Here is a 723,834-nt window from a genome sequence, read left to right as displayed (position 1 = left end):
GGGGCAGGCTCCGGCGGGGCTGAGCGCTTGCTGGTGCTGCGCACCAGTTCCCTTGTCCTGAGATTGCTACGGGCGGGGCCTGAACTCGCCAGGTACTTGGTCCCCCGGACCAAGTACAAGCGCCTGGCTCAAACAGCAGGCCCCTTGCATCCCTACGCAATCTCAGGCCCGCGGCAAGCACTCTGATCCGCCCCGCCGGAGCCTGCCCCGACCCGAACAGCATGGTGGCAGTGCTCTTGAGTGGGCCTGCTTTCAACGGTTGTTGGCGGGGGCGGTTGGCACGCTGGAGCTGCTCGATCTAGTTCACAGACTCGACGGAATTAAGAGGTAGCTGATAGGAGGCTACCTGCACTGAGCAGGTCTAATCTGATGCTGACCTGACCTGACCTGACCTGACCTGATTCGATCCGATTTGACCTGACTGAGTCTGTCTTCATTGAGTCGCATTTACGATGTTTCGGTTCGTTCGTATTCTTCCTTGACTTGGCAATAGGTGGTCAGTCCTTATCGGCACTGTCACTAGTAGGGATGTTCGTATGCTTTTGTCCGGCCTCGTTCCGATGGGCAATAAAAAAGGGCGGAGATTCCGCCCTTTTTTGCGTCTGGCTGTTTAGCCTTGGTCCAGTGTGGCACCGCCGTCTACTCGCAGGTCGGACAGGGTGATGTGGCTGGCGCGGTCCGAGAGCAGGAACAGGACGGCTTCGGCGATTTCTTCGGGGTTGGCGATTTTTTGCAGGGGGATGCCCAGACGGTAGTTTTCGCCGGAACCCGCGATGACGGTTTCGCGCGAGCTGCCTTGTGCCCACATGGCTTGTTGCATGGGGGTGTCGGTGGAGCCGGGGGAGATGATGTTCACCCGGATGCCGTGTGGGGCCAGTTCTAGGCCCAGGCAGCGGCTCAGTTGGGTGACGGCGGCTTTGGAGGCGGCGTAGGCTCCCATGGCGATGCGTGGTGTGGCGGCGGAGTTGGAGCTGACGTTGACGATGGCGCCTTGCTTGCGCTCGATCATGCCTTTGGCCACGTTGCGGCAGACGTTGAAGACGCCGGTGGTGTTGATGGCAAAGGTGCGATCCCATTGTTCGTTGCTCAGCTCGGTGATGCGGCCCATTTGCAGGACGCCCGCGACACAGGCTAAACGATGAATGGGGCCCAGTTTTTCCTGCCCTTGGGCCAGCGCTGCATCAACGGCATCGGCTTGGCTGATGTCGACCAGGTGGCAGGAAACCCGATCACTGTATTCGGATTGACTCAGTTGGGTCAGTCCTTCTACGTCCAGGTCCAGAGCGATGACGCTGGCGCCTCGTTCCAGCAGTAGTTGGGTGACGGCAGCGCCAATGCCACGGGCCGCGCCCGTGACGGCTACGCATTCACCTGCAAATTCTTGTGTGCTCATGTGTGCTTCCTGTTTAGCTTTGCAGGCTGTCCTGGATTTCGGCGCAGGTCAGGCTGACGCCGCAGCGTTGCGAGACGTGGCGGATCGCCATGTGGTGTTCTTCCAGCGAGAAGTCGGCAACGCCGTCGATGGCCAGGAAGGGCTGCACGTCTTGCATGAAGGCTTCCAGGGCGGTGGTCATGCAGCCGATGTGGGCGTAAACGCCGGTGATGATCAGTTGATCGCGGCCCAGATTGCGCAGTTGCTCACGCAGGTCGGAGCGCTGGAAGGCGCTGTAGCGCCACTTGGTCAGCATGATGTCGTTTTCGGCCGGTGTCAGCTCGGGCACGACGGCTTGCTGGCTGTGAAATTCGCTGGCGGTCAGGCCGGGGCCCCAGAAGTCGTTCAGCAAGGCGCGGTCTTTTTCGGGCTGCTCGGTAGGCTGGGCGGTGTAGAACACGGGTATTCCCAGCTTGTGGCAAACCTCGCGCAGGGCGGCAATGCGTTCGATCAACATGGGGATAGGAGCCTGGCTCATATCGTATTTCTGCAGAAAGTAGGTCTGCATATCGTGAATGAGCAGGGCGGCACGATTGGCCTGTGGGCGCCAATTGACGCGGTTGGCTACGGGGGTTTGAGGCAGCTCGTAGCTGGGCAAGGCGTGAATGGTCATGAATCGTGTCTCCCTTAGATGGTTATGTTCTGGGCCAGACCCAATGAGTTGATCAGGGTCATGAGTTTATTGCCGGTTTCCTGACGTTCCAGGGCAGGGACGGAGCCGTCCACAATGCCGGCGCCAGCCGATAAGGTCAGCCCTTGCTGGGTGTAATGGCCGCAACGAATGGCGACTGCCCATTCGCCGTTGCCTTCGTGGTCGTTCCAGCCTATGGCGCCTGCAAAGTAGCCGCGATCAAAGGCTTCAGTGGCTTCGATGGCCTGCATGGCGGGCTGGGTAGGCAGGCCGCAAACGGCCGGCGTGGGGTGCATGGCCAGTGCCAGTTCCAAAGAGGTGACGGACGGGTCACGCAAACGGCCGCTGATACGGGTGGACAGGTGCCACAGGTTGGCGGTGCTGGTCAGGCTGGGGCCATCAGGCACGTCCAGGGAGTCGCAGAACTGGGACAGGATACGCACCACGTCTTCAATGACGTAGGCGTGCTCGCGCAGGTCTTTGCTGGAGGCCATCAAGCTGTCGGCGCTGGCCTGGTCGCGCTGTGGGTCGGCAAAGCGGGGGGCGGTGCCTGCCAGCGGGTTGACGGTAACCAGATCGCCCTGGCGACGCACCAGCAACTCGGGGCTGGCCCCAAAAAACAGATCCGGGTCTTGAGCCTTGCCGCCCGGCAAGGGCAGGGCGTAGGTGTAACCGGCAGGATTGCTGTGGAGCATATTGCTCAACACAGTCTGACGGTCCAGGGCTTCGTTCAGGGTGATGGTGACAGTGCGGGCCATCACGGTTTTGGCAATGTTCTGTTCGCGCATCGTGGCCAGGATGCGGCTGACGCTGTCTTCGTAGCCTTCGCCATCAGGCAGCAGGCTTTGGCTGGCAATGCTGTTGCTGGATTTGGCCAACGGCGGGCGCTGTACCGGGCGCAGCAGGACGGGATCGCGCTGATATTCTTTGGGAACGCGCAGGTAAGCCTGGCGAGTCGGGTTAAAGGGGATCACTCCCATCAACAGGGGGGCGTCCAGACCTTGCTGAGCGGCTTGCGCCAGCAAGGCTTGGGCATCAGAGAGCAGTTGCCCTTGGGCATTGTTGGTATGCCGCTCCAGTGCCGTGCCGTGTGCCATCAAACTGACGGTGGGAGAGGCAAATACGCTGCTGTCGGCCTGGTAATGACCTAACCATTCTTCAATGGTGGCATGGCGGACTTGGTCGGCTATACGGCTATTCATAGGAGTCCTTTTTGGGGCAAGGGTTTTGCCTTGGCGCCCCTTCTCATGGAAGGGGCGCATTCGGGCGGTTTACTTCAGGTGCAGGCGTGTGATGCGGTCAGCCGTCTGGTCATCCTTACCTTTGGATTTGTTGACCAGATAGGCATTGCCTTCGCCATCCAGGGAGACGTGGTTGGGGAAGCTGCCACCGTCCAGGTTGGCAACGATTTCACCCTTACCGTTCACGGCCGTCACGGTGCCCGCACCGCGGGAGGCCACGTAAGCCAGGGATGTCTTGGGATCGAAGACCACGTTCAGGGCACCGGCACCGATCTTGATGTCGTGCTGAACGGCACCGTCTTTGGCATTGATGATCAGCAGGTTGTCGCTGCCTTGGGCGGCGACGTAGACCTGGTCATTCTTGCTGTCTACCGACACACCAGCCAGACCACGTGCACCGGGCACGGGGAATACGGTTTGAGCATTGCCGTTTTTCAGGTCAATAATGATCAGCTCGTTGGTGCTGGCGCTGACGGTGTACAGACGGTCTTTTTCAGCGTCCAGAATCAGGCTCATGCTGCCGGGCTTGTTGCGGGTCTTCGATTGCAGCTCGATCGGGTCCAGCTGAGTCAGCTTCTTGGTGTCGAATACAGCTACGGTGTTGGCGCCGGGCGAGGACACGTAGGCACGGTCTGTTTTCTCGTCTACAACCACGTCGCGTGGGTGGCTGACGACGCCGTCTTCAAACTGTTTGACCAGTTTCAGGTCTTTCTGGCTGTAGACAGCAATGGAGCTGCTGCGGGTGTTGGTGACCCAGACATTGCCTTGCTTGTCGTCCACGTCCACACCGTAAACGGCTTGAACCTGACCATCGTCACGGCCTTTTTGGGCGGCAGGTGTCACGCTGGCTTCAACCGCCAGGGTCTTGGGGTTCACTTTGACCAATTGCGACTGCTTGACGGGTGGGCGGCCCACGGCGGAAGTCACGAACAGCACTTTGTTCTTGGGGCTGTAGGCGCTTTGGTACAAGCCGGGCACCAGGTGCTGGGATTGCAGTTCGAATTTGTCCTGACCGCTCAGCTCAACTTTTGGGGACACCTTCAGATTGAAGATGTCGGCCGTCGAGGGCTTGCTGACTTGCATGACCACAGGGTGCACGCCCACAGCGGCGTCAGCGGGGATGGCGATCTTGGTGCTCAGATTGCCTTCTTTGTCGGCAACCAGGGCTTGAGGGGTCAGAGTGTGACCGTTTTGCAGCAGGATCACTTCCTGGCCGGGGGTGAAACCACGGCCTGCCAGTTGGGCTTCGGAGCCTGCATAGACCACGCCAGCAGCATTCAGGGAACCGCGAAAGTCAGCATCAGGCTGGTCAAAAGCGGGGGCCGCAAAGGCATTGGCCAGGGACAGGGACAGGACGGCTGCGCTCAGGCCGGCCTTGCGCAGCAATGCGGCAGGGGTACGGCGAATGCAATTGACATTGATTAGCATCTTTTAATCCTAAATAAAGGTTCGGTCGACAAGACGGTCCATGTAGGAGATCTTTCTACAGGCGTGCAGCAGGCGTGGGTAGAACAAAATCGAGATGTCAGGCATTGGGTGGGCCATCCTGTTTGCTGGCCGAACGCAGGCCTTGGTTGAACACGCCGAAACCGCAAGCGACAGCGGCACAGGCCAAACCACCCACGGCCACGGCGACTGCCGGGCCCAGCAGACGGGACAGATAACCCATTTGCATATTGCCCAGGGCCTGGCCCAGGGAATATTGCGTCATCCACAAGCTGGAGACACGGCCCAACAGGTAATCGGGGGTGTGGTGCTGAACCAGCGCCATACGCATGATTTTGGAGATGGTGTCGGCAGCACCCATGATGGCCAGGCAAACCAGTGCCCACCACAGGGTCGCTTGCAGGGACAGGGCCGCTACCGCCAGGCCCCAGATCAGTACGGCAATCACAATGGCAGCACCTGGACGGGACACTTGGCGGCACCAGCCGCTGGATAAGGCAGCTAGCGTGGCACCGACGGCCGGAGCGGCGTAGAGATAGCCGGTGGCGGTGGCACCCATTTTCAGAATGGTGTCGCCCCACTCGGGCATCAGGGCCAAGGGAGTGGCCAGAATCAGGGCAGCCAGATCAATCAGCAACAGGGCGCGCAGCAAGGGGTGGCTGGCCACAAAACCAAGGCCATCACGCAGGGATTGGAAGGCGTTTTTCTGAGGCTGCTTGCCCGCTTGCGGAGGCAAGGGCGGCAGAGCACGCAAGAGCAAAGGGGTGATGATGACACCGCAGAGCACGATCACGTAGCAGAAAATCAGGCCGGGACCGGAGATCAACACGCCAGCCAGTGCGGGGCCGATAATACCGCCCAACTGCATGGCCAGACCGGACAGGGCGGCCGCAGCGGCCAGCTTGTCTCGACCGACCAGTGCCGGGGTAGCGGACATCATGGCCGGGACGCTGATCCCGCCTGCCGCACCACCAATGGCAGCGGCCACATAGATCAACCAGACCTGCGGGTTGGGCAGCAGCGTATTGAGCAGGAACAGCACCACGCTGATGATGTAGACACTGCGCGACCAGACCATCAGGCTGCGCCTGTCCATGCGGTCCGACAAGACACCGCCGGCAATCAGTGCCAGCACCATGGGGGTGGCCATGGATACATTCAGGAAAGCAACGGCCACACTGGATTTGGTCAGCTCATAAAGCTGCACGCTGGCAGCCACCATCAACATGCCGGTGACCAGCACCGTGGCGGCCCGAGCGAAGTAGGCAAAGCGGAATGCTCGACTTTCGATTAGTGGCGAGATATCCAGAAAGAAACGTCTTACAGACATGGCTTATACATCGAGTTCAGGTTGGGCTTGTGCCTGTTCGGCAAAAGCCATGGCCGAGTCCATCAGCGGGGCCATGATGGCCACGGCTTCAGTACCGGTCAAATGCGCGTGCAAGGAGGCAATGTCATGCACGTCCAGTTGCCCTGCATAGGGCTTCCACAAATCGGGATGCAATTGTGTGCCGGCGTGATCCAGCGCCGCGCGGAAATAAAGCATGGGGCCGTCATAGACGTGATGTTCGTACAGGCGCACCAGGCGGTTATTGTTCTCCACCACCTGAAATACGCTGTCCAGACGCGTGTCGGGCAGCTCGGCCAGCGGGTGACCGCTGCGCTTGAGGAAGTCCACCACACCCTGACGGGTCAGGGAAACGTCGGGCAAGCTATCTGGGTCGTGGCCCGCAATATGCAGCAGCGCCTTGTAGATGGCATTGGGCTCGGGGGCCGGTTCGTTGCGCCACGCGTCGCTGGGATAGGCGTCCAGCAAGGACAACATGCCTACCAGTTGACCGCGACGACGCAGCTCCACGGCCATGGCCTGAGCAATAATGCCGCCCACGGACCAGCCTGCCAGATGGTAGGGGCCTTGTGCTTGAACTTGCTCGATACGATCCACATACACCTTGGCCATGGCATCCAGGCTGCCATCCAGACCCAGCGAGGCGTCAGACAGCACACTGGCTTGCAAGCCATAAACAGCGCGGCCGGCAGGCAGGTGACGTGCCAGTGCCCCATAGCACCAGGACAAACCACCGGCCGGGTGAACCACAAACAGCGCGGGCTGATCGTTCAGCCCCGGACGCAAGGCGATGATGGGACCAAAACCATCGGCTGCTGCGCTGCCAGACTGATCCAGATGTTTGGCCAGACGGGCAATAGTGGGGTATTCAAAAATAGTGCCAATTGATACGGCCTGACCGCGTGCTTCGCGCAGTATCAAGGCCAGTTTGGCAGCTAGCAGCGAGTGTCCGCCCAGGGCGAAGAAGTCGTCGTCGGCGTAAAACGCTTCGCTGCTTTCCAGCACGGTGGCGAAAGCGGCGGCGATTTGGTGCTGAGTGGCACCGTCCAGCGGCAAGCCTGCCGAGCGGGCCTGCAAGGCAGGAACGGGCAGCGCCTTGCGGTCCAGCTTGCCGTTGGCTGTCACCGGCAGGGCATCCAGGCTGATCCAGGCGCTGGGCACCATGTAGGACGGCAAGTGCTCGCCTACATAAGCGGCCAGCGTGTTGTCCGTGCACTGGCTGCCTGCTTGCGGTACCCAGTAAGCCACAATCGCCATTTGACCGGGTATGTCTTCACGGGCAATCACGGCTACGTGGGCCACATCGGGGTGACGCGCCAGCAAGGCTTCAATTTCACCCAGCTCGATACGTTGACCGCGCAGTTTGATCTGGTGATCGGAGCGGCCCAGGAAAATAACCGCGCCATCTTCACGCCAGCGGGCCACATCGCCAGTGGCGTACATGCGGTGGCCATGCAGGGCGTAAGGGTCGGGCACAAAGCGTTCTTCAGTCAGGTCCGGGCGGCCCCAGTAGCCTTGCGCCAACTGTCGGCCAGCCAGGTAAAGATGACCGGCCACGCCGGGCGGTACAGGTTGCAACTGCTCGTCCAGAATGTACAGGGCGGTGTTCCATACGGGGAAACCGATGGGCACAGGCTGGGATTGGTCATCCCGCGACGCAGGCCAGTAGGACACGTCCACGGCGGCTTCGGTTGGGCCGTACAGATTGTGCAGCTCGGCGTTCAGCAGAGAATGGAAGCGGTCGCGGGTAGCGGCCGACAGTTCTTCACCACTGCAAAACACCAGACGCGGAGCCAGTCCACGAGCGGCAGGCTCATCCAGGAAGGCGCTGAGCATGGAGGGCACAAAGTGCAGCACTGTGATGCTTTGTTCGCGCATCAGGCGGGCAATATGAGCCGGATCGCGGTGTGCTTGTGGTGGGGCGACGACCAAGGTTGCACCTGACAGGAAGGGCAGGAAGAACTCCCACACCGACACGTCAAACGTGGCCGGGGTTTTCTGCAAAATTCGATCACCGGCACCAATGCTGTAGTGCGTCTGCATCCATACCAGACGATTGACGATGGCGTCGTGGTTAACCAGCACGCCTTTGGGTGTGCCGGTAGAGCCGGAGGTGTAGATCAGGTAGGAAGGATCGTGCGGACCGGCGGCGGCCCAGTCTGGGGCACTGCAGGTTTGTTCAGGCTGCGGGACCAGCAAAGAGGCATTGAGCGTGCAACCGGGCTGGCCGACCAGCAGTCGCGGTTGAGCGGCCTGCAAGATGGTGTTCAGGCGATCGGCAGGCTGGTCCAGATCCAGCGGCAAGTAGGCAGCACCAGCACGGTGAATAGCCAGCAAGGACAGCACCAGCTCCAGCGAACGAGGCAGGGCCACGGCGACAATATCGCCGGTCTGCACACCGGCCAGACGCAGTTGCGCGGCCAGATTGGCGGTTTGTTCGTTGATCTGGGCGTAGCTGAGCTTCTTGCCCTCAAATTCCAGGCCACTTTGTTCCGGGTGAGCCTGCAACTGGGCGTGGATCAGTGCCCATAGCGTTGTTTCAGGGACCGGGTGAGCAGTCTGGTTGACGGTCTCAATCCAGTGGTGGTGTTCGGCATCCGTCAAGGTCGGCACGGCAGACAGGGTTTCAGCCTGCAAAGCGCGCAGCAGGAACTGCTCCAGACGGACCAGATGGGTTTGAATCTGTGCGTCGGTGTACAGACGCGGGTTGGCTTCCACTTCCAGACGCAAGCCACTGGCATCGGGTTGGGCGCGGAAGGTGAAGTTCAAGTCTTCCACGGGGCCAGCGCACAGCACGGTCTGGCTGGCGGTCAGGCCCGCTTGTTCGTAGGGCGCATCGAACGGCAGCACGTTGATGATGGGGCCGTGCAGGCGGCGCATGCCACCCAGCAAACCCAGATCACGGCGCAGTTGTTCACTACGGTAGCGGCCATGACGACGTGCCTGACGCAGAGCCTTGGAAACTTGGATCAGGTACTGATTCAACGGCTGGGATTCGTCGATCTGCAAACGCAGCGGAGCCACGTTCATGACGGTGGAGACGATACGGGCACTGATATGGCCCAGACGGCCCATCCAGGGCACGCCCACCGTGCATTCGTCCTGGCGGGTGTGACGGCGCACATAGGCGGCGGTCAGGCCCGTCAGAATGTCTGGCCAGCTGATGTCGCTGCTTTGTGCCAATGCTTGCAGGCTGGCTGTCAGTTCGGGCTTGACGGCGCTGCGTGCCAGCAGGAAATGATGATCGCTCAAAGCCTGGGATTCGCTCAGGCTTTGGGCGGGTTCTGCATCGCTTAATGTGTCCAGCCAGAACTGTCTGTCCTTGCTGCGGCGCTCGCTATTCCGATAGCTTTGATCGTCATCCTGCAAAAGGGTGAACGATTCCAGCTTATGCCCATGATCTTCACGGCCACTGAGCAGCGCCTTGTAGAGCTTGACCACTCGCGTCTCGATCAGCGCCATGCCATAGCCGTCAGCGGCCAGGTGATGGATACGCTGATACCAAAGATGGTGCTTGGGCCCCAGTACAAACAGGATGTGTCGTGCCAGTGGCGCAACGGTTGGGTCCAGCGGTGTGCGCAGGTCTGCCATCAGCTGGGCTTGGGCTTGTTCGGCCCCGTCTGCGTGGGCAGACAGGTCCACAATTTCCAGTTGAATGGGCTCTTGCGGGCGCAGGTACTGGGCCGGGCCGTCTGGCGTGTCCACCATGCGCAAGGTCAAGGCATCGGCTTCGGTCAGCGTCAGATTGATGGCTTGCGCAAACAGCGCGGTGTCCAGCGCCGAATGGATATGCGTGCAGTGCCCGGTATTGAAAATCGGGTTGAGCGGGTCCAAACGCTGGGCGTACCACAGACCTTCTTGTGCTTCGGTCAGGGGGCGCAATGGCAGTTCGGAAGGGGAGCTAAACATAAGCGTGTTGCAGTAAGAAAATCAACGGCCGTTTTGTTGGGCGCGTTCGATCAGGGACCACCACTGGCCCAAGGTGACCACCGAGGCCATCTCGGAAAACTCGATAGGAGCGCCAGCTTCGCGCCAGCGGGTGGCCAGGGTCATGACGCGCATGGAGTCCAGACCCAGGTCGATCAGATTGTCATCATCCAGAATGTCCTGGGGGTCTTCATGCAACATGGCGGCAATATCTGCGCGCATGCGTTCCAGGGTAAGTGCAGTACTCATGATTATTCTTGCGTTGTGTTTTCGAGTTGTTCGCGCAGTTGGGCGCGCAATTCCTTGCGGCTGATCTTCAGGGCCGCAGTTTCCATGAAACGGTCCACAAACACGATTTGATCCGGCACTTTGAAGTCGGCCAAACCGCGGCTGCGTATCCATTTCTTCAGTTCAATCGCGCGGGGCTTGTCATCCTTGGGGATGATGAAAGCGCAGCTGCGCTCGCCCAGAAACTCGTCGGGCACCGATACCACGGCAGCATCAAAGACCTGCGGGTGAGCCAGCAGATGATCTTCAATTTCCTCGGCGGAGATTTTCTCGCCAGCGCGGTTGATGTGGTCAGTGGCACGGCCCTGAACCATCAAGTAGCCTTCGGGCGTCATGCGTACCACGTCGCCTGTGCGATAGAAGCCGTCCTCGGTAAAGGAGCGGGCATTGGCCGCGGGGTTGTTGTGGTAGGCACGGATCGTGTAAGGACCCCGTGTCAGCAGATAGCCGGTTTCCCCAGGGACGACCGGATTGCCGTTGTCGTCCACGATCAGGATTTCATCGTCCGGGCTGATGGGACGGCCCTGTGTGTTGATGATGGTGTCCTCGGGATCGTCCAGGCGGGTGTAGTTCACCAGACCTTCGGCCATGCCGAACACCTGCTGCAAGGTCACACCCAGAGTGGGACGCACACGCTTGGCCGCTTCGGCGTTCAATTTGGCACCACCCACCTGGATTACTTTCAACGAATCCAGCTTGGCATCGGTCTTGGTGGCTGCATCCATCCACAGCATCAGCAGCGGGGGGACCAGACTGGTGTCGGTTACGCCTTCGCGCTCGATCAGTTCAAAGCAAACGTCCGGGCTGGGGGCGGGGCTCAGCACCACTTTGGCTCCGGCGTACAGTGCACCCAGAAAACCGGGTGAACTCATGGGAAAGTTGTGGGCAATGGGCAAAGCGCCCAGAAACACACTGTTCTCGTCCAGTCCGGCAATCTTGGCGCTCTCGCGCAAGGTGTAGATGTAGTCGTCGTGCGTGCGGGGGATCAGCTTGGACAAGCCGGTGCTGCCCCCCGAGATTTGCAGGAACGCCACTTCGGAAGGCTGGGCCGCCGATACGGGTACGTCTACATTGGCAGCGCTGCTTTGCAACTGGGCCAGGGACGTAAATTCTTGTGCGTCGCCCACGATGTAAACCTGCTCGACCTGCGGGCAGCGTTCACGCAGTTCGCGCACCAAAGGCAGGTAGTCAAAACCGGCATGAGCGTCCACACCAATATAGGCGCGCGCTTGAGCAGTATTGGCAAAGTGTTCGACTTCGGTGATGCGGTGCGCAGGCAGGACGTACACGGGCAAAAGACCGGCACGGAACAGACCAAAGATCACACTGACAAACTCAGGGATGTTGGGCAGGTGCACCAGGACGCGGTCGCCCTTGCGCAGACCGGCTTGCAGCAGGCCCGCCGCGATCTGACTGGCGTACTGGTCCAGCGCGCCATAGGTCCAGCGCTGGGAGCCGCCAACAATGGCTTCGCGTTCCGGGTGGTTTTGCGCGCGCGTGCGCAGCAAAGCGCCAAAAGTTTCCCCTTGCCAGTGTCCAGCATCGCGGTATCGCTGGGCAAAAGCGTCAGGCCAAATTTGTTCAACAGGAATAGATTTCATCATGGTAATGAGAACTATTACATAAATAAGTAGGCTTGTCAGATTTACTCGTGCTCAGTCAGCTTGGTGTCAGGCAGTTGAGCGCTGTCCAAAAAGCTGACTGTCCACGGAGCAAAGGGGGTGTTCAGGCAGATGGCGGCGGCATAGTTTTCCACCGGCCGGTGACTGTGCACCACCAAACCTTGCAAGATGGGATGGGGGGATTGTACGGTGCATCCATGATCTGGGTGACCGTCCAAGGATAATTCTTGAGGCTGAATATGAAAACCCGTGCCTGCATGTTTCAGGGCGGCCTCTTTGCCACACCAAAGCGCGTAGAAGTCCAGATCGCTCTTTAGCCAGAAACGCTCGGACGGCACACTGCAATGTTCGACCAGCCCTGGTTTGACGGGCAGGCGCATGGCCTCGATGTCTACGCCTATAGTTCGGTTGGCAATTCCAATCAGCACACGCTCGCCGCTGTGTGACAGGCTAAAGTGCAGATCGGCATCGTCCAGATCCAGCACGGGCTTGCCATGCTCCAGATGGGTGATGGGAACGGCGCGCGGCGTGCAGCCCAGCAAGGGCGCCAGAAAATGGCGCAGCGCACCGTGGGCTAGCAGGCTTAAATGCTGGTCCGACTGCTGTCTGCGACGGGCAATCACCGCCAAGGTATGGTCGGGAACCTGGTTTCGTAACCAGGATTCCATACCAGCGGGCAAGGGAAGCGACAAACTGTATACAGACAGCATGTCAAAGTCCCAAATGGCGTTGCAAAAGGGCGGCGTCCTGGCGCAGTTGCTCGGCAGGGCCGTCATACACCAGTTGACCATTACCCAATAACAAAGCGCGTTCGGCCAACTGCAGAGCCAGACTTAAATTCTGTTCGGCGATCAGTACGGTAATACCTTGCTCGTTCAGCGTTTGCAGCTGCGGCAGCAAGGTGTCCTGAATCGTCATGGGAGCCAGGCCTTCGCTGGGTTCGTCCAGAACAATAATGGAGGACTGCGTCAGCAGCGCACGGGCCAGTGCCAGCAATTGTCGTTCGCCACCGCTCAAGGCGGAGCAGGAGGACTGGCGGCGTTCATACAGACGCGGCATGGCTTCGTAGATGCTGTTCAGCGTCCAACGATCATCCGAGCGCGGACGTCGTGCCAGCCCGGCCAAACGCAGGCTTTCCTGCACGGTCAGCGTTGGGAAACGGCCCCGGCCTTGTGGCACCAAAGCCATGCCCAGCAGGGCGATTTTGTGCGTGGGCCAACCTGCAATGTTTTTCCCGTGCACATTGATTTGTCCGCTCCACTGCGGGCCCATATTGAACAGGCAGTGCAGCAGGCTGGTTTTTCCGGCGCCGTTGCGGCCCAGCAGGGCCACACTTTGCCCGGCGGGGATATCCAGCGAAATTTCTTGCAGAATGTCGGCACGGTCGTAGCGTGCATGCAGGCCGGAGATGTTCAGCGCTGTGCTCATGCCGCCTCCAAAGCCAGTTCGCCCAGATAGGCCTGACGCGCGCCTTCGTGCTGGCGCACGGCGTCCGGGGTGTCGCAGGTCAACAAGGTGCCCGATGACAGCACGGCAATCCGGTCACATTCCTGGAAAACAATATCAATGTCATGGCTGATCAGCAGCACGGCACATTGGCTGCGCATGGCGTGGACTAATGCCATGACTTCACGCGATTCGGACTCGGACAGACCAGCGGTAGGCTCGTCCAGCAAGAGCACGCGGGGTTGCTGCGCCAGGGCGATAAGCAAATCCAGAATGCGTTGCTCGCCGTAGGACAGGGATCGACCCAGCACATGGCCGCGGCCGGCCAGGGCGCTATGTTCCAGCAATGCTTCAGCTGCTTTCTGGCTGGCGGCGCGGGCGGCCTTGCGCCCCCACCAGTGGTAGCCGCAATCTTTTTTGATGCGCACGGCCAGAGCCAGGTTTTGCAGCAGGGTCAGTTCAGGAAAAATACGGCTGGTCTGAAAGCTGCGCACCATGCCTTGTTTGGCGCGTTCAATCGGGCCCAGACTGCGCAGGTCCTTGCCTTCCAGGAAGACCTGACCGCTGGAAGGGGAGGCCAGACCACTGATGATGTTGAACAGCGTGGTTTTACCTGCGCCATTGGGGCCAATCAGCCCCAGGGTTTCGCCCGCACGCAGCTCCAGGCTGACGTCCGTCAGGATATCCAGACCGCCTATATGCAAGGCCAGTTCGCGAGTGCTTAATAAAACGCTCATGCAGACCTCTTGCGTCGTTCTGCCAGACCATTGGGCATGAACAGAACTGTCAGCACAAAGATCAAACCTACCAGTAACTGCCAACGATCCGTGTAGGAGCTCAGGTAGGTCTGGGCAAACAGATAGAAGGTGGCCCCAATAAATGCGCCGCGCCAGGTGCGTATGCCACCGATCACACCCATGATGATGAGCGTGGCCGAGAAGCTCCAATGCACTTGTTGCGGGCTGACGTACTGATTCGCAAAGGGATACAGGCCGCCAGCAGCACCTGCTACCGCACCTGCAATCATGAAGGTGTAAAGGCGGATACGCCATGCCTGATAACCCAGGGCGGCCATGCGCAAGGGCTGATCGCGCAGACCGGTCAAGGCCAGCCCGATTGGGGCGCGGCTGAAAGAACGCAGCAGCAACCAGCAGATGACCGCCAGCGCCAGGGCCAGAATCATCAGGGTGTAAGGGGCGCTCAAGGGCAGATCGCCCAGGCTCAGACGCGGGAAACCGCGCAGGCCATCGGCACCGCCCGTGACATCACGCCAGCGAAATGCAACTTCCCAGATCAATTGCCCGGCGACCAGCGTAGCCACCATGAAAAACAGCTCGGAACTGCGCAGGCTGATCAGCGCCATCAATATGGACAACAGGGTGCCCGCCCCAATGCCCACCAACAGCATCAGCGGCAGGGACGCGCCCCAATACTGGCTGCTGACGGCGGTGGCGTAGGCGGCAAAGCCGAAAACCGCACCGTGGCCCAGGGTGACCAGGCCGCCGTAACCAATCAGTAGGTTGATGCTAAGGACAGCGCAACCGATCAGTAGAGCTTCGGTGCCAAAGCGCCACAAGAAGGCGTCGCCCCAGAAATAGCTGCTAAGCAAGACCAGGCAGGCCAAAGCAGGCCAAAGTCCAGTGCGCAGCAGGCAGGTGTTGAGCTTGTTCATTTAAACCTGACGCGTAGCGGATTTGCTCAAGCCATTGGGCCAGCAAAGCAGAAGGCCCAGCATGACGGCCAGGGTGGCGGCATTGGCAAAGGCCGGGACCCAGACGCGGGCAAAGGTGGTGACGAAACCCAGAATCAGCGCGCACAACAAGGTGCCGCGTACCGAGTTCAAGCCGCCAATGACCACCACCAGCAAGGCCAGCAAGAGGATTTCTTCATCCAGACCGGGGTAAACCGACAGCATGCCTGCGCCTAAGGCTCCACCCAAACCGGCCAGGCCGGCGGCCAGCGCCATGCCGATGGCAAACAGGCGACGCGAGTTCAAGCCCAGGGTTTCGACAATCTGGGCGTCCTGCACGCAAGCGCGAATGGCCGCGCCCCACAGGGTGCGATCCAGCAGGAACCAGAACAGCAAGGCCAGCGTCAGGCCGGTGACGATCAGGAACAGACGATAGGTGGGGAAGGGCAGGCCCATGATCCACACCCCGCCACGCAGCACTTGCGGCAGCATGGGCGAAAGCGTGTCGGCGCTGAAGCCCCAGCGCATCAAATCCGCCAGAATGACGGACAGGCCGTAGGTCAGCAGCACCTGCATCAAGTGGGTGCGCTGGTAGAACTGGCGAAAGGGGAAACGGTCCAGCAACAGGCCCATCAGCCCGCACAGTGCGAAAGCGGCGGGAAAGGCCAGCCACCAGGGCGCGCCGGATGCCAGCCACTGGACGCTGATATAGCCGCCCAGCAGGAAAAAAGAGCCGTGTGTCAGGTTGATGAAGTTCATCAGGCTGAGCACTAAAGACAGCCCCAGCCCCGCCAACATCAGCAGTGCTGAGAAGGACAGGGCATTGAGGATTTGAAGCAGAAAATAAGACAAGGTGGAGCTCAAGAACGCGGGCCGGGGTCCTGGATACGCTGGTAAGTGTGGACCACCGTGTTAAAGGGGCGACCTTGCGCGTCTTTTTCCACCCGGTTGACGTAAATATCCAGAATGGACTGGTTATTGCGCGGGTCAAAAGCCATGGGGCCAAAGGCGGTGTTGATAGGCTTGTCCAGCAGGGCCTGTTTGAAGGCCGCCTTGTTGGACAGATCACCCTTGACCGCATCCAGACCGGCCTTGATGACCTGGCCGGTCACGTAACCGGAGGTGCTGGCTTCGCCGGGCAAACGGCCACGGCTGGCCTGGTAAGCAGCCACAAAGTCCTGGGCAGCCGGAGCGCCGGGCGATTGGTGGAAGGTACTGACGCCACCTAAAGCAGCTTCGCCCACAGCGGTAATCACGTCTTCCTGATCGAACAGGGCACCGGGGCCCACGATCTGGATCTTGCCGTGCAGTTGGTAGTCCTGCATTTGCTGGTGGAAACGCACAGCGTCGGCACCGGCCAGGAAGGTGTAGACAAACTTGGGGTTGCTGGCAGCCAGATTCATCAGGATGGGCGCGAAGTCGGGCGTACCCAGGGGTGTCCAGATGCGCTCGCCCAGCGTGCCGCCTTGTTCCTGATAAGTATTGGCGAAGTCTTCAATGTATTCGCGGCCAGCGGTGTAGTCCGAACCCAGCGTGATGCCGCCGGATTTTTCAATGTGCTCGAAGGCCCACAAGGCGCCGGTGTGGCCCAGCATCCAGCTGGTTTTGGTGGGGCGGAATACGTAGGGGCTGGCTGCTTCACGAGCCAGGCCATTGGCAGCGGCATTGGAAATGAAGGTAGGCAGTTGCGCATCGTGCACGATGTCACGAATGGCCAGTGCGATATTGGCGCTGATGACACCGCCCAGAACGTCGATCTTGTCGCGCTCGATCAGCTTGCGCACTTTACGGATGGCTTCGTCCGGTTTGCCGTGGTCGTCTTCTACCAGCAACTGCACCTTGCGCCCGCCCATCTCGTAATTGCACTGTTGCAGCATCAACTCCAGACCGGCGCGCATGCTTTCGCCCAGGGAGGCGAAGGGGCCGGACAAAGATGTCAGCAGGGCAATTTTCAGGGGACCGTCTTGGGCGCGAAGCAGGCGGGGAACGCCAAACAGCAAAGGGCTGGCTGCGGCAGCCAGCAAAAGCTGGCGACGTCCAGCACGGGTAGGGGAGAGAGTCACGAGATCTTATTTTCCGTAAGAAAGCCAAGCTTGCCTGGCAGGACATCTCAGGCAGGAGGCTGCGCTACTAAATGTTAATCATTATCATTTTATGGTCTTTCCTGACGTAAATAAAGGCTCACACCCTTGAATGTCCATTTCGTGCGTGGGTCTTTAAAAGCAACGCGCCCCGATTGGGGGCGGATTCAGGGTGACAACGGCATGAAAACGGCCACGCGGACGCTTTATAAAAACGCACAGGGGCGGGCTATTTAGCGCGCATCTCCATTGATATTGGCGCGAATGCGGTTCAGGAACTGGCGCAACTGGGTCAGTTCTTCCGCCGAAAAGCCCTGGATGGCGCGGTGATGAATGTCCAGAGCCGCGGGCAGAACACGCAGAAAGTGCTGGCGACCTTGCTCATGCAGATGGATCAGTACACGGCGCTGGTCCAGCGGGTCGGGCTGGCGGGACAGGTGGCCCGCGTTTTCCATTACCACCAGGGCGCGCGACAAGGTGGTTTGATCCACATCGGTATATTGCGCCAGGGTACTGACGCCCAGGCCATCGGTTTCGTTCAGAAAAGCCAGCACACGCCAGTGCAGCAGGGTCAGTTCATGGCTGCGCAGCAAGGTTTGAAAGTCAGCATTTAAGGCCGAGGTGCTGCGATTGAGCAGATAGGGGATAAACGTATCGTGCCCGGTATAGGCGTCAGTCAGAGTACGGCTGGCCATAGTGAAGCGGCTTCCTTGATGCAAAAAAAAGCAGGCTACTCGTTCAGAGTGATTGAGTGAGCCTGCGAAAGCCCGGCCAGCGCTGCCATTGGCCGGGCAAGTGGTTGGTTCAGTGTCAGTTCGTATGATCCACTTTGCGCTGCAAAGCGGCAATCGTCAGGTTCAGTGCGAAGCCCAGCACACAGATCCAGACCAAGGGTACAAACATATCAATCGTGCGGTAGCTGCGTGCGGCGGCGGTCAGCATATGGCCCAGACCGTCGGTGGAGGCAATCATCTCGGCCAGAAAGACCACCACGCAGGCAATGACGCCTGCCACCCGTACACCAGCCAGCACGGTCGGGCTGATGGCGGGCAAAATGATTTTCCACAGGCAGGCGCTGCGAGATGTCCCGGCGGCACGCGCCGACCAGATCAGCTTGCGGTCCACCGTTTGCGCAGCCACCCAACTGGCCATCAGCACAGGGAAAATCGCATCCGAGACCACCAGAGCGATTTTCGATGAGCTTTCAAACCCCATGATCAGGATTAGTGCCGGGTAAAGGGCGATCTTGGGGATAGGGGCCAGCAGACGGATCAGGGCATCCAGCAGAAACGAGCTCCAGCGCGTCAGCTGTGCAATCAGCGCCAGGGCCCCACCGGCCACACAGGCAATCAGCAAACCACTGATCAGGCGGTAGACGGTGATGCCCAGGTTCTGCCAGAAGTCCGCCTGACCGGCCAGTTCCAATACACGCATCAGAATGGAAGAGGGGGTAGGCAATAACTGCGGGCTGACCCAGCCCGAGCGGGTGCACAGCTCCCAGACAATCAGCATCAGGGCCGGACTGATGCATAAAGAAAGTCCCGACAAATCCCGGCGTTTGGCCGGGCGGGTTTGAGTAGAACGCATAGCTTGTCCCGGTGAGGCTAAGGTTTTGGTGGTCATAGCGTCATCCTTTGTCCATCAGGCTCTGGGTCGAGTCATGCCAGTGTGTGCAGCGTTTGCGGACAAACTCGAACAGCGCATCGCAGGCAATGCCCAGCACGGCCAGCAGCATGATGACGGCATACACCGTGGAGTACTGCGCCATATCCATGGAGGTGAACAGCAGATTGCCTATACCTTCCTGACGCGCAATCATCTCGGAGGACACCATCACGATCAGGGCCATGACCACCCCGACCCGGCAGCCAATCATGACTTCCGGCAAGGAGGCGGGCAGAACAATCTTGCCCAGACGGGCAATGGGCCCCATGCCCATGGACTGGGCGACCCAGATCAGCTTGGGCTCGATGCGGGTTGCGCCGTGATAGCTGTGATAGAGCAAAGGCAGGGACACGCCCAGCGCAATAACCAGGATCTTGGAGAAATCCCCCAGACCGAACCACAGCATCAAGATCGGCATCAAGGCCGCTTTGGGCATGGGATAGGCCAGGGCCACCAGAGGATAGAAAGCGGTATAGACCAGGCGGCTGCGGCCCATGGCCAAACCCAGGGGGACGGCCACGACCAGTGCCAGGGCATAACCGGCAAACATGCGGCCAACCGACTGCAGGATTGCCGACCAGGCCATCGGGTCGCTGATCAGGGCAGGCAGTTCGCCCAAGGCCGCCCAAGGGCTGGGGAAGGAATCCAGCCCTACCCAACGGGCCAGCCCTGCCCAGGCCAGCAGCACCAGAATGGCCGCCATGACCAAGGAGGCCCAGCGATGTTCATACCAGTGCTGTGGCGTCATGGGTGGGCCTCCGCCATCAAGGATTGCTCCAGACGAATAATGGTTTCCTGATAGACCGGATTGCGCAGCAGCTCGCTACGGACGCGGGGGCGGGGCAGATCAATCTCCACTACCTCCTTGATGCGGCCGGGCGAGCCAGTCATGACAATCACGGTATCGGACAGGAAGACGGCCTCGTCCACGCCGTGCGTCACAAAGACCACGGTGTTGCGTAACTGCTCCCACAAGCTGAGCAGTTCCGTTTGCAGGGTGACGCGCGTGTGGGCATCCAGCGCCCCGAAGGGCTCGTCCATCAGCAGGATGTCCGGCTCATAGGCCAGGGTGCGGGCGATGGCCGCACGCTGACGCATACCGCCGGACAGTTCACGTGGATAGAAGGAGGCGTAAGGCCCCAGCTTGACCTTGTCCAGCCATTCGCTGGCGCGCTGTTCGGCCTGGTCCTTGGGCATGCCTTGTTCGCGCATGCCGTAGGCCACGTTTCCCAGCACGGTTTTCCAGGGGAACAGGGCGTACTCCTGAAACACCGGGCCCCGGTCTGGACCTGGGCCGGTAATGGGCTTGCCCTTGACGCGGATCTGGCCGCTGGAGCAGGACTCAAAGCCCCCTAACATATAGAGCAGGGTGCTTTTGCCGCAACCGCTGGGTCCCAGAATAGACACGAATCGCCCTGCCGGAATGCTCAGGGCGATGTCTTGCAGGGCCGTATGGCTGCGGCCCTGCCGGGTGTTAAAGGTTTTACCGACACCATCCAGTTCAATCATGGTGTTGCCTCGCGTAAATCAGCCCGATAAAAGTCCTGCACGTTCAAGGCTTTCTTCAGGAAACCCGCCTTGTGATAGCGGTCGTAGGTGCCCTGGATGGATTCCAGATTGGGCTGCATGTCCGGGACGCGGGCAAAGTCCTTGTCGGTGAACAGGTACTGGGCCAGCAAGTCCTTGGGCGCACGGGTAATTTGTGCCGTGACTTCTACGGCCAGTGCAGGATCTTTGCTGAGCATGCCCATGGCTGTTTTCAAGTCCTGCACATAGGCGCGCACCACTTCGGGATTGGCGTCGCTATAGGATTTGCTGCAGGCTTCGAAAATCTGTACGGATGGGCTGGCCACTTCGGACAGGGAGAACAGTTTGCGCAAACCGCCTTTCTTCTCGTTCAGCAGGGCAAAGGGCTGGGCCATGGGACCGGCATCAATGCGGCCACTACGAATGGCGTCGGCCGCAGGGGGAAAGCCGGTTTCGACGATTTTCACGTCCTTGTCCGGGTCGATACCGTTTTGGCGCAGCCACAGCAGCATGTCGAAGTACACACCGGCTCCATAAGCATTGGTGCCAATGACCTTGCCTTTCAGGTCCGCCGCGGTCTTGATCGGGCTGTCTTCCTTCACGGCCCAATAGACGGAGAAGTGATCATCGTCCGAATGCACGTGCTGGGCCACGATATAGGCTTCCAGACCGCTTTCAATAGCGCCATTGGCCAGCGACATGGGGGCCATGGTGGAGCATTCCAGAACGCCAGCGCGCATGGCCTGCACCATGGGCGAGGTGCCCTGGAACTGAGTCCACTGGATTTGATATTTCTTGCCCAGTTGCGGGAACAGCTCGGGGCGCTTGGCCATCAGGTATTTGGCTTCCTCGCCCGGAATGGTCCAGCCTACCCGCAAGGTGGGGACTTCCTGAGCCTGGCTCAGACCGTGACAGCTCATCAGGGCAAACAGCAACGCAGCGGTTTTCTTCATCGCAGGGCCGTCCCAAGATGAAGAGCGCCCTCTTGGAGGGCAGCAAGACGAAGGCGCAGCGTGGGAGTCTTTTTTCATTCCTGTGTCTCCTTGGCAAGGTGTTCGGCGCGGGCAGGGGCCAGGCCGATGTGATCCAGCATTCCCAGTACGCGGGCCAGCACGTCGCGTCGATACGCTTGTTGCTGGTCCACCGGGTATTCGTGAAAGCCTTGTCCGCTGCGCAGACCGTTGCGTCCACTTTCCATATAACGGGTGATGATGTCGGGTACGGCGTAGCGTTCCGGGTCCAGGTTCTGCGACAGGTATTGCCCGGCGTGATACAGAATGTCGTTGCCGCCGTAGTCGATGAACTCCAGCACGCCGATGCTGGCAAAGCGGAAACCCAGGCCGTAGCGGGTGGCCTTATCAATATCGGCTGCGCTGGCTACGCCTTCCTCAACCATGCGAGCGGCCTCGTTCATGATCAGGGTTTGCAGGCGTGGAACGATGAAACCGGGGTGGCAACCACAGACCACAGGCACTTTGCCGATGGATTCCAGATTGCTTTGCAGACGGCTCAAGGTCTGCTCGCTGGTGCCGGGGTGGGCACTGATTTCGACCAGTGGAATCAGGAATGCCGGGTTAAGCCAATGTGCGTTCAGGAAACGCTCCGGATGGCTCAACATGGGGGCCAGATCCGAGGCCAGCATGGTGGAAGTGGTGGAGGCGATCAGCGCATCGGGCCGGGCCAGTTCGCCGATACGTCCCAGGGCGTCGGTCTTGGCTTCTTGTGTTTCGGGCACGCCTTCATAAATCAGATCGGCCTGGCCCAGCACTTGCGCCGCTGCGCTCAAGGGGGCGACGCTGATGCAGGCCAGATGGCCGTCGATCTGTTCGGTGGCGAACATGCCCAGGTCGGCCAGTTGTTCCAGCGTGGCACGCAATTCCTGGCGTATTTCGGCTTCCAGACGGGCACTATCAGCAGGCTGACGGGGTTTGAAATCCAGTAAGGTCACGGCTTGGCCGCGCAGCGCATAGGCCAGGGCGATGCCCCGCCCCATGCGACCTGCGCCCACCGCAACGATACGTTTGATCGGGGCGGGCGCGTTCATCAGGCTCTCCCGGCTTGCAACATCTCTTGCAGTTGCTCGCGGCTCATCGTGTCCAGACCCAGGCTGGCCAGTGTGCGTTGGCCTTGGCGCAAATCTTCACCCACGATGGCACCGGCAATCGCCAGCAAGCCTTTGGTGACGGGAGCATCTACACCGGCCCAGTCGGCTACCGAGGCAAAGAAGGCCAGCCCCAGCATGGTGTCTTCACGCATGTAGCGGTGTTCGTGCAGGTCGATCTTCTCGCGCCAGTCGCCGCTTTTCACCAGCTTGGAGTGCGAGGAACGGTCGCCATACATCCACTGATCGTTTTCATAATGGTCGGACAGCGGGAAGTGCGGGGCACCGTAGCCCAGCGCTTCACGAATGCGCATGCGCTCATTGTCCAGTTGCGTGGTCACGGCACGGACCGAAGGCTGAGTGCCTTCGTTATGAATGTCCCAGGCCGGGAAGTGCTCCAGCGGACCTGCGTTCATCATGATCAGCGGTGGGTGGATGATGGGGCCGGCGTTCATCAAGGCACCGGACAGGGCATCTTCGCAGCGCTCCACGCTGGGGAACACTTTGCCAATCACCTCCAGGGCGTGGTCGGTATTGCGCGCGGGGTACACGCCGGTAGGCAGGCGGGTGGCGCGGGTGGTGATGTTGATGACGGTATCGCCATGTTTGCGGGCCAGCCAGGGCAGGGTGCCGGTTTCGGCCCAGCTGACATCGGCCTTGTTGCCGGTGCCGCGCACGATCTCGCTCATGATGAAGGAGCCAAAGGTGCCTGGGGGCAGAAATACGACCTGGCCGTCTGTCAGGTGCGGAGCCATGACGCGGGCAATATCGGTTTGGGCAATGGCGGGCGAAGGAATCAGGACCAGATCGGCACCGGCGATGGCCTCGCCAATATCGGCGCAGACTTTGGCAATGGGGATTTCGCGCTCGCCTGCTTCGTCTTTCAAGGTCATGACTGGACGGTCCAGCAAGGGCTGCAACTGGGCCGTATCACGACGCCATAAACGGACCTCGTGGCCCTGTTCGCTCAAGTCTGCCGCTGCTGCGTAACAACCGTGCCCGCCACCTAATACCGCTACCTTCATGTTTGTCTCCAATCTCTTTTTTTGATTTCTATGCACTTGCATATAAATACAGACTAAAAGAAGTTGAGGCCTAAAACAAGAGGATGAATGGGGGGAGTTACCCTAGGGCGGGAAAACTTGGATATGAAATGAAAAGGCGCGTCATGCGCGCCGGGAGAACACGGCTAAGCCGCGCCACAAGCCAGTTCCAGGGCACGCAAGGTGGCTTGAGCCAGAACGTGGCCGTGGCCGGCTCCGGGCAGAACATGCAGATTCGCCTGCATGCCTTGGGCTTGCAAGTGCGCTTGGAGTTTTTGCATGGTGGGCAGGGTAGGCACACCATTTTTGCGTCCTTCCGGGCCCGCTGCCTGAGCGCTAAGCGGATACCAGGCCTCGGAGGCGCCGGCCAGAATATCTACCAGCACCGGCTTGTCTACCCGCTCCAGCAAGGTCCAGATCAGGGGATCACGCCACCACAAGGAAGGGCTGGCGCACAGGTAGTGCTGAATGGGCAGGCTTTGCCGGCTAAGGGCATACAGCACGAACAGGCCAGCGTAGGAGTGGCCGTACAGGCTGATGCGCGAACGGGTCAGCGCAGGCTCCATGCTTTGGGCCAAGACTAGTGCCATACGCACTTGTTCGATCATGGCAGGAGCGCCACCCGCCTGCCATTGGGGGACGCGTGGGTCTTCCCATAGAGTGCTGTCCGGGCTGGGCGGGGTGTAATCCAGGGCGCGATAACGTGTGATCTGATCGCGCTCGCCTTGGTAACCCAGCGACAGAATCGCGCAGTGCTGCAAGGCGGGGTGGCCGCTTTCTTCCAGCAAGGGCAAGGTCCACTGACCATCGAGCAGGCACAGCAAAGGCAGGGGGCCGTGTTCTGGCTTGCTGTCTGGCAGGCGTAGCAAGACGTGATGGGGATGGCCGCCCGCAGGCGGCAGTTCCAGTGGAATCAGGCGTGACATGAAGGCTTAGGGGGCGGGCTTCAAATCAATCATGTAGGTGCCTTCCATCGGCACGGTCAGGAAGCGCTGGTTCACTTCTTCCAATGTCTTCAAGGCCGATACGCCCTGAAAACGGTCGGGGTGAATCCAGGCCGCCAGAGCTTCGATAAAGATCATGTGCAAAGGTGAATCGTTGAAGGCATGCCAGATGCCGTGGCTATTGCCGCTGCGCACGGCTGGCAGGGCTTGCAGACGATTGCCGTCAATAATGGCTTGCAGGCTTTTACGAGCCTGGTCTTCGCTGACGCCTGTGCCAATAGCCAATCCACCGGAGGTGGTGCGCTTGCCTGCGCCTGTGCCCGTAGCCACATAGACCACAGGCGCGCGGGAATTGATGTATTCAAAATTCAGCTTGCCGGTGGAGCTTTTCAGGACATCCGCGCCAATATTGTGGCCGCCTGCATAGCTGATCATGTCGTTAAAGGTGCCTGCGCCGGGCGAGTTGCAGCAGTCCGTGCTGCCTGCATGGGCATGCACAAAAACGGGCGGATGATCCGCCTTGGGCAGATCGGCCAGTCGCTGGGCAACGCCCTGCATGTGTTCTTCGTAGAACTGGATGAACTCGTCGGTGCGTTCTTTCTCACCCACGGCGTAGCCCAATGCGCGCAGGCTGGGTACGGTGTTCTCCAGCGGGTTCACAAAGAAGTCGATCACAATGACGGGCACTTTGGCGGCAGTCAGGCGCTGGATCAGGGCCGAGTCGCGTGTGTCCTGACCGGGAGTCAGGCCCGCAAAGGCAGCCGTCAGCACGACCAGATCCGGACGTAGGGCCAGGGCCTGTTCGATCGAGAAGGTATCTGCCGTATGGCGACCCACAATAGGGATATTGGCCAGTTGCGGGTAGCGCTTCAGATAGGTCTCGTACTCGTTGGAGAAGGAGGTTTTGAACTCGTCCGACCAGCCTGCAATCAGGTTTGCAGGCTCGGGGTGGACCAAAGCCAGTACCGGGAAGTGACGTGCCTGAGTCAGCACAATGCGTTTGGCGGGGCCAGGCAGGGTAACGGTACGACCCATGGCATCAGTAACTTCGATGGGCTGGGCCTGCACGCCCAAAGGCAAGAGCAAGGTCAGCGACAGCAGCAGGTGGCGCAGGATGTTCATGGGTTCTCCGAAGGTCACAGCACAGGCTCTTGCAGCCCGTCGATAATGATTTGCAAGGTGCCTTGCGAGCAGCTCTCCACGCGGGCGCGTACGCCATAAGCCTGGGCCAGCGAGTTGGGAGTAATCACCTTGGCAGGCTCGCCTTGCGCCAGCAGACCACCGCCTTCAATCATCAGCGCATAGTCACTATGGCGCAGAGCTACGTTCAGGTCATGCAGCACGATCAGAGTGATCAGATTGTTGTCGTGGGTTTCCTGGGCCAGCAAGTCCATCACGTGGAATTGATAGTTCAGGTCCAGAGCCGACAAGGGTTCGTCCAGCAGCAGCAGGGTAGGCTTGCGTATCAGGGCTTGCGCCAGGCCCACCAGCTGTTTCTGACCGCCCGAAAGCTGGTCCAGATAGTGCATGGACAAGTGCGCAATGCCCAGGCGTTGCAGGATGTGCATGATGTGCTCATGATCCACATCGCGGGCGTGGCCACCAGGGGCCGAGGCATTGGCCGCCACCAGTACGGATTCAAACACACGCAGGTGGACCGAGGCGGGCAGGGATTGGGGCAGGTACACCACTTTTTGGGCGCGCTGCTCGAAGCTGACGCCGCTCAGCTCCTGACCGTCCAGCAGGATCTCGCCGGTGGTGGGCTTGAGCAGCCCCGCCAGGGACTTGAGCAGAGTGGATTTGCCGCTACCATTGGGGCCCAGCAAAGCCACCAGCTGACCGGGCTGCAAAGGCTCGATGGTCAACTTGGACAGAATTTCGCGTTTGCCGTAAGACAGGCTCAGATCGTGGACTTCAAGCATGGTTCACTTTATTTGGCGTCGCAGCACAACGCCCAGGAAGAAGGGCACACCCACCAGCGAGGTGACAATGCCGACCGGAATAATGATGCCGGGCACAATGTTTTTCGAGGCAATCGAGGCCAGCGACAGAATCACCCCACCGACCAGCGCACTGCCGGGCAGGTAGAAACGGTGATCTTCACCAAACAGGCGGCGGGCAATATGCGGCGCAATCAGGCCCACAAAGCCGATGGTGCCCACAAAGGATACGGCCAGTGCGGCCAGCAAGCTGATACGCAGCAAGGACACCAGGCGCAGGCGTGAGACATTGATACCAAAGCTGGTGGCGCGGTCTTCACCCAGACGCAGGGCGGTCAGTTTCCAGGTATCACGCAGCGACAGCGGCAGAATCAATGCAAACACCGCCAGCATGATGCCGACCTTGCCCCAGGAGGAGCGCGACAGACTGCCCATGGTCCAGAACACCAGCCCTTGCAGGGCTTCGGCGCTGGCCACAAATTGCACCAGCGAAACCAGTGCATTGAAGGAGAACACCAGCGCGATACCAAACAGCACCAGGTTGGCGGTACTCATGGCGCCCCAGCGGGCCACCGCGTCCAAAAGCATGGCGGATAGCAGGGCAAAAATAAAGGCATTGGCGGCAATGGTCCAGGCTTGCGGAATGCCGGGAATCGACAGGTCCAGCACAATGGCCAGGGAAGCGCCAAAGGCCGCCGCCGAGGAAATCCCCAAGGTAAAGGGGCTGGCCAGCGGGTTATTCAAAATGGTCTGCATTTCCGCACCGGACAGGCCGAGTGCCAAACCAATGGCCATGGCCATCAAGGCATAAGGCAGGCGGATTTCCCAGACGATGACGCGGGTGGTCGGGTCGGACTGTTCCGGGTTGAACAGCGCGTGGCTCAGTTCTCCCAGGCTAAGACCCGAGGGCCCCAACATGAAATCGGCCACAATCGAGGCCAGAATCACAAGAACCAGGGCCCCAACAAGGAGCCAGCGACGTCTGAGGATGTGTTGATAGTCGGCCAGCGCAGGGGCCGGAACAGCAGATGTGGACATTAAGTGTCTGAATGATAACCGTTTACATAGAAAGAAAGTATAGTTCATCAGCCGGGCTTTGGCGCCCTTACCGCGATTCTTTTATGCAGCTTGAACATTTGGATTTTCTTTCCCCATTGGGCCGACAGTATCGTCTGACTTTGGCCTGGCCGGACACGCCAGCGCCTGCGGATGGCTGGCCATTGCTGTGCGTGCTTGATCTACCGCAATTTGAAGCGGTGCTGGCCACCTGTGAGAAGCAGGCTACACAAGCCTGTGCCGTGCTGGGGATAGGTTATGGCGGGGAGGTCTGGCGCGATCAGGACTTCACGCCCGCGCTGAATGGAGAAGCAGGTCACGCGCCGGATTTTCTGGCCATGATGCAGGACGTTTTCTTGCCCTGGGCCTACGCACAGGCTCCTTTGAATGCGCAGCGGCGTCTGCTCTGCGGCCATTCCCTGGGTGGCCTGTTTGCCTTGCAACTGCTGTATCAACAGCCAGAATTATTCGATGCACTGGTGGTGTCCAGCCCCTCGGTCTGGTGGGGGGAGGGCTATCTGGCTCGACTGCTGGCCCAACCCTTGCCCAAAGCCGCTATGACGATGCCCGTACAGTTCTCCGTTGGCGAGTTCGAGCAAAGCCTGGGCCCGGCAGAGGAAGCCATGCCCGAGGACAAGCGCGAGCTGCGTCGTTTGCGTTTGCAGGAGCGCCGCATGGTGGACGGGACCCGGGAGTTGGCACAGGCTTTGGCGCAGCAACAAGGTGGCGAGCCGCGTTTTCGCATCGTGCCGGGCTGTAATCACAGTCAGTCCGGTTTGGCAGCCTTGCCGCAAGGCTGTCTGGAATGGCTGGCTGAGTAGCCCTGTATTTTCTTGCCCACAAAGACGTTCAGCACGGTGATTGCCTGTATCCTCTGAACGTCTCCGAGCAGACCCGTATAATGCTGCTCATGCTTGCTTGAACCGGCTTTTCTGCCCTTCTCGTTCTCTTCTTCCCGTATTTTCAGGTCCCCGCCCTATGGCTGCGCGTCGCGCTTCGTCTGTTTCCGATTCTCCCGTTCCCACTCAAGCGGGCTTGCTGCTCCATCCTCAATGGCTGGATTACCCTCGTCTGGAAGGTGTGGCTCGTCAGGTCGCCAAGAAAGCGCGTTTTCAGGACCGGGCAGGCATACGGCGCGTGTGGCTGAAAGCCTGGCGCTTGCCGCAGGACGCCGCCTTTTTCAATCAGATCATCGCTGCCGAACTGGGTTTGAAGGATGCGGACCAGCGTTTACAGTCCCAAGGTGTGCCCGAGGTCGTGATTCGTACCCTGCGCCTGCTGTATCAAATGAGCGTGGACAAGCTGGAGGCGGATGTTTATGAAGCCCTGCGTGAGCAACTGCTTGAACAGCGCGCTCAATTGGCCGGAGCGATAGCCTCCCAGTCTTTGCCTTTAAGCGAGAACTGGCCCGAAGCCGAGCGCGGCGCGCGCTTGCAGGCTTTGGTGCAGGCCTGGCAGTCCATGCCTTTGGCGCAGACCTATTTGTGGCAGTTACAGGCCGAACAGCGCGATCGCGAGCAACGCAGTCAGCGCTGGGAGCAGGCCCAAAAAGAACGTGAACAAGCGCGTCAAAAAGAACAAAACGACAAACAGCGCAAGTTCAATCAGGCCCAGGAGCGTTTGACAGCCTGGCTGAAAGAGCAAGGTTGCGAGCCGCAACGCATCACCCTGGAGGCCTTCGAGGGCCTGCAAGCCGGGGAACCTGCCCACTGGTTCATGACGGTGTATGGCCGCAATGCCAGTGCCGCTGTCCTGACCCAGGAGTTCAAGCTGGATGCCGAGCAGCAGGAGTTTCTGCTGCAGGCTCAAGCACAACGTCAGGAACGTCAGCGCGAGCAACGCCAGCAGCGTTGGGCCTGGGAGCAGGAGTGCATAGGCTCGGAAGAGACCATGGCCTTGCTGGGTATTACCCGGCAGGAGTACGAGCTGTGGCTGGCCGATCGCCGTTTGCCCAGTACCAAGCTGGAAGTGCGTGGCGGAGCCGCTGGCGGCCGTGACCGTGTTGCCCATCACCCGGATTTGCTGGTGGCCATTGACCAGAACCAGATTGAGCAATGGCGCGAGCAGCACGCCAGCACCCTGAGCAATCGTGAGCGTGCGCAGTACCAGCGAGCGGCTGACCGTGCGCGCACACAATGGCGTCAGCAACAAGTGCTGAACCAGATCAAGAAGCAAGAAGCGTGCGATTACGAAATTGACCCGGAAGATCCCTTGCGCCTGTGGTGGCATAAGGACTTGTGGCTGGCGGTGAATGTGCCCGTAGCGGGCGAGCGTCAGCACTGGCGCGCCAATGTTCGTATGCAGGCCGCCGTGCCTTTGCCACGTACCGGCTCGGAGCTGGATCGATTGCCCGCTCGTGTTTCGGTCTTGTTCAACACGGCAGCTCAAAACCGTCTGTCCCAGCGTCTGGAAGATTCGCTGGATGCGTTTTTGCAAACCCAGCGCCCCCTGATTGATGGCTCGTCCTTTCTGGAACTGGCCAAAGCCTTGCGCATGGCTCTGGAAGAGGGCATCGAGCAAAAGGAAATCGAGGCCGGGGATTTTGAAAAGCGTCTGCTCAATGGCCCGGTGCGCCGCATCCTGGAAAGTGTGGAGCAGCAGCGCGCTCAAGATTTGATGCGCCTGGGCGACTTCCCGGAAATGTTCAGCCTGGCCCGAGGCATCCGCCGCCATCTGGTGTTCCGCTTGGGCCCGACCAACTCGGGCAAGACGCATGAGGCCCTGGAAGCTTTGATGGAAGCCCGATCCGGCGTGTATCTGGCCCCGCTGCGACTGCTGGCCATGGAAGTGCGCGATCGCCTGATGAATGCTGGTATCCCCTGCAATCTGGTGACGGGCGAAGAGCGCGTGATGGTGCCCGGTGCCCAGCACACTGCCTGCACGGTCGAGATGATGGACCCCACGATGGAAGTGCGCGTGGCCGTCCTGGACGAGATTCAAATGTTGCAAGACGAGCAGCGCGGCTGGGCCTGGACGGCAGCCCTGGTCGGTGTTCCGGCCCGTACCCTGTTTGTCTGTGGTGATGCTTCCGTCCTGCGTCCGTGCGAGCGTCTGGTGCGTTCCATGGAAGAGACCATGGAGCTGGAATTTACCGAACGCAAAACCCCGCTGGAGGTCATGCCTTATCCGGTAGACCCGCCGCGAGCCACAGGCAAGCAAGGGCGTCAGGAAGCGCCGTGGCGGGGGCGCAAAGATCGTCAGCGTGAAGCTCAGGGCGTGTCCAAAGGTGATGCGGTGGTGGCCTTCACCCGTAAGGATGTCCTAACGCTAAGTGCTCGTTACCGCGCCCAAGGCTGGAAAGTCGCCACCATTTACGGCGCGCTGGCTCCGGAAGTGCGCCGCACCGAGTCCGAGCGCTTTTCCCAAGGCGAGGCCGATGTGCTGGTGGCCACCGATGCGATTGGTATGGGCCTGAACCTGCCGATTCGCCGCGTTTTGTTCTCTACGGTGCACAAGTTTGACGGCCGCTCCATGCGAGCCTTGAACGCAACCGAAGTGCGCCAGATTGCCGGACGGGCAGGCCGCTATGGCTTGTACCCCAAAGGCTATGTGGGGGCGATGGACAAGCAGGATCTGAACCATATTCGTACCCAATTGCAAAGCGACGCCCCCAGCGTGGATTTGCGCTTGCCCATTGCACCCAGCCCCGAGCACGTGCAGGCGCTGGCCTCTTTACTGGATAACAACAATATCGGCGCTGTGCTGCAGTACTTTGCGCAGAAAGTGGCTTCCGATAGCCCCTTGTTTCAGACAGCGGGTTTGAAAGACGCCATCGAGCTGGGCTTTTGTGTAGACCGCCTGGCTCCCAAGCTGGATTTGCGCGAGAAGTTCACCTTTGCCTGCGCGCCGGTGTCCGTGGATAAGGATACGGAGCTGGATTACTTCAAGCGTTGCCTGTCTGCCTATGTGGCACAACGCCCCATGGCCTTGCCACCGGCGCCGTCCTGGCTGAAATCCGCCAGCCCCTCCCGCCTGGAAGACGCCGAATTGCTCAGCAAGCAGATCAGCCTTTATGCCTGGTTCAGCATGAAGTTCCCGCAAGTGTTTGACCAAGGCCCGTGGTTGCCGGAAGTGCGCTCCCAGGTCAGCCGCTTTATTGAGCGCAGCCTGCTGCATCAAAGCGGTTTCGGACAGACTAGCCGCGAGGCTTTTGGTACGCCGTCGCCGGGCAGACGCTGATCTTTTTTTCAGACAAGTGGCTACCGGGCCAGCTAGCATCAAAGCGGCTTGGCTCGATCCGCTTTATATCGTTTGATACACTATGCCCCGTGCGGACGTGTCCGTACGGTCCGGTTAAGGGGTACCATGCCCCTATCCCTGCGCTGATTCTGGCGCCCTCCCTGTTTTCCAAAGCTATCTATGAATTACCGCAAGCTGACCTTGGTGTTGGCGGCGTTGGCGATGCTGGGGCCTTTTGCTACCGATGCCTATCTGCCGTCATTTCACCGTATCGGTGTTGAATTTTCCGTTGACCAGTCAATGGTTCAGCAGACCTTAAGTCTGTATCTGTTTGGTTTTGCCTTCATGAGCCTGTTCTGGGGTATGTTGTCCGACAGCTTCGGGCGGCGTCCCGTGATTCTGACCTCCCTGATCCTGTTCCTGATCGGGTCCGTGGGCTCGGCGCTGGCCCCCAGCTTTTCCTGGCTGTTGTTCTTCCGTTTGATCCAGGGCTGTTCGGCAGGTGCCGGACGTGTCGTCGGTCAGGCCCTGGCGCGCGACTGTGTACAAGGGGTGCAAGCCCAGCGCTTGTTTGCCCACATCACGATGGTCTTCAGTCTGGCCCCGGCGCTTGCACCGGTCATGGGCGGCTATTTAAGTAGTTATTCGGGCTGGCGCTCGGTGTTCTGGATGCTGACGGTGCTCAGTATTGCCCTGATTGCGCTGTGCTGGCGGCAACTGCCTGAAACCTTGCCCGTGGCCTCGCGCCAGCCCTTGAAGCTGTGGGTAATTCTGGCCAATTATGCACGCGCCCTGAGCAATGGCCGCTTCGTGCTGGCGATCTCCGCCATTGCCTGTGCGTTTGGCGGCTTTGCCTTGTACATTTCGTCGGCGGCCAGCTTTGTGATTGGTGTGCTGGGCCTGACAGAAACCGCCTTTGCCTGGCTGTTCCTGCCCTTTATTGGCGGTATGTTGGGTGGCTCTATTCTGAATGCCCGCTTTGCCGAGAAGCTGGCTCCGGCACGCATGATTCGTCTGGGCCTGTCCCTTATGCTGGCTGGCGCGGCGTTCAACACCGTGTACAACCTCCTGTTCCAGGCAGAAGTGCCGTGGGCCGTGATGCCGATTTTTGTGTACGCCTTTGGCATGTCCATGGCCTTGCCGGGCATGACGGTGGTGACCTTGGGCACCTTCCCCACCATGCGCGGCCTGGCTTCCTCGGTACAAAGTGCCTGGCAAATGCTTTTGTTCGCCACCGTTTCCGGTGTGGTGGCTCCGCTGCTGTTCGATAGCGGCTTGTTGTTGGCCTTGGGCATGTTGTCGGCGGCTGCCTTGTCGGCCGGATTCTGGTGGTGCAGCCAGTTCCGTTCCAAATCGACCGAGGCTTCCGCCTAAGCCCTATCAGGATCGGGTGCTGCTGTCAGCGCCAGCGCGTTGAGCCAGGCTTGGATTGTTTTCCTGAGCGCCACTGTGATCTGCAGTGGCGCTTTTGCTTTCAGCCGCCGCAGGCACGGAAGGCGTAAACCATTGCACCAAGCCCATACCAGCCAAAATCAGCAGCACGCCTAGAATGCGTCCCATATGTACCGGGCGTGGGGTCAGGCCCATCAAACCGTAGTGGTCGATCAGCATGGAGCTGAGCATTTGCCCGGCCACCACACAGACAATAAAGCTGGCGGCGCCCATGCGTGGCGTCAGAATCAGGGCGGCGCTGATGTAAATGACCCCGCCAACGCCACCCGTCCATACCCACCAGGGGGCATGCGCCAGTTGCGCGGTCAGGGGAGCGGGGGCGCGCATCAGCCAGATTGTGGGCAGCACCAGAGCCGCACTGATACAGAGCGACACCAGTGTGGCCCAGAGCGGATGCCCCAGGACCTTACCCAGAACGGCATTGCTGGCAGCTTGAAACGGCACGGCCGAACCGGCAAAGACAGCCACCAACATACTGAACAAAGCGGTACCGGGCATGAGCGTATCTCCATAAGAATCAAAGCTCTATCTTCCACTATTCGCGATTCTTATTGAAATTAATAGTGTGCACAGTCATTATTCGTTCTATGGATGAACTGCGCCGTATAGACCTGAATTTGATGCTGAGCCTGCATGCCTTGTTGACCGAGCAGCATGTGACGCGGGCTGCCCAGCGTCTGCATAAAAGCCAGCCTGCCGTAAGCCACGCCTTGGCGCATTTGCGCCAGGTGTTCAACGATCCCTTGCTGATACGCCGCGGTTCCCGCTTGGAGCTGACCGCGCTGGCCTTGCAGTTGCAGCGTCCTCTGGAGCAGGCTTTGCAGCAGCTCAATGGCCTGCTGGATGCGGGTGGCTTTGATCCAGCCAGTGAACAACGTGAATTTCGCTTGGCCATGTCGGATTACGGCGCGCAAATTGTCTTGCCACCGTTGATGCGCCGCCTGCGTCGTGACGCACCCGGTATTCGGTTGGCGGTCAGCCAGGCCAGCCGGGAAGCCATGCAGGGTCAGCTGCGGGATGGCGAGATTGATCTGGCCTTGAGCGTGTTCTCGGAAATTCCAGCCGGCTTGCAGGCGCAGACCTTGTTTGAGGAACACCTGATCTGCATTGCGGATCGGGCCAGTCTGAGCGGCGGGCAAGCCCCTGCTTTGGAAGAGTGGTTGCAGCGCCCGCATGTGTTGCTGGCCATGCGTCCGGGAGGGGAAAGTGAGGTCGACAACGTCCTGAATCGGCTCGGTCTTAAACGGCAGATTGCCTTGTCCTTGCCGCATTGGAGTGCGGCAGCCCAAGTCCTGGCGGGCACGGACCTGATTTTGACGGTGTCCAGCCGCAGTGCCGAGCACTTGCGCGAACAGGCTGAACTGGTGTTTTTCCAGCCTCCCCTGCCCATTCCCTCGGTCTTGTTTCAGCAAGTCTGGCATAGCCGTCGCCACGCGGACCCGGCTCATGCCTGGCTGCGCCAGCAGTTGATGCAGTGCTGTTAAAGCCAGTCTTTACTCTTTATGACGGGCTATGGCTTGACGATAGGGCCTGCAGTTTCCGACAATTTATGTTTACTTTTGAGTTCTCGTTTTTATCCGTTTAAACGGATGGATAAAACGTTTTGGATTGCGTTTGGCAGTCCCTGTGTAGTGCTTTTTGAATTGATTGTTGATGAACCCTGCTAATGCCTTGAATCTGGATGAAGACACCTTGCACAAGGAGGCACGAGCCTGGGTCAGCCGCCTGAAAACGTCCTCGCTGACCTCTCGTCAGGCTCGGGAGCTGCGCCGCTGGTGTGGGCGCAGTCCTTCTCATGCATCCGCTTTTGCGCACGCGCGCGAAATGTGGGATGCCATGCCCCAAGATCGTGAAGATTGGCTGCGCGAAGCCAAGTTGATGAAAAAACGTGGCCACCAGCCTTTGCGTCGCGCCCTGCTGGGCGGTTTGCTGCTGGGTGGTGGCCTGTATCTGGTCGCCAAGCCTCCTATGCAGTTGTGGCCTTCCTTGGCTGATTTGCGTGCTGACTATCGCACGGGTGCGGGCGAGCAGCGGCGCGTGCAGTTGCTGGACCATGTCTGGCTGGATATGAATACGCGCAGTCGCCTGAACGTCGGTGACGACCCGCATCTGGGTCGAATTGTGGCTTTGCTGGATGGGGAAGTGGAAGTGCGACAGTCCGAGCGCTCGGCCTCGGTGTGTACGGTGTTTGCGGGTGCTGGCTCCATTCAGACCTTTAATGGCCGTACCAATATCCGCTATCTGGATGGCAAAACCGAAGTCACCTGTTTGTCCGGCAGTGCGCAGGTGGATTTTGGTGGACAGGGATATCGGCTGGCTGCCGGTGAGCAACTTGTTTACGGTCGCCATGCGATCAGCTCGGTGCAGACAGTTGCGGCGGAGGATTTCCCGTCCTGGCGTCAGGGCCGTCTGACTTTTCATGAGCAGCCTTTGTCGCAGGTGCTGGCCGAGCTGAACCGCTATTGGTCAGGACATCTGATTTTGCGAGACGCCACGTTAGGCCCTGTCTTGGTCAGCTTTGCCGTCAGTCTGGATAACTTGCCTGAGGCGCTGGACATTTTGCAGCAGTTATATGGCGTGGCGGTGACGCGCTTGCCTGGCGGAATCGCGCTTTTGAGTCGTGCTTGATTGAAAAAAGCCCGCTTTGCAGCGGGCTTTTTCTTACTCCTGTGTCTGCTCGGGTTCCTGCAAGCGGCTGACGTGCACCGTTGCAATACGACGCTGGCTGACTTCGGTAATCTCGAAGCGCAAGCCGTCTGCTTCAACGACCGTCCCTACCGTGGGCAGGGAGTCCAGACGCTCCAGCAGGAAACCGGCCACGGAATTGAAGCTGCTGTCTTTCAAAAGCAGGTCGTCCGCTTCCACGGCTTGGGCCAGCAAGAGCAGGTCTATGCTGCCATCCACTTGCCACAGGTTGGGGCCAATCTGCTGAATGGCGGGTTGTTCGTCCTCGTCGGGGAACTCGCCGGCAATGGCCTCCAGAATGTCGATGGGGGTCAGCAGGCCTTCAATCGCGCCGTACTCGTCCGTTACCAGCACGAACTGGCCATTGGACTGCTTCAACATGGCAATTGCGCTGAGTACATCGGTGTGTTCGTGAACGATGATGGGTTCACGCAGATCCGGCCACAGTTTGACTTGCGGGTAGTCGTCCAGATCGGCCAGCAAATCCTTGGCGCGAGCCACACCCACCACCTGGTCCAGATCGCCCTGGCACACCGGCAAGAAGCTGTGTGGGGTGGAGCGCAGTTGCTGGCGCAAGGTATCGGCGGAGTCCTCGATATTGAGCCAGGTAATTTCCTGACGAGGCGTCATCAAGGAGCGAATCGGGCGTTCGGCCAGGCTGAGCACACCGCTGACCATATTGCGTTCTTCGGTGCGGAAAGCCTGCTTGTCCAGTTCCAGCTGACCATCGTTGCCGTTGTCGTCCTTGTCTTCATTCTTGCGGTTGCTCAGCATGCGCAGTACGGCTTCCGCGGTACGGTCACGCAAAGGACGGCGTGACTGCGAGCGCTGCAGGCTGCGGCGGGCAATCTGGTTGAAGAACTCGATCAGGATGGAGAAACCAATAGCCGCGTACAGATAGCCCTTGGGGATCTTGAAGCCCAGGCCTTCGGCGGTCAGCGTCAGACCAATCATCAGCAAGAAGCTCAAGCACAGCACCACCACGGTGGGGTGGTTGTTCACGAAAGTGGTCAGTGGCTTGGAAGCCCAGATCATCAGCGCAATCGAGATAATGACGGCTGCCATCATGACGGGCAGTTGATCCACCATCCCCACGGCAGTAATCACCGCGTCCAGCGAGAACACGGCATCCAGCACCACAATTTGGGCTACCACGACACCAAAGCTGGCATAGGCCTTGTTGGTGCTGGAGTGATGATCGCCACCTTCCAGACGCTCATGCAGTTCGCTGGTGGCCTTGAACAGCAGGAACAGACCGCCCAGCAGCAGGATCAGGTCGCGCCCGGAGAAGCTGAGCGGGCCAATGGAGAACAGTGGCGTGGTCAGGGTGACCAGCCAGGAGACGATAGTAAGCAGACCCAGGCGCATGATCAGCGCCAGCGACAGGCCGATCAGGCGAGCACGGTCGCGCTGATGCGGGGGCAGTTTATCGGCCAGAATCGCGATAAAGATCAGATTGTCGATGCCGAGAACAATCTCCAGCACCACCAGAGTTAATAAGCCGACCCAGATGCTGGGATCGAGTAGCCATTCCATGATGTTGTCCTGTTAGACAGATAAATAAGTGCAAAAAAGCAAAGAAGCAGGGCGCCGCGGCGCGTCAGGCGTCAGACGCGGGGCGGGCGGTGCTCCGGGGCAAATTCGCAGCAAATTGCTGGCAGGGAATAGGTCGGACAAGCCGATGGCCAGGCATGCAGCCAGAAAGACTGAACCGGGCAGGGCAAGGGGGTATCCGCGTGATCGGCGTACTGTTGCATGGGCGTGTGCGCCAAAATGGCGCTGAGCTGATGCAAAGGATGATTGGCGGATGAGACACGGCGTTCCGCAGACTCGGCTGCATCGGATTCGTGTTGAGCGAATAAAGCCGATTGACCACCTTGCACGGTTGCGTGGTAGTGGGAGCTGTAAGCCTGCAGGGGAAGAATAAGAAGCAAGACGACGACGAACCAGCGTCTCATAGTGTCTAAGGGAAGTCGATGACGGTTCAGTATATCGTATGCGGGCTGGCTCAATGCAAGTGTGCTGTGATGATGGTTGGTCAGGTTGGGGTGGCAGGGGCCGCCATCGGGGCGCGTGGCAGCTTGGAAATAGGAGAGGGAAAGCTCAGCCCAGGCAGCCAAACCGGCCCTGATCAAAGTCGGCAATTGCCTGGGTAATTTCCTGTTGTGTATTCATCACAAAAGAGCCGTAGGTCAAAACGGGCTCATCAATGGGCTCGCCGCCCAGCAACAGTAGCTGGGTGTCGCTTTGGGCGTTCAGCCGGACAGTCCGGCCTTCCAGGCTTAGCAGCACGACCTGAGCGGGGCGCACTCGCGTTTGCTGGTTCACTTGTACTTCGCCGTTTCGCACCAGCAAGCTGGTGTTCCAGCCCTCGGGCACCTGAAAACAGGCTTGATGCCCGGCCTTGATCTGTATGTCCCACAACAGGAGCGGGCTGTGATGCCGGGCCGCGCCGGGCTGCTCCCGGTATTGCCCGGCAATCACTCGTATCTGTCCGGCCTGATCGGGCAGGGCCAGAGCGGGAATGTCTGCGCTGGGCAGAGACTGCTGGCTGGGTGGCAGAGTTTTCGCACAAGCAGGCAGGTTGATCCATAGCTGCACCATTTCCCAGGTACCACCCTGACGGGCGAACGGCTCGGAGTGGCTGGCCTGATACAGCAGGCCGGAGGCCGCACTTAGCCATTGCACATCGCCCGGACCCAGAATGCCGCTATGACCGCTGGAGTCGCGATGCTCCAGCTCGCCCTGATACACCAGCGTGACGGTTTCAAAGCCGCGCTGCGGGGAGCCATGTACCTTGTGGCGACGGCTACGGGCCGGGTAGGGGGTGGGGACGGCGTAATTCAAGCGCAGAAAGGGGCTGTGCCGGTCCGCGTGGTCCTGATGGCTGAACAAGGTACGCGCCGCCAGGCCATCGTCACCCGCCAAAGAGGGGCATGGACTGAGGATGCTGGCGACCTTTTTCATGGCATGGGTTCCGATTGAAAGCGCATGCCTTCAAGGATAGGGGCGAAACCCCGCTATGATTAGCCCCCGCTATTGCAAAACTGTATTGCTTGGGCGGGCTGGACGAATGTGAGCAATTAGTAACCAAATTAACAAACGTAATCTTCCTGACCGCGCTAGCATTAGCGCACTTTGTTACGTAGAGAGTGGAATGGGGCAGGCTTTTCAGGCCTTGAGCGTCTGGCAGGTAATGGGCGTGGGCTTATTGTTCTTCGGCGGCATTTACGTGCTGTTTGCACTGGGCACCTTGGCGCTGACACATTGGCTTTTACCTGCCTTGGGTTGGGGACGCCCCCTGGACACGCGCCCTTTGCGTCCTGGCCAACTGCGCCGGGAACTGAAGCAATCCGGCACGGCCATTCTGATTTTTGGCACCGGCATGATTTTTCCCTGGGGCTTTTTGCAGCTGGACTGGGCGCATTTGACGCCTGATGCCAGCGCGACCCGCATTGTTCTGGAAATTCTGGCTCTGGTGATCTGGAACGACGTGCACTTCTGGATCAATCACCGTCTCTTGCATACCCGCTGGTTGCGCCGTTATCACGGCCCGCACCATTCTTCCGTTGTGGTGACGCCGTTCTCCACCTACAGTTTCCACCCGCTGGAGTCGATCATGCTGGGCAATGTGATTTTGCTGCCCATGGTCGTGCATGACTTCAGTTTCTGGTCGCTTTTGTCCGTGCCCTTGTTCAGCCTGTTTTTCAACAGTATCGGCCACTCCAATTACGACTTTTTCCCCAATGTTTCCAGCCGCCATTGGCTGGCGGCCAGCCGTCGTCACCAGCGCCATCACGCGCAGTACAACGGCAATTACGGTTTTCAATTCAGCTTTATGGATCGCCTGTTTGGCACACGCTTGCCCGATCGCCCCGAGGAGGCGCGGGGATGAGCGCTGCGTGGCGTTTGCGTCAGCCGCGCGATTGGCAAAGCCTGCTGTACCTGACGGCCTATCCTGTGCTGGTGGTCGTGCTGTGGCGGGGCGGCTTCTCCTGGATTCTGTACGGCTTGCTGCTGTTCCTGACGCTGGGCGTTGGCGTCATCAACCATAACCATCATCATCTGCGCATGTGGCGGGGGCGTATCCCCAACCGCTTGACGGATTTCTGGCTGACCTTGGTACAGGGCCACCCCGCTTGCGTGTTCTGGCCTGCGCATGGGCGCAATCATCACCGCTATAAACATGGTGAAAAAGATGTGGCCCGCACCTACCGTTTCTGGCGGGGCGATACCAACGACACGCTGGGCTGGCTGATGCACCCCTTTGAGGCCGTGCCTGCGCTGTACCCCACGATTTTTGGCTGGCTGGGCAGCTTGCGCCGTCATTGGCCGGGCGTCTGGGCCTATTGCATGGCGCAGTACGGCGTGTGGCTGGGAAGCTGGGCGCTGGCCCTGGCGCTGGACCCGGTAAAAGGCTTTTTGTACGTGATCCTGCCGCAGCTGCACGGTTTGCACTGGCTGCTGACCACGAATTATCTGCAACATGCCCATGCTGATGGCAGTCATGAGGGCCGTCATGGCGAGCAGCTAGCCTATGCCCGCAATTTCGAGGGCCTGGTCAATCCCTTGCTCTTTAATATCGGCCTGCATGTGGCCCACCATGAGCATTCTCGTGCGCACTGGTCCGAGCTGACCCGGCTGCACGACACCGAATACCGAGCCCGCACCCCGGACGCCTTGAACGAAGGGGGGCTGGTGCCTTATATGCTGCGTGTTTTTGTGCTGGGCCTGTTCATGCCCCGCTACCGCAGTCAATCCTTGAACGCCGTGGGCCAGACGGAGCGTCGGCGTGATTCCGTGTAATCAGGAGTATTTCTATGCCCGTGGCCTTTGAGCACGTTGTTATCCATCAGGCCCAGTGGTTTATGCCCGGAGAGCCGGTCGATAACACCGCAATGGATAACTTTATTGCCCCCTTGAATCGTATTTCGGGGCGCATCAAGCAGCGCATTCTGGCCGAGAACGGTATTCAGCAGCGCTACTACGCCATTGGTGAAGATGGCAGCACGCGCTGGAGCAATACGGCCATGGCCGCCAATGCCGTGCGTGCGTGCCTGGAGCAGGCGGGTTTGAGCATGGCGGATGTGAGCTTGCTGGCCAGCGGCTCCTCGGGCGGGGATTTGTTGATGCCCGGCTTTGCCAATGCCATTCAAGGTGAGTTGGCCGCTCCTCCCCTGGAGGTGCATTCGGTCCACGGAATTTGCGCCGCTGGCGTGACCGCCTTGCAGGCCGTTGCCCAGGGGATCGAGCTGGGGGCGCACCGTCACGGTATGGCCGTGGCCAGTGAAATGCCATCGCGCTTGTTCCGCCGATCGCGCTTTGCCTCGCAAGGCTATCAGGCGGACTTTGACTCACACTTCCTGCGCTGGATGTTGTCCGATGGTGCGGGCGCGGCCTTGTTAAGTCATCAAGATCAGGTTCTGCCCACAACGCAGCCCGGCGTCCGCCTGCGCCTGCGCTGGATTCATCAAAAATCCTTCTCGGGTGATTACCCGGTTTGCATGCAGCTGGGAGCAACGCGTGATTCCACCCGCAGCCATCTGGATTACGACTCCTGGGCCGAGGCCGAGCAAGACGGTGCCTTGTCCCTGCGCCAGGACATTCGCCTGCTGCCGCATCTGTTCGACATCGGCATACACGAATACGTAAAACTGGTGCGTGATGGCTGGGTAGACCCCGAGCGCATCAGCCATTTCCTGTGCCATTACTCCTCCGAAAAATTCATCCCCGTGGTGGCAGATTTGCTGGAACAGGCTGGCCTGGGCATTCCTGCCGAGCGCTGGTACAGCAATTTGCGCTGGCGCGGCAATACGGGCGCAGCGTCCATTCTGATCATGCTGGCCGAGTTCATGCGCGACCGGACCTTGACGCCCGGCGAGCAAATCCTGTGCTACGTGCCCGAGTCTGGCCGCTTCATGACGGCCTACATGCTGCTGGAAGTGGAAGCCTGCGATGCCCCCGCGGCGGCTGTGTCTTACCCGTCTGCCAAACAGTCGGCTCCGGCCTCGGTGGATCAGGTGGATATTGCCCCTCCGCATGACCCGGCCACAGCCCCGCAGGGTTTGCGCGATCTGCTGACGCAATTGGCGCCCATCTGGCACGACTATCGCTCCCAAGTGTGGCGTACGCCCTTGCTGCGCAGCCTGCACGACGGTTCGATCCGCATGCAAGATTATCAAAAGTGGATGGCAGACTGGATTCCCCAGGTACGTGAAGGCGCCAAGTGGATGCGCGAAGCGTGCGATTCCCTGTCGCCCACCTATGCCCCGCTGGCCGAGCTGATTCGCTTACACGCCGGCGAAGAGCAGGATGACTTCAAGATCCTGTTCGAGGACTATCAGCACGCTGGTGGCACCGCGACCGAGATCGAGCAACTGAGCCGTAACCCCGGCGGTCAGGCGCTGAACGCTTACTTGCATGCCCTGGCGGCCAGCCAGGACCCGATTGGTTTGCTGGGTGCGATTTACATTATTGAGGGCACCGGCCAGCGCATTGTTCCTGCCTTGTTACCGCTACTGAAATCCTCGCTGTCGCTCGAACCGAATATGTACCGTTTCCTGCACTACCATGGCATGAACGACGAGCATCATCTGGCCCGTTGGCTGGTGGCGGTGGAGCTGGCTCTGGATTGCGATGAAACAGGCCGCGCCGAGCAGATTATTATTGAAACCGCGCGTCGTACCGCCGCCCTGTACCTGATGCAGTTCCAATACGCGAAAGAGTTTTAAGTCATGGATCAAATCCCGGATTTTTTAAGCAAGCCGCATGACCCGCAGGACCCCAATCCTTGGCGGGCCTTGTATCTGGATCGCAGCACGCCCCTGCCTGATGAAGTGAAGCAGGCTTGGCTGGCCGACTCCAGCTCGTCGTCACGCCAGTACCTGCTGCCATTCCTGCGGCCATTGGCGCGCCTGATGATTATCGTGATTCAGGTCGTTAAAACCTTTTTGCCGCGTAAATGGTCGCATTCGGGGCTGTTGCATCGCATTCTGGTCTGGGGCTTGAAGCGCTTTGTCTCGCCACAGGCCAACTGGTTGATTCTGCGTCACTTCCATTTGGGATCACAGGTGCTGGCTTTTATCGCGGCCAATTCGCCCACCAAGGTGCCGACCACGCCGCTCACCCCCATGAACATCGACGAATTGCGCGATCACACCTTTGTGAAGCACGATTTGAATCTGTTCAATTTCGTGATCCGGCTCAATCAGACCTTGCGGGACAATAATCAGGAAATCGGCCCGCCGAAACGCGTGGATTTCTCCATGATCCAGCCCGTGCCTTTGGCGCTGGACGATATGCCGCAAGGCCCGCTGAACAAGATGGATCTGCAAAGCGCCATCGAACTGTTCACGCCCCTGTACCAGTTGCTGCTGACTGATAACGACTTCTGGCGTGCGGCCAATTCCCTGCAGCTGGACGAGACCATCGGGATTTACGCGGCCAAGATTTTGCAGGCACCCGAGCATTTGATTCTGGTGAACAATGGTCACCCCTTGGTGCCCATGTCGACCTTGCGGGCGGGTTACCGTTTGGTGCTGCACGGTCTGTCTACAGAGATGCTGCATAGCTTGCTCAATCAGATGAAGCAGGCGCAAGCGCAGGCAGAGAGAGCTCAAACACCGGATTTGGGGCAGGGCGATAGTTCGGTTTCTGCCGAGATGTAAAAACAAAAACGGCTCAATAGTGAGCCGTTTTTCTATTGGGCACATGGCCCATTTCCAACCATGCTGTTGGCTACTTTCTGAGACTTAGTTGCGCTTGGTATAGGCCATGTACAGCTCGTGAGCACGGGTTTCAATCGGGCCGCGGGCGTAGTGGCGATCGTCAATGCGATTGCAGTGCAGGACCTTGCCGTTATTGCCGGTGCTAAATACTTCATCGGCATCCAGTACGTCTTGTGGTGTCAGGCTGGCTTCACGTACCTCAATTCCGTCGTCGCGCAGCAGCTGCATGACACGCTGGCGGGTAATGCCGTTCAGGAAGGTGCCGTTCAGCGCCGGGGTCAGGGCGACGCCGTCACGCACAATCCATAGATTGGCAACAGCAAACTCGGCCACCTTGCCCTTGGAGTCCAGCACGATGGCGTTGTCAAAACCGCGTGCGCTGGCATCACGCAAAATACGCTGGGTGTTGGGATACAGGCAGGAGGCTTTGGCATCGGTAGGAGCCATGGACGGATCAGGGCGCAGGAATTCGCTGAAGGTCGCGCTAAAGCCGCTGTCAGCAGGCAGTGGGGATTCAAAAATATGAATGGCCAGTTGGGTGGTGGCCGGGTCGGGCAACAAGAAGCCGCCGGGTGCGAAATACAGTAGCTTGATGTAGTAGTCCGTAGTGTGAGACAGTTTTTTCAGGCCCTCGTGCACCAGGTCCACGGTTTGCTGCGGCGTTATCACGGGCTCCATGCCCAGGGTGAGGGCAGAACGGTTCAAGCGCTCGCAGTGCAGGTCCAGATCCGGAGTATGGCCTTGAATAGAACGGGCACCGTCAAAGACCGTGGTGGCCATCCAGAACGCATGGTCGGTCGCGCCAATCAAAGGTGCGCTGGTGCTATTCCATTGACCGTTGGACCACGTGATTTCATTTTTACTCATGGGGCTTTCCTCCTGGTTTTGTTGGGACGTAGTGGCAATTTATCTTGTCGTTGTACTATTTCCAACATACATAATAGAGAGCAAAAAACGACTTGAGGTGGTGTCAGCGTGCTATCTGATATTTACAAAACATATAATTGGACGCTGGCCGAGCTGCATGCTTTCTGCCTGATCTGTGAATGTCAGAACCTGAGTCAGGCCGCGCTGCGTATCGGGATCAGCCAGTCGGCTATTTCCCTGATGGTGCAACGTTGGCGACAGGCGCTGGGTGATCCTTTGTTTGTACGGGCGCGCTATGGTGTGGCACCCACGCAGATCGCCATTGCACTGCGCGAAAAACTGCAACCGTTGCTGGAAGAAGTGGGCATTGCCTTGACGCAAACCCAAGGCTTCAATCCTGCTCAGTCTACGCGTGTTTTCAAGGTCCATATGACGGATATTGGCCAGCTGGTTTTTTTGCCGGGGCTGAACAATTTTGTCGCCAAACACGCGCCAGGTATTCGCCTGGTCATCAAGAATCTGGGCTGGGAATCGCTGGAAAGTGGTTTGAGTTCGGGCGAGATTGATCTGGCGATTGGCTCTTTGCCCATGATTAAAGGGCGAGTGCATTCGCGCGTGTTCCGCCACGAGCGTTATGTGACGGCCATGCGCAAAGGCCATCCCCTGGCCAGAAATGAGCTGGATCTGGAAGCCTTTGTGGCGGCTGATCATCTGGCTATTGATGCCACCAGCAGCGGGCATTCTCTGGTGGAAAACGCCCTGCGCTCCCTGGACATGCGGCGCAATATCAGCCTGACGATTCCCCACTATCTGGCTGCGGAGCAGATTCTGGTCAACAGTAATTATTTGCTGACCGTGCCCAATGTGGCCGTCCTGTCTTTCCAGAACCCTGCCGCCTTGTGCATTGTGCCTACGCCGCTGGCTCTGCCCAGCTTTGATGTGCGCGTACATTGGCATGAGCGCAGTCGACAGGACGAAGGCGTGCGCTGGTTGCGCACGGCCATTTCGGATTTGTTCGGGCAGCGCTAAGCCTATTTGGTGATTAGGATGCGGTTTGCACAAGGGCTGCACACGGTTTGCGAAGGCCGTCGTTCAGCACCTTGCCCATTTGGCTATCAAGCAAATTTCAGCACGGCTTCCAGCTCGTGCTCCCCATAGGTGCCGCCTGTCAGCTCAAAGCCCAGTTTCGAGTAGAACGCTTCCGGGCTGCCTTCCCCCCGGCTATAGCCTAGCCTAATTTCCTTGTAGCCCTGGTACTTCAGATCATGGATCAGCAGTGCAATTGCTTTGCGCCCGAAACCCAGGTTTTGGAAGGGGGCTGCAATCATGAAACGCCATAAAAAGGCACCAGGATACAGAATGCCTTCGTCGTGGTCGGCACCGATATGCAGCATGATAAAGCCCACCAGGGTGTCATCGGCGTAGATGGCACGGAACCAGGCATTCTCGGAAAAGTGCGCCTCTGCAATGGAGGTGCCATTGTCGGCAATCATGCTTCGCTGTGCGGGAGACAGGGTCTCGCTTAGCTCACACACCTCGTAGACGGTTTGCGAGTTGATGCGACGAAAAGAGACGTTGGCGTCTTTGGAAACGGTTTGTTCACTCATATGAATTCAAGGTTTTATGTTCAGATAAAAGGCGGGCGGTTCAGGCGTGTTTGGACCCGTAGGTGATGCGTCGTAGCACCGCCTCCAAGGGGCCGCGCCCCCAGCGCTGGGCGATCAGACCTGTCAGGCTCATGGCCAGCAGAGCCAGGCCAATGGCGATCAATAACAGTGCGGCATTCCCAAAGGAATCAAACAGATCCAGGCCATAGCTGCTGAAAACAAGACCCGCCAAAATGCCTTGGCTGACATAGGCGCTCAGTGAATTGCGGCCCGCCTCAATCAGTACATTGGGCAGGCTGAGCCATTGTCCGCAACGCAGCAGCAGGTACAGATACACCGTGGCTAGCAAGGGCGCGCCGATGGCGATGCTGAACAGACCCGTCAGCCCCATCAAGTTTTCTTCGTTGGTCACGGAGGCGCTAAAGAAGTTGATCGCCAAAGCCAGTGGCAGGAGCCAGGGCAGGGCGCGCCCCAACTTTTGTTGGCCGGCGCTATGGGCTTCAAAGAAGTTGCTCTTGGCCGCGGCCAAGCCCATCAGCATGGCTCCAAAGGCCAATGGACCCTGGTACAGAAACAGGAAGGCAAAGGACTCCGGCCATTCGCTGATGCGTGCCAGCGTTGCCTCGGAGAAGGCACCGCCCAAGGAGTACACCGGGGCCATGTCTTCGCTACCGGCCAGCAGATAAGCGATCAGTGCCAGGCTGGCAATTTCTACCAGCACCATCAACAACGCCACCTTGATCAACCCGCGCGGGGAGAGCTTGCGTAGCGGCCAGATCAGCACACCCAGCACTGAGTAAAGCAGCAGGATATCGCCGGTAAAAACCAGCGTCGCGTGCAAGCAACCCAGCACGGCCAGGCCGAACATGCGGCGGAAGTAGCGGCTGCTGAGGGGGACGCCAGCACGTTCGGCAGAGCGTGCCTGGATTTCTATACCCCAGCCAAAAATCAGCGAGAACAGCAGGAAGAATTTGCCCTGAAACAGAAATTCGATCAGGAAGGCAGCCATGTGGTCATAGGAGGAGGATGTGGCTGTCGGGCCACTGTCGCTCAGTGCCAGATAGGGCAGGTTCACCACACAAATACCGATCAGGGCAGCGGTGCGAATCAGGTCGATGGAGGAGTTTCGAGAAGCCGTAGACATGGATGTTTATTGATTGAGCGCTTGTTCAATGCCATAATATTGAGCGCTTGCTCAATGTGTCAATAGGGAGGGAAGGTGATGAGTGAAAAAGAAGACAGTGCCACACGAATTCGACAGGCCGCGGTTGAGGTCCTGATGGAAGTTGGTGTTCGCGCCGCCACCACTCGCATGGTGACCGAACGGGCTGGAGTGGGCCGTGGACTGTTGAACCATTACTTTCGCTGGTCCGAATTGCGGGCCGAGGCTTGGGGCGAGATCTTCGATCAGCTCATGGAATGGGAGGCTGCGCAATCTGCAGACCCTCGGGTTCTGATGGAGGATTACCTGAAGACGGCCTTTGAAGAGCGCAATCGCATCTATTGGTTTTTGTGGATTGATGCCACTGATCTGGCCAAAACCGATGCAGCCCTGGCCGTGGTGACCACCCGCGTGCATAAAAGAATGCTGGAACAACTGGCCTCTTATCTGAGTCGGGGCACGGAGCAAGGTTTTTGGCAGGTACCCGATGCCCTGGGCACGGCACTGCGCTTATCTGCGATGTATGACGGCTTGGCCAATATGCTGTTGACCGATTTTACGGATCTGAGCCCTGCCCAGGCCGAACAGCATTTGCGACATTTATTTTTTCTGGAAACCCGGCCGACTTAGCCTGAATCCGTCGGCCTGCCTTAAGTAGTTTGATGATGGAAATCGATACTGATTACAAAACGCTATCCTCCCGCCATACCTCCGTGGGCCGGATTTTGGGTTTGTTCAAACCCTGGCGCATGCGCTTGTTTATGGTGGCCCTGCTGATTGCCTTTGGTGCAGTGATTGGCGTGGTGTCTCCTTTTTTGCTGCGCGAGATTATCGACACAGCTTTGCCGGACCAGGACTTTGGACTGCTGGTTTGGCTGGTGCTGGGCCTGCTGGGTATCAGTGCCTTGGGTGCCAGCATCAGTGTGTTGCAAACCATTTTGTCCACCAAGATCGGGCAGGCCATCATGCACGATTTGCGGGTCGGTTTGTATCGTCATCTGCAAAGCCTGTCGTTGGGCTTTTTCATTCGTACTCGTACAGGTGAAATTCAGTCCCGTATCGCCAATGATATTGGTGGCTTGCAGGCTGTGGTCAGCAACACAGCCACTGATTTGGCGCGTAACTTGAGCGTGGTGGTCACCACGGCCATTGCCATGTTGCTGTTGGACTGGCGCTTGGCTCTGTTCTCCTTTGCTGTCTTGCCGCCCTTGATCTGGCTGAGTAATAAGGTAGGGGAACTGCGCGAGCGTTTGACGCATGATCAGCAGGCTGGTCACGCGAATATGTCGGCGACAGTGCAAGAAACCTTGTCAGCTCCGGGCATCATTTTGTCCCGTACCTTGGCACAAGGCGGTTTTTTGACGCGGCGCTTTGCACAGGTCTCCTCGGAGGTAGCCCGACTGGAAGTGCGTGCGCACACGGCTGGTGAATGGCAATGGTCGCTGATCTATCTGTTTTTAAGTGCCTTGCCCGCTTTGACGCTGTTGCTGGGTGGCTGGCTGATCGGCCAGGGGATGGTGGTCACCATCGGAACCCTGGTTGCCCTGATTGCCTTGCAGGAGCAGTTGATGTGGCCGTTGGAAGAACTGCTGCAAAGCGGGGTGCGTCTGCGCACTACCCGAGCGCTGTTCACCCGGATTTTTGAGTACATGGATACGCCGCCCGAGTTGACAGAGCCTGCCCAGCCCCGTCCTTTCCCGGCTACGGGACCGCGAGGTCATGTGCGGCTCAAAGGAGTGAGCTACCGCTATCAATCCGAGACCGCTACCTTGTCCGACATCAATATGGATATTCCTGCGGGCAGTCATGTGGCGATTGTGGGACCGACAGGCGCTGGTAAAACTACCCTGGGTTACTTGTTGGCGCGTCTGGCCGACCCGAATCAAGGCAGCATCACGATTGATGGTATTGATCTGCGCCAGATGAGTTTCGAGCAGTTGGCCAGTGTGCTGGGCGTGGTGAATCAGGAGCCCTTTTTGTTGAATGCCAGCATTGCGGAGAATTTGCGTTTTGCACGGCCTGAGGCAAGTGATGAGGAGCTGCTGGCCGCAGCCAAAACCGCGCAGATTCATGACTTCATCATGTCCTTGCCGCAGGCGTATGAAACTACGGTGGGCGAGCGAGGGTATCGTTTTTCCGGGGGCGAAAAACAGCGCTTGGCTCTGGCTCGTACCATTCTGCGCAACCCGCCCGTTCTCTTGCTGGATGAGGCCACTAGTGCGCTGGATAACACCACGGAAAATGCCATGTCAGCCGCCTTGGCCAAAATGGCGGAAACTCGTACCGTTATTTCGATTGCGCACCGCCTGTCTACCGTCCGTCATGCCGACCGCATTTTTGTGCTCAAGGCGGGCAGGCTGGTTGAGCAGGGTAGCCATCAGGAACTGGCTGCGCTGGACGGTGTGTATGCCCAACTTTTGAAAGCCGGTCAGTCCATGTGAGGTGGACGTGGAAAAGTTGAAAGTCGTATCAAGGAGAATTTGTGTGAATCGCGAGAACAGGACCGTGTCTGCATCGGCACTAAGCAAAATCACCACCTTCGAGGATGGCGACCCCAATGAGAACCCCTGGGTGGCAGGCGAGCCTAAAGCAGAGCTGATCGAGGTTCAGGACTACGACGCGAACTGGCCGGTGCTGTATCAGCGCTTGAGTCAGGAAATTCAGGCGGCCCTGGGCAATAAGGCCCTGACTATTGCGCATGTGGGCTCGACCGCGGTGCTCGGCCTGCCTGCCAAGCCTGTGATTGATATTGATGTGCTGGTGGCCGACCCGGAGCAGGAAGAGGACTATGTTCCTGCGTTGAATGCCTTGGGTTATGAGTTGAGCATACGTGAGCGCTCCTGGTATCAGCACCGCATGCTGCGTCAGGAAGAGCCGCGTGTGAATCTGCATGTGTTCGGCCCGGATTGCCCTGAGCATATTCGCCATATCCTGTTTCGGGACTGGCTGGGTACGCATCCCGAGGATTTGCAGCGCTATGCCCAGGCCAAAATGCAGGCTAAAGAAGGGGCTGGCAGTGTGCGGGATTACAACCAGCGAAAGCAGGCAGTAGTGCGGAATATTTATCAAAAGATTTTTGCATCGCAGGGACTGTCGTCTTGAGCCTGGCCGGTGTTCTTGCCCCGGCTGCAGCCTTGACGTACCTACCGCTGACATCAGTGTCTTGCTTGCCAGCTAACACTTTACAAACAGGATGAGCCCCATGAGGATTCGTCATTCGCGCCCGGAGGACGGGCAACGTGCGGTTGAAATCTGGCGCAAGGCCGTGGATGCCACGCACGATTTTTTATCCGTTCAGGATCGTCAGGAAATTGATGTCATGGTCTGCGGGTTTCTGCCCCAGGTCAGTTTATGGCTGGCGGTGGATGAGACGGATTACCCGCTGGCCTTCATGCTGCTTGAGCAGGGCCATATGCAGGCCTTGTTTGTGGACCCGGACAGCCGGGGTATGGGTGTGGGCAAGGCCTTGGTGCTGCACGGCTTGAGCCTGCATCCCAGCATGACCACTGATGTGAATGAACAGAATGAGCAGGCTGTAGGCTTTTACGAAAAAATGGGCTTCAAGCGTATTGGACGCTCGCCCGTGGATGATCAGGGCAAGCCTTACCCGCTGATTCACCTGCAGTATCAGGTCTGATGGGCATCACGGTTTGATTCGTTTGGCTTGATCCCTCCCTCCGTTTTTATCGACTGTTTTCAGCAAGGTTTTTAAGTATGAGTTTTCCTCTTGCCTGGCAAACCCGACTGGCTGCCGCCAAGGTACAACGTCAAACCATTGGGGAGTCCGGGGCTGATGTCTGGCGTCTGGACTGGCCGGATGGCTCCTGCCAGTTTGTGAAGGCGGAGGACGATCTGCCTTTGGCCGAGCTGCCCGATGAAATTGAGCGCTTGCGCTGGATGCATACGCAAGGTCTGCCTTGCCCAGAGGTGCTGGATACCTTGTTGGCGCAAAGCCGCCATTGGCTGCTGATGAGTGCTGTTCCTGGGCGCGATCTGGCCTGCACTGAAGGCCTGTCTCCCCAGCAAACCGTGGAGTTACTGGCTTCGTCCTTGCAAAGCCTGCATCGCTTGCCACTGGAGTCCTGCCCCTTCGATCATCGCCTGGAGCATCGGTTGGCCGATGCACGTGCCAGGGCGGAAGCGGGCCTGATTGATGAAGAAGATTTTGACGATGAGCGTCAGGGCATGCCGGTTCAAAACCTATTGGACGAACTGTATGCCAGCCGCCCAGGACAAGAAGATCTAGTGGTCACCCATGGCGATGCCTGCTTGCCCAACTTCATGGTGCATCAAGGGCAGTTCAGCGGTTTTATCGACTGCGGACGTTTGGGCGTGGCGGATCGTTATCAGGATCTGGCGCTGACGGCGCGCAGCATAGAACGCAATTTGGGCAAGGAGTGGCTAGCGCCTTTCTTTGCCTTGTACGGCGTGGAAATGGATGCCGAGCGCATCGCTTTCTTCTGCCTGTTGGATGAGTTTTTTTGAACCCGACTGGTCGTTGTCTCCCAAGGTCAGCCACTATTGGCAAATCGGCTTTGCACGCTGCATTTCTTGGAGCAGCAGTGCAGAGCTTGTGCTGCCTGATGAGAAGTTCTGTCGGGCAAAACCAGCGCCGTTTCGGACGCTGGCAATGTGATCTTAGGCGCAGATAAAATTCAGCTCGCCGATCCCTTGAATGGCCGCCTGAATTCGGTCGCCGGGGGCGGCATACAGCATGGGTAAACAGGTGCCCGTAATGATGACCTGCCCTTTTTGCAGCCCGCCAAGGTGGTGGCTGCCCTGATTAGCCAGCCAGATGAGCAGTCGTGTCAGCTCACCCGCCGGATTCTGGTTCGGCCCTTGCAGCAAGGGTTGCTGCCCCACTTGCAGGCGTGCCCATGCAGGTTGTAGCAATGTCATATCCTGCGCGGCGACGCCTTGCGGCTGATAGACCAGCGCACCGTGGCTAGCCAGATCGGCCAGGGTGGATAGACGGCCTACGGTGTCACGCTGCGCAAAGCGGGATTCCACAATTTCGACGGCTACACAGATCTGGCTGACCGCCTGCCAGATTTGTTCCATGGAATACGGTGCCTGGCCGGGCGGTAAGTCCTGACCCAGAACCAGGCCGATTTCCACTTCTATGCCGCGCAAGGACAGCTCCTTGCTGGATGGTACATCCGGGCTGGCGTAACGAGAACGCTGGGGCAGGGGGGCGCAGGTGGGCGGGGCCACGCTATTGGCCGCGCCGACTTTCCAGCCTCCTATGGGGCCCAGGGTTTTCATTTGCACGGCCTGGACGCGATAGGCCTGATCAAAAGACACAGGTCGCAGCGCGTCGGGCCAGTCTTCGATGGGACGGTGTTCTTGGCGGGCCTGGAGCAGACGTTGTGCCGTCGCCAGGCAGTCGGTTTGCAGTGTGGTGCTCATCAAGGCTTACCAGCCTAATAAGCAACGGCCCAAGGCTACCGCAACGGTGGCCTGCGTGGGCTCCACGACGGCAATGCCCAAAGCCTGTTCCAGCGCCTCGCGCTGATTGGCCATGCCAGCACAACCCAGCACCACCACATCAGCACCGTGCTCATCGCGCAGGCGCTGGCCGACTTCTGTCAGACGTTGCAGGGCTTTTTTCTCGTCAGCCAGCTCCGACACGCCCATATTGATAGCCAGGTCGGCGGCCAGGCGATCAGTCACCCCCATTGCACCAAAGTAGCGCAGGTGACGCGGGATAGAGGCCTGCAAAATGGACAGCACCCCAAAACGCTGGCCCAGTGACAAGGCAGTCAGCACGCCGGTTTCGGCAATGCCCAATACAGGCACATCCACTGCTTCGCGCAAGGTGTACAGGCCGGGGTCGCTAAAGCAGGCCACCACATAAGCAGCGGCGTCTTCTTTGACGCTCAGGGCCTGGGCGCGCAAGTGAGGGATCAGGGTGTCAATATCGGTCTGGCTTTGTACACCCGCCGGGCCTTGGGGCAGGCGCAGGCAGGAGATGGCCGGGCCATCGGCCAGACGCAGAGGCTGGACAGCACGGTCCAGGCCATCCGTTACGATCTGGCTGGAATTGGGGTTCAGAACGTAGATATGAGGGCGACGGTTCATGATGTTTTTATGTTTGGGTGGGCGGTAGCCCGTTTTGGTGGCTTAGTTTTTCTGACTGAAAGCGGCCTTGCAGGCCGACATACCAGTCAGAACCGTGCATGCGCCCAATAGGGTCGTAAGCGTCTATATCAATGCGCCCTTCAGGCGTCAGGATGGCGTCGTCGCAGTGCAAATGCAGGATTTCGCCAATGACGATATGGCGTAGCGGGCCCAGGTCCAGCGCGGTGTGCAAGCGGCATTCAAACTGCACTGGGCATTGGGCGATACGGGGCGGCTGCACTTGCACGCTGGGGGCCAGATCCAGGCCCGCCTGCAGGTGCTCGGCCTGACCGGTCGGGTAAGCAATGCCGCAGATGTTCATGGCGCGTGCCATCTTGGCGCTGATCAGGTTCACCACAAACTGGCCGGTGGCCAGGATATTGCGGGTGGTGTCTTTCAGACCATCGGCAGAGTGCGCATCGTTTTCCAGGCCCAGTGCCAGTACGGCAGGCTCCGAGCCCATTACATTGAAAAAACTGAACGGGGCCGTGTTCACGCGCCCCTGCTGGTCACAGGTCGTGACCAGGGCGATGGGGCGCGGCAACACAGTGTTGACCAACAAGCGGTAGCGTTCGCGTTCGCCAAGCTGATCACAGGACCAGTCCATGTCAGCTCTCCAGGCTCTGGTCCAACATGACAACGGTCTGATACAGAACCCGCGTACCGTCCAGAAGCTGCTCGGACGTAATGGATTCTTCAGGGCAATGGCTGCGACCATTCAGGCAGGGAATGAAGATCATGCCCATGGGGCCGCTGGGTGCCATGTAAACCGCATCATGACCGGCGCCGCTAGGCATGACCATGCTCGGGTATCCCAAAGCGCTGGCAGCCTGCCCGATGATGCTCATCACCTCGGGCGTGCAGTCCGTGGGCTTGGCCAGGCTGACTTGCGCCGCGTCCAGACCCAGGCCCATGGCCTCGATTTCCGGGCGCAACTGGGCCAGCAGTTCCTCAGTGAAGTTCTGCATCAGCTCCTGACGGTCGCTGCGTACTTCCACCATCATTTCTACGCGTCCGGGAACGGCATTGGAGGCGTTGGGTGTCAGGTTCAGGTTGCCAATGGTGGCGACCAGATAGTCTGGTCCCCCCAGAGCCCGGCGGGCCTTGCGGTCCACTTCACTGATGATCAGGCTGGCACCGACCAGGGCATCACGACGTATGTCCATGGGTGTGGTGCCTGCATGGTCCGGGCGACCTGTGATGATGATGCGGTGGCGGCAAATACCCACGATATTGCTGACCACGCCGATAGGCAGATTGCGCGATTCCAGTACCGGGCCTTGTTCGATATGCAACTCGACAAAGGCGGCGGTATCACCGGGCGCACGACGGGCCTGGGCCAGCTCCTGGGGGCGGCCACCGATGCGAGCAATGCCTTGCGCCAGCGTTTCGCCCTGAGGATTGCGTTCGGCCAGCATGGCGTCGGACAAGACCCCGCCCATGGCGCGACTGCCTACGCAGGACACGCCATAGTCGCTGGGCTCCTCAGACAGAAAATCCACCACTTCAAAAGGATGGTCCAGCTGGATGTTCTGCTCGTTCAGGCAACGGGCCACTTCCAGCCCGGCCAGCACGCCGATGATGCCGTCGTAGCGTCCGCCATACATCACGGTGTCGCAGTGCGAGCCAGTCGTAATCGGTGCCAGGCCGGGCTTGCGCCCTTCGCGGCGTCCGATCAGATTGCCTGCGGCGTCCATGCGTACGGTCAGGCCCGCTTCCTCGAACTGTTGTAGCAACCACTGACGCGATTGCAGAAACAGATCGGAGAAGGCGCGGCGTGTCCAGGGCTGGTCAGGCAGCGTGAACGCGGCCAGCTCCTGGGTGCTGCGCCACAGGCGCTCCTGATTCAACAAGGGCATGGCCAGACTCATGACAGTTCGCCTGCTTTGTGCGGACGGATGAACTGACCGTCGCCCGCCGCGTTACGCACGGTTTTGCCGTCCCAGGCCAGTTGGCCGCGCACATAGGTGGCTTCCACGCGAACCTGGAATTCACGGTCCTCGAAGGAGCTCCAGGTCACGGCGGACAGGCTGTTGGACGGATCAAAGCGATAGGTTTCGGGTTTGACGATCACGATGTCGGCGTCTGCGCCCACATTCAGCGAACCCTTGCGGTGTTCCAGCAGGAAGTGTTGGGCAGGGCCCCAGCACAATTGCTTGACGACCATAGTGGGGGAAATGCCGTGTTCGGCGCAGCCTGTCCAGAAGGCGGGCAGCAGCGTTTCCAGACCAGGACCACCAGAGGAGTTCTGGAACACATTGTCAAACTGCTTGCGCTCCAGGCCCCAGCTGACGTGGTCGGAGGACACGAAGGTACATTCGTCGTTGGCGATGTGGGTCCAGAGCAGATCCATTTCCGCCTTGGGGCGAATGGGAGGGTAGTGCTTGGTCTTGGCACCGAAGCGGCGGGTGTGTTCTTCGTGGTTCAGCATCAGGTACTGCACGCAGGTCTCGATGGACGCCTTGTGGCCTGCCTGACGGTACATATTGCAGATCTCAAAACCGCGCGACAGGGACACGTGCACAGCGTGGGCACGGGCACCGGTCTGGGCACCGATTTCATAAATGGCGCTGGTGGCCAGGTTTTCGATCAGCGGAGTATGAGCGCGCAGGAACGCGTCCCAACCCGTATCACCGGCTTCGACCATGCGCTTGATGTTCTTGCGTGTCAGTTCCTGGTCCTGGTTGTGCACACCGCAGGCCAGGCCGGAGGGGGCAATCAGGCGGAAGGCTTCCATCAGGATGTCTTCTTCCACGCGCGGAAAGCGGTTGGGGCTGGCTTCAAAGGTAGAGAATTTGAAACCGCAAACGCCGCCTTCAATCAGGCCAGCGGCTGCTTCCAGACCGTGCTGGTCGTTCAATGTGCCGTAGCAGGCCACGTCCACGTGGCAATCGCTTTCAATGCGGGCAATCTTGTCTTCCAGCTGCGGGCGGGAGGCAACGGGTTCGGGATCGTCGTAGGGCATTTCCACCATGGTGGTCACGCCACCGGCGGCCGCCGCACGCGAGGCCCAGCCCAGACCTTCCTGATTGGCCTGGCTGCCGGAATGCACCTGACCGTCCAGCACGCCGGGCATGACCCACATGCCACGCGCATCCACATGTTCACGGGCCGAAGGAGCCGCGCCAACACCGCGGGCTGCTACTCGGCCTTCACGCACGGCCACCCAGCCGTCTGTGATGATGCGGTCGCGTTCAACAATATTTCCTCGTACTACCAGATCAAAGTCGCTCATTATCTTCCTCCTTGGATGGCTCGGACCCGCGCATCTCGCGTGCCCGCAATCGTGTTCGTTTCCATGATTGAAGCAAATCCAGTCATGAATGTCGTATGCCTATTTATCGGTAAAACATAACGTCATGTTAAGTCTTGCTTAGAGTGCGCCCAGCGCTGTACGTGATAGCGGTCGTGGCCCAGGCACAGGCAGAACGAACCTACGGCTTTGGCCAGTTTTTCCGTGATGTGGCGCTTGTCGTAGGTATTGCGTGTGATGCGTTCCTGGGCCTGCTCCACTTGTTGGCGCAGGCGAGGCATATTCACTTGTGTTAACTGTCGGTCGCGCACGGCAAACTGGCCGTCGACCATGACATGGCGCAGCGCCAGCCCGTCTTCCAGATGCACCAGCTGATTGACCGTGTTGTTATGCGGAATCCAGTTGATATGAGCCAGATCCAGAAACACGATGTCGGCCTTGCGACCCGGTTCCAGACGTCCCAACTGCTCGCCCATGCCCAGGCAGCGGGCGCTGCCTTCGGTGGCGGCGTACAGCGCTTGTGCGGTTGTGACCCAGCGTTCTGTATCCGGGCCGCGCACCTTGGACGAGAAGGAGGCCAGACGCATGGCCTCGTACATATTCTGGTTATCGCCACTATTGGAGCCGTCCGTGCCCAGGCCCACGGTAATGCCGCGTTCCAGCATGGAGTTCACATCGGCAATCCCATTACCTAAACGCATATTGCTGCCGGGGTTGTGGGCCACCATGGCACCGCGTTCGGCCAGAATGTCCAGGTCGCGCTCGTCCAGCCAGATGGCGTGCGCCAGGGTGAAACGGGGCGAGATCAGGCCCAGCTTGTCCAGATGCTGAACAATGGTGGTGCCATAGCGTTTCATGCCGGTCAGGGCTTGCACATAGGACTCGCCAACGTGGCTGTGCAGGCCGATATTGCGCTCCGCGCTGATTTCACCGCAGGTTTGCAGGAACTCGTCCGAGCACAGCATGGGAATGGTCGGGGCCAAGGCCACGCGAATGCGGTCGGGGTTGCGCTGCTGATCTAGAAAGTCCGTCAGGCCCGAGAGCGTAGCCCGGAACGACTGGGGGGCCAGTTGGGCCACAAACCGTTGCAGCTCTTCCGGTAGGGCTTCGATCAGGCCGGGGACGGACTGGTAAAAGGACAGGTCCGCCATCATGGGCGCTACCGTGGCTCGCATACCGGCATCCACATAGGCCTGGGCAACCGCGTTCATGCCTTCCGCCGTCGGAACCGGGACTTCGGAGTACAGGTCGTAGCTGGCGGTACAGCCTTTGAGCAGCATTTCTGCCGCGTTCAACTGAGTGCTCAGGTATTTGTCTTCCAGATGGCGGTCGCCATTGATCCAGGGGCCAGCTGTCAATAAAAGCTCCAGCGACCAGCGATCCCCCATGGCCTTGGCGTAGGTGCCGTGGCCGTGGGTGTGGGCGTTGATCAGGCCGGGGTGCAGCAGTTGGTCATCCGCTTGCACCACCGTGGCTTCAGACGGCGCGGGCAGGCCGGGCGGGCCCATGGCTTCGATCTCGCCGTTCTTGATCAGAATGTCCAGAGGTTCGGCCTTGGCTTGGGCGTGGGCCAGCACCAGGCCCCCACGGATGACGGTATAACTTGATGTCATGATCAGCTCCGATTGTCCTTGATTGCCCAAGGGAACAGGATGCGTTCGGCGGCAGAAATTACCTGAAAGAACACAATGCCCAGCACGGACAAGATCGCCATGGCGCCAAAGGCAACCGGTGTCTTGAAGAAGGCCGTAGAGGTGGTGATCAAGTAGCCCAGACCTTGGTCAGCGGCTACAAATTCACCGACTACTGCACCCACCACGGATAAGGTGATGGCCACTTTCAGACCCGAGAAAATAAAGGGCACGGCAAAGGGCAGGCGAATGCGGAAAAACTCTTGCAAGCGGGTGGCGCGGCAGGCACGGACCAGCTCGATCAGCTCGGGTGGGGCCGCCAGCAGGCCGGAGGTCATGGAGATCACCAGCGGGAAGAAGGCCACCAGAAAAGTCACCACGACGCGTGGCAGCTCAGTGGGTCCAAAGATAATGACCAGAATCGGAGCCAGGGCCACCTTGGGGATGGACTGGGTCAGGATCAGCAGCGGGTAGATGGCCTGCTCGAAAAAGCGCGAGTAGGTAATCAGCACGGCCAGCGGAAAGCTGATCACAATCGACAGCAAAAAGCCCAGCATGATGGTGCGCGTGGACACCAGCGTGTGCATCAGCATGGCCTCTTTCATTTGCATGGAATCGGCCCAGATGCGCGAGGGGGCAGGCACCAGATATTCAGGGATATCAAACAGGCGGCTGGCCAGCTCCCACAGGATGACCACGGCAATCAGGGTGATGGCCGGGACGGTAATTTCATTGAAATCGCGCAGGCGCAGTCGTCGCTTGCGCACGGGCGCGGCGCCCAGGGTTTGAGTTTGCTCGCTCATCAAGCCACCTCGTGTTGGAAAATGAGTTCACGGACGGCAGCGGCACAGCGCGTAAATTCGGGCGTGCCCACCAGGGAAAAGTCGCGTTCGCGGGGCAGGTTCACGTCCAGAATTTCGGTAATCTGGCCGGGGCGCGGCGACATGACCACGATGCGGTGGCCCAGCATGACGGCTTCGGAAATTGAGTGCGTCACAAAGACAATTGTTTTGGGGTCTTCGTACCAAAGGCGCAGCAGCTCCAGCGTCATGGTTTCACGTGTCAGCGCGTCCAGGGCGCCGAAGGGTTCATCCATCAGCACGACTTTGGGGTTGTGGACCAGGGCGCGGCAAATGGCTACGCGTTGTTGCATCCCACCGGACAATTGCTTGGGGTGGTGGTGCAGAAAATTGCCCAGCCCGGCGGTAGTGAGCAGGCGCGTGGCGCGGCTGCGGGCCTGATCGTCCAGACGACCCATGATGCTCGATGGCAAGAGGGTGTTGTCCAGAATATTGGCCCACGGCACCAGCGTCGGGGCCTGGAACACGATGCCGGTGTCCTGGCGGGGGTGGGCAACGATTTCATCATCAATGCTGACGGTGCCGGTGGTGGGCATCAGCAAGCCGGCGATCAGGCGTAGCAGCGTGGATTTCCCACAGCCCGAAGCGCCGACAATGGCAATGATTTCGTTGTCCTGGATGTCCAGATTGATTTGTTTCAGCGCCTGAGTCTCTCGCTCGGTATTACGACCGTAGATCAGGTTGACGTCTTGAATGCGTATCACAATGCGCTCCTAGGCGCGCGCCGGCCCGCCTGGGCCAAGCCGGAGCACGCGCGAAAATCAGTTCAGCTCAGGGCTTGGCCGTGCCGTTGGCCTTGACGATGAACTGGGTGTCGTAGGCTTGGTGATAGTCCCAGGCGGGATCCAGGCTTTGGGCTTCTGCAACGGCCTCGTAGGTGTTTTTCATGCGGCCTTCTTCCAGGCTGCCTACTCCGTGCTCGGCACTGAAATCGGTGTAGATGTAGCCCAGCACCGCGTTCAGGTTGCCCATGCAGTCATCAAGGTCGATTTCCGGATTGGCCTTTACGTGGGCCTGACAAGCCGTGTCCGGGTCCTTGCGGGCGGCTTCCCAGGCTTCGATGGTGGCGTCCAGGAAGTTCTGCACCATTTGTGGACGCTCGGTCAGTGTCTTGTCGGTGGCGAATACGGACAGGGCGTAGATGTTGAAACCCTGATCGCTAAAGGGCAGCACCACGATTTCCTTGCCAAAACGCTTGGCCTGCTTGTTCTGGTAGTAGTAGTTGGTGGCCAGGAAAGGAGCGGCGTCCACTTTGCCGTTGATCAGCAGCGGTGCCATGGAGGAGCCGTCAACGGTCACCCACTGAATCTTGTCGGGATCGGTGTTGGCCTTGCGCGCCACCATGGGGAAGTAAAGCTTGTGGCTGTTACCGGGCGAGACGGCAATTTTCTTGCCTTCCAGGCCGGAGAAATCGGTAATGCCCGAGTCTTTGCGCACAAACAGGGAATGGGCCGAGTGCGAGAAGGTGGAAGCAATGGCCTTGATGGGAGTCTGGCTGTTCTGACGCGAGGTCAGAATGGCGGAAATATCGGCCAAGCCAATATCGGCCGCGCCGCCAGCCACTTTCAGAACTGTGTCACCCGAACCGGTGCCACGGGTAATCTTCAGGTTAATGCCGTGTTTTTCGTAAATCCCGTTGGCAATGCCCGAGTAATACGGGGCATAGTCGCCGGTGGGGATGAAGTCCAGCATGAGATGAACGTTGTCAGCGGCGTGGGCGGCGGGCGCAGCGGCGGCCATTCCCAAGCCCAGCACCGCCAGGGTGCGAGCAAGCAGGGTTTGCATGATTTTGTCTCCGTGTCGTAGTTATGAAGCCGCTCTGTAAGCCCGTTGCGATCAAGGCGCGCCGGGATGGCAGCTTGAAAAAATTGAAACATAGGCAAATCAAAATGTCTTATGCTTATTTGTGCTCGAAACATAAGGCTACGTTAAGGGATGCTGCTCAATCTTCGTCAAATCGAGGTTTTTCGCGCGATCATGCTGACCGGTTCCATCAGCAAGGCGGCGCAATTGCTGAACGTGTCGCAACCGGCCATCAGCCGCCTGCTGTCCTATACCGAATCGCGTATTGGTCTGGTGCTGTTCGAGCGCATCAAGGGGCGTCTGTACCCCACGCCCGAGGCGCGTCGGCTCTATCAGGAGGTGGAGCAGGTTCATAACAGCGTGCAGCGGGTAAACGAGGTGGCCACCGACCTGATCGAAAAGCGCCACGGCAGCTTGCACATTGCCGTCAGCCCCAGTCTGGGCCAGACCTTGATCCCCATGGCGGTGACGCGTTTTCGCCAGGCCTTTCCAGATGTGAAGGTGTACGTACGCACGCTGATCTCCAGTGATCTGGTGCAGGCTTTGGTCACGCAACAGGCGGAAGTGGGTGTCGCGATTGTGCCGCTGACACATCCCAGCTTGCATGCCCAATCCATTTACGAAAACCATCTGGTGGCGGTGTTGCCAGCCAGCCATCCGCTGGCCGACAAGCAGGAGCTGGACGCCAGCGATCTGGAAGGGCTGGACCTGATTGGTTATGGCAATGACACTCCTTATGGCCAGATGGTGCAGCAGTTATTTGGTAACCGTCCGGGTGTGCCGCAACTGGCGGTAGAAGTGCGTTTGACGCATATTGCCTGTGCCATGGTGCAGGCTGGAGCCGGGATTGCAATTGTGGACGAGCTGGCCGTGGCAGGCCGGGTCTGGCCGGATGTGGTGGTACGCCCCATTAATCCGCGCACCACCATGCCTTTGCACATGCTGCATTCCAATGTGGTGCCGGTGTCGCAATTGGCGCACGACTTCATGGAAGTGGTGATTTCCACAGCCTCCCGAGGCATGCGGGCAGGCTGGGCCTGAGTGATTCATCCATAAATACATCGTCCCCCCACGCGCTTTTGCTTGGCGGCCTCTCCAGGGGGGGACTTACCCTTATCAAGGGCGACTGTCGGGAAATGTGCGTGTTCGCGTATTGCGCCGCGTATAAGGGGTACGGGTATTTGCTTAACCCTGTGTTATGAAGGGTTAATAAAAAAGCATATGACATCAAGGTTTTGCCAATCCTAGAATTAAAGCACTACAAACAGAAAATGGATGGCAAGGAGACCTTATGCAAGGCGTATACACAATCGCCCCGTTGGCTGCGGCTGTATCCCGCAAAAACACCCTGTCCCGCTGGGGACGTGTCAGCAGCAAAGCTGGCTTGATGCTGGCCACATTGGCTGCCGGCGTGGCCTTGAGCCTGCCCGCTCATGCGGTCAACCCCAATCAGGGCAAGATGTTCAAGGTGGCTGCAGACGTGGGCCTGGTTCCGTTTTTCATGCGCGGCACCGATGGCAAGCTGGATGGCTTTTCCAATGATCTGACCCAGGAAGTGGCCCGACGCATGGGTTACGAGGGGGCGGAGGTCATCGACACCCCGTTTTCCGCTATTTTTGCGGGCTTGTTTTCCAGTCGTTACGACATGGTGGCGGCTCCCACCAACACCACACGTGAACGTGCGGAGCAAATGCTGTTTGCCGAGCCGTATATGGCGGGCGGCCTGAGCTTTCTGGCTAAAAAGGGCGCGACCGTCAATGCGCTGGAAGACCTGAAAGGCAAGACCATTGCCGTCAATAACGGCAGCTTCTCGGACCGTTGGTTGCAGGACAACCAGGAAAAATACGGCTACAAGATCCAGCGCTTCAACAAGAACACGGATGCTGTGCAGGCCGTAGCTATTGGTCGCGCCTTTGCCAATATGTCCGAGACTCCTTTGGCACGCTATATCGCCACCCAGACCCCCGCACTGGCCCCGGTCTACGACATGACCACCGAGGCTAACTATGCCTTTGCCTTCCGCAAGGACGACACGGCCCTGCGTAATCGCGTGGATGAAGTGCTGGAATGCATGAAGCAGGACGGCTCCCTGTCCAAGCTGCATGTGAAGTGGTTCGGTACGGAACCCAATGCTGGTACGGCCATGACGGTGATTTTCCCCGGCTATGGCGTGCCCGACTTCCCTGGCTACGAGCCCACCGAGCACACCCCCGACTGCTCCCGTCCTTAAAAGCGCCTTCGCGCTGTTTCTCTAGCTATATGGCCCTGCAGGGGCCGGTCCCCGCCTGCCCGACTGGCAGGCGGTCAAGGAGCGACCATGAGTGAAATTGTCCGCATCCAGGGCTTGCGCAAATCGTTTGGGCAGGCCGAAATTCTTAAAGGCATAGACCTGAGCGTCAACACCGGCGAAGTTGTCGTGATGATTGGCGGCTCGGGCTCGGGCAAAAGTACCTGTCTGCGCTGCATCAACCGTCTGGAAACCCCGACCAGCGGCACGATTGTGGTGGCTGGCAGTGATGTGACCTGTCCGCGCACCGACCTGAACCAGGTGCGCCAGAACATAGGCATGGTGTTTCAGGGCATACACCTGTACCCGCATATGACGGCGCTAGGCAATGTGATGCTGGCGCTGCGCAAGGTGAAAAAAGTGCCCAAGGCGCAGGCCGAAGAGCAGGCCCGCCATCATCTGGAACAGGTGGGTCTGGCCCAGCGTATCGAACACTATCCCAGCCAGTTGTCCGGCGGCCAGCAGCAGCGGGTGGGCATTGCCCGCGCGCTGGCGCTGGAGCCCAAAGTCATGCTGTTTGACGAGCCTACCTCGGGTCTGGACCCGGAGCTGGTCGGTGAAGTGCTGAACGTGATGAAACGCACCCGCGATGCGGGCATGACCATGGTGATTGTTACGCACGAAATGCAGTTTGCCCGCGAAGTAGGGGACCGCATTGTGTTCATGGACCAGGGCGTGATTCTGGACCAGGGCAGTCCCGATGAAATTCTGTGTAAGCCGCGTCACAAGCGTATTCAGGATTTTCTGAGCCGCATGAACTGAGGCCGGCCATGGATCAGATAATTTATTACTTCTTTAACTGGACGCTGATCAGCCCCTATTTGCCCGAGATCATGCAGGGCTTTTGGGTCACGCTGCAAATGGCCGTGATGACCGTGGTTCTGGGCACTGTCCTGGGCCTGGGTCTGGCCGTGTTGCGTTGCTACGGCTGGCGTCCCGTCAATATCTTGATGACCTTGTATGTGGACGTGTTCCGTGCGATTCCGCAGCTGGTCATTATTGTGCTGGTGTTCTTCGCTTTGCCGTCTCTGGGGATTGTGATTGAACCCGTTCCCGCCACCGTTCTGGCCTTGAGCCTGGTGCTGTCTGCCTTTGCTGAAGAAATCTTCTGGTCTGGCATTGCTGCGGTGCCCACGGGTCAGTGGGAAGCGGGCCGCTCCACCGGCATGGGTTTCAGTCAGACGCTGTTTGCCATCATCCTGCCGCAAGCCGTGCGCCTGGCGATTCCACCACTGACCAATCGCGCTATCGGGATTACCAAAGGCACCACCTTGGGTTCGGTGATTGCCGTGCCTGAGCTGCTTAATGTGTCCAGCAATATCCAGTCCAACATTGCCAACCCCACCGCCTTTACGGCCGGGGCCATTTTGTTCTGCCTGATTTTCTTCCCCTTCGTTCATCTGACGAGGGTGCTGGAACGGCGCTATGCGATCAAGTCGTAGGAGTGACGCGCTATGGAACTGATCGATACTTTTCTGAACCCGAAGATTCTTGCCGCCAGTTGGCCCTTGCTGCTTCAGGGCTTGTGGCTGACCGTCAAGCTCTCGGTGATCATCGTGCCGCTGGCAGCCTTGCTGGGTCTGGTGATTGCCTGCCTGCATTATCAGCAGCATCGCTGGCTGAACAGGCTGATCCTGCTGTACGTGGATTTCTTCCGTGCCTTCCCACCTTTGGTGCTGCTGATCTTCATTTACTACGGTCTGCCGTTCCTGGGCCTGCCCTTGAATGAGTTTTCCGCCACGGTGCTGGCGCTGGTTTTGAACAGCAGTGGTTACTTCGCGGAGATTTTCCGTGCCGGGTTGGAGTCGGTGTCCCCCGGACAGAACGAGGCGGCGCGCTCCACGGGTTTGAACGCCCGTCAGGCCATGGCCTATGTGGTTGTGCCCCAAGGTGTGCGCAATGTAATTCCGGATCTGGCCAGTAACACGCTGGAAGCCATCAAGCAGACCTCGATTGCTTCGGCCGTGGCCTTGCCTGAACTGCTGCGTTCGGCCCAGATCGTGCAGGGCGAGACCTATAGCCAGACGCCTCTGGTGGCCGCTGCGCTGATTTACTTCATTCTTCTCTGGCCCTTGGTACGCATGATTTCGCGTATGCAAAAGCCATTTGTTATTCCACGTTGAGCCTAAGCGTAATTATGAAAAATAAAGGTGTCTTTTCCATTTGCCCCACTCCCTTCAAACCGGGTGGTGAGTTGGATTTGCAAAGCCTGGTCAGTCTGGTGAATTTCCAGCTGGAAGCCGGTATTCACGGCTTGGCGATTTTGGGAGTGATGGGTGAACTGCACAAGCTCAGTACCTTTGAGCGTCGGCGTGTCATTGAAACCGTCGTGGCGGCAGTGCGCGGTGCGGTGCCGGTCTGGGTGGGGGTGCGGGCCATGGGAACGGCAGCGGCGGTGGAGCAGGCTCGCAGCGCTGAAGATCTGGGGGCCGATGCGATTTTTGTCGCTCCCTTGGCGGGGGCGGATGACGATATGCAGGTGTCCTTTTACCGCCAGATTGTGCAGGCTATTCGTTTGCCGGTGGTCATTCACGACTTCCCGGAACTGTTCGCCGCCCGCATCAGTCCGGCCTTGGCTGTGCGTTTGAAGGCAGAGGCGGGTGTGTCCATTCTGAATTCCGAAGACCCTCCCGTCGGACAGAAGATTACCGCTGTGCGGGGTCTGTCGGGTGATGCCTTGCCGATCTTGAGTGGCTTGGGTGGCATGCATTTTCTGGAAGAGCTGCAACGGGGGGCCGATGGCGTGGTCACCGGCTTCTCCTTCCCGGAGATTCTGCTCAAGGTCTATGCCTTGCACCGTCAGGGCGAACAGGAGGAAGCCGCCCGTGTGTTTGACCGTTATTGCTCGCTGATCCGTTACGAGTTTCAGCCTTTGGTGGCGCTGGCCCTGCGCAAGTATTCCTATATGCGCCGTGGCATCATCGCCTGCGATGCGACGCGTGATCCGGCGACGGCTCTGGACCATATCAGCCGGGACGAGTTTGAGGCTGTGGTGCGCCGTGTGGGTCTGGACTTGTCTGCCAAGGGTGTGCAAACCGTTTAAACCTTGCTGTTCTTGAGTAACTGCTGCATTTGTTGGATTTGCCGGGTAAATAACGTCTGGGGGGGCCCCGGCGTTATTTACCCGGTTTTTTTGCTTGCGCTTCTTCTTCTTTTTTCTTTGGCCCTTGTAGAGCGGAGCTGTGTCCGAAGCAGGAGGCTGGCGAGATAAGGAAATAAGAAGCGTAAACGAGGCTGCATGTTTAGATCGTGTCTCGTGAAAACGCCGGTCTGGGCCGGGGGCCGTCCTCCGGGCTTGGCTCCTTGCCGGTGCTGCGCACCGGTGCCCTGGTCAGGCTTGCTATTCGGGCGCGCCCTGAACTCGCGAAAGTGCCTTGTCCCCCGGACAAGGCACAAGCATTTCGCTCAAACAGCAGGGCGCTTGTACCCCGAATAGCAAGCCTGCCTGCGGCAAGAAGCCTGAATCGCCCAGAGGACGGCCCCCGGCCCAGACCGGCTCACAATGACTATCAATATGAGCCCTTCCTCCTTTTGGAGTCTGGCGGTATGTGGCTCTTTGGGTTGCTGTCGCGGTGTGAGGGACTTGAGGAGGGAGAGGTTTGCGTGTGGATCGTCGCTCTCAATAGTTAGCGGTGGGTGTGGGGGGACGCAAAAATAGGAGCCAAGCACTAACTATTGAGTGCCAGGCACTTCATGGGAGCATGAACCTTGCTCAGGATATCCCGCTCAACACAATGTTGTGCGTAATCGGGAGCTTGTCATGCGTCTTTGACGCCAGAGCCAATGCGCTTGTCACGGTGATTGTTGTTGTCTCAGTCTCTTGTTCTTTTAGGTTTTCTTGCTCACTCAGGCGCTTTTATAGGCGCATAAGGAGTTGGTACAAGGACGAGAGGTGCTGCGGCCAGGCGGCTTTGGGTTGAAAAGCCTTTGACCAGGAGCTGGCCTCTAGCCTGCCTGGGTGTTGCCAGAGTTTTTGAAGTGGCTGGAGCCGCGCAGTATGATCAGACATTCTGCCCTTGGATCGGGATTGCCATGTTTGCCTATGTCGGGCTGCGTACTGCCTGCTTTGATACGCCTTTAGGGGCGATGCGTCTGCTGGTGGACGCTCAAGGAGCCTTGCTGCGTCTGGACTTCGAGGAAGAGACCGTACATGGTCTGACACCCGAGCAACTGGCCGGGCTGATCCCGGAATCTGCTTTGGCCGAGCCCGTGCAGACTCAACTGGACGCGTATTTTGCCGGCAAGCTGCAGCAGTTTGATCTGCCTTTCAGCCTGCAAGGGACAGAGTTTCAGCAACAGGTCTGGCAGGCCTTGCTGACTATTCCCTATGGTCAGACCTGGACCTATGGCCAGATGGCCGAACATCTGGGCCGTCCCAAGGCGGTCCGTGCTGTGGGCCAGGCCTGCGGCCTCAATCCCATCAGCATTATCGTGCCGTGTCACCGCGTGCAAGGCGCCAATGGCATGTTGACCGGCTTTAGCTCCGGCTTGCATCGCAAGGCCAGCCTGCTGGACTTTGAACGCCGTGTGCATTTGACGGGCACGGGCGACATCCAGGCCAGTATGCCCGCCCAGCTGGATTTGTTCTAAAGCAGGACAGGGCTCACTCCGTACCCAAATCAACAAGCCTCCGTGCACAGAATAACAAGTCCCGGCTTGTCCTCGTCCCTATACTGGATTCGTTAAGAATCAACTATTCCGTGTGGAGACAGACTATGGGGCAGGACGTACAAGCCGAGCGCAAGGCGATTCGCGAACACATGATTATTGACGGCAAACCCGTCACTGAATCTCAAGGGCCCACGATTCCCGTCTACGATCCCGCAACGGGACAAGTGATTGCGCACCAGCCCGAGGCCGGTGCTCAAGGCGTGGATCTGGCCGTGCGTGCTGCGCGCCAGGCTCTGGAGCAGGGCGAATGGGCTCAGATGTTGCCCGCTCAGCGCGAGCGCCTCTTGTTGCGTTTGGCTGATTTGATTGAATCCCACGCGGATGAGCTGGCTCGTCTGGAAACCCTGAACAACGGCAAGCTGCTGTTCTTCTCCTACGGCCTGGAAGTGGCGGCCAGCGCACAATGGCTGCGCTACATGGCTGGCTGGGCCACCAAGATGAATGGCGAATTGCTCTCGCCTTCCATCGGCTTTCCTCCCGGCGTGAAATACCACGCTTACACCCGCCAGGAACCGGTTGGTGTGGTGGGCGCTATCGTGCCCTGGAACTTCCCGTTGCTGATGGCGGTGTGGAAGATTGCGCCTGCCATGGCCGCCGGTTGTACCGTGGTTCTGAAGCCTGCTGAAGAGACACCGCTGACTGCCATTCGTCTGGCCGAGCTGGCTCTGGAAGCTGGTTTCCCCGCCGGTGTGATCAACGTGATCACGGGTCGTGGCGAAAGCACAGGTGCGGCTTTGACGGCTCACCCTGGCGTGAACAAGATCTCCTTTACCGGCTCCACGGAAGTGGGCAAGTTGATCGGTCATCAGGCCGTCAATGACATGAAGCGCATGTCTCTGGAGCTGGGCGGCAAATCCCCCGTGGTCATCATGGACGATTGCGATGTGGACATGGCCATTCAAGGTGCGGCCAACGCCATCTTCTTTAACCAGGGCCAGGTATGTACTGCCGGCTCGCGTCTGTTCGTGCAAAAAGGCATTTACGAGCGCGTGGTGCAGGGCGTAGCCGATCTGGCTTCTTCCATGACGCTGGGATCGGGCTTTGAGCAGTCCACCCAGATTGCTCCGCTGATTTCCGCCCGTCATCAGCAGCGCGTGCAGAACTATATCGATGTGGGTCGCCAGCAAGGCGGTCGCATGTTGGCAGGTGAGGGTGCTCGCCCCGAGCAGGGCTACTTTGTACGCCCCACCGTGTTTGCCGATGTGGCTCCTGATGCTCGCATCATGCGTGAAGAAATCTTTGGTCCCGTGGTGGTCGCGACCCCGTTTGATACCGAGGCGCAGGCACTGCAGTTGGCCAACGATACAGACTTTGGCCTGGGTGCCAGCGTCTGGAGTCAGGATCTGGCCCGCGTCCAGCGTTTGACTGCTGGCATCAAGGCCGGAACTGTGTGGGTCAACACCCACAACATGCTGGACCCCAGCATGCCCTTTGGTGGCTACAAGCAGTCCGGCCTGGGTCGGGAGCACGGGCGCGCTGCGGTAGAGGCTTACCTGGAGACCAAATCGGTCTGCATGGCTTACCCGGCAGCCTAGCTAGGGATAAAGGCGCGAACACAATAACGATACCGTTCGCGCCTCTTTGAGGAGACAACAATAATGTATGCAATTTTGCAGCGGACCGCTCTGGCCTTGGCCTTGAGCGGCGTCAGTGCCGGTGCCGCCCTTGCGGGCGACCCCAGTGCGCGGGACTGGATTCCTGCTCCGGTAGGGACCAACATCCTGGCGGTCTACATGATGGGCCTGAAGTCTCACGGTTTTTATGATCAGGGTTCACGAATTGGCGATAGCCCCAAGCTGAATGTGCAAGGCATGATTTACCGCCAGATGCACTTTCGCGAACTGGCCGGCAAGACGGTGCAGTACGAGCTGATCGTGCCCGGTTTTCGCAACACGCTGGATGTTCCAGGACAAGACCGCGATCGCATGACCGGTATTGGTGATGTGACCGCCGGTGCCGCCGTGTGGCTGCACAACGATCCGGAAAACCGTTTCTGGTTTGCGTGGGAGCCCTTCATTACCTTGCCCACTGGTCGTTACCACGGCTCGCAGGCTGATGTGTCCTCCGGCAAGAATCGCTGGAGCACGATCCAGGACTTTGCGATTGTGAAAGGCTTTGGGGAGTCCTCCTTTGTGGAAGGCGTGGCGGAGTTCGAGTTCTTTGGCAACAACAAGAACTACTACGGCCAGACCCTGAAAAAAGACACCGCTATCCGTCTGATGGCTCTGGTCTCGACCAACCTGACTGAAAAGACCTACGTGGGTATGCGTTACCGCTACGAGACGGGTGGGCGTGAACGGGTCAATGGACAAACTACGGTGACCCGTGCGCGCAACCATCAACTGGCCGCCGAGATCACCCACCAGTTGACTGACGCTCACCAGGTGCAATTGCAGTACATCCATGATTTGAAAGTCGAGAATGGCCCGCGCATGCGCGGCCTGCAATTCCGTTATGCCTATGCGTTCTGACAGCGTGGACGCCCATGAGGAGAGACATCCAATGAAGTCTAAATTTAAATTAACGACCGCCGCCGCCATGTTGGGGCTGATGGTACTGGCCGGTGGCGCGCAGGCCCAGGACAAGCCGCGCGAAGTCCTGACAGGTGGTCACAGTGTGTCTGCCCCGCAGGAAAACCGTATCTATGTCATGGACTCGGTGTTCATGCACCTGACCGAAAGCCGTGTGCATGTTTATGACTACACCAACGGCAAGTTCCTAGGCATGGTACCCACCGCCTTCAACGGCCACGTGCAGGTGTCCAACGACGGCAAGAAAATCTACACCATGACCACCTATCACGAGCGCATTACGCGTGGAAAGCGCTCGGATGTGGTGGAAGTGTGGGATGCCGACAAGCTGACCTTCGAGAAGGAAATTTCCCTGCCACCCAAGCGTGTGCAAGGTCTGAACTATGACGGTCTGTTCCGTCAGACGACGGACGGCAAGTTCATCGTGCTGCAAAACGCCTCGCCAGCGACCTCGATCGGGATCGTGGACGTGGCCAAGGGTGATTATGTGGAAGACGTCACAGCTGCCGCCGGTTGCTGGAGCGTAATCCCCCAGCCCAACCGCCCACGCAGCTTCATGACTATTTGTGGCGATGGTGGCCTGTTGACCATCAATCTGGGCGAGGATGGCAAAGTTGCCAGCCAGTCGCGCAGCAAGCAGATGTTCTCCGTGAAGGATGATCCGATCTTTATCGCTCCTGCCCTGGACAAGGACAAGGCTCACTTCGTGTCCTACTACGGCAATGTCTACAGTGCTGATTTCAGCGGTGACGAGGTCAAGGTAGATGGCCCCTGGTCCTTGCTGAACGACCAGGACAAGGCCAAGAACTGGGTGCCCGGTGGCTACAACCTGGTGGGTCTGCATCGCGCCAGCGGTCGCATGTATGTGTTCATGCATCCCGATGGCAAAGAGGGCACTCACAAGTTCCCCGCAGCCGAGATCTGGGTCATGGACACCAAGACCAAGCAGCGTGTAGCCCGCATTCCAGGGCGTGATGCCTTGTCCATGACCATTGATCAGCAACGCAATCTGATGCTGACCCTGGACGGTGGCAATGTGAACGTCTATGACATCAGCCAGCCTGAACCCAAGTTGCTGCGCACCATTGAAGGCGCCGCAGAAGCATCCTTGCAAGTTCAGTTCCACCCAGTTGGGGGTGTCTGATATGGACCCGGTCCTGACCTACGCCAGCCTGGCTTGCTTGGCCGTGCTGATGGGACTGGGGGCGCTGGATAAACTGCGTCACTTCAGCCTGTTCGAGGCAGCCGTTGGCGGTTATCGATTGTTGCCGGAAGTGTTGTTACGACCGTTCAGTGTGCTGTTTGTCGCTGCCGAGGCCTTGAGTGCGCCTTTGCTGCTGTGGCCAGCCAGCCGTTCGCTGGGGGCGGTTCTGGCCCTGTGCGTCCTGCTGGTCGCCACCAGTGGCATTGTGATGAACCTGCTGCGTGGCCGCCGCGATGTGGATTGCGGCTGCTCCGGGCTGGGGGAATCCTCCGGTGGTCTGTCCTGGTGGCTGGTGGCTCGCAATGCCTTGCTGGCTGCGCTGGCCGTGGCCAGCGGTGACTGGGCCATCAGCAGCGCCCGTGAACTGGTCTGGGTGGACGGTTTGACCTTCTTTGGTGCCACCTTGGCCTTGCTGGGCCTGTACTATGCGGCCAACCAACTGATCGAATCCCATCTGAAATTCCAGAAAATGCAGAATTCTTAGGAGACCTAAATGACCGCTTTAATGATTTCCAACGTCATTTTATGGGTAATCGTACTGGCCCTGGTGCTGGTTGTACTTGCCCTGTCGCGCCAGATTGGCGTGTTGTATGAACGGGTTGCCCCCATGGGCGCCCTGACTATGGATAAAGGCCCGCAGGTGGGTGATGCCGCTCCCGTCATGGAATTGCAGGACTTGCGCGGTCGTGCCGTTACCGTGGGCGTGGCTGGCCCGCGTAGCCAGTTGATTTTCTTCATGTCGCCTACCTGCCCGGTGTGCAAGAAGCTCTTGCCGATTCTGAAGTCCATTCAGGGCTCGGAAGGTCAGTGGGTAGATATTGTGCTGGCCAGTGATGGCGAGATGCCCGAGCATCTGGCTTTCTACCAGAAAGCACAACTGGACGCCTTCCCTTACGTCCTGTCCACACAGCTGGGCATGGGCTTTCAGATCAGCAAACTGCCTTACGCCGTCCTGATCGACGAGAACGGTGTGGTGCGCGGCAAGGGTCTGGTCAATTCGCGTGAACAGCTGGAAAGCCTGTTTACCGCCAAAGACCTGGGCGTGGCCTCGGCGCAAGAATACTTGGCCGGTGACTCGGGCATGAAGCAAGTGCAGGTATCACGAAAGGAGAACGTCAATGCGTTGGCTGGATAAATTTGGGGAGAACCTCTCCCGTTCTGTGGCCCACAAGACTTCGCGTCGCAGCGTGCTGCGCTCGGTGGGCAAATTAATGGTCGGTTCGGCCTTTGTGTTGCCTGTATTGCCGGTGGCTCGCGCCGCCGGTGGTGGTGGCAGCAGCAGTGGTGCCGATCACATCAGTCTGAATCCCGATCTGGCGAATGAAGACGAAGTGAACTCCTGCGACTACTGGCGTCATTGTGCGGTGGACGGGTTCCTGTGCTCTTGCTGCGGTGGCACGACCACCACCTGCCCTCCGGGCTCGACGCCTTCGCCCATCTCGTGGATTGGCACTTGCCACAACCCGCATGATGGCAAGGACTACCTGATCAGCTACCACGACTGCTGCGGCAAGACCGCTTGCGGCCGCTGCCAGTGCAACACGCAGACCCGTGAGCGTCCTGGTTACGAGTTCTTCCTGCACAATGACGTGAACTGGTGCATGGCGAACGAGAACAGCACCTTCCATTGCACGACATCGGTACTGGTTGGCTTGGCTAAAAACTAAAAAAGGGCCCGTCGGGCTGCCAGTCATGCGGGAAGAACGGTCCTTGGGACGCCAGTTCTTTCCTGCATAGGCAGCCCCAGGGTTTGAACAAGGTGCCGGGCGGCCAGGATGGCGTTCGGTCACTTAAGGAGGCATCACTGTGTGGACATCTTTGCGCCTGGCCTGTTTGGGCGCCGTACTCCTGGCGTTTACGCCTTGGGCCCATGCCCAAGAAGAGATGGCCGGAACGGGCGATTACCTGCAAAGTTCGCAGGCTTTCAAAGACTATATGCTGCAATGCGCAGGTTGCCATCGCTACGATGGCCAGGGCCTGACGCATCGGGGCATCCCCAATTTCAACCAGTCCATTGGCTTGTTTACACGCCTGCCAGCTGGACGGGACTATATGATTCGAGTGCCCGGTGCCTCGCAGTCGCAACTGGATAATGCCGATCTGGCTCGTGTGCTGAACTGGATTGTGGCCAAGTTCAGCCCGGAAGAAATGACACCCGATTACCGACCCTTTACCTCGGCCGAGGTAGGGGCATCGCGCCGGCATCGTTTTGATGATGTACTCAAGGCGCGTACGGAGCTAACCGTCAAGATGAACAGTATGGGTCTGGAGCCTGCGCCCTACCTGTACGGCTCCATGGATCGCTGATACAGCGGGTTAACGACCGTAGACGCTTGAATTTTTTAGGGCTATAAGAAAGGGGGCATATTCTGCCCCTTACCCCGATCAATTGCGTTGGCCGAAAGGGCACTCAGGCAATGTCTATGTTATTGCGCACTCCCTCTGCTTCTTTCAAGAGCCTGGCTGCTTGGCAGGAAGTGGTGTGCGCGTACTTTGTGCCCTTGGAAGTTCAGCCGGATTCTCGCCGTGGTTTCTCCAACCGGGCGGCAACCGATCGCATGGGTTCGGTCGATGTCATGGAACTGTGTACCAGCGCGCAGCGCGTGCGTCGTACCCAGGCCTTGGCCAGCCGATCCGAGCAGGCGCTGTACAAGGTCACCTTGCAGATCAGTGGCAGTAGTCAGATTCAGCAGGATAATCGCAGTGGCATCTTGCACGCCGGGGAGTGGGGCATTTATGACACCACCCGCCCTTACGAAGTGGCCGTGCAGGATCAATCCCATTTTCTGGTCTTGCAGTTCGAGGAAGAGCGTTTGCTGCCTTGGTTGCCCTGGCTAAGCGATGCGGTGGCCCGCTCGTTCTCCGCCACGACAGGTCCGGCCCGAATTGCCATGGATATGCTGCGTTTGGGTTTGCAGGAGCGCGGGCACTTGTCGCCCTCGGCCTTGAGCGAACTGTCCCAGACCGTGATTCGCATGATGGCTCTGAGCCTGGCCGATGGTCGCCCGGTGACGACCGAGTCCGCCCTGGACGAAGTGCGGCGCGGGCAGCTGCTGCAAATTCAGCAATACGTGCAGGATCATCTGGGTGATACCGGTTTGAATGCCCAGTCCCTGGCGCTGCAGTTTCGCATTTCACGCCGTTATCTCTACAAGCTGTTCGAGCTGTGCGGGCAAGCGCCTGCCGATTACATCATGGCCGCCCGCCTGGAGCGCGCCTGTCAATTGTTGGTGGACGGCAAACCCGGTCGGCAGATCAGTGAGCTGGCCTGGCAAATGGGCTTTTCCGACGCGGCCGTGTTCAGCCACGCCTTCCGGCGACGCTATGGCGTATCGCCCAGCGAATGGCGTCGCAGCCGTATTTGCGGCGATTAAGTACAGCTACGTAGACGCAACTCCGACTTATCGCAGACGGGTCGGATTTCTATCCTAGAGGCTCATGATTATGGGGCGGCCGGTGTGGTTCGCCCGGCTTCTCAAGGACAGTCTTATGCGTCTACACCTCGATTGTGCGTTGCTGCACACCCAGCCATCGTGGGCTCAGAATCTACTGGCCATCATCCCGCCTTGCGAGCGTTTGCAGCTGCATGTTCTGCAGGCGCCACCACCGCCCCATCCCGATCAGGAGTATTTGTTTTTGCGCAGCGCATCGGCCTTGCTGCTGCGTTTTGATGCCTGTCTGATTCCCATCGAAGCGGCCACCCTGATTCACGTGCGCCGAGCCTTGTCGGTGGCCCAAGGTCATTTGCCAGTGCCGGTCTTTGGTTTGCTGCGGGGTGCTATCAAGGCCGCGGCCCTGACAGACCTGCTGGAACTGGGTCTGGCAGACTACGTGCGCGAGCCTTTATGCCTGGACGATTTGCGCGCCCGCATCAATCGTCAGCGTTTACAGACCTCTTCCCACGCTTTGAATGAACCGGGGCTGTCGGGTCGGATACACTATAGGGTGCAGGAAAACCAGGATCTGGTCCTGCACCCCGGCCCAACGGAGCAGCGCCTGTCGCAAACGATCTTGCAACAGGAGGGGACAACGCTGGAAGCCTATGCCGCTGCGGTAGCCTCGCGCTATGCCAGCAGCCAGGAATCTTTCAAAGTTGCCAAGGGACGGATAGTGGCCCGCTTCGAGCAGGCTTATATCCACGCCGCCCTTGATCGCCATAGCGGCAATATCGCCATGGCGGCCCGCTCCGCGCAAAAGCACCGGCGTGCTTTCTGGGCACTGATGCGCAAACACCATATCGATGCAGCACGCTTTCGATCCGCGTCAAACCCAGACGACGAACACGATGGTTAAAATTAACAGGCATTTTTCAATAGGGATTGCCGTGTCTTTACCTCAATTAAAAAACGATGTTTTCCTGCGCTCGCTGTTGCGCGAACCTGTGCCTTACACCCCCATCTGGCTGATGCGTCAGGCCGGGCGTTATTTGCCTGAATACAATGCCACCCGTGCCCAGGCTGGCTCCTTCATGCAATTGGCTCAGAATCCCGAATTTGCGTGCGAAGTAACCTTGCAGCCCCTGCGTCGTTTCGATCTGGATGCCGCCATTCTGTTCTCGGACATCCTGACCGTGCCACACGCCATGGGCCTGGGTCTGGATTTCGTCGCTGGTGAAGGCCCGCGTTTTGCCCGTCCTGTACGCAACGAAGCCGACGTCATGGCGCTGGAAGCGCCGGACATGTCCAAGCTGCAATACGTGTTTGATGCCGTTTCGCTGATCCGCAAGGAACTGGACGGCAAAGTACCGCTGATCGGCTTTGCCGGCAGTCCCTGGACCATTGCCTGCTACATGGTGGAAGGCCAGGGCTCGGACGACTACCGTCTGGTGAAAAGCATGATGTATCAGCGTCCGGACCTGATGCACCGTATGCTGGAAATCAATGCTCAAACCACCTGCGAATACCTGAACAATCAAATCCGTGCTGGTGCACAGGCGGTGATGCTGTTCGACAGCTGGGGTGGTGTGTTGTCCGACTCCCTGTTCCAGGAATTCTCCCTGGCCTACACCCGTAAAGTGGTTGATGGCCTGATTCGCGAGCATGACGGCAAGCGCGTCCCTGTCATCGTCTTTACCAAGGGCGGCGGCATGTGGCTGGAAGATATTGCTGGCTGTGGCGCTGATGCCATGGGTGTGGACTGGACGGTGAACCTGTCCCGTGCGCGCGCTCGTATTGGTGACAAACTAGCCTTGCAAGGCAATCTGGACCCCATGACCATGTTCGGTGGCGAAGAAGCCATCCGCCGTGAAGCCCGTCGCGTTATTGACGACTTTGGCCCTGTGGGTCAGGGCGGTCACGTGTTCAACTTCGGTCACGGTATTTCGCGTTTCACAGACCCGGAAGCCGTGGGCATTCTGGTCGACGAAGTGCATTCCTACAGCCGTCGTCACCACAGCGTTTGATAGCCTTTGCGCACGAGCTGTCGCAGCTTGTGCGCAAAGTTATGCACACAGACAGAGCTGGGTTTGAGGTCTTTATATTTAAGGTTTAATTTCAATACCCAGTTTTAATTAGTTGATTTCTCTGTGTTTTATCCTTATTTCAGAGATATTGAAAATTAAATTGTATCTGTGCTTGCATCTTTGTATTTTTTGTTCATGTCATTTTCCCCAAAGTTATCCACAGGCCGCTAAGCTCTTGACTTATCAGGCTTTCAGCCAGGCCAGCCCTTTTTTGAACCACCATCCATGATCGCCACTCCTGACGCTATTTCTGCATCGGCAAGCACCGGACCTTTCTGGCTGCATGTGGCTTTGGACGTTCCTCTGGATGGGGTGTTTGATTATCAGCACCACGAGCCCGTCCTGATCGGACAGCGGGTCATTGTGCATTTTGGGCGGCGGCAGATGATAGGCGTGGTGGTGGCTTTGCCGGAGCAACCTTCCTACCCGCCCGAGCAGGTCAAAGCGATTGATCAACTGTTGGATGACTTGCCTCCTTTCCCGGAGGACTGGTTGCGGATGGCGCGCTTTGCGTCTACCTATTACCACCGTCCGCTGGGCGAGGTCATGATGCCGTCCTTGCCAGGGCCTTTGCGCAAACCCTCTGCCTATCTGGGCAAGCGTTCCGCTGGTGGTCCGGTATTGCGCATGGCCAAGCGCAAGGAAAAGAAGGTGGAGCCGGTGGACAGCGATGTCCTGCCCGTGCTCAATGCCGAACAGCAGGCTGCAGTAGATGGCATTGTGGCGGCTAAACCCGGTAGCTGCTTATTGCTGCATGGTGTAACGGGTAGCGGGAAAACCGAAGTCTATATGCGGGTGCTGGAGCAAGTGCTGGCTGCCGGTCGGCAAGTCTTGTTCATGGTGCCCGAAATCAACCTGACACCTCAGTTCGAGCAGGTCTTGCGTGCCCGTTTGGCGCGCGTCTTGCCCGGCGATGTGCTGGCTGTCTTGCATAGCGGTCTGTCCGAAGGTGAGCGGCTGCGCTCCTGGTTGCGCGTCAACAGTGGTCAGGCGCGCATTTTGTTGGGAACACGGCTGTCCATTTTCACGCCCATGCCCGAGCTGGGCCTGATTATTGTGGACGAGGAGCACGACGCTTCTTACAAGCAACAGGATGGCTTGCGCTACTCCGCTCGGGATCTGGCCGTGTGGCGTGGCTACGATCTGAAAGTGCCGGTGGTGCTGGGTTCAGCCACCCCTTCGCTGGAAAGCTGGAATCATGCCCGACAAGGGCGCTATAGCTTGTTGAGTCTGCCCAAGCGCGCACGAGAGGTTTCCTTACCGCGAGTGCGTCTGGTCGATACCCGCCATTTGCGCCTGGAGTCGGGCTTTTCTCCCCAACTGCTGGATGCGCTGGAAGCGTGTCTGGAGCGCGGCGAGCAGTCTCTGGTTTTCATTAACCGGCGTGGCTATGCACCTGTGCTGCATTGCGCCTCTTGCGGCTGGCTATCCCAATGCCCGCGTTGTACGGTTTACACCGTGCTGCACCGGCAAAATGGCTTCAAGCACAATTTGCAGTGCCACCATTGTGGTTACCAGGCTCCTGTCCCGCGTGCTTGCCCGGATTGCGGCGATCAGGACTTGCAGCCTATGGGTCGTGGCACCCAACGTATTGAAGAGTTTCTGGGCGAGCGGTTTCCGAATGCTCGACTGGTGCGTATCGACGCGGACAGCACCCGTTTGAAGGGCAGCGCGCAGCAATTGTTTGAGCAGGTGCATGCGGGCGAAGTGGACATCATGGTGGGGACGCAAATGGTCGCCAAGGGCCATGACTTCACTCGCCTGAGCGTGGTGGGCGTGCTCAATGCCGATGCCACCTTGTTCGCCCATGACTTCCGGGCGCCCGAGCGTCTGTTTGCCCAGTTGATGCAGGTGGCTGGTCGGGCTGGTCGCCATACCGAAGGGGCGGATGTCATCATCCAGACGGGCTACCCGGAGCAGGCGGTTTATCAAAGTCTGATCAAGCACGATTACATAGGCTTTGCTCAAAGTGCCTTGAACGAGCGCGAGTCCGTGGGCTTGCCGCCTTTTGCCTATCAGGTGCTCCTGTCTGCCGAAGCGCCGCAATTGGCAGATGCGATTCGATTGCTGACCCAGGCACGTCGTTTGCCTGAAGAATATCCGAATGAATTTCCCGGCGCGGATCAGGTTTTCCTGTACGATCCCGTGCCCTTACGTGTTTTGCGCGTTGCCAAAGTCGAGCGTGCCCAGTTGCTGTTGGAAAGCGCCCATCGCCCAGCCTTGCAAGCCTTCGTGCGCTATTGGGCGCCCCAGGTCGCCCAGTTGGCCAAGCAGCATAAAGTGCGTATTACGATTGAGGTCGATCCTCTCGAAATTTAAGATTCTCCAGGCTCATGTGCATGCAGGGGACGATAGGAGCATCTCGGGTACAGCAGAGTGTATCCTTGTGCGCTATTTAGTTTTGCACGCTGTTTGGCTTTGAACCTCGTTTTCTTGCCTCGTATTCACTGATTTCACCATGTCCACCTCCGTCACTACACCAGGCCATACCGTCCCCACCGACCTGAACGCCATGCAGCGTCAGGCCGTGTTGTATATGGATGGGCCTTGCCTGGTGCTGGCCGGAGCGGGCAGTGGCAAGACACGGGTGATCACACAGAAAATCGCTTATCTGCTGCGTGAGTGTGGGTACACGGGCCGGCAAGTGGTCGCGCTGACTTTTACCAATAAAGCGGCGCGTGAAATGAACGAGCGGATTCGCGCCTTGGTGGATCCCAAGCTGTTGCGAGGGCTGACTGTCAGCACCTTTCACTCTCTGGGCTTGCGCATGTTGCGTGAGGAAGCCCAGCACGTGGGTTTGAAGCCACGCTTCTCCATTCTGGATTCCAACGATGCGCTGGCAATTATTCAGGAGCTGCTGGCCACCACGGATAAAGGTCGCCTGAAGTCCGTTCAGCAGGAAATTTCCTTATGGAAAAACGCCTTGATGGGGCCGGACGATGCGGAGCGCGCTGCAAACTCGCCTAGCCAGATCGAGGCGGCTCGTATTTACCGCGACTACGCCGCCACCTTGATTGCCTATCAGTCGGTAGACTTTGATGATCTGATCCGCCTGCCTGCGCAGTTGATGGAAGAAAATCAGGAAGTGTGCGAGCGCTGGCAGCGTCGGGTGCAGTATCTGCTGGTGGACGAGTATCAGGACACTAACCTCTGTCAGTATCGGCTGGTGCGCTCTCTAACCGGTCAGCGCAATATGTTTACCGTGGTGGGGGACGACGATCAGGCCATTTACGCCTGGCGTGGCGCTACCGTGGAGAATCTGGCGCAGCTTCCCAAGGATTACCCGGACTTGAAAGTCGTGAAGCTGGAGCAGAACTATCGCTCGGTGCAGCGCATCTTGCAGGCCGCCAATAATGTCATTGGCAATAATCCTGTCGTGTTCGGTAAGAAGCTTTGGTCTGATCTGGGCTTTGGTGAGCCTATCCAGGTCCACGTGACAGACGACGAACAGAACGAGGCCGATTCAGTTGCCATGCGTATCTCGGCAGAGCGCTTCGAGCGTCAGGCCGAGTGGCGAGATTTTGCGGTGCTGTACCGTGGCAACCATCAAGCTCGGATCTTTGAGCAGGCGCTGCGTAATTTGCGCATTCCCTACACCATCTCGGGTGGGCAGAGTTTCTTTGACAAGGCCGAGATTCGCGACATCCTGTCTTACTTGCGAGTCGTTGCGAACGACGATGATGACCCGGCATTCATCCGCGCGGCGACGACACCCAGACGCGGGATTGGGCAGGCTACCTTGCAGGTGCTGGGTCAGTTTGCGGCGGAACAAAAGCTGTCTTTATATTCCGCCGTCTCGCAAATCGCTCTGACGGATCGCTTACCGGAAAGGCAGTTGGAGCCTTTAAGTGTCTTTGCGCAATTTATTGGCCGTATCCAGCAAAGAGCGGACCGGGTAGAGAGCGATCAGGAAGGACACGAGACGGCCGTCAGCGAATTGCTTGACGAGCTGCTGCGGGCGATTGATTACGAGCGCTATCTCTACGATATGTTCGACGAGCGCCCTGCGCAGACCCGTTGGGAAAACGTGTTGGAGTTGATTACCTGGCTAAAGTCCAAAGCGGCAGACGATCAGCTGAGCCTGAATGACTTGGTGCAGCGAGTTGCCCTGATCACCATGTTGGAACGAGGCGAGGACGAAGACCCGGATGCGGTTAAGTTGTCCACGCTCCATGCTTCCAAAGGTCTGGAGTATCCACATGTGTTCTTGGTGGGGGTGGAAGAGGGGCTGCTGCCGCACATCGGGCGCGATGATGAAGATATAGACCCGGATAAAGAAGCCGATATTCTGGCCCAGCGTATTCAGGAAGAACGGCGTTTGATGTACGTGGGTATTACGCGTGCGCAACGCAGCTTGCGCTTGAGCTGGTGCAAGAAGCGCAGACGCGCACGTGAGAATCTGGTGCGTGAGCGGTCGCGCTTTATTGATGAGATGAAGATTGAAGACCCTGGTGCCCAGGAAGATCCGGCGCAGGCGGCTTTAAGTCCCAAGCAGCGGCTGGATATGCTGAAGAACTTGTTGAGCAAGTCTTGAGTAGTTCTTCTTGATCAAGGGCGATTTCGTGTTGGGCCTATGTTTTGTGAGGCACCGTAGTTCTGCTGGCCAGCTTTTGCTGGCCTTTTTCATGTTTTGTGGCGCTGGAAGAAACGCTCTCCGTGCCAGGACTTGTCTTGAGCTTGGGGCAGGGGAGACGCGTTGTGAGGTGCTTGCGCCAAATGAGTCAAGATCCTGGGCGGTGCATGAAGGTGTGCCCTTGGAATGGCTGCATTGGCAAACGCAGAAAAAACAAAAGCCTGCTAAATCAGCAGGCTTTTCAACATCAAGCGGTGTTTTGCTTGAGCGTTACGACGGTGATGCGTGGCTTACCAGTAGCTGGCCGACATGCGGGAATCGCGGATGCGGGCTTCGTTCAAGGCACGGGTCAGTTCGACCATGTACTTGAACACCACGTTTGCGGCTTTGGAAACTTGTTTGGCCGCTGCTTTGGTCAGTGCAGTTAAAGACACGGATTCACCATTTTCCAGGGCATGCTGCATTACCCCACGCTCAACAGCATCACTCCAGTGAATGTAGTGCGAGTAAGTGGTCATGGTAGACATTTGCTTTCCCTTTAAGGTGAAGGTCTAAGTTACGAGTCCTCATTATAGGGTTTTCCCTAGTCTAAAAGCAAGGGTAAACCCTAGGGATTGGATTAGCCTGTGGTTTTTAGGGGAAAACCCTAGGGTTATTTGGAAAGGGAAATTAAATCAAAGGCTTATGGGGGGGTGTAGGGTTTTGCGGGTTTTAGGTGGGGAGTGGAGTCCTTGCGGCAGCCCTTGCTGGCTTGAGGTTGGGTCGGAGCGGAAGCTTGCCGGTGCTGCGCACCGGTGCCCTTGTCTGGGGCTGTTGTAGGGCGCACCTTGAACTCGTTCAGTGGTTTGTCCCCCGGACAAACCACAAGCGTTGAACTCAAACAGCAAGGTGCTTGCATCCCTACAACAGCCCCAGACGGCGGCAAGCCCCCTGAATGCTCCAACCCAGCCTCAAGCCAGCAAGGGCTTCAGAATGATGGCAACCAACAGCCAACAGCCAACAGCCAACAGCCAACAGCCAACAGCCAACAGCCAACAGCCAACAGCCGACAACCCACAACTAATCGCTCTGGCTGCTTCTTGCTGCAATCCGTTGCCAGGCAAATAAAGCTGGCAGATATGGATGACAGGCTCGTAGGCTAGTTGTAGGCAGCAGGCAGCAGGCAGCAGGCAGCAGGCAGCGAGCCGCAAACAACAAATAAGAACCCGCGAAGTCAGGGGGCCTGGAAGTGATCTCGTTCGCTTGAAGACAAACAGCCAGCCGTTTATCGCGGCTGGCTGTTTGTGTACTGGTACTACCAAGAAGGCTTAGCGGGGAAGTGTCGAACTCCCCATCAGGAACTCGTCTACGGAACGGGCACATTGGCGGCCTTCACGGATGGCCCAGACGATCAGGGACTGGCCGCGTCGCATGTCTCCGGCGGCGAAGACTTTGGCTCGGCTGGTTTGGTAGTCATCCGTGTTGGCGGCGACGTTGCCGCGCTGGTCGGCTTCTACGGCAAAGGCGTCCAGCACTTGGCGTACGGGGGCGGTGAAGCCCATGGCCAGCAGGACCAGGTCGGCGGGGAAGGTCATTTCGGAACCGGCAATGGGCGTCATGTTCATGCGGCCTGTCGCGGGATCGGTTTTCCATTCCACCCGCACGGCGCGCAGTTCTTTGACTTGGCCGTTCTTGCCTTCCAGCTCTACGGTGTTGATTGCCCAGTCACGCTCGCAGCCTTCTTCGTGCGAGGACGAGGTGCGCAGCTTCATGGGCCAGTAGGGCCAGGTCAGCTCTGTGTTTTCCTGCTCGGGCGGGCGGGGCATCAGTTCGAATTGGGTGACTGATTTTGCGCCTTGGCGTGTGCTGGTGCCCACGCAGTCCGAGCCGGTATCACCACCACCAATCACCACGACATGTTTGCCTTGGGCGCTGATGGCGGGGGTGCCACGTGAACCGGCAACTTGTTGGTTCTGGATACGCAGGAAGTCCATGGCGGGATGTACGCCTTGCAGCTGGCTACCGGGGGCGTCCAGCAGGCGTGGGGTTTCGGAGCCGCCGGCCAGGATGATGGCGTCGAACTGTTGCTCAAGATCGGTAGGGGACAGCACGGTCAGCCCCGGTTCCTGGGCGGCTTGATCTTGTGCCTGACCAATATAGGTAGAAGGGCAAAACTGCACGCCCTCGGCCTGCATTTGGGCGATGCGACGATCTAGCAAGTGTTTGTCCAGCTTGAAGTCGGGGATGCCGTAGCGCATCAGGCCACCAATGCGGTCGCTTTTCTCGTACACGGTGACGTCGTGGCCGACGCGTGCCAATTGCTGAGCACTGGCCAAGCCAGCAGGGCCGGAGCCGATGACGGCCACGCGTTTGCCGGTTTTGTGGGTAGGCACTTGTGGCACAACCCAGCCCTCTGCCCAGCCCTTGTCGATGATGGCGTGCTCGATGGATTTGATCCCCACGGGCGCACGGTCGATGTTCAAGGTACAGGCTGCCTCGCAAGGAGCGGGGCAGATGCGGCCGGTAATTTCCGGAAAGTTATTGGTGGAGTGCAGCACGTCCAGCGCTTCTTTCCACTGCTGGCGGTAAACCAGATCATTCCAGTCGGGGATGATGTTGTTGACCGGGCAGCCGTTGTGGCAGAAGGGGATGCCGCAATCCATGCAGCGGGCGGCCTGCTGGCCAGCCTGCTCGTCGTTCAATACCTGGACAAACTCTTTCCAGTGCTTGACCCGCTTTAAAGGAGCTTCTACGGCTTCTTGCAGACGTTGAAACTCAAGAAATCCAGTCGTCTTTCCCATGATGTGTCGTTTCCTGATGGTGATGGGAAGGGTTCAGGCCGAAGCCGAACGGCGGGTTTTACTGCTTTTGGGGGCGGCTTTGCTCGCTTGCGGGCCTTGCCACAATTCGCTCAATGCACGGCGGTACTCGCGTGGAATGACTTTGACGAATTGTGCGCGGGCGCTGTCCCAGTCTTTCAAGAGCTCGCGGGCCTGGAAGCTGCCCGTGGCCTTGAAATGTTCCTGAACCAGAGTTTGCAAGATGGCATCGTCGGTCTGACGTTCACCCTGGGCGTTACGGCTGTGCCATTGCGCCATGCTGCTGTTCATCTCTTGCTCGGCCTTGCTCAGGACAGGTTCCAGATCCACCATGCCGGGGTTGCAGCGCAGTTGCAGGCGACGTTGCGGGTCCCACACGTAGGCCACGCCACCGGACATGCCGGCTGCAAAGTTGCGGCCCACTTCGCCCAGGACAACCACGGTGCCGCCCGTCATGTATTCGCAACCATGATCGCCTACGCCTTCCACAACCGCGCTGGCACCGGAGTTACGCACGGCAAAGCGTTCACCGGCCACGCCGTTGAAGTAAGCCGCACCGGACAGGGCACCGTAAAGCACGGTATTGCCCACGATGATGTGGTCCGGGCCGTAGCCACGGAAGTCGTTGGGCGAGCGCACGATAATGCGTCCACCGGACAAGCCTTTACCCACGTAGTCATTGGCTTCACCCACTAGATCCAGGGTGATGCCCTGCGCCAGGAAAGCGCCAAAGCTCTGGCCCGCCGTGCCTTTGCATTGAATGTGCAGGCTGTCGTCAGGCAAACCTTGATGGCCGTATTTCTTGGTGAATACGCCCGAGAGCATGGCACCGACGCTGCGGTTGCGGTTACGTACGGGAGTGATGAAAGACAACGGCGTGCCCTGATTCAAGGTCACGGCGCTGCGCTCGATCAGTTGGCGATCCAGCGTGTGTTCCAGGTCATGATCCTGGGTCGCGATCTGGCGTGGCGACTCTTCGTTATCCACTTTGTGCAGCAGACGGGAGAAGTCCAGGCCCTGGGCTTTCCAGTGTTCGATACCGCTGCGCATATCCAGCCAGTCGCTGCGACCGATCAGATCGTCAAAGTGGCGTACACCCAGCTTGGCCATCAGTTCACGCACTTCTTCTGCAACGAAGAAGAAGTAGTTCACCACGTGCTCGGGCTTGCCCTTGAACTTGCGGCGCAGCACGGGGTCCTGGGTGGCGACACCAACGGGACAGGTGTTCAGATGGCATTTGCGCATCATGATGCAGCCTTCCACGACCAGCGGAGCGGTGGCAAAGCCAAATTCATCCGCACCCAGCAAGGCACCGATCACCACATCGCGGCCGGTTTTCATCTGACCGTCGGCCTGCACGCGGATGCGGCTGCGCAAGCGGTTCAGCAACAGGGTTTGCTGGGTTTCAGCCAGACCCAGTTCCCACGGGGTACCGGCATGCTTGATGGAGGACAGGGGCGAAGCACCCGTACCACCGTCGTGACCGGCAATCACGATGTGATCGGCCTTGGCTTTGGCAACACCAGCAGCCACGGTGCCCACACCGACCTTGGACACCAGCTTCACGGAGATATCTGCTTGTGGGTTCACGTTCTTCAAATCGTGAATCAGCTGGGCCAAATCTTCGATGGAGTAAATGTCGTGATGGGGGGGAGGAGAAATCAGGCCCACACCGGGAACGGAGTAACGCAGTTTGGCGATGTACTCGGACACTTTATGGCCGGGCAACTGGCCGCCTTCACCGGGTTTGGCTCCTTGTGCCATCTTGATCTGAATTTGATCGGCACTGCACAGGTATTGGGCGGATACGCCAAAGCGGCCGGACGCAACCTGCTTGATGCGCGAGCGCAGCGAATCGTTCTCTTGCAGCTCAATGTCGGCAAATACGCGATCCTGTCCCAGGACGCTGGCCAAGGTGTCACCCTGGCGAATGCCGCTTTTACCGTGCTGCATTTCGTGCTGGTAGCGCAACTCGTCCTCGCCACCTTCACCAGTATTGGACTTGCCGCCAATCCGGTTCATGGCCACGGCCAGTACGGCGTGGGCTTCGGTTGAAATCGAACCCAGCGACATGGCGCCGGTTGCAAAGCGTTTGACGATCTCGCTAGCCGGTTCCACCTCTTCCAAAGGAATCGCTTGAGCCGGGTCCAGACGTAGTTCGAACAAACCACGCAGTGTCATGTGACGGCGGCTTTGCTCGTTGATGAGCTGGGCGTATTCCTTGTAGGTGCTGTAGTTCTGGCTGCGGGTGGCGTGCTGCAGTTTGGCGATGGAGTCGGCGGTCCACATATGGGCTTCGCCGCGCACGCGTACTGCGTATTCGCCACCGGCTTCCAGATGGTTTTCCAGCACGGGGTCTTTGCTGTAGGCGGCGCGGTGCTGACGCAGCGCTTCTTCAGCCACGGTGAAGATATCAATCCCTTCTACCGGACAGGAGGTGCCCACAAAGTACTTGTCCACCAGCGAGCGCGACAGGCCGATGGTCTCGAAAATCTGCGCGCCGGTGTAGGACATGTAGGTGGAGATGCCCATTTTGGACATGACCTTGTACAAGCCCTTGTTGATGGCCTTGATGTAGTAGCCCTCGGCCTGGGAGGCGTCGATCTGGTTGATCGGGTCCTGGGCCAGATGTTGCAGGCTTTCAAAAGCCAGCCAGGGGTGCATGGCTTCGGCACCATACGCACCCAGCAGGGCGAAGTGATGCACTTCACGGGCCGAGCCGGTTTCCACAACCAGACCCGTGCGGGTACGCAGACCGATGCGGATCAGGTGCTGGTGAATGGCCGAGGTTGCCAGCAGGGCGGGGATGGCCACATGCTCGGCGTCACATCGGCGATCTGTCAGGATCAGGATGTTGTAGCCATCGCGCACGGCATCGGCCGCACGGGCGCACAGTGCGGCCACGCTGGCCTCAATGCCTTCCGGGCCCCAGGCGCTGGGGTAGATGATGTCCAGTTCCTGGCTGCGGAACTTGCCATTGCTGGCCGCTTCAATGCGTCGGATCTGGTTCATGTCAGCCGGGCTCAGCACGGGCTGGGACACTTCCAGGCGCAGCGGCGGGTTGACGTTGTTGATGTCCAGCAGATTGGGCTTGGGGCCAATAAAGGACACCAGCGACATCACCATCTGTTCGCGAATCGGGTCGATAGGCGGGTTGGTAACCTGAGCAAACAGCTGGCGGAAGTAGTTGTAGAAGGGCTTGGACTTGTCGGACAGCACGGCCAACGGCGCGTCGTTGCCCATGGAGCCGGTGGCCTCTTCGCCCTTGCTGGCCATGGGCTGCAGGACGACTTTGATGTCTTCCTGAGTCCAGCCAAAAGCTTGTTGCTGATCCAGCAGGTCGCGTGTGGCCAATTGGGGGCGCACGCTGGGCACGCTGGGCAGGGAGTCCAGGCGCAAGCGTAGGCGTTCAATCCACTGCTTGTAGGGGTGGGTGTTGGCCAGTTGGGACTTGATCTCGGCATCGTCAATGATGCGGCCCTGTTCCAGATCGATCAGCAGCATCTTGCCCGGTTGCAGACGCCATTTCTTGACGATGCGGTGCTCAGGAATAGGCAGGGTACCGGCTTCAGAGGCCAGCACAATCATGTCGTCGTCGGTAATGACGTAGCGGGCGGGACGCAGGCCGTTACGGTCCAGCAGCGCACCAATTTGCAGGCCATCAGTAAAGGCGATGGCAGCAGGGCCATCCCATGGTTCCATCTGGGCTGCGTAGTACTCGTAGAAAGCGCGACGGCTTTCGTCCATCTCGGCGTGTTGCTCCCAGGCCTCCGGCATCATGATCATCATGGCGTGCGGCAGCGAGTAGCCGGCCATCACCAGCAGTTCCAGACAGTTATCGAAAGTGGCCGTGTCGGACTGGCCTTCGTACACGATGGGGTAAAGCTTTTGCAGATCCGAACCCAGCACGGCCGATTCCATGGCGCCTTCACGGGCACGCAGCCAGTTGAAGTTGCCCTGTACCGTGTTGATCTCGCCATTGTGGGCGATCAGGCGGTAGGGGTGGGCCAGAGGCCAGGCGGGGAAGGTATTGGTGGAAAAGCGCTGGTGCACCAGGGCCAGGGCGGAACAGGCGCGAGGGTCGGCCAGATCGCGGTAGTAGCGGCCAACCTGGTCAGCCAGCAGCAGGCCTTTGTAGACGATGGTACGCACCGAGGCCGAGGTCACAAAGTATTCCTGGCCGTGGGCCAATGCCATGCGGTAGATGGCGTGGCTGGCGGTCTTGCGGATCACGTACAGCTTGCGCTCCAGCGCATCGGGCACCATCACATCCGGGCCGCGGCCAATGAACAGCTGGCGAATCACCGGTTCGTTGGCCTTGACGGTGGGCGACATGGGCATGGTGCTGTCCACCGGCACATCGCGCCAGCCCAGCATGTGCTGGCCTTCGGCACGTACCGCACGTTCCAGCTCCTGTTCACAGGCCAGGCGGGAAGCGGTTTCCTTGGGCAGGAACACCATGGCTACGCCGTACTCGCCGGGGGGCGGCAGGGTCACGCCCTGAGCGGCCATTTCTTCGCGGTAAAGCTGGTCGGGGATCTGGATCAGAATGCCTGCACCGTCGCCCATCAAGGGATCTGCGCCTACAGCGCCGCGGTGATCAAGGTTTTCCAGGATTTTAAGGCCTTGGGTGATGATGGCGTGGCTCGCCTGGCCTTTGATGTGTGCGATAAATCCGACGCCGCAGGCGTCGTGTTCGTTAGCGGGAAGGTACAAGCCTTGGGCTTGGGGGGGACAGGAGTGTGTCATGGGCGTATCCGCAAAGAACGTGTTAAAGCGGTGCATTTGTTGCAGCGCAAAAAATAAAATACAGCGATTTTTTTTTTGCACGCAAGATTTTTTTGCGAATACGGTAAAAAAAATTAGGGACCTGCTCTCACAGGCCCCTTATCACCCGTCTGAACCGGGTGCAGTGTGGCAAGATCGCTGCACATGCGGGTTTGCGCAGAAATCAGGTCCACACAAGCGCTATTTGCCGCTGCGGTTCTGGCTCATTTGCCCCAGAATTTGCAGAGCTTCTTCGCCTTCCAGCAGTTTGGAAAACAGCTTGCGCTCGCGTTCCAGAACCTCCAGCAAAACTTCGCGCTGGGGTTCTCGTAGCAGACGCTTGCTGGTGCGCAAGGCAATGGGAGGCTGCTCGGACAACGCGTGGGCGCAGGCACGGGCGGCTTCCAGGCTATTGCCGTGGTCGGTCAGTTCAGTGAGCAGGCCGTCTTCCATGGCTTGCTCGGCACTGAAGGCTTGTGACAGCAGCAGCCATTCGTTGGCACGGCGTGGCCCCACGTACTGCGCCAGCAGGTGGCTGGAGGCGCCTTCCGGGCACAGGCCCAGTGCGGTGAAGGGCATGCGCAAACGCGCGTCACGGGCCGCGTACACAAAGTCCGCATGCAGCAGCAAGGTTACGCCAATACCCACCGCGTGACCTTCTACGGCCACGATCAGTGGGATGTCGGCCTGGACCAGACTGCGCAGGAATTTGATCGGTGGCGGCATGTCGCTATTGCGCACATTGGACAGCTCCGAGATGTCGTTGCCGGCACAGAAATGCTCGCCCGCGCCGGTCAGAATCAGGGCACGATATTTCTGGTTCTGATTGGCCTGGTCGATGATGTCGGCCAGCTCTTCGTACATGGGGCCAGTCAAGGCATTGCGTCGTTCCGGGCGGTCCAGAATGACTTCCAGCCAATGGCCTGCGTCATGAGTCCGTATCATGGCGTGCTCCTGTTCAGGCGAAGGGGGAGGCCAGCAGTGCAGCCTTGGCTTCCTGGTATTCGCGATGCAAACGGGCCACGATGTCGGCAGTAGATTCCACCGAGTCAATGCCACCAATGCCTTGACCAGCGCCCCAGATGTCGCGCCAGGCTTTGCTCATGCCCGAACCGAAGGCGGTGTCGGCATTTTTTTCGCTGTCCAGCTTGTCCGGGTCCAGGCCTGCCGCGCGGATGCTGTCCTTCAGGTAGTTGCCGGGAATGCCGGTAAACAGTGGGGTGTAGACGATATCGGCGGCACGACCCTTGACGATCATATTTTTGTAATCGTCCGAGGCATTGGCTTCGGTACTGGCAATGAAGCGCGTGCCGATGTAGGCCATGTCGGCCCCCATGGCTTGGGCCGCCAGAATGTCGCGACCCCGGCTCATGGCGCCGGACAGGGCAATCGGGCCATCAAAAATCTGACGGATTTCGTTAACCAGCACAAAGGGGCTCAAGGTACCGGCGTGACCGCCTGCACCGGCAGCCACCACGATCAGCCCATCCACACCGGCTTCCAGGGCTTTTTCAGCATGACGCAAGGTGGTCACGTCGTGAAAGACTTTGCCACCCCAGGCGTGCACATGCGGCACGATGTCTTGCGGGGCGCGCAGGCTGGTAATCACCAGTGGCACCTTGTGGTCGGCGCACACACGTAAATCCTGCTCCAGGCGGTCGTTGGATTGGTGGATGATGTGGTTGATGGCGTAGGGGGCGATGCGGCGCTCGGGATGGCGCTCGCGTAGTTCGGCCAGGGTGTCGTCGATTTCGTCCAGCCAATCCTTGAGCTTTTCCTGGGGGCGGGCGTTCAAGGCGGGGACGGAACCGATGATGCCGCTGGCGCATTGTGCAATCACCAGAGCGGGGTTCGAAACAATGAACATGGGCGCTGCCATTACAGGCAGGGTCATAGATTGATAAAGCTGCTGCGTTAATGCCGATGGCATAAGGTCGGTCTCCTGTTATCGAAAGAAGTGCCCTGCCTCTTGAAGGGGCGGGGTCCTGCAAGGAAGATCTGCCGCTGATAATCTATCGTCACCTATTCTAGGACGGTTTATCGTCGCCCGGCTTGGTGCGCTGCACAAATTCCTCCGGCCTCGAAAATGACCATGGTTTGAGCACTTTTTTCTGTCCGTAGACCGGACTAAGAAGACGTAGTGCACAATAAGCGACTTGAAGGATTTTTGTTTGCTATGACCACGACTGAACGAAAAGCGCCCTTGGCGGGATTGCGTGTTCTGGACTTGACGCGCGTGCTGGCCGGGCCCTGGTGTACTCAAAACCTGGCTGATCTGGGTGCGGAAGTCATCAAGGTCGAACGTCCCGGTGCCGGGGACGACACCCGAGGCTGGGGGCCGCCGTATCTGCAGGATGGTCACAGGGCGGACACGGAAGATGCGGCCTATTTTGGGGCTGCCAACCGTAATAAAGAGTCCATCATCCTGGATATAGGCACTGCACAAGGTGCTGAGGTGGTGCGTCAGCTGGTCAGTCGCTGCGATATTCTGGTGGAAAACTTCAAGGTCGGTGGCCTGAAAAAGTACGGACTGGACTATGAAAGCCTGCAAGCCATCAACCCGGCCCTGATTTATTGTTCGATTACCGGATTTGGGCAGACTGGCCCCTATGCAAGTCGTCCAGGATATGACTTCATGATCCAGGGGCTGGGTGGTTTGATGTCCCTGACAGGTGAGCCAGGTGGTGAACCGCAAAAAGCGGGTGTGGCTGTGGCCGATGTCATGACAGGCATGTACGCCACCGTGGCTGTGCTGGCAGCCGTGGTGGAGCGCCACCGTAGTGGCCTGGGTCAGCATCTGGATATTGCTCTGCTGGATTGTCAGGTGGCCATGATGGCCAACCAGAACATGAATTACTTGTGTACCGGACAGGCGCCACAGCGCCCCGGCAATGCACATCAGAATTTGGTGCCCTATCAGGTCTTTGAGGCCAGTGACGGGCATTTGATTGTGGCGGTGGGCAACGATGCCCAGTTTCGCAGTTTTGCGCGGGAGCTGGGTCACCCCGAGTGGGCGGATGATCCCCGTTTTGCGCGCAATGCCGGACGAGTCATGCATAGGGACGAGTTGGTGCCCATGCTGGCGCAGATCATGCGAAGCCGCAGGCGCGATAGCTGGTTGCAGACGCTGGAAGCCGTGGGTATTCCAGCCGGGCCCATCAATACGATGGAACAGGTTTATCAGGACCCGCAGGTGCTGGCGCGCGGCTTGCGCCTGGACTTGCCGACCGGGCAGGGGGGGAGCGTGCCTTCGGTAGCCAGTCCTTTACGTTTGTCGGCCACGCCGGTGCAGTATCGCAGTGCGCCCCCGCGTCTGGGAGAACATACCCGCGAGGTCCTGGCACGAGTGCTGGAGCTGTCGCCCGACGAAGTCGAGGCCTTGGTGTCCGGCTCCGCAGCACAGGCTTAATTTTTATTGCTTTTCGATCAGGTTGTGAATCATGAAACAGATACAAACCATCGCTATTGTTGGCGCAGGTGCTATGGGAAGGGGCATTGCCCAGATCGCTGCCCAGGCTGGCAAGCAGGTCTTGCTGTATGACCTGAATGCGGACTCGGTCAAGGCTGCTTTGGCGGATGTACACGCCGTCTGGAGTCGTTTGCAAGAAAAAGGCCGCATGACCGCTGAACAGGTGGACGCGGCCAAAGCGTGTCTGCAAACCGCCAGCGATCTGCAAGCTCTTGCCCCTGCCGATCTGGTTGTGGAAGCCATTGTGGAGCGTCTGGACGTCAAGCAAGGCTTGCTGCAACAGCTGGAAGAGATTGTGTCGGCCGACTGTGTGCTGGCCTCCAATACCTCTTCGCTGTCCATTACCGCCATTGCCCAAGCTTGCCGCCACCCCGAACGCGTGGCTGGCTATCACTTCTTCAACCCCGTACCGCTGATGAAAGTGGTCGAGGTTATCGACGGCCTGCGCACCTCGCCGGAAGTGGGCGATGCCTTGATGCAAGTGTCGCGCGATATGGGCCACACGCCGGTGCGCGCCAAGGATATGCCCGGCTTTATCGTGAACCACGCCGGTCGTGGCATGAACATCGAGGGCCTGAAAATCGCCCAGGAATGCGTGGCGCCTTTCTACCAGATCGACGTCATCATGCGCGAGCAGGCCGGTTTCCGCATGGGGCCCTTTGAACTGCTGGATCTGACCGCGCTGGATGTGTCCCATCCGGTCATGGAGTCCATTTACCGTCAGTTCTACGACGAGCCGCGCTTCCGTCCTTCGCCCATTACCGCCGTGCGTCACGCCGGTAAATTGTTTGGTCGCAAGAACGGAGAAGGCTTCTACAAGTATGAAGATGGCAAGAAACAGGTTCCTCAAGAGCCTGCTGTTCCCGCTGTCACCTCCTTTGCTCCTGTGTGGGTCTCGCCTTACCATGAGCAAGGTCAGGCTCGCGCGCTGCAATTGCTGAGCGAACTGGGCGTGAAAGTGGTGGAAGGCGACCAGCCACCTGCTGATGCGCTGATTCTGTTGACGCCTTACGGTGAAGACGTGGCGACTTTGGTGTCCTTGCATGGCCTGGACCCAGCTCGCACCGTCGCGCTGGATACCTTGTTCGGCTTGGAAAAAGGCCGCCGCCGCGTGCTGATGTGCTCGGCTGCGACCACACCAGAATGGCGCGATCAAGCCTGGGCCATGCTGGCCAGCGATGGTACGGCGGTTAGCGTGATCGAAGACTCTGCCGGTTTTGTGGCCCAGCGTTTAGTGGCGACCATCGTGAACATCGCTAGCGATATCGCTCAGCAGCAGATTGCTACCCCATCAGATATCGACGCCGCTGTGCGTCTGGGCCTGGGTTATCCGCACAATGGCCCGCTGTCCATGGGTGATGCCGTCGGCTCGCGTGATTTGCTGGATGTATTGAACACCCTGCAAGCTGTCACGGGCGATATGCGCTACCGCGCCAGCCCCTGGCTGCAACGCCGTGTCCAACTGGGTATGTCCTTGACGGCATTGGCTCAGTGCAAGGCGCAGTAAGGCCTGAGATTGCTCTCTTGGGCGCTTTATAGCGTGTTTTAGAGGTAGATCAGCCTACAAGCTTATGAGTCGGCCTAAGTCCGGGATGACACCGGACTCAGGCTTTTTTATTGGCAGCCTGAACCAGGTGCTCAATAAACGGATGCTTAGGCCGGGCTCAGGGCTCCAGGAGAGCAGACTATTACTTCTGTGTTTTGGTCGCGGGTATTTTCACCGAAGCCAGATCGGGATACAGCTCGATCAGTTCGGGCAGCAGCGCATCCTCGCTGAGCGGGATGATGAAAATCGTCTTGCCATCTACGCTGGCTAAAGTGGGGTAACTAAGCTCAAAGGTCTTGCCGTCCTTTTTGAAAGTACGACTGTAGTTCAGTACGGCGTAGTCGCGTCCTGTGCTGGTTCTGCCGAACTGTGCAGTATCCACGTCGTAGTGGCCAGACAGAATCTGTACGGGTTGATGTTCATCCATAGAGCGGCCTACCCGGATCAGTTCGGCAATGGTCTCCGCATGGTCCTTGCCCATTGCTTTTGCAATTTTCTGAATTTTGCGCGGCGACTGAAATTGCAGAATTGTTTCCAGGTCTCTGGCCATGGTGGCTTGTAGCAGCGTGTGCATAGCCTGCTCCAGGCTATCTCGATTCAGGATGCTAGTAGCCTGCGCTGTGCTCGGTGTGGCTGCCGTTGTCGACGCATTGGCGAAGGCCTGAGCCGAAGGAAAAATTAAAGCGGCAAGGGCTGACAAGACGCCCGTCACGGCCAGACGGGCAGCGGAAGTAATACGTGTCATGGTAAGTATCCGCAGCTGTTTGATAGCTGCAGGGTGCAGTGATCCGAGGGCTAGATTGTAGGGGGCAGCTTCTGCATCAGTCACCTGCAAACCGTTTCAGGCAATAAAAAAGCCCGATGAATATTCATCGGGCTTTTTGTATTCGCAGGCTCTGTTCGGTGCCAGAACCTTGTCGCAGTCTTACTTGGCGGCGTTAACCATGTGCTGGATGGCAGCACGGATTTCGTCGTCGGAGGCTTGCGAGCCACCGCGTGGAGGCATGGCGCCTACACCGTGAATGGCTTTTTGAACCATAGTGTCCATACCGGATTCGATATATGGCTTCCAGGCCGCTTGATCGCCGAACTTGGGCGCGCCAGCAACACCGGCTGCGTGACAGGCAAAACAGATGGTGTCGTACAGCTTGATACCGGCCGGGTCGACCTTGTTGTCATCAGCAGCAGCGGTTTGAGTTGCTTTGGGGGCTTCTGCAGCAGGAGCTTCTTCAGCAGGCTTGGTATCGGCAGCTGCGGTAGCTTCAGGCTTGGCGTCAGCTTCTTCACCTTCTGGTGCGGGAGCGTCGGGTTCCTTGAAGTCAGCGCCAGCAGCGTTAGCCATGTAAGCAACGGCACGAGCCACTTCGATGTCGTCCAGCGAAGGGTTACCACCCTTGGCAGGCATGGCGCGGATACCGTGAATAGCGTTCTTGACCAGTTCGTCCTGACCCAGCTTGATCAGCTCGCCCCAGGCGCCCTTGTCGCCAAATTTAGGCGCACCGGCTACACCGGCGCCGTGACAGGCGGTACAGGTGGTTTCGTAGACTTGCTGACCAGTCTTCAGTTCTTTGACGGCATTGGCGTCAACCAGTTTGAAACCGGCAACAGGCTGAATGCGGGCTGCAATGGCTTCAGGGGAAAGGGCGGCGGAGCCAGCACCTGCACCCATGGTGGAGGTAACCAGGCTGACCAGCATGACAATAATCGCGATGGGCACCAAGAAAGCCAGAGCCACGGTCACAAGCAATTGTTTAGGGGTTTTGATCATGGCTGAGTGACCCTCGTTGTGTTCTTCGGGTTTTTGTTCCGTGTTGCTCATTATCGGATCCTGCGAGTTCGTACAAGAAATGACGGGAGGGCCTTTAAAGGCCACCAATAAAGGCTTGCGCCTACCTAATGGGTGTGCGCAAGGACGTGTCTACCAAGCCACCGACCCAGATCGCGCAACCATGGATTATAGCGGAGTGTGTCGCTCTTGTATCTGACTCTTGATTTAGCGCACTCATAATTGCCGGATAGATGCTGAAAAAAACTCCAAACTCGCGCTACAATAGCGAGCTTGGCGTCCGTAGTTCAATGGATAGAATTAGGGTTTCCGAAGCCCTCGATACAGGTTCGATTCCTGTCGGACGCGCCAGAACTTCTTGTTTATACGGCTCTTTAGGGCTGCTTTTCAAGATCTGGTTTGAATTTCCAGTTATAAAGTGTCGCGATGCAAGCAGCCAAAGGCTGCTTTTTTTGTGTCTGTTGTTTGTCAAAACACGGCCTCATGCGCGGCTCAGGTGAAGTGGGCTAATTATTGATCCTGATCATTTGGCCTGGGACGAAATTGCGTATTTGCCTGCGTTGACAGGCGAGCTTGCGCTTGGGAGTTTGGCCGGGACGACGATCAGGCGTATAGGCGATGTCTGGACAGGCAGTGCCTGGAGTCTTGAACTTGTGGCCGTCGCTACAACCAGATGTGCTGCCATCGCAGTCTATGCAAGACAAAAGGGGCCGAAGCCCCTTTTGCTTTTTCCTGAGCAGCTTTCTGGTTTTTAAATAGCTTCGGCACAAATCACATAGTCGTGGCCATGACGCAGACCACCCAAGGTCTGGCTCAAGGCCAGAGCTTGCTTGCGCAAGGCTTGGACATGCTCGGACAAGGCCATGGCCAGGTTGCGGTCCTTCAGACGGCGCAAGCGCCCGTCACACATATCCAGTTGACCGTGGATAAAGCTATCGCCGTAACGAATGCCAAAGCGCTGCGCATCCACACAGCGATAGCCGGACTGTCGCAGGTGGCGCAGGACCCAGTCCATCGGGTACTCGCGATACGGGCGCTCGCCTGCCAGTAGCAGGCAGGCATCACGCAAACGGCCTATTTCCACAATCAATTTGCCCGCCGGGTCCGTGCTGCTATAGGGCACGTAGGGCTCCAGACCAATAATGTAGAGACGCTGGCCGGTAAGCGGCCGCAGGCGGCTGAACAACTGGTCCTGGGTGTAGGGGGCAAAGCCGTCTATGGCACCCAGTAGATAATCGGCCAGAACCGTATCAAAGCGTTCGCCCTGCAAAAATTCAGGGTCACTCCAGTTGCCCACCAGCAGACGGTCCTCGGGGCGTTTTTGATCGCCCAGCTCACGGGTGACTTGTTCAGCCATGCTGGGAGAGGCGGTAATGGCCGTCCAGCGTTCTGTGTCCAGCGTCAGCAACCAGCGCAGCGAACCCTTGCCGGTGCCCGCATCCAGAAAGTTGCCCCAAGGGCGCTCGCCCTGCATGTCGGCCACGATCTGGTAGAGGCGGCTACCCGTGTGTATGGCGGTCTTGCTCAAAATTCCACCTGTATCCCGGCCAGGATGTTGCGTCCCATCAGCGGGGCCTGACGGGCAATAAAGGAGGTATGGCGGTAAGCCAACTTGTTCAGCAAGTTGTTTCCTCTCAGGTACAGGGTGTAGGTGTTCTGATCCATATGCAGGCGGTAGCTTAAACCCATGCTGAGCAAACCGTAAGACGGCGAACGCTCTTCATGTTCAGCCAGTCGGTCCTGGGCAAAGGTGTGGGTGTAGCCGACAAAGCCGGACCAGTTCTGCCAGTTCAGATCCGTGCGAATACCCAGGCGGGCAGCGGGCATGCGGGGCAGGTTGCGGCCAGGATCTTGCAGTTTACCGCGCACCAGATCGCCGTACACGCTGACCGAGGCCCAGGATGTGACGGGGTAAGAGGCTTCTGCTTCCAGGCCCCAGAATTGAGCCTTGTCCTGGCTGTATTGGATCAGCTGAAAGTCTTCGTGACGGTCCAGGCTGCGGCCATAAATGTAGTTCGAGCTACGGGTGTAGAAGGTACGTAGATCAAAGCGCAGATCGCCCAGGTGTTTTTGTAGCCCCAGGTCCACCGTATGGCTGGTCTCACGATCCAGGTTCGGATCGCCACGCTCATAGCTCAGCGTGGCAAAGTGCACGCCTTTGGCAAACAGTTCCTGAGCCGTGGGCAGACGCTGAGAGCGGGACACGGACAGGCTGGCGGCGTATTCGGGTGCGAAGTCCCAGACCGTACCTAAAGAGAAGGAGGTCGCCGTGCCTTTGCGGCGTTCCAGGGTTTGCGAGTCGGGCGTGACGGTTTGCCATTCCTGACGTGCGCCCAGTTCCAGACGCCAGTCGTCCCAGTTCACGCTTTCCAGAAGGAACAGGCCCTGGCTGCGAGTACGGGTGGGCGGAATGAAGTTTTCAGCACCGTCGCGGGACGCAAAATCAGACTGGCTGGTTTGCAGGCCGATGACCCCTTCAAACGGCCCCCAAGGGTTGTGTTCCAGCTCCAGGCGCGTGTCGTAACCGCGATTGGTGAAGCGGGTGCCATCAATATCGCCATCTTTTTCAACGTGCTGGTAGTTGGTCGCACCAGCGCGCAGGCGAGCCCGTTTGAAGCCGGGCAGAGGGTCTCGCAGTTCGCCACGGATATCGAAACGCTGAGTACGCAGGTGAGCGGTGGCCGAGTGTTCGTGCTCATGACCGTGGTCGTGGCTGTGCCCATGATCGTGGTCATGGCCGTGATCGTGACTGTGGCCGCCACAATGCAGAGTGGCACCGTGCGGGTGGCAGTCCTCGTATTCGTGGCTGTGACCGGGCAGACCGTAGCTGCCTTCACGGTAGGAGTAGGCCGCGCCTATATAGCCACGGTCCCCAATAAAGGAGAGGCCAACGCTGCCTGTGTCCGTGCTGGAGTCGGAGTCCTTGACGCGTCCATCGGTCCAATTGGGGACGCGATAGTCGCGGCTGCGGTGCGAGGCACCTTCTACGTGCAAGGCGATGTTGCCTTCACCGGCTGTCATTTCCACTGCACCGATCCTGCCACGATCAGCCGTGGAACCCTGGGCGCGTACCGAGCCTTCAAAACCCTTTTCGGGAATGGCCGTGGGGATTTTGCGATCCAGCACGTTGACCACGCCACCAATGGCGCCGCCCCCGTAAAGCAGGGCCGAGGGGCCGCGCAGCACTTCAATGCGATCCGCTTGCCAGGTGTCGACTGTGATGGTGTGGTCGGGCGAGATGGCCGACGCGTCCATGACCTCTGCGCCATCGCTCAGAACTTTGACGCGAGGTGCGGTTTGGCCGCGAATGACGGGGCGGCTGGCACCGCTACCAAAGCTGTCTACATGGATGCCGACTTCACCGTCCAGCAATTCACCCAAGGTGCTGCTGCGGCGCAAATCCAGTTTGGGGCCTTGCAGGACCGTGCTGGCGGTGGCCAGCTCGGTTTGTCGCAAGGCCAGGGGGCTGGCAGAGATTCGGATAGGGGCCAGTTCAGGGACAGCTTCTTCAATTTCATTGGCTTGGGCAGAGGCGCACAAAAGCAGAGCCAGGGCTAGTGGCAGGGGGCGGGGTTGGAAACGCATCTCATCTTCCGGTTCGTTAATTTTCGAGATGTTATAACATAACAATAATTTTCTGGTTTAGTAAAAAAACTATGTCAGCTCCAGGGGTCTTGACCACGCTGGCACAGCGGCCTGCCCATCAAAAAATTGAGAATCTTGAAATAGACGCCTGAAAATCGTCTGTCTGTTTTGGTGTTTCGGAGTAAAAATCCGACATGCTATTTGATCTTCCCGACTTCCAGACCCTGTACACAGCCTTGCTGACCCGAGATGAACGCTATGACGGTCAAGCCTTCGTCTGCGTGTCTTCCACGGGGGTGTTTTGTCGTCTGACTTGTCCGGCCAGAAAGCCCAAGGCCGAAAATTGCATCTTTCATGCCACTATTGGCGAATGCATCCAGGCCGGTTTTCGACCTTGCAAGCGATGCCATCCGCTGCAAGCTGCGGCTTTGGAAGACCCCACAATCACCGCTTTGCTGCGAGAGCTGGACGCCAAGCCGGGCCTGAGATGGTCGGAAGGACATCTGGAGCGTATGGGTTATGACCTGTCTACGGTGCGCCGCAGCTTCAAACGGCACTTTGGCATGACCTTTCTGGAAATGGCCAGGCAGCGTCGTCTGCGCGAGGGTTTCGAGACTTTGGCTATGGGTGGCAATGTGATTGCCGCGCAGCATCAAGCCAGCTTTGAGTCTGCCAGTGCGTTTCGGGCTGCCTTTGCCCGCTTGCTCGGCTGTGCGCCTGCTGCCTTGCGGACGGGTGGCTTGCTTCGGGCTAGCTGGATACCCACGCCTTTGGGAGATATGGTTGTGGTCAGTAGCCAAAGCCATTTGCATCTGCTGGAGTTCGTAGATCGAAAAGGCTTGCCCGTTGAACTCAAACGTTTGCAGGCTTCGATCAAGGATGGCATTGGTATTGGCGTGATGCCGCCTTCAGAGCAGGCGGCTGCCGAGTTGGCGGATTATTTTGCCGCACGATCGGATTGCTTTAAGACGCCCCTGGCTTTGACCAGTGGCAGTGCCTTTACGCAAGAGGTCTGGCGCATATTGCAAAGCATCCCGGCTGGAGAAACACGCAGCTATTCCGATATTGCTCGCCAGATAGGGCGGCCAAGTGCTGTGCGTGCGGTGGCGCGGGCGAATGGGGCGAATCAGATTGCCTTGATGATTCCGTGCCATCGTGTGATCGGCGCTGATGGTTCCTTGACCGGCTATGGGGGCGGACTGTGGCGTAAACAGCGTTTGATCGAGATTGAGCGGGAACTCAAGAGAGTAAAGCAGTAACAGCCCAACAGAGCAGAGGCAAAAATGGGGTGTTCAGATCAAACAGGCTGTTCTTGTGTGTTGGTACAGGATGCCAAGCCAGGATCCATAAATAACAAAGGCCCAATGAACAAGCCCCAAAAATCCGGATTTTATCCAGATGTTTGGGGAGGCTCAGAACAGCGGGTTGCTTAAGCTACGTTAGCTGTTTTCCACTTCAGGCGGAATCAGATTGCGTTCGTAGCGATGGACGTAGTCCTCAAAGGACTCCTGATCCTGCGCTTCGATATCAATCTGGGCTTGCAGAGAATCTTTGGCCTGTTGCTCGAAAGCGGCTTGCTTGTCGGCAGGTAATGGATGGGCCAGCAAGGTCTGGTGATGCTCGCGGCTGCGTTGCAAGGCGTAGTCGTGAAAGCTTAAACCGGTTTCGCGCAAACGGCTTAGCAGTTGAGCCGACGGTGTCAGTTCCGGGTTTTCCAGTTTGCGGATTTGGGCTTGCACAGCTTCTGTGTGACCTTGGGTATCCAGGGCCTGATCCAGCATTTGCGCGTAAGGCAGCAGCGATTCCAGAATTTCGTGGCCCCAGTCTTGCAGGCTGACGCTCTCTTTTTGCTGATTGGTCAGCATCAAGCCGGGGCGACGGCCTTCGCGCACGACGGTTGCAAAATTGTTCTTGCTGTCCTGACAGTAGCCGCCGTCCGGGAAGAAGGGGCTGTCTTGCACGGCACAGAACAGCAGGAACGTATCCAGGAAGCGGCAGGTTTGCTCGGAAATTCCAGTAGGCGATTCAGGGTCTATATCCAGACAACGAACTTCGATGTATTCCACACCGCGCTGGGCCAGGGCTGTAGCCGGGCGCTCGCTGCGCTGGGTGGTGCGCTTGGGACGAATGCTGGAGTAGTACTCGTTTTCAATCTGCAGGATATGGGTGTTGAGTTGAATCCACTCGCCATCGCGGTGGGTACCCAGTTTTTCGTAATCCGGCCAAGGAGTTACGGCAGCGTGATACATGCGCATCACAAAGGTGTCCAGGTCGTTGTAGCAAAGCTGGAGCTCGGCCTGGGCTTCCTTGTTGTGATAGCCCAGATCGCTCATGCGCAAGCTGGTTGCCCAGGGCATGGTCAAGGTGTTGTCGTCGATCTTGTCCAGATTGTTGCGGCGACCTTGCAGGAAGTTCGCATCCAGCACGGGCGAGGCACCAAACAAGTACATCAGCAGCCAGGAATAGCGCGTGAAGTTGCGGATCAGCGCCAAATACCCATTGGAGCGCTGATCTTGCAGATTGTCGCCACAGACATTCAACAAGGGCCAGATGCCATCAGGCAGGGAAAAGTTGTAATGCACGCCGGCTATGCATTGCATGGGCTTGCCATAACGTTCGGCCAGACCACGGCGGTATACATGCTTGAGCATGCCCGTGTTGGACTTGCCGTACCAGGCAATGGCAATGTCTTTTTCGGCGGGCAGCAATGCGGGCATGGACTGGTTCCAGATAATCTCCTGGTCCAGCTTGCCAGCCACAAAGGTGTGGATGTCGGTCAGCTCCTGCAGCACGTCCTCGACCCGGGCTTGCGGCTCGGTAATCAGCTCCAGCAGGGCCTCGGCGTAGTCGGTCGTGATATGGCCGTTGGTCAGGGCCGACCCAATGGCTTGCGGGTGGGGGGTGTTTGCCAATTGGCCCAGCGCATCGACGCGCAGTCCTTCTTTTTCGATGCCGCGCAAGATTCCCGTCAAAATCTCGGGATTCTGTTGCAGGGCAAGGCGGCGTTCGTGGCTGGTGTTCATGGTGGTGTTTCCCACTTTCGAAATCGGGTGCAAGATACGGGACTGTTCAAGGGGGCCTGGCCCCGTCTATAAATAGTAGTCCGACCAGACTTGCTTTGTTAAGTTGCGCCAAAAGGCGTATCGGGCAGGGCGAGTATAAGACGGCTGTTTAGCCAGCCGATGAAAAGCATGAAACGGGATATGGGATTAGCACCATGATGATCAGGCGCATTACCGCGGTACTGGCGGCTTTCTTGATGTTGGCAGCCTGCAGCCCAGAGTTTAACTGGCGCAAGGTTCAGCTTGAACAAACGGGCCTGTCGGCCATGCTGCCCGGCAAGCCCACGACCAGTCACCGATTGTTGGATTTCGAGCAGCATCAACTGGATTTTTACCTGACCACCGCCACGGCGGGCGGGCAAAGCTATACCGTGGGCCATGTGATTTTGCCCAAGGAACTGCAGCAGGACCAGGCCGCTCGCCAACGCTTGTACGAGGCACTGCACGATTCCCTGCGCGAGAAATTCATACCCGATGGGCAAGTCAGCGAGAAAAACCAGATACAGTTGCCACCACCCGGACAGATTTTCTTCATGACGCGCGATGTGGGCGGTGTGGCCTTGCGCCTGGAAGCGATGATACGCATGGAGCCGGGCTGGCTGGTGCAGGGCTTTGTTATGACGGATTCCGGGAAGGCCCCGGACGCGGCTCAGGCAAAGGTTTTCTTTGACGGCTTAGCTCGCTAGCCGGGTCGCCGCTGATCAGGTGCTGCTGCAAGGCCAGGGTAATGGCAGCTTGGCGGCTATAGACTCCAAGCTTGGCGTAGGCGTTCTGGAAGTGGAAGTTGATCGTGCGTTCAGTAATGCCCAGGATGATGCTGATTTCCCAGCTGGTCTTGCCATGGGCAGCCCAGTTCAGGCAGGACTGCTCGCGTGAAGTTAAGTGCGTCACGGTAAAGCCATTCCTCATGCATTCGTGGTAGACGTCGGGCCAATGTACTCAAATTTAGCTTAGCTGGCAGACAAATGTGCATGAAAATAATGATGTAAATCAAAGCATTGTCTTTTCTATGACGTTACCGTTGCCCAGAGTTCTGAATCGATCCTGGCTGGTCGATTTGGACGCCGCGCCGCAGCGATGCTAGAATTTTGTCTTATACGTTTTGCGCCGATTTGCCTGATCCGCTTGCGGGCGCTCCATAAATCCAGCTAAAGAGGTCCTGATGGCCACTGATTCCGTCCCTAGCGCCGACACTGGCGCCCTTAGCCCATCCTGCGGTTTGATCCCCGAAGGTTCTGTGGGCCCTGTACATGCCGAACTAATCGCCTTTGACGAACCCCTGCATCTGCGCAGCGGGCAAGTGCTGCCCAGCTACGAGCTGGCGGTCGAAACCTACGGCACCCTGAACGAAGAGCGCAACAATGCGGTATTGGTGTGTCATGCACTCAATGCCTCGCATCACGTTGCCGGTTATTACGACGACGATCCTAAAAGCACTGGCTGGTGGGACAATATGGTCGGCCCCGGCAAAGCCGTTGATACGGATCGTTTTTTTGTCATCGGGGTCAACAATATCGGCTCCTGCTTTGGTTCTACCGGCCCGTCCAGCATCAATCCGGCTACTGGCAAACCTTGGGGCTCCGAGTTTCCCGTTTTGACGGTAGAAGACTGGGTGCGTGCCCAAGCCCGTCTGGCCGACTACTTTGGCATTCGCAAGTTTGCGGCCGTTATGGGTGGCTCCCTGGGTGGCATGCAGGCCCTGAGCTGGGCCATCAGCTGCCCGGAGCGCGTGGAAAACTGCGTGGTCATTGCCAGTACCCCGCGCCTGTCGGCCCAGAACATCGCTTTTAACGAAGTGGCCCGCAGCGCCATTTTGTCCGACCCGCAGTTTCACGGTGGTAATTACTACGAACATGGGGTGGTGCCCAAGGCTGGCCTGGGTGTTGCTCGCATGGTAGGCCACATCACCTACCTGTCCGACACCGTCATGGCCGAGAAGTTTGGCCGCAACCAGCGTGCCCCGGCCCAAGGCGGTGAGTACCACTACAACTACGGCGTGGAATTCGAGGTCGAGTCCTATCTGCGTTATCAGGGCGAAAAGTTCTCGCGTTACTTTGACGCCAATACCTATCTGATCATCACCCGTGCGCTGGATTACTTTGATCCTTCGCGCCAGCACCAGGGGGACCTGGTCAAGGCGCTTGAAAAGGTGCAGGCCAAATTCCTGCTGGTGTCTTTCACCACGGATTGGCGTTTCTCGCCCGAGCGCTCGCGCGAAATCGTGCAGGCTTTGTTGCGCAACCAGCGCGAGGTCACTTACGCCGAAATTGATGCTCCACACGGGCACGACGCTTTCTTGTTGGAAGACCCCCGTTACCATGCCGTTGTGCAGGGATACTATGACCAGATTGCCGCTAATTTGGGCTTGCCTGCGCGCACCCGTACTACAGGGGTGTTGGCAGAATGACTAAGCCGCAAACTCAGGTGGATGCCGCCATGTTAAGACCGGACTTGCTGCGCATTGCGCAGTGGATTGAGCCAGGTTCGCGTGTGCTGGATCTGGGCTGTAACGATGGCACCTTGTTGGCGCATCTGCGTGACACGCGCCAGGTTGTCGGAACGGGGGTGGAGCTGAACGATCAGTTTGTGATTGCTTCGGTACGCCGTGGCGTCAATGTCATTCAGCAGGACTTGGAAAAAGGCCTGGCGCTGTTCAGCGACCAGCAGTTCGATACCGTTGTCCTGTCCAAGACACTGCAATCCATGCACCATACCGAGCACATCCTGCGCGAGATGGCGCGGGTGGCACGGTATGGTATCGTCTCGTTTCCTAACTTCGGTTATTGGCCGCATGGCTGGAGCATTTTGCGCGGGCGCATGCCAGTCACGGGCGAAATGCCTTACCAGTGGTACAACACGCCCAACATCCATTTGTGCACCATGAAAGACTTTCAGGATCTGGCCCAGGCGGTGGGCGTACGTATTCTTGATCGTGCTGCCTTCAATGGTCGCGACACGGTGCGTTTTTTGCCGGGCTGGCGCAGTACCCTGGCCATGTATCGTTTCGAGTCCCCCCATTTTCTTGCTGCTTAGCGCTAATAAGGCCTGACGTGTCACGTGTCTATACCAGTCCCCGAGTCTTGCCTTTGCTGATTCTGGGGTTCGCCAGCGGCCTGCCTCTGGCCCTGGTTTCAGGCACCTTGCAGGCCTGGGCAACCGTTGAAAATGTTTCACTGACCGAGATTGGTTTTCTGACCCTGGTCGGCTCGGCCTACACGCTGAAGTTTCTCTGGGCTCCCCTGATTGATCGCTACGCGCCGCCGTTCATGGGGCGCAGGCGCGGCTGGATCCTGGTCACTCAACTGCTGCTGGCCGCCTCCATTGCGGCCATGGGCCTGTTTTCTCCCTCGGTGAATTTGACCGCACTGGCCTTGCTGGCCGTGTGGGTGGCCTTCTTGTCGGCCACGCAGGACATAGCCTTCGATGCTTATTGCACGGACGTGCTGCAAGCACATGAGCGAGCGGCGGGGGCGGCGGTCAAAGTCATGGGCTATCGCATTGCCATGATTGTGTCCGGCGGCCTGGCCCTGATTCTGGCGGACCGCTGGCTGGGCTGGTCCAACACGTATTTTCTGATGGGTGCCTTCATGGCGCTGTGCGCGCTGGTGACCCTGATTTCACCCGACCCACAGGAACAAAGCCGTCCACCACGCAGTTTGTCAGAAGCCGTGATCGCGCCTTTGGCCGATTTTTTCTCGCGTCCAGGTGCCTGGAGTGTTCTGGCGCTGATTGTGCTCTACAAGCTGGGTGATGCTTTTGCAGGTGCCTTGTCCACCACTTTTCTGATTCGTGCAGCCGGCTTTACCTTGTCCGAGGTCGGCACTATCAATAAGGTGTTTGGTCTGGCTGCTACGGTCGTCGGAGCCTTGATGGGTGGGGCGATCATGGCCCGTCTGGGGCTATACCGGGCCTTGATGATTTTTGGTATTTTGCAGGCCGTCTCCAACCTGGGCTATTGGCTGATCGCGATTGAAACCGCGCCATCCATGTGGCTGATGGGGATTGTGGTCGGTCTGGAAAACCTGTGTGGTGGCCTGGGCACAGCGGCTTTTGTCGCTTTGCTGATGGCTTTGTGTAATCGGACCTATTCCGCCACTCAATTTGCGCTGCTGTCGGCCCTGTCGGCAGTGGGGCGTACCTATCTGGCCGGGCCTCTGACGCCTGTGCTGGTCGAATCCCTGGGTTGGCCAGGCTTTTTTATTTGTACCGTCTTTATTGCTGTGCCTGGCTTGCTGATGCTGCGTTGTTATCGGGGTCTTATTCAACAGCTTGATGCGTAAAAAATATCATGCTCTTACTTGTTCTCTACATTATCGCCATCACTGCAGAGGCCATGACCGCAGCGCTGGCCGCGGGCCGTCGTGACATGGATTGGGTGGGGGTCTGTACCATCGCCTGTGTCACCGCTCTGGGCGGTGGCTCGGTGCGGGATGTGCTTTTAGGGCATTACCCGCTGACTTGGGTACAGCATCCTGAATACCTCTGGATCACGGCAGGGGCGGCCATTCTTACGGCTTTGATCGCTCCGATCATGCGGCGTTTGCACAGCCTGTTCCTGCTGCTCGATGCCATGGGACTGGTGGTCTTTACCGTGATTGGCTGTCAGATCGCGCTGGAAATGAAGCTGCCCATTACGGTGGTGCTGCTAAGCGGCATGATTACCGGTTGTGCCGGTGGCGTCTTGCGCGACATCTTGTGTAATGACATCCCCTTGCTGCTACGCAAGGAGATGTATGCCAGCGTATCCATGCTGACCGGCGCTTTGTATCTGGGTGCCCAGCATCTGGACTGGCACCCGTATGTGACCCTGCTGGGTCCCATGATTATCGGCTTGAGTTTCCGTATGCTGGCTCTGCACCGCAATTGGCAGATGCCCCGCTTCGTCTATCGAGACGAGTGGCGCTAGAGCCAGCCTGTCTTGCCGGGTCAGGCCACGCCTAACCAGCGCAGGACTATAGGAACAAAAGGAACCAGCACGGCAGTCATGATCCCGTTCAGGCTCAGGCCAATGGCGGAAAATGCCCCAATCGTTTCGTGAACCTGCAAGGCACGTGCCGTACCAATGGCATGTGCCGTTACACCCACCGCAAAGCCCCGAGCCTCGGGGCGATCAATGCGCAGCAAGTTCAACAGCGGGCGCGCCATGATCGTGCCCGCAATCCCGGTAATGGCAACCGCTACAGCAGCCAAGGAAGGCTGACCGTCAAATTGTTCTGCCAAGGCCATGGCAATCGGCATGGTGGCCGAGCGTGGGGCAACCGACATGATGGTTTCAATTGATCCGCCCAAAGCCCAGGCAATCAGGACCGTGCTGAAAATAGCGGTAACCGAGCCAATGATCAGGGCAATGGTCAGCGGCTTCCAGATCTTGCGCAGCTGACGCAGTTGACTGTAGAGCGGTACAGCCAGGGCGACGGTTGCTGGTCCAATCAGGAAGTGAATGAACTTGGCCCCTTCAAAGTAAACGGGGTAAGGCGTGCGGGTCAGCAAGAGCAGGGCTACAATCACAACGACCGAGACCAGAATCGGCAACAAAAAGGGGCTACTTCCCGACTGGCGGTACATCCAGACCGAGCCTGCGTAGACCGAGCAGGTCAAGGTCAGCCACAGCAGGGGCGAGCTGGATAAAAAGACCCAGATTTGAAAAAGTCCGTCCGTCATTATTCTTCTTCCTGACGATTCTTAAGCAGACGATTGAGCACCAGGGCTGTGACCACCATGGTGATGACGGTGCCGCCCAGGGTGGCGATCAAAAAGGGCTGCCATTCCTCGGCTACCCGATCAAAATACAACATCACGCCCGTGACAGCGGGGATGAACAGCAGCATCAGGTTCTGCAGCATGACACTGGCCGTGCTCTCCAAAGAGCTGGGCACGCCGCCTCGAATCAGCAAGGCGGCAGTCAGAAGCAGCATGCCGGCCAAAGGGCCTGGCAATGGCAAGGACAAGGTCTGCACCAGGATCTCGCCTAATAGCTGAAAGGCGAATAGGGCAGTAATCGCGTAGATCATGAGAGTTTCCGTAAAGGCACGAAAACGCCAGGCGGCAAGCCTGGCGTGGGTAAAGGGTCTGGCTAAGGGTGTTAGTGTGCCATACAAGATAGCCAGGCTGTAAGCGGGCTGCTTATATCGAATTACCTATAGTAAGTGGCCTGCATCAATGCTTGGCGGGGCTGTTTTGCGCACCCATCCAGGCCTGAACCTCGATTTCCACATCTACACCACCCGCCAGTTTGGCTTGTACCAGAGAGCGGGCCGGGAAGTTGCTGCCCAGGCGTTCTTTATAGATTTTGTTGAATTGCTCGTACAAGGCAATATCGGATAAATAGACCGTGGCTTTGACGACATGGCTGAAGTCGGCACCTGCCAGCTTCAGGGTCTCTTCAATCCGGTCCAGCGTGGCATTGGTTTGATCTTCAATGCTGCCGCGTATGATTTCGCCTTTTTCATTCAGCGGGATTTGTCCCGACAGGAATAGAAAGTCCCCGGCCTGCACGGCGCGGGAAAAAGGCATGTCCGAGTCGCCCAGATAGCGTTTGATCGCAGTCGGTTCTGCGGTTTTGCCCGTGTTGGCGGCATAGGCGAGGTTGCTGGCGCCAAGACCTAAGGCAGAACAAGCCAGCAAAATGTGACGGGCCGAAGCAAAAAAACGCATCAGGATTCTCCTTGGACTAGGGGAATTCAGTGTGCCATAGCCAGGGCCAGGCAGCGTTAATTTGTGTGACGGCCCGTCGGCCTTAAGGCTGCTTAGGCGCGATCGCCCAGCCAGGCCTGCACTTCGATTTCTACGTCTACGTTTTTGGCCAGCTTGGCTTCAACCAGCGAGCGAGTAGGCAGGGTGTCGCCAAAGCGCTCGGCGTAGACTTTGTTGAAGTCGGCAAACAAGGCCATATCGGACAACCAGACAGTGGCTTTGACCACATCAGCCAAGGTGGCGTCAGCCAGAGCCAGGCCTTCGATCAGGCGATCAAATACGGCGTGGGTCTGGTCCTGGATGGAACCGCGCACCACTTCACCTTGGGCGTCGTAAGGAATCTGGCCGGACAAGAACAGAAAGCCGCCAGCCATGGTGGCACGCGAGAAGGGCAGTGGCAGTGGGCTGGCAATACGGCGGATACCGGACATGGAGTACTCCTGATAGGGATGGTGGAAAATTCGCACTAGGCTGCAATGCGCGTTTATTCGCGTCTCTTGCCTACAATAAGGCGTCACTATACAACTTCAGATGAGGAGCGAGACGACGTGAGCAAGGAAATTTTGCAACGCCTGGACCAACTAAGCCAGGCTGCGCTGGCCAGCGGTGATTTGTTGCCCGTGCAAGCTCAGGAAGAGCTGATGCACGATCAGGGGCTGACATTTTTTGTGCGTTGGGTATCCACTCTGGCGGCCAAGGATGCCGCCAGCGTCTCGATTCCAGGTGGGCCACGTGACCCCAACTTCAATCCCTTTTTGCCACCTGCCCCGGCACTGACAGTGGATGACGCCAGTAGTACGCACAATATCGTGCTGAACAAGTTTGCCGTCTGTGATCTGCATCTGGTGCTGGCCGACAAGGTGTTTTCCGAACAGCTCAGCCCGCTGCGCGAGATTGATTTCCGAATTCTGGCGGATTTCCTGGCCGTGCAAGGCGGTCTGGGCTTTTATAACGGCGGTGGCCCGGCTGGGGCCAGTCAGCGTCATAAACATACACAATGGATTCCACAGGCGGCTAGCAACGGCTCGCTGGCCCTGTATCTGGACAAGCTCCCCACCCAGGCTGCGGCAGGCAGTGCGCATCAACATCCCGCGCTGGCTTTTGAACACTGTTTTGTGCGTTTGCAGGATGCGCAGGAGCCGGAAGCCTTGGCAGCCAGTCTTTTGAGTTCGTACCGAACTGCCTGCAATGAGTTGGGATTGGAACCGGCAGAAGATGGCTTGCTGCCGCCACATAATATGTTGGCAGGCCAGGGGTGGATGCTGGTGGTGCCCCGCAGCGTGGAGTTAGTTGACGGTATTTCGGTCAATGCACTGTCGTATGCAGGCTGCATTTATGTGCGCACCCCCGAGCAAATAGATCTGGTCCGCCAAATTGGCCCACTGGGTGTGTTGGCTCGTGCAGGCTATGCCCGCCGTGCCTGACCCTTGAGTCTGCTGGACATGATGAACCCCGCTACGGCGGGGTTTTTATTTGTGTGTTTGTGTATTGTTTGGATGCTTCATTTACTAATCTGAAACAAAAGACAAATATTTGAATGTAATGAGTCCTCCTTTTTGCATTTTTTCGATTTGAGGCGGCGTTTAATGGGTTTAAAAAGAAATGAACTGAAATAATGTAACTTTTGTTGTGGGGCTAAATAGAAATATAGCGTGTTTGAGACGCAGAGTGTTAATGTATGCGCGGTTTTAATTATTAGAATTACATCAGCTTGAGTGAAAGTAAATTTTTGTGTCTCAAGAGGTGAATTGCTTAAGTATGTTTCGTCTGAAGCTCATGTTTTTCTTATTGCTCCAGAATTTGCTGGTTTTATTACGTATTGGTTTTGCCTTGGGCGCGCAGCAGGGGCTGGCACGGTGTTGGTCTTTGTAGCTGGGTTTTGTGCTGAGTGAATACTATCTGCCCTGCTTGTGGGGCGATACATTTATGCGCACGGTGGTGTGCCTGTTAGCTGTTTCGTTCGTTGATAGTGAAATGGTACTGAAATTTAAAACAAAATTAAAATAGGGAATTTATTTTATATTTTTTGTTTTGGAAGGGCGTAATGGGTCTCGATGGGAATAGAAAACATCAAATTATAGAATAATGGAGAGAATTTAATTGAGGTTTCCATGAATGGGGATTTAGGTTTGTCGTCAAGGTCTGTTGAGGAGGGGAAGTGGTCTTTGTGGTTGTCAAATCAATGATTTCACGGCTAAGGGCAGTTTGAGCCTATCAGCGCCAGTGTTTAGCGAACTTTCAAATTAATTTATTGGCCACGCATAGACTGGCTGACGTTGGCTTTGCTAATGTGGGAGCCTCGCGGATTTTAGGCATGGAAGATCGGATAGCCCAGGTTGCCCGAATTGATGAGTCCCTGAAACAGGGAATGCTTTACCTATCCATGCCTGATGCTGCTCAGCGTCTGTTAAGGCAGGTCCAAGGTTAGAAGAAATACAGGTGCCTTAGAGGGCCTGCAAGGATGAGGACTATGACGGTTGAACAGACTTTCCTGTTGCATGACGACAATGCCAGTTTGCGGCAGATCGTTTTGGAGTCGGAGCAGTGGGGGGTGAGAGTTCAGACAGTTGAAACCATGGAGAAATGCTTGTCGCTGGCGCACATCGCCGCAGGCGAAATGGTATTGGCCTTGCTGTGTCATGCTGACAACGTTTTCCTGCACATTAATCGCTTGCGTATGGATTTTCCGGCTGCGGGGGTGATTGTTGTGCGGCGCGACAAAATGGCTGGTCTGGAACGGGGTCATCTGCTGCTGGTGGGAGCTGATGCCTGCTTCGATCAAGATGCCTTGCCGGTAGAGGTGGTGGCCTGCGTACAAGCCTTGCGTCGTCGTGGTTTTGCCTTGCAACAGAGTCTGCGCGGTGCGCAAGACGGTTTGCCTCCAGCCATCACCTTCATGCGAAAACAGGATGTGAAACCGCAGTCCCAGTTATGGGATTTGACCGAAAACGGCTGGACCATGATGACGCCTAAAGGCCATTCTGTCATGTTGACCCGCGGTGAGCGTCGGATTGTTCAGGTTCTGTTTTCCGTCTGTCCAGAAACCGTAGAACGCGATCGCCTTTTTCCGCTGGAAGAGGGGCGGGAGGCAACTGCCCGTTCTGTGGACGTTTTGATCAGTCGCTTGAAACGTAAATTAACCGCGATGGGAGAGGAGCTGCCCATTCGTTCGGTGCGCGGGGAAGGCTACGCTTTTGTGGGCAAAGTACCCGCTGCATGTCAGGAGCTGACACGCGTGAGCCTTAGCAATGATGAGGTCTACGAATGATTAGTAAAGGGCTGGAACGCCCTTTCTCGATGCTGAAACAGCATGATATAGACCCTTAAATTTTAAATATGTATAATTGATCGCTCTGGTTCATTGAATCAGCTTCTCGAACAGGCCGTTCAGGTGCGACAAAATTGCATAACAAAATGGCGGCTCGTTCTTCAACAGGTTGTTGCACAACAACCCGGCTTTAGCCCGAAACACCTTGCCCGGCCCTTGGGTCGCGGAACAACCAGCCGACTGTCTCACACGACATCGGCCTGCAACAGAGCGGCTTGTCTCTGGCCCTATTTATTTGCTGTAAGGCCCGCAGACTCGCCGCAATGTGAGGCACTTTGCGCTGTGTCTTGCTTTTTTCTCGCTTTGGCTTGTGCCAAGGGCGGGGGCGTTTGTGCGCGCGTTCGGTTCAAGTGTTTCGGTTCTGGTCCTGGGATGGGTGTCGCCCAGCGCGTTAATGCGGAATCGGCATGCATGCGAGTGAGCCAGGTGGTGCAAGTGGCTCTCGCGCAGAAGAGAAAAGGAAAGACATGCAAGAGGCGGAGTTTTTTACGCTTTCAACCACGACGGCCATATTGTTATTGGTCGGCTTTTATGGCGCGACGTTCCTGATGTCGCTCATGATTGGTCAAAAGAAAGAAAACGTGGACGGATACATGGTATCCAACAGTGCGGTGGGGTTTGGCCTGTCGGCGGCCAGCATGATTGCCACCTGGGTATGGGCGGCGTCGTTTTATGCCAGCGCGACCTCGGGCTTCAAGTACGGGCTATCCGGCCCTCTGCATTACGGGCTATGGGGAGCCTTGATGATCTTGTTCATCTACCCCTTCGGGCGACGTTTTCGCCAGTTGGCCCCGCAGGCGCACACCCTGGCCGAGGTGCTGCATGCACGGCACGGCTCGTCCAGCCAGATGATTATGGCGATTTCCAACGTGGTAGGCAGTGGTATCAGCCTGATGGTGAACTTCACCGCGGCAGGTGCGTTGGTCTCGATCCTTAGCCCTCTGACATTTATTCAAGGTGTGCTGATTGCGGGTCTGGGCGTCTTGTCCTATACCCTGTGGTCGGGGTTCCGCGCCTCGGTGATGACGGACTTTGCCCAGCTGGTTGCCATGATTTTGTCGGCCGTGGTCATTATCCCGCTGATCTTCTTTAATGCCGGTGGCCCGGAGATGGTGCAGGCCAACTGGTGGCGTCTGGATTCCGAGCAAGCCAACTTCTATTCCACCAAGGCAATTCTGGAGCAGGGGGCGCCGTATTTTGTGGCGGTGCTGGCTTACGCGATTGGTAACCAAACCATTGCCCAGCGCCTGTTCGCCGTACGCGAGGACCTGATCAAACCCACTTTCCTGACGGCCACCATTGGTTATGGTGCCGTGGTGATTGGTCTGGGCATGTTGGGTTTGCTGGCTCTGTTCACCGGCTTGCAGCCTGTGGATGGAAACATGAACAACATCATCCCGCAGATGGCGTCCACCTACTTGCCGCCATTTGGCATTGCCTTGTTCTTCATCCTGGTGGTGGGCTCCTTGTCCTCCACGGCGGACTCGGACCTGGCTGCATTGTCGGCTATCGTGATGACCGACATCTACGCCAAAAACATTGCTCGTGGTCGTCCAAAACCAGCCCGCATGTTGTGGTGGGGCCGTATCACCATGGTGGTTGCCACGATGGTGGGTGTGATCTTCGCCAGCCTGAAGCTGGATATTCTGGTCATGCTGGTGTTTGTGGGTGCCTTGTGGGGCGCGATTGTGTTCCCGGTCATTGTCAGCTTTTACTGGGATCGTGTTACCAACAAAGCCTTTAGCTGGTCGGTTTTGTGTGCCGTCGTGCTGTTTACGATCGTGCGTTTTGAGTTGATTCCTATCGAAGGTGCGGTAGCCGTGTTCTATGAGATTACCGCTTCGATTGGTGGCGGTGTGGTTGCCGGTTTGATGGCTTTTGCCTTCTTCCGCAGCCGTATTGCGATTGCGGTGGGGGTGATTGCCACTGCGATTCTTTTGCCCAACTTCATTGGCTTTTTGCGTGAGTACCTTGTTTTGATGGGTTCCCTGACCGCCTACGGCGTTAGCGCTGTGGTGTGTGTGGCCATCAGCTTGCGTAGTCAGGAACGTTTTGATTTCTCTGTGCTTGCCGAGCGTGTGCAGTCGTTTCACTACGATGACACACCTGCACCGAGCAAGCAGAAAGTTCGGGAGTCGAAACAAGGTGAGCCAGCCTCGGCTCGTGCTTGAGGGTATGAGACAAGACGTTAAAAGGAGAACACTATGCTTATGACGATTTACTTTCTGGTCTGGCCAGTCATGTCAGCCATCATTCTGGTTCTGCTGGTCGGTAACCTGGTCCGTGACTGGCGCAACGCCCGCAAGACGGGTGAGTCCATGGTCTAAGGAGTAAAAATCCCCGCCCTGTGTTCAGGGCGGGGATTTTTTTATGGTGTGCAGAGCCCAAGCCAAGACCATAGCGCCGCATAGGTGCCAGACGGTGCTCAGGCCAAGATGGTGAGTACAGGCATGAAGTCAAACCTGTGTGCTGTTTAGCGTCTGATGGTTCTGCTGCGCAGACCTTATCACTCGTAGCCTTGGGCTCCATGGCTTGTCGGCGGGCTTAAAGCAGGATGCGCTGACCGGCATGGATCAGCAGGCGCAGCGAAAACCCCAGCAGTAGAACCCCTGTCACGCGCTCAAACCAGGTCCCCATACGCAGGAATCGCTGACGTACGCGAGGATTGGTAAAGATCAGGCTGACCACAATAAACCAGCCCGCATTAACCAGGCACATCCAGACGCCGTAGAGCATCTGGGTCGTCAAAGGCGTGCTGGCGCTGACCACGGTAGTAAACACGGCCAGAAAGAACAGCGTCGCCTTAGGGTTGGTGGCATTGGTCATGAAGCCCAGCGTCAAGGACTGGCGTACGCTGACAGCAGCGGGTTTGCCATTGTCGGACTCGGCCAGGCTCACTTCCATCGGTGTGCTGGCCTGGCGCAGGAATCCCCAGCCTATATAGAGAAGGTAAGCACCTCCCAATACCTCGGCCACACTCATCAGCCAGGGGGTGGAGTGCAGCAGGGCTCCCACGCCCATCAAGGTATAGATCACATGCACGGAGATTCCGGCGCCAATACCAATGGCAGTGGCAATACCGGCCTGGCGGCCTAGCCGCACACTTTGGCGGATGGTGACAGCAAAATCTGGTCCAGGGGCAATAACGGCCAAAAAATGAATCAAAGCCAGAGTAGCGAACTCTGGCCAATAGGTTTGCAACACATTAACTCCAGAAGGTCAGCGGCATGGCCGGGCCGCGATAGCCCACAAAGCAAGACAGGCTCAGGCGCAAATCGCCCTTGCCGGGGGTGACGGCATGCATTTTGCGAGAATTGAAAATAATCAGATCGCCCGGACCGGGGCGTATCTGTACTTCGGGGGTGCCCAACAAATCAGGATGGATGCCATAGCTGTCGCCACGCATTTCATCAAATTCATCCGGGCTCAGTTCGGTTTGCCAGATTTGCAGTTCACCTCCTTGTTCGGGCATTTTCAAATAGACATTGGCGGCCAACTGGCCTTGTAGACTGATGGCCTGGTAATTCCCGGGGGCGTCCTTGGCCAAAATGTCGTGATGCGCCAGAAAGCGCACATCGGGTTGCACCACGCGCGACAAGCCCACATACATTTTCTTTCCGTACAAGGTCTCCAGTGTGGCTCCGGCAGGCCAGACTTCATCCAGCGTGCAACGCAGCACGTCAATCGGGGACAGGTAGGGGGCGCAGCGGCGGCGCAGTTCGTCGATATTGTCAAAAACCCCCTCGAAATAGGAGGCCATGCGTTCGGGCTGGTTTTCGGCTTCGTAAAAAGCCATGCCAATGCGGCCGATGCTCGGAGCGTTCACATAGCGATCAAAGCCTTTGTCTATGATTTGCTCGCCCAGCTTTTGTGAGGTGGGCGCATCAATGAAGCCGGAGAGGCGGATAGCCAGGAGTTCGCCATTTAGCAGGGACTGCATATGCTCAGTCCGCAATCGTTCGGTCTCTAAATACATATCTCACTTCCCTTGGGGGTTCTAAAAGAATTGTTTTTCTTTTCCGATAATAGCCAGAGCTAATAAACTGCCATGATTTTTATTATTTATTAATTCTTCATTTCATAATGAATGCTCAATTCATCTTTTTTGTTTTTTATACGGATTATTTTCAGTCCATTTAATTCGGATGTGTTTCCAACATGTGTGCCGCCGCAGGGGTAGCACCCCAGGCTACCAATCGCAACCTCGCGGCGCCCTTCCTGAAAACTGATGGAAATTGGCTGAGCCAATTGAATCTGTTCAGCACAACGATTGGACAAATCATCCAGGAAGGGGGGCAGAGCATCCTTGGGGTTGCGAAAGACCACCCGTGACTCGCCCCGCCAGTGATGCGCCTTTACGGCCTGCCAGCCTATGCGTTCAACCAGATGGCCGATAAGGTGGCCGGCCGTATGCAGGCGGGCGTGCTCCAGTCGGTGAGCGCGATCAATATGTAGTTCTACGGGCCCCAGCGGCAGGCGCACATGCAGGTAGTGCAGTACGTGACCGTCGCGGTTTTGAGCTACATGCAGGACCTCGTGCCCATTTATCGTGCCTTTGTCGCAAGGCTGACCCCCGCCTTGGGGATGAAATAAGGTTTTATCCAGCCTGACAGCATAACGCTCATTTTCGGAGTGATAACACTCCAGGATTTCCGCTATGCAGGTAAGGCTATTGCTAGTCAAATATAATTTATCTTGCATTTTATTACCTGTAGGTTGGTTTTAAGGCATTGTAGGCATAGTGGGCAGTCCTGATAATTGCAATTCATTGAAATAATTTATTCCCTATGAGCACAAGTAATCTCACTTCCCTGATGAGCGATATGGTGGTTTTTGTCAAAGTGGTGGAGACAGGCAGCTTTTCCGAAGCCTCTCGCCAACTGGGCTATACCCCGTCGGCAGTCAGCCGTTCCATTGCGCGTCTGGAGAAAGGTTTGGGAACGCGGGTATTGCAGCGCACGACGCGTAAATTACGGCTAAGCGACAGTGGCCAGGCAATTTACGAGCATGCCCGTGACATGCTGTCCTGCGCCCAGGCCGCGATGGAGATCTCGGGGCAGTTCCAGACCGAGCCGGAGGGGCAGATACGCTTGAGTGTTCCCAAAGCCGTGGGGCATTTTCTGATTCATCCGCATATGCCGGATTTTCTGGCGGCGCACCCCAAAGTGAATGTGCTGATGAATCTGGATGATCGCTATGCAGACCTGATCGACGATCAGTTGGATCTGACGATACGCATCACGGATCAGCCGCCGCCCGGTTTGATGGGGCGTCATCTGACGGATATTCGGCATGGCTTGTACGCCAGTCCGGAGTATCTGGCCGAACACAGCCTGCCCGTACATCCCCAGCAGTTGCGCGAACATAGCTGCATCTACCTGGGCGAGGCACCCAGCGATTCACGTTGGCGTTTCAATAAAGGCGGGCGTGTGCTGAATGTGTCGGTCAGCGGGCGTTATGCGGCCAACCATACGGGTGTGCGTCTGGATGCGGTGGAGCGCGGCTTGGGGATAGGCAGTTTGCCCTGCTTTGTGGCCAAGGAGCCGGAGCAGGAAGGGCGTATTGTGCGGGTGCTGGCCGATTGGGAGTTCCGTACTCAGTATTGCGGGGCCTTGTGGGCCTTGTATCCTCCCACCCGCCATTTGCCTCCAAAACTGCGTTTGTTTGTGGAGTTTTTAGCGGGGCGCCTGGGAGGCGGCCGGACGGATGTGCTCAGGGTGCCGTTTTAACGCGAGTCGTCGGAATGAATATGCAGGGCTTCCAGAAAGCGCGACACCATATTGTAGGTAGCGATGGTGGCGGTCAGCTCAACCGTCAGTTTTTCATCAAAATACTGGCGTACCTCCTGAAAAACAGCGGACTCCACTTGCACATTCAGAGTCATGGCATCGGTGTAAGCCAGCACAGCGCGCTGAATGGGCGTGAAGGCCTCGGAGTCTTGCCAGTCGGGCAGAGCATCCAGTTGGGCTCGACTTAGCCCCTCTGCCAGCGCGATAGGGGCATGTTGATCGGCCTCGTAAGGGGCGCGGTTCAATAGGGCTACGCGCATGATGACCAGTTCGCGCAGATCGCCCGGCAGGCTGCTGTTGTGGCGTATGCCGGTCAGGTGATTCAGCCAGCCTTTGGCAATGGGTGGGCTGTGCAGCAGCATCTGGTACAGGTGCAAGACGCTGCCGCGCTCTGCAATGATCTGCTCTACCAGTGGGGCGGCGTCGGGGGCTTTCAGGTCAGCATAGGGTAGGCGGGCCATGGTTCTCCTTTATGTATAACTAGCGGTGCCTCTTGCGGCTGGCTTGCCGCAGCGCAGTCAGCAGAGCGTTCTGACTGTTTGTTCGACGCTCTGCTCGACGGGTTTATCGGGGCAGGATGTGTTCGATGGTTTGGGTCAGACGTGTCACGATTTCGTGAATGTCGGCCTCGGTGCAGATAAAGGGCGGTGCCAGCAAGATATGGTCGCCGTGAACTCCATCTATCGTGCCACCCATAGGGTAGAGCATTAAACCTTGGGAAAACGCATGCTGCTTGATCTTGGCGTGGGTTTTCAAGCCAGGGTCCAGCGCTTGCTTGCTGGCCTTGTCTTGTACCAGTTCGACTCCGACAAACAGGCCACGACCACGTATATCACCCACATTGGGGTGGCTGTCCAACGCCTGATGCAGCTCCCGGCGCAATTGTTCGCCGCGCTGACGGACGTTTTCCAGCAACTGGTCTTGCTCAATGACTTGTTGCACGGCTAAAGCACCAGCGCAGGCTGTGGCGTGACCCATATAAGTATGGCCGTGCTGAAAAAAGCCCGAGCCATTCAGGATGGCTTGGTAAATCCGGTCACTGGCCAGCATCGCACCAATAGGCTGATAGCCCGCACCCAGACCCTTGGCAATGGCCATGATGTCCGGCACGACTCCGTCCTCTTCGCAGGCGAACAGATAGCCGGTCCGCCCCATGCCCGACATGACTTCATCCAGAATCAGCAGCACGCCGTGCTTGTCGCAGACCCGACGGATCTTTTTCCAGTAATCGCCTACTGGCGCCAAGGCACCAGCGGTCGCGCCCACTACAGTCTCGCCGACAAAGGCCGCGACGTTCTGGGGACCCAGGCTTTGAATCATGTCGTCCAGTTCCTGAGCCAGACGGTCGGCATATTGCTCGGCACTTTCATCACTGCCTTGGTCGCGGTAGGGGTAGCAGGGCGAGACATGCTGGGCCGGAGCCAGTAGAGGCAGGAATGGCTTGCGACGCCATTCATTGCCGCCAATGGCCAAAGCCCCCAGCGTATTGCCGTGATAGCTCTGACGGCGTGCGATGAAAATATGACGCTCGGGCTGGTCAATCTCCACGAAATACTGCCGTGCCAGCTTCAGGCTGGCTTCTACGGCCTCCGAGCCTCCGGACAGAAAGTACACATGGTCCAGATCACCGGGGGATCGGCTGGTCAAAAAATCTGCCAGGTCCTCGGCGGCCTGGCTGCTGAAAAAGGAGGTGTGGGCGTAGGCAATCTGGTCCAGCTGTTGCTTGATGGCAGCGATCACAACAGGGTGGCTATGGCCCAGGCAGGATACGGCCGCGCCACCGCTGGCGTCTATATAAGTGTTGCCATTGCTGTCCACGATGCGGATACCATCGCCTTTGACGGCGCAGGGCAAGGTTTGTTTGGGGTTGCGATGAAAGACATGTGTCATGGCGCAGATCCAGAAAGTAGGCCCGGAAGGATTTTCAACGTATGTTGAATATATAATAATACTTTCAACAAATAAATCATCATTGATTTGTCGGGACAGGTGGATAAAGGCCTCACTGTTGCGCCCAGACTGCATTTGCGCCCGATATATACTTGATGTCCCCTTTTTAAGCGTGTTGGCCCATGAACTCCTTGAGCAATCTGACCGAGCGTATTCAGGCAGCGTTTGCCACCATGTCGCCGCAGTTCCAGCAAAGCGCGCGCTATGTGCTGGATCACGCCGAACAGGTGCCCTTGATGTCCATGCGTCAGTTGGCCGCGCAGGCACAGGTGCAGCCTGCTACCTTGCTGCGCTTTGCCCAGTCTTTGGGCTTTGGCGGTTGGGCAGAGTTCAAGGCTGTGTTCACCCAGGCGCTGCATGGACAGGGTGCAAGGCGCTATGCCGATCAGGCCCGGGCGGTGGTACGCAATCGAAATAAAGAAGATCGCCTGGCGCAGACGCTGACAGCACAAATGGATACTCTGGCGCTGCTGCGCGAGGTGAATGAAGCACGCTTGCCACAGGCTGTGGAATTGCTGAACAAGGCCAAGCGGGTTTTTGTGGCCGGGTTCAGAGCCTCTTTTGCACCCGCTTTTTCCTTCCATTATCAGTACCGTCTGTTCCGGCCCTCGATTGGCTTGTTGCGTGGCGAGTCCGGCACTCTGGATATGGATCTGCGGGCGCTGCAAAAAGGGGATGTGCTGGTCTTGTTCGGTTTTGCACCGTATTCCCAGGAAGCCGTGCTGGCCCATGCAGCGGCCCGACAGGCAGATGCACAAATTCTGGCGATTTGCGACAGCTTGCTTGCCCCTATTGCGCAGCAGGCAGATGCCACATTATTGTTTGGAACCGACAGTCCGTCTTTTTTTCCTTCTCTGGTTGCTGCACAGGCACTGGTGGAGGTCTTGCTGGAACAGGTTCTGGCCAAGGCGGGCAGTCGTGCTGTCAGCGGTATTGAGTTGGTTGAAAATCAATTGCACCAGTCCGGTGCTTACTGGAAATAGACGCAATGGCTAAGTTGTCCTATCTGGAGTTAAGTGGTGGTCCCAAAGAAATTGGCCATTCTTTGGGACGTTTCGGAGCCCCCGCCGTGCATGCCTACTTGCTGAACTCAGCAGCGTGGCAAGGCATCATGCAATCGAAGGGGACGGCTGTAGCCGGTCAGCTGGCTCAGTACACCGAGCGTTATTTCCCCCGAATATGGACCGAGCTCCAGGGCCTGGCATTGGGTCTGGAGCTCCCCTTTGAAGACGTTTTCTTGTGGAATTGCCGGGGCGACTTGTGGGCCATGGCTCCCGATGGTTGCACCACCGTGCAAATGCCCGCCCAGGGCGAGCCTCGTCTGGTGCATAACGAAGATGGTGATCCAGGTTTTGCCGGTTACTGCGGGGTGGCCAAATTCATCCCCGACAGCGGCATGTCCTTTGTCTCTTTTCTTTACCCTGCTTCCTTGCCGGGCCACAGCTTTGCAGTGACCCAGGCCGGTTTGGCCATGACGGTGAATAATGTGCGGGCTCGGCATGTGGCCCCAGGGGTGCCGCGCATGGTCCTGACCCGCGCCATGCTGGATCAGCCTGATCTGGATCAGGCAGTAGGGATCTTGCAGGATCACCCGCGTTCCGGCGCTTTCCATTTGAGTCTGGCGCAGCGTGGCGATCCACGCTTGCTGAGCGTGGAGTTCAGTGCCGAGGCCGTTTCTGTGCAGACCATTGAGCAAAACCATCTGCACGCCAACCATGCGGTACATCCGTCCATGAAAGGCTTTGAACAGCGTATTACCCGGTCGTCCGAACTGCGGCAGGAGCGTGGGGATCAATTGTTGGCACAAGCCGGTGCTGCGCTTGATCCTTTGATCGTCCTGGCGGATCAGCACCATGCGGAATTTCCGATCTGGCGCTGTGACCCGGCGGACAGTGACGCGGAAAACACCCTGGCTACCGTGGATATTCAGGTAGGCAGCCAGTCCTTGAAGTGGCAGGTCTACGAAGACCCCACGGACGAGCCTGTGCTGAAGTTTGCGGATACCACTCGCATTGATCTAGCCTGAAAAGGAATAGGGCCCTGCTAAAGCAGGGCCCTATTTTTATAGTTGCAGTCGCGATGGGGCGATCAGCCCTTGCCAGGCTCGTTGCGCTTGGGCTCCCACAGCACGTCGGAGCGGCCTGCATGGCGGTTCAAGGTACGCGCCAGCACAAACAACAAATCCGACAGGCGGTTCAGATACAGGCGCGGGCCTTCTTGTGGCAAGGATTCTGAGGGCACCGCCACGACGCTACGTTCTGCACGACGCGCCACACAACGCAGTACATGTGCTTGTGCGGCTGCCGGGCTGCCACCGGGCAAAATGAACTCTTTGAGTATGCCCAAGGGCTCGTTGTAGTGACGAATCGCTTGGTCCAGACGTTCCACATGGACGCTGCCTATGACCTGATGGCCAGGGATGCACAGCTCGGCCCCCATATCGAACAAGTCGTGCTGAATGTCGGACAGCAGGGCATCAACATCCTCGGGCAGTGCCATGCTGCGCAAGACGCCGATATGGCTGTTCAGTTCATCCACGTCACCCAGGGCATGAATCAGGGGGGCAGTCTTGGGCAGGCGGCTGCCATCGCCCAGGCCCGTTGTGCCATCGTCGCCGGTGCGGGTGCTGATAATGGAAAGTCGTGTGGACATGAAGAAGCCTTATGTTTCGGCAGGAGTAGGGGTGCCTTGAGCCAAATTGATCAGGGCATCGCCAGTGACGCGTACCACGCGCCAGTCTTCCAGCACTTGAGCGCCCTGATACTTGTAGAAGTCGATGGCGTTCTGGTTCCAGTCCAGTACTACCCACTCCAGGCGGCCACAGCCTTGGGCCACGGCCATTTGAGCCAGATGGCGCAGGGCCGCAGCGCCCAGACCGTGCTTGCGGTGGGCCGGGTCTATATACAAATCCTCCAGATAGATGCCGCGGCGATCCAGGAAACTGGAGTAGTTGTAAAACCACATAATGTAAGAAATTGGTGCGTCGGGCTGATCTTCGGGAGTAATGACCAGGCAGTAGGCACTGGGCTCGTCGGAGAAGAAACTGTTGCGCAGAGACTCAACGCTGGCCTTGAAAATATGCTCCAGTTTCTCAAAGGCGGCCATATCGCGCATCAGGCCCAAAATGGCCGGAAGGTCTGCGGGGGTGGCTGGACGCAGCACATACCCTTTAATAAATTCGCTCATGCTTTTGCAAAGGTTTAGCGTTATGCTTGATCGGAAACAGACGCATCAGGCGTCCGAAAGTAGGCATTATGAGCTAATTGTCTGGCTCTGCCCAATTTGCAGGAGTGAAAAATGACGTGGACGAAACGAAGCGCAGCCTTGGCGTTGGGAACTTTGGGTGTGGTAGCTGGCTCGGCATATGTCGTGGTCGCCCAGGCTCAGGAAGCCAGTGCCTCGGGTGAAGTGCGCCGACTGGATGCCGAGGCCGGCAAAATTACCATCAAGCATGGTGAGATCAGCGACCTGGAACTGCCCGCCATGACATTGGTGTACAAAATTGATCCCGCCTTGCTGGCCAACATCAAACCGGGTGACAAGGTAAAGTTCACTGCCAAACGTGACGGTGGTGATTACGTGGTCACCAAGATCAGCAAGTAAGCTTGCTTGAGTGGGTTGATAAAAGCCGGGTTCGCCCGGTTTTTTTCATCTCCGACGCAGGCGAAACACGGGCGTGGGCTCGTGGTCGAGATGACAAGGTAGAGTCTGTTGCCGTGCTGGCTAATCCGCCGCTTACCGCCGTGTTGGGTGTGGTCTGCAAGCGGAATGTGAAAAAAGGGGCAGAGAAATCTGCCCCTTTTTCATGTCCGACCGAAGTCAGGCTTACAGCACGTAGCGCGCCAGATCCTGGCTGGCTGCGGTTTCCTGCAGCTGCTTGTTCACGTAGTCTGCATCAATGACCACGTTTTGCTCACCGTGGCTGCCAGCGCTGTAGGACAGCTCTTCCAGCAGTTTTTCCATGACGGTGTACAGGCGACGGGCACCAATGTTTTCGGTACGCTCGTTGACCTCAAAGGCCAGCTCGGCCAGACGCTGGATACCGTCGGGACGGAAGTCCAGCTGTACGTCTTCGGTGCCCAGCAAGGCTGCGTATTGCTTGGTCAGCGAAGCGTCGGTCGTGGACAGAATCTGTACAAAATCCTGGGCGCTCAGCGATTCCAGTTCCACACGGATGGGGAAGCGGCCTTGCAGTTCAGGAATCAGATCCGATGGGCGGGACAGGTGGAATGCACCCGAGGCAATAAACAGGATGTGGTCGGTACGTACCACCCCGTATTTGGTGGTGACGGTGGTGCCTTCTACCAAAGGCAGCAGGTCGCGCTGCACACCTTGGCGGGACACATCGCCGCCGCTGCCCTGGCTCTCGCCTCGCGCCGTGATCTTGTCGATCTCGTCCAGGAACACGATGCCGTTCTGCTCGGCGTTGGCCACTGCAGCAGTGCGCAAATCGTCTTCATTGACGCGACGGGCTGCTTCTTCCTCGGTCAGTTGCTTGAAGGCTTCCTTGACCGTCAGCTTGCGAGCCTTGGTCTTTTCCTGACCCAGACCGGAGAACATGCCGCGCAACTGCTCGGTCATCTCTTCCATGCCGGGAGGGGCCATGATTTCCATGCGAGGCATGGCCTGGGCCATCTCGATTTCAATCTCGGTATCGTCCAGCTTGCCTTCACGCAGGCGCTTGCGGAACACCTGGCGTGCCGAGTTGTCCTCGCGTTGGGGTTGACCGTGGGCATCGCGCGAAGGGGGCACCAGCACGTCCAGAATACGGTCTTCAGCGGCTTCCTCGGCCTGGGTGCGGACACGGCGCATTTCGATTTCGCGGGTTTGCTTGACCGAAATATCCACCAGATCGCGAATGATGGTTTCAACGTCGCGGCCTACATAGCCCACTTCCGTGAACTTGGTGGCTTCGACCTTGATGAAAGGCGCGTTGGCCAGCTTGGCCAGACGACGGGCGATTTCGGTTTTACCCACGCCGGTGGGTCCGATCATCAGAATGTTCTTGGGGACGATCTCGCTACGCAGGGGCTCGGCAACCTGCTGGCGGCGCCAACGATTGCGCAGGGCCACGGCCACGGAGCGCTTGGCCTTGCCCTGGCCAACGATATGCTTGTCCAGTTCGGAGACGATCTCTCCGGGAGTCATATTAGGTGTAGACATGGTGGTGTATCCGGCTGTCAGAGTGTTTCGACGATATGGTTCTGGTTGGTGTAGATGCACAGATCACCTGCGATCTCCAACGATTTCTTGACGATGTCGGCAGGAGCCATATCGGTGTTTTGCAGCAAGGCCATGGCGGCAGATTGGGCATAGGAGCCGCCCGAGCCGATGGCGGCCAGGCCATGTTCGGGTTCGAGCACGTCGCCATTGCCGGTCAGCACCAGCGTGTGCTCCTTGTCCGCCACCAACAGCATGGCTTCCAGACGGCGCAGAACGCGGTCGGTGCGCCAGTCGCGCGTCAGTTCGACGGCGGCGCGCAGCAGGTTGCCCTGGTGCTTTTCCAGCTTGGCTTCAAAGCGCTCTTGCAAGGTGAAGGCGTCAGCCGTCGCACCGGCAAAACCGGCCAGGATGCTGTCGTTGTACAAACGGCGAATTTTGCGGGCCGTGCCCTTGATGACGATATTGCCCAGGGTGACCTGACCATCGCCGCCAATGGCGACCTGATCTCCGCGGCGTACACAGACAATAGTAGTGGCGTGAAATTGTTCCATGATTTCCTTCCTTTAAGGTTCCCATCTGGGGGCCGGGCAGGAAATTTCAAGCGCATGACAGCAGGAAGTTTTTGCCGACTGAGGGTCGTGCCTGGAAACCGGGCTGAAACAGGGTGGCTTCCCTTGGCAGGGGCTGCTGCAGGGGTTCTCGTATGTCGCCTGGCTTCTTGGCGTGCAAGCAGCCTGTTGGCCTGCTAGCGGTAGACGCAGCCGGCTTTTTTGAGCCTGCTTATTTTCAGCAGCGTACACAAGTGGGTTGGATCGAGTTGGGTGACCCACAAAAAAGCCCGCCAGAATGATCGGGCGGGCTTTTTATCAGGGTGATGGGCCTTGCCGCCTATCAATCCCCAAACATCTTTTGACGCTTCTCGCGACGCTCCTGGGCTTCCAGAGACAGGTTAGCCGTTGGGCGTGCCAGCAAACGTGGCAGGCCGATGGGCTCGCCAGTTTCCTCACACCAGCCGTATTCGCCCGAATCGATCAGGGCGATGGACTGTTGCACTTTCTTGAGCAGTTTGCGTTCGCGGTCGCGGGTACGCAGCTCCAGAGCGTGTTCTTCTTCGATCGTGGCACGGTCAGCCGGGTCAGGAACGAACTGGGTTTCACGCAGGTTTTCCGTTGTAGCACCCGCGTTGGCCAGAATGTCTTGCTCCAGCTGGCGCAAGCGATGCTTGAAAAACTCCAGCTGGGCGGCGTTCATGTAGTCTGACTCAGGCATCGCCAAAAGCTCCTGCTCGGTCAGCAGGGTTGTAGTACTGTCATGTGACTTAGTTGCCATGATGCTTACCTCTTGTTGACGTCTGGGAGCCTGTAACTGTCGTCACGCGCAATCGCTCCGCATTTACTGAATAATTATTAATTCAAACCAGGCAATTCTCCAGGCCCTGGGTGAATATGTCTTGTGGCAATTTGCGGCCAATAAAGACCAGCTTGGTGCCCTTTTTATCTTTGGCCAGCCAGGCATTGCCAGGCTCGGCGCTCATCATCATGTGTACGCCCTGAAACAGCATACGGCGATTGATGCCCTTCAGATACAGGATGCCCTTGTAGCGCATCAGATCTGGTCCAAATACCTGGACAATGCCCGACAGGAAATCTTCCAGACGCTCGGGGTCGAAAGGACGGTCCGAACGGAACACGAAAGCCCCGATCTCGTCATTGTGAGCTGCGTGCTCGTGGTGGTGATGATGGTGATCGTGTCCGCAGCCCGGACCGCACTCGCCTTCGTCGCCGTGGGCATGATCGTGGTGGTGATCATGGCCGTCCGCCGCATCGGGGTGTTGCTCTGCCAGGAATTGAGGATCAATGTCCAAAATGGAATTCAGGTTGAAACCGCTGACTTCCAGCAAATCCTTGATGTCGGTTTCACCGAAGTGAACCGGCGTAATCGTGGCTCGCGGGTTGATGCGGATCAGACGGGCACGCAGGGCCTCGTAATCCACATCGTTGACCAGATCTTTTTTGGAGATCAGCAGGCGGTCCGCAAAACCAACTTGTTTTTGAGCTTCTTCTTGCTGGTCCAGTGTGGCCATGCCGTGTTTGGCATCCACAACCGTGATGACCGCGTCCAGCCGATAGTAGTCGGCAATATCATCGTCCATGAAGAAGGTCTGGCAGACCGGGCCGGGGTTAGCCATGCCGGTGGTCTCGATGATGACGCGCTCGAACTTCAGTTCGCCTGCCTGGCGGCGAACGCGCAAATCATTCAGGGTGCGCATCAGGTCACCACGCACGGTGCAACATACGCAACCATTGCTCAGTTCAACGATTTCTTCTTCGGAGTCCTGCACCAACAGTTCGTTGTCGATACCTTCGGGCCCGAATTCGTTTTCGATGACGGCAATGCGTCGACCGTGATATTCGCTCAGGATGCGCTTGAGCAGCGTGGTTTTACCAGCGCCCAAAAAACCAGTCAGAACAGTGACTGGAACCATGTTGTTCAGATCTGATGCCGCGTTCATAAACATGCCTCGCAGTGGCGGGCGAAAGGTACAAGGCACGGCACCAACCGCGGCTTCCTGCACCCATCTGCTCCGCACGAAAACAACGTGCGATTACATCACAGCCTTGCCTGTTGGGCAAACGGTGATCTGTAAAAATTCACAGAGGTTTGCCAATAGATCGGGGAATATATACCGATTGGCGGCAAAATACCACGTTTTAGGGGGCAGATAAGGGTTTTCGCTCGTTTTTAGCTGCAACGCAACGTTGGCACAGGCCGCGCAGTTCAGTTTCGTGGCCGGACAGGGCAAAGCCCGCTCCGCGCACACAGTCGGCCAGCCTTTGACTCAGGTCCGGAGCGCACAGCTCCACCACGGTGCCGCACTGGGTGCAGACAATCAGCAAGTCGTGCGGGTGGCCGCCGGCATCCACACAGGCCGTCCAGGCATTGACGGCATCCAGGCGGTGGATCAGGCCTTCTTCAGTCAGAAAGTCCAGGGCGCGGTAAACGGTAGGGGGTTTGGCGCCGGGCTGGAACTCGCGAACCAGATCCAGCAGTTCGTAGGCGCGCAAACTGCGCTGGGCCTGAATCAGGATTTCCAGCACCTGGCGGCGAATTGAAGTCAGCCGTTTACCGCGTTCCAGACAAAGCTGTTCAGCGGTAGCGAGCTGATCTTCAATGGCGTTGGGCGTAAGAATATGTACAGGCATGGCGCTTGATGGGTTGTTTGTTATGTTATAACATCTTTGGAAAATTAAATTATTCCCAATCTAGCCGCATTATCCCTGTTTCATGTCCTGTCCTCAATTTCCCTCGACTTTCCGCAGTCCGGCACCTCGTCGTTCGCTCTTGCTGGCCTCGGCCGGACAGCGCGTACTGGGCGCTTTGTGCGTGGCAGGAGCCCTGTGGCTACTGACCGCCTGGGCATTGGGCGCGTGGTAAGGGCATGAGTTCACATCAAACCTTGATCGAACTCGAGCATGTCGCGCTGGGCTGGAAAGACAAAATCGCTCTGCGTGATATCAGCGGCTGTTTTAACCGAGGCTCTTTGACGGCTATCGTCGGGCCTAACGGTGCTGGTAAATCCACCTTGCTCAAAGGGCTGACCGGGCAGATCAATCCCCTGAAAGGGCGCATTGCTGTCGATAGCGGTTTTCTGAATCAGCTGGCCTTGTTGCCGCAGATGGGCGATCTGGACAAAAGTTTTCCGGTGACGGTGCATGATCTGGTGGCCATGGGAGCCTGGAAGCGTGTGGGCGCCTGGGGTGGTTTCCCCAAAGCCGAGCACGAACGCATTGGTCATGCGCTGGAGCAGGTGGGGCTGGCCGACTTTGCGCGTCGCTCCATTGGCACTTTGTCGGGTGGGCAATTACAGCGAGCCCTGTTTGCCCGCATGATCATGCAGGACGCCCAGATCTTGTTGCTGGACGAGCCGTTTGCTGCGGTGGACCGCGCAACCTCGGATGAATTGATGAACCTGATTCTGGACTGGCACAAACAGGGCCGTACCGTGATGGCCGTGCTGCATGATCTGGATATGGTGCGTAGCTGTTTTCCGCAAACCGTGCTGCTTGCCGGTCAGGTAGTGGGTTGGGGGGAAACTGAAGCGGTACTAACTCCCGAGAACCTGCATCTGGCTCGCCATTTGTGTGCGGGGGACTACCTATGATGGCGCTGATTGATGTGCTGTTTGGCCCCTTCATGGACTTTGGTTTCATGAAGCGCGCACTGGCTGGTTCTTTCGCCCTGGCTGCAGCGGCCGGACCTTTGGGGGTATTCCTGGTGTTGCGCCGCATGAGCCTGATGGGTGATGCCATGGCACATGCCATCCTGCCCGGTGTGGCGGTTGGATTTCTGACGGCGGGCCTGTCTTTAAGCGCGATGGCCATAGGCGGCATGATTACCGGCCTGGTTGTCGCCTTGCTGGCCGGACTGGTGGCCCGCCTGACACCACAACGGGAGGACGCCAGTTTTGCGGCCTTCTACCTGGTATCCCTGGGGCTGGGGGTGCTGCTGGTGTCCTTGCGCGGCTCCAATATGGATTTGATCCATGTGCTGTTTGGCACGGTGCTGGGCCTGGATGATGCCTCCTTGCTGCTGGTGACCAGCAGCACGACGGTTACGCTGATTATTCTGGCTTTGGTGTTCCGGCCTCTGGTGCTGGAGTGCATGGACCCGATCTTTTTGCGCACGCAAGGCGGGCGCGGTTCCGTCGTCCATATGTTGTTCTTGTTCATGCTGGTCATCACGCTGGTGGCTGGCTTCCAGGTGCTGGGAACCTTGATGGTGGTGGGGATCATGATGCTGCCCGCTGCCTCGGCCCGATTCTGGGTGTATTCCGTTGGTCGTCAGATGCTGGTGGCGGCCTTGCTGGGCATGATCAGCGCCTATCTGGGCCTGCTGTTCTCGTACTACTACAACGTGCCTGCTTCGCCCGCGATTATTTTGGCAGCCGGCGCCTTCTATTTTCTTTCTATCACCTTTGGCCCCCAAGGCGGTTTGCTGCGTGCTTATTCCCAATGGCGTGCACGGCGTCGGCGCATGGCCTCTCTCTTGGAGCACGATTGATGAAAATGCGAGACATTTACTCAGGCCGCACGGTGCTGGCCCTGGGCTTGCTGGCGGCCAGCCTGTCGGTGCAGGCGGAGCCTTTGCGTGTGGTCAGCAGCTTCTCGATTTTGAACGATATGGTCAAGGAGATAGGCGGCGACAAGGTCATGGCCAGCACGATTGTGCCCGCCAATGGGGATGCCCATTCGTTTGAGCCGCGTCCCAGTGATGCAAAGACCTTGGCTAACGCGCAACTGCTGGTGATCAATGGTCTGGAGTTCGAGACCTGGCTGCCACGCTTGCAGCAGGCAGCAGGCTATAAAGGGCCGCAAGTCGTGGCGACAGAAGGTATTACGCCTTTGGCATTTGAAGGTGGCGGACACGAGGATCATGCTGGTCATGACCATGACCATGACCACGGTCACGACTCCGAACCTGAGCATGCCCACGACCATGAGCAGACCCACGCCAAAGAGGATACACAGTCCCACGGCGGGCATGACCATAGTCATCAGCACGGCAGCCAGGACCCCCACGCCTGGCAAAGCCTGGGCCTGGCACAGATCTATGTTCGTAATATCAGCAAAGGTCTGGAGCAGGCTGATCCGGCCAATGCCGAGTACTACCAGCGTCGCGCCAAGGATTACGCACAGCGCATTCAGGAGCTGGACGATTCCATCAAAACCCGCCTGCAGGCGGTGCCGGTAGAAAAGCGCAAGGTCATTACCTCGCACGATGCTTTCTCTTATATGGGCAAGGCTTACAACATCCGTTTCATTCCCTTGGTGGGGGTATCCAGCCAGGCGGAGCCTTCAGCCCGTGATATTGCGCAGATCATCCAGCAAGCGCGTAGCGAGCAGATTCAGGCCATTTTTGTGGAAAACACGGTCAGCGCAAAACTGGTCGAGCAAGTGGCACGGGAGACTGGCGCCAAAGTCGGTGGCACCTTGTATTCCGATGCTTTGGGAGCCCCAGGCTCGGGCGTGGATACCTACCTGGGCATGATGCGCTCGAATACAGACCAGTTGGTCAAGGCCTTGCAGCCCTGATTCACTCCTCCGGCTTGTCACTGGCCCGGTTTTTGCGTTGTGCCCGAGGGTGGGCCTGATCGTAAGCCTGGGCCAGATGCTGGAAGTCCAGACGGGTATAAATCTGAGTCGTGGAAATATTGGTATGACCCAATAGTTCCTGCACCGCCCGCAAGTCTTGTGCTGATTGCAGCAAATGGCTGGCAAAGCTGTGACGCAAGCTGTGCGGGTGGACATGCACCGGCAGGCCGCTAGCGCGGGCATAGCTTTCCAGTTCTTGCTGCACCACGCGTGGGTGAATGCGGGCTCCACGGGCACCCAGAAACAGGGCCGCACTGGCATCTGCGCTGGTCGCCAGTGATGCCAAAGCCGGGCGCTTTCCCAGCCACTGCTGCAAGGCATGCAGCGCTTTTTCCCCGACAGGCAGGCGGCGCGTCTTGCCGCCTTTGCCACTGACCACCAGCTCACGATCATCCAGCAGTAACCAGCTCTTGGACTGGTAGTGCGCGTCCTGGTGATAGTGCGTGTCCAGGCTGACCAGCTCGGACAAACGTAGTCCGCTGGAATAAAACAATTCAAACATGGCCTGATTGCGCCAGCTGACCGGGTCGTCCTGAATGGGGGCGGTGGGGCGGTCCAATAGCTGCTGGGTCTGGTCTACGGACAAGGCCTTGGGCAGAGGGCGGCCTATCTTGGGTGCCTTCAGGCTGGCTGCAGGGTTCAAGGGCCAACCCAGTTCTTTAGTGCGCGCTTGATAGTAGCCACGCCAGGCTGCCAGAATGCGGGCCAGGCTGCGTGGTGCCAGGCCCTGCGCATGCAAGCGGGCGGCAGCCTGTCGCAACTGGCTTTGAGTCAGTGTGTCGGGGTCTGTACCTGGGTACTGCGCCAGCAAGTGGCGCAAATCATTACGGTACGCACTAAGGGTGTGTTCCGAATAGCGTTTTTCGTGGCTTAGTTGAAGCAGCCAGATTTGCATGGCCGGGCTGAGGGCCTGGGGGGCGGCTGGCTGCTTTCGAGGCGTGTCCCCGGGCGGGGAGTGATCTTGTTTTTTCAGGCCGGACATTCGCTTTGATCAACACTGCTGGGCTTGTACAAACGCTGCAGGGCGGCGCTGCACAATTCGCCAATGCCTTCCAGAAAGTCCGTACCCATATCGGCCGTAAAACGCGTGGCTTCAGGCGAGCCCAGAACCAGCAGACCAAACAGGGTGTTCGACTCCGGAAACGTCAAGGGCACAATGGCCACCGATTGCGCGTCTTGCTGCAAATCGGCCAGAAACTCCTGTTCGCGTCGAGCGCCGCAATAGGGGTTGATCAAGGTGTAGGCCCAGCTGACCAGGGCGTCGTCAGCCAGCACTTCGTCCGGATTCCAGCAGTGCAGACGGACAACGGGCATTTCAAAGATGCGCTCCAGACTGCTGCAGATCAGTGCGGGCAGGGCTGCCGGGTCGGACTCGGCCAGCATCTGGCAGTTCCATTGGTGCAGTTGGCGCGAAATTTTTTCATTGCCACGAGCATTAGCGACCAGTGTGGCCAGTTGGCGCTCGGTTTTCTTGCCGCGCTCGCGCAGTAGCATGATCTGGCGCTCGCCCAGTGAAATAGCGCGGCTTTGATGGGGGTGCGGCACCATCAGTTTGGAAAAAACATCGGCATGCGCGTCGAAGAAATCAGGGTTGGCTTTCAAAAACTGGGCCACTTCCACGGCGCTAAGGCTGTTGGGGGTATCCATGTCTAGAAGGTTTCCTTTCTGGCTAGGGATGCACACAGTGCATCTATATCGACTTGTCCGGTAAAGGCGGTTTGGGCCGGGCCGCTCATGCGTAGCGCCTGTCCGTCCCATTCAATGCGCAGACTGCCTCCACGAGTATCAACGACAACCGGGCTTTGGAGCAATCCCCGCCGTATGCCTGCCACCACAGCCGCACAAGCGCCTGTACCGCAGGCCAGGGTCTCACCGGCGCCGCGCTCGTAGACGCGCAGCTTGATGTGATGGGCGTCCAGAACCTGCATGAAACCGGCGTTGACCTTCTGAGCAAAACGCGGGTGAGATTCGATGAAGGGGCCGACGCTGGCAACCGGCGCCTGCAGCACATCGTCTACCACCTGCACGGCGTGCGGATTGGAGATGGACACCAGCGACAGGGCGACAGGTTCGGCTTGATCGGGTACGGGCAGAAGCCACAGCGTATCTTCGCCCTGAGTTTTCTGTTCCAGCCCGCTAGGGTCAAAAGCGACATCGGCCGGGGCAAATCGGGTGGTGCCCATCATGACATCCACGCCAAGCTCCGGATCGTCATTCAAACTGATGATGCCGGTACGAATTTGTGCTCGTAAAGGGTTGGCCGAGGACAGGCCTTGTTCGTGTACGAAGCGGACAAAGCAGCGAGCGCCGTTGCCGCAATGTTCGACCTCGCCACCGTCAGCGTTGAATATGCGGTATCGGAAATCCGCGCCGGGTTCGGTCGCGGCTTCAACCAGCAAGATCTGGTCCGCCCCAATGCCAAAGTGACGATCCGCCAGCGCGCGGGCGCGTTCGGGAGTCATTTCAATGCTTTGCCTGACACCATCCAGCATGACAAAGTCATTGCCCGCGCCGTGCATTTTGCTGAAACGCCAAAGCGAGGAGGCGGGCTGGAGTGTGGTGGGGCTGTGCATGATGGGGGCCTAGTAGATGCCGGGTTGACCTTCAGGACGGGTTTTGAAGCGTCGATGTACCCAATAATACTGCGGCGGGTCTTCGCGCACATATTTTTCGATCAGGGCATTCATGCGTTCCGTAGCTTCTTCCAGGCTGCCTTCACCCGGAAAGTCGGACATGGGTTCCAGCACCTGAATATGGTAGTGACCAGTCTCGGCGTCCACGCGGGAAATAACCGGAATCACCAGCGCGTCCTGGTTGCGTGCGATCTGGGCGGTGGACAAGAGCGTGGCCGCCGGGACATTGAAAAAGGGCACAAAGGCCGAGCCCTTGGTGCCGAAGTCCATATCAGGCAGGTAATAAATCGGCTGGCCCTTTTGCAGCGCACGCATCAGACCGCGAATGCCGTCTTTGCGAGAAATCAGCGGGACGGAGGAGAAGCGGCTACGGCCTTCGTACATCAGGCGATCCACATGGGGGTCGCGTTGGGGAGTGTAAAAGGCAACCAACGGCGAGATGGACATGGACAGGCGTGTGCCCGCCGCATCCATACCCAGAAAGTGAGGCACCAGCAGCATGACCTTGCGACCCTGTTCCAGAGCCTGGGTGATGTGTTCTTCGCCCGTCAGGTGCAGAGTGTTCAGAATAGTGCTCGGCAAACCAAACCAGAGCAGGCCCCGGTCCAGATAGGATTGGGCCAGCAGGCGAAAGTGCTGCTTTTCCCACTCGCGACGGGTGCTCTCGGGCGTGTCTGGAAAGCATAGATCCAGATTGGTACGCACGATATGACGGCGGCGGGAGGCAAAGCGATGCACCAGCCCGCCCAGCACAGCACCCCAACGCTGGCGCGTGCGTACCGAGGCACGGCCAAAGTAGGTGAAAACGGATTTGAGCAGCGGGTAAGAATTAAAACTCATGGGGTGGTATCGCCAGGCAAAGGGGGCGCATCGTGGGGAATCTTGTAGCGGTTATAGCCCCACAGATACTGGGTGGGGAAACGGCGTATCAAGCTTTCCATGGATTCGTTGATCAGGGTGGCCAGTTCCGTCGGGTCTTCGGGCAACGGCTCGGGCAGGCGCAAGGTGTGAATATGCCAGCCGCGCCCTTTAGGCAGGCGCTCGGCAGCGGTCACAATCACAGGCACATTGGACTGACGGGCAAGCTTGCCAGCCAGTGTCATGGTCAGGGCAGGGCGGCCAAAAAAGGGTGCCCATACGCCATCGCCACCGCTGGGAACCTGGTCGGGCAACATGCCTACCGATTCACCTTTGCGAAACGCGCGGACAAATTCGCGCACGCCTTTCATATTGGCGGGGACGGCATGCAGGCCGGGCAGTTCACGTGACTCCACCATCAGGGGTTCCAGTACGGCCTGGCGTGGTGGGCGAAACATCACGGTCAGTGGGCCTAAACCCACCAGATAACGTGCCGTAATCTCAAAGCAACCCAAGTGCGGGGTCAGATACAGCACGCCGCGTCCTTCGGCATGGGTGGCTTCCAGCAAGGCCACATCATCGACGGTGCAGCGGGCCAGACAGGCTTGCGGGTGCAGCCAGACGCGCGGTGTTTCCAGAATCATGGCGCCGGTTTGTCCGGCCGCTTGCCGGAAAAAGGCAGGGGAGTCGTAACCCGCTTGTCGGCAGTGGCTTTGCAGACGGCGGCGGTAGCGTCCGGGAAAAGCGTAAATCAGGCGTCCGATTCCTTTGCCCAGCCCATGAAGAACGGGTAAAGGCAGATGAGCCATCAGACGTAAAAGTGCCGCGAGCATGGGCCAGGCAATCCTTTAGTGTGAAGTTTTGCTGAAATAAATACGTATTTTCGCTTAAAATGGATTGTATCGCTGAGTTAAACGACAACTTGCGGAGCGATCGGGCAGCAAACTGCCCACTATAAACCGCTAAAGCGTCGCGCCCCGTCTATCGTATCCACATCGCTGGCTTCGAGGTGCAACGCAGTTTGTTCAACCTCGTGCTGATTATCAGCCCTTATTCAAGGAAGCTACGCTGTGAACAACAACGACTTTCTCTTTACATCCGAATCCGTTTCTGAAGGCCACCCCGACAAGGTAGCTGACCAGATCTCCGACGCTATCCTGGACGCTATTTTCGAGCAAGATCCTCAGGCACGTGTTGCTGCCGAGACCTTGTGCAATACCGGTCTGGTGGTGCTGGCTGGCGAGATCACCACGCACGCCAACGTGGATTACATCCAGGTTGCCCGTGACACCATCAAGCGCATTGGCTATGACAATGGCGATTACGGCATTGATTACAAGTCCTGCGCCGTTCTGGTGGCCTATGACAAGCAGTCGCCCGATATCGCCCAAGGTGTGGATCGCAGCCCAGAAGAGTTGCTGAACCAGGGCGCTGGCGACCAGGGGCTGATGTTTGGCTACGCGTGCGACGAAACCCCTGATCTGATGCCTGCTCCTATCTGGTACGCACACCGTCTGGTGCAGCGCCAGAGCGAGCTGCGCAAAGATGGCCGTCTGCCCTGGTTGCGCCCTGACGCCAAATCCCAGGTGACCTTCCGCTACGTGGATGGCCGTCCTACCGAAGTGGACACTGTGGTGCTGTCCACTCAGCACGCGCCTGAAATGTCCCAGAAAGACATTCACGAAGCTGTGATCGAACACATCATTCGTCCATGCTTCCCTTCGGACCTGCTGACCGAGAAAACCCGCTTCCTGGTGAACCCCACCGGCAAGTTCGTGATTGGTGGCCCTCAAGGCGATTGCGGTCTGACTGGTCGCAAGATCATTGTGGATACCTACGGTGGCGCATGCCCTCACGGCGGTGGTGCTTTCTCCGGCAAGGACCCCTCCAAAGTGGACCGTTCCGCTGCCTACGCCGCTCGTTACGTGGCCAAGAACATTGTGGCGGCCGGTCTGGCCCGCCAGTGTCAGGTGCAACTGAGCTACGCCATTGGTGTGGCCGAGCCTATCAATATCACCATCTACACCGAAGGCACAGGCGTGATCCCGGACACCGAGATCGCCAAGCTGGTTCGTCAACATTTCGACCTGCGCCCACGCGGCATCATCGAAATGCTGGATCTGCAGCGTCCCATCTACACCAAGACTGCTGCCTACGGTCACTTTGGCCGCAGCGAACCCGAGTTCAGCTGGGAAGCCACGGACAAGGCCCAGGCTTTGCGTCAGGCTATCTAAGCGATGTGCGGATAGGCAAAGGCCGCTTGCGGGCGGCGCTTTGCTGCAGTTTGACAGCGTTGTCGGGGCCGGGAAACCAGTCAGCCAGCAACGCTGGGTGGGACGGGCAAGTGCCAGTCTCATGAGAAGAAATTATGATTTTTACCCGTGGAGCTGTCTTCCCAAGACGATCCAAACGAGTACAATCACCCACATTCATTTGCCATCCTCGAGGGGCGTTGCGACAAGACTCACGGTCTTGCCAGGCTCGGGGCATGGATAGGTGGTATCCACCTTGGAGAACGACGCTCACCACGACCTGCATGGCGGGCTGCTGGTGAGAATTCATTTGCTCTCCCTGCAGTCTGCGTGCCGTATAACGGAGCCCGACTGTGACTTTTACCGATTACAAAATTGCCGATATTTCCTTGGCTGAATGGGGCCGCCGCGAGCTGACCATTGCCGAGACCGAAATGCCTGGCCTGATGGCCACCCGCGAGGAATTTGCTGCCTCCCAGCCCCTGAAGGGCGCGCGCATTGCCGGCAGTTTGCACATGACAATCCAAACTGGGGTTCTGATTGAAACCCTGACTGCCCTGGGCGCTGAAGTGCGCTGGGCATCGTGCAATATCTTCTCCACTCAAGATCACGCTGCCGCTGCCATTGCCGCATCTGGCGTGCCTGTGTTCGCCGTCAAGGGCGAAACCCTGGAAGAATACTGGCAATACGCCCACGACATTTTCGATTGGCCCGGTGAACAGGCCAACATGATTCTGGATGACGGTGGCGACGCTACCTTGTTGCTGCACCTGGGTGCCCGTGCAGAAAAAGACCTGTCCGTTCTGGACAAACCCGGCAGCGAAGAAGAGCGCGTCATGTTCGCCTCCATTCGTGCCCGTCTGCAAAACGACAAAACCTGGTACTCCACCCGTCTGGCCCAAATCAAGGGTGTGACCGAAGAGACCACCACAGGCGTGCACCGTCTGTACCAGATGGCCAAGAAAGGCGAACTGGCTTTCCCTGCCATCAACGTGAACGACTCGGTGACCAAGTCCAAGTTCGACAACCTGTACGGCTGCCGCGAGTCCCTGGTAGACGGTATCAAGCGTGCTACCGACGTGATGGTTGCCGGCAAGATCGCCGTGGTTTGCGGTTTTGGTGACGTGGGTAAAGGTTGTGCTCAAGCACTGGCCGCCTTGCGCGCTCAGGTTTGGGTTACCGAAATTGACCCTATTTGCGCCCTGCAAGCCTCGATGGAAGGCTACCGCGTTGTGACCATGGAAGAAGCCGCTGACAAGGCTGACATCTTCGTGACTGCCACCGGTAACTACCACGTGATCGACCGCTCGCACATGGAACGCATGAAAGATCAGGCCATCGTGTGCAATATCGGTCACTTCGACAATGAAATTGACGTGGCCTCGGTGGAAGATCTGGAGTGGGAAGAGATCAAGCCTCAGGTTGATCACATCATTTTCCCTGATGGCAAGCGCATCATTCTGCTGGCCAAGGGCCGTCTGGTGAACCTGGGTTGTGCTACTGGCCACCCCTCTTTTGTGATGTCGGCTTCGTTCACGAACCAGACCATTGCACAAATTGAACTGTTCACTCGTGGCGAGAACTACGAAACGGGTAAAGTATATGTACTGCCCAAGCATCTGGACGAAAAAGTCGCTCGTTTGCACTTGAAGAAATTGGGTGTGAACTTGTCGACCTTGTCTCAGGCGCAGGCGGATTACATCAACGTACCTGTGCAAGGGCCTTTCAAGGCTGAGCACTACCGCTACTAAAACGCACCGGCGTCTTCGGACGCCTATTCTTGGAGCCCTATCATGACTTTGCTACTTGTCTGGATCCTGAATGCTGTTGCCCTGCTGGTTGTCGCCTACATCCTGCCTGGTATTACGGTTGCCTCGTTTGGCTCGGCACTGATCGCTGCGCTGGTACTGGGCCTGCTCAATACCTTGGTCAAACCTTTGCTGATTGTGCTGACCTTGCCCATCACTATTGTGACTTTGGGCTTGTTCCTTCTGGTGCTCAACGCCTTGGTGTTCTGGTTTGCGGGCTCCATCCTCAAAGGCTTCCAGGTTGAAGGCTTCTGGTGGGCCGTGATTGGGGCGATCGTCTACAGTCTGGTTTCCGGGCTGCTGTCGGGATTGTTAATGAAATGAGCAACAAGCAAACCTTGAGCCTGGAGTTTTTCCCGCCGCGAGATATCGCGGCGCAGGAAAAACTGGTGCGCACCGCCAAGTCCTTGATGGGCTTGAACCCCGCCTATGTCAGCATGACGTTTGGAGCCGGTGGCTCCACCCGTGCTGGCACGGTCGATGCGGTGGCACTGCTGCAAAAACTGGGCTTTGATGTCGCACCGCACTTGTCGTGCATTGGTACGGCACCCGCGCAGCTTGGCGAGATGCTGGACAATTACCGCGATCAGGGCATACGACGTATCGTGGCCCTGCGCGGTGACTTGCCTTCGGGTATGGGTGGTGACGCGGGCGAACTGCGCTATGCCAGCGATCTGGTGTCATTCATTCGTGAAAACTATGGCGAACACTTTCATATCGAAGTGGCCGCTTATCCCGAGATGCACCCTCAGGCCACAGGCTTTAGCGACGACCTGGGTCACTTTGTGAACAAGGTCAAGGCTGGTGCGGACGGTGCGATCACGCAGTACTTCTTCAACCCGGACTCGTATTTCAGCTTTGTTGAGCGAGCCCAGGCGCAAGGAGTCACGATTCCGATCACACCGGGCATCATGCCCATTACCAACTCGTCCCAGTTGCTGCGGTTCTCGACCATGTGCGGTGCAGAAGTGCCGCGCTGGATTCGCCTGCGACTGGCCGATTTTGGTGATGATCGTGCATCGATTCGTGCTTTCGGTATCGATGTGGTGGCACGCTTGTGTCAGGACCTGCTCGATGGCGGCGCTCCTGGCATTCACATGTACACCCTGAACGGGGCAGATGCGAGCATGGCTATTTTGCCGAATCTGACCTGGCGCTAAGCACTTCGCGTCGCGATAAGAAACCCGCCACATTCATTTGGCGGGTTTTTTCATGGGGAACAGACTAGCCTGCATCTGCCCCGGTTTTATCAACTGCTTGGTAAACAGAGTTCTGGATTAAACAGTTTGTGGTAGCGGGTTACTTATAGTTCCGGAGCGGGCACAGCCCAGCCTTTATCAGTCAGAATACTGTCCAGGCGTTGGTCGTGCGGGGCGGGCTGGTAGGCCTGGCCGGATAAATCGCCCACTGCCCAGGCAATACCAATGCTGGTAAAAGCGTGGTTTTGTTCTTTCAGCGCCGCCAAGGTCCGGTCGTAGTAACCCTTGCCATACCCCAGACGATCACCCTGTCTGGTGTAGCCCAGGGTGGGGACCAGGACAATATCCGGTTGCATGGTTTTAGTGGAAATGGGGATTTCGATGCCGTAGCGACCCTTTTCCATTTCGGTCTCGGGTGTCCACTCGACAAAGCTCAAAGGGGCATCGGCCTCTTTGACAACGGGCAAACAGACATTGATGCCTTCCTCTTCCACCCATTGAAGCAGCAGTGGGCGCAAGTCCGGCTCCTGGGCCATAGGCCAGAAAGCGGCAATGGTGGTGGGTTCGGCACGGCCCTGTTCACGCAGGCGGCTGCGGTTGGTAGCCAGCCAGGTAAACAGACGGCCCCGGATCAGCAAAGCGCCCCGGTTGGTGTCGATGGAGGGCTGCCCGGCTCGCAGGTCTTTTAGTCGCGTGCGCAGCGCGGCTGCGTTATGCTCTACGTTCTGAATCATGGGTGATTTTCTAAAGGCCGTCACTATGGGTATCAACCAGCTAAAGTACCAGAAAACACCAGCTTGGGGCATGGCATCCATGCTTCCTCGCCCGCCCTTGAGCGCTTTGGTGGTGTTTGCTCTGGGTTTGGTCGGCTGTGCGGGGTCGCAGTCGCCGCAAGCCCAGACCCATTCCCCGGATCCTGCCGTTGCCAAGCAAGCTGTCGTGTTGCAGCCTGCCAAAGAAGCCGTGCGCCGCTGGGATCGAGTCCCGCCTGTGCCGCCAACGGCCCGTCAGGCTTTGATTGACGCCCGTGATGCCATGCAGGCCAAGCGCTGGACGGCGCTCGATGCTCTGGCTCCGGTTGCCGCGAATGATCCTGTTCTGGGTTCTTACGCCGAATACTGGCGCTTGCGTCGGATTTTGCAGGATACGACCACGCCCGTGCCCGATGAGCAAATTCGTTTGTTCCTGAGCGGCAATCAAGACGAATATCTGGAAAATCGCCTGAAGTCCGACTGGATTGTGGCGGCCGCGCGTACCGGCAACTATGCTTTGGTGCGTGAGCTGGCCCCCGTTCACGCCCCTACCTCGGCTGTGAAGTGTGCAGTAGCGTCGGCACAGAATGTGGCCGGTCAGCCTGTGGATGTGCAGGACTTGCTGGCGTCGTTCTCTCCAAGCCAGGCCTGCTGGTCGGCACTGGACCAGTTGTACGCCCGTAAAGTGATCAGCAAGAATCAGGTCCGTGATCTGATGCGTGATGCTCTGGAAAATAACCGCACATCCCAGGCCCGCCGCCTGGCTGCGATTATCTTCACTGCGCCGCAAATGAAGGATTACACCGCCTTGATGGCTTCGCCGCAGAAGTGGCTGGATCGTAATGTGAACAACAGTTCGGTCAATCCGGAGCTGGTGTCCTTGGCCTTGTCCCGTCTGGGTCGTGGTCAGCGTGATGCTGCAGCGGCCTATATCGACCGTACCTGGGCCGGCAAGATCCCCCAGGAAAACCTGAATTGGGTGTGGGGCCAGTTTGGTCTGATCAGTGCCTTGCGGGTAGAGGACGATGCGGCCAAATGGTATCGCCGCTCCGGTCGTACCCCCATGACGGATTACAACAATGCCTGGCAAGTGCGCGCCGAGTTGCGTCAGGGCACCATCGAGTGGAAGCATGTCTCTGCCGCCATCGACAAGATGAACGATGCGCAAAAGGCCGAGCCGGTTTGGGTGTACTGGTCGGGGCGTGCCCATGAAGCCTTGGGTCATAAAGATCAGGCTCGTGCCAAGTTCCAGTCCATTGTGGGTGATCTGAACTTCTACGGTCAGCTGGCCACAGAAGAGTTGGGTCTGACACCTTCCTTGCCTCCTCAGCCACAGCCTTTGACGCCGTTGGACATGCAGGATGCGCGTACCAATGCGGGCTTGCTGCGTGCGGTGGAGCTGTTCAAGCTGGGTTGGCGTCCGGAAGCGGTACCCGAGTGGAACTTTGCCTTGCGTGGCATGAACGACAGACAGTTGCGTGCCGCAGCCGAGTTCGCGCGCGAGCAGCATATCTATGATCGCGTGGTGAATACCTCCCTGTTGACCAAGAACGAGATCGACTTCAGCCAGCGCTTTATCGCGCCCTTTGAAGGCCGCGTAACCGAGCAGGCCAAGTCCATCAATCTGGACCCGGCCTGGGTGTATGGCCTGATCCGTCAGGAATCGCGCTTCATTACCGATGCACGCTCGGGAGTCGGGGCGTCGGGCTTGATGCAGCTGATGCCTGCCACCGCCAAATGGGTGGCCAACAAGATCGATATGCGCGACTTCTCTCCCTCCCGTGTGAACGAGTTCGAGGTGAACACGGTGCTGGGTACCAATTACCTGAACATGGTTCTGGGGCAGCTGGATGGCTCGCAGGTCTTGGCATCGGCAGGCTATAACGCAGGGCCAGGTCGTCCCCGCCAGTGGCGCTCGCGCTTGAACACTCCGGTAGAAGGGGCCATTTTTGCAGAAACCATTCCTTTTACTGAAACGCGCTTGTACGTGAAAAACGTGCTCTCCAACGCGACCTATTACGCCATGATGTTCAGCGGTCAGCCGCAGTCCCTCAAAGGGCGTTTGGGTACGATTTCGCCTTGATGAGCCCGTCCATGCTTGATGACAGACAGCAAGCAGCTCTGGCGGCCCTGATGGGGCCGCCAGATCCTGTTCTGGAAGGTTTGCAGGTCTATGTGGTGGGTGGCGCGGTTCGCGATGCCTTGCTGGGGCTGCCAGCGGGTGACAAGGATTGGGTCGTAGTCGGTGCCCGGCCCGAAGACCTGGCCGCGCGCGGCTTTGTTCCCGTAGGTGGCGACTTTCCCGTCTTTCTGAATCCCCATAGCAAAGAAGAGTTCGCGTTGGCCCGGACTGAGCGCAAGTCGGGCCGGGGCTACAAGGGCTTTACCTTTTACACCGGCACAGACGTGAGCCTGGCGGACGATTTGCGTCGCCGTGATCTGACCATCAATGCCATGGCCGTGGATGCGGCGGGGAATCTGCACGATCCCTTGAATGGTTTGGCGGATTTGCAGGCCCGTCTATTCCGGCATGTCGGCACCGCGTTTAGCGAAGACCCGGTACGCTTGCTGCGTCTGGCACGTTTTGCGGCCCGCTTTTCCGAGTTCACCGTGGCCGACGATACCTGGGCTCTGGCACGTGATCTGGTCGAGCAGGGTGAAGTGGACGAGCTGGTGCCTGAGCGCATCTATCTGGAAATAGTGAAAGGTTTATCTGCCCAGCAGCCCGCTCGCATGTTCGAGGTACTGCGGGAGGTCGGCGCGTTAGAGCGTGTCATGCCCGGCTTGAACTACAACGATCAGGTGGGTCAGCAGGTGCAGATCGCCAAAGACAGGCGTCTGGATCTGGCAAGCTGCTTTGCCGTTCTGTGCCATATTTCGGAAGCCCCAGGACAGGTGGCCGAGCAGATTCGTGCTCCTTCTGAATGGCGCGACCAGGCCCGTCTGTTGCCAGTGCTGTTAGCCAGCCCTGCCTTGTTGCAGCCTCGTGCAGACGTGGAGTCTGCCTTGCAAGTCATGGAGTCGTTGGATGCCTTGCGCAAACCAGAGCGCTTTACTCAGCTGATCAGTGCGGCGGCCTGTCTGCAAGACGTTCCAGAGCTGGAATGGGACTCTTTGCGAAAGGTGATGGCCAGTGTGGATGCCGGTGCAGTTGCTGCTCGATACAAGGCCGAGCCAGGCAAAATCCGTGAAGCGGTGCGCGCAGCTCGATTGGCAGCTTTGGAGCAGTCTGTTTAGTCTATGTGTGAGCAGCCTGGAGTGCACACTCAGAAAATAAGCGGCTAATAGGCCGCTTATTTTTTTCTGCTGAGTGCGTGTTCGTCTAGGGGGCGATGTCTCGGGGGAGTGTTCTGGCGCGGTTGCTTCACGTAAAAACGGCAAGGTATATACCCTGCCGTTTGCTGATCTCTGCTTATGACTCTTGAGGGAAATGTCCTCAGGAAGTTCCCCAAGGCCGCTTTACAGACGCTCGCGTCGATCTCCGCTCATTGTGCCCAGCACTGGGGCTGAAATATCGCGCCCAATAATCAGCACCTTGAATAGCTCCCCCATTTCCGCTTCAGACAGCAGTTTGTTGGCGGCACTCATGGTCTGTGCCCATTGCTGTTGCACGGCGGGCGATGGGTCTTCCGGCGGAGAAGCCAGGAAGTTGGTGATGCCGCAATTCATCAGGAAGCGCGCCTGGCTGGTATAGCCCAGCACATCCAAACCGGCCTCCAGGGCGGCATCCGCCATGGCGGTGAAGTCCACGTGGGCGGTAATGTCCTGCAAGCCAGCCAGCACCAGGGGCTCGGCATGAGCAAAGTGGCGGAAGTGGCACATCAAGGTGCCTTTGTCACGTTGCGGGTGATAGTACTCGCGCTGCGGAAAACCGTAGTCGATCAAAATGGCCGCGCCTTGCTTTAACCAAGTACCCATGCTGCGCACCCAGGCTTCGGCTTGCAGGTTGATCTCGGATAGGTAGAAGGGCTGCGCTTCCACGCGCTCGGCCACCAGCGAAGCCAGATGGTCGGGAGCCGGGCGGGTAGCCAGGTAGAAAGGCGCTGGCAGGCCTTGGGCCGTGCTGTCGTCTGCGGCAATGACACCTACTTCCAGCACCTTGCCAGCCACATCAAAGGTGAACAGGCTGGCAGGCATGGCATCCAGAACCTCATTAGCTACCACGCAACCCTTGAAGCTGTGCGGTGTGCTGTCCAGCCACTGCACTTGTGCTTGCAGGGGGGCCAGACGCTCTTGCTGACGCGCACGCAAATCAGGCGATACTTCCAGAATTGAATACTGCGGCTCGATACCTTGCTTGCGCAGCTCCGTAATCAGCGCTTGGGCCAACGCGCCGCTACCCGCGCCGAACTCCAGAACGGACAGGGATTGGCTGCCTTCCAGTACTTCCATGACCTGACGGCTCAAGGTCTGAGCAAACAGGGGAGAGAGTTCGGGAGCCGTCGTAAAGTCGCCTGTGGGCTGATTGCTGCCAAACTTGGTGCTGCCACCGGTGTAGTAGCCCAGATGGGGGGCGTACAGCGCATGGTGCATCCATTGGTCGAATGGCAGGAAACCGCCTTCATCGGCAATGCGGTCCAGCAAGTAATCGTTAACCTGTGCAACGTGTTTTTTCAGTTCCTCGGACAGGGGAGGCAAACCGTGTGGCAGGGCAGGGGCGGACAGTACGTTCATGGCGTCAGTTGGGCTTGTCGTTAGGTGTCTCGGAAGAAGCCGGGGCGGCGCTCTTGGCGCTGGCTTTCTTGGCCTGGGTCACTTGGTGCAGGGTGCGGATCATGCCCACCAGCATCCCGATCAGGATGGAGGTGGCAGCGGCCAGGATGAAGTTGCCGTAGACAAACCATAAAGGCAGGCACAGAACGGCCATCAGCAATATGGGTTTTTGCAGCAGAACTTTCATACACCCTCAAAAAATAGCGTGGAATCGGGGCCAATTGTAGCCCAGGCCAGTGCCATGCTTGAGCTTGCCCACTGCTGCGTTACCATGGGCGTTTTGTCTGCTTAGCAAAGGGGTAAGGATGAACGACAGGGGACAGGCCAGTGCCTGGTTACAGGCATGGGCCCATTTGATTCCGAATCCGGGCACAGTCCTGGATGTGGCCTGTGGTCGGGGGCGCAATGCCCGCTGGTTGGCCGAGCGTGGCAATACCGTGATCGGTGTAGACCGGGACCCGGAAGCGGTGGCAGCGACTTCGCCTTACGGGGAAATTATCCAGGCTGATATCGAAAACGGTCCCTGGCCTTTCGCGGGGCGCAAGTTCAATGCCCTGGTGGTGACCAAGTATCTGTGGCGTCCCTTGATGCCGACTTTGCTGGAGAGTCTGGAGCCAGGTGGGGTACTGGTTTACGAAACCTTTGGGGTGGGCAACGAGCAATACAACACGCCACGTAATCCGGATTTCCTGTTGCAGCCGGGGGAGCTGCTGCGCTGGTGCGCGGACCTGGATATCGTGGCGTATGAGCATGGTTTCCGGGCCGATCCGGACCATATTGTTCAGCGCATTGTCGCCGTGCGTCCGCGTGAGGGCGGCTCTTTCAGCGATTACCGTCTGAATCCGCAAGACGGTGGTGGCAGTATCTGCGAGTAAAGTATGTGCAGTTTTGAGCCAAGCGCAGCGCTTGGCTCAAAGCCATGTATCCGGTGTTGCTTGAGCGCGTGTACAGAATCGCGGCTTAAAACAGATAGGTACGTGCCAGCATGGACAGGGCCACAACAGCAGTCAGGATGCTGAATCCTTGCTGCAAGCGCACAGAAGGAATATGAGGGGCCAGTTGTCGGCCTATCACCATGCCACCCATGGCCGAGGCCACAAAAACCCAGCCGCTAAGGGGAATCTCCGCCCCGTGTGCCAGACTCATGGCCGACGCGCTCAGGGAGATCAGGGCGATCAGCATCAAGGATGTAGCCACAATGCTGTGCATGGACAGGTCGCTGAAACGTTTCAGGGCAGGCACGATCAGAAAGCCGCCGCCCACGCCCAACATGCCTGAAAACAAACCCGCTACCGCACCAATGGAAGCCAAGGTGGCCGTGCCTGCTGGTGTCCAGCGCAGGCGGCCGGTTTCCGGGTTCAGACAACAGGGTGTATGAGCATGGGCCGTTGCCGCCGGACGACGCAGCATTTTGGTGGCAATCCACAGCATGATGGCGACAAACAGCGTTACCAGCACTTTTTCCGGCAAGGCATGGCTGATGCGTACGCCCAAAGACGTGACCAAAGCGCCTGTAACGGCCATGAACATGGCAGCTCTATAGCGCACGATATGTTTGTACAAACCATCTAGTGCGCCGACCAGGGCGGCGGCGCCCACAGCCAGCAAGGCTACCGGTGTTGCCGCTGTCATGCTGTAGCCCATGCCCAGCACCAGAGCGGGCACGGCCAAAATACCGCCACCCGCGCCAGTCAGGCCCAGCGACAGGCCAGTCAGAATTCCCAGGATGATTGCAAGCGCCATAAGCCAGATGGCGTGACCCCGGTAGGGATCACGCCTTTTTCAGAAAGCGTAGTAATGGCTTATTGTACGCCTTAACTTCTTTTGGAAATTAGCTTATTTATAAAAGTAATTAATAGAGCCAATTTCCATGGTTTCGCTTTAGCCCGAGTTACGCAGGCCAGCCGCAATACCGTTGATCGTCAGGTGAATGACGTGTTGCTTGTTCACACCGCTGCGTGTGGGCTTGTTGGCCTTTTCACCTTGACGGCGATGGCGGCGCAGCAGTTCCACCTGCAAGTGGTTCAGTGGGTCAATGTAGGCGAAGCGTTCGGCCAGGGCATCTTGCAAAGCCTGATCGTGCGCCAGCAGTTCATGGCCGGTGATTTCACGGAACAGTCGGTGTGTCAGCTCGAACTCGTCACGGATTTGCGTGAAGATGGTCTCGCGCAGTTCCTCGTCCTCGACCAGACCGGCGTATTTCAGGCCGATATCCAGGTCAGTCTTGGCCAGCACCTGCTCCATATTGGACAGTAGCGTGCGGAAGAAGGCCCAGTCGCGCGCCATGGTTTGCAGTTGGGCCAAACGTTTGGCGCGGTTCAGGCCATCATTGGGCAGCCCCGATTCCAGATAGCGGTTCAAGGCTGTGCCCATGCCGTACCAGCCAGGAATAGGCAGACGGCATTGTGCCCAGGAGAAACTCCAGGGGATGGCGCGCAGGTCTTCAATGCTTTGCGTGGCCTTGCGCGAGGAAGGACGCGAGCCGATATTCAGGCCAGCAATTTCCTTGATAGGCGTGGACTGGAAGAAGTACTGATCAAAGTTCGGCGTGCCGTAGACCAGTTGGCGATAGCTTTGATGAGCCTGCTCGGACATCCAGGCCATGGCGTCACCATACGCAGCCAGATGTTCGTCGTCATTGGACGAGCCCTTGCGTGACCCCAGGCTGGCTTCCAGCGTGGCAGCGACAAACAGCTCCAGATGCCAGCGGCCCACGTCCGCATCCTTGTAGCGGCCTTGAATCATCTCGCCTTGCTCGGTCAGACGAATCTGACCATTCACGGTGCCTGGAGGTTGAGCCAAAATAGCGTCGAAACTGGAACCACCGCCTCGGCCTACCGAACCGCCACGACCGTGGAACAGGCGCAAACGCACTTTGCGGCGCGAGAAAACCTGCGCAAATTCACGTTCGGCACGGTATAGCGTCCAGTTGGAGGTCAGGTAGCCACCGTCTTTATTACTGTCCGAATAACCCAGCATCACTTCCTGCACGCTGTCCTGAGCGTGACGCACGCGCTGGCGGATTTCAGGCATATCCAGCCATTCCTGCATGATTTGCGGGCCACGCTCCAAGTCAGGAATGGTCTCGAACAGCGGTACAACCATCAGACCTTGATGCTCTGGCTCGTTGGAATTGGGCACGATCAGGCCAGTTTCCTGTTGCAGCACCAGCACTTCCAGCAAGTCGCTGAGGGTTTCGGTGTGCGACACAATGGTTTGTTCCAATGCGCGCGCTCCAAAGCGGCGGCGGCATTCGGCGGCTTTGCGCAGAATGGACAGTTCTTTCTCGGTTTCTTCCGAGTAGCGATACCAGGGCGAAACCAGGGGGCGATGGTGGCGCAACTCCGAGCGCAGCAAAGTGATGCGGTCTTCTTCGGACAGTTGGCGGTAATTGACGGGTTCGTCCTTGTACAGCGTGCCTGCCACGCGGAACAGTTCGTCCAGTACGCGCTCGTGCACGTCCGAGCTTTGGCGCAGGTCTAAAGTGGCCAGATGGAAGCCAAAAACCTCCACAGCTTGAATCAATTCGTTCAAACGCAGGCCGGCAATGGCGCCGCCTTTGTTTTCAGCCAGAGAGTCGGCAATGATTTGCAGATCAGCCTTGAATTCTTGCGGGTTTGCGTAGGGTGGGGCGGCGTAAGTGGGGCGATCGGCCAGGTCGCGGCCCAGCAGGTTCTGCGCTGTGGCCGCCATACGGGCGTACAGATGAATAAAGCTGCGGCGATAAGGTTCGTCTACACGGTGTGGCGACGGGTCCTGGCTGCTGGCCGACAAGGCCGCCAGGTCTTTGCTGACACGGTTCAGTGCGTCGGATACGGAGATTTCCGTACCCAGTAAACGAATCTGCTCCAGATAGTGTTGCAGCGCGCGTGTCGACTGGCGCAGCACCGCTTGTTCAACCGTTTCAGGGCCCACATTGGGGTTGCCGTCGCGATCGCCGCCAATCCAGCTGCCCATGCGCAAAAAGGCGGGCAGGGAACGGGTTTTCTGATCCAGCAGGCTTTTTTTGCCCGGTTCCAGCAAACGGTCCAGATCGTGGTACAGCTGCGGAATGGTGGGCAGGAAGGTGGAGCCGTAATAGGCCAGGGCGTTGTCGATCTCGTCCATCACCGTCAGTTTGTGGTCGCGCAGCATGCGGGTTTGCCACAGCAGGGACACCAGACCGGTCAGCTTCTCCTGGGTACGGGCCGATTGTGTGGCGCTGGCCTTGTGATCCAGGCCGTTCAATTCATCGGCAATGGCCATATGCACAGCGAGCGTACTTTGGCGCTGAACTTCGGTAGGGTGAGCCGTCAGCACCGGCATCACACAGGCTTCTTGCAGATAGCGGCGAATTTTCTTGGCGCTCAAACCCTGGTCCATCAAGGTTTGAATGGCATGTTGCAGGCTGCCCAGCAGCTTTTCGGGATCTTGCTCTTCGCGGCGACGGTTCTGGTCGCGGTCCTCGGCAATATTGGACAGGTGCAAAAAGTAGGCAAAGGCACGGGCCACGGAACGGGCCTGCGCGTCGTTCAGCTTGGGAATGTCTTTTTCCAGAATCCGTGCTTGCTGCGGATCGTGTTCACGTCTGAAACTGACAGCCGCCCGGCGCAGGGCTTCAATCAGCGTGAAGGTCGCCTTTCCTTCGCTATCACGAATCACCTCTCCCAGGGCCTTGCCCAGAAAGCGGATGTCCTGTCGAAGCAGGTTGGAAAGGTCAGGCACGGCCTGCGGCATAATATATCTCCTGTTAAATAAGGGGTTTTGCTGCAAAGGATTCTGGGTGCCAGATCGGTAGCCGCCCTACGGTAAGACGCCTTCCCGACCTTGACGCGCACAAAGCGCCTTGGGACGTTTATGATAGGTATCTTTACATAATTTTCCTGTTCAGAGAGTAGTCATGCCCCAATATCGCTCCCGTACCTCGACCCACGGTCGGAATATGGCCGGCGCGCGTGCCCTGTGGCGCGCCACCGGTATGAAAGACGAGGATTTCTCCAAACCGATCATTGCGGTGGTGAACTCCTTTACGCAATTCGTACCGGGTCACGTACACCTGAAAGACATGGGCCAGCTGGTTGCCCGTCAAATTGAAGCGGTCGGCGGTGTGGCAAAAGAGTTCAACACCATTGCGGTGGACGACGGTATTGCGATGGGCCACGGCGGCATGTTGTATTCCCTGCCTTCGCGCGAACTGATCGCCGACTCGGTGGAATACATGGTCAACGCCCACTGTGCTGACGCCATGGTGTGTATCTCCAACTGCGACAAGATCACCCCCGGCATGTTGATGGCCGCCATGCGCCTGAACATTCCTGTGGTTTTTGTGTCGGGCGGACCGATGGAAGCGGGCAAGGTCTACTCGCCAGATGGCAAGACCGTGGTACAGAAGCTGGATCTGGTGGACGCCATGATTCAAGCCGCTGACCCTAACGTGACTGATGAGCAGGCTGAAGCCGTTGAGCGCAGCGCTTGTCCGACCTGTGGTTCCTGTTCGGGCATGTTTACCGCCAACTCCATGAACTGTCTGACCGAGGCGCTGGGCCTGTCCTTGCCCGGTAACGGCACCATTGTTGCCACCCACGCTCGTCGCCAAGGTTTGTTCGAGCGCGCTGGCAGCCTGATCGTGGATCTGGCCAAGCGCTACTACGAGCAAGACGACGAATCCGTCCTGCCACGTAACATCGCCACCTATCAGGCTTTTGAAAACGCCATGACCCTGGACGTGGCCATGGGCGGCTCCACCAACACCGTGCTGCACTTGCTGGCCGCAGCCCAGGAAGCCGGTGTGGAATTTACGATGGCCGATATCGACAAGATCTCGCGTCGCGTCCCTTGCCTGTGTAAAGTGGCTCCCGCCACCCCCGAATTCCACATGGAAGACGTGCACCGCGCGGGCGGCATCATGGCTATTCTGGCCGAACTGGCCCGGGCCGACTTGCTGAACCTGGATGTGGGCAACGTACACAGTGGCACCTTGCGTGAAGCCATCAAGCGTTGGGACGTCAAGGGCGACAACGTCAAAGCCATCAGCGACTTCTTCCGTGCTTCCCCCGGCGGCATTCCGACCCAAGTGGCTTTCAGCCAGGATCGTTACTACCAGGAATTGGACACAGACCGCGTCAAGGGCTGTATCCGCGACAAGGCCAACGCTTATTCTCAAGACGGTGGCTTGGCTGTGCTGTACGGCAACCTGGCCATCAACGGTTGTATCGTCAAGACCGCTGGCGTGGATGACAGCATTCTGACCTTCACCGGCACGGCGCGTGTTTATGAAAGCCAGGATGATTCCGTTGCTGCCATTCTGGATGGCGTGGTCAAAGCAGGCGATGTGGTCATCATTCGCTACGAAGGCCCCAAAGGTGGCCCTGGTATGCAGGAAATGCTGTACCCCACCTCCTATCTGAAATCCATGGGCCTGGGCAAAAGCTCGGCCTTGTTCACCGATGGTCGCTTCTCCGGTGGCTCGTCCGGTCTGGTGATTGGTCATGCGTCGCCTGAAGCGGCTGAGGGTGGCAACATTGCCCTGGTGCAAGATGGCGACACCATCGAGATCGACATCCCCAACCGTCGTATTCACCTGGCTATCAGCGATGAAGAAATGGCCGCACGCCGTGCCGAAATGGAATCGCGTGGCTCCAAGGCCTGGAAGCCAGTGAACCGCGAGCGCGTTGTGTCGCAAGCACTGAAAGCCTATGCCGCGCTGGCAACATCGGCTGACCGTGGTGCCGTGCGTGATGTGTCGCAACTGGACCGCTAAGCACTAGTTCTGCTTGTAAAAACCCCACCTGCCTTGAAGCAGGTGGGGTTTTTTTATGCCTGGTAGAAACGTACCGGGTAAATACGAATATTCCAGTGCCATCGTCCTGATAGAATCCATTTCATTCAAAAAGGGATCCCATTTTGTTAATTTGGTTTTTAAGGAGGAAGTGATGAGTGAAATAGATCCAATTACCTTGGCTCCGATTCTGAATCCGGGTGGCATTGGTGGCCCGCTGACGGCAGCTCACCGGGAAATGGCGGTCAAGCATCGGGATGATCTGGAGTGGGACAACCTGCGCTACGAAGGGCAGTTCACCAAGATGATGTTCCACCCCACGCAAGACGACCCCACCATTCCTAATGCCGGGGTCGTGAAGTATCTGAAGGGCTCTGGCCATCCTTTGCACAGCCATTACTTTGCCCAGATCTGGTACATCCTGGCGGGCAAGTTCGAGATCAATGGTGTGGTGTACGGCGAAGGCACCATGGTGTTTCACCCGGACCCGCATTACGAGCACGCACTGACGACCCTGGAAGATGGCGAAATTCTGTACGTGCAGTACATGGGTCCGACCACCCGCCAGCCTGCGATTTATGAAGGCCGCTTCAATATGAAAACCCGCCGTTCCCTAGAGGAAGAGTCCAGAGCGGTGTAAGCAGTCCCGCTTTAACAGCGAGCTACAGGAAAGCTGCCCATGCCTTTGCGTATGGGCAGCATCAACAAGCAAAAAAAGCCCGATCAGGGCTGGCTTGAAACACAAATAAAACTGAACAGAAATTCAATACCACAGGATGCAGGGGGACGATCATGAAACGAATGACACGAGTGGGAATCGCGGTTCTGGCGATGCTGGGCGCACTGAGCGCATGTGGCAAGGGCGGTTCGGGCGATACGGCAAAGCATGAAAGCAAAGGCCCGCGAACATTACAGCTTGCCCACGTTTCGGTAGAGCAGAACGAAGATATGTACCACCACCTGGCAACGAATTTTGCCAAGCGAGTGGAGGATCAAACCAAGGGGGCAATCAAGGTCCAGGTGTTGGGCGGAGCTCAACTGGGTGGCGAGCGCGATGTGGCCGAAGGCATGCAGTTGGGCACGGTGGACATGAGCCTGCTGGCCAGCTTCACCTTGGGCACCTTCGAGAAAAAAGCGATGGTGTTTGACCTGCCTTACCTGTTCAAGGACTACCAGACCGCCTTCAAAACCCTGGACTCCAGTTTCACGGATCCGATTGAAGCAGATCTGGAAAAATCCGGCCTGAAAATTTTGGGCTGGGGGCATGGCGGTTTCCGGAATCTGTATAACTCCAAGCACGCAATCCGCAGTTTGTCGGACCTGAGCGGCATGAAAGTGCGTACGCCGGAAAGTCCTATTTATGTGGATACCTGGCAGGCGCTGGGCGTGAATGTCACCTCCATGGCGTATCCGGAACTGTTTACCGGCCTGCAGCAAAAAACCATTGATGGTGCAGAGAACCCCACGGCCTTGTTCTATACCAGTCGCTTTTACGAAGCGGCCCCTTATCTGTCCCGAACCGAGCACGTGTATGTGGCGATTCCTTTGGTGATTTCCGGGCGGGTCTGGGACACCTTATCGGCTGATGAAAAAGCCATCTTCCAGAAAGCGGCTAGTGAGGCGGTGCAGGAGCAACGTCAGTTCCTGATCCAGAGCGAAGCGCAGATCGAGAAGAAACTGATGGAGGCAGGCGTGTCCATTAATGCCGATGTGGATAAAGCGCAGTTCCGCAAAGCCGTCATTCCGATTTACGAAAAATACAAGACGGTGATTGATCCTGATCTGGTCACCCGTGCTGCGGCGCTTGCTCAATAATCCTGGCGGATAACCATTATGAAACACTCTTTGCTCGATTGGGCCGATAGAGTCAGTACCCGCCTGGATAGCTTATGCAGAACCTTGGGGGCGGCATTTCTGGGGCTGATTGTGCTGGCCGCATCAATACAGGTGGCCGGGCGCTATTTTATGGGTTACTCCCCACCGTGGATTGAGGAAATCACACGCTACAGCTTTATCTGGATGATCATGCTGGGCACGGCTGTGCTGGTTAAAAGCAATGGTCATGCCGTGATTGACCTGCTGGTGATGCGACTGAAAGGCAAAGCCCGCCAAGTGCATAGCGGCTTGGTTCAGATTGCGATTTTGACCTGCGCACTGGTCCTGCTGGTGCAGGGTTTGCAATTGATTGCCATCGTTTACCAACAGCTTAGTCCTGCCATGCGCATCTCCATGGCCTATGTGTACGCGGCCTTGCCGGTAGGCGGCGCCATCATCGCCGTGCAGTGTGTGAATGCCTTGCTGGACGGGTATCGGGATCAGCCCAGCCCAGCGGCGCAGGGGGTGTAAATGCAAGAAGCTCTCTTACTTTTTAGCTTGATGTTCACGCTGTTCATCGCGGGCATTCCTATCGCTTTTTCCTTATTGCTGTGCAGTGCGCTGTTTTTGCTGTTTACCGGCATGCGGCCACTGATTGTTGTGCCGCAGCGTGTGATGGCGGGGCTGGACTCCTTCCCCTTGCTGGCGGTGCCGCTGTTTATCCTGATGGGAAACCTGATGGAAAAGGCGGGCCTGTCCAGGCGCCTGATTGATCTGATCGACATGCTGGTTGGGCGCGTCCATGGCGCACTGGGCTATGTGACGGTGATTGCTTGTGCCATGTTTGGTGCCTTGACTGGCTCGGCTCCGGCAACGGTGGCGGCTATTGGTGCCATCATGATGCCCGCGATGATCGCGCAGAAATATCCGGCTTCTTTGGCGACAGGGATTACGGCTTCGTCCGGTGCCTTGGGCAATATCATTCCGCCCAGCATTGCCTTGATTCTGTATGGCGCAACCGTCAACGTTTCTATCCCCAAGCTGTTTGTAGCCAATATCCTGCCCGGTTTGTTGATGGCTCTGGCTTTCATGCTGACCCATATGCTGCTGACCAGAAAGCTGAAAGTGCCTAAAAGCGCAACGCGTTCCTATACCTCGCAAGAGATGGTCATGGTGGCTTTGAAGGCGATTCCGTCCTTGTTGATGCCTGTTGTGATTCTGGGCGGCATCTATGGTGGTGTGTTCACGCCTACCGAAGCCGCCGCCGTGGGTGTGGTATTCAGCCTGGTGTTGGGTGTGTGCTACCGCCAGTTCACCGTAGGTACCCTGTGGCAGGTCATGAAAAGCTCGGTAGAAACCTCTTCCATGGTGGGCATTATTCTGGGCGCAGCCGGTATTTTTGGCTGGATTCTGGCCTCGGCGCGTATCCCCATGCTGATGGTGACGGAACTGACGCCTTTGCTTGATACACAGTTCCTGTACCTGGCTTTGTTGGTGGTGTTTTTGCTGCTGGTTGGTTGCGTGATGGATGCTGCCGCCAGCATTGTGATCCTGGCACCGATTCTGGTTCCTATCGGCATTGCCTTGGGCGTGGATCCTATTCATTTGGGTGTGGTGTTCTGCGTCAATCTGGTGGTGGGCTTCTTTACCCCTCCCTTTGGCTTGAATCTGTTCACGACAGTTTCTGTTTCTGGACAGCCTTACGAGGTGGTGGTGAGAGGGGTCATGCCCTTTGTCATTGCAGCCATCATCGTTCTGTTCATCCTGGCTTATGTGCCTGAGATCTCCCTGGTGCTGGTTCGTTTGATGGAGGCGTCAGCATGATGCGTAGTTCCTACAAGGATGAGCCAATCGCCAAATCTGAGAGCGCCGTGGACATGAAGTCTCCCACTTCTATGGATCTGATTTATGCCAGTGCGGATGAACTGCAGCGCTTGTATCAAAGCAAAGCGGTGTCTCCTGTAGATGTGGCGCGGGCTACGCTGGATGCGGTAGATCGCTGGAACCCCATTGTGAATGCCTACTGTTATCTGGACCGTGCCTTGACCTTGCAAGAGGCTGCCGAATCAGAAGCACGCTGGATGGCAGGCGCTGAACGCGGCCCTTTGGATGGCATTCCGTACGGAGTTAAAGATTTGCTTCTGGTTCGTGGCTTACCGACTGGCTATGGTTCAAGTGCAGCAAAGATGGCGGACGCTGCCCAGGATGACGCGCCTGCGGTGGCGCGGATGCGTGAGGCCGGGGCGGTACTGATCGGCAAAACGACGACCTCGGAGTTTGGCTGGAAAGGCACGGCGGACAGTCCTTTAACGGGAGTCACACGCAATATCTGGGACTTCAGTCTGACCAGCGGGGGCAGCAGTGGCGGTGCGGCTACGGCGCTGGCAGCGGGCATGGGAACGCTGCAAATCGGTACGGATGGCGGTGGGTCCACCCGGATTCCCGCCAGCTTTTGCGGTGTCACCGGCATGAAAGCTAGCTTTGGGGGCGTACCGGCCTGGCCTGCTGGCCCGATGCTGACTTTATCCAATGTCGGTCCCATGGCCCGATCCGTGGCGGACCTGAAAGGCTTGCTGAACGTCATGATGCAGGCCGACCCACGTGACTGGAACTCGGTGCCCTTGCCGCGTCATGTGCGAGCTCCCGCTCGTGCCTTGCAGGGCCTGCGCATCGGTTTGCATCTGGATGAGCAGTGCAGCCCCGAGGTCAGGGGCATTATCCAGACGGCGGCGGACAAGTTGCAAGAGCAGGGTGCGCATATCATGCCTACCGAGCTACCCTTGGCTGGCGCAAAAGAGCTGATTACGGCGCATTGGGAAGCTGGTACGGCCTGGTTGGTAAGTCAGGTCTCTACTGGGCAACGTGCTTTAATTGACGAGGGCCTGCGCCGGGTTGCCAGCAAGGGCGAGCAAAACAGCTTGTCAGATTATTACCAAGCCCTGATTGGCCGCCAAAAGCTGGGTGAAGCCATGCTTAGACACTTTGCGCAGTTTGATCTGGTCCTGACGCCTACCGTTCCGATATTGCCGTTTGAGGCGGGCCGGGAAGCGCCGTCTGACGCCGCTTCGCAGAATTGGCTGGATTGGAATCCCTATACCTATCCCTTCAATTTGACGCGGCAGCCCGCCATTTCCTTGCCAGCCGGTATCAGCGCCTCCGGTTTGCCCGTGGGGCTGCAACTGGTGGCGGGTTTATATCAGGATGAATGGCTCGTGGATGTTGCCCAACTGGTAGAGGATTGCCTGCAGGTGCGCAGGCCGCGGTTTTAACAGTCGGGTGGTTTGTCCCGGGGATCGCAAACCACCTTGACTGTGCGGTGCCACCTCTCCTTGCGGGTGGCACTGTTTTTTTGCTTAGCGCTCTGGCAACCAGTCCAGGACCAGGTTCATGGTCTTGGCAACGTGCTCGGTCATGGCTTCGCGTGCTGCTGTCCCATTGCGTTCGGCCAGTGCAGAGATAATTGCTTCGTGCTCCAGAATATTTTCTTCCATCAAACGCGGCGGCATTTTGGAGGCAAAGCTCAAGGCGCTGGAGACACTGTCGTTCTGCAACTGCTGAATCAGCTCGTGCAGGCGCTCGTTGTGACTGGTGATCGTGATCAAGTCGTGGAAAGCGCGGTTGTGTTGCAACCATTCTGACCCCTCCTCGCTGCGCACACGCGTTCGCAAGGTGCGGGCATAGTCGGACTGATGCTGCATCAGGACCTCCAGATCTGAGTCCTTGATCCAGTCCACCGCCAGTTGCGCTGCCAAGCCTTCCAGTTCGGCCCGAATCTGAAATGCCTCGCGGATTGATTTGGCAGAAGGAATAGCCACAATCGTGCGCCCGGTCTTGGTCAACGAGGTCACGCGGCGTGCCTCCAGAAAACGCAGGGCTTCCCGAACAGGGGTGCGGCTGGTCTGAAACTCCTCCGCAAGCTCGTATTGACTTAGCGAGTCGCCGGGCCGGTAGTGGCCGGACTGAATACGTCTCAGGATTTCGTCTGCGATTTCAGTTGAGGATCTCATGGGATACGTCTGGTGAGCTTGCTGCCAGCCGGGCGCGTAGGCACGCTCAATGTCGCGCAAGACACCGGATGGCATGGGCTGGTTTTATTGTGCCCGAGCTATAGCAAAGGAGCTTGTCTCAGTAAGGGCGATTTGCTTTTCTTGACTGAAGATTATATACAGAATCCATTTTTAATGAATAAGGATCCCAATTTTTTAAAAGCCCTTGATAAGGCGGTATGGCACAGCTCTCCCAGTCCTTTACAATCGAACTATTGTTCACTTTGTGTAGAGAGCCTGCGCCATGACTGATGATCAACGCGCTTTGCAAGCCAGTATCCGTGCGGAATTGGGGATCACGGATCATTTCGATGCTCAGGAAGAAATCGAACGTCGCGTCCGCTTTCTAAGTGACTATCTGCTGCGTACCGGCTGCCGCAGCCTGGTCCTGGGGATCAGCGGGGGCGTGGACTCCCTGGCGGCTGGGTGTCTGTCTCAGCGAGCCGTAGAGCAGGCACGTCAGCAAGGCCATCAAGCGCAATTCATCGCCGTGCGTTTGCCTTACGGTGAGCAGGCTGACGAGAAAGACGCCCAAGGTGGTTTGAAGGTTATCAATCCCGATCAGACCTTGGTCGTGAACGTGAAGCCCGCATCGGATGCCATGCTGGAGCAATTGCTGGCCTCCGGCCTGAAGTTCCGCGATGCCGCTCAACAAGATTTTCTGATGGGCAACATCAAAGCCCGTCAGCGTATGGTGGCGCAGTACGCGATTGCTGGTGCGAACGGTGGCTTGGTGGTGGGTACAGACCACGCCGCTGAAGCCTTGATGGGTTTTTTCACTAAATTCGGTGACGGCGCTGCTGACATTACGCCTCTGGCAGGCTTGAACAAACGCCGTGTGCGCGCTTTGGCTAGTGCGATGGGCGCTGCTGATGCCTTGGTGTTCAAAGTTCCCACCGCCGATCTGGAAAGCCTTAGCCCCTTGAAACCGGACGAAGACGCCTTCGGTGTCAGCTATGACCAGATTGATGATTTTCTGGAAGGCAAGGTGATTGATGATGAAGCCACGCAGATCATCATCAAAACCTTCCGTGCTTCGGCGCATAAACGTGCATTGCCGGTGGCGCCCTGAGCATGACTTGAGGGGATAAAAACAGCCACAGCCGGCAGGGCTTTGTCTAAAGAAGCCCCCGAATATAGAGAAACGCCCTGAGGCATCCAGCCTAAGGGCGTTTTTTATTGCCCACAAAAAAAGAAGTCGGGAGCTCTGCAAGAGCAGACTGAAGGCACCAGCACCAGCACCAGCACCAGCACTCGCACGTGATGCCTGTTGCAGCTCTCAGGCGACTGAGGATCACAAGACTTGAACCTCTGTTGTAGATTTCAAGCTTTCGTGTGCAGCATTTAAGCTGCTTCACAGCAGCAGGAGTAGACTTGGCAAGACGCGGTGTGAGGTGCAGTTCATTAAGAGTCAGATTCGAGTCAGTCCAATCGAACCGACCGAGTCCTGATGCTGCTATCCAGCCCGCAATGATGAGTCTTGACCCTATGCAGATCGCGGGTGCCGCTTAGAGCCTGCTTCCACCTTAAAAAGTGTTATCAGCTTGTTGTAAGAAACGGGTATTCCTCGGGCTGTGATCATGCTATCGTCAAAAAACTTTCGGGCACCGACCCATGCCCAGACCAATAGACAAGAGGGTCTCCACCGTTTATGCAACCCGTCTTACCCGCATTCCTCATCGCTCGCTGGCTATTGCTGCTATTGCTGGCTGCAGGCGTCTACTTTTTAAAGGGATTTTTGGTCCCTGTTCTGGCCGCGCTGATCATAGGCCTGGCCGGTTGGCCCTTATATAAACGGCTGGTTGTACGCTGCAATGGCCGCACCGCACTGGCGGCCACACTGGCCTTGCTGGTCGTCATCGTGGTCCTGGTCGTGCCTTTGTCCTTGGCATTGTCCTTTGCGATCCAGGAAGCCAGCAGCTTTATCACTTGGGCGCTGGCCGCCAACCGCTACGGCACGCCGACCCCTGAATGGATCAAAGCCATGCCCCTGATGGGCGAGCGCTTGACCGAATACTGGCAAGTCTATTTAGGCGAACCCCACGCGTTGGGCGAGCTGGTCGAGATGGTCAGCGGCCAGCATCTGGGCAATATCTATCGCATGGTACTGTCCGCTACAGGCAACGTATTCCACCTGCTGCTGACCGTGCTGTTCATGCTGATCACGCTGTTCTTCATCTTTAAAGATGGTGACAGGCTGCTGGTGCAATTGGATATTGTTGGTGAGCGCATCCTGCCAGGCCGCTGGCAGCGCTTTTCTCGGGTTGTGCCTGCTACCGTTAACTCCACCGTCACTGGGATGGGCTTGATCGCCTTGGGTGAGGGTGTGGTTTTGGGTATTGCCTATTGGATTGCAGGGGTGCCTTCACCCGTGCTGCTGGGTGTTATCACCGGCTTTATGGCGTTGATCCCTGGCGGTGCCCCCCTGTCATTCACAATGGTGTCCTTGTATTTAATAGGCTCTGGTCACCTGGTAGCTGGTGTGAGCTTGTTCCTGTGGGGCGCGATCGAGCTGTTCATTGTTGATAAAACCCTCCGGCCACGTTTGGTCGGTGGCCCGGTGAAACTGCCGTTCTTGCCGACCTTCTTTGGCCTGGTTGGCGGTGTGCAAACAATGGGCATCGTGGGCTTGTTCATCGGCCCGGTCCTGATGGCTCTGTTGGTGGCGATCTGGAGAGAGTGGATTCGTAACGGACAGGCTGTGGCAGGGGACTAGGGAGCCCAAACTCAGAACAAAAAGATTGAGCAGGCCAGGACGGTGTATCTGGCCTGTTTTTTATTTGGAGTTCAGGTTTGAGTATGGCCAAAAGTGGTGCAGGTACCTGCCCGCTGAGAACCATCCGTTAAGGCTTAAGCAGTTGTGACAAAGCAGGCGGAAAACGGGGCTTCAGACGGACTTTAGGCGGGAATGTTTTCAGTGCCAGGCTAAATTTAAAAAAATTGCTGTAGCACTTGCCAAAACCCCGAGGAATCTGCGTATAATAACAATCTTTCCTTCCAAGCCTGGATTCCCAGGTTGCCATACCTAGCCCGGGTGGTGAAATTGGTAGACGCAGGGGACTCAAAATCCCCCGCCGCAAGGCGTGCCGGTTCGATTCCGGCCCCGGGCACCATCCCTAAATCTTCCGCTAATTCAAGTCATTAGAAGATTTCGCAGTACAAGCCCCGCACCGGGGGATTTTCCTAAAATTGTGGTCAGGTACAGTGATGCGGCGCTAGCCCCATACGGAGTACTCATGGCTACGATCGTTAAGACTTCCTCGGGCATTTGGAAAGCCCTCATTCGCAAGACAGGCTAGCCGGCCACGGCCAAGACATTCCGCACCAAACGGGCCTCGACCTAGTCCCCGGGTATTCGCTAGATGGGCGCAGTTATTGCCTTAGAGCGAAGATTGAAAACTGCGGTGATGCAGCCACACCGGCCAACAAGAGCGATCGGGTTTCGATCTATCGTTGCGCGAATGACCGCCGGTCGTCTGCACGGAACTGCCTCGGCTGCTCGCCGTTGTAGCGCTTGAACGCGATCGAGAACGCCGCTTCAGATTGGTAGCCTACCTGCCAGGCAATCCGGCCCACCGACATCGAAGTGTTCACAAGCAGGCGCGCGGCTTCCTGCATTCGGATGCGAGTCATGTAATTGAAAATGCCCGCGCCCAGCTCTCGCTGCGCCGCGGCGATTAGCCGCGAGCGCGAGGTTCCGGCAGCGCTGGCCAGCATTTCCAACGTCCAAGGTCGGGAAATGTCGCGGTGGAACTCGCGCAGCGCAAGCGCCACCTTTGAATCGTCGGGCAGCGCTATCCATGCCGGCAGTAGCGCCGTGTGTGCAGCGATGTAGTGCCGAATCAAGTGGATCACGACGAGCTCGGCCTGGCGCAACGCCACGGCGCGAAAACCCGGGCGTTGCGAAGTCAGTTCGTCACGGATGGATTCGGTCGCACGGCACAGCCACAGCGGCAGTTCGTCGAAGTCCAGTTGCAGCACGTCGGGTAACGCGTCGAACAGCGCCGTGCTCGTGCCCTTGGCTGGCGCCATGCCGGCGTAGAACGTCGATGTGACGCCTGTATCAGGCGACTCGCCGAACGTGAGCGTACGGAAGCGGTCGGCATTGGCGGGGTTGCGCAGATCAACGGGTTGGTTGGGGGAGGTGTGCAACGCATCTTGGACGATATGTTCCTGGGCGCGCAGGATTAGGCATACGGTCTTGTCGCGCACCGCATTCTTTTGCCCCGAACGAGTCATGAGCAGGTTGCAGCCCGCGCCGGTGAACACATATAGCGACATCGGCCAGACGCCGCCGGGCATGTGCACGGCCCATGGGCTGTTTGATTCCGCCTGGCCCGCTTCGATCTCGGCGAGGCGGCAAGCGTCAAGCGCGGCGCTTATCGGGTCCATCTGTGTCTTCCATCCCTTTCGACCCTCCGTGGAGGGGACATTTGGCACCAATTTTTACTCGAGGGGCTATGCCGGAAGGTAAACACTGTCGGACGGGCGCGCAATCCGTGAATCCCCGAGCATCCGGGCAGCCCTCCGCTGGTGGTGCTTTCGCAAAAGGAAACGGGTCCCTTGCACGGCGGTGCAAAACTATATTCCCACCAGACCAACGCGCAGACGTTCTGAGCACAGGAGACATTAGGCTGGACTCAAGACGCGCGGCGGATCGTTCACCTATTTTTAAGAAGAATGTGATGCGCTCTACCGACCTCCCCGATCTCAAGTCCGCGGCTTTCCTCGCCGACCGATATCCGACCTATCGCCGCCTGCAAAGCGATTTTCCTCATTTCGAGATGAACATCAATGGCGAAGAGTGCATCGTACTGACGCGCTACAGCGATGTGGATGAAGTGCTGCGCAATCCGCTGGCGACCGTGCAGCAGGCGCCCGGCGTGTTTCCCGAGCGCATAGGCCAGGGCGCGGGGGCACGCTTCTATCGCGAGTCGCTGCCGAACATTGACGCGCCCGATCATACCCGCATCCGCCGCATCGTCACCCCTGCGTTCAATCCCAAGACCGTCGCCAATATGCGCGGTTGGGTGGAAAAGGTAATTGTCGAGCATTTGGACAGGCTCGAAGGCCTGGACGAAATCGACTTCGTGTCTTCCTTCGCCGATCCGGTGCCCGCGGAAATTGCCTGTCGGTTGCTGCATGTGCCGGTGTCCGACGCCCCAGAGTTGTTCGCGCGCCAGCACGGCCTGAATGCGGTATTGAGCGTGTCGGATATCACGCCGGAACGGCTGGCCGAGGCTGATGCCTCGGCAGCCTTCTACTACGAGTACATGGATGACGTGTTGAACACGCTCAAGGGCAAACTGCCCGAGGACGACTTCGTCGGTGCGCTGATGGCTGCCGAGGCCAGGGACAGCGGCCTGACGCGCTCCGAGCTGGTGACTACGCTGATCGGTTTCCTGGTGGCCAGCTACCACACCACTAAGGTAGCAATGACTAACACGGTACTGGCCCTGCTGAACCACGACGGCGAACGGGCGCGGCTGGTGGCTCAGCCCGACCTAGCTCGCAACGCCTGGGAAGAGTCGCTGCGCTATGACTCGCCGGTGCATTTCGTGCACCGCTACGCGTCCGAGCCGCTCACGATTGGCGGTCAGCCCGTCGCGCAGGGCAAGCGGCTATTGCTGGGGTTGCATGCGGCGAGTCGGGACGAGAACCGCTTTGCGCAGGCCGATCACTACCTTATCGATCGTCCTGATAACCGCCATCTGGCGTTCGCGGGCGGCGGACATTTCTGCTTGGGGTCGCAGTTGTCCCGGCTGGAGGGCGACGTGCTGCTGCGCACGATCTTCCAGCGATTTCCCGCCATGCGGCTGACGGAAACACGCTTCGAGCGCGTGCCGGACCTGACCTTCCCGATGCTCCTGCGTATGACTGTCTCGCTCCGCGCCGAGCAAGGTTGAACGGCCATGAGTCAAATCACTGTTCAAATCCTGAACGGCATGTGTTGCGGCTTCGGCAATTGTGCGGCGCTGTGCCCCCAGGTCTTCGAGCTCGACTACGACACGAACCGGACGCGAATTCTGCCTGACGCGCAGCTGGCCAACTATGTGGCGGCGATCTCGAAGGCTGCCAGCGAGTGTCCGACACAGGCCATTCTCTTTTGCACATCCGGCGACCAAGCCCGGGCTTCGCATGGTTGAGCACGCTCCGAGCCGCGAGACGGCGGATTGGCGTCCGATGCAGCTGGCGCGGCGCCAGCAGATCGCTGACAACATCTATGCGATGACGCTGGTCTGCGAACAGGGCGCGCCGTTGCCCGACATCGCGCCGGGTGATCACATAGAAGTGCGGGTACCGGGCGGTACGCGTGCCTACTCGCTGTGCAATCCACCCGACGCAATGGATGGCTTCCACGTGGCCATCCATTGCGCGTCCGCGCACGGTGTAGCGCATTATCTGTGCGAGACGCACGCCATTGGCGCACCCTTGCTGGTGCGAGGGCCGCACAATCATTTCGCGCTGTCACCCCGGCATCGGCGGGTTGTGCTGATCGCGGGGGGCATCGGCATCACGCCCATCATCACCATGGCGGAATTCCTGGCGCGGCGCGGCATGGACTTCGCCATGCACTACTGCGCGCGCCGCCGCGCTGCCGCCGCGTTCCTGGATCGGCTCGATGCTGGCTCTTGCCGGCACCAGGTGCGATATCACTTCGATGACGACCTCAAGGAGGGCCGGTTGGATCTGGACAGGCTGTTTGCTGGCCTGGACGCGGACCAGCACGTGTATCTATGCGGTCCGAACGCGATGTTGGCCGACGCCGTGGCCTCGGCCGAACGGCATGGCCTGGCCGGCCACCTGCATTACGAGCGCTTCGGCGCGAGCCGACCGCCAGCGGCACAGGCGGCGGCAGAAGGAACGTTCGCGGTGGTGGCGGCGCGCAGTGGCCAGCGCGTCGATGTGCCGCCGGACTGCTCGATCGCCACCGCGTTGGCCCGCGCCGGCGTGGAGGTACCGCTGTCCTGCGAGCAGGGCGTGTGCGGTATGTGCATGACGCGGGTCCTCGACGGCATCCCCGACCATCGTGATGACGTGCTGTCGGTGGCCGAGCGCGCCTCGAACGACCTCATCCTGCCCTGTGTTTCGCGCGCAAAGTCGGCGTCGCTCACGCTGGACCTTTGAGGCGGTGCGCTGGGCAATCGAATATCACTTGCACCCGTCATCCAGTTCGCTGGCGGTCGGGCGCCACAACATGTCTAGGAGAGAAGATGAAACTTGCCATGTTCCACGAGGGCGGCCGAGACCGCTTGGGCGTCGTCGAGGCGGACGCGATCATCGACGTGACCGCGGACCTGCCGGCGCTGTCGCCCGATCTTGTCGACTGGCTGCCAGGGCAGGGCACATCGTGGCGGCTGCTTGCAATGCTGGCGCGCGAGTCAGCGGCACGCTTGCCGCTGTCCGCCGTGCGGCTGCTGCCGCCGCTGCGGCGGCCGTCAGCGTTCCTGGCCATTGGCGGCAACTATGCCTCGCATCTGCGGGAGATTGCCCGTCTGAACGTCAGCGTGGGAGAGCACCAGATCTGGTTTAACAAACAGGCCTCCTGCATCACCGGGCCGTTCGATGACCTGATTATTCCCCCGGGTATGTCGACGTTGGACTACGAAGTGGAACTGGCTGTGGTTATTGGCCGGCGTTGCCGCAACGTGCGAGCCCGAGACGCCATCCATTACATCGCCGGATATACCGTTTGCAACGATGCCAGCATCCGCGAGCGCCATCACCGTAGTCCGACAATCACGCTGGCCAAGTCATTTGATTCGCTGGGTCCGCTGGGTCCGTGGCTGGTCACAGCCGACGAGATCGCCGACCCGCACGCGCTCCAGGTTCGCACCTGGGTCAATGACGAACTGCGGCAAGACGGCAACACGGCGGAGATGCGTTTCAACATCTTCGATCAGATCGAGGAGCTGAGCAGCGCCATGACACTGGAGCCTGGTGATGTGCTGGCCACAGGCACGCCAGCTGGCATCGGCGCTGCGCGCCAACCACCGTTGTTCCTCGCGCCCGGCGACGTCGTGCGCATGCATATCCAAGGCATCGGCGACATCAGAAACCGCGTCGTGGCCGCGCCGCCCGCGCAGACCTGAACGGCGATGTCCTCACCTTCCAATAAGGACTTCCGATCATGCTATGTATCACGTTTGACAACTTCGGTAGCGCGGCCGGCGACGCGTTGCCCTGGCCTTGCCCCGCCAGCATCCCCGTTGCTGAATGGGCTGCCTACAACCAAATCGGGCTGGAGCTGGGCCACCCGCGCATCCTCCAATTGTTGGATGAATTGCAGATCCGCTGCACCTATTTCGCCGAGGGCTATGCGGCCCTGCGGTACCCGAATGAGCTGCTGGCTTGGCATGCGGCCGGGCATGAAATTGCCATGCACGGCTGGAAACATGAAATGTGGACGGGCATCGCCTCGCGCGAAGAAGAAGACCGCCTGATTCAGCTCGCCGTGTCGAGCATCCGCGGGTTGACGGGGCTGGCGCCGGTGGGCTTCCGGCCGCCGGGGCTGGCCATCAATCCCTGGACGGACGAGTTGCTGGCGACGCACGGCATCCGCTACGTATCGCTGTCACTGGTTGGCGGGTCCAACGCGGCGCGCACACCAGTACCCGGCGCTACGGCGACGATGCTGACGAGGGTGCTGCCTACCGATCCGGCGCTGATCGACGGCGCGGTCATCCATCCACGATTCGGCGGTATTTTCGGAACACTTGACGCAACGGCAGCCTATGAGCAGTTGTATTTGTCTGCACTTGCCCACGAGACGGCGCGTCCCGACGAACCTTGGGTGCTGGTCGTGCATCCGTTCACCTCCGGCAACCGGGCCTGGTTCGGCTTCGAGGACTTCATGCGGCGCCTGGCGTCGGTATTCGGACCTGCACGCTTTGCGCTGGCGAAGGACGCGGTGCTATCAACAAAGTACGCCCGCACGCCTCTGGATTGATATCAGATCGTTCGTCTGTGCATCGGCGCTGGGCGGCAAGCCGTGCGGGCCCACGCTATTTAAGCAGCAGTCACAAACTAAAGAACTATAAGGGGGACAAATCATGAGGTATTTCGTTTTCATCGGCATCCTGCTTTGGACCTGCTCTCGCGACGCACAGGCGGCGCAAGGCGTGACCTATGGTGGTCCGGTCGGAGGTACCGACATACAGAGCGCCTACCTGCCGCCGTATCCGGGCGTATATGGTTCGGCCATCGCCGTGGGCGCGTTGGCGGAAAAGCTCTATGACAACGTCGGGCAGAGTTCCACGACTTCTGGAAGGCTGCCAGGAGGAATTGCGCAGTTCGGTCTTCTTTATGTCTATCCGCATAAGCTGTTTGGCGGCACGCTGGGCAGTTCCGTCTCCACTGGCTACGGCTGGGGCAGTATCACCGTCAATGAACAGCATCAGAACTTCAAGGGTATGAACGACATCTACACCGACGTATTCATGTGGAGCAAGCATCTTGGCACTGTCGAAGAGGGCCGACAGCGCGGCCTGACGATGAAGCTGGGGTATTCGATGGTACTGCCCACTGGCAAGTATGACGAGAAAGAGCTGTACACGACGGGACGCAATACGCTTTATTACATTCCGAACGGTGCATTCACCTATCTGACCGGGCCGAACTTTTTGGGCGACGGCACCGAGTTCAGCATGAGCTATTTCCTGGACATAGCTCGCAAGAATTCTGCGACCGGCTACCGGAACGGGATGGTGGTAGATGTGGACATGGCGATCAGTGAGGTCATCGGTCGATGGCAGCTGGGTGTGGCGGGGTACTACGCGCGCCAGATCGCCGACGACAGGCTGAACGGGCAACGTGTTTCGGGTAAGCGCTTCGCCAGCGCGGCGGTCGGGCCGGTCATCGCGTACAACATGCCGGACTGTAAATGCAGCGTCAAGTTCAAGGCACAGTTCTCCGTGTTCACGCGAAATACACTGGCGCCTAACGCCGCCTATCTATTCTTCAACAAAGCATTCAACTAGAGCGAACTATGAGTATGGCGTGGTCTTTCGCCGATCCAGCGATCACTTGCTGCGTGGGGTCGGTGAGCTGTTTGTCTTAGGGGGACAGTGGACGAAGGTCTCTTAATGGCCGAGCTTGGCTATATGCCTTCCTGAGCGAGTCGTCCCCACCTACGCGGCGGCCGAGTGGCGCGCAAGATCATTAGATCCTCGCGCAGGGTATTGGCAACGTGGTGAACCCTAAGACGACTCGCCGCGATATGGAGAGTCCAGAGAGGTAAAGCCTCTTTGGAAACTACGGCTAGTACGCAGCCGATATTAGGGTCCATAGCAGGTAAAACAAGACAATTTCAGCGCACCACCTCTGTGGCTGCGCGTACCTAAACCAAATTACCCATACTTCTTGTAAGATCGAGTTACCTACGGCAAGGAGGCACCATGGCAGGCACGGGTAAATGCAGGCAACAGCCCCACAAAACCATATCGGATACCGAACGCAGCCGCCGGCAATCGGCAGTTAACTATGCTCTGGCCCCCGTCGGTCTAGAAGGTTTCTCGCTCAGTGAAGCAGATGAGGCCCACGCTCAGCGTTTCGTCGATGGTCAGATAAGCCTGCAAGAGTTTGTGCAGCCGCGCGCTGACGCATTAGCACTCCCAAAGTCTTCGTCATGACGAAGAAATCTAGGATTTGGGGACTAGTGCAGGATAGGCTATCGCCGGTATTTGCATTACAAAATTGATTCCGCAGATCGATCTAACAGCCTTCTCTTTGAAAAATTAAGTCTGCTCAGGGCTAGTTTCTTCACCGGCAACAAATCACTCAACAAAGGCTGAACCACGGACAGAGACGGAGGCATGTGTGGCGAAAGGAAATGGAGCAAAAAGAGTCGCAATTAACTTGTATCTGCTCAGGAAAAATCCAGACCCCACCTCAAAGGGGATCTGGTCACAAAAGGAGCTCTTAGCTAGCCCTGTAGGCCGCACTGGCAAACCTGTGCCAATAAAAGCTGACCGCTATCAGCTCGGCGACAATGGAGAGCTTGGAACTCTCTATATCAGGAAGCCTATTACAGAGACAGCGCCTGAGTGGCTTGATTTTGTTCAACAGGGTCTTGCAGACGCCTCCCCACTCGCCAAGCTAAAGAACAAGAGCATCTCGGCTCTCCTCGTGATTGGGCAGAAGGGGCGGCAGTTTGCTATTGCGTTCGGACATGGGCGATTCATGATAGAACCGAGATTGATCGAAGACCGCTTCGGCATCCGGGTAGTCTTGAATAGCATCATGCCCGATAAAGTTGCATCCATTGATCGCCAGACCTTTGACGCTTCGCCCAAAATAAGTAGGGTTCAAACGATCAAGGCGTCTTCCGTCTCTGACTTCATGATAAGCCCGGAACAAGACCTTCTGCGAGGACTTGTAGGCTTTACCAAGCCGGAATATAAAAAAGCACTTGGAGGCCTGATCGCCGGCATTGACTCGTTTAAAACTTCGGTACCTATCAAACTATCTGAGCTGTCGGAACTTCTCGAGGTCGCACTTGAGCGTTCCGACTCAAAAGATTATTTGGCTCGCGACTCCCAAGGCAACAACAGCCAATTTGCATGGGTTGAAAATCTTTTACCGGTTAAGGACGAAACACTCATCGCCGAACTGAATGGAGCGTTATGGGATCGCCTGAATTCGGACGATTTGCATAATATTTGGCTCGCGATCCCAGATATTATTGACTGGAGCCAAGTAACTGGCTTCAGTTACATCTCAACATCGACCACAGAGCAGCTAGACGAAAGTCTCGACTTAGCAAGATTTCTTGGAACGTTGCGTAAAGACGCCACGCTCGAAACAGTCAAGAGAAGGGAGATTTTTATGCATTTATCCACTGGAGTGCCAGCTCAGCGCTTTAATGCCTTCAAATGCATCTATGCGGAGATAAAGCGAAATTCAGATTTATTCATCTTGCACGTGGGAACATGGTTCAGAGTCGAAGGGACATTTCAGAGCATGGTAGAAACATATTTCTCCACCTTGCCACGCAAACCGTTTTCACCTCCCTTTATGGAATACGATCACGCCGGAGAGGGCTCATACAACGAGGCAGTGTGCACCGCAAGTCCCCGCACTCACGGAATGCTGGACCGCCGGCTAATCCAGTTTGGTGGCACCTATGACAAAATCGAAGTCTGTGACATCTTCAAAGACTCGACTGGAAACGCTTCAAGGAATAGGGAGTTCATACATGTAAAACGCGGCCGCAGTTCTGCAAATTTGAGTCACCTGTTCTCACAGGGCTTAGTGGCGGCGACCCTGCTTGTAAGGGAGCAAAGTTTCGTGAACGAAGTCAATAAACAACTAACAACGCAAGGGCTAAAGACCTTGCCGGATAAATTCACGGCGAGCGGAAACGAAGTTGTATACGCAATAGTTGACGGCCCCAGTGGTGCCTCCCTTGATATTCCATTTTTTAGCAAAGTTACGTTGCAAAATTGTGGAAAATCGATCGCAGCGTTTGGATATACGGTTAGCCTAATGCACATACCTGAATCCACTGCCTATCTAGCAAAATTAGAGGCAAAAAAATTAGAGAAAAAATCGAAGAAAAATGCTGACCAGCAGTCGGCTAAGTGACTTCATTCTCTGTAGAAACACTGCAAATCACCGACTCAAATAGCAGAGCCGAACAGCGCCCGACGCCGCTGAAGATATTGGGGTTGAGGGGCTCCCTTTTTGGGTAGCGCTAGCTTCTTTCCATCATACGGCTCTAACTGACTTCTAAGCATCACATCATCACCGATTTTGGCCCAATCAATTCGGATCGTGTAGTCGTCCTCGATCACCAGGTGCCCTTTTTCAAAAGCGCGGTCCATAAGTACTGATAGACAAATCCCGTTGCAAGGATCTAAACGAATGCTCTGATCTTCGCTCCAAGGCACTATATGCGAAGCGATAAGGAAGTCTTTTGTCTCAATCCCAGTAATTGCGCATCTGTAGTCATAATTGGATTTTACCCGCTTAGCGAACGCCTTCTGCGCGCTGCCGCGTGTTTTGCTCGTAACACTCGAATCGGGAACGCTATAGTCTCCTTCCTCAATTTTTTCACGAAAAGCTGCGACCTCGCTGGGATCTGGGTCAGCAGATTCCGCAGCGGCATCCCCTTGCTCCGTTGCGGGATACTGTATGTCCAGCACCTCTAGTAAGGCATGGGCTGAGCTTGCCAGTTTTTCCGATAGAGGTTCTGGCGACACCCAGGATCTATGATTCAGCGACGGATCAAAAAATAATCCGTATCCAGGACGACGTAAATAAGCCGCAAGTCCACGCCCCAAGTCTCCATCCAAGCCGTCAAGTTCATTAAGCGGAATATCGGAAATCTCTAGCTGGGATAAAACGTGTTTGACCTCAACAGTTGGCACAAACCCCCCGCTCGCGAAGGTTTGCCAAGCAAGAGCCGAATTCTGTGACGTCCTCCTTGCCAATTCCTGAATCGCGTCAGGCAGAATGCCCAGGTCTGCCCAAGCATATGCATCACTCGGCCCCGCCAGGTAAGCGCGCAAATGCAGCGTCGTAGGCTCGTTGTGCAGCTTGATTGCGATCAGGTAGGGCTGGCCAGCGCCTCGATCTGCAAGCATTGCCAATTCGTTCTCAGCGGCATCAAACTCAGTATGTGCTGGATCACCAGGAATTGTCTCTGCCGTGGCGTCACTTGGCGAAAGAGACATCTTCCACGCTGCTGGAGCACCTAAGCTAGTTTCCCATTTCAAGTGCGGGCGATCCGCAGAATTGAAAACCAAAGTGCCAGGCGTTGTTCCTTTTGGCCACTTGTATGTAAGTGGAACAGATCCCTCTTCACCCACCGTGACAGGAAAGAGACGAGTCACGGTTTCAAGGAAGCTAGCCTTCCTTGAAAGTTGAATGTAGTCCTTCGTGTATTTTGTGTTCCCCAATCGACCATAGGTCGCCCGATGCGCTGAGGGACCATAATAAATAACAAGCACCCATTCGACAGGCTGAACAGCCATTAGGCCCTCCCGATTATGATCGCTTCCGGTGACTGATGCGCCTCAACCTCTCGCCGACTCTGTGCCGCTAGCGCGCGGTGCGTCGTGAAACGGACGATGTCAGCGTCAGGAAAGAGAGAACGTACTGACGGCGTGTCCCGATTGGACATCACCCATTGAACCCCTCGCCGAGACAACGCAGCGCAAATATCTGCCAGCTCAATAAGATCTGTCATTTCAAACGTCTTAGCCGTGTATTTGTTGAACTTTGCAGTTGGCTCTTTTTCAATGTCTGGGCGGCTATATACAGGCAAATAAGGTGGATCTAGATAGACAAAATCTCCTTTTTTCGCATTATCAAGTACAGCTCGGAAATCCGCCGCAACTATTTCCGCGTTAATTAGCAGAGCGCCGACGGATCTCATAGTCTTGTCGTCGAGGCCTTTAAAACGCCGGTCGCCCCACGGCACATTCATAGCCCCAGTGCGAGAATTCTCCCGCCACAGATGATTCCAGGAGACACCATTTAAATAGAGAAAGCGCGCAGCCTTTTCTACGAGGTTAGACGGGGCAGGAGTTGAGCGCACTTCATAATAGAAATCTTTAGAGTCATTCTTCATGTACCAATCTAACAACGGCTGCAGTTCGGACTGCTGATCTCTCATAGCAATCCACGCCGCAACAAGGTGCTCGTTTAGGTCTGCGAGATAAGAACGTCCAGACACACGCGTAGCACATGCCAGAAAGACGGCCCCCCCCCCAAGGAACGGCTCGTAGTAGTTCTTGATCTTGAAGGGTACGTGGGGAAGTATGCGGGGAAGCAACCTAGTTTTGCCTCCAACCCACCGGATGAAGGGCTTGATAGGCTTCGGGTCCGCGCTAAACGCAAGCTGTTCGCCGGCAAGCGAATCCATAGCGGACAGCGTCATGATTTTTTACTCTTTCAGTCAACAGACAAGGGTGTATAATACAATGTTGTCCGCCATTTTCCCAGCCTAGGGGTTCATATGTCTAACATCCAACTCATCTGGCCGAACAAAGATCTGCTATTGAAGGCCTCGGGAGAGGAAGGCTACGAGTGGTTAAATTTGGATGACTCCCGCCTTTTGAAGCCGCTCAGATTCGAGCCGCTTACTGTAGCTCCGCTAACCCCCGTTACAAATGTTCTTGCGATCGGCGACGGCCTAGACGTGCTTGAGGCACTCACGATTCACACTACGGTGCTCAACGGTGGGATTCGTTTGGTATACATTGATCCGCCGTTTAACACTCAGGTTAACTTTCGTCAGTATAACGACACCATGCAGCGGTCAATGTGGCTAAGCATGTTGCGTGACCGCCTCGCGGCGATACGTCCTCTCCTCGCCGAGAATGCAAGCATTTGGGTACATCTTGACGACAGTGAAGTACACCGCGCTCGCGCCGTGATGGACGAGGTTTTCGGTGAGGCCGCATTTGTCGCTTCAGTTGTCTGGCAAAAAAAAATGACGCGCGATTCCCGTGCAGCCTTTTCGTCAAATCACGATACCATTCTGGTATATGCCCCGAGTGGCCCCAAGAGGTGGAAAACTTCGCGGAATCTGTTAGTCAAAGACGAAGCGCAATTACAAAATCGCGACGATGATCCTCGTGGCCCTTGGTCCGATGCACCCTTCACTGCACCTGGATATCGTAAAGCGCAGCAATACGACATCGTTACGCCGACAGGACAAGTGCTTCGGCCTCCGCGTGGCCGGTCTTGGTATGCCACAGAACAAACCTATTTCGACTTGCTCGCCGATGACCGAATCTGGTTCCCTAAAGGCGGCGATGGTTCGCCTCGTTTAAAGCTGTTCGCACACCAACTAAGAGGGCTCGTGCCGTTTACCGTATGGGGATCTGCGGATACCGGAACGAATGATGACGCAAAGCGGCACCTCATGGCACTGTTCCCCGACTCTGAAGTGTTTGACACACCAAAGCCTGAGTCACTTCTGGAACGGATTATTCACATTGCTACCAATCCTGGTGAACTGGTAGTCGATATATTTGGCGGAAGCGGTACCACAGCAGCGGTCGCACATAAGATGCGGCGCCGCTGGGTTGTTGCCGAGCGCAACACCCAGACAGTCCTCGATTTTTTATATCCGAGATTACAACGGGTGGTGGACGGAAAGGACCCGGATGGCGTCACAGATGCCATGAACTGGACCGGAGGAGGGCACTTTGAAGTTGTCCATGTGTCTCCACGCCTAGGAACGATAACGAAGAAATTTCGGCCTGATGGTGTAAGACAGCGCCTGACAACGCAGGAGGATATTCGCTATGGGTTACTGCCTAAAGGGAGGCGCTCGACCGCTGCTTGACTCATCAGAAAACAGACACGCAAGGTTAAAAACGCCGGCATTCTTCGTGGCGATAAACGGCAGCTTTCGCAAGAAAAGCAAACGGCATTCGTTTCTCCGCTTAGGAGGTTATCAGTCGTAATACTAAATCTGCTTGCGACTGGAACTGTGCCAAGATTTCGGTACAGTACGGGTACAGTGATCAGCTTTTATCAATTCAGCCAGAATACGCTAATCTACTGATTTGAAACTGGTTTTACCTATTTCAACCTACGCTCGATTTCCCTGTAGCAACACTGTAAATCACCGACTCAAAATCCCCTGCCTCAAGGCGTGCCGGTTCGATTCAGGCCTAGGTACTATCAACAGTCTTCTGCCAGCTCGATCACCTAGAAGCTGCCGTACAGCAAATCCCGTATCGGGAACCTCTACAAGACTCTATTCAAGCTTAGCCACGCTAGCGACTTGGCGTCTATTGTATTCACCGTCTCTACGACTGTGCTTATTTAGTGTCCTTAGCCCTTCTTGCAAGCCTTCATGTAAGAACTGCCGCTTACTTAAGCACACAACACCACAGAAGAAAAACCCAAGCCGTTCTTAAAGGCAACGAGCATACAAGCTTGAATAACCGTTATCACCCGCATCTTTCCAAACCACTTGTAAGTGACAGTAAAAATTAAAAGCCCCTAGAAAAATTGGGGTTGTTCGCTTTGCCTGTTTGTACTGCCGAAGTGGATGACACCCAGTCAGGGCTCCCCCTTAGAAAAAGGGAAGGGGGATCACCACAATACTGAAAACGATAACGGAGACACAATGGTTCTAAAGATGCCAATATTGGCAGGCGGGCTGCTGGCCGCTTTGCTGGGAATAGGGTCAACTGCCCACGCTCAATCCAATGTGCAGCTGTACGGTCTGGTTGATGCCTGGGCAGGTATACATAAGCCTGTAGGAGGCAACAAGCGGGAAGGGACGGTAGGCGGGGGAGGGATGACAACCTCTTACTGGGGCTTGAAAGGCCAGGAGGAGTTGTCCAACGGTGTTCGCGCCGTGTTTGCCATGGAAGGGTTCTTCCGGCCAGAGACAGGTCAGGCGGGGCGGTTCAATGGCGATCCCATGTTTTCGCGTAGTGCTTATGTGGGTTTGCAAAGTGATGATGCAGGCACTTTGACGCTGGGGCGGCTGACTACGCCTTATTTCGTCTCCACCATCTTGTTTAACCCGTTTGGCGATTCCTACACGTTCTCCCCGTCGGTGTTTCACACGTATCTGGGGATGGAGGGCCAAGGTGTGCTGGGCGATTCGGGCTGGAGCAATGCAGTTAAGTACACCACGCCAGACTTCAATGGACTGACGGCAAACTTGATTTACGGGTTCAGTAACGAGCCTAACAAGTCTGGCTCCAATAAATGGGGTGGCAATGCGCTGTATTTCAATGGTGCTTTCTCGGCGACCTTAGCCTATCAGCAGATCAAGTTCGACAATCAGGCGGATGATCTGGAAAACATTATTGTGGGCTTTCGTCACCAGCGAGCAAGCCAGTTAGGCATGGCTTATGACTTTGATTTCGCCAAGGTTTTTGCTCAGTTTCAGTACGTGAAGAACACCATCACTAGTGGTGACATCACGATGAAGGGCGGGCAGTTTGGTGTGTCTGTCCCTATGGGCGGCGGCAAGGTGCTGGCTTCGTATGGTCACACGCGTAGTAGTGGGGCCAGTGACGTCAAGCGCAACAGCTGGGCCTTGGGTTACGACTACGAGCTTTCCAAGCGCACGGATGTCTATGCTGCGTATTACAGCGACAAACTGACTGGTTTGTCGCGTGGCGATACGTTTGGTGTGGGTATACGCACACACTTCTAAACGGTTCACTGCAGTAGAAGGCAAGCAGACGACATGCCCGTAGACGTGTCGTCTGCTTTTAGGCTTATTGAATCCTTGGCCTCAATCCCAAACCGGCGCCAAACCCTCCGGATCAACCAAACGCTCCCCGCGATCCAACTCCGCAATCCTCTGTAAATCCTCCGCATCCAGCTTCAGCTCGCCAGCCTTCAGGTTGCTTTCCAGATTCGCCCGTTTGGTCGACGAAGGAATCACCGAAAACCCTTGATGCATCGCCCAGGCCAGTGCCACTTGGGCCGCAGTCGCTCCATGTTTAGCTGCGATCTCCTGCAACACTGTATCTTGCGTTGCTTTGCCGTAAGCCAAAGTCATGTAGGACGTCAGATGCACGCCCTTCTCCCGTGCAAAGGCAGCCAGCTTGGCGTTTTGCAGGTAGGGGCTGATTTCTACCTGGTTGGTGGCGATGTTTTCTGCGCCAATGGCGTTGATGGCTTCGTCCAGCAGGGCGATGGTGAAGTTGGACACGCCAATCTGGCGGGTCAGGCCTTGTTCGCGTGCTTGCTGTAAGGCTTGGAGCGACTCTTTTAAAGGCACAGCGCCTTGTGGCGACGGCCAGTGGATCAAGGTCAGGTCTACGTGGTCGGTGCGCAGTTTCTCCAGGCTGGCTTTCAGGCTAGGGATCAGTTTGTCGGCAGACAGCTCGTCGATCCAGATCTTGGTGGTGATGAACAGTTGGTCCCGAGGCACTCCGGATTCGGCAATGGCTTGGCCAACCTCAGCTTCGTTCTCGTAGATCTGGGCGGTATCGACGGCGCGGTAGCCAACGTCCAGGGCGGTGCGTACTGAGTCAATGGCAGCTTGTTCTTTCAGGCGGAAGGTGCCGACGCCGATTTGTGGGATAGACATAGTGGTAACTCCATTTGAGTAAATTTGTACGGGTAGCAAGAGCAGCCCGTTGATGCGTATGGGGGAACGCTTCCAGTGCTGATTGCGGGAGCGTTCTCGGTGCTTTGGTGCAGCAGTATTGCTGGGTTGTTGCGTTGTTGGGGCTTGATGCTTAGCAAACCGCCAGGGGTCTTGCCTTTACGTCCAGTTGATCTTCTTGATCTCGCTGATCCAGTTTGCCTGCCCAGACGGTCAGGCCCAGGGCCAGCAGGACGACGATGGCACCGATCCAGGCGGTATGAATCAGGCCGACGTTGGCGACGATCAGGCCACCACCCCAGGCTCCGATTGCAATTCCGATATTGAAGGCGGCGATGTTCAGGCCGGAGGCCACATCGACTGCTTCAGGGACAAAGCGTTGGGCCTGGTTAACAACATAGATCTGCAGTCCGGGTACGTTGCCAAATGCCACACCACCCCAGGCCAGTACGGTTGCCAGCATCAACCAAGGGTTGCCGGCGGTAAAGGTCAGGGCCAGCAGGACGATGGCCAGCAGCAGGAAAATCAGTTTCAGGGCGGGGATGGGGCCGCGTTGATCGGCCAGCTTGCCACCCCACAGATTACCGATGGCAACTGACACCCCGTAAGCCAGCATGACGCCGCCCACGGCGTGAATGGAAAAGCCCGTAATCTGTTCCAGCATGGGCGCCAGAAAGGTGAAGGCAATGAAAGAGCCGCCGTAGCCCACCGCTGTCATTGCGTACACCAGCAACAGTCGTGGTTGGGCGAAGACGCGGATTTGTTGACGCAGAGTGGCCGGTTTGCTGTGTACTACGTTCTTGGGCACAAAGAGCAGGCTACCCAGGAAGGCGATCACACCCAGGGCCGAGACAGCCAGGAAGGTGGTGCGCCAGCCGAACTGCTGGCCGATAAAGGTGCCCAGCGGTACGCCCGTCACCAGGGCAACGGTCAGGCCGGTGAACATGATGGCAATGGCGCTGGCGGCTTTTTCTTTGGGGACCAGGCTGGCCGCAATGGTGGAGCCAATGGAAAAGAACACGCCATGAGCCAGGCCGGTCAGAATACGGGCCACGATCAGGGATTCATAACCTGGTGCTTGCCAGGCCACCAGGTTGCCGAGGGTGAACAGGGCCATCAAGCCCAGCATCAAGGCTTTGCGGGGGACCTTGCCGGTCAGGGCGGTCAGGACGGGGGCACCTACGGCAACGCCCAGGGCGTACAAGCTGACCAGCAGCCCGGCGGAGGGCAGGCTCACGGCCAGGTCCGCCGCGATGGTAGGGAGAAGGCCAACGATCACGAACTCTGTCGTTCCGATGGCAAAGGCACTGATGGTCAGCGCCAGTAGAGCTATAGGCATGATGGCATCCTTGCGTGGAGCATTGCAGAAGATGCCATTGTGTTCTTGATGATTTAGTCGAAAAAGTCCATATTGGTCGAAATACATTTGATTTAAAGTCAACAATGAAAACAACTCTGGATGAAATGCAGGCATTTATAGCCGTGGTGGATGCCGGTGCCATCTCGCGGGCGGCCGAGCATCTGGGGCTGACGGTGTCGGCGGTCAGCCGCACATTGAACAGGCTGGAGGAGAAGCTCAACACCACCTTGCTACGGCGTACCACACGGCGCTTGGAACTGACGGAGGAGGGGGCGGTTTTTCTGGAGCGAGCCCGATCCATTGTGGCCCATGTGGAGGAGGCGGAGGAGGATCTGGCCATACGCCGGCAGCAGCCAGTAGGGCGCTTGCGGGTGGATGCTGCCTCGCCTTTTATTCTGCATTGCGTGGTGCCGATTGTGCGCGGCTATAAGGAGCGTTATCCGCAGGTCAGCCTGGAGCTGACCAGTAATGAAGGATGGATTGATCTGCTGGAGCATCGCACGGATGTGGCTATTCGGATTGGTCGGCTCAAGGACTCTACCTTGCATGCGCGACCTATTGGCAACACGCGTCTACGCGTGATGGCTTCACCTGCTTATCTGGAAAAGCACGGTCATCCGCGTGACGTGGCCGACCTGGATAATCATGTTTTGCTGGGCTTTACCCAGCCGCTATCCCTGAATGAATGGCCCTTGCCTGCGCAGGACGGAATGCCGGTGCATATCAAGCCAAGTATTGCCGCTTCCAGTGGGGAAACTTTGCGGCAATTGGCGCTGGATGGCGTGGGGATTGTGTCGTTGTCGGACTTCATGACGCACCGGGATCGCGAGGCAGGACGTTTGGTGCAGTTGTTCCCGAAACGCACGCTGGAGATGTGTCAGCCTATCAATGCGGTGTACTACCGCAATACGGCTTTATCGGCGCGGATTTCCACGTTTGTAAGCTATCTGAGCGAGTGCTGGGAGGCAGGGCTGGGTGGGTCGAAATAGCGCGTGATGAGGACAGTTCTGACGTTCTACATCACAGTATTCATATGTTGCCAGGCTAAGGTGTCTGTAGCTTGTCTATCGGCGGTAAGCAGAAAACTAATCAGCAGTAAAAACAGGTGGTGCAGATGACGTGTGCCGGATGTTGATCAAGGGGGGAACAGGCAGCAATGAATAATTCGAACGAACCTGTGCAGACACAGACACAGACACAGACACAGACACAGACACAGACACAGACACCTACATCAGTACCGGCAGAAGTGCAGAGGCAGGCGTCGGATAGGCCAGGCAGCCCGCTGGAGGTCTTCTGGGCCTTCCTGAAACTCGGGCTGACTTCGTTTGGCGGCCCGATCGCGCACCTGGGTTATTTCCGTACCGAGTTCGTAGAGCGCCGTCGCTGGCTGGATGATCGCAGCTACTCCGATCTGCTTGCCCTGTGTCAGTTCTTGCCGGGTCCGGCCAGCAGCCAGGTCGGGATGGCGCTGGGGCTGGGGCGTGCCGGGTGGATGGGTTTGCTGGCAGCCTGGACGGGTTTTACCTTGCCATCGGCCATTGCATTGATTTTGTTTGCCATGGGATTGGCGGGACAGCAGGGGATTGCAGAGTCTGCGTGGGTACATGGACTCAAGATTGTGGCGGTAGCAATTGTGGCCCAGGCGGTGTTGGGAATGGCCCGGTCTCTATGTCCTGATCGATCTCGTGCTGCATTGGCGATGGTGGCTGCTTTGTTAAGTCTGGCCTTGCCCTCGGCCTTTGGGCAGGTTCTGGCCATTGCGGTGACAGGTTTGATCGCATGGTGGAAATTGGACTTTGCTCAAGCAGGAGTGGCTCAGGCTCATTCGTATCCGGTGTCTCGCAGGGTAGGGATGGCTGCCCTAGTGGCTTTTGTCGGGCTCTTGCTTGCTTTGCCTGTGTGGGCTGCGGCAACAGGCTCATCGATTGTTCAGTTACTGGAGGGGGTGTACCGATCCGGGGCACTGGTCTTTGGTGGGGGGCATGTTGTGTTGCCGCTCTTGCAGGCCTCTGTCGTACCGACAGGAATGGTCAGCAATGCGGACTTGATGGTGGGTTATGGGGCGGCGCAAGCAGTGCCGGGCCCCCTGTTTACCTTCGCGGCTTATATCGGGGCGATGGCTCAATGGCCTTTGCAGGGATGGCTGGGCGGCTTGGCTCTGCTGGCGCTTATTTTTATCCCAGCGTTTTTGATTCTGATTGGCGTCTTGCCTTTCTGGGAAGGGCTGCGACATCGGGCTGGCGTGCGCACGGCGATGGCAGGGATTAATGCAGGGGTGGTCGGTATCCTGGGGGCCGCGCTGTATGACCCGGTATGGACCAGTGCCATTCATGACAAGGCGGATTTTGGCTTGGCCTTGCTCTTGTTTGGCTTGTTGACGGTGGGGCGTGTGCCGCCGGCGTTGGTTGTACTTTTGGCGGGGCTGGGCGCCTTTCTAATGTCGATTATTTAAGTGTTTTGCTTGCCGTGCGTGATTGCCTGGCTTCATTTTTTCGGTCCGGGATGTGTGGGGGCTGATTCAAGAGGAAGCAGGTAGCTGTTTGGTGTTTTTCAAGGTGTGCGCGGGGCGCTGGCACCTTGGGAACGCCATATGCTGGGTATCAGTTGCTTGTCGCAGTTGCGGCAAGGCAAACCGACAGGAGAATGTCATGGATACCAATAAATCACGCGCGGATAAACACTTGATGGACTGGCTTCGAGACGCACATGCAATGGAAGAACAGGCTGAGACGATGCTCAACAGCATGCTCTCGTGGGTGGAGAACTACCCGGAGTTGCATCAGCGTATTCAGCAACATATCAAGGAAACTCAGACACAGCAGGGGCTGGTGCGCGAATGCATAGAGCGGCGCGGTGGGGATACGTCCTTGCTCAAAGACCTGGGCGGGAAAGTTATGGCAGCGTTTCAAGGCTTTTCCGGGATCTTTGCCTCTGATGAAGTGGTGAAAGGCACGATGTTCAGCTTTGCCTTCGAAAACCTGGAAATTGCGGCTTACAGCCAGCTCAAGGAGGCCGCTGATTTTGTGGGCGATACGGAGACGGCGATGGTGTGCCATCAAATCCTGGAGCAAGAGCGCGCGATGGCTCGTTGGCTGGAAGAGCACTCACCGGAGTTGATACGGATTTTTCTGGCTCGTGCCAATGAAGGTCACAGTCAGGCCAAGCCTTAGTCCACATCCGTCCAAGGCTGTTGATTGACGGCCTTGCTTGGCAGGTTTTCAGCTTTGGGGCAGCCATGAAGGCTACCAGGCACACTGTTTGCTGGAGCCTGTCTGTGAAACCTGATCTTTGGAGAGTCCGCATGAGTCCCACACGCAAAGGCAACACCGAAGGCTCGAATCAAGCCAAAGCACCGGAGCCCAGCAGCGAATCCCAAGTGGATATTGCCGGGCGGGTGCAGGAAGACCTGAAGGAAGTAAATGAACGCGGCAAAGACAAGAAGCGAAGGCGGCCGGTAGACCATAAAGCCACGCAGTTTGATGGCTCTCCGAATCCGGAACCCGATAAGAGTCCGTATTTGTTCAAGCCACATGACGATACGCCCGCCATCTTGCCCAAGCGCCGCGGTCCGAAGAACCCGGACTAGGAAGGGGGCAAGCGCTTGATGCTACACGCTTGCCCTTTCTGCTCCTGGGCTTACCACTGCCCGAAAAATACCCCTGCTTTTTTATACGCATTGGTACCGCGCTCTACTTCTTCGTCCGTCACGGTCGTTCGGCGTTTCAGGCTTGTGAACCACTGCAGCAAGCGCTCCCGACATTCAACCCGTACGTCTTCGTGGTCTGGAGATTGGCCCAGGTCGTTGAACTGCTCAGGATCGGCATGCAGGTCATAGAGCTGCTCAGGCTCGTCCAGCCAATACACATAGCGCCAGCGGTCACTGCGCAGGGACCAGGCTCTGGCATTGGATGGTGATTTATCGCGTATCACGCGGGCCAGGCGATAGCTGTAATCCAGTTCGGAAAACACGCAGTCGCGCCAAGGTGGCTGGGTGCCATGTAGCAGGGGCAGCAAGTCTCGTCCCTCAAGGCGGTGGGAAGCCAGCGGCAGGCCCAGCCACGAGAGCATGGTGGGTAGCACATCCACGGCTTCGACCATTCTGTTATCGACTGTTCCCCGCGTAGCATTCGCCTCCGGTGACGGGTCGTAGACGATGAAAGGTACACGCTGCACGGTGTCGTAGAACAGCTCTTTCTCGCCCAGCCAATGATCGCCCAGGAAATCCCCATGGTCGGCCGTGAAGATGATCAGGGTGTTGTCCATCAGGCCATTGCGGGACATGAAGTCGAACAAGCGGCCCAGGTGGTCGTCCAATTGGGTAATAAGACCCTGGTAGGCGGGTCTGACCGTGTTGATGCAGGTTTCGCTGGCGAAACTGACGCATTCCTCTTGCTGGCGGTAGGCCTCTACGACCGGATGCGCATTGCTTAATTCGGCCTCATTGCGCACTACGGGCAGGCATTGCTCGGCGCTGTACATATCGTGGTAGGGCGCAGGAGCGATATAGGGCCAGTGTGGTTTGACGTAGCTCAGGTGCATCACCCAAGGTTCATCCCCCATGCGCTCCATGAAGGACAGGGCCTGGTCCGTCATATAGGCCGTTTCCGAGTGCTTTTCCTCTACCAGGGACGGGTAGCAAGCATTGCGCATGTGCCAGCCACTGACTGGCTGCCCATCGGGCCCGTGCGCAGAGATGACAAAGTCTGTCCATGGGTCGTCGGATTCATAACCATGACTTCGCAGGTAAGCCGGGTAGCCGCTTTCTTCTCCCGGTTCGTGGTGGCCGTCGTAACGGTCTATCTCTTCAAACCCCCCTGTTTTAAGCAGGCGGGCCAGTTCGCTGCCACCATCCAGTGCCAGCCGTTCCAGCCCTTTGTGGTCGACCATGATGTGGGTTTTGCCCGCCAGCACCAGTTTGTGTCCACCGGCGCGCAAATACTCGCCCATGGTGACTTCGCCTACCGACAAGGGCACGCGATTCCAGGTGGCTCCGTGCGTCGATGGGTAGCGGCCTGTGTAGTAGCTCATGCGGGACGGGCCGCAGACGCCGGAATTGACGAAAGCGCGATCAAAGCGCACCCCCTTGGCCGCCAAAGCATCCAGATGGGGGGTACGAATATGAGGGTGGCCGTAGCAGGCCAGGTGATCAGCCCGCAGCTGATCGGCCATGATGAACAGGACGTTCTTGCGTTGTGTCATGTTGTCTGTGTTGCTGGTTTATTGCGTGACTTTGAAGCCGGAAGCCTGAATAACCGGAGCCCATTGCTGGCGGAATTGTTCAATGCGGATGCGGGTTTCTTCTGCATCGGCAGATACGGGAATCAATTCATTTTTCAGCAGTGTTTCTTGCAGGGCCGGGTCGCTGGTGACTTCTTTAATGGCCGTGCCCAGGAAGGCGACTTTATCGGCTGGCATGGAGGCCGGGGCAAAGAAGGCGTTCCAGCCTGAGGCTTCCAGGTCCACACCGGACTGTTTCAAGGTAGGTACATCTGGCAGGGTGGTCTCTCGTTCGCTGCCCGAGGTGGCCAGAATGCGGATGCGCTTGCCCTGGTGCTGAGACGTCAGTACATCCAGCGTATCGATAGCCAAGGGCAGTACGCCGCCGATCAAGTCCGTAATGACCGGTGCCGATCCGCGATAGCCGATGATCTCGCCCTTGGAGCCAATTTGCTGGGATAGCATCAGGCCGAAAAAGTGCGGCAGGCTGCCAGTGGCCGGGACGCCAATATTGAAGGCACCGGGATGTTCTTTGGCCCAGGCAATCAGTTGGTCCATGGTTTGAATGTCGCTGTCTGCCGACACCGCTACCCCAAAACCGTATTCAGTCACCATGGAAACGGCCTGAAAGTCGGTGTCGGGTTTGTAGGGGATGTCATTGAAAACCAGGGGGGCGACGACCATGACGGCGGGGTTGGCCAGGATCAGCACATTTTTGTCTGCCGCCGTACTTTTGACATACTGGGCGGCAATCCGCCCCCCGGCGCCGGTCTTGTTCTCGACCACAATGGGAATACCCAGTTTCTTGTGCAGACCGTCCGACACAATGCGTGCGGCCCGGTCAGACGCGCCTCCGGGCGCATAGGGCACAACGACAGTCAGGGTTTCAACGGGGCTTGCTGCGTGGGATAAACCAGTGAACAGCAGTCCTGACAGCAGACAGCTTGTTACCGTGGCGCGAAGGCGGTTCAGGGCCATGATTTGTCTCCTTTTTTTTGATTTCCATCAGTTTTTACCGCAGCTTACCAAGGGGGCTGATAGTTGTTCTAATCAAGTATCTTCAAGGTTAAAGGTCATCCCATGGTCAGCTCCCCCAAGCCTTCCCCTGCCTTGGCAAGCACTGCAGGCAGTGCGACGCCCCTTACGCTGCCGGCCATGATGATGTTCCAGCTGTATCGAGCCTGGTCTGCCAGTAATCCGATTTTCATTCGCTTGTGCGAGGGGCGATTCAATATCACCCGTCGTGAGTGGCGTATCTTGGCTATCGCCTGTATGCATCCGGCCCTGACAGGGTCTGCACTGGCGCAGGCGGTTGCGCTGGATGGGGCTCGCTGTTCGCGAGCTGTCAGTTCTTTGTGTGAAAAAGGCTTGTTGAAGCGGACTCGAGACACGCTGGATACGCGCGTGGTTCATATTTCTGTCACCGAGTTGGGCCGGCAGCGCTACGGAGAAATGATGCCCATCATCGTGTCCTTGAATGCAGAGATTTTTCAGGATCTTAGCCAGGCAGAGATGGTGGCGCTAAGTAGCATGCTCGATAGAATTACAAGCCGGGCCGCTGCCATGCTGGAGAGCAATGTGGTGCAGGAGCGGGCCCGTCGTAATCGGTAATTCATCTGGGGTTGAGGACTTACGGTTGCGCTTGTATGGGGACAAGCGCAGTTCAACCCTCCACATACGGTGTTTCAGGCACCTGTGTATGAAAGCTGGCGTTGAGCATGTTCCAGGCGCGAATCGTTCCAACGACAAAGGTCAGCTCGACGATGGCTTCATCACTGAAATGCTGCCGAGCCAGTTCAAAGTCTTCGTCGCTGGGGCTGCGTTGGGGCAGCGCGTTGACGGCTTCTGCCCAGTTAAGCGCGGCGCGTTCGGGCTCGCTAAAGAAGCGGGTGGCTTCGCGCCATCCCGAAAGCGCATTAATGTGCCTTGGGTCTGCACCTTGCCTGATCAAGTCGGCCCAGTGCATGTCGATACAAAAGGCGCAGCCATTGATCTGGCTGATGCGCAGGTTCACCAACTCTTTCAAGCGTTTGTCCAGGGTGCAGCCTGCCGTAAATGAAGCTCGGCCCAGAGCCTTGGCCGATTGTGGGGCCAGTGTGTAGTAGTCAAGTCGGGGAGTCGACATCGTTATGTCCTTTCTGAAGAATGAGTGGGGCAATCGTGTAGTGCTTGTCGCGGAGAGATCAGGCTTGTTACGGGTGTTGTGACCGTCTGGCTAAGCCCTCAGCGCCAGGTGCTTGCTGTGCCATCCGACGATGAAGGCCATTGCTGTCGCCCAGGCGACAACCAGCACTGCGGCGGCGGGCCAGCCGTGCCCATCGACGGCGCGGCCCACCAGTAACGGTCCGAGCGCCACTCCCATATTGCTGCCTTGCATTAGCAGTCCCACTGCCAGGGCGGCCTGAGTTGGATTCCTTGTCACTAGTGGAACTGCAGACAGCAGGCTGGCTGGAATCAGGCCGCCCACTGCGGAGAACAGGAGGCATAGCGCCAGTGTTGGTATGGACCCGAACACGGGCAAGAATATGCCCGGGGCACACGCCCCCATCACGAGGGCGACCCATAGGCAAAGTACACGTCGGGACACTCGCCTTAGAATCCGATCGGCGCAGAGGTTTCCCAGCACATTGGCAAGACAGGCTAACGCCGCCAGCATGCCTGCGGTAGTAGGGCTTGCCTGCATGCGCTGTTGCAGTAGCACCGGCAAGAATGAAAAGAGCGCAAAGAACATCAAGCTATAGAGCAGGAAAGTGATAGCCAAAGGGGCTGAGCTAAGAACATGACCCAGACGGGCGCAAGGCGCTGGCGCCAGTTGGCGTGTTGGAAGCGCTGGGGTTAGCCGCATGACCAGCACGGTGATCATGGCCGTTAACACAGCCGTAAAGAGCCAAATATCGCGCCAGTTGCTAAACCAGGGCCCGGTAAGCAGGGCTAAAGCCATACCGCCTGGCATGAAACAACTCCACAGAGCAAGGGCTTTGCCTTGGTCCTGTTTATGTGTAATCCGCGCTATTAGCGTCGGTCCAGATACGGTGATGAGCAGGAAACCCAGGCCTTCCACTGTTCGCGCGACCATGAGCATAACGATGCTGTTCGTTGGCACGGCGGCAACTGCGCCTGTTGTCATGGTCAGAAGTCCTATGATCAACATGCGTCTATCCCCCGCTCGTGCCACTGCCGAACCGGCTGCTATGCTGCCCAATGCACCTAATACCGCGAAGGTGGCGCCCAGGCTTCCTACTTCCGCCAGGCTCAAACCCAGCTCAGACTGCAAGTGCGCTGCGGCAGTCGCCACCTTCCCGAGGTTGTAGGCGCAGGCTACCCCGGTTATGAAGACTACCCAGACCGCTCGCCAGTCAGTGTGTGTCTGGTGGGAAGGCATGTTATTTACGCCACTATCGCAGGTTTTATTGATGCCAGTGCCTGAGCCACTCGGCCTACATAAGCTCCCTGATAGCGTGCTGCCTCCAGCTCGTTAGAGGTGGGTTGCCGGTCACCTCCCTTGCCATCATCAGCCAGTGTTGAGGCACCATAAGGAGATCCCCCTGTGATTTCGTCCATGCGCAACTGCCCCTTGAAACTGTAGGGCAGACCTGTCACCACCATGCCCAGGTGCAGGAGAACGGTATGCGTAGAAAGAATGGTGGATTCTTGGCCACCGTGCTGGCTGCCAGTAGAGGTAAAAACACTGCCAACCTTGCCGACCAGGGCATCCCGTGCCCACAGGCTGCCGGCCTGGTCCAGGAAGTTCTTGAGCTGGGCAGCCATGTTTCCGAATCGGGTCGGCGTGCCCAGGATGATGCCATCGTAGTGCGCAAGTTCATCGACGGTTGCTACTGGAGCATTCTGAGGGAGTTTGTAGCCTGCCTTTCTGGCAATGGCATCAGGCACCAGCTCCGGCACACGTTTCAGCACGGCTTGGGCACCACTGCTGTGTACCCCTTCGGCGACCGCCTTGGCCATGGTTTCAATATGGCCGTAGGACGAGTAATAAAGAATAAGGATTTTAGTCATTTCGCACAGTCCTTTTGTGTTTAAGGGTTAACAGAACGCCTTAATGACAGTCAGTATCGGCGCGTTGAATGATCTACGGAAGACCTATAATATTGAACATCTTGATTCAAAAAATAGATCAATGCTGGACGCCCTTACCCTCGATCAGATCCGTATGTTTGTCACCGTCGCTGACGCAGGCAGTTTTCGTCAGGGTGCGGCGCGTCTGCGTCGTGCGCAGTCCGCGGTAAGCCACGCCATTGCTAATCTCGAACGCCATCTGGGAGTAAGTCTCTTTGATCGAAGTGCTCATCGGCCCAGGCTGACGCAAGCTGGTCAGGCCTTGCTCGAAGATGCCCGGGCGATATTGCTGAAAGTAGACTTCATGCGTGCCCACGCCAGCGGATTGGTCCAGGGGGTGGAGACCGAGCTGTCCTTGATGGTCGATACGCTTTATCCGCTGCCTGTTGTTGCGGCAGCGTTAAAAGCCTTGCGTCATGCTTTGCCATCTGTCCGTCTGCGCCTGGCTGTTGAGCCTCTGGGTGCGCCACTACAGGCGCTGCGGGACAAGCGCTGTGACCTTGCCATCATGGCGGGCGAGGATTTCATGGATCAGCGCATTCAGATCGAGGCTTTGCATTGGGTGCCGATTGTGGCTGTAGCTGAGGCGAGCCATCCTCTGGCTTTGGTCCGTCATGCGTTGACGAACACGGAATTGGCAGATCATACGCAGATCGTTCTGGAGGACCCTTCGGCCTTGTCCGAAGGGCGCGATTTTGGGGTGTTATCACCGCAGACGTTGCGAGTAGGGACTCAGGATGCAAAGCGCGCGCTGATTTTAGGCGGGGTGGGCTGGGGGCGTTTGCCCTTGTGGACGATTGAGCAGGAGTTGGAGCAGAAGCAACTTGTGCCCTTGGCGGCTGCGGCGCTCGGCCCCATGGGGGTGTCCTACACGCGCGCGTATCTGGCTCATCGCACCGATCACGCGCTTGGTGTCGCCGCTACAATGCTGCGGCAGCAGTTGCTTAAGTGTGCCGTTCCGTCTGAGGATGCTATGCAAGTCTGGCCAGGAACGGCGCCGTGAAGAGGTAACCGGGTACAGGCTTTAGGGTGGATAAAACCGTGCTTGTCCTTGCTGGGCACATTTCCTTGGCATGCTATATAACATTTGCAAGGCAGCCAGATCTGTACCGGTTCGGAAACACGGGTTTGATGCGTTGAAATCCTGGTAGGGCACCGGCTCGTACCTTAGGGGGAGGCTGACATGAGCAGCAAAACCATTTTTATCCGTCAGACAGGCAAACGGATAGCAGCTCAGAACGGGCAAACCATTCTGCAGGCCTCACTGGAGAACAGTATGGTCTACCCGCATGGTTGCCGTATGGGGCGCTGCGGTGGCTGTAAAACGAGATTGGTCGACGGGCAGGTGGAGATGATGGAGTATTCGCCTTTTGCCTTGACGGCCGCGCAACGGGCCCGAAACCTGATCCTGGCCTGTAGAGCCATTCCGACCGACGATGTCACGGTAGAGTGGCTGGGAACGGACGATATACGTGGGCGGCCTCCTTTATGCACTATGACGGGGACCGTATCTGCCATTGCGGATTTGACGCAGGATATACGCCTTGTCCGAATTCGTCTTGATGAAGCCGAGCCCCTGATGTTTTATGCCGGGCAATATGCGGATATCCGGTTCGGGCAAGCGCCGGTACGCAGCTACGCCATGGCCAATCCCCCCGGTGCGTCAGAGCTGGAGTTTTATATACGTCGTGTCCCGGGCGGGGTGACCTCAGGCTACGTGCACACGGTGCTGCAGCCGGGAGAGCAGGTAGTGCTGGAGGCACCGCGTGGCTCTTCTTATCTGCGTGATGCTCACGATGGCCCCATCTTGTGTATTGCTGACGGGGCAGGCCTGGCACCGATCAGGTCAATGATTGAATCGGCTTTGGCCTGCGGCATGACGCAAGCCATACATGTGTATTTCGGATTGCAGGAAATTCGGGACTTATATGCGCTTGATATTTTTCAGGCCTTGGAACGTCAATACGCTAATTTGAGCTTCAAGCCCGTCATTTCGGGCATACCGGTGATGCCCTATCGACGCGGTGCGCTGACAGAGGTGATTGCTCAGGAACAGGAAAACCTGAGTGGCTGGAAAGTGTATGCAGCGGGGTCTCCGAGCTTGGTGGATGCGGCCACCGGCCTGGTATTGAAGCGCGGTTTGAAAATTCAGGATCTGCATGCGCAGGTGTTTGTTACCCCGTAAGATTGCTGAGGCCTGCGGCTAGCTCGAGTGGCGTGCGCCTATAATCGGACGTATTCAGACAAGGGGTGAGACTGGCGTTCAGTAATGAGCCTACTGATCTTTTTGTTTGAGTGCCAAGCCTGGCTCAGCCCTCGTAACATGTCACAGTGAATTTGATGTCCTCTTTACCCTCTGGTTTGTCGTTACGCCCTCTACTGGAAACCGAACTGAATCTGCTGTGGTCTATAGACCGTAGCGAACGGATTGACGGCTTGTACGAGCTGCGCGATGGTGTGCTGCACAAGCAAGCGGCTGATATTGATTTGCGCGGTTGGCCGGAAGGGGACCCGGAGAAATATCACCCTGAACATGAAGACGCTTTTCATCGCGGTTCCTGGTTCATGGGCGTATTCCAGGGCGATCATTTGCTGGCCGCTGTGGGTTTGGACAGCTTGCCTTTGGGGCCACAAGGCGACTGGCGTCAGCTTTTCTTTTTGCACGTTAGCCAGTCCTTGCGCGGGCAGGGTATGGGCACATGGCTGCTGGATCAGGCCAAGAAGCAGGCTGTGGAGTGGGGCGCGAAGGCGGTCTATGCCTCGGCCACGCCTTCGGTGAATACGGTGGATTTTTATCTGGCGCATGGCTTTGAAATCGCGCCAGAGCCTGATGCTCGTTTATTTGCGCTGGACCCGGAAGATATCCATCTGCTGTGTTTATTGGATTAGGGGCTTAGTCTTTAACACGCTGGATCAGCCAGTTTCCTTTAGCGTTGTCATTCTTGTTATTGTTGCGGTGACCGTCGCTGCGTATGGTGTCGGGTACGACACCAAGGGTAGCTCTCCGTAAGCCCAAAAGCTTGGTTGCTTCTTGTGCCCGGTGCCAGGATGCCAAGTACTCTTGTGCCTGAAAATGTCGCCAAAGTATCAGGAAGGCTTGGCCTCTTCTTCTGGAAAGAATAAGGCCTTGCCTGCGCTTTTATCGCGCTACAAGGCCCTTTCATCAAATTCAGCTCTTCAGCTTAGAAATCCATCGTTGCTGACAACATGAAAGTCCGTGGTGCGCCCACACCCAGGCTGGTGAAGTGCGGCTTGGCCCAGTAAGCTTTGTTCGCTACGTTATTCACCGTCGCTCGCAAGGTCAGCGGACGGCCGGAGATCTTGGTGCGATAGCGTGCGCCCAGATCAAACACGGTATGGCCGGGGATGGACAGGGAGTTGTCCGCGCTCAGGTATTGCTTGGATGAGGTGGTGGCGTTGGCCATCACGGTCAGACCTTGCAAGTTGGGTACATCCCATTCCACGCCCAGCTTGGCTTGCCACTTGGGCAGGCCCGTGGCCTGGCGGCCCTCTTCAGCCGGGTTGGCGGCTTTGGTGATTTCCGGATCGGAGTAAGCCACGCCACCCATCAAGCGAACACCTTCCATGGGGGAGCCGAAAAAGCCCCATTCAATGCCCCGGTTGCGTTGCTCGCCACCAAAGGAGAACACGTTGGTAAATGGGTCGGTATAGCTGCTGGGGCGCTTGATTTCGTACAGGGCCAGGGTATGGGCAAAGTCACCCAGATCCAGCTTCAGGCCCACTTCCTTCTGCTTGGTTTTGAAGGGGGCAAAAACCTGACCTGCATTGGCGGCGGTGTTGGGAGCAATCGCGCCTTGGGACAAGCCTTCGATGTAGTTGGCGTAGACCGAGACTTGATCAGTGGCTTTCACCAGGAAAGCGACGGCGGGAGTGGTTGCGCTTTCCTTGTAGCGCTTGCCTGTACGCTGGCCGGTGGTGCCGTTAAAGCTCTCGTTGATCACTTGCTGACGGCGTGCGCCCAGTGTCACTTGTACGCGGTCCTCGGCAAAGGACAGGGTGTCAGCAAAACCGATGCTCTTCAAGCGAGTTTTAGTGGTGCTGATCAGCGGAATATTGTTCGGCAAGGAAGGCTCTGGACCCCAGACGGGATCGTAGATATTGGTTTCCCATGCGGTGGGCAGCAAGTTGCGAAAGCCGCTCAGGTCGTAGTCTTCGTTGTACTGCGTGGCGTTGATCGCGAATTGATGGCTGACCGGGCCGGTTTGCAGCTTACCCATCAGACCCACTTCAGCGGTTTTGCGCCGCATCTCGTCGGCCACGCCGCTGAAGTTGATCCTGAAATCGCCTGCGTTATTGATCACCTGACCAGCTCCCATATTGGATCTGAATTTGGTACGGCTGATACCGGCGGCAGCGTAAGCGGTGAATTGATCGTTCAGATCGAACTCGCCACGGATCATGGCGCCTTTATCGGTGGTGTCGTAAAAAGCCCAAGGCGGGTTCCACGACACATCGGGTTTGGGTGGTTTGGGCAGTTCTACGCCGGGATTCAAGGTCAGGCCGCGCGTCAGGCCGTAGGCGCGGTCTTTGCTGTGAAACAGGTCGGCAGACAAGCGGACACGCTCACCGCGCCAGTCCAGGCCCAAAGAGGTCTGGGTAATTTTCTTGTCCTGGTCTTTGACGGCAATTTCACCATCGCGGTAGGCTGTGTTCAGGCGTACACCAAACTGCTTGTCCTCGCCAAATCGACGGCCCAGATCCACGTGGCCACCAAAGTGCGAGTCGGACATATAGCTGCCTGTGACGCGAAACAGGGGATCGTCGCCTGCACGTTTGGTGACCAGGTTGACGGCGCCGCCTGCCGAGCCTTTGGGCGGCATGCCGTTAAGCAGGGCCGAGGGGCCTTTCAGGACCTCGACGCGCTCGTAGGCTTCGGGCGAGTTGCGGTAGTAGCCGCCCATCCCGGCCAGACCGTTGACGGTGACATCACCCACATCGGAACGGAAGCCGCGGATGGAGTAGCTTTCGTTGCTCTCGCCTGCGATGCCGCTCATGAATACGCTGGGGTCGGTTTTGGCGATCACTTCGCTGATGTCACGCGCCTGTTGATCGGCTATGTATTGCTCGGTATAGCTGATGGTGTTGAAGGGCGTTTCCATGAAGTCTTTGGTGCCCAGCAAACCGACACGTCCGCCGGTGGCAACTTGTCCACCGGCGTAGCTCTCGACGGTCTTGTCGCGCTGGCCTTTGACGGTAACGGATGGCAGGGTGACGACTTCATCAGCCTGGGCAGCCGTACTGTTTTGTGCCTGCGCAGGCGAGGCCATCAAGGCCAGCGCGCTGGCTCCCAAACCCAGTATTAATGCCATTTGCACGGCGCTGAACGTGCGGTCCAGGGCAAAGCCGGAGCGGCTGGAACTGCCGATTTTACGTATCGAGGGCACAAACGTCCCATTGTGGCGTGGTGTGTACATGCCAGTTTCCTTTATGTAGCGGGGTGTGTTTCTTTGCTTTGATTAAGGCAAATAGAAATTGGATTGAGTCGCGTTACTGTCTATTTGCCCGTGTAAAAACCGTTAGATCATGGTTGTTGGTAGGCTTTGATCACGTCATCAATAATCAATTTCAGCGAGGTGACACTGGCGGCAGTTACGTACCAAGCTTCGGCATTGGCAAATACCACACGGCCGTTTTGCCAGGCTTTGGTTTCACGCAGCAGCGGGTTGCTCAGGCTGTGGGCGTTCAGGGCAGGGCGACGTTCCATGACGGCGGTACGGTCGATGATGTAAATGATGTCCGGATTGGCTTGCTGGATGAACTCGCTGGAAACAGGCTGTCCGTGCAGGCCGGTTTCTACCGTCGGGCTGGCAGGCTGTACGCCCAGCGCATTGAATACAAAACCGTAGCGGGACTGCACCCCGAAGGAGCTGAACGAGCCGTTGTTATGCAGAACAATCAGGGCTTTTTCAGGACGATCCTGGGTGATTTCTTTGGCCTGGGCGACTTTGGCATCCAGCTCGGCCACTTTTTGTTGGGCCAACTCTTCTTTCTTGAAAATCGAGCCCAGAGTCAGCAGGTGATTCTTGATGACTTCAATGTGGTTGACCTGACTATCGCGGTAATCCACGTCAAAGTGAATGGTGGGGGCGATCTGGCTCAGTTCCTTGTAGTGATTGGCTTGCAAGGAGGTGATCAGAATCAGGTCCGGTTTGGCGGCGTACACCTGTTCCACATTGGGTTGCACAATTGCGCCGGTGTCCTGGATTTCAGGGGCGTTTTTATACTTGTGCAGGAATGCCGGGATGAAGTCTTTGGGCATGCCCACCACCGGGACATCCAAGGCATCCAGAAAATCCACTTCGTTCATGTCCAGTGCCACGATGCGTTGCGGCAATTTTTCGATGCGTGTCGAACCCAGCTTGTGTTCGACCACAATCGGTTCATAGCGGGCACTGGCCTGCGGGCTGACGGCGGCTTGCGGTGCCGGGGTTTCCGCCGCTGCCTGGGTCTTTTTCTCGCAGCCTTGCAAGGCAAAGCTGGCGGCCACAAACAGGGCTATCAGCCCGTATCTGTGTTTGGCGATCATGCTAGTTCTCCTGATGGGGTGAAGTAATTGCACAGGCGGCCACGCTCGCTGTGCGTAATCTCGAAATCCAGGCCATAAAGTTCGGTCAGCCGTGCTTGCGTGATGACCTCTGACACCGGTCCTGCGCAGTACAGCGCACCGTTTTTCATGGCCACAATGTGATCGGAATAGTTGGCGGCAAAGTTGATGTCATGCACCACCAGAATCACGGTGCGGCCGTACTCGTCACAGAGCCGTCGCAAGGCGCGCATGATCTGAACGGCGTGCTTGATGTCCAGATTGTTCAGCGGCTCATCCAGCAGCAAATAATCCGTTTGCTGGGCAATGGTCATGGCCAGAAAAGCCATCTGTCGCTGACCGCCGCTCAACTCGTCCAGATAGGACTGGCGCAAGGGTTCCAGCGATAGAAACTGAATAGCGTCGGAGATGGCTTGTTGATCTTCATCCGTCAGCACGCCGCGGCTATAGGGGAAGCGGCCAAAGGCGACCAGTTCTTCCACGGTCAGGCGCAGATTGAAATCAGGAGATTGGCGCAAGGTGGCCACCCGGCGCGCATAGTCGGCAATACGTATATCCGCAATGTTGCGGCCGTCCAGCTGGATCTGGCCTTCGTCGGCCTCCAGCAAGCGGGCAATGCTCATCAGCAAGGTGGTTTTACCGGCACCATTGGGGCCGATCAGGGAGCTGAGCTGTCCGGCGGGGAACTGTGTGCTGACCTTGGAAAGCACGGTCTTGTTCTTGTAGTGTTTGGAGAGCTGATTGATCGTAATCATGCTGTGCCTCGGGTACGAACCATCAGTCCCAGAAAGTACGCGCCACACACCAGGTTGACGAGTATCCCGACGGTCGTGCGGTAATTGAAAATGTGTTCCACCGCTATCTGTGCCAGCAAAAACATGACGATGGCGATGGCGCAGCCTAGCGGCAGCGTGATTCGGTGTCGGAAGCTGCGGGCCAGCGCATAGCTGGTGTTGGCTACAAAAATCCCCATGAAGGCAGTGGGCCCGAGCAGGCTGGTCGAAATAGCCACCAGGGCAGCAATCAGTGCCAGCTGGATGCGCACGGTACCGCGATAGTCGACACCTAAAGAAATGGCTTGCTCACGGCCCAAAGACAGCACGTCCAGCGTGGGCAAGCTGCGCAGGCTGCCCAGGCAAATGCCCCCCACCAGAAGGGCGGAAATCAGCAGTTGTAGGGGCTCGGCCCGGTTAAAGGACGCCTGGCTAAAACCCAGCAAAATGGAGAACTCGCCGGGGCTGATCTTTAGCTGCACAAACTGGGTGAAGGTGCTGATGATCATGGTCAACACCAGCCCCATCAGCAGCAGGAAATACACATTGTTCTTGCCCTGGCGAAACAGCCAGTGATGGATTGCCAGCGAGTAGGCCAGCATCAGCACAATGGACAGCACCACATTGCCATTGGCGCCCAGCATCACCAGGCTTTGTGTGCCCAGCAGCAAAATCAGCAGGGACTGGAATAGCAGGTAAACCGCTTCGTATCCCATGATGGCGGGCGTCAGAATCCGGTTGCCGGTAATGGTCTGAAAAATAATCGAGGACCAGGCAATGCAGATGCCGCCAATCACCATAGCCGCCAAGCGGTTCAGTCGTTTGGGGATGATGTAGTCGAAGTCCAGGCCGGAGCGATAGAACACAAAGCTCAGTGCCAGTACCAGCAACAGGATCCAGACCAGATGTTGCCGTTTCATCGGTTCCTCCAGAAGATCAGGAACAGAAACAGCAGGCCACCCACGCCGCCTGCGGTCAGGCCAATAGGGACTTCAAAAGGGTAGATGATGAGGCGGCCCAGAATGTCGCAAGCCAGCAGCAGGCTGGCACCACCCAGCGCCACAATGGGCAAGGTGCGAGCCAGATTGTCGCCATAGCGCAGCGCCACCAGATTGGGGATGACCAGGCCGATAAAGGGAATGGCCCCTACGGTAATAACAGTGGCCGAGACGGTAACCGCGACCAGTATCAAACCCAGGGCCACGGTGGCGGAATAGTTCAGGCCCAGGCTGGTGGCCATGCCTTCGCCCATGCCCAGCACTGTGAAGCGATGCGCATACAGATAGGTGAGCAACACAATGGGCAGGATCAAATAAATGATTTCGTAGTTGCCCTGCACGATCTTGGAAAAGTCGCCCAGCATCCAGCCCTGCATGCTTTGCAGAATTTGATGGTGGTAGGCATAGAACTCGGCAATGGCGCTAAGCACACCTCCATACATCAGCCCAATCACCGGCACCAGCACGGTGTTCTTGAAGCGGATGCGGCGTACCACAGCGATGAAGATCAGGCTGGAGGCAAAGCAGAACAAGAGGGCAAACAGCAGCTTGCCCAATGTGCCGCTGGTGGGGGCCAGAGTCAGGGCGATCAGAATACCCAGCTTGGCGGCATCCAGCCCACCCGAGGTGGCTGGCTCCACAAATTTATTGCGCACAATGTGCTGCAAGATCACCCCGCAGACAGACAGGCCTATGCCACTCAAGACCAGCGCCGCCAGACGGGGCAGGCGGCTGGCGCTCAGTGTCAGCCAGGCATCGCCTGAAAAACTCCATAATTGTGCCCAACTGATTTGCCGTGCACCTATCAGCAAAGACAGGCTGCAGAGCATCAGAAATAACAGCACAAAAGATCTAGCTCGCATCACACACCGTTATTCTGGGCTGTGGTGGCAATACGCCATCCTTTGGCGGCATGACGCTGGTTCAGGAAGTGGGTATAACGGCCTTGGGTTTCGCGCAGTTGGGCCGGCGGGCCTTGTTCGATAATTTGGCCGTTCTCCAGCACCACGATTTGATCGGCCATGGCTACCGTAGAGAGCTGGTGGGCAATCACGATCAGGGTGCGCTTGCCACGCAGACGGGCCAAGGCCTGGGCAATGGCTGCCTGGTTTTCGGCATCCAGTGCGGCAGTGGCTTCGTCCACCAGCAAAATGGGGGCGTTCTTGATCAGAGCGCGCGCAATGGCGATGCGTTGACGCTCGCCCCCGGACAGGCGGGCCCCGCCTTCGCCCACCGTTGTGTTCAGACCTTCTGGCAAGCGCGCGATGATTTCGCTGACACCGGCTTGTTCTACCGCTTCCATCAGTTCGGACTCGGTTGCATCCGGTTTTCCCAGGCGTATGTTCTCGGCAATGCTGCCTGCGAACAGATAGTCGTCCTGGAAAATCTGGCTGATTTGTGTGGCCAGTACGGGGCTGCCGATCTGGCGTACATCCACGCCTCCTATGGAGACACTGCCCTGGCTGACATCAAAGAAGCGGGCAATCAGACGAGCCAGTGTGGTTTTGCCCGAGCCGGATTCCCCGATCAAGGCCATCATGCTGCCAGGTGCAATGTTCAGGCTGACGTCATTCAGTACATCGGGCTTGTCGGCGGCATAGCGGAAATGCACATTGTTCAGCACAATCGAGCCGTCGCTTGGAGTTTGGGGTGAAGCGGGCTCGGGCAGGGGCTGAACGGCAAACAGTTCTTGAATCGCATCAAGTTGGCCGCGTGCACCGCGCAGCACTTCACCGTAGCTGGCCACTTCCAGCAAGGAGTCGATATAGCGTGCGCTCAGCAGCAAGGACACGATGACGGCGATGACTTCTGCACTGCTCAGGCCCAGACCCGTATGGCTGTTTAGAAAAAGCGTGGCGGCAATCAGCAAGGCCGCGAAGGCTGCTTGCACGGCCCAGGCATTGAGTACCGCCGAGGCCGTGGATTGCCAGATCAGTTTCTTGCCCGCCTGGTGTTGGCGTTCAATCGCGTCCTCCAGCAGACGGGTGCCACCGCCTTCGCCATTGAAGGCACGCAGCACGGATTGGGCTTGGGCAAACTCCACCACGCGCTCGCTGGCATGGGCGAAGTGGGCCTGGAAGGCATCATCAGCCTTGCGTCCCAAATGGGCGGTCAGTGCCAGAACACCCGCCAGCAAAGGCAACGCGATCAGGGCAATCAAACCCAGCGGCCAATGCAGGGTGAACAGCGCCACGACCAGCACAAGCGGCGTCACAACTCCGGCGATCAGCGGGGTGAAGACGTGTGCAGGCAATTGGGCCACCGACATCATGCCTTGAGTGACGATGTGCCCCAGCCGTGCGGTGTTTTGAGCGGAGAACCAGCCTACGGGCAGTTGGGCGATATGTTCGCCCAGACGATGCCGGCCACCTTGCAGGATGGCGGCCCCAACATTTACACCTGCTTGCTCCACATGGCGGCGCCAAGCCCAGCAGACAGCCACGCCTAGCAGCAGGACCAGCAACCAGCCGCCTGCTTGTTTGGGTTCGCCATTGAGCAGATGAGTGAAAACGGGGACCAAGGTAGTCATGGTCAGGCCGCACAGCAGGCCGTATAAGACAGCCATCCAGCTATAGCGGCGGAAAATGGGGGCATCCGTACCCAGCAACTGAATCAGGGTCTTTAGCATGATGTGTCCTTGGAACGGTTGTCGTAGCCACCCAGGGTCCAGAGTCGTGCGTAACGGCCTTGTTCAGCCAGCAGGCTGGTGTGATTGCCTTGCTCCACAATCGCGCCGTCTTCCAGCACCAGAATGTGATCCGCGTGCATGATGGTGTCCAGGCGGTGAGCAATGACCAGCAAGGTGCGACCTTGGGCAAAGCGTGACAGAGCATCTTGAATAGCCACTTCATTGCTGGCATCGGCAGCGGCGGTGGCTTCGTCCAGCACCAGAATGGGTGGGTCCAGCAGGACAGCGCGCGCAATGCTGACGCGCTGACGCTCGCCGCCCGAGAGTTGGGCGTCTTCACCCACGACAGAGTCGTAGCCACGAGGCAGGGTCAAGATACGGTCGTGAATATTGGCGGCGCGAGCGGCATCTTCAATCTCTTGCTGACTGGCCGAGGGGCGGCCCAGCGCAATGTTTTCGCGCACGCTGGCATTGATCAGGCGCACCTCTTGCAGCACAAAGCCAATGCGGCGGTAAAGTTCGGTGGATTCAATCAGGCGTAGATCGGCTCCGCCCAGGGTAATGCGGCCTTCGCTGGGGTCAAAAAAGCGCAGCAGCAGGCGGGCGATGGTGGATTTTCCAGAACCGGAAGAGCCCACAATCGCGGTGACTGTGCCCGGTTCCAGGGTGAAGCTGATATTGCTGAGTGCCTGATGGCCTTCGCCGTAGGCATAGCTGACGTTTTCGACCCGCACTTCGTGACTTGCCGGGATTTGTTGCTGATCAGTGCTCAGCGGTTCCAGTACGGGGGTTTGCATCAAAGCTTGTACGCGCTGTGCCGCACCCGTTGCGCCACCCAGATCGTGTAGCAGGGTATGCAGCAAAAGCAGGGGGGCGCAAATGCCGGGAGCCACCAGGGCGAAGGGCAGAATGTCTACCGGGGCAATCCAGTTCAAATAGCTGAAGAGGGCACCGAAGATCAGCACGACACCTAGAACCGTGACTGGAGCGATCATGGCATGGGCGTGAGCCATGCGGGCCACCAAAGGGCGGGCAAAGTTCAGAAAGGCGTTGGCAAAGCCATCCACGGCCTTGCTATAGCCGCCATGTGCCTGCCCATTGGAACCAAAGGCCTTGACCACGGGAATGCCGCTGACAAATTCCACGGTGGCACTATTCAAGCGGCCCAGCTTTTCGACAAAGCCCTGCATGTTCGCGCTGCTGGCTTTCATGGCGTGGCGCAGGAACAGGAAAAAACCGGGGAAAGGCAGCAAAGCCACGATGGCCATACGCCAGTCCATGACGAACAGGTACAGCACCGAGATCGCAATAGCACCGACGGCGCGGCCGACCGAGGTATAAAAGTGTGCGGTCAGGCTGTGCAGGGTGGCGATGTCATCCTGCATGGCTTGTTTCACTTCACCTGAAGCCTGACCGGTAAACCAGCCTAGCGGCACCTTGGCTAACCTCTGGGCGGCACTCAGACGCAGACCGCGTGTCAGCTGATTGTCGGCCAGGTGGGCTAGCAGCTCGCCTGCCGAGATCAGGGCCAGGCCTGCAAACATGCTGATGATGCTCAATAGCACCGCCCAGCCTATATCGCCTTGCAGCTCGCCAGACAGGGTATTGCCCAAAGCCAGCTTGGCGATATGGGCGATTCCGGCCAAAGGCACCAGGGTCAGCATTGAACCCAAGGCCGCCAGAACGGCGGCAACAATCAGACGTGAGCGTATGGAGCTGAGGATCTGGCTGATGGGGCCAGGCTCTTTACGCACGTCCGTAGCAGTTTCACGAGTGGTCATGAGCGGTGGTAAGTATCTAAAAAGCCGGAGAATTCGGCTCTTCAATATAAGGTATTGAGAATCATTATCGATAATGTAATCTAAATTTTGAATTAGTGGAACCTATTAAACTAAATAGGGAAGGCGGCAGAATATTTTTGTGTTCTGTTTGTCACAGTGCACAAAAAAACAGGCCCACCAAGTCGAGCTTGGGGGCCTGCTGGTTTGCATGAAGGACGGTTTATTGAAGGGGCGGACCGCGCTGCAAGCAAGGGAATGGCTTGCAGCCCGTGAGTACCTTCAAGAAAAGGGGGGCTAGTCGTGTTTGCCGCCGCAGCACACACTCCACCATTTGCGGCGCGAGGTGTGGCCGATGCCAGGGTTGAAGGTGTTGGTCGGGTCCAGCTCGCGGTAGAAGCCGGCCAGGGCAGGTTTGGCGATGTAGAGGTGGCCGACATTGTGCTCGGCCGGGTATTCGGCACGGCGTTCATCCAGCAACTTCCACATGCGGTGTTCCATATCCAGAGGAACCACGCCTTTTTTGACGATGTAGTCCTGGTGGAATACGTGGCACAGGAAGTGGCCGTAATAGAGCTTGTGGACGATGTCTTTTTCCATATCGTCCGGCAGTTGCTCCACCCATTCCTTGTCATTACGGCGCAAGGCAATGTCCAGCGCCACAATATCTTCCACGCTGTCGGGGTGCGCCTCGCGGTAGCGGATGGCAGCACCGGCAATGGCAAAACGGTGCAGAAAGGCTTTGCGACCTTCTTCGGCATCGCACTCGAAATAGGCACCTTGCTGACTGCCTTCAAATTGCTGGCTCAGAAATTCGCGCGTGGCCTGCGCGGTGTCGTTGGAGACGCGCAGCAACAGGTGATGCTCGAAACGGTCGCGCCATTCACGCATGCGCGGCGGCAGGTGGCTGGGCAGGCGGTTCATGATGGCCTGGATTACGCGATCAGTGACGCCGCGCCAGCCAAAGCGCTCAAAAAAGCCATCCACACGGCTTTTCATGGCAAAGGCGGATGGTACTTTGGCGGTACCAAAACGGTCGATCAGCAAGAAGGTGTCTTTGCCGTATTGCTCGCCAATATCGTAGGCGGTGCGATGGATGTACTCGCCCGCAATGGGCAGGCGGGGCAGTTCCGTCAGCAGGTGACGGCGCACGGCAGTGAGCTCGTCCGGGTCATTGGTGCCAATGTAGAAAACAGTACTGGCTTCTTTGGGAAAGGTATCCAGACGCACGGCAAAAATGCACAGCTTGCCGGCCGAGCCGGAGGCTTCATACAGGCGCGAAGGGTCGGCATTGAAACGAGCCGGGGTCTGGGCATCCACATCGCGCACATCGTCGGCGTAGCGTGGGTCGCTGGCCCTGCGTTCCGGGTCGTTGATGATATCCGCAACACTGTATTTGCCTTGCTCCAGGCGGCTCAGAATTTCTTCCGGGGTATCTCCCAGATTGATGCCCAGGTGATTGACCAGTTGCAGGGTGCCATCGTCCAGCACTTGCGCGTACAGCGTCAATTCCGTGTAGGCCGGGCCGCGTCGTACCAGCGCACCGCCGGAGTTATTGCAAACACCGCCCAGCACAGAGGCGCCGATACACGAGGAGCCAATTACCGAGTGGGGTTCACGCTCCAGCGGGGCCAGGGTCTGTTCCAGACGGTCCAGCGTGGCACCGGGCAGGCAGACAACTTGCTGGCCATCGTTGATGACTTGTATGCCTTGCAGACGCATGGTGTTCATCAGCACGATGTCGCGGTCGTAGTCGTCTCCGTCGGGGGTGGAGCCGCCTGTCAGGCCGGTGTTGGCCGCCTGCATGATCACGATGCAATCGGCAGCGACAGCGGCTTGCAGGCTGCGCCATTGTTCCAGCAGCGTTCCGGGCCGCACAACGGCCAATACCTTGCCTTCACCCGTGCGATGGCCCTTGCGGTAACGACGCGTGCTGCGGTCGTCCGTCAGGACGTGAGGGTTGCCGACAATAGAGCGCAGTTGCTGCAACAAATCCGCAGCGCTGGTGGAAACTGACATGGTCAAGACTCCTGTACAAGCAGGTCAGAGGTGATCTGGGAAATGCTGCTGACACTGGTCAGTGTCATGGCGACCCGAATTTCTTTTTCAATCAGGCCCAGCAGGTGGTCCACGCCGGATTGCCCGGCGGCGGCCAAGGCATAGATGTAGGCGCGGCCCAGCATGGCAGCGTCGGCACCCAGGGCAATCATGCGCACCACGTCCAGGCCACTGCGGATACCCGAATCTGCCAGAATCTTGATCTGGCCTTTGACGGCATCGGCAATGGCAGGCAGCGCGCGTGCCGAGGACAAGACGCCGTCAAGCTGACGGCCGCCGTGATTCGAGACGATGATGCCATCGGCACCAAAGCGCACGGCATCGCGGGCGTCATCGGGGTCCAGAATGCCTTTGATCAGCATGGGGCCTTTCCAGAATTCGCGTATCCACTCCAGATCCTTCCAGGAAATCGAGGGGTCAAAGTTCGCGCCCAGATAACCCATATAGTCTTCCAGACCCGTAGGCTTGCCCAGGTAGCGCGAGATATTGCCCAGATCGTGCGGGCGACCCAGCAGACCGACATCCCAGGCCCAGCGCGGGTGCATGACAGCCTGTGCATAGCGACGCAGAGCGGCATTCGGGCCGCTCATGCCCGAATGCGCATCGCGGTAACGAGCGCCGGGTACGGGCATGTCTACGGTAAAGACCAGGGTGCTGCAGCCTGCAGCTTGCGCGCGTTCCAGTGCATTGCGCATGAAGCCACGGTCCTTCAGCACATACAGCTGAAACCACATGGGCCGCTTCAGGCGCGGGGCAACTTCCTCGATCGGGCAGACTGACACGCTCGACATGGTGAAGGGAATGCCATGTGCATCGGCTGCCTGGGCAGCCTGGACTTCCCCTCGACGCGCGTACATGCCTGTCAGACCTACCGGGGACAGGGCCACCGGAATAGACAGTTTTTCACCAAACAGCTCAATGCTGGTATCGAGCTGGCTCATGTCCTTCAGGACACGCTGGCGCAGGGCGACATTGGCCAGATCGTCCACATTGCGGCGCAGCGTGTGCTCGGCGTAGGCACCGCCGTCAATGTAGTGGAACAGGAAAGGAGGCAGTCGTTTTTGGGCGGCACGCCGGTAGTCGGTCGAGGAGGAAATAATCATGGCAGAGTCGGGTCGGATAAGACGGAAGGAGGGGTTTGCAGGCGCGCGGCACGTTCGCGGCGTGCAAGGTCTTCGTCAGCCTGAAGAAGGGTGTTGCGTACGTAGCCCAGGTGTTCGTTCACAACGTGGCGTGCTTGAGCGGGATCGCCATCAACAATGGCTTTGACCAGGGCTTCGTGTTGCGCCGTCAGATTGACAATGGTCTCGGGGGAGTCATGCACGAACATGATGATGTCCCGGTTTTGCGTCACGCTGCTGAGCACCAGATCAAACAGGCCCCGCATGACCTGAACCAGCACCAGATTGTGCGAGGCTTCGGCCACGGCCAGGTGAAACTGGGCATCAGCGCGGGCGGACTGCACGGTATCGCCGCTTTGCTGGTAGCGAATCATTTGCTCGAAGCATTGCAGGATCTTGTCCTTGTCTTCGGGCGAGGCACGCAGGGCGGCGTGCCAGGTGGTACTGCTCTCCAGAGCAATGCGCGCTTCCAGCACGTCGTAACGGTACTGGGGATCGGACAGCATCAGGGCGGCCAGCGGGTCTACCGAGCGCTGGGTCCATTGGGGCGTTTGGGAGGCCAGGTAAGTGCCTGAACCTACCTGACTGCGCAAAATGCCCTGGCTGTTCAGTTGCTGAATAGCCTCGCGCAGCGATGCACGCGACACATTCAATTGAGCTGCCAACGTACGCTCGGCAGGCAGTCTTTGCCCGGCCTTGAAATCGCTGGATTGAATCAGCGCCAGCAATTGTTGGGCAACGTGATCAGAGAGGCGCATAGTTCTTGAGATACCGGAAAAATAAATCTGCAAGGCACGCGTATACGCGCCTTGCAGATGAAGGATGAGGGCGGGCCCTTAGGGAATCATCCAAGGTAACACATAGGCTTGCAGGGTAGTCAGCAGGCCAATCAGAACCGCAAAGATCAAGCTGTGTTTCACGGTAAAGCGGAACAGATCGGATTCTTTACCGGCCAGACCCACTGCCGCGCAGGCAATGGCGATCGACTGGGGCGAGATCATCTTGCCGGTCACACCACCTGTGGTGTTGGCGGCCACCATCAGCACTTCAGGCAGACCCAGCTGCTGTGCCGTGGTTGCCTGCAAGGCACCAAACAAGGCGTTGGCTGACGTGTCGGAACCAGTCAGGAACACACCGATCCAGCCCAGGAAGGGCGAGAAGAAGGTGAAGGCTTTGCCGGTGTGAGCCAGGGCCAGCGCCAAAGTTGCGGACAGGCCGGAGTAGTTGGCGATAAAGGCAAAGGCCAGCACCATGCCAATCGAGTAGATCGGTACAGCCAGTTCCTTGAAGGTTTCGCCCAAGGTTTCCACCGCTTTTGCCGGTTTCATGCGCAAAAAGAGGATAGTCAGCAAGGCGGCAATCAGAATGGCGGTGCCGGTGGCAGAGAGCCAGTTAAAGGAGTAGACCGCGCCATACGGAGTGGCCGAGGCCACGACGGGTGGAGCCTTGTCGACCAGATTGTGCAGGAAGGGCACAGGAATATTCACGATGGTCGACGCCAGCGGGCCATTGGCAGCAAACAAAGCTTTGAAGGGCTGCACACTCCAGATCGTGACCATGGCGGTCAGGATGATGAAGGGCGACCAGGCTTTGATAATGCGGCCAGTGCTCAGCACGGTAGGGGCTTGATCGGCCAGATTGTCCTGGGCAGGCGAGCCTTCTTGTGTTTCAAAACGGAAGATACGCTTGGGTTGCCACACTTTCAGGAACAGGGTCAGCACAACCAGGGAAACCAGAGCCGAGGTAATGTCCGGCAGCTCGGGGCCAATGTAGTTGGCGGTCAGGAACTGCACCAGTGCGAAGGAGCCGCCACCGACCAGCACGGCAGGCCAGGTTTCCTTGATACCGCGCCAGCCGTCCATGATGGCCATCAGCCAGAACAGCACGATCACCGTCATGAAAGGCAGTTGGCGACCAGCCATCTGGCCGATTTCAAAGGGATCAATACCCGATACCTGACCGGCCACGATGATAGGAATACCCATGGCACCGAACGCCACCGGGGCGGTATTGGCAATCAGGCACAGACCGGCCGCGTACAAGGGGCGGAAACCCAGGCCAGCCAGCAAGGCGGCAGTAATGGCAACGGGCGCACCAAAACCGGCTGCCCCTTCCAGGAAGGCGCCAAAGCAAAAGCCCACCAGAATCAGCTGCAGGCGCTGGTCAGGCGTGACGGACAGGATGGAGGCGCGAATGATGTCGAACTGACCGGTCTTGACCGAAATCTTGTACAGAAAAACGGCGGCCACAATGATCCAGGCGATCGGCCACAGCCCATAGAAAAAGCCATACACCACCGAGGCCAGCGCAGTGGAAACCGGCATGCGATAGAAAAACAGGGCAACGCCCAGGGCCAGCAAGACGGTAATCGTCCCTGCCAGATACCCCTTCATGCGCAACTTGGTCAGGGCCAGGAAAAAAAAGATGATCGGAATAAGGGCGATCAGTGCCGACAGCCAGATATTGCCGGTGGGATCGTATTGCTGCAGCCACGCTTGTTGCATGTTGTTCTATCTCCGCAGGAGCAAATGGGAGGCGCTTGTATCGCAAGCGAGCCTGAAGGTCGTTAAATTGGTCTGACCATTTCTTGAGATCGTCAAGAACAGAGCGCATTGTATAGAAAGGATTATTTTATTGAATCTAAGTGTTTACCCTAACAATTCAAGAATAAACAATTTTTTATTCAATTAATTGGTCTGACCAATTTAGGTGAAAAACCAGAAATGAGAGGTGGAACGGGCAGGGGCTGTCACACGGTTTTCAGGCGTGAAAAGTCTCTTTTCCTGACTATTTTTGCCAGGATAGGGCGGGAGGAATCGGGTTACGCTGTTGCTCGTTCAGGTCGATGTCTTGCGACTTCATCAGCAGGAACACTCGCTTTGCAAAAAATGATATTGAGAATCATTATCGTGGATGTAAACTAGGCTTCTAATTAGTAGAGTTTCATAAATTAAATAAGAGGCAGTGGCAGGTACTACCGCGCTGCTGTCATCAAAAGGGTCAACATAGATATGCCAACCCCTCAGGCGCCCGCGCCACGCGGACGTCCTCCCACCATCACCCGAGCACGGATTGCCGACGCTGGTATTCAGATTGGCCTGCCCAACATCACCTTTGTGGGGGTAGCGGCCGCTTTGGGTGTCAGCCAGATGGCGCTGTACAAGCATGTGGGCAATCTGGAAGGGCTTAAACAACTGGTGGCCGAAGAAATTTTCAGCCGCTGGCAAGTACCTCGGGCCACGATTCCGGTTCAAGGCAGCCTGGAAGACTATTTGCAGCTGTTCAGTGCGGCGACACAGGCTTTTGTGAAAGCCAATCCGGGCATCACGCCCTATGTGATACGCAGGCTGGTGGCGACTCCTTCCATGCTGGACAAGATCCGGGAGCATCAAGAGCACATTGCTCAGGCTTATGGCGTGTCCTTCGAGCGCTCGCGTTACTTGATGGGAACGGTGGCCTTTCATTGCCTGGCGGTTGCCGATACGGTCTATGCCGTGGCTGGTCGGGAGCCACGTGCAGCCGTGGAACGGGTCGTGGAGGAGGTCGAGATGGAGGGCATATTGCAATTGGGCATGACAGCCCTGATTCAAGGAGCTTTAGCAATGAGTGAGCAAGACATTTCTCCTGACTTTTCCACCCAGTTTCTGGATACATCCGCTTTGCCGATAGCAAGGGTGCGCGAGTTTCCCTTGACCCTGGAGCTGGCCACGCAATGGCTGGACGATATGGAAACCCTGATCAAGGCCGAAAAAGAGTTCGTTCTGGTCTACGAAAGCCTGCCCGATCCTTCCACTCCCGGCGACCCGGAAGGGCGCAAGAAAGCGGTGTTGTGGTTAAAGGCACATCGTGAAGGCTTCGGTCGTTATTGCCGCGGGATTGTGATGATGTGCGATGACCCTGCCAATCTGCCTGCCCTGCAGGAGATGGTGGGGCCTTTGGAAAAGGTCTATCGCGTACCCGGGGGTGTGGCCTCCAGCCCCGACGAGCTGCGCGCTTTCATCCAGCAGTGGGTGACAGCAAGTTAGGACATAACAGACAGTAGTCCATCGCCTGATAGCGCTTTGCTTCAGGTTTCAAAGCCGCTGCGTCTCCGGGTTGAGAGGCAGCGGCTTTGTTATGGACAATCTTTCGCTGAACTGTACGTGTTTTCCCGTCTAGTATCGGTTTTTCTTTGGTATGACAATAAAAACATTGTCATAACAATAAGTATTGGTCACAGGAGCAAGTACGTGAAAGATCCACATTGTCATTCCAGTAGCATCCTGGTGGAGCGCCCGGCTAAGGTCGCTTTTGAGATCATGTCCGATGGCATCTTGCAAGGTCAGTGGGCCTGGGGCAGTGCGAATCGCAGCGAAGTGGAACCGGGTCTGTTCATGGGGACCTCGGTCTTTAGCGGCCAGGAAACCTATGTGCGCCTGAATGTGGACGCAGACCGCTTTCAGGTGGATTACGAGGTGGGCGCCAGCAAGGAGGCGATGCAGTTTCGTAATATGTCGCGCGTTATCCCAGGTGAGGTGCTCAAGCTGGGCGCAGACAAATGTGTAGTGAGTTTGCTGACCTGGCGTTTGGCTACACAAAGCGATGCGGCATGGGAGCAAATTTCCTGTGTCCATGAGGCCGAGATGTTTCTGATCAAGGGCCTGCTGGAACGCGAATAAGAAGATGGCTTACTGGCAGGGGAACCAACGATTTTCTGTTGATACCGCAGGTGGAACACAGCACGTAGGGAGAGCCAGCAGCAGAGCGTCATCAACAGGGATGAGATAAAAAAGTGAGTACAAAACCACTATATGAGCAGCTTGCCGATAAGCTGACCCGCTATATCCAGGACGGTCGCTTGAAGCCCGGCGACCGCTTGCCTACGGAGGCCGAGCTAGGGGGGATGTTCGGCGTCAGCCGCATCACCGTGCGTCAGGGTCTGGCGATCTTGACGCGCAATGGCTTGATCGAGCGTTTTCCCAGCCGAGGCTCCTTTGTGCTGGAACGCAAGAACACCGGCTCCTGGGAGCTGAGCTCCATCAATGATCTGGTGCAGTTGGGCAAAGACACCACCACCCAGATTGCCAGCTGGGGGCTGGTCGCCCCGCCAGCAGACATTGCTGAGTTTTTCGCTTCCGATGAGCCGGTTTATAAGCTGCAAGCGGTGCGCTACAGGTCAGCGGTGCCCCTTTATTTTGCTGAGAACTACTTGCTACGCTCGATAGGAGAACGTATCGAGCAACAGGCTCTGGAAACACACACCATAGTAGAGATGCTGACTGGCATGCTGAACGTGCCCATCAAGCATGCGCAAGAAGAGATCAGCATGGCCAACGCGTCGGCAGACATGGCCAAGCAGCTCTGGATCAAGGAGAACCAGGCCGTGATTGTGCAGCGTATTGATCTGTTCAATACCGATAACAAACCGGTGCAAAGCGGCAAGGGCTGGTGGCGCAGCGAGCATTTCAAGCGACGCTTCAAACTGAACTACGACTAAGCCCGCGGCCTGGCACCTGGCCAGACCTTGCCGGCAGCCGGTTTACACAGGCAAGCGTTGCCCCTTGGCCTTGATGCAAGACAGCACGATCTGCGAATGGATCTTGGTGACGCCGCGCAGCGTGTTGAGCTTGTGAATGACAAAATTGGAAAAAGTCTCGAAGTTGCGCGTGCGTATGTGCAGCATGTAGTTCGCCTGCCCGGTCACGATGTAGGCATGGAGCACTTCATCCATGGTGGCCAGTGCCTTGCTCAGGTACTGATGCTCGCTCTCGTTGAGCTGCCCGATATTCACTTCCACAAAGGCTTCAATGGCAAAGCCCAGTTTGCCTGCGCTCAAGTTGGCGCTGTAGTTTTCGATGAAGCCTTCCTGCTCCAGAATCTTTACGCGCCGGTGGCAGGAGGAGGGCGAAAGGGCTACCAGGTCAGCTAGTTCCTGGTTGCTGAGCCTGCCGTTGTCCTGTAAAAGACGCAGGATTTTCAGGTCTGTCTCATCTAGTCTCATATTTTAGAATTTTCTATGAAAAAGGTTTTTAAAAACCGAATTTTCTTCCAGTATTAATCATAATCTTCATCGCTTTGGAATAATTTACCAGAGGCTCGGTGCTAGACTAAATAGCTTAAAAAGCAGAATCGAGGAGCATGAATATGATTACCTTGCAGCAATGCGAGCAGTGGGATCAGGCCGATGAACTGGCTGCCTTCAAAGCCAAGTTCGACCTGCCACCCAACACGATTTATCTGGACGGGAATTCGCTGGGCGCCATGCCCCGACACGCCATGGAGCGCGCCCAGGAAGTTATTGCTCAGGAATGGCGTACCGACCTGATCAATAGCTGGAACAAGGCAGGCTGGTGGACCTTGCCCGTGCGTCTGGGCGACCAGATGTCGCCCCTGATCGGTGCCGGTCAAGGTGAAACCATCGTCAGCGACAGCACCTCGGTCAATCTGTTCAAGGTGCTGGCTGCCGCCGTCAATTTGCAAAAAGAGCGCCATCCGGAAAAGAAAGTGATCCTGGCCGAGCGTGATTCCTTCCCTACGGATCTTTACATCATTGAAGGGTTTAACGCCTTCTTTGGCAAAGACTATAGGCTTGAATTGATTGATGACCCGGCAGACCTGCAAACAGCCGTCAATGATGAAACCGCTGTGGTGGTGCTGTCCCATGTGAATTACCGCACGGGTTACTTGCACGATATGCAGGCGACCAACCGCCTGGTGCATGAACACAATGGTCTGTTGATCTGGGATTTGTGCCACTCCGTGGGTGCCTTGCCTATCGAGCTGAAAGACAGCGAGTCCGACTTTGCCATTGGCTGCACCTACAAGTACCTGAACGCCGGTCCGGGTGCTCCGGCCCTGCTGTGGGTGAACCCCAAGCTGATGGGCCAGATCAGCCAGCCCTTGTCCGGCTGGTGGGGCCACAAGCACCCTTTTGCCATGAGCCCGTCATATGAAGCCGCCAACGGTATCGAGCGTTTCTTGTGCGGTACTCAGCCCATTGTTTCCTTGAGCCTGGTGGCTTGTGGTGTGGACGTGTTCCTGCAAACCGACCTGCAGGCGGTGCGCCGTAAATCCCTGGCGCTGACGGACTTGTTCATCGCTTTGGTGGAACAGGAATGTGCGGAATTTGGCCTGCGTCTGGTGACTCCACGCGATCACCACTACCGTGGCAGCCATGTCAGTTTTGCCCATGAGCAAGGCTATGCCGTGGTGCAGGCCCTGATCGCCCGTGGTGTGATTGGGGACTACCGCGAGCCTGAAGTGATGCGCTTTGGCGTTACGCCCTTGTATCTGTCTTTTGTGGATATTTGGCAGGCTGTGCAGCATATCAAGGCGGTACTGACCGATAAGGAATGGGACAAGCCCGCCTATAAAACACGCTCCAAGGTGACCTGATCAGGCTGATATAAAAAATAAGCATAAAGGAGGAGACATGAGCCGATTTGAGCAAATTCAATCGCGCGAAGCCGGGCTGCATAAAAAACTGAGCGCCCGCCAAATGAGCATGATTGCGATCGGGGGCGCCATCGGTACCGGCTTGTTCCTGGGCAGCAAATTTGCCATTGGCTTTGCTGGTCCCGGCGTTGTACTGAGTTATGTGATTGGCGGCTTCATTGCTCTGGTCCTGATGGGCTGCCTGGCCGAGATGACGGTGGAACACCCCACATCGGGCTCTTTTGGAGCCTATGCGGAGTTCTATATTCATCCGCTGGCCGGGTTCCTGGTGCGCTACAGCTATTGGGCCTGCATTGTTCTGGCCGTGGGCACCGAGGTGACGGCGGTGGCGGACTATATGAAGTTCTGGTTCCCGGACGTCTCACCCTGGATCTGGATCGCCTTTTTCTCGGCCGTGCTGATTGCCGTCAATGCCTACAGCGTCAAGGCTTTTGGCTCGGTGGAGTATTGGTTTGCCCTGATCAAGGTGTTTGCCATTATTGCGTTCATCGTGCTGGCCATTGGCATGTTGACGGGCTATTACAAGCCCGCACAGGTACAGGAAAACCTGTTTGGCCAGGGTGGCTTCATGCCCAATGGCTGGTATGGGGTGTGGGTAGGGGTGATCATTTCCATCTTCAGCTATCTGAGTATCGAGATGATTGCCGTGGCGGCGGGCGAGGCAGAAAACCCCGAGCAAGCCGTGCGCCAGGCCTTCAAGGCCACCATCTGGCGCTTGATCATTTTCTACCTGCTGTCCTTGTCGCTTATCGTGATGCTGGTGCCTTGGCAGGTGCTGGTAGCGGAAGGCACAACCAGTCCTTTCATTACAGTGATGCAGTCCGTCGGCATTCCCTATGCAGACAGCATCCTGAACTTCATTGTGATTATTGCGGCCTTGTCGGCCATGAACAGCATGCTCTATATCTCGACCCGCATGATGTTCAGCCTGTCGCGTGCCGGTGATGCGCCCGCTGCGCTGGGCAAGGTGGCGCGCAATGGTGTGCCCTTGAATGCCCTGGCTTTATCGGCCAGCGGTGTGGCCGTGGCCGCAGTGGTGTATGCCAACAATCCGGAAACCGCCTTTCCGGTGATGATCGCCCTGTCCATGTTTGGCGCCTTGTTCACATGGGGCATGATCTTCCTGACTCATTTGTTCTTCCGCCGCCGCGTGGCCCAGGACGGTGTGCAGCTACGTTTCCGTATGCCGGCCTATCCCATCGGCACCTTGCTGGGCTTGATTGGCATTGTGGCGATTTTGGTGACTACCTGGTTCATCAATATCTTTCACTACACCTTGCTGTTTGGTGTGCCGTTCCTGCTTGCCTTGGTCGTGATTTACTTTGTACGAGGCGCTCGTAAGGCTGCCTGAGTGATCTGACTTTCTGGCTCTGTTTGAACAAGCCCCTGCCTTGGCAGGGGCTTTTTTTTGCAGCGTGCGTTTCAAGAAGCTCGTCCTGTCGGATAACAGCGGGAGCGTAGTGATGTTGAGGCGTGTGTGTCTGAACAGGCAAGGATGCGGTGTGGGGCCGGTTTGATCTTTGTCAGCCTTGCGGATTGCGGAGAATCGATTCAATAAAAATGTGTATTATTTGAGACTATTATGTATCATTTGGTATTGTGATTGCTCAAGAAGGCCACTGTCAGTCGTTCTGGGCCGCTGTTCTTTGTTGGGGGCGGCCAGGGCTGCGAGTGCTTGGGAGGAAAACTGTGAACCGTCATGGAAAGCGCATGACTCAACCGCGTGAGTTGCGTCAATCGAATCGCAAAGCCTTGCTGGGCCCCGGCGCGGATGCCGCTTTTAGCAGCTTGGCGGCGCCCGAGATTCGGCAGCGCGTGCTGCTGGCCCATTGGGTGGCCCATAGCCGGGACAAGACCCAGCAGTACTTGGGCTTCCCCTTGGGCCGCATCATGCTGCAGCGCTGGATGCACAGCAAAGCCGGCAGCCGTCGGATCGAGGCGTTTGGCCTGCCGCGTCACATCGTCCATGAAACCTTGGGGGAGCAGGCTTTAACCCTGCATGTGAACCCGCGTGAGCTGATCCGCATGGCCATTCAGGCGCCTCGCAAGGAGGAAAAACGGCCGTCCTCCCTGGCCTTTATCTGGGAGGGAAGCTGGGACCAGCGGCGTGAGGATTTGCGCGTCGGAACGCGTTACTCCCTGATCAGCGATCTGGATGAAAACCGGCATCAGCTGGAACAAACGGCGCGTTTCAAAAAGCTGATGAAGCGTATTGAACAGGGCAATCCTTGGGAGTCGTATCAGCAAGGTGTATTTCTGGATACGCCGGAAAAGATTATTGAGTACCTGCGCATTTACCTGGGTTTTCTGGACGATATGGCTCGTGATGGCTTTGATCCCAGGCGCGGCAAAGATGCCTTGGGTGTGGTGATCTCCCGTGATGGCCGTATTCTGAAAATTAATCGTGGTCTGCACAGATTGGCCATGGCCCAGAGGCTGGGCCTGCCTAGCGTACCCGTGCAGGTACGCCATGTGCATCGCTTCTGGTGGGATCGGGTCACTGCCGGGGCCACGGGCGAGCTGGCCTTGCACCGGATGCAGCAAGCCTTGCGCCGCTGCGTGCCGGAAACCCGGCCCGGCCCTTTGGATCTGGATCCGGATACCTTGCTGACAGATGCTTTCTGGCCGGCTCCGCGTGCCGGTCTGAGCGTTTAAAAAAATCACCCGCATAGTCATTATTCCATGGGTGAAATACGGTTTCTCAATGAATGACGTTACACTAGCGCACGCTCCACCCAGGTAGCGTGCCTGTTCGTTTTCCTGATCTCCAGTGGTGCCAAACAAGAAGACCGATTCGCAGCGATCTGGCAATAGCCCGTGCCCGATCCAGTCCTGTATTACCTAGGGGAAGAATTATGACTGCAGCAAAGCCTCGGCCTCGCGAGGAATTGCTATTGCGCCTTGTAAGCGCTTTGGCTGACCAGCCGCGGGCGTCCATGGGGCAATTGGCCGGTCTGGTGGGCTTGAGTCGCGCAACCCTGTGCCGCTACTTCCCGTCTCGCGAAGCCATGATGATGGAGATCTTCCAGGAAGGGGTAAATAGTGCGGAGCAGGCTATTGAGCGCGCCCGTCTGTGCGACGGGAGGGCACAAGAAGCCATTCAACGACTAATCCAGGAACTGCTGCCTATTGTGGATCTGTACATGTACGTTGAGCTGCAGTTGCAGGTAGAGGAGTATTCCACGGCCCGCAGTGAAGCGGTACGAGAGGCGTTGATTGAGCAGTTTCAACAGTGGCAGGAAAGCGGGGACTTGCGGCGCGATCTGGCGGCCAGTTGGTTATGCGAGTCCTTGTTTGCCTTGCTGGGCAAGGCTGCCCGGCTGATTCGAGCTGGCCGTCTGGCCCGCCATGATGCACCCCATAATGTGTTTGTCCTGCTGTGGAGCGGCATCGTTCATCCCTGATCGGGACCGGAAAACCAGGCCTTGTGCTTTCATATCTGTGCGGATTACGCTGCTTGCTGGTGCAGCGCACACATACGGAGGCAATGGCATGAAACAGGCAATAGCAGCTTTCTCTTTGGGTTTGTCCCTGCTGGCGGGGGCAGGTGGCGCACAGGCCGCTTTGGACGTGGGCACACCCGCGCCGGACTTTACCGTGCAGGCCGCTCTAGCCGGCAAAACCTTTGAATTCAAGTTGGATGAGGCCTTAAAAAAAGGGCCAGTCGTCCTGTATTTTTATCCGGCAGCATTCACCCAGGGTTGTACTGTCGAAGCGCATACTTTTGCGCAAGCCATTGACGAATACAGCCACTTTGGCGCCACTGTAATTGGCTTGTCTTCGGACAATATCGATACCCTGAAGGATTTTTCCACCGGACCTTGCGGCAGCAAGTTCGCGGTGGGTGCGGACACCACAGGCCAGGTCATCAAGGCTTATGACGCGGGCCTGGGGACGCACACCGAGCGTGCTTCCCGCATTTCTTACGTCATTTCGCCTGAGCGAAAAATCATTTTTGAATATACGGCAATGGAGCCGGACGAACACGTGAACAAGACCCTGGGTGCCGTACGCGACTGGTCCGCACAACAGGGGGTCAAGTAAAAACCGGGATAGCAGCTTGTTGTTCCGCACAGCATGGCGAGGGGCACAGTAAACGAGTCGGCAACTTTTTTCTGAATAGAAAGGGGAGCATATGTCGTTCAAAAGCACACTGAAAGTGTTTGTGCTGGCTAGCAGCATGGTGATGGCTGGCTCTGCCTGGACGGCAGAAATAGCCGATCAGATCTGGATGGGAGGACCCGTGCTGACGATGAATGACAGCCAGCCTGCAGCCCAGGCGGTTGCGGTCAAGAATGGTCTGATTCTGGATGTGGGTACCCTGCAGGCGATGCAAGCCTACAAAGGTCAGGACGCTACCGTGATCGATTTGCAGGGCAAGGCCTTGCTGCCGGGTTTTGTGGACGCACACAGCCACGCTTTCATGATCGGTCTGCAGGCCATGTCCGCCAATCTGCTATCGCCTCCGGATGGCGCGGTGACAGATATCCACAGTCTGCAGGAGACGCTCAGGCAATGGCTGGGTGAGCAAAGTAAAACCAGGGAGGTGGGTCTGATCCTGGGGTTTGGTTATGACGATGCCCAGCTGGCGGAACAGCGACATCCCAATCGACATGAGCTGGATGCGGTGTCCGAGTCAGTGCCGATTATCATCATTCATCAGTCCAGCCACATTGGAGTGCTCAACAGCAAGGCGTTGGAGATGGCGGGCATTTCCGCCCAGACCCCAGATCCTGCAGGCGGTGTCATTCGGCGGGAAGAGGGCGGGACTCAACCTGATGGGGTGCTGGAGGAGATGGCTTTTTTCTCCAGCTTGACCAGTCAGATGGGCAAACTTACGTCCGAACAGGTTCAGGCTCTGTTTGTTGCCGGCACCGATCTGCTAAAGCGTTATGGCTACACGACCGGGCAGGAGGGGCGCGCGACGTCCGATACGGTGCCTTTAATGCAGGCAGCAGCGACGGCGGGCAAGATCGATATTGATGTCGCCGTCTACGTTGATGTGCTGCAGGACCGGGACTTTATCGCGCGTCATGTCTCGCGGCATTACACCGACGGTTTCCGGGTGGCCGGTGCCAAGCTTACGATTGACGGCTCTCCTCAGGGGTTTACGGCCTATCGCGACCGCCCCTATTACAGACCGCCAGAAGGCTACCGCGCCGATTACCGGGGTTATGCGGCGGTTACGCCAGATCAGGTGTTTGAGTCGGTGGACTGGGCCTTCAAGAACGATATACAGCTACTGACTCACGCTAATGGTGAGGCCGCCTCGGACCTTTTGCTGGCTGCGATTAAAACAGCCCGTGACAAGTATGGCCCCCGGGATCGGCGAGCCGTATTGATTCATGGGCAGTTTTTGCGCCGGGACCAGGTGGCGACCATAGCGGAGCTGGATGTTTTTCCTTCCCTGTTCCCCATGCACACCTTTTATTGGGGGGATTGGCACCGTGACCGCACAGTGGGGCCGGTCAATGCCGACAATATTTCTCCCACTGGCTGGGTGCGTGAACACGGTTTGATGTTTTCCACCCACCACGATGCGCCGGTTGCCTTTCCTGATTCCATGAGGGTGCTGTCGGCGACCGTGACTCGTCGCACTCGATCGGGCGATATTCTGGGGCCGGATCAGAGAGTGGATGTCATGACGGCCCTTAAGGCGATGACCATCTGGCCGGCTTTTCAGCATTTTGAGGAGAAGGAGAAAGGCTCGATTGAGCCGGGCAAGCTGGCGGACTTTGTCGTCCTGTCGCAAGACCCGACCTCGGTCGCCCCTGAGCAATTGACCAGCTTGCAAGTGGTTCAGACCATCAAGCGGGGTAAGCTGATTTATGAACAGGATGGGGCAGTGGAGACAAAGCAGCTTGTCCGTCATTAACACCAGACAGACCGTGCGAATGCTGTCTGAATTGAGCGCCCAAATGTTCATATGAACATTTATGCGTCATAAAACTTTCATCTGAGCGTCACCGACTCGTAACTTCGCGTTCCTACACTGCCGGGTATTCAAACGAAACCCATACGCCGTGTTATGAACCTATCTGTCAGGCAAAGCATTATTGTGGATCTGCTGGCCGCCCAAGGGGCGGTGTCAGTGGATGGCTTGGCCGCGCATTTCGGGGTGACGCCGCAGACTATCCGGCGCGACCTGAACCACTTGTATGAAGCCGATCTGGTGCGCCGCCGCCATGGTGGTGCCGAGCTGAACGTGGTCGAGCGCAATGTGCCTTTCCAAACGCGCCGCATTACCCATTTGCAAGCCAAGGCCCGTATCGGGCGAGCCGTTGCCACATTGATTCCTCCCGGTGCCAGCCTGCTGCTGGGTTTTGGCACCACCCCCGAGCAAGTGGCCCTGGCGCTGGCCGACCATCGCGATCTGACCGTGGTCACCAACAACATCAGTGCCGCTCTGGCCCTGTCCCACAATATGAGCCACCGCGTGGTACTGACGGGTGGTGAACTGCGTCAACCCAACCCCGAAATTCTGGGCCCCGGCGCCGAACGCCTGTTCAACAGCTTCAAGGCGGACTTTGGCGTGTCCGGGGTAGGGGGCTTTGACTCGGACGGTGCCTTGTTGGATTTTGATATGGCCGAGTCCGATTGCCACAAAGCCCTGCGCGGCAATTGCCGTGTGCGGATTCTGGTGCTGGATCACACCAAGTTTGGCCGTCGTGCTCCTGTGCGCAGTGGCTCTTTGGATGATGTGGATATTCTGGTCAGCGACCAGCCTATTCCCGAACCTTACCGCGAGCAAATTCCTGCGCGTGTTCAGATCGTGATCGCTGACGAGGTGCAGGCATGAATCGCGCCGCTATCGAGTTGCAAGGCATAGGCAAAGCCTGGGGCGAACAGGCCGTGCTCAAGCAAATGGACCTGTCCATTCAGGAAGGTAAATTTACGGCCTTGCTGGGGCCTTCGGGCTGCGGTAAGTCCACCTTGCTGCGCATTATTGCCGGGCTGGAAACCCCCGATCAGGGTCGTCTTTTTATTAATGGGCAGGACGCCACCTATCTGGAGCCCGCCAAGCGTGGTTTGAGCATGGTGTTCCAATCCTACGCCCTGTTCCCGCATCTGAATGTGGCCGACAACATCTTGTTCGGCCTGCAAGTACGCCGTGCCGATCGTCAGCAGCAAAAAGAGCGTTTGCGTGAAGCCCTGGCGCTGACCAATCTGGAAGGTCTGGAAGAGCGCAAGCCCGGCCAGTTGTCGGGCGGGCAGCGGCAGCGTGTAGCCCTGGCGCGCAGCATTGTGTCGGGCCATCGTATCTGCCTGATGGACGAGCCGCTGTCGAACCTGGATGCCAAGCTGCGTCACACCGTGCGCCATGAAATCCGTGCTCTACAGCAACGCCTGGGTTTGACCGTGGTGTACGTCACCCACGATCAGACCGAAGCCATGGGCATGGCCGATCACGTGGTGCTGCTTAATGCCGGACATATCGAACAGCAGGGCAGTGCCCAGGATTTGTACGGCCAGCCTAATAGCGTTTTTACTGCCGGTTTTATCGGCAGCCCTCCCATGATGATGATACACAGCGACCATGTCCCCGTGGAGCTGTGGCCGTCGCGCCGTCAGTACGACCAGCCGCATCGTGTGCTGGTGGGCGTGCGCCCGGAGAACCTGAACTTGCACGAAGCGGGCGAGCAGCATGTAGCCGCCACCGTGGTGCATCAGGAGTTTCAGGGGGCTGATGCCTATGTGTATGTGCAGCTTGATGATGGCCACACCCTGATCGTGCGCGCGCCGCACAGCCGCAGCGTCGAGGCGGGTGCTCGCTGTGGCTTGAGCTGGGACCCTGTTCACGCTTTTTACTTTAACCAGGACAGCGGGGCTCGCCTGCCGTCTGCGGATGCTCTGACTGCTGCTCCTTTCGCTGTTCCTCCTGCTGTTCTTCCCTAAACGTACTGCGAGTCTACCCATGTTGAAGAATTGTCTGCTTGCCACCTCCAGCGCCCTGTTGATGGGCCTGGGCGCCAATGCCCATAGCGCGGTGGAATTGACCATGTATTACCCCATTGCCGTAGGGGGTCCGCTGACCGATGTGGTCGATGGAATGATCAAGGACTATCAGGCCCAAAACCCGGAAGTCACCGTTAAAGCCGTCTACTCCGGTAACTACGATGAAACCCGTGTACGTGCCTTGTCGGCCCTGCGTGCGGGCGAGCCGGTGCAGCTTTCTGTGCTGGGCGCACTGGATACGCATGATCTGGTGGAACAAGGCCTGGTTGAAGCCTTTAGCGATGTGGCTCAGGACGCCACCAGCCAGGATTGGCTGAAAAGCTTTTATCCCGCCTTGATGGCTAACGGCACCTTGGAAGGTAAGGTCTGGGGCATTCCGTTCCAGCGCTCCACCATCGTCATGTTCTACAACAAGGACATGTTTCGCGCTGCAGGCCTGAATCCGGATCAAGCTCCCAAGACCTGGGACGAGTTGGTGCAAACCGCCCAGAAACTGACTAATGACCAGCATCACGGCTTGATGATTCCGTCGACGGGCTACCCCTACTGGATGTTCCAGGCCATGGCCTTGCAAAATGGCCGTCAGCTGATGAATGAAGAAGGCACGCAGGTTTACTTCAATGACCCCAAGTCGGTGGAGGCGCTGCAGTTCTTCCACGACCTGGCCTACAAGCACAAAGTCAGCCCCACTGGCACCATTGAATGGGGCACGCTGCGCCAGGCTTTTGTCCAAGGCAAGACCGCCATGATGTGGCACACCACGGGCAACCTGACTGCGGTGAAGAATGAAGCCAAGTTCGACTTTGGTGTTGCCATGCTGCCCGCCAAGGAAAAAGCGGCTTCGCCTACCGGCGGTGGCAACTTCTACCTGTTCAAGGGCGCGAACGAGGAACAGAAGAAAGCGGCTCTGGATTTTGTGCGCTGGATGACGGCCCCTGAGCGTGCCGCCAAGTGGTCCATGGCTACGGGCTATGTCGGTGTCAGCCCTGCCGCCTACGAAACGCCTGCTCTGGTCGAGTACGCCAAAACGTTCCCGCAAGCTGTGGTTGCCCGCGATCAGTTGGCCGTAGCTTCGCCCGAGTTTGCCACTTACGAGACAGCACGTGTACGCGAGCTGCTGTCCAACGCCGTGCAAGCCGTGCTGACCAATGCCAAGACGCCCAAGGCCGCTTTGGATGAAGCCCAGGCTGCTGCAGATCGTCTGCTGCGTCCTTTCAACTAAGCAGGTGCAGGAATGGCTGAACCATTGCGTGTGCTGCGTAAAGAGTGGGTATTTGCGTACCTCTTGTTGACGCCGCTGTTTGTGCTGCTAAGCGTGTTTGCCTTTATCCCGGCGCTGCACACGTTCTGGTCCAGCTTGTTGAGTAAAGGCACGGCGCGTCGTCCGGCCCAGTTTGTGGGCATGGACAACTACGATGCCATGCTGGCTGACCCGACGTTCTGGCTGGTTCTGAAGAACAATCTTTGGTATGCCGCCATTGTGATTCCGGTGTCCATGGCCCTGGCTTTGTTGATGGCTTTGTGGGCCAACCGGGCCATGAGTATGCGGGCCTGGGTGCGTTGTGCTTACTTCACGCCCACCATGCTGCCCATGATTGCCGCCGCCAATCTATGGCTGTTTTTCTACACACCGGATCTGGGTTTACTGGATCAGATTGCCAAGCTGTTTGGCGCCGGGGCCACCAACTGGCTGGGCCAGCCGCAAACCGCCCTGGGCGCGGTCATGGTGGTGACGATCTGGAAAGAAGCCGGTTTTTTCATGATCTTTTATCTGGCGGCCTTGCAAACCATTCCGCCCGAGCTGCGCGATGCCGCTCGTCTGGAAGGCGCGACCCGCTGGCAGTATGGCCGCCGTGTGCTCTTGCCCTTGCTGGCACCCACGACCCTGTTCATTTTGATCAACGCGCTGATCAACTCGGTCAAGCTGGTTGATCACCTGTTTATCTTGACCAAGGGCGGCCCCAATAATGCCTCCAAGCTGATGCTGTACTGGATCTGGGAAACCGCCTTTGCCTATATGGATACGCCTAGTGCCGCCGTGCTGACGGTTGTGCTCCTGTTGGGGCTGGGTGCTGTCGCCATCTTTCAATTTCGCTACGCTGAACGACGCGTGCACTACCAGTGATGAACATGGACACTGTTTTGACTGCTCCGGGCCGCAGCTTGCGTTTGCCATCCCTGGATACGGTGGGGGCACATGCGCTGGCCCTGCTGTGGATTGCCCCTTTGCTATACGCCTGCTGGGCTGCATTTCGCGACCCGTCCGCCGCCTTGAGTTTTGACTGGAGCGCAGGCTGGACCGTTAGCAATTTTGCAGCCGCCTGGGACCGTGCGCCCTGGTTGCGCTACATCTTCAACACCACCGTGCTGGTGCTGACCATTCTGCTCGGACAGTTTGTGCTGTGCACCCTGGCCGCTTATGCCTTTGCCCGCTTTCGTTTCTTTGGCAGCCAGTTTCTGTTCATGCTGCTGCTTTTGCAGTTGTTCATCCTGCCCGAAGTGCTGATTGTGGAGAACTACCGCATGGTGGCCTTGCTGGGCTGGACGGACACGGTCTGGGGCATGGGTGTGCCCTATATGGCCAGTGCCTTTGGTGTGTTCTTGTTGCGTCAGGCTTTCAAGCAAGTGCCGCGTGAACTGGAGGATGCGGCGCGACTGGAAGGATGCAGCCGCCTGGGTGTGCTCTGGCGTGTGTACGTGCCGTTGGTCAAGCCTGTGTATCTGGCTTATGCCCTGGTGTCGGTGTCGACGCACTGGAACAATTTTCTATGGCCCTTGGTGATCAGCAGCTCTGACCATACCCGTCCTTTGACCGTAGGTTTATCCCTGTTTGGCGCACCGGAAAGCGGGGTCAGTATCTCCCTGATCAGTGCCGCCACATTAATGACTATCTTGCCGCTTTTGTTGGGCTTTTTGCTGTTTCAAAAGCAGTTCATGCAGGCCTTTTTACGCGCCGGCATTCGTTAAGGAATTCTGATGAAGATCATCCAGTTTTCGGACCTGCACATTACCCCGCCCGATGGCCTGTTGTTTGGCTCGGACCCTCTGGATCGCTTGCGTAGCTGTGTACAGCACGTCAATCGTCATCATGCCGATGCAGACTTGTGCGTGCTGACGGGCGACCTGACCCATGCCGGTCATCCACGCGCATACGAGCGCCTGCGTGAAGGCTTGCAGGATTTGATTCCGCCTGTACGTTTGATGATGGGCAACCACGACAGCCGCAGCGCTTTTCACAGTGTATTTCCGCAGATCTCGACCGATTTACCCGGCTTTGTACAGCATGCCGAGACCCTGGGCGACTGGCGCCTGATCTACCTGGATACCTTGGAGGACGGCTATACCAACGGCTATTTGTGTACGCGGCGTCTGCAATGGTTGCAGCAGGAGCTGGCGGCGCATCGCGGGCCGGTGATGCTGTTTTCGCACCATCCTTTACCTGCCTTGCAGTATCCGTCCATGGATTGGCTGCGTATGAGTAATGCGTCGGATTTATTGCCTTTGCTCAAGGCTCATCCCGCGCCCGTGCATTTGTTCTCCGGCCACGTGCATCGCTGCGCCAGCGGCGTGTGGAACGGCCTGCATTTTGTGACGGTCAATGGCACCAACCATCAGCACGAACTGGATCTGGAGCGCGAGGGGGCCGCAACATCGACTTTCGAGCCTGCCAGTTACGCGCTTATCTTGCCCAACGCAGATGGTTTGACGGTGCATTTTCAGCCCTTTGGCTACGAGGAATTGCGCTTTCCGTATACGGGGGACTTGAGTGCCCTGAAGTGCGTGTAAGCCTTCCGGGTTCAGCAACGCTGGCACAAGGCGGTAGCGATCAGCAAACCCGCAGTGGCCCCCGCGGCCTGGATTATTTTCCAGGTTACGGGGGCTGTTTGCCTGCTAGCCGCTTTCACGTGATTAGAAGGAATAGCGCAGGTTCAGCATGGCATTACGCGGTGCGCCGTAATAGCCGGTGTAGAAGGTCTGATCCAGCGCGCTCAGGTACTTGCGGTTGAATAGATTGTTGACGTTCAAGGTGGCCGTCAATTGCTTGCTGAAGTCGTAGCGGCCCATCAGGTTGACGACGGCGTAGCTGCTTTGTTCTCCGGTGACAGTCTTGCCCAAATCCCACGGTGTGGCGGTGAAATGGATCTGGCTTTGCCAGTTCACACCACCCCCAATCGTCAGGCGATTCCAGCTGCCGGGCAGTCGATACGTGGTCCACAGCTTGGCCATATGGCGTGGCACCAGGGTTTTGATGCGCTCGCCCTGGGCGTCTTTGGTCTGGCTGTAGGTGTAGCTAAAGGCCATGTTCCAGCCATCGAGCAGCTCGCCCGTCACTTCCATATCCAGGCCCTGGGTCTTGGCGCCTTTGACCGCCGTGTAGGCCGCTTCGCGCTCGGTACCCGGCACGATAAAGCCACTGTCGGCCACGGCCAGATTGTCCTGGCGGATTTCGTACAGCGCAATGCTGCTGTTCACGCGGCCGTCCAGCATTTCGCTTTTCAGACCGATCTCATAGTTATTACCTTTGCGCGGGTCCAGAAAGTTGCCGCTACGGTCGCGATAGCTTTGTGGCTTGAAGATGCTGGTGTAGCTGGCGTAGATCGAATGCTCTTCATTCAGGTCGTACACAATGCCGGCATAGGGAGTGAAGACATTGTCTTCGTGCATGGTTTTCAGGCTGTTAAAGCGCTGCATACCAGGGTCAGGATAGCTTTGGGAAAGACTGTAGCGGTAGTTGCTAAGGCGACCACCCAAAATGACAGCCAGCTTGTCGCTGGGTTTCAGGCGTAGCGCCGAATACCCACCGTACTGTTTGACGGTCAGATCATAGTCAAACAGCTTTTCTCCAGTCGTATTGGGTAGGGCCGGGTTGTTGTTCCAGTTGTGGAGATTGATGGAGGCGCCTTCGATATCGTCGTCCATGGTGTCATGGCGATTCTTGTAGCGCGACGAATTAAAGCCGACGATCAGTTCGTGGTCCTGTCCAAATAGTTGAAAAGGGCCTTTTGCGTGAATATCAAAACTGGTTTGATACTGTGTGGCATCTGAAACACCTCCGTAAAGCTGCACGCCGTCGCCCGTTTCACGGTTGGGATAGCCCCAGGAAGCATCCGCGCTTTTCCCGCTTCGGCGGGCCTTCAGGTAATTCAGGGACATGGCCAGTGACCAGTCTGCCCCCAGTTGCTGGTCCAGTTTCACAAAGGTGTTGTGAGACTCCAGTGTATTGGTGTTCCAACGAGCCCCTGCATTGGTGGAAATATCAAAATCGGTCTGTTCGCCGGTGTCGTAGAACAAAGGAAAGCCGGAGCCAGAGGAGCCGCGCGGATCATTTTTTTGATAATCCATCCCCAAGGTGACAAGCGTGGTGTCCGTAATGTCGGCCTCAAGTATGCCGTAGACCACATCTTTTTTTGTTGTGAAGTAGTCCATATAGCTGTTGCCTTCCTGATGGGCTCCAACCAGACGGCCGCGCAGGCTGCCGTTCTCGTTAATCGGGCCGCCCAGGTCTACTTGAGCGCGCATCTGATCCCATGACCCGTAGCTCACTTCAGCATGGCCCTGAAAATCGGCTGTCGGACGTTTACGGACCATATTGACGACGCCAGATGGGTCGCCTGCACCAGCCAGCAAACCAGAGGCACCACGCAGCACTTCCACGCGGTCATAAATCGCCATATCCGCCAGCCCCTGTGGGATGTTCTGGCTGACGATATCGGACAGCGTGGACAGGCCGTCCAGCTGATAGTTGTCGATAGCATAGCCACGCGAGTAGATGGTGTAGCGGTCGCTGCCTATGTGCTGGATGGAAATACCGGGCGCTTGTTGCAGCACGCTGCCGATATTGTCCAGTGACTGGTCCTCAATACGCTGGCGCGTCATGACACTGACAGTTTGTGGTGTTTCGCGTAGCGTCATGTTCAGCCTGGTGGCCGTGGTGGTCGCGCCGTGGCTGGCATAGGTCTGGCTGCCTTCCGTCACGGGCAGGCGACGGCCCACGACGCGCACCGGGTCCAGCATCGTGGCGTCCGTATTGGGGCGTGAGAGAGTAATGGTGTTGTTCTCGCGCCGGTATTCCAGGCCAGAGCCTTGCAGCAGGCTGCGTAGCGCGTCTTCCGGGCGCATGCGGCCCTGAATCGGTGTCGTACTCAGACCTTGCACTAGCGAGGGAGAGAAAAACACCTGCAGCTGGGTCTGTTCGGCCAGTTTCAGCAGCGCTTCAGACAAGGGCTGGGCCGGAATGTGAATAGGGACAGGATTGTCTTGGGCCAGGGCAGGGGTGCTGGCACTGGCCAGCATCAAAGCGAGCAGGACGGGGCGCAGGCGGGGTAGGAAAGCGGTTCGGTTCACGGAGCAGATTCAGGGTAGGGGCGGGCAGGGCGACGCCCGGATTCAGAGATGTTCGTCAAACGCGATGTTGAGGAACGCTGAATCTAAATACGAGTCAGTCTTACTAAACCCCTCAGCTTGAATCGATTTATTTGAAACTAATTGTAATTACGAGACGCTGCTCAGCAAGACACTGCCATCGTCTTGTGTCTTGGCCTGCAGTGGCAGGATCTGTTGCAGGGCTTGAAGCACGGCATTTTGTTCGTCCAGCAGGAAGGACGCGGTGACACGCTGCTGGCCGATTCTGCCGTCAGCGATGCGGATGGGATGCTCGCGATAGCGGTTGATTTCAGCAACGACTTCGGACAAGGACAGGTCCCGCACAATCAGGCGTCCTTGCCGCCAGGCGGTGGCAGCGGCCACATCAACCTCGGGCTGAATACTGAGCCCATCCTGAACGGAAACGGTGGCGCCAGAGCCAGCGGCCAGATACCGGGTCTGGCGGTTCCACCAGCGACCGCTGGACACTTCCACACTACCGCTTTCGACCAGCACTTTGACTTGCTCGGCATCGCGGCGAACCGTAAAGCTGGTGCCGGTAACGCGCACCACCGTATTGCCTGCTTTGACGATGAAAGGGCGCTGCGGGCTGGAGGCTACCGCGCACATCACTTCGCCCTGAATCAGGTCCAGATGACGGCTGTCTTCATAAAATCGCAGCTCGGCTTGGGTGGCGGTATTCAGCTCCAGGCTGGAGCCGTCCGGCAGAGGAACCCAGCGGCGCTCGCCCACACGTGTTTTCAGGCTAGCGGCGTAAACAGCCTGGGGGCTGAGTAGTAGGCCTGCCACACCGGCAGAGCCCGCGACAGCGACCAGGGCGCCGGTATTACGGATCAGTTTGCGGCGGCGCAGATCGGGCCGCTGGGGCACTTTGCCGCCATACAGCAGCTTGACCAAATCCTTGTCCAGCGTGCTGGCCAGGGAGCTTAACTGCTCCACCGCCATAAATTCGCGCTCATTTTCCGGGTCAGCCTGCAACCACTCCTCCAGCGCTTGCTCGTCAGCCGGGCTGAAGCGGCCCGAATGCAGGCGGGCCGACCATTGGGCGGCGGCTTCGGCGGGGGAGGTGGCATCACTGGGGTAGAAAGGGGATTCAGAACTCATCGCGCAGGCGCTCGCGGATAAACTGGCTGGCCAGCGCAATATAACGCTCCACGCTGGCGATGGACAGTTTCAGATGACGGGCAATTTCAGGCTGGGTCCAGCCTTCGATGCGATTCAAGACAAAAGCCCGTCGGTGATTCAAAGGCAAGGCTTCCAGGGCCGCAACCAGGGCGTGGCGCACTTGCTCCGCACTGGCCTGGGCATCGGCACCGTCGGTGATGGGGTGAGCGTCTTCATGCAGCTCGTCCCAGGCCAGGTGCTGGAAGCGGCTGTTGCGACGCCACAGATCAATGGCCCGATGGCGCGCGGACTTGTACAGAAAGTTGCGTGCATGGACCGCTGTCAGTGTTTTCTGATCTTTTCGAAGCAGGGCCTCTACCGCATCATGGGCGACGTCTTCCGCGTCCGCGGCACCGCCAAAGCGGCGCAGGCAGGACTGCATGAACTCGCCATAATAGGCCAGCCAGCTTTTGCGGGAGAGGTCCGAATTGGACATGGGGGCAGGGAGCTTGAATGACAAAAAGCAAATTATTGCAAATAGTTCTCATTAACTCAATGGCGCTTTATTCAGGCCCTATCAGGGCGTGAGGCCAGCTTGCAACGTCGATCCGGAACTTGCACCGAAAAATCGCCATGTCCGGTGAAAAGCTTTGTTGTTTCATACAAGATCGTTATACTTGCGAACTATCAGGGGGAGTAGCTTACTTTCCGGCGCATCGTCATCACGGCAATCTGTGTTTTTTGCACATGTTCCCGGTGCCCGGGCAACCTTAGGGTTGCAAGCAAGACCTTGCCATTAAAGGGCAAGGTGTATCCTCTAAAAACGATATGGCCTGCGTCCTTAATGGATCAGGCCATTTTTGTTTTGTACACGAGTCGTCATTTTCTCGTTGTACAGTCATGCAAGATGGTCGTCAGCTTTCAATCAAACAATATGAAAAGGCGGTCTTACACATGATGGAGTTTTTGCAAACAATGAGTTGGGCGGCAGTATTTCAGATCATCTTGATCGATATATTGCTGGGGGGCGATAACGCCGTGGTTATCGCATTGGCTTGCCGTAACTTGCCTGCCAAACAACGTGTCAAAGGTATTTTGTGGGGTACGGCCGGTGCCATTGGCCTGCGCGTCGTCCTGATTGCCTTTGCCCTGACCTTGCTGGCCGTGCCTTACCTGAAAGTGGTCGGTGCCCTGTTGCTGGTCTGGATTGGTGTGAAACTGCTGATCCCTGAAGATGATGGCCACGGTAATGTGGAAGGCAGTGCCACCCTGTGGAAAGCCGTTAAAACCATCATCATTGCCGACTTTGTGATGAGCTTGGACAACGTGATCGCCATTGCCGGCGCGGCTCAAACCGCCGATCCGGATCATCAGATCGGTCTGGTTGTCTTTGGTCTGGTCGTAAGTGTGCCTATCATTATCTGGGGCAGCACCCTGGTTCTGAAGCTGATCGATCGCTTCCCTATCGTGGTGACCTTCGGCGCCGCGCTGCTGGGCTGGATTGCCGGTGGCATGATCGTGACCGACGTGAAGTTCATCGAGTTCTTTGGTGAAGCCTCCACCAGCACCAAGCTGATTGCTGAAGTGGTGGGTGCCTTGCTGATCGTTGCCCTGGGTCATGGCATTGCCGCGGCCAAGCGCAAGAAAGCTGCCCAGGCCTGAAATTGAAACAGCAGGTGTAGAACCGGCGCCGGGGGCTTCGCTTCCGGCATGGTTCTGGGTTAAGCTCAAACGATTTTCTAAAAAAAGGAGTACACCATGGCACAAGCCTCCGCACGCCACATTCTGGTCAGCACCGAAGAGAAAGCGAACGAACTGAAAGCCGCTATCGAAGGTGGTTCTGACTTTGCTCAGGTGGCCAAGGAAAATTCCAGCTGCCCATCGGCCCGCATGGGCGGTGAGCTGGGAACATTTGGCCGTGGCCAAATGGTGCCCGAGTTCGATCAGGTTGTGTTCAGCGCCCCCGTTGGCGTTGTGCAAGGCCCCGTCAAGACTCAGTTCGGCTACCACCTGGTAGAAGTGACTGCACGTCAGGACTGATACGATCAGGCCAATAAAAAACCCGCTACGGCGGGTTTTTTTGCGCATGCTGATCTGGTGACTGGTGGTTGGGTGTAGGGCCGGGCGGTGGCTGCTTACAGAAACTAAAGCTTTGATTATCAGGGCTTATACATAAAAAGCCTGGACATTTTCCTGCAAGCTGCGCAGTATGCCAGCCATACCGGCTAACGGCCTTGTCGCCGTGTTGTTCGCTTACCGTGAGCGAACCAGCCCATTCTTATAAAGAAATCCGATGAAACGCACCGATATGGAAAAACTCAGCGCCGTCAAACTGCTGAGCAATGTAAAAAAAGCGGGTACGCCACAACGCTTTGCAGGTGACTCCGCCGTGGCTGATCGGCGCGAACAACGTCGTCTGGATCAGGCTGCTGGCCTGGTGTCCTTTCCCGTCAAGCTGACCCAGCCCGTTATTGATGCCGTGCGCGCTCGTGCTACCGAGCAAGGCGTCTCGACCAATGAGGTCATTGATCGCCTGTTGGCTCAAGCTCTGGGCCTGTAACCCATGCAGATTTGGGTCGATGCGGACGCTTGTCCCGTAGTCATCAAAGAAATTCTGTACCGCGCCGGGCAGCGTTGGAGTCGCCATGTGATCCTGGTGGCGAATCAGATGCTGCGCACCCCGCCATCGCCCTGGTTGAGGGCGGTGCAGGTGGCGCGGGGCTTTGACGTGGCGGATGACTACATCGTCCAGCACGCCAGCGTGGGAGATCTGGTGATTACCGCCGATATCCCTCTGGCTGCCCAGGTGCTGGAGCGTAAAGCTCTGGTCCTGACCCCCAGGGGCGAACGCCTGGACGCCAACAGCATAGGCGAGCGCCTGGCCATGCGCGACATGATGGAAGAACTGCGTAGCACTGGCGTGGATATCGGAGGCCCAGCCCCCTTCAGCCAGGCCGACCGGCGTGAGTTTGCCAACGCACTGGACCGCCTGATGATGAGCCTGCAAACGGCTGCGAGATCGTAAACAGACTTGCCATCCCCCCGGTGCTTGTGTGAGTCTGTCGCTGGATTGAAATTTTTAGAGTGAAGTACGTAATGACAGACCCAAAACGCCCCTTGATGAATTTGACTGGCCTGAACGAGGCCGTCGCCCAGTTCGCCCGCGAGCGTGAGTGGGACCAGTTCCATAGCCCCAAAAATCTGGCCATGGCCCTGACCAACGAAGTGGGCGAGCTGATCGAAATCTTCCAATGGCTGACAGAAGACCAGTCCCGCGAAGCAGGCAAAGACCCGAAAACTGCTGAAGCCGTGCGCGATGAACTGGCTGACGTGCAAATCTACCTGAGCCGTCTGGCCTTCGTTCTGGGTGTGGATATGAATGAGGCTGTTACCAACAAGCTGGTAAAAAACGCCCGGAAATACCCCGCTGACAAAGTGCGGGGGACGAACAAGAAATATACGGAGTTGTAAAAGGGGCTAGGGATTACAGCTCCCCCAGCATTTCCTCTACAAACCGTTCCATCCGCGCGTGTCGCTCACGCGCGATTGCTTGCCCCCGTTCAGTCTGAAAACCCTCGGCCAATTTGAATAATTTGGCCGGGAAGTGATCCAGCGCGTAGCGCTTGTCATCCAGAGGACGAGTCTCTGCTTTTGGATCTTCCGGCTCATACAAGCTGGAGCCCATTCGCCCCGCTGTATAGAAGCAGCGAGCTATCCCTAAAGCGCCAATGGCATCCAGGCGGTCTGCATCCTGCAAGATGCGGGCCTCCAGACTGACGGGCGGGATGTTTGCTGAAAAGCTGTGGCTTTGAATTGCTTGGCCCACGGCTTCACAGTCCTGCTCTGACCATCCCAGCCTGGTCAGAATGTGTTGTGCCTGCTCCGCCGACAGGGTGGAAGCACGAGAGCGCAATGGCGAATTCTTCTCTACCGCCACGCAGTCGTGCAGCACCGTTGCTGCCAGCAAAATCCGCAGATCCCCACCTTCTTTTTCCTGAATCGCACAGACGTTCTTCCAGACGCGCTGCAAGTGCGATTGGTCGTGGGAGCCGTCGTTGTGACTGGTGCTGCTATGGGGCAGGAGTTGGGCGGCAAGCTTTTCAAAGGGGTGGAACAGGCTGGACATGGCTATGGTTTGCTGTAACGGGTGCCACAGCATAACGCGAAGCAGCAGGGGCAGGACAGGCTCAAGAAAAAGGGCTGCCAGTGGCAGCCCTGAAGGTGAATTGCAGTTTTTAAAGTTAGAAGTTGCTCAGCCCCAGATCACTGACCGAGTCGGCCCAATAGTTCAACTGCTGATCCACATAGACCGTGAACTCGGCTGGGCTGTTGGTGACCAGGGTCGCGCCGTTCCCTTCCCAGATTTCCTTGATCTTGTCGGTATTCAAGGCACGGTGAATGCTGTCTGCCACGCTTTGCACGGTGGCATCCGGTACATCGCCTTGCATGAAAATCCCGTACCAGGTCTGGGCACTGATCTCATCCATGCCCAGTTCTTTCAGCGTGGGAACATCCGGCAAGGCAGGAGCGCGTTCCGGGCTGGATACGGCCAGGGCGCGCAAGCGGCCATTGCGTATCTGCGCCACGGCCGACGGCATAGTCTCGAACATGAAGTCCACTTGATCGCCACTGATCAGCGCCATCACAGCCGGGCCGCTGCCTTTGTAGTGCACGGCGGTCATGGTGGTGCCGGATTTCTTTTCCAGCTTGCCGGCCATCAGATGCAGCATGGTAGCGACGCCACTGGTGCCATAGTTCACGCCAGCCCCTTGCTTGGCGGCGGCCAGCAGGTCGTCCACGCTGTGATAGGGCGAATTGGCATTCACCACCAGCACATTGGGCATGGCGGCAATCAGGGTGACGGCTTTCAGGTCCTTGCGTGTGTCGTAGGGGAAGTTCTTCAATACGGCAGGCGCAATCATGTGATGCACGGCACCAAACAAGAGCTGATTGTCTGCGGGGCTGGAGTTGGCCACCATGCTGGCACCCAGCACGCCGCCTACACCTCCTTTATTTTCTACAACAACGGTTTGACCTATTTCACTGCCCAGAGCTTCGGCCAGAGGACGAGCCAGGGTGTCGCCCGAACCACCCGCGGCAGAAGGGACGATCAGCCGCACCGGGCGTTCGGCCCAGGCGGGGGGAGCTGCCCAGCTTTGGGGTGCGGCAGCAAAGATAAAACTGAGGGCAAGTACAACACGGGACCAGGGTTTCATGTTTTTTTACCTCCTCGGTAGTCGTCGGTTTCAGCCTTTGCCGGAGCCCAGGCTGCCGGGGTTGCTGCGCAGCTTGTCGATTTGATCTTGTCGTGGTGTCAGCCCCAGGCCGGGGGCGTCGGGCATGCGCAGCCAGCCTTGTTCGGGCTGGGGCAGGCCGGTATAGATCTCGGCCATCATGGCGCTGGCGGCCAGGTGCCATTCCACATCGCCGCCATTTAACAAACCGCAGTGCAGGTGACCGTTGTGGGAGGGGAACGCCCCGCCATTGGCGACGGACGCGTTAAAGCTTTCCGCCAGAGCGAAGATCTTGCGGGACTGGGTGAAACCTCCAGAAATCAGCACGTTGGGCTGCAGAATGTCGACAGCCTGCTGCATCAACAGATCCCGAAAGCGGTAGGACTGGCCTTCGTTTTGACCAGCGGCAATGGTGATCCCAGTGCTTTGACGCAATTCGCGCAAGCGGCCCGTGTCGTTCTGGGTAATGGGTTCTTCAAAAAAGCCGACGTCCAGATCACGGGCGTGGCGGGCGATGGCTTTGGCGTGCACATAGTCCAGGCTGCAATTGCCGTCGATGTACAGTGGAATGTCGGCGGGGATGGCCTCGCGTACCAGGCTCATGCGGCGCATGTCCTGGCGGATCAGTTCGGACAGGGGGCGCGGTTCGTCGCGACGTTGCAAGCCATGATGGCCTACCACCATCTTCAAGCCCTTGAAGCCTTGATCCACGCAGTCGCGCGCAACTTTAACCAACTCTTCTTCGCCCAGGAAAGCAAAGCCGAAGGTCGCGTAGGCCGGTACTTTTTCACGAGCACCACCCAGCAGTTTCCATACGGGCAGACCCAGGGCTTTACCCTTGATGTCCCACAAGGCAATGTCCAACGCAGAGATGGCGTGCATGGCATAGCCCGTCTGACCACGAGGGCACACGTTCCAGTACATGCGATCCCACAGGCGCTCGGTGTTCAAGGGGTCTTGCCCGATCAGGTCGCTGGCCAGAATATCGTTGATGGTGCTGGCAACAGGGTGCTCTTCGGTAATGGCGCTAAGTCCATAGCCGGTGATGCCTTCATCGGTCTCGATTTCCACATGGCAGATGGCCAGGTTGGTGGGTTTTTGGATGCCCGCGCTATCGAATTGAAAAGGCACGTTCAAGGGAATCGCGCGTACTGCCGTGATTTTCATTTTCCTGTCTCCTTGCATTTTTTTGAATGCGTTTGCATGTAATTGTTTTAGGTTTATAGCGTTTTGTTGCAAGCGCGATCAATGGTGTAAACCCTTGATTTTATTGATATATAAAAGTGCAATCTGATATATCAAAAAGGGTTTGCAGCGTTGTTTTTAAGGTTTTTAGTTGAAGGTTTTCTGCATCGGCAGATGCTTTAGCGGACGGGAGTGCAGACGTTTTGTGGGGTGCTCAAAAGCAGTGCAGGGGCTTGCAGCATAAGCAGGTAGACCGGCGGGGAAGAGGCAAGCAGGAGCGGGTTGTTAGTCCCTGTGCAGATCGCCGTGAAACGCTGGCGATAGACTCATCGAAAGAACGAATCATAAAAAAAGCCCTGCCAGGCAGGGCAGCTTGGCAGGGCTTTTTCTATGTCGCGAAGTACGAGCAGGGAGCGGTCTATTTCCCCCGCAGCAACTGCATCTGACGACGATCTTTCTTGGTCGGACGTCCAGCATCAAAGTCCAGTGCAGGTTCAGGTGCCAGACGGCGTTGTTCGGCGGCCTGCGCGCGTCGTGTGCTGCTTTCTTCCGTCTCTTGATACAGCTGGCGAGCAACTGGCGCGGGACCACGTACGCCGCTTAAGGCGGTGACGTGAACCTCCATGGCAGGAGTCTCCTTGCGCAAGGTAATCACATCACCGATTGAGACTTCGCGGGCAGGCTTGGTGCTTTGCTGATTCAGCAAAACCCGCCCTTTGGTGATCTCCTCGGAAGCCAGGCTGCGTGTCTTGTAAAAGCGCGCTGCCCAGAGCCATTTATCCAGTCGTAATTTGTCCATGCGCTATTGTAAATCCAGTCTGCAAAAGCTGGGCTTAATGCAGTTCCACCGCAGCGGCAGGAGCAGCCTGTACACGAGGCAAACGCAGACGCAGCAGCAGAACCAGACTGAAGACGGCCAGCAATCCGGCCCAGAACATGACGCGGTGAAAGCCGTCTGCCCAGGCGTGCTGGATGGCTTGCATCCAGAACAAGGAATCTGCTGAGGCAGGCAGATTCACCTGACCGGAGCTGATAATTTGTTGTGCCTGTTCCAGCATGGGATTGACCGGATCAAGACGACTGGACAGGGAGCTGACTGCTCCTTGGCTCATCAAGGAAGCCAGCAGGGCAACACCCAAGGTCATTCCGGTTTGGCGGATGGCATTGGTGGTGGCTGATGCCATGCCGGAACGCTCACGCGGCACCAGATTCATGACCAAGGTACTGCACGCCGGCACCGACAAACCCATGCCAATGCCTAGTACGGCCAAGGCGAAACCAGCCATCCAGTAGGAAGCGCCGGGTTGCAGCAACATCATCAACCAGGAACCGGCTGCCATCAGGCCAAAGCCCACAGTCAGGATCAGCTTCAATCCAAAGCGCTGGCTCAAGGCCCCAAAACGGGAGGCCAGCACAGCCATGCCAATGAACTGGGGAGCCAGCCCCCAGCCGGTTTGGGTCGCACTCCAGCCCAGGGCGTTCTGGAAGAACAGGGACAGGAAAAACACATTGCTATAGGCGGCAAAGCCCAGCACAAAGGAGGCGATATTGGCAGTGCTGAAGCGGTAGTCCCGAAACAGACTCAGAGGCAGCAAGGGGCGGGCGACACGGGTTTGGGCATAGATAAACGCCACGAAGGTGAGCGCGGCCACGCCCAGGGAACGAATCGTCTCGGTAGCGTGCCAGCCTTGCTCACCCGCGCAGATCAGGCCATAGGTCAGGGAGCCAAGCCAGATAACGCTAAGCAACTGGCCGACAGGGTCGAAAGCTGCGTGTTCGGGATTGGCCGACTCCTGAATGCCCCACATGCCCAAGCCCAGGGTCAGCAGGCCCAGTGGCAGATTCAGGCTGAAGATCGAAGGCCAGTCGGCTACATCGACCAGCACCCCGCCCAGAATCGGGCCCAGTACCAGAGCCAGGGCGCTGAAGGAAGACCAGCCGCCAATGACGCGGGCACGCTGGGCCGGGTCTGGAAAGGCGTGGGTCAGGATCGACAGGGCTCCAGGAATAAGTAAAGCCCCGGCCATGCCTTGCACGACACGACCCCAGAGCAGGGCGCTCAGTGAGCCAGCCAAGGCGCACATCATGGAACCGACGGTGAAGGCCAGCACGCCCAGCAACCAGCTCTTCTTGCGTCCGTAGCGATCCCCCAGTAGCCCGGCAGACAACATGAAGGCGGACAGGCACAGCGCATAGGAATCCACGATCCATTGCAGCCCGGCCATATCGGTTTGCAAGGCTTGTTGCATGCGTGGCAAGGCAAGATTCACGATGCTGATGTCCAGGGTGACCATGAAAGTCCCCAGGTAAATGGCGATGGTTAGAGCAAGTCGGCGAGTCATGATATTTGATAAATGAGAATTATTATCGACGACTATAAAATATTGACTGACTGTCAGTCAATGAAAAATAAACAGGCTGGCTAAAATAGCGCGGTGACACCCGACGAGGCACTTTGTCGGGGTTTTTCTGATACTTTGACATCCATGACCGCTGCCAAAACACCTCGTACCCAACCCTCTGAAGTTCGTCGCCGAGACTTATTGGAGGCGGCTGCCACCTTGTTTTTGCAACAAGGGTTTGATGCCACGCCGGTGGATGAAATTGTGTTGCGGGCGGGCATGTCCAAGGGCTTGTTCTATCACTACTTCAGCTCCAAGCAGGAGATTCTGGCTGCCCTGCGCGAGCAGTTCATCCAGCAGTTTCATGATCGTGTGCAGGGGGCGCTGGAGCAGGCGCCGGCAGAGGATTGGGTGCAGCGTCTGGCTTGCTGGATTCGCGCTTCGGTACAGGCGTACAGAGACACCCTGGAGATGCATGATCTGGTGTTTTCAGACCATATGCGCAGCAATTACCAGGGTGAACGCAACACGGTAACCGAGCCCTTGCACCGGATCCTGAGTGAAGGGCAGAAAGCGGGGGCCTGGTCTGTGGCCGATGTGGATTTGACCGCCTGGGTGATCTACCAGGGCATGCATGGCGCGGTCGACAATATGGGGTTGGAAACTGCAGAGCAGTGGGCCGTCATGGAGAACAATCTGGTGACTCTTTTTGTGTCTATGCTCGGGGCGACGCCGCCTCACCAAAATATGTAGGCTGTTCCAGTCGCACTGGATTGCTGCACTCAGCATACGCAGAACTGGCCTTGTTCTGATTTCTAAACAAGGCCAGTTGCTGGATGAGCAAAGGCTTAGCGGAACTGGAAGTGTTCCTTGTGCAAGGTCCAGGATTTTGCAGGCAGTGTTTGCTTGAGCTCACGTCGCAACTGTCGGCCCATTGCAGCCGGTCCACAGAACCAGATATGCAGAGGTTTGTCGGCATGGTAATGCTGCAGCACCTCTTTGGGCGTCCAGCGACGGCCATCGGCATAAATTTCCAGATTCACGTCCGGGTGCTCTTTGGCAGCCTTGCTCAAGGCCTGAGCCAATGGGTCAGTACTATGCTGACAGGCATATTGCAGATAGGCGTAGGGAGCGTGACCGTCCTGATGTTCCTGGCTTAACCAGGATAGAAATGGCGTGGCCCCGACACCCGCACCCACCCAGATATAAATGCCCTTGTCATCGCGGTCCGGCTGAGTGAAGCGTCCATAAGGGCCGTCCAGCTCAATGTTCTGGCCAACATGCAAACGCTCGGGCAGGCTGCGGGTCCAGTCGCCCAGTTGCTTGATATGAAAGCGCACAATCTGGTTGTCCTGATCTGCATCGGACAAGGTAAAGGGATGGGACTCGGATTCACCCTTCAAACGTAAGAAAGCGAACTGCCCAGCCTGGTGACCTGGCCAGGATTGGTCCATGCGGCATTGCACTTCCAGCACATCACCTTGTGACGTACAGGAGATCACGGTGCCCGTGTGCGGGTAGGCCGAACTCAAATTGCGTAGCAGCTGGATGCCGGCTGCTGCTGTCCCGATCACCATGGTGATGGCCAGTGCCCAGCCGCCTATACCGCTCCAGTAAGCAGGGGGCGTCAGTACCACGCCATGAAAGATCAGGATCAAATAGGCCACCGGCATCAGGCGATGCAGGCTGTACCACTTTTTATAGGAAATCGTGCGGTGCGCCAGGGTAATGATCAGCATCAGAATCAGCGCGTAAAACGTCCATTCACCGAGTGATTTTGCATAGGGCTTGAACAGGCTGACCCATTCAGGAACCGGGGTTTTGGCCAGACGGCCGCCCGTGCCGATCGCTGCCGAGATCAGACCTTTGGATTCCTTGCTGAGCCAATGGGCCAGACTGAGCAAAATGGCGATGATACCCAGCCATTTATGCAGCCTGTAGGCTTTGTCCATGCCGCCTAACCAGGGTTCCAGACGGCGGGGACGCAGGGCCAGAATCATGATGGCCGTCATGGTGCCCAGTGCCAGAATTCCGGTTAACAGCATGCCTTCTTGTCGGACCACCCACAGCATATCGCCCGGTGGCGAGGGGGCCAGCCACAGGGCTTCAACAGCCCAGATCAGAAAGAAAGTGGAGAGCAGCAGTAAGAGAGGGCGACGCATGGTCTTTTCCGGATTATTTGAAAGAGCCGGGTGCTGCGTAGTCGCGATGTGATGAACGTACCGACGCAGCGCACCGGGAACACCTTATTGATGTTAGTACGCTGCCAAGCCGTTTGCGGAGCCAATATTCAAGAGTGTTTTGAGAAAACTCAAAGCACTCCTAAATATTTGTTATTTAAAGCATTTGTTAATGATTCTGGTTGCTGTTTACTCTATTTCAGCTTGTTGCAGAGTAGTTCTTTTGATTGCTTTTCAGGCCCATCAAGCCGGGCAGATAAGCGATGCCAGATCCAGTAAAGCCGCGTCCTGGTGAGGCTGTCCGATCAGTTGCAAACCCAAGGGCAGTGGGCTGTTTTGACCGGGCGCGGGCAGGCTCAAGGTAGGCCAGCCTAACAAGGACCAAGGACGATTCAGTATTGAAGAGCCCGTGCTATCCAGTCCATAGGGAGCCGGGCCGGGAGCCGCTGGAGTTAGCAATGCGTCGAAATGACCATAACGATCCTGCCATTCTGTTTGCAATTGGCGACGGCGCGCCTGCCAGGCGTGGTAATCCGCTGCAGGCAATTCCAGGCCTTGTTTGATGGCTTGCACGGTAATGGGGCGCAAGGCATCCGGGCTGGCTTGCCAGACGGGTAGCAGGCTGCGGGCCATTTCATAAGCCATGATCTGGCCTTGCAGGATCAGCAGCTCTTTCAGTTGTGGGTCCGCAGGCAGACGCTCCAGGTGGGCGCCTTGTTGCTCCAGATGCTCACAGCCTTGTTCCAACGCGGCCAGTGCTGCGGGTGTGATCGGGCCCAGATCTTTGCCATCCAGCACGCCAATGCGCGGCGCGGTGGGGACTCGACCATCAGGCAAGCCTTGCAGGACAGTGGCCACGCGGTGCAGCACGGACAAGTCCCGGCTGAAGTAGCCGATTGTGTCCAGGCTGTCGCACAACAGGAAAAGACCGCTGCGATGCACCGCGCCAAAGCTGGGTTTGAAACCCAGAATGCCGGTAAACGCAGCGGGGCGCATCATGGAGCCCCCCGTTTGGGTGCCCAATGCAAAATCAACCATGCCAGCTGCTACGGCCGCTGCCGAACCACTGGAAGAACCGCCGGGCGTGTGCTCCAGGTTCAGTGGATTACGGGTGGGGCCGGGGGCTGCGTAGGCAAATTCGGCGGTGACGGTTTTGCCCAGGGCAATGGCACCGGCCTGACGCAGCAGGGCGACACAGGCGGCGTCCCGCTCGGCCGGTAGCGCATTGGGGAAATGCGCGCCGTAGCACGTGGGCATGCCTTGAACATCCAGCACATCTTTCACACCAAAGCTCAAACCCGCCAAGGGGCCAGTGGGATTGGTGCTGATACAGGTGGCGGGATCAGCCAGCCAGGACCAGGCCTGGATAGCCTGGTCCTGCGTAGCGAGAGGGGAAGGGTTTGCAGTCATAAGCGAGAACTGGAACTACTGAATCGAGATGTTCTGTGCCTTGATCAGCGTGGTCCAGCGTTTGGTTTCTTCTTTCACAAAAGCGGTAAATTCTTCAGGTGTGCCACCTACAACTTCCGCGCCTTGGGATTCCACAATCTGACGGTAGTCGGGGTCTTTCAGGGCGTCGTTGACAGCCTTGTTCAGTTTTGCCAGTACATCAGCAGGCAAGCCGGCGGGGGCAATCACGCCAAACCAGTTCGATGCCACCAGATCCACGCCTTGTTCTTTGAAGGTGGGGGTGTCAGGCATGGCTTTCAGACGCTCTTCCGAGGTCACACCCAGTACGCGCAGGCGTGGGTTGTCGATTTGCATGTGGGGCAGGAACAGGCTGGCCAATTCCAGATAGAAGGAGATGTTGCCGGCCAGCAGGTCGTTCGATGCAGGAGCGCCACCACGGTAAGGCACGTGTACGGCGTCAAAGCCGGAGGTGGCCTTGAACTGTTCAGTCAGCAAGTGCGAGGCACCACCAGCGCCAGTCGAGGCGTAGTCGAGTTTTTCGGGGTTCTTCTTACCGTCGGCGACCAGATCAGCCAGAGACTGGTAGGGCGAGTTGCTGTTTACACCCAGTGCCATGGCACCGCGTTCGATCAGGGCGATGGGCTGCAAATCCTGTTCAGGATCAAAAGGCAGGTTGCTGCCGTACAGCGCCTTGTTCACCGACATGGGGCCAAAGTTGCCCAGGCCGATGGTGTAGCCGTTGGGCTTGGCGCGCGCAATCATGCTGGTGCCGATATTGCCGCTGGCACCGGGCTTGTTTTCCACCACGATTGTCACGCCCAGGCTGTCGCTCATTTTTTGAGCCAGCATGCGCGAGCGGGTATCCGAGCTGCCACCTGCAGCGTAGGGCACCACAAACGTAATGGGCTGCGAAGGGTAAGCCGCGTCGGCCATGGCCGAACCGGAACCCAACAAAGTCAGTGTGAGCAGGCCACTCAGTAAAGGGGCGCGATGCTTGAATACCGTCATGTCTATCTCCTGCGTTGGGCCAATATTCGCAGTGACGTGCAGTATGGCCCTGTTTTTGATAAGTGTCAGGACGGATGGTAGTAAGAGCTAATTATGTTGTCTAATATTAAAAATAATCGTTATTGATCTTTTTCCTAACCTAATTGGTGGGCATATGCTGGACTCCAAATTAAGTGAAATGTTCTTGGTGGTGGCTGAAGAGCTGCATTTTGGTCGAGCCGCCCAGCGTTTGTTCATGACCCAGCCGCCCTTGAGTCAGGCCATACGCAGGCTGGAAGAGCAGGTAGGGGCGACCTTGTTTATCCGCACCACACGCACGGTGCAATTGACGGCGGCGGGAGCGGAGTTGCAGCGCCGCCTGCGCTTGATCGGCAACGAACTGGAGCAGACCTTGCAAGCGGTACAGCAAGTGCACAGAGGCGAGACTGGCATGTTGCGCATAGCCCTGACCCCCAGCAGCGCCTATGCGGGGGTATCCAAGCATTTGTATCGCTTTCGACAGGACTTCCCGCAGGTGGATATTCAGATCTACGAGATGAACTCCAGCGATATGCCTGCGGCTCTTTATGAGCGCCGGGTGGATGTGGCCTTGATTCGGCCTTCCTTTGCCGTGCCCGATTTGAACCCGCAACTGGTGGAGTCCGAACCCATGATGTTTGTCGTCAGGCGGGATGATCCACGTGCTCAGGAGCATAGTCAGGGGCTGACCTTGCACCAGGCTTTCTCTTACGAAATGGTGGCGTATTCGCGGCAACAGTCGCGTTACTTTCATCTCTTGCAGCAGCGCATGCTGCAGCGCTCAGGCTGCCTGCCGCGCTTTGCACAGGAAAGCATGGTGCCCACGGTGCTGGTCATGGTTGAAGCGGGCATTGCTCCAGCTATTGTTCCCGCTTCCCTGGCGCGCTTGCGCACCGATACCTTGGAGTATCTGCCTTTGCTGGATGCAGACGATATTGCGGCAGAGCTGATGAGTGCTTATGTCTCGGACAATACCAACCCGGCCTTGGTGAATTTTCTGGCGGTGCTGGAACAGAATCGCTCAAGTTGATTGGCGGGCAGCCAACCATTCCCGCATGGATTGTCCCGTGCGCTGCCGAAACAGGCGGGACAGGGCAGAGGGGTTGGCGTAGCCCAGATCCAGAGCAATACGTTTGGCAGACTGGCCTTGTGCCAGCCGCTGGCAGGCCAGCGACAGGCGCCATTGGGCCAGATAGTCTGCCGGTGTGTCGCCCACCCAGTGCTTGAATTGCACGGCAAAGGCGCTGCGCGACATCTTGGCTTCCTGTGCCAGTGATTGCACGGTCCAGTCCCGACCGGGATCGGCCTGAATAGCCAGCAGTGCGCGCGCGATGGGTGGGTGTGACAAACCTCGGAACAGGCCTACGGGAATCTCGCAACGATCAGGATGGTCAAACAGCCAGCGTAGCAATTGCAGCAACACGATCTCGAACAGACGGTCTGCTAGTAGGCGATGGCCGCAGCGCACGGACTCCGTTTCTGCAAAGAGCAGGCCCAGTGCCTGTTCAAGGCCGGCCGCTTCTTCCAGCGGCACAATAATCAGATCGGGCAGGGAGCGGGCCAAGGGATGATGCTCACCCCCATCAAAATCCAGGGTGGCACAGGTGAAATCCGAGCCTTCATTGGGCAGATCGTAAAAAGCGTGCTCCAGCGGACGGGGGTAGAACAGCAGGCTGGGGCGGTCAATGGTCAGGACTTCCGGCACGGGATCGCGCGGATCGTGGCGCACGCTTAACTGGCCGCGTCGCAGAATGTGCAAGAAGGCCCGTCCGGGTTGGGCCGCAAAGCGGGTTACGCCACACAAAGAGCCGTTGTAGAACAAATGAGCCCGAACACGGAATTGTTCCAGCAGAAGGGAGAGGCGATCCAGGTTCATGAAAACATCCTCATCTGGATGAAAAGGTAAGTTGTCGGGACTAATCTTATCCAATGATCTTGATCTTGGCGAGACACTATCCCTGCAAGCTTTTTCCGGCCACCCCGGCCTACTTCACCAGGAGATCATCATGTCCCGTCTTACATTGCCTGACGTTGCTCAAGCTCCCGCCGCCAGCCAGCCTGCTTTGCAGGAAATTCAAAAAGCCTTTGGTGGGAGCGTGCCTGCCATGTTCCGTATGGTGTCCAATTCGCCCGCCGCCTTGCGCAGCATGTGGGGCTCTTTCGGTGCCTTTGCCGGTGGCAAGCTGGGTGCGAAACTGGGCGAGCAATTGGCGGTTGCCATTGCCGACCGTAATCGTTGCGAATACTGCCTGGCCGCCCACAACGTGCTGGGTGCCAATGCTGGCCTAAGCCCGGAGACACTGGCTCAGGCCCAGCGTGGTCAGTCGGATGACCCGCGTACCGCCGCCGCTTTGACATTTGTGCTCAAGCTGGTGGATCAGCGTGGGCAAGTTTCGGCTGCCGATGTGCAAGCCGTGCGCGATGCCGGCTTTTCCGAAGGTGAGGTGGTGGAACTGGTCGGTGTGACTGCCTTGAACCTGTTCACCAACTACATCAACAATGCGCTGGAGGTTCCGGTGGATTTCAAGGCCGTTGAGCTGACTGCCTAAGCATCGATATGGAAGCCCGCTTGCTGATATGCAGGCGGGTTTTCTTGCGTCTGTTGTCTGTGTTTTATTTGGCTGACAAGGGACCGGAATTGATAGCTGTCAGCGGCTGGTTCACATCAAAAAAGCGCGCATCAATGCCGGTGATGCCAAAGCTGTTGAGCCGTTTGCTGTGCATCTCCAGATACGCCTGCGCGCTGGCTTGATCGCTGAATAGATACACGCCACCTGCTTTGGACTGTTCTTTATTCTCGGTCCAGATTTTCCAGATCAAGCCAGGTTCCAGGCAGATGGATTGCGCCAGTTCTTGCATGGCTTCGCTCATCTCTGAACCCCAAGGGCCGGGGTAAGGAAAATCAACATACAGCAGGGTGCTCATGATCGGCTCCATATCAAAATACGTGTCGAACATCATACCTTGATGTTTGAATTGTCCAGTACTGTCTCTTATTTGTCATGGGACGTTGAAAGGCCCGTGATTGGCTGGCCTCCCCCTTGAAGGGGGCGTATAGTTTTTCTTTTGCTATTTGCTGGTGGAAGCCCTCATGTCCTGGACCGCTTTGTTGTTGGTGGTGTGTGCTGCGTTCATTCATGCGGGTTGGAACTTGCTCTCTAAACGGGCGGCGATGGCAGGGGCGCATTTTGTGTTCGCCTATTCCTTTTTTGCCATTCTGTTTTATTTCCCCATCACGCTGTGGGTGGTCTTTACGCAAGGCAATATGCCCTGGACCAGCGAGACCATTACCTGTTTGGTGCTTAGTGCCTTGCTGCACATGTGCTATAGCCTGAGTTTGCAAAAAGGCTATCAGGTTGCAGACCTGTCCGTGGTGTATCCCATTGCCCGTGGTACGGGCCCCATGCTCTCTTCCATTGGTGCTTTTATCCTGCTGGGCGAGCCTGTGCGTCCTTTGGGAGTGCTCGGCATCTTGCTGGTCGTGATGGGGATTTTGCTGATCGCCACGCAAGGTCGACTGCGCCGTTTTTTCAGCCCTGCAGCGCTGACGGGTGTGCGTTGGGGCATGCAGACCGGGATTCTGATTGCGGCCTATACCGTGGTCGATGCCTATGGCGTCAAGGTGCTGCTGATCTCGCCATTCCTGCTGGACTGGTTCAGCAATGTGTTGCGCCTGGGGATGCTGGCCCCTTTTATCGCCAAGCGGGGGCGGGCAGGCTTCGTCAAGTTCAAACCTTATTGGAAACTGGCGGCTGCAGTGGGTTTGTTATCGCCCATGTCCTACATCCTGGTCTTGCAGGCATTAAGCATGGGCGCACCCTTGTCCATGGTGGCGCCCGCCCGTGAAATGTCCATGATGGCCGGCACCATATTGGGTATGGTCGTCCTGCGCGAAAAGGCCAATGTCTGGAGTTTGCTCGGTTGCGCCATCATGATCAGCGGAGTCATTGCCCTGACATCCGGGCCGGCGGCCTGATCCGTCTCTTGAAATATGGTGGGTCGTCCCTATCTGTCTGCAATAGGGCGCGCTTTGGCGTGCGGCAATCAACCCATTTTTTTGCTTTTTCACCATGAGCCAGACTGACACTGCGAATACGTCCGAAACCTTGGGTTTTCAGGCTGAAGTCAAACAATTACTGCATTTGATGATTCACTCCTTGTACAGCAACAAGGAGATTTTCCTGCGTGAGCTGGTATCCAATGCGTCGGATGCCTGTGACAAACTGCGCTTTGAGGCTATCGACAATCCAGCTTTGCTGGAAGGCGACCCAGAGATGCGTATCCGCGTGGAGTTCGACAAGGACCAGCGCACGATCACCATTTCCGACAACGGCATTGGCATGTCCCGTGATGAAGCCATTGCCAACCTGGGCACCATCGCGCGCTCGGGCACCAAAGAGTTCTTCTCCCAACTGACGGGCGACAAGCAAAAAGACACCCAGCTGATTGGTCAGTTTGGCGTGGGCTTTTACTCCTCCTTTATCGTGGCCAATAAAGTGTCCGTGCTGACACGTCGTGCCGGTGGCGATCAGGAAGCCGTGCTGTGGGAGTCCGCCGGTGAAGGCGAGTTCACCATTGCCGCCGCTGAAAAAGCCGAGCGCGGAACCACCATCACCTTGCACCTGCGTGAAGGCGAGGACGATTTCCTGGACGGCTGGCGACTGCGCAACGTGCTGCGTCGCTACTCCGATCACATCTCCTTGCCCGTGCAAATGCGCAAGGAAGAGTGGGACGAAGAAAAGCAGCAACAAGTAAAGCAGGACGAGTGGGAAAGCGTGAACCAGGCCAGCGCCTTGTGGACACGCTCCAAGTCGGAAATCACCGACGAGCAGTACCAGGAGTTCTACAAGCATATCGCTCACGATTACGAGAACCCTCTGGCCTGGACACACAACCGGGTCGAAGGTCGTAGCGAATACACCCAGCTCTTGTTCGTCCCCAAGCAGGCCCCGTTTGACTTGTGGGACCGCGATGCTCGCCGTGGCGTGAAGCTGTACGTGAAACGCGTATTCATCATGGACGACGCCGAGCAGCTGCTGCCTGCTTACCTGCGCTTTGTGCGCGGTGTGATCGATTCGGCCGACCTGCCGCTGAACGTTTCGCGTGAAATCCTGCAAGAAAGCCGTGATGTGCGTGCCATCCGTGAGGGTAGTGCCAAGCGCATCCTGTCCTTGCTGGAAGATCTGGCCGAGAACCAAGCCGAGCAATATGCCGAGTTCTGGAACCAGTTCGGCCAGGTCCTGAAAGAAGGCACTGGCGAAGACATGGGCAATCAGGCCCGTATCGCTGCCTTGCTGCGCTTTGCCTCCACGAATCAGGAAGGTTCGGCGCAGGTCGTTTCCTTGAACGACTACATCGGTCGCATGAAAGAAGGTCAGGACAAGATCTACTACGTCACGGCTGACACTTTTGCCGCTGCATCTAACAGCCCGCATCTGGAAGTATTCCGCAAGAAAGGCATCGAAGTGCTGTTGATGTCCGACCGTGTGGACGAGTGGATGTTGTCTTACTTGCGCGAATTTGAAGGCAAGCAACTGGTATCCGTGGCCAAGGGTGGCCTGGACCTGGATTCGCTGGCGGACGAGGAAGAAAAGAAACATCAGGCAGAAGTGGCTGAAACCTTCAAACCTCTGGTCGAGCGTCTGCAAACCACACTGGGCGAGAAGGTCAAGGAAGTGCGCATTACTGCCCGTCTGGTCGATTCCCCTGCTTGCGTGGTGGTCGATGCCAACGAACTGAGCCCGCACCTGCTGCGTATGCTGCAAGCCGCTGGCCAGGAAGCTCCTGAGGTCAAGCCGATTCTGGAAATCAACCCTGAGCACGCCTTGATCGCCAAAGTCCAGGCCGCTGACGACGAGGCTTTTGGTGAGTGGGCACAGTTGCTGCTGGAACAAGCCATGCTGGCCGAAGGTGCCGCATTGCAAGATCCCGCCAGTTTTGTGAAGCGTGTGAACCGCTTGCTGTTGAATCTGTAAACCTGAATCTTGCTGGCTCTGCCTGTGGGTGGAGTCAGCAAGCGTTTATCCTCATAGCCTTGATCTTCATTTTTAAGATCAAGGCTTTTTTGCGTCCATTGGCAGAGGACTAAGGGGAGAAGCGGGGAGATAAGGGACTAAACAAACGTTTGTGGCTAAGCGATTTTTTATTTTTTGTCCATCTTAATGAGAATTGATCGTAATACGATGTATGGACGCCACAATGTAAGGACAAAAACGCGGTTTTTGAACCGAATTTCAGGAAATCGTAAGATTTGGATGGACTTCATAATAAGAATGATTGATATTACCGCTTCCTTTAAAAGCGCTTATCTGGCAGCGAAACATCGCTAATAGCGAGCGATCGGACTTGATTCGATGGCACTGCCCAAAAAAGAGCGATAACTACCACATGGAGCTGGTGATGTTGTTTGTTTCCACCCTGCCGCCTCGTCGGTTCGCCGAGACGGTTTTGTCCGCAGCATTGTTTGCTGCTCTGACAACTCCTGCAATTGCTCAAACCGCCAATCCAGGCGTGACCGAGCTGCAATCCATCAAAGTTCAAGGCACGACGGATGCTAATGGCATTGATGGTTTTCAAGCGCATAAAGCGCAATCGGTGAAGTTTTCCGAGACATTGCTTAACACCCCGCGTTCCATCACCGTGATCCCGGAGGAGGTGATCAGGGACCGTGGCGCAACGTCGCTGCAAGATGTGTTGCGTACGACTCCTGGCATTACCCTGGGATCGGGCGAAGGAGGCACGCCTATGGGTGACCGTCCCTTTATCCGGGGTTACGAAGCCAGTACCGATATTTTCATCGACGGTGTGCGCGACTACTCCCGTGGCTCGCACGAGACCTTCAACCTGGAATCGGTTGAAGTCTTGAAAGGTCCCAGCTCGGCTTATACCGGCCGTGGCGGTACCGGCGGCAGCCTGAATCTGGTGACCAAGTCTCCCAAGCTGAAAGACTTCTTCCAGGTGGAAGCGGGTTATGGCACGTCTGATCAATATCGTCTGACTGCTGACGGTAACTACGCTTTCTCGGATACCGGCGCCATCCGTCTGAATCTGATGCGTATGGGCGGCGAAGTGGCAGGGCGCGATGGTGTAAAGATTGATCGCTGGGGCATTGCTCCTTCCATCGCCTTTGGTTTGGGTACGCCAACGCGTGTGACCTTGTCTTACTCGCGTCTTGAGAACAAGGACATGCCGGACTTGGGCTTTCCTTTCAAGAATGCTGCCAATCCGGATCGCGTCACCCCACTGGAAGCGGACCGCGATAACTTTTACGGTCGCCGCAATGTGGACTTTCGCAAGTACATTGCCGATACCGCTTCGGCCAGCGTCGAACATGATCTGAATGATCGTTTCACGGTGCGTAACGTCACGCGTTACAGCAAGACTCTGAATCACTATCTGATGACGCGTCCGTCTTTTGATAACTGCGCCGCAGGTGCAGGTGGGGCTTGCGCGACGGAAGGTGCTGGCTTGCAGTTCCGTCGTGACGACCGTACGAACTACCGTGTTGCTGAGTCTCTGTTGAACCAGACAGATGTTTACGGCAGCTTTAATACTGGTTCGATCAAGCATGACATCGTTGCAGGTGTGGAAATCAGTAAGGAGGAAATCCACAACAAAGCGATGACGGGTGGCCCAGGCCGTGATACTGACTCGTTCTACGACCCGAACCCTAATCGACAGTACAACTATTCGCTGCAGTACGGTCCCAAGACCAAAACCGGCGATATCAAGACCCGTTCGGCCTACATCTTTGACACTGTGACCTTGAATGATCAGTGGATGATCAATGGTGGTCTGCGCTTTGATCGCTTTGAAGCCGACAACACCAAAGAGTCTCGCAAAGACGATATGTGGAACTACCAGTTGGGCGTGGTCTACAAACCCGCACAAAATGGTTCCATTTATCTGAGCTACGGTACATCTTCAAATCCTACGGGTGAAAACCTGGGTCAGGCCGGTGGTGCAGATGGCCCGGCAGGCGGAGCAGCAATTCGTGACTTGAAGCCAGAGCGCAGCTACAGCTGGGAACTGGGGACCAAGTGGGATGTGGCTGACGAGAAGTTGTCTTTGACAGCGGCCATTTTCCAGACCGACAAGAAAGATGCTCGCTCTACTGATCCGTTGACCGGTGACGTGTCCTTGAGTGGCAGCAATCGTGTGCGTGGTCTGGAGTTGGGCGCGGCTGGTGCGATTACTCCGAACTGGAATCTGTGGGCTGGTTACACCTATCTGGACCCCAAGATCAAGAAATATCGCAGCGGCAATAACGTCTTTGACGGCAACCAGATGAAGTTCATCTCCAAGCAGAGCTTCAATATCTGGACAACCTACAAAATCATGCCCGAGTTGACCTTGGGCGCAGGTGCCACATTTGTAGGCAAGCGCTTTGTGGATGACGCCAACCAATTGAAACTGCCTTCTTACTGGCGTTACGATGCGATGGCGCGCTACGACCTGAACAAGAACGTGTCCTTCCAGTTCAACGTCAACAACATCAGCAATGTGCGCATGTATGATGCCTCTCACGTTGGTATTTTTGCCAACGTCGGTCCAGGCCGGTCCTACATGTTTAATGCCTCTTACCGCTTCGAGTAAGTTGCACCTTGTAGTGTAAAGTCAGATGGGCCGCCCTCTTGAGGCGGCCTGTCTGCTTCTCGTACGACTTTGTGCTTTTTTTGTTCTTGCAGGTATCCCATGCTGATTACTATCCCGGACGTTCTTAACGCTGAGCAATTGCGAGACTGTCGCCAGGCCCTGGAGCAGGCGCAGTGGGAGGATGGGCGTGCGACGGCGGGTTATCTGGCCCAGCACAGCAAACGGAACCTGCAACTGCCTCTGGATGCAGCCGTGTCTCGCCAGATGGGCGAGTTTCTGATGCACGTACTGGGTCAGCACAGCGGCTTTATTGCCGCTGCCTTGCCTTTGCGTATGCTGCCGCCACGCTTTAATCGTTACGAGGGTGGCGGGGAGTACGGCACGCACATTGATAACGCGATTTTTACGGTTCCTGGCACGGCTCAGCGCTTGCGTACGGATGTGTCCACGACCTTGTTCTTTAGCGATCCGGATGAGTACGAGGGTGGGGAACTGGTTATTGAAGATGTGTACGGCACGCAGTCCATCAAGTTGCCTGCAGGACATATGGTGGTGTATCCCGGAACGAGTCTGCATCGCGTCCAGCCTGTCACTAAAGGAACGCGCTATGCCTCGTTTTTCTGGACGCAAAGCATGGTGCGCCATGCGCATCAACGCAAGTTGCTATGGGAGCTGGATCAGAGCATTCAACAACTGGCCAAGCAGAATGCGGATGCCCAGGAGCTGTCACGCTTGACGGGGATTTATCATAATTTGCTGCGTGAATGGAGCGATGTCTGATCGCCTGGAGCTTGATTGACCATGTCCCAAGAACGACTGCCCCCGCTCAGTAGCATCCCGGCTCAGATTGCCTGCTTGAGGGATTACGAATCGTATGCCCGTCAGCGTATGCGCGCGCAGGACTGGGCGTATTTCAGTGCAGGGGCGGCGGATGAGCTGACGCTGCAAGATAACCTGGCCAGCTTCGGGCGCTGGGGCTTATGGCCTGCTGCTTTAAGCACGTTTGATCAGCCTTCCACCTGTTTGACGCTGCAAGGGCAGTCCATGGACTACCCGATTCTTCTGGCTCCCGTGGCTTATCAGCGATTGGCTCACCCTGACGGTGAATTGGCCAGTGTGTTGGGCGCGGGGGCGATGGGGGCGACCAGCGTCATCAGCATGCAGTCCAGTCATTCCTTTGAAGAGATTGCTGCACAGGCGCATGCCCCCTTATGGGCGCAGTGGTATTGGCAAAGGGATCGCGCATTTACTCTGGATTTACTGGGGCGGCTTGAAGCGGCAGGGTATACCGCGCTGATGCTGACAGTGGATGCTGCGGTAAATGGTGTGCGTAATCAGGAACAGCGTGCGGGCTTTGCCTTGCCCGCAGGTGTGGATGCCGTGAATTTGCGGGGTGCCCCCACGCAGCAGGCGGTTTTAGGCGCAGCAGGCACCAGTCCTTTGTTTGGCAGTGGTTTGCTAGATACGGCCCCGACTTGGGATGATCTGGCCTGGCTGGTGCAGAACTGTCCTTTGCCTGTTTGGGTGAAGGGAATCATGCGACCCCGTGATGCTCAGCGAGCCCTGGAGATGGGGGTTGCCGGGATTGTTGTGTCCAATCACGGTGGGCGAACCTTGGATGGTGCCCCCGCTTCTGTGGACGTCTTGGTTCAGGTTTGTCAGGTCGTGCAGGGCAGGGTGCCGGTCCTGATGGATGGCGGTATTCGTCGCGGAACAGATGTGCTCAAGGCATTGGCGCTGGGAGCAACAGCTGTGATGATCGGCCGTCCCTATATTTATGGCCTGGCCGCTGCAGGAGCGGCTGGTGTTGCTCATATCCTGCATATTTTGCGGGCGGAGCTGGAAGTGGCGATGGCGCTGACCGGCTGCAATACCTTGGCCGATATTGGCCCTGAACTACTTTATCGGTCTTGATCTGGCACTTGTCTTGGCTTTGGTCCCAACTCTTGTTCCGGCAAGGTTTCTTTGGGCCAGCCATGTTCCCGCTTCACCCGTTCCCAATCAAAGAAAGGGCCCGGATCTGTCTTGCGCCCCGGAGCGATGTGCTCATGGCCACGTACGGCGCGCAAATTATGGCGCATACGTAAAGCGCGGCCCAGGCGGGACAGCTCCCGGTACTGCGCTTCTGTAAATGGCTCGAAATCGCTGCCTTCCAGTTCAATGCCAATAGAGAAATCATTGCAGCGCTCGCGGTCTTCAAAGCGCGACACACCCGCATGCCAGGCGCGGCGGGTAGTGGGAACAAACTGGATGATGTGGCCAGTGCGCTGGATCAGAAAGTGAGCCGAAACTTTCAGGTCCCGGATGTTCTCGAACCAGGGGTGGGCGCTGATATCCAGCTTGTTCTGAAAAAAATCCCGAATGTAGGGCCCGCCGAACTCTTGCGGTGGCAGGCTGATATTGTGCAGCACCAGCAAGGTCGGAGTGTCGCCCTCGGGGCGGTCATCCTGATTGGGTGACAGGGCGCGCAGGACATTGGCATGAGGTTTCAGCCAGCCCTGTCGGTCCAGGTCGTAGGCGTGGTGCATGCGAGCCATGGCGTTAGCTGCGTGGGCCGCGCTTGGCGTGTTCCAGGCTGCACCAGGTGTGATGATTGCTCATCAAGGCTTCGGAGCGTGGCAGATAAATCCCACAGTGTGCGCAACGGACCATTTCTTCAGCAGCACCTTGCTTGCGCGGGGGACGCATGGTGGGGTTGGGTGGATTGCGCTTGCGGGCCTTGTTTTGCGACACGATGCGGGCAATGATCATGGCCGCCAGGATGGCGACAACCCAAAATAAGACTTTACCCAATTTTCCCTCGTTGCAAGATGACGTCTAGTACAAAGTGGCTGCCTGTATAGGCCAGCAGCAGGAAGGCAAAACCGGCCAAGGTCCAGCGCAAGGCAACGCGACCACGCCATCCATACTGTTTCCGACCCCATAATAAGCCACCAAATGTAACCCAGGATAGCAAGGTAAAGACAGTTTTGTGGTCGGCGGGCAAAAATTTACCGTCTATCGCCATGGAGACGGCGGCACCGCTCAGAATCGTGAAGGTCAGAATTACGAAAGAGACACGGATCAGGCGAAACAGCAGCTCCTCTTGCACCAGCAGGGGCGGCATGGTGTCCAGAACCCGGCTGAACAAACCACGTTGCTCCTGATGAAGAATAGGGCGGTGCAACTGACGGTCCAGAGCCGTCATCAAGACAGCGTGCAAAGCCGCCACGGTGCTAAGCCCATAGGCGACCAGCGCAATCATCAAGTGAATCCGTAGCCATTCATTGCCGACATGGTTGACGATATGGCCTTCGGGAAAGGCCATGGCCAGCAGGCTGACGATTGTGGCTGCAGGCAGTAGAATGAGCAGCAGGCTGTCCAGACGCAGATACAGGCTTTGGAACCAGAACACCACCATGCCCAGCCAGATTGCCGCTGACAAGGCCAGTGCCCAGCTCAGATGCAGCCCCTGGGGCAGCACAATAGTCAGCAGCAGGCCCGCTCCGTGCACAATGATGGCGCAGAGCAAGGCCACCCGGCTGGGGGCGTTCAGTACGGTTCGGGTGCTGCCGCGAGTCAACGGACGCCAGAGCGAGATCGACAGCACGATGTACGCCAGTGCGGCGAGCAAGTGAAATACAATACTTGCAGACATAAGTCCCGGATTTCCTGAAAAACGGTACGGGGCGTACCTCAAGTGGCCATTTTATTCTTATTCGTAGACCACACGATAACCTAGTTTAAGCGAACCCAGTCCTATGTTTGAAAATCTGACCCAGCGTATGTCGCGTGTGGTGAAAACCATGCGCGGACAGGCTCGTCTGACCGAATCCAATACTCAGGATATGTTGAGGGAAGTGCGTCTGGCTTTGCTGGAAGCGGACGTGGCCTTGCCCGTCGTGCGCGAGTTTGTCGCACGGGTCAAAGAAAAGGCGCTTGGTGTTGAAGTTGCCGACAGCTTGAATCCTGGCCAGGCACTGGTGGGTGTTGTTCACCAGGAGCTGACCAATCTGATGGGCGCAGACCTGGGTGACAACGCCAGCGAGCTGTCCCTGGCGGCTCAGCCACCCGCGATTATTCTGATGGCCGGTCTGCAAGGTGCGGGTAAAACCACCACCACCGGTAAGCTCGCCAAATGGCTGAGCGAAGGCGGCCACGTTCAGCATGGCCGCAAGACAGGCAAGAAGAAAGTTCTGGTGGTCAGTGCCGACGTGTATCGACCAGCCGCTATCGAGCAGCTGAAAACTGTTGCCGCCCAGGTGGGCGTCGAGTTCCTGCCCTCCGATCCCAGCCAGAAACCGGCCGACATTGCCCGCAATGCCCTGGATCACGCCAAGCGTCATCACTTTGATGTGCTGATTGTCGACACGGCCGGTCGCCTGGGTATTGACGAAGAAATGATGCGCGAAATTCGCGCTCTGTACGATCTGCTGAACCCGATTGAAACCTTGTTCGTGGTCGATGCCATGCAGGGGCAGGACGCGGTCAATGTGGCCAAGGCCTTTGCTGATGCCTTGCCGCTGACGGGTGTGGTGCTGACCAAGCTGGATGGTGATGCACGTGGTGGTGCGGCCTTGTCCGTACGTCATGTCACCGGCAAGCCGCTGAAGTTTGTGGGTGTTTCCGAAAAGCTGGATGGTCTGGAGCCATTCCACCCCGAGCGTATGGCTCAGCGCGTGCTGGGCATGGGCGATATTGTTTCGCTGGTCGAACAGGCCCAGCGCAATATCGACATCGCCGAAGCGCAGAAGATTACCGACAAGATCAAATCGGGCGACAAGTTCGACCTGAATGACTTCCGTGACCAGCTGCAGCAAGTCAAGAAGCTGGGTGATATGGGCTCCTTGCTGGAAAAACTGCCTGCCCAGTTCTCGCAAGCCGCGTCCCAGTTGCAAGGTGGTCAGGCTGAACAGCAATTGCGTCGTACGGAAGGGATATTGAACTCCATGACCCCGGCCGAGCGTGCCAAGCCCGAACTGCTCAAAGCCTCGCGCAAGCGTCGTATCGCTGCCGGTTCTGGCGTGCCAGTGCAAGAGGTCAACCGCTTGCTCAATCAGTTCGAGCAAATGCAAGGCATGATGAAGCAGATGAAAAAAGGCGGCATGGCCAAGATGATGCGCGGCCTGGGCGGTATGGGTGCCTTGAAAGGTCTGGCTGGCAAGGGCTTCAAGGGCTTTCGCTAAGAAGCGCTTGGAGCTTGCCGCAAGGGCGTGAATCGCTCTGGCAGGACCACCAAGAGAAAAGCCCGCGTATGCGGGCTTTTTTTCGTCCTGAGCTGTTGTTGTTACAGCGCAGGAATACGCAGTACCTGACCGGGATAGATCTTGTCAGGATGGCTGAGCATAGGCTTGTTGGCTTCAAAAATAACCGTGTATTTTGCGCCGTTTGCCTTGCCGTAGTTGGTTTCAGCAATTTTCCACAGGGTGTCGCCTTTCTGTACGGTATACATGGTGGCTTCTGCGGAAGGCTGAGCAACGCTGAGCTGGTTGTCGACTTGAGAGACACCCAGGGTGTTACCCAGAGCCAGTACAATTTTCTCGGCTTGTTCGGTGGAGGCGGCTTGGCCGCTAACCGTAACTTTGTCGCCATCAACCGTCAGATTCAGACCGTCGGCGGAAAGTTGGTGTTTGGCCAGTTCTTTCTGGAGTTCGTCAGCTGTTGCTGCTTTGGCTTCGTTGGCACCAAAGAGTTTTTCGCCGACATCTTTAAGAAAACTGAATACGCCCATCGCTTTGCTCCTGAAGTTAGGGTTCTACGGCTGCCTGCTTGATGGCAGGCGAGACGGCCCATTATGACCTCATTTTTATCCCCGAAGCCGTACCGGAATGTCAGCAATTGTGCATTTTAAAGGGCGAGTATCAGCCGCCACCGACGGCAACCACGATTTCAATGGTGTCGCCTTCTTTGATCGGGGTGCTGGCGTGCTGGCTTTTGGGCACGATATCGCCGTTCAGTTCCACGGCAATGCGCTTGTTCTCGTAGCCCAGCTCGATAATCAGCGTGCCAACCGTGTCGGAGTTTGCCAGAGTCTTGCTCTGGCCGTTCAGGGTAATGTTCATTCTTGTCTCTGGATATGGTCCGGCCCGGACCGGACGAGTGATTCAGATGGCAAATTTCTGGGTGGCGGCCAGCAGCCGGGCCAAAATGCCGGGTTCGTCGTAGGCGTGGCCTGCGTCCGCAACCATATGAAATTCTGCTTGGGGCCAGGCGCGATGCAGTTGCCAGGCTGTATGCGCCGGAGTGCACACATCATAGCGTCCCTGCACGATGACACCGGGAATGCCATGCAAGCGGTGGGCGTTTTTCAGCAACTGATCCGGCTCCAGAAAACCCCGGTTCATGAAATAGTGGTTTTCAATACGCGCAAAGGCCAAAGCGGCTTTATCACTGGACTTGGCATCCAGGTGATTCTGGCTGGGCAAGAGCGTGATGGTATTGCTTTCCCATTGCGACCAGGCGTGTGCGGCCCGTAACTGCACAGCGGGGTCATCGCCTGTCAGACGCTTGTGATAGGCGGTAATCAGGTCCCCGTGCTCTTCCTTGGGAATGGGGGCCAGATACTGTTCCCAGATATCGGGAAACAGGCGCGAGGCACCTTCCTGATAAAACCAATGCAGCTCTTCAGGACGGGCCATGAAGATACCGCGCACAATCAGTTCGCTGACGTGCTCGGGGTGAGTCTGGGCGTAGGCCAGCGCCAGAGTCGAGCCCCAGGAGCCGCCAAACACCAGCATCTTGTCGGCCTTGAGCTTTTCCTTGCGCAGCTGCTCCATGTCCTGAACCAGATGCCAAGTGGTGTTGTTTTCCAGGCTGGCATGAGGGTAGGAACGCCCGCAACCGCGCTGATCAAACAGCAGCACATTGTATTTTTGCGGGTCGAACAGGCGGCGGTGATCGGCAGAACATCCTGATCCCGGCCCACCGTGCAAGAAAATGGCCGGTTTACCTGCCGGGTTGCCGCAGCATTCCCAGTAGATATGGTGCCCATCATCGGTGTGCAAAGTGCCTTGGGCGTAAGGCTCTATAGGCGGGAACAGGGTAGCGCTCATTGTTCTTTCTTGGGCCAGTTCAGTTCAGGGGTAGGGGTGTCATTGCGGGTGAAGATCAGATCCCACACGCCATGACCCAGACGCAGCCCACGGTTCTCGAACTTGGTCAGTGGACGGAAGTCGGGGCGGGGTGCGTAGCCTTCGTGCGTGTTGCTGAGCATGGGCTCGGCGGACAGCACTTCCAGCATTTGTTCGGCGTAGTTTTCCCAGTCGGTGGCGCAATGGATGTAGCCACCGGGTTTCAGACGGCTGGTCAGCAACTGAATAAAGGGCGATTGCACCAGACGACGCTTGTGATGGCGCTTCTTGGGCCAGGGGTCGGGGAAGTAGATATGAATACCGGCCAGCGAGCCGGGAGCGATCATGTCGCGCACCACTTCCACGGCATCATGCTGGATGATGCGGATGTTGCTGATCTGGTTGTCATCAATGCGCTTGAGCAAGGCGCCGACACCGGCATTAAAGACTTCCACGCCCAGGAAATTGTCGTCCGGGCGGGCCTGGGCAATTTTCTGGGTGGTTTCACCCATGCCAAACCCGATTTCCAGAATCAGGGGATTGTCATTGCCAAACACCGTTTCCGGTTTCAGGATGTTGTCGCGGTAGCTGATCGACCACAGGGGCAAGAGGCGCGCCAGGGCTTGCTCCTGGCTGGGCGTAATGTGCGCGCGCCGATGAACAAAGCTACGGATATGGGTCTCGCCGGAATTGCTGTTCGCGACATTGGGCGACAGCAGGGATTGTTTTTCGTTGCTGGAGGTCATGGTTGTGGCGCGGGCATCAGGGATGGCTCGCGTATCAGCTAAAAGCGGGAAAACTCTATTGTAGTGAGTCTTGCCGCCGAATTCATGTGGTGGCGCGCGAAAAAGATAGGGCCGGGGCGACGCATGAAGAAAAGATCGCGCTATAATTTTCGCTTCCCCATTCGCGGGATCGTCTGCTTTTGAGGCAGACCTCTCCATCAGGGCGGGTGTAGTTTAATGGTAAAACTGATGCTTCCCAAGCATCCGTCGTGGGTTCGATTCCCATCACCCGCTCCACGCATCACCTAGCTCCTTGATTTCAATGGACTAAGTGCATGTTTCATGAGCGTGGCTGCACCACTACTACAGTGGTCTTCTACGGTGGCCCAAACCTCCTGCCTTTATCGTCCCCTAGCGGCTCTACGTTGTCCGTCTCATCGTTCCCAAACGCTTGCGCGCAGCGATTAGCAAGAACGAAATTTACGCGTCCACCCGACTCCGGGACCGTGAAGCCGCTAAACTCGTCGCCCATCAGATTTAGGCGCATTGGCGCGGACACTTCATGACGTAGGACATCGAGAAACTGAGGGCGGAAAACCCATTGCTCGATGGCGAGGGCATGATTCCCATCGTCGAGGCTGCCCGGACCATCGGTATGCAGCCGGAACTGCTGGCAAATGAACTGCTCAACGATGGTGCGCACGTCTTCACGCACAATCCTGCTGGCGGGGGCCAGTCCTCAATGACCAGACCGGGACGGGACTTCGACGGCGAATTCATCTGGAACGAAACAGAGGCCACGGGCTAGCGAACCATACACACCGGGACCGTGCGATTTCTCAATCCTCGGGCCATGCTGCAACAGGTTGTCACCGCCGGGAAGTCTCAAGAGGAGGTGTTCCGTGACGGCAATTTAGTGGGCGTATTTCTTGAGGACCCGGTAGCCGTAGACCTCGTCCGATGTATCGCGCACAAAACAGCCGTGACGAAGGTTCGCGCCAGGCTCGTTGCGTCGCTCAGCCCGCCCCCCATGATTGACCTCCCAGCGCCGTCGATCGCTTCGGCTGCTCCAACGACATTGATCACTCCCAGCCCAACTGAGACGCTTGACACTCCGCCAGCAGCGACCGGCGCAGCCCCGGTCGTATTCGATCCAATAACGGTCAGGCACGGCAAGAAGCAGTTTTCGGCGTTATTCGAGTCTTACAAGGGGAATCGCAATTGGGGAGAGGCGCAAACTCAGTGTATGACCATAGAAGCGAAGCTGTTTAGTGATGTGATGGGAGACCCTGAGCTCGGGGAAATCGAGTGTGAAACAGTCGAGGAGTACGTGCGCCGCTTGGCGCAACTTCCGAACGATCTCTGCCAGTCAAGGCGACGATTCAAAACCGACGATATTGACGAGAAAGACAAATCTCTCAAAACAATCAATTCTTTAGGGGTCTTTTCGTTACCCCACAGGCTCGTCCAGTTGGGTTACCAGAATATATTCAAGGGCTTTGGAAGGCTGGTCACAAGCGGCTATTCCCGGAGCTCAGACGTGATCCGGTCAAAGGTTACGGCAGGCCAGCCAGTTCTTGGTTCAATAAACGGTTCTTGGGTTGAACGCTGAGCATTGAACGAGTGGAATGAATACATTCCACTCGTTTAGGCACACGTTCCTGACCGCAACCGAATGCCTAGGCACACCCGAACGGGTGATGGCGCAAATAGCAGGACACCAGCTCGGAGACACTGAAAGCTGGAATCGCTACGCGAAGGACCGGGACGCTAACCAGTTGGCTCCGGTAGTCAACGGGCTGACCTTGCCCGAAGTAGACGGCATCACGCCATTCATTGCGTCCGACGGTATCTGGGCCATTCGATGCGCCGAACGTCAAAAGGATAGCGTTCGTCGCAAATCGAGCGGCGCGAAGGCTGGCTAGTCCCCGCTCTAGCCCTCAACCGACGGTGCTCGTTCGGCACCGTCTTCCTCAAATAGTGTCTTGACCGGCACTCCAAGGGCATCGGCGATTGTCTGAATCGAGTCCAAGGATGGATTCGCCTTCCCGGTCTCGATCTTCCCCATATAGCCACGAACGAAGCCGCACTTGTAGGCGAATGCCTCTTGGCTCAACTTGGTGGTAGCTTTCCGCAGTTCTCGAACCCTCGCCCCGAAGCGATTCCTGGATGATGTGTGTGCCGTCATGCACGGCATTGTTGGCAGGCAACTACAATCGCGACACATCCTAAAAATGACCACCCTAATGGTGGCCACCCTATAAATGATGAAACCGCATGCGAACCACCGGTCCGCGAGACGTATCACCGCGTCACTGCTACTGACTCTGACGTATGGACAAGTAGCGACCGGCTTCGTCTAGGCTGCCAGCGAGGGCATTTTTTTCAGATCAGCCGCATGACGCTGGAGATACCCGGCTTGCGTTCGCTCGATTAGTAGATCGAGATCCATCTCCGCAACTGACGCCAGCATCGTGAGCAGCAGTTTCCAGGTAGGCGATGTTAGGTCGGTCTGCCCCAGCTGCGTGAGTATGACCTTGATCGACCGACGTTCGAGCGCCCGAATGGTTTGCAGCACGTCCAGCACGTCGCGGCCCAGCCGATCAAGCTTTGGGACGACGAGGGTTTCGCCATTATGACTCTTTTCCTCCAACCGCCCGAACTCCGGGCACTCACTAGCACCGGTCTTTCCGCTTATCCCGTGGTCTGTGAACCAGTAGTTAATATCGAACCCGGCTCCGTCAAAATCAAGCCGTTGATTCTCGGTTGTTTGCTTCCCCGTTTAGCCTCGTCCGTATCCGAAGATTGCCATGTGCATTGCCCCCGTCAGAAAACACTCCCAGGCTAGGCCGCCCCGTTGGAAAAGCCAAGGACTATATTTCTAACCCAATGGTAACCGCTAGCGGAGTGGTGTCGGAAACCGGTCGTTTGTTGGCACGACGAGACTCCAATTCTGTAGTCTCAGTTTTCAGGTGTGCAACTCTCAGAACAAGAGACGATCTAAAAATGACTTAAATGACATGCCGCGCCTCCGATCTCTGCCTTCGCGAACCGGTCGACCGTTAATTCAATTCCAGAAACTAACCACCCCAAGTAAAAAATCACTTTACATCGAGTTACTTTGACGGCCCAAAGTCCTTCTGATCGCGCCAATTTATAGTGATGTCATAGTATTCGCCATTTGAATAGAAAAGATCAGTAGTATCCATTCGAGTGATGCGATAGACTGCGCTTTTAATTTGCAGCGAAAGTGTAGGATGCCCAGTCGGAATAAGATACACCTTAGCCCAAGCCTTACACATCAATTTATTTTTCAGCCTTTCGATAATCTCAACGTATTGCCTTTCAATTGCAGACAAAGATGAAAAGTCAATATTACCTTTGCTTGCAATATAGACCTCCCCTCGAAGATATTTCGCCGGAATATGGTGCGCATTTTGATTCGCTATAATGGTAAGCGTTTTATCATCAGGAGTATGAGCAGCCTCCCTCAATAGATTCTTTGCTCGTTCCAGTCCAATATTTTTTATTGCGGCTTCCAACAAGTTTGTAGCCTGATCATCAATGTTCATAGCGTTACTCCAAGTCCTCGGATATCCTCAAGGAAGAAATTGAAAAGAGGAGTTCCAGCGTGAACTTTAAGGGCCGGAACTTGCGGAACATAGGTAGAAGAGTTCGTCATAAATATGATCCAAATAAATTTCTCACAATAGACGAATGAATACCTCAAAACCCTATCATGAGCAATCAGCTGCAGATTTGGGTCAGCACTAAACTTAGAGTTCATCACTTGCTTAAACTGATTAATCTTTACCTGAAGATCAACCGGAGTAGAAAGCGAATTTTCGAGGAAATGCTTCGCTTTAGTCTCTGTTGGTTCAGAATGAAGAATCTGGGTCAGTTTCTTTTTCTCTAACCGCGACCTTATAACATTCTCAAAGCGAACAATGGTTCCATCGGAATAGTGAACCCCGATCACCACTCTTTCCGCGCCCTTCAAGTCACTCACATCTTGATCATCAGCACCGATTTCTTTTGAGTTTTTTAGACCGCGATCGACACCTAATGTTCTGAGTCGTTCACGTTGATCCAGGCGCTCATTTATCTGATCCATCAATCCTTGACGCGAATTTTCATCAAAAAACCATTGTAAGGTTCCAATGATCAAAAAAAGAGCGCCGAGATTGGAGCAGACGTCCTGTATCTTTATGTTCAGTATTTTTTTATCAATAGCCATGCCGGCAATAATTAATACCAACCCGACAACACAAAGCAACAACGTTGTTCGCACACTGGAATTACCGGATTCTTTTTTCATGGTCTAATTTTTTAATAAGGGTTGTCGATAAACACGGCTTTACCGTTCAGCCGATTAAGCCAATGTAGCGCAATTGTGAGAACGTCATCGCAAAGTTCCGGAGCAAGTACGCCGACAATGTCTAGCCATCAGTAATTTTCCGATGCAGAGACTTGACGGCACTAAGTATCTACCCGAAAGTAATGTGCAATAACACATCATTGTAATTTGGAAGCAGCTACTAGTTGTTACTCACGGTCGGCATGTCGTTGACGCTCTACCCAAGCCTCGACTGCCAGGTGTTTGTATTGTCCAGCTATGGCGCGATCACCATCCGCCGCCGCCAAGCAAAAGCACAATAAAATTTACTCAAGAGCCTACGCGCGATCGTTCAACACCAAATATTCCCCTATGTCGGTCTCTGTGCGAAATTGCTCGGTGCGCGCCCGAGAGACTGGGTATGCGCTTCCTTGCTTCTCGGCGAAAGAGCGGTTGGGCGAGGTCGTAAAGCTGCTCGACGGGTGGGCGGCGGAGCATGGATGGGATCGTCATGGTGCTCTCCGTTAGAGTTGCCTCGCAAGAGGAAGACGCAGCCGGGACGATGGGAGAGGTCCGATTGGCTCAGTTTTGGATCCAGCTTCTCTCCTGACACAAAGCGTCACGACCAAAGTGAGGGACTGCCCATAGGAAAGAATATTGGAGCGCCAATGCCTCCAACTAGGTTTCTTCTGTGCGAGAAGCCTAGGGATAGTATTGGCTCTCCCATGGGAAGAAGCTAAACAACGAGCATCAAACAAAGGGAATAACTATAGACAAGTTATGTCTCTTATTAATTCCACTCCCGTTGCTTTAGTGGTCAACACACGAACTTGTGTCAACCCTCCCCGCCTGCGGAACGTCAACAAGCCAAGCGCCCGAGCCAATCTCAAACAATAGTAGGGGGTCCTAGGGCCGCTGCGACCGGTCCAAGGTATTGCGTCCTTCAATCGAGCCCACGGAGAGTCAATCTTTATACGAGTTTGCGCATAAGTATTTCGCGCTTACTTCTTCCGAGCACCGGCCCCTGACGTCCCCACATGCCGAAAGTCCGTTGAGCAAGAGTGCTCTGGTAAACTGCTACAGAAGTATCCGACATAGAGTAGCGTTACCCGCTCCATGTTCCTTTTAAATCAAAGTGTTGCGGAAGCTGGTGTAGGAACCTTCGATTCCCATCACCCGCTCCAGTTCTGCTTTGTTTCCCAAGACTGTTGCTCCTAAGCTAACTCTGATCTATTTCGGCGCGGCCTGCGGTTTTTATTTTTCGAATGCCGAGCGAACAGCCTCTACAACACGTTCTGCCAGTTCCTGCTTTTCCAGTTTTGGATACGCCTGTTTCCACTTCCCGGAAAAGTGCCAGCCGTTTTCTTTAAAAGGGCGAATGACCCGAGTGCTGTCTTGTTCAGGCATTCCCAGCACTTCTTTCAGCCTTTCCTGGGCTCGTTGGAAGGTCATCAGAATGCGGACTTCTCCGACCATTTCACTATGGATGTTTTGTGTCACGTCTTGCGCGGTGTGCCTTCTTCATAGGTCGTCGGCTTACCAACGTGATAAGAGCTTGCGTAATGTCCCATAAACGGGCGTGAAAACAGTAATTTCGTACGTTTTAGAATTCTAAAAAGAACGTGAATATAGTAATAAAACTAGGATTTTGTTGAAAATGATAAAAACCAAGTTTGGCTTGGGTCTTACCCAGTTTGCTTGAGCTCTCTCCCATGGCACTATACCCAGCATGCAAGAAGATCTTTTCGGCGATGCCATTCCCCAGCCACCCGCCTCAAAGCCCGCTGCTCCTTCCCGACGCAAAATCACCAAAGTCAGCCTTGCTGCTTCCGCGCTGGAGCTAAGCGATCTGGCCGCTCAGCTTCCTGAAACCTTGCGTTTCGGTGTCTCCACCTGGTCCTACCCCGGTTGGGAAGGCTTGATCTGGGATGGCGAGTACGAGTCGAGCATCTTGTCCAAACACGGCCTGGAGGCCTATCACCAGCATCCCTTGATGCGCACCGTCTGTGTGGATCGCACCTTCTGGCGTCCTTTGACGGTCACGCAGTATTCCGCCTATGCCGCTCAGGTTGATGAAGATTTCCGCTTCGTTGTGAAATGTCCTTCCATGATTACGGACGCTCAAGTTCGTGATGAGCAGGGCAAGGTACGCAAATCTAATCCGGACTTTTTGGATATTCGTCTGGCTGTAGAGCAGTTCGTGCAGCCTGCAGTCGAGGGCTTGCGTGCCAAGTTGGGCGTCTTGGTCTTCCAGTTAAGCCCTCTGTCCTGGGGCTGGTTGAGTCGTCCGGCAGAGTTGTTCGACAAGTTGGGGCTGATGCTGGCAGCGGCGCGTGAGGCTTTGCCGCAAGGCTCACAGGTGGTGCTTGCGGTAGAGGTAAGAGATCCAGAGCTGTTGACTCAACATCTTGTCGATACACTCAAGGCCAATGGCGCGACATTTTGTCTGGGGCTGCATGGCAAGATGCCGCCGATTGAAGAGCAACTGCCCGTCTTGCGCGCCTTGTGGCCGGGACCCTTGGTGTGTCGCTGGAACTTGAACCGGGAGTTTGGTGCTTATGGCTATGCCGATGCTCAAAAAAAGCATACCCCCTTCGATGCCATTGTCAGCGAGGACGTGCATACTCGCACGGTGCTGGCCCGCACGATTCGCGGGATCACGGGGGCGGGGCAGGCGGCATATGTGACGATCAGCAATGATGCGGAAGGCTGTGCGCCGCTCTCCATTCAGCGGCTGGCGCAACTTGTTGTGGCACAAGAAAAATAACCTCAGGTCTTGGGAAGCGATCCTTAAAAGTGGGGCAGTTCACAAGACCTGTGGTGCTGCCTGATGAGCTGGAGGCTCAATGCATGCAGGTTCTGGTCCGGTTCGTGATTATTGTCTGGATTTGTGAATCAGCTCATCCGTCGTCATGACATGCGCGGTGGATACCGCCAGCACCCCCAAGGTGACGCGGTGTACTTCTTCAGCCGGAATCGCCCCAAAGCCCATATCCGGGTAGTTGTAGGTGCCTGTGGCATCAGAGATAAAGGCCACTTTGTAGCCATGGAACATGGCATCGCGAGCCGTAGCGTGGCAGCAGTTTTCAGTGGTCACGCCGGTGATGACAACGGTGTCGATCTTGCGAGTACGCAAGATGATGTCCAGGTCGGTGCCAAAGAACGCGCTGTACCGGTGCTTCTTGATGACGACTTCATCCCCCTGTGGGGCTACTTCGGGGTAGATATCAACGCCCGCTGTCTCATCTACCAGCCCCACCTGGTTTTGAATCGGAGGGTAAATCTCTCCGAACAGGCCCATATCGCAGCCGTTGCGGCGGTGGGCGTGGGCGGTGAAGATCACTTCCATGCCAGTTTGGCGAGCGTGGCCCAGCAGTTTTTGCAGGCGGGGCATCAACTCCATGCCCATGGGTGTTTCCAGTGGGGCGCCGGGTGCGATGAAGTCGTTCTGCATGTCGATCACAATGACCGCCGTGCTGCTGGGGTTGATTTGATCAATCTGAATAGCCATTTCATTCTCCTTTGGTTTGCTCACGGCCGGGCGACTGTGTATTTGGTATTGCCGCTGCCGGTGTCATAGACGCTTGTAGAGTAGGAGGGTGGCGCAGTTCTGGCTTGGCTGCCACTGCCAGTTTTACGTTTTTTTTGACTGTGCCTGCCATCCTGGACAGTACACGGGCAGGGAGCTGAGGCTTGGTATTTTCAAGGCTTGTCTGTCTTTGGGTAATGGACGTAATCTTGTTGAAAAACGATTAATCCATCGGTGCAGATAGCCCCGATTATGGAGACTGAACCTATGACAGCGATCATAGCGGTCAAGCCCGGAGACAGCTTTGAGCACTGGCACGAGGTCACTTGCAGGCAGTTTTCACAGACCGAGTGCAGCCAGATTGCCCGGCCCCAGTTTCAGGCGCGGGTCACCCTCACTAGTTTTGGTGGTTTGGGCCTGAGCAGCATCTGGTCTGCCACCCCTCAGGGGGAGGCGATACGGGTGAACAGACGGCAGGCCGATATCCGTAAAGATCAGCGCGATTGTTTCATGCTGTGGCTCATGCTGGATGGTCATATTCAACTGAGCCAGGACGGACGCTACGTCAGCCTGGGAACAGGGGATCTGGTACTTCAGGATCAATCTCGGCCTTTTGATCTGGAGCTGGGCTCTTTGGCTCACGCGGCCATGGTCATGATTCCCCGCCCCTTATTGGCATCGCGCTTGCCCTCGGTGAGCAATCTGGCAGCGCGTCGTATTGCAGCCAACTCGCGTCTGGGGCCGATGGCTGGCGCCTTGGTCAAGCAACTGCTTGGTATGGGGGAGGCGGCAGCGGACGGTATGGATCAGCGTGTGACGGCTTCTGTGCTGGATATCTTCTCCGCGGTATTCGAGTCTGACGCTCCTGCGCTTTCTCGGGGCACTCGTCAGGAGCGGCGGCTGGAGCAGGTTCAGGCTTATATGCGTGCACATTTGCATGAGGATGGGCTGGATGTGGACCAGATTGCCCGTGCTTCGTCCATGGCGACTCGCACTCTGTATCGGCTCTTTGCGCTTGAAGCGACCACACCCATGCAATGGCTGTGGGAGCAGCGTTTGATCCAGAGCTATCGTTTGTTGGAGGGCGGGAAACCTAAACGGGTGACCGAAGTGGCCATGGCCTGTGGCTTCAAGGACCTCTCTCATTTCAGCCGTCTATTTCAGGCGCGGTTTGGGCAATCTCCCTCGACCCTAGGCTACACGGGCAGGTCTTGAACTTTGCCTGTTCAAGTGGCTTTATATCCAGGCTGCGTGTTGGGGGGTAGCAACGCGCGCAGGTGCCAGCTGCAAATCTCGTTTTTATGGTCAGAACGTGTAGGCCCAGATAGACCAGCCAGCCAATCGGAATGCTTGCTGGTTGACTGGCTCTATATTCAAAAATGTAAAGTAAACCTTACTTATTGACAAGTAGTTTTGACTTCTATAAAGTCAGGTTTACTTTACATTCAGGTGCTTAACCATGCTTGCCAACCGTAACTCTTCCTCTGCGCCGTCACCAGGTCGCAGCTATCTGATTCGCACTTTGCTCTTTATGGGCGTGTACATCCTGGTCAATGCCTTGACCATTCTGGGCCTGTTTGACAGCCTGCTCGGTCGGCCTGTTGGTTGGCTGATTGCCATAGCCGTCGCCTTGCCTGTGGCCGGACAAGTCTGGGCCACCTTGCGCTTGATGGCGCAAAGCGATGAGTTCGTGCGGGTGATCGTGGCTAAGTGCTTTGTGCTGGCCTCAGGCGCAACCTTGACCTTGTGGACAGCCTGGGGCTTTGGGGAAACCTACGCCGCTGCGCCCCATATTCCTGCCTGGCTGATTTACCCCTTCTTTTGGGCTGTGTTCGCTCTGGTTTCACCCTTTGTCCGGACTAGCGATTAAATGAAAAATCGATTGCGTGTATTGCGGGCCGAGGCGAACTGGACGCAGGCAGATTTGGCAGAGCGTTTGGGTGTGTCCCGGCAGGCGGTGAATGCGCTGGAAACGGGCAAACATGCACCGTCCCTGGATTTGGCATTCAAGATTAGTGCCTTGTTCGAGCAGACCGTAGAAGATATTTTCGAGAACCCGTATCAGGAATCTCGGGCTTGAACGCGGTTACGTTCTGGCTGGCATTCCCACTTGTGGATGCCTTTTGGAAATCCATGCGCAGGTATTGAGAAAAGCCAGTGCTCAAGCCCGAAGCAGTGATCTTGCAGGCTCAGACACTGGCTTGCCTTCTTACTTGGTGGTGTAACCACCGTTGATCAGAATGGTCTGGCCGGTAATCCACCAGCCGTCACTGACCAGATGACGGATAAAGGGCACGACATCTTCAATGTCCGTCAGCCCGGTCTTGGAGTAGGGGGACAGGGCGGCCGCGGTCCTGTGATAGGCCACGGCATCCTCCCCCTCGGCTGGATAGAAGAAGGGCGTATCCATAGGACCAGGGCCCACCGCCGTGACGGAAATACCGCGTGCGCCATATTCTTTGGCGGCGGCGCGGGTGTAGTGTTCTACCGGCGCTTTGGTGCCGGCATACGCGGCGTAAAAGGGGGTGAAGGCACCCAGCAGGGATGTGACCAGGGTGCAGACTTTACCATTGTCCTGTACGTGTTTGCCGGCTTCTTTCAGGAAGAAAAAAGCAGTTTTGGAGTTGATGTCGCTCATCTCCTCGTACTCGGCTTCACTCACTTCGGTCAGTGGCTTTTTCAGTACTTTGCCCACCGTGTTGATGGCGATATCAGGGCGGCCAATTGCGGCGACGGTATCGCTAAACAGTTTTTCCATGGCACTAGCCGAACGCAAGTCGGCCTGGAAGGCGACGGCTTGTGCACCAGTTGCCTGGATGGCTTTGACGGTGGCTTCGGCATCCGCTTTGGAGCTGTCGCTGTTGTAGTGAATGGCAATGGCGCGCGCTCCTTGCTCTGCCAGGTCGCGGGCGATCAGGCCGCCCAGATTCTTTGCCCCGCCTGCAATCAGAACGGTTTTACCTTTGATGCTGTGCTTTGCCATGATGACTCCTTGCTAGTGTGGGCTGCGGGCTGCAAGCCTTTTCGTTTTTTCATGATATAAGTCGATGGAATTGTTTAAATCATCTAGTTCTGACATCATTTGTCTGAAAAAACGAACAATACGCACCGCCGCTTGAGTCAACCGGGTCTAGCCATTCTGCCCGTGTTTTGCCGCTGCTTATCTGGAGAAAGTTATGGACCGCATTGACCTGTTTCGCATCTTTACGCGGGTCGTGGAGTGTGCCAATTTCACCCGCGCGGCGGATACCTTGGGTATGCCGCGCTCTTCGGTGTCGGCCGCCATTCAGGAGCTGGAAGGGCGAGTGGGCGCTCGCCTGTTGAATCGCACCACCCGCAAAGTGACAGTCACGCAAGATGGTGCGGCGTTTTACGAGCGCTGTCTGCGCGTGATTGCCGATGTGCAGGAAACCGAAAACCTGTTTCGCCAAGCCAGTGTGGGGCCTAGTGGCACGATCAAGGTGGATGTGCCGGGGCGGGTAGGCCGCCTGATTGTGGCACCTGCGCTGCCGGAGTTTCTGGAGCGCTATCCGCATGTCCATGTGCATCTGGGCGTGACGGACCGCGAGGTGAATCTGATCGAGGAGCAGGTGGATTGTGTGCTGCGAGTGGGACCCCTAAGTGATTCGGGCCTGATCGCTAGAAAAATGGGCAGCTTGCCCTTGATCAATGTAGCCAGCCCCGCTTATCTTGCCAGTTATGGCATGCCCCAGACGCCAACGGATCTGGAAAACCATCAAGTGGTGCGTTATGCCTCGCCCACCAGCGAGCGTGTGGCTCCTTGGGAGTGGATGGAGCAGGACAAGCGTCAGGTGCTGGATCTGCCAGGTCGTGTGACGGTGAATAATGCCGAGGCCTATATTGCCTGCTGTCTGTCCGGCTTGGGGCTAATTCAGATCCCTGCTTACGATGTGCAGGCGCATTTGCAATCAGGTGAATTGGTGGAGGTGCTACCGGATCACCGTGCCGCTCCCATGCCCATGTCCTTGCTGTATTTGCATCGCCAACACTTGTCGCGTCGTTTTCAGGTGTTTGCGGATTGGCTGGAAAATTTGTTGCGTCATTCCGCCTTGGAATGAGGCTGGTCTCGAACGTTTTTGTCTGGGGCTGCTCCAAGCTGCAGCGGACAACTCAAAACGGGGTAGCGATGGAAATCAGAAGAATTCGTGCGACGGACTGGGACTGGATACAGCAATGGTTCCAGGACGAGGACTTGAACCGCGAGTTGGGGCCACTGGATCAGGAGTGGCTGGAGCACGTGTTGAACCAAAGCGATGGCGCCCAGCTGGTTGCCGAGCAGAACGGTCAGCCCATTGGTTTGATTGGGTGTGCCTGGGGAGATGGGCGAAATCTGCCACATGCAATTACCGATATTGCTGTTGCGCCGCCATTACGCGGCAATGGTCAGGCCGGAGCCATGCTGGAAGCGGTATTGGCTTGGCCAGGCCATCCCCCATGTCGTAAATGGGTGGCTTTTGTGTTCCCGGAAAACCAGCGTGCCTGCCGCTTTTTTACGCGCTTGGGGTGGGAGCACGTGGACTTTGCCGATGGTATGAACGAGTTCGAGTACAAGTGTGTTCGTTCGGAACCGGATCGATCCTGAGCAGCTCGGTTTCTGTCAGTAAATCATAGACCTTGAGTGACAGGCGCTTGGGCCACGAAGGCCCGCTATGCTTGTCTGTCCCGTTGGATAGGTGCAAACAAAGCCGGTTTGGCTCTGTTTGCCTTGTTCTTCTCAGGGATAAAACAGCAGCAGCCCGAACACGGCGAAAACCATCAGATGCATATAGCCTTGAATGGGTGAGGTTCGCTTGCTGCTAAAGCTCAAGATACTGAGCAGTGCCGTGATCAGAAACAACACGATTTCCATATTGCTGATGCCCATGATCACTTGCTTGCCGGTGATCAGACCAATCATCAGCACTACCGGCACAGTCAGCCCCACGGTAGAGACGAAGGCACCCAGACACAGATTGATGGCGCGCTGCATTTCATTATTCATGGCCGCCTTGATCGCAGTGATGGACTCCGGGGTGAATACGATAATTGCGATCAGTACACCGCCGACGGCAACGGGGGCGCCCGAGGCGGCGATACCGTAGTCCGTCACAATGGCCAGATCGTGTGCCAACAGGACGATAGGCAGGATCAGGGCGATCAGCACCAGACTGCGTATCAGCATCGCGCGAGTCGCCTGGGGATCACGCGGTGTGGGTGTCGTATCTTCAGTGCTTTGAATCGCCTGATTGGGCTGCACATAGTCATGGCGGTGACTGCCCATTTGCAGATACAGAAAGATGGCATAGACCAGGCCCGTCAGAACCGAAATGCCAATGGCCTGGGTGGTGCTGAACTCACCCGCATTGCTGGTGTAGTTGGGCAAGATCAGGCCCATACTGGTCAGCAAGACGATCATGGACAAGTAAGTATTGGTGCCTTGGCGGTTGAACGCCTGATCGCCATTGCGCGCTGCGCCGGCAATCAGACACAGGCCGGTGATCAGGTTCAGGATGATCATCATCACGGCGTAGATCGAGTCCCGACCTATGGTGGGAAAGTCGCCCGGCCCCAGCAGTACCGAGGCAATCAGGATAACTTCGATCAGCACAATGGACAGGGTCAGGATCAGGGTGCCGTAGGGCTCGCCCAGTTGGTGGGCCAGGTGGTCGGCTTCACGGACCACACCAAACGAGGCCGCCAGGATGGTCACGAACAGCACCAGAAAGACGATGGCCGCCGTGGTGCCGTTCAGGGAGTCTCCCAGCCATTGCCCGCCGAAAATCATGAACAGGACAACAATGGACCAGGAACCGAGCAGACGCAGCCAGGTGATGGGAGTAATGAGTTGAGTTGAGGGTGATGCAGGGTGGGCCATCGTGGATGCTCCGCCAAAGAGGTAGGGCCGTCCCTGTACTGAAAAGGCAGATCCAGGTCGTCCCGGATCTGTTTTGAATTGAACTATTCAAGTAGCCACGATTTTATCACCTTGCCCCTTGGCGGCAAGTGCGGACCCTCTGAAACCGGATTTGTGTGGCGTGCAGCCATCTTTTTCTGTATCTGGCCACGGTGGAGGCGTGAAGGGCGGGTTCCTTTATCACCTTCCTGGCATTGTTTCGTTCGGCTGTTTTATTTTTGTGTGAGTCTGGCGCGAGTCTCCTGTGGACCTTGTTCTTTTCCTGTTGCCATTTACGGCGGACACCATCCAGATGAGAAAACAGGTGGGCCCATGGAGCGAATACATGGTGTGTTTTCTGTATAGGGTTTGTTCTTCTCCATAGCCTGGCGGAATTTTCCGGGAGACACTCCCGCATACGTTTTGAATGCGGTAGAGAAATTGGCCGGGCTGGAAAATCCTAAATCGGTTGCAATCACATCAATTTTCAAGGCCGTAGTCTTCAGCAAATACTCGGCCCGATACATACGCTGCAATCGGATATAACTGCTCACACTTAGGCCAAAATTACGCTGAAATATATTCATGATTTTTCGACGTGAAATCTTGAACATATCGCACAGTTCTTTTTGACTGGGCGGTGCACCCAGATTGGCATCAATGGTTTTCTGAATGGCATGGATCAGCATGCTGGTTTCGGCTGTCGTGCTGGGCCGCTGGCTTGGCATCTTGCCCGGTACAAGTGCAGGCGCCATCTGCTTGGGGCAGCGCAAGGGCACGTTGATACGTTCTTTGACTTCATCGACCGCATACGGATTGCCAATGTAATCAACCGCACCAGCCTTTAGAAAAGTGACGCATTCATCGCTGCTGCCATCCATGCGTGAATCCAGAATGATGATGGGGATTTGAGCCGTGGCTTTTAATCCTTGCAACATATGGGTCAAGGACAAAGCGTCTATCCCCGTCAATTGCTTATCCATCAGGATAAGCTCGGGTAGCGTTAATTGGGCCTTGGTATATCCTTGCACTCCGTCAGCAGCAACAGAAACCCGAAAAGCACCAGCCAGCAGGGCTTGAAGAAGTTGTTCGTGCTGTCGAGTGTTATTGGAGATCAGCAGAATCCTGATTTTTTGATCTGGCTGATACTTTATAGTGGCGTATTTGTTCAATATAAAGCCCCGCGCCCTTCTTCTGACGAAGACGGCTACCTTTACTGGCATTGCTCAAGTAGCCAATTTCCTCAGAATACAGACTCAATGAATAGATAAAATCTATCGATATGATTCGTACGGCAGACATAACATTCTGTATCAATGGAAAAAGTAAATTTTCAAAATTGCTCATTGCATTTCATTTTTGGCAGGCGGCATGCCGAAAGCCCGAAACTCGGGCCTTAAGGCGGACCCAAAAGTCCAATTTCAGGAATGCTACGCTGGCGTATCGGTGAATTTTCCTGGCAGGAAAAGGCGTGATTCTACGGCTTTTACCTCTGAATAAAGGACTATGTCCAGGCAGGCCAGCCGCGGTTTTGCCCGCACTAGTGTGCATCTGGATGAGGCCGTCCGGGGAAGATTGTGAGGCTCTTTGGGTGACGATTTGTTCAAGCAGCAAGCGCAGCCCGTAGCGAGGCGTTTATTTGCCGCTTTTTTGTTGGATTTTGACCAAGCACGGATGCTCGCCGTTGATGACTGTTATGGCTATTAGAGCGATTTCGGGATAGACCGTTTGAATCATTTTGATGGCTTGGGGGCAGGGCTTGAGCCTGCGAACCAAGCTGTAAACAAGTAGAGCGGGGCAAGGTGGATAAACCTTGCCCCGCCCTTGTTTTAAAAACAGTCAGGCTTGGTGTCGGGGTTGTGCTTCAAGCTGGCGCAGGATGCAGGGCGATGGCTTCGTCCAGCATGTCCAGCCTGTCCTGACCCCAGAACAGTTCGCCCTGATACACATAGGAGGGCGAACCGAAGACACCGGCTTTAATGGCCTCTTCGGTGTGGGCTTGATACTGCGCCTGCATCAGCGGTGCCTGTTTCAGCCAGTAGTCTGCATCCAGCTGCTGTGCTTGCAGGATTCGAGCCAGTTGTGTGGGGTCAGCAATGTTCTGCTCCTCGCACCATTGCGCCCGCAAAATGGCTTTGTACAGATCCAGTACCGGCAGACCAGCCTGATTGATAGCAATCACCAGGGTGGAGGCCAGCGTGGCGTCTGGGCACATGAAGCGCGGTGTGGGATTGACGTGTATGCCCAATTTGCGACACCAGCGTTTAAGCTCTGCAATGCGATAAGCCTGACGTTCTGGTGAGCGCTGTCCCAGCAGGACACCGCCTGTACGTGCATAGACTTGCGGCAAGTCCACGGGTTTGTAGTGGATAGGGATGCCATGCTTGCGAGCAATCGCTTCCAGTCTGTCGGCTCCCAGGTAGGCCCAGTCCGAATTCATCCAGAAGTAGTAGTGAATACCGGCTGCGTTCATGTGCGTACCTTTCGGCTGGATAGGGCGGGAAGGGAGAAGTGCGTCGGCCCATGCATGAACCAGGTACTGGCAAAAGCAATCAGACCCAGCGCGCTCAGGTACCAGACGATGTAGTCGGGTTGACCGTCGCCATAGGCCAGCAGGGAGGTCGCCACCAAGGGAGCCAGGCCGCCACCGATGGCACCGGATACCTGCACGGCAATGGAGATGCCGCTGTACCGCACTTCAGGTGGAAATTGCGTGGAAAACAGGCCACCTTGCGGGCCATACAGCGCGGCATACACCAGCCCAATCGCAATCACCAAAGCCAGGGTGATGGTCCTGGAATCCAGGCTGCCCAGCATGGAAAAGAAGGTGGAGGAGAATGCCAGCATGCAGATCGTGCCTGCCATAAAGACCCATTTGAAGCCGATTCGGTCGCCCAATACGCCAAACAGGGGCATGGTGAACAAGGCCGCAAAGGCGCCCCAGACGGTAGCATCCAGCATGACGCTGCGCTCTACTCCCAAGGTGGTGGTGGCGTAAGCCAGGGCAAAGGTCACCACGGTGTAGAACCAGGTCACTTCTGCCAGACGGCCTCCCACGACCAGCAGGACTTCGCGTGGGTAATGACGCAGAACTTCCAGAGCAGGAATTGGAACCTGTTTGCCCTTTTTGCTCATTTGCTCGAAGTCGGGGGATTCGGCCACTTTGGCACGTATCCACCAACCCACCAGCAGCAGGGCGACGCTGGCTAGAAAGGGCAGGCGCCAACCCCAGGACAGCATGTCTTCCTCAGGCAAGCTGGCGACGGCTCCCATAGCCAGGGAAGACAGGATCAGGCCGGGGGCTACCCCTGTTTGCGGCAAGCTGCCAAAAAAGCCCTTTTTGCCTTCCGGGGCATGTTCAACCGCCATCAACACGGCTCCGCCCCATTCTCCGCCTACTGCGATACCTTGCAGAAAGCGCATCAGCACCAGCAGCACAGCGGCCCAGTAGCCAATGCTTTCATAAGAGGGAATCAGGCCGATCAGGATGGTGGGGATTCCCATTAGAAAGAGCGTGATCAGTAGCATGGATTTGCGGCCCAGCTTGTCGCCAAAATGGCCGAAAACAAATCCTCCTAAAGGACGGGCGAAAAAGCCCACAGAGTAGGTGGCAAAGGCCGCCAGCGTGCCCGTAATCGGGTCAAAGGCGGGGAAAAAGATCTTGTTGAAAATCAGTGCGGCAGCGGTGCCGTACAGGAAAAAGTCATACCACTCTATGGTGGTTCCCATCATGCTGGCCAAGCCAGCGGTAACGTACTGGCGCGACGAACGCGCCTGTCCATTGTTAGGCATCGTCATGGCGACCTCCTGGTGGAAGCGGGGTATTGGTTGCGGGCGTCAGCGAGTTTTAGTTAAGGGCGCAATGCCTTGGGTCTGACGGGACCAGTAGTCAAAGGTAGCGTTAACAATGGAGGGCTTGAGCAGATAGTCGTGCGCTTCGGCCGCCAAGGTATCGTCCACAGGGGTAAGTGGGCCAAAGGCCGCTTGTGCACGCACTTGCAGACGTGCGGCGCGTTCCAGATACACCGACAGGTAAGTGGCTTCCTGGCAGCTTTTACCTGCGGTCAGATAACCGTGGTGGGCCAGAATAATGGCACGCTTGTCACCCAGGGCTTTGGAGATGATGACACCTTCCTGATCGGCAATGGGCACGCCAGGCCATTCGCCCAAAAATGCACAGTCATTGTGCAGAGGCGTCATATCCATTTGCGAAATCACCAAGGGCTGGCGGGCGGTGGCCAATACCGTGGCCCAGGGCGAGTGTGTATGGATGATGGAATTGACGTCGGGGCGAGCTTCGTAGACCCACAGGTGAAAGCGTGTGGCCGGGTTGGCCATGCCTTCGCCGCTAAGGGTATTCAAGTCGCGGTCAACTTCAATGAAGTCTTCGGGGGTGGCTTCGTCAAAACCCAGACCAAAGCGCAAGGTCCAATACGCACCGGGGCGCTCGGAACGGACGCTGATCTGGCCGGCCAAACCAGCTTCCTGCTCGGTCATGGCCAGGATGCGGCAGGCAAATGCCATGGTTTCGCGGGTGTCGCGTTGCACTTGCTGTAGATGAGTGGCCATCTCTTTGGTGGCGCGTTCATCAAAATAGGATTTGTCTCTGAGTGGGGTATCCATGTGCTTGTCTCCTTTGGTAGGCCTCGTCGATCCTTGTGCCGACGATGGGATTCATTGTCTTGATTTACATCAAGAGGAGCTATGCGCGCTGGCTCATAGCTCCTATTCCATTTGCTTGGAGCCTTATCAAGGAGACGAGCCCGGCAGTGGTGCCGGGCCGTTAGACAAGCGCTGGGGCTGCTTAACCCTGGCGCCAGCGGGAGCGCTCGCGGCGTCGCGAGCGGGACCAGGGATGTTGCACCTTATGCGGCTGTGGCCGGGGGTCGGGTGGATGTCGCGTGTCATTGCTTTCCACGGGATTGGAGTCCGGTTTAGGCGAGTCCAGAAAGACATTGATGGAACAATCGCAATCGAGGTACATGGACAGTCCTTTGTCAACGTGAAGAAAGGGGAGGCGGTACGCAGGCTCCGTTCCGGACCTGGGAGGCTCCCGAAAAAAACGTGTCGTAGCTTTCTTGCAGGGCATGCAGGATCATTTCGGGGTAATGGTCATGCTCGGTGGGCAGACGCAATTGCAGCTGTGCCAGATGCTCGTTGTCCTGCTGCCCGCCCCACTGCTTGTGATAGTGGCCGTGCTGATAGCCGCGCAGTTGGCGCAAGCGGTTCAGGGCATTCTTGCCCGCGTAGGAGTGGTAGAGCGTGTCCAGTGTCAGACCACAAAGAGCAGCCAGTTGGGTAAAGCCGCTGAAATCGAACTGGCGTGTCTCCAGAACGCGCAAGGTAAAGTGTTCCAGAGCCGTCATGATGGCCGTAGAGTCGCTGGCGGTGGCTGATGCGTGCTGGAGCTGATCCAGTGCGGTGGCGGCTTCTTGCTCGCGCAGCGCATCGTTGGCACGCAGTACATCGCACAGACCAAAATGCAGGATGTCGATCAGCTCCAGTTGGAGTTGCGGCAGATTGCGCTCGCTATGCTGCCACCACTTCCAGTCCAGGTAATCGGCCAGCTCCGCACATTCCACCCAGATCGCCCGGTAGTAGTCCTGCTTGGCCACTCGCCAGTTCGGATCAATCAGCTGATTCAGCTCGGTTTGCAGGGCCAGCATTTGCTTTAAGCGGCGGGCCCCGGGACCGGCTGGAGCGACAGTTATTTGCTGCCCCAAACGATGTTTCTGACGACCTTGATCGTCAAAGTTTTCAGGTGCCAGCCAGGCCTGGAAATTCGCTTTCAGGGCTGGCCAGTCCTGGTCGGTAATGGAGAACCAGGCTGTATCGCGCGAGCGGCCCTTGTACACAATCGCCTGACGGAAGATACCTTCATAACGAAAGCCCAATCGTCGTGCAGCGGCTTGGGAGGGGGCATTGTGTGTGTCGCACTTCCATTCGTAGCGACGGTAGCCCAGTCCATCAATTGCATAAGCCATCAACAGGTAGTGGGCTTCGGTGGCCATACGGGTTTGTTTCAGAGCGGGCGACCAGGCTACAAAGCCCACTTCAATGCAGCCGTTTTGTGGTTCGATCCGCATCAGGGACAAGGTGCCCAATGCGCGACCCGTGGTTTGTTCGACGACGGCGTAATGCACGGCATTGCTGGCCTGGCTGATGGTTTGCAGGTGCTGGTCGAACTGTGCGCGGTTGTTAAAGGGGCCTACAGACAAATAGGTCCAGTCGCGGCCATCGCTGGCGTTGCTGTAGGCCTCGTACAGGCTGTCGCCATGTTGTTCCGGGTTCACGGCTTCCAGACGGCAGTATTTGCCGTGCAGAACGCAGCGTGCTGGCTGCGGGCGGGCCTGCCAATGAGGGAGCGAGGGGCCAATAGGCTGGTGATACGCGTTCAGCTGAACCATGACTTGTCTTCAATAGAAAACGCTCCAGAAATGCCAATCTGTGGCACAGCTGGAGGCGGGAAAGGGAGTGTGGGGCCGGGAGACAAGAGGCGTCTTGCTAGGCCACTAATTGATTCTATTGAGCAAGTGGCCGGTTGCAGCAATCCGCTTTGCTGCTTGTTTCCAGACCGCATTGCTAAAACAGCGTTGAAACGCCCAAGAGCCAGCGATGGCGGGCCTTGGCTTAGGGCTTGAACAGCGGACAAAACTATCCTGCGGCCAAGGCACAGATGAGGGGCAGGCCGCCTGGCAGACCAAAGTGGCAGGTACAAAAAAAGCCGAGCTGCCTTGTGGGCAGTCTCGGCTTGGGACCAGGCTTTAAGCCAGGGGCTTAGAGCTGATTCAGGTTCAGACGCAGAACGCTGTCCTTGGCACCTTTCAGGTAGTGCGGGCTCTTGTCGCCATGAGGGATTTTGATAGTGACAAAAGCGGTCTGGCCGTCAGCGCTCAGCGTGACGCTGTTGGGGTGCACAGGGGCGCTGATACGGTGTTTAACAGCCAAGGTGTTGGCATCCAGAATGGTGACCGAACCTGTACCGGCTGGTGTTTCACGATCCACGCCACGGTTGGTAGCGATCAGCTCTTTGCGAGCGTCGTTGTACACGATATCCAGCAGCCCCAGACCCACTTCAGCCGTGTTTTCCACTTTGCCGGAGCTGGTGTCGAATTGGTAGATCTTGCCGGTATTGGCGTCAGCGCCAAATAGTTTCTTGCCATCCGCGCTCAGGGCGATGTTCACGAAGAAGTGGCGGGAATCTTCACGTTTATCGCTTTTTGCATCGCCAGTGGTGAAGCGCTGTTCGATAGCGCCGGTGGCCGGGTTGATGACGGCAATTTCATCCTTGCCGCCGTGGCCCACGAACAGACGCTTGGTGTTGGCATCGTAGGCAGCGCCAGCAGGCCACAAGCCCACGTTATCGATATTGTGCAGGATACGACCGTCGGCGCCATCCACAATCCATACGCGGCCTCCTTCGGAGGGATTGGTCACGAAGATGCGGTTGTCTTGCTCGTCAATAACGACTTTACGGGTGTGTTCCCAGCCGCCCTTGTCTTCTTTTTGACCCAGTTGGATCAGTTGCTTGACGGTGCCATTCAGGCTGTTGATTGCCAGCAGCGAGCCGTCCAGGGTGTTGCCCACGTACAGAGTGTGAGTTTTCTGGTTCAGGCCCAGTGCAAAGGCACGGCGCGGCAATTGGATCAGCTGCGATTCACGCAGCGTGTCCTGGTCCAGAACGTGCAGGAAGCCAGCAGCACGGTCTTCAAACAAAGGAGTAGCAGCAACAAACAACTGCTTGCTGTCCTTGGCGGCCAGAATTTCGTAGGCACCATCAATGGTGTCCTGACGGAAAGTGACCTGTGCCTGAGGCGCAGTCGCATTAAAGGACGATGTTTGGCCCGCCTGTTGCGATTGCGGTGCAGTCTGGCATGCACTGAGCAGCAAAGCGCCCATTACGGAGGCAACAATCATTTTTAAAGAGGCTGGGCGGGACGCAATCATGTATTTCCTTTGGGATTCAATAAATGAGAATCGTTACTATAACTGCTCTGTTTTATAAACTTTTCTGACTTGTCTGTCTATGTAAATACGCAAAACCCTGCTTGATGGCAGGGTTTTGAATGGTCTTTGTTTTAGTCCTGCTTGGAGCCGTTTCCAAATCGGGCTTGCCAGGCTTCATACACTTTGCGTTTTTCAGGCAAGGGCAGGTGTTCCATTTTTACGCCCTGTTTGCCAAAGTCCTGCTGCATTTTTTTGTAGAAGGATTCGGTGGACCAGCCAAAGGGTTCGCCTTCCTCATCGTCGGCGCAATACACCACGCGCTCCACGCCCGAGGCGATCATGGCGGCCATGCACATGGGGCAGGGGATGCCGCTGGCATACATGGTGCTGCCTGCATGGCTGCTGCTTTTCACGTTCTGGCTGGCAGTACGCAGCGCCTGGATCTCAGCGTGCGCGGTGGGGTCATGGGCAATGTAGGTCTCATTAACCCCTTCGGCCAGAACTTGACCATCGCGGACCAGCACTGCGCCAAAGGGCTGACCGCCGCGGGCGACATTCTCTTCGGCGATCTGGATGGAGCGCAGCAGATAGTGTTTATCGTTCATGTTTTTCTCCTGTAGAGAAGCAAGGTTGGAATGAGCCTTGGAACCAGAGTCCCTATTTGCGCCTTGTGGGACCCCTGCGGGCACAGGCGGCATCAGGGGGACGCGTTCCGGTTTGGCGTGTTTGTAATGCAAAACAGCCGCTGACGGGCAGCGGCTGTTCTGTTTCAGACCATATTAGCGGGTGCCGCCAAGTGTCAGATTGGCATGACGGTTTACGTCTTTGTACAGCAAGTAGCGGAAACGGCCTGGTCCGCCTGCGTAGCAAGCCTGCGGGCAGAAAGCGCGCAGCCACATGAAGTCACCGGCTTCCACTTCAACCCAGTCCTGGTTCAGACGGTACACCGCCTTACCTTCCAGAACGTACAGACCGTGTTCCATCACGTGCGTTTCAGCGAAGGGGATCACGCCACCGGGTTCAAAGTTCACGATGTTCACGTGCATGTCGTGACGCAGGTCGGACATGTCGGTGAAACGGGTGGTGCTCCAACGGCCTTCGGTGTCAGGCATGACGCCAGGTTTCACGTCTTTTTCGTTGGTCACAAAGGCTTCAGGGGCATCCAGGCCTTCCACACGCTGGTAGCGCTTGCGAATCCAGTGGAAGTTGGCCAGCTCGCCCGTGCGGTTGTGCAAGGTCCAGTTGGTGGAAGGAGGAATAAAGGCATAGCCGCCTTCTTCCATGATGTGCTTGGTGCCTTCCAGAACCAGTTCCAGCTGGCCCTTGACGACAAAAATCACGCCTTCGGCTTCGGGGTCGGACTCAGGGTTGTTGCTGCCACCCTGTGGGCCTACTTCCATGATGTATTGGGAGAAGGTCTCGGCAAAGCCGGACAGAGGACGTGCCAATACCCACAGACGGGTATTTTCCCAACCGGGCAGGTAGCTGGTCACGATGTCTTGCAGCACGCCTTTGGGCAGCACGGCATAGGCCTCGGTGAACATGGCGCGGTCCGTCAGCAACTGAGTCTGAGGAGGATGGCCACCTGGAGGGGCGTAGTAATTGACTTTGGACATGTTGATTCCCATTGAAATTCAGTAAGGAAAAATCTGTCGAACGGCACGGCGCAATCCCGGCGGCTGGCAAAAGGCACAGGCGGGATGTCGTTGTAATGCGCGGGACCAATACACCTTAACGACTGCTGGTGATATTTACAAATTAAATGTATAAATCTCTAGTATTTGTTTTTTGAATAAAAGGGCGGTGGGGTGGATTGCCCTGGCGGATTTCAGAAAGGGTTTGAACATATGGATCATCAACTATCAAGCAGTCCCAGCCTGAATCGGCCTTTGTACGACCTGGACCTGCTGCTGGCCTTGTTGACGGTAGTCGATTGCGGCAGCTTCACGGCGGCCGCAACGCGTTTGCATTCCACGCAGTCCACGATCAGCCAGAAAGTGCGGCGCCTGGAGGAACTGGCCGGGCTGCGTCTGCTGGACCGGGCTAGCCGGGGCGTCAGCACGACTGAAGCGGGGCAGACCCTGTTGGGGTACGCCCGCCAGATGCTGGCTTTGAATCATCAGCTGTCTGAAGCCCTGTCCGGTTCTCTGGTGACTATTTCCGTGCGTCTTGGCGTGCCTGAGGACTTTACCAATGGACAGACCATGCGGGCCTTGGCGGGCTTCAACCGTCGCTTCCCGCAGGTGCGTCTGGAAGTCAGTAGCGGCTTGAGCAGCGACCTGCTGGCCGCGTACGATCAGGGTGAGCTGGATCTGGTGCTGGTCAAGCAGCGTCACAATGCCCGTGAAGCGGTGGCGTGTCTGCCCGAGCAGACGGCCTGGGTGGATAGCGCGACTGATCCGGTCTTTCATCTGGACCCCATCCCCTTGGTGACCTTCCCGCGTAGGGGTGTGTATCGAGAGGAAATCATCAGTGCTGTCGAGTCCTTGGGACGTCGTTGGCGTATCAGCTTTACCAGTTCCAGCTTGAGCGGTATTCAGGGGGCGGTGGCAGACGGGATGGGGATCAGCTTGCTGCCGCGGCGTGCGGTGCGCGATGACCATATTGAATTGGGCCAAGCACAAGGTCTGCCCCGTATCGATGCTTTTGAACTGGCAATTTTGCATCGACCTCATGCCAATGAGATGGTGACGGCCTTGTCCCGTGTGCTGGTGGAGATGCTGGCGCCCGAGAGCGCCCGCCGTCCTGGATAGCCTGCTGTTGGGCTGGCGAGGCTCGTAGAGCTTAGACAGGGTTTAGCGCTGGGGTGTGACCGGATCAAAGTGTGTCATGACATCCAGCACGGGCTCTTCGGCCATCACACGGTCCCGTGCGGCCACGGCAATGGCATGACCTTGAGCAATAGTCAGGGTGCTGTCCATTTCCAGATCCACTTCTACCCAGATCATGTCACCCAGTTTGCGGGTCCGTAGCTGGTGTATGCCTTCCACACCGGGGGTCTCGCGCAAGAGCTTGGCAATGCGCTCTTCCGTTTCCTGATCGACCGCTTTATCGGTCAGGTCGTGAAATGCGCCAATAGAAAACTTCCAGCCCATGCGCAGAATCATCAAACCCACAATACTGGCGGCCAAGGGGTCGCCCAAAGGCAGACCTGCCAGGTTGGCCATCACCCCGACGCTAACGACCAGCGAGGAGGCTGCGTCGGAGCGCGCGTGCCAGGCATTGGCAACCAGCATGGTCGAGCGCAAACGCTTCGCGACACGCAACATGTAGCGAAACAGAAGTTCTTTACTACAGAGTGCGATGAAGGCAATGGCCAGGGCAATCGGGTGTACTGCTTCGATGCTGCTGGGGTCGCGCAAGGAAGACACAGCATTCCATAACATGCCCAGTCCTACGGCCAGCAAGAGGCCGCCAATGGCCAGGGTGGCCGCCGTTTCGTACCGCAAATGTCCGTAAGGGTGATCTGCGTCCGGACCTCGACGGCTATGGCGGTTGGCGATCAGCACTACAAAGTCTGACAGCAGGTCGGACAGGGAGTGGATGGCGTCAGCAATCAGGGCCTGCGAATGAGCAAACAGACCCACCACAATTTGCAGCACGCTCAAACTGATATTGACGATGACACTGACCCAGGTGGAGCGCTGTGCACCAAGGTGCCGATCCAGTTCAGAAGGGGGGATGTTTTCCATGCCAAGAGGTCCTTGCATTCAAAGCAGCAGACTGTGCATCAATACAGCAGTTTCAAGATAAAGAGTGTATCGGCTTTCCTGGGTTACGGGTCGCTGAAAGGGGCTTGGCAGGCTGTTTTGAGCCTGTTCTTTGGTATATGTAGACAAAAAAGCCTCGCTTTTTCGGCGAGGCTCTTTTGCGTATCAGGAATGCGTCTTAATTGATGCGCATACCGGGCTGGGCACCGGGGAATGGTTCCAGAATATAGATGCCTTGATCCACGGCATCATCCGCATGGCTGGCCGCCAGAACCATGCCCTCGGATACGCCGAAACGCATCTTGCGAGGAGCCAGGTTAGCGACCAGTACCGTCAGCTTGCCGATCAGATCTTCGGGCTGGTAAGCCGACTTGATGCCGGAGAACACTTGGCGCAAGCGGCCTTCGCCAGCGTCCAGGCTCAGACGCAGCAGCTTGTCCGAGCCTTCCACGGCTTCGCAACTGACGATTTTGGCAATGCGCAGGTCCACCTTGATGAAGTCTTTGATGTCGATGGTTTCGGCAATGGCTTCACCACCGGGCAGCACGACGGGAGCGGGTGGCGGAGCCAGCAGCTCGTCCACCATGGCGCTGTCTACACGCTGCATCAGATGCTTGAAGGGAGCGATGTGATCAGGCAAGGCAGCCACGTCGTCCCAGACAAAGTCGCGGTCCAGACCAAACAGTTCGTGGGCCACGCGATGGGTCAGGGTGGGCAAGATGGCGGTCAGCATGACGGACAAGCCCTTGAAGCCAGCCAGGGTGCGCGAGCAAATATCTTGCAGCGCATCTTTCTGAGCTTGCTCGGCGGTCGCAATGCCTTTGGCCATGACCCAGGGCTGGGCGGTATCAAAAGCCTGGTTGATGATGTCGGCCTGAGCCATGATCTGGCGCACGGCACGACCATACTCGCGGCTTTCCAAGTCGGCGCGGACTTTCTCGGCGACTTCCTTGAGCTGGTTTTGCAGTTCGGAGGTGTCGCCTTGGTAAGCCAGCTTGCCATCAAAATGCTTGCTGATGAAGTTGGCGGCACGGCTGGCGATGTTCACGTACTTGCCAATCAGGTCGCTGTTGACGCGGGCAATGAAGTCGTCAGGATTGAAATCCATGTCTTCGACGTGCGAGTTCAGCTTGGCGGCCATGTAATAGCGCATCCACTCTGCATCCATGCCCAGCTCCAAGTAGCGCAGGGGCGAAATGCCGGTGCCGCGACTCTTGGACATTTTCTCGCCGCTAACTGTGATGAAACCGTGCACGTTCAAGGCGTCAGGCACTTTACGGCCGGAGAACTTCAGCATGGCAGGCCAGAACAGGGCGTGGAAGTACACGATGTCCTTGCCGATGAAGTGGACCTGCTCGGTGCTGCCTTCCGGATCCAGCAAGGCATCAAAGTCCAGACCGGCCTTGGCGCAGTAGGCTTTCAAGGAGGCCAGATAGCCAACAGGCGCATCCAGCCAGACGTAGAAATATTTGCCGGGAGCGTCCGGAATCGGGATGCCGTAGTAGGGTTCGTCGCGGGAAATGTCCCAGTCGTTCAGAGAGGCCTCTGCGCCTTCGCCTGTACCCAGCCATTCGCGGGTCTTGCCCAGCACTTCCGATTGCAGACGCGGCTTGCCCTGGGCGTTCTTGCCCGTGGTCCACTCTTGCAGGAAGGCTACGCAGCGCGGGTCGGACAAGCGGAAGAAAAAGTGTTCCGAGGTCTTTAACACCGGACGCGCATTGGTCAGGGTGGAGTAGGGTTCGATCAGTTCGGTAGGAGCGTAAACCGCACTACAGACTTCGCAGCTGTCGCCGTACTGGTCCTTGGCGTGACACTTGGGGCACTCGCCCTTGATGTAACGATCGGGCAGGAACATGCCTTTGACCGGATCGTAGAACTGTTCGATGGTGCGGGTGTCAATAAAGCCGGCGCTTTTCAGCGTGCGGTAGATATCCTGGGCCAGTTCGACGTTGTCTGGCGAGTCCGTACGGTGCCAGTGGTCGAATTTGACGTTAAAGCCGTTCAGGTAGGTGGGGCGCTCGGCCGCGATCTTGTCTACCAACTGAGCGGGGGTAATGCCAGCGCTTTCTGCTTTGAGCATGATGGGCGCGCCATGGGCGTCGTCCGCACACACAAAATGCACAGTATGTCCCGACATTCGCATGGACCGAACCCAGATGTCGGCCTGGATATATTCCATGATGTGGCCGATGTGAAACGAGCCGTTGGCATACGGCAGGGCGGTCGTAACAAATATCGTTCGTGACATGACTTAACAAAATAAAAGAGAAAGGGAACAAGGATTCTACGGTCTATTGCACACTTGTGCTGCGCCAGACCGAGGAATGTCCACGGGCAAAGTGCTGATGGGCAATTGCGAATGATACAAATGCACACACCCTGAGCCTTTGACGACTCAGGGTGTTCGGGGGCAGTGCCTAATCAGCGTTGCTGCTCGCCAAAGGCTTGGCGAACAGTCAAGAACTGTTAAGGAATCTCGCGCATCTCGATGTCGGTGACATCACGCGAACGTGGTGTGGTCGACTGTTTGCTGGCAGCGGCAGGGCGGCGGCGCTGGTCCCAGTAGGCTTTAACGCCGAAAGGACGGCCACTAATACGCGCCACAATGTATAAAATGCCGATCGCAATAGCGGTAGAAACCATGAAGATAAACGCCATGATTGCACCGAAAATTGTCAGCAAGACAAAGAGGGCTGTGCGGATAATCTGGTTAAATGTGTTCATAGGGTTAGTATGACATCATAAGTGTAAAAAAATTCCTCTTGAACCGCTAATTTTCTGGTTTAAAGGTATGGTGATGTTTCTTTATATCAAGGTTTTGGATAAATGACAGTGAGTTCCGAGCGCGTGTTGCAAGCCCTGGCGAGTGTGACCGATCCCAACACGTTAAAGAAGTTATCGGTCGATGCGGGTCGATGCGAACTGAGCATTGACCAGAACCAGGTTGAGCTGACTTTGCACCTGCCCTATACGGCTTATGACATTCAGGGACAGCTGCGCGAACGTATCGAGCAAGCCTTGGCAGGCGTGGGTGCCACCCTGTCCAAGCTGCATTTGAATCCCCGCATTGGCGTGCATGCTGTGCAGGAAGGGTTGCGACCCATGCCCAATATCCGCAACATTATTGCGGTGTCCTCGGGCAAGGGCGGTGTGGGTAAAAGTACAACGTCGGTGAACCTGGCTTTGGCCTTGCATATGCAAGGTGCGCGTGTTGGTTTGCTGGATGCGGATATTTATGGCCCTAGCGTGCCCACCATGCTGGGCCTGCACGAGCGCCCGCGCAGTGCAGACGGCAAGATGATGGAGCCGCTGATCGGTCACGGTCTGCAAGCCAACTCGATTGGTTTCCTGCTGGACGAAGACGCTCCCGCAATCTGGCGCGGCCCGATGGCAACCCAGGCGTTGACACAGCTGCTTACACAAACGCGTTGGGATGATCTGGACTACCTGATTATCGATATGCCTCCCGGCACTGGCGATATCGCCTTGACCTTGTCGCAAAAAGTGCCTTTGACGGGTGCGGTGATTGTGACCACCCCTCAGGATCTGGCGCTGATCGACGCCAAGCGTGGCTTGAACATGTTCCAGAAGGTGAATGTGCCTGTTCTGGGTATTGTGGAAAACATGTCGGTCCATATCTGCTCGAACTGTGGTCATGCTGACCCGGTCTTCGGTCAGCATGGTGGTCGCGATATGGCCAGCCAGTTCAACGTGCCTTGGCTGGGTGCCTTGCCGTTGGCAATGAGCATTCGGGCTCAGACCGACTCCGGTACCCCGACGGTGATTGCCAGCGCAGACAGTCCCGAGGCCCGCCTGTATCACGAGATTGCCAATCGCGTTTCGGCTAACTTGTCGCAACTTCCTCCAGACACGTCGGGGCAGCGCCCCAAGGTTGTTCCTCGTCCTCTTTGAGTACGTATGCGCAAATCCGGCTTTTGCCTGTTGTTTTCGATAGTCCTGAGCCCTGCAGTATGGGCTCAGTCTTCCGTTCCCGATGTCATTATTGATCCGGGGGGCGTGCCCCCCCAGGCGCTGAAAGAAATTCAGCGCGCGGTCAGTGCCATTACACGTTTGGCGGAAGACCAGGACTTGGGAGAGGTCTCGCGTCTGCGGCGCCGGGCTCACGATGCGACCGTCTCCGCCTTGCAGACTCAGGGTTATTTTGATTCTGTAGTCACGCTGGAGGTGGGCGAGGATTCCAGCGGTGAATATTGGGATATCATTATTCAGCCGGGCGAAATCACGCGTGTACGAGACATTGCCCTGGACTTCAAAGGCAAGATTCAGGAGCCGGAATACCAGGTGCGTCTGGAAGGGATCAAAGCCAGCTTTCCTTTGAAAGTGGACGATCCCTTTTTGAATTCGGTCTGGTCCTCCGCCAAATCGGATCTGCTGGAAAGCGTACAGCGCCAGGACTTTTACTACGCTCGTTACATAGACACGCGGGCGACCGTATTGGCCGATGAAGGCGTGGCCGACCTTTCCCTGAAAGTGGATAGCGGGCCGAGGGTTCGCATGGGGCCGCTGGAAACCACTGGCCTGAAGCGAGTTCCCCAGTCTCTGGTAGACCGCTATGTGCGCTATACCCCCGGTGATCCTTACGATCAGGACAAGCTGGACGAGTGGCAGCAATCTTTGGCTGCCACCACTTTTTTCCGGGGTGCCTTTGTCACTCTGGATGAAGAAGCCGGCAAAAAGAAAGAGCTTCCAGATGGTGATGTAGAACTGCCTGTACGTGTACGGGTTACAGAAGCGCCATCCAGGCAGTTCACCGGCTCCTTGGGTTTTGACAGCGACCACGGTGCGCGTGTTGAGGCCTTGTATCGAAAGAATATTGTGTTTGGCCTGCCGATCTGGACCGAGGCCGGTATTGGCGTGGATAAAAAACGTCAGCGGGCCTTTTATGACATTCACTTGCCGCCCACCATTAGCGGCTACAAGAACAGTTTTGGTGTCTTGTACGATCGTTCCGACATTGAAGGTTTGGACACGGAGCGGGCGGCCCTGGGCTGGAAGCTGCGCCAGGAACGACAGGCAGCGGGCAATAGCCGCGTGGAATATGAAACCGAATGGGGCTTACTGGGCGCCTGGGACAAGACCAAGATTTCCGGTCTGCCCACCCGTGAAACACCTTCTGCCATTGCAACCTGGCAATGGCTGCGTCGAGACGTAGACAAGAAGTACGATCCGCGCGAAGGCAATCTGATTGATTTCGGCGTAGGTGCCGGTGTCACGCTGGACAAGGGCGAGACCTTTTACCGCAGTAATTTGCGATTGCAGCAGTGGTGGCCAGTTGGGGAGCGGGATATTTTGTCCCTGCGGGGTGAAATCGGTAAGGTTTGGCGCATGACGGACCGCACACCGCCTGACTTCGGTTATCGCACCGGGGGCGCTCGCAGTGTCCGTGGTTACAAATATCAAAGCATTGGCCTTCGACAAGGCGACGCCGTGGTGGGTGCGCCAGCCATGGCCGTAGCTAGTGTGGAATACACGCACTTTTTCACCAGCATGTATGGCATGCGAGCTTTTGTTGACGTGGGTGATGCTGCGCCCAGCTTTGGTGATATGGATTTAGCCTGGGGCTACGGTTTGGGTGCGGTGGTGCGCACCCCTGCTGGCCCTTTCAATCTTGATCTGGCCTATGGTCAGCGAGACAAACGCGTACGTTTGAGCTTTTCTTTGGGAATCGCATTTTAATGGCTTGGGTTCGGCGCTGGTTCCGATATTTCGCTTTGTGGGGCATTCCCTTTGTGGTGATTGCCCTGCTGCTTGTTTGCGGCTTTGTGTATTGGGTGCTGGCCAGTCAGGCCGGTACAAGCTGGGCCTTGCGCACGGCTTTGCCCTATGCGCAGGGCAGCGCCCAAGGCGTGCGCGGAACCATTTGGGATGGCTTGAGTATCGACCACCTGGTGCTGGGCTTGCCGGACACCCATGTGGATATCGAGCGTTTGCGCTTGCAGGCCAACTGGAAAGAACTGTGGGAACGCCGCCTGCACGTGGTAGAGCTTAGTGCTCAGAAAGTGGATGTGGCCTTGACCTCCTCGGACGAGCCCAAGTCCGATGAGCCCTTCACAATGCCCGAGCTGCCTATCAGTATTGCCGTGGACAAGCTGGCTTTGGGGCAGTTCTTGTTAACGCAGGATGGCACGCCCTTGCCGGTCGCGATTGCGGATTTGTCTTCGGCACTGGCGTTGGATTCCGACAGCGCGCAGCTTCGACTGTACGATTTGATGGTGGCTAATGAGTCCATCCGCGCTGGTTTTCAGGGTGAGGTGGAATTGGCGGGACTGCAAGCGCCTTACCCGGCACGAGCCGATATTCAAATCATTGCTCGCGGTTTGACGGCCGATTCGCCTATTTGTGCGAAACAGTATTTGCCTGCTTATGCAGAGCCGTCGAAATCCGGCAAACCTGCCGAGAAGGCAGTAGTCGATCGGTCCAAACAAACAGCCACTGTTGAAACGGCCAAGACCAGTGCCAAGGCTGCAATAACACAGCAAGGTCAAGCTGAGGCCAGCGCCCCGAGTCATGCAACTCCTGCCAGCCCGCCAGTCGATCAGCCCGTAGACGCCCATGGTGTCGCCGGAGTCATCAGCTCCGAGCCCGAGGGTAGTACGGGTCTTGGCGATGAAGAACGTATCCAGGAACCAGTTGCTGTTCCTGAGCCCGAGCCTTTGCCCGATTGTGTGGTCAACGCTCAAATCACCTTGAATGGCTCTCTGGAACAAGCCACCTTGCTGCTTAACGGTCAGGGCCAGGGCTATAGCCTGGACGCCAGCGCAGAATTGAGCCCGCTGGATTCCGTGCCAGTGCGTCAGGCCAAGGTGGCGGTGAAACTGCCGGACGAGTCCTCGCTGGATGCAGACTTCGCCTGGGATGCCACGCAGGAAGGTGTGCACGTTCAGGATCATTTCAAAGGTCAGTTCCGCAGCGACAAGCTGGATCTGCATGCCTTGTTGGGCGATGTGCTGCCCGACGCTCTGATCAATACCCAAGGCCAGTTCGATGTGGTCTTGGCGGATAAAGAACAATTGCTCTCCGCGGATGTGGATGTGCAGCTTTTGCAGGGCAGTCGCTGGAACAAGCAGGCCGCTATCGGGCAGATCAAGGCAAAAGCGTCGGCTCCGGCTCAGCCGGGCCAAGCGGATTGGTGGCGTTTGCTGTCGGTTTCGGATGTGCTCACCGATATGAAGATCGGGGATAACCAGGTTCAGTTGAAAGGTGGTTTTGGCATGTCTGGCAAGGCCGAGCTGGATTTGCTGGCGAAGATGCCTCGTGCCGAGCAACTGTGGCCTGGCCTGGAGCTGGGCAAGGCGTCGGCAGAAGGGCAGTTGCGTGGCGATATTGCTCATCACACCCTGCAGTTGAAGGGCCAGTACGACTTGGGCGGCAAGGCCAAGGGGCAGTTGGGCCAAGGCATGGCCGAGGCCGATCTGGCGCTGGAAGGTGGCTGGCATTTTGCCGATCAGGGCAAGGCCGCGTATTGGGATGGCAAGGTAAACCGTTTGGTGGCCGACCATGCCGGTTTGATCGTGCGTTTGCAGTCGGCACTGCCTGTGCGTTTTACCGATGCTCTGCGGGCGCCGGAGCCTCCTGTTCAAGTTGCCACAGCAGAGGCCAAGGACCAATCCAAGGTTGAAGGTGATGTAGCAGGCCAGGTGGCCGCCAAGGAAGAAGGAGCGGCTCAGGCCGGTATAAATCCTGAAACTAAGGGCAGCCCCGATACTAAGCCTGCTGCTGCGGCCAATGCTGCTCCGTCTGCTTCATTGGCAGCAGAGCAAGCGAAGGCACAGGCTGGCGTTCCCGAAAACGCAGCCGATAAAACAGCAAACGCTCCCAAGGCACCCGAGCCTTTGGCTCCCTGGTCAGTGCGAGTTGGTGCCGGTACGTTGAGCACCACAGTTGATGGCGAACCCTGGATCAATCTGCGTCATCAGGAATCCACTTACCAGCCTGGACAATGGGCCAGCCGTGGTGAGTTGTTGGATCTGGTGCTGTCCGAGCCTCGCATCGCGCGCTTGCTGCGTAAAGTCGGCGTAGAAGAAAACGCTGACAAGGCCAAGGGTGGCGTCAAGATTGCCAAGAACAAGAAAACCCAGCCGCCCGAAATTGATATCAAAGCGCGCTGGGACCTGAAATTTAATGGCGCCTTGTCCGGCCAGGTGCGCGTCGACCGCGTGGCGGGGGATGTACAGGTTTTTGCTGAGCCGCCCATGTCCCTGGGGCTGGAAGATCTGAGTATCGTCATCAATGCGAAACCTACCTCGGCCACGACCAGCCGTCTGGATGCTCAGATGGATGTGCGTACCAAGGAAATGGGTTACGTCACAGCCAAGGCCCAGACTCCCCTTCACGGGCTGGCCTTGAATGAGAACGATCGCAAAACGGTCAGCATACAAGCCAATATTGATGACTTGAGCTGGACGCGCCTGTTCCTGGGCGATGCCATGGAGCTGGGCGGTCGCTTGAATGCAGACGTGAATATTGATGTGGGTGCGAAATGGGCCTGGACCAGTCGTGGCACGGTAAGGGGCCGCGAGTTGCGTTTCACACGTCTGGATGACGGCATCCGTCTAATTGACGGTCAGTTGGATGCCCGTTTCGATGGTGACATTTTCCGCCTGGAGTCCTTGACGTTCCCGGCTCGCCCACGAGTAGAGCCGCAGGAATGGCGTACCGCAACCTGGCTGAAAGAGAGCCCGGACGCCAAGGATGGCAAGCTGACTGTGTCGGGGCAGTGGAACCTGAGCACTCAGCAAGGGGCCTTTGACGTGGATATTTTCCGCTTCCCGATTCTGCAGCGCTCCGATCGTTACGCCATGATGTCCGGCAATATCAATCTGGACATGGAACTGCCGCGTATTGCCATTACCGGCAAGGTTGTTGCTGATGCGGGCTGGTTCAACCTGGACATGTTGGGTGGTATTCCCACTGTTGATAGCGATGTGGTGATTGTGCGGGCAGGCGACGAACCGGCTTCCGAGCCTTCCCAGGCTGCAACCGACATGAGCATGGAAATTGATGTGGATCTGGGGCCGCGTTTTTACCTGACGGGTTACGGCGTGAACTCCGGTCTGGTTGGCAGCCTGAGGGTCACCATGATCGGCGGCAAGTTGACCGGCATGGGTGCCTTGCGCACTCGTGGCGGGCGAATTGAGCTCTATGGTCAGAAGTTGCTGCTCAAGCGCGGAACCGTGACCTTCCAGGGTGACATTACCTCGCCTATTCTGGACATCGAAGCCTTGCGTACCGGTCAGGCAGTAGAGGCAGGTGTTAAGGTAGCCGGTACGGCTCGCAAGCCCAGAATTGATTTGGTGTCCTACCCGGAAGTCAGCGAAGTTGAAAAACTGTCCTGGCTCCTGCTGGGCCACGGGCCGGATGATTCTGGTGGTGACATGGCCTTGCTGCTCAGTGTCGGGACGTCCTTCCTGGGCGATGGCGAGCCCTTCTACCGCAAGTTCGGGATTGATGAAGTGGCCATGCGCTCGGGCGACCTGGGCAGTGCCGGTAGCATTTTGCCGGTGGAAAGTGTGGTCAAATCCCTGAACAGCGGCACCAGCAACGAAGAGCGCAAGTTTATTGCGATCACCAAGGCACTGACGGCGGATATTTCCGTTAGCCTGGAGCAGGCCATGGCCGATACCGGAACGGTGGGTCGAGCCAGCTACCGCCTGGCACGAGGCCTGACGGCTGAGGTCAGCGCCGGTACGGTAAACGGTCTGGCCCTGATTTACCGCTGGTTCTCGAAGGATTGATGCGGGCTTGCCCGGCGCAAAGCGGGCAGAGAATTGTGGCGCAAATGACATATTTGCGCCGCAATTGGCTTGTGTGTGTATCTAAACGATAAAATAACCGGTTACTGATTTAAGGCGGCTAATTTCTTATGAGTATCAAAAGCGACCGTTGGATTCGGCGGGCTGCTGCCCAGGGCATGATCGAGCCTTTCGAACCAGGCCAAGTGCGCAATGTAGACGGACAACGTATCGTCAGCTACGGCACCAGCAGCTATGGCTACGATGTGCGTTGTGCCAACGAATTCAAAATTTTCACCAACATCAACTCGACCATCGTGGACCCCAAGGCTTTCGATGAAAAATCCTTTGTGGATTTTGTCGGTGATGTGTGCATTATTCCGCCCAATTCTTTCGCGCTGGCCCGCACGGTTGAGTACTTCCGTATTCCTCGCAGTGTGTTGACCATGTGTCTGGGCAAGAGCACCTATGCCCGTTGCGGCATCATCGTGAACGTGACTCCGCTGGAACCCGAGTGGGAAGGCCACGTCACCCTGGAGTTTTCCAACACCACCCCGCTGCCAGCCAAGATTTACGCCGGTGAAGGGTGTGCACAGATGTTGTTCTTTGAAAGCGATGAAGTGTGCGAAGTGTCGTACCGCGACCGCGGCGGCAAATATCAAGGTCAGCTAGGCGTTACCCTGCCTCGTACCTAGGAGTTCTGGATGAAGTTTCGTTTTCCCATCGTCATCATCGACGAAGACTACCGTTCCGAAAATACGTCGGGCCTGGGCATTCGAGCCCTGGCCTCGGCGATAGAGGCCGAAGGCGTAGAGGTTCTCGGGGTCACCAGCTATGGTGACCTTAGTTCTTTTGCGCAACAGCAAAGCCGCGCGAGCGCCTTCATTTTGTCGATTGATGATGAGGAATTCGATGTGGATTCCCCGGAGGATGTCGCCAATGCGATCAAGAACCTGCGCTCCTTTATTGGCGAGCTGCGGTTCCGCAACGAGGACATCCCCATCTATCTGTACGGCGAGACACGCACCTCGCAGCATATCCCCAACGATATTTTACGCGAGCTGCACGGCTTCATTCACATGTTTGAGGACACGCCCGAGTTCGTGGCGCGTCACATCATCCGCGAAGCCCGCTCCTACCTGGAAAGCCTGGCGCCGCCGTTTTTCCGCGAGCTGGTCAAGTACGCTTCTGACGGTTCCTATTCCTGGCACTGCCCAGGGCATTCGGGAGGCGTAGCCTTTCTGAAAAGCCCGGTTGGCCAGATGTTTCACCAGTTTTTTGGTGAAAACATGTTGCGTGCCGACGTCTGTAATGCGGTCGATGAATTGGGCCAACTGCTGGACCACACCGGCCCGGTGGCCGAGGCCGAGCGCAATGCTGCCCGTATCTTCCATGCCGACCACTGCTTTTTCGTGACGAACGGAACGTCCACGTCCAACAAGATCGTCTGGCACGCCAATGTGGCCAATAACGACGTGGTGGTAGTGGACCGTAACTGCCACAAGTCGATCCTGCACGCCATTACCATGACGGGCGCTATCCCAGTGTTCCTGCGCCCCACGCGCAACCACCTGGGCATTATTGGTCCCATTCCACAAGACGAATTCCTGCCGGAAAACATTGCGCGCAAGATCGAGGCCAATCCCTTTGCCAGCAAGGCCAAGAACAAGAAGCCCCGTATTCTGACGCTGACGCAAAGTACTTACGATGGCGTGATCTACAACGTGGAAATGATCAAGGAGACTCTGGATTCCAAGATCCCCACGCTGCATTTTGATGAGGCCTGGTTGCCGCATGCGGCGTTCCACGATTTCTATCACGACATGCACGCCATTGGTGCGGACCGTCCGCGCACCAAAGACACCATGATCTACGCCACGCACTCCACGCATAAAATGCTGGCTGGCCTGTCGCAGGCGTCCCAGATTACGGTGCAGGATGCCGAGAACCGCCCCTTGGACCGCAACGTGTTCAATGAAGCCTACCTGATGCACACCAGCACCAGCCCGCAGTACGCGATTATTGCGTCCTGTGATGTGGCGGCGGCCATGATGGAGCCGCCTGGCGGCACCGCATTGGTCGAGGAAAGCATTTGCGAGGCCATGGACTTTCGTCGCGCCATGCGCAAGGTGTCCAAGGAATACGGCGAGAACGACTGGTGGTTCAAGGTTTGGGGACCGGACAATCTGCCTGAAGAAGGCATAGGCGAGCGTGACGACTGGATTCTGCGCTCCGATGCGGAGTGGCACGGCTTTGGCAAGTTGTCGACCAACTTCAACATGCTGGACCCGGTCAAAGCCACGGTAGTGACTCCTGGCCTGGATATTTCCGGCACCTTTGCTGAACAGGGTATTCCTGCCGCTCTGGTCTCCAAGTATCTGGCCGAGCACGGCGTGGTAGTCGAGAAAACCGGCCTGTACTCCTTCTTTATTCTGTTCACTATTGGCATCACCAAGGGCCGCTGGAATACCTTGTTGACCGCCTTGCAGCAGTTCAAGGACGATTACGACCGCAATCAGCCCATGTGGCGCATTTTGCCGGACTTCTGCAAGACTCAGCCTACCTACGAGCGCATGGGTTTGCGTGACCTGTGTCAGCAGATTCACCAGGCCTATCGCAAGTATGATCTGGCCCGTCTGACGACCGAGGTGTACCTGAGCGACATGGTTCCCGCTCTGAAGCCTTCGGATGCCTATGCCAAGATGGCGCACGGCGATATCGAGCGCGTTGGCATTGACGAACTGGAAGGCCGTGTGACGGGTGTCTTGCTGACGCCTTACCCCCCAGGCATTCCTTTGCTGATTCCTGGCGAACGCTTTAACTCGCGCATTGTGGAGTACCTGCAATTTGCGCGCGAGTTCAATGCCCGCTTCCCTGGCTTTGAGACCTATGTGCATGGACTGGCGCAGGATATCGGCCCTGATGGACTGCCACGCTACTACGTAGATTGTGTGCTTGAGTCTGAAACCAACGAGTAAATCCGCGTGATCCCTTTTTTTGATGTTGCCGTCATCGGCGCAGGTGCGGCCGGAATGATGGCTGCCAGTATCGCAGGCCAGCGTGGCCTGCGAGTGGTACTGATTGATCACGCTGAAAAGCTGGCCGAGAAAATCCGTATTTCCGGTGGAGGGCGCTGCAACTTCACCAATACGGGCACCTCGCCCGAGAATTTTCTGTCCAAGAACCCGCATTTTTGCCGTTCGGCCTTGGCGGGCTATACCCCCCAGGATTTTCTGGAGCTGGTGCGGGAGTACCGCATCGGCTTTCATGAAAAGCACAAAGGCCAGTTGTTCTGTGATGACTCCAGCGAGTCCATCATCCAGATGCTGCGTCAGGAGTGTTTGAAAGGGCAGGTGTCCTGGCGCATGCCCTGTTCGGTGCAGTCCATCGGCCGTACCGAGGATGGCTTTGTGCTGCGCACCGGTCAGGGGGATTTGAATGCCTTGCAAGTGGTGATTGCCACGGGCGGCATGGCGATTCCGCAGCTGGGTTCCACGGACTATGCCTTGCGCGTGGCGCGTCACTTCGGCTTGAAAGTGATTGAGCCACACCCCGCTCTAGTCCCTTTGACCTTTGACGGTCGGGATTGGAAGCCATTTTCTGCCTTGAGCGGCATGGCTTTGGAGGTGGAAGTCAGCACAGGGCAGGGCAAGCAACGCCAGGCCTTTCTGGAAGATCTGCTGTTTACGCACCGTGGCTTGTCCGGGCCGGGTATCTTGCAGATCTCCAGCTACTGGCAGTCGGGCGAGAGCATTAGTGTGGACCTGGCTCCCGGTCAGGACATCGCGCAACAATTATTGGATCTGAAGGCGGGTAACCGTCAGCAACTGGTCACTGTCTTGTCGACCTTGTGGCCGCGCCGTCTGGTCGAACAATGGCTGGATACCTCGGACTTGTTGCCCAAAGGCGTGGGACAGCAACGTCTGGCTGATCTGCCGGATCGCGTGTTGCGCACGGTGGGACAGGTGATTAATGGCTGGGAGTTGAAACCTAGTGGCACCGCAGGCTATAAAAAGGCGGAAGTGATGAGCGGTGGCGTGGATACACGCGAGCTAAATCAGAAGAGCATGGAAGCGCGTAAAGTACCTGGTCTGTACTTCATCGGTGAAGCGGTCGATGTCACCGGCTGGCTGGGCGGGTATAACTTCCAATGGGCCTGGGCGTCGGCAGCAGCGTGTGCACGTGCTTTGAAGGCACAGGCAGAGCAGGGTTAAGTATGCGAGCAGGAAGGGCAGTGGGCATGGTCTGCTGCCGTTTCTGAAATCATCGGAATTGTTGGCTGGTCAGTCAGGGAGGCGATATGCAGCTGCCAGGAGATAGAAAGTACGTGGTAAGCCACGAGTGGGCCAAAGATGAAGACGGTGTTGTGCTGGTTGGCATTACCGACTTTGCTCAAGATCAGTTGGGCGACCTGGTGTTTGTGGGTGACTTCACCCCAGGGACGCGTCTGGCTGCGGGTGCTACAGCGGGTGTGGTGGAGTCGGTGAAGGCCGCCTCCGACATTTACGCGCCTGTGGCGGGCGAGCTGGTGGAGTTCAACCAGGCCTTGTCCGATGCACCGCATCTGATCAATGAAGCTCCATTTGATACCTGGATTTTCAAGCTCAAGGCTGACAATCCTGCTGATCTGCAAGGTTTGCTGGATGGCCCTGCTTATGCCGCGGTGGCTGAGTAAGTTCAGATATTGAGTTAGCAGGAATACGCCTTGGTCTTGCCTGATTTCGGCGGACTGATCGCAAAAAAGGCCTGAATCCGTGTCATCGGATTCAGGCCTTTTATTTGGTTTCGAGCCTACGCGGTTAAGCGTGCAGTGAGATGGATAGCTTGGGCCAAGTAGCCGGTTTTTTTAACTACGGCGGCGGTACGTCACGTAGTCGTAAGTGAAACCGTTTTCCTCAGGCTGAGGCAGGCGCTCCACTTCTTGCCACTCTCCGGTAGGCAGTTCGGGAAAGAACGTATCGCCATCCACATCAGCCTTGATCTCGGTTGCGATCAGTTCCTGCGCCACAGGCAGGGCCAGACGGAAAAGCTGTTCGCCACCAATCACACAAGCGGTTTCAAAGCCGGGGCAGGCTGCCAGGGCTTCGTCCAGATTGCTGAATACCTGCGCACCTTTTGCCTGGTAATCCGCATTGCGGCTGATCACCAGATTCGGGCGGCCGGGCAAGGGGCGGCCCAGAGACTCCCAGGTTTTACGGCCCATGATGATGGGCAAACCCATGGTTACGCGTTTGAAGTGCTGCAAATCGGAAGGCAGGCGCCAGGGCAGGTCATTGTCCTTGCCAATGCAGCGATTGGCCGCATAGGCAACGACCAGGCGAATGAAAGGAGTGGAACTCATACGGCAACCGGCGCCTTGATGTGGGGATGAGGATCGTAGTCGGTGATTTCGAAGTCTTCGTACTCGTAATCAAACAGACTGGCAGGTTTGCGCTTGATCGTCAGCTTGGGGTAGGGGCGAGGTTCGCGCGAGAGCTGTAGCTCTGCTTGTTCGAAGTGGTTGGAGTACAGGTGGCAGTCACCACCGGTCCAGATGAAATCACCTACTTCCAGATCACATTGCTGCGCCATCATGTGAGTCAGCAAGGCGTAGCTGGCGATATTGAAGGGCACGCCCAGGAAAATATCGGCACTGCGCTGGTAGAGCTGGCAAGACAGCTTGCCGTCTGCCACATAAAACTGGAACAGGGCATGGCATGGGGGCAGGGCCATCTGGCCCACATCCGCTACGTTCCAGGCCGAAACAATCAGGCGACGTGAGTCGGGATTCTTGCGGATCTGTTCCACCAACTGACTGATCTGGTCGATATGACGGCCATCGGGAGTGGGCCAGGAACGCCATTGCACACCATAGACCGGGCCCAGATTGCCGTCCTTGTCGGCCCATTCGTCCCAGATGGAGACGCCGCGCTCTTGCAGCCAGCGCACATTGGACTCACCACGCAAAAACCACAGCAACTCAATAAAGATGCTGCGGGTATGCAGTTTCTTGGTGGTGATCAGCGGGAAACCCTGCGACAGATCGAAGCGCATTTGGTGGCCAAATACCGAGTTCGTGCCGGTGCCGGTGCGGTCCCCTTTGGGAGTGCCTTGGGTGTAGACCAGGCGCAGCAGGTCTTCGTAGGGATACAGGGACATGGTGGCCTCAGGCTTGCTGAATGTCGACGGAATAGGTGATCTCGGCTGTTTTGCCCAGCATGGCCGAAGCGGAGCAGTACTTGTCGTGCGACAGTTGTACGGCACGCTCAACGGCGGCCTGGGGCAGGTCCTTGCCAGTGACCACAAAAGTGAAGTGAATCTTGATAAAGACTTTGGGGTCGGTGTCGGCGCGTTCGGCCGTCAGCTTTACCTGGCAGCCGGTAATGGCGTGACGACCACGCTTGAGGATCAGCACCACGTCGTAGGCTGCGCAGCCACCGGCGCCGGTCAGCAGCATTTCCATGGGGCGTGGAGCCAGGTTATTGCCGCCACCTTCGGGTGCACCGTCCATGGCCGTCACATGACCACTGCCTGTACGGGCAACGAACAACATTCCGTCTTTGCCGCCCCAGTCGATTGTGCATTCCATATGAATTCCTTTGTTTGCAGTGCGAGCCAAGACTCGTCAGTAGATTGATAGCGGTGATTGTACTTTTTGATGAGGGCTGTGTCGCGCCTGGATGGAAACCAGGTTTAGCGTGATTTGATGCGGATTCTTGCAGCTTTATTGCTAATTGAAATGTGAAGCCCGGATGTGGGCCTGGTTACTTCTCAGGGCATCTGATGGTGGCGGATGTGGCACCCGTATAAGAAATTCCATATGGACAAATCAGAGCAGAACCATGCTCTTTGTAAGATTTAGACTGGTTTTGTTGTTTGTCCTAGGATAAACTGCTGTGCGGTACACGGCATTTTGAAACAGATATGTCACAGGGGTTTACCCTCGCCTATAATGGCTGTCGCCCGTATACCAAAAAATGTCGTGCTCGTATTTGTTCTGTCTCAATAAACCTTGCTTTCAATGGGGGCTTTATTCGGACGTCACAAGCGGGTGTTTTAACATGACGGCTCTCGCGACCTAGGCAGTCGCAGATTTTTTGCGTCCATGCTCTTTTGATCTGCGACGCGTCAAGGTGCCGCCGAGCTGCTTGGCAGCTTCACATTAACCAGGCCTGGATCATTGTGAATACCGTTTCAATACTGCTACTAGCTTTCATATTGTCCGTTACAGGACTCTTTGTTTTCATCTGGTCGTTACGCCGTAACTTCTTTGACCACAGTCCCGCTGCTTCGCGAGAGATCTTCTCCAAAGGCGAAATCGGGCAGGTAGATGACCCCTCCGCCACCCCTGAGCAACGTCAGGCACTTCAAGAAGAAATGGGCCGCAAGGCAATTTCGGCTGAAGATCGTCAGGCGCTGAGCCTTGAATTGGCAGAACGCGTGGAAGCCGACCGCTCCTCCGCCAAGGTCACGTTCATTTTGCTGGCCTGTTCGGTCTTCTGGCTGATCTTTGCCTCGACGGCAGGCTTGATCAGCTCGATCAAGCTGCACGATCCCGAATTTCTGACGCAACACGCCTGGATGACCTTTGGTCGCATGCGTACGCTGCACCTGAACGGTGTGGCTTACGGCTGGGCTCCAATGGCCGCGTTCGGCGTTGCCATGTGGATGCTGCCTCGTTTGCTCAAGACTCCCCTGATCGGTGCGCGTTATGCCATCACGGGCGGGATCTTGTGGAACATTGGCCTGGCTATCGGCCTGACATGTATCGCGATGGGTATCACCGACGGTATGGAATGGCTGGAAATGCCTTGGCAGGTTGATATCCTGATGGTTATCGGTGGTGCTCTGGCTGCCTTGCCTTTGGTCTTCACCTTGCAAAACCGTCGTGCTCACCACCTGTATGTGTCGGTGTGGTACATGGGCGCAGCCCTGTTCTGGTTCCCTATCCTGTTCCTGGTCGGTAACCTGCCTGCCGTGCACGTGGGTGTTGAACAAGCAACCATGAACTGGTGGTTTGGCCACAACGTGCTGGGTCTGTTCTACACCCCGATGGCTCTGGCTTCGGTGTATTACTTCCTGCCCAAGATCATCGGTCAGCCTATCAGCTCCTACAACCTGTCTCTGGTGGGTTTCTGGGGTCTGGCATTTTTCTACGGTCAGGTTGGTGGTCACCACCTGGTTGGCGGTCCTGTGCCCCAGTGGATGGTTACCCTGTCCATCGTGCAAAGCATGATGATGATCATCCCTGTGCTGGCTTTCTCGATCAACCAGCACTACACCATGAAGGGTCACTTCCGTACCCTGATTCACTCGCCCACCCTGCGCTTTATCGTGCTGGGCGGCATGATGTACACCGTCAGCTCCATTCAAGGTTCTTTTGAAGCGCTGCGCAGCATCAACACGATTACCCACTTCACGCACTTCACGGTTGCCCACGCCCACATCGGCTTGTACGGCTTCTTTACCATCGTGATGTTCGGTGCCATCTACTACGTGATGCCGCGCGTGCTGTCCTGGGAGTGGCCTTACCCCAAACTGATCTCCCTGCACTTCTGGCTGGTTGTGATTGGTTTCTCCATCTACGCTATTGGTCTGAGCATTGGCGGTTGGCTGCAAGGTCTGGCCATGCTTGATCCTGCCAAAGCCTTCATGGAATCGGTGTTTGTCACGATGCCTTACCTGAAGTCGCGCTCGATTGGTGGTGGTTTGATGACTCTGGGTCACCTTGTGTTTGCCTTCCACTTTGTGGCAATGGCTTTGCGCTATGGCAGCCGTCGTATTGGTCCAGCCCTGTTTCACCAGCGCTCGGCAACTCGCAATGTAGTGGAGGCATGATTTAGTCATGGAAAGCGAATACAAACTATTGGGCGGCGCCATGGTGACGCTCGCCCTGGCCACATCGGCTCTGGTCGTTGTCCCTTACCTGCAAGTTAAAAAGGTGGAGCCTTCTCCAGGCCTGAAGCCTTACACGGAAGTGCAACTGCGCGGCCGTCAGCAATACATTGATATGGGCTGTGTCTACTGTCACTCGCAGCAGCCACGCAGCCAGAACCAGGCTCCTGACTTCCAGCGTGGCTGGGGTCGTGCCTCGGTAGCAGGCGACTACTTCTACGACACACCTCACCTGCTCGGCACCATGCGTACTGGTCCAGACTTGCTCAATATTGGTGCTCGTCAGCCTAGCGTGGACTGGCACCTGGGTCACTTGTATCAGCCTCGTGCTTATACTCCTGGCAGCAATATGCCTTCTTACCCCTTCATGTTCGAGCTCAAGGACAAGGCAGAGGAAGGCGACAAGGTTGTCAACTTGCCAGGTGATTTCGCACCAGAAGGCAAGGTGGTTGTGGCCAAGCAAGAGGCCCTGGACCTGGTTGAATACCTGTTGGCGCTGGATCGTACGTATCCCGTAGCGCCAGCCAGCGTTATCAAATAAACAGGCATTGCTGAGCTAGCGCGCCCCGCAAGGCGGGGCGCCTCGGAGAATTAGAATGAGCGACAATCGTAAATATGAAGCACAGCTGCGTGAGCATTCCGATCCGGAAGAAAACGCAGCACCGATCCCTTGGGTGGTTCTGCTGATCATTGCAGGTCTGTTCCTGTGGGGCATCTACTATATTTTCAGCAGTGACCTGAGCCATGACGCAACCGTGGGCGACAACCGTATCGTTGCCGACTTCGAATTGCCAGAAGGCGCGGTAGATGGTCAGCAGCTGTTCGTAGCCCAATGTGCCGCCTGTCACCAGGCAACGGGCGCCGGTGTTCCAGGCGTGTTCCCTCCGCTGGTGGGTTCCGAATGGGTACTGCGCAAGCCTGAAGTTTTGGTCCAGATCATGCTGCACGGTATTACGGGTGAGATCACGGTCAAGGGGAATAAGTACAATGGTGCGATGCCCGAGTTCCGCGAGAAGTTCAATGACGAGGAAATGACGGCCGTTGTTAATTACCTGCGTACAGAATTGGGTGGCAATAGCGCCGATCCTGTGGACGTGGCCTTTGTCAAAGCCGAACGTGAAAAAACAGCTGATAAAACCGATCATTGGAATGGGGACGCTGATCTGGCTCCCATGGAAGAGTAAGACTGAAATGATGGGCCAGCGATGAGACTATTTATAAGTATTCTCCTGGTCTTCGCCCTGGGTATTGGGGCACTGGCCCATTTGACGCAAGGGTTCTCCGCCCTGACAGCCGAGACGGCCCGTCGCAATGATGTTGCCGCTTCGCCGCGTCTGATCTCCGATGTCGAAGTACTGCTCCCTGCCGGGGGCAGTACCCAGCTAAGCTCTCTGCTGCAAAACGATGGCCGTATCACCATCGTCAATTTCATCTATACCCGCTGTGTCACGCTATGTCTGGCGATGGGCTCGGAGTATCAGCAACTGCAAAAAGCGATTGTGGACGAAGGCTTGCAGGACCGTATCCGCCTGCTGAGCATCAGTTTTGATCCCACCGATTCGCCTGATCACCTGCGCCGCTATAGCAAAACCATGAAGGCCAACCCGGATGTCTGGCAATTTGTCACCATGATGCCCGGCGAACAGCGTCAACGTGTGCTGGATGATTTTGGTATCGTCGTTATTCCCGCCCCTTTTGATGAGTACGAGCACAACGCGGCCTATCACGTTGTCAGTGCCGAACCGCGCCTGGGTCGTATCGTGGATTACGGTGAACCTATGTTGGCCCTGGCGTATGCCAAGCGTGCCCTCGAGGATCTGGATAAGAAGGGAGCGATGTAATGTCTTTAAAACGTGTCGTCGAATCCCCTAAAGTACGTCCTTATTTTGGTAGTGCCCTGGCATTGGTGGCAGCTTTGCTGTTTGCTGCCGCAGCCTTCTGGGATCGCCCGCTGACCGCCTCCATGAGTCTGCACATGCTGGTGCATATTCCCTTGTTGGTCCTGTCGGGCATTACCTTGCAACTGGCCTTGCGCTACCAGGGAGTTGGACGTTCGGCTGCCATGCAGTCTTTACTACGCCCGTATTACGCCTTGAATGAATATGGTTTGCCTGGCCTGATCATGGTCAGCTTTGCGGCGGCTTACTGGATGGTTCCCAAAGCACTGGACGATGTGCTGGTATCGCCTCCCATGGCCACTGCCAAATATATCGGTCTGGTCTTGATGGGCATGTTGTTCATGGAGTCCTGGCGCCGCGCCCATCTGGTGTTTCGTCTGTTCTTCTTTGGTAACTTCAGTTGGATGATGGCCATTGTTGGTCTGCTGTATTACGACAATCCGGTTCGGCTCTGTAATTTCTATCTGCAGTCTGACCAAGAGATTGCCGGCATAGGCCTGGTTATCATGGCTTGTGTGCTGCCATTGCTTTGGCTCTTGTCTGAGAGCAAGGCAGTGATCGCCTTTTTGCGGCAATAATACCCATCCATTTTGTTTTGCAGGTGTCCTCATGAGCCATACCGTTTCCAACAGCGATACCCGTCTGTACCGACGCAACAGCTTTTTTGACCAGATTCTGAGCGAGACGAATCGGGCCCTGGAAGTATTGGGACGTTCGGCACGCGCGTCGCGCCCGAATCCCGCTGGCAAGGAAGTGTCCGAGATTACGGCTGACGAAGCCCGCCATGCTGCCGGCTTGATGCGTGTGAACCATGTAGGCGAGATTTGCGCCCAAGCCTTGTACCGTAGCCAGGCCATGTTGTGCAAAGATCCCCAGGCAACCGAAGTGCTGCTGCAAGCTGCGCAGGAAGAGGTGGATCACCTGTCCTGGTGCGATGACCGTTTGCGCGAGCTCGATAGCCGCCCCAGCGTGTTCAACCCCTTGTGGTATGCCGGTTCTTTCGCGTTAGGCTTGCTCGCCAGCCGGGCAGGGGTGCCTTATAACCTGGGCTTTATGGCCGAGACCGAGCGCCAGGTTGAAGAGCATCTGGAAAGCCATCTGGAGTCCTTGCCTGCTACAGACAATCGCTCGCGCCGGATCGTAGAAAAAATGCGCGATGACGAGATTGAGCATCGTCGTACCGCCGAGAATCACGGGGCTGTGGGTTTGCCTCCACCCGTTAAAACCTTGATGCGCATGATGTCCAAAGTCATGACGACGACGGCTTATCGCCTGTAAAACGGGGTTCTGGGCCAAATCACTTATTGATGAGTGCCGAGCCTTCATGGATGCAAGTAGCAAAACGGGTCAGTAATTGACCCGTTTTGCTTTGTAGGTTTGGAGCTTGTTTGGCGGCTTAGGGTTAACGACTAGATACCTGGAATGAGATTTGCGCTAGGGAATTGATGCATTAAAGCGACAAGATGGGCATCTAAGGGTTTTCCACAGCATTTATCTTGCATTGCACCATTTTTGTGGGTAGACTTTAGTTATTGGATGTTGAAAAGAAAGCGGGAAAAAAGCACAAGCGTAATAACCCTTAGCTTTCTGGCTCGATACTTTATCTGGTAGCCCAACTTGCCACGATTGTCTCCTCCACCCTCCTCCTTTGGTGGATTTGCCCGAGATCTCTAGATCTCGGGTTTTTTTTTGCCCGTATCTTTTGTTTGTGAGTGTCCTGTCTTGAAGGGCCAGCATTTACGGGGCTTCTGGCCTTGTTGATGCCCGTGCGGCTCGCCGTCGCTGTTTTGGCTTCACGTGAAAAAAATACTGCACAGTCTGAATAGGAAAAGCCTTGCCCATCATTGTGGATGGACAAGGCTTTTTTTATCGCCAAGGTTGAGCGAACTTACTTCTGTGGAACCGTGGCCACATGCAGCAGGTTGGTGCGACCGCTGGTGCCAAAAGGAACACCGGCAATCATCACGATGGTGTCGCCCGCCTGAGCGAACTCATGCTGCGCTGCCATATCGGTAGCGTGGTCGATCATCTCGCCCAGATCGCTGACGTCCTCGCAAGGCACGGCATGGACACCCCAGGCCAAGCTCAGACGGCGTGCGGTTTCCACACGGGGTGTCAGTGCCAGGATAGGGGCGATGGGCCGTTCACGGCTGGCACGCAAGGCGCTAAAGCCAGTCGTGGTGTAGGCCACGTTCGTTGCCGGTTCCAGAATGCTGGCCACGCGACGCAGGGCGCAGCAGATCGCGTCTGCGGTGCTGGCTTCAGCGGTGCTGTGGTTGGCTTCCAGAATGGTGCGCCAGCTAGGATCGTTTTCGATCTCCTTGATGATGCTGTCCATGATGGACACCGCTTCCAGTGGAAACTGGCCGGAGGCCGATTCGGCGGACAGCATGACGGCATCGGCACCCGAATAGATGGCGGTAGCCACGTCGGAAGCTTCAGCACGTGTAGGCACCGGCGAGGTAATCATGGATTCCAGCATCTGTGTAGCGACAACCACCGGACGGCCTGCCGCACGGGCAGTACGCACGATTTGACGCTGCAACACAGGCACGCGTTGGGGTGGGACTTCCACGCCCAGGTCGCCACGTGCCACCATCACGCCATCACACAGCTGGACAATTTCTTCCAGGTGTTCCAGCGCTTGTGGTTTTTCCAGCTTGGCCATGATCCAGGCCTTGTCGCCGATCAGCTCGCGGGCTTCACGGATGTCGCCAGGACGTTGCACAAAGGACAGCGCAACCCAATCCACGCCCAATTCCAGTCCAAACTTCAGATCGATCAGGTCTTTTTCGGTCAAGGGCGAGATAGGCAGTACCACGCCGGGTACGTTCACGCCCTTGCGGTCGGACAGCGGGCCGCCGACCATGACCGTGGTTTCTGCAAAATCCGGACCAAAGCTGTCCACACGCAGACGCAGCTTGCCGTCATCGAGCAGCAGGTCTGTCCCATCTTCCAGTGCAGCGAAGATTTCGGGGTGGGGCAGGTAGGCACGCTGGCTGGTCCCTTCGGCGGGGTCCAGATCCAGGCGGAATTTCTGGCCGGTTTCCAATGTCACGCGGCCATCTTGCATTTTGCCAACGCGCAGCTTGGGCCCTTGCAGGTCCATCAGAATACCGATACTGCGACCGGTTTCCTTTTCAATCTGACGAATGGTGTGATAGCGCGCGGCATGGTCTTCATGTGTGCCGTGGCTGAAGTTCAGGCGGAACACATCAGCGCCGGCCTCGAACAGTTCACGAATGCGTTCTGGCGTAGAACTGGCAGGACCCAGGGTAGCCAGAATGCGGGAATGACGTTGACGTTTCATGGGTTGTTGTCCTTAGGGGGATCGATAGCTCAAAGAGCAGCGATACCGGCGCGGGCGATCTGAGCGTCTTCAGGTGCCTTTACGCCGGACACGCCGACTGCACCAATGACTTGACCGTCCACCACAATCGGCTCGCCGCCTTCCAGTGGCGTGATGGGCATGGACAGAGCGGCAAAGCGACCATTGTTGACCATGTCTTCAAAAACCTTGCTGGGCTTGCCACCGCCCAGCACGCATGTGTGTGCCTTGGCGGGAGCAACCTGCGCGCTCATCAAGGGAGCGCCGTCCATACGTTGCATCCAGAGCGCGTGACCGCCTGCATCGCAAATGGCGATGCTGACAGCCCAGTTGTTCTTCAGCGCTTCTTGCTCGGCAGCAGCAGCAATTTTTTTAACATCGGCCAGGGTCAGTACTTTCGTGTCTCTCATGTCCAGTCCTTTAAGAAAAGCGTTAATCGCTAGGGGGTAAAACCAGAATTGCACGGAAATCGTTGACGTTGGTTAGGGTAGGGCCCGTAACCAATGCGTCATCCAAGGCTTCAAAGAAGCCATGACCATCATTATTGTCCAGACTGGCCCTTGGGCGTATACCTTGTTGCCAAGCACGCTCCAAAGTGTCCGGACCGCAGAAGGCTCCGGCAATTTCTTCCTGGCCATCCACACCGTCGGTATCGCCTGCCAAACCGTAGATACCGGGTGCCCCGTTCAAGGCAATGGCGGTGGACAACAGAAACTCCACATTGCGACCGCCACGGCCCTGGCCGCGCAAGGTCACGGTGGTTTCTCCGCCCGAGAGCAGCACGCAGGGGGCCTGGGCAGGCTGGCCATGCTGGGAAACGCTCAGGGCAATACCAGCCATGACTTTGCCTACATCGCGCGCTTCGCCTTCAATGCTGTCGCCCAGCAAGACGGGACGCACGCCACGGGCTTCAGCGACACGAGCTGCAGCCAGCAGGGCCAATTGGGGTGTAGCAACCAGATGGGTGGTGACATGAGCCAGGCGTGGATCGTCGGGTTTGATGGTTTCGCCATCGCCGCTCTCCAGCAGGGCACGGGCTGCGGCTGGAATCTCGATGCCGTAGCGGGTAATGATTTCCAGCGCTTGCTCGCACGTGGTGGGATCTGCCACCGTGGGGCCAGAAGCGATGTCCATGGGCTTGTCGCCGGGAACATCGGAAATCAGCAGGTTCAGGACGCGGGCGGGGGCACAAGCCGCTGCCAGACGGCCACCTTTGATGGCAGACAGGTGGCGGCGTACCGTGTTCATCTCACCAATTGAAGCGCCCGATTTGAGCAGCGCTTTGTTGATGGCTTGCTTGTCCGCCAGCGTGATGCCTTCTCCGGCCAAGGGCAGCAGAGACGAGCCGCCACCGGAAATCAGGCAAATAACCAGATCGTCTTCGTTCAGATCGCTGACCGTGCGCAAAATTTCGCGGGCCGCGTCTTCACCGGCCTGGTCCGGCACGGGGTGAGAGGCCTCCAGAATCTTGATGTGATCACAAGGCACGCCGTAGCCATAGCGGGTGACGACAACACCGCTGATGGGGCCTTTGTCCCAGTGACGCTCCAGTGCCTGGGCCATCGCTGCCGATGCTTTGCCAGCACCGATCACAATGGTGCGGCCTTTGGGAGCATCGGGCAGATAAGGCGGGATGCAATGTTCAGGCTGAGCCGCGTTGACGGCAGCTTGAAACATTTTGCTGAGTAAGTCTTGTGGCTCGATCTTCATGGGTCAATCCTAATGCAGAGTGACGGCAACAAACCATCTTACTGCGCTACAACACGCCTTCACCTCCCTGCTTTGACTTGCAGCCTTCTAGAAAGGGTGTGCTGTCTGGGGGGCTTGGCGGTAAAAAAAAGCGGGCCGCAGCCCGCTTGCTGGATGTCCCGGTCGTACTGGCTTGATATCTGGAAAAAACCAGTCCGGACGGGAGCATCCTTGAACCGATCTTATTGACCAATCTCGTAGTTGGCCATGATTTCCAGAGCGCGGACCATGGCGGAGTGGTCTTGTGCGGCGCCACCGTGGGCGGCGCAGGTATTGAACAGCTCCTGGGCCGTTGCGGTGTTGGGCAGTGCTACACCCAGCTGGCGCGCCGTGGTCAGGGCCAGGTTCAAGTCTTTCTGGTGCAGTTCGATGCGGAAGCCTGGATCAAACGTGCGCTTGACCATGCGCTCACCGTGAACTTCCAGAATACGGGAGTTTGCGAAACCGCCCATCAGCGCTTCACGAACCTTGCCCGCATCGGCACCGGCTTTGGAGGCCAGCAGCAGGGCTTCGCCCACGGCTTCAATGGTCAAGGCCACGATGATCTGGTTGGCCACTTTGGTGATCTGGCCGTCGCCGTAGCCGCCGACCAGGGTGATGTTCTTGCCCATCAGTTCAAACAGGGGCTTGACCTTGTCGAAGGCTTCCTGCTTGCCGCCGACCATGATGGTCAGCGAGCCAGCCTTGGCACCGACTTCGCCACCGGACACAGGAGCGTCCAGGTATTCGCAGCCCAGCTTGACGATGCGCTCGGCAAAGTCTTTCGTGGCCACGGGGGAGATGGAGCTCATGTCCACCACGATCTTGCCAGCGCTCAGACCGGCGGCAATGCCGTCTTCGCCAAACAGCGCATCTTCCACGTGCGGGGTGTCGGGCACCATCGTGATGATGATGTCAGCCTGACGGGTTACTTCGGTGCCGTTGGCGCAAACGGTGGCGCCAGCTTCTTTCACGCTTTTGGGGAAGTCGCCACGGGTGTAGGCAAAAAGCTCATGACCACCTTTGATCAGGTTGACGGCCATGGGTGCGCCCATGATGCCCAAACCAATAAAACCGATTTTAGCCATTGTGTAATCTCCTAATAATTATCTGCAGGTATTCGACGATCAGGCAGTGACTTCAGTCAGTTCAGTCATCCAGCCCAGGCCATCCTTGGTCACGCCGGCGGGCTTGTACTCGCCGCCGATCCAGCCCTGGTAGCCAATGCTGTCGATGTACTTGAACAGCCAGGCGTAGTTGATCTCGCCTGTGCCCGGTTCGTTGCGGCCTGGGTTATCCGCGATCTGGATGTGTGCAATCTTGTCCAGGTGCTTTTTCATGGTGGCAGCCAGCTCGCCTTCCATGCGCTGGGCGTGGTAGACGTCGTACTGGATGAACAGATTGTCCGAACCCACGTCCTGCAACAGCGCCGCGGCCTGTTCGGTACGGTTCAGGTAGAAACCTGGAATGTCGAAGGTATTGATGGGTTCGACCAGCAGGCGCAGGCCGGCGTCTTTCAACTTGGCGGCAGCAAACTGCAGATTGCAGACCAAGGTCTTGTGAGCCAGTTCGCGGTCGGCACCTTCGGCCAGCTTGCCAGCCAGGCAGTTGACTTGCTTGCAGCCCAGTGCGGTGGCGTATTCAATGGCACGGCCTACGCCGTCCTGGAATTCACCCACGCGCTCGGGCAGGATTGCAATGCCGCGCTCGCCGCCGTCCCAGTCGCCCGCAGGCAGGTTGTGCAACACTTGGGTCAAACCGTGTTGTTGCAGTTTGTCAGCCAGCTGCTGTTTGTCGTAGGCGTAGGGGAACAGGTACTCCACTCCCTTGAAACCAGCTTCGGCCGCTGCCTGGAAGCGATCCAGGAAGTCGTGCTCGTTAAACAGCATGGTCAGGTTGGCGGCAAATTTTGGCATAGTGCTACTCCGTTTTTTAAATCAGCAATCAGTCCATCAGCGAGATGGCGGTGGGGGCGTCAATACCCGCTTCGGCCAGGGACTCGAATTCCGTCACATTGTGCAGTTCGGTACCCATGGCAATGTTGGTGACGCGCTCCAGGATCAGTTCGATCACAACCGGCACGCTGAACTCTTTCATCCATGCGCGAGCCTGTTCAATGGCGGGCTGGATGTCTTCGGGTTTGTGTACGCGGATGGCCTTGCAACCCAGACCTTCCACCACGGTGATGTGATCCACACCATAACCTTCGGTTTCAGGGGCGTTGATGTTGTCAAAGGCCAGCTGTACACAATAGTCCATCTCAAAGCCGCGCTGTGCCTGACGGATCAGACCCAGGTAGGCGTTGTTGACCAGAATGTGCAGGTAAGGCAGCTTGAATTGTGCGCCTACGGCCAGCTCTTCAATCATGAACTGGAAGTCGTAGTCGCCCGAAATGGCTACCACTTCGCGACCGGGGTCAGCCGCAACCACACCCAGTGCAGCAGGAATCGTCCAGCCCAATGGGCCTGCCTGACCGCAGTTGATCCAGTGACGTGGTTTGTACACGTGCAGGAACTGGGCGGCAGCAATCTGCGACAGACCAATGGTGCTGACGTAGGTGGTCGAAGGGCCAAAGGCGCGGTTCATTTCTTCGTAAACGCGCTGAGGCTTCAGGGGCACGTTGTCGAAATTGGTCTTGCGCTGCAAGGTGGCCTTGCGTTTCTGGCAGTCGGCTACCCAGGCGGCGCGGTCGCGCAGCTTGCCGGCAGCCTTGTACTCCTTGGCCACTTCAATGAACAGCTTCAGTGCAGCGCCAGCGTCCGAGGCAATACCCAGATCAGGGCCAAATACACGGCCGATCTGTGTAGGCTCAATGTCCACGTGCACGAACTTGCGGCCTTCGGTGTAGACGTCTACGGAACCGGTGTGGCGGTTGGCCCAGCGGTTACCGATACCGAATACAAAGTCCGATGCCAGCAAGGTCTGGTTGCCGTAGCGGTGCGAGGTTTGCAGGCCAACCATGCCAGCCATCAATGGGTGATCGTCGGCCACAGTACCCCAGCCCATCAGAGTCGGGATAACGGGTACGTTGACCAGCTCGGCAAATTCCTGCAGCAGCTCGGATGCGTTGGCGTTGATGACGCCGCCACCGGATACGATCAGCGGACGCTCGGAAGCGTTCAGCAGTTCGATGGCTTTTTCAGCCTGGGCACGGGTGGCAGCAGGCTTGTAGGCTTCCAGCGGGGAGTAGGTATCCAGATCAAATTCGATCTCGGCCATTTGCACGTCGATAGGCATATCGATCAGCACAGGACCAGGACGGCCAGAGCGCATGATGTGGAAAGCCTGCTGGAACACGCGCGGGATCAGATCGGGTTCGCGCACGGTGACGGCCCACTTGGTCACGGGCTTGGCAATGGATTCAATGTCCACGGCCTGGAAGTCTTCCTTGTACAGGCGGGCACGAGGGGCCTGGCCGGTAATGCACAGAATTGGGATCGAGTCAGCCGATGCGGAGTACAGGCCGGTGATCATGTCTGTGCCAGCGGGGCCGGAAGTACCGATACATACGCCGATATTGCCGGGATTGGCACGGGTAAAACCTTCGGCCATGTGGGAAGCTCCTTCCACGTGGCGGGCGAGAATGTGATCAAAGCCACCTTCCTTGCGCAGTGCGGAGTAGAAGGGGTTGATTGCGGCGCCAGGCACGCCAAATACGGTGCTCACGCCTTCTTTACGTAAAATCGCGGCGGCGGCGTCCACTGCTCTCATTCGAGCCATTGATATCTCCTAGATCATCGTTTGACGAAATTCACAACTCGATAATAAGGAGTGATAGCCCTGCCTAGAAATGGTGGTACGATTGTTTCTATCGATACTTGGAGTATTGAATGAGCCGTTATACCGAAATTCGAAGTTTTGCGCTGGTCGCTGAAAAAGGCAGTTTTGCGGCTGCGTCCGTGATCGAAGGCGTTACCCCGGTGGTGATGGGTAGGCGCCTGGATGCCTTGGAGCAGAGACTGGGAGTGCGTTTGATGCACCGGTCCACGCGCGGGCTGACGTTGACTGATCTGGGCGAGCAGTTTCTGGAGCAGTGCAAACAAATTCTGAAGGACTTTGAAGAGGCCGAAGCCAGCATCAGCGCCCAGCGTAAAGTGGTGCGCGGGCACCTGGTGGTATCGGCTCCGGCTGCCTTTGGGCGCCGTCATGTGGCACCGCATGCCTTATCCTTCAAGAAGCGTTACCCCGAGCTGAAGCTGTCTTTCAACTTCACCGACAGTGTGGTGGACCTGGTGCGCGAAGGTTATGACATGGCCTTGCGTATTGGCGAGGTCACTGACCCCAACTATGTGGCGGTACGTCTGTATCCGAACCGGCGTGTGGTGTGTGGTACGCCCGAGTATTTCGAGCGTCACGGGGTGCCGCGCGTACCGGAAGATCTGGCTCGTCATAACTGCCTGGCGTTCAATTTGCAGGGTGGGCAGCAACGCGGTTGGACCTTCTTGCGGGATGGTCGTCCTTTGGCGGTACGGGTTGATGGTGATCTGGACTGCAATGACGGTGAATTGCTCTTTAATTGGGTCAAGCAAGGTTGGGGGATTGGCTGGCGCTCCACCTGGGAAATTCAGCCAGAACTCAAGCGAGGCGAGCTGGTGACGGTGCTGAATGAGTTCGAGATTCCCAGCTACGACATCCAGGCGGTGTATCAGCAACAGCGTTATCTGCCAGCCAAAGTGCGACGTTTTATCGACTATTTGCGAGCCATCTACAACACCCCGGGTTATTGGGACGGCGAGGTGCAGTTCTAACTGCTTTGGTCTTCTGAATAAAAAAAACCGCTTCGAAAAGCGGTTTTTTTTATGCTGCATGGCGCTTAGAAGTGCCATTCCACTTGTACGGTGGGGGCGCTGGTTTTGATGCCAGGCTTCAGGTTGCCGTTCGCCATATAGCGATTACCGAACTTGTTGTACCAGTACTCGTAGCCAATACCCACCCACAGGGTGTTCTTCTTGTCGAAGGCCACTTTACCCACGTCAGCCATCAGGGAGGTACGGACCAGCACTTCAGACTTGGTGCTGATGCCCGCGTAGTCGTCACCCTTGGGGCCTGCGTAGTTGGCAAAGCCCTGGAACTTCAAAGGCACTGAACCCACATCAAAGGGCAGATTCCAGTTCAGGCTGGCCAAAAACTGGGTGTGGAAGGAGCTGCGGCTGTCGGGGCAGGCGGGAGCACCCAGACCGCAGTGGTTCCATTCCTTACCCACCATCAGGCTCAGGTCCACAAAACCTCGGGGGACATCGAATTTGAAGGTCGGGCCCAGCACCAGCAGGCGTTTGCGCGGTGCAAAGGCAGTGTTCTTGGTGTTCAGGTCAAAGCCTGCAGTAATGGCCACATCTTTCACGGGACCAAAGCTCAGATCCTTGTCGAATACCTTGCCCATGGAGAGCTGGTGACGGTAGGTGGCGTAGAACTCGGTGGCGCCATTGCTGCCATTGCCGCTGGACGGGTCGTAGCGATCCGACTGCAGAATATCCAGGTTAAAGAAGTTCTGGCCCAGGCTGTAGCCGTTAACGTGTGTCAGGCTCAGGATGTGCTTCTGAATAGTCCGATCGTTCATCGGCTCGGTGTATTGCGTGCTGAAGCGGTAGCCTAAAAAGGTGTCGCTCCAGTCGGCTGCCAAGGCGGGGCTGGACAGCAGTGGGGCGGCCAGCAGGGCGCATGCCCAGCGAGCAGGGTGTAGCTTTTTCATGGTGTCTCCTCTTTGTTTGAGCGCAAGCAGGTCCTTGGGATCTGATGTCCCTTACGGCCTGCGGCCTTAGTTTTCTTTGAGTGGGTGTTACTGACCTTGCTTAGATTAATTATGGACAGTCGATACTTTTATGAAGGTACTGCGGAAATTTGAACAGCCGCCCATTCCAGGCAGGGCGGCTGATCAAAAAGGGGCTTAGCCGTTTTGCGAGGCCAGGTGATTGCCGCTGTCTTCAGTCGCTTTTTGAGCGGCGGCCTGTTTGCGGGCCTGGGTAGCAGCGGTGGATTCAACGGTGTGACCTTGGTCGGCGTATTTTTCCATGCCGTTGAAAAACAGGTTCAACAAGATGGCAGATACGGCAGCCAGCAAGATTCCGCTATGCAGCAAGGGAGCCAGAGCAGGGGGCATCTTGTCCAGCAGGTGCTCGGCAACCAGGGGAATCATGCCAAAGCCCAGGCTGATGGCCACGATATAGGGGTTGTAAGGGTTGCGGTTCAGGTTGGCCGACATCAGGATCTTGATGCCGGTAGCGGCCACCATGCCGAACATCACAATGCCAGCACCGCCCAGAACGTAGTTGGGGATGGAGGCCACAATGAAAGCCATTTTGGGGAACAGGCCCAGCATGATCAGGAAGGCACCCCCCATGACACATACCCAGCGGCTGCGCACGCCGGTCACGCTGACCAGGCCCACGTTTTGCGAGAACGAGCTGTGCGGGAAGGTGTTCATGATGCCGCCCACCAGGGTACCCAGACCGTCGGTACGCAGACCGCGCACCAGCGCTTCTCGGTCGGTAGGACGGCCGCAGATGGAACCCAATGCCAGGAACATGCCCAGAGACTCAACCATGATCACCACCATGATCAGGGACAGGACTGCCGCTGCGCCCAGCAGGGCCCAGCTGAAAGTAGGCACGCCAAAGTGGAATGGAGTCACCACCGCAAACCAGCTGGTCTGATCCAGACCTTCAAAGGTGATGCGACCCATGGCCAAAGAGACAAAGAAACCGACCAGCAGACCAATCAGCACTGCCACGTTTGCCAGGAAACCGCGTGCAAACTTGGTGATCAGCAGGATCACAGTCAGCACCATCAGGGCAATGCCCAGGTTTTCCAGCGAGCCGTATTCGGGGTTGGGGATGGACAGGCCGGTGGCGGCGTCAGTAATAGTAGGGGAGCCGCCGCCGATCCAGTTCAGACCCACGCGCATCAGCGTCACGCCAATCACGGTAATGATGATGCCGGTCACGACCGGGGGGAACAGGCCCATCAGACGGCTAAATACCGGAGCAATCAGAATACTGAAGATACCGGCCAGAATGGTGGCGCCGAAAATACCGGGCAGGCCCAGTTGCGGATCCAGGCCAATGGCGATCATGGGGCTGACCGCTGCAAAGGACACGCCCATCATGACGGGCAGTTTGATACCGAACATACCCAGGCCACGAGCCTGGATGATGGTGATCAGGCCACAGCACAGCAGGTCGGCATTAATCAGAAATGCGATCTGTTCCTTGGACAGGCCCAAGGCCGCACCAATGATCAGGGGGACAGCAACTGCGCCCGCGTACATCACCATGACGTGTTGCAAACCAAGGGTTGCCAGGCGCCCCGTTGGTAGGCGTTCGTCTACACCGTCACAAGCAGCAGGTGTGGACACTTCTGGGTTGGCGGACATCCGGGTCTCCTTATTAATACGTTATGCGCAGCCGATGCCTGGGCCGCGTAAGCATAAAGTTATCGGATGGGCCGTATCACTGGAAGGCAGTACGGCTTGATAAGTAGAATACGTAAAAGCGTATGGCAGGCTGATGCTGACAGGGGGGAAAGGATATAAGCCCTGTAGATGGGGCCTGTGTTCAGGCCACGCCCTAGCAGATTCCTGCTTTTTTCATGCATTTTTCAGTGCTAGGGGTATTGCCCACCTAGTCCGTCCTGAAAATCTATGTTAGCAGCCTCCAAACTACTGTTTGATTTACGTTTGAAGAGCCGTTAAGGTGCTGAAAGATATAAAAAAAGCGGCCTTGAGGCCGCTTTTTCATGGGTCTGAGTTATTTGTCCGACCACAGGACGCCGGCCGTGGCCCAGTCCTCGCGTTTGACGTCGGTAAAGACCACATCGACGGCCTCCGGGGTACAGCCAAGCACGCGACAGGCTTCTTTAGTCAGGGCCTGGGCGAGCTCACGCTTGATTTCCACGGGACGGCCGTCGAATAGTTGTACGTTAATAGAAGGCATAAAAGCTCCGTAGGGGTGGAAAGGGTCTTAGCGGCAAAAATCCGGCTCGCTCTGATAGAGCTTGCGCAGCAAGGCTGGCCATTCTAACAAGCCCTCTGGCTCATCCCCGGGTAAAAGCTGGCGATGTGTCAAATCCAGCACATCCGTTGGGGGCAGGTGCAGTTGCGGGCTGGCAGCCATGGACGAGAGCTGAATGCGACAGGCGCGCTCCAAGGCATCCATCAGGACATAAGCTTCGGCAACAGTACGGCCACAGGTCAGGGCGCCGTGATTGCGCAAGAGCAGGGCGGGATAGGAGCCTAATTGCTTGAGCAGGGCCTCTTGCTCCTGGGGCGGGAAGGCCAGACCGGCATAGTCGTGATAGCCAATATCCTGCCAGAACCGCATGGCGTGTTGCGATAGAGGCAGCAGTCCACAGGACAGAGCCGAGACGGCAATCGAGGCATCTGTATGTAAGTGGATGACACAGTGTGCATCCGCTCGGGCGCGGTGAACGGCGCCGTGAATGGCAAAACCGCTGGGGTTGGCACGACGGCCTGTGCCGTCCACAACCTGGCCCTGGGTATCAATCAAGAGCAGATTGGAAGCGCAGATTTCATCAAAGCGCAAACCGAAGGGATTGATCAGGAAAGTGTCGTCGTGGCCGGGCAGGCGCAGGGAAATATGGGTGTAGATGATATCGTCCCAGCCCTGGCGGGCCGCCAGCCGGTAGGCGGCGGCCAGATTGACACGGGCGCGCCAGTGCTCAGGATCAATATCGGCCGGACGATGGGCGTAAATGGCCGCTATGTCCGGCGTGATGGGACAGGACTGGCTCACGCTGCTGTGGTTTCCAGTTCAGCAATGATGGCTTTTTCTTCCAGCTGAATCACATCGCAGTTGTCGCCGGGACCTTTGCGATCAATCACGATGAAGTCGGCCACTTGATTCAGTGCCATCAAGGGGTGGTGCCAAACGCCAGTTGCGTAGTTCACGCCCTGGTCGCCACGGGCCAGGAACAGGCGTAGATCGCTTGCCTTGGGAGTCGGGCCAGCAGGGGCCACAATCACCAGATACGGTTGGCCGGACTGCGGAATGAAGGCCTGGCTACCTTTGGGGTGGCGTTCCATCATTTCCACGGTAAAGGGCAGGGTGCGTGGCTGACCACGGAAAATGGACACAATCGCGTGGCCGTCTGCACCCGGCTCGATCTTGGCCAGGTCGTGGTAGCGCTCGGTATTGCCTTCATTGATGGTGAAGTGCTGAACCGTGTCGGAGGCCTCGATGACATCACCAAAGGGGGCGAAGGCTTCGGCTGTCAGGGTTTCCAACTTCAATGTGATTGTCATGGCAGAGGTCCTTGATAAGGCAGACCCGCGTGGGGCTGAAAGCAGCCGCGCCACGAAGGGTCAGAGGAAACAAAGGGCAGCGTGCCCGCAGGCTGGCGCTACCCCGTGAACTGGATGGGTCAACAAGACCCGGCAGGCAGCAAAATTAGCCCAGCAGCGCATCCAGACGGAAACGGGCAATCTTGCCGATTTCAGTCAGACAAGCTTGAAACTCGGTTTCAGCACTGTTGTTCAGACGAGCTTCTACTGTATCCATGATTTGGTAACGGCTCAAACCCTTGACGGCAATCACGAAGGGAAAACCGAAGCGCTCACGGTATTGGGCGTTCAGGCCACGCAGACGGGCCAGCTCTTCGGCCGAGCACTGATCCAGGCCGGCGCCACGTTGTTCGCCTGTCGATGCGGTGGTCAGTGTCCCTTGCTCGGCTTCTTTACCAGCCAGCTCGGGGTGAGCACAGATCAGGTTCTTCTGTTCTTCGTGTGATGCTTCTTGGACCACTTGCACCATGCAGGCGTGCAACTGATCCACGCTTTCAAAGGGACGCTGGTTCCAGCTACGCTCAGGGACCCAGGGGGAATGTTCAAAAATACCTTCGAGCTTGTCCACAAATTGGCTCTGATCCAGGCTGGAGAGTTCGGTGAGCGCCTGTGTGGTGGTAAGGGTTTGAGTAGTCATGTGTCAGTCCGATTATCTAAGCGTAAATAGTGCGAGCCGAGGCGGCTCCAGGACCAGGCCTGGAGGCCGTTTTATCAAGGGTAGTGGGTGGGCGTTTACACGGTATGTTTGATTTATTCAAACCCTTATAAACCACCGCCTGTGGGCTATGATTTTCTTATATGGGACCAGTTTAAGTTTTCTGTTTATAAATAAAATAGAATTAGGCGTATAAATGATATATGCCATCTCGTATTGTGCATGTATGTCATTATCATGCTGGAAAAAAGCGTAAGAAGGAGAGAATAAGATGGCCGCCCGACGTGGGGATAACCCGCTTGATACCTATCTCTTGAGGGTATTTTGCTTACTCGTTACCGAGCGCAGCGTCTCGCGTACCGCGTTCAAAATGAACCAGTCGCAGCCTGCTATCAGTGCGGCCTTACGACGCTTGCGTGACATTATTGGCGATCCTTTGCTGGTGCGCGAAAAAGGGGGCATGGTGCCTACCGAGCGCGCCATTGGCCTGCTGGCCCACGCTAAAGGAGCCCTGGCCGAGATCGACTGTATGGTTAATGCGCCCGACAGTTTCGACCCTCAGGTAAGTCGCAGTGAGTTTCATATCGGAGCGCCAGATTATCTGGCGCCTGTCTTTATTGGCGGAGTGGTCGAGCGCATGCGTCGCGAGGCACCGGGGGCGCGTTTGAATCTGCATTCTCTGGATGCCAGCTTTGATTTTGAGCGTTCTTTGGCGGAAGGCGACCTGGATATGGTTATTGGGAACTGGCCCGAACCGCCCGATCGCATGCACCTGTCCGTGCTGCTGGAAGATCAGATTGTCTGCCTGGTAGCGGCAACGCACCCCTTGGCTCGCAAGGGGTTGACCATGGATGATTACGTGCGGGCGCGCCATGTGGTGCCCATGCCGTATTCCATCAACCAGCGCGGTGTCATCGATACGACCTTGGCGACCCTGCGTATTCAGCGTGATGAAAGCGTGGCGGTGCAGTCCTTTTCGGCAGCACCGTATTTGCTACAGAATACAGACCTGATTTTTACGACTTCGCGTCATTTCGCCGAGTTTTATTGTCGACTATTGCCCCTGGCGATTCTGGAGGCCCCGCTGGAGTTTCCGCCCATGCGCTTTTATCAGCTCTGGCATGAACGTAACCGGCATTCGCCCAGCCATCGCTGGTTACGGCGACTCCTGACCGAGTGCGGTAATCAACTGGCCTCGACAGAACCGTTGCCGCAACCCGATTCCTGAGCCCCAATCCCGCAAAATACTTGCTTTCGGGCTCGCGCTCGGGCAAATTAGCGAGCTACTCCTGCCTACACGAAAGTGATACGGGACTTGACGGAAATTGTTGCATTTAATGCGACTGGTCACGGACACAAGCCGGAAGGCAGGTTGATAATGTGTAGTTCCTAACCTAGCAGGTGTTTTGCGGTGTCTTTACCTCAGATGGGGGAGTCTCTTACCTGGTTGTATATCTGTGTCGTGGCTTTTATGGTCGGCGGGCTGATCGTGGCCTCCGAACGTTGGCATGGCCGTCTGACCGGGGACAGCGACCTTAGTAAACCCCAAGCGTCCCATTCTCGTCCTACCCCGCGTGTGGGTGGTCTGGCCGTGGTGGCAGGCAGTTTGGCTGGCTTGCTGGTCCTTGGGCCCAGCAATATGACACTGACCTGGCTGTGGCCGGTCTTGTTTCTGGCTGCCATGCCGGTATTTGTGGCGGGCCTGGTCGAGGACATCACCAAGGACGTAGGTTCCCTGAAACGCTTGCTGGCCGCTTTCCTGTCGGCCGCGATTGCCTGGTGGTTGCTGGGCGGTGTGTCGCGTGTTGGGGTGAGCTGGGCTGATTGGGTTCTGGGTTTCTGGCCCATTTCGCTGCTCTTTACCATGATTGCGGTAGGCGGCTGTACCCATGCCCTGAATATTATTGACGGTATGAATGGCCTGGCCGGCATGATCGCCACCTTGATGGCGCTGTCCCTGGCTCTGGTGGCCTTGCAGGTGCAGGACATTCCGATTTTCCTGATTGCCGCCTCGCTGGCGTCGGCCACCCTGGGCTTTCTGGTATGGAACTTTCCTTTTGGACGGGTCTTTCTGGGGGATGGGGGCGCATATTTCCTGGGCTTCATGCTGGCTGAACTGGCGGTGCAACTGGTGGTGCGAAACCCCAGTGTGTCGCCGTTTTACGCCTTGGCCGTGCTGTTTTACCCTGTTTTTGAAACCATGTTTTCGATCTGGCGTCGCCGTTTCAAACGCGGTGTGCCTGTGGATCAGCCGGACGCGCTGCACCTGCATCAACTGGTGTTCCGTCGTCTGGTGCGTTCCACGTTCAGTCGTGACAGTGGCGGAGCCTTGCCCGCGTTTTGTAATGCCATGACCTCGCCTTACCTGTGGGTACTGGCCCTGATCGGTTTGGTGCCAGCCACGATCTGGTGGGACAATACTTGGGCTTTGTGTGCCAGCATGCTGGCCTTCTCACTGGTTTATATCTGGCTCTATTCCCGTCTGGTTTCGTGGCGTCGCCCTTCCTGGCTGCTGCTACCCTCGGTACGGCGGCGGATAGATCGGGACTGATACTGTCAGGCGTTCAAGATTATTCCTTGCGCATAGCGCTAACTGGAGAATGAAGTTGCAACTTGAGAATGTGAAACTGGCCGTCATCGGCTTGGGATATGTCGGTTTGCCTTTGGCTGTAGAGTTTGGCAAAAAGCGTTCCGTTATTGGTTTTGACATTAACGCGCGTCGTGTCGCCGAACTCAAGGAAGGGGTAGACCGCACGTTGGAGGTCGAGAGCGAAGAACTGGCCCAGGCCAGTGGCTTGAGCTACTCCTGCGAGGCCGATGAACTGGCCCAGGCCAATGTGTTCATTGTGACTGTGCCCACGCCTATCGATGAATTCAAGCAGCCTGATCTGACTCCTCTGGTCCGCGCTTCCGAGACCATCGGTAAAGTGCTCAAGCGTGGTGACATCGTGGTTTACGAGTCCACGGTTTACCCCGGTGCGACCGAAGAAGTGTGTGTGCCTGTGCTGGAGCAAGTGTCGGGCCTGCGCTTTAACGAAGATTTCTACGCGGGGTACAGCCCGGAGCGTATCAATCCAGGCGACAAGGAACACCGCGTCTCCACAATCAAGAAAGTCACTTCCGGCTCGACCCCTGAAGTCGCTGAATTGGTCGACGCCTTGTACCGCGAGATCATTGTGGTGGGTACCTTCAAGGCTAGCTCCATTCGTGTGGCAGAAGCGGCCAAGGTGATCGAGAACACCCAGCGCGACGTGAATATCGCCCTGATCAACGAACTGGCCCTGATTTTCAACCGTCTGGGGATTGATACCCTGGACGTGCTGGAAGCGGCGGGCACCAAGTGGAACTTCCTGCCTTTCCGTCCCGGTCTGGTTGGTGGTCATTGCATTGGTGTGGACCCCTACTACCTGACCCACAAGGCGCAAGCCATTGGCTACCACCCCGAGATCATTCTGGCTGGCCGCCGTCTGAACGACTCCATGGGCGGCTATGTGGCCTCCCAACTGGTTAAAGCCATGACCAAGCGCCGCATTCAGGTGCAAGGTTCGCGCGTCTTGTTGCTGGGTCTGGCCTTTAAAGAAAACTGCCCGGACCTGCGTAACACCCGTATTGTCGATATCGTGCATGAACTCAAGCAATACGATGTTCACGTAGATGTATACGATCCATGGGTTGACCCTAAAGAAGCGCAACATGAATACGGTATTACTCCGGTCGAGACTCCTAAAGCGGGTGAGTACGACGGGGTGATCGTGGCTGTGGCCCACAAGCAGTTCAAGGAACTGGGTGTGGAAGGTGTGCGCCAATGGGGCAAGCCCGAGCATGTGCTCTACGACTTGAAGTATGTGTTTGATCGCGAACAATCCGATCTGCGTCTTTAATTTTGGAAAGCATTATGAGCGCTGCATTTGAACAGGCGAGCCAGCAACTGCGTAATCAGCCTAAAACCTGGCTGGTTACGGGTTGTGCCGGCTTTATCGGTTCCAACCTGCTGGAAGCCCTGCTGAAAATGGATCAGCAGGTGGTAGGTCTGGATAACTTTGCAACCGGCCATCAATACAATCTGGACGAAGTGCGTGATCAGGTTGGTGCCGAGCGCTGGGCTCGTTTTCGCTTTATTGAAGGCGATATCCGCAATCTGGATACCTGTCGCGAAGCTGTTAAAGGCGTGGACTATGTGCTGCACCAGGCCGCTTTGGGGTCGGTGCCTCGTTCCTTGAACGATCCGCTGACTTCCAATGAGGTCAACGTGAACGGCGCCTTGAACGTGATGGTGGCTGCGCGTGACGAACAGGTTAAAGCCTTTGTTTATGCGGCTTCCAGTTCCACCTATGGCGACCATCCCGGTTTGCCCAAGGTGGAGGATACGATTGGTCGTCCACTGTCCCCCTACGCCGTCACCAAGTTCGTGAACGAGCTGTATGCGGACGTGTTTGCCCGTGCCTATGGCTTTTCCAGCGTGGGCCTGCGTTACTTCAATGTATTTGGCAAACGTCAGGACCCTAACGGTGCTTACGCTGCGGTGATCCCCAAATGGGTATCGGCCATGATCCAGAACCAGGATGTGCAAATCAATGGGGATGGCCAGACCAGCCGCGATTTCTGCTTTATCGACAACGTTATTCAGATGAATATCTTGGCCGCCGTGCAGCAAAAACCTGCTGTGGCCGAAGTCTATAACGTGGCCGTCAATGCTCGCACCAGTTTGAACGAGCTGTTCGAGCACTTGAAGCAGGCCTTGAGTGCAAATGGTGTGAACTACACCAAACAGCCCATCTATGCGGACTTCCGCGCGGGCGATGTGCTGCACTCTCAAGCCGATATCACTAAGGCTCGCACCCAATTGGGTTACGAGCCGACTCACACGATTTTGCAGGGCCTGAACACAGCCATGCCCTGGTACGTGGCGTTTCTGAGTTGATTTGGGCCAGCCTGAAAGCACGTCTGTCTAGTTTGCATGACGACCACCGTCGCATCGCCCTGGGGGCGATGCGGGTGGCGTTTTTTCTGTTGCTGGGCAAGGCAGCGGGCGCTTTCAAAGAAATGGCGGTGGCTTATCGCTACGGTGTGAGCGATGTAGTCGATGCCTATCAGTTCACGATGGTCATGGCCAATTGGCTGCCAGTGACAATCGTTGGCTCCATGTCCGTTGTGCTGATTCCCGTTCTGGTGCGCTTGCATCGTCTGGAACCGGCTGCGCGCAGCCGTTTTCTGGGTGAACTCAAGGCCTGGTGCATTGTGCTGGGCTGCGTGCTGGGTGCATTGATCTGGATTAGCTGGCCCTGGGTGCTGCAATGGACGGGACAGGGTTTAAGTCCTGCAGTCCATGAAATGAGCCAGGAACTGCTGTTTGCCTTTGCGCCAGCGGCGGTTCTGACCCTGATGATTGGCCTGAGTGCCGCCCGTTTGCGGGCGCATGAGCGTCACATCAACACCTTGCTGGAAAGTGTTCCTGCCTTTGTCATCCTGATCTGGGTGCTGGCCGCAGGCGCCAATGCTGGCATTGGCCCCTTGTTGTGGGGCACCTTGCTGGGCATGACTATCCAGGCCGTGTGGCTGATGATTCTGGCTTCTCGGGCTGATCAGATCTGGGCTCGTCCCACGATCAGCTTGCGTGCCGAACAGTGGCCGGATTTGCTCAAGGCCGCCACCATCATGCTGGTGGGGCAGGTTGCCATGAGCTTTGTCGGCCCTATCGACCAATATACGGCGGCCAATCTGGGCGCGAATGCCAACGCGACCTTGGGTTATGCCACGCGCTTGCTGGCCCTGGTTCTAGGTGTGGGGGCGGCCTCTGTAGGCCGTGCTGCCTTGCCTGTGCTGGCTGATATTCAAAGCCGGGGCGATAACGCCCGTGCTCGTTCCATGGCCTTGAAATGGTCGGTCATGATGTTGGCGGCTGGTGGAGTAGCGGCGGCCATCGGCGTCCTGCTGGCTCCTTGGGGCGTGGCACTGCTGTTTGAGCGTGGCGCGTTTACCGCGCAGGATACGGCCACCGTCGCCCAGGTTTTTAGCTGGGGACTGGTGCAACTGCCTTTTTATTTTGGGGTGCTGATTCTGGTGCAGCTACTGGCCAGTCAGAACCGTTATAAATCCATGGCAATTATTGCCGTGATCAATTTTTTGGTGAAAGCGGCCCTGAACCCGATTCTGGCGGCGCGCATGGGTCCGTCGGGCATCATGCTGGCGACCAGCCTGATGTATGCGGCTTCTTTCACTTGTTATTTCATCTTGGCCTTGAAGCCAGCCAGTGCCTTTGCGCCTGGTTCGCAGGAATAGGAAAACGTGCACAGTCATTCGGTAGTTCGCCCTCATATCATGCTGCTTATCCACTCTTTGGGTGGGGGCGGGGCAGAACGTGTCGCCGTCGATTTAAGCGCAGCCTGGGTGGCGCGCGGCTATCGAGTGTCTCTGGTGACGCAGGCCGGCCGTGACAAAGACGCGTATACCGTAGCAGAGGGCGTAGAGCGCCACGTGCTGGGAACGGCAGGCAGCAGTCGTGGCCGCCTGGATGCCTTGTGGAAGAACTGGCGGCGCGTGAGCCGGGTGCGATCCCTGATACGCAAGACCAAACCCGATGTGGTTCTGGGCATGATGACCACTTCTTCGGTACTGGCCATTTCTGCCGCCAAAGGCTTGCCCTGCAAGGTGATTGCTACCGAGCATACGCATCCGCCCTCCCAGTCCTTGTCCTCTTTTTGGCAAAAAGCCCGTTTGCGTACCTATCCGCAAGCTCATGCCGTGATCGCGCTGACTGCTGGTACTGCAGACTGGTTGCGCGAGCATGTGCCCGGCAGCCAGGTTCAGGTAATTCCTAATGCCGTACGCTGGCCTATGGATAGTGCCGAGCCTGTCGTGCCGGTGCCCGAACTGCCAGAAGGCCGCAAACGTTTGCTGGCTGTGGGGCGACTGCACCCGGTTAAAGGGTTTGACACCCTGATCGAATCCTTTGCCATGTTGTCCAACTATTTCCCGGATTGGGACTTGGTGATTCTGGGCGAAGGCGAGCAGCGTGCTCCTCTGGAAGCACGAATTGAAGAGTTGGAGCTGCAAGAGCGGATTCAGCTTCCCGGCCGCGTCGGCAATATGGCGGACTGGTACGAGCAGTCAGATCTGTATGTACTCAGCTCCCGCATGGAAGGCTTGTCCAACAGCCTGCTGGAAGCCATGGCCAGCGGTTTGACCGCGGTTGCCTTTGATTGCGATACCGGCCCGCGCGAGATTATCCGCGCCAATATTGACGGCGTCTTGGTACGCCCGATTGAAGACGTGGAAGCCCTGGCAGCCCATTTATCCGACCTGATGTCCAACGACGACAAGCGTCAGCGATTGGCACGCCGCGCCACGGATGTGCGCGATCGTTTTTCCTCGGCCCGAGTTCTGGCGCTATGGCAGCAAGTGTTGGAACAGTGCTTGCGTCGGCCTTAAAATGGCGCTTTGCCTAGTGCCAGCAGGCCCAAGCTACCCGGTCGATGAGCCCACGGAGGCCCAGTGAATATTCTGTTTTTCGTCAGCTCCCTGAACGCAGGCGGCGCCGAGCGCGTCGCTTCCACCCTGGCCAATGCCTGGGGTTTGCGGGGCGATCAGGTCACCCTGGTGCCTACTTATAGTGGAGGAGGCAGCGCCTTTTACCCTATTGACTCCAAGGTGGAACTGGTGTGGCTGGCCCATCGCATGCGCGGTAGCTGGTTGCCCAAACCCTTGGCCAAGCTGCGCGCCATGCGCAAGCTGGTGCATGAAAAACAGCCTGATGTCATCGTGTCTTTTCTGACCAATGTGAATATCAATGTGTTGCTGGGGCTGGGCGGCATGGGCGTCCCTATTGTGGTGGGTGAACGCACCAACCCGGCCTTTAGCAGCAGCGCAGGCAAGCTGCTGCAAAGCCTGCGCCGCCGTCTGTACCCCAAGGCGCAGGTAGTGACTGTGCAAACCCGAGCCAGTGTGGCGGCGTTCCAGGCCATGGTGCCGGGCATGAAGCAGGTCATGGTGGTTCCCAACCCCTTGCCGCAGGCCTTGAATGCCGTGCAGCGCGAGGTGCGGGTGGAGGAGAACCGTCACTGCACCTTGATGGCCATGGGGCGTCTGGTGCCCTCCAAACGTTTTGATGTCTTGATCCGCGTATTTGCAGGCCTGGCCGCCGAGCATCCGGAATGGAAATTGAAAATCTGGGGCGATGGCCCGCAGCGAGCCCAATTGGTGCAGCAGATTGCCATGTCCGGCGCGGGCGATCGTATCGAACTGGCCGGCAAGACCGCTGAGCCCTGGCAGGAAATGGCGCGCTCCCATGCCTTTGTCATGACTTCGGAAGTAGAGGGTTTTCCGAACGTGTTGCTGGAAGCCATGGCCATGGGCCTGCCCGCCGTGACGGTTGATTGCCCCAGCGGCCCGCGCGAAATCAGTTCCGATGGCAAGGATGCCCTGCTGGTGCCGGTAGGGGATGAAGGTGCCCTGACTGCCGCCCTGGCCGAGCTGATGGGGGATGGCGTCTTTCGGGGCGTCTTGGGCCGTCGTGCCGCTGCAGCGGTGCGTCAGCGTTATGAACTAGAGCAGGTTTTGCTTAACTGGGACCAGGTCTTTCAGGCCGCCCGTGGCGGTATCGAAGAGGGAGCCAAAGCATGAGTGCAATGCAGCCAAGGTCGTTCAATCAGGACACAGACGCCGTGGATGACAAGCTGGAGAAAGTAACGCCGCCCTTGCGAGTCGTGCATATTATTGCGGGACTGGGGCAGGGTGGGGCAGAAACCGTCTTGTTCCGCTTGGTGACAGCACCCGGTCAAGATACCGAACATATTGTGATTTCTCTGGGCGAGGAAGATGTTTTCGGGCCGCAACTACGGGCTGCAGACATTCCTTTGTACTGCCTGCACATGCACTCGCCGCTGGGCTTTTTGAAAGGTCTGCGATCGCTGACGCGCTTGCTGCGCGATTTGCAGCCCGATGTGGTGCAGACCTGGATGTATCACTCCGATCTGATCGGTGGTGCCGCAGCGCGACTGGTCGGCATTCCGGCTGTGTCCTGGGGTATTCGTAATTCCGGCGCGAATCTGTATCAAGGCAGCCCGAAAGCTCGTATGGTGGCCTGGCTGTGCGCCCGCCTGTCACGCTTTATTCCCAATTTGATTGTGTCCTGCGCAGAAAATGCCGCCCGACGTCACAAGCAGTGGGGCTATCGCGCCGACATCATGAAAGTGATTCCCAATGGCTACGATCTAAGCCGTTGGCATCCTGACCCGCAGGCACGTGAAGAAGTGCGCGAAGAATTGGGCCTGTCACTGGATACGCCTGTCATTGGCAGTGTGGCCCGCTGGAATCCGCTTAAAGATCATCCCAATCTGCTGGCCGCCTTAGCTCGCAGCCTGCACCGTCATCCGGGCTTGCGTTGCCTTTTGATTGGCGATGGCATGGACAGCAATAACGAAACCTTGATGCGCTTGCTGGATCAGCATCAGTTGCGCGAGAGCGTCATCCTGATGGGACGACGCAGCGATGTCCCTCGCCTGATGAATGCGCTGGACGTGCATGTCTTGTCCAGCTCGGCAGAAGGTTTTCCCAACGTGGTCTGCGAAGCAATGGCTGCGGGGGTGTCCAATGTGGTCACCGATGTGGGTGATGCTGCCTTGATCGTTGGTAATGAGGGCTGGATTGTTCCCCCCAGCAATGCTGAAGCTTTGGCAGGCGCGATCAATAGCGCGGTGGATGAACTGGGTGCGCCTTCCTGGCAGGCTCGTCATGAGCATGCGCGTGAACGGGTTGCCCGCCTGTTCTCCCTGGAAGGCATGGTCAAGAATTACACGCAGGCCTGGAAGACCTTGACGGCGCAGTATCCCCCCAAGCGCAAGCGCAGCCGTCAGGCCTTGAGTGCCTTGACGGACGATACCAGCAAGAAAACGCGCATGCTGATGTTCGTGGTCAATAACCCCGCTTTTTTCCTGTCGCATCGTTTGCCTTTGGCGCAAGCCGCTCAACGTGAGGGTTATGACGTGCATGTCGCCACCATGGACGGCCCGGCGGTTGCCGAGATCGAGCGTCACGGCCTGCATCACCATGCTTTGCCCATGACACGCAGCGGGACCAACCCCTTGCAAGAGCTGCAAACTATTTGGGCCCTGTGGCGTTTGTTTCGCCGTGAGCGTCCGGAGCTGGTGCATGCGGTCACCATCAAGCCGGTTCTGTATGGAGGGATTGCAGCGCGACTGGCCGGCGTGCCTGGTTTTCTGGCCGCTGTATCCGGGCTGGGCTATGTATTTACCAAGCGCGACAAGTCCTTTGATCCGGTGCGCTGGATTGCCCTGCAGCTTTACCGCATTGCCTTGGGACATCCGAATAGCCGCGTGATTTTCCAGAACAGCAATGACCGTGATGTCTTGCTGGAAGACCGTGTTGTCAAACGCGATCAGTGCGTCCTGATTCGTGGCTCAGGCGTGGACTTGAATCAGTTTCAGGCTTTGCCAGAGCCCGAAGGCCCGCCCGTTGCCCTGATGGTATCGCGCCTGCTGGTAGATAAAGGTGTGCGTGAGTTTGTTGAAGCTGCACGCATCAGCGCTGCTCAAGGTAGCCCGGTTAAATGGGTACTGGCTGGCAGTCCCGACCCCGGTAATCCGGCCAGTATCAGCGATCAGGAGTGGCAGAGCTGGCAAAAGCAGGGCGTGGTGGAGTGTCTGGGCGAACGTAGCGATATTGCGCAGCTTTACGCTCAATCACACATTGCCGTGCTGCCGTCCTACCGTGAGGGCCTGCCTAAGTCCTTGGTAGAAGCCGCAGCCTGCGGGCGCGCGGTGGTTACAACGGATGTACCCGGTTGCCGTGATGCCATCGAACCTGGCGTGACCGGTGTACTGGTGCCAGTGCGTAATGCGCAGGCATTGGCGGCGGCTGTGATGGACTTGGGTGAAGATACGGCCAAGCGGCAAGCCATGGGGGCGGAAAGCCGCCGTCTGGCTGAAGAGGCTTTTGATATAGGCCGTATCAGCGAGGCTCATCTGGATCTGTATCAGTATTTGAGCCGTTAAGGCTTTGGCTGCCTGGGGCTTGGGCCAAGGCATAAAAAACGGGCTGAACTGCTTGCTGTGACTTGGGGTTGAATCCAAGGTTTCAGAGGCAGTGCAGCTCTTTTTTTATCGCTGTGCTGCCCCAGGGCTAGTCGTCCCGGTAAAAAGTGCCCCCTTTGGGGACAGCAAGCCAAAGTTGCCGCGTGGAGGCATTTTTATACTGCGCTGGAGACTAGAGACTAGAGACTAGAGACTAGAGACTAGAGACTAGAGACTAGAGACTAGAGACTAGAGACCAGCGAGCAGGGATCTGGGTATGAGTGAACTTCCACGGCCTTAGAAAGGCAATGCTGCATCCGGCTTCAAAGCCAGCAGTGCCGCCCGGAATTCTCCCTGGATCCGATCCAGCGCCTCTTGGGACTGGGCCTCAAAACGCAGCACAATCACTGGAGTGGTATTGGAGGCGCGAGCCAGACCGAAGCCGTCCGGGTACTCGGCACGTACACCATCAATCGTGTTGAGCTGATTGGAACTGGGGAAACGGCCTTCTTTTTGCAGGCGGGCAATCAAGGCATGAGGCTCGCCTTCGGCCAGCGGCAGTTTCAGTTCCGGTGTGGACAGGTCTTGCGGCAAGGCTTCCAACTCTGCCGTCGGGTTGTCACCGCGCGAGAGAATCGCCAGCAGACGTGCGCCTGTGTACAAGCCATCATCAAAGCCGTACCAGCCTTCCTTGAAGAACACGTGGCCGCTCATTTCGCCCGCTAAAGGGGCACCCGTTTCGGCCAGTTTGGCCTTGATCAGCGAATGGCCGGTTTGCCACATCAAGGGCTCACCCCCGGCCTTGGCAATTTCCAGAGCGACGTGGCGGCTGCATTTCACGTCAAAAATAATCGTGGAGCCAGGTTCGCGCTGCAAAATATCGCGCGCGTACAGAATCAACTGACGATCAGGCCAGATGATCTGACCCGTTCGAGTCACCACACCCAGGCGGTCGGCATCGCCGTCAAAGGCCAGACCCACTTCGCAGTCCGTGTTTTGAACATGGGAGATCAGGTCTTGCAGGTTGTGCGGCTCGGCCGGGTCCGGGTGGTGATTGGGGAAGCTGCCGTCTACATCCTCAAACAGCATGTCCACTTCGCAACCCAGGGCCTTGAACAGGCGAGCAGCCACGACGCCACCCACGCCGTTGCCGCAGTCCAGGGCAATTTTCATGGGACGGGCCAGTTTGACACGTTCGGCGATGGTGCTGACGTACTGGTCCAGCAAGTCCTTTTTCTCGCCGGTGCCTGCTTGAGCCGCAGGCTCAATACCGGCTTGCATGCGTATCATCAGGCCCTGGATATCCTGGCCGTGCAAGGTCTTGCCGGCCATCATCATCTTGAAGCCGTTGTAGTTGGACGGATTATGGCTACCTGTGATGGCTACGCCCGAGCCGGTTTCCAGTACATTGGCCGCAAAATAGACGACGGGAGTAGGAACCATACCCAGATCGACTGTGTCGATTCCGCCTGCCTGGATCCCTTGTTGCAGGGCACGAGACAGAGCAGGGCTGCTGTGGCGGCCGTCGTAACCCACTACCAGGGTTTGCACGCTTTGTTCACGGGCCAAGGCCGCCAGGGCCAGACCTAATTGGTAGGCGAAGTCGGGATTCAGTTGCTCGGGAACGGTGCCCCGAATATCGTAGGCTTTGAATACAGCGGTCGGTAGAGCGGGAATGTGGGTCACTGTCGCGTCCTGAACGAATACACAAAGAAAGAAGTTTAGCGCGAATGCCACCGGCTTTCGTGAGTTACCATTAAGAGCTGTAGCGCGACAGCAAGAGCGCCTGATTGTTTTTCTTGAGTGGCTTGGGTCATGACTTTTCTGAACGAACTTGAACAGCGTATTGGTCAGCAACATGTGCTGACAGGACAATCCATGCAGCAGTACCTGGAGGATTGGCGTGGACGCTATACCGGTACTGCCTTGGCGGTGGCCCGGCCTGCAACGACGGAAGAAGTGGCCCAGGTTGTGCGTCTATGCGCGCAGCACCGCGTGCCCATCGTCCCTCAAGGCGGCAATACCGGTTTGTGCGGGGGCGCAACGCCGGACAACAGCGCCACTGCGCTGGTGCTGTCTTTGGAGCGCCTGAACAAGATTCGCAGCGTGGATACCGACAACGACACCATGGTGGTGGAAGCAGGCTGCATTTTGCAAAATGTGCAGCAGGCCGCCCGCGATCATCAGCGTCTGTTCCCCTTGAGTCTGGCCGCAGAAGGCAGCTGCACGATTGGCGGCAATCTGGCCACCAATGCAGGCGGTACGCAGGTTTTGCGTTACGGCAATGCTCGCGACCTGACCCTGGGACTGGAAGTGGTGACTGCCCAAGGTGAAATTCTGCATGGGCTGCTTGGGCTGCGCAAAGACAATACCGGTTACGACCTGCGCAACCTGTTTATTGGTAGCGAAGGCACCCTGGGTATCATCACCGCCGCGACCATCAAGCTCTATCCCCAGCCCGTAGCAGCGTGCACCGCTTTGCTGGCGCTCAACACAATTGAAGATGCCGTACAAGTGCTGGCTCTGGCCCGTCAGGGTCTGGCCGCTTCCTTGACGGGCTTTGAGTTGATTGCAGGCAACTGCTTGCAAGCTGTGTTGCACTGCTACCCCGATCAACGCATGCCTTTCCAGGGCCCAGCTGAAAAAGCAGCCTGGTATGCCTTGCTGGAGCTGTCTGATAGCGAAAGCCTGGAGCATGCCCGCGAGCGTTTTGAAAGCGTGATCGGTCAGGCTCTGGAACAAGATCTGGTGCAAGACGCCGTTATCGCCGAGACCATCGCACAAAGCAAGGCGCTCTGGCATTTGCGTGAAAGCATTCCACTGGCAGAGAAAGCCTATGGGAAAAGCATCAAGCATGATGTGTCCATCCCTGTGTCCGTGATGTCCCAGTTCGTGCACGAGACGGACAAGGCTTTGCAAGAAGCCTTCCCGGGTCTGGAAAACGTGACATTCGGGCACTTGGGTGATGGCAACCTGCACTACAACGTCGCGCGCGGCACGGCCTTCACGGAGGAAGAGCTGCTGAAGCGTCAGGATGAGATCTATGCGCTGGTCCATGACAGCGTGCACCGTTTCCATGGCTCCATCAGTGCCGAACATGGCGTAGGCCAGCTCAAGCGCCAACTGCTGCCCCGTTATAAAGACCCGGTTTCCCTGGCCTTGATGAAGCAGATCAAGACGGCGCTGGATCCTTTGGGGATCATGAACCCCGGTAAAGTATTGCCCGATTGATTGAAGCTACTTGGTGTGTAGATGTTTTTTCGTCCTTATATCGTTGCCAGTGCCGTTTTTTTTACTGTTTTGGGAATCGTTGCGGCAGTGACGATGGGTTCAGCAACGGACCTGTCACTCAGTGCCTATTTCTATGACCCACAAGTCCAGGATTTTTCCTGGCGATTGCAGCCTTTTGTCGATTTATTCGGGCGCAGGCTGGTGTGGTTCGTTCCCTTTGGCGGCGCAGTGGTATGGACGATCGTGGCCTGGCGGCAGCCCAAGGGTTCCCGCCGCCAACTGGCTTGGGCGGGGGCGGCTTTCTTCATGGGTAGTGGCCCGTTAATGGTAGGCGTCCTGAAACATCTGACCGCCATGCCAAGACCCTTTAATCTGGCCATGTTTGGCGGTATAGAATCCATGCCCACCTACTTCTGGGCGCATTCCTGGGCTGAGGCAGGCAATGCCTTGCCCAGTGCTCATGCCGCATCCGGCTTTGTGCTCCTGTCCCTGTTCTTTGTGGGCGTCATGACAGGCTGCCGCAAACTGGCCGCCGGGGGCTTTGTGCTGGGCATCAGCGCCGGTTTGCTGTTCGGCTTTCTACGCATCATGCAGGGCTACCATTTTCTTAGCCAGGTGCTGGCTTCAGGCGCTGTGCTGGGGCTGTATGGCTGCGTTCTGTTTTATATCCTCTGGTCTTGGGCCAGACATAAGCAATTGCCTGCCTAGGGCTCTCTGAGTTTGCAAAAAGGGACTTCAAGTCCCTTTTTTGTTTTTGCGAGCCTGTTTCGATAAAGCTTTACGTAAAAACACCCCGAAGCCAGATACCGGCTGCGGGGTGTCGTTTACAAAGGTGTCTTGAATTTAAGGCACGGCAGGCAATACTCGACCGGCACATTCACCAAAAGACAGGGTCGGGTAGCCATCTTGACGGCACAGGCCTTTCAAAATGATCTCGTCCTGATCTTCCAGGAATTTACGCTGTTCGCCCCAAGGCAGGTCGATGGGGTTTTTGCCGCCCTGGTTCATTTCCAGCAAGGAGCCTTCCTGACCCTTGGCCGGGCCGGACAAGGTGCCGGTGCCCAGCAGGTCTCCAGTTTGCAGATTGCAGCCGTTGACGCTGTGATGGGCGACCAATTGGGCCACAGTCCAATACGCTTCCTTGAAGTTGCTGCGCGAGAGCAAAGCGGGGTCTTTCTTTTGCTGGCGAGACTGTTCGGTGCTCAGGTACACCTCCAGTTCCACGTCCAGAACGCCACTTTCCTGGTTGGTCTGATCCTGCAAATAAGGCAGAGGCTGGGGATCAGACTCGGGGCGGCTGAAGGGGCGACGGAAGGGAGCCAGGGCTTCCAGTGTCACTACCCAGGGGGAGATCGTCGAGGCAAAGTTCTTGGCCAGGAAGGGGCCCAGAGGCTGGTATTCCCAGGCTTGCAGATCGCGCGCCGACCAGTCATTGAACAGGCACAGGCCAAAAACGTGCTCGTCTGCCTGAGCGATAGGGATACGGCGACCGGCTTCGTTGCCTTTGCCAATCAGAATGCCCATTTCCAGTTCGAAGTCCAGGCGTTGGCAAGGACCAAAATTGGGCTGCTCCTGCCCTTCGGGTGGGCGGGTCTGGCCGACGGGTCGTGGGAATTGCTGGCCGGACACACCGATGCTGGAGGCACGGCCGTGGTAGCCAATGGGTACCCACTTGTAGTTGGGCAGCAAGGGCGCATCAGGGCGGAACTGTTTGCCCACCGCCGTTGCGTGGTGCACGGAAATATAGAAATCGGTGTAGTCCCCAATTTGGGCGGGCAGGGCGTATTCCAGCTTGCTGCGCTCGATCAGCATGGGGCGCAGGCGCGACTCGGCTGAGGAGCCTTGGCGCAAGTCATGTGACAAGGCGGCACGCAGCGCGCTCCAGTATTCCTGGCCCAAGGCCATCAGGCCGTTCAGTGCAGGTTTGACGCAAGCGGCCAGGGCGTCGGCGGCTTTGCCGTGCCAGGGGGTATCGCAGGCCAGCAGGCCCAGGTCCAGCGCGTAAGGGCCGATAGCCACCATGACGCGGAAGTCTTCCTGACTGTCACGGCGACGGGCCACGGCAAAGGGCAGGTTCTGGATGGGGAAACCGTTATCGGCCTCGTTGGCGCCGGGCACCCAGCTTTGCAGCTTGGGGTCGTGAGTGTCATTCAGATAAGGTCGGGTCATGCCTTTTGTTCCGTAGAGAAGTGTTTTTCCAGTCCGTCCCAGACGGCATCGTAATTGGCTTGCAGGCTGCCGCTTTGCAAGGCCTGTGGCGAGGGGCGGATGACTTTGCGGGTCTCGAACATAAAGGCCATGGTACCGCGCAGATAGTCTGCCTTGCTCAAGTCCGCACTGCTGGCCTTGTCAAAGGTGTTGGCATCGGGGCCATGCGGGCTCATGCAATTGTGCAGGCTGGAGCCGCCGGGGGCAAAGCCATCGGCCTTGGCATCGTACACACCCTGGATCAGGCCCATGAATTCGCTGGCGAAGTTACGGTGGAACCACGGTGGGCGGAAGGTGTTTTCCATGGCCAGAATGCGTGGCGGGAAAATCGCAAAGTCCAGGTTGGCCGTGCCGGGGGTGTCGGAGGGCGAGGTCAATACACTGAAAATGCAGGGATCGGGGTGATCGTAGCTGATCGAGCCGATCACATTGAAGTCGCGTAAATCGTATTTGTAGGGGGCGTGCGTGCCATGCCAGGCTACGACGTCCAGCGGCGAGTGCGTCAGTTGCGCAACCCAGAAGCCGCCTGTGAATTTGGTGACCAACTCATGAGGCTCGCTGACATCTTCGTACCAGGCGACTGGAGTTTTGAAGTCACGGGCATTGGCCAGGCCGTTAGAGCCGATCGGACCCAGTTCGGGCAAACGCAGAGGGGCGCCGAAGTTTTCCAGCAAGTAACCACGGGCCACATCGTCCAGCAACTCTACCTTGAAGCGGACGCCACGCGGCATGACGGCAATCTCGCAAGGCTCGATTTCCATGATGCCCAATTCGCTGACCAGACGCAGGCGGCCCTGCTCAGGCACGAACATCATTTCGGCGTCGGCGTTGTAGAACACGCGCCGACCCATGGACTGGTTGATGGCGTACAGATGGATGGCAACGCCGCTTTGCGAATCGCTGCTGCCATTGCCTGCCCAGGTATGGACACCAGCCAGAAAATCGGTCGGCTTGCCGGGCAGATTCAGCGGGCTCCAGCGCAGGCGATTGGGGTTGGCCGGGCCTTGTCCAAAGTCTTCGTTCCAGTGGGGAGCGCCTTCAAATGCCGTAAATGCTCCTTGCTTGGCGCTGGGGCGAATGCGGTACAGCCAGGAGCGGCGGTTATCGGCGCGTGGCGCGGTAAAGGCCGTGCCGGACAACTGCTCGGCATACAGCCCGTAAGGGCAGCGCTGCGGCGAGTTGCGTCCCAGTGGCAGCGCACCGGGCAGAGCCTCGGTGGCAAAAGCGTTACCAAAACCAATCTGATAATTCAAAGAGCTCATTAGGGGTCTCCAGATTCAGGCAGCCTGCTCCAGGCAGGTCTGGCGGGCGGCGTCCAAGGCTTGCTTGATCACATCCAGCGAGCCGACATGATTGCACAGCAACAGCACCAAAGCGGCATTCATGGCATGACTTTGTGCTGTGCTCAGGCCTTGGTGGGCATCGATCAACATTTGGTAGAAATCGTCAGCCCGTTCCAGGGGGGTATCGGTATTCAGTGTAGACATGAAGCACTCTCCAGGAAATGGCCACAGGCTTTGTGCAAGGCAGCCTGGACAGCTTGCCCATCCAGATGACGCCAGCGGGCGCACAGGTGTTGATCGGGGCGAATCAGATAGCAGGAACCGGGTTGGGCGTCGTAACGCTGACGCAGCATATCCTGGCTGTCGATGATGCCGCCCTGGGCCTGGGTAGCGCTGGTGCCAGCGGGCCAGACACGCAGGCGGGTCAAGAGACCTTGGGCGACCAGTTCGTCTACCACTTCAGACTGGCTGGCCTGGCCTTCGCCAAATTCCAGCAGGGTGAAGCCGCTGCCCAATTGGCCCAGCCACCAGCCTTGCTGACCGTTTTGTTCTATAGGTGCATCGGGGACGCAGGCTCCTAGCGGTGTGGCCGTGGCGGAGAACTCGTGTGTGTCAGCCGTATTCAAGGGGCTGTCTGGGTAGGCGCTGGGCAAGGACAGGCGGCCGCTATTGACCAGTACACGGGCAAAGGCGTGGCGACGCGCCAGAATCAGGGCCGCATCACGGAACAGGCGGCTGACTTCGCTTTTAGGCGTGATGAAATCTGTTGAACGGCTGGAATGGCGAATGTTCTCGTCTGCAGCCAATTCACGTTCATGGCTGTAGCTGTCCAGCAGGCTGTCGGGAGCCTGGGCATTCAGAACCAGATTCAGCTTCCAGGCCAGGTTGTCGGCGTCCTGGATACCGCTGTTGGCGCCGCGTGCGCCAAAAGGCGAGACACGGTGGGCCGAGTCTCCGGCAAACAGAATACGGCCATGGCGAAAGCGCTCCATGCGCTCGCAGGCAAAGGTGTAAATGCTGACCCATTCCAGCTCAAAGGGGGCGTCGGCACCCAGGAGGGCACGAATGCGGGGCAGCACGTTTTCTGGTTTGACGGCTTCAACCGGGTCGGCATCCCAGCCCAATTGGAAGTCGATACGCCAGACGTTGTCCGGCTGGCTGTGCAGCAAGACAGATTGATTGGGGTGGAAGGGCGGGTCAAACCAGAACCAGCGCTCGGCGGGGAAGTCGGCTTGCATGCGCACGTCTGCAATCAGGAAACGGTCCTTGAATACGCGTCCGCTGCTGCTTTCACCCAAGGCACGGCGAATGGCCGAGCGCGAGCCGTCGCAGGCCAGCAGCCATTCTGCTTCCAGGGTGTAATTGCCTTGCTGGGTTTCTATATCCAGATGCACGCCTTCTGCCTGATTCACCACGTTCAGCACTTTATGGCCGGAACGCAGTTCGATCAGGGGCTGAGCGCAGACTGCTTCGTAGAGATAACCTTCGCAGTAATACTGCTGCAAATTGATAAAAGCGGGGCGCTGGTGGCCTTCTTCGGGCCGCAAATTGAAGCTCCAGACTTCCTGATTGCGGAAAAAAACCTTGCCCACATTCCAGGACACGCCTTTGTCCATCATGCGCGAGCCCACGCCCAATCGATCCCAGATATCCAGGGTGCGTTTGGCAAAGCAAATGGCCCGTGACCCTTTGGACAGCGTGGTGTCGTCGTCCAGAATCACGACCCGGTGGCCTTTGGCCGCCAGATCCAGGGCCATGGTCAGCCCCACCGGGCCGGCACCCACCACCACAACGGGGTGGCGGGCATGGGTAGCCGGTGGGGGCGCTTGCGTCAGCTCCAGGGTCTGGTAATTAATGTCTCCCATTTTCTTTCTCCCTGGCCTTGCGTCTTACTGACCTTCGAGCTGTTTCCACATCTCCAGATCGCGTTCGGCGGTCCAGATGCGTGGGTCTTCGTGGCCGTTGACTTCGTCGTAGGCACGGGACACGTCAAAGGGCATGCAGTGATCAAAAATGACCCAGTCTGCGTAGCGAGGCTTCATGAAATCGTAGGTTTCGCGGTAAATGGTCTTCAGGTCTTTACCGGCGGCTGCGCCTTGCTGCACGCTGGAGTACAGGTCTGTCAGAAACGCGCGTGTGCCAGCCAGGGCCTGACGCACTTCGGTGGCGTTTTTCAGTGCCGGGCCACGGCCAGGAACCATTTGTTCAGCTTTGAAGTCGCCCAGACGGTCCAGTGTGCGTGGCCATTCGCGAAAGTAGCAGTCGCCTGCGTACGGGGTGGATTGGTATTCCACCAGGTCACCGGCGAACAGGATTTTTTGCTTGGGCAGCCAGGCAATGGTGTCGCCCTTGGTGTGGCCACGACCCACTTGCATCAGGTGCACTTCCAGATTGCCCAGGTCCACGGTCATGTGGCCTTCAAAGGTCATGGTGGGCCAGGTCAGGCCGGGAGGAATGGATTCGGCGTTGCGGAACAGGCGGGGGAAACGGCCGATTTCGCTGGCTTTGTCCTGCTCGCCACGTTCCACGATCAGGTCGTAGGTGTCGCGGCTGGCCAGGATTTCCTGGGCGTTGTAGGCCGAGGCACCCAGCACGCGCACGGCGTGGTAGTGCGATAGCAAGACATACTTGATGGGTTTGTCGCTGACTTCGCGGATGCGGCGAATCACGTCTTCAGCCATGACAGGCGTGGCCTGGGTGTCGATCACCATAATGGCCTCGTCACCAATGATGATGCCCGTGTTGGGATCACCTTCAGCCGTGTAGGCGTAGGCGTTGTCGGACAGTTTTTCAAAGGCAACGACTTTGTCTTCCAGGTCGTTATGCGAGGCGAAGGACTTGCTCATGAAAATGACTCCACAGTCGATAGGGATGGTGTCAGATTAGTTTATGGCGAATCAGTTAGATATAGGTGAATACCTGAATAGGGTAGGCTTAGTTGGAAAAAAAGCAGACGAGCGCCTGCCTGCCGGAACCGGCATCAGACGCTGTCAGAAAAAAGGGGGAGGGTTTAGCGGCGCTGGCAGCGCGAGCAGTAATAGGTCGCGCGTTGGCCTTGGACTATCCGTTTGATAGGCTGTTGGCAGCGTGGGCAGGGTTTGCCGGCACGCTCATATACATTGGCGTGAATGTCGAAGTAAGCGCCCGGTTCACCACTGGCATTGACGTAATCGCGCAAGGTGCTGCCCCCGGAGTCCAGGGCGGATTGCAAGGTGCTCAAGATGGCCGAGTGCAGTTTTTCGCAGCGATGCAAGGAAACTTCACCGGCGGGCAGTTCGGGGTGAATACCGGCCAGGAACAAGGATTCGGAAGCGTAGATATTGCCTACTCCCACCACAATCTTGCCGCCCAGCAGGGCCTGTTTGATGGCGACGCGCCGCCCTTGCAGATGTCGGTGCAGATACTCGGGGGTGAACAGGGGATCGAAAGGTTCTACGCCTAAAGTACGTAGTAAAAGGTGGTTTTCCAGAGGGCCGTCCCTATGGGCGTGCCATAATATCGCACCAAATCGTCGTGGGTCGTGCAGCAGGAAGCGGGCCTCATCAAAGATCCATTCCGCATGATCGTGCTTGCGGCGTTCTTCATCCAGATCCACACGACGCAGGGAGCCGGACATTCCTAAATGGATGATCTGGACGCCTTGTTCAAAATGCAACAACAAGTATTTGCCTCGACGCGTGCAATTCTGGACGGCCTGGCCTTCAATCCATTGCGGCAAAGAGGCAGGCACGGGCCAGCGCAGACGGGGCTCGTGAACCAGGAATTGTCGGACATTTTTTCCCTGGATAACCGTCGCAATTCCGCGACGAGTTGTTTCAACTTCTGGCAGTTCAGGCATGGGGGGGTGATACCATCAACAAATCTGATTCCTTTATTGTGCCATCGGGCGTTTTGTCGCGCGTATCAGGGCACGGGTTTTTCTGGATGAATGCTCTGACCTTAGCACTAAAGCTGGGCCTGATGTCGTTGCTTGCAGCGGTTTCGGTGCAAGCCCAACCCTCACTTCCCATACTCAAGGCGGAGCCGCCTGCTGACAAGATTCGTTTGCGCAGCGGGCAATTGCCTTTGGTCAGCCTGACTTCGGACATTCTGTATCGCATTCTGGTTGCCGAAGTGGCTGCTTCGCGTGGTGAATACGACGTTGCCAGCCAGACTTTCCTGTCTTTGGCGCGTGACACCAGCGATCCTCGCCTGGCTCAAAACGCCTTTCAATACGCCATGGCCGACCGTGATTTGGGTCGTGCGCTGCGCGCCGCTAAAGAATGGGCCTTGCTGGCCCCGAATGATCCCGAAGCTAAAGCAACGGCTCTGGCCCTGGAAGCCTCCAGCGGTCAGACCGAAGGCTTGGCCGATGCCTTGTGGCTGCGTATCTCTCGCGCCCAGGATAAAGAGCAGGCCGTGGTCCAAGCCATGAGCATGGTCAGCAAGATGGTGGATCGCCGTTTGGCGCTGGAAGTGCTGGACAAGGCCTTGCAGCAACCCGTGCGCTCCTTGCCCATTGCCCGTCTGGCCTTGGCGGATACCGCCTGGAGTGCTGGGGACATGAGCCGGGCCGAGCGCGAAGCACGGGAAGCCCTGAAGCTGGACCCGCATTCCGAAGCCGCCGCGCAGCGCGTGCTGGAATACGGTATCAAGATTGATCCTTCGGCTGCCTTGCAAAGTGCACGTACCTTCGTGCGAGCCAATCCGGATAGCCGCAAGTTGCAACTGCTGCTGGCCAACCGGCTGGTAGAGCGCCAGCAGTTCGACGAAGCCCAGTCCATCGTCAGCGCCTTGCAACGCGCCAATCCTGAAGATTTTGATCTGCTCTACACCCAGGCCGAAATTCATATTCGTGCCCAGGAGTTTGACCAAGCCCGTAAATTGCTGGAGCAATACATTGCGGTTCAGCAGCAGCGCCGCCAGTCCTTGAACGACGCCGTCAATACGGCTTTGGCCAGTATTTCTGAAGCCCGCTTGTCCTTGGTGCAAATTGCTGAAGCTCAGGGCGATATGAACGAAGCCATTCGCCAGCTGGACTTGATTGAAGAGCCCGCGCTGCGTTTCCAGGCCCAGATTCATAAAGCCGTCCTGCAGGCTCGCCAAGGCAATCTGCCGCAAGCACGTCGTACCCTTGAAAACTCCCGGCCACGCGACATGAGCGAACAGGTCGTTGTGGCTTTGACGTATTCCTCTATCTACCAAGACAGCGGTCGTACCGACCAGGCTCTGGAAGTGCTGGAGCGGGCGGACCGTGAGTTGCCCGATAGCGCCGAGATCAAATACAACCTGGCCATGTTGTACGAGCAGCGCGCCAAGCACGACAAGTTTGAAACCTTGATGCGTCGTGTTATTGAGCTGCGCCCGGACCATGCCAATGCGTATAACGCTTTGGGCTACACCTATGCGGATCAGAATCGCCGTCTGGACGAGGCCCAGGATTTGCTGGAACGCGCCATGGAACTGGAGCCGGACAATCCTTATATTCTGGATAGCGTGGGCTGGTATCTGTTCCGTGTTGGCGATCTGCAAGCCGCGCTGGAATACTTGCAGCGTTCCTACGAGCGCCTGCCTGAAGCGGACGTTGCCGCCCACTTGGGTGAAGTGCTGTGGGTCAAAGGCCGTCGTGATGATGCCATGCTGGTCTTTCGGGCTGGCTTGAGCAAAGACCCCGAAAACCGAACACTGACAGAAACCATCAAGCGTCTGGGAGTACCGCTGCCGTGAGTATCTTGAAACAGCGGGCTTGGACCCGAGCAGGGGCTTTGGCCCTGGTTGCTTTGCTCAGTGCTTGTGCGACACCGCCCAAATCTGACCTTGGCAGCGTTACGGATGCGTCGCAAGAGGCAAGCGCCTTGTCTCGTTCAGGCCGTTTTGCGCTGAGCGTGACTCATTCCAGCTCGCAGGTCGAAGCCGTGCAGGGGGGCTTTTCCTGGCGCGACGACGGCCAAAAGCTGATGCTGGATTTGAGCAATCCTTTGGGTAATACCTTGGCGCGAGTCTGGGTGTTACCGGGGCGCGCCATTCTGGAACGCACAGACGGTAGTCAGGAAATGGCCTCCCATCCCGATGCCCTGGTTGAACAGGTCTTGGGCAGTCCCGTTCCTGTTGCAGGCTTGCGTGACTGGCTGCATGGCCGCACCGGTAGTGCCCCGGTTCAAAGCGAACGCCGGGATGATCAGCAAAAGCTAAACAGTTTCGAGCAGTCCGGCTGGCGTGTGACGCTCTCGCGTTACGACGAACAAGGCCCGCGCCTGCTGCAATTGAATCGTCATGAAGCCAACCGCTCCATCAGCGTGCGCTTGGTCGTGGATCAGTAAAGTCCCGAGCAGGTTTGTGTAATGGCGCTCTACAATGTCCCGGCTCCGGCCAAGATCAATCTGTTTTTGCACGTCACGGGTCGTCGTGAGGACGGCTACCATTTCTTGCAAACTGCTTTTCGTTTTGTGGACCTGAATGATTACCTGAGCTTCGTACCACGTAGCGATGGGCAGATCCATCGGGCACACAGTACCTTGAGCGATGTGGAGCCTGAGCAGGATCTGGTGATCAAAGCGGCTCGTGCCCTGCAACAAGCGACCGGCGCTCGGCAAGGCGTAGACATCTCTTGTATCAAGAACATCCCTTCGGGAGCAGGGATGGGCGGCGGCTCCAGCGATGCGGCCACCACCTTGATTGCCCTGAATCGTTTATGGAACCTGGGCCTGAGCCGTCAGGCCTTGATGGATATTGGCTTGCCCCTGGGTGCTGATGTGCCGGTTTTTATATTCGGACAGGCCGCATTTGCCCAAGGGGTGGGTGAGCAGTTGCAGGCCATTCAGATGCCGCCACGACACTACATCATCATCCGTCCGCCGCAATTTATATCCACGGGGGAAATATTTACCTCCGAATGCTTGACACGTGATGAAAAACCCATCACAATGACGTTCTTTACTGATTGGCAAGAAAAATTCTGGCAAGCCAAGGACGACAATCCTTATTTTGGCAGAAACAATCTGGAGTCAGTAGCATTCAGTCTTTATCCTGGTTTAAGAAATTTAAAACAGGGCTTGCAAAGATTAAAATTGAATGCTAGAATGACGGGCTCAGGTTCTTGTTTGTTTGTTGAGTGCAGAGACGAACAAAGCGCCAAGACAGGTCAGTTTGAAATTGACCAAAATAGCAGTAAAATAGATTTTTCTGGTAGCGAAGAATCAAATAGTGGTAAATTGCTGGTCGAACAAACTTGGGTTTGTTCAGGTTTGCAAGATCATCCGCTACGCGACTGGATTAAGTAAGTATTTGGGGAATCGCCAAGCTGGTTAAGGCACTGGATTTTGATTCCAGCATGCGAAGGTTCGAATCCTTCTTCCCCAGCCACCTTTCAGGCCTAGCCTGCGATAATGTAAAGCTGTTGAGTCGTTTCCTTGTAGGGGTTTCGATCAACAGCTTTGCTTTTCCTGCATCAAAATCTATCTCCCATCATGGCACAAGACCGATTCATGATCTTCACCGGCACGGCTAATCCTCGCCTTGCTGTCGATGTCGTCAACCACCTTGATATGTCGCTGGGGAAAATGACGGTGGGTCGCTTCTCTGATGGGGAAGCCATGGTTGAAATCAACGAGAACGTGCGCGGTCGCGATGTTTTCGTTCTGCAGCCCACCTGTGCTCCCACCAACGACAATCTGATGGAAATCATGGTGATGGTCGATGCCTTGCGCCGTGCTTCGGCCGGTCGCATCACCGCCGCCATCCCTTACTTTGGTTACGCCCGCCAGGATCGACGCCCCCGTTCGGCGCGTGTGTCGATCTCTGCCAAAGTCGTGGCCAATATGTTGCAAGTGGTCGGTGTCGATCGCGTCATGATGATGGATCTGCACGCTGACCAAATCCAGGGTTTCTTCGATATCCCTGTCGACAATATCTACGCTTCCCCCATTTTGCTGGGCGATATCTGGCGCTGTAACTACCAGGATATGGTGGTTGTCTCGCCTGACATCGGTGGTGTGGTGCGCGCACGTGCACTGGCCAAGCAACTGGAAGTGGACCTGGCCATTATCGACAAGCGTCGCCCACGTGCCAACGTCTCCGAAGTCATGAACATCATTGGTGATGTCAACGGACGCACCTGCATCCTGATGGACGATATGGTGGATACGGCCGGTACGCTGTGCAAAGCGGCAGAAGCTCTGAAAGAGCGCGGTGCCAAGGCGGTTTACGCCTACTGTACGCACCCTGTGCTCTCGGGCGAAGCTATCGAACGTATTACGCAGTCCCAATTGAACGAGCTGGTTGTAACGGACACCATTCCTTTGTCCGCCAAGGCACGTGAATGCAGCAAGATCCGCCAACTGTCCTGTGCAGCACTGTTGGGCGAGACCATCTTGCGTATCTCCAACGCCGAGTCCGTCAGCTCCTTGTTCACTGATTAAGTTTTTTAGCGTGCGCTGGTCGCGGCGCACGTCAACTTGGTAGTTCGCTACCACTTTCCGCAGTACGTATTAAGCGTTCTGCAATTGGAGTTCTACATGAAATTCACCGCTACTTCGCGTGATGTACAGGGTACGGGTGCGAGCCGCCGCCTGCGTCGCGCTGGCCAGGTTCCCGCTATCGTTTACGGTGGCGACGAACAACCCGTCGTGATCGCTCTGGATCACAACGAGACCTACCACAACCTGCGTAAAGAAGCCTTCCACGCTTCCATCCTGACGATGGAACTGGACGGTAAAGCTGAAAAAGTGCTGTTGCGCTCGGTTCAGTGGCACCCTTACAAGCAGCAAGTTCTGCACGTTGATTTCCAACGCGTTCTGGCTTCGCAAGCCATCACCACCAAAGTTCCTCTGAACTTTGAAGGTGGCGACGTGTCCCCAGCCGTCAAGCTGAGCAGCCAAGTTATCAGCCACATCCTGACCGAACTGGAAATCACCTGCTTGCCAGCTAACCTGCCAGCGTCCATCACTGTGGACCTGAGCGGCATGACTGCCAACGCCAACGTGCACCTGGACAGCATCAAGCTGCCACGTGGTGTTACTTACGCTGGTAACGAAGCCAACCCTCTGCTGGCTGCTGCTCTGCCAGTTGGCGGTGGTGCTGCTGCTTCGGAAGCAACAGAAGAAAGCGCCGAGTAATCAAGATTGCCAGCCGGCTTCGGTCGGCTCGCAGCTTGGCGAATCAACCCCTGTCAGCGTATGCTGGCGGGGGTTTGTTATTTGTGCCTGCGCCTTTGCCGGAGCAGGCGCTTTCTGCGAAAACATTCATGTCTGAGCCTATCCGTTTGATTGTTGGCCTGGGTAATCCTGGCCCTGAGTACGAAACCACCCGTCACAATGCGGGCTTTTGGTTGGCAGACCAGTTGGCTGATGATCTGCATGCAACGTTCAACCTGGAAAAATCCTTTTTCTCCTGGGTGGCCAAAGCGCGTTTTGAAGGTGAAAACGTCATCATCGCCAAACCCATTACCTTCATGAACAAGTCCGGGCAAGCCGCCGGTGCCTTGATGCGTTTCTACAAGCTCAAGCCCGAACAGGTGCTGGTCCTGCATGACGAACTGGATTTGCTGCCCGGTCAGGTGAAGATGAAAAAAGGCGGTGGGCACGCCGGGCATAACGGCCTGCGCGACATCCAGTCCGCCTTTGGGACACCGGATTTCTGGCGCTTGCGCCTGGGCATTGGTCACCCTCGCACCTTGGGCCTGGCCCAGCAAGTGGTGAACTTTGTACTGCATACCCCTCGCAATGAAGAGCTGCGCGAGATCGAGGACGGCATGAATCGCTGCCGCGTCATGATGCCTGCTTTGCTGCGTGGCGACTTTGAGCAGGCGACCCGCCAGCTTTACGCGCCCCAGAAGGCTTGACGCATGAAGCCAGCGCCAAGCAGCCAGATGCGTTTCCGGGACGAGCTTAAAGATTTCTTTTATTTTCTGCGTCACCCTCGTAGCGCCCGGCGTTTGCCTGGCAGAGTCCAGGGTGACGGCTGGTATCTGGACTGGTTTGCTCCCTTGCCCTGGAAGCGTCTGCTGCAATGGGCGGGCATGCTGTGGCTGATTAATGCGCTGGTACTGGGCCCGATCGCTGTCTCGGTAGCAGGTGTGGGCGGTGCGCAGCATCGTCTGGACCCGACGCGTATTCCTTGGGTGCAAGCCATTATCTGGGCACCTATTGTGGAAGAGCTGGTCTTTCGTTTCGTGTTGAGACGGCCGTCACAATGGCTGACGGTTGTTCCGCTGGCGGTGTTCCTGATGTTTCAGGGACCAGGCTGGTGGTTGATACAAGGCTTGCTGGTCTTGTGCCTGGCTGTCTGGATCAGCCGTTATACCGGCATGCCACGCCAAGCCTTGCCCACAGGCAGTAGCTGGTGGCGCAAGTTGGTGGGTGCCTTGCAGGGAAGGGCATGGCGCTTTTCATCCATGCGACGCTATTGGCGTTTCTTTCCCTGGGTGTTTTATGGTGCAACGCTGGCTTTTGGAGCGCTGCATTTGTATAACTTTCAGCTCAACAGTATGAGCTGGTATTTGCTGCCCATGCTGGTGCTGCCCCAATGTTTGACAGGGTTGGTACTGGCCTGGCTGCGAGTGCGTCGAGGCATTGGTGCATCGATCGTGCTGCATGCCATCTTCAATGGTGGCCCGGTCTTGCTGATTATTGGCCTGCTCAAGCTGTTTGACGGCATTCCTGTCTAGGCAAGCCCGCGTTTCAAGGCGCTAGCCTGTGTCCCCGGCACGACTGTTCTGACCCGTCTGCAGGCTCTGTAGCGCCCAAGGGCGCTACAATAGTGCATCGTTTATATAACTCTTTGATTTTCAGGATACTCATGGCACTGCAATGCGGCATCGTTGGCTTGCCCAACGTTGGTAAATCCACTCTGTTCAACGCTCTGACCAAAGCCGGCATTGCGGCTGAAAACTACCCCTTCTGCACCATCGAACCGAACGTCGGTGTGGTCGAAGTTCCTGACCAGCGTTTGCAAGATCTGGCCAAGATCGTGAATCCCGAGCGCATTTTGCCTGCCGTGGTGGAATTTGTAGACATCGCTGGTCTGGTCGCCGGTGCTTCCAAGGGCGAAGGCCTGGGTAACCAGTTCCTGGCCAACATCCGCGAAACCGACGCCACCGTGCACGTGGTGCGCTGCTTTGCCGATGACAACGTCATTCACGTTGCCGGTAAGGTTGACCCCTTGGCTGACATCGAAATCATCAACACCGAGCTGGCGCTGGCCGACTTGGGCGTGGTTGAAAAAGCCGTGCACCGTAACCAGAAACTGGCTCGCTCGGGTGATAAAGACGCTGCCAAGCTGGTAGCCCTGCTGGAGCGTATCGAGAAAGCACTGGGAGAAGGCAAGTCCGTGCGTTCGCTGAAGCTGGACGAAGACGAACTGCACCAGATCAAATCCTACGGCTTCATCACCGCCAAGCCCACCATGTACGTGGCCAACGTGAAAGAAGACGGTTTCACCAACAACCCACACCTGGAAGCCGTACAGAACTATGCTGCCGCTGATGGCGCTCCTGTTGTGGCTGTATGTGCTGCCGTAGAAGCTGAAATCGCTGAACTGGACGACGCTGACAAGATTGAGTTCTTGTCCGATCTGGGCATGGAAGAGCCAGGCCTGAACCGCGTTATCCGCGCTGCCTACAGCCTGCTGGGCCTGCAAACTTACTTCACTGCAGGTGTTAAAGAAGTCCGCGCCTGGACCATCCGCGTGGGCGATACCGCCCCTCAAGCTGCAGGCGTGATCCACACCGACTTTGAGCGCGGCTTTATCCGTGCACAGACCATCGCTTTTGATGACTTTGTGGCCTGCAAGGGCGAACAAGGTGCCAAGGAAGCCGGCAAGATGCGCGCTGAAGGCAAGGAATACGTTGTGAAAGATGGTGACGTGCTGAACTTCTTGTTCAACGTCTAATACCCTAGAGCGTCTTTTGACGTGCAGAGTAAATAGCAGGCCTTTGGATATTCCAAAGGCCTGTTTTTTTATGACGCGTGACGTTGCTCTTAAAGTTTATAAAAAAAGCCAGAAAATTAAGCTAATGAAAAGCGAGCGTTAGACTTAATAAACCGGCACTTCCCTGCTCGTCGCCAGATACTGGCTAGGCGGTTGCCCCAAAGCGCGACGAAAAATAGTAGAAAATGCGCTGGGGCTGCTAAAGCCCAGATCCGAGGCCACTCGGGTGACCGGCTCTCCATTTCCCAAACGAGTAATCGACACCAGCAGGCACATTTGCTGTCGCCAGGCCAGGTACGTCATGCCCATATGCTCCTTGAAGCGACGGGTGAAGGTGCGGCGGCTTAGCATGGCCCAGGCGGCCATCTCATCAGTAGAGATATTCTGGGTGGGATTATCCAGAAAGCGCTGACAGGCGGCCCCGAGTCTGCTGTCAGAGGGCAGGGGGGCACTCAGGCCCAGCCTGGGCATCAGCCGGATTTCTTCTACCAGTAGACCAATGACGTGATGAGTACGTTCGCAATCCGGCCGTTCGGCAGGTAGTTCCATGGCCGCGCTGAACAGATGCCGCAGCAAGGGCGAGACGCCGAACACCTGGCAGTCATCAGGCAGTTGCGCCTGTTCGATTGCCTGCCGTGTCAGATAGGTATTCACCATCGTGACATCGCCACGCATATGCATTTCATGCGCCACGCCCGGCGGCACCCACAGTGCCCTTTTGCTGGGCACGACCCAATTTCCTTTTTCCGTGAACATCGACAAAACCCCCGATGCGGCATAGGCAAGCTGTCCGCACTGGTGCACGTGCTTGGGAAAGATCGACCCTGATGTGAAGGCACGCAGGCTGACTTCCACATCCCAGTTCGAGTTTTCCAGAGGGTAGTCATTCACGGAAATGCTCATGGCCCAATTTTGCCAAAAACTGACCCACTTTTAAAGGTGGGAATCCGGCAGTCCCCATAAGATCAGCAAACATTAATTACTTGGGGATAAGAGGGAATGGACGATTTTGAGTATTTAACGGTGCAGCAGGAAGGTGCGGTGCTGCTGGTGGGTTTGAACCGGCCAGAAAAGCGCAATGCCATGTCCTTGGCGGTGATGCATGAATTGCGTCGTGTTTTTTCCACGATAGGCAGCGACATTGGGGCCGCTGTTCTCTACAGCACCAGCAAGCATTTTTGTGCGGGCCTGGATCTGGGTGAAGTGCGCAATCAGTCGGTGATTGATTGTGTGCATTTCTTCCGTGAGTGGCACGAGACCTTCGAGCTGATTCAGTACGGCAAGGTCCCCGTCGTGGCGGCCATGTCGGGCGCGGCAATTGGTGGTGGACTGGAAATTGCCACGGCATGCCATATCCGAGTGGTCGATGAGACTGCCTTTTTCTCTTTGCCTGAAGGCATGCGTGGTCTTTACGTGGGGGTAGGTGGCTCCGTGCGCCTGCCTCGTCTGGCGGGCTTGAGCCTGATGACGGACATGATGCTGACAGGCCGTAGCGTTTATGCCGAGGAGAGCATCACCAAAGGTATTGCCCAGTATCTGACGACCGAAGGCGAGGCCCTGGCCAAAGCCAAGGAGCTGGCCAGGACGATTGCCTCCAATCTGCCCATGACCAATTACGCCATTACTCATGTGCTGCCGCGTATCACGGATCAAAGCCAGCAAGACGGTTTGCTGACCGAGGCCTTGATTGCCGCCGTGGTTCAGTCTGATCCGGAAACCAGTGCCAGGCTGGCAGATTTTCTGGACAAGAAAAAGAACAAGGTGAGCTAAGCCCGGCATCAGCAAGAAGCAGAAGTTTCTCAATTAAATCGCCAATCAAGCGATGGCGCTGTGACTTGGCATCAAAAACAAATGAGCAGTAAGGGAGAGCTGTATGTGTGGTTATGTCGGTGTGTTCTCTGCAGTCCCTACGGACTTGCCCCGAAATATGTTTGATCAGGCTTTGCGCGAAATTCACCATCGCGGGCCCGATAGCTCCAGCACCTGGTTTGACCCCATGGGGCAAGTGGGTTTTGGTTATGTGCGACTGGGTTTGGTGGGCCTGGGAAATGGCACCCAGCCTATTGTCGCGGACGAGGGTGATCTGGTTCTGATGGTGAATGGCGAGTTTTATGACTACAAACGCATTCGCAAAGAACTGGAAGACAGTGGTTGCCGCTTTAAAACATCGTCAGACAGTGAAATTGCACTGCATTTGTACCGGCGACATGGTGTGCGTGCGCTTAAAGAGCTGCGCGGCGAGTTCTCGATTCTGTTGTATGACCGTGCACGTCGCCAACTGATTGCGATCCGGGACCGGATCGGGGTCAAGCCCCTGTACTACGCCGAGCATAATGGCCGATGGTACTTCGGCTCCGAGATCAAAGCCTTGCTGGCAGCTGGTGTGCCGGCTCAGTGGGATGAGGATTCGTACGCGAATCGCTATTTCATTTTGCGCGATCGTACCGTGTTCCAGAAGATCCGCAGCGTGCGACCAGGCTCTTGGCTGATCGTGGATCAAAGCGGCGTTCAGACCGAGAGCTATTGGGATTGGAGCTTTCCGGATTCAGGCCAGACTCTGGAAGCGCGCTCTGAACAAGAGCAGATTGAGGGACTGCGCGCAGTGGTCGAGGAGTCGGTCAAACTGCGTCTGCATGCGGATGTACCAATTGGGGTTTGCCTGAGTGGTGGCCTGGACTCTTCAGCCATGCTGGGCATGTGCACGCAATTGCAAGGTCAGCAGCTGCAAGCATTTCACCTGTCTTTTGAGGGTGAAGAGGGTTACGACGAGCGCCATTTTGCCGAGATTGCTGCCCGGCATAACCAAGCACACATGAATGTGCTTAGCGTCAGCTCCAATGACCTTGCAGACAATTACGAACATGCTCTCTGGCACGCTGAAGTGCCCTTCACCAATGCTCATAGCGTAGGCAAGTACCTATTGTGCAAATTTGTACAGAGCAATGGGATGCGAGCCGTTATTACCGGCGAAGGGGCAGACGAGGTGTTTGCCGGTTATCCCCATAGCCGCCGTGACATGCTGTTGTACGACAACCAGGGGCAGGACCAGACCGTAGTGTCCGAGTTGTTGCAGCAGATGGGGGCAGGTTCTGGCCGTTATCTGGATAGTCAGGAAGTAGGGACGGCCTGGGTGAATCGCGAGTTGGGACACAAAGTCTCCTGGCTGGATGGGCAGGCCGGAATTTTTGATCCTTTGGCCAGCCTGTACAGCACGGGCTTTATGGACAGAAATGCGTATCGCGATCCCTATGGCCAGTTCTATAACCGCCTCAAGCCGCATTCCTTTGCGTCCTGGTCGCCTGTGAATCGGGCCCTGTATATGGTGGCCAAATCCAGTTTGCCCAATCTGGTGCTGACGTCGCTGGGTGACCGCATGGAGATGGCAGGCAGTCTGGAGGGACGTCCTCCGCTGCTGGATCACCGTGTCGTGGAGTATGCGTGCAACCTGTCCATTCCCATGAAAGTACGCGGCAAAACGGAGAAGTACGCCTTGCGTGAAGCAATGCGGCCTTACCTGCCTGCTGAAATCTACGAGCGCAAAAAACAGTACTTCCGTGCGCCGCCAGCCAGCCTGGCACCTCAGTCGCGGCTGCATCAGTTTGTCAGTGACACCCTTCATAGCGATCTCTTGAATCGGGTGCCCTTTTTCGATGCCGGTCGAGTCAGAAATTTCCTGAAGAAAATCCCCACGCTTTCTAGTGAGCAGCGCTTGTCTGCTGATCACTTGTTGATGGAAATCGCGGGGCTTTGCCTGATGCAGAAGCGGTTTTCAATCAACTAGTGGAGCAGGCCGGGGGAATTGACCCCCCGGCCTCGTCTGGAGCTGTCGGACATGCAAAAAAAACACCTGATTCTTGCCATTTTGGTCACTCTGGTTTGGGGAGTGAATTTCCCGATCACCAAGCTGGGCTTGCTTTCCATGGAGCCTTTTCTGCTTACGGGGATACGTTTTACTCTGGCGGCCTTGCCGCTGGTGTTCTTCATTCCCAGACCCAATATCCCGTTTCGCTATGTGGTGATTTATGGCTTTATTTTTGGCCTGGGCATGTGGGGGATTATCAACTATGGCATTCAGGTGGGTGTCCATCCGGGCGTGGCCTCGCTGCTGATTCAGCTTAGTGCCTTCTTTACGATGGGCTGGGGCGCTTTGCTGTTCAAGGAACGCTTGCGAGCGACGCAACTGCTGGGAGCCTTGATCGCGTTTGTGGGCCTGGTGGGCATTATCTTGTCTCAGGGTGGTGGGGATGCCACCTTCGGGCTGGTGCTGGTTGTGTTGAGTGCCGTGTCCTGGAGTATCGGGAATGTGATCATCAAACTGTCCGGTGTGAAGGAGATTTTCTCGTTCATGGTGTGGGCCAGCCTGTTTCCACCTATTCCACTTTTTCTGGTTTCGTACTGGCTGCACGGGGCCGAACCCTTCACGACTCTGCCAGAGGCGATCAACCTGATGTCGGTCATGTCGATTCTGTTTCAGGTTTATCTGGCTACGCACTTTTCTTACTGGGGCTGGAATTCCTTGCTCAAGCTGTATCCGGTGTCCACGGTAGCCCCCTTGTCCTTGCTGATTCCGGTGTTTGGTTTGGGCAGTTCCATGCTGATATTGGGCGAGCAAGTAAGTTTTGTTGAGGCCTTGTCGATCAGCGCGATTATTGCGGGTCTGGCCTTTGGGCTTTATAAAGGGCCAGTGCGTCCGGTTTCGTATCCAGCGACGCGCTAAGAGTTTGACGGGCAGTCGGGGTTTGTGAGGGTGCATGGCAGGAAGGGGCCACCAACCTTGATGGCTGTCTTATGTCGCTAATCCTGTTTTTGAAGAGACTTTGTTGAATGCTGGATTCAGAAAATCCAAACAACCAGTTGCGCGCTACCTTGGAACTCGTACAAAAAATCTTGACCCCTAATGTGCAAGCTCTTTATCTGCACGGTTCCGCTGTGGCCGGAGGGCTCCGGCCACATAGCGATCTGGATATATTGGCGGTGGTTGATGCTCCCCTGTCAGATGAACAGCGTCAGGATCTGATTGCAGCTTTATTGTCTGTTTCAGCCCCTCATCCGGCCACGCCTGGTGGTCCGCGTTGTATCGAGCTGGTGGTGTGTCGTCTGGCAGATCTTCAACGCAATGTTCATCCGGCCAAGGTGGAGTTTATTTACGGTGAATGGCTGCGGGATGCCTTCAAGGAGGGCTACTTGTCCGACGCCTCTGCTGACCCGGAATATACCTTGCTCTTGGCCCAGGCCCGCCAGCAGGCGCAGTTGTTATGGGGGAGCGATGTGCTGGCAGATGTTCCGGCTACACCGATCGAGCATATACGCCAGGCAATGCGGGATGGTGTAGATCCCTTGCATGAAGGGCTGCGTGGAGACGAGCGCAATGTTCTGCTGACCTTGGCGCGCATGTGGCGAACAGGTGTTCATGGGGATTTTGTGACTAAAGAGCAGGCAGCAGAGTGGGCTATTCCCAGGCTGTCCGCGGAGCTGGCAAAGACCTTGGAATATGCGCGTCTGGCGTATGTCGGTGAGGTGGTTGATCGTTGGGATACGAGGGGTGAGGAAGCAGAGCGTTTGGCAAGGGAACTACTTGGGAACCTTAGGCAGACTTTGTACGAGTGCATCTAAAATCATGCAGCTTCGATGCTTTGGAAAGCGTCAGGTTTTTCGCGTAAAGACAGTGAATTTGAAGTGATAGTTCAATTCATTAAGCGCAGCAGCTTCAAAACCTTGTTATTAGTGGGCAATTGCTCCGGAATTCGGATCTCGGATCCACCGCCATCAGTGTTTGCAGTCAAGATAGCGGGGGCGAGTCACTTATGTTTTTGCTCCGCTACCAAGGCCGTAATTTCCAGCCTTCTTCACTAAATTCCAGCCGTTCCGTCAGCCCAAGATTGTTCATGAAGGCATCGTCGTGCGAGACCACCATCAGCGTGCCCTGGTAGCTGCTCAACATGGTTTCCAGGGCCAAGGTTGAAGGCAGATCCAAATGGTTGCTGGGTTCATCCAGAAGCAGCAGTTGTGGCGGAGGATCCGCGTACAGCACGCAGGCCAGGGCGGCTTTCAGGCGTTCGCCACCGCTCAAGGCAGCGCTGGGGCCGGTGACTTTTTGGGCGTCCAGTCCCAGTTGTGCCAGACGCATGCGCAAGTCGCCTTCGCTGCTTTTGCGGTTGACGGCCTGTATCTGCTCCAGCACGGTTTGCTGTGGATCCAGATCGGCCAAGCCCTGATCCAGATAAACATGTTGTGGCACTACTTTGCAGTGGCCTGAAACGGGTGCCAATTGGCCTGCAATGACCTTGAGTAGCGTGGATTTCCCGCATCCGTTCGGGCCTATGACACCTATCCGTTGCTGGCCGCTTAGTAGCATCGAGATTGGGGTTTGGTCTACCGGGGCAAAAGGGAGCTTTACTTCATCCAGCTCCACAACGCGTTGGCGGCTTAGCGGCACCAAGGGCAGGGCATGCAGATTGATGGCGCTGTCCTGTTCGATCAACTCGGCCGCTTCCTGCACGCGTTGCGCTAACTGCTTTTGAGCCGTCACGTGTTGTTGACGCAGTTTGCCGGTGGTGGCTTCACTGCGGCCCTTTTGCCTGTCCAGCAGGATTTTGGCCTGATTGGCCTGCTTGCCCTGTTGATTGCCACGTGCCTGTCTACGCTCCTGACGTTGACGCTGCTCTTGCATGGTGCTTTCTGCGCGCTGACGCTCCAGCTTGCGGTGCTCAAGCTGGTCCATGGCGCTTTGCTGCTCCAAGGCTTTCTGCTCGGCGTAGTGGCTGTAATTGCCGCCATAGCTACGTAGCCCCAGGGAAGACAGCTCCACAATGTGCTCCATCGTGTCCAGTAGTTGGCGATCATGGCTGATGACCAGCAGGCCATGGGGCCAGTGTCGTAGCTGCTCAATCAGCGCAAGCCGGTTGTCGCGATCCAGGTGGTTGCTGGGTTCATCCAGAATCAGGAAATCGGCCTGAGACAGCAAGGCATTGATTAGCGACACCCGCATGGCCTGGCCGCCGCTTAATGTTTCGGCAGGCGTCTCGGCAGTCAGATGACCCAGGCCATTGCGCTCCAGCGCTTCCTGCAATTGCTGTCGAATATCCCAACGGTCTTCGATCAGATTGAAGTCTTCTACGGCGCTACTGCCGGATTCAATCCGGGCAAGGGCGTCCAGCGCTGGGCCTACGCCCGCAAGATCAGCGACGCGCAAGCCGCTGACAGAAGCCACTTGCTGCGCCAGATAATGCACTTTTCCCGAGCGCAGGCAACGGCCGCTGCTAGGCTGAATTTCTCCGGCCAGGATTTGAGCCAGAATGGTTTTGCCTGCACCGTTGCGTCCGACAAGGCCAGTGCGCCGCAAGTCGAAGGTTTCGTTCAGTTGGGAAAACAGGGTCTTGCCTTGCGGCAAGGTATAGGACACGCCTTCCAGCGTCAGATAAGGATTCGTCATGCGTAATGCTTCCATTAATGCCAGGAACTCCCCCTGAGTCGTAGTGGGGGCGGGTGGAGACTGGCCGTCTAAGGGACGGCGGCATTAGTGGCGCATTGGACGAATACCTCACGGGAAATGAATCGAAGCCACACTATAAAAGCATTGTGCCGGGAAGGTAAAGCCGGTCGGGCTCTCAAGGGGGAGGTGAAAGTCGTGTCATTCCAACACAGGAGCCGGTTTGGGTTCAGAAGCTTAGGTTTGTCTCACGGTTTGGAGGTCTTGTTTTACAGGTTTCAGCGCGGTGAGGTCTGTACTGCTGCAGGCCGCTTGAAATACCGAGCCGCGAGGGACTTTCACCCGACAGGAAATGAAGTTTATTTCCTGACGTTTATTCAATAAAGTGGAGTCCTCGGCTTTTTATCCTCTGCGTCATTTCATGTCTGGGGGCTAGGATCAGGAGTGCCGTTTCTCTCCCATTCCGGGAAGCCACACCATTTTTAGGGAATGTCATGAACACGTTCAATTTGCCTGCTCGCTCGATTGTGTATGTGCAGGATGTGTATTGCGGCTGGTGCTGGGGTTTTGCCGAACGCATGGTCGAGTTCGAAGCGGCCAATAAGCACCGCATTCCTTTTACTGCTGTCTCGGGTGGCTTGTTCGTGGGTGACCGGGCTGCGCCCATGTCCCGCTACCCTTATATTTCCGAATCCAACGAGCGCATCGCGCAAATGACGGGGGCGACGTTTGGGGCTGCTTATAAGGCCTTGGCAGAGGAGGGCTCGACTGTCATGGATTCACTGGAAGCGGCCACGGCCTTGGCGGTGCTGCGAGCGCAAGATCCGGAGCAGGCCATTCATTGGGTGCACGAGTTGCAGCAGGCTTTCTACTTGAACGGACGCAGCTTGTCTGATCAGGAGGTCTGCCTGGGAATCGCTGCTGCCAATGGCCTGGATGTAGATGCTGTGCGACGCCGTTTGACTGACGGTTCAGGCCGGGAACAAGCCTTGGCTGATTTTGCCTTGGCACGGGCTTTGGGCGCGCAATCCTATCCGACCTTGCTGTTTGTGGATGGTCGAAAAGTGACAAAGCTACCGGCGGTTGGTACTCCTTTGGAAACGCTGAATCAGACCCTGGATTCCTTGTTGGGCTGATCAGCAGATCGGTACGTAAAGCAGATTGAAATTGCGGCATCCTGGCCAGGCCAGGATGCCGCAATAGTTGTGAAGACTTGCCGACTTAGAAGCGGTAAGCCGTATTCAGGTACAAGGCTGTTTGAGCGCTGGTGCCTTTACCAACCTGGGTGCTGACACCGGCTCCCAGCGTCCAGTTATTGCTTAGCTGACCCGTCGCACCCAATTCCAACAGGCCTGTGTCACGCACGCGCTCCTGATCCGTAGGCAGATAAAAGTGGTGGTGGTTGTAGACGCCGTCCTGCAAGCGTGCGCCCAGCAGCTCTGCCGGTTTCCTGAATTCATGCAGCCACTGTGCGGAGGCATAAACGGCCCACTGATTGCTGACAGCAACATTGATCTGGTAACCGAGGCTGCTTTGTACCGAAGTCTGGTCCTGAGCATCAAAACCCATGGAGGTAGACAAACCTCGGCCATCTTCCGACAGAGCCTTGATCTTGGACTTCTGCATGCTCAGGCTTAACAACGGGCCATGGGTGACGGCACCGGCCTGCCAGTCGTAACCCGTGCTGATCTTGCCGCCGTATTGGCTGCCACCTGCTTTGGCCTGGTGTTCGCGCGTAGCGGCACCCAGACGGATATGACGGCGGGTTTTATTGTCCAGATCGCTGTAGAAAAGCTGGGCGTTCACCCATAGATTCTCGGCCTGCCAGCGGCCGTACAGACCAGCGGACTGACGCTTCTGGCTATAAGTGCCTTTTTCGTCCGTATCGCCATCCAGATTGTCGTAAGACAGGTAGGCACCGACCGTCCAATCAGCCAGACGCTTATCCAAACCCAGCTTCCAGGCTGCTTGCGTGCCATCAAGATGTGAGTTCGCACTGCTGCCATTGCGCGTGATGGCCTCTCCCTGGAACCAGACTGCCAGATCTCTGTCTTGTGACGAACTGACCGTTTGCAGACGACGGTCAATGTGCTGCATTTGCATCTGCCCGGCGGTATTGGCTGCGGAGGCCAGCATGGCGACCTGACTGGGGGCGCTGACGACAGCGTGGGCATAGTCGGCAATAACAGCATGGCCGCCTGACGTGGGGTGGACACCATCAGCAAATAGATAGTTCTGGTCTGCACCAGGAGCCACCAGATCGGCAGGCGTACACAGGCGAGAGGACACACTGCCGCAAGCTGCTGTATTGACGTTGCTGAAGCCGTAGGCCTGCGGGTCGGCAGCCACTTCATGCAAGAGTGCCGAGACGTTCAAGGGAATGATATTGGCAGAGCTGGAACTGAGCTGCTGGGTAAACGCCTGGTTGTAGCTGTCACTGAGCAAGGTGGCGATACCCGCGCTGATAGGGGAGCCGGCGAACTCTGGAGTCATGCCCAGATCAGGAATGTTGGGGACCAGAATGTAGCGAGCGCCCGCTTGCGATAGCGTGTTGATCAAGGCGGCTTGATTGCCGACGGAATCAGCCACGATTTGGGACATATTGAACGGATCTTTTACGGCGGCAAACAAGTCATTTGCGCCACCCCAGACGGTGTACAGGGCCTGTCCGTCCAAGCGTCCATTGTGCATGGCCAGCAGTTGAGCGGTCTGCGTGGTCATCGCGGGCAAAGGGGGATTAGTGGGGCTGGGAGGCTTGCTGGGATCCAGCAGCTCATCGACAGCCACGCGGGCTCCGCCGACGGCATAGTTGCTACCACCTTGGCTGCTAGGGGCCGCGTCGGTTCCCAGTTTCTGAGCCAGTACCTGGGACCAGACCTGGCCAGGATTGGTGGTAAAGCGCGAGCCGAACTGCCCACTGTCAGTCAGGCTGTCGCCGATAAAGTAGGTGTTGGAGAAGCCTTGTGCCTGTGTCCCGGCATGCAAGGCCATCAAGGCCAGGGCAAGACATGTTTTTTTCATTGTTCAGCCATTAAAAAAGAGTCTCCGAGCGGCATGTTCTGAACAGCGCTTTGCTTGTTATATCCTGATGTTCAAGATGAACGCGCGACCCGGATGGAACAGAGGGATGAAAAGATCATCGGTTCAGGACCATCATAGTGGGGAGGCGTTTATTCCTGACACAGACAGGCACAGGTTTTTGAGGGGGGGATAAACGTAGGCAGGTAGCAAAAAAAACGCCATGCAAATGCATGGCGTTTTTTATTTTGTCCGCTAGGAACTTATCGGCGTACCAAGGGAGCAGCACATACATCCGGGTTGTCAGCCAGGGACACAAATTTCATGCTGCCACCGTCATAGGCGTCGATCGTGCCCGACTCAATGTCGTAGACCCAGCCGTGCAGGGTCAAGCGGCCTTCGGACATGGCCAGACGCACGGAAGGGTGAGTCTGGATATTGGCCAACTGGGCCACCACGTTCTCACGCACCATGGAAGAGATGCGTTCCTGCTCGTTGGCGTGGGTGCGGGCTTCATTCACCAAGCGGGCCGAGTCGGCGTAGCGTAGCCAGTGTTCTACAGCGGGCATATGGTCCAGGCACTGACAGGAGGCAATGGCGGTCATGGCACCACAATCCGAGTGTCCACAAATCACGACGTCGGATACACGCAGGGCGGACACGGCGTATTCCACGGAGGCGGTCACACCACCGGGTTCCGGGCCGTAGGAGGGAACGATGTTGCCAGCGTTACGAATCACGAACAGATCGCCGGGTTCACGTTGTGTTACCAGCTCGGGGACCAGACGGCTATCGGAGCAAGAGATAAACAAAGCGCGGGGGTTTTGTTGTGTGGCCAGATTTTTGAAGAGCTTGGCGCGCTTGGGATAGGCTTCCCGTTGGAATTTCAGGAAACCGTCGATAATGTCTTTCATCCTTGTCCTTGTAGTTCGGCTTGGATAGAAGATTAACCCTTCAGGGTCATAAGGTAAAATACCGATTTCTGATGCTTTGCATTGGGTTTGCTTATAGAAGGGTCCCTTATGCTTTTGCGCCATCTTAATTATTTTCTGGCGGTTGCCCAGTATCAAAGCTTTACCCGCGCCGCACGCGCCTTGCACGTGTCTCAACCGGCCTTGTCTCAGCAGGTACGCCAGCTGGAAGAACATCTGGGCGCACAACTGTTTGATCGCACCGGACGTCTTGTGCGTTTGACGGATGCGGGCGAGGTCTACTTGCGCTATGCCCGGCAAGCCTTGCAGGATCTGGAAGAAGGGCGGCGGGCCTTGCATGACGTCAGCGATTTGAGTCGAGGCTCCTTGCGAGTGGCGGTGGCGCCTACCTTTACGTCTTACTTGATTGGCCCTCTGGTAGAGGCCTTTTACCGCCGTTATCCCAATGTGCGCCTGGTGGTGCAGGAAATGCTGCAGGAGCGTGTGGAAACGCAATTGGTCGAAGACGAGCTGGATATTGGTATCGCTTTTGAAAAGCCGACTTCGGCTGCCGTGGAGTTTCAGCCTTTACTGGTGGAGACGCTGGCGTTGGTGATGAGCCGCACGCACCCCTTGGCCGAGCGCCGCAGCATCGATAGGGACACGCTGATGCGTGAGTCTTTGGTTTTGCTGACGCCCGAGTTTGCCACGCGTGGGCAGATCGAACGCCATTGTCGTCAGCATGATCTGGATTTGAAGGTTTCGATGGAGTCGAACTCGCTCAATGCCGTGATCGAGGTGGTTCGGCGCACGGGTCTGGCGACCTTGTTGCCTGCCGCGATTGCCGGCAATAGCGAGTATTTGGTGGCTGTGAGTCTGGACCCGGCCCCGCCGCAACGGCGGGCCATTTTGATGCAGCGCAAGGGCGCCTATCAATCTGCTGCAATGCGCGCCTTTATTGAGCTGGCGCTGAAATACGGCGCGGCATCGACGTTTTGATGCGGGTGTCGGGCAGAGCGATGGTCGCGCTCTGCTGCGGGCACCTTATAGCGCCACCACCACGCTTTGTTCCAGAGGACGCAACTCGCTTTCCGTGGCGGGTTCGCCCTCGTTCAAATGGGCGACCAGATCTACCGTGGTAGAGATGCGCGTCAACATCAGACAGGCCACTTCACCCCCAGCAACCCGACTGCTGTGCCAGCAACCGGGTCGCATGCACACACCTTGTCCTTGAGGGATACGGAAGGCTTTCAGGGTGGACAGATCCGGGCCGCCTTCGGCTTTGCTTTCGGCCACGATATGGACTACTTCGCCAGTCAGCGGGATCAGTGCCTGTTGCGTCAGCAGGTGGTTTTCCAGGGTCGTGATGTTGGGGTCTTGAATGCGGTAATTCACCCATAGCACTTCGGTCTGACCGCTTGGACCTGTGTCAAACGCATGTTCGTGCCAGAAGTCAGTGGCGGCATTGCTGAAGGCGGCCGTCACCGGCGCCGTGGCCAGACCTTTACCCAACATCCAGCCATAAGGAGCAAAAGCCTCGGGGCTGAGGGGCTGGGGAGTCAGGGTGATTGGGGTGCTCATGGTTTATTGCTCAAAGAAAGTACTAAGGCAGCATCTTATCAAGAATGCAGCCTTGAACCCGGATTGGCCTAGATCAATAAGCTTGAGTTTCTCGTGGGTATTGTGGAACTAAGTAAAACATCCCCTGTCTTGAAGAGGGCTCGTCTTTACTTAGCGAGCTAAGCAAGCCGCCTTTTTTCAGGGGCGGCTTCGCTCTGTTTGCTTTCTTGACAAGGGGTTGCTGTGCTTCAAGCTGTTTCGCTGACCTGTAGACGGGGCCAGCGTCGTGTGTTCTCCGAGCTGAGCCTAAGGCTTGAGGCTGGCCAATGTTGTTTGGTCAGTGGGCCCAATGGCAGCGGCAAAACCAGCTTGTTGCGTATCCTGGCCAATATCGCCCAGGCCGACGAAGGCCAACTGATCTGGCACGACCGTCCCGTGCAAAGCAACGATAGCGATTACCGACGGCAGCTGGTGTATGGCGGACATGCGCCTGGACTCAATAGCAGTTTGTCGGTGCAAGAAAATCTGGACAGCCTGCTCATGCAGGATCGCGTTCCCCTAGAGCGGGACGCTTGCGACCAAGCGTTGTTGGCTGGCGGTTTGCTGGCTTACCGTCGTGTGCCTGTACGGCAACTGTCAGCCGGACAACGTCGCCGCGTGTTTCTGGTGCGCCTGTCCCTGAGCAATCGCCCCTTGTGGATTCTGGACGAGCAGCTGACTGCGCTGGACAGCGCCGGTCAGAAGTTTCTGGGCGAGTTGATTGCGCAGCATCTGCATAAGCAGGGCGCTGTCATTCTAACTAGCCACCAGACCTTGCCCTGGGATTTGAAGGTGCTGCACCTGGATTTGGGGCAGGCATGTTGAGTCTCTTTTTAGCCTTGATGAAGCGTGAGTGGCGCCTGGCGATGCGTCGCCCCGGCGATGTCCTGATTCCACTGGTTTTCTTTTTGGTGGTGTGCAGCCTGTTTCCCTTGGGTGTGGGGGCGGATGCGGCCTTGCTGTCCAAGATGGCGCCTGGCGTGCTGTGGGTGTCGGCCTTGCTGGCCACCATGCTGTCGCTAAGCCGCCTGTTTGAACAGGACGAGCAGGATGGTGCACTGGAGCAGGTTCTGTTTTCTCACCTGCCGCTTAGCCTTTGGGTTTTGGGCAAGGTGCTGGCACATACCTTTTTGACAGGCTTGCCCTTGCTTTTGCTGGCTCCGATTCTGGGGCTGCAATTCAGTCTGCCTACGTCCAGCCTGGGCGTGCTGATGCTGTCCCTGGCGCTGGGCCTGCCCGTTCTGACCTTGTTGGGGGCGATTGGCGCGGCTTTGGTGTTGGGCCTGCGCTCGGCAGGGGTTTTGCTGGCTTTATTGATTTTGCCCTTTTACGTGCCCGTGCTGGTTTTCGGGGCGGGGGCGGTGCAAGCGGTTCAGGCCGGATTGGGTGCGCAAGCGCATCTGTCCGTTCTGGCCGCTTTTTTACTGTTGGCTTTGTTCTTTGCGCCACCTGCTACGGCAGCGGCGTTGCGCCTTGCTCTTGAGTAAATTCCATGAACTTTCTGTATCGCTACGCCGCTCCTCAAAACTTCTATGTTCTGGCCGGACGCATTATCCCGTGGGCTGCCATCCTGGCCTTTCTGCTGTTTCTGGTCGGCGCTTATGTAGGCTTCTTTTTGGCCCCGACTGATGCCCAGCAAGGCGAAGGCTACCGCATCATTTTCCTGCATGTGCCCGTGTCCTGGATGTCCATGCTGATCTATCTGGCCATGGGTTTCTGGTCCTTGATCTGCCTGGTTTTCAATAGTCGTACCGCCGCCATGATGGCAGCCGCGCTGGCCCCGACCGGGGCGATCTGTACGGTCTTGTCCCTGGTCACCGGAGCCCTGTGGGGCAAGCCTATGTGGGGCGCCTGGTGGGTCTGGGATGCCCGTCTGACCTCCGAATTGTTGCTGCTGTTCCTGTACATGGGTTTCATGGGCTTGCGTGGTGCCATCGACGACCCGCGCCGGGCGGACAAAGCCGCTTCCATCCTGGCCTTGGTCGGGGTGGTGAATGTGCCCGTTATCTATTTCTCGGTGCAGTGGTGGAACACCTTGCATCAGGGGGCTTCGGTATCGCTGACCAGCTCGCCATCCATGGCCACCGTCATGCTGACAGGCATGTTGCTGATGAGTCTGGCCATGTGGTGCTACAGCATTGCTATCGCACTGTACCGGGTGCGCAATTTGATTCTTGAACGTGAGGCGCATACCGCCTGGGTTCGCAACTTGACGGAGGGCTGATGATGCATTGGTCGAGTGTGGGCGATTTTTTCGCTATGGGCGGCTATGCCGTGTATGTGTGGGGCTCGGTGCTGGCCTGTACCGTGTTGATGCTGGGTGAAGTGCTCAGCGTCCGGGCAGGGCGGGCACGGGCCTGGCAGCGGGTACGTGACGAGCGCGCCCTGGGGGACCAGCGCCATGACTAAGCGACAAAATCGTCTGGTCCTGATTCTGGGCGCATTGATCGTGCTGGGGGCGGCAACCGCCCTGATCCTCAATGCCTTCCAAAGCAGCCTGGTGTTCTTTTTTACCCCTACTGAAGTCAGCCAGGGGCAAAGCCCTGAAAACCGGACCTTCCGGGTGGGCGGCATTGTGCAGATGGACAGCATTCGCCGTGGTGGCGCCCAAGGCATGGCCGTGAACTTTGTGGTGACAGACGGCGCGGCCCAGGTGCCTGTCAGCTATACGGGAATTTTGCCGGACCTGTTTCAAGAGGGGAAAGGCGTGGTGGCTCAAGGTCGCTTGAACGAGCAGGGCCATTTTGTGGCGGAAGAAGTGCTGGCCAAGCACGATGAAAACTACATGCCGCCCGAGGCCATGCATGCCATGGAGCAGGCCGAGCGCGCGAAACAAGGAGCCCAGCCATGATCCCGGAGCTTGGACACTTTGCCCTGATTCTGACTTTTGTACTGGCGCTGGCCCAAGGCATTGTGTCCTTGTATGGTGCCTGGCGTGGCAATTTGGCCTGGATGGCTTTTGCACGTCCCGCAGCCCGCTGGCAATTCGGTTTGGTGGCCTTCAGCTTGCTGTGTCTGGCCTGGTCCTTTGTGAGCTTTGATTTCTCTGTTGCCTATGTGGCGCAGAACTCCAGCACCAAACTGCCTTTGTTCTACCGGATTGCTGCTGTGTGGGGCGGGCATGAGGGCTCGCTGCTGCTCTGGATGTTCATGCAAACGGGTTGGGCCTTTGCTGTCAGCATTTATTCGCGTTCCTTGCCGGAAGCCATGCTGGCCCGTGTGCTGGGTGTATTGGGTCTGATTACCGCCGGTTTTCTGCTGTTTGTGTTGGTTAGCTCCAACCCCTTTGAGCGCATGTTCCCGGTTCCGGCTGAAGGCCTGGATCTGAATACGCTCTTGCAGGATATTGGCCTGATTGTTCACCCTCCCTTGCTGTATATGGGCTATGTGGGCTTTTCGGTGGCCTTTGCTTTTGCGATTGCCGCTTTGCTGGCAGGCCGTCTGGACGCCAGTTGGGCACGTTGGTCGCGTCCCTGGACAACCTCGGCCTGGCTTTTTCTGACCTTGGGTATTGCCGTAGGTAGCTGGTGGGCCTATTACGAGCTGGGTTGGGGCGGCTGGTGGTTCTGGGACCCGGTAGAGAACTCCTCGTTTGTGCCGTGGTTGGCGGGTACCGCCCTGATTCACTCGTTGGCGGTCACGGAGAAACGTGGCAGCTTCAAGAACTGGACCGTGTTGCTGGCAATCAGCACCTTCTCGCTGTCCATTTTGGGCGCTTTCCTGGTGCGCTCCGGCGTGCTGACCTCAGTACACGCGTTTGCTACAGATCCGGCCCGAGGTGTGTTCATTCTGAGTCTGTTCGCCGTCATTGTGGGCAGCTCCCTGATCCTGTTTGCCTGGCGCGCACCGCGTGTCGGAGCAGGTGGGCAGTTTGCCGTGGTGTCGCGTGAGTCCTTGCTGCTGGTCAACAACGTTTTGCTGGTAGTGGTGACGGGCACGGTGCTGTTGGGCACCTTGTATCCCCTGATTATGGATACGCTGGGCCTGGGCAAAATCTCCGTGGGGCCACCTTATTTCAACAAGGTGTTTGTGCCTTTGATGATCCCGGCTCTGGTTCTGATCGTGTTTGGCGTCATGGCGAATTGGAAGCGTGCCAGCATGATGGATATGGTGCGCCAACTGGCCCTGGTGATCGTGTTCAGTATCGTGCTGGGTGCAGCCATTCCTTTGTTGTACGGCCAGTGGCAGGGCACCGCCGCCTTGGGCGCGGGTTTGGCCATGTGGATTGTTTTGGGCAGCTTGTTTGATGTGGTCAAGCGTGTGCGCGCCACGCGTTCCGGCGTGTTCTCGCAACCACGCAGTTGGCTGGGTCAGCACCTGGCCCACATCGGGGTCGCTGTCTTTGTCCTGGGGGTGACCATGGTCAGCCACTACGAGACAGAAACCGATGTCTTGTTGCAACCCGGTCAGACGGCGCAGGTGGGCGCGTATGACGCGCGCTTCCAGGGCGTGCGTATTGTGCCGGGCCCGAACTATTCGGCCGAACGCGGCACGGTAGAACTGCTGCAGGATGGCAAGGTGGTGTCCACCTTGTATCCGGAAAAGCGCACCTATCTGTCCTCGGCCTTGCCCATGACGGAATCGGCCATTAACGCCAATGGTTTGCGTCATATTTACGTGGCGCTGGGCGACAACTTTGATCAGGGCGGTTGGAGTGTTCGTCTGTACTACAAGCCTCTGGTGGACTTTATCTGGCTGGGTTGTTTGCTGATGGCCTTGGGCGGTGCGCTGGCAATCAGTGATCGACGTTATCGCGCCAAGCAAACCCGTGCCGCTGTGCAAAACAAAGCCATGAATACGCAGGTGCAGGCATGAACCGTTTTACTGTTCCCTTGATCGGTTTTGTACTGTTGCTGGTATTTCTGGGCATTGGTTTGACCTTGAAGCCCAGCGAAGTGCCTTCGCCCTTGGTCGATAAACCGGCTCCGGCGTTCAGCCTGCCTCAATTGCACAATCCCGAAGCCAGTTTTTCGGGTGAGCAAATGAAGGGACGCGTCTGGTTGCTGAACGTGTGGGCCTCGTGGTGCTACCCGTGCCTGACCGAACATGCTTTCATCAAAGAGCTGTCCACCAAGCACAAGGTGCCGATTGTGGGCTTGAACTACAAGGACGTACCTGAAGAAAGCCGCGAGTGGCTGCTACGCAATGGCAATTCTTATGAAGTCTCTGTCATGGACAGGGACGGTCGTGTGGGCATTGATTTCGGTGTGTACGGTGTGCCGGAAACCTTTGTGATCGACAAGCAGGGCATTGTGCGCTTCAAGCACATAGGCCCCGTGTCGCGTGAATCCATGGAGGAAACCTTGTTGCCTTTGATCCGTCGTTTGGAGCAGCAGCCATGATGATGCGTCAATGGATGGTGGCCTTGATGGCCAGTGTGTGGTTTCTGGTGCCGGCGGCGCAGGCCCAGTCGGGGGAACAGGGCGCCCAGGAATCGGTGATGCTGGAAATTGCGGCCGAGCTGCGTTGTCTGGTGTGCCAGAACGAATCCATTGCGGCATCGCGTGCCGAGCTGGCGGTGGACTTGCGTCAGCAGATCATGGAGCAGTTGGGGCAGGGGCGCAGCCCCGATCAGATTCGCACGTATATGGTGGATCGCTATGGCGACTTCATTTTGTATCGCCCGCCCTTTAAATCCACCACCTTGCTGCTCTGGTTCGGGCCAGCTCTGTTATTGCTGACTGGCTTTCTGGTCTATGCCTTTACGCTGCGCCGTCGACGCCGCGCGGGTGATGACACGGCCTTGACCGAGGAACAACGTCGTCAAGCCGATGCTCTCTTGCAGGGCTCTTCTCGGGATGAACAATCGTGACTATTGTTTTTTATATTGTGGCCGCGCTACTGGTGCTGCTGTGCGCGGTGTATTTGATGTTGAGCGTCAAGCGCAAGCCCGCCGTGCAGCGTGTGGTTGAACACAAGCAGGCCAATCTGGCGATTTTGCGTGAGCAGCTCAAGGAAATCGAACGGGACAAGCAGGCCGGTGTCTTGTCTGCCCAGGACTTTGAACAGGCGCAGATGGATTTGCGCCAGCGTGTGCTGGAAGAAAACGAAGGGCTGAAAACGGAATCTGTGCAGCAAGCAGGCGCACCGAAGCTGGCCTGGACCTTGATGGTCAGCATTCCGGTCGCGGCTATCGCCTTGTACTTTTATCTGGGCAATCCGGCCATGCTCGATCCTGCCGCCGTGCAGCAGCAAGCCAACGCACAGCCCGTGGATATTGAGGCCATGGTGGCCCGTCTGGAGCAGCGTCTGAAAGAAAACCCGGACGATCCGGGCGCCTGGTTGATGATGGCCCGTTCACATCGCTATTACGGCCGCCATCAGGAAGCGACACAGGCGTATGCCAAGGCCATGGCCGTGGTGGATGGAGACCCGACGGCATTGGCTGAGTATGCGGAATCCATGCTGCTGGCCGGTGTCGATACCTTGGACGGTTTGCCGGGTCGTTTGGTCAAGCGATCGCTGGAGCTGTATCCCGAAGAGCCATTGGGCTTGATGCTGGCCGGCGCTGCCGCTTTGCATAAAGAGGAGTATCCGGCTGCGATCGACTACTGGCAGCGTTTGCTGGCGCAGTTTCCACCCGATTCGGAAACCGCCAAGGTCGTGAACCAGGGCTTGCAACTGGCGCGCGAACGTATGCGTATGCCGGCCGCCCCTGCAGCGGAACCTGCCACGGCCCCTTGATATGGAAATAGTGTCTTTGGATTTGGGCCTGATCGCCCTGATAACGGCGTTTCTGGCGGGGATGGCTTCGTTTCTCTCCCCCTGCGTCTTGCCCTTGGTTCCCGGCTATCTGTCTTATCTGGCCGGGGACGGGCAGGTGTATACGCAGGTCAAGCGCAGCCAGCTACTGGGCCGCAGCGTTTGTTTTGTGGCTGGCTTTTCGCTGGTTTTTATCGCCTTGGGAGCCAGCCTCTCTTACCTTGGTCAGCTGTTGATGGCCTATCGCTATGAGTTGAATGTGGCGGCAGGTGTCATGGTGGCTTTGGCGGGCTTTAGTGTGATGGGGGTGCTGCGCATGCCCTTGAGTCTGCAACGCTACTATCGCTTTGAATCCGGCAAAGCGGCAGGCCCTGGCGGGGCAACGGTAATGGGGCTGGCGTTCGGCTTTGGCTGGACTCCCTGCATCGGCCCGATTCTGGCGGGCATTTTGATGATGGGAGCCAGCACGGCCAGTGCGGGCAAGGCCAGTATCCTGTTGTCCGTCTACGCTTTGGGTCTGGGCGTACCTTTCATCCTGGCCGCCTGCTTCCTGACCCCCTTCTTGCAGCGCATGACCCAGATCAGGAAGATCGGGCGCTATGTGCGCTGGGGGGCGGGTCTGGTGCTGATTGTGATGGGTTGGGCCATGGCAACCGGCGAGCTGGCGCGGTTTGCTATCTGGGTGCTCAAGACATTCCCGGTGTTAGGGCAACTGGGCTAACAAGCCTCAGTATTTGCCTGTTATCAGTGTGGTGCTTCATCAGCTATCAGGAAGCACCGCATTGTCACTTCACGGCCGCATTGCCTCCATCCGCGAACAAGGCGGAGCCGGTCACAAAACTGGACATGGAGCTGGCCAGAAAGAGCGCTGCGGACGCAATTTCTTCAGGTTGGGCGATTCGCTTCATGGCGTGCAGCCCCGCCGCCCAATCCTTGGTGCTCTGATCCCCGGCAATGTCTGTGTCAGTTCCGCCAGGCAATAGAGCGTTAGCTCGTATTCCTTGCGCCGCATAGTCCGCCGTGATGCCTTTGACCAGTCCCATGAGTGCCGCTTTGGCGGCACCATAAGCGCTCATCCCGGGTAGGCCGACACTGGTGCCCACAAAGCTCGAGGTGAACACAATCGAGCCGCCACCGCGATGGAGCATGGCTGGAATCTGGCTACGGGCACCCAGAAAGGCTGCCTCAAGATTGGTATCCAGTGTTGTTTGCCATTCTTCCAGTGACATCTCGGCCAGCGGCTTGAGGGCACCGACAATACCGGCGTTATTGATCGCAATATCCAGCCCACCGAATCTGCTGTTCGCGGCTTCGATCAGTTGCTCATGGGTTTCAGCCTGCGTAATGTCCCCCGCCACAAACTCGGCACGGCCGCCAGACTGCCGGATATCCTTGGCGACGGCCTCAAGCAATGAGCCACGCCTTGCCGTAAGAACAAGCGCCGCTCCCTGCTCAGCAAACATCAATGCGATGGCGCGTCCAATACCAGAGGATGCGCCGGTAACAAGGGCAACTTTTCCATCAAGCAAAGCCATGAGTGAAATCTCCTGTATTTCTATTGGGAGCTCACATCGTATGTGTCCTGGCCTGACGGGGAACTCCGTTTCTTGCCTTCAAAACCCGTTCTTGATGATGGGGCAGGTAGCCGACTATCAGTCTTGTACTTCGCGGCGTAGCAGTTCACGTTTTCGGTCTACCCCCCAGCGGTAACCGGCCAGATCGCCATCCCGGCGTACGACGCGGTGGCATGGGATGGCTACGGCGATGTGGTTGTTGGCGCAAGCCTGGGCCACGGCACGCACAGCTTTGGGCGAGCCTATGCGTTCGGCGATGTCGGTGTAGCTGACGGTGACGCCTGGCGGGATCTCACAGAGCGCGCGCCAGACTCGTTCCTGGAAGGCCGTTCCTTGTACATCCAGTGGCAGGTGCAATCCAATAGAGGGCGTTTCGATGAAGCCCACGACTTGAGCGATCAATTGCTCGAAGTCCCCGTCGCAGCCGATGATTTCGGCTTTGGGAAACTGATCTTGCAGGTCACGAACCAGTTGATCGGGATCGTCGCCCAGCAAGATGGCGCAGATGCCGCGTTGGCTTTGGGCTACCAGAATCGCTCCTAGAGAGCACTGACCTACAGCGAAACGGATGACAGCACCGGCCCCTCCAGCCCGGTAGTCCCGTGCACGCATGCCTAACAGCTGTTCAGAGGCTTCGTAGAATCGGCTGTTGGAGTTGAATCCGCTGTCGTAGATCGCATTGGTGATGGTCGTATCCGGACTGCTCAGTTCCTCGCGCAGTCTGCGAGCACGATAGGCCGAGCTGTATGCCTTGGGCGTCAGACCTGTTTCGGCTTTGAACAGCCGATGAAAATGGAAGGGGCTTTTGCCCACCGCGGCTGCCAGCGTGTCCAGCGAGGGCGGCGTCTCCGAAGTTTCGATCAGGCGGCAGGCACGAGCCACGATGGCGGCCCGTTCGGCTGCGGCGCTGGTTTGAGAGCCATGTGTCCTACGGCTATAACGATAGCCTGCTGCTTCAGCGCTCTGGGGCGAATCGAAAAATTCGACATTCTCGCGCTTGGGCAACCGTGTTGTTGAGCTGGGTTGGCAGTACACGCCTGTGGTACGCACCGCATAGACGAACTGGCCATCGGCAGCGCGGTCTCGCGCCTGCACAGCCGCCCAGCGCTGATCGTCGGTTTTGTAAGCAGAGTTCGTAGTCATAGGGCAGGGATCCTGACATCATCAATTACGAAGCCAGAATACGCGGGTCTTTCATCGCAAGCACTCCGATTCTTGCGGTCAATATTGACAGACCCGGCTGACACCACACAAGAGCCTGTCAGTTGTTGACGGTATGTGCGTGCTAAACGAAGCAGCATGAAAAAAAGGCCGGTATCAACCGGCCTTTTTATTGGCTCTGAAGCGCTGGCACCTTGAAAGGCGCATTGTGCTTACAGGGCGCTGGGGGTGTAACCCGCTTCTTCAATCACTTTCAGGGCTTGTGCGCCATCCAGACCTTGAACGGTAACCTGGTGTTTTTCCAGATCCGTGCTGACGGTGGCTTGAGGGGCGACAGCCTGAATGGCTTCAGTGATGCTGCGTACACAGTGGCCGCAGGTCATGTCGGGTACGGAGAAGGTGGACATAGCTGACTCCTTTGATAAAAACAATGGAGTCAGCTTAAGGCTTGCCACGGGGGCAAGGTCAAGTGCTGTTTTTTTAAAACAGGGCCGGTGACATCAGGCGGATCTGATCAAATTCGGGATTGCCCAGCCATTGAATCTGGCTGCTGGCCAAACCTGGGCCTGATTCCTTGTTTTCCACAAAAGCACCGTAGGAGATGGTCTGCTTTTGGGTGTCCAGTAGCACTACGTAGCTGGAGCTGGTGCAGTCATGGGGTTTGCAGCCCTGGAAAACCTGGTAGTCGCGGCCATCCAGAGACACGGTTTCGCCCGGCGAAGCCGTACCGAAATCTTTAACCCAGCTGGCGTTTTTGGCGACGTCCTGCATCAGGCTCTGATACTGCTGGGCCACTTGCTTGTTGGACTTGGCCAGGTCAGCCAGATAAACGGATTCCGAGGACTGTGCATTGCTCAGGAAAGGAACGAGCAGGGCGCTGCCAAGGACAAGGCGGCACAGAGAATGGGAAATACGCATGGGATCTCCAATAATGAGGCGAGCCTTCAGTTTAGCAGCGCGCTTAGTGCGGGATTGTTAACAAAATCAAGGAAAACCTGCATAAACGGCTATCCCTACAGTCGTTATAGTGCTTATCCGTCCATGGGATTGGCACGGGGCTTTGTTTCCTGTCGAATTACCAGGGCATTTGAGGGGTGTAGGTAAAAACCACAGCTTGCCAGCAAAATTGTTTCATAACTAAACTATTTATAAATGAATGGTTGGCATAGTTGAATTTGTAGTTCGATCTGCTGTGCATCTTATTTAAAGACAGCCTATAAGCGCGGTGGCGCAAGGAGATAACATGAAACGTATTGCATTGACCGTAGCTCTGGCGGCGGCTTTTGGCGGTTCTTTGGCTCATGCCGATACCATCAAAGTGGGGATGGCAATGGACACATCCGGTCCGTTCGCTGCCGTTGGTGGTGAAGTTCGTGATGGCTTTAATCTGGCCATCAAACAACTGGACGGCAAGCTGGGCGGTTTCCCGGCCGAGTTCATTCAACAAGATATGGCCGGTAATCCCGACCAGGCCCGCCAATTGGTCAATCGCTTCGTGCAGCGCGACAAGATCGACTTCTTTACCGGCCCCGTGGGTTCCAACGTAGCCCTGGCAGTGGCTCCCGCTCTGTTCTCGGCCAAAGTGCCCTACCTGACCAGCAATCCGGGTCCTAGCCAATTGGCCGGTGCCGGTTGTAATCCGTACTTCTTTGGCGTGTCCTACCAGAACGATGCCTTTGACGAGGCCGCCGGTAAAGTGGCTGCGGATCGCAACTACGAAAAAATGTTCATCATTGCCCCTGATTATCCAGCCGGCAAGGATCACCTGAACGGCTTCAAGCGTGGTTACGGCAAACCCGTCAACGACGAGCTCTACACCAAGCTGGGCCAGATTGACTACTCGGCTGAACTGGCACAGATCCGTGCGGCCAAGCCCCAGGCCGTGTTCTTCTTCCTGCCCGGCGCCATGGGCATCAACTTCATCAAACAGTTCGTGGCCGCTGGCCTGAATAAAGATGTGGTGTTGCTGGGCCCAGCCTTCTCGGGTGACGAGGACATCATCCCCGCCGTGGGCGAGCCTATCCTGGGCATGTTGAACACGGCTCAGTGGTCGCCTGACCTGGATGTTCCTGCCAACAAGACCTTTGTGGAAGAGTTCCGCAAAGCCTACGACGGCCGCTATCCATCGGTTTACGCTGCTCAGGCCTATGACGTGATTCTGGCTATCGACGCCGCCGTCAAACAGGTTGATGGCAAGGTGTCCGACCGCGAAGCGGTGCTCAAGGCACTGAAAGCCGCCGACTACAACTCGGTTCGCGGCCCATTTACCTACGGCAACAACAACTTCCCCGTGCAGGCTTATTACTTGCGTGAAGTGGTCAAGGATCAGGACGGACGTCTTGTGAACCGTATGGTCAGCAAGGTGTTTGACTCCTACCAGGACGTCTACGCCAAAGAATGCAAACTTAATTAAGATTCACAGGTGGTAAAAGCATGTCGCTTATTCTGATTAGCGAGCAATTGCTGAATGGTTTGCAGTTTGGTTTGATGTTGTTTCTGATTGCCGCGGGCCTGACTTTGGTCTTCGGCATTATGGATATCATGAACCTGGCCCACGGCTCCCTCTATATGGCGGGAGCCTATGTGGCCGCGGAAACCATGCAGCGTACAGGGTCTTTTACCGCCGCCATTGTGGTGGCGGTGGCGGTGACAGCCCTGGTCGGTATTGCCTTGGAAATTCTCATTCTGCGCAAGCTGGTCACTCGTGATCACCTGGCTCAGGTACTGGGAACCTACGCCGTTATTTTGATCGCCAATGATGTGGTCAAAATGATTTGGGGCCCAACCCCCGTTATGTTGAATATGCCTGCCTTGTTGTCCGGGCCGGTAGAACTCTTGCCTGACTTTCTCTATCCCGCCTTCCGTCTGATGATTATTGCGGTCGGTCTGGTGATGGCGCTGGCCCTGTATGCCTTCGTGACCAAAACACGAGCTGGGGTGCTGGTGCGAGCAGGTGCCTCCAACCGACAAATGGCCACCCTGATGGGGGTACGCGTTCCCATCCTGTTCCTGGGTGTGTTCACTCTGGGAGCCGCTCTGGCTGCGCTGGCTGGTGCCTTGTTGGGTCCGATTACCGCGGTTCAGATCGGTATGGGCGAGGACATTCTGATCCTGGTTCTGGTCTGCATCGTGATTGGCGGGATTGGTTCGATTCGTGGCGCGTTTGTAGGTGCCTTGCTGGTGGGTATGGTTGATACCGCTGGCCGTGCATTCCTGCCCATGTTGCTGCGTAACGTTTTCCCGGCAGATGTGGCTTCCAGCGTCGGTCCTACGATTGCCGCCATTTCGATCTATGTCCTGATGGCTGTTGTTCTTGTTTTCCGTCCTTCGGGCCTGTTCCCGGCGCGAGGTTAATGTATGTCTACTTCGCGTATTTTTTCCGCCCTGGTGCTGGTGGCCTTATTGGCTTTCCCCTTGATTGCACCGATGTACGGACTTGAGTTCTACATTTCGTTTGTACGCCGTATCTTCATCTATGCCCTGGCTGCCAGTGCCTTGAATCTGGTGCTGGGTTATGGCGGGATGGTGGCCCTGGGCCATGCCGCGTTTTTTGGGGCAGGGGCCTACACCGTGGGTATCCTGGCTACCGAAGGCGTGCAAAGTGGTCTGATTGCCTGGCCTGCCGCCATGGTGATCTCCGGCTTGCTGGCTTTCCTGACCGGTGCCGTGTCGCTGCGTACTCGTGGTGTGTACTTCATCATGATCACGCTGGCGTTTGCCCAGATGATCTTTTATCTGTTCATTTCCTTGCGCCAGTACGGTGGCGAGGACGGCCTGAACATGTACAGCCATTCATCCTTGCCCGGGATTGATCTGAGCAATGAGCTGAGCTTTTACTACCTGGTTCTGGCTATTCTGGTGGCGGTGCTGTTCCTGTTCAATCGTCTGGTTAAAGCCCGTTTCGGGCAGGCCTTGATGGGCACGCGTGAAAACGAAAGCCGCATGACAACCTTGGGTTACCCCGTCTACCGCATTCGCCTGACGGCTTACACCTTGAGCGGCGCCATCATGGGTCTGGCCGGTGCCTTGCTGGCTAACCACAACCTGTTTGTCTCGCCTAGCCTGATGAACTGGACCCAGTCGGCTGACCTGATCATCATGGTGCTGGTGGGGGGGATTGGCTTGCTGTATGGCGGTGCTCTGGGCGCGTTCGTGATGTTGGTGCTGGAAGAGTTGCTGCGCAACTGGACCGAGTACTGGCACATGCCTTTGGGTATCTTGTTGCTGCTGGTGGTGTTTTTTGCACCCAAGGGGCTGGCCGGACTGGTGCGTGTCCGCTCGGCCGCTGATCCCGCTACTACCGCCAAGGAGCAAGCATGACGAACACGATAGCAACCGCCTCCAAGGCGGGCAGCGGCTCGGCCGCTTTGCAAGCCCGTGGTCTGATGAAGCGCTTTGGTGCTTTGCAGGCTACCAACGATGTGTCCCTGGACCTGGTGCCTGGTGAAATTCATGGTTTGATCGGCCCGAACGGCGCAGGTAAATCGACCCTGATTCATTTGCTGTCGGGCACCTTGACTCCGGATTCGGGCCAGCTCTTGCTGGGTGGCCGGGATGTGACTTCCTTGTCGGGTCACCAGCGTGTGGCTGCCGGTCTGGCACGTTCGTTCCAGATCACCAACATCTTCAAGAACTACACGGTCCTGGATAACCTGGTGCTGGCTTTGCAGGCATGCAGTGGCAGCAGCTTCCGCTTCTGGCGTGCTCGTCAGGCGGAAACCGAGCTGTACGAGCAAGCCCGTGCTTTGGCCGCCGAATGTGCCATTGATGCGTCCTTGCTGCATACCCAGGCCGGTGTGTTGCCGCATGGAGAGCAGCGCAAGGTGGAGTTCGCCCTGGCTTTGGCCAGCCGTCCGCAAGTTCTGCTGCTGGACGAGCCTATGGCCGGGATGGGGCCGGACGAAACGCTGCGCCTGACTGAATTGATCGAAACCATGCGTGGCAAAGCCACCATGTTGCTGGTCGAGCATGATATGGAAGCCGTTTTCCGTCTGGCTGACCGGATTTCTGTGCTGGTGGCGGGGCACATTATTGCTACCGGCACGGCTGCCGAAATCCGCGATAACGAGGCTGTGCGTCAAGCTTATCTGGGCGACGACGACACGCCAGTTCCAACCAAGGTGGAAAGCCATGCTTGAAACGACTCAATTACAAAGCGGCTATGGCGCCAGCCAGGTGCTGTTCGGGGTAGATCTGTCCATTCGTAGCGGGCAGGTTGTGACTGTGCTGGGCCGTAATGGCATGGGCAAGACCACCTTGCTGAAAACCATTCTGGGCCAGTTGCCGGTGCGCGGCGGCGATGTGAAGTTCGACGGCCAGTCCATTGCGGGCTGGAATCCGGACCGTATTGCCCGTGCCGGGATTGCCATTGTGCCCGAAGGGCGTCAGTGCTTTCCCAACCTGACCGTGGCCGAGCACCTGACGGCCTTTGCCTGCAACCGCAACCCCAAAGCCAACAAGACCTGGACGCCCGAGCGTGTCTATGACTTTTTCCCGCGCTTGCGTGAGCGTGCGTCCAATATGGGCAACCAGCTCTCGGGCGGTGAACAGCAAATGCTGGCCATTGGCCGTGCGCTGGTCACCAACCCCAAGCTGCTGATTCTGGATGAAGCCTCCGAGGGACTGGCGCCCAAGGTGCGTGAAGAAATCTGGAACTGTCTGGCCGTCTTGCGTGAAGAAGGGCAAACCATCTTGCTGATCGACAAATATGTCGAGCGGCTGATGGCCTTGTCGGATCACCACATCATTCTGGAACGTGGCAAATTGGTCTGGCAGGGGAACTCCGAAGCATTGGGGGCTGATCGCACCTTGTGGACGCGCTATTTGGGCGTGTAAAAAAACACAAACTGCAACAATCCCAAGATGCCGCCTGCTTGATTGCAGGCGGCATTTTTTATGCGTTTCGTCAAGGCGCTATAGGGGATTGTGGCGGAGTAGTTGCACTTTCTTCTGAAAGTTCCCTAAGCATCTCTGGAAAGATTATTTCCTTGCGATGTATCAATGTGTAATGAAATGGCATTCCTTACGATGTCCATAAGGCCAGCAGGGTTATGGGTCCTAACCGGACCACTCACTGGCAGGAAGCTCTGTCATCCCATAAGGAAGTTGTTATGAAATTACGCCTGTTCACTCTCTCTGCTCTGGCCGCCGGTCTACTGCTCGGCAGTGCCGCGCAAGCCCAGGAAAATGAGCCTGTACAGCCGATTCCCGCCGCAGTTGTCACTGATCCGGCACGCGTTGAACTGGGCAAGAAGCTGTGGTTTGAACCTCGCCTGTCCCGTTCTGGTTTCATCTCCTGTAACTCCTGTCATAACCTGAGCATGGGTGGCACGGACAATATCCGTACCTCCATCGGGGATCGCTGGCAGGAAGGCCCCATCAACTCGCCTACCGTCCTGAACTCCAGCCTGAACGTGGCCCAGTTCTGGGATGGCCGTGCCAGCGACCTGAAAGAGCAGGCCGGTGGCCCGATTGCCAACCCCAAGGAAATGGCGTTCACACACGAGCTGGCCATGGAGTTCCTGAGCTCCATCCCCGAGTACAAGGCCGAGTTCAAGCAAGTCTTTGGCAAGGCCGACTTCGGCATTGATGAAGTCACCTCCGCAATTGCCGCCTTTGAAGAAACCTTGGTGACGCCCGATTCGCGCTTTGACCTTTGGCTGAAGGGCGACAAGAAAGCCATTACCGATCAGGAGCTGGCTGGCTATCAACTGTTCAAGAATAGTGGTTGCGTGGCCTGCCACAACGGTCCTAATCTGGGCGGTACCTCCTTCCAGAAAATGGGTCTGATCGAGCCGTACCAAACCACCAACCCGGCTGAAGGCCGTGCGGCTGTGACGGGTAAGGATGCTGACCGTTTCAACTTCAAGGTTCCTACCTTGCGTAACGTCGAGCTGACCTACCCTTACTTCCACGATGGTGCCGTCAATACCTTGACTGAAGCAGTGGATACAATGGGTCGTCTGCAGTTGGGTCGCAGTTTCTCTGCAGAGGAAAATGCCCAGATCGTCGCGTTCCTGAAAACGCTGACGGGCAAACAGCCTGAAATCGTGCTGCCAATTCTGCCACCTTCGCGTGACAACACACCACGTCCGGTGCCATTTGGTTCTTGATAGCAGGCTATTCAGGCGGCTTTTCATGAGCTAGGCCGCCTTGAAGTGACCCAGGTCCTGGATTTTTTATTTTCCTGGCCTGGGTTTTTGTATTTGGCTGTGGATTCATGGCCTTGCTTGGTTTCAAGACAAGAATCCCCTGCTGTTATTGTTGATGCTCGATCAGGCGGGCTAAAAAAATAGTACCATTTAGATACTATTTCAATGACTGGAACCATCATGAGTCGCATTGTCCTGTTTGAGAACATTCATCCTAGCGCCCGTGAAGTTTTTGAGGCTGCGGGTTTGACCGATATTCAGACCTACAAGGGAGCCTTGTCGGGTCAGGAGCTGCTGGACGCTGTCAAAGGCGCCGAAGTTGTCGGAATTCGTTCCCGTACCCAGTTTGACAGCCGGGTGCTGGAGCACGCAGACCAGCTCAAAGTGCTGGGATGCTTTTGTATTGGTACCAACCAGGTGGATCTGGATCAAGCCCAGAACCATGGTGTACCGGTCTTTAATGCGCCGTTCTCCAATACCCGCTCCGTTGCCGAGCTGGTGCTGGGTGAGGCCATCTTGTTGCTACGTCGTATCCCCGAGAAGAACCTGCGCGTACACCAGGGTTTCTGGGACAAAAGTGCCGATGGCGCTTTCGAGATCCGTGGCAAGACTTTGGGCGTGATTGGTTACGGCAATATTGGTTCCCAAGTCGGTACTCTGGCCGAAGCGCTGGGTATGCGCGTGCTCTACCACGATGTGGAATCCAAACTGCCGCTGAGCAATGCCCGTGTCTATGGCAGCTTGAAGCAGATGCTGGCCGAGTCCGATGTGGTCACCTTGCACGTACCAGGCGGGCAGGGCACGCACAACATCATGAATGCCGAGACGATTGCGGCCATGAAACCCGGTTCCATCCTGATCAACGCTTCTCGCGGCACGGTGGTGGATATTGATGCCTTGCACCAGGCTTTGCTTAGCGGTCATCTGGCGGGTGCTGCGCTGGACGTGTTCCCAACCGAACCGAAAAGCGTGGACGAACCTTTGAAGAGCCCCTTGATCGGTATGCCTAATGTGATCCTGACGCCGCATATTGGCGGTAGTACTCAGGAATCCCAGGAAAACATTGGCCGTGAAGTGGCCGAGAAACTGGTTAGCTATTTGCGTAGCGGCGCTACCAAGGGCGCGGTGAACTTCCCCGAAGTGTCTTACTACGACATCCAGGGTGCTGTGCGCCTGCTGCATGTTCATCGCAACGTTCCCGGCGCGATGGGTGGCTTGAACAATATTCTGGCCCAGCACGGTATCAACATCACCCGCCAGCAGCTGCAAACGCAAGGCGAGTTGGGTTATGCCATGACGGACCTGGATCGTGTGCCCGAGCAGGGGTTGCTGGAAGCTGTGCGTGCCCATCCTGGTACTGTACGGAGCGATCTGATTTTCCCGGCTTGAAGCGGTAGTCGGACCCTAAACAGACGGCCCCGGATTCTTTTGAATCCGGGGCCGTCTGCTATCCGTCCGTCTGCGATCAGGCCGAGTGCATGGACTTGGTGGGCCAGGCAATCGTCTGTTCCGGGCTGCTGCCGGGCACAATAATGTCGCGCAAGGTGTAGTTATCCAGATAACTCAGGAACTGGGCCAGCGCCTGTTTAAGGATATTGCTCAGGTTGCAGCGACCGCTCAGGATGCAGTGGGTGCCGCTGCCCAGGCACTCCACCACCGCCAGATCGGTTTCGGTATAGCGCACCAGCTCGCCCAGGTTGATGTCTTCCGGCGCACGGGCCAGCCGCATTCCGCCGTTTTTCCCGCGCTGTGTCTGAATCCACCCGCCCTTGGCGAGCAGGTGGGTGACTTTCATCAGATGGGCTTGGGAAATCTGGTGGTACTGGGCAATTTCCGCGATGGTACAGAGCCTGTCTTCGTTCTGACCCAGATACATCAATTGACGCAGGGCGTAGTCGGTAAGGTTGGTCAGACGCATGATCAGGGCAGTTGCAGCTCGCTGGCCACTTGAGTGGGGTTGTGCTGGAACTGGTAGCCAAACCAGAAGCTGCGGGCGATGCGCTGGGCATATTCCAATGCCAGCGCGGCCATGGCCTGGTTTTCACGCTCCTGGCAGGTTTCCTTGAACAGGCGTAGCCATTGTTCAAAGTGGCTGGCCTGAATATGCTTGAGCGACAAATGCTTGGCCATGGGATTGCCATTGAAGCCATCGGTCTTGAGCAATAGAGATGACCAGAACTCTTCCATTACGCCCAGATGCGTATCCCAATCCTTGATGCGCTCGGAGAAAATGGGGCCGAGGACGTCGTCCATGCGGATGCGATCGTAAAAGTCCCAGACCAGGTCATGAATTTCCTGGCGGGTACACAAAGGGTTGAGAGCCATAATATTTTGAATTTAAAGATATATATTTTATCTATCTTATTGGTATGACTCATCGGGGTCAAGCCGGAAAGAAAACGCTTGGGAACGGAACATTTTCACGCCGGATTTCACGCTGATTCAACGCTTGCTTTCCTACACTGCTTGCACGTTTCAGCGTATGGATGTTGCGTTTGCGGTGTTTGGCCAGTCTGGCCGGCTTGCAAGGGCTGTACAAGTCTTGAACGGTGCTCTTTAAGAAAGACAAGTATCACCGAAGGTAAATTGCACTAGGCGGTCTGGCGGGCTACGATTACTTTTTGTTGGCTAGACCTTGGTTTTGTTACAGCACGGTGCTCAAGGAATAATGATTACAAAACGACAGGCCCAAACGCTTTCTTGCGTTATCCCTGGTTTGAATGAAGCAGAAAACCTGCCCGCATTGCTGCCGGTTTTGGTGGCAAAGTTGCGCGAACTGGTTCCGGACTTTGAAATCATTTTCGTTGACGATGGCAGTACAGACGCAACGCCTTTGGTTATTGAGCAATTGCGTCAAACCTACCCTCAACTGGTCTATTTGCAGTTATCGCGCAACTTTGGCAAAGAGGCAGCGTTGACGGCAGGGCTGGAGGCCAGCCGCGGGCAGGTAGTCGTGTGCATGGATGCGGATTTGCAGCATCCCCCTGCCTTGATCGAAGCTATGCTGGAGCGCTGGTCTACAGGCCTGGAAATGGTCTATGCCGTGCGGGAAACCCGTGACGACGAGACCTGGATGAAGCGGGCGGGCACCAGTTTGTTTTACAAGCTGATGCGCACGTCTAACGGCTTGCGTGTGCCGCGTGATGCAGGCGATTTTCGCCTGATGGATCGCTGTGTCGTTGATGCCTTGATGGCCTTGCCCGAGCGCAGCCGCTTTATGAAAGGCTTGTTTGCCTGGGTGGGTTTTCCGTCCGAGCCCATTTACTACTCGCCTGCCGAACGCTTGCATGGTGTCAGCCGATTCCGCCCCACTAAACTATTGCGCTTTGCGGTGGATGGTTTGACGGCATTCACCACCTGGCCACTGCGGTTGTTGAGCCTGTTAGGGGCAGTGTTGGCCATGCTGTCTTTCAGCTACGGCTTGTTCATTATCTTCAAGCACTTGTTGTATGGGGATGCCGTTCGGGGCTGGGCAACCTTGATTACGGTGGTACTGTTTTTCGCGGGGGTGAATATGCTCTCGCTGGGTGTGGTGGGCGAGTATGTCGCCAGCATCTTTGCCGAGGTCAAGCACCGGCCCTTGTATCTGGTGCATCGTCGCCGGGGGCAGGGACTGGCTCAGGCCTCTGAACCGGCACCTGACCAGAAGCAGTTAGCGACCCCCGATCAGGACCCGCAGCAAGGCTGAAGGCAAGCCTGGTTTTGAAGGCAGGCCGGATCGTTTAATTGGCGAACTGCTCTCATTTGTAATTGAACGCTACATCGATATTCTGAATCGCTTCGACAGCTACACAAGTAGCTGCCTACCCCTATTGGTTTGGCTTTGAGCGATGAGTATCGATAATTCCTTTTCCTCTTCCGGTGCAACGCTACCGCTTGGACAAGCGCGTGGACCGGCCTATTGGTTACGTTGCGGCGTCCAGCGCCTGGGTACGCTCTCTAGTGTGTCCGTGGGGCTGCTGGCACTGCTGTGGTTTGCGCTGACCCTGGGGGCGTACCCCTTGTTGATTCCGGATGAGGGGCGCTATGTCGGCGTGGCCCTGTCCATGCTGGAATCCGGTGATTATCTGGTGCCGCGTCTGGACGGCCTGCCGTTTTTCCATAAACCTCCCTTGCATTATTGGCTGACTGCCCTGAGCCTGAAAGTGTTGGGTGTGAATTTTGTGGCTGCTCGTCTGGTACCTGCCTTGATGGCGGCCTTGTTGATTGCCGGTATGCACGCGTTCTTGAAGCGTCATGCCAGCCAGCAACATGCGGGCTGGACGGCTTTGATTCTGGTCAGCAGCCCCTTGCTTTTCGGTGCTTCCCATTACGCCAATCTGGACATGACGGTTGCTGCCTTGATCAGTAGCTGTGTGCTCTTGGGTGGTCATGCTGCCTTGCAGATGGAGCAGGGGCGCTCCTATCGTTGGGCCTTGATGGGGCTGTATGCCACCGCAGGCCTGGCTTTTCTGGCAAAAGGCTTGATCGGGATTTTGATCCCCGGCGGTATCTTGGTGTTCTGGCTGCTGGGTCGAGGCCAGTGGCGTACGTTGTTGCGTCTGTTTTCTGTGACAGGCCTGGGAGTCTTGCTGCTGGTTGCCACGCCCTGGATGTGGGCCATGCAGGCGCGCTACCCCGGATTTTTTGACTATTACATCGTCTATCAGCACTTCCAGCGCTTTCTGGAAACCGGCTTTAACAACCCTCAGCCTTTCTGGTTCTACTTTGCCCTGATGCCTGTTGCCACCTTGGGTTGGACGCCATTCTTGTTCAAGCGCTTTCGTGGTTCTGCTAATGCTTCCGACGGTTTGGGAGCAGTACGAGGCTTGATGCTGTCGGCATTGCTGACTGTGCTGGTTTTCTTTTCCATTCCTACGTCCAAGCTGGTGGGCTATGTCCTGCCTGCGATTGGCCCTTGGGCTTTTTTTCTGGCGGATGTGGTGATTCGCCGTAGTCAGCGGGATGGGGAAGCAAAGGTAGAGCGCTTTGCGGTCTGGAGCATGGGTGTTTGTGTTGCGATTTGTGCGTTTGCCGTGGTGACGATGATGTTGCGCCCACAGGTTAACAGTCAGGCCTTGGGCCGTGTACTGGCCAGTGAATACCAAAAGGGTGACCGTGTCGTCTTTCTGAATAATTACCGTTATGACCTGGGTTTCTATGTTCCGGGCCTGCAGAACATCAGCGTGATGGGACGCTGGGATGATCCGGAAATCATGCGCACCGATAGTTGGCGCAAGGAGCTGCTGGAGGCAGCTCGCTTTGAGCCGCAACGTGGGGCGCTGACCTTGATAGATCGGGCAACCCTTCGTCAGCAGCTATGTCGGGACAGCAAGGCGGTTGTCTGGCTGATCGGCTCGCCAGATGCCGTGCGCCAAAGCCAGGTGCTCAACCATGCCCAGCGCCTGTACGAAGACCAGCGTATCGCCTTGTGGCGCTTTGATCACGACGAGTACGAGCTTATGTGCGGCGGAACGCCCAAAGCCGCCCAGCCAGAAACGTCAGTACAGCCAAACCGATAAGAATCAGGCCCAGCAGCAAGTCGTAGCGCAGACCGGAATGATTCAGTAAAAACGCATAGCTGGCTTCGTTGACGGCGAAGCCAGCGGCAGACACCAGAAAAAAACGTGTCAGAGCTGGCAGAAAGCGGGCATTCTGGGAGCGGAATGTCAGCCAGTAGTGGCCACCAAAGGACACCAGGAACGCAATCAGCCAGCCAAAAAGATTGGCCAGCAGCGGAGACAGGCTCAGCGTTTGCACCAGGGCGATTACAATGCCCCAGTGCGTGAAGGCGGCCAAAGTGCCGACCAGTATGAACAGAATGATTTGACGAGACATAAAGCGGAGCGAGCAGTGGCCAAGGACAGGCAGATCAGTATATGCGCGGATGATTTTGGCATGGCCCCCGCCGTGGACGAGGCCATACTGAAATTGGCCCAGGCCCGACGCCTGACAGGAACATCCTGCCTGGTCGATGGGGACAGCTTTGTGCAAAATGCATCAGCACTGCGCCAGAGCACGCTGCAAAAAGGTTTGCACCTGAATTTTACCGAGTTTGCTTCCCAAGCGGGCGTGTATGCCATGCCGCTCAAGCAGGTGATTATCCGCAGCCTGCTGCATCGTCTGGATGATCAGAAGGTCAAGGATAGCGTGGCTCGCCAGCTGGATCGTTTTGAAGAGGTGATGGGGCAGGGCCCGGACTATATCGACGGGCATCAGCACGTGCATCAGCTACCCATGATACGCGAGGCCTTGCTGGCAGAAATGGAGCGTCGTTATGCGGCTTCCATGCCTTGGCTGCGCTATACCGGTGCCCAGCGTCTGGCTACGGGTTTTGCGTTTAAAGACCGATTCAAGGCGCAGATTATTGCCGGGCTGGGTTCCAGAGATTTGTTGCGTCTGGCCAGAGCCAAAGGTGCCACCTTGAATAGCAGCTTTACCGGTGTATACGACTTTCAGGGTGGCAAGGAGCGCTACAGCGCCTTGGTCAAAGCCTGGCTGGCGGTGATGCAGCACGGGGACAGCATGATGTGCCATCCCTCCTTGAGCAGCGTGCAGGACGATCCTGTGGGCTTGCAACGTCAGGCAGAGTACGAGGTGCTGGCTGCCGATGAGATGCAGCAATGGCTGGATCAATACAGCCTGCGCATTGCCTGAGAAGGAAGATCAGAGCGTCTGGGCTGGCTGGCTTTGGCTGCCGTCACCCAGACTGCGCTGCATGATGACCACGTCAATCCACTGCTGGAATTTATAGCCTACCGCTGGCTGAGTACCTACATGGGCAAAGCCCAGCGAACGGTGCAGAGCAATCGAGCCCCGGCTGTCATGGCCGGAGATGATGGCCACCATTTGCCGCCACGGGCCTTTCTCGCATTCCAGCAGCAATTGTTCCAGCAAGGCTTTGCCCAGACCTTTGCCAATCTGACCTTGAGCCAGATAGATGGAGTCTTCTATCGTGAAGCGATAGGCCGGGCGGGAGCGATACGTTCCTGCGTAGGCATAGCCCACGATCTGCCCGTCCAGTTCCGCGACCAGCCAGGGCAAGTTTTGCTCGCGCACTTGTATATAGCGGGCACCCATTTCCTGTTCGTCGGGCGGGCTTTGTTCAAAGGTCGCCGTGCTGTGCAGTACGTGATAAGCATAGATGTTTTGCACCGCTGCCATATCGTCCAACGTGGCCTGACGTATCAACAAGGCACTGGCGTGATTGCCTTGCGGCAGGGAGGCAGAGAAAGGGGCTTGCGTACTATCGGGGGGGAACATACTATTTTTCCTTTGAACTGATTTAGTTTATCCCGATTTCAGGAGTTTCTATGTCCTTCCCGCACCAGTTTTTGACCGAGCAATTGGCCGTCGCCCCTCAATTATCGGGAGAGGATATGCAAGCCGTGGCCGATGCCGGTTTTAAAAGTGTCATCATCAATCGTCCCGATATGGAAGGCGGTCCCGACCAGCCCTTGTCGGCAGACGTGATGAAGGCCGCCCAGGCGGCAGGCTTGCAGGTGGAGTATCAGCCAGTAGTGGGTAGCGCTATTACTTCTGCTGATGTTGCCCGTTTTGGTCAATTGCTTGAAGCCTTGCCTGGCCCGACTTTGGCCTACTGCCGCACGGGTACTCGCTGTGCCGTATTGTTCCGCGCATTGAACGAATCCTGACCTGGCTCAAGGTTCAGGTCTGTACTAGCTTGTCCTGTGCCGGTATGCAGCGGTAAGCTATCTGTCTCCATTCAAAGGGGTTATGCCATGTTCAAGAAAATTCTGATTCCAACTGACGGTTCCGAGCTCTCCTCCCAAGCAGCCAACAAAGGCGTGACCTTTGCCCGCCAAATTGGTGCCGAGGTTCTGGCTTTGCACGTGACGCAGCCATTTGCTGCCACCGTTGGTTTTGATGGTATGGCTGCTGCCTACGCCATCACCGACGAGGACTACGACAAGACCGCCAAAGAACAGTCGCAGAAATACCTGCAACAAATTCTGGACCGTGCCGAGACCGCTGGCGTCAAGGCTACCGGCAAATCCGTATCGAACTTCAACGTGGCCGACGGTGTGGTTCAGGTTGCCGAGCAGGAAGGCTGCGATCTGATCTTTATCGGCAGTCACGGCCGCAGTGGTCTGTCCCGCCTGTTGTTGGGTAGCGTGACCATCAAGGTGCTGAATATGGCCAAGAACACCGTGCTGGTGTACCGCGTCAAAGAAAGCGATTAATCGTTTTTCAGCCCAAAGAAAAAGCCCGCCTAGGCGGGCTTTTCTGTGTCTGCGGCAAGTCTTATGGGCTGCGTGGCTCCAGTTGCTGTTTATGGGTCACGACTGCCTGCAAAACAATAGGCAGCAGCTCGCCATCTTCGCTTTTACCGCTGGGATTTTGTTCCACAAAATCCAGCAGGGAGCGGCGCATGCGCGGGTCCCAGAATTTCTGGATATGTTCCGCAATCTCGCGCAGTCCTTGCTCCCGATTGCTCAGGATTTCAAAGAACTGACCGATCTGGTTGGCCATGGGAATCAAAGGAACAATGTTCATGGTGATGTGGCCGAGCGTGACTCGGCAGAATTCAGATAGTGGGGATGGCTGTACAGCGTGAAGCTGCGGTCACGGGCGAAGGCGGCCAGCATGACACCCAGTTCATCGGCAATCTGCACGGCATAGGCGGTGGGGGCGGAGACGGCCACCACAAAGTTGATGCCCATGGCAGCGGCCTTCTGGACCATCTCGAAGCTGGCACGGCTGGAGATCAGCACCATGCCAGAGCGGGGATCAATATCGTTGCGCAGCATGTGGCCCAGCAGTTTGTCCAGCGCGTTGTGGCGACCTACATCCTCACGCACGGCCAGGATATCGCCTTGCAGATTGCACCAGGCAGCCGCATGGGTAGCGCCCGTCAGACGATGCAAGGGCTGGCTGGAGCGCAAGGCATCCAGGGCCTGGAAGATGGCGGCAGCATCGGGGCGGTGCTCGGGAGCATCCAGACGGGGTAGCTGTCGGCGTACCTCGTCCAGACTTTCCAGTCCACACAGGCCACAGCCTGTACGGCCAGCCAGCTGACGGCGACGCGCCTTGAGCTGATGCTGGCAAGCACTGGCAATCTCGATTTGCAGCAGGCTGCCGCGCTCGCCTTCCAGCACATCCACGCCGCGTATATCGTCAGCGGTACGGATGATGCCCTCGGTCATGGAAAATCCGTAAGCCAGATCCTCCAGATCGCTGGGGCTGCATAACAAGGCACTATGGCTGATGCCATTGAACTCCAGAGCCACGGCCTGTTCGCGCGCCAGCGCATCCTGATCCTCTTGGGGCAGGGTGTCAGCTTGTGCTTCTGCTGGGGTACGCGCCTGCCGCCATACGGTGGCAGGGGCGCTGGCATCACGAAAATCTGCCTGGCTCACGTGGGCAACTCCTTAGGGCCTGTTGGGACGCATCATACTTTCGCGACGGCCTCGGCATGCTCATGCGAATGGCTGTGATCCGCCTGGGCCAAATCCTCGGCCGGGACGGTCTCGCCTTGCAGGAGGCGCTGCTGAATATCGTGGAAACGGTTCCAGCGATTTTGCCAGGCCGACTCGGAGGTCACGCGCTGAATCTGCACGGCCGTCACCTTGTACTCGGGGCAGTTGGTTGCCCAGTCCGAGTTGTTGGTGGTGACCACGTTGGCGCCCGACTCGGGAAAGTGGAAAGTAGTATAGACCACCCCTGGCTGCACTCGTTCGGTCACCGTCGCGCGCAGGGCGGTCTCGCCCGCACGGCTCTTGACCGAGACTTTGTCGCCACTGCGAATGCCACGATCTTCGGCATCCACCGGGTGAATTTCCAGCAAGTCCTCTGCATGCCAGGCCACGTTGTCGGTACGGCGGGTTTGGGCGCCCACGTTGTATTGCGACAGGATACGGCCGGTGGTCAATAGCAAGGGGAACTTGCGGCTGCTGCGCTCTTCGGTGGGCACGTACTGAGTCAGCATGAAGCGGCCCTTGCCACGCACGAACTCGTCGATGTGCATGGTGGGGGTGCCTTCAGGCGCCTGTTCGTTGCAAGGCCATTGCACGCTGCCACCCAGCTCCTGGATGCGATCGTAAGACACGCCAGCAAAGGTCGGGGTCAGACGGGCGATCTCGTCCATGATCTGGCCGGGATGCTCGTAATTCATGGGGTAGCCCAAAGCACGGGCCAGGGCGCAGGTGACTTCCCAGTCGGCCATGCCCGCCTTGGGCTCCATCACTTTGCGTACGCGCGAAATGCGGCGCTCGGCGTTGGTGAAGGTGCCGTCTTTTTCCAGGAAGGATGAACCGGGCAGGAACACGTGGGCGTACTTGGCGGTTTCGTTCAGGAACAGATCCTGTACCACCACACACTCCATGGCAGCCATGGCGGCGGCCACGTGCTGGGTGTTCGGGTCGGACTGAACAATGTCTTCGCCCTGGCAGTACAGCCCCTTGAAGCTGCCACTCAAGGCGGCGTCAAACATATTGGGAATGCGCAGACCGGGTTCAGATTGCAGAGATACGCCCCAGGCCTCTTCAAACTGCTGGCGTACGCTGGTGTCGGAGACGTGACGGTAGCCGGGGAACTCGTGTGGGAAGGAGCCCATATCGCAGGAGCCTTGCACGTTGTTCTGACCACGCAGCGGGTTCACACCCACGCCTTCGCGGCCTACGTTACCCGTAGCCATGGCCAGGTTGGCAATGGCCATCACGGTGGTGGAGCCCTGGCTGTGTTCTGTCACACCCAGGCCGTAGTAGATCGAACCGTTACCGCCGGTGGCGTACAGACGGGCTGCGCCACGGATGTCGTCGGCGGACACACCGCAGATCTCGGCCATGGCTTCCGGCGAGTTCTGGGGCTGGCTGACAAAGCTGCGCCATTCATTAAAGGCCTCGGTATCGCAACGTTCGGCCACATAGGCCTCATTCACCAGATTTTCAGTGACGATTACGTGGGCCATGGCGGTCAGCATGGCGGTGTTGGTGCCTGGACGCAGGGGCAGGTGATAGTCGGCCTGGATGTGCGGCGAGCTGACCAGTTCAGTTTGACGCGGGTCGATCACGATCAGGCGGGCACCTTGGCGCAGGCGACGTTTCAGGCGCGACGCAAATACGGGGTGAGCGGCGCTGGGGTTGGCACCCATCACGATCACTACGTCGGTGTGCATCACCGAGTCAAAGGTTTGCGTACCGGCGGACTCACCCAGGGTCATCTTCAGACCGTAGCCGGTCGGGGAGTGACACACGCGGGCACAGGTGTCCACGTTATTGGTACCAAAGGCGGCACGAACCAGCTTTTGCACCAGATAGGTTTCTTCGTTGGTGCAACGCGAGGAGGTGATACCGCCCACCGCGTCACGACCGTGCTGATCCTGAATGCGACGGAACTCGGAGGCAGCGTAATTGATGGCCTCGTCCCACGACACCTCCTGCCAGGGGTCCGTAATGCTCTTGCGTATCATGGGGCTCAGGATACGGTCCTGGTGCGTGGCGTAACCCCAGGCGAAACGACCTTTCACGCAGGCGTGGCCACGGTTGGCCTTGCCGTCTTTCCAGGGTGTCATGCGAATGACTTTGTCGCCCTTCATCTCGGCCTTGAAGCCGCAACCGACACCGCAATAGGCGCAGGTGGTGATGACGGCGTGCTCGGGCTGACCCAGGTCGATAACCGACTTTTCCATCAAGGAAGAAGTCGGGCAGGCCTGGACACAAGCACCGCAGGAGACGCAATCGCTACCCAGGAAGCCATCGTTCTGACCGGCGGTGACACGCGATTCAAAACCGCGTTTGTCGATGGTCAGCGCAAAGGTGCCCTGAACTTCCTCACAGGCGCGCACGCAGCGATTGCAGACAATGCATTTGCTGGAGTCGTAGGCAAAGTAAGGATTGGAATTGTCGGTGGTGTCGTCCAGGTGGTTGGCACCATCAAAGCCATAGCGCACGCTGCGCAGGCCCACCACACCGGCCATGTCTTGCAGTTCGCAATTGCCGTTGGCAGGACAGGTCAGGCAGTCCAGCGGGTGATCGGAGATGTACAGCTCCATCACGTTGCGGCGCAGCTTGTGCAGGGTGTCGTTTTCGGTTTGGACGACCATGCCTTCTTCCACCAGGGTGGTGCAGGAAGCAGGGTGGCCGCGACGGCCTTCAATGTCCACCAGGCACAGACGGCAGGAGCCAAAGGCCTCCAGCGAATCGGTGGCGCACAGCTTGGGAATATTGATGCCGGCCAAGGCGGCTGCGTGCATCACGGAAGTGCCGACGGGCACTTCAATCAATTTGCCATCGATGGTCAGGTTGACCATCTCGGTCTGGGTCGAGGCTGGGGTGCCCAGGTCACGTTCGCGTACGGCGACTGTTTCTTTCATGGTGATCTCCGTCTTAGACCTTGGCCAGGTCCTGCTCGGTTTGCGGGGCCAGTCCAAAATCCTGGGGGAAGTGTTCCAGCGCGGACAGGACGGGATAAGGGGTCATGCCGCCCAAGGCGCACAAGGACCCGGAGAACATGGTGTCGCACAGGTCGCGCAGCAGCTCGACATGGTTGTCCATGTCTTCGCGGCGACGGATCTTCTGGATGGTCTCCACACCACGCGTAGAGCCGATGCGACAGGGTGTGCATTTGCCACAGGATTCGATGGCACAGAATTCCATGGCGTACTGCGCCATGTGGGCCATGTCCACCGTATCGTCAAAAGCCACCAGGCCACCGTGGCCGACCATGGCATTGATCTTCATGTAGGCTTCGTAGTCCAGCGGGACATCCCACTGGTGTTCGGGCAGATAGGCTCCCAAGGGGCCACCGACTTGCACTGCACGCAAGGGACGACCGCTGGCACTGCCACCACCGTAGTCGTACAGCAATTCGCGTAGGGTGACGCCAAAGGCTTTTTCCACCAGGCCACCGTTTTGCAGATTGCCGGTCAATTGGAATGCCAGCGTGCCACGCGAGCGGCCCATGCCGTAGTTCTGGTAGTAAGCACCGCCCTTGGCCAGAATAACTGGCACGGAAGCCAGGGACACCACGTTATTGATGACCGTAGGCTGACCAAACAAACCTTTGATGGCGGGCAGAGGCGGTTTCACACGCACCATGCCACGCTTGCCTTCCAGACTGTCGAGCAGGGCGGTTTCTTCACCACAGATGTAGGCGCCGGCTGCCTTGCGTACTTCCAGATCGAACTCGCAGCCGCTGCCTTGAATGTTCTTGCCCAACCAGCCTGCTGCGCGCGCCGCCACAATGGCTTCGTTCAGCGCCTGCACGGCCAGCGGGTATTCGGAACGCACGTAGATGTAGCCATAGGTCGCACCGACGGCCAGACCGGCAATTGCCATGCCTTCAACCAGGCACAGCGGATCACCTTCCATCAACATGCGATCCGAAAATGTGCCCGAGTCGCCTTCGTCGGCATTACAGACAATGTATTTTTGCTGTGCCGGGGTGTTCAGTACCGTGTTCCACTTGATGCCGGTCGGGAAAGCGGCACCGCCACGACCACGCAGGCCGGAGTCGGTCACTTCTTTCACAATGGCGGCCGGTTCCATGCTCAGCGCCTTGCGCAAACCTTCGAAGCCACCACAGGATTGGTAATCGGCCACGCTGACCGGATCAATAATCCCCACACGGGCAAAAGTCAGGCGTTCCTGATTCTTCAGGTAAGGGATGGCGTCCGTCAGGCCGTGGCACAACTTATGTGCACCGCCTTGCAGGAAACCAGCGTCGAACAGACCGGGCAGATCTTCAGTCCGGACAGGGCCGTAAGCGACGCGGCCTTCAGCCGTTTGCACTTCCACCATGGGCTCCAGCCATAGCAAACCGCGCGAGCCATTGCGCACAATCTGCACATCCAGACCGCGCTCCTGAGCCTGGGCCGCCAGTTGCTGGGCAATCTCATGGGCGCCCATGGCGACCGCTGCGGTGTCGCGCGGAACGTAAACGGTAATGGTGCTCATGACTGGGCCTCCTGGCTGCTTAGCAGGGCATCCAGTTTTTCGGGGGTGACGCGTGCATGGGGTACGCCATCGAGCATGACGGCGGGGGACTGAGCACAGAGGCCCAGACAGTAGACAGGCTCCAGCGTGTACTGGCCGTCGTCGCTGTTTTCATGGAAGTCGCAGTTCAGGCGGCGACGGGCATGAGCCGTCAGCTCCAGCCCGCCCCGCGCCTGACAGGCTTCTGCCCGGCAGATTTCCAGGGTATGAGTCGCGTGGGGCTGGGTGCGGAAATGGGCGTAAAAAGAGATAACGCCATGGATTTCCGCACGGGACAGAGCCAGCTGTTCGGCCAGCACCGGCACCACGGACTCGGGAATACAGGCAATCCGGTCCTGAATCGTGTGCAAAATAGGCAACAGGTTACCTTTCTGGCCGGCGTGCTCCTGCACGGCCTGCAAGGCGACCTCTTCAGGAGCCAGACCTGACAGGTCCTGCTCCTGGTGATGAGGGGTTGTTTGCATGTCCTGTGTGCGCGGTGCCCGAATAGGGTGCCTGCGCCTCCATATTTTTTATGCACAGCCGTGCATATTATTTGACAGTGTTTTCCCTTGTAATCTAACCACTTAAGTCCATAACTTCAATAAGCAATATTTCGCATATATAATGTTTGGTACATGCAGCACAAAACATAAATACGAAAACACACTGGTCTTAAAAACACATGACCAAACAGAAATTCAAAGCCCGGCTGCGCTCTGAATGGATTCTGGAAAATGCAGACGGCGTGGACCTTCCCATGGGGGATGTGTTGCGTTTGTTGGGTGCCATCGAGCGACTGGGGCACTTGGCGGGAGCCAGCAAGGAATGCCAGTTTTCCTACAGACATGCCTGGGGCTTGTTGCGTAATGCCGAAAAACAGTTTGATGCGGCCCTGCTGGAAACCTCCCGGCGCAAAGGCACCAAACTGACCGAGTTCGCCCAGCGTTTGCTGTGGGCGAATCGGCGACTGGATGCGCGTCTGACGCCAACCCTGGAGAGCATGGCTTCCGAGCTGGAAGAGGAGCTGGGCCGCTTGTATGCGCAGCCTCTGGACCGTTTGCGCTTTCAGGCCAGTCACGGATTTGCGATTGAAGGCCTGATGCGCTTTGCCAATGAGCACGATGGTCTGCCGCTGGAGCTGCGCTACCGCACAGCCATTGAAGCGCTGGCTTCGCTGGAGCGCGGGGATTGCGATCTGGCCGGTTTTCAGGTTCCGGTGGGTGAGTTCGAGGTGGCTGCCATGCGCCGTTATGGGCAGTGGCTGTCTCCGGCGCGTCACAGGCTGATTTTCCTTTCCACTCGCCGGACTGGCTTGTTTGTGGAGAAGGGCAATCCCAAGAACATCACCGGCATGGCCGACTTGTTGCGGCCCGATGTGCGCTTTGTGAACCGTCAGATGGGGTCCAGTACCCGCTTTCTGGCGACCTTGCTGCTGGGGCAGTTAGGGGTAAACACGAATGCGGTGCTGGGCTTTGAAACAACAGAATTGACGCATATGGCGGTGGCGGCTCACGTTGCCAGTGGCATGGCCGATACCGGCCTGGGTGTGGAAACAGCGGCCAGCCGATGCGGGCTGGAGTTCATTCCCTTGGCCCAGGAGCGTTATTTCATTGCGGTCGAGCAAGAAGCGCTGGATAAGGCTCCTATGCAGGAACTGATGAACGTGATTGGCGGTTCCGCGTATAGTCAATTCATGGAAGATCTGGTGGGTTACGACCCACGGGGTTTGGGACAGATCATGACGCTGGAACAGGCATTCGGGCAGGCTGCCGACATGCTCTGGCGTTAGACCCCATTGCATGACGAAAACACACACCATGAGACGGGGACGAACCCTGTCCTTGAAAAAGAGAACACCATGAGCGATGAGCATGGGCCAAAACGTGAACCGGTGTCCGTAGACCAGGTTCAGTACAGGCCATATCAAGAAGCAGCTCCCCCAGGTTCCGAGGCCCGGCCCTTGGAGCCGAGTGACCCGCAGCCTGCTGGAGCGGGGGTTATGCCGTCCGGCATCGAGCAGGGGGCGCAAGCGGGTGCTGCAGAGCCTGCACGCCGCCCGACCGTGCGGATTGCCGCTGTGTCAGGGCAACCTTTGGACAAGCGTCACCGCCCATTTCGTGACCTGCGCATTTCCCTGACTGACAAGTGCAATTTCCGCTGTACCTACTGTATGCCGCGGGAAGTCTTTGGCACGGACTACGAGTTCCTGCCTCATTCTTCCCTGCTCAGTTTTGAAGAGATTGAGCGCGTAGCACGGCAGGCCGTTGCTCTGGGCGTGCGCAAGCTGCGCCTGACGGGTGGCGAACCGCTATTGCGTCGAAATATTGAAGTGCTGATTGCCATGTTGGCCAAGCTGCGTACACCGGAAGGGGATGCGGTGGAGTTGACTTTGACCACCAATGGCACCTTGCTGGGTCGCAAGGCTCAGGCCTTGAAAGACGCGGGTCTGAATCGTGTCACCGTCAGCTTGGACGCCTTGGACGATGCCCGTTTTACTCAATTGAGTGATAGCGGCGTGTCGGTCTCCACCGTGCTGGATGGCATTGCCAAGGCACAGGCCGTGGGTTTGAGCCCGGTAAAGGTCAATATGGTGGTGCGCAAAGGGCTGAACGATGATCAGATCTTGCCCATGGTGGAGCACTTCAAAGGCTCGGGCCAGATTCTGCGTTTTATTGAATATATGGACGTGGGCACCAGCAATGGCTGGAATCTGCAAGAAGTGCTCAGCGGTGCGGAGATTGTGGAACGTATCCAGTCCCGTTTCGAGTTGGAGCCAGTGGCCGCCCAATACCGTGGCGAAGTCGCCAGCCGCTGGCGCTTCAAGGATGGGACGGGCGAAGTTGGCGTGATCACCAGCGTCACTCAACCCTTCTGTGGAGACTGTTCGCGCATGCGTCTTTCGCCCGAAGGACGCCTGTTTCTGTGCCTGTTTGCTTCCCAGGGTTATGATGTGCGGGCGCAATTGCGCTCGGGTGCGTCCGACGAACAGTTAGCCGCCTATATGCACGGCGTCTGGACGGGACGGCAGGACCGATATTCCGAGATTCGGGGTGAGCAAACCACGAGTCGTGACCGTATCGAAATGAGTTATATCGGCGGATGATAAGCACACAGGACATCAGCGGTATTGTGCTGGCGGGCGGACGAGCCCGCCGTTTTGATTTGTCGGGCCAGATCGATAAAGGCTTGCTGCTCTTGCAGGGTCAGCCTTTGGTGCAGCATCTGGTACGTCGCCTGCGTCCGCAGGTGGGGACTATCCTGATCAGTGCCAATCGCAATCCCGAGCAGTATGTCCATTGGGGGCGTGTGGTCCCTGATGCCTTGGAGCTGGAGGGCTATCTGGGTCCGCTGGCCGGTTTGGCCAGTGTGCTGGATCAGATCAGTACGCCGTGGGCCTTGTCCTGCCCGGTGGATTTGCCTTTTGTGCCAGTGGATCTGGGCAAGCGTTTGATCAAGGCCGTTGAGGAGCAGGGCGCTGTGGCTGCCTACGCGCAGGCAGAGCGTAGCCACCCTTTATGCCTGTTACTGCGCACCGATCAGGCTGCGGGCCTGAAAGACTATCTGCTTAGCGGCGAGCGCCGTGTCATGAGCTGGCTGGAGAGCATAGGTGCGGTGGAAGTGGATTTCCGCGATGCGCCTGAACATGCTTTTTTCAATATCAACACGCCGCAGGATCTGGATCAGGCGCAAAGCTGGTAAGCCTGTTGCAGTGGCTTTGCTGCGCAAGTATTGATGAGCAGAGGAAAACAGAGGCGGGGTTGGCTGTTCGTGCGTGAGCGTTCCGTTATGCGGCCCTCCTGAGCAGTCGGCTGTCTTTACGTGAAGTACCTTTAAATAGCTCCAAACCAAAACAAACAACACAAAAAAAACCGCCCTGATCAGGGCGGTTTTTGTATGGCAAGGCCAAAGCGTGAATAAGCGTTCGAGCTTATGCCTGCCACTGGCTGTATTCGTACAGACGCACCACATCGCCGGGGGCGATATGAGAGTCAGCAGGGATACGTGCCAGCGCTTGTGCCCAAGGCAAGGAGCTGATGACGCCCGAACCCTGATTGTCGAAGGGGCGCACCAACAGGCGGCCTTGCTCGTCGTTGTCTACTTGTACGCGGATGAATTCTTCGCGGTCACCTTCAAAGTGGCGTTCACCTTGCAGCACGCCGTAACGTGTGGTCGGCAGCACGTGTTGGCGACCTTGCAGACGACGAATCAGCGGCGAAACCATCAAGGAAAACACGGCGTAAGAAGATACCGGATTGCCGGGCAGGCAGACCAGAGGCTTGTCGGCAATGTAGGCCAGCGCCAGTGGTTTGCCCGGCTTCATACGCACTTTCCACAGATCCAGCTGGCCGCCTATGCCTTCGATGGCAGGCTTCACAAAGTCTTTTTCCCCGACCGAGACACCGCCTACGGTCAGTACCAGGTCGCAGCGTTGCAGCAGCTCTTTCAGAGCGTCCTGAATGGCTTCCAGCGTGTCTTTGGCATGCACTGCATGCACAGTTTCAACACCCAGCGCCTGCAGCTGCGCACGCAGCATGGGGGCGTTGGAGTTGTAGATCTGGCCGGCTTTCAAAGGCTGGCCAGCAGGAGTCAGCTCGTCGCCTGTGGTCAGAATGCCGACGGTCAGCAGCGGGTACACCTGTAGCTGAGCATGGCCTTGCGCAGCCAGCTGAGCAATATGGGCTGCGGTCAGTTTGGTGCCTGTTGTGATCAGCACTTCACCAATGCGCATGTCCTCGCCCCGGCGGCGGATGTTCACGCCAGCCACGGGCATTTCCAGAATGCGCACACCTTGTTCGTCTTCCTGGCAGTTTTCCTGAATCACTACTGTATCCGCACCGGGTGGCAGCATGCTGCCGGTAAAGATGCGAATCGCCATGTTCTCTTTCAGTGTTTCAGGAATATCGCCGGCATAGCAGCGCTGCTGAATGGGCAGGACCTTGCCGTCGGCAATATCCGCCAGGCGCAGGGCATAGCCATCCATGGCGCTATTGTCGGCGGGCGGCATGTCCAGCTGGGCTTGAATATCCTGGGCCAGAATGCGTCCCAAGGCTTGCGACAGATCGCAGGTTTCGGTTTGGGTGGGAACTTGCCCTGCCTGGGCCAGCCTTTGCTGTGCTACGTCAAATTCGATCATAGGATGGATAAATTCGATAAAACAATTCGTGGCTCGGGGCGTCAGAGCACGGTGGAAAGGAGGTCGTTCGGGAGCTGTCGCTGTCATACCGTTGCAGGTATCAGGGCTTGGCTGGCTCCAGATATTCAGAGGCAAAATTGCAAGGGTGATGGTGGCTGTCCAACTGCTCTTTCAAGATTTTTTCCCAAGCCAGCTTGCACGCACCGCCCGAGCCGGGAATGCAGAACAGCAAGGTTCGGTTGGCTGTTCCCGCCAGAGCATCGGATTGCAGGGCAGAGGAACCAATATCCTGATAGGACAAGTAGCGGAACTGCTCGCCAAAGCCGGTAATGACCTGATCCAGCAAAGGCGTAACCGCTGCAATCGTGGATTTTTTATGACTGAAACCCGTACCGCCATTGCAGATGATGACGTGGATTTCCGGGTCCAGAATCCATTGGCTGAGCAGGGCGCGAATGGCGTAAATATTGTCCCTGCTGATGGCGCGCTGCACGCAGTAATGGCCGCTGTCAGTCAGGCTGGCCGCCAGATAATCACCGGAGGTGTCATCATCCGGGCCACGGCGGTCCGAAATGGTCAGCACAGCAGCGTTCAGGCGAACAGCGGGTAAATCGGTCTTGGCTTTAGACATGCTTGTCGGTGTCCGCAGAGGTATTCCAGGAGTCCGTTTTCTGGGCGTCGCTGTCGCGCTGCTGTACCCAGAAACGCTTGCCGTCAGCCAGGGTTTCGCGCTTCCAGAAAGGGGCGCGGGTTTTCAGCACGTCCATGATGAATTCGCAGGCACGGAAAGCATCGCCACGGTGGGCGCTGGTGACGCCAACATAAACGATTTGTTCGGTCAGGTGCAGTTCGCCCACGCGGTGCACGACCAGCGTATCCAGTATGGGCCAGCGTTGACGGGCCTGATCGCAAACCGCTTCAATTTCGCGCTCGCACATGCCGGGGTAGTGTTCCAGGAACAGGGATTCGGTGGCGGTGCCATCGGCCTGATCGCGCACATAGCCGGTAAATGTCACCATGGCACCGGCCTTGCCGCCAGCCGTGGCGCGCAGCTCGGCATTCAGGGCGGCAACATCAAAATCTTCAGTCTGGATACGAATCATCTCAACCTCCGGTGACGGGCTCGAACACAGCCACTTCATCGCCGGGGCGGACAGGGTCGGTAGGCTTGGCGTGAAACTGGTTGACGGCCACATGCAGGCGGCCGGCCATATCGCTTAAATTCGGGTGGCGTTGCAGCAGGGCCTCGGTCCATTGCTGGACGGTGCCTTCCTGGGGCCATTCCCAGTTTTCCTGGCGCTGGCCTGTGCGTTCGGCCACTTGGGCGAAGTACAGGACGCGCAATGTCAAAGGGCTTGTCATGCTATCTCCGTGAAAGGGCTTAGAGCTGGGCAGTCCAGGTTCCGCTTTTGCCGCCGGTTTTCTCCAGCAAACGGGTCTGTTCGATCACAATGCCTTTGTCGGCCGCTTTGCACATATCGTAAATGGTCAGGGCGGCAATGGAGCAGGCCGTCATGGCTTCCATCTCTACGCCGGTGGTGTAGCGGGTGCGGCAGGTGGCCAGCACGGCAATGGTGCCTGCTGCGGCGTCGCTTTCAAAATCAATGCCGACAAAATCCAGGGGCAGGCTGTGGCACATGGGAATCAGTTCGGCACAGCGCTTGGCGGCCAGCACACCGGCCACGCGTGCGGTGTTCAGCACTTCGCCCTTGGCATTGTGCTGAGCCGACAGCAACTGGTAAGCAGCGGGGCTCAAACGCACCACGGCGCGGGCCGTGGCCGAGCGGGAGGTGGCGGATTTGTGGCTGACATCGACCATCTGAACTTTTCCATCTTCATCCAGATGGGAAAGGTGCAAATCTGTGTTTTCGGTAGTGGTGCTCATGATCGCTCCGGGACCGGGCCTAGTGCGCGGTTCTAATTGTTTATGGTTGCATTATATACACCCGGCGCGGTGGCTCTGGCTAAGGCCCCGGCGGGTTGCGGTCTTCCCGCAAGCGGGCCGGGTCCAGCAGTCGGGCCAGTTCGATCAGGGTGCGAGCCTGCATTTTTTCCAGTGCCCGAGCGCGGTGCACTTCCACGGTGCGCATGGTGATGCTCAGGTCCTGAGCAATCTGCTTGTTCAGCCGTCCCTCCAGGGCCAGGGCCAGCACTTCGCGCTCGCGCTGCGACAGGGTGTCCAGCCGCTCCTCCAGTGCCTGCTCGTTGTCCCGTTCTTCCTGACTGGCTTCGTAGCTGCGCAGCACGTCCAGTACCCGGTCCACCAGATCGTTATCGTTAAAGGGCTTTTCGATGAAATCCGCCGCGCCTTGTTTCAGCGCGGTCACGGCCAGGGGCAGGTCGCCGTGGCCGGTCAGGAAAATAACGGGCAGACGGGATTGGCGCTCGCGCAATTGCTCGAACACTTCCAGGCCGGACAGTCCATCCATACGTATGTCGAGCAGGATGCAGCCCTGCGTCTCGGGGCTCAGGGAATTCAGAAAAGCCTCGCCGCTGTCCCAGAGTTCGGTGTTGACCTGACGGGTGGAGAACAGCCAGGCCAGGGCATCGCGGATGGCCGGGTCGTCGTCCACGATGTGGACCAAAGGAGCGCGCTTAGTCATGTTCGATCAAGGGTAGGGAAAACAGGAAAGTGGCACCGTGGGGAACCCCGTTTTCAAACCAGAGTTTGCCATGGTGCAACTCCACAATGGAGCGGCAAATATTCAAGCCAATACCCAGGCCTTGGGCTTTGGTGGTGGTAAAGGCCTGGAACACTTCTGCCATGATAGTTGCTGCCACGCCGGGGCCCTGGTCGGCCACCATCACCAGCACGACACCATTGCTGGCCTGCATGGTCACTTCCAGTACCCGGCGTTCTGGCTCCAGGCCCGACATGGCTTCGGCGGCATTGCGCAGCAGGTTGAAAATCAGTTGTTCCAGCAGTACCTTGTCGCCCATTACGGGCAGGTTTTCGGGGTGGGAGGGCACAATCAATTGAATCTGGTGATGGCGCAGACCTGCCTTGGCCATGGCCAGGGCGCCTTGCAAGGCATCGGGCAAATTCAGAGGGCTAAGCTGCGGATCGCGCTTGCGCACAAAGTCGTGAATGCGGTGGATGATTTGCCCTGCGCGGCGGGTTTGTTCCGCCAGGCTTTCCAGACCGCGACGCAGCTGTTTCGGGTCCAGCGGTTCATTTCCCAGCAGGTTCAGGGAACCAGCCGCATAGCTAGCAATGGCCGAGAGCGGCTGGTTCAGCTCGTGGGCCAGTGTGGAGGCCATTTCACCCATGGTAATGAGCTTGGCCGTGTGGTGTAGCTGTTCGGATTGGGAACTGGCCAGGGCTTCGGCCTGCTTGCGCGAGCTGATATCGATGATGGAACTGATCCAGCCCACGTGCCGTTTTTGCGCGTCAATCAGCGGGGATTCAAAGACCTGCACATCGACACGTGAGCCGTCCGGGCGCTGGAACAGGGTGTCAAAAACTTGCACCGAGCGGGAGGATTTCAGTCGATCTCGACGCTCCAGTGTTTCATCCATCATCTCCGGCACCCACCAGGGCATGGGTGGGGCCAGACCAATAATTTCTTCGCTGCTGCGGCCCACCAGTTCGCAAAACGCCGGGTTCACATACAGCACCTTGCCGTCCAGATCGCGGGCGCGCATGCCAGTCACCATGGAGTTTTCGATTGCGCTGCGAAAGGCTTGCTCCTGCATCAGGGCCAGCTCGGCATCACGGCGTTTGCGAGCGTAGTGATGTTGCATGGCCAGGTTCACCACAGCCAGCAGGGCCAGGCCCGCAATCACGGTCAGTAGCAAGGTGAAGGTGGGGATGTTCTTTTGCGGGTAAGGCGTCATCAGTAAACGCACACCATGCAAGGGCGGGTCTACCGACATGGCGTAGCGCAACTGGCTTTCGCCCGGCTCGCCTTTGGAGCGTGTGGCCAGTGTCTGGTCGCTTTGGTCGATCAGGGAGACGTGATATTGCTCGGCAATCCACCAGGGCACGTTTTCCATCAAGATGGTGGCCAGGGAAAAGGTGGCGCGCAAGGTGCCGACAATATCGTTGTCTTCGTAGATCGGAACCACCAGGTCCAGCACGCTTTCCTGGTGTTCATTGGAGTAATAGGCCGGTAGCCAGGTGGACGTGCGCGGCGTGCTGACGTGGGCTGCAATCCGCGTATCAGCACCGGGCGGGCGCACCAGCAAGGTGGTGCCAAATCGATCCTGCACGGCCACTTTCAGCAGATCCGGGTGGATGGTCTTGAAGTGCTGTAATTGCGTCAGCGCGGTCTGGGTCGTGACGGGCTGGGACTGGACTTCAATTTCGCTGGCAATGCGGCTTAAATTGTTCTCGTGCGAGCGCAGCTGAAAGGACAGGGATTGCTCCACCCACAAGGCATTGCGTATCAGCTCGTTGGACTGCTCCTCATCCCGTTCCTTATTGACCGCCCAGGCAAACACGCCCATCAGCAGCACAATAATCAGGATGGCCAAAATAGGCACATAGGTGCTGATCGGGTAGGCCGCCAGAGTGCGCGAGGCCGCTTGGCGTATGAATCCGGACGGACGGGCAAGACGCATCATGACAAATGGTTTCGGATTTCCACAATAGATAATTCGGGACCGCTTTTTTAAGCTACACGCTTTCAAGCACATCAATCAATAAAACGTGTCGGCTCTTAACCGACCGGAGGCAAACATGAAAAAGACCCTTGTGGCCAGCTTGCTGGCGTCCGTATTCTTGTCCGCGCCTGTTCTGGCTAACCCCATGATCATCAAGTTCAGCCACGTTGTATCGCCAGATACACCCAAGGGCAAGGGCGCCGTGCGCTTTAAGGAACTGGCCGAAAAGTACACCGAGGGCAAGGTGGTTGTCGAGGTCTACCCGAACTCGCAGCTGTACAAGGACAAGGAAGAACTGGAAGCCCTGCAACTGGGCGCCGTGCACATGCTGGCTCCGTCGCTGGCCAAGTTTGGCCCTCTGGGCGTACGCGAATTTGAAGTGTTCGACCTGCCTTTCATTTTTCAGAACCGTGAGGACCTGCGTAAGGTGACTGAAGGTCCTGTAGGCCGCATGTTGCTGGACAAGCTGGAGCCCAAGGGCATCAAGGGTCTGTCCTACTGGGATAACGGCTTCAAGGTCATGAGCGCCAACACGCCCCTGAAAAGCGTGGATGATTTCCTGGGTCTGAAGATGCGCATCCAGTCCTCCAAGGTTCTGGAAGCCCAGTTCAAGGCACTGGACGCTGTGCCTCAGGTGATGGCCTTCTCCGAGGTGTACCAGGCTCTGCAAACGGGTGTGGTCGACGGCACCGAGAACCCGCCATCGAACATGTACACCCAGAAAATGCACGAAGTGCAAAAGCACGCCACCGTGTCCAACCACGGTTACCTGGGTTATGCCGTGATCGTGAACAAGAAGTTCTGGGAAGGTCTGCCTGACGATATTCGCCAAGGTATGGAAAAAGCCATGGAAGAAGCCACGGTTTACGCCAACGACATTGCAGAGCAAGAGAACAACGATTCCATGAAGGCCATGGAAGAGTCCGGCAAGACCCAGTTCTACCAACTGAGCGATGCCGAGCGTCAGGAATGGGTCAAGCAGCTGCGTCCCGTGCACAAGGAAATGGCTTCGCGTATCGGCCAGGACGTGATCGACGCCTTCTACAAGGCTACCGAATAAAGCCTGCTTCATCTGATTGTCTTGTACAGGTCTGATTCAGACCTGTTCTTCTTTTCTTCCCGCTACATGCTTGTGTCTGCCCGGCCCCCGGGCGGGCAGACTGTAGTCTGGAGCTACCCATGTTTTTACGATTTCTGGACCGCTTTGAGGAAATGTTCATCTCATTTCTGATGGTGGCGGCCGTAGTGATTATTTTTGTAGCGGTCTGCCAGCGCTACTCGGTCAGCCTGCTGGCGGATCTGGTGTCCTGGTCGCGGGCTCAGGGTTATGAGTCCATTACCGCCATGGCCCGTTCTACCTACCGAAGCGTGGCCGGCGTCAACTTGCTCTGGGCACAGGAGCTGTGCATTTACCTGTTTGTCTGGATGGCCAAATTCGGCGCCGCTTACGGCGTTCGTGTTGGTATTCACGTGGGTGTGGACGTGCTGGTAAACGCTGTGGGCCCACGCTGGCGTCATCTGCTGGTAGTGATTTCCCTGTTCGCCGGTGCCTTGTTTACAGCCATTGTTGCCTGGATTGGTGGCCGCTTTGTGTATGGCATTGCCCAGACTGCTCAGGTGTCGGCTGACCTGGAAGTGCCGGTGTGGATTGTGTATCTGGCGGTGCCTGCGGGCTCCTTGCTGATGTGCTTCCGCTTCCTGCAAGCCTTGATGAATTTTATCCAGACGGGCCATTTGCCTCATCACGAGCCTGCGGCGGATCTGATCGCTGAAACAGAGCGCGGTGTGTCTGAATCCGAAGGAGCGCGCGCATGACCGCCCTGATTATTTTTGCCTTGCTGGCTATCCTGTTGCTGACAGGCATGCCGGTATCGATTGCCCTGGGTCTGACGGTGATGGGTTTCCTGTTCACCATGACCGAAGTACCGATGGACAGTATTGCGCTCAAGCTGTTCACCGGGATCGAGAAGTTCGAGATCATGGCGATTCCGTTCTTCATCCTGGCCGGTAGCTTCCTCACGCATGGCGGGGTCGCACAACGCATGATTCGCTTTGCCGCTTCCATGGTCGGCCACTTGCCCGGCGGCATGGGTCTGGCTGCGGTGCTGGCTTGCGCCCTGTTTGCGTCTATCAGTGGTTCCTCGCCTGCCACGGTGGCGGCCATTGGTTCCATCATGATTCCGGCCATGGTTAAACAAGGCTACCCCGTGCAATTCGGGACTGGCATTGTGGCGACTTCCGGCGGTCTGGGCATTTTGTTGCCACCCTCGATTGTGATGGTGATGTACGCCGTGGCAACCAGCGGCATGATGGTTGAAGGCCCGGATGGGGTCAAAGTCGGTACGGCTTCTATTGGTCAGCTGTTTATTGCCGGTGTGGTTCCGGGTTTGATTCTGGCGTTTTTCCTGGGTGCCACGACCATGTTCCGCGCCTGGAAACTGGGTTACCCCCGTATGCCCCGCGCATCCTACAAGGAACGCTGGCGTGCCTTCATGGACTCCATCTGGGGCCTGATGCTGATCGTTATCGTGATGGGCGGGATTTACTCCGGTGTGTTCACGCCTACCGAAGCAGCAGCTATCAGTGCGGTTTACGCCTTTGTGATTGCGGTCTGGGTCTACAAGGATGTGAAGCTGCGCGAGGTCAAACGCATTGTGCTGGAATCGGCAGCCATGAGTGCCATGCTGCTGTACATCATCACCAACGCGGTCATGTTCGCCTTCATTCTGACGTCCGAGCAGATTCCTCAGGCCATTGCGGAATGGATCGTGTCGCAAGGCATGGGCCTGATCGCCTTCCTGCTGTTCGTGAACGTCCTGTTGCTGGTGATCGGTATGGTGATGGAGCCCTCGGGACTGATTCTGATCATGGCTCCCATCCTGTTCCCTGTCGCCATGAAGCTGGGCATGGACCCGGTTCACTTTGGCATCATGCTGGTGGTGAACATGGAGATTGGGCTGGCGACACCACCAGTGGGCTTGAACCTGTATGTGGCGTCCAGCATATCGAAGTTGGGCCTGACCGAAGTTACCAAGTCCACATTGCCTTGGTTGCTGACTGGTCTGGCCTTCCTGTTGATGATTACCTTCGTACCTGAAATTACGCTTTGGCTGCCCCGCATGATGGGATGGCTGTAGTAGTCCTGATCGCTATCCGCGAGCAGGGCAAGGTGAGCCCATGATGTGGCAGTACGGCTTGATGCAAGCTGCGCAAGACGTGAATCACCTTGAAGGCCGGGCAAAAAGCCCGGCCTTTTTTGTGAGCGATCGCTTGGGATCTCGAAAAGTTTATCGCTGCACTGACTGGGTGCAGTGGGTTAACGGTTCAGCGTTCTGTACCTTGTTTACAAAAAGGCTCAAGACCAGCGATCAAGCTGTTCAAGCCGAAATCGAACGCGGCATCCATGCCTTCCTGTTCAACTTCCTGAAACAGGGACAGCAGGTCTGGGGGAGTGTCCGCTTGCGTTGCTGAAGTGCTGGGAGCATCCGTGTTTTGCTGCTCGGATTGCGCTGCTTGCTGTTCCAGTACCGACCCCACCACATAATGGCTGATCGTCCATAGCGCCCAAACGGCATTTTTCGCCTCAAAGCCTGCCTTGCACAAAAAGCCGATCTGGGCCTGTGCAATGTCCAATTGCAATTCAGTGGGCCGAGTCCCTGCGTGGATGCGGGCACCATCCCGGTAAGACAACAACGCCGCCCGGAAACCCTGAGCATTCTTCCTCAGGAAGATACGCCAGTCCTCGTTATCTTCCGGGAGGGCGTGGCGATGTTTATTGACTAGCATGGCGTGGGCCAGGGCATCAAAGAGAGCGCGCTTATCCCGAAAGTGCCAGTACAGGGCGGGTTGCTTCACCTGAAGCCGTTCAGCCAGCTTGCGTGTGCTCAATCCGTCCATGCCCACTTCATTGAGCAGCTCCAGGGCTGTCTCGATGACGGTTTCTTTGCTGATCTTCTTCATGTGGGCTGGATCTCCGTGCTCGTAATTTATCAATGATAATCGACAGCGCATTAAGGTAAGGCTGCAAACGGCAGGGCTGCGCCTTGTTCCGCAGGGCAGTGGTGCTGTACTTGCTAATTTATCACTGATAAGTTAAAAATAAGGCTAACTTATCGATGATAAATTAGATGCCTGATTCCAGTGCCCACCACAGTCTGTTGAACAATCGCTCTTGCTTGATTGCTCTGTTGATCCTTTGTCTGGATGCGGTAGGGATAGGTTTGATCATGCCGGTGCTGCCTTCCTTGTTGCGAGAACTGCTTCCAGTAGAGCAGGTGGCACGTCATTACGGCGTCTTGTTGTCTTTGTATGCGCTGATGCAAATTGTGTTTGCGCCTTTACTGGGGCGCTTGTCCGACAGGTATGGGCGGCGGCCTGTGCTGTTGGCCTCATTAGCTGGAGCAGCGCTGGATTACACCGCCATGGCTTTGGCACCCGTTTTATGGGTGTTGTATATAGGGCGACTTGTCTCTGGGATCACGGGGGCGACAGCTGCGGTGGTGGCTTCCACCATTGCCGATGCTTCCCCGGAGCAAGAGCGGGCACGCTGGTTTGCTTATATCGGGGCATGCTACGGCCTGGGCATGATTGCCGGGCCTGCCTTGGGCGGGACCTTGGCGGGCTTGTCGACTCATGCGCCCTTTGTGGGAGCGGCGCTGCTTAATGCCAGTGCTTTTGTTCTGGCCTGCCTTTTTCTGCGTGAAACACGTGTAGCTTGTGGATCGGCGGAAAAGAAGCAGGCGCCGCATCTCAGCTCCTTTGGTTTTTTGGGCTTGAAGGATTTAGGGCAGGGCTTGCTGGGCTTGGGCGTCGTATTCTTTATTGTCCAGCTGATCGGCCAACTGCCTGCCGCCTTGTGGGTGATTTTCGGAGAGGATCGCTTTGCTTGGGACACCATGACGGTGGGCTTGTCCCTGACCGCTTATGGCATCACTCATGCCTTGTTCCAGGCCTTTGCTGTGGGTCCCTTGTCGCAGCGCCTGGGTGAGCGCAAGACCTTGATGTTGGGCATGATGGCTGACGCCGCAGGTTTTGTGTTGCTGGCTTTTGCTTTGCATAGCTGGATGATCTTCCCTGTGCTGGCTTTGCTGGCGGCAGGTGGTGTGGGCATGCCTGCGCTGCAATCCATGATGTCCAAGCGCGTTGTCAACGATCAACAAGGGACCTTGCAGGGCGTGTTGGGTAGTTTGAATAATCTGGGCGCCTTGATTGGCCCGCTGGGGTTCACGCAGCTCTACAGTTATACCGCTACGCAGTGGAACGGTTGGGTTTGGCTACTGGGGGGATGTCTGTATGTGCTGTGTTTCCCCATCTTGTGGCGCGCTTTGCAGCTTGTGGACTAAGAGGCCGTTGTTTCGCTGTTTGGCAAAGGGTTTGCTCGGAAACGGTTTTTTTGCTGTTGAAGGCGCGTTTTCTCTGGGGCGTGTAGGCAAGTGAAACGTACTGATAAGTATTATTTGCCTATTAGGCAGGCCAGTCTATTAGTATCATAGATTGTTCGGGCCGCCATACTGGCGGTATTTATTCATACGGAGACCTTATGTCCATTTCAGTCGGTGCGCGCGTTCCAGACGCGACCCTTAGCGAGTACATTGAAACCGCCACAGAAAGCTGCCCTATGGGCCCCAACAACTTTCAGGTGGCTGATCTGGTTAAAGGCAAGAAAATTGCCGTGTTCGCCGTTCCTGGCGCTTTCACCCCCACCTGCTCCGAGCAGCACTTGCCTGGCTTTATTGCCAAGGCAGACGAGTTCAAGGCTGCCGGCGTAGACGAGATCTGGTGCGTGGCAGTGAACGATCCTTTCGTAATGGGCGCTTGGGGCAAGTCCCTGAACGTTAATGGCAAAGTACGTTTGCTGGCCGACGGCAGTGCTGTCTGGACCAAAGCATTGGGTCTGGAATTTGACCTGACGTCCAAAGGCCTGGGTGTGCGCTCCAAGCGTTTCTCTGCCTTGCTGGAAGACGGCGTTGTCAAACAACTGAACATTGATAACGACGGCGGCCTGCACACATCGGATGCAGACACCCTGTTGAAACAGGTAAAGTCGTAAATATCTGATCCCCAGCCAGTCCGGCGTGGCGAGGGATAGAAGGATTACAAGGCGCTGGCGGCAAGCTGGCGCTTTTTTTTACCGTGCTCCTGTCGCAAAACCCAGGCCGGAAACTGGATGGTGGCGAGAGTTGGGGGCCGGTGCCGCGGTTTTTTTAGGATGTCTGGATGCTGTCATCGGTGGGTGCGTTTTCGTCCCTGTACTTTGCGACCCTGATGCTCTTGCTCAGCTCGGGCCTGTTCAATACCTTCATGGGGGTGCGCCTGACGGCCATCTCGGTGTCAGAGGTATGGATTGGCGGGCTGATTGCGGTGTATTACCTGGGCCTGGTATTTGGTGCTCGTATGGGTCACCGCCTGATCATGGGCGTGGGTCATATTCGGGCGTACGCCGCCAGTGCTGCCATTGTCACCATCTGTGTGCTGGTTCAGATTCTGGTTGATTCCATGTACGTCTGGCTGCTGCTACGCTTTTTGGCGGGCGCGGCCATGGTGGTGCAGTTCATGGGGATTGAAAGCTGGCTGAACGAGCAAAGCGACAATAGTCAACGCGGCACCATTTTTGCCTTTTACATGGTGTTCTCCAGCCTGGGCACCGTGCTGGGGCAGTTGTCTTTGACCCTGTTCCCGCATCTGAATTACGAGCCGTTGGTTTTTGTGGCGATCTGTTCGGCCTTCAGTCTGGTGCCGGTGGCGATTACCCGTCGCAGTCACCCACCCTTGCAAGTGCCCGCGCCCATTAACGCACGCTATTACGTGGACCGCGTGCCCTTGTCCATGATGGTGCTGCTGGTCGCCGGTATGTTGACCGGGGCCTTTTATGGTCTGGCGCCGGTGTATGCGGTGCGTGTTCATCTAAGCAATGAGCAGGCTGCCTTGTTTGTCGCCGTGTCTGTGGCCGCCGGTGTGCTGGCCCAATGGCCGGTGGGTTGGCTGGCGGATCGCATGAATCGCGTCAAACTGATCCGCATTAACGCGATCTGTTTGCTGGCCTTGGCCATTCCTTTGTGGGGCTGGTTTGAGGCCCCATTCTGGTTTCTGCTGATTTTTTCGGCGTTGTTCGGGATTCTGCAATTTACGCTGTACCCCTTGGGCGCGGCTTTCGCCAATGACAACGTGGATCCGGAGCGGCGAGTTGGCTTGAGCGCCATTTTGTATATGGTGTATGGCCTGGGGGCCTGTCTGGGGCCGCTGCTTGCCGGCGGCCTGATGTCTTATATTGGCAGCAATCTGTACTACATCTTCGTGGCAGCCTGTGGCTTGGCTTTGGTTCTGCTGGTCCGCCCGCAAAAGGTACTGGGCGATCACTTGAGCCAGGATGCGCCTACTACCTTTGTGCCTATGCCAGACAGCTTGCAAAGCTCGGCTGCGGCGGTGGCACTGGACCCACGGGTAGATATCAGCTCTGACGTGTCGCATGACCCGGTTTTCGAAGATCTGCCGCCAGTTGAAGAGCGGGTGCCCGCAACGACCGAAAGCACAGCTGCGGAACGCAAGGCGGAAGATGAGGCTGCAGAGGCGACACTTGCCGAGGACGACAAACGGGCTGATTCTGTTGTTGGAAGCTCGGGAAGCTCGGGAAGCTCGGGAAGCTCGGGAAGCTCGGGAAGCTCTGTAAATTCTGAAGGCTTGAATGCTTTTGGGAGCGCGGCAGATGTGGAAAGCTCGAGCGCTGAGAAAGACGCAGAGAAAGCACGTAAAACCTCAGATCCAGCCCCTTAAACAGTCGCCAGAATCGAGCCTGTTGTCGTGGCGCTTTACGACCATGATTCACTCATAAAAAAAACCCAGGCCAAGCCTGGGTTTTTTATTTCTGCCCGGATCTTAAATCTGGAACTCAGGTCCTTTGAATTCGGCCTCAACCTCAATCTTGCCAGCCAGAATATCCTGCTGCAGCGCTGCAATACGCTGGCGCACGGCATCCGGTGTGTCCGGGGCCATGATCAGGCGCACCGCATCCGGTTGCTGCAGGCCAACCTTGAAGATCTTGCCGGACTCGAACTTGTTTTCGCTCAGATCCTTGCAAGCTTCAAATACGCCAATGCCTACATCGGCCCAGGCGGAACCGACGAATACGTCGGGCTCGCGGGCGACCCAGTCAATTACATTGCCAATTTCTTTGATACCCAGTTCACGGCAGGCCTGCGTTGTGCCGCCACGGCCTTTGTTCAGCATGGTGTAGATGATGTCTGCACCAGCTTTGGCCTGTGCCTGGGTGACCCGCGCGGCCAGCTCAATATCATCCTGGTTGCCGGAGAAGTTTGTCAGCAGCTTCACATCCGGATTGGCATGCTTGACGCCAGCAGCATAGGAAGCGCGGGCGCGCAAACCAGGGGGTACGCGTATGCCGGACTGGTGGGCCACTACGCCGGTCTTGGTCATCAGGGCGGCATAGGCACCGGCCAGCCAGGCTGACTCTTCCTGACGCACGTCATAGCTGCTCAGATTGCTGGCAGTGACGGCACCTTGCGTGATCACAAAGCGGGTATCCGGAAACTCCTTGGCAACGGCCAGGGCAGCATCGGTGTTCTGACCGCCGTGGGCGATCAGCAAGGCCGGTTTGTATTGTGTTGCCAGTTCGCGCAGAGCGGCAATTTGTGCCTGGGTTTCGTTGGCCACCTGGTCTTTGTAGTGGCCGGTAATGGGCAACTGGTCCATGGCCTTCTTGAAGCCCTGATAACCAGCTTGCATGAAGCCGTTGTCATCAATGTGGCCGCAGAACAGGGCGGCAACGACGGGTTTGTTGGCCGCCAGCACACTGCGGCCAAGCCAAGGGGCAGCCAGTGCGCCGGCTCCAGCGGAAGCGGCGGCCAGCAGTAACTGTCGACGGGTAAATCCGGTCATGATCATGTCTCCTGTGTAGTCTCCGACGTGGGCGTCGGTAAAAATCGTTTTTTTCTAATCTACAGGAGATGAAAAGCCGCGGTCCCTGAAGTTTTAAATGTCAAATATAAGAATTCTCGTATAGTGCGTTTACGCGGGCATGTATGAGACACGCCCGACATTGTTCACCGCGGAATCAGGGCCACGATAGCGCCAATGGCCAGGGCAACCCCCACCATATTGAGCGCGCTGAGCTTTTCCTTGAAGAAGCCCGCGCCGATGATGGCACCCATGGCAATCACACCAATATTCATGGCCGAGAACACCAGAGTGGGGTTCTCCGGGAAGATCTGGTGGGCGCGGATATAAAAGAAAATATTCCCGAAGTTCAGCAGGCCCAGCACCAGACCGGCTAAAAGGCTGCCTTTGTGCCAGCTGGTGCGCTTGGCCAGCAACCAGCACAGCATCAGCACACCGGCTAGCGAGAAGGACACCACCAGACTGCTGGAGAAAGCTGCACCGGCTTTGGAAAGCTGCTTGAACATGATGTCGATCACGCCATAGCCTAGCCACACAGCCAGCAGCATCAGGGCAGGATGCCCGGAGCCTGCTTCCTGGCTACTGGCCTGCCGCGGACGTATCAGCAGGCACAGCAAGGCAATCAGGGCCAGGGCGATGCCCAGCAGTTTCTGACCAGCCAGATGCTCGCCAAACAAGAGAAAGGCCGCCAGCAAGGGAATGAACAGGGACAGGCGCTGGGCAGCATCGCTCAACACAATCCCGGCTTGCCGCACTGCCGCCGCCATGAACAGAAAGACGCTGGGCAAGAGCACACCCAAGGCAATCAGAATCCACCAGGGGGTAGCAGGATTCAGCAGACTGCTGGGATGCGGTTGCAGCAATACCAGACTCAAGGTGACTGCCACGCCATAGTTGACCATGATGGCCTGGGCGACATCGATCTGCCGCTGGCGAGCGACTTTCAGCAGAATGGAAACGGCAACACTGCACAGAATGCTGGCGATCAGAGTGAGCATGTTAGAGGGCCTCGACCATAGCGCGTGGACGGGTTTGTTCCAATGACAAAGGGGGTTCGGACAGTGTGGTTTTGGCCGCTTCCAGTTGCAGGCGGGCAAACAGATCCTGGTCTGCCACAAACTGCGGGTTGCCGGTAGTCAGCAATTGCTCGCCATAGAAAATGGAGTTGGCACCGGCCATAAAGCACAGGGCCTGGGTGCTGTCATCCATGGTTTCTCGTCCCGCCGACAGGCGTACGGCGCTGGTGGGCATCAGGATACGCGCAATGGCAATCGTACGTACAAACTCGAAGGGGTCCAGATCATCGACCTGATCCAGCGGCGTGCCCGGTACTTTCACCAATTGGTTGATAGGCACGGACTCGGGGCAAGGGCGCATATTGGCCAGCTGAGCCAGCAGACCAGCACGCTCGCGACGGCTTTCACCCATGCCGATAATCCCGCCGCAGCAACTGTTCAAACCGGCTGCGCGTACGCGTTCCAGCGTGTCCAGGCGGTCCTGGTACGTGCGTGTGCTGATGATCTGGCCATAGAACTCGGGGGAGGTGTCCAGATTGTGGTTGTAGTAGTCCAGTCCGGCATCTTTCAGGCGCTGCGCCTGACCGTCTTTGAGCATGCCCAAGGTGACACAGGTTTCCAGCCCCATCGCTTTGACGGCGCTGACCATCTCAACTACCTCGTCCAACTGTTTTTCGGTAGGAGAGCGCCAGGCGGCACCCATGCAAAAACGCTGAGCACCCTGTGCCTGGGCGGCGCGGGCCGCTTCCAATACCTGTTCCAGGGGCATCAAGGGTTCAGGTTCCAGTTCGGTCTGGTATTTGGAGGATTGCGGGCAGTAGGAGCAATCTTCGGGACAGGCGCCTGTCTTGATGGAGAGCAGACTGGAGAGCTGGATTTGATTGGCCGGGTGGTGCTGTCTATGTACGGTCTGCGCCTGGAACACGAGGTCCATAAAGGGCAGCTCGTAAAGCTCCATGATGCGACGAATCGTCCAGGGTGCGGGGGTATTTACAGACATGGCAGGCTACCTTATTCAGTGACGCAGCTATGCTAGGTTTTCTGCCTGTGAAAGACGACTCCTGGGGCTGGCAGGCTCCGGAGGCTTTTCTCACTATGGGGCCTATTTCAGTAATTTTTAGAGGAAATTGTCGCTAACTTCGCTTAATTTCAATCATTGTGAGGGATACAAACTATTTCAAAGGTAGTGTTTTCAAAATGTTTCAGCGGCTGATTCAGTGCCTGATTACCGTGGTTTCCACCTTTTTATCCGAGGTAAACTGGCAGGCGATTTTGCAAAAGGATAAACATGCACGTGTTCGAGCGCCGCATCACCGTGGAATGGGGTGATTGCGATGAGGCCGGGATTGTTTTCTATCCCAATTATTTTTATTGGTTTGATTGCACGTATCAGGCGTGGCTGCGGCAAGCAGGCTTGAGCCAGCGTATCTTGCGCCAGGAATATGATGCGGTAACGCCATTGGTGGATGTCGGTGCCAACTTCCGCGCACCTGTCACCTATGATCGCGAGATTCGCGTTTGCGTGCATGTGGCTCAATGGCTGGACCGGCGTTTCAAGCTTGAATATCAAGTCTTCAATATGGACGGCGTGCTGGTAGCAACCGGCCACGAGTGGCGCGCCTGGGCGCAGGTCTTGCCGGAAGGGCGGCTGAAAGGTGCCGCCATTGCTGAAGACTTTCGTCAGCGCTTAGAAGGGAACGGGGCTGTTTGAAGCGGCCTGATCAGACACCGGCAGGCGCTGCTGCACTTGATGCAGCTGCGGCTTGCCATTGAGCGGTATATAGACAAAAGCCAATTGCTTGAACAGGCGTGCTTGCCAGCGTGCCTGTTGCAGGCTGATGTCCAGCACCAGCAGGCTGGGTTCATCCGGCCATTTGCCCTTGGGGTCCAGATTCACAGCGGGCCACCAGCGCAGATCCAGTTTCTGCAAATCGCGCAGCAAGCTTTCCTGAACCGCATCGTTAAAGGCACGGCTGCAAATTTGTGCGCCTGGATTGCAGGCGGTCAAAATTGCCGCACCACGGCTGTTTTCTTGTTCCAGTAATTGATTCAGAGGGCGGTTGAGCTGGCCGATGCGCACGTCCATATCGCCCTTTGGGCTGTGTACACGGTAGATCGCCTTCTCGAAAGCGTGAGACAGGGCGGCGGGCAGGTCTTTCTGTGTAGACATAAGCTATCTTGCGTCGTTCTGTTCTCTGGACCCACAAGACTGGCAGTGGGATGCATGGTTTGTTGGTGTTCAAACCATGCATCCATTATTTACACAGTTTCAGCCTTCAAGCAAGTTATGAGGCGCGTGGATCCTGGATTCGATTCCAGATCGAATACAAGCTGGGCAAGAACAAGAGCGTCAGGATGGTGCCAATGGCTGTACCGCCGATCAGCGTCAGGGCCATGGAGCCCCAGAACACGGAGAAGGACAGCGGAATGAAGGCCAATACCGCCGCCAGCGCCGTCAGAATGACGGGGCGGGCACGCTGTACAGTGGCTTCAATCACGGCATCGTAGGGTGAGGCACCTTCAGCCCGGTTGGTCTTGATCTGCTCAATCAGAATCAAGGTATTGCGCATCAGGATCCCCGCCAGACCAATCAGCCCCAGAATCGCCGTAAAGCCAAAGGGTTGCTGGAAGATCAGCAAGGCGGGCACGCTGCCAATCAGGCCCAAGGGGGCGGTCAGGAACACCATGATCATGTTCGAGAGCGAACGTACCTGAATCACGATAACCAGCAGCATCAAGGCAATCATGACCGGGAAGACGGGCAGCAGCGCGTCATTGGACTTCTTGGCCTCGGCGGTGATGCCGCTCATTTCGATCAGGTAGCCAGGGGGCAGGGAAGCCTGCAAGGAGGCAAACTCCTTCATCACCCGGTTGGCCACTTCTGCCGGTTGCACGTGCGGAGCAATATCCCCTCGCACGGTCATGGTGGGCAGGCGGTTGCGACGTGCCAGCTTGGGTTCTTCCTGCATGATTTCCAGCTTGCCGACTTGCTCCAAGGGCAGGTTCTGGCCCTGATCATTCATGACGGTCAGGCCGGAAAGGCGAGTTGGGTCATGGCGGTTGCTGGCCGAGCTGCGCGCCACAACCAGCACATTACGCAGGTCCTCGCGGTATTCCGCAACGGTTGTGCCATCCAGCTGCAACTGGATTTGTTCGGCCAGACTCTGGCGATTCAAACCCAAGGCTTGCAGACGTTGCGGGTCTACGTCCAGCTTCAGGACGGGTACGCGCGAACCCCAGTCCACGTTCACCTGACGCATGTCCTTGTCGGCCCGCATCACCGCCATGGCCTGCTCGGAAATATCACGCAGCTTGTCCAGATCAGGGCCACGTACCAGGAACTCCACCGGGTATTTGGTGGATGGCCCGAACACCAGCTGAGTGGCACGGACGCGTGCTTCTGGTGTCAGGCCATCGGCCACCACTTGGCGGAAGCGTTGCAGCAGCGCATCGCGGTCGTGGTGATCAGCCGTCAGCACCACCAGACGAGCAAAGGAGGGATCAGGCAGTTCAGGGTTGTAGGACAGGAAAAAGCGCGGTGCGCCTTGCCCGGCATAACTGGTGACCAGCTTGGTTTCGGGCTGCTCGCGCAACCAGCTCTCCACCTTGCGAGTAACGGCTTGCGTGGACTGAATACTGCTGCCCTCGGGTAACTGCACTTCTACCAGCAGCTCGGGTCGGTCGGAGGTGGGGAAGAATTGCTGTTTGACGAAACCCATGCCTACAACCGCCAGCACGAAGGCCGCCACCACAATTCCGGCCACCAGAAACTTGTGGTGTACCGACCAGGCAATCATGCGGCGCAGGCGCATGTAATTGGGGGTGTCGTAAATGGCCTGATGGCCGCCAGGACGGGCTGGAATGGCGGGCAGCAATTTCACGCCCATATAGGGAGTGAAGGCCACCGCGACCAGCCAGGACGTCAGCAGGGCAGCGGCCAGAATCCAGAAGATATTGCCGGCGTACTCCCCGGCAGAGGAACGGGCAAAACCCACCGGCAGAAAGCCGATAATCGTCACCAGGGTGCCGGACAGCATGGGGGCTGCCGTATGGTTCCAGGCATAGGCGGCGGCTTTCAGGCGGTCCATGCCTTCTTCCATTTTCACGATCATGATCTCGATCGCAATAATGGCGTCGTCCACCAGCAGGCCCAGCGAGATAATCAGCGCGCCCAGCGTTACCCGGTCAAACACCTTGCCCGTCATCATCATGATGACGAACACCATGGCCAGCGTCAGGGGCACAGCGGCAGCCACTACAATCCCGACCCGCCAGCCCATGCTGACCAGACACACCAGCAGCACCACGCTCAGCGCCGCGAAGAACTTGAACATGAACTCGCCTACGGCGGAGGCAATGTTCACCGACTGGTTGGTGACGGTATCCAGGGAGAAGCCCAGGGGCAGGGCAGCGGCAATATCTTCCCGTGCCTTTTCCAGATCCTTGCCCAGATACAGGCCGTTGTAGCCCTCCTGCATCACCACATCCAGCAACATGGCAAATTGTGCGTTGTGGTGAATCTCGAAGCTGGGCGGGTCTTCGTATCCACGACTGATGGTGGCAATGTCGCCCAGACGCAGATTGTGGCCCTGTACGTAGATATAGGTATTGCTGATGGCCTCCAAATCCTCCAGTCCGGCGCTAAGGCGCATGTGAATGCGCGGGCCATCGGTGCTGACGGCACCACTGGCTGTCATGGCGCTGCGCTTGGACAAGGCTTCCAGAATCTGTTGAGGGTTGAGCTGCAGGTTGTGCAGCTTGGCTTCGTCCAGATCGACAAAAATACGCTCGCTTTGCTCGCCCAGAATATTGACCTTCTTGACGCCAGGGACTTGCAGTAGCTGGCTGCGTACTTTCTCGGCCTCGCGAGTCAGCAGGCGCGGTGGCAAACCAGGGGCTTGCAGCGCGAACAGGCTGAAGGACACGTCCGAGTACTCGTCGTTCACAAACGGCCCCTGCACGCCTTTGGGCAAGCGCGGAGCCTGATCCTGCAGCTTCTTGCGGAGCTGATAGAACTCGCTCTGAACGTCCGCCGGCGGCATGGTGTCTTTCAGGGTCACCACCATCAAGGCGGTGCCGGGACGGGTAACCGTCTCTACCTTGTCAAACCAGCGCAGTTCCTGCATGCGCTTTTCCATGGGCTCGGCCACCAGATCCTGCATTTCCTGGGCGGTGGCTCCGGGCCACATGGCGGTGACGGTCAGCACTTTCACGGTAAAAGCCGGGTCTTCGGCTCGACCCAGTTTCACGAAGGAGTAAATGCCGGACGCTGCCAGAGCAATGATCAGAAACAGCGTGATGGCCCGTTCACGCACCGCCAGAGCGGAGAGATTGAAGCGGCCTGTCATTGCTTGACCTCGCGTGTTTCAGGACGAACTTCCTGGCCTTCATGCAAAAGGTTAGCGCCCAACGCCACGATGGCCGTACCGGCTTCAGGGCCTTGGGACAGGTAAGCGTGTTCCTGGGCCAGTTTGGCAATGGTCACGGGCTGCCAGTGCACGGTTTTCTGATCATCAATTACCCACACACCGGGCCCTTTACCCGCATCGTAAATTGCAGTCAGTGGCACTTGATTCAAGGCGTCTGCATCCGGGGGCGTCAAATGCACAATGGCGCTGGAACCCAGTCTTGCGGTGACATTCTCGCCCTCGAAGGAAAAGCGGGCCTGATAGCTGCGGGTTGCAGGGTCAGAGGATTGGGCCAACTCGCGCAGTTGGGCGGGCAGGCTTTCCTGGGAGTCCGTCAGCTCAATGGTGGCGCGAGTACCCAGCGGGATATCCCACTGTTCGGGCAGGCTGACAATGACATCACGTGGGCCGTCCTGGGCCAGACGCAGCACGGCTTGCCCTGGGCTGACAACTTGGCCAACATCCGCAATCTGGGCGGTAATGATGCCGCTGGCTTCTGCTTTCAAGGAACTGTATTGGTCGGCGTTGCGGGCTATTTCAGCTTGTGCTTGGGCGGACTTCAGATTTGCCTGTGCGCTACGCAGTGCCTTCTGGCTTTGTTCATGCGCCTGACGGGAAACGCCGCCTTGCTCTACCAGCAGGGACAAGCGTTTGTAATCTGACTGGGCTTGTTCGGCCTGAGCCTGGGCGGCCTGCACGGCAGCCAGACGGGCGCGGTAATCCAGTTGCAGATCCTTGGGGTCCAGCGTCATCAAGAGCTGGCCTTTTTCAACGTGCTCGCCGTTTTGAACTTTGCGCGTATCAATCTTGCCACCTACCCGAAATGCCAGCGGGCTTTCCACCCGTGCGCTGACCAGTCCCAGAAAACGTCGCTGCTGATCGGCCTTGGGCTGAATCACGCTTTGAATGACCAAAGGAGCCTGAGTGCGAGGGTCGGCCTCCTGCGTCTGCTGGCTGCACCCCATCAGTACAAGGGCGGCGGACAAACTCAAGACAGGACTAAGAGAGCGAAAAAGAGCCATGCAGGACTCCGGGTAGGTAAATAGTTGGATGAACTGTAACTTGGGGCGTGATGTTCAAGGCATCAGGCTGCGCAGGATAAGCTGCGTTACCACCAGCAAACCTTGACGGGTTTTTTCAGGCGGATGTATTTCCAGCAAGACAGGGTGTAGACAGGCGGTCAAGGCAAACAGGATGCCTTGAACCACCTCGTCCAAGGGCGTGCGGCGTTCAAAGTCGCCGCTTTCACGGCCCGCGCGCACCAGGGCGGTGATTTGGGTCAGCAAATCTTCTCTGTGCTGGTCCACTGTTGCCCAATTGTTTTGCAGCGCTTCAATGACCACTTCTTGCATGCGGCCTTCCTGCAAGAACAGCTCCAGGCTTAGCGTGCAGGCGGTTTCAATGAAGTGGCGCAGACGTTCGATAGGGGGCAAGTCGCCCTCCACAATCTGTTGCAGCTGCACGTGCATGCCTTTGAGCACAGAGTGGCAGATCGCCTGGCCGATAGCCTGCTTGGAGTCGAAAAAACGATAGAGATAAGCGCTGGACACGCCTATGGATTTGGCCAGGCTGGCAACAGAGGTCTTGCGATACCCATAGAGCCGGAAATGCGTATTGGCCTGCTCAATGATCTGTTCGCGGCGATGATGCTCGGTCGGACCACGCTGGCCCAGGGTACTGGCTGGCATAGAAGTTGAATGTTGAAGTAACGATAACGCAATACATTAACTTCCTTGTTAAGCCGCGGCAAGTAAATTGAGGCCACATATCCCGTTTTTTTGCTTGATGGGACTCTTCTTGACAGGCAAACCTTTTAGATCAGCCGATGGCTTGAGCAGGCAGCAGGGCATCCGCAGGATGGGATCATGCTTTGAGTCTGACTTTCCAGGCTTTGGCTTGTTGAGAGCGTGCCAGGGATAGCGCTTTTTGCAAGGTAGCTGATACGTATGGTTGTTCGGATGGGAGATGCATCATTGCCTGCGCCTGAATTCTCAGCAGTTCCGGGGCGTTCCATAGTTGCTCTTCAGCGGTCTCATCAGCAAGGCGGGCCTTGATGAGTGCAACCGCTTCCGGGCTATGCCCTTGTTCGATCATTGCATGTGCAAAGTCAGACAAGAAAACAGAATATGCCGTGTCAAACCCGTGCTCCTGTAACTGTGTCAGAGCTGACTGGAGTGTCTGGAAAGGAACTTCAGCGGGGTTCTCGGCGACTTTTGCCCAAAGCGTAAATGCCGAACCATACCGTGCCCAGAACTCCAAACCATGTTGGCCAGCAAGGTGATTAAGCTCTTGCGACATTCGAGTGACCTCCTGGCTATCCCCTGAAAGCGCTGCCACCGTGCAGCTTCCTTCCGCCAGTGCACAACATAAGGTGCAAGCGTGATCCAGCGGTATGGCCTCCTCGATCGCTAATTGGGCCGCATGGCGAGCTTTGTTCGTGTTCCCCATGACCCATAGAATGCGGGAAAGAAAAGCCCAGCCCGCGACGCGCTGATCCAATCCGAATCGGAAGTGAGAGCCATGGCGTTCGTCGCGCACATAGGCATCAAGCATGGCCTCGATTTCAAATAAGGCTTCAGCGTGCCGTCCTAAAAAATGATAGGACGTGCCAATTAGACGGCGGGCAGTCAGAAAAGCGGCTCGGTCAGAGAACTGTAGAGCCAAATCCGCCATGTTCTGGCCGTGTTCCAGAGCCTGGGTGTACCGGCCGCTACGAAGATGAAAGAGCCATAGGCCGTATTCCGCTTGTAGCTGCATCTCCCTGTCGCCTAGCTGCAATGCGAGCTCGCCAGCTCGGGTCCATGCCTGTCCATTCTCTGGCGTCGGGCCGCGTGACCAGGTCAGGGAGGTGGCCAGGGCGGCTTGAATCATCATCTCCTGCTGTTCTTCTAGGGATGAGCCTGTGCTTTGTTTGAGTGCATCCGTAATTCTCTGACGACCTTCATCGTGAAGCGACAACTGTATCCAGAATGGGGCGGAGTTGGCCAGGATATGGAGCCCCAGACTGCGGTGCTGATTATTTCGGAATGCCCAGTCCAAAGCGGTTCTGATGTCATCGATGTGGTGTTCATATCGTTGCCTCCACTGGGGCGTGGGTAAGGACATCCAGTCGTGTTGAGCCTGGGATGCCAGTTGGGCAGTAAAGTGCGCATGTCTGTCCGCCAAAACAGTCTGTCGATCCCCAAGCTGCTCCAGGGCATATGCGCGCAGCATACTCAGATAGCGATAGCGGATAGTTTGCGTCCCGGCTTGCAGGGTGAGCAGGGACTTTTCAACCAGTCCGTAAATAATATCGGGCAGTCTGGTCGAGTCTTTGGGTCTTGCAGAGATGATTTGTTCTGCAGCGGAGAGGGTGAAATCGCCAGGGAAAATAGCCAGTTCCTGAAAAGCGTTTTGTTCACGCGAGTTCAGTAAGTGGTAACTCCATTGCATGGCCTCGCCCAGTGTCTGGTGGCGCCCCGAGGATGGGGTCTTCCGGGCGGCCAGCAAACCCGAGGAAATAGCCAGGTCTTCAGCGACGGCAGCCAGCCCTAGCGAGGGGACTCGGGCAGCCGCAATTTCGAGCGCCAGGGGAACCCCGTCCAGCGCTCTGCAGAGTGCCGTAATTTGATCCAGATTATCTTCGGTCAGCTTGAAGTGATAGTCTGCGGCGATAACCCGGCGTACGAACAGCTCGATAGCACTGTATGCTCGTGCGTTTTCTAACTTGATGGGGTGTGCGGGGACGCAGAGAGGGGTGATGCGAAAGACTTGCTCGCCCTCCAGTCCCAAAGGGGTTTGGCTGGTAAGGAGGATGCTCAGCTTCGGGTCGGCCTCCAGAAGTTGTTCAATCACGTGTGCGCAAGCCGAAGCGACATGTTCGCAGTTATCAATTAGCAGGAGTGCCCTGTTTGGATGCGATGCGGCCTGTGTGTCTGTGCCGACAAGGCCGGCCAAGGCGCTTGAGATGCTCGGTAATACAGAGGCGGGGCTGCCAAGTTGGGACAAGTCCGCGAAGTAAACACCATCAGGGAAAAGCGGGCTTGCTTCAGAGGCCAGTTCTATGGCCAAACGGGTCTTGCCGACACCGGCAGGGCCGGCGAGCGTGATCAGGCATTGGCTTGCAAGGAGCCGATTTAATTCCAGTAGCTCCTCTATACGGCCGATCAAGGGGGACCTGGGACGTGGCAGTTTGCTCCGTGTTTGATGAGCAATAATTGGGCTTGCCGCTTGATGGGATTGCACAGCGCCGGTGAATCGATAGCCTCGGCCAAACTCCGTGGAAATAAGGTCTCTATCGTCACCCAGAGTTTTCCGTAATGATGAGATCTGTGCCTGCAAGCTGTTTTCCTCGACCACGTCCTTGGACCATATCTGCGAAAGGAGTGAGTCTTTTGACACCACTTTTCCTGCTGCCTCTACAAGGTAGATGAGCACATCAAGCGCACGCTCGCCTACCTCCAACCGCACACCGTCCCGCAGCAAAAGCCGCAGGCCCGGAAATAGCTGGTACCGGCCAAATGCCAGCATATCGTCGTCGCGGGCCTGGGCGGATCTTGAGTGTTTCTGAGGGGTGGGGTGGGTACCGTTAGACATGCTTGTCTCTGGGTAAAGTTGGGCGGAAAAGCAGATTTCAGACGTCTGAAATTGTAGGCCAAAGACTTTGGCTACGTGTTCCTTCACCATGACAGCCTACTTTTTACTTTGTGAGTCAGTGATGTCCAAAGAATCCGCCTTGGTGCGTCGTCTGGATACGGCGCTTCTGATGGTAATGGCGATTGCCTGCGGCGTATTTGTCTCGAATGTCTATTACAACCAGCCACTTCTGGAACTGTTGCAACAGGCATTTCCGCAGGAAAGAGGGCTGATTAATCTGGCCCCGACGGCGACCCAGTTGGGGTTTGCTTGCGGCCTGTTTTTTCTGGTCCCTCTTGGAGACCGGGTTGACCGTAGAAAATTGATTCTGGGGCAGGCGGCGGTTTTGCTGGTCGGGCTGGTATGTCTGGCGGTAACCCCTAATGCCTGGGGGTTTGTCTGTGCGTCCGTGTTGGTGGGGATCTCTGCATCAGCCGCTCAACAAATTGTGCCTTTTGCGGCAGAACTAGCGACGCCGAGCCGCCGGGGACAAGTGGTAGGCACGGTAATGAGCGGGGTGTTGTGCGGTCTTTTATTGGGTAGGGCTGTGGGTGGCTTTATTGGCGATCATTGGGGCTGGCGGGCCACATATTGCTTAGGTGCAGTGATGACGGCGATTGCCTGGCTCATGCTTTTTCTCAAATTGCCCCATAGCAATCCCCAGGTGCATCAACGTTATTTCAGCCTTATAAAGTCCTTGATCGTTCTGTGGCGGGAAGAGCCTTTGTTGCGTAGAGCAACCCGTATTCAAGCGGTCCTGTTTGGCTCCTTTATGGGTTTGTGGACAGTTCTGGCATTGCACATGCAGGAGTCATACGGCTTGGGAGCGGATGTAGCTGGCTTGATGGGCGTTGTCGGTGCTGCCGGGATTTTGATTGCTCCATTGGCGGGTCGCAGCGCAGATCATCGTGGACCGCAGATTGTGATCACGGCTGCTTGCCTGATCATGTTGCTGTCATACCCCGTGTTGGGGCTTTGGAGCAGTCTTGCCGGTTTGATTGTGGGCATTTTGTTGCTGGATATTGGTGAGCAGTTGGCACTCATTTCCAATCAGCATGTGATTTACTCTCTCCGTCCGGAGGCCAGGAGCCGATTGAATACGCTATTTATGAGCGGCATGTTCGTGGGTGGTGCGACTGGCTCATGGGGGGCTGGTATTGCCTGGCGTCTGGGAGGGTGGCATGCGGTATGCCTGTTTGGAGGGGCATTAGTGCTTATCGGTTTTTCTTTGCACGGTATTTGTAGACGAGCGATAGGCACCAGAGGCTGAGAGAGGTGTTCTGGTGCGCATGCTTGCAGGCCGGAGTCCACCAATGAAAAAAGCCTGACAGATCGAAATCTATCAGGCTTTTTGAATTTTTTGGCGGAGCGGACGGGGCTCGAACCCGCGACCCCCGGCGTGACAGGCCGGTATTCTAACCAACTGAACTACCGCTCCGCAGCGGTGCCAAGAATCTTGGCGTCCCCTAGGGGATTCGAACCCCTGTACCCACCGTGAAAGGGTGGTGTCCTAGGCCTCTAGACGAAGGGGACAGGACTCTACAGCTAATCTTCGTTTTTTGGTGGAGGTAAGCGGGATCGAACCGCTGACCTCTTGCATGCCATGCAAGCGCTCTCCCAGCTGAGCTATACCCCCATTTCGGTGTTCTTTTTGTCGACCACCAACGAAGAATTGAGATTATGAAGGTGTTTTTATCTTTGTGCAAGTCTTTTGAAGAAAAAAACCAAAATAAAGTGAAAAAACTTCAGAGGGGCTGCCAGAGGGGGGCATGGGGCAGGCAGAGGAGGCGATACCCCTGGCGTGCGGAAGCCGAAAACAGGGCTCAGGGTGAGCCTGAAATGCGCTTGTATCTTTTTGTTTTATACGGAGTTTTGTATCTTCTTTGTGTCATAACATTTCATTTGTGGCTCAATAGAAGGAAATGCTTTCAACTATTAGCGTCGTTTTTTTGTCCCTTTCAGGCTCGTCTAATTCCCTTCTTAGGCGCATAAATGCAGGGTTTGTGAGAAATTTGCGCTGCTCTGTAATCTAATGATGGTATGCTTCGTTGAGTAACATTTCACCTGCAATAATTACGTTTTGTAGGCCCCTCACTTAGCCTGCATTTTTTTATTTAATGGCGCTATGTCAGCAAAGCAGTGCATATCATCACCTCTGCCTGTTCCAGTGGATGCACAAAGACGAATCAGTTTGAGTGCTTTGCTGATTTGGGTGCTGTTGGTCTGGCTGTTGTTGATCTCCGCAACGGTTACTGTCATTTACAAGCAAAACCAGGCAGAAATTCGCCTGCAGGCAAGTAGCGGCCTCCTGCGCCAGCTCTCTGATATCAGCTATTCCGTGGCGCTGGCCGCGCCTTCCAGTTCGACGCCTGCCCGTTTGCGCCACTTGGATCAGCAGTTCCAAGGGGTGGTGCAGTTGTTGCGCGATGGCGGGGTAGTCGATGGTGTGGTCCTGGTCCCGCTGGACAAGCCCTTGCTGGGGCTGGTCTCCCAACTAAGTAATGAATGGCAGCGGCGCTTGATGCGTCTGGATTTTCCGGTCAGCTCCGAGCAAGTGCTCTTGCCAGCGGCCAGCCTGAACGCGGAAGACTCGTTATTTCGTCATAACACCCAGCAATTGCTGGATGCGTTTGATGCCTCGCGTGAAAGCGTCCGCTCGCAGCACCGCTGGACGGTGTTCTTCATGCTGGGTCTGGATTTGATCGCGCTGTGTCTGTCCTACTTCATGTTGCGTGCGTGGGCAGCCGATCCCTTGCGACAGCTGGTGGCTCAAGGCCAGGCTTTTACTGGCGGCAATTACCGTGCAAAAAGCACCAGTTCAGGCACTAGTGAAACGCGTTATTTGTCGCAGATTTTGAATTACTGCGGTTTGCAGATTCAACAGCTGGATGCGCAGCTTTCTATTCAGCAGCGCAATTTATCCCAGCTCAACGCCATATGCCGCAGTTTGAGCCACAACCCTTTATTGGGAGTTTATTTATCCCGCGATGGCCGCTTTGATTTCGTCAATAAAAAGCTGGCTGAGACATTGGGATATAGCCGTGCACAATTGCGCCAGGAGTTCACGGTTGATCAAGTCTTTCTGTCGCCGCGATTTCCTTCTTTGACTCAAGTGGTGCCCGATTCGCGTTCTGGTGGCAGCAGTTTGCGCTATGAAACGCGGGCATTGCGTTATGACGGCAAATCCATTGATGTCGAGATCTGTGCCATTCCCATCGAGCTCGAGGGCCGTATGGGCATGGTGGCAGTAGTGCAGGACATCACCACGCGGGTGCGCAACGAAGTGACGGGCCGTTTGGCGGCCGTGGTGTACGAGAACACTTGCGAAGCCATTGTTGTAACGGATCGTTTTGGCCATGTGGTGGATGCCAACCCGGCTTTTAGCCGCATCACCGGCTACGAGCTGGACGAAGTGCGGGGCCGCACCTTGTCTATCTTGAACTCGGGGCGTCAGGACACGGAGTTCTACCGCAAGATGTGGCGCGAGATTTCGGAAACTGGGCGGTGGCAGGGCGATATCTGGAATCGACGCAAGAACGGCGAGGATTTTGCCGAGCGTTTGACCATCAGCACTGCCTGGAACCCGGATGGCACGGTGTATCGCCATATTGGCTTGTTCACCGACATCACCAGCCATAAGAAGCGTGAAGCGCAGATGTGGAAGCAGGCGCATTACGATCATTTGACGGGCTTGCCCAATCGGCAGATGTTCCAGGATCGCTTGCAGCAAGCGCGCGAGCAGTCGCGTCGCACAGGCTTGCCTTTCGCGCTGATCTTTATGGATCTGGATTTTTTCAAGGATGTGAACGACTCCTTGGGGCACGAGAAGGGCGACGTCCTGCTGCAGGAAGTCGCCCAGCGTTTGCAGCGCTGTGTGCGGGTAACAGATACCGTGGCCCGTATTGGTGGTGACGAGTTTACCGTCATCATCTCGGATATCAGCGATACCTCGATTGTGGAGCGCACTTGTCGCTGTTTGCTGGACACGATTGAAGAGCCTTTCCAGTTGGGCAAGAACTCGGTGTCTGTTTCTGCCAGTGTGGGAATCACGCTGTTCCCCGAAGATGGCGATGATGCCGGCCAGCTTTTGAAGAATGCGGATATGGCCATGTACGCCGCCAAGGCTTGCGGCCGTAATCAATACTGCCGCTTCCTGCCTGCCATGAGCGAAGCCGTGGAAGCGCGCCTGCGTTTCTCGCAGGATTTGCAAAAGGCACTAAGCGAGCAGCAGTTCCAGCTTTATTACCAACCCATTGTGGATTTGCGTACAGGGCAGGTCACCCGTGCCGAGGCCTTGATACGCTGGGAACACCCGCAGTTGGGCTTGGTGCCCCCTTCAGAATTCATTCCGTTTTCCGAAGATTCCGGTCTGATTGTGCTGATTGGCGAATGGGTGTTCGAGACGGCTGCCCAGGCCGCGGTGAAACTGCGTAACGAGCTGGACCCCGGTTTCCGGGTCAGCCTGAATGTCTCGCCCGCGCAGTTCAAGCTCAATGGCTCCTGCGCGCGCGAGTGGGTGGAGTATCTGCAAACCCAAGGCATTCCGGGCGATGCGCTGGTGGTGGAAATTACCGAGCGCTTGTTGCTGGACGATCAGGGGCAAGCCTTGCAGCAGTTGCGCTCCTTGCGGGAGTACGGCATGAGTGTGGCGCTGGATGATTTTGGCACCGGCTACTCCTCGCTGTCGCACCTGAAGCGGTTTTCCATCAATGTGCTCAAGATTGATCAGTGCTATATCCGCAATCTGGCCCTGAGCAGCGAGGATCTGGTGCTGACTCAGGCCATGATTGTCATGGCGCAAAAGCTGGGCTTGCGGGTAGTGGCAGAAGGTGTGACCAGTCACGAGCAACTGGATTTGTTGAACAACGCCGGTTGCGACTATATGCAGGGCTATTTGTGCTCTACGCCCATTCCGGCGGATGAGTTCGTGGACTGGTGCAAGACCTGGAATCGGGAGCGAGCCGGTGGTTTTGCCGCGCGCTTGTACCCGAATGCACCGCAGGCTTTGCAATAGCAGAATCCTTTCAATCCCTGCTAGCGCAAAGCCTGCCGTGAGTTTGTTGGTGCTCAGTCCTGACGACGAGAGCGCCAGGCAAAAATAATCAGAAGCAGGCCTGCCCAGATCAAGAAGGGCAGATTGCCGTATTTCACGTAGGGAGTCAGGCCCGTTGTGCCTTGAACTTCCACATCCAGCACACCCGGCGTCAGGGGCGGCAGAACCGCACGAACACGCCCATAAGGATCAATGGCGGCTGTCATGCCGGTATTGGTGGCACGCAGCATGGGACGGCCTGTTTCCAGAGCCCGCATACGTGAGATCTGCAAGTGCTGGCTCAAGGCCCAGGAATCGCCAAACCAGCCCAGATTGCTGATGTTCAACAGCAAGGTAGCGCCTTCCTGGCCAGGACTGCCTTGCACGGCCTGGATGATCTCTTCACCAAACACGTCTTCATAGCAGATGTTGGGGGCAACACGACCCTCTGCCATCTTGAAGGGCGCTTGCGGCAAGGCGCCACGATGGAAGTCCCCCAGCGGGATATTCATCATGTCCACAAACCATTGAAAGCCGGTGGGGATGAATTCGCCGAAAGGCACCAGATGATGCTTGTCGTAGTAGCTGGCCGTGCTGTTGATGATGTCCTGGGGCTGAGTCTCGGGGCTGATCAGCAAGGCGCTGTTGGTGTAGCTCAGCTTGCCGTTGACCGTGCCACGGTCCATGGGGACACCCAGCACCAGATTGGCTTGATGGCGCTGTGCCAGTTCCGTCCAGCGCAACCAGAAGCTGGTTTCCAGGCGGTTTTGCAATACGGGGATAACGGTTTCAGGCAGAACAATCAGGCGCGGCGCGTCTTCGGGGGTCTTGGCCGGCAGGTTTGCCAGCTCGTAGTAACGCTCTATGCCTTCGCTCATATTGGGGCCGAACTTGGCGCTTTGATCGATATTGCCTTGCACCAGGCGGGCAATAAAGGGCGCGCCATTGGGCTGGACCCAGGCAATATGCGGCAGACTGATCCCGATCAGGCCAAAAATCATGGCGATACCAATGCCGATCGCGCTGGAAGGGCTTTGGTTCTTGTCTTTGGAGGCGGCAAACTGGGCAATCACGGCGGCGCTGAAAGCCGACAGCCAGGCCAGGCCATACACACCCACAACGGGTGCCCAGCCGGTAAACATCCCTTCTGCGTGGGCGTAGCCGATATTCAACCAAGGAAAGCCAGTCAGCAAATTGCCGCGCAGCCATTCGCTGAGTGCCCAGCAGCTTGCCCAACCTGCTGATAACAACAATCGTGGTAGCCAGGAATCACTATCGTGCTTGGGGCGCAGTTTTTGCCAAACCGCTGAAGCCAGAGCAGGAAAGAGGGCCAGGGCGGCGGCCAGCAGCAAAACGCCCAGGGCGGCCATCCAGGAAGGCATGCCACCATACTGGTGCATGCTGATGTACAGCCAGTAAATCCCTACGCCAAAATGCCCCAGCCCAAACAGATAACTGCGACCAAAGGCCTGGCGCACGGACGTCGAACCCATGATCTGCGAGCAGGCAATGGCCAGCAAGGTGATCTGGTAGAAGGGCAGAATCCAGGATGGCAGCGGGCCAATGGAAAAGGACAGGGCATGCAAGCCCCCCAGGACCAGCAGTAAAGCGACGCCAAGCGCCTGGGGTAAAGGTTTGGAATCAGGCTTGTTCAAGATTAGGCTCGGCGGGTGTGGCTCGCTGAACGTGCAACCAAAGGGCTCGTTTGGCATCCGCACGGACAACCGTGAGGCTGATGCCATCAAGCTGGGCCACATCGCCCCGGCGAGGGATATGTCCCAATTCGGACGCCAGCCAACCACCTACGGTGTCAAAGTCGTCGTTAGGGAGGTGGGTCTGGAAGGCTTCGTTGAAATCGGGGATTTCAGTCAGTGCCATGACACGCCAGCTGTCGGGGCCGGCCTGGAAAATGGTCTGCTCGGCGTCTTCATCGTATTCGTCTTCGATGTCGCCCACAATTTGTTCCAGCACGTCTTCCATGGTGACCAGGCCTGCTGTACCACCGTGCTCGTCAATAACGACGGCCAGGTGATTGCGGCTGCCACGGAACTCGTGCAGCAAGACGTTCAGGCGCTTGGTCTCGGGAATGAATACCGCAGGGCGAATCAGCGGGCGCAAATCCAGCGTAGGATTGGCGATCGAGAGCAGCAGGTCCTTGGCCAGCAAGATACCGATGATATTGTCGCGCTCCGTCTCGTAGATCGGAAAGCGGCTGTGGCCCGTTTCAATAATGATGGGCAGCATCTCGGTCAACGGCTTGGCGATGTCCAGCATATCGATCTTGGATCGGGGCACCATGATATCGGCCACTGTTTTGTTGGCCATATCCAGTGTTCCGGCGATCATGGACAGCGATTCGTCGTCGATAACTTTGCGGGCGTGGGCCGCAACCAGGACAGACTTAAGGTCTTCTCGGTCTTCGGGTTCGTGACGCCGATTGAAAAAAGCACTTAAGCGAGAGATGGGATTGTTTGAGCTGGCCTTGGAAGGGCGGGGCTCGGGGTCGGGAGCAGAGTCTGACATTGTCCGAAGGACGAGTTAAGGAAGAAACAAGCATAACCGAAAAATGATGACAAGGTATGTACCTGTCATCATTCGGAATGCGGGAAGGGAAGTGAGGATTGGCGCAGCTTTGTCAGGGATGGGAGACCCTTTGTGACAAGTGGGCGAGCTAGCGCTCCTGGTAGGGATCGGGGATGCGCAAACTGGCCAGAACAGCGGTTTCCAGCGCTTCCATGTCCTGGGCTTCGTCCTCTTCAATGTGGTCGTAACCCAGGGAATGCAGACAGCCGTGCACCACCAGATGAGCGGCATGGTGCAGAAATGGCTTTTGCTGTTCCTGGGCTTCACGCTCCAGCACGGGCAGGCACAAGACGATATCGCCGTGGACCACGCCATCCTCGTCCTGACCATATTCAAAGGTCAGCACATTGGTGGCGTAGTCGCGTTCCCGGTAGCTCAGGTTCAGGCTCTGGCCTTCTTCGGCGTCCACAATACGTAAGGTGGCGGAAAGGGCGGTGAAGCGATCTTCGGGGTGGATGCGTTCGACTGCCATATCAATCGTGCGCTGCATCCAGCGGCGGATACGGGAGCGGCTCAGCTCGGGGCAATCAACAGCGTACTGGACGCTCAGGGATAGATCAGGCATCACCGGCTCGTTCGTAGGCGTCCACAATTCGCGCAACTAGCGGGTGGCGCACGACATCACGGCTGCTAAAGCGCGAGCAGGAAATACCCTGCACGTTTTCCAGCACCTTGACGGCATGATTCAAGCCGCTGCGCTGGCCTTTAGGCAAGTCCACCTGAGTGGGGTCGCCGGTAATCACCGCCTTGCTGCCAAAACCGATGCGCGTCAGGAACATTTTCATTTGTTCCGGTGTGGTGTTCTGGGCTTCGTCCAGGATCACGAAAGCATGGTTCAGCGTGCGGCCGCGCATATAGGCCAGCGGTGCGATTTCGATGATTTGTTTTTCGAACAGGCGCTGTACCTTCTCCACACCCATCAAGTCATACAAAGCATCGTACAAAGGGCGCAGATAGGGATCTACCTTCTGGGCCAGATCGCCTGGCAAAAAGCCCAGGCGCTCACCCGCCTCGACAGCAGGACGTGTCAGCACCAAGCGATGGACGGATTCGCGCTCCAGCGCATCGATGGCGCAGGCCACTGCCAACCAGGTCTTGCCAGTCCCGGCCGGGCCTACGCCGAAGTTGATGTCATTGTTCAGGATATTGCGCAGGTACTCGCGTTGACCGGGTGTGCGAGGACGCAGGTCGCGTTTGGCGGTACGCAGGGAAATTTCTTCCTGGCCGACGGGGGGCAGCTCGGGCAGGGGCTCGGGCTTTTCCTCTTTTTCGTGGCGGCGGCTGGCGCCTAGCTCAACCAGGCCCAACTGAATATCGTCGATATTCAGCGCACGGTGCACGGCACGCGAATGGAACCAGTCAATGGCCTTGGCAGCCTCCTCCGCGCGCTCGCCTTCAATCGAAACATGACTGCCACGCCGACGCAGGGTGACGTCATAGGCAATGGCAATCTGCTTGATGTTCTCGTCCAAGGGGCCACACATATTGGCCAGATGGGTATTGTCCCCGTCCAGGCGCAAGGAAGTGGGCATGCGGCGGCGTTGGCTAGTCATAGATCAGGCTCCTGCAACCCGGTCATGGGTCACGATTTCTCCGCGCAAGGTATTGGTCAGTACTTGGGTCACGTGCACATCCACAATTTGTCCGATCAGGCGAGGGTCGCCGGGGAAGTTGATGATGCGGTTGTTTTCGGTACGGCCTTTCAGTTCCGAGTCGTCTTTGCGCGAGGTGCCTTCGACCAGAATGCGTTGCACGCTGCCGACCATGGCCTGGCTGATGGCCTGGGCCTGCTCGTTGATTTGCGCTTGCAGGCGGTGCAGGCGGTCCAGCTTTTCTTCTTTGCTGGTGTTGTCTTCCAGGTCGGCGGCGGGTGTGCCGGGGCGACGCGAATACACAAAAGAGAAAGACTGGTCGAAATTCACATCGCGAATCAGCTTCAGTGTCTTCTGGAAATCCTCTTCCGTCTCACCGGGAAAGCCCACGATAAAGTCCGAGGACAAGACGATGTCGGGACGCGCTTCACGCAGGCGGCGCACGATGGATTTGAACTCCAGCGCAGTGTAGCCGCGTTTCATTGCAGCCAGAATACGGTCGCTGCCGGCTTGTACGGGCAAGTGCAGAAAGGGGACCAGCTTGGGCAGATTGCCGTGGGCGGCGATCAGGCGCGAGGTCATTTCCTTGGGGTGCGAGGTGGTGTAGCGAATGCGCTCGATACCAGGGATCTCGTGCACGTACTCCAGCAGCATGGCAAAGTCGGCAATCTCGCCAGCGACGTCGGTCGGGCCACGGTAGGCGTTCACGTTCTGGCCCAGCAGCGTCACTTCACGCACACCCTGGTCGGCCAGGTCAGCCACTTCCATCAGTACGTCGTCAAAGGGACGGGAGACTTCGGGGCCACGGGTGTAGGGCACTACACAGAAACTGCAGTACTTGCTGCAGCCTTCCATGATGGACACAAAGGCGGAATAACCCTCCACGCGTGCGGGAGGCAGGGCGTCGAATTTTTCGATTTCAGGAAAACTGATATCTACTTGCGAGCGGCCGCTGTTGCGGCGCTTGACGATCAGCTCGGGCAGGCGGTGCAAGGTTTGTGGTCCGAACACGACATCCACGTAGGGAGCACGACGAATAATCGTGTCGCCTTCCTGACTGGCCACACAGCCACCTACGCCAATGACCAGATCGGGATTGAGCGCTTTCAAATGCTGAACCCGGCCCAGATCCGAGAACACCTTTTCTTGCGCTTTTTCGCGCACCGAACAGGTATTGAACAGGATGATGTCTGCTTCTTCGGGGTTGGTTGTCAACTCCACGGGGCGATCCTGATTCAGGATATCGGCCATTTTTTCGGAGTCGTACTCGTTCATCTGGCAGCCAAAGGTGCGAATGAAGAGCTTGCGGGCAGGCTTGGTAGCAGCATCCGCGCTGGCGGGGGTAGAGATTGTGGTGTCGGTCATAGAAGGAGCCGTGACGGGTGTATATCCCGCGGGCCATTGAAAATGATGAATCGGGCATTATAACGCCCAGCCTCCCGTGAGCCACAAGCAAGCTGGGATCATGTGGGAGGACTTGTTGCAGACAGGCCGCCCTTTGGAGTGGGAAGGCTGGAAATAGTCTTGTCGGGGCATGAAGCTGGATCAGGATTTTCAGTCAGCTTCTACTTGCGTCCTGTTTTTGTGAATTATATGATTCGTATATGGATCATATAAGGATTGAAAAATGGGTATCGTGAATATTGATGACGAGCTGCACGACCAGCTACGCAAGGCGAGTACGGTTTCATGTCGCTCCATCAATGCGCAGGCGGCTTTCTGGATACGTATGGGGTTGTTGTGCGAACTGAACCCGACCATGAGTTTTAACGAGATTGTCGCCCGTGAAATGAAGGCGGCTGGTTTGGGTGAGCCTGCCGTGCCTCTGGATCAGGTGGAGTCAGCATGATCAAGACGGCAGATGAAATTGCCTTGATGGCCGAGTCGGGCCGTTTGCTGGCTCAAGTGTTTACACGCCTGGATCAATTGAACCTGATTGGCATGAACACCATGCAGATTAATGATCTGGTCGAAAGTTATATCGTCCAGGACCTGCAAGCCCGGCCCGCCAGCAAAGGGCAGTACGGTTATGCCTATGTTCTGAACTCATCGCCTAATCAAGTCGTGTGTCACGGTATGCCGTCCACGACGGATGTACTGAAAGAGGGGGATATCGTGAATTTCGACATCACCCTGGAGAAGAACGGTTTTATTGCGGATTCCAGCAAAACCTACACGGTGGGGCAGGTAACTCCTGCTGCGCAAAAACTGGTCGATGCCTGCTATATGGCGATGTGGAAAGGTATACAAGCCGTGCGCCCCGGCGCGACTTTGGGTGATGTGGGGTTTGCCATTTCCCAGTACGCACGCAAGAACGGCTATTCCGTTGTGCGTGATTACTGTGGGCACGGCATCGGGCGGGAAATGCACGAAGCGCCTGAAGTTTTGCACTGGGGCATGCCGCGTACAGGACTGCGATTGAAAGAGGGCATGGTGTTCACCATTGAACCCATGCTGAATCAAGGTGGCCATGCAGTGCAAACCGGGAAAGATGGCTGGACCGTGCGCACTTGCGATGGCTTGCTGTCAGCACAGTTTGAGCACACGGTGGCTGTGACAGACAGTGGTGTGCGCGTGTTGACTTTACGGCCTGATGAAACCATCCCGAATTAATTAAGTAGTTGGTCGTCCCTCCCTTGCATTACTTATGGCTTGTAGTGTGTCATCCAGTCATTGCAGCTTGTGCACTGAAAACGACAGCAGCAAGTTATTTCAGCCAGATGGAAATGAGATTTTCTGTAAACCTCGTTGATGCCGCCACAGCTGCGAGATCCCGTCATATCGTGATGGCAGTATTGCCCGTTGTCTAACCGTCGTGCCGAAGTATCCCTTCAGATAAATATAGGGTGGCAGGCGTTTGTTTTATTGAGGGCCGGAGCAGGTCGGCTTGGCGGGTCATCCGCCCGTGCTGCGCACGGGTCCCCTTGTCAGAGTCCAGATGCGGGCGGGTCGTGAACTCGGAGCGCGGTTTGTCCCCCGGACAAACCGCAAGCGTGCTCCTCAAACAGCACGACCCTTGCACGCGCTCTGCTGTCATCAGCAAGGCGGGGACGTTCAAGTGCGGGAAATCGACATGAATATCGTCGGTATGAAAGCCCTCAAAGCTGGCCAGAATCGCAGGCTCGTGGCAGGTGTGCAGCCACTGAGCACGCAATTGCAATTGCTCTTCGGTCCAGGTCGGGCAGAAGGCACGCATATCGTCAGCCGTGCAACCCTTGCGAGCCATCGCCATGGAATCCACGTACCAGGGCAACTTGGAGGGATAAGCGCGACGACCTGGGCCAGACACTGGCGGATCAACCATCACCAGACGATTCAGGCCCTCGCTGTTCTTGTGAGCGGCACGCAAACCAATGCGGGCACCCATGGAGTGACCAACCACGATGTAGTCCTTCAGGCCCAGCGCTTGAGCCAAGGCGATCAAGTCATCCGCCTGCGCATCCAGGCTGTAATCCATACCTTCAGCCGCTTCGCTCAAGCCGCGACCACGCACGTCTTGAATGTAGGTATCAAAGTGCTTACCGAATTGTTCACCCACAAAACCCCAGGTCACCGCCGGGCTGGTAATGCCGGGAACGATGATGACGGCAGGACGCTGGTCACGCCCACCGACGGAGCCACCGTAACGCAGGTAATGCTGACGAATGCCATTGGCGTGCACATGAGCGCCGTACAGAAATGTGCTCATGCTTAGCTCCGGTCCAGCTTGAACAGACGGGCAGCGTTGCCGTAGCAAACCAGCTCGCGTGTCTTGTCATCCATAGGCGCTGCCTCGATGAAATCAGCGGCCAGCTCGGTGGACTCGTAGGGGTAATCAACCGAGAACAGTACGGCTTCAGCACCCATTTCACCAATTGCGCCCATTAGCGTTGGGGCAGAACAGACACCCGAAGTAGTGATCAGGATGTTGCTGCCGATGTACTCGGAAGGCTTGCGCTTCAAGGTCACACCATGTGGGTACACGGCAAAGCGGCTGTCGTAGCGCCAGCGCTGGAACGGCAAGCCTTCACCCATATGACCCAAGATCAACTTCACATCCGGGCAGCGATCAAACACACCACCGAACAACATGCGCAGCGCGTGAGTGCCGGTTTCCACACCCCAACCCCAGGTTGCACCCATCAGCTCCGGGTGGCCTGTGTAAGCGTGCGGCATTTCATAAGCATCAAAGGGGTGCAGATAGAACGGCACATCCAGCTTCTGCACGGTTTCCCAGAAGGCATCATATTCGCGGCCATCGTAGTACACGCCATGCGTGTGACCGTTAACCAAAGCGCCTTTCAAGCCCAGATCCTGCACCGCACGCGTCAATTCCTGCGCGGCAGCAGCCGGGTCTTGCATGGGCAAAGTGGCAAAGCCGCCCAGACGATCGGGATGGCGTGCAATTTGCTGCGCCAGGAAATCATTGTTCTGACGTGAACGCTCGATAGCGACGGACACATCCTTTTCCACCTGTACCCCAGGGCCAGTCTGCGACAGCACAACGTACTCGATACCGGCACGATCCATCACCTCCAGACGCTGGGCGTCGAAGTCATGCAAACGAGCCATCAGTTCACGCGCGTCGGCACTGTCAATATGTTTGACAAAGGCCTTGGAATAATCCTCAAAGCCAACGGCGTTGAAGTGCTCCTCCAGTGCTATTTTTTTAATACGTTTCACCGTAAATTTTCCCTAAATTATTGATTTACATAAGGTCAATCGTTTGACCCCCCAACAATATCTATCAGTATGCTGATTATTATTGTTTTCAGCAAGTCGGGAAATCACATATACTTTGGGGCGTGGACAGCGCCTGTAGAAATGACTGCAAATCAGAAATCAGGGCTTTTGTTCACGTTAGCGTAGCCCTGCTTTCCTTGTAGACGCCGACCTTGCAGCCGTACCCTTTGCAGGTCGTCCCGCTTTCAGTGTGCTGCCTTGTTGGCAACGGGCTGAAGGCCACTCAATCGATGACTGACTTATCCATGAAGAATCACGCCGAGCTAAAGCAAGAAGAACGACTGGAAGCCGACGAGGCCGAAATCCTGGGTCCAGTGGAAGAAGAAAATGCCGAGCTGTATCGACGCAAACTGTGGTCCCGGCCTGGTTTTCTGGTCCGCCGTCTTAACCAGATTCACTACGCCATGTTTTACGAGGAGTGCAAAAGTGACCTCACCCCTGTCCAGCACGGTGTCCTGTCCGTGTTGATGGGTTCACCCTGGCTGGATCAAACCACGATCGGCTACGAGCTGGGGCTGGATCGCACCACCTCGGCCGATGTCATCCGCAGGCTGGAGGAAAAAGGTTTGCTGGGGCGTCGTATCAACCCCGAAGACCGCCGCTCTCGCCAGACCTACATCACCGAAGCAGGATTGGCGGCGATGAAGGAAATCAGTGCAGGCATGAACCGCGCCCAGGAACGACTGCTCGACCCACTGACCGCCAAGCAGCGCCAGACCTTTATGACCATGCTGACGCGTGTAGTGGAGCACAACAACCAATACGGTCGTGCTGCCTTGAAAAACATGTGAGAAGCTCGGGGGGCCTCAGGCCCTTCGCGCATACCAATCAGGTAGTTCAAAGGCATGCGCTGGCAGTTGGTACAGCTGGCGCAAACTGGCCTGACTAAGCATGTCGCGGGGCTGTCCCTGCGCCAATATGCCCCCATCCCGATACAAGATCACCCAGTCCGCCACGCGGGCCGCATGTTCGGGTTGATGCGTACACAAAAGCACACCCAGACCTTCCTGACGCAAGTGCGAGACTTGATCCAGTACCCGTAATTGATTCGCGAAGTCCAGGCTGGAGGCGGGTTCGTCCATGATCAAGAACTGCGAACGCTGCGCCAAGGCCCGTGCAATCACGCACAGCTGGCGCTCTCCACCACTGATCTGATCAATACGTTTTTGAGCCAGCTGCCCTATGCCCAACCGCTCCAGGCAAACGCCTACCCATTGCCGGTCGGCGGCCCGAGGTTGGGTGTACCAGGCCAGCTCACTGGCGCAACCTAGCAAGACCCATTGTTCTACCGTGAAGGCAAAGGCCGACTCCTGCGCTTGCGGTACATAGGCCAGTTGTCTGGCCAGGGCACGCGCACTCCATTGCTCCAGGGGCTTGCCCTGCACCTTCACCTGCCCTTTTAAAGGCGGCTGCAGGCCCAGCAAGGTGCGCAGCAAGGTGGACTTACCGCTGCCATTGGGCCCGAGCAAACAAACGACCTGCCCGGTCTGTACGCGCAGATTCAAATTACTGGCGACTTGCTTGCGCCCGTAGCCTACAGCCAGATCAATCGCTTCCAAGCCTTGTTCGCTCATCGCTGCCTCGCACCACGAGCCAGCAACAGCAAGAAGCCGGGAGCACCCACCAAGGCCGTCAGCACACCCAAGGGCAATTCCAGCGTGCCTATGCTTCGTGCCAAGGTATCGGTTAACAAGAGGAAGGCGGCGCCCACCAACAAGCAAACGGGCAATAGACGGGAGAAGTCCGGGCCAACCAATAAACGGGCCGCGTGCGGGATCAGCAAACCGACCCAACCTATAATTCCTGCCAGAGCCACGCACACCGCCGTCATCAAGGTCGCGCAAACGATCAGCAGACAACGCAAGGCAGAGACGGGCATGCCCAAGGAGCGGGCCTCCTCATCTTGCAGCGCCAGGACATTGATACGCCAACGCAAAAGCCAGACAGGGACGATGCACGCCAATACCATCAGCGCAGCCGGCCAGACTTCGTAGGAACGTACGGCGCTCAAACCTCCCAATAACCAGAAGGTCATGGAGGGCAATTGAGAGTAGGGGTCGGCCAGGATCTTGATCAGCGACAGGGCGGCACCCAGCAAGGTGCCCACCGCCATCCCGGCCAGGACCAATATCAGAATAGGTGGATGATGGCGTAGCATGCGCGCTAGGCTCAAGACAATGCCCACCGCCAGAAGGCCGCCAACAAAGGCCGCCATCTGCACGCCGAACAAGGAGAAATTCAAATAGATGGCCAGAATCGCCCCCAGACCTGCACCCGAGGACACACCCAGGATATCGGGTGAAACCAGTGGATTGCGAAACATGGTTTGATACGCCGCGCCTGCGGTCGAGAGCGCCGCCCCCACCAGCAAAGCCGCTGCAATACGTGGCAGACGCAAATCCCAGACCACGCGTACGGCCTGACTCTGCCCCGCTTCTGGATCGCTACCAAAACCGGCGACCAAGGCGCGCAGCACTTCTGTTCCGGACAAGGGATACGCCCCCTGCCCCAGGGCAAACACCACCAATACGGCCAGAACCAGCCCCAGCAAAAGCAGCAATAGCCCGTAGGACAAACCTGGCTTCATGCGCCTTGCTGAGAACCCAGCGGGTCCAGCCCTTGTACCAATCGCTTGACCTGCTCGTCGCTCAAGGACATGCCGTAAAAAGCCGAGTAAAACTCCTGCAACTCTGAATACATGCGTGGCATGGCAGCACTGCCGTCCAGCAAGGCATTAAGCCAGATCACCCCGGCCAGGCGATTGATACCCGGCGGGCCATCCAGCCAGCCAAAGGGCAAGGCGGGTACGCGGTACAAGCGTCCTTCCTTCACTGCCTTGAGCTGATTCCAGGGAGCCTGAGTACGGGCCAGCTCAAAGAAAGCATCATCCTGAGCAAACAGCATGTCCGGGTCCCAGGCCAATAATTGTTCGTAGGAAATACGGCCCAGACGATTATCGGTTTTCTCGTCACCCATTACCGTCAAGCCGCAAAGCCGCAGCACCTCGGTATGGATGGATTGGCCCATGCCGGTTTCCAGACCATCGTTACCGCGTGCCAAATAGGCTTTCAAGCCTTTGGCTCGGGGTCTGGCAGCTTGATGTGCGCTGTCCAGAATTGCCTGTGCACGCAAGGCCAATTGCTGGCCGCGTTCGGCCTGCCCCAGGATATGACCTGCCTGACGCAACTGCGCCGGGCTGTCGTTCAGGCGACCATCCAGCAAGACATAAGGCACGCCCGTCTGCTCTTGCACGGATTTGGCGGCAGACTCGTAATAGGGATTCACATCGCCTATATCCACGACCATATCAGGCTTCAAGGCCAGCAGGCTTTCCAGGGACAAGGTACTGCCCCGACCGGCCAGACGGCCAAGATACGGCAAGGAAAAACCAGCGGCCTCCATCATGCTGCGTGCAGCAGGAGCCAGTTGAAAAGGCCAACCTAAAAGCGCGCGGGGTGCCAGGCAATACACCAGCACAGAAGCGGGCGGACCGGCTGCCACTATCCGCCCCACTTGAGCCGGATCAGGCAGCTTGCCCGCCACGCTGATATGCAGATTGATCGGGGCGCTGGCTCCCGCCTGCTCAGGCCGGGCCAGCAAACGGGCATGAGGCGCCAAAACCGGCAGTGCCGCCAAGGCACGCAATATGTCACGACGCTTCATCCCGCCCTTCGTCTTTTAACTGCCAATAACAGCACGGCTTTAGAAACGATAGCTTCCGCCCACAAACCAGACACGTCCGGGCATGGGGTAGCCTTCTTTGTATTGATACAGCTTGTCGCCCAGGTTACGCACACCGGCTTCCAGGGTGATGTCCGAGTTCGGACGCCAGATACCCTTCAGGCCCAACAAGGCAAAGCCCGGTGTTTTTTCGTAAATCTGATCACCCTTATTGTTTGCATAGGAGTAGTAACGGCCACTTTCGGTTTCCACCGAACCCATCACTTCCCACTGCGCAGTGGGCTTCCAGCTCAGATGAGCAAACAGGCGGTGATTGGGTGTATCCACCAGTTTGACGTCCGGGTCAGACTGGTTGCGTCGATTCAAATATGTGTACGCCAGGCCTGCCGACCAATGAGCAGAAAACTCCTGCTGCAAAGACAGCTCCAGACCCATTTGACGAGCCTTGCCGACATTGGTGGCCTGATCACAAAAACCCACTGGACGGTACTTGTCACAACCGGGAGCCTGAATAACCGTGCTTTGAATCATGTCACGCACCTGGCTCAAGAACAGCGCCGATTCCAGCTGTGCACCTTCCCATGGCTGACCGCGCAAGCCCAGTTCATAGTGAATGGCGTGCTCGGGTTTCAGATCCGGATTAGGTTGGGCGTAGCCCATGCGGCTGGAGTAGCGATCTTTAATCGTGGGGAAACGAGTCTTGTAAGCCACGCTACCGTAGACCTGCATGGCCTCGCTCCAGTCGTAACCCAGCTCCAGCAAACCGTTGGTGGCATCGGTATCGCCGGTTTCAAAGTTGTGCGCTTCTTTGGCTTTGCGACGTTCGTGGCTGGCACCCACGCGCAACTGCCACAGCTCACCCAAAGCAATACGGTCTTCAAACGCCAGAGACGTGGTCACGTCCTTATAGTGCTCAGTGCCCGATGGCTTGGGATCACGGTGCTGATCTTCCTTGTAGTGCAAGGCAAAATGCAGCTCGTGATTGTCCAGGCTGGTGTTGACCCACTCCAGAGCAGCACCACGGGTACGGTCCGTGTACTCGCTGGTCGGGCCAGTCAGGGTCGCGTATTGACCATCGCTATACATATCCAGACCGTTCTTGTACTTGTCTTCGTACACGCGGGTCTTGATCGTGTTGCTCTCGCCAATCTGGGTGGAACTCAGGAAATACAGGCTTTCCTTGTCCCAATATGGCCAGCGCCAGTAGCGTTGACCCAGCTTGGCATCGTTCACGCCGGTATAGACCGGATTGTCTTTCTGACCTTTCTGGTTCACGTAACCAATAACGTACTCATCCGTCGCATTGGGCGTGATACCCAATTTAAAAGACGCTTTCTTGTCCATTTGCGAGGCATTACTGCGCATGCCGCCGGTATCGGTAGGACGTGCTTTTTGATCTTCAAAGCCACGCCCCAGCGGGAAGGTACGCTCGCCCGACCACGACAGGCCCGCTTGCAAATACCAGAAGCCCTGGTTGGTACCCACGTTCAAGGCACTGTAGCGTTGATCGCCCGTGGCGTAACCGGCGCGGAACTCGCCTTCAAACTCCTTGACGGGTTTACGGGTCACCAGGTTGATGGCACCACCCATGATGTTGGGACCATACAGTAAGGAAGCTGCTCCCTTGGCCACGCGAATTTCGCTCAGGTCCATGGTGGTGAAACGGGTAAAGTCCACATAGCCGTCGTACGGCACGTACTGTGGAATACCGTCCAGGAACAAAGGCACCTGACGAGAATCAAAACCACGCACATAGACCATCTGTTCGTTACGGGCACCGCCCGCCGACACAGTCACGCCGGGTTGCACACTAACGGCAGCACCCACATCGCGCAAATCAAAAGCCTGCATTTCTTTCTGGCTGACTGCGCTCTCCCCCAACGGAGCCTCGCGATCCAGGCTGGACTGAACAACCACTTTGCCCAGCTGAAACACGCGGTCATTGTTTTCCTGAGCCTGAGCCTGGCTAACTGCCAAGGCCCCCATCATGCTCAAGACCAATGCGCGCGGCACAAAACAGACGGACTGATGACACGCTGCTGTGGCGCGTTTGGACTGATGTCTCATTCCCCTTCCCTATTCGATCTTTCTAATTGATTTATGAACTGACGCCACACAAAGATGCAGCACAAAAAAAAACGGCCCCCAAGGGGCCCGTAAATAGAACCCATCATCGAGCGATGAGTGATGGTTCTTTCGAAAACACCGCTATATAGTAAAGCATATAGCGAAGAACAACAACTAGCCAGAAACTTTAAGGTTCAGGTTTTCCCGTCTTCCCAATTTACAGCTTCTCGCCAACAATACGGCTGTACTGAGCATTTACATCAAAATGCTGCCAGCAAGGTGCCTGCACAAACGGGCACCCAAACGATCCCAAGACATCAGGACCCGCGCAAATACTGGCGCAAATCCACAGGAGCACAATTTATGTTTAAAGCCATGACGCGCGGTTCGGTCCGCCTGGTTGAACGCTATCTACCCGATCCGTATATTTTCGTCATCCTGCTCACACTGATTGCCGGTATTGCGGCCATGGCGTTTGAGCAACGCTCTCCCATGGAGATCATCCAATATTGGGGTAATGGCTTTTGGGGCCTGCTGACCTTTGCCATGCAAATGCTGCTGGTCTTGCTGACCGGTCACATGCTGGCCAGCACGCCACTGGTAAAAAGCTGGTTGCGTGGCCTGGCCTCGCTGGCCCGATCAGCCGGTTCCGCCATCATTCTGGTGACACTGGTGTCACTGGCGGCCAGCTGGATCAACTGGGGTTTCGGCCTGGTGGTCGGTGCCCTGTTCGCCAAAGAGCTGGCCCGTCAGGTCCGCGTGGACTACCGCTTGCTGGTTGCCAGTGCCTACTCCGGCTTTCTGGTCTGGCACGGTGGCTTGGCCGGTTCTGTACCACTGACCATTGCCACCTCGGGCCACTTTTCTGAAGACAAGATCGGCATCATCGGGACCTCCGACACCATCTTCGCCTTCTTTAACCTGGCCATTGTGATCGCCCTGTTCATTCTGGTGCCACTGATTAACCGTTTGATGTTGCCCAGTGACAAGGAAAGTATTTACGTCGACCCCAAGCTGCTGGAAGACACGCCAGACGACGTCAACCAGACCACCGATCGTCCAGCAGACCGTCTGGAAAACAGCCGTCTGATCTCCATCGTGATTGGTGTCGCTGGCCTGGCCTACCTGTTTGACTACTACGTGTTGCGCGGTGCGACCCTGAATCTGAACGTGATCAACTTCACCTTCCTGATTCTGGCCATCTTGCTGCATGGCACCCCTCGCCGCCTGCTGAAAAGCCTGGATGAAGCCATCCGCGGCGGTGCCGGGATTGTGATTCAGTTCCCCTTCTACGCAGGCATCATGGCCATCATGATCGACTCCGGTCTGGCTGCCAGCCTGTCCGAGTGGATGGTGTCCTTTGCCACGGCGACCACCCTGCCCTTCTGGACCTTCATGAGCGCCGGTCTGGTCAATATCTTTGTGCCCTCGGGCGGTGGCCAGTGGGCCGTACAAAGCCCGGTCGTGATTGCTGCCACACAGGCTCTGGATGCGGACATGGCGCGCACCGCCATGGCCGTTGCCTGGGGCGACTCCTGGACCAATATGCTGCAGCCTTTCTGGGCCTTGCCGGTATTGGCTATTGCCGGTCTGAAAGCCAAGGACATCATGGGCTTTTGCCTGATTCAGTTGATTGTCTCGGGTATTGTGATCTCGATTGGTTTGACCTGGTTGTAAGACAGGCTGGGATGCTTTCATCACACATCGCATCCTGACTGGCAACAAAAAACGCCCCGTGAATATCCATGGGGCGTTTTGCATTGAGCAGGCTGCAATCAGCCCAAGCATAAGCAAGACGCAAACAAGCCGCCACAAAGAAGGGCAATGACGATATGAGGGGGAATGAAATGAAGGTGGAGATGGTGGGCGGTACAAGGTTCGAACTTGTGACTTCCACCGTGTGAAGGTGGCACTCTACCACTGAGTTAACCGCCCGGAGCTTTAAAGAACTACAAAAGCTGCGAAGAAAAAAACTATAGCATGGCCCTGATTGATTTACAAGTTCAGGGCCAGCTCTTTTCTTAAATAATTACTCCGTTGCCGGGTTGAGCATCTCACGCCACATGGGCGGCTTCTTGTTCTGCTTTTCCAGCACGTCCATGTATTTCTCGTGCTCGGCCTGATCGGCTTCGGATGCGCGCAGCACTTTCAGCACGCTGGCGTCAAACTTGCCCAGGCTCAGATTGCTGCCATCCCCACCTTGCCCATCAGACTCGTCAAAGTCCATCAGCAAGGCGTCCTGGCCACGGGTCATGGCCAGCCAGACATCAGCCAGCAACTCCGAGTCCAGCAAAGCGCCGTGCAAGGTACGGTGAGAGTTGGAAATACCGTAGCGTTCGCATAGGGCATCCAGGGAGTTGCGCTTGCCGGGGTGCATTTCCCGCGCCACCAACAAGGAGTCGGTGATGCTGTCGCAGTACTGCGAGAATGGGCCTTTACCTACCTTTTGCAGCTCGGCATCCAAAAAACGTGTATCAAAGGAGGCGTTATGAATAATGACTTCCGCACCCTGCACAAAATCCAGCACCTGATCCACCACATCCTTGAAACGTGGGTGGCCGGACAGAAATTCCGTGGTCAAGCCGTGAATTGCCAAAGCTTCAGGATCAGAGTCCCGGTCCGGGTTTAGATACAAGTGCAGATGGCGGCCCGTCAATTTACGATTGAACAGCTCTACCCCACCCACTTCAACAATGCGGTGCCCTTCACGAGGCTCCAGACCGGTGGTTTCAGTATCCAGAATAATTTGACGCATTCACTTTCCCTACAAATTCAATCACAGTAATGGCACTCGACAAGGAGGCTATACAAACAGCTTCCCCGCAGACCAGCACTACAGGTTTAGACAGAGGCCTCGGGCTTATCAATCAATTCCAGTTGCTTGTCCTGCCCTTCTTTCTTGCCCGCAATCAGCGTATAGGCCACCGGCACCACAAACAAGGTCAACAAAGTTCCCAGGGACAAGCCGCCCACCAGCACCCAACCAATCTGTTGACGAGATTCGGCACCCGCCCCAGAGGCATACGCCAGCGGCAAGACCCCCAACACCATGGCGCCGGTTGTCATCAAGATGGGGCGCAGGCGCATCTCGCAAGCGCGCACCACGGCATTGTACAAACTGGCCCCCGCTTCGCGTTGTTGAGTGGCAAATTCCACAATCAAGATACCGTGCTTGGTAATGAGACCCACCAGGGTAATCAAACCGATCTGACTATAAATGGACAAGGTCCCGCCCGACAGCCACAGGGCCAACAAGGCCCCTGTCATGGACAAGGGCACGGACAGCATGATGATGAGCGGGTTGCGCCAGCTTTCAAACTGCGCGGCCAGCACCAGATAAATAAAGGCCAGTGCCATCAGGAAGACCAGATAGATACTGCCCGAGGAATCCCGGAACTCGCGCGACTGGCCATCCAGGTCAGTCTGCACCGTTTCCGGCAAGGTCTTGCGAGCCACCTCATTCATGTGTTCGAGCACCTCACCCAAGGCATAGCCGGGGGCCACTGATGCTTCCACAATGACCGCCCGCAAGCGGTTGAAGTGGTTCAGCGATTGCGGCGATACGCTCTCGCGCACATTCAGGAAGTTGGAGGCCTGCACCATGCCACCATCTTTAGTGCGCACGTAAATATCCAGAATGTTTTGCGGGCTGGAACGAGCCTGCTTGTCTACCTGCACAATCACGTCGTACTGCTCGCCATCGCTCTTGTAGCGCGTGACCTGACGCCCGCCCAACATGGATTCCAGAGTGCGGCCTACCGCTTCCACCGATACGCCGGTATCGGCCAGCTTGTCGCGGTCTACATCAATACGGATTTCTGGTGTGTTCAAGCGCAAGTCCGTGTCCACGTTCAACAGCCCTGGATAGTCTCGCAGCTCAGCCAGAAAACCGTCCACGATCTTGGCCAGCTCCGGATACGGTGCCTGGCTCATGATCACAAACTCCACCGGCTTGGAAGTAGCCCGCTGTCCCAACGACGGCGGGTTAGTGGGGAAAGCACGCGCACCGGGAATGGCGGAGAAATGCGGTTGCAGTTCACGCGCAATGGATTGCTGGTTACGTGTACGCTCCTCCCACGGCTTCAAGCGCAAAATTGCAAAGGAATCGGTGACGGTAGGGAAACCAATAATGGACTGGTACCCCTCTGTCTCCGGTATGCCGCGATATAGCTCTTCCACCCGCTCCACATTGCGCAAGGTGTAATCCAGCGTAGCGCCTTCGGGCGAATTCACAATCCCGAAAATCACACCTCGGTCTTCAATCGGAGCCAGTTCGCTTTTGATGACCGTAAACAGCAGCCCACTGGTCGCGGCAACGGCCACACCAATGAACAGGACCAGAAAACGCCAGCGCAAGGCGCGAATCAGGATACGGCGGTAGCCTCGTGTCAGCCAGACCAGGAAATTCTCGATACCCTGACTGACACGGCCCACTTTCGCACCATGTGGACGCAACATGCGCGAGCACATCATGGGCGTCAGGGTCAGGGCCACGAAACCGGACACCAGCACGGCAGCCGCCAAGGTCAGTGCAAACTCAATGAATAATCGCCCGGTACGGCCTGTGGCAAAAGCCAGTGGGGCATACACCGCCACCAGGGTTAGCGTCATGGCAATCACAGCGAAGGCAATTTCACGCACACCCAAAAAGGCAGCCTGCATAGCCGTCTTGCCCTCTTCGATATGGCGGTACACGTTCTCCAGCACCACAATCGCATCGTCCACCACCAGGCCAATCGCCAGCACCATGGCCAGCAAGGTCAGCGTGTTGATAGAAAAGCCCAGCATGTACATGATGGCGAAGGCCCCGATCAGGGAAATCGGAATCGTCACAATGGGAATCACACTGGCGCGGAAACTGCGCAGGAAAAACACAATCACCAGCACCACCAGCAAGATGGCCTCGGCAATGGTGGTGTACACCGAATCAATGGATTTCTGAATGAAGATGGAGCTGTCGTAAGACACGGACAACTTCATATTGCCCGGCAGGCTTTCGTTGATGCGCTCCACTTCTGCTCGCACGGATTTGGACAGATCCAGCGGGTTGGCGGTGGACTGTTTAGTCACACCAATATTCAAACTGTTTTGCCCATTGAATCGGGCCAGTACCCGTTCCTCGGCAGGCCCGATACGCACGTCGGCAATATCGGAGATGCGCACCGGATAACCGGCTGCCTGACTGATGATGATGTTGCGAAATTCCTCGGGCGTTTCCAGGTCGGTGGAGGAAACCACGGAAAACTCGCGGGCATCGGACTCAATACGACCAGCTGGAATCAGCACGTTCTGTTTGCGCAGAGCATCTTCCACATCCTGCACGGTCAGTTGGTAGGCCCCCAGGCGGGTGCGGTCCAGGTCGATACGCATGGCGGGCAAGCGCTCGCCAAACACGCGCACTTCAGCGGCTCCCGGCAAGACGGACAAGCGCGTTTTAATGTAGCGGTTGATGTAGTCCGAGGCCTCCAGCATGCTGTAGTCGCCGGTATCCACACCTACATAAATAATCGGGGTGGAGTCTGCTTCCACCTTATTGATGATGGGCTCGTCCACCTCGTCGGGCAGGAAACGTCGGGCACGCGATACCTTGTCGCGCACATCAGCCGCAGCGGCATCGGGGGCCCGGTCCAAATTGAATTTAATGTTGATCAGGCTGCGCTCGGAACGGCTGCGTGAAGTCATCACGTTCACACCCTCGATCCCGGACAACTGATCTTCAAGAGGCTTGGTCACCTGGGACTCGATCACCTCCGGTGAGGCCCCTTTATAGTTGGTGATGACGGAGACGACCGGCTCGTCAATAGCGGGGTATTCGCGTACGGTCAGGCGTTCATAGGAAATGAAACCGACCAGCACAATCACCAAAGACAGAACCGTGGCAAATACCGGGCGACGGATACATAAGTCAGAAAGAACCATGATTCCGTCCTATTGCTGCGGCTGTGTTTGGACGTCGATCACTTCCTGAATATCGACCGGCACTCCGTCACGAACCTTTTGCAGCCCGGCCACCAGCACATTGTCACCCGCTTTCAGATCGCCTGTGACTTGTACCCAGCCCTGCTCGCGTACACCAACCTGCACCTGACGGCGCTCTGCCCGACCATCTTTCACAATATAGATGTACTGATCCTGTCCCGAAGGAGCCAAGGCGGTTTCAGGCACCATCAAAGCCTGGTAACGCGACAGTTCAAGGCGTACCCGGCTGAACAAACCGGGGCGCAAAGCGCCATCTTCATTCGGGACCTGAGCCCGCAGCAAAATGGAACGGCCAGCCGTATCCACCGCCGGGCTGACAGCCAGTACCGAGCCATGGCGGGTTTCGCCCAGGAAGGCATCAAAGCGCAGTTCGACCGGCATGCCGGCCTTCACATCGGCCAGATATTGTTCAGGGATACGGAAGTCCACGTTCAAGGTCGAAACCGCTTCCAGCTGCACCAGATCCGTACCCGGCCCAACATAATCACCCACCGAGACATTACGCAAGCCGGTCACACCATCAAAGGGGGCACGGATACGGGTCTTGTCCAGCTGCACACGCGCCAATTGCACTTCGGCTTGCTGAACAGCCAAACGGCTACCGGACTCGTCTTTGGCCTGCTGGCTGATAAAGCCCTGACGGCTCAATTCCGAAGATCGCTTGTGCTGACTATTGGCCAGATTCAAATTTGCCTGTGCCTGATTCAGTTGCGCCTGCGCCATGGCCGGGTCCAATTGAATCAGGAGCTGGCCTTTTTTGACGGGCTGACCTTCTTCAAAGCTGATCGCTGAAATACGACCACTGATCTCGGGCCGCAGCACGACGGACTCTCTGGCCACCAGGGTTCCCACCGCCGCCACATCACGAATCAACTCACTTTGCCGCACGGGTAAAACTTCCACCCGCGTGGCGTCAGACTGCGCCCAACTGGCGCTGTTACTGGCAAACAGTACAAGAAACAGAGAAAAAATCGTGGGACGCAGCGTGGAAATCATGGGCGGCTTATCCTGACCGGCCAGGCCGGTGAAGCTGTCTGACAAAATATGACGAGTGGCTAATAGTACTATCAGCGGGCTACAACTCTGCCCAAGATCTTATAACTGCCTGGCGATTTCCACCCCTTCATTGGCCAACTGATCCGCACGCTCGTTGCCGGGATCACCCGCATGGCCACGCACCCATAACCAGGTCAGCTCATGTTTTGCGGCCTGCTGCTCCAACTCCTGCCACAGGTCGGCATTCTTGACGGGCTTTTTATCGGCAGTACGCCAGCCGCGGGCTTTCCAGCCGGGCAACCATTCGTTCATGCCTTTTTGTACGTACTGCGAATCGGTGTGTACCCGCACCTGGCAAGGGCGTTTCAAGGCTTTGAGAGCCTCGATCACGGCCATCAGTTCCATGCGGTTATTGGTAGTATTGGCCTCGCCGCCGCAAATGGCTTTTTCACGTCCGCCATGACGCAACAAGGCGCCCCAGCCCCCCAAACCGGGGTTGCCCTTGCAGGCACCATCGGTCCAAATATCGACAACATCAGTCATGTCTTGCTAATTCCTTCATCGGCAGCGCGTCCAGCAACCACCATAGGCCGACGCACACGCCGACGGTTTTTCTTCCATTTGGGCCCGACCATACGCAAGGCCGGCGTGCGTTTGACCGCACTAATCATGTAGACGGCCCCCGCAAAGCTCCACCAGCGCGCACCGCTTTGCTCCATCCAGGACCAGCGGTCCAGCCAGGACTGCTGACGGCACAACGGTGCATAACAGCCCATCTGCGTACTTTGCACATCAAAGGACAAAAGCTTTAACCAGTCGCGCAAGCGCGAGGGTGACATCACATCTCCCGGCAAGGTAGGCGTGCCCCGCTCCAGACCCGGAATCCAGTCGTGGGCACCCCACAAACTCAAGGGGTTGAAACCCGTCAGGAGAATGCGCCCTTCTGGCACCAGAACGCGCTCGGCCTCTCGCAACACCTGATGCGGGTCGCTGGCGCTTTCCAATGTATGGGGCAGGATTAAAAGATCAATGCTTTGCGTATCAAAAGGCAGATGCTCGGGTTCGGCATAAACCAGGTTCTTCTGCTGAGCGGGCAAGACGCCGGCCTGAGCCGTACATACCTTGCAGGAGATGCGACTATGCGCCAGGAGGTCCCAATGCGGCAATCCAATTTGTATGGCATGATACCCGAAGGTGTTGACCACCTCCGCATCGATTCCGGCTTGTTCCCAAGCCCGCACATATCGCCCCGGTACGGTTTCCAACCACTGGGCAAATTGATCATTCAAAGTCTGCTCCACTGGCGCTCTCTCCCTCTACCATGATGAATGCATTTACCTGGCCTGTGCCAAGCGATGTTCGCCTGATTCCACTACCAGCCCTGAACGACAACTATATATGGGCTTTAAGTCGAAACGGTCATGCCCTGGTTGTGGACCCCGGCCAGGCCGCCCCGGTTCTGGATTGGCTGGAACGCGAGTCCTTACAACTGGATGCCATTTTACTGACACACCACCACGGTGACCACGTTGGGGGTGTCATGGATATCCTGGCCAAGCACCCGGCTCGCGTCTGGGGCCCCGCCAACGAGCGTCTGCCTGCCTGTGACGTGCGTGTCGGCCAGTCCGACAAGGTCGAGTTACCTACTCTGGAACTGACGCTGGACGTGCTGGACATCCCCGGCCATACCGCCGGACACGTTGCGTACTTTGGTCAAAATGAGGTAAAACAGCCCTTTGTTTTCTGTGGTGATACCTTGTTTGCTGCTGGTTGCGGACGCCTGTTTGAAGGCACCCCGGCACAAATGACGGATTCCCTGGGCAAGTTGGCAAAACTGCCATCGGACACCCTGATCTGCTGTGCGCACGAATACACTTTATCCAATTTACGCTGGGCTCTACAGGTAGAGCCGGACAATCCCCAGCTGCATGAACGTTGGAAACAGGATAATCTCAAGCGTCAGCAAAACTTGCCTACGGTGCCCTCCACCTTGAAAACAGAATTGGCTACCAATCCATTTCTGCGTTGCGAGACGACTGCTGTTATCAAGGCTGCCGAGCACCATGCTGCCCAGTCCCTTAATAATCCTGTCGAGGTATTTGCCAGCCTGCGCGACTGGAAAAACAATTTCTGAAGATTCCGCAATGAACCTAATGAGACTTTTTGCGCTGCTATGCGCTTTCGTGCTGGCAGGCTGCGCCACAGGCCCCAAGGTCAGCCCTCAAAAAGCCGCCAAGACCTCCACCAGCATTGCCGCCGATACGTCTCGCACCATTGATCTGACCCACCCACCCAAAGACGCGTGGGACCGGATGCGCCGGGGTTTCTCCATCCCCAACCTGCATACCGATCTGGTTGATTACTGGACCAATTACTACGCTTCGCACCCCGAATCCATCCGTACCATGAGCCAGCGCGCCTCGCGCTATCTGTACCACATCATGGACGAGCTCGATGCCCGTGGCCTGCCTTCCGAACTGGCCTTGCTGCCTTTTGTGGAAAGTGCCTATAACCCCGTCGCCTATTCGCGCTCCCATGCGTCCGGTCTGTGGCAGTTCATCCCCAGCACCGGCACACAATACAAGCTGGAGCAGAACTGGTGGGTAGATCAGCGCCGTGACCCGGTCGAGTCCACTCGCGCTGCTTTGGACTATCTGTCTTACTTGTACGAGTTCCAGGGCGACTGGTATTTGGCCCTGGCCTCCTACAACTGGGGTGAAGGTTCGGTACGCCGCGCCATGGAGCGTAATGAACAGGCCAACCTGGATGTTGACTACTTATCGCTGAAGATGCCGGACGAAACACGTAATTACGTCCCCAAGCTGCAAGCGATCAAAAACATTGTGGCCAACCCGGAGCGTTATGGCATCACCCTGCCTCCAGTCAGCAATACACCGTATTTCACAGCCGTGCGCAAGAACAAGGACATTGACGTCGCGCTTGCCGCCGAGCTGGCTGAAATCTCCGTGGATGAGTTCAAAGCCTTGAACGCTGCCCACAATCGCCCCACAATCCCTGCCGATCGCGGCACCTTGCTGCTGCCCGCCAACAAGGTGGATATCTTCAATGCCAATCTGGCGGCCTATCAAGGCAAGCTCAGTAACTGGAAGGCCTACCAGTCCAAGCGCGGCGAAAGCTATCTGTCCATTGCCCAGCGTCACGGCATTACCTTGTCGCAGCTGCGCTCCATCAACGGTTTGGGTAGCAAGAGCACCAAGGCCGTGGCCCAGACACTATTGGTGCCCAGCACCACCTTGGGTGAAGGCAGCCTGCAACTGGCTTCTCTGACCAATACACCTGCCGCCCCGGTAGCGCAAAGCACACGCCGTGCTCGTACGCAAACGGCCAGCGTCAACCGCAAGAATGACACTGTTGTTTTGCGTCGCGGCGCCAATGTGCGCACCCATACGGTTCGACAGGGCGATACACTTTACGCCTTGGCCAAACGGTACGACACTTCGGTGGCAGAACTGCGACGCCTGAACAATATCAAAGGCAGCTCTCTTTCCAGGGGGACACGTTTGCGTGTTCCCGGTTCCAATATTCGTGGCTAAGTCCACCCACTAATTACATAAAGGATTTTCAGCATGGGTTTCCTGCAAGGAAAACGCATCCTGGTCACAGGCGTCCTCTCGAATCGCTCTATTGCTTACGGGATTGCGCAAGCATGTCGCCAACAAGGTGCTGATATTGCCCTGACCTATGTGGGCGAGCGTTTTAAAGAACGTGTTGAAGGCTTTGCCAAAGAACTGGGCACGGATATCGTGCTGCCCTGTGATGTGTCTGAAGACGATCAGATCGAACAGGCCATGGCCTCGCTGGGCGAGCGCTGGGACGGTCTGGACGGTTTGGTGCACTCCATTGGTTTTGCACCCCGTGAAGCCATTGCCGGCAACTTCCTGGACGGCCTGTCGCGCGAATCGTTCCGCGTCGCTCATGACATTTCCGCCTACAGCTTTCCCGCACTGGCCAAGGCTGCCCTGCCCTTGCTGAAGGGCCGCAAGAGTTCGGTGCTGACCCTGACCTACCTGGGCGCTGAAAAAGCCATTCCCAACTACAACACCATGGGCGTGGCCAAAGCTGCGTTGGAAGCCTCCGTGCGTTACCTGGCGGTGGCGCTGGGCGAGTACGGCATTCGTGCCAACGCCATCTCGGCCGGTCCTATCAAGACCCTGGCTGCCAGCGGCATCAAGGACTTCTCCACCATTCTGAAATTCGTAGAGACGCACGCTCCCTTGCAGCGCAACGTCACCATTGAAGAAGTGGGCAATGTGGCCTCCTTCCTGATGTCCGAATTGGCCAGCGGTATCACAGGCGAAATCACGCACGTTGACGCCGGCTTTAACTGCATCGTTCCAGGTATGCAGGAGTAAAGGCCAGCATCAGATGCCTACAAGCATCCTGATGACAAAAAGGAACAGGCTTTTGCACTGTTCCTTTTTTTTGGCCCTGGATCAGCTGCAATTTGCGCTACTGGCTTCTTATATAAGCAATAAAAAACATAAATAAATCAGTACACTGACTTTCTCGTTTTCCCTAGTAGGATATAAAAAATAATCTGTGAATAATATTTATGTCAGTGCACTGACTATTAAAGCATAAAAAATCAATCACAGAACTCGACTCTCGAGGAGACACAATGTTCCAACGCCAACCGCGTCTGCTGGCCCTGGCTGGGCTTTTGCTGAGCTGTGCAATGCTGGCCCCCGCCACCGCCAGTGCTAATAAACCGATCGAAATTATCGTCACCTTCCCACCAGGAGGGGGCACGGATTTACTGGCCCGTCTGATTGGGAATTACTTCAACGAACAACTTGGCCAGCCCGCGATTGTGGACAACCGCCCCGGTGCCAGCGGCAATATTGGCGCTCGTATGGTGGCCCAGCGCCCGGCCGACGGTCAGTCACTACTGATGGTCAACAGCTCCTTTGCTGTCAATCCGGCAGTGTTCGACAAGCTGCCGTTCGATCCCAAGAATGACTTCACAGCTGTCTCCAACTTCGCCTTTGTTCCATCGGTCGTTATCGTGCCGGCCAACTCCCCCTACAAGACACTGAAAGACATGCTAACGGCTGCCAAAGAGAAACCGGGCGAAGTGTTCTTTGGCTCTTGCGGCAACGGTACTCCGCAACATCTGGCTGGCGAAATGCTCAACGAAGCAGCGGGCGTGGAAATGGCGCATATCCCCTACAAAGGTTGCGGTGGCGCTCTGAACGATGTGATGGGTGATCAGGTGGGCTCGGCCTTCGTCACTGCCTCCAGCACCCTGCCCTTCATTGAAAGCGGGAAGGTACGTGCCTTGGCTGTGACCTCGGCAGAGCGCAGTCCCCTGCTGGCCGATGTGCCCTCGATCGCCGAGCTTGGCTACCCAGGCTACGAACTGAACCAGTGGCACGGCTTACTGGCTCCCGCTGGCACTCCCGAGCCTGTCGTGCAAAGACTGCATGAAGCAGTAGAAAAAATAATTGCGCGCGAAGACGTGCAAGCCAAGCTGACAAGCCTGGGCTACACCGTTGCCCACGATGGCCCGGCCCAGTTCCAGGCGATGATCAATGCCGACATCGATCGGTTTCGCGAACTGGCACAAAAAATTGGACTGACAATCAACTAAGGACCCACCATGAGCAAACTGAAGTTAAGCGTATCGATTGGCAATTACGACCGTACTCTGGCCTTGAAAGATGGACGTGTCGGCATTGAGGGCTGTGACATCAATGTCGTATCCCTGGAACCCGAGGAAGCATTTCATCGTGCATTTCGCTACGAGGAGTTCGATGTTACGGAAATCTCCATGAGCAGCCACATGATGACTACTGCGCGTGGCGACAATCAGTACGTGGGTATTCCAGCCTTTCTGTCACGCGTCTTTCGCCATTCCGGCATCTATGTGCGTACCGACCGTATCCGCAAGCCCGATGATCTGAAAGGCAAAATCATTGGTGTACCCGAATACCAGATCACAGCTAACGTCTGGATCCGGGGCATCTTGCAAGATGAGTTCGGTATCCGGCCCAATCAGATCAAATGGGTACGCGGAGGGATCGAAGAACCAGGCCGGGGCGAGCGCGCTCCCATTGATCTGCCAGATGACATCAGCCTGGAGCAGATCCCGGATGACCGCACCTTGTCGGACATGTTGGAAAAAGGCGAAATCGACGGATACATCGGAGCACGAGCACCTTCATGCTTTCTGCGTAACGCCCCCAATGTGGGCCGTCTGTTCGGAGATGAGTACGTGGAAGTAGAAAAAGACTACTTCCGCCGCACGGGCATCTTCCCAATCATGCATATGGTTGGCATCCGCAAGTCTCTGGTACAGGACAACCCCTGGCTGCCGGTCAGTGTGTACAAGTCCTTTCTGAAGGCCAAAGAACTGGCCGTGCATGAACTGAACGAGTTGTGCCATCTGGCTGTCACCCTGCCGTGGATGGTGCACCATCACAATGAAGCCAAAGCCTTGATGGGAGAGGACTACTGGCCCTATGGCCTGGAGGCAAATCGCCACACCATCCAGACCTTTGCGCAGTACCACCACGATCAAGGCATGTCGCAACGCCTGGTCAAGCCCGAGGAACTGTTCGCGGCCTCCTCGCTGGACCTCTCCAAGATATAAGGCAAAACCGGCATGAAGGCTCCCGTTTTCAATTATTACGCCCCCGAAACGCTGGCTCAGGCACTGGGCTTGTTGGCCAATCAGGAAAACGCCCGTGTATTGGCTGGAGGCCAGTCCTTGTTGGCCATGCTCAATATGCGCTTTGCATTTCCGGACACGCTGGTCGATATCAACCAGTTGCCCGAACTGTCCTACCTGCAAGAGCAAGAGAATGGCGATATCGCGATGGGTGCCATGACACGACAGCGCGACATTGAATTTTCCGAGCTGGTGGCAACACGTCTGCCGCTCTGGAAGGATGCAATCCTCAACGTTGGGCATCGCCAGACCCGTAACCGAGGAACAGTGGGCGGCAGCCTTTGTCAGCTGGACCCTTCTGCCGAAATACCGACAGTCAGCATGGCGATGGATGCTGTGTTGACCGTCGCCAGCATACGTGGAGAACGAACACTTTCAATGGCCGATTTCCCGGCAGCCTACATGACCCCCAACATGCAGGCTGACGAGCTGTTGATCCGCGTCCAGGTGCAGCCGTGGCCCGCCAGCCACGGCTGGGCTTTTCTGGAGTTCTCCCGTCGGCATGGCGATTTCGCCATCGTGTCCTGCGCTGCGTTGCTGTTGCTGGATGAAGCCGGCTTGGTGAGTCGCGTCAGCATCACCCTGGGCGGAGTAGGTGCATTTCCCCTTCGCATGACCGAGGCAGAAAACGCCCTGCTGGGCACCCCGGCCAGCCCCTCAGATATCGAACTGGCCGCCGAACTATGTGGCCAGGTCGATGCTTCCAGCGATAGTTATGTCCAGGGCTGGTATCGCCAGCGGCTGGCCAAAGAATATACGGCGCGCGCCCTGCGGCTAGCGCTCTCTCGTACAGGACAACGGCATGAATAACCCCCTTCCTTCGGGCAGTCGCCCCATCACCCTGTGTGTCAATGGCCAGAACCTGACAGCCCATGCCGAGCCTCGTGTCAATCTGGCCGATTTCCTGCGCCACGATCTGGGTTTGACAGGGACCCATGTGGGCTGTGAGCACGGCGTCTGCGGCGCCTGCACCGTGCAGATTGACGGCCACTCAGCCCGTAGTTGCCTGATGCTGGCAGTACAGGCCCAAGGCAAGCATATCCGCACCATTGAAGGCCTGGCCAACGAGCAAGGCTGCTGGCATCCCATCCAGGAAGCCTTTCGCGAGCTGCATGCCCTGCAATGCGGTTTCTGTACGCCGGGCATCCTGATGTCAGTCGTCGAACTGCTGGAGAACCACAGCGATCCCAGCCCCGAACTGATACGCGACGTGCTGTCCGGTCATCTATGCCGCTGTACCGGCTACCAGAATATTGTGCGTGCGGTACAGAAAGCCGCTGCTGCGATGAGGGCCAGCCATGCTCATGAATGATCCTCACCAGCAGGAACAAGGCGCCTGCGGTCTGGGGCACTCCTTTCTGCGCCTGGAAGATGAAGCCTTGTTAACCGGGCAGGCCCAGTTTCTGGATGACATCCCCATGGAGGGTGTATTGCATGCGTGCTTTGTACGGAGTCCTCACGCGCACGCACGCATTCGTTCCATAGACCTGTCGGCAGCCCGAGCCTTACCTGGCGTACACGGAGTATTTACCGCGCAAGACCTGATGGGCGAATTAACTCATTGGCGTATGCCATTGGGCTTTGCCTTTGCCGTACTTCCAGAAAATACCGTCCCCTTCGTCCTGGCACGCGAAGAAGTCGCCTTCGTTGGCGAAGCGATTGCCGTGATCGTCGCCCAGTCCCGTCACATAGCCGAGGATGCTGCTGCACTGGTGGCTATCGACTTCGAAGTCCTGCCAGCGATTTCTGGCCTGCGTCTGGCTCTAGAACCGAATGCAGCGGTGGTACGCACCGAACTACAAAGCAATAGCCTGCAAAACTACACGCTGGCCTATGGCGATATCGATGCCGCCTTCCTTGATGCAGACATCCTCATCGAGGAGTCATTTTCAGCCCACCGCGGCTGTGCTCATCCCATCGAAGGGCGAGGCGTGCTTGCACGACTGGACCCCGCCGGCAACGAGTTGACCGTTTGGTCATCCACCCAGATGGCACACGAACTGCACTACACCCTGGCCCTGATGCTGGGCCATCGCGAAGATCAATTACGTGTGATCACCCCCGACGTAGGCGGCGGTTTTGGGGCAAAGTTCATGATCTACCCCGAAGAAATCGTCATTCCAGCTGTCGCCCGCCTGCTACGTCGTCCCATCAAATGGGTAGAAGACAGACGCGAGAACTTCCTGACCTCTATTCAGGAGCGCGACCAGGTATGGTCAGTATCTCTGGCGGCCGATAAAAACGGGCGCATACGCGGCCTGCGTGGCAGTTTCATCCATGACCACGGAGCCTACACGCCGCAGGGCACCAACGTCCCCTACAACGCAGCCTCATCCATGACGGGCCCCTATGTCGTTCCAGCTTTCAGTCTGACTGCTGACGTGGTCTACACCAACAAGGTGCCAGTGGCTACCGTACGCGGCGCAGGCTATCCGCAAGCCGCTTTCGTCATGGACAGATTAATGGACCGGCTCGCGCAACAGATCGGCATGGACCCCATCCGCTGCCGCGAACTGAACCTGATTCCTGCCGCCAAAATCCCCTACACCAAGCCGCTGAAATCCAGGGCGGGTATACCACTGGTTATCGACAGCGGAGACTTTCCCCGCATGCAAGCCATGGCAGAGCAGGCGATGGACCGCGACGGTTTTGAACAACGACGACAGGCGGCCCTTGCTCAAGGCCGTTATCTGGGCCAAAGCCTGGCTAATGCCGTCAAACCAACCGGTCGCGGCCCCTATGAGTCGGCCACCGTCAAGATTTTCCCATCCGGTCGAATTGCCGTGTTCACGGGAGCCCTGGCCATGGGCCAAGGCATCAAGACCTCGCTGGCGCAGATTTGCGCAGCACATTTCGGCGTGGAACCCGCAGGCATAGACGTTCATGCCGGCGATACACGTCACATCGGTGTGGGGATGGGCGGTTTCGCAAGTCGCCAGGCGATTATGGCGGGTACAGCCGTTGAACAGGCCTCCCGGCAACTACGTCATAAAGTGCTGCTGGCAGCAGCGGCCGTGCTGAAAGTTCCTCAAGAAACCCTGAACATTTCTTACGGCATCGTGCGTAGCAGCGCAACTGACACAACCATCAGCCTGGCTCGACTGGCCATGGAGCTCAAAGGTGTGCCGGGCTACAGCCTGCCTATCAAGACAGACCCTGGTTTGGAGAGCACCGCTCATTTTCACTGCGACGAGCAAACCTACGCCGGATCCACGCACGCCTGTGAAGTGGAGGTAGATGCCAGCACTGGCGCTATCCACATCACACGCTATCTGGCTGTGCAAGATTGCGGCACGCTCATCAACCCGATGATCGTGGAAGGTCAGGTCGTTGGCGGGGTCGTCCATGGTCTGGGCAATGCCTTGTTCGAACAGATGGCCTACGACGCCGAAGGTCAGCCCTTGTCCACCACTTGTGCAGAATATCTTCTGCCCACCGCCCCGGAAGTACCAAATATCGAGGTGTTGTTCTGCCCCTCCCCCACGCACTTGAATCCGCTAGGAGTCAAAGGCGTGGGCGAATGCTCCACCATCGCCGTCGCCGCCGTCGTGATCTCAGCCGTGGAGCAAGCACTGTCACCGCTGAATGTGCGCATCAACGAGTTCCCACTCAGCCCTATGCGGCTACTGGAACTGATCGATCAGGCCACGCAACCGACACAATAAAACAGGAAAGCTGCCATGAATTTCAAAAACCGGTTTCACATTCCTCTACCACTGGATCAGGCATGGACGCTCATGCTGGATGTACCGCGCATCATGCCTTGCCTGCCCGGAGCCAAACTGACTGATGTCTTGGACGGCAACAAGTACCAGGGTTCGGTTTCAGTCAAACTCGGGCCGATCAAACTTTCTTTTGATGGCACTGCGGAGCTGGTCAACACCGATGAGGAAAATCATATTGCCTATCTGCGTGGCGCCGGTCTGGACCCCAAGGGACGCGGTTCAGCCAGCTCGGACTTCAGCTTTGCGCTGACACCGTCACCAGAAGGAGGGACCGACGTGGAGGTCAGCACAGAACTGACCTTGTCAGGAGCTGTGGCCCAATATGGACGCGGCAGCGGCATGATCGCCGAAGTGGCCGGGCAGATCCTGGGCCAGTTCGAGCGCAACCTTGCGCGCATGGTGCAGGGTGACGCCAATCCTGCACAGGGCTCTGACGCCCCCGCCTTCCCCAGCAGCCAGGGCATGACAGCCGCAGCTGGCGCTGCGGTTGCCAACATGCCCTCAACAGCTGCCACGCCAGTTTCCACTATCGAAGCCCAAGCCATCCTTTATCAATCCCAAGCCGTACTCGCTCAAACCCAGCAGCTACAGGCCCAGATGCAACAAACCCTGCTAAGGCTGCAAGCACGTGGCCGACAGGATGATGACTCTGCAGGCGAGCTCAATATGCTATCTATCGGTCTCAAAGCCTTCTGGTCGCAGATACGTTATCGAGTGGGAAGACTGTTCGGGCGCAAGGACCCCGCGTAAAGCTTACGAGGAAACTAAGCGCCTTGTACCCGGCGCTTAGACTGCCCCTGAAAATGCCAATCAGGTATCAATCGGCTGCCAACACGCAGTTATTAAAATCGCCTGACAAACTCTTGATTTAAAACAGAGAAACTTTCACCAAGAAAAAGCGATAAAGCAGCACACTGATTATATTTTTCAGCAAGTCGGGAAATAACTGAGAGATTGAGCATGGACAGCACCAGGTGGAAACGAATACAAAATAAGAATGCAGCGCCTACCTTTCCAAGTCTGGCGCTGTCCTCCCTATAATCGCCGACCTTGTTACTACCGCCCCGTTGGGGCTTATCCTGCCATCAAGCTGTGGCCTCACCAGTCACAGCTAATTGGTCACACTCTTGATGTCTGGCTTAAGCATGAAGAATCACACCGAGTTAAAGCAAGAGAAAGGACCGAAATCCGGCGAGGCCGAATCCCTCGGCCCAGTAAAAGAAGAAAATGCCGAATTATTTCGGCAAAAGCTGTGGTCGCGTTCCGGCTTTCTGGTTCGACGTCTGAACCAAATCCATTACGCCATGTTCTACGAAGAATGCAAAAGCGATATCACCCCTGTCCAGCACGGGGTACTGTCCGTCTTGATGGGCTCACCCTGGCTAGACCAAACTACCATAGGCTATGAGCTTGGTCTGGACCGCACGACCTCCGCAGAAGTTATCCGCCGTCTGGAAGAAAAAGGACTGCTGGGACGACGCGTCAACCCTGATGACCGCCGCTCGCGCCAAACCTACATTACCGAGGCCGGCCTGGCCGTCATGCAAGGACTGAGCGCTGGCATGAACAAGGCACAGGAGCGTCTGCTGGACCCACTGACGGCAAAGCAACGTCAGGTATTCATGGATATGCTGACCCGCATTGTGGAGCACAACAATCAATATGGGCGCGCTGCCCTGAGGAATATGTAGCCTGGTCGTAAATTTGAGCAAAACCCCGATATAGCTCACTTTTACTCCAGCCTTTATTCACCCTGCGCCCCCTCTCCCACAAAGTCGCTACGCAAAATGCCATGCCGCTGCAACTTGTCGTAAAAGGTTTTGCGCGGGATACGCAGATCCTGCAAGGTCGCCTTGATATCGCCACGATGGCGTGCCAGCGCCTGACGTATCTGCTGCGACTCGAACTGCTCCATGCGGGCGGGCAGGCTCAAGTCCTCGTTTTCCAGCTCCTTGATCTCCGGGTGCTGCACACCCAGCACTTCACGTTGCGCAAAGTGTGCCAGCTCGCGCACATTGCCCGGCCAGTGATGTGACTGCATATAGGCCAGACTGCGCGCATCGGGCATCTTTTGCGGCATACCGTACTTCTTGGCAGCCAGCGCCGCAAAGTGAGCGAACAGCATGGGGATATCCTCCTTGCGCTCCCGCAAAGGCGGCAGGCGCAAGGTAACCACGTTGAGTCGGTAATACAAATCGGCGCGGAAGTTCGCACGCTGGGCGGGGTCGGACAAATCCACCTTGCTGGCGGCAACGACGCGGATATCTACCGGGTGCTCTTCGTTGGAACCCAAAGGAGTTACGCAACGGGTTTCCAGCACACGCAGCAAGCGCACCTGTGCAATCATGGGCATGCTTTCGATTTCATCCAGAAACAGCGTGCCACGGTGTGCATGTTCAACACTGCCTACACGTCTGCGCTGCGCGCCCGTGAATGCTCCGGCTTCGTGGCCGAACAGCTCGCTTTCAATAATGGTTTCAGGCAAGGCACCACAATTCAGCGCCACAAAACGATGCTGTGCTCGGGCGCTCCAGCGGTGCAGCAACATGGCCACCACTTCCTTGCCTGTGCCGGTTTCCCCTTCCACCAGCACATCCACATCGGACTGTGCCAGATGCCGCAAGGTAGTGCGTAAATTGACCATGACCTCGGAATTACCCAGGAGCGCCGGGCCTTGACCATCCTCGTCCAGTTCTTCGCGCAAGGCACGGTTTTGCAGAACCAGACTGCGCTGCATGGCGGCATGACGTATTACCGTCAGCAGGCGTTCGGCCTGATAGGGCTTGGTCAGAAAATCAAAGGCGCCATCGTGCATGGCCTGTACGGCCATATCAATATCGCCGTGGCCGGTAATCAGCACGACGGGCTGCTCGGGATCGCGAGCATGCAAGGCTTGCATCAGCGCCAGACCATCCATGCCCGGCATGCGAATGTCCGTCACCACCACACCCGGATAATCCTTGGGCAAGCGACTCAGGGCCTCCTGCCCGCTGGCACAGGCCACCACTTTCAGGCCCGCCAGTTCCAGACTTTGCACCACGGCGGCACGCAGGTCCGCATCATCATCAACAAACGCGACTTCCATTCTTATCTCTCTCCCTGGCCCAGCTCGCTATCGGCATTGCGCAGCACGATATGGAACGTGGCGCCACCCAGGCGCGAAGGCCCTTCTTCCAAACGGCCACCCAGGGCCGCCACAATATCGTGCGAGATCACCAGCCCCAAGCCCACACCTTGACGGCGGCTGGAGCTAAAGGGCGTAAACAGGCGCTGGCGGATTTCCGGACTCAGGCCGGGGCCGTTGTCAGAAACCACAATGCGCACATGCTGCTGCTCGCTCATCACTTCAATACGAATGCGCCCCTGACGGCTCCCTTCCAGAGCATCAAGCGCATTACGCAGTAAATTCACAAGAACCTGTTCCAGGCGTACCGGCAAAGCCCATACACGCACAGATTCGTTCACGCCTTCCAGCTCCAGATCTACACCCTGTGCCCTTGCCCGGTGTTCCAATAATTGCCAGGCGCTATCCACGGCCGAGCGTACCCGTACCGGGCCTTCCTGCTCTTTGGGCTTGCGAGCGTAATGGCACAGCTGAGAGGTAATGCTGCCGATGCGTTGGGTCAACGTCTGGATGCGGGACAGGTTCTGCCGTGCCGTTTCCGTCTGGCCCTGATCCAGCAAACGCAAGGTGTTGTCGGCATAGACCTCAATCGCCGCCACGGGCTGGTTGATCTCGTGAGCCACCCCCGCCGTCACCTGCCCCAGAAAGGACAGCTTCTCGGCCTGCTCCAACTGTTCACGCAGATCACGTGCACGCGAACGGGCTTCCTGCAGGGCCTGCATCTCCTGTTCCAGGCGGCGACGCGCCACCTGCAACTGGGCGGTGCGGGACTCCACCGCTTCTTCAAGGGCATCACGCAGCAACTCCTGCCGCGCCTGGGCTTCCCGTCGCTGTTGATTGCGTTGCAGCGCCAAGGCCGTCAGCACCAGCGCCGCGAATAACAGTCCCATCACCGTCAGACGGGATTGAAAGGCCTGGGTCTGCAACGCAGCATCCATAGGAGCCATCGCATGCAAAGTCCAATCACTGCCTGCGACTGGCTGCTGCACATGCAAAAAGCGCTCCTGCCCCAGTGTCCAGAAAGAGGCCCGTTCGCCGGAATCCGACATGCTCAAGCCCACTGATTCCAAGGGCTCATTACCAAACTGCTGACTGGCCCGCAGCTTGACCAGTTGCTCGGGCGCGGCTTGATCCAGACTATGCAAACGCCAGTCCGGTTCACCACTTAGCAGGATCACGCCATTGGGATCACTGACAAACATGCGGTCGCCATAACCTTCCCATTCTTTTTCCAGCAGATCGAATACCAGCTTGATGACGACCACACCAACCGGCTTGCCGTCCTGATCTTGCACCATGCGTGAAATGTACAAACCCGCCTTGCCGCTGGCAGTCCCCAAGGCAAAGTATTCCGCATGCCCCTGCTCCAGGGCTTTGGTGAAGTAAGGGCGGAAACCGTAGTGATTGCCCACGAAGCTGTCGGGCTCCTGCCAGTTACTGGACACCAGCGTCTGCGAATGAATATCCAGCAGGTACAGAACAGGAGCGCCCGTATCTTCGGCCAATTGCTGGAACTTGCGATTCAAAGCCTCGGCATCACCATAGGCAGGATTGCCCATCAGGTATTGGCGCAGAGCCTCGTCCTGTGCAAGAGCAAAGGACAAGGTACGAAATTTGTCTCGGATAGTCCTGATCCAGCCGGCATTACCGCGCATCAAGGAATCAAGCCGCTGTTCGCTTTGTGTCAGCAAACGAGCCGTGCCCAAATCGGCCGAACGCCAGAAGGCAAACAGCCCCAGCACGACGGCCAAGCTCAGCAGCAGCAACCATTCGAGCCTGAAGCGCCGCCGCATGCTCGAAGAAACCGGAATGGAGTTCATGAAACCTGTGCGAAATATCGCCAAAAATTAGTAATAGCTGTGCGGATTTTCGCACACATAAGCAGATAGCGGGGAAGTCTCCTGTCCGCAAGCCGCTTATTTACTGGTTTTCTGCCGGCGAACAGATTGGCACGGATGTTGCTTTAGTCATGAGCTTATGGGCCGGGACAAGGATTCCGGCGAGCTTAAACCGCCTGCCCACACACAATTCCAAGCAGGCCACCAGCTGACTGCCAGGTCGGCTACATCAAGTCACGGAGACGACATCATGATGGATATAAGCACAGGAGACCGTTCGGTACCGCAGATCGTCAAAATCAAGTGGTATCGAATTTTGTACGTACAGGTCATCATCGCCATCACTATCGGGATTTTGCTGGGCCATTTTTACCCCTCGCTGGGCGAGAGCATGAAGCCTTTGGGCGATGCCTTCATCAAGCTGGTCAAAATGATTATTGCGCCCGTCATTTTCCTGACGGTAGCCACCGGCATTGCCGCCATGACAGACCTGCAAAAAGTGGGCCGTGTGGTGGGCAAGGCCATGATTTACTTTCTGACTTTCTCCACGCTGGCCCTGATTGTAGGCTTGGTGGTCAGCAATATCGTGCAGCCCGGCCATGGCATGAACATTGACCCCAGCACCCTGGACCCCAGCTCTATCCAGGGCTACGTGCAGCAAGCCCATGACAGCACGCTGACGGGCTTTTTGATGAACATCATCCCTGCCACCCTGATCAGCCCTTTTACCGGCGGCGACATTCTGCAGGTGCTGTTTGTGGCCGTGCTGTTTGGTATTGCCCTGGCCGCTGTGGGCGATCACGGCAAACCCGTGCTGAAACTGCTGCAAGCCTTGATGACGCCTGTTTTCAAGCTGGTTGCCATCCTGATGAAAGCCGCTCCCATCGGGGCCTTCGGTGCCATCTCTTTCACCATCGGTAAATACGGGATTGAATCCGTGTCCAGCCTGGCGCTGCTGGTGGTGACTTTCTACGTCACCTCCGTGCTTTTTGTGCTGATCATTCTGGGTGCCGTGGCCCGCTACAACGGCTTTTCCATCACCAAGCTGATCCGCTACATTCGTGAAGAACTGCTGCTGGTGCTGGGTACCAGCTCCTCGGAAGCGGCTTTGCCTACCTTGATGCAGAAGATGGAACGCGCCGGGTGTGCCAAGTCGGTTGTGGGCCTGGTTGTACCTACCGGCTACTCCTTCAACCTGGACGGCACCAATATCTACATGACCATGGCGGCCCTGTTCATCGCCCAGGCTTGTGATATTCCACTAACCTTGCAGCAGCAGGTTCTGCTATTGCTGGTTGCCATGCTCAGCTCCAAAGGCGCGGCGGGTGTGACGGGGGCCGGTTTCATTACCTTGGCGGCTACCCTGTCCGTGGTGCCTTCAGTGCCTATCGCTGGCATGACTCTGATCCTGGGGATTGACCGCTTCATGTCCGAATGCCGTGCGCTGACCAATCTGGTGGGCAATGCGGTTGCCACCATTGTGGTTGCCCGCTGGGAAGGCGAACTGGACACCGATCAACTCAACAGCGCCATGAATGGCGAGCTGCCACCGCTGGATACCAGCGTCACCTTGCATCAGCGTGGTGACATGGAGATTCCCGCTCAAGAGGCCAGCGAGCCGCGCGCGACTGTTGCAGCCTGATTCGGGCACTTGAAAAGAAAGGCCGGTTTTCAATTGAGAACCGGCCTTTTGCTTGTCTGCATGTTCTGGCCAAGCTGCTCCCGCTCGTATTGCTTTGGGCAGGTCGTTAGCGACTCAGTCAGACAGAAGGAAACTGCACAATCTCGCTGTCTGGCGTCCAGGCAGGGTATTTATCCATGATGCTCAGGAACAAAGGGCTGGACTGAAAGTTCAGCAACCAGGTCGACAAGGCCGTCCAAGGCTGCGCATCAAACCAGCCCCTGTTCACTTGTGCGAATTGCCGCACAAAGGGGGCAATCGCCAAATCTGCCAGACAAGGATGCTGTCCCATCAGGTAGCCCTGCTGTTCAATGCGGGCATTCAGGCCCATCAATAATTCACTGGCTTGGGCTCTATGCAGGGCCGAAAAACTGGCTGCATCCGTGAATTGTTCATCCTCGGTATGGCGATCCGGGTATTTATAGCAATCCAGATGCCGCTTGAAAGGCCCGTCATTGGCCGCAATCAGGGCCAGCATTTGCTCGACATCGCCCTGCTCAGGCTGCAAATACTGCTTGGGATCTTGAATCGCCAAAGCCCAACGCATGATGTCCAGGCTTTCATCAATAACCTTGCCATCGGGCAAGACCAGCACCGGGACGGTGGCTTTGGGAGAGGCCAGGCGCAGGGCCTCGGGTTTGTCGCGCAGTACGACTTCGCGCAACTGACAAGTTACGCCGCTGGCCGCAATAGCCAGCCGTGCCCGCATGGCATAGGGGCAACGGCGAAAGGAATACAAAATGGGCAGATCAGATAAGGACATGCTCAATCCCGTTAAAAAGCCGCGCCACAGGCACGGACTTAAAGCGCTGGCGTTTATGCAAAGCGCCCTTCTGTAGCAGAAGGGCGGACTATAAACGACGCAGCGCCAGAATCAAGCTAGTAGAGGTAACACAGTGGCCCGATCAGGGCTAGGCGTCCTTGCCTTGCTGAGCCAGCAGGCGTTGCTCTTCCGCCTTGCGGCGGGCGGCTTCACGGCGCTCGGTCAACTCGTCCATGCTGACGCCAATGTGACGCTCTTCACGCTCGCGCGCCAAAGCCACTTGCTTTTGACGCTCACGGAAACGCTCGATCTGCTCGGGGGAACTGTGGCCGTGGCAGTAGGGACAGCTGACGCCTTCTTCGAACTGGGGCGAGGCTTTTTCCTCTTCGCTGATAGGCATGCGACAGGCACGGCAGAAATCATAATCGCCGGGTTCCAGACCGTGACGCACCGATACGCGCTCGTCGAACACAAAGCAGTCACCATCCCACAGGCTTTCTGCTGCTGGAATCTCTTCCAGATATTTCAAAATGCCGCCTTGCAGGTGGTAAACCTGATCAAAGCCTTGCGAACGCATGAAGGCCGTGGATTTTTCACAGCGGATACCGCCGGTACAGAACATGGCCACGCGCGGTTTGCCATGCAAGACACCGCCTTCCTTGGACTGCTCGGCCACCCACTGAGGAAACTCGGTAAAGCTTTGGGTCTTGGGGTTGATGGCACGGTTAAAAGTGCCAATACCCACTTCGTAATCGTTGCGGGTATCCACCACCACCACGTCCGGATCGCTGATCAGGGCATTCCAGTCTTCGGGAGCAACATACTCGCCCACCATTTCGGCGGTTTTCAGATCCGGTACGCCCAGGGTAACGATCTCTTTTTTCAGCTTCACCTTGAGGCGGTAAAACGGAGCCTTGTCGGCATAGGATTCTTTATGCACCAGGCCAGAAATACGTGGATCGGAGTTCAGATATGCCAAGACGGCACGAATACCCTCCTGAGGGCCGGCAATCGTGCCGTTAATCCCTTCGCGCGCCAGCAACAGCGTGCCCTTGACCTCGTGCTGCTCGCAAAAAGCAAACAAGGGGTCGCGCATTTGGGCGAAATCGGGCAATTCCACGAACTTATATAAAGCCGCGATCAGGTAGGTAGACATAGGTAAACGAATTCTCTGGATAGAAGCGGTGGCGCAGCCCGCAGGCGGTAGGACAGCGTAGGCCGTCGTACACTATACGCGACTGATACCCCTTGGGCCTTTGACGCCCGTCAAAAAAATAGGGCGGGCCGGGGATTCAACTTTAAAATCATAACGCTAAAGCCGTCAGGCCGCATCTGGCCCCGGTCCCTGTTTCACTTTGCACGAGAGCTATGGATTCCGTAACACAAGCAGTCCTCGGTGCCAGCATCTGCGGCTCCCTCCTCGGGCGGCAGTATGGCCGCAAGGCGGTCCTGTCCGGTGCCATCATCGCCACCCTGCCCGATCTGGATGTCTTCATTCAATATGGGGACCCGATTACCTCCATGGTCAGTCATCGGGGTTTCTCGCACTCTTTGTTTGTGTTGAGCGCGGCAGGCATCCTGGTCACCCTTTTATGGCGACTGCTGTTTCCACAAGCACGTGCCTCTGCGGGGAGGCTGGGGCTGGCGGTCTGGCTGGCGCTGATTACCCACCCTCTTCTGGATGCCTTTACCAGTTACGGAACGCAATTGCTGTGGCCTTTGGCCGCTACCCCGGCAACCTGGTCCAGCATCTTCATTATTGACCCGCTCTATACCGTGCCCTTACTGATCGCCACGATCATAGGCTTGATTCGTGGGCCGGTACCCGCAACGATACGGGCCTGCAACTGGGCCTTGCTCTTGAGCAGCCTGTATCTGGCAGCCTCGGTAGGTGCCAAGTTCTGGGCCGAGCAACAGGCAACCGCACAGCTCAAACAAGAGCAGGTGGAAATCGCGCGGGTATACTCCGCCGCCCAACCCATGAACATCCTGCTCTGGCGTGTACTGGTGCGCGACACACAGGACCGGGAATGCGAAGTCATGGTGGGCCTGCTGGACCGGCTGCGTGCACCCAAGGGGCATCAATACGAATCCCTGTGCCTGCCCGTACATAGCGACTACACCCAGCTGTTCCCCCCCTTGAAACAGCTGGAGCAACTGCGCTGGTTTTCGGACGATTGGCTGCGCTACGATATCATCGATGACCTGTTGGTGGTCAGTGATATACGCATGAGCCTGGGCCCTGGCCAGTACAGTTTCCGCTTTGTCGTAGCCGAACGCATTGCCGACGACACCTGGTTGCCGGTGATTCCGTATCGTTGGGCCAGTGGCCACAATATTGCTTTGCTAAAGCCCGTTCTGCGTCGTATTTGGGAGCCGACTTCACCGCTACCGCTACAAGAATGGGCCAAACGCATTGATGCCGGTGTACCTATTCCCAGGGCAAGCCCAGACTTCCAGGACATGGATTAAGCAAGGCCAAAAACCAGAGATGGAGACGGGCCTGTGCAGGGTGGGCATAGCCAACTGTTGCTAGCCCGCCCGGCCGCGTGTAGCACGCACTCCTGAAACATAAGGTCCTAGCTTGATACAAAATACGAAGTGGTGAAGCTATAAAATTGCGTCCTGCCCGATAGGGGTTTTAACGTATTGCCAACGCATCAAAAGCATCAATCACTTTCATCATGAATTTAAAAAAACTATCTGTTTTCGCCACGCTGGGCCTTTGCATCGCTATTGCGGGCTGCAACAGCGAAGAAGCGACAGAAGCACCATCTCAAGCGGTCTCGTCCGAGCAAGGCTTTATCCAGAAATACAATGCCTATGTTGAAGTCGCCAATAGCTTGCATACGCCTTTCTACCGTGCGCTTTCCGATTATCAAACCGTCTACGAGCCTGCCGTGCGCTCAGGCAAGAAACTGGATAACTATTCCGTTGTTTCACTGGTAAGCATCAAGAACACCCAGGAAAAACTGAAATCCGCCTTGGCACTGGAAGCCAACATGCCGGAAATAGATGGACCAGCAAAGCAGTTTGACGACTCCTTGACCAAGCTGGCACCTCTCAATTCCGAGTTGAACAACTATGCCGAATCAAAAGAGTTTCTGACGGATGGCGGCAAGAAGGCAGCCGACAATAACGAGGCGTTCGTCAGCGCCCTGACAGAAGTCGTACAGGCAGAGGCTGCATTTCTCCAAGGTATTCAGAAACAGGATGAGATAAACATCCAGACCTCTTTCGATAAAGCTCCCAAGGACTCAATGGAGCATTACCGTTTGGGTGCCGTGCTGTTCAGCAAGCAGGCCATGAACAAGGTCGATGCTATTTTCGAGCAGCAGGGAGCCAAAGAGAGCATTCCCCCCTTCCAGGAAAGTCTTGACCAGGCAGCCGCGATGATCAGCAACTGGGATAAAAAATTCAAGGAAGAAACGCCACAAGGATGCCCAAGAATCATGTCGAAGATGAATGAATTCCTGGCTCAGGGCAGAAGCGTCATCCAGCATGCCTCTGAAGGCAATTACGTACCTCAGCAAGGCTCGATCAGCTGGCAGATCAATAACCCCATAAAAAATGACGCCAGCAGCTTGCAATTGAAATTCAATGCAATGATCGGGGCGCTTAACTATCCCCGTTGCTAATGCCACCCAGAGACTGGAGCTTGAAGCCGTAAACCTGGCGTCAGGCTCCAGTCTCAATGCAGGCAGTCATGCCGGCTCTGGCAGGCGCGCTTTGTCTTGAAGCGACCTACACAATCAGCACCCACGCTGCGCCTTTGGCTTGCTGCCTCCGACGGGGCTTTTTCCGGGGGCGCCGAGCTTTGGGGCAGCACGGCGACAAAAAAAACCCTGGACGATTACGTCCAGGGTTTAAATTTACCCACTACGGTCACTACAAAATGACACCCGGCGCTCTGTCAAACCCGAGGATCACAAACAAGCCTTACTTCAGCATCCCTTCAACACGCTGGCGCAAGGCCGGGTCCTGCTGAATCGCCAGACTGATACCGTTGTAGTCCGCCAGATCCATGCCATTGGCACTGACCACGCCTACCAGGCGCTGGTCGGCTTCCTGAACAATAGCCTGACGCTCTGCATCACTTTTGGCCGCATCCAGACGCGGCTGATATTCCGAAGCAGTTTGAGCGACCTTCTTGTAAGTGCGCGCATATTGCTCCAGCTGAGAATCCGTAGGTTTAACGACCTGGGTGGCAGCAGGGGCTGCCGAGTTGGCCGGAGCCGCATTGCCCTGGGCCATCGCAAAAGGGCTGTACATGCCAAATGCGACTGCGGTAGCAGCAAGAAAAGCTTTAACTGAGGGCTGCATGGATAGAACCTCCTAAACAGAGTCAATGAACGACCATCATGACAAGAGCGGCAGCAGCTTACAAGTTTCTCAATGTAGTTTCGTGTATCTGCATGCCACCCTTCCCGTTACAGACTTCAGTCGCGCGAGTAAGGACGTCCGTTAAAGTCCACGGTTACCAAATTGCCGTCCATCTGGCCCATGCCGGGTGAATTGGCAGGCATGCCTGGCGCGGCCACCCCACGCACACTGCCATCATTCATCATGCGTTTGACGACCTTGGCAGGCACATGGCCTTCAATCAATTGCCCCGTCTCTTCAATCATCGCGGTGTGGCAGGACGCCAGGTTCTCCGGCACTCTCAAAAGCCGCTTCACGTCTTGAATCTTCACGACCTTGACCTCTTTGACCTCAAAGCCTTCATCGCGCATGTGCTGTGCCCAGCCCCCACAACAACCACAGTTAGGATCCTGGTACATCGTAATAACGGGACCCTCTGCCAACGCCATGGAACTGAAGGCCATCAGGCTGGCCGTCAACAATAAAGGTTTAATCACAATTACATTCCTGTTTTGCAGCGCCACAGCGCTCTGGTTGACACTCTCATGCACTTGACTAAGACTAGGCACTCGCAAAAAAGTTTAACAAAACACACTAATCCGTCCTGATCCGCCATGAGTCTTGATTCCGTCAAACAGTTTTTTAACGAACACGCTGCCGATATTCAGGTAATTGAAACCACCGAAAGCACAGCCACCGTCGTGCTGGCTGCGCAAGTGCACCAAGTCGAGCCGGGACAAATTGCCAAGACGCTTAGCTTGAAAGTGGGCGATAAAGTAGTGCTGCTGGTCGCTCGAGGTGATGCCCGTCTGGACAACAAGAAGCTGCGTACCGCCTTCGGTACGCGCGTAAAAATGCTGGACCTGGAAAGCACCGAAGCCTTGACGGGTCACCCGGTTGGCGGGGTCTGCCCCTTTGGTCTGGCTACCCCGCTGGAGATTTACTGCGATCTGTCCTTGCAGGACTACGACACGGTCTTGCCCGCAGCAGGCTCTATTAATTCTGCGGTACGCATCACCCCGCAGCGCCTGGCCGAGCTGACCCGCGCGCAATGGATTGATGTGACTCAGCCGCCTCCAGCTCAGTCCTGACCCCCACCTGCGATTGGGTCAGAGGTTGACCTGTTGCCTTGTGCCCCAGGCACAGGCAAGCCTGCCCGTCGCTGACAGGTAAACAGATGTGTAAGTTGAATACGTACATGACCAGGCGACAAAAAACGCCATAAAAGCCCAGGGCATGGGGACGCGGCCATAAGGTATTTTCAGAAAATAAGCGGGTTCGTCCTTGCCATATCTGGTAACGAATGCCCTTTCTATCCTGATTAGGATAAGACATCGGATTTCAAATTAACTTTGTCTATCCCAGAGGAAAAAATGCCCCACCTATTATTGCTGGAGACAGATTCAGCTTTTATAAGCCTTTTTTTGGCACTGGCGCGGCAGATGAACTTTTCCGCCATCGCTGCAAATACGCCAGAAGATGTTCTGATCCGTTATCACCAGAAAACTCCTGATGCCCTGCTGTTTGGCCCCAGTGTCAGCGCCCTGCAGGCCCAGGAGTTGAGCCGTCGCATCGGACTGGATGCGGTGGAAAGCTATACCTTGCACGCCTACAGTGGCTCGACCCGGCAAGACCAGGCGCAATTGCGCACCTTGCTGGAGCAATTAAAAGCCAAGTATCAAAACGGTGCCTGTGCTTTTCAAGCCGAGCAGCATCATGACTTTGGCGAGTTTGTAGGCTGTTCCGCCCCCATGAAAAAACTCTATGAAGAAATCAGCAAAGTGGCCAGCACCGACCTGCCTGTGCTGCTGATTGGCGAGAGTGGTACCGGCAAGGAACTGGCGGCCCGGGCTATTCACCGCTGCAGCGCTCGCAAGGAACAGGCGTATGTGCCCATCAACTGTTCAGCCATTTCAGAACAACTGATCGAAAGCGAGCTGTTCGGCCACGAAAAAGGCAGCTTTACCGGAGCCGAACGTAATCGGCAGGGCTACTTTGAACTGGCGGACCAGGGCACGCTGTTCCTGGACGAAATCACCGAAATGCCCATAGACGCCCAAACCAAGCTGCTGCGCGCATTGGAAAATGGCGAATACATGAAGGTAGGTGGCGACAAGTTGATCAAACATGATGCCCGCATCATCGCTGCGACCAATCGCCCGCCCATGCGCGCTATTGAGGACAAGAAACTGCGCGAAGATCTGTATTACCGCCTGGGGGTTTTTCCGATTCAAATCCCCCCCCTGCGTGAACGCGGCGACGATGCCGTCCTGATCGCCCAGCACTTGGTAGAACAGCTGAATCAGGAGCATCAGCAGAACCGCTCACTGAGCCTGGCCAGCATGAAGGAGATCGAGCGCTATCACTGGCCGGGCAATATACGCCAGCTACGCAATGCGGTACTGCGCAGCTATGTAATGAGCAACAGCGATCAGGTGGAAATCAATATGGAGGCCGACCCCATGGAATAAATGCTTGCCCAGTGTGGAACTGGGCAAGCTTGGCAAAAGCTTACTGGGCCACGGCAGGCTTCATGGAGTCTGCCAGCGCATGAGCATGCCGCAAGTGTTGCTGCAGCATGGGCAAAGCGTCCTGAGCAAAACCCATGACTTCCTTGTCTTTACCATCCTTGATGTAGTCCTCAAAGAGCTTGATGGTGTCCTCATGCGCTTTGACTGCCGCTTCGTTGGCATAGTCTGCATCGAACTGTTCACCCTCCGCGCCCTCAAGCATGGAGATCTTGCCGCGCTGCATCAGGCTGGGCTCGGTGGGCAGCTCCACCTTGCGGGCCTGTGCCAGCGTCTGCAGTTCCTTGGCCAGCTGCTCGTGGTCGTCGATCATCATTTGTGCAAATTCGACCACTCTATCGTTGTTGCTGCGCTCCAGAGCCAGCTTGGCAGCCTTCACTTCAAAATGTCCCGATTGTGCCGCATCTCTCAAGAACCCTTTATCCGGAGAAAACAGCTCAATGGCAGAAGCACTGCGAACACTCAAACCCAATACCAGACCCGCCGCCAGCGCCAAACACATCAGATGTCTTACTCGCATCGCACACCTCCAAAAACGTCAGTCATTGCCTGAAACCAGAACATCTTTGCTGACCTGAGGCCAATCAGCATGGCCAGCAAAGCCTTGACGGTGTCCTAGCAAGGACCGTACCCGCGCCTTGAACCTTGGGGCAGGAACGGAACTTGCTATGTAGATAGCACAGGGCCTGGATCATCCCGGCAACTGTGTCCGAAGAACTGTCGGTTCTCATCACCAACCACAAGGAGACGCCACCATGAAGCTGGAAATGGTTCCGCAGCTGCACATGCAGCAAACCCTCTCGCAGCGACTGCAACAGTCCGCACAAATCCTGCAGCTCTCGGCGCAGGAGCTGCAAACGCTGGTACAAGACAGTCTGCAAGACAATCCCCTACTGGAACCCGCTCCAGAACCCGCCGCCCCCATACGAGAGGGCCTGTCCCATCCTGTGTCCAGCCAAAGCGCTCACCTGATCGATAAGCACGACATAAGCCCGGCTCCGCGCAGCCGTGACGAACAGATCCTGGAGCATGTACGTTTGAGTCACGCCAGTGAGCGCTGCAAGGCCTTATGTGCCCTGATCGTGAACGCACTGGATGACAACGGATACTTGCGCGATCACTTTGAAGACCTGCTCCCCGCCGGCTACGAACACATCCCCCTTGCCGAATGGCAAACCGCGCTGGCGCTGGTCCAGTCCCTGTCTGTTCCCGGCACAGGCGCCCACTGCCTGTCCGACGCGTTGCGCTTGCAGATCCAGGCGCGTCAGTCTCTAGACCCGGTTCTGAAACAGAGACTGCTCAAGTTAGTGGCTACCGAGCTGCCTGCGCTGGCGCAAGGCGAATGGTCACAAGTGCAGAGCCGCCTGAATCTGTCCGATGCAGACTTTCATCAGGCGCTGCGCGAACTGCAAAGCCTGGACCCCAACCCCGGTCTGGCTTATCTGGAGCCGTTACGCCAAGCCATTACGCCAGACGTCCACGTCTACCGCGATGGCAAGCATTGGCGTGTGCTCGCAGACCCTCGCAGCCTGCCACGCGTTCAGGTGCATCAAGAATATGCCGCCACCCTGGAGCAACAGGCACGCACGCAACAGAACCGCCCTTTGCACAGCGCCCTGACTCAGGCTCGCTGGCTGGCCGAGAGTCTGGCGATGCGACGCAGTACGGTGTGCCGTGTCGCTGAATTCATCGTCCGGCACCAGATCCTTTTTTTCGAGCTAGGTGAGCAAGGCCTGCAACCCCTGCGCATCAGCGATCTGGCCAAGGAGCTGGATCTGCATCAATCCACCATCTCCAGAGCGACTGCCAACAAGTACATGAGCACTCCCTTTGGCACCTTGAGCTTCAGGCATTTTTTCTCCGGCGAGCTGGAGACTGATTTCGGTGGCAGTTGCTCCACCGCCCTGGTCAAGGAGCAGATACGCCGGCTGATTGCCAGTGAACCAGAGCGTCAGCCTTTAAGCGATGTCGACTTGCATCAGGCGCTGCGTCAGAACAGTGTGGAGCTATCCAAACGAACCGTCACCAAGTACCGCCTGCAACTGGGTATTCCCAATGCCCGCGAACGTTTGCAACGGGCACGCCTGCGTGCTGTCAGCGGGCAGGATGTGCACCCCTTGAACTGAGCGGGTACGCAATTTGCTGATTCTCCAACGAAGATCCCTTAATAAAACAAAGCGAGAATCAGCATGAGCAAAATCATTGTGGTGTCCGTACGCGTGGCCAGTTCCGATCAACCTTGCACAGGCGGACTGGCCGTCGCAGTAGATCAATTGTTAAAGCACCCGCAGACCCAGGGCATCTGGCTGGGGTGGAACGGCCAATGTGATCCACAGCCGGGGGCGTTGCGTACCGAAGATCGGGGCAGCTACCAAGCCGTCACCTTCTCCTTCACCCAGGAGCAATACGAACAGTTTTACTGCGGTTACGCGAACACCTGCCTTTGGCCCGCCTTTCACTACCGCCTGGACCTGATGGACTTCCAGACCCACCACTTTCAGCAATACCTGGAGATCAACCGGCAAATTGCCGCTTACTTGCGCCAGATTGCCGAAGAGGACGACTTGATCTGGGTCCATGACTACCACCTGATGCCATTAGCCCATTTTTGCCGAGAGCAAGGAATGCAGCAGGCTATTGGGCTGTTCTTTCACACCCCCTTTCCTTGCCCGGAGATTCTGCGCTCCATTCCCCGCTATGAACAATGGCTGCCCATGCTGCACCATTACGACCAGATTGGCGTCCAGAGCCGTGGCGACCATCATGCGCTGACAGCCGCACTCCAGACCTTAGTGCCACCGCGCACGAGCGAGTCAGGCGCCCGTACCGTCAGCACAGACGTCTATCCCATCAGTATCGATGTGGATCTGGTTCAGGCTCTGGCCAAGGCCCCCTCATGGACCGACAGCGCCACACCAATCGAGCCAGTCAACGGGCCTGACACCATTATCAGTGTGGACAGGCTGGATTACACCAAGGGTCTGGCCTATCGGCTGCGCACCCTGGATACGCTGCTGCGCAGCTACCCGACGCTGCACGGGCAAACAACGTATGTCCAAATCGCCCCCTCTACCCGCGGCGATATTCACGATTATCAAGTCATGCGTGAAGAGCTGGAAAGTCTGGCCGGGCAGATTAACGGTCAATTTGCCACGCCAGGCTGGAGTCCGGTGGTGTACATGAACCGCGCCTTTCCGGCCGGCCAGCTGATGCGCATGTTGCGCCGCGCCCGCGTCGGTTTTATCGCACCCTTGCGTGACGGAATGAATCTGGTGGCCAAAGAATATATCGCTGCCCAGGACCCCGCCGACCCCGGTGTCCTGGTTCTGTCCACCTTTACGGGCGCGGCACAATCCCTGCAAGGCGGCTACCTGCCCGTCAACCCATTTGATGCGGACGCCACCGCACGCAGCCTGTATCAAGCCTTGAACATGCCGCTAGAGGAACGACGCCGACGCCACCAGCATTTAATGATGCAACTGCAACAGCAGGACCTGAGGCAGTGGTGCGAACAGTTCCTGCATGATCTTGGCATCAGCTCGGGTTTGAATCAGGCCCATGACCCTCTGGCTGAGCTTCCAGCATCCTGACGCGTACAAATGCATCCGGTTGGTGCTGACCCAGATAGGCCACCAAGCGCTCGCGCAACAAACAGCGCAAGTCGAACAAACGGCCCGAGTCGGCAGCACTGACCAGAAAGCGCAACTGCATCCCCCACTCATTGGTATCGGTCACCTGCAACACCTGAACGCGCCCATCCCACAATTCAGAGGACTCGCACAAGTCCTTGAATGCCGCGTTCAAGCCCTGCATTTCAACCTTGTAGTCCACCCATAGAAATACCGTGCCCAGCAAAGAGGCGCTGCGACGGGTCCAGTTCTGGAAGACAGTTTCTACAAACCATTGCAAGGGAACGATCAGACGGCGCTCGTCCCACACACGTACCACCACATAAGTGGCCGTGATTTCCTCTATCCGGCCCCACTCCCCTTCCACAATCACCACATCGTCAATGCGTATGGGCTGGGTGAATGCGATCTGCAAACCGGCAATAAAGTTACCCAGCACCGGCCGGGCAGCAATACCGGCTACCAGCCCCGCTACCCCGGCCGATGCCAGCAGGCTGGTGCCCAGTTGCCGTGCGCCGGGTAGAACCATCAAAGCAAAGGACAGCCCCAACAAGACCAGCAAGAAATGCACACTGCGTGCCAGCACGCGCGCCTGGGTGTAGATCTGACGCGAACGCAGATTGTCGGACACATTCAAGGGGTGACGCACCACCACAAGCTGGAACAGAGATTCGACTGCACTCATCAGCATCCAGGTCGTGCAGATAATCAGCACCAGCATGTCCCCAACGATCAGATAGGACTGCCACTTGGCCGAAATGGGGGCCAGCGGAATACATATCCGCAAAAATACGGCCAGAAAAAACAGCCGCGACGGCCAGCGTATCCGTTCGCTGAAAAACCGCAGAAAGTGCTCTGGCGAGGCCAGTCTTTCAATAATCTTGCCACCCAGAAAATGCACCAGCAGCAGTATCGCCCAGCCGCCCAGCAATAACAGCAGCCACATCCACCACGTCATTGACATCATGATTGCTCTCCTGAAAACCATGTCTCCAGATACAGCAACTTGTGTGCCGCGCCCCGCCCCCAGGCAGTCAGGCACGCTTTGTGCTGGGTCAGTCATAACCAATCACGTGATTGGTGTTCTTTCTCAAGGAGAGTTATATGACCCAGCACACAAACAAACAGGATCATAAAGATCAACGTGGCTTTGCCTCCATGGACGACAAAAAGCAGCGCGAGATTGCTGCTGAAGGTGGGCGTGCCTCGCACGAAAAAGGCACCGCGCACGAGTTCACCCCGGAAGAGGCCCGTGAGGCTGGCGCTAAAGGCGGCCGTGTAGCCCATGAACGCGGTACGGCGCACGAGTTCAACTCTGAAGAAGCTCGCGAAGCGGGCGCCAAGGGCGGTCGCGCCGCTCATGAAAAGGGCACAGCTCACGAGTTCACTTCCGAAGAAGCCCGTGAAGCCGGTGCCAAGGGTGGCCGGGCAGCCCATGAAAAGGGCACGGCCCATGAGTTCGACTCCGAGGAGGCCCGCAAGGCCGGCGCCAAAGGTGGCAAGGCCACCCAGGACCAGCGACGCTAAGCCTTAACCAAGCCCCAGTTGGACGCGGCGCACCCACCAGGGCCGCCGCGCCCTGTCCCATTCCTTGTCTATTTCAGGAGCCGTCATGACAACGCGTCAAACAGTGAAAGAGCAACGTCACCTGCAAGAACAGCAGGACCAGAAGGACAAGAACGGGGTCGGCCAGAACGAGCCCGTTACGCACGATAAGAGCCACCCAGGCAGCGATTACCCCACTCCCCCCCTGCCGCAACAACACCTGGAAAAGCCTGGGTGTGAAAGTGACCTGGACCCGGCCCCCCGCTACGAAGCCTCCAGCTACAAGGGCAGCGGCAAGCTGGAAGGAAAAGTCGCCGTGATTACTGGGGGTGACTCGGGCATAGGTCGAGCCGTTGCCGTGCTCTATGCCCGAGAAGGTGCCGATGTGGCGATTGTGTATTTGCACGAGGATGAAGATGCCGGACGCACTCGTCTGGCCGTCGAGGCCGAAGGCCGCCAATGCCTGACACTGCGCGGCGATGTGAAAGACCCTGAATTTTGCCGACAAGCGATTGAGCAGGTACTGGACCGCTTCGGTCACCTGAATATTCTGGTCAACAATGCCGGCTTTCAGGAACATGCCCAATCCTTGCTAGACCTGACCCCGGAGCGACTCAATGAAACCTTCCACACCAATATCTATGGCTATATCTACATGGCCCAGGCCTGCCTGCCGCACCTTCACGCGGGCGATGCCATCGTCAATACCAGCTCGGTCACAGCCTTGCGCGGGGCCGCTCATCTGCTGGACTACTCCAGCACCAAGGGCGCCATTATTGCCTTCACGTACTCCCTGGCGGCCAACCTGGCGCCCAAAGGTATACGTGTAAACGCGGTCGCTCCCGGACCCGTCTGGACCCCCTTGAACCCCGCCGACTCCCCGGCCGAAAAAATCCCCGAGTTTGGTGCCGATACGGTCTTTGGCCGCCCTGCCCAGCCGGAAGAACTGGCGCCTGCCTATGTCTACCTAGCCAGCCCGATCACCGCCAGCTACATCACCGGCACCGTGCTCCCCATCACGGGTTACCCAGGAAGCTGATATGAATAACGCTCTGCATTTGGATCAGACCGCCTTGTTTCTGGATCTGGACGGCACGCTGGTCCCCTTGGCTGCGCGGCCTGACCAGGTATTTCTTCCCCCGTCCACCGCCGGCCTGCTGCTGAATCTGCACGCTGCCTGCGACGGCGCGGTGGCACTGGTTTCAGGCCGCGACTATGACAGCCTGCATATCGCCTGCACCAAGCTTCCGCTTGCCATGATCAGCAGCCACGGCGCAGCCATGTATGACGCCGAGGGTCAGGAATGCTGGAACATCCCGATCAACCCGGCTGAGCACCACAGCCTGTCCCGCTCTGTCGCCGCCCTGATCCACCCCTATTCACTGGTTTGGATGGAGCGCAAATCGCACGGTGTGGCTGTGCACTTTCGGCAACGCCCTGAAGTTGGCGAGGCCTTGGCCACAGAACTGCAGGTGCTGTGCTCGGAATATCCCGGCTTTGATCTGATCCGTGGACATTGTGTCATCGAACTGCGCATGAGCGGCTTTGACAAAGGCCAAGCCCTGGCCCGGGCCCAACGCCTGCCCGCGTTCGCCGACCGCAAGCCCGTCATGATTGGCGACGACTTGACCGATGAGGCCGCCTTTGAGTTTGTGAACCAGAAAGGCGGGCTGAGCATACGCATCGGTCCTCAGGAGCCAGCCAGCGCGGCCCAGCTTTCCTTGCCACACCCCTCTGACCTGCTGACACTTTTGCAAACCAGTCTGCTGGAGACGCGCTTTTTCTCCGAGCTGGCACAGCGAACGCCCTCAGGCGCCAAAACGGTTGCGCCATGACTCGCTGACACTGGCCGCACTCTCTTTACTTAAAAGGATGGCCCCATGAGCAAGATACTTACCTCTACGCCCAAGACCTCCTTGCAAATCAGCCTGCCCAGCAAGGGCTGCAACAAGGGCGCGCTCCAAAGTCTGGAATTCATGGCCAGGGAACTGGCGCAATTCCTGGATCTGCCTCGAGTCCATATTGACTATGAAGACCAGCTAAAGCCCAGCTCCGAAAACACTTACTACCTTCCCCTGCAGACCTTGAGCCTGGAGCAGGCACGACAACTGGGTATCGAACAGGCCTCCCAACTGTATGGGGGTGTAGTGCCATATGACTTTCTGGCCCATAAAACCGTCGCCCATCCCCTTCCCCAGGACGATATGGATCGCCCGGAAGGCTGGAACAATGAGCTGGGCCTGGCGTTACGGCACACGGTCTTGCCAGGCTACAGCGTCTTTTCAAGAAACGACGCGCTACGCACAATGAGCCTTCTGGATGAAGCAGGCCAGACCGGCATACGAGCCAAACTGGCCAGTGCTAATGCAGGCAAAGGCCAGAAGGTGATCTACAGCCGTCAAGAGCTGGAAGAGCTCTTGAACCTGCCGCCGTGGCAGAATCAACTGGAACAGGGTCTGGTACTGGAGGAGAACCTGCTCGATGGCGAGACCTTCAGCATCGGCCAGACCCAGGTGGGCGAGCATCTTTTTTCCTATATCGGCCAGCAACACCAGACCACCAACCTGCAGCACGAGTCCGTATATGGCGGCTCCAGCTTGCTACTGGTTCGCGGCGGGTTTCCGCAGTTGCTGCAGCTCTCAGGCATGAAGCGCATTGAGCATCTGCTTGAGCTGACCATAAGCTACGAAAAAAACATCAGGCAGGCCTATCCTGAACTGTATGCCTCACGTCGCAACTATGACCTCATCGTCGGTAAAAATGCGCGTGGCCACTACAAGGCAGCCGTACTGGAACATTCCTGGCGTTTCGGCGGAGCGTCCATTGCAGAGATTCTGGCCATCCGCACCCTGCAACGCCACCCTGAGCTCCAACATACCCACGCATGGACACGCGAGCGCTATCTGGACGATGCCAGCCTGGTGAAAAACTCCCCTCATCTTTACAGCCTCGACCAAGAAGACGAGGCTTATCTTGCCCGCTTCGGCGGCCCACTGCCATCATGAGTACGGAAATTTTCAACACCACCATCAAAGTGCCCCATCAGCACCTGGATGCACGCCTGCTAGTCCCCCAATCCCCTGTCCCTGGCATTTTGTTCGTGCACGGTTGGGGCGGCAGCCAGCACTTTGACCTGAAACGCGCCCACACCATTGCCGGTATGGGCTGTATTTGTCTGACCTTTGATCTTGCCGGACACAATGCCAATCAGCACGAGCGCGAGAACGTCACCCGAGAACAGAACTTCCAGGATATCTGCGCGGCCTTCGACACCTTGAGCAGCCACCCTATGGTGGACTCCAGCTCCATCGCCATTGTGGGGCACAGTTATGGCGCCTATCTGGCCTGCCTGTTAAGTGAATTTCGATCGGTACGCTGGCTCAGCTTGCTGGCTCCTGCCTTGTACCCGGACGACGATTGGCTGTCTCCAAAGGATCAGCTCAACCGAGAGTTGCTGCAGGACTACCGTCTGCATACTCATTCTCCGCAAGAGAACCGCGCCTTGCAGGCCTGCTCCAAATTCACGGGAGATGTTCTGCTGTTTGAAGCGGAATACGATGAGCTGATTCCCCGCCAGACCTTGCTAACGTATCGCCAAGCCTTCAGCCAGGCTCATTCCCTGACACATCGAGTGCTGGAAGGCAGCAACCACGCGCTGGACGAGAAAGTCGCCCAGCGTGATTACTCCGTGCTGCTTTATCGCTGGATTCAGGAAATGATTATTGGCGCCCGTATTGGGCACCTGCCCAACAACACCACTTGACTCACGCGACAGCCGGACGGTTGGCATAGCCGGAGACAAACTCCTTGGCCTGCCCAGTCTGCGGGTCAAAGACGTGACGGCGTACCTTGCCGATATCCGCACCATAAACGTGAATGCTGATGGACACCTGGTCGTCATACATATTGGAGACCTCGTGTATATCACCCACCGTGGGTGACACCACTTCCACCACGCCTGGTTCCAGAGTCTGTGTGTCTTGTTCTGTCATATGGCCGGTATCGGGATCACGGTCAAAAGGCCGGGAGCGTTCCGCGCCACGCAACATACCAATCAAGCCCCACACGGTGTGGTCGTGGATAGGGGTTTTCTGGCCGGGACCCCACACAAAGCTGACCACGGAAAAGCGTTCCTGCGGACAGCAATACAGCAAGTACTGCTGATAAAACTGGGGATGGGGCTGGGTGTACTCCGGGGCCAGCCAATCGTCCTGGGCCACCAGTTCGCCCAGCAGGACACGGCCATCACGCAGGATATCCGCCTCAGCGACAGCCGGGCGGCCGGTCAATTCATTCATCCCTTGAATAAAACGCTCAAAACGGGGGTGCATAAGGGGATGTCTCCATAGTTGACTGGGCCTTGCGGCCCAATTCGTGAATCAGTTCTTATTTGTTCAGATACACCGGGGCACGTTTTTCTTTGAACGCGTTCATCCCTTCCTTGGCATCATAACTATCCTCGATCGCTTTCAGTTGCCGCATGGTGCGCGCCATCTGCTCGGACGGGCCGCGCGTCAGCACTTCATTATTGATAAAGCGCTTCAAGGTTTGCAAAACACGCGGCGACATCTTGGCCAGATCCTGAGCCATGCGCACGGCAGCCTGGACTTGCTCGCCTACCGGCACTACTTCATTGGCAAAACCCAGATCGTAAGCACGGCGGGCTTCCAGCGTGCGGCACAACAAGATCACTTCCATGGCGGCATGATGCGGAATGCGCGAGGCCAGGCCCGAGATGATGCCGCCGGTAAAGCCCAGCTTGGCTTCGGGGTAAGAAAACTTGGCACTCTCGGACGCTACCAGCAAGTCCGTCATCATGGCCATCACCAGGGCTCCACCCACACACCAACCACTAACGGCCGCAATAATGGGCTTGTCGGTTTCAAAACCTACCGTGGGAATGGCGCGCCACAACTCGGGCCACTCATTAATATCCGCCCCGGCAGAAAAAGCGTCATTGCCCGCCCCGGTCAGCACGGCTACGCGGCGTGTGGGGTCTTCGTCAAAGGCCAGAAATGCCTGCTGCAGTTCCTTGACCACGGTAGCGCTCAAGGCATTGCGGCGATCAGGACGGTTGATCGTGAAGATGGAAACACCGTCATCATGGTTTTCTACAAGAATGCACTGATAATCCGACATGGTTTACTCCTCCTGGGTATTTTTCAAAGAATAGGTTTTGGTTTTATTCGCCTATGGACAGGCGGGCATCGACGGCGTGACAGCGGGTAGCCGCCACGATCAAGGGGTTGATATCCAATTCAAAGTTGGTGTCGCGCAAGTCGTGGGCCAGGAAGCTGACACGCACAATCGCATCGAGCACACCGTCACGATCCAGCATGCGTCCCCGGTACCCCTTCAGCAGCTTGTCGATCATCAAGGTAGATAAAAGTCGATCTGCATCAGCCAGGGTTAAAGGGGCCGCGGCAATCACCCGGTCTGACAACATTTCCACCAGAATGCCGCCTGCACCAAACACCACGACCGGGCCAAACTGCGCATCCTGACGTGCCCCGATCAGCAGTTCCACATCCCCTTTGGCCATGGCCTGTACCAAAACGCCTTCCAGACGGGCATCTGCTTTATAGGCTTTGGCATTGGCGTAGAGCCGGGCAAAATCGCGTCGCAAGCTGGCGTCGTCGGCCACATCCAGCGCCACCCCACCCGCCTCGGTTTTATGGACGATATCGGGGGAAACAATCTTCATCACCACCGGATAGCCAATCTGTTCGGCCAGCACCACAGCCTGTTCCACGTCCTCGCACACCTGGCCCAGATTCACGGGCAGGCCGTAATGCGCCAGCAGACGTTTGGACTGATCTTCATTCAAAACACCGCGCGGCATGACCGTGGGCGCTTGGCAGGCACTGGGACGCAAGGCTTGCTGGCGCGGCACAAACTGACCGTGACGTTTCCAGGCGGACAAGGCCAGCGCCGCTTCCAGGCTGGAGCTGGCATACGCATGGCCGTGCTGGGCCAGTTTCTGCCGCAAAGGCTCGGATGTTGCGCCCGCATCGAACGCCACCATCACGGGCTTGGCCCAGTGCGGTTCGGGGTGGATGATTTTTTCAATCAGGGCCGCCATCCACTCCTGCGGACACATGGAAGCCGTGATCAATACCACGTCACTTTGCTGATCCTGCATCAAGGCATCCAAAGTAGCGCGGGCCACTTCGGTGGAGTCCTGCGTCAGACGCGCTCCCAGATCAACCGGGTTATCCGCCTGCCCTGCCGGGTAGTGGGCAGCCAGAGCCTGCTTGGTAGTAGCGGAAAAACTGGACAGTTCCACGCCATGCTCTGCCAAAGCATCTGCAGCCAAGGCCCCACCGCCACCCGAAGGCGTCACAATCGCGACTTTGGAGATCTTGTTGCTGGTAAAGCGCACCATGCTGTTTGCCAGCAAGAGCATGGCCCCCATATCGTCCATCAGGCTGATGCCTTCATCGCGACAGACACTGGCAAACACATCATGGTCGCCCGCTACGCTGGCAGTATGCGAAAAGGCGGCCGCCTTGCCCGCACTGGAGCGCCCTGCCTTGACGGCCAGCCAGGGCTTGCCCGCGGCCTGCGCCCGACGAGCTGCGCGACGCAAAGCCTGGGTATCTTTAATGCCCTCTATATAAGTACAGATCACTTGCGTCTTGGGATCATCAATCAGGAAATCCACAAAGTCGCACAGATCCAGGTCAGCCTGATTACCCACCGAAAAACCGTAGGTAAAGCCACCGCCCATCGCCCAGGCCCGATCAAAATAGGTAGTCATCAAGGCACCGCTTTGGCTGACAAAACCAATAGGCCGTTCCGGCAGGCTGTCTCTGTCCAGCACCGGCGAAGAGCACAGCACCAGACTGCGGCTGGGGCTGATCATGCCCAGGCAATTGGGGCCGATCAGTCGCATGCCCGAGTCACGACAGATACGCAGCAAGGCCTGCTCGCGTTCCAGCCCGCGCTCGCCTGCATCAGCAAAGCCTGCGGAGATCACCAGCAAACCGCGTACCCCCATTTGGGCCGCAATCTGCGCCTGTTCCAGAACGGTATCGGCCCCCACCGTAAACACGGCCAGATCCGGAGCGCTATCCAGTGCAGCCAGACCGGGCACAGCGGGCAAACCAAACAAACTGCTGCGGCTGGGATTGATAGGCAGGACCTTGCCGCCATAACCGTGCTTGAGCAGCATACGGAACAGTCGCCCGCCAAACTTGGACTGATCTTCCGAGGCGCCGACCAAAGCTATGGATGCCGGGTCCAGCAAAGCGTCCAGCGTGCTGGCGCAAGTGACGGTTTCCATCACGTTTGTCTCCTGTTGGTGGTTCTGTGAGCGTTTAGTCATCGCTCATCTTGATGGTCTTGAGCAGCTCGCTGTAATAAGCCCGACTCTGCTCCAGATCCTTGGCATACGCATCGCCGTCTTTCCAGCTGGCACTGACACTGATGCGGTGGAAACGCTCTTGAGTCTGCGGCTCGGCCAGAATTTCTTCGGTAGCCTTGGCCAGCTTCTTCATGACATCGTCAGGGGTGCCAGCCGGCACCGCCAGCCCCCAGAACCCTTCAAAAGGCAGGGCCAGATCAAAACCGGCTTCTTTCGGTGTGGGCACATCCGGCAGTTCGGGATGACGCACGCTGGCATAGGTCACCAGGGCTTTGGCCTTGCCGCTCTTCACCAGCTCCAGCCCGACTCCATCAATAAAGAAATCGATGTGATTGCCCATCAAGGCCGTCATGGTGTCTGCCGAGCCTTTGAACGGCACATGCAGCAAGTCCAGTTTCTCGGCTTTTTCCAGAATCTCTCCCGCCAAATGACCGCCAGACGCTATACCTGCCGAACCATAGGTCAAGGTGCCGGGCTCCTTGCGGGCCAGCTCGACAAACTCTTTCAGGTTGGAGACCGGCAAATCATTGCGCACCGTCATGATGGGCAGGTAACCGGCCAGACTGCCTACAAAATCAAAGCCCTTGATCGGGTCATAAGGCACGTCGCGTATATAGGGCAGCACGGTAAAGGCGGTGCTGGTGGCCAGCAACAAGGTGTAGCCATCGGGTTTGGCGCGACCCACGATAGACGTGCCCAGCGAGGTGGTGCCGCCGGGCCGGTTTTCAATCACGATGGGAACGCCAAGCTTGACGCGCAGACGGTCGGCAAACAGACGCGCCAGATTGTCGCTGTTACCGCCTGGGGGATAGGGAACCACAAAGGTCACTTCACGGCTGGGATAGGTATCGGCCGCGATGGCAGCCGGAGCAGAAAAGCTGCTGACTGCCGCCAGTCCCGAGACCAGCACTGTGCGTAGAAACCCTGTGCGCGAAAAAAAAGAACTGAACATGATCCTTGCCTCCTGTGTGAGAGTTTTCTTCTCTTTTTGTTCCAATATATAGAACGCTGTTCTTGTTTTTGATATTAAAAATGCCGTGAGAACGGCTTGAATACAACAGACAGCAACAACACAAGCAACTTAGGACAACGGTTCAAATAGTGGGATATTTGATTTCAGGTGTCAACTATTAAACCCCTTCGGGATTTCCCCAGTTCGATCATCTGGTCGCATTGGGCTTGACCGCAACGAGCTTCTGGATAAAATGAAAACACTGCTTTTCCATGTCAATTTAAAGAACGCTGTTCCAAATATCAGAACACAAATCCTTAACTGATCGAAGGAATTCACTCATGTTCTCTGCCATCGTCATCGACAAAACCGACGGCCAATACAAAGCCAGCCTGCGATCCCTGGACGAGTCCGCCCTGCCCGAAGGCCAGGTTACCGTCCGCATCGACTACTCCACCCTGAATTTCAAAGACGGCCTGGCCATGACGGGTAAATCCCCCGTAGTGCGCCAGTTCCCCATGGTGCCCGGCATCGACTTTGCTGGCACAGTGACCGACAGCAGCGACCCGAATTTCAAGTCCGGCCAGAAAGTGGTGCTTAACGGCTGGGGCTTGGGTGAGGTCCATTGGGGCGGTCTGGCACAGCAAGCACGCGTGAAAGGCGATTGGCTGATTTCCCTGCCCGACGCTTTCTCCACCCAGCAAGCCATGATGATAGGCACCGCCGGCTATACCGCTGCCCTGTGCGTGCGTGCCTTGCAGCGCCAAGGCGTCATGCCGGACAAGGGCCCGATTCTGGTGACAGGTGCCGCGGGTGGCGTAGGCAGTGTCAGCGTGGCCCTGCTGCATGCCCTGGGCTACACCGTCATGGCCAGCACGGGCCGACCTCAGGAAGAAAGCTATCTGAAGGCGCTGGGCGCCAGCGAGATTGTGGACCGCAACACCTTGAGCGAACCGGGCAAGCCACTGGGCAAGGAGCGCTGGGCCGGAGCCATCGACAGCGTAGGCAGCCATACCCTGGCCAATGTCTGCGCAGGCACGCAATACCTGGGTGCAGTCGCCGCTTGCGGTCTGGCCCAAGGCATGGATTTCCCCGCTTCCGTGGCCCCCTTCATTCTGCGTGGTGTGCAATTGATTGGGGTGGACAGCGTCCATTGCCCCAAACCCGAGCGCCTGGCGGCCTGGGACTTGCTGGCCAAGCATTTGTCTATCGAAGCCCTGGAGCGCATCGGCGCCAGCACCATCACACTTTCCCAAGCCATTGATCAAGCCGGCCAGTTACTGGAAGGCAAGGTACGCGGCCGCATCGTGGTTGATGTGAACGCATAAGGCCCTGTCGGCCCCCATCTACCTATCACGCTCTGGAGCTGATTCATGGATACGACATTGCCCCTGAACGGGGTTCGGATACTGGAATTTTGCAATGTGGCCGCTGGCCCGTACTGCGGTATGTTGTTGGCCGATATGGGGGCTGACGTCATCAAGATCGAACACCCCAAAGGGGGTGACACCTTGCGAAGCTGGCCGCCCATCAACCAAGGATATAGCGAGAACTTTGCTTCGCTGAACCGCAACAAGCGCTCGGTAACGCTGGATCTGAAGAACCCCGAAGATGTAGCCAAGGCACGCCAACTGGTACTGGATGCAGACGTCTTGCTGGAAAACAATCGGCCCGGCGTCATGCAGCGCTTGGGGCTGGATTATGAAAGCCTTAAGGCCCTGAATCCCAGACTGCTGTACTGCTCAATTTCTGCCTACGGACAAAGCGGCCCCCGCTCGCAAGAAGGCGGTTTTGACCTGACGATTCAGGCCATGAGCGGCGTGATGAGCGTGACGGGCGAAGCAGGTGGAGCCCCCGTTAAATGCGGAGTTCCACTGGCGGACTTTGCGGCCGGTTTGTATGCGGCGTTTGCCATCAGTGCCGCCTTGCCTCAAGCCCGCGCCACCGGTCAGGGCGCACATATCGACGTGCCCATGCTGGGGACCACCCTGGCCATCGCCGCACTGCAAACCTCAGAGTATTTCGGCAGTGGTCGCGACCCGGACAAGCTGGGCTCCGCCCACCCCCGTAATGCCCCCTACCAGGCGTTCCAGTGCAAAGGCGGTTACTTCGCCATGGCAGCGGGCAACGATGCGCTGTGGCGCTCCGTCTGTCAGGTTGTAGAACGCCCGGACCTGACCGAGGACGAGCGTTTCACCAGCACCACCCTGCGCGCCAAACATCAAGACGCCTTGCGTGAACTGCTGGAAGCTATTTTTGCGCAGCACGACTCCGAACATTGGCTGACGCAATTCCGTGCCCAAGGCGTACCCTGCAGTCCCATCAACCGCTATTCCGACGTGCTGCGAGACCCGCAGGTCGAGCACATGGAGTGGGTGCAAAACATTCGCCTGCCGGGCACAGACACCGAGACGCGCACCTTTGTCTCGCCCCTGCGTATCAATGGAGTGGGTTTGCCCGTCCGTATGGCCCCCCCGGCATTGGGCGAACATAACGACAGCATCTTGCACGGAGTTACTCCATGACAGAGCCGTATTGCAGCAGCAGTCCCGGCCTGAACGTGGACTGCGCGGGCAAAGTCTGGACACTGACGCTGAACCGGCCTGACAAGCGCAATGCCTTGTCGGCCGATCTGGTCGAAGCCTTGATCGCGGCCGTGCAGGCCGCGGAAAAGGCCCAGGCGGATCTGCTGATATTGCGCGGTGAAGGCCGCAATTTCAGTGCCGGTTTTGACTTCAGCGACTACGAGCAACAAAGCGAAGGGGACCTGGTACTGCGCTTTATCCGCATCGAAACCCTGCTGCAAATGCTGGCCCATACGCCTTGCGCCACCCTGGCCCTGGCGCATGGGCAGAACTTCGGCGCCGGGGTGGATTTGATTGCTGTTTGTCGTCAACGTATCGCCAGTGCCGATGCCCGCTTTCGCATGCCTGGACTGCAGTTTGGTCTGGCACTGGGAACAGGCAGGCTGGCTGCCCTGATCGGCGGCCAGCAGGCTCATCAACTTCTGGCAGGAAGCCAGATTTTTGATGCTGCCAAAGCGGAGCAACTGGGTTTTATTAACGGCATACAAGAGCCCGATACATGGCCTGCTGTCATCGAGCAGGTTCAACAGACTGCGGGCTTGCTGGACGCCACCAGTCGCACCTATCTGCATCAGTTAACGGGCTGCCCACAACAAGCTGATCGGGATATGACAGCCTTGGTACGCTCTGCTTCCGCACCCGGCCTCAAACAAAGAATTGCGGCCTTCCGGCAAGCCGCAAAATCTTGAACTTTCTTTCCTGAATGGAACTGCCCCCAAAAACTGGAGACGCATCCAGATTTTGGGGGCAATTTGCATCCGGGCGGCTTCTTGCAGCCCGGACAAGCTGACGGGGGCTGTAGCAGCTTAACGGCCGCTATAGCCCAAACGGCGCGAGATCTGTGCCGCTGCCGTCATCAAGGTTTTACCGGCCTGAACCAGCCGGGCTTCCTCCAGACGTTCCGCAGGCCCGGAAATACCCAAAGCCGCCACCACCATTCCACGACTATCGTAAATAGGCGCAGCCGCCCCCACGACCTGCTCACGCCATTCGCCACGGTTAATGGCATAGCCCTGATCACGCACCTGCTCCAGCTCTCGGCGCAAATCACCAAACTTGACCAAACTGCGAGGCGTATAAGGCTTGAGGCGGTTCTTGACCAGATTCAAGGTATCTTCACTGGCCCAGGCCAGCATGGCCTTGCCGGTAGCCACACATTGCGCAGGCGAGCGACCACCCACCGTGGTGTAGGCGCGCACGGGCTGCGGGCTGTCTATCTTTTCGATATACAGCACCTCGACCCCGTCCAGCAGCGACAAATGCACCGTTTCCTGGGTTTGCTCGGCCAGCTCTTTCATGAAAGACAAGGCTTCCACCCGCACATCCAGACGGTTGGCCAGGCCCGAGCCCAGCTCCCAGAGCTTCATGGTCAGCTCGTAGCGACCCGTATCTTCATTCTTGCGTGCAAAGCCCTGGTGAACCAGGGCCTGCAACAGGCGATGCACATTGCTTTTATTGAGCATCAATTGATTGGCCAGTTCGGTGACACCCGAACCGCGTTCGTGCTTGGCCAGGGCTTCCAGGAGCACCAGGCCCTTAACAAAAGTCTTGTCCAATCGAATATCCCATCAGTCACTAAAAGTGCATGAATTGTCTCATGGAACAGAACCACGCCATAGCCAGACAAGCCCGTATAGCAAAGCAGCAAGCGGCTTTCGCAACAGTTCCATCCGCTGTTCAAGCAGAAAGGCTTCAAGACTTGAACCTTAAACAACAAGCCTGCTACCCACCAAGGCCAAACACCGGCCAGCAGCACAGAGGTTTTTCCGCTTTCCAGCCCAGGCCAAATGCGTGTACAAAGAGCCTTGCCTTCTCTTTCTACTGCCCGGAGCCACATCCCGATGGACACCACTTCCCCGCCTCTTGCCCTTGCGGCCATCGTGCACGCAGGCAAAGGCAGTGCCGACGCCTTGCTACTGGAATTCGTGCAGGAATTGCGCGCGAAGAACTATCGCGTCTGTGGTCTGGTGCAAGGTCCGGAAATTCAGAAGGAAGACCATAGCCTGCGCACGGTGCAGGATCTGGACAAGGGCACGCTGTATCCCATTACCCAGAACCTGGGGGCGGAATCCACCGCCTGTTGCCTGGACATTGGTGCCTTGCTGGAAGCCAGCGAAGTGCTGCGGCAGGCGCTGGAAAGCCCGGCTGATCTGGTGATTGTGAATCGCTTTGGAATCATGGAAGCGGACGGCCAGGGCTTTAATAACGAGATCCTGGCCTTGATCGACCAGGGCTACGCGGTGCTGACTGTTGTGGCCCACACCTACCTGCCTGCATGGCGTGAATTTACAGGTGGCCTGGCAGTGGAACTGGAGCCGGAGCGTCAGGCACTGTGGGACTGGTTCGAGAACAGCCGTTAGGCCGCCTGAAGGCCTTCAACGGGGCTAGCGTGATCCAATTTACGGAGCTGCCAGAATCAATCCGGCAGTTCCCTATCAAATTGTCATGGCTAACAGATAGCCCTTCAAAACCCCGGCTAACCCCGCCTAGAACGCCCAGTTCAGCGACACATTCCCGGAAATATCTGCCCGGCTATTGCCCAGCAAACGGGTCCCTGCGGACACACCCAAACGCAAACGCTCGGAGCTTTGCAGCGTCAAGCCCGCCCGCAATGCCAGCGCATGACTATCGACACGAGCATAGCGACCATCAAAACCTGTCTGTGGTGAAGCCTCAAACTGTGCATATTGTGTCTGCTTGCGGCCCAGCAAAGCCTGCTCCCAGGAAGCGGAGACCCCGGTCTGTAAACGACGGCCCTGCTTCAACTCCCAAACCTGACTGACAGCCAGACCCAGCGACGCTTGCAAGGAATGGGCACGGGTCGAATCCAGCTGCAAGCGGCTACCCGCATCCCCCTCTTCACGTAAACCGGGGCGACTGTAACGCAGATAGTCCAAAGCCAGAACTGGACCTATGCTGCCTGCCTCACCCAAGGGCCAGCTATAGGCAGTCTGAAGACCCGCTGCAAAGGTATGGCCAGTCCAGTCAGATTTGGGATTGGCCTGATAGTCAGAAAACGCAATTCGTCGGTTCAGCTTGCCCTGCTCCAAGCCCATACGAACTTGGGCCAGACCTTGCCAGCCCTCACAAGCATCAGCACGGTACAAGGCATGCACACCGGCACCCAACCCCGTCAGCGTGCTCTTGGCCTGATAAGGGGCATCTATATTCAAGCTTTGCTCATTGGCGGTTGCATGGGCACCCAAGCTCCAATCGCTGCCTGCAGCGCGATGTTCCGCACCGAACACGACACCATAAGTCTGGCTGCGGTGGTCTACATCATTGCTGCTTAACTGCCAGTGATAACGGCCACCAAAAGGCTGGATGAAAGTCTGCCAGCCATCCTTGCCCAGGCCAGGGCGCTGACGCAGTTGCTCGGACACCAACTGCTCGCGACGCAAGCTGGCCGCCAATTGAGCCCCATAAGCACCAGCACTTAACTGATTGAGTGCGTCACCAATCTCGCTGCCATCCACTGCGGAGAAGTCCAAAGCCTGGTAGACAGAGGCCAAGGGACGCTGATTGTCAGTGGAAGCCTGCTCCAGACTGCGGCCCACGGCACCCGCATTCGGATTGCCTGCGTAGGGCGAATAAGCCGCTGCCTGACGGCTGACCGACCAGCCAGCGTTATTCACGTGCACGCTCAGGCTGGGCGAATTCAGGCTGGCAGTCAGCAGATCAAAACCACCCTGGGTCTGTGTGGCCTGAAAGACCGTGTTCTGACTCAAGGACCAGCCATCGGCATACCAGTCAGGCTGCAATTGCAGCTTCAATTCACCAGCCAGTTGAGCCAGACCTTGCACTTCAATCCGGTCATTCTGACGCGTGTCGGCTTCGATCAATACCCGGCCTTCAGGAGCCTGAACGAAATCGCCTTGAATCGTCATCTGACCAAAGGAGTTACCCGGGCTCAAGGTGCCGTGGTTACTGAAATTGCCTTCCGGGTTGATGGCGTAACTGCTATTGCCGCTTAAGGTAGCACCCGCATCCACACGCAGGCCGAGCAACTGATGCTGGCCACTGAGCGAGCTTTCGCCCCCTGCAATTACCACGGCCAAGTTGTCCGCGCCCTGAATATTGCCGTCATAACGCAGGCGGAAATCAGGATCGGCCTCTAGCGTGGCACGCCCTTGCTCATCTGCTTTCTGCCCAAAATTCACATGGGTGACAAACAGCTCGCCGTTGTTTTGACGAGTGGAATAGTCAGACAGGATATCGCCCTGAATCCGGGCACCTTGCATGATGTTGATATTCTCAACCTGTGCATTGCTGGAAATCTGGATAGCGGCTTTCTTGCCCGACAAGAGACCGGCTAAATGGTAGTCCTTGATGAGTGCGCCCTGCAAAATCTCGGGCACATAGCCAAGCGGCTTGTTCTCCAACGGCGAGAACCATTGCCATGAACCATGATAACCATCCTGATTGCCCCTGGCGTTATTGCCAAAATCAAACAATGCCGCCACCCCGTCCTCACCCTGCGCACGCACTTCGCCCTGCTGCACGATCGTGTGATTACGACCATAGCTGAACTGCAGACCACGCCCAACCCAGCCCTGGGCATGGATACGTGTGGAGGCCGGAATAATCAGTGTGTTTTCACTACCGTCCACCCGCACGCCTATACCGCCAGGGCCGGCGCCAAGCAAATCCGCCGCTTGGGTAATCGTATTGCGCTGGCCATAAATGTGCAGGCCCAGGCCCTGAGTCGCGGTGTTGTACTGCCCCGGCAGATACGCCGTACCCTCGGCATTACGGGCAAAGAAACCATTCTGATTGAACAGAGTTACGTCATCCCCGTAAACCGAATAACCATAGAAATTACGCCGGTCGATCTGCAAGCCCAGATCCTGCATCACCGCGATTTCAGCTTCCATGAAGTTGGTGTAATTGCGGTAACGTTGATGGCTCATCAAGCTGTTGCGCAACTCGCTGTGACTCATGTAATCCGTGTCTATACCGGCAGCAGGATTGTCATGAAAAGTCAGAATGCTGACCGGGACGCCGGGCATGGCATCACCCAACACTTCCTGCACATGCTGGCCGGTAAAGTAGCCCTGATCCTTGCGCAGATCGAAGGCCTGCGCATCATAGGGATGACTGCAAGGCGTACACAGAATGTTCTGCTCAGGGCGGGCCGGATTGCCATTGTCATCCCGCAAACCCGCCGCCCACCGATTCAGGAAAGGAGCAAACTGCGGTGTACCTGTGCCAGGCCCATTCCTGTCGGCAACCACATTCCCCAAACCCAGGGCATGCGCCAACTCGTGAAAAATGACCCCGTTATAGTCCGCCTGACCCGTCAAGGGTAATTGGCTGGGATTGACCGGGGCCGTATCAAAGGGCATCAGCCCGATATTGATAATCCCATGGGGGCTGTCGTAATCCTCTGGCGACAAGGCGTTGAACAGAGCGGCCTGCAGCATGGAAACCGCCACCGGATCACCCGCCATCAACCAGGGATCGCTGCTGGCAGAGGCACCGGGCGCCGCGAAGGTGCCCAGATGGACAACGCCGGGACGGTAATTCGGCGGCAGAATCAGGATTTCAGCCCAGCGCTCCAGCGCCGCACGAATCTTGCGGCGGCCATTTTCGTCCACATCAAAAGCAGACGGCCCAATATTGCCATAGGGACCATCCTGAGGGCCAAAGACCCGCAGTTCAAAGGCCGCTTCCCCTTTCTTGTTATAGATAATCTCAGTCTGATAGGCGTGGGCGCTGGCCGAAGCCGTCAGCAAGACACCAGCACTGAACAGGGTTTTCAAAATCGCGGACATGAGCTTGGGCTCCAGGCGTGGGCAATACACAAGACGTCCCGTGTAGTAAACGCCCCAGGGACAACCTCCGAGCAAGCACATTAATGCAAATAAAGCCTGGAAACCGTTTAATTCGTGCCACCCAAAACCCTTGTCGCCACATAGCAACAAGGACGCGGCCAGGCCGCGTGCTCCTGACTACCTGCTCAAGGCGTCACGATGTTGAACCACAAGTCAGGCTCCTCAAACAGACCTGCAAATTCCTGGAACTTGCGGCCTGCCCCTTGCAGCTTGGCGCGATCCGTTTTCATGGCCGTTTTCCAGTCCAGCATCTTGCCTTGAATCAGTTTGAAATCCGCCAGGCTGACTGACATGGTGGCCTGAGCCGGCAAACCGGGGCGCGTACTGTAATTGAGCACCGAATTGCCAATGCTGAGGGTGTAGGTCGTATCTATATCCACAAAGTGGAAAGCAACCGTCAGCTCCTTATCTTTGACCTTTTCATCGTCCAGACGCACAGCCATCAAGTCAAACATCATCTCTGGCGTCAGTGCGGCCAGCATATCGGCGTTATTGTTCGGCGGCACAGGCAGGTCCGGCGCACCATTGCGCAGTTCCAAAGCTCCTTGCAGGTAGATGGAACGCCACGGCCCGGATTCGGCCTGATAACCCAGCTGCTCATAGCTATTAGCCAGCAACTGGCGTGCTTCCGTATCTTTGGCATCGACGAAGACCAGATGCTTCACCACCATAGCAACCCAACGGTATTCGCCCCGATCGAAGTCTTCCTGGGCTTTTTGCAGCAGACGATCACGCCCTATATATTCCACATACTTTGCCCCCGCTGCCGTGGGTGGCAAGACATCCAGACTGGACGGATTGCCATCGTACCAGCCCATGTAGTACTGATACACCGCCCGCGCATTGTGCTTGAGCGAACCGTAATACCCGCGCGTCGCCCAGTCTTTTTGCAAGGACTCGGGCAGCTCGATCAGCTCGGCAATTTCTTCGCCGGTGTAGCCCTTGTTCATCAGGTTCACACTGCGATCGTGGATGTACTTGTACAGATCACGCTGCTTGATCAGGTAGTCATGGACCTGCTCCTTGCCCCACACAGGCCAGTGGTGCGCCTGAAACTTCACTTCCGTGTCATCTCCAAACAGATCAATTGTTTCATTGATGTAGTTGGCCCATTCCCTGGCATCTCGCACCTGCGTACCGCGCAAGGACAGAATATTGTGCATGGTGTTGGTGGTGTTCTCGGCCATCCACATGGCTTTGAACTGCGGCAGGTAGGTATTCATTTCTACCGGAGCCTCGGTGCCCGGCGTCAGTTGCATGACCATTTCAACGCCATCCACCACCAGTTTTTCACCCGACTTGGACACCGAACGCGTAGGCGCAATCAGGGAGACGGAACCCAGCGGATTAGTCATGCCCAGCCCCGAGCCCACGCTGTGCTCCGGACCGCGCGGCAAGAAGGCCCCGTACATATAAGTCGCACGGCGCTTCATGGCATTGCCGGCAATCACCCCTTCGCTGATGGCATGCTCCACAAAACCTTCTGGCGCAATGATCTGTACCTGCCCTGAATCCACCGCGGCCTGATCCACCAGTCCCTTGGCTCCGGCGTAATGGTCTATGTGGGAATGGCTGTAAATAATCGCCTTGATGGGGGCGGCCTGCACATGCTTTTGCAGCAAGGCATACGCAGCGGCGGCCGTTTCGGTAGAGGTGCCCACATCAAACACAATCCAGCCGCTTGTGCCGCGTACAAAAGTGATGTTGGACAAGTCATAGCCGCGCACCTGATAAATATTGTCCGTCACTTTGTACACGCCATCGAGCAGGTTCAACTGCGACATACGCCACAAGCCCGGATGCACCGTGCTGGGCGCAGCGCTATCGGGCTTGATGAAGGCCTTGTAGGAATCCAGATCCCACACCACGTTGCCGTTCACGCCTTTGATCTGCAGGCTGGGCTCGCGATAAATCAAACCGCGCTGAGCATTCTTGAAATCCTGGGTGTCATCAAACGGGAGCGTTTTCATCCACTGAGCGTGGCGCTCCTGCGTTGCCTGCGTGGCAGGTGCGGCCTGTGCCTGACCCAAACCCGCGCTGACTACTGCCGCCAGCATGACTGTTCTTATCGTTGCATGTGCCATGACACGCTCCTCCTGATGGGCTTTTTCAACAAGCGTCTCATTCTGGGAGCAAAGCAGACCCGATAGTCCAATCTGCGGATTTGCCACAGTGGCCCGCTTTAAATGCTTTTTCAACGCCGCTTTTCTACCTTCGGTTTTTCGAGGAGGTATGCATATGCAAAAGACAATATTTGGCCTGTTGGCCACCAGCCTGATCAGCACGGGTGCCCTGGCCCAGTCCCAGAACGACGCCAATAACCCGCTGAGCCCCCGGCCCATGGTCAGCCTGCACGACTACTACGTGCCCGAGCTGTACAAGCTCGACAATGCCTGGGCAAACCAGACGGTGCTGCGTGCCGTCCTGCCCAACAAAACCTTTGGTCTGCCGCAGCTATGGCGTTTGAATGTACCGATTGTGGCCTTGCACCATGATCGTCTGGGCAGCAAATCCGGCTTGGGCGACATCACCTTCATGGATGTGTTCATGAAAAGCGCAGGCAGTTTTTCCTATGGCATCGGCCCTTTGCTGGTGATGCCTACGGCATCGAACGATTTACTCGGACAAGGGAAATGGCAGATTGGCAGTGCAGCGGCCTTGGTTGCCAGCCGGGATTGGGGTCTGGCAGGCGGGCTGCTGACCTTTCAACAATCCTTTGCCGGGGACTCTGACCGCGAGAAGGTCAAAATGGCCACCTTCCAGCCCGCCCTGTTCTATAACCTGCCCAACGGTTTTTACCTGCGCTCCAGCGGGGTGTGGACCTTTGACCTGAAAAACCATACCCACCACATCCCCGTGGGTCTGGGCCTGGGCAAGGTGTTCAAGCCTGGCAAGAGCGTGATCAACGCCTTTATCGAACCGCAATACTCCGTGGACAAGAAAGGCGCGGGAGCACCGGAATGGCAAATTTTTGCGGGTATCAACTTCCAGTTCTAACCGGGCTGGCGCTGGATCCACACACTGCGCGCCGCCAGATCGGGCAGGCGCTCGCGCCGATGTCGGATCCAGCCTTCATAGGCGTACAAGCCGCTGCGCAAGACTTCTTGCTGGGCCTGCGCCCAGCAAACCTGCGCCTGCTGTCTATCCGCACGGACCCAGGCCAGATCCCCCCGCAAGCAGTCAAGTTCCGGCAGATACAGGGTAGAAGCCCGCTCCTGCGCGATCTGCCCAACTTGATCCAAAGCCTGGCTGGCACGTTCGATTTCACCTTGGGCCAAATGGCAGCGGGCCACAATGCACAGAAAAGCATCCGTCGCCAAAGGCATGCTGCGTGCAAACTCGGGCAACAGCCCCAGCAGGCGCTCCAGCTCCGAGCCTGTTTCTTCACCTCGCACCAAACGGCAATACAGCACATAGGTTTCAGCCACGGCACACCACACACTGCCAGGCAAGACAGGTTGCAACATGCCCAGCAAAGCCTGACTGCGGCCAGCCAGCATGTCCAGATTGCCTTGCAGATACAGGATGCGCAGCATCTGGATTTCTGCAATCACCGCCGAAATTCGAGACTGACTTTGACTGGCCAGAAACTGGGCATGGCGAGCATTGGCAATGCCCTGCTCAAAGCGCCCTTGCAGCACTTGGGCCAGCCCCAACAGGCTGTACACCAAAGCCGGACAATGATGCCCAAGAGCCGCATCCATGGCCGGAACGGGTTGCTCGTACGCCAGGGCACGCAGCGCCTCATCCAAGGCCAGCTCGGCCTGTTGCACACGACCTTTCCAGAACAGATATTGGGCCTCGGCATACAAACCCCAGCCATACCAGGCGCTTTGTCCCTGACGTCGCGACTGTTCCTGCAATTGCTTGGCATGGGCCAGACTTTCCGGCAATTTGCCAGCACCATGCAGCATCACCCATTGGCCCCACAGCACGGGCAAATCATCCTCACCGCCCTCACTACGTCCAGCAGCCTGCTCGTAAGCTTGCGACACGGGCATGGCGGCAGGTCCGCCACGACTGATTTCCAGCGCCCCCAAGGTGACGTAGCTGTCGCGCTCGTACTGACGGCGCAACTGCACATCACTCATGTATTGCAGGCTGCTCAGGACCTGCGACAACTGTTCTGCCGCTTGCAGGTTGTCACCACTGCGCAGCGATGTATCAATGGCTTTACGCCACCAGATGGCTGCTTGCTCGCTTTGCGCCTGCGCCAGACAAGCGGCAATTTCTTCTTCAGCCTGCTGCATTTGAATCAGGCTATGGGCAAGCTTGCCGTACAAAGCCCTACTTTCTTCCTTGGCAATCAAACGTCGCAAGGCGGAACGCATCACTGGAGCGCAAGAAGTCTGGCCCTGGCTGTCTTGCTGCAACAAGCCTTTGTCCAACAGGCTGATCCAGGATTGCTCTACAACGCCTACAGGCAAATTGCAGGCCTGGGCCAAACCCGCAGGCGTGGCACGCTCCCACAACACAGCCATCAAAAGCACGCAACGGCTGTCCGCATCCAGTTGCTCCAGACTCAGCAGCAAGCGGTCTGCCAGACGTGGCAAGTAATCCAGCGGCATGCCAAAACGCTGCAAATGCAGCATGTCCTTGATCAACATGGGATTGCTCAAACGCTGGCTACGAATCTGTGTACTGGCGTCCGAGGACAGGCGCTTGCCACGTGCATAAAAGCTCATCGCCTTACCCACATCCGCCTCGGACAAACTACGCAAAGCCATACTTTGAGCAAAGTCCAAAACCAACTGAGCCTGACGCGACAAGATCAATAACAGGACCCCAGCAGACTGCTTTTGCACTGCAGCCCATATCGCCGCCAAGCTGTTTTGATAACCGGCATCCAGTACATCAACATGGTCCAGAATCACCAGCACAGGCTGGTTCTGACTGGTAAAGGCCTGCACCGCCGCCAATAGCAAACGGCACGGATCAGGTACCACTTGGGTATCTTCCGTATTCAGACAGTGAACATCTTGCAGCACTTGATCCCAATGAGAATCAGACAGGCCAAACCAGGCCTGCAGGCACTGACTTAACGCAAGAGGCAAGTCCTGGGTTCCGTTCCCTTCCCCTAGACTAGCCTGCATCATCTCGCGCACGCCTTCCAACACATCCTGACGCGAGAAATCAATCAGCAAGGGCTGCCCGCCATCGCGAACAACGTAGCTGCGAAAGGCTTCGGCCAAACGAGATTTGCCCGAACCCAGATCACCATGAATTCTGAAGGCGGCTTTGTGGGACTGACGACTGCACTGCTGCCATTGCGCCACCAGTTGCTCGAACTCGGGTTGACAGCCATAAAGAGGATCGTTCATCCACCTCCCCTCTCCCAAGCTGAAATACCCCCCCTCCGGGCCTCGATGCTGATTGATCTGCCAATCCGCCATACGAGCAACGGCCTGCGCGCTCAGCAGAATCTCGCCATGCCTGGCCTTCCACACCAAAGGCATGACCAACTGCCCAAACAGGCTATGTGTATTGACCTGCTGTTCGTCCACCAAGGCCAGGCTCACATGCACTACCTGACCGATACTGATCCCCGGCGGCGTTCGCAAAGCACGAATCACGCAAGCCAGTTCAACCGCCCGATTCACCGGCTCGGACTGCGCATGTGGCCAGCCAAAATGAGCCAACAAGGTGGACCCGCTGGACTGACTTAACCAAGCCCCGTGCTGACGCAAAATATCCAGCAATTGCTCGTGCCAGGACTCCAGATACGCCACGGCTTGATCCGGCACCAGATCGCCATCCAGATGCGCCTCGGAGTCCTTCGCTGGCAGCCAGGACAGGGCCAAGGCCAGCGTGGCAACCGTACGATGAGCCTGGGCGGACTTGGGGGGTGTCTTGCTTGTTGCCACCGGCCATTGAGCTTGGGCCAGGCGGCGGGTTTCAGGATCGGGACGTACTCCCAGGTACTGACGCAAAGCCTGCTCGCAATGAGCATAGGCTTGCAAGGCGGCCTGCCTGTCCCCTCTTTGCATCAAGACATTGATCAAGAGGCGGTGATAGACCTCCTGCTCGGGAGCTTGCTGCACCCACTCCTGCGCCAATGCAAGCGCCTGATCCAGTTGACGAGCCTGCAAGAGCTGCTCGAAAAGGCGGGCACGCAAGCTAAGCAATTCCAAAGCAAGGCGATCTTCCCAGCTTTGTCGCCAGGAAATAAAAACTTCAGTATCGGGGGATTGAATCGCGTCCAGAAAAGGACCGACATACAGGCTCAAGCGCTGTGAAAGACGAGCATCCTGCGCGGCATCGGCCTGCAGAAATTCCAGCACATCCATTTGCACGCTTTCAGGCTTGAACGCCATTGCACCTTCGGCATTGGCGACCAGACAAGCGGCCTGCTCGCCCAGGGCCTTGCGCAACACATGCAGCGCGTGGCGCAAGCGCGATAGTGCCTTGTCTCGTGTCAGATCTGGCCAAAGCATTTGTGCCAGCCGCTCGCGCTGCAGCGCCTTGCCTTGCGCCAGGCACAGCACCGCAGCCAGCAGTTTGACCTTGTCATAGCTAAGCAATGCAGTGCGATCCACCTGATCGACAATAAAGCGAAATGGGCCCAGCAAACCTAGCACGATCATTAAACGATGCTCCGAGCACAGGGCCATTTCGGCCAAGCGTCACTCGTGTCAAATTGACAGCAAATCCGACACTACGTCTTAAAAAAGCTGTAATTAGCTGCCGATTGTACTCAAAGCCCTTCAATCTTCAATCAAAGAGTATTAATTGTGTCCAGAAATTTCCCGGGGTTCCGGATTTTGTAGAAGCCTTGGCATTGCGCAAGCAAACATAAACGACTACGTAGACGTATTTGTGAGTTTTAGGCTACTGTGCAAACGTAGGCCATGACAGTCAGTGATGTGTTTCGTCCATTTTCTGCGCGTAGACTCACAGTTTCAAGGCCCGTCAGTTCTGTTTGATTTACTCCCAGGGAGGACGAAGACCATGCTTGGCATGATGATGAATACCCCACTGCTAGTATCATCCATACTGCGTCACGCAGCGAACTATCACGCAGACCGAGAGGTCGTCTCGCAAACCGTTGAAGGCCACATTCACCGGTACACCTATACCGATCTGTCCAAGCGCAGCCAGCAACTGGCCAATGCGCTGAAAAAAATGGGTCTGCAACATGGCGACCGCGTCGGAACCCTGGCCTGGAACGGCTATCGTCACCTGGAGCTGTATTACGGCGTATCGGGCTCGGGCCTGGTGTGCCACACCATCAACCCGCGTCTGTTTCAGGATCAAATTGGCTACATCATTGAACACGCAGACGACAGCGTGCTGTTTGCCGACCTGAACTTCATGCCGATTCTGGAGTCCTTGGCCGATCAGCTGTCCAAGCTGAAAGCCGTGGTCATCATGACGGACGAAGCGCACATGCCCAAGTCGAACCTGCTGCCCAACCTGCAGTGCTATGAAACCCTGATTGCGTCTGAATCCGATCATTTCGACTGGCCGGTGTTTGATGAGAACACGGCCTCCGGCCTGTGCTACACCTCCGGCACCACGGGCAACCCCAAAGGCGTGCTCTACAGCCATCGCTCCACGATCTTGCATGCCTTTGCCTTGAGCATGCCCGATGCCCTGTGTCTGTCTGCTTCTGACACCATTACCCCCATCGTGCCCATGTTCCACGTCAATGCCTGGGGCCTGCCCTATGCGGCCTTGATGGTGGGCGCCAAACTGGTCTTGCCCGGCCCGAAACTGGACGGCGCCAGCCTGCATACCCTGTTTGAAAACGAAGGGGTCACCATGACAGCCGGTGTGCCTACCGTCTGGCTAGGCCTGCTCGACTGGATGCAAGCCAATGGCAAAACCTTCAGCAGCCTGCAACGCCTGGTGATTGGCGGCTCGTCTGCGCCTCCGGTCATGATTACCCGCTTCCAGAAGCTGGGTGTCAAGGTACGCCACGCCTGGGGCATGACGGAAACCAGCCCGGTCGGTCTGGCGGCTGCCCTGCTGCCCAAGCACGAGTCCTTGCCGGAGAACGAGAAACTCAAGCTGCTGGCCAAGCAAGGTCGTCCGCTCTTCGGGGTCGAGTTCCGGGTAGATGGCGACGATGGTCAACCCATTGCCCGCGACGGCAAGATGTTTGGTGCCATGATGGTGCGCGGTCCCTGGATTGCGGCTTCTTACTTCAATAGCAATGACACCTCTGCCCATACAGAAGATGGCTGGTTCAATACGGGCGACGTGGTGACCATTGATCAGGATGGCTTTATCCAGATCGTGGACCGAACCAAGGATGTGGTGAAATCCGGTGGCGAATGGATCAGCTCCATCGAGCTGGAAAACATTGCCCAGGCTCACCCGGCGATCAAGGAAGCGGCTGTCGTAGCCAAGCCCGACGAGCGCTGGGGCGAACGTCCGGTTCTGGTGGTACAGCTACAGGACGACGCCACCTTCACCAAGCAGGACATGATTGATCTGTTTACAGAACAAGTCTCCAAATGGAGTATTCCTGACGAACTGATCGTGGTCGATGAACTGCCCCACACAGCAACCGGCAAGCTCTTGAAAACCGCGATTCGCAAGCTGATTCAGGAGGATCTGGACAAGCTGGCTGCGCAGAACAAGGCCGGTTAACCAAGCTGCATCCAGCCAGATGCCTGACAGCAGAATCAAGAAGCCAGGCTCGGCTTTCTTGACGCGCAATCGCAAACAGCCCCCCGACAGTTATCCAACTGTCGGGGGGCTGTTTTTTGCCTTTGCCATTGGCTTTGAAAGGGCCAGAATCAAGTCCAGTATCTATGGCTGATCGCCCATATCAACAGCATGCCTCCTTCAAGGATGCACGGGCGTAGGAATATCCCAGATATTGAGATCCGCATTCTCGCGCTCCCAGGCCCGCACAGAGAACTTGGCACGATTGAACAGACCCAGATAGTTTTCATAGCGAATCTTGTTGCCTATGGCCACTGGCAACTCGTCCAGAAACTCCCTCATCTTGGACAAGTCCGCATGGTACTGAACCGGTTCCATCAAACCGCCTGGTGTCACTGACGTGGGAGGGGCCGACTCAAAGCGATTACGCGTAAAAATCACCACATCTGAACCCCACAGAATCCGGTTCTGGTATTCATTGAAGAAATTCAGCCAATCCTGGCGACTGGGCATGCCCGGCTCGGGATTCAACATATAGTCCTGCACCAGATCCCAGGAAATATCGGTAGACCAGCTGGGGCAGGCATCCAGCACTTCTTTCACGCGCGTAATGTGGTCGCTGGTGGGTTTCACAAAACGCCCCAGGCCCGTATGCGCCCACACCACCTTGGCTTTGGGCGCATGTCCGCACACGTGCTTCAAGCCGTCCACATAGTCCTGATCGGGATAGGAATGCTCCAGCTCACCCTGGTAATTGACCTCTACCCGGTACATATCATTGTGCAAGATCGCGACCAAACCAATCTCTTCAATGGTCTTGAACAAATACTCCAGCGACTCGGAATACAGCGATACCTTGCTGCCATCGCCCGCATCAGGCGGTAGCGGCACAGAGGGGGCCTTGGTTTGTTCTACCGTTTCACCAGCCAGCTTGCTGGACACCAGCTCCTTGTGAATGGTGAACTCTCCCACCCCGGCAAACACGCCTGGAAAACTGAGCACCGCACGCTTGATATGTTGCGAGGCATATACGTCCATGGGATTGAAGGCCGTAATCATGACATCCAGCTTTTCCTGATACTGGGGCGGCAAGCGTTCGTACTCGCGCGCAAACATGGCATCCACAAAAGAGTAGTAATACAAGTCTGCTTTGGGGCCTATGTAGTAGTTCGGGCCATACATCTGATCGCCAGACTGTGCCTGGTACTGTTCAAACCCATCCCAGCGTTGCTGCAAAGGAATCGGCATGATGGTGGAGCGCACAATTTGCTGGCGATTGGCGCTCATATAGCGCTCTGCATATTCCTTTAAGGAAATACCTTGCATGGCGTAATTGGAAGCGTGGAAATGCACGTCTGCATACAGCTGGCTGGTATCCAGCCGGGGCTCCGGGCTTTGAGCCATAACACTGCTCTGAAGCGCTGCGAATAAAGCCAGGCCAGACGCAGCCAGCGCTTTTGCGTTTATATGATGGCAAGTCATTCTTGTCTCCCTCTCTACAAGTAGTGTGCGAAACCTGAAACGGCAACGTAACAACCATACCCAGAGCGCCGTCAATAAATGACAGAAGATAACAGATATTCTTTTAAAGAATTTAATTCATATTTTTTTCCATACTTTTATATTTTTATTATTAATAGCCATACAAATATAATTCAAAATCAAATTAAAAATAAAATACTCAATTAAATTCTGAATTTAATTCAAACCAATTTATTAATCACTTCAATAATCAGGCAGTACAAATCGCCTGTGCACAGCACCTGCTCCCGCATGGCCGCCCTAAGACACCGAGTTGGCAAATAGCAGCGAAGCGCCCAAGCTGAACAAGGCCACGCCTATCACCCTGTCCAGCAATCTTTGCCGGGCCAGCATGGCTGCCCGCAAGCGCTTGTTTGAGAACACCAGCGCCACAATGCTGAACCAGACCCAATGGGCAAAAGACATGAAAAATCCATAAGCGAAATTCAGCCAGAACGATGCATCCGGCTGCACCAGCTGTGTAAAGGTGGCCACCACAAACAACATGGTTTTGGGATTCAAGGCATTGGTCAAAAACCCCATGCCAAAAGCTTGCCAGGCGCTGGGCATATTTCCCGCCTCACCGTCCGTATTCAAAACAGTGCGATTACAGAAAGACTGATAGCCCAGGTACATCAAGTACGCTGCCCCCACCACTTTCATCACCAGAAACAAGGTGGGAGACTGAGTAATCAGAATTGCAACGCCCAGCACCGTGTAGACCACGTGCACCTGCACCCCGGCAGCAATACCCAGAGCCGAAATCAGGCCAATCTTGCGGCCAAAGGAATAGCCATTACGAGTGACCATGGCAAAGTCGGGGCCTGGGCTGATCACGGCCAGAATAGTGATAGTGGCAACGGCCAACAGTTCATGCATTTTTAACAAGCCTAAGTTTGATGAAATCGGTGTGACAAGCTAGGTCAAAGGCAGCCAAACCGCAGAGCCAGTCCTACACTCTAGGAATGAGATCGTTCCTTCGCGGACGATCTACCAGTCTGCAAAGACCGCTCCAGTCAGAATGTGAAAACCCTTCCTGGTGAGCTATGTATTCATCCAATTTATATAGTTTTTGCTATTCTCAACGGGATCAATCCAGATTTTCAAAACCCAAGAAAAACCCTCCAAAACTTCTATCGTTTTCTTGTTTGAATATTTGCTCTCAGGATTTCATTATTGATAATCCTGTGCTAATTTAAAAACGATAATTCCTGCGCTATTTCTGTGAGTTTTCATCGACCATGCAAATCCCCAATCTCACGGCCTTCCGCTACTTCGACACGGCCGCCAAGGCAGGCAGCTTTGTGCAGGCAGCCCAGCTGCTGCATGTCACTCACGGCGCGGTCAGTCGCCAGATTCGGGCGCTGGAGGAATCTTTGGGGGTAGAACTGTTTGAACGGCGCAATCGAGCTGTATTTCTGACACAGGCAGGCCGCCAGCTTTTGCATGTGACCGCGCCCATGTTCGAGCGCTTGGAAGACGTGGTGTATCAGTTGCAGCAGACACAGCGTGAACATGCGCTGGTCGTTTCCTGCGAGCCCACCATTGCGATGAAATGGTTGATACCCCGACTGGGGGATTTCCACACTCTGCATCCCAATATCACCGTGCATCTGATTACAGCCGGAGGGCCAGTGAACTTTGCTCAAATGGGAGTGGATCTGGCCATACGCCGTGACGACTTTCATTGGGCAGACTCGGTCTGCGGCCTGAAATTGTGCGAAGAAATGATAGGGCCGGTCTGCCAGCCTCACTATCCCCACACCCAGGACACGGCCAAACAGGTGCTGATACAAAGCAGCTCCCGTCCGCAAGCTTGGGCCACCTGGGCGCGACTTAGCGGCCAAGTCATACGCTCTGCCAACAAGCTGGAACTAGAGCATTTTTATTTATGTATCCAGGCCGCCTTGTCCGGACAGGGCATGAGTATTGTGTCGCGCCTGATGGTGCAAGATGAACTGCAAAGCGGGCAGCTCATTGCCCCGCAAGGATTCATTGCGGACGGCTCGGCGTACTACCTGCTCTCTCCCCAGGCTTTGGATCAAAACCCGCGTGCGGAAGTATTTGCCGACTGGTTAAGTGAGCAGCTTGAGCCCTCAAAGATGAACCCATGCCAATAAGCCTGGCTACTACTGTCCCAAGCCAAAATACTTGGTCTTGAAGGCCTCCACCTTGCCTTCATCCACGGCCCCTAGCACAGCCAAAGTTACTTCTCGGGATAGCTCACTTTGCAGTGGCAAGGCAAACCCATACTTGTCACGCTCGAACAGTCGCCCCACTACCTTCACCGGCAAGCCAGGGTTGGAATACACGTAGTACTCCAGTACCGGAGCGTCGGCAATCACGGCCACAACATCGCCATTGTCCAAAGCTGCCGTGGCTTTGTCCAAACTGGCATAACTGCGCATGGCAAGTCCCTGCTTGCGGGCATAGTCCTCTTCTACGGTCCCGATCAGCACGCCTACTGGTCGCCCCTTCAAATCGTCCACACTATTGATCTGGTTTGAGATAGCCAGCGTTGTCATCACGCTGGTGACAGAGGACGTTACAAAGGCCAAGATGCCCACCCCACACACCAGCCACAAGCCCTGCCAGATACGTCCTAACCAGCCAAAAAGATTCTTTCTGGCCGGGGCACGCCCCGAAGTCACAACAGACATCACGGTATAGAAACTCTCTGCCACGCCATCGCGCCAGCGAGCAGGGAAGGATTGGTCAAACCGCCGGTCAAACAAGGTCAAAACAACAGTGGCAAACAAAATGACAAAAGCGATCCATGCATACGCCGTAATAAAACCGGCCTGCGCCAAACCCTTGAGAACACTTTGAAAACCAGTTCCTTGATCGGAACTGACCATCAGGCGCATACCACCATCAAACCAGGGCTGGGTGAAATCCACCTTCAACGCGCGTTGCTGCGTGATAGTCAGATTAGTCATGGCAACATCAAGAGAACCCGACTCTGTGGCACTGAGCAAATCCCGAAACGTGCCGTATTCCTTATATTCAAATACCCACTGCTTTTCTGCTGCCAAATCTTCCCATAAGTCGATAGCCAATCCGGTGAAAGCACCATCACTTTTCATTACGAATGGTGGCGAGACCAATACGCCGACCGTCAATGGCGGCTCTTTGCCATAGCCTGTTTGGGGAAGCGCCGCCAACAACATCAACAGAGCAACAAGGCCAAAAAGACGTGCTTGAGCAATGCGGCGGCCAAACTGATGGTGGCTCAGAAATGGGATTTTCATAGGCAATCTTGGGGGGTGTAGTCCGAGATTCCACTTGCCAGGCGGGCTGAGAATAACAAGGACGGGCGAATATTGTCTTAGAGGATAGCAAATTGGCATCGGCCCTGTTCCCGGTTCCAGAAGGATCTGCTGTCGCAAACCACGAGTTTCACAATGCCTGACAAATCAATAAAACGTCACACGCGAATCTTGTCATTCAAAGCTCTCTATGGGAAACATCAAACTATTCAATAATTCTTGAATTATTGTATTATTACTCTATGGAAGAATCTCAAGTTATCCGCTCCCTGGCCGCTTTGGCCCACGAAGCCCGCCTACGGGTTTTCCGCGCACTCGTTGTTGCCGGGCCCACCGGACTGACACCCGGCTCTCTGGCTGAGCAGCTAGGCATTGCCCCCAACGCCCTGTCCTTTCATTTAAAGGAGCTTAGCAACGCCGGGCTGATCCACGCCGAGCGGCAAGGTCGCAATCTGCTCTACAGCGCCACCTTTCCCGCCATGAACAATCTGCTTACTTATCTGACCGAGAATTGCTGCCAGGGTCAAACCTGCCTCCCAACGCAAGACCTGTGCCAGAACTGCTAGAGCGCCGGACACTTGATATCCACGTCCTGCAAAAACCACTCGGAACTTAACTGCCTTGCTGGCTATCCCCCTGATCAGAGCACTCCGTCATGCTTCTTGCTGTACTCATTTTCATCGCTACCTTAACCCTGGTGATCTGGCAGCCCAAAGGTTTGGGCATTGGTTGGAGTGCCTCTTTAGGCGCAGTTGCTGCCTTGCTGTCTGGCGTCGTGCAATGGACTGACCTGGCCCTGGTCTGGAATATCGTCTGGAACGCCACCGCCACATTTGTCGCCATTATCATCATCAGCCTGATATTGGATGAGGCAGGTTTTTTTGAATGGGCCGCCCTGCATGTCGCCCGTTGGGGAGCCGGTAACGGGCGCAAGCTCTTTGCCTTTATCGTGATTCTGGGCGCAGCAGTCTCTGCCCTGTTTGCCAATGACGGGGCCGCACTGATTCTGACGCCGATTGTCATGGCCATGTTGCTGGCCTTGGGTTTTTCACCAGCAGCAACTCTGGCTTTTGTCATGGCAGCCGGTTTTATTGCGGACACAGCCAGCTTGCCGCTGGTCGTCTCCAATTTGGTGAACATCGTCTCTGCCGACTACTTCAAACTGGGCTTCACGGACTACGCCGCCATCATGGCACCCGTCAACATCGTGTCTGTACTGGCCAGCCTGGTCGTTCTGATGCTGTACTTCCGTCGCGACATTCCCGCCCACTATCGCCTTGAACAATTAAGAACGCCTGCTGAGGCTATCAAGGACAGGGCCAGTTTCAAGGCTGGCTGGATGGTGCTGGCGTTATTGCTGACAGGCTTTTTTGCACTGGAACCCCTGGGTGTCCCCGTCAGTGCGGTTGCCGCAGCAGGCGCCATCATTTTGCTGGCGGTTGCCGCCCGTGGCACAGTCATCAGTACGCGAAAAGTGCTGCGTGGCGCCCCCTGGCAAATCGTCGTGTTCTCGCTGGGCATGTATCTGGTGGTTTACGGCCTGCGCAATGCCGGGCTAACCGATTACCTGGGTTTACTGCTGGATCAGTTCGCCCAAGCTGGCGTGTGGGCAGCGGCCATGGGTACCGGCGTCCTGTCTGCGTTGCTGTCCTCGGTGATGAACAATATGCCCACGGTCCTTGTCACCGCCCTGTCCATTGACGCTTCCAGCGCCGAGGGCATCGTCAAGGAAGCCATGATTTACGCCAACGTCATTGGCAGCGATCTGGGCCCGAAATTCACACCTATAGGCAGTTTGGCCACCTTGCTGTGGCTGCATGTCCTGGCCCAGAAAGGCACAAAAATCAGCTGGGGCTACTACTTCAAAGTAGGAGCCATCCTGACCACACCCGTCTTGCTGATCACCCTGGCAGCCTTGGCGCTGCGACTGGGTATCGCCCACTAAACCCTGATATCAAGATCGCGCCATGACAGACATCATCATCTATCACAACCCCGCCTGCGGCACTTCGCGCAACACCTTGGGCCTGATCCGCAATAGCGGACAAGAACCCACCATCATCGAGTATCTGCAAACACCGCCGGACCGCAGCACGCTGACTAAGTTGATCGCAAACTGTGGCCTGAGCGTGCGTGAAGTCTTGCGACAAAAAGGTACGCCCTATGAAGAACTCGGGCTCGGCGACCCGAAATGGAGCGATGAACAGCTGATTGATTTCATGTTGCAGCACCCGATTCTGATCAACCGCCCTATTGTTGTCACCCCATTGGGAGCGCGCTTGTGTCGTCCCTCGGAACAGGTGCTGGAGATACTTCCCCAAGCACAACAAGGTGCCTTCCGGAAAGAAGACGGCCAAGCCGTTATTGATGAAAAAGGACAAAGAATTGAGCAAGCCTGATTTACCCAATCTGGACGAGCACGCATTTAACACTCCAGATATGGCAGAACTGCTGCCTCAAGCACGCGCCACACACCCACCTCGAATTCTGCTTTTATATGGTTCCCTGAGAGAACGCTCCTACAGCCGCTTTCTGACGCAAGAAGCTGCACGGCTGCTGGAAGCAATGGGTGCAGAAACCAGAATTTTCGACCCGCAAGGCCTGCCCTTGCCCGATGGTGCAACAGAGGACCACCCGAAAGTGCAGGAGTTGCGCCAACTCATGCAGTGGGCCGAAGGCATGGTCTGGACATCGCCCGAGCGCCACGGTGCCATGAGCAGCGTTCTGAAAGCACAAATTGACTGGATACCGTTAAGCATCGGTGCTGTACGCCCAACACAAGGCAAAACACTGGCCGTGATGCAAGTGTCAGGCGGCTCGCAATCCTTTAACGCCTTGAACCAGATGCGGGTTCTGGGCCGCTGGATGCGCCTGATCACTATCCCCAACCAGTCTTCGGTTGCCAAAGCCTTTCTGGAATTTGACGAAGAAGGCCGCATGAAACCTTCGTCCTACTACGAGCGCGTGGTGGATGTGATGGAGGAACTGATGAAGTTCACCTTGCTGACGCGTGACTGTGCGCAGTATCTGGTGGATCGATATAGCGAGCGCAAGGAGACGGCGCAGGAGCTGTCTGCACGGGTACAACAGCGCAGCATCTAGCGCGCCAATCAGAACGGAAAACGCCTCGCTGCGCTTTTCAAAAACACACAGTCGCTATACAAACAAGGTAGGGGCTTGCCCCTGCTTTACCTCATACCCCGCAGCAACATCAGTTTCCCTTCATCTTTCCCTGCCAGGCTTTGCACATGCGTATTCTCTTAATCGAAGATGATCCTTCGCTGGGCAGTTCCTTGCAGTCCTGGCTGCATCTGGACGGCTACGCTGTGGACTGGTTGCAACGTGGCGATCAAGTTGCCACAGCCCTGGCCACTCATACCTATCAGTGCATCTTGCTGGATCGGGGCTTGCCCGGTGTGGATGGCGATGCGGTTTTACGCAGTCTGCGAGGAGCCAGCGGATCTCACGCACAAGTGCCCGTCATTGTGATCACTGCTCGCGATACCTTGGCTGACCGGGTACAGGGCCTGGATCTGGGCGCGGACGACTATCTGGTCAAACCATTTGATCTTGAAGAGCTGTCCGCGCGAGTACGTGCGGCCTTGCGCCGCAGTGCCGCCCAAGCCTCTCCCCAATGGCGTCACGGTCCCGTCGCCATTGACCCGACAGCCAAGCGCGTCACCTTGAACGACAAGCCTGTGGCCGTAACTGCACGCGAATTCGCTGTTCTGCAAGCCTTGATGCATCATCCCACCCATATTCTGAGTCGTGCCCAGCTTGAAGAAGCCCTTTATGGCTGGAGCGAAGAAGTGGAGAGCAACGCTATCGAAGTACACATCTACAATCTGCGCAAGAAATTGGGCAGTGACTTCATCGTCACCGTACGTAATCAAGGCTACGTTCTGGCACCCGCATGAAAAGCCTGCTCCAGAAACTAACGCGTATCCGCTCTACCGCCAAGTCCCCGGTGTCACGCCCGAAAGGCTGGTCCTTACGACGTCGTCTGCTGCTTACCGTCATGGGCACCAGTATTGGGCTGTGGCTGATCAGCCTGGCCATCGTAGTCGGGGTGGCCTGGCACGCAACCGGCGATGTGCTTGATGATGCCCTTGAAGAAGGGGCGCGTCTGGTACTGATGCTGGACCCGCAAGAGGCGCAGGCTTCTGCCAATACTACAGACACACGACTGAACCGTGACGCGGCTCTCAAGCTGCGCATGTATTACCAGCTCGTGGCCGCAGATGGCCGGGTACTGCTGCGCGGCGACGACACTCCCAAAACGGCTTTTATCCCCCAGGCGAAACGCAAGCAAATCACCACTGTCTGGGTTGATGACGAACTCTGGCGGGTTTACGTCCGCCCCGGAGCCGGAGGGGTCACAGCCCAGGTTGGCCAGCCTATGGAAGAACGCCTGGAACTGCTTGAAGACATGGCCGAGAACCTGGTTTGGCCCGCAGTGGGACTACTGGCGCTGCTGGGTCTATCCAGCTGGTTCCTGATCCGACGCCTGATGCGTCCTTTGGAGGACACGGCTAAACGCATCAATTCCAAATCGCCCGATGACCTCACTCCTGTAGAAGGCGGAAATCCCCCACGCGAGCTGCAACCCATGCTGGATGCATTGAATGCGCTCATGGCACGCTTGTCTTCAGCAGTGGAAAGTGAACGGCGCTTTACGTCCGATGCCGCACACGAACTGCGTACGCCCTTGGCCGGGCTGCGCATGCGCGTTCAACTAATTGAGCGCGAACTGCAACTGCCTGACGCCCATCTGCAGCAATTACGCGCAGACCTGGACCGTTGTACCGCCCTGGTAGAAAGCCTGCTCGCCCTGACGCGACTGGAGCCGCAGGCCGAACCCTTGAAGCGTGAAACCGTAGACCTGAATCAGGTCCTGGACAGTCTGATTCCATCCCTGCCTTCGACATCCATCAACATGGAAAGAGCCCTGGCCGTCACAAGCATACAGGCGGCGCCAGTGCTGTTAAATAGCGCTTTACGTAACCTGATTGGCAATGCCATTCGCTACGGCGGCGCAGGCGTCCGAGTACGGGTCGAAACAACACGCAGACACGATGGCGGTGTACGCCTTGCGGTCCGAGACAATGGGCCTGGCGTCCCCCCCGAACAACGGCCCAGACTGGGAGAACGCTTCTTTCGCGTATTGGGAACCGGCCAAACAGGCAACGGACTGGGTTTGTCCATCGTGGCCCGCATCGCGGCCTTGCACGAGGCCACGCTTTCCTTTGAAGAGGGGCTGGACGGCCAGGGTCTGAGTGTCGTGCTGGATTTCCCACCCAATTACGTATCTTAAGATTGCCTTCAGGTTCGGGGGGTCTAATAAAACCATTCCGCAATCGGCGGAACATTGACCCGATAACCCGATACAGGAAACCCAATCATGCGATTCACTTTACCCACTCTTGCCGCCGTACTTGCTCTGAGCGCCACCGCTGCCCTCGCGCAACCAGCCAACTACACAGGCCCAAGCAATGCACCTCAAGCCGCCCCGGCTGCCGGCTCCTACTCTGGCCCTAACAATGTGCCGCTCATGACCGTCAAGCAGCTCCTGGAAACCGGCCGCGACGATCAAATCGCGCGTTTGCAAGGCCGTCTGGTGTCGTTTGAAGGTGATGAGCGCTATATTTTTGAAGATGCCACCGGCCGTATCACGGTAGAGATCGACAACAAGGACTTTCCGGCTGGTCAAACCATCAGCGCCGAACAGAAAGTGGAGCTGACGGGCGAGTTCGACAAAGGCCTGCGCAAAACTGAATTTGAAGTCGACCGCCTGAGCCTGCTGCCTTAATCCTGCCTAGCCACAAGACGGGCGGTGTCCAATATCCAACAGTCAGCCAAGCGAGCAATGGGACCCCACCAGCTGGCTATTGGGAATATTACCCGCCCCTTTTGTCCGTTCTCCCTTGGCAGTCGCCACCAGCCATCGTCGCACAATTTTCTCTTCGCCAGGTTCAAGTCCCGCCAACAACCCTTCCTCCAACCTGACGAAGCGTTTGCAGAAGCATCGTTAAAAAAGAGCACAAACCGATTACCTGACGCCGTATCTGCAATACATATTCGAAACTATTGGCATCCAGGACTTCCGAGCAGTCACGTTCGACAAAATTTGTAGAAAAATTGCGCAGGTTGAAAGCACGGTGGAGCAAGCAGCGTAAAGCTGCCATGCTTTCAACATACACAGCAGCTATACAAGCACTTTCAGGTTGGCCAGTACTTTCCCCCTACACAGATCCCATACCCTAACAAAACTCTGCTTTTTTTTATTTAAACTGACCTTTTTTTTAGAAATTCAGAGGGTTGGTCTGCAATCTTCATAAGTGTTCGGATGTAATAAACCTGCGCCTCTACCTGTTTATTTATTTTGTAAAACGTAGATGGGCAAACACAGCACATACTCGAACATAACTACATCCCAGCAGAGCTAACGTCAGAGGAGCAGAGAAATTGAGTATTCTGGAATCCATACCAGAACATTGGGGATACCGATTTGAATCTGTCGGCGCAGCCATAGCTGACGCTCAGATAGATCCGGCCTCCATCCACCTCAAGACTAAGGCCTATTTTTTCCTGATCATGCTCAGCGCCCAGCCCGAGCGCACCCTGGCCATCAACAGTGACCGTCGTCTGACCGGCTTTGCGCCAATAGGCAACATCGAAATCGTGCCTCAGGACTCAGAGCTTTTTTCAACCTGGCGGTACACCAAACACACCATGTTGATTGCCATGACAGAAAAGCGGCTGCTGCAGTTGAGCGGCCGCGAATGGGGAGAGGATCCCGGAGAATTTCATCTACCCAGATTGGGTGTTGTGGATGAAAAAGCGCTGGCCATTGCTGCGGAAATGCGCAATGAACTGGTATGCGCTTCCTTCGGGTATGAAGAGTGCCTCGAATCCCTACTGACGCTTTTCGGCATACATGTCCTGCGCACCTACACCAGTCTGAACAAGCGATCTACTCATGATATGCCCATCACCGGCGGTCTGAGCCCCATGATGCGCAGCCGAGTCATCGATTACGTCCATAGCCATCTGCCCGAGAAGATCACCGTCGAAACACTCGCCCGAATCGCAGGGCTATCTCCCAGTCATTTTGCCCGAGCCTTTCGGCAATCCCTAGGCCAAACGCCTCACGAATTCGTCGTCACCACCCGCTTGCAGTTAGCAAAAAAAATGATTCAGACATCCAGCACTTCGCTATACGAAATATCCCAGCTCACAGGCTTTTCCAGCAACAGCCATATGAGCGCATCCATGAAGAAAGCCTGGGGGAAAAACCCGTCGCAGATCCGTCACTCTGAGCGTCAGACCTTCCAAGCGCGCTGCACCCTGCCTGCTCATCCTACAAAATCCTGATACACAACGCTGAGCCAACACTATTGACCTCGGATTACAACGTATGACTCCCTACCGCTTGCCCCCTTTACTACTTGCACTTTTCCTTGGCGTATCTCCAGCCCCTGGCGAAGCTACCAATCTGGACACACAAAATGCGCCACATCAAAGCCGGGAAACCAATCAAGCCCACGCAGCGAATTTGCCAGCCGGGACATTTGTAGGCGACGACATCAAACTGACCTTGAAGCCGCAAGGAAGCTACGTACTCAGCGGAGACGCCGTTGGCACGCCCATACACGGTGCTTGGTCAGTAGACCGTCAAGGTAAGCACGCCATCTTGCAATTGGTGCCAGGACGGACAGGCGACACATGGAGCTTCGGTATCCGATCCGCCAACACCTTACAACTGATAGACCCGGAAAATACGGCTGCCTTAGATAGGCCGTTAGATATCTATGAGGATGCAGGCGTGCTGACTCGGTCAAAAGAATGAAAAATGGGTTCCCATCAGGAACCCATTTTTACTTAAGGCAGACGAGAGACGATATAAGACGTCTCGTACTCATGACCTGGATAGGTGCTATTAATATTTCGCATCAGGTCATGTTTGCTGATTTCACCTCGAAATGCATCATGCAGCCACACCAAGAACTGTTCTTCCTGCGCCTTAGAGTTAATAGGCAAACGATCATATTTAGGATTTGCCTTGATCTGAACCAACAACCCATCCAGCCAGGTCTTGAACGACATATCCTGCTGCGCAGCTACGACGCGACTATCTTGAACAGTCGTGCAGCCCTGCATCAAGGGGGCCACCAAGGCCAAAGACAGCAAGGTACCGCCGCCCAATTGTCGAATAGAAAATCTCATGGCGCCCCCCCTTCAATCCTCAAATAGATCCCAATAGGTTCCCATCCACTGAAAAGTATAGGAATGCCCGGCCTTTAAACGATAGGTCACTTCACCATTATGAGAAATCTTGAAGAATCTGGCGTTGAAATTCTTGCATCCATCCTCTTCGTAAGACTCTGATCTCTCGCCCCGAATAATGTATTGGGCCACCTCGCTTTCCTCACCGTCTGGAAATGTACATGACAAGTTGAAATGCACTTCCCCCCGAGGGTTGTCGGACGAAATTGTGACAGAACCGGCCTGAGCCGCTCCGCCCACTACTATTCCCGTAGAGGCGATAAGCAGCAATGCTTTATTCATTAATTTCATAACTTCCCCTCGGCATCTATTTTTTGGCCAATATTAAGAATCTGGAAAACCCGATTTTTATTGTATCCAAGCAAAAATAGACGTACAGACCAGCACAATCAGTTCCTTGCTCTAACTGTTAAAAACCAATCCTTTATTTATTAAATAGTTATTCAAAATCTCCTATCTAAATCGAGCAGCCAGCAAAGGCAAGACTCTCAAGGCCTGCGCTGATCTTGCTCGGTTTCCAGTCAGCGACCCTTTTTGCAGCAACGACGCAGAGCTTGGCTAAACATAAATTATTAATTTCACCGGCTCTATAAAACGCAGCCAAGAAAAAAGCCCCCACACATTACTGTGCGAGGGCTTTTGAATTCTGGCGGACAGAGGGGGATTCGAACCCCCGATACGCTATAAACGTATACACGCTTTCCAGGCGTGCGCCTTCAACCACTCGGCCACCTGTCCTAACTGTTCTTTTGGCCAAGCAATTTGAAGCTGCTAACGCCAAGTCCATAATAATAGCAGCACTTATCCTTGTAACGCAAGTGCTCAAATTCTTTCTTCGGCTAATTAGTAGCAACTAAACAGTAAAGCGTACAAACAGCTTATTCCGAGTCCGGCGGATAAGCTCCACCCACCGCTCGCAGCAAGGCTTCCCAATGATCGCGCTGGCGCGCCAGGACGCGCAGGTCGGCACCCAGCAAGCGCACATCGGTAAATTCAAACGGCTCTACATCGTCCAGCCCGGCCAGTTCGGTAATATCGGCCACGCCTCGTCCCTGCCCCAGGATCTTGGGGGCCAGGTACATCAGTAATTGGTCCACTACACCCGCATCAATCAAGGCACCGGAAAGGCGAGCACCGGCTTCTGCATGGACTTCATTGATCTGTTGATCTGTCATCCAGTCCAGAACGGCACGGACATCCACCTGACCTTCGTGCAAGGGCATGGGAATAACCTGTGCATTTCGATCTGCCAGCTCCGCCTCCAGCTCGGGATCACGACGGTGACTGAATACCCAGCACGGCGTGCTGTCCAGCAAGGCAGCTTTCGGGTCCATGCGTAAATGCGTATCCAGCACAGCCTTGATCGGGGGACGCGGCGTAGAAACCGCACGCACATTCATTAAGGGATTATCGGCATGCACGGTTCCGATGCCTGTCAGCACGACGCAACTGCGGGCGCGCCAGTGGTGACCGTCGTCACGAGCCTGCGGCCCGGTAATCCATTGAGAGCGACCGTCCGGCAAGGCACTGCGGCCATCCAGCGAAGCGGCCATCTTCATCCACAACCAGGGACGCCCACGTGTCATGCGGGCAAAGAAACCGGCGTTGATCGCCAGCGCCTGCTCTACACACAAGGGGCCATCTACGGTAATACCCGCCTGACGCAAGCGTGAAACGCCGTTGCCAGCCACCAAGGGGTTGGGGTCGTACATGGAAAAGACAACACGCCCAGCGCCTGCTTTGATCAGCGCATCGGCACAAGGAGGGGTTCGCCCGTGGTGACTGCAAGGCTCCAGGGTGACGTAGAAGGTCGCACCGGCCACACTGACGCCGCGCTCTTTGGCTTGGCGCAAGGCCATCACTTCGGCGTGAGGGCCACCCGCTTGCTGTGTTGAACCCGAAGCCAATAATTGGCCATCGCGCACGATCAGGCAGGCGACTCGCGGGTTGGGGGCACTGATATAAAGGGATTTCTCGGCCAGCTCCAGGGCTTGCCGCATCCAGATGACGTCTTCTTGCTCGACCATAGCCTTAGCCGCGGTCGGGATCGTTCATTTCGTCGATCGCCTCTACGAACTCGCGGATGTCTTTAAAGCTCTTGTAGACCGAGGCAAAGCGCACATAGGCCACCTGGTCCAACTGCTTGAGCTCGGCCATGACCAGCTCGCCTATGGTCTCGGAGGAAACTTCGCGCTCGCCAGTCAGTTGAAGTTTTTCTTCGATACGCTGCACAGCGGCATCGACCTGAGCCATGGGGATGGAACGCTTGCGCAGTGCAACACCCATGCTCGCCCGCAAACGTGCGGGGTCAAAATCCATACGAGTGCCATTGCGCTTGGCCACAACCGGCAGGCTCAGCTCGGCACGCTCGTAAGTCGTGAAGCGCCGTTCACAGGCCGAGCATTTACGACGTCGCCGTATGGCGTCGCCTTCTTCGGTGATTCGAGAGTCGATCACCTGGGTATCGGCATGGTGGCAGAACGGACACTTCATTCAAGATCGCGGGCCTCACGGCCCGCTCCGGCTGGATTACTTGGAGGAGTAAACGGGCAACTTGGCAGTCAGCTCGTGTACACGGCGACGAACGTCCGCCAAAACGGCTTCGTCGTGAGGGTTGTCCAGTACATCAGCAATCAGGTGCGCCGTCAATTCCGCTTCGGCTTCTTTAAAGCCGCGAGTGGTCATGGCAGGAGTACCCAAACGCACGCCGCTGGTGACAAATGGCTTCTCGGGGTCGTTAGGAATGGCGTTCTTGTTGACCGTGATGTGAGCCTTGCCCAGTGCTTCTTCAGCCACTTTACCGGTGATGCCCTTGGGACGCAGGTCTACCAGCATGACGTGGCTTTCGGTGCGACCGGACACGATACGCAGACCGCGCTCAACCAGAGTGCGGGCCAGAACGTCAGCGTTCTTCACAACTTGAGCAGCGTAGGTCTTGAACTCGGGAGCCAGAGCTTCCTTGAACGCAACAGCCTTACCAGCGATCACGTGGATCAGTGGACCGCCTTGAATGCCGGGGAAAATAGCCGAGTTGATGGCTTTTTCGTGTTCGGCCTTCATCATGATGACGCCACCACGAGGACCGCGCAGGGACTTGTGAGTGGTAGACGTCACAAAGTCAGCGTGAGGCACGGGGTTGGGGTAAGCACCACCAGCAACCAGACCGGCGTAGTGGGCAATGTCGATCATCAGCAAGGCGCCGTTTTCATGAGCAATACGAGCCATGCGTTCGAAGTCGATGCGCAGGGCGTAAGCCGAAGCACCACCCACGATCAGCTTGGGCTTGTGCTCTTTGGCCAGGCGCTCCAGCTCGTCGTAGTCCAGCTCTTCGTTCTCGTCCAGACCGTAGGATACGAAGTTGTACAGCTTGCCCGATGCGTTCACGGGGGAACCGTGGGTCAAGTGACCACCTTCTGCCAGGCTCATGCCCAGAACGGTATCACCGGGTTTGAGCACAGCCATGTACACGCCCTGGTTGGCTTGCGAACCGGAGTTGGGCTGCACGTTGGCGGCTTCTGCACCGAACAGCTCTTTCAGACGGTCAATAGCCAGTTGCTCGACCACGTCCACGAACTCGCAACCGCCGTAGTAGCGCTTGCCAGGATAACCTTCCGCGTATTTGTTGGTCAGTTGTGTGCCCTGGGCCTGCATCACGGCGGGGCTGGTGTAGTTTTCCGAGGCGATCAGCTCGATGTGCTGCTCCTGGCGCACATCTTCGCTTTGAATCGCAGCCCAAAGATCGGGGTCAACTTTGTCAAGAGTCGCAGAACGGTCAAACATGAGGGTTCCTAAGGATAAAGTGGTAGCAAACTAAGAAAGCAACATTTTAGCGCGGAAGCGCGTCAAACCACCGAGACAAACGTCTCTGGTGGCAGAAACCCCAAAAAACATGGAAATAAGTAAGGCGGCGGCAGGCGGACTCAAGAGAATATGAAAAAAACTCAAACAGTCCGCCCTGGGGAATCAGGATTGCTGGATCAAACGGGGATTCAGGGTATACATACCGGTCAGGGATGCACGACCCAGAATATGACCTTCCATGGCGCGCAACACGTCCTGGCCATTGAAGCGACCTTCCAAAGGCAGCTCGGCAATATCCAGGGCATAAACCGTAAAGACATAACGGTGCGGCAAAGCATCGTTCCACGGAGGGCACGGGCCGTCGTAGCCGAAGTAATCACCGTTCATGTCGCGGTCGCTGGCAAACCAGTTGGTAAAGTCGTTCACGCCCTGGCGTGTATCGTCCAGAGCCAGTGGACCGGCTTTACCGCGTGGCGTGATGCCCTTGGAATAAGAGCCTTCTGCCAGGCTACGCAGCTCGGGCGAGATGTTGATCAAGACCCAATGAAAGAAATCCACCCGTGGCAAATCCGCCGGTACCTCGCGCCCATCCTGGTTCACATCGTCCGGTTTACTGGGGACATCGGGGTCGTGGCAAATAACCACAAAGGATTGGGTCTGCTCGGGAACATCGGACCATTCCAGATGCGGATTGGCGTTACCGGCCAAGGCGACTCTCGATTGCGCGTCGTAACGGCAAAACGCCAGACGCTCGGGAATCACGCTCTGATCTTGAAAAGAATCACTACGCAGTTTCATTGCAGACCTCCACAATCAATCAGCCGGTCAAAGTGACTCGCGCAAACTTGCGCTTGCCCACTTGCAGCACATAGCTGCCCGGCTCCAGTTGCAAACCTTTATCGTCCACACGTTCGCCATTGATGCGCACGCCGCCCTGCTCCACATTGCGCTGGGCTTCGCTGCCGGAGGCAACCAGACCTGCTTCGCGCAAGACACGCAGCAAGGCCAGTTCACCCGCCACGGTTACCTCGGGCATGTCCTCGGGCATTTCGCCACGACGGAAACGGGCATCGAAAGTTTCCAGCGCCTGCTCGGCGGCCTGGGCGCTGTGGAAACGTGTGACGATCTCCTGTGCCAGCTCCACTTTGACTTCACGTGGGTTACGACCTTCTTCAATCTGCTTTTGCAGACCAGCGATGTCTTCCAGACTACGGAACGACAACAGCTCGAAGTAACGCCACATCAAGGTATCGGAGATGGACATCAACTTGCCGAACATGGAGTCCGGCGTTTCACTGATACCAATGTAATTGCCTTTGGATTTGGACATTTTTTCTACGCCGTCCAAACCCACCAGCAATGGCATGGTCAAAATACATTGCTGTTCCTGACCATATTCTTTTTGCAATTCACGACCCACCAGCAAATTGAATTTCTGGTCGGTACCGCCCAATTCCACGTCCGCTTTCAATTGAACCGAATCGTAGCCTTGCAGCAAAGGATACAAAAACTCGTGCACCGAAATAGGCTGATTCGCCTTGAAGCGCTTGGTGAAATCATCACGCTCCATCATGCGGGCCACGGTGTAACGCGAAGCCAGTTGAATCATGCCGCGCGAACCGAGCTTGTCGCACCACTCCGAGTTGTAGCGAACTTCGGTACGGGCCGGGTCCAGAACCAGCGCAGCCTGATCGTAGTAGGTCTTGGCGTTGGCAATGACCTGCTCGGGCGTCAGGGGCGGACGAGTCGTGTTGCGGCCGCTGGGATCACCAATGGTGGAGGTGAAGTCGCCAATCAAAAAGATGACGGTATGCCCCAAATCCTGCAGCTGGCGCATCTTGTTGAGCACCACTGTGTGCCCCAGGTGAATGTCGGGAGCCGTGGGGTCCAGACCCAGCTTGATCCGCAGCGGCTGTCCTGTTGCATGGCTGCGCGCCAGTTTGCGGGCAAACTCGGATTCGACGAGCAATTCGTCGCAGCCGCGTTTGACGATGGCTAAATCAGCCAGGACTTCTGGAGAAAGGGGCTCTGAGGGGGATGACATAACAAATCTGGTGACAAACTAATGAGTAAAAATGCTCGAAAAATTAAGCCTAATGCGCTAGGATAGCCTGCTATTGCGAGACGTGCTTAAGAATTGAGCAAGGTTTCGTAAACCGAATTATTTTATCATTCCCGCGCAGGTCAGATCGCCAGGGCTGGAATGTTCTGTCCGCCCAGTACAACTGACCTCCGCCTGCCAGCCGGGTGGACGGTAAACCGTACGTCCAACAAGGTTCTGGTTTTATGTTCAGCAAAGGGAAACGCTCCTCCTCCCACCTCAACATCCACCAGCCTCGGTCCGCCCGAGCCCTTTTTATCCGTGCCGGTTTGATCACGCTTGCTCTTGGCTCTTTTGTAGCCGCCGGTGCACTTGCCGTGGTGATGCCCAGCAGCCCGGAACCCCAGATTTACCAAGCCCGCACCGCCTTGACCCTGCCATCGGACCTGACCGTGCTGCAGGCCCAGGACCAGCAAGCCTACATTACTGAAACCCGCATCCGCCGTGGCGACACCTTGTCCGCCCTGCTCCAGCGCATGGAAGTCAGTGAAGAAGGCTTGTTGCAATTTCTGACGCACGACAAGAAAGCGCGCTCCATCTACAAGCTTTACCCTGGCCGTACCATCCAAGCTGCCTTGGATGCCAATGGCAATTTGCAATGGCTGCGCTACCGTCATACCCCCTACTCCGATCAGTCCGGCCAAGGTCTGGCCAGCTGGCTGGAAGTACGCCCGGACGGTAACAATGGCTTTATCGCCCAGGAACAAACCGACCTGACCCAGACCCGAGTGCGCGTGGCTCAAGCCACGATCAACAGCTCGCTGTTTGGCGCCAGCGATCAGGCCGGCATCCCCGACAACATCACGCTGCAAATGGCGGATGTGATGGGCAGCAAGATCGACTTTCTGAAAGATCTGCGCAAAGGCGACAGTTTCCGCGTGGTCTACGAGTCCTACGGTCATGAAGGCCAGGACGTGGGTTCGGGCCGCTTGCTGGCAGTGGAATTCATCAATCAGGGCAAAACTCATGAGGCCGCCTGGTTCCAGCCTGAAAATGGCTCCGGCGGTTATTACGACTTCAGCGGCCAAAGCCTGAAAGGCGCTTTCCTGCGCACCGCATTGAAGTTCACCCGCATCAGCTCCACCTTTGGCGGTCGCCGCCATCCGGTGCATGGCGGATGGCGTGACCACAAGGGTGTGGACTATGCTGCCCCATCCGGCACCCCCATCCACGCTACCGCGGATGGCACAGTCGAGTTTATTGGCCGCCAAAATGGTTACGGCAACACGATCATCCTGAAGCATCACGGTCAGTTCACCACCTTGTACGCTCACCAGAGCCGCTTTGCCGCTGGACTGCGCAAAGGCGACCGCGTAGAACAGGGTCAGTTGATTGGCTATGTGGGTTCGACGGGCTGGGCAACAGGCCCACATCTGCATTACGAATTCCGTATCGCCCAGAAAGCCGTTGATCCCCTGTCGGTAGACCTGCCAGTAGCACGCGTTCTGGATGCCCCGCAGCGCAAGCAGTTCCAGCAAACCCTGGCTTCCTACCAGAACAGCTTTGCCTTGCTGCACACAGATGCTGAGCCCGTAAAGCTGGCCAGCCGCTAAACCATGAAAGCCCCCCTGTTTATCGGACTGATGTCTGGTACCAGCATGGACGGTGTGGATGCCGTGCTGGCATCCTTCGGCCCACAGGGGGCACAGATACACCAAACCCATAGCCTGCCTATGCCAGCCGCTCTGCGAGACGAGCTGCTGGCTTTGCAGCATCCAGGGCACAACGAACTGGCCCGCGCCAGCATCGCCGCCCAGCAACTGACCGAACTCTACGCCCAGGCTTGCCTGCCCTGGACTCAAGGCCCCGAGAAAGACCTGATCCGTGCGATTGGCGTACACGGTCAGACCATCCGCCATGCGCCTGACCAGGGCTACACCTTGCAATTGAATGCCCCTGCTCTTCTAGCCGAGCGCTGTGGAGTGGATGTAATTGCAGACTTCCGCAGCCGGGATATAGCGGCGGGCGGCCAAGGTGCACCTTTGGTGCCCATCGTCCATGAAGCCCTGTTCCGTCACGAACATGGCCGCGTCATTCTGAACTTGGGTGGAATTGCGAATATCTCCCTGCTGCTGCCTGGACGCAATGTTTTTGGCTTTGATACTGGCCCGGCAAACATGCTGCTGGATGCCTGGGTGAACAAACATGAAGGCCAGCCCTACGACAAGGACGGACAATGGGCTGATAGCGCGGCATCTGACCCTGCCTTGCTTGCCAGCCTATTGAGCGAACCCTGGTTTGCTCTGCCTGCTCCTAAATCTACAGGTCGTGATCTGTTCAATTTGAGGTGGCTGCAGGAGCATCTGGATCGTGTTGATCCGAAAGGCGAGCTTCAGCCTGCTACGGTGCAATCCACTCTGATGGACTTGACCGTACATAGCGTTGCACAGGCCATCCAGCCTTACGCAGATCAGATTCAAGAGCTGATTGTGTGTGGTGGTGGCGCTGCCAATCCGGCCATGCTGAAACGCCTGGGCGATCTGGTGACTATGCCTATCCGCTCCAGCGCCGAGCTGGGCATGGATCCGCAATCCATCGAAGCCCTGGCCTTTGCTTGGCTGGCTTACGCGCATATCGAACGCATTCCTGCCGGGCTGCCTGCTGTGACAGGTGCACGGCGCGCTACGGTGCTGGGCGCTTGTTATCCGGCCTGAGAACTGCTTTTAACGTTTAGCTTCGCAAAACTTTAAAATACAGCGGCGGACTCATAATCCGTTAGCCAAGCACCTGCCAAAAAGCAGAACATGACAAGGCAGCGCCCCTCCTGTTCAAAACAAATAGAAGCAAGCCGTTCTTTTCTTTGGGCCGTGCCATTAACAGCATTGAGCTGCTTCGCCGCCCTACCTAGGCTACGAACGAGCACCCAAAGTTGAACCGCGAAGCGCCCTACAACGGATTAGCCCTGAAACCTGACGCTGCACGGCCTTCAACAAAACCCCGTAAACAAAACACCCCAGACTCTGGACTCAGAGTCTGGGGTGTACTTTGTAGCAACCTACCAAGGCCTGGAACGCTAAGCAATCAGCGCCAGCCTTGCTTTCTTACATCGTGAAGGAAGAACCGCAGCCGCAGGTAGTCGTGGCATTCGGGTTACGAATCACGAACTGAGCGCCGTCCAGGTCGTCCTTGTAATCAATTTCAGCGCCCACCAGGTATTGAAAGCTCATGGCGTCAACCAGCAGTTGCACGCCATCCTTATCAATAATGGTGTCGTCGTCGTTAACTAGTTCGTCAAAGGTGAAGCCATACTGGAAGCCGGAACAGCCGCCACCTTGCACGAAGACGCGCAGCTTCAGTTCGGGGCTACCTTCTTCAATCAGGAGCTCACGGACCTTCTCAACCGCTGAATCGGTAAAGATCAGTGGGGAAGGAGGGGCTTGCAGATCAACGGATTCGGTAAGAGTGCTCATGTGGTTCTCCTGCCGGCCCCCGCCGGCATGAATAATTATCATGTGATCGCCTTGCACATGACCACCCGCGGGTAAGGTGATTAGTCTGGCTGGGCGATTTTTTCCTGGCGAGAGGCGCGGATAACGCTTCCTTCCAGGACGTTCAGCGTCAAGGCGGTGGGTTCAAAGCCTGGCGGCAAAGCCAGCCAACCCATGGCGCGCTGAAACTGGTTGAAGTTTAAAACCAAGGGATCGATCTGTTCTACAGACGACTCTGCCAGTACCGAGTCCGGCCCGGAACTGGGTGATAAATCGATTTTAACGTTTTTTCCGTCTTGCCGCCCAGTCAGCTGAAACTGGAGGCGCCCGGAAAAAGCCTTTCCTTCTGGGGCGTTACGTTGCAGCAGTACCTTGTACTCCAGCAAATCACCCCTTTTCGCAACGTCCAGAGCTCGGACAGTAACAGAACCACTGGGACCGGGTGGGAGCAACTGTTCATAAAAGGCCAACTGTTCGCGCGTCTGCGCCAGTTCGGCCTGGGTAGACGACAAGGACTTTTCCAAACCCTTGCGCGTGCTCTCTTCCAGAACCAGTTGCCCGCGCAGCCCTTCAAATTCACTTTGAATTTGCTGCAGGGATTGCTGGCTACGCGCCAGATTTTGCATGGCCAGCTGTATTTGTTCGGACTGATCGGCCGGTTGAGTCAGGCTGCGGTAAAGCCACAGGCCTCCACCGCCCAACAACACTCCCAGCAATACGGCCAGCCCAATCGTATTCGCCCCGCCCCGCGAACGGGAAGGAGCGACAGTAGAAGAATTGGTTTGCGGTGATTCAGCCATAAACATTTGACCTGTTCACCAAGACCAAGTTCCCTTTAAGGCAAAATTGCAACGTGATTCAAGCCGGTTTGTTCTGGCAGACCGAACAAGATATTCATGTTCTGCACAGCCTGGCCCGAAGCACCCTTAACCAGATTGTCCTGCACCACCAGAATGATCAACTGATCGCCATTGCCAGGACGCTGCACGGAAATACGCAGCTGGTTGGAAGCGCGTACCGAGCGGGTTTCTGGCAGAGTACCGGCAGGCAGCACATCTACAAAGGTTTCCTGGGCGTAGCGCTGCTCGTACAAGGCCTGGAAGTCTGTATCCATGGCTTCGGGCGTGATACGTGCGTAGATCGTGGAGAACATGCCTCGGATCATGGGCACCAAATGGGGCACAAAGGTCAGACCGACCGGGCCACCAGCCAATCGCTGCAGCTGTTCCACAATTTCCGGATGGTGACGGTGACCCGACACGCCATATGCCTTGAAGTTGTCGCTGGCTTCAGCAAACAGATTGGGAACCGAAGCCCCTTTACCAGCACCGGACACACCGGATTTGCAGTCTGCAATCAGATGCTGGGTATCAACCAGCGCCTTGCCGCCTTCCAGCAAGGGAGCCAGGCCCAGCAAGACGGTGGTGGGGTAGCAACCCGGGTTACCAATAACCTTGGCTTGAGCAATCTTGTCGCGCAGCAGCTCTGGCAGGCCATAAGCCGATTGGCTCAGGATGTCCGGGCAACTGTGCTCCATCTTGTACCACTTCTGGAATACGTCCGTATCTTGCAGGCGGAAGTCTGCGGCCAGGTCAATGACGCGCACACCCGCTTCCAGCAGACGTTCGACCTGGCTCATGGCCACGCCATGTGGAGTGGCAAAAAAGACCACGTCACACTGTTCCAGATTGGCATTTTCCGGCGTGGAGAACTTCAGGTCCACATGACCACGCAGGTTCGGATACATATCCGATACCGGCACACCGTCCTCTTTACGCGAGGTAATGGCAACCAGTTCTACCTGGGGGTGCTGACTTAACAGACGCAGCAACTCGACCCCGGTGTAACCTGTACCGCCAACAATCCCTACCTTGATCCGGGTATCGCTATGTGTAGCCATGAACTTTCCTGAAAGAGAGACGAGCAAAAATTCTATCTTAACGTAGTCCTGCCTGTTCTCAAGCACCAGACCGGGCAAAGCAGGACAAATGTAGCCAGCAAACAAAAACCCCGGACACGTCCGGGGTTTTTGAGCACCATAAACAGGTCGCGAGGCGAATTAACGCTTGCTGAACTGTTTGCGGCGACGTGCTTTGTGCAGACCGACTTTCTTACGCTCAACAGCACGAGCGTCACGAGTCACCAGGCCAGCTTGTTTCAGAGCTGTCTTCAGTGTTTCGTCGTAGTCGATCAGAGCGCGGGTGATGCCGTGACGGGCAGCACCGGCCTGGCCGCTTTCGCCGCCGCCATGCACGTTGATCTTGATGTCGAACGATTCAACATGGTTGGTCAGCACCAGAGGCTGACGCACAATCATGCGACCCGTTTCGCGAGCAAAGTATTCGTCAACAGGCTTGCCGTTGACTACGATTTGGCCCGAACCTTTTTTGATGAAGACACGAGCGACGGAGGTCTTGCGACGGCCCGTACCGTAATTCCAGTTACCGATCATGACCTATCCTTAGATGTCCAGAGTTTTAGGCTGTTGAGCACTATGAGGATGCTCGGCACCAGCGTAAACCTTCAGTTTCTTGGCCATGGCGTAGCCCAGAGGGCCTTTTGGCAACATACCCTTGACGGCCTTTTCGATGGCACGGCCTGGGAAGCGCTCTTGCATGGTTTGGAAGTTGGTTTCGTAAATACCGCCTGGGTAGTTCGAGTGACGATAGTACTTCTTATCCTGTGCCTTGTTACCGGTCACGGCAATGTCAGCAGCGTTGATGATAATGATGTAATCGCCGGTATCAACGTGAGGGGTATATTCGGGTTTGTGCTTACCACGCAAACGGCGTGCGACTTCGCTGGCCACACGACCAAGGACTTTGCCTTTAGCGTCAATCACAAACCAGTCACGTTTGACTTCAAGCGGCTTGGCCACGAAGGTCTTCATGATGGTTCCTAAATATTAAAATTCTGGGTCAAAGCAACATGCCTGGCCCATACAATCCACCCGCTTTTTCAAGCCGGGCAGCTCTACCTGACCCTGCCAAGGCGTTATATTCCGCCCGTGCATTTCTGCCAAATAGCTCGCCATAATAACATAAATAGTGGATAACACTAGGGTTTTGCACAAAAACACAGGTTTTTTGCCACAAACAGGAGCTCTCTCATAGAGGGGAAGCCCATAAAAAACCCCTGCTTTCCAAGTGGAAAACAGGGGTTAACAAGACTGGCCTGTGGAACCGGAGCAGACTGCCCTGCCCGGTCCCAACTACAGAGATCAGCCTTTTTTCTGGTTTGCCAGAGCAATGCCCAGGTAGTTGTCGTAAGAACCTTCGGCCACACGGAACCAAGGCACAATCGCGTCACGGAAGCCCATGTAGTCGTCGTGAATCTTCTTGAACATGGGATCCTTGTCGCAGAATTCCTTGTACAGAATGTTGGAGGTCTTGAAGGACTCGTCCATCACGTCGCGCGGGAAGGATTTCAGGACAGCTCCGCTGGCGATCAGGCGACGCAGTGCGCCTGGGCTTTGGGCGTCGTACTGACAAATCATGCGCTCGCCCGCAGCACGCGAAGCAATTTCAATCAGGGACTGGTATTGCTTGGGCAGTGCATTGAAAGCAGCGTCGTTCACGTACAGCGAAACCTGGGCCGAACCTTCCCACCAACCGGGATAGTAGTAATACTTGGCCACTTTCTGGAAGCCCAGTTTTTCGTCGTCCACAGGACCGACGAATTCCACGGCGTCCAGCGTGCCTTTTTCCAGCGATGGGTAAATATCGCCTGGTGGCACTTGCTGAGGCACCACGCCCATGCGGGCCAGCACTTCGCCAGCAAAACCGGCCGTACGCATCTTCAGACCTTTCAGGTCTTCCAGAGAGTTGATTTCCTTGCGGTACCAACCACCCATCTGGGTGCCCGTGTTACCGAAAGCGAAGTTGACGATGTTGCGAGTGGCAAACAACTCACGCAGCAGCTTGGTACCGTTGCCTTCCTGCATCCAGGCATTCATCTGACGAGCATTCAGACCAAATGGCACCGCTGTGTCAAAGCTGAAAGAAGGATCTTTACCGTAGTAGTAATACGAGGCCGTCTGACCGCACTCCACCGTGCCATTGCTGACTGCATCCATCACACCAAAACCGGGGACAATTTCACCGGCTGGGTACAGACGGATGTTGAAGTTGCCGTCCGAGGCCTCTTCCACCATCTTGCAAAACGACTGGGCTGTCGAAAACAGAGCCGGGGTAGCGGGACCGTAAGTCGATGTCAGCTTCCAATTAACCTTGGGATTGCTTTGGGCAATAGCAGGAGCAGCAATAGCGGCGGTACTGGCTACGGCGCCAAGACCTGCCTTTTTCAGAAACGAGCGACGCTGCATGAATAACCTCCTTGTGGGTATTCGGTAACTGGGAAATATTTTTATGCTATGGATAGTACACTGGCGCGCCCCGAATGGGGGGCTGGGAAAGCCCGGATTATCCCGCAAATCCGGCCCTATATTGTCGGGTCTTTGATCTGAAACACCTGAAGGATGCTCCATAGAGAACGGCCTGAGTCGGAAGCAATGCCGAACTCAGGCCGTAAACATCTGTTTATTGAGCGCCCTCTTGCCCGTGGCAAGGCATAAGGGGCTAAACCGGTTTTCCAGACAGCAGAAATCAGGAACCGGCCACCGACATCTGCTCGATCAGGATGGAACCCGTACGCTTGGAGCCAGCCGCAAAGGTATCAGCACCCACGGCAACAATCTGCGCGAACATCTCGGCCAGATTGCCCGCAATCGTTACTTCTTCCACGGCGTGCTGAATGCGGCCATTTTCCACCCAGTAGCCGAAGGCACCACGCGAGTAGTCGCCAGTCAGGTAATTGATACCCTGGCCGATCAGCTCGGTTACCAGCAGACCACGGTCCATTTTCTTCAACATGGCATCCAGGTCGTCCTCGGGACGAGTCAGGCGCGAGCTCAGCAGCAAATTGTGCGAACCACCGGCATTCCCCGTAGAAGGCATGCCCAGTTTGCGGCCTGCGTAGGAAGACAGAAAATAGCCTTTCAGCTCGCCGCCACGCACCACATCACGGTCGCAGGTACGCACCCCTTCCGAGTCAAACGGCGCACTGCCCATGGCAGCAGCCAGATGCGGACGCTCCAGCACGTCAATGTGCTTGGCCATGACAGACTTGCCCAAAGAATCCAGCAGGAAGCTGGTTTTGCGATACAGGGCCGAGCCACTGGTGGCCTGCACCAGAGAGCCGATCAAGCCCACAGCCAGCGGGGCTTCAAACAACACAGGATAGCGGCCGGTCGGGATACGGCGGGCCGACAGGCGCGACAAAGTGCGCTCGGCCGCATAACGCCCCACCGACTCGGGGCTGGCCAGGCGGGAAGGGTCACGCGAGCTGCTGTACCAGTAGTCGCGGTGCATATTGTCGCCCTTGCCGGCAATGGGGCTGACGCTGAGCGAGTGACGGCTATAGGGGTAGCCCCCCAGAAAGCCGCGGCTGTTACCCATCACAAAATGCCCTTCCAGCGTATCGACCGACGCGCCTTCGGAATTGCTGATCAGAGGACTCAACTCCAGCGCAGCCTGCTCGGCACGAATCGCCAGCTTGGCGGCCTGATCCGCGTCCAGCAGCCAGGGATGGTGCAGGTGCAGATCAGGATAGCTTTGCGCTAGCATGTCTTTTTCAGGCAGCCCGGCAAAAGGATCTTCAGCGGTGTAGCGGGCAATATGCCAGGCGGCTTCTACCGTTTCACGCAGCGCCTTGATCGAAAAGTCCGACGTGGAGGCCGAGCCACTGCGCTGGCCTGCAAACACGGTCACACCCAAGGAGCGGTCCTGCGTCTGCTCTACCGTTTCCAGTTCCATCTGGCGCACAGAGACGGCCAGACCTTTGTTTTCTGAAATATCGACGGCAGCATCACTGGCGCCCAGTTTTTTGGCATGCCGCAGCGCTTCATCCACCAATTCACAAAACTGGAACTGATTGGCACTGATCGACAATTGGGAAATAGTTGGATGACTCATTGCTACTCTTTGAGGGTTAGGCGGTTATCATAGCCAATTGGCGACAATCTTTGCTATTTCACTTCTTATGGCCCGTCCACGCACTGAAATCGATGAAAACGGTTACGACCGCCCCAGCAAATCGCAGGTAAAACGCGAAATGCACGCTCTGCTCGACCTGGGCAAACGCCTGATTGAGCTCTCGGACGACCGACTCAAACAACTTGATCTGGGCGAGGCCTTGATGGCTGCCATCAAGGATGCCAAGCGCATCAGCCCGACGGCCCGCGAAGGACGCCGCCGTCAGATCCACTACGTGGGCAAGCTGATGCGCAATGTGGAACCCGAACCGATCCTGAAACAACTGGACGTCTGGGAAAACGGCTCCAAGGAAGACACCCGTGCCATGCACAGGCTGGAAGCGCTACGCGACCTGTTGTTGCGTGATGACGACGCTCTGACCGAATTCATGAATGAATTTTCCGGCGCCGATATCCAGCAATTGCGCACCCTGATTCGTGCCGCACGCAAAGAAGCCGAGAAAAATTCCACACTGGTACAAGGCCAGGACCCACAGCGCAAGCACTACCGCGCCCTGTACCAGTACATCAAGACCTTGGTAGATCTTTCGGAGTCCGCATGAACCCTCTGCTTGAGTCGATTGAGATTGAAACCGGTGCCAACCCTCAGCACGCTGTTATCTGGCTGCATGGCTTAGGCGCTGACGGCCACGATTTCGCCCCTATCGTGCCAGAGCTGGGCCTGCAAAACGCCCCCGCCATCCGTTTCATTTTCCCGCACGCCCCCATCCAGCCCGTCACCATTAACGGCGGCATGGCCATGCGTTCCTGGTACGACATTTATGTGGCGGACCTAGTGCGCCACGAGGACGAAAGCGGCCTGCGCCAATCGCAGATCGAAGTGCAGAACCTGATTGCTCGCGAAAACGCTCGCGGCATTCCCACGGAAAATATTGTTCTGGCCGGTTTCTCGCAAGGCTGTGCCATGACGCTGCAAACCGGCTTGCGCTTGCCAGAGCGTCTGGCTGGCATGCTGTGCCTGTCCGGTTACCTGCCTTTGGCGGCAGCGGTGGAAAAAGAACGTCATCAGGCCAATCAGAACACGCCTATTTTCATGGCGCATGGCAGCATGGATCCGGTCGTGCCTCTGACACGTGCCGAAGCCAGCCGTCAGCAACTGGAAGCCATGGGCTATCAGGTGCAATGGAATGTCTACCCCATGCCCCACGCTGTTTGCCCGGAAGAAATCAGCGCGATTGGCCACTTCCTGAAACAGGTACTGCGCTAATCAGAGCACAAGACAAAAAAACGCCGCTGCAATCACAGCGGCGTTTCTTATTCAGCTTTTCATTGATAGATCCGAGCAATACGCTCTTGCCAGGTCTTTTCCCGAACCTGCACCCCATCCTCTTTCAGCACCCGCGTGAAAGTCAGGTAGAAATACGATTCGTCGGACTCGATCCGAGCCTGGGCTGACATATCAATCTCCCGCCCCTTGATCGTAAAGACATTGCGCCGATCACCCTGATAGCGCGCCTTGGCAGGCGTAGCATCATTGACCTCCCAGCGATACATCTCCTCGGAGCGGTACAAATTGTCATGCAGCACCCAGCTAAGCTCATTGCTGGTGGTGAACGTCGAATCGCCCGTAGCTTCATTACGAACACTGCTGAACACGGGGCCATCCCCGTCAATAGTGCGGCCGAAAGGAGCCGCTTCACTCGCCTGGGGTGGCGACATGACGCAAGCCTGCGTACCCTGCTCCCGCACAGGCACCACGGGCAGGTCTACCCAGGTATCCGCACCCGGAAACAGACTGGTGACACCCGGCGTCGGGCTGGGCCAGACCATGGGGAACTGCGCATTGCTCACCGCCAGGCGGATACGATGGCCCGGCTTGAAACGCCACGTAGTGAAGTGAATGGAGGTTTCCAAATTGGTGGCCTTACCCGGCACCAAGGGCTGTGGTTCCAGACGCGAGATACGCTGGGAAGGGTTGATGATTGCCCCGCTGACCAAAGAAACCTGCCCATTCGGGGCCACATCCTCCAGTCGCACTGTCCATTGATAGAAAGGCACATCAGCCGCGACCTTCAGACGTACCTTAGGCATACCCATGATTTCCATGGCATCGCTCAAGGGCGCGGAGTCATACACCAGGCTATGTGCATCATCGGCAGCCATATCGCCCGTTTGCTCACCCCACCAGCCACCACCAGCCAAACCCGCTCCAGCCTTGTAACGCAAGGTCTGAGCCAAACCGGAGGCAGGAGAAATAGCAGCCAGCTGGTGTCCGGCCTGAGGATGCAGACGTTGAGTCCGCGCGCCTTCCACCGGCCATTGCGGATCACAGCGCCAATAACCGGGCACGCTGGTCCGATCGGTAGCGGGAGCATGACCGGTACGCATGAAGGCCATCCGACGCGGTTCATCCAGAATTCCGGTATCTATGTCTTTAAGCCAGTAGTCCCACCAGCGCACCGCCTTCTCGCGCCACTCATAATTCGGGCCAGGCACGCCATATTCTGGCCAGGCGTGGTTCCAGGGCCCCATTTCCACAATTACAGGCGCTTTCGAGGTTCGACTGACATCCAGCGCAAAATCACGATAGCCATCCAGCAAGCCACCAATCAAATAGGCCGGGACTTCCAAAGGCTGCTTTTTGAAGGCCAGGGACTCGGCACGCCAAAAATCGCCATCCTGTTGTTGACGCAGCCAGGTAAAAATCCAGGGCTCGCGGTCAAAACGGTTCTTGAAATACTCCTGGTCAATCCGATAATCCGGGCTTTGCGGCATGGCGTTATCGGTATCAATCTGGTGCGCATAGGAGTCAATATGCAAGGCACCATCAATATAGTGAACGTCGTTGTAAAACAGATCGGTAGAACCGTGCGCCGCGATAATGGCCTTGAGTGCTGGCGGTTTTCTGTGAGCCGTCATCAAGGAGTTGAAGGCGCTCCAGGACAGGCCGTACATACCCACCTTGCCATTGGACCAGCTCTTGCGAGACAACTGATCGATCAGCTCCTCGGCATCGGCAATCTCGGCAGCGGAATACTCGCTGACAGGGACAGGGCCAGAGCTGCCACCTGTGCCACGCACATCAACCCGCGCCAGCACATAGCCCCGCTTGGCAAAATAAGAGCCGTACTCGTAGTCACCCAGCGCGAAGAAGTCGTCCTTGCGATAAGGCAGCATCTCCAGAATGACCGGGAAGGTTTCACCCGGTATTTTAGCCGATGGCCGATAATACGTCACCGCCAAGCGCACACCATCGCGCATTTCCAGGCTGTCGTTCTCCATGGAGAACTCGTAATGGTTTTTTTCAGGTGGCATCGCTGTCTGCCCGGAGCAAGCCAGCAGGCCGCCTATAAAGAACAAGCCCAGCACCCAGCGCTGCAAAGCAGCCAGATTCAATCGCATCATTGTGTCCCCGGTATGTGGCGCCGTCGGTGGTGGGCACCATCCATTGATGCGGCGGCAGCCAGCAATCCAGCGCTGTACTGCCTGCCATCACGAGTGCATCATAGTCCCGCCACCGTTGAGTGAATCGGGACATCAGGGGAACAATTAAACGGGTATTTACCTGACAAGCAGACAGGCCTGCCTGTGCCTAATCCGAGCGACGGGTCTCACCCAGATCCAGCCAGACACGACGCATGCTGGGATCTTCCGGGTCCGCATCGTTCTGAAAGCCCAGACGCTTCATCAGAGCTTGCATAGGCGCATTGGAGGCCAGCACATAGCCGTCGATGTAGGTCAGCCCCTGCTCGGCGGCAGCCTGTATCAGCGCCTCCATCAGGATGACTCCCAGACCACGCCGCTGCCAGGCATCCCCGATAACCAGGGCGTACTCCGCCCCCCGACCATCACCATTACGAAGATAGTGGGCAAAGCCAATAATCTCGTCACGGGGATGGTTACGGTTATCTGGATTGGGCGAACGCACGGTAGCGATCAGCGCCAGCTCCCGGTCGTAGTCGATACGGGTGTAGCGCGACAACATGCGTGGAGTCAGCTCTCGCAGCATGGACACAAAGCGCATGTAGCGACTTTCATCCGACAAGCCACGCATAAAGGTCTGCAAGGCCTCGGCGTCCTCGGGACGTATAGGGCGCAAGGTCCAGCGCTGCCCATCCTTGAACTGACGCCGCTCAATCATGTGACGCGGATAGGGATGAATCGCCATGTGGCGATAGCCAGCCGTTTCAGGCAGTACCAGCATGGACTGCTTGCTCAGGGAAATGGAAATGCTCTTGATGTACAGGCTATTCTCGCCCGCCATGATGGGGTCCAGCACCACACGGCGCACGCCGGGCAACTCGCTCATCAAATCCGAAAGACGCTCCAGCACCTGCAACAGCTGCGTCAATACCAAAGGCGTCAATTGCGAGGACAGGCTCTTGCGCCACAAGGGACTACGCTCCACCAACTGGCGCGCCAGATAGCGGTTCAGCGGTGGCAGTTCTACCGCCGGATAGGATGAGGAAAGCCAATCCGCGTGATCGGCCCCACCAAAGACGGCGTAAGGGCCCAACTTGTCATCGGTCTCAAAACGCAGCCCCATGGGCGGGACATCAGGATCAGGCTCACCCTGATCGTGCGTCACACGCAAGTCGACAACAGGCACGTGGAAGTAGCGCAGCAGATCGCGGCACTCCTGCTCGCTAGCCTCGCGGCGCTCGCTTTGAATCTGGCGTACCAGTTCTCGGGCAGGCTCTACCTCTGGCAAGGTGCCCAGCGGCAAAGGCGGCAAGGTCTGCTGCGACAAATGCTGGTTGTAGTGATAGCGGGCCAGCAGATCGAAGGCGTTGGCAGCCGTATCCGGGGTACGGAAAGCCGGCGTCCCCACACCATCGAGCAAATGACGCAGGGGACGCATATCCGCATCCCCAATCAAGCACGTAATAATGGGTTTGCGAGCACTGGCCGACAGCATGGCCAGCTCACGCGATACCGCCGGCATATCGGCCAAGGGGTCCGGTGTCAGCAAGACCAGCACCCCGTCAATTTCCTTGTCATCCAGCAAGGTGGAAATAACCGAGTCGATGCGCATGGGCGTCAGTGGTACATAAGTGACCACCGGGTTCTGAACCTGGTCGCCAGGCGCCAGCAGATTATCCAGCGCCCGCTGGGTCGAGGGCGACAGCTCCGGGCAGGTCACTGCGGCATCCGAACCCAGTACATCCAAAGCCATCTGCGCGGCCCCATTCCCATTGGAGAACAAGGCAATACGCCGCCCTTTGGGACGGCGGGTGTAAACCAGCACTTTCAGGGCCGAGAACAGCTGCACAAAATAACGAATGCGCACCGCCCCCACACGCCGCATCAAGGCATTGAAGACCGCCTCGTGGGCCTCGCCCTGCTGACGCTGACCGCCTACTTTCAGGACCACCACAGGTTTGACGGCCGCCACGGCGTGCAAGGCACTGGTGAAACGACGAGAAGCAGGTGTGTGCTCCAGATACAGCGCAATACTGTCCGTGCGCGGGTCCATGGCCAGATATTCAAGCACCTCAGGCACGTCGATAACGGCCTCGTCCCCGACCGACACAATGGCGGAGAAACCCAGGCTGACATCTTCGGCCCAGTCCATCAAGGCCGAGGTAATGGAGCGCGACTGAGACACCAAGGCCACACGGCCCGCCAGAGCCATTTGCGGCTCGTGACTTAAATTGATGCCCAGATGCGGCCGTTGTATCCCGAAGGCACGCGGCCCCAGCACCAGACAATTATTGATACGGGCCCAGGAGCGCGCATACACCATGTCTTCCATAGGATCGCGGGAGGCCAGATTGGAGGGCAGCAACAGAACCACACGTGGCTTATGCACCCGGATGGCATCCAGGGCCTGTGGCAAACGCACCGGCTCGATACACACCAGCGCCAGATCCAGGCGCTGTGTATCGGTCAATCCTTCCAGACGATCGGGCACCAGCACTTGCGTGGCTGTAATCCGTGCCTGCGTGATCCGCCCAGCCAATCGGGCTGGCATCTCGTTGATCAGGGGCAAAGGCAAGGTGGACACGACCAACACCGAACGGGGCTCAAACAATGCTGTCAGACGATGCCTTAGGGCTGCCATGATTGTTCCGCCATAAGAAAACCACACACCAAAATAATGAATTCTCCCATCTTAAGCACAGCCGTCTACAAATAAAAGAGACTTGGCTGGCTATCTCTGTCTTGCATCATGCAGCCGGTTTTTATCCTGAGGCGGGCCATTCATATACTTTCGTATAGCAACCATACGCCAATGCCTGGGCAAAACGGGCGCAAAGCCAGTCGCAAAGCGGCTTGCAGGTCGTAAAATAACACCCGTTCGGAAAGCAGGACCTTTCGTTCTCTCTGACAGGAAAAAACACACTATGTCCAGCGACGACAGTCGAAGAAAGATGCTGCACAGGCCCCTCAGACGCTACTGACCCACCGGGTTGTCTGCTGATGTGGCTTGCGCAGCACGATCAGGAGTCAACCATGCACCGCATTATTCATACTGGACCGATCCGGGCCCTGACCTCGTCGGGTTCGCATCTTGCCACACCTTGCCCTCGCGAGCGTGCTGTTCCCGGCCACCGCCCCGCTATTGCCTGGCGTATCAACACGGCCAGCCGCAAACCAGAAATTCACTGGATTGCAGACAGTGACAAACCACCCTCAGCGCGAGTCTGGCGCTGCACCTTGCCCAGCCACTAAACGCTGGCCTGACGCTTACTAAATCCGCTTGTTCTTATCTTTAGTTTGCCGACCCTCACACCGGTCGGCAGGACCTGCTGTGTCCATCTCTTGGGATGGACAGCACCGTCACGCCTGTACACCAGGAGCATTACATGAGCATTCAACAACATCGTCCGCCACTGCGCTCAGCGGACTACGACGCCAAGCTGCGCACAGCCACCGAAACCGGGCTTAGCCTGGAGACGACCCTGGCTTCTGTACAAGCCAATCTGAATGGCCTGACCGACGCCGAAGCCTTGAGCCGCCTGACCGAATACGGCCCTAACGAGGTCGCCCGGGACAAGCCCGCCCACGCCCTGATTCAATTGGCGCTGGCCTTTAAAAATCCCTTTATTGCGGTCCTGATGGTGCTGGCCGCCGTCAGCGCTGTCACCGACATCATCTTGCCCATGCGCTCGGGCGAAGACGTGGACTACACCGGCGTGCTGATTATTGTGGTCATGGTCACCTTGAGCGGCCTGCTGCGTTTCTGGCAGGAGTACCGTTCCGGCAAAGCTGCCCAGGCTCTGAAAGCCATGGTTCGTACCACCGCCAGCGTACAACGACGCTCTACCGTGTCCAGCGCTACGGTCATGCGCGAAATCCCCATGAGCCAGATCGTGCCCGGCGATATTGTGCGCCTGTCGGCTGGGGACATGATCCCGGCAGACTTGCGCTTGATAGAGTCCCGCGACTTGTTCGTCAGCCAGGCCGCCCTGACAGGTGAAGCCCTGCCTGTTGAAAAGTACGATGTCTTTAGCGCCGTCAGCAGCAAGAGTGCCTCTGCTTCCAGTTCCCAGGCCGGTGTGCTGGAACAGAACAATATGTGCTTTATGGGCACCAACGTGGTCAGCGGTACGGCCACGGCAGTGGTTGTGGCCACCGGTGCCAAGACCTATTTCGGCTCGCTGGCCAAAGCCATTGTCGGTTCGCGCGCCGAAACTTCTTTTGACCGGGGCGTCAACAGCGTCAGCTGGCTGCTGATTCGCTTCATGCTGGTCATGGTGCCCATCGTGCTGCTGATCAACGGCTTCTCCAAAGGCGACTGGACCGAAGCATTCCTGTTCGCACTGGCCGTTGCCGTCGGTTTGACCCCTGAAATGCTGCCCATGATTGTGTCCTCCAACCTGGCCAAGGGCGCGGTGGCCATGGCCAAGAACAAGGTGGTGGTCAAACGTCTGAACGCAATCCAGAACTTTGGTGCCATGGACGTGCTGTGTACCGACAAGACCGGCACCCTGACACAAGATCGCATCATTCTGGAACACCATCTGGGTCTGGATGATCGCAATAGCCCCCGCATTCTGGAACTGGCGCTACTCAACAGCCTGCACCAAAGCGGCGTGAAGAACCTGATGGATCAGGCGGTACTGCGCTTTGCAGAAAAGACACCCTCTGCCCTGCAAGCCATCGGCTCCTACCGCAAGATCGACGAACTGCCTTTTGATTTTGTGCGTCGTCGCCTATCAGTCGTCGTGCAAAATCCGCAAGGCGAGCAGCTCATGGTCTGCAAGGGGGCGGTGGAGGAAATGCTCAGCATTGCCACCCACGTACAGGACGGTGACCAGCGCTTGCCACTGGATACCGAGCAACGTGCCCGTTTGCTGAAAATGGCTTACCGCTACAACTCGGACGGCTTCCGTGTCTTGCTGATTGCCACTCGCAGTATTTCCATCGAGCAGGCCAAGAGCCGTTACGAAGCCCAGGATGAACGCGAGATGACGGTACAAGGCTTGCTGACCTTCCTGGACCCACCGAAAGAAAGTGCTGCCCAAGCCATTGCCGCCCTGACCGAACACGGTGTAGCCGTGAAAGTGTTGACCGGCGATAACGAAATCATTACCGCAAAAATCTGCCGTGAAGTGGGCCTGGAGCCCGGCAAGCCTTTGCTCGGACCTGAAATCGAGCTGATGCAAGACCCCGATCTGCGTTGCGCTGTCGAACGTCACTCGGTTTTTGCCAAGCTCACGCCCCTGCAAAAATCACGTGTGCTCAAAGCGCTGCAAGCCAATGGTCACACCGTCGGTTTTCTGGGGGATGGCATCAACGACGCCCCCGCCCTGCGCGATGCCGACGTGGGGATTTCGGTGGATAGCGGCACGGATATTGCCAAGGAATCGGCAGATATCATCCTGCTGGAAAAGAACCTGCTGGTTCTGGAAGAAGGCGTGATCAAAGGCCGCGAGACCTTTGGCAACATCATCAAGTACCTGAACATGACAGCCAGCTCCAACTTTGGCAATGTGTTCTCGGTGCTGGTGGCCAGTGCGTTCATCCCCTTCCTGCCCATGTTGGCGATCCACTTGCTGATTCAGAACCTGCTCTACGATATCTCCCAGCTGGCTTTGCCCTGGGACCGCATGGACAAGGACTTTCTACGCAAACCGCGTAAATGGGATGCCAAGAATATTGGCCGCTTCATGATCTGGATTGGCCCGACCTCATCCATCTTCGACATCACCACCTTTGTCCTGATGTGGTACGTGTTTGGCGCCAATACGCCCGAACTGCAATCGCTGTTCCAGTCCGGCTGGTTTATTGAAGGCTTGCTCTCGCAGACTCTGGTAGTTCACATGCTGCGTACGCAAAAAATCCCCTTCATCCAAAGCACCGCAGCCCTGCCTGTGATGCTGATGACCTTCCTGATTGCCGCTATTGGTATTTATCTGCCCTTCTCGGGCGTCGGTGCACTGGTTGGCCTGCAGCCTTTGCCTTGGGAATACTTCCCATGGCTGGTCGGCACCTTGCTGGCTTACTGCCTGGTCGCACAGGGTATGAAAATGCTGTACATCCGCCGCTTTGGCCAGTGGTTCTAAGTCGGACAGGTCTGGGCCCCCGGAAATCCTTTCGGTGGCCCAGGCCTTAACGCACATTCTGAAAGAACCTCGGGTATATGATGGCCACACGACAGACACCATCCTGCAGTCTGGCCCATACACGAAAGATATGACACCACCCCTTCGCTTCCTATCGAGCAAAACCTACCGAGCCTTGGCCCTGACCGGCATCTGTATTTTGATGGCGCTGGTCTTCATTGCCGATACCGTCACCAACTACGCTATCGCCGCTGCGGTCTTTCACACCCCGCTGCTGCTGATAGCGATTCGTTTTCTGTCGGCACGGCAAGTTGTTGCCCTGACCACCATCAGCATGGTGCTGACCGTGGTCAGTTTTCTGCTGACCCGCTCGGGCGACTACGACGTGGGCCTGGTCAATACCGGCATCAGTATTATTGCCATCGCGATCACCTCCTATCTGGGGCTGAAGCTCAAGTCTGTACAGGCAGCGGCTCATGAGACACGCGAGCATTTGCTGCGTCTATCCCGTTTGACTACCCTGGGTCAGCTCAGCACCTCGATTGCCCATGAAGTCAGCCAGCCTTTGGCCGCCATCAACAGCAGCGCGGGCGCCTGTCAGCGCTGGCTGGAAGCCTCGCCCCCTAATGTCGAGAAGGCACAGGCTGCCGCGCAGCGTATTGTGTACGACGCCCAGCGCGCCAAGGATGTGCTGGATCGGGTACGCAGCATTACCCGTAACGAAGCCCCCACCAGCAGCGCGTTTGATTTGAATCTGGCTCTGACCGAACTGCTTAGCCTGTCCGGTGGCGAGATGCGACGTCAGCATATTGATCTGCGTCTGGCCTTGCAGTCCGATCTGCCCCAGGTCTTTGCCGACCGGGTTCAGATTCAGCAGGTGATGGCCAATTTGCTGCTCAATGCCATTGAAGCCCTGTCCCCTCCCTCGGACTATCATGCGGCTCATATCACCATAGAAACCAGCGTTTTGCCCGGCGACAAGCCGCAAGCCAACAAGGTGCTGTTTTCCATCAAGGATAATGGTCCCGGCTTGTCAGGCACGCAGCTGTCCCAATTGTTTGATACCTTCTGGACCACCAAGGCAAGCGGCCTGGGCCTGGGCCTGACCATCAGCCGCACCATTATTGATGCCAATAACGGCCATATCTGGGCCACTGACCAAGCCGATGGCGGTGCTGCCTTTCATTTCACCTTACCTTTGGCGCCATGACAGAAAATCTGGATTCCTCTCTGAACACGCCCACCGTCTACATCATTGATGATGACCCGTCCGTTCGCGCTGCCCTGGACGATTTGCTGGCCAGCGTAGGCTTGAACGCGCTGAGCTTTGCTTCTACGCGGGACTTTCTGGCGCATCCCTTATCTGACGCCCCTGCCTGTCTGGTGCTGGATGTGCGCATGCCCGAGCAAAGCGGCACGGATTTTCATTTGCAGATGGAATCGCGCGAGCTGCATATGCCGGTCATCTTTATTACTGGCCACGGCGATATTCATATGGCGGTCAAGGCCATCAAGCATGGTGCCTGGGATTTTCTGACCAAGCCTTTTGTAGATCAGGCCCTGATTGATGCCGTGCAGTCGGCTCTGGCTGCTGATGCGCAGCGCAAGGAAGAAGCCAGAACCCGGCTGACTTTGCAGCAACGCTGGGACAGCCTGAACGCCGGCGAGCGCGATGTCTTTGAGCGGGTGGTGCAAGGCCTGCTGAACAAACAGATCGCGGCCGAGCTGGATGTGAAGGAAGTGACGGTCAAAGTTCGCCGCGCCCGCGTGATGCAAAAAATGCAAGCCGGGTCGCTGGCGGAACTGGTGCGCCAGTTCGATCAACTCAATACAGAAAGCGGCCATTAGGACAGTTCTACGCGGCGGTTCTTTCCTAGTTGGCGTGCTGGGTTAAAATACGCAGATTCGGTCCCGTATGCGGGCTTCCCAAGGTCAAGGCCACACACAAGTTATGAGCACGTCTACTTCCAACGTCATCCGCACCCGTTTTGCCCCCTCGCCCACTGGTTATCTGCACCTGGGCGGCGCGCGCACTGCACTGTTCTCCTGGGCCTTTGCCCGTCATCATCAAGGCACTTTTGTGCTGCGTATTGAGGATACGGATCTGGAGCGTTCCACCCCCGAGGCGGTGCAAGGCATTCTGGATGGTATGCAATGGTTGGGCCTGGATGCGGACGAAGGTCCGTTCTACCAGATGCAGCGCATGGATCGTTACCGCGAGGTCATCGCCCAGTTGCTGAAAGACGGCCATGCCTATTACTGCTACAGCAGCCCCGAGGAAGTGGAAGCCATGCGCGAAAAAGCGCGTGTTCAGGGTTTGAAGCCTCGTTATGACGGTACCTGGCGTCCTGAGGCTGGCAAGCAATTGCCTGCCATCCCGGCTGATCGCAAGCCTGTAGTTCGTTTCAAGAGCCCCCAGTCCGGCGCAACCAGCTGGGACGATATGGTGAAGGGCCGCATCAGCTTTGATAACAGCGAGCTGGACGATCTGGTCATTGCCCGCCCGGATGGCACGCCTACATACAACTTCTGCGTGGTGGTGGACGATTGGGACATGGCGATCACTCATGTGATTCGCGGTGACGATCACGTGAACAACACGCCACGTCAAATTGTGATTTTGCAGGCTTTGGGTGCGACTTTGCCTGAGTACGGTCATGTGCCCATGATTCTGGGTCCTGATGGCGAGAAGCTGTCCAAGCGTCATGGTGCGGTCAGCATCATGGATTACGACAAGGACGGTTATCTGCCTGAAGCCATGATCAATTACCTGGCCCGTTTGGGCTGGAGTCATGGTGATGACGAGCTGTTCACTCGCGAGCAGTTGGTAGAGTGGTTTGATACGCGCAGTCTGAGCAAGTCGGCTTCGCAGTGGGATCCCAAGAAGTTGAACTGGGTGAACGCCCATTACATCAAGGCCAGTGACAATGCGGATCTGGCCGAGCGTGTGGCTCCCCGTATTGAGGCCTTGGGTGGCAAGACGGATGGTCAGGATTTGCCCGGCATCATGGGTTTGTTGAAAGACCGTGCCGAGACCTTGAATCAGCTGGCTGAAGGTGCTTTGTTATTCTGCCGTCCTTTCGAGCCTGCCAGCGATGAGCTGATGGCCGAGGTGTTGACGCCGGAAGCGCGTGTTTTGCTGCGGGACTTTGCCAGCAAGGCGATTAGCTTGCCGCAGTGGAATACGGAGAATCTGGCTGCTTTGATCAAGCAGGTTCTGGCGGATCACGAGGTGAAAATGCCCAAGCTGGCGATTCCTTTGCGCGTGGCAGTGACAGGACAGAAGCAGACGCCTGCGGTGGATGCGGTGCTGGCTTTGGTTGGACGCGACAAGGTGTTGGGACGTTTGGCTGGGCTGTAAGCGTTATAGCTAAGGCTTACATAAAGGGCATCTCATTCGAGATGCCCTTCTTTTTGCTTGGTACCCTGACATCGGCTCGATGGCTCGTCTATCGACGTTAAACCTGCATACCACCTAAGGCCGACTCCAAAGCCACTTGCCCGATGCTCTTTGGCTCCGGCGAGCCAGGTTACTTCGTTGCAAGCAGTTGGCTCATATCAAACAGCCGCATTCAGGTGGCTGATTTCAATTGTCGCTTCGCCCTTATCGCTACTGGCCCAGACCGTGCCGTCCTGGACATTCAGATTGATGGTCATGCCACGCTCGGCCAGGGCGGCTAAGGCGTCAGTCCCGGCGGTATCCAGCGCATAGACCTGTATATTGCGGGCGCGGCTGATCTTGTCCTTGATGCCACTCCACCAGACGGAGACATTGCGGCCATAGGCCAGCACCGTCACCTTGTCAGCACGGCCACTGGCTTTGATCAGACGTCTATCGTCCGGCAGGCCTACCTCCAGCCAATGCAGCAAATTGCCGCCCAGATCATGTTCCCACAAGGCGGGCTCGTCCGAGTCGCTTAGCCCGCGCGAAAAGCTCAAGGCTTCGTCCGCTTGCGCATACAAACCGTAAGCCAACAAACGCACCATCAGACGCTCTTCGGTCTCGGAGGGGTGACGGGCCAGCGTCAGGGTATGACTGCCGTAGTAGGCCCGGTCGTTATCGGCCACATTAAGTTCAGCTTTATAAATCGTCGCGCGCAGAGCCATGGAGCGTCCAGCAAAAGAAACAGACAAAAAACTGGCCGCCCCCAGGACGGCCAGGAATCATTCAAGCAAGCAGAGATCAGAATGGCAGGCGGTAGCCAGGCGACATTCTGGTCAAGCGATAGGTGGTACCACTTTGGTCACGCAGCACCAGATTGCGGGCTGTCAGGCTGACGATGTTGTAGTGGTTTTCGTAAATCGGGTCGCCAGGTTCGGTGGTGACGCCATTGGATTCTTGCGTGCTGATTTGCAAATCATTGCCCTTGCGTACCCAACAGCCGCTTTCGTTCAAACCTTGCGAAGGTTTGTTAGGACGCTTGACCTGTTCGGTATAGGCCATGGAACCGTCGGCTTGCAAAGTGAACAAGGTACGCAGCTCGCCAACCACGCCTTTCTGGCGGTGTTTGCTTAACCAGTTACCAGCCAATTGTTCCCCAGCTGCAGCAGGCTGACATGCAGGATGAACAGGCTTGGCAGCCGCTTGTGCAGCAGGCTCGGGAGCCGGCGCCTTGACCGCGCAGGCGCTTAAAAACACAGTAGCCAGCACAGCAACCCAGGAAGTGCGTCGCAAGATATTCGCCTTCGTCATAAAACCCCGTCCTTCATGCGTACATACCGACCCACCACAGGCCGGCGAATCCTGATTATTCTACCCGAAGGCGCTTGTATTACCCCATAACAAGATGCTTCAAAGTGGCAAAGGCAGTCGGGTCACGTTTTTGATTTCACGCATGGCCACAATCGTACGGGTTTGACGCACGCCCGGCATATTGAACAGAAAGCGATGCAGGAAATCGTCGTAGGACTCCGCGCTGGGCACCATGATCTTGAGCAGAAAATCCGCATCGCCAGTCACGGCGTGGCATTCCAGAATCTCGGGCGCATCGCGCACGGCACGAATGAAGTTATCGACTATTTCACCCGAGTGACGGTCCAGACTGATCTGGGTAAACATGCAACTTTGCAGTCCCACCTGACGGCGATCCACGCGCGCATAATAGCCTTGGATAACCTTGTTTTTTTCCAGATTTTTGATGCGCCGCCACACGGGCGCAGTGGACAAACCCACCTGCTCGGAGACCTGCTGAGCCGAGGCTCGGCCATCCAGCTGCAAGGCATCCAATATTTTTAAGTCAGTTTTATCCATATTTGAATATTTACGAAATGAACATTTCAAAGAATAGGGAATACACGCAACTATAACGCAAAAAAAAGCGAGGGCAGACTCTCTATCATGATCTCTATCTGGAGGTTTCATCATGACGCAGTCCGTCGACACTCAATACAAGCTAAGCGACAACCTGACCGCACAATCAGGACGCATCTTTTTAACTGGCACACAGGCCCTGGTGCGCATGTTGCTGACCCAGGCTCGCCTGGATAAAGAACACGGTTTGAACACCGCCGGTTTTGTCTCCGGCTACCGTGGTTCGCCGCTGGGTGGCGTGGACATGATCATGTGGAAGGCGCAGAAGTATCTGGACCAGGCCAAGGTCCGTTTCCAACCCGCTATTAACGAAGACCTGGCCGCCTCCATGATTATGGGCACCCAGCAAGCTGGCGAGCGTGCCGACCGTACCGTCGATGGCGTGTTCTCCATGTGGTATGGCAAGGGCCCCGGTGTAGACCGCGCGGGCGATGCCTTGCACCACGGCCATGCTGCCGGTGCCTCCCAACACGGTGGCGTCCTGATGATTGTGGGTGATGATCACGTGGCCTCGTCCTCGTCCATTCCCCACGCCAGCGAACAATCCCTGATCGCCTGGGGCATCCCGGTGGTCAACCCCAGCTCGGTTGAAGAATACGAACGCTTTGGTATCTGGGCCTGGGCCTTGTCGCGTTACTCCGGCTCCTGGGTGGCCTTCAAAGCCATTACCGAAACCGTGGAAAGCGGCCGCTCTTTCGAGATTGCCCCTCTGGATGATCTGGCCCCGGCCTTGGCCGACAAGCAAGGCGGCAAACACCCTTACGACCCGAGCAAATTCCTGACCCCTTCCATGGAAGGTACGCTGGACGCCCGCCTGGATAGCGTGCGTGAATTTGCGCACAAGTACAGCCTGGACCGCGTGCTGGAAGCGGCACCTGATGCGCGTATCGGTATTGTGTCCACCGGCAAAGCCACACTGGATACGCTGGACGCGCTGCAACAACTCAGCGGTCTGGATAATCTGCCCGCCATTCGCCATCTGAAAATTGGTTTGAGCTGGCCTGTTAACCCGCAATCACTGAACGATTTTACTGAAGGCCTGGACCACGTTCTGGTCATTGAAGAAAAAGGCCCGATCATTGAAGACCAGTTAAAGAATCTGCTCTTTAACCGTGCCCAGCGCCCTACTGTGTCGGGCAAGCGCGATATCGAAAATGAAGTGCTGATCCCTGCCGATGGCCAGCTCAGCCCTGCCCGTGTGGCCGTGGGTCTGCGTCGCTGGCTGGGCCATCACGCCAATGTACAGTTGCCTGCCTGTACGGTGCAAAACCTGGCACCGATTGATACCAATGGTCTGACTCGTCGCCCCTACTTCTGTTCGGGCTGTCCGCACAATACTTCCACCAAAGTACCCGAAGGCAGCCAGGCTATGGCGGGTGTGGGTTGCCACTACATGGCGACCTGGATGGACCGCAAAACCCGTGGTCTGACTCAAATGGGTGGCGAAGGCACGGACTGGGTGGGCCTGTCGCCCTTCATCCAGACCGGCCATATGTTCCAGAACATGGGTGAAGGCACGTATTTCCACTCCGGCTATCTGGCGATTCGTCAGGCCATTGCCGCGGGTGCCAACATTACCTACAAGATTCTGTTCAACGATGCGGTTGCCATGACAGGCGGTCAGCCGGTTGACGGCCCGATATCTGTGCCTCGCATTTGTCAGCAGACCATTGGTGAAGGTGCGCGTCGTGTGGTCATCACCACCGATGAGCCAGAGCGCTATCGCGGTGTCAGCCTGCCTGCCGGTGTGGACGTTCATCACCGTCGCGAGCTGGATCGTTTGCAGCGCGAACTGCGCGAGATCCCCGGCGTCACCATTTTGATTCACGACCAGACCTGTGCGGCTGAAAAGCGCCGTCGCCGTAAAAAGAACGAGTACCCCGATCCTGCTCGTCGCCTCTTTATCAATAAGGCGGTCTGCGAAGGCTGTGGGGATTGCGGTGTGCAATCGAACTGCTTGTCTTTGGTGCCTGCTGAAACGCCCGAAGGCCGCAAGCGCCAGATCGACCAGTCCAGCTGTAATAAGGACTACTCCTGCGTGGACGGTTTCTGCCCCAGCTTTGTGTCGGTGATGGGCGGTGCCCTGCGCCGTGGCGATCAAAACGGTCAGGCCGATATGAAAGCCCAGTTGCTGGCCAAGCTGGACACGCTGCCACAACCCAATATTCAAGCCAAGGACTGCAATGTAATTGTGGCCGGTGTGGGTGGTACCGGTGTAATCACTATTGGTGCGGTGCTCTCCATGGCGGTACACCTGGAAGGCCGCTCCAGCTCCGTGCTGGACATGACGGGCCTGGCACAAAAAGGCGGCACCGTCATCAGCCACATCCGTCTATCTGCCAATAAAGAGAACACGGGTGCGGTGCGTGTCGATCCCGGCCAAGCCGACCTGGCGATCTTGTGCGACGTGGTGGCCGCCGCTCACCCCAATGCCCTTTCCTGCCTGCGTCCTGGTCATACCCACGCCATCATCAACGAATATCTGGCTCCCACGGCCGAGTTCACCCGCAACCCGGATGCCCCTTTGGATGCCCAGCACTTGCTGAGCCAACTCAAGACCACCGCTGGCGAAAACCAGGTGCGCTCTTTCAATGCTCACCAGGCTGCCACCCTGCTGTTTGGCGATAGCCTGTTGTCCAATATGCTCTTGATGGGCATGGCTTGGCAGCAAGGTTCCATGCCCGTTAGCAGTGCGGCTGTTGAACAGGCTATCCGCCTGAACGGTGTGGCGATTCAAGCCAACCTGGATGCCTTCCATTTGGGTCGCGTGCTGGCTCACGATGAGAAAGCACTGGCCAGCCTCCTGGCTCCAGCCGCTCAGGTCGTAACCTTGCAGCGTCGCGAAACACTGGAACAAATCATGCAGCGCTGCACCAGCAGCCTGGAGCAATACCAGAACGCCGCTTATGCCCAGCGCTTTAGCAGCACCATCAATGCTCTGCGTGAAGCCGAACAGAAACTGCGTCCGGGTCAGCGTCCTACTTTGACGGAAAAAGCCGCACGCAGCTTGTACAAGCTGATGGCCTACAAGGATGAGTACGAAGTGGCCCGCCTGTTCAGCTCGCCCGCTTTCCGCCAGGATCTGGAACAGCAATTTGAAGGTGACTTCTCCTTGCGCTTCCACTTCGCCCCTCCTTTGCTGGCACGCCGTGATCCATCTACCGGCCGCCCGCGCAAGATCACATTGGGCCCACGCACCGCCACCTTGCTACGTTGGATGGCGAAAGGCAAAGGTCTGCGCAACACGGTACTGGATCCATTTGGCTACACCCATGAGCGTCGTATGGAACGTCGCTTCTGGCGCGAATATCAGAGCCTGCTCAACAGCTTGAGCAAGAACCTGAATCAAGCCAACTACGCCACAGCGTTGGAACTGGCCGAGCTGCCCCAACAATTGCGCGGCTTCGGTCCCGTGAAAATGGAATCGGCCAAGAAGTATGAAGCCCGCTTTGCCGAGTTGTCGCAGCAGTTGAAAAACACTGGCCCGGAAATTCAGGCAGTTCCCGCCTGAGCCTTGCCCGCTGCGACTTTTGAAACGATTAACCTGCCCTTTCAGCCCTGCTTATGCAGGGCTTTTTTTTGGTTTGAACAGACATTGAAAACCGCAGCTCAGTCGTGAATTGAAGTCCGTTTTCAAACCGCTTTTCCATGCTTAACACAGGTCTTTCAAAGCATGAAAAGGCCATGCAATCGATCCAGCAATGCGTCAAAAATCAGAGACTTGGATGCGACTATGGGCCGATTGCACGTGTCCAGAACGCAACTTATTTGAGACAGCAGACACCGATTCCTAATTCCATAAGCCCCAAGCCATGATTAATGCTTGACTGTGTAGGGGCTTGCGTTAGACTTCTAAGCGTATAAGGTATCGACCTTAAACGCCTGCGTCATTTGAAAAAGGCCATTGCAGTTTTCCAGGCCAGGTCAAATGGGTGTGGACAAACTAAAGACTTGTTCTCAAGGAGCATGATCATGGCAACAGCCAAGAAAGGCGCAGCAAAAGCAGCAAGCACAAAAGCCGTTAGCCCCAAAAAAGCAACGCCAGCAAAAGCAGCCGCAGCACCCGTAAAAGCTACTGCTACCAAGACCAGTCCCAGCAGCAAAACCGCTGCCCCCAAGTCCCCCGCTAAAACCACCGCTACCAAGACCAGCAAGGCTGCTGTAAAAGCCCCTGCCAAGTCTGCAAGCAGCGCATCTGCCAAGAAAACGGCTGCGAAAAAAACAGCGGTAAAGAAAGCCACTCCAGCAAAAACCACGGCTGTTAAAGCCGCTGCGACCAAGACAAGCACCGCTAAAACCGTAGCCAAAAAAGCAGCTGTTAAAAAGACAGTCGCTAAAAAGGCGGTAGCCAAGAAAGCCGTTGCCAAAAAGGCCGTCGCTAAAAAAGCGGTAGCCAAGAAGACGGTGGCAAAGAAAGTGGTTGCCAAAAAAACGGTAGCTAAAAAAGCAGCTGCGCCCAAAACGGCCAGTGCCAAACCCGCTACCACCAAACCTGCTGCCACCGCTGCCGCAAAAAAACCGGCCAGCACCAAGGCAAGCAAACCCGTGGCCAAAAAAGCCACCCCCAGCAAAGCGGCAGCGAAACCTGCCACCAAAACCGGCACCAAAGCAGTTGTAAAGACCGCGGCTAAAAAAGCCAGTCCTGCTACCAGTGCCAAGAAACCCGTAGCTCCAAAGAAGAAAGAAGTTAAATCCGTGACCGCAGAAACCAAGACCCCAAAGACCAGCACAACGACTAACGCCACCGCTAAAGCAGGCAATAAAACAGCGGCTCGCAAAGCGACCAAAACAGCAGCAGCGCCTGCCGAACCTCGCCGCGAAGATGTCAATCCTGCTGGCTCCTGGCCCTTCCCGACAGGCAAGCGTCCTTAAGCACACGCTACTTTTATGTTTCTCCCCAAAGAGCCACCCTGATCAGGGTGGCTCTTTGGTTTGTAGCACTTGCATGCGACAATTCTCTCTCCCATCAATTCATACCAAGCAACTATGTTCAGTGAAGTCGCCCTCTTCCTAATCCATATTGTTCTGTCGCTGCTGGGCACGATTTTGCTACTGCGTGCCTGGGTGTATGCGCTCAGAATCCATCCCTTCAACCCTTATTCGCAAGCTATGTTCAAGGTCACGGACTGGCTGGTCATGCCTTTGCGCCGTGTCATTAAAAGCGGCAACCATTGGGACTGGACCTCTTTGTTCGCCGCCTGGCTTAGCGCCCTGGTATACCTGGTTTTGAGCGCCATGGTACTGACCGGATCGGTGTCCATGCTCTCGAACTTCCCCATGTTCTTGCTGGCAGCCGTCTTCACCGTTCTGCGCTGGACCTTGAGCCTGATCTTCTGGGTGGTCCTGCTGCAAGCGCTGCTATCCTGGATTCAGCCACAATCGCCCAGCATGCCCTTGCTGCGTTCCATTACAGCCCCCTTGCTGGACCCGATCCGTCGCGTCTTGCCTGACCTGGGTGGTCTGGATTTGTCGCCGCTGGTCGTCCTGCTGCTGACTCAAGTGCTCAATATGGTCATCACGCGCACCGCTTTCAGTCTGGTACCAATCTAAGCACAGCGGACTGTACACATGGAAAACCTGGGCATAGCCCAGGTTTTTTTATGCTGAATTCAAGAGCAAGAATCAGGGTGTCTTGTGCGAAAGTGGACCTTATACTGGCCTCACCACCAATCAGCAGGCCACTTCCATGACTCGCCTTCCATCAAAACCAGACACATCCAGCCGCTATCGCGAGGCCGAACAATTCCTGGCCGCACTGGGCCCCGACTGGCAAGCGCTGGTCGCCCACGTGGGCCCTTGCATCCATCAGCCACGCCCCGAGCGCGACCCTTACGAAGCCCTGATCCGCTCTGTTGTGTATCAGCAGTTGCATACCCGTGCGGCTGAGCGCATCCTGCAACGCCTGATTGATATCTATCCGCACGGCCATTGCCCAACGCCCGAGGAAGTGCTGGCGACTCCGTATGACACCCTGCGCGCTTGTGGCTTGTCCGGTGCCAAAGCCAATAGCATTCTGGGCCTGGCCCAGGCACGCCTGGATGGCATCATTCCCGACCAGGCCACCGCTTTGCAAATGCCGGATGAAGAGCTGATCAAGCAGTTGACCACGCTGCGCGGCATAGGTCGCTGGACGGTGGAAATGATGATGATGTACACGCTGGAGCACGAAGACATTCTGCCTGCGGACGACTTTGGGGTGCGCGAGGGCTATCGCAATTTGAAGCAGCTGGACAAGGCTCCCTCAGCCCGTGTCTTGCGTGAAATTGGCCAAGCCTGGGCACCCTACCGCAGCGTGGCTTCCTGGTACTTGTGGCGCATGCCCAAACAGGTGCCAGTATTGGCGCCTTCTTCGAACGAGCTACATCGCGCTCCGCGCTCGCAGGACAAGACCGTTCGCCAACAAACTCCAAGTAGCCGTCTTTATTTTGCGATTGCCCAATGCAGCTTGGGTGCATTGCTCGTTGCCGAAAGCGAGCGCGGGATTTGTGCGATTTCCCTGGGCGATAATGCCAAAGTCTTGCTGGAACAGCTGCAAGAGCAATTCAAGGCCGCTGAGCTGGTCGAAGCCGATCCGCAATTCAATCAACGAGTGGCCCTGGTCGTTGCCATGGTAGAAAAGCCAACCCTGGGTTTGGATCTACCCCTGGACATCCAGGGCACCCCTTTTCAACAACGTGTCTGGGAGTTTCTACGCCTTATCCCAGCAGGCCAGACCTTGAGCTACACCGAGATTGCCGAACGTCTGGGCATGCCCAAAGGCGCGCGTGCCGTGGCACGAGCCTGTGCCACCAACACCTTGGCCATTGCCATCCCCTGCCATCGGGTCGTGCGGCAAAGCGGGGATCTGGCAGGCTATCGTTGGGGCCTGGAGCGCAAGAAAACCTTGCTGGAGCGCGAACGCGCCCAAAAGGCTCAGCGCTGACAGGCGTTAAAAAACCCGGCCAATGGCCGGGTTCTTTATGCACAAAGCACTAAGGCTTTGATTACAAGGGCACCACGCGAGTTGGGCCATTACCACTAAGCATACGTACACGCTGACCAGCGGACAGAGGTACATCGGCTTCCTGGGCCACCACACGGGTTTCGCCATTATCCAGTTGAACCGTGATTTCCAGACCCTGGGTCTTGCCCATGCGGTTTTCAACCGCATTACCAACCAGACCGCCCAGAATCGCACCACCGATACTGGCCAGGATGCTACCGCGGCCACCACCAATGCTGCTGGCAGCGACACCACCCAAGGCTGCGCCACCCACGGTGCCCACGCCCGAGTTCTGGTCTTCCTGAATAGTGACGGCGCGTACCGACACCACGGTACCCAAACGCACGATCTGTTCGCGCTGAGCCTGACCGTAGCTGTACACCGAGCTGGATGCCGATTTATTGGCACAACCTGCCAGCAAAAACACGGGGGCTGCCAGACTCGCCACTACCAGCAGACGCACTTTGGGTCGATCGAAAAAAGAAACGTACATACGGTTTACTCCAAAAAACGTAGCTGGCCGAATCATAAAAAACTATCGAGCGCTCTTTTACAGACTGCGCTCAATACCATAGTGCTGTTTTAGCATGGCCGAGATATCTGACCGTTTAAATTCATGATTTTGCGGGCCATCCGCCTGAATTTTAATACTGCCCATCAAGTTACCCAAGCTGCAAGCCTCCTGCCAGCTCCAGCCTTTTGTAAGACCATATAACAAGCCAGCGCGATGAGCATCGCCACAGCCGGTGGGATCCACCACATTTTCCACGGGCACAGGGGCAATCTCGTAAGTCTGACCATTGTGATAAAGCGTGCTGCCATGCTCTCCACGCGTCACGACAGCGGCTTGCAAGCCCTGGGCAATCTCGGCCATGCTCTTGGAGGTGCGCTGCTCAATAACTTCGGCTTCGTATTCGTTAGCCGTAAGAACTTGACACAGTTCCAGCATCTCCAGCAGGTCCTCACCCGCGAACAAAGGCATGGCCTGACCCAGGTCGAAAATAAAGGGCGTACCCTGCGCATGCAGGTGACGGGCATGAGCAAACATGCCGTCTTTGGAATCCGGAGCCACAATGCCCCATGCCGCTTCCTGACCAGACAAATCGATCTGGGCAGAATTGATCATGGCGCCCGGGTGGAAAGAGGTGATCTGGCTGGCGGCCAGGTCTGTGGTGATAAAGCACTGAGGGGTGAACATCTCGGGCATCACACACACCATGCTGGTATCAATACCCAGGTTCTGCAGACGCTGTACATAATCCACACCGTCGCTGCCAACAGCCCCCACAGGAACAGGCTGACCACCCAGCATGTTCAAGGTGTAGGAGATATTACCCGCACAACCGCCCCACTCTTTACGCAAGCTGGGCACAAAGAAGGACACGCTCAGGGTTTTGATGCTGTCGGGCAAGATGTGATCTTTGAAGTACCCCTCGAAAACCGCGATCGTATCAAACGCGATCGAACCACATACCAGCACTCGCTCGGTCATAAATTACCTTAAGGAAAAAAAGGGCTAATCTGGTAGCCATTAACTTGGAGCTGCCCGGTATTCAAAGGCAGGCGCACCATGATTTCACTGCGCGCTGCAAAAGCAGGCTCACGTCGCTCGGAAGCCAGGTACTGATCGGGCGTAATATTGCGCCGGGCGATCAAGGCTCCGGAAAAATCTTTCAAATCCAGTACCAGCGTAGGCCACTCCTGAGGCCGTTCAAACTCGTTGCGCAGCGTAAAGCCCAAGGTGGACTGTCCGGGCTGATTCGGCGCTTTATGCAAGGCCGAAGCCTGCACGCGAATCTGGTCCAGACGACGTTCGTAGGGAACCTTGCACGACAAGGTCTGACACGCGCTCTCGAACACGGGACGCAGCATGGGTATCTGGCTGACAATCTGTACGCGATACACGTACATCAGCTGCACGACGAACAGAACAACACCCAGAACGCACAAGCTGGTCCAGATCAACGAACCCACACGCTGACCAAAGCTGGCTTCGCCCTCATAACGTGTTTCGCGTTGCAAGGCTGGGTTGGGGTCAATGACCCAGTCCTGCTGAAAATCCTCGCCATCACGATCATGCGTACCATCAGCCTGACGCGAGGGGAAAGAGGCGCGCAAGGCACTGGCACGATCGCCCACACTGAACTCAGGCTCGGCAGCCGACCACGATGCCTGACCAATATGATGGTCCCCATCTGGCTCAGAAACAGAGCCGGTCGATACGAAAAACGAGGTGTCCTGATCATCCTGCGGCAAAGGCTCGTGTCTGGAGCGGGCACGAATGACTGACGGCTCTACCGACTCAACCGCAGGCTCTGCCGGGCGGACAAAAGGCTCGGTAGCTACAGCAGCAGGCGCGGCCGGAGTGACAGGTGCTTGTGTCAGGATGGAGTCGGGGAATTTGCGTACCTGCAAGGACTCGTGGGCCGTGCCTTCATCACGCGGCGGGGCGTGACGGGAGTGCTCCACAAATCGCGGCCCCGGAATGGGCGCTTGCAGGTCCACCGACTGCACCTGTTCCTGCCGTGGCGAAACAGGTGGCTCGGGCGCCAGGCGCGGCTCGATCTGAACCGGCGTGGCGGGGGAATGATAGGAAGGCTCAGGGGCTTGCTCATCAATGACTTCTTCAAAGCCATCGAAGATATGCGCACATTGAATGCAGCGTATATAGCCCCGGCGGCGTTGCAGCGTTTCTACACTGGCTGCAAACGATGTCCCGCAACGGGGGCAGCGAGTCTTTAGCTCCATGAACTCACCTTAAGTTCTGCCGTCTTATAACGGGCGTTGACCAGCCAAACACACCCAGCCATCGCGCTCCTGCCAAACCGACATGGGCAAGTAGGAGGAATAGACCTCGATCATCTCCTCGGCCTGCCAATCGTAAATACCGGACAGGATCAAATGCCCGCCCGGTTTGACACGGTTGGCCAGCATGGGAGCCAGCATACGCAGGGGATTGGCCAGAATGTTGGCGACAACCAGATCCGTTTGCCCGGCGGGCATGGCATCGGGCAGCAAGCCTTCAACCTCGACCTGATTGACTTGCGCATTGTAGCGCGTGGCAATCACGGCCTGCTCGTCAATGTCCACACCAACCGTATGGCCAGCACCCAGCTTGCGGGCGGCAATCGCCAAAATACCGGAGCCACAACCATAGTCCAGCACGGTCTGACCCGCTTGCACATGATGGGCCAGCCAATCCAGACACAAATGCGTCGTGGGGTGACTGCCGGTACCAAAGGCCAGGCCGGGGTCCAATTCAATGCGCACCAGGCCGTCATCGCCTTCCTGGGCGACTGGCAGGTCCTCGTCGTCCTTGTGCCAGCTGGGCACAATCAGGATACGATCGCCCACCGGGATGGGACCAAACTGCGATTGCGTCAAACGAACCCAATCCTCGTCGGGCACTTCGCGCACGCTCCACTGAGCCTTTGCAGGATCCAGCACACCGGCTTCAAAAAGTGGTTGCAGCAACTCTTCAGGCTCCAGCTCCTCGGGCAGCAAGGCCACCACCCGATTTCGGTCCCAGGCCAGCACATCCGGTTCGATACCAGGTTCGCCAAACAGGGGCTTTTCCTGGTCGGTATCACCATCGGCATCTTCCACCGACACCGACAAGGCGCCCGCCTCAAGCAAGGCATCGGACAAGCGCTCGGCCTCGTGTTCCTGGCAGCTCAGTAAGAGTTCACGCATACATAGTTTCCATAAAGCAAAACAGGGGGCTCGCCCCTGTTTTACATAGTCATCATTCTTGTCAGGTCAGGCCTGTGGCCTGACCTGTTGCTGCCCTTACTTGCTACGTTGGGCCAGCTTTTGTTCCAGGTAGTGAATGCTGGTGCCGCCTGCCTTGAAGCTGGCGTCCTGCATCAATTCCCGGTGCAGATCCACGTTCGTTTTGATCCCTTCCACCACCATTTCGGACAAGGCAATGTCCATACGGGCAATGGCTTGCTCGCGCGTCTTACCATAGGTAATCAGCTTGGCAATCATGGAATCGTAGTACGGCGGCACGGTGTAGCCGGTGAACACGTGCGAGTCGATACGCACGCCAGGGCCACCGGGAGTGTGCCACTTGGTAATCAAGCCCGGGCTTGGTACGAAGTTGAATGGATCTTCCGCGTTGATACGGCATTCGATCGAGTGACCTTCAAACTCGATGTCACGCTGGCGCAGCACGAACTTCTCGCCTGCGGCCACTTTGATCTGCTCCTGGACCAGATCAATACCGGTGATCATTTCAGTGATGGTGTGTTCGACCTGAATACGGGTGTTCATCTCGATAAAGAAGAACTCGCCGTTTTCGTACAGGAATTCAAACGTACCAGCACCGCGGTAACGCATGCGACGGCAGGCATCGGCACAACGCTCGCCGATACGCTCGATCAGGCGACGTGGAATACCTGGAGCCGGTGCTTCTTCAATCACTTTCTGGTGACGACGCTGCATGGAGCAGTCGCGCTCACCCAGCCAGACGGCATTGCGATCACCATCAGCCAATACCTGAATTTCGATATGGCGTGGATTCTCGAGGTACTTTTCCATGTAGACCTCGGGATTATTGAACGCAGCAGCGGCTTCGGTTTTGGTCGTGGCAACGGCCGTCAGCAAAGCGGCTTCGGTGTAGACCACGCGCATACCGCGACCACCACCACCGCCAGAGGCCTTGATGATGACCGGGTAGCCCACTTCACGGGCAATGCGCACGATTTCTGCGGGATCGTCGGGCAAGGCGCCATCCGAACCGGGAACCACAGGCACACCGGCCTCGATCATGGCTTTTTTGGCCATGACCTTATCGCCCATCGTGCGGATGTTCTCGGGACGTGGGCCGATAAAGACAAAACCGCTCTTTTCGACACGATCAGCGAAGTCCGCGTTTTCAGCCATAAAGCCGTAGCCAGGGTGAATGGCTTCCGCATCGGTGACTTCTGCTGCCGAGATAATGGCAGGCATGCTCAGGTAGCTGTCACGGGCTTGGGCGGGACCAATACACACGGCCTCGTCGGCCAGACGCACGTACTTGGCACCACGATCAGCTTCAGAATAAACGACGACTGTCTTGATACCCATCTCGCGGCAAGCGCGCTGGATACGCAAGGCAATTTCGCCCCGATTGGCGATTAGGATTTTTTCAAACATATCATCAACCGATGACGAACAGAGTCTGACCGTATTCCACCGGCCCGCCGTTTTCAACCAGAATTTCCTTGATCACGCCGGACTTGTCGGCTTCGATCTCGTTGAGCAGCTTCATGGCTTCGATAATGCACAAAGGCTCGCCTTCCTTGACCGTCTGGCCCACTTCCACAAAAGGAGCAGCGCCTGGGCTAGGAGCACGGTAGAACGTGCCGACCATAGGAGCCTTGACGGCGTGGCCTTCGGGAACGGCGGGTGCAGCGGGAGCTGCGGCAGGAGCGCCAGCGGCGGGGGCTACCACCTGGGCTACAGGAGCCTCGGGAGCATAGACCACGGGAGCTGCCGAGCTTTGCGAAAATTTCACAATGCGAACCTTGTCATCACCTTCAGTGATTTCCAGTTCGGCAATGCCAGACTCGGCTACCAGATCGATCAGGGTTTTGAGTTTTCTAAGATCCATGCGTACTTCCCGCAACGCCGCACTAGCCACTGACTGGGTCAGGACGGCATTAAAAAAATATTGGTCAAAAAAACGAAACGAACCGCCTAACTATTCAAAGCAAACCGCAGCGCGGCTTCATAACCGTAGGCCCCCAAACCAACAATGACACCGCTAGCGATGTCAGAGAGATAGGAGTGGTGACGGAACGGCTCACGACGGTGAACATTGGACAGATGAACTTCAATAAACGGAATACCGACACCGGCAAGCGCATCCCGTATCGCCACGCTGGTATGGGTGTAGGCCCCAGCATTGATCAGGATGAAATCCACGCCCTCGGTACGGGCTTGATGAATTCGATCGACGAGCCCGCCTTCGTGATTACTTTGAAAAAAATGACACTGCGCGCCATGCTGGTCGGCCAGCACCTGTAAACCACTGTTGATATCGTCGAGAGTCTGATGTCCGTAGACATCGGGTTCTCGGGTACCCAGCAGGTTGAGGTTGGGCCCGTTAAGGACCAGGACATGTTTCGCCATAGCGGATTTTTCGTCAAGACAGACCGCCTTTTTACGCTAAATAACGTCATTTGTCCATAAACCTGCTTGGCTTACAAACAGTTAGCATTGGTCCCATCCCGTTTGAAACAGGGGTGGACCAGACCGACAATTTGACGAAATTAAGCGAAAAAGTCGGCCAGTTAGCGTTGAGCTTTAATAACTTCGTCCAACTTTTCGGGATCTATCTGGCCCAAAATGCGTTCGCTGACCCGGCCATTGCTGCCAAACACGACAGTAAAGGGCAATCCGCCCTTTTTATTGCCCACGCTGCGCATTTGTTTCAAGCCACCCGAACCAGCCAGCAAAATGTCGTAACTGACCGACACGCGTTCCAGAAACTCTTTCACGTTATCCAGCGAGTCCACTGCAATACCCACAAAGTTCACCTCGGGGTAGCGTTTGTGCAGTTCCTGCAGGTCCGGCATTTCCTTGACGCAAGGTGCACACCAGGTCGCCCAGAAGTTGACCACCAGGGGCTTGCCTATATAAGTAGAGAGCGCGCGATCTTCGCCCTGAAGATCCTTGAAGCTTTGCGCCAGGAAGGGGTCTGAAGGCAGCAAACTGGCCCAAGGGGCGGGATGCAGGGCCAAAATACTTGCACACACTAGCGATTTCTGCAGAAAAAGACGCCTACGCATACCGGCTCACACCTGAAAAAATATCATCTGGGGATGATAGCACCGGCCCTCACCAAAGCTCACGCATCAGATCAAACAGTCGTCTAGAATACAGGCCGGAGGATTGTCATGCACATACATATACTAGGAATTTGCGGCACATTCATGGGTGGTCTGGCCCTGATTGCCCGCTCGGCTGGCCATACGGTTACCGGTTGCGATGCCGGGGTCTACCCGCCCATGAGCACGCAGCTGGAAGAACAAGGCATTGAGCTTATTGAAGGCTTTGGCGCAGAGCAAACCAGGCTGTCCCCTGATCTCTATATAGTGGGCAACGTGGTGACGCGCGGTAATCCTCTGATGGAAGCCATTCTGAATCAGGGTCTGCCTTATACATCCGGCCCGCAATGGCTGGGCGAGAACATTCTGCACAAGCAGCACGTTCTGGCCGTGGCCGGCACGCACGGCAAGACCTCCACCAGCTCCATGCTGGGCTGGATCCTGGAACAGGCCCAGCTGTCCCCCAACTTCCTGATCGGTGGCGTGGCCCCCGGCCTGGGTGTGTCGGCCCGCTTCAATCCAGAACAATCCTTGTTTGTGATCGAGGCCGACGAATACGACACCGCCTTTTTCGACAAGCGCTCCAAATTTGTTCACTACCGCCCCCGCACGGCCATCCTGAACAATCTGGAATACGATCACGCTGATATCTTCCCTGATCTGCACGCCATCCAGACCCAATTTCACCATCTGGTGCGTACCATCCCCTCCACCGGGCTGATTCTGCGTCCCACCCACACCCCCAGCCTGGACGAAACCCTGGCCCGTGGATGCTGGACGCCGGTTGAACAGTTTGGCCCCGACGGAGATTGGGACAGCAAGGCAATCAGCGCCACCTCTTTCGACGTGATGTTCAAAGGCCAGTCCCAAGGCATCGTCCAATGGACACTGACCGGCGAACACAATCGCCTGAACGCTCTGGCCGCCATCGCCGCTGCCCACCATGTGGGCGTCAAACCTGAACAGGCTTGCGCGGCACTGAGCCAATTCGCCGGCATCAAGCGCCGCATGGAAGTGCGTGGCGTGGTCAATGACATTACCGTCTACGACGATTTTGCCCATCACCCTACCGCCATTGCTACTACGCTAGCCGGTTTGCGCAGCCAGACAGGTAAAGCCACCCGAATTCTGGCCGTGCTGGAGCCACGCTCCAACACCATGAAGCTGGGTGCCATGGCTGCCCGCCTGCCCGGTTCGCTGGAAGATGCCGACCTGGTTTTTTGCTACGGCGAGACTCAGGGCAAGCACGCGCTGGGTTGGGATGCGGCCAAGGTCCTGGCTCCTTTAGGGGATCGCGCCACAGCGTGGAATGATTTGGATAAAATGGTTCAGGCCATTGTTCAGGCCAGCCAGCCCGGCGATGCCATTGTCGTGATGAGTAACGGCAGCTTTGGCGGCATTCATCAGCGCCTGCTGGATCAACTGTCACGCTGACCCTCTTATCTATATAGCAGGTGCCTCCATGATCCTCTATCTACACGGCTTTCGTTCCTCGCCTTCGTCCTACAAAGCGCAGCGCCTGAAACAAACCATGCAGGACAGAGGCTTGCTGCACCTGTGGCGCTGCCCGCAATTGCCCGCCAGCCCGGCCCAGGCCATTGCCATGTGCAAGCGCATTGTGGACACGGAAATGCAGGCAGGCATGAGCGCCGATCAATTGTGTGTGATCGGCTCCTCGCTGGGCGGTTACTATGCCAGCCACCTGGCGCAGCACTATCACAGCCGCGCCGTGCTGCTTAACCCGGTGGTCTACGCAGGGCGCGATCTGGCTACGCAGGTGGGCGAGCATGTCTGTTATCACTCGCCCGACCCGTTTCACTTCCTGCCCGACTATGTGGATGAGCTTAACGACATTCACGTACCACGTCCCAGCGATCCCCAGCGCTTTTACCTGCTGGCCGCCAAAGGTGATGAAGTCCTGAACTGGCGCGAGATGGCGGACTGGTACAAAGGCAGCCAAGGTCACATTCTGGAAGGCGGAGATCACGGTCTGACCGACTTTGATCCCTGGATCGACGAAATTTTGCGCTTTGCCCTGCAACAACCTTAACTATCTTTACCGGATGGCCAGCACCATCCAGATGGAAAATCATGTACGTCCTTTTTGAAGACAGCGGTAATTTCAAAGCAGAAAAAATATTTTCTGACAGCGATACCACCATGCAGGTGGAATCCGCGTCTGGCAAACGCAGCAAAATAAAGAAAAACAGCGTTCTATTTACCTTCGAGCAGCCCGCCCCGGCAGAACTGCTGGAAAAAGCCCAAGCGCTGGCCGAATCCCTGGATATCAATTTTTTATGGGAATGCGCCCCCCAGGAGGAGTTTGAAGCGTCCACGCTGGCACAGGATTATTTCGGTCACGCGCCCAGCGCTGTCGAAAAAACCGGCACTATCTTTGCCCTGCACAGCGCACCCGCCTACTTTCACCGTCGTGGTAAAGGGCTGTACCGCCCTGCTCCGCCAGAAATTTTGCAAGCCGCTCTGGCCGCCATTGAAAAGAAACGCCTGCAGCAAGAGCAAATCCAGACCTGGGCCGAACAGATGATCAAGGGCGAACTGCCGCCCGAAGTTGCCGAGAAAGCCAGCACCTTCCTGACTCAGCCAGACAAGAACACGCTGGAGTGGAAAGCGTTTGATCAGGCCCAGAAAGAACTGGGTGTCAGCACGGAAAAGCTGCTGCTGTCGCTGGGTGCCTGGTCCAATCCACTGACTTTGCATCAACATCGCTTTTTGGCCGCGCACTTCCCCAAAGGGACAGGCTTTCCGGAGATTGCCCTGCAAAATTGGGGGCAGGACCTGCCCGAGGCCGATGTCACCGCCTACTCGGTGGACGACGCCAATACGATTGAAATTGACGACGCCCTGTCCGTCCAGCATCCGGAACCGGGCCGCCTGCGTATCGGGGTTCACATTGCCGTGCCTTCGCTGGCCTTGGCTCGTGGCAACGAGATCGACCAGATTGCCCGCAATCGCATGGCAACGGTATACACACCGGGCTACAAGATCCCTATGCTGCCGCCCGAGCTGATCGCGCATTTCTCCCTGGATCAAGGGCAGACTCGTCCTACCCTGTCGCTGTATGTAGACGCCGACATCAGCACTGGTGAAATCCTGTCGCATCAGACTCGTCTGGAACGCATTACCGTGGCGGGCAACCTGCGCCAGCACGAGCTGGACCCGCTCATCAGCGAAGAAGCTCTGGCCGACGAAAACGCCGAACTGCCCTATGCACAATGGCTGCGTCCGCTATGGAACTTCTCGCGCCAACTGTCAGCCCAGCGTGAAGCCGTGCGAGGCAAACCGGAAAACAATAACCGTGTGGAATACAGCTTCGAGCTGGATGGCCCGCACGACGATCCAAACTCCATCATTCGTCTGGTGCCACGCGTGCGCAATGCGCCGCTAAGCCTGCTGGTAGCTGAATACATGATTCTGGCCAATCAGCTGTGGGGCGGTTTGTTGGCCGAGCACAATGTGCCCGGTATTTACCGCTCCCAGCAGTTCATGCGTACGCGTATGTCTACCACGCCCGGCCCGCACGAATCCATTGGTGTGCCGCAATACATCTGGTCGACCTCGCCTCTGCGCCGTTATGTGGACCTGATCAATCAGGGCCAGATTCTGGCGGCGGCCGAGCACGGCATCTCCGCACGCCTGGCCGCCCCCTTCCAGCCCAAGGATGCGGATCTGTACGCCATTATTGGCGCCTTTGAATCGCAATACACCCAGTGGTCGGACTACCAGTCGTCTCTGGAGCGCTTCTGGTGCCTGCGCTGGCTGCAACAAAACGACATCAAGCAAGTCCAGGCCAACTTCATCAAGGAAGATCTGGTGCGCCTGAGCAATGCGCCGCTGGTTCTTCATGTCCCCGGCCTGCCAGCACTTGAACGTGGTCAGGAAGTCACGCTGGATCTGTTGTCCTTCGACGAACTGGCTTTGACGGTGGAAGCCCGTTTGCGCTCGGTCGCCACGGCTGACTGACGATCATGACCAAGCTCGACCGCCGCCACGCGCCCAAAGACTATTTGTGGCTGGCGGTCGCCCTTTCGGCACTGATTCATCTTTTGCTGATCTTCTGGCCGGCTCGCGCGCCCTCGCCCGCACCAGCCAACAGTCTGGATGTAGCACTGGTCAATTTCAGTACCGACTCGGCACCGTTAAGTCCCCAACTGTTAGCGCAGTTGAATCTGGATGGCGGCGGAGAGCATCAGCAAGGGCAAGCCAGCAATCCTTTGCCGCTGACCGATCCCAATCTGCCGAATCAGTTAGTGCTGGAAGCCTTGCGTGCACGCCAGCAAAGCCTGGAAGCTGAACAGCAGCGCCTGCTGGGCGAGCTGGAAAGTCAGGACAAGGCACCTTTGTCGACACCCAGCTTTGAATATATTGGCGCGTCCATTGAGCCCGGCCCGGACGACCATGATCTGGACCCACAAGTGCAAAATAGCCAACTGGCGATTTTGCGTGAGCAGATTCGTGAACAACAACGCCAACCCCGCTACCACTATGTAGGCCCCAGCGCCAAAGCCAGCGAACAAGCCCAGTACCTGGATCAGTGGCGTCAAAAAATTGAGCAGACCGGCACCCGCCACTATCCGAAGCAAAATGGCGAGCAACTGTACGGTCAGCTGCAAATGACAGTCTATATCCGGCGCGATGGCAGCCTGCTGCGTGCCCAGATTACTGAGCCTTCAGATCAGGCCGCCTTGAATCTGGCGGCCCGCCGCATTGTGGAACTGGCCGCCCCCTTCGCCCCCCTGCCCGAACAAGTGGCTCCTGGCGCGGATGTACTCGTCATTACCCGCAGCTGGAGTTTTACGCATGACAGGCTCAGTATGCACGGCACGGATGTGCAATAAGATCGTATTGTCCACAGCAAGCTCTGGCAAAAGCAGACCCTAGGGTAAAATATGCGCTTTCAGCCTTGGGGCTGACACCTCACAACAAGACAAGCATCGCTTAACCATGCCCGACACGACTCCCGCCAAGCGCTACGGCGTTATTGGTCACCCTATCGAGCACAGCCGCTCTCCACAAATCCATACGCAGTTTGCCAGCCAGTTCAATCTGGCCCTGAGCTACGAGCGAATTCTGGCACCACTGGATGGCTTTAACGCCACCGTGGAGGAGTTTTTCAAGGACGGCAGCGGCCTGAATGTCACCTTGCCCTTCAAAGAGCAGGCTTATGATCTGGTGGGCCCACGCTTGAGCCGTCGCGCTCGCATGGCCGGAGCCGTCAATACGCTATGGCTGGAAGATGGACAGTTGCATGGCTGCAATACCGATGGCGTGGGCTTGTGCTCGGACCTGCTGCGTGTCGGCCACAACCCGGAAGGCAAGCGTATCTTGCTGATCGGTGCAGGTGGTGCCTCGCGTGGAGTGGTGTTCCCCTTATTGGAAGCCGGTTGCGAAATGCTGCACATCATCAACCGCACCAGCGCCAAAGCCTACGACATTCGTGAGCAGGTCGTTGCTCTGGACCCGGATGCCTCCCGCCGCCTGAGCGCGGGCGGTCTGGACGATCATTGTGGCGACTGGGACATTGTGATCAATGCCACCTCGGCCAGCCTGAACCAGAATCTGCCCGAACTGCCAGATGCCCGTTATCGCAGCAACTCTCTGGCCTACGATATGTTTTATGCCAGCGAACCCACTGCCTTCATGCGTGCCGCCGAGCAAGCCGGTGCCACACATAGCAAAGATGGCCTTGGCATGCTGGTAGGCCAAGCGGCCGCCAGCTTTCAGATCTGGCACGGCGTAGAGGCCGATGTCGAACCCGTACTGGCCCAGCTGCGCCAGGACATCGGACAAATCTGACGTGCGTCGCCTTCTGGCCCATCCCTGGAAACTGGCTGGCCTGGCCGTTCTGGCCGTGGCCGCTGGTGTTCTGCTTTATCAGATCGCCCTGTTTCTGATGGTGCTCTGGTACAGCGTGGTGCCGCCCCGCATGACCACCTTCATGGCGGCCGAGCAGGGCCAGTTGCGCAGCGCCAATGCGGATGCCGAACTGCGCTATCAATGGGTGCCGTACGACAAGATCAGCGCCAATTTGAAACGCGCAGTGATTGCCTCCGAAGATTCGAACTTCCTGAACCATTCGGGGGTCGAATGGGATGCCATTCGCAAAGCCTGGGAATACAACCGTCGCCAGTCGGAAAAGGGCTCTACCCGCCGTCGTGGTGGTTCTACCATTTCCCAGCAACTGGCCAAGAATCTGTTTCTATCGGAATCACGCAGTTATCTGCGCAAAGGTCAGGAATTGATTCTGACCTATATGATTGAAACCGTCATGAGCAAGGAGCGCATCCTGGAGCTGTACCTGAACGTAGCTCAATGGGGAGAAGGCGTTTTTGGTGCCCAGGCGGCGGCACGCCACTACTTCAAGGTGGATGCGGCCAGGCTCAGTGCCATGCAGGCCGCCCGTCTGGCAGGCATGTTACCCAACCCGGCCTACTATGACAAAAACCGTAACAGCCCCTATTTGCAATCGCGCACGCGCACTATCAGTCAACGTATGCGACAAGTCGCTATTCCCTGACTGCAATCCGCATTTTTGTTAAGCTAGCCACGTCTTTCCTGGGCCCTATTTTCATGCGCACCGCACGCCGCTATCTCGCTTCCGAAATCTATCGCTCCAGCGCCGTGGTGCTGATTGCCCTGCTTGGCCTGTTTACCTTTTTCGCCCTGATTGAAGAGCTGGACAAGGTCGGTTCCAAGTTCACCCTGATGAATCTGTTTTACATCCAGGCCCTGGAGCTGCCCACCCGTCTGTACGACCTGCTGCCCATTGGCCTGTTGATTGGTGCCACCCTGGCCCTGGCCAGTCTGGCTCAGCGCAATGAGCTGGTAATTTTGCGTGCGTCAGGCGTTAGCGGCCTGCACATGATGCTGATGCTCTGGACCATTACCCTGCCCCTGGTAGGGGGGGCCTTTGTTTTGTCCGAGTATGTCACCCCCATGGCCGAGATCAAATCCAGTGAGCAAGGCATGGCCTTGCTGGGACGTTCCGGTGGCGGCCGTCTGGACAGTGGCTACTGGTTCAAGGAGAGCAATAACAGTGGCGGGGTGCGCATCATCAATATTGCCAACCTGCAGGGCGATGGCAAAGTAAGCGATGTCAGCGTGTTCGACTTCGCGGATGGGCAGCGCCTGAGTGCAATGACTCAAGCGCCCAGCGGACAGTTCCACAAGAACCAGCTGGACTTGCAGGACGTTACCGAGACCCAAGTCAATGAGCAGGCCCACACGGCTCTGTCACAGGATAAGGCACCTGATCAAGCGCTGGTCAAAATTGAAAAACGTCCCACCTTGACGCTGACCACCACGCTAACGCCGGATCGACTGATTGCACGCGTCGTGACACCCGAGCGCATGTCCATTCTGGACCTGAAGGATTACATCGGCTACCTGGACGCGAACAAGCTGCAGACCAAACGTCAGGTTGTGGCCCTGTGGCGCAAAGTCGCTTACCCCTTTACCTTGCTGGTCATGATTACCATTGCTGCGCCTATCGGCTTCATGCAGACCCGCCACGGCGGTGTGGGCACCAAGGTCTTTACCGGTATCTTGCTGGGCGTGGGCTTTTTCATGATCAATCAGCTGGCCTTGAACGTGGCCATGCTCAGCAATCTGGCGCCGTGGGTCACCGCTCTGGTTCCGAACCTGATCGCCATGGCCATGGCCTTGAGTGCTCTTATCATGATGGAAAACCGGCACAACCGGCGTCGTCGCAACTCCAGCACAACCAACTAAATCATGTCCTTAGCTACTTCCCCTGCCATCTGGGCGATTGGTGATATTCAAGGCTGCTGCCGCCCCCTGGACAGCTTGCTCAGCCATCCTGATGTTGCAGCCGACAGCCAGGCCAAATTCTGGTTTGCAGGCGATCTGGTCAACCGTGGCCCGGACTCTCTGGGAGCGTTGCGCCTGATTCGTTCTCTGGGCGATCGCGCCGTCTGTGTACTGGGCAACCACGACATTCACTGTCTGGCAGTCGCTGCCGGGGTGCGCAAGCCCGGCAAACAGGATACCTTGCAGGAACTGCTGGCCGCGCCGGACGCACAAGAGTTGCTGGACTGGCTGCGACACCAACCGCTGGCTCATTATGAGCATGGCCATCTGATGGTACATGCCGGAGTGCACCCCGACTGGAGCCCGGAGCAAACGCTGGAATACGCCCACGAGCTGGAAGCACTCTTACGTGCGGATGACTGGCAAGACAAGATTATTGAGTTGTTCGGCAACAACCCGGATCGCTGGGATGCTGGGCTACAAGGCTACGATCGCCTGCGCGCCATTGTCAGCACCTTGACCCGCATGCGCATGTGCGATGTGAATGGCCGCATGGACTTCAAGCACAAGGGTGCACCGGATGCCGAGTCCGGCTTGCTAGCGTGGTATGAAATGCCGAATCGCGCCTGTGCCCAGGTCCCTATTATTTTTGGACATTGGTCTACGCTGGGCTTGCTGAACACGCCTACCGTGATCAGTCTGGATACCGGCTGCGTCTGGGGTCGCCAGCTTAGTGCTGTACGCCTGCAAGACCGGCATCTGGTTCAGATTCACTGCCCGGAAAGCAAGAAACCGGGCTAAAGCCATCAGGCCTCGACAGTGACGGCCTCGGGGCACACGACCGCACGGATCTGTTCACGAGCTGTTTGTGCCGTTTGCGAACGCCCCCACTGCGTACAGGATTGAGCCGGCATCAAGTCCAGAAAATGGCAGTGCACAGAGACATTACGCGCACTGAGCAGAACCCAGATATTGCCAACCAGAGACTGCTCGCCCACAAAGGCAAAGCGCTCACTGCGCTGACCTTTCTGCTCAAATACCAGAGCCACCGGCTGAATATCCACATTCAGGCTGATAGCCGTCTCAAACAAACTGGCGTGGAAAGGCTGTACATCCAGTCCGGTTGAAGTGGTGCCTTCAGGGAACAGACCTACGGCATCACCACGCTCAAAGCACACAGCCATTTGCTGGCTGACAATCTGAATGGCGCGACGCTGTCCGCGCTCAATGAAAACCGTCCCTGCACCCGCCACCAGCCAGCCAATCACTGGCCAACGGCGAATATCGCTTTTTGCAATGAAAGAGGTACTACGCACGCTGTTGAGTACAAAAATGTCCAACCAGGAGATATGGTTGGACACATAGAGCACGGAGCGATCCTGAACAGCCTGGCCGTGCTGCAGTACACGCACGCCGCAGATCAGCATCAAGAGGCGCGACATGCGCAACACCATGACGCGGCGCCCGCCTGGACGCAATACCGGAAAAAGCAGACCGACGCTTAACAAGCCGACCACGATCCACACAATCAGAGCGACAGCGCGCCAACTAAAACGAAATAAACTAATCAAAAGGCTGCAACCTTGTAGAGAGCTCAGGCCGGTGGCAGGCTGTCCAGATATCGCTGCAGGATCACGCAAGCTGCCATGGCATCATCATCGTCATTATTGCCCAGCAATTCTTGAGCCTCCATGCTGGAGCCCCGCTCATCGACCAGGTCTACTGCAACGCCATAGCGACCGTGCAGTTGGTTGGCAAAACGCCGACACCGCAGCGAAGCATACTGCTCGCCACCATCCAGGGTCAAAGGCAAACCTACCACGACGCGATCGGGCTGCCATTCCTTGAGCAAAGCCTCGATAGCCGCAAAGCGCTGTTCCCGTGTAACGGGCCGCAAAATCGTATAAGGGCGGGCCTGGCGCGTCAAGGTGTTGCCCAGCGCCACGCCAATTTTTTTCAGGCCATAGTCAAAGGCCAGCAAGGTTTGCGCCGAGCTGACCATTGACGGTGTTTCGTGTTCAGGCATGGCCCGCAGCACCTGTCAGGGTAAAAGGACTGATTCCCAGCAAGGCCAGGGCGCGATCATAGCGCTCCCCAACCGGGGTAGAAAACAGGATTTCATGGGTAGCCTTGATGCTCAGCCAGGCATTGTCGGCCATCTCGCTTTCCAGCTGGCCCGCAGCCCAACCGGCATAACCCAGCGTGACCAGCATATGCACTGGCCCCTGGCCTTGGGCCACGTCCTGCAGCACATCCCGCGAAGTAGTCAGAGTCAGATCACCTACCCCCAGACTGGAGGTATAGGTTTTATCGGAATCATGGAGAACAAAGCCGCGATCCGTTTGCACCGGTCCACCGAAGTAGACAGAAGTCGCGGCCAGATCAGCCCGGTTTTCCACATCCACCTCGATACGAGACAGGAGCTCAACCAGGCTCAGATCCGTTGGTCGATTGATAACAAGGCCCAAGGCACCTTGCTCATTATGTTCACAGACATAAATCACCGTGTCGGCCAAGCTGCCCGAAACCACACCGGGCATGGCAAGTAACAGGTGGTGCGTTAGATCAGCGCTTTCTTGGATTAGCGGGGACTGGCTAGTGGCACTCATACACACCTCCCGTCAAAACAAACCACCTTGGAACTTGAGATGATCACACTTGGATCATTTCGAAGTCTTCCTTACGAGCGCCGCATTCGGGACAGACCCAGTTCGGAGGGACGTCTTCCCAGAGTGTGCCCGGCGCAATGCCTTCCTCAGGCAAACCTGCTTCTTCATCATAAATCCAGCCGCAAATCAGGCACATCCACGTACGCATAGTATTCCTACTGTATTTGTAAACATAGTCCGATCCGCGTGCAAATCGGGGCAATCCATTAAAATGGGGTTCATATTACTAAATTACTCAACCCGTGACATCCAGAGCCTTGCCGGCCCTGCATGGGTAACCAAGACAAGATGGCTGCTGAAATCAAAAATTCAAGTCCTGCTCTGGCGCTCGTGCTGGCTCCTTATGATCCCAGCGGCGGTGCCCACCTGCCCGCCGATGCCATCACTGGCGCTCATCTGGGCTGCCATATCGTCAGCGTGCCCACCGCCTTGCTGGTGCGCGATAGCGCGCAGCAAGAAAACATTCAGACCCTGGCAGAGGACATTGCCGACGACCAGGCGCGCTGCTTGCTGGAGGACATGAACATTCAGGCCATCAAGTGCGGTCCTGTCTACAGTCCTGAAATCGCCAGCATGGTGGCCGAGCTTTGCTCCGACTACCCTGAACTGCCCTTGGTCCTGCACCTGAGCGCCATGCCCACCGGCCTGGACGAGCTGGATGCGGACGATGCTCTTGATGCCAGTTTACGCCTGCTCCTGCCCCTGAGCTCCTTATTATTGATCGACCACCCCAGCCTGGAGCGCTGGCAGGCCGACGAGCTGCTGGGCGACACCCCCGATGCCGTGGAAACCTTGTTGAATAACGGAGCCAATGCCGTACTGGTCACCGGCGTCCCCGGTGCTGCCGGACAATGGCATACGCGCTTTCAGGGACATCACGGTCGTCTGGACTACAGCATGCCGCTGGATGGCGGCCTGCGTCAGCAGGACATAGACAGTTTGCTGGCTACCGCCTGCCTGAGCTTTCTGGCTCAAGGCCACGAGCTGGATAACGCGGTAGAATCAGCCTTGTTGCACCTGCAGGCACGTGCCAGTGACACCTTCCAGCCCGGTATGGGCCACCGCCTGTTCAACCCTGTTGCTCCCCAAAATGACTGACGCCACCACCCTGCGCTTTCCTGCCGGTCTATACGGCATTACTCCCGAATGGGACGACACCGCCCGCTTGTTGAACGCAGTGCGTGCCGCTCACGAAGGGGGTTTGCAGGTCTTGCAATTCCGTCGCAAGAACGGCCCGGAACCAATCCGCCAGCAACAACTCAAAGAGTTGATCAAGCTGTGCCTGTCTTTGGATCTGCCGCTATTGGTGAACGATCACTGGAGCTGGGCGCAAGAGTTTGACGTGCAAGGCGCGCACCTGGGTAAAAGCGATGGCGAGTTGACCCAGGCCCGTCAGGCACTGGGGCCGCAAGCCCTGCTGGGACGCTCCTGCTACAACAGTCTGGATCTGGCTCGCCAGGCCCTGGCAGACGATGCAGACTACATTGCCTTTGGGGCCATGTACCCTTCCAGCGTCAAACCCGAAGCCCCCCCGGCTGAACTGAACACCTTGCGACAAGCTCGACTGCTTTGCCAAGAACAAGAACACGAGGGACGGCGTGCTGCCATTGTTGCGATTGGCGGCATCACACCCGAGAAAATGCCCGAACTGCTGGAAGCAGGGGTCGATAGCGTTGCCGTTATCAGCAGCCTGTTTGAAACCAGCGATATACGCGCCACGGCGCAACGCTTTACCGACTACTTTCACGCCCAGGACTCATCGCGCTTTATGCGCTGATCCCTTGCCTGGCCTTGACCTTTTCACATCTGGATTCTTGCCTCATGTCCCGTAACTCCGAACTTTTTGAACGTGCCTGCAAAGTCATCCCCGGCGGCGTCAACTCGCCCGTCCGTGCCTTCGGTTCCGTGGGCGGCACCCCGTGCTTTATCGAACGCGCTCAGGGCCCTTACATCTGGGATGCAGACGGCCAGCAATACACGGACTACGTGGGTTCCTGGGGACCAGCCATTCTGGGCCACTCCGATCCGGACGTTATCAAGGCCGTACAGGAAGCCGCCGTACACGGCCTGTCCTACGGCGCGCCTACCGAAGGCGAAGTCGTGCTGGCTGAAACTCTGACCAAAATGCTGCCGTCCATCGAGCAAGTGCGTCTGGTCAGCTCCGGCACCGAAGCCACCATGAGCGCCATTCGTCTGGCCCGTGGCTTTACCGGCCGCAACACCATCATCAAGTTTGAAGGCTGTTACCACGGCCACGCTGACAGTTTGCTGGTCAAAGCCGGTTCCGGCTTGCTGACCTTTGGCAACCCCACCTCTGCAGGCGTGCCAGCCGAATTTGTCGGCCACACCCTGGTGCTGGACTACAACGATCTGGACGCCGTGCGCGATGCTTTCAAACAGAAAGGCAGCGAAATCGCCTGCATTATCGTTGAGCCTTTTGCCGGCAACATGAACCTGGTGCGCCCAGCCCCCGGCTTCCTGGAAGGCTTGCGCGAACTGTGTACCGAATACGGTGCCGTACTGATTTTTGACGAAGTCATGACCGGCTTCCGTGTTGGCCCTCAAGGCGTGCAAGGCCTGACCGGCATTCGTCCTGACCTGACCACCCTGGCCAAGGTGATTGGTGGCGGCATGCCCGTCGGTGCTTTCGGTGGCCGTCGCGACATCATGCAATGTGTCGCTCCCGTCGGTGGTGTTTACCAGGCAGGCACCCTGTCCGGTAACCCTGTTGCTGTGGCCGCGGGTCTGGCAACCTTGAAGAAACTGGCTCAACCCGGTTTCTACGACACCCTGACAGCCAACACCGCCAACCTGATCCAGGGCTTGAAGGCCGCTGCAAAAGAAGCAGGCGTACCTTTTACGGCAGACCACCAGGGCGGCTTGTTCGGTATCTACTTCAGCGAAACCGTGCCCACCTCCCTGGCCCAAGTGTCGGCTGGCGACATCGAGCGCTTCAAGCAGTTCTTCCACGCCATGCTGGACAAGGGTGTGTACTTCGCACCCTCGGCCTTTGAAGCAGGTTTTGTTTCGGTGCAGCACACCCCGGACATTACCGACGCCACTGTGCAAGCGGCACGCGAAGTTTTTGCCACCTTCAAAAACTAAAAGAACCAGACACAAAAAAGCGGGCTATATGCCCGCTTTTTTTTATACGCTGAACAATCAGTCTTGCGCCATCTGCCGCAAGACAAAGCGCTGCAACTTCCCTGTCTCGGTACGAGGCAAGGAAGTCACGAACTCAATGGCGCGTGGATACTTGTACGGCGCTGCGTTCTCTTTCACAAAATCCTGCAGCTTCTTTTTCAGCTCATCGTTTCCAGTAAAGCCAGGCTTGAGCACAATGAAGGCCTGCACAATCTGGCCCCGTTCTTCATCGGCGGCACCTACAACGCCACACTCGGCCACAGCCTCGTGCTTGAGCAAGGTCCCTTCCACTTCAGGACCGGCAATGTTGTAGCCCGAGGAAACAATCATGTCGTCGTTACGAGCCTGGTAATACAGGTAGCCGTCCTCGTCCATCTTGAAGGTGTCGCCAGGGAAGTTCCAACCGCCCTGAACAAACTGCTTCTGACGCTCGTCGTTCAGGTACTTGCAGCCTGTCGGCCCCTTTACGGCCAAACGGCCTACCGTACCGACTGGCACCGGATTCAGATCATCGTCCAGAATCGTGGCGACATAACCGGGCACCACTTGGCCAATGGCACCAGCACGCACTTTTTCAGGTGGGCTGGACACGTACACGTGAATCATTTCCGTGCCACCAATGCCATCTGTCATCTCGATGCCGCTGGCCTGCTTCCAAAGCTGACGCGTCGCATCTGGCAAGGCTTCGCCTGCCGACACGGTGGCACGCAAGCTGGCCAAGGAGTAACGATCCACCAAACCAGCCATCTGACGATAGAAGGTGGGTGCGGTAAAGCTCATGGTCACTTTGAAGCGATCAATCATGCCCAGCAGATCGGAAGGCGTCAGACGCTCCAGCAGGACAGTGGATGCACCCACACGCAGCGGGAAGCACAGCAGACCGCCCAGGCCGAAGGTAAAGGCCAAAGGAGGCGTACCGCAGACCACATCATCCGGGGTCAAACGCAGTACGTGACGCGAGAAGGTATCGCACATTGCCAGCACATCACGATGGAAGTGCATGCAACCTTTAGGCTGGCCGGTCGTACCGCTGGTGAAAGCGATCAGACAAACATCGTCAGCCGCCGTATCGCAAGCGGTGAACTCTTCGGGCTTGTCAGCCAACAAGGCTTCCAGACCCTTGGCGCTTTCATCGTTAAAGCACAACAGTTGCTTCAGAGCAGGCGTGTAGGAATCATGCGTGGAGTCCATGCAGTGTTCCAGCTCTTCACGCAGGCGCTCGTCACACAAGGCAGCATGAATCTCGGCCTTGTCCAGAATCGTCTTCAGTTCCACCGCCCGCAACAAAGGCATGGTGGGAACCGTGACCAGACCGGCCTTGATGCTGGCCAACCAGCAGGCGGCCATCATGGGGTTATTGGGACCACGCAGCAAAACCCGGTTGCCGGGCACCAGCTTCATGTCCTCAACCAGAACATGAGCAATACGGTTGGTCAGCACGTCCAGCTGCTTGTAGGTCAGGCTGCGATTCTCATCGCCCTGTGCCCACTGCAAAGCCACGCGATCACCATGCCCCGCTGCTACCTGCTCTCCCAACAGCGCCACGGCACAATTGAGACGAGCGGGATAGTCCACATCCGGATTGCCTTCCAGCAACATCTCTGGCCACCACTCCATGGGTGGCAGATTGTCGCGTGCAAAGGTATCAAGGTGCGCTGAACGTTCCATCCTTATCTCCTGCGTAGATTACGCCCCACTCAGGCGTAGACCTTGGTCCATCAAAGGCGCCAGCCAAATTGGCAAGGTCTATATTGTTTAGTTCTAAAGGATATTAGCAAAAAAAACGCTCCAGTATCAGCAATCCCGACTACGGGTTATCCGCAGTAGCGCATCATCCTCCGCTGTTTCAAGGGGTATCCTAGACTGATCCCGGCTCCTCTGAGGCCCTCGCCCGCGCAACGCAAAATTCAATAATGAATTTCAGGATATAAGAAATAAATCGATCTTCTGCATGCATTTTTTTCAATTAAGAAAAATTACGGCAGGCGTTATTTTTGAAACAAAAAAAAGTATCAAAAAAAGCAGAAAAGTGATTAAGCGAACAGGCGATACAGAGGCAAATGCCTTATACTTCAACTAAATAATCACTTGAATTTAGCCAGCTTATCGTGTCGGATCAAAGTTAGAGCGCCGTCCGAAGATTATTCAAAGCCGTGGCCCTAAAAGTAAATAGCAGACAAGAGTTTGCATTTCCTTACCCAATGCTTTGCCTGCTTTGCCGGTGCTTTCTATCAAGTTGATTAATTTAAGCTTAAAAACGAATTTACTTTGATCTGTCGCAATGTCAAACTTCGAACCAGCCCCTAAGATACCCACCAAGCTAACCCAGCTTGCTCATGGCTGCGGTCTGCGTCCTTCAAAGCTAAACATTTTGGACATGCACCATTAAGGCAAGCTATCTATGATCATGAACGATATCCCCGCTTCCGCCGTCGCCGATGCCGCTCCCGACTTGGAAAGCCGTGCCCATAGCGACGACCACTTCGACACCCGCCTGTGGCTGCGCTTGATGGCCTGCACCAATCTGGTTGAAGGCGAAATTCGCAGTCGCCTGCGTACCGAGCACACGACCACACTGCCCCGTTTTGACCTGATGGCTCAATTGCAGCGTCAGCCCGCTGGCATGAAAATGAGCGAGCTGTCCCGTCACCTGATGGTCACCAACGGCAATATCACGGGCATTACCGATCAGCTGGAAAAAGAAGGTTTGGTCGAACGCATCAAGGTGCTCACCGACCGTCGCAGCTCCCTGATCCGCCTGACACCCAAGGGCAAGCGCCAGTTCAAGAAAATGGCGGCCTCCCACGAGCAGTGGCTACAGGAGATGTTTGCCAACCTGTCGGAAAAAGCGCGCGTCAACCTGTTTGAAGCCCTGGGCGAACTCAAGCTGATCACTCGCAACAACGTGGCCATGGCTGCTCGCGAAAGCTAAGCGCTCCGGCGCGACCAAAGATATGCTCAGGCGGCTCAAAGCAAGTATCATTACTGCTTTGAGCCGCCTTTAACATTGTTTTTCGGATCGCGTCATGGCCGTCAATCTGTTCATTCCCTCTGAATCTGATATTCACCCCGTTGCCGGTGTCAAAATCGGTATTGCCGAAGCCGGTATTCGCAAGGCCAACCGACGCGACCTGACCGTGTTTGAATTGGCCCCCGGCACCAGCGTGGCCGGTGTGTTCACCACCAACCGTTTCCGTGCTGCTCCAGTACAAGTGTGCGAAGCGCACTTGGCTACGCACGATGGCATCCGCGCCCTGGTCATCAACACCGGCAATGCCAACGCTGGCACAGGTCAGGCTGGTTTGGAAAAAGCACAGCAAACCTGCACGGAAACCGCACGCCTGCTGAACATCCTGCCCCAGCAAGTGTTGCCCTTTTCCACCGGCGTGATTCTGGAGCCTCTGCCCATGGATCGCCTGCTGGGCGCTCTGCCTGCGGCGGTGAACGATCTGGCCGACAACAACTGGTTCAATGCTGCTCACAGCATCATGACCACCGACACGCAACCCAAAATCGTGTCTCGTCAAATCCAGTTGTCGGGTAAAACCATCACACTGACCGGCATCAGCAAGGGCGCGGGCATGATTCGCCCCAATATGGCCACCATGCTGGGTTACCTGGCTACGGACGCCGGTATTGCTCCCGAACTGCTGCGCGATATGTGCCGTCTGGCAGCGGACCGCTCTTTCAACCGCATTACGGTTGATGGCGACACCTCCACCAACGACTCCTTCATCATCATGGCAACCGGCCAAAGCGGTGTCACGGTAGAGTCGATTGCAGACCCGAACTACAACACCTTGCTGGATGCCCTGGTCGACGCCTCGCGCGAACTGGCCCAGAAAATCGTGCGTGACGCCGAAGGCGCCACCAAGTTCATGACCATTCAGGTTGATGACGCCGGTTCCAGCGAAGAAGCTCTGAAAGTGGCTTACGCCATCGCTCACTCACCTCTGGTGAAAACAGCCTTCTTTGCCTCCGACCCGAACCTGGGCCGTATTCTGTGCGCCATTGGCTACGCCGGCATTAGCGATTTGGACGTGAGCAAATTGCGTCTGTGGCTAGGCGATGTGCTGGTGGCCGTGAACGGTGGCCGCAACCCCGACTACCAGGAAGAAGATGGCCAGCGCGTCATGCAGGAAGCCGAAATTCTGGTACGTGTTTCTCTGGGCCGTGGCCAACACAGCGAAACGGTTTATACCTGCGACTTCTCGCACGAGTACGTCACTATCAACGCGGACTACCGCTCCTGATAAAAAAACCGTCTCCACCCAATCGGTGGAGACGGTTTTTCCTTACGGACAAGCCCGCCACTGGCGGGCTTGTTCTATTTCTTGCCCATGCCCTTGACCAGCGAGAGCACCGCCAGAATCAGGAACACGACAAACAGGATCTTGGCAATCGAAGCAGCACCAGCGGCAATGCCACCAAAACCCAGCACAGCAGCCACGATAGCTACAATAAAAAAGATTACGGCGTAGTAAAGCATACGATTCTCCTCATCATCAGTACGTACAGGGACAGCACCTTGTCTGACGGGCCATCTCAACGACAGCTCATGAAATACCTACAGACAAAAAAAGGCTCCCACCCGCTAACGGTCGTACTTGTCGTAGAAGTCTTTAACCTCGCGCTCCGCCTCTTCGCGGGTACGGCCATAGCGCTCTTGCACCAGACCGGCCAATTGCGTGGCATCCCCTTTCACCTTGGCCCACTCATCATCCGTAATTTCGCCCCAGACGCTGCGGGCTTTACCGGCCAGTTGTTTCCATTTGCCTTCGATCGTGTCCTTATTCATACGTTTCCCCTTAGTAGGTCCGAAAAATAAATGACTTACGCTTCTGTGAACGCAACAGCTCTACCGTAGCGGAAGGCGAGCCACTCAAAGGCCACAGATTGAGGAGAAATGTAACAAATTAGCGAGATGCCCTGTTCTGGGTGAGGCAGGTCCCCTCACACGTCCTTTACGACCCGAAGGCAAGGGGTCTCCCCTGCCTACCCAGTGAAAAACGAAAGGATTGGATGCAAAATACAGACAGGAGAAGGCCCAAGCCATTGACAGCAAAGCCTTTTTGCCCTATTATTTTTTGCTTGGCATTTTGCGTGTCAAGATTTTTTTATGTTAGATGGCATTACAGCGGGCTGTTATTGGCCTTTTACGCGATGCCTGTTTGACTCTTTAAGGGATTCCCTATGTACGCGGTTATAAAAACCGGCGGTAAGCAATATCGCATTACTGCTGGCCAAAAACTCAAAATAGAACAGATACCGGCAGACATTGGGCAAGAAATTTCGCTTGACCAGGTTCTGTCCGTCGGCGAAGGTGAAGCACTGCAAATCGGTGCTCCTTTCGTTGCTGGCGCTGTGGTCAAGGCTACTGTTCTTGCGCAAGGCCGTCACGACAAAATCAAGATTTTCAAAATGCGCCGTCGCAAGCACTACCGCAAAACGCAAGGCCATCGTCAAAACTACACCGAAATCCGCATCGAAGCGATCAACGCCTAAGTTGTTGCTAAAAGCGAATTTGGTATTTTCTTCATCTAGGAGCTAAAGAAATGGCACAGAAGAAAGGCGGCGGCTCTACGCGGAACGGCCGTGACTCACAGGCCAAACGTCTGGGCGTTAAAGTCTACGGCGGTCAGGTAATTTCGGCTGGCGGCATCATTGTTCGTCAGCGCGGCACTCAGTTTCACCCCGGCGTGAACGTGGGCATTGGCAAAGACCACACCCTGTTCTCCCTGGTCGATGGCAAAGTTAAATTTTCCATCACTGGTGCTCTGAACAAGCGTACCGTTTCGGTCGTTGCTGGCGAATAAGCCACCCGATCAAAGCGTACTCGCTGCGAAAAAGCCCTGCCGCCCTAGGCAGGGCTTTTTTTATGCATGGCCAACCCGCCATCGCCCAAACCTGCCCACCCGGCTTAGCCAGTCTCCCTACGGCCACAGCAAGAGATTAAAAATCGGCCACTATCACGGCACATACCGGCAGATAAGCCAATCTCCTATACACTAAGCAATTGGGGTTTTTGTTTAAAATGGTCTGCTCCCAGACCAGCAGCCCATACGGTTCTGCGGCCCCTGGACCTATACAGCACTCATCACCATGAAATTCGTAGACGAAGCGACCATTGAAGTGGTCGCAGGCAAAGGTGGAAACGGCGCTGCCAGTTTCCGCCGAGAAAAATTTATTGAAAAAGGTGGCCCCAATGGCGGCGACGGTGGACGCGGTGGCAGCATTTATGCCGAGGCCGACCGTAACGTCAACACCTTGATCGACTACCGCTACGCCCGCCTGCACCGCGCTCGCAACGGCGAAAACGGCCGTGGGTCCGACCAATATGGCGCGGGTGGCGAGGACATCACCCTGCGTGTGCCCGTTGGCACCATGATTTTTGACGCAGAAACCGGCGAGCAGCTGTTTGACATGAAGCGTCATGGCGAAAAAATAACCCTGGCCCAAGGCGGCGCCGGTGGTTTGGGTAACCTGCACTTCAAATCCAGTGTGAACCGTGCCCCGCGTCAATTTACCTACGGCAAGGAAGGCGAGCATCGCAAGCTGCGTCTGGAACTGAAGGTGCTGGCTGATGTCGGTCTGCTGGGTATGCCCAACGCCGGTAAATCCACGCTGATCACCCGCATTTCCAACGCCAAGCCGCGCATTGCGGATTACCCCTTCACCACCTTGCACCCCAACCTGGGTGTGGTGCGTTCGTCCGAAGCCCACAGCTTTGTAGTGGCCGATATTCCTGGCCTGATCGAAGGCGCGTCGGAAGGTGCCGGCCTGGGACACTTGTTCCTGCGCCACCTGACCCGCACCCGTATCTTGCTGCATCTGCTGGACGTATCCAGCCTGGACCCGGACGAGGATGTTGTAGCCAAAGTGGCTGCAGAGGCCCGTGCCATTGTTGAAGAACTGCGTCTGTACAGCGAAGAGCTGTACGCCAAGCCACGCTGGCTGGTTCTGAACAAGCTGGACATGGTCTCGGACCCGGAAGACCTGAAAGCCCGCCTGCTCAAAGAGCTGAACTGGGAAGGCCCGGTCTTTGGTATCTCCGCCCTGACCGGTGTCGGTACACAGGATCTGGTCTATCAGCTGCAATCCTGGCTGGATGAAGAAAGCCGCAAAGAGCATATCGAGCAAGATATTGCCGACGGCACCCATATTTACGACGAGAGGTTTGCCCCAGACTGATCGTGCTACACAGGTCCAGGATCTAGACTCCAGGACTGAACCCCAAAATGCCCGGAAGACGCGGTTAAGCCAACCGCCCTACTCCTGGCATTTTCTCTATTTACACGCCAAGCGATGGATTTCTGAACTCGTCATGCAGCACTCTTCTCATTCTGAATCGGCCGTTGCGCAATCGCGCCGATTGGTTATTAAAGTAGGTTCCTCCCTGGTCACCAACGAGGGCAAAGGGATTGACCTGGATGCCGTAGAGCAATGGGCTACCCAGATTGCTCAACTGCATGCCCAAGGCAAGCAATTGGTGCTGGTTTCCAGCGGTGCCATTGCCGAAGGCATGGCCCGCCTTGGCTGGCCGCGCCGACCGAAGGCCATGAATGAGTTGCAAGCGGCGGCGGCCGTCGGCCAGATGGGCTTGATTCAAGCCTATGAAGTGGCTTTTGCCCGCCATGGTGTGCGCACCGCTCAGATTCTGCTGACCCATGAAGATCTGGCCGACCGCCATCGCTACCTGAATGCACGAGGCACCATCAACACCTTGCTGGACCTGGGTGTAGTCCCCATCGTGAACGAGAACGACACGGTGGTCACGGATGAAATCCGCGTGGGCGACAACGATACATTGGGCGCACTAGTCACCAACCTGATCGAAGCCGAAACCCTGATTATCCTGACCGACCAGGCTGGCCTTTACAGTGCCGACCCGCGCAGCAATCCTGATGCACAGTTCATCTCGCTGGGACAGGCGGGCGATCCGACGCTGGAAGCCATGGCAGGCGGCTCGGGCAGCAATATCGGCACCGGCGGCATGATCACCAAAATCCTGGCCGCCAAACGCGCTGCGCAAAGCGGTGGCCACACCATTATTGCCTCTGGCCGCGAACAGCAAGTCCTGTCCCGCCTGGCGCAAGGTGAGCGCATCGGCACCGAGCTGCGTGCCACCCTGCCCGTACGCTCGGCCCGCCAACGCTGGCTGGTCGACCAGTTGCGTGTGCGTGGTCGCGTATCGCTGGACGAAGGCGCTGTACGTGCGCTGGTAGACGGTCACAAGAGCCTGCTGCCCGTCGGTGTCACCCATGTAGAAGGCGAATTTGACCGTGGCGACGTGGTGGCCTGCGTGGACAAGCACGGCGTGGAATACGCCCGTGGTCTGATCAACTACTCCTCGGACGACACCCGCCGCATCATGGGCCAACCCAGCCACCTGATCAATGAATTGCTGGGCAGCGAACACGATACAGAGCTGATACACCGTAACAATATGGTGTTCCCACGCAGTGCACCGGATCAGGACTAATCCTTGACCCCTACCCTGCCCGCCTGTTGAAATAGACGGATAAAACGTATCGAATTGCGACAGTGCGCGCGGTTTTTGCGCGCCTGATTGCAACACTTTCCCTTTCGGGCGATGCGCCCAAGGAACCGTATGAAGATCCTCGTGCTAGGTGCTGGCGTAGAAGGCGTAACCAGCGCTTATTATCTTGCCCGCCAAGGACACAGCGTAACGGTCATCGACCGCATGGCTGGGCCCGCTCTGGAAACCAGTTTTGCCAACGCCGGTCAGTTGTCCTTTGGCTATGCCTGCCCTTGGGCTGCGCCGGGTATCCCGCGCAAAGCCATCAAGTGGATGTTCGACGAGCATCCGGCCCTGACGATTCGCCCGGATGGCACGCTGACACAAATCAAGTGGCTGCTGGCCATGTGGCGCAACTGCACAGCAGACCGCTACGCCATCAATAAAGAACGCATGGTGCGTCTGGCTGAATACAGCCGCCACTGCATGGCCGAGTTGCGCGCCCAGACCGACATTCAATTCGAGCACCGTGCCCAAGGCACCTTGCAGCTTTTCCGTACGCAAAAGCAGCTGGACGGCATTGCCGCCGACATCGAGGTCCTGAAAGAAGCTGGCGTGCCCTACGAGCTGCTGTCCGCCTCCGAATTGCACACGATTGAGCCGGCTCTGCGCCACGTAGAGCACAAACTAAGCGGTGGCTTGCGCTTCCCGGAAGATGAAACCGGCGACTGCCAGATGTTCACCCGCCGCCTTAGCGAATTGGCCGAGAAGGAAGGCGTGGAATTCCGCTGGAACCAGAACATTCAGCGCATTCACAGCAACGGCACGCAGATCAGCGGCGTCCAAAGCTCCGATGGCCTGTTGACTGCCGATGCCTACGTGGTGGCCTTGGGCTCCTGGTCTACGGGTTTGATGAAAGACCTGCAGGCCATCCCGGTCTACCCATTGAAGGGCTACTCCATTACCGCCACAATTGCGGATGCCTCGCGTGCGCCTCAGTCCACGTTGCTGGATGAAAGCTACAAGATCGCCCTGACCCGCTTTGATAATCGCATTCGCGTGGGCGGCATGGCCGAGGTCGTCGGCTTTAACAAGCGCCTGAATCCCCGCCGTGAACAGACCTTGCTGATGGTCCTGAATGATCTGTTCCCCGGCAGCTACCAAAGCGATGCAGATCTGCATTTCTGGACCGGCCTGCGTCCCAAGACGCCGGACAGCACCCCAATTGTGGGGCGTAGCCGCTACTCCAATCTGTTCCTGAACACCGGCCACGGTACGCTGGGATGGACCTTGGCTACCGGCAGTGCACAATTGCTGGCTGATCTGATCAGCAACAAGGAGCCTGCCATCCGTGCAGACGACTTGTCGGTGCAGCGCTACTACTAAGCCCTGCCCCCCACAGCATGAACAAAGGCTCTGCCGGTATAACCGACAGGGCCTTTTTCAACTGCCCTGCCCTGATGACATCCTGACTAGGCCAGCAACTGGCAATTAGCAGCGAACATATAGCCCCAGTTATGAATCGAGCGGATAGGCAGAACCGTGCCTCCCTGGTTGAATTTGCGTCTCATACGGCTGACCAGAACGCCCAGGCGGTTGATATGCGAAGCACCGGGTGGATTGCTGATTACATCCGTTTTACTAGCCACAGCCCGCATCAACTCGTAATGACTGGCCCGGCGATCCTCTTCGCGCAGCAAGCGGACGATGAAGGCGCGCTCCGTGCTGGTCAGGCTAAACGAGATCCCGACAGGCGATATCAAGGCCCAGCCCTCCTGATCCAGCACCCACTCCTGGGGCTGAGACGGTTCAGGAATGATGGGCATCTGCATCATGCGCCGCTGCAAGCTGTGCAAACTGGCTGCCAGCAACTCCAAAGACGCATCCCTGGGGCAAAACTGATCTCCGCCGCTATGCAAGGCTTGCAGCATGGCCGAGTCCGTCGCATCAGACTGCATCAGGATTCCAATTTGCGGACACAGCATACGTAAGCGCACGGCCGCCGAGCAGATTTCCGCCAAGGCCCCGCCCAACCAGGCAATACATATCGAACCGGCGTAACGGCCCCGCGTTTGGGCCAACTGTAGCAAAGCCGTCGCATCCGGGCAAAAAATAAGACGATAACCCCGTTCTGCCAGAGCCTGAATTTGTTGTTCTAGTAAGTTTCGATCAGGGATAGCCGTGGCCAGGTACAGAACAACAGGACCGCCAGCAATTTCATTTGCAACCGACATAGTTGATACCTTAACTATAATGACATCTGATGACTATGCCGGACAGTATAAATCACGACTGTGATTTTTAATTAAAACCATCGTGTTTGGCTTTACATCAACAATCTGTTGTGTGAAACATTTCTCCGAACGCCTTCGCCACGCACGTCAACATCGCGGTCTTTCTCAGGCAGATTTGGCACGTCTATGCGGATTGACCCAGAGCGCCATCTCCAATTATGAAAATGGCACTCGTCGGGATGCACGTGAAATTCTGGAGTTGAGCAGAGCCTTGAATGTCAGCGCTTTGTGGTTGCGCAAGGGTATCGGCACGATGGAGTTCACGCAGGACAGCTACACATTGTCCGAACCCCTGGATGGTCCTCCCATTGTTACCTGGCCTTTCCGTCTGTTTTCCGTCGATGAAGTGGTTGCTTTGGCAGATGGCGAACGTGATTTGCTCGATCGCACTTTGCGTCATTTACTGGACGGCATGAAAAAACGCTAGGCACCGTACGTTCTACCCACCTATACCGCCTGCCTTGTTAAACACCCCTGACATTCAAGCTTTAAGCACAGGCTTGAACCCGACAAATCTGGTGCTGCCCCCATCTTAAGCTTCTCTTCGTTTCATTCAGCCGGTTAAGCCAGACATTTTTATCACATACGACATTTTTACTCAAAACCATCGTGCAGGGCGTTCCATGAACAATCTGTACTGTGAAACACTTCTCTGATCGCCTCCGCCACGCCCGCCTGCAACGCGGCTTTTCTCAAGCCGAGCTGGCTCGTCTGTGCAACCTCAGTCAAAGCGCCATCTCCAATTACGAGAGTGGTACGCGGCGTGACGCGCGCGAAATTCTGGATCTGGCCAAAGCCCTGAATATCAGTGCTCAATGGCTGAAAAACGGGCTGGGCAATATGGAGCTGAGTGCAGCCCATGCCACCACCTTGCAAGACTCCGGCGAAGGCCCACCGATTGTGACCTGGCCCTTCAACCGCTTTTCCGTGGACGAGATTGTGGCTTTGCCACCCAAAGAGCGTGACCATCTGGATCAAACCATCCGTCATCTGCTCAACGGTATGAAAAGAAAATAAGCCTTATACGTCCACAAGCAGCTCCAAGATACCTATACTTGTCAGCACGCAGGGGTACTCGCCATTTGGCGGGTTGAGATAAACCCTCGTACCAGTACGGATAATGCCGATGCTGGGAGCGTGTGCCACAGGTGCAATGCCTGCACGGCACTTCTTCCTATATCGGCTCCACCATTTCTTTGGAGCTGCAATGACAAGCAAAACCCCTTCTTTTACGGCCACAGCGGCCAGCGTAGACCCGGCTGCGATCCAGCCCTTACCCAACTCCCGAAAGATCTATCAAACCGGCTCACGGCCTGATCTGCGTGTGCCTTTTCGGGAAATCTCCCTGGCTGATACGCCCAGCCACTTCGGCGCCGAGCCGAATCCTCCCTTAAGCGTTTATGACACCAGCGGTCCCTACACAGACCCCTCGGTGCAGATCGATATTCGCAAAGGCCTGCCCCCGCTACGCCAAGCCTGGATCAGCGAGCGCAAGGACACCGAGTTGATGGCAGGACTCAATAGCCAGTACGGTCAAGCCCGCCAGGCCGACCCGGAACTGGACACGTTACGCTTCGAGTTGAAGCGTCAGCCTCGACGCAGCATTTCGGGAGCCAATGTCACGCAAATGCATTACGCACGGCGCGGCATCATCACTCCCGAAATGGAGTTTGTGGCGATTCGGGAAAATCTGCGACGCGAGCAATACATTGAAAGTTTGCGGGCCAGCGGTCCGCAAGGTGAAGAGATGGCTCGTCGCCTGACCAAGGTACACCCTGGTCAAGGTTTCGGCGCCAGCTTGCCCACCACGGTCACCCCCGAGTTTGTCCGTGATGAAATTGCGCGTGGCCGAGCCATTTTGCCCGCCAATATCAACCACCCGGAAACCGAGCCCATGATTATTGGCCGCAATTTCCTGGTGAAGATCAACGCCAATATCGGTAACTCCGCCCTGGGCTCCACCATTGGCGAAGAGGTCGAAAAAATGACCTGGGCGATTCGCTGGGGTGCGGACACCATCATGGATTTGTCCACGGGCAAGAATATCCATGAGACGCGCGAATGGATTATTCGCAACTCGCCGGTTCCTGTCGGTACGGTGCCTATTTACCAGGCCCTGGAAAAGGTCGGCGGCATTGCCGAAGATCTGACTTGGGATATTTTCCGCGACACCTTGATTGAGCAGGCCGAGCAAGGCGTGGACTATTTCACCATTCATGCCGGTGTGCGTTTGCCCTTTATTCCCATGACGGCCAGCCGCATGACAGGCATTGTTTCGCGCGGTGGTTCCATCATGGCAAAGTGGTGTCTGGCGCATCACCGCGAAAGCTTCCTGTACGAGCATTTCGAGGACATCTGCGAGATCATGAAGCAGTACGACGTGGCTTTCTCGCTAGGCGATGGCTTGCGTCCCGGCTCGGGCTATGACGCTAATGATCAGGCACAATTCGCGGAACTGCGTACCCTGGGCGAGTTGACCCAGGTAGCGTGGAAGCATGATGTTCAAGTCATGATTGAAGGTCCTGGTCATGTGCCTTTGCATCTGATTCCAGAGAACATGCAGTTGCAGCTGGAGCACTGTCATGAGGCCCCCTTCTACACCTTGGGGCCTTTGGCAACGGACATTGCGCCGGGCTACGATCACATCACTTCCGGTTTGGGTGCGGCGATGATTGCCTGGCAAGGTACGGCGATGCTGTGCTATGTGACGCCCAAGGAGCATCTGGGTTTGCCGAACAAGAAGGATGTGAAGGACGGCATCATCACTTACAAGATCGCAGCGCATGCAGCGGACTTGGCCAAGGGGCATCCCTCGGCGGCATTCCGGGACAATGCCTTGTCCAAGGCGCGCTTTGAGTTCCGTTGGGATGATCAGTTCAATTTGGGTCTGGACCCGGATACGGCACGTGAATTCCACGACGAGACCTTGCCCAAGGACTCAATGAAAGTGGCGCATTTCTGCTCCATGTGTGGGCCCAAGTTCTGCAGCATGAAGATCTCGCAGGATGTACGGGACTATGCCAAGGCTAATGGTCTGGATGAACAGTCCGCTGTGGATCAGGGGATGAAGGAAATGTCAGTGCAGTTTGTTCAACAGGGCAGCAAGCTGTATCAGGAGGCTTGATGCTGTGTTGAATGCAGGCCTGGTGTGAACATGATCTTTGTTTGATCAGGCCTTGATGGATTAAAGCCCTGGGTGGATTCTTTCTGCCTGGGGCTTTTTCTTTTTGGAGCTTCGTCATCTCATTTGATTGGAAAGCGAGGTTTAACAGTCAGAAGAGATCGTTGCTGAAGACGCCAGTTAAGCCTAGCTTCAGGGTGTCCGGGCTGAGGGTTTGCCGGTGCTGCGCACCGGTGCCCTTGTCAGGAGATAGCTAAGGGCGCATCCTGAACTCGCCGGGTACTTGGTCCCCCGGACCAAGTACAAGCGTCCGGCTCAAACAGCAGGATGCTTGCACCCCTACGCTATCTCCCGACCGCGGCAAACCCTCTGAACCGCCCGGACACCCTGAAGCTAGGCTCAACTGGCTCACAATCGTTTTTTCTGGACGGTTCAAACTGCATCCTTGAATGGCGTGTGGCACTTTCCTGGTCTGCGTCGAATCTCTGACCTCTGACCTATCACCCATCACCTATCACCTATCGCCTGAGACCTTTCACCTCCGACCTCTCTCCTCAGTCCCTTCACCTCAGACGCCAAACCTCAGACCCAAGATCCGAGATCCGAAATCCCAAATCCCAAATCTCACACCCAGACCCTCAATACATGATTGCTTGAATAGCCACGGTATGAGCCCTTGGGGGCGGTGGGGACCCGGAGGGGCGATTCAGAGTACTTGCCGCAGGCGGGGGCATCATCCGGGGTGCAAGCACTCTGCTGTTTGAGCGGGGCGCTTGTGGTTCGTCCGGGGGACGAACCACCCCGCGAGTTCAGAGTGCGCCCGGATGATGTCCTCGACAAGGGGACCGGTGCGCAGCACCGGCAAGTGCTCAAGCCCCTCCGGGTCCCCACCGCCCCCAAGGGCGTGCTCATTACTGGGTTCTACTCAATAATCAGCCCTGCCCCTCTCAAATAACGTTAATGCCATCAACGACAACAGATAACCACCAATCAGCAGTTCACAACTAATAACTGACAACTGACAACTGACAACTGACAACTGACAGAACATGCTGCCCTCAAACCATGCCCTCACTCCCCGATCAAACAAAAAAAGCCCGGTTAGAAAACCGGGCCTTTTGTCAGCACACCTTAAGGCGGCAAGCAGAGACTTACTTCTGCGGAGCGTACAAATACAACTCCACGCGGCGGTTCATGGCACGGCCTTCAGCCGTCGCATTATCCCCAATAGGAGCGTTCGGGCCACGGCCTTCTACCATCAAACGACCTTGTCCCACACCTTGCTGCGTCAGGTAATTCGTCACAGCGCTTGCGCGGTTAACCGACAAAGTTTGATTGGTCTGTGCCGACCCGGTGCTATCGGTATGACCGACAGCCTTGGCACGCAGCTCTGGATGCTGATTCATGGCGCGAGCCACACTATCCAGAACAGGCAGCAAAGCAGGCTTTAACTGATAATGGCCGGTATCAAACGACACACTGCTAGGAATATTGACCCGCAAGCTGCCATCGGGCATTTCGGTCACATCCACACCCAGGCCAGTTGCGCCAGACTGCTGAACATCCTTTTTAATGCCAGACCAGTTGTACGCTGCAATACCACCAGCCAGTGCACCGATACCTGCACCAATCATGGCGGCCTTGCTGCTATCACCAATCAAAGCCCCAAGACCAGCCCCCACAGCAGCGCCGCCACCCGCACCCACTGCGGTACGACCACCTGTGCTCATATTGTCCATCGTGCCGCAAGCGGCCAAAAGGGAAAGAGCACCAGCACATGCTGCTAATTTTGCAGAACGAATGGAAATTGTCATTATTGGCTCCGTAATCTCAAATTAAGTACCAGGACCGCCTGAATGCCTCCAATACTAGCAAGAGGCACCGCAAGCAGGTACTTCAAAACAGACTTCACTGCCTTCTTTAACAATTCTTGATCTTGCCAACGACCGCACAAACTGCAGTCACTGATTGCCTGGGGGCTAAGTACTTGAAAGCTTAGAACAACTCGGCACCCGAGTCGGCAACGACTTCTTTGTACTTCTTCAGATCATTGCTGACAAGCTCGCTGAATTCAGCCATGGTACCAGGCTGCACATCCGAGCCCATGGTAGCCAGTGCTTCACGCACGGCCGGGTCCATCAAAGCCTTGGAGTAAGCGGCATGCAGCTTGTCCAGCACAGGCTGTGGTGTACCGCCCGTAGCAAACACTCCAAACCAGGTGCCCAGATCAAAAGGCTTCACGCCAGCCTGCTCCATGGTGGGAACATCAGGCAGGAAGCTGGAACGCTCCAGAGTCGTCACAGCCAGGGCCTTGACGGTATCTGCCTTGATCAACGGCGCTGCCGAAGCCAGGTTATCAAACATGAAATGCACTTGGCCTGCCAGCAAGGCCGTTTTGGCAGGGTTGGCACCGGCGTAAGGCACATGCACGGAATTGATCTCGGCACGGGTGTTCAGGACCTCACCGGCCAGATGACCCGCACTGCCATTACCGCCCGAAGCAAAGTTCATTTGACCGGGATGCTCTTTAGCGTAGCTGATCAGATCCTGCACCGAAGCAATCTTGTTTTGTTCGGCAAACTCTTTGTTCACGATCAGAATGTTAGGCACCGAGGCAACCAGGGCGATAGGCGCAAAGCTCTCGACCGGGTCAAAAGGCACGGTCTTGTACAGCCAGGGGTTGATGGAGTTGATCGCCACCGCCCCCATCATCAGGGTATAGCCGTCCGGAGCGGCCTTGGCCACAATGCTGGCACCGATATTGCCACCCGCACCCGACTTGTTCTCCACCACAACCGTGCCCAGGTCGCCTTTGACGCGTTCAGCCAGCAAGCGAGCCATGCTGTCCAAAGGGCCACCCGGTGGATAAGGCACCACGAACTGGATAGGTTTGGAAGGATAAGCATCCTCCGCCATTACAGCCGGGGCAGCCATGACAGCCGCGACACCAGAGACAGCCAGCAGCCACTTACAGACTCGAAACATCACTTTTTTTTCCTTGAAATAAAAATGCATATGGGCTGCACAAGGCAGCCCATACAGAGCAGCCACTGATCCTTAATGAATGATCTGGCTTAAGAACTCACGCGTTCTTTCACTGCGTGGCGAGTCAAAGAACTCATCAGGCGTATTTTGCTCGATGATTTCGCCCTGATCCATAAAAATGACCCGATCAGCCACTTTACGCGCAAAACCCATCTCGTGGGTCACGCACAACATCGTCATGCCGGTATGGGCCAGCTCGACCATCACTTCCAGCACTTCCTTGACCATTTCCGGGTCCAGCGCCGAGGTCGGCTCGTCAAACAGCATAATTTTAGGCTCCATGCACAAGGAACGCGCAATAGCCACCCGCTGTTGCTGTCCACCAGAGAGCTGTCCGGGATACTTGTTGGCCTGCTCTGGAATACGTACACGCTCCAGATACTTCATGGCCAGCTCCTGAGCCTGGGCCTTGGTCTTGCGACGAACCCACATCGGCCCCAAAGTCAGGTTTTCCATCACGGTCAGGTGAGGAAACAGATTGAAGTGCTGAAAAACCATGCCCACGTCACGCCGAATAGCCTCGACCTGACGCACATCGTTGGTGAGCTCTTCACCGGACACAATGATCTGCCCTTTCTGATGCTCTTCCAGGCGGTTAATGCAGCGGATCAGGGTGGACTTGCCCGAACCCGAAGGCCCGCAAATAACGATGCGCTCGCCGGGGGCCACATCCAGATTGATATCGCGCAGCACATGGAACTGCCCGTACCATTTATTGACGTTCTTTAGCTGAATAATGGCGTCTGCCATGCAAAACTCCTTGTCTGGCCAGCAAAGCAATGGGACTTACCCAAGGCTTTACTACCTGTGTCAGCGTTCATAACCCGTTTGCAAACGTCGCTCCAGCGAACGACTGTAGCGAGAGATGGAGTAGCAGAACACAAAATAAATCAGTGCGATGAACAGATAGGCTTCCCGGCTAAAGCCGCGCCAGGCCGCATCGGCCAGGGCCACTTTGGCCGCCTGGGTCAAATCGAAAATACCGATAATCACGACCAGGGAGGTGTCCTTGAACAGGGAAATGAAAATGCCTACCAGTGGCGGGATCACGATCTTGAGCGCCTGCGGCAAGATGATCTGACGCATGGTGCGCCAGTAGCTCAAGCCCAGCGAAGCCGCGCCTTCATACTGTCCCTTGGGAATGGCTTGCAAGCCGCCCCGCACGGTTTCCGCGATGTACGCCGCCGCAAACAAAATGATGGCGATCTGAGCACGCAGCAGCTTGTCGATGTTAAAGCCCTCGGGCATGAACAAAGGCAGCATTACCGAGGACATGAACAGCAAGCTGATCAGCGGCACGCCACGAATCAGTTCGATGTAAACCACGCACACTGCCTTGACGGCCGGCAAGCGCGAGGTACGTCCCAAGGCCAGCAACAAGCCCAAAGGAAAGGCGAACGCGATGCCGAAGGTAGCCAAAATCAAGGTCAGCGGCAAACCGCCCCACAGGCTGTTTTCCACATAGCTCAGGCCCAGCACACCGCCCCACATCAAAATACCCACGACGGTCAGGCCAACCAGCCACAGTACAGGCAGCCAGGGTTTCCAGAACCAGCGCACGCAGCTGCACACGATCAGCAAGGTCAGCAGGATGGAGGCCAACAAGGGTCGCCATTGCTCGTCATAGGGATAGATGCCAAACAGGATCAGACGGTGCTTTTCACGAATGAAAGCCCAGCATGCACCCGCACTGGCCCGACAATCCTGCGCGGTTTGCGCATCGAAATTGGCCTTGATGAACAGCCAATCGATCATGGCTGGCACAGTCATCAAAAGCAGCCAGGCCGACAACACCGTCAAAATGGCGTTCAAGGGAGAGGAAAACAGGTTCTGGCGCAGCCAGCCCAGGGTGCCCCGCTGCAGTGGCGGTGGCCCGCTTACGGTGGATGTAGGCGTATGACTCATTTAGCGCTCCACCAAAGCAATTCGGTTGTTGTACCAGTTCATGAAGATCGAGATCGACAAGCTGACCGTCAGGTAAGCCGCCATGATGATCAAAATGCCTTCAATCGCCTGCCCTGTCTGGTTCAAGGTGGTGTTCACCACAGACACAATATCGGGGTAGCCAATAGCCACGGCCAAGGAACTGTTTTTAGTCAGGTTCAAGTACTGGCTGGTCATGGGAGGCACAATCACGCGCAGAGCCTGGGGCAGAACCACCAGACGCATCATGCGGCCACGGGACAGACCCAGTGCCTGCGCCGCTTCCCATTGTCCTTTGCCCACGGCCTGAATACCGGAACGCACCACTTCCGCCACAAAGGCCGAGGTATAGGTGATCAAACCGGCCAGCAAGGCGGCAAACTCAGGCGATAAGGTCACGCCCCCGACAAAGTTGAAACCTTGCAGACGGGGCACATCCAGCGCCAAGGGTTCGGGGCTGATCAGCAAGGCCAGAACCGGCATCAGAACCAGCAGCAAAATGCCAAAGCGAATGGTGGGGAAAGGACGGCCCGTTTTTTCCAGACGACGACGCGCCCAGTGCGCCATCAAGACCCACAGCACCACCGCCAGGCCCAGACCCATGAAGATCCAGTCCATACCATCGCCCTGGAGGGTGGGCAGCTTCAAACCACGATTCGATAAAAATACGCCGCCCAGCGGATTCAAAGCCTGCCGCGGTCCGGGCAAGGTCTCGGTAATCAGGGCGTACCAGAAGAACAGTTGCAGCAGCAAAGGCACGTTACGCATCACTTCCACGTACAAGCCCGCCAGCCGGGAGACCAGCCAGTTCTTGGACAAGCGTGCAATGCCCAGCAAGGTGCCAAACACGGTGGCAGCAATAATGCCGATCACCGCCACTTTCAGCGTATTGACCAGACCGACCAGAATGGCCCGCCCATACGTATCCGAGGGCTTATAAGCCAGCGCCGACTCGCCAATGGCAAAGCCAGCCTCTCGATTCAGGAAATCAAAGCCTGTAGAAATATTGCGAACAGCCAGGTTGTGCAAGGTATTGGAGACCAGATACCACACACAAAAGCCAAGCACACCCAAAATCAGCACCTGGTAAATAATGCCGCGTGTGAACGGATCATTCCAGGACAGGCGCCGTTTAGGGGGGGCTGGCGCGGCAGGTGTATTTTGTGCCATAGCGTAAAACCCATGGATGCAGCACTACGCGTAGCCCTGCGAGGTGGCGCGCGTCTGGCCGAAGCCAGACGCAAGAACAAACAGCGAAGACCGAAATCTTAACGCACTGGCCAGCCGTACATCACACCACCGTCACGCCATTGCGCATTCAAACCGCGCTCCAGCTTCAAGGCGGTCGATTTACCCAGATTGCGCTCGAAGCTTTCGCCGTAGTTGCCGACCTGTTTAATTATGTTGTAGGCCCACTTGTTATCCAGCTTCAGACCTTTGCCCAGCTCGCCGGACACGCCCAGAATGCGCTGAATGTTCGGGTTATCGCTCTTGGTCTTTTCATCCACGTTCGCGCTGGTAATGCCATATTCTTCGGCTTCCAGCATGGCGTTCAGAGTCCAGCGCACCAGGGTGAACCAGTCCTCGTCGCCCTGACGCACGAATGGGCCCAGCGGCTCTTTGGAGAAATCCTCGGGCAGGATGTCGAACTCATCCGGCGTAGCCTGGGCGGCACGCATGGCTGCCAGCTGGGATTTATCGCTGGTAAAGCCGTCGCAACGACCGGAGGTAAAGGAGCGCATGGCTTCTTCAGGGTTGTTGATCACCACAGGGTTGAACTTGATCCCCTGACCACGGAACCAGTCCGCCAGGTTCAGCTCGGTCGTGGTGCCGGGCTGTACGCACACAGCGGCCCCATCCAGCTCTTTAGCGCTTTTCACGCCCAGGGATTTTTTCACCATCACGCCCTGGCTGTCATAGTAGTTAATGCCAGTGCTGACCAAACCCAAAGTTGTGTCGCGAGAGATCGTCGCGGTGGTATTACGGGTCAGCACATCGACTTCACCCGATTGCAGGGCGGTAAAGCGCTGCTGAGTGGTCAAAGGCGTAACCTTGTATTTTTTGGCATCCCCAAAAACAGCAGCGGCGATCGCACTGCACATGTCCACGTCAATGCCGGACCAGACACCCTTACTGTCTGCCAGCGAGAATCCTGCAATACCGGTTGAGACACCGCACTGAACAAAGCCTTTCTTCTTCACCGAGTCCAGGGTTTCACCTGCCTGTGCATTAGCGGCCAAGGCCATCAACGCAACACTACATGCAATGGTTTTCACTAAGGTCATGGAATATCACCTCCTGTTTACTTTTGGTAAATGGATGCAGATTACAATTGCAGCTAAGCTGTGGTGTCCAATCGTAGAGCCAGACTGTCCAAACACAAATCGGGGGTTTCCCTCTAACAATCTGACTAATACTTTTACCTACGCCGACATTTTCATGCGAGCCCCGGCGGTCATTCCCCAGGGGCTTTCCAAGCAGATTCCTCTTTAATTGTGCGTCGCGATGATCGAGTTCCAACACGTTTTTAAATCGTATGGCCGCAGTAAAAATATTCTAGCCGACATTAATTTTCGCATTGATGACGGCGAATTCATTTTTGTGTCCGGCCCCTCTGGAGCAGGTAAATCCACTTTATTGCGTCTGATCGGAGGCCTGGAGCTGCCTAGCCGTGGTTCTGTCCAGGTCAATGGACACAGGCTGGACAAGCTGCCGGCCCGCGCCCGTCCCTATCTGCGACGCGCGGTGGGTGTGGTTCTACAAGATACGCACTTGCTGCAAGACCGCAGCGCCCTGGCCAATGTGCTCCTGCCCCTGGCAGTCATGGGTCTGGAGCCCAGCACGGCGCAGGCACGTGCCCGCGCCGCCATGGAAAAAGTGGGCCTGCGTGGCAAAGAAGATTTAAAGCCGGTGGAAATGTCGGGGGGTGAACAACAACGGCTGGCGATTGCCCGCGCTATTGTGAATCGCCCGGCTATTTTGATTGCCGACGAACCCACTGCCAATTTGGACGCTGATAACGCCAAACGCATCATGGATGTATTGATGGACTTTAACCGGGTGGGTGTCACCACCTTAATTGCTTCGCACGATCTGAATTTGATGGCACGCTATGCACGTCGAACCCTGCTGATTCAGGACGGCCGTTTTTCCGATCACCCAGGAGTGCTGGCATGAGAACCTGGCTGCGTCATCATCAATACGCCTTTCTGGTGGCCCTGCGCCGCCTGAAAGTGCAACCCTTCTCCTCCCTGTCCAACCTGCTGGTCATTGCCTTGACCCTGGCTGTACCCGTTCTGGGAGCCAGTATCTTGCTGGCCGCTCAACCTGTCGTGCGCGAGATTCCGACCTCTCCCGAAATGACCGTGTTCATGAAACAGAACAGCACGCTGGAACAGGCGCAAGCCTTCAGTCAGGCCGTGGGCAAAGAGTTTCAAACTGAACTGGCCCAGATCAGGCTGGTCAGCAAGGAGCAGGCGCTCAAACAACTGCAAAGCAACCCCAGCTGGACAGATGCCTTGGGCGCCTTGCCCAGCAACCCCTTGCCACACGCCATTGTGCTGACCCTGCATGAAACACCGGATCTGGTAACGCGTGCTGACACCCTGGCCAAGACCCTGCAAGGCCGCGAAGGCGTGGATAGCGTACTGCTGGATAGTGAATGGGTGCAGCGTCTGGCCGCGATTCTAAGCTTCATCCGTATTGGCTTATGGATTCTGATGGCAGGCGTGGGCGTAGTCGTGATTGCCACTGTGTTCAATACCGTCCGTCTGCAAGCCCTGAACCAGCGTGAAGAAATTGCCGTGGCCCGTCTGGTCGGCGCCACCGAAGCCTTTGTACGCCGCCCCTTCCTGTATATGGGCGCGCTAACCGGCCTGACGGCCAGCGCTCTGGCATGCGGTCTGGCCTTGCTGGCACTGACCCCGCTGAACAAAGCTTTATCCAGTCTGGCCCAAAGCTATGGCGTCCAGTTGACGCTCCGGCTGCCGGAATTTTCTCTGTTGCTGACAGCGGCTATTTTGGTCGCCATTTTGGGCGCCCTGGCAGCACGCTGGTCTGTTACCCGTAGTACCCAATATTGATGTCACTTCCTGAACCCTGTCCCCAAGATCTGGCCGAAAAAGTGGTGGCCTGGCAAAAAACCTCCGGCCGCCACCACCTCCCTTGGCAGAACACGCAAGATCCTTACCGCGTCTGGCTTTCCGAAATCATGTTGCAGCAAACCCAGGTCGCTACCGTACTGGGTTATTACGAGCGTTTTCTGGAACGCTTCCCCACCGTCAAGGATTTGGCCGAGGCCGAGCAAGATGAAGTCATGCCCTATTGGGCCGGGTTGGGCTACTACGCCCGCGCCCGTAACTTGCACCGCTGTGCCCGCGAGGTCATGGAGACATGGGGCGGCCGTTTTCCGGCTAATGCCACAGATCTGGCGACCTTACCCGGCATTGGCCGCTCTACCGCCTGTGCCATCGCCGCCTTCTGTTTTGGCGAACGCAGCCCCATCATGGACGGCAACGTGAAACGCGTGTTCACACGCTACTTCGGGATCTATGGGCCCACGCAGAAAAAGGCCGTGGAAAACACCTTGTGGGCCAAGGCAGATGAGGTCGTGGAACTTGCCCCCGCCAGCCTGGATATGGCGGCCTACACCCAAGGGCTGATGGACCTGGGCTCGCAATGCTGTACCCGCAGCAAGCCCACCTGTAGTCTCTGTCCGCTGCAAAGCGACTGCTACGCCCACACGCATCAGGCACAGTCCGAGCTACCCAGCCCCAAAGAACGCATTCGTCAAGATGAGCGCTATGCACATGTGCTGATTCTGGAACTGAATGGCCAGGTTTTGCTGGAACAACGTCCTGACAAGGGAATTTGGGGTGGTCTGCTCACCCTGCCCCAGTTTGACGATGCCATCAGCCTGCAAACGGCGGCACTGCATTGGTCTAACAAGGAGGCTATCGCGCTGGCCTCTTTCCAGCATGTGTTCTCGCACTTCAAGCTGCACATCACCCCTTGGTTACTGCAAGTCGATGAATCTGTACTGGCTGAGCCAGTGGCAGGCCAGCAATGGCAGGATCATGAAGCACTGGAGCAGACCGCTTTACCTGCGCCCATACGCAAGCTGCTGCTGGGCTTGTACCAGAGCAAGGATAGTGAACAGTTACTGCTAAGCTGATGCCAAGATCCCCGACCTAATCCGGGGGGAGCGGCGCCTATGCAGGCCGCGCTGGCTTATCGTTGCTGATGCTCATCAGCATCCCGCAGGCGACACCCAAGGTCATCAGGGCCGTACCGCCATAGCTCAGGAACGGCAAAGGCACGCCCACCACGGGCAGAATTCCCGTCACCATGCCTATGTTCACGAACACATAAACGAACAGCATCATGGACATGGAACCGGCCAGCAGACGGCTGAATTGGGTGTGAGCCACAGCAGCAATCGACAAGCCGCGCAGGATCAACAAGGCGTACAGCACCAGCAGCATGATGCCGCCGTACAAACCGAATTCTTCGGCAAACACTGCAAAAATAAAGTCGGTTGTGCGCTCGGGCACGAAATCCAGATGGGACTGGGTGCCCATCATGTAGCCCTTGCCGTAAACACCACCAGAACCGATCGCAATCATGGACTGGATGGTATGGAACCCTCTGCCCAAACGGTCACTACCGGGGTTCAGCAAGGTGCAGACACGGTGCTTTTGATAGTCGTGCAACACCACCCAATCCAGGTCAGGTACGCAGATATAGTCTTCGTAGTACAGCAAGGCGCTAATGCCCAGCACCAGCACCACCACAATGGGCACGATCAGCTTGAAGGACAGGCCTGCAAAGTAAATCACGCAGAAACCGGCCGCAAACACCAGCAAAGCCGTACCCAAATCCGGCTGACGCACGATCAGCAGGAACGGAATCATCAGCAAGATGCCTGCCACCATGAAGTCCAGCAGGCTCATCTTGGGCCGCTGATAGCGGTGGAAATACCAGGCCAACATCAAGGGCACGGAAATTTTGAGCATTTCCGAGGGCTGAATACGTGCCACCCCCAGGTCCAGCCAGCGCGTTGCGCCCTTGCTGGTTTCGCCAAAGAACTCCACCCCCAAAAGCAACACGACCCCGATCGAATACACCACCGGAGCCAGCTTCATCCACAAGGCAGGCGGAATCAGGGCGGCCAGCCACATCACACTAAAGGCCAACAGGAAATTACGCACCTGATCGGCAAAGCGCCAGTCTGTACCGCCCACAGCGGAATGCATGACGGTCATGCCCAGCGCAGCCATCAGCACCAGCAAAAGCAGCAAAGGCCAATCAAAGGCGGTGACGGCTCTCAGGCCCAGTTGCAAAAGTCGCTTCATTGCATCTGCCCTCGTTCCACCAACCAGTAATCAAAGACCTTGCGCACAATCGGTGCCGCAACCGAACCACCCCAACCTGCGTTTTCCACGATCAGGGCAACAGCAATTTTGGGGTTCTCTGCCGGGGCGTAGGACATGAACAAGGCGTGGTCGCGCAAACGCTCATCAATGGCGTTGGCGTTGTACTTGGCACCGCGCAAGCTAAAGACCTGTGCCGTACCCGTTTTGCCAGCGGCCTGATACGCCGCACCCGCAAAAGCCCGGCGGGCGGTGCCCAAACGCACCACATCCACCAGAGCACGTTTGACCACATCCACATTGGCCTGCTTCAGGGGGATCAGCTTGGCATCAATACGCACGGGCTGTTCAATTTCCGGATCATGGGGGCTGAGTGTCTGGGTGACCAGATGCGGAGGCCGCACAATGCCATTGCTGGCCAACACGGCAGTCGCATGGGCCAGTTGCAGCACAGTAAACGAGTTATAGCCCTGGCCCACGGCCACCGAGATGCTTTCCCCTGCATACCAGCGCTGTTGGGCCGGTTTTTTGTAGGCCTGACGTTTCCATTCGGTAGAGGGCAGAATGCCTTGGCGCTCGCCATCCAGATCAATGCCGGTTTGCTGACCAAAGCCAAACTGCTTCATGAAATCGTGCAGATTATCAACGCCAATTTCCGGGCCTAAAGAGTAGAAGTAAGTATCCGAAGACACCACCAGGGCGCGGTGCATGTCGGTAGAGCCATACACAGCGCCACCCGCGTTACGGAAACGCTGTCCTCCGAACTCAAAGTAACCAGGGTCAGAAATACGGTCTGTTGCCTTGCGCTTGCCAGTTTCCAGAGCCGCCAAGGCCACAAAGGGCTTGTAAGTCGAGCCGATAGGATAGGTGCCGTACAGTGGGCGGTTAATCAGCGGGTGGTCGGGCGAGTCATTCAGCTTGCGCCAGTTCTCTACGTCAATACCGTCAATAAACAGGTTCGGGTCGAAAGACGGGGCCGACACAAAAGCTAGCACTTCGCCAGTGCTGGGCTCGATCGCCACCAGCGCACCGCGTCGTCCTGCAAACAGGGCTTCAGCCATTTTCTGCAGGCCAATGTCCAGCGATAAACGCAAGCTGGCACCCGGTACGGGGTCGACCCGGCTCAAGGTACGTACTGGACGGCCCGAAGCAGCCACTTCCACTTCCTCGATCCCTGTGCGACCGTGCAGGGTCTTTTCCCAGGTTTTCTCGATCCCTTTTTTGCCAATGACCTGCGTGCCACGGTAATTACCGGTTTGCCCGGTTTCTTCCAGGCGCTGCTGATCGCCCTCGGAAATACGGCCCACATAACCCAGCACGTGCGCCGCCGCCTCGCCTTGCGGATACTCGCGCACCCAGCGAGCCTGCAAGGTCACGCCCGGGAACTTGAAAGCATGGGCAGCAAACCAGGCGGCTTCATCATCGCTCAGGTTATTGCGCAACAGGATTTCAGAATATCGACTATTTTGCGCGACGTTTTGCTTGAATCGACGACGATCACGTGGACTTAGCTCCACCAGTTCGCCGACACGATCCAGCATATCGTCTACCGGCTCGCCCAGACTGGCGGGTACGGCCGACAAGGTGTAGTCCCGGTAATTACGGGCCAGCACCTCGCCATTGCGGTCCAGAATCTCGCCTCGACGAGGGGTAATCGGGATAACAGCAATACGGTTTTGATCGGCTCGGGCGGCAAAGCCTTCGTAGCGCACCACTTGCAAATACCACAAGCGCACGCCCAGCACCCCTAACAGTACGCAGGCCAGAACGGCCGCCACCAAGGCGCGAAACAGAATGCGCTGGCGCAACTGATGCGAAGTTTTTTTGAATTCAAACATGTCCGCCCTACCCGTCAGGACGAACCGGAGTCGGACTCGTCCAGACGTCGCTGCGGCAAGAACAGCACACTATCGGCCAGCGGCCACAGGGCGGCGGTCAACAAGGCGCCTCCGGCCCACTCCCAGCCAGACCACTCCCCTACCAGCCAGGCGTGCAGAACCCGCACAATCAACTGGGCCAGCAGCATGACAACTGCCATGTGCAAGAAGTGAGTCCACATGCCAAAGTTCAGGATGCGCTTGCGCAGCAGCAATGCGCCGTACACGACCAGAATATAAGCTAGGGCATGCTCGCCCAGCAGACTGCCATCGTGCACATCCACCAGAATGCCCACAATAAATGCCAGTGACATGGGAACACGGCGCGGCTCGTGTACGGCCCAGAAGGCCAGCACCAGCATCAACAGATCGGGCGCAAAGGGCAGCAGGCGCCAGGGCAGCATGGAAACCAGCCACATCAGCAGAATCGAGCCCCACACCAACCAGGGGCTGGAAGCGCGCGAAAACGGGCTGCTATCAATAGGCTGCAAACTACTCAAGGATGAGGACCGGGTTTTACGGCCAGAGGTGTCCGAGGACTCAGCGCGTCGCATCATTGGCATCGTCCTGTTCAAGAGGGCGCTCGCTCTCGGGCACTAGCAAAATCAGAAAATGGCGATAACGCTCGGGGTGCGACAAAGGCGTCACCAAGGCCAGCGCAAAACCGGACGCATCATCGCGCTCGATACTGCTGACCATGCCCACCGGCAGCCCGGCAGGGAACAAGCCCCCTATACCGCTGGTGATCAAGGTATCGTTCGGCTCCAGATCCACATCAGCCGTCAGAAAACGCACTTCCACTTTGCCACCGGGGTTGCCACCGAAGGCAATCAAACGCAGACCATTGCGCAACACCTGTACCGGCACCGAGACTTTATCGTCCGTGATCAGTGCAGCTTCCGAGGTAAAGCGCGTGACACGCACCACCTGGCCAACCACGCCGCCTTCGTCAATAACCGGCATACCGGGTCGAATGCCGCTGGCCGAGCCTTTATTGAAGATCAGGTGACGGGCGTACCCATTAGGCGGTTCGTACAGAACCTCTACCGCGACAGACGGTTGGGTAACCGTATCGGCCACTTGCAGCAAACGGCGCAGTTGCTCGTTCTCAGCAGACAGCTGGGCGGCATGGGTAGACAACTGAGCCAGCTCGATACGCTGGCGTTGCAAGGCTTCTTTTTCGGAACGGGCGGTGGAGGCCGCGTCGGTCCAGCTGCTGAAATAAGTAACCAGATCACGAGGGGCCAGCATGACACGCTGAAAGGGATACAGCACAGTGGCCACGGCCTGCCGCACGGGTTCGAGCACAGCATAACGAGCGTCAGTAATCAACAAGCCCACAGCCAGCACCAAAAGAGCGGCCAGACGCAGCTCAGCTGATGAGCCGCGCCTAAATAGCCGGATGGAGCCTTGTTCTCGCATTACTCAAGCACTCGATCGCTTGCCCCCACAGGCAGACACTGCCGTGAAGGCCAAGCAAAGATCAATCGTAAATGAATACGGACTCCAGACGCTCCAGATGTTCCAGAGCCTCACCGCAACCCCGTACCACGCAGGTCAGAGGATCTTCAGCCACCACGACGGGCAAGCCGGTCTCTTCTTGCAGCAGACGGTCCAGGTCATGAACCAGAGCACCACCACCTGTCAGGACGATGCCCTTGTCAGTGATGTCCGCACCCAGTTCTGGAGGAGTTTGTTCCAGAGCGGTTTTAACCGCGGAAACGATTTGATTCAAGGGATCGGTAAGCGATTCCAGAATCTCGTTGGACGACACCGTGAAACTGCGTGGCACCCCTTCGGACAAATTACGACCCTTGACTTCAATCTCGCGAATTTCAGTGCCAGGGAATGCGGAACCGATCTCTTTTTTGATCAATTCAGCCGTAGGTTCACCAATTAGCATTCCGTAATTGCGACGGATGTAATTAATAATGGCTTCGTCAAACTTGTCGCCACCGACGCGAACCGATCCTTTATAGACCATACCGCCTAAAGAGATCACTGCCACTTCGGTTGTACCACCACCGATATCCACCACCATGGAGCCGCTGGCATCGGACACGGCCAGGCCTGCACCGATCGCGGCCGCCATGGGCTCTTCAATCAGGTAGACCTTGCTGGCGCCAGCGCCCAGAGCAGATTCTTTGATGGCACGGCGTTCCACCTGGGTGGAGCCGCAAGGCACACACACGATAATGCGTGGGCTGGGAGCAAACATGCTGCGTGGGTGAACCATGCGGATGAACTGCTTGAGCATTTGCTCGGTAACCGTAAAGTCCGCGATCACACCATCCTTCATGGGCCGGATGGCTTCAATATTGCCAGGCACCCGACCCAGCATTTGCTTGGCCTCCTGCCCAACGGCCTGAATGATTTTTTTACCATTAGGTCCACCTTCATGGCGGATGGCTACAACGGACGGTTCATCCAGTACGATACCCTTGCCGCGTACATAGATAAGGGTATTGGCCGTACCGAGGTCGATTGCCATATCGCTGGAAAAGTAACTGCGTAGGAATCCGAACATGGGCGCGCAAAGTGTAAAGTGTTTGGGGAAAAGGCAGGTAAATTCGGCGCGGAACTCAAGCGTAAAACGACAGGCACAAGAACCAGGCAACGAATTCAAAAATACCTGGGAAGGAAACGGTCAATGATAACTTATAATTGCTCTACATTAGGACTGTTTTAATGGTCAGTTAAGTTCTGTAACCCCCGCATTTGCTGTAAAAGTGCCAAACTGTCCCTAACTGACGGATTTCCGCTTTTTTTTATTACTCATTTTCCAGTACCCACCCACATGTCTATCACTGAACAGGATGTTGCCCGTATAGCGCAACTGGCGCGCCTTGATCTTTCTGCTGAACAAGCCTCCCAGGTCGAGCACGATTTGACGCGCATCCTGGGCCTGATCCAGACCTTGCAAACCGTTGATACTCAAGGCGTTGAGCCCATGGCCCACCCTTTGTCCGCCCGCCAGCAGATCAGTCTGCGTCTGCGCGAGGACAAGGCCCTGCCTTCCGGAACGGTAGAAAGCCGTCAGGCCATGATGCGCAACGCCCCCGCCGAGCAGGATGGCCTGTTTCTGGTGCCCACGGTCATCGAATAAAGCAAAACCATGTCTTTTACCCCTGAATTCGCGACTATTGCAGCGCTGCGCCAAGCTCTGCAAAACAAAACCGTCAGTGCCCGCGAGCTGGCCCAGCAAGCCCTGGACAACAGCGCCCGTCAAAAAGAGCTCAATGCCTTCGTGCAGCAGGACGCTGCCCTGACCCTGGCCCAGGCCGATGCTGCTGACGCCCTGATTGCTCAAGGCAAGGCCGGTCCACTGACCGGCATCCCTATCGCCCACAAAGATTTGTTTGTCACCAAGGATTGGCAGACCACCGCCTGCAGCAAAATGCTGGAAGGCTACGTCAGCCCCTTTGACGCCACGGTCGTGACCAAGCTGCAGGCAGCCGGTGCTGTCTCGCTGGGCAAGTTGAACTGTGACGAGTTCGCCATGGGCTCGCGCAACGAAAGCTCGGTGTTTGGCCCCGTGCGCAACCCTTGGGATCACTCCATGGTGCCCGGTGGCTCCTCGGGTGGTTCTGCCGCCGCTGTCGCTGCTGGCCTGGTAGCGGGTGCGACTGCAACCGATACCGGTGGTTCGATTCGCCAGCCTGCCGCCCTGTGTGGTGTCAGCGGCATCAAGCCCACCTACGGCACGATTTCCCGCTTCGGCATTATTGCCTACGGCTCCAGCCTGGATCAGGCCGGCCCTATCGCCCGCAATGCACGCGACTTGCTGGACTTGCTGGAGAACATGTGTGGTTTCGACCCGCAAGACGCCACCAGCCTGGAATTTTGCGACGATCAGCCCAATAACGGCGCGCGCATTCGTCAGCAATTTGAACAGCAACAGGCTCAACAAGAAGCCCAAGGCAGCCAGCCACTGAAAGGCCTGCGTATTGGTGTGCCCGCCCAGTTCTTTGGCCCCGGCCTGGACCCGGTCGTTGCCGACGCCATTGAAGCCGCCCTGAAAACCTACGAAAGCCTGGGTGCAGAGCGCGTCACCGTGCAACTGCCCCTGACAGAGCTGTCTGTCCCGACTTACTACGTCATCAGCCCCGCTGAGGCCTCCACCAACCTGTCGCGCTTTGACGGCGTACGCTTTGGCCACCGCGCCAGCCAGTACACCGATCTGAACAGCATGATTTCGCGCTCGCGCTCGGAAGGCTTTGGCCCTGAAGTGGTACGCCGCATCCTGGTCGGCACTTATGTGCTCTCGCATGGCTACTACGACGCCTACTATCTGCAAGCCCAACGCGTGCGCCGCATGATTGTGGACGACTTCCAGAAAGTCTTTGAACAGTGCGACCTGATCCTGGGCCCCGTCACACCGGCTCTGGGCCGCAAGCTGGGTGCCACCATCGAGGATCCCACCACCGATTGGCTGGGCGACGTCTACACACTGGGCGTGAGCCTGGCCGGCCTGCCCGCCATGTCCATTCCTTGCGGATTCAGCAAGGATGAGCGCCCCCTGCCCATCGGCCTGCAAATCATTGGCAACTACTTCCGTGAAGGCCAGTTGCTGGCCTTTGCCGACCGCTTCCAGCAAGTCACCGACTGGCATCAACGTCAACCAGGACAACAATAATGGAATGGGAAATTGTGATCGGGCTGGAAACTCATACCCAGCTCTCGACCGAATCCAAAATCTTCTCCAGCAGCAGCACTCGCTTTGGCGCCTTGCCCAACACGCAAGCCAACGAAGTCGATATGGCCTTGCCCGGCGCTCTGCCTGTCTTTAACCGTGGCGCTGCCGAACGGGCAATTCGCCTGGGTCTGGCCGTAGGCGGCCACATTGCGCCGCGCTCCGTGTTCGAGCGCAAGAACTACTTCTACCCGGATCTGCCCAAGAACTACCAGATCAGCCAGATGGAAATTCCTGTCGTCAGCGGCGGTACGGTCAGCTTCATGCTGGACGGTGAAGAAAAAACCATCAATCTGACTCGCGCCCACTTGGAAGAAGATGCCGGTAAATCCCTGCATGAAAACTTCCGTGGTCCTTACGGCGAGTCCAGCACCGGGATCGACTTGAACCGCGCAGGCACTCCGCTGCTGGAAATCGTGTCCGAACCTGAAATGCGCTCGGCAGCTGAAGCCGTGGGCTATGCACGCGCCCTGCACAGCCTGGTAGTCTGGCTGGGCATTTGCGACGGCAATATGCAGGAAGGCTCTTTCCGTGTGGATGCCAACGTATCGGTACGCCCCAAAGGCCAGAAAGAATTTGGCACTCGCTGCGAACTGAAGAACATCAACTCCTTCCGCTTCCTGGAACGTGCCATTCAATACGAAGCACGCCGCCAGATCGAGCTGATCGAAGACGGTGGCAAAGTCATCCAGGAAACGCGCCTGTACGACTCGGACCGTGACGAGACCCGCAGCATGCGCAGCAAGGAAGATGCACACGATTACCGCTACTTCCCCGATCCTGACCTGCCACCTCTGTTTATCAGTGAAGAGTGGATCGAACAGGTTCGTCAGGACATGCCTGAACTGCCCGCCCAGAAACTGGCTCGCTTCGAGCAAGAGTTTGAACTGAGCCGTTACGATGCCTCGCAACTGACGGTAGATCGTGCAACGGCTGACTTCTTCGAAGCCATCTTGCAGGCGGGCTCCAAGGCTAACGCGAAGCTAGCCGCCAACTGGATTCTGGGCGAACTGTCGGCTGCCTTGAACCGTGAAGAGCTGAACATTGAGCAGTCCAAAGTCAGCCCAGCACAATTGGCTCAGCTGATTGCCCGTATTGCTGACGGCACCATCTCCAACAAGATTGCCCGTGACGTGTTCGCGGCGCAGTGGGACGGCGAGCTCAATGGCGATGTGGACGCCATTATCGACGCCCGTGGCTTGAAGCAGATCAATGACGTAGGTGCCATTGAGGCCATGGTGGACGAAGTACTGGCCGCCAACCCCAGCATCGTCGAGCAGCACCGTGCCGGCAAGCCAAAAGCCTTCAACGCCTTGGTCGGTCAGGTGATGAAGGTTGCCAAGGGCAAGGCCAATCCGCAGCAGATCAACGAAATGCTCAAGCAAAAGCTGGACGCCTAAGTCCGGACTCTACGCTTAACGGATACAAAAACACCAGGCCAAGGCCTGGTGTTTTTTTACTGCTGAACTCTGCTTAACAAACGCAGATGATCAGACACCGTAGCGGTCGCGGTAGGCTTTCACTTGAGGAGCATGAGCCGCCAAGGTGGTATCGTCCGCCAGCACCGCCATGATGTCAGCCAAAGAGGCAATGCTGATCACAGGAATACCGTAAGTCTGTTCCACTTCCTGCACTGCAGAATGCGCGGACAGTTCCTGATCGTTACCGGCGCGCTCCATGCGATCCAGAGCAATCAGCACCGCGGCAGGTTCTGCACCTGCGGCCTTGATGATCTGCATGGATTCACGCACGGACGTACCCGCTGTGATCACGTCATCAATAATCACGACCTTGCCTTGCAAAGGAGCGCCCACCAGGGTGCCGCCTTCGCCGTGGTCTTTGGCTTCCTTGCGGTTGAAAGCAAAAGGCACATCACGCTCACCGATTTGTGGGTGCTCGGCCAAGGCAATCGAGGTTGCGGCAGCCAGAGGGATCCCCTTGTAGGCGGGACCAAACAGCATGTCAAAAGACACGCCCGAATCCAGCAAAGCCTGAGCATAGAAACGGGCCAGCTGACCCACACTACGTCCCGTATTGAACAGGCCGGCATTGAAGAAGTAAGGACTCAAACGGCCAGACTTGACCTTGAATTCCCCAAAGCGCAGCACTCCCTGTTCCAGGGAAAAGCGCACAAAATTGCGACGATTATCGTTATTAGCCGACATGACAGAGTATGAAAAAGATAGAGACGAAAGGCATTTTAGCGTGATGTGAGCCATCACTTGGCAGGTTCGGCCAGTTCTTCCAGCAAGAAGTCGATAAAACTGCGCACTTTAGGTGTCAAATAGCGACGGCTGGCATAAACGGCATGCAGCTGCTGCAGCTCTTCGGTGTAATCAGGCAACAGGCGAACCAGCCGACCATTCTCCAGATCATCCATCACCAGCCACTCCGGCAAATAGGCCAGCCCTGCTCCACCCAACGCACTGTAATAAGTCAGATTGGTGTTATCCGAACGCATGAAAGGATTCAGGCGCAAGGACTCCGGCCCGTCCGGCCCCAAAAATTCAAAACTGGGCTGCTGTAAATAACTGGGGCTGATAGCCGGCAGACGCATCACCTCCGCACAGTTACGCGGCATGCCGTGCTGGGCCACAAACTCCGGGCTGGCCACCAGATGAAAGGGCGTGGGGCAAATAAGACGTGCAATCTGATGCGGCGCAGGCTCGCGCATCACCCGCAAGGCCAGATCAAAACCTTCCGCCACCAAATCCACTTTATGATTGCTCAGGCTCATGTCCAGAGTCACTTCCGGAAAGCGTGTTTGGTAATCCTGCAACAGCTGCGCCACTTTGCGGTTTGCAAACCACACCGGGGCCGTCACCCTCAACACACCTTGGGGCTGATGCTCAGAACCCGACAATGCCTGCTGTCCGCGCTCCAGAGTATCGAGTGCCTGCAAGCAATAATCAAAGTAGGTTTGCCCCAACTCCGTCAGGCTCAAACGACGGCTGCTGCGATGGAGCAAGCGGGCGCCCAGCTGTTTTTCCAGATTGGCCAAGTGCTTGCTGACCATGGGCGCAGACATATCCAAGCGTTGCGCCGCCGCTGCAAAGCTGCCCGCTGCGACGATTTCCCGGAACACCCGCAAACTCTGAATCGTATCCATGCTTTCCTAATAAGAAAGTAACTAATGAAAATAGGCCTGTTTATTTCCTGATAGTAATTGATTAATCTTGAACGAGCGCTAACCCGGTGCCTGTCTGGGCCTTGAATGGGCGGGACCAGCACCAGGATGTCATCACGTCATGCCTGACACAGAGCTTTTGTCACTACGCCGGGCCAGTGCTTCGTTTACCGATACTGTCAACTTTCCAAAGGAACATACATGAGCGCCCTTACCTCTAGCTGGACTCCTCGCATCCTTAGCCTGCTGCGCATCGTTACAGGCTATCTCCTGCTGACACACGGTACTGCCAAGATCCTGGGTTTCCCCAAAGTAGACATGTTTGCCAACCTGCAAATCAGCTCCATTTACGGCATTGCGGGCATTCTGGAACTGGTTCTGGGTGTCTTGCTGGTGATTGGTCTGTTCTCTCGTTTTGCGGCCTTTATCGCTTCGGGCCTGTGCGCTTTCGCCTACTTTATTGGCCACGCCAGCGGCAGCACCTTCGCAACCCCTATCCTCAATGGCGGTGAGGCGGCAGTTCTGTTCTGCTTTGCCTTCCTGTACCTGGCCTTTGCCGGCCCAGGCCCATGGAGTATTGACGCAGGCCGCGGCAAAGCCTGACGCCTTAACCAACCCCTTATCCCCTGCCCCTATCAGGGCAGGGGCAGGAGATCATCATGACAATGCCCACCTACTTCATCTCGCATGGTGGCGGACCCTGGCCCTGGATGCCTGAAGCGCAAACCATGTACGCCCCGCTGCGTGCTGCCTTGCAGGATATTCCACGCCAATTGGGGCGCACACCCAAAGCGATCTTGATGGTCTCCGCCCACTGGGAAGCTCAACAAGCCAATCTGCTGGTTGCCGCCGCAGCACAACCGAGCATGGTGTACGACTATTACGGCTTTCCATCCCACACGTACGAGATTCACTACCCTGCACCAGGCGATCCTGCTCTGGCCCAACAGGTCTGTAATTTGCTGGAAGGCGCTGGCCTGCCCACTCATCTGGATTCGCAGCGTGGCTTTGACCACGGTGCATTCGTACCGGCTTATGTGATCTATCCGCAAGCCAAAGTGCCTATGGTGCAACTGTCCATTCACGCGAACTACGACCCGGCCCTGCACTACGCCATGGGCGAGGCGCTTGCGCCTTTGCGAGACGAAGAGGTGCTGATTATTGGCAGCGGTCTGAGCTATCACAACCTGCGCAATATGGGCCCTGGCGGTGTGCAGCCCTCTGCCCAGTTTGATGCCTGGCTGCATCAAAGCCTGAGCCTGGAGGACCCTGCCGCCCGTCGTCAGGCCTTGATGGACTGGGAACAGGCCCCGGCCGCACGTATTGCCCATCCCCGCGAAGATCACCTGGTTCCCCTCATGGTGGCCGCTGGTGCTGCGCGTGGCGACGCAGCGCATCGCTTCCACCACGAAACCCAGGCCTTTGGTGGCTTGACCGTGTCCAGCTACCGCTTCGGCTCAGCGTCGTAACAAGCTCTGACGGCCACTGACATCCAGGCAGGTTACGGGTTAAAGTGCTGACGCTATAAGGAGAATTGCCACGTGTTACGCGTCACCTCGTTAAACGTCAACGGTATTCGGGCCGCCTTTCGTAAAGGCCTGCCCGCCTGGCTGGAAGCCCAGAAACCTCATATTGTCTGCATGCAGGAAATCAAGATCAGCGAGCCTGATCTGACCCCCGATTTGACCAACCCCGGTCAATACCACGGGCATTTCCACCATGCTCAGAAAAAAGGCTATAGCGGTGTAGGCCTGTACCTGAACCACAAGGCAGAAAGCGTGGCCGAAGGCATGGCCTGCGAAGAGTTCGATGCTGAAGGCCGCATTATCCGCGCCGACTGGAACGACCTTAGTGTGATCAGCGCCTACCTGCCCTCGGGTTCATCGGGCGACGAGCGTCAAACCGCCAAGTACCGCTTTCTGGATCATTTTGAGCAATGGATTAATGGCTTGATGCAGGAACACCTCGATACCGGCCGCGAGTTCATTATTTGCGGTGACTGGAATATTGCGCACCACGAAGCCGATTTGAAGAACTGGAAAGGCAATCTGAAAAACAGCGGTTTTCTGCCAGAAGAACGCGCCTGGATGAGCAAAGTGCTGGGCGAACTGGCTTGGGTGGATGTGTACCGCAGCCTGCATCCCGATACCACGGACGAGTGCTACACCTGGTGGAGCAACCGCGGCCAGGCTTGGGCCAAAAATGTGGGGTGGCGCATTGATTATCAAATTGCCACCCCAGGTATTGCTGCCAAGGCGCGCAGCGCAACGGTCTATAAGGAAGAGCGTTTCAGCGACCACGCGCCACTGACGGTTGATTACGACTGGAGCCTGTAAATCCAGCCTGAAAAAGCCAGCGCCTTAGCTGGCTTTTTCAATCATGTAGCGCACAACGCTACGCAATTGTTCATCGGTTGCTTTAGGTGCTGCACCGCGTGGGGGCATGGCGCCCTTGCCGTTCAGCACAACTTGCATCAAGGCGTCTTCGCCTTGGGCGATCAGGGGCTCCCAACGAGCCTTGTCACCCAAACGAGGGGCATTGGCCATACCCGATGCATGACAGACCATACACGAAGACTTGTACAGCTTGAGAGCTTCGTCCGAGTTGGCATGTGCTGCAGGTGCGGCGGCCAGCAAAAACAAAGCGGCCATTGCGGAGTACATCATGGTGGCGGGGCGATAGGTTCTCATGGGTTTACCCTTTAAACAGTCGGCATGAATGCATGCCTGGCTGATACTTCGTTTTCTGTACAAGAGGCCCGTTTTTCATGGTTCGAACCTCTTGCGTTTTCACTAGCTAATCACTATTCAATAACTGCCTTGAAGCCCGGCGGAATTGATAAGTGCTTCTGGTCCTCAATTCCGCGTACCGGGTGCCAACCCTGGTTAGCCCTTGATCGGGCCGGGAGGGCTGACTTGCTTCATCAAGTCGTCGTTCCATTCGCCTTCGACCAGAACGTGACCTGCTGCGCCCAGTTCCATGGCTTCGATCAGGTTGTGGTTCACATAGGCGTACACACCAGGCTGCTTGAAGGTGTAGAGCGCCACACCGGCCGAACCGCCGCGAATGAACCAGGTTTCCAGGTTCTTGGCAGGTGGATCATCAAACTTGCCCAGTTCCCAAACCCAATCACCGTGACCACCGATCAGGTGAGGACGGGTGTCGCGGTTGGCCTGCGAGTGAATGAACAGCACGGTTTCACCCACGTTGGCCTTCATGGCACCGTCGCCCATCAAGGCACCGACCTTGCCGTTGAACACCACGTGGCTGGGGATCAGACCACGCATGGCTTCCAGGGTGTCGCCATAGCTTTCAGCCGAGGAACCATACTTTTTGAAGTTACCCTTTTCATCACGAGGGATGTAGAGGTCAAACTCGCCAATGGTGTAGACACGGTCGTAATGCAGCGAGTTGCCCGCCGAATCCTTCAGGCCGTCGCGTGGCAGCACCATGACGGTACCGTGCATGCCCTGGACCACGTGCCAGGCTACCGAGCCTTCGGGTGCGCAGTGGTACACAAACGTACCGGTACGGTCGGCCTTGAAGCGCAAGGTGGCTTGTTCGCCGGGGTTCACGTTGGTCAACTTGGCACCGCCCAGCGCGCCAGTCGAGGCGTGAAAGTCGATGTTGTGCGGCATAGTGTTGCTGGCCGGGTTGACCAGAGTCAGCTCCAGGTAGTCGCCTTCATGCACAACCATGGTGGGGCCGGGCATGGAGCCATCAAACATCATGGCGTGCATGGTGGTGCCATCGCGATCGACCACGATCTCTTTTTCCACGATGCTCATGCGGAACTCCACCACGCGAGGCTCGGGACCTACTTTCTGCTCGTGCTTGTGGACCATAGGAGGCGCAACCAGATCCACCTTGACCCGCTCCAGCTTGGCGATCTGGGCTTCTGTACGCGCGGCCAGCCAGGGCGCGTTCTTTTTTGGTGCAGCTGTCTCGCGGGCTTGTACTTGAGCCGCCAGCAAAGTCGTTCCTGCGGCGACACCTAGGCCAGCACTTTTCAAGAAATGACGACGTTCCATACTACCTCCGGTTTGATCCAGGCGTGATGCCTGCTGATTAAATGTTATTCAGATCTAACAGTTACAGGATGTATTGGACCGCAATCAGACTTCCCGCTCTTTGCTGCAGCGCAAGCATCTCGCATAAGCAACAAAAAAAACCGCCCGAAGGCGGTTTTTTTCATAGACGGAATCTCACAGAAAAAACAGACCGTCCTTAAACAAGATCACGATGCTTTTACTGCACCTGCAGCATTGGCAGCGGCACCGCGACGGCCAGCCATGATACGTACCCAAACCTGCTGGAACACAATCAATGCACCGGCAATGAACACAACGTCACCCAAGGTGCGCCACCAGCGCAGGGATTGCAGGATAGGCTGCTGCATGAACTCTTCGCTGCGGGCATACCACATGCCTTCCGAGATGCTGGCCCAGGCCTGAATAATCCCGGCTGGCAGCAGGCTGACGAACATCATCAGCACCAGACCCAGGTTCAGCGTCCAGAAGCCCCAGCTCATCAGGCGATCGTTGTAACGAACCTCGGGCGAGATATAACGCACCACCAGCAAGACAAAGCCCAAAGACAGGAAGCCATACACACCGAACAAGGCTGCGTGAGCATGCAATGGCGTGGTGTTCAAACCCTGGATGTAGTACAGCGAGATAGGTGGGTTGATCAGGAAGCCAAACACACCAGCACCCAGCATGTTCCAGAAGGCCACGGCCACAAAGAACATGACAGGCCAACGCAGATCACTCATCCAGCTGGCTTGTTTCTGCATCTTCCAGTTATGGAAAGCTTCGTAGCCCAGCATGATCAAAGGCACCACTTCCAACGCGCTGAAGGAAGCACCAATGGCCATGATCGGCGTGGTCGTACCCGAGAAGTACAGGTGGTGCAAAGTACCAGGCACACCACCGACCAGGAACAGCGAGGCCGCTGCCAGACCCGCAATCGTGGCACTACGCTTGGAAACCAGACCCAAGGTCAGGAAGATAAAGCCCATGGCAACCGTTGCAAAGACCTCGAAGAAGCCCTCAACCCACAGGTGAACCACCCACCAGCGCCAGTACTCCATGATGGTGATATTGGTGTGCTCGCCATAGAACAATCCGGTACCGTAGAACAGACCAATGGCCACGGTAGAGATGGTCAACAGAACCAATAAATGGTTGTCGCCCTTGTCACGACGCAAGGCAGGCCACATGCCACGCAACATCAGCAGGAGCCAGAAAGCCAGGCCAATGAACTTGATGATCTGCCAGAAACGGCCCAGATCCAGATACTCATAACCCTGGTGACCGAACCAGAAGTTCAGCTCGGGGGGCAGGATGTTTTTGATGGCCAGGAAGTTGCCGGCAAAAGAACCAATAAAGAGTACAACCAGAGCGCCGAACAGAACGTCCACACCCAGACGCTGGAACTTCGGATCCTCGCCCCCATTAATCAATGGCACAAGGAACAGACCAGCGGTCAGGAAGCCACTGGCAATCCACAAAAGGGCTGCCTGAATATGCCAGGTACGGGTCAAGGAGTAAGGGAACCACTGCGACACGTCTATGCCATAGAACATCTGGCCTTCAACCGTGTAGTGCGCCGTAAAGCCGCCCAGGAAGACCTGGATGACAAACAGGGCAACCGTCAGGAAGGCATATTTTTTCAGGGCACGCTGCGAAGGGGTCAGACGAAATGCCAGAACCGGATCAGTGGCCGGTGCAACAGGGGCTTCCTCTTCTTTGTGCGTAAAGGCCCAGATCCAGACCAGCAAACCAATACCGGCCAGCAAGAGCACGATACTGACAATGGACCAGACGATATTGGCCGTGGAAGGATGGTTATCCACCAAGGGCTCATGTGGCCAGTTGTTGGTATAGCTGACGGTAGTGCCAGGACGCTCCGTTACCGTGGCCCAGGACAGCCAGAAGAAAAAGCGGGTCATGTCCTGACGGCGCTGCAGCTCTGGCAAGGTGTTGTCCTTCATGGCGAAGCTCTCGCGGCTGGATTTCAGCTCGGGCGCATCACCAAACAGGTCGATGTAATACTGGGCAGTGGTGTCGATGGCCTTGGCGCGGCGATCGCTGATCTGCAATACGCCTGTCGCTTCATCAATGCGGTTAGGACGGTATTCGTCCTGCAGTTCCTGCCGCAAGGTGGCCTGCTGACTGGATGTCAGCTGATCATAGTTCAGCGAGTAGGTTTGCTGGGCGGCCAGATCCAGCCAGGCCAGAGCCTCCCGGTGCAGCCAGTCGGCGCTCCAGTCCGGGGCCTGGTAGGCCCCATGCCCCCAGATCGAGCCCAGCTGCATACCGCCAGTACTTTGCCAGGCGGACTGGCCACGATGTATCTGTTCCTGTGAGGTAAATTCACGGCCATCCGGTGTGACTACCTTGACGGGCATGGGGGGTGCCTGACGATACACCTCCACACCTGTCCATCCCAGGATGGCAAAGGTGACCATGGTGACTGCCACCAGGGACCACCATAGTTTTTTATAGCTACGCATTTTCTTCTCCGTCTCGCTGATGAATCAAACGACCCAATCCAAACAAGTCCTGGCAGGACCCAGTTACCTGGTCAAAACCTGTTTGGGTACGGCCCCGGAACGGGGGACGGACCGAAGTACACGCCTTGTAGCGATGTTCTGCTAAGTCGGGGGTCATGTCATAGTCCTTAAAAATGTATGACAAAACATCTAAAGCAAAGACCGTGCCAAGTCCTGGACGACATAGATCAAAGGGTTGCCGTCAGCCTGGGTATAAACTACCTCGACAAAACTGGGTATTTTTCACCATAAGGGTATTTTCCACCCATGCTAGATCTCTTGATTGCCGACCTTGCCACCGAGATTCCGGGGCCGTTACGCCTGCAGCGCATGGTGCATTTGCTGGCACGGCACTTTGGCTGTGATGCAGCGGGTTTGCTGAAGCTGGACGACACGGTGCTGCGCATTGTGGCGGCCAGTGGTCTGGGCCATGACACTTTGGGGCGTCACTTTGTCATTGCAGATCACCCCCGACTGACGCGGATCCTGAACTCCCCCAGCCTGACCCGCTTTGAACCCAACTGTGCCCTGCCGGACCCGTATGACGGCCTGCTTGATGACAAGCTGGGCCAGCCCCTGCCGGTGCATGATTGCGTGGGAATTACCTTGCAAGTCCAGGGCACGCCCTGGGGCATTCTGACGCTGGATGCCTTGCGACCAGGGACGTTTTCAGCCTCCACGCTGGTGGAACTCAAGCACTGGTGTCTGGTGTTGGAAAGCGCAATTCGCATCAGCGAGCTGGAAGAAGAAAACCGCAGCTTGCGCCTGCTCTCCACCTTGCCGCCCGATTACCTGTCGCGCAATAACTCGGCCGCCATCATTGGCAACAGCAAATCCCTGCTGGAGGTCATTCAATTGCTGGACACGGTGGCCACCTCCGAGCTGCCTGTGCTCTTGCTGGGTGAAACCGGCGTGGGGAAGGAGTTATTTGCACAACGCCTGCACCAACGCTCACCACGCCACAACAAACCCTTGATCTACGTGAACTGCGCTGCCCTGCCCGAGTCTCTGGCAGAAAGCGAATTATTCGGGCACGTAAAGGGAGCATTCTCGGGTGCCCATGAGAATCGGGCCGGGCGCTTTGAAGCGGCCCAGGGCGGCACCCTGTTTCTGGATGAAATAGGCGAGTTGTCTTTAACGATACAAGCCAAGTTGCTGCGTACTTTGCAGAACGGCGAGATTCAGCGCCTGGGGGCGGACCACCCCATCAAATTGAATGTACGTCTGGTTGCTGCCACAAACCGTGATCTGAGCCAGCAGATCGCCCAAGGTGGTTTCCGGGCGGACTTGTTTCACCGTCTGTCGGTTTTCCCCCTCACGATCCCCGCACTGCGCGAGCGCCATCAGGACATTCTGCTGCTGGCAGGCCACTTTCTGGAAACCAACCGTTCTCGTTTGGGATTGCGCGGAATTCGCTTATCCCCCGACGCAGAAGCCGCTTTACTGGCTTATCATTGGCCAGGTAATGTTCGCGAACTAGAACATTTAATCAGTCGGGCAACCATCCGCCTGCTGGTCGATACGCCAGATCGTAACCAAATATTTACGCTTAGCGCCGATAATCTCAATTTGTTACCTTCTACCCACCAGCCTGTCGCAGCGACCAGTACGGCTATTGGCTCACCTCGCCCATCCTTGCGTCAGTCCGTTGAGCAGCTGCAAAGCCGGCTGATTCGGCAAGCTCTGGATGAGACTGACGGTAACTGGAGCCAGGCTGCCCGGCAGCTAGGCATAGACCCCAGCAATCTGCACAAGCTGGCCAGCAAACTAGGGCTTAAAACCCGCTCAGAAAGCTTAAGTGATGACTGACATATCCTACCCCTCCTTGTTAGCCAGCCTGCCCGTTTTCTCCCAGCTGGACGCAACCAGCATCAACGAACTGTGGCAAGAGGGACGCCTGATCCACTACGACAAGGACAGCCAGGTCTTTCGTCAGGAACAAAGCAGCGACCACTTTTTTGTTCTGCTGCAAGGCCTGATCAAAGTCGTACGCACCATGCCCAATGGTTCACAACTCTTGGTACGTTTTGCCTTGCCCGGCGACGTAATTGGCATTGCCCCTGCCCTGCGCCGTCGCAACTATCCGGCAACCGCCATTAGCGTAACCACCAGCGCCGCATTGGCCTGGCCTGAAAAGTCCTGGGACAGCCTGACGCAACGCTTTCCTTGCCTGCTCAGCTCTGCACAAGACACGGTCGCGCAACGACTGAGCGATGCCGATGATCGCCTGCTGGAAATTCATAGTCTGGAAGTGGAGCAGCGACTGGCTCACAGCCTGCTGCGCTTGATTCGTCAGGTGGGTCAAAGCGGCGCACAAGGGACGTCCTTGAGTATTCCGGTAACCCGGCAAGATCTGGCCGACCTGGCCGGGACCACCTTGTACACGGCCAGCCGCGTCGTCAGCAGCTGGGATCATCAAGGTTTGATTCTGGCAGGCCGCAAGCAAATTACGATTGCGGACCTGGACAAGTTTGCACAAGCGGTTCTGGAACGCGGCTAAGCGCAGGTTTAGTCTTCAGTGACCAGACGCAGACCCAAGTAACGCGGTGGCACACCCACCGAACACGCCCCGGTTTTTGGGTCGCGGATAAAGTCGGGCATCACCGCAATGTGCTCGCCCCCCAGGGTACGGACACCGCAGTTTTCCAGGCGAGACTCTGCGCGTGGCATGCTGATACGGTGTACCCGGACATGACAGGTATTGGTCCATTCAGCCACCTGCCCGCCCGCATCAAACACCCCATAAGCATTGGCAACGCCCTGCCCCAAGGGTGCCAAGGGAACTTCCTGTTCCTGCTTGCGTTTGTAGCTCTCCTGATACTCCTGCAGCCACAAGGCAGCTTGCTCGTTTTCGTCCAGACCGCTTTGGGCCGACTCAGGCACTTTCTGGTCTGCGAAATAGCTCCACTCCAGGTAATCCGGCAGACGGAATTGCTTGCCGGTGCGCTCACTTAACCAGGCGGCGTAATCCTGGCCGTCTTGCCAGCTGACGCCGACCACCGGCATATTCTTGGCCTGTCCTTGGCCCACCGCATCGGCAGCTTTACAACGCTCGGCACGAACGCACTGATCGTACTCAAACTGACTGACCTGATACTTCATGGCTTTCAAGGTGGGAACAGGAGCGTACATCACCGTGTCGGATGCAATCAGACGCCCATCCAGCAAGTATTCACCAGCCTGCATAACTTCACGCGCCGGACCGGCCACTTCAACCAGCTCGGGCAAACCCGCTGGATTGCTGGGCTCGCCAGACGAACATCCGGCCAGAATGGCCACTAACAGCACGGATCCCACTACATGGCTTCGCATTGCGCACTCCCTAAAGACAAGCACAATTGAAGCCCAAGCGCCTGCAGGCGTCCTTGCGCCAAGGCAAACAGAGTCCTTAAGGACTCAAAAATAGAAGCGATCCAAGATTCACGATTCAACAACACAGGTAAAAAGAAAGCCCCTGGGACCGGATATCGATCCAAGGGGCTGTCTGACAAGGGCCGCGATATTGCTGATTGCGCCCACTTCTCGGTACTTAAGTCAGAAAATTCACAAAACCGGTAATGATCACGGCATTGAAGAAGTCGATGAACAAGGAGCCCACCAGCGGGATTACAAAGAAGGCCTTGCGTGATGGACCATTGTCTTCCGTAAAGGCCTGCATATTCGCCATGGCGTTAGGCGTTGCGCCCATACCAAAACCACAATGACCAGCCGACATCACCACAGCATCGTAGTCCTTGCCCATGACCTTGAAAGTCACGTAGCTGGCAAAGAAGAACATCAGCACCGTCTGGGCGATCAGGATGATCAACAGCGGGCCCGCTACTTCAGCCAGCTCCCACAGCTTCATCACCATCAGCGCCATGACCAGGAAGAAAGCCAGGGACACATTGCCCATGGTTTCAAACTCTTTTTCCGGCAAGCGATAACGACGCCAGTCGATCACATTACGGATGATGGCTGCCACCAGCATGGAGCCCAGGTAGGCTGGCAACACAATGCCGCGCTCGCCCAACCATTCAATGATGACACTGCCCACCCCAATCGCGATGGACAACAGGACTACGGCGTAAACCGGCATTTCAAAGCCACCATCGTCAACCTTAACGGTTTCCTTAACCGTGGTTTCCACCACATGAGGCGCATCTGCACCCTCATGCTGACGACGATGACGACGGTGTGGAGCAGGACCGTCGATATTGTATTTTTTCATCAAGCGCTTGCCCAAGGGGCCGCCGATGACACAACCCATCACCAGCCCCCAGGTCGAAGCCGCAATGGCAGCGGGCAAAGCACCGACAGCGCCGGCGTTCTCCAACATCGGGCCAAAGGCAGCAGAAGTACCGTGGCCACCCGTCATGGAGATCGAACCGGCGGCCAGACCCAGCAAGGGGTTAGCGTCCATGAGGGTCGCCAAGGTCACGCCCATCACGTTCTGCAAAATAATCAGGACAACCGCGCAGCCCAGGAACAAAGCAACGGCCAGACCACCCTTTTTCAGCAACTCGAAGCTGGCTGAAAAACCGATGGTCGTGAAAAAGGCCATCAGCAAGAAATTGCGTATATCGTCGTTAAACGTAAAGTTGAACGAGCCGGTCTGATGTCCAACCAAGGCAATCAGGGCAAAAATCAATCCGCCGATAATGGGGCTGGGAATGAAATAGCGGGCCAATACAGCAACGCGATTCTTTATATATTCTCCCAGCACGAGAAAGACAGCCGCCAAACCTACCGTTTGCGCGATATCGAGCTGAATGTTCATCTATCCGTTCCTTACATCTTTGGAATAAGGGGCCTGCACCTTTGTGTCTGACAGAGGCTTCAAACCAATTTGTTCAAATAGGCATGTCTATCGTCGCTACTTCGTCCTTGTGGGACAAAGGCATGACCACCAACAGCGTAGTAAAACCGAGAAAAATAACATGAACAGGTGCCTAATGACGCCAATTTCCCTGAATCGGCCCGCTTTATTACAAAAAAACCCGCCATGTGGCGGGTTGAGAAAGGCTGGAGACTTAGCGGTCGCGCTCGATGGAAAACGCGCACAAGCTCAGTAATACCTGCTTGAATTCGCTCTCGGGAACATCAGCCAAGGCCTGAACAGCCAGCTGGGCTTCTGCCTTGGCCGCTTCACGGGTATAGGCCAAAGCATCGGTTTGCTCGATAGCCTGTGCAACAGCGGCAAAATCCGCATCACCGGTTTCAATGGCCGACTTGATCAGCTGAACCTGCTCGGGTGTGCCAACTTCCATGACACGGATCAGTGGCATGGTGGGTTTGCCTTCGCGCAGATCGTCACCCACGTTCTTGCCCAAGGCCTGGGCATCACCGGTGTAATCGAGCACGTCGTCGACCAATTGGAAGGCGGTACCCAGGTGGCGGCCATAGGCGGCCATGGCTTCTTCCATTTCAGGCGAAGCACCGGCCACAATCGCCCCCACTTGCGCCGCCGCTTCAAACAGCTTGGCTGTCTTGTAGCGTACGACTTGCAGATAACGTTCCAGGGAAACGTCCGGGTCGTGTACGTTCAGCAGCTGCAAGACCTCGCCTTCGGCGATCACCGTGGTGGCTGCCGACAGCACGGCCATGGCCGGCATGGAGTTCGACTGCACCATCATCTCGAAGGAGCGCGAGTACAGGTAGTCGCCAACCAGCACGCTGGCGGCATTACCGTAGACCGCATTGGCCGTGTGGCGACCGCGTCGCATATCGGATTCATCGACCACATCGTCGTGCAGCAAGGTGGCGGTGTGGATGAACTCCACCACACCTGCCAACAGATGGTGCGTGCTCCCCTGATAAGCCAGCGCGCGGGCTACCAGCAACAGCAGCGCAGGACGCATGCGCTTGCCGCCAGCACTAACGATGTATTCGCCGATTGTGCGTATCAGCACCACATCCGAATTCAAGCGCTCACGAATGACGACATCAAGAGCCTTCATGTCGTCGGCAATAGGTTCAATCAGGGTGGACAGGTTCAAAACAGAATTCCGGACGAGTAAGGGAGGGGGCCGCTATCGGCCAACCGTAACTTGATGATTATACGATTTTGAATCGCTTTGGGCCTATTGTTACGCGTCAAGCACAACAGTGATCACAGAAAAAGGGGCCAAATTAGCGATAATAAGCATTTCAACCTGAAACGGAGACTGTCTTGAGTTCGCAAGACCTGAGTACCCTGATCAGCCGGGCCGAGCGGGTTCTCGCTCAACTGGAAGCCTGGCTGCCCCCTGCTCCACCCCCCATCAACTGGGATTCCATTGCTTTTCGCTGGCGTACCAATGGTTCGCGCGGCTGGCTTGAAGGTGTCCAGCACGTAGCCACCATCCAGACCGAAGACCTGCATCATATCGAACGCCAAAAGGGCATTATTGAGCGCAACACCCGCCATTTCCTGGCAGGCAAACCGGCCAATAACGTCTTGATGACAGGTGCTCGCGGTACGGGCAAAAGCTCGCTGGTCAAAGCCATGCTGGCCAAATTTGCCGATCAGGGCCTGCGTCTGATCGAAGTGGACAAATCCGATCTGGGCGACCTGGGCTACATCATTGACCTGATCAGCACCCGCCCCGAACACTTCATCATCTTCAGCGACGACCTGTCCTTTGAAGAAGGTGAAGCCGGTTACAAGGCGCTTAAATCCGTGCTGGACGGCTCGCTGGCCTCCCCTGGCGACAATGTACTGATCTACGCCACGTCCAATCGACGTCACTTGATGCCCGAGTACATGAAAGAGAACCTGAGTGCCTCCACGTCTGCAGACGGCGAGATCCACCCTGGTGAAGCCGTTGAAGAAAAGGTATCCCTGTCCGAGCGCTTTGGACTATGGTTGTCGTTTTACCCCTTTAAACAAGACGACTACCTGGACATTGTGTATTACTGGCTTGGCGCTTTGGGTTGCCCTGCAGAACACATTGAAAGCTCGCGTATGGAAGCCTTGCAATGGGCTCTGGAACGTGGCTCTCGCTCCGGCCGGGTAGCACGTCAATTTGCTAGAGATTGGACCGCTAGACATGTCTAAACCCACGTTGGAAGTGGCCGTTGGCGTTTTACTGAACCAACACGGCCAAGTGCTACTGGGAAAACGCCCAGCCGATAAACCCTGGCCGGGCTGGTGGGAACTGCCAGGCGGCAAGATTGAGGCGGGCGAGAGCGTCATACAGGCGCTGGTACGGGAACTGCGCGAAGAACTCGGCATTGAAACCACCCACGCACATCCCTGGGTTACCTATACACACGAATACCCCAAGAATTTCGTCAAACTCTCTTTCTGCCTGGTGCGGGAATGGGAAGGCGAACCCCAGTGCCTGGAAGGCCAAGAGCTTGCCTGGGTCAACCCTAAAGGGCCTTTGGAAGTCGGCCCTGTACTGCCTGCTACCGAACCGCCGCTTAAATGGCTGCAACTGCCCGAACGCTATCTGATTACCAACATCGACGAGCCGGCCCGCTTACCCGCCTATCTGGAACAACTGGAACAAGCCCTGCAACAAGGCCCGGCCTTGGTCCAGTTTCGTGAGCCAGCCTGGGCTGCCCGGCCCGATGCCGAATTCCATTTGCACCAAGCGTTCCTGCAAGTTGTGAACCTGTGCCAGCGCTACCAAGCGCGCTGCCTGGTCAATAGCCTGCACCCCGAGAGCTGGTGGGACCATGCCGATGGTGTGCATTTGCGCGCCAGCGACGCCCAAGCCCTGTCCGCGAAATGCCACGACACCCTGACGACATTTCCCGCAATCAGCAAAGGCCTGATCGGCATGTCCACGCACAATGAAAGTGATATTGAAATAGCCCGCAAAATCCAGGCGGACTTTCTGGTTCTGGGCCATGTCCTGGAAACCTCCTCCCATCCCGGCGATCCCGGCATGGGCTGGGCCCGTTTCGCCAGCCTGGCGGAACAGGCTGGACTACCTGTGTTTGCCATAGGCGGACAATCGGCCAAGACCTTGGCTGACGCCCGCAACCACGGTGCACACGGTATTGCCGGTATACGCCACATGCTGGACAACGACCCGGCATGACGCCACACGTCACTATTTCGGAACACGAAGGCGTACGCTACCTGCACCTGGGCTCTGCCTGGGTGCAGGGTGCCATGCGCCTGGATGCTCCCGATCAGCTAGAGCTGCACTACATTCGTCAAATGATGATCTGGACCTTGTTCCAGACCGATCCGCGCCGTATTGCTCAGCTTGGCCTGGGCGCAGGCAGCCTGACACGCTTTTGCTACCAGCACTTCCCCCAGGCGCGCATCGACGCCGTGGAAATCAACCCGGAAGTGGTGCAGGCCAGTCGCCTGCTATTCAATCTGCCGCCCGACGACGAACGCCTGAACGTGCACACGGTAGACGCGCTGGACTATCTGGATGCCGTCTACGGCGAGCTGGATGTGCTGCAAATTGATGTGTACTCCGACCAGGCCGAACACCCTGCCCTGGAAAGCGCAGCTTTCTATCAGGCCTGCCGCAAGGCTCTGGAGCCACAAGGACTGTTAACGGTGAATTTGCTGGGCTCGGAACTGGTCCATGCGCGCAATCTGCATGCGCTGCAAGAGAGTTTCCCGGCCGTGGTCTGGTTACCTGAAACCCATGATGGCAATCTGGTTGCCCTGGCCTTTGCTGACCCGCCGCAAATTGATTTTGATGACTTGTACCAGCGGGCTGAAGAGATCCACGCCACCTTGGGCTTGGCCGACGGCGAGGAATGGGTTGACGGACTGTATGCCTGGATGGACCAGGACTGAGGCGGTTTCCGCGCACTATCAAGCAAGGAATGAGCCGCTATTGAACTACAAGCAAGCAAACTGCAGCCCAAAGCTTGGGCGGTAATCCAATCCTTGCTTGGTCCATACGAAGCAAACCGGGCGTTGAAGCTCCGGCCCAGCCAGGCCGGAGAGCACGGTGAAACGGCCAAACCAAACCAAACCAAACCAAGCGCCAAGAAGTTCAGCCAACGCCGAACCACATCAAACCAAACTAAACCAAACTTGATTAAGACCAGATTGGATCGGGTCAGGTCAGGTCAGGTCAGATTAGTGTAGGTCAGGCCAAACCTATTCTGCTTTCGCAGCTGGATCAACTTCCACCGCGTTCGGCTCTTCGGGATTCAGACCTGTCGCTACATCCCAGCCACCGCCCAAGGCCACCATCAGTTTGACCGCCGCCCGCAGGCGTTGAGACTCCAGGTCCAAAGCCTGCCGCTCGGCCGACAGCGCCGTAGCCTGGGTTTGTGCCAGACTCAGGAAATCCACCAGACCAGCATCAAACTGATTGCGTGTCAGCCGCAAGGACTCGCGTGCCGCGGCCAGAGAACGCGCCTGGCTGGCTTGCTCCAGCTCCAGGCCATTGCGTTCAGACAAGGCATCTTCCACTTCCTTCAACGCATCCAGCACCGTCTGACGGTAGGCAGCCAATTGTTCGTCATAGCTGGCCTCGGCCTGCTCGACTTGCGCACGGCGTGCCCCAAAATCCAGCAAAGTCAGGGCAAAGGCTGGGCCCAGGGACCAGACACGCGCGGGTGCCGTCAGCCATTCGCTAAGATCACTGCTGCTGAACCCTCCACTGGCCTTCAGGCTCAGACTGGGAAACCAGGCAGCCTTGGCCACACCAATCTGGGCATTGGCCTGCGCCATGCGACGCTCGGCACGGGCCACATCGGGGCGACGTTCCAGCAAACTGGATGGCAGACCCACCGGAATATCCGGAGCAACAGGCCAGGGCGCATGAGGCACCACCTCAAACTGGGAAGGTGCGCGGCCTACCAACACAGCCATCGCATGCAGGTAGGTGGCCTTCTCGCGATTCAAGGCCAAGCGCTGGGTGCGAGCCCCCTCTAGCTGGCTTAAGGCTGCAGCCACATCTCCCGGTGCCGAAAACCCGGCGTCCAGGCGATTCTGATTGATTTGCAAAGAACGCTCGTACGCGGCCACGGTTTCATCCAGCACTCGCTCGCTGGACTCCACACTGCGGTACTGCAAATAAGTCTGTGCCAATTGAGACTGCAGGCTCAAGCGTGTAGCAGCCATATCCGCAGCACTGGCTTGCAGGCCAGCATCACCTGCTTCTACCTGACGGCGAATCCGCCCCCACAAGTCCACTTCCCAATTCACCGTGATGCTGGCGTCATAGGCGCTGCTGCTTTGGCTGGTATCACCCGACCCACTGCCACGCCGTGTCGTGCCGACCGAACTGCCTACTTGCGGGAACTGGGTCGAACGCGTGTTGGACAGGGTGGCCTGCGCCTGACGAACGCGTGCCTGTGCCTGCTGCAAAGTGAAGTTCTGCTCGTTCAGGCTTTGCATCAGGGTGTTGAGCACGCCATCGTTGAAGCTCTCCCACCAGGGGCCGCGGTCTTTCAAATCAGCCGGTTCGGCCTGCTTCCAGGCCGTGGACCGTACCTCTTCCCTGAAGTGCTCGCCCACCGGCGCTTCGGGCCGCTGATAATCAGGGCCAACAGCACATGCGGACAGGAGCAGCACCATCCCAGCCAGTGCGAAGCGCGGAAGAATCATGGCGTTAGAAGTAGGCATATCAGCTTATATATTCAAAGTTGTCTGGTTCTTGCGGCGCATGAAGCGATGGCGCAAACGATCCAGATAAAGATAAACCACCGGCGTGGTGTACAAGGTCAGGATTTGACTGAGCACCAAACCACCCACAATGGTGACGCCCAAGGGCTGGCGCATTTCCACGCCCGGCCCGGAGGCCAGAATCAAAGGAATAGCACCAAAAATGGCGGACAAGGTCGTCATCATGATGGGGCGGAATCGCACCAGGCAGGCTTCGTAAATAGCTTCACGCGAACCCATGCCGCGCTCACGCTCCATTTGCAAGGCGTAATCCACCATCATGATGGCGTTCTTCTTGACGATACCAATCAGCAAGAACACCCCGATCATGGCAATCAGGTTGAACTCGCCACTGGTCATCATCAGGGCCAGCAATGCCCCAATCCCAGCCGAAGGCAAAGTGGACAGAATGGTGAGCGGGTGCATATAGCTCTCGTACAGCATCCCCAGCACGATATACAAAGCCACCAAAGCAGCCAGGAACATCATGGGTTGCTTGGCCAGGGCATCGAGCATCTGCGCCGTATTACCTTCAAACCCGGCCTGGATCTCGCGTGTAGGAAGCTGAATACGAGCCATGGCCTGCTCAATGGCCGCCGTTGCCTGACTGAGGGTGACGCCTTCGGCCAAACCGAAGGACACAGACTCGGCCACCAGCAAACCCATATGGTTAATGCTGCGCGGCGCGGTGCCGGTCGTAAAGCGCGTAAAGGCAGACAAAGGAACGCGGGTGCCGTCTTTGGCAACGACCTCGATTTCCTTCAGAGACTCCAGATCCTGCGCAAAACGCGGCTCCACTTCCATGACTACGTAATACTGGTTCAAGCGGCCAAAAATCGTGGAAACCTGACGCTGGGAAAAGGAGTTATTCAAGGTCCCCGCCACCATGGACATATCAATGCCCAGGCGCGTGGCCATATCGCGGTCAATTTCCAGCTGGACCAGGCCTGCCTTATCGTCCGTGCCAGTGTCCACGTCCACCAGCTCTGGCAATTCGGCCATGGCTTGCTGAACCTTGGGCAACCAGGTTTTCAACAACTCCAGATCACTGCCCAGCAAGGAATAGTCGTAAGAGCCACTGCGCCCACCGCCCCCGCTACCGACCGGAATATCCTGCTGCGGCACCATGAACATGCGCGCCCCCGGCGTGGTAGATAAAGGCTCGCGCAGACGATTCACAATATCCGTCGTGCTGGCCTTGCGCTCGTCCATAGGTTTGAGCTCAACCAGAATAAAGGACGAGGTGCTGCCACTGCGGCCACCGGCAAACACGGCCACCGAACGAATGTCCGGGTCCTGATTCAGGATAGAACGGAAGTATTCCAGCTTGGGCACCATGGACTGGAAAGAGGTCCCCCGGTCGACTCGGAAAAAACCCATCAACTGGCCAGTATCCTGCTGTGGGAACAGCCCCTTGGGCACTACGGCGTAGAGGTACACATTCAGGCCAATCGTGACGAACAAGGAGAACAGCATCAGGCGATGGTGCTTGAGCGCCCACCCCAATGAACGACGGTAGCCACGCCAGCTGACACTGCCTATCCAGCCCAAAAAGCGGCTGATAGGGTTGGTGGACTCATGCTCTTGCGGCCCAGGACGCAGCAGGCGCGATGACATCATGGGAGTCAGCATCAAGGAGATCACCAGGGACACCAGCACGGCAGTACACAAGGTGACGGCAAACTCCATGAACAAGCGCCCCGCCAGCCCCCCGATCAACCACAAGGGAATGAACACGGCCACCAACGACAAGCTCATGGCTGTGACGGTAAAGCCCACCTCCCGCGTCCCGCGCAAGGCCGCCCGCATGGGGGACAAGCCTTTTTCCAGGTAACGCATAATGCTTTCCAGCACCACGATGGCGTCATCCACCACAAAACCAGTAGCGACAATCAGGGCCATCAGGGAAATGGTGTTCAGCGTAAAGCCGAACAAATGCATGAAGGCAAAGGTACTGATCAAGGACGCCGGGACGGCAATGGCCGGAATTAAAGCAGCGCGCCAGTTTCGCAGGAACAGCAAGACCACCAGCACCACCAGGGCCACCGCAATAATCAGTGTCAGTTGAGCCTCTTCCAGCGTGGCGCGAATACTGGGCGTACGATCCTGAGCCACTGTCAATTGCGCCTGGCTGGGCAGCATTTCCTCGATACCAGCCAGGCGTTCACGAATGGTATTGACCGTCTCGATAATATTGGCGCCCGCCTGACGACGCACAATCAACAGCACCGCTTCCTGGTTATTCCAGTAACCCATGCTGTGAATGTTCTCAACGGAGTCCTCGACCTTGGCCACATCCCCCAAACGGATAACCTGCCCGTCCTGATTCTTCAGAATCAAGGGGTCAAAAAAACGTGCCTGGTTGTACTGCTTGCCCGAGTTGATCTGCCACTGGCCCTGCTCGCTTTCCAGGTAGCCATTAGGACGCAGACTGTTGGCGTTGTTGATCACCGAACGCACATCGTCCAGCGCAATACCAGCCGAGGCCAATGCCTTGGGATTCAATCCCACCCGTACCGCTGGCAAGGAGCCACCGCCCACGTCTACCGAACCCACGCCCGGAATCTGTGCCAGCTTCTGCTGCACAATGCCGCTGGCCATATCAAACAGCTGGGCCTTGTTGGCCGTCTGCGAGGTCAGCGCCAGCACCATGATAGGCATGGACGACGGGTTGACCTTCTCGTAGGTGGGCACGCTGGACATGCCCGAAGGCAACATGGGCCGGGCCTGGTTGATAGCGGCCTGCACATCGCGTGCAGCCCCTTCAATATCTCGGTCCAGTTCAAATACCAGCATGATCTGGGTGGAACCCTCGCTGCTGCGAGAGCTCATTTCCGACACCCCGGCAATAGAACCTAAAGCCTGCTCCAGTGGCGTGGCCACACTGGAAGCCATGGTTTCAGGGCTGGCACCGGGCAAATTGGCCGAAATCGCAATCACCGGAAAATCCATTTCCGGCAAAGACGCCACGGGCAAGAGCCGCAAGGCCAATGCGCCCACCAAGACCATCGCCAGTGCCAGCAGGCTGGAGCCCACTGGCCGGAAGATAAACAGCCCTAACAAGCGTTTCATGTCAACTCGCGTACCGACTTGGCGCCATTACGGGTAAAGCGGTCAAAAAACAGATAGATCACGGGAGTCGTGAACAGGGTCAGCACTTGGCTAGCCAAGAGACCGCCCACCATGACCAGTCCCAAGGGTTGACGCAGCTCTGCGCCAGAGCCGGTGGCCAGCATCAAAGGGATGGCACTGAACAAGGCCGCCAGAGTTGTCATCAAAATGGGGCGGAAACGCAGCAAGGCGGCTTGATGAATGGCCTCTTGTGGTTTCATGCCCTGCTCGCGCTGCGCCTCCAGGGCGAAGTCGATCATCATGATGGCGTTCTTTTTCACGATGCCAATCAGCAGGATGATCCCGATCACCCCCACCATGTCCAGATCCCGCCCGGCCAACAGCAAGGCAAGCAGCGCCCCGATGGCAGCCGAAGGCAGGGTCGACAAAATAGTGATGGGATGGATATAGCTTTCGTACAAAACACCCAGCACGATGTACATGGTCAGCACGGCGGCCAACATCAGCCACAGTGTGCTGGACAAAGAGGCATGGAAGGCCTTGGCGGCACCCAGGTAACGGGTATCCACCGAGGAGGGCATCCCGATCTGGTCGGGCACGGTTTCAATGGCTTCAATGGCGTCGGACAAGGAATAGCCATCAGCCAGGTCAAAGGACACGTTCACGGACGGGAACTGTCCCAAGCGCTCTACTGATAGCGTTGTGGGAACCAGCTGAATGCGCGCCAGGGAAGTAATCGGCACAGGTGTACCTGCCGCTGTCATTACATGAATATTTTCCAGATCCTGCGGGCCTTGGCGATATTGATCCTTTACCTCCAGCACGACGCGGTACTGGGCAGACTGCGTGTAGATCGTGGAAATCAAACGCTGTCCGAACGCGTCGTACAGTACATCATCGATATTTGCCTTGGTCACGCCCACACGGGCTGCCGCATCCCGGTCTATATCCAGCAGCACTTGCAGGCCATCGTTTTGCAGGCTCATGGATGCATCTTTAATCTGCGGCAAGGCATTGACGGCATCCAGCCAGCGCGGCATCCAGGTCGTCAGCACCTCCGTTTCGGGGTCCGACAAGGCCATCTGGTACACATTACGGCTGATCTGATCGTCTACCGTCAGCTCCTGAATGGACTGCTGGTAAACCGACAAACCGGGAATATCTTTCAGACGCTCATCGAGCCTGGCCATGATTTCATTGGCGCTGGCCCGGCCTGAACCAATGGGCTTCAAAGCAATTTGCAGACGGCCATTGTTCAAGGTGGCGTTCGTGCCATCTACCCCGATAAAGGACGTGACGGCTTCCACATCCGGATCTTCCAGCACAATCGCAACGGCTTGCTGCTGCAAATTCCCCATTGCGCGGAACGACGCGGTTTGCGGTCCTTGGGTAATCGCCTGAATCAGGCCGGTATCCTGTTGCGGGAAAAAGCCTTTGGGGACGATCACGTACAGCAGGCCCGTCAACACCACTGTGCCCAGAGCTACCCACAAGGTCAGCGTCTGGTGGCGCAGCACCACAATCAGGCCACGGTCGTAAGCCGCAATGATGCGGTCCATCTGATCGCCCAACCAGGTCGTGAAACGGCCATACTGGCGCTCGTCCTCGGGCTTGAGCATACGCGCACACATCATGGGCGTGAGCGTCAGCGAAATGAACAGGGACAGCAGGATGGCGACGGCCAGGGTAATGGCAAACTCACGGAACAAACGGCCGATGACATCGCTCATGAACAGCAGCGGAATCAGCACGGCGATCAGGGAGATGGTCAGTGACAGCAGGGTAAAGCCAATCTGCGCCGCACCCTTCAAGGCAGCCTGCAAGGCGGTTTCGCCCTTTTCGATATAGCGGGCGATGTTCTCGATCATCACGATCGCATCATCAACCACAAAGCCGGTGGCAACCGTCAAGGCCATCAGGGTCAGGTTATTAATACTGAATCCCCACATCAGCATGATGGCAAAGGTGGCGATAAGGGAGATAGGCACGACAACGCTGGGAATCAGCGTAGCCGTCCAGGTGCGCAGGAACACAAAAGTCACCAGCACCACCAGCACAATGGCCAGCATCATTTCCTTTTGCACATGGTCAACCGAGTCCCGAATGGTCTGGGTGCGGTCCGTGGCGACTTCCACATCCACACCGACCGGCAAGGAACGGCGTATCTCGGGCAGCAGGCTTTGAATCTGGTCCACTACATCAATGACGTTGGCGCCAGGCTGACGCTGAATATTCAGCAAGATCGCAGGCACAGTCCCCATCCAGGCGGCCTGACGCACATCCTGCGCATCCCGCACCACCTTGGCCAGTTCGCCCAGACGCACGGCAGCACCGTCCTTGTAGCTGACGATCAGATTTTCATAATCCTGTACCGTTTTCAATTGTTCATTGGCGCCGATGCTGGTGGAACGCTGAGGCCCATCCAGATTGCCTTTGGGCTGGTTCACGTTGGCCGCGACCACCGCCTGCCGCAGGTGACTTAAGGTCAGATTGCGGACGGCCAAGGCGTTGGGATCAGCCTGAATGCGCATGGCTGGTTCCTGACCACCCGCAATGCTGACCAGACCCACGCCCGTCACCTGCGAGAGCTTTTGTGCGACCCGCACATCAATCAGGTCGCGCACCTCGTGCAGGGGCATATTGGGGGAAGTCACCGCCAAAGAAATAACCGGGGTATCAGCCGGATTGACCTTGTTATAGATAGGCGGTGCAGGCAAATCATTGGGCAGCATATTGGAGGCGGCATTAATCGCCGCCTGCACCTCTTGCTCGGCCACATCCAGGGGCAAGCCCAAATCAAACTGCAAGGTAATGCGCGATGCCCCGCCTGAACTGGACGAAATCATCTGCGACAGGCCCGACATGCTGCCGAAGCGCCGCTCCAGCGGTGAAGTGATCAAGGCCGCCACTACATCCGGGCTAGCGCCCGGATAGAGCGTGACCACCTGAATAGTGGGGTAATCCACCTGCGGCAAAGCGGCTACGGGCAACATGCGATAGGCCAGCAAGCCGGACACCAGCAAGGCCACCATCGCCAAGGTGGTAGCCACCGGGCGCAGGATAAAGATACGCGACATGCTCACGGCTTACTCGCTTGCAGGACGTGGACGGCGACCCTCACCCGGACGTTTGCCTTGCTCTGGCTTGTCGGCGGCATCATCGGGCGCAGGCTTTTCCTTGGCCTGACCATCTTGCTGCATCACCTCGACCTCCGAGCCTTCACGCAAACGGTCAGTCCCTTCAACCACCACACGATCGCCCTCTTTCAGGCCGGTTTTAATCAAGGTCAATTCCAGCGTGGCCGTACCCAATTCCACCACCTGGATATGGACCTTGTCCTCGGCATCCAGGGTGTACACATACGTGCCCACCGAACCCCGTTGCACAGCGTGCGATGGGATCAGCAAGCCTTGTTCCTGGCCCAAAAAGACACGGGAATTGACAAACTGATTAGCAAACAAGGTTTCATCGGCATTATCAAATTCGGCCTTCACTTTCAGCGTGCCGGTATTGATGTCGATCTGGTTATCCAGTGCCTGCAAACGGCCCTTGTCCGACAAGAGCTGACCCTTGCTGTCGATCAGGGACACCCGCAAAGGCGATTCGCTTTGCTTCATGGCCTCCAGCAGGCTGCTCAATTGATTCTGCGGCAAGGAGAACTCCACGCCTATGGGATCCGTCTGGGTAATGACGACAATCCCATCAGTACTACCGGCAGACACCAGATTGCCCTGATCCAGCTTGCGCAAACCCAGACGGCCATCCAAAGGCGCCGTAATACGAGTGCGATCCAGCTGGACCTGCGCACGGGCCACCTCTGCTTGATTGGATTTGATCTGTGCCTGCAGTTGCTGAACGGCCGTTTCCTTGGTTTCCAAGGCCTGGCGAGCAATAGAATTCTGTTGAAACAGGACGCGGTGGCGGGCCAGTTCCTGCTGCGCCCCTTTTAGCTGAGCCTGATTCTGCGCCAATTGGCCACGCGCCTGATCCAGTTGCACCTGATAGGTACGCGGATCAATCTCGGCCAGCAAATCGCCGGCCTTCACACGTTGGCCGTCCTTGAAGTGGATGCGTTCGAGCACACCATCAACTTCACCGCGCACGGCGACTGTTTGCAAAGGTTTGACCGTGGCAATCGCATTGACCGTTTGGTCGATCAGGCCTTCCTTGACCGTGGCCACCTGCACCGGGACTTTAGTCGCCCCCATCATGCCGCGAGGCCCGCGCATGGGAGTGGACGTACTGGAAGGGGAAGACAGGGCGTAATAAACGAGGCCTGCTGTCACCAGCAGCCCTACCACCACCCAGACATAGAAGGATCGGGACCGCCGACCTCTGCCTGTGTTCAACTCCGACATGAATACTCCCCGGCTAAAACTTGATTGTCTCTATGCACGGTCTAAATAAGCGTTTAAGCACTACCGATCGTGACGGCGACACGCATTATGCAGCCAAAACACGATAGCAATTAGTTTCAAACGATAAAGAGATACAAGCGCTGACAAAACCGCATCCCTGCTAGACCACGCTGGCACAGCAAGTATAAAAGCGGCAGTCTGAACCTTATATGAACAGCGTTTTCAGCCGAAGTTGCAACGGGCCAGCCTGAAGGGGATATCCCCCGTCACGGCCTGCGGTTTCAATTGATTATCTTGCTGCACAAAGCGTATCCAGATGACGTAGCGGTTAGCGCTCATTTCCGGATAGATGCACGCACCGGCGTCCACCCACACCCGCAGCAACTGGAAGGTCTTGCCTGCCAGCATTTCTTGATAGGAACCGTCACGGGCCAGTTGGTCTGCCGAGTCACCCGACTGGCGCAGCAAGCGCAAAATCAAGGCCAGACCTTGATACAGTGGCAGGAAAGACTCGGACCAACGGCGCAAATCCTGGACACGATCGGCATCGGGGCGCTGTTGCCAGGAATAATAAGAAGGCATGTCCACCTGCGACGTACCACCGGGCACAGCAACCCGGCCCCGCAAACTGGCCAACCATTCATTTTCACGCAGGCCCTGCCCCACCCTCCCCTGGGCCGAGAGGTCAGCAGAAGCGCGCACAATTTGTTCAATCATCTTGTCCAGCGCCTGCAGCTGAACACCGGGGTGTTCACGCAGCGCAGCCAGCGCCACGCGTTGACGCTCCAGATCTTGAAGAACAGCAGAACGCAAATCGGTTCGATCCGAGATGTCCAGTAAATCAAACAAAGTCGCTACAGCGATCTGATGCGAGTACGCATCCTGGTTGGCCGAAAAATGAAACAGCCTATCGAACAAGTATTCGACTCTCAGTAAAGCCCGGACACGCTCATTGCAGGGGTATTCGTATAGAGTCACGCGTTTAAAAACCTTTTTCTGTCGACTGGAGGGTCAGACACGTCGTGTTGTCAGGCAGTCAAGGCACACCAGCGTTGGTGTACTGCTCGCGCCCGCTCTTCCAATAGGGGCAAAGTCGTCTGCCCGTCATTCAGAACCACGTCGTCGGCCACATCCAGGCGCTGCTGACGTTGCGCCTGTGCTGCCATGATACGTTCAATTGTGGCCACTGCCAGCCCGTTGCGCTTTTGAACACGCTCGATCTGGGTCGCTTCATCACAATCTACAACGCAAATCCGGTCCACACGGTCTCGCCATCGTCCTGATTCCACCAGCAAGGGTACAACCACAACAAGATAACATCCTTGCGCTTTCAAGGTCTGTGCTTTTGTTACGTTCCAAATCAGGGGATGAATGATCGCCTCGAGCCGATGACGGGCATCAGGATCGGCAAATACACAGGCCCGCATCCAATCCCGGTCCATGGAACCATCCGCGGCCAAGGCCTGTGCCCCAAAGGCAGCGCGAATCGGCTCAATGGCCAGACCACCGGGCGCGGTCAACTCATGCGCGATGACATCCGTATCCACGACAGCCGCCCCCCAAGAGGCAAAAAAATTGGCCACCTGGCTTTTGCCCGATCCAATTCCACCGGTCAGCCCAATTGTCAGCATGCGCAATCCACGGATAAAAAACAAAACTGTAACGTACCCGCGCCAATCCTCCTACCCTGAATAGACCTGATACTGTCCCGCCGCCCCAGGTCTAGCGTAGAATTCAGCTATCAACCAGTCCACGGAAGCCCGCCATGTCTTTCACCAAGATTTCCCCCCTGCGTTCCCTTACCTTGCTTTCGGTCGTTTTGCTGGCAGCATGTGCCCAGGCACCCGTTCAGCCTACCCCTAACGAGGGTCGTGACTCCACCCAGAAAGACGCCCTGCGCCAAGCGCAAGGTAGCGGCACCGCCCGTGCCCCCTCGCAAATCAATTTAGGCTTCGGTAACCAGGAAGGCCTGCACGCCATTACACCGGCCCGCGCCCAGCAGCCTGCCGCCATGGTCGACCGTAGCGTTCCAGAGCTGGCCGAGCCCAAAACCTTTCTGGGCACCCTGTCCTGCCCACCACAAGGCGGCGCATGTGAGCCCTACAAAATCAGCGTAACCCTAGCTCCTGCTGGCCAATGGCGCTTGCGTGCCACCCCGCTGGGCGCTGGCGAAGAACACCGCATGAGCGGCTGCTGGGTACCTATCGGCACACAGCCTACCCGCATCGCTTTGCTGGCCAACAACGACTCGACCTTGGCCGATCTGAGCTTTGTGAACAACAACGTACTGCGCATTCACACCTTTAACCAGCAACGCCCTACGCTGGAGAGCCACCTGACTCGCCAAGCCGACATCGACCCGATCAGCGAGCTGGACGGCCAGGCCACTCCTGCCTGCCGCTAATCTACGGCATAGACAGGCTGCCCACCAAGCTGGGCGGCAGCACATCGCGCAAGCCCGGCTCGCTAAATACAAAGCGGGTCAATTCAACCGCATTGCGCACGCGTAACTTCTGAAAAACGCGTGCCCGATGCGCCTCCACCGTACGCTGGGAAATCGCCAATTCAGCCGCAATCACCTTGTTCGCCTTGCCGATGGCGATATAAGACAGCACGTCGCGCTCGCGCGGAGTCAGACTTTCAAACAGCACAGAGGCGGGCAAATGACTATTCAATACCATGTCAGTCTCGTATATCTGTACCAGGCGAACAGGCCGCCTGCGATGTGAAAAATCAACCATAGACAGAGTTTGTCATTTTAGGCAGGGACTACGCGACTGTTAACTTGTACGGGATGTTTTTGTCACAGGACTAATATAGATACACGGTTTTCAATGCGTCGGAAAACCATCTTTTTACGCCTCAAATTGGGGATAAACGCAGACAAGGCTACAGCCTCATCCCCCCCAAGAAACACAACAATCACCTGGGTCACCCCCCCGGATCGGTCAAACACCTCACCCCACCTCACCACAACACAACGCAACACAACAAACCCGGCCCATAAACTGCCAGCAGAGATGAGCATTCACGGCCATGAGCCACTCTGAGGCGCAGCTCTGGGGGGCGGCGATTCAGACTGCTTGCCGCCGGCGGGAGATAGCGCAGGGATGCAAGCACCCTGCTGTTTGAACCCGACGCTTGTACTTGGTCCGGGGGACCAAGTACCGGGTGAGTTCAGGGTGCGCCCGTAGCTATCTCTCGACAAGGGCACCGGTGCGCAGCACCGGCAAGTAGTCAGCCGCCCCCCAGAGCTGCGCCTCAGAGTGGCGTCTTACTGAGTCCCTCCCTGGCATGAGGGGGCCTGAACTGCCACAACCCCAATCAAAGAACCAGACAAAGACAAAGACTGCAAAAATAAACCACGCAGATATAAAAAAAGCACAGTAAAAACTGTGCTTTTCTCACCAAACAACACAAGAAATCAGGCTTTAACCATTTCCAGGTTGTCGATCAAACGCGTCGCGCCCAATTTGGCAGCGGCCAATGCCACCAACGGTTCACCAGCTGCAATTTGCTCTGGCGTCGGTTCCAGCAAATCCGACTGACGACGCAAGGCCATATAGTCCACCTTCCAGCCCAGATCCGTCATCTTTTTGGTCGCATAAGCCTCGATCTCCTCGCGGCTTTGACCTTGCTGCAAACGCTCATTCATTTCCTGCAGTGCGTAATAAATCTGCGGAGCCTGAACGCGTTCCTCGGGACTCAAATAGCGATTACGCGAAGACATGGCCAAACCATCCTCTTCCCGCACCGTCTCGTGAGCCAGAATCTCTACCGGCAGCTGGAACTGGCGTACCATCTGACGCACCACCATCAACTGCTGATAATCCTTCTTCCCAAACACAGCCACACGCGGCTGCACACAGGAAAACAGCTTCAACACAACCGTACACACGCCTTCAAAGAAGTCGGGACGGAAGTGGCCTTCCAGAATGCGACCCAAATGATCAGGTGGGCTGACGCGAAAACTCTGTGGCTCGGGGTACATCTCGCGCTCCGAAGGAGCAAACAAAACATACACATCGCGCTCCTGCTCCATCTTGGCCGCATCTTCCTGCAAAGTGCGCGGGTAACGATCAAAATCCTCGTTAGGGCCAAACTGCAGGCGGTTCACAAAAATACTGGCCACCACCGGATCGCCATGCTGACGAGCCAACTTCATCAAGTCCAGGTGAGCTCGATGCAGATTCCCCATGGTTGGAACAAATGCCACGCGTGTCTGGCCCTGGAGCTGATCGCGCAGTTCTTGGATGTTATGGACGACTTTCAAAAAATTCTCCGCTACGGAATAAGATCAGGCCCATCGGCCTGCGCTCGAATATAAGTCAGGCGCAAATAAATAGGAGCGTAGGGCTCGGCCTGCGTGATTTCAAGCAGTGACTCTCGTGCCAATTCCAGCATCGCCAGAAAATGCACGACAAGCACCGCCGCCGGATCACCCTGATCCAGGCGTTCATTAAACAGCTCTGTAAACTCCATGAAGCGCACATGCTGCAAACGTCGCAGAATCTGGCTCATGTGATCGCGCACCGACAACTGCTCACGCGTAATCTTGTGACTGGCATTGAGCTTGGCACGCTTCAAGATGCCCAGCCAGGCCTCGCGTAAATCATCCGCATTCACTTCCGGTGGAATGGCCTCAATAACCAGTTCGGCCTGGGCATTAGCCAGCAGATAGTCGCGCCCCATCAAGGGTAGCTCGTCCAGACGGCGCGCGCCTTCCTTCATGCGCTCGTATTCCAGCAGACGGCGTACCAGCTCGGCACGCGGATCATCCACTTCCTCGCCCGTGTCAGCGCGCCGCACTGGCAGCAACATGCGGGATTTAATCTCGATCAGCAGCGCGGCCATCAAGAGATACTCCCCTGCCAGCTCCAGATTGGTGGCGCGGATCTGCTCCACATAGGCCAGATACTGCCCGGTGACCTGGGCCATTGGAATATCCAGCACATTGAAGTTTTGCTTGCGGATCAGATACAGCAACAGATCCAGCGGGCCTTCAAAGGCGTCCAGAAATACTTCCAGCGCATCAGGCGGAATATACAGATCCTGAGGGATCGCAAACAGCGGCTCACCATAAAGACGCGCCAGCACATCCTCGGGCTGAGGAGCTGGCGTATCCACAACAGTCTGCTGTGCGATCTCAGTCACAGGCGCAGGTGTACAGATTTAGTTGTTTTCGTAGTACACGTAAGGTTTCTGAGGCGTGCGAGCAGCCTTGTAACCGTCTTGCAGTTCCTGGTCAATCTGCTTGTCCCACAGACGATAACGGCCTTCACGCTGCCGTGCTTCGGTATCCGCGTTCTGCTCTTTATACTGTTTAAGAAACTGGGTAATTTCGGATTCGAAATTCTTTGCCATAATACCTGTACGCCTAAATAAATTGGATAACAGAAAAGTTTGAGTTTACTGCACCGCACACCAGAGAGTTCGCCGCATGGCATCTGAACAGACCGAAGCCGCCAAACCGGCGACCATGTCCCCTCAAGAGCGTCGAGCCATACGCATTATTCCCTACATTGTGGGATGTGCATTGTTCATGCAAATGCTGGACTCTACGGTTGTAGCCACTGCCCTGCCCACGATGGCCTTGTCGCTGGATACCAGCGTCATCCGCATGAATACCATCATTACCAGCTACCTGCTGGCCGTGGCGGTATTCGTTCCAATCAGTGGATGGGCTGCAGACCGCTTTGGTGCTCGCAAGGTGTTCCTGGCCGCCATTCTACTCTTTACCGCCAGTTCTGTTGCATGTGCCCTGTCCCAGACCCTGTCACAACTGATCATTTCCCGCGTGATACAAGGCATGGCTGGGGCCATGATGGTGCCGGTGGGACGCATTATCTTACTGCGGCGCGTCCCTAAAGATGAGCTTTTAAGCGCTATGGCGGTGCTGACCTTGCCTGCCTTGCTGGGCCCCATCATCGGCCCGCCCGTGGGTGGTTTTTTAGTCACGTACGCCAGCTGGCACTGGATTTTCCTGATCAACATCCCCGTTGGCATACTGGGCATTGCCCTGGTGCTGCGCTATATCCGCGAGGACTACCCCACAGAGCGCCCGCCCCTGGACTGGCTGGGCTTTATCTTGAGCGCCATCTGTCTGGCCACTCTGGTGACCAGCTTCGAGAACGTAGGCCATGGCACGCTGGGCTGGGATACCTTGGGCTGGCTGACACTGGCCGGTCTGGTCGCTGGCGCATGGTACGTTTGGCACTCCCGACAAGTTACCTACCCAATCATTGATTTGTCACTGCTGCGCACCAAAACCTTTGCCATTTCCGTGCTGGGCGGCAATCTGTGTCGTTTCTCGCTAGGCGCTGCGCCCTTCCTGTTGGCCATCATGCTGCAAACCAACTTTGGCATGAGCGCATTATCAGCAGGCCTGATCACCTTCACCGGTGCCATTGGTGCCTTGGGCATGAAACTGGTGGCCCCACCCATCATCCGGCGTTACGGTTTTCGCAAAGTCCTGATCGTCAACGCCTGGCTGACGGGCCTGTTCATTGCCCTGTGCGCCATGTTCCAGGCCACCACGCCCATGTGGCTCATGATTGCCGTCCTGACCGCAGGCGGTTTTTTCCGCTCCCTGCAGTTCACCGCAGTCAACACCCTGACCTACGCCGACCTGAATTCTGAAGCCATGAGCCAGGCCAGCAGTTTTGCCGCCATGGCGCAGCAACTGGCTATCAGTCTGGGGGTGGCATGTGCGGCGGTAACGCTGAATGTCAGCATGGCATTACGCGGAGCCAGCAGTGTGGAGACTCAGGATACGATCTGGGCGTTTTTGATTCTGGGTGCTATTACCGCCATCTCCAGCCTGTCCTTTGCCCGGCTGTCAGCCAGTGATGGTGAGTCTTTGCAGAAGAAGTAGGCCAGCAAGACTGAAGGAGCAAGGCAGGCAGCGACTCAAGCTGCTGTCTTGCTCAAGCTGCGCTTACGCCGGTTTATCCTCATCCTCCAGCAACATCACCAGCTTGCAATCCGGCCGTATCGCCAGTCGAAAGGTAAATTGCTGAAAGCGGCGCACTCCCTGGCTGGGGTGCCGGAAATCCCGCAAGCCGCCCTCCCGCTCCACCACGGTCTGGCGTCCCCACCAGAAAGCGAATACCTGGCTTTGCTGCGCCAACTCCTGAATCAAAGCCTGTATATCGGCCTCGTCCGCATGGGCGCCTACGTCAGCGCGGAACTCGGCCACGACGCGGCTGGCGCGCTGCTCCCAGTCCACCACCAGCTCACGCGCTGCCGGGTCCAGGAAGATATAACGCAGCAGATTGGGCTGCTCGCTACGGTCGGGCCAGCCATCGAACAAACCCAACAAGGCTTCGTTGCGAGCCAGTACGTTCCAGCTGCGGTCCAGAATGTAGGCCGGAGCGGAGATGCTATCGACACATGCGCTCAAGCCTTGCGGCAAGGGTTGAATATCACCCTGCCAATGCTCGGGATCGGCGCAGTCAGCCAGTTCAAACAGATAGTGGCGCTCGGCCCGGGCCAGTTTCAGGACCGTTGCCAGGCGGGCGCAGACCGTGGGGGACACGGTAACGTCGCGACCCTGCTCGATCCAGGTGTACCAGGTGGTGCTGATATCGCACAGCTGCGCCACTTCCTCGCGACGCAAACCAGGAGTGCGACGGCGCACACCGGGGGCCAGCCCCAGGTCTACAGGCTGGATACGCTCGCGTGCATTACGCAAAAATCGTCCCAAAGCCTGACGCCGGGTTTGAGAGGCGCTCTCGGCGCCGCCCGGATTAGCCCCTGTTGGCCCCGTCGTTCCCATATCAGCCTAATACGCCCGACAAGGTGCGGCGTACGTCTTCTTCCGTACGACCACTGCGCTGGATATAGTCTTGCAACTGGTCTTCACCAATATTGCCCACGTTGAAGTACTTGGACTGCGGGTGGCTGAAGTAGAAGCCCGACACACTGGAAGCCGGAATCATGGCGTAGCTGTCGGTGATGAACATCTCGATGTCTTCACACTGCAGGACACGGAACATATCGTGCTTGACCACGTGTTCCGGGCAGGCCGGATAGCCGGGTGCAGGACGAATGCCCTGGTATTTCTCGTCGATCAGCTCTTCGTTGGACAGGCGCTCGTCGGTGACATAGCCCCACAAGTCGGTACGTACGCGAGCATGCAGACATTCGGCAAAGCCCTCGGCAAAACGGTCGCCCAGTGCCTTGATCATCAAGTCTGAGTAATCGTCGCCGGCAGCCTGGAAGCGCTCGGACAGTTTGTCTACGCCAATCCCGCCAGTAACCGCAAACATGCCGATGTAATCGGCCACGCCGCTTTCTTTCGGAGCAATGTAGTCAGCCAGACACTTGCTATCCACGCCTTCACGCTTGACGCCTTGTTGGCGCAGGTTGCGCCAGGTGAACAAGACTTCGCTGCGCGATTCGTCCGAGTAGACCTCGATATCTTCGCCGTTGACGGTGTTGGCGGGGTAGAACGCAATCACACCGTTTGCCGTCAACCAGCGTCCTTCAATGACTTTCTTCAACATGGCCTGCCCTTCGGCAAACAGCGTCTTGGCCTGCTCGCCCACCACCTTGTCTTCCAGAATGGCCGGATACTTGCCGAACAAGCTCCAAGTCTGGAAAAACGGCGTCCAATCGATGAACTGGGCAATATCGGCCAAGTCGTAGTTTTTGAAGGTGCGGCGGCCAATGAATTTAGGGCGTGGCGGCACGTAAGTGGACCAGTCAATGGCAGGCTTGTCTTCGCGCGCTTTTTCCAGCGAGATCAAAGGCGTGGCTTTACGATTGGCATGGCGCTGGCGCACTTGCTCGTATTCCTCGCGCACTTCGGCCAAAAACTCTTCCACATTGTCCGACACCAATTGGGTAGCCACACCCACGCAGCGGCTGGCGTCCGGAGTATAGATAACCGGGCCGTCGTAATGCGGGGCGATCTTCACCGCCGTATGCACGCGGCTGGTGGTTGCGCCGCCAATCATCAAAGGAATATTGCGCTCACGGAAGTACGGGTCGCGCTGCATCTCGGAAGCGACATAGGCCATTTCTTCCAGGCTGGGAGTAATCAGGCCGGACAAACCCACGATATCGGCCTCCACTTCTTTGGCCTTGGCGAGGATCTCGGCACAAGGCACCATCACGCCCATATTGACCACTTCAAAGTTATTGCACTGCATCACCACGGACACAATGTTCTTGCCAATGTCATGGACGTCGCCCTTCACCGTGGCAATCACCATGCGGCCTTTGGAGCGCACATCACCACCTGCGGCCTCGATCTGGCGCTTTTCTTCTTCGATAAAGGGAATCAGGTGGGCCACGGCCTGTTTCATTACACGCGCGGATTTCACCACCTGCGGCAGGAACATCTTGCCCTGACCGAACAGGTCGCCCACCACGTTCATGCCGTCCATCAAGGGGCCTTCAATCACGCTGATGGGGCGACCACCCTGGGCATCGATCTTCTGACGAACTTCTTCCGTATCTTCCACGATGAAGCTGGTAATGCCATGCACCAAAGAGTGGATCAGACGCTGTTCGACGGTGGTTTCACGCCAGCTCAGGTCTTCCTCTTTCTTGGCGCCGGAGCCTTTGACGCTCTCGGCCATTTCCACCAGACGCTCGGTGGGGGTACGTTCGTCAGCCGGATCGGTTTTTCCTTTGGGCTCGGCACGATTCAGAATCACGTCTTCGATCAAGTCGCGCAGATGCGGTTCAATATCGGCGTACACACCCAACTGACCGGCATTCACAATACCCATGGTCAGGCCTTCCTGGATCGCGTAGTACAGGAAGACGGTGTGGATGGCCTCGCGCATGGCTTCGTTGCCACGGAAGGAGAAACTGACGTTGGAAATACCACCGGACAAGCGTGCATGCGGCAGATTCTTGTGAATCCAGCCAACACCGCGAATAAAGTCCAGACCGTAAGTCGCATGTTCGTCCATGCCGGTTGCAACAGCAAAGACGTTGGGGTCGAAAATAATGTCTTCAGGTGGGAAACCGACTTCGTCCACCAGCAAGCGATAAGCGCGCTCACAAATCTCCACCCGGCGCTCGTAACTATCAGCCTGACCTTGCTCGTCAAACGCCATCACAACAATGGCAGCACCGTATTTACGACACAGACGGGCATGTTCCAGGAACGGCTCAATGCCCTCTTTCATGGAAATCGAGTTCACGATGGCCTTGCCTTGAACACAACGCAAACCGGTTTCGATCACATCCCACTTGGAGCTGTCGATCATGATGGGCACGCGGGCAATATCCGGCTCGGAGGCAATCATGTTCAGGAAACGATGCATACAGGCTGCCGAGTCCAGCATGCCTTCGTCCATATTGATGTCGATAATCTGTGCACCGTTTTCCACCTGCTGACGGGCCACCGACAAGGCTTCTTCGTAGTTTTCTTGCTGAATCAGGCGCAAGAAAGCCTTGCTGCCCGTGACGTTGGTACGTTCACCCACGTTCACAAACAGGGTTTCTTCGTCAATATTCAGTGGTTCCAGACCCGACAAACGGGTTTTGACAGGAACTTCAGGAACAATGCGGGGAGGCAGCTTGCGGCACAGCTCGGCAATGGCGGCAATGTGCTCTGGCGTTGTGCCACAGCAGCCACCCACCATATTCACCAAACCGGCTTGCGTGAATTCTTGCAGCAGGCTGGAGGTATCGGCAGGCGTCTCGTCAAAGCCGGTCTCCGCCATGGGGTTGGGCAAACCGGCGTTGGGGTAGACACACACATAGGTGTCACAAATCTTGGACAGCTCGGCCACGTAGGGGCGCATCAAGGCAGCGCCCAAGGCACAGTTCAGGCCAATCGTAATAGGACGGGCATGACGCATGGAGTTCCAGAAGGCCTCCACGGTCTGGCCAGACAAGATACGGCCCGAGGCGTCCGTGACCGTGCCCGACACCATCACCGGAACGCGTTCACCGCGTTCATCAAAGACCGTTTCCAGAGCAAAAACAGCCGCCTTGGCATTCAACGTGTCAAAGACGGTTTCAATCAACAGAATATCGACGCCACCATCCAGCAAGGCACGCACCTGTTCGGTGTAAGCCACACGCAGTTGCTCAAAGGTGACGTTACGGGCGGCCGGGTCATTCACATCCGGGGAAATAGAAGCCGTCTTGGGCTGTGGGCCCAAGGCACCGGCTACAAAACGCGGCCACTCGGGTGTACTGAAGGCATCGCGCGCCTGACAGGCCAGTTGGGCAGACGCCAGGTTCAGGTCATAGCTGATGCCCTGCAAATCGTAGTCACCCTGGGCAATATCCGTTGCACCAAACGTGTTGGTGCTGATGACGTCGGCACCGGCAGACAGATATTTCTCGTGAATTTCACGAATGATGTCAGGGCGTACCAGCGACAGCAATTCGTTATTGCCTTTGACGTCCTTATGGTGATTCGCGAAGCGCTCGCCCCGGAAATCGGCCTCGCCCAATTTGTAACGCTGAATCATGGTGCCCATTGCACCATCCAGAATCAGAATTTGCTGCCCCAAACGGCGCGCAAACTCGGTACCACGCGAATAGGCAGAGATCGGATAAGGCAAAGCAGGATAGGACACTAAAAGCTCCGTAACACGAAACGGGACGTTGACGGCATCTGATAGCAAGAGCCGCGAGAATGGTGGATTGGCGCCACAATTGTAGCGCTTTGTACAGCGAATCCACCCTAAACACTTAACCTTTGCCCCAGCGGCATGTAACATTTTCCGCTCGGAAAGAGGTGCTTTCCGGCCCATGCAGCCCTGGGCCTGGGAAAGTCAAATGGGAAACGTGAGCGGTTCCGCCCTGGAACTGCCAAACGTGCTGCCCCCGCAACGGTACCTGCTACGCGCAAAGCCCGACACCAGCCTGCTTCTCGACCCTGAATTCATGGCCGTCCCACGGTGGGCGGCTTCGCTTACTGATGTGCGGGGACGCACATCTCACAGGAATCTCCATGACACTACTGTCCATCAGACCTTTGATGGTCGCCCTGGCGGGCGCCCTGCCTTTGATCGCCACGGCCCAAACTGCCCCTGTCGCCAAACTGGATCAAATTGTTGTTACCCCTAGCCGCATGGCTCAGCCACTGAAAAACGTGGTGGGTGACGTGACGGTAATTGATCAGGAAACTTTGCAGAAAGCGGGTCAAAGCAGTGTGGCCGAAATTTTGCAGCGTCAGCCTGGGGTGGAGATTTACACCGAGGGCGGCCCTCAAACCGTTAGTGGGGTCTATTTACGCGGCACCAACCCACAACATACGCGCGTCATGATAGACGGTATGCGCATCAATAGCTCCACCAGTGGTTCGGTGAACTGGCAAGCCTTGGACCCAGCGTTAATCGAACGTATTGAAATTGTGCGTGGAGCAGGTAGCAGCCTGTATGGCGCAGATGCTATTGGTGGTGTCATTAACATCATCACCAAAAAAGGTGGTGGTGACCGTGCCTTGAGCGCCTGGGGGAATGTTGGCATTGGGTCGCAAGACACCTTCAAAGCGAGCGCCGGGTTTTCGGGTGCGTCTCAAGGTTGGGACTACAGCCTGGCCTCCAGCTACGGCACAAGCGATGGCTTTAATGCTACTAATCCACTTGCAGGTATTTACACCTACAACCCAGACAAAAACGGCTACACCCAACACGGGCTCAGCGGTTCCTTGGGTTACGAGTGGGCACAAGGCCAGCATCTGGGCCTAACCGCTATCAACAGCTACATGGACGGCCAGTTTGACAACGGGACGTTCACTTCCCGCACCCCTAGCACCCAAACACGTCAGCAAGCCTACGGCCTGACTAGCACGAACAAATTGACTGAACTGTGGACCAGCCGTCTAAGCGCCTCACTGAGCAAAGAGACGGTAGAAAACCGCGCTTATGCTGCTCGCTACTCCACACTGCAACGCCAATACAGCTGGCAGAATGACCTAATGTTTGCGCAAGGTCACACTGTCTCCTTGCTGGCCGAGCGTCTGGAAGAGCGCATGACACACACCTCCGTACACAATAATGACCAGCGCAACACCAACGCGTTTGCTCTGATTTACCGTGGAGATATTAATCAACACCACCTGCAAGCTAGCGTACGTAATGACAATATCAGCGGATATGGCCATAAAGTAACAGGTGGTCTGGGCTACGACCTGGATATCACCAACAACTGGACAGTGGGTCTGGCCGCTAACACAGGTTTTCGTGCACCAACTTTTGCAGACCTCTACACCCCTTACGCGGCATATACGGTCGGTAGTTTTTCGGGCAACCCCAACCTCAAACCGGAAAAATCCCGCAACGTGGAAGGTCATATCCGCTACACGGATGACACCACTGAACTGGGTTTGGTGGTCTACCAAAACCGCATCAACGACCTGATCAATACCTATGCCTGTGATGCCAATTTCGACTGCACGACGACAAACACTGAAAAAGCACGTATCACTGGCCTGACCTTAACGGCTATGACACAACTGGGCGATACCACACTGAGCGCCAGTGCTGACTTCACTAACCCAAAAGATAGAAACACCGACAAGCAATTGGTACGCCGTGCCAAGCAAAACTACAAAGTGGCCGTGGAGCAAAAGTTTGGAGCGCTGAAAACTGGGGCGGAATATTTATTCGCCTCACACCGCTTTGCAAACAGCGACAACACTGAACGCTTGGGCGGTTACGGCCTGTTGAACCTGACCGCCAGCTACCCGCTGACCTCCAGCTTGGAAGCCCAACTGCGTTGGAACAACGTGCTGGACAAGGACTACACCCTGGCTCGTCTGGGCTATAACAACGCCGGCTCCAGCGTGTTCCTGAACTTTGCCTGGCGCATGTAATCAGTAAAATCAGCTTCGCTTGATTCTGGCGCGGATCTGCACAAGAGCCGCGCCATTTACTTAAAGGCGCACGATGCCCTCTTTGCCTGCGACTTGTCGTCTTCAGCACTCAAAGCGCTCTGTCTGGAGCGGATTGGGGCTATGGGGTTTGCTTTGCCTGTTCGCCCTGCTTTTGGGATTTCCCATCTTGACGCAAGCGCAAGAGCAAGACCCGCTGCTGTCACAGGCGCAGTCTCAAGCACAGCCCGAGACACAGACAAGCACAGAGCAAAGCACTCAAGAAGTACAGAGCAAGCAGCAAGATAAAACAATACAAAAAGCCGCGACAGAACAAGCAGTCCAACCCCCACAAACTGTCGCTCCAGCCCGCGCGATTAGTCTGGCCCCTCACATCACTGAGATCCTGTTTGCCGCCGGTGCTCAAGATCATTTGATCGCCGTGGACAGTTCCAGCGACTACCCTTCAGCTGCCAAGGAGCTGCCCCGCATTGGTGACGCCTTGCGCGTGAACCCAGAACGGCTGCTGGAGCTCAAACCTGATCAAGTCTGGGCCTGGCAGGCCAACCAGATCGGGCCTGAACTACAGCGCCAGCTACAGCAAACCCATATCAGCCTGATCTTTGCCGCCCCTGAAAAACTGGACGATATTCCCGCCTTTGTCCGTCTGGCAGGAGACAGTCTGGATACGGCGGAGGTGGCCATTCCGATGGCTGCTTTGCTGGACAATCAGATTGCCGCCCTGCGCCAGAACAGCCGCTTGGGCGAGACGGTCAGCGTGTTTCTGGAAATCGGCTCCGAGCCTTTGTACACCTTGGCGCGCGATCCATTGATTCAAGATGTGCTGACCACCTGCAAAGCGCAAAACATCTACGCTCGCCATGCTGCCGTCGCCCCCACCATCAGTCTGGAAGACGTACTGCACAAGCGCCCGCAAGTGGTCATCATGGCCTACCGTGATCCGGCCCAACTGCGCGCCCGCCACCTGTTCTGGGAAAAGCATCTGGGGCTAAGTCCCCACGCCTTGCTGAACCTGAACCCGGATGCGCTGTACCGCCCCGGCCCCAGGCTGATAGAGGCTACTCGCGAACTATGCGAGCAACTGGATCGCTATCGAGCCCAGGTATCCTGAGCGGTTTTCTACTTCGGCTTAGAACTGATACTTCACCGCCAGCATCATGTTGCGCGGTTCGCCCCAGGTATAGGTGCTGTACCAGGAGAACATGGAGTAATGGCGCTTGTCGAACAAGTTATTGACAGTAAAAGTGGCCGACAAATTTTTGTTGAAGCGATAGCGCGCCATCGCATCTACCAGCCAGTACCCCGAGACCGTATGCCGCACCTTACCCGGCGATCCAGGTCGACTGACATCCCCCCAGGTCTTGCTTTGCCAACGTGCACCGCCACCCAAGGTCAGGCCATTCAAGTCGCCCTCGAAATCGTAGGTGGCATAGATGTTGAACTGGTGCTCAGGCGATAAGGTCGACACCTTTTCACCATCGCGGCGCGACAGCTTGTAGGCATAGCCTGCATGCATCTGCCATTGCGGCGTTAACTGACCGGCCACTTCCAGTTCTACGCCATGAGTACGCACACCTTGAGTGGCCTCATAAGCGATACCCCCCGACGGTGTGCGCCCCCCCGTTTCCTTGCCAAAGTTATCCTGACGCAGCTGGAAGTAAGCCAGGCTGGACGTCAAACGGCCGCCCATGAATTCGCCTTTGACACCGACCTCGTAGTTATCGCCTCGCAAGGGATCCAGAGTACGACCGCCCTCGTCTTGCAAATCTTGGGGCTGGAAGATATTGGTGTAGCTGGCATAGACCGAGAAGTTGTCGTTCAGGTCATACACAGCCCCAAAGTAAGGCACCCATACACCTGTCTCGCGCATATCCAGCTTGTTGTAGTTGGCATAACGTGTACCCAGCAGCAGCTTCAAGTCATCACGCAGGTTCAGGCGCGTGCTGACGTACAAACCATTTTCTCGTGTCACTTCACGATCATCGCCCAGGTGCTTCCAGTTCATGCGCGGCCAACGGCCATCCCATTGGTAGTAATTCGAGACATCGGTATTACTGTTTTCACCGTAAGACGCATTGGTCCAGCGACGGCGCGATACGCCGCCCCCAACCACCAACTCGTGCTCGCGTCCGAACAGTTCAAAGGGGCCGGTCGCATAGAAGTCCGCCGTGTTCGAGACCGTCTTGCCCACGTAGCGCCCGGACCATAGCGACACACCTTTTCCGGTCAAAGGATCAGGGTTACCAGCGGCCGCAGCCGCCAGCTCAGAGTCATAACCATTGACCAAGCGATTGAGCTGCACCTTGGCCATCCAGCCACTGTCGAACTCATGCTCCAAAGTGGCAAAGGCCGAACGGGTGTACTGGTTCCAGCGACTCCAGCGCGTACCGTTATTAAAGGAACGGTCCATCTCGTTGAAGTGGCCCTGCGCGTCATAAATCGGGATGCCCCCCCAGGTTGATCCTTTGGGATCGTTGTCCTGCAAATCTGCACCCAGGGTCAAGCGGGTATCCGGTGTCAGGTCTGCTTCAACGATGCCGTATAACACCAAAGTCTGACGCTGGTAGTGGTCCAAATGGCTCTTTTTGTCCTGATAGGCACCAACCAGACGGCCACGTAGCGAACCTGACTCGTTCAAAGGGCCGGAGAAATCCGCTTCACTGCGGTAATTGTTCCAGGAGCCCAAGCCCGCACTGGCATATCCCTGAAACTCGTGCGTCGGCTTTTTACGAATCATATTAATAGTCGCGCCTGGGGTCCCACTGCCAGTGAGCAAACCGGAGGCGCCTTTCAATACCTCGACACGATCGTAAATCGCTGTGTCCGTGAGCGAATGGCCTGCCGAGTATGGTGAATCGCGCAAGGTAGGGATGCCATCATATTGGAAGTTCTGGACACCAAAACCGCGTGCTTCGTAAACGGTACGCTCGCTGTCATAAGTAATGATGCTCAGGCCGGGTGTATGGCGCACCACGTCATCAATACTGGTCAGGTTGAAGTCGTCCATCTTCTTGCGTGTAGTCACGCTGATGGCCTGCGGCGTCTGACGCGGAGTCAGACGCAAGCGGGTTGCCGTGGCAATCGTGCCCGCTGCATACGTGCCTGAACCTTCGGTAATGTCGCCCAGCGCATTGCGACGCACTTCAATACTGGCCAAAGACTGCACACTGGCGTCGTCCGCCAAGGTGTCGCTATCGGGCAAGGCAATCAAGACATAGCCCTGATCCCGGCTTTGCACCTGAAACGGCTGCCCAGCCAGCAAGGCGGCAAAGCCTTCCTGCACGGAATACTGTCCCTGCAAGCGCGGAGCGCGCAAACCTTGCAATCGGGAGGAATCCATCACCAGCGCTACCCCGGCCTGTTGAGCGAACTGGCTCAAGCGGCTGGCCAGATCCCCGGCTTCCAGCGCGTAGGCTTGGGTTGTCTGGGCCGAGGCCGGCGCCACGCTCAGCATCAAGGCCCCTACAAAGGCCAAGCCCAGCAGGCAGCGGCAGGTATTGGGCATGAACGGCGTCTTCACAAGCGCCAAAGGCGGCGCATTCTTCGGGACCATGAAATCTCTCCTTCTTTGGCAAGGTCTATCTGTTAAAGACGCACGAGCTCAAAAAAGCGGCAATCAAGGCCTGAAATTAATCATCAATTCTTGGTCTGACATGTTCTGCACCTGCAATCGGGGATACAAGTCCTTTAGCAAAGCCAGAGCCGACAAGGGCTTGTCGGCAGGCAAGACAGCGCTGACCGTCAAGCCTTCCATGCCTTGCGGCTTGATCTGTGTTTTGCCGGAGTACTGGCGAGTGATCTGCTCCAGAGCCTGCGTCAAAGGCACATGCTCCAGAAGCAACTGCCGCTGGTCCCAAGTGCGCATGACACGGCTTACATCGGTCTGGCGGTTCGCCCCCAGGCCTTGCGCATTGATCTGCACCTGATCGCCTGGCCCCAACTCGCGAGCGGCTTGCGGGCCCTGGGGGCGCGGATAAACCAGCACCCGAGAAGATAGCACCGTCAACAGCGTGCCTTGCGGCTGTTCCTGCACAATAAATTCAGTTCCCAAGGCTTGCGATACCGCCTGGCTGCTCAAGACCCGCAAGGGTCGATCCGGCTGCTTGGCTACCACCACCCGGACCTGCCCTTCCAGCAGCTCAATATCCCGGTACTGCTTGCTATACAAAATCTTGACCTTTGATGCTCCGGCCAACTCCAAACGAGTGCCATCCTCCAGCACCACACTGCGCCATTCTCCGGCAGCGGTCTGTACGGACTGATTGGACCAGGGCAATACAAAGGCCAGAATCGGCAAGATAAACACCACAGCCCAGAGCAGCAGCATCATGCCCTGACGCCAATCACGCAACAGCTTGGGACGCGCCGACAATCCTGCATCCAGCGCACTACGGCCAGGGGTGGTATTGGCCTGTACCGCCAGTTTTCTGACTCTGCCCAAGACCGCTTCCATACCTGCAGCCGCCGCTTCGTGACGCGGGTCCTGCGCACGCCAGGCCATGAATTCGGCTTGGGCCTGTTCGGTGAATTGTTCGGGATCAGACAAGAGCACAACCCATTGGGCGGCCTGTCGCTCTATCTCCTCGTTGGACATGGGGCTCAAGCTGGAATCAAGGTCTGAACATGGAGCAAAGCCTGCACCAGATCATTACGCACAGTGCGTTCGCTAACCCCCAAGCTCTTGGCCACGCTTGATTGCGTTTCCCCATCCAGATAGCAGCTCAGGAACACCATGCGAGCCCGCGCGGGCAACTCGTCCAAAGCCTGAGCCAACAAGGCCAGCGCCTCCAGGGTTTGGGCGCACTGCTCTGCCGAGGGTGCTTGCGCCCCTTCGGCCAAGGTCGCCTCCAAGGCTTCCAGATAGGCTTGCTCAACAGCCATGCGTCGGCTGCGATCAATTAACAGCCTTCTGGCCGTGGTAGCCAGAAACGCACGAGGATGACGTAAATGATGAACGGTAGAGGGGGCCAACAGCAGACGCACAAAGGTGTCCTGCACCAGATCTTCCGCCGTAAAGCTGCAATGCAGACGCGCGCGCAACCACCGCAACAACCAGCTACGGTGATCTTGATAGAAATCTCCCATCCCTATGGGCGCTGACGAATAGTCCATAGACCCTGATTAAACTAATCAATAATCATTCTCATTCCAAAATTATGACATGGAAAGGCAGGGATTCTGATTGCGAGCGTCGCAAGCGTCGTCTGCTCACGACAGATCATCGATGAAAACAACTGTTCGCCCTGCAGGGCCGTAAAAAAAAGAAGTGCGTTCAGGCTGCAATCAAAAAGGCGGGCATAGCTATAAAGCCATGCCCGCCCAACGATCTCTGCACAGATCATTGCCGCGGCGCCGGAGTACGCCCCGAATGTCAGGGGCATCTGCCAAGCTCTTACATCACAAAAGAAGGCAGTGTCAGCACGGCATGAGTGGGCTGGTAGCGAAAGCCTTCTACATCGTTCAGACGGGCTTTGGCACGACGGGACAGATGCTTGAGGACTTGGCTGCGCTCCACGGTGGGCAGTGTGGACAGTGCATTTTCGATGGTGCGACCGGACAGGTCATTAAGTGCGTAAGCAAACTCGCGAGCACCGTGGGTTTGCAGCAGCTCCAGCAGGTAGCCTTGACGCTGGCGGGATGCGGCCAGGCGCAGAGCGTCTTGCAGAGCGTTGTTGTGTGGGGTGGAACGAAACAGGTTGAGGCGGAACATAGCATTCTCCTTCGGACACAGGGGTCCAGAAAGAGTGCTCACCTCATCAGAGGGGCCCGCTTTGTGGTCCAGTGTCCAATTGACTGGTCATTAAGGAGGCTTGTCCTTTACAGGAACAAAGCCATAAAGAAGGATCAGGGTCCATTTACTTTTAAACGTGAGTAGTTAAAAAAGAAGGTGCAAGGGTTTTTGCACCAACAGTATTTTCGCATCTGAGTGTGGGCTTGTCCGCCAGGCATTGGCACACGTTCCATCGCCTTGCAGACATCAAATTTATACTTAGGGATATGTCTCCTGAACCGTCCCCACAAGCACTCAGCCCTGCCCGACCTTCCTGCGCCAGGGCCAGTGAGAACACGGACTCAGGTGCAGGAAACCGGCCATTTCATTAGAAGTGATGCGTCACACCCAAAGCCACACGGCTGCTACGCGGTTCGCTGGCACTGGCTGCCGTTTCCATATCAAAGCGACGTCCTTGAGCCGCAAAGGCATAGACGCTGGTTCGGGGCGACAAGGCATGCACATAGCCCACAGACATAACCTGAATGCGACGTGCGCGCTCATCGGTATCCTCCCAGGTCCAGTTCGGACGGCCCAAAGACCATTGCAGCTGGAACTCGCCCTTGCCTACAGGAATCGCCGTGCCCACATACCAGGTGTCCAGTCGGCCACCGTTGATGAACTCCGCCGGGCCCAAGCCTTCCAAGCCCTTGTCTTGCAGATGGGCAGGACCATCATCACCATTCAGGCCCACGAAGCCATTGCTCTGACGGCTCCAGCCAACTGCAAGGCGGGCTACCTCAAAGTCATAGCTCGCGCCCAATTGCCAGGCCGTAGGACGATGGGACTCGACACGACTCAAGCCCTCGTAACTGGCCCCCAACAGCCAGGGGCCGTCCTCGTAGCGCAAAGCGAGGCTATAGAGCTTGCTGCGAGACACTCCCAGGCCCTGCTCGCCCACATCCGCGCTATAGCTAGCGCCTAACTGCATACCCGCCCATTCCGGGCTGCGCCAGCTGAACTGATTGGAGATCTGGTAGTTGTCCGAAGCACGCATCAAAGCGCCCATACCAAAGTCTTTCCAGGAACCCACTTCAATGGCAGAGACAAATTCCTGGCCCACGGTGTACTGGTGTCCAAAACGCAGCTCGCCCCAGTTATCACTGCCCAGACCCAGCCAGGCCTGATAGTTGAACAGACGCCCGGAATCCTCGGCCCGGCCTGTGGCCAGATCAATACCGCTTTCCAGATTGAAGGTGGCGCGCAGCCCATCGCCCAGATCCTCATGGCCGCGAATCCCCCACAGCGAGTCCGTCTGCCCACCGCTTAATACGTCGCGCTGCGAGCCTTCACCGCTCACGCGAGTCCAACCCAAACCGGCATCCAAAGTGCCATAGAGCTGCACCGAGGTTTCAGCATGGCTGTGGCTGGGCATCATCAGCGCTCCTGCAAGACCAAACAGGGCCACGCCAGCTGCCAAAGAAGCGGCTTTGCTCAACTGAGAAGGACTGCACTCCAGCACACGACGCCAGCCGCAGGCCACAGGAACAGGTTCACGCATCAGAACTCCTAACAAGGTTTGATTACCCGTCGCCACCACCACACCTTGTGCGGTCCCGGCCACAACCCGGTCGCCCATGGCGCATGTATCGGGAGCAGCCTGCAAAATGGCGCGGTTCAGAATCAGGTGATCCTGATGGATCAAGCGCAGATCCGCCGGCACGTAATCACCGGCAGACAACAGCACGATATCGCCAGTCACGAGCATACGAGCCGGCACGCGGGACTGGTGATCCCGTGCCAGATCGTACATAGTCAAATCGCGGCGCACCTGACAGGTTTGTTTTTTCATGGTCTGGACCACTTGGGTCAGATCAGCGGGGCTGGAACGCAGTACCCGTACTTGATTGGGGCCGTTCTGTATAAGACGGCGCAACACTTCATCAAAGGCCAAGCCATGGCGCTGGGTACTCAAGGCTTGCAACACTTGTGGCACGCTGCGGGTAGCGTAGTAGCTCAGCGCACAGTGGGCGCGGCGTACCAGACGCACCGGGCTCTGGTGTACGACGGCGCTGTGATCGGGATGGAAAAACCGGCTTGCATTCATGGGTACCTCTACACATTGGTGCAGGGACGGCCACCCCGCTCTGAAAAGCTAAGGATGTGTTTACCGTCGCAGTGGAAAGACAAAAATCGCGAATTGATTCGGGTAGGAGTTAGCGCCTAACCAGGCCAGCACACAGCACTCCCCCTTAACGCAACGCGCCCGATTTCTTGATTGTCCAGATCGGTACCGCCGTCAACACCAACACGGTCACCAACTGCACCCACATGGTGCCCTCCCAAGATAACTCGGGCATGACATGGAAGTTCTGACCGTACCAGTTGATCAAGGCTGTACCGGGCACCAGCAAGGCCCACAGCACCGTAAAGACCTTGGTCACGTTCAGGTCGCTCATGGCCACGGACTCTCCGGCGGCACGCCAATGAAAACGCTGGCGTTCAATGGCGAAATGCGCACGGCGCTGCATGCCTTCAATGGCGGCAATCAGCTCGTCCACTCGGCTCAACTCCAGGCTTTTTTCCTGATACACCCAGCGGCGCAAGCGTTGTGCGGCCTGCTCCAGATCGTCAATGGAATGCATCACATGAGACAGCGGTTTGTGCAGAGTTGCCATATGGCTGTCCAGATCAATCATGTCCTCGGCACCGCGCGAATAGTCCGTGCCAACATTGGACAAAAAGCCGCGCAAGGACAGGGTCGAGACACTCAGGCCCTGATCAATACGGTCCAGCACTTGCGAGGTCTGCGCCAGCAATTGATACAGCAAAGTCAAAGCCAGGGCATGGGAGCTGGCCAAGGACATTTCCTGGGCACTCAAGCGCTCCAGAGCCTGGCCGGGACGCAGCAGACGATGGCCAGTTTCCACGGTATACAAAGGCTGATCGTCCTGCCCCAAACACCAGATCAGGTCAGACACCTGCATCTGTTCGTCACTCACTCGCACACAGCGTATGCGTGTGGCCATCCCCAGGCTGGCCTGGGCTTGTGGCAACAAATCCACGCGATACAACTTGCCCAGATCTTCCAGCGCCTGACGGTCAGGGGCCTGCAAGCGCCGCCAGGAAGCCATATCCTTGAAACGGGCCGTCATCGCATCCACCCTTTACGCTTTACATAGGCCAAGGGAGCCAAGGCAAATACGGCGGTCATGCCCATGACCAGCCACTCGCCACCGATAATTTCCAGCTCAGGCATATTGGCAAAGTTCTGGCCGTAAAACGCCGCGATCAGCGTAGGCGGCAAGAACACCGCAGTAACCACTGTAAAGACCTTGATCACCTGGTTCTGCTTCAAATCCAGCGTGGTCATCAAGGACTGCTGCAAGTTGCGGATCTTGTCGTGCTGAAAGCGGGCATAGCGACGCAAGCTTTGAATATCCGAGAGCAACATGGACAGGTTCTCTGCGCTTTCGCCACCGGGCGTACGACGCAGCCAACGGCCTGCGCGAGCCAGCATCAATTGCCCTTCCACGGTTTTGGCGACCAGTTCCTCGGCCTCACCCAGACCGATAGCGGTACTGGCAATATCCGCTACCCCGGCCTGACGGCCGGAGGTATCAAAGCCGCCACTGGCTGCCGCCACCGTATCGCTGCGCTCGTCCAGACGCCCGGCAATATCGGAAATCGTGGCACGAGCCTGGTCGTTCAGAGCCTGCAGGATCATGAACAGAATTGACGCGGGGCTGGGCGCAGCTTGTCCGGCCTCTGCCATGGCGTTCAACTGCTGGCTGACTCGCTCCAAGGTATCAACCCGCACGTCCTGCTCCACGCTGATCAGGCGGTCCTTGCTCAAGGCGAACAGCAGGCTGGTTTCGCGGTACTGCTGGCCCTGACGTATCACCATCTCCACGGGAATCAGCATAAAGCCCGCTTCTTCCGCGGCAGCACGGCCCCGTTTGACGCTCAGGTCCAGGCCCAGTTTGGCTTGCGCCTCGGCCAGTTCATCGTGCCGGCTGGCCGACAACTGCAACCATGCCGTTTTTTGCCCGTGCTTGTCGCTCAGGCTGGACACCACCGCGCCCCCCTGTTTTTTTTCAGTCATGGCTTAGTCCTCACTTTGTACCTGTTCCGCTTCCGGGGAAACCATGTAGTGGCCATACAAATGCAGACCGGCAAAACTGCCCAGAATCAGGATGTACAGCACCACCACCGCAATCATGATTTCGCGCTCGATATGTGCGGTGCGTGGGCGGTTGGCACGCGCCCGGTCAATGGCCTGACGGCGCTGCTGGACGGCCGCGTTGGAGTCCGACTGCAGGCTCAAGTCTTCATTCCAAACCAGTCCGCGTAATTTATCCGAGCCTGCCGTTGCCACCTCGGTACTGCTTTTCAGTGTGTTCAACATACGAAATTCTTCCCATTCATTTAAGTATCAAAGGCAGCGCGCTCTAGCGCAGCCAGCCCCGGTGTTTCACATAGATCAGCGGCAACATGGAGAACAAGGCAGTGGAAATAATCCCCACTATCTCGGCGTGCTCCCATTGCAGAATCGGCATATAGGCAAAGTTCATGCTGTAGTAGGTTGAAATCAGCATGGCGGGCAGGAACACGGCGGTCACCACCGAGAACACTTTCACAATCTGGTTCTGCTTCACGTTCAGCGCCATATTGTTGGTGGTCTGCAAAAGGCGGACGCGGTCGTGCACAAAGTTCACCTGCTTTTCCACGGCCTCGATGTCGTCGATCAGGGTATGAAAAACAGGCTTCAGTTTTTCCTGATCTGCGGGTAAACGCGCCAGGGCATGACGAGCAGCCATGGCCAGCTGCAATTGGCTTTCCAGGCAGTCGGACAAGAGTTCTTCTACTTCGCTCAAATCCATCTGGGTGGAGACCACATCACTGACGCCAAAGTCCCGGTCCTTGGTTTCCAGGCTGTTGAGCACGGCGTTGGTCTGAGTCAGCACTTTGCCCAGATCGTGGCTCAGGGAGTCCAGCAGTTCATCGGTAGCATCGTTAATGGATTGCAAAATCACCGCAAAGCTTTCAAAGGCATCGTTCTCGCGACCATCACGCTGCAAGCGCTGCAGGGCCTGGGCCAGTGGCTTGGGGCTGGGATCAGGTTCAATGGACACCAAGGCTTCGCGGCTCAGGATGAACACCACACGGCTGGCTTTCTTCTGACCCTTGTCCACGTTCAGAAACGTCACAGGCACAAAGCTGAAGGGGCCTTCCTGTGTGGGACTGTTCTGCAAGGTCTGTGGAATTTCCACGCCCAGCTTTTTACGAAGGCCACTGATCTGCTCGGTGGCATGGATGCTGATGCGCATCCAGTTATTGGGCTGGCCGTCGTTGCCAAAGAGCGGCGGCGTTTTACCTTGGTCCGTCATTGTTGATCTCCATCAGAACGGGTCTCTTGGGTGCTGGACGCATCGGGCGACGGCGTCGTGGTACCCATGTAAAAGCTGGAATGCGAGCCGGAGGTAGAACTGGTCCGGGTTTCCAGGTGCGAGTTGCTGAAAAACAGCCAGCTCACCACCACAATCAAAATGCCCCACGAAGACAGCAGCATGGAAAAGGACAGACGCTCGTAGCGCGACCAACGCTTGCGACCCTTGAGCGGTGCAACACTGGGGCGACGCGCCGAGCGGGTCCAGACCTGGGCGGCCAGCGAGTTGTCCTGATACGGTTTGCTGCTCAAGGAAGAGGGAATGGTTTGCGGCATAGCACTCTTTTGGGTTGATGAAAGCCACAGCAGCCGTCCATGACGGTGCGAGCCCCGCATGGGCTGGTCTGCTGTGACAGGTTGAACAGAAAAGGGGTAGGGTCCAGTGCTCAAGAGCGCTGGGGCTGGCGATACTCACGCAGCCAGTCCTGCGTGCCGTAGCGGTGCGGGAACAGGGTGAACAGGCTGGGCGACGGGCCATGAGTGCGGCGGCGACCCAAATGCCCTACTCGCACGCCGGTATGCATGGCGTTGTAGACCTGACTGCGATCAAACTCGGGAAGCATGGCCAGAACATCGGCGCGGACACGAGCCGAAAGCTCGGGCAAGGCCTGGGCAAAAGCCAGGGTGCCGTGCGAGGCCAGCAAGTCGCACACGGCGACAGGGCGGTAAGTGGCGACAGCCATACGCAAAGCGCGCTGCAAGCTATCGTGAGGGCGGGAAAACAGCATGAGATTCTCCTGGGCACACGGCCACAGAAGCGCCCCACACGTCTTAGACCGTGAGGAACCTGGAGCCGGTGCTCAATTCGCAATGGGGTTTCATGCGGACATGAAACGCGGGGCGCAACGCAAATGTGCGTCTTTCAGATTCAGGGTCAGGGCCCAAGAACGTGCTCCTTTAACAATCAAACAATGCCAATCGAACTCAAGCCCCAGGTACATCAGCACCTGAGGCTTGTGTCCGAGCGATAAAACAGAAAGAACGGATGAAATCTGCGGATCCCTCAAGAAAAATCCCGTTCTTGAGGAACAACAGAATTTTCGCATCGCAACTCTGGCAGGGCCAGCCTGCATTGGGGCCTTGCGCATGGCCTTAAACATAAGGCAAATATGCCAAGGTATATATTTGCCACAGCCACAGGCCAATCAGGCTCGCATCCGTGGCCAGCCCCCTGCCCGAGCCCAATCCCTACCGCACACCAGCAAGCCGGCATACGGGTTTTCCTGCGGGCACCGGCCAAATGGATTATTCTTGCAGTGTTTGCCCAGCAAAAAACCAATTCTTTATCCGTCAACAAAGACGGATGCGCAACAAAGCACCACCATGACCCAAACAGTGAACAACGATCCCTTTATCCTGGCCGGAACCAGCTACCAATCCCGGCTATTGGTAGGCACCGGTAAATACAAAGATTTTGATGAAACTCGTCAGGCTATTGAAGCCAGCGGCGCTGAAATTGTGACGGTGGCCATTCGCCGCACCAATATCGGCCAGAACGCCAACGAGCCCAATCTGCTCGATTACCTGCCCCCCTCCAAATACACCCTGCTGCCCAACACCGCGGGTTGCTATACCGCCGAGGACGCCGTGCGTACCTTGCGTCTGGCCCGCGAACTGCTGGACGGCCACAAACTGGTCAAACTGGAAGTGCTGGGCGACTCCGGCAATCTGTTCCCCAATATGCCCGAAACCTTGAAAGCCGCCAAAACCCTGGTGGATGAAGGCTTTGATGTGATGGTGTATTGCGCCGACGATCCTATCCAGGCCCGTATGCTGGAAGATATTGGCTGTGTAGCCATCATGCCCTTGGCCTCCCTGATCGGTTCGGGCATGGGCATCATCAACCCCTGGAACCTGCGCCTGATCATCGATCAGAGCAAGGTGCCTGTGCTGGTCGATGCCGGTGTCGGTACAGCCTCGGATGCAGCTATTGCCATGGAACTGGGCTGTGATGGTGTCCTGATGAACACCGCCATTGCCGGTGCCCGCCAGCCTGCGATGATGGCCAGCGCCATGAACCTGGCTGTACAAGCCGGTCGTCAGGCTTATCTGGCTGGCCGTGTGCCCCGCAAATACTACGATGCCGACCCCAGCTCCCCCACCGAAGGCCTGATTCACTCCCGTACCTGATTGAGACATGATTCCCAACACGCTGACCATTGCCGGGGTTGACCCCTCCGGCGGCGCCGGTATTCTGGCTGATGTCAAAGCCATGAGCGCCCTGGGTGCTTATGCCACCGCTGTGATTGCCGCTTTGACGGCACAAAATACTCAAGGGGTAACCGGTATCAGCCCGGTTCCTGCCGACTTTGTGCGCCAGCAGATTGATACGCTGTTTGCCGATGTGCGCATTGATGGTGTCAAGATCGGCATGTTGGGCCAGGAGGCCGTCACCACCGTGGTGGCCGAGCGCATGGCTCACTTCAAACCCAGGCATCTGGTGCTGGACCCGGTCATGATCGCCAAAAGCGGCGATCATCTGCTGGAAAAGTCGGCCGTCCATGCCCTGCGTGAACAGTTAGTGCCCCAGTGCACCATGATCACGCCCAATCTGCCCGAAGCCGGTGTCCTGCTGGACGCCCGCCCGGTAGAAACCGTCAAGGAAATGCGTCAGGCTGCCGAGCGTCTGCGTCGCCTGATGAATCACAGCGATCAACGCTGGGTCTTCCTGAAAGGCGGTCACCTGCCCGGTTCGGACTGCATAGACCTGCTGCACGATGGCGACAAGATGATCGAAATGCCCGCCAAACGTATTGATACTGCCAATACGCACGGCACCGGCTGCACCTTGTCGGCTGCGCTGGCCGCCCTGCTACCCCAATACAGCAATGTGCCTGACGCTGCTCTGGCTGCCAAAAAGTACTTGTACGAAGCCATTGCCCGTTCGGGTGAACTGACAGTGGGCAGCGGACACGGTCCGGTGCATCACTTCCATAAACTGTGGCCATCGTCCTGATACGTGCCGTTTGATCGGGCCGCTTGAAGGCCCCTGTCTTATGTCTACACTTGGAATTATTGTCGCCATGCGCGAAGAGCTGGAGATTGTGCTGGAGCGCTTGCAAGAGCCCCAGACCATCCAGCGCGCCGGCATGGATTTTCATCGCGGCAGCTATCTGGGCAAGCCCGTTGTGGCCGTGGTTTGCGGCGTGGGCAAGGTCAACGCCGCCGCCTGCACCCAGATGCTGATCTCGGAATTTGCCGTGGGCAGCATTATCAATATCGGCATTGCGGGTGCGGTTGAGCCCAGCATCCGGCCGGGCGATATCGTCATTGCCGATACCCTGGTCCAGCACGATGTGGAACTGAAAGCCCTGGGTCTGGCGCCGGGACAGGTTTTCCGTCTGGATACCTTCGATTTCCCCGCTGACCCCGCCCTGCTGACCGTGGCTCAAACCGCCGCCCAGCAGATCGAAGGCCACCAGGTCCATACGGGCCGAATTGTTACCGGCGACCAATTTATCGCATGTAACGATAAAATACAGTGGTTAAGCGCCACCTTCAACGCTTTAGCCTGCGAAATGGAAAGTGGCGCCATTGCCCAGGTGTGCTATCTGAACAAGGTACCTTTTGTCTGCATACGCAGTATTTCAGACAATGCCAACAGTGAAGCGCACATGGATTTTGATACCTTCTTGCCCATTGCCGTCAACAACGCCAGCACCTTGCTCCATGCAATGGTGCCGTCCTGCTAAGCCCAACTGCGCATCTTTATCGATGTGCTGGCTTATAATCGGCTCTTTGCCAAGCCTTTAGTTTTCTGGAAGCTATGAACCATTTTGCGCTGTCTGAACTCGAACGTGCCCGTTACTACATGGTGGAACAACAAATCCGTCCTTGGAACGTATCCGACGAAAAAGTGCTGCAAGCATTGGTCGAGGTCCAGCGCGAACGCTTTGTTCCCTCGTCCTTGCGCCCTTCGGCCTTTTCGGACACCGAGCTGCCACTGATCATCAATGCCGTGGACACGCACGAGACCATGCTCTCGCCCAAAGTCGAAGCCCGTCTGGCTCAAGAGCTGCTGCTGCAGCCTAGCGACGGTGTGCTCGAAATTGGTACCGGCTCGGGCTACCAGGCTGCTTTGCTGGCTCACCTGTCCCAACAAGTTACCTCCATCGAAATTGACAGCAAGCTGGCCGCTTTCGCCCAGGAAAACCTGCAGCGCAACAATGTGCGCAACGTCAAGGTTGAAGTGGGTGACGCGCACGCAGGCTGGGGCACCACCGAGTACGACGCCATTCTGGTCACCGGCTCCGTGCCCACCATTCCTGATGCTTTGAAGTACCAGCTCTGTATCGGCGGCCGTCTGGTTGTAGTGGTCGGTCAAAACCCGGTCATGACGGCTGTACGTATTACTCGCACCAGCGCGGCCAGCTTCGAGACGACCCCCCTGTTCGATACCTGGATCAAACCTTTGCGCGGCACCGCCGTTTCGCAATTCCGCTTTTAAGCACATATGCGGTTCATGACTTCCTTGCGCCTGGCATTGCTTTCGCTGCTTGCCTTAAGTAGCACCGCCCAGTCGCAAGATCTGCTGCAGGCCTGGAACCAGGCCCTGGCACATGAACCGCAGTTTGGCGCTGCGCAAGCTGCGCATCAAGCCGATCAGGAACAAGTACCCCAAAGCCGGGCACAACTGTTGCCGCAGATAAGCGCCATCGGCACAGCCGAACTGCAAGAGCGTCGTCAAACCAGCAAGCTGTCCAATCAGCATTCCAGTGACCGAGCTGCCTGGACCTTGACGCTGAGCCAACCCGTGTACAACCGTAATGCCTGGGCCCGTTACGAACGCGCCCAATTGCTGGCGCAGGGCGCGGATATTCAACTGACGCTGGATCGGCAAGATTTGATGCTACGCGTCAGCCAAAGCTATTTTGATGTGCTGGCTGCGCAAGATACGCTGTCTACCCTGAAAGCCCAGCAAGCCGCCATTGACGAGCAATTGCGTGCTGCTGATCAGAACTTTCAGCTGGGTGGCACCACGATTACCGATACCTACGAAGCCAAATCCCGCCTGGACCTGACCCGGGCTGGCGTCTTCCAGGCTGAAAATGCCTTGCAAGTGGCTCAGGACAAGCTGGCTGCGCTGACGCTGGAGCGTTATGACACGCTGGCGCGCCTGCGTGAGCCTTTGCGTCTTCCCGCCCCGCAACCTGCGAATTTGCAAGACTGGCTGGATCAGTCCAGCCAGTCCGGCTTGACCGTGGCACTGGCTGATATCAAGGCCCGTGCTGCCGAAGAGCAGTTGAAAAGCACCCAGGCCCTGCACGAACCCACCCTGGCCCTGAAAGCCCAAACCGGCAGCGGTAGCGACCAGACTCTGTTTGGCCAAGCGGGCGGTGGCCCACGTTCGCTGAACAGCGCTTTAGGTCTGGAGTTAAGCATCCCGATTTTCCGTGGTGGTGAAACCAGCTCGCAAGTACGCGAACAAAGCTCGCGCCTGCAACAGGCCCGCTACGATCATCAGTTCGCTATTCAGCAATCCATCCAGCAGACGCGCCAGTACTTCTCTGGCGTCACCACAGGCCTGGTCCGTGTGCAGGCACTGGAAGCAGCCACCAAATCCAGTCAGGACGCCCTGGAGGCCAACAAACTGGCTTACGAGGTCGGTGTACGTGTAAACATCGATGTACTCAATGCCCAGCAGCAGTTGTACGAAGCGCAACGTAGCTTGGCCCAAGCGCGTTACGAAGTTCTGATGAACAGCCTGCGCCTGAAAGCAGCCAGCGGCACCTTGAACGAAAACGATCTGCGTGCTGTCAACGATCTGCTTGAACCGGCATCCTGAAGCCTGCGCTGGCAAAAAATACAGACTAGGCACCGCAATCTGGCCTTTAAAAGCAGAACCTCGAGTTCACGACTTAGAAGCAAAAAAATCCCGGACCAAGCCGGGATTCAACACATCAATTTGTCCTGTGCTTTTAGTCGCGCAGCTTCTTGACCAGTGCTGTCGTGGAACGCTGGAACTCGAAGGGAATCGCGACTGCATCGCCACCCCAGCTACGCACTAAAGCCGTTTCAGGCAAGGCTTCCATATCATAGTCGCCGCCCTTGACGATCAGGTCCGGGCGCAGTGCTGCGATCAAGGCTTCAGGCGTGTCCTCGTCAAACAGGACCACCGCATCCACGCAGGCCAATGCAGCCAGCAAGGCGGCGCGATCCTGCTCGGGATTGATGGGGCGCTCCGGCCCCTTGTTCAGACGGCGCACCGAGGCATCGGTATTCACACCGACAATCAGCGAGGCACCCAATTGGGCAGCCTCGTCCAGGTAGCTGACATGCCCACGGTGCAAGATATCAAACACACCGTTGGTAAAGACCAGCGGGCGCGCCAGGCGCCCCTGCTCCACCGCTTCACGCAAGGCGTCCAGACCCATCACCTTGGCCTCGAAACGTGCGCTCATATCAAGCCTGCACCAGCGTCGAATCAGAGCCGACCTGACGTGCCAGATCCTTGCGGTAGCGGTTCAATTCCTGCACGGTCTCGAACGAGCTCCCCATCAGCAGCGACATATTGTGCAAGATGCGCGAGCTGACCTTGTGCTCCCATTCCTTGTCGAAACGAATCTGCGTATCCAGCCAGTTTTCCAACCAACCGGGCGATGGCAGCTTGGACTGCACGGTATCTTCCGGGAACATGGCTTTGTTCACATGCAAGTTGGTGGGATGCAGCGCCTGAGCGGTGCGATGGGCCGAAGCCATCAGAACGCCAATCTTGGAGAAAGCCAGACGGGCTTGCAGGCCAAATTCCTGGCCCTTGTGCACCAGGGCACGCTTCATGTAGCGCAAGTAAGCACCGGCGTGACGAGCCTCGTCCTGAGCCACGATCTTGTAGATGGCCTTGATCACCGGCTCGGTATGCCAGTCGGCAGCACGGCGGTACCAGTGGTTCAGGCGCACTTCGCCGCAAAAGTGCAGCATCAGCGTTTCCATGGCCGGGGCCGGATCGAAGTCAAAACGCACCTTGTGCAGTTCTTCTTCGGTAGGCATCAGCTCGGGGCGGAAACGGCGCAGGTATTCGATCAGAACCAGCGAGTGCTTTTGTTCTTCAAAGAACCACACGGACATAAAGGCGCAAAAATCGCTGTCATCTTTATTGTCACGCAGGAACATTTCGGTAGCAGGCAAGGCTGCCCACTCGGTAATGGCGTTCATTTTGATGGTGTAGGCTTGCTCGTCTGTAAGCTTGCTGCCATCAAAGTCATCCCACGGTATGTCATGCGCAAAATTCCAGCGCACCGCTTCCATGGATTTAAATAAGTCATGGTAAAGCATAACGATTCCTAAAAAGAATCAAGCGGTTCCTTGAGGGCGGCCATTCACCGTCCGGAAGGCGCCGGAAAGCGCCAGCTTAGCAATCAGCTGGCGGACCTGCGTCTATCGTAGAACCTGCAGTTATCAGAAATATGTCAGCCACAAAAAAACTGACGCGTTGCGGGGTCGTCACACTTATCGCCCCACCAAAGCCCAGATGGCCACCCCGACCGCAACCGCCAATACAGCACATAAGGCAGTCAATAATCGGTTGGTCTGCTGCTGCGACTGGCGCAGCAGCTTGAGTTCCTGGTTCAACGCCTGCCCTGTCTCTGGCCTATTCAAAGCGGAATACACCAGACGCGGAAGCTGCGGCATGATCTGGGCCCACTGCCCGGCTTCCTGTTTCAAACGCGAATAAAAGCCCGATGGACCAATACGCTGGTACATCCACTTTTCCAGATAAGGTTTGGCGGTATCCCACAGATCCAGCTCCGGATCCAGATCCCGCCCCATCCCTTCCACATTCAGAAGGGTTTTCTGCAGCAGCACCAGCTGCGGCTGAATTTCTACATTGAACCGGCGCGAGGTCTGGAACAGGCGCAACAGCACTTGCCCCAAGGAGATCTCGGACAAGGGCCGGTCAAAATACGGTTCACATACCGCGCGTACCGAGCCTTCCAGCTCCTCTTCACGGGTTTCAGGTGGCACCCAGCCGGACTCGATGTGCAATTGAGCCACCCGGCGGTAATCGCGCCGGAAAAAAGCCAGGAAGTTTTGCGCCAGATAGTTTTTGTCGAACTCGGACAGCGACCCCACAATGCCAAAGTCCAGGGCAATATAACGGCCCAAGCTCTCCGGTGCATCCGAGACATAAATATTGCCGGGGTGCATGTCGGCATGGAAAAAACCGTCGGTAAACACCTGGGTGAAGAAAATTTCTACCCCTTTGCGGGCCAGATCCTTCAAATCCACATTGGCGGCGCGCAGGCGATCAATCTGGTTGACCGGGATGCCCTTCATGCGGTCCATGGTGAACACGGTCGAGGCGCAATAGTCCCAATGCACTTCAGGCACGATCAACAGCTCGGTACGCTCTGCGTCTTTGGTGAAGTTGCGGCGTAATTGACTGCAGTTGGAGGCTTCGCGAATCAGGTCCAGCTCGTCGTTCAGGTACTTGTCAAACTCGGCCACCACTTCGCGCGGTTTCAGGCGACGGGCATCCGGGCCCAGCCGTTCCATGAACGCAGCCAGAACACGCATCAGGCGCAGGTCTTTATGGATGACCTCGCGCATGCCAGGGCGCAACACCTTCACGGCTACTTCGCGACCATTATGCAGCTCGGCAAAGTGAACCTGCGCAATCGACGCCGAAGCGATGGGTTCGCGATCAAACTTCTGGAACAGTTCGTAAGGCGAAGCACCCAGGGCCTTCTGAATTGTGGCTTCCGCCACCTCCGAAGGGAATGGCGGCACGCGGTCCTGCAGCAAAGCCAGTTGCTCGGCAATATCCAGCGGGATCAAATCCCGGCGAGTGGAGAGCACCTGGCCGAATTTAACGAAGATGGGCCCCAGACTTTCCAGGGCCAACCGTAAACGTACGCCACGTGGCAGCTTGGGTTTGCGACCCAGGCGCACAATGCGCAACATACGTGATGCCCAAGGATGGCGGATGCTCGATAGCCCCAGCTCGTCCAGGCGATAACGGAATACAACCAGCAAAATGGTCAGCAGACGACACAAGGAGAACATGCTCAGGACTCCCGCCGACGCGCGTCAAGACGTTTCAAACGCCGGTCCAGTTCGTCCAGGCGTTGGACCAAACCAGCCGATTGCTCGCGCATCCGTTCCAGTTCGGGGCGGGTAACCAGCAAGGCGCTTTCTTCAGTCAGGTATTCGCTGGCATTACCAGCCAGACGCTGGCCCAGATCCCTCAACCCGGAAAAGGCCCGGCGCGCCCCGCTGAACAGGCGCACCGCCATGACATCACCCACAATTTTGGCCAGATCATGCTCGGCATCCCAGCGCAGATTGGCCGCCAGGTCCGACACCAGATTGGCCAGCCCGGCCTCGCCTTGCACATGCATTAACTGGGCGACACGGCTGAAATCGCCGTCTTGAAGGATTTGTGGCAGTTCAGGCAGCTTGTCCTGAGGCAGTGTCAACGTGACATCCGGCACGACGGCAGGATGGCCTTGCTCCAGCTTTCCTTGAGAGCTGATGGTGTAGACCAGTTGCAAACGGCCCACAATCAGCGACACGGTTTTGCCTGCATGGCTGCGCAAACGCTCACGCGCCCAATCCTCACGATCAAGCAAGGCATTGAGCAAACGCACGCCCACGGCGCCAGGTTCTAGGAATGAAGGGATACCAAGCATGTCCATGCAAGTCTACTGCCGGGGCGAGTAAACCAGTCCAATTAAAACAGCCAGTTTAACCCGACACAGACACGGCCGGATGTACAGGGCGACAGGAACACGGGCAGATGGGATCACAGCGAAACGGGTGCGCTCATAACAGAACAGCCGCCTGGGTAAGAAGGCGGCTGTCTGTATAGATAGAGATCAAGCGTTGGGGTCAACCGGGATCTGCTGAATACCAGCCAGCAGCCAGCCTGCGCCGTCGGCCTTGAACAGATTCCAGACTTCCTCAAAGCGGAAAGCCTCTGCACCCACTTCTTCACGCAGCATACCGGAGTAGCGCACGCTGGCCAGGTGGCCGTCGGCTACTTTTTCGATACCCAGCAGTTCTGCATTGAGCAGTACCACTTGAGTCACGTTCTCGCCTTGGCGCTGAGCGATTTGAGGAGCGGCTTCCTTGAGCAGGTCGTCGGTCAGGAAGGTACGCAGTTGTTCCACGTCGCCCTTGTCCCACAGTTTCTGGATTTCCACGAACTGGGTCTTGGCATTGGCCAGGAACGTAGGCGTGTCAAAATCACCGGGGATGAACCAGCTTTCGTCTACTGGCGGCGCTGGAACAGCGGCGGCAGCAGCGGGCTGAGCAGCTGGAGCGGCAGCAGGCATAGGTGCTGGCGCAGCTTGGGGCTGCTTCCATGGGCTGGGAGCAGGATCAGCATTGCGCATCATGGACTGACCACCGGCTTGTTGCATGGCAGGACGAGCAGCCGAGCCACGCAGACGACGCACGATGAACAGAACGGCGAAGATCACCAGACCGATCAACAAGAGGCTGGACATCATTTCCAGGAAAGCACCGCCCAGACCCATGCTGGACAGCAAGGCGGCAATACCCAGACCAGCGGCGATGCCGGCGATCGGGCCCAGGAAGCGGGACATGCCCGACTTGGCAGCGGTACCAGCCGCAGCCGTACCGGCAGCAGCGGCACCCGCAGCAGGCGTAGCCGAGCGAGTCGCGTTATTCGCTGCAGCAGGAGGCGTCGCTGCCGAGCGGTTGCTGGTGATGTTGGAGGATTGGCGGCCAAAACTGGAGCCACCACCCATACGTCGTGCTTCCGCATCATAAGAAACGGTCAGCAAGGCGCCGGTGCTAAAAGCCAATACAGCGGCCATGAAATAACGAGAAAGCCGTCCAGACATAGTCACAAACTCCTGACCAGAACAAGCGTTTAACACACAGGGTTTTGACGCCCCCGGCCATGCCATCCCAGTCGATTATTCAAGAAAACTTACGATAAGCTGAACATTAACATGACAAGTTCTCATGCACCATGTTTTTTTTACCGTTCATTACAGACAAAAAACGAACGGCACCTGAAGGTGCCGCTGTTATTAGAAAGAGGATACACCCGGCATCAATCCAGGCGGATGCCTTCGTGCAGCGCGGCCACGCCGGCTGTCAGATTGAAATACTGCACGCGCTCCAGGCCCACTTCACGCATCATGTCGGCCAGGGTTTCCTGATCGGGGTGCATGCGAATGGATTCAGCCAGATAGCGGTAGCTTTCCTCGTCCTTGGCCACAAACTTGCCAATACGGGGCAGGATATTGAAGGAATACCAGTCATACGGGGCCTGCAAGGGCTTGGCCACGCGGGAAAACTCCAGCACCAGCAATTTGCCGCCCGGACGCAACACCCGCTTCATTTCAGCCAGCGCGCGGTCTTTGTGCGTCATATTGCGCAAACCAAAGGCCACCGAGACACGATCAAAATAGCCGTCAGGAAAAGGCAGGTGCTCGGCATCACAGACCGTAACGGGCGTGATGATGCCCTTGTCCTGCAGACGATCACGACCCACGCGCAACATGGAACTATTGATATCGGTATGCCAGACCTCGCCGTCCGCACCAGCCTGACGCGCAAAAGTCTTGGTCAAATCACCCGTACCCGCGGCAATATCCAGCACTTTCATGCCGGGACGCACTGCTGCGCGACCGATCGTGAAGGCTTTCCAGATACGGTGCAGGCCGCCCGACATCAGATCGTTCATAATGTCGTAGTTGTTAGCCACCGAATGAAAAACCTGGGCTACTTTGCCCGCTTTTTCGTTTTCGGCCACGGTTTGAAAACCGAAGTGCGTATCGGCGTTCTGGGCGGAGGAGGTTTGAGGACGCTGTTTTTCCATAGTGCATAATCGTAACGCAGATTTCCCGGTACAGAAACGAAAATCCGGCTCGCTGGGTGCTCCCCTTTTTTACACGTTCACAAACCTGAAACATTAACGCCATATGATGGCGCTATTACGTGCAGTCAGGGATTTGAAGCGCCTGCCGTATTGCCCTTGAGCCGCCTGATGGCAACAGCAGGCCCCGCGCCCAAGCACAATACAGACAGCCAGCCTGACCCTCTATTATTTTTTATCGGACCAGTCTGAAGCTAACAATGAGTACAAGCATATTAGTCGTGGAAGATGAGCCTGCGATCCAGGAACTGATCTCTGTCAATCTGTCTTTTGCCGGCCATAAAGTGCTGCGCGCCTTCGATGCCGAACAAGCCCAGATCCTCATTCGCGCGGAACTGCCTGATTTGATTCTGGTGGACTGGATGCTGCCCGGCTCGTCGGGCATCAATCTGGCCCGCAAACTGCGCTCGGATGAACGTACCCGTCATATCCCAGTCATCATGCTGACCGCCAAGGGATCGGAGCAGGATAAGGTCGATGGCCTGGAAGCCGGTGCGGACGATTACATCACCAAGCCTTTCTCTCCCAAAGAGCTGATTGCCCGCATCAAGGCCGTATTGCGCCGCCGTGCTCCCCAGCTAACTGACGATGTGATCTCCATTGGCAACTTGCAGCTGGACCCCAGCACGCATCGTCTGTCCAGCCAGGGCATGGCGCTGACCATCGGGCCTACCGAGTTCCGTCTGCTGCATTTTTTCATGACACACACCGAACGCGTATTCACCCGCTCCCAGTTGCTGGACCAGGTGTGGGGCGACCATGTATTTGTGGAAGAACGTACGGTAGACGTGCACATTCGTCGCTTGCGCAAGGCGCTGGAGCCTAGCGGACACGACAAACATATTGAAACGATTCGTGGCTCGGGCTATCGTTTTGCCCTTTCCCCACTGGAAAAGGCACCGACCGCCTGATCCCATGTTCAGCATATTTACGTCTATTGTTATCTGGGCCCTGTTGGGCAGCTTGATCGGCTGGTGGCTAGGGCCATTCACCGGTCTGGCCTTGTTTTGTGGTGGCCTGTTATTGCTGGTTGTCATCAGCACCCTGCAGCTTTCCCGCGTTGAACGCTGGACCCGCAACCTGAATGATCCTCCGCCCCCCACGGTTGGCCCCTGGGACGCCATTCTGGCTCCCATCTACCGCCAACTGCGCCGTGATCGCCAGGAAATTCAGGATCTGAATCGTTACGTAGACGGCATCATGATGGCCGCCGAGGCCCTGCCCGACGGTGCCATTACCCTGAATGGGGAGATGGAACTGCAATGGTGCAACCAGACCGCCTGTGAGCACATAGGCCTGAATCTGGCCACGGACCGCCATCACAGCATCTTCAATATCCTGCGCGAACCCGAGTTTTCTCGTTACGCCCGTCAGCCTCAATGGGATGGACCTTTGCTGCTGCATCTGAGCAAAGACGGACGTGAGCGCTCCTTGCTGCTGCAATTAACCCCTTATGGACTGGGCCAGTTCCTGATCGTGACGCGTGATGTCACCCAGGTGGAAATGCTGGAGACCACCCGCAAGGACTTTGTGGCCAATGTCTCCCATGAACTGCGCACACCACTTACCGTCTTGCTGGGTTTTCTGGAAACCCTGCAGGACATGCCGCCCGAAAGCCTGCCTTTGGAACAGCGTCAACGCTACGAGCAGATGATGCTGGAGCAGACCCGCCACATGCAGTCGATTGTGTCCGACTTGCTGACCTTATCCACGCTGGAATCCTCACCCACAGTGGAAGGGGAGACAGTACAGGTCAGCCAGTTGATTGAAAGCGCGCTGAAACAAGGCGAGGCTATTTCTGGCGGCCAGCATAGCTTTGTCACAGATCTGGACCCTCGCATTGCCATTCAGGGCATGGAAACCGAACTGAGCTCGGCTGTCTCCAACCTGATTACCAACGCGGTGCGCTATACCCCCAAGGATGGCACCATCACCGTGCGCTGGTATCTGAATGACAATGGCGAGGCCTGTTATTCGGTGCAAGACACGGGCATCGGTATTGCCGCCCAGGATATTCCCCGCCTGACCGAACGCTTTTACCGCGTAGACAAGGGCCGTTCCCGCTCCACTGGCGGTACGGGTCTGGGCCTGGCCATCACCAAACACATCATCGTGCGACATAACGCCGACCTGCAAATCCAGAGCCGTCTGGGTGTGGGCAGCGTGTTTATGTTGCGTTTCCCCAAGAGCCGGGTTCGACTCCAGGACAGCTAGAACATGTGGGGCCATATTGGCCCTACAATAAACGGCTCTGAAGATCACGTTGGCGGCCTTATGCCGCACAGGAGCCAAGCATGTCCCATACCAACGAGCTGCGCCCTTTCCACCTGGCTTTTCCGGTCCATGATCTGGCCGTTGCACGCCAGTTCTACGGACAGACACTGGGCTGTCCCGAAGGCCGATCCTCGGATCAGTGGATTGACTTCAACTTCTACGGCCACCAGATCGTGGCTCATCTGGCCCCTTCAGAGTGTGGCAGCAACGCCACCAGCGCGGTGGATGCCCATAATGTGCCCGTGCGCCACTTTGGCGTCGTGCTGGACATGCCCACCTGGCAGACCCTGGCTGACAAGCTGGTTGCCGCTGGCACCAAATTCGTTATCGAACCTTATATCCGTTTCAAGGGCGAGCCCGGCGAACAGGCCACCATGTTCTTCATGGACCCTTCGGGCAACGCCTTGGAGTTCAAGGCCTTCAATAGCCTGGATTCGCTTTTCGCCAAATAAAGATGCACAAATCCTGGCAACTTAACGAGCAAGGCGACCGCTGTCTGCTAGTGCAGTTCAGCGGCCCGCTTTCTCTGGACACCGGCTTGCACTGTACCCGCGCCGCCCGCTTGCTGCGCGACCACGCCCCCGCCTGCGTCCGTGATCTGGTCCCCAGCTTTACCGCTGTCGCCATCCACTTTTACCCGGATGGCAGCAGCGACCAGCTTGCTCGTTTGCACGACTATGTTCATCAAGCCCTGGCCGAGCTGGATGCCAGCCAGGACCAGGCCGCTCCCGGCGCACTGGTAGATGTTCCCGTGTGCTACGGCGGCCTCTTCGGTCCGGACCTGCCTGCCATTGCCGAGCAATTGGGGCTAAGCCAGGAACAAGTCATCGAACTGCACAGCAGCCAGGTGCAACTGGTATTCATGGTGGGCTTTGCCCCCGGCGCTCCCTATATGGGCATCTTGCCCGAGCAACTGAATGTGCCGCGCCGCGCCACACCCCGCACTGTATTGCCTAAAGGCTCGGTGGCAATTGCCAACCAGCAAACCATTATTTACCCCAACGAATCTCCCGGCGGCTGGCATCTGATTGGCCGCTCGCCGGTTAATTTATTCGATGCCCGGCGCTCGCCCGCCGCCCTGCTCGCCCCCGGCGACCAAGTGCGCTTTGTGCCTCTGCCTCACGAGCAGTTTGATCACTGGACACCCGCATGACGGTGCATATCCTCAAACCAGGCATGATGAGCAGCCTGCAAGACCGAGGCCGTTATGGACATCAGCACCTGGGGGTTTCGCCCAGCGGTGCCATGGACGAACGTGCCCACCGACTGGCCCATTTGCTGGCAGGCAATGCCGCAGAGCAGGATCTGGCCAGCCTGGAAATCACGGTGCAAGGCCCCAGCCTGAGCTTTGCAGAACCCGCCCTGTTTGTCCTGACGGGCGCGGACATGAACGCCAGCCTGGACGGCCAGCCCGTGGCGGTCCTGCGCCCTACTCTGGCGCGTGCCGGACAAACCCTGACGATGCAGTCCGCCAAACCCGGCCAAGGTGCCCGTAGCTACCTGTCTGTTTACGGCGGTTTTCAGGTCGAATCCCTGCTGGGCAGTCAAAGCACCCACATGCGCGTTGGCCTGGGTGGTTTTGAAGGCCGCGCCTTGAAGAAAGACGACCAGATCGCATTGGCTCGACCACTACCCAATGACGAAACGACCTTGAACAGTCTGCAAGCCGAGCTGGATGAGCTGCGCATTTACATGCCCGCCGCCCTGGCCCTGGCTCCACGGGAACGCCTGCGCGTCATGCTGGATCAGGCCGATTTGTTTACCGGCGAATCGCTGGAATTGTTCCAAAGCCAAAGCTACCGCATCAGCCCAGTGTCAGAGCGCATGGGCTATCGCCTGGAAGGCCAGCCCTTGCAGCGCAAGTCGCCAGAAGAACTGCTGTCCGCCCCCACCTGCTTTGGAACAATCCAGGTCCCCAACGATGGTCAGCCCATTGTGTTGATGGCGGACCGGCAAACCACCGGCGGTTATCCGCGTATCGGACAAGTCGCCAGCGTGGATCTGGCTCAAGTTGCCCAGCGCTTGCCCGGTCAGAATCTGAGCTTTGAAGTGGTGACGGTAGAACAGGCCCATGCACTGGCTGCCCGTCAGGAGCAGGCTTTTGCACGTCTGAATGACAGCCTGGAACCTTTGCGGCAGGCTCTAAAACAGTGTGTGGCATAGAGCGTGTTAAGACACCACCGTACTAACGGGCATCTGGCCTTATCGCACATTCGTATGGCCAAACGGCCCATCAGGCCGCAAAGGCAGTAAGGCGGCTTGAACCAATCCCCCATGACGAACTCAGGAGCAGACACCCACTGCTCTTGGCTCCCAGGCTCAATACAGCTCCAACGACAGCCACCACATTCAAGCCCCAATAAAAAACACCTCGCTTTTCCAAGCGAGGTGTTTTCATTTGGTCTGACGCAAGACAGCGAATGCCGTGCGCCGTCCATAGACTTACAAAAACAGCTTGTAAGCCGGGTTATCCGTTTCGTCCCAGTGCGGGTAGCCCAGATTGCCCAGGAACGCCTTGAACTCTTTCTTGTCCGACGGCGGCACCTGGATACCGATCAGAATGCGACCGTAGTCATCGCCCTGATTACGGTAATGGAACAAGCTGATATTCCAGTCCTGATTCATGCTGGACAGGAATTTACGCAAAGCACCAGGACGCTCTGGAAACTCGAACCGCAGCAGGACTTCGTCCGTAGCCTGGCTGGACACTCCACCCACCATATGACGCACATGGGTCTTGGCCAGTTCGTTGCCCGTCAGGTTCAAGGTACCAAAGCCTTTCTTGACGAAACGCTCTTCCAGCTTTTCGATCTCCGCTTCCGAGGAAATCGACATACCCACAAAGACATGCGCCTTTTCAGGATTGGACATGCGGTAGTTGAACTCCGTCACCGAGCGGGTGCCCAGGGCATCGCACAGGCGGCGGAAGCTGCCTTTTGCCTCGGGGATCGTCAGGGCGAACAAAGCTTCACGAGCCTGCCCCACATCCGCACGGTCCGCCACCATGCGCATACGGTCAAAATTCATGTTCGCGCCGGACGTGACCGCAATCAGGGTCTTGTTCTTGAGTTTGTTTTGGGCAGCGTAGCGCTTGGCACCCGCCAAAGCCAGGGCACCCGCCGGTTCCAGCACGCTACGCGAATCCTGGAACACATCTTTGATAGCCGCACAAATCGCATCCGTATCCACGATGACAAAATCATCCACATACTGACGCACCAGACGGAAAGTTTCGGAGCCCACCTGCTTGACGGCAGTACCGTCAGAGAACAGGCCCACGTCCGACAAATTCACACGACGACCGGCCTTGATACTGCGCACCATGGCACAGGAATCTTCGGTCTGTACGCCGATCACTTTGATTTCAGGACGCAAGGACTTGATGTATGTGGCTACGCCCGCTGCCAGACCACCACCGCCAATAGCGACAAAGACCGCTTCAATTGGGCCGGGGTGCTGCTGCAAAATTTCCATGGCCACCGTACCCTGCCCGGCGATCACATCAGGATCGTCAAAAGGGTGCACAAAGGTCAGGCCTTCGTTCTTTTGCAGTTCCAGAGCGTGCTGGTAGGAATCCGAATAGCTCTCGCCCACCAGGACCACTTCGCCGCCCAGATTACGCACACCATCAATTTTCACTTGCGGGGTGGTGGTTGGCATGACGATAACGGCACGGCAACCCAGCTTGCGCGCTGCCATGGCCACGCCTTGCGCGTGGTTACCCGCCGAAGCGGCCAATACACCCCGTTTTAATTCCGCGGCCGACAGATTGGCCATCTTGTTATAGGCACCGCGCAGCTTGAAGCTAAAAACAGGTTGATAGTCTTCGCGCTTGAGCAGGACCGTGTTACTAATTCGTGCCGATACCTGGGGAGCGGGTTCAAGTGGTGTTTCGATGGCAACATCGTACACTTTCGAGGTCAGAATGCGCTTTAGGTAATCGTTCGACATGACTCAGCTTTTAATAACAACCGGTTTTGCCACCAAGGCCAGCCGCAGGCCCCTGCCTGAGACCGCTCACCGGAAAAGAAAAACAGAATACCATAGGCGGATGCCCTAACTGGCGTCCATTATTCCCTACAAAACCCGTCCACTTTACTTATGCAAGCCTGGATCTCTGATCTTATTTCGTGGCTCTTGGCCGCCCTATCTCTGCCCGAAGTGGGCTTGAGCGCCATTTTCATCATCAGCCTGGTCTCGGCTACCCTGCTCCCCCTGGGTTCGGAACCCGCCGTATTCGCCTATATCAATCTGGCTCCACATATGTTCTGGCCCGCCGTGCTGGTTGCCACTGTGGGTAATACGGCAGGTGGGGCCATCAGCTATGCCATGGGTCTGGGCGCCGAGAAAGCCTACGAAGCCTGGCGCGAGAAGCACCCGCAACACACAGAAGACGGCGCAACTCCCAAGAACAAGGCAGCAGGCCGCTGGCACGAGCTGGGGCAGCGCTGGCTGACCCGCATGGGACCGCCCGCCCTGCTCTTGTCCTGGCTACCCGTGGTAGGCGACCCCCTGTGTGCCGTAGCCGGTTGGCTACGCCTGCCATTTTGGCCCAGCGTGTTTTACATGGCGGTGGGAAAACTGGCGCGCTATATCACCATGACCGCTGGCCTGCTGTGGATTTTCCCCAAATTGGGTTGGTAATTTGCAGCAAACTGGCCGCAAACGCCCCCTTAACCCTGACTTGGCCCTGTAGTAAGGGGGCAGCCCGGCTACGATTCGTATACACTTGTCTTTTGCCTATCTGCTCCTCGCTGAGCCGCCCTTGACGGGCCTTGCCAACTATCGCCATGAACGCCCCCATTGCAAGCAAGCACCTGGCTGCCCAGGCACGCAACAACGACACGCCGCGCCTGCGTGAAATCCCCTACAACTACACTTCGTACTCAGACCGGGAAATTATCCTGCGACTGCTGGGTGAAGAGGCCTGGGAAAAGCTGTCCGAGCTACGCTCCGAACGCCGCACCGGCCGCTCCGCACGCATGTTGTTTGAAGTGCTGGGTGATATCTGGGTCGTCAAGCGCAACCCCTATCTGCAGGACGATCTGCTGGACAATCCCAAACGCCAGCATCAACTGATCGAGGCCCTGAACCATCGCTTGAACGAGATTGACCAGCGCCGCGACAGCGCCGTGCCCGATCGCGATGCCAAGGTTCTGCGCCTGTTGCACGCTGCTCGGGGTGCAGTAGCTGCGTTTGAACAAGAATTTACCGACACCCGCGAGCTGCGCCAGAAAATTGTGCGCTCCCTGTCGCGCCTGACCGCCAAGGACAACATCAAGTTTGATGGCCTGTCGCGCGTCTCGCACGTCACTGACGCCACCGACTGGCGTGTGGAATATCCCTTTGTCGTGCTCACCCCCGATCACGAAAACGAGATGGCCGCACTGGTCCGCGCCTGTATCGAACTGAAGCTGACCATCATCCCGCGTGGGGGTGGTACCGGTTACACCGGCGGTGCCATTCCACTTAGCTGGCGCTCGGTTGTCATCAACACCGAAAAGCTGGATGCCATTGGCAAGCCTGAACAAACCACGTTGCCCGGCATGTCCGAGCCCGTCACCACCATTCTGACGGGTGCTGGCGTAGTGACTCGTCGTGTGGCTGACGCTGCCGAAGCCGCCGGTGCCGTGTTTGCGGTAGACCCGACCTCGGCCGATGCCTCCTGTGTGGGCGGCAATATCGCCATGAACGCAGGCGGCAAGAAAGCCGTGCTGTGGGGTACTGCACTGGATAACCTCGCCTGGTGGCGCATGGTCGATGCCCAGGGCAACTGGCTGGAAGTGACCCGTCTTGAACACAATATGGGCAAGATCCACGACGTGGAAATGGCCCACTTTGAAGTCAAATGGTTTGATGGCCGTTACGCCCCTGGTGCCCAGTTGCTGCGCAGCGAAACCCTGCACATTGAGGGTCGGCGCTTTCGCAAGGAAGGCCTGGGTAAAGACGTTACCGACAAATTCCTGGCAGGTTTGCCCGGTATTCAGAAAGAAGGCTGTGATGGCCTGATCACGCAGGCCCGCTGGGTGCTGCACCGCATGCCGGCGCATACACGCACCGTCTGTATGGAGTTTTTCGGCCAGGCCAAGCAGGCCGTGCCCTCCATTGTGGAAGTCATTGACTACCTGAACGGCGAAGGCAAGCGCATCGGCGCCATTCTGGCCGGTCTGGAACACCTGGACGAACGCTATCTGCGTGCGGTGGGCTATGCCACCAAGAGCAAGCGCGACGGCCTGCCCAAGATGGTCCTGATTGGCGACATCGTGGGCGACGATCCCGATGCCGTGGCCACAGCTGCCTCTGAAGTGGTGCGTCTGGCCAATGGCCGCTCCGGTGAAGGTTTTGTAGCCGTCAGCGCTGAAGCCCGCAAGAAGTTCTGGGCCGACCGCTCCCGCACCGCTGCCATTGCCCGCCATACCAACGCCTTCAAGATCAACGAAGACGTGGTGATCCCCCTGCGCCGCATGGGTGAGTACACCGAAGAAATCGAACGCATCAATATTGAACTGTCTACGGACAACAAGCTGCGCTTGACCCGTGAACTGGAAGACTTCCTGCAAGGCGATCTGCCCGTAGGCAAGATTGAAGATCACAACGACGCCGAGCACACACGCGAAGAGATTCTGGACGAGCGCCGTCACGACGCCCTGCAGATCGTGCGCGATGTGCGCCAGCGCTGGCAGTGGCTGCAGGACAATCTGGACAAACCGCTGAAAGACTCGCAGCCTGATCTGGCCGAGATTGGTGTGCCGCTGGATAGCGCCGCGATCGAGGCCCGTCTGCAAGAAGACCCGAACACCTCGATTTTCCAGCTGCTGCAAGATCACACGATCCGCACCTCCTGGAAGAGCGAGATCCGCGAAAACCTGGAACATATTTTCCCGGGTGCCGACTGCGCAGCCGTGCTGACCGAACTGCAAGCCATTCACGATCGTGTGCTGAAAAGCCGTGTGTTTGTGGCGCTGCACATGCACGCCGGTGACGGTAACGTACACACCAACATCCCCGTGAACTCGGACGACTACGGCATGCTGCAACAAGCCAATGTCACCGTAGCCCGCATCATGCAAATCGCGCGCGGTCTGGACGGCGTGATTTCCGGTGAGCACGGCATTGGTTTGACCAAGTACGAGTTCCTGACGCAGGAAGAGCTGGATCCCTTCCAGAACTACAAGCGCGAAGTGGACCCGAACAACCACTTCAACGCTGGCAAGCTGATGCCCGGTGCGGACTTGAGCCGCGCCTGGACCCCAAGCTTCAACCTGCTGGGTCACGAATCGCTGATCATGCAACGCAGCGAAATTGGCTCCATCTCTCACGCCATCAAGGATTGCTTGCGTTGCGGCAAGTGCAAACCGGTCTGTGCCACTCACGTGCCACGCGCCAACCTGCTGTACTCGCCCCGCAACAAGATCCTGGCCACCTCCCTGCTGATCGAAGCCTTCCTGTACGAAGAGCAAACACGTCGCGGGATCAGCCTGAAGCATTGGGAAGAGTTTGAAGACGTAGGCGACCACTGCACCCTGTGCCACAAGTGCTACAACCCCTGTCCGGTGGACATCGACTTTGGCGATGTGTCCATGGAAATGCGTTCCTTGCTGAACCGCATGGGCAAGAAGTCCTTCAATCCGGGCTCGGCTGCGGCCATGTTCTTCCTGAACGCCAAGGACCCGCGCGTCATCAAGGCCACTCGTACCGCCATGATTGAAGTGGGCTACAAGGCCCAGCGTGCGGTGCACAATCTGCTGGCTGCCCCTGCTCGCAAACAGGTCAGCGCTCCCCCTGCCACCATCGGCAAGGCACCAATCCGCGAACAGGTCATCCACTTCATCAACCGCAAGATGCCCGGCGGCCTGCCCAAGCAGACTGCCCGTAAACTGCTGGATATCGAGAACTCGGATTACGTACCTATCATCCGTAACCCTGAAGCCACCTCCGTGGATTCGGAAGCCGTGTTCTACTTCCCCGGCTGTGGTTCGGAGCGTCTGTTCTCGCAAGTGGGTCTGGCTACTCAAGCCATGCTCTGGCATGTCGGCGTGCAGACGGTACTGCCTCCTGGCTACCTGTGCTGTGGCTACCCGCAGCGCGGCAGCGGTCAAAGCGACAAGGCCGAGAAGATCATTACCGACAACCGCGTGCTGTTCCACCGCATGGCCACCACCTTGAACTACCTGGATATCAAAACCGTGGTGGTCAGCTGTGGTACCTGTTACGACCAGCTGGCAGGCTATGAATTCGACAAGATCTTCCCTGGCTGCCGCCTGATCGACATCCACGAATACCTACTGGAAAAAGGCTTGAAACTGGAAGACGTGCAAGGCGTGCGCTACATGTACCACGACCCTTGCCACAGCCCCATGAAGCTGCAAGACCCCATGAAAACGGTCAAATCCCTGGTGGGCGACAGCACCATCAAGGCCGACCGCTGCTGTGGCGAGTCGGGCACGCTGGCGGTGTCGCGCCCGGATATTTCCACGCAAATCCGTTTCCGCAAGCACGAAGAACTGCAGAAGAACCAGGACACCGTCCGTGCCGATGGTTTCCAGGGCGAAGTCAAAGTGCTGACCTCCTGTCCGTCCTGCCTGCAAGGTTTGTCCCGCTACGAGGACGAAACCAAGATGGATGCGGATTACATCGTGGTGGAAATGGCCAAGCACATGCTGGGCGAGAACTGGATGGCGGACTACGTACGCCGTGCCAACGACGGTGGTATTGAGCGCGTTCTGGTGTAAACCCAACGCATCACTCCCCCTGAACAGGCCGGCTTTATGTCGGCCTGTTTTGTAAGGGGTGAGCAGGTGTCTTTTACCGCTGGACTGCTCCAGGATAAAAATGCCCCTGGGTGGGGAGAAAGCGCAGCGTGATCGCTATTCATCGCCAGGCCCTCCCCCAGAAGCGCCGCCCGGATAGCAATAAAGCAAAGGGGCTGCGCGGAGATTTTTCTGCGGAGCAGCCCAAGGAAATTCCCTTAGGGACGAATGAAGTCCCAACCGCAGTATGGAAGCTTTTTCAGAATAGGTGTCTTTATGTCTGTTGATGATCCATTGCTAAACAGCCTGCAGGCCCTGCTCCGCAGTGAACGCACTGCGTCTTTGGGCACACTCAGCAATCAGGGCTTGCCGGTGGTCTCTCGTGTCCCTTTTGCGATCTGCCCTGAACAAGCCAGCATCATCATCCACATCAGCGAAATGGCGGCTCATACCCGTTATTTGCTGCAACGTCCCGATGCCAGCCTGATGGTCAGCCAAAGCGAGCATGGCCAGGATGCTGTCCATGACTTGCCCCGTGTCACCTTCCAAATGCAGGCCCGCAAACTGGAGCGCGAACAGCCCGACTGGGAACAGGCCAAACGAGCCTATACCGCCCGTTTTCCCGATATGGAATTTCTAAGCAGCTTTACGGACTTTCATTTCCTCGCTCTGGATCTGGTCAGGGTGCGCCATATTGCCGGGTTTGCAGCGGCACGAACCTTGAAACCTGAGCGAGTGCGCGCCTTGCTGGCAGAGCCTGTGGCCAATTGAAGTCCCCGAGTTCGCAATCGCAGCAAGCCTTGGAAGCGCGGGAACTGTGCTCCAGCGTTCACCACGTCAAAGCACCTTAATACAACGACAAACAGGTAAGCCTTCGCCCCTTACAAGCCTCGACCTGCACCCAAAATGTTGCAGACTCTGCAACAAAGTCGTCACTAACTGATTTCCAGACAAAGAAAACGGATCACTGATTAAACGCCTTTCTCACCAGAGAAATCGCCACTCTTTCTCCTTGCCCTTCCGGTGCACTCGTCCGTTTTCGTGTGTTTCAAACGCCAAGCATGACAAAACGTAAATTTGGCCGCTATAAGATTCAACAGCTACGACGTTAAATGGCACGCAAGGACTCGACAGCACGACCTCGCAACACATTGCCGCCACACAGAGAAAAACACCCAGGAGAGGAAGAAATGTCGAACAAGAAACGCAGCACCTATGTGCTGGTGCAGATGGCCTTGCTGAGCCTGACTTTACCTGGCCTTGCCCATGCAGAAGCAGACAGCTCATTGGAGCAATGGCGTACTAAAGAATACCAACGCCAGCCTGGCCTGGACATGATCAATGCGGCCAAAGCCTACTCACTGGGCTTTACAGGCAAAGGCGTGACGGTCGGCTATCTGGATTCGGGAATTGAAGCCAAACACCCGGAGTTTGCGGGTGCCATTGCGGGTGGCTTTGACTTCAACACGGATACCCCCTATGCCAACGGCCAAGGCATAGATGCCGATCCTCCAGCAGGTCATGGCAGCCACGTTGCGGGCATTATTGGCGCACGTCGCGACGGCAAAGGCATGCACGGTGTCGCCTTCAACAGTCAGCTCTTTGCGGTCGCCTACGATGCGAGAGAAGACGATGATGATGACATGCTTGGCAACGATCCTTATGAACCGGACCCACGCGACCAAGCCGCCGCATTCGACCGCGTTGCCTCCCGAGGCTGGAACTATCTGGCACAGTTCAAACTGCCCATCATCAACAGCAGCCTGGGCGTCAATGGTTGCAACGATGCCAGCTCCCCACCACCTTGCAATGTCCTGGACTATGGCTCGCCCGAAGGCGTACTGGATTGGCAGCCACTGGCGATCGAGGCTTTCCACAACAGCGTAGACGCAGGCTCCCTGATGGTCTTTGCCACCGGCAATGAATCGCAGGACCACCCTGACCTGCTGGCAGGCTCCCCCTACTGGTTTCCTGAACTAAAAGATAACTGGCTGGCCGTGACAGCCCTGGGCGAGGATGGATCTTTAGCCTCCTATGCGAACAAGTGCGGCGTAGCAGCCGAGTGGTGTCTGGCCGCCCCCGGTGGTGACGACAATCCAGGGATTAATTCGGTCCAATCCTCTGGCGGCTACGTCGCCTTTAGCGGCACCTCCATGGCCTCCCCCCACGTCGCGGGCGGTGCGGCGCTAGTGAAGGAAGCGTTCCCCTACTTCACGGCATATCACCTGCAGCAGACCTTGCTGACCACCGCCACTGACCTGGGCGACCCCAGCGTTTTTGGCTGGGGCCTGATGAATGTAGGCAAGGCCGTACAAGGACCCGGGCAATTCACCCGCCTGTTCGATGTAGACACGCTAGGCTACAACTCCACCTTCGCCAATGACATCAGTGGCACCGGCGGCCTGCATAAGCGCGGTTCCGGCTCCCTGGAGCTGACGGGCAATAACAGCTATACCGGTGACACCACCATCAGCGGCGGTCGCCTGGCCGTTAATGGCACGCTGGCTTCTGCGGTCACAGTGGAACGCGAAGGCACCTTGGGGGGGGCCGGTACAGTCGCTCAAGTCGATAACTACGGCACCCTGGCTCCAGGTAATTCGGTTGGCACCTTGACCGTCAGCGGCGACTACACCGCCCATGCCGGTTCGGTGCATGAACTGGAAGTGGGCCCCGCAGGCGCAACAGATCGTCTGGTGGTTGGCGGTGCAGCCCATATCGACGGCACGCTGAAACTGGCCGGTGGCCCCTACCGCCAGAATGTGGCTTATTCCTTTCTGGATGCAGCTAATGGTGTGACAGGTCAGTACAGTCACATCACTTACGAGATGGCCTTCCTGTCGCCAACGCTGCTCTACGGCCCCAGCCTGTCCTTGATGATCAAGCGCAATGACACGCCGTTTGCCACCTTTGCCAATACGGGGAACCAGAAAGCCGTGGCCAACGCGCTGGATACCGGCTCGGATCAACCGCCGGTCACCATGGCCGAACTGTACGACACGGTCCTCAATGCTCAGTCCGGACAGGTCGCAGGCTACATGGAGCAATTGCAAGGCCAAATCCATGCGGGTACGACCTCCGCCCTGCTAAGCAACGGGGATCTTTTGCCCCGCACTTTAGGCAAACAAGCCTCAGGCGCACGTAATAAAAACGGCAAAGACACCGTTCTATGGGCCGAAGTGATTCACCAACAACGCGATCTGGACGGTGACGACAACAGCCAGGATGTTCGTCATAAAGTGGGCGGCCTGTTCCTGGGTGGCGATACCGCCATCGGCGAACAAGGCTGGCGCATGGGTGCCTCTCTGGGCTACCTGGAAAACCGCATCAAGCTGGATGACCGCCGTCAGACCTCACGCAGCAACAGCTACAGCGCCGCCCTGTACGGAACGCAAGCTTGGGAAATGGGTTCGGGTAGTCTGAATCTACTGGCTGGTGGTGCTTACACCCGCCATAGCCTGGACAGCGAGCGTTCTCTCTCCGTTCACCAATACGAAACACTGAAGGCTGATTACAAAGCGCACAGCATCCAGGCCTTTGCCCAACTGGGTTACCGCATGCCCGTCAGCCCTCGCTCCAGCGTCGAGCCCTATGCCAGCGTGAACTGGCACCAGTTGCGTCACGGCTCCTTTAGCGAATCGGGTGGTCAGGCAGCCTTGCGCGGAGACTCGCAACGCCAGAACCTGAGCACCGTGACGCTGGGTCTGCGTGGCACCACGGAACTGGATCTGTCCAAAACCACGCTGTCCTTGAGTGCCGGTTTAGGCTGGCGTCATGCCCTGGGTGACACCACACCCGAGCGTGAACTGGCCTTTGCCGCCTTGCCCGGTAGCAACTTCCGCATCAGCGGCGCGCCGATTGCCAAGAACGCCGCTGTGGCCGAATTGGGCGCAGAGCTGAAAGCCGGCAAGAGCACATCCTTCGGTCTGAACTACCAGGGTCAGTTTGGCCGCAATCAGGACCATGCTGGCTCGCTATTCATGAAGGTACGTTTCTGATTTAAGGCCCCGAGGCGGGCTTGGCGTTCCGCCAATCCCGCGGCAGGCATAACAGACGGCCATCAAAAATCCCTGCGATGCGCCTGCATGGCAGGGGCCCAGAAGAACACGACCTCAACAATACAGCAGCCCATAACTGCCGGTTTAAACGGCTATGCCGTTAAATTAAAGATGCCTTGAGAACCTCCAAGGCAGGTTTTCACAACGAGTGGCCACCCTCCTTAGAAGATCCAAGTAGATAAGACATGTCGAACAAGAAACGCAACACCTCTATGCTGGTGCAGATGGCTTTGTTAAGCCTGACTTTACCTGGCATCGTCCATGCCGATTCCGAGAGCTCACTGGAGCAATGGCGCACCAAAGAATATAAGCGTCAACCCGGCCTGGACATGATCAATGCAGCCAAAGCCTATTCGCTGGGCTTTACCGGCAAAGGCGTCACGGTCGGTTATCTGGACTCGGGCATTCAGGCAAATCACCCTGAGTTTGCCGGCGCCATTGCTGGGGGCTTTGACTTTGCCAACAATACCCCCTACGCCAATGGCCAAGGAGTCGATACTCAGCCCCCTGCCGGACACGGGAGCCATGTTGCCGGAATCATTGGTGCGAGACGCGACGAAGCAGGCATGCACGGCGTCGCCTTCAATAGCCAGCTTTTTGCGGTTGCCTACGGCATCAATACTGATGACGATGACGACGATGATGATGGTGGTGACGACACTACCCCGACTCCAGACGATATAAGGGCCTTTCAAGATCGAATGCTTTCTAATGGCTGGAACTATCTCGCCCAGTTCAAGCTGCCCATTATCAATAGCAGTCTGGGGCTCAATGACTGCTCAAGGTCCTATAACCCACCCTGCCATATTGTGGACTATGGCTCAGCTCAAAGCGCCCTAGAGGCTCAACCTCTGATCATTGAGTCCTTCAAGAACAGTGCGCAGGCTGGCTCCCTGATGGTATTTGCTACCGGCAATGAGTCTCAAGACCACCCTGATTTTCTGGCCGGCTCTCCCTACTGGTTTCCCGAACTGAAAGACAACTGGCTGGCCGTGACGGCAGTCGGGGAAGATGGTTCCTTGGCCGTCTACGCCAATAAATGTGGTGTTGCCGCCGAGTGGTGTTTGACCGCGCCAGGGGGGCAGTGGGCCCCTGGCATTAACTCCGTCAACTCGGATGGAGGCTATATTTATAAAAGTGGCACCTCCATGGCCTCCCCGCACGTCGCGGGCGGTGCGGCGCTGGTGAAGGAAGCGTTCCCCTACTTCACCGCCTATCATCTGCAACAAACCCTGCTGACCACCGCCACCCCTCTGGGAGACCCCAGCATTTACGGCTGGGGTTTAATGAACGTAGGCAAGGCCGTACAAGGACCCGCACAATTTACCCGCCTGTTCGACGTCGATACGCTGGGCTACCACTCCACCTTCGCCAATGACATCAGTGGCACGGGTGGGCTGCACAAGCGCGGTTCCGGCTCCCTGGAGCTGACGGGCAATAACAGCTATACCGGTGACACCACCGTCAGCGGGGGCCGTCTGGCCGTCAATGGCACGCTGGCTTCTGCGGTCACAGTGGAACGCGAAGGCACCTTGGGGGGGGCCGGTACAGTCGCTCAAGTCGATAACTACGGCACCCTGGCTCCAGGTAATTCTGTTGGCACTCTGACCGTCAGCGGAGACTACACTGCCCATGCCGGTTCGGTGCATGAGCTGGAAGTTGGCCCTGCAGGTGCCACCGATCGTTTAGTAGTAGGTGGTGCCGCCCATATCGACGGCACACTGAAACTGGCCGGTGGCCCTTTTCGCCAGAACATCGCTTATTCCTTCCTGGATGCGGCCAATGGCGTGACCGGGCAATACAGCAGCATCGCTTATGACATGGCCTTCTTGTCACCCACACTGCTTTACGGCTCCAGTCTGTCCGTGATGGTCGAACGCAATGACATCCCCTTTGCCGCTTTTGCTCATACAGGCAATCAGAAATCTGTCGCACAGGCCTTGGATGCCGGCTCAACGCAGCCCCCTGCGGCTATGGCTGAGCTGTATGACACGGTACTCAATGCCCAATCCGGTAACGTGGCAGGCTATATGGAACAGCTACAAGGCCAGATCCATGCAGGTACGACTTCCGCCTTGCTAAGCAACGGAGATCTGTTGCCCCGTGCTTTGGGCAAACAGGCTTCAAGTGCGCGTAATACCGTAGGCAAAGAGGCAGTGCTCTGGGCTGAAGTGATCCATCAACAGCGCGATCTGGACGGTGACGACAACAGCCAGGATGTTCGTCATAAAGTGGGCGGTCTGTTATTGGGTGGCGATACGGCTATCGGCGAACAAGGCTGGCGCATGGGGGCCTCCTTGGGCTATCTGGAAAACCGTATCAAGCTGGATGATCGTCGCCAGACCTCACGCAGCAACAGCTACAGCGCGGCCCTGTATGGAACACAAGCTTGGGAAATGGGTTCGGGTAGTCTGAACCTGCTGGCAGGTGGTGCTTACACCCGCCACAGCCTGGACAGCGAACGCTCGATTTCGATTCATCAAAGCGAAACACTGAAGGCTGATTACAAAGCGCACAGCATCCAGGCCTTTGCCCAACTGGGCTACCGCATGCCGGTCAGCCCACGCTCCAGCGTGGAACCCTATGCCAGCGTGAACTGGCATCAACTGCGTCACGGCTCCTTTAGTGAATCGGGCGGTCAAGCCGCCTTGCGCGGAGACTCGCAGCGCCAGAACCTGAGCACTGTCACGCTGGGTCTACGCGGCACCACGGAACTGGACTTGTCCAAAACCACGCTGTCCTTGAGCGCCGGTTTAGGCTGGCGTCATGCCCTGGGCGACACCACACCCGAACGTGAACTGGCCTTTGCCGCCCTGCCCGGCAGCAACTTCCGTATCAGCGGTGCTCCTATTGCCAAGAATGCCGCTGTTGCCGAGCTGGGCGCAGAGCTCAAAGCAGGCAAGAGCACTTCTTTTGGTCTGAACTATCAGGGGCAGTTTGGCCGCAATCAGGATCATGCTGGCTCCCTGTTCATGAAGGTCCGTTTCTAAGCAACACAACAAAGCGCGGAGCTGGCCGTACGCCAGCCCCACTCTCAAGCAGACAGACATGAAAAATCCCTGCGATGCTCCGGGCATGGCAGGGATTCAGGCTACAAAGCCAAACCGGCAATACGCCGGTCCTGGCAATTAGCGGTCAGATTCGTTAAAGCTACAGACGGTGTAAACCGACAAGCCGGAATCTGTCACGGCCTTGGATCCACCCAGTTCAGGCAGATCAATAATCGCGGCGGCTTCCACCACGTTGGCACCCAGGCGCTGCAGCAAACGAGCCGCCGCCAGCAAGGTGCCGCCGGTCGCGATCAGGTCGTCAATCAGCAGGACGCGCTGACCAGGACGCACGGAGTCCGTGTGCATCTCGACGCTGGCATTGCCATATTCCAGGGAATACTCTTCGGCCACGGTATTGAAAGGCAGCTTGCCTTTCTTGCGCACAGGCACAAAACCCAAGTTCAGCTCGTAAGCCAGAACCGAGCCCACAATAAAGCCACGCGCATCCACACCCGCCACCAGATCCAGCTTTTGTCCCATGTAACGGTAGACAAACAGGTCAATCAGAACGCGGAAGGAGCGCGGGTCCTGCAAGACGGTGGTGATATCGCGGAAAGTCACCCCTGGCTTGGGCCAGTCCGGCACATTGCGAATGATTTGACGGATGTACTGGGTGGGATCAATTTGCATGTCAAAGCTTCTACAACAAAAAATCCGGGCGCGAAGGGCGCACTTGGATACGTTGCAAGTGTACACAATTGGGCAGCAGCAACAAGGGCTCACCCGGCTTGTGCTCGTAAGTTGTACTAATACGACGCGATTGAGCAAAAATCCCTGCAGACTTGACCCGCAGCGTCCTTTTAGTTTGGTTCTAAAGTATTTATTGATGTGTCGGATTTGCGCTGCAAACGCCCCGCCTCAAACTGATAAACGCTATCGACCAAAGGCAGCAAACGGGTATCGTGGGTTGCCATAATCACGGTTTTTCCTTGCGCTGCAGCCAGAATATCCCGCATCAAGGCCTGGCTGGTCGGGCCATCCAGACTGGCCGTAGGCTCGTCCAGAAACCAGATATGGGCAGGCGACAACAGCACACGCGCCAGACACAGGCGGCGCTGCTGCCCCAGGGACAATTGCTGCCCGCCCTCGCCCAGCCAGGTATCCAGCCCTTGGGGTAATTCACGTATCACACTGTCCAGTTGGGCGTCGTGAAGCACCTGCCAGATTTGTTGCTCTGAAGCTGTCGGTTCTGCCAGCAAAAGGTTATCTCGCACCGAACCCAGAAACAGTGGCGAGTCCTGTGCCAGCAAGGCGCAATGATCAAACCAGCTGGCGCGGCTCCAATGCTGGGCTGCTTTACCCTCAACCAGATACTGCTTTTCCGAAACAGGCAACAAGCGCATCAGCACACCCAGCAAGGTAGACTTGCCGGAGCCACTGGGACCAAAAATAGCAATGTGCTCACCAGCTTGGACTTGCAGCGACAACTGCTCCAATACGGGCTGTGAACCGTAGGAAAAATTCAGATCTTTGATTTCCAGGCAGGCTGGCCTGTCCAACGCAATCGCCTGCCCTTGCGCCTGATCGGTTTCCTCGGGCTCGTCCAGAATTGTCAGCAAACGATTGCTGGCTGCCTGAACCTCTCCCAAGCGGGACGCACCGCGCATCATGGGTGCCATGATCTCGAACAAGCCCAGCAAAGCCAACACCAGCCCCACCCACAAGGGGCCGCTCATGGCTTGCAGATTGACCTGTTGCGCTCCAACCAGCAGGCAGGTCATCAAGGCCACGCCCATCAAGACCTGCTGGGAAAACTGCCCGACAATGCCCCAGCCATTACTGCGCAAACGGGCTTGCCCCAGTTCCAGTCCCAGCTTGTCCACTTGTTCCTGCACGGCATCCGCAGCGGCAAACACCTGAATATCAGCATAGGCGCGGATGGCCTGATGCACCAGAACACGCTGGCGGTTTTCCAGTTGATGGACTTGCTGGGCTGCACGGCTGGCGCCACGGGCGCAAATATACGGAATCAAACAAGCGGCAATCAGCAAACAAGCCAGAATCAGCCAGGCCCACCAGGACAGCCAGGTTTGCAGCACAGCGCTAAACACCAGACCAGCCACCACAGCCGTAGTCAGCGGCACCAAAATCAGCAAAAGCACCAGATCCAGCACAGCCACGTCAGAGGTCAGACTGGAAGCCAGCTCCCCATCTCGAAACTGGGCCAAGCGAGACTGACTGAATCGGCTCAAGCGTCCGAAAACCAGGCTGCGAATGCGTACTTGCAAATCCAGCGTCAGGGCATGACCGACGACGCGCTCCAGATACCGGGAGGCGATACGCCAAAAAGACAGGCCGCGAATCATGGCCGAAGGGCCAAACAGATTGAATACGATGCCCAACGTAGCCAGAAAAGCGCTGCTTAGAAACCAACCAGCTACACCCAGCAGACCAACACCGGCCGCCACCGTGCTGATCGCCAGCAGAACCGTAAACAATACGGCCCCACGTCGTGCGCGCAGGCTGGAACCTAAGAGACGAAACCACGCTTTCATGCCGTCAGGACTCCTTGGGCAATGTGCAGTTGGTTCGAGCACATGGCCGCCAGTTGCTGGTCATGCGTGGCCACGACCAGACAGCGTCCCTGACAGAAGCGCAGAATATTGCGCATGACACGATCCCGGGTCGCCGCATCCAGGCGGGAGCTGGGTTCGTCCAGCAAAACCACATGCGGGTCTGTCAAAAACAGGCGGGCCAGTGCCAAGCGCTGAATCTGACCACCGGAAAGGCCAAAACCACCCTCGCCCAGCGCCGTTTGCAAACCATCGGGCAGGGTCCGTACAAATTCGGCTGCACAGGCTTGTTCCAAGGCTTGCCACAGCTGTTCATCACTGGCTTGTGGGGCCGCCAGACGCAAGCCATCGGCAATGGTCCCCATGGCTAAAAAGGCCTGCTGGGAAATCAGTACGACGCCATCATGGCGCGTCAGCAAGCGCCCGGCAGTATCGCTATTGCGCAGTAAAATTTCACCCTGCGCCAAGGGGCGCAAACCAATCAGACTTTCCAGCAGACTGGTCTTGCCGGAGCCGCTGGCCCCCAGCAAGGCGTAAGACTGATCTATATAAAGTTGCAGGCCGGGCACTTCCAGCAAGGTCCCCTGCCCGCCCAACTGCGGCAAATGCAGATGACGCAAGACCAGTACCGGCAAGTTGGGAAAAACCGCTTCATTGTCGGCGCTGGTGGGAGCCGCAGGAATCAAATCCTGGCCCAAGTTTGCCCACAGTCTGTCGACTTCTACTGCAGCCGCACGCGCCGCTGCCCGATCATGATAATTAGCGGCCAATTGGCGCAAGGGCTGGTAGGCCTCCGGGGCCAGGAGCAAACAGAACAAGCCTTGTTGCAGGCTAATGCCCGAGAAGGACTCGCCCAGATAGCCCAGGTAACCCAAGCCAATGTAGACGGCTATCCCGGCCACACCCAATGCCGCGAAGAACTCCAGCACAGCCGACGATAAAAACGCGATTCGCAGCACTTTCATGGTACGTGTGCGCAGCTCCTGACTGGCCAATTCCACACGCTGCAACTCGTCCTGCCCACGCCCCATCAAGCTAAGGGTAAAAATGCCGCGCAGCCGGTCGGCGAAAAAGCCGGACAGTCGCAGCGTTGTTTGTTGTTGTTCACGGCTGGCCGCTTCCGCCCCCCAGCCCACCAAGGCCATGAACAGGGGAATCAGGGGCGTGCTCAACAAGAGAATCAAGGACACAATGCCATCCACCGGCAACACTGCCAGCACTAGTGCCAAAGGCACCAGGGCCGCCGCTGCCATGCAAGGAATGTAACGCGTCACAAAGCCATCCAGGGCTTCAATTTGCGTGATCAAGCTGGTGGACAGTTCGCCGCTATTGCTGGCCCGCAAACGCGGCATCGTACTGCGGAACAGTCGGGCAAACAGCTCGGAGCGCAGCCCTTGTTTCAGATGTTCTGAAACCTTTTGCGCACGGCGCTCGCCAAAAGCAGAAATGGCGGCACGCAGCAACAAAAGTGCGGCCACCATCAGGATAGAGAAAAGCTGCCCGGTCCAGGGCAAGCCATCGACCACAATTGCCTGCACAATCTTTGCCAGCAACCAGGCCTGAGGAATCAGTAAAGCGCCGGCCAGCACAGGGGCCAGCATGGAAGCCCGCAAAGCCGTGCGGGCGCGGCTGGAAAATTGCCCCAGCCATTGTTGCGCCGTTGGACTTTGCGGTGTCAATCAGACCTCGATATCTGCTTTAGCCTTGGAGGCAGCTGCACTCTGCAAAGCCGTGTTTTCACGCAGCTCGAACCACATCGCATTCAGGATGGAGAATGCGCAGGCCAGACCCAAACCTAGAACCCAAGAGAAGTACCACATATGCGCTGGCCTCCTTAGTAAGAATGAGAAGAATCTTTCATGCTGGCAACCGACACCTTGCCACGCATTACGCTATACACCCAGGAGGTATAGAGCACGATGATGGGCAGGAACACCAGTGTCACCAGCAGCATGATCCACAAGGTCAGATGACTGGCCGAGGCATCAAACAGGGTCAGGCTGGAACCGGGGTTCAAGGACGAAGGCAGCAGGAATGGGAAGACGGCAAAACCAAAAGTCAGGATGATGCCAGCCAGTGCCAAGGACGAGAACAGCAGAGCCAACAAGCCGCGACCACGACCAGCCAGCAAGGCACCGAACAGCAAGCCCGCAAAACCGACAATGGGGGCTGCCCACAAGGCAGGCCAGGTAAGATAGTTAGCCAACCAGGCACCTTCAACCATATCGACCGTCTTGCCAATCGGGTTGGACATGGCGTGGGCCGCCTCGGGCCAAGGCATGCTATAGCCATTCATGGCACTGATCCACCAGCCGCCGGCAGCAAAAGCCACAATGGACAGCAGGCCCAAAGGCATGGCCCAGGCACGCGCACGACGAGCCACATGATCACTGCCCTTCCAGGCAACAACCACCGCACCTTGGAAAGCCAGCATCAGAACGCTGAGCAAACCGCACAGAATGGCAAAGGGCTGGAACAGACCGAAGAAGTTGCCTTGGTACATGGGACGCAGCGTGGTCTCGTCAAAGCCGAAAGGTACGCCCAGCATCACGTTCCCAATAGCCACACCAAACACCAGAGCACAAACCAGACCGGAGGCGGTCCAGATCGCATCCCAGTTACGACGCCAGCGCGACGAGCTGAGCTTGCTGCGGTACTTGATGGCCACCGGGCGAACAATCAAGGCGACCAAAAGCAACATCATGGCCAGATAAAAGCCCGAGAAAGCCATGGCATACAGCAAGGGCCAGGCCGCAAAGGCCACACCACCGGCCACGATCAACCAAACCTGGTTACCTTCCCAGACCGGGCCAATCACGTTGTACAACGTGCGCCGCTCATCATCAGTGCGAGCAACCAGCGGCAACACCATGGCCACACCCAGGTCGGCCCCGTCCATGATGGCAAATGCCGCCAACAAAACGCCCAGCAGCAACCACCAGATGATGCGCAAGGTGTCGTAATCGAGAAGAATCAAATTTTCCATGATGGTTCCCCCTCCTTAACCGCGCAGCAACGGAGCGTTGCGCGAACCATAAGACAAAGCGGAAGGTGTGGCGGTCTCGCCAGCCTCGTCCGGCCCTTTACGCACCGAGTGCAACATGACCTTGATGCCAATCACCGCCAAGGTGGTATAGAGCAACAGGAAGATGGTCATACTGATCATCAAGTCCACAAAGGACAGACCAGAGGCCGCATAGTAGGTAGGCAAGACACCTTCAATCGCCCAGGGCTGACGTCCGAACTCGGCCACAAACCAGCCACATTCGATCGCAATCCAAGGCAGGGGAATGCTCCAGACCGCTGCTTTAAGCAAGCGCGGGTGACGTTGCAGTCGGTCACGCGATGCCAGCACAAAAGCCACGCCAAAGAACAGGATGAAGTACAGCCCCAGCGCCACCATCACACGGAAGCTCCAGAACAGGGGTGCAACCTGTGGCACCGTATCCCAGGCAGCCTGGGCGATGGTCTCGGTATCGGCTTTGGTAATGTCGTCCGTATAACGCTTGAGCAGCAAGGCATAGCCCAGGTCTTTCCAGTTATTGTCAAAGACGCGGCGGGCCTCGATATTGCTGTCATCAGCGCGCACCAGCTGCAGTGCCTCGTAAGCGCGCAAGCCATTGGCAATACGAATCTTGGCATGTTCGACCAGTTCATTAATGCCCAGCATGGGGGTACTGACTGAGCGTGTACCGATCAAACCCATCACCCATGGAATTTCCACGGCAAAGCGGTTTTCACGGGCCTCCTGATCAGGCCAGGCCAAGAGATTGAAACTGGCAGGGGCTTCCTCGGTTTCCCACATGGATTCCATGGCTGCAATCTTCATTTGCTGGTGTTCAGTAGTCAGGTAACCACTTTCATCACCCAGCACCACCACGGACAGGGACGCTGCCAAGCCGAAACTGGCCGCTACCGTCATCGAGCGCTTGGCCAGATCAATATGGCGACCACGCAGCAAGTACCAGGCACTGATGCCCATCACGAACATGGCACCCAGGACATAGCCGGCACTAACGGTATGAACAACTTTGGCTTGCGCAACGGGATTGAGAATGACCTCGGCAAAGTCGGTCATTTCCATACGCATGGTGTGGGGGTTGAAGATGGCACCGACCGGGTTTTGCATCCAGCCGTTAGCGACCAGAATCCATAGGGCCGACAGGTTGGTACCGATGGCAACCAGCCAGGTAACAATCAGGTGTCCCAGCTTGGAGAGGCGATCCCAGCCGAAAAAGAACAGGCCGACAAAGGTTGCTTCCAGGAAAAAAGCCATCAAACCTTCAATGGCTAGCGGCGCGCCGAAAATATCGCCTACATAATGACTGTAATAGGCCCAGTTCATACCGAACTGAAACTCCATCACAATCCCGGTTGCGACACCCAGGGCAAAGTTAATGCCAAAGAGTACGCCCCAGAACTTGGTCATGCGACGCCAGATGGCCTTGCCCGTCATGACATAGACGCTTTCCATAATGGCCAGCAAAAAAGACAGGCCCAGCGTCAAGGGAACAAATAAAAAGTGGAACATCGCGGTGGAAGCAAATTGCAACCGCGACAAGGTAACGACATCCAGATCAATCATGACGACCCCCAGTTTGATCAGCTTTGCGAATCTTCCCGGCGAACCCCAGCACTTTCTGAACTTTGCTACCTAAACGCATCAGATTTTGCAGGGTTTCGGGCGGTAAGTGATGAACCTCGTCAAACCAACCACAAGCCAACTCGATCAATTCCAGCATTTCGTTAATGCGCTGCTGCCCATATTCCTCTTCGTCATTGACGGGCGCTTCCATTAGGATACTTCGCAATAAGGTCAATGTGGGATCAATCTCGCGCTTACGCTTTTCCTCCACCAAAGTACGGAAAATATCCCATACATCCTTGGGAGATTCAAAGTATTCGCGGCGCTCGCCAATCTTGTGCGTCATGTTGACCAGTCGCCAGGACTGCAACTCGCGCAAGCTCATGCTGACATTGGAGCGGGAGATGCCTAGCGTTTCAGCGATCTCGTCGGCGTGGAGGGCTTCGGGGGCAATGAACAGCAGCGCATAGATCTGGCCCACCGTCCGGTTGACCCCCCAGCGCCCGCCCATCTCCCCAAAGTGCAGAATAAAACGCTCTGCCTGTGGTCCTAGATTCATGGCTTCCTGAATTTTCAGTAATTACTGAAATTACAAAACAAGACGTATCTTAACCCTAAACTATTCGGCTTGCCACTGGTCCAAGGCCATCTGACCTTACAATTTGCCTCCTGCAAATCTACATGCCAAGCAGACACTTCACGTTTACAATTTCGCCATGAATACACCGGCACTTTTAGACCCCGCACATATCCTGTCCTCGGCACAACGCACCTTCGCCATTGAAGTTGACGCGTTACAAGCGCTGGGCGGGCGTCTGGACCAAAGTTTTGTAGAAGCCACCAAACTGCTCGTGCACTGTCAGGGCCGTGTGGTGGTGACCGGCATAGGCAAGTCCGGCCACGTAGCGCGCAAGATCGCGGCTACCTTGGCCTCGACCGGCACTCCCGCTTTTTTCATGCACGCTGCCGAAGCCTTGCACGGCGACCTGGGCATGATTACCAAGCAGGACGTGGTCATTGCCATTTCCTACTCTGGGCAGGCCCAGGAACTGGTCACGGTGCTGACTGTGCTGCGCCGCATGGGTGCCAAACTGATTGCGATCACCGGCAATGCCCAGTCCGAACTGGCCCAAAATGCCGACCTGCATCTGGATGCCCATGTAGAGCATGAAGCCTGCCCACTCAACCTGGCTCCCACGGCCAGTACCACAGCCGCCTTGGTATTAGGCGATGCACTGGCCGTTGCCTGCCTGGAAGCACGAGGCTTTAGCCGCGAAGACTTCGCCCGCTCCCACCCCGGTGGTGCGCTGGGCCGTCAACTACTGACGTTTGTGCGCGACATCATGCGCAGCGGCGAACAACTGCCTATCGTATCCCCCGAGACCCTGATTCCCGATGCCCTGATAGAAATGTCCAGCAAAGGCATGGGCATGACTATTGTCACGGACGCACAAGGCCACCCCGTTGGAATGTTCACCGATGGCGACCTGCGCCGCCTGATTGCTCGTGCCGGCGATATACGCAATCTGCCAGTATCTGAAGGCATGTCGCGCGAACCGCGCAGCATTGCCGCCGAAGCCCTGGCCATTGAAGCAGCCGAGCAAATGGATGCCCTGCGTATCAGCCAAATGCTGGTATTGGACACAAACGGGCTACTATTGGGAGCTCTGCACATGCACGACCTGTTGGCTGCAAAGGTAATCTGATCATGATGAATACGCCCACCATCCCGCTCCATCCCGCTGAAGCTCAAATTCTGGCCAAGCTGCCCGAGAACGTGCGCACCCAATTACGTCAGTTGCGCATGATGGTGTTTGACGTGGACGGCGTGCTGACCGACGGACGCCTGTGGTACAGCGCGAACGGCGAGGAGTTCAAGAGCTTTCACGCTCTGGACGGCCACGGTTTACGCATGCTGGGCGAAAGCGGCATTAATGTCGCCCTGATTACCGGACGCGAAAGCGGCATCGTATCGCGTCGCGCTGCCGAACTGGGCATTCCTTTTGTTTACCAGGGCGTACGCGACAAAATTGCCATCCTGACCCAGCTGGCTCAGGAAAACGGCCTGTCCCTAAGTGAAGTGGGATATATGGGCGACGATCTGATCGACTTGCCCGCCATGCAGCGCGTGGGTTTTTCCGCCAGCGTGCCTGAAGCCCCCTTCTATATCAGTCAAATTGCCAGCTGGGTAGCCACACAGCCCGCCGGCCACGGCGCAGTGCGCGAATGCTGTGATGCCATCCTGGCCTCCCAGGGTCGCCTTGCGCCCTTTATTACAGGTGGTCCTTTGAAGACCACGGGAGTCATCCAGTAATCATGCGTGACCGTCTACCCACCGTCATTTCCCTGTTGTTGCTGACCTTGCTGGTGCTGGCAACGCTGTGGGCGGTCGATTACACCCAAAGCTCGGTCGCCATTGACCCGCCGCGCCGCATTACCCACGAACCCGACTCCTGGGCGCGCGACTTCACCATGATCAGCTCCGACCAAACCGGGATGGCCATCAGCCGCCTGGATGGCAAGATTGCCTATCACTACCCGGATGACGACTCGCACGACATTACGGCCCCGCGCGCGGTCAGCAACCGGGCCGATTCGCCCCTGACCATTGCCACTTCCGACACGGCACACATGAATGCAGGCGGGGACACCATCACCATGAAAGGCAATGCCCATATTCACCGCCAGGCCACACCTGATGACGAGGCAATGGACGTGCGCAGCGAAGTGCTGATCATCCTGCCCGAAGAGGACGTGGTGTACACCAACGAACCGGCCCTGGTCGTCAACGGCCAATCCACCATGCGCGGTACCGGGATGCGTTACGATAATCGCGTTCGCCAATTGAACGTCATGTCGGAATCCGACGTTAAAATCTCCGGCCAACAAACACAAAAAGCGCGTTCTTCCAATAGTTCTAAGGATTCCCCCCCATGACCACGCCTGACAGCGCCCGCCTGGGCCACAAGCCCAAGCTCTCTCTTAGCCTTTTGCGTGGTGCCCTGGCCCTGTGCCTGAGCACTGCCAGCCTGGCTTTGCTGCCTACGGCCCCTGCTCTGGCCCAAGCGGCTGCCTCTGCTGCCGCCGAACCGGACACCTCCGTGCTGTCCGATACCCTGACTTACGACGATATTGCCAAGCAGACCATTTACAAAGGCAACATCATCCTGACCCGTGGCGCCATGACCTTGATGGCTGACCAATTGGCCATCGAGCAGGACGCGGAAGGTTTCCAGCACGGCACCGCAACGGTGACCGAGCGCGCCCGTGTCACTATTCGTCAGGAAGACCCGGCCAAGTTTGAACTGATGGTCGCCGAAGGTGTCCGAGCTATCTACAACGGCAAAACCGAAGAGGTCGAGCTGATTGGCAAGGCAGTCGTCAATCGTTATGTTTGCGGCAAGCTGCAGGACTCTGTCCAGGGCCAGCGCATTATCTACCGCCAAAAAGATGGCACGTACCAGGCCTTTGGTGGTTCGGACTCCGCCACACGTGATGGCCGGGTCCGCTCTGTGGCCCGCCCACGCGCCAATGCCGATGCTGCTCTGGCCGAATGCCAACGCAAGTCCTCCCCCCGCAAATAGCCCGGACCCCCTTGAATCATGGTTGCTTCTAACAACCCGTCTACCCCTACTCGCGCCAGCCACTCGACCAAAGGCAGTCTGATTGCCCAGGGACTGCGCAAGACCTACGGCAAACGTACGGTCGTGCAGGATGTTTCTTTGAATGTGGAAAGCGGCGAAGTGGTGGGCCTGCTAGGCCCGAACGGGGCTGGTAAAACCACCAGCTTCTATATGATTGTAGGCATTGTGCCCGCCGATGCAGGCCGTATTGAAATTGATGGCACGCCCATTACCGCCATGCCCATGCACAAGCGGGCACGGCTGGGCCTGTCCTATCTGCCCCAGGATGCTTCCGTCTTTCGCCGCCTGACGGTTGAAGAAAACATCCGCGCTGTGCTGGAGCTGCAGCTGGACGATAACGGCCGCAGCATCAGCAGGAACGACATCAACGAGCGCCTGGAAACCTTGATCAGCGAGCTGCAAATTGCGCACATTCGTCAAAATACCGCCCTATCCCTGTCTGGTGGCGAGCGCCGCCGCGTAGAAATTGCCCGAGCGCTCGCCAGCAACCCCCGTTTCATTCTGCTGGACGAACCCTTTGCCGGGGTGGACCCGATCGCCGTGATTGAAATCCAGCGCATTGTGCAATTTCTGAAAGGCCGCAATATTGGCGTGCTGATTACCGATCACAACGTGCGTGAAACCCTGGGCATCTGTGACCGCGCCTACATCATCAGCGAAGGCACGGTACTGACCAGCGGGCACCCGTCCGAGATCATCGATAACGAAGCCGTGCGCAAGGTTTACCTGGGCTCGAACTTCCGAATGTAAGCCGACTTGTGGCCCTGTAACGGGGCCTGTCGGAGCAAGGGTTTTCCTGCACACCGCAGATTGATCCAGGTCATGTTATCTGACCAACATATAGGTATACTGGAATATCCAAGATCAGTAGTAAGGAGGCTAAACACGAAGATATTCCCCCCTCTGAAACATGTTGTTTGACTACTACGGAGAGCCTATATGAGCCTTAACATCACTGGCCGTAATCTTGACATAACTCCTGCCATTCGCGACTACGTCAAAAGCAAAATTGGTCGAATTGAAAAGCACTTCGACAACGTGGTTGACTCGCAGGTTATGCTTTCCATTGAACGCCTGAAGCACAATGCCGAAGTGACCGTCCGTGTCCCCGGCAAAGATATACACTGCGCCTCTTCAGACGAAAACTTGTATGCCGCCATCGATCTGCTAGCCGACAAGATCGACCGCCAGATTCTGAAATACAAGGAAAAGGCAAACAGCCATGCGCATGAGCCCGCCAAGCGGCTCGAAGTTCCGGCAGCCTGATCACGCCGAACTGTTACAGCAGGCATAGCCGCCTGCCGACAAACCCCGTTCTTTCAGAAGTTCGGGGTTTTGTGTTTCTTGGCACAGTGTCCGCCTGTTGTTAGCCATCCAAAAAATGTTTAGCTAAAAAACATTCCCCCCTATAATGGCCGTCATGAATCTCTTGTCGCGTATTTTGCCTTTGTCCAACGTGGTTCTGGATCTTGCTGTTACCAGCAAGAAGCGCGCTTTTGAACAAGCCGGACTGATTTTCGAGAACCATCACGGCATTGCCCGGACAGCCGTTTTCCATAGCCTGATCGCTCGCGAGCGTCTGGGCTCCACTGCCCTTGGCCACGACGTAGCCGTCCCGCATGGCCGCATCAAGGACTTGAAGGAGCCTTGTGCCGTTTTCATGCGCTTGGCCGAACCGGTGCGTTTTGATGCCAGCGACGGTCGTACCGCCAGCTTGCTGTTCTTTTTGCTGGTTCCCGAAACGGCTACTCAAATTCACCTGGACCTGTTGGCCGAGATCGCCCGTTTAATGGCCGATCAGGACATCCGCCAGGCGCTGGCCCAGGAAACGGACCCTGTTCAAATCCACCAACTCCTGACCCAGACCCCTGATCTCAACGCGGAACACCCCGATGCTGACAGTTCAAGAACTGGTCAATGATAATCATGACAAGCTCGAGGTAAGCTGGGCAGCCGGAAAACAAGCTGCCCAACGCCCCATCCCCGATCTTGGCGCCTCTGCCGCGGATTTGGTCGGCCACCTGAACCTGATCCACCCTGGCCGCATTCAGGTTTTCGGTCCTGAAGAACTCTCTTTTTACAACCGCTTTGACGTCAAACGTCGCCTGCATCATCTGGATGATCTCAGGCAAGGCGGTGTTCCTGCCCTGTTCGTTGCCAACGACGCCGTTGCGCCCGACGATCTGATCCAGTTTTGCGAAACCCAAGGGGTGCCGCTGCTCTACACCCCTATCGATGCGGCCCAACTGATCGATTTGCTGCGCATCTACCTGGGCAAACGTCTGGCCCCCAAAACCACCATGCATGGCGTGTTCATGGATGTGCTGGGTCTGGGCGTGCTAATTACCGGCGAATCCGGTCTGGGTAAAAGTGAACTGGCACTGGAGCTGATCTCCCGTGGGCACGGGCTGGTTGCAGACGATGCGGTTGAGCTGTCCCGCACGGCTCCCAACATGATTGACGGCCAATGCCCGCCCCTGCTGCAGAACCTGCTGGAAGTACGCGGGCTGGGACTGCTGGACATTCGCACCATTTTCGGCGAAACCTCCGTTCGTCGTAGAATGAAGCTTAAACTAATTGTGCACCTGGTTCGTTCCAACCCCGACAGCTTCGAGCGTCTGCCTACACAGGACCAGACCCAGGAAGTGCTGGGGGTGGACATCAAACGCGTGATGCTTCAAGTGGCCGCAGGCCGGAACTTGGCCGTGCTGGTGGAAGCCGCCGTGCGCAACACCATTCTGGCCTTCCGCGGCATTGATACCATGGGCGACTTCATCGAGCGCCAGGCATTGGCTATCATGAATAGTCGCGACGACTAGGCGCTCAAGGGCCGGTTGGCACTTAACGGCCCTGACAGCTTTGTCCTGTTTCACCTAAACGCTGCCCGCCGGGCGGCGACTCGGAGCCCTTTGCCACGATGCTGAAAGTTGTATTGATTACCGGCATATCCGGTTCGGGAAAATCAGTTGCCTTGCGCCTGCTGGAAGATACCGGCTACCTGTGCATCGACAACCTGCCACCCCGATTTCTGGCCGAATTTGTCGAGCGCTCTGCCGAACAAGGGCTGGAGCGGCTGGCCGTTGCCATTGACGTGCGCGGCGCCGGTGATCTGGACATCCTTCCCGGTGTCATCAGCAAACTGAATGAAGAAGGCTACTCCCTGCGTGTCCTGTTCCTGAACGCCAGCGATCACACGCTGATGCAGCGTTACTCGGAATCGCGCCGCCGTCATCCGCTGACAGACCGCTTGCGTCAGGATGGCCGTTCGCCTTCCTTGGAAGAATGTATTGCCGTTGAGCGTGAAATGACGGCCCCCTTGCGCGAGCTGGGTCACATTATCGACACCACCGACCTGACCCCTGGCCAATTGCGTGCCTGGATTCGGGATCTGGTGCAAGCCGACCGCGCCAGCGTGGTGCTGACTTTCGAATCCTTTGCCTACAAGCGTGGCGTGCCCGGCGATGCAGATCTGGTGTTCGACGTTCGCTGCCTGCCCAACCCTCACTACGATCCGGAGCTGCGCCCCATGACAGGCCGCGACGAACCAGTAGCCAAATGGCTGGCCCAGTTCGGTTCCGTCGAGACCATGGTGGATGACATCGCCGGCTTTGTACGTCGCTGGTTGCCTTTGTATATGCAGGACACCCGCAACTACCTGACGGTCGCCATTGGTTGCACCGGCGGTCAGCACCGTTCTGTGTACGTTACCGAACAACTGGCGCTGCGTTTTGCTGATTACGCCCCCTTGCTGGTGCGCCATCGCAATCAACCGCCCATTAATCCCGTCCCATGAGCCCAACTGTACGCAAACTAGGCGCCATCCTGAGCATCCTGGCCTTATTGGCTGGATGCGCTTCCAGCCCCAAACGCGCCAAGCCCAAAGCCAAATCAGGGGCCACCGTTTCAGCTCCCCGAGGCGGGGGCTACTACAAGGACGATGGCCCCGACGCCCGCATCCCAGCCAATCTTCAAGCCACCCCCGACGCAGTTCCCCGAATAGAACCCATCGCCCGCAGCAATACCCGCCCCTATACCGTGCTCGGCAAAAGCTTTGTTCCCCACACTTCACACAAAGCCTTTACCCAGACCGGCACCGCCTCCTGGTACGGACGCAAGTTTCACGGCAAGAAAACAGCCAATGGCGAAACCTACGATATGTACGCCATGACGGCGGCGCATCCTACCTTGCCCATCCCCAGCTATGCCCGCGTGACCCGGCCCAAAACAGGCAAATCCGTCATTGTGCGCATTAACGACCGCGGGCCATTTCATAGCTCACGCATCATCGACTTGTCCTACGTTGCCGCCGCCAAGCTGGACTTGATTGCGCCCGGCAGCGGCACCGTGGTGGTTGAATCCATCACACAGGAAGAAATACGCAGTGGCAGTTTTGGCCGGGGTGACATTGAACTTGCCGAGGCTCCGGCTCCCAAGCCGGCTCCCGCCGCTCCGGCCCCCAAATCCAGCCTGGTGATTACCGAAAAGCTGGAGCCCACGCCGGACGCCTTGGCCGCCTTGTCTGAGCAAGACATAGAGGTAGAGCTGGACGATTCGCCTAGCTGGAGCAGCGACGCCAGCGATCAGCAGTTGATTGTGCAGTCCTCGCCCGCTGCCACCAGCAAGCCGCAGGCCCCGTCCGGCCAGAGCCGGGTCTACCTGCAATTTGGCGCTTTTTCTGCCCGTGAAAATGCGGCTGCCCTGGCACAGCAGTTGAATCGCCAGATTGCGCAGATAGAGTATCGCGATGCCCAAGTACAGATGCACAACGATCTGTACCGGGTACAAATTGGCCCGTATCAGAATCGGACCGAAGCAATTAACGCGGCTTACCGTATCCAGCAGCAAACTGGCTTGAGCCCTTCGGTTGCCGTTCGCTAAACCCAGGCGCCCTAGTCCTTGGGCGAGTTCGCCAGACCCCAGGCATACAGAACATCACGAGGAATTCCGGTCGCCTGGCTGGCAATCCGGGCTGCATCACGCAGCGAGACCTGCTCCAGCAAGGCTTTCATCCAGCGCTCTGTAGTGGCATCCAGCGCAGGCGCATCTTCGTCCACTTCGCGCACAGCGTCATGCAGAATCAGGACAAATTCACCCTGCTCGCGGTGGCTGTCTTCATCCAGCCAGCCCAAGGCCTGCCCCAAAGGCACGGTATGAATTTGCTCAAAACGCTTGCTGAGTTCACGTGCAAAAGTCAGTTCGCGCTCCGGGCCACACACCTCTTCCATATCGCGCAAGGCCGCACGCAAACGGTGAGGAGACTCAAACATCAATACCGGCATACCCAGGCTGGACCAATGCTGCAGCCACTTACGGCGCGCCACAGTTTTGGGCGGCATGAAACCGGCAAAAGCAAAAGCGGGGTTCTCGTCACTGGTTGCACCACTACCCATCAGAGCGGTAATGACTGCCGAGGCACCGGGCAAAGGAATCACCTGAAAGCCCGCCTCCCGCACTGAACGTACGACGCGAGCACCAGGGTCACTGACAGCAGGCGCACCCGCGTCCGATACCAAGGCCACTCGCTGCCCCTGCTCCAGACGCTCGATAATTGCCTGAGCGGCTTGGGCCTCGTTATGGCGATGCGCCGCCATCAAAGGCGTTTGTATGCCCCAAGCCTGCAGGAAAGGACGGGTTGCCCGCGTATCCTCTGCCGCAATAATGTCGCATAGTTCCAGCGCCTGCCAGCCGCGCAGGCTAAGGTCTCCCATATTGCCAATGGGCGTGGCCACCACATACAGGCAAGACTGTGGCCAGACCTGACCTTGCACCTTGTCCATCATGCTTTGCCAGACGCCGGCATTCCCTGTTCGGTTTTCGGTATCGCTCATGCTTGATCCTGCTTATTGATCATCGTGTATCCCTATGAATCCCTTTGAATACGCTCGCCAGACTCAAAACCGGCAACTGCGGCGCAAACAGCGTAGTCGTCCTGCAGCCAGAAAGGACAGGCCACGGCGCTCTCCCAGCCAGCAATGCGGCGACCAGGCTGAACAGCGCGCCTGCGATCATGTCACCGCGCAGGGTGCCCATATTCTGGCCCGTCAACTGGGTGCTCGCTTTGGGGAGATTGACCTGGTTCTGTGGCATCAAGATCATCTTGTCTTTCTGGAAGTGCGCCAGCGCAATCACAAGGGCTACGGCGGGGCGCTTGCCAGTGTAAACCGGGACAAGCAACGGCGCTTGATCCTGACAGCCCAACAATGGCTGCCGACGCTATGCCAGCGCTATTTCCAGGGCAGGCTGCCCGCCTGCCGATTTGACGTTATCGCCATTGAAGACGACACCCTGATCTGGATCCAGAACGCCTTCGAGCAGCGCTGAAAAATAAAAAGCAGCAAAGCCGCCCTGGGAATTTTCAGACAAGAATGCTGTCCTATACAAAAAACCCAGCCGCCACGCCGTATTTCGGCCCTGTTACAGCATCTGGTTTCAATACCGTGGCGTTTTTTTCAACATGACACGATCTGCCTGCCCCACGGGGAAATTCTCCGTGCGATAATGCGCGCTATGGACCTTATCGCCTTAATGACTTCGCATTTCGACGATTCCGTCGATACTCTCAAAGCCAGCACACGCGAACTGGCCGAACCTTTGGCCGCCGCTGTCGAGCTGTTGTTTGCCACCCTGGCCAACGACGGCAAGATTCTGGCCTGCGGAAACGGCGGATCAGCAGCCGACGCCCAGCACTTTATTGCTGAGCTGGTGGGCCGCTTTGAGCGCGACCGTTTGCCCTTGGCTGGCATTGCCTTGAATACCGACACCTCCATCATGACGGCGGTGGGTAATGACTATGGCTTTGACAGCATCTTTGAACGCCAGGTCAGTGCCTTGGGCCAGACTGGCGATATTCTGGTGGCCATCTCCACCAGCGGCAATTCGCCAAACGTAATCCGCGCCATCGAAGCGGCTCGCGAGCGCGATATGGTCATCATTGCCCTGACTGGCAAGGGCGGCGGACAAATTGCCGATCTGCTCTCGGATACCGACATCCATCTGTGCGTCCCGCACGATCGAACCATGCGTATTCAGGAAGTACACATTGTTCTGTTGCACGCCATGTGCGATGGCATTGATGCGCTGCTGCTCGGAGATCCACTATGAAACACCGTTTGATTCTGGCCGCCCTGCTGGCCAGCACTACGCTGACCGGTTGCGGTCTGCTGGTAGTTGGCGGCGCTGCTGCCACAACCGCCGTTGTCGCTACCGACCGCCGCACTACGGGCGAGCAGGTCGAGGACAAAACCATTGTCATGAAAGCCGGTGCGGAAACACGCCGCCTGCTGGAAAACAAGGAAGGCCGCATCAATACCACGTCTTACGCCGGGGTTGCCCTGCTGACGGGTGATGTGCCTACCCAGGCCGACAAGGAAGAAGCCGCTCGCCTGGTTTCCAAGGTTGATAAGGTAACTCGCGTGGTCAACGAACTGCGTGTGGGTGAACCTACCCCCTTGGGCGTACGCTCGAACGACTCCTGGATCACCACCCGAGTCAGCACCGCCTTGCTGAACGCCAAAGACGTTCCCAGCCGCACGATCTCCACCACCACCGAGCGTGGCGTGGTCTATCTGCTGGGTCGCGTCACCCGTGAAGAAGGCGAACGCGCCGCGATTGCTGCCTCCAGCGTCCCTGGCGTGAACAAGGTGGCCAAGCTCTTTGAATACGTCAGCGCCGAAAGCCTGGCACAGCCTTTGAGCACCAATAATCAGCCAAGCAATAGTTCTGGCACAGCGGCCCCTGCAACTGAGCCTGCGCCCGCCTCCTCTGTAGAAGTCATGCCCGTCCAATGAAAAAAGTAGTCATCATTGCCCTTGCTGTTGCCATTGCCGTGGGTCTGGGCGTCTGGACCATGTCCGGCAGCACCAAGGCCAGCGCCCCGGATGTCGCCTTTACCGATCTGAATGGCAAGCACTTTGAAACCAAAGACTTGCAAGGCAAGGTCGTCCTGGTGAAATTCTGGGCCACGGACTGCACCACTTGCGTGGCGCAAATGCCTGACAACATTGAGAACTTCAATGCCATGTCCAGCAAAGGGTTTGATATTGTGGCCGTGGCCATGAAGCACGACCCCATCAACTACGTGCGCAACTTCACCCAATCCCGCCAACTGCCGTTCACGGTTGTCCATGACGACAAGGGCGAAATCGCCAAGGCTTTTGGGGACGTCCGTTTGACGCCCACTGCCTTTTTACTCGACAAACAGGGCCACATCATCAAGCGCTACCTGGGTAACTACGACAAGCAGGAATTCATTGCCACCGTCGAAAAAGCCCTGGCCAGCAGCTAAAAGCCTGTTTCTGCCCCCAGCCACATAACCCCGGGTACCAGCAGTGGACCCGGGTTTTCTTCAAGTGAGCGCATCAATGAGCACCACAGATTCGCAGAATTACTCCTCGACCGTCAAAGCAGAAGTTTTGTCCGAGGCCCTGCCCTATATTCGTCGTTTCCACGGCAAGACCGTCGTCATCAAATACGGTGGCAACGCCATGACTGAAGAAGCGTTGCAGCGCAGCTTTGCCCATGACGTCGTCTTGCTCAAGCTGGTTGGCCTGAACCCCGTTGTGGTGCACGGTGGCGGCCCCCAGATCAATGACGCGCTCAAGCGAGTGGGCAAAGAAGGCACCTTTATTCAGGGCATGCGTGTCACCGATGCCGAAACCATGGAAGTGGTGGAGTGGGTGCTGGGCGGGCAGGTGCAGCAAGACATCGTGATGATGATTAATGAAGCCGGTGGCAAGGCCGTGGGCCTGACCGGTAAAGACGGTGGCATGATTCGCGTCACCAAGAAAATGCTGCCGGATGCCGAGCATCCTGGCGAGCTGCTGGATATTGGTTTTGTGGGTGATATTGAAAGCATCCAGCCTGAAGTGGTCAAAGCCCTTCAGGACGATCAGTTCATCCCCGTGATCTCCTCAATTGGATACGGTGAGGACGGTCAGGCCTACAACATCAATGCCGACGTCGTTGCCGGCAAGATGGCCGAAGTGCTTAGCGCTGAAAAACTGGTCATGCTGACCAACACTCCCGGTGTGCTGGACAAGGCAGGTCAACTGTTGCGTCGCCTGTCAGCTCAGACCATCGACGAACTGTTCGCTGATGGCACCATCTCCGGCGGTATGCTGCCCAAGATCTCTTCGGCCCTGGATGCAGCGCGCAATGGCGTCAACTCCGTACATGTCATTGATGGCCGTGTCCCTCACTGCCTGTTGCTGGAAATCCTGACTGACCGTGGTGTGGGCACCATGATCAGCTCACACTAATCCGTGCGCGCTCCTATCCGTGCCCATGCCTGGGCACGGCCTTTGTCAGCCTGTCAGCCAGATGAAACCATCTGGCTGTTTGATCTGGATAACACCCTGCACAATGCCTCCAAAGGCATTTTCCAGGCGATTGATGGACGCATGCGCATCGGCGTGGCGCAAACGCTGGGCGTGGATATGGACGAGGCCGACCGGCTGCGTCTGGAATACTGGAAACGTTACGGCGCCACCATGATCGGCCTGCAACGCCACCATGGAGCAGACCCGGCGACATTCCTGAGACACGCTCACGACTTTGACGTGCCTTCCCTGATCAGCGCCGAACCAGGCCTGGCCTACCAATTGCGCCGTCTGCCTGGCTACAAACTGCTGCTGACCAATGCACCGCTGGAGTACGCACAGCGCGTCTTGAAAGCCCTGAATCTGCTGCCTGTCTTTGACGGGCTGTGGGCCATCGAGCATATGCAGCTGCAAGGCCGTTATCGCCCCAAGCCCTCTCAGGCATTGATGAAGCAGGCTCTGGCCGTGCTGAAATCCCAGGCCCGCGACATTGTTCTGGTCGAAGACACCCTGCGCAATTTGAAAAGTGCCCGCCAGTTAGGGATGCAAACCATCCATATCTATAACGCAGGCACTCCATTTAGCGCTCTGTATCATGGACGCAGCCCGTATGTTGACCATCGCATCAACCGCATCGCACAACTGGTCAAGAACTGGCCACGTCCCTAGGCCTGCTTAGAACGCCAGCTGGCGCTCCCCTTGCTGAATGGTGACCCACTTCAATTCGGTCATGTCCGCAATCGAGTAGCGGCCATTTTCCTTGCCGTAGCCACTGTCCTTGAAGCCACCGAAAGGCGCATTCGGATCATCATCAAAGGAGTTGTCGTTGATGTGGACCGAACCTGCCTCGATACGCTCGGCAAAATCCATGGCCTTTTGCAGATCGTTGGTCAGAATGGCAGAGGATAAGCCGTAGGAAGTATCATTAGCCATTTCCAGGGCGTGCTCGTAGTCGCGCGCCTTGTAGATGGCAGCCACAGGACCAAAAGTCTCTTCGTGGTACAGATGCATGTCCGGGGTCACATCGCACAAGGCCGTAGGCTGGATCACATTGCCTTCGCGGCCGCCACCTGCCAGCAAGGTGGCCCCCTTGGAGACGGCGTCCTGAATGTGGGCCTGCACAAAATCAGCCTGTTCGGAACTGATCAGCGGACCAACCGCGGTTTGTGGCAAAGCAGGATCACCAGTAGGAATACGAGCCACCTGCTTGGCAAAGGCTTCGCAGAACGCATCGTAAATGCCCTGCTCCACAATGATGCGCGAGTTGGCCATGCACACCTGGCCCTGATTGAAATAGATGCCGAAAGCGGCGGAGCGCACAGCGTAATCCAGCGTGGCATCATCCAGCACCACGACCGGGCTTTTACCACCCAACTCCAGCACAATGCGCTTTTGATGGCGACCAGCCAGATCCGCCAGGATACGACCCACTCGAGCCGAGCCCGTGAAAGTCACCAGTTTGACGCGCGGATCAGAGAACAAGGTATCGCCCAGAGCTTCGTCGGTGGTCAGCAGAACGGTCAACACACCGGGAGGCAGACCGGCTTCTTCCAGAATCTCGGCAAACATCAAGGCAGCCATAGGCGTATGCGGCGAAGGCTTCAGGATGAAACTGTTACCCGCCGCCAGTGCCGGGGCCAGCTTCTTGCCATTGAGCAGCAAAGGTGCATTGAAAGGCCCGATCCCAGCCACCACGCCCAAAGGACGACGAATGCTCATGGAAATACGCCCAGGCAGGTCCGACGGCATGGTTTCACCCCGAATATCGCGGGTCTGACCGGCGGCAATACGGAAGGTGCTGACGATGTAATCGCACTCGAACATGGCCTTGCCAAAGACGTTACCGCCCTCTTCAACCAGCACACGCACGATGTCGTCGCGACGGCGTTCCACAATGTCGGCCGCACGGCACAAAATCGCTTCACGTTCACGGGCCAGCATCTTGCCCCAGATGCGCTGTGCACGTTCTGCACTGGCTAGCGCTTCTTCAATGTCCTGTTTGGTCGCCAGAAAAACGCGAGCCAGCGGTTTGCCCGTATAGGGATTGACCAAGTCCTTATGCAACTGACCTTCTGATTTCCAGGCCTGTCCGTTGATGTAGGGGTAGACCTGCTTTAGCTGCTCTGTCATGACTGCTCCTTTCCTGTGTTGTCTCCAGGTGCGCTTTGGGCACCCTTCATGGTTAAACCCGATAGCCACCGAGGTGCGCCATAGCTCACCATGCAGTACTGTCTTAGATACTATTCTTGAGCCGAATGCCTCTCTGTGTCGTGGACTGGGGCGCAGCCCAATCTGGACAATGGCGCAGAAGACGGAAAAAAACGCATGAGCACGAACTACCACTGGGATACGCAGGCTTTGCCACCCGGACAAGGCGCCAAGCTCTGGACTCAAGCCATTTCACTGTCCTTTCAGCATGTGCAAACGCAGTGCTACGGACAAAACTTTCATGGCACCTTGCGCTCGCAACGTCTGGGGGAGGTAGCGATCAACCGGCTGACCGCTCAGCCCTATCGGGTCAGCACAAGCAGGCCGCAAACGGATCAGCCCTGGTTGTTCTTGAATGTGCATCAACAAGGCCACTGCCGCCTGATTCAGAACGGGCGTGAGCAATGGCTCCCCGCCGGGAGCCTGAGCCTGAATATAGGCACTAGCCCCTTCACACTGGATTTTGTGGACGAGGTCATTATGACCACGCTGCGCTTGCCGCTGGAGGGGCTGTTGCCCTATACCGGCCCTTTGAATGACGTGGTCGCCCAGCCCCTGGCGCAAGGCGCCAGCCTGCACTTGCTGGAGCACTATCTGCAAGGCTTGCTGCTGTCTGCCGATGACTTGCGGGCGAATCAGCACGATCAGGCCTGGCGTTGTCTGCGCGACCTGCTGGCCATGAGCATTAACGAGCGGCGCTCTGCCCCGCCTGCCCCAGGCACAGCTCGGTACGAAGATGCATTGGGCTATCTGTCTGATCGACTGGGTGATCCCGCCTTGAATATTGCAGCCCTGTCCAAGCACCTGGGTATGGCACCGCGTACCGTTCAGGAACTGTTCAAAGCACAGGGAAGTACTTTTACAGCCCAGTTAATGCAGCTGCGGCTTGATGCAGCCGCACAGCTGCTGCGCCAGACACGGTCCAACACGGTGGCGCAAATAGCCTATTCAGTGGGATTTTCGGATCTGTCTTACTTTCACCGCCAATTTAGACGGCGCTTTGGCATCACGCCAGGCCATTTTCATGCTCATGGCCTGAAGTCGTGAAGCAGAGATCAGAAACAGATCAAGCGTGATCGGCGTGTTCAGCCGCTGAACCGCATACCGGGCAAGCCGGATCTTTGCGGAAACGTACGGTATGCCAATTCATATTGAAGGCATCCACACTTAGCAAACGGCCCACCAAAGGCTCTCCGAAGCCGCCTAACAGCTTCAAGGCTTCAACCGCCTGTGCGCTACCCACCATACCCAACAAAGGCGACAAAACGCCTGTGGTGGCGCAACGCAGTTCCTCGACGTCGTCCGCTTCAGGGAACAGACAGTGGTAGCAAGGAGCTTCGGGCTGACGCAAGTCGTAAGTACTGACCTGACCCGAAAAGCGAATCGCTGCACCTGACACCAAAGGTTTACGTAATGCCACGCAGGCACGGTTGATCGCATGGCGGGTTGCGAAGTTGTCGCAGCAATCCAGCACCAGATCCACTTGCTGAACCCAATGCATCAAGCCCGCTTCGTCCAGACGCTGAACGACGGGTGTCACCTTCACTTCGGGATTGAGCTGCTCGATATGCAGCTTGGCAGATTCAACCTTGTCCCAGCCCAGACGATCGGTGGTGTGAGCAATCTGACGCTGCAGATTGCTCAATTCCACCTGGTCATCATCCACCAGAATGATGGAGCCCACACCCGAGGCCGCCAGATAAGCCACCACGGGGGAACCCAGTCCCCCGGCTCCAACGACCAGGATGCGAGAAGCCAGAATTCGCTCCTGCGCTTCTACCCCGAACTCATCGAGCAGAATATGCCGCGCATAGCGCAGTAATTGCTGATCTTCCACGTCAGGAACCTGTGTTTACGGCTTTACCGGTTCGAGCCCCTTGGGGGTGATTCGGAACCGCTCAACGCTGGGTTGCTGACTCAGGGGACTTTTTTTTTCCGGCGACTCGGACTCCACTTCCTTTTCGCGCTTGGCAGCCGCTTCCTTGGCGGCAGCTACTTTGGCTGGATCATTCTTGATCACAGGACGGCCAGCCAGATGGTTCAGCGCTTGCTGCAACTGGAAGTCGTCGTCACCACCGAATTCGAACATCTTGAATTCCGGGCTCATACCCAGATCAGGCTGTTCTTCTTCCGTAGTTTCGTCCACCTTGCTGTTGACCAGGTGACGCTTCAAGTCCACTTCACGCGGCAGGCGGAACAGATTGCCCTGAGCGGTGTCATCCACGACCACGTCCGGCTGTACGCCCGTTACCTGAATGGAAGTACCGTTAGGTGTGTAGTACAAGGCAGTCGTCAGTTTCAGGCCCGATTCCTCGGACAGAGGGACCACACTTTGCACCGAGCCCTTGCCGAAGGTGCGGTTACCGATAATGGTGGCGCGTTTGTGGTCTTGCAAAGCACCGGCCACAATTTCCGACGCCGAGGCCGAACCCACGTTTACCAGCACCACGATAGGCACGTTCTTGAGCCAATCCAGTTTCTTCAGAACATCCGCGTCCGTATCCAGCTCGCCCAGAACGGACTGCATGGATTTGACGTAGTACTCGCGGTTGGAGGAAGGAATACGGCCCTTGGTGGAAACCACCAGATCACCCGAATCCAGGAAGGCGGAAGTCACGCCGATCGCGCTTTCCAGCAAGCCACCAGGGTCGTTACGCAGGTCAATCACCAAGCCTTTTGGTGCGCCTGGGCCTTTATGAACTTCGGACAACTGCTTGACCAGATCAGCAGCGGTACGTTCCTGGAACTGGGCAATGCGTACATAAGCCACATCGTCAGCCAGCATCTTGGAGCGCACACTGCGCACCTTGATGACATCACGCACCAGGTTGAACTCCAGCGGCTTGTCACGTCCAGCACGACGGATAGTCAGCTTGATGGAGGTTTTGGGCTCGCCACGCATTTGCTTGACGGCATCATTCAGGCTCAAATCCTTGGTGGGTTTGCCATTGATGTGCGTGATGATGTCGCCCGCTAGAATACCGGCGCGCGCCGCAGGCGTATCCTCGATAGGCGAGATAACTTTAGGCATCCCGTCTTCGCTACCAATCTCTATGCCCAGACCGCCGAACCCGCCTTGGGTCATGGCTTCCATTTCCTTGAAAGCGTCGGCATCCAGATAGGCCGAGTGCGGATCCAGATCGGTAAACAAACCCTTGATCGCGTTATTGACCAGGGCCTGATCCGTCAGGGGCTCCACATACGTGTTCTTGATGGCAGCGAACACATTGGCGAACTGCTGCAGTTCGCGCAAAGGCAATGGCTCGCCGCGTTGAGCGACCGCAGTAATGCCCAGGCTGATCAAGATACCGCCCACAGCACCTGCTGCCACTAGACCAATGCTGCCAATCCTTCGAGTGCTCATGCACATTCCCATTATTTTCAGATTCAAGACGGGGCCACCTCCCGGAGCTGACCCGACCATGCATTATAAGAGTAGCGTAAAGCGTCGACCAGCGTGAACTGGGCTGGAGTCGCTACCCCGCGCAACAAATGCGAGCAAACGTAAGCACCGCAGGCAAAAGTGGCTTAGGAACCTAACCAAACCTGCGGATTGATTGGCTTTCCTTGATGGCGCAACTCGAAGTACAGGCCGGGTTCAACCTGGCCGCCGGTGGCTCCCACCCGCGCAACCGCATCCCCACGCCCCACAATATCGCCTACTTGCTTGAGGGTGCTCTGGTTATAGGCATAGACACTCAAGTAATCGCGACCATGATCAATAATCAGCAAATTACCAAAACCGGTCATCCAGCTGGCAAAAACCACTCGGCCTGGAGCTACCGCGCGAACCGTGGTGCCGGCCTGTGCTCGCAACACAATACCGCGCCAAATGCCGCCATCAGGACGTTCAGCCCCGAACTTGCCTTGCATTTCGCCGCGTACCGGATAAGGCAAGCCACGTTTCAGACCCTGGAAACCACCTTCTGGTTCCAAGGCGGGAGCAGATGCCTGCTCAACGGGCTCCTCAACGACCTGAACCTCGCGCACTTTGGGAGCGGCCGGTTTGCTGATCGGCTCGCTAGGCTCGGACGACGCTTCCAGGCTGTCTGACAAGAGACGCTCGTTCGCGGTCGGCGGCGTGTAGGTCAGCGGTGGACGCGGAATCATGGGTTCCGGATCTGGCTTCTGTGGCGCAGCAGGTTCCGGCTTGCTAGGAGGCAAGGCAGCAGGCAAAGGCGGTTGCGTGGCACGAGCCCGCTCCAGCAACTCCCGCTCGCGCTCCAGACGCGCCTGTTCACGGGCGGCCTGCTCTTGTTTGGCTTTACGCTGCAACTCTTGCTGACGAGCCAGCTCGGCTTTGCGCGCTTCCTCTGCACGGCGCGCCGCTTCCCGTCGGCGTTGTTCTTCGGCGCGACGGGCCAGCTCGGCCTGTCGGGCAATTTCAGTTTCCAGGCCAGAGATCAAATCTCCCAGCCGTTTGTCATTACTTTGCAGGTTGGCAGCCTGACCGCGCTGGCGTTCCAGCTCGGCGCTGATGTCAGCCACCACCTTGGCTCGTTTTTCTTTTTGTTCTTCCAGAGCTTCCTTCTGAGCCGCGGCCTCCTTGGCCAGTTGCTCCTGCTCTTTCTCACGCGCGGCAACCTGGGTCTGCAAGCGATCCAGACGCTCTACGGTGCGACGTACTTTATGAACCTGCTCGGTCTGCTGACGCGAGACATAGCCCAGGTAATGCAATTCGCGGTTAATGGCGTTGGGATCATCACCCGACAAGAGGGCAGACCAGGGCGACACACCATTGGCGTATTGCGCTCGTAATTGCTCGGCCAGCTCCTGCTGACGTTGCTCTTTAATCACTTGCTGTTCGCTGATCTGTTTGCCCAGCGTACCTAGCTGCTGGTGCAATTGTTCCTGCCGCTGCTCGATCTGAGCCAGCGTGCGATCGATATCGGAAATAGCCTGCTCGGATTCGCGCAAGGCATTGGCGGCGTCACGACGCGAGCTTTCGCTGGTGTCGATGGTTTTGCGCAGCGATTCGATCTTCTGGCGCAGCTCTGCCTGCTGCTTTTGAGCCTGGGCCTGGCGGGCGGCCAAGTCCGGATCAGCAGCCAGGGCCGGTAAGGTCCAGACTGCCAGCAACAGGCAAACGCTGTAGCGCCACATTATTTACTGCGCCTTGCCCTGATTGGCCACGGCTTGCATCTGAGCCGCAATCGCTTCCTGGTCGCCCAGGTAGTAATGACGGATAGGACGCAGGTTTTCGTCCAGCTCGTACACCAAAGGCTGGCCGGTAGGAATATTCAGGTGAACGATGTCCTCGTCAGAGATGCCGTCCAGGTGCTTGATCAGCGCGCGCAAGCTGTTGCCGTGAGCCGTCACCAGAACGCGACGGCCGGAGCGGATTGCAGGAGCAATGGACTCGTCCCAGAAAGGAACCACGCGGGCTACGGTGTCTTGCAAGCACTCGGTGCGAGGCAGTTGATCAGCTGGCACACGAGCGTAGCGAGCATCAAAACGCGGATTGCGTGGATCGTCTTCAGCGACGGGCTCGGGAGCGATTGCGTAGGCACGACGCCAGACCAGGACTTGATCCTCACCGTACTTTTGTGCGGTTTCGGCTTTATTTAAGCCCTGTAAAGCACCATAATGGCGTTCGTTCAGGCGCCAGCTCAAACCTATGGGGGTGTGCATGGCGTCCATCGAATCCAGGGCGATCCACAAGGTACGGATAGCGCGCTTGAGGACCGACGCGAAAGCCAGGTCGAACTCAAAACCGTTTTCTTTAAGCAGATCACCGGCCTGCTTTGCCTGTTGACGCCCGGTTTCGGTAAGATCGACATCGGTCCAGCCAGTAAACCGGTTCTCCAGGTTCCACTGGCTTTCGCCGTGCCGCATCAGTACAAGTTTATACATGGTAAAAACAGCCTCGAGGTTGAAAAATTGGCGCCACTCTATAATCGTGTGATCTTGCCCTTTTTTCTTGCTTTTCTTGGTAATCAACAGGATTTAACGTGGACTTCATCTTAAGTCAGAACAATCTTCTAATTTTAGCAATTGCGGTGCTTGCCGGCATTATGCTGTTAATACCCAGCTTTTTCAAAGGCCGTGCGGGACGCGCAGTTTCAAGCTCGGAAGCGGTACAGATGGTAAACCAGAAAGACGCTATTTTGATTGATCTGCGCAGCGCCGATCAGTTCAAGGCCGGGGCAATTGCACAATCTCGCAACATTCCTGCTGCCGACCTTGACGCCAAGGCCAGCACACTGCCCAAAGACAAGCCTGTCATTCTGGTGTGCGATACCGGTCGCAGCGCTCCGCGCAGCGTGGCCGTCCTGCGCAAGCACGGCATCAACGAAGCCTACACATTGCAAGGCGGTATTCAAGGCTGGCTACAGTCCAGTCTGCCCGTCAAAAAATCGTAAGCTCCCCCTTCTACGAGGCTCTCATGGCAAAAGTCACGATGTACTCCACAATGGTGTGCCCTTATTGTGTGCGCGCTGAAATGCTGCTCAAGCAACGCGGCGTAACTGAAATCAATAAAATCATGATTGATCGCGAACCCGAACAGCGCGCTCTCATGATGGAGCGCACCGGTCGGCGTACCGTTCCCCAAATCTACATTGGCGACACCCATGTAGGTGGCTACGATGATCTGGCCGCTTTGGACCGCGAAGGTGGCCTGCTGCCTCTGCTGGCTGCCTGATTTTTTTTCTAACAATTTTTTTATCCCATAGGATCACCCATGGCCGACCAGAACACCCCAGCCGCTGACCAAGAAGCTCAACAACCCAGCTTCAGCCTGCAGCGCACCTACATCAAAGACCTGTCCATCGAAATGCCCAACGCTCCCCAGATCTTTCTGGAGCAAGAGGCCCCTTCCGTGGAAGTGTCCATCAATGTAGGCGGCCAACGCCTGGCTGACACCGTCTACGAAAGCACCGTCACCGCTACTGTGACCACACGCATTGGCGACAAGGTCATGTACCTGGTGGAAGCCACCCAAGCCGGTATCTTTGAAGCTGCCAACATTCCTGAAGAGCAGCTCGAACCCCTGCTGGGCATTGTGTGCCCCACCATGCTGTACCCCTACTTGCGCGCTGCCGTGGCCGACGCCATCAACCGCACTTCCCTGCCTGCCCTGCACCTGACTGAAGTGAACTTCCAGTCCCTGTACGAGCAGCGTCTGGCCCAGCAAGCCGCCCCCGCTGACGGCCAGCCTTTGCAGGCCTGATGATGTCAAACGCGCACACTCCTGTTCGTGTTGCAGTCCTGGGCGCAGGCAGCTGGGGAACGGCCTTGGCCGCTCTGGCCAGCACCCAGGCTCCCACGATGGTATGGGCGCGCAAAGCATCAACCGCACAAGCCATCGGGCAGGATCATCGCAATCCAGCCTACCTGCCCGATGTCGTGCTGCCCGACTCGCTACAGGCCAGCGACAGCCTGCAGCAAGTCATGGAGTTTGCCCTGGCTGACGACACCGGCCCTGCCCTGCTGATTCTGGGCGTGCCTGTGCGTGGTCTGGCGCAAACCTGTGTGGATCTGGCGCAGTACCTGCCTGCCACACGCCGCCATCCCGTCCTGCTGGTCTGGACCTGTAAAGGCTTCCATCAGGAAAGCGGTTTGTTACCCCACCAAATTGTGCGTGAAAGCCTGCCCGACCATCCCTGGCTAGGCCGTGCCGTGCTCTCTGGCCCTTCGTTCGCCCTGGAAGTGGCTAAAGGCCTGCCTGTTGCGCTGACACTGGCCTGCGAACCTGCTGATATGGCCGGCATTGCCCTGGAGGCTTTGCATGGCAAGCAAGCGCGCCTGTACACCAGCACCGACATGATCGGCGTGGAAGTGGGCGGCGCTGTCAAAAACATTATGGCCATTGCCTGTGGCATTGCCGACGCTCTGGGCCTGGGCCATAACGCCCGTGCCGCCCTGATTACCCGAGGCCTGGCTGAAATGCAGCGCCTGGGTGTTGCGCTGGGTGGTCAAGCAGAAACCTTCTCCGGCCTGGCCGGTCTGGGAGATCTGGTCCTGACGGCTACGGGCGAATTGTCCCGCAATCGCCAAGTAGGCCTGGCGCTGGGTGCTGGTGAAAGCCTGGACAGCATCCTGGCCACCGGCATTACCGCTGAAGGTGTACGCTGTGCCCGTTCGGTTCTGGAAATGGGCCGAGCGCACCAGATTGAATTACCGATTACCGCCGCGGTCTGCCAAATCCTGTTTGAACAACTGGCCCCGCGCGAAGCTGTCCACGCCTTGCTTACCCGCGAGGCAAAGCAGGAAGGCCACTAATACCTTCGTCTGCCCGATCTGGCACTTCACCCGCGCTGCCAGAACTGCAGTCAACCGTCTCTTACTCAGAATCAAAACAATGTCATTGCTTGCTCGTTCTCGTGATCTTCTGATCCGCTCCGTCCTGGGGCTGGCCTGCACTGGTTTGCTGGCTCAATCGGCTCTGGCCCAATCCAGCTGGCCTGAGCGCCCGATTCAAATGGTCGTGCCCTTTCCAGCAGGCTCCTCGCCTGACGCCCTGGCCCGTGCCATTTCCGAGCCCCTGTCCCAAGCTTTGGGCCAAACTGTCATTGTTGATAACCGTCCTGGTGCTGGTGGCAATATCGGCACGCGCTTTGTGGCGCATGCCAAGCCCGACGGCTACACCTTGCTGTTGACCATCAATGGTCCCATGGTGACCGCTCCCACCCTGTACAAGACCTCGCTGGGCTATGACCCGCTGAAAGACTTGCAGGCCATCTCCATGATTGGCACCAGCCCCAACGTGCTGGTCGTGCCGGCCAACTCGCCCGCCAACACGGTGGAAGAGTTCATTGCCCTGGCGAAATCTCGTCCTGGCGAATTGAACTACGGCTCAGTTGGCCCCGGCAGCTCGGCCCACTTGGCCATGGCCATGCTGGAACATGCGGTTGATATCAAACTGGAACAAATCCCCTACTCGGGCTTTCCACAAATCCTGACCGCCATTATTGGTGGCGACATTGACGCCGCCTTCATGGTGCCCGGCATTGCCATGCCCCAGGTTGAAGCCGGCAAGGTGAAAGCCCTGGCCGTGACCTCCTTGCAACCCAGCGAATTGCTGCCCGGTCTGGACACCATGGCGCAAGCCGGTCTGGAAAACTTCGAGGCGATTTCCTGGGATGCCTTCTTTGTGCCCCACAATACCTCGGACGATGTGGTCAAACGCCTGAACCAGGAAATCACCACCATCCTGCAACGCGACGACATCAAGGCCAAGCTCAACGCCTTTTACTTCTCGTCCGAGCCTTCCACCCCGCAGGAGATGACGGACAAGATCATTGCCGACAAGGCTCGTTGGGATGAGGTGATTGAACGCCTGAATCTGTCGCTGGAATAAGGACAAGATCGAAAAAAACGGCCCTGCAAATTCAAGATTTGCGGGGCCGTTTTCTTTGCAGCCATCACTCAAAAATAAATACGCGCAGTTCAATGAAAAACGTGGCGTCGCCCAGGACTACACCCTTGCGGCCTGTCTCTGCACAAGCTTAAACACCACCTTCGTAACCCGCTTGCCGCCAGGCATCAAAAACACAAATCGCCACGGCATTGGACAGGTTCAAGCTGCGTTGCCCCGCCAACATGGGCAGACGAATCCGCTGCTCATTGGGAAACAAGGCCAGTTGTTCTGCAGACAAGCCTGCGGTTTCGCGGCCAAATACAAATACATCACCCGGCTGAAAGCTTTGCTCAGCCAGCAAATGGCTACCACGTGTAGTCAGGGCAAACGCGCGATCCGGCGCGGAGCCAGTGGCCTGGAGGGCTTCTTCCAGACTGTCGTGCACCTTCACTTGCGCCCACTCGTGATAATCCAGCCCGGCACGACGCAGCTTGCTGTCTTCAAGCTCAAAGCCCAGGGGCCGCACCAAGTGCAAGACACAGCCTGTATTGGCCGCCAGTCGAATGACGTTACCCGTGTTGGGGGGGATCTCGGGCGAAACCAGGACGATATGAAACATGAAAAACCTAAAAAGTGCAGAAAAAGCCGCGAACAAGCGACGAAGTATACAGGGCTAGGATGCCTTCAATTTCCAGGGAGCTCGTGCAGCGACCAAGGCATAAACAGACTGTGCACCCGCCAAACGGCAGGCCCGGGCCAGGGCATCCAAAGTGGCCCCAGTGGTCAGTACATCATCGACCAACAGCACATCACACCCTCGTAGCGACTCTCGTAGGCTAAAAGCACCCCGCATGGCCTGCCTGCGAGCCTGACGCCCCAAGTTCTTCTGGGCCTGCTCGTGCCGTAGCTGCGCCGTGACGATATGCAAACGTGCTGACAAACCCAATTCATGTGCCACGCGCTTGGCCAGCACGGCTGCCGGGTTAAAGCCCCGCCGGTGCAAGGCTTTACGCTGCGAAGGCACTGGAATGACCCGGCAAGCGGCGTTCAGCACAGGCCCATGCCTACGCCATTGCTGCACCATCAGTTCCGCCAACACCGCTGCCATTTCCAGCCGACGGGAAATTTTAAACGCATGTATCAGCATATCGCCAGGATGTTCATAATCGAATCCGGCAACCGTCGCTTGCAGGGACAATTGCCCTGCTCCGCAATCCGGGCAGGCCAGTAAAGCCAAGGGCGGCAAGGCCAAAGCACAACGAGGGCAGCGCAAATCCTGGGCGGGTGTTGCCAGCGCGTGTCGGCAAAAGCGGCACAGTGCGCCACTTTGCGAACGTAATCCGCACAGCACACAAGGCCGTGCCAGCAGTGGAATCCCTACAAGACGATGGGTCGGCTCGCGCCGAAACAGGGGATGCGCCATAATAGATCATTACCTTTCAGAGCCAGGCTGATTCGATCACAGCACATGCCACTGATCCAGGCCAGCAACGTCCGCGCAACTATGTCCCAGTTACCTTCTTTACCAATCAACTCCGCCCACGTCGAGCAGCAGTTCAATCGCCGCGCTCCCCTGGATCACGCTCAGTTTCTTTATGGTGAAGTCGCGCAACGGATGTTGTCCCGGCTGGCTTTGGTGCGCTTGCAACCCACTCATATTCTGGATGCCGGCTGTGGTGCCAGCCACGCGCTGGAGCCTTTGCGTTCCCGCTACCCGGATATGAACTACACCGGTCTGGATCGCAGCGCCAAGCTGTTGGAGGTTGCCCGCGAGCGCTACCAATCCAAACCCAGCCTGTGGCAAAAACTGCGCAACCAACCTACCCCTGCTGCCAACTGGGTTCAGGCCGATATGGCCAACAGCGGCCTGCCCGCAGAAAGCCAAGAGCTGGTCTGGTCGAACATGGCACTGCACTGGCACCCGGAACCGCATCGAGTCCTGGCTGAATGGAACCGCCTGCTGAAACCCGAGACGCTGGTCATGTTCTCCTGCCTGGGTCCCGGCTCTTTTGCCGAGCTGCGCAGTGCCATGGAGCAAGCGGATCTGGGCACCCAAACGCTGGAATTCGTGGACATGCACGACTTTGGCGATCTGTTGCTGGAAAACAGTTTTGCTGATCCCGTGATGGATCAGGAGGTCGTGACGCTGACGTATCGCAGCGCTGAAAAACTGCTGGATGATTTGCGTCTACTGGGCGGCAATCCGCACCCACAACGCAAGGCCTGCCTGAGCACCCTGCCCTGGCGTCAACGCCTGCTCAATGCGCTGGAGAAACAGCGCCATATGGACGGCACCTTGCATCTGAGCCTGGAAATTGCGTACGGGCACGCCTGGCGCGCTCGTAGCCGTCGCAGCACCCAGGGCGAGGTCAGCGTGCCGATCTCCACAATCAGCCGCCGCCCCAAACCCCAGGAATAAACCGCGTTTAGAAGCGGTATTCGGCCTGCAACCAGAAGCGGCGGCCATCTTCCGCATAGGAATAGGCTCCGCTGGTACCCGAGTCACGACGACGATCGGTCAGGTTATAGACGGCCGCGCTCAAGCTCAGATCTTTTCTGGCACGCCAGCTGGCTCCCAGATCCACCGTAGCAATCGTCCCCATGCTTTCGCTGACAGCACCGCCCTGTCCCCAGGAAATATTGGTTTCCCGACCACGCACGTTCAAGGTCGAGAAAGCTGACACGGCTTCATTCGGCGTCCAGTCCACGGTCAGGCTACCCATATTGCGTGGGGTCGCCACCAAGGGCTGTCCTTCAGACTGCGGGTAGCCAAAGCCCAGGATCGTGGCGCTGCCATTACGCACCTTGGAGTCCGTAAAGGTATAGCTGCCGCGCACTTTCCATTGCTCGTTAAAGCGATAGGCCAAGCCCAGTTCCAGACCCTGAACCCGTGCTTCAGTGATATTGAAGTAGGTGCTATACATGCTGTTGGTATACGGGTCCGGTGGCACAGGACGGCCATCGGGGTAGTACAGCTGACGCGAGCCGGTATTGGCGATCTTGTTTTTGTAGCGGGTGTGGAACAAAGTAGCGTTGGCGCTCAACGGTCCGCCATCGTCAAAGTACAAGCCCAGTTCTACGTTGGTGCTGACCTCAGGTTCCAGATCCGGATTGCCCCAGGTATAAGCACCGCCACGCTGCGGCAAACCGATTTGCGGATTGCTTTGCATGATGGTCGGAGACTTGAAACCCTTGGCGATCCCGCCTTTCAGCGTCCAGGCATCCGTCGCACTCCAGACACCGTACAAACGGGGAGTCCAGTGACGGCCATAGAACTCGTTGTCGTCCATACGCACGCCGCCAGTCAGGGCGAAGGATGGGCTCAGGCTCCATTCATCTTCCAGGAACAGGGAGTATTCACGCACGGAAGTATCCACGCCTGCGCCATTCGGATTGGCGTAGTAGCCATCGGCCTTCAACTCGCTTTTGCGCCACTGAAAACCACCCACCAGCATGTGATCGGCCAAAGGCAGGGTGAGCTTGCCATCAATCACGGTATTGCGAAGATCAGGGCGGGCGCTTTGAGTGGGGCCATCGCGATAGGCTTGTTCACGGTTCAGGCTTAGCTCCGTATCAAAGCGGCCCCAACGCCCCGTATGGGCCAGCGTATAGCTGTCGCGCACGTACTCGTTTTCATTGGCCTTGCCCGTCAAAGCCAATGACTTGCCGGGGGTGGTCCAGAAATGCTGGGTCGTGCGGCCAGCTTCAAACATGAACTCATGATTGTTATTGGGGGTTGCCCACAAACGCACCGTACCGTTTTGACGTTTGGCACGCGCAAAGCCATTCAACACCTGATCTTCCTGACGTTGCTTGTGGTAGCCCCAGAACTGCAAGCCCAAGCGCCCCGGCACGATGGGGCCAGACAAGTACAAATCAGCCGAGCCGCTATTTCCAGCCGAACCACTGTCCTGCAAGGTATAGCCACCGGTCAAGGAGCCGTGCCATTTGTCGGCCACTTTGCGCGTCACAATATTGATGACTCCGCCCAAAGCCTCAGAGCCGTACAAGGTCGACATGGGGCCACGCACCACTTCGATACGCTCAATGGCTTCCAGCGGGGGAATCCAGTTCATGTCCAGAGCCTCAGACACCCCACCCTTCATAGTGATCTGACGCATGTCCTGGCGGCGACCATCAATCAAGACCAGCACATGCTCGGACTCCATGCCACGAATCGAGATAGCCCCTTTGTCGCCACCTAAAATGCTGACGCCCGGCACCTGGCGCAAGGCATCGGCCAAAGACTCAAAGCGTTTCCCCTCCAGCTCCTCGCGCGGAATCACGGTGATAGAGGCTGGTGCGCTCACCACCTCCTGAGCGAATCCCGAGGCGGTCACCGAGATTGCACTTAACTGCTCAACTTCATTGCGTTCCTGAGCCCAGGCGGACATACACGCCAAGGATAAGGCGGCCAAGGGCCAACGCAGGCCCGTTCTCATTTTCATCAGACTTCTTCCATTATTTATAATACGAACCAAACTCATTTCTATTTGCTACTATCATGAGCCCGGTTTCTGACCGTAGTCTGATGAAAACTATTCTGATTATTGAAGACCACCGGCCTTTGTTGAGCCTGTTGGCAAGCCATCTGCAAGGGCAGGGATATGCAATTCGCACCGCTACGACGGGGCGGATTGGTCTTGCCCTGCTGCAAGAACATAGCTTTGATGCCCTGATTCTGGATCTGGGATTGCCCGATATGGACGGCATGGAAGTTCTGGCGCAGCTGCATCGCCCAGATCGCAGCCAGCGCCTGCCCTGCCTGATCTTGAGTGCGCGCGATGCCGTCCACAATCGCATTCAAGGGCTGCGTGGCGGTGCGGACGACTATCTGCTCAAACCCTTTGATCTGCTTGAGCTGGAGGCCCGCCTTAGCGCAATCCTGCGGCGGGCTGCGCCCCATCGTTACCAGCAACTGGT

Annotated in this window: 662 protein-coding genes, 9 tRNA genes, 2 pseudogenes and 3 riboswitches (1 of these 676 cut by a window edge); of the genes and pseudogenes, 335 read left to right on the top strand and 338 right to left on the bottom strand. The window is 57.0% G+C overall.

Annotated features, from left to right (window positions below; translation table 11 throughout):
- Positions 1–610: 610 nt before the first annotated feature.
- From D0C27_RS09335 to D0C27_RS09215, 25 genes are all read right to left on the bottom strand, one after another.
- Positions 611–1,393 carry a 2,3-dihydro-2,3-dihydroxybenzoate dehydrogenase gene (locus D0C27_RS09335; protein ID WP_137430841.1) on the bottom strand — a complete coding sequence of 261 codons (783 nt, stop codon included), beginning with the start codon at positions 1,391–1,393 and terminating at the stop codon, positions 611–613.
- 13 nt (positions 1,394–1,406) lie between these two features.
- The gene (locus D0C27_RS09330) at positions 1,407–2,045 is read right to left on the bottom strand and encodes an isochorismatase family protein (RefSeq protein WP_137430840.1); all 639 of its coding nucleotides are present in this window, start codon (positions 2,043–2,045) and stop codon (positions 1,407–1,409) included.
- A gap of 14 nt (positions 2,046–2,059) precedes the next feature.
- The gene (locus D0C27_RS09325; RefSeq protein ID WP_137430839.1) at positions 2,060–3,265 is read right to left on the bottom strand and encodes an isochorismate synthase; all 1,206 of its coding nucleotides are present in this window, start codon (positions 3,263–3,265) and stop codon (positions 2,060–2,062) included.
- A 69-nt stretch (positions 3,266–3,334) separates the two neighbouring features.
- Complete coding sequence (locus D0C27_RS09320) at positions 3,335–4,732, bottom strand: YncE family protein (RefSeq protein WP_052159195.1); 1,398 nt, start codon at positions 4,730–4,732, stop codon at positions 3,335–3,337.
- A gap of 97 nt (positions 4,733–4,829) precedes the next feature.
- Entirely contained in the window at positions 4,830–6,080 is a 1,251-nt protein-coding gene (entS, locus tag D0C27_RS09315; RefSeq protein ID WP_137430838.1) for an enterobactin transporter EntS, read from the bottom strand.
- Between the two features lie 3 nt (positions 6,081–6,083).
- A complete protein-coding gene (locus D0C27_RS09310; RefSeq protein ID WP_137430837.1) occupies positions 6,084–10,007 on the bottom strand; it encodes a non-ribosomal peptide synthetase in 3,924 nt (1,307 codons plus the stop codon).
- A 21-nt stretch (positions 10,008–10,028) separates the two neighbouring features.
- Positions 10,029–10,274, bottom strand: coding sequence for a phosphopantetheine-binding protein (locus D0C27_RS09305; protein WP_003804459.1), 246 nt, complete (start codon positions 10,272–10,274; stop codon positions 10,029–10,031).
- 2 nt (positions 10,275–10,276) lie between these two features.
- Positions 10,277–11,917, bottom strand: a complete 1,641-nt coding sequence (locus tag D0C27_RS09300) for a (2,3-dihydroxybenzoyl)adenylate synthase (RefSeq protein ID WP_137430836.1) — start codon at positions 11,915–11,917, stop codon at positions 10,277–10,279.
- 41 nt (positions 11,918–11,958) lie between these two features.
- Positions 11,959–12,645 (bottom strand): 4'-phosphopantetheinyl transferase family protein, encoded by a 687-nt coding sequence (locus D0C27_RS09295; RefSeq protein WP_137430835.1) that lies wholly within the window; start codon positions 12,643–12,645, stop codon positions 11,959–11,961.
- Position 12,646: 1 nt separating this feature from the next.
- The gene (locus tag D0C27_RS09290) at positions 12,647–13,363 is read right to left on the bottom strand and encodes an ABC transporter ATP-binding protein (RefSeq protein WP_009462853.1); all 717 of its coding nucleotides are present in this window, start codon (positions 13,361–13,363) and stop codon (positions 12,647–12,649) included.
- Entirely contained in the window at positions 13,360–14,118 is a 759-nt protein-coding gene (locus tag D0C27_RS09285; protein WP_137430834.1) for an ABC transporter ATP-binding protein, read from the bottom strand. Before D0C27_RS09285 ends, D0C27_RS09290 begins: the two co-directional genes overlap by 4 nt.
- On the bottom strand, positions 14,115–15,053 hold the full coding sequence (locus D0C27_RS09280) for a branched-chain amino acid ABC transporter permease (RefSeq protein WP_137430833.1): 939 nt from the start codon (positions 15,051–15,053) through the stop codon (positions 14,115–14,117). The genes D0C27_RS09285 and D0C27_RS09280 overlap by 4 nt, the downstream gene beginning before the upstream one ends.
- Complete coding sequence (locus D0C27_RS09275; RefSeq protein WP_035268872.1) at positions 15,054–15,923, bottom strand: branched-chain amino acid ABC transporter permease; 870 nt, start codon at positions 15,921–15,923, stop codon at positions 15,054–15,056.
- 8 nt (positions 15,924–15,931) lie between these two features.
- Positions 15,932–17,134 carry an ABC transporter substrate-binding protein gene (locus D0C27_RS09270; protein WP_230940611.1) on the bottom strand — a complete coding sequence of 401 codons (1,203 nt, stop codon included), beginning with the start codon at positions 17,132–17,134 and terminating at the stop codon, positions 15,932–15,934.
- A 251-nt stretch (positions 17,135–17,385) separates the two neighbouring features.
- Positions 17,386–17,847 carry a MarR family winged helix-turn-helix transcriptional regulator gene (locus D0C27_RS09265; RefSeq protein WP_009462841.1) on the bottom strand — a complete coding sequence of 154 codons (462 nt, stop codon included), beginning with the start codon at positions 17,845–17,847 and terminating at the stop codon, positions 17,386–17,388.
- Positions 17,848–17,962: 115 nt separating this feature from the next.
- Positions 17,963–18,739: an ABC transporter permease gene (locus D0C27_RS09260; RefSeq protein WP_240688341.1), complete on the bottom strand. Its 777-nt coding sequence runs from the start codon at positions 18,737–18,739 to the stop codon at positions 17,963–17,965.
- Between the two features lie 40 nt (positions 18,740–18,779).
- The gene (locus tag D0C27_RS09255) at positions 18,780–19,565 is read right to left on the bottom strand and encodes an ABC transporter permease (protein WP_035268452.1); all 786 of its coding nucleotides are present in this window, start codon (positions 19,563–19,565) and stop codon (positions 18,780–18,782) included.
- A complete protein-coding gene (locus D0C27_RS09250; RefSeq protein ID WP_009462836.1) occupies positions 19,562–20,326 on the bottom strand; it encodes an ABC transporter ATP-binding protein in 765 nt (254 codons plus the stop codon). The genes D0C27_RS09255 and D0C27_RS09250 overlap by 4 nt, the downstream gene beginning before the upstream one ends.
- On the bottom strand, positions 20,323–21,297 hold the full coding sequence (locus D0C27_RS09245) for an ABC transporter substrate-binding protein (protein WP_009462834.1): 975 nt from the start codon (positions 21,295–21,297) through the stop codon (positions 20,323–20,325). The genes D0C27_RS09250 and D0C27_RS09245 overlap by 4 nt, the downstream gene beginning before the upstream one ends.
- Before the next feature lie 74 nt (positions 21,298–21,371).
- Positions 21,372–22,388 (bottom strand): 3-hydroxybutyryl-CoA dehydrogenase, encoded by a 1,017-nt coding sequence (locus tag D0C27_RS09240; protein ID WP_060186118.1) that lies wholly within the window; start codon positions 22,386–22,388, stop codon positions 21,372–21,374.
- Positions 22,388–23,470 (bottom strand): NAD/NADP-dependent octopine/nopaline dehydrogenase family protein, encoded by a 1,083-nt coding sequence (locus D0C27_RS09235; RefSeq protein ID WP_083054348.1) that lies wholly within the window; start codon positions 23,468–23,470, stop codon positions 22,388–22,390. The genes D0C27_RS09240 and D0C27_RS09235 overlap by 1 nt, the downstream gene beginning before the upstream one ends.
- 164 nt (positions 23,471–23,634) lie before the next feature.
- Positions 23,635–24,414: an alpha/beta hydrolase gene (locus D0C27_RS09230; protein ID WP_137430832.1), complete on the bottom strand. Its 780-nt coding sequence runs from the start codon at positions 24,412–24,414 to the stop codon at positions 23,635–23,637.
- A 6-nt stretch (positions 24,415–24,420) separates the two neighbouring features.
- The gene (locus D0C27_RS09225; RefSeq protein WP_137430831.1) at positions 24,421–25,554 is read right to left on the bottom strand and encodes an ABC transporter substrate-binding protein; all 1,134 of its coding nucleotides are present in this window, start codon (positions 25,552–25,554) and stop codon (positions 24,421–24,423) included.
- A 14-nt stretch (positions 25,555–25,568) separates the two neighbouring features.
- On the bottom strand, positions 25,569–26,354 hold the full coding sequence (locus D0C27_RS09220) for an ABC transporter ATP-binding protein (RefSeq protein ID WP_021447071.1): 786 nt from the start codon (positions 26,352–26,354) through the stop codon (positions 25,569–25,571).
- Between the two features lie 3 nt (positions 26,355–26,357).
- Positions 26,358–27,410, bottom strand: a complete 1,053-nt coding sequence (locus D0C27_RS09215) for a FecCD family ABC transporter permease (RefSeq protein WP_021447070.1) — start codon at positions 27,408–27,410, stop codon at positions 26,358–26,360.
- Between the two features lie 98 nt (positions 27,411–27,508).
- On the opposite strand from D0C27_RS09215, the gene D0C27_RS09210 reads away from it, so the two are divergent.
- The 3 genes from D0C27_RS09210 (at position 27,509) to D0C27_RS09200 (ending at position 32,981) form a co-directional block, all read left to right on the top strand.
- A complete protein-coding gene (locus D0C27_RS09210; protein ID WP_240688340.1) occupies positions 27,509–28,249 on the top strand; it encodes an alpha/beta hydrolase in 741 nt (246 codons plus the stop codon).
- Positions 28,250–28,406: 157 nt separating this feature from the next.
- Positions 28,407–31,607, top strand: a complete 3,201-nt coding sequence (locus D0C27_RS19510; protein ID WP_240688339.1) for an SUV3 family DEAD/DEAH box RNA helicase — start codon at positions 28,407–28,409, stop codon at positions 31,605–31,607.
- Positions 31,608–31,787: 180 nt separating this feature from the next.
- Positions 31,788–32,981 (top strand): multidrug effflux MFS transporter, encoded by a 1,194-nt coding sequence (locus tag D0C27_RS09200; RefSeq protein WP_137430829.1) that lies wholly within the window; start codon positions 31,788–31,790, stop codon positions 32,979–32,981.
- A 6-nt stretch (positions 32,982–32,987) separates the two neighbouring features.
- On the opposite strand, the gene D0C27_RS09195 is transcribed toward D0C27_RS09200, so the two are convergent.
- A complete protein-coding gene (locus D0C27_RS09195; protein ID WP_137430828.1) occupies positions 32,988–33,557 on the bottom strand; it encodes a DMT family transporter in 570 nt (189 codons plus the stop codon).
- Between the two features lie 89 nt (positions 33,558–33,646).
- Between D0C27_RS09195 and D0C27_RS09190 the strand changes: the two genes are divergently transcribed.
- Positions 33,647–34,543, top strand: a complete 897-nt coding sequence (locus tag D0C27_RS09190) for a LysR family transcriptional regulator (protein ID WP_137430827.1) — start codon at positions 33,647–33,649, stop codon at positions 34,541–34,543.
- Positions 34,544–34,712: 169 nt separating this feature from the next.
- Positions 34,713–35,687: a FecR family protein gene (locus tag D0C27_RS09185; protein ID WP_060186126.1), complete on the top strand. Its 975-nt coding sequence runs from the start codon at positions 34,713–34,715 to the stop codon at positions 35,685–35,687.
- 33 nt (positions 35,688–35,720) lie between these two features.
- Here D0C27_RS09185 and D0C27_RS09180 read toward each other — a convergent pair whose 3' ends face one another.
- The 3 genes from D0C27_RS09180 to D0C27_RS09170 form a co-directional block, all read right to left on the bottom strand.
- Positions 35,721–37,280 (bottom strand): TerC family protein, encoded by a 1,560-nt coding sequence (locus tag D0C27_RS09180; protein WP_115635307.1) that lies wholly within the window; start codon positions 37,278–37,280, stop codon positions 35,721–35,723.
- A gap of 71 nt (positions 37,281–37,351) precedes the next feature.
- Entirely contained in the window at positions 37,352–37,702 is a 351-nt protein-coding gene (locus D0C27_RS09175) for a hypothetical protein (RefSeq protein WP_035268424.1), read from the bottom strand.
- Positions 37,703–37,847: 145 nt separating this feature from the next.
- Positions 37,848–38,711, bottom strand: coding sequence for a pirin family protein (locus D0C27_RS09170; RefSeq protein WP_137430826.1), 864 nt, complete (start codon positions 38,709–38,711; stop codon positions 37,848–37,850).
- Positions 38,712–38,901: 190 nt separating this feature from the next.
- Between D0C27_RS09170 and D0C27_RS09165 the strand changes: the two genes are divergently transcribed.
- From D0C27_RS09165 to D0C27_RS09150, 4 genes are read left to right on the top strand one after another with little or no spacing between them, the layout of a single operon-like run.
- Positions 38,902–39,639, top strand: a complete 738-nt coding sequence (locus D0C27_RS09165) for a sterol desaturase family protein (RefSeq protein ID WP_137430825.1) — start codon at positions 38,902–38,904, stop codon at positions 39,637–39,639.
- A complete protein-coding gene (locus D0C27_RS09160) occupies positions 39,636–40,550 on the top strand; it encodes a fatty acid desaturase (protein ID WP_137430824.1) in 915 nt (304 codons plus the stop codon). Before D0C27_RS09165 ends, D0C27_RS09160 begins: the two co-directional genes overlap by 4 nt.
- 14 nt (positions 40,551–40,564) lie before the next feature.
- A complete protein-coding gene (locus tag D0C27_RS09155) occupies positions 40,565–42,475 on the top strand; it encodes a beta-ketoacyl-ACP synthase III (protein WP_137430823.1) in 1,911 nt (636 codons plus the stop codon).
- Positions 42,476–42,478: 3 nt separating this feature from the next.
- A complete protein-coding gene (locus D0C27_RS09150) occupies positions 42,479–43,411 on the top strand; it encodes a DUF6999 family protein (protein ID WP_137430822.1) in 933 nt (310 codons plus the stop codon).
- Positions 43,412–43,495: 84 nt separating this feature from the next.
- Here D0C27_RS09150 and D0C27_RS09145 read toward each other — a convergent pair whose 3' ends face one another.
- Complete coding sequence (locus tag D0C27_RS09145) at positions 43,496–44,338, bottom strand: branched-chain amino acid aminotransferase (RefSeq protein WP_137430821.1); 843 nt, start codon at positions 44,336–44,338, stop codon at positions 43,496–43,498.
- A 108-nt stretch (positions 44,339–44,446) separates the two neighbouring features.
- On the opposite strand from D0C27_RS09145, the gene D0C27_RS09140 reads away from it, so the two are divergent.
- Positions 44,447–45,367, top strand: a complete 921-nt coding sequence (locus D0C27_RS09140; RefSeq protein WP_137430820.1) for a LysR family transcriptional regulator — start codon at positions 44,447–44,449, stop codon at positions 45,365–45,367.
- 86 nt (positions 45,368–45,453) lie between these two features.
- Here the strand turns inward: D0C27_RS09140 and D0C27_RS09135 are convergent, their stop codons facing one another.
- Positions 45,454–45,945 (bottom strand): GNAT family N-acetyltransferase, encoded by a 492-nt coding sequence (locus tag D0C27_RS09135; RefSeq protein WP_137430819.1) that lies wholly within the window; start codon positions 45,943–45,945, stop codon positions 45,454–45,456.
- A 40-nt stretch (positions 45,946–45,985) separates the two neighbouring features.
- Positions 45,986–47,089 (bottom strand): DUF418 domain-containing protein, encoded by a 1,104-nt coding sequence (locus D0C27_RS09130; RefSeq protein WP_137430818.1) that lies wholly within the window; start codon positions 47,087–47,089, stop codon positions 45,986–45,988.
- Between the two features lie 78 nt (positions 47,090–47,167).
- Between D0C27_RS09130 and D0C27_RS09125 the strand changes: the two genes are divergently transcribed.
- The 5 genes from D0C27_RS09125 (at position 47,168) to D0C27_RS09105 (ending at position 51,592) form a co-directional block, all read left to right on the top strand.
- A complete protein-coding gene (locus D0C27_RS09125) occupies positions 47,168–47,737 on the top strand; it encodes a TetR/AcrR family transcriptional regulator (RefSeq protein ID WP_137430817.1) in 570 nt (189 codons plus the stop codon).
- Positions 47,738–47,772: 35 nt separating this feature from the next.
- Positions 47,773–49,548 (top strand): ABC transporter ATP-binding protein, encoded by a 1,776-nt coding sequence (locus D0C27_RS09120; protein ID WP_205717088.1) that lies wholly within the window; start codon positions 47,773–47,775, stop codon positions 49,546–49,548.
- A gap of 43 nt (positions 49,549–49,591) precedes the next feature.
- Positions 49,592–50,209, top strand: a complete 618-nt coding sequence (locus tag D0C27_RS09115) for a GrpB family protein (protein WP_035268397.1) — start codon at positions 49,592–49,594, stop codon at positions 50,207–50,209.
- 100 nt (positions 50,210–50,309) lie between these two features.
- Positions 50,310–50,744: an acetyltransferase gene (locus D0C27_RS09110; protein ID WP_137430815.1), complete on the top strand. Its 435-nt coding sequence runs from the start codon at positions 50,310–50,312 to the stop codon at positions 50,742–50,744.
- A 77-nt stretch (positions 50,745–50,821) separates the two neighbouring features.
- Complete coding sequence (locus D0C27_RS09105; RefSeq protein ID WP_137430814.1) at positions 50,822–51,592, top strand: APH(3')-II family aminoglycoside O-phosphotransferase; 771 nt, start codon at positions 50,822–50,824, stop codon at positions 51,590–51,592.
- Positions 51,593–51,745: 153 nt separating this feature from the next.
- On the opposite strand, the gene D0C27_RS09100 is transcribed toward D0C27_RS09105, so the two are convergent.
- From D0C27_RS09100 to D0C27_RS09060, 9 genes are all read right to left on the bottom strand, one after another.
- The gene (locus tag D0C27_RS09100) at positions 51,746–52,516 is read right to left on the bottom strand and encodes a 2-keto-4-pentenoate hydratase (protein ID WP_137430813.1); all 771 of its coding nucleotides are present in this window, start codon (positions 52,514–52,516) and stop codon (positions 51,746–51,748) included.
- Between the two features lie 6 nt (positions 52,517–52,522).
- Positions 52,523–53,188 (bottom strand): aspartate/glutamate racemase family protein, encoded by a 666-nt coding sequence (locus D0C27_RS09095; protein ID WP_009462753.1) that lies wholly within the window; start codon positions 53,186–53,188, stop codon positions 52,523–52,525.
- A 7-nt stretch (positions 53,189–53,195) separates the two neighbouring features.
- Positions 53,196–53,834 carry a flavin reductase family protein gene (locus D0C27_RS09090; protein ID WP_060186140.1) on the bottom strand — a complete coding sequence of 213 codons (639 nt, stop codon included), beginning with the start codon at positions 53,832–53,834 and terminating at the stop codon, positions 53,196–53,198.
- A gap of 1 nt (position 53,835) precedes the next feature.
- Positions 53,836–55,098, bottom strand: coding sequence for a Zn-dependent hydrolase (locus D0C27_RS09085; RefSeq protein ID WP_137430812.1), 1,263 nt, complete (start codon positions 55,096–55,098; stop codon positions 53,836–53,838).
- Positions 55,095–56,462: a dihydroorotase gene (locus D0C27_RS09080; RefSeq protein WP_083054313.1), complete on the bottom strand. Its 1,368-nt coding sequence runs from the start codon at positions 56,460–56,462 to the stop codon at positions 55,095–55,097. Before D0C27_RS09080 ends, D0C27_RS09085 begins: the two co-directional genes overlap by 4 nt.
- A 122-nt stretch (positions 56,463–56,584) precedes the next feature.
- The gene (locus D0C27_RS09075; protein WP_137430811.1) at positions 56,585–58,093 is read right to left on the bottom strand and encodes an amidohydrolase family protein; all 1,509 of its coding nucleotides are present in this window, start codon (positions 58,091–58,093) and stop codon (positions 56,585–56,587) included.
- Positions 58,094–58,095: 2 nt separating this feature from the next.
- A complete protein-coding gene (locus D0C27_RS09070) occupies positions 58,096–58,914 on the bottom strand; it encodes an ABC transporter permease (protein ID WP_021447064.1) in 819 nt (272 codons plus the stop codon).
- Positions 58,914–59,675 carry an ABC transporter ATP-binding protein gene (locus D0C27_RS09065; RefSeq protein WP_009462739.1) on the bottom strand — a complete coding sequence of 254 codons (762 nt, stop codon included), beginning with the start codon at positions 59,673–59,675 and terminating at the stop codon, positions 58,914–58,916. Before D0C27_RS09065 ends, D0C27_RS09070 begins: the two co-directional genes overlap by 1 nt.
- Positions 59,676–59,742: 67 nt before the next feature.
- Positions 59,743–60,756, bottom strand: coding sequence for an ABC transporter substrate-binding protein (locus D0C27_RS09060; protein ID WP_137430810.1), 1,014 nt, complete (start codon positions 60,754–60,756; stop codon positions 59,743–59,745).
- A gap of 150 nt (positions 60,757–60,906) precedes the next feature.
- Here D0C27_RS09060 and D0C27_RS09055 point away from each other — a divergent pair, with 150 nt between their 5' ends.
- From D0C27_RS09055 to D0C27_RS08965, 19 genes are all read left to right on the top strand, one after another.
- On the top strand, positions 60,907–61,815 hold the full coding sequence (locus D0C27_RS09055; protein WP_009462734.1) for a LysR substrate-binding domain-containing protein: 909 nt from the start codon (positions 60,907–60,909) through the stop codon (positions 61,813–61,815).
- Positions 61,816–62,065: 250 nt separating this feature from the next.
- Positions 62,066–63,004, top strand: coding sequence for a substrate-binding periplasmic protein (locus tag D0C27_RS09050; protein WP_026484057.1), 939 nt, complete (start codon positions 62,066–62,068; stop codon positions 63,002–63,004).
- Between the two features lie 87 nt (positions 63,005–63,091).
- Entirely contained in the window at positions 63,092–63,823 is a 732-nt protein-coding gene (locus D0C27_RS09045; protein ID WP_009462730.1) for an amino acid ABC transporter ATP-binding protein, read from the top strand.
- A gap of 8 nt (positions 63,824–63,831) precedes the next feature.
- Positions 63,832–64,503: an amino acid ABC transporter permease gene (locus D0C27_RS09040; RefSeq protein WP_060186146.1), complete on the top strand. Its 672-nt coding sequence runs from the start codon at positions 63,832–63,834 to the stop codon at positions 64,501–64,503.
- A 12-nt stretch (positions 64,504–64,515) separates the two neighbouring features.
- The gene (locus D0C27_RS09035; protein ID WP_009462726.1) at positions 64,516–65,184 is read left to right on the top strand and encodes an amino acid ABC transporter permease; all 669 of its coding nucleotides are present in this window, start codon (positions 64,516–64,518) and stop codon (positions 65,182–65,184) included.
- A 14-nt stretch (positions 65,185–65,198) separates the two neighbouring features.
- Positions 65,199–66,104 carry a dihydrodipicolinate synthase family protein gene (locus D0C27_RS09030; protein WP_137430809.1) on the top strand — a complete coding sequence of 302 codons (906 nt, stop codon included), beginning with the start codon at positions 65,199–65,201 and terminating at the stop codon, positions 66,102–66,104.
- Positions 66,105–67,093: 989 nt separating this feature from the next.
- Positions 67,094–67,651: a methylated-DNA--[protein]-cysteine S-methyltransferase gene (locus D0C27_RS09025; RefSeq protein ID WP_137430808.1), complete on the top strand. Its 558-nt coding sequence runs from the start codon at positions 67,094–67,096 to the stop codon at positions 67,649–67,651.
- 125 nt (positions 67,652–67,776) lie between these two features.
- Positions 67,777–69,267 (top strand): aldehyde dehydrogenase family protein, encoded by a 1,491-nt coding sequence (locus D0C27_RS09020; protein WP_021447061.1) that lies wholly within the window; start codon positions 67,777–67,779, stop codon positions 69,265–69,267.
- Between the two features lie 63 nt (positions 69,268–69,330).
- The gene (locus tag D0C27_RS09015) at positions 69,331–70,203 is read left to right on the top strand and encodes a transporter (protein ID WP_115635289.1); all 873 of its coding nucleotides are present in this window, start codon (positions 69,331–69,333) and stop codon (positions 70,201–70,203) included.
- Positions 70,204–70,234: 31 nt separating this feature from the next.
- Positions 70,235–71,407, top strand: a complete 1,173-nt coding sequence (locus D0C27_RS09010; RefSeq protein WP_083054306.1) for an amine dehydrogenase large subunit — start codon at positions 70,235–70,237, stop codon at positions 71,405–71,407.
- Between the two features lies 1 nt (position 71,408).
- Positions 71,409–71,951, top strand: coding sequence for a MauE/DoxX family redox-associated membrane protein (locus D0C27_RS09005; RefSeq protein WP_009462709.1), 543 nt, complete (start codon positions 71,409–71,411; stop codon positions 71,949–71,951).
- A gap of 9 nt (positions 71,952–71,960) precedes the next feature.
- The gene (gene mauD / locus D0C27_RS09000; RefSeq protein WP_009462707.1) at positions 71,961–72,602 is read left to right on the top strand and encodes a methylamine dehydrogenase accessory protein MauD; all 642 of its coding nucleotides are present in this window, start codon (positions 71,961–71,963) and stop codon (positions 72,600–72,602) included.
- A complete protein-coding gene (locus tag D0C27_RS08995; RefSeq protein ID WP_137430807.1) occupies positions 72,586–73,134 on the top strand; it encodes a methylamine dehydrogenase light chain in 549 nt (182 codons plus the stop codon). The genes mauD and D0C27_RS08995 overlap by 17 nt, the downstream gene beginning before the upstream one ends.
- Positions 73,135–73,273: 139 nt before the next feature.
- Positions 73,274–73,774 carry a hypothetical protein gene (locus tag D0C27_RS08990; RefSeq protein ID WP_021447058.1) on the top strand — a complete coding sequence of 167 codons (501 nt, stop codon included), beginning with the start codon at positions 73,274–73,276 and terminating at the stop codon, positions 73,772–73,774.
- 110 nt (positions 73,775–73,884) lie between these two features.
- Positions 73,885–74,841: a helix-turn-helix domain-containing protein gene (locus D0C27_RS08985; RefSeq protein ID WP_230940616.1), complete on the top strand. Its 957-nt coding sequence runs from the start codon at positions 73,885–73,887 to the stop codon at positions 74,839–74,841.
- 115 nt (positions 74,842–74,956) lie between these two features.
- On the top strand, positions 74,957–75,760 hold the full coding sequence (locus D0C27_RS08980; protein WP_035269207.1) for a hypothetical protein: 804 nt from the start codon (positions 74,957–74,959) through the stop codon (positions 75,758–75,760).
- A gap of 31 nt (positions 75,761–75,791) precedes the next feature.
- Positions 75,792–76,868, top strand: coding sequence for a uroporphyrinogen decarboxylase (hemE, locus tag D0C27_RS08975; protein WP_009462699.1), 1,077 nt, complete (start codon positions 75,792–75,794; stop codon positions 76,866–76,868).
- A 285-nt stretch (positions 76,869–77,153) separates the two neighbouring features.
- Positions 77,154–79,247 carry a primosomal protein N' gene (locus tag D0C27_RS08970; RefSeq protein ID WP_137430806.1) on the top strand — a complete coding sequence of 698 codons (2,094 nt, stop codon included), beginning with the start codon at positions 77,154–77,156 and terminating at the stop codon, positions 79,245–79,247.
- A 139-nt stretch (positions 79,248–79,386) separates the two neighbouring features.
- Positions 79,387–81,462: a UvrD-helicase domain-containing protein gene (locus tag D0C27_RS08965; RefSeq protein ID WP_137430805.1), complete on the top strand. Its 2,076-nt coding sequence runs from the start codon at positions 79,387–79,389 to the stop codon at positions 81,460–81,462.
- Positions 81,463–81,791: 329 nt separating this feature from the next.
- On the opposite strand, the gene D0C27_RS08960 is transcribed toward D0C27_RS08965, so the two are convergent.
- The 5 genes from D0C27_RS08960 to D0C27_RS08935 all read right to left on the bottom strand — a co-directional run bounded on the left by D0C27_RS08960 (position 81,792) and on the right by D0C27_RS08935 (position 90,996).
- Positions 81,792–82,028, bottom strand: coding sequence for a hypothetical protein (locus tag D0C27_RS08960; protein ID WP_022983381.1), 237 nt, complete (start codon positions 82,026–82,028; stop codon positions 81,792–81,794).
- 780 nt (positions 82,029–82,808) lie between these two features.
- On the bottom strand, positions 82,809–84,281 hold the full coding sequence (locus D0C27_RS08950) for a glutamate synthase subunit beta (protein ID WP_137430804.1): 1,473 nt from the start codon (positions 84,279–84,281) through the stop codon (positions 82,809–82,811).
- A 33-nt stretch (positions 84,282–84,314) separates the two neighbouring features.
- Positions 84,315–89,048 carry a glutamate synthase-related protein gene (locus D0C27_RS08945; protein ID WP_137430803.1) on the bottom strand — a complete coding sequence of 1,578 codons (4,734 nt, stop codon included), beginning with the start codon at positions 89,046–89,048 and terminating at the stop codon, positions 84,315–84,317.
- A gap of 219 nt (positions 89,049–89,267) precedes the next feature.
- Positions 89,268–90,011 (bottom strand): enoyl-CoA hydratase/isomerase family protein, encoded by a 744-nt coding sequence (locus D0C27_RS08940; RefSeq protein ID WP_083054302.1) that lies wholly within the window; start codon positions 90,009–90,011, stop codon positions 89,268–89,270.
- Between the two features lie 13 nt (positions 90,012–90,024).
- Positions 90,025–90,996: an NAD(P)H-dependent flavin oxidoreductase gene (locus tag D0C27_RS08935; RefSeq protein WP_009462684.1), complete on the bottom strand. Its 972-nt coding sequence runs from the start codon at positions 90,994–90,996 to the stop codon at positions 90,025–90,027.
- A gap of 246 nt (positions 90,997–91,242) precedes the next feature.
- Between D0C27_RS08935 and D0C27_RS08930 the strand changes: the two genes are divergently transcribed.
- Both D0C27_RS08930 and D0C27_RS08925 read left to right on the top strand, forming a co-directional pair.
- A complete protein-coding gene (locus D0C27_RS08930) occupies positions 91,243–92,475 on the top strand; it encodes a CaiB/BaiF CoA transferase family protein (protein ID WP_137430802.1) in 1,233 nt (410 codons plus the stop codon).
- 31 nt (positions 92,476–92,506) lie between these two features.
- Positions 92,507–94,042: a 3-hydroxyacyl-CoA dehydrogenase gene (locus D0C27_RS08925; protein ID WP_137430801.1), complete on the top strand. Its 1,536-nt coding sequence runs from the start codon at positions 92,507–92,509 to the stop codon at positions 94,040–94,042.
- Positions 94,043–94,223: 181 nt separating this feature from the next.
- On the opposite strand, the gene D0C27_RS08920 is transcribed toward D0C27_RS08925, so the two are convergent.
- The gene (locus D0C27_RS08920) at positions 94,224–94,826 is read right to left on the bottom strand and encodes a hypothetical protein (RefSeq protein ID WP_137430800.1); all 603 of its coding nucleotides are present in this window, start codon (positions 94,824–94,826) and stop codon (positions 94,224–94,226) included.
- A 180-nt stretch (positions 94,827–95,006) separates the two neighbouring features.
- Positions 95,007–95,900 (bottom strand): c-type cytochrome, encoded by an 894-nt coding sequence (locus tag D0C27_RS08915; protein WP_035269225.1) that lies wholly within the window; start codon positions 95,898–95,900, stop codon positions 95,007–95,009.
- Between the two features lie 243 nt (positions 95,901–96,143).
- Here D0C27_RS08915 and D0C27_RS08910 point away from each other — a divergent pair.
- A tRNA-Arg gene (locus tag D0C27_RS08910) sits at positions 96,144–96,218 on the top strand.
- A gap of 400 nt (positions 96,219–96,618) precedes the next feature.
- Here D0C27_RS08910 and D0C27_RS08905 read toward each other — a convergent pair.
- Together D0C27_RS08905 and D0C27_RS08900 are read right to left on the bottom strand one after the other, a co-directional pair.
- Positions 96,619–97,395 carry a class I SAM-dependent methyltransferase gene (locus D0C27_RS08905; RefSeq protein WP_137430799.1) on the bottom strand — a complete coding sequence of 259 codons (777 nt, stop codon included), beginning with the start codon at positions 97,393–97,395 and terminating at the stop codon, positions 96,619–96,621.
- Positions 97,392–99,452 (bottom strand): TonB-dependent receptor domain-containing protein, encoded by a 2,061-nt coding sequence (locus D0C27_RS08900; protein WP_137430798.1) that lies wholly within the window; start codon positions 99,450–99,452, stop codon positions 97,392–97,394. The genes D0C27_RS08905 and D0C27_RS08900 overlap by 4 nt, the downstream gene beginning before the upstream one ends.
- A gap of 194 nt (positions 99,453–99,646) precedes the next feature.
- On the opposite strand from D0C27_RS08900, the gene D0C27_RS19610 reads away from it, so the two are divergent.
- Positions 99,647–100,711, top strand: coding sequence for a bifunctional transcriptional activator/DNA repair enzyme AdaA (locus D0C27_RS19610; protein WP_060186159.1), 1,065 nt, complete (start codon positions 99,647–99,649; stop codon positions 100,709–100,711).
- A 180-nt stretch (positions 100,712–100,891) separates the two neighbouring features.
- Here the strand turns inward: D0C27_RS19610 and gshA are convergent, their stop codons facing one another.
- The gene (gene gshA, locus D0C27_RS08890; RefSeq protein WP_137430797.1) at positions 100,892–102,475 is read right to left on the bottom strand and encodes a glutamate--cysteine ligase; all 1,584 of its coding nucleotides are present in this window, start codon (positions 102,473–102,475) and stop codon (positions 100,892–100,894) included.
- A 194-nt stretch (positions 102,476–102,669) separates the two neighbouring features.
- Here gshA and D0C27_RS08885 point away from each other — a divergent pair, with 194 nt between their 5' ends.
- Positions 102,670–103,200 (top strand): hypothetical protein, encoded by a 531-nt coding sequence (locus D0C27_RS08885; RefSeq protein ID WP_009462668.1) that lies wholly within the window; start codon positions 102,670–102,672, stop codon positions 103,198–103,200.
- On the opposite strand, the gene D0C27_RS19605 is transcribed toward D0C27_RS08885, so the two are convergent.
- Positions 103,130–103,405: a response regulator transcription factor gene (locus tag D0C27_RS19605; protein ID WP_009462666.1), complete on the bottom strand. Its 276-nt coding sequence runs from the start codon at positions 103,403–103,405 to the stop codon at positions 103,130–103,132. The two genes, D0C27_RS08885 and D0C27_RS19605, sit on opposite strands and share 71 nt — an antisense overlap.
- A 203-nt stretch (positions 103,406–103,608) precedes the next feature.
- A riboswitch (SAM riboswitch) is annotated at positions 103,609–103,687 on the top strand.
- Here D0C27_RS19605 and metX point away from each other — a divergent pair.
- The 4 genes from metX (at position 103,677) to D0C27_RS08860 (ending at position 107,420) form a co-directional block, all read left to right on the top strand.
- Positions 103,677–104,921, top strand: a complete 1,245-nt coding sequence (gene metX / locus D0C27_RS08875) for a homoserine O-succinyltransferase MetX (RefSeq protein WP_035269235.1) — start codon at positions 103,677–103,679, stop codon at positions 104,919–104,921. Its footprint overlaps the riboswitch before it by 11 nt.
- A complete protein-coding gene (gene metW / locus D0C27_RS08870) occupies positions 104,918–105,547 on the top strand; it encodes a methionine biosynthesis protein MetW (protein ID WP_009462662.1) in 630 nt (209 codons plus the stop codon). The genes metX and metW overlap by 4 nt, the downstream gene beginning before the upstream one ends.
- 17 nt (positions 105,548–105,564) lie before the next feature.
- Positions 105,565–106,794: a muropeptide transporter gene (locus D0C27_RS08865; protein ID WP_080655531.1), complete on the top strand. Its 1,230-nt coding sequence runs from the start codon at positions 105,565–105,567 to the stop codon at positions 106,792–106,794.
- 8 nt (positions 106,795–106,802) lie between these two features.
- A complete protein-coding gene (locus D0C27_RS08860; RefSeq protein ID WP_009462658.1) occupies positions 106,803–107,420 on the top strand; it encodes a trimeric intracellular cation channel family protein in 618 nt (205 codons plus the stop codon).
- Positions 107,421–107,440: 20 nt separating this feature from the next.
- Here the strand turns inward: D0C27_RS08860 and D0C27_RS08855 are convergent, their stop codons facing one another.
- The 4 genes from D0C27_RS08855 to D0C27_RS08840 form a co-directional block, all read right to left on the bottom strand.
- Complete coding sequence (locus tag D0C27_RS08855; protein WP_021447054.1) at positions 107,441–108,175, bottom strand: LrgB family protein; 735 nt, start codon at positions 108,173–108,175, stop codon at positions 107,441–107,443.
- Complete coding sequence (locus D0C27_RS08850) at positions 108,175–108,525, bottom strand: CidA/LrgA family protein (RefSeq protein WP_009462654.1); 351 nt, start codon at positions 108,523–108,525, stop codon at positions 108,175–108,177. Before D0C27_RS08850 ends, D0C27_RS08855 begins: the two co-directional genes overlap by 1 nt.
- A gap of 145 nt (positions 108,526–108,670) precedes the next feature.
- Positions 108,671–109,168: a RidA family protein gene (locus tag D0C27_RS08845; RefSeq protein ID WP_115635281.1), complete on the bottom strand. Its 498-nt coding sequence runs from the start codon at positions 109,166–109,168 to the stop codon at positions 108,671–108,673.
- A gap of 92 nt (positions 109,169–109,260) precedes the next feature.
- On the bottom strand, positions 109,261–109,638 hold the full coding sequence (locus D0C27_RS08840; protein WP_009462650.1) for a RidA family protein: 378 nt from the start codon (positions 109,636–109,638) through the stop codon (positions 109,261–109,263).
- 117 nt (positions 109,639–109,755) lie between these two features.
- Here D0C27_RS08840 and D0C27_RS08835 point away from each other — a divergent pair, with 117 nt between their 5' ends.
- The 4 genes from D0C27_RS08835 to D0C27_RS19490 all read left to right on the top strand — a co-directional run bounded on the left by D0C27_RS08835 (position 109,756) and on the right by D0C27_RS19490 (position 114,862).
- On the top strand, positions 109,756–110,631 hold the full coding sequence (locus D0C27_RS08835) for an ATP adenylyltransferase family protein (protein ID WP_137430796.1): 876 nt from the start codon (positions 109,756–109,758) through the stop codon (positions 110,629–110,631).
- A 1,046-nt stretch (positions 110,632–111,677) separates the two neighbouring features.
- Positions 111,678–112,475: a winged helix-turn-helix domain-containing protein gene (locus D0C27_RS08830; RefSeq protein ID WP_137430795.1), complete on the top strand. Its 798-nt coding sequence runs from the start codon at positions 111,678–111,680 to the stop codon at positions 112,473–112,475.
- A gap of 527 nt (positions 112,476–113,002) precedes the next feature.
- The gene (locus tag D0C27_RS08825) at positions 113,003–114,706 is read left to right on the top strand and encodes a sodium:solute symporter family protein (protein WP_035269247.1); all 1,704 of its coding nucleotides are present in this window, start codon (positions 113,003–113,005) and stop codon (positions 114,704–114,706) included.
- 33 nt (positions 114,707–114,739) lie between these two features.
- A complete protein-coding gene (locus tag D0C27_RS19490; protein WP_009462638.1) occupies positions 114,740–114,862 on the top strand; it encodes a putative transporter small subunit in 123 nt (40 codons plus the stop codon).
- 217 nt (positions 114,863–115,079) lie between these two features.
- Here the strand turns inward: D0C27_RS19490 and D0C27_RS08820 are convergent, their stop codons facing one another.
- The 3 genes from D0C27_RS08820 to D0C27_RS08810 form a co-directional block, all read right to left on the bottom strand.
- The gene (locus D0C27_RS08820) at positions 115,080–115,739 is read right to left on the bottom strand and encodes a LysE family translocator (protein WP_021447051.1); all 660 of its coding nucleotides are present in this window, start codon (positions 115,737–115,739) and stop codon (positions 115,080–115,082) included.
- A gap of 1 nt (position 115,740) precedes the next feature.
- Complete coding sequence (locus D0C27_RS08815; protein ID WP_009462634.1) at positions 115,741–116,475, bottom strand: 2OG-Fe(II) oxygenase; 735 nt, start codon at positions 116,473–116,475, stop codon at positions 115,741–115,743.
- 125 nt (positions 116,476–116,600) lie between these two features.
- Positions 116,601–117,236 carry a threonine--tRNA ligase gene (locus tag D0C27_RS08810; RefSeq protein WP_137430794.1) on the bottom strand — a complete coding sequence of 212 codons (636 nt, stop codon included), beginning with the start codon at positions 117,234–117,236 and terminating at the stop codon, positions 116,601–116,603.
- 86 nt (positions 117,237–117,322) lie between these two features.
- Here D0C27_RS08810 and D0C27_RS08805 point away from each other — a divergent pair, with 86 nt between their 5' ends.
- Complete coding sequence (locus D0C27_RS08805) at positions 117,323–118,264, top strand: LysR family transcriptional regulator (protein ID WP_137430793.1); 942 nt, start codon at positions 117,323–117,325, stop codon at positions 118,262–118,264.
- Here D0C27_RS08805 and D0C27_RS08800 read toward each other — a convergent pair.
- Both D0C27_RS08800 and D0C27_RS08795 read right to left on the bottom strand, forming a co-directional pair.
- On the bottom strand, positions 118,261–118,785 hold the full coding sequence (locus D0C27_RS08800) for a carboxymuconolactone decarboxylase family protein (RefSeq protein ID WP_137430792.1): 525 nt from the start codon (positions 118,783–118,785) through the stop codon (positions 118,261–118,263). The two genes, D0C27_RS08805 and D0C27_RS08800, sit on opposite strands and share 4 nt — an antisense overlap.
- Positions 118,786–118,888: 103 nt before the next feature.
- Positions 118,889–120,214 carry an aspartate aminotransferase family protein gene (locus tag D0C27_RS08795; protein ID WP_137430791.1) on the bottom strand — a complete coding sequence of 442 codons (1,326 nt, stop codon included), beginning with the start codon at positions 120,212–120,214 and terminating at the stop codon, positions 118,889–118,891.
- Between the two features lie 182 nt (positions 120,215–120,396).
- Between D0C27_RS08795 and D0C27_RS08790 the strand changes: the two genes are divergently transcribed.
- Positions 120,397–121,257, top strand: a complete 861-nt coding sequence (locus D0C27_RS08790; protein WP_060186169.1) for a MurR/RpiR family transcriptional regulator — start codon at positions 120,397–120,399, stop codon at positions 121,255–121,257.
- A 5-nt stretch (positions 121,258–121,262) separates the two neighbouring features.
- Positions 121,263–122,300 carry a C45 family autoproteolytic acyltransferase/hydolase gene (locus D0C27_RS08785; protein ID WP_060186170.1) on the top strand — a complete coding sequence of 346 codons (1,038 nt, stop codon included), beginning with the start codon at positions 121,263–121,265 and terminating at the stop codon, positions 122,298–122,300.
- Between the two features lie 62 nt (positions 122,301–122,362).
- Here D0C27_RS08785 and D0C27_RS08780 read toward each other — a convergent pair whose 3' ends face one another.
- Positions 122,363–122,926, bottom strand: coding sequence for a cob(I)yrinic acid a,c-diamide adenosyltransferase (locus D0C27_RS08780; RefSeq protein WP_035273561.1), 564 nt, complete (start codon positions 122,924–122,926; stop codon positions 122,363–122,365).
- Between the two features lie 9 nt (positions 122,927–122,935).
- Positions 122,936–123,460 carry a GNAT family N-acetyltransferase gene (locus tag D0C27_RS08775; RefSeq protein ID WP_137430790.1) on the bottom strand — a complete coding sequence of 175 codons (525 nt, stop codon included), beginning with the start codon at positions 123,458–123,460 and terminating at the stop codon, positions 122,936–122,938.
- 111 nt (positions 123,461–123,571) lie between these two features.
- Between D0C27_RS08775 and D0C27_RS08770 the strand changes: the two genes are divergently transcribed.
- Positions 123,572–123,877, top strand: a complete 306-nt coding sequence (locus tag D0C27_RS08770) for a copper-binding protein (protein ID WP_009462618.1) — start codon at positions 123,572–123,574, stop codon at positions 123,875–123,877.
- A gap of 222 nt (positions 123,878–124,099) precedes the next feature.
- Here the strand turns inward: D0C27_RS08770 and hslU are convergent, their stop codons facing one another.
- From hslU to D0C27_RS08745, 5 genes are all read right to left on the bottom strand, one after another.
- Positions 124,100–125,437: an ATP-dependent protease ATPase subunit HslU gene (hslU, locus tag D0C27_RS08765; RefSeq protein WP_026484111.1), complete on the bottom strand. Its 1,338-nt coding sequence runs from the start codon at positions 125,435–125,437 to the stop codon at positions 124,100–124,102.
- A 17-nt stretch (positions 125,438–125,454) separates the two neighbouring features.
- Positions 125,455–125,988, bottom strand: coding sequence for an ATP-dependent protease subunit HslV (gene hslV, locus D0C27_RS08760; protein WP_009462614.1), 534 nt, complete (start codon positions 125,986–125,988; stop codon positions 125,455–125,457).
- A gap of 340 nt (positions 125,989–126,328) precedes the next feature.
- Positions 126,329–126,766: an RNA polymerase-binding protein DksA gene (dksA, locus tag D0C27_RS08755; RefSeq protein ID WP_026484112.1), complete on the bottom strand. Its 438-nt coding sequence runs from the start codon at positions 126,764–126,766 to the stop codon at positions 126,329–126,331.
- A gap of 82 nt (positions 126,767–126,848) precedes the next feature.
- Positions 126,849–127,949, bottom strand: coding sequence for a CobW family GTP-binding protein (locus D0C27_RS08750; protein ID WP_009462610.1), 1,101 nt, complete (start codon positions 127,947–127,949; stop codon positions 126,849–126,851).
- Positions 127,950–128,148: 199 nt separating this feature from the next.
- A complete protein-coding gene (locus tag D0C27_RS08745; protein WP_009462608.1) occupies positions 128,149–128,640 on the bottom strand; it encodes a Fur family transcriptional regulator in 492 nt (163 codons plus the stop codon).
- 82 nt (positions 128,641–128,722) lie between these two features.
- Here D0C27_RS08745 and D0C27_RS19270 point away from each other — a divergent pair, with 82 nt between their 5' ends.
- The 4 genes from D0C27_RS19270 to D0C27_RS08730 are packed head-to-tail and all read left to right on the top strand — an operon-like array spanning position 128,723 to position 131,529.
- Entirely contained in the window at positions 128,723–128,872 is a 150-nt protein-coding gene (locus D0C27_RS19270; RefSeq protein WP_165589481.1) for a hypothetical protein, read from the top strand.
- A gap of 4 nt (positions 128,873–128,876) precedes the next feature.
- Positions 128,877–129,599 carry a metal ABC transporter ATP-binding protein gene (locus D0C27_RS08740; RefSeq protein WP_035273564.1) on the top strand — a complete coding sequence of 241 codons (723 nt, stop codon included), beginning with the start codon at positions 128,877–128,879 and terminating at the stop codon, positions 129,597–129,599.
- On the top strand, positions 129,599–130,498 hold the full coding sequence (locus D0C27_RS08735) for a metal ABC transporter permease (protein ID WP_031232761.1): 900 nt from the start codon (positions 129,599–129,601) through the stop codon (positions 130,496–130,498). Before D0C27_RS08740 ends, D0C27_RS08735 begins: the two co-directional genes overlap by 1 nt.
- A complete protein-coding gene (locus D0C27_RS08730; RefSeq protein ID WP_137430789.1) occupies positions 130,498–131,529 on the top strand; it encodes a metal ABC transporter substrate-binding protein in 1,032 nt (343 codons plus the stop codon). Before D0C27_RS08735 ends, D0C27_RS08730 begins: the two co-directional genes overlap by 1 nt.
- Before the next feature lies 1 nt (position 131,530).
- On the opposite strand, the gene D0C27_RS08725 is transcribed toward D0C27_RS08730, so the two are convergent.
- The 5 genes from D0C27_RS08725 to D0C27_RS08705 all read right to left on the bottom strand — a co-directional run bounded on the left by D0C27_RS08725 (position 131,531) and on the right by D0C27_RS08705 (position 135,913).
- Complete coding sequence (locus D0C27_RS08725) at positions 131,531–132,484, bottom strand: tyrosine recombinase XerC (RefSeq protein ID WP_170978560.1); 954 nt, start codon at positions 132,482–132,484, stop codon at positions 131,531–131,533.
- Positions 132,485–132,558: 74 nt separating this feature from the next.
- On the bottom strand, positions 132,559–133,236 hold the full coding sequence (locus D0C27_RS08720; protein WP_083054275.1) for a DUF484 family protein: 678 nt from the start codon (positions 133,234–133,236) through the stop codon (positions 132,559–132,561).
- 2 nt (positions 133,237–133,238) lie between these two features.
- Entirely contained in the window at positions 133,239–134,162 is a 924-nt protein-coding gene (dapF, locus tag D0C27_RS08715; protein WP_137430787.1) for a diaminopimelate epimerase, read from the bottom strand.
- 9 nt (positions 134,163–134,171) lie between these two features.
- Positions 134,172–135,062 (bottom strand): lysophospholipid acyltransferase family protein, encoded by an 891-nt coding sequence (locus D0C27_RS08710; protein ID WP_009462598.1) that lies wholly within the window; start codon positions 135,060–135,062, stop codon positions 134,172–134,174.
- Positions 135,059–135,913 carry a lysophospholipid acyltransferase family protein gene (locus D0C27_RS08705; protein ID WP_137430786.1) on the bottom strand — a complete coding sequence of 285 codons (855 nt, stop codon included), beginning with the start codon at positions 135,911–135,913 and terminating at the stop codon, positions 135,059–135,061. Before D0C27_RS08705 ends, D0C27_RS08710 begins: the two co-directional genes overlap by 4 nt.
- Before the next feature lie 237 nt (positions 135,914–136,150).
- Here D0C27_RS08705 and metK point away from each other — a divergent pair, with 237 nt between their 5' ends.
- The 4 genes from metK to metF all read left to right on the top strand — a co-directional run bounded on the left by metK (position 136,151) and on the right by metF (position 140,300).
- Positions 136,151–137,314: a methionine adenosyltransferase gene (gene metK, locus D0C27_RS08700; RefSeq protein WP_026484120.1), complete on the top strand. Its 1,164-nt coding sequence runs from the start codon at positions 136,151–136,153 to the stop codon at positions 137,312–137,314.
- A 204-nt stretch (positions 137,315–137,518) separates the two neighbouring features.
- Positions 137,519–137,611, top strand: a riboswitch (S-adenosyl-L-homocysteine riboswitch).
- A gap of 74 nt (positions 137,612–137,685) precedes the next feature.
- The gene (gene ahcY / locus D0C27_RS08695) at positions 137,686–139,083 is read left to right on the top strand and encodes an adenosylhomocysteinase (protein WP_026484121.1); all 1,398 of its coding nucleotides are present in this window, start codon (positions 137,686–137,688) and stop codon (positions 139,081–139,083) included.
- A 42-nt stretch (positions 139,084–139,125) separates the two neighbouring features.
- Positions 139,126–139,464 (top strand): phage holin family protein, encoded by a 339-nt coding sequence (locus D0C27_RS08690; protein WP_009462594.1) that lies wholly within the window; start codon positions 139,126–139,128, stop codon positions 139,462–139,464.
- Positions 139,461–140,300 carry a methylenetetrahydrofolate reductase [NAD(P)H] gene (gene metF, locus D0C27_RS08685; RefSeq protein ID WP_035273576.1) on the top strand — a complete coding sequence of 280 codons (840 nt, stop codon included), beginning with the start codon at positions 139,461–139,463 and terminating at the stop codon, positions 140,298–140,300. Before D0C27_RS08690 ends, metF begins: the two co-directional genes overlap by 4 nt.
- Before the next feature lie 143 nt (positions 140,301–140,443).
- Here metF and D0C27_RS08680 read toward each other — a convergent pair whose 3' ends face one another.
- Complete coding sequence (locus D0C27_RS08680; protein ID WP_035273579.1) at positions 140,444–141,073, bottom strand: 5-formyltetrahydrofolate cyclo-ligase; 630 nt, start codon at positions 141,071–141,073, stop codon at positions 140,444–140,446.
- Between D0C27_RS08680 and D0C27_RS08675 the strand changes: the two genes are divergently transcribed.
- A complete protein-coding gene (locus D0C27_RS08675) occupies positions 141,072–143,174 on the top strand; it encodes a lytic transglycosylase domain-containing protein (RefSeq protein ID WP_230940618.1) in 2,103 nt (700 codons plus the stop codon). The two genes, D0C27_RS08680 and D0C27_RS08675, sit on opposite strands and share 2 nt — an antisense overlap.
- Before the next feature lie 11 nt (positions 143,175–143,185).
- A complete protein-coding gene (locus D0C27_RS08670; protein WP_240688338.1) occupies positions 143,186–144,328 on the top strand; it encodes a tRNA CCA-pyrophosphorylase in 1,143 nt (380 codons plus the stop codon).
- A 222-nt stretch (positions 144,329–144,550) separates the two neighbouring features.
- Here D0C27_RS08670 and D0C27_RS08665 read toward each other — a convergent pair whose 3' ends face one another.
- Positions 144,551–145,765, bottom strand: coding sequence for a class I SAM-dependent methyltransferase (locus D0C27_RS08665; protein ID WP_021447039.1), 1,215 nt, complete (start codon positions 145,763–145,765; stop codon positions 144,551–144,553).
- A gap of 4 nt (positions 145,766–145,769) precedes the next feature.
- Positions 145,770–145,991 carry a hypothetical protein gene (locus D0C27_RS08660; protein WP_009462588.1) on the bottom strand — a complete coding sequence of 74 codons (222 nt, stop codon included), beginning with the start codon at positions 145,989–145,991 and terminating at the stop codon, positions 145,770–145,772.
- A 118-nt stretch (positions 145,992–146,109) separates the two neighbouring features.
- Between D0C27_RS08660 and D0C27_RS08655 the strand changes: the two genes are divergently transcribed.
- Positions 146,110–146,679, top strand: a complete 570-nt coding sequence (locus D0C27_RS08655; RefSeq protein ID WP_009462587.1) for a class I SAM-dependent methyltransferase — start codon at positions 146,110–146,112, stop codon at positions 146,677–146,679.
- 85 nt (positions 146,680–146,764) lie between these two features.
- Here D0C27_RS08655 and D0C27_RS08650 read toward each other — a convergent pair whose 3' ends face one another.
- Positions 146,765–147,547 carry a sulfite exporter TauE/SafE family protein gene (locus tag D0C27_RS08650; protein ID WP_035273584.1) on the bottom strand — a complete coding sequence of 261 codons (783 nt, stop codon included), beginning with the start codon at positions 147,545–147,547 and terminating at the stop codon, positions 146,765–146,767.
- A 138-nt stretch (positions 147,548–147,685) separates the two neighbouring features.
- Positions 147,686–150,520, bottom strand: a complete 2,835-nt coding sequence (ppc, locus tag D0C27_RS08645; protein WP_088451288.1) for a phosphoenolpyruvate carboxylase — start codon at positions 150,518–150,520, stop codon at positions 147,686–147,688.
- Positions 150,521–150,683: 163 nt separating this feature from the next.
- Between ppc and ilvD the strand changes: the two genes are divergently transcribed.
- From ilvD to D0C27_RS08615, 6 genes are all read left to right on the top strand, one after another.
- Complete coding sequence (gene ilvD / locus D0C27_RS08640; RefSeq protein WP_137430784.1) at positions 150,684–152,543, top strand: dihydroxy-acid dehydratase; 1,860 nt, start codon at positions 150,684–150,686, stop codon at positions 152,541–152,543.
- A 172-nt stretch (positions 152,544–152,715) separates the two neighbouring features.
- A complete protein-coding gene (locus D0C27_RS08635) occupies positions 152,716–153,201 on the top strand; it encodes a cupin domain-containing protein (RefSeq protein ID WP_137430783.1) in 486 nt (161 codons plus the stop codon).
- A gap of 152 nt (positions 153,202–153,353) precedes the next feature.
- Positions 153,354–154,376 (top strand): TRAP transporter substrate-binding protein, encoded by a 1,023-nt coding sequence (locus tag D0C27_RS08630; RefSeq protein WP_137430782.1) that lies wholly within the window; start codon positions 153,354–153,356, stop codon positions 154,374–154,376.
- A gap of 18 nt (positions 154,377–154,394) precedes the next feature.
- A complete protein-coding gene (locus tag D0C27_RS08625) occupies positions 154,395–154,907 on the top strand; it encodes a TRAP transporter small permease (protein ID WP_021447035.1) in 513 nt (170 codons plus the stop codon).
- Positions 154,908–156,200, top strand: a complete 1,293-nt coding sequence (locus tag D0C27_RS08620; protein WP_115635265.1) for a TRAP transporter large permease — start codon at positions 154,908–154,910, stop codon at positions 156,198–156,200.
- Positions 156,197–157,645: an amidase gene (locus D0C27_RS08615; protein WP_240688337.1), complete on the top strand. Its 1,449-nt coding sequence runs from the start codon at positions 156,197–156,199 to the stop codon at positions 157,643–157,645. Before D0C27_RS08620 ends, D0C27_RS08615 begins: the two co-directional genes overlap by 4 nt.
- 84 nt (positions 157,646–157,729) lie before the next feature.
- Here D0C27_RS08615 and D0C27_RS08610 read toward each other — a convergent pair whose 3' ends face one another.
- Positions 157,730–158,383 carry a GntR family transcriptional regulator gene (locus tag D0C27_RS08610; protein ID WP_170978559.1) on the bottom strand — a complete coding sequence of 218 codons (654 nt, stop codon included), beginning with the start codon at positions 158,381–158,383 and terminating at the stop codon, positions 157,730–157,732.
- A 283-nt stretch (positions 158,384–158,666) separates the two neighbouring features.
- Here D0C27_RS08610 and nadE point away from each other — a divergent pair, with 283 nt between their 5' ends.
- The 3 genes from nadE (at position 158,667) to D0C27_RS08595 (ending at position 161,535) form a co-directional block, all read left to right on the top strand.
- Positions 158,667–159,494 carry an ammonia-dependent NAD(+) synthetase gene (nadE, locus tag D0C27_RS08605; RefSeq protein ID WP_021447033.1) on the top strand — a complete coding sequence of 276 codons (828 nt, stop codon included), beginning with the start codon at positions 158,667–158,669 and terminating at the stop codon, positions 159,492–159,494.
- 579 nt (positions 159,495–160,073) lie between these two features.
- Positions 160,074–161,138: an AI-2E family transporter gene (locus tag D0C27_RS08600; RefSeq protein ID WP_021447032.1), complete on the top strand. Its 1,065-nt coding sequence runs from the start codon at positions 160,074–160,076 to the stop codon at positions 161,136–161,138.
- 312 nt (positions 161,139–161,450) lie between these two features.
- Positions 161,451–161,535, top strand: a tRNA-Leu gene (locus D0C27_RS08595).
- Positions 161,536–161,869: 334 nt separating this feature from the next.
- On the opposite strand, the gene D0C27_RS08590 is transcribed toward D0C27_RS08595, so the two are convergent.
- Entirely contained in the window at positions 161,870–162,814 is a 945-nt protein-coding gene (locus D0C27_RS08590; RefSeq protein ID WP_137430780.1) for an AraC family transcriptional regulator, read from the bottom strand.
- A gap of 293 nt (positions 162,815–163,107) precedes the next feature.
- On the opposite strand from D0C27_RS08590, the gene D0C27_RS08585 reads away from it, so the two are divergent.
- The 8 genes from D0C27_RS08585 to D0C27_RS08550 all read left to right on the top strand — a co-directional run bounded on the left by D0C27_RS08585 (position 163,108) and on the right by D0C27_RS08550 (position 171,007).
- Entirely contained in the window at positions 163,108–164,328 is a 1,221-nt protein-coding gene (locus D0C27_RS08585) for a cytochrome P450 (RefSeq protein WP_137430779.1), read from the top strand.
- 6 nt (positions 164,329–164,334) lie between these two features.
- Positions 164,335–164,568 carry a ferredoxin gene (locus tag D0C27_RS08580; RefSeq protein ID WP_137430778.1) on the top strand — a complete coding sequence of 78 codons (234 nt, stop codon included), beginning with the start codon at positions 164,335–164,337 and terminating at the stop codon, positions 164,566–164,568.
- On the top strand, positions 164,561–165,550 hold the full coding sequence (locus D0C27_RS08575) for a PDR/VanB family oxidoreductase (RefSeq protein WP_170978558.1): 990 nt from the start codon (positions 164,561–164,563) through the stop codon (positions 165,548–165,550). The genes D0C27_RS08580 and D0C27_RS08575 overlap by 8 nt, the downstream gene beginning before the upstream one ends.
- Positions 165,551–165,636: 86 nt before the next feature.
- Entirely contained in the window at positions 165,637–166,515 is an 879-nt protein-coding gene (locus tag D0C27_RS08570; RefSeq protein WP_137430776.1) for a fumarylacetoacetate hydrolase family protein, read from the top strand.
- Between the two features lie 38 nt (positions 166,516–166,553).
- Positions 166,554–167,372: a polysaccharide deacetylase family protein gene (locus tag D0C27_RS08565; protein ID WP_137430775.1), complete on the top strand. Its 819-nt coding sequence runs from the start codon at positions 166,554–166,556 to the stop codon at positions 167,370–167,372.
- A gap of 103 nt (positions 167,373–167,475) precedes the next feature.
- Entirely contained in the window at positions 167,476–168,402 is a 927-nt protein-coding gene (locus D0C27_RS08560) for a SphA family protein (protein ID WP_137430774.1), read from the top strand.
- Between the two features lie 417 nt (positions 168,403–168,819).
- Positions 168,820–169,053: an antitoxin VbhA family protein gene (locus D0C27_RS08555; protein ID WP_137430773.1), complete on the top strand. Its 234-nt coding sequence runs from the start codon at positions 168,820–168,822 to the stop codon at positions 169,051–169,053.
- 187 nt (positions 169,054–169,240) lie between these two features.
- Positions 169,241–171,007, top strand: a complete 1,767-nt coding sequence (locus D0C27_RS08550) for a TIGR04141 family sporadically distributed protein (RefSeq protein WP_137430772.1) — start codon at positions 169,241–169,243, stop codon at positions 171,005–171,007.
- Positions 171,008–171,042: 35 nt separating this feature from the next.
- Here D0C27_RS08550 and D0C27_RS08545 read toward each other — a convergent pair whose 3' ends face one another.
- Together D0C27_RS08545 and D0C27_RS08540 are read right to left on the bottom strand one after the other, a co-directional pair.
- Positions 171,043–172,398: an HNH endonuclease gene (locus tag D0C27_RS08545; RefSeq protein ID WP_137430771.1), complete on the bottom strand. Its 1,356-nt coding sequence runs from the start codon at positions 172,396–172,398 to the stop codon at positions 171,043–171,045.
- Positions 172,398–173,306, bottom strand: coding sequence for a DNA adenine methylase (locus D0C27_RS08540; protein ID WP_137430770.1), 909 nt, complete (start codon positions 173,304–173,306; stop codon positions 172,398–172,400). The genes D0C27_RS08545 and D0C27_RS08540 overlap by 1 nt, the downstream gene beginning before the upstream one ends.
- 78 nt (positions 173,307–173,384) lie before the next feature.
- On the opposite strand from D0C27_RS08540, the gene D0C27_RS08535 reads away from it, so the two are divergent.
- Positions 173,385–174,722 carry a site-specific DNA-methyltransferase gene (locus tag D0C27_RS08535; RefSeq protein ID WP_137430769.1) on the top strand — a complete coding sequence of 446 codons (1,338 nt, stop codon included), beginning with the start codon at positions 173,385–173,387 and terminating at the stop codon, positions 174,720–174,722.
- Between the two features lie 792 nt (positions 174,723–175,514).
- Positions 175,515–176,561: a porin gene (locus D0C27_RS08530; protein ID WP_137430768.1), complete on the top strand. Its 1,047-nt coding sequence runs from the start codon at positions 175,515–175,517 to the stop codon at positions 176,559–176,561.
- Positions 176,562–176,642: 81 nt separating this feature from the next.
- Here D0C27_RS08530 and dkgB read toward each other — a convergent pair whose 3' ends face one another.
- Positions 176,643–177,446: a 2,5-didehydrogluconate reductase DkgB gene (dkgB, locus tag D0C27_RS08525; protein ID WP_137430767.1), complete on the bottom strand. Its 804-nt coding sequence runs from the start codon at positions 177,444–177,446 to the stop codon at positions 176,643–176,645.
- Positions 177,447–177,597: 151 nt separating this feature from the next.
- Positions 177,598–178,803: an MFS transporter gene (locus D0C27_RS08520; RefSeq protein WP_137430766.1), complete on the bottom strand. Its 1,206-nt coding sequence runs from the start codon at positions 178,801–178,803 to the stop codon at positions 177,598–177,600.
- Between the two features lie 104 nt (positions 178,804–178,907).
- Between D0C27_RS08520 and D0C27_RS08515 the strand changes: the two genes are divergently transcribed.
- The 4 genes from D0C27_RS08515 (at position 178,908) to D0C27_RS08500 (ending at position 182,413) form a co-directional block, all read left to right on the top strand.
- Positions 178,908–179,813, top strand: coding sequence for a LysR family transcriptional regulator (locus D0C27_RS08515; protein ID WP_035271399.1), 906 nt, complete (start codon positions 178,908–178,910; stop codon positions 179,811–179,813).
- A 167-nt stretch (positions 179,814–179,980) separates the two neighbouring features.
- Complete coding sequence (gene chrA / locus D0C27_RS08510; protein WP_240688336.1) at positions 179,981–181,279, top strand: chromate efflux transporter; 1,299 nt, start codon at positions 179,981–179,983, stop codon at positions 181,277–181,279.
- A 196-nt stretch (positions 181,280–181,475) separates the two neighbouring features.
- The gene (locus D0C27_RS08505) at positions 181,476–181,997 is read left to right on the top strand and encodes a ferritin-like domain-containing protein (RefSeq protein ID WP_137430765.1); all 522 of its coding nucleotides are present in this window, start codon (positions 181,476–181,478) and stop codon (positions 181,995–181,997) included.
- A 131-nt stretch (positions 181,998–182,128) separates the two neighbouring features.
- The gene (locus D0C27_RS08500) at positions 182,129–182,413 is read left to right on the top strand and encodes a hypothetical protein (protein WP_137430764.1); all 285 of its coding nucleotides are present in this window, start codon (positions 182,129–182,131) and stop codon (positions 182,411–182,413) included.
- Between the two features lie 50 nt (positions 182,414–182,463).
- Here the strand turns inward: D0C27_RS08500 and D0C27_RS08495 are convergent, their stop codons facing one another.
- Both D0C27_RS08495 and D0C27_RS08490 read right to left on the bottom strand, forming a co-directional pair.
- Positions 182,464–184,026: a sulfatase-like hydrolase/transferase gene (locus D0C27_RS08495; protein WP_137430763.1), complete on the bottom strand. Its 1,563-nt coding sequence runs from the start codon at positions 184,024–184,026 to the stop codon at positions 182,464–182,466.
- A gap of 18 nt (positions 184,027–184,044) precedes the next feature.
- A complete protein-coding gene (locus tag D0C27_RS08490; RefSeq protein WP_137430762.1) occupies positions 184,045–185,022 on the bottom strand; it encodes a tripartite tricarboxylate transporter substrate-binding protein in 978 nt (325 codons plus the stop codon).
- A 102-nt stretch (positions 185,023–185,124) separates the two neighbouring features.
- Here D0C27_RS08490 and D0C27_RS08485 point away from each other — a divergent pair, with 102 nt between their 5' ends.
- Complete coding sequence (locus D0C27_RS08485; protein WP_137430761.1) at positions 185,125–185,655, top strand: MarR family winged helix-turn-helix transcriptional regulator; 531 nt, start codon at positions 185,125–185,127, stop codon at positions 185,653–185,655.
- Between the two features lie 52 nt (positions 185,656–185,707).
- Here D0C27_RS08485 and D0C27_RS08480 read toward each other — a convergent pair whose 3' ends face one another.
- From D0C27_RS08480 to wrbA, 3 genes are all read right to left on the bottom strand, one after another.
- Positions 185,708–186,169, bottom strand: a complete 462-nt coding sequence (locus tag D0C27_RS08480) for a carboxymuconolactone decarboxylase family protein (RefSeq protein ID WP_060186206.1) — start codon at positions 186,167–186,169, stop codon at positions 185,708–185,710.
- A gap of 90 nt (positions 186,170–186,259) precedes the next feature.
- Positions 186,260–187,426, bottom strand: a complete 1,167-nt coding sequence (locus D0C27_RS08475) for a CynX/NimT family MFS transporter (protein ID WP_115634306.1) — start codon at positions 187,424–187,426, stop codon at positions 186,260–186,262.
- Between the two features lie 5 nt (positions 187,427–187,431).
- Positions 187,432–188,058: an NAD(P)H:quinone oxidoreductase gene (wrbA, locus tag D0C27_RS08470; protein ID WP_060186208.1), complete on the bottom strand. Its 627-nt coding sequence runs from the start codon at positions 188,056–188,058 to the stop codon at positions 187,432–187,434.
- A gap of 121 nt (positions 188,059–188,179) precedes the next feature.
- Here wrbA and D0C27_RS08465 point away from each other — a divergent pair, with 121 nt between their 5' ends.
- From D0C27_RS08465 to D0C27_RS08455, 3 genes are all read left to right on the top strand, one after another.
- Positions 188,180–189,121 (top strand): LysR family transcriptional regulator, encoded by a 942-nt coding sequence (locus D0C27_RS08465; RefSeq protein WP_060186209.1) that lies wholly within the window; start codon positions 188,180–188,182, stop codon positions 189,119–189,121.
- Between the two features lie 180 nt (positions 189,122–189,301).
- Entirely contained in the window at positions 189,302–190,303 is a 1,002-nt protein-coding gene (locus tag D0C27_RS08460) for a 2Fe-2S iron-sulfur cluster-binding protein (protein WP_137430760.1), read from the top strand.
- A gap of 155 nt (positions 190,304–190,458) precedes the next feature.
- On the top strand, positions 190,459–191,007 hold the full coding sequence (locus D0C27_RS08455; RefSeq protein WP_060186211.1) for a GNAT family N-acetyltransferase: 549 nt from the start codon (positions 190,459–190,461) through the stop codon (positions 191,005–191,007).
- Between the two features lie 293 nt (positions 191,008–191,300).
- On the opposite strand, the gene D0C27_RS08450 is transcribed toward D0C27_RS08455, so the two are convergent.
- The 11 genes from D0C27_RS08450 to lldP form a co-directional block, all read right to left on the bottom strand.
- Positions 191,301–193,553: a TonB-dependent receptor gene (locus D0C27_RS08450; protein WP_137430759.1), complete on the bottom strand. Its 2,253-nt coding sequence runs from the start codon at positions 193,551–193,553 to the stop codon at positions 191,301–191,303.
- A 107-nt stretch (positions 193,554–193,660) separates the two neighbouring features.
- A complete protein-coding gene (locus D0C27_RS08445; protein ID WP_137430758.1) occupies positions 193,661–194,665 on the bottom strand; it encodes a siderophore ABC transporter substrate-binding protein in 1,005 nt (334 codons plus the stop codon).
- Complete coding sequence (locus tag D0C27_RS08440; RefSeq protein WP_137430757.1) at positions 194,662–195,438, bottom strand: iron ABC transporter ATP-binding protein; 777 nt, start codon at positions 195,436–195,438, stop codon at positions 194,662–194,664. Before D0C27_RS08440 ends, D0C27_RS08445 begins: the two co-directional genes overlap by 4 nt.
- Entirely contained in the window at positions 195,435–196,376 is a 942-nt protein-coding gene (locus D0C27_RS08435) for an iron chelate uptake ABC transporter family permease subunit (protein ID WP_137430756.1), read from the bottom strand. The genes D0C27_RS08440 and D0C27_RS08435 overlap by 4 nt, the downstream gene beginning before the upstream one ends.
- On the bottom strand, positions 196,373–197,317 hold the full coding sequence (locus D0C27_RS08430) for an ABC transporter permease (RefSeq protein ID WP_137430755.1): 945 nt from the start codon (positions 197,315–197,317) through the stop codon (positions 196,373–196,375). The genes D0C27_RS08435 and D0C27_RS08430 overlap by 4 nt, the downstream gene beginning before the upstream one ends.
- Positions 197,317–199,083, bottom strand: a complete 1,767-nt coding sequence (locus tag D0C27_RS08425) for an ABC transporter ATP-binding protein (RefSeq protein ID WP_137430754.1) — start codon at positions 199,081–199,083, stop codon at positions 197,317–197,319. Before D0C27_RS08425 ends, D0C27_RS08430 begins: the two co-directional genes overlap by 1 nt.
- Entirely contained in the window at positions 199,077–200,864 is a 1,788-nt protein-coding gene (locus D0C27_RS08420; RefSeq protein WP_137430753.1) for an ABC transporter ATP-binding protein, read from the bottom strand. The genes D0C27_RS08425 and D0C27_RS08420 overlap by 7 nt, the downstream gene beginning before the upstream one ends.
- A 294-nt stretch (positions 200,865–201,158) precedes the next feature.
- Positions 201,159–202,880: a D-lactate dehydrogenase gene (dld, locus tag D0C27_RS08415; protein ID WP_088451248.1), complete on the bottom strand. Its 1,722-nt coding sequence runs from the start codon at positions 202,878–202,880 to the stop codon at positions 201,159–201,161.
- Between the two features lie 2 nt (positions 202,881–202,882).
- Positions 202,883–204,022: an FMN-dependent L-lactate dehydrogenase LldD gene (gene lldD, locus D0C27_RS08410; RefSeq protein ID WP_026484948.1), complete on the bottom strand. Its 1,140-nt coding sequence runs from the start codon at positions 204,020–204,022 to the stop codon at positions 202,883–202,885.
- Positions 204,019–204,798, bottom strand: coding sequence for a transcriptional regulator LldR (gene lldR, locus D0C27_RS08405; protein ID WP_009462556.1), 780 nt, complete (start codon positions 204,796–204,798; stop codon positions 204,019–204,021). The genes lldD and lldR overlap by 4 nt, the downstream gene beginning before the upstream one ends.
- Positions 204,799–204,876: 78 nt before the next feature.
- Entirely contained in the window at positions 204,877–206,544 is a 1,668-nt protein-coding gene (gene lldP / locus D0C27_RS08400) for an L-lactate permease (RefSeq protein ID WP_035271369.1), read from the bottom strand.
- Positions 206,545–207,051: 507 nt separating this feature from the next.
- Here lldP and D0C27_RS19485 point away from each other — a divergent pair.
- The 3 genes from D0C27_RS19485 to D0C27_RS08385 all read left to right on the top strand — a co-directional run bounded on the left by D0C27_RS19485 (position 207,052) and on the right by D0C27_RS08385 (position 209,516).
- A complete protein-coding gene (locus D0C27_RS19485) occupies positions 207,052–208,065 on the top strand; it encodes a TetR/AcrR family transcriptional regulator (protein WP_226348066.1) in 1,014 nt (337 codons plus the stop codon).
- A gap of 204 nt (positions 208,066–208,269) precedes the next feature.
- Positions 208,270–208,698, top strand: a complete 429-nt coding sequence (locus D0C27_RS08390) for a hypothetical protein (protein ID WP_083054229.1) — start codon at positions 208,270–208,272, stop codon at positions 208,696–208,698.
- Between the two features lie 113 nt (positions 208,699–208,811).
- Positions 208,812–209,516, top strand: coding sequence for a GntR family transcriptional regulator (locus D0C27_RS08385; RefSeq protein WP_137430752.1), 705 nt, complete (start codon positions 208,812–208,814; stop codon positions 209,514–209,516).
- Between the two features lie 42 nt (positions 209,517–209,558).
- Here the strand turns inward: D0C27_RS08385 and D0C27_RS08380 are convergent, their stop codons facing one another.
- Positions 209,559–210,020: an Lrp/AsnC family transcriptional regulator gene (locus tag D0C27_RS08380; RefSeq protein ID WP_021447021.1), complete on the bottom strand. Its 462-nt coding sequence runs from the start codon at positions 210,018–210,020 to the stop codon at positions 209,559–209,561.
- A 143-nt stretch (positions 210,021–210,163) separates the two neighbouring features.
- Between D0C27_RS08380 and kynU the strand changes: the two genes are divergently transcribed.
- From kynU to D0C27_RS08320, 12 genes are all read left to right on the top strand, one after another.
- Positions 210,164–211,414, top strand: coding sequence for a kynureninase (gene kynU, locus D0C27_RS08375; RefSeq protein ID WP_009463162.1), 1,251 nt, complete (start codon positions 210,164–210,166; stop codon positions 211,412–211,414).
- A gap of 37 nt (positions 211,415–211,451) precedes the next feature.
- Positions 211,452–212,825: an amino acid permease gene (locus D0C27_RS08370; protein WP_026484954.1), complete on the top strand. Its 1,374-nt coding sequence runs from the start codon at positions 211,452–211,454 to the stop codon at positions 212,823–212,825.
- A gap of 359 nt (positions 212,826–213,184) precedes the next feature.
- Positions 213,185–214,129, top strand: coding sequence for a hypothetical protein (locus tag D0C27_RS08365; protein WP_137430751.1), 945 nt, complete (start codon positions 213,185–213,187; stop codon positions 214,127–214,129).
- 200 nt (positions 214,130–214,329) lie between these two features.
- Positions 214,330–214,878 (top strand): TetR/AcrR family transcriptional regulator, encoded by a 549-nt coding sequence (locus D0C27_RS08360; RefSeq protein ID WP_137430750.1) that lies wholly within the window; start codon positions 214,330–214,332, stop codon positions 214,876–214,878.
- 88 nt (positions 214,879–214,966) lie between these two features.
- Positions 214,967–215,518: a peroxiredoxin gene (locus D0C27_RS08355; RefSeq protein ID WP_137430749.1), complete on the top strand. Its 552-nt coding sequence runs from the start codon at positions 214,967–214,969 to the stop codon at positions 215,516–215,518.
- A 91-nt stretch (positions 215,519–215,609) separates the two neighbouring features.
- Entirely contained in the window at positions 215,610–217,349 is a 1,740-nt protein-coding gene (locus tag D0C27_RS08350) for an amidohydrolase (RefSeq protein ID WP_240688335.1), read from the top strand.
- Between the two features lie 153 nt (positions 217,350–217,502).
- Positions 217,503–218,273, top strand: a complete 771-nt coding sequence (locus tag D0C27_RS08345; protein WP_009463176.1) for a DeoR/GlpR family DNA-binding transcription regulator — start codon at positions 217,503–217,505, stop codon at positions 218,271–218,273.
- Positions 218,270–219,370: an ABC transporter ATP-binding protein gene (locus tag D0C27_RS08340; RefSeq protein ID WP_137430748.1), complete on the top strand. Its 1,101-nt coding sequence runs from the start codon at positions 218,270–218,272 to the stop codon at positions 219,368–219,370. Before D0C27_RS08345 ends, D0C27_RS08340 begins: the two co-directional genes overlap by 4 nt.
- A gap of 19 nt (positions 219,371–219,389) precedes the next feature.
- Positions 219,390–220,652: an ABC transporter substrate-binding protein gene (locus tag D0C27_RS08335; RefSeq protein WP_137430747.1), complete on the top strand. Its 1,263-nt coding sequence runs from the start codon at positions 219,390–219,392 to the stop codon at positions 220,650–220,652.
- Positions 220,653–220,664: 12 nt separating this feature from the next.
- Positions 220,665–221,555, top strand: coding sequence for a carbohydrate ABC transporter permease (locus D0C27_RS08330; RefSeq protein WP_009463182.1), 891 nt, complete (start codon positions 220,665–220,667; stop codon positions 221,553–221,555).
- Positions 221,555–222,397, top strand: a complete 843-nt coding sequence (locus tag D0C27_RS08325) for a carbohydrate ABC transporter permease (protein WP_052159361.1) — start codon at positions 221,555–221,557, stop codon at positions 222,395–222,397. The genes D0C27_RS08330 and D0C27_RS08325 overlap by 1 nt, the downstream gene beginning before the upstream one ends.
- A gap of 9 nt (positions 222,398–222,406) precedes the next feature.
- On the top strand, positions 222,407–223,216 hold the full coding sequence (locus tag D0C27_RS08320) for a phosphodiesterase (protein ID WP_115634292.1): 810 nt from the start codon (positions 222,407–222,409) through the stop codon (positions 223,214–223,216).
- A 123-nt stretch (positions 223,217–223,339) separates the two neighbouring features.
- Here the strand turns inward: D0C27_RS08320 and D0C27_RS08315 are convergent, their stop codons facing one another.
- The 3 genes from D0C27_RS08315 to D0C27_RS08305 all read right to left on the bottom strand — a co-directional run bounded on the left by D0C27_RS08315 (position 223,340) and on the right by D0C27_RS08305 (position 227,414).
- On the bottom strand, positions 223,340–225,775 hold the full coding sequence (locus D0C27_RS08315) for a TonB-dependent siderophore receptor (RefSeq protein ID WP_137430746.1): 2,436 nt from the start codon (positions 225,773–225,775) through the stop codon (positions 223,340–223,342).
- Positions 225,776–225,922: 147 nt separating this feature from the next.
- On the bottom strand, positions 225,923–226,918 hold the full coding sequence (locus D0C27_RS08310; RefSeq protein WP_137430745.1) for a FecR family protein: 996 nt from the start codon (positions 226,916–226,918) through the stop codon (positions 225,923–225,925).
- Positions 226,908–227,414, bottom strand: a complete 507-nt coding sequence (locus D0C27_RS08305) for an RNA polymerase sigma factor (protein ID WP_137430744.1) — start codon at positions 227,412–227,414, stop codon at positions 226,908–226,910. The genes D0C27_RS08310 and D0C27_RS08305 overlap by 11 nt, the downstream gene beginning before the upstream one ends.
- A 458-nt stretch (positions 227,415–227,872) precedes the next feature.
- Between D0C27_RS08305 and D0C27_RS08300 the strand changes: the two genes are divergently transcribed.
- The 5 genes from D0C27_RS08300 (at position 227,873) to D0C27_RS08280 (ending at position 230,389) form a co-directional block, all read left to right on the top strand.
- Positions 227,873–228,580, top strand: a complete 708-nt coding sequence (locus D0C27_RS08300) for a TerC family protein (RefSeq protein ID WP_035271346.1) — start codon at positions 227,873–227,875, stop codon at positions 228,578–228,580.
- Between the two features lie 96 nt (positions 228,581–228,676).
- The gene (locus D0C27_RS08295) at positions 228,677–228,958 is read left to right on the top strand and encodes a peptidylprolyl isomerase (RefSeq protein ID WP_009463196.1); all 282 of its coding nucleotides are present in this window, start codon (positions 228,677–228,679) and stop codon (positions 228,956–228,958) included.
- A gap of 253 nt (positions 228,959–229,211) precedes the next feature.
- Positions 229,212–229,478 (top strand): hypothetical protein, encoded by a 267-nt coding sequence (locus D0C27_RS08290; RefSeq protein WP_083054211.1) that lies wholly within the window; start codon positions 229,212–229,214, stop codon positions 229,476–229,478.
- Positions 229,479–229,481: 3 nt separating this feature from the next.
- Positions 229,482–229,943: a YaiI/YqxD family protein gene (locus tag D0C27_RS08285; protein ID WP_009463200.1), complete on the top strand. Its 462-nt coding sequence runs from the start codon at positions 229,482–229,484 to the stop codon at positions 229,941–229,943.
- A gap of 71 nt (positions 229,944–230,014) precedes the next feature.
- The gene (locus D0C27_RS08280; protein WP_026484969.1) at positions 230,015–230,389 is read left to right on the top strand and encodes a nucleotide pyrophosphohydrolase; all 375 of its coding nucleotides are present in this window, start codon (positions 230,015–230,017) and stop codon (positions 230,387–230,389) included.
- 13 nt (positions 230,390–230,402) lie between these two features.
- On the opposite strand, the gene D0C27_RS08275 is transcribed toward D0C27_RS08280, so the two are convergent.
- From D0C27_RS08275 to D0C27_RS08255, 5 genes are all read right to left on the bottom strand, one after another.
- Entirely contained in the window at positions 230,403–231,044 is a 642-nt protein-coding gene (locus D0C27_RS08275) for an HD domain-containing protein (RefSeq protein ID WP_137430743.1), read from the bottom strand.
- A gap of 115 nt (positions 231,045–231,159) precedes the next feature.
- Positions 231,160–232,134 (bottom strand): Bug family tripartite tricarboxylate transporter substrate binding protein, encoded by a 975-nt coding sequence (locus D0C27_RS08270; RefSeq protein ID WP_083054208.1) that lies wholly within the window; start codon positions 232,132–232,134, stop codon positions 231,160–231,162.
- Positions 232,135–232,164: 30 nt separating this feature from the next.
- Positions 232,165–233,319, bottom strand: a complete 1,155-nt coding sequence (locus D0C27_RS08265; protein WP_083054207.1) for a mandelate racemase/muconate lactonizing enzyme family protein — start codon at positions 233,317–233,319, stop codon at positions 232,165–232,167.
- A 436-nt stretch (positions 233,320–233,755) separates the two neighbouring features.
- Positions 233,756–234,136, bottom strand: a complete 381-nt coding sequence (locus tag D0C27_RS08260; protein WP_026484973.1) for an RNA-binding S4 domain-containing protein — start codon at positions 234,134–234,136, stop codon at positions 233,756–233,758.
- 34 nt (positions 234,137–234,170) lie between these two features.
- Complete coding sequence (locus tag D0C27_RS08255; protein ID WP_083054206.1) at positions 234,171–235,679, bottom strand: DHA2 family efflux MFS transporter permease subunit; 1,509 nt, start codon at positions 235,677–235,679, stop codon at positions 234,171–234,173.
- Between the two features lie 144 nt (positions 235,680–235,823).
- On the opposite strand from D0C27_RS08255, the gene D0C27_RS08250 reads away from it, so the two are divergent.
- Positions 235,824–236,432, top strand: a complete 609-nt coding sequence (locus D0C27_RS08250; RefSeq protein WP_088451210.1) for a TetR/AcrR family transcriptional regulator — start codon at positions 235,824–235,826, stop codon at positions 236,430–236,432.
- A gap of 95 nt (positions 236,433–236,527) precedes the next feature.
- On the opposite strand, the gene D0C27_RS08245 is transcribed toward D0C27_RS08250, so the two are convergent.
- The 3 genes from D0C27_RS08245 to D0C27_RS08235 form a co-directional block, all read right to left on the bottom strand.
- Entirely contained in the window at positions 236,528–237,841 is a 1,314-nt protein-coding gene (locus D0C27_RS08245; RefSeq protein ID WP_035271333.1) for a ferredoxin reductase family protein, read from the bottom strand.
- 261 nt (positions 237,842–238,102) lie between these two features.
- On the bottom strand, positions 238,103–239,269 hold the full coding sequence (locus D0C27_RS08240; protein ID WP_137430742.1) for an amidase: 1,167 nt from the start codon (positions 239,267–239,269) through the stop codon (positions 238,103–238,105).
- Positions 239,270–239,284: 15 nt separating this feature from the next.
- Entirely contained in the window at positions 239,285–240,277 is a 993-nt protein-coding gene (locus D0C27_RS08235) for a Bug family tripartite tricarboxylate transporter substrate binding protein (RefSeq protein ID WP_137430741.1), read from the bottom strand.
- A 154-nt stretch (positions 240,278–240,431) separates the two neighbouring features.
- Here D0C27_RS08235 and D0C27_RS08230 point away from each other — a divergent pair, with 154 nt between their 5' ends.
- The gene (locus tag D0C27_RS08230) at positions 240,432–241,325 is read left to right on the top strand and encodes a LysR substrate-binding domain-containing protein (RefSeq protein WP_026484978.1); all 894 of its coding nucleotides are present in this window, start codon (positions 240,432–240,434) and stop codon (positions 241,323–241,325) included.
- Here the strand turns inward: D0C27_RS08230 and D0C27_RS08225 are convergent.
- Complete coding sequence (locus D0C27_RS08225; protein ID WP_115634286.1) at positions 241,317–242,171, bottom strand: AraC family transcriptional regulator; 855 nt, start codon at positions 242,169–242,171, stop codon at positions 241,317–241,319. The two genes, D0C27_RS08230 and D0C27_RS08225, sit on opposite strands and share 9 nt — an antisense overlap.
- 130 nt (positions 242,172–242,301) lie before the next feature.
- On the opposite strand from D0C27_RS08225, the gene D0C27_RS08220 reads away from it, so the two are divergent.
- Positions 242,302–242,844, top strand: a complete 543-nt coding sequence (locus D0C27_RS08220) for a carboxymuconolactone decarboxylase family protein (RefSeq protein WP_137430740.1) — start codon at positions 242,302–242,304, stop codon at positions 242,842–242,844.
- 64 nt (positions 242,845–242,908) lie between these two features.
- Here the strand turns inward: D0C27_RS08220 and D0C27_RS08215 are convergent, their stop codons facing one another.
- A complete protein-coding gene (locus tag D0C27_RS08215) occupies positions 242,909–243,220 on the bottom strand; it encodes a monooxygenase (RefSeq protein ID WP_060186241.1) in 312 nt (103 codons plus the stop codon).
- Positions 243,221–243,386: 166 nt separating this feature from the next.
- Between D0C27_RS08215 and D0C27_RS08210 the strand changes: the two genes are divergently transcribed.
- From D0C27_RS08210 to D0C27_RS08190, 5 genes are all read left to right on the top strand, one after another.
- A complete protein-coding gene (locus D0C27_RS08210; RefSeq protein WP_060186242.1) occupies positions 243,387–244,271 on the top strand; it encodes an EamA family transporter in 885 nt (294 codons plus the stop codon).
- 94 nt (positions 244,272–244,365) lie between these two features.
- Positions 244,366–246,270 carry a molecular chaperone HtpG gene (gene htpG, locus D0C27_RS08205; RefSeq protein WP_137430739.1) on the top strand — a complete coding sequence of 635 codons (1,905 nt, stop codon included), beginning with the start codon at positions 244,366–244,368 and terminating at the stop codon, positions 246,268–246,270.
- Between the two features lie 424 nt (positions 246,271–246,694).
- On the top strand, positions 246,695–248,890 hold the full coding sequence (locus D0C27_RS08200; RefSeq protein ID WP_230940629.1) for a TonB-dependent receptor: 2,196 nt from the start codon (positions 246,695–246,697) through the stop codon (positions 248,888–248,890).
- Positions 248,891–248,989: 99 nt separating this feature from the next.
- A complete protein-coding gene (locus D0C27_RS08195) occupies positions 248,990–249,670 on the top strand; it encodes a Fe2+-dependent dioxygenase (RefSeq protein ID WP_021447015.1) in 681 nt (226 codons plus the stop codon).
- A gap of 21 nt (positions 249,671–249,691) precedes the next feature.
- On the top strand, positions 249,692–250,804 hold the full coding sequence (locus D0C27_RS08190; protein ID WP_137430738.1) for an alpha-hydroxy acid oxidase: 1,113 nt from the start codon (positions 249,692–249,694) through the stop codon (positions 250,802–250,804).
- On the opposite strand, the gene ampD is transcribed toward D0C27_RS08190, so the two are convergent.
- From ampD to D0C27_RS08175, 3 genes are read right to left on the bottom strand one after another with little or no spacing between them, the layout of a single operon-like run.
- Positions 250,792–251,427 (bottom strand): 1,6-anhydro-N-acetylmuramyl-L-alanine amidase AmpD, encoded by a 636-nt coding sequence (gene ampD / locus D0C27_RS08185; RefSeq protein WP_137430737.1) that lies wholly within the window; start codon positions 251,425–251,427, stop codon positions 250,792–250,794. The genes D0C27_RS08190 and ampD overlap by 13 nt on opposite strands.
- Before the next feature lie 4 nt (positions 251,428–251,431).
- Positions 251,432–251,683 (bottom strand): PP0621 family protein, encoded by a 252-nt coding sequence (locus tag D0C27_RS08180; RefSeq protein ID WP_009463238.1) that lies wholly within the window; start codon positions 251,681–251,683, stop codon positions 251,432–251,434.
- Positions 251,676–252,527, bottom strand: a complete 852-nt coding sequence (locus D0C27_RS08175; protein ID WP_009463240.1) for a cytochrome C assembly family protein — start codon at positions 252,525–252,527, stop codon at positions 251,676–251,678. The genes D0C27_RS08180 and D0C27_RS08175 overlap by 8 nt, the downstream gene beginning before the upstream one ends.
- A gap of 103 nt (positions 252,528–252,630) precedes the next feature.
- Here D0C27_RS08175 and ffh point away from each other — a divergent pair, with 103 nt between their 5' ends.
- Positions 252,631–254,055 carry a signal recognition particle protein gene (gene ffh / locus D0C27_RS08170; protein WP_009463242.1) on the top strand — a complete coding sequence of 475 codons (1,425 nt, stop codon included), beginning with the start codon at positions 252,631–252,633 and terminating at the stop codon, positions 254,053–254,055.
- A 101-nt stretch (positions 254,056–254,156) separates the two neighbouring features.
- Here the strand turns inward: ffh and lysM are convergent, their stop codons facing one another.
- The 4 genes from lysM to trmB all read right to left on the bottom strand — a co-directional run bounded on the left by lysM (position 254,157) and on the right by trmB (position 256,685).
- A complete protein-coding gene (lysM, locus tag D0C27_RS08165) occupies positions 254,157–254,600 on the bottom strand; it encodes a peptidoglycan-binding protein LysM (protein ID WP_026484988.1) in 444 nt (147 codons plus the stop codon).
- A 130-nt stretch (positions 254,601–254,730) separates the two neighbouring features.
- Complete coding sequence (gene thiS / locus D0C27_RS08160; protein WP_060186249.1) at positions 254,731–254,931, bottom strand: sulfur carrier protein ThiS; 201 nt, start codon at positions 254,929–254,931, stop codon at positions 254,731–254,733.
- A 42-nt stretch (positions 254,932–254,973) separates the two neighbouring features.
- Positions 254,974–255,921, bottom strand: a complete 948-nt coding sequence (gene pip, locus D0C27_RS08155) for a prolyl aminopeptidase (RefSeq protein ID WP_137430736.1) — start codon at positions 255,919–255,921, stop codon at positions 254,974–254,976.
- Positions 255,918–256,685 carry a tRNA (guanosine(46)-N7)-methyltransferase TrmB gene (trmB, locus tag D0C27_RS08150; RefSeq protein WP_009463250.1) on the bottom strand — a complete coding sequence of 256 codons (768 nt, stop codon included), beginning with the start codon at positions 256,683–256,685 and terminating at the stop codon, positions 255,918–255,920. The genes pip and trmB overlap by 4 nt, the downstream gene beginning before the upstream one ends.
- Before the next feature lie 202 nt (positions 256,686–256,887).
- Here trmB and D0C27_RS08145 point away from each other — a divergent pair.
- From D0C27_RS08145 to D0C27_RS19475, 3 genes are all read left to right on the top strand, one after another.
- Positions 256,888–256,961 (top strand) — tRNA-Gly (locus tag D0C27_RS08145).
- Positions 256,962–257,283: 322 nt separating this feature from the next.
- Positions 257,284–257,472 carry a hypothetical protein gene (locus D0C27_RS19480; protein ID WP_240688334.1) on the top strand — a complete coding sequence of 63 codons (189 nt, stop codon included), beginning with the start codon at positions 257,284–257,286 and terminating at the stop codon, positions 257,470–257,472.
- 45 nt (positions 257,473–257,517) lie between these two features.
- A complete protein-coding gene (locus D0C27_RS19475; RefSeq protein ID WP_240688333.1) occupies positions 257,518–258,276 on the top strand; it encodes a hypothetical protein in 759 nt (252 codons plus the stop codon).
- Positions 258,277–258,597: 321 nt separating this feature from the next.
- On the opposite strand, the gene D0C27_RS08135 is transcribed toward D0C27_RS19475, so the two are convergent.
- The 5 genes and pseudogenes from D0C27_RS08135 to D0C27_RS08115 all read right to left on the bottom strand — a co-directional run bounded on the left by D0C27_RS08135 (position 258,598) and on the right by D0C27_RS08115 (position 262,500).
- Entirely contained in the window at positions 258,598–258,852 is a 255-nt protein-coding gene (locus D0C27_RS08135; protein ID WP_137430735.1) for a helix-turn-helix domain-containing protein, read from the bottom strand.
- 171 nt (positions 258,853–259,023) lie between these two features.
- Positions 259,024–259,431 (bottom strand): annotated as a pseudogene (locus D0C27_RS08130) (recombinase family protein); the annotation flags it as partial.
- 349 nt (positions 259,432–259,780) lie between these two features.
- On the bottom strand, positions 259,781–260,236 hold the full coding sequence (locus D0C27_RS08125) for a hypothetical protein (RefSeq protein WP_137430734.1): 456 nt from the start codon (positions 260,234–260,236) through the stop codon (positions 259,781–259,783).
- Entirely contained in the window at positions 260,233–260,982 is a 750-nt protein-coding gene (locus D0C27_RS08120; RefSeq protein WP_137430733.1) for a hypothetical protein, read from the bottom strand. Before D0C27_RS08120 ends, D0C27_RS08125 begins: the two co-directional genes overlap by 4 nt.
- Positions 260,983–262,254: 1,272 nt before the next feature.
- Positions 262,255–262,500 carry a hypothetical protein gene (locus D0C27_RS08115; protein WP_137430732.1) on the bottom strand — a complete coding sequence of 82 codons (246 nt, stop codon included), beginning with the start codon at positions 262,498–262,500 and terminating at the stop codon, positions 262,255–262,257.
- A 229-nt stretch (positions 262,501–262,729) separates the two neighbouring features.
- On the opposite strand from D0C27_RS08115, the gene D0C27_RS08110 reads away from it, so the two are divergent.
- Positions 262,730–263,767, top strand: coding sequence for a DUF72 domain-containing protein (locus tag D0C27_RS08110; RefSeq protein WP_137430731.1), 1,038 nt, complete (start codon positions 262,730–262,732; stop codon positions 263,765–263,767).
- A 108-nt stretch (positions 263,768–263,875) separates the two neighbouring features.
- Here the strand turns inward: D0C27_RS08110 and D0C27_RS08105 are convergent, their stop codons facing one another.
- The gene (locus D0C27_RS08105; protein WP_009461152.1) at positions 263,876–264,511 is read right to left on the bottom strand and encodes a cysteine hydrolase family protein; all 636 of its coding nucleotides are present in this window, start codon (positions 264,509–264,511) and stop codon (positions 263,876–263,878) included.
- Positions 264,512–264,796: 285 nt separating this feature from the next.
- Here D0C27_RS08105 and D0C27_RS08100 point away from each other — a divergent pair, with 285 nt between their 5' ends.
- The 3 genes from D0C27_RS08100 (at position 264,797) to D0C27_RS08090 (ending at position 266,609) form a co-directional block, all read left to right on the top strand.
- Entirely contained in the window at positions 264,797–265,744 is a 948-nt protein-coding gene (locus tag D0C27_RS08100) for a helix-turn-helix domain-containing protein (protein WP_170978556.1), read from the top strand.
- Positions 265,745–265,988: 244 nt separating this feature from the next.
- On the top strand, positions 265,989–266,399 hold the full coding sequence (locus D0C27_RS08095) for a hypothetical protein (RefSeq protein ID WP_009461148.1): 411 nt from the start codon (positions 265,989–265,991) through the stop codon (positions 266,397–266,399).
- Positions 266,400–266,609 carry a helix-turn-helix transcriptional regulator gene (locus D0C27_RS08090; protein WP_060186256.1) on the top strand — a complete coding sequence of 70 codons (210 nt, stop codon included), beginning with the start codon at positions 266,400–266,402 and terminating at the stop codon, positions 266,607–266,609.
- A 129-nt stretch (positions 266,610–266,738) separates the two neighbouring features.
- Here the strand turns inward: D0C27_RS08090 and D0C27_RS08085 are convergent, their stop codons facing one another.
- Complete coding sequence (locus tag D0C27_RS08085) at positions 266,739–267,512, bottom strand: SDR family oxidoreductase (RefSeq protein ID WP_088451184.1); 774 nt, start codon at positions 267,510–267,512, stop codon at positions 266,739–266,741.
- Positions 267,513–267,705: 193 nt separating this feature from the next.
- On the opposite strand from D0C27_RS08085, the gene D0C27_RS08080 reads away from it, so the two are divergent.
- Positions 267,706–268,608, top strand: a complete 903-nt coding sequence (locus D0C27_RS08080; protein ID WP_137430729.1) for a LysR family transcriptional regulator — start codon at positions 267,706–267,708, stop codon at positions 268,606–268,608.
- A gap of 68 nt (positions 268,609–268,676) precedes the next feature.
- Complete coding sequence (locus tag D0C27_RS08075) at positions 268,677–269,132, top strand: GNAT family N-acetyltransferase (RefSeq protein WP_137430728.1); 456 nt, start codon at positions 268,677–268,679, stop codon at positions 269,130–269,132.
- 132 nt (positions 269,133–269,264) lie between these two features.
- On the opposite strand, the gene D0C27_RS08070 is transcribed toward D0C27_RS08075, so the two are convergent.
- The 10 genes from D0C27_RS08070 to D0C27_RS08025 all read right to left on the bottom strand — a co-directional run bounded on the left by D0C27_RS08070 (position 269,265) and on the right by D0C27_RS08025 (position 279,985).
- A complete protein-coding gene (locus tag D0C27_RS08070) occupies positions 269,265–270,404 on the bottom strand; it encodes a calcium:proton antiporter (RefSeq protein ID WP_137430727.1) in 1,140 nt (379 codons plus the stop codon).
- Positions 270,405–270,715: 311 nt separating this feature from the next.
- On the bottom strand, positions 270,716–271,594 hold the full coding sequence (locus D0C27_RS08065) for a response regulator transcription factor (RefSeq protein ID WP_035271274.1): 879 nt from the start codon (positions 271,592–271,594) through the stop codon (positions 270,716–270,718).
- A 692-nt stretch (positions 271,595–272,286) separates the two neighbouring features.
- Positions 272,287–272,895, bottom strand: coding sequence for a 2-hydroxychromene-2-carboxylate isomerase (locus D0C27_RS08060; RefSeq protein ID WP_137430726.1), 609 nt, complete (start codon positions 272,893–272,895; stop codon positions 272,287–272,289).
- Positions 272,892–274,220, bottom strand: a complete 1,329-nt coding sequence (locus D0C27_RS08055; protein ID WP_009461140.1) for an MFS transporter — start codon at positions 274,218–274,220, stop codon at positions 272,892–272,894. Before D0C27_RS08055 ends, D0C27_RS08060 begins: the two co-directional genes overlap by 4 nt.
- Positions 274,221–274,259: 39 nt before the next feature.
- On the bottom strand, positions 274,260–275,045 hold the full coding sequence (locus tag D0C27_RS08050; RefSeq protein WP_026485007.1) for an aldolase: 786 nt from the start codon (positions 275,043–275,045) through the stop codon (positions 274,260–274,262).
- A 181-nt stretch (positions 275,046–275,226) separates the two neighbouring features.
- Positions 275,227–275,406 (bottom strand): hypothetical protein, encoded by a 180-nt coding sequence (locus D0C27_RS19395; protein ID WP_137430725.1) that lies wholly within the window; start codon positions 275,404–275,406, stop codon positions 275,227–275,229.
- A 13-nt stretch (positions 275,407–275,419) separates the two neighbouring features.
- Positions 275,420–276,829 (bottom strand): GNAT family N-acetyltransferase, encoded by a 1,410-nt coding sequence (locus D0C27_RS08040; protein ID WP_137430724.1) that lies wholly within the window; start codon positions 276,827–276,829, stop codon positions 275,420–275,422.
- A 370-nt stretch (positions 276,830–277,199) separates the two neighbouring features.
- A complete protein-coding gene (locus tag D0C27_RS08035; protein WP_009461136.1) occupies positions 277,200–278,369 on the bottom strand; it encodes a YncE family protein in 1,170 nt (389 codons plus the stop codon).
- A 131-nt stretch (positions 278,370–278,500) separates the two neighbouring features.
- Positions 278,501–278,974: a nucleoside deaminase gene (locus tag D0C27_RS08030; protein WP_042482892.1), complete on the bottom strand. Its 474-nt coding sequence runs from the start codon at positions 278,972–278,974 to the stop codon at positions 278,501–278,503.
- A 174-nt stretch (positions 278,975–279,148) separates the two neighbouring features.
- Positions 279,149–279,985 (bottom strand): bifunctional allantoicase/(S)-ureidoglycine aminohydrolase, encoded by an 837-nt coding sequence (locus tag D0C27_RS08025; RefSeq protein WP_026485011.1) that lies wholly within the window; start codon positions 279,983–279,985, stop codon positions 279,149–279,151.
- A gap of 261 nt (positions 279,986–280,246) precedes the next feature.
- On the opposite strand from D0C27_RS08025, the gene D0C27_RS08020 reads away from it, so the two are divergent.
- Positions 280,247–281,122, top strand: coding sequence for a LysR family transcriptional regulator (locus tag D0C27_RS08020; protein WP_196784069.1), 876 nt, complete (start codon positions 280,247–280,249; stop codon positions 281,120–281,122).
- A 42-nt stretch (positions 281,123–281,164) separates the two neighbouring features.
- On the opposite strand, the gene D0C27_RS08015 is transcribed toward D0C27_RS08020, so the two are convergent.
- The 3 genes from D0C27_RS08015 to D0C27_RS08005 form a co-directional block, all read right to left on the bottom strand.
- A complete protein-coding gene (locus D0C27_RS08015; RefSeq protein ID WP_060186263.1) occupies positions 281,165–282,061 on the bottom strand; it encodes a cation diffusion facilitator family transporter in 897 nt (298 codons plus the stop codon).
- 196 nt (positions 282,062–282,257) lie between these two features.
- Positions 282,258–284,327 (bottom strand): methionine--tRNA ligase, encoded by a 2,070-nt coding sequence (gene metG, locus D0C27_RS08010; RefSeq protein WP_035271267.1) that lies wholly within the window; start codon positions 284,325–284,327, stop codon positions 282,258–282,260.
- A gap of 218 nt (positions 284,328–284,545) precedes the next feature.
- A complete protein-coding gene (locus D0C27_RS08005) occupies positions 284,546–284,803 on the bottom strand; it encodes a hypothetical protein (protein WP_009461132.1) in 258 nt (85 codons plus the stop codon).
- Positions 284,804–284,905: 102 nt separating this feature from the next.
- Between D0C27_RS08005 and apbC the strand changes: the two genes are divergently transcribed.
- From apbC to gcvH, 7 genes are all read left to right on the top strand, one after another.
- On the top strand, positions 284,906–285,991 hold the full coding sequence (gene apbC, locus D0C27_RS08000; RefSeq protein ID WP_060186266.1) for an iron-sulfur cluster carrier protein ApbC: 1,086 nt from the start codon (positions 284,906–284,908) through the stop codon (positions 285,989–285,991).
- Between the two features lie 6 nt (positions 285,992–285,997).
- The gene (locus D0C27_RS07995; RefSeq protein ID WP_060186267.1) at positions 285,998–287,776 is read left to right on the top strand and encodes an autotransporter assembly complex protein TamA; all 1,779 of its coding nucleotides are present in this window, start codon (positions 285,998–286,000) and stop codon (positions 287,774–287,776) included.
- The gene (locus D0C27_RS07990) at positions 287,776–291,834 is read left to right on the top strand and encodes a translocation/assembly module TamB domain-containing protein (RefSeq protein WP_137430723.1); all 4,059 of its coding nucleotides are present in this window, start codon (positions 287,776–287,778) and stop codon (positions 291,832–291,834) included. Before D0C27_RS07995 ends, D0C27_RS07990 begins: the two co-directional genes overlap by 1 nt.
- Before the next feature lie 128 nt (positions 291,835–291,962).
- Positions 291,963–292,526: a dCTP deaminase gene (dcd, locus tag D0C27_RS07985; protein WP_009461128.1), complete on the top strand. Its 564-nt coding sequence runs from the start codon at positions 291,963–291,965 to the stop codon at positions 292,524–292,526.
- A gap of 9 nt (positions 292,527–292,535) precedes the next feature.
- A complete protein-coding gene (locus tag D0C27_RS07980) occupies positions 292,536–294,809 on the top strand; it encodes an arginine/lysine/ornithine decarboxylase (RefSeq protein WP_009461127.1) in 2,274 nt (757 codons plus the stop codon).
- A 6-nt stretch (positions 294,810–294,815) separates the two neighbouring features.
- A complete protein-coding gene (locus D0C27_RS07975) occupies positions 294,816–296,045 on the top strand; it encodes an NAD(P)/FAD-dependent oxidoreductase (protein WP_137430722.1) in 1,230 nt (409 codons plus the stop codon).
- Positions 296,046–296,131: 86 nt separating this feature from the next.
- Positions 296,132–296,506 (top strand): glycine cleavage system protein GcvH, encoded by a 375-nt coding sequence (gcvH, locus tag D0C27_RS07970; protein WP_021446974.1) that lies wholly within the window; start codon positions 296,132–296,134, stop codon positions 296,504–296,506.
- Positions 296,507–296,677: 171 nt separating this feature from the next.
- On the opposite strand, the gene D0C27_RS07965 is transcribed toward gcvH, so the two are convergent.
- Genes D0C27_RS07965 through D0C27_RS07955 form a run of 3 tightly spaced genes read right to left on the bottom strand, consistent with a single transcriptional unit; the run spans position 296,678 to position 298,399 of the window.
- Positions 296,678–297,172, bottom strand: coding sequence for a dihydrofolate reductase (locus D0C27_RS07965; protein WP_035271262.1), 495 nt, complete (start codon positions 297,170–297,172; stop codon positions 296,678–296,680).
- A complete protein-coding gene (locus D0C27_RS07960) occupies positions 297,169–297,969 on the bottom strand; it encodes a thymidylate synthase (protein ID WP_009461123.1) in 801 nt (266 codons plus the stop codon). Before D0C27_RS07960 ends, D0C27_RS07965 begins: the two co-directional genes overlap by 4 nt.
- Positions 297,970–297,976: 7 nt before the next feature.
- Positions 297,977–298,399 (bottom strand): OsmC family protein, encoded by a 423-nt coding sequence (locus tag D0C27_RS07955; protein WP_170978555.1) that lies wholly within the window; start codon positions 298,397–298,399, stop codon positions 297,977–297,979.
- Between the two features lie 593 nt (positions 298,400–298,992).
- On the opposite strand from D0C27_RS07955, the gene D0C27_RS07950 reads away from it, so the two are divergent.
- Genes D0C27_RS07950 through coq7 form a run of 6 tightly spaced genes read left to right on the top strand, consistent with a single transcriptional unit; the run spans position 298,993 to position 303,881 of the window.
- A complete protein-coding gene (locus D0C27_RS07950) occupies positions 298,993–300,648 on the top strand; it encodes a cbb3-type cytochrome c oxidase subunit I (protein WP_035271261.1) in 1,656 nt (551 codons plus the stop codon).
- Between the two features lie 7 nt (positions 300,649–300,655).
- Positions 300,656–301,246 carry a cbb3-type cytochrome c oxidase subunit II gene (locus D0C27_RS07945; protein ID WP_026485025.1) on the top strand — a complete coding sequence of 197 codons (591 nt, stop codon included), beginning with the start codon at positions 300,656–300,658 and terminating at the stop codon, positions 301,244–301,246.
- A gap of 55 nt (positions 301,247–301,301) precedes the next feature.
- Positions 301,302–301,889: a c-type cytochrome gene (locus D0C27_RS07940; protein WP_026485026.1), complete on the top strand. Its 588-nt coding sequence runs from the start codon at positions 301,302–301,304 to the stop codon at positions 301,887–301,889.
- A gap of 21 nt (positions 301,890–301,910) precedes the next feature.
- Entirely contained in the window at positions 301,911–302,546 is a 636-nt protein-coding gene (locus D0C27_RS07935) for an SCO family protein (protein WP_009461119.1), read from the top strand.
- The gene (locus D0C27_RS07930) at positions 302,546–303,181 is read left to right on the top strand and encodes a hypothetical protein (RefSeq protein WP_035271257.1); all 636 of its coding nucleotides are present in this window, start codon (positions 302,546–302,548) and stop codon (positions 303,179–303,181) included. The genes D0C27_RS07935 and D0C27_RS07930 overlap by 1 nt, the downstream gene beginning before the upstream one ends.
- A gap of 31 nt (positions 303,182–303,212) precedes the next feature.
- A complete protein-coding gene (gene coq7 / locus D0C27_RS07925) occupies positions 303,213–303,881 on the top strand; it encodes a 2-polyprenyl-3-methyl-6-methoxy-1,4-benzoquinone monooxygenase (RefSeq protein ID WP_009461117.1) in 669 nt (222 codons plus the stop codon).
- Positions 303,882–304,491: 610 nt separating this feature from the next.
- On the opposite strand, the gene pyk is transcribed toward coq7, so the two are convergent.
- From pyk to gcl, 6 genes are all read right to left on the bottom strand, one after another.
- Positions 304,492–305,913: a pyruvate kinase gene (pyk, locus tag D0C27_RS07920; protein ID WP_060186271.1), complete on the bottom strand. Its 1,422-nt coding sequence runs from the start codon at positions 305,911–305,913 to the stop codon at positions 304,492–304,494.
- A 29-nt stretch (positions 305,914–305,942) separates the two neighbouring features.
- Positions 305,943–306,341 carry a GlcG/HbpS family heme-binding protein gene (locus tag D0C27_RS07915; protein ID WP_009461115.1) on the bottom strand — a complete coding sequence of 133 codons (399 nt, stop codon included), beginning with the start codon at positions 306,339–306,341 and terminating at the stop codon, positions 305,943–305,945.
- Positions 306,342–306,363: 22 nt separating this feature from the next.
- Complete coding sequence (locus tag D0C27_RS07910) at positions 306,364–307,641, bottom strand: glycerate kinase type-2 family protein (protein WP_060186272.1); 1,278 nt, start codon at positions 307,639–307,641, stop codon at positions 306,364–306,366.
- 221 nt (positions 307,642–307,862) lie between these two features.
- On the bottom strand, positions 307,863–308,747 hold the full coding sequence (locus D0C27_RS07905) for a 2-hydroxy-3-oxopropionate reductase (RefSeq protein WP_035271253.1): 885 nt from the start codon (positions 308,745–308,747) through the stop codon (positions 307,863–307,865).
- A gap of 39 nt (positions 308,748–308,786) precedes the next feature.
- Positions 308,787–309,575: a hydroxypyruvate isomerase gene (gene hyi, locus D0C27_RS07900; RefSeq protein ID WP_137430721.1), complete on the bottom strand. Its 789-nt coding sequence runs from the start codon at positions 309,573–309,575 to the stop codon at positions 308,787–308,789.
- Positions 309,576–309,603: 28 nt separating this feature from the next.
- On the bottom strand, positions 309,604–311,379 hold the full coding sequence (gcl, locus tag D0C27_RS07895; RefSeq protein ID WP_035271252.1) for a glyoxylate carboligase: 1,776 nt from the start codon (positions 311,377–311,379) through the stop codon (positions 309,604–309,606).
- Positions 311,380–311,489: 110 nt separating this feature from the next.
- On the opposite strand from gcl, the gene D0C27_RS07890 reads away from it, so the two are divergent.
- A complete protein-coding gene (locus D0C27_RS07890; RefSeq protein ID WP_026485032.1) occupies positions 311,490–312,407 on the top strand; it encodes a LysR family transcriptional regulator in 918 nt (305 codons plus the stop codon).
- Between the two features lie 65 nt (positions 312,408–312,472).
- On the opposite strand, the gene D0C27_RS07885 is transcribed toward D0C27_RS07890, so the two are convergent.
- The 6 genes from D0C27_RS07885 to uraD all read right to left on the bottom strand — a co-directional run bounded on the left by D0C27_RS07885 (position 312,473) and on the right by uraD (position 317,591).
- Positions 312,473–313,348 (bottom strand): hypothetical protein, encoded by an 876-nt coding sequence (locus D0C27_RS07885; RefSeq protein WP_115634274.1) that lies wholly within the window; start codon positions 313,346–313,348, stop codon positions 312,473–312,475.
- 195 nt (positions 313,349–313,543) lie between these two features.
- Positions 313,544–315,028 carry a nucleobase:cation symporter-2 family protein gene (locus D0C27_RS07880; protein ID WP_083054174.1) on the bottom strand — a complete coding sequence of 495 codons (1,485 nt, stop codon included), beginning with the start codon at positions 315,026–315,028 and terminating at the stop codon, positions 313,544–313,546.
- Positions 315,029–315,401: 373 nt separating this feature from the next.
- Positions 315,402–315,587 carry a 4-oxalocrotonate tautomerase gene (locus D0C27_RS07875; RefSeq protein ID WP_009461108.1) on the bottom strand — a complete coding sequence of 62 codons (186 nt, stop codon included), beginning with the start codon at positions 315,585–315,587 and terminating at the stop codon, positions 315,402–315,404.
- 27 nt (positions 315,588–315,614) lie between these two features.
- A complete protein-coding gene (locus D0C27_RS07870) occupies positions 315,615–316,406 on the bottom strand; it encodes a class II aldolase/adducin family protein (protein WP_137430720.1) in 792 nt (263 codons plus the stop codon).
- Positions 316,403–316,915, bottom strand: coding sequence for an ureidoglycolate lyase (locus D0C27_RS07865; protein ID WP_035271249.1), 513 nt, complete (start codon positions 316,913–316,915; stop codon positions 316,403–316,405). Before D0C27_RS07865 ends, D0C27_RS07870 begins: the two co-directional genes overlap by 4 nt.
- A 145-nt stretch (positions 316,916–317,060) precedes the next feature.
- Positions 317,061–317,591: a 2-oxo-4-hydroxy-4-carboxy-5-ureidoimidazoline decarboxylase gene (gene uraD / locus D0C27_RS07860; protein WP_035271248.1), complete on the bottom strand. Its 531-nt coding sequence runs from the start codon at positions 317,589–317,591 to the stop codon at positions 317,061–317,063.
- A gap of 289 nt (positions 317,592–317,880) precedes the next feature.
- Between uraD and D0C27_RS07855 the strand changes: the two genes are divergently transcribed.
- The 9 genes and pseudogenes from D0C27_RS07855 (at position 317,881) to D0C27_RS19650 (ending at position 328,618) form a co-directional block, all read left to right on the top strand.
- Positions 317,881–318,837 carry a LysR family transcriptional regulator gene (locus D0C27_RS07855; protein ID WP_009461103.1) on the top strand — a complete coding sequence of 319 codons (957 nt, stop codon included), beginning with the start codon at positions 317,881–317,883 and terminating at the stop codon, positions 318,835–318,837.
- Positions 318,838–319,035: 198 nt separating this feature from the next.
- Positions 319,036–320,160, top strand: coding sequence for an MraY family glycosyltransferase (locus D0C27_RS07850; protein ID WP_009461102.1), 1,125 nt, complete (start codon positions 319,036–319,038; stop codon positions 320,158–320,160).
- 49 nt (positions 320,161–320,209) lie between these two features.
- Entirely contained in the window at positions 320,210–321,490 is a 1,281-nt protein-coding gene (gene tviB, locus D0C27_RS07845; protein ID WP_022983251.1) for a Vi polysaccharide biosynthesis UDP-N-acetylglucosamine C-6 dehydrogenase TviB, read from the top strand.
- A gap of 14 nt (positions 321,491–321,504) precedes the next feature.
- A complete protein-coding gene (locus D0C27_RS07840; RefSeq protein ID WP_060186275.1) occupies positions 321,505–322,530 on the top strand; it encodes an SDR family oxidoreductase in 1,026 nt (341 codons plus the stop codon).
- The gene (gene murJ / locus D0C27_RS07835; protein ID WP_035271247.1) at positions 322,527–323,888 is read left to right on the top strand and encodes a murein biosynthesis integral membrane protein MurJ; all 1,362 of its coding nucleotides are present in this window, start codon (positions 322,527–322,529) and stop codon (positions 323,886–323,888) included. The genes D0C27_RS07840 and murJ overlap by 4 nt, the downstream gene beginning before the upstream one ends.
- Before the next feature lie 39 nt (positions 323,889–323,927).
- Positions 323,928–325,037 (top strand): glycosyltransferase family 4 protein, encoded by a 1,110-nt coding sequence (locus D0C27_RS07830; RefSeq protein ID WP_009461099.1) that lies wholly within the window; start codon positions 323,928–323,930, stop codon positions 325,035–325,037.
- A 63-nt stretch (positions 325,038–325,100) separates the two neighbouring features.
- Entirely contained in the window at positions 325,101–326,228 is a 1,128-nt protein-coding gene (locus tag D0C27_RS07825) for a glycosyltransferase family 4 protein (protein ID WP_009461098.1), read from the top strand.
- Positions 326,225–327,295 (top strand): annotated as a pseudogene (locus tag D0C27_RS19655) (glycosyltransferase family 4 protein); the annotation flags it as partial. The gene D0C27_RS07825 and the pseudogene D0C27_RS19655, both read left to right, overlap by 4 nt.
- Before the next feature lie 207 nt (positions 327,296–327,502).
- Positions 327,503–328,618 carry a glycosyltransferase family 4 protein gene (locus D0C27_RS19650; protein ID WP_060186330.1) on the top strand — a complete coding sequence of 372 codons (1,116 nt, stop codon included), beginning with the start codon at positions 327,503–327,505 and terminating at the stop codon, positions 328,616–328,618.
- Between the two features lie 315 nt (positions 328,619–328,933).
- On the opposite strand, the gene D0C27_RS07815 is transcribed toward D0C27_RS19650, so the two are convergent.
- On the bottom strand, positions 328,934–330,322 hold the full coding sequence (locus tag D0C27_RS07815; RefSeq protein ID WP_137430717.1) for a phosphomannomutase/phosphoglucomutase: 1,389 nt from the start codon (positions 330,320–330,322) through the stop codon (positions 328,934–328,936).
- Positions 330,323–330,451: 129 nt separating this feature from the next.
- On the opposite strand from D0C27_RS07815, the gene D0C27_RS07810 reads away from it, so the two are divergent.
- Together D0C27_RS07810 and D0C27_RS07805 are read left to right on the top strand one after the other, a co-directional pair.
- The gene (locus D0C27_RS07810; protein WP_009461095.1) at positions 330,452–331,867 is read left to right on the top strand and encodes an FAD-binding oxidoreductase; all 1,416 of its coding nucleotides are present in this window, start codon (positions 330,452–330,454) and stop codon (positions 331,865–331,867) included.
- A gap of 21 nt (positions 331,868–331,888) precedes the next feature.
- The gene (locus tag D0C27_RS07805; RefSeq protein WP_009461094.1) at positions 331,889–332,575 is read left to right on the top strand and encodes a phosphatase PAP2 family protein; all 687 of its coding nucleotides are present in this window, start codon (positions 331,889–331,891) and stop codon (positions 332,573–332,575) included.
- Positions 332,576–332,710: 135 nt separating this feature from the next.
- Here the strand turns inward: D0C27_RS07805 and fahA are convergent, their stop codons facing one another.
- The 6 genes from fahA to mutM form a co-directional block, all read right to left on the bottom strand.
- Positions 332,711–334,036 (bottom strand): fumarylacetoacetase, encoded by a 1,326-nt coding sequence (fahA, locus tag D0C27_RS07800; RefSeq protein ID WP_009461093.1) that lies wholly within the window; start codon positions 334,034–334,036, stop codon positions 332,711–332,713.
- Positions 334,033–335,337, bottom strand: coding sequence for a homogentisate 1,2-dioxygenase (hmgA, locus tag D0C27_RS07795; RefSeq protein WP_026485049.1), 1,305 nt, complete (start codon positions 335,335–335,337; stop codon positions 334,033–334,035). The genes fahA and hmgA overlap by 4 nt, the downstream gene beginning before the upstream one ends.
- A gap of 15 nt (positions 335,338–335,352) precedes the next feature.
- Positions 335,353–335,562 carry a DUF2783 domain-containing protein gene (locus tag D0C27_RS07790; protein ID WP_009461092.1) on the bottom strand — a complete coding sequence of 70 codons (210 nt, stop codon included), beginning with the start codon at positions 335,560–335,562 and terminating at the stop codon, positions 335,353–335,355.
- Complete coding sequence (locus D0C27_RS07785; RefSeq protein WP_060186282.1) at positions 335,550–337,223, bottom strand: FAD-dependent oxidoreductase; 1,674 nt, start codon at positions 337,221–337,223, stop codon at positions 335,550–335,552. Before D0C27_RS07785 ends, D0C27_RS07790 begins: the two co-directional genes overlap by 13 nt.
- Before the next feature lie 24 nt (positions 337,224–337,247).
- Positions 337,248–338,204, bottom strand: coding sequence for an MBL fold metallo-hydrolase (locus D0C27_RS07780; protein ID WP_009461090.1), 957 nt, complete (start codon positions 338,202–338,204; stop codon positions 337,248–337,250).
- Positions 338,205–338,368: 164 nt separating this feature from the next.
- Positions 338,369–339,196 (bottom strand): bifunctional DNA-formamidopyrimidine glycosylase/DNA-(apurinic or apyrimidinic site) lyase, encoded by an 828-nt coding sequence (gene mutM / locus D0C27_RS07775; RefSeq protein ID WP_035271243.1) that lies wholly within the window; start codon positions 339,194–339,196, stop codon positions 338,369–338,371.
- A 122-nt stretch (positions 339,197–339,318) separates the two neighbouring features.
- On the opposite strand from mutM, the gene D0C27_RS07770 reads away from it, so the two are divergent.
- The 9 genes from D0C27_RS07770 to ychF all read left to right on the top strand — a co-directional run bounded on the left by D0C27_RS07770 (position 339,319) and on the right by ychF (position 347,223).
- Entirely contained in the window at positions 339,319–341,064 is a 1,746-nt protein-coding gene (locus tag D0C27_RS07770; RefSeq protein WP_226348149.1) for a tetratricopeptide repeat protein, read from the top strand.
- A 2-nt stretch (positions 341,065–341,066) separates the two neighbouring features.
- On the top strand, positions 341,067–341,657 hold the full coding sequence (locus tag D0C27_RS07765) for an outer membrane lipoprotein LolB (protein ID WP_407842977.1): 591 nt from the start codon (positions 341,067–341,069) through the stop codon (positions 341,655–341,657).
- Positions 341,658–341,678: 21 nt separating this feature from the next.
- Complete coding sequence (gene ispE, locus D0C27_RS07760; protein ID WP_137430715.1) at positions 341,679–342,617, top strand: 4-(cytidine 5'-diphospho)-2-C-methyl-D-erythritol kinase; 939 nt, start codon at positions 341,679–341,681, stop codon at positions 342,615–342,617.
- Between the two features lie 5 nt (positions 342,618–342,622).
- A tRNA-Gln gene (locus tag D0C27_RS07755) sits at positions 342,623–342,699 on the top strand.
- A 104-nt stretch (positions 342,700–342,803) separates the two neighbouring features.
- Complete coding sequence (locus D0C27_RS07750) at positions 342,804–343,754, top strand: ribose-phosphate pyrophosphokinase (protein WP_009461085.1); 951 nt, start codon at positions 342,804–342,806, stop codon at positions 343,752–343,754.
- A gap of 96 nt (positions 343,755–343,850) precedes the next feature.
- Complete coding sequence (locus tag D0C27_RS07745) at positions 343,851–344,450, top strand: 50S ribosomal protein L25/general stress protein Ctc (RefSeq protein WP_009461084.1); 600 nt, start codon at positions 343,851–343,853, stop codon at positions 344,448–344,450.
- A 128-nt stretch (positions 344,451–344,578) separates the two neighbouring features.
- A complete protein-coding gene (pth, locus tag D0C27_RS07740; protein WP_009461083.1) occupies positions 344,579–345,175 on the top strand; it encodes an aminoacyl-tRNA hydrolase in 597 nt (198 codons plus the stop codon).
- Between the two features lie 3 nt (positions 345,176–345,178).
- Positions 345,179–346,000: a CPBP family glutamic-type intramembrane protease gene (locus D0C27_RS07735; protein ID WP_137430714.1), complete on the top strand. Its 822-nt coding sequence runs from the start codon at positions 345,179–345,181 to the stop codon at positions 345,998–346,000.
- A 131-nt stretch (positions 346,001–346,131) separates the two neighbouring features.
- A complete protein-coding gene (ychF, locus tag D0C27_RS07730; RefSeq protein ID WP_009461081.1) occupies positions 346,132–347,223 on the top strand; it encodes a redox-regulated ATPase YchF in 1,092 nt (363 codons plus the stop codon).
- Between the two features lie 144 nt (positions 347,224–347,367).
- Here ychF and D0C27_RS07725 read toward each other — a convergent pair whose 3' ends face one another.
- Positions 347,368–348,165, bottom strand: a complete 798-nt coding sequence (locus D0C27_RS07725; RefSeq protein WP_115634263.1) for an AraC family transcriptional regulator — start codon at positions 348,163–348,165, stop codon at positions 347,368–347,370.
- A 96-nt stretch (positions 348,166–348,261) separates the two neighbouring features.
- Between D0C27_RS07725 and D0C27_RS07720 the strand changes: the two genes are divergently transcribed.
- The 4 genes from D0C27_RS07720 (at position 348,262) to D0C27_RS07705 (ending at position 352,875) form a co-directional block, all read left to right on the top strand.
- Positions 348,262–349,032 (top strand): crotonase/enoyl-CoA hydratase family protein, encoded by a 771-nt coding sequence (locus tag D0C27_RS07720; protein ID WP_137430713.1) that lies wholly within the window; start codon positions 348,262–348,264, stop codon positions 349,030–349,032.
- 103 nt (positions 349,033–349,135) lie between these two features.
- Positions 349,136–351,043, top strand: a complete 1,908-nt coding sequence (gene asnB, locus D0C27_RS07715) for an asparagine synthase (glutamine-hydrolyzing) (protein WP_115634261.1) — start codon at positions 349,136–349,138, stop codon at positions 351,041–351,043.
- 51 nt (positions 351,044–351,094) lie between these two features.
- Positions 351,095–351,979: an EamA family transporter gene (locus D0C27_RS07710; RefSeq protein ID WP_115634260.1), complete on the top strand. Its 885-nt coding sequence runs from the start codon at positions 351,095–351,097 to the stop codon at positions 351,977–351,979.
- Between the two features lie 107 nt (positions 351,980–352,086).
- On the top strand, positions 352,087–352,875 hold the full coding sequence (locus D0C27_RS07705; RefSeq protein ID WP_170978554.1) for an aminoglycoside adenylyltransferase domain-containing protein: 789 nt from the start codon (positions 352,087–352,089) through the stop codon (positions 352,873–352,875).
- A 205-nt stretch (positions 352,876–353,080) separates the two neighbouring features.
- On the opposite strand, the gene D0C27_RS07700 is transcribed toward D0C27_RS07705, so the two are convergent.
- Positions 353,081–354,694 (bottom strand): ABC-F family ATP-binding cassette domain-containing protein, encoded by a 1,614-nt coding sequence (locus D0C27_RS07700; RefSeq protein ID WP_137430712.1) that lies wholly within the window; start codon positions 354,692–354,694, stop codon positions 353,081–353,083.
- A gap of 491 nt (positions 354,695–355,185) precedes the next feature.
- Between D0C27_RS07700 and D0C27_RS07695 the strand changes: the two genes are divergently transcribed.
- Positions 355,186–355,827 carry a DsbA family protein gene (locus tag D0C27_RS07695; protein WP_137430711.1) on the top strand — a complete coding sequence of 214 codons (642 nt, stop codon included), beginning with the start codon at positions 355,186–355,188 and terminating at the stop codon, positions 355,825–355,827.
- 85 nt (positions 355,828–355,912) lie between these two features.
- On the opposite strand, the gene D0C27_RS07690 is transcribed toward D0C27_RS07695, so the two are convergent.
- Positions 355,913–357,712 (bottom strand): autotransporter outer membrane beta-barrel domain-containing protein, encoded by a 1,800-nt coding sequence (locus tag D0C27_RS07690; protein WP_137430710.1) that lies wholly within the window; start codon positions 357,710–357,712, stop codon positions 355,913–355,915.
- A gap of 260 nt (positions 357,713–357,972) precedes the next feature.
- Entirely contained in the window at positions 357,973–358,623 is a 651-nt protein-coding gene (locus tag D0C27_RS07685) for a carbonic anhydrase (protein WP_022983244.1), read from the bottom strand.
- Between the two features lie 108 nt (positions 358,624–358,731).
- Between D0C27_RS07685 and cynR the strand changes: the two genes are divergently transcribed.
- Complete coding sequence (gene cynR / locus D0C27_RS07680; RefSeq protein ID WP_009462356.1) at positions 358,732–359,619, top strand: transcriptional regulator CynR; 888 nt, start codon at positions 358,732–358,734, stop codon at positions 359,617–359,619.
- A 45-nt stretch (positions 359,620–359,664) separates the two neighbouring features.
- Here the strand turns inward: cynR and D0C27_RS07675 are convergent, their stop codons facing one another.
- Positions 359,665–360,201 carry an ureidoglycolate lyase gene (locus D0C27_RS07675; RefSeq protein WP_137430709.1) on the bottom strand — a complete coding sequence of 179 codons (537 nt, stop codon included), beginning with the start codon at positions 360,199–360,201 and terminating at the stop codon, positions 359,665–359,667.
- Between the two features lie 222 nt (positions 360,202–360,423).
- Here D0C27_RS07675 and ccmA point away from each other — a divergent pair, with 222 nt between their 5' ends.
- The 10 genes from ccmA to D0C27_RS07625 are packed head-to-tail and all read left to right on the top strand — an operon-like array spanning position 360,424 to position 367,642.
- Entirely contained in the window at positions 360,424–361,044 is a 621-nt protein-coding gene (gene ccmA, locus D0C27_RS07670; protein ID WP_137430708.1) for a cytochrome c biogenesis heme-transporting ATPase CcmA, read from the top strand.
- Positions 361,038–361,706, top strand: coding sequence for a heme exporter protein CcmB (gene ccmB / locus D0C27_RS07665; RefSeq protein WP_022983243.1), 669 nt, complete (start codon positions 361,038–361,040; stop codon positions 361,704–361,706). The genes ccmA and ccmB overlap by 7 nt, the downstream gene beginning before the upstream one ends.
- 5 nt (positions 361,707–361,711) lie before the next feature.
- Positions 361,712–362,443 carry a heme ABC transporter permease CcmC gene (gene ccmC / locus D0C27_RS07660; RefSeq protein ID WP_083054157.1) on the top strand — a complete coding sequence of 244 codons (732 nt, stop codon included), beginning with the start codon at positions 361,712–361,714 and terminating at the stop codon, positions 362,441–362,443.
- Entirely contained in the window at positions 362,443–362,628 is a 186-nt protein-coding gene (ccmD, locus tag D0C27_RS07655) for a heme exporter protein CcmD (protein WP_080655600.1), read from the top strand. Before ccmC ends, ccmD begins: the two co-directional genes overlap by 1 nt.
- Positions 362,621–363,070, top strand: coding sequence for a cytochrome c maturation protein CcmE (gene ccmE / locus D0C27_RS07650; RefSeq protein ID WP_022983242.1), 450 nt, complete (start codon positions 362,621–362,623; stop codon positions 363,068–363,070). The genes ccmD and ccmE overlap by 8 nt, the downstream gene beginning before the upstream one ends.
- On the top strand, positions 363,067–365,034 hold the full coding sequence (locus D0C27_RS07645; RefSeq protein ID WP_137430707.1) for a heme lyase CcmF/NrfE family subunit: 1,968 nt from the start codon (positions 363,067–363,069) through the stop codon (positions 365,032–365,034). The genes ccmE and D0C27_RS07645 overlap by 4 nt, the downstream gene beginning before the upstream one ends.
- Positions 365,031–365,561: a DsbE family thiol:disulfide interchange protein gene (locus D0C27_RS07640; protein WP_009462261.1), complete on the top strand. Its 531-nt coding sequence runs from the start codon at positions 365,031–365,033 to the stop codon at positions 365,559–365,561. Before D0C27_RS07645 ends, D0C27_RS07640 begins: the two co-directional genes overlap by 4 nt.
- Positions 365,558–366,031, top strand: a complete 474-nt coding sequence (locus tag D0C27_RS07635) for a cytochrome c-type biogenesis protein (RefSeq protein WP_009462259.1) — start codon at positions 365,558–365,560, stop codon at positions 366,029–366,031. The genes D0C27_RS07640 and D0C27_RS07635 overlap by 4 nt, the downstream gene beginning before the upstream one ends.
- Positions 366,028–366,903, top strand: a complete 876-nt coding sequence (ccmI, locus tag D0C27_RS07630; RefSeq protein WP_022983240.1) for a c-type cytochrome biogenesis protein CcmI — start codon at positions 366,028–366,030, stop codon at positions 366,901–366,903. Before D0C27_RS07635 ends, ccmI begins: the two co-directional genes overlap by 4 nt.
- Before the next feature lies 1 nt (position 366,904).
- Positions 366,905–367,642 (top strand): cytochrome c biogenesis CcdA family protein, encoded by a 738-nt coding sequence (locus D0C27_RS07625; RefSeq protein ID WP_170978553.1) that lies wholly within the window; start codon positions 366,905–366,907, stop codon positions 367,640–367,642.
- Between the two features lie 64 nt (positions 367,643–367,706).
- Here D0C27_RS07625 and D0C27_RS07620 read toward each other — a convergent pair whose 3' ends face one another.
- From D0C27_RS07620 to D0C27_RS07605, 4 genes are all read right to left on the bottom strand, one after another.
- Entirely contained in the window at positions 367,707–368,456 is a 750-nt protein-coding gene (locus tag D0C27_RS07620; RefSeq protein ID WP_137430706.1) for an SDR family oxidoreductase, read from the bottom strand.
- Positions 368,457–368,573: 117 nt separating this feature from the next.
- Entirely contained in the window at positions 368,574–369,638 is a 1,065-nt protein-coding gene (gene ada / locus D0C27_RS07615) for a bifunctional DNA-binding transcriptional regulator/O6-methylguanine-DNA methyltransferase Ada (protein ID WP_137430705.1), read from the bottom strand.
- Between the two features lie 230 nt (positions 369,639–369,868).
- On the bottom strand, positions 369,869–370,063 hold the full coding sequence (locus tag D0C27_RS07610) for a heavy-metal-associated domain-containing protein (protein ID WP_022983238.1): 195 nt from the start codon (positions 370,061–370,063) through the stop codon (positions 369,869–369,871).
- A 73-nt stretch (positions 370,064–370,136) separates the two neighbouring features.
- Entirely contained in the window at positions 370,137–370,574 is a 438-nt protein-coding gene (locus D0C27_RS07605; RefSeq protein ID WP_137430704.1) for an Ivy family c-type lysozyme inhibitor, read from the bottom strand.
- 325 nt (positions 370,575–370,899) lie between these two features.
- Here D0C27_RS07605 and D0C27_RS07600 point away from each other — a divergent pair, with 325 nt between their 5' ends.
- The 7 genes from D0C27_RS07600 (at position 370,900) to serA (ending at position 378,196) form a co-directional block, all read left to right on the top strand.
- Positions 370,900–372,069, top strand: coding sequence for an ABC transporter substrate-binding protein (locus tag D0C27_RS07600; protein ID WP_009462245.1), 1,170 nt, complete (start codon positions 370,900–370,902; stop codon positions 372,067–372,069).
- A gap of 20 nt (positions 372,070–372,089) precedes the next feature.
- On the top strand, positions 372,090–373,010 hold the full coding sequence (locus tag D0C27_RS07595) for a branched-chain amino acid ABC transporter permease (protein WP_022983237.1): 921 nt from the start codon (positions 372,090–372,092) through the stop codon (positions 373,008–373,010).
- 3 nt (positions 373,011–373,013) lie between these two features.
- The gene (locus tag D0C27_RS07590) at positions 373,014–373,976 is read left to right on the top strand and encodes a branched-chain amino acid ABC transporter permease (protein ID WP_009462243.1); all 963 of its coding nucleotides are present in this window, start codon (positions 373,014–373,016) and stop codon (positions 373,974–373,976) included.
- The gene (locus D0C27_RS07585) at positions 373,973–374,794 is read left to right on the top strand and encodes an ABC transporter ATP-binding protein (RefSeq protein WP_009462241.1); all 822 of its coding nucleotides are present in this window, start codon (positions 373,973–373,975) and stop codon (positions 374,792–374,794) included. Before D0C27_RS07590 ends, D0C27_RS07585 begins: the two co-directional genes overlap by 4 nt.
- Positions 374,787–375,491: an ABC transporter ATP-binding protein gene (locus D0C27_RS07580; RefSeq protein WP_009462239.1), complete on the top strand. Its 705-nt coding sequence runs from the start codon at positions 374,787–374,789 to the stop codon at positions 375,489–375,491. The genes D0C27_RS07585 and D0C27_RS07580 overlap by 8 nt, the downstream gene beginning before the upstream one ends.
- A 275-nt stretch (positions 375,492–375,766) precedes the next feature.
- Positions 375,767–376,768: a cytochrome-c peroxidase gene (locus D0C27_RS07575; protein WP_009462237.1), complete on the top strand. Its 1,002-nt coding sequence runs from the start codon at positions 375,767–375,769 to the stop codon at positions 376,766–376,768.
- A gap of 219 nt (positions 376,769–376,987) precedes the next feature.
- Entirely contained in the window at positions 376,988–378,196 is a 1,209-nt protein-coding gene (gene serA, locus D0C27_RS07570) for a phosphoglycerate dehydrogenase (protein ID WP_035271218.1), read from the top strand.
- A gap of 76 nt (positions 378,197–378,272) precedes the next feature.
- Here the strand turns inward: serA and D0C27_RS07565 are convergent, their stop codons facing one another.
- Both D0C27_RS07565 and D0C27_RS07560 read right to left on the bottom strand, forming a co-directional pair.
- Positions 378,273–378,725 carry an RrF2 family transcriptional regulator gene (locus tag D0C27_RS07565; protein WP_035271217.1) on the bottom strand — a complete coding sequence of 151 codons (453 nt, stop codon included), beginning with the start codon at positions 378,723–378,725 and terminating at the stop codon, positions 378,273–378,275.
- 2 nt (positions 378,726–378,727) lie between these two features.
- Entirely contained in the window at positions 378,728–379,132 is a 405-nt protein-coding gene (locus tag D0C27_RS07560) for a group III truncated hemoglobin (protein WP_009463895.1), read from the bottom strand.
- A 343-nt stretch (positions 379,133–379,475) separates the two neighbouring features.
- Here D0C27_RS07560 and D0C27_RS07555 point away from each other — a divergent pair, with 343 nt between their 5' ends.
- Entirely contained in the window at positions 379,476–380,495 is a 1,020-nt protein-coding gene (locus tag D0C27_RS07555) for a glycosyltransferase family 2 protein (protein ID WP_060186300.1), read from the top strand.
- A 142-nt stretch (positions 380,496–380,637) separates the two neighbouring features.
- Entirely contained in the window at positions 380,638–382,308 is a 1,671-nt protein-coding gene (locus D0C27_RS07550) for an ArnT family glycosyltransferase (protein WP_240688332.1), read from the top strand.
- Here D0C27_RS07550 and D0C27_RS07545 read toward each other — a convergent pair.
- The gene (locus tag D0C27_RS07545) at positions 382,247–382,624 is read right to left on the bottom strand and encodes a GtrA family protein (protein ID WP_022983235.1); all 378 of its coding nucleotides are present in this window, start codon (positions 382,622–382,624) and stop codon (positions 382,247–382,249) included. The genes D0C27_RS07550 and D0C27_RS07545 overlap by 62 nt on opposite strands.
- Positions 382,625–382,684: 60 nt before the next feature.
- Here D0C27_RS07545 and D0C27_RS07540 point away from each other — a divergent pair, with 60 nt between their 5' ends.
- Positions 382,685–383,443 (top strand): ChbG/HpnK family deacetylase, encoded by a 759-nt coding sequence (locus D0C27_RS07540; RefSeq protein WP_240688331.1) that lies wholly within the window; start codon positions 382,685–382,687, stop codon positions 383,441–383,443.
- Between the two features lie 9 nt (positions 383,444–383,452).
- On the opposite strand, the gene D0C27_RS07535 is transcribed toward D0C27_RS07540, so the two are convergent.
- The gene (locus D0C27_RS07535; protein WP_052159350.1) at positions 383,453–384,049 is read right to left on the bottom strand and encodes a GNAT family N-acetyltransferase; all 597 of its coding nucleotides are present in this window, start codon (positions 384,047–384,049) and stop codon (positions 383,453–383,455) included.
- 50 nt (positions 384,050–384,099) lie between these two features.
- Here D0C27_RS07535 and D0C27_RS07530 point away from each other — a divergent pair, with 50 nt between their 5' ends.
- Positions 384,100–384,441, top strand: coding sequence for a TIGR01244 family sulfur transferase (locus D0C27_RS07530; RefSeq protein ID WP_009463890.1), 342 nt, complete (start codon positions 384,100–384,102; stop codon positions 384,439–384,441).
- An 87-nt stretch (positions 384,442–384,528) separates the two neighbouring features.
- Positions 384,529–384,990, top strand: a complete 462-nt coding sequence (locus D0C27_RS07525; RefSeq protein ID WP_035271213.1) for a universal stress protein — start codon at positions 384,529–384,531, stop codon at positions 384,988–384,990.
- A gap of 61 nt (positions 384,991–385,051) precedes the next feature.
- Here D0C27_RS07525 and D0C27_RS07520 read toward each other — a convergent pair whose 3' ends face one another.
- From D0C27_RS07520 to D0C27_RS07500, 5 genes are read right to left on the bottom strand one after another with little or no spacing between them, the layout of a single operon-like run.
- Positions 385,052–385,303 (bottom strand): formate dehydrogenase subunit delta, encoded by a 252-nt coding sequence (locus D0C27_RS07520; protein ID WP_137430702.1) that lies wholly within the window; start codon positions 385,301–385,303, stop codon positions 385,052–385,054.
- A complete protein-coding gene (fdhD, locus tag D0C27_RS07515; RefSeq protein ID WP_026485082.1) occupies positions 385,300–386,166 on the bottom strand; it encodes a formate dehydrogenase accessory sulfurtransferase FdhD in 867 nt (288 codons plus the stop codon). Before fdhD ends, D0C27_RS07520 begins: the two co-directional genes overlap by 4 nt.
- Before the next feature lie 32 nt (positions 386,167–386,198).
- Positions 386,199–389,120: a formate dehydrogenase subunit alpha gene (gene fdhF, locus D0C27_RS07510; protein WP_137430701.1), complete on the bottom strand. Its 2,922-nt coding sequence runs from the start codon at positions 389,118–389,120 to the stop codon at positions 386,199–386,201.
- 13 nt (positions 389,121–389,133) lie between these two features.
- The gene (locus tag D0C27_RS07505) at positions 389,134–390,702 is read right to left on the bottom strand and encodes a formate dehydrogenase beta subunit (RefSeq protein ID WP_137430700.1); all 1,569 of its coding nucleotides are present in this window, start codon (positions 390,700–390,702) and stop codon (positions 389,134–389,136) included.
- Positions 390,699–391,205 (bottom strand): formate dehydrogenase subunit gamma, encoded by a 507-nt coding sequence (locus tag D0C27_RS07500; protein ID WP_060186306.1) that lies wholly within the window; start codon positions 391,203–391,205, stop codon positions 390,699–390,701. Before D0C27_RS07500 ends, D0C27_RS07505 begins: the two co-directional genes overlap by 4 nt.
- A 200-nt stretch (positions 391,206–391,405) precedes the next feature.
- On the opposite strand from D0C27_RS07500, the gene D0C27_RS07495 reads away from it, so the two are divergent.
- The 3 genes from D0C27_RS07495 (at position 391,406) to mobA (ending at position 394,422) form a co-directional block, all read left to right on the top strand.
- Entirely contained in the window at positions 391,406–392,512 is a 1,107-nt protein-coding gene (locus D0C27_RS07495; protein ID WP_026485086.1) for a substrate-binding domain-containing protein, read from the top strand.
- 210 nt (positions 392,513–392,722) lie between these two features.
- The gene (gene moaA, locus D0C27_RS07490) at positions 392,723–393,826 is read left to right on the top strand and encodes a GTP 3',8-cyclase MoaA (protein WP_080748026.1); all 1,104 of its coding nucleotides are present in this window, start codon (positions 392,723–392,725) and stop codon (positions 393,824–393,826) included.
- Complete coding sequence (gene mobA, locus D0C27_RS07485; protein ID WP_115634241.1) at positions 393,823–394,422, top strand: molybdenum cofactor guanylyltransferase MobA; 600 nt, start codon at positions 393,823–393,825, stop codon at positions 394,420–394,422. Before moaA ends, mobA begins: the two co-directional genes overlap by 4 nt.
- Before the next feature lie 229 nt (positions 394,423–394,651).
- On the opposite strand, the gene D0C27_RS07480 is transcribed toward mobA, so the two are convergent.
- From D0C27_RS07480 to D0C27_RS07450, 7 genes are all read right to left on the bottom strand, one after another.
- Positions 394,652–395,857 carry a molybdopterin molybdotransferase MoeA gene (locus tag D0C27_RS07480; protein WP_083054421.1) on the bottom strand — a complete coding sequence of 402 codons (1,206 nt, stop codon included), beginning with the start codon at positions 395,855–395,857 and terminating at the stop codon, positions 394,652–394,654.
- A 100-nt stretch (positions 395,858–395,957) separates the two neighbouring features.
- Entirely contained in the window at positions 395,958–396,488 is a 531-nt protein-coding gene (locus tag D0C27_RS07475) for a molybdenum cofactor synthesis domain-containing protein (protein ID WP_137430699.1), read from the bottom strand.
- The gene (locus D0C27_RS07470; RefSeq protein WP_042483149.1) at positions 396,481–396,960 is read right to left on the bottom strand and encodes a molybdenum cofactor biosynthesis protein MoaE; all 480 of its coding nucleotides are present in this window, start codon (positions 396,958–396,960) and stop codon (positions 396,481–396,483) included. Before D0C27_RS07470 ends, D0C27_RS07475 begins: the two co-directional genes overlap by 8 nt.
- A 1-nt stretch (position 396,961) precedes the next feature.
- The gene (gene moaD / locus D0C27_RS07465; protein ID WP_009463873.1) at positions 396,962–397,219 is read right to left on the bottom strand and encodes a molybdopterin converting factor subunit 1; all 258 of its coding nucleotides are present in this window, start codon (positions 397,217–397,219) and stop codon (positions 396,962–396,964) included.
- A gap of 19 nt (positions 397,220–397,238) precedes the next feature.
- Positions 397,239–397,742 carry a cyclic pyranopterin monophosphate synthase MoaC gene (gene moaC / locus D0C27_RS07460; RefSeq protein ID WP_009463872.1) on the bottom strand — a complete coding sequence of 168 codons (504 nt, stop codon included), beginning with the start codon at positions 397,740–397,742 and terminating at the stop codon, positions 397,239–397,241.
- Positions 397,743–397,821: 79 nt separating this feature from the next.
- Positions 397,822–398,460 carry a response regulator transcription factor gene (locus D0C27_RS07455; RefSeq protein WP_137430698.1) on the bottom strand — a complete coding sequence of 213 codons (639 nt, stop codon included), beginning with the start codon at positions 398,458–398,460 and terminating at the stop codon, positions 397,822–397,824.
- Positions 398,453–400,423, bottom strand: coding sequence for a PAS domain S-box protein (locus D0C27_RS07450; protein WP_170978552.1), 1,971 nt, complete (start codon positions 400,421–400,423; stop codon positions 398,453–398,455). The genes D0C27_RS07455 and D0C27_RS07450 overlap by 8 nt, the downstream gene beginning before the upstream one ends.
- A gap of 115 nt (positions 400,424–400,538) precedes the next feature.
- On the opposite strand from D0C27_RS07450, the gene D0C27_RS07445 reads away from it, so the two are divergent.
- The 3 genes from D0C27_RS07445 to D0C27_RS07435 all read left to right on the top strand — a co-directional run bounded on the left by D0C27_RS07445 (position 400,539) and on the right by D0C27_RS07435 (position 403,599).
- Positions 400,539–401,522, top strand: a complete 984-nt coding sequence (locus D0C27_RS07445; protein ID WP_026485094.1) for a TRAP transporter substrate-binding protein — start codon at positions 400,539–400,541, stop codon at positions 401,520–401,522.
- Between the two features lie 119 nt (positions 401,523–401,641).
- Positions 401,642–402,277 (top strand): TRAP transporter small permease, encoded by a 636-nt coding sequence (locus tag D0C27_RS07440; protein ID WP_035271196.1) that lies wholly within the window; start codon positions 401,642–401,644, stop codon positions 402,275–402,277.
- Complete coding sequence (locus tag D0C27_RS07435; RefSeq protein WP_035271195.1) at positions 402,274–403,599, top strand: TRAP transporter large permease; 1,326 nt, start codon at positions 402,274–402,276, stop codon at positions 403,597–403,599. The genes D0C27_RS07440 and D0C27_RS07435 overlap by 4 nt, the downstream gene beginning before the upstream one ends.
- Positions 403,600–403,786: 187 nt before the next feature.
- Here the strand turns inward: D0C27_RS07435 and tetR are convergent, their stop codons facing one another.
- Positions 403,787–404,422, bottom strand: a complete 636-nt coding sequence (gene tetR, locus D0C27_RS07430) for a tetracycline resistance transcriptional repressor TetR (protein ID WP_137430696.1) — start codon at positions 404,420–404,422, stop codon at positions 403,787–403,789.
- Between the two features lie 167 nt (positions 404,423–404,589).
- Between tetR and tet the strand changes: the two genes are divergently transcribed.
- The 3 genes from tet (at position 404,590) to D0C27_RS07415 (ending at position 408,232) form a co-directional block, all read left to right on the top strand.
- Positions 404,590–405,804 (top strand): Tet(A)/Tet(B)/Tet(C) family tetracycline efflux MFS transporter, encoded by a 1,215-nt coding sequence (tet, locus tag D0C27_RS07425; RefSeq protein ID WP_137430695.1) that lies wholly within the window; start codon positions 404,590–404,592, stop codon positions 405,802–405,804.
- A gap of 197 nt (positions 405,805–406,001) precedes the next feature.
- Positions 406,002–406,511, top strand: a complete 510-nt coding sequence (locus tag D0C27_RS07420) for a peroxiredoxin (protein ID WP_009463866.1) — start codon at positions 406,002–406,004, stop codon at positions 406,509–406,511.
- A gap of 167 nt (positions 406,512–406,678) precedes the next feature.
- The gene (locus tag D0C27_RS07415; RefSeq protein WP_115634237.1) at positions 406,679–408,232 is read left to right on the top strand and encodes an MFS transporter; all 1,554 of its coding nucleotides are present in this window, start codon (positions 406,679–406,681) and stop codon (positions 408,230–408,232) included.
- Between the two features lie 102 nt (positions 408,233–408,334).
- Here D0C27_RS07415 and D0C27_RS07410 read toward each other — a convergent pair whose 3' ends face one another.
- The 3 genes from D0C27_RS07410 to bioB form a co-directional block, all read right to left on the bottom strand.
- Positions 408,335–409,354 (bottom strand): BMP family protein, encoded by a 1,020-nt coding sequence (locus D0C27_RS07410; RefSeq protein WP_115634333.1) that lies wholly within the window; start codon positions 409,352–409,354, stop codon positions 408,335–408,337.
- 164 nt (positions 409,355–409,518) lie between these two features.
- Positions 409,519–410,370, bottom strand: a complete 852-nt coding sequence (locus D0C27_RS07405) for a hypothetical protein (protein WP_060186311.1) — start codon at positions 410,368–410,370, stop codon at positions 409,519–409,521.
- A 1-nt stretch (position 410,371) separates the two neighbouring features.
- Positions 410,372–411,388, bottom strand: a complete 1,017-nt coding sequence (bioB, locus tag D0C27_RS07400; RefSeq protein WP_060186312.1) for a biotin synthase BioB — start codon at positions 411,386–411,388, stop codon at positions 410,372–410,374.
- A 288-nt stretch (positions 411,389–411,676) separates the two neighbouring features.
- Here bioB and D0C27_RS07395 point away from each other — a divergent pair, with 288 nt between their 5' ends.
- A complete protein-coding gene (locus tag D0C27_RS07395; protein ID WP_060186313.1) occupies positions 411,677–412,099 on the top strand; it encodes an acyl-CoA thioesterase in 423 nt (140 codons plus the stop codon).
- Here the strand turns inward: D0C27_RS07395 and D0C27_RS07390 are convergent.
- The 5 genes from D0C27_RS07390 to D0C27_RS07370 form a co-directional block, all read right to left on the bottom strand.
- On the bottom strand, positions 412,076–412,558 hold the full coding sequence (locus D0C27_RS07390) for a DUF3293 domain-containing protein (RefSeq protein WP_035271189.1): 483 nt from the start codon (positions 412,556–412,558) through the stop codon (positions 412,076–412,078). The two genes, D0C27_RS07395 and D0C27_RS07390, sit on opposite strands and share 24 nt — an antisense overlap.
- A gap of 115 nt (positions 412,559–412,673) precedes the next feature.
- On the bottom strand, positions 412,674–415,736 hold the full coding sequence (locus D0C27_RS07385; protein WP_137430694.1) for an efflux RND transporter permease subunit: 3,063 nt from the start codon (positions 415,734–415,736) through the stop codon (positions 412,674–412,676).
- Positions 415,733–416,818 carry an efflux RND transporter periplasmic adaptor subunit gene (locus D0C27_RS07380; RefSeq protein WP_009463858.1) on the bottom strand — a complete coding sequence of 362 codons (1,086 nt, stop codon included), beginning with the start codon at positions 416,816–416,818 and terminating at the stop codon, positions 415,733–415,735. The genes D0C27_RS07385 and D0C27_RS07380 overlap by 4 nt, the downstream gene beginning before the upstream one ends.
- Before the next feature lie 54 nt (positions 416,819–416,872).
- Positions 416,873–417,484: a TetR/AcrR family transcriptional regulator gene (locus D0C27_RS07375; RefSeq protein WP_035271186.1), complete on the bottom strand. Its 612-nt coding sequence runs from the start codon at positions 417,482–417,484 to the stop codon at positions 416,873–416,875.
- Positions 417,485–417,659: 175 nt separating this feature from the next.
- On the bottom strand, positions 417,660–420,461 hold the full coding sequence (locus D0C27_RS07370) for an ATP-binding protein (protein ID WP_137430693.1): 2,802 nt from the start codon (positions 420,459–420,461) through the stop codon (positions 417,660–417,662).
- A gap of 31 nt (positions 420,462–420,492) precedes the next feature.
- Between D0C27_RS07370 and D0C27_RS07365 the strand changes: the two genes are divergently transcribed.
- Complete coding sequence (locus tag D0C27_RS07365; protein WP_205717087.1) at positions 420,493–421,680, top strand: MFS transporter; 1,188 nt, start codon at positions 420,493–420,495, stop codon at positions 421,678–421,680.
- Between the two features lie 91 nt (positions 421,681–421,771).
- On the opposite strand, the gene D0C27_RS07360 is transcribed toward D0C27_RS07365, so the two are convergent.
- The 3 genes from D0C27_RS07360 to D0C27_RS07350 all read right to left on the bottom strand — a co-directional run bounded on the left by D0C27_RS07360 (position 421,772) and on the right by D0C27_RS07350 (position 422,046).
- Positions 421,772–421,848: transfer RNA gene (locus tag D0C27_RS07360), tRNA-Asp, on the bottom strand.
- A gap of 19 nt (positions 421,849–421,867) precedes the next feature.
- Positions 421,868–421,943: transfer RNA gene (locus D0C27_RS07355), tRNA-Glu, on the bottom strand.
- A 27-nt stretch (positions 421,944–421,970) separates the two neighbouring features.
- Positions 421,971–422,046: transfer RNA gene (locus D0C27_RS07350), tRNA-Ala, on the bottom strand.
- 555 nt (positions 422,047–422,601) lie between these two features.
- On the opposite strand from D0C27_RS07350, the gene D0C27_RS07345 reads away from it, so the two are divergent.
- Complete coding sequence (locus D0C27_RS07345) at positions 422,602–425,424, top strand: EAL domain-containing protein (protein ID WP_060185582.1); 2,823 nt, start codon at positions 422,602–422,604, stop codon at positions 425,422–425,424.
- A 53-nt stretch (positions 425,425–425,477) separates the two neighbouring features.
- On the opposite strand, the gene lnt is transcribed toward D0C27_RS07345, so the two are convergent.
- The 5 genes from lnt to miaB all read right to left on the bottom strand — a co-directional run bounded on the left by lnt (position 425,478) and on the right by miaB (position 430,982).
- Positions 425,478–427,097 carry an apolipoprotein N-acyltransferase gene (gene lnt / locus D0C27_RS07340; protein ID WP_137430691.1) on the bottom strand — a complete coding sequence of 540 codons (1,620 nt, stop codon included), beginning with the start codon at positions 427,095–427,097 and terminating at the stop codon, positions 425,478–425,480.
- Entirely contained in the window at positions 427,084–427,965 is an 882-nt protein-coding gene (locus D0C27_RS07335; RefSeq protein WP_009463852.1) for an HlyC/CorC family transporter, read from the bottom strand. The genes lnt and D0C27_RS07335 overlap by 14 nt, the downstream gene beginning before the upstream one ends.
- Before the next feature lie 148 nt (positions 427,966–428,113).
- Entirely contained in the window at positions 428,114–428,590 is a 477-nt protein-coding gene (gene ybeY / locus D0C27_RS07330; RefSeq protein WP_022983424.1) for an rRNA maturation RNase YbeY, read from the bottom strand.
- The gene (locus D0C27_RS07325) at positions 428,583–429,578 is read right to left on the bottom strand and encodes a PhoH family protein (RefSeq protein WP_009463850.1); all 996 of its coding nucleotides are present in this window, start codon (positions 429,576–429,578) and stop codon (positions 428,583–428,585) included. Before D0C27_RS07325 ends, ybeY begins: the two co-directional genes overlap by 8 nt.
- A 3-nt stretch (positions 429,579–429,581) precedes the next feature.
- Positions 429,582–430,982, bottom strand: a complete 1,401-nt coding sequence (gene miaB / locus D0C27_RS07320; protein ID WP_009463849.1) for a tRNA (N6-isopentenyl adenosine(37)-C2)-methylthiotransferase MiaB — start codon at positions 430,980–430,982, stop codon at positions 429,582–429,584.
- 262 nt (positions 430,983–431,244) lie between these two features.
- Between miaB and D0C27_RS07315 the strand changes: the two genes are divergently transcribed.
- On the top strand, positions 431,245–431,466 hold the full coding sequence (locus tag D0C27_RS07315) for a ParD-like family protein (RefSeq protein WP_009463848.1): 222 nt from the start codon (positions 431,245–431,247) through the stop codon (positions 431,464–431,466).
- Entirely contained in the window at positions 431,463–432,230 is a 768-nt protein-coding gene (gene map, locus D0C27_RS07310; RefSeq protein ID WP_060185584.1) for a type I methionyl aminopeptidase, read from the top strand. Before D0C27_RS07315 ends, map begins: the two co-directional genes overlap by 4 nt.
- Before the next feature lie 193 nt (positions 432,231–432,423).
- On the opposite strand, the gene D0C27_RS07305 is transcribed toward map, so the two are convergent.
- Both D0C27_RS07305 and D0C27_RS07300 read right to left on the bottom strand, forming a co-directional pair.
- The gene (locus D0C27_RS07305; RefSeq protein WP_276607171.1) at positions 432,424–433,305 is read right to left on the bottom strand and encodes an alpha/beta fold hydrolase; all 882 of its coding nucleotides are present in this window, start codon (positions 433,303–433,305) and stop codon (positions 432,424–432,426) included.
- Between the two features lie 2 nt (positions 433,306–433,307).
- Positions 433,308–434,279: an amidohydrolase family protein gene (locus D0C27_RS07300; protein WP_026485442.1), complete on the bottom strand. Its 972-nt coding sequence runs from the start codon at positions 434,277–434,279 to the stop codon at positions 433,308–433,310.
- Between the two features lie 290 nt (positions 434,280–434,569).
- Between D0C27_RS07300 and D0C27_RS07295 the strand changes: the two genes are divergently transcribed.
- Positions 434,570–435,130: a MarR family winged helix-turn-helix transcriptional regulator gene (locus D0C27_RS07295; RefSeq protein ID WP_009460842.1), complete on the top strand. Its 561-nt coding sequence runs from the start codon at positions 434,570–434,572 to the stop codon at positions 435,128–435,130.
- Positions 435,131–435,145: 15 nt separating this feature from the next.
- On the opposite strand, the gene D0C27_RS07290 is transcribed toward D0C27_RS07295, so the two are convergent.
- Genes D0C27_RS07290 through D0C27_RS07275 form a run of 4 tightly spaced genes read right to left on the bottom strand, consistent with a single transcriptional unit; the run spans position 435,146 to position 440,087 of the window.
- Positions 435,146–435,913 (bottom strand): ABC transporter ATP-binding protein, encoded by a 768-nt coding sequence (locus D0C27_RS07290; protein WP_137430690.1) that lies wholly within the window; start codon positions 435,911–435,913, stop codon positions 435,146–435,148.
- Positions 435,910–436,926, bottom strand: coding sequence for a FecCD family ABC transporter permease (locus tag D0C27_RS07285; RefSeq protein WP_137430689.1), 1,017 nt, complete (start codon positions 436,924–436,926; stop codon positions 435,910–435,912). Before D0C27_RS07285 ends, D0C27_RS07290 begins: the two co-directional genes overlap by 4 nt.
- Complete coding sequence (locus D0C27_RS07280) at positions 436,923–438,002, bottom strand: ABC transporter substrate-binding protein (protein WP_137430688.1); 1,080 nt, start codon at positions 438,000–438,002, stop codon at positions 436,923–436,925. Before D0C27_RS07280 ends, D0C27_RS07285 begins: the two co-directional genes overlap by 4 nt.
- A 39-nt stretch (positions 438,003–438,041) precedes the next feature.
- Positions 438,042–440,087: a TonB-dependent receptor plug domain-containing protein gene (locus tag D0C27_RS07275; RefSeq protein WP_240688330.1), complete on the bottom strand. Its 2,046-nt coding sequence runs from the start codon at positions 440,085–440,087 to the stop codon at positions 438,042–438,044.
- 363 nt (positions 440,088–440,450) lie between these two features.
- On the opposite strand from D0C27_RS07275, the gene D0C27_RS07270 reads away from it, so the two are divergent.
- Positions 440,451–441,764 carry a short-chain fatty acid transporter gene (locus D0C27_RS07270; protein ID WP_035273510.1) on the top strand — a complete coding sequence of 438 codons (1,314 nt, stop codon included), beginning with the start codon at positions 440,451–440,453 and terminating at the stop codon, positions 441,762–441,764.
- 183 nt (positions 441,765–441,947) lie between these two features.
- On the opposite strand, the gene D0C27_RS07265 is transcribed toward D0C27_RS07270, so the two are convergent.
- The 6 genes from D0C27_RS07265 to D0C27_RS07240 form a co-directional block, all read right to left on the bottom strand.
- Positions 441,948–442,022, bottom strand: a tRNA-Val gene (locus D0C27_RS07265).
- 94 nt (positions 442,023–442,116) lie between these two features.
- Entirely contained in the window at positions 442,117–442,842 is a 726-nt protein-coding gene (gene dnaQ, locus D0C27_RS07260; protein ID WP_009460833.1) for a DNA polymerase III subunit epsilon, read from the bottom strand.
- An 86-nt stretch (positions 442,843–442,928) separates the two neighbouring features.
- Complete coding sequence (locus tag D0C27_RS07255) at positions 442,929–446,006, bottom strand: efflux RND transporter permease subunit (RefSeq protein ID WP_009460831.1); 3,078 nt, start codon at positions 446,004–446,006, stop codon at positions 442,929–442,931.
- A 9-nt stretch (positions 446,007–446,015) separates the two neighbouring features.
- Positions 446,016–447,062 (bottom strand): efflux RND transporter periplasmic adaptor subunit, encoded by a 1,047-nt coding sequence (locus D0C27_RS07250; protein ID WP_137430687.1) that lies wholly within the window; start codon positions 447,060–447,062, stop codon positions 446,016–446,018.
- A gap of 99 nt (positions 447,063–447,161) precedes the next feature.
- The gene (gene rnhA / locus D0C27_RS07245; protein WP_022983314.1) at positions 447,162–447,605 is read right to left on the bottom strand and encodes a ribonuclease HI; all 444 of its coding nucleotides are present in this window, start codon (positions 447,603–447,605) and stop codon (positions 447,162–447,164) included.
- Positions 447,602–448,363, bottom strand: a complete 762-nt coding sequence (locus D0C27_RS07240) for a class I SAM-dependent methyltransferase (RefSeq protein WP_035273499.1) — start codon at positions 448,361–448,363, stop codon at positions 447,602–447,604. Before D0C27_RS07240 ends, rnhA begins: the two co-directional genes overlap by 4 nt.
- A gap of 23 nt (positions 448,364–448,386) precedes the next feature.
- On the opposite strand from D0C27_RS07240, the gene gloB reads away from it, so the two are divergent.
- From gloB to D0C27_RS07190, 10 genes are all read left to right on the top strand, one after another.
- On the top strand, positions 448,387–449,196 hold the full coding sequence (gene gloB / locus D0C27_RS07235; protein ID WP_083055046.1) for a hydroxyacylglutathione hydrolase: 810 nt from the start codon (positions 448,387–448,389) through the stop codon (positions 449,194–449,196).
- A 10-nt stretch (positions 449,197–449,206) separates the two neighbouring features.
- Complete coding sequence (locus D0C27_RS07230) at positions 449,207–450,616, top strand: transglycosylase SLT domain-containing protein (protein WP_026485385.1); 1,410 nt, start codon at positions 449,207–449,209, stop codon at positions 450,614–450,616.
- 33 nt (positions 450,617–450,649) lie between these two features.
- The gene (fabI, locus tag D0C27_RS07225) at positions 450,650–451,435 is read left to right on the top strand and encodes an enoyl-ACP reductase FabI (RefSeq protein ID WP_009460819.1); all 786 of its coding nucleotides are present in this window, start codon (positions 450,650–450,652) and stop codon (positions 451,433–451,435) included.
- Positions 451,436–451,701: 266 nt separating this feature from the next.
- Entirely contained in the window at positions 451,702–452,673 is a 972-nt protein-coding gene (locus tag D0C27_RS07220; protein WP_060186711.1) for a tripartite tricarboxylate transporter substrate binding protein, read from the top strand.
- 9 nt (positions 452,674–452,682) lie between these two features.
- A complete protein-coding gene (locus D0C27_RS07215) occupies positions 452,683–453,675 on the top strand; it encodes an ABC transporter substrate-binding protein (RefSeq protein WP_137430685.1) in 993 nt (330 codons plus the stop codon).
- A 12-nt stretch (positions 453,676–453,687) separates the two neighbouring features.
- Positions 453,688–454,563 (top strand): FAD binding domain-containing protein, encoded by an 876-nt coding sequence (locus D0C27_RS07210; protein WP_035273480.1) that lies wholly within the window; start codon positions 453,688–453,690, stop codon positions 454,561–454,563.
- Positions 454,556–455,065, top strand: a complete 510-nt coding sequence (locus D0C27_RS07205) for a (2Fe-2S)-binding protein (RefSeq protein WP_088452182.1) — start codon at positions 454,556–454,558, stop codon at positions 455,063–455,065. Before D0C27_RS07210 ends, D0C27_RS07205 begins: the two co-directional genes overlap by 8 nt.
- Positions 455,058–457,418, top strand: a complete 2,361-nt coding sequence (locus D0C27_RS07200; protein ID WP_240688329.1) for a xanthine dehydrogenase family protein molybdopterin-binding subunit — start codon at positions 455,058–455,060, stop codon at positions 457,416–457,418. The genes D0C27_RS07205 and D0C27_RS07200 overlap by 8 nt, the downstream gene beginning before the upstream one ends.
- A gap of 15 nt (positions 457,419–457,433) precedes the next feature.
- Entirely contained in the window at positions 457,434–458,228 is a 795-nt protein-coding gene (locus tag D0C27_RS07195) for an SRPBCC family protein (RefSeq protein WP_081055450.1), read from the top strand.
- Between the two features lie 380 nt (positions 458,229–458,608).
- Complete coding sequence (locus D0C27_RS07190) at positions 458,609–459,169, top strand: MarR family winged helix-turn-helix transcriptional regulator (protein WP_060186707.1); 561 nt, start codon at positions 458,609–458,611, stop codon at positions 459,167–459,169.
- Between the two features lie 53 nt (positions 459,170–459,222).
- Here D0C27_RS07190 and D0C27_RS07185 read toward each other — a convergent pair whose 3' ends face one another.
- Positions 459,223–460,563, bottom strand: coding sequence for a sigma-54-dependent transcriptional regulator (locus tag D0C27_RS07185; RefSeq protein WP_060186706.1), 1,341 nt, complete (start codon positions 460,561–460,563; stop codon positions 459,223–459,225).
- A 2-nt stretch (positions 460,564–460,565) separates the two neighbouring features.
- Positions 460,566–462,422: a sensor histidine kinase gene (locus D0C27_RS07180; protein ID WP_240688328.1), complete on the bottom strand. Its 1,857-nt coding sequence runs from the start codon at positions 462,420–462,422 to the stop codon at positions 460,566–460,568.
- 268 nt (positions 462,423–462,690) lie between these two features.
- Between D0C27_RS07180 and D0C27_RS07175 the strand changes: the two genes are divergently transcribed.
- Positions 462,691–464,082 (top strand): dicarboxylate/amino acid:cation symporter, encoded by a 1,392-nt coding sequence (locus D0C27_RS07175; protein ID WP_009460813.1) that lies wholly within the window; start codon positions 462,691–462,693, stop codon positions 464,080–464,082.
- Positions 464,083–464,200: 118 nt separating this feature from the next.
- Here D0C27_RS07175 and D0C27_RS07170 read toward each other — a convergent pair whose 3' ends face one another.
- Positions 464,201–464,884, bottom strand: a complete 684-nt coding sequence (locus tag D0C27_RS07170) for a glutathione S-transferase (RefSeq protein ID WP_083054556.1) — start codon at positions 464,882–464,884, stop codon at positions 464,201–464,203.
- A 148-nt stretch (positions 464,885–465,032) separates the two neighbouring features.
- The gene (locus D0C27_RS07165; RefSeq protein ID WP_022983316.1) at positions 465,033–466,040 is read right to left on the bottom strand and encodes a rhodanese-related sulfurtransferase; all 1,008 of its coding nucleotides are present in this window, start codon (positions 466,038–466,040) and stop codon (positions 465,033–465,035) included.
- A gap of 212 nt (positions 466,041–466,252) precedes the next feature.
- On the opposite strand from D0C27_RS07165, the gene D0C27_RS07160 reads away from it, so the two are divergent.
- Together D0C27_RS07160 and D0C27_RS07155 are read left to right on the top strand one after the other, a co-directional pair.
- Positions 466,253–467,356 (top strand): metal-dependent hydrolase, encoded by a 1,104-nt coding sequence (locus tag D0C27_RS07160; protein WP_137430683.1) that lies wholly within the window; start codon positions 466,253–466,255, stop codon positions 467,354–467,356.
- Positions 467,357–467,568: 212 nt separating this feature from the next.
- Positions 467,569–468,522 carry a DUF3829 domain-containing protein gene (locus D0C27_RS07155; protein ID WP_035273463.1) on the top strand — a complete coding sequence of 318 codons (954 nt, stop codon included), beginning with the start codon at positions 467,569–467,571 and terminating at the stop codon, positions 468,520–468,522.
- Positions 468,523–468,823: 301 nt separating this feature from the next.
- Here D0C27_RS07155 and D0C27_RS07150 read toward each other — a convergent pair whose 3' ends face one another.
- Positions 468,824–469,207 (bottom strand): DUF4168 domain-containing protein, encoded by a 384-nt coding sequence (locus D0C27_RS07150; protein ID WP_035273462.1) that lies wholly within the window; start codon positions 469,205–469,207, stop codon positions 468,824–468,826.
- A 116-nt stretch (positions 469,208–469,323) separates the two neighbouring features.
- A complete protein-coding gene (locus tag D0C27_RS07145) occupies positions 469,324–469,743 on the bottom strand; it encodes a DUF411 domain-containing protein (RefSeq protein WP_096917395.1) in 420 nt (139 codons plus the stop codon).
- Positions 469,744–469,860: 117 nt separating this feature from the next.
- Here D0C27_RS07145 and D0C27_RS07140 point away from each other — a divergent pair, with 117 nt between their 5' ends.
- Together D0C27_RS07140 and D0C27_RS07135 are read left to right on the top strand one after the other, a co-directional pair.
- On the top strand, positions 469,861–470,337 hold the full coding sequence (locus D0C27_RS07140) for a YbaK/EbsC family protein (protein WP_009460799.1): 477 nt from the start codon (positions 469,861–469,863) through the stop codon (positions 470,335–470,337).
- Between the two features lie 351 nt (positions 470,338–470,688).
- A complete protein-coding gene (locus D0C27_RS07135; RefSeq protein ID WP_226348432.1) occupies positions 470,689–471,717 on the top strand; it encodes a sigma-54 interaction domain-containing protein in 1,029 nt (342 codons plus the stop codon).
- A 40-nt stretch (positions 471,718–471,757) separates the two neighbouring features.
- Here D0C27_RS07135 and D0C27_RS07130 read toward each other — a convergent pair whose 3' ends face one another.
- Positions 471,758–472,294 carry a DUF4142 domain-containing protein gene (locus D0C27_RS07130; RefSeq protein ID WP_226348433.1) on the bottom strand — a complete coding sequence of 179 codons (537 nt, stop codon included), beginning with the start codon at positions 472,292–472,294 and terminating at the stop codon, positions 471,758–471,760.
- Positions 472,295–472,529: 235 nt separating this feature from the next.
- Between D0C27_RS07130 and rpoN the strand changes: the two genes are divergently transcribed.
- Both rpoN and D0C27_RS07120 read left to right on the top strand, forming a co-directional pair.
- On the top strand, positions 472,530–473,900 hold the full coding sequence (rpoN, locus tag D0C27_RS07125) for an RNA polymerase factor sigma-54 (RefSeq protein WP_137430682.1): 1,371 nt from the start codon (positions 472,530–472,532) through the stop codon (positions 473,898–473,900).
- A gap of 63 nt (positions 473,901–473,963) precedes the next feature.
- Positions 473,964–475,364 carry an alpha,alpha-trehalose-phosphate synthase (UDP-forming) gene (locus D0C27_RS07120; RefSeq protein ID WP_060186699.1) on the top strand — a complete coding sequence of 467 codons (1,401 nt, stop codon included), beginning with the start codon at positions 473,964–473,966 and terminating at the stop codon, positions 475,362–475,364.
- Here D0C27_RS07120 and D0C27_RS07115 read toward each other — a convergent pair.
- Entirely contained in the window at positions 475,309–476,370 is a 1,062-nt protein-coding gene (locus tag D0C27_RS07115; RefSeq protein WP_240688327.1) for a mechanosensitive ion channel family protein, read from the bottom strand. The two genes, D0C27_RS07120 and D0C27_RS07115, sit on opposite strands and share 56 nt — an antisense overlap.
- 137 nt (positions 476,371–476,507) lie before the next feature.
- Here D0C27_RS07115 and D0C27_RS07110 point away from each other — a divergent pair, with 137 nt between their 5' ends.
- The 5 genes from D0C27_RS07110 (at position 476,508) to D0C27_RS07090 (ending at position 480,711) form a co-directional block, all read left to right on the top strand.
- Positions 476,508–476,930, top strand: coding sequence for a KGG domain-containing protein (locus D0C27_RS07110; protein ID WP_035273453.1), 423 nt, complete (start codon positions 476,508–476,510; stop codon positions 476,928–476,930).
- Between the two features lie 85 nt (positions 476,931–477,015).
- Positions 477,016–477,987 carry an SDR family oxidoreductase gene (locus D0C27_RS07105; RefSeq protein ID WP_022983321.1) on the top strand — a complete coding sequence of 324 codons (972 nt, stop codon included), beginning with the start codon at positions 477,016–477,018 and terminating at the stop codon, positions 477,985–477,987.
- Position 477,988: 1 nt separating this feature from the next.
- On the top strand, positions 477,989–478,783 hold the full coding sequence (gene otsB, locus D0C27_RS07100; protein WP_052362972.1) for a trehalose-phosphatase: 795 nt from the start codon (positions 477,989–477,991) through the stop codon (positions 478,781–478,783).
- 45 nt (positions 478,784–478,828) lie between these two features.
- Positions 478,829–479,953, top strand: coding sequence for a DUF3182 family protein (locus tag D0C27_RS07095; protein WP_137430681.1), 1,125 nt, complete (start codon positions 478,829–478,831; stop codon positions 479,951–479,953).
- A complete protein-coding gene (locus tag D0C27_RS07090; protein ID WP_083054568.1) occupies positions 479,950–480,711 on the top strand; it encodes an alpha/beta hydrolase family protein in 762 nt (253 codons plus the stop codon). The genes D0C27_RS07095 and D0C27_RS07090 overlap by 4 nt, the downstream gene beginning before the upstream one ends.
- A gap of 1 nt (position 480,712) precedes the next feature.
- Here D0C27_RS07090 and D0C27_RS07085 read toward each other — a convergent pair whose 3' ends face one another.
- Genes D0C27_RS07085 through D0C27_RS07070 form a run of 4 tightly spaced genes read right to left on the bottom strand, consistent with a single transcriptional unit; the run spans position 480,713 to position 485,266 of the window.
- Entirely contained in the window at positions 480,713–481,279 is a 567-nt protein-coding gene (locus D0C27_RS07085; protein ID WP_060186695.1) for a cysteine dioxygenase, read from the bottom strand.
- A 55-nt stretch (positions 481,280–481,334) separates the two neighbouring features.
- On the bottom strand, positions 481,335–482,087 hold the full coding sequence (locus tag D0C27_RS07080; RefSeq protein WP_035273445.1) for an enoyl-CoA hydratase/isomerase family protein: 753 nt from the start codon (positions 482,085–482,087) through the stop codon (positions 481,335–481,337).
- Between the two features lie 43 nt (positions 482,088–482,130).
- The gene (locus D0C27_RS07075; RefSeq protein WP_137430680.1) at positions 482,131–484,233 is read right to left on the bottom strand and encodes an acetate--CoA ligase family protein; all 2,103 of its coding nucleotides are present in this window, start codon (positions 484,231–484,233) and stop codon (positions 482,131–482,133) included.
- 34 nt (positions 484,234–484,267) lie between these two features.
- A complete protein-coding gene (locus tag D0C27_RS07070) occupies positions 484,268–485,266 on the bottom strand; it encodes a Bug family tripartite tricarboxylate transporter substrate binding protein (protein ID WP_137430679.1) in 999 nt (332 codons plus the stop codon).
- Between the two features lie 341 nt (positions 485,267–485,607).
- On the opposite strand from D0C27_RS07070, the gene D0C27_RS07065 reads away from it, so the two are divergent.
- Genes D0C27_RS07065 through D0C27_RS07055 form a run of 3 tightly spaced genes read left to right on the top strand, consistent with a single transcriptional unit; the run spans position 485,608 to position 488,540 of the window.
- Positions 485,608–486,594: an MDR family oxidoreductase gene (locus D0C27_RS07065; protein ID WP_137430678.1), complete on the top strand. Its 987-nt coding sequence runs from the start codon at positions 485,608–485,610 to the stop codon at positions 486,592–486,594.
- A gap of 45 nt (positions 486,595–486,639) precedes the next feature.
- Positions 486,640–487,791, top strand: a complete 1,152-nt coding sequence (locus D0C27_RS07060; RefSeq protein ID WP_035273440.1) for a CaiB/BaiF CoA transferase family protein — start codon at positions 486,640–486,642, stop codon at positions 487,789–487,791.
- Positions 487,788–488,540: an enoyl-CoA hydratase/isomerase family protein gene (locus D0C27_RS07055; RefSeq protein ID WP_137430677.1), complete on the top strand. Its 753-nt coding sequence runs from the start codon at positions 487,788–487,790 to the stop codon at positions 488,538–488,540. The genes D0C27_RS07060 and D0C27_RS07055 overlap by 4 nt, the downstream gene beginning before the upstream one ends.
- A 117-nt stretch (positions 488,541–488,657) precedes the next feature.
- Here the strand turns inward: D0C27_RS07055 and D0C27_RS07050 are convergent, their stop codons facing one another.
- Positions 488,658–489,407 carry an IclR family transcriptional regulator gene (locus D0C27_RS07050; protein WP_035273436.1) on the bottom strand — a complete coding sequence of 250 codons (750 nt, stop codon included), beginning with the start codon at positions 489,405–489,407 and terminating at the stop codon, positions 488,658–488,660.
- A gap of 285 nt (positions 489,408–489,692) precedes the next feature.
- On the opposite strand from D0C27_RS07050, the gene D0C27_RS07045 reads away from it, so the two are divergent.
- The gene (locus D0C27_RS07045; protein ID WP_137430676.1) at positions 489,693–490,211 is read left to right on the top strand and encodes a DUF2478 domain-containing protein; all 519 of its coding nucleotides are present in this window, start codon (positions 489,693–489,695) and stop codon (positions 490,209–490,211) included.
- 126 nt (positions 490,212–490,337) lie between these two features.
- Here the strand turns inward: D0C27_RS07045 and D0C27_RS07040 are convergent, their stop codons facing one another.
- Positions 490,338–493,625: an autotransporter outer membrane beta-barrel domain-containing protein gene (locus D0C27_RS07040; protein WP_170978551.1), complete on the bottom strand. Its 3,288-nt coding sequence runs from the start codon at positions 493,623–493,625 to the stop codon at positions 490,338–490,340.
- A 185-nt stretch (positions 493,626–493,810) separates the two neighbouring features.
- On the bottom strand, positions 493,811–495,769 hold the full coding sequence (locus D0C27_RS07035) for an alkyl/aryl-sulfatase (RefSeq protein WP_240688326.1): 1,959 nt from the start codon (positions 495,767–495,769) through the stop codon (positions 493,811–493,813).
- Positions 495,770–495,923: 154 nt separating this feature from the next.
- Between D0C27_RS07035 and D0C27_RS07030 the strand changes: the two genes are divergently transcribed.
- A complete protein-coding gene (locus D0C27_RS07030; protein WP_137430675.1) occupies positions 495,924–496,682 on the top strand; it encodes a hypothetical protein in 759 nt (252 codons plus the stop codon).
- Here D0C27_RS07030 and D0C27_RS07025 read toward each other — a convergent pair.
- Positions 496,679–500,269: a BTAD domain-containing putative transcriptional regulator gene (locus D0C27_RS07025; RefSeq protein ID WP_170978550.1), complete on the bottom strand. Its 3,591-nt coding sequence runs from the start codon at positions 500,267–500,269 to the stop codon at positions 496,679–496,681. The two genes, D0C27_RS07030 and D0C27_RS07025, sit on opposite strands and share 4 nt — an antisense overlap.
- A gap of 364 nt (positions 500,270–500,633) precedes the next feature.
- On the opposite strand from D0C27_RS07025, the gene D0C27_RS07020 reads away from it, so the two are divergent.
- On the top strand, positions 500,634–502,280 hold the full coding sequence (locus tag D0C27_RS07020; protein ID WP_035273528.1) for a long-chain-fatty-acid--CoA ligase: 1,647 nt from the start codon (positions 500,634–500,636) through the stop codon (positions 502,278–502,280).
- Positions 502,281–502,478: 198 nt separating this feature from the next.
- Here D0C27_RS07020 and D0C27_RS07015 read toward each other — a convergent pair whose 3' ends face one another.
- Complete coding sequence (locus tag D0C27_RS07015; RefSeq protein ID WP_137430673.1) at positions 502,479–503,702, bottom strand: hypothetical protein; 1,224 nt, start codon at positions 503,700–503,702, stop codon at positions 502,479–502,481.
- Between the two features lie 378 nt (positions 503,703–504,080).
- Entirely contained in the window at positions 504,081–504,698 is a 618-nt protein-coding gene (locus D0C27_RS07010; RefSeq protein ID WP_083054595.1) for a LysE family translocator, read from the bottom strand.
- 362 nt (positions 504,699–505,060) lie between these two features.
- On the opposite strand from D0C27_RS07010, the gene D0C27_RS07005 reads away from it, so the two are divergent.
- Positions 505,061–505,939, top strand: coding sequence for a LysR substrate-binding domain-containing protein (locus tag D0C27_RS07005; RefSeq protein ID WP_137430672.1), 879 nt, complete (start codon positions 505,061–505,063; stop codon positions 505,937–505,939).
- 9 nt (positions 505,940–505,948) lie between these two features.
- Here D0C27_RS07005 and D0C27_RS07000 read toward each other — a convergent pair whose 3' ends face one another.
- A complete protein-coding gene (locus tag D0C27_RS07000) occupies positions 505,949–507,070 on the bottom strand; it encodes a transporter substrate-binding domain-containing protein (protein ID WP_081055444.1) in 1,122 nt (373 codons plus the stop codon).
- Between the two features lie 260 nt (positions 507,071–507,330).
- Between D0C27_RS07000 and D0C27_RS06995 the strand changes: the two genes are divergently transcribed.
- From D0C27_RS06995 to D0C27_RS06955, 9 genes are all read left to right on the top strand, one after another.
- Positions 507,331–507,654 carry an ArsR/SmtB family transcription factor gene (locus tag D0C27_RS06995; protein ID WP_009460707.1) on the top strand — a complete coding sequence of 108 codons (324 nt, stop codon included), beginning with the start codon at positions 507,331–507,333 and terminating at the stop codon, positions 507,652–507,654.
- 89 nt (positions 507,655–507,743) lie between these two features.
- Positions 507,744–509,033 carry an arsenic transporter gene (locus D0C27_RS06990; protein ID WP_137430671.1) on the top strand — a complete coding sequence of 430 codons (1,290 nt, stop codon included), beginning with the start codon at positions 507,744–507,746 and terminating at the stop codon, positions 509,031–509,033.
- Positions 509,034–509,055: 22 nt separating this feature from the next.
- Positions 509,056–509,487, top strand: coding sequence for an arsenate reductase (glutaredoxin) (gene arsC / locus D0C27_RS06985; protein ID WP_137430670.1), 432 nt, complete (start codon positions 509,056–509,058; stop codon positions 509,485–509,487).
- Complete coding sequence (arsH, locus tag D0C27_RS06980; RefSeq protein ID WP_115634576.1) at positions 509,474–510,190, top strand: arsenical resistance protein ArsH; 717 nt, start codon at positions 509,474–509,476, stop codon at positions 510,188–510,190. Before arsC ends, arsH begins: the two co-directional genes overlap by 14 nt.
- 146 nt (positions 510,191–510,336) lie before the next feature.
- Positions 510,337–511,005 (top strand): response regulator transcription factor, encoded by a 669-nt coding sequence (locus D0C27_RS06975; protein WP_009460700.1) that lies wholly within the window; start codon positions 510,337–510,339, stop codon positions 511,003–511,005.
- Entirely contained in the window at positions 511,002–512,402 is a 1,401-nt protein-coding gene (locus D0C27_RS06970) for an ATP-binding protein (RefSeq protein WP_137430669.1), read from the top strand. Before D0C27_RS06975 ends, D0C27_RS06970 begins: the two co-directional genes overlap by 4 nt.
- An 87-nt stretch (positions 512,403–512,489) precedes the next feature.
- On the top strand, positions 512,490–512,897 hold the full coding sequence (locus D0C27_RS06965) for a YgiW/YdeI family stress tolerance OB fold protein (RefSeq protein ID WP_137430668.1): 408 nt from the start codon (positions 512,490–512,492) through the stop codon (positions 512,895–512,897).
- A gap of 656 nt (positions 512,898–513,553) precedes the next feature.
- Positions 513,554–514,462 (top strand): helix-turn-helix domain-containing protein, encoded by a 909-nt coding sequence (locus D0C27_RS06960; RefSeq protein WP_137430667.1) that lies wholly within the window; start codon positions 513,554–513,556, stop codon positions 514,460–514,462.
- A gap of 43 nt (positions 514,463–514,505) precedes the next feature.
- Positions 514,506–514,937 carry a hypothetical protein gene (locus tag D0C27_RS06955; RefSeq protein WP_137430666.1) on the top strand — a complete coding sequence of 144 codons (432 nt, stop codon included), beginning with the start codon at positions 514,506–514,508 and terminating at the stop codon, positions 514,935–514,937.
- A gap of 32 nt (positions 514,938–514,969) precedes the next feature.
- On the opposite strand, the gene D0C27_RS06950 is transcribed toward D0C27_RS06955, so the two are convergent.
- The 8 genes from D0C27_RS06950 to tyrS all read right to left on the bottom strand — a co-directional run bounded on the left by D0C27_RS06950 (position 514,970) and on the right by tyrS (position 521,219).
- Complete coding sequence (locus D0C27_RS06950; protein WP_035270526.1) at positions 514,970–515,314, bottom strand: hypothetical protein; 345 nt, start codon at positions 515,312–515,314, stop codon at positions 514,970–514,972.
- A 12-nt stretch (positions 515,315–515,326) separates the two neighbouring features.
- A complete protein-coding gene (locus D0C27_RS06945; RefSeq protein ID WP_137430665.1) occupies positions 515,327–515,665 on the bottom strand; it encodes a hypothetical protein in 339 nt (112 codons plus the stop codon).
- Positions 515,666–516,021: 356 nt separating this feature from the next.
- Positions 516,022–516,112, bottom strand: a tRNA-Ser gene (locus tag D0C27_RS06940).
- 140 nt (positions 516,113–516,252) lie between these two features.
- Positions 516,253–517,401, bottom strand: a complete 1,149-nt coding sequence (gene ribD, locus D0C27_RS06935) for a bifunctional diaminohydroxyphosphoribosylaminopyrimidine deaminase/5-amino-6-(5-phosphoribosylamino)uracil reductase RibD (protein ID WP_137430664.1) — start codon at positions 517,399–517,401, stop codon at positions 516,253–516,255.
- Between the two features lie 4 nt (positions 517,402–517,405).
- Positions 517,406–517,867 (bottom strand): transcriptional regulator NrdR, encoded by a 462-nt coding sequence (gene nrdR, locus D0C27_RS06930; protein WP_003801815.1) that lies wholly within the window; start codon positions 517,865–517,867, stop codon positions 517,406–517,408.
- Between the two features lie 36 nt (positions 517,868–517,903).
- Positions 517,904–519,154 (bottom strand): serine hydroxymethyltransferase, encoded by a 1,251-nt coding sequence (gene glyA / locus D0C27_RS06925; protein WP_009460681.1) that lies wholly within the window; start codon positions 519,152–519,154, stop codon positions 517,904–517,906.
- 183 nt (positions 519,155–519,337) lie between these two features.
- Positions 519,338–519,973: a YbhB/YbcL family Raf kinase inhibitor-like protein gene (locus D0C27_RS06920; protein ID WP_009460679.1), complete on the bottom strand. Its 636-nt coding sequence runs from the start codon at positions 519,971–519,973 to the stop codon at positions 519,338–519,340.
- A gap of 19 nt (positions 519,974–519,992) precedes the next feature.
- Positions 519,993–521,219, bottom strand: coding sequence for a tyrosine--tRNA ligase (gene tyrS / locus D0C27_RS06915; RefSeq protein ID WP_009460677.1), 1,227 nt, complete (start codon positions 521,217–521,219; stop codon positions 519,993–519,995).
- 242 nt (positions 521,220–521,461) lie between these two features.
- Here tyrS and D0C27_RS06910 point away from each other — a divergent pair, with 242 nt between their 5' ends.
- On the top strand, positions 521,462–522,829 hold the full coding sequence (locus D0C27_RS06910; protein ID WP_026484381.1) for a M23 family metallopeptidase: 1,368 nt from the start codon (positions 521,462–521,464) through the stop codon (positions 522,827–522,829).
- A gap of 3 nt (positions 522,830–522,832) precedes the next feature.
- A complete protein-coding gene (locus D0C27_RS06905; protein ID WP_137430663.1) occupies positions 522,833–523,930 on the top strand; it encodes an anhydro-N-acetylmuramic acid kinase in 1,098 nt (365 codons plus the stop codon).
- A gap of 387 nt (positions 523,931–524,317) precedes the next feature.
- On the opposite strand, the gene erpA is transcribed toward D0C27_RS06905, so the two are convergent.
- The 7 genes from erpA to pmbA all read right to left on the bottom strand — a co-directional run bounded on the left by erpA (position 524,318) and on the right by pmbA (position 530,676).
- A complete protein-coding gene (erpA, locus tag D0C27_RS06900) occupies positions 524,318–524,686 on the bottom strand; it encodes an iron-sulfur cluster insertion protein ErpA (RefSeq protein ID WP_003801826.1) in 369 nt (122 codons plus the stop codon).
- An 80-nt stretch (positions 524,687–524,766) separates the two neighbouring features.
- Positions 524,767–525,504 (bottom strand): DUF6776 family protein, encoded by a 738-nt coding sequence (locus D0C27_RS06895; RefSeq protein WP_137430662.1) that lies wholly within the window; start codon positions 525,502–525,504, stop codon positions 524,767–524,769.
- Positions 525,505–525,539: 35 nt separating this feature from the next.
- Positions 525,540–526,604, bottom strand: coding sequence for an N-acetyl-gamma-glutamyl-phosphate reductase (gene argC, locus D0C27_RS06890; protein ID WP_083054623.1), 1,065 nt, complete (start codon positions 526,602–526,604; stop codon positions 525,540–525,542).
- 159 nt (positions 526,605–526,763) lie between these two features.
- Complete coding sequence (gene rpsI, locus D0C27_RS06885) at positions 526,764–527,156, bottom strand: 30S ribosomal protein S9 (RefSeq protein ID WP_026484385.1); 393 nt, start codon at positions 527,154–527,156, stop codon at positions 526,764–526,766.
- A gap of 9 nt (positions 527,157–527,165) precedes the next feature.
- Positions 527,166–527,594 (bottom strand): 50S ribosomal protein L13, encoded by a 429-nt coding sequence (rplM, locus tag D0C27_RS06880; RefSeq protein ID WP_003801836.1) that lies wholly within the window; start codon positions 527,592–527,594, stop codon positions 527,166–527,168.
- 330 nt (positions 527,595–527,924) lie between these two features.
- The gene (locus tag D0C27_RS06875) at positions 527,925–529,028 is read right to left on the bottom strand and encodes a TRAP transporter substrate-binding protein (RefSeq protein WP_026484386.1); all 1,104 of its coding nucleotides are present in this window, start codon (positions 529,026–529,028) and stop codon (positions 527,925–527,927) included.
- A 280-nt stretch (positions 529,029–529,308) separates the two neighbouring features.
- Entirely contained in the window at positions 529,309–530,676 is a 1,368-nt protein-coding gene (gene pmbA, locus D0C27_RS06870; protein WP_026484387.1) for a metalloprotease PmbA, read from the bottom strand.
- A 67-nt stretch (positions 530,677–530,743) separates the two neighbouring features.
- Here pmbA and yjgA point away from each other — a divergent pair, with 67 nt between their 5' ends.
- Together yjgA and D0C27_RS06860 are read left to right on the top strand one after the other, a co-directional pair.
- A complete protein-coding gene (yjgA, locus tag D0C27_RS06865; protein WP_083054627.1) occupies positions 530,744–531,298 on the top strand; it encodes a ribosome biogenesis factor YjgA in 555 nt (184 codons plus the stop codon).
- Complete coding sequence (locus D0C27_RS06860) at positions 531,295–531,963, top strand: alpha/beta hydrolase (protein ID WP_026484388.1); 669 nt, start codon at positions 531,295–531,297, stop codon at positions 531,961–531,963. The genes yjgA and D0C27_RS06860 overlap by 4 nt, the downstream gene beginning before the upstream one ends.
- 59 nt (positions 531,964–532,022) lie before the next feature.
- On the opposite strand, the gene D0C27_RS06855 is transcribed toward D0C27_RS06860, so the two are convergent.
- Both D0C27_RS06855 and D0C27_RS06850 read right to left on the bottom strand, forming a co-directional pair.
- Complete coding sequence (locus D0C27_RS06855) at positions 532,023–534,101, bottom strand: CocE/NonD family hydrolase (protein WP_240688325.1); 2,079 nt, start codon at positions 534,099–534,101, stop codon at positions 532,023–532,025.
- Between the two features lie 187 nt (positions 534,102–534,288).
- Positions 534,289–536,760: a GNAT family N-acetyltransferase gene (locus D0C27_RS06850; protein ID WP_035270494.1), complete on the bottom strand. Its 2,472-nt coding sequence runs from the start codon at positions 536,758–536,760 to the stop codon at positions 534,289–534,291.
- Between the two features lie 392 nt (positions 536,761–537,152).
- On the opposite strand from D0C27_RS06850, the gene D0C27_RS06845 reads away from it, so the two are divergent.
- The 5 genes from D0C27_RS06845 (at position 537,153) to gltX (ending at position 543,569) form a co-directional block, all read left to right on the top strand.
- The gene (locus tag D0C27_RS06845; protein ID WP_060186672.1) at positions 537,153–537,371 is read left to right on the top strand and encodes a hypothetical protein; all 219 of its coding nucleotides are present in this window, start codon (positions 537,153–537,155) and stop codon (positions 537,369–537,371) included.
- Between the two features lie 134 nt (positions 537,372–537,505).
- Positions 537,506–540,208, top strand: coding sequence for a magnesium-translocating P-type ATPase (mgtA, locus tag D0C27_RS06840; protein WP_060186671.1), 2,703 nt, complete (start codon positions 537,506–537,508; stop codon positions 540,206–540,208).
- A 130-nt stretch (positions 540,209–540,338) separates the two neighbouring features.
- Positions 540,339–541,418, top strand: a complete 1,080-nt coding sequence (locus D0C27_RS06835) for a sensor histidine kinase (protein ID WP_035270490.1) — start codon at positions 540,339–540,341, stop codon at positions 541,416–541,418.
- A complete protein-coding gene (locus D0C27_RS06830) occupies positions 541,415–542,056 on the top strand; it encodes a response regulator transcription factor (protein ID WP_137430661.1) in 642 nt (213 codons plus the stop codon). Before D0C27_RS06835 ends, D0C27_RS06830 begins: the two co-directional genes overlap by 4 nt.
- A 103-nt stretch (positions 542,057–542,159) precedes the next feature.
- Positions 542,160–543,569 (top strand): glutamate--tRNA ligase, encoded by a 1,410-nt coding sequence (gltX, locus tag D0C27_RS06825; protein WP_009460641.1) that lies wholly within the window; start codon positions 542,160–542,162, stop codon positions 543,567–543,569.
- A gap of 197 nt (positions 543,570–543,766) precedes the next feature.
- Here the strand turns inward: gltX and D0C27_RS06820 are convergent, their stop codons facing one another.
- The 3 genes from D0C27_RS06820 to D0C27_RS06810 all read right to left on the bottom strand — a co-directional run bounded on the left by D0C27_RS06820 (position 543,767) and on the right by D0C27_RS06810 (position 545,459).
- A complete protein-coding gene (locus tag D0C27_RS06820; RefSeq protein ID WP_009460639.1) occupies positions 543,767–544,315 on the bottom strand; it encodes a YaeQ family protein in 549 nt (182 codons plus the stop codon).
- Between the two features lie 76 nt (positions 544,316–544,391).
- Positions 544,392–544,901: a hypothetical protein gene (locus D0C27_RS06815; RefSeq protein WP_042486398.1), complete on the bottom strand. Its 510-nt coding sequence runs from the start codon at positions 544,899–544,901 to the stop codon at positions 544,392–544,394.
- A 99-nt stretch (positions 544,902–545,000) separates the two neighbouring features.
- Entirely contained in the window at positions 545,001–545,459 is a 459-nt protein-coding gene (locus D0C27_RS06810; protein WP_009460635.1) for an Lrp/AsnC family transcriptional regulator, read from the bottom strand.
- Positions 545,460–545,571: 112 nt separating this feature from the next.
- Between D0C27_RS06810 and D0C27_RS06805 the strand changes: the two genes are divergently transcribed.
- The 4 genes from D0C27_RS06805 (at position 545,572) to D0C27_RS19470 (ending at position 552,441) form a co-directional block, all read left to right on the top strand.
- On the top strand, positions 545,572–549,030 hold the full coding sequence (locus tag D0C27_RS06805; RefSeq protein WP_137430660.1) for an indolepyruvate ferredoxin oxidoreductase family protein: 3,459 nt from the start codon (positions 545,572–545,574) through the stop codon (positions 549,028–549,030).
- Between the two features lie 455 nt (positions 549,031–549,485).
- Positions 549,486–550,391, top strand: coding sequence for a histone H1-like repetitive region-containing protein (locus tag D0C27_RS06800; protein ID WP_314881279.1), 906 nt, complete (start codon positions 549,486–549,488; stop codon positions 550,389–550,391).
- Positions 550,392–550,505: 114 nt separating this feature from the next.
- Complete coding sequence (locus tag D0C27_RS06795; RefSeq protein WP_009460629.1) at positions 550,506–551,069, top strand: YggT family protein; 564 nt, start codon at positions 550,506–550,508, stop codon at positions 551,067–551,069.
- A 136-nt stretch (positions 551,070–551,205) separates the two neighbouring features.
- Positions 551,206–552,441, top strand: coding sequence for a methylated-DNA--[protein]-cysteine S-methyltransferase (locus D0C27_RS19470; RefSeq protein WP_137430659.1), 1,236 nt, complete (start codon positions 551,206–551,208; stop codon positions 552,439–552,441).
- A gap of 61 nt (positions 552,442–552,502) precedes the next feature.
- Here D0C27_RS19470 and D0C27_RS06785 read toward each other — a convergent pair whose 3' ends face one another.
- From D0C27_RS06785 to D0C27_RS06750, 8 genes are all read right to left on the bottom strand, one after another.
- Positions 552,503–552,994: a glycine zipper 2TM domain-containing protein gene (locus D0C27_RS06785; protein WP_026484397.1), complete on the bottom strand. Its 492-nt coding sequence runs from the start codon at positions 552,992–552,994 to the stop codon at positions 552,503–552,505.
- A 57-nt stretch (positions 552,995–553,051) separates the two neighbouring features.
- Positions 553,052–553,993: a carbohydrate kinase family protein gene (locus D0C27_RS06780; protein ID WP_088452118.1), complete on the bottom strand. Its 942-nt coding sequence runs from the start codon at positions 553,991–553,993 to the stop codon at positions 553,052–553,054.
- A gap of 8 nt (positions 553,994–554,001) precedes the next feature.
- The gene (locus D0C27_RS06775) at positions 554,002–555,249 is read right to left on the bottom strand and encodes a zinc-ribbon and DUF3426 domain-containing protein (RefSeq protein ID WP_115634417.1); all 1,248 of its coding nucleotides are present in this window, start codon (positions 555,247–555,249) and stop codon (positions 554,002–554,004) included.
- A gap of 24 nt (positions 555,250–555,273) precedes the next feature.
- On the bottom strand, positions 555,274–556,194 hold the full coding sequence (prmA, locus tag D0C27_RS06770) for a 50S ribosomal protein L11 methyltransferase (protein WP_009460614.1): 921 nt from the start codon (positions 556,192–556,194) through the stop codon (positions 555,274–555,276).
- 96 nt (positions 556,195–556,290) lie between these two features.
- The gene (gene accC, locus D0C27_RS06765; RefSeq protein WP_009460612.1) at positions 556,291–557,640 is read right to left on the bottom strand and encodes an acetyl-CoA carboxylase biotin carboxylase subunit; all 1,350 of its coding nucleotides are present in this window, start codon (positions 557,638–557,640) and stop codon (positions 556,291–556,293) included.
- A gap of 4 nt (positions 557,641–557,644) precedes the next feature.
- Positions 557,645–558,097: an acetyl-CoA carboxylase biotin carboxyl carrier protein gene (gene accB / locus D0C27_RS06760; RefSeq protein ID WP_009460610.1), complete on the bottom strand. Its 453-nt coding sequence runs from the start codon at positions 558,095–558,097 to the stop codon at positions 557,645–557,647.
- A gap of 86 nt (positions 558,098–558,183) precedes the next feature.
- Complete coding sequence (gene aroQ, locus D0C27_RS06755) at positions 558,184–558,618, bottom strand: type II 3-dehydroquinate dehydratase (protein WP_009460608.1); 435 nt, start codon at positions 558,616–558,618, stop codon at positions 558,184–558,186.
- A gap of 161 nt (positions 558,619–558,779) precedes the next feature.
- Positions 558,780–559,277, bottom strand: a complete 498-nt coding sequence (locus D0C27_RS06750) for a TlpA family protein disulfide reductase (protein WP_137430658.1) — start codon at positions 559,275–559,277, stop codon at positions 558,780–558,782.
- A gap of 108 nt (positions 559,278–559,385) precedes the next feature.
- Between D0C27_RS06750 and mpl the strand changes: the two genes are divergently transcribed.
- The 8 genes from mpl (at position 559,386) to D0C27_RS06710 (ending at position 567,905) form a co-directional block, all read left to right on the top strand.
- The gene (mpl, locus tag D0C27_RS06745) at positions 559,386–560,750 is read left to right on the top strand and encodes a UDP-N-acetylmuramate:L-alanyl-gamma-D-glutamyl-meso-diaminopimelate ligase (protein ID WP_137430657.1); all 1,365 of its coding nucleotides are present in this window, start codon (positions 559,386–559,388) and stop codon (positions 560,748–560,750) included.
- 28 nt (positions 560,751–560,778) lie between these two features.
- Positions 560,779–561,366 carry a YqiA/YcfP family alpha/beta fold hydrolase gene (locus tag D0C27_RS06740; RefSeq protein ID WP_026484405.1) on the top strand — a complete coding sequence of 196 codons (588 nt, stop codon included), beginning with the start codon at positions 560,779–560,781 and terminating at the stop codon, positions 561,364–561,366.
- Between the two features lie 41 nt (positions 561,367–561,407).
- Positions 561,408–563,297: a ribonuclease catalytic domain-containing protein gene (locus D0C27_RS06735; protein WP_022983598.1), complete on the top strand. Its 1,890-nt coding sequence runs from the start codon at positions 561,408–561,410 to the stop codon at positions 563,295–563,297.
- A 5-nt stretch (positions 563,298–563,302) separates the two neighbouring features.
- Positions 563,303–564,172 (top strand): energy transducer TonB, encoded by an 870-nt coding sequence (locus D0C27_RS06730; RefSeq protein ID WP_009460600.1) that lies wholly within the window; start codon positions 563,303–563,305, stop codon positions 564,170–564,172.
- 106 nt (positions 564,173–564,278) lie between these two features.
- Positions 564,279–565,130, top strand: a complete 852-nt coding sequence (aroE, locus tag D0C27_RS06725) for a shikimate dehydrogenase (protein WP_035270447.1) — start codon at positions 564,279–564,281, stop codon at positions 565,128–565,130.
- 1 nt (position 565,131) lies between these two features.
- Positions 565,132–565,851 (top strand): monofunctional biosynthetic peptidoglycan transglycosylase, encoded by a 720-nt coding sequence (mtgA, locus tag D0C27_RS06720; RefSeq protein ID WP_009460596.1) that lies wholly within the window; start codon positions 565,132–565,134, stop codon positions 565,849–565,851.
- 53 nt (positions 565,852–565,904) lie between these two features.
- Positions 565,905–567,065: an LPS export ABC transporter permease LptG gene (lptG, locus tag D0C27_RS06715; RefSeq protein ID WP_137430656.1), complete on the top strand. Its 1,161-nt coding sequence runs from the start codon at positions 565,905–565,907 to the stop codon at positions 567,063–567,065.
- 3 nt (positions 567,066–567,068) lie between these two features.
- Entirely contained in the window at positions 567,069–567,905 is an 837-nt protein-coding gene (locus D0C27_RS06710; protein ID WP_026484411.1) for a symmetrical bis(5'-nucleosyl)-tetraphosphatase, read from the top strand.
- A gap of 5 nt (positions 567,906–567,910) precedes the next feature.
- Here the strand turns inward: D0C27_RS06710 and D0C27_RS06705 are convergent, their stop codons facing one another.
- From D0C27_RS06705 to D0C27_RS06690, 4 genes are all read right to left on the bottom strand, one after another.
- Positions 567,911–568,675 carry a lysophospholipid acyltransferase family protein gene (locus D0C27_RS06705; protein ID WP_088452104.1) on the bottom strand — a complete coding sequence of 255 codons (765 nt, stop codon included), beginning with the start codon at positions 568,673–568,675 and terminating at the stop codon, positions 567,911–567,913.
- A 23-nt stretch (positions 568,676–568,698) separates the two neighbouring features.
- Positions 568,699–569,106, bottom strand: a complete 408-nt coding sequence (gene ruvX / locus D0C27_RS06700) for a Holliday junction resolvase RuvX (RefSeq protein WP_009460586.1) — start codon at positions 569,104–569,106, stop codon at positions 568,699–568,701.
- Between the two features lie 16 nt (positions 569,107–569,122).
- Complete coding sequence (locus tag D0C27_RS06695) at positions 569,123–569,644, bottom strand: YqgE/AlgH family protein (RefSeq protein WP_009460584.1); 522 nt, start codon at positions 569,642–569,644, stop codon at positions 569,123–569,125.
- Between the two features lie 112 nt (positions 569,645–569,756).
- The gene (locus tag D0C27_RS06690) at positions 569,757–569,921 is read right to left on the bottom strand and encodes a rubredoxin (protein ID WP_009460582.1); all 165 of its coding nucleotides are present in this window, start codon (positions 569,919–569,921) and stop codon (positions 569,757–569,759) included.
- A gap of 140 nt (positions 569,922–570,061) precedes the next feature.
- On the opposite strand from D0C27_RS06690, the gene D0C27_RS06685 reads away from it, so the two are divergent.
- Genes D0C27_RS06685 through hemL form a run of 3 tightly spaced genes read left to right on the top strand, consistent with a single transcriptional unit; the run spans position 570,062 to position 572,878 of the window.
- A complete protein-coding gene (locus D0C27_RS06685) occupies positions 570,062–570,871 on the top strand; it encodes a bifunctional hydroxymethylpyrimidine kinase/phosphomethylpyrimidine kinase (RefSeq protein WP_031233047.1) in 810 nt (269 codons plus the stop codon).
- A complete protein-coding gene (thiE, locus tag D0C27_RS06680; protein ID WP_022983601.1) occupies positions 570,864–571,550 on the top strand; it encodes a thiamine phosphate synthase in 687 nt (228 codons plus the stop codon). Before D0C27_RS06685 ends, thiE begins: the two co-directional genes overlap by 8 nt.
- 44 nt (positions 571,551–571,594) lie before the next feature.
- Positions 571,595–572,878, top strand: a complete 1,284-nt coding sequence (hemL, locus tag D0C27_RS06675; RefSeq protein WP_035270437.1) for a glutamate-1-semialdehyde 2,1-aminomutase — start codon at positions 571,595–571,597, stop codon at positions 572,876–572,878.
- A gap of 57 nt (positions 572,879–572,935) precedes the next feature.
- Here the strand turns inward: hemL and D0C27_RS06670 are convergent, their stop codons facing one another.
- Positions 572,936–574,585, bottom strand: coding sequence for an AMP-binding protein (locus D0C27_RS06670; RefSeq protein WP_009460576.1), 1,650 nt, complete (start codon positions 574,583–574,585; stop codon positions 572,936–572,938).
- Positions 574,586–575,318: 733 nt separating this feature from the next.
- On the opposite strand from D0C27_RS06670, the gene D0C27_RS06665 reads away from it, so the two are divergent.
- On the top strand, positions 575,319–575,849 hold the full coding sequence (locus D0C27_RS06665; protein WP_009460574.1) for a MarR family winged helix-turn-helix transcriptional regulator: 531 nt from the start codon (positions 575,319–575,321) through the stop codon (positions 575,847–575,849).
- A 94-nt stretch (positions 575,850–575,943) separates the two neighbouring features.
- Positions 575,944–577,170: a bifunctional glutamate N-acetyltransferase/amino-acid acetyltransferase ArgJ gene (argJ, locus tag D0C27_RS06660; protein ID WP_137430655.1), complete on the top strand. Its 1,227-nt coding sequence runs from the start codon at positions 575,944–575,946 to the stop codon at positions 577,168–577,170.
- Between the two features lie 74 nt (positions 577,171–577,244).
- On the opposite strand, the gene D0C27_RS06655 is transcribed toward argJ, so the two are convergent.
- Together D0C27_RS06655 and D0C27_RS06650 are read right to left on the bottom strand one after the other, a co-directional pair.
- Positions 577,245–577,406: a DUF1328 domain-containing protein gene (locus tag D0C27_RS06655; RefSeq protein ID WP_009460570.1), complete on the bottom strand. Its 162-nt coding sequence runs from the start codon at positions 577,404–577,406 to the stop codon at positions 577,245–577,247.
- 105 nt (positions 577,407–577,511) lie between these two features.
- Positions 577,512–577,715 (bottom strand): CsbD family protein, encoded by a 204-nt coding sequence (locus tag D0C27_RS06650; protein ID WP_009460568.1) that lies wholly within the window; start codon positions 577,713–577,715, stop codon positions 577,512–577,514.
- 395 nt (positions 577,716–578,110) lie between these two features.
- On the opposite strand from D0C27_RS06650, the gene rplU reads away from it, so the two are divergent.
- The 5 genes from rplU to D0C27_RS06625 all read left to right on the top strand — a co-directional run bounded on the left by rplU (position 578,111) and on the right by D0C27_RS06625 (position 582,782).
- The gene (gene rplU, locus D0C27_RS06645; protein WP_003801901.1) at positions 578,111–578,422 is read left to right on the top strand and encodes a 50S ribosomal protein L21; all 312 of its coding nucleotides are present in this window, start codon (positions 578,111–578,113) and stop codon (positions 578,420–578,422) included.
- 50 nt (positions 578,423–578,472) lie between these two features.
- Entirely contained in the window at positions 578,473–578,733 is a 261-nt protein-coding gene (gene rpmA / locus D0C27_RS06640; RefSeq protein ID WP_009460566.1) for a 50S ribosomal protein L27, read from the top strand.
- A 286-nt stretch (positions 578,734–579,019) separates the two neighbouring features.
- Positions 579,020–580,108, top strand: coding sequence for a GTPase ObgE (gene obgE, locus D0C27_RS06635; RefSeq protein WP_009460564.1), 1,089 nt, complete (start codon positions 579,020–579,022; stop codon positions 580,106–580,108).
- Positions 580,109–580,241: 133 nt separating this feature from the next.
- The gene (gene proB / locus D0C27_RS06630; RefSeq protein ID WP_026484420.1) at positions 580,242–581,399 is read left to right on the top strand and encodes a glutamate 5-kinase; all 1,158 of its coding nucleotides are present in this window, start codon (positions 580,242–580,244) and stop codon (positions 581,397–581,399) included.
- 129 nt (positions 581,400–581,528) lie between these two features.
- A complete protein-coding gene (locus tag D0C27_RS06625; protein ID WP_009460560.1) occupies positions 581,529–582,782 on the top strand; it encodes a D-amino acid dehydrogenase in 1,254 nt (417 codons plus the stop codon).
- 86 nt (positions 582,783–582,868) lie between these two features.
- Here D0C27_RS06625 and D0C27_RS06620 read toward each other — a convergent pair whose 3' ends face one another.
- Entirely contained in the window at positions 582,869–583,630 is a 762-nt protein-coding gene (locus D0C27_RS06620) for a helix-turn-helix domain-containing protein (RefSeq protein WP_035270428.1), read from the bottom strand.
- Positions 583,631–583,742: 112 nt separating this feature from the next.
- Here D0C27_RS06620 and D0C27_RS06615 point away from each other — a divergent pair, with 112 nt between their 5' ends.
- From D0C27_RS06615 to thiC, 3 genes are all read left to right on the top strand, one after another.
- On the top strand, positions 583,743–584,117 hold the full coding sequence (locus D0C27_RS06615; RefSeq protein ID WP_022983603.1) for a helix-turn-helix domain-containing protein: 375 nt from the start codon (positions 583,743–583,745) through the stop codon (positions 584,115–584,117).
- 212 nt (positions 584,118–584,329) lie between these two features.
- Positions 584,330–584,707 (top strand): helix-turn-helix domain-containing protein, encoded by a 378-nt coding sequence (locus D0C27_RS06610; protein WP_022983604.1) that lies wholly within the window; start codon positions 584,330–584,332, stop codon positions 584,705–584,707.
- Positions 584,708–584,897: 190 nt separating this feature from the next.
- On the top strand, positions 584,898–586,814 hold the full coding sequence (gene thiC, locus D0C27_RS06605) for a phosphomethylpyrimidine synthase ThiC (protein ID WP_009460552.1): 1,917 nt from the start codon (positions 584,898–584,900) through the stop codon (positions 586,812–586,814).
- Between the two features lie 1,148 nt (positions 586,815–587,962).
- On the opposite strand, the gene D0C27_RS06600 is transcribed toward thiC, so the two are convergent.
- From D0C27_RS06600 to D0C27_RS06575, 6 genes are all read right to left on the bottom strand, one after another.
- A complete protein-coding gene (locus D0C27_RS06600; RefSeq protein WP_088453170.1) occupies positions 587,963–588,541 on the bottom strand; it encodes an OmpA family protein in 579 nt (192 codons plus the stop codon).
- Positions 588,542–588,806: 265 nt separating this feature from the next.
- Positions 588,807–589,796, bottom strand: coding sequence for a Bug family tripartite tricarboxylate transporter substrate binding protein (locus D0C27_RS06595; protein ID WP_026484425.1), 990 nt, complete (start codon positions 589,794–589,796; stop codon positions 588,807–588,809).
- A 72-nt stretch (positions 589,797–589,868) separates the two neighbouring features.
- Positions 589,869–590,606 (bottom strand): amino acid ABC transporter ATP-binding protein, encoded by a 738-nt coding sequence (locus D0C27_RS06590; RefSeq protein WP_060186656.1) that lies wholly within the window; start codon positions 590,604–590,606, stop codon positions 589,869–589,871.
- 60 nt (positions 590,607–590,666) lie between these two features.
- A complete protein-coding gene (locus tag D0C27_RS06585) occupies positions 590,667–591,761 on the bottom strand; it encodes an amino acid ABC transporter permease (protein WP_137430654.1) in 1,095 nt (364 codons plus the stop codon).
- Complete coding sequence (locus D0C27_RS06580; RefSeq protein WP_022983606.1) at positions 591,762–592,949, bottom strand: amino acid ABC transporter permease; 1,188 nt, start codon at positions 592,947–592,949, stop codon at positions 591,762–591,764.
- A gap of 98 nt (positions 592,950–593,047) precedes the next feature.
- Positions 593,048–594,064 carry an amino acid ABC transporter substrate-binding protein gene (locus D0C27_RS06575; protein ID WP_035270417.1) on the bottom strand — a complete coding sequence of 339 codons (1,017 nt, stop codon included), beginning with the start codon at positions 594,062–594,064 and terminating at the stop codon, positions 593,048–593,050.
- Between the two features lie 220 nt (positions 594,065–594,284).
- On the opposite strand from D0C27_RS06575, the gene D0C27_RS06570 reads away from it, so the two are divergent.
- From D0C27_RS06570 to mutY, 3 genes are read left to right on the top strand one after another with little or no spacing between them, the layout of a single operon-like run.
- The gene (locus tag D0C27_RS06570) at positions 594,285–594,956 is read left to right on the top strand and encodes a cell division ATP-binding protein FtsE (protein ID WP_009460544.1); all 672 of its coding nucleotides are present in this window, start codon (positions 594,285–594,287) and stop codon (positions 594,954–594,956) included.
- Positions 594,953–595,861: a cell division protein FtsX gene (locus tag D0C27_RS06565; RefSeq protein ID WP_060186654.1), complete on the top strand. Its 909-nt coding sequence runs from the start codon at positions 594,953–594,955 to the stop codon at positions 595,859–595,861. Before D0C27_RS06570 ends, D0C27_RS06565 begins: the two co-directional genes overlap by 4 nt.
- Positions 595,861–596,952: an A/G-specific adenine glycosylase gene (gene mutY / locus D0C27_RS06560; protein WP_060186653.1), complete on the top strand. Its 1,092-nt coding sequence runs from the start codon at positions 595,861–595,863 to the stop codon at positions 596,950–596,952. The genes D0C27_RS06565 and mutY overlap by 1 nt, the downstream gene beginning before the upstream one ends.
- 37 nt (positions 596,953–596,989) lie before the next feature.
- Here the strand turns inward: mutY and rodA are convergent, their stop codons facing one another.
- The 5 genes from rodA to D0C27_RS06535 all read right to left on the bottom strand — a co-directional run bounded on the left by rodA (position 596,990) and on the right by D0C27_RS06535 (position 602,554).
- Positions 596,990–598,132 carry a rod shape-determining protein RodA gene (gene rodA / locus D0C27_RS06555; RefSeq protein WP_009460538.1) on the bottom strand — a complete coding sequence of 381 codons (1,143 nt, stop codon included), beginning with the start codon at positions 598,130–598,132 and terminating at the stop codon, positions 596,990–596,992.
- The gene (gene mrdA, locus D0C27_RS06550; protein WP_035270408.1) at positions 598,129–599,988 is read right to left on the bottom strand and encodes a penicillin-binding protein 2; all 1,860 of its coding nucleotides are present in this window, start codon (positions 599,986–599,988) and stop codon (positions 598,129–598,131) included. Before mrdA ends, rodA begins: the two co-directional genes overlap by 4 nt.
- A 14-nt stretch (positions 599,989–600,002) precedes the next feature.
- Entirely contained in the window at positions 600,003–600,584 is a 582-nt protein-coding gene (gene mreD / locus D0C27_RS06545; RefSeq protein WP_080748006.1) for a rod shape-determining protein MreD, read from the bottom strand.
- Complete coding sequence (gene mreC, locus D0C27_RS06540) at positions 600,568–601,449, bottom strand: rod shape-determining protein MreC (protein WP_009460381.1); 882 nt, start codon at positions 601,447–601,449, stop codon at positions 600,568–600,570. Before mreC ends, mreD begins: the two co-directional genes overlap by 17 nt.
- Before the next feature lie 61 nt (positions 601,450–601,510).
- Positions 601,511–602,554 carry a rod shape-determining protein gene (locus D0C27_RS06535; RefSeq protein WP_003801946.1) on the bottom strand — a complete coding sequence of 348 codons (1,044 nt, stop codon included), beginning with the start codon at positions 602,552–602,554 and terminating at the stop codon, positions 601,511–601,513.
- Positions 602,555–602,824: 270 nt separating this feature from the next.
- Between D0C27_RS06535 and gatC the strand changes: the two genes are divergently transcribed.
- From gatC to gatB, 3 genes are read left to right on the top strand one after another with little or no spacing between them, the layout of a single operon-like run.
- Positions 602,825–603,133, top strand: coding sequence for an Asp-tRNA(Asn)/Glu-tRNA(Gln) amidotransferase subunit GatC (gatC, locus tag D0C27_RS06530; RefSeq protein ID WP_003801948.1), 309 nt, complete (start codon positions 602,825–602,827; stop codon positions 603,131–603,133).
- A gap of 9 nt (positions 603,134–603,142) precedes the next feature.
- On the top strand, positions 603,143–604,663 hold the full coding sequence (gatA, locus tag D0C27_RS06525) for an Asp-tRNA(Asn)/Glu-tRNA(Gln) amidotransferase subunit GatA (protein WP_035270405.1): 1,521 nt from the start codon (positions 603,143–603,145) through the stop codon (positions 604,661–604,663).
- On the top strand, positions 604,663–606,120 hold the full coding sequence (gene gatB / locus D0C27_RS06520; protein ID WP_035270404.1) for an Asp-tRNA(Asn)/Glu-tRNA(Gln) amidotransferase subunit GatB: 1,458 nt from the start codon (positions 604,663–604,665) through the stop codon (positions 606,118–606,120). Before gatA ends, gatB begins: the two co-directional genes overlap by 1 nt.
- Before the next feature lie 90 nt (positions 606,121–606,210).
- Here gatB and pyrE read toward each other — a convergent pair whose 3' ends face one another.
- Both pyrE and D0C27_RS06510 read right to left on the bottom strand, forming a co-directional pair.
- Positions 606,211–606,885: an orotate phosphoribosyltransferase gene (gene pyrE / locus D0C27_RS06515; RefSeq protein ID WP_009460379.1), complete on the bottom strand. Its 675-nt coding sequence runs from the start codon at positions 606,883–606,885 to the stop codon at positions 606,211–606,213.
- Positions 606,886–606,938: 53 nt separating this feature from the next.
- A complete protein-coding gene (locus D0C27_RS06510; protein WP_137430653.1) occupies positions 606,939–607,829 on the bottom strand; it encodes a LysR family transcriptional regulator in 891 nt (296 codons plus the stop codon).
- A gap of 219 nt (positions 607,830–608,048) precedes the next feature.
- Here D0C27_RS06510 and D0C27_RS06505 point away from each other — a divergent pair, with 219 nt between their 5' ends.
- From D0C27_RS06505 to D0C27_RS06495, 3 genes are all read left to right on the top strand, one after another.
- On the top strand, positions 608,049–608,450 hold the full coding sequence (locus D0C27_RS06505; protein WP_026484436.1) for a DoxX family protein: 402 nt from the start codon (positions 608,049–608,051) through the stop codon (positions 608,448–608,450).
- Positions 608,451–608,506: 56 nt separating this feature from the next.
- On the top strand, positions 608,507–609,316 hold the full coding sequence (locus tag D0C27_RS06500; protein ID WP_060186651.1) for a DODA-type extradiol aromatic ring-opening family dioxygenase: 810 nt from the start codon (positions 608,507–608,509) through the stop codon (positions 609,314–609,316).
- Between the two features lie 72 nt (positions 609,317–609,388).
- Positions 609,389–610,183, top strand: a complete 795-nt coding sequence (locus D0C27_RS06495) for an exodeoxyribonuclease III (protein ID WP_088452074.1) — start codon at positions 609,389–609,391, stop codon at positions 610,181–610,183.
- Positions 610,184–610,207: 24 nt separating this feature from the next.
- On the opposite strand, the gene D0C27_RS06490 is transcribed toward D0C27_RS06495, so the two are convergent.
- The 3 genes from D0C27_RS06490 to D0C27_RS06480 all read right to left on the bottom strand — a co-directional run bounded on the left by D0C27_RS06490 (position 610,208) and on the right by D0C27_RS06480 (position 614,364).
- Positions 610,208–610,537, bottom strand: a complete 330-nt coding sequence (locus D0C27_RS06490; protein ID WP_035270399.1) for a c-type cytochrome — start codon at positions 610,535–610,537, stop codon at positions 610,208–610,210.
- A gap of 195 nt (positions 610,538–610,732) precedes the next feature.
- Positions 610,733–611,878: a copper-containing nitrite reductase gene (nirK, locus tag D0C27_RS06485; RefSeq protein ID WP_009458792.1), complete on the bottom strand. Its 1,146-nt coding sequence runs from the start codon at positions 611,876–611,878 to the stop codon at positions 610,733–610,735.
- Positions 611,879–612,084: 206 nt separating this feature from the next.
- A complete protein-coding gene (locus D0C27_RS06480) occupies positions 612,085–614,364 on the bottom strand; it encodes a nitric-oxide reductase large subunit (protein WP_035270396.1) in 2,280 nt (759 codons plus the stop codon).
- A gap of 306 nt (positions 614,365–614,670) precedes the next feature.
- Between D0C27_RS06480 and norR the strand changes: the two genes are divergently transcribed.
- The gene (gene norR / locus D0C27_RS06475; protein ID WP_137430652.1) at positions 614,671–616,212 is read left to right on the top strand and encodes a nitric oxide reductase transcriptional regulator NorR; all 1,542 of its coding nucleotides are present in this window, start codon (positions 614,671–614,673) and stop codon (positions 616,210–616,212) included.
- Positions 616,205–616,903: a Crp/Fnr family transcriptional regulator gene (locus D0C27_RS06470; protein WP_060186649.1), complete on the top strand. Its 699-nt coding sequence runs from the start codon at positions 616,205–616,207 to the stop codon at positions 616,901–616,903. Before norR ends, D0C27_RS06470 begins: the two co-directional genes overlap by 8 nt.
- 8 nt (positions 616,904–616,911) lie before the next feature.
- Here D0C27_RS06470 and D0C27_RS06465 read toward each other — a convergent pair whose 3' ends face one another.
- The 3 genes from D0C27_RS06465 to ispB form a co-directional block, all read right to left on the bottom strand.
- Positions 616,912–617,715, bottom strand: a complete 804-nt coding sequence (locus D0C27_RS06465) for a formylglycine-generating enzyme family protein (protein ID WP_052159303.1) — start codon at positions 617,713–617,715, stop codon at positions 616,912–616,914.
- A gap of 217 nt (positions 617,716–617,932) precedes the next feature.
- Positions 617,933–619,162 (bottom strand): sodium/glutamate symporter, encoded by a 1,230-nt coding sequence (gene gltS / locus D0C27_RS06460; protein ID WP_035270394.1) that lies wholly within the window; start codon positions 619,160–619,162, stop codon positions 617,933–617,935.
- A 253-nt stretch (positions 619,163–619,415) separates the two neighbouring features.
- The gene (ispB, locus tag D0C27_RS06455) at positions 619,416–620,381 is read right to left on the bottom strand and encodes an octaprenyl diphosphate synthase (protein WP_009458758.1); all 966 of its coding nucleotides are present in this window, start codon (positions 620,379–620,381) and stop codon (positions 619,416–619,418) included.
- Positions 620,382–620,554: 173 nt separating this feature from the next.
- Here ispB and D0C27_RS06450 point away from each other — a divergent pair, with 173 nt between their 5' ends.
- Genes D0C27_RS06450 through D0C27_RS06440 form a run of 3 tightly spaced genes read left to right on the top strand, consistent with a single transcriptional unit; the run spans position 620,555 to position 623,137 of the window.
- On the top strand, positions 620,555–621,421 hold the full coding sequence (locus tag D0C27_RS06450) for an ATP-binding protein (protein WP_009458756.1): 867 nt from the start codon (positions 620,555–620,557) through the stop codon (positions 621,419–621,421).
- Positions 621,414–622,415, top strand: coding sequence for a Nudix family hydrolase (locus D0C27_RS06445; RefSeq protein WP_083054679.1), 1,002 nt, complete (start codon positions 621,414–621,416; stop codon positions 622,413–622,415). The genes D0C27_RS06450 and D0C27_RS06445 overlap by 8 nt, the downstream gene beginning before the upstream one ends.
- Entirely contained in the window at positions 622,412–623,137 is a 726-nt protein-coding gene (locus tag D0C27_RS06440; protein ID WP_170978549.1) for a spermidine synthase, read from the top strand. The genes D0C27_RS06445 and D0C27_RS06440 overlap by 4 nt, the downstream gene beginning before the upstream one ends.
- A gap of 309 nt (positions 623,138–623,446) precedes the next feature.
- Here D0C27_RS06440 and D0C27_RS06435 read toward each other — a convergent pair whose 3' ends face one another.
- The 6 genes from D0C27_RS06435 to coaE form a co-directional block, all read right to left on the bottom strand.
- Positions 623,447–624,922: an efflux transporter outer membrane subunit gene (locus D0C27_RS06435; RefSeq protein ID WP_232466625.1), complete on the bottom strand. Its 1,476-nt coding sequence runs from the start codon at positions 624,920–624,922 to the stop codon at positions 623,447–623,449.
- A gap of 6 nt (positions 624,923–624,928) precedes the next feature.
- Positions 624,929–628,033 carry an efflux RND transporter permease subunit gene (locus tag D0C27_RS06430; protein WP_035270387.1) on the bottom strand — a complete coding sequence of 1,035 codons (3,105 nt, stop codon included), beginning with the start codon at positions 628,031–628,033 and terminating at the stop codon, positions 624,929–624,931.
- Positions 628,030–631,116 (bottom strand): multidrug efflux RND transporter permease subunit, encoded by a 3,087-nt coding sequence (locus tag D0C27_RS06425; RefSeq protein WP_276607170.1) that lies wholly within the window; start codon positions 631,114–631,116, stop codon positions 628,030–628,032. The genes D0C27_RS06430 and D0C27_RS06425 overlap by 4 nt, the downstream gene beginning before the upstream one ends.
- A gap of 3 nt (positions 631,117–631,119) precedes the next feature.
- Positions 631,120–632,391, bottom strand: coding sequence for an efflux RND transporter periplasmic adaptor subunit (locus D0C27_RS06420; protein ID WP_035270381.1), 1,272 nt, complete (start codon positions 632,389–632,391; stop codon positions 631,120–631,122).
- 222 nt (positions 632,392–632,613) lie between these two features.
- Positions 632,614–633,369: a cell division protein ZapD gene (gene zapD, locus D0C27_RS06415; RefSeq protein WP_026484449.1), complete on the bottom strand. Its 756-nt coding sequence runs from the start codon at positions 633,367–633,369 to the stop codon at positions 632,614–632,616.
- Between the two features lie 50 nt (positions 633,370–633,419).
- Positions 633,420–634,022, bottom strand: coding sequence for a dephospho-CoA kinase (gene coaE / locus D0C27_RS06410; protein WP_009458744.1), 603 nt, complete (start codon positions 634,020–634,022; stop codon positions 633,420–633,422).
- 134 nt (positions 634,023–634,156) lie between these two features.
- On the opposite strand from coaE, the gene D0C27_RS06405 reads away from it, so the two are divergent.
- Positions 634,157–634,795 carry a hypothetical protein gene (locus D0C27_RS06405; RefSeq protein ID WP_009458742.1) on the top strand — a complete coding sequence of 213 codons (639 nt, stop codon included), beginning with the start codon at positions 634,157–634,159 and terminating at the stop codon, positions 634,793–634,795.
- Between the two features lies 1 nt (position 634,796).
- Here D0C27_RS06405 and D0C27_RS06400 read toward each other — a convergent pair whose 3' ends face one another.
- The 4 genes from D0C27_RS06400 to D0C27_RS06385 form a co-directional block, all read right to left on the bottom strand.
- Positions 634,797–635,072 (bottom strand): response regulator transcription factor, encoded by a 276-nt coding sequence (locus D0C27_RS06400; RefSeq protein ID WP_035270375.1) that lies wholly within the window; start codon positions 635,070–635,072, stop codon positions 634,797–634,799.
- A 743-nt stretch (positions 635,073–635,815) separates the two neighbouring features.
- Complete coding sequence (panC, locus tag D0C27_RS06395) at positions 635,816–636,664, bottom strand: pantoate--beta-alanine ligase (RefSeq protein ID WP_137430650.1); 849 nt, start codon at positions 636,662–636,664, stop codon at positions 635,816–635,818.
- Between the two features lie 11 nt (positions 636,665–636,675).
- Complete coding sequence (locus tag D0C27_RS06390) at positions 636,676–637,518, bottom strand: segregation and condensation protein A (protein WP_009458739.1); 843 nt, start codon at positions 637,516–637,518, stop codon at positions 636,676–636,678.
- 45 nt (positions 637,519–637,563) lie between these two features.
- The gene (locus tag D0C27_RS06385) at positions 637,564–637,755 is read right to left on the bottom strand and encodes a DUF3460 family protein (protein ID WP_009458738.1); all 192 of its coding nucleotides are present in this window, start codon (positions 637,753–637,755) and stop codon (positions 637,564–637,566) included.
- A gap of 76 nt (positions 637,756–637,831) precedes the next feature.
- On the opposite strand from D0C27_RS06385, the gene D0C27_RS06380 reads away from it, so the two are divergent.
- Positions 637,832–639,265, top strand: a complete 1,434-nt coding sequence (locus D0C27_RS06380) for a DHA2 family efflux MFS transporter permease subunit (RefSeq protein WP_137430649.1) — start codon at positions 637,832–637,834, stop codon at positions 639,263–639,265.
- Between the two features lie 63 nt (positions 639,266–639,328).
- Here the strand turns inward: D0C27_RS06380 and D0C27_RS06375 are convergent, their stop codons facing one another.
- Together D0C27_RS06375 and metH are read right to left on the bottom strand one after the other, a co-directional pair.
- Positions 639,329–640,168 (bottom strand): helix-turn-helix transcriptional regulator, encoded by an 840-nt coding sequence (locus tag D0C27_RS06375; RefSeq protein WP_060185322.1) that lies wholly within the window; start codon positions 640,166–640,168, stop codon positions 639,329–639,331.
- Position 640,169: 1 nt separating this feature from the next.
- On the bottom strand, positions 640,170–643,943 hold the full coding sequence (gene metH / locus D0C27_RS06370) for a methionine synthase (protein WP_137430648.1): 3,774 nt from the start codon (positions 643,941–643,943) through the stop codon (positions 640,170–640,172).
- 142 nt (positions 643,944–644,085) lie between these two features.
- A riboswitch (cobalamin riboswitch) is annotated at positions 644,086–644,250 on the top strand.
- Positions 644,251–644,320: 70 nt separating this feature from the next.
- On the opposite strand from metH, the gene D0C27_RS06365 reads away from it, so the two are divergent.
- Both D0C27_RS06365 and D0C27_RS06360 read left to right on the top strand, forming a co-directional pair.
- Positions 644,321–646,186: a TonB-dependent receptor domain-containing protein gene (locus D0C27_RS06365; protein ID WP_137430647.1), complete on the top strand. Its 1,866-nt coding sequence runs from the start codon at positions 644,321–644,323 to the stop codon at positions 646,184–646,186.
- 187 nt (positions 646,187–646,373) lie between these two features.
- Positions 646,374–647,315, top strand: coding sequence for an ABC transporter substrate-binding protein (locus tag D0C27_RS06360; protein ID WP_240688324.1), 942 nt, complete (start codon positions 646,374–646,376; stop codon positions 647,313–647,315).
- A gap of 18 nt (positions 647,316–647,333) precedes the next feature.
- On the opposite strand, the gene D0C27_RS06355 is transcribed toward D0C27_RS06360, so the two are convergent.
- The 12 genes from D0C27_RS06355 to D0C27_RS06300 all read right to left on the bottom strand — a co-directional run bounded on the left by D0C27_RS06355 (position 647,334) and on the right by D0C27_RS06300 (position 658,091).
- Positions 647,334–649,757, bottom strand: coding sequence for a TonB-dependent siderophore receptor (locus D0C27_RS06355; RefSeq protein WP_240688323.1), 2,424 nt, complete (start codon positions 649,755–649,757; stop codon positions 647,334–647,336).
- A gap of 63 nt (positions 649,758–649,820) precedes the next feature.
- Positions 649,821–650,798, bottom strand: a complete 978-nt coding sequence (locus D0C27_RS06350) for a FecR family protein (protein ID WP_137430646.1) — start codon at positions 650,796–650,798, stop codon at positions 649,821–649,823.
- Between the two features lie 5 nt (positions 650,799–650,803).
- Positions 650,804–651,316: a sigma-70 family RNA polymerase sigma factor gene (locus D0C27_RS06345; RefSeq protein ID WP_035270353.1), complete on the bottom strand. Its 513-nt coding sequence runs from the start codon at positions 651,314–651,316 to the stop codon at positions 650,804–650,806.
- A 14-nt stretch (positions 651,317–651,330) separates the two neighbouring features.
- Entirely contained in the window at positions 651,331–651,585 is a 255-nt protein-coding gene (locus D0C27_RS06340) for a hypothetical protein (protein WP_137430645.1), read from the bottom strand.
- 11 nt (positions 651,586–651,596) lie between these two features.
- Positions 651,597–651,914 (bottom strand): hypothetical protein, encoded by a 318-nt coding sequence (locus D0C27_RS06335; protein ID WP_035270349.1) that lies wholly within the window; start codon positions 651,912–651,914, stop codon positions 651,597–651,599.
- 388 nt (positions 651,915–652,302) lie between these two features.
- Positions 652,303–654,021 carry a porin gene (locus tag D0C27_RS06330; protein WP_137430644.1) on the bottom strand — a complete coding sequence of 573 codons (1,719 nt, stop codon included), beginning with the start codon at positions 654,019–654,021 and terminating at the stop codon, positions 652,303–652,305.
- 145 nt (positions 654,022–654,166) lie between these two features.
- Positions 654,167–655,069 carry a CorA family divalent cation transporter gene (locus D0C27_RS06325; RefSeq protein WP_009458713.1) on the bottom strand — a complete coding sequence of 301 codons (903 nt, stop codon included), beginning with the start codon at positions 655,067–655,069 and terminating at the stop codon, positions 654,167–654,169.
- Positions 655,066–656,019 carry a magnesium transporter CorA family protein gene (locus tag D0C27_RS06320; RefSeq protein ID WP_088452034.1) on the bottom strand — a complete coding sequence of 318 codons (954 nt, stop codon included), beginning with the start codon at positions 656,017–656,019 and terminating at the stop codon, positions 655,066–655,068. Before D0C27_RS06320 ends, D0C27_RS06325 begins: the two co-directional genes overlap by 4 nt.
- Positions 656,020–656,022: 3 nt before the next feature.
- Positions 656,023–656,322 (bottom strand): hypothetical protein, encoded by a 300-nt coding sequence (locus D0C27_RS06315; RefSeq protein WP_009458709.1) that lies wholly within the window; start codon positions 656,320–656,322, stop codon positions 656,023–656,025.
- 43 nt (positions 656,323–656,365) lie between these two features.
- Positions 656,366–657,304, bottom strand: a complete 939-nt coding sequence (locus D0C27_RS06310; protein ID WP_009458707.1) for a CorA family divalent cation transporter — start codon at positions 657,302–657,304, stop codon at positions 656,366–656,368.
- Positions 657,301–657,639 carry a hypothetical protein gene (locus tag D0C27_RS06305; RefSeq protein WP_179136473.1) on the bottom strand — a complete coding sequence of 113 codons (339 nt, stop codon included), beginning with the start codon at positions 657,637–657,639 and terminating at the stop codon, positions 657,301–657,303. Before D0C27_RS06305 ends, D0C27_RS06310 begins: the two co-directional genes overlap by 4 nt.
- A gap of 110 nt (positions 657,640–657,749) precedes the next feature.
- A complete protein-coding gene (locus D0C27_RS06300) occupies positions 657,750–658,091 on the bottom strand; it encodes a hypothetical protein (RefSeq protein WP_009458705.1) in 342 nt (113 codons plus the stop codon).
- A gap of 595 nt (positions 658,092–658,686) precedes the next feature.
- Between D0C27_RS06300 and D0C27_RS06295 the strand changes: the two genes are divergently transcribed.
- The 5 genes from D0C27_RS06295 to D0C27_RS06275 all read left to right on the top strand — a co-directional run bounded on the left by D0C27_RS06295 (position 658,687) and on the right by D0C27_RS06275 (position 663,148).
- The gene (locus D0C27_RS06295; RefSeq protein ID WP_137430643.1) at positions 658,687–659,493 is read left to right on the top strand and encodes a thiazole synthase; all 807 of its coding nucleotides are present in this window, start codon (positions 658,687–658,689) and stop codon (positions 659,491–659,493) included.
- Positions 659,494–659,500: 7 nt separating this feature from the next.
- Complete coding sequence (gene thiD, locus D0C27_RS06290) at positions 659,501–660,319, top strand: bifunctional hydroxymethylpyrimidine kinase/phosphomethylpyrimidine kinase (RefSeq protein WP_022983636.1); 819 nt, start codon at positions 659,501–659,503, stop codon at positions 660,317–660,319.
- A 40-nt stretch (positions 660,320–660,359) separates the two neighbouring features.
- A complete protein-coding gene (locus D0C27_RS06285; RefSeq protein ID WP_035270343.1) occupies positions 660,360–661,055 on the top strand; it encodes a 5'-methylthioadenosine/adenosylhomocysteine nucleosidase in 696 nt (231 codons plus the stop codon).
- Positions 661,056–661,129: 74 nt separating this feature from the next.
- The gene (locus D0C27_RS06280) at positions 661,130–661,810 is read left to right on the top strand and encodes a protein-L-isoaspartate O-methyltransferase family protein (RefSeq protein WP_035270341.1); all 681 of its coding nucleotides are present in this window, start codon (positions 661,130–661,132) and stop codon (positions 661,808–661,810) included.
- Positions 661,811–661,825: 15 nt separating this feature from the next.
- Positions 661,826–663,148, top strand: coding sequence for a TolC family outer membrane protein (locus D0C27_RS06275; protein WP_137430642.1), 1,323 nt, complete (start codon positions 661,826–661,828; stop codon positions 663,146–663,148).
- 133 nt (positions 663,149–663,281) lie between these two features.
- Here the strand turns inward: D0C27_RS06275 and rfaE2 are convergent, their stop codons facing one another.
- The 6 genes from rfaE2 to ubiE all read right to left on the bottom strand — a co-directional run bounded on the left by rfaE2 (position 663,282) and on the right by ubiE (position 669,157).
- The gene (rfaE2, locus tag D0C27_RS06270; protein WP_009458698.1) at positions 663,282–663,764 is read right to left on the bottom strand and encodes a D-glycero-beta-D-manno-heptose 1-phosphate adenylyltransferase; all 483 of its coding nucleotides are present in this window, start codon (positions 663,762–663,764) and stop codon (positions 663,282–663,284) included.
- Position 663,765: 1 nt separating this feature from the next.
- Positions 663,766–664,635: a ferritin gene (locus D0C27_RS06265; RefSeq protein WP_026484472.1), complete on the bottom strand. Its 870-nt coding sequence runs from the start codon at positions 664,633–664,635 to the stop codon at positions 663,766–663,768.
- Positions 664,636–664,809: 174 nt separating this feature from the next.
- Complete coding sequence (ubiB, locus tag D0C27_RS06260; protein ID WP_137430641.1) at positions 664,810–666,366, bottom strand: ubiquinone biosynthesis regulatory protein kinase UbiB; 1,557 nt, start codon at positions 666,364–666,366, stop codon at positions 664,810–664,812.
- Positions 666,367–666,368: 2 nt separating this feature from the next.
- Positions 666,369–666,998, bottom strand: coding sequence for a ubiquinone biosynthesis accessory factor UbiJ (locus D0C27_RS06255; protein WP_060185331.1), 630 nt, complete (start codon positions 666,996–666,998; stop codon positions 666,369–666,371).
- Between the two features lie 180 nt (positions 666,999–667,178).
- A complete protein-coding gene (locus tag D0C27_RS06250) occupies positions 667,179–668,171 on the bottom strand; it encodes a Tim44 domain-containing protein (protein WP_026484475.1) in 993 nt (330 codons plus the stop codon).
- 215 nt (positions 668,172–668,386) lie between these two features.
- The gene (gene ubiE / locus D0C27_RS06245) at positions 668,387–669,157 is read right to left on the bottom strand and encodes a bifunctional demethylmenaquinone methyltransferase/2-methoxy-6-polyprenyl-1,4-benzoquinol methylase UbiE (RefSeq protein WP_026484476.1); all 771 of its coding nucleotides are present in this window, start codon (positions 669,155–669,157) and stop codon (positions 668,387–668,389) included.
- 257 nt (positions 669,158–669,414) lie between these two features.
- Between ubiE and phoB the strand changes: the two genes are divergently transcribed.
- From phoB to D0C27_RS06220, 5 genes are all read left to right on the top strand, one after another.
- Positions 669,415–670,125, top strand: coding sequence for a phosphate regulon transcriptional regulator PhoB (gene phoB, locus D0C27_RS06240; RefSeq protein ID WP_035270329.1), 711 nt, complete (start codon positions 669,415–669,417; stop codon positions 670,123–670,125).
- 4 nt (positions 670,126–670,129) lie between these two features.
- Entirely contained in the window at positions 670,130–671,428 is a 1,299-nt protein-coding gene (gene phoR, locus D0C27_RS06235) for a phosphate regulon sensor histidine kinase PhoR (protein ID WP_137430640.1), read from the top strand.
- 80 nt (positions 671,429–671,508) lie between these two features.
- On the top strand, positions 671,509–671,940 hold the full coding sequence (locus tag D0C27_RS06230) for a VOC family protein (RefSeq protein WP_022983640.1): 432 nt from the start codon (positions 671,509–671,511) through the stop codon (positions 671,938–671,940).
- A gap of 2 nt (positions 671,941–671,942) precedes the next feature.
- Positions 671,943–672,641 (top strand): 5-oxoprolinase subunit PxpB, encoded by a 699-nt coding sequence (gene pxpB / locus D0C27_RS06225; protein ID WP_088452011.1) that lies wholly within the window; start codon positions 671,943–671,945, stop codon positions 672,639–672,641.
- Positions 672,638–673,651 carry a biotin-dependent carboxyltransferase family protein gene (locus tag D0C27_RS06220; RefSeq protein WP_137430639.1) on the top strand — a complete coding sequence of 338 codons (1,014 nt, stop codon included), beginning with the start codon at positions 672,638–672,640 and terminating at the stop codon, positions 673,649–673,651. Before pxpB ends, D0C27_RS06220 begins: the two co-directional genes overlap by 4 nt.
- 279 nt (positions 673,652–673,930) lie before the next feature.
- On the opposite strand, the gene ilvA is transcribed toward D0C27_RS06220, so the two are convergent.
- Entirely contained in the window at positions 673,931–675,439 is a 1,509-nt protein-coding gene (gene ilvA / locus D0C27_RS06215; protein ID WP_035270321.1) for a threonine ammonia-lyase, biosynthetic, read from the bottom strand.
- Positions 675,440–675,589: 150 nt separating this feature from the next.
- Here ilvA and D0C27_RS06210 point away from each other — a divergent pair, with 150 nt between their 5' ends.
- The 5 genes from D0C27_RS06210 to D0C27_RS06190 all read left to right on the top strand — a co-directional run bounded on the left by D0C27_RS06210 (position 675,590) and on the right by D0C27_RS06190 (position 687,283).
- The gene (locus D0C27_RS06210; protein ID WP_035270318.1) at positions 675,590–676,132 is read left to right on the top strand and encodes a YqaA family protein; all 543 of its coding nucleotides are present in this window, start codon (positions 675,590–675,592) and stop codon (positions 676,130–676,132) included.
- A gap of 146 nt (positions 676,133–676,278) precedes the next feature.
- Positions 676,279–680,220 carry a DUF3683 domain-containing protein gene (locus D0C27_RS06205; RefSeq protein WP_137430638.1) on the top strand — a complete coding sequence of 1,314 codons (3,942 nt, stop codon included), beginning with the start codon at positions 676,279–676,281 and terminating at the stop codon, positions 680,218–680,220.
- A gap of 294 nt (positions 680,221–680,514) precedes the next feature.
- Complete coding sequence (locus D0C27_RS06200; protein WP_240688322.1) at positions 680,515–681,009, top strand: HugZ family protein; 495 nt, start codon at positions 680,515–680,517, stop codon at positions 681,007–681,009.
- 419 nt (positions 681,010–681,428) lie between these two features.
- Positions 681,429–684,233, top strand: a complete 2,805-nt coding sequence (locus D0C27_RS06195; RefSeq protein WP_137430636.1) for an autotransporter domain-containing protein — start codon at positions 681,429–681,431, stop codon at positions 684,231–684,233.
- A gap of 245 nt (positions 684,234–684,478) precedes the next feature.
- A complete protein-coding gene (locus D0C27_RS06190; protein ID WP_137430635.1) occupies positions 684,479–687,283 on the top strand; it encodes an autotransporter domain-containing protein in 2,805 nt (934 codons plus the stop codon).
- Positions 687,284–687,421: 138 nt separating this feature from the next.
- On the opposite strand, the gene D0C27_RS06185 is transcribed toward D0C27_RS06190, so the two are convergent.
- The 7 genes from D0C27_RS06185 to D0C27_RS06155 form a co-directional block, all read right to left on the bottom strand.
- Positions 687,422–687,973 carry an adenine phosphoribosyltransferase gene (locus tag D0C27_RS06185; protein WP_009458676.1) on the bottom strand — a complete coding sequence of 184 codons (552 nt, stop codon included), beginning with the start codon at positions 687,971–687,973 and terminating at the stop codon, positions 687,422–687,424.
- A 170-nt stretch (positions 687,974–688,143) separates the two neighbouring features.
- Entirely contained in the window at positions 688,144–689,838 is a 1,695-nt protein-coding gene (gene cydC / locus D0C27_RS06180; RefSeq protein WP_137430634.1) for a thiol reductant ABC exporter subunit CydC, read from the bottom strand.
- Complete coding sequence (gene cydD, locus D0C27_RS06175) at positions 689,835–691,535, bottom strand: thiol reductant ABC exporter subunit CydD (RefSeq protein WP_240688321.1); 1,701 nt, start codon at positions 691,533–691,535, stop codon at positions 689,835–689,837. The genes cydC and cydD overlap by 4 nt, the downstream gene beginning before the upstream one ends.
- On the bottom strand, positions 691,536–691,676 hold the full coding sequence (cydX, locus tag D0C27_RS06170; RefSeq protein ID WP_009458674.1) for a cytochrome bd-I oxidase subunit CydX: 141 nt from the start codon (positions 691,674–691,676) through the stop codon (positions 691,536–691,538). It lies immediately after the preceding gene.
- A 14-nt stretch (positions 691,677–691,690) separates the two neighbouring features.
- Entirely contained in the window at positions 691,691–692,842 is a 1,152-nt protein-coding gene (cydB, locus tag D0C27_RS06165; RefSeq protein ID WP_137430633.1) for a cytochrome d ubiquinol oxidase subunit II, read from the bottom strand.
- Positions 692,843–692,857: 15 nt separating this feature from the next.
- Positions 692,858–694,441, bottom strand: coding sequence for a cytochrome ubiquinol oxidase subunit I (locus D0C27_RS06160; protein ID WP_009458662.1), 1,584 nt, complete (start codon positions 694,439–694,441; stop codon positions 692,858–692,860).
- Positions 694,434–695,000 (bottom strand): GbsR/MarR family transcriptional regulator, encoded by a 567-nt coding sequence (locus tag D0C27_RS06155; RefSeq protein ID WP_009458660.1) that lies wholly within the window; start codon positions 694,998–695,000, stop codon positions 694,434–694,436. The genes D0C27_RS06160 and D0C27_RS06155 overlap by 8 nt, the downstream gene beginning before the upstream one ends.
- A 157-nt stretch (positions 695,001–695,157) precedes the next feature.
- Here D0C27_RS06155 and D0C27_RS06150 point away from each other — a divergent pair, with 157 nt between their 5' ends.
- From D0C27_RS06150 to D0C27_RS06105, 10 genes are all read left to right on the top strand, one after another.
- Complete coding sequence (locus D0C27_RS06150) at positions 695,158–696,147, top strand: KpsF/GutQ family sugar-phosphate isomerase (protein ID WP_021447172.1); 990 nt, start codon at positions 695,158–695,160, stop codon at positions 696,145–696,147.
- A 2-nt stretch (positions 696,148–696,149) separates the two neighbouring features.
- Positions 696,150–696,755, top strand: coding sequence for a KdsC family phosphatase (locus D0C27_RS06145; protein WP_080748003.1), 606 nt, complete (start codon positions 696,150–696,152; stop codon positions 696,753–696,755).
- A 2-nt stretch (positions 696,756–696,757) separates the two neighbouring features.
- Entirely contained in the window at positions 696,758–697,378 is a 621-nt protein-coding gene (gene lptC, locus D0C27_RS06140) for an LPS export ABC transporter periplasmic protein LptC (RefSeq protein WP_060185340.1), read from the top strand.
- On the top strand, positions 697,375–698,025 hold the full coding sequence (gene lptA / locus D0C27_RS06135; RefSeq protein ID WP_021447173.1) for a lipopolysaccharide transport periplasmic protein LptA: 651 nt from the start codon (positions 697,375–697,377) through the stop codon (positions 698,023–698,025). The genes lptC and lptA overlap by 4 nt, the downstream gene beginning before the upstream one ends.
- Before the next feature lie 18 nt (positions 698,026–698,043).
- The gene (gene lptB / locus D0C27_RS06130) at positions 698,044–698,835 is read left to right on the top strand and encodes an LPS export ABC transporter ATP-binding protein (protein ID WP_088451994.1); all 792 of its coding nucleotides are present in this window, start codon (positions 698,044–698,046) and stop codon (positions 698,833–698,835) included.
- Between the two features lie 189 nt (positions 698,836–699,024).
- Entirely contained in the window at positions 699,025–699,351 is a 327-nt protein-coding gene (hpf, locus tag D0C27_RS06125; protein ID WP_009458652.1) for a ribosome hibernation-promoting factor, HPF/YfiA family, read from the top strand.
- Between the two features lie 154 nt (positions 699,352–699,505).
- A complete protein-coding gene (locus tag D0C27_RS06120) occupies positions 699,506–700,006 on the top strand; it encodes a PTS sugar transporter subunit IIA (protein WP_051316301.1) in 501 nt (166 codons plus the stop codon).
- Positions 699,978–700,904 (top strand): HPr(Ser) kinase/phosphatase, encoded by a 927-nt coding sequence (hprK, locus tag D0C27_RS06115; RefSeq protein WP_137430632.1) that lies wholly within the window; start codon positions 699,978–699,980, stop codon positions 700,902–700,904. Before D0C27_RS06120 ends, hprK begins: the two co-directional genes overlap by 29 nt.
- A gap of 98 nt (positions 700,905–701,002) precedes the next feature.
- On the top strand, positions 701,003–701,878 hold the full coding sequence (gene rapZ, locus D0C27_RS06110; RefSeq protein WP_009458649.1) for an RNase adapter RapZ: 876 nt from the start codon (positions 701,003–701,005) through the stop codon (positions 701,876–701,878).
- On the top strand, positions 701,875–702,963 hold the full coding sequence (locus tag D0C27_RS06105) for a septal ring lytic transglycosylase RlpA family protein (protein WP_035270291.1): 1,089 nt from the start codon (positions 701,875–701,877) through the stop codon (positions 702,961–702,963). Before rapZ ends, D0C27_RS06105 begins: the two co-directional genes overlap by 4 nt.
- A gap of 11 nt (positions 702,964–702,974) precedes the next feature.
- Here D0C27_RS06105 and rsmI read toward each other — a convergent pair whose 3' ends face one another.
- Positions 702,975–703,913 (bottom strand): 16S rRNA (cytidine(1402)-2'-O)-methyltransferase, encoded by a 939-nt coding sequence (gene rsmI, locus D0C27_RS06100; RefSeq protein WP_035270288.1) that lies wholly within the window; start codon positions 703,911–703,913, stop codon positions 702,975–702,977.
- A gap of 34 nt (positions 703,914–703,947) precedes the next feature.
- Here rsmI and D0C27_RS06095 point away from each other — a divergent pair, with 34 nt between their 5' ends.
- From D0C27_RS06095 to D0C27_RS06070, 6 genes are all read left to right on the top strand, one after another.
- Positions 703,948–704,406: a YraN family protein gene (locus tag D0C27_RS06095; protein WP_137430631.1), complete on the top strand. Its 459-nt coding sequence runs from the start codon at positions 703,948–703,950 to the stop codon at positions 704,404–704,406.
- Positions 704,407–704,592: 186 nt separating this feature from the next.
- Entirely contained in the window at positions 704,593–705,186 is a 594-nt protein-coding gene (locus D0C27_RS06090) for a phosphoheptose isomerase (protein WP_009458645.1), read from the top strand.
- On the top strand, positions 705,183–705,872 hold the full coding sequence (locus D0C27_RS06085) for a BON domain-containing protein (protein WP_137430630.1): 690 nt from the start codon (positions 705,183–705,185) through the stop codon (positions 705,870–705,872). The genes D0C27_RS06090 and D0C27_RS06085 overlap by 4 nt, the downstream gene beginning before the upstream one ends.
- On the top strand, positions 705,869–706,369 hold the full coding sequence (locus D0C27_RS06080; protein ID WP_060185346.1) for a peroxiredoxin family protein: 501 nt from the start codon (positions 705,869–705,871) through the stop codon (positions 706,367–706,369). Before D0C27_RS06085 ends, D0C27_RS06080 begins: the two co-directional genes overlap by 4 nt.
- 76 nt (positions 706,370–706,445) lie before the next feature.
- The gene (gene argB / locus D0C27_RS06075; protein ID WP_009458643.1) at positions 706,446–707,342 is read left to right on the top strand and encodes an acetylglutamate kinase; all 897 of its coding nucleotides are present in this window, start codon (positions 706,446–706,448) and stop codon (positions 707,340–707,342) included.
- 3 nt (positions 707,343–707,345) lie between these two features.
- The gene (locus D0C27_RS06070) at positions 707,346–708,071 is read left to right on the top strand and encodes a pyrimidine 5'-nucleotidase (protein ID WP_035270278.1); all 726 of its coding nucleotides are present in this window, start codon (positions 707,346–707,348) and stop codon (positions 708,069–708,071) included.
- 6 nt (positions 708,072–708,077) lie between these two features.
- On the opposite strand, the gene D0C27_RS06065 is transcribed toward D0C27_RS06070, so the two are convergent.
- Complete coding sequence (locus D0C27_RS06065; RefSeq protein WP_021447176.1) at positions 708,078–709,532, bottom strand: aldehyde dehydrogenase family protein; 1,455 nt, start codon at positions 709,530–709,532, stop codon at positions 708,078–708,080.
- A gap of 195 nt (positions 709,533–709,727) precedes the next feature.
- On the opposite strand from D0C27_RS06065, the gene D0C27_RS06060 reads away from it, so the two are divergent.
- Positions 709,728–710,657: a helix-turn-helix transcriptional regulator gene (locus D0C27_RS06060; RefSeq protein WP_137430629.1), complete on the top strand. Its 930-nt coding sequence runs from the start codon at positions 709,728–709,730 to the stop codon at positions 710,655–710,657.
- Positions 710,658–710,676: 19 nt separating this feature from the next.
- On the opposite strand, the gene D0C27_RS06055 is transcribed toward D0C27_RS06060, so the two are convergent.
- From D0C27_RS06055 to gpmA, 4 genes are all read right to left on the bottom strand, one after another.
- Positions 710,677–711,447, bottom strand: a complete 771-nt coding sequence (locus D0C27_RS06055; RefSeq protein WP_035270273.1) for a HesA/MoeB/ThiF family protein — start codon at positions 711,445–711,447, stop codon at positions 710,677–710,679.
- A 15-nt stretch (positions 711,448–711,462) separates the two neighbouring features.
- Positions 711,463–712,974: a S41 family peptidase gene (locus D0C27_RS06050; protein WP_021447177.1), complete on the bottom strand. Its 1,512-nt coding sequence runs from the start codon at positions 712,972–712,974 to the stop codon at positions 711,463–711,465.
- A gap of 164 nt (positions 712,975–713,138) precedes the next feature.
- Positions 713,139–714,713 carry a murein hydrolase activator EnvC family protein gene (locus D0C27_RS06045; RefSeq protein ID WP_137430628.1) on the bottom strand — a complete coding sequence of 525 codons (1,575 nt, stop codon included), beginning with the start codon at positions 714,711–714,713 and terminating at the stop codon, positions 713,139–713,141.
- Positions 714,714–714,716: 3 nt separating this feature from the next.
- Positions 714,717–715,463 carry a 2,3-diphosphoglycerate-dependent phosphoglycerate mutase gene (gene gpmA, locus D0C27_RS06040; protein WP_009458620.1) on the bottom strand — a complete coding sequence of 249 codons (747 nt, stop codon included), beginning with the start codon at positions 715,461–715,463 and terminating at the stop codon, positions 714,717–714,719.
- 161 nt (positions 715,464–715,624) lie between these two features.
- Here gpmA and D0C27_RS06035 point away from each other — a divergent pair, with 161 nt between their 5' ends.
- The 5 genes from D0C27_RS06035 (at position 715,625) to D0C27_RS06015 (ending at position 718,911) form a co-directional block, all read left to right on the top strand.
- Positions 715,625–715,972, top strand: coding sequence for a rhodanese-like domain-containing protein (locus D0C27_RS06035; RefSeq protein ID WP_226349166.1), 348 nt, complete (start codon positions 715,625–715,627; stop codon positions 715,970–715,972).
- 23 nt (positions 715,973–715,995) lie between these two features.
- Positions 715,996–716,253 (top strand): glutaredoxin 3, encoded by a 258-nt coding sequence (grxC, locus tag D0C27_RS06030; protein WP_009458616.1) that lies wholly within the window; start codon positions 715,996–715,998, stop codon positions 716,251–716,253.
- Between the two features lie 39 nt (positions 716,254–716,292).
- Positions 716,293–716,781, top strand: a complete 489-nt coding sequence (secB, locus tag D0C27_RS06025; RefSeq protein ID WP_009458614.1) for a protein-export chaperone SecB — start codon at positions 716,293–716,295, stop codon at positions 716,779–716,781.
- A complete protein-coding gene (locus D0C27_RS06020; RefSeq protein ID WP_137430627.1) occupies positions 716,781–717,833 on the top strand; it encodes an NAD(P)H-dependent glycerol-3-phosphate dehydrogenase in 1,053 nt (350 codons plus the stop codon). Before secB ends, D0C27_RS06020 begins: the two co-directional genes overlap by 1 nt.
- A gap of 79 nt (positions 717,834–717,912) precedes the next feature.
- Positions 717,913–718,911 (top strand): Bug family tripartite tricarboxylate transporter substrate binding protein, encoded by a 999-nt coding sequence (locus D0C27_RS06015; RefSeq protein ID WP_035270263.1) that lies wholly within the window; start codon positions 717,913–717,915, stop codon positions 718,909–718,911.
- A gap of 148 nt (positions 718,912–719,059) precedes the next feature.
- Here the strand turns inward: D0C27_RS06015 and D0C27_RS06010 are convergent, their stop codons facing one another.
- The gene (locus D0C27_RS06010; protein WP_035270260.1) at positions 719,060–719,530 is read right to left on the bottom strand and encodes a tRNA (cytidine(34)-2'-O)-methyltransferase; all 471 of its coding nucleotides are present in this window, start codon (positions 719,528–719,530) and stop codon (positions 719,060–719,062) included.
- Positions 719,531–719,584: 54 nt separating this feature from the next.
- Entirely contained in the window at positions 719,585–720,334 is a 750-nt protein-coding gene (locus D0C27_RS06005) for a ComF family protein (protein ID WP_137430626.1), read from the bottom strand.
- An 81-nt stretch (positions 720,335–720,415) separates the two neighbouring features.
- Here D0C27_RS06005 and D0C27_RS06000 point away from each other — a divergent pair, with 81 nt between their 5' ends.
- Positions 720,416–721,330, top strand: a complete 915-nt coding sequence (locus D0C27_RS06000; RefSeq protein WP_240688320.1) for a methyltransferase domain-containing protein — start codon at positions 720,416–720,418, stop codon at positions 721,328–721,330.
- Between the two features lie 7 nt (positions 721,331–721,337).
- On the opposite strand, the gene D0C27_RS05995 is transcribed toward D0C27_RS06000, so the two are convergent.
- Positions 721,338–723,359, bottom strand: a complete 2,022-nt coding sequence (locus tag D0C27_RS05995; RefSeq protein WP_137430624.1) for a TonB-dependent receptor domain-containing protein — start codon at positions 723,357–723,359, stop codon at positions 721,338–721,340.
- Between the two features lie 83 nt (positions 723,360–723,442).
- Here D0C27_RS05995 and D0C27_RS05990 point away from each other — a divergent pair, with 83 nt between their 5' ends.
- Positions 723,443–723,834, top strand: partial view of a response regulator transcription factor gene (locus D0C27_RS05990; RefSeq protein WP_021447183.1) — the 5' portion only. Its footprint extends 289 nt past the window's final position; 392 of the gene's 681 nt are visible here — the first part of the coding sequence; it begins with the start codon at positions 723,443–723,445; its stop codon lies off the right edge, out of view.

Origin of the sequence: Alcaligenes faecalis (assembly GCF_005311025.1) — a bacterium.
Taxonomy (GTDB): domain Bacteria; phylum Pseudomonadota; class Gammaproteobacteria; order Burkholderiales; family Burkholderiaceae_B; genus Alcaligenes; species Alcaligenes phenolicus.
Note: the sequence above shows the minus strand (reverse complement) of the source record. Positions and strands in the feature narration are given on the sequence as shown.

Coding starts and splice junctions, on each gene's coding strand:
- D0C27_RS06670 (WP_009460576.1), bottom strand. CDS start 574,585: ATGGAACGTTCAGCGCACCTTGATACCTTTGCACGCGACAATCTGCCA.
- D0C27_RS06285 (WP_035270343.1), top strand. CDS start 660,360: ATGTCTACACTTGGAATTATTGTCGCCATGCGCGAAGAGCTGGAGATT.
- secB (WP_009458614.1), top strand. CDS start 716,293: ATGGCCGACCAGAACACCCCAGCCGCTGACCAAGAAGCTCAACAACCC.
- D0C27_RS08925 (WP_137430801.1), top strand. CDS start 92,507: ATGAAACAGATACAAACCATCGCTATTGTTGGCGCAGGTGCTATGGGA.
- D0C27_RS09260 (WP_240688341.1), bottom strand. CDS start 18,739: ATGCGTTCTACTCAAACCCGCCCGGCCAAACGCCGGGATTTGTCGGGA.
- D0C27_RS06650 (WP_009460568.1), bottom strand. CDS start 577,715: ATGAATAAGGACACGATCGAAGGCAAATGGAAACAACTGGCCGGTAAA.
- D0C27_RS06965 (WP_137430668.1), top strand. CDS start 512,490: ATGCGATTCACTTTACCCACTCTTGCCGCCGTACTTGCTCTGAGCGCC.
- tetR (WP_137430696.1), bottom strand. CDS start 404,422: ATGAAGAAGATCAGCAAAGAAACCGTCATCGAGACAGCCCTGGAGCTG.
- D0C27_RS08900 (WP_137430798.1), bottom strand. CDS start 99,452: ATGCGTTTCCAACCCCGCCCCCTGCCACTAGCCCTGGCTCTGCTTTTG.
- wrbA (WP_060186208.1), bottom strand. CDS start 188,058: ATGACTAAAATCCTTATTCTTTATTACTCGTCCTACGGCCATATTGAA.
- D0C27_RS08355 (WP_137430749.1), top strand. CDS start 214,967: ATGAAACAGGCAATAGCAGCTTTCTCTTTGGGTTTGTCCCTGCTGGCG.
- D0C27_RS08485 (WP_137430761.1), top strand. CDS start 185,125: ATGGTCAGCTCCCCCAAGCCTTCCCCTGCCTTGGCAAGCACTGCAGGC.
- D0C27_RS08430 (WP_137430755.1), bottom strand. CDS start 197,317: ATGCGAGCTAGATCTTTTGTGCTGTTATTTCTGATGCTCTGCAGCCTG.
- D0C27_RS09335 (WP_137430841.1), bottom strand. CDS start 1,393: ATGAGCACACAAGAATTTGCAGGTGAATGCGTAGCCGTCACGGGCGCG.
- rpmA (WP_009460566.1), top strand. CDS start 578,473: ATGGCACAGAAGAAAGGCGGCGGCTCTACGCGGAACGGCCGTGACTCA.
- D0C27_RS07780 (WP_009461090.1), bottom strand. CDS start 338,204: ATGAGCAAGTCCTTCGCCTCGCATAACGACCTGGAAGACAAAGTCGTT.
- D0C27_RS08495 (WP_137430763.1), bottom strand. CDS start 184,026: ATGACACAACGCAAGAACGTCCTGTTCATCATGGCCGATCAGCTGCGG.
- D0C27_RS08805 (WP_137430793.1), top strand. CDS start 117,323: ATGAGCACAAGTAATCTCACTTCCCTGATGAGCGATATGGTGGTTTTT.
- D0C27_RS06035 (WP_226349166.1), top strand. CDS start 715,625: ATGCTGTTAATACCCAGCTTTTTCAAAGGCCGTGCGGGACGCGCAGTT.
- metW (WP_009462662.1), top strand. CDS start 104,918: ATGACTAAGCCGCAAACTCAGGTGGATGCCGCCATGTTAAGACCGGAC.
- metF (WP_035273576.1), top strand. CDS start 139,461: ATGAGCAACAAGCAAACCTTGAGCCTGGAGTTTTTCCCGCCGCGAGAT.
- D0C27_RS07180 (WP_240688328.1), bottom strand. CDS start 462,422: ATGAACTCCATTCCGGTTTCTTCGAGCATGCGGCGGCGCTTCAGGCTC.
- D0C27_RS09070 (WP_021447064.1), bottom strand. CDS start 58,914: ATGAGCGAGCAAACTCAAACCCTGGGCGCCGCGCCCGTGCGCAAGCGA.
- D0C27_RS08915 (WP_035269225.1), bottom strand. CDS start 95,900: ATGAGCAACACGGAACAAAAACCCGAAGAACACAACGAGGGTCACTCA.
- D0C27_RS08255 (WP_083054206.1), bottom strand. CDS start 235,679: ATGACTCGCCGACTTGCTCTAACCATCGCCATTTACCTGGGGACTTTC.
- D0C27_RS06835 (WP_035270490.1), top strand. CDS start 540,339: ATGACACCACCCCTTCGCTTCCTATCGAGCAAAACCTACCGAGCCTTG.
- ruvX (WP_009460586.1), bottom strand. CDS start 569,106: ATGGTCAGCTCGGCGCAAACCTTGCTGGCCTTTGACTATGGCCTGAAA.
- D0C27_RS06105 (WP_035270291.1), top strand. CDS start 701,875: ATGAGCCCAACTGTACGCAAACTAGGCGCCATCCTGAGCATCCTGGCC.
- D0C27_RS08440 (WP_137430757.1), bottom strand. CDS start 195,438: ATGATTACGATCAATCAGCTCTCCAAACACTACAAGAACAAGACCGTG.
- D0C27_RS06325 (WP_009458713.1), bottom strand. CDS start 655,069: ATGACGGCCCGTTTCAAGGATATGGCTTCCTGGCGGCGCTTGCAGGCC.
- D0C27_RS09320 (WP_052159195.1), bottom strand. CDS start 4,732: ATGCTAATCAATGTCAATTGCATTCGCCGTACCCCTGCCGCATTGCTG.
- D0C27_RS08570 (WP_137430776.1), top strand. CDS start 165,637: ATGAAACTTGCCATGTTCCACGAGGGCGGCCGAGACCGCTTGGGCGTC.
- D0C27_RS07200 (WP_240688329.1), top strand. CDS start 455,058: ATGAATGATCCTCACCAGCAGGAACAAGGCGCCTGCGGTCTGGGGCAC.
- D0C27_RS06445 (WP_083054679.1), top strand. CDS start 621,414: ATGTCTAAACCCACGTTGGAAGTGGCCGTTGGCGTTTTACTGAACCAA.
- D0C27_RS06500 (WP_060186651.1), top strand. CDS start 608,507: ATGACAATGCCCACCTACTTCATCTCGCATGGTGGCGGACCCTGGCCC.
- gltS (WP_035270394.1), bottom strand. CDS start 619,162: ATGAACATTCAGCTCGATATCGCGCAAACGGTAGGTTTGGCGGCTGTC.
- arsC (WP_137430670.1), top strand. CDS start 509,056: ATGACAGACATCATCATCTATCACAACCCCGCCTGCGGCACTTCGCGC.
- D0C27_RS07015 (WP_137430673.1), bottom strand. CDS start 503,702: ATGGCTCAAAGCCCGGAGCCCCGGCTGGATACCAGCCAGCTGTATGCA.
- D0C27_RS06405 (WP_009458742.1), top strand. CDS start 634,157: ATGTCTTTCACCAAGATTTCCCCCCTGCGTTCCCTTACCTTGCTTTCG.
- cynR (WP_009462356.1), top strand. CDS start 358,732: ATGCTTTTGCGCCATCTTAATTATTTTCTGGCGGTTGCCCAGTATCAA.
- D0C27_RS07305 (WP_276607171.1), bottom strand. CDS start 433,305: ATGAGCACATTTCTGTACGGCGCTCATGTGCACGCCAATGGCATTCGT.
- D0C27_RS08360 (WP_137430750.1), top strand. CDS start 214,330: ATGACTGCAGCAAAGCCTCGGCCTCGCGAGGAATTGCTATTGCGCCTT.
- D0C27_RS07875 (WP_009461108.1), bottom strand. CDS start 315,587: ATGCCTTCTATTAACGTACAACTATTCGACGGCCGTCCCGTGGAAATC.
- D0C27_RS06015 (WP_035270263.1), top strand. CDS start 717,913: ATGTCATTGCTTGCTCGTTCTCGTGATCTTCTGATCCGCTCCGTCCTG.
- rplU (WP_003801901.1), top strand. CDS start 578,111: ATGTACGCGGTTATAAAAACCGGCGGTAAGCAATATCGCATTACTGCT.
- D0C27_RS06310 (WP_009458707.1), bottom strand. CDS start 657,304: ATGACGGACCAAGGTAAAACGCCGCCGCTCTTTGGCAACGACGGCCAG.
- D0C27_RS07640 (WP_009462261.1), top strand. CDS start 365,031: ATGAACCGTTTTACTGTTCCCTTGATCGGTTTTGTACTGTTGCTGGTA.
- D0C27_RS08670 (WP_240688338.1), top strand. CDS start 143,186: ATGCTTGATGACAGACAGCAAGCAGCTCTGGCGGCCCTGATGGGGCCG.
- D0C27_RS08040 (WP_137430724.1), bottom strand. CDS start 276,829: ATGGTTCAGCTGAACGCGTATCACCAGCCTATTGGCCCCTCGCTCCCT.
- mrdA (WP_035270408.1), bottom strand. CDS start 599,988: ATGTTTGAATTCAAAAAAACTTCGCATCAGTTGCGCCAGCGCATTCTG.
- D0C27_RS08750 (WP_009462610.1), bottom strand. CDS start 127,949: ATGAACGCGGCATCAGATCTGAACAACATGGTTCCAGTCACTGTTCTG.
- pxpB (WP_088452011.1), top strand. CDS start 671,943: ATGCACAAATCCTGGCAACTTAACGAGCAAGGCGACCGCTGTCTGCTA.
- D0C27_RS08420 (WP_137430753.1), bottom strand. CDS start 200,864: ATGACCACTCGTGAAACTGCTACGGACGTGCGTAAAGAGCCTGGCCCC.
- D0C27_RS08620 (WP_115635265.1), top strand. CDS start 154,908: ATGCAAGAAGCTCTCTTACTTTTTAGCTTGATGTTCACGCTGTTCATC.
- D0C27_RS08530 (WP_137430768.1), top strand. CDS start 175,515: ATGGTTCTAAAGATGCCAATATTGGCAGGCGGGCTGCTGGCCGCTTTG.
- D0C27_RS08370 (WP_026484954.1), top strand. CDS start 211,452: ATGAGCCGATTTGAGCAAATTCAATCGCGCGAAGCCGGGCTGCATAAA.
- metG (WP_035271267.1), bottom strand. CDS start 284,327: ATGTCACGAACGATATTTGTTACGACCGCCCTGCCGTATGCCAACGGC.
- D0C27_RS08885 (WP_009462668.1), top strand. CDS start 102,670: ATGATGATCAGGCGCATTACCGCGGTACTGGCGGCTTTCTTGATGTTG.
- ribD (WP_137430664.1), bottom strand. CDS start 517,401: ATGGTCGAGCAAGAAGACGTCATCTGGATGCGGCAAGCCCTGGAGCTG.
- D0C27_RS09180 (WP_115635307.1), bottom strand. CDS start 37,280: ATGGAATGGCTACTCGATCCCAGCATCTGGGTCGGCTTATTAACTCTG.
- D0C27_RS06775 (WP_115634417.1), bottom strand. CDS start 555,249: ATGGAGCTAAAGACTCGCTGCCCCCGTTGCGGGACATCGTTTGCAGCC.
- D0C27_RS06905 (WP_137430663.1), top strand. CDS start 522,833: ATGAAAGCCCCCCTGTTTATCGGACTGATGTCTGGTACCAGCATGGAC.
- D0C27_RS08295 (WP_009463196.1), top strand. CDS start 228,677: ATGGCACAAGCCTCCGCACGCCACATTCTGGTCAGCACCGAAGAGAAA.
- argJ (WP_137430655.1), top strand. CDS start 575,944: ATGGCCGTCAATCTGTTCATTCCCTCTGAATCTGATATTCACCCCGTT.
- D0C27_RS08270 (WP_083054208.1), bottom strand. CDS start 232,134: ATGAAACCCTGGTCCCGTGTTGTACTTGCCCTCAGTTTTATCTTTGCT.
- D0C27_RS08340 (WP_137430748.1), top strand. CDS start 218,270: ATGAATCGCGCCGCTATCGAGTTGCAAGGCATAGGCAAAGCCTGGGGC.
- D0C27_RS08050 (WP_026485007.1), bottom strand. CDS start 275,045: ATGGATACCCCACTCAGAGACAAATCCTATTTTGATGAACGCGCCACC.
- D0C27_RS19395 (WP_137430725.1), bottom strand. CDS start 275,406: ATGTACCTCGATTGCGATTGTTCCATCAATGTCTTTCTGGACTCGCCT.
- D0C27_RS07475 (WP_137430699.1), bottom strand. CDS start 396,488: ATGTCTAAAGCCAAGACCGATTTACCCGCTGTTCGCCTGAACGCTGCT.
- D0C27_RS09300 (WP_137430836.1), bottom strand. CDS start 11,917: ATGATGAAATCTATTCCTGTTGAACAAATTTGGCCTGACGCTTTTGCC.
- D0C27_RS08655 (WP_009462587.1), top strand. CDS start 146,110: ATGAACGACAGGGGACAGGCCAGTGCCTGGTTACAGGCATGGGCCCAT.
- D0C27_RS06385 (WP_009458738.1), bottom strand. CDS start 637,755: ATGGCAAAGAATTTCGAATCCGAAATTACCCAGTTTCTTAAACAGTAT.
- D0C27_RS07020 (WP_035273528.1), top strand. CDS start 500,634: ATGCTTGGCATGATGATGAATACCCCACTGCTAGTATCATCCATACTG.
- D0C27_RS09055 (WP_009462734.1), top strand. CDS start 60,907: ATGCTGCTCAATCTTCGTCAAATCGAGGTTTTTCGCGCGATCATGCTG.
- mobA (WP_115634241.1), top strand. CDS start 393,823: ATGATAAGCACACAGGACATCAGCGGTATTGTGCTGGCGGGCGGACGA.
- D0C27_RS06625 (WP_009460560.1), top strand. CDS start 581,529: ATGAAGATCCTCGTGCTAGGTGCTGGCGTAGAAGGCGTAACCAGCGCT.
- D0C27_RS06095 (WP_137430631.1), top strand. CDS start 703,948: ATGAATCCCTTTGAATACGCTCGCCAGACTCAAAACCGGCAACTGCGG.
- D0C27_RS07040 (WP_170978551.1), bottom strand. CDS start 493,625: ATGTCCGCGATTTTGAAAACCCTGTTCAGTGCTGGTGTCTTGCTGACG.
- D0C27_RS06730 (WP_009460600.1), top strand. CDS start 563,303: ATGACCAAGCTCGACCGCCGCCACGCGCCCAAAGACTATTTGTGGCTG.
- D0C27_RS07785 (WP_060186282.1), bottom strand. CDS start 337,223: ATGGGAGACATTAATTACCAGACCCTGGAGCTGACGCAAGCGCCCCCA.
- D0C27_RS06845 (WP_060186672.1), top strand. CDS start 537,153: ATGCACCGCATTATTCATACTGGACCGATCCGGGCCCTGACCTCGTCG.
- nadE (WP_021447033.1), top strand. CDS start 158,667: ATGACTGATGATCAACGCGCTTTGCAAGCCAGTATCCGTGCGGAATTG.
- D0C27_RS06305 (WP_179136473.1), bottom strand. CDS start 657,639: ATGCCGCAAACCATTCCCTCTTCCTTGAGCAGCAAACCGTATCAGGAC.
- ccmD (WP_080655600.1), top strand. CDS start 362,443: ATGATGCATTGGTCGAGTGTGGGCGATTTTTTCGCTATGGGCGGCTAT.
- ccmE (WP_022983242.1), top strand. CDS start 362,621: ATGACTAAGCGACAAAATCGTCTGGTCCTGATTCTGGGCGCATTGATC.
- D0C27_RS06005 (WP_137430626.1), bottom strand. CDS start 720,334: ATGGCGCATCCCCTGTTTCGGCGCGAGCCGACCCATCGTCTTGTAGGG.
- D0C27_RS09015 (WP_115635289.1), top strand. CDS start 69,331: ATGTATGCAATTTTGCAGCGGACCGCTCTGGCCTTGGCCTTGAGCGGC.
- D0C27_RS07405 (WP_060186311.1), bottom strand. CDS start 410,370: ATGCTCACTCTGATCGCCAGCATTCTGTGCAGTGTTGCCGTTTCCATT.
- D0C27_RS08780 (WP_035273561.1), bottom strand. CDS start 122,926: ATGTCCACACGACTTTCCATTATCAGCACCCGCACCGGCGACGATGGC.
- accC (WP_009460612.1), bottom strand. CDS start 557,640: ATGTTTGAAAAAATCCTAATCGCCAATCGGGGCGAAATTGCCTTGCGT.
- pmbA (WP_026484387.1), bottom strand. CDS start 530,676: ATGAGTCATCCAACTATTTCCCAATTGTCGATCAGTGCCAATCAGTTC.
- rpoN (WP_137430682.1), top strand. CDS start 472,530: ATGAAGCTGGAAATGGTTCCGCAGCTGCACATGCAGCAAACCCTCTCG.
- D0C27_RS06330 (WP_137430644.1), bottom strand. CDS start 654,021: ATGAATGCAAGCCGGTTTTTCCATCCCGATCACAGCGCCGTCGTACAC.
- D0C27_RS06710 (WP_026484411.1), top strand. CDS start 567,069: ATGTCCTTAGCTACTTCCCCTGCCATCTGGGCGATTGGTGATATTCAA.
- rsmI (WP_035270288.1), bottom strand. CDS start 703,913: ATGAGCGATACCGAAAACCGAACAGGGAATGCCGGCGTCTGGCAAAGC.
- D0C27_RS08810 (WP_137430794.1), bottom strand. CDS start 117,236: ATGCAAGATAAATTATATTTGACTAGCAATAGCCTTACCTGCATAGCG.
- D0C27_RS07710 (WP_115634260.1), top strand. CDS start 351,095: ATGCAAAAAAAACACCTGATTCTTGCCATTTTGGTCACTCTGGTTTGG.
- D0C27_RS08855 (WP_021447054.1), bottom strand. CDS start 108,175: ATGACGGACGGACTTTTTCAAATCTGGGTCTTTTTATCCAGCTCGCCC.
- D0C27_RS07910 (WP_060186272.1), bottom strand. CDS start 307,641: ATGAAGATCGAGCCACAAGACTTACTCAGCAAAATGTTTCAAGCTGCC.
- D0C27_RS06655 (WP_009460570.1), bottom strand. CDS start 577,406: ATGCTTTACTACGCCGTAATCTTTTTTATTGTAGCTATCGTGGCTGCT.
- D0C27_RS08230 (WP_026484978.1), top strand. CDS start 240,432: ATGCTGGACTCCAAATTAAGTGAAATGTTCTTGGTGGTGGCTGAAGAG.
- D0C27_RS08055 (WP_009461140.1), bottom strand. CDS start 274,220: ATGACGATGCCTAACAATGGACAGGCGCGTTCGTCGCGCCAGTACGTT.
- gatB (WP_035270404.1), top strand. CDS start 604,663: ATGGAATGGGAAATTGTGATCGGGCTGGAAACTCATACCCAGCTCTCG.
- D0C27_RS08085 (WP_088451184.1), bottom strand. CDS start 267,512: ATGGCAAAGCACAGCATCAAAGGTAAAACCGTTCTGATTGCAGGCGGG.
- D0C27_RS06470 (WP_060186649.1), top strand. CDS start 616,205: ATGACTGACATATCCTACCCCTCCTTGTTAGCCAGCCTGCCCGTTTTC.
- D0C27_RS08800 (WP_137430792.1), bottom strand. CDS start 118,785: ATGGCCCGCCTACCCTATGCTGACCTGAAAGCCCCCGACGCCGCCCCA.
- D0C27_RS08135 (WP_137430735.1), bottom strand. CDS start 258,852: ATGACGGCACACACATCATCCAGGAATCGCTTCGGGGCGAGGGTTCGA.
- D0C27_RS09005 (WP_009462709.1), top strand. CDS start 71,409: ATGGACCCGGTCCTGACCTACGCCAGCCTGGCTTGCTTGGCCGTGCTG.
- D0C27_RS06355 (WP_240688323.1), bottom strand. CDS start 649,757: ATGGTCCCGAAGAATGCGCCGCCTTTGGCGCTTGTGAAGACGCCGTTC.
- D0C27_RS08965 (WP_137430805.1), top strand. CDS start 79,387: ATGTCCACCTCCGTCACTACACCAGGCCATACCGTCCCCACCGACCTG.
- D0C27_RS07865 (WP_035271249.1), bottom strand. CDS start 316,915: ATGACAATCACATTGAAGTTGGAAACCCTGACAGCCGAAGCCTTCGCC.
- D0C27_RS06565 (WP_060186654.1), top strand. CDS start 594,953: ATGAGAACCTGGCTGCGTCATCATCAATACGCCTTTCTGGTGGCCCTG.
- lldD (WP_026484948.1), bottom strand. CDS start 204,022: ATGATTATTTCCTCCTCGACCGACTACCGGCGTGCCGCCCAAAAACGA.
- D0C27_RS06850 (WP_035270494.1), bottom strand. CDS start 536,760: ATGGCAGCCCTAAGGCATCGTCTGACAGCATTGTTTGAGCCCCGTTCG.
- D0C27_RS08830 (WP_137430795.1), top strand. CDS start 111,678: ATGACGGTTGAACAGACTTTCCTGTTGCATGACGACAATGCCAGTTTG.
- D0C27_RS08785 (WP_060186170.1), top strand. CDS start 121,263: ATGGCTAAGTTGTCCTATCTGGAGTTAAGTGGTGGTCCCAAAGAAATT.
- D0C27_RS07495 (WP_026485086.1), top strand. CDS start 391,406: ATGACCAAACAGAAATTCAAAGCCCGGCTGCGCTCTGAATGGATTCTG.
- D0C27_RS08035 (WP_009461136.1), bottom strand. CDS start 278,369: ATGATTGCGTCCCGCCCAGCCTCTTTAAAAATGATTGTTGCCTCCGTA.
- moaA (WP_080748026.1), top strand. CDS start 392,723: ATGCCGTCCGGCATCGAGCAGGGGGCGCAAGCGGGTGCTGCAGAGCCT.
- D0C27_RS06975 (WP_009460700.1), top strand. CDS start 510,337: ATGCGTATTCTCTTAATCGAAGATGATCCTTCGCTGGGCAGTTCCTTG.
- D0C27_RS07940 (WP_026485026.1), top strand. CDS start 301,302: ATGAGCGACAATCGTAAATATGAAGCACAGCTGCGTGAGCATTCCGAT.
- D0C27_RS09295 (WP_137430835.1), bottom strand. CDS start 12,645: ATGCTGTCTGTATACAGTTTGTCGCTTCCCTTGCCCGCTGGTATGGAA.
- D0C27_RS07335 (WP_009463852.1), bottom strand. CDS start 427,965: ATGTCAGACTCTGCTCCCGACCCCGAGCCCCGCCCTTCCAAGGCCAGC.
- D0C27_RS06580 (WP_022983606.1), bottom strand. CDS start 592,949: ATGGCACAAAATACACCTGCCGCGCCAGCCCCCCCTAAACGGCGCCTG.
- D0C27_RS07085 (WP_060186695.1), bottom strand. CDS start 481,279: ATGCACCCCCGTTTTGAGCGTTTTATTCAAGGGATGAATGAATTGACC.
- D0C27_RS08305 (WP_137430744.1), bottom strand. CDS start 227,414: ATGTCCAATTCGGACCTCTCCCGCAAAAGCTGGCTGGCCTATTATGGC.
- D0C27_RS09290 (WP_009462853.1), bottom strand. CDS start 13,363: ATGAGCACAGCGCTGAACATCTCCGGCCTGCATGCACGCTACGACCGT.
- D0C27_RS08345 (WP_009463176.1), top strand. CDS start 217,503: ATGAACCTATCTGTCAGGCAAAGCATTATTGTGGATCTGCTGGCCGCC.
- D0C27_RS06785 (WP_026484397.1), bottom strand. CDS start 552,994: ATGTACGTTTCTTTTTTCGATCGACCCAAAGTGCGTCTGCTGGTAGTG.
- argC (WP_083054623.1), bottom strand. CDS start 526,604: ATGGCTACACATAGCGATACCCGGATCAAGGTAGGGATTGTTGGCGGT.
- D0C27_RS07885 (WP_115634274.1), bottom strand. CDS start 313,348: ATGAAAAAGCTACACCCTGCTCGCTGGGCATGCGCCCTGCTGGCCGCC.
- D0C27_RS06375 (WP_060185322.1), bottom strand. CDS start 640,168: ATGGGAACGACGGGGCCAACAGGGGCTAATCCGGGCGGCGCCGAGAGC.
- kynU (WP_009463162.1), top strand. CDS start 210,164: ATGATTACCTTGCAGCAATGCGAGCAGTGGGATCAGGCCGATGAACTG.
- D0C27_RS07580 (WP_009462239.1), top strand. CDS start 374,787: ATGCTTGAAACGACTCAATTACAAAGCGGCTATGGCGCCAGCCAGGTG.
- D0C27_RS06950 (WP_035270526.1), bottom strand. CDS start 515,314: ATGAGATTTTCTATTCGACAATTGGGCGGCGGTACCTTGCTGTCTTTG.
- D0C27_RS08790 (WP_060186169.1), top strand. CDS start 120,397: ATGAACTCCTTGAGCAATCTGACCGAGCGTATTCAGGCAGCGTTTGCC.
- D0C27_RS19470 (WP_137430659.1), top strand. CDS start 551,206: ATGACTCGCCTTCCATCAAAACCAGACACATCCAGCCGCTATCGCGAG.
- lldP (WP_035271369.1), bottom strand. CDS start 206,544: ATGCAACAAGCGTGGCTGCAGCAATACGATCCCACCGGCAATATCTGG.
- D0C27_RS06185 (WP_009458676.1), bottom strand. CDS start 687,973: ATGCAAATTGATCCCACCCAGTACATCCGTCAAATCATTCGCAATGTG.
- D0C27_RS07175 (WP_009460813.1), top strand. CDS start 462,691: ATGATGGATATAAGCACAGGAGACCGTTCGGTACCGCAGATCGTCAAA.
- D0C27_RS07105 (WP_022983321.1), top strand. CDS start 477,016: ATGACAACGCGTCAAACAGTGAAAGAGCAACGTCACCTGCAAGAACAG.
- D0C27_RS07065 (WP_137430678.1), top strand. CDS start 485,608: ATGTTCTCTGCCATCGTCATCGACAAAACCGACGGCCAATACAAAGCC.
- D0C27_RS08335 (WP_137430747.1), top strand. CDS start 219,390: ATGTTGAAGAATTGTCTGCTTGCCACCTCCAGCGCCCTGTTGATGGGC.
- D0C27_RS06740 (WP_026484405.1), top strand. CDS start 560,779: ATGATCCTCTATCTACACGGCTTTCGTTCCTCGCCTTCGTCCTACAAA.
- D0C27_RS07890 (WP_026485032.1), top strand. CDS start 311,490: ATGAGCCGTTATACCGAAATTCGAAGTTTTGCGCTGGTCGCTGAAAAA.
- D0C27_RS08630 (WP_137430782.1), top strand. CDS start 153,354: ATGAAACGAATGACACGAGTGGGAATCGCGGTTCTGGCGATGCTGGGC.
- gatA (WP_035270405.1), top strand. CDS start 603,143: ATGTCTTTTACCCCTGAATTCGCGACTATTGCAGCGCTGCGCCAAGCT.
- D0C27_RS07080 (WP_035273445.1), bottom strand. CDS start 482,087: ATGTCGGATTATCAGTGCATTCTTGTAGAAAACCATGATGACGGTGTT.
- D0C27_RS07470 (WP_042483149.1), bottom strand. CDS start 396,960: ATGATTCGTATCCAGACTGAAGATTTTGATGTTGCCGCCCTGAATGCC.
- pth (WP_009461083.1), top strand. CDS start 344,579: ATGTCTGAGCCTATCCGTTTGATTGTTGGCCTGGGTAATCCTGGCCCT.
- D0C27_RS07190 (WP_060186707.1), top strand. CDS start 458,609: ATGTCTGGCTTAAGCATGAAGAATCACACCGAGTTAAAGCAAGAGAAA.
- hslV (WP_009462614.1), bottom strand. CDS start 125,988: ATGGAACAATTTCACGCCACTACTATTGTCTGTGTACGCCGCGGAGAT.
- D0C27_RS06860 (WP_026484388.1), top strand. CDS start 531,295: ATGAACCCTCTGCTTGAGTCGATTGAGATTGAAACCGGTGCCAACCCT.
- D0C27_RS08960 (WP_022983381.1), bottom strand. CDS start 82,028: ATGTCTACCATGACCACTTACTCGCACTACATTCACTGGAGTGATGCT.
- D0C27_RS06585 (WP_137430654.1), bottom strand. CDS start 591,761: ATGAGTCATACGCCTACATCCACCGTAAGCGGGCCACCGCCACTGCAG.
- D0C27_RS09280 (WP_137430833.1), bottom strand. CDS start 15,053: ATGAACAAGCTCAACACCTGCCTGCTGCGCACTGGACTTTGGCCTGCT.
- D0C27_RS06210 (WP_035270318.1), top strand. CDS start 675,590: ATGCAAGCCTGGATCTCTGATCTTATTTCGTGGCTCTTGGCCGCCCTA.
- D0C27_RS08015 (WP_060186263.1), bottom strand. CDS start 282,061: ATGGAAAACATCCCCCCTTCTGAACTGGATCGGCACCTTGGTGCACAG.
- hmgA (WP_026485049.1), bottom strand. CDS start 335,337: ATGAGCTCTTTGAATTATCAGATTGGTTTTGGTAACGCTTTTGCCACC.
- D0C27_RS07130 (WP_226348433.1), bottom strand. CDS start 472,294: ATGCGAGTAAGACATCTGATGTGTTTGGCGCTGGCGGCGGGTCTGGTA.
- htpG (WP_137430739.1), top strand. CDS start 244,366: ATGAGCCAGACTGACACTGCGAATACGTCCGAAACCTTGGGTTTTCAG.
- D0C27_RS06780 (WP_088452118.1), bottom strand. CDS start 553,993: ATGACCGAGCGAGTGCTGGTATGTGGTTCGATCGCGTTTGATACGATC.
- thiD (WP_022983636.1), top strand. CDS start 659,501: ATGATTCCCAACACGCTGACCATTGCCGGGGTTGACCCCTCCGGCGGC.
- hprK (WP_137430632.1), top strand. CDS start 699,978: ATGCTGACAGTTCAAGAACTGGTCAATGATAATCATGACAAGCTCGAG.
- D0C27_RS08950 (WP_137430804.1), bottom strand. CDS start 84,281: ATGGGAAAGACGACTGGATTTCTTGAGTTTCAACGTCTGCAAGAAGCC.
- D0C27_RS08705 (WP_137430786.1), bottom strand. CDS start 135,913: ATGCTCGCGGCACTTTTACGTCTGATGGCTCATCTGCCTTTACCCGTT.
- D0C27_RS08080 (WP_137430729.1), top strand. CDS start 267,706: ATGGACCGCATTGACCTGTTTCGCATCTTTACGCGGGTCGTGGAGTGT.
- D0C27_RS08580 (WP_137430778.1), top strand. CDS start 164,335: ATGAGTCAAATCACTGTTCAAATCCTGAACGGCATGTGTTGCGGCTTC.
- D0C27_RS08635 (WP_137430783.1), top strand. CDS start 152,716: ATGAGTGAAATAGATCCAATTACCTTGGCTCCGATTCTGAATCCGGGT.
- D0C27_RS19480 (WP_240688334.1), top strand. CDS start 257,284: ATGATTCCCATCGTCGAGGCTGCCCGGACCATCGGTATGCAGCCGGAA.
- D0C27_RS07705 (WP_170978554.1), top strand. CDS start 352,087: ATGCTGGATTCAGAAAATCCAAACAACCAGTTGCGCGCTACCTTGGAA.
- D0C27_RS08330 (WP_009463182.1), top strand. CDS start 220,665: ATGGCTGAACCATTGCGTGTGCTGCGTAAAGAGTGGGTATTTGCGTAC.
- D0C27_RS06815 (WP_042486398.1), bottom strand. CDS start 544,901: ATGACGAAGGCGAATATCTTGCGACGCACTTCCTGGGTTGCTGTGCTG.
- bioB (WP_060186312.1), bottom strand. CDS start 411,388: ATGTCTGTAAATACCCCCGCACCCTGGACGATTCGTCGCATCATGGAG.
- D0C27_RS07270 (WP_035273510.1), top strand. CDS start 440,451: ATGTTTAAAGCCATGACGCGCGGTTCGGTCCGCCTGGTTGAACGCTAT.
- lptC (WP_060185340.1), top strand. CDS start 696,758: ATGCGTGACCGTCTACCCACCGTCATTTCCCTGTTGTTGCTGACCTTG.
- D0C27_RS06970 (WP_137430669.1), top strand. CDS start 511,002: ATGAAAAGCCTGCTCCAGAAACTAACGCGTATCCGCTCTACCGCCAAG.
- thiE (WP_022983601.1), top strand. CDS start 570,864: ATGACTGACGCCACCACCCTGCGCTTTCCTGCCGGTCTATACGGCATT.
- D0C27_RS07395 (WP_060186313.1), top strand. CDS start 411,677: ATGCACGTGTTCGAGCGCCGCATCACCGTGGAATGGGGTGATTGCGAT.
- D0C27_RS06065 (WP_021447176.1), bottom strand. CDS start 709,532: ATGACAGAGCAGCTAAAGCAGGTCTACCCCTACATCAACGGACAGGCC.
- ubiE (WP_026484476.1), bottom strand. CDS start 669,157: ATGGAAAAACAGCGTCCTCAAACCTCCTCCGCCCAGAACGCCGATACG.
- D0C27_RS06220 (WP_137430639.1), top strand. CDS start 672,638: ATGACGGTGCATATCCTCAAACCAGGCATGATGAGCAGCCTGCAAGAC.
- D0C27_RS06195 (WP_137430636.1), top strand. CDS start 681,429: ATGTCGAACAAGAAACGCAGCACCTATGTGCTGGTGCAGATGGCCTTG.
- moaD (WP_009463873.1), bottom strand. CDS start 397,219: ATGACAAGCCCTTTGACATTGCGCGTCCTGTACTTCGCCCAAGTGGCC.
- D0C27_RS09175 (WP_035268424.1), bottom strand. CDS start 37,702: ATGAGACGCTGGTTCGTCGTCGTCTTGCTTCTTATTCTTCCCCTGCAG.
- chrA (WP_240688336.1), top strand. CDS start 179,981: ATGAATAATTCGAACGAACCTGTGCAGACACAGACACAGACACAGACA.
- D0C27_RS06810 (WP_009460635.1), bottom strand. CDS start 545,459: ATGGATAAAACTGACTTAAAAATATTGGATGCCTTGCAGCTGGATGGC.
- hslU (WP_026484111.1), bottom strand. CDS start 125,437: ATGTCTACACCTAATATGACTCCCGGAGAGATCGTCTCCGAACTGGAC.
- D0C27_RS09105 (WP_137430814.1), top strand. CDS start 50,822: ATGAGTTTTCCTCTTGCCTGGCAAACCCGACTGGCTGCCGCCAAGGTA.
- D0C27_RS07230 (WP_026485385.1), top strand. CDS start 449,207: ATGAACCTAATGAGACTTTTTGCGCTGCTATGCGCTTTCGTGCTGGCA.
- D0C27_RS06380 (WP_137430649.1), top strand. CDS start 637,832: ATGGCATCTGAACAGACCGAAGCCGCCAAACCGGCGACCATGTCCCCT.
- D0C27_RS07930 (WP_035271257.1), top strand. CDS start 302,546: ATGTCTTTAAAACGTGTCGTCGAATCCCCTAAAGTACGTCCTTATTTT.
- D0C27_RS07605 (WP_137430704.1), bottom strand. CDS start 370,574: ATGCGTATTTCCCATTCTCTGTGCCGCCTTGTCCTTGGCAGCGCCCTG.
- ybeY (WP_022983424.1), bottom strand. CDS start 428,590: ATGCCTGATCTATCCCTGAGCGTCCAGTACGCTGTTGATTGCCCCGAG.
- D0C27_RS06955 (WP_137430666.1), top strand. CDS start 514,506: ATGACTCCCTACCGCTTGCCCCCTTTACTACTTGCACTTTTCCTTGGC.
- argB (WP_009458643.1), top strand. CDS start 706,446: ATGAGCACCACAGATTCGCAGAATTACTCCTCGACCGTCAAAGCAGAA.
- D0C27_RS07195 (WP_081055450.1), top strand. CDS start 457,434: ATGAATTTCAAAAACCGGTTTCACATTCCTCTACCACTGGATCAGGCA.
- D0C27_RS08490 (WP_137430762.1), bottom strand. CDS start 185,022: ATGGCCCTGAACCGCCTTCGCGCCACGGTAACAAGCTGTCTGCTGTCA.
- D0C27_RS06805 (WP_137430660.1), top strand. CDS start 545,572: ATGACGCAGTCCGTCGACACTCAATACAAGCTAAGCGACAACCTGACC.
- gcl (WP_035271252.1), bottom strand. CDS start 311,379: ATGGCTCGAATGAGAGCAGTGGACGCCGCCGCCGCGATTTTACGTAAA.
- D0C27_RS06045 (WP_137430628.1), bottom strand. CDS start 714,713: ATGTGGCGCTACAGCGTTTGCCTGTTGCTGGCAGTCTGGACCTTACCG.
- D0C27_RS07995 (WP_060186267.1), top strand. CDS start 285,998: ATGCGCAAATCCGGCTTTTGCCTGTTGTTTTCGATAGTCCTGAGCCCT.
- D0C27_RS07980 (WP_009461127.1), top strand. CDS start 292,536: ATGAAGTTTCGTTTTCCCATCGTCATCATCGACGAAGACTACCGTTCC.
- D0C27_RS07315 (WP_009463848.1), top strand. CDS start 431,245: ATGGGTATCGTGAATATTGATGACGAGCTGCACGACCAGCTACGCAAG.
- D0C27_RS06465 (WP_052159303.1), bottom strand. CDS start 617,715: ATGCGAAGCCATGTAGTGGGATCCGTGCTGTTAGTGGCCATTCTGGCC.
- fdhF (WP_137430701.1), bottom strand. CDS start 389,120: ATGAAAGAAACAGTCGCCGTACGCGAACGTGACCTGGGCACCCCAGCC.
- D0C27_RS09145 (WP_137430821.1), bottom strand. CDS start 44,338: ATGAGTAAAAATGAAATCACGTGGTCCAACGGTCAATGGAATAGCACC.
- D0C27_RS06750 (WP_137430658.1), bottom strand. CDS start 559,277: ATGCGTAGGCGTCTTTTTCTGCAGAAATCGCTAGTGTGTGCAAGTATT.
- D0C27_RS09160 (WP_137430824.1), top strand. CDS start 39,636: ATGAGCGCTGCGTGGCGTTTGCGTCAGCCGCGCGATTGGCAAAGCCTG.
- D0C27_RS09190 (WP_137430827.1), top strand. CDS start 33,647: ATGGATGAACTGCGCCGTATAGACCTGAATTTGATGCTGAGCCTGCAT.
- gloB (WP_083055046.1), top strand. CDS start 448,387: ATGAATGCATTTACCTGGCCTGTGCCAAGCGATGTTCGCCTGATTCCA.
- D0C27_RS07685 (WP_022983244.1), bottom strand. CDS start 358,623: ATGAAAGACATTATCGACGGTTTCCTGAAATTCCAACGGGAAGCCTAT.
- D0C27_RS09165 (WP_137430825.1), top strand. CDS start 38,902: ATGGGGCAGGCTTTTCAGGCCTTGAGCGTCTGGCAGGTAATGGGCGTG.
- D0C27_RS07420 (WP_009463866.1), top strand. CDS start 406,002: ATGTCCATTTCAGTCGGTGCGCGCGTTCCAGACGCGACCCTTAGCGAG.
- D0C27_RS07990 (WP_137430723.1), top strand. CDS start 287,776: ATGGCTTGGGTTCGGCGCTGGTTCCGATATTTCGCTTTGTGGGGCATT.
- D0C27_RS19485 (WP_226348066.1), top strand. CDS start 207,052: ATGCCAACCCCTCAGGCGCCCGCGCCACGCGGACGTCCTCCCACCATC.
- D0C27_RS08070 (WP_137430727.1), bottom strand. CDS start 270,404: ATGGCCCACCCTGCATCACCCTCAACTCAACTCATTACTCCCATCACC.
- mauD (WP_009462707.1), top strand. CDS start 71,961: ATGACCGCTTTAATGATTTCCAACGTCATTTTATGGGTAATCGTACTG.
- D0C27_RS07250 (WP_137430687.1), bottom strand. CDS start 447,062: ATGATTTCCACGCTGCGTCCCACGATTTTTTCTCTGTTTCTTGTACTG.
- D0C27_RS07075 (WP_137430680.1), bottom strand. CDS start 484,233: ATGGAAACCGTCACTTGCGCCAGCACGCTGGACGCTTTGCTGGACCCG.
- D0C27_RS09050 (WP_026484057.1), top strand. CDS start 62,066: ATGCAAGGCGTATACACAATCGCCCCGTTGGCTGCGGCTGTATCCCGC.
- D0C27_RS07915 (WP_009461115.1), bottom strand. CDS start 306,341: ATGAGAGACACGAAAGTACTGACCCTGGCCGATGTTAAAAAAATTGCT.
- D0C27_RS07160 (WP_137430683.1), top strand. CDS start 466,253: ATGGATTCCGTAACACAAGCAGTCCTCGGTGCCAGCATCTGCGGCTCC.
- D0C27_RS07725 (WP_115634263.1), bottom strand. CDS start 348,165: ATGAGCATTTCCGTGAATGACTACCCTCTGGAAAACTCGAACTGGGAT.
- ffh (WP_009463242.1), top strand. CDS start 252,631: ATGTTTGAAAATCTGACCCAGCGTATGTCGCGTGTGGTGAAAACCATG.
- D0C27_RS08030 (WP_042482892.1), bottom strand. CDS start 278,974: ATGAACGATAAACACTATCTGCTGCGCTCCATCCAGATCGCCGAAGAG.
- D0C27_RS08945 (WP_137430803.1), bottom strand. CDS start 89,048: ATGACACACTCCTGTCCCCCCCAAGCCCAAGGCTTGTACCTTCCCGCT.
- lysM (WP_026484988.1), bottom strand. CDS start 254,600: ATGGGCGTATTCAGTTTTCTTAAAGATGTCGGCGAAAAACTCTTTGGT.
- D0C27_RS06275 (WP_137430642.1), top strand. CDS start 661,826: ATGACTTCCTTGCGCCTGGCATTGCTTTCGCTGCTTGCCTTAAGTAGC.
- D0C27_RS07415 (WP_115634237.1), top strand. CDS start 406,679: ATGCTGTCATCGGTGGGTGCGTTTTCGTCCCTGTACTTTGCGACCCTG.
- D0C27_RS08125 (WP_137430734.1), bottom strand. CDS start 260,236: ATGAACATTGATGATCAGGCTACAAACTTGTTGGAAGCCGCAATAAAA.
- D0C27_RS08980 (WP_035269207.1), top strand. CDS start 74,957: ATGCGTCTACACCTCGATTGTGCGTTGCTGCACACCCAGCCATCGTGG.
- D0C27_RS06320 (WP_088452034.1), bottom strand. CDS start 656,019: ATGACTGAAAAAAAACAGGGGGGCGCGGTGGTGTCCAGCCTGAGCGAC.
- tyrS (WP_009460677.1), bottom strand. CDS start 521,219: ATGTCATCCCCCTCAGAGCCCCTTTCTCCAGAAGTCCTGGCTGATTTA.
- mutM (WP_035271243.1), bottom strand. CDS start 339,196: ATGCCTGAACTGCCAGAAGTTGAAACAACTCGTCGCGGAATTGCGACG.
- D0C27_RS06365 (WP_137430647.1), top strand. CDS start 644,321: ATGACACTACTGTCCATCAGACCTTTGATGGTCGCCCTGGCGGGCGCC.
- D0C27_RS09045 (WP_009462730.1), top strand. CDS start 63,092: ATGAGTGAAATTGTCCGCATCCAGGGCTTGCGCAAATCGTTTGGGCAG.
- D0C27_RS07185 (WP_060186706.1), bottom strand. CDS start 460,563: ATGGAAGTCGCGTTTGTTGATGATGATGCGGACCTGCGTGCCGCCGTG.
- D0C27_RS07600 (WP_009462245.1), top strand. CDS start 370,900: ATGAAACGTATTGCATTGACCGTAGCTCTGGCGGCGGCTTTTGGCGGT.
- D0C27_RS07520 (WP_137430702.1), bottom strand. CDS start 385,303: ATGAACATTGTTCCTTTGATTCCCATGGCCAACCAGATCGGTCAGTTC.
- D0C27_RS08380 (WP_021447021.1), bottom strand. CDS start 210,020: ATGAGACTAGATGAGACAGACCTGAAAATCCTGCGTCTTTTACAGGAC.
- D0C27_RS06830 (WP_137430661.1), top strand. CDS start 541,415: ATGACAGAAAATCTGGATTCCTCTCTGAACACGCCCACCGTCTACATC.
- lptA (WP_021447173.1), top strand. CDS start 697,375: ATGACCACGCCTGACAGCGCCCGCCTGGGCCACAAGCCCAAGCTCTCT.
- D0C27_RS08240 (WP_137430742.1), bottom strand. CDS start 239,269: ATGACTGCAAACCCTTCCCCTCTCGCTACGCAGGACCAGGCTATCCAG.
- D0C27_RS09285 (WP_137430834.1), bottom strand. CDS start 14,118: ATGAGCGTTTTATTAAGCACTCGCGAACTGGCCTTGCATATAGGCGGT.
- pip (WP_137430736.1), bottom strand. CDS start 255,921: ATGAGCGCTACCCTGTTCCCGCCTATAGAGCCTTACGCCCAAGGCACT.
- D0C27_RS08680 (WP_035273579.1), bottom strand. CDS start 141,073: ATGATTCAGAACGTAGAGCATAACGCAGCCGCGCTGCGCACGCGACTA.
- tet (WP_137430695.1), top strand. CDS start 404,590: ATGCCTGATTCCAGTGCCCACCACAGTCTGTTGAACAATCGCTCTTGC.
- rfaE2 (WP_009458698.1), bottom strand. CDS start 663,764: ATGAGCGCACGTTTCGAGGCCAAGGTGATGGGTCTGGACGCCTTGCGT.
- D0C27_RS07365 (WP_205717087.1), top strand. CDS start 420,493: ATGTCCAAAGAATCCGCCTTGGTGCGTCGTCTGGATACGGCGCTTCTG.
- D0C27_RS07690 (WP_137430710.1), bottom strand. CDS start 357,712: ATGAAAAAAACATGTCTTGCCCTGGCCTTGATGGCCTTGCATGCCGGG.
- D0C27_RS09230 (WP_137430832.1), bottom strand. CDS start 24,414: ATGTCACGCCTGATTCCACTGGAACTGCCGCCTGCGGGCGGCCATCCC.
- D0C27_RS07370 (WP_137430693.1), bottom strand. CDS start 420,461: ATGGTGAAGGAACACGTAGCCAAAGTCTTTGGCCTACAATTTCAGACG.
- D0C27_RS19510 (WP_240688339.1), top strand. CDS start 28,407: ATGGCTGCGCGTCGCGCTTCGTCTGTTTCCGATTCTCCCGTTCCCACT.
- D0C27_RS07535 (WP_052159350.1), bottom strand. CDS start 384,049: ATGTTCCCCCCCGATAGTACGCAAGCCCCTTTCTCTGCCTCCCTGCCG.
- dksA (WP_026484112.1), bottom strand. CDS start 126,766: ATGGCAACTAAGTCACATGACAGTACTACAACCCTGCTGACCGAGCAG.
- D0C27_RS06990 (WP_137430671.1), top strand. CDS start 507,744: ATGCTTCTTGCTGTACTCATTTTCATCGCTACCTTAACCCTGGTGATC.
- D0C27_RS06150 (WP_021447172.1), top strand. CDS start 695,158: ATGAATACACCGGCACTTTTAGACCCCGCACATATCCTGTCCTCGGCA.
- gshA (WP_137430797.1), bottom strand. CDS start 102,475: ATGAACACCAGCCACGAACGCCGCCTTGCCCTGCAACAGAATCCCGAG.
- D0C27_RS06800 (WP_314881279.1), top strand. CDS start 549,486: ATGATCATGGCAACAGCCAAGAAAGGCGCAGCAAAAGCAGCAAGCACA.
- D0C27_RS08225 (WP_115634286.1), bottom strand. CDS start 242,171: ATGAACCTGGATCGCCTCTCCCTTCTGCTGGAACAATTCCGTGTTCGG.
- D0C27_RS08285 (WP_009463200.1), top strand. CDS start 229,482: ATGCAGATTTGGGTCGATGCGGACGCTTGTCCCGTAGTCATCAAAGAA.
- D0C27_RS06120 (WP_051316301.1), top strand. CDS start 699,506: ATGAATCTCTTGTCGCGTATTTTGCCTTTGTCCAACGTGGTTCTGGAT.
- D0C27_RS08610 (WP_170978559.1), bottom strand. CDS start 158,383: ATGAGATCCTCAACTGAAATCGCAGACGAAATCCTGAGACGTATTCAG.
- D0C27_RS08200 (WP_230940629.1), top strand. CDS start 246,695: ATGTTGTTTGTTTCCACCCTGCCGCCTCGTCGGTTCGCCGAGACGGTT.
- D0C27_RS06010 (WP_035270260.1), bottom strand. CDS start 719,530: ATGTTTCATATCGTCCTGGTTTCGCCCGAGATCCCCCCCAACACGGGT.
- D0C27_RS07295 (WP_009460842.1), top strand. CDS start 434,570: ATGACTGACTTATCCATGAAGAATCACGCCGAGCTAAAGCAAGAAGAA.
- thiC (WP_009460552.1), top strand. CDS start 584,898: ATGACAAGCAAAACCCCTTCTTTTACGGCCACAGCGGCCAGCGTAGAC.
- D0C27_RS06440 (WP_170978549.1), top strand. CDS start 622,412: ATGACGCCACACGTCACTATTTCGGAACACGAAGGCGTACGCTACCTG.
- D0C27_RS08555 (WP_137430773.1), top strand. CDS start 168,820: ATGGCAGGCACGGGTAAATGCAGGCAACAGCCCCACAAAACCATATCG.
- D0C27_RS06920 (WP_009460679.1), bottom strand. CDS start 519,973: ATGAAACTGCGTAGTGATTCTTTTCAAGATCAGAGCGTGATTCCCGAG.
- D0C27_RS08930 (WP_137430802.1), top strand. CDS start 91,243: ATGACCACGACTGAACGAAAAGCGCCCTTGGCGGGATTGCGTGTTCTG.
- D0C27_RS08280 (WP_026484969.1), top strand. CDS start 230,015: ATGACAGACCCAAAACGCCCCTTGATGAATTTGACTGGCCTGAACGAG.
- gltX (WP_009460641.1), top strand. CDS start 542,160: ATGAGCACGTCTACTTCCAACGTCATCCGCACCCGTTTTGCCCCCTCG.
- D0C27_RS06085 (WP_137430630.1), top strand. CDS start 705,183: ATGAAACACCGTTTGATTCTGGCCGCCCTGCTGGCCAGCACTACGCTG.
- D0C27_RS07220 (WP_060186711.1), top strand. CDS start 451,702: ATGTTCCAACGCCAACCGCGTCTGCTGGCCCTGGCTGGGCTTTTGCTG.
- D0C27_RS07055 (WP_137430677.1), top strand. CDS start 487,788: ATGACAGAGCCGTATTGCAGCAGCAGTCCCGGCCTGAACGTGGACTGC.
- D0C27_RS09035 (WP_009462726.1), top strand. CDS start 64,516: ATGGAACTGATCGATACTTTTCTGAACCCGAAGATTCTTGCCGCCAGT.
- D0C27_RS09150 (WP_137430822.1), top strand. CDS start 42,479: ATGGATCAAATCCCGGATTTTTTAAGCAAGCCGCATGACCCGCAGGAC.
- D0C27_RS07115 (WP_240688327.1), bottom strand. CDS start 476,370: ATGATGTCAATGACGTGGTGGATGTGGCTGCTGTTATTGCTGGGCGGC.
- D0C27_RS08075 (WP_137430728.1), top strand. CDS start 268,677: ATGGAAATCAGAAGAATTCGTGCGACGGACTGGGACTGGATACAGCAA.
- D0C27_RS09025 (WP_137430808.1), top strand. CDS start 67,094: ATGTTTGCCTATGTCGGGCTGCGTACTGCCTGCTTTGATACGCCTTTA.
- D0C27_RS08745 (WP_009462608.1), bottom strand. CDS start 128,640: ATGCCTGTACATATTCTTACGCCCAACGCCATTGAAGATCAGCTCGCT.
- D0C27_RS08540 (WP_137430770.1), bottom strand. CDS start 173,306: ATGACGCTGTCCGCTATGGATTCGCTTGCCGGCGAACAGCTTGCGTTT.
- D0C27_RS08365 (WP_137430751.1), top strand. CDS start 213,185: ATGACTCAACCGCGTGAGTTGCGTCAATCGAATCGCAAAGCCTTGCTG.
- D0C27_RS08290 (WP_083054211.1), top strand. CDS start 229,212: ATGAAACGCACCGATATGGAAAAACTCAGCGCCGTCAAACTGCTGAGC.
- D0C27_RS08445 (WP_137430758.1), bottom strand. CDS start 194,665: ATGATCGCCAAACACAGATACGGGCTGATAGCCCTGTTTGTGGCCGCC.
- D0C27_RS08675 (WP_230940618.1), top strand. CDS start 141,072: ATGGGTGATTTTCTAAAGGCCGTCACTATGGGTATCAACCAGCTAAAG.
- D0C27_RS08825 (WP_035269247.1), top strand. CDS start 113,003: ATGCAAGAGGCGGAGTTTTTTACGCTTTCAACCACGACGGCCATATTG.
- D0C27_RS07390 (WP_035271189.1), bottom strand. CDS start 412,558: ATGTCTACACAGAAAGACCTGCCCGCCGCCCTGTCTCACGCTTTCGAG.
- ada (WP_137430705.1), bottom strand. CDS start 369,638: ATGACTACGAACTCTGCTTACAAAACCGACGATCAGCGCTGGGCGGCT.
- D0C27_RS07010 (WP_083054595.1), bottom strand. CDS start 504,698: ATGCATGAACTGTTGGCCGTTGCCACTATCACTATTCTGGCCGTGATC.
- D0C27_RS07945 (WP_026485025.1), top strand. CDS start 300,656: ATGGAAAGCGAATACAAACTATTGGGCGGCGCCATGGTGACGCTCGCC.
- D0C27_RS07210 (WP_035273480.1), top strand. CDS start 453,688: ATGAAGGCTCCCGTTTTCAATTATTACGCCCCCGAAACGCTGGCTCAG.
- D0C27_RS07840 (WP_060186275.1), top strand. CDS start 321,505: ATGAGCGCTGCATTTGAACAGGCGAGCCAGCAACTGCGTAATCAGCCT.
- ispE (WP_137430715.1), top strand. CDS start 341,679: ATGGCGCTCTACAATGTCCCGGCTCCGGCCAAGATCAATCTGTTTTTG.
- D0C27_RS07005 (WP_137430672.1), top strand. CDS start 505,061: ATGCAAATCCCCAATCTCACGGCCTTCCGCTACTTCGACACGGCCGCC.
- D0C27_RS06995 (WP_009460707.1), top strand. CDS start 507,331: ATGGAAGAATCTCAAGTTATCCGCTCCCTGGCCGCTTTGGCCCACGAA.
- lldR (WP_009462556.1), bottom strand. CDS start 204,798: ATGCGCCTCTCTGATCACGTTGCCCAACAATTGCTGGCGCTGATTCAA.
- D0C27_RS07880 (WP_083054174.1), bottom strand. CDS start 315,028: ATGTCCGCCAACCCAGAAGTGTCCACACCTGCTGCTTGTGACGGTGTA.
- D0C27_RS07540 (WP_240688331.1), top strand. CDS start 382,685: ATGGCCCCCGCCGTGGACGAGGCCATACTGAAATTGGCCCAGGCCCGA.
- D0C27_RS09225 (WP_137430831.1), bottom strand. CDS start 25,554: ATGAACATCCTGCGCCACCTGCTGCTGTCGCTGACCTTGCTCTTGCCT.
- D0C27_RS09030 (WP_137430809.1), top strand. CDS start 65,199: ATGAAAAATAAAGGTGTCTTTTCCATTTGCCCCACTCCCTTCAAACCG.
- D0C27_RS07455 (WP_137430698.1), bottom strand. CDS start 398,460: ATGACTAAGCGCGCTCCTTTGGTCCACATCGTGGACGACGACCCGGCC.
- D0C27_RS06160 (WP_009458662.1), bottom strand. CDS start 694,441: ATGATTGATCTGGATGTCGTTACCTTGTCGCGGTTGCAATTTGCTTCC.
- D0C27_RS06855 (WP_240688325.1), bottom strand. CDS start 534,101: ATGATGCGATTGAATCTGGCTGCTTTGCAGCGCTGGGTGCTGGGCTTG.
- D0C27_RS08195 (WP_021447015.1), top strand. CDS start 248,990: ATGCTGATTACTATCCCGGACGTTCTTAACGCTGAGCAATTGCGAGAC.
- D0C27_RS06910 (WP_026484381.1), top strand. CDS start 521,462: ATGTTCAGCAAAGGGAAACGCTCCTCCTCCCACCTCAACATCCACCAG.
- D0C27_RS08245 (WP_035271333.1), bottom strand. CDS start 237,841: ATGCGTCGCCCTCTCTTACTGCTGCTCTCCACTTTCTTTCTGATCTGG.
- D0C27_RS06020 (WP_137430627.1), top strand. CDS start 716,781: ATGATGTCAAACGCGCACACTCCTGTTCGTGTTGCAGTCCTGGGCGCA.
- D0C27_RS06350 (WP_137430646.1), bottom strand. CDS start 650,798: ATGTCCAACGAGGAGATAGAGCGACAGGCCGCCCAATGGGTTGTGCTC.
- D0C27_RS07850 (WP_009461102.1), top strand. CDS start 319,036: ATGGGGGAGTCTCTTACCTGGTTGTATATCTGTGTCGTGGCTTTTATG.
- D0C27_RS09265 (WP_009462841.1), bottom strand. CDS start 17,847: ATGGCCAGCCGTACTCTGACTGACGCCTATACCGGGCACGATACGTTT.
- D0C27_RS08565 (WP_137430775.1), top strand. CDS start 166,554: ATGCTATGTATCACGTTTGACAACTTCGGTAGCGCGGCCGGCGACGCG.
- D0C27_RS07530 (WP_009463890.1), top strand. CDS start 384,100: ATGTCCTTCCCGCACCAGTTTTTGACCGAGCAATTGGCCGTCGCCCCT.
- D0C27_RS09245 (WP_009462834.1), bottom strand. CDS start 21,297: ATGAAGAAAACCGCTGCGTTGCTGTTTGCCCTGATGAGCTGTCACGGT.
- ubiB (WP_137430641.1), bottom strand. CDS start 666,366: ATGTTCTCCTTGTGTCGTCTGCTGACCATTTTGCTGGTTGTATTCCGT.
- phoR (WP_137430640.1), top strand. CDS start 670,130: ATGTTCAGCATATTTACGTCTATTGTTATCTGGGCCCTGTTGGGCAGC.
- norR (WP_137430652.1), top strand. CDS start 614,671: ATGCTAGATCTCTTGATTGCCGACCTTGCCACCGAGATTCCGGGGCCG.
- fabI (WP_009460819.1), top strand. CDS start 450,650: ATGGGTTTCCTGCAAGGAAAACGCATCCTGGTCACAGGCGTCCTCTCG.
- yjgA (WP_083054627.1), top strand. CDS start 530,744: ATGGCCCGTCCACGCACTGAAATCGATGAAAACGGTTACGACCGCCCC.
- D0C27_RS08660 (WP_009462588.1), bottom strand. CDS start 145,991: ATGAAAGTTCTGCTGCAAAAACCCATATTGCTGATGGCCGTTCTGTGC.
- erpA (WP_003801826.1), bottom strand. CDS start 524,686: ATGAGCACTCTTACCGAATCCGTTGATCTGCAAGCCCCTCCTTCCCCA.
- D0C27_RS09125 (WP_137430817.1), top strand. CDS start 47,168: ATGAGTGAAAAAGAAGACAGTGCCACACGAATTCGACAGGCCGCGGTT.
- D0C27_RS08435 (WP_137430756.1), bottom strand. CDS start 196,376: ATGAAACGGCAACATCTGGTCTGGATCCTGTTGCTGGTACTGGCACTG.
- dkgB (WP_137430767.1), bottom strand. CDS start 177,446: ATGTCTATCCCACAAATCGGCGTCGGCACCTTCCGCCTGAAAGAACAA.
- D0C27_RS19270 (WP_165589481.1), top strand. CDS start 128,723: ATGTCCTGTCCTCAATTTCCCTCGACTTTCCGCAGTCCGGCACCTCGT.
- D0C27_RS08615 (WP_240688337.1), top strand. CDS start 156,197: ATGATGCGTAGTTCCTACAAGGATGAGCCAATCGCCAAATCTGAGAGC.
- D0C27_RS06295 (WP_137430643.1), top strand. CDS start 658,687: ATGACCCAAACAGTGAACAACGATCCCTTTATCCTGGCCGGAACCAGC.
- D0C27_RS08840 (WP_009462650.1), bottom strand. CDS start 109,638: ATGTCCGGTATCCGCCGTATTGCCAGCCCACTGCCACTGCCCTTCTCG.
- D0C27_RS06400 (WP_035270375.1), bottom strand. CDS start 635,072: ATGGTATTGAATAGTCATTTGCCCGCCTCTGTGCTGTTTGAAAGTCTG.
- entS (WP_137430838.1), bottom strand. CDS start 6,080: ATGTCTGTAAGACGTTTCTTTCTGGATATCTCGCCACTAATCGAAAGT.
- thiS (WP_060186249.1), bottom strand. CDS start 254,931: ATGAACATTACCCTGAACGGCCAGAGCAAGACTCTGGCAAACTCCGAC.
- aroE (WP_035270447.1), top strand. CDS start 564,279: ATGCCCGACACGACTCCCGCCAAGCGCTACGGCGTTATTGGTCACCCT.
- D0C27_RS06600 (WP_088453170.1), bottom strand. CDS start 588,541: ATGAGCACAGGTGGTCGTACCGCAGTGGGTGCGGGTGGCGGCGCTGCT.
- D0C27_RS06280 (WP_035270341.1), top strand. CDS start 661,130: ATGAACCATTTTGCGCTGTCTGAACTCGAACGTGCCCGTTACTACATG.
- D0C27_RS08480 (WP_060186206.1), bottom strand. CDS start 186,169: ATGTCGACTCCCCGACTTGACTACTACACACTGGCCCCACAATCGGCC.
- D0C27_RS08665 (WP_021447039.1), bottom strand. CDS start 145,765: ATGAACGTACTGTCCGCCCCTGCCCTGCCACACGGTTTGCCTCCCCTG.
- D0C27_RS08545 (WP_137430771.1), bottom strand. CDS start 172,398: ATGGCTGTTCAGCCTGTCGAATGGGTGCTTGTTATTTATTATGGTCCC.
- D0C27_RS08460 (WP_137430760.1), top strand. CDS start 189,302: ATGAGCAGCAAAACCATTTTTATCCGTCAGACAGGCAAACGGATAGCA.
- D0C27_RS06695 (WP_009460584.1), bottom strand. CDS start 569,644: ATGCCCGGTGTGGTTTCGGGCAGCTTGGCCGACACGGTGATTTATGTC.
- D0C27_RS07435 (WP_035271195.1), top strand. CDS start 402,274: ATGACCGCCCTGATTATTTTTGCCTTGCTGGCTATCCTGTTGCTGACA.
- D0C27_RS06535 (WP_003801946.1), bottom strand. CDS start 602,554: ATGTTCGGATTCCTACGCAGTTACTTTTCCAGCGATATGGCAATCGAC.
- D0C27_RS08985 (WP_230940616.1), top strand. CDS start 73,885: ATGTCTATGTTATTGCGCACTCCCTCTGCTTCTTTCAAGAGCCTGGCT.
- D0C27_RS09100 (WP_137430813.1), bottom strand. CDS start 52,516: ATGAGCACCACACTGCAAACCGACTGCCTGGCGACGGCACAACGTCTG.
- hyi (WP_137430721.1), bottom strand. CDS start 309,575: ATGCCAAAATTTGCCGCCAACCTGACCATGCTGTTTAACGAGCACGAC.
- D0C27_RS07955 (WP_170978555.1), bottom strand. CDS start 298,399: ATGGAATGCACAATCGACTGGGGCGGCAAAGACGGAATGTTGTTCGTT.
- D0C27_RS07500 (WP_060186306.1), bottom strand. CDS start 391,205: ATGCAAACAACCCCTCATCACCAGGAGCAGGACCTGTCAGGTCTGGCT.
- D0C27_RS09255 (WP_035268452.1), bottom strand. CDS start 19,565: ATGACGCCACAGCACTGGTATGAACATCGCTGGGCCTCCTTGGTCATG.
- D0C27_RS07440 (WP_035271196.1), top strand. CDS start 401,642: ATGTTTTTACGATTTCTGGACCGCTTTGAGGAAATGTTCATCTCATTT.
- D0C27_RS07720 (WP_137430713.1), top strand. CDS start 348,262: ATGGACGATTTTGAGTATTTAACGGTGCAGCAGGAAGGTGCGGTGCTG.
- D0C27_RS08350 (WP_240688335.1), top strand. CDS start 215,610: ATGTCGTTCAAAAGCACACTGAAAGTGTTTGTGCTGGCTAGCAGCATG.
- D0C27_RS07645 (WP_137430707.1), top strand. CDS start 363,067: ATGATCCCGGAGCTTGGACACTTTGCCCTGATTCTGACTTTTGTACTG.
- metX (WP_035269235.1), top strand. CDS start 103,677: ATGGCCACTGATTCCGTCCCTAGCGCCGACACTGGCGCCCTTAGCCCA.
- D0C27_RS08005 (WP_009461132.1), bottom strand. CDS start 284,803: ATGAACACATTTAACCAGATTATCCGCACAGCCCTCTTTGTCTTGCTG.
- tviB (WP_022983251.1), top strand. CDS start 320,210: ATGAAGTTGCAACTTGAGAATGTGAAACTGGCCGTCATCGGCTTGGGA.
- D0C27_RS06420 (WP_035270381.1), bottom strand. CDS start 632,391: ATGTCGGAGTTGAACACAGGCAGAGGTCGGCGGTCCCGATCCTTCTAT.
- phoB (WP_035270329.1), top strand. CDS start 669,415: ATGAGTACAAGCATATTAGTCGTGGAAGATGAGCCTGCGATCCAGGAA.
- dnaQ (WP_009460833.1), bottom strand. CDS start 442,842: ATGCGTCAAATTATTCTGGATACTGAAACCACCGGTCTGGAGCCTCGT.
- D0C27_RS07110 (WP_035273453.1), top strand. CDS start 476,508: ATGACCCAGCACACAAACAAACAGGATCATAAAGATCAACGTGGCTTT.
- prmA (WP_009460614.1), bottom strand. CDS start 556,194: ATGCGTGAACTCTTACTGAGCTGCCAGGAACACGAGGCCGAGCGCTTG.
- D0C27_RS08100 (WP_170978556.1), top strand. CDS start 264,797: ATGACAGCGATCATAGCGGTCAAGCCCGGAGACAGCTTTGAGCACTGG.
- D0C27_RS06665 (WP_009460574.1), top strand. CDS start 575,319: ATGATCATGAACGATATCCCCGCTTCCGCCGTCGCCGATGCCGCTCCC.
- miaB (WP_009463849.1), bottom strand. CDS start 430,982: ATGACCGACACCACAATCTCTACCCCCGCCAGCGCGGATGCTGCTACC.
- rapZ (WP_009458649.1), top strand. CDS start 701,003: ATGCTGAAAGTTGTATTGATTACCGGCATATCCGGTTCGGGAAAATCA.
- D0C27_RS09195 (WP_137430828.1), bottom strand. CDS start 33,557: ATGCCCGGTACCGCTTTGTTCAGTATGTTGGTGGCTGTCTTTGCCGGT.
- D0C27_RS08450 (WP_137430759.1), bottom strand. CDS start 193,553: ATGTACACACCACGCCACAATGGGACGTTTGTGCCCTCGATACGTAAA.
- D0C27_RS07855 (WP_009461103.1), top strand. CDS start 317,881: ATGGCCGCCCGACGTGGGGATAACCCGCTTGATACCTATCTCTTGAGG.
- D0C27_RS07095 (WP_137430681.1), top strand. CDS start 478,829: ATGAGCAAGATACTTACCTCTACGCCCAAGACCTCCTTGCAAATCAGC.
- D0C27_RS07935 (WP_009461119.1), top strand. CDS start 301,911: ATGAGACTATTTATAAGTATTCTCCTGGTCTTCGCCCTGGGTATTGGG.
- D0C27_RS07165 (WP_022983316.1), bottom strand. CDS start 466,040: ATGTCTACCTACCTGATCGCGGCTTTATATAAGTTCGTGGAATTGCCC.
- D0C27_RS07695 (WP_137430711.1), top strand. CDS start 355,186: ATGAACACGTTCAATTTGCCTGCTCGCTCGATTGTGTATGTGCAGGAT.
- D0C27_RS08505 (WP_137430765.1), top strand. CDS start 181,476: ATGGATACCAATAAATCACGCGCGGATAAACACTTGATGGACTGGCTT.
- D0C27_RS08025 (WP_026485011.1), bottom strand. CDS start 279,985: ATGTCCAAAGTCAATTACTACGCCCCTCCAGGTGGCCATCCTCCTCAG.
- D0C27_RS07380 (WP_009463858.1), bottom strand. CDS start 416,818: ATGGCTCTTTTTCGCTCTCTTAGTCCTGTCTTGAGTTTGTCCGCCGCC.
- rnhA (WP_022983314.1), bottom strand. CDS start 447,605: ATGACTGATGTTGTCGATATTTGGACCGATGGTGCCTGCAAGGGCAAC.
- D0C27_RS07155 (WP_035273463.1), top strand. CDS start 467,569: ATGAATTTAAAAAAACTATCTGTTTTCGCCACGCTGGGCCTTTGCATC.
- D0C27_RS09090 (WP_060186140.1), bottom strand. CDS start 53,834: ATGGACTGGTCCTGTGATCAGCTTGGCGAACGCGAACGCTACCGCTTG.
- D0C27_RS08650 (WP_035273584.1), bottom strand. CDS start 147,547: ATGGCGCTTGCAATCATCCTGGGAATTCTGACTGGCCTGTCGCTGGGC.
- D0C27_RS06735 (WP_022983598.1), top strand. CDS start 561,408: ATGTACGTCCTTTTTGAAGACAGCGGTAATTTCAAAGCAGAAAAAATA.
- D0C27_RS09235 (WP_083054348.1), bottom strand. CDS start 23,470: ATGAAGGTAGCGGTATTAGGTGGCGGGCACGGTTGTTACGCAGCAGCG.
- lptB (WP_088451994.1), top strand. CDS start 698,044: ATGGTTGCTTCTAACAACCCGTCTACCCCTACTCGCGCCAGCCACTCG.
- D0C27_RS06080 (WP_060185346.1), top strand. CDS start 705,869: ATGAAAAAAGTAGTCATCATTGCCCTTGCTGTTGCCATTGCCGTGGGT.
- hpf (WP_009458652.1), top strand. CDS start 699,025: ATGAGCCTTAACATCACTGGCCGTAATCTTGACATAACTCCTGCCATT.
- D0C27_RS07285 (WP_137430689.1), bottom strand. CDS start 436,926: ATGAAGCCAGGTTTGTCCTACGGGCTATTGCTGCTTTTGCTGGGGCTG.
- map (WP_060185584.1), top strand. CDS start 431,463: ATGATCAAGACGGCAGATGAAATTGCCTTGATGGCCGAGTCGGGCCGT.
- D0C27_RS08520 (WP_137430766.1), bottom strand. CDS start 178,803: ATGCCTATAGCTCTACTGGCGCTGACCATCAGTGCCTTTGCCATCGGA.
- ampD (WP_137430737.1), bottom strand. CDS start 251,427: ATGGCTCGCATGCACCACGCCTACGACCTGGACCGACAGGGCTGGCTG.
- D0C27_RS07325 (WP_009463850.1), bottom strand. CDS start 429,578: ATGACTAGCCAACGCCGCCGCATGCCCACTTCCTTGCGCCTGGACGGG.
- D0C27_RS08500 (WP_137430764.1), top strand. CDS start 182,129: ATGAGTCCCACACGCAAAGGCAACACCGAAGGCTCGAATCAAGCCAAA.
- D0C27_RS09250 (WP_009462836.1), bottom strand. CDS start 20,326: ATGATTGAACTGGATGGTGTCGGTAAAACCTTTAACACCCGGCAGGGC.
- D0C27_RS08770 (WP_009462618.1), top strand. CDS start 123,572: ATGACGTGGACGAAACGAAGCGCAGCCTTGGCGTTGGGAACTTTGGGT.
- D0C27_RS07590 (WP_009462243.1), top strand. CDS start 373,014: ATGTCTACTTCGCGTATTTTTTCCGCCCTGGTGCTGGTGGCCTTATTG.
- D0C27_RS05995 (WP_137430624.1), bottom strand. CDS start 723,359: ATGAAAATGAGAACGGGCCTGCGTTGGCCCTTGGCCGCCTTATCCTTG.
- D0C27_RS06590 (WP_060186656.1), bottom strand. CDS start 590,606: ATGGCAGACGCCATTATTCAGCTAAAGAACGTCAATAAATGGTACGGG.
- D0C27_RS07745 (WP_009461084.1), top strand. CDS start 343,851: ATGAAATTCACCGCTACTTCGCGTGATGTACAGGGTACGGGTGCGAGC.
- D0C27_RS07375 (WP_035271186.1), bottom strand. CDS start 417,484: ATGCCAGCCAGTACCCTGGGCCAGCGTGGTCCGACCGAGCATCATCGC.
- D0C27_RS06250 (WP_026484475.1), bottom strand. CDS start 668,171: ATGTCTGGACGGCTTTCTCGTTATTTCATGGCCGCTGTATTGGCTTTT.
- D0C27_RS08740 (WP_035273564.1), top strand. CDS start 128,877: ATGAGTTCACATCAAACCTTGATCGAACTCGAGCATGTCGCGCTGGGC.
- D0C27_RS08725 (WP_170978560.1), bottom strand. CDS start 132,484: ATGCAAATCTGGCTGCTTCAACTAAGCCACGAAAAACGCTATTCGGAA.
- D0C27_RS09020 (WP_021447061.1), top strand. CDS start 67,777: ATGGGGCAGGACGTACAAGCCGAGCGCAAGGCGATTCGCGAACACATG.
- D0C27_RS07205 (WP_088452182.1), top strand. CDS start 454,556: ATGAATAACCCCCTTCCTTCGGGCAGTCGCCCCATCACCCTGTGTGTC.
- pyrE (WP_009460379.1), bottom strand. CDS start 606,885: ATGTCGGCTAATAACGATAATCGTCGCAATTTTGTGCGCTTTTCCCTG.
- D0C27_RS07505 (WP_137430700.1), bottom strand. CDS start 390,702: ATGAGCACCATTACCGTTTACGTTCCGCGCGACACCGCAGCGGTCGCC.
- D0C27_RS06685 (WP_031233047.1), top strand. CDS start 570,062: ATGGCTGCTGAAATCAAAAATTCAAGTCCTGCTCTGGCGCTCGTGCTG.
- D0C27_RS07255 (WP_009460831.1), bottom strand. CDS start 446,006: ATGGTTCTTTCTGACTTATGTATCCGTCGCCCGGTATTTGCCACGGTT.
- D0C27_RS07450 (WP_170978552.1), bottom strand. CDS start 400,423: ATGATGCGTCTTGCCCGTCCGTCCGGATTCATACGCCAAGCGGCCTCG.
- dcd (WP_009461128.1), top strand. CDS start 291,963: ATGAGTATCAAAAGCGACCGTTGGATTCGGCGGGCTGCTGCCCAGGGC.
- D0C27_RS09130 (WP_137430818.1), bottom strand. CDS start 47,089: ATGTCTACGGCTTCTCGAAACTCCTCCATCGACCTGATTCGCACCGCT.
- D0C27_RS06090 (WP_009458645.1), top strand. CDS start 704,593: ATGGACCTTATCGCCTTAATGACTTCGCATTTCGACGATTCCGTCGAT.
- ilvD (WP_137430784.1), top strand. CDS start 150,684: ATGCCCCAATATCGCTCCCGTACCTCGACCCACGGTCGGAATATGGCC.
- lptG (WP_137430656.1), top strand. CDS start 565,905: ATGCGCACCGCACGCCGCTATCTCGCTTCCGAAATCTATCGCTCCAGC.
- mreC (WP_009460381.1), bottom strand. CDS start 601,449: ATGCGAGAACAAGGCTCCATCCGGCTATTTAGGCGCGGCTCATCAGCT.
- glyA (WP_009460681.1), bottom strand. CDS start 519,154: ATGTTTGACCGTTCTGCGACTCTTGACAAAGTTGACCCCGATCTTTGG.
- D0C27_RS08995 (WP_137430807.1), top strand. CDS start 72,586: ATGCGTTGGCTGGATAAATTTGGGGAGAACCTCTCCCGTTCTGTGGCC.
- apbC (WP_060186266.1), top strand. CDS start 284,906: ATGACAGTGAGTTCCGAGCGCGTGTTGCAAGCCCTGGCGAGTGTGACC.
- D0C27_RS08940 (WP_083054302.1), bottom strand. CDS start 90,011: ATGATACGGACTCATGACGCAGGCCATTGGCTGGAAGTCATTCTGGAC.
- coaE (WP_009458744.1), bottom strand. CDS start 634,022: ATGCTGACAATTGGGCTGACCGGTGGAATTGGATCGGGCAAAAGCCAG.
- D0C27_RS08220 (WP_137430740.1), top strand. CDS start 242,302: ATGTCCCGTCTTACATTGCCTGACGTTGCTCAAGCTCCCGCCGCCAGC.
- D0C27_RS07635 (WP_009462259.1), top strand. CDS start 365,558: ATGATGATGCGTCAATGGATGGTGGCCTTGATGGCCAGTGTGTGGTTT.
- D0C27_RS08515 (WP_035271399.1), top strand. CDS start 178,908: ATGAAAACAACTCTGGATGAAATGCAGGCATTTATAGCCGTGGTGGAT.
- D0C27_RS06230 (WP_022983640.1), top strand. CDS start 671,509: ATGTCCCATACCAACGAGCTGCGCCCTTTCCACCTGGCTTTTCCGGTC.
- D0C27_RS08300 (WP_035271346.1), top strand. CDS start 227,873: ATGATGGAGTTTTTGCAAACAATGAGTTGGGCGGCAGTATTTCAGATC.
- D0C27_RS08815 (WP_009462634.1), bottom strand. CDS start 116,475: ATGCAGTCCCTGCTAAATGGCGAACTCCTGGCTATCCGCCTCTCCGGC.
- D0C27_RS07000 (WP_081055444.1), bottom strand. CDS start 507,070: ATGAAAATCCCATTTCTGAGCCACCATCAGTTTGGCCGCCGCATTGCT.
- D0C27_RS07150 (WP_035273462.1), bottom strand. CDS start 469,207: ATGCAGCCCTCAGTTAAAGCTTTTCTTGCTGCTACCGCAGTCGCATTT.
- D0C27_RS07280 (WP_137430688.1), bottom strand. CDS start 438,002: ATGAAGCGTCGTGACATATTGCGTGCCTTGGCGGCACTGCCGGTTTTG.
- D0C27_RS07960 (WP_009461123.1), bottom strand. CDS start 297,969: ATGTCCCTGTATCCCTACGAAGACCTGCTGCGCCTGGTCTACACCCAA.
- D0C27_RS07135 (WP_226348432.1), top strand. CDS start 470,689: ATGAACTTTTCCGCCATCGCTGCAAATACGCCAGAAGATGTTCTGATC.
- D0C27_RS07290 (WP_137430690.1), bottom strand. CDS start 435,913: ATGAGCGAACAAGGCTTGGAAGCGATTGATCTGGCTGTAGGCTACGGG.
- D0C27_RS08260 (WP_026484973.1), bottom strand. CDS start 234,136: ATGGACAAATTACGACTGGATAAATGGCTCTGGGCAGCGCGCTTTTAC.
- D0C27_RS07045 (WP_137430676.1), top strand. CDS start 489,693: ATGGACACCACTTCCCCGCCTCTTGCCCTTGCGGCCATCGTGCACGCA.
- D0C27_RS08325 (WP_052159361.1), top strand. CDS start 221,555: ATGAACATGGACACTGTTTTGACTGCTCCGGGCCGCAGCTTGCGTTTG.
- D0C27_RS06435 (WP_232466625.1), bottom strand. CDS start 624,922: ATGCCTACTTCTAACGCCATGATTCTTCCGCGCTTCGCACTGGCTGGG.
- D0C27_RS08425 (WP_137430754.1), bottom strand. CDS start 199,083: ATGCTAAAGACCCTGATTCAGTTGCTGGGTACGGATGCCCCCATTTTC.
- D0C27_RS09215 (WP_021447070.1), bottom strand. CDS start 27,410: ATGTCCACATCTGCTGTTCCGGCCCCTGCGCTGGCCGACTATCAACAC.
- D0C27_RS09325 (WP_137430839.1), bottom strand. CDS start 3,265: ATGAATAGCCGTATAGCCGACCAAGTCCGCCATGCCACCATTGAAGAA.
- dld (WP_088451248.1), bottom strand. CDS start 202,880: ATGTCAGTTTCCACCAGCGCTGCGGATTTGTTGCAGCAACTGCGCTCT.
- D0C27_RS07830 (WP_009461099.1), top strand. CDS start 323,928: ATGCTGCTTATCCACTCTTTGGGTGGGGGCGGGGCAGAACGTGTCGCC.
- D0C27_RS06875 (WP_026484386.1), bottom strand. CDS start 529,028: ATGCAGCGTCGCTCGTTTCTGAAAAAGGCAGGTCTTGGCGCCGTAGCC.
- dapF (WP_137430787.1), bottom strand. CDS start 134,162: ATGCACAGCCCCACCACACTCCAGCCCGCCTCCTCGCTTTGGCGTTTC.
- D0C27_RS07805 (WP_009461094.1), top strand. CDS start 331,889: ATGTTTTTTCGTCCTTATATCGTTGCCAGTGCCGTTTTTTTTACTGTT.
- pyk (WP_060186271.1), bottom strand. CDS start 305,913: ATGAAACGTCAACGTCATTCCCGCATTCTGGCTACCCTGGGTCCTGCC.
- D0C27_RS06895 (WP_137430662.1), bottom strand. CDS start 525,504: ATGGCTGAATCACCGCAAACCAATTCTTCTACTGTCGCTCCTTCCCGT.
- nirK (WP_009458792.1), bottom strand. CDS start 611,878: ATGGAACGTCGTCATTTCTTGAAAAGTGCTGGCCTAGGTGTCGCCGCA.
- D0C27_RS08935 (WP_009462684.1), bottom strand. CDS start 90,996: ATGCCATCGGCATTAACGCAGCAGCTTTATCAATCTATGACCCTGCCT.
- D0C27_RS08320 (WP_115634292.1), top strand. CDS start 222,407: ATGAAGATCATCCAGTTTTCGGACCTGCACATTACCCCGCCCGATGGC.
- D0C27_RS06200 (WP_240688322.1), top strand. CDS start 680,515: ATGTCTGTTGATGATCCATTGCTAAACAGCCTGCAGGCCCTGCTCCGC.
- mreD (WP_080748006.1), bottom strand. CDS start 600,584: ATGATGCGACGCGCTGAGTCCTCGGACACCTCTGGCCGTAAAACCCGG.
- D0C27_RS08735 (WP_031232761.1), top strand. CDS start 129,599: ATGGCGCTGATTGATGTGCTGTTTGGCCCCTTCATGGACTTTGGTTTC.
- D0C27_RS07625 (WP_170978553.1), top strand. CDS start 366,905: ATGGAAATAGTGTCTTTGGATTTGGGCCTGATCGCCCTGATAACGGCG.
- D0C27_RS07445 (WP_026485094.1), top strand. CDS start 400,539: ATGAAAAAGACCCTTGTGGCCAGCTTGCTGGCGTCCGTATTCTTGTCC.
- D0C27_RS08250 (WP_088451210.1), top strand. CDS start 235,824: ATGACCGCTGCCAAAACACCTCGTACCCAACCCTCTGAAGTTCGTCGC.
- D0C27_RS07965 (WP_035271262.1), bottom strand. CDS start 297,172: ATGAGTTCCACTCCTTTCATTCGCCTGGTCGTTGCCTATGCGGCCAAT.
- D0C27_RS07550 (WP_240688332.1), top strand. CDS start 380,638: ATGAGTATCGATAATTCCTTTTCCTCTTCCGGTGCAACGCTACCGCTT.
- serA (WP_035271218.1), top strand. CDS start 376,988: ATGAGTCGCATTGTCCTGTTTGAGAACATTCATCCTAGCGCCCGTGAA.
- rplM (WP_003801836.1), bottom strand. CDS start 527,594: ATGAAGACCTTCGTGGCCAAGCCGCTTGAAGTCAAACGTGACTGGTTT.
- D0C27_RS08455 (WP_060186211.1), top strand. CDS start 190,459: ATGTCCTCTTTACCCTCTGGTTTGTCGTTACGCCCTCTACTGGAAACC.
- D0C27_RS06480 (WP_035270396.1), bottom strand. CDS start 614,364: ATGCGTAGCTATAAAAAACTATGGTGGTCCCTGGTGGCAGTCACCATG.
- rodA (WP_009460538.1), bottom strand. CDS start 598,132: ATGAAGCGACTTTTGCAACTGGGCCTGAGAGCCGTCACCGCCTTTGAT.
- mutY (WP_060186653.1), top strand. CDS start 595,861: ATGTCACTTCCTGAACCCTGTCCCCAAGATCTGGCCGAAAAAGTGGTG.
- cydC (WP_137430634.1), bottom strand. CDS start 689,838: ATGAAAGCGTGGTTTCGTCTCTTAGGTTCCAGCCTGCGCGCACGACGT.
- D0C27_RS07905 (WP_035271253.1), bottom strand. CDS start 308,747: ATGGCTAAAATCGGTTTTATTGGTTTGGGCATCATGGGCGCACCCATG.
- D0C27_RS07035 (WP_240688326.1), bottom strand. CDS start 495,769: ATGGCACATGCAACGATAAGAACAGTCATGCTGGCGGCAGTAGTCAGC.
- nrdR (WP_003801815.1), bottom strand. CDS start 517,867: ATGAAGTGTCCGTTCTGCCACCATGCCGATACCCAGGTGATCGACTCT.
- D0C27_RS09010 (WP_083054306.1), top strand. CDS start 70,235: ATGAAGTCTAAATTTAAATTAACGACCGCCGCCGCCATGTTGGGGCTG.
- D0C27_RS19490 (WP_009462638.1), top strand. CDS start 114,740: ATGCTTATGACGATTTACTTTCTGGTCTGGCCAGTCATGTCAGCCATC.
- coq7 (WP_009461117.1), top strand. CDS start 303,213: ATGAGCCATACCGTTTCCAACAGCGATACCCGTCTGTACCGACGCAAC.
- D0C27_RS09040 (WP_060186146.1), top strand. CDS start 63,832: ATGGATCAGATAATTTATTACTTCTTTAACTGGACGCTGATCAGCCCC.
- D0C27_RS07385 (WP_137430694.1), bottom strand. CDS start 415,736: ATGACAGGCCGCTTCAATCTCTCCGCTCTGGCGGTGCGTGAACGGGCC.
- D0C27_RS06155 (WP_009458660.1), bottom strand. CDS start 695,000: ATGAATCTAGGACCACAGGCAGAGCGTTTTATTCTGCACTTTGGGGAG.
- D0C27_RS07770 (WP_226348149.1), top strand. CDS start 339,319: ATGTCGTTGCTTGCAGCGGTTTCGGTGCAAGCCCAACCCTCACTTCCC.
- D0C27_RS07675 (WP_137430709.1), bottom strand. CDS start 360,201: ATGAGCACCCCAATCACCCTGACTCCCCAGCCCCTCAGCCCCGAGGCT.
- D0C27_RS07170 (WP_083054556.1), bottom strand. CDS start 464,884: ATGTCCTTATCTGATCTGCCCATTTTGTATTCCTTTCGCCGTTGCCCC.
- grxC (WP_009458616.1), top strand. CDS start 715,996: ATGGCAAAAGTCACGATGTACTCCACAATGGTGTGCCCTTATTGTGTG.
- D0C27_RS09110 (WP_137430815.1), top strand. CDS start 50,310: ATGAGGATTCGTCATTCGCGCCCGGAGGACGGGCAACGTGCGGTTGAA.
- D0C27_RS06430 (WP_035270387.1), bottom strand. CDS start 628,033: ATGAAACGCTTGTTAGGGCTGTTTATCTTCCGGCCAGTGGGCTCCAGC.
- D0C27_RS08710 (WP_009462598.1), bottom strand. CDS start 135,062: ATGAGTTTTAATTCTTACCCGCTGCTCAAATCCGTTTTCACCTACTTT.
- D0C27_RS07060 (WP_035273440.1), top strand. CDS start 486,640: ATGGATACGACATTGCCCCTGAACGGGGTTCGGATACTGGAATTTTGC.
- D0C27_RS09135 (WP_137430819.1), bottom strand. CDS start 45,945: ATGAGTGAACAAACCGTTTCCAAAGACGCCAACGTCTCTTTTCGTCGC.
- D0C27_RS07560 (WP_009463895.1), bottom strand. CDS start 379,132: ATGGCTCTCAACCCTTTGTGTACCCGCCAGGAAATTCATGACCTGGTC.
- ychF (WP_009461081.1), top strand. CDS start 346,132: ATGGCACTGCAATGCGGCATCGTTGGCTTGCCCAACGTTGGTAAATCC.
- asnB (WP_115634261.1), top strand. CDS start 349,136: ATGTGTGGTTATGTCGGTGTGTTCTCTGCAGTCCCTACGGACTTGCCC.
- D0C27_RS06345 (WP_035270353.1), bottom strand. CDS start 651,316: ATGGACTATTCGTCAGCGCCCATAGGGATGGGAGATTTCTATCAAGAT.
- D0C27_RS08190 (WP_137430738.1), top strand. CDS start 249,692: ATGTCCCAAGAACGACTGCCCCCGCTCAGTAGCATCCCGGCTCAGATT.
- D0C27_RS09060 (WP_137430810.1), bottom strand. CDS start 60,756: ATGCAAACCCTGCTTGCTCGCACCCTGGCGGTGCTGGGCTTGGGAATG.
- D0C27_RS06945 (WP_137430665.1), bottom strand. CDS start 515,665: ATGAAATTAATGAATAAAGCATTGCTGCTTATCGCCTCTACGGGAATA.
- D0C27_RS08095 (WP_009461148.1), top strand. CDS start 265,989: ATGCTTGCCAACCGTAACTCTTCCTCTGCGCCGTCACCAGGTCGCAGC.
- D0C27_RS08535 (WP_137430769.1), top strand. CDS start 173,385: ATGTCTAACATCCAACTCATCTGGCCGAACAAAGATCTGCTATTGAAG.
- D0C27_RS08215 (WP_060186241.1), bottom strand. CDS start 243,220: ATGAGCACCCTGCTGTATGTTGATTTTCCTTACCCCGGCCCTTGGGGT.
- D0C27_RS06505 (WP_026484436.1), top strand. CDS start 608,049: ATGAGCGCCCTTACCTCTAGCTGGACTCCTCGCATCCTTAGCCTGCTG.
- D0C27_RS08600 (WP_021447032.1), top strand. CDS start 160,074: ATGCAACCCGTCTTACCCGCATTCCTCATCGCTCGCTGGCTATTGCTG.
- D0C27_RS06315 (WP_009458709.1), bottom strand. CDS start 656,322: ATGTTGAACACACTGAAAAGCAGTACCGAGGTGGCAACGGCAGGCTCG.
- D0C27_RS08105 (WP_009461152.1), bottom strand. CDS start 264,511: ATGGCTATTCAGATTGATCAAATCAACCCCAGCAGCACGGCGGTCATT.
- D0C27_RS08265 (WP_083054207.1), bottom strand. CDS start 233,319: ATGAAAATCACGGCAGTACGCGCGATTCCCTTGAACGTGCCTTTTCAA.
- D0C27_RS08175 (WP_009463240.1), bottom strand. CDS start 252,527: ATGTCTGCAAGTATTGTATTTCACTTGCTCGCCGCACTGGCGTACATC.
- D0C27_RS06595 (WP_026484425.1), bottom strand. CDS start 589,796: ATGTTTCGAGTCTGTAAGTGGCTGCTGGCTGTCTCTGGTGTCGCGGCT.
- D0C27_RS07810 (WP_009461095.1), top strand. CDS start 330,452: ATGACTTTTCTGAACGAACTTGAACAGCGTATTGGTCAGCAACATGTG.
- otsB (WP_052362972.1), top strand. CDS start 477,989: ATGAATAACGCTCTGCATTTGGATCAGACCGCCTTGTTTCTGGATCTG.
- D0C27_RS08690 (WP_009462594.1), top strand. CDS start 139,126: ATGACTTTGCTACTTGTCTGGATCCTGAATGCTGTTGCCCTGCTGGTT.
- gatC (WP_003801948.1), top strand. CDS start 602,825: ATGTCTATCACTGAACAGGATGTTGCCCGTATAGCGCAACTGGCGCGC.
- rpsI (WP_026484385.1), bottom strand. CDS start 527,156: ATGATCGGTAACTGGAATTACGGTACGGGCCGTCGCAAGACCTCCGTC.
- D0C27_RS07700 (WP_137430712.1), bottom strand. CDS start 354,694: ATGACGAATCCTTATCTGACGCTGGAAGGCGTGTCCTATACCTTGCCG.
- D0C27_RS07090 (WP_083054568.1), top strand. CDS start 479,950: ATGAGTACGGAAATTTTCAACACCACCATCAAAGTGCCCCATCAGCAC.
- D0C27_RS07545 (WP_022983235.1), bottom strand. CDS start 382,624: ATGTCTCGTCAAATCATTCTGTTCATACTGGTCGGCACTTTGGCCGCC.
- D0C27_RS06335 (WP_035270349.1), bottom strand. CDS start 651,914: ATGTTCCGCCTCAACCTGTTTCGTTCCACCCCACACAACAACGCTCTG.
- D0C27_RS08475 (WP_115634306.1), bottom strand. CDS start 187,426: ATGCCTTCCCACCAGACACACACTGACTGGCGAGCGGTCTGGGTAGTC.
- D0C27_RS08090 (WP_060186256.1), top strand. CDS start 266,400: ATGAAAAATCGATTGCGTGTATTGCGGGCCGAGGCGAACTGGACGCAG.
- ilvA (WP_035270321.1), bottom strand. CDS start 675,439: ATGTCGAACGATTACCTAAAGCGCATTCTGACCTCGAAAGTGTACGAT.
- D0C27_RS06575 (WP_035270417.1), bottom strand. CDS start 594,064: ATGACCTTAGTGAAAACCATTGCATGTAGTGTTGCGTTGATGGCCTTG.
- D0C27_RS06795 (WP_009460629.1), top strand. CDS start 550,506: ATGTTCAGTGAAGTCGCCCTCTTCCTAATCCATATTGTTCTGTCGCTG.
- D0C27_RS07120 (WP_060186699.1), top strand. CDS start 473,964: ATGAGCAAAATCATTGTGGTGTCCGTACGCGTGGCCAGTTCCGATCAA.
- D0C27_RS07555 (WP_060186300.1), top strand. CDS start 379,476: ATGATTACAAAACGACAGGCCCAAACGCTTTCTTGCGTTATCCCTGGT.
- D0C27_RS08845 (WP_115635281.1), bottom strand. CDS start 109,168: ATGCGTTTTTTTGCTTCGGCCCGTCACATTTTGCTGGCTTGTTCTGCC.
- D0C27_RS06060 (WP_137430629.1), top strand. CDS start 709,728: ATGAGCACGAACTACCACTGGGATACGCAGGCTTTGCCACCCGGACAA.
- cydX (WP_009458674.1), bottom strand. CDS start 691,676: ATGTGGTACTTCTCTTGGGTTCTAGGTTTGGGTCTGGCCTGCGCATTC.
- moaC (WP_009463872.1), bottom strand. CDS start 397,742: ATGAGCACCACTACCGAAAACACAGATTTGCACCTTTCCCATCTGGAT.
- D0C27_RS08860 (WP_009462658.1), top strand. CDS start 106,803: ATGCTCTTACTTGTTCTCTACATTATCGCCATCACTGCAGAGGCCATG.
- D0C27_RS07565 (WP_035271217.1), bottom strand. CDS start 378,725: ATGCGTCTGACCAACCTTACCGACTACGCCCTGCGTCAATTGATGTAT.
- D0C27_RS08795 (WP_137430791.1), bottom strand. CDS start 120,214: ATGACACATGTCTTTCATCGCAACCCCAAACAAACCTTGCCCTGCGCC.
- D0C27_RS07480 (WP_083054421.1), bottom strand. CDS start 395,857: ATGATCGAATTTGACGTAGCACAGCAAAGGCTGGCCCAGGCAGGGCAA.
- gcvH (WP_021446974.1), top strand. CDS start 296,132: ATGCAGCTGCCAGGAGATAGAAAGTACGTGGTAAGCCACGAGTGGGCC.
- D0C27_RS06620 (WP_035270428.1), bottom strand. CDS start 583,630: ATGTCGGTTGCAAATGAAATTGCTGGCGGTCCTGTTGTTCTGTACCTG.
- D0C27_RS08465 (WP_060186209.1), top strand. CDS start 188,180: ATGCTGGACGCCCTTACCCTCGATCAGATCCGTATGTTTGTCACCGTC.
- D0C27_RS06000 (WP_240688320.1), top strand. CDS start 720,416: ATGTCCCAGTTACCTTCTTTACCAATCAACTCCGCCCACGTCGAGCAG.
- D0C27_RS07215 (WP_137430685.1), top strand. CDS start 452,683: ATGAGCAAACTGAAGTTAAGCGTATCGATTGGCAATTACGACCGTACT.
- D0C27_RS08210 (WP_060186242.1), top strand. CDS start 243,387: ATGTCCTGGACCGCTTTGTTGTTGGTGGTGTGTGCTGCGTTCATTCAT.
- D0C27_RS07620 (WP_137430706.1), bottom strand. CDS start 368,456: ATGGCTTTGCTTGATGGAAAAGTTGCCCTTGTTACCGGCGCATCCTCT.
- D0C27_RS09155 (WP_137430823.1), top strand. CDS start 40,565: ATGCCCGTGGCCTTTGAGCACGTTGTTATCCATCAGGCCCAGTGGTTT.
- D0C27_RS07025 (WP_170978550.1), bottom strand. CDS start 500,269: ATGATCGTGCTAGGTTTGCTGGGCCCATTTCGCTTTATTGTCGATCAG.
- D0C27_RS09305 (WP_003804459.1), bottom strand. CDS start 10,274: ATGAGTACTGCACTTACCCTGGAACGCATGCGCGCAGATATTGCCGCC.
- uraD (WP_035271248.1), bottom strand. CDS start 317,591: ATGACTACTCAAACCCTTACCACCACACAGGCGCTCACCGAACTCTCC.
- D0C27_RS08060 (WP_137430726.1), bottom strand. CDS start 272,895: ATGAACGCAGCCGGTATTCACTACTACTTCTGGATGAATTCGGACTGG.
- D0C27_RS07595 (WP_022983237.1), top strand. CDS start 372,090: ATGTCGCTTATTCTGATTAGCGAGCAATTGCTGAATGGTTTGCAGTTT.
- fahA (WP_009461093.1), bottom strand. CDS start 334,036: ATGACCCGACCTTATCTGAATGACACTCACGACCCCAAGCTGCAAAGC.
- obgE (WP_009460564.1), top strand. CDS start 579,020: ATGAAATTCGTAGACGAAGCGACCATTGAAGTGGTCGCAGGCAAAGGT.
- D0C27_RS09200 (WP_137430829.1), top strand. CDS start 31,788: ATGAATTACCGCAAGCTGACCTTGGTGTTGGCGGCGTTGGCGATGCTG.
- D0C27_RS06300 (WP_009458705.1), bottom strand. CDS start 658,091: ATGCTGTTTTCCCGCCCTCACGATAGCTTGCAGCGCGCTTTGCGTATG.
- D0C27_RS08275 (WP_137430743.1), bottom strand. CDS start 231,044: ATGTCCAGCCTGTTCCACCCCTTTGAAAAGCTTGCCGCCCAACTCCTG.
- D0C27_RS06205 (WP_137430638.1), top strand. CDS start 676,279: ATGAACGCCCCCATTGCAAGCAAGCACCTGGCTGCCCAGGCACGCAAC.
- D0C27_RS06190 (WP_137430635.1), top strand. CDS start 684,479: ATGTCGAACAAGAAACGCAACACCTCTATGCTGGTGCAGATGGCTTTG.
- D0C27_RS07410 (WP_115634333.1), bottom strand. CDS start 409,354: ATGACCGGATTTACCCGTCGACAGTTACTGCTGGCCGCCGCTTCCGCT.
- D0C27_RS19475 (WP_240688333.1), top strand. CDS start 257,518: ATGCTGCAACAGGTTGTCACCGCCGGGAAGTCTCAAGAGGAGGTGTTC.
- D0C27_RS07275 (WP_240688330.1), bottom strand. CDS start 440,087: ATGAGACATCAGTCCAAACGCGCCACAGCAGCGTGTCATCAGTCCGTC.
- D0C27_RS08110 (WP_137430731.1), top strand. CDS start 262,730: ATGCAAGAAGATCTTTTCGGCGATGCCATTCCCCAGCCACCCGCCTCA.
- D0C27_RS08850 (WP_009462654.1), bottom strand. CDS start 108,525: ATGATCTACGCGATTACTGCCCTATTCGCCTTTCAGCTATTAGGCGAG.
- D0C27_RS07140 (WP_009460799.1), top strand. CDS start 469,861: ATGAGTCTTGATTCCGTCAAACAGTTTTTTAACGAACACGCTGCCGAT.
- D0C27_RS06255 (WP_060185331.1), bottom strand. CDS start 666,998: ATGGACATGCTTGGTATCCCTTCATTCCTAGAACCTGGCGCCGTGGGC.
- D0C27_RS08575 (WP_170978558.1), top strand. CDS start 164,561: ATGGTTGAGCACGCTCCGAGCCGCGAGACGGCGGATTGGCGTCCGATG.
- D0C27_RS09185 (WP_060186126.1), top strand. CDS start 34,713: ATGAACCCTGCTAATGCCTTGAATCTGGATGAAGACACCTTGCACAAG.
- D0C27_RS09095 (WP_009462753.1), bottom strand. CDS start 53,188: ATGAACCGTCGCCCTCATATCTACGTTCTGAACCCCAATTCCAGCCAG.
- D0C27_RS08310 (WP_137430745.1), bottom strand. CDS start 226,918: ATGAGTTCTGAATCCCCTTTCTACCCCAGTGATGCCACCTCCCCCGCC.
- D0C27_RS08775 (WP_137430790.1), bottom strand. CDS start 123,460: ATGAGCGAATTTATTAAAGGGTATGTGCTGCGTCCAGCCACCCCCGCA.
- D0C27_RS09330 (WP_137430840.1), bottom strand. CDS start 2,045: ATGACCATTCACGCCTTGCCCAGCTACGAGCTGCCTCAAACCCCCGTA.
- D0C27_RS19650 (WP_060186330.1), top strand. CDS start 327,503: ATGCTGATGTTCGTGGTCAATAACCCCGCTTTTTTCCTGTCGCATCGT.
- D0C27_RS08235 (WP_137430741.1), bottom strand. CDS start 240,277: ATGACGGTATTCAAGCATCGCGCCCCTTTACTGAGTGGCCTGCTCACA.
- gpmA (WP_009458620.1), bottom strand. CDS start 715,463: ATGTATAAACTTGTACTGATGCGGCACGGCGAAAGCCAGTGGAACCTG.
- ccmC (WP_083054157.1), top strand. CDS start 361,712: ATGAACTTTCTGTATCGCTACGCCGCTCCTCAAAACTTCTATGTTCTG.
- D0C27_RS06265 (WP_026484472.1), bottom strand. CDS start 664,635: ATGCTTTACCATGACTTATTTAAATCCATGGAAGCGGTGCGCTGGAAT.
- D0C27_RS06340 (WP_137430645.1), bottom strand. CDS start 651,585: ATGCCCCTGACATTCGGGGCGTACTCCGGCGCCGCGGCAATGATCTGT.
- D0C27_RS09170 (WP_137430826.1), bottom strand. CDS start 38,711: ATGAAAAAGGTCGCCAGCATCCTCAGTCCATGCCCCTCTTTGGCGGGT.
- D0C27_RS06820 (WP_009460639.1), bottom strand. CDS start 544,315: ATGGCTCTGCGCGCGACGATTTATAAAGCTGAACTTAATGTGGCCGAT.
- D0C27_RS19610 (WP_060186159.1), top strand. CDS start 99,647: ATGCTATTTGATCTTCCCGACTTCCAGACCCTGTACACAGCCTTGCTG.
- D0C27_RS09120 (WP_205717088.1), top strand. CDS start 47,773: ATGGAAATCGATACTGATTACAAAACGCTATCCTCCCGCCATACCTCC.
- D0C27_RS09075 (WP_137430811.1), bottom strand. CDS start 58,093: ATGACATCAAGTTATACCGTCATCCGTGGGGGCCTGGTGCTGGCCCAC.
- D0C27_RS09080 (WP_083054313.1), bottom strand. CDS start 56,462: ATGAGCGACTTTGATCTGGTAGTACGAGGAAATATTGTTGAACGCGAC.
- D0C27_RS06510 (WP_137430653.1), bottom strand. CDS start 607,829: ATGGATACGATTCAGAGTTTGCGGGTGTTCCGGGAAATCGTCGCAGCG.
- D0C27_RS09310 (WP_137430837.1), bottom strand. CDS start 10,007: ATGTTTAGCTCCCCTTCCGAACTGCCATTGCGCCCCCTGACCGAAGCA.
- mgtA (WP_060186671.1), top strand. CDS start 537,506: ATGAGCATTCAACAACATCGTCCGCCACTGCGCTCAGCGGACTACGAC.
- D0C27_RS07030 (WP_137430675.1), top strand. CDS start 495,924: ATGCAAAAGACAATATTTGGCCTGTTGGCCACCAGCCTGATCAGCACG.
- D0C27_RS08730 (WP_137430789.1), top strand. CDS start 130,498: ATGAAAATGCGAGACATTTACTCAGGCCGCACGGTGCTGGCCCTGGGC.
- ppc (WP_088451288.1), bottom strand. CDS start 150,520: ATGCCGCAGGCCGTGCCTGACCTTTCCAACCTGCTTCGACAGGACATC.
- D0C27_RS07790 (WP_009461092.1), bottom strand. CDS start 335,562: ATGTCTACACTGAATACCGATACCCCCCTGGAACGGGCTGACGATTTC.
- proB (WP_026484420.1), top strand. CDS start 580,242: ATGCAGCACTCTTCTCATTCTGAATCGGCCGTTGCGCAATCGCGCCGA.
- D0C27_RS08625 (WP_021447035.1), top strand. CDS start 154,395: ATGAAACACTCTTTGCTCGATTGGGCCGATAGAGTCAGTACCCGCCTG.
- D0C27_RS09240 (WP_060186118.1), bottom strand. CDS start 22,388: ATGAACGCGCCCGCCCCGATCAAACGTATCGTTGCGGTGGGCGCAGGT.
- D0C27_RS08970 (WP_137430806.1), top strand. CDS start 77,154: ATGATCGCCACTCCTGACGCTATTTCTGCATCGGCAAGCACCGGACCT.
- accB (WP_009460610.1), bottom strand. CDS start 558,097: ATGGATCTTAGAAAACTCAAAACCCTGATCGATCTGGTAGCCGAGTCT.
- D0C27_RS07735 (WP_137430714.1), top strand. CDS start 345,179: ATGAAGCCAGCGCCAAGCAGCCAGATGCGTTTCCGGGACGAGCTTAAA.
- hemL (WP_035270437.1), top strand. CDS start 571,595: ATGTCCCGTAACTCCGAACTTTTTGAACGTGCCTGCAAAGTCATCCCC.
- D0C27_RS06145 (WP_080748003.1), top strand. CDS start 696,150: ATGATGAATACGCCCACCATCCCGCTCCATCCCGCTGAAGCTCAAATT.
- D0C27_RS07575 (WP_009462237.1), top strand. CDS start 375,767: ATGAAATTACGCCTGTTCACTCTCTCTGCTCTGGCCGCCGGTCTACTG.
- ccmB (WP_022983243.1), top strand. CDS start 361,038: ATGTTGAGTCTCTTTTTAGCCTTGATGAAGCGTGAGTGGCGCCTGGCG.
- D0C27_RS06570 (WP_009460544.1), top strand. CDS start 594,285: ATGATCGAGTTCCAACACGTTTTTAAATCGTATGGCCGCAGTAAAAAT.
- D0C27_RS06050 (WP_021447177.1), bottom strand. CDS start 712,974: ATGAGCACTCGAAGGATTGGCAGCATTGGTCTAGTGGCAGCAGGTGCT.
- D0C27_RS08120 (WP_137430733.1), bottom strand. CDS start 260,982: ATGAAAAAAGAATCCGGTAATTCCAGTGTGCGAACAACGTTGTTGCTT.
- trmB (WP_009463250.1), bottom strand. CDS start 256,685: ATGACCTCCAGCAACGAAAAACAATCCCTGCTGTCGCCCAATGTCGCG.
- aroQ (WP_009460608.1), bottom strand. CDS start 558,618: ATGGCGAAACATGTCCTGGTCCTTAACGGGCCCAACCTCAACCTGCTG.
- D0C27_RS09085 (WP_137430812.1), bottom strand. CDS start 55,098: ATGAGTCTGGCCATGCCCTTGTTGAATCAGGAGCGCCTGTGGCGCAGC.
- D0C27_RS08720 (WP_083054275.1), bottom strand. CDS start 133,236: ATGGATACCCCCAACAGCCTTAGCGCCGTGGAAGTGGCCCAGTTTTTG.
- D0C27_RS07610 (WP_022983238.1), bottom strand. CDS start 370,063: ATGTCCACCTTCTCCGTACCCGACATGACCTGCGGCCACTGTGTACGC.
- D0C27_RS09220 (WP_021447071.1), bottom strand. CDS start 26,354: ATGCTTGAAGTCCACGATCTGAGCCTGTCTTACGGCAAACGCGAAATT.
- D0C27_RS08585 (WP_137430779.1), top strand. CDS start 163,108: ATGCGCTCTACCGACCTCCCCGATCTCAAGTCCGCGGCTTTCCTCGCC.
- D0C27_RS07070 (WP_137430679.1), bottom strand. CDS start 485,266: ATGTTCAGTTCTTTTTTTTCGCGCACAGGGTTTCTACGCACAGTGCTG.
- D0C27_RS06490 (WP_035270399.1), bottom strand. CDS start 610,537: ATGAGAACCTATCGCCCCGCCACCATGATGTACTCCGCAATGGCCGCT.
- D0C27_RS08590 (WP_137430780.1), bottom strand. CDS start 162,814: ATGGACCCGATAAGCGCCGCGCTTGACGCTTGCCGCCTCGCCGAGATC.
- cydB (WP_137430633.1), bottom strand. CDS start 692,842: ATGGAAAATTTGATTCTTCTCGATTACGACACCTTGCGCATCATCTGG.
- D0C27_RS07585 (WP_009462241.1), top strand. CDS start 373,973: ATGACGAACACGATAGCAACCGCCTCCAAGGCGGGCAGCGGCTCGGCC.
- D0C27_RS08560 (WP_137430774.1), top strand. CDS start 167,476: ATGAGGTATTTCGTTTTCATCGGCATCCTGCTTTGGACCTGCTCTCGC.
- D0C27_RS06690 (WP_009460582.1), bottom strand. CDS start 569,921: ATGCGTACGTGGATGTGCCTGATTTGCGGCTGGATTTATGATGAAGAA.
- D0C27_RS07750 (WP_009461085.1), top strand. CDS start 342,804: ATGGCACAAGACCGATTCATGATCTTCACCGGCACGGCTAATCCTCGC.
- D0C27_RS07525 (WP_035271213.1), top strand. CDS start 384,529: ATGTTCAAGAAAATTCTGATTCCAACTGACGGTTCCGAGCTCTCCTCC.
- mpl (WP_137430657.1), top strand. CDS start 559,386: ATGCACATACATATACTAGGAATTTGCGGCACATTCATGGGTGGTCTG.
- D0C27_RS08920 (WP_137430800.1), bottom strand. CDS start 94,826: ATGACACGTATTACTTCCGCTGCCCGTCTGGCCGTGACGGGCGTCTTG.